The 821667-nt window shown below is 61.9% G+C and carries 808 protein-coding genes, 14 tRNA genes, 1 other RNA gene and 1 pseudogene (1 of these 824 cut by a window edge); 439 read left to right on the top strand and 385 right to left on the bottom strand.

All coding sequences use genetic code 11. The features are described 5' to 3' along the window. Both OU694_RS13300 and OU694_RS13295 read right to left on the bottom strand, forming a co-directional pair. Positions 1-815: S8 family serine peptidase (locus OU694_RS13300; protein WP_308911494.1), on the bottom strand; the 815-nt coding region annotated here is incomplete at its 3' end. Between the two features lie 130 nt (positions 816-945). Further along, positions 946-1875 carry an N-formylglutamate amidohydrolase gene (locus tag OU694_RS13295; RefSeq protein ID WP_308911493.1) on the bottom strand — a complete coding sequence of 310 codons (930 nt, stop codon included), beginning with the start codon at positions 1873-1875 and terminating at the stop codon, positions 946-948. 258 nt (positions 1876-2133) lie between these two features. Here OU694_RS13295 and OU694_RS13290 point away from each other — a divergent pair. The 3 genes from OU694_RS13290 (at position 2134) to OU694_RS13280 (ending at position 5584) form a co-directional block, all read left to right on the top strand. After that, positions 2134-2209, top strand: a tRNA-Val gene (locus tag OU694_RS13290). 201 nt (positions 2210-2410) lie between these two features. After that, a complete protein-coding gene (locus OU694_RS13285) occupies positions 2411-4657 on the top strand; it encodes a methyl-accepting chemotaxis protein (protein WP_308911492.1) in 2247 nt (748 codons plus the stop codon). Between the two features lie 105 nt (positions 4658-4762). Next, the gene (locus OU694_RS13280; RefSeq protein WP_308911491.1) at positions 4763-5584 is read left to right on the top strand and encodes a substrate-binding periplasmic protein; all 822 of its coding nucleotides are present in this window, start codon (positions 4763-4765) and stop codon (positions 5582-5584) included. 62 nt (positions 5585-5646) lie between these two features. On the opposite strand, the gene OU694_RS13275 is transcribed toward OU694_RS13280, so the two are convergent. Beyond that, positions 5647-6303 (bottom strand): PEP-CTERM sorting domain-containing protein, encoded by a 657-nt coding sequence (locus OU694_RS13275; protein ID WP_308911490.1) that lies wholly within the window; start codon positions 6301-6303, stop codon positions 5647-5649. A gap of 493 nt (positions 6304-6796) precedes the next feature. On the opposite strand from OU694_RS13275, the gene typA reads away from it, so the two are divergent. After that, positions 6797-8626: a translational GTPase TypA gene (gene typA / locus OU694_RS13270; protein ID WP_308911489.1), complete on the top strand. Its 1830-nt coding sequence runs from the start codon at positions 6797-6799 to the stop codon at positions 8624-8626. Positions 8627-8679: 53 nt separating this feature from the next. Here typA and OU694_RS13265 read toward each other — a convergent pair whose 3' ends face one another. Then, on the bottom strand, positions 8680-9582 hold the full coding sequence (locus OU694_RS13265) for a LysR family transcriptional regulator (RefSeq protein ID WP_308911488.1): 903 nt from the start codon (positions 9580-9582) through the stop codon (positions 8680-8682). Between the two features lie 118 nt (positions 9583-9700). Here OU694_RS13265 and OU694_RS13260 point away from each other — a divergent pair, with 118 nt between their 5' ends. Continuing rightward, positions 9701-10543 carry a sterol desaturase family protein gene (locus OU694_RS13260; protein ID WP_308911487.1) on the top strand — a complete coding sequence of 281 codons (843 nt, stop codon included), beginning with the start codon at positions 9701-9703 and terminating at the stop codon, positions 10541-10543. Positions 10544-10609: 66 nt separating this feature from the next. On the opposite strand, the gene OU694_RS13255 is transcribed toward OU694_RS13260, so the two are convergent. Next, the gene (locus OU694_RS13255; protein WP_308911486.1) at positions 10610-12016 is read right to left on the bottom strand and encodes a methyl-accepting chemotaxis protein; all 1407 of its coding nucleotides are present in this window, start codon (positions 12014-12016) and stop codon (positions 10610-10612) included. Positions 12017-12162: 146 nt separating this feature from the next. On the opposite strand from OU694_RS13255, the gene OU694_RS13250 reads away from it, so the two are divergent. Both OU694_RS13250 and OU694_RS13245 read left to right on the top strand, forming a co-directional pair. Beyond that, positions 12163-12354 carry a YqaE/Pmp3 family membrane protein gene (locus OU694_RS13250; protein WP_308911485.1) on the top strand — a complete coding sequence of 64 codons (192 nt, stop codon included), beginning with the start codon at positions 12163-12165 and terminating at the stop codon, positions 12352-12354. Between the two features lie 41 nt (positions 12355-12395). Beyond that, a complete protein-coding gene (locus OU694_RS13245; protein ID WP_308911484.1) occupies positions 12396-12635 on the top strand; it encodes a GlsB/YeaQ/YmgE family stress response membrane protein in 240 nt (79 codons plus the stop codon). Between the two features lie 18 nt (positions 12636-12653). Here OU694_RS13245 and OU694_RS13240 read toward each other — a convergent pair whose 3' ends face one another. Beyond that, positions 12654-13784, bottom strand: a complete 1131-nt coding sequence (locus OU694_RS13240; protein WP_308911483.1) for an NAD(P)/FAD-dependent oxidoreductase — start codon at positions 13782-13784, stop codon at positions 12654-12656. Positions 13785-13879: 95 nt separating this feature from the next. On the opposite strand from OU694_RS13240, the gene hisN reads away from it, so the two are divergent. Then, positions 13880-14671, top strand: a complete 792-nt coding sequence (gene hisN, locus OU694_RS13235; RefSeq protein WP_308911482.1) for a histidinol-phosphatase — start codon at positions 13880-13882, stop codon at positions 14669-14671. Positions 14672-14745: 74 nt separating this feature from the next. Here hisN and OU694_RS13230 read toward each other — a convergent pair whose 3' ends face one another. Then, a complete protein-coding gene (locus OU694_RS13230; RefSeq protein ID WP_308911481.1) occupies positions 14746-15294 on the bottom strand; it encodes a PepSY domain-containing protein in 549 nt (182 codons plus the stop codon). Between the two features lie 158 nt (positions 15295-15452). Next, a complete protein-coding gene (locus OU694_RS13225) occupies positions 15453-16469 on the bottom strand; it encodes an alpha/beta fold hydrolase (protein ID WP_308911480.1) in 1017 nt (338 codons plus the stop codon). A 198-nt stretch (positions 16470-16667) separates the two neighbouring features. Between OU694_RS13225 and OU694_RS13220 the strand changes: the two genes are divergently transcribed. The 17 genes from OU694_RS13220 (at position 16668) to OU694_RS13140 (ending at position 34359) form a co-directional block, all read left to right on the top strand. Beyond that, on the top strand, positions 16668-17900 hold the full coding sequence (locus OU694_RS13220) for a pilus assembly protein TadG-related protein (RefSeq protein WP_373460340.1): 1233 nt from the start codon (positions 16668-16670) through the stop codon (positions 17898-17900). Positions 17901-17905: 5 nt separating this feature from the next. Beyond that, positions 17906-18409, top strand: coding sequence for a TadE/TadG family type IV pilus assembly protein (locus OU694_RS13215; protein ID WP_308911478.1), 504 nt, complete (start codon positions 17906-17908; stop codon positions 18407-18409). Then, entirely contained in the window at positions 18406-18858 is a 453-nt protein-coding gene (locus OU694_RS13210) for a TadE/TadG family type IV pilus assembly protein (RefSeq protein WP_308911477.1), read from the top strand. The genes OU694_RS13215 and OU694_RS13210 overlap by 4 nt, the downstream gene beginning before the upstream one ends. A 140-nt stretch (positions 18859-18998) precedes the next feature. After that, positions 18999-20474 (top strand): TadE/TadG family type IV pilus assembly protein, encoded by a 1476-nt coding sequence (locus OU694_RS13205; protein WP_308911476.1) that lies wholly within the window; start codon positions 18999-19001, stop codon positions 20472-20474. Further along, positions 20471-21034, top strand: coding sequence for a TadE/TadG family type IV pilus assembly protein (locus OU694_RS13200; protein WP_308911475.1), 564 nt, complete (start codon positions 20471-20473; stop codon positions 21032-21034). Before OU694_RS13205 ends, OU694_RS13200 begins: the two co-directional genes overlap by 4 nt. Further along, positions 21021-21590: a hypothetical protein gene (locus tag OU694_RS13195; RefSeq protein WP_308911474.1), complete on the top strand. Its 570-nt coding sequence runs from the start codon at positions 21021-21023 to the stop codon at positions 21588-21590. Before OU694_RS13200 ends, OU694_RS13195 begins: the two co-directional genes overlap by 14 nt. A 367-nt stretch (positions 21591-21957) precedes the next feature. Next, on the top strand, positions 21958-22161 hold the full coding sequence (locus OU694_RS13190) for a Flp family type IVb pilin (protein WP_308911473.1): 204 nt from the start codon (positions 21958-21960) through the stop codon (positions 22159-22161). A gap of 144 nt (positions 22162-22305) precedes the next feature. Continuing rightward, entirely contained in the window at positions 22306-22806 is a 501-nt protein-coding gene (locus OU694_RS13185; protein ID WP_308911472.1) for an A24 family peptidase, read from the top strand. Positions 22807-22956: 150 nt separating this feature from the next. After that, positions 22957-24009, top strand: coding sequence for a Flp pilus assembly protein CpaB (gene cpaB, locus OU694_RS13180; RefSeq protein WP_308911471.1), 1053 nt, complete (start codon positions 22957-22959; stop codon positions 24007-24009). Then, positions 24009-25466, top strand: coding sequence for a type II and III secretion system protein family protein (locus OU694_RS13175; RefSeq protein WP_308911470.1), 1458 nt, complete (start codon positions 24009-24011; stop codon positions 25464-25466). Before cpaB ends, OU694_RS13175 begins: the two co-directional genes overlap by 1 nt. 25 nt (positions 25467-25491) lie before the next feature. Continuing rightward, the gene (locus OU694_RS13170) at positions 25492-26148 is read left to right on the top strand and encodes a CpaD family pilus assembly lipoprotein (protein ID WP_308911469.1); all 657 of its coding nucleotides are present in this window, start codon (positions 25492-25494) and stop codon (positions 26146-26148) included. A 12-nt stretch (positions 26149-26160) separates the two neighbouring features. Next, a complete protein-coding gene (locus tag OU694_RS13165) occupies positions 26161-27390 on the top strand; it encodes a CpaE/TadZ family protein (protein WP_308911468.1) in 1230 nt (409 codons plus the stop codon). A 41-nt stretch (positions 27391-27431) separates the two neighbouring features. Continuing rightward, positions 27432-29153, top strand: a complete 1722-nt coding sequence (locus tag OU694_RS13160; protein WP_308911467.1) for a TadA family conjugal transfer-associated ATPase — start codon at positions 27432-27434, stop codon at positions 29151-29153. A gap of 10 nt (positions 29154-29163) precedes the next feature. Next, positions 29164-30153 (top strand): type II secretion system F family protein, encoded by a 990-nt coding sequence (locus OU694_RS13155; protein WP_308911466.1) that lies wholly within the window; start codon positions 29164-29166, stop codon positions 30151-30153. Between the two features lie 3 nt (positions 30154-30156). Continuing rightward, positions 30157-31137, top strand: coding sequence for a type II secretion system F family protein (locus OU694_RS13150; protein ID WP_308911465.1), 981 nt, complete (start codon positions 30157-30159; stop codon positions 31135-31137). 715 nt (positions 31138-31852) lie between these two features. After that, the gene (locus OU694_RS13145) at positions 31853-32785 is read left to right on the top strand and encodes a hydrogen peroxide-inducible genes activator (protein ID WP_308911464.1); all 933 of its coding nucleotides are present in this window, start codon (positions 31853-31855) and stop codon (positions 32783-32785) included. Positions 32786-32835: 50 nt separating this feature from the next. Beyond that, on the top strand, positions 32836-34359 hold the full coding sequence (locus OU694_RS13140) for a serine hydrolase (RefSeq protein WP_308911463.1): 1524 nt from the start codon (positions 32836-32838) through the stop codon (positions 34357-34359). Positions 34360-34374: 15 nt separating this feature from the next. On the opposite strand, the gene OU694_RS13135 is transcribed toward OU694_RS13140, so the two are convergent. From OU694_RS13135 to OU694_RS13115, 5 genes are all read right to left on the bottom strand, one after another. Next, positions 34375-34887: a GNAT family N-acetyltransferase gene (locus OU694_RS13135; protein WP_308911462.1), complete on the bottom strand. Its 513-nt coding sequence runs from the start codon at positions 34885-34887 to the stop codon at positions 34375-34377. A 71-nt stretch (positions 34888-34958) separates the two neighbouring features. Beyond that, the gene (locus tag OU694_RS13130; protein WP_308911461.1) at positions 34959-36218 is read right to left on the bottom strand and encodes an amidohydrolase family protein; all 1260 of its coding nucleotides are present in this window, start codon (positions 36216-36218) and stop codon (positions 34959-34961) included. Next, the gene (locus OU694_RS13125) at positions 36215-37651 is read right to left on the bottom strand and encodes an amidohydrolase (protein ID WP_308911460.1); all 1437 of its coding nucleotides are present in this window, start codon (positions 37649-37651) and stop codon (positions 36215-36217) included. The genes OU694_RS13130 and OU694_RS13125 overlap by 4 nt, the downstream gene beginning before the upstream one ends. Positions 37652-37834: 183 nt before the next feature. Next, the gene (locus OU694_RS13120; protein WP_308911459.1) at positions 37835-39577 is read right to left on the bottom strand and encodes a peptide MFS transporter; all 1743 of its coding nucleotides are present in this window, start codon (positions 39575-39577) and stop codon (positions 37835-37837) included. 149 nt (positions 39578-39726) lie between these two features. Continuing rightward, entirely contained in the window at positions 39727-40320 is a 594-nt protein-coding gene (locus tag OU694_RS13115; RefSeq protein ID WP_308911458.1) for a GNAT family N-acetyltransferase, read from the bottom strand. Positions 40321-40406: 86 nt separating this feature from the next. On the opposite strand from OU694_RS13115, the gene OU694_RS13110 reads away from it, so the two are divergent. Further along, entirely contained in the window at positions 40407-41342 is a 936-nt protein-coding gene (locus OU694_RS13110) for a fatty acid desaturase family protein (RefSeq protein ID WP_308911457.1), read from the top strand. Positions 41343-41377: 35 nt separating this feature from the next. Here OU694_RS13110 and OU694_RS13105 read toward each other — a convergent pair whose 3' ends face one another. Beyond that, positions 41378-41641 carry a hypothetical protein gene (locus OU694_RS13105; RefSeq protein ID WP_308911456.1) on the bottom strand — a complete coding sequence of 88 codons (264 nt, stop codon included), beginning with the start codon at positions 41639-41641 and terminating at the stop codon, positions 41378-41380. A gap of 91 nt (positions 41642-41732) precedes the next feature. Then, positions 41733-43793, bottom strand: a complete 2061-nt coding sequence (locus OU694_RS13100) for a TonB-dependent receptor (protein ID WP_308911455.1) — start codon at positions 43791-43793, stop codon at positions 41733-41735. 167 nt (positions 43794-43960) lie between these two features. On the opposite strand from OU694_RS13100, the gene OU694_RS13095 reads away from it, so the two are divergent. From OU694_RS13095 to OU694_RS13080, 4 genes are all read left to right on the top strand, one after another. Continuing rightward, positions 43961-44551, top strand: a complete 591-nt coding sequence (locus tag OU694_RS13095) for a nitroreductase family protein (RefSeq protein ID WP_308911454.1) — start codon at positions 43961-43963, stop codon at positions 44549-44551. Beyond that, positions 44548-45957, top strand: coding sequence for a protein adenylyltransferase SelO family protein (locus tag OU694_RS13090; RefSeq protein WP_308911453.1), 1410 nt, complete (start codon positions 44548-44550; stop codon positions 45955-45957). The genes OU694_RS13095 and OU694_RS13090 overlap by 4 nt, the downstream gene beginning before the upstream one ends. Positions 45958-45986: 29 nt before the next feature. Next, on the top strand, positions 45987-46748 hold the full coding sequence (locus tag OU694_RS13085; protein ID WP_308911452.1) for an alpha/beta hydrolase family protein: 762 nt from the start codon (positions 45987-45989) through the stop codon (positions 46746-46748). 78 nt (positions 46749-46826) lie between these two features. Then, positions 46827-47381, top strand: coding sequence for a hypothetical protein (locus OU694_RS13080; RefSeq protein ID WP_308911451.1), 555 nt, complete (start codon positions 46827-46829; stop codon positions 47379-47381). 9 nt (positions 47382-47390) lie between these two features. On the opposite strand, the gene OU694_RS13075 is transcribed toward OU694_RS13080, so the two are convergent. Continuing rightward, positions 47391-47804, bottom strand: a complete 414-nt coding sequence (locus tag OU694_RS13075; RefSeq protein ID WP_308911450.1) for an iron-sulfur cluster assembly scaffold protein — start codon at positions 47802-47804, stop codon at positions 47391-47393. 274 nt (positions 47805-48078) lie between these two features. Between OU694_RS13075 and folE the strand changes: the two genes are divergently transcribed. From folE to OU694_RS13060, 3 genes are read left to right on the top strand one after another with little or no spacing between them, the layout of a single operon-like run. Then, on the top strand, positions 48079-48726 hold the full coding sequence (gene folE, locus OU694_RS13070) for a GTP cyclohydrolase I FolE (RefSeq protein WP_289504787.1): 648 nt from the start codon (positions 48079-48081) through the stop codon (positions 48724-48726). 8 nt (positions 48727-48734) lie between these two features. Beyond that, on the top strand, positions 48735-49154 hold the full coding sequence (hisI, locus tag OU694_RS13065) for a phosphoribosyl-AMP cyclohydrolase (protein WP_308911449.1): 420 nt from the start codon (positions 48735-48737) through the stop codon (positions 49152-49154). Positions 49155-49182: 28 nt separating this feature from the next. Next, complete coding sequence (locus tag OU694_RS13060; protein ID WP_308911448.1) at positions 49183-49965, top strand: hypothetical protein; 783 nt, start codon at positions 49183-49185, stop codon at positions 49963-49965. On the opposite strand, the gene OU694_RS13055 is transcribed toward OU694_RS13060, so the two are convergent. The 3 genes from OU694_RS13055 to OU694_RS13045 are packed head-to-tail and all read right to left on the bottom strand — an operon-like array spanning position 49955 to position 52711. Beyond that, the gene (locus OU694_RS13055; RefSeq protein WP_308911447.1) at positions 49955-51361 is read right to left on the bottom strand and encodes a hypothetical protein; all 1407 of its coding nucleotides are present in this window, start codon (positions 51359-51361) and stop codon (positions 49955-49957) included. The two genes, OU694_RS13060 and OU694_RS13055, sit on opposite strands and share 11 nt — an antisense overlap. Beyond that, positions 51351-51746, bottom strand: a complete 396-nt coding sequence (locus OU694_RS13050) for a GtrA family protein (RefSeq protein ID WP_308911446.1) — start codon at positions 51744-51746, stop codon at positions 51351-51353. Before OU694_RS13050 ends, OU694_RS13055 begins: the two co-directional genes overlap by 11 nt. Further along, the gene (locus tag OU694_RS13045; RefSeq protein WP_308911445.1) at positions 51743-52711 is read right to left on the bottom strand and encodes a glycosyltransferase family 2 protein; all 969 of its coding nucleotides are present in this window, start codon (positions 52709-52711) and stop codon (positions 51743-51745) included. Before OU694_RS13045 ends, OU694_RS13050 begins: the two co-directional genes overlap by 4 nt. A 190-nt stretch (positions 52712-52901) precedes the next feature. Here OU694_RS13045 and gloB point away from each other — a divergent pair, with 190 nt between their 5' ends. The 13 genes from gloB to OU694_RS12980 all read left to right on the top strand — a co-directional run bounded on the left by gloB (position 52902) and on the right by OU694_RS12980 (position 66707). Then, positions 52902-53666, top strand: a complete 765-nt coding sequence (gene gloB / locus OU694_RS13040) for a hydroxyacylglutathione hydrolase (protein ID WP_308911444.1) — start codon at positions 52902-52904, stop codon at positions 53664-53666. Between the two features lie 33 nt (positions 53667-53699). Beyond that, entirely contained in the window at positions 53700-55829 is a 2130-nt protein-coding gene (locus OU694_RS13035; protein WP_308911443.1) for a prolyl oligopeptidase family serine peptidase, read from the top strand. 3 nt (positions 55830-55832) lie between these two features. After that, a complete protein-coding gene (locus OU694_RS13030) occupies positions 55833-57230 on the top strand; it encodes a M20/M25/M40 family metallo-hydrolase (protein WP_308911442.1) in 1398 nt (465 codons plus the stop codon). A gap of 9 nt (positions 57231-57239) precedes the next feature. Continuing rightward, positions 57240-58628, top strand: a complete 1389-nt coding sequence (locus OU694_RS13025; RefSeq protein ID WP_308911441.1) for a M20/M25/M40 family metallo-hydrolase — start codon at positions 57240-57242, stop codon at positions 58626-58628. A gap of 387 nt (positions 58629-59015) precedes the next feature. Then, on the top strand, positions 59016-60446 hold the full coding sequence (gene cysG, locus OU694_RS13020; RefSeq protein WP_308911440.1) for a siroheme synthase CysG: 1431 nt from the start codon (positions 59016-59018) through the stop codon (positions 60444-60446). Between the two features lie 14 nt (positions 60447-60460). Next, on the top strand, positions 60461-60781 hold the full coding sequence (locus OU694_RS13015) for a DUF2849 domain-containing protein (RefSeq protein ID WP_308911439.1): 321 nt from the start codon (positions 60461-60463) through the stop codon (positions 60779-60781). Position 60782: 1 nt separating this feature from the next. Then, on the top strand, positions 60783-62438 hold the full coding sequence (locus OU694_RS13010; RefSeq protein WP_308911438.1) for a nitrite/sulfite reductase: 1656 nt from the start codon (positions 60783-60785) through the stop codon (positions 62436-62438). Further along, positions 62425-62940 carry a DUF934 domain-containing protein gene (locus OU694_RS13005; protein WP_308911437.1) on the top strand — a complete coding sequence of 172 codons (516 nt, stop codon included), beginning with the start codon at positions 62425-62427 and terminating at the stop codon, positions 62938-62940. The genes OU694_RS13010 and OU694_RS13005 overlap by 14 nt, the downstream gene beginning before the upstream one ends. Next, positions 62937-63698 (top strand): phosphoadenylyl-sulfate reductase, encoded by a 762-nt coding sequence (locus tag OU694_RS13000; RefSeq protein ID WP_308911436.1) that lies wholly within the window; start codon positions 62937-62939, stop codon positions 63696-63698. Before OU694_RS13005 ends, OU694_RS13000 begins: the two co-directional genes overlap by 4 nt. A gap of 137 nt (positions 63699-63835) precedes the next feature. Then, on the top strand, positions 63836-64765 hold the full coding sequence (gcvA, locus tag OU694_RS12995; protein ID WP_308911435.1) for a transcriptional regulator GcvA: 930 nt from the start codon (positions 63836-63838) through the stop codon (positions 64763-64765). A gap of 24 nt (positions 64766-64789) precedes the next feature. Then, positions 64790-65515, top strand: coding sequence for a hypothetical protein (locus tag OU694_RS12990; protein WP_308911434.1), 726 nt, complete (start codon positions 64790-64792; stop codon positions 65513-65515). Positions 65516-65546: 31 nt separating this feature from the next. Continuing rightward, positions 65547-65684 carry a hypothetical protein gene (locus OU694_RS12985; protein ID WP_308911433.1) on the top strand — a complete coding sequence of 46 codons (138 nt, stop codon included), beginning with the start codon at positions 65547-65549 and terminating at the stop codon, positions 65682-65684. A gap of 144 nt (positions 65685-65828) precedes the next feature. After that, a complete protein-coding gene (locus tag OU694_RS12980) occupies positions 65829-66707 on the top strand; it encodes an alpha/beta fold hydrolase (RefSeq protein ID WP_308911432.1) in 879 nt (292 codons plus the stop codon). Between the two features lie 4 nt (positions 66708-66711). Here OU694_RS12980 and OU694_RS12975 read toward each other — a convergent pair whose 3' ends face one another. Genes OU694_RS12975 through OU694_RS12965 form a run of 3 tightly spaced genes read right to left on the bottom strand, consistent with a single transcriptional unit; the run spans position 66712 to position 68946 of the window. Further along, a complete protein-coding gene (locus OU694_RS12975; protein ID WP_308911431.1) occupies positions 66712-67116 on the bottom strand; it encodes a hypothetical protein in 405 nt (134 codons plus the stop codon). Between the two features lie 54 nt (positions 67117-67170). Then, complete coding sequence (locus OU694_RS12970; protein WP_308911430.1) at positions 67171-68442, bottom strand: mechanosensitive ion channel family protein; 1272 nt, start codon at positions 68440-68442, stop codon at positions 67171-67173. A gap of 51 nt (positions 68443-68493) precedes the next feature. Further along, on the bottom strand, positions 68494-68946 hold the full coding sequence (locus OU694_RS12965) for a nucleoside deaminase (protein ID WP_308911429.1): 453 nt from the start codon (positions 68944-68946) through the stop codon (positions 68494-68496). 82 nt (positions 68947-69028) lie between these two features. On the opposite strand from OU694_RS12965, the gene OU694_RS12960 reads away from it, so the two are divergent. The 3 genes from OU694_RS12960 to OU694_RS12950 are packed head-to-tail and all read left to right on the top strand — an operon-like array spanning position 69029 to position 71759. Further along, a complete protein-coding gene (locus OU694_RS12960) occupies positions 69029-70102 on the top strand; it encodes a pseudouridine synthase (protein WP_308911428.1) in 1074 nt (357 codons plus the stop codon). Next, positions 70099-70659, top strand: coding sequence for a 16S rRNA (guanine(966)-N(2))-methyltransferase RsmD (gene rsmD / locus OU694_RS12955; protein ID WP_308911427.1), 561 nt, complete (start codon positions 70099-70101; stop codon positions 70657-70659). The genes OU694_RS12960 and rsmD overlap by 4 nt, the downstream gene beginning before the upstream one ends. After that, positions 70656-71759: a hypothetical protein gene (locus tag OU694_RS12950; protein ID WP_308911426.1), complete on the top strand. Its 1104-nt coding sequence runs from the start codon at positions 70656-70658 to the stop codon at positions 71757-71759. Before rsmD ends, OU694_RS12950 begins: the two co-directional genes overlap by 4 nt. A 16-nt stretch (positions 71760-71775) precedes the next feature. Here the strand turns inward: OU694_RS12950 and OU694_RS12945 are convergent, their stop codons facing one another. The 5 genes from OU694_RS12945 to ileS form a co-directional block, all read right to left on the bottom strand. Then, positions 71776-72324, bottom strand: coding sequence for a hypothetical protein (locus OU694_RS12945; RefSeq protein ID WP_308911425.1), 549 nt, complete (start codon positions 72322-72324; stop codon positions 71776-71778). A gap of 152 nt (positions 72325-72476) precedes the next feature. Next, the gene (mutL, locus tag OU694_RS12940) at positions 72477-74351 is read right to left on the bottom strand and encodes a DNA mismatch repair endonuclease MutL (RefSeq protein WP_308911424.1); all 1875 of its coding nucleotides are present in this window, start codon (positions 74349-74351) and stop codon (positions 72477-72479) included. A gap of 110 nt (positions 74352-74461) precedes the next feature. Beyond that, on the bottom strand, positions 74462-74896 hold the full coding sequence (locus OU694_RS12935; RefSeq protein WP_308911423.1) for a DUF3035 domain-containing protein: 435 nt from the start codon (positions 74894-74896) through the stop codon (positions 74462-74464). A gap of 46 nt (positions 74897-74942) precedes the next feature. Further along, entirely contained in the window at positions 74943-75458 is a 516-nt protein-coding gene (gene lspA / locus OU694_RS12930) for a signal peptidase II (RefSeq protein ID WP_308911422.1), read from the bottom strand. Next, the gene (gene ileS / locus OU694_RS12925) at positions 75455-78292 is read right to left on the bottom strand and encodes an isoleucine--tRNA ligase (protein ID WP_308911421.1); all 2838 of its coding nucleotides are present in this window, start codon (positions 78290-78292) and stop codon (positions 75455-75457) included. The genes lspA and ileS overlap by 4 nt, the downstream gene beginning before the upstream one ends. A 334-nt stretch (positions 78293-78626) precedes the next feature. Here ileS and OU694_RS12920 point away from each other — a divergent pair, with 334 nt between their 5' ends. Next, entirely contained in the window at positions 78627-79280 is a 654-nt protein-coding gene (locus OU694_RS12920) for an MliC family protein (RefSeq protein ID WP_308911420.1), read from the top strand. Positions 79281-79412: 132 nt separating this feature from the next. Next, positions 79413-80522, top strand: a complete 1110-nt coding sequence (locus OU694_RS12915; RefSeq protein ID WP_308911419.1) for a sensor histidine kinase — start codon at positions 79413-79415, stop codon at positions 80520-80522. Here the strand turns inward: OU694_RS12915 and OU694_RS12910 are convergent, their stop codons facing one another. Together OU694_RS12910 and OU694_RS12905 are read right to left on the bottom strand one after the other, a co-directional pair. Continuing rightward, on the bottom strand, positions 80523-81533 hold the full coding sequence (locus OU694_RS12910; protein ID WP_308911418.1) for a bifunctional riboflavin kinase/FAD synthetase: 1011 nt from the start codon (positions 81531-81533) through the stop codon (positions 80523-80525). It abuts the gene before it with no gap. A 15-nt stretch (positions 81534-81548) separates the two neighbouring features. Then, a complete protein-coding gene (locus OU694_RS12905; RefSeq protein WP_308911417.1) occupies positions 81549-81977 on the bottom strand; it encodes a MaoC family dehydratase in 429 nt (142 codons plus the stop codon). Positions 81978-82201: 224 nt separating this feature from the next. Between OU694_RS12905 and OU694_RS12900 the strand changes: the two genes are divergently transcribed. After that, on the top strand, positions 82202-82588 hold the full coding sequence (locus OU694_RS12900) for a response regulator (protein ID WP_308911416.1): 387 nt from the start codon (positions 82202-82204) through the stop codon (positions 82586-82588). Then, positions 82588-83556: a protein phosphatase CheZ gene (locus OU694_RS12895; RefSeq protein WP_308911415.1), complete on the top strand. Its 969-nt coding sequence runs from the start codon at positions 82588-82590 to the stop codon at positions 83554-83556. Before OU694_RS12900 ends, OU694_RS12895 begins: the two co-directional genes overlap by 1 nt. A gap of 34 nt (positions 83557-83590) precedes the next feature. On the opposite strand, the gene OU694_RS12890 is transcribed toward OU694_RS12895, so the two are convergent. Both OU694_RS12890 and OU694_RS12885 read right to left on the bottom strand, forming a co-directional pair. Continuing rightward, a complete protein-coding gene (locus OU694_RS12890) occupies positions 83591-84481 on the bottom strand; it encodes a TIGR01459 family HAD-type hydrolase (protein WP_308911414.1) in 891 nt (296 codons plus the stop codon). 11 nt (positions 84482-84492) lie between these two features. Then, on the bottom strand, positions 84493-85833 hold the full coding sequence (locus tag OU694_RS12885; protein WP_308911413.1) for an EAL domain-containing protein: 1341 nt from the start codon (positions 85831-85833) through the stop codon (positions 84493-84495). Positions 85834-86014: 181 nt separating this feature from the next. Between OU694_RS12885 and OU694_RS12880 the strand changes: the two genes are divergently transcribed. The 3 genes from OU694_RS12880 to OU694_RS12870 all read left to right on the top strand — a co-directional run bounded on the left by OU694_RS12880 (position 86015) and on the right by OU694_RS12870 (position 87742). After that, complete coding sequence (locus OU694_RS12880; RefSeq protein ID WP_308911412.1) at positions 86015-86773, top strand: DUF748 domain-containing protein; 759 nt, start codon at positions 86015-86017, stop codon at positions 86771-86773. A 70-nt stretch (positions 86774-86843) separates the two neighbouring features. Beyond that, positions 86844-87143, top strand: coding sequence for an SCP2 sterol-binding domain-containing protein (locus OU694_RS12875; RefSeq protein WP_308911411.1), 300 nt, complete (start codon positions 86844-86846; stop codon positions 87141-87143). 71 nt (positions 87144-87214) lie between these two features. Next, positions 87215-87742, top strand: coding sequence for a hypothetical protein (locus tag OU694_RS12870; protein ID WP_308911410.1), 528 nt, complete (start codon positions 87215-87217; stop codon positions 87740-87742). A gap of 5 nt (positions 87743-87747) precedes the next feature. Here OU694_RS12870 and OU694_RS12865 read toward each other — a convergent pair whose 3' ends face one another. After that, positions 87748-88197, bottom strand: coding sequence for a hypothetical protein (locus OU694_RS12865; protein ID WP_308911409.1), 450 nt, complete (start codon positions 88195-88197; stop codon positions 87748-87750). Between the two features lie 231 nt (positions 88198-88428). On the opposite strand from OU694_RS12865, the gene OU694_RS12860 reads away from it, so the two are divergent. From OU694_RS12860 to OU694_RS12850, 3 genes are all read left to right on the top strand, one after another. After that, the gene (locus OU694_RS12860) at positions 88429-89088 is read left to right on the top strand and encodes a hypothetical protein (protein WP_308911408.1); all 660 of its coding nucleotides are present in this window, start codon (positions 88429-88431) and stop codon (positions 89086-89088) included. A 109-nt stretch (positions 89089-89197) separates the two neighbouring features. Continuing rightward, on the top strand, positions 89198-89551 hold the full coding sequence (locus tag OU694_RS12855) for a hypothetical protein (protein WP_308911407.1): 354 nt from the start codon (positions 89198-89200) through the stop codon (positions 89549-89551). Between the two features lie 98 nt (positions 89552-89649). Further along, entirely contained in the window at positions 89650-89829 is a 180-nt protein-coding gene (locus tag OU694_RS12850) for a hypothetical protein (protein WP_289504739.1), read from the top strand. Here the strand turns inward: OU694_RS12850 and OU694_RS12845 are convergent. Continuing rightward, positions 89808-90422 carry an SRPBCC family protein gene (locus OU694_RS12845; protein WP_308911406.1) on the bottom strand — a complete coding sequence of 205 codons (615 nt, stop codon included), beginning with the start codon at positions 90420-90422 and terminating at the stop codon, positions 89808-89810. The genes OU694_RS12850 and OU694_RS12845 overlap by 22 nt on opposite strands. 71 nt (positions 90423-90493) lie before the next feature. Between OU694_RS12845 and OU694_RS12840 the strand changes: the two genes are divergently transcribed. Continuing rightward, complete coding sequence (locus OU694_RS12840) at positions 90494-90883, top strand: MAPEG family protein (RefSeq protein WP_308911405.1); 390 nt, start codon at positions 90494-90496, stop codon at positions 90881-90883. Here the strand turns inward: OU694_RS12840 and OU694_RS12835 are convergent. Further along, the gene (locus tag OU694_RS12835; protein WP_308911404.1) at positions 90876-93185 is read right to left on the bottom strand and encodes a thiamine pyrophosphate-binding protein; all 2310 of its coding nucleotides are present in this window, start codon (positions 93183-93185) and stop codon (positions 90876-90878) included. The two genes, OU694_RS12840 and OU694_RS12835, sit on opposite strands and share 8 nt — an antisense overlap. Positions 93186-93448: 263 nt before the next feature. Here OU694_RS12835 and pabB point away from each other — a divergent pair, with 263 nt between their 5' ends. The 10 genes from pabB to OU694_RS12785 all read left to right on the top strand — a co-directional run bounded on the left by pabB (position 93449) and on the right by OU694_RS12785 (position 102617). Further along, on the top strand, positions 93449-95290 hold the full coding sequence (gene pabB / locus OU694_RS12830) for an aminodeoxychorismate synthase component I (RefSeq protein ID WP_308911403.1): 1842 nt from the start codon (positions 93449-93451) through the stop codon (positions 95288-95290). A gap of 163 nt (positions 95291-95453) precedes the next feature. Continuing rightward, positions 95454-95648 carry a hypothetical protein gene (locus OU694_RS12825; protein ID WP_308911402.1) on the top strand — a complete coding sequence of 65 codons (195 nt, stop codon included), beginning with the start codon at positions 95454-95456 and terminating at the stop codon, positions 95646-95648. Between the two features lie 601 nt (positions 95649-96249). Beyond that, positions 96250-97014 (top strand): DUF3450 domain-containing protein, encoded by a 765-nt coding sequence (locus tag OU694_RS12820; RefSeq protein ID WP_308911401.1) that lies wholly within the window; start codon positions 96250-96252, stop codon positions 97012-97014. Positions 97015-97016: 2 nt separating this feature from the next. Next, the gene (locus OU694_RS12815; protein ID WP_308911400.1) at positions 97017-98375 is read left to right on the top strand and encodes a MotA/TolQ/ExbB proton channel family protein; all 1359 of its coding nucleotides are present in this window, start codon (positions 97017-97019) and stop codon (positions 98373-98375) included. Continuing rightward, positions 98365-98889: a MotA/TolQ/ExbB proton channel family protein gene (locus tag OU694_RS12810; RefSeq protein ID WP_308911399.1), complete on the top strand. Its 525-nt coding sequence runs from the start codon at positions 98365-98367 to the stop codon at positions 98887-98889. Before OU694_RS12815 ends, OU694_RS12810 begins: the two co-directional genes overlap by 11 nt. Before the next feature lie 21 nt (positions 98890-98910). Further along, complete coding sequence (locus OU694_RS12805; protein WP_308911398.1) at positions 98911-99330, top strand: ExbD/TolR family protein; 420 nt, start codon at positions 98911-98913, stop codon at positions 99328-99330. Positions 99331-99388: 58 nt separating this feature from the next. Further along, positions 99389-99790: an ExbD/TolR family protein gene (locus tag OU694_RS12800; RefSeq protein ID WP_289504728.1), complete on the top strand. Its 402-nt coding sequence runs from the start codon at positions 99389-99391 to the stop codon at positions 99788-99790. Beyond that, on the top strand, positions 99787-100407 hold the full coding sequence (locus OU694_RS12795; RefSeq protein ID WP_308911397.1) for a TonB family protein: 621 nt from the start codon (positions 99787-99789) through the stop codon (positions 100405-100407). The genes OU694_RS12800 and OU694_RS12795 overlap by 4 nt, the downstream gene beginning before the upstream one ends. Before the next feature lie 16 nt (positions 100408-100423). Next, positions 100424-101785, top strand: coding sequence for a tetratricopeptide repeat protein (locus tag OU694_RS12790; RefSeq protein ID WP_308911396.1), 1362 nt, complete (start codon positions 100424-100426; stop codon positions 101783-101785). A 214-nt stretch (positions 101786-101999) separates the two neighbouring features. Next, entirely contained in the window at positions 102000-102617 is a 618-nt protein-coding gene (locus OU694_RS12785; RefSeq protein WP_308911395.1) for an energy transducer TonB, read from the top strand. A 103-nt stretch (positions 102618-102720) separates the two neighbouring features. On the opposite strand, the gene OU694_RS12780 is transcribed toward OU694_RS12785, so the two are convergent. The 3 genes from OU694_RS12780 to OU694_RS12770 all read right to left on the bottom strand — a co-directional run bounded on the left by OU694_RS12780 (position 102721) and on the right by OU694_RS12770 (position 105503). Then, on the bottom strand, positions 102721-103368 hold the full coding sequence (locus OU694_RS12780) for a PEPxxWA-CTERM sorting domain-containing protein (RefSeq protein ID WP_308911394.1): 648 nt from the start codon (positions 103366-103368) through the stop codon (positions 102721-102723). Positions 103369-103863: 495 nt separating this feature from the next. Beyond that, positions 103864-103948 (bottom strand) — tRNA-Leu (locus OU694_RS12775). 301 nt (positions 103949-104249) lie between these two features. Continuing rightward, positions 104250-105503, bottom strand: a complete 1254-nt coding sequence (locus tag OU694_RS12770) for a serine hydrolase domain-containing protein (protein WP_308911393.1) — start codon at positions 105501-105503, stop codon at positions 104250-104252. A 135-nt stretch (positions 105504-105638) separates the two neighbouring features. Here OU694_RS12770 and OU694_RS12765 point away from each other — a divergent pair, with 135 nt between their 5' ends. The 3 genes from OU694_RS12765 to OU694_RS12755 are packed head-to-tail and all read left to right on the top strand — an operon-like array spanning position 105639 to position 107299. Next, entirely contained in the window at positions 105639-106217 is a 579-nt protein-coding gene (locus OU694_RS12765) for a YqaA family protein (protein WP_308911392.1), read from the top strand. 8 nt (positions 106218-106225) lie between these two features. Further along, positions 106226-106702 (top strand): disulfide bond formation protein B, encoded by a 477-nt coding sequence (locus tag OU694_RS12760; protein WP_308911391.1) that lies wholly within the window; start codon positions 106226-106228, stop codon positions 106700-106702. A 3-nt stretch (positions 106703-106705) separates the two neighbouring features. Next, positions 106706-107299, top strand: coding sequence for a demethoxyubiquinone hydroxylase family protein (locus tag OU694_RS12755; RefSeq protein WP_308911390.1), 594 nt, complete (start codon positions 106706-106708; stop codon positions 107297-107299). 18 nt (positions 107300-107317) lie between these two features. On the opposite strand, the gene OU694_RS12750 is transcribed toward OU694_RS12755, so the two are convergent. Continuing rightward, a complete protein-coding gene (locus OU694_RS12750) occupies positions 107318-107890 on the bottom strand; it encodes an HNH endonuclease (protein ID WP_308911389.1) in 573 nt (190 codons plus the stop codon). 173 nt (positions 107891-108063) lie between these two features. On the opposite strand from OU694_RS12750, the gene gluQRS reads away from it, so the two are divergent. From gluQRS to OU694_RS12715, 7 genes are all read left to right on the top strand, one after another. After that, entirely contained in the window at positions 108064-108942 is an 879-nt protein-coding gene (gene gluQRS / locus OU694_RS12745; RefSeq protein ID WP_308911388.1) for a tRNA glutamyl-Q(34) synthetase GluQRS, read from the top strand. Positions 108943-108989: 47 nt separating this feature from the next. Further along, entirely contained in the window at positions 108990-109187 is a 198-nt protein-coding gene (locus tag OU694_RS12740) for an HIG1 domain-containing protein (RefSeq protein WP_308911387.1), read from the top strand. Positions 109188-109193: 6 nt separating this feature from the next. Next, entirely contained in the window at positions 109194-109775 is a 582-nt protein-coding gene (locus OU694_RS12735; RefSeq protein WP_308911386.1) for a cob(I)yrinic acid a,c-diamide adenosyltransferase, read from the top strand. Positions 109776-109943: 168 nt separating this feature from the next. Next, positions 109944-110693 carry an electron transfer flavoprotein subunit beta/FixA family protein gene (locus OU694_RS12730; RefSeq protein ID WP_308911385.1) on the top strand — a complete coding sequence of 250 codons (750 nt, stop codon included), beginning with the start codon at positions 109944-109946 and terminating at the stop codon, positions 110691-110693. Then, positions 110690-111616 (top strand): electron transfer flavoprotein subunit alpha/FixB family protein, encoded by a 927-nt coding sequence (locus OU694_RS12725; RefSeq protein WP_308911384.1) that lies wholly within the window; start codon positions 110690-110692, stop codon positions 111614-111616. The genes OU694_RS12730 and OU694_RS12725 overlap by 4 nt, the downstream gene beginning before the upstream one ends. An 84-nt stretch (positions 111617-111700) precedes the next feature. Further along, positions 111701-112576 (top strand): 3-hydroxybutyryl-CoA dehydrogenase, encoded by an 876-nt coding sequence (locus tag OU694_RS12720; RefSeq protein WP_308911383.1) that lies wholly within the window; start codon positions 111701-111703, stop codon positions 112574-112576. A gap of 67 nt (positions 112577-112643) precedes the next feature. Beyond that, the gene (locus tag OU694_RS12715) at positions 112644-113330 is read left to right on the top strand and encodes a glutathione S-transferase family protein (protein WP_308911382.1); all 687 of its coding nucleotides are present in this window, start codon (positions 112644-112646) and stop codon (positions 113328-113330) included. Here the strand turns inward: OU694_RS12715 and OU694_RS12710 are convergent. Beyond that, positions 113327-113917, bottom strand: a complete 591-nt coding sequence (locus OU694_RS12710; RefSeq protein ID WP_308911381.1) for a TlpA disulfide reductase family protein — start codon at positions 113915-113917, stop codon at positions 113327-113329. The two genes, OU694_RS12715 and OU694_RS12710, sit on opposite strands and share 4 nt — an antisense overlap. Positions 113918-114026: 109 nt before the next feature. On the opposite strand from OU694_RS12710, the gene argH reads away from it, so the two are divergent. The 3 genes from argH to lysA are packed head-to-tail and all read left to right on the top strand — an operon-like array spanning position 114027 to position 116766. Then, on the top strand, positions 114027-115394 hold the full coding sequence (gene argH / locus OU694_RS12705; protein WP_373460366.1) for an argininosuccinate lyase: 1368 nt from the start codon (positions 114027-114029) through the stop codon (positions 115392-115394). Continuing rightward, entirely contained in the window at positions 115391-115504 is a 114-nt protein-coding gene (gene lptM / locus OU694_RS12700) for an LPS translocon maturation chaperone LptM (RefSeq protein ID WP_308911379.1), read from the top strand. Before argH ends, lptM begins: the two co-directional genes overlap by 4 nt. A 2-nt stretch (positions 115505-115506) precedes the next feature. After that, positions 115507-116766, top strand: a complete 1260-nt coding sequence (gene lysA, locus OU694_RS12695; RefSeq protein ID WP_308911378.1) for a diaminopimelate decarboxylase — start codon at positions 115507-115509, stop codon at positions 116764-116766. Positions 116767-116859: 93 nt separating this feature from the next. On the opposite strand, the gene OU694_RS12690 is transcribed toward lysA, so the two are convergent. Together OU694_RS12690 and OU694_RS12685 are read right to left on the bottom strand one after the other, a co-directional pair. Then, positions 116860-117438, bottom strand: a complete 579-nt coding sequence (locus OU694_RS12690; protein ID WP_308911377.1) for a phosphoribosyltransferase — start codon at positions 117436-117438, stop codon at positions 116860-116862. Between the two features lie 21 nt (positions 117439-117459). Beyond that, positions 117460-118578, bottom strand: coding sequence for an MJ0042-type zinc finger domain-containing protein (locus tag OU694_RS12685; protein WP_308911376.1), 1119 nt, complete (start codon positions 118576-118578; stop codon positions 117460-117462). A 232-nt stretch (positions 118579-118810) separates the two neighbouring features. Here OU694_RS12685 and ftsE point away from each other — a divergent pair, with 232 nt between their 5' ends. From ftsE to OU694_RS12665, 4 genes are read left to right on the top strand one after another with little or no spacing between them, the layout of a single operon-like run. Beyond that, complete coding sequence (gene ftsE, locus OU694_RS12680; RefSeq protein ID WP_308911375.1) at positions 118811-119512, top strand: cell division ATP-binding protein FtsE; 702 nt, start codon at positions 118811-118813, stop codon at positions 119510-119512. After that, on the top strand, positions 119509-120399 hold the full coding sequence (locus OU694_RS12675; protein WP_308911374.1) for a cell division protein FtsX: 891 nt from the start codon (positions 119509-119511) through the stop codon (positions 120397-120399). Before ftsE ends, OU694_RS12675 begins: the two co-directional genes overlap by 4 nt. Positions 120400-120409: 10 nt before the next feature. Continuing rightward, complete coding sequence (locus OU694_RS12670) at positions 120410-120973, top strand: YdcF family protein (RefSeq protein ID WP_308911373.1); 564 nt, start codon at positions 120410-120412, stop codon at positions 120971-120973. A 23-nt stretch (positions 120974-120996) separates the two neighbouring features. Beyond that, on the top strand, positions 120997-121956 hold the full coding sequence (locus OU694_RS12665; protein WP_308911372.1) for a DUF2125 domain-containing protein: 960 nt from the start codon (positions 120997-120999) through the stop codon (positions 121954-121956). Between the two features lie 3 nt (positions 121957-121959). Here the strand turns inward: OU694_RS12665 and OU694_RS12660 are convergent, their stop codons facing one another. Together OU694_RS12660 and hisC are read right to left on the bottom strand one after the other, a co-directional pair. Next, positions 121960-122880: a prephenate/arogenate dehydrogenase family protein gene (locus tag OU694_RS12660; protein WP_308911371.1), complete on the bottom strand. Its 921-nt coding sequence runs from the start codon at positions 122878-122880 to the stop codon at positions 121960-121962. Beyond that, positions 122877-123977: a histidinol-phosphate transaminase gene (gene hisC, locus OU694_RS12655; protein ID WP_308911370.1), complete on the bottom strand. Its 1101-nt coding sequence runs from the start codon at positions 123975-123977 to the stop codon at positions 122877-122879. The genes OU694_RS12660 and hisC overlap by 4 nt, the downstream gene beginning before the upstream one ends. Before the next feature lie 156 nt (positions 123978-124133). Here hisC and metX point away from each other — a divergent pair, with 156 nt between their 5' ends. Beyond that, positions 124134-125282: a homoserine O-acetyltransferase MetX gene (gene metX, locus OU694_RS12650; RefSeq protein WP_308911369.1), complete on the top strand. Its 1149-nt coding sequence runs from the start codon at positions 124134-124136 to the stop codon at positions 125280-125282. Further along, a complete protein-coding gene (gene metW, locus OU694_RS12645) occupies positions 125279-125875 on the top strand; it encodes a methionine biosynthesis protein MetW (RefSeq protein WP_308911368.1) in 597 nt (198 codons plus the stop codon). Before metX ends, metW begins: the two co-directional genes overlap by 4 nt. A 9-nt stretch (positions 125876-125884) precedes the next feature. Here metW and rraA read toward each other — a convergent pair whose 3' ends face one another. The 5 genes from rraA to OU694_RS12620 all read right to left on the bottom strand — a co-directional run bounded on the left by rraA (position 125885) and on the right by OU694_RS12620 (position 128856). Continuing rightward, on the bottom strand, positions 125885-126406 hold the full coding sequence (gene rraA / locus OU694_RS12640) for a ribonuclease E activity regulator RraA (protein ID WP_308911367.1): 522 nt from the start codon (positions 126404-126406) through the stop codon (positions 125885-125887). A gap of 3 nt (positions 126407-126409) precedes the next feature. Continuing rightward, positions 126410-126625: an SMc00767 family acetate metabolism repressor gene (locus OU694_RS12635; RefSeq protein ID WP_289504690.1), complete on the bottom strand. Its 216-nt coding sequence runs from the start codon at positions 126623-126625 to the stop codon at positions 126410-126412. Between the two features lie 108 nt (positions 126626-126733). Then, positions 126734-127444, bottom strand: a complete 711-nt coding sequence (locus OU694_RS12630) for a methyltransferase domain-containing protein (RefSeq protein WP_308911366.1) — start codon at positions 127442-127444, stop codon at positions 126734-126736. A gap of 3 nt (positions 127445-127447) precedes the next feature. After that, positions 127448-128683 carry an alpha/beta fold hydrolase gene (locus OU694_RS12625; protein ID WP_308911365.1) on the bottom strand — a complete coding sequence of 412 codons (1236 nt, stop codon included), beginning with the start codon at positions 128681-128683 and terminating at the stop codon, positions 127448-127450. Beyond that, positions 128680-128856: a hypothetical protein gene (locus OU694_RS12620; protein ID WP_308911364.1), complete on the bottom strand. Its 177-nt coding sequence runs from the start codon at positions 128854-128856 to the stop codon at positions 128680-128682. Before OU694_RS12620 ends, OU694_RS12625 begins: the two co-directional genes overlap by 4 nt. A 178-nt stretch (positions 128857-129034) precedes the next feature. Between OU694_RS12620 and phaR the strand changes: the two genes are divergently transcribed. The 4 genes from phaR to OU694_RS12600 all read left to right on the top strand — a co-directional run bounded on the left by phaR (position 129035) and on the right by OU694_RS12600 (position 131663). After that, entirely contained in the window at positions 129035-129649 is a 615-nt protein-coding gene (gene phaR / locus OU694_RS12615) for a polyhydroxyalkanoate synthesis repressor PhaR (RefSeq protein ID WP_373460364.1), read from the top strand. Positions 129650-129709: 60 nt separating this feature from the next. After that, a complete protein-coding gene (locus OU694_RS12610) occupies positions 129710-130888 on the top strand; it encodes an MFS transporter (RefSeq protein ID WP_308911362.1) in 1179 nt (392 codons plus the stop codon). Between the two features lie 101 nt (positions 130889-130989). Beyond that, complete coding sequence (locus OU694_RS12605; protein ID WP_308911361.1) at positions 130990-131448, top strand: hypothetical protein; 459 nt, start codon at positions 130990-130992, stop codon at positions 131446-131448. Positions 131449-131450: 2 nt separating this feature from the next. After that, positions 131451-131663 carry a helix-turn-helix transcriptional regulator gene (locus OU694_RS12600; RefSeq protein WP_308911360.1) on the top strand — a complete coding sequence of 71 codons (213 nt, stop codon included), beginning with the start codon at positions 131451-131453 and terminating at the stop codon, positions 131661-131663. 3 nt (positions 131664-131666) lie between these two features. On the opposite strand, the gene OU694_RS12595 is transcribed toward OU694_RS12600, so the two are convergent. The 4 genes from OU694_RS12595 to OU694_RS12580 are packed head-to-tail and all read right to left on the bottom strand — an operon-like array spanning position 131667 to position 135212. Beyond that, complete coding sequence (locus tag OU694_RS12595; RefSeq protein ID WP_308911359.1) at positions 131667-132284, bottom strand: ABC-type transport auxiliary lipoprotein family protein; 618 nt, start codon at positions 132282-132284, stop codon at positions 131667-131669. After that, entirely contained in the window at positions 132281-133255 is a 975-nt protein-coding gene (locus OU694_RS12590; RefSeq protein WP_308911358.1) for an MlaD family protein, read from the bottom strand. Before OU694_RS12590 ends, OU694_RS12595 begins: the two co-directional genes overlap by 4 nt. Positions 133256-133259: 4 nt before the next feature. After that, the gene (locus OU694_RS12585) at positions 133260-134084 is read right to left on the bottom strand and encodes an ABC transporter ATP-binding protein (protein ID WP_308911357.1); all 825 of its coding nucleotides are present in this window, start codon (positions 134082-134084) and stop codon (positions 133260-133262) included. A gap of 9 nt (positions 134085-134093) precedes the next feature. Next, a complete protein-coding gene (locus OU694_RS12580) occupies positions 134094-135212 on the bottom strand; it encodes an ABC transporter permease (protein WP_507028829.1) in 1119 nt (372 codons plus the stop codon). A 208-nt stretch (positions 135213-135420) separates the two neighbouring features. Between OU694_RS12580 and OU694_RS12575 the strand changes: the two genes are divergently transcribed. Beyond that, positions 135421-136818: an MmgE/PrpD family protein gene (locus OU694_RS12575; protein WP_308911355.1), complete on the top strand. Its 1398-nt coding sequence runs from the start codon at positions 135421-135423 to the stop codon at positions 136816-136818. 27 nt (positions 136819-136845) lie between these two features. Beyond that, positions 136846-137658, top strand: a complete 813-nt coding sequence (locus OU694_RS12570; protein WP_308911354.1) for a nucleotidyltransferase family protein — start codon at positions 136846-136848, stop codon at positions 137656-137658. Positions 137659-137662: 4 nt separating this feature from the next. Here the strand turns inward: OU694_RS12570 and OU694_RS12565 are convergent, their stop codons facing one another. Next, on the bottom strand, positions 137663-138724 hold the full coding sequence (locus OU694_RS12565; RefSeq protein ID WP_308911353.1) for an ATP-grasp domain-containing protein: 1062 nt from the start codon (positions 138722-138724) through the stop codon (positions 137663-137665). 150 nt (positions 138725-138874) lie between these two features. Between OU694_RS12565 and OU694_RS12560 the strand changes: the two genes are divergently transcribed. From OU694_RS12560 to OU694_RS12535, 6 genes are all read left to right on the top strand, one after another. Further along, the gene (locus OU694_RS12560; RefSeq protein WP_308911352.1) at positions 138875-139711 is read left to right on the top strand and encodes an NTP transferase domain-containing protein; all 837 of its coding nucleotides are present in this window, start codon (positions 138875-138877) and stop codon (positions 139709-139711) included. A gap of 171 nt (positions 139712-139882) precedes the next feature. Next, entirely contained in the window at positions 139883-140857 is a 975-nt protein-coding gene (pip, locus tag OU694_RS12555; protein ID WP_308911351.1) for a prolyl aminopeptidase, read from the top strand. Between the two features lie 22 nt (positions 140858-140879). Further along, positions 140880-141353: a copper chaperone PCu(A)C gene (locus OU694_RS12550; RefSeq protein ID WP_308911350.1), complete on the top strand. Its 474-nt coding sequence runs from the start codon at positions 140880-140882 to the stop codon at positions 141351-141353. A gap of 16 nt (positions 141354-141369) precedes the next feature. Next, entirely contained in the window at positions 141370-141750 is a 381-nt protein-coding gene (locus OU694_RS12545) for a GFA family protein (protein WP_308911349.1), read from the top strand. 63 nt (positions 141751-141813) lie between these two features. Beyond that, on the top strand, positions 141814-142593 hold the full coding sequence (locus tag OU694_RS12540; protein ID WP_308911348.1) for a cupin domain-containing protein: 780 nt from the start codon (positions 141814-141816) through the stop codon (positions 142591-142593). Between the two features lie 14 nt (positions 142594-142607). After that, a complete protein-coding gene (locus OU694_RS12535) occupies positions 142608-143396 on the top strand; it encodes a hypothetical protein (RefSeq protein WP_308911347.1) in 789 nt (262 codons plus the stop codon). A 25-nt stretch (positions 143397-143421) separates the two neighbouring features. On the opposite strand, the gene dapE is transcribed toward OU694_RS12535, so the two are convergent. From dapE to OU694_RS12520, 3 genes are all read right to left on the bottom strand, one after another. Further along, on the bottom strand, positions 143422-144558 hold the full coding sequence (dapE, locus tag OU694_RS12530) for a succinyl-diaminopimelate desuccinylase (protein WP_308911346.1): 1137 nt from the start codon (positions 144556-144558) through the stop codon (positions 143422-143424). Between the two features lie 8 nt (positions 144559-144566). Next, complete coding sequence (dapD, locus tag OU694_RS12525) at positions 144567-145412, bottom strand: 2,3,4,5-tetrahydropyridine-2,6-dicarboxylate N-succinyltransferase (RefSeq protein ID WP_308911345.1); 846 nt, start codon at positions 145410-145412, stop codon at positions 144567-144569. Positions 145413-145530: 118 nt separating this feature from the next. Then, positions 145531-146250: a pyrimidine 5'-nucleotidase gene (locus tag OU694_RS12520; protein ID WP_308911344.1), complete on the bottom strand. Its 720-nt coding sequence runs from the start codon at positions 146248-146250 to the stop codon at positions 145531-145533. A gap of 95 nt (positions 146251-146345) precedes the next feature. On the opposite strand from OU694_RS12520, the gene OU694_RS12515 reads away from it, so the two are divergent. Next, positions 146346-147977, top strand: coding sequence for a sensor domain-containing diguanylate cyclase (locus tag OU694_RS12515; protein ID WP_308911343.1), 1632 nt, complete (start codon positions 146346-146348; stop codon positions 147975-147977). Positions 147978-147994: 17 nt separating this feature from the next. Next, a complete protein-coding gene (locus OU694_RS12510; RefSeq protein WP_308911342.1) occupies positions 147995-149299 on the top strand; it encodes a DUF2336 domain-containing protein in 1305 nt (434 codons plus the stop codon). Positions 149300-149308: 9 nt separating this feature from the next. Here the strand turns inward: OU694_RS12510 and argB are convergent, their stop codons facing one another. From argB to OU694_RS12490, 4 genes are all read right to left on the bottom strand, one after another. Then, on the bottom strand, positions 149309-150211 hold the full coding sequence (argB, locus tag OU694_RS12505) for an acetylglutamate kinase (RefSeq protein ID WP_308911341.1): 903 nt from the start codon (positions 150209-150211) through the stop codon (positions 149309-149311). A gap of 57 nt (positions 150212-150268) precedes the next feature. Further along, positions 150269-150979 carry a lysoplasmalogenase gene (locus OU694_RS12500; RefSeq protein ID WP_308911340.1) on the bottom strand — a complete coding sequence of 237 codons (711 nt, stop codon included), beginning with the start codon at positions 150977-150979 and terminating at the stop codon, positions 150269-150271. Positions 150980-151078: 99 nt separating this feature from the next. Further along, the gene (locus OU694_RS12495) at positions 151079-152368 is read right to left on the bottom strand and encodes an MFS transporter (protein WP_308911339.1); all 1290 of its coding nucleotides are present in this window, start codon (positions 152366-152368) and stop codon (positions 151079-151081) included. A 12-nt stretch (positions 152369-152380) separates the two neighbouring features. After that, positions 152381-153070 carry a cation efflux transmembrane domain-containing protein gene (locus tag OU694_RS12490; RefSeq protein ID WP_308911338.1) on the bottom strand — a complete coding sequence of 230 codons (690 nt, stop codon included), beginning with the start codon at positions 153068-153070 and terminating at the stop codon, positions 152381-152383. Positions 153071-153207: 137 nt separating this feature from the next. Between OU694_RS12490 and OU694_RS12485 the strand changes: the two genes are divergently transcribed. Next, the gene (locus tag OU694_RS12485; protein ID WP_308911337.1) at positions 153208-154257 is read left to right on the top strand and encodes a succinylglutamate desuccinylase/aspartoacylase family protein; all 1050 of its coding nucleotides are present in this window, start codon (positions 153208-153210) and stop codon (positions 154255-154257) included. 12 nt (positions 154258-154269) lie between these two features. On the opposite strand, the gene OU694_RS12480 is transcribed toward OU694_RS12485, so the two are convergent. Further along, the gene (locus OU694_RS12480) at positions 154270-154461 is read right to left on the bottom strand and encodes a hypothetical protein (protein ID WP_308911336.1); all 192 of its coding nucleotides are present in this window, start codon (positions 154459-154461) and stop codon (positions 154270-154272) included. 155 nt (positions 154462-154616) lie between these two features. Here OU694_RS12480 and hemH point away from each other — a divergent pair, with 155 nt between their 5' ends. Then, positions 154617-155639: a ferrochelatase gene (hemH, locus tag OU694_RS12475; RefSeq protein ID WP_308911335.1), complete on the top strand. Its 1023-nt coding sequence runs from the start codon at positions 154617-154619 to the stop codon at positions 155637-155639. 155 nt (positions 155640-155794) lie between these two features. On the opposite strand, the gene recR is transcribed toward hemH, so the two are convergent. The 5 genes from recR to ffs form a co-directional block, all read right to left on the bottom strand. Further along, positions 155795-156400 carry a recombination mediator RecR gene (gene recR, locus OU694_RS12470; RefSeq protein ID WP_308911334.1) on the bottom strand — a complete coding sequence of 202 codons (606 nt, stop codon included), beginning with the start codon at positions 156398-156400 and terminating at the stop codon, positions 155795-155797. A 7-nt stretch (positions 156401-156407) separates the two neighbouring features. Further along, positions 156408-156878 (bottom strand): ABZJ_00895 family protein, encoded by a 471-nt coding sequence (locus tag OU694_RS12465; protein WP_308911333.1) that lies wholly within the window; start codon positions 156876-156878, stop codon positions 156408-156410. 23 nt (positions 156879-156901) lie between these two features. Next, a complete protein-coding gene (locus OU694_RS12460) occupies positions 156902-157225 on the bottom strand; it encodes a YbaB/EbfC family nucleoid-associated protein (protein ID WP_308911332.1) in 324 nt (107 codons plus the stop codon). Positions 157226-157236: 11 nt separating this feature from the next. Further along, complete coding sequence (locus OU694_RS12455) at positions 157237-159000, bottom strand: DNA polymerase III subunit gamma/tau (RefSeq protein ID WP_308911331.1); 1764 nt, start codon at positions 158998-159000, stop codon at positions 157237-157239. A 118-nt stretch (positions 159001-159118) separates the two neighbouring features. After that, an RNA gene (gene ffs, locus OU694_RS12450) (signal recognition particle sRNA small type) lies at positions 159119-159216 on the bottom strand. A gap of 101 nt (positions 159217-159317) precedes the next feature. Here ffs and nudC point away from each other — a divergent pair. Further along, complete coding sequence (gene nudC, locus OU694_RS12445) at positions 159318-160232, top strand: NAD(+) diphosphatase (protein WP_308911330.1); 915 nt, start codon at positions 159318-159320, stop codon at positions 160230-160232. A gap of 15 nt (positions 160233-160247) precedes the next feature. On the opposite strand, the gene OU694_RS12440 is transcribed toward nudC, so the two are convergent. After that, a complete protein-coding gene (locus OU694_RS12440) occupies positions 160248-161255 on the bottom strand; it encodes a hypothetical protein (RefSeq protein WP_308911329.1) in 1008 nt (335 codons plus the stop codon). Between the two features lie 128 nt (positions 161256-161383). After that, on the bottom strand, positions 161384-161785 hold the full coding sequence (locus OU694_RS12435) for a MerR family transcriptional regulator (RefSeq protein ID WP_373460333.1): 402 nt from the start codon (positions 161783-161785) through the stop codon (positions 161384-161386). Positions 161786-161844: 59 nt separating this feature from the next. Here OU694_RS12435 and OU694_RS12430 point away from each other — a divergent pair, with 59 nt between their 5' ends. Beyond that, on the top strand, positions 161845-162603 hold the full coding sequence (locus OU694_RS12430; RefSeq protein ID WP_308911327.1) for a glutaredoxin family protein: 759 nt from the start codon (positions 161845-161847) through the stop codon (positions 162601-162603). Here OU694_RS12430 and OU694_RS12425 read toward each other — a convergent pair whose 3' ends face one another. The 4 genes from OU694_RS12425 to OU694_RS12410 are packed head-to-tail and all read right to left on the bottom strand — an operon-like array spanning position 162604 to position 164796. Further along, positions 162604-162900 (bottom strand): 4a-hydroxytetrahydrobiopterin dehydratase, encoded by a 297-nt coding sequence (locus OU694_RS12425; protein WP_308911326.1) that lies wholly within the window; start codon positions 162898-162900, stop codon positions 162604-162606. Continuing rightward, the gene (locus tag OU694_RS12420) at positions 162897-163619 is read right to left on the bottom strand and encodes an NAD-dependent deacylase (protein WP_373460362.1); all 723 of its coding nucleotides are present in this window, start codon (positions 163617-163619) and stop codon (positions 162897-162899) included. Before OU694_RS12420 ends, OU694_RS12425 begins: the two co-directional genes overlap by 4 nt. Then, positions 163616-164179, bottom strand: coding sequence for an RNA 2',3'-cyclic phosphodiesterase (gene thpR, locus OU694_RS12415; protein ID WP_308911324.1), 564 nt, complete (start codon positions 164177-164179; stop codon positions 163616-163618). Before thpR ends, OU694_RS12420 begins: the two co-directional genes overlap by 4 nt. Beyond that, positions 164176-164796 (bottom strand): arylesterase, encoded by a 621-nt coding sequence (locus OU694_RS12410; RefSeq protein ID WP_373460332.1) that lies wholly within the window; start codon positions 164794-164796, stop codon positions 164176-164178. Before OU694_RS12410 ends, thpR begins: the two co-directional genes overlap by 4 nt. Before the next feature lie 131 nt (positions 164797-164927). Between OU694_RS12410 and OU694_RS12405 the strand changes: the two genes are divergently transcribed. The 4 genes from OU694_RS12405 (at position 164928) to OU694_RS12390 (ending at position 170250) form a co-directional block, all read left to right on the top strand. Further along, positions 164928-165671: an ABC transporter ATP-binding protein gene (locus OU694_RS12405; protein WP_308911322.1), complete on the top strand. Its 744-nt coding sequence runs from the start codon at positions 164928-164930 to the stop codon at positions 165669-165671. After that, positions 165668-168199, top strand: coding sequence for an ABC transporter permease (locus OU694_RS12400; RefSeq protein ID WP_308911321.1), 2532 nt, complete (start codon positions 165668-165670; stop codon positions 168197-168199). Before OU694_RS12405 ends, OU694_RS12400 begins: the two co-directional genes overlap by 4 nt. A gap of 100 nt (positions 168200-168299) precedes the next feature. Further along, positions 168300-169022: a Bax inhibitor-1/YccA family protein gene (locus tag OU694_RS12395; protein WP_308911320.1), complete on the top strand. Its 723-nt coding sequence runs from the start codon at positions 168300-168302 to the stop codon at positions 169020-169022. A gap of 133 nt (positions 169023-169155) precedes the next feature. Further along, entirely contained in the window at positions 169156-170250 is a 1095-nt protein-coding gene (locus tag OU694_RS12390; RefSeq protein WP_308911319.1) for an acyltransferase family protein, read from the top strand. Here the strand turns inward: OU694_RS12390 and OU694_RS12385 are convergent. Then, complete coding sequence (locus OU694_RS12385) at positions 170247-171503, bottom strand: adenosylmethionine--8-amino-7-oxononanoate transaminase (protein WP_308911318.1); 1257 nt, start codon at positions 171501-171503, stop codon at positions 170247-170249. The two genes, OU694_RS12390 and OU694_RS12385, sit on opposite strands and share 4 nt — an antisense overlap. A 1-nt stretch (position 171504) precedes the next feature. Further along, positions 171505-172500, bottom strand: coding sequence for a biotin synthase BioB (bioB, locus tag OU694_RS12380; RefSeq protein ID WP_308911317.1), 996 nt, complete (start codon positions 172498-172500; stop codon positions 171505-171507). Between the two features lie 113 nt (positions 172501-172613). On the opposite strand from bioB, the gene OU694_RS12375 reads away from it, so the two are divergent. From OU694_RS12375 to OU694_RS12360, 4 genes are all read left to right on the top strand, one after another. Continuing rightward, positions 172614-173801 carry an aminotransferase class I/II-fold pyridoxal phosphate-dependent enzyme gene (locus OU694_RS12375; RefSeq protein WP_308911316.1) on the top strand — a complete coding sequence of 396 codons (1188 nt, stop codon included), beginning with the start codon at positions 172614-172616 and terminating at the stop codon, positions 173799-173801. Then, the gene (bioD, locus tag OU694_RS12370; protein WP_308911315.1) at positions 173798-174472 is read left to right on the top strand and encodes a dethiobiotin synthase; all 675 of its coding nucleotides are present in this window, start codon (positions 173798-173800) and stop codon (positions 174470-174472) included. Before OU694_RS12375 ends, bioD begins: the two co-directional genes overlap by 4 nt. 181 nt (positions 174473-174653) lie before the next feature. Beyond that, positions 174654-174878, top strand: a complete 225-nt coding sequence (locus OU694_RS12365) for a hypothetical protein (protein WP_308911314.1) — start codon at positions 174654-174656, stop codon at positions 174876-174878. Between the two features lie 268 nt (positions 174879-175146). Beyond that, on the top strand, positions 175147-175383 hold the full coding sequence (locus tag OU694_RS12360) for a sulfurtransferase TusA family protein (protein ID WP_308911313.1): 237 nt from the start codon (positions 175147-175149) through the stop codon (positions 175381-175383). On the opposite strand, the gene OU694_RS12355 is transcribed toward OU694_RS12360, so the two are convergent. Together OU694_RS12355 and OU694_RS12350 are read right to left on the bottom strand one after the other, a co-directional pair. Next, positions 175380-176129, bottom strand: a complete 750-nt coding sequence (locus tag OU694_RS12355; RefSeq protein ID WP_308911312.1) for a TIGR02186 family protein — start codon at positions 176127-176129, stop codon at positions 175380-175382. The genes OU694_RS12360 and OU694_RS12355 overlap by 4 nt on opposite strands. Then, positions 176126-177067 (bottom strand): sulfite exporter TauE/SafE family protein, encoded by a 942-nt coding sequence (locus OU694_RS12350; RefSeq protein ID WP_308911311.1) that lies wholly within the window; start codon positions 177065-177067, stop codon positions 176126-176128. Before OU694_RS12350 ends, OU694_RS12355 begins: the two co-directional genes overlap by 4 nt. Positions 177068-177313: 246 nt before the next feature. Between OU694_RS12350 and OU694_RS12345 the strand changes: the two genes are divergently transcribed. Next, complete coding sequence (locus OU694_RS12345) at positions 177314-177808, top strand: hypothetical protein (RefSeq protein WP_308911310.1); 495 nt, start codon at positions 177314-177316, stop codon at positions 177806-177808. 109 nt (positions 177809-177917) lie between these two features. Beyond that, positions 177918-178733 carry a transporter substrate-binding domain-containing protein gene (locus OU694_RS12340; RefSeq protein WP_308911309.1) on the top strand — a complete coding sequence of 272 codons (816 nt, stop codon included), beginning with the start codon at positions 177918-177920 and terminating at the stop codon, positions 178731-178733. A 7-nt stretch (positions 178734-178740) separates the two neighbouring features. On the opposite strand, the gene OU694_RS12335 is transcribed toward OU694_RS12340, so the two are convergent. Then, complete coding sequence (locus tag OU694_RS12335) at positions 178741-179106, bottom strand: Mpo1-like protein (protein ID WP_308911308.1); 366 nt, start codon at positions 179104-179106, stop codon at positions 178741-178743. A 184-nt stretch (positions 179107-179290) separates the two neighbouring features. Here OU694_RS12335 and OU694_RS12330 point away from each other — a divergent pair, with 184 nt between their 5' ends. The 4 genes from OU694_RS12330 (at position 179291) to OU694_RS12315 (ending at position 185060) form a co-directional block, all read left to right on the top strand. Then, entirely contained in the window at positions 179291-179731 is a 441-nt protein-coding gene (locus OU694_RS12330) for a MerR family transcriptional regulator (RefSeq protein ID WP_308911307.1), read from the top strand. A gap of 66 nt (positions 179732-179797) precedes the next feature. Then, positions 179798-181591, top strand: coding sequence for an acyl-CoA dehydrogenase C-terminal domain-containing protein (locus tag OU694_RS12325; protein WP_308911306.1), 1794 nt, complete (start codon positions 179798-179800; stop codon positions 181589-181591). Between the two features lie 31 nt (positions 181592-181622). Next, on the top strand, positions 181623-182828 hold the full coding sequence (locus OU694_RS12320) for an acetyl-CoA C-acetyltransferase (RefSeq protein WP_308911305.1): 1206 nt from the start codon (positions 181623-181625) through the stop codon (positions 182826-182828). 21 nt (positions 182829-182849) lie between these two features. After that, positions 182850-185060 (top strand): 3-hydroxyacyl-CoA dehydrogenase NAD-binding domain-containing protein, encoded by a 2211-nt coding sequence (locus OU694_RS12315; protein WP_308911304.1) that lies wholly within the window; start codon positions 182850-182852, stop codon positions 185058-185060. A 48-nt stretch (positions 185061-185108) separates the two neighbouring features. Here OU694_RS12315 and OU694_RS12310 read toward each other — a convergent pair whose 3' ends face one another. The 3 genes from OU694_RS12310 to OU694_RS12300 are packed head-to-tail and all read right to left on the bottom strand — an operon-like array spanning position 185109 to position 186490. Next, positions 185109-185315 (bottom strand): hypothetical protein, encoded by a 207-nt coding sequence (locus tag OU694_RS12310; protein WP_308911303.1) that lies wholly within the window; start codon positions 185313-185315, stop codon positions 185109-185111. A gap of 9 nt (positions 185316-185324) precedes the next feature. Then, a complete protein-coding gene (locus tag OU694_RS12305; protein ID WP_308911302.1) occupies positions 185325-186128 on the bottom strand; it encodes a hypothetical protein in 804 nt (267 codons plus the stop codon). Next, positions 186083-186490, bottom strand: coding sequence for a hypothetical protein (locus OU694_RS12300; protein WP_308911301.1), 408 nt, complete (start codon positions 186488-186490; stop codon positions 186083-186085). Before OU694_RS12300 ends, OU694_RS12305 begins: the two co-directional genes overlap by 46 nt. A gap of 185 nt (positions 186491-186675) precedes the next feature. On the opposite strand from OU694_RS12300, the gene OU694_RS12295 reads away from it, so the two are divergent. The 8 genes from OU694_RS12295 (at position 186676) to OU694_RS12260 (ending at position 193723) form a co-directional block, all read left to right on the top strand. After that, positions 186676-187329: a B3/B4 domain-containing protein gene (locus OU694_RS12295; RefSeq protein ID WP_308911300.1), complete on the top strand. Its 654-nt coding sequence runs from the start codon at positions 186676-186678 to the stop codon at positions 187327-187329. A gap of 5 nt (positions 187330-187334) precedes the next feature. Further along, complete coding sequence (locus tag OU694_RS12290) at positions 187335-188156, top strand: crotonase/enoyl-CoA hydratase family protein (RefSeq protein WP_308911299.1); 822 nt, start codon at positions 187335-187337, stop codon at positions 188154-188156. After that, the gene (locus OU694_RS12285; RefSeq protein ID WP_308911298.1) at positions 188153-188593 is read left to right on the top strand and encodes a YqaA family protein; all 441 of its coding nucleotides are present in this window, start codon (positions 188153-188155) and stop codon (positions 188591-188593) included. The genes OU694_RS12290 and OU694_RS12285 overlap by 4 nt, the downstream gene beginning before the upstream one ends. 97 nt (positions 188594-188690) lie before the next feature. Next, on the top strand, positions 188691-189338 hold the full coding sequence (locus OU694_RS12280; protein WP_308911297.1) for a phosphoribosylanthranilate isomerase: 648 nt from the start codon (positions 188691-188693) through the stop codon (positions 189336-189338). Between the two features lie 47 nt (positions 189339-189385). Continuing rightward, positions 189386-190603 (top strand): tryptophan synthase subunit beta, encoded by a 1218-nt coding sequence (trpB, locus tag OU694_RS12275; RefSeq protein WP_308911296.1) that lies wholly within the window; start codon positions 189386-189388, stop codon positions 190601-190603. Between the two features lie 9 nt (positions 190604-190612). Continuing rightward, entirely contained in the window at positions 190613-191440 is an 828-nt protein-coding gene (trpA, locus tag OU694_RS12270; RefSeq protein WP_308911295.1) for a tryptophan synthase subunit alpha, read from the top strand. 43 nt (positions 191441-191483) lie between these two features. Beyond that, on the top strand, positions 191484-192359 hold the full coding sequence (gene accD, locus OU694_RS12265) for an acetyl-CoA carboxylase, carboxyltransferase subunit beta (protein WP_308911294.1): 876 nt from the start codon (positions 191484-191486) through the stop codon (positions 192357-192359). A 44-nt stretch (positions 192360-192403) separates the two neighbouring features. Further along, the gene (locus tag OU694_RS12260) at positions 192404-193723 is read left to right on the top strand and encodes a bifunctional folylpolyglutamate synthase/dihydrofolate synthase (RefSeq protein ID WP_308911293.1); all 1320 of its coding nucleotides are present in this window, start codon (positions 192404-192406) and stop codon (positions 193721-193723) included. A gap of 140 nt (positions 193724-193863) precedes the next feature. Here the strand turns inward: OU694_RS12260 and OU694_RS12255 are convergent, their stop codons facing one another. The 9 genes from OU694_RS12255 to OU694_RS12215 all read right to left on the bottom strand — a co-directional run bounded on the left by OU694_RS12255 (position 193864) and on the right by OU694_RS12215 (position 204391). Next, a complete protein-coding gene (locus OU694_RS12255; RefSeq protein WP_308911292.1) occupies positions 193864-195054 on the bottom strand; it encodes a flagellin N-terminal helical domain-containing protein in 1191 nt (396 codons plus the stop codon). Between the two features lie 251 nt (positions 195055-195305). After that, positions 195306-197219: a molecular chaperone HtpG gene (htpG, locus tag OU694_RS12250; protein ID WP_308911291.1), complete on the bottom strand. Its 1914-nt coding sequence runs from the start codon at positions 197217-197219 to the stop codon at positions 195306-195308. A gap of 92 nt (positions 197220-197311) precedes the next feature. Continuing rightward, positions 197312-198367 (bottom strand): DUF4340 domain-containing protein, encoded by a 1056-nt coding sequence (locus OU694_RS12245; RefSeq protein ID WP_308911290.1) that lies wholly within the window; start codon positions 198365-198367, stop codon positions 197312-197314. 11 nt (positions 198368-198378) lie between these two features. Next, positions 198379-200238, bottom strand: a complete 1860-nt coding sequence (locus tag OU694_RS12240) for a Gldg family protein (RefSeq protein ID WP_308911289.1) — start codon at positions 200236-200238, stop codon at positions 198379-198381. Next, positions 200238-200975, bottom strand: coding sequence for an ABC transporter permease subunit (locus tag OU694_RS12235; protein ID WP_308911288.1), 738 nt, complete (start codon positions 200973-200975; stop codon positions 200238-200240). The genes OU694_RS12240 and OU694_RS12235 overlap by 1 nt, the downstream gene beginning before the upstream one ends. After that, positions 200972-201919, bottom strand: coding sequence for an ABC transporter ATP-binding protein (locus tag OU694_RS12230; protein WP_308911287.1), 948 nt, complete (start codon positions 201917-201919; stop codon positions 200972-200974). Before OU694_RS12230 ends, OU694_RS12235 begins: the two co-directional genes overlap by 4 nt. Before the next feature lie 98 nt (positions 201920-202017). Next, positions 202018-202704, bottom strand: a complete 687-nt coding sequence (locus tag OU694_RS12225; protein ID WP_308911286.1) for a glutathione S-transferase family protein — start codon at positions 202702-202704, stop codon at positions 202018-202020. A gap of 312 nt (positions 202705-203016) precedes the next feature. Beyond that, positions 203017-203712 carry a head GIN domain-containing protein gene (locus OU694_RS12220; RefSeq protein ID WP_308911285.1) on the bottom strand — a complete coding sequence of 232 codons (696 nt, stop codon included), beginning with the start codon at positions 203710-203712 and terminating at the stop codon, positions 203017-203019. Positions 203713-203725: 13 nt separating this feature from the next. Next, positions 203726-204391 (bottom strand): head GIN domain-containing protein, encoded by a 666-nt coding sequence (locus OU694_RS12215; RefSeq protein ID WP_308911284.1) that lies wholly within the window; start codon positions 204389-204391, stop codon positions 203726-203728. 217 nt (positions 204392-204608) lie between these two features. Between OU694_RS12215 and OU694_RS12210 the strand changes: the two genes are divergently transcribed. The 4 genes from OU694_RS12210 (at position 204609) to OU694_RS12195 (ending at position 206313) form a co-directional block, all read left to right on the top strand. After that, positions 204609-204965, top strand: coding sequence for a DUF2794 domain-containing protein (locus OU694_RS12210; RefSeq protein WP_308911283.1), 357 nt, complete (start codon positions 204609-204611; stop codon positions 204963-204965). 103 nt (positions 204966-205068) lie between these two features. Continuing rightward, positions 205069-205398: an ArsR/SmtB family transcription factor gene (locus OU694_RS12205; protein WP_308911282.1), complete on the top strand. Its 330-nt coding sequence runs from the start codon at positions 205069-205071 to the stop codon at positions 205396-205398. Further along, on the top strand, positions 205388-205891 hold the full coding sequence (locus tag OU694_RS12200; RefSeq protein ID WP_308911281.1) for an SRPBCC domain-containing protein: 504 nt from the start codon (positions 205388-205390) through the stop codon (positions 205889-205891). The genes OU694_RS12205 and OU694_RS12200 overlap by 11 nt, the downstream gene beginning before the upstream one ends. Before the next feature lie 8 nt (positions 205892-205899). After that, complete coding sequence (locus OU694_RS12195) at positions 205900-206313, top strand: SRPBCC family protein (RefSeq protein ID WP_308911280.1); 414 nt, start codon at positions 205900-205902, stop codon at positions 206311-206313. 81 nt (positions 206314-206394) lie between these two features. On the opposite strand, the gene OU694_RS12190 is transcribed toward OU694_RS12195, so the two are convergent. Together OU694_RS12190 and OU694_RS12185 are read right to left on the bottom strand one after the other, a co-directional pair. Continuing rightward, a complete protein-coding gene (locus tag OU694_RS12190; RefSeq protein WP_308911279.1) occupies positions 206395-206922 on the bottom strand; it encodes a uridine kinase family protein in 528 nt (175 codons plus the stop codon). A 138-nt stretch (positions 206923-207060) separates the two neighbouring features. Then, a tRNA-Thr gene (locus tag OU694_RS12185) sits at positions 207061-207135 on the bottom strand. 164 nt (positions 207136-207299) lie between these two features. Between OU694_RS12185 and OU694_RS12180 the strand changes: the two genes are divergently transcribed. The 16 genes from OU694_RS12180 (at position 207300) to OU694_RS12105 (ending at position 219737) form a co-directional block, all read left to right on the top strand. After that, positions 207300-207458, top strand: a complete 159-nt coding sequence (locus OU694_RS12180; RefSeq protein WP_308911278.1) for a hypothetical protein — start codon at positions 207300-207302, stop codon at positions 207456-207458. 21 nt (positions 207459-207479) lie between these two features. After that, positions 207480-208034, top strand: coding sequence for a dCTP deaminase (gene dcd / locus OU694_RS12175; RefSeq protein ID WP_308911277.1), 555 nt, complete (start codon positions 207480-207482; stop codon positions 208032-208034). A gap of 4 nt (positions 208035-208038) precedes the next feature. Then, on the top strand, positions 208039-208824 hold the full coding sequence (locus OU694_RS12170; protein ID WP_308911276.1) for an FkbM family methyltransferase: 786 nt from the start codon (positions 208039-208041) through the stop codon (positions 208822-208824). A 177-nt stretch (positions 208825-209001) separates the two neighbouring features. Further along, on the top strand, positions 209002-209745 hold the full coding sequence (locus tag OU694_RS12165) for a class I SAM-dependent methyltransferase (RefSeq protein WP_308911275.1): 744 nt from the start codon (positions 209002-209004) through the stop codon (positions 209743-209745). A gap of 94 nt (positions 209746-209839) precedes the next feature. After that, positions 209840-211123, top strand: coding sequence for a UDP-N-acetylglucosamine 1-carboxyvinyltransferase (gene murA, locus OU694_RS12160; protein WP_308911274.1), 1284 nt, complete (start codon positions 209840-209842; stop codon positions 211121-211123). Positions 211124-211174: 51 nt separating this feature from the next. Continuing rightward, a complete protein-coding gene (locus OU694_RS12155) occupies positions 211175-211618 on the top strand; it encodes a DUF2948 family protein (protein WP_308911273.1) in 444 nt (147 codons plus the stop codon). Between the two features lie 28 nt (positions 211619-211646). Continuing rightward, positions 211647-212312 (top strand): ATP phosphoribosyltransferase, encoded by a 666-nt coding sequence (hisG, locus tag OU694_RS12150; protein ID WP_308911272.1) that lies wholly within the window; start codon positions 211647-211649, stop codon positions 212310-212312. Further along, positions 212296-213600: a histidinol dehydrogenase gene (gene hisD, locus OU694_RS12145; protein ID WP_308911271.1), complete on the top strand. Its 1305-nt coding sequence runs from the start codon at positions 212296-212298 to the stop codon at positions 213598-213600. Before hisG ends, hisD begins: the two co-directional genes overlap by 17 nt. Then, complete coding sequence (locus tag OU694_RS12140; RefSeq protein WP_308911270.1) at positions 213601-214098, top strand: UPF0262 family protein; 498 nt, start codon at positions 213601-213603, stop codon at positions 214096-214098. It begins immediately after the preceding gene. Further along, positions 214095-214526 (top strand): arsenate-mycothiol transferase ArsC, encoded by a 432-nt coding sequence (locus OU694_RS12135; protein WP_308911269.1) that lies wholly within the window; start codon positions 214095-214097, stop codon positions 214524-214526. The genes OU694_RS12140 and OU694_RS12135 overlap by 4 nt, the downstream gene beginning before the upstream one ends. Before the next feature lie 237 nt (positions 214527-214763). Beyond that, positions 214764-214982, top strand: coding sequence for a translation initiation factor IF-1 (gene infA / locus OU694_RS12130; RefSeq protein WP_191250466.1), 219 nt, complete (start codon positions 214764-214766; stop codon positions 214980-214982). Positions 214983-214998: 16 nt separating this feature from the next. Further along, entirely contained in the window at positions 214999-215592 is a 594-nt protein-coding gene (locus OU694_RS12125; RefSeq protein ID WP_308911268.1) for a Maf family protein, read from the top strand. Beyond that, positions 215589-216977: a ribonuclease E/G gene (locus OU694_RS12120; protein WP_308911267.1), complete on the top strand. Its 1389-nt coding sequence runs from the start codon at positions 215589-215591 to the stop codon at positions 216975-216977. The genes OU694_RS12125 and OU694_RS12120 overlap by 4 nt, the downstream gene beginning before the upstream one ends. 4 nt (positions 216978-216981) lie before the next feature. After that, the gene (locus OU694_RS12115) at positions 216982-217170 is read left to right on the top strand and encodes a DNA gyrase inhibitor YacG (RefSeq protein WP_308911266.1); all 189 of its coding nucleotides are present in this window, start codon (positions 216982-216984) and stop codon (positions 217168-217170) included. A 121-nt stretch (positions 217171-217291) separates the two neighbouring features. Continuing rightward, a tRNA-Phe gene (locus OU694_RS12110) sits at positions 217292-217367 on the top strand. Between the two features lie 276 nt (positions 217368-217643). Then, complete coding sequence (locus OU694_RS12105) at positions 217644-219737, top strand: methyl-accepting chemotaxis protein (RefSeq protein WP_308911265.1); 2094 nt, start codon at positions 217644-217646, stop codon at positions 219735-219737. Between the two features lie 14 nt (positions 219738-219751). Here OU694_RS12105 and OU694_RS12100 read toward each other — a convergent pair whose 3' ends face one another. The 5 genes from OU694_RS12100 to selD all read right to left on the bottom strand — a co-directional run bounded on the left by OU694_RS12100 (position 219752) and on the right by selD (position 227381). Next, positions 219752-220501: a substrate-binding periplasmic protein gene (locus OU694_RS12100; RefSeq protein WP_308911264.1), complete on the bottom strand. Its 750-nt coding sequence runs from the start codon at positions 220499-220501 to the stop codon at positions 219752-219754. A 96-nt stretch (positions 220502-220597) separates the two neighbouring features. Further along, positions 220598-222142, bottom strand: a complete 1545-nt coding sequence (locus OU694_RS12095) for a class I adenylate-forming enzyme family protein (RefSeq protein WP_308911263.1) — start codon at positions 222140-222142, stop codon at positions 220598-220600. Positions 222143-222230: 88 nt separating this feature from the next. After that, the gene (locus OU694_RS12090; RefSeq protein WP_308911262.1) at positions 222231-225053 is read right to left on the bottom strand and encodes a DUF3857 domain-containing protein; all 2823 of its coding nucleotides are present in this window, start codon (positions 225051-225053) and stop codon (positions 222231-222233) included. 183 nt (positions 225054-225236) lie between these two features. Further along, positions 225237-226337, bottom strand: a complete 1101-nt coding sequence (gene mnmH / locus OU694_RS12085; RefSeq protein ID WP_308911261.1) for a tRNA 2-selenouridine(34) synthase MnmH — start codon at positions 226335-226337, stop codon at positions 225237-225239. 3 nt (positions 226338-226340) lie between these two features. Beyond that, complete coding sequence (gene selD, locus OU694_RS12080) at positions 226341-227381, bottom strand: selenide, water dikinase SelD (RefSeq protein WP_308911260.1); 1041 nt, start codon at positions 227379-227381, stop codon at positions 226341-226343. Positions 227382-227495: 114 nt separating this feature from the next. On the opposite strand from selD, the gene OU694_RS12075 reads away from it, so the two are divergent. Beyond that, positions 227496-228929: an alpha-amylase family glycosyl hydrolase gene (locus OU694_RS12075; protein ID WP_308911259.1), complete on the top strand. Its 1434-nt coding sequence runs from the start codon at positions 227496-227498 to the stop codon at positions 228927-228929. Between the two features lie 101 nt (positions 228930-229030). Continuing rightward, positions 229031-229837 (top strand): transporter substrate-binding domain-containing protein, encoded by an 807-nt coding sequence (locus OU694_RS12070; protein WP_308911258.1) that lies wholly within the window; start codon positions 229031-229033, stop codon positions 229835-229837. On the opposite strand, the gene OU694_RS12065 is transcribed toward OU694_RS12070, so the two are convergent. Together OU694_RS12065 and OU694_RS12060 are read right to left on the bottom strand one after the other, a co-directional pair. Then, a complete protein-coding gene (locus OU694_RS12065) occupies positions 229831-230046 on the bottom strand; it encodes a SlyX family protein (protein ID WP_308911257.1) in 216 nt (71 codons plus the stop codon). The two genes, OU694_RS12070 and OU694_RS12065, sit on opposite strands and share 7 nt — an antisense overlap. Before the next feature lie 73 nt (positions 230047-230119). Beyond that, positions 230120-230698: a response regulator gene (locus OU694_RS12060; RefSeq protein WP_308911256.1), complete on the bottom strand. Its 579-nt coding sequence runs from the start codon at positions 230696-230698 to the stop codon at positions 230120-230122. 170 nt (positions 230699-230868) lie between these two features. On the opposite strand from OU694_RS12060, the gene OU694_RS12055 reads away from it, so the two are divergent. Beyond that, entirely contained in the window at positions 230869-232032 is a 1164-nt protein-coding gene (locus OU694_RS12055) for a type III PLP-dependent enzyme (RefSeq protein ID WP_308911255.1), read from the top strand. Between the two features lie 13 nt (positions 232033-232045). Here OU694_RS12055 and OU694_RS12050 read toward each other — a convergent pair whose 3' ends face one another. From OU694_RS12050 to OU694_RS12030, 5 genes are all read right to left on the bottom strand, one after another. Further along, positions 232046-232372, bottom strand: coding sequence for a plastocyanin/azurin family copper-binding protein (locus OU694_RS12050; RefSeq protein WP_308911254.1), 327 nt, complete (start codon positions 232370-232372; stop codon positions 232046-232048). After that, entirely contained in the window at positions 232356-234287 is a 1932-nt protein-coding gene (locus OU694_RS12045) for an ATP-binding protein (RefSeq protein ID WP_308911253.1), read from the bottom strand. Before OU694_RS12045 ends, OU694_RS12050 begins: the two co-directional genes overlap by 17 nt. 14 nt (positions 234288-234301) lie before the next feature. Further along, positions 234302-234712 carry a group I truncated hemoglobin gene (locus tag OU694_RS12040; protein ID WP_308911252.1) on the bottom strand — a complete coding sequence of 137 codons (411 nt, stop codon included), beginning with the start codon at positions 234710-234712 and terminating at the stop codon, positions 234302-234304. A 2-nt stretch (positions 234713-234714) separates the two neighbouring features. Next, positions 234715-235617, bottom strand: a complete 903-nt coding sequence (locus OU694_RS12035) for a DUF3034 family protein (protein ID WP_308911251.1) — start codon at positions 235615-235617, stop codon at positions 234715-234717. A gap of 80 nt (positions 235618-235697) precedes the next feature. After that, a complete protein-coding gene (locus OU694_RS12030) occupies positions 235698-236378 on the bottom strand; it encodes a TonB family protein (RefSeq protein ID WP_308911250.1) in 681 nt (226 codons plus the stop codon). A gap of 158 nt (positions 236379-236536) precedes the next feature. Between OU694_RS12030 and OU694_RS12025 the strand changes: the two genes are divergently transcribed. The 4 genes from OU694_RS12025 to OU694_RS12010 all read left to right on the top strand — a co-directional run bounded on the left by OU694_RS12025 (position 236537) and on the right by OU694_RS12010 (position 240216). Further along, on the top strand, positions 236537-237145 hold the full coding sequence (locus OU694_RS12025) for a trimeric intracellular cation channel family protein (RefSeq protein WP_308911249.1): 609 nt from the start codon (positions 236537-236539) through the stop codon (positions 237143-237145). A 77-nt stretch (positions 237146-237222) separates the two neighbouring features. Next, positions 237223-237987, top strand: coding sequence for a substrate-binding periplasmic protein (locus tag OU694_RS12020; RefSeq protein ID WP_308911248.1), 765 nt, complete (start codon positions 237223-237225; stop codon positions 237985-237987). A gap of 400 nt (positions 237988-238387) precedes the next feature. Continuing rightward, positions 238388-239266 (top strand): hypothetical protein, encoded by an 879-nt coding sequence (locus OU694_RS12015; protein WP_308911247.1) that lies wholly within the window; start codon positions 238388-238390, stop codon positions 239264-239266. Between the two features lie 332 nt (positions 239267-239598). Then, a complete protein-coding gene (locus tag OU694_RS12010; protein WP_308911246.1) occupies positions 239599-240216 on the top strand; it encodes a PEPxxWA-CTERM sorting domain-containing protein in 618 nt (205 codons plus the stop codon). Positions 240217-240284: 68 nt separating this feature from the next. Here OU694_RS12010 and OU694_RS12005 read toward each other — a convergent pair whose 3' ends face one another. Genes OU694_RS12005 through OU694_RS11975 form a run of 7 tightly spaced genes read right to left on the bottom strand, consistent with a single transcriptional unit; the run spans position 240285 to position 248038 of the window. Next, entirely contained in the window at positions 240285-241400 is a 1116-nt protein-coding gene (locus OU694_RS12005) for a glycosyltransferase (RefSeq protein ID WP_308911245.1), read from the bottom strand. A gap of 6 nt (positions 241401-241406) precedes the next feature. Next, positions 241407-242732, bottom strand: a complete 1326-nt coding sequence (locus OU694_RS12000) for an APC family permease (protein WP_308911244.1) — start codon at positions 242730-242732, stop codon at positions 241407-241409. 30 nt (positions 242733-242762) lie between these two features. Then, complete coding sequence (locus OU694_RS11995; RefSeq protein ID WP_308911243.1) at positions 242763-243098, bottom strand: hypothetical protein; 336 nt, start codon at positions 243096-243098, stop codon at positions 242763-242765. 18 nt (positions 243099-243116) lie between these two features. Then, entirely contained in the window at positions 243117-244388 is a 1272-nt protein-coding gene (locus tag OU694_RS11990) for a M24 family metallopeptidase (protein WP_308911242.1), read from the bottom strand. Positions 244389-244399: 11 nt separating this feature from the next. Beyond that, the gene (locus OU694_RS11985; protein WP_308911241.1) at positions 244400-245683 is read right to left on the bottom strand and encodes a Xaa-Pro dipeptidase; all 1284 of its coding nucleotides are present in this window, start codon (positions 245681-245683) and stop codon (positions 244400-244402) included. After that, on the bottom strand, positions 245680-246237 hold the full coding sequence (locus tag OU694_RS11980) for a hypothetical protein (protein WP_308911240.1): 558 nt from the start codon (positions 246235-246237) through the stop codon (positions 245680-245682). Before OU694_RS11980 ends, OU694_RS11985 begins: the two co-directional genes overlap by 4 nt. A 13-nt stretch (positions 246238-246250) precedes the next feature. Continuing rightward, complete coding sequence (locus OU694_RS11975) at positions 246251-248038, bottom strand: OPT family oligopeptide transporter (RefSeq protein WP_308911239.1); 1788 nt, start codon at positions 248036-248038, stop codon at positions 246251-246253. Positions 248039-248209: 171 nt separating this feature from the next. On the opposite strand from OU694_RS11975, the gene OU694_RS11970 reads away from it, so the two are divergent. Both OU694_RS11970 and OU694_RS11965 read left to right on the top strand, forming a co-directional pair. Continuing rightward, positions 248210-249583, top strand: a complete 1374-nt coding sequence (locus OU694_RS11970; protein ID WP_308911238.1) for an MATE family efflux transporter — start codon at positions 248210-248212, stop codon at positions 249581-249583. Positions 249584-249692: 109 nt separating this feature from the next. Then, positions 249693-250574 carry a MipA/OmpV family protein gene (locus tag OU694_RS11965; protein WP_308911237.1) on the top strand — a complete coding sequence of 294 codons (882 nt, stop codon included), beginning with the start codon at positions 249693-249695 and terminating at the stop codon, positions 250572-250574. 3 nt (positions 250575-250577) lie between these two features. Here the strand turns inward: OU694_RS11965 and OU694_RS11960 are convergent, their stop codons facing one another. Then, a complete protein-coding gene (locus OU694_RS11960) occupies positions 250578-251249 on the bottom strand; it encodes a nitroreductase family protein (protein WP_308911236.1) in 672 nt (223 codons plus the stop codon). Between the two features lie 81 nt (positions 251250-251330). Between OU694_RS11960 and OU694_RS11955 the strand changes: the two genes are divergently transcribed. Both OU694_RS11955 and OU694_RS11950 read left to right on the top strand, forming a co-directional pair. Beyond that, entirely contained in the window at positions 251331-253007 is a 1677-nt protein-coding gene (locus OU694_RS11955; protein WP_308911235.1) for a serine hydrolase, read from the top strand. Positions 253008-253022: 15 nt separating this feature from the next. Continuing rightward, on the top strand, positions 253023-253652 hold the full coding sequence (locus OU694_RS11950; protein ID WP_308911234.1) for a DNA-3-methyladenine glycosylase family protein: 630 nt from the start codon (positions 253023-253025) through the stop codon (positions 253650-253652). A gap of 112 nt (positions 253653-253764) precedes the next feature. Here OU694_RS11950 and OU694_RS11945 read toward each other — a convergent pair whose 3' ends face one another. After that, positions 253765-254394 (bottom strand): OmpW/AlkL family protein, encoded by a 630-nt coding sequence (locus tag OU694_RS11945; protein ID WP_308911233.1) that lies wholly within the window; start codon positions 254392-254394, stop codon positions 253765-253767. Positions 254395-254564: 170 nt separating this feature from the next. Here OU694_RS11945 and OU694_RS11940 point away from each other — a divergent pair, with 170 nt between their 5' ends. Next, positions 254565-255008, top strand: coding sequence for a protein tyrosine phosphatase family protein (locus OU694_RS11940; RefSeq protein ID WP_308911232.1), 444 nt, complete (start codon positions 254565-254567; stop codon positions 255006-255008). Between the two features lie 6 nt (positions 255009-255014). Here OU694_RS11940 and OU694_RS11935 read toward each other — a convergent pair whose 3' ends face one another. From OU694_RS11935 to OU694_RS11925, 3 genes are all read right to left on the bottom strand, one after another. Beyond that, positions 255015-256172, bottom strand: a complete 1158-nt coding sequence (locus OU694_RS11935) for a hypothetical protein (protein WP_308911231.1) — start codon at positions 256170-256172, stop codon at positions 255015-255017. 20 nt (positions 256173-256192) lie between these two features. Continuing rightward, complete coding sequence (locus tag OU694_RS11930) at positions 256193-256984, bottom strand: M15 family metallopeptidase (RefSeq protein WP_308911230.1); 792 nt, start codon at positions 256982-256984, stop codon at positions 256193-256195. A gap of 83 nt (positions 256985-257067) precedes the next feature. Further along, positions 257068-259155 carry a S9 family peptidase gene (locus tag OU694_RS11925; protein WP_308911229.1) on the bottom strand — a complete coding sequence of 696 codons (2088 nt, stop codon included), beginning with the start codon at positions 259153-259155 and terminating at the stop codon, positions 257068-257070. 167 nt (positions 259156-259322) lie between these two features. On the opposite strand from OU694_RS11925, the gene OU694_RS11920 reads away from it, so the two are divergent. Continuing rightward, positions 259323-261104 carry an aminopeptidase P family protein gene (locus OU694_RS11920; RefSeq protein ID WP_308911228.1) on the top strand — a complete coding sequence of 594 codons (1782 nt, stop codon included), beginning with the start codon at positions 259323-259325 and terminating at the stop codon, positions 261102-261104. A gap of 61 nt (positions 261105-261165) precedes the next feature. Here OU694_RS11920 and OU694_RS11915 read toward each other — a convergent pair whose 3' ends face one another. Together OU694_RS11915 and OU694_RS11910 are read right to left on the bottom strand one after the other, a co-directional pair. Further along, positions 261166-262707 carry a methyl-accepting chemotaxis protein gene (locus OU694_RS11915; protein ID WP_308911227.1) on the bottom strand — a complete coding sequence of 514 codons (1542 nt, stop codon included), beginning with the start codon at positions 262705-262707 and terminating at the stop codon, positions 261166-261168. A gap of 4 nt (positions 262708-262711) precedes the next feature. Then, entirely contained in the window at positions 262712-263068 is a 357-nt protein-coding gene (locus OU694_RS11910) for a hypothetical protein (RefSeq protein ID WP_308911226.1), read from the bottom strand. 155 nt (positions 263069-263223) lie between these two features. Between OU694_RS11910 and OU694_RS11905 the strand changes: the two genes are divergently transcribed. Continuing rightward, the gene (locus tag OU694_RS11905; protein WP_308911225.1) at positions 263224-263916 is read left to right on the top strand and encodes a metallophosphoesterase; all 693 of its coding nucleotides are present in this window, start codon (positions 263224-263226) and stop codon (positions 263914-263916) included. On the opposite strand, the gene OU694_RS11900 is transcribed toward OU694_RS11905, so the two are convergent. After that, entirely contained in the window at positions 263913-264350 is a 438-nt protein-coding gene (locus OU694_RS11900; RefSeq protein WP_308911224.1) for an OsmC family protein, read from the bottom strand. The genes OU694_RS11905 and OU694_RS11900 overlap by 4 nt on opposite strands. Before the next feature lie 251 nt (positions 264351-264601). Continuing rightward, positions 264602-265582 (bottom strand): oxygen-dependent tRNA uridine(34) hydroxylase TrhO, encoded by a 981-nt coding sequence (gene trhO, locus OU694_RS11895; protein ID WP_308911223.1) that lies wholly within the window; start codon positions 265580-265582, stop codon positions 264602-264604. A 187-nt stretch (positions 265583-265769) separates the two neighbouring features. Here trhO and bfr point away from each other — a divergent pair, with 187 nt between their 5' ends. Then, on the top strand, positions 265770-266246 hold the full coding sequence (bfr, locus tag OU694_RS11890; protein ID WP_289504527.1) for a bacterioferritin: 477 nt from the start codon (positions 265770-265772) through the stop codon (positions 266244-266246). Between the two features lie 78 nt (positions 266247-266324). Here the strand turns inward: bfr and OU694_RS11885 are convergent, their stop codons facing one another. Both OU694_RS11885 and OU694_RS11880 read right to left on the bottom strand, forming a co-directional pair. Continuing rightward, positions 266325-266516: a (2Fe-2S)-binding protein gene (locus OU694_RS11885; RefSeq protein ID WP_308911222.1), complete on the bottom strand. Its 192-nt coding sequence runs from the start codon at positions 266514-266516 to the stop codon at positions 266325-266327. Positions 266517-266719: 203 nt separating this feature from the next. After that, positions 266720-266926, bottom strand: a complete 207-nt coding sequence (locus OU694_RS11880) for a cold-shock protein (RefSeq protein ID WP_289504524.1) — start codon at positions 266924-266926, stop codon at positions 266720-266722. Positions 266927-267449: 523 nt separating this feature from the next. Between OU694_RS11880 and OU694_RS11875 the strand changes: the two genes are divergently transcribed. The 4 genes from OU694_RS11875 (at position 267450) to OU694_RS11860 (ending at position 272055) form a co-directional block, all read left to right on the top strand. Further along, the gene (locus OU694_RS11875) at positions 267450-268088 is read left to right on the top strand and encodes a PEPxxWA-CTERM sorting domain-containing protein (RefSeq protein ID WP_308911221.1); all 639 of its coding nucleotides are present in this window, start codon (positions 267450-267452) and stop codon (positions 268086-268088) included. 380 nt (positions 268089-268468) lie between these two features. After that, the gene (locus OU694_RS11870; RefSeq protein WP_308911220.1) at positions 268469-269179 is read left to right on the top strand and encodes a PEPxxWA-CTERM sorting domain-containing protein; all 711 of its coding nucleotides are present in this window, start codon (positions 268469-268471) and stop codon (positions 269177-269179) included. Between the two features lie 260 nt (positions 269180-269439). Then, positions 269440-270090, top strand: a complete 651-nt coding sequence (locus OU694_RS11865) for a PEPxxWA-CTERM sorting domain-containing protein (RefSeq protein ID WP_308911219.1) — start codon at positions 269440-269442, stop codon at positions 270088-270090. Between the two features lie 123 nt (positions 270091-270213). Then, on the top strand, positions 270214-272055 hold the full coding sequence (locus OU694_RS11860) for a DUF885 domain-containing protein (protein WP_308911218.1): 1842 nt from the start codon (positions 270214-270216) through the stop codon (positions 272053-272055). A 58-nt stretch (positions 272056-272113) separates the two neighbouring features. On the opposite strand, the gene OU694_RS11855 is transcribed toward OU694_RS11860, so the two are convergent. Beyond that, complete coding sequence (locus OU694_RS11855; protein WP_308911217.1) at positions 272114-272821, bottom strand: PEPxxWA-CTERM sorting domain-containing protein; 708 nt, start codon at positions 272819-272821, stop codon at positions 272114-272116. A 283-nt stretch (positions 272822-273104) separates the two neighbouring features. Here OU694_RS11855 and OU694_RS11850 point away from each other — a divergent pair, with 283 nt between their 5' ends. Continuing rightward, a complete protein-coding gene (locus OU694_RS11850) occupies positions 273105-273329 on the top strand; it encodes a hypothetical protein (RefSeq protein WP_308911216.1) in 225 nt (74 codons plus the stop codon). An 80-nt stretch (positions 273330-273409) separates the two neighbouring features. Here OU694_RS11850 and OU694_RS11845 read toward each other — a convergent pair whose 3' ends face one another. From OU694_RS11845 to OU694_RS11820, 6 genes are all read right to left on the bottom strand, one after another. Further along, positions 273410-274750 carry an amidohydrolase family protein gene (locus tag OU694_RS11845; RefSeq protein WP_308911215.1) on the bottom strand — a complete coding sequence of 447 codons (1341 nt, stop codon included), beginning with the start codon at positions 274748-274750 and terminating at the stop codon, positions 273410-273412. A 67-nt stretch (positions 274751-274817) separates the two neighbouring features. Further along, entirely contained in the window at positions 274818-275981 is a 1164-nt protein-coding gene (locus OU694_RS11840) for an acyltransferase family protein (RefSeq protein WP_308911214.1), read from the bottom strand. 73 nt (positions 275982-276054) lie between these two features. Then, on the bottom strand, positions 276055-276996 hold the full coding sequence (locus OU694_RS11835; RefSeq protein ID WP_308911213.1) for an Hsp33 family molecular chaperone HslO: 942 nt from the start codon (positions 276994-276996) through the stop codon (positions 276055-276057). An 11-nt stretch (positions 276997-277007) separates the two neighbouring features. Then, positions 277008-277958, bottom strand: coding sequence for an ornithine carbamoyltransferase (argF, locus tag OU694_RS11830; protein WP_308911212.1), 951 nt, complete (start codon positions 277956-277958; stop codon positions 277008-277010). 33 nt (positions 277959-277991) lie between these two features. After that, positions 277992-279185, bottom strand: a complete 1194-nt coding sequence (locus OU694_RS11825) for an aspartate aminotransferase family protein (protein WP_308911211.1) — start codon at positions 279183-279185, stop codon at positions 277992-277994. Between the two features lie 144 nt (positions 279186-279329). Next, positions 279330-280154: an ABC transporter permease gene (locus OU694_RS11820; protein WP_308911210.1), complete on the bottom strand. Its 825-nt coding sequence runs from the start codon at positions 280152-280154 to the stop codon at positions 279330-279332. A gap of 161 nt (positions 280155-280315) precedes the next feature. Here OU694_RS11820 and OU694_RS11815 point away from each other — a divergent pair, with 161 nt between their 5' ends. After that, a complete protein-coding gene (locus OU694_RS11815) occupies positions 280316-280729 on the top strand; it encodes a GcrA family cell cycle regulator (RefSeq protein ID WP_308911209.1) in 414 nt (137 codons plus the stop codon). A 36-nt stretch (positions 280730-280765) separates the two neighbouring features. Further along, on the top strand, positions 280766-281218 hold the full coding sequence (locus tag OU694_RS11810) for a c-type cytochrome (protein WP_308911208.1): 453 nt from the start codon (positions 280766-280768) through the stop codon (positions 281216-281218). Here the strand turns inward: OU694_RS11810 and OU694_RS11805 are convergent. The 3 genes from OU694_RS11805 to OU694_RS11795 are packed head-to-tail and all read right to left on the bottom strand — an operon-like array spanning position 281203 to position 283771. Continuing rightward, positions 281203-281850: a cytochrome b/b6 domain-containing protein gene (locus OU694_RS11805; RefSeq protein ID WP_308911207.1), complete on the bottom strand. Its 648-nt coding sequence runs from the start codon at positions 281848-281850 to the stop codon at positions 281203-281205. The two genes, OU694_RS11810 and OU694_RS11805, sit on opposite strands and share 16 nt — an antisense overlap. Further along, positions 281847-282824, bottom strand: coding sequence for an alpha-ketoacid dehydrogenase subunit beta (locus OU694_RS11800; protein WP_308911206.1), 978 nt, complete (start codon positions 282822-282824; stop codon positions 281847-281849). The genes OU694_RS11805 and OU694_RS11800 overlap by 4 nt, the downstream gene beginning before the upstream one ends. Further along, a complete protein-coding gene (locus tag OU694_RS11795; RefSeq protein WP_308911205.1) occupies positions 282821-283771 on the bottom strand; it encodes a thiamine pyrophosphate-dependent enzyme in 951 nt (316 codons plus the stop codon). The genes OU694_RS11800 and OU694_RS11795 overlap by 4 nt, the downstream gene beginning before the upstream one ends. A 232-nt stretch (positions 283772-284003) precedes the next feature. Between OU694_RS11795 and OU694_RS11790 the strand changes: the two genes are divergently transcribed. From OU694_RS11790 to OU694_RS11755, 8 genes are all read left to right on the top strand, one after another. Then, positions 284004-284441: an SUF system Fe-S cluster assembly regulator gene (locus OU694_RS11790; protein ID WP_308911204.1), complete on the top strand. Its 438-nt coding sequence runs from the start codon at positions 284004-284006 to the stop codon at positions 284439-284441. 1 nt (position 284442) lies between these two features. Beyond that, the gene (sufB, locus tag OU694_RS11785) at positions 284443-285912 is read left to right on the top strand and encodes a Fe-S cluster assembly protein SufB (protein WP_308911203.1); all 1470 of its coding nucleotides are present in this window, start codon (positions 284443-284445) and stop codon (positions 285910-285912) included. A 13-nt stretch (positions 285913-285925) separates the two neighbouring features. After that, entirely contained in the window at positions 285926-286672 is a 747-nt protein-coding gene (gene sufC, locus OU694_RS11780; protein ID WP_308911202.1) for a Fe-S cluster assembly ATPase SufC, read from the top strand. 14 nt (positions 286673-286686) lie between these two features. Beyond that, positions 286687-287904, top strand: coding sequence for a Fe-S cluster assembly protein SufD (sufD, locus tag OU694_RS11775; RefSeq protein ID WP_308911201.1), 1218 nt, complete (start codon positions 286687-286689; stop codon positions 287902-287904). After that, entirely contained in the window at positions 287901-289148 is a 1248-nt protein-coding gene (locus OU694_RS11770; RefSeq protein ID WP_308911200.1) for a cysteine desulfurase, read from the top strand. The genes sufD and OU694_RS11770 overlap by 4 nt, the downstream gene beginning before the upstream one ends. Further along, on the top strand, positions 289145-289660 hold the full coding sequence (locus tag OU694_RS11765) for an SUF system Fe-S cluster assembly protein (RefSeq protein ID WP_308911199.1): 516 nt from the start codon (positions 289145-289147) through the stop codon (positions 289658-289660). Before OU694_RS11770 ends, OU694_RS11765 begins: the two co-directional genes overlap by 4 nt. Before the next feature lie 15 nt (positions 289661-289675). Further along, the gene (locus OU694_RS11760; RefSeq protein ID WP_308911198.1) at positions 289676-290002 is read left to right on the top strand and encodes a HesB/IscA family protein; all 327 of its coding nucleotides are present in this window, start codon (positions 289676-289678) and stop codon (positions 290000-290002) included. A gap of 130 nt (positions 290003-290132) precedes the next feature. Further along, positions 290133-291584 carry a TrkH family potassium uptake protein gene (locus tag OU694_RS11755; RefSeq protein WP_308911197.1) on the top strand — a complete coding sequence of 484 codons (1452 nt, stop codon included), beginning with the start codon at positions 290133-290135 and terminating at the stop codon, positions 291582-291584. Here the strand turns inward: OU694_RS11755 and OU694_RS11750 are convergent. From OU694_RS11750 to hemC, 6 genes are all read right to left on the bottom strand, one after another. Beyond that, positions 291541-293829, bottom strand: coding sequence for a PAS domain S-box protein (locus OU694_RS11750; protein ID WP_308911196.1), 2289 nt, complete (start codon positions 293827-293829; stop codon positions 291541-291543). The genes OU694_RS11755 and OU694_RS11750 overlap by 44 nt on opposite strands. A gap of 81 nt (positions 293830-293910) precedes the next feature. Beyond that, a tRNA-Thr gene (locus OU694_RS11745) sits at positions 293911-293986 on the bottom strand. Between the two features lie 83 nt (positions 293987-294069). Then, on the bottom strand, positions 294070-295425 hold the full coding sequence (locus OU694_RS11740) for a heme biosynthesis protein HemY (RefSeq protein WP_308911195.1): 1356 nt from the start codon (positions 295423-295425) through the stop codon (positions 294070-294072). Next, positions 295422-296549, bottom strand: coding sequence for a COG4223 family protein (locus OU694_RS11735; RefSeq protein WP_308911194.1), 1128 nt, complete (start codon positions 296547-296549; stop codon positions 295422-295424). Before OU694_RS11735 ends, OU694_RS11740 begins: the two co-directional genes overlap by 4 nt. Beyond that, entirely contained in the window at positions 296546-297268 is a 723-nt protein-coding gene (locus OU694_RS11730) for a uroporphyrinogen-III synthase (protein ID WP_308911193.1), read from the bottom strand. Before OU694_RS11730 ends, OU694_RS11735 begins: the two co-directional genes overlap by 4 nt. Further along, the gene (hemC, locus tag OU694_RS11725) at positions 297268-298221 is read right to left on the bottom strand and encodes a hydroxymethylbilane synthase (protein ID WP_308911192.1); all 954 of its coding nucleotides are present in this window, start codon (positions 298219-298221) and stop codon (positions 297268-297270) included. The genes OU694_RS11730 and hemC overlap by 1 nt, the downstream gene beginning before the upstream one ends. A 101-nt stretch (positions 298222-298322) precedes the next feature. Between hemC and tsaD the strand changes: the two genes are divergently transcribed. From tsaD to OU694_RS11700, 5 genes are all read left to right on the top strand, one after another. Beyond that, positions 298323-299450, top strand: a complete 1128-nt coding sequence (gene tsaD / locus OU694_RS11720; protein ID WP_308911191.1) for a tRNA (adenosine(37)-N6)-threonylcarbamoyltransferase complex transferase subunit TsaD — start codon at positions 298323-298325, stop codon at positions 299448-299450. An 88-nt stretch (positions 299451-299538) separates the two neighbouring features. Continuing rightward, positions 299539-300531, top strand: a complete 993-nt coding sequence (locus tag OU694_RS11715; RefSeq protein ID WP_308911498.1) for an NAD(P)H-dependent glycerol-3-phosphate dehydrogenase — start codon at positions 299539-299541, stop codon at positions 300529-300531. Between the two features lie 19 nt (positions 300532-300550). Further along, positions 300551-300850, top strand: a complete 300-nt coding sequence (locus OU694_RS11710; protein ID WP_308911190.1) for a YciI family protein — start codon at positions 300551-300553, stop codon at positions 300848-300850. A gap of 10 nt (positions 300851-300860) precedes the next feature. Further along, positions 300861-301268: an EVE domain-containing protein gene (locus OU694_RS11705; protein WP_308911189.1), complete on the top strand. Its 408-nt coding sequence runs from the start codon at positions 300861-300863 to the stop codon at positions 301266-301268. 10 nt (positions 301269-301278) lie between these two features. Then, complete coding sequence (locus tag OU694_RS11700) at positions 301279-301659, top strand: Rieske (2Fe-2S) protein (RefSeq protein WP_308911188.1); 381 nt, start codon at positions 301279-301281, stop codon at positions 301657-301659. A gap of 372 nt (positions 301660-302031) precedes the next feature. On the opposite strand, the gene OU694_RS11695 is transcribed toward OU694_RS11700, so the two are convergent. From OU694_RS11695 to OU694_RS11675, 5 genes are all read right to left on the bottom strand, one after another. Further along, a complete protein-coding gene (locus OU694_RS11695) occupies positions 302032-302697 on the bottom strand; it encodes a hypothetical protein (RefSeq protein ID WP_308911187.1) in 666 nt (221 codons plus the stop codon). A gap of 100 nt (positions 302698-302797) precedes the next feature. Then, complete coding sequence (locus OU694_RS11690) at positions 302798-303340, bottom strand: tetratricopeptide repeat protein (protein WP_308911186.1); 543 nt, start codon at positions 303338-303340, stop codon at positions 302798-302800. A 90-nt stretch (positions 303341-303430) separates the two neighbouring features. Next, the gene (locus OU694_RS11685; protein ID WP_308911185.1) at positions 303431-303967 is read right to left on the bottom strand and encodes a SixA phosphatase family protein; all 537 of its coding nucleotides are present in this window, start codon (positions 303965-303967) and stop codon (positions 303431-303433) included. A gap of 102 nt (positions 303968-304069) precedes the next feature. Further along, a complete protein-coding gene (locus OU694_RS11680; RefSeq protein ID WP_308911184.1) occupies positions 304070-304888 on the bottom strand; it encodes a class I SAM-dependent methyltransferase in 819 nt (272 codons plus the stop codon). 23 nt (positions 304889-304911) lie between these two features. Then, positions 304912-305592: a glutathione S-transferase family protein gene (locus tag OU694_RS11675; RefSeq protein WP_308911183.1), complete on the bottom strand. Its 681-nt coding sequence runs from the start codon at positions 305590-305592 to the stop codon at positions 304912-304914. A gap of 121 nt (positions 305593-305713) precedes the next feature. Between OU694_RS11675 and OU694_RS11670 the strand changes: the two genes are divergently transcribed. Next, a complete protein-coding gene (locus tag OU694_RS11670; RefSeq protein WP_308911182.1) occupies positions 305714-308035 on the top strand; it encodes an ATP-binding protein in 2322 nt (773 codons plus the stop codon). A gap of 9 nt (positions 308036-308044) precedes the next feature. Here OU694_RS11670 and acs read toward each other — a convergent pair whose 3' ends face one another. After that, entirely contained in the window at positions 308045-309991 is a 1947-nt protein-coding gene (gene acs / locus OU694_RS11665; protein ID WP_308911181.1) for an acetate--CoA ligase, read from the bottom strand. Positions 309992-310112: 121 nt separating this feature from the next. Here acs and OU694_RS11660 point away from each other — a divergent pair, with 121 nt between their 5' ends. Next, positions 310113-311000, top strand: coding sequence for a DMT family transporter (locus OU694_RS11660; protein ID WP_308911180.1), 888 nt, complete (start codon positions 310113-310115; stop codon positions 310998-311000). A 4-nt stretch (positions 311001-311004) separates the two neighbouring features. On the opposite strand, the gene OU694_RS11655 is transcribed toward OU694_RS11660, so the two are convergent. From OU694_RS11655 to OU694_RS11630, 6 genes are all read right to left on the bottom strand, one after another. Then, complete coding sequence (locus OU694_RS11655) at positions 311005-312030, bottom strand: methyltransferase domain-containing protein (protein ID WP_308911179.1); 1026 nt, start codon at positions 312028-312030, stop codon at positions 311005-311007. A 144-nt stretch (positions 312031-312174) separates the two neighbouring features. After that, positions 312175-314559, bottom strand: coding sequence for a phenylalanine--tRNA ligase subunit beta (gene pheT, locus OU694_RS11650; protein ID WP_308911178.1), 2385 nt, complete (start codon positions 314557-314559; stop codon positions 312175-312177). Then, positions 314556-315635, bottom strand: coding sequence for a phenylalanine--tRNA ligase subunit alpha (pheS, locus tag OU694_RS11645; protein ID WP_308911177.1), 1080 nt, complete (start codon positions 315633-315635; stop codon positions 314556-314558). The genes pheT and pheS overlap by 4 nt, the downstream gene beginning before the upstream one ends. 154 nt (positions 315636-315789) lie before the next feature. Further along, positions 315790-316149, bottom strand: coding sequence for a 50S ribosomal protein L20 (rplT, locus tag OU694_RS11640; protein WP_289504475.1), 360 nt, complete (start codon positions 316147-316149; stop codon positions 315790-315792). A 20-nt stretch (positions 316150-316169) separates the two neighbouring features. Beyond that, positions 316170-316373 (bottom strand): 50S ribosomal protein L35, encoded by a 204-nt coding sequence (gene rpmI / locus OU694_RS11635; protein ID WP_289504474.1) that lies wholly within the window; start codon positions 316371-316373, stop codon positions 316170-316172. A gap of 151 nt (positions 316374-316524) precedes the next feature. Then, positions 316525-317652, bottom strand: a complete 1128-nt coding sequence (locus OU694_RS11630; protein WP_308911176.1) for a DUF5700 domain-containing putative Zn-dependent protease — start codon at positions 317650-317652, stop codon at positions 316525-316527. Positions 317653-317798: 146 nt separating this feature from the next. Between OU694_RS11630 and OU694_RS11625 the strand changes: the two genes are divergently transcribed. Continuing rightward, complete coding sequence (locus OU694_RS11625; RefSeq protein ID WP_308911175.1) at positions 317799-318665, top strand: TraB/GumN family protein; 867 nt, start codon at positions 317799-317801, stop codon at positions 318663-318665. A gap of 63 nt (positions 318666-318728) precedes the next feature. Beyond that, entirely contained in the window at positions 318729-319268 is a 540-nt protein-coding gene (locus OU694_RS11620) for a hypothetical protein (protein ID WP_308911174.1), read from the top strand. Between the two features lie 9 nt (positions 319269-319277). Here OU694_RS11620 and pyrF read toward each other — a convergent pair whose 3' ends face one another. The 5 genes from pyrF to cmk all read right to left on the bottom strand — a co-directional run bounded on the left by pyrF (position 319278) and on the right by cmk (position 323577). Next, complete coding sequence (gene pyrF / locus OU694_RS11615) at positions 319278-320000, bottom strand: orotidine-5'-phosphate decarboxylase (RefSeq protein WP_308911173.1); 723 nt, start codon at positions 319998-320000, stop codon at positions 319278-319280. 78 nt (positions 320001-320078) lie between these two features. Beyond that, complete coding sequence (locus tag OU694_RS11610; protein ID WP_308911172.1) at positions 320079-320438, bottom strand: lipopolysaccharide assembly protein LapA domain-containing protein; 360 nt, start codon at positions 320436-320438, stop codon at positions 320079-320081. 19 nt (positions 320439-320457) lie between these two features. Next, positions 320458-320736 carry an integration host factor subunit beta gene (locus OU694_RS11605; protein WP_289504467.1) on the bottom strand — a complete coding sequence of 93 codons (279 nt, stop codon included), beginning with the start codon at positions 320734-320736 and terminating at the stop codon, positions 320458-320460. 277 nt (positions 320737-321013) lie between these two features. After that, the gene (rpsA, locus tag OU694_RS11600) at positions 321014-322708 is read right to left on the bottom strand and encodes a 30S ribosomal protein S1 (protein ID WP_308911171.1); all 1695 of its coding nucleotides are present in this window, start codon (positions 322706-322708) and stop codon (positions 321014-321016) included. A 197-nt stretch (positions 322709-322905) separates the two neighbouring features. Further along, positions 322906-323577 carry a (d)CMP kinase gene (gene cmk, locus OU694_RS11595; RefSeq protein ID WP_308911170.1) on the bottom strand — a complete coding sequence of 224 codons (672 nt, stop codon included), beginning with the start codon at positions 323575-323577 and terminating at the stop codon, positions 322906-322908. A 113-nt stretch (positions 323578-323690) separates the two neighbouring features. On the opposite strand from cmk, the gene OU694_RS11590 reads away from it, so the two are divergent. Continuing rightward, positions 323691-324188 carry a VOC family protein gene (locus OU694_RS11590; RefSeq protein ID WP_308911169.1) on the top strand — a complete coding sequence of 166 codons (498 nt, stop codon included), beginning with the start codon at positions 323691-323693 and terminating at the stop codon, positions 324186-324188. Here OU694_RS11590 and aroA read toward each other — a convergent pair. Next, positions 324185-325534 (bottom strand): 3-phosphoshikimate 1-carboxyvinyltransferase, encoded by a 1350-nt coding sequence (gene aroA, locus OU694_RS11585; RefSeq protein ID WP_308911168.1) that lies wholly within the window; start codon positions 325532-325534, stop codon positions 324185-324187. The genes OU694_RS11590 and aroA overlap by 4 nt on opposite strands. A gap of 124 nt (positions 325535-325658) precedes the next feature. On the opposite strand from aroA, the gene OU694_RS11580 reads away from it, so the two are divergent. The 3 genes from OU694_RS11580 to OU694_RS11570 all read left to right on the top strand — a co-directional run bounded on the left by OU694_RS11580 (position 325659) and on the right by OU694_RS11570 (position 327061). After that, the gene (locus OU694_RS11580) at positions 325659-325994 is read left to right on the top strand and encodes a TIGR02300 family protein (protein ID WP_308911167.1); all 336 of its coding nucleotides are present in this window, start codon (positions 325659-325661) and stop codon (positions 325992-325994) included. 125 nt (positions 325995-326119) lie between these two features. After that, positions 326120-326195 (top strand) — tRNA-Ala (locus tag OU694_RS11575). A 182-nt stretch (positions 326196-326377) separates the two neighbouring features. Beyond that, positions 326378-327061, top strand: coding sequence for a GntR family transcriptional regulator (locus tag OU694_RS11570; protein WP_308911166.1), 684 nt, complete (start codon positions 326378-326380; stop codon positions 327059-327061). 50 nt (positions 327062-327111) lie between these two features. Here the strand turns inward: OU694_RS11570 and OU694_RS11565 are convergent, their stop codons facing one another. Continuing rightward, a complete protein-coding gene (locus tag OU694_RS11565) occupies positions 327112-327552 on the bottom strand; it encodes a MarR family winged helix-turn-helix transcriptional regulator (protein ID WP_308911165.1) in 441 nt (146 codons plus the stop codon). Between the two features lie 72 nt (positions 327553-327624). Here OU694_RS11565 and OU694_RS11560 point away from each other — a divergent pair, with 72 nt between their 5' ends. Beyond that, positions 327625-328998 (top strand): MFS transporter, encoded by a 1374-nt coding sequence (locus tag OU694_RS11560; RefSeq protein WP_308911164.1) that lies wholly within the window; start codon positions 327625-327627, stop codon positions 328996-328998. A gap of 61 nt (positions 328999-329059) precedes the next feature. On the opposite strand, the gene OU694_RS11555 is transcribed toward OU694_RS11560, so the two are convergent. The 5 genes from OU694_RS11555 to OU694_RS11535 all read right to left on the bottom strand — a co-directional run bounded on the left by OU694_RS11555 (position 329060) and on the right by OU694_RS11535 (position 333689). Further along, on the bottom strand, positions 329060-329710 hold the full coding sequence (locus OU694_RS11555; RefSeq protein ID WP_308911163.1) for a superoxide dismutase: 651 nt from the start codon (positions 329708-329710) through the stop codon (positions 329060-329062). Between the two features lie 251 nt (positions 329711-329961). After that, complete coding sequence (locus OU694_RS11550; RefSeq protein ID WP_308911162.1) at positions 329962-330483, bottom strand: DEAD/DEAH box helicase family protein; 522 nt, start codon at positions 330481-330483, stop codon at positions 329962-329964. 5 nt (positions 330484-330488) lie between these two features. Next, complete coding sequence (locus OU694_RS11545) at positions 330489-331838, bottom strand: pyridoxal phosphate-dependent decarboxylase family protein (protein ID WP_308911161.1); 1350 nt, start codon at positions 331836-331838, stop codon at positions 330489-330491. A gap of 16 nt (positions 331839-331854) precedes the next feature. Continuing rightward, the gene (locus tag OU694_RS11540; protein WP_308911160.1) at positions 331855-332871 is read right to left on the bottom strand and encodes an NAD(P)H-dependent flavin oxidoreductase; all 1017 of its coding nucleotides are present in this window, start codon (positions 332869-332871) and stop codon (positions 331855-331857) included. Further along, positions 332862-333689, bottom strand: coding sequence for an MBL fold metallo-hydrolase (locus tag OU694_RS11535; RefSeq protein ID WP_308911159.1), 828 nt, complete (start codon positions 333687-333689; stop codon positions 332862-332864). The genes OU694_RS11540 and OU694_RS11535 overlap by 10 nt, the downstream gene beginning before the upstream one ends. Positions 333690-333795: 106 nt before the next feature. Between OU694_RS11535 and OU694_RS11530 the strand changes: the two genes are divergently transcribed. Further along, complete coding sequence (locus tag OU694_RS11530; protein ID WP_308911158.1) at positions 333796-334389, top strand: TetR/AcrR family transcriptional regulator; 594 nt, start codon at positions 333796-333798, stop codon at positions 334387-334389. Here the strand turns inward: OU694_RS11530 and OU694_RS11525 are convergent. Beyond that, positions 334386-334730 carry an antibiotic biosynthesis monooxygenase family protein gene (locus OU694_RS11525; protein WP_308911157.1) on the bottom strand — a complete coding sequence of 115 codons (345 nt, stop codon included), beginning with the start codon at positions 334728-334730 and terminating at the stop codon, positions 334386-334388. The two genes, OU694_RS11530 and OU694_RS11525, sit on opposite strands and share 4 nt — an antisense overlap. Continuing rightward, entirely contained in the window at positions 334727-335059 is a 333-nt protein-coding gene (locus tag OU694_RS11520) for an NIPSNAP family protein (protein ID WP_308911156.1), read from the bottom strand. The genes OU694_RS11525 and OU694_RS11520 overlap by 4 nt, the downstream gene beginning before the upstream one ends. A gap of 76 nt (positions 335060-335135) precedes the next feature. Here OU694_RS11520 and OU694_RS11515 point away from each other — a divergent pair, with 76 nt between their 5' ends. After that, on the top strand, positions 335136-335816 hold the full coding sequence (locus OU694_RS11515; RefSeq protein WP_308911155.1) for an ArsR/SmtB family transcription factor: 681 nt from the start codon (positions 335136-335138) through the stop codon (positions 335814-335816). Between the two features lie 58 nt (positions 335817-335874). Here the strand turns inward: OU694_RS11515 and OU694_RS11510 are convergent, their stop codons facing one another. From OU694_RS11510 to OU694_RS11490, 5 genes and pseudogenes are all read right to left on the bottom strand, one after another. Further along, positions 335875-337770: a methyl-accepting chemotaxis protein gene (locus tag OU694_RS11510; protein ID WP_308911154.1), complete on the bottom strand. Its 1896-nt coding sequence runs from the start codon at positions 337768-337770 to the stop codon at positions 335875-335877. A gap of 144 nt (positions 337771-337914) precedes the next feature. Then, positions 337915-338406 (bottom strand): RrF2 family transcriptional regulator, encoded by a 492-nt coding sequence (locus tag OU694_RS11505; RefSeq protein ID WP_308911153.1) that lies wholly within the window; start codon positions 338404-338406, stop codon positions 337915-337917. Beyond that, positions 338406-338885 (bottom strand): carboxymuconolactone decarboxylase family protein, encoded by a 480-nt coding sequence (locus tag OU694_RS11500; RefSeq protein WP_308911152.1) that lies wholly within the window; start codon positions 338883-338885, stop codon positions 338406-338408. The genes OU694_RS11505 and OU694_RS11500 overlap by 1 nt, the downstream gene beginning before the upstream one ends. A gap of 184 nt (positions 338886-339069) precedes the next feature. Next, positions 339070-340503: an aldehyde dehydrogenase family protein gene (locus OU694_RS11495; RefSeq protein ID WP_308911151.1), complete on the bottom strand. Its 1434-nt coding sequence runs from the start codon at positions 340501-340503 to the stop codon at positions 339070-339072. Positions 340504-340535: 32 nt separating this feature from the next. Then, a pseudogene (locus OU694_RS11490) lies at positions 340536-340790 on the bottom strand (fumarylacetoacetate hydrolase family protein); the annotation flags it as partial. 173 nt (positions 340791-340963) lie between these two features. On the opposite strand from OU694_RS11490, the gene OU694_RS11485 reads away from it, so the two are divergent. From OU694_RS11485 to OU694_RS11470, 4 genes are all read left to right on the top strand, one after another. Then, the gene (locus OU694_RS11485) at positions 340964-341677 is read left to right on the top strand and encodes an AAA family ATPase (RefSeq protein ID WP_373460361.1); all 714 of its coding nucleotides are present in this window, start codon (positions 340964-340966) and stop codon (positions 341675-341677) included. 25 nt (positions 341678-341702) lie between these two features. Further along, a complete protein-coding gene (locus OU694_RS11480; protein WP_308911148.1) occupies positions 341703-342080 on the top strand; it encodes a hypothetical protein in 378 nt (125 codons plus the stop codon). A 156-nt stretch (positions 342081-342236) separates the two neighbouring features. Beyond that, entirely contained in the window at positions 342237-343553 is a 1317-nt protein-coding gene (locus tag OU694_RS11475) for an SPOR domain-containing protein (protein ID WP_308911147.1), read from the top strand. Between the two features lie 91 nt (positions 343554-343644). Beyond that, on the top strand, positions 343645-344055 hold the full coding sequence (locus OU694_RS11470; RefSeq protein WP_308911146.1) for an Hsp20 family protein: 411 nt from the start codon (positions 343645-343647) through the stop codon (positions 344053-344055). 12 nt (positions 344056-344067) lie between these two features. On the opposite strand, the gene OU694_RS11465 is transcribed toward OU694_RS11470, so the two are convergent. Then, the gene (locus OU694_RS11465; RefSeq protein WP_308911145.1) at positions 344068-345075 is read right to left on the bottom strand and encodes a DUF481 domain-containing protein; all 1008 of its coding nucleotides are present in this window, start codon (positions 345073-345075) and stop codon (positions 344068-344070) included. 128 nt (positions 345076-345203) lie between these two features. On the opposite strand from OU694_RS11465, the gene OU694_RS11460 reads away from it, so the two are divergent. From OU694_RS11460 to OU694_RS11450, 3 genes are all read left to right on the top strand, one after another. Beyond that, on the top strand, positions 345204-346187 hold the full coding sequence (locus OU694_RS11460) for an NAD-dependent epimerase/dehydratase family protein (protein ID WP_308911144.1): 984 nt from the start codon (positions 345204-345206) through the stop codon (positions 346185-346187). Between the two features lie 91 nt (positions 346188-346278). Next, positions 346279-347853 (top strand): ATP-binding protein, encoded by a 1575-nt coding sequence (locus tag OU694_RS11455; protein ID WP_308911143.1) that lies wholly within the window; start codon positions 346279-346281, stop codon positions 347851-347853. A 68-nt stretch (positions 347854-347921) separates the two neighbouring features. After that, positions 347922-349619 carry a hypothetical protein gene (locus OU694_RS11450; protein WP_308911142.1) on the top strand — a complete coding sequence of 566 codons (1698 nt, stop codon included), beginning with the start codon at positions 347922-347924 and terminating at the stop codon, positions 349617-349619. A gap of 15 nt (positions 349620-349634) precedes the next feature. On the opposite strand, the gene OU694_RS11445 is transcribed toward OU694_RS11450, so the two are convergent. Then, positions 349635-349790 (bottom strand): DUF1674 domain-containing protein, encoded by a 156-nt coding sequence (locus OU694_RS11445; protein WP_308911141.1) that lies wholly within the window; start codon positions 349788-349790, stop codon positions 349635-349637. A 9-nt stretch (positions 349791-349799) separates the two neighbouring features. Further along, positions 349800-350693 carry a CPBP family intramembrane glutamic endopeptidase gene (locus OU694_RS11440; RefSeq protein ID WP_308911140.1) on the bottom strand — a complete coding sequence of 298 codons (894 nt, stop codon included), beginning with the start codon at positions 350691-350693 and terminating at the stop codon, positions 349800-349802. A 154-nt stretch (positions 350694-350847) separates the two neighbouring features. Here OU694_RS11440 and htpX point away from each other — a divergent pair, with 154 nt between their 5' ends. Next, positions 350848-351792 carry a zinc metalloprotease HtpX gene (gene htpX, locus OU694_RS11435; RefSeq protein WP_308911139.1) on the top strand — a complete coding sequence of 315 codons (945 nt, stop codon included), beginning with the start codon at positions 350848-350850 and terminating at the stop codon, positions 351790-351792. 27 nt (positions 351793-351819) lie between these two features. Here the strand turns inward: htpX and OU694_RS11430 are convergent, their stop codons facing one another. From OU694_RS11430 to OU694_RS11415, 4 genes are all read right to left on the bottom strand, one after another. Then, on the bottom strand, positions 351820-352011 hold the full coding sequence (locus OU694_RS11430; RefSeq protein WP_308911138.1) for a Trm112 family protein: 192 nt from the start codon (positions 352009-352011) through the stop codon (positions 351820-351822). Positions 352012-352031: 20 nt separating this feature from the next. Further along, on the bottom strand, positions 352032-352700 hold the full coding sequence (locus OU694_RS11425; protein WP_308911137.1) for an LON peptidase substrate-binding domain-containing protein: 669 nt from the start codon (positions 352698-352700) through the stop codon (positions 352032-352034). Positions 352701-352707: 7 nt separating this feature from the next. After that, on the bottom strand, positions 352708-353646 hold the full coding sequence (locus OU694_RS11420; RefSeq protein ID WP_308911136.1) for a tetratricopeptide repeat protein: 939 nt from the start codon (positions 353644-353646) through the stop codon (positions 352708-352710). 75 nt (positions 353647-353721) lie between these two features. Beyond that, entirely contained in the window at positions 353722-354219 is a 498-nt protein-coding gene (locus OU694_RS11415) for a prolyl-tRNA synthetase associated domain-containing protein (protein WP_308911135.1), read from the bottom strand. 203 nt (positions 354220-354422) lie between these two features. On the opposite strand from OU694_RS11415, the gene OU694_RS11410 reads away from it, so the two are divergent. The 5 genes from OU694_RS11410 (at position 354423) to OU694_RS11390 (ending at position 356939) form a co-directional block, all read left to right on the top strand. Then, positions 354423-354497, top strand: a tRNA-Gly gene (locus tag OU694_RS11410). Between the two features lie 295 nt (positions 354498-354792). Further along, a complete protein-coding gene (locus tag OU694_RS11405) occupies positions 354793-355989 on the top strand; it encodes a type II toxin-antitoxin system HipA family toxin (protein ID WP_308911134.1) in 1197 nt (398 codons plus the stop codon). Further along, positions 355982-356197 (top strand): helix-turn-helix transcriptional regulator, encoded by a 216-nt coding sequence (locus OU694_RS11400; RefSeq protein ID WP_308911133.1) that lies wholly within the window; start codon positions 355982-355984, stop codon positions 356195-356197. The genes OU694_RS11405 and OU694_RS11400 overlap by 8 nt, the downstream gene beginning before the upstream one ends. Before the next feature lie 58 nt (positions 356198-356255). Beyond that, on the top strand, positions 356256-356747 hold the full coding sequence (locus OU694_RS11395; protein WP_308911132.1) for a hypothetical protein: 492 nt from the start codon (positions 356256-356258) through the stop codon (positions 356745-356747). Between the two features lie 74 nt (positions 356748-356821). Beyond that, positions 356822-356939 (top strand) — tRNA-Gly (locus OU694_RS11390). A gap of 77 nt (positions 356940-357016) precedes the next feature. On the opposite strand, the gene OU694_RS11385 is transcribed toward OU694_RS11390, so the two are convergent. The 10 genes from OU694_RS11385 to OU694_RS11340 form a co-directional block, all read right to left on the bottom strand. Continuing rightward, positions 357017-357808, bottom strand: a complete 792-nt coding sequence (locus OU694_RS11385; RefSeq protein WP_308911131.1) for a hypothetical protein — start codon at positions 357806-357808, stop codon at positions 357017-357019. 3 nt (positions 357809-357811) lie between these two features. Continuing rightward, positions 357812-358957: a M35 family metalloendopeptidase gene (locus OU694_RS11380; RefSeq protein WP_308911130.1), complete on the bottom strand. Its 1146-nt coding sequence runs from the start codon at positions 358955-358957 to the stop codon at positions 357812-357814. Between the two features lie 265 nt (positions 358958-359222). Further along, the gene (locus tag OU694_RS11375; RefSeq protein WP_308911129.1) at positions 359223-362468 is read right to left on the bottom strand and encodes an error-prone DNA polymerase; all 3246 of its coding nucleotides are present in this window, start codon (positions 362466-362468) and stop codon (positions 359223-359225) included. An 11-nt stretch (positions 362469-362479) separates the two neighbouring features. Beyond that, complete coding sequence (locus tag OU694_RS11370) at positions 362480-364030, bottom strand: Y-family DNA polymerase (protein ID WP_308911128.1); 1551 nt, start codon at positions 364028-364030, stop codon at positions 362480-362482. Then, positions 363948-364658, bottom strand: a complete 711-nt coding sequence (locus OU694_RS11365) for an ImuA family protein (protein ID WP_308911127.1) — start codon at positions 364656-364658, stop codon at positions 363948-363950. The genes OU694_RS11370 and OU694_RS11365 overlap by 83 nt, the downstream gene beginning before the upstream one ends. Positions 364659-364734: 76 nt before the next feature. Beyond that, entirely contained in the window at positions 364735-366933 is a 2199-nt protein-coding gene (locus OU694_RS11360) for a cytochrome c3 family protein (protein ID WP_308911126.1), read from the bottom strand. Positions 366934-367004: 71 nt separating this feature from the next. Beyond that, positions 367005-368489 carry a tryptophan halogenase family protein gene (locus tag OU694_RS11355; protein ID WP_308911125.1) on the bottom strand — a complete coding sequence of 495 codons (1485 nt, stop codon included), beginning with the start codon at positions 368487-368489 and terminating at the stop codon, positions 367005-367007. After that, the gene (locus OU694_RS11350; RefSeq protein ID WP_308911124.1) at positions 368486-369538 is read right to left on the bottom strand and encodes a cupin-like domain-containing protein; all 1053 of its coding nucleotides are present in this window, start codon (positions 369536-369538) and stop codon (positions 368486-368488) included. Before OU694_RS11350 ends, OU694_RS11355 begins: the two co-directional genes overlap by 4 nt. Beyond that, the gene (locus OU694_RS11345) at positions 369538-370242 is read right to left on the bottom strand and encodes a SapC family protein (protein WP_308911123.1); all 705 of its coding nucleotides are present in this window, start codon (positions 370240-370242) and stop codon (positions 369538-369540) included. Before OU694_RS11345 ends, OU694_RS11350 begins: the two co-directional genes overlap by 1 nt. A gap of 111 nt (positions 370243-370353) precedes the next feature. Continuing rightward, a complete protein-coding gene (locus OU694_RS11340) occupies positions 370354-373455 on the bottom strand; it encodes a TonB-dependent receptor (protein ID WP_308911122.1) in 3102 nt (1033 codons plus the stop codon). A 347-nt stretch (positions 373456-373802) separates the two neighbouring features. Here OU694_RS11340 and OU694_RS11335 point away from each other — a divergent pair, with 347 nt between their 5' ends. The 3 genes from OU694_RS11335 to OU694_RS11325 all read left to right on the top strand — a co-directional run bounded on the left by OU694_RS11335 (position 373803) and on the right by OU694_RS11325 (position 376711). Then, positions 373803-374174 (top strand): methylglyoxal synthase, encoded by a 372-nt coding sequence (locus OU694_RS11335; protein ID WP_308911121.1) that lies wholly within the window; start codon positions 373803-373805, stop codon positions 374172-374174. A 101-nt stretch (positions 374175-374275) separates the two neighbouring features. Beyond that, positions 374276-375568 (top strand): Xaa-Pro dipeptidase, encoded by a 1293-nt coding sequence (locus OU694_RS11330; protein ID WP_308911120.1) that lies wholly within the window; start codon positions 374276-374278, stop codon positions 375566-375568. Between the two features lie 66 nt (positions 375569-375634). Then, the gene (locus tag OU694_RS11325; protein ID WP_308911119.1) at positions 375635-376711 is read left to right on the top strand and encodes a sulfite exporter TauE/SafE family protein; all 1077 of its coding nucleotides are present in this window, start codon (positions 375635-375637) and stop codon (positions 376709-376711) included. Here OU694_RS11325 and OU694_RS11320 read toward each other — a convergent pair. Beyond that, positions 376708-378768, bottom strand: a complete 2061-nt coding sequence (locus OU694_RS11320; RefSeq protein WP_308911118.1) for an oxidoreductase — start codon at positions 378766-378768, stop codon at positions 376708-376710. The genes OU694_RS11325 and OU694_RS11320 overlap by 4 nt on opposite strands. A 114-nt stretch (positions 378769-378882) precedes the next feature. Here OU694_RS11320 and OU694_RS11315 point away from each other — a divergent pair, with 114 nt between their 5' ends. Further along, the gene (locus OU694_RS11315; RefSeq protein ID WP_308911117.1) at positions 378883-380028 is read left to right on the top strand and encodes a DmpA family aminopeptidase; all 1146 of its coding nucleotides are present in this window, start codon (positions 378883-378885) and stop codon (positions 380026-380028) included. 4 nt (positions 380029-380032) lie between these two features. Here OU694_RS11315 and nhaC read toward each other — a convergent pair whose 3' ends face one another. The 7 genes from nhaC to OU694_RS11280 are packed head-to-tail and all read right to left on the bottom strand — an operon-like array spanning position 380033 to position 390767. Then, positions 380033-381574 (bottom strand): Na+/H+ antiporter NhaC, encoded by a 1542-nt coding sequence (nhaC, locus tag OU694_RS11310; protein ID WP_308911116.1) that lies wholly within the window; start codon positions 381572-381574, stop codon positions 380033-380035. A 46-nt stretch (positions 381575-381620) separates the two neighbouring features. Further along, positions 381621-383630, bottom strand: coding sequence for a S9 family peptidase (locus OU694_RS11305; protein ID WP_308911115.1), 2010 nt, complete (start codon positions 383628-383630; stop codon positions 381621-381623). 22 nt (positions 383631-383652) lie between these two features. After that, positions 383653-386190: a CehA/McbA family metallohydrolase gene (locus OU694_RS11300; RefSeq protein ID WP_308911114.1), complete on the bottom strand. Its 2538-nt coding sequence runs from the start codon at positions 386188-386190 to the stop codon at positions 383653-383655. Positions 386191-386220: 30 nt separating this feature from the next. Next, a complete protein-coding gene (locus OU694_RS11295) occupies positions 386221-387549 on the bottom strand; it encodes an acetyl ornithine aminotransferase family protein (RefSeq protein WP_308911113.1) in 1329 nt (442 codons plus the stop codon). Positions 387550-387560: 11 nt separating this feature from the next. Continuing rightward, positions 387561-388346: a CoA-transferase subunit beta gene (locus OU694_RS11290; RefSeq protein WP_308911112.1), complete on the bottom strand. Its 786-nt coding sequence runs from the start codon at positions 388344-388346 to the stop codon at positions 387561-387563. Beyond that, positions 388343-389191 (bottom strand): CoA transferase subunit A, encoded by an 849-nt coding sequence (locus OU694_RS11285; protein ID WP_308911111.1) that lies wholly within the window; start codon positions 389189-389191, stop codon positions 388343-388345. Before OU694_RS11285 ends, OU694_RS11290 begins: the two co-directional genes overlap by 4 nt. Before the next feature lie 7 nt (positions 389192-389198). Beyond that, positions 389199-390767: an aldehyde dehydrogenase family protein gene (locus OU694_RS11280; RefSeq protein WP_308911110.1), complete on the bottom strand. Its 1569-nt coding sequence runs from the start codon at positions 390765-390767 to the stop codon at positions 389199-389201. Between the two features lie 133 nt (positions 390768-390900). On the opposite strand from OU694_RS11280, the gene OU694_RS11275 reads away from it, so the two are divergent. Then, positions 390901-391692, top strand: a complete 792-nt coding sequence (locus OU694_RS11275; protein WP_308911109.1) for an IclR family transcriptional regulator domain-containing protein — start codon at positions 390901-390903, stop codon at positions 391690-391692. Positions 391693-391780: 88 nt separating this feature from the next. Beyond that, positions 391781-392605 carry a mechanosensitive ion channel family protein gene (locus OU694_RS11270; protein ID WP_308911108.1) on the top strand — a complete coding sequence of 275 codons (825 nt, stop codon included), beginning with the start codon at positions 391781-391783 and terminating at the stop codon, positions 392603-392605. 26 nt (positions 392606-392631) lie between these two features. Here the strand turns inward: OU694_RS11270 and OU694_RS11265 are convergent, their stop codons facing one another. Beyond that, complete coding sequence (locus tag OU694_RS11265; RefSeq protein ID WP_308911107.1) at positions 392632-394419, bottom strand: AMP-dependent synthetase/ligase; 1788 nt, start codon at positions 394417-394419, stop codon at positions 392632-392634. 209 nt (positions 394420-394628) lie between these two features. Here OU694_RS11265 and OU694_RS11260 point away from each other — a divergent pair, with 209 nt between their 5' ends. Both OU694_RS11260 and OU694_RS11255 read left to right on the top strand, forming a co-directional pair. Then, positions 394629-395849 carry a PAS domain-containing protein gene (locus OU694_RS11260; RefSeq protein WP_308911106.1) on the top strand — a complete coding sequence of 407 codons (1221 nt, stop codon included), beginning with the start codon at positions 394629-394631 and terminating at the stop codon, positions 395847-395849. A gap of 55 nt (positions 395850-395904) precedes the next feature. Next, complete coding sequence (locus tag OU694_RS11255) at positions 395905-400719, top strand: NAD-glutamate dehydrogenase (RefSeq protein WP_308911105.1); 4815 nt, start codon at positions 395905-395907, stop codon at positions 400717-400719. 74 nt (positions 400720-400793) lie between these two features. Here OU694_RS11255 and OU694_RS11250 read toward each other — a convergent pair whose 3' ends face one another. The 5 genes from OU694_RS11250 to thrS form a co-directional block, all read right to left on the bottom strand. Further along, entirely contained in the window at positions 400794-401642 is an 849-nt protein-coding gene (locus tag OU694_RS11250; protein ID WP_308911104.1) for a pirin family protein, read from the bottom strand. A 110-nt stretch (positions 401643-401752) separates the two neighbouring features. Further along, on the bottom strand, positions 401753-402661 hold the full coding sequence (locus tag OU694_RS11245) for a LysR family transcriptional regulator (RefSeq protein ID WP_308911103.1): 909 nt from the start codon (positions 402659-402661) through the stop codon (positions 401753-401755). Positions 402662-402663: 2 nt separating this feature from the next. Next, positions 402664-403155: a hypothetical protein gene (locus tag OU694_RS11240; protein WP_308911102.1), complete on the bottom strand. Its 492-nt coding sequence runs from the start codon at positions 403153-403155 to the stop codon at positions 402664-402666. 122 nt (positions 403156-403277) lie between these two features. After that, a complete protein-coding gene (gene infC / locus OU694_RS11235) occupies positions 403278-403799 on the bottom strand; it encodes a translation initiation factor IF-3 (protein WP_308911101.1) in 522 nt (173 codons plus the stop codon). Between the two features lie 133 nt (positions 403800-403932). Continuing rightward, positions 403933-405912 carry a threonine--tRNA ligase gene (thrS, locus tag OU694_RS11230; RefSeq protein WP_308911100.1) on the bottom strand — a complete coding sequence of 660 codons (1980 nt, stop codon included), beginning with the start codon at positions 405910-405912 and terminating at the stop codon, positions 403933-403935. A 198-nt stretch (positions 405913-406110) separates the two neighbouring features. Between thrS and OU694_RS11225 the strand changes: the two genes are divergently transcribed. Both OU694_RS11225 and OU694_RS11220 read left to right on the top strand, forming a co-directional pair. Continuing rightward, positions 406111-406485, top strand: a complete 375-nt coding sequence (locus tag OU694_RS11225) for a hypothetical protein (protein ID WP_308911099.1) — start codon at positions 406111-406113, stop codon at positions 406483-406485. Between the two features lie 66 nt (positions 406486-406551). Beyond that, positions 406552-407304, top strand: coding sequence for an alpha/beta fold hydrolase (locus OU694_RS11220; protein ID WP_308911098.1), 753 nt, complete (start codon positions 406552-406554; stop codon positions 407302-407304). Between the two features lie 58 nt (positions 407305-407362). Here the strand turns inward: OU694_RS11220 and OU694_RS11215 are convergent, their stop codons facing one another. Further along, the gene (locus tag OU694_RS11215; RefSeq protein ID WP_308911097.1) at positions 407363-410674 is read right to left on the bottom strand and encodes a DUF4114 domain-containing protein; all 3312 of its coding nucleotides are present in this window, start codon (positions 410672-410674) and stop codon (positions 407363-407365) included. Between the two features lie 329 nt (positions 410675-411003). Between OU694_RS11215 and OU694_RS11210 the strand changes: the two genes are divergently transcribed. From OU694_RS11210 to OU694_RS11185, 6 genes are all read left to right on the top strand, one after another. Then, the gene (locus OU694_RS11210; RefSeq protein ID WP_308911096.1) at positions 411004-412737 is read left to right on the top strand and encodes a peptidase domain-containing ABC transporter; all 1734 of its coding nucleotides are present in this window, start codon (positions 411004-411006) and stop codon (positions 412735-412737) included. Beyond that, the gene (locus OU694_RS11205; RefSeq protein WP_308911095.1) at positions 412734-414944 is read left to right on the top strand and encodes a peptidase domain-containing ABC transporter; all 2211 of its coding nucleotides are present in this window, start codon (positions 412734-412736) and stop codon (positions 414942-414944) included. The genes OU694_RS11210 and OU694_RS11205 overlap by 4 nt, the downstream gene beginning before the upstream one ends. Next, complete coding sequence (locus OU694_RS11200) at positions 414944-416374, top strand: HlyD family type I secretion periplasmic adaptor subunit (RefSeq protein ID WP_308911094.1); 1431 nt, start codon at positions 414944-414946, stop codon at positions 416372-416374. The genes OU694_RS11205 and OU694_RS11200 overlap by 1 nt, the downstream gene beginning before the upstream one ends. Positions 416375-416406: 32 nt before the next feature. Then, complete coding sequence (gene nth / locus OU694_RS11195) at positions 416407-417042, top strand: endonuclease III (RefSeq protein ID WP_308911093.1); 636 nt, start codon at positions 416407-416409, stop codon at positions 417040-417042. A gap of 1 nt (position 417043) precedes the next feature. Continuing rightward, a complete protein-coding gene (locus tag OU694_RS11190; protein ID WP_308911092.1) occupies positions 417044-417448 on the top strand; it encodes an HIT domain-containing protein in 405 nt (134 codons plus the stop codon). Positions 417449-417562: 114 nt separating this feature from the next. Beyond that, positions 417563-417913 (top strand): YtxH domain-containing protein, encoded by a 351-nt coding sequence (locus tag OU694_RS11185; RefSeq protein ID WP_308911091.1) that lies wholly within the window; start codon positions 417563-417565, stop codon positions 417911-417913. A gap of 83 nt (positions 417914-417996) precedes the next feature. On the opposite strand, the gene purH is transcribed toward OU694_RS11185, so the two are convergent. The 4 genes from purH to OU694_RS11165 form a co-directional block, all read right to left on the bottom strand. Next, entirely contained in the window at positions 417997-419580 is a 1584-nt protein-coding gene (purH, locus tag OU694_RS11180; protein WP_308911090.1) for a bifunctional phosphoribosylaminoimidazolecarboxamide formyltransferase/IMP cyclohydrolase, read from the bottom strand. Between the two features lie 64 nt (positions 419581-419644). Next, a complete protein-coding gene (locus OU694_RS11175; RefSeq protein ID WP_308911089.1) occupies positions 419645-421390 on the bottom strand; it encodes a heparinase II/III family protein in 1746 nt (581 codons plus the stop codon). 29 nt (positions 421391-421419) lie between these two features. Continuing rightward, on the bottom strand, positions 421420-422079 hold the full coding sequence (gene rpe, locus OU694_RS11170; RefSeq protein ID WP_308911088.1) for a ribulose-phosphate 3-epimerase: 660 nt from the start codon (positions 422077-422079) through the stop codon (positions 421420-421422). 63 nt (positions 422080-422142) lie between these two features. Further along, a complete protein-coding gene (locus OU694_RS11165; protein WP_308911087.1) occupies positions 422143-423477 on the bottom strand; it encodes an RsmB/NOP family class I SAM-dependent RNA methyltransferase in 1335 nt (444 codons plus the stop codon). A gap of 96 nt (positions 423478-423573) precedes the next feature. Between OU694_RS11165 and OU694_RS11160 the strand changes: the two genes are divergently transcribed. The 3 genes from OU694_RS11160 to olsB all read left to right on the top strand — a co-directional run bounded on the left by OU694_RS11160 (position 423574) and on the right by olsB (position 426581). Next, positions 423574-424320 (top strand): hypothetical protein, encoded by a 747-nt coding sequence (locus OU694_RS11160; protein ID WP_308911086.1) that lies wholly within the window; start codon positions 423574-423576, stop codon positions 424318-424320. Further along, a complete protein-coding gene (locus OU694_RS11155) occupies positions 424317-425618 on the top strand; it encodes an AmpG family muropeptide MFS transporter (protein WP_308911085.1) in 1302 nt (433 codons plus the stop codon). The genes OU694_RS11160 and OU694_RS11155 overlap by 4 nt, the downstream gene beginning before the upstream one ends. A 75-nt stretch (positions 425619-425693) precedes the next feature. Beyond that, positions 425694-426581: a l-ornithine N(alpha)-acyltransferase gene (olsB, locus tag OU694_RS11150; RefSeq protein WP_308911084.1), complete on the top strand. Its 888-nt coding sequence runs from the start codon at positions 425694-425696 to the stop codon at positions 426579-426581. Here the strand turns inward: olsB and OU694_RS11145 are convergent. The 7 genes from OU694_RS11145 to hslV are packed head-to-tail and all read right to left on the bottom strand — an operon-like array spanning position 426578 to position 430970. Next, positions 426578-427225: a DUF938 domain-containing protein gene (locus OU694_RS11145; RefSeq protein WP_308911083.1), complete on the bottom strand. Its 648-nt coding sequence runs from the start codon at positions 427223-427225 to the stop codon at positions 426578-426580. The two genes, olsB and OU694_RS11145, sit on opposite strands and share 4 nt — an antisense overlap. Positions 427226-427229: 4 nt before the next feature. After that, positions 427230-427487, bottom strand: a complete 258-nt coding sequence (locus OU694_RS11140; RefSeq protein WP_308911082.1) for a DUF6460 domain-containing protein — start codon at positions 427485-427487, stop codon at positions 427230-427232. Beyond that, positions 427484-427957: a hypothetical protein gene (locus OU694_RS11135; protein ID WP_308911081.1), complete on the bottom strand. Its 474-nt coding sequence runs from the start codon at positions 427955-427957 to the stop codon at positions 427484-427486. The genes OU694_RS11140 and OU694_RS11135 overlap by 4 nt, the downstream gene beginning before the upstream one ends. Positions 427958-427988: 31 nt before the next feature. Then, positions 427989-428687, bottom strand: a complete 699-nt coding sequence (locus OU694_RS11130) for an EI24 domain-containing protein (RefSeq protein WP_308911080.1) — start codon at positions 428685-428687, stop codon at positions 427989-427991. Then, entirely contained in the window at positions 428687-429055 is a 369-nt protein-coding gene (locus OU694_RS11125) for a histidine triad nucleotide-binding protein (RefSeq protein ID WP_308911079.1), read from the bottom strand. The genes OU694_RS11130 and OU694_RS11125 overlap by 1 nt, the downstream gene beginning before the upstream one ends. A gap of 21 nt (positions 429056-429076) precedes the next feature. Beyond that, entirely contained in the window at positions 429077-430387 is a 1311-nt protein-coding gene (hslU, locus tag OU694_RS11120; RefSeq protein WP_308911078.1) for an ATP-dependent protease ATPase subunit HslU, read from the bottom strand. A gap of 10 nt (positions 430388-430397) precedes the next feature. Continuing rightward, positions 430398-430970, bottom strand: coding sequence for an ATP-dependent protease subunit HslV (hslV, locus tag OU694_RS11115; RefSeq protein WP_308911077.1), 573 nt, complete (start codon positions 430968-430970; stop codon positions 430398-430400). Between the two features lie 192 nt (positions 430971-431162). On the opposite strand from hslV, the gene hisB reads away from it, so the two are divergent. Genes hisB through OU694_RS11085 form a run of 6 tightly spaced genes read left to right on the top strand, consistent with a single transcriptional unit; the run spans position 431163 to position 435295 of the window. Next, entirely contained in the window at positions 431163-431762 is a 600-nt protein-coding gene (gene hisB, locus OU694_RS11110) for an imidazoleglycerol-phosphate dehydratase HisB (RefSeq protein WP_308911076.1), read from the top strand. 7 nt (positions 431763-431769) lie between these two features. Continuing rightward, on the top strand, positions 431770-432426 hold the full coding sequence (gene hisH, locus OU694_RS11105; RefSeq protein ID WP_308911075.1) for an imidazole glycerol phosphate synthase subunit HisH: 657 nt from the start codon (positions 431770-431772) through the stop codon (positions 432424-432426). Further along, the gene (gene hisA / locus OU694_RS11100; RefSeq protein ID WP_373460360.1) at positions 432426-433154 is read left to right on the top strand and encodes a 1-(5-phosphoribosyl)-5-[(5-phosphoribosylamino)methylideneamino]imidazole-4-carboxamide isomerase; all 729 of its coding nucleotides are present in this window, start codon (positions 432426-432428) and stop codon (positions 433152-433154) included. The genes hisH and hisA overlap by 1 nt, the downstream gene beginning before the upstream one ends. Then, positions 433154-433915 carry an imidazole glycerol phosphate synthase subunit HisF gene (hisF, locus tag OU694_RS11095; protein WP_308911073.1) on the top strand — a complete coding sequence of 254 codons (762 nt, stop codon included), beginning with the start codon at positions 433154-433156 and terminating at the stop codon, positions 433913-433915. Before hisA ends, hisF begins: the two co-directional genes overlap by 1 nt. Position 433916: 1 nt before the next feature. Further along, positions 433917-434243: a phosphoribosyl-ATP diphosphatase gene (locus OU694_RS11090; RefSeq protein ID WP_308911072.1), complete on the top strand. Its 327-nt coding sequence runs from the start codon at positions 433917-433919 to the stop codon at positions 434241-434243. Continuing rightward, a complete protein-coding gene (locus OU694_RS11085) occupies positions 434240-435295 on the top strand; it encodes a M23 family metallopeptidase (protein ID WP_308911071.1) in 1056 nt (351 codons plus the stop codon). Before OU694_RS11090 ends, OU694_RS11085 begins: the two co-directional genes overlap by 4 nt. On the opposite strand, the gene OU694_RS11080 is transcribed toward OU694_RS11085, so the two are convergent. From OU694_RS11080 to OU694_RS11060, 5 genes are all read right to left on the bottom strand, one after another. Beyond that, positions 435261-436799, bottom strand: a complete 1539-nt coding sequence (locus tag OU694_RS11080; protein ID WP_308911070.1) for a YifB family Mg chelatase-like AAA ATPase — start codon at positions 436797-436799, stop codon at positions 435261-435263. The two genes, OU694_RS11085 and OU694_RS11080, sit on opposite strands and share 35 nt — an antisense overlap. An 84-nt stretch (positions 436800-436883) precedes the next feature. Further along, positions 436884-437240, bottom strand: a complete 357-nt coding sequence (locus OU694_RS11075) for a helix-turn-helix domain-containing protein (RefSeq protein WP_289504353.1) — start codon at positions 437238-437240, stop codon at positions 436884-436886. Further along, a complete protein-coding gene (locus OU694_RS11070) occupies positions 437237-437866 on the bottom strand; it encodes a Smr/MutS family protein (RefSeq protein WP_308911069.1) in 630 nt (209 codons plus the stop codon). Before OU694_RS11070 ends, OU694_RS11075 begins: the two co-directional genes overlap by 4 nt. After that, positions 437850-439052: a murein transglycosylase A gene (gene mltA, locus OU694_RS11065; RefSeq protein WP_308911068.1), complete on the bottom strand. Its 1203-nt coding sequence runs from the start codon at positions 439050-439052 to the stop codon at positions 437850-437852. The genes OU694_RS11070 and mltA overlap by 17 nt, the downstream gene beginning before the upstream one ends. A gap of 6 nt (positions 439053-439058) precedes the next feature. Beyond that, positions 439059-439724: a Tim44/TimA family putative adaptor protein gene (locus OU694_RS11060; protein WP_308911067.1), complete on the bottom strand. Its 666-nt coding sequence runs from the start codon at positions 439722-439724 to the stop codon at positions 439059-439061. Between the two features lie 107 nt (positions 439725-439831). Between OU694_RS11060 and OU694_RS11055 the strand changes: the two genes are divergently transcribed. Next, positions 439832-440284, top strand: a complete 453-nt coding sequence (locus tag OU694_RS11055) for an FxsA family protein (RefSeq protein WP_308911066.1) — start codon at positions 439832-439834, stop codon at positions 440282-440284. Between the two features lie 124 nt (positions 440285-440408). After that, positions 440409-440948 (top strand): protein-export chaperone SecB, encoded by a 540-nt coding sequence (secB, locus tag OU694_RS11050; RefSeq protein WP_308911065.1) that lies wholly within the window; start codon positions 440409-440411, stop codon positions 440946-440948. A 116-nt stretch (positions 440949-441064) separates the two neighbouring features. Here the strand turns inward: secB and OU694_RS11045 are convergent, their stop codons facing one another. Then, entirely contained in the window at positions 441065-441733 is a 669-nt protein-coding gene (locus OU694_RS11045; protein ID WP_308911064.1) for a DJ-1/PfpI family protein, read from the bottom strand. A gap of 113 nt (positions 441734-441846) precedes the next feature. Between OU694_RS11045 and OU694_RS11040 the strand changes: the two genes are divergently transcribed. Next, positions 441847-442803, top strand: a complete 957-nt coding sequence (locus tag OU694_RS11040; protein ID WP_308911063.1) for a GlxA family transcriptional regulator — start codon at positions 441847-441849, stop codon at positions 442801-442803. Here OU694_RS11040 and holA read toward each other — a convergent pair whose 3' ends face one another. The 4 genes from holA to OU694_RS11020 all read right to left on the bottom strand — a co-directional run bounded on the left by holA (position 442804) and on the right by OU694_RS11020 (position 447433). Further along, entirely contained in the window at positions 442804-443826 is a 1023-nt protein-coding gene (holA, locus tag OU694_RS11035) for a DNA polymerase III subunit delta (RefSeq protein WP_308911062.1), read from the bottom strand. It abuts the gene before it with no gap. Beyond that, a complete protein-coding gene (gene lptE / locus OU694_RS11030; RefSeq protein WP_308911061.1) occupies positions 443823-444329 on the bottom strand; it encodes an LPS assembly lipoprotein LptE in 507 nt (168 codons plus the stop codon). Before lptE ends, holA begins: the two co-directional genes overlap by 4 nt. Before the next feature lie 13 nt (positions 444330-444342). Continuing rightward, positions 444343-446910 (bottom strand): leucine--tRNA ligase, encoded by a 2568-nt coding sequence (leuS, locus tag OU694_RS11025; protein ID WP_308911060.1) that lies wholly within the window; start codon positions 446908-446910, stop codon positions 444343-444345. A gap of 85 nt (positions 446911-446995) precedes the next feature. Beyond that, a complete protein-coding gene (locus OU694_RS11020) occupies positions 446996-447433 on the bottom strand; it encodes a DUF3576 domain-containing protein (RefSeq protein ID WP_308911059.1) in 438 nt (145 codons plus the stop codon). Between the two features lie 307 nt (positions 447434-447740). Here OU694_RS11020 and OU694_RS11015 point away from each other — a divergent pair, with 307 nt between their 5' ends. Beyond that, complete coding sequence (locus OU694_RS11015; RefSeq protein ID WP_308911058.1) at positions 447741-448610, top strand: porin; 870 nt, start codon at positions 447741-447743, stop codon at positions 448608-448610. Between the two features lie 3 nt (positions 448611-448613). On the opposite strand, the gene OU694_RS11010 is transcribed toward OU694_RS11015, so the two are convergent. Next, the gene (locus tag OU694_RS11010) at positions 448614-449192 is read right to left on the bottom strand and encodes a thiamine phosphate synthase (RefSeq protein WP_308911057.1); all 579 of its coding nucleotides are present in this window, start codon (positions 449190-449192) and stop codon (positions 448614-448616) included. Positions 449193-449261: 69 nt separating this feature from the next. Between OU694_RS11010 and OU694_RS11005 the strand changes: the two genes are divergently transcribed. Beyond that, a complete protein-coding gene (locus OU694_RS11005; RefSeq protein WP_308911056.1) occupies positions 449262-449927 on the top strand; it encodes a YggS family pyridoxal phosphate-dependent enzyme in 666 nt (221 codons plus the stop codon). On the opposite strand, the gene OU694_RS11000 is transcribed toward OU694_RS11005, so the two are convergent. Both OU694_RS11000 and ribA read right to left on the bottom strand, forming a co-directional pair. After that, positions 449924-450454, bottom strand: coding sequence for a L,D-transpeptidase family protein (locus OU694_RS11000; RefSeq protein WP_308911055.1), 531 nt, complete (start codon positions 450452-450454; stop codon positions 449924-449926). The two genes, OU694_RS11005 and OU694_RS11000, sit on opposite strands and share 4 nt — an antisense overlap. Positions 450455-450456: 2 nt before the next feature. Continuing rightward, positions 450457-451554 (bottom strand): GTP cyclohydrolase II, encoded by a 1098-nt coding sequence (ribA, locus tag OU694_RS10995; RefSeq protein ID WP_308911054.1) that lies wholly within the window; start codon positions 451552-451554, stop codon positions 450457-450459. A 187-nt stretch (positions 451555-451741) separates the two neighbouring features. Between ribA and OU694_RS10990 the strand changes: the two genes are divergently transcribed. Next, positions 451742-452434: a response regulator transcription factor gene (locus OU694_RS10990; RefSeq protein WP_289504336.1), complete on the top strand. Its 693-nt coding sequence runs from the start codon at positions 451742-451744 to the stop codon at positions 452432-452434. Here OU694_RS10990 and OU694_RS10985 read toward each other — a convergent pair. Genes OU694_RS10985 through OU694_RS10970 form a run of 4 tightly spaced genes read right to left on the bottom strand, consistent with a single transcriptional unit; the run spans position 452431 to position 457039 of the window. Next, positions 452431-453216 carry an exodeoxyribonuclease III gene (locus OU694_RS10985; RefSeq protein ID WP_308911053.1) on the bottom strand — a complete coding sequence of 262 codons (786 nt, stop codon included), beginning with the start codon at positions 453214-453216 and terminating at the stop codon, positions 452431-452433. The genes OU694_RS10990 and OU694_RS10985 overlap by 4 nt on opposite strands. Before the next feature lie 19 nt (positions 453217-453235). Then, entirely contained in the window at positions 453236-453817 is a 582-nt protein-coding gene (locus OU694_RS10980) for a hypothetical protein (protein WP_308911052.1), read from the bottom strand. 10 nt (positions 453818-453827) lie between these two features. Beyond that, a complete protein-coding gene (locus tag OU694_RS10975; protein WP_308911051.1) occupies positions 453828-454511 on the bottom strand; it encodes a LolA family protein in 684 nt (227 codons plus the stop codon). Beyond that, complete coding sequence (locus OU694_RS10970; RefSeq protein WP_308911050.1) at positions 454511-457039, bottom strand: FtsK/SpoIIIE family DNA translocase; 2529 nt, start codon at positions 457037-457039, stop codon at positions 454511-454513. The genes OU694_RS10975 and OU694_RS10970 overlap by 1 nt, the downstream gene beginning before the upstream one ends. 157 nt (positions 457040-457196) lie before the next feature. Here OU694_RS10970 and OU694_RS10965 point away from each other — a divergent pair, with 157 nt between their 5' ends. Next, positions 457197-458414 carry a UbiH/UbiF/VisC/COQ6 family ubiquinone biosynthesis hydroxylase gene (locus OU694_RS10965; protein ID WP_308911049.1) on the top strand — a complete coding sequence of 406 codons (1218 nt, stop codon included), beginning with the start codon at positions 457197-457199 and terminating at the stop codon, positions 458412-458414. Beyond that, positions 458411-458878, top strand: a complete 468-nt coding sequence (locus OU694_RS10960) for a DUF2244 domain-containing protein (RefSeq protein WP_308911048.1) — start codon at positions 458411-458413, stop codon at positions 458876-458878. The genes OU694_RS10965 and OU694_RS10960 overlap by 4 nt, the downstream gene beginning before the upstream one ends. On the opposite strand, the gene OU694_RS10955 is transcribed toward OU694_RS10960, so the two are convergent. From OU694_RS10955 to OU694_RS10935, 5 genes are all read right to left on the bottom strand, one after another. Beyond that, complete coding sequence (locus OU694_RS10955) at positions 458875-459258, bottom strand: hypothetical protein (RefSeq protein WP_308911047.1); 384 nt, start codon at positions 459256-459258, stop codon at positions 458875-458877. The two genes, OU694_RS10960 and OU694_RS10955, sit on opposite strands and share 4 nt — an antisense overlap. After that, positions 459258-460061 (bottom strand): 4-hydroxy-tetrahydrodipicolinate reductase, encoded by an 804-nt coding sequence (gene dapB / locus OU694_RS10950; protein ID WP_308911046.1) that lies wholly within the window; start codon positions 460059-460061, stop codon positions 459258-459260. Before dapB ends, OU694_RS10955 begins: the two co-directional genes overlap by 1 nt. A 98-nt stretch (positions 460062-460159) precedes the next feature. Then, positions 460160-462892, bottom strand: a complete 2733-nt coding sequence (locus tag OU694_RS10945; protein WP_308911045.1) for a TonB-dependent receptor — start codon at positions 462890-462892, stop codon at positions 460160-460162. Between the two features lie 155 nt (positions 462893-463047). Continuing rightward, complete coding sequence (locus OU694_RS10940) at positions 463048-464103, bottom strand: SO2930 family diheme c-type cytochrome (protein WP_308911044.1); 1056 nt, start codon at positions 464101-464103, stop codon at positions 463048-463050. Between the two features lie 69 nt (positions 464104-464172). Then, on the bottom strand, positions 464173-465456 hold the full coding sequence (locus tag OU694_RS10935; protein ID WP_308911043.1) for a parallel beta-helix domain-containing protein: 1284 nt from the start codon (positions 465454-465456) through the stop codon (positions 464173-464175). A 194-nt stretch (positions 465457-465650) separates the two neighbouring features. Here OU694_RS10935 and OU694_RS10930 point away from each other — a divergent pair, with 194 nt between their 5' ends. Then, the gene (locus OU694_RS10930; protein ID WP_308911042.1) at positions 465651-466268 is read left to right on the top strand and encodes a TetR/AcrR family transcriptional regulator; all 618 of its coding nucleotides are present in this window, start codon (positions 465651-465653) and stop codon (positions 466266-466268) included. A 2-nt stretch (positions 466269-466270) separates the two neighbouring features. Here OU694_RS10930 and OU694_RS10925 read toward each other — a convergent pair whose 3' ends face one another. The 3 genes from OU694_RS10925 to dnaK form a co-directional block, all read right to left on the bottom strand. Continuing rightward, positions 466271-466540, bottom strand: a complete 270-nt coding sequence (locus OU694_RS10925; RefSeq protein WP_308911041.1) for a hypothetical protein — start codon at positions 466538-466540, stop codon at positions 466271-466273. 17 nt (positions 466541-466557) lie between these two features. After that, positions 466558-467700 (bottom strand): molecular chaperone DnaJ, encoded by a 1143-nt coding sequence (gene dnaJ / locus OU694_RS10920; RefSeq protein ID WP_308911040.1) that lies wholly within the window; start codon positions 467698-467700, stop codon positions 466558-466560. Positions 467701-467825: 125 nt separating this feature from the next. Further along, complete coding sequence (dnaK, locus tag OU694_RS10915) at positions 467826-469745, bottom strand: molecular chaperone DnaK (protein ID WP_308911039.1); 1920 nt, start codon at positions 469743-469745, stop codon at positions 467826-467828. 274 nt (positions 469746-470019) lie between these two features. Between dnaK and lepB the strand changes: the two genes are divergently transcribed. Together lepB and OU694_RS10905 are read left to right on the top strand one after the other, a co-directional pair. Continuing rightward, complete coding sequence (gene lepB, locus OU694_RS10910; protein WP_308911038.1) at positions 470020-470742, top strand: signal peptidase I; 723 nt, start codon at positions 470020-470022, stop codon at positions 470740-470742. A gap of 98 nt (positions 470743-470840) precedes the next feature. Then, positions 470841-471731: a DMT family transporter gene (locus OU694_RS10905; protein WP_308911037.1), complete on the top strand. Its 891-nt coding sequence runs from the start codon at positions 470841-470843 to the stop codon at positions 471729-471731. On the opposite strand, the gene dnaQ is transcribed toward OU694_RS10905, so the two are convergent. From dnaQ to OU694_RS10880, 5 genes are read right to left on the bottom strand one after another with little or no spacing between them, the layout of a single operon-like run. Further along, a complete protein-coding gene (dnaQ, locus tag OU694_RS10900) occupies positions 471724-472392 on the bottom strand; it encodes a DNA polymerase III subunit epsilon (protein ID WP_308911036.1) in 669 nt (222 codons plus the stop codon). The two genes, OU694_RS10905 and dnaQ, sit on opposite strands and share 8 nt — an antisense overlap. Next, positions 472389-472979 (bottom strand): dephospho-CoA kinase, encoded by a 591-nt coding sequence (gene coaE, locus OU694_RS10895; RefSeq protein ID WP_308911035.1) that lies wholly within the window; start codon positions 472977-472979, stop codon positions 472389-472391. Before coaE ends, dnaQ begins: the two co-directional genes overlap by 4 nt. Beyond that, complete coding sequence (aroE, locus tag OU694_RS10890; RefSeq protein ID WP_308911034.1) at positions 472976-473851, bottom strand: shikimate dehydrogenase; 876 nt, start codon at positions 473849-473851, stop codon at positions 472976-472978. Before aroE ends, coaE begins: the two co-directional genes overlap by 4 nt. Further along, positions 473848-474453, bottom strand: a complete 606-nt coding sequence (locus OU694_RS10885; RefSeq protein WP_308911033.1) for a Maf family protein — start codon at positions 474451-474453, stop codon at positions 473848-473850. The genes aroE and OU694_RS10885 overlap by 4 nt, the downstream gene beginning before the upstream one ends. Then, complete coding sequence (locus tag OU694_RS10880; protein WP_373460359.1) at positions 474450-475319, bottom strand: pyruvate, water dikinase regulatory protein; 870 nt, start codon at positions 475317-475319, stop codon at positions 474450-474452. Before OU694_RS10880 ends, OU694_RS10885 begins: the two co-directional genes overlap by 4 nt. Before the next feature lie 439 nt (positions 475320-475758). Between OU694_RS10880 and hemE the strand changes: the two genes are divergently transcribed. From hemE to OU694_RS10850, 6 genes are all read left to right on the top strand, one after another. Continuing rightward, positions 475759-476787: a uroporphyrinogen decarboxylase gene (hemE, locus tag OU694_RS10875; protein WP_308911031.1), complete on the top strand. Its 1029-nt coding sequence runs from the start codon at positions 475759-475761 to the stop codon at positions 476785-476787. A 15-nt stretch (positions 476788-476802) separates the two neighbouring features. Then, complete coding sequence (locus OU694_RS10870) at positions 476803-477252, top strand: CopD family protein (RefSeq protein WP_308911030.1); 450 nt, start codon at positions 476803-476805, stop codon at positions 477250-477252. Positions 477253-477497: 245 nt separating this feature from the next. Next, complete coding sequence (gene rho / locus OU694_RS10865; RefSeq protein WP_308911029.1) at positions 477498-478754, top strand: transcription termination factor Rho; 1257 nt, start codon at positions 477498-477500, stop codon at positions 478752-478754. A 74-nt stretch (positions 478755-478828) separates the two neighbouring features. After that, a complete protein-coding gene (locus OU694_RS10860; protein WP_308911028.1) occupies positions 478829-479371 on the top strand; it encodes a cysteine hydrolase family protein in 543 nt (180 codons plus the stop codon). Positions 479372-479450: 79 nt separating this feature from the next. After that, positions 479451-480770 carry an amidohydrolase gene (locus OU694_RS10855; protein ID WP_308911027.1) on the top strand — a complete coding sequence of 440 codons (1320 nt, stop codon included), beginning with the start codon at positions 479451-479453 and terminating at the stop codon, positions 480768-480770. 155 nt (positions 480771-480925) lie between these two features. Then, positions 480926-481630, top strand: coding sequence for a PEP-CTERM sorting domain-containing protein (locus OU694_RS10850; RefSeq protein ID WP_308911026.1), 705 nt, complete (start codon positions 480926-480928; stop codon positions 481628-481630). A gap of 54 nt (positions 481631-481684) precedes the next feature. Here the strand turns inward: OU694_RS10850 and OU694_RS10845 are convergent, their stop codons facing one another. Genes OU694_RS10845 through OU694_RS10830 form a run of 4 tightly spaced genes read right to left on the bottom strand, consistent with a single transcriptional unit; the run spans position 481685 to position 484521 of the window. Further along, the gene (locus OU694_RS10845; protein WP_308911025.1) at positions 481685-482665 is read right to left on the bottom strand and encodes a quinone oxidoreductase family protein; all 981 of its coding nucleotides are present in this window, start codon (positions 482663-482665) and stop codon (positions 481685-481687) included. After that, entirely contained in the window at positions 482662-483261 is a 600-nt protein-coding gene (locus OU694_RS10840; RefSeq protein ID WP_308911024.1) for a hypothetical protein, read from the bottom strand. Before OU694_RS10840 ends, OU694_RS10845 begins: the two co-directional genes overlap by 4 nt. A gap of 26 nt (positions 483262-483287) precedes the next feature. Further along, a complete protein-coding gene (locus OU694_RS10835) occupies positions 483288-483992 on the bottom strand; it encodes a dienelactone hydrolase family protein (RefSeq protein WP_308911023.1) in 705 nt (234 codons plus the stop codon). A gap of 37 nt (positions 483993-484029) precedes the next feature. Further along, a complete protein-coding gene (locus OU694_RS10830) occupies positions 484030-484521 on the bottom strand; it encodes a methylated-DNA--[protein]-cysteine S-methyltransferase (RefSeq protein WP_308911022.1) in 492 nt (163 codons plus the stop codon). 83 nt (positions 484522-484604) lie between these two features. On the opposite strand from OU694_RS10830, the gene OU694_RS10825 reads away from it, so the two are divergent. The 6 genes from OU694_RS10825 (at position 484605) to OU694_RS10800 (ending at position 490742) form a co-directional block, all read left to right on the top strand. After that, entirely contained in the window at positions 484605-484865 is a 261-nt protein-coding gene (locus tag OU694_RS10825; protein WP_308911021.1) for a DUF6489 family protein, read from the top strand. A gap of 24 nt (positions 484866-484889) precedes the next feature. Then, on the top strand, positions 484890-486248 hold the full coding sequence (gene mnmE, locus OU694_RS10820) for a tRNA uridine-5-carboxymethylaminomethyl(34) synthesis GTPase MnmE (RefSeq protein ID WP_308911020.1): 1359 nt from the start codon (positions 484890-484892) through the stop codon (positions 486246-486248). Between the two features lie 175 nt (positions 486249-486423). After that, positions 486424-488301 (top strand): tRNA uridine-5-carboxymethylaminomethyl(34) synthesis enzyme MnmG, encoded by a 1878-nt coding sequence (gene mnmG / locus OU694_RS10815; RefSeq protein WP_308911019.1) that lies wholly within the window; start codon positions 486424-486426, stop codon positions 488299-488301. Between the two features lie 2 nt (positions 488302-488303). Then, entirely contained in the window at positions 488304-488936 is a 633-nt protein-coding gene (gene rsmG / locus OU694_RS10810) for a 16S rRNA (guanine(527)-N(7))-methyltransferase RsmG (RefSeq protein WP_308911018.1), read from the top strand. 61 nt (positions 488937-488997) lie between these two features. Beyond that, entirely contained in the window at positions 488998-489795 is a 798-nt protein-coding gene (locus OU694_RS10805) for a ParA family protein (RefSeq protein ID WP_308911017.1), read from the top strand. Between the two features lie 35 nt (positions 489796-489830). After that, the gene (locus OU694_RS10800; protein ID WP_308911016.1) at positions 489831-490742 is read left to right on the top strand and encodes a ParB/RepB/Spo0J family partition protein; all 912 of its coding nucleotides are present in this window, start codon (positions 489831-489833) and stop codon (positions 490740-490742) included. Between the two features lie 3 nt (positions 490743-490745). On the opposite strand, the gene gshB is transcribed toward OU694_RS10800, so the two are convergent. The 3 genes from gshB to rsmI form a co-directional block, all read right to left on the bottom strand. Beyond that, positions 490746-491714, bottom strand: a complete 969-nt coding sequence (gshB, locus tag OU694_RS10795; RefSeq protein WP_308911015.1) for a glutathione synthase — start codon at positions 491712-491714, stop codon at positions 490746-490748. Positions 491715-491794: 80 nt separating this feature from the next. Next, positions 491795-492157, bottom strand: coding sequence for a YraN family protein (locus OU694_RS10790; RefSeq protein ID WP_308911014.1), 363 nt, complete (start codon positions 492155-492157; stop codon positions 491795-491797). After that, positions 492141-493049: a 16S rRNA (cytidine(1402)-2'-O)-methyltransferase gene (gene rsmI / locus OU694_RS10785; RefSeq protein WP_308911013.1), complete on the bottom strand. Its 909-nt coding sequence runs from the start codon at positions 493047-493049 to the stop codon at positions 492141-492143. The genes OU694_RS10790 and rsmI overlap by 17 nt, the downstream gene beginning before the upstream one ends. Before the next feature lie 155 nt (positions 493050-493204). On the opposite strand from rsmI, the gene OU694_RS10780 reads away from it, so the two are divergent. After that, positions 493205-494536 carry a penicillin-binding protein activator gene (locus OU694_RS10780; RefSeq protein WP_308911012.1) on the top strand — a complete coding sequence of 444 codons (1332 nt, stop codon included), beginning with the start codon at positions 493205-493207 and terminating at the stop codon, positions 494534-494536. On the opposite strand, the gene hemW is transcribed toward OU694_RS10780, so the two are convergent. The 3 genes from hemW to rph are packed head-to-tail and all read right to left on the bottom strand — an operon-like array spanning position 494514 to position 497016. Further along, positions 494514-495698 carry a radical SAM family heme chaperone HemW gene (gene hemW / locus OU694_RS10775; RefSeq protein ID WP_308911011.1) on the bottom strand — a complete coding sequence of 395 codons (1185 nt, stop codon included), beginning with the start codon at positions 495696-495698 and terminating at the stop codon, positions 494514-494516. The two genes, OU694_RS10780 and hemW, sit on opposite strands and share 23 nt — an antisense overlap. Continuing rightward, positions 495688-496293, bottom strand: coding sequence for an RdgB/HAM1 family non-canonical purine NTP pyrophosphatase (gene rdgB, locus OU694_RS10770; RefSeq protein WP_308911010.1), 606 nt, complete (start codon positions 496291-496293; stop codon positions 495688-495690). The genes hemW and rdgB overlap by 11 nt, the downstream gene beginning before the upstream one ends. Further along, entirely contained in the window at positions 496294-497016 is a 723-nt protein-coding gene (gene rph / locus OU694_RS10765) for a ribonuclease PH (protein WP_308911009.1), read from the bottom strand. Between the two features lie 143 nt (positions 497017-497159). Between rph and hrcA the strand changes: the two genes are divergently transcribed. Continuing rightward, a complete protein-coding gene (gene hrcA, locus OU694_RS10760; RefSeq protein WP_308911008.1) occupies positions 497160-498218 on the top strand; it encodes a heat-inducible transcriptional repressor HrcA in 1059 nt (352 codons plus the stop codon). A 39-nt stretch (positions 498219-498257) separates the two neighbouring features. Further along, a complete protein-coding gene (gene grpE, locus OU694_RS10755; protein WP_308911007.1) occupies positions 498258-498872 on the top strand; it encodes a nucleotide exchange factor GrpE in 615 nt (204 codons plus the stop codon). A 72-nt stretch (positions 498873-498944) separates the two neighbouring features. On the opposite strand, the gene OU694_RS10750 is transcribed toward grpE, so the two are convergent. Continuing rightward, entirely contained in the window at positions 498945-500528 is a 1584-nt protein-coding gene (locus OU694_RS10750) for a lysine--tRNA ligase (RefSeq protein ID WP_308911006.1), read from the bottom strand. A gap of 140 nt (positions 500529-500668) precedes the next feature. Between OU694_RS10750 and OU694_RS10745 the strand changes: the two genes are divergently transcribed. Both OU694_RS10745 and OU694_RS10740 read left to right on the top strand, forming a co-directional pair. Next, a complete protein-coding gene (locus OU694_RS10745) occupies positions 500669-503440 on the top strand; it encodes an ATP-dependent DNA helicase (RefSeq protein WP_308911005.1) in 2772 nt (923 codons plus the stop codon). A gap of 66 nt (positions 503441-503506) precedes the next feature. Continuing rightward, complete coding sequence (locus tag OU694_RS10740; protein ID WP_308911004.1) at positions 503507-503917, top strand: tellurite resistance TerB family protein; 411 nt, start codon at positions 503507-503509, stop codon at positions 503915-503917. 3 nt (positions 503918-503920) lie between these two features. On the opposite strand, the gene OU694_RS10735 is transcribed toward OU694_RS10740, so the two are convergent. Genes OU694_RS10735 through metZ form a run of 6 tightly spaced genes read right to left on the bottom strand, consistent with a single transcriptional unit; the run spans position 503921 to position 508144 of the window. After that, positions 503921-504547, bottom strand: coding sequence for a YceI family protein (locus OU694_RS10735; RefSeq protein WP_308911003.1), 627 nt, complete (start codon positions 504545-504547; stop codon positions 503921-503923). Beyond that, on the bottom strand, positions 504544-505095 hold the full coding sequence (locus OU694_RS10730; protein WP_308911002.1) for a YceI family protein: 552 nt from the start codon (positions 505093-505095) through the stop codon (positions 504544-504546). Before OU694_RS10730 ends, OU694_RS10735 begins: the two co-directional genes overlap by 4 nt. Further along, entirely contained in the window at positions 505092-505661 is a 570-nt protein-coding gene (locus OU694_RS10725; protein ID WP_308911001.1) for a cytochrome b, read from the bottom strand. The genes OU694_RS10730 and OU694_RS10725 overlap by 4 nt, the downstream gene beginning before the upstream one ends. An 18-nt stretch (positions 505662-505679) precedes the next feature. Next, positions 505680-506471 carry a tetratricopeptide repeat protein gene (locus OU694_RS10720; protein ID WP_308911000.1) on the bottom strand — a complete coding sequence of 264 codons (792 nt, stop codon included), beginning with the start codon at positions 506469-506471 and terminating at the stop codon, positions 505680-505682. A gap of 43 nt (positions 506472-506514) precedes the next feature. Beyond that, complete coding sequence (gene apaG, locus OU694_RS10715) at positions 506515-506958, bottom strand: Co2+/Mg2+ efflux facilitator ApaG/CorD (protein ID WP_308910999.1); 444 nt, start codon at positions 506956-506958, stop codon at positions 506515-506517. Positions 506959-506965: 7 nt separating this feature from the next. Next, a complete protein-coding gene (metZ, locus tag OU694_RS10710) occupies positions 506966-508144 on the bottom strand; it encodes an O-succinylhomoserine sulfhydrylase (protein WP_373460358.1) in 1179 nt (392 codons plus the stop codon). A gap of 195 nt (positions 508145-508339) precedes the next feature. On the opposite strand from metZ, the gene OU694_RS10705 reads away from it, so the two are divergent. Together OU694_RS10705 and arsC are read left to right on the top strand one after the other, a co-directional pair. Next, positions 508340-508413 (top strand) — tRNA-Gly (locus OU694_RS10705). Positions 508414-508449: 36 nt separating this feature from the next. Continuing rightward, positions 508450-508803 carry an arsenate reductase (glutaredoxin) gene (arsC, locus tag OU694_RS10700; protein ID WP_308910997.1) on the top strand — a complete coding sequence of 118 codons (354 nt, stop codon included), beginning with the start codon at positions 508450-508452 and terminating at the stop codon, positions 508801-508803. Here arsC and OU694_RS10695 read toward each other — a convergent pair. Beyond that, positions 508793-510193, bottom strand: a complete 1401-nt coding sequence (locus OU694_RS10695; protein ID WP_308910996.1) for an MATE family efflux transporter — start codon at positions 510191-510193, stop codon at positions 508793-508795. The two genes, arsC and OU694_RS10695, sit on opposite strands and share 11 nt — an antisense overlap. After that, entirely contained in the window at positions 510138-511439 is a 1302-nt protein-coding gene (locus tag OU694_RS10690) for a UDP-glucose dehydrogenase family protein (protein ID WP_308910995.1), read from the bottom strand. The genes OU694_RS10695 and OU694_RS10690 overlap by 56 nt, the downstream gene beginning before the upstream one ends. 233 nt (positions 511440-511672) lie before the next feature. On the opposite strand from OU694_RS10690, the gene OU694_RS10685 reads away from it, so the two are divergent. Genes OU694_RS10685 through OU694_RS10675 form a run of 3 tightly spaced genes read left to right on the top strand, consistent with a single transcriptional unit; the run spans position 511673 to position 513173 of the window. Beyond that, the gene (locus OU694_RS10685) at positions 511673-512254 is read left to right on the top strand and encodes a sigma-70 family RNA polymerase sigma factor (protein ID WP_308910994.1); all 582 of its coding nucleotides are present in this window, start codon (positions 511673-511675) and stop codon (positions 512252-512254) included. Next, positions 512251-512619, top strand: a complete 369-nt coding sequence (locus tag OU694_RS10680; RefSeq protein ID WP_308910993.1) for a hypothetical protein — start codon at positions 512251-512253, stop codon at positions 512617-512619. Before OU694_RS10685 ends, OU694_RS10680 begins: the two co-directional genes overlap by 4 nt. Continuing rightward, complete coding sequence (locus OU694_RS10675; RefSeq protein ID WP_308910992.1) at positions 512616-513173, top strand: periplasmic heavy metal sensor; 558 nt, start codon at positions 512616-512618, stop codon at positions 513171-513173. The genes OU694_RS10680 and OU694_RS10675 overlap by 4 nt, the downstream gene beginning before the upstream one ends. Positions 513174-513177: 4 nt before the next feature. Here OU694_RS10675 and OU694_RS10670 read toward each other — a convergent pair whose 3' ends face one another. After that, the gene (locus tag OU694_RS10670) at positions 513178-513840 is read right to left on the bottom strand and encodes a ChrR family anti-sigma-E factor (protein ID WP_308910991.1); all 663 of its coding nucleotides are present in this window, start codon (positions 513838-513840) and stop codon (positions 513178-513180) included. Further along, on the bottom strand, positions 513833-514435 hold the full coding sequence (locus tag OU694_RS10665) for a sigma-70 family RNA polymerase sigma factor (RefSeq protein WP_308910990.1): 603 nt from the start codon (positions 514433-514435) through the stop codon (positions 513833-513835). Before OU694_RS10665 ends, OU694_RS10670 begins: the two co-directional genes overlap by 8 nt. 205 nt (positions 514436-514640) lie before the next feature. Here OU694_RS10665 and OU694_RS10660 point away from each other — a divergent pair, with 205 nt between their 5' ends. Next, the gene (locus OU694_RS10660; RefSeq protein ID WP_308910989.1) at positions 514641-515537 is read left to right on the top strand and encodes a putative metalloprotease CJM1_0395 family protein; all 897 of its coding nucleotides are present in this window, start codon (positions 514641-514643) and stop codon (positions 515535-515537) included. Between the two features lie 11 nt (positions 515538-515548). On the opposite strand, the gene OU694_RS10655 is transcribed toward OU694_RS10660, so the two are convergent. From OU694_RS10655 to OU694_RS10645, 3 genes are read right to left on the bottom strand one after another with little or no spacing between them, the layout of a single operon-like run. Then, positions 515549-516613, bottom strand: coding sequence for a quinone-dependent dihydroorotate dehydrogenase (locus OU694_RS10655; RefSeq protein WP_308910988.1), 1065 nt, complete (start codon positions 516611-516613; stop codon positions 515549-515551). Next, positions 516613-516972 (bottom strand): DUF952 domain-containing protein, encoded by a 360-nt coding sequence (locus OU694_RS10650; RefSeq protein WP_308910987.1) that lies wholly within the window; start codon positions 516970-516972, stop codon positions 516613-516615. Before OU694_RS10650 ends, OU694_RS10655 begins: the two co-directional genes overlap by 1 nt. 52 nt (positions 516973-517024) lie before the next feature. Beyond that, positions 517025-517372: a hypothetical protein gene (locus tag OU694_RS10645; RefSeq protein ID WP_308910986.1), complete on the bottom strand. Its 348-nt coding sequence runs from the start codon at positions 517370-517372 to the stop codon at positions 517025-517027. Positions 517373-517501: 129 nt separating this feature from the next. Here OU694_RS10645 and OU694_RS10640 point away from each other — a divergent pair, with 129 nt between their 5' ends. The 3 genes from OU694_RS10640 to OU694_RS10630 all read left to right on the top strand — a co-directional run bounded on the left by OU694_RS10640 (position 517502) and on the right by OU694_RS10630 (position 519852). Then, positions 517502-518527, top strand: a complete 1026-nt coding sequence (locus OU694_RS10640; RefSeq protein WP_308910985.1) for a DUF2333 family protein — start codon at positions 517502-517504, stop codon at positions 518525-518527. Between the two features lie 66 nt (positions 518528-518593). After that, positions 518594-519121 (top strand): universal stress protein, encoded by a 528-nt coding sequence (locus OU694_RS10635; protein WP_308910984.1) that lies wholly within the window; start codon positions 518594-518596, stop codon positions 519119-519121. Positions 519122-519162: 41 nt separating this feature from the next. Beyond that, on the top strand, positions 519163-519852 hold the full coding sequence (locus OU694_RS10630) for a hypothetical protein (protein ID WP_308910983.1): 690 nt from the start codon (positions 519163-519165) through the stop codon (positions 519850-519852). On the opposite strand, the gene OU694_RS10625 is transcribed toward OU694_RS10630, so the two are convergent. After that, positions 519849-520730 carry an SDR family oxidoreductase gene (locus OU694_RS10625; RefSeq protein ID WP_308910982.1) on the bottom strand — a complete coding sequence of 294 codons (882 nt, stop codon included), beginning with the start codon at positions 520728-520730 and terminating at the stop codon, positions 519849-519851. The genes OU694_RS10630 and OU694_RS10625 overlap by 4 nt on opposite strands. 85 nt (positions 520731-520815) lie before the next feature. On the opposite strand from OU694_RS10625, the gene OU694_RS10620 reads away from it, so the two are divergent. Next, positions 520816-521604, top strand: coding sequence for a tetratricopeptide repeat protein (locus tag OU694_RS10620; RefSeq protein ID WP_308910981.1), 789 nt, complete (start codon positions 520816-520818; stop codon positions 521602-521604). 12 nt (positions 521605-521616) lie between these two features. Here OU694_RS10620 and OU694_RS10615 read toward each other — a convergent pair whose 3' ends face one another. From OU694_RS10615 to OU694_RS10605, 3 genes are read right to left on the bottom strand one after another with little or no spacing between them, the layout of a single operon-like run. Further along, positions 521617-523239, bottom strand: coding sequence for a Mur ligase family protein (locus tag OU694_RS10615; RefSeq protein ID WP_308910980.1), 1623 nt, complete (start codon positions 523237-523239; stop codon positions 521617-521619). Continuing rightward, positions 523236-524024, bottom strand: coding sequence for an alpha/beta fold hydrolase (locus OU694_RS10610; RefSeq protein WP_308910979.1), 789 nt, complete (start codon positions 524022-524024; stop codon positions 523236-523238). Before OU694_RS10610 ends, OU694_RS10615 begins: the two co-directional genes overlap by 4 nt. Before the next feature lie 10 nt (positions 524025-524034). Further along, entirely contained in the window at positions 524035-525258 is a 1224-nt protein-coding gene (locus tag OU694_RS10605) for a D-alanine--D-alanine ligase (RefSeq protein ID WP_308910978.1), read from the bottom strand. 139 nt (positions 525259-525397) lie between these two features. Here OU694_RS10605 and OU694_RS10600 point away from each other — a divergent pair, with 139 nt between their 5' ends. After that, positions 525398-526297: an MBL fold metallo-hydrolase gene (locus OU694_RS10600; RefSeq protein ID WP_308910977.1), complete on the top strand. Its 900-nt coding sequence runs from the start codon at positions 525398-525400 to the stop codon at positions 526295-526297. On the opposite strand, the gene OU694_RS10595 is transcribed toward OU694_RS10600, so the two are convergent. The 9 genes from OU694_RS10595 to mutS all read right to left on the bottom strand — a co-directional run bounded on the left by OU694_RS10595 (position 526294) and on the right by mutS (position 536932). Then, the gene (locus OU694_RS10595; RefSeq protein ID WP_308910976.1) at positions 526294-526461 is read right to left on the bottom strand and encodes a hypothetical protein; all 168 of its coding nucleotides are present in this window, start codon (positions 526459-526461) and stop codon (positions 526294-526296) included. The genes OU694_RS10600 and OU694_RS10595 overlap by 4 nt on opposite strands. After that, the gene (locus OU694_RS10590; protein WP_308910975.1) at positions 526427-526783 is read right to left on the bottom strand and encodes a DUF2306 domain-containing protein; all 357 of its coding nucleotides are present in this window, start codon (positions 526781-526783) and stop codon (positions 526427-526429) included. Before OU694_RS10590 ends, OU694_RS10595 begins: the two co-directional genes overlap by 35 nt. A 91-nt stretch (positions 526784-526874) precedes the next feature. After that, positions 526875-527186, bottom strand: a complete 312-nt coding sequence (locus tag OU694_RS10585) for a winged helix-turn-helix domain-containing protein (RefSeq protein ID WP_308910974.1) — start codon at positions 527184-527186, stop codon at positions 526875-526877. A gap of 15 nt (positions 527187-527201) precedes the next feature. Continuing rightward, positions 527202-527822: a hypothetical protein gene (locus OU694_RS10580; RefSeq protein ID WP_308910973.1), complete on the bottom strand. Its 621-nt coding sequence runs from the start codon at positions 527820-527822 to the stop codon at positions 527202-527204. A gap of 156 nt (positions 527823-527978) precedes the next feature. Continuing rightward, on the bottom strand, positions 527979-528602 hold the full coding sequence (locus OU694_RS10575; protein ID WP_308910972.1) for a DUF4136 domain-containing protein: 624 nt from the start codon (positions 528600-528602) through the stop codon (positions 527979-527981). 136 nt (positions 528603-528738) lie between these two features. Beyond that, positions 528739-529767 (bottom strand): tryptophan--tRNA ligase, encoded by a 1029-nt coding sequence (trpS, locus tag OU694_RS10570; protein WP_308910971.1) that lies wholly within the window; start codon positions 529765-529767, stop codon positions 528739-528741. A 79-nt stretch (positions 529768-529846) separates the two neighbouring features. Further along, positions 529847-531406, bottom strand: a complete 1560-nt coding sequence (gene murJ / locus OU694_RS10565) for a murein biosynthesis integral membrane protein MurJ (RefSeq protein ID WP_308910970.1) — start codon at positions 531404-531406, stop codon at positions 529847-529849. A gap of 22 nt (positions 531407-531428) precedes the next feature. Beyond that, on the bottom strand, positions 531429-534197 hold the full coding sequence (locus OU694_RS10560) for a [protein-PII] uridylyltransferase (RefSeq protein WP_308910969.1): 2769 nt from the start codon (positions 534195-534197) through the stop codon (positions 531429-531431). Beyond that, the gene (gene mutS / locus OU694_RS10555; protein WP_308910968.1) at positions 534194-536932 is read right to left on the bottom strand and encodes a DNA mismatch repair protein MutS; all 2739 of its coding nucleotides are present in this window, start codon (positions 536930-536932) and stop codon (positions 534194-534196) included. Before mutS ends, OU694_RS10560 begins: the two co-directional genes overlap by 4 nt. Positions 536933-537097: 165 nt before the next feature. Between mutS and OU694_RS10550 the strand changes: the two genes are divergently transcribed. Continuing rightward, positions 537098-539398: an NADP-dependent malic enzyme gene (locus OU694_RS10550; protein ID WP_308910967.1), complete on the top strand. Its 2301-nt coding sequence runs from the start codon at positions 537098-537100 to the stop codon at positions 539396-539398. Between the two features lie 13 nt (positions 539399-539411). On the opposite strand, the gene OU694_RS10545 is transcribed toward OU694_RS10550, so the two are convergent. Beyond that, the gene (locus tag OU694_RS10545; RefSeq protein WP_308910966.1) at positions 539412-540800 is read right to left on the bottom strand and encodes a sigma-54-dependent transcriptional regulator; all 1389 of its coding nucleotides are present in this window, start codon (positions 540798-540800) and stop codon (positions 539412-539414) included. 170 nt (positions 540801-540970) lie between these two features. Between OU694_RS10545 and OU694_RS10540 the strand changes: the two genes are divergently transcribed. From OU694_RS10540 to OU694_RS10510, 7 genes are all read left to right on the top strand, one after another. Continuing rightward, entirely contained in the window at positions 540971-541354 is a 384-nt protein-coding gene (locus OU694_RS10540; RefSeq protein WP_308910965.1) for a PilZ domain-containing protein, read from the top strand. Positions 541355-541442: 88 nt separating this feature from the next. After that, on the top strand, positions 541443-541781 hold the full coding sequence (locus OU694_RS10535) for a PilZ domain-containing protein (protein ID WP_308910964.1): 339 nt from the start codon (positions 541443-541445) through the stop codon (positions 541779-541781). A gap of 11 nt (positions 541782-541792) precedes the next feature. Then, complete coding sequence (locus OU694_RS10530; RefSeq protein ID WP_308910963.1) at positions 541793-542134, top strand: DUF1491 family protein; 342 nt, start codon at positions 541793-541795, stop codon at positions 542132-542134. 99 nt (positions 542135-542233) lie between these two features. Further along, positions 542234-542752, top strand: a complete 519-nt coding sequence (def, locus tag OU694_RS10525; RefSeq protein WP_308910962.1) for a peptide deformylase — start codon at positions 542234-542236, stop codon at positions 542750-542752. A 10-nt stretch (positions 542753-542762) separates the two neighbouring features. Further along, positions 542763-543686 (top strand): methionyl-tRNA formyltransferase, encoded by a 924-nt coding sequence (gene fmt, locus OU694_RS10520; protein WP_308910961.1) that lies wholly within the window; start codon positions 542763-542765, stop codon positions 543684-543686. A gap of 6 nt (positions 543687-543692) precedes the next feature. Further along, the gene (gene truA, locus OU694_RS10515) at positions 543693-544439 is read left to right on the top strand and encodes a tRNA pseudouridine(38-40) synthase TruA (protein ID WP_308910960.1); all 747 of its coding nucleotides are present in this window, start codon (positions 543693-543695) and stop codon (positions 544437-544439) included. A 78-nt stretch (positions 544440-544517) separates the two neighbouring features. After that, positions 544518-545177, top strand: a complete 660-nt coding sequence (locus OU694_RS10510) for a glycine zipper 2TM domain-containing protein (RefSeq protein ID WP_308910959.1) — start codon at positions 544518-544520, stop codon at positions 545175-545177. A 26-nt stretch (positions 545178-545203) separates the two neighbouring features. Here OU694_RS10510 and ptsN read toward each other — a convergent pair whose 3' ends face one another. The 9 genes from ptsN to OU694_RS10465 form a co-directional block, all read right to left on the bottom strand. Next, entirely contained in the window at positions 545204-545665 is a 462-nt protein-coding gene (gene ptsN, locus OU694_RS10505; protein WP_308910958.1) for a PTS IIA-like nitrogen regulatory protein PtsN, read from the bottom strand. An 88-nt stretch (positions 545666-545753) separates the two neighbouring features. Further along, positions 545754-546350: a ribosome hibernation-promoting factor, HPF/YfiA family gene (gene hpf, locus OU694_RS10500; protein ID WP_308910957.1), complete on the bottom strand. Its 597-nt coding sequence runs from the start codon at positions 546348-546350 to the stop codon at positions 545754-545756. 291 nt (positions 546351-546641) lie between these two features. Beyond that, positions 546642-548249, bottom strand: coding sequence for an RNA polymerase factor sigma-54 (gene rpoN, locus OU694_RS10495; protein ID WP_308910956.1), 1608 nt, complete (start codon positions 548247-548249; stop codon positions 546642-546644). An 11-nt stretch (positions 548250-548260) separates the two neighbouring features. After that, positions 548261-549037 carry an LPS export ABC transporter ATP-binding protein gene (gene lptB / locus OU694_RS10490; protein ID WP_373460321.1) on the bottom strand — a complete coding sequence of 259 codons (777 nt, stop codon included), beginning with the start codon at positions 549035-549037 and terminating at the stop codon, positions 548261-548263. Positions 549038-549211: 174 nt separating this feature from the next. After that, positions 549212-549736: an LptA/OstA family protein gene (locus tag OU694_RS10485; protein ID WP_308910955.1), complete on the bottom strand. Its 525-nt coding sequence runs from the start codon at positions 549734-549736 to the stop codon at positions 549212-549214. After that, positions 549733-550434 carry a hypothetical protein gene (locus OU694_RS10480; protein WP_308910954.1) on the bottom strand — a complete coding sequence of 234 codons (702 nt, stop codon included), beginning with the start codon at positions 550432-550434 and terminating at the stop codon, positions 549733-549735. The genes OU694_RS10485 and OU694_RS10480 overlap by 4 nt, the downstream gene beginning before the upstream one ends. 15 nt (positions 550435-550449) lie before the next feature. Further along, entirely contained in the window at positions 550450-551064 is a 615-nt protein-coding gene (locus tag OU694_RS10475; RefSeq protein WP_308910953.1) for a ribonuclease D, read from the bottom strand. 89 nt (positions 551065-551153) lie between these two features. Further along, a complete protein-coding gene (locus OU694_RS10470) occupies positions 551154-552494 on the bottom strand; it encodes an ATP-binding protein (RefSeq protein ID WP_308910952.1) in 1341 nt (446 codons plus the stop codon). Further along, entirely contained in the window at positions 552491-553231 is a 741-nt protein-coding gene (locus OU694_RS10465) for a response regulator (protein WP_308910951.1), read from the bottom strand. The genes OU694_RS10470 and OU694_RS10465 overlap by 4 nt, the downstream gene beginning before the upstream one ends. Positions 553232-553431: 200 nt before the next feature. On the opposite strand from OU694_RS10465, the gene OU694_RS10460 reads away from it, so the two are divergent. The 10 genes from OU694_RS10460 to OU694_RS10415 are packed head-to-tail and all read left to right on the top strand — an operon-like array spanning position 553432 to position 561258. After that, entirely contained in the window at positions 553432-553914 is a 483-nt protein-coding gene (locus OU694_RS10460; RefSeq protein WP_308910950.1) for a Rap1a/Tai family immunity protein, read from the top strand. 38 nt (positions 553915-553952) lie between these two features. Further along, complete coding sequence (locus OU694_RS10455; protein ID WP_308910949.1) at positions 553953-554423, top strand: Na+/H+ antiporter subunit E; 471 nt, start codon at positions 553953-553955, stop codon at positions 554421-554423. Position 554424: 1 nt separating this feature from the next. Next, positions 554425-554712: an MrpF/PhaF family protein gene (locus OU694_RS10450; RefSeq protein ID WP_308910948.1), complete on the top strand. Its 288-nt coding sequence runs from the start codon at positions 554425-554427 to the stop codon at positions 554710-554712. Continuing rightward, on the top strand, positions 554709-555035 hold the full coding sequence (mnhG, locus tag OU694_RS10445) for a monovalent cation/H(+) antiporter subunit G (protein WP_308910947.1): 327 nt from the start codon (positions 554709-554711) through the stop codon (positions 555033-555035). Before OU694_RS10450 ends, mnhG begins: the two co-directional genes overlap by 4 nt. 1 nt (position 555036) lies before the next feature. Then, on the top strand, positions 555037-556026 hold the full coding sequence (locus OU694_RS10440) for a DUF4040 domain-containing protein (protein ID WP_308910946.1): 990 nt from the start codon (positions 555037-555039) through the stop codon (positions 556024-556026). Continuing rightward, positions 556026-556379 carry a cation:proton antiporter subunit C gene (locus OU694_RS10435; RefSeq protein ID WP_308910945.1) on the top strand — a complete coding sequence of 118 codons (354 nt, stop codon included), beginning with the start codon at positions 556026-556028 and terminating at the stop codon, positions 556377-556379. Before OU694_RS10440 ends, OU694_RS10435 begins: the two co-directional genes overlap by 1 nt. Continuing rightward, entirely contained in the window at positions 556376-557866 is a 1491-nt protein-coding gene (locus OU694_RS10430) for a monovalent cation/H+ antiporter subunit D family protein (protein ID WP_308910944.1), read from the top strand. Before OU694_RS10435 ends, OU694_RS10430 begins: the two co-directional genes overlap by 4 nt. Further along, the gene (locus tag OU694_RS10425) at positions 557863-559323 is read left to right on the top strand and encodes a proton-conducting transporter transmembrane domain-containing protein (RefSeq protein WP_308910943.1); all 1461 of its coding nucleotides are present in this window, start codon (positions 557863-557865) and stop codon (positions 559321-559323) included. The genes OU694_RS10430 and OU694_RS10425 overlap by 4 nt, the downstream gene beginning before the upstream one ends. After that, positions 559323-559568, top strand: a complete 246-nt coding sequence (locus tag OU694_RS10420; protein WP_308910942.1) for a hypothetical protein — start codon at positions 559323-559325, stop codon at positions 559566-559568. The genes OU694_RS10425 and OU694_RS10420 overlap by 1 nt, the downstream gene beginning before the upstream one ends. Further along, on the top strand, positions 559558-561258 hold the full coding sequence (locus OU694_RS10415; protein WP_308910941.1) for a Na(+)/H(+) antiporter subunit D: 1701 nt from the start codon (positions 559558-559560) through the stop codon (positions 561256-561258). Before OU694_RS10420 ends, OU694_RS10415 begins: the two co-directional genes overlap by 11 nt. Here the strand turns inward: OU694_RS10415 and OU694_RS10410 are convergent. Both OU694_RS10410 and OU694_RS10405 read right to left on the bottom strand, forming a co-directional pair. Next, positions 561255-563126 carry a methyl-accepting chemotaxis protein gene (locus OU694_RS10410; protein ID WP_308910940.1) on the bottom strand — a complete coding sequence of 624 codons (1872 nt, stop codon included), beginning with the start codon at positions 563124-563126 and terminating at the stop codon, positions 561255-561257. The two genes, OU694_RS10415 and OU694_RS10410, sit on opposite strands and share 4 nt — an antisense overlap. 156 nt (positions 563127-563282) lie before the next feature. Then, the gene (locus OU694_RS10405) at positions 563283-563639 is read right to left on the bottom strand and encodes a YigZ family protein (protein WP_308910939.1); all 357 of its coding nucleotides are present in this window, start codon (positions 563637-563639) and stop codon (positions 563283-563285) included. Positions 563640-563797: 158 nt separating this feature from the next. Between OU694_RS10405 and OU694_RS10400 the strand changes: the two genes are divergently transcribed. Beyond that, a complete protein-coding gene (locus OU694_RS10400; protein ID WP_308910938.1) occupies positions 563798-564391 on the top strand; it encodes a hypothetical protein in 594 nt (197 codons plus the stop codon). A 131-nt stretch (positions 564392-564522) separates the two neighbouring features. On the opposite strand, the gene OU694_RS10395 is transcribed toward OU694_RS10400, so the two are convergent. Both OU694_RS10395 and OU694_RS10390 read right to left on the bottom strand, forming a co-directional pair. Then, positions 564523-565320, bottom strand: a complete 798-nt coding sequence (locus OU694_RS10395; protein WP_308910937.1) for a hypothetical protein — start codon at positions 565318-565320, stop codon at positions 564523-564525. 161 nt (positions 565321-565481) lie between these two features. Continuing rightward, a tRNA-Leu gene (locus OU694_RS10390) sits at positions 565482-565568 on the bottom strand. A gap of 137 nt (positions 565569-565705) precedes the next feature. On the opposite strand from OU694_RS10390, the gene OU694_RS10385 reads away from it, so the two are divergent. Beyond that, on the top strand, positions 565706-566656 hold the full coding sequence (locus OU694_RS10385) for a complex I NDUFA9 subunit family protein (protein WP_308910936.1): 951 nt from the start codon (positions 565706-565708) through the stop codon (positions 566654-566656). Here OU694_RS10385 and OU694_RS10380 read toward each other — a convergent pair. Next, positions 566653-567483: an undecaprenyl-diphosphate phosphatase gene (locus tag OU694_RS10380; RefSeq protein WP_308910935.1), complete on the bottom strand. Its 831-nt coding sequence runs from the start codon at positions 567481-567483 to the stop codon at positions 566653-566655. The genes OU694_RS10385 and OU694_RS10380 overlap by 4 nt on opposite strands. A gap of 311 nt (positions 567484-567794) precedes the next feature. Here OU694_RS10380 and OU694_RS10375 point away from each other — a divergent pair, with 311 nt between their 5' ends. The 5 genes from OU694_RS10375 (at position 567795) to OU694_RS10355 (ending at position 575886) form a co-directional block, all read left to right on the top strand. After that, a complete protein-coding gene (locus tag OU694_RS10375) occupies positions 567795-569234 on the top strand; it encodes an NAD(P)-dependent oxidoreductase (protein WP_308910934.1) in 1440 nt (479 codons plus the stop codon). Positions 569235-569249: 15 nt separating this feature from the next. Beyond that, a complete protein-coding gene (gene gltB, locus OU694_RS10370; protein WP_308910933.1) occupies positions 569250-573764 on the top strand; it encodes a glutamate synthase large subunit in 4515 nt (1504 codons plus the stop codon). 86 nt (positions 573765-573850) lie between these two features. After that, positions 573851-574519: a glutathione S-transferase family protein gene (locus tag OU694_RS10365; RefSeq protein ID WP_308910932.1), complete on the top strand. Its 669-nt coding sequence runs from the start codon at positions 573851-573853 to the stop codon at positions 574517-574519. Between the two features lie 18 nt (positions 574520-574537). Then, positions 574538-575581 carry a tRNA epoxyqueuosine(34) reductase QueG gene (gene queG / locus OU694_RS10360; RefSeq protein WP_373460356.1) on the top strand — a complete coding sequence of 348 codons (1044 nt, stop codon included), beginning with the start codon at positions 574538-574540 and terminating at the stop codon, positions 575579-575581. Further along, positions 575578-575886 (top strand): hypothetical protein, encoded by a 309-nt coding sequence (locus OU694_RS10355; RefSeq protein WP_308910930.1) that lies wholly within the window; start codon positions 575578-575580, stop codon positions 575884-575886. The genes queG and OU694_RS10355 overlap by 4 nt, the downstream gene beginning before the upstream one ends. A gap of 69 nt (positions 575887-575955) precedes the next feature. On the opposite strand, the gene OU694_RS10350 is transcribed toward OU694_RS10355, so the two are convergent. Both OU694_RS10350 and OU694_RS10345 read right to left on the bottom strand, forming a co-directional pair. After that, a complete protein-coding gene (locus OU694_RS10350; protein ID WP_308910929.1) occupies positions 575956-577938 on the bottom strand; it encodes a DEAD/DEAH box helicase in 1983 nt (660 codons plus the stop codon). A 251-nt stretch (positions 577939-578189) separates the two neighbouring features. Beyond that, the gene (locus OU694_RS10345; protein ID WP_308910928.1) at positions 578190-578963 is read right to left on the bottom strand and encodes a DUF1223 domain-containing protein; all 774 of its coding nucleotides are present in this window, start codon (positions 578961-578963) and stop codon (positions 578190-578192) included. A gap of 149 nt (positions 578964-579112) precedes the next feature. Here OU694_RS10345 and OU694_RS10340 point away from each other — a divergent pair, with 149 nt between their 5' ends. Beyond that, complete coding sequence (locus OU694_RS10340) at positions 579113-579616, top strand: PAS domain-containing protein (protein ID WP_308910927.1); 504 nt, start codon at positions 579113-579115, stop codon at positions 579614-579616. A 55-nt stretch (positions 579617-579671) separates the two neighbouring features. On the opposite strand, the gene acnA is transcribed toward OU694_RS10340, so the two are convergent. From acnA to OU694_RS10325, 3 genes are all read right to left on the bottom strand, one after another. Continuing rightward, positions 579672-582353 (bottom strand): aconitate hydratase AcnA, encoded by a 2682-nt coding sequence (gene acnA, locus OU694_RS10335; protein WP_308910926.1) that lies wholly within the window; start codon positions 582351-582353, stop codon positions 579672-579674. A gap of 264 nt (positions 582354-582617) precedes the next feature. Then, positions 582618-583415, bottom strand: coding sequence for a transporter substrate-binding domain-containing protein (locus tag OU694_RS10330; protein ID WP_308910925.1), 798 nt, complete (start codon positions 583413-583415; stop codon positions 582618-582620). A gap of 6 nt (positions 583416-583421) precedes the next feature. Beyond that, positions 583422-583694 (bottom strand): BolA family protein, encoded by a 273-nt coding sequence (locus OU694_RS10325; RefSeq protein ID WP_308910924.1) that lies wholly within the window; start codon positions 583692-583694, stop codon positions 583422-583424. A 196-nt stretch (positions 583695-583890) separates the two neighbouring features. Between OU694_RS10325 and cobS the strand changes: the two genes are divergently transcribed. From cobS to OU694_RS10310, 3 genes are read left to right on the top strand one after another with little or no spacing between them, the layout of a single operon-like run. After that, positions 583891-584889, top strand: a complete 999-nt coding sequence (gene cobS, locus OU694_RS10320) for a cobaltochelatase subunit CobS (protein WP_308910923.1) — start codon at positions 583891-583893, stop codon at positions 584887-584889. 20 nt (positions 584890-584909) lie between these two features. Then, positions 584910-586775 carry a cobaltochelatase subunit CobT gene (gene cobT / locus OU694_RS10315; RefSeq protein WP_308910922.1) on the top strand — a complete coding sequence of 622 codons (1866 nt, stop codon included), beginning with the start codon at positions 584910-584912 and terminating at the stop codon, positions 586773-586775. After that, a complete protein-coding gene (locus tag OU694_RS10310) occupies positions 586772-587812 on the top strand; it encodes an esterase-like activity of phytase family protein (protein ID WP_308910921.1) in 1041 nt (346 codons plus the stop codon). Before cobT ends, OU694_RS10310 begins: the two co-directional genes overlap by 4 nt. A gap of 91 nt (positions 587813-587903) precedes the next feature. Here OU694_RS10310 and rpmB read toward each other — a convergent pair whose 3' ends face one another. After that, positions 587904-588194 carry a 50S ribosomal protein L28 gene (gene rpmB / locus OU694_RS10305; RefSeq protein WP_308910920.1) on the bottom strand — a complete coding sequence of 97 codons (291 nt, stop codon included), beginning with the start codon at positions 588192-588194 and terminating at the stop codon, positions 587904-587906. Between the two features lie 227 nt (positions 588195-588421). On the opposite strand from rpmB, the gene OU694_RS10300 reads away from it, so the two are divergent. From OU694_RS10300 to OU694_RS10285, 4 genes are all read left to right on the top strand, one after another. Beyond that, positions 588422-591280 (top strand): helicase-related protein, encoded by a 2859-nt coding sequence (locus OU694_RS10300; RefSeq protein WP_308910919.1) that lies wholly within the window; start codon positions 588422-588424, stop codon positions 591278-591280. 9 nt (positions 591281-591289) lie between these two features. Then, positions 591290-591679, top strand: a complete 390-nt coding sequence (locus OU694_RS10295) for an RNA-binding S4 domain-containing protein (protein ID WP_308910918.1) — start codon at positions 591290-591292, stop codon at positions 591677-591679. A gap of 98 nt (positions 591680-591777) precedes the next feature. Then, positions 591778-592113 (top strand): ferredoxin FdxA, encoded by a 336-nt coding sequence (gene fdxA / locus OU694_RS10290; protein WP_308910917.1) that lies wholly within the window; start codon positions 591778-591780, stop codon positions 592111-592113. Between the two features lie 389 nt (positions 592114-592502). After that, positions 592503-593006, top strand: coding sequence for a CarD family transcriptional regulator (locus OU694_RS10285; RefSeq protein ID WP_289504192.1), 504 nt, complete (start codon positions 592503-592505; stop codon positions 593004-593006). A gap of 18 nt (positions 593007-593024) precedes the next feature. Here OU694_RS10285 and OU694_RS10280 read toward each other — a convergent pair whose 3' ends face one another. The 3 genes from OU694_RS10280 to OU694_RS10270 are packed head-to-tail and all read right to left on the bottom strand — an operon-like array spanning position 593025 to position 595927. Next, positions 593025-593840, bottom strand: a complete 816-nt coding sequence (locus tag OU694_RS10280; RefSeq protein ID WP_308910916.1) for a thermonuclease family protein — start codon at positions 593838-593840, stop codon at positions 593025-593027. Between the two features lies 1 nt (position 593841). After that, a complete protein-coding gene (locus OU694_RS10275) occupies positions 593842-595401 on the bottom strand; it encodes a sensor histidine kinase (protein ID WP_308910915.1) in 1560 nt (519 codons plus the stop codon). Between the two features lie 49 nt (positions 595402-595450). Beyond that, positions 595451-595927: a cupin domain-containing protein gene (locus OU694_RS10270; RefSeq protein WP_308910914.1), complete on the bottom strand. Its 477-nt coding sequence runs from the start codon at positions 595925-595927 to the stop codon at positions 595451-595453. A 121-nt stretch (positions 595928-596048) separates the two neighbouring features. Here OU694_RS10270 and OU694_RS10265 point away from each other — a divergent pair. The 3 genes from OU694_RS10265 to OU694_RS10255 all read left to right on the top strand — a co-directional run bounded on the left by OU694_RS10265 (position 596049) and on the right by OU694_RS10255 (position 598034). Beyond that, positions 596049-596125 (top strand) — tRNA-Arg (locus OU694_RS10265). 126 nt (positions 596126-596251) lie between these two features. Next, positions 596252-597442 (top strand): Na+/H+ antiporter NhaA, encoded by a 1191-nt coding sequence (nhaA, locus tag OU694_RS10260; protein WP_308910913.1) that lies wholly within the window; start codon positions 596252-596254, stop codon positions 597440-597442. Between the two features lie 58 nt (positions 597443-597500). Beyond that, the gene (locus tag OU694_RS10255; protein ID WP_308910912.1) at positions 597501-598034 is read left to right on the top strand and encodes an Mpo1 family 2-hydroxy fatty acid dioxygenase; all 534 of its coding nucleotides are present in this window, start codon (positions 597501-597503) and stop codon (positions 598032-598034) included. Between the two features lie 5 nt (positions 598035-598039). On the opposite strand, the gene OU694_RS10250 is transcribed toward OU694_RS10255, so the two are convergent. Continuing rightward, complete coding sequence (locus tag OU694_RS10250; protein WP_308910911.1) at positions 598040-599509, bottom strand: phospholipase D-like domain-containing protein; 1470 nt, start codon at positions 599507-599509, stop codon at positions 598040-598042. Positions 599510-599644: 135 nt separating this feature from the next. Here OU694_RS10250 and ccmA point away from each other — a divergent pair, with 135 nt between their 5' ends. From ccmA to OU694_RS10195, 11 genes are all read left to right on the top strand, one after another. After that, a complete protein-coding gene (ccmA, locus tag OU694_RS10245; protein ID WP_308910910.1) occupies positions 599645-600322 on the top strand; it encodes a heme ABC exporter ATP-binding protein CcmA in 678 nt (225 codons plus the stop codon). Continuing rightward, on the top strand, positions 600319-600987 hold the full coding sequence (gene ccmB / locus OU694_RS10240; RefSeq protein ID WP_308910909.1) for a heme exporter protein CcmB: 669 nt from the start codon (positions 600319-600321) through the stop codon (positions 600985-600987). The genes ccmA and ccmB overlap by 4 nt, the downstream gene beginning before the upstream one ends. Positions 600988-601042: 55 nt before the next feature. Continuing rightward, positions 601043-601762 carry a heme ABC transporter permease gene (locus OU694_RS10235; protein ID WP_308910908.1) on the top strand — a complete coding sequence of 240 codons (720 nt, stop codon included), beginning with the start codon at positions 601043-601045 and terminating at the stop codon, positions 601760-601762. 1 nt (position 601763) lies between these two features. Continuing rightward, positions 601764-601937, top strand: coding sequence for a heme exporter protein CcmD (gene ccmD / locus OU694_RS10230; protein WP_308910907.1), 174 nt, complete (start codon positions 601764-601766; stop codon positions 601935-601937). Then, complete coding sequence (ccmE, locus tag OU694_RS10225; RefSeq protein ID WP_308910906.1) at positions 601938-602423, top strand: cytochrome c maturation protein CcmE; 486 nt, start codon at positions 601938-601940, stop codon at positions 602421-602423. It begins immediately after the preceding gene. Beyond that, the gene (locus tag OU694_RS10220; protein WP_308910905.1) at positions 602420-604393 is read left to right on the top strand and encodes a heme lyase CcmF/NrfE family subunit; all 1974 of its coding nucleotides are present in this window, start codon (positions 602420-602422) and stop codon (positions 604391-604393) included. The genes ccmE and OU694_RS10220 overlap by 4 nt, the downstream gene beginning before the upstream one ends. Continuing rightward, positions 604390-604926, top strand: a complete 537-nt coding sequence (locus tag OU694_RS10215) for a DsbE family thiol:disulfide interchange protein (RefSeq protein WP_308910904.1) — start codon at positions 604390-604392, stop codon at positions 604924-604926. Before OU694_RS10220 ends, OU694_RS10215 begins: the two co-directional genes overlap by 4 nt. Next, the gene (locus OU694_RS10210; RefSeq protein WP_308910903.1) at positions 604923-605399 is read left to right on the top strand and encodes a cytochrome c-type biogenesis protein; all 477 of its coding nucleotides are present in this window, start codon (positions 604923-604925) and stop codon (positions 605397-605399) included. The genes OU694_RS10215 and OU694_RS10210 overlap by 4 nt, the downstream gene beginning before the upstream one ends. After that, entirely contained in the window at positions 605396-606505 is a 1110-nt protein-coding gene (gene ccmI / locus OU694_RS10205) for a c-type cytochrome biogenesis protein CcmI (RefSeq protein WP_308910902.1), read from the top strand. The genes OU694_RS10210 and ccmI overlap by 4 nt, the downstream gene beginning before the upstream one ends. Positions 606506-606622: 117 nt before the next feature. Further along, positions 606623-606952 carry a hypothetical protein gene (locus OU694_RS10200; protein ID WP_308910900.1) on the top strand — a complete coding sequence of 110 codons (330 nt, stop codon included), beginning with the start codon at positions 606623-606625 and terminating at the stop codon, positions 606950-606952. 8 nt (positions 606953-606960) lie between these two features. Next, positions 606961-607500, top strand: a complete 540-nt coding sequence (locus OU694_RS10195) for an NUDIX hydrolase (RefSeq protein WP_308910898.1) — start codon at positions 606961-606963, stop codon at positions 607498-607500. Between the two features lie 3 nt (positions 607501-607503). Here OU694_RS10195 and OU694_RS10190 read toward each other — a convergent pair whose 3' ends face one another. Beyond that, a complete protein-coding gene (locus OU694_RS10190; protein ID WP_308910897.1) occupies positions 607504-608079 on the bottom strand; it encodes a septation protein A in 576 nt (191 codons plus the stop codon). Between the two features lie 179 nt (positions 608080-608258). On the opposite strand from OU694_RS10190, the gene OU694_RS10185 reads away from it, so the two are divergent. Both OU694_RS10185 and OU694_RS10180 read left to right on the top strand, forming a co-directional pair. Then, positions 608259-608849, top strand: coding sequence for a TrmH family RNA methyltransferase (locus OU694_RS10185; RefSeq protein ID WP_308910896.1), 591 nt, complete (start codon positions 608259-608261; stop codon positions 608847-608849). Between the two features lie 52 nt (positions 608850-608901). After that, on the top strand, positions 608902-609426 hold the full coding sequence (locus OU694_RS10180; protein WP_308910895.1) for an invasion associated locus B family protein: 525 nt from the start codon (positions 608902-608904) through the stop codon (positions 609424-609426). Here the strand turns inward: OU694_RS10180 and OU694_RS10175 are convergent. Beyond that, a complete protein-coding gene (locus OU694_RS10175) occupies positions 609420-610247 on the bottom strand; it encodes a LytTR family DNA-binding domain-containing protein (protein ID WP_308910894.1) in 828 nt (275 codons plus the stop codon). The genes OU694_RS10180 and OU694_RS10175 overlap by 7 nt on opposite strands. 207 nt (positions 610248-610454) lie before the next feature. Here OU694_RS10175 and OU694_RS10170 point away from each other — a divergent pair, with 207 nt between their 5' ends. Together OU694_RS10170 and rlmN are read left to right on the top strand one after the other, a co-directional pair. Then, positions 610455-611651, top strand: a complete 1197-nt coding sequence (locus tag OU694_RS10170) for an acyltransferase family protein (RefSeq protein ID WP_308910893.1) — start codon at positions 610455-610457, stop codon at positions 611649-611651. Between the two features lie 106 nt (positions 611652-611757). After that, the gene (rlmN, locus tag OU694_RS10165; protein ID WP_373460354.1) at positions 611758-612984 is read left to right on the top strand and encodes a dual-specificity RNA methyltransferase RlmN; all 1227 of its coding nucleotides are present in this window, start codon (positions 611758-611760) and stop codon (positions 612982-612984) included. Positions 612985-612988: 4 nt separating this feature from the next. On the opposite strand, the gene OU694_RS10160 is transcribed toward rlmN, so the two are convergent. Continuing rightward, positions 612989-614284 carry a tetratricopeptide repeat protein gene (locus OU694_RS10160; RefSeq protein WP_308910891.1) on the bottom strand — a complete coding sequence of 432 codons (1296 nt, stop codon included), beginning with the start codon at positions 614282-614284 and terminating at the stop codon, positions 612989-612991. Positions 614285-614467: 183 nt separating this feature from the next. Between OU694_RS10160 and OU694_RS10155 the strand changes: the two genes are divergently transcribed. The 4 genes from OU694_RS10155 (at position 614468) to OU694_RS10140 (ending at position 619266) form a co-directional block, all read left to right on the top strand. After that, positions 614468-616459, top strand: a complete 1992-nt coding sequence (locus OU694_RS10155; protein WP_308910890.1) for a marine proteobacterial sortase target protein — start codon at positions 614468-614470, stop codon at positions 616457-616459. Further along, complete coding sequence (locus OU694_RS10150) at positions 616456-617007, top strand: sortase domain-containing protein (RefSeq protein WP_308910889.1); 552 nt, start codon at positions 616456-616458, stop codon at positions 617005-617007. The genes OU694_RS10155 and OU694_RS10150 overlap by 4 nt, the downstream gene beginning before the upstream one ends. A gap of 105 nt (positions 617008-617112) precedes the next feature. After that, positions 617113-618330 carry an argininosuccinate synthase gene (locus OU694_RS10145; protein ID WP_308910888.1) on the top strand — a complete coding sequence of 406 codons (1218 nt, stop codon included), beginning with the start codon at positions 617113-617115 and terminating at the stop codon, positions 618328-618330. A 9-nt stretch (positions 618331-618339) separates the two neighbouring features. Next, complete coding sequence (locus OU694_RS10140; RefSeq protein WP_308910887.1) at positions 618340-619266, top strand: AEC family transporter; 927 nt, start codon at positions 618340-618342, stop codon at positions 619264-619266. Here the strand turns inward: OU694_RS10140 and OU694_RS10135 are convergent. From OU694_RS10135 to OU694_RS10115, 5 genes are read right to left on the bottom strand one after another with little or no spacing between them, the layout of a single operon-like run. Continuing rightward, entirely contained in the window at positions 619249-620910 is a 1662-nt protein-coding gene (locus tag OU694_RS10135; RefSeq protein ID WP_308910886.1) for a M28 family metallopeptidase, read from the bottom strand. The two genes, OU694_RS10140 and OU694_RS10135, sit on opposite strands and share 18 nt — an antisense overlap. A gap of 42 nt (positions 620911-620952) precedes the next feature. Then, positions 620953-621576: a MarC family protein gene (locus tag OU694_RS10130; RefSeq protein ID WP_308910885.1), complete on the bottom strand. Its 624-nt coding sequence runs from the start codon at positions 621574-621576 to the stop codon at positions 620953-620955. A gap of 55 nt (positions 621577-621631) precedes the next feature. Continuing rightward, complete coding sequence (folD, locus tag OU694_RS10125; RefSeq protein WP_308910884.1) at positions 621632-622525, bottom strand: bifunctional methylenetetrahydrofolate dehydrogenase/methenyltetrahydrofolate cyclohydrolase FolD; 894 nt, start codon at positions 622523-622525, stop codon at positions 621632-621634. Positions 622526-622557: 32 nt separating this feature from the next. Next, a complete protein-coding gene (locus tag OU694_RS10120; protein ID WP_308910883.1) occupies positions 622558-622899 on the bottom strand; it encodes a DUF167 domain-containing protein in 342 nt (113 codons plus the stop codon). After that, a complete protein-coding gene (locus OU694_RS10115) occupies positions 622889-623191 on the bottom strand; it encodes a YggT family protein (RefSeq protein ID WP_308910882.1) in 303 nt (100 codons plus the stop codon). The genes OU694_RS10120 and OU694_RS10115 overlap by 11 nt, the downstream gene beginning before the upstream one ends. Positions 623192-623429: 238 nt before the next feature. Here OU694_RS10115 and OU694_RS10110 point away from each other — a divergent pair, with 238 nt between their 5' ends. The 4 genes from OU694_RS10110 (at position 623430) to OU694_RS10095 (ending at position 629926) form a co-directional block, all read left to right on the top strand. Further along, a complete protein-coding gene (locus OU694_RS10110) occupies positions 623430-626480 on the top strand; it encodes an SBBP repeat-containing protein (RefSeq protein ID WP_308910881.1) in 3051 nt (1016 codons plus the stop codon). A gap of 437 nt (positions 626481-626917) precedes the next feature. Beyond that, positions 626918-627364, top strand: a complete 447-nt coding sequence (locus OU694_RS10105; RefSeq protein WP_308910880.1) for a hypothetical protein — start codon at positions 626918-626920, stop codon at positions 627362-627364. 146 nt (positions 627365-627510) lie between these two features. Beyond that, entirely contained in the window at positions 627511-628986 is a 1476-nt protein-coding gene (locus tag OU694_RS10100; protein ID WP_308910879.1) for an inorganic phosphate transporter, read from the top strand. 64 nt (positions 628987-629050) lie between these two features. Further along, positions 629051-629926: a hypothetical protein gene (locus tag OU694_RS10095; protein ID WP_308910878.1), complete on the top strand. Its 876-nt coding sequence runs from the start codon at positions 629051-629053 to the stop codon at positions 629924-629926. Here the strand turns inward: OU694_RS10095 and polA are convergent, their stop codons facing one another. Both polA and OU694_RS10085 read right to left on the bottom strand, forming a co-directional pair. Beyond that, positions 629927-632701 carry a DNA polymerase I gene (polA, locus tag OU694_RS10090; RefSeq protein WP_308910877.1) on the bottom strand — a complete coding sequence of 925 codons (2775 nt, stop codon included), beginning with the start codon at positions 632699-632701 and terminating at the stop codon, positions 629927-629929. After that, positions 632701-632883 (bottom strand): zinc-finger domain-containing protein, encoded by a 183-nt coding sequence (locus OU694_RS10085; RefSeq protein WP_289504150.1) that lies wholly within the window; start codon positions 632881-632883, stop codon positions 632701-632703. The genes polA and OU694_RS10085 overlap by 1 nt, the downstream gene beginning before the upstream one ends. Before the next feature lie 179 nt (positions 632884-633062). Here OU694_RS10085 and OU694_RS10080 point away from each other — a divergent pair, with 179 nt between their 5' ends. After that, on the top strand, positions 633063-634010 hold the full coding sequence (locus OU694_RS10080; protein WP_308910876.1) for an ABC transporter ATP-binding protein: 948 nt from the start codon (positions 633063-633065) through the stop codon (positions 634008-634010). Then, entirely contained in the window at positions 634007-635635 is a 1629-nt protein-coding gene (gene nadB, locus OU694_RS10075) for an L-aspartate oxidase (RefSeq protein WP_308910875.1), read from the top strand. The genes OU694_RS10080 and nadB overlap by 4 nt, the downstream gene beginning before the upstream one ends. A gap of 85 nt (positions 635636-635720) precedes the next feature. Here nadB and OU694_RS10070 read toward each other — a convergent pair whose 3' ends face one another. After that, a complete protein-coding gene (locus tag OU694_RS10070; protein WP_308910874.1) occupies positions 635721-636089 on the bottom strand; it encodes an energy transducer TonB in 369 nt (122 codons plus the stop codon). 361 nt (positions 636090-636450) lie between these two features. On the opposite strand from OU694_RS10070, the gene OU694_RS10065 reads away from it, so the two are divergent. Next, positions 636451-636527, top strand: a tRNA-Arg gene (locus tag OU694_RS10065). Between the two features lie 139 nt (positions 636528-636666). After that, entirely contained in the window at positions 636667-639351 is a 2685-nt protein-coding gene (locus OU694_RS10060) for a cation-translocating P-type ATPase (RefSeq protein ID WP_308910873.1), read from the top strand. Between the two features lie 34 nt (positions 639352-639385). Here the strand turns inward: OU694_RS10060 and OU694_RS10055 are convergent, their stop codons facing one another. The 4 genes from OU694_RS10055 to OU694_RS10040 form a co-directional block, all read right to left on the bottom strand. Then, positions 639386-641188, bottom strand: coding sequence for a methyl-accepting chemotaxis protein (locus OU694_RS10055; RefSeq protein ID WP_308910872.1), 1803 nt, complete (start codon positions 641186-641188; stop codon positions 639386-639388). Between the two features lie 88 nt (positions 641189-641276). Next, entirely contained in the window at positions 641277-643247 is a 1971-nt protein-coding gene (locus OU694_RS10050) for a TonB-dependent receptor plug domain-containing protein (protein WP_308910871.1), read from the bottom strand. Positions 643248-643293: 46 nt separating this feature from the next. Beyond that, a complete protein-coding gene (locus tag OU694_RS10045; protein WP_308910870.1) occupies positions 643294-643839 on the bottom strand; it encodes a hypothetical protein in 546 nt (181 codons plus the stop codon). Between the two features lie 149 nt (positions 643840-643988). Next, positions 643989-645536, bottom strand: coding sequence for a tryptophan halogenase family protein (locus tag OU694_RS10040; RefSeq protein WP_308910869.1), 1548 nt, complete (start codon positions 645534-645536; stop codon positions 643989-643991). Between the two features lie 274 nt (positions 645537-645810). Between OU694_RS10040 and OU694_RS10035 the strand changes: the two genes are divergently transcribed. From OU694_RS10035 to OU694_RS10010, 6 genes are all read left to right on the top strand, one after another. Next, positions 645811-648522 carry a TonB-dependent receptor gene (locus OU694_RS10035; RefSeq protein WP_308910868.1) on the top strand — a complete coding sequence of 904 codons (2712 nt, stop codon included), beginning with the start codon at positions 645811-645813 and terminating at the stop codon, positions 648520-648522. A 97-nt stretch (positions 648523-648619) separates the two neighbouring features. After that, positions 648620-649423: a 3-keto-disaccharide hydrolase gene (locus tag OU694_RS10030; protein WP_308910867.1), complete on the top strand. Its 804-nt coding sequence runs from the start codon at positions 648620-648622 to the stop codon at positions 649421-649423. Continuing rightward, positions 649404-651794, top strand: a complete 2391-nt coding sequence (gene ygjK, locus OU694_RS10025; protein ID WP_308910866.1) for an alpha-glucosidase — start codon at positions 649404-649406, stop codon at positions 651792-651794. The genes OU694_RS10030 and ygjK overlap by 20 nt, the downstream gene beginning before the upstream one ends. Positions 651795-651927: 133 nt before the next feature. After that, positions 651928-652539, top strand: a complete 612-nt coding sequence (locus tag OU694_RS10020) for a gluconate 2-dehydrogenase subunit 3 family protein (protein ID WP_308910865.1) — start codon at positions 651928-651930, stop codon at positions 652537-652539. A gap of 1 nt (position 652540) precedes the next feature. Continuing rightward, positions 652541-654244 carry a GMC oxidoreductase gene (locus tag OU694_RS10015; protein ID WP_308910864.1) on the top strand — a complete coding sequence of 568 codons (1704 nt, stop codon included), beginning with the start codon at positions 652541-652543 and terminating at the stop codon, positions 654242-654244. A gap of 20 nt (positions 654245-654264) precedes the next feature. After that, a complete protein-coding gene (locus tag OU694_RS10010) occupies positions 654265-655104 on the top strand; it encodes a sugar phosphate isomerase/epimerase family protein (RefSeq protein ID WP_308910863.1) in 840 nt (279 codons plus the stop codon). A gap of 98 nt (positions 655105-655202) precedes the next feature. Here the strand turns inward: OU694_RS10010 and OU694_RS10005 are convergent, their stop codons facing one another. Beyond that, positions 655203-657551 carry an aminotransferase class III-fold pyridoxal phosphate-dependent enzyme gene (locus OU694_RS10005; RefSeq protein WP_308910862.1) on the bottom strand — a complete coding sequence of 783 codons (2349 nt, stop codon included), beginning with the start codon at positions 657549-657551 and terminating at the stop codon, positions 655203-655205. Between the two features lie 260 nt (positions 657552-657811). Here OU694_RS10005 and OU694_RS10000 point away from each other — a divergent pair, with 260 nt between their 5' ends. After that, on the top strand, positions 657812-658681 hold the full coding sequence (locus tag OU694_RS10000; protein WP_308910861.1) for a MurR/RpiR family transcriptional regulator: 870 nt from the start codon (positions 657812-657814) through the stop codon (positions 658679-658681). A gap of 182 nt (positions 658682-658863) precedes the next feature. Then, positions 658864-661116 (top strand): catalase/peroxidase HPI, encoded by a 2253-nt coding sequence (gene katG / locus OU694_RS09995; RefSeq protein WP_373460353.1) that lies wholly within the window; start codon positions 658864-658866, stop codon positions 661114-661116. Between the two features lie 61 nt (positions 661117-661177). Here the strand turns inward: katG (OU694_RS09995) and OU694_RS09990 are convergent, their stop codons facing one another. The 4 genes from OU694_RS09990 to ahpC form a co-directional block, all read right to left on the bottom strand. Beyond that, positions 661178-661501 (bottom strand): DUF2218 domain-containing protein, encoded by a 324-nt coding sequence (locus OU694_RS09990; RefSeq protein ID WP_308910859.1) that lies wholly within the window; start codon positions 661499-661501, stop codon positions 661178-661180. Between the two features lie 12 nt (positions 661502-661513). Then, complete coding sequence (locus tag OU694_RS09985) at positions 661514-662095, bottom strand: PadR family transcriptional regulator (RefSeq protein ID WP_308910858.1); 582 nt, start codon at positions 662093-662095, stop codon at positions 661514-661516. A gap of 145 nt (positions 662096-662240) precedes the next feature. Continuing rightward, positions 662241-663821 carry an alkyl hydroperoxide reductase subunit F gene (gene ahpF, locus OU694_RS09980; RefSeq protein ID WP_308910857.1) on the bottom strand — a complete coding sequence of 527 codons (1581 nt, stop codon included), beginning with the start codon at positions 663819-663821 and terminating at the stop codon, positions 662241-662243. A 100-nt stretch (positions 663822-663921) separates the two neighbouring features. Next, positions 663922-664485, bottom strand: a complete 564-nt coding sequence (gene ahpC / locus OU694_RS09975; protein ID WP_308910856.1) for an alkyl hydroperoxide reductase subunit C — start codon at positions 664483-664485, stop codon at positions 663922-663924. A 259-nt stretch (positions 664486-664744) separates the two neighbouring features. Here ahpC and OU694_RS09970 point away from each other — a divergent pair, with 259 nt between their 5' ends. From OU694_RS09970 to OU694_RS09950, 5 genes are all read left to right on the top strand, one after another. Continuing rightward, positions 664745-665701 carry a sensor histidine kinase gene (locus OU694_RS09970; protein WP_308910855.1) on the top strand — a complete coding sequence of 319 codons (957 nt, stop codon included), beginning with the start codon at positions 664745-664747 and terminating at the stop codon, positions 665699-665701. A 95-nt stretch (positions 665702-665796) separates the two neighbouring features. After that, entirely contained in the window at positions 665797-666117 is a 321-nt protein-coding gene (locus tag OU694_RS09965) for a 2Fe-2S iron-sulfur cluster-binding protein (RefSeq protein ID WP_308910854.1), read from the top strand. Between the two features lie 37 nt (positions 666118-666154). Further along, on the top strand, positions 666155-667561 hold the full coding sequence (locus OU694_RS09960) for a leucyl aminopeptidase family protein (RefSeq protein ID WP_308910853.1): 1407 nt from the start codon (positions 666155-666157) through the stop codon (positions 667559-667561). 118 nt (positions 667562-667679) lie between these two features. Then, entirely contained in the window at positions 667680-668069 is a 390-nt protein-coding gene (locus tag OU694_RS09955; protein WP_308910852.1) for a MarR family winged helix-turn-helix transcriptional regulator, read from the top strand. Continuing rightward, positions 668066-668926 (top strand): C40 family peptidase, encoded by an 861-nt coding sequence (locus OU694_RS09950; RefSeq protein WP_308910851.1) that lies wholly within the window; start codon positions 668066-668068, stop codon positions 668924-668926. The genes OU694_RS09955 and OU694_RS09950 overlap by 4 nt, the downstream gene beginning before the upstream one ends. 3 nt (positions 668927-668929) lie before the next feature. Here OU694_RS09950 and OU694_RS09945 read toward each other — a convergent pair whose 3' ends face one another. Next, a complete protein-coding gene (locus tag OU694_RS09945; RefSeq protein ID WP_308910850.1) occupies positions 668930-669445 on the bottom strand; it encodes a GNAT family N-acetyltransferase in 516 nt (171 codons plus the stop codon). 71 nt (positions 669446-669516) lie between these two features. Continuing rightward, entirely contained in the window at positions 669517-670131 is a 615-nt protein-coding gene (locus OU694_RS09940; protein ID WP_308910849.1) for a c-type cytochrome, read from the bottom strand. Positions 670132-670348: 217 nt separating this feature from the next. On the opposite strand from OU694_RS09940, the gene OU694_RS09935 reads away from it, so the two are divergent. Further along, a complete protein-coding gene (locus OU694_RS09935) occupies positions 670349-671209 on the top strand; it encodes a prephenate dehydratase (protein WP_308910848.1) in 861 nt (286 codons plus the stop codon). An 18-nt stretch (positions 671210-671227) separates the two neighbouring features. On the opposite strand, the gene OU694_RS09930 is transcribed toward OU694_RS09935, so the two are convergent. Genes OU694_RS09930 through ubiE form a run of 6 tightly spaced genes read right to left on the bottom strand, consistent with a single transcriptional unit; the run spans position 671228 to position 676442 of the window. Further along, positions 671228-671650, bottom strand: coding sequence for a DsrE family protein (locus tag OU694_RS09930; protein WP_308910847.1), 423 nt, complete (start codon positions 671648-671650; stop codon positions 671228-671230). Continuing rightward, positions 671647-672417 (bottom strand): HesA/MoeB/ThiF family protein, encoded by a 771-nt coding sequence (locus OU694_RS09925; protein WP_373460352.1) that lies wholly within the window; start codon positions 672415-672417, stop codon positions 671647-671649. Before OU694_RS09925 ends, OU694_RS09930 begins: the two co-directional genes overlap by 4 nt. 4 nt (positions 672418-672421) lie before the next feature. Continuing rightward, positions 672422-672877 (bottom strand): dUTP diphosphatase, encoded by a 456-nt coding sequence (gene dut / locus OU694_RS09920; protein ID WP_308910845.1) that lies wholly within the window; start codon positions 672875-672877, stop codon positions 672422-672424. Between the two features lie 6 nt (positions 672878-672883). Next, the gene (gene coaBC / locus OU694_RS09915; RefSeq protein WP_308910844.1) at positions 672884-674110 is read right to left on the bottom strand and encodes a bifunctional phosphopantothenoylcysteine decarboxylase/phosphopantothenate--cysteine ligase CoaBC; all 1227 of its coding nucleotides are present in this window, start codon (positions 674108-674110) and stop codon (positions 672884-672886) included. A 36-nt stretch (positions 674111-674146) separates the two neighbouring features. Beyond that, entirely contained in the window at positions 674147-675658 is a 1512-nt protein-coding gene (gene ubiB / locus OU694_RS09910) for a 2-polyprenylphenol 6-hydroxylase (RefSeq protein ID WP_308910843.1), read from the bottom strand. A gap of 10 nt (positions 675659-675668) precedes the next feature. Next, positions 675669-676442 (bottom strand): bifunctional demethylmenaquinone methyltransferase/2-methoxy-6-polyprenyl-1,4-benzoquinol methylase UbiE, encoded by a 774-nt coding sequence (gene ubiE / locus OU694_RS09905; protein WP_308910842.1) that lies wholly within the window; start codon positions 676440-676442, stop codon positions 675669-675671. 93 nt (positions 676443-676535) lie between these two features. Here ubiE and mutM point away from each other — a divergent pair, with 93 nt between their 5' ends. The 9 genes from mutM (at position 676536) to OU694_RS09860 (ending at position 686719) form a co-directional block, all read left to right on the top strand. Next, positions 676536-677369 (top strand): bifunctional DNA-formamidopyrimidine glycosylase/DNA-(apurinic or apyrimidinic site) lyase, encoded by an 834-nt coding sequence (gene mutM / locus OU694_RS09900; protein WP_308910841.1) that lies wholly within the window; start codon positions 676536-676538, stop codon positions 677367-677369. Between the two features lie 8 nt (positions 677370-677377). Beyond that, entirely contained in the window at positions 677378-677761 is a 384-nt protein-coding gene (locus OU694_RS09895) for a hypothetical protein (protein WP_308910840.1), read from the top strand. 89 nt (positions 677762-677850) lie between these two features. Further along, a complete protein-coding gene (locus OU694_RS09890; RefSeq protein WP_308910839.1) occupies positions 677851-678627 on the top strand; it encodes an enoyl-CoA hydratase in 777 nt (258 codons plus the stop codon). Positions 678628-678880: 253 nt separating this feature from the next. Continuing rightward, positions 678881-679144, top strand: coding sequence for a 30S ribosomal protein S20 (rpsT, locus tag OU694_RS09885; RefSeq protein WP_308910838.1), 264 nt, complete (start codon positions 678881-678883; stop codon positions 679142-679144). A gap of 565 nt (positions 679145-679709) precedes the next feature. After that, positions 679710-681113, top strand: a complete 1404-nt coding sequence (gene dnaA / locus OU694_RS09880; protein WP_308910837.1) for a chromosomal replication initiator protein DnaA — start codon at positions 679710-679712, stop codon at positions 681111-681113. Positions 681114-681434: 321 nt separating this feature from the next. Beyond that, the gene (gene dnaN / locus OU694_RS09875; protein ID WP_308910836.1) at positions 681435-682550 is read left to right on the top strand and encodes a DNA polymerase III subunit beta; all 1116 of its coding nucleotides are present in this window, start codon (positions 681435-681437) and stop codon (positions 682548-682550) included. 68 nt (positions 682551-682618) lie between these two features. Next, entirely contained in the window at positions 682619-683839 is a 1221-nt protein-coding gene (gene recF / locus OU694_RS09870) for a DNA replication/repair protein RecF (RefSeq protein ID WP_308910835.1), read from the top strand. Positions 683840-683870: 31 nt separating this feature from the next. Continuing rightward, positions 683871-686303, top strand: a complete 2433-nt coding sequence (gyrB, locus tag OU694_RS09865; protein WP_308910834.1) for a DNA topoisomerase (ATP-hydrolyzing) subunit B — start codon at positions 683871-683873, stop codon at positions 686301-686303. A 62-nt stretch (positions 686304-686365) separates the two neighbouring features. Beyond that, positions 686366-686719 carry a hypothetical protein gene (locus tag OU694_RS09860; protein ID WP_308910833.1) on the top strand — a complete coding sequence of 118 codons (354 nt, stop codon included), beginning with the start codon at positions 686366-686368 and terminating at the stop codon, positions 686717-686719. An 84-nt stretch (positions 686720-686803) separates the two neighbouring features. Here the strand turns inward: OU694_RS09860 and OU694_RS09855 are convergent, their stop codons facing one another. Next, entirely contained in the window at positions 686804-687979 is a 1176-nt protein-coding gene (locus tag OU694_RS09855; protein ID WP_308910832.1) for an alpha/beta fold hydrolase, read from the bottom strand. Between the two features lie 57 nt (positions 687980-688036). Beyond that, the gene (locus OU694_RS09850) at positions 688037-688549 is read right to left on the bottom strand and encodes a YybH family protein (RefSeq protein WP_308910831.1); all 513 of its coding nucleotides are present in this window, start codon (positions 688547-688549) and stop codon (positions 688037-688039) included. A 213-nt stretch (positions 688550-688762) separates the two neighbouring features. Between OU694_RS09850 and OU694_RS09845 the strand changes: the two genes are divergently transcribed. The 5 genes from OU694_RS09845 (at position 688763) to OU694_RS09825 (ending at position 692880) form a co-directional block, all read left to right on the top strand. Beyond that, the gene (locus tag OU694_RS09845; RefSeq protein WP_308910830.1) at positions 688763-689887 is read left to right on the top strand and encodes a PepSY-associated TM helix domain-containing protein; all 1125 of its coding nucleotides are present in this window, start codon (positions 688763-688765) and stop codon (positions 689885-689887) included. 4 nt (positions 689888-689891) lie between these two features. Then, positions 689892-690365, top strand: coding sequence for a Cys-tRNA(Pro) deacylase (gene ybaK / locus OU694_RS09840; RefSeq protein WP_308910829.1), 474 nt, complete (start codon positions 689892-689894; stop codon positions 690363-690365). Between the two features lie 218 nt (positions 690366-690583). Next, the gene (locus OU694_RS09835; protein WP_373460319.1) at positions 690584-691681 is read left to right on the top strand and encodes an NAD(P)H-dependent flavin oxidoreductase; all 1098 of its coding nucleotides are present in this window, start codon (positions 690584-690586) and stop codon (positions 691679-691681) included. 226 nt (positions 691682-691907) lie between these two features. Then, a complete protein-coding gene (locus tag OU694_RS09830) occupies positions 691908-692633 on the top strand; it encodes an SDR family NAD(P)-dependent oxidoreductase (RefSeq protein ID WP_308910827.1) in 726 nt (241 codons plus the stop codon). A gap of 22 nt (positions 692634-692655) precedes the next feature. Next, positions 692656-692880 (top strand): tautomerase family protein, encoded by a 225-nt coding sequence (locus tag OU694_RS09825; protein ID WP_308910826.1) that lies wholly within the window; start codon positions 692656-692658, stop codon positions 692878-692880. Positions 692881-692913: 33 nt separating this feature from the next. Here the strand turns inward: OU694_RS09825 and OU694_RS09820 are convergent, their stop codons facing one another. Beyond that, on the bottom strand, positions 692914-693858 hold the full coding sequence (locus OU694_RS09820; protein ID WP_308910825.1) for a LysR family transcriptional regulator: 945 nt from the start codon (positions 693856-693858) through the stop codon (positions 692914-692916). 197 nt (positions 693859-694055) lie between these two features. Between OU694_RS09820 and OU694_RS09815 the strand changes: the two genes are divergently transcribed. The 5 genes from OU694_RS09815 (at position 694056) to OU694_RS09795 (ending at position 701041) form a co-directional block, all read left to right on the top strand. Then, positions 694056-694574, top strand: a complete 519-nt coding sequence (locus OU694_RS09815) for an RNA polymerase sigma factor (RefSeq protein ID WP_308910824.1) — start codon at positions 694056-694058, stop codon at positions 694572-694574. Between the two features lie 114 nt (positions 694575-694688). Beyond that, positions 694689-695639: a FecR family protein gene (locus tag OU694_RS09810; RefSeq protein ID WP_308910823.1), complete on the top strand. Its 951-nt coding sequence runs from the start codon at positions 694689-694691 to the stop codon at positions 695637-695639. A 108-nt stretch (positions 695640-695747) separates the two neighbouring features. Continuing rightward, a complete protein-coding gene (locus OU694_RS09805; RefSeq protein WP_308910822.1) occupies positions 695748-698540 on the top strand; it encodes a TonB-dependent receptor in 2793 nt (930 codons plus the stop codon). Between the two features lie 65 nt (positions 698541-698605). Continuing rightward, on the top strand, positions 698606-700090 hold the full coding sequence (locus OU694_RS09800) for a CehA/McbA family metallohydrolase (protein ID WP_308910821.1): 1485 nt from the start codon (positions 698606-698608) through the stop codon (positions 700088-700090). 138 nt (positions 700091-700228) lie between these two features. Continuing rightward, positions 700229-701041, top strand: a complete 813-nt coding sequence (locus OU694_RS09795) for a ferredoxin--NADP reductase (RefSeq protein ID WP_308910820.1) — start codon at positions 700229-700231, stop codon at positions 701039-701041. A gap of 3 nt (positions 701042-701044) precedes the next feature. Here OU694_RS09795 and OU694_RS09790 read toward each other — a convergent pair whose 3' ends face one another. Continuing rightward, positions 701045-701968 carry an AraC family transcriptional regulator gene (locus OU694_RS09790; RefSeq protein WP_308910819.1) on the bottom strand — a complete coding sequence of 308 codons (924 nt, stop codon included), beginning with the start codon at positions 701966-701968 and terminating at the stop codon, positions 701045-701047. Between the two features lie 156 nt (positions 701969-702124). On the opposite strand from OU694_RS09790, the gene OU694_RS09785 reads away from it, so the two are divergent. Both OU694_RS09785 and OU694_RS09780 read left to right on the top strand, forming a co-directional pair. Further along, a complete protein-coding gene (locus OU694_RS09785) occupies positions 702125-702907 on the top strand; it encodes an SDR family NAD(P)-dependent oxidoreductase (protein WP_308910818.1) in 783 nt (260 codons plus the stop codon). 155 nt (positions 702908-703062) lie between these two features. Further along, the gene (locus OU694_RS09780; protein WP_308910817.1) at positions 703063-703899 is read left to right on the top strand and encodes an aldo/keto reductase; all 837 of its coding nucleotides are present in this window, start codon (positions 703063-703065) and stop codon (positions 703897-703899) included. Positions 703900-703909: 10 nt separating this feature from the next. Here the strand turns inward: OU694_RS09780 and OU694_RS09775 are convergent, their stop codons facing one another. After that, positions 703910-704761, bottom strand: a complete 852-nt coding sequence (locus OU694_RS09775) for a LysR family transcriptional regulator (RefSeq protein ID WP_308910816.1) — start codon at positions 704759-704761, stop codon at positions 703910-703912. Between the two features lie 133 nt (positions 704762-704894). Here OU694_RS09775 and OU694_RS09770 point away from each other — a divergent pair, with 133 nt between their 5' ends. Beyond that, positions 704895-705884: a zinc-dependent alcohol dehydrogenase family protein gene (locus tag OU694_RS09770; protein WP_373460351.1), complete on the top strand. Its 990-nt coding sequence runs from the start codon at positions 704895-704897 to the stop codon at positions 705882-705884. A gap of 144 nt (positions 705885-706028) precedes the next feature. On the opposite strand, the gene OU694_RS09765 is transcribed toward OU694_RS09770, so the two are convergent. Together OU694_RS09765 and OU694_RS09760 are read right to left on the bottom strand one after the other, a co-directional pair. Further along, the gene (locus OU694_RS09765) at positions 706029-706814 is read right to left on the bottom strand and encodes an SDR family NAD(P)-dependent oxidoreductase (protein WP_308910814.1); all 786 of its coding nucleotides are present in this window, start codon (positions 706812-706814) and stop codon (positions 706029-706031) included. 55 nt (positions 706815-706869) lie between these two features. Continuing rightward, positions 706870-707976, bottom strand: coding sequence for an HlyD family secretion protein (locus tag OU694_RS09760; RefSeq protein ID WP_308910813.1), 1107 nt, complete (start codon positions 707974-707976; stop codon positions 706870-706872). Positions 707977-708064: 88 nt separating this feature from the next. Here OU694_RS09760 and OU694_RS09755 point away from each other — a divergent pair, with 88 nt between their 5' ends. Together OU694_RS09755 and OU694_RS09750 are read left to right on the top strand one after the other, a co-directional pair. Next, the gene (locus OU694_RS09755; protein ID WP_308910812.1) at positions 708065-709678 is read left to right on the top strand and encodes a DHA2 family efflux MFS transporter permease subunit; all 1614 of its coding nucleotides are present in this window, start codon (positions 708065-708067) and stop codon (positions 709676-709678) included. Positions 709679-709722: 44 nt separating this feature from the next. Further along, positions 709723-710304 (top strand): TetR/AcrR family transcriptional regulator, encoded by a 582-nt coding sequence (locus OU694_RS09750; RefSeq protein ID WP_308910811.1) that lies wholly within the window; start codon positions 709723-709725, stop codon positions 710302-710304. Here the strand turns inward: OU694_RS09750 and OU694_RS09745 are convergent. The 6 genes from OU694_RS09745 to aceB all read right to left on the bottom strand — a co-directional run bounded on the left by OU694_RS09745 (position 710301) and on the right by aceB (position 716684). Then, positions 710301-710429 (bottom strand): DUF2474 family protein, encoded by a 129-nt coding sequence (locus OU694_RS09745; RefSeq protein WP_308910810.1) that lies wholly within the window; start codon positions 710427-710429, stop codon positions 710301-710303. The two genes, OU694_RS09750 and OU694_RS09745, sit on opposite strands and share 4 nt — an antisense overlap. Then, positions 710429-711430, bottom strand: a complete 1002-nt coding sequence (cydB, locus tag OU694_RS09740; protein ID WP_308910809.1) for a cytochrome d ubiquinol oxidase subunit II — start codon at positions 711428-711430, stop codon at positions 710429-710431. The genes OU694_RS09745 and cydB overlap by 1 nt, the downstream gene beginning before the upstream one ends. Continuing rightward, the gene (locus OU694_RS09735; protein WP_308910808.1) at positions 711423-712826 is read right to left on the bottom strand and encodes a cytochrome ubiquinol oxidase subunit I; all 1404 of its coding nucleotides are present in this window, start codon (positions 712824-712826) and stop codon (positions 711423-711425) included. Before OU694_RS09735 ends, cydB begins: the two co-directional genes overlap by 8 nt. A gap of 111 nt (positions 712827-712937) precedes the next feature. After that, positions 712938-713495 carry a TIGR00645 family protein gene (locus OU694_RS09730; RefSeq protein ID WP_308910807.1) on the bottom strand — a complete coding sequence of 186 codons (558 nt, stop codon included), beginning with the start codon at positions 713493-713495 and terminating at the stop codon, positions 712938-712940. 261 nt (positions 713496-713756) lie between these two features. Beyond that, on the bottom strand, positions 713757-715040 hold the full coding sequence (gene aceA / locus OU694_RS09725) for an isocitrate lyase (RefSeq protein WP_308910806.1): 1284 nt from the start codon (positions 715038-715040) through the stop codon (positions 713757-713759). A gap of 33 nt (positions 715041-715073) precedes the next feature. After that, positions 715074-716684 carry a malate synthase A gene (gene aceB / locus OU694_RS09720; protein ID WP_308910805.1) on the bottom strand — a complete coding sequence of 537 codons (1611 nt, stop codon included), beginning with the start codon at positions 716682-716684 and terminating at the stop codon, positions 715074-715076. A gap of 201 nt (positions 716685-716885) precedes the next feature. On the opposite strand from aceB, the gene OU694_RS09715 reads away from it, so the two are divergent. The 6 genes from OU694_RS09715 to OU694_RS09690 are packed head-to-tail and all read left to right on the top strand — an operon-like array spanning position 716886 to position 722533. Then, the gene (locus OU694_RS09715) at positions 716886-718322 is read left to right on the top strand and encodes a helix-turn-helix domain-containing protein (protein WP_308910804.1); all 1437 of its coding nucleotides are present in this window, start codon (positions 716886-716888) and stop codon (positions 718320-718322) included. A gap of 41 nt (positions 718323-718363) precedes the next feature. After that, entirely contained in the window at positions 718364-719758 is a 1395-nt protein-coding gene (locus OU694_RS09710) for an L-serine ammonia-lyase (RefSeq protein WP_308910803.1), read from the top strand. A 28-nt stretch (positions 719759-719786) separates the two neighbouring features. Beyond that, entirely contained in the window at positions 719787-720992 is a 1206-nt protein-coding gene (purT, locus tag OU694_RS09705; protein ID WP_308910802.1) for a formate-dependent phosphoribosylglycinamide formyltransferase, read from the top strand. Between the two features lie 4 nt (positions 720993-720996). Next, positions 720997-721710 carry an aspartate/glutamate racemase family protein gene (locus OU694_RS09700; protein WP_308910801.1) on the top strand — a complete coding sequence of 238 codons (714 nt, stop codon included), beginning with the start codon at positions 720997-720999 and terminating at the stop codon, positions 721708-721710. 1 nt (position 721711) lies between these two features. Further along, positions 721712-722092: an MGMT family protein gene (locus OU694_RS09695; protein ID WP_308910800.1), complete on the top strand. Its 381-nt coding sequence runs from the start codon at positions 721712-721714 to the stop codon at positions 722090-722092. 12 nt (positions 722093-722104) lie between these two features. Continuing rightward, a complete protein-coding gene (locus OU694_RS09690; protein WP_308910799.1) occupies positions 722105-722533 on the top strand; it encodes a RidA family protein in 429 nt (142 codons plus the stop codon). A 3-nt stretch (positions 722534-722536) separates the two neighbouring features. On the opposite strand, the gene OU694_RS09685 is transcribed toward OU694_RS09690, so the two are convergent. Beyond that, complete coding sequence (locus OU694_RS09685; RefSeq protein WP_308910798.1) at positions 722537-723217, bottom strand: glutathione S-transferase family protein; 681 nt, start codon at positions 723215-723217, stop codon at positions 722537-722539. Positions 723218-723379: 162 nt separating this feature from the next. Between OU694_RS09685 and OU694_RS09680 the strand changes: the two genes are divergently transcribed. From OU694_RS09680 to OU694_RS09650, 7 genes are all read left to right on the top strand, one after another. After that, the gene (locus OU694_RS09680) at positions 723380-723853 is read left to right on the top strand and encodes an aminoacyl-tRNA deacylase (protein WP_308910797.1); all 474 of its coding nucleotides are present in this window, start codon (positions 723380-723382) and stop codon (positions 723851-723853) included. Positions 723854-723973: 120 nt separating this feature from the next. Beyond that, positions 723974-725803 carry a M2 family metallopeptidase gene (locus tag OU694_RS09675; protein ID WP_308910796.1) on the top strand — a complete coding sequence of 610 codons (1830 nt, stop codon included), beginning with the start codon at positions 723974-723976 and terminating at the stop codon, positions 725801-725803. A 289-nt stretch (positions 725804-726092) separates the two neighbouring features. Continuing rightward, positions 726093-728258: a catalase/peroxidase HPI gene (gene katG, locus OU694_RS09670; RefSeq protein WP_373460350.1), complete on the top strand. Its 2166-nt coding sequence runs from the start codon at positions 726093-726095 to the stop codon at positions 728256-728258. Positions 728259-728323: 65 nt separating this feature from the next. After that, positions 728324-728758, top strand: coding sequence for a DUF1810 domain-containing protein (locus tag OU694_RS09665; protein WP_308910794.1), 435 nt, complete (start codon positions 728324-728326; stop codon positions 728756-728758). Positions 728759-728803: 45 nt separating this feature from the next. After that, positions 728804-729316, top strand: a complete 513-nt coding sequence (locus OU694_RS09660) for a DUF1697 domain-containing protein (RefSeq protein ID WP_308910793.1) — start codon at positions 728804-728806, stop codon at positions 729314-729316. 82 nt (positions 729317-729398) lie between these two features. After that, positions 729399-729881: an SRPBCC family protein gene (locus OU694_RS09655; protein ID WP_308910792.1), complete on the top strand. Its 483-nt coding sequence runs from the start codon at positions 729399-729401 to the stop codon at positions 729879-729881. Between the two features lie 11 nt (positions 729882-729892). Then, on the top strand, positions 729893-730219 hold the full coding sequence (locus OU694_RS09650) for an ArsR/SmtB family transcription factor (RefSeq protein WP_373460349.1): 327 nt from the start codon (positions 729893-729895) through the stop codon (positions 730217-730219). A gap of 5 nt (positions 730220-730224) precedes the next feature. On the opposite strand, the gene OU694_RS09645 is transcribed toward OU694_RS09650, so the two are convergent. Then, complete coding sequence (locus tag OU694_RS09645) at positions 730225-730680, bottom strand: GFA family protein (RefSeq protein ID WP_308910790.1); 456 nt, start codon at positions 730678-730680, stop codon at positions 730225-730227. Between the two features lie 137 nt (positions 730681-730817). On the opposite strand from OU694_RS09645, the gene OU694_RS09640 reads away from it, so the two are divergent. The 4 genes from OU694_RS09640 (at position 730818) to OU694_RS09625 (ending at position 732347) form a co-directional block, all read left to right on the top strand. Beyond that, on the top strand, positions 730818-731141 hold the full coding sequence (locus tag OU694_RS09640; RefSeq protein WP_308910789.1) for an ArsR/SmtB family transcription factor: 324 nt from the start codon (positions 730818-730820) through the stop codon (positions 731139-731141). Further along, complete coding sequence (locus OU694_RS09635) at positions 731138-731536, top strand: SRPBCC family protein (protein WP_308910788.1); 399 nt, start codon at positions 731138-731140, stop codon at positions 731534-731536. Before OU694_RS09640 ends, OU694_RS09635 begins: the two co-directional genes overlap by 4 nt. A 17-nt stretch (positions 731537-731553) precedes the next feature. After that, positions 731554-731772 carry a hypothetical protein gene (locus tag OU694_RS09630; RefSeq protein ID WP_308910787.1) on the top strand — a complete coding sequence of 73 codons (219 nt, stop codon included), beginning with the start codon at positions 731554-731556 and terminating at the stop codon, positions 731770-731772. Positions 731773-731861: 89 nt separating this feature from the next. Next, positions 731862-732347 carry a GNAT family N-acetyltransferase gene (locus tag OU694_RS09625; protein WP_373460348.1) on the top strand — a complete coding sequence of 162 codons (486 nt, stop codon included), beginning with the start codon at positions 731862-731864 and terminating at the stop codon, positions 732345-732347. A gap of 50 nt (positions 732348-732397) precedes the next feature. Here OU694_RS09625 and OU694_RS09620 read toward each other — a convergent pair. Next, a tRNA-Ser gene (locus OU694_RS09620) sits at positions 732398-732487 on the bottom strand. 195 nt (positions 732488-732682) lie between these two features. Here OU694_RS09620 and OU694_RS09615 point away from each other — a divergent pair. Next, positions 732683-733069: an energy transducer TonB gene (locus OU694_RS09615; protein ID WP_308910785.1), complete on the top strand. Its 387-nt coding sequence runs from the start codon at positions 732683-732685 to the stop codon at positions 733067-733069. Positions 733070-733225: 156 nt separating this feature from the next. Here OU694_RS09615 and OU694_RS09610 read toward each other — a convergent pair whose 3' ends face one another. Beyond that, the gene (locus OU694_RS09610) at positions 733226-735481 is read right to left on the bottom strand and encodes a methyl-accepting chemotaxis protein (protein ID WP_308910784.1); all 2256 of its coding nucleotides are present in this window, start codon (positions 735479-735481) and stop codon (positions 733226-733228) included. 236 nt (positions 735482-735717) lie between these two features. Here OU694_RS09610 and OU694_RS09605 point away from each other — a divergent pair, with 236 nt between their 5' ends. Both OU694_RS09605 and OU694_RS09600 read left to right on the top strand, forming a co-directional pair. Then, positions 735718-736926: a BaiN/RdsA family NAD(P)/FAD-dependent oxidoreductase gene (locus tag OU694_RS09605; protein ID WP_308910783.1), complete on the top strand. Its 1209-nt coding sequence runs from the start codon at positions 735718-735720 to the stop codon at positions 736924-736926. 92 nt (positions 736927-737018) lie between these two features. Continuing rightward, entirely contained in the window at positions 737019-737840 is an 822-nt protein-coding gene (locus tag OU694_RS09600) for a hypothetical protein (RefSeq protein ID WP_308910782.1), read from the top strand. 43 nt (positions 737841-737883) lie between these two features. On the opposite strand, the gene OU694_RS09595 is transcribed toward OU694_RS09600, so the two are convergent. The 5 genes from OU694_RS09595 to OU694_RS09575 are packed head-to-tail and all read right to left on the bottom strand — an operon-like array spanning position 737884 to position 744555. Then, a complete protein-coding gene (locus tag OU694_RS09595) occupies positions 737884-739818 on the bottom strand; it encodes a serine hydrolase domain-containing protein (RefSeq protein WP_308910781.1) in 1935 nt (644 codons plus the stop codon). A gap of 50 nt (positions 739819-739868) precedes the next feature. Further along, positions 739869-740873, bottom strand: coding sequence for a dipeptide epimerase (locus tag OU694_RS09590; protein WP_308910780.1), 1005 nt, complete (start codon positions 740871-740873; stop codon positions 739869-739871). Beyond that, the gene (locus tag OU694_RS09585; RefSeq protein ID WP_308910779.1) at positions 740870-741895 is read right to left on the bottom strand and encodes an N-acetyltransferase DgcN family protein; all 1026 of its coding nucleotides are present in this window, start codon (positions 741893-741895) and stop codon (positions 740870-740872) included. Before OU694_RS09585 ends, OU694_RS09590 begins: the two co-directional genes overlap by 4 nt. Positions 741896-741907: 12 nt before the next feature. Further along, on the bottom strand, positions 741908-742993 hold the full coding sequence (locus OU694_RS09580) for a YkvI family membrane protein (protein ID WP_308910778.1): 1086 nt from the start codon (positions 742991-742993) through the stop codon (positions 741908-741910). 5 nt (positions 742994-742998) lie between these two features. After that, complete coding sequence (locus OU694_RS09575; RefSeq protein WP_308910777.1) at positions 742999-744555, bottom strand: amidohydrolase family protein; 1557 nt, start codon at positions 744553-744555, stop codon at positions 742999-743001. Positions 744556-744743: 188 nt separating this feature from the next. Here OU694_RS09575 and OU694_RS09570 point away from each other — a divergent pair, with 188 nt between their 5' ends. Further along, positions 744744-745430, top strand: coding sequence for a GntR family transcriptional regulator (locus OU694_RS09570; RefSeq protein WP_308910776.1), 687 nt, complete (start codon positions 744744-744746; stop codon positions 745428-745430). Positions 745431-745433: 3 nt separating this feature from the next. Here OU694_RS09570 and OU694_RS09565 read toward each other — a convergent pair whose 3' ends face one another. Then, positions 745434-745913, bottom strand: coding sequence for a MarR family winged helix-turn-helix transcriptional regulator (locus tag OU694_RS09565; protein ID WP_308910775.1), 480 nt, complete (start codon positions 745911-745913; stop codon positions 745434-745436). Between the two features lie 115 nt (positions 745914-746028). Between OU694_RS09565 and OU694_RS09560 the strand changes: the two genes are divergently transcribed. Genes OU694_RS09560 through OU694_RS09550 form a run of 3 tightly spaced genes read left to right on the top strand, consistent with a single transcriptional unit; the run spans position 746029 to position 747472 of the window. Next, positions 746029-746439 carry a VOC family protein gene (locus tag OU694_RS09560; RefSeq protein ID WP_308910774.1) on the top strand — a complete coding sequence of 137 codons (411 nt, stop codon included), beginning with the start codon at positions 746029-746031 and terminating at the stop codon, positions 746437-746439. Positions 746440-746461: 22 nt separating this feature from the next. Next, complete coding sequence (locus OU694_RS09555; RefSeq protein WP_308910773.1) at positions 746462-746818, top strand: DUF1428 domain-containing protein; 357 nt, start codon at positions 746462-746464, stop codon at positions 746816-746818. Positions 746819-746821: 3 nt separating this feature from the next. Next, the gene (locus OU694_RS09550; RefSeq protein ID WP_308910772.1) at positions 746822-747472 is read left to right on the top strand and encodes a glutathione S-transferase family protein; all 651 of its coding nucleotides are present in this window, start codon (positions 746822-746824) and stop codon (positions 747470-747472) included. A gap of 69 nt (positions 747473-747541) precedes the next feature. Here the strand turns inward: OU694_RS09550 and OU694_RS09545 are convergent, their stop codons facing one another. Beyond that, positions 747542-747877 (bottom strand): PilZ domain-containing protein, encoded by a 336-nt coding sequence (locus OU694_RS09545; protein ID WP_308910771.1) that lies wholly within the window; start codon positions 747875-747877, stop codon positions 747542-747544. A gap of 126 nt (positions 747878-748003) precedes the next feature. Here OU694_RS09545 and OU694_RS09540 point away from each other — a divergent pair, with 126 nt between their 5' ends. From OU694_RS09540 to cysK, 3 genes are all read left to right on the top strand, one after another. Beyond that, positions 748004-748774 (top strand): lysophospholipid acyltransferase family protein, encoded by a 771-nt coding sequence (locus OU694_RS09540; RefSeq protein ID WP_308910770.1) that lies wholly within the window; start codon positions 748004-748006, stop codon positions 748772-748774. 97 nt (positions 748775-748871) lie between these two features. Further along, positions 748872-749741 carry a serine O-acetyltransferase EpsC gene (gene epsC, locus OU694_RS09535; protein WP_308910769.1) on the top strand — a complete coding sequence of 290 codons (870 nt, stop codon included), beginning with the start codon at positions 748872-748874 and terminating at the stop codon, positions 749739-749741. Between the two features lie 28 nt (positions 749742-749769). After that, positions 749770-750681, top strand: coding sequence for a cysteine synthase A (gene cysK, locus OU694_RS09530; protein ID WP_308910768.1), 912 nt, complete (start codon positions 749770-749772; stop codon positions 750679-750681). Between the two features lie 18 nt (positions 750682-750699). On the opposite strand, the gene OU694_RS09525 is transcribed toward cysK, so the two are convergent. From OU694_RS09525 to bamJ, 4 genes are all read right to left on the bottom strand, one after another. After that, positions 750700-751050, bottom strand: a complete 351-nt coding sequence (locus OU694_RS09525) for a hypothetical protein (protein ID WP_308910767.1) — start codon at positions 751048-751050, stop codon at positions 750700-750702. A 76-nt stretch (positions 751051-751126) separates the two neighbouring features. Further along, positions 751127-751888 (bottom strand): SDR family NAD(P)-dependent oxidoreductase, encoded by a 762-nt coding sequence (locus tag OU694_RS09520; RefSeq protein WP_308910766.1) that lies wholly within the window; start codon positions 751886-751888, stop codon positions 751127-751129. Then, entirely contained in the window at positions 751888-753057 is a 1170-nt protein-coding gene (locus tag OU694_RS09515) for a ZIP family metal transporter (RefSeq protein ID WP_308910765.1), read from the bottom strand. The genes OU694_RS09520 and OU694_RS09515 overlap by 1 nt, the downstream gene beginning before the upstream one ends. 159 nt (positions 753058-753216) lie before the next feature. Then, positions 753217-754203: a BamJ family beta-barrel-assembly machinery protein gene (bamJ, locus tag OU694_RS16390; RefSeq protein WP_373460315.1), complete on the bottom strand. Its 987-nt coding sequence runs from the start codon at positions 754201-754203 to the stop codon at positions 753217-753219. Positions 754204-754296: 93 nt separating this feature from the next. On the opposite strand from bamJ, the gene OU694_RS09500 reads away from it, so the two are divergent. Beyond that, entirely contained in the window at positions 754297-754629 is a 333-nt protein-coding gene (locus OU694_RS09500) for an Hpt domain-containing protein (protein WP_308910764.1), read from the top strand. Positions 754630-754637: 8 nt separating this feature from the next. On the opposite strand, the gene yihA is transcribed toward OU694_RS09500, so the two are convergent. The 5 genes from yihA to rpmH form a co-directional block, all read right to left on the bottom strand. Further along, the gene (gene yihA / locus OU694_RS09495; protein ID WP_373460347.1) at positions 754638-755264 is read right to left on the bottom strand and encodes a ribosome biogenesis GTP-binding protein YihA/YsxC; all 627 of its coding nucleotides are present in this window, start codon (positions 755262-755264) and stop codon (positions 754638-754640) included. A gap of 29 nt (positions 755265-755293) precedes the next feature. Then, positions 755294-757072, bottom strand: coding sequence for a membrane protein insertase YidC (yidC, locus tag OU694_RS09490; RefSeq protein ID WP_308910762.1), 1779 nt, complete (start codon positions 757070-757072; stop codon positions 755294-755296). 25 nt (positions 757073-757097) lie between these two features. Beyond that, on the bottom strand, positions 757098-757331 hold the full coding sequence (yidD, locus tag OU694_RS09485) for a membrane protein insertion efficiency factor YidD (protein ID WP_308910761.1): 234 nt from the start codon (positions 757329-757331) through the stop codon (positions 757098-757100). A 1-nt stretch (position 757332) separates the two neighbouring features. Then, positions 757333-757764, bottom strand: a complete 432-nt coding sequence (gene rnpA / locus OU694_RS09480; RefSeq protein WP_308910760.1) for a ribonuclease P protein component — start codon at positions 757762-757764, stop codon at positions 757333-757335. 114 nt (positions 757765-757878) lie between these two features. Then, the gene (gene rpmH / locus OU694_RS09475; protein WP_289504013.1) at positions 757879-758013 is read right to left on the bottom strand and encodes a 50S ribosomal protein L34; all 135 of its coding nucleotides are present in this window, start codon (positions 758011-758013) and stop codon (positions 757879-757881) included. Positions 758014-758322: 309 nt separating this feature from the next. Between rpmH and OU694_RS09470 the strand changes: the two genes are divergently transcribed. Next, the gene (locus OU694_RS09470; RefSeq protein WP_308910759.1) at positions 758323-759672 is read left to right on the top strand and encodes an ATP-binding protein; all 1350 of its coding nucleotides are present in this window, start codon (positions 758323-758325) and stop codon (positions 759670-759672) included. A gap of 3 nt (positions 759673-759675) precedes the next feature. Then, positions 759676-760575, top strand: coding sequence for a P1 family peptidase (locus OU694_RS09465; RefSeq protein WP_308910758.1), 900 nt, complete (start codon positions 759676-759678; stop codon positions 760573-760575). On the opposite strand, the gene OU694_RS09460 is transcribed toward OU694_RS09465, so the two are convergent. Continuing rightward, complete coding sequence (locus OU694_RS09460) at positions 760572-761063, bottom strand: hypothetical protein (RefSeq protein WP_308910757.1); 492 nt, start codon at positions 761061-761063, stop codon at positions 760572-760574. The genes OU694_RS09465 and OU694_RS09460 overlap by 4 nt on opposite strands. Positions 761064-761221: 158 nt before the next feature. Between OU694_RS09460 and OU694_RS09455 the strand changes: the two genes are divergently transcribed. The 3 genes from OU694_RS09455 (at position 761222) to OU694_RS09445 (ending at position 763922) form a co-directional block, all read left to right on the top strand. After that, a tRNA-Arg gene (locus OU694_RS09455) sits at positions 761222-761298 on the top strand. A 168-nt stretch (positions 761299-761466) separates the two neighbouring features. Further along, positions 761467-762180: a PEP-CTERM sorting domain-containing protein gene (locus tag OU694_RS09450; RefSeq protein ID WP_308910756.1), complete on the top strand. Its 714-nt coding sequence runs from the start codon at positions 761467-761469 to the stop codon at positions 762178-762180. A 158-nt stretch (positions 762181-762338) separates the two neighbouring features. Beyond that, positions 762339-763922 (top strand): ABC-F family ATP-binding cassette domain-containing protein, encoded by a 1584-nt coding sequence (locus OU694_RS09445; protein WP_308910755.1) that lies wholly within the window; start codon positions 762339-762341, stop codon positions 763920-763922. 26 nt (positions 763923-763948) lie between these two features. Here OU694_RS09445 and OU694_RS09440 read toward each other — a convergent pair whose 3' ends face one another. After that, positions 763949-766009 carry a methyl-accepting chemotaxis protein gene (locus tag OU694_RS09440; protein ID WP_308910754.1) on the bottom strand — a complete coding sequence of 687 codons (2061 nt, stop codon included), beginning with the start codon at positions 766007-766009 and terminating at the stop codon, positions 763949-763951. Between the two features lie 11 nt (positions 766010-766020). Between OU694_RS09440 and OU694_RS09435 the strand changes: the two genes are divergently transcribed. The 3 genes from OU694_RS09435 (at position 766021) to OU694_RS09425 (ending at position 768769) form a co-directional block, all read left to right on the top strand. Then, entirely contained in the window at positions 766021-766989 is a 969-nt protein-coding gene (locus OU694_RS09435; RefSeq protein WP_308910753.1) for a PEP-CTERM sorting domain-containing protein, read from the top strand. 77 nt (positions 766990-767066) lie between these two features. Beyond that, complete coding sequence (locus tag OU694_RS09430; RefSeq protein ID WP_308910752.1) at positions 767067-767501, top strand: DUF1330 domain-containing protein; 435 nt, start codon at positions 767067-767069, stop codon at positions 767499-767501. 62 nt (positions 767502-767563) lie between these two features. After that, a complete protein-coding gene (locus OU694_RS09425) occupies positions 767564-768769 on the top strand; it encodes a putative porin (RefSeq protein WP_308910751.1) in 1206 nt (401 codons plus the stop codon). On the opposite strand, the gene glpD is transcribed toward OU694_RS09425, so the two are convergent. From glpD to OU694_RS09405, 4 genes are read right to left on the bottom strand one after another with little or no spacing between them, the layout of a single operon-like run. Next, the gene (gene glpD, locus OU694_RS09420; RefSeq protein ID WP_308910750.1) at positions 768747-770255 is read right to left on the bottom strand and encodes a glycerol-3-phosphate dehydrogenase; all 1509 of its coding nucleotides are present in this window, start codon (positions 770253-770255) and stop codon (positions 768747-768749) included. The two genes, OU694_RS09425 and glpD, sit on opposite strands and share 23 nt — an antisense overlap. Continuing rightward, positions 770252-771469: an efflux RND transporter periplasmic adaptor subunit gene (locus OU694_RS09415; protein ID WP_308910749.1), complete on the bottom strand. Its 1218-nt coding sequence runs from the start codon at positions 771467-771469 to the stop codon at positions 770252-770254. The genes glpD and OU694_RS09415 overlap by 4 nt, the downstream gene beginning before the upstream one ends. 19 nt (positions 771470-771488) lie before the next feature. After that, positions 771489-773879, bottom strand: coding sequence for an ABC transporter permease (locus tag OU694_RS09410; RefSeq protein WP_308910748.1), 2391 nt, complete (start codon positions 773877-773879; stop codon positions 771489-771491). Continuing rightward, positions 773876-774598: an ABC transporter ATP-binding protein gene (locus tag OU694_RS09405; RefSeq protein WP_308910747.1), complete on the bottom strand. Its 723-nt coding sequence runs from the start codon at positions 774596-774598 to the stop codon at positions 773876-773878. Before OU694_RS09405 ends, OU694_RS09410 begins: the two co-directional genes overlap by 4 nt. A gap of 209 nt (positions 774599-774807) precedes the next feature. Here OU694_RS09405 and OU694_RS09400 point away from each other — a divergent pair, with 209 nt between their 5' ends. Beyond that, positions 774808-775851 carry a LacI family DNA-binding transcriptional regulator gene (locus OU694_RS09400; RefSeq protein ID WP_308910746.1) on the top strand — a complete coding sequence of 348 codons (1044 nt, stop codon included), beginning with the start codon at positions 774808-774810 and terminating at the stop codon, positions 775849-775851. A gap of 84 nt (positions 775852-775935) precedes the next feature. On the opposite strand, the gene OU694_RS09395 is transcribed toward OU694_RS09400, so the two are convergent. From OU694_RS09395 to OU694_RS09385, 3 genes are read right to left on the bottom strand one after another with little or no spacing between them, the layout of a single operon-like run. Further along, a complete protein-coding gene (locus OU694_RS09395; RefSeq protein ID WP_308910745.1) occupies positions 775936-777558 on the bottom strand; it encodes an alpha-glucosidase in 1623 nt (540 codons plus the stop codon). A gap of 2 nt (positions 777559-777560) precedes the next feature. Continuing rightward, a complete protein-coding gene (locus tag OU694_RS09390) occupies positions 777561-779408 on the bottom strand; it encodes an alpha-amylase family glycosyl hydrolase (RefSeq protein WP_308910744.1) in 1848 nt (615 codons plus the stop codon). Positions 779409-779420: 12 nt separating this feature from the next. Further along, a complete protein-coding gene (locus OU694_RS09385; RefSeq protein WP_308910743.1) occupies positions 779421-781013 on the bottom strand; it encodes a sodium:solute symporter in 1593 nt (530 codons plus the stop codon). A gap of 435 nt (positions 781014-781448) precedes the next feature. Here OU694_RS09385 and OU694_RS09380 point away from each other — a divergent pair, with 435 nt between their 5' ends. Then, positions 781449-784205, top strand: a complete 2757-nt coding sequence (locus tag OU694_RS09380) for a TonB-dependent receptor (RefSeq protein WP_308910742.1) — start codon at positions 781449-781451, stop codon at positions 784203-784205. Positions 784206-784300: 95 nt separating this feature from the next. Continuing rightward, entirely contained in the window at positions 784301-785812 is a 1512-nt protein-coding gene (locus tag OU694_RS09375) for a tryptophan halogenase family protein (protein WP_308910741.1), read from the top strand. Between the two features lie 314 nt (positions 785813-786126). Here the strand turns inward: OU694_RS09375 and glk are convergent, their stop codons facing one another. Further along, entirely contained in the window at positions 786127-787113 is a 987-nt protein-coding gene (gene glk, locus OU694_RS09370; RefSeq protein WP_308910740.1) for a glucokinase, read from the bottom strand. A gap of 151 nt (positions 787114-787264) precedes the next feature. Beyond that, positions 787265-788308 carry a DUF6607 family protein gene (locus OU694_RS09365; protein WP_308910739.1) on the bottom strand — a complete coding sequence of 348 codons (1044 nt, stop codon included), beginning with the start codon at positions 788306-788308 and terminating at the stop codon, positions 787265-787267. A 190-nt stretch (positions 788309-788498) separates the two neighbouring features. On the opposite strand from OU694_RS09365, the gene OU694_RS09360 reads away from it, so the two are divergent. From OU694_RS09360 to OU694_RS09345, 4 genes are all read left to right on the top strand, one after another. Then, positions 788499-790586 carry a TonB-dependent receptor domain-containing protein gene (locus tag OU694_RS09360; protein WP_308910738.1) on the top strand — a complete coding sequence of 696 codons (2088 nt, stop codon included), beginning with the start codon at positions 788499-788501 and terminating at the stop codon, positions 790584-790586. A 17-nt stretch (positions 790587-790603) separates the two neighbouring features. Further along, positions 790604-791164: a cytochrome b gene (locus tag OU694_RS09355; RefSeq protein ID WP_308910737.1), complete on the top strand. Its 561-nt coding sequence runs from the start codon at positions 790604-790606 to the stop codon at positions 791162-791164. 127 nt (positions 791165-791291) lie between these two features. Further along, positions 791292-791825 carry a hypothetical protein gene (locus tag OU694_RS09350; RefSeq protein WP_308910736.1) on the top strand — a complete coding sequence of 178 codons (534 nt, stop codon included), beginning with the start codon at positions 791292-791294 and terminating at the stop codon, positions 791823-791825. Further along, a complete protein-coding gene (locus OU694_RS09345) occupies positions 791797-792630 on the top strand; it encodes a substrate-binding periplasmic protein (RefSeq protein ID WP_308910735.1) in 834 nt (277 codons plus the stop codon). Before OU694_RS09350 ends, OU694_RS09345 begins: the two co-directional genes overlap by 29 nt. On the opposite strand, the gene OU694_RS09340 is transcribed toward OU694_RS09345, so the two are convergent. After that, positions 792627-792851: a DUF3126 family protein gene (locus tag OU694_RS09340; RefSeq protein ID WP_373460310.1), complete on the bottom strand. Its 225-nt coding sequence runs from the start codon at positions 792849-792851 to the stop codon at positions 792627-792629. The two genes, OU694_RS09345 and OU694_RS09340, sit on opposite strands and share 4 nt — an antisense overlap. A gap of 116 nt (positions 792852-792967) precedes the next feature. Here OU694_RS09340 and OU694_RS09335 point away from each other — a divergent pair, with 116 nt between their 5' ends. Further along, entirely contained in the window at positions 792968-793357 is a 390-nt protein-coding gene (locus OU694_RS09335) for an Hpt domain-containing protein (RefSeq protein ID WP_308910733.1), read from the top strand. Here the strand turns inward: OU694_RS09335 and OU694_RS09330 are convergent. Continuing rightward, positions 793354-795420 (bottom strand): HD domain-containing phosphohydrolase, encoded by a 2067-nt coding sequence (locus tag OU694_RS09330; RefSeq protein WP_308910732.1) that lies wholly within the window; start codon positions 795418-795420, stop codon positions 793354-793356. The two genes, OU694_RS09335 and OU694_RS09330, sit on opposite strands and share 4 nt — an antisense overlap. Positions 795421-795529: 109 nt before the next feature. On the opposite strand from OU694_RS09330, the gene OU694_RS09325 reads away from it, so the two are divergent. Beyond that, complete coding sequence (locus OU694_RS09325) at positions 795530-796318, top strand: transglutaminase-like cysteine peptidase (RefSeq protein WP_308910731.1); 789 nt, start codon at positions 795530-795532, stop codon at positions 796316-796318. A 40-nt stretch (positions 796319-796358) separates the two neighbouring features. Then, on the top strand, positions 796359-797591 hold the full coding sequence (locus tag OU694_RS09320) for an EAL domain-containing protein (RefSeq protein WP_308910730.1): 1233 nt from the start codon (positions 796359-796361) through the stop codon (positions 797589-797591). Positions 797592-797597: 6 nt separating this feature from the next. On the opposite strand, the gene OU694_RS09315 is transcribed toward OU694_RS09320, so the two are convergent. The 4 genes from OU694_RS09315 to OU694_RS09300 are packed head-to-tail and all read right to left on the bottom strand — an operon-like array spanning position 797598 to position 800974. Then, positions 797598-798128 (bottom strand): ActR/PrrA/RegA family redox response regulator transcription factor, encoded by a 531-nt coding sequence (locus tag OU694_RS09315; RefSeq protein WP_308910729.1) that lies wholly within the window; start codon positions 798126-798128, stop codon positions 797598-797600. Beyond that, positions 798125-799432, bottom strand: a complete 1308-nt coding sequence (locus OU694_RS09310) for an ActS/PrrB/RegB family redox-sensitive histidine kinase (protein WP_308910728.1) — start codon at positions 799430-799432, stop codon at positions 798125-798127. The genes OU694_RS09315 and OU694_RS09310 overlap by 4 nt, the downstream gene beginning before the upstream one ends. Further along, positions 799419-800369, bottom strand: a complete 951-nt coding sequence (locus OU694_RS09305; protein WP_308910727.1) for a hypothetical protein — start codon at positions 800367-800369, stop codon at positions 799419-799421. Before OU694_RS09305 ends, OU694_RS09310 begins: the two co-directional genes overlap by 14 nt. A gap of 44 nt (positions 800370-800413) precedes the next feature. After that, positions 800414-800974, bottom strand: a complete 561-nt coding sequence (locus tag OU694_RS09300) for an ankyrin repeat domain-containing protein (protein WP_308910726.1) — start codon at positions 800972-800974, stop codon at positions 800414-800416. 196 nt (positions 800975-801170) lie between these two features. Here OU694_RS09300 and OU694_RS09295 point away from each other — a divergent pair, with 196 nt between their 5' ends. The 3 genes from OU694_RS09295 to OU694_RS09285 are packed head-to-tail and all read left to right on the top strand — an operon-like array spanning position 801171 to position 802991. Continuing rightward, positions 801171-801782 carry an SCO family protein gene (locus OU694_RS09295; RefSeq protein ID WP_308910725.1) on the top strand — a complete coding sequence of 204 codons (612 nt, stop codon included), beginning with the start codon at positions 801171-801173 and terminating at the stop codon, positions 801780-801782. Next, positions 801782-802210 (top strand): YcgN family cysteine cluster protein, encoded by a 429-nt coding sequence (locus OU694_RS09290; protein WP_308910724.1) that lies wholly within the window; start codon positions 801782-801784, stop codon positions 802208-802210. Before OU694_RS09295 ends, OU694_RS09290 begins: the two co-directional genes overlap by 1 nt. A 10-nt stretch (positions 802211-802220) precedes the next feature. Beyond that, positions 802221-802991 carry a M48 family metallopeptidase gene (locus OU694_RS09285; RefSeq protein WP_308910723.1) on the top strand — a complete coding sequence of 257 codons (771 nt, stop codon included), beginning with the start codon at positions 802221-802223 and terminating at the stop codon, positions 802989-802991. On the opposite strand, the gene OU694_RS09280 is transcribed toward OU694_RS09285, so the two are convergent. Continuing rightward, complete coding sequence (locus tag OU694_RS09280; protein ID WP_308910722.1) at positions 802971-805085, bottom strand: transglycosylase domain-containing protein; 2115 nt, start codon at positions 805083-805085, stop codon at positions 802971-802973. The two genes, OU694_RS09285 and OU694_RS09280, sit on opposite strands and share 21 nt — an antisense overlap. 266 nt (positions 805086-805351) lie before the next feature. Here OU694_RS09280 and OU694_RS09275 point away from each other — a divergent pair, with 266 nt between their 5' ends. Then, positions 805352-805900 carry a TetR/AcrR family transcriptional regulator gene (locus OU694_RS09275; protein ID WP_308910721.1) on the top strand — a complete coding sequence of 183 codons (549 nt, stop codon included), beginning with the start codon at positions 805352-805354 and terminating at the stop codon, positions 805898-805900. A 61-nt stretch (positions 805901-805961) separates the two neighbouring features. Continuing rightward, complete coding sequence (locus tag OU694_RS09270; protein ID WP_308910720.1) at positions 805962-806525, top strand: NifU family protein; 564 nt, start codon at positions 805962-805964, stop codon at positions 806523-806525. On the opposite strand, the gene OU694_RS09265 is transcribed toward OU694_RS09270, so the two are convergent. Both OU694_RS09265 and OU694_RS09260 read right to left on the bottom strand, forming a co-directional pair. Beyond that, positions 806522-807484 carry a proline iminopeptidase-family hydrolase gene (locus tag OU694_RS09265; RefSeq protein ID WP_308910719.1) on the bottom strand — a complete coding sequence of 321 codons (963 nt, stop codon included), beginning with the start codon at positions 807482-807484 and terminating at the stop codon, positions 806522-806524. The genes OU694_RS09270 and OU694_RS09265 overlap by 4 nt on opposite strands. A gap of 28 nt (positions 807485-807512) precedes the next feature. Beyond that, positions 807513-808562 (bottom strand): polysaccharide deacetylase family protein, encoded by a 1050-nt coding sequence (locus OU694_RS09260; RefSeq protein WP_308910718.1) that lies wholly within the window; start codon positions 808560-808562, stop codon positions 807513-807515. Between the two features lie 127 nt (positions 808563-808689). Between OU694_RS09260 and tsaB the strand changes: the two genes are divergently transcribed. After that, positions 808690-809349: a tRNA (adenosine(37)-N6)-threonylcarbamoyltransferase complex dimerization subunit type 1 TsaB gene (gene tsaB / locus OU694_RS09255; protein WP_308910717.1), complete on the top strand. Its 660-nt coding sequence runs from the start codon at positions 808690-808692 to the stop codon at positions 809347-809349. Then, positions 809346-809861, top strand: coding sequence for a GNAT family N-acetyltransferase (locus OU694_RS09250; RefSeq protein ID WP_308910716.1), 516 nt, complete (start codon positions 809346-809348; stop codon positions 809859-809861). Before tsaB ends, OU694_RS09250 begins: the two co-directional genes overlap by 4 nt. A 28-nt stretch (positions 809862-809889) precedes the next feature. On the opposite strand, the gene OU694_RS09245 is transcribed toward OU694_RS09250, so the two are convergent. Next, a complete protein-coding gene (locus OU694_RS09245; protein ID WP_308910715.1) occupies positions 809890-810141 on the bottom strand; it encodes a hypothetical protein in 252 nt (83 codons plus the stop codon). Positions 810142-810305: 164 nt separating this feature from the next. Here OU694_RS09245 and OU694_RS09240 point away from each other — a divergent pair, with 164 nt between their 5' ends. From OU694_RS09240 to nusA, 13 genes are all read left to right on the top strand, one after another. Beyond that, positions 810306-810728 carry a Ros/MucR family transcriptional regulator gene (locus OU694_RS09240; protein WP_308910714.1) on the top strand — a complete coding sequence of 141 codons (423 nt, stop codon included), beginning with the start codon at positions 810306-810308 and terminating at the stop codon, positions 810726-810728. A gap of 171 nt (positions 810729-810899) precedes the next feature. Then, a complete protein-coding gene (locus tag OU694_RS09235) occupies positions 810900-811325 on the top strand; it encodes a Fur family transcriptional regulator (RefSeq protein ID WP_308910713.1) in 426 nt (141 codons plus the stop codon). A gap of 43 nt (positions 811326-811368) precedes the next feature. Next, complete coding sequence (locus tag OU694_RS09230) at positions 811369-812283, top strand: lysophospholipid acyltransferase family protein (protein ID WP_308910712.1); 915 nt, start codon at positions 811369-811371, stop codon at positions 812281-812283. A gap of 118 nt (positions 812284-812401) precedes the next feature. After that, positions 812402-813796 (top strand): tRNA (N6-isopentenyl adenosine(37)-C2)-methylthiotransferase MiaB, encoded by a 1395-nt coding sequence (gene miaB, locus OU694_RS09225; RefSeq protein WP_308910711.1) that lies wholly within the window; start codon positions 812402-812404, stop codon positions 813794-813796. 204 nt (positions 813797-814000) lie between these two features. After that, on the top strand, positions 814001-814975 hold the full coding sequence (locus OU694_RS09220; RefSeq protein ID WP_373460346.1) for a PhoH family protein: 975 nt from the start codon (positions 814001-814003) through the stop codon (positions 814973-814975). A 128-nt stretch (positions 814976-815103) separates the two neighbouring features. Further along, positions 815104-815571, top strand: coding sequence for an rRNA maturation RNase YbeY (gene ybeY / locus OU694_RS09215; RefSeq protein ID WP_373460345.1), 468 nt, complete (start codon positions 815104-815106; stop codon positions 815569-815571). Next, entirely contained in the window at positions 815564-816454 is an 891-nt protein-coding gene (locus OU694_RS09210) for a hemolysin family protein (protein ID WP_308910708.1), read from the top strand. Before ybeY ends, OU694_RS09210 begins: the two co-directional genes overlap by 8 nt. Continuing rightward, complete coding sequence (gene lnt, locus OU694_RS09205; RefSeq protein WP_308910707.1) at positions 816447-818042, top strand: apolipoprotein N-acyltransferase; 1596 nt, start codon at positions 816447-816449, stop codon at positions 818040-818042. The genes OU694_RS09210 and lnt overlap by 8 nt, the downstream gene beginning before the upstream one ends. A gap of 115 nt (positions 818043-818157) precedes the next feature. Continuing rightward, positions 818158-818571, top strand: coding sequence for a helix-turn-helix domain-containing protein (locus OU694_RS09200; protein ID WP_308910706.1), 414 nt, complete (start codon positions 818158-818160; stop codon positions 818569-818571). Between the two features lie 46 nt (positions 818572-818617). Then, positions 818618-819340: a tRNA (guanine(46)-N(7))-methyltransferase TrmB gene (gene trmB / locus OU694_RS09195; protein ID WP_308910705.1), complete on the top strand. Its 723-nt coding sequence runs from the start codon at positions 818618-818620 to the stop codon at positions 819338-819340. A 154-nt stretch (positions 819341-819494) separates the two neighbouring features. Next, positions 819495-820133, top strand: coding sequence for a CatB-related O-acetyltransferase (locus OU694_RS09190; RefSeq protein ID WP_308910704.1), 639 nt, complete (start codon positions 819495-819497; stop codon positions 820131-820133). Between the two features lie 193 nt (positions 820134-820326). Further along, entirely contained in the window at positions 820327-820857 is a 531-nt protein-coding gene (rimP, locus tag OU694_RS09185; RefSeq protein WP_308910703.1) for a ribosome maturation factor RimP, read from the top strand. A gap of 71 nt (positions 820858-820928) precedes the next feature. Beyond that, on the top strand, positions 820929-821667 hold the start of the coding sequence (gene nusA / locus OU694_RS09180; RefSeq protein ID WP_308910702.1) for a transcription termination factor NusA. The gene runs 857 nt beyond the window's last position; 739 of the gene's 1596 nt are visible here — the first part of the coding sequence; the start codon lies at positions 820929-820931; the stop codon falls past the right edge of the window.

The following is an 821667-nucleotide window of genomic DNA, read 5'->3' as shown; positions in this document are numbered from 1 at the left end:
ACTGAATAGATGGCTCCACCATTGCCAGGCTTATCCGCCGTCAGGACAAACTGATCCCGGAAGCTTGATACAAGAGGCGCCGTGATATGGACGTTGGCGCCAAATCCCGAGTAAACAGCATCCCCGGCGCCGTTCGTCATCCCGACCAGGATCTGCTCAAAGCTTGAAGAGGAAACAGCTGCGTCATTTGACCCATCATCGCTCCCGAAGTTGCCAGCCGAGTGGACAAAAATGCCTCCAAGTCCGTCGCGCTGAAGAGCAATTTCTTTGTTCCAGGCATGTTCCAGCAGAATTAGTGGGGAATCATTGTTCCATGCCTCCAAGTCAGCCAGATATTGGACGCCATTGAATGCCGTTCCGCTCCCGCCCGATTGATTGATAATATCGGGTAGTGCTATGTCCAGATTGAAATGACCATATTGAGAGTCCTGCATGGCAGGCGCATTTGTTCCGGCAATATCTGCACCCCAAGCGATCCCGACAATCCCTACACCATTGTTCGCTGCTGCCCCAAAAATGGAGGTGGTCAGGGTGTCATGGGAGTCGGTGCCAGGCTTATTAGTGTTAAATGCAGCATTCGGTGCGAGATCCGGATGCCCCATTTCTGGCTGCTCAATAGTTCCGATCAGAACGTCTTTACCGGAATATTCGTCCCATACAGAAACTACATTGATGTGAGCCACCGGTTCGACGCTACCGTCGGTCTGGAGCGCGTAGCCGAGCACATTCGCCTGAAACGGCAGCAGTGGATCATTGAAGGGCAGCACCGTTCCAGCGAAGGGCCCGTGGGGGATTTTGAAACTGGAACCAGCCATACAATGATCCTGAAACATGCCCTGACCACTTCGGGCATCTGTAACAATATGCATCTCAAAATTGCAGAAACGTGCAATCAGGACAAGTGGCGGCGCTTGTCACCCTTTCGAGGGAAATAGTGTCGAGCTGTTATTCGGCAGCGAGGCGCAGGTCGGTGTCGTAGGTGCGCACCAGTTCGGCGAGGCCGTTGCCCAGTCGTTCGGCCACTTCGGGCATGGCAGGCAGCGGCTCGAGGGTTGCTTCGTCCATATAAAGACTGCGGCACAGTTCGATCTGCAAGGCATGCACGCCGCTGCGCGGGGCGCCGTAATGCTGGGTGGCATAACCGCCCGAATAGGGCACATTGCGGCGTACGGTGAAACCGGCGCGCAGGAAAATGTCTTCGGCGAGCGCGGTCAGTTCGCGGTCGCAGGCCTCGCCCCAGCAATCGCCGAGTACGATATCGGGCCAGGACCGTGCCGGCCCCCATCCGAAACGACGTCCGCCGCTCACATTCTCGGCCGAGGGCATCGAATGGCAGTCAACCAGAATGGCCCGGCCATGGCGGGTGCGCAGCTGATCGAGCGTCGCCCGGACCTTGGCATGATAGGGGGCATGCACGCTTGTCACACGGTGCAGGGCCTCGCGCGCCGGAAGTGGCCCGTCATAGATCGGCGCCCCGCGCGACACGATGGCCGGAATGGTGCCGAGCCCCGCTTTCACGCGCGGCGTGCGGCGAACGGTAGCTTCGTCCAGCACCGGATGGAACATGTCGGGGTCCAACTCATCCGCCGCCCGGTTTAGATCCACATAGGCGCGCGCGTGCGTTGCCACGATCATCGTGGCACCTGTCTCAGGCAGGTCTGCAAAGATATGGTCCACATAGGCATCTTCGCTGAGGCGAAGGCCCGTGCCATCAAGCGGTGAAGCGTCGACAAGGGACGACGGATAAAAGCGGCCGCTGTGCGGCACAGCAATCAGAAAGGGGCGTTCAGCATCCTTCGGGCGGTGCAAATGGAACGGCGGCGGAACCTCGCCCCCCCGGATCGCCTCGAACATCAATGGATCGCTGTTTGCCATAGCGGCGAACGGTACGCCCGTTCCACCCTAAAGTCATGAATTAAATGAAAATTGAATATAACTGACAATTTCGGTCCTGATTCTGTTTCAATTGGAAACAGTCAGCCACTTCAAGGACATGGCAGCGGTATTTATCGGCGCGCCCGCCCACACAGATTTGGGCTTGCATCCGGATGCCCGATTGTGTAGACACCGCTTCGTCGCGCGGGCCCCAAGTGGCACGCGGTGGCAGCCCCAAGCCGGGCGCCTGAATGGCAAGGTCGGTTAGCTCAGTTGGTAGAGCGTTACGTTGACATCGTAAAGGTCGCTGGTTCGAGCCCAGTACCGACCACCATTCTCCCCCTCCCCTTTCAGAATTTCCTGACATGCAACATGCGGAAAACCCACCGCAGCCTGTAACGCATACAATTTTAACAAAAAATCAATTCCTGCAGGCTATCGTGGCGCCAACATATGAAGCGGCCGCAATGGCCGTGTTGATTGTCCAGAGATACGCATCCAGCACTCACATCGCCGCCAGGAGGGGAAGGGAACCATGCGCTATTTCGATGATATGAGAATCGCGGTCAAGCTGCCGGCCGCCGTTGTTCTTTTCCTCCTTCTTCTGGCTACCAGCATCACCGCCGCCGGCTTCATAGAAATAAGAAGCGAGCTTGATGTCATCATCCGTGACAGGCTGCAGGCTGTTGTTTCCTCCAAGCGAGCCTTCTTCGAACACTATCTGAAGACCACCGAGGAAGAAATTTCGGTAACGGCGGAAAGTCCGCTTGTCATCGATGCCCTGAAAGCCATGACCGGCGGCTACGAGGATTTCGGCAACAATGCCGAAAGCACACTCCAGAACCTTTACATCACGAACAATAGCCAAAGCGCGGGTGGGCGATCGAAGCTTGTGAAGGCCAGCGACGGCTCTGCCTACTCCGAATCCCACGGCCAGTATCACCCCTGGTTCCTCAACCTGCAGGAAACGCGCGGCTATTATGATGTGTTCCTGATCGATGCGGCAGGCGAGGTTGTCTATACCGTCTTCAAGGAAAATGATTTCGCCACCAACCTGAGTGTCGGCCGCTACAGCGACACAGGCCTCGCCCGCGTCTTCAAGGCAGCGATGGCGGGTGGCAATAATGCCGTCAGCTTTGCCGATTTCGAATCCTACGCGCCAAGCAACGGCTCCCCCGCGAGCTTCATCGCGCACCCGGTGGTCGACCCGGCCACAGGCGCCAAGATCGGCGTCCTGGCCTTCCAGATGGCGATCGATGTGATGAATGGCATCCTGCAGTCGGCCGAAGGCATGGGCCAGTCAGGTGAAACCTATGTGGTCGGCGCCGACTATCTGATGCGCACCGACAGCCGCTTCGCCAAGGAAAGCACGATCCTGAAGCAGAAAATCGACACCCCCTCCGTTCGCGCAGCCCTGCAGGGCGAAAGCGGGGTTGCCTGGATCGAGGATTACCGGGGAGTCGAGGTCGCCTCGGCCTATGAGCCCATCTCCTTCCTCGGTGCCAAATGGGCGGTCATCGGCGAGATCGATGCCGAGGAAGCCCGTGCCGCTATCGTCTCCACCGGCACGATGATGATCCTGATCGCCTTTGGCGCCATCGTGCTGATGGCCGCCGTTTCATTGTTTGTGGTGCGCGGCCTTACCCGCCCGATCAGCAACATGGTGGACGCCACCAAAGCACTCGCCGAGGGCGACACATCGGTCGCGGTTCCCCATACCGACCGGGGCGACGAGATCGGCGACATGGCCAAGGCCGTGGATGTGTTCAAGCGCGGCATGATCGAACGTACCCGCCTGCGCGACGAGGCCGACAAGGCGGAGAAAGAGCGTCTGGCGAAGGAAGCCGCCGAACGCGAGGCGGAACTGGAGCGCGAACGGGCAGCCGCCCGCGAGGAAGCCGCCCGCGCCGAAGCGCGCGCTGCCAAGGCTCAGGCGATGGCGGAGGCCATCCGCGCGTTCGAGGATCAGGTGCGCGAGCAGCTGGCCGGCGTTTCGGGGGCGGCGGACGACCTCAGCCGAACCTCGGAATTCATGTCGCAGACGGCGAAGGAAACGAACGCCCGCTCGGCCGTTGTTGCCTCTGCCGCTGAAGAGACAACCGTGAATGTGCAGACGGTTGCCGCGGCCACCGAAGAGCTCGGTGCGTCGATTGTCGAAATCGGCCGCCAGATGGCCGCTTCCACCTCCGCCAACATGCAGGCGTCGGAAAAGGCGACCTCCACCGTCACCATCATGGAAGAGCTTGCCGCCGCGTCGCAGGCCATCACCGATGTGATCGACCTGATCAACGACATTGCCGAACAGACCAACCTTCTGGCGCTCAATGCTACCATCGAAGCCGCCCGCGCGGGCGATGCCGGTAAGGGCTTTGCTGTGGTTGCGGGTGAAGTGAAATCACTCGCCAGCCAGACCGCCAAGGCAACCGAACAGATTGCCGAACAGATCAATGCGGTCCAAAGCCAGAGCAGGTCAGCGTCCGAGGCGATGAACGAGATCCGCCGGGCTGTCAGCACCACGGCCGAGCTTGCCTCTGCCGTTGCGGCAGCGGTCGAGGAGCAACAGGCCGCCACGCAGGAAATCGCCAGAAGCGTTCAGGATGCTGCCCAGGGCACTAACGAGGTAAGCGCCAACATTTCCGGCGTGGCTGCGGGGTCGGAACGCACGCAGGAATCGGCCAGCACCGTTGCGGGTGCCGCCACCGAGCTTGCCTCCAGCACGGCCCTTCTGAAGCAGGAAATCGAACAATTCCTGACACGTATTCAGGAAATTGCGAACAACTGAGCCCATAGGGCCGGAATAGATTGTATTTTAACGGAATCTCAAGGGGTCCGGGCTATAGCTGGCCGCATGGTCATGCGCGCAATCAATCAGGCAGCAGGGTTGCTGATGCTTTTCGCCGCCGCAGGAGGGAACGTCTCTTCTGCGGCGGTCTCCGATTCCGTGCCCGCCGCGCCAGCCCCGGCGCAGCATCCGGCCGAGCACCTTTATGCCACCGGGTGGGGTCTCACGCTAAAAACTGACGGCACCGGTTTTTATAACGAACTCATGAAGTTTGTGCTAACCGAGGCGGGCTTCGGGCCCGATTACCGGGTGATGCCCTATAACCGCGCCGTCAGCAGCCTGAAGGCGGATGAAGACGGATGCCTTTATCCTGCCTACACGCCCATCATGCACCCGAACGGGCTTGATGAGCAGCTTGAGATCGGCCTCGAAGCCTCCGAACCGCTCCTCAGGGTCGTGACGCATCTTTTTGCCCAGCCCGGCCAAAAACCGCTCGCCCGGCTTGAAGACCTGAAGGGCAAGCTGATCGGCCACCCGATGGGCTCGCGCATTGCCGATGTCCTAGCCCCCTACGGCGCCCGCTATATGGCCTCGCTTGATGAAACGGCGAAGGCAAAACTGCTTCTCACCGGGCGGGTCGACTATATCTCTGCATCCCTGCCCGATGCGGCCTTTGTGTTTCAGGCGCTCGGCGAGGAATTGCCGCCCTATAATCCCGACCTGTTGCTTGTTTCCGCCACCATCGGCGTGGTGTGCCGGCCCTCGGTGCAGGGCCGTGCCTTCCTTGCCGCCATCTCCACCACCCTTTCAAGGCTGCGCGAAAATGGCCGCCTCGCCGAATTTTTCGAGGGCCGCGGCATTTCGGTCGAAATGCATCTGCCCGCCGACCGGCCGCTTGAAGGCATAGCCGTCAAGTCGCAGCGCTAGAATAAACAAAGGCCGGACTTTCCAGCCCGGCCTTCCCGTCATTCTGAATTTCCTGCCGTATCTCAAGCCAGCCGTATAGCCATCCGGTTGCGGCGGCGGAAGGTGGTGCCTGCAAGGCCGAAGCCAAGCACCAGCAGAAGCCAGGTTTCGGCTTCGGGGATCGCCGAAACGATCACATTGTCGATAAAGCCGCCATATTCGTTGGCATTGCCGAAGGCTTCGAAGCTGAGGAGATAGTCACCGTCCGTACCGATGGTGAAATCCAGGAGATATTGTTCCCACGCCGTGCCGTTGCCCTTCGCCGTGTTGGCGCTGACATCGAAGCCGTTGATCGAGGCGAGGATACCGTTGTCGCCAAACACCGATGTGCGCGGACGGTACCAGAAGGAAAGCTGGTACGAACCCTGGCCGAGGCCCAGCCACTGGCCCATTGCCGTGTTGGTGGATTCGCCCGGCAGGCCGCCGTTCGAGGTGTCGCTGTCCAGTTCGACGTAGAAATTGCCGTCCTGCGCCGTCGTCACCACACCGCTGCCCTGGATCTCGATCCCGGCGCCGTCGATGGTCTCCCACGGGCCAACCGTATTGAACACATGCCAGTTGGCGCCCACGACGCCGTGGCCGTCCTCGAAGCTGCCGTTCGACACAAAATTGGTGGCGGCATGCGCGGCCTGACCGATAAGGAGCGCAGCTGCAAGGCCGATTGTCGCAATCTTGTTCATTTCAAATTCCTTTCCGCTTTCGCGGGGATTTCCATTTCACCCGGGGCGCACGCCAGTCGGGCACACACATCTCGCCTCTTGCGCCGTGCTTTCGCACACCGCAGAGCCTGATCTCACATGCCTGTCTTAAGGGAGCGCCGCTTCAGCGGGCTTATTCGTTAACAATCTGTTAACTTCAATCAGTCGCCTCTGTCAAATCGCCGGACCTTGGCCCGCCGTTCGGGGTGGCGCGATTCTTATGCTGCACCTGCGAATAAGTCAATATTTTGCTTTAATTTTAACTATTTATGCATGCTGAATGGCGGAATTCCGCCCTGTTTCATTATGAAACGCTCCCCCACTGCGTGCATACCTGTTGCGCTGCACCGTGCGAATCGGTCAGCGGCCCATCAGGGCTTGCCGGATGGGGCCAAGGCGCGTATAAGGCGCCGCAAGCATAAAGGGGAGGCTCCGGCTGTGACCGGGGCCTTTCCGCATTTGAAAGACCTTCCCCATGAGCAAGCCGATCCGCAATATCGCGATCATCGCCCACGTCGACCATGGCAAGACCACGCTCGTCGACAATCTCTTCCGCCAGTCCGGCACCGTCCGCGACAACCAGCGCGTTGCCGAGCGCGCCATGGATAGCGGCGATCTGGAGCGCGAGCGCGGCATCACCATTCTCGCCAAATGTACCTCGGTTGTTTGGAACGATACCCGCATCAATATCGTCGACACCCCCGGTCACGCCGACTTCGGCGGCGAAGTGGAGCGGATCCTTTCGATGGTGGACGGCGTGGTGCTGCTCGTCGACGCCGCAGAAGGCCCGATGCCGCAAACCAAGTTCGTGACCATGAAGGCGCTCGCCCTTGGCCTGAAGCCCATCGTGGTGGTGAACAAGGTGGACAAGCCGGACGGAGATCCGGACGCCGCCACCGACGCCTGCTTCGATCTCTTTGTGGCCCTTGGCGCGAACGACGAGCAGCTCGATTTCCCGATCCTTTATGCGTCGGGCCGCGACGGCTGGGCCGTCAACGACCTCGCCAATGACAAGCGCGAAAACCTCAATCCGCTGTTCGCCAAGATTGTCGAGCATGTCGAGCCCCCGAAGCCGACGACCGACGGCTCGGTCGACAAACCCTTCTCGATGCTCGTCACGCTTCTGGACCGCGACAACTTCGTGGGCCGCGTGCTGACCGGGCGTGTGCAAACCGGCCGCATCAATATCGGCGATCCGATCCGCGCGCTCAACGGTAACGGCGAAGTTGTGGAAACCGGCCGTATCACCAAGCTCCTCTCGTTCCGCGGGCTGGAGCGTGTGCCGGTCGAGCAAGCCGAAGCGGGCGATATCATCGCCATCGCCGGCCTGCAGATCGCAACCGTGGCCGACACCATCGCCGTGCCGGAAGTGACCGTGCCGCTGCGCGCCCACCCGGTGGACCCGCCGACCCTCGCCATGACCTTCGCCGTGAACGACAGCCCGCTCGCCGGCCGCGAAGGCAAGCACGTGACGAGCCGTGTGATCCGTGACCGCCTGATGCGCGAAGCCGAAGGCAACGTGGCGATCAAGATTACCGAAGCCGAAAACAACGATGCCTTCGAAGTGGCCGGCCGCGGCGAACTTCAGCTTGGCGTTCTGATCGAGACCATGCGCCGCGAGGGCTTCGAGCTGGCCATCTCGCGCCCGCGCGTTCTCTTCAAGATGGATGAAGACTGCAAGCGCCTTGAGCCTTACGAGACCGTCCAGATCGACGTGGACGAAGCTTATCAGGGCGTTGTGGTGGAAAAGATGAGCCTCCGCAAAGCCGAGCTGAAGGGCATGGCCCCCTCGGGCGGCGGCAAGGTTCGCCTCACGTTTGACGCCCCGGCCCGTGGCCTCATCGGCTATCACGGTGAATTCCTCACCGATACGCGTGGCACCGGCATCATGAACCGCATCTACGATCGCTACGACGCCTACAAGGGCCCGATCGCCGGCCGTCAGCGCGGCGTGCTGATCGCCAACGGTTCGGGCAAGGCCGTTGCCTATGCGCTGTGGAACCTTGAAGAGCGCGGCGTGATCATGATCGAAACCGGTGACGAGACCTACGAAGGCATGATCATCGGTGAACACAGCCGCGACAACGACCTGGATGTGAACGTGCAGCGCGCCAAGCAGCTGACCAACATCCGCGCCGCCGGCAAGGACGAGGCCGTCCGCCTGACGACCCCGCGCAAACTGCCGCTCGAGGAAGCACTCGCCTATATCAACGACGACGAACTTGTCGAGGTAACGCCCAAATCGATCCGCCTGCGCAAACGCTTCCTGAAGCCGCACGAGCGCAAGAAGGCGAAAGACGCATAAGCGTCAGACCGAAACCAGCACAGAAAGGGCGACCCTCTGGTCGCCCTTTTTCTTTACCCCGCCACGTCCTCAAAGAGCTTCATCACACGCCGGGCCAAGGGGCTTTGGGGGCGGTGGCGACGGCGGATGATCTGGGGGCGGGTGGTGGCGGACAAGAAATCGAGCGGCACAATGGCAAGCCCCGTCTCCGCCTCGCCGCCCGCCAGATGCGCCGCCACGCGTGCAGGCGTGAGCACCGCGAGGTCGCTGGTTTTTGCCGCCGCCACCAGCGCGACATAGCTGTCGCATTCCAGCGTCATGCGCCCGGCCGCGCGGGCCGGACCGGTTAGGGCGTCTGCCACCCCTTTCAGGCCCGGCGGGGCGGGCACGCTGCCCATGGGGCAGACGATCAGGTCGGCCGCCGTTTTCGGCGGACTGGCAATCAGCGGATGATGGCTGCGCACCAGCGCCACAATGGGGTCGTCCTTCAGCGGTGTGGCCACGATATCAGGGTCGTGCGGGTCCACCGTGAAATCATAGACGGCGAAATCGAGCGTGCCGGCCATCAGACGGGGCAGCAGGTTTTCGGCGTGGCCGGTCTCGATCAGCAGCGAGCCTTCGATGGCTTCGGTCGACAGGCGCCTGAGCACTTCGGGCACATAGCCCGCCTGCACCGCCGGTCCCACACCCACTGTCACCCGGCCCGCCTGCCCCTGCCGCCACAGGCTGGCGCGGCGTTCCACATCGTCGGCCTCACGCAGCAGGCGCCGTCCGTCCCCGAGGATTTCAGCACCGATCGGGGTCAACACCAGCCGCCGCCCCGCACGCTCGAACATCGGCACGCCCAAGAGTTCTTCCATCCGCCGTACGCTTTTGGTCAGCGCAGGCTGCGTGAGACCCAGCGCTTCCGCCGCCTTCTCAAGCCCGCCATGATCCACAATGGCCGCCAGATGCCTCAGGTGCCGCAGTTCCAGCATTCATATAACTCATAGTTATTTATACTGTCTTTTTTATCACTAATTTTCATCTGATGGCAGCGCTATTCTATCCCTTAAGGGAGAATGGGCCTTTCGGGCCCGGGAAGGGATAGATGTCATGGACGAAAAGATCGTCATCATGCTGATATTCATCGGCTTCGGGGTCGCTGAAATCATCGCCGGACGTTTTCTCAACAAGGATGTGGCCACAAGCCGCGACTGGATGATGGAAGTGATTTCCACCAGCATCATCATGGCGGTCACCATCCCCGCGATCCTTTTCGCGGTGGATTGGATGGGCCATCACTGGTTCGCGGATTATGCCGGTGTGCTGTCCACATTGCCGATCTGGATGATGCTCGCCCTGTTCCTCGTGGGCGACGACATGACCCAATATTGGTGGCACCGCCTGTCGCACTCGGTACCCTTCCTCTATAACCTGCACCGCGCCCACCATAGCGCGCCCTATATGAGCATCCGCATCGTTTACCGGAACAATATCTTCTACTATGCGCTGATGCCGGGCCTCTGGATTTCGGCGGCACTCGTCTTCCTCGGCCTTGAAGCCGTTTATCCCTGGTATCTGATCGTCAAGCTCAGCGTCATTTTCGGTGCGCACTCCAGCGTGCGGTGGGACGAGTGGCTCTACAAGATCCCGGCCCTCGACAAGGTCATGTGGGTTGTGGAACGCACCATCTCCACCCCCGCCACCCATTCGGCGCACCATGGCCTGCACAAGGAAGACGGCGTCACCAACTACAAGGGCAATTACGGCAACCTGCTGTTCTTCTGGGATGTGCTCTTTGGCACCGCCCACATCACCCGCCGCTACCCCAAGGAATACGGGATCGAGGGCTTGCCTGATGTCAGCTGGCAACAGGAACTGATGTGGCCGGTGGTCGGTGCCGGTAACGGCGTGAAATCGGAAGCCCCTGCGATTTCTTCCCCGCAGGAGGCCTGATGAAAGAAAAGGGCGCCCCGATACCCCGCGGAGCGCCCTTTTCAGTCTCTGATTTGCCGTAGTGGATCAGGCGACCTTGCGGTCGCTTTCTTTTTCGTCGTCAGCGCCGCGCAGGCGTACGAGGAACCGCTGCAGCGAACGCTCCAGATTGCTCGATTGCTCGATAAGCGTATCGGAAGACCGTGAAACGACCTCGGCCGCGCCGGCGCTTTCATCCGCCATATCCTGCACGCGGCCAACGCTCACCGATAGCATCTCGGTGCCGTCGCTCGCGCTTTTCGCGCTGCGGCTGATCTCGCTCGTGGAAGCTTCCTGCTCTACGACCGCCGCCGCGATCGCGGAATTGATCGAATTCACCCGCTCGATCGCCGTGCGGATGCCTTGAACGGCCTCCACAGTATCGCGCGTGGCGGTCTGCATCGCGGCAACCTGCGCTTCGATCTCCTTGGTGGCACCCGCGGTTTGCGTTGCAAGGTTCTTCACCTCGCTCGCCACCACCGCAAAGCCACGGCCTGCTTCGCCTGCGCGCGCTGCCTCGATCGTGGCATTGAGCGCCAGAAGGTTCGTCTGCTCGGCAATATCATTGATCAGCGTGATGACCTCGGCGATCCGGCCCGAAGCACCTTCAAGCGTTTCAACACGGCCGCGTGCGCCTTCAGCCGCATTCACGGCTTCGCTGGTGATGCCGTTGGCTTCCTGCACCTGACCGCGGATTTCCCCGATGGCGGACGACAGGCCTTCGGCAGCCGATGCCACCTGCCCCATATTGTCACGTGCCTGATCGCTCGCGCCCGCAGCCGTGCCAACCTCGCGCTGGGTTTCGCCGACCGCACTTGCCATCGTTTCCGATGCCGACTGCAGTTCGGTCACGGCCGTTGCCAGCGCCTCGATCACATGGCTGACTTCGCCTTCAAACGAGTCTGCAAGCTGCATCTGCAGGCGGCGGGCTTCCTCGGCGCGGGCCTTGGCTTCCGCTTCCTTGGCGAGCCGGTCACGCTCCTCGCGGGCACGTTCCATTTCCTGCTGGGCGCGTTCCTCGGCCTCGCGCTCCTCGCGCATGGCTTCGGCGTCGGCTGCCAGCCGGTCTGCTTCAAGCGCGCGCTGGCGCAGTTTTTCAACCGCTCGCGCCATGCCGCCAAGCGCATCCCGCTGGCTGGTCCCGTCCACTTCCTTGTCGATCCGCCCTTCGGCGAGTGCCAGAAGGTCTTCCTCCAGCGCTGCAAGCGGGCGCAGAAAGCTCTGGGTGATCAGATAGCCAAGCAAGGAAATCAGGCCGACCATGACGGCGGTAACGCCGTAAACAATGATCTTGTCCTGATCGAACAGATCAACGGCAACCTTGCCGGCGCCTTTAAGAAGATCCTCGATCGCCCAGTTATATAGGACGATCATTGTGAAAATACCGAGAATACCAAGGCCAGACATGGCCCAGATGCGGTAAAGCAAGCGGACACGCCGCATCAGATTGATCATTTTCCCCCCGATCAACTCAGTGCTTTTTTATGACATTCTTATGAATCTTATTGGCTCCGCGCCGAAAGGCAAGCCTCTTGCGCCCTCAAGCACTTGAGGGCATCCTGTTATCACACGACAGCAACATCATAGTCAGGAGACAATCCATGCGGCTTCTGCTCGCTATCCTCATTCCACCGCTGGTCTTTTTCACAATCGGCCGTCCGTTTCAGGGCATCTTCTGCCTGATCCTGTGGCTCACGCTGATCGGCTGGCCGGTGGCGGCAATCTGGGCGGTCTATAGCCTCAGCCAGTACCGGAACGAGGAAATGCACCGCGAACTCGGCGGTCGTCACTGATCGCAATCCATCACGGATTTTAACCAGGGGGAGGATATCCAGTGATCTATGCACTTCTTATCGGCGGGCTTGCCGGCTTTCTGGCCGGGCAGTTCATGAAGGGTGCCGGCTACGGCATCATCGTCAATATCATCCTCGGGCTTCTGGGCGGCCTTGTCGGCCGTTTCCTGTTCAGCCTGATCGGCCTTGGGGCCAGCGGCTTCATCGGTGAACTGATCACCGCCACCGTCGGTGCCGTTGTGCTGATCTGGGTATCCGGCAAGATCAAGGCGAAGGGCTGACGCCCTTCCGCGCCTTCACTATGATATGAGCCGCGCGGGGGCATAGACCTCGGGGTCCACCCCCGCCGCCACAAAATCATCAGGCAGCGCCGCACCGCGCACAAGGCAGGCGGCGGTTTCCGACCATGCCGGCGATGTCTGGATGCCGAAGCCGCCCTGGCCTGCCGACCAGAAAAAGCCCTCAGCGCGCGGGTCGAAGCCGATCACCGGCGCACGGTCAGGCGCAAAGCTCCTGAGCCCCGCCCACTTAGACCGCAACCTCGCAACATTCGCGCCGACCGCCTTTTCGAAATGATCGATGGCAAGCGCGATATCCTCCATCTCCGGCTGGGCATCGCACGGCTCGCTCGGTGTTTCATCAGCGGGCGACAGGAGGAAGCCTTCGCCCTCCGGCTTGAAATACCAGCTTTCCTGCAAGTCCATGATCACCGGGGCCTCGCGCCTGAATCCGGCAAGCCCCGGATTTTCGATGGTCACGATGGTGCGCCGGAGCGGCATGATGCCGAGAGGGGCAAGCCCCGCCATTCCCGCCACCTTGTCGGCCCACGCACCCGCCGCATTCACGACAACAGGTGCCGCAACCTCACCTATCCGCGTCGCGGCAATCCAGCGTCCACCCTCATAGCGCAGGCTTTCAACGCTCGCGTCCAGAAGGATATCCCCGCCCGCCTTCCGCATGCTGCGCAGATAGGCCTGATGCAGCGCTGCCACATCAAGGTCGCGGCATTCCGGATCATGGATCGCGCCCGCAAACCGGCTGCCATCCAGAAAGGGGGCAAGGGCTAGCGTGTCTTCATGGCCGATCATGCGCACAGCAGGCAAGGCCACCTGCATGTCGGCAAATGCTTTCAAGGCGGCTGGCCGCTCGTCTTCGCGAAACAGATGGATCTCGCCGCGCGGGGTCACCAACGGCACATCGGTGAAGCCTTCGGGCGGCGCCACGAAAAAGGGCTTCGATGCGGTCGTCAACGGCTGCAGTTTCGGCCCGCCGTATGATTCCGCATAGAAAGCCGCCGACCGGCCGGTCGTGTGATATCCTGCCTGCGCCTCGGCCTCCACAAGCGTCACCCGTGCATGCCGCGACAGGAAATAGGCGGCGCCCGTCCCTGCGATACCGCCGCCAATGATCAGGATGTCCGTTTCACGCATTTTGTAACTCATTGTTCCCGTGGCCACCCTTGTGATCTATAGAGAAGGCGAAATCAAGTCACCGCCCTGTGACGCCCCAAGCCCGGAGCCGCCCCATGACCGCATCCCCGCCCGCCCAACTCATTCAGGAGCTTGCCTCCTTCGCCGGGGAGACGGCCGACGCCGCCGCGAAAGTGACGATGGACTGGTTCCGCCGCCCGCTCGATATCGTCAACAAGGAAGACGGCAATCGTTTCGATCCCGTCACGATTGCCGATCGGGGCGCCGAGGAAGCCATCCGCGCCCTCATCGAAGCGCGCTACCCCGATCATGGCATCATCGGCGAAGAGCACGGTGTGAAGGAAGCCCGGTCCCCCTTCACCTGGGTGCTTGACCCCGTCGATGGCACCCGTGCCTTCATCTCCGGCCTGCCTACATGGGGCACACTGATCGGCCTTCTCTACGAGGGCGAACCGCTCATCGGCGTGATCGACCAGCCTTACCTCAAGGAGCGCTATCTCGGCACACCGGGCGCCTCGTTCCTCAACGGCCAGCAAATCCGCACCCGCCCCTGCGCAGATGTGAGGGAAGCCACCCTTTCGACGACCGACGCAGCCCTGTTCAGGGGCACGGACCGCGAAGCCTATGACCGGCTTCTAGCCGAATGCCGCCTCGTGCGCTACGGCCTCGATTGCTATGCCTATGCCATCTTGTCACTTGGATATATGGATATCGTCGCTGAAGCGGGCCTGAAGATTTATGACATGGCGGCCCTCATCCCTGTCATCCGGGGAGCCGGCGGCCACGCAAGCGACTGGCAAGGCGGCAACGACTGGGCCGGTGGCCGTCTTCTGGCGTTGGGCGACCCGGCGCTTCTCGCCCCGGTCAGTGGCCTTCTCGCCCGCTAGGCCTTGTTTGCCAAAGGTCCTGCGCGGTCGGGCCCTCGATCCAGAGCTAGCCCTTATGGTCACCGCTAATCCGGCTATGACTGCGCTTTGTTATGCCCGACAGCGGCCTGTCGCCGCCGTTTCTGCGCGCGCACGATGTAGGGCAGGACGAAGAGATAAATCCCGGTACCCCAGAGGACGAGCATGACAATCCCGCCCGGCAGGAAGATGAAGCGCTTGGCGCCGTCTCCGAAGAAAGAGCCGTCGTGGAGCGATTCGATAATGTCCGAGCGCCGGTAGGCAACCTGCAGGACTTCACCGGTTTCGGTATCTATCTGTGCTTCCCAATTGTTGGCAGCGACGAATTTGACGATCCCGTCCCCCGGCTTGACGTCCACCCGCTGCAGACTGCGCCAGTTTTCGAGGTCGAGTTCCTCGACCTTTTGTGCGGCAGCGAAAAGTTCCTCGAAGCTCAAGGCTGGAACAGCGCTGGCGGCGACACCTGCCTGGGTCGGTGGCTGAATCCAGATAATGTCTTTTTTCAGCATGAGGAAAAGGCCGCTGATCACCACCACCCCGAATGGCAACATGATGAGGAGCGAGCCCCAATGATGCACCTGTCGCCAGAGTTTCTGTGCCTTCATGTCACGTCTCGTAATATTTCGCCGTGATGGTCCGGCAGGTGGTCCCCAATCTGGGGTAGCCGACGTCCCCGCACGGAAGGTCTGTTTGCGGGAACATGGGTTCGCATCGGCAAGCTGACCTGCTTTGGACCGTTTTTGCCGAGCTTTGTCAACAGGACCTATGAGGGAAACTCGCCGCCAAGATCAAGGAAATCGACGATGGCGGCCCAGAGCTCGGCCCGTACCCGGTCGGTTTCCTTGTACATCTCATGCATCGCGCCCTCGATGCGCACCAGTCGGCAGTTGGGCATCCGCGCCGCAAACGCGCTCATTGCCTTGTTATCAACGATCTGGTCCTCGCCCGCCTGCAGCATCAGCACCGGGTTCATGATCGCTTCGGGGTAACCGGGGCTGTTCAGGACATCGGTTGACTTCACGGCCTCAAGGAGCCACCGCCACGTGGCACCCCCAACAGCAAGGTCGCGGTCCACCGTCTGGATGAAATGGTCTTCGTCCAAGAAACGTTCGTCATCGTGGGTGAGCTTCGCGCGCCAGCCCCAGCGCCCTTCCTTGAACGCCTCATGGCCCGGCACATAGCCGTTTTCATTGCCCATCCGGCACATCAGGCCGGCCAGGCCCCGCATCATGAAAACCGGCAGGCCGCCAGAGAAAATCCGTACCATGGGCGAAACCGTGATGGCCCGGTCGATCCGGGTCCCGTGATCATGCATATAACGCAGCGAGGCATGGCTGCCCGCCGAATGTGCCGCCAGAAGAAACGGCCCCGGCGCCCCGGCGGCAACCAGCGCATCAATCACCACGTCCATGTCGCCGATATGCTTGTCGAAGCTCGTGACATAATGTTTCTCACGGTCGGTGCATTCACGATGCGACAAGCCTTGCCCACGCAGGTCCATCCCGGCCACGGCATAACCAAGGCTATGGAACAGATGCATGTCCTCGAACGCCTTTTCGATGAATTCGGTGCGGCCGGGCACGAAAAGCACGGTGCCGCGCGCCTCCGGCCGCAGCGCCGGCGCAAGGCCATAACGAATCTGCGCGCCGTCCGCCGCTGTCGCGAACGCCAGCGCAAAGCCCTGCGGTGCCGTGCGGCGCAGGGGGCGGGCAGCGGCCAGACGCTCCGAAAGCGAGCCACTCAACCCAAGGTCACCCGAATGTATATGGCAAGTATTCATTTTTAGCGGATTCCCCAATTTTGGAAAAAATTGCTACGATCTGTTTACTTCATTGCAAGATGATGAACCTAATATCGGCCGATCAAGCGCAATGGCAGTTGAGCTTTGAGGCAGGCAATGTATCAAGTATTAAATAGACCATCCAGTTCGGTATGGCTTCATAAATTTCTTCAGGCTGATTCAGGCGGCACCCTCACGATGACGGCGATCATGATGCCGCTCATCTTGGGATTTGCCGGCCTCGGGCTTGATTTGTCCTACTGGTATATGGAACGGCGGCAAGTCCAGAACCTTGCCGACATGGCCGCCATCGATGGCGCCCATTCTCAAACCTATTTCGAGGACGCCGATCTTGATGATCAGGTCGAACACTTCCTGAACCAGAACGGCCTCGACCCCGCCCGCGACACCCTGACGCTCAGCATGCCGCCCTTGAACGGCGAATTTGAAGGCAGTAACGGCTATGTTGAAGCTGTCATGGCACGCGAAGCCCCGCTCCATTTCGTGTCAGCGCTTTATTCCTTCATTGGTGGTGAATTCACGCTGACAGTGCGCGGTCGCGCGGTCGCGGCGGCCTTGAAGATTGGCCAGAACTGCATCATCGCACTGGACCCGAGCGCCAAATATGCGCTTGATTTTGTCGGCACCTCAGACGTGACCGCCGACTGCGGTGCCATCGCCAACAGCACCGCCAACCCCGCCGTGCGGGTGACAGGCAACGCCGAGCTGATCTCGAACTCGCTGCAGGCGGTGGGCGAGATCAATATCCAGCATGAGGAAAATGTCACCATTCCGGTGATCGAGCCCTATGCCGCGGCCTCCAAGGACCCCTACGAGGACCTCGTGGCGCCTGACGTGTCGGGTTGCGACTATACCGACAAGGTTACGGCAAACGACTTTGACACCCTGTCGCCCGGCGTTTACTGCGGTGATATCGTTGTGCAAGGCACGGATGTGACTTTCGAGCCCGGTGTGTATCACCTGTATACGACCGGCAATCAGGCGGCGGACTTCATCGCTAACGCAGGGGCCGAGATGTTCGGTGAAGGTGTCACGATCATCCTTAGTTCGCAGGGCAGCTACAAGACAGGTGCTGTGACCATCAATGGTGGCGCGACCATCGACCTGACCGCCCCGACATCCGGCGACTGGAACAGCATTCTTTTCTTCCAGGACAGGTATAATAACGACCCCAACTCGCTTCTGAAATTCAACGGCGGGGCAACGATGAACCTGAACGGTGCCATCTATGCGCCAAGCGCGAAGGTCAGCTTCACGGGCGGTGCATCCACAGAAGACGCATGTCTTCTGGTCGTGTCGCAGAAGATCGAATTTGCCGGAGTATCGAACCTCGGAAACAGCGAGGAAGCCTGTGCTGCTCTCGGCCTGGGTGCCCTGCAGCGGCAGGAACGGGTCCAACTGGTGGAGTGATCGACATGCAAAAGGAAAGCTCCCGACTGATGAAGGCCATGATCCGCAGGCTACGGCGCGACGAGAAAGGCGCCATCGCAGTTGAAACCGGCATGATCCTTTCGATCCTGCTGATCGTAGGTCTCGGCGTGTTCGACTATGGCCTCCTTGCCGCCCACAATATGGGATTGGCGAACGCAGCGCGCTCCGGCATGCAATATGCCCTCGTTCGCAAGCCGCAAAGCGGCGACTTTACCGCCATCATCAATGCCGTGGAAAAGGCGGCTCCAGCCCAAACTGCCGCCGGTGACAGGCAGATTGATGTCTCCATGTATTGCCGGTGCCCCGATGACGACACGGACGTGGAATGCACCAGCGAGGAAGGCGAAGACCTGAGCTGCCCCGACGCAACGCTCCGCGCCGCCTATATCAAGGTTGCCATCAGTGAAACATACCCGATGATGTTCAACATCATGGGCATCGCCGATGACATCCACCTCAAGGAAGACGTTGTAGCGAGGCTGAATTGACCAAGCAGGCCGAAAAAAAATTACCGTCCGCGTTCCTGCATGATGAGCGCGGGGTCGCGGCAATCGAATTCGCGCTGACCTTACCGATTTATCTCGCCATGATCATTTTCATGGTGGAAGTGGCCCGCATGGCGATGACACAAAGCATCATCTCCTTCGCCGCACAGGAAGCCACCCGCTACGCGCTCGTCAATTACGATGCGACAACCGAGGACGTCTCTGCAACAGCGGCAGACGCGCTCATCGGCCTTTCACCGGAAAACCTGAATGCGATCATCGTGACCGCCCCTGTTGATCCGGCCGACAACACCCGCCTTGTCTCGGTCGAAATCCAGTATCAGTACAAGCCGATTCTGCCCGTCGACGCTTTCCTTGCTGGCGACCAGGGCGGCTTTCAACTGACAGGACAGTCCCAGGGCTTCATCACCGAAGAAATTCCTGAGACATGACAGTCGATTACCTCATCGAATCCTTCCCAACCAATCGTATTTGATTACAATTATATTCGTTCCTTTACGTCCTCCGGTTGCTGCACCAGACTGACGGAACGGGATTCTCTGGCAGGAGGCCCGAAAAGGCAGGACAAACCATGGCAGAGTTGAAACGGTATTCGTTTCGCAGGCAGCTCAAGTCGCTCAGGCGGGACGAACGCGGCAGTATGATGCCGATCATCGCAAGCGGGATCATCACCTGTATCGGCGCCGCCGGGCTCGCGATCGACGCTACCCGCATGTTCTATGTGCACGACATATTGCAGAAGTCACTCGATTCCGCCGGCCTTGCTGCCGGTCACGCCATGTATGAAGATCAGATGGAATCGGACGCCAACGATTTCTTCTATGCCAACATGGCCGCCGCCGGCAGCGTGGCGATCGATCCCGATTTCGATATCAATATTTCCGAGAACAACAAGGTCATCTCGGTGACCGGTTCGGCGAAGGTCGCCACCACCTTCATGCGGCTGTTCGGTTACGACAAGATCAACGTCAATGCGAGCACCGAGATCACCCGTGAAACCCGCGGGATGGAACTGGTGCTTGTGATGGACAACACGGGCTCGATGCGCGGCACCGCCATCACGGCAATGAAAAATGCCGCCGCCGACCTCGTGGAAACCGTTTACGGCGATAACGACACCAACCCCAACCTGTGGGTCGGCCTTGTGCCCTATTCGGCGATGGTCAATATCGGTTCCGAGCATGACGACTGGCTGACATGGCAAAGCCGGAACGATATTGCAAACGGGCAGTTCTCCCCGTCATCATGGAAGGGCTGCGTGATGGCCCGCGAGGACGACGGCGACGAAACCGACGAGACGCCGACCGACGCGCCGTTCACCGCTTTCTTCTGGGCCAACAGCTCGGACAATATGTGGAACCCCTGGTCGGGCAAATATTTCCTCAATGAAGGGAATGATGCGCAAAACAACGGGCGCGGTCCGAATCTCGGCTGCGGCCCGGCGATCACGCCCCTTGTTGCCTCGAAGGCAACCGTCCTTGCGGCGATTGACGAGATGCTGCCCTGGCACCGGGGCGGCACGACCAGCAACCTTGGCCTCGTATGGGGATGGCGTGTGATCAGCCCCGCCTGGCGCGGCCTCTGGGGTGGGGATTCCCCCGCGAACCTGCCGCTTGCCTACAACACGCCCTTCATGAACAAGGTTGTGGTGCTGCTGACGGACGGCGCCAACCAGTTTTATGACTGGAACGTCCGCTATTATATGGATGGCAGTAAGCTGAGGACCACGTCGAACAGCACGGCTGGCCCTAGCGGATCGGACTTCACTGCCTACGGCCGCCTCAACGACATGGGCGTGTACAGCCTGCAGGACGGCCAGAACATTCTGGACGCCAAACTGGCCAACACATGTGCAGACATGAAAACCGAAGGCATCATCATCTATACGATCACCTTTGGCTCGTCGCCGAACAGCCAGACCAAATCGCTGTACCGGAACTGTGCATCGAACACGAGTTTCTACTATCATGCGCCGGATGATGCAGAACTGGCCGAAGTGTTTGACACCATCGGCAAGCAGCTTTCTAACCTGAGGCTTTCGCAATGATCCGGCTTCGCCGCACCCTTTCGACCCTCAAGCGACAGGACGACGGCGTCGCCGCCATCGAGATGGCGCTGGCGCTGCCCGTGGTCCTGTCGCTGATCGTCGGCACGCTCGAAATCGCCAACTATTATTTTGTCGCATCGGCACTTGAGCATGCGGTGCTCAAGGCCTCGCGTTTCGGCATCACCGGGAACGAGACCGAAGGTGTATCGCGCGACGATGTCGTCCGCGAGATGATTGCCACCCAGACCTTCGGCCGGGTGGATATGGACGCGGTTGAAATCAGCACCCTCGTCTATGAAAATTTCGAGGACATCGGCGAGCCCGAACCCTATCTCGACGAGAATGCCAACGAGGTTTACGATGAAGGTGAACCCTTCACCGATATCAATGGCAATGGCGAATGGGACGAGGATGTCGGCACGGTCGGCCTCGGCAACGCTGGCGACATCGTGCTTTACCGGGTGGAATATAGCGTGGAGAGCCTGACCGGGATGATGCCCTGGATCGCCAAGGCCCTCCCCGCGGAAGCGGCCGTGGCGGTGCGCAATGAACCTTATTGAACGTACCCGCAATTTGCTGCGCCGCCTGCGCGCGGAGGAAGGCGCCTCGATCCTGACCGAAACGGCGCTGAGCATCCCGCTTTACCTCACGCTCGCGTCTGGAACACTCGAAGCCAGCAACTATCTTTTGCTGCACCTGAAGATGCAGCATACGGTGGTGGCGATCGCCGATCTCACCACACGGGACGAAAAGATTTACGAAAGCGTCGTCACCGACATTTTCGAGGCCGTCCCCCAGATCATGACACCCTACCCGGTAGCCGCTGAATCAAAGATGATTATCAGCGCCATCAGCGAGGTGGAGGGCGAAACGCCCAGCATCTTCTGGCAGCGGGAGGGCTCCGGCACGCTTGCCGTTGAAAGCACGCTCGGGGAAGAAGGTGATCATATCACCATGCCGCATGATCTTGTGGTCAATCCGAATGAAACGGTGATCATCACCGAGTATTTTTACAAATACGAACCGCTCATCTTCGATGTGTTCGGTGAAACGACCCTGCACCGCATCGCCTTCTTCCGCCCGCGGATCGGCTCGCTGCAGACGGTCCTGCCCTGATTCTTTCCCCTTCTTTTCGCGAATCACCGCCTGCAGCAGCAGGCAATTCTCCCGTTCTATCCGCCAGATAGGCACAAATAAGAACCGAGTCGCGCGCGAATTGCCGGCCCGTTTCCAACCGCAGCATTTTGGCCTGCCCCGGCCAGCCCTGGTCATTCGCCTTGATTTGATTCCGCCTTCACCAGCCCGGCCTCAATTCTCCTTAGTTCGTAATGGTTAACCAATTTGCCTAAAATTTTCCTTGTTATTTACACTAAATGCTGGCTAACTATTTGATATCGAAGGGGGGTTTTTAAACGCATTAACCTTTTGTTTAATTCTCCCCCGCATAGTGGGGCTATCCAATCTTGGCAGCTGGAGACCAAACATGACCAAACTTATTCGTAAACTTCGCAAGAATGAAGACGGCGCAACCGCAATCGAATACGGCCTTATCGCCGCCCTGATCGCCGTTGTGCTCGTCGGCACCCTGACCGCCCTTGGCACTGCTCTCGACGATCTCTTCGGTGACGTCGGCAGCAAGATCGAAGGCGCGGGTGAACAAGCCGCAACTCCGCCCGCCACGCCGTAATAATCGGCCGGCGCATCAGGCAATGCGTTTCGCTTAAGAACGGAAGGCCGCCGGAGATAAAGGTCTCCGGCGGCCTTTTCCTTGAGGACCGGAACAAGCCCCCTAAAGGGCAGGCCGGTCCCCGTCAGGGGAAATCAGGCAGGCATGGACGGGATTATCATATCCAAGCTTCTCCTTCTGGCAGCGGTCGGCATTCTTTTGCTGGTCGCCGCCTTCGGAGACATTCGCGAGCGGCGCATTCCGAACAGGCTGATCCTTGTTCTGGCGCTGCTTTTTCTCCCCTACGCTTTCCTGAACTGGCTATCGGGCGTGTCCGCCCTTGAAGCTTTCCTCATCCCTGTCGCCGTGGCAGCGGCTTTCTTCCTCGTCACCCTGGCGCTTTTCGCAGCCGGTGCGATGGGAGGCGGGGATGTGAAGCTGATTGCGGCGACCGCCCTTTTTGTGGGCAGCGGCCAAGCCTTCCTGTTCGCCTTCGTGATGGCGATGACAGGCGGCCTTCTGGCACTGGTGATGGTGGTCCGTTCCTGGATGCGTCGCTCCGGTGTGGCCGTGGACCCACGGGCGGCGCAAGTGCCATACGGCGTTGCCATCGCCTGTGCAGGCTTATGGGTGGAGATCGGCGATGTTCGCGCGCTTTTTAGCTAATTCCCAACGCAATGTTAACTATATGGGGCGCATGATTTCGGCAATATCCGTGCGATATGATGGCCTTGGGGGCGGTCATGGCAGCGCGGCAAAGGCTGAAGGAGCACTGGCAGGTGCTCCCCGGCATGCCGGACCGAGGAGGTTCCTATCATGAATATCCGCGCGATCTTGTTTCTGGCCGTCGCGGCACTGGGTGTGCTTCTTGTGGTAATGGCCACGCGGTCCTATCTGGCAGGACAGACCCAGCGGCCCACCCAGGAAGCGCCAAAGGTGCAGGTTCTGGTCGCCGCGCGCGACCTGCCGCCCGGCACGATCATGGGCGCTGCCGATGTGGTCTGGCGCGACTGGCCGGATAGCGGCATCGATGCCAATTACATCTCGAAGGGCAGCACAAAAGCTGCAACCGCGCAGAAAGACATCGAAAAAGCCAAGACCGAGGAAGAAAAGGCCAAACTGCGCGACCGCGACACGACAAATGGCAAGGTTGTTCGCGTCGGTTTCGCGGCAGGCGAGCCCATCACCCGCAGCTCGATCGTAGCGCCCGGCGAACGCGGCTATGTCGCCGCTGCCCTCACACCAGGCATGCGCGCCACCACTGTGCAGGTCAACAACTACACAGGCGTCGGCGGCTTCGCCCGTCCGGGTGACCGTGTCGACGTGATCCTGACCCATGATGTACAGCGCACGGCTTATGAAAATGGGCGCCAGATTCGCCGCATGCATACGGTAAGCGAAACGGTCATGGAGAATGTCCGCCTGCTGGCCCTCAACGATTCGAGCGAGGCAAAGCCCGCCGACGGCAAGAAGAAGAAAGCGCCAAGCTCGGTGACGGTTGAACTACCGCCAGCGATGGTTGAGCGTATTCTGGTGCTTGATGAAATCGGCGATCTGTCACTGTCGCTGCGCAGTCTTGCCGCCGCCGGCGTACCTGACGGCGACCAGCCCCGCGACGTGAGCGGCTCTTATGCCGTCGATTCGGATATCGGCAACTTCATGCCCAAGATGGGCGATGTTGCCAACGACGACATCATCACCGTCTATCGCGGCAGCAATGTCACCCGGATGGTCCCGCTGGATACCACCCAGAACATGCCGGTGAAACGCACAGGCTCGGGCGGCGCTTCGCTTGTCGGCACGCCGACAGAGGGCGGCCAGGAAATCAACGACGGCGATGCGCCGGCAGACGATGAAGGAGCCAACTGATGCGCACCCGGCTCTCCACCCTTAAACTGGTATGCAAGGCCGCGCTTGTTGCGCCCTTCATGGCCCTGCCTGTCCTCGCCGACGGGGACCAGACCGAGCGCCAGCATGGTGCCTCGATCGTCTCCCCGGCGGCCGGTTCAAAGATTTCGCTCGAAATCGGCCGGGGCCGCCTTATCCGGCTCGACCGTCCCGCGACCGAGATTTTCGTGGCGGATCCGACCGTTGCCGATATCCAGGTGAAATCGCCTCGCGTCGTCTATGTCTTTGGCAAGAATCGCGGCGAAACCTCGCTTTTCGCGCTCGATAGCGAAGACCGCACCATCTATTCGGCACAGATCGAGACGACCCAGAATCTGGAAACGCTCAATGTGGCCCTCAAGCGGATGCTGCCGAAATACCGGGTCGCAACCGCCATCCTCGGCAACAGCCTTATTCTTGAAGGCACGGTATCGAGCCCCGAGGAAGCAGCCCTCGCTGAAAACCTCGCCACCTCGTTCGGCAGCGGCTCGCTCACCATCCTTAACCGGATCGGTGTGGTGCAGCCCACGCAAGTCAACCTGCGTGTCCGGATCGCCGAGGTATCGCGTTCCGCGATGAAGCAGTTCGGCGTGAACTGGGAAAGCCTTTTCGGGACCGATTTCCTCTTCGGGATCGCGCAGGGTGCCGATTATGTCAGCACCATTGCCGACCCGGTGACGGGCCTGCCGGTACAGTCCTTCGCCTTCCCGCAATCGGGCACCCGCACCATATTCAATTATGACGCCCACGGGATTGACCTCAATTTCGCCATCGACGCGCTCGACCAGAACGGTTTCCTGCGCGTGCTGGCAGAACCGAATCTGACCGCCCAGTCGGGCCAACAGGCAAGCTTCCTTGCCGGTGGCGAATTCCCGATCCCGGTGCCGAGCTCCACGGGTGGCGCCTTCGGCATCCAGTTCCGCCAGTTCGGCGTGTCGCTCGCCTTCACGCCGACCGTGCTCGATAGCGGCCGTATCAATATCACCGTCGCCCCCGAGGTCAGCGAACTTTCAACCGCCGGCGCCATCGATATCAACGGCATCAGCGTGCCGGCTATCTCGAGCCGCCGGGCGCAGACGACCGTCGAACTTGGCAGCGGCCAATCCTTCGCGATTGCGGGCCTTCTGCAGAACCGCACCACGCAGGACGCCACCAAATATCCGGGCCTCGGCGATATCCCGATCCTTGGCGCCCTCTTCAAGAGCGACGATTTCCGCCGCAGCGAGACCGAGCTTCTGATCGTCGTCACGCCCTATCTCGTGGAGCCGGTATCGGACCGCCAGATCGTGCTGCCGACCGACGGCTTCGAAGCCAAGGGCGATCTCGACCGTATCACCAGCGGCCAGGCCTATATTGCCAAGCCCGGCGACAAGGCTGCCCCGATGGACCAGCAGACCGGCGTATCCCGCAAGGAACGCGCCGGCTTCCAGATCAATTGAGTGAGCGAGGGACAAGGAGATGACCATGATCCGTAAAACCGCCCGCCTCGGAATGATTTCCGGCTCGCTCTTGGCCTTGGCCGCCTGCGGTCAGGAACAGGTTCCCCACGCCATCGACGCGCCCGTCAGGGCCGAAGTGCAGATGGTCCGCCTGACCCATGTGATCAGCGCGGAAAGCGACGGCACGGCAACCCCGTCGAACGTCACCTATGTCGCCCTCGGTGCCTTCCTCGATGGCATCAAGGCAGGCTACGGCGACCGTCTTTTCCTGGACGGCGCCGCCGCCGCATCCCCCGACCGCATCGGTGCAATTGCCGATTTTGTCCGCGGCCGCGGCCTTGAAATCCAGGGTTTTGCCGCCTTCGGCGAGACGCCGGCGTCCGGCAACCTTGTTCTCTATGTGGAGCGGCATGTCGTCACGCCGCCCTCGTGCAACAACTGGGTCGATACCAAAAGCGATAACCAATTCAACAATACCTCGTCGGGCTTCGGTTGTGCGACCAACGCCAACCTCGCGCTGATGGTGGCGGACCCCGCTGATCTGGTTGGCGGCAGGAAGCCTGACGGCACCCACCCGAACCCGCAGGCAACCGGTCGGGCGAAGACCCATCAGCAGGCAGCAGCAGAAGGTGGCAACACCAGCGCCATTTCGCGCGCGCTCGGCTCGCTGTTCGGCAACTAGGGAAGGCGTGAGATGCAGAAAGCAGGCAACAAGAAAGCGGCCCTCGAGCGCGAACAGTTCGGCGCCTGGGTATGCGATGACCTGACAGGCAAGCTCCTTGCCCCCATCGCGGGCGAGCAGGGCCTTGCGGTCGACATGATTTTCGGGGGCGGCATTGCCGGTGCCGTGCGTGCGCTTGGTGCCATGCCGGTGCCCGAATTCCTGATCGTCGACCTTTCGGAATCGGTCGACCCCCGCGCCGACATGCAGGCCCTGGCCGAAGTTTGCCAGCAGGAAACCATGGTTCTGGCGCTCGGCACCCTGAATGACGTGACGCTCTACCGCGATCTTATCGGGGCCGGTGTGCATGACTATCTCGTCAAGCCGCTTGATCCCGCCCAGTTGCGGGACGCCGTGGTCTCGGCGCTCAATGCGCTTGCCGTGGCGGAAGAAGAACCGGTGCACGCCCAGAAAGCCCCCGGCGACAAACACCAGATCGTGGTGATCGGCGTGCGCGGCGGCCTTGGCGCCAGCACCATCGCCGCGAACCTCGCATGGGACCGCGCCCGGGGCGGCGAACAGACCGTCCTTCTGGACATGGACCTCTATTTCGGTGTCAGCGCACTCCTTTTCGATCTGGAGCCAGGCCGTGGCCTTGCCGATGCGCTTGAGAATCCGAGCCGGGTGGACGGCCTGTTCCTTGAGCGCGCGGTCGTGAAGCCCATCGACAATCTGTCGATCCTCGGCACCGAGGCGCCTGTCGGCTCGCTGCGCGAACCCGACGCCGGCGCCCTTGATCATCTCGTGAAGGCGCTTTCGGAAAACTACAGGACTGTGGTGGTGGATCTGCCCCGCGGCGCGCTCGCCGATCATTCGGATATCCTGCATTCCGCGACCGATATCGTCCTCGTCACCGATTTCAGCCTGCGCTCGGCCCGCGACTGTATCCGCCTGATGTCGCACATCAAGTCGGTGAAACCCGATGCGACGGTCCATGTGGTTGCGTCGATGACCGTACCGGGCCAGAATGAGGTGGAGGAAAAGGATTTCGAAACCTCGATTGAGGCACCGGTCGTAATCTCGATACCGCTTGATGCCAAAGGCCTTCTGATGGCTTCGCGCAAAGGGACGGTGATCATGGACGCTGTACCGGGCTCAAAAATGTCTCAGGCCCTCGCCGCTCTCTCCCGCCGCTTCGATGCAGGCATGGACAGTGGCAAGGGCAAAAAAGCTTCGTGGATCGGGAAATTGCTGAAACGGTGATGGACCGGCGGTTCGTCTGTGGCAGTAGACGGTAGGCAGGTATGAAAGCAACGGCATTCGGGAAAAGACAGCGGACATTCGGACGTCCCGGCGGCTTCGGCAAGGGGCAGGCCGGACAGTCCGATTCGCCCGCGTCCTTCGATGCCTCGGCGCTCCTCGACGAGCCACAGGAACCAGTGTTCGATACACCGTCTGCCGATCTGCCGCCCCCTCCGAGCCCGTCTGGCGATATCGTTGATTATCTGGCGACCCTTGCCGAAGGGCGCTTGCGCGAACTGCTGACCGCGGACGAAGTCCGCATGTCCTCGAAGGCTGAAATCACCACGCGGCTCAGCAAGTTCGTGGCCGAGCTTGCAGCCAACGCCGGGCTGGAGCCAAGCCCACAGGAAAGTGCCGACATAGTCACCTATCTCCTCAATGAGGTGGAAACGACGATCGGCTCCATCGGTGATGAAACGACAGCCGCCCCTTCCGCCGCCAAGGAGAAGGAAGGCCGCAAGAAGCAGACACTGTTCGAGGCCAAGGAAAAGATCCAGCCGCTCCTGATGGAGCATATCGACCCTGCGGCCGCCGCCGAACTGCCACGCCCCGAGCTTGCCGAACAGGTGGGCGAGGTGGTGGGCGAACTGCTGGTGCAGGAAAAGATCCACCTGAATCTCACCGAGCAGCGCGATCTCGTATCGCTGCTCCTTGACGACATGCTGGGCCTCGGGCCGCTTGAGCCCCTGCTCGCGGACGAACTTGTCACCGATATCATGGTGAATGGCCCGAAGCAGGTTTATGCCGAGCGCAAGGGCAAGCTGTCGCTGACCGACGTTACCTTCCGCGACAACCAGCACCTGCTGAATATTGCGCAGCGTATCGTGTCGGCGGTCGGCCGGCGCGTCGATGAAAGCACACCGATCTGCGACGCCCGCCTGATGGACGGCAGCCGTGTGAACGTGATCATCCCGCCGCTGGCCATCGACGGCGCCTCGATCTCGATCCGGAAATTCGCGAAGGACAAGATCACGCTCGACAAGATGCTCGATTTCAAGAGTATCTCGCCGCCCCTGGCCAAATTGCTGAAGATTGCAGGCGCCTGCCGGCTGAACATCCTTATATCGGGCGGTACGGGCTCGGGTAAAACCACCATGCTCAACGCCCTGTCGCGCATGATCGACAAGGGCGAACGCGTCGTCACCATCGAGGATGCGGCCGAGCTGCAACTGCAACAACCGCACGTGGTGCGCCTTGAAACCCGCCCCGCAAACCTTGAAGGCCAGGGCGAGATCACCATGCGCGATCTCGTGAAAAACGCCCTCCGCATGCGCCCCGACCGCATCATCCTCGGCGAGATCCGGGGCGGCGAGGCCATCGACATGCTGCAGGCCATGAACACCGGTCACGACGGCTCGATGGGCACCATCCACGCCAACCGCCCGCGCGAGGCGCTGACCCGCCTTGAAAACATGGTCAACATGGCTGGTCTTCACCTGCCCACGAAGGCGATCCGCGAACAGATTTCATCCTCGCTTGACCTGATCGTGCAGGTGCAGCGGATGCGCGACGGTGGCCGCCGCACCACCCATGTCACCGAAGTGGTGGGTATGGAAGGCGACGTGATCACCACGCAGGACCTGTTCAAGTTCGAATTCACGGGCGAGGATGAAAGCGGCCGCCTCGTTGGCGATTTCAAATCCACGGGCGTGCGTCCCCACTTCCTGCCGAAGGCAGAATATTTCGGCCTTGGCCGCGCCCTCATGGACGCGATGAACGGGTAAGGGGGCAGCAATGGAAACCATGAATTCCCAGATCATGCTGCTCGTCATCGGGCTCACCCTCCTCGTGCTGGTGGGCGGCGGCCTTCTTTTCAGTATGCTCCTTGGCAAGGCGCGCAAGGAAACGCAGGCCAAGCTCGACCGCTTCAAGGCCCGCTTCGTGACGGGCGCCCGCGGCGGTCCCCAAACCGGCCGCTCGATCCGCATCGGGCAGGAAGAAACAGGCCTCGCCGGTATTCTTGCCGACATGATGCCGAAGAAGGAAGAGCTGCAGGCCCGCCTTGTGCGCGCCGGGCTTTCCGTCTCGCTCGGGCGCTATGCCATGATCTGCGGCGGCATCGCGCTCGGCACCCTGCTGATCACGCTCATCCTTGGGGTCAATTTCGTACTGGCCCTCGGTTTTGCTGTGGTTGCCGGTGTCGGTGGCCCGCACTTCACTGTCGGCATGATGATGAAACGCCGCATCGCGCGCTTCACCGACCAGTTTCCCGAAGCCATCGACCTGATGGTGCGCGGCCTTCGTTCCGGCCTGCCAGTCAACGAATGTATCGCCAATATCGGGCGCGAACTGACGGCACCGACCGGCACCGAATTCCAGCGTATCGCGGATTCGATGCGCGTCGGCCGCACGCTCGAGGAGGCCCTCTGGGATACCGCCAACCGGCTGGATACGGCCGAGTTCAAATTCTTCGTCATCAGCCTTGTGGTGCAGCGCGAAACCGGCGGCAACCTTGGCGAAACGCTTGCGAACCTTGGCGGCATCCTGCGCCAGCGCCATGCCATGAAGCTGAAGATCAAGGCCCTGTCATCGGAAGCCAAGGCCAGTGCCTGGATTGTGGGGCTATTGCCCTTCATCATGTTCGGCCTCCTGATGTCTGTGAACGCCGGCTACGCAATGGAGCTGTTCATCAACCCGAAGGGCACGATCGCCCTTGTTGCCGGGCTCATCTGGATGGGTGTCGGGGTCTTCATCATGGCCCGCATGGTCAATTTCGAGGTGTGAAGCGTGCAGGCGATTGAAGATCTTCTCGGCATCAACATGATCGACCTTCTGTCGATCATGACCGGGCTTGTGGCCTTTGTGGTGATGTTCGCCGTCTATCAGGCAGCCCTTGTCCGCGATCCGATGAAGGGCCGTGTCAAAGCCCTGCAGGACCGCCGCGAGATGCTGAAGGCGGGGCTTGTGACCACCAAGCGCCGCACGTCGCAGGTCAAAAAGGCGGATTCGGGCGGCCTGATGCGCGCCCTCGCCGACAAACTGAAACTCCTGCAGAACGAACAGGCCAAGAAAACGCAGGCCCTTCTGGTGCAGGCCGGTTACCGCTCGAACGAGGCGCTTGTCACCTATCAGGTGGCGCGGCTGGTGCTGCCCATGCTCTTCGGCCTGCTTGCCGTCTTCTTCTTCTATGGCCTCGGCGTCCTGCCGGACAAGAAAGCCTTCTATCCGCTCTATTCCATCGGTGCGGTGTTCGCAGGCTACAAGCTCCCCGACCTTCTGGTGACGAACGCCAAGCTGAAGCGTACCGATGCCCTGCGCAAGGGTCTGCCGGATGCGCTTGACCTGATGGTCGTCTGCGCCGAAGCGGGCCTCACGCTCGACACCGCCCTGCAGCGGGTGGCGAAGGAAATGGGCCGTGCCTCGCCGGAGATTGCCGAGGAATTCGGCCTCACCTCCATCGAGCTCGGTTTCCTGCCCGAGCGCCGCACCGCGCTCCTCAATCTTGCTGAACGGGTGGACCTGCCGGCCCTGCGCGGCGTGGTCACCACCCTTATCCAGAGTGAGCGGTACGGCACACCGCTTGCCACCTCGCTTCGCGTTCTCTCGGCCGAGTTCAGGAACGAGCGAATGATGAAGGCAGAAGAGAAGGCCGCGCGCCTGCCGGCCATCATGACCGTGCCGCTCATTCTCTTCATCATGCCCGCGCTTTTTGTCGTGCTGATCGGCCCTGCCGCCTGCCGCATGTCGGATAATTTCATCAACCGGTAGCGCCAAAGTGGAAATTGCGCGCAATGCGCACAATTCCGCCACATTAAACATGGTTAATCCCCTGTTCAGCACAGAGAATCATTGACCCGGCGATACATAGATGTAAATTTAGAGGTGCGAGCGAGCGCTCCTTGCGCTTGCTCCATATTGCGGACGCGCTTCGCGTGACCGCAATATCCTCGCTGTCGTGACTCGGGCCGGGTTTTAATACCCGGCCATTTTTTTTTGCAAAAACTGTTGGAATTCTGGCGTTTTTCGGAGAAAGCATCCGGGGCGGCAGCGCCACCGGTTTCCCGGTGACGCGCCGCCCCGGCTGGGCCGGACCCCGGGCTAGCAAGGGGGCAAACGGGTCCGGCTGGGGGGCTGTTGATTCTTACGCAGGCGCCGGCAAGCGGATCACTTTGCTGCAGCGTTTGTATACTTCGCTGCACAAATTTCTGTCCTCCGCCGCCCTCGGCCGCGCCGAAAGTTCGACGCGGCCTCGGCGACAGCCGCAGCGCCATGGCCCTGCCGTGGCCAGCGAGGAAGCCTTTTCAGGACACTTCGGCACTGCGCTTCATCACCCTGCACCCTGAAGTGCAGGGAATTCCGGTCGGATCGTCGTTTCGCTGTCGTTGATCTTCGACCCTTGTCTTGTGTTCTTGTTGGCAAGTATGCCGCACATGCCTATAATCGATCCAACGAATTGAACCTCTCACTCTGATCGGTAAAGTCGATGATATTTCCGCCCACCTTCAAACAGCTCAAGTATCTGACGGCACTGCACCGCACGAACCATTTCGGCAAAGCGGCCACCCTGTGTCACGTCACACAATCGACACTTTCCGCCGGCATTCAGGAGCTTGAAAGTCTTCTCGGCGCACAGCTTGTGGAACGCACCAAGCGCAATGTGATGTTCACTGCCATCGGGCAGGAAGTGGTGCGCCGCGCCCAGAAAATCCTCAATGATGTGGAGGATCTGACCAGCATGGCCGCCGCCGCCCAGGATCCGCTGACCGGTATAGTTCGCCTTGGCATCATCCCGACCATCGCGCCCTTCATCCTGCCGCGCATCATGCCGGCGATCCGTGCCGACCTGCCGGGGATCGAGCTGCACCTGCGCGAGGACAAATCGTCCGAGCTGTGCGAACTGATCCGCACCGGCGACCTTGACCTTGTTCTTTATGCCCTGCCCTTCGCATGTGGCGAGGTCGTGGAAATGCCGCTTTTCGAGGATCCTTTCGTTGCGGCCTATCCGCCGGGCAAGGCCCCGGGCAAGACCATCCGCCGCGACCAGATATCACAGGAAAAGCTGCTACTCCTCGAAGAAGGCCACTGCCTGCGGGACCATGCACTCGCAGCCTGCGCCCTGATGGGCAAATCGGCCGAAGCCGCACTCGCCGGCACCAGTCTCCACACCATCGTGCAGATGGTGGCAGCAGGCCACGGCATCACGCTGCTGCCCGGCATGGCCGTGGAAGCAGGACTGGCCGCAGATGCGGGGGTCGATGTCGCGACCTTCTCCGACGCAACGCCCGTGCGTACCATCGGCCTCATCTGGCGCCACACCAATCCGCGCGCCACAACCTTCGAGGCCCTGGGCCGTACCATCCAGCGCGTGATGCGTCCGTCAGAGGCGAAAAGTGATCGCACGCGGGGTGCCGCATGATAGGGTCGCGCACAGCAACAGCAATAAGCCTGCACAAACCGGGAATTTCCATGACCGCCATTCTCCACCACCTTCGCCTTGCAACTGTTCTGGTACTCGGCGCTATTGCCCTGCTGCCCGGCCTTGCCCGCGCCGAAACGCCGGACCGCGAACTGGACGCTTACTTGCGCCTCGCGATCGAGCGTTATGGCGTCCCGGGCCTCAGCCTTGCCGTGCTGGTGGACGGCAAAACTTCCTATGTACAGACCTTCGGCACCGCCAGCATCGAGCATCAGGTGCCGGTGAACCGCGATACGCGGTTCCCGCTTGCCACCATGACCCGTTTCTTCAACGCGGCCGCGGTGCTTGAGCTTGTCGAGGACCGCAAGCTGAAGCTTGACGATTCGATTCGCGTGCTGCTGCCGGCGCTGCCTGCCAAATGGGAGGCGATTACTGTCCGGCACCTGCTGACTCGCCGGTCCGGCCTAGCGGATTATGCCAACCCCGCCGTCAACGGCGGTCGTGCGCCTGCGAGCGCCGATGAAGCCGTTCTGATGGTCGCCCGCGCCCCGCTCGTCTTCGAACCCGGCACCAAAACGGCCATCAGCCGCACCGATGACCTGCTCCTTGCTGCTGTCGTCGAAAAAGCCTCAGGCCGCCCGTTCGAAGGTTTCATGAAAGGCGAGATTTTCGAGCGCTACCAGCTGACGGATGCGGCCTATGGCGGCAGCCGGGTGCTGATCCCCAACCGGTCCGAAATCTATCAGGCCCTGCCGCCCGGCCCCGAGGGGCTGACGCTTGAGCGCCGCAGTGACCTTGACCTGCCGCGCTTCGAGTTTGCAACCCTCGGCCTCAATGCCTCGTCGGCAGAGATCGCCGACTGGATGCGTCTGTTGCTGTCCGGCAAGATCCTCTCGAAAAAGACACTGAAGGCCGCGATGACGCCCGAGATGGAAGGGGATCGCGCCCTGCCCTTCACCACCCTTTTCGAATATGCCGCGACCCCGCGTTTTGAAGTGTTCGGCGCCAGTGGCGCAGGGCTTGGCGACATTCGCCACTTCGTGCCGCGCGACGGCAAGGGCAAGGATGTGACCATCATCCTGCAGATCAACGGCTCGCACCTGCCCTTCCAGCTGCCGACGCTGGCGCAAGGGATCGCCACGATCTATGACCCGCAGTTCGGCAACCCGCTCGAAATGATCGGCGACCGGCTCTATGTGCTGATGCGGTCGGGCCAGACGAAAGACGCGCTGGCGCGCTATGATGCCTTCCGGGCCGACCCGAACTTCCAGACGCTATCCACCGAACTGATCATCAACAAGGTCGGCTACGAACTGCTGTTCAAGGGCATGACCGCCGAAGCGCTGACGCTGTTTGAACTGAATGCCCGCGACTATCCGAATTCGGCCAATGTCTGGGATAGCCTTGGTGAAGCCAAGCTCGCCTCCGGCGACAAGGATGCCGCCATCGCAAACTACCAGAAGTCCCTGCAGATCGACCCGACGAACGTGAATGCGGTGAGGGTGCTGGAGCGCCTCAACGCGCCGATCCCGCTGCAGGCGCCGGCTACACCGGAAAAAGACAAGAAGGATTGATGAAGGGCTGGGGCCTCAGGGCTCCAGCCGCATCCGCCAGCAATCGATATCGACGCCCCGTCCGAGCGAGGTGAAGCTGCCTTCGCCGTCAGGCTTGAAGCCGGCCTTTTCAAGCACCCGCCCGCTCGATGGATTGTCCTTGGCATAAGCCGCCACAAGCGTGCCCGTGTGTCCGAAGGACCGGGCAAGCGCGATGGCCGCATGGCAGGCATAGGTGGCAATGCCACGACCGCGCCAGTCGGCATGCACCAGATAGCCGATCTCGATCTCTCCCGCCTTGTTGCGGAAGAAGGTCGCCATGCCGACAAGCGTCTCACCCAGATACACGCCCCGGTCCACCATCTCGCCGGTCTCCGCCTCGATCCGGCGGCGGTCGGCAAGACGCTGCAGCGTCCAGGCCATATCCGGATTCTTGGGAATGCTGCCGGTGTTGCGGGCCACTTCGGGCTCGTCGAGCATGGCACGGAAAGCTTCCGCGTCCTCATCCGGCACCGGCTTCACATACAGGTCGCTGTCATTCTGTTTCATGGTTCCTCCCTCGCTCAAAAAAGGGGCCGCCGCAGCAGCCCCTCCTTCATACCGCGATCAGGCCGCAGTCTTCAGCGCTTGTATTCAGGCGCGCGGCTCACCGGGTGATAACGCTCGGCAAGCTTGGTCTGGCGGCTCACGAGCGGGATTTCCTCGCCCTTGATCAGCACGTGCTCGGGTGCCGACGAAAGCTCCAGCGGATCACCCGACCAGACCACCACATCAGCATCCTTGCCAGCTTCAAGCGTGCCGTAGCTGTCCGCCACGCCGAACATCTCGGCGGGATTCACCGTCATGGCGTCCATCGCGGCTTCCCACGGCAGGCCGTTCGCCACCGCGTTGCCCGCATATTGCGGCATAAGGCGCGCATTGTCGGTACCAAGCCCGACAAGAGCGATCTTGACGCCCGCCTTGTGAAGGCGCGCAGCATTTTCCTGCGTGGCACCCAGCGTATCGAACGAGCCCGGCAGGTTCTGGACCGGGTTGACGATCACCGGAATCTGCGCCGCCGCCAGTTCATCGGCCACACGCCATGCTTCGGCCGCCCCGTAGAGGATGACCTTGACGCCGTAGGCCTTCTTCAGTTCGATCACCTTGCGGATGTCGGAGGCACGGTCCGCTTCCACCAGAAGCGGCTGCTCGCCCTTCAGGACACGGGCCAGCACGTCCTTCTCGGGATCGGGCTTTGCGTCTTTCTTTTCCTTGTCGTCCTTGTCATCCTTGCCGCCGGTTTTCGCGCCGTCGAGCTTGGAGCGTACCGCGTACCAGAGCGCCACACGGCTGCCGCCGTTGCTGGAGGCTGCACCCTCGTCAAGCTCAAGCCCGAGGGCCGCATGACGCTTCACCACAAGGTCGGGGCCGTTGCCCAGATGGATCACCGCCCCCTGGCCAAGCCACATGTCCTTGGTGCCTTCAAGGCCAGTATAGGCGCGGGTCACGCCCTCGATCCGGGTAACCGGGATGAGAACGCTGTCGGGGTTGATGCCATCGGTGGCGTCCAGCGGGATCGAGGTATCGCCCTTGACCGAACCGTCGTCGATCCCGGCCGAGAAGCCGACCTCGGTGAGGCCAAGCGTGGTTTCGGAAACCATGAGGCCGACCGTGACGATCTTGCCTGCGGCATCGATCACCTTGTAGCCATCCGGCACCGCACCAGCGGCGGTCACCGACTGGATCTTGCCATCGGCGATCAGCACTGTTGCGTTTTCAACCTTGCCGTAGCCGCCCTTGGTGTAGGCGGTGCCGCCTGTCACGGCGATATTCTCGGCCATCGCTGCGGTCGAAAACCCTGTCAGCAGCGACAGGGCGAGCATGGAACGGATCATCTTCATTTCATGTCTCCTTCACCGGGCTGGCCGAGCTCGAAGTCCGAAACCGGACGCTTCGCCGGGTCATGGCGGTCATAGGTCACGGCGCCGTCCACAAAGGTGACGTCCGCCTTGGCGTAAACGCTGTAGGGGTTGGCCGACCACAGCACCACGTCTGCATCCTTGCCGACCTCAAGCGAACCGGTCTTCTCGGCGATGCCGAGCGACTTGGCCGGATTGAGGCTGAGCCACTGCCAGGCTTCGGCCTTCGTTATTTTCACACCAGCACGCTGGCCATCGGAAAGGGCCTTGGCGGCTTCCTGGTTGAGGCGCTGGATGCCAAGATCATCATCCGAATGGACGATAGCGCAGGCACCGGCTTCATGCATGAAGGGGATATTCTCGCGGATGCCATCAAAGGCTTCCATCTTGAAGCCCCACCAGTCAGCCCACATGGCGCCGCAAATCTTGTTCTCGGCCAGCTTGTCGGCGATCTTGTAGGCTTCCACCGCATGCTGGAATGACGCGATCTGGTAATTGAATTCCTTCATCACATCGATCATCGTCGCCATCTCGTCGGCACGGTAGCAGTGCATATGCACTAGAATTTCACCGTCCAGCACGCCTGCGAGCGTTTCAAGCTTCAGGTCGCGCTTCGGCGGCAGCACGTTCTTGCCGGCCTTGTAGTCGGCTTCATACTTCTTCCATTCGCGCGAATAATTCTGGGCATCCGCCCAGGCCTGACGGTAGCCCGCCACGTTGCCCATGCGGGTCGAGGGCCGGTGCAACACATTATTGTCGCCGCTGCCGTAAACGCGTTTCGGGTTCTCGCCACACGCCATTTTCATGCCGTAGGGCGCGCCCGGAAACTTCATGTCCTGACCGGTGCGGCCGGGAACGTTTTTCAGGGTAACCGAGCGGCCACCCACAAGGTTCGCCGACCCCGGCAGCAGTTGCAGCGCGGTGATGCCACCCGCAGCTGCGCGCCAGAAGCCCGGATCCTGCGGCCAGTTCGAATGCTCGACCCATGCGTCCGCCGTCACCGGCTCGCCGACCTCGTTGCCGTCGGAATGCGACGACACGCTCGGGCTCGGATAAACGCCGAGGTGGCTATGCACATCGATGATGCCGGGTGTGACCCAGCGGCCGGCAGCGTCGATCACCTTTGCGCCATCGGGCGCCGCGATGGACTGGCCCACCGCCTTGATCTTGCCGCCTTCCATCAGGATGGCGCCGCCTTCGATCTCGCCGCCCTTGCCATCATAGATGTTGGCATTGATGATCAGCGTCGTCTGGCTTTCAAGCGGGGTATAGGTGGACGGGAACGGGTCCTTGTCGATCCCGACGAAGGGCTGACGTTCGCCCTCCGGTGAGCAGGCTGCGAGGGTCACAGCCACGGCGGCAACGGCAATGCCGCCAGCCAGTCGGCGATGTGCCGACGCTTTCCAACGTGTCATTTTCTAGCCTCCCTGTGAGGTCCCTTTTCGGGCACTTCGGATGGCAGCGTAGCAACCACGCAAGCAGCCTGTCATCTACTTCCGTGGTAAACATTGGTTTATCGCACGCAAAGTTGACGCATTCCAAAAAGCAAAGCGGCGGACCCGAAGGCCCGCCGCCGGAATTTCGCATCATGGCGTCTCTTAATGGACGCCGTGCATACCTTTTTTCAGGAGGGGCGTCATCACGAAGATGAAGGCCCCGACCCCGATCGCGATCAGGCCGATGGTGGTGTACACATCCATCGTTGCCGCCATGTCGAGAAGGCCGGCGTCAGCGCCGTGTTCGGCAGCACCTGCAAGCGAGCTGATCCAGCCGGCCGCATAGTTGCCCATCGCGGTGAACAGGAACCAGGTACCCATCACCATGCCAACGATGCGCGGCGCGCTCAGCTTCGTCACCATCGAAAGGCCGACCGGCGACAGGCAAAGCTCGGCAAGCGTCAGCGACATATAGATGAAGACCATCCAGAGGAAGCTCTTCTCGGTGCTGTCATCGAGCCCCATGCCCCATGCGAAGACCACATAGCCAAGGCCGATCAGCAGCATCGAGATGGCAAACTTGGCCGGTGTCGAGGGCTCAAGCTTCTTGTGGTTCAGCTTCACCCAGAGCCACGCCATGACAGGCGCGAAGATCACGATGAACAGCGGGTTCAGAAGCTGTACCTGCGAGGCAAGGAAGGTGATGCCAAGGAAATCGAGATCGAACTGCTGGTCGGCAAGCAGCGTCAGGCTTGCCGCCTGCTGCTCGAACAGCGCCCAGAAGAACATCTGGAACACGATCAGGAAGGTGGCGACCCACAGGCGCTGCCGGTCTTCCTTCTCGCAGTTCATGATGCTGTAAAGGACAAGGATACCGACCATCACGAAGCCCGAAAGCCCCAGAAGCTGGCCGACGAATTCCTGATAATGCATCAGGAACCAGGCAAGGGCGACCATCAGGATACCGCTGAGGTAAATGGTCCATTCCTTGTTGATGCCGATCGGCGACTTCTCTTTCAGGATCGCCGGATTGGAAGGCTCCGCCCGACCTTCGAGAAGTTTCTGGCCGCCAAGGAAGACGAGCAGGCCAAAGAGCATGCCGATACCGGCAAGGCCAAAGCCATAGTTCCAGCCATATTTCTCGCCCACATAACCGACGAGGGCCGTCGAGAGCACCGAACCGAGGTTGATCCCCATATAGAAGATCGAGAAACCGCCGTCGCGGCGCGGATCGTTGGGGCCATAGAGCGCGCCAACGATGGTCGAGATATTGGCTTTCAGGAAGCCAACACCGGTGATGATGAGGGCGAGTGCGAGGAAGAAGATGCTCAGATATTCGCTATGCTGCTTGATGCGAATGTCGTAATCCGCAGTCGCGATCAGGCGATCTTCCTGCCCCTCGGCCACAAGGTTGATACCGGCAGAACGGCCGCTCTCGTCCTTCACCGCATCCACGCGGTACCGCGTGCCGTCCATGGTGATGAACTCGGTCTGGTTCGTCTTGTTGTCGGCCGCTTCAACGAATTCAACCTGATATTCGTTGCCATCAATGGTCAGATACCGTTCGGCATGCGGGCCGTGGGCCGCCATCAGGCTGTGTCCGGCCACCAGCAGGATCGCGCCGTAAGTCACCGCCTTTCGGCTGCCGAGATAACGGTCAGCGAGATAGCCGCCGATGATCGGCATCATGTAAACGAGCCCGGCATAGGCGCCGTAGATCATGCTCGCCTTGCCGGCATCGAACAGGTGATATTTAACGAGATAAAGGACCAGGATGGTGCGCATGCCATAGTAGGAAAAACGCTCCCACATCTCGGTCAGGAAGCAGACCGCAAGGCCGATCGGATGCCCCAGAAGTTCGCGCTCTTGCGAACCGGCACGTTCGGAAAGGTGAGTTTCAGCCATATCATCCCCGAAGTTATTCTGATTGTCGCCGTGGTCTCGCTCCGTCCGCCCCCCGCGGAATCGGTCAGCCGCCCGGCCTGAGCTTTAAAAACCACAGAAGGCGGGCGGGTAAAAGCGGAATCGGTAACGATTTGGCAATAAATCCGGATTCAGAGCCTTGCATCGCGCCACATGCGCCACATGGGCGGGCAGCCCTTGGCCGGCACCACTTCGTCGATCACCTCGAAACCGTGCGCGCGGTAGAAAGGCACATTCGAGGCCTTGGAGCTTTCAAGATAGGCAGGCAACCGGTCGGCGTCCGCCCGCTTCAGCCCCTCGCGCATCAAGGCGCCGCCGAGGCCCTGCCCCTGCCGGTCGGCGCGTACCGAAATCGCGAACAGATAATGATAGCGCGCCTTGGGCTTGCGACTTTTCATGAAGGCATCGAGCTTCAGGATATTGCCGACCGACTTCATGCCGCCATGCTTCAGGAGGTTGCCCGCCACCTGCACCGAGGGCCATAGGGGCAGGTCGAACGAGCTATCGGGCGGCAGCCACAGGGCCCCGGCCGATCCGTCCGGCGTCTTGTGGCCATACCCCCGCGGCAGATACAGATGCCGGGCCAGCAGCGTGAAGACCGGTCGCATGCCCGATGTGCCCTGATAGGCCCAGAGATTGACCGGGTCGTCGGCGAAGCCGTCGGCGATGATATCGCCGATCAGGTCATGCTCGTGCCGCCCCAGTTCCACAATCGCCGCCGACATTGCTGGACTCCTCCGTCTTTTTATTCTGGCCAGCATCGCCTCCGTTTGCGACAATGGCAACGGGAAATGGAGTGGGAAGCAAGCCTATGTCAACTCAGTGGCAGACCCTCAAGCCGTCGGACATCCTGACGAGCGAACAATCGCACCGCCTGCGCCAGCGGTCAGACCTGATGGGTTTCTGGCTCCTCGCGCATTGCTGGGGCGTGATCATCGCCGCTTGGGCGCTTTATGCCCTCATTCCCCATCCCGCTACCTGGCTTCTTGGCTGGCTTCTTGTCGGTGGTCGCCAGCTGGGCCTTGCGATCCTGATGCATGAAGGCAGCCACGGCATGCTCTTCCGCACACGGCGGTTGAACGAGACGCTTGCCGTTTGGGCAGCAGGGGCGCCCGTGCTTGTCGACATGGGCGCTTACCGCAAGCGGCACATGGCGCATCACCGCTTCACCCGCACCGACGAGGACCCTGAAAACTATCTCTACACACCCTTCCCGGTAAGCCGCACCAGCATGGGGCGGAAATTCCTGCGCGATATCACCGGCATCGCCTTCTGGCGCGGCCAGATCGGGCTTTTTCGGTTCGTGAAGGCAAAAGCCGGATGGGCCGGTGTGTGGCACTATTACAGCCGCCCGCTCGCTTTCCATGCCGTGCTATTCGCGTGCCTTGCCGGGCTCGGGCGTATCGATATCTTCCTGCTGCTCTGGCTGCTGCCGCTGATGACCAGCTATCCGCTGGCGCTGCGGGTGCGCAACATCGCCGAACATGCCACTGTGCCCGATCTTGCCGACCCCTTGCGCAACAGCCGCACGACGCTCGCGAACCCCATCGAGCGGGCCTTCTTCGCGCCTTACTGGGTGAATTATCATATCGAGCATCACCTGATGCCCTATGTGCCTTGCTACCGCCTGCCAGAGCTGCACAATATCCTGAAAGCGCAAGGCATCACCGGGCGGATGGAAATCCGCAAAGGCTATATGGATATCCTGCGCCTCAATGCCGGGCTGAAAACGGAAAAGGCGACCTGAAGCCGCCTTTCACCCTGTTCGCCTGAGGTATGCACTCAGTTCGGACTTGGCGCATTCAGCGGCTTGCAGCCGTAGGCGTCTGCCGTGCCGTCCGAATTCTTCAGCACATAAGGCTCCATATCCTTCTGGCAGCCGAAGGTTTCGGTGTCGCCGTCTTTCAGTGTTACGGTCATATAGCCGCCGGGATAACGCTCGGCCTTCCAGTCGCGGCGGTAATCGTGGCCGTCACCGGCATTGATCACACAGCCACCAAGCGCGAGGCCGATTGCGGGCAGAATAAGGGCGTGGGCAAGTTTCATTGTGTCCTCCTGTCGTCGTCACATCGTTTGAACGATTGTTATATCGAATTGATATAGGGACGATAGAGGCAAAGCCCCGGCACGGCAAGCCCTAAAAACGCAGTTCCACCCCGGCCCGCACAAGGCGGCGGGCGGCGAGCGTCTCTTCGCCGTCCGCCGACAGCGCCGAGACGACGCGCGCGTCAAAGAGATTCTCGGCATCCAGCCGCAAGGTCACTGCCGCGCTCGCCTGCCACGCCGCACCTGCATTGAACAGGAGGGTCGATTTCAGCCGCCGGGTCGCGAGGTCGTCGTCATACTGACCGGACGCGTAACGCCCCTCAACGGTCAGCCGCACATCCCCCTCGCGCCAGACAGCCCGGCCCGTCAGCGTATGCCGGGGCGTCAGCGGCTGGGGTTTGCCCACTATGTCGGGGCTCGCGGCCGCCGCCGTCACCCGCGCGCGGGCATACTGGTAAGCGCCGTAAAGGAAGAGATTTGTGTCGAGCGTCATCTCGCCCGAAATCGCCACGCCGTCCGTCACGCTGCGGTCGATATTGGTGCGCTGGCGGAGCGTCCCGCCTTCGGGAATGAAGCCCGCCACCGGGAAGGTGCCGGGGCCAACGCCGATGGTCACATTGCCGACCCCGTCATGGAGCCAGGTGCGGAACAGCGTCACCTCGCCCCGCACGGTCGCAAGCGGCCGCCACGTTAGGCCCGCCTCGATGCCATACAGCGTTTCGGGCGTCAGGGTCGCGTTGGCTTCCGTGATATCGTTCCCGACCCGGAACGGACGGTAATATTCGTTGATCGTCGGCAGGCGCCAGGTGCGATAGGCCGAAGCCTTCATCTCGATCGCGTCGGTTGCGGCGTAAGAAGCCCCAATCCGCCCGGTCCACACCCAGCCGTCCTTGTCTGGCACATCAAGGGCCAATACCGGGTCACCAGTCGCCAGATCGCGCTCCACCCGCTCGCCGTCGTGGGTACGCCAGCGGTCCAGCCGCGCCGTGGCGCTCACCGTCAGCTTGTCCGCCACATGGGTTGCCTCACCGTAGAGGCCGAGGATCGATTGTTCGCCACCCGCCGTGCGTTCCCGCGTGAAACCGCCGCCGAGGTTGCGGAAATATTCATTGACCGTACCCTCCATCAGGCGGGCATCGGCGCCGATCTCCAACCCCGGCATCCGGTAGCGCATGAGCGCGCCATAGCCGCGGGCGGGCACGTCATGCTGGTCAAGCACGGGCCGCGAAAGATCGCGCGCCTCATCAAGCACGGCCACGAACACATTCTCGAAATCCTTACGCTGGGCATAAACCATCGCCTCGATGGCACGGCCTTCCGCCAGGCCATGCACCAGCCGCAGCGATCCCGCCCAGCCTTCGGTGCGGTTGGTGGCGCCGGCAAGGCCATTCAGCCGGTCTTCGGCCTCGTAGCGCAGCGCGAAATCGAGCGTCGTCGCAGGGCCCACATCGGCACTGGCGCGCAATGACGCGTGATCAGCCGAATGCCGCGCCCGTTTGTCCGCCTCTCCGCGCCGGTCGGCATCCACGATATAAAAGCCATCGGTCGCCAGATGCCCGCCCGTAAGCGTGAGGCTTGCCCGCTCGCCCGCCAGATCAAGCCTGCCGGCGATGTCCCGTGTGTCGAAACTGCCGTAGGATGCCGCCACCCGCCCGCCGCTAGTCTCAGGCCGCCGCGATTCCATCAGCACCGCACCCGAAAGCGCCTGCGCGCCGAACACGCCGGGTGTGCCCCCGGCCATCACCGAAACGGATTGCAGGTCCGCCGTATCAATGGCCGACCAGTTGACCCAGCCACCGAAGGGGTCGGATAGCGGCACACCGTCAAGCATCACGAGCACGCGGCCCGCACCGTTCGCCCCCACGCCGCGCATGTTCAGCCCCTGCGTAGTGGGGTGCGCGGTGATGCTGCCGGCGGGACGGAAAAGCCCGACGCCCGGCACGCTGCGCAGCAGGTCATCAAGCCTCAGCGCCGGCATTTCCTCGATCTCGGCCGCAGAAAATCGCGTCGCAGCAATCCCGGTCATCTCCACCGGCAGCCTGAGGCCGACGACCGCCACGGTATCGATCTCGCTGGCAGCCGCAGGCACGGCTACAAATGCAAGGCCCAGAAGGCTCGGGAAAACAAGGCTTGAGGAAAGAAGGCGCGGCACGCGGCACTCCCTGATGCTGGCGACATTTTCGCCACCTTAAAGCGCACCTTCCGCCTGTCAATCAAGGCACGCGGATGCCACGCAATTTCAATCGCCCCTTTTCTGCGAAGGAAAGGTAGCCTAGCTATAGTAAAACCACAGCATGCCCGAGAGATGAAAGCGACCCGATGAGTTTCAACCAGCCCTGTTCCGCCACCCTCGAATTCCTGATGCGCCGCCGCTCGGTGAAGCCGCGTGACATGGCAGGCCCCGGCCCGGACCGCGCCGAGATGGAAACGATCCTGAAGGCGGCAACCCGCGTGCCGGACCATGGCAAGCTCGCCCCGTGGCGCTTCATCGTTCTGGACGGCGACGACCGCGCCCCGCTTGGCGACCTCATCGCCCGCGCGTTGGTGCTTGAACAGGAAACCAGCGAAACGGTCGCCGAAAAAATGAAGGGTTACGCAACACAGGGCCCGACGCTGGTGGTTGCCATTTCCTCGCCGCGCGACACGCACCGCATTCCGCTGATGGAACAGGATATGTCGGTGGGGGCCGCCTGCCAGAACCTGCTGGTGGCCGCCCACGCAGCGGGCTTTGTCGGCTCGTGGCTTACCGGCTGGGCCGCCTATAGCCGCACGGTTGCCGATGGCCTCGGCCTTGAACCGCAGGAAAAGATCGCCGGTTTCATCTTCCTCGGCCGTCAGCAGGACGCGCCGACCGAACGCCCCCGGCCGGAGCTTGACGAGGTCGTCACCTGGGGCTGGCCGCAGCCATGAGCAAAGTCCCCTACCGCCCCGATCCCGCTTTCCTCGCACTTGGCGACGGCTTTGCCGACCCGGTGAAGGCGGCGGATTTCCCGAAGGTGGTCCTGCGCTACAGGAACGACCGGGCGGCGGCGGAAGTGGGGCTGGATCATCTGTCGGACGAAGACTGGATCCGTCATTTCGGCCGCTTCGCCCCGCTCGAAGGCAACCTCGCGGAACCCCTCGCCCAGCGCTATCACGGCCACCAGTTCCGGGTTTACAATCCCGATATCGGCGACGGGCGCGGCTTCCTGTTTGCCCAGATGCGCGATGCACGCGGGCGGCTGATGGACCTTGGCACAAAGGGATCGGGCACCACCCCCTACAGCCGCTCGGGCGACGGGCGGCTGACGCTGAAGGGCGGCGTGCGCGAGATCATGGCGACCGAGATGCTCGCGGCGCTTGGCGCCAATACCAGCCGCACCTTCAGCCTGATTGAAACGGGCGAAAGCCTGCACCGGGGGGACGAGCCCTCGCCGACGCGATCGAGCGTGCTCGTGCGCCTCACCCACGGCCATATCCGCATCGGTACCTTCCAGCGCCACGCCTTCTTCTCGGATACCGAGCGGCTGGAAAAGCTCGTTGATTACAGCCTCAAAACCTACGCAGGCATTGAACCCGCCGGCAGCGCCACCGAGCGCGCCTTGGCGCTCCTCGCCTACGCCACCGAACGCACGGCGGAAAACGCGGCGGACCTGATGGTAGCGGGCTTCGTGCACGGCGTGCTGAACAGCGACAATATCAACATCACGGGCGAGGTTTTCGATTTCGGCCCGTGGCGCTTTCTGCCCGAAATGGACCTCGGCTTCACCGCCGCCTATTTCGATGAAAGCGGGCTTTATGCCTATGGCCGCCAGCCCGACGCCATCCACTGGGATCTGTACCAGCTTGGCGGCGCGCTTGCCGATATCGCCCCGGAGGAAGAGCTGCGCAGCGTGCTCGCCGCTTTCCCGCAAGCCTATATGGAGGCCCTGCGCACCCGCCTCACCCGCCGCCTTGGCCTGAAGCCGATGGAACACAGCGTGGCCGACGCGCTGTTCGCGGCCATGAGCGATTTCATGGTGGCGGAGAAATGCCCCTACGAACGTTTCTTCTTCGACTGGTACGGCGGCCCCTTGAGCGAAGCCCGCGCCAAGGCAAGCCCGATTGCCAAGCTTTACGAGACCGAAAAATTTGCCCCCGTCCGCGCCGCCCTCATGGCCGCCACGCCCCTGCACGCGAATGTGACGGGTCATGACTATTTCCGGGGCGAGCCCTGCACTATGCTGATCGAGGAAGTGGAAGCCATCTGGGCCGAGATCGCCAACCATGACGACTGGCAGCCGCTTCACGACAAGATCGACCGGATCAGGCAGATGGGCGAGGCGCTCGGCAACTGAAGCAAGAAGCAAACGACGGGAGACGCGCGATGCCGGCCACGAAAATCATCTTCAAGGGCAGCCAGGGCCATGATCTCGCCGCGAAGCTCGATGCGCCCGAAGGCACACCCCGCGCCTATGCGCTGTTCGCCCATTGCTTCACCTGCGGGAAAGACCTGAACGCCATCAACCGCATCGCCCGCGCCCTGAATGCCGAAGGGATCGCGCTTTTCCGGTTTGATTTCACCGGACTTGGGCTATCGAACGGCGATTTCGCCAACACCAATTTTTCGTCGAACGTCGCGGACCTGATCGCGGCCGTCGACCATATGCGGGCCGAGCTTGCCGCGCCCGCCATCATGCTCGGCCACAGCCTCGGCGGTGCCGCCACGCTCGTCGCTGCCGGCAGCGTGCCAGAGGTGAAGGCGGTCGCCACCATCGGCGCCCCGGCGGATAGCGAAAATGTGCTCAAACAGTTCGGCCAGCATCTGGAGACGATCGAAACGGAAGGCGAGGCCGAGGTGAACCTTTCCGGCCGCCCCTTCCGCATCAAAAAGCAGTTTATCGAGGATGTACGGGCGCAGTCCGTGCACGACCATATCGCGAAACTCAAAAAGCCCCTTCTGGTGATGCATTCGCCCATCGATGCCACCGTCGGCGTCGATCACGCCCGCCGTATCTTCGATGCCGCCAAACACCCCAAAAGCTTCGTCTCGCTCGACAAGGCCGACCACCTGCTGATGGACCGCGCCGAAGACGGCATCTATGTCGCCCGCATCATCTCGGCGTGGGTAAGCCAGTATATCGAGTAATTACTCGCGCATTTCGATTGCTTCTTTGTTCCAGTCGGCTAGCCTGCCGATTTAGAGCTTATGGAGCCAAGAAACTATATGAGAAGCCCTTTTCCTCAACTCGATATCGAGCTTTCATCCAAGGAAAAACTGATCTGGTCGGGACAACCTGACCAAGGATTGAAGCTGAGGGGACAAGACGCTTTCTTGATTCCTTTCTCGCTCATTTGGCTGATAGTCCCAGTCGGCATCCTGCTCTCAGGAGAAGAGAATGTGCAGAATAATACGCCCTTCCCATTCTCCATTATCCCACTGATTTTTCTGGCAGTTGGGGCCTACCTACTGTTCGGACGGTTTTTACAGGATGCTTGGAGGCGAAAGCGGACGGTCTACGGTTTGACCGATAAACGAGCAATTATCATCAGTCGGTCAGGTACAAAATCTGTCCCGATCGGCCCATCGCTGGAACTGAATTTCAAGCAACATTCAGATGACTTCGGAACGATCCAGTTCGGTGCGGCACCGTCGTTCCTAGCGAGTGCCAACAGTGGGTCCTTGAGCTTCTGGTCAGGCGCGCCGCCCGTTCCAACCTTTGAGTGCGTACCCGAAGGTGCCAACGTTTACCGCGAGATCAAACGGCTGATGGAGCTCTGACCTAACCTTCTAAACCCCGAACACCTCCGCCAGCACGTCGAATGGCAGCATCACGCTGCCCTTGCGGCCGGGGTGGTCCTTGACGGGGGCGAGGAGGGCGAGGTCGGCCCAGGCTTCGGGGAAGTCGGCAACACCGGTGGCCACCATATGGCGGAAGCGGGCGTTGATATCCTCGAACGTGGCTTTATCGAGCCCGATCACGCGCCCGCCGACGATGGCGGCGGTGGCCTGTCCGAGCGCGCAGGCCTTCACTTCCTGCCCGAATTGGGTGATCACCCCGTCCTTGAGGGTTGCATCAGCGGTGAGGCGGCTGCCGCACAGGCGGCTGGTTTTCACGACCGTGATATCGGGCGCCGCCAGACGCTCGGTCAGCGGGATGCGCGTGGTGAGGCGCAGGATTTCCTTGGTGTAAAGCTCGGCCATGGCCAATCCCTTAAAGCCGCTTTGAGCCTTGCACAAGGGCCATCCGCCCCCATATATGAACACACTTGTGTGTGCCGCCGCTTGGAGGCACACTGAAGGTCAGGTAGCGCGCTGCTGCCTCCGGCCTGTTTCGCCCGGCCGGTCATCCATCGTCGGATGGCCTGCGTAAAAGGGGAGACAGGCATTTCGGTCTCTGGTTCAACGCACCGCCAACTTCCCATTTCGGAAGGCAGGCGGTTACCACGAGGCCCTCCGTAGACGAAAGGATATCCGAATGGATGCCGTACTTGAAAGGGTCGAAGACCCTGAACTGAAGGTATTCCCGCAAGGAACCGTATCTCGCCCCAGCCGGGCCGAGGCGGAAGCCGCGGTCCGTACCCTGATCCGCTGGGCGGGTGACAATCCCACCCGTGAAGGCCTTCTCGATACGCCCAAGCGCGTGGTGAAGGCCTATGAGGAATTCTTCAAGGGCTACAAGGAAGACCCTGCCGAAATCCTCGCCCGCACCTTTGCCGAAGTTGAAGGCTATGACGACATGGTGGTGCTTCGTAACATCAAGGTCGAAAGCCACTGCGAGCATCATATGGTGCCCGTGTCCGGCACGGCCCATGTGGCCTATATGCCCGATGGCTCGGTCGTCGGCATCTCCAAGCTCGCCCGCGTGGTGGAGGCTTATGCCAACCGCCTGCAGACGCAGGAGACGATGACGGCGCAAATCGCCAATGCCATCGAAAAGCACCTGAAGCCCAAGGGCGTGGCGGTGGTTGTCGATGCCACGCACCAGTGCATGACCTGCCGGGGCGTGAAGCACGGCGACGTGTTCACCACCACCCGCCAGTTCCGCGGCGTGTTCAAGGAAGAGCGTGTCGAGCGCCAGTTCTGGGATCTCGTCCGCGCGCAACAACCGCGTGGTGGTGCCTGAGACGCCTGATGGCCATCCAAAACGCTGACAGAAGCGACCGTGCTGCGGTCGAAAATGGCCTGACGCTCGCGCTCAAATATGATGAGCGCGGGCTCATTCCCGTTGTCACCACCGATGCCGCTTCGGGCACTGTGCTCATGCAGGCATGGATGAACGAGGAAGCGGTCGAGCGTACCATCGCCACCGGTGAAGCGCATTATTGGAGCCGCTCACGGGGCGAGCTCTGGCACAAGGGTGCCACCTCCGGCCAGATCCAGCGGGTGATCGATTTCCGCACCGATTGCGATCAGGACAGCCTGTGGCTGGTCGTCGAACAAGCCGGCGGCGGCTGCTGCCACGTGGGTTATGAAAGCTGCTTCTACCGTGCGCTGCCCGTCGGCGAAGCGGTGGATGGCCCCGTGCCGCTGACCCAGAAGCTGACGAAATAGCCGCTTCCGCACCCCTCGGGCGCCGGATATGATCGCGCCCATGATCACGGATTATCTTGCCCGCCTCTTCGCCTCTGCCGTGCCCGGCGCGCGGGCCTTGGGGCTTGTCGATGAAGCCATCGGCATTCAGGCGCGGCACCGCCGGCAGGCCGAGGCATGGGCGCCGCACCTGACCCGCACGCGGGACATCATCAGGGATCACCTCGGGTTTGCCGATCCGGCTGAACCCATCGTCGTCCTTGGCGCCGGGCTCGGGCTCGATCTGCCGCTCGGCGCGCTGGATGCCCACCCCGCAGGTGCCCTCCTCATCGATGCCGTGCGCCTGCCTGCGATGCGGAAGAGGCTCAGGGCTTACGATAATCTCGGCTTTGAGCTGCATGACGTGACAGGCCTGATCCGGCCTTACGCGCAGGCGAAGGACGGGGCGGCGGTCGAGGCGCCCGCCCTGGCCCCCGTGCCGGTGGCAGGCGCGGGGATGATTGTCAGCGTCAATCTCCTGTCGCAGCTTGCCCTGCCCTTCATCGACAGCCCGCCCGAAAGCGACGAGGACAAGGCCACCCGGCGCGCCCTCGTCGCCGCGCATCTTGATGCCCTAAAGGCCGCCGATTGCCCGGTGCTGCTGATTACGGATGTGATGCGGGAAGAAACCGATGCACTAGGCCCAAGGCCCCACGAAACCGTGCCCAATGATCTGATCGCCGACTGGCCCGCGGAGGAAATCGCCCGCTGGGACTGGCACCTGGCGCCGAAGGGTGAAAACCGCGACGGCACAACCGTCACCCTGCAGGTCGGTGCCTGGTTCAGGCGCTAGGCCTCAACCCCCGCCAGCGCCACCAGAGCGCCCCATAGAGCATCGCAGCATAAGGCAGCAGCCAGATAACCCGCGCCTGATAGCGGTGGTGTGGTTCCGACAGCATGCCGCACACGGCGCCGTTCATGAGCAGCCCACAGACCAGAAGCCCCGCGAACAGCCGGAACAACCTGTCATCCTCCCCGCCGCCATCGTGCGGGCGGACTGACAGGCAGATGAGACCCGCGAACGCCGCGTAAACGATCCACAATTGCAAGCGGGAGAGGTCAGCCAGCAGCGGCTTCGACGTCACGATCCGCTGGGCGCGGATGTCGCCGGCGAGCGGACCGAAATTCTTCTCGATCCCCGGCACCATCTGCCCGTAATAGAAATCTTCCACCGTGAACATATCCAGCTGGCGCTGCCAGTTGTCGCCGGCCGACGCCAGCACCGCACCGGGCTCGGCCGCAATGATACGGCCGACGAGGGTAAACTCCTCGCGCTCCAGCTGGCGGCGCTCGGCCCGTGTCATGGCGGTATAGACCCGCCGGTCGGGATGCGCGGACCACAGGAACCAGTCGATATTGATCGGCAGGTTCTGCATGTGATCGCACATCACCCAGCCTTCCTCGGGGCAATGCGCCTTCAAGTACCGGTAGCCCGGCCCGTCGGCAATCATGCGGCCAAGGATGAAGGGGCGGCGCATCGGTTCCTCACCCTGGATGCCCTCCATCCCCACGCGGAACGCCACGTCCCCGCCGATCCCGGCAAGCACAACGATCACAAGCGGCACCAGCCGCACCGTGAAGGGCTTCAGGCTCCTGATCCTCCGGGAGAGGGCGAGGGTCGCAAACCCCAGCAGCGCGATGGCCACAAATCCGCCAACGAGGATGAGGTGCGTCTGGTGAAAGAGAACGGCAAGGATCATGACCGCGACAGCACCCGCCCGCTGCATCCCGCTCATCCGCTCGCCGTACACAAGGACCAGCGCGACACCGAGAACCGCGAGCCCGGCATAGACATCCGGCATCGCGTTGATCACGAAGAAGGGCAGCGGCGTGAGAAGTGCGACAACCGCAGTGATGGCTGCGGCTACCCAAGGCCGCCCACGACCCAGCACAAGATCCGCCGTCAGCGCCAGCATATAGGCCGTACTCAGAATCTGCACGGGGGCGAACGGCGCATGGCGTAGCTCCCATTGCATCAGGAGGCCGTAATAGATCGACCGCCCGAGGAAGGAGAGACCGCCCGTCAGGTCCACCCCGCGCAGATGCTTGAACAGTACCTCGGCGCCGCCGAAATAGCCCCAGCTGTCGAAAAAGAAGATAAGCCCGCCATTGACCCCGAGGAACAGGAGGAAAGCGATCACCGCCGTCAGGAAAGCGGCGAGGAAGGTGGAGTTTGCCTTAAAAAACATGACGGCGGCTCATGGTAAAATTCCAGCCAAGGGCAGTGAGCGTACCTGCCACCACCCCGATGATCGGAAAGCTCGCGACAACCGGCAACGTGGCGACAAGCAGCGAATAGACGCTGAAATTGATCAGCCCGCCGATCCCGGTGACGGCAATGAAGCGGCCCCACTGGTGATGGGCCGCCATGCTGCGGCGCGCCTCGAAGGTGAAGCGGCGGTTGAGCCACCAGGTCACGGTTGCCGCCATAAGGATCGATCCGACCCGCGCGAGATAGAAGCCGCAAAAGGGCAGCAGGGCATAAAGCACCCCGGCATCCACCACAAAACCGATACCGCCCACGATGGAGAAGCGGAAAAGCTCGCCAAGGACGGCGCGTCCGCCCGCTGTCATGCGTCCCGGCCTGTGGCGGTCGCCTCGCCAAAGCGCGGCACACCAAGATAAGCGAGCGATCGCATTTCCTTTCGCGCCATGGCCACCATCGCGAGGATAAGGCCGGTGAAAAGGCTGAGAAGCCCCGTCATCATCAGACCCATGCTGGCAATCGCCGTGGGCAGGCGCGGCACGAGGCCCGTTTCCAGAAATTCCAGCAGCACCGGAATGCCAACGATGACAGACGCCGCCGCAAAAATCGCTGCAAGGGTCGAGAAAAACTGCAGGGGTCGTTCAGCCCTTACCAGCCACTGGATGGTGCGAAGGATGCGGATACCATCGCGGATCGTATGCAGCTTCGATTCCGATCCTGCCGGGCGCTCCACATAGGGTGTGTCTACCTCGATCACTTTCAGGTCCAGCTCCATCGCATGGATCGTCAGTTCGGTTTCGATCTCGAAACCCTGCGACAGGGCGGGGAAGGATTTCACAAAGGGCCGCGACATGACCCGGTAGCCGGTCAGCATGTCGCGCAGGTCAGCCCCGAACACCGAGGCGACAAGGCCAGTGAGCATGCGGTTGCCGAAGCGGTGGCCGAAGCGGTAGGCCGCTTCCTCCTCGCTGACGCGCGCACCGCACACCATGTCGGCCCGTTCGCTTTCAAAAACTTCAAGGAGCTTGTGAACCGACGGGGCGTCATAAGTCGCGTCGCCGTCGATCATGATATAGATATCGGCATCCACCTCGCGGAACATGCGCCGCACCACATTGCCCTTGCCGCGCTTGTAAACCTTGTGCACCACGGCCCCGGCCTCGGCCGCCACCTCGCGGGTGCGATCGTCCGAACGATTGTCGAACACATAGATGGTGGCATCCGGCAGTTCGCGCCGGAAATCGGCAACCACCTTGCCGATGGCGGCCTCTTCATTGAGGCACGGGGCCATCACGGCAATACGGGGCTTGGAAAGGAAGGCAGGCGCTGTCATCAAAATGGCATCCGCTTGAGGGCCCGGCAACCGGCCGGAACGTTCGGTGCACGCTATCCGTTTCCCCTTTTCGGGTCAAGGTTGGCCCCTTGGGCGGGCGCGCCATCACATCGGGTTTATCCCGTTGCACCGGGGGGCTTTTTGCCCGTAGCATGCGAGCCCTGTGGGAGGCTCTGCGAAGGAGTTCGGTGTGCTTGAGATCGTCCAGATTCCCGTCCTAAGGGACAATTATGTCTATATTTTGCACGACGCAGTGAGCGGCGAGACGGCGGTGGTCGATCCGGCGGTTGCTGAACCCGTGGAGGCAGCCCTCACGGAGCGGGGCTGGGCCTTGACCCATATCTTCAACACCCATCACCACGCTGACCATACCGGCGCCAATCTTGCCCTGAAGGTGGCGCATGAGGCCCGCATCATCGGCCCCGCGGCGGAACGCGACCGTATCCCGGGGCTCGATATCGCGGTAGGGGACGGTGACATCGTGGCCCTAGGTGACCACGAAGCCCGCGTTTTTGACGTTCCGGGCCATACTTCCGGCCACATCGCCTATCATTTTGCCGATAACGATGCCCTTTTCTGCGGCGACACCCTGTTTTCGATGGGCTGTGGCCGGCTTTTTGAGGGCACAGCCGACCAGATGTGGTCTTCCCTGTCGAAGTTTATAACTTTGCCCGATGAAACCCGCGTTTTTTGCGCCCATGAATATACCGAAGCCAATGGCCGCTTCGCCCTGACCATCGAGCCGCACAATAAGGCCCTTGTCCGCCGCATGGACGAGGTGAAGGCGCTCCGGGCTGCCAACAAGCCCACCGTGCCCTCAACGATTGGTATAGAGAAAGCGACCAATCCCTTCTTGCGTGCCTCAAGCGAAGAATTGCAGGATACAGTCGGCATGATCGGCGCGCCGCTGCCCCGCATCTTCGCGGAAGTCAGGACGCGCAAGGATCACTTCTGACCGCACGACCATAAAAATATTGGGGGGACACCAATGACCATCGCACGCCTGCTGGCCGCCACCGCCGCCGCATGCCTCGTCGCCGCCTGTGAACCGGCCGCCGACACCAAGACTTCCGAAACGCCGGAGACTGCCGCCATGACCGAAGCCGCCGATCCCTATCTGTGGCTCGAGGAAGTGGAAGGCGAAAAGGCCCTTGAATGGGTCACCGAAAAGAACGCTGCCTCGGCCAAGGTGCTGGACGCCGATCCGCGCTATCAGGCCTTCGTCGATGAACTGAAGGCCGATTACGAATCGCCCGACAAAATCACCCCCGCGAGCCTTTCGCACGGCAAGGTCTATGAGCTGTGGCAGGACGACAAGAATGTCCGCGGCCTGTGGCGCGTGGCCGATTGGGCCAGCTACAAAATCGGCAGCCCGGCATGGGAAACCCTTCTCGATCTCGATGCGCTTGCGGAAGCGGAGCATGAAAACTGGGTCTGGAAGGGCAAGGACTGCTTTGGCGACCGCTGCATCCTCAACCTGTCGCGCGGCGGCAGCGACGCGACTGTGCGCCGCGAGTTCGACCTGAAGGCCAAGTCATTTGTAGATGGCGGCTTCGCCACCCCTGAAAGCAAGGGCGGCGTAACTTGGGAAGACGCAGACACATTGCTCGTTTCCGTCGATTTCGGCGAAGGCACGCTCACGACATCCGGCTATCCGCGTCAGGTGCGCCGCTGGAAGCGCGGCACCCCGCTCGATAGTGCTGAACTGGTGTTCGAAGGCAGCGTCGACGATGTATCGTCACAGGCCTATTCGTCCCATCGTTTGGACGGCGAGCATATCGGTATCGTCTCGGCCCCCGACTTCTTCACCGAAGCGCATTGGTTGCTCGTCGATGGCAAGCCGCAGGAACTGAAACTGCCCCGAACCATCGGGCTGCAGGGCTATGTGGGCGACTGGGTGATCCTCACCCTGCGTGCCGACTGGTCACCCGAAGGCGCGTCGGCCAAGGCCGGCGATCTGGTCGCGCTGAAAGTATCGGACGCCCTTGGCGGCACCGCCGGCAACAGCCTCACCACCATCTTCTCGCCTTCCGAAAAGGAATCGATCAACAGCATCGCCCTCGGCCGCGACCGCATCCTTGTCTCCGCGATCGAGGATGTAAAAGCACGGCTGAAGGTAGCGCGGCTGGAAGGCGACGGCTTCACGCTCACGAGCGTTGACCTGCCGGATAATGCCGCCATCACCAGCCTGACGAGCGACGAGGACACCGATGCGACGCTCTTCACGGTTGAAAGCTTCCTGATGCCGACCACGCTTTATGCACTCGATGCCGCTGGCGGTGATACGGTGGCAACAGTGCAAAGCCTGCCGGCTCGCTTCGATGCCGAAAATCTGGTCGCCGAGCAGCATTTCGCCACCTCGAAAGACGGCACCAAGGTACCCTATTTCCTGATCCGCCCGAAAGATGCGCCGATGGACGGCACCACGCCGACCCTGATGTTCGGTTATGGCGGGTTCGAGGTTTCGATCACCCCGCAATATCTCTCCGGCGTGTCGAAACTCTGGGTCAAGAACGGCGGCGCCTTTGCCTTCGCCAACATACGGGGCGGCGGCGAATATGGCCCGGCGTGGCACCAGGCCGCGCTGAAGGAAAACCGCCAGCGCGCCTATGATGATTTCATCGCCATTTCGGAAGACATGATCGCCTCGGGCCTCACCTCCACCCCGCACTTCGGCATTCAGGGCCGCTCCAACGGCGGGCTCCTGATGGGGGCGATGCTGACCCAGCGGCCTGACCTCTTTGGCGCCATCATCTGCGGTGTGCCGCTGATTGACATGAAGCGCTACAACAAGCTTCTGGCCGGTGCTTCGTGGATGGGCGAATATGGCAATCCCGATATCCCGGAAGAGTGGGACTATATTTCCAAATATTCCCCCTACCAACATATCGAGGCCGGCAAGCCCTACCCCGAAATGTTCGTCTATACCTCAACGAAGGACGACCGCGTCCATCCGGGCCATGCCCGCAAGATGACCGCGAAACTCGAAAGCCTCGGCTATCCGGTCCTTTATTATGAAAATATGGAAGGCGGCCATGCCGGTTCCGCGAACCTGCCGCAACTGGCGCGCCGCGAAGCCCTGCAAACCGTCTATGCCCTGCAGAAGCTGAAGGATTGATCCATGTATAAAAGCCTTATGCACACTGCCGCCGTTGCTGCCCTCCTTATCGGGGGCAGCGCACACGCGGCCAGCGATGCCGACATCGCCAAAACCAGAGAAATCCTTGGCACCGCCGTTTCCTTCGAAACCTCGAAAGGCCTTGGCAATGTGCCGAAGCTTGCCGCCTATCTGGCCGGTGAACTGAAAAAGGGCGGCTTCACAGATGAAGACATCGCCATCATCCCCATGGGCGAAACCGCCGGGATGATCGTGCGCTATAAGGGTGACGGATCTTCCGGCAAAAAAGGCATCGGCTTCGCCGCCCATATGGATGTGGTGGAAGCCGACCCGAAAGACTGGGAACGCGAGCCCTTCACGATGGTCGAGGAAGACGGCTACCTGTTTGGCCGCGGTGTGCTGGATTGCAAATTCGGCGTTTCCACCCTTGTCGCCACCTTCCTGAAACTGAAGGCCGAAGGCTTCGTGCCGACCCGCGATCTCGTGCTCGTCTTCACGGGTGACGAGGAAAGCGGGATGGAAACCACAAAGGCGCTTTCCTACGATTATCACGACAAGATCGATATCGAATATATCCTCAATTCTGACGCAGGCGGCGCCGCGCTCGCACCCGATGGCACACCGGTCGCCTATGCGATCCAGGCCGCTGAAAAGACCTATGCCTCGTTCGAGATGACGGTCACCAACCCCGGCGGCCACAGCTCGCGTCCCCGCAAGGATAATGCAATCTACGATCTCGCGACCGCTTTGAAGAAAATCGAGGCCTTTGAGTTTCCGGCCGAAGTGAACGAGATCACCACGCGTTACTTTGCCACGCTCGGCCCCATCGTCGGCGGCGAGACCGGGGCAGCCATGACGGCCTTTGCGAAAAATCCGAAGGACAAAAAGGCCCTCGGCATACTGCGTGCGAGCCCTGAATATGTGGGCACCACCGGCACCACCTGCATTGCCACGATGCTGAAGGGCGGCCACGCCGAAAACGCACTGCCGCAAGCGGCGACCGCCACCATCAACTGCCGCATCTTCCCCGGCACCAAGGCCGAGGAAACGCTTGCGACCCTCAAAGGGGTTGTCGGCAACGACGCCATCGAATGGAAGCTTCTGGGGGATGGCACTGCCTCGCCCGCCTCGCCGCTGCGTGATGATGTGGTGGATGCGGTGACGGCGTCGGTGCATGCAGCCTACCCCGGCCTCACGATCCTGCCGCAGATGGAATCGGGCGGCACCGACGGCAAGCATTACCGCGCTTCCGGCTGGCCGACCTACGGCATCAGTGGCATCTATATGAAGATGTCCGACATGTTCGCCCATGGCCTCAATGAACGGCTGCCGGTGGCCACCATCCCGCTCGCGCTCGATCACTGGCATCACCTGATGACCAATCTCGGCAGCCAGAAATAGGATAGTTTCATGATTTCACGTCTTCTGAAGGCGGCCTCGGTCGCTGCTCTTCTCTCCACCTCGGCTTTCGCGGCCGACACGGACTGGAACGAACGTTTCAAGGAAATCCTTGGAAAATCGATCACCTTCCACACCGCAGAAGGCCATGGCCAGGTGCCGGCCTATGCCGCTTACCTCGCCGATCAACTGAAGGCAGGCGGCTTTGCGGCCGAAGATATCCATATCCTGCCACACGGCGAAACGGCGGCCCTTGTGGTGCGCTATCGGGGCGATGGCTCGGCGGCCAAGAAGCCGATCCTGCTCGCCGCCCATATGGATGTGGTTGAGGCCAAGCGCGAGGATTGGGAACGCGATCCCTTCACGATGGTGGAGGAGAACGGCTATCTCTTCGGCCGTGGCATCGTGGATAACAAGTTTGGTGTCACCTTGCTTGTCACCACCTTCCTGCGCCTGAAGGCCGAGGGCTATGTGCCGAACCGCGATCTCGTTATCGCCTTCTCGGGGGACGAGGAATCCTCGATGGTCACCACCAAGGCCATCGCCAACGATCACCGCGACCTGACAGACGCCGAATTTGTGCTGAATGCCGACGCCGGCGGCGGCACCATCGGCGAGGACGGCAAGGTGCTGAGCTACAGCCTCCAGGCGGCCGAAAAAACCTACGCGACCTTCCATCTGACCGTCACCGATCCGGGCGGCCACAGCTCCCGCCCCACGGGGTCGAACGCCATCTACCGGCTCGCCAAAGCCCTGACCGCGATCGAGAATTACAGCTTCCCGGTCAACACAAACGACATCACCCTCGGCTTCTTCAAGGCCCAGGGCCCGCTCACCGGCGGTGAGCTGGGCGCGGCCATGACAGCCTTTGCGAAAGACCCGTCGGACAAGAAGGCCGTTGCCACGCTCCGCAAGCAGGCGAGCTATGTTGGTGTCACCGGCACCACCTGCGTCGCCACGATGCTGACCGGCGGCCACGCTGAAAACGCCCTGCCGCAATCGGCAACCGCGACCGTCAACTGCCGCATCTTCCCCGGTGAAGGCGTGGCGCTGACGCAGGAACGCCTGCAAAAGGCCGTGAATGACGATCGCGTCGTCTTCACCCAACGGGGTGAGAGTACCGAAAGCCCCGCCTCGCCGCTCCGCGACGATATCATGACGGCGGTCACCGATGCCGTGCATGCCAATTTCCCCGGCCTGCCGATCATCCCGGCCATGTCGCCGGGCGCCACCGATGGCATGCATTACCGCGCTGCCGGCATGCCGACATATGGCGTCGAAGCCATCTATATGAAGAACAGCGACGGCTTCTCGCACGGCCTGAACGAGCGGGTGCCGGTCGCCACCATCCCGGTCGCGATTGACCAGATGTACAGGGTGCTGACGACACTGACCAAGTAAGGCTTGTCGGATTAGCTTCTCTAAAGCCGTGGGGTAACGCCCACGGCTTTTTCGCAGAACCCGGTCCCCGCCGAACCGATATCCTGAGCGACCTCACCGCAGTGATATTTCGTTTCGTTTTTTCATTTTTTATAGATTTTAATTCTTTTAATTCGCATCACATCACGGTTTTGCGATAAATTTTTTCTAGCGAAGCCCCCAACATCTTCTCGTTTGCGACAATGCAGGGCGCGGCCTACATAGGGCAGTGTAGGGGCAAGTTATGCTTTTCTGAAGGGAAGCAAGCAGCCCCCACAAACCCGACCCGAGTGACGACAGCGCTCAAATCTGTTCAGCGAGTGACGCCGCGATGGCCCGAACGGCAAGCGGCACCGAGGAGAAGACACCATGGCCAGCATTCCGGTTTTCCTGACCGCCAGTGCCCAGCGAATCCTGATCGTCGGATCGGATGCCGCCGCCATGGCCAAGGTCGGCCTCCTGAAGGATACGGGTGCGCGCCTCACCGTGATTGCGCCGGGTGCGGTTGCTGCCATCGAAGCCGCCGGTCTTGCCGGTGACGCAGTCACTGCCCATGACCGCCTTTTCGAAACCGCCGATATCGAAGGCCAAACGCTTGTTTATATCAGCCCCGAGGACGACCTGACAGCCGAGCGCGCCCGCCGTGCCGCCAGTGATCGCGGCCTGCCGGTCAATGTGATCGATGTGCCCGCGAAATCGAGCTTCACGACCCCCGCCCGCTTCAGCCGCGGCAGCCTTGAGGTAGCCTTTTCCTCAGGCGGTGCCGCCCCCGTTTTCGTGCGTCGCCTCAGGGCCGCGCTTGAGCGCCTTCTGCCGCCGTCACTTGGCACGCTCAGCCTTGCTGCTGGCGCCGTGCGGGCCCGCGTGAAAACCATCGTCACCGACGCCACCGCCCGCCGCCTTTTCTGGGACGATATCTATGACCGCGCCGGCGAATTTGCCGACCTCGATCAGGCCACCGTCGAACGCTGCCTGATCGATGCCGCCCACCGCGCCCGCGCGACCGAGCTTTCCAAGCCAGCCGGGGCCGGACGCGTCCAGCTTGTGGGCGCAGGCCCCGGCGATCCCGATCTTCTGACCATCAAGGCGCACCGCGCGCTGCAACAGGCCGATGTGATCATCTATGACCGCCTCGTTTCGCGCGATGTGCTGGCCCTTGCCCGCCGCGACGCCGAACTGGTGTTTGTCGGCAAGCGCGAAGGCGACCATGGCATCGGGCAGGATGGTATCCATGCCGCCATGATCACCCATGCCCTGAAGGGGCGGCGCGTTGTACGCCTCAAGGGCGGCGACCCGATGGTCTTCGCCCGTGCGGGTGAGGAACTTGAAGCCCTGCGCGCCGAAGGCATCCAGGTTGAGGTGATTCCCGGCGTGACCGCGCTTTCGGGCATCGCCGCCCGCACCCAGATCCCGCTTACCGACCGCGACTATGCTTCCTCGATCACACTGGTCACCGGCCACCTGAAGGACGGCCAGTTCAAGGATTGGGCACGCCTCGCCGGCGAAGGCCGCACGCTTGCCGTTTATATGGGCCTCAAGTCCGCGGCCGAGATTTCGGCGGGCCTTATCGGTGAAGGTGTTTCCGCCGCGACCCCGGTCGCGGTCATTGAAAACGGCACCCGCGCTGACGAGCGCCGCTTCTATGGCACGCTCGCCAATCTGGCCGAGATCGTGTCCCGCCACGGCGTCGCCAGCCCGGCGCTCCTGATCATTGGCGAGGTCGTGTACCGCGCCGCCGATCTCAACATTGCCGCGCACGGGATCGGCTTTGCCGTCGATGCCGCCCGCGCCACGGCCTGAGGAGGAGAAAGACCATGGCTAAGAAGCTTTCCGGTCCGCAAATGATCGTCGCCAACCGGCTGACGGATGGCCGCGTCCTGTTCCTGACAGCCGAAGGCTGGGCGGTGGAGCCGACCCATTCCATCGTCGCCCATGACGAGGACGAGGTAACGGCCCTTCTTGCTGTCGCCAACGCCGATGTGAAAGCCAATCTGGTGCTGGCGGTCGAGGTCGTCTCCGCCGAGGTTGGCGAAGGCGGCGTGCGCCCCGGCCATATCAAAACACAGATGCAAGCCAGGGGCCCGAGTGTGCGAACCGACCTCGGCTATCAGGTTTCGCCTTTCTGGGAAAATTGAGATGTACGCTTACGACACTTTCGACCATGCAATGGTCAATGCCCGGGTCGAGGAGTTCCGCGACCAGGTGGCGCGCCGCCTTTCGGGCGAACTCACGGAAGAAGAGTTCCGCCCGCTGCGCCTGATGAACGGCCTTTACCTCCAACTGCATGCCTACATGCTGCGCGTCGCGGTACCCTATGGCACGCTGAACAGCCGTCAGATGCGGCGCCTTGCCCATATCGCGCGCAAGTATGACAAGGGCTACGGCCATTTCACCACGCGCCAGAATATCCAGTATAACTGGCCGAAACTGGTGGACGCACCCGATATCCTCGCGGAGCTCGCCGAGGTCGAGATGCATGCCATCCAGACAAGCGGCAACTGTATCCGTAACGTGACGACAGACCAGTTCGCCGGTGCGGCGCACGACGAGGTTGCCGACCCGCGCGCCACGGCCGAAATCATCCGGCAATGGTCCACCTTCCACCCTGAATTCTCGTTCCTGCCGCGCAAGTTCAAGATCGCCATCACCGGTGCGCCGAAGGACCGCGCCGCCGTGAAATGGCACGATATCGGCCTTGTGCTGAAAAAGAACGAAGCGGGTGAGCTGGGCGTTGAAGTGCTGGTCGGCGGCGGCATGGGCCGCACGCCCGTCATCGCCAAGACGATTGCCGACTTCGTGCCCGAAAGCGAGATGCTGTCGTATCTCGAGGCCATCCTGCGCGTCTATAACGAGCAGGGCCGCCGCGACAACAAATACAAGGCCCGCATCAAGATCCTCGTCGAGGATACCGGCACCGAGGAATTCAAGCGCCTTGTCGAGGAAGAATATGAAGCGATCCGGGCAAGCTTCATCGATGTGCCCGCGGAGGAAGTGGTCCGCATCCGCCAGTTCTTCGCCCCGCCGCCACTGCCGGTGCTGGCCGACGAAGACGCCGGGCTTGATGCGCTGGCCGCTGCCGACTTCCGGTTCCGCGCCTGGGTGAAGAATAATACCTTCGCCCACAAGGTGCCGGGCCATGTCTCGGTAACGATCAGCCTGAAGCCGCATGGCGGCATCCCGGGCGACGCCACCGACGCCCAGATGGATCTTGTGGCCGACATCGCCGAAGAATATTCACACGATGAAGTCCGCGTCAGCCACGAGCAGAACCTGATCCTGCCGCATGTGGCAAAACGCGATCTCGTCGCCATCTGGCAAAAGCTCGATGCGGCTGGCCTCGGGTCTGCCAACGTCGGGCTCCTGACCGATATCATCGCCTGCCCCGGCCTTGATTATTGCGCCCTCGCCAATGCCCGCTCGATCCCCATCGCGCAGGCCATCACCAACCGTTTCGACGACCTGAAGCGGCTGGAGGATATCGGCCAGCTGAAGATCAAGATTTCAGGCTGCATCAACTCGTGCGGTCACCACCATGCCGGCCACATCGGCATTCTGGGTGTGGACCGCAAGGGCGAGGAAAATTACCAGCTGCTGCTTGGCGGCTCGGGCGAGGAAGATGCGTCGAAAGCCGCAATCCTCGGCCCCGGTTTCGATGAGCACGGCATTGTCGACGCGGTTGAAAAGGTGGTTGCCGCCTATATGGGCGAGCGCAAGGAGGGCGAGACTTTCCTCGCCGCCTATCGCCGCCTCGGCCCCGATGTATTCAAGGAGGCCGTTTATGGCGCACGTTGATCTTCAAACCGGCGAGGATGTTGCCGTATGGCGCATCCTCGAAGACGGCGCGCTGCCCGACGAGGCTGGCGAGTGGCTGGTGCCGCTCGGCCGCCTGAAGGACGAGGCCGGCAGCCTGCTCGAGGAAAAAGGTGTACGTCTTGGCGTGTTGATTGAAACCGAGACGCCCCACAGCGATCTTGCTGGCATCGGCAATTATGCGAGCTTCGCCGCCATCCGCTTCCCCGGCTTCGGGGACGGTCGGGGCTTCTCGCTCGCGGTGCGCCTCCGCAAGGATTATGGATTCAATGGCGATATCCGCGCCATCGGCCATGTGATCCCCGATCAGGCTCAGTTCCTGCTGCGCGCCGGCTTCAACACCAGCGAAGTGCCCGAAGAACGCCGCGAGGCCTTTGTCCGCGCCGTCAACCGTTACAAACATGTCTATCAAAGCGACGCACAGGGCGGCATCAGCATCCTGCGCCAGCGCCACGATCAGGCCGACACCCGGAGGGTATCGTGACCGCGCTTGCCGCCATAGAAGCCGCGCCCTTCGATGCGGACGCCGAAGCCGCCTATCTGGCAGGCAAGGTGAAAACCGAAGACCCGCGCGAAGTGATCCGCGCCGCGCTCGCCCGTTACGGTGATCGCTTCGCGCTCGTTTCGTCCTTCGGGGCCGAATCGGCGGTGCTCCTGCATCTGGCCGCCGAGGTCTCGAAGGACATTCCGATCCTTTTCCTCGATACCGGCAAACTGTTCGGGGAAACCAAGCGCTACCGCGATACGCTGATTGCAAGCCTTGGCCTGACGAATGTCATCACCCTGACACCCGAGGCATCCGACCTAGCCGAACGCGACCCCAAGGGCATTCTCTGGAGCCAGAATCTCAACGGCTGCTGCTTCATCCGGAAGGTCGTGCCGCTTGAAAAGGCGCTTGAGGGCTATGATGCATGGGCATCGGGTCGCAAGCGCTTCCAGGGCGGGCTGCGCGCCGCACTCCCGCATTTCGAAGCGGGCGACAATCGCGTGAAGGTCAATCCGCTCGCCTACTGGACGAAGGAAGACATCGCCGCCTATATGAAGGCGCATGATCTGCCCGAACATCCGCTGGTGGCCGAAGGCTTCCGCTCCATCGGCTGCATGCCCTGCACCGACCGCGTGGGCGAAGGCGAGGAAGACCGGGCCGGCCGCTGGCGCGGCCAGGCCAAGACCGAATGCGGCATTCACCTGAGCTTTCAGGAAAACGCCGCCCTTGCGAGCTATGATTCAAGCGGCCTCTGATCCCGAAGGGGCCGCTACATCAAGCCTTTGAGAGCAACACATTTCCCCGCTGGACCTCGCTTCGGCAATTTCTTATGATGGCCTGCAATAAGAATATCTAATCCGAAACGCCCAGATCGCGAGAAGGCCCGCCTCATATGAAACGCTCGATGTTGCCCCTCAACGCCCTGCGTGCCTTCGATGCCGCCGCCCGCCACATGAGCTTCAAGCGCGCCGCCGACGATCTGGCCGTTACCCCCGCCGCCATCAGCCAACAGATTCGCTCGCTCGAGGATGTGCTCGGCGTTGAACTCTTTCGCCGCACCAACCGTTCGCTCGTGCTGACCGAGGCTGCGCAGCTTTCGCTGACCCCGCTCCGGGAAGCTTTTGAGAAGCTCGAGGAAGCGGTGAGCGTGCTGACGAGCTCCAAATCCTCGACCGTGATCAAGGTGGCCGTATCGCCGTCTTTCGCGTCCAAATGGCTGGTGCCGCGACTGGCGAGCTATTACGAGCGCCGACCGGATGCCATCGTAAAAATCTCGGCGTCCCTCGCGCTTACCGATTTCAAGGCGGAAGACGTGGATCTCGCCATTCGTTACGGCGCCGGAAAATATCCGGGGCTGGTGGCGGAAGAGGTGCTCCGCGAAACCGTGTTCCCGGTCTGCAGCCCCGATCTTCTGGCTTCCGGGATCAAACTGGACGAACCCGCTGACCTCACGGCCCAGACCCTGATCCATGACGACAGTTTCAGCGAGGACGACAGCGCCCCTTCATGGGCCATGTGGCTGCGCGCGGCGAATGTTGAACTGATGGACGGCATGCCTGCCCTTCACTTCAACACCCACTCGCTGGCGATCGAGGCCGCCGTTGCCGGGCGTGGCATCGCGCTTGCCCGCTCGGCCATTGCGGCCGAAGACCTGAAAGCCGGCCGCCTTGTCCGCCTGTTTGGTGAGGCCGTCCCGGTGGGCTTTGCCCATTATATTGTTTACCCCGCCGACAAGGTCAAAAGCGAACGTGTCCAGGACTTCATCGACTGGCTGAAGGAAGAGACCCAGCGCCCGGATGATGACAGCAACTATTCGGCCTGACCCTATGAAATCAGGAGGCACGCAATGAACGCCCGCCTCCTCTCTTTGGTCTTTTGCTGCTTTCTTGTCGTCTCTGGCGCCAACACAGCAGGCGCCGTCGAGGCGCCTTCCCCCTGCATGCGGATTGCCGTGCCGTCCGAGGAACATGTGGACGCCCCGACCGTCCGGCGAATCATGACCGAGCTTTATGCCGAGGCCGGGATTTGCCTGCAGCTGATCGATGCTTCCCTGACACGCAGCGAGAAGGGCCTGCTGCTTGGCACCTATGATGGGGAAGCCATGCGCTATTCGGGCTACCTGTCATCGCATCCCAATATCGTCGCCGTTTCGACCCCGATGCTCCGCGTTCAGATACACTGGCTGGCGCTTAAGACCGAGGCGGTGCCGGGCGGTGCCGATCTCGGTGAACTCGTCATCGGTCGCCCGGTGGCCATCCCCTCGAGATTCGCGTTCTTCGCGAGCCTTGCCCATCAGTTCCGCATCTCGCCGGTCCCGTATGAAAAGCCCGGTCAGCTGGTGGCGCTGCTGGACAGTCGTCGCGTGCGGTATGGCCTGATGATCGAGGGCAGGCTTGAGACCCTGCCGCGCGACGTGCTGGACCGGATGGATGTCCGCATATTCCGCACCATCCCTTTCCATCATGTGATCCGGCGCGAACAGGAATGGGCCTTGCCGAAACTGGAAGAAGCCGCAAAGCGCCTGCAGGCGGCCGGGCGCCTGCAACGCTTCCGGGACGGCGATGAGCCTTGAGCAAGATCGCGGGCTTCTAGGACTGCCCGCTTTGCGACCGGCCATTCGGGAAAAGGTGGAATGGCACCATCTGGTGCCGAAATCGAAAGGCGGGCGAGCGACGGTGCCCTTGAATCCGATTGGCTACCGCAAAATCAACACACTTTTCAGCGACACCGAACTCACCTGACGCCTTTCTTCCTTCGAGACCTTGTTGGCCGAACCGGCTATCATGGACTTTATCACATGGGTCGGCTCGAAGCCGCCCGACTTCTACCGGCGGACCGAGCCCAAGAGGCGGCGGCGCTGAAACATCAACAAGCAGGGGAATTTCATGACGCCGCCACCGATCGATCTCGACACCTGGGCTGAAGGGGGCGAGCGATTCAAATGGCGCAGCCACCGGATTTTCTACCGGGTGAGCGGCTCCGGCCCTGCCCTTCTGCTGCTGCACGGCTTCCCGACCTCTGGCCACGACTGGGCCTGGGTTGCGCCCGCGCTTGAAAAACATTTCACGCTGATCATCCCGGATATGCCGGATTGTGGTTTCAGCGAAAACCCGCGCGGCAGTGCGGCAAGCGTGCGGCAAACGGCGGAGGCGATGGACGCGCTGCTCCAATCGCTCGGCCACGCCACATATCACGCGCTTGGCCATGATGTTGGCGCCACTATCGTGCAGGAACTGATCGCCCGACAGGCGGAGCGCACCGCCGCCTGCAAACTGCTGTCTGCCTGCTTCCTGAACGGTGGGCTGATCCCGGCGCTGCATCGGCCGGTTGAAGCTCAGCTCAAGCTCGCCTCGTGGCTCGGCCCCTTCTATGCGCGCGTGATGCCGAAGGAGAAGTTCCTTGAGGCCTTCGCCAATGTCTTCGGCGCGGAGACACGCCCCACGGCTGACGAACTTGCCATGTTCTGGAAAAGCATGATGGGTCGCAACGGACGCGGCGCCATCGCGCGGCGCATCCGCTACATCGCCGAGCGGCGCGAACAGGCCACCCGCTGGGTCGGAGCCCTCAAGGGCACCACGATGCCAATGGCTGCGATCTGGGGGCTTGATGACCCTGTATCGGGTCGTCACATGATCGAGGGGCTGAGCCGCATCCTCGTCAAGCTTCGGGTCACGAAGCTTTCGGGGATAGGCCACTATCCACAGGTGGAAGCGCCGGACGCGGTGGTCCGGCACTTCCTGGCGTTTCACAAGATCGAAGCCTGATCAGTCAGGCTTCCTTCGGCTTGTGGACAAGTGCAAGCACCACACCGACGAGCGCGAAGATCACGACATCGACGATCATCTGGGTGACCATATATTCGGTCGGCCATTTGAAGGACATATACATCACGAAGCCGGTTGCGGCGACATAGACGCCGAACATGCCCCCGAAGATGGCCCCCTTCATCAGGTCCTTCGTGCCGAAGCCTTTTTCGAAGAACCAGACGAGCACGATTGTCTGCACAAGATGGCCGAGATAAGCCCACATCATCATCGGATCATCCGGCGCACGCATCAGGTCGGCAAACGCGACCATCATGCCCGGAAAGACGAAAGTCATCGCCACGGTAAAAAGCACCGCAAAGGCGATATAGGCGGCTATTACTGACAGGATAAAACGTCCGATATTCATTTCAGTCCCTCCCCCTCTTGAAAGACCGGGTTGATATAACGTCTGCCGTAACCCTTACTCGTCAGCCTCTTTTCTTAAATCCACAACCATATGCGGATAGGGGAAGCTGATCCCTTCCGCGTGGAACTTGTCCCAGATGCGCATCATCACGGCGCTTGAGATATTGGCGACCCCGTTTTGCGGGTCGTTGATCCAGAAGCGCAGTTCGAGGTCCACGCCGCTTTCGCCGAACCCGCGCAGCAGCGTGCGGGGCTCGGGCACCTTCAGCACGCGGTCCTCTTCCATCGCGGCAGCGGCCATCAAGCTCATGGCCAGCTGCAGGTCCGATTCGTAGGACACCTGCAAGGGCACCTTGCGCCGCACAAGGAGATCGCTATGCGACCAGTTGATCACCGGCTGCGTAATCATGTCCTCGTTCGGGATCAGATATTCGGTGCCATCCCGCGTGATCACGGACGTGTAACGCGCCGCCAGCTTATTGATGATGCCATAGGTGCCCGAAACCTCGATCACATCACCCGGCTTGATCGACCGGTCCATAAGGAGAATGAGCCCGGAAATGAAATTCCCGACCACCTTCTGCAAGCCGAAACCGATACCGACAGAGAGCGCACCGCCGAGAACCGCAAGGGCCGTCAGGTTGATGCCGCTGGCATTCAGCGAGGTCAGAACCGCGATCGTCAGCAGCACGATCCGGCTTGTCTTGCTCATCAGTACCCGCGCGCTTGGCGGGACGCCGTGGATCGTCTGGATGCGGCCGTCAATCAGGCGCGCCAGCACCAGCGCACCCCAGATGAGGAGCGCGAAGGTGGTGATGCCGGTGATGATGTCCAGAAGGCTGATCCCGCCGTCGCCCAGCGGAATGACCGCCGTATCAAGAACCGTGGCGATGGGGGTGAGGAGCCCGACGATATTGAGCGCCGCCACCGTCCAGGCGAGGAAGGCGACAAGCCGGGCAATCTCGCGGCTGCGGATCACACTCACCGCGATGCGGATCACCACCCACGCAGCGATCAGGCTGGCCGCCAGATCAAGCACATAGGTGTGTTTGATCAGCGGTCCGAGCAACAGCTGCGCCGTCCAGATCAGCAAAAGTGTGAATGCCATCGGCGCCACGGAACCAAGCTGCAGATGGCTCAGTTTCTGGACGAAAGCATGGTCCCCGAAGGCTTTCATGACCGCATTGCGGGCCAGCCGCCACAGGACAAAGGCAAGGAGCACAGCGGCAACCACGGCTGCCGCCTCGATGATCCGGTCCAGCTTGAAGACGCTTTCCCGGGCGAAGGCCCAAGCCTGATCGATCAGGCCGGCCAGGTCATCGCCCAAAGCGTCGATTCCCCCGGAATCTTCTGGCGTTTCCCCTTGCATGACAGGAGTTTAGCGCCGCGCCTTGAAAAAGTCTTTCAGAATTTTGGCAGCCCGTGCCTCGCCAATGCCGTCATAGACCTCGGGCCTGTGGTGCGTGGTCGGCTGGTTATAGATGCGCGCGCCGTGCGCCACGCCGCCGCCCTTGGGGTCGGACGCGCCATAATAGACCCGCCGGATGCGGGCAAAGGCGATGGCCTGCGCGCACATGGCGCAGGGCTCCAGCGTCACATATAGGTCGCAGCCCTCCAGCCGTTCGCTGCCAAGCTTGACCGCCGCCTCGCGGATCACCAGCATCTCGGCATGCGCCGTCGGGTCATGGTCGGTGACAACCCGGTTATGGGCGCGCGCGATCACCTGACCATCGGGGCCGGTAATGACGGCGCCGACAGGCACCTCGCCGGCTTCTGCTGCTGCCTCGGCCAGCGCCAAGGCTGCGTCCATATGGGGTGATGCAAAGCTCATGGCCGGAAAGGTGCTGACAACGCCCCGTGGCGTCAAGCAGATTAAGTTGCGACAATACCGGCAAAAGCATATGGTGCGCGCCATGAATGACAGGGACGACATCTCGCCGGAAGACGGCACCGAAGACGCAGGCGGCGAGCGCATTGCAAAGGCACTGGCACGCGCCGGCGTCGGCTCGCGCCGCGATATCGAACGCATGATCGGCGAAGGCCGCATCGCGCTGAATGGCCAGACGCTGAAAAGCCCCGCCCTCAATGTGGCAAGCCTTGAAGGCATCACGGTGGACGGCGAAAAGGTCGGCGAGGTGCGCGAGACCCGGCTCTGGCGCTATAACAAGCGCAAGGGCACGCTGACGACCCACAAGGACCCCGAAGGACGCCGCACGGTGTTTGACCAGCTGCCCAAACATATGGGCCGGGTCATCTCCATCGGCCGGCTGGACATGAATACCGAAGGCCTCCTCCTTCTCACCAACGACGGCGAACTGGCCCGCTGGCTGGAACTGCCTGCCAACGCCATTGTGCGGCGCTACCGGGTGCGCGCTCATGGCCGGGTGGATGAAAAGGCGCTCGCCAAACTCGCCGACGGCGTCACCATCGACGGCATCCATTACGGTGCCATCGACGCGAAGCTTGAAAAAAGCCAGGGCGCCAATTCGTGGCTGACCGTTGCGATCAGCGAAGGCAAGAACCGCGAAGTGCGCCGCGTGATGGAGCATCTGGGCCTTGCCGTGAACCGGCTGATCCGCACGCACTATGGCCCCTTCACGCTCGGCACCCTGCCGGATGGTGCTGTGGCGCAGGTGACGGACGCGCAGCTCCATGACGTGCTTTCCGACTTCTTCAAAACCGAAACCCGCAGTGTGGCAGCCCCGCGCAAGCCGCGTGATCCTTCAAAATGGGCGAAGGCCAAGCCGAAGCCGGTGAAGCCGGGTGCGAAGAAATGGGCAAAAAATCGGGCCCGTGACCGCGACGAGACCGAGCGTCCGAACCGCGGCAAGGGCAAGCCCGGCGTGCCGAAGTCGGCCGCCAAACCGGCACCGACGAGAGGCGCCCCCAAACGCGACGGACAGAAGCCGGCCCCGGCGCGTGGCGCCGGCCCCAAGGCCGGCCCCGCCAGGACAGGCCCGCGGCCTGAGCGGAAACCCAAGCCGTGACCCGCATCATCGCCGGGCGCTTTCGCGGTCGCACGCTTGAAGTGCCCGAGGGCAAGGACGTGCGCCCGACGACTGACCGGATGCGTGAACGCGTCTTTTCGATGCTGCAGCACAGCCGCTATCCCGACATGCTCGAGGCCCGCGTGCTGGATCTGTATGCCGGCACCGGGGCGCTGGGGCTCGAGGCCCTGTCGCGGGGGGCCGCCCACGCCACCTTCGTGGAAAAGGCGCCGGTCGCCCTCGGCGTCCTCGCCCGCAACATCCGCGCGGTGAAGGCTGATGACATGACGGCGGTGATCCGGGGCAGCGCCACCGCCCTGCCGCCCGCCAGCACGCCGTGCGACATCATCTTCATGGACCCGCCCTACCGCGAAGGCCTTGTCCGCCCCACGCTCGATGCCATCCTCAAAGGCGGCTGGCTGGCGGACAAGGGCGTGATCGTGATCGAGCAGGCGACCGACGACCCCATGGACCTGCCGGACACGCTGGCACTGATCGATGAGCGATCCCAGGGCCAGCAGCGCACACTCTTTGTGATGCATACACGCAGCGATTGATTCCAAGACTTTGCAGATCACCGTCTTCATGCTATCGACATGATATGAAGACGCTTTTTCATCAGCTCAGAAGCATTCTCCCGGTCGCCCTGTTCGGCCTTGTTGCCCCCGCTAGCGACGCGCTCGACAGCAAGTTTGCCAACAAGACCAACGATCAGATCTGGCAAGCGGTGGCAAACCCCGCCATGGGCGCGCAGCTCAGCTTGGCAGCGGTGGATGAAATCTGCGGCGACATCATGCCGGACAGCAAGCGAGAGGCGCTTGAAGCCAAGCTCGTAGAAGCAGACACCCCGGCCCCCGGATTTGCCTATTTCGGCAAAATGTATCTTGAAGGGAAATGCGTTTCCGAAGATCGCGTCCTCGGCGGCAAACTGATGCGGCTGGGGCTGATGTCTCTTGTCCCCGCCCTTTATCAGGAAGCGAGGCTTTCGGATACACCTGTCAAACCGATTAGTATCCTGCCGTTCACGCTGGGCACGGACAGGGAAACCCAGATCCAGGCCTTCCTTCCGACGACGGAAACGATGTGGAATGATGAGATTCATCGCTGGCTGGCTGCCAGCCCGGCTGACATAGCGGCTGCCGCTCGGAAATTCCTGTCAGGAGACTATACCTTCTTTCAGAAGGACTATACTGCACCGGCTCCGGAAGCCGCTGTTATCTGGATGCTGGCCGCCGCCGAGACCGCCGAGACGATCGACACGGTCAAGGAGACGATCCGCTGGCTCCATGACCCGGCTCTGGCGCCTTCCTGGGCGAAAGCTACATATACCCAAGGCGAATTTACCGAATCCGTGGCCACCGACCAAACGCAAGGCCTATTGTACCGGCTCGAGCTGCGCGGGTTCAAACCGGCATTCTCGCTGTTCCATTGCCTCACCTTCGACAATGAGAAGTTCCCGCGGCGCCTCAACGCGAAGGCCGAATATATCCATCTGCAGCAGATGAAGCGGCAGGGCATCGATGTCGATGACGCCCTGCTGCAACAAGTGCATGCTTGGATGATCGAACACGGCGATGAGGAACCCTACGTCCCCGCCAAGCCCGACTTTTACAGCCTGACACTTTTCCCGCCGATCCTCGGGCGCTGCGGCCTCTGATCACCGGGTACAGCCGTCAAAGGCTCCCGCGATAGGAACAGCCCGACCGGCCGAACGCCGCGCCGGCATCGACCCGCCGTTGTTGCACTACTTTGTAGTAGGCATTCAGTTCGTCCCGCTCCAGCCAGTGGGCCTGGAGCAAATCTACAGTGCGGCGAATATCCGCCGAGACCTCGCTCAGAAAACTTCCAACGTCCAGGAGCCCCCAGACCGCCGCAGCGGCGCTTCGGGTTACCACATTCCCGGCAATATCGGCGATCTTGGCCCATAGCTGCTGCTCAAAGGAGCCGTTTGCGTTGGCCCTCGCCTCTGCTGCCCGTTCGATAGCGTCGATTTCCCGGTTAACCCGGTCCAGTTCCGCTCGCACATAGTCGACGTGCGCCGATGCCTCGTCGTAGCGCCGTTGCAATTCTTCGCAGCTCGCCTGTTCCTTCAGTGAAAGCGTATGGCGTTTGAGCTGCAGAGTGCGCACCTCAACACGTCGCACAAGGGCACCGAGACTGTCAGCCACCGGGAAAGCAGCCTTGTATTCGAGGCGCAGGGGATTTTGTGACGGGGTCGTCATTCGTTTCTCCAATAAAGAAAGGCCCGGCCGAACAAGTCGGCAGGGCCCTGAAAAAGAAACGCCCGCGGCTCAGAGAGCAGCAGGCGTATCTGTCGATCATCGACACCAGAACGTAGCAAAATCGCTGTCAGGGAGCAAGAAGAAGCAGGCCTTTAGCGCCGGCCGAACAGCTTCTCAATGTCAGTCAGCTTAAGTTCCACATAGGTGGGGCGGCCATGGTTGCACTGGCCGGAATGCGGCGTGGCTTCCATCTGGCGGAGGAGCGCGTTCATCTCCTCCACGCTCAGGCGCCGGCCGGCGCGCACGCTGCCGTGGCAGGCCATGGTGCCGCACACTTCGCCAAGCTTTTCCTTCAGCGATAGCGCCTCGTCCATCTCGGTCAGTTCGTCGGCGAGATCGCGGATCAAGCCTTTGACATCCAATTTGCCGAGCATCGCGGGCACTTCGCGTACCACGATGGCGCCTTCGCCGAAGGGTTCGATCACGAGGCCCATTTCCTCAAGCTCGGCAGCCCGCGCCACAAGCCGTGCGGCGGGGCCTTCTTCAAGCTCCACGACTTCGGGCAGCAGAAGCGCTTGCCGGGCCACGCCGGTCGCCGCCATCGCCTCTTTCATGCGCTCATAAACGAGCCGTTCGTGCGCGGCATGCTGGTCGACGATCACGATGCCGTCCGCCGTTTGCGCCACAATATAGGTGCCATGTACTTGGCCCCGCGCCACACCGAGCGGATAATCGGGTGCGGGTGCCTCGGCCTGCATCGGCGCGCCTGCCGGCACCTCCGGCGCGCTTGGCCGCATCACAGGGTCGCTCGCCTTGAAACTGAACTGGGCGGCGGGTTCGTTGAGGGTGAAGCGCGGCGCATGCGCGTCGAAGGCAGCAGCGAAGCCCGATGGCAGCGAAGGCCGTTCGGCTGCCCGCCCCCACGGCAAGGCATCAACGGGCCGCAGCGACCCCAGCGCCTGCCCCGTCACGGTCGTGGACGCCCGGTGGCCGGCGTCCGCCAGCGCATGGCGAAGGGCCGAGACGATCAGCCCGCGCACCAGCCCGGCATCGCGGAAGCGCACTTCGGCTTTCGCGGGGTGGACGTTCACATCGACAAATTCGGTCGGCACATCCAGAAACAGCGCCAGCACCGGATGCCGGTCCCGCGCCAGATAATCCTGATAGGCCCCGCGCACCGCGCCCGTCAGCAGCTTGTCCCGCACCGGGCGGCCATTGACGAACAGATACTGGTGCGTCGCCTGCCCGCGCGAATAGGTGGGCAGGCCGGCATAACCGGTGAGCCGCAGGCCTTCGCGCTCGGCATCAATCTCGATGGCGTTATCCTGAAACTCGCGGCCCAATATGGCCCCCAGCCGTTCGAGCCGCACGTCGCCCGCAAGCGCGCCGATCGACGGCGCCCGGAAGGCCACCCGGTCACCGTCCGACAGGCTGAAGGCGACCTCGGGGTGCGCCATCGCCAGCCGCTTGATGATATCGACCGCCGCCTGAAACTCGCTGCGGTCGGTTTTCAGAAACTTGAGCCGGGCGGGGGTGGCGAAAAACAGGTCCCGCACCTCGATCCGGGTGCCGGCGGAAAGCGCGGCGGGCGAGACCTGTCCCTTGCGGCCGCCTTCGACCACCACTTTCCACGCCTCCGCCGCCCCTTGGGCGCGGGACGACAGCGTGAGCCGCGCCACCGCCCCGATAGAGGCCAGCGCCTCGCCCCGGAAGCCGAGGCTCATGATATGGACAAGGTCATCGTCCTTGAGCTTCGAGGTGGCGTGCCGCTCCACCGCCAGCGCCAGTTCACCGGCGTCCATGCCGATGCCATTGTCGCTGATATCGATGAGGCTGCGGCCCCCTTCATGGAGCACTACATCCACGCGCGTGGCGCCGGCGTCGATGCTGTTTTCAACCAGTTCCTTCACCGCACTCGCCGGGCGTTCGATCACCTCGCCCGCAGCGATCCGGTTGATCGTGCGTTCGGAAAGGAGGCGGATGATCCCTGCCTTCTCGGGCAGGCTGGTGCGGGATGTGTCAGGCATGGCGCGACCCTAGCAAGCCGCAACGGGCTCGGCAAAGCGAAAGAATGTGAGGCATGAAAAAGGGCCGCCCATCGGGCAGCCCTTGTTTCGGAAACATTGGCGCTTGGGGCTCAGTTGCCCTGCACGCGCTCCACGGTCACATTGTCAGGGCGGTAGGTGCGATCGTCGGCTTCCAGAAGGTCGGCGAGCAGCAGGCGCTTCTTCACCACGTCCAGATTCTTCTGCGCGACGTTCGAACGGATATCCGGGTCACCACCATCAATGCGGCGCAGGAGCGAGAGCTCACCCGAAGACTTCGGCGGCTGCGGCGTGAGCGTGGCACCGGGGAAAAGCGCTTCATAGGCCTGACGGCCCGGATCGATTTCCTGGGCGCGCGGCTCGCCAGGGCGCGGCGGGCGCAGCTCGGATTCAGGCGGGATCACGAGCGGGGCGCGATCCACAACCTCGAACTCATCCGGGGAAAGCTTGCCGTCGCCGCCAAAGATGCCGCACCCGGCGAGGGTCGCACCACAGAAGGCAATCGCGACGATGGAACCGAATTTCATGTATCTATCTCCCTCGGACGTCCCGTGATCGGGCGTCACGTTCCTTTTACTGAGGACCCGCAGGTTTCCCGTTCGCTTTTGTAGGCGCTTCGGGCGCACTCCGCAAGCCGTCGTAGATCATGAAGATCACCCCGAAGGTAATGGCGGCATCGGCAACATTGAAGACATAAAAGCTGTAGTCTTCGACATGCAGGTGCACAAAATCGACGACCGCACCATGAATGAAGCGGTCGATCAGGTTACTGATGGCCCCGCCGATGATGAGCGACAGGCCGACGACCTCGAGGATTCGTTCGGTTTTTGTCAGCCACCGCAACAGGATCGCGGTGATGACGAGCGTCAGGATGATGAGCCCGCTTTTGCCGACCCATTCATCGAGCCCGATGCCGAGCGAAATGCCCTTGTTCCAGATCATGGTGAACGACAGGAACGAATTGACCTCGACGCTGCCCCTTGAAGGCAGGTCCAGCCCCTGCAAGACCCATATCTTCACCAGCTGGTCGATGACCAGTATGGCAAGGGCGCCGAGGATGGCGCGGGTGAAATAGACTTTCGATTTCATGCGGCGCTGTTCCTTGCGTCATGCGCGGCCACGGCCTCGCCGCAGCGATGGCAAAGGTCGCCTTCTTCGGCGACTTCCGGCTTCACGCTCCAGCAGCGCCCGCACTTCTCGCCGTCCGCAAGGCCGGTGACGACGGCAATGTCGGTGACATCTTCAAGCCTGAAGGCACCAGCAGGCGCGTCGGCGAGCTTCAACTCAGCCGCTGACGTGATGGTGATCTCGGCAAGGTCAAGCCCCTTGAGCGCGTCCACATAGGCAGCATCCGCCACATAAGCGGTGGCCGACGCCTGCAGGCTCGACCCGATCCGCTTCTCGCGGCGGTCGACCTCGAGCGCACCGTTGATCACCCGGCGCAGGCGGCGCACCTTCGCCCATTTCTGAGCCAAGGCCTCGTCAGCCCAGCCCGCCGGGGTCGCCGGCCACAGCTGGCGGTGCACGCTCGGCGCAGCATTGCCGAAGCGCGACAGCCACACTTCTTCAGCCGTGAAGGAGAGGATCGGCGCGAACCAGGTGACAAGCCGCATGAAGACTTCATCGAGCACGGTGCGGGCCGCCCGGCGGCGCGTGCTCGCCGGATCGTCGCAGTAGAGGCAATCCTTGCGGATATCGAAATAGAAGGCCGACAGGTCGACGATGCAGAACTGGTAAAGCGCCGTGAAAGCCGGCGTGAATTCATACACAGCCGATTTCGAGCGGATCAGTGTATCGAGTTCCGCCACGCGGTGCAGGATGAAGCGTTCAAGCTCCGGCATCTCGGCATGTGGCAGGCGTTCCTCTTCGGTGAACCCGGCGAGGTTGCCGAGAAGATACCTGAGCGTGTTGCGGATCTTGCGGTAGGCATCCACCTGACCCTGGATGATCTGGTCGCCAATGCGAACGTCTTCCTGATAGTCAACGGACACCGCCCAAAGGCGCAGGATATCGGCGCCGTACTGGTCGATGATCGTTTGCGGCGCCACGGTGTTACCGAGCGACTTGGACATTTTCCGGCCTTCGCCGTCCATCGTGAAGCCGTGGGTCAGCACGCCCTTGTAGGGCGCCGTGCCGCGCGTACCGCAGGATTCGAGAAGGCTCGACTGGAACCAGCCGCGATGCTGGTCCGACCCTTCGAAATAAAGGTCGGCCGGCCAAGCGAGGTCGTCACGGCCTTCAAGCGTGAAGGCGTGCGTGCAGCCGCTGTCGAACCAGACATCGAGAATGTCAAAGACCTGATCGAAATCGGCGGCGTTGTAATCGTTGCCGAGGAATTCCTGCGCGGGAACTGCAACCCATGCGTCCGCCCCGCCAGCCTTCACGGCTTCGATGATGCGGGCATTGACGGCCTCGTCCTTCAGGATTTCGCCGGTTGCCTTGTTGACGAAGATGGTGATCGGCACACCCCAGGCGCGCTGGCGGCTGATCACCCAGTCCGGGCGGTCGGCAACCATGGCCTCGATGCGATTCTTGGCGATGGCCGGATACCAGCTCACATCCTCGCGGATCGCTTTCAGCGCCTTGTCGCGCAGGCCGGTCTTCTCCATCGAGATGAACCATTGCGGCGTGTTCCGGAAGATGAGTGGCGCCTTGGAGCGCCACGAGTGCGGGTAGGAGTGGGTCAGCACGCCCTTGGCCATCAGGGCGCCTGCCTCGGTCAGCAGTTCGCAAACGCGGTCCGCGACCTTGTAGACATGCTCGCCCGCCAGCATCGGCACATGGTCATAATAGCGGCCATCGGCATCCACCGTATGTGGCACCGGGATACCGAACTTGACGTGCGCGACCTGATAGTCGTCGTCGCCGTGGCCAGGGGCGGTGTGCACAAATCCTGTACCGGCCTCGGTCGTCACATGGTCGCCGGGCAGCAGCGGCACATCGAAATCATAACCCTTGCCACGCCACGGGTGGGCGAGAAGCCCACCGGCCAGCGCCTCGCCCTTGAAGCGGGCGATGACGAGATAATCATCAAGATGCGCGCGCTTGACGAATTCAACCATCAGCGCCTCGGCCACGATCAGTCGGTCGCCTTCGCGGGCAAGTGTCGCTTCACCCGCCTTCGTCACCTCGATCACCGCATAATCGATCTCCGGACCGAAGCAAACGGCCCGGTTGCCGGGCATCGTCCAGGGCGTCGTCGTCCAGATCACCACGCGCGCGCCTTCAACGTCGGCACTCGGTGCCTTCACGAAGGGGAAGGCCACATCGATCTGGGTGGAAGTATGGTCGTGATATTCGACCTCGGCTTCGGCGAGCGCGGTCTTCTCGATCGGCGACCACATCACGGGCTTGGAGCCCTGATAAAGCGCCCCCGACATCGAGAATTTCAGCAGCTCTTCAACGATCTTGGCTTCAGCACCGAAATCCATGGTCAGGTACGGATTATCCCAGTCGCCGAACACGCCAAGGCGCTTGAATTCCTCGCGCTGGACATCGATCCAGCCGGCGGCAAATTCGCGGCATTCGCGGCGGAACTCGACGGGGTCAACCGCGTCCTTGTCCATCTTCTTCTTGCGGTATTTTTCCTCGATCTTCCATTCGATCGGCAGGCCGTGGCAATCCCAGCCCGGCACATAGGGCGCATCCTTGCCCTGCATCTGCTGCGATTTGACGATCACATCCTTCAGGATCTTGTTCATCGCATGGCCGATATGGATATTGCCGTTGGCGTAGGGCGGGCCGTCATGCAGCACGAACTTGGTTTTGCCCTTGGCGTCGGCGCGGAGCTGGCCGTAGATATCCTCGGCGGTCCATTTGGCCAGGAATTCCGGCTCGCGCTGCGGCAGGCCGGCGCGCATCGGGAAATCGGTGGTCGGCAGGAAGACGGTGTCCTTGTAGTCGCGTTTGGTGTCGGCGGACATTGTCCTGATATTCCTCTGGGTCACAGGGCGCGCTTGCCATCGGCCACGCAGCCCGAAAGTCACTGGTTTCGGTGAAAAAGCATCTTACCCGGCCGCCCTCAACGGAGCGCCGGGCCAATAATTCGCGTCGCGGCACGGACGGTAGCGTCCGGGCGGCTGCACCATCTGGCAGGGCCGGTCAACATGGCGGCTTTTGTAACAGTGCGCGCGCGGGGTGTCGAGCGGAAAGGACGCCGCAAAGCGGGGCTTTCCACGGACCGGCATCCGTCACCCGGGCGCCCTCAAAATGCCATCCTCTGCAGGCATGACTGTCCTCATGAAAAGGAGGAAACCCATGCAGACCCGCCCCCTTGCCCTGATTACCGCCCTGTCCCTTTCCCTTGCCGCCTGCGAGGCCCCGGAAGGCGAGGAACTCCCTGATAAAAAAGCCACGGCCACCTGGGTGCTCAACTGCGACGGCGCCGGCCACATGGTGGTGCGCGAAGTCCCCGGCAAGGTCTGGCTCTTCCTCCAGGGTGAGACCCTCGAGCTGCCACAAGCCGAAGCGGCTTCCGGCGTGCGCTACACCGACAATCAGTGGACAGCCTGGGCCAAGGGCCGCGACATCATGATGCTGAAGGACGGCAACCGGCTTGAATGCACCAACGATGCCCGCGCCGCCGTGTGGGAACATGCCAAGCTGAACGGGGTCGACTTCCGCGCCATCGGCAACGAGCCCGGCTGGCTTCTGGAGATCAGCAACGGCGACCAGTTGCACCTTGAGGCCGACTATGGCGCGACGATTATCGATGCCTCGCTACCGCTTTTTGCCGAAGATCCCGATGGTCTTGCCACACGCTATTCTGTCGAAACCGATGACCATAGGATCGATATCGAGCTTGTCTCGGCAAACTGCGTGGACGCGATGAGCGGCGAAGCGTTCGAGACAAACGTAACCATCATGCTCGACGGCCAGAAACTCACCGGCTGCGGCAAACCGCTGCACTAGGATTTTGCTGCCCTGCGTTCAGGGTTTGGCAATCATTTACGGCTAGATTCCGCACAAACATGATGCATATCACGGTTTTGGGGAACCGCTGGTTGCGTGACCGCAATCCATTGTACCGGTATCGCAAATCCTATGATTGTACAGATCTGGCACCCAAGCATCCTTCTGTTCCTGACGCTCGCGGCTGTGCCTGTCATGCTCCTGCGCAAGCGGAAGGCTTTCGCCCGGATCGACAACGGCTTCCGCTTCATCCTGCTTGGCTCACTCATCCTCGTGCTCGCGTCGTTTGTTGATTATGCCAAGGTGATGCCATGGGGGATTGCTGCTGCCGACTGGGCCTTCGGCACACCGGACCTGGATCCCACATGGCTCATCCTTCTGTATGCTCCTGGCGCCATCATCCTGGCTGCCGGACTTCTTTCATGGCTACCGGCTGTCCATGCCGTGAGCGTGGAGGTGGAACGCCGCAAGCAGGCCGAGGATGAACTGCGCGCCATGTTTACCGAGATGCGGACGCTCGCTGTCAAGGCCGAGGAAGCCAATCAGGCGAAGGCCGATTTCCTAGCCACCATGAGCCACGAGCTCCGGACTCCGCTTAACGCCATCATCGGCTTTGCTGAAGTGATGCAATTGAAGGATATGTCGCTCGACGAGAGCCGCCGCAGCGAATATGTCGAGATCATTCGCCGCTCCGGCCACCATCTTCTGGACCTGATCAACGACATTCTCGATCTCTCCCGCGTCGATGCCGGCAAACTGTCGGTCGACATGACCGACCTGAATATGCAGGCGGTGACAGCGGAATGTATTTCCTATATCGAACCGCTCGCCAACCGGCTTGGCCTGAAGGTCGAGAACGATACGGAAGCCGGTCTCACCTGCTGCACCGACCGGCGCCTCCTTCGGCAAATCCTGATCAATCTCCTGTCGAATGCCGCCAAATTCAGCAACGAAGGCGGTACCATCCGCGTGTCCTCTGAGGTGCGCGGGCGCTGGCTGAAGATTTCGGTTGCAGACAATGGCATCGGCATGACCGCCGATGAGGCCCGCCGCGCCCGCGAACCCTTTGTGCAAATCCAGACAGGTCTTGCCCGGCCCGTCGAAGGCACCGGACTCGGCCTCGCGCTCGTGGAGCGCTTCGCCGGTATTCTGGGAGGACGGATCGAGATCGAATCCGAAAAGGATAGGGGCACGACCGTCTCGGTCTATCTGCCTTACAGGAGCGACTGCGTCACGATCTGATCAGGCAGGATGCTCGGCAAGATACCGGTCGAGCGTCGGCACACCCAGATGCGAGCGGGCATTTTCGGGCTCGGCCAGAACCGTCCGCGCGGTGCGCGCATCTTCCTGTATCTGCGCCTTCAGGGCATCAAGACCTGAAAATTTGCGCTCTTCACGCAGGAACGCCACCAGTTCAACCCGAACGTGGCGGTCATACAGGTCACCGCTGAAATCGAAGAGATGGACTTCCAGCAGTATGTCGCGCTTGTCGAACGTCGGGCGGCGGCCGATGTTGGCAACGCCCTGATGATAATCGTCCTCGCCCTCGACAATCACCCGCACAGCATAAACGCCAAGCTTCGGCTCCAGGCTGTCGCCAAGCTCCACATTCGCGGTCGGGAAGCCGATGGTGCGGCCGCGCTGGTCGCCCTTTGCCACCCGCCCGTTGATGGACCACCAGTGACCGAGCAACGCCGCCGCCTTGCGGGCCTCCCCCGCCCTCAGCGCGTTGCGGATAAGGGTGGAGCTGTAAATCTCACCGGCAAAGCCTTCGAGCCCGACAGTGACAGGCTCCATGACGGTAAGGCCAAAGCCTTCCATTTCGCCCATCCAGCCAAGCATCGCGGTATCGCCGCCGCGCTTTTTGCCGAAGCGATAATCGTAGCCAACCACGACATGCAGGGCGCCAAGCCCTCCGATCAGGATATCAAGGACGAAATCCTGCGCGCTCATGCTGGCCAAGTCCTTGTCAAACGGCAGGACAAGAAGCGAGTCGACGCCGAACTCCTCAAGCAACTGGGCGCGTTCGCGGAACGGCGTCAGGCGGAAGGGGGGTGTGTCGGGCGCAAAGAAGCGCACCGGATGCGGCTCGGTCACCATCACGGCAAGCGGCACGCCCATGGCGCGGGCGATGCGGCCGGCTTCGCCGATCACCGCCTGGTGGCCCCGGTGGAAACCATCGAAATTGCCAAGCGCCACGACGCAGCCACGGGCCGCTGCCGGAATTTCATCCACATGCCGGATCAGCCGCAAGACGCCCTCCCCGCCTCAGGCCGCGCGGCTCGCGACCATCAGGGTCGCCTCGCCGGTCACCACCTTTGTTTCGCCAACGAAACAGTCTGTCGTGAAAACCGCCCGCTTCCGCGCAAGGTCGATTTCCTTAACGGTCACGATCGTTTCGACCGTATCGCCGATCCTCACAGGTGCGCGGTATTTCGTCGTCTGGCTCACATAGATGGCGCCGATGCCGGGAAGCCGCGTGCCCAGCACCGCGGAGATGAAAGAGCTTGCCAGTGCGCCGTGGGCGATGCGCTCCCCGAACTGGGTTGTGGCAGCGTAGGCGGCATCGAGATGAACCGGGTTATTGTCGCCCGAAACTTCCGCAAAGGCGTTGATGAGCGCCTCGGTGACAGTGCGGCTGAGCTTTTCGGTTTGGCCCACCGCAAGGTCTTCTATAAAATACTGGTTGATCGGCATACCGGCTGTTCCTCGATCATCATTCCCGACACCCATGCCTGCCTGAATTGCATAAAGTTGGCCGGAATGAAAGGGAAGCGATTGCGGAAATGATTTCTTTGAGTTAACCGTTTCTTCACGGGGACGGCGCTAGGGTCCGATCACCAGACATTTCGGGACGATCCCGGACGCGCTCGGCGCGGATCGTCCAATGGGCCATTATCTGTGATCTAAAGGGAAGAATCATGGCGGTTGATTTGAATATGCCAATCCTTATCGTCGACGATTACAAGACGATGCTCCGGATCGTGCGCAACCTGCTGAAGCAGCTCGGCTTCGACAATGTGGACGAAGCAACCGACGGCGCCGAGGCACTTTCCAAGGCCCGCTCCAAGGCTTACGGCCTGATCATTTCCGACTGGAACATGGAGCCGATGACCGGCTACGAACTCCTGAAGGAAGTGCGCGCCGACAACCAGCTGAAGAACACGCCCTTCATCATGGTTACCGCCGAATCCAAAACCGATAACGTGATCGCCGCCAAGAAAGCCGGCGTGAACAACTATATCGTTAAGCCCTTCAACGCTGCGACGCTGAAGCAGAAACTGGTTGCCGTCCTTGGGGACTTCTGATGCTTGCTGATGAACTTCCGCGGCAGATCGAGCTTCTCGTCGATAACCTGCGGAAGAACCGTACCTCCTCCCTTTCGCTCACCGATGTCGCATCGGTGACCGAAGTGCTGATCGGTACGATGAATGCCTTCTTCCGGTCGATCGACACCTCGATCTACAGGGAATGCCGGGCGCTCAGCGAATATATCCAGAATGCGCGCGTGGAAATCGCCTCGCTGCAACCCGGCGACCTCGAGAACAGCCGCATCCCGCGCGCCGGGCTCGAGCTTGATGCCATCGTCCAGCACACGGAAGAGGCCACCAACACGATCATGTCGGCGGCCGAGGAAATCATGGCGCTCGACACCAGCGACATGGACACCTACCAGAATACCGTCAACGACGCGGTGATGCGCATCTTCGAGGCCTGCAGTTTCCAGGACATCACCGGCCAGCGCATTTCGAAAGTCGTTGAAACCCTCGCCCATATCGAACAGCGCGTGATGGAACTGCGCGGCCTCCTCGGGGTCACCGAGGACGATGTGAAGCGCGCCGTCGAGCCCGAAGAAGAAGGCGACAAGGGCCTGTTGCACGGCCCGGCCTTGCGCGGCGAAGGCATCGACCAGTCGGCCGTCGACGCGCTGATGTCGCCGACTGCTGCAGCTCCTGCGGCTGAGCCCGAACCGGCGCCCGCACCCGCACCGAAACCTGCCGCTGCCAAACCGGCGGCCCCCAAGCCCGAACCGCCGAAGCCTGTGCCCCCGCGCCAGCTTGACAAGATGTTCGAAGAAGATTTCGACCCCGTCGCCGATCTCGCCGCCAAGGAAGAAGCGAAAAAGGCCGAGGAAGAGAAGAAAGCCGCTGCCGCTGCCGCCACAGTTGCCGCTGCCGCCACGGCCGCCGAAGCTGCTTCCGAAGAGAAAGAAGAGATCGATCTGCCAGCTGGCGAAGAGGTCAGTCAGGACGATATCGACGCCCTGTTCAGCTAAGGGCGTCGCCACTTCCATCCCTGAAAAAAGAAACTTACCAGGCGAGTTGAAGCATCAGCACGTCGGGCATCACCTTGCCATGGCCGAAAACAGCAGCAAAATCGGCATGCGGAATGGGGGACTGGTGACGCAGGGCCTTTGAAAACGGCCCCATCTCATCGCGGTGGATGCCACCGCCGATCAGCACAGCGCCGTAGCCTGCGGCCCGTGCACCTGCGATATCGGTCACCAGACTGTCGCCCACCATCAGAATCCGCTCACCCGGCGTATCGGCAGGCATCCCGGCTTCGGTGAGGCAGGACTGCATCGCCGCCACAGTCGGCTTGCCGAACCAGTGGACCGGGCCGCCCAGGTCTTCATACAGGTCGGCAACCGCCCCGGCGCAGGGGTAAAGATCGTTCCCCACATGCACAATCCGGTCAGGGTTCGCGCACAGGAGCGGCACCCCTTTTTCAGCGGCCGGCCGGAGCCACGCGGCATGCGGGGCAACATCATTGAAATCGAGCGCGGTGGCCAGAATGACATCCGCCTCGCCCGGCTTGTCTACCAGCGTGACCGGCAGCCCTTCGATCGTATTGTGGTCGCTGCGCGGCCCAAGATGATAAAGCTTCGCGTCCACCCAGTCGCGGCGGACCTCGTCGCGCGCGAGCCCGCCCGAGGTGACGATGAAATCACCCAGCGCCTTCGGCAGTCCCATCGAAATCAGATGTTCGCGCACATGTGCGCGCGGGCGCGGCGCGTTTGACAGGAATACGGTATTGATGCCCTCGCTGCGCAGGTTGATGATCGCATCCACCGCCGAGGCATTGAGCGCGATCCCGTCATGCATCACGCCCCAGAGGTCCGATATCACCAGATCCAGCCCGTCAGTATGGCCCTCAAGCCCGTGCCAGACGTCCACCGCCTGTCCGTTCGTCTTCGTCACCCGTTCGTCCTTCAGAAATCCCGGTTGAAATCAGCGGCCGGGCGCGGCTCGCCAAAGAGATAGCCCTGCGCCAGTTCCATCTCACCATCAAGCGCCATCAGGACGGTTGCTTCGTCCTCGACCCGGCTGGCGATCAGTTTCAGACCGTCGCGCTTCAGCCGTGCCTTCACGCCCGGCAGGTCGCCCATCTCATATTGGGCCGAAAGCGCCTGCATATCGGCCTTGATATATTTGAAGCCATTGTCGGCAAGGCTCGCGAAATCCTCGTCGAAATACATGACCTGATCGAGCGAGAAGGCAAAGCCCCGGCGCGCCAGCAGTGCCAGCCGCCCGCGGACCTCGCGGTCCAGCGTCTGATAGTCCGACTGGTTGATTTCCAGAACCAGCCGCTTGGTGAACTCGCTGGAGGACGTCATGAAATCCACGAACTGTGGGAAAAATTCGGCATCCGCCATAGAGAAGCGCGACATGTTGCAGAAGAAGCGAACCTCGGGCCGGCGGGGGCCCAGTCGCCGCACCAGCTGGATGAGCCGGAACAGCAAGAGGTTATCGATGGTGCCGATTAGGCCCTTCTCTTCTGCGATGCGCAGATATTGGGCCGGCAGCACGATGCGCCCTTCCTCATCCCGCACGCGGGAGAAGCATTCATAGAAGGTATTCTGGCGGCCCGGCAGCGCCACGATGGGCTGCAGGTACAGGTCCACCCTGTTTTCAGAAAGGGATGAACGTATCACGCTGAGGAGCGTTTCCTCGCGCCGGATCAGCCGCACCTCGGGGCCACCGCGTGCGGTGCTGAGGGCAATCTCGCCCGACAGCTCGGCTTTGACCTCTTCCGCATCCTCGTCATCGAACCAGGGTTCCACCCGTCGGCTTGTGTCGTCGTCCGGCTGGGCGGCGGCGATGCGGGCTTCATTAACGGAAAGCTCGTCCAGCTCAAGGACAGGACCGGCATCCGTCTTGGCGGCCACGGCACGCATCTGGCTTTGCAGGGCTTCCTCGCGCTTCATGACCTGATCAAGCAGCGTATGCAGGATGCGCAGCTCGCTCACCAGTTCCTCGCTCTTTTCGCTGGTGCCGTCGCGCTGCATTTCGAGGCGCCGGCGGGTGCGTTCCAGATCGTGCCGCAGGATGGTGGCCGTATCCTCCAGCCGGTTGATGCGTTCCTTGTCGGCGGTTTCCAGACGGTGCGCGATGAACCATGCATGGGCCTGCCACGCACCGAAGAAAACGAAAACGCCAAGGAGGGTCGCAACCTGTTCATCCACCCCGGCAAGACGGGGCGGCAAGAGGGCCGCAGCGAGCCCGAGGACGGCGTAGGAAATATAAAGCAGAACTTGTGTTACCGGAGCCATAAGCGCCCTTCCCCCGATGGGTGCCCCCTGCAGCGGGGCGACTTGTCGCTGTCATGCTGGCATAAAAGCCCCGGCGCGTTAAGGGCTTTATCCGGCGCGATATCGCCCCGCCCTGTCATTCAGCCTTAACAGCGCCGCAAAACAATGCAACCATGCGTCTGAACAACAAGGGAGCCTGATCATGCTCAAGAAACTCCTCATCGGCCTTGTCGTGATTGTCGCCATCGGCGGCTTCATCCTGTACCAGCGGATGGGATCGATCGTGAAATCAGGGGCCGAGACTTATGGTTCGGAAGCCCTGACCGTATCGCTGTCGCTTGATGACGTCAGCCTTTCACCCTTCACCGGCAGCGCCGGGGTTTCGGGCCTTGCCATCGGCCAGCCCGAAGGCTTCCGCGCACCTGACTTCCCCGAAGGCCCGATGCTGGCCGTCGGTGACTTCAAGATGAAGGTCGATACCGACACGCTCTTCAATCCCCATGTCATTGTCGAGAGCATCAATATCGACAGCCCGGTGATCGACGTGCGCATGATCGGCAAGAAAAGCAATCTGCAGGCGCTGGCCGACAAGCTGGCAACCGGCGGTAGCTCGAGCCAGAGCAACATCACCCTGACGGTCCGGGAATTTACGCTGACCAATCCCCGCATCATCGTTTCCGCAAAGGATGGCCCCGTACCGCTCGATGAAAATATCCAGCTGGCCGACATTCGCCTCACCGACATCGGCACCGACGAGAAGGGCCTCAGCCCATCCGAGCTCGCCCGCCACCTGATGGCGGTGATCGAGCCTCAAGTGACGAAGGCGCTTGTCAAGGCAGGGGTCGAGAAGCAGCTTCAGGGCGTGCTCGACAAGAACAAGGACAAGATCAAGGACAAACTCGGCGGGCTGATTGGCGGCATCACCGGCAAGAAGGAAACAACAGAGGAAGAAGGCAACTGAGCTTTCATGTTGATTTCTGGACCATGCCGTCCAATATACGTCCGTACCATTTCCAGCGAGGGAGGAAACCATGACTCTGGAACAGATCACCGACAATATCCGCGGCAAGGTGGGCAGCCATTCGCCGCTCGCCGCCATCATCAAGTTCGATTTCGGCGATGACGGTGTCGTGCGCATCGACGGCAAGGCTTCGCCGACCGTCGTCGACAATGCCAACACTGATGCCGATTGCACCGTGAAAGTCTCGAAAGAGAATTTCATGCAGATCGCCGATGGCAGCCTCAATCCGCAGATGGCCTTCATGATGGGCAAGCTGCGTGTCGAGGGCGACATGAGCCTGGCTCTTCAACTGGGCAGCATTCTCGGCTAAAAGGCTTTGAGCCGACAGTCTCGACCCGGGGCCGGCAACGGCGCCGGGTCTTTCATTTTCAGGACGTGCCCATGATCGACCGATTTCGCCAGATAGCCATCTTTGTCAGCCTCATCGTCATCGTCGGCCTCGCCGTCCTTTACATGATGGTGCAGATGGGGGGTGGCGACACCCTGTTCGGCGACCGCGAAGGCAATCTCGAACCCGTCGATTTCGCCACACTTGCCTATATGCCCGACCAGAACGGCTTCCTGATGTGCGACGAGGCGAGCTGCCCCAATGCGGCAGCGGACGGCCCGACGTTCCGGTTCGAGGCAGATGCCGCGCGCCTGCGGCAGGTGCTGGCCGATTTCACCGATGACAATCCGACCGTGCGCACCCATCGCCTCGATCTCGCCACCAGCCAGTTCGATTTTCTGGAGCGCCTGCCTGGTGCGGATTTCCCGGCCGTTGTCACTGTGCGGGTGGTGGATATGGGGCCGGGCCTTTCGGGCCTCGTGATGTATAGCCGCCAGCCCATCGGCGACAGCAGCAAGGCCGATCATGCCGACCGCATCGCCCGCTGGGCGCGGATGCTGAACGAGCGGCTCGCGCGCTGACGCCCTCAACCGAGGCCGAAGCCGGCCCTGATCGTTGCTTCCACCTGCGCTTGCGCCGACCGGTAGGCACCGGCCGCCCGCCCGGCAGTCGCACTGTCGCCGGTTTCCTCGAAACTGCCGGAGGGCCGGGGGGCAACGCTTGCCCTGGCGCTTGCTTCCCGCGTGCGGGTTTCGGCGAGCAATATCTGCGCAGATGTCGACAGGAGCCCGCCGCCGGGGCGCTGCTCCAGATAAGGGATCTCGACGGATTCGGCCACCTGCAGCGAGGCCTTGTAGGCCAGCTCTGACGCGGCTTGCCCGAAGCTTCGGTGGAAATCGGAAGGATTGAGCCGCTCGGGCTCGGCGCGGCCAAGGTCAAAGACCGATCTGATCGCGCCGACGCTGCGATCACGCCCGCTCGATGCGCCTGACGGCACATTGAAATTCTGCTGCCCGGCCAGCACAGACCCGGTCATGGCGCATCCGTAAATTTTGACCCAGAGCGAGTGTACAGAAGCAGTCCCCGCCATTCAACGCCACAGATTCCGCCGAAGTGACCGAAATCGCGGCTGGCCTTTCCCCTTGGGCCTGTGCTATCGCTCATCGACCATCGGGCAGGCGGCCAAAGGGAAGAGCCGCCGCTTGGGATACTAAGGGGAATACCGGCGCCCCCAGACAGGTGCCGGCGACGAGCTGAAAGAAAGTCCATGGATAACAATACGCTTGCCATCTACATTCACGAGCTTCGCAACCAGATCATGCATACCGAAGCCTCGTTCAATCTTTTCAATCAGGCCATGACGAACCGCGCCGGTCCGGGCGTCCTGTTCGCCGGCCAGATGATTCTGATGCCGGGCAGCCAGATCGCCAGCCTGCTGTGGCCGGCGCGCGCCCGTGCCCGCGCCCGCGGCGAAGCGCTGCGCAAGGTGCTGGGGCTGGAAGAGAAGCATCCGCTTAATGACCGTCGCCTCAGCGAGATCTGGGAACATTCTGACGAGAAGATCGAGGAATGGATCACCGCCACCAAAGGCAAGCGCGTTGTCATCGATTTCGTGGGCAACCCGTTCCAGGAAGGGTCGGGCGTGACCGAAGACGTGATCTACCGCGCCTATAACCCCGAAAGCAAAACCTATTATTTCCGTGGTGTAGGCTACAATCTCGAAGCCGTTGCCAAGGCCATCGGCGATGTGGCGAACCGCGTGAACGCCATCTACCGCCAGATGTTCCCCGAGCGCGCCAAGGCCGAAGACGAAGCCCGCGCCCGCATGATGGAAGCCATGCAGGCCCAGGCCGCAGCAGCGCAAGCCGAAGCCGGCGAGGCCGCGGCGCCCGCCGCCGACACTAGGGAAGAAAAGGCCGACGCCTGAACGGCGGCTTGAAAAGACAATCCGGGGCGGTTTGCATCACTTGCCGCCCCGCCCGTCCGGCGATAAAATGCCGGTCTCAAATCGAAGACAGTATCCGGGATACAGCCGCATGAAGCGTTCTACCTTTGCCTTCGCCCTCCTCGCCGTCAGCCTTGGCGCCCTGCCTGCTGCCGCCGACAATTGTGGAGAGCCGCCGCTTACGGTGCCATCTATCCCCGACGATGGTGGCCAGCTGACTGCTGACGAACTGCGCGAAGCGCGCGACACCGTCATCGCCTATTCGAATTCTGTCGATGCCTATCTCGCCTGCATGGACGAGCGCATGGTGAAGCTTTCGCCCTATATGACGAAAGACCAGTATGCGCGCTGGACGGAAGATTCGAATGCGCTGCACGACGGCCGCCGCGACCTGCAGATCAAGCTGAACGAAGCCATCCGCGCCTATCGCCGCGCCCAGGGCTGATTCTCGCGCCCCGGCAAACCCACCCCGCGCCGCCAGTCTGTTTGACGGGGCGGCGTTTCTCGTGCTAAGTGGCGCGCCGCAACGAGAGGATGACAGGCATGGCTAAGATGAAAGTGACCCTGCAGGCCGAGCTGAAGCGCGGTACCTTCTATTGGGTAACCACCGTGGAAGCCGACAGCGAGGAAGAAGCGCTGGTCGCCGCCGAAAACCTGTTCTCCGCGGAAATGGAAACGGCCAGCGAGTGGGAATTCAGCGACTACGACGTTGAACCCTTCTGAGCCTCTCCGGCCGGGGCTGCGCACCCGGCGCCGCTGTCCCTGAGCCAGCGGTCGAGCGCTTCGAGAGAAACCTCGAGCCGCTCCTCATCATCCCCCGAAACAAGGAACGACATCACCCTTTCCGTATAGGACGAGGGGCGAATCTGTTCGGTCACCATGATTTCGGTCTGGCACTCGCCGCCCGGCACAAGGTCGATGCGCTGGATGCGCGTGTCGGCATCCGACTGCTGCACCGTGCGGTAAAGCCGGCCCGGCAGCACCTCGCGCGTCGCCTCGATCGCCGTCCAGTGGTGATGGCGGTCGCGCCAGAACAGCATGCGGGTGCTGTCAACCTCGCCGGGGTCGCCCATCAGCGGGCTCATGTCCACAAGCTTGGCCTGCCAGCGCGTGCGATTCTCGGCCTTGGTGATCCAGGGCCAGACGGCTTCGGGCGAGGCCGCCACAGTGCGGGTTGCCGTCACCTCGTAAGTGCCACCGTCAATCGCGATCACGGCACGGGCGACCGCGAGTGCCCCCATCCCCCACAGCGCAAAAACTGCCGACTTGTGATACAGGTTCCAGCCTTCAAGCATCTGGTGTCTCTTGCCTTTCATTGACCGTCTGCCAGTTGCGGCATAGGCTTTCCCCACACATAACGCAACCGGGACCAGAGGGGGAGTCTCTCATGCCAATCACCACCATCAGCGCCGGCTTCATCGGCATTCTTTTGCTCATTCTATCCGCCAACGTCACCAAATGGCGGGGCCGCACCAAAACATCGGTTGGCGACGGCGGCAATAGCGATCTCCTGTGCGCCATCCGCGCCCAGGGCAACCTCGTTGAATATGCACCGGTGCTGCTCATCCTGATCGGCCTCATGGAATATGGCCATGTCAGCAAATATATCGTGCTTGCAGTTGCGATCATGACCGTGGTCGGCCGTTACCTGCATGGCTGGGGCCTGACCCGTGGCCAGACCCCGAACATGTCGCGCTTCGTCGGCACGCTCCTCACCTTCATCGCCCTTCTTGTAGGCAGTGTGGCTGCCCTTCTGAAAGGCTACGGCGTCATCTGAGAACGATGGCGCTCGCCGCCGCATCGAGGATGGCATCGACGCCAAGTCGGTAGGTGGCATAAAGGTCCGGGATATCGCCCGACTGACCGAACTTTTCGAACCCGAGGGGCAGCACCCGCTGCCCCCGGACCGACCCGAGCCATGAAAGCGCCGCCGGCGCACCGTCGATCACCGTCACAAGGGCCGCATCCCGTGCAAGGCGCGACAGCAGCCGGGATACATGGCTTTCCTCGCGCCGCGCTTCGGCACCAAGGGCACGTACACTGGCCGTCCAGCCACGATGCAGCAGGTCGGGCGAAGTTACAGCCAGAAGACCCGCCCCCGGCACATCCTCGAGAAGTGCCGCGTGCGCCTCGATCGCTTCCGGGGCTAGGGCGCCTGTGTAAACAATTGCCAGCTCCGCCCCTTCCGCCGGTTCCTTCAACCAGTAGGCGCCCTTCAGCATGTCGGCAATCCAGCCGTCACCATTGCGTTCCGGCTGCTCCAGCGGCCGGGTCGACAGGCGCAGATAAATCGATTCGCCGTCGGGCTTCTGCATGTGTTCGAAACCCCAGCGCATGATGGCGGCCAGTTCATCGGTGAAGGCGGGTTCGAAATAGGCGAGGCCGGGCTGGCTCATCCCGACAAGCGGGGTATGGATCGACTGGTGCGCCCCGCCTTCGGGTGCGAGCGTGAGGCCCGAAGGTGTGGCCACCAGCATGAAGCGGGCGTCCTGATAGCAGGCATAATTCAGGGCATCGAGGCCGCGATTGATGAAGGGGTCATAAAGCGTGCCGACCGGCAAAAGGCGCTCGCCGAACAGCGAGCCCGCCAGCCCCATGGCGGCAAGCGCGATGAACAGGTTGTTCTCGGCAATCCCAAGTTCCATATGCTGGCCGCGTTCGCTGGATGACCAGATTTGCGGCGACAGGACCTTCTCGGACTTGAAGCGGTCTTCGCGCGCCGTGCGACTGTAGATGCCGCGCTGGTTCACCCAGCCGCCAAGGTTTGTCGATACCGTCACATCGGGGCTTGTCGTCAGGATACGGTCGGCGAGCGGACCTTTGCCCCGCCCCAGATCGTTCATGATCTTGCCGAAAGCGACCTGCGTGGACATTTTCGCACGCTCGACGGTCGGGAAATCGTCGCCAACCGGAATGACCGGCGCCTTCAGGTGCCGCTCGCCTGAACGATTGAAGGCAACCTGATCGATGAAGGCCTGCAACGCCTCGGCCTTGTCGTCCTTGCCGGCAAAGGGTTCCCATTCGCGGCCTTCGGGTACACCCATCTGTTCGCGGAAGGTTGCCATCTGGGTCGGGTTCATGAGCCCCGCGTGATTGTCCTTGTGGCCCTGCAGCGGCAGGCCGTGCCCCTTCACCGTATAGGCGATGAAGCAGACGGGCTGGTCGCTGTCGATCCCAAGGAAGGTTTCAAGCAAGAGTTCAAGATCGTGCCCGCCAAGATTGGTCATCAGCGCATGCAGCGCATCGTCGTCATGATCGTCAAGGATCGCCTTGATGCCACGCTTGCTGCCGATATCTGCCTTCAGACGTTCGCGCCACGCCGCGCCGCCCTTGAAGGTGAGGGCCGAATAAAGGTCATTCGGGCAGGCGTCGATCCAGTCCCGAAGCGTCTGGCCACCGGGGCGCGCGAAGGCGGCTTCCAGCTTCTTGCCATATTTCAGGGTGATGACGCGCCATCCCGTTGCCTCGAAAATGTCCTGAAAGCGGGTGAACATACGGTCGCTGGAGATCGCATCGAGGCTCTGGCGGTTATAATCGATGATCCACCAACAGTTCCGAAGGCCATGCTTGCAGCCCTCGATCAGCGCCTCATAGATATTGCCCTCGTCAAGCTCGGCGTCCCCCATCAGGGCAATCATGCGCCCTGCCTTGTCGGCGGAGAGAAGCCCCTTGTCGAGCATGTGATCCTGCACGAGCGAGGCAAAAGCCGTGACGGCCACACCGAGCCCCACCGAGCCTGTGGAAAAATCGACCCCGTCCTGGTCCTTGGTGCGGCTGGGGTAGGACTGTGCCCCGCCAAGCGCACGGAAGCGCTGCAACTGTTCAAGCGACTGACGCCCCATCAGATACTGGATCGCATGGAACACCGGGCTCGCATGCGGTTTCACGGCAACCCGGTCCTCCGGCTTCAGCACACCGAAATAAAGGGCGCTCATCACCGCCGCGAGCGAGGCGGACGACGCCTGATGACCGCCGACCTTGATCCCGTCCCGGCTTTCGCGAATCGTGTTGGCATGATGGATGGTCCAGGCCGAAAGCCACTGGACCCGATCATGAAGATCCTGGACATTGCCGAGCATATCGCGATCAATTTTCGGAGAATTCCGTTCAACGATTGCTACATTTTGCGCTTTCATAGACATTATTTTCTCGTCGCCTGTGAAGGATTGGGACTGATTGACGGCCTGTACCGAGTGTCAGATAAGGGCCCTGTTCATCAAAGTCCATCCGGAAGCGACAGCGGGCCCAGCTTCCCTGTTGCCTGTCTCCAGTCAGTATGCCCGCGAAAATCATGGGATCCAAAAAGTTGATACGGCCACTCGACCTGAGATCGGCGCCTCTGGTGCTGTTGGACGATAGCCGCCCGCTTCACCGGGCGGGACGTTCGCTTGCATTTGTGCAACCGGAAGAAGTTATCGTCGCCGAGCGTCTGGACGAGGTGCCCGCAGCCCTTGCCGCCATCGACAAGGCCTATGCCGCCGGCCTGCATGTAGCCGGCTGGATCGCCTATGAAGCCGCTGCCGCCTTCGAGCCGCGCATAGCGGCTGCCACGAAAACCATGCCCGACGAACCGCTCATCTGGATGATCGCGACAAAGCACCGGATCAGCCTCGATTCGCGCCATGTGACAGATGCCCTGACCGCCGCGCGGCAGGGCCCGGCCCGGCGCAACCTGATGCGTCCGGATACGGCGCCCCATGCAGAGGAAAAGCATCGGGCCGCAGTCGAACGCATCCAGGCCTATATCGAAGCGGGCGATGTTTATCAGGTGAACATGACCTTCCCGATGCACGGGGACCTCGCCGGTGACCCGCTGGCGCTTTACGAAAAGCTGCGCCGCCGCCAGCCCGTGCCATATGGCGCCTATATCGACACAGGCGATATCGACGACGAGGGCAGGCGCTACCGCGTCCTTTCCCTGTCGCCCGAACTGATGATCGCCCGCGATCATGACGAACTGGCCAGCCGCCCGATGAAAGGCACGGCGCCGCGCGGTCGCACCCTTGGTGAAGACGCGGCCATCGCCAACGCCCTCGCCCGCGACGAGAAAAACAGGGCGGAAAACCTGATGATAGTGGATCTCATCCGTAACGACATGAGCCGTATCGCCACCCCCGGCAGTGTCACTGTGGAGGACCTTTTCTCGGTAGAGCGCTACCGCACCCTTCACCAGATGACATCGACCGTGCGGGCCACGGCCGACGCGCACCTCACACCGTCGCGCCTCGTGCGCGCGCTGTTTCCGTGCGGATCGGTGACCGGCGCCCCGAAAATAAGGGCGCAGGAAATCATCGGCGCGCTGGAAACCGCACCGCGCGGCGTTTACTGCGGGGCGATCGGCCATTTCAGCCACCGGATGGACGGCGGGCCTGACTGGATGCTGAATGTGCCGATCCGCACCATCGTCATGGATACGGCAGGGCACGGGCGATTCCCGGTGGGCAGCGGCATCGTGGCCGACAGCGACGCGAAAGCTGAGTTTGAGGAATGCCTCCTGAAGGCCCGCTTCATGGAGACGCCTTCGCTGACCTTCGACCTGATCGAGACGATTCGCTGGGAAGCGGGCCATGGTTATGCCCTCTTGCCGCAGCATCTGGCACGCCTCGCCGCGAGCGCTGCCTATTTCGATTTCCGGTTTGACCGGGACGAGGTGATCGCCTCGCTCGACCAGCATTCGATCCTCATGACCGGCCGGGGTGGCCTGCACCGGGTGAGACTGCTGCTCCGGGCTGACGGGGCCGTCAGCGTGACAAGCGCCCCTTTCACCCCCGCCCCCGAAAGCATTGTGCCGACGGTGGCGCTGAGCCCCGAATCGGTCAGCTCCAAAGACCCGTTCCTCTTCCACAAGACGACGCACCGCTCCTTATATAATAGGGCGACGAGCGAATCCCTGGCAGCGGGACACGCCGACATGCTGTTTTTCAACGAACATGACCGCCTCACCGAAGGCGCCATCAGCAATGTTTTCATCGTGAAAGACGGCGAATGGATCACTCCGCCCGTGGAAGAAGGGCTGCTGCCGGGCATATTCCGCGCCGCTTTCCTTGATGAGCGCGCTGCCGAAGGCCGCCCCGTGACAGTGCGGCCGATCGGCCGCAACGAGCTTTTTGATGCCGATTCCCTTTATATCGGGAACGCCTTGAGGGGTCTGCGCGCCGTGCGGCTGGCCGCAGAAAAGGGCTGATTCCTGCGCTTCCTGTCATAAACGTCATAAAAGCGATTCGCATTAACCGGAAATTTAGGTGTTCGCCGCTAGGGTGAGGTCAAGCAAGCGGGGTCAAATCCCCCGAGTTCGGTAAGATTTTAGTTTAGCCGCCCATGCGGCCTGTAACTTAAAAGGCTGGTCAATGCGTTCAGTACAAAAAGTGTCGCAGAACCTTCATGCGGACTTCGATGCAAGCAATATCTCCGATCACACCCGGACGCTGGCATCCAATCTCTCCCGCCACCTGGGGTTTGATCAGGCCCTGCAGATTTGCGAAGAAAACCAATGGCATGGCGTTCTGGCCGCACTGATGGACATGGACCGCCGCAAGCACTGATTGATCTTCGGTAAAGTTTCATCCTCCTAGACTGGCGTCCCTCGTTCGGGGCGCCTTTTTGTGCTCGCGGCAACCTGGCGGGCATTCAGCGGCCTGCGGGCCGTTCACGGTAAATCCCTTCCGCGACTTAAAATTTCGCGAAACCCCCCTCCCCGGGCAGGAAAATAAAATTTTTGCTTGGAATCGCAGAAGATTCTTGGATGATAGGCCCCGAGCCGGTCCACCCGTCTCGGTCCCGGAGGCTGGAGCCCCATCTGCCACCAATTGGTTTCACCAAGGCCTGGTTGATACTCTGCCGAAGGGATGTTAACGAGCACAGTCGCTACCAATGAACCTACAAAGGTGGCGAATTGATGACGGGGTGACAACGATCACTCCACGGGTCATCGGCAGTCAAAGGGAGAGGGTACGGGAAAACCTTTAGGATGATAGAAGCGGTGTTCAGGCAGGAACCTTCCTGCCGGACTCTTTTTTATCGTCATACTCCCCGAGCATAACCGTGAGGGCGCCCCCGGAGGGCAAACAAGCGGTATCGTCTAAACCGTCGCAATTACGCGGCTCAGTGAAGAACCCAAGTGGGCAGAAAATGGATAAGGCTAAAGTGAAACGTATAGCTGTCTCGACGGCTGCAGTAGCCTCGGTCCTTCTGGCAGCATCCGTGGCCAATGCGCAGCAGGATGCTCGTCTGAAGTCGATCGTCGACGAGGTGAACCAGGCCAATCAAATCGCTCAAGCTTCGCAACAGAAGATTGATGGCATTGCAGACGCGACGGCAAAGCTCGCCGGCGAATATCGCAGCGTCCTGAAGACCAACGCCGGTCTGCGCGCATACAACGCGCAGCAGAAACGCGTGATCGACAACCAGATCAAGGAAATCGAGCGGATCAAGAATTCGATCGGCCAGATTGACGAGATCAAACGTCAGATCACTCCGCTGATGCTGGAAATGATCGAGAATCTCGACGAGTTCGTGAAAGCGGACGCGCCTTTCCAGGCTGAAGAACGTGCCGAGCGCATCACCGCGCTGCGCGACGTGATGGACGACCCGAACGTGAACGACCCGGAGCGTTTCCGCCTCGTTCTCGAAGCCTACAAGGCTGAGGTTCAGTACGGCCGCACCGTGAACGCCTACGAAGGCCTCGACGACACCGGTCGTTCGGTCAACTTCGTCCGTATCGGTCGCGTCGGTTTCTACTACCAGACCAAAGACGGTAACGAGACCTATGCGTGGGATTCGGAAGGCGGCAAGTGGGATCGTCTTGATGACGAATACAACAACGCCGTGAAACAACTCCAGAAGATGGCCCGCCGTCAGGTACCGCTTGACGTTCTCGTTCTGCCGGTCGCAGCACCGGAGGGGAAATAACAATGAAGAAGATTCTTACTGCAGCAGCCCTGATTGCCGGTTTCTCGACCGTCACCCAGGCGCAATCCGCAGACCTCAACTCGCTGCTCAACAAGGTTCGTGAAGGCCGCGTGGCCGAATCGTCCGAACACAAGCAGCGCGAGGCTGAATTCGCCCAGCGCCGTGCAGAACAGCAGCAGATGCTGGATGCCGAACGCCGCACCCAGGCTCAGCTCGAGGCCGAATCGGCCCGCCTTGAAGAGCAGCGCCGTGCCAACGAAACCGAAATCACTGCCCAGGTTCAGATCCGCCGCGACCGTCTCGGTCAGCTGCAGGAACTGTTCGGCGTTCTGCAGCAAGCTGCGGGCGACGCCAAGTCGGTGATCCAGACCTCGCACGTCTCCGTTGACCATCAGGACCGCCTCTCCGGCATCCAGACCCTCGTTGACAAGGCTTCCGACACCGCTGAACTGCCGAGCCTGGATGAAATCCGCGCCTGGCCGACCCAGATGATGCTCGAAGCCATCGAATCCGGCAAAGTCGTGACCTTCGACAAGGAAGTCCGCGGCGTTGACGGCAACACCTCGACCATCAAGCTGACCCGTATCGGTGACTTCGGTCTCGTCGGCGAAGGCAAATACTACACCCTGAAAAACGACGGCGCGGTTGAAGAACTGCAGCGTCAGCCGGCCGGCCGTTTCCTGTCGACCGTTGACGGCTTCCAGTCGGCTACCTCGGGCCTCGCTCCGATCGGTATCGACCCGTCGCGTGGTCAGATCCTGAACCTCGAAGTCGAGAAGCCGACCCTGATGGAACGCGTCGACCAGGGTGGTATCGTCGGTTACGTGACCCTCTCGCTCGGTGCCGTTGGCGTCTTCCTCGCAGTGGTGCAGTTCCTGTATCTCTTCGCTGTGAAAGCCAAGGTTTCGGCCCAGATGAAGTCATCGACCCCGAACACCAACAACCCGCTTGGTCGCGTGCTCGCTGTCTATGCCAACAACAAGAATGTTGACGTGGAAACCCTCGAACTGAAACTCGACGAAGCGATCCTGAAGGAAACGCCCGCTCTCGAGCGCTTCCTGACCATTATCAAGCTCATCTCCGCCGTGGCCCCGCTCTTTGGTCTCCTCGGTACCGTGACCGGTATGATCGCGACCTTCCAGGCGATCACCCTGTTCGGCACCGGCGACCCGACCATGATGGCCTCGGGCATCTCGCAAGCCCTCGTGACCACTGTGGAAGGTCTCGTTGTTGCCATCCCGACGCTGCTGCTGCATGCGTTCGTGGCTGGTGCTTCGAAGTCCGTGATCCACGTGCTCGAGGAACAGTCGGCCGGCATCATCGCCGTTCACGCCGAGAAAGAGCACGGGCATGCTGCTTAATCAGGCATTCGACGCGATCGCACAGTTCATGGAACGGGGCGGCGACGTCCTGTACATGATCCTCGCGGTCACGTTCATCATGTGGGTGCTGATTATCGAACGCATGTGGTACTTCACGCTGGAGTTCAAGAAACAGAAACAGCGTGTGGTTGATGCCTGGGAACAACGTCACGAACGTAAATCATGGTACGCACACAAGATTCGTACGGCCATGATTTCGGAGATCAACAACAACCTCACGTCGGGAGTCTCCATGATCAAGACCCTCGTTGCCGTGTGTCCGCTTGTCGGGCTTCTTGGCACCGTTACGGGCATGATCGAGGTGTTCGACGTGATGGCCTCCCAAGGGTCGTCGAACGCCCGCGCCATGGCGGCGGGCGTTTCGAAAGCAACGATCCCGACGATGGCCGGCATGGTTGCTGCGCTCTCTGGCGTGTTCCTCAGCACCTACATCGAACGGCGTGCATCCCGTGAATCCGAACGGCTGGAAGACAGCCTGACGATGGATCACTAGTAGAGAGCGGAGAACCAACCCATGCGTAAATTTACCAAGGGATCCGAAGAGGCCGAAGTCGACCTCACTCCGATGCTCGACATCGTGTTCATCATGCTGATCTTCTTCATCGTGACGGCTTCTTTCGTGAAAGAGTCCGGCATCGAGATCAACAAGCCCGAGGATACGCCCGCAAGTGACAATCCGCCGCCGCCCGATGATGAAAAGCGCGCAATCGCCTTCACCATCGACAACAACAACCGGATCACCCACGACTTCCGGACCGTCGATATCTCCTCGGTATCGTCGATCATCAAGAAGGAAAGCGTGGAGCGCCCGGAAGCGGCAGTCGTCATTCAACCGATGGAAGGCGCGCATACCGGAAACGTTATCCGGATTTATGACGCGGCTCTCGCGGTTGGCATCCCCGGCCAGAAGATCGTGGTGACGCCCAAGAAATAAGATGGCTCGGCGGTGCCTCCGGGTACCGCCGCCCAACTGGGCGATATGGAGAAGTTTGATGAGAGACCACGCACAGAAGAACAGCCAGGAAGCCAACATCGACCTCACGCCGATGCTCGATGTCGTCTTCATCATGCTGATCTTCTTCATTGTGACCGCGGTGTTCGTGAAAGAATCGGGGACTGACGTACTCAAGCCTGAAGCCGAAATGGGCCTCACGCAAAAGCAGGTCAGCATCCTGATCGCGGTCAAGCCAAACGATGAAATCTGGCTGAACCGCCAGAAGATCGACATTACCGCCGTTCGTACCAACGTCGAAAAACTGCATGCCGAAAACCCGAAAGGGACTGTGGCCATTCAGGCAGACGTCGCATCGAAGGCCGGTCTTGTGCTAAAAGTATATGACGCGGTGCGCGACGCCGGCGTCGAACGCATCGCGATTGCAACGGAGGCTCAATGATGTTTACACGCGTCGCTTCCTCCCTGGTGATCGCTGCTGGCGTGACCTTCGGCCTCTTCTTCCTGATGCAGGGCCTGGTCAGCTTCCGCGACGATGTTGACCTCGGTGAGGACAAACAGCTCCGCTTCATCGACGTGGTGGAAGACATTCCGGACCAGCCGCCGCAGCGGATGGAACGGAAGGTCGAGAAGCCGCCGGAAGTCGAAAAGGCACCGGAGCAAATGACCACTGAAGTCCAGACTTCGGGTCCGAACACTCTCAACGTCGGCATTGGCAAATCCAGCCTTGGTGCCGGTGTAGACCTCGGTTCGATCGATCTGGGGCCGAGCTCGGACGGCGACTATCTGCCGCTCGTCCGCGTGCAGCCGCAGTATCCGCGTCGTGCCCAGGAACGTGGTGTCGAGGGTTATGTGATCGTTGAACTGACGGTGAATGAAGACGGCACCGTGCCGGAAGATTCGATCGTCATCATCGAAGCAGAGCCCAAGGGCTATTTTGAAACGGCTGCCAAAAAAGCTGCCATAAAATTCAAATACAAGCCCAAGGTCGTGAACGGCAAGCCGCAGAAAGTGACCGGTGTAAAATACCGCTTCACCTTCGATCTTGCAGACAATTAAGGCACGGGAGACTGTCATGCGTATGATCAAGACGATCAAAACCCTGCCTTACACCGTGGCGGCGGCTGCCCTTCTTGCGGCCCTGCCGGCAGCGGTTCCGGTTATCGGTTCCTCGGCTGTGATGGCCCAGGAAGCCGCGCCGAAGCCTGCGGCCAAGTCGCGCAAGGTGCCGGCCCTGAGCCTGGATGTGCACAAGCAGATCCAGAAGGCCCAGGAAGCCATCGATGCCAAGAACTATACCGAGGCAGAAGCGATCCTTCGCGAGGTTCTCGCCCGCGAAAAGATCAACGACTATGAACGCGCGGTAGCCTGGCAGATCAATGCCATGCTGGCGTTCGAGAAGGACGATACCAAAGGAACCATTCGTGCTTACGAACAGATCCTGAAGTATGCCGAATCGATCCCCGAGGCGCTGGAACTGCAGATCATGTTCGGTCTGGCACAGCTCTATTTCTCGGAGGAAAACTACCAGAAGGCCCTGCAGTATGTGAAGCAGTGGGAGCCGCGGGCTGAGGTTGTGGGTGCCACCCAGATCCTCTTCATCGGTCAGCTTCACTATGCCCTCAGTGACTACAAGAAATGCGTGGAATATGTGAACCGCGCCATCACCGATGCCCAGAATTCGGGCGGTGGTGTTGAAGTCAAGGAGAGCTGGTACCAGCTGTTGATGAGCGCCCAGTGGGAACAAGGCAATCTCAAGGAAGTCCGCGACATCCTCGAAATCCTCGTGATCAACTGGCCGAAGCCTGTCTACTGGACCCAGCTTGCCGGTATCTTCGGTGAACTTGGCCAGGAAACAGTGTCCTTCTCGCTCACGGAAGCTGCCTACAAGCAGGGCTTCCTTGACGACAAGCCGCAGCAGATTGTCAACGTTGCGCAAATCCAGATCGCCCGCCAGGCACCCATCAAGGCCGCCTGGATTCTTGAAAAGGCGTTCAAGGACAAGCGCGTTGAAAAGACTGGCGACAATCAGAAGCTGCTGGGCCAGGCCTATATGCTGGCATCCGAATGGCGTAAGGCTGTAGCCCCGCTTGAGGCTGCTGCCAAGGCAAGCAACGACGGTGACCTGTGGCTGCAGGCTGGCCAGGTGCTTATGCAGCTGGACAAGTATGCCGAAGCCCTCGAAGCCTTTGACGGAGCCATCAAGGTCTTCTCCGGCCAGCGCGCCGGCGAACAGCGTGACCGCAAGCTGCTGACGGCCCAGATGCAGTCGGGTCAGGCCCATACCGAACTGAAGCAGTTCAAGCAGGCGGAAGCCTCGTTCAGTGCTGCGCTTAAGCTCGCCCGGGCTGACCGTGACCGCAAGACTGCCAACCAGTGGATTGCCTACATGAAGGCCGAGAAGGCCCGTGAAGACATGCTGGAAGGCAAGGGTTGATCGGGTTTCCGACAACGCTTCGTTAAATCGACGGGAACGGCGCCTTCGGGCGCCGTTTTCTTTTGGGCTTCAAGCCTCCCCCCGACAGCGCCGGCATATGGACAGGCATCCTGAAATCGAGCAGGCTGGTCAATCAATCTGCAATCGATTATCATTACTGTATGCAGTGCGTGACGCTGCCGTCAAACGCACTGCTCTTGCGAGAGGAGGCCTTATGACAGTTGCACGTCTCTCTACATCCATGATCGGCGCATCCGCGGTAACCTTCGGCCTTGCATTCCTGATGCAAGGCCTTGTTGTTTTCAGGGATGAAGTGGATCTGAGCGATGGTCCCCTGCGCCCCATGCCGCAGGTTTTCCAGCATATCGTCGAGCCGGTACCCGTCAAAAACGACTGGACGGTTGAAGTCCCACCGACGGTCATCCCGCCAGCAACGGACCCCGATCCTGAAAAGCGGGCGCCCACCATCGATACCACGTTCAGTGTCACTCCTCCGGAGGCACCCCCATTGGGCACAGAGACCGGCCCTGAACTTGGCGGGCTTGTCGATGGCAACGCCCTGCCTATTGTCCGTGTCCAGCCCGTCTATCCCCGCAGGGCCCTCACGCAGGGGGTCGAAGGCTATGCCGTCGTCAGCCTGACCATCAATCCTGACGGCACAGTGGACCCGTCCTCAATCGTCATTCTGGAAGCCGAACCTGCCGGGTATTTCGAAAGGGCGGCGCGGGATGCTGCCGCCAAATTCAAGTACAAACCCCGGGTGGTTGATGGTGTCGCGATCCCGGCCTCCGGCGTGCAGTATAGATTCACGTTCGCCCTGGGCGACAATTGAACCGGCCGCACCGCCCCCTGCCAGCAGAAAGGGCCAGCAGGACTAGAAAAGAAATCGGGCGCCCGAAGGCGCCCGTTTCATTGATCATGCTTTGTACCTGATATCAGGCAGTAGCAATAGCCGAACGACGGCGAGCAGCAAGGCCCACAAGGCCGAAGCCCATGATCATCATCAGCCAGGTAGCCGGCTCAGGAACAGCCGAGATGAACTTGGCAAGAATGATGATGTCGTCGTGGTTGTCGTCGACGCCATTGTCGCAGCAGGTGTCGTCAAAGGCGAACAGCAGCTCGTCATGAGCCCAGGTGCCGCCCTTGCTGATGATGGCGAATTCGCCGTCAACACCAACGTCAGCGGTGTTGCCACCCGAGAAGGTACCTTTCGGTGCCGAGAAATGCAGGTCGGTGATGGCACCAGCGCCGATGCCCATCGAGCCGATCCACTGAGCCGGGCCCCAAGCCGAGTAGGACTCGGTTTCTTTGTAGGTCACCGCGCCGCCATCGGCGGTGAAGGTGTCGCTCCAGCCGCTTTCAGCAGCCATGAAGTAGAAATGGAGCGTACCGGCCGAGGTCGAGAAGAGACCAGCGCCGCCGTAGAAATCGGCAAGGCCACCGGCCCATGCGTTGATTTCGTCTTCGTAGTTGTTGTTCCAGGCAACCGTGGTTACCGGTTCGTTCGGAATGATATTGATAGCTGCCGAAGCCGGCATCGCCAGCCCAGCGGAGAGTGCCATAGCGGCAATCAGTTTTTTCATCTTCAGCCTCCTTGAAGCATTATTAATTCGAAGCGCCCTTCTATCGACCGGACCATCCGGATCAGATCACGAAGCGCAGGACACCGAACACAAAGCGACACGCGACACATGCCGCTTGTCCTCATGCCTGATGATGGGGGGATGCCCGTCCCCTCGACTCGATACCGGGAGCTTTCAGTAAAATGCACCTGATTATCTGTCAGGTTGGCTGCATCCTAGCAGAAAAAATATCCCTAGACCAATCAGTGATTTATGCGTCGGTGACGTAAAAAGTTAACAATTCGTTAACTGCTTGAATAAGCTTAAAATTTTATGAACAGGCCCATCTGGCCCCGCCCTCAACTCTGTCTCATTCTGGGACGGAGGGGCGCTAGGCCTCAGCGAATCGGCTATTCAGTCCGTCCAAGAGTCGTCAACAATCGACCGTTTCAGTCAGCCCTGAAGAATTCAACCAAGGCCTGCATCCGGTGCAAAAATACAATTCGGAAAAGTTGATGGTGCCCCCGGTCCGACTCGAACGGACACGTCCAAGGACACTTGATTTTGAGTCAAGCGCGTCTACCGATTCCGCCACGGGGGCACGCCCATGAAGGTTGCGGCATCATAGCGACAGACCTATCGGCGTCAAGCGGTGTTTGGATGCGGTGCGGGCCTTCGATGAGACGGGTAAAAAGACCCTCCACGGCAAGGTGTGCCGGGTTGTCCGGGAAAGGTGACCGCGGATGAAGTCGCCTGAGATCGAGCATCTGCCTGCCTGCTCGGCCACCGCTTCCCGAACGCTGACCAGAGAAGCAGAATGTGTGCCAACAGACCCTGATCCGAACAGAAAAGGCCGGGCACATTGCCATGCCCGGCCTTGCAAAAAGCTTTGGCGGTGCCTGTCAGCGCGTGATCGCCGCCGTCACCATATCATGGAACTCGGCGCGGATCGGGTAAGCGCCGAAGGGCACATAGTTGGTCATCACGATGGCTACCACGTCATGGTCACGGTCTACCCAGAAGAAGGTGTTGGCCATGCCGCTCCAGTAAAACTCTCCGCCTTTCACCGCGAAATCGAGACCGAAGCCAACCTCCTGTCCCACATCGCTGATCGAGGGAATCGCCGGCGGCAGATGGTTCTCGGTCATCAACGCCACCGTTTCGGGCTTCAGGACGCGCACACCATCAAGCTCGCCACCATTCAGCATCATCTGGGCGAAACGCCAGTAATCGGAAATGGTGGAAACAAGGCCGCCACCGCCCGAAGGGAAAGGCGGCTCAGCCGTGAAGTCCTGCAAAAGGCCACCACGCGCCGGTACGACGCCATCCTTGCCTTCCTCGCGGGTATAGATTTCGGCAAACCGGTCAAGCTTGTCCGCCGTCACCCGGAAGCCGGTGTCTTTCATGCCAAGCGGGCCAAAAAGGCGCTTCTGCAAAAAATCCTCGAAAGGCATGCCCGATAGCAGTTCAACCAGATAGCCCTGCACGTCTACCGCTAGTGAATAAACCCATTTTTCGCCCGGCTGATAGAGGAGCGGCTGCGTAGCCAGCCGCTCGGCCCACAACGCGAAATTATCACCGTCCTTCGGGAAGGTGTCAGGGCGGAACAGGCCGGAATCCTTGTACATCTGGTCAACCGGTGTATCCCCGAACACGCCATAGGTAAGCCCCGCCGTGTGGCGCATCATATCAAGCATCGTCACCGGCCGGTTCGCAGGCTCGGTCGTCACCTTGCCCGTCTCATCCTTGCTGACAAATACCCGGGCATTCCTGAAGGCCGGGATATATTTCTCCACCGGGTCGTCCAGCCGGAACTTGCCTTCTTCATACAGCATCATCAATGCCACGCCGGTGATCGGCTTGGTCATGGAATAGATGCGATAGATCGTATCAGCGCGGATCGGGTCGCCTGCGGCTACGTCGCGGTCACCATAGGTTTCGAAATGGACGATCTTGCCATTGCGGGAAACAAGCGTGGCAAGCCCGCCAAGCTTGCCTTCGTCCACATAGGCCTCGAAATGCGGTTTGATGGCCGCCAGCGCCTCGGCAGACATGCCCGCACTTGCAGGTGCGGCATTGGGCAGCCCTTCAAGCGTGGCCGCACTCGCCGCCACGGGCGCCCACAAGAACAACAGAATGAAACGGACAAGACGCATCGATCTTCCTCCCCCGGTATGATCACCAAGTCCCGATATGGTTAAGGCACGATAGTGTCGATTGACCACGGGAACAAGCCGCCTTAGGGTCGCGCCAGAGGGCACCATTACGCCACATCAAAGACGGGACACTTCATGCTGAAACGCCTTTACGACTGGTCGATGGACCGTGTCGCCCGCCCCTCGGGGGAAAAATGGCTCGCAGGCCTGAGCTTCGCGGAAGCGAGCTTCTTCCCGATCCCGCCCGATATCCTCCTGATGCCGATGATCATCGCCGATAAGAGCCGCGCGTGGCGGCTGGCGCTCATCACCACCATCGCATCGGTGATCGGCGCCGCATTCGGCTATCTGATTGGCCATTTTCTTTATGAGGCCGTGGCACTGCCGCTGATCGAGCTTTACGGCTACGCCGAGAAGTTCGCGGCGTTCGAAGCCTATTATGCCGAATATGGTGTTCTCATTGTTTTGATTGGCGGGCTGACCCCCATTCCCTTCAAGGTGATCACGATTGCAAGCGGCGTGGCGGGGCTTGACCCCCTGTTGTTCATGCTGTCCTGCATTCCGGCCCGGGCGCCGCGCTTCTTCGCCGAAGCGTTGCTCCTGTGGAAATTCGGGCCGCCGATCCGTGCCTTTGTCGAAAAGCGACTGTCGCTTGTCTTCACCCTTTTCGTGGCACTGCTGGTTGGCGGTTTTGTTGCCCTGAAATTTGTCTGAGACCGCCGATGACCGCCTTGCCTGACCGCTATCCCGTCGCCGCCGCCACGCTGGCAGCCATCCTTGTGCTTGGCACGGCTTATGGCTTCCAGTTTGCGGGCTACCCGCCATGCGAAATGTGCTGGTGGCAGCGCTATCCCTATATGGCCGCCATCGCCCTCGGGATCATCGCGCTTGTTGCAGGCCGGGCCAGCGACCGGCGCCTGATGTGGGCCTTCGCCCTCCTTTTCCTCACCACCAGCGTGATCGGCGCTTTCCATGCGGGCGTGGAAAACAAATGGTGGGAAGGCCCGGCCCATTGCAGTGGTGCGCTGAACCTGACCGGCAGCGTCGAGGATGCCCTGGCCGCCCTGCAGGATGCGCCGCTTGTGCGCTGCGATGCGGCAGCTTGGCGCTTGTTCGGCATTTCCATGGCGGGCTATAATGCCATGGTCGGCCTTGCGCTTGCCTTCTTCAGCCTGCGCGCGGCCCGCCGGAAGGACTGAGGCATGACCGAGAAACCCGACACCAAGATGGATGACAAACCCTTCGATCCGCCGCGCCCGTTGCCGGGCGACCGGTCGATGACGACCGAGATCGACCGTATGGTGCGCGTCGATCACGCTGGCGAGTTTGGCGCCGTGCGCATCTATCAGGGTCAGCTTGCGGTTCTGGGCGACCGCCATCCGAAATCCGCCATGATCCGCCACATGCTGGCGCAGGAAGAAGTGCATCTTGATCGCTTCAACAAGCTGATCAAGGACCGCGGCGTGCGCCCCACTGCCCTGGCCCCCTTCTGGGATGTCGCAGGTTTCGCACTTGGTGCGGCCACCGCGCTGATGGGCGAAAAGGCCGCCATGGCGTGCACCGCGGCGGTGGAAGAAGTGATCGATGGCCATTATCAGGCCCAGCGCGACCGGCTGACGGCCACGAACGCCGACCCGGACTTCGAGGAAACCATCGCCCAGTTCCAGGCGGAAGAGGTGGAACACCGCGACACCGCCATCGAGCACGGCGCCGAGGAAACGCCCGGTTACGCAGCCCTTTCAGGCGCCATCAAGGTCGGCTGCCGCGCCGCCATCTGGCTCGCCAAGCGGGTCTGAATTTCGGGGAACCTGATCTCAGGTTTCGAGCTCGACATCCCAGTAAAGAAAGTCGCGCCAGCTTTCATGCAGATAGTTCGGCGGGAAATGACGGCCGTTTTCATGCAACTGGCTGTTGGTCGGGCGGACCGGCCATTCGTGCGGGATCATATGGGCTTCCTGCGGGGTACGGCCGCCCTTGGCAAGATTGCAGGGCGCACAGGCCGTGGTGATGTTCGTCCAGCTGGTGCGCCCGCCCAGCCGCCGCGGCAGCACATGATCGAAGGTCAGGTCCTCCGTTGCCCCGCAATACTGGCAGGAGAAGCGATCGCGCAAGAACACGTTGAACCGCGTGAAAGCCGGAAATTTGGGCGGGCGGACATATTTCTTGAGCGCGATGACGCTCGGGAGATTGAGGCTGGTGGAGGGGGAGTGAACGGCGAAGTCATATTCGGAAAGGATGGTCACACGGTCCAAAAAAACGGCCTTGAGAGCCGTTTGCCAGTGCCAGATACTGAGCGGATAGTAACTGAGCGGCCTGTAGTCGGCGTTCAGCACCAGCGCCGGGCAACTGTCCGGTGACATCGTGCGGGGCAGAAAGTTGACACCCATTCCCTGTTCCCCCATCAGTCGGAACAGAGCCGGCGCCGATCGCCGGCTTCGCCACCCATGCCACACTGGCCGGGCTAGCTCCGACATCTTGAGAATCAAGATACAGTGTTACACGGTCATTACAAACAACTATATTGAGTAGATGATTGTTCCGACCACCCCCGGATATTAGCATGACGATGCCCCAAGGCGACAGACCCTTCATCACCCGTTTCGCGCCGAGCCCCACGGGGCATCTGCACAAGGGCCACGCTTATTCCGCCCTCATGGCGTGGAAGCTCGCAGAGGCTGCCGGCGGCACGTTTCTGCTGCGGATCGAGGATATCGACACCACCCGCTGCCGCGAGGAATTCGTCGCCGCGATCCACGAGGACATGGCCTGGCTCGGCATCAGCTATCCCACCCCCGTGAGGCGGCAAAGCGAGCATATGGCGGACTATGCCGCCGCCCTTGAAAAGCTGAAGGCAATGGGGGCTGTCTATCCCTGCTTCTGTACCAGGAAAGAAATTGCCGAGGAAATCGCCCGCTCCCCATCGGCCCCGCACGGGCCGGACGGCGCCCTATACCCCGGCACTTGCCGGGGGCTGAGCGCAGGCGAACGTCAGGCCCGTATCGAGGCAGGCGACGCCCACGCCTGGCGGCTGGATGTTGCCGCCGCCAGAACCATGGCCGGCAGCGATCCGCTTCGCTGGCATGACGCGCATGCGGGCTGGCAGGAAGCGAAGCCCGAAATGCATGGCGATGTGGTCCTCGCCCGCAAGGATACACCCACGAGCTATCATCTGGCCGTCACGCACGACGATGCCCTGCAGGGCATTACCGATGTGGTGCGCGGGGTCGATCTTTTCGAGGCGACCCATATCCATGTGCTGCTGCAACGGCTTCTGGGGTTGCCCACACCGCGCTATCATCACCACCCGCTGCTGCTGGATGAGCACGGCCAGCGCTTCGCCAAACGCAATCTTTCGGTTACCCTGAAATCGCTCCGCGAAGCGGGCGTGGACCCTGCGACACTTTGGCCCGGCGCCGAGCTTTCGCCTTGCCAGCCCTGAGGTGCCGCCTATAGTGGCCGAAAAGCCAGTCTGGAAAGTATCACATCATGAAATTCCTGATCATCCTCGCCCTCATTTTCGCGCTCATCACGCTCGGTATCCTGATCTTCGGGGTCACGGCGATGGCCAAGGGCGGTGACTTCAACAAGAAATATGGCAACAAGCTGATGCAGGCGCGGGTCGCCTCGCAGGCCATCACCATTCTTCTCCTGTTCATCGTCGCGCTGATGGCGTCGGCAGGCTGATCCGTCATGGTGAAGCTGACCAAAATCTACACCCGCGGCGGCGACAAGGGCGAAACCTCGCTTGTCGATGGCTCGCGCCTCAAGAAGCACGACATCCGGATCGAGGCTTACGGCACGGTCGATGAGGCAAACGCCACCATCGGCCTCATCCGGCAGGCGCTCGACACCGGCGAATCCGCCGAGGCCGCCGATGCCATGCTGATGCGCATCCAGAACGACCTCTTTGACCTCGGCGCCGATCTCGCCACACCGGGTGATGATTTCGCGCCGTCCGAAATGGTCCTTCGCATCATCGAAGCGCAGGTGGAGCGGCTGGAACGCGAGATCGATGCGATGAACGAAGGCCTGAAGCCGCTGACAAGCTTCATCCTGCCCGGCGGCACGCCTGCCGCCTCCTTCGCACACCTCGCCCGCACCGTGGTGCGCCGCGCCGAACGGCTGGCAGTGGCCGCCGCCGAAGAAATGCCGATCAATCCGGCGGCGATCCGCTATCTGAACCGGCTTTCGGATCATCTTTTCGTTCTCGGCCGTGTACTGAACGGCAACGGCCACAATGATATCCTGTGGGTGCCCGGCGCCCATCGGTAAGGGCCCCTAACTATCTTTGCTGCACTGCATTGACAGAGCATGGGCCTTGGGATAACGCTGTTGGTCCCATTTCTTTTGAGGCTCTTTCGTGCGGCTTCCGGGGGGAAGCTTTGAAAGAGGTACGGGCAGAAATGCTGCCCCGCACAATAATTAGGGAGAGGCAACTCCATGAAGATCCTGGTCCCCGTGAAGCGGGTCGTTGATTACAACGTCAAGGTCCGTGTGAAATCCGATCAGTCGGGCGTCGAGCTCGCCAACGTCAAGATGTCGATGAACCCTTTCGACGAGATTGCCGTTGAAGAGGCGATCCGCCTCAAGGAAGCCGGCAAGGCTGAAGAAATCATCGTCGTTTCGGTTGGGCCCAAGGGCGCCACGGAAACGATTCGCACCGCGCTCGCCATGGGCGGGGACCGTGGCATCCTCGTCGAACATGACGGCGAGACCGAGCCGCTGGCCGTTGCGAAAATCCTGAAATCCATCGTTGAAGCCGAAGGTCCGGGTCTTGTGATCCTTGGCAAGCAGGCAATCGACGACGATTGCAACCAGACGGGCCAGATGCTCGCCCAGCTTCTGGGCTGGCCGCAGGGTACCTTTGCCTCGAAAGTCGTGGTGAACGGCAACGATGTCGATGTCACCCGCGAAGTGGATGGCGGCCTCGAGACCGTGAAGCTCACGCTTCCGGCCATCGTGACGACCGACCTCCGCCTTAACGAGCCGCGCTATGCGTCGCTCCCGAATATCATGAAGGCGAAAAAGAAGCCTATCGACGAGAAGACCCCGGCGGACTTCGGCGTGGACATGACCCCGCGCCTCACGACCCTGAAGGTCGAAGAACCCGCCAAGCGCTCGGCCGGCATCAAGGTCGCAAGCGTTGAAGAACTCGTCGCCAAGCTCAAGGAAAAGGGAGTGATCGCATGACCGCCCTCATCATCGTCGAACATGACAATGCGGCCCTGAAGGACGCGACCCTCGCCGTCGTCACCGCCGCCAAGGCTTTCGGTGAAGTCCATGCGCTTGTCGCTGGCTCCGGCTGCGCTGCTGTCGCTGACGCAGCCGCCAAGATCGGAGGCGTTTCGAAAGTTCTGCTTGCGGACGATGCGGCCTATGCCCATCCGCTCGCCGAGGAACTGGCGAACCTCGCCATCTCGCTTGCAGGCTCCTACGACGCGATCATCGCACCGGCCACCACCACCGGCAAAAACTTTGCGCCGCGTGTAGCAGCTGCCCTCGACGTGGCCCAGATTTCGGACATTCTCGAAGTGATCGACACCGATACCTTCAAGCGTCCGATCTATGCCGGCAACGCCATCGCGACCGTGAAGTCCTCGGACGCCAAAAAGGTGATTACCGTGCGCGGCACCGCCTTCGCCAAAGCTGCCGCCACTGGCGGTTCGGCTTCGGTTGAAAAGGTCGCTGCTGCCGCGAAAACCGGCAAGTCCTCCTTTGTGGGCGCCGAGCTTTCTAAGTCCGACCGTCCGGAACTGACGTCTGCCAAGATCATCGTATCGGGCGGCCGCGGCATGGGTTCGGGCGATAACTTCAAGCTCATCGACGCTGTTGCCGACAAGCTCGGTGCCGCAGTCGGCGCCAGCCGCGCTGCTGTGGACGCCGGCTTCGTGCCGAACGATTACCAGGTCGGTCAGACCGGCAAGATCGTGGCGCCGGAGCTTTATGTCGCTGTCGGCATTTCGGGTGCGATCCAGCACCTTGCCGGCATGAAGGACAGCAAGATCATCGTGGCGATCAACAAGGACGAAGAGGCACCGATTTTCCAGGTTGCCGATTTCGGCCTCGTCGCCGACCTTTTCGAGGCCCTTCCGGCACTCGAAAAGGCTCTCTGAAAAAGATTGCGGGGCTGCCCTCGGTAGGGCGGCCCCGTTTCATATGATATAAAAACACATCAGGGTCCGGAACAGAGATTAAGCATGGTTGACAAGGTAGGGATTATCGGCGCCGGCCAGATGGGCAGCGGCATCGCACATGTAGCAGCAGTGGCGGGGCTCGAAGTCGTCCTCTCCGACGTCACGATGGACCGCGCCAAGGCGGGCCTCGAGACCATCGACCAAAATCTCGGCCGTCAGGTCGCTCGGGGCAAGCTCAGCGCCGAAGACATGAAAGCAGCACTCGGCCGCATCGCGCTTGCCGACAATATCCCGGCTCTGTCGGACTGCGATCTTGTGATCGAAGCCGCCACCGAGAACGAAAACGTCAAGACCACCATCTTCAAGGAGCTTTGCAAGACCCTGAAGAAGGATGCGCTGATCGCTTCGAACACGTCCTCGATCTCGATCACCCGCCTCGCCGCCACCACCGACCGGCCGGAGCATTTCATGGGCGTTCACTTCATGAACCCCGTGCCGCTGATGCAGCTTGTGGAACTGATCCGCGGCATCGCGACAACCGACGAAACCTTCGAACGCTTCAAGAAATTCTGCGACCGCCTGAACAAGACGACCGCCGTTTCCGAAGACTTCCCGGCCTTCATCGTGAACCGCATCCTGCTGCCGATGATCAACGAGGCCATCTACACGCTGTATGAAGGCGTAGGGAATGTGGAAGCCATCGACACCGCCATGAAGCTTGGCGCCAACCACCCGATGGGCCCCTTGCAGCTTGCTGACTTCATCGGCCTCGATACCTGCCTGTCGATCATGCAGGTCCTGTATGAAGGCCTCGCCGACAGCAAATACCGCCCCTGCCCGCTTCTGGTGAAATATGTGGAAGCCGGCTGGCTGGGTCGCAAATCGGGCCGTGGCTTCTATGATTATCGCGGCGAAGGCGAACCGACGCCCACGCGGTAATCCAATCGCCTCCTTCCCTTTTTAATCAAATGCGTTAGGGTTGCCTCCCTGTATGAGGGAGGCTTCCATGGCGCTGACGATCGTTATCGGCAACAAGACCTATTCCAGCTGGTCGCTCCGCGGCTGGCTCGCGGTGCGTCACACCGGGCTTGCCTTCCGCGAGATCATGCTGCCGCTGGATACGCCGGAATTTTACGAGAGGATCAGGGATTACAGCCCCTCTGGCTTCGTGCCGGCCCTTATCCATAACGGCACCACCAAGGTGTGGGATTCGCTCGCCATCATCGATTATTGCGCGCGGCTGGCGCCCCAGAAATTCTGGTGGCCGGATAATGACGCCGCCTTCGGCTTTGCGCGCTCAATGACGGCGGAGATGCACTCGGGCTTCATGGCGCTGCGCCGCGCTGCGCCTTTCAACACCAAGGCGAAATACCGTGGCCTCGCCCTGTCGCCCGCAGTAGCGGCCGATGTGAAGCGGATCGATGCGCTGTGGTCAGAGGCCATCGAGCGCTTCGGCGATGGCGGGCCCTATCTCTTTGGCGGTTTCTCGGCGGCCGACATGATGTATGCGCCGATTGTCGGACGCTTTCTTGCCTATGGCGTCAGCCTCAGCCCCGCCGCCACGGCCTATGCCATGGCCGTGCGATCAAACGCCGGTGTCAGCGAATGGTATGACGCTGCGAAGGATGAAACGCTCGTGGTTGCAGCGGACGAAATCGACCCCGCCACCACGATGCTGGGTGATCCCGCTTAGACCGTTCCGGCCTTCAGGGCTTCAAACAGTTTCACAGCCTCAGGCGCATCCCATTTGAGCGGGCCGAGGAAATAGGCGCGCACATTGCCCTCGCGGTCGATGATGAAGCTTGTCGGCAGCGCGCCGTTGGCGAGCTCAATCGCCGATTTCATCGTGGGATCCGCATAGAAGGCGAGGCCTTCGACACCCCATTCGGCAAGCGCGTCCTTGGCCGCCGGGATGCCGCCGCGGTCCACATTCACCGCCACCACTTCAAACATGTCGTCGCCGATCTGGGCTTGCAGCGAGGCAAGTTCGTGCATTTCGGCACGGCAGGGCGCACACCAGCTGGCCCACAGGTTGATCAGCATCACCTTGCCCGTCATGTCCGAAAGCTTGATCGGGCTGCCGTCCTCGCGCATCACGATATGCTCGCTGACCTTACGAGGGGTCGCCTGCAGGGTCAGGCGGGACATCTCGCCCGTCATATAGGATGCAAGCGGATCAGAGATTGTCGCGGGCATGAACAGCCGATAGGATGCCCAGCCAAGCAGCGCCAGCACGCCCACCAGAAGGATGCCGCGCACCATTTTGCCATTCGATCCCATCGTCTACTCCTCTATCGGACCTGAAGTCATGAGCCAAGATCAAACCCATAAAGCGCCCGCGCCCACCCCGCAAGACCACTCGCAAAAAGGTGAGGGCGATGCGCAGTCGATGTGGGGTGGCCGTTTCGGGGCCGGCCCGTCCGCCATCATGCAGGAAATCAATTCTTCGATCGGCGTCGACAAGCGCCTGTATCGGGAAGATATCGCGGGATCGAAGGCGCATGCCAGCATGCTTGCGGCAAGCGGCATCCTTACCGAAGCCGACCGCGATGCGATCCATAAGGGGCTGGATCAGGTTCAGGCCGAGATCGAAGCAGGCCAGATGGTCTGGGATGACGCGCTTGAAGATATCCATATGCATGTGGAAAGCCGCCTCAGACAGCTGATCGGCGACGCCGGTGCGCGCCTCCACACCGCCCGCAGCCGCAACGATCAGGTCGCGACCGATTTCCGCCTCTGGACCCGCGCCGCGCTCGACCGCATGGACGCAGGCCTCAAGGCCCTGCTGACCGCACTTGTCACCCAGGCCGACAAATATGCAGATGCCGTGATGCCCGGCTTCACCCATCTGCAAACCGCCCAGCCCGTCACGCTTGGCCACCATCTGATGGCCTATGCCGAGATGCTGGGGCGGGACCGCGCCCGGCTGGCCGATTGCCGCGCCCGCATGAATGAAAGCCCCTTGGGGGCGGCCGCCCTTGCCGGCACCAGCTTCCCCATCGACCGGCACATGACTGCCAAAACGCTGGGGTTTGACCGCCCGATGGCCAACAGCCTTGATGCGGTCTCGGCCCGCGATTTCGCGCTTGAAATGCTCGCCGACCTCGCGATTGCCGGCGTGCACCTGTCTCGCCTCGCGGACGAAATCGTCCTCTGGGCCACCGCCCCCTTCGGCTTCCTGAAGCTGTCGGACGCCTTCTCGACCGGCTCTTCAATCATGCCGCAGAAACGCAACCCGGACGCCGCCGAGCTCGTGCGTGCCAAGGTCGGCCGCATGGCGGGCGCCTTCACCGGGCTCCTGATCGTCATGAAGGGCCTGCCGCTCGCCTATTCGAAAGACATGCAGGAAGATAAGGAACGCGTCTTCAAGGCGGTTGACGATTTCGAACTGTCGCTCGCCGCCATGACCGGCATGATCGATGACCTGAAGCCCAACCTCGCCGCCATGAAGACGGCGGCCGGTGGCGGTTTCTCGACCGCGACAGACCTCGCCGACTGGTGCGTGCGCGTTTTGAACCTGCCGTTCCGCGATGCCCACCATGTCACCGGCACCATCGTGAAAATGGCCGAAGACAAGGGCGTCACGCTCGATCAGCTGCCGCTTGCCGATATGCGGAAGGTAGAGCCGCGCATCGATGCCAGCATCTTCGATGTGCTGTCTGTTGATGCCTCGGTTTCGAGCCGCATGAGCTTTGGCGGCACCTCGCCCACCCGCGTGCGCGAGGCCGTGGCCGCCTTCCGGGAGAAACTGCAATGATCCGCACCGTCACGCTCGTGCTCGCCGCCACCCTTATGCTTGCCGCCTGTGGCAAGAAAGGCGACCTCGAGCCGCCGACCCGCAGCACGCAGATCATGCAAGGCCGCTGAGCATGGATCATTTCAACAGCCGGAACGGCGTGATGTTCGCCGAGGACGTCGACCTGCGCACCATCGCTGAAGCCGTCGGCACGCCCGTTTATGTCTATTCGTCAGCAACGCTCGAACGTCACTTCAATGTCTTCCACGAAGCCTTCGCGCCGCTTGATCCGCTTGTCTGCTTCGCCGTCAAGGCCAACAGCAACCAGGCGGTGCTGGCGACCCTTGCGAAAGCCGGGGCAGGCGCCGATGTGGTATCGGGCGGCGAACTGAAACGAGCGCTGGCCGCCGGGATCGCGCCTGAAAAAATCGTCTTTTCCGGCGTCGGCAAAACGGCAGATGAAATGCGCCTCGGCCTTGAGGCCGACATCCTGCAGTTCAATATCGAAAGCGAACCCGAGCTTGAAGCCCTGAACGCCGTGGCCGCGAGCCTTGGGGTCGTCGCCCCCGTTTCGGTGCGCGTGAACCCCGATGTGGACGCCAAAACCCACGCCAAAATCTCCACCGGCAAAGCCGAAAACAAGTTCGGCATCAGCTGGCAGAAGGTCGACATGCTGTATGAACGCATGCGGACGATGGCCAACATCAAGGCAACCGGTGTGGACGTGCATATCGGTTCGCAACTGACCGAGCTTGAACCCTTCCGCGCTGCCTTCGCGCGCGTGGTGGAGCTTGTCAAATCGCTGCGGGCTGCCGGTCACGATATCCATCATATCGACCTCGGCGGCGGGCTCGGTATTCCCTATGATCCGGAACAGGCGGCGCCGCCCGCACCGGCCGCCTACGGCGCCCTCATCCGCGAGGTACTCGCCGGGCTCGATTGCCGCATCATTCTGGAACCCGGCCGCCTGATCGCCGGTAATGCCGGCATCCTCCTCACCCGTGTGCTCTATGAGAAGATCGGCGACAACCGCACTTTCTACATCCTCGACGGCGCGATGAACGACCTGATGCGCCCCGCCATGTATGATGCCTTCCATCATATTGTGCCGGTGGAAGATCAGGCGGGCGACAGCTTCGCCGCCGATTTCGTGGGGCCGGTTTGCGAATCTTCGGACGTGTTCGGCACTGGCCGCGCCACAAAGCGCCTGAAGGCGGGTGACCTTGTCGCCATCAAATCGGCAGGTGCATACGGCGCTGTCATGTCATCGACCTACAATACAAGGCCGCTTGTCGCCGAAGTGCTGGTGAAAGGCGGCGAATATGCTGTGGTGCGCCCACGCGTCGAGGTCGAGGACCTGATCGCCATGGACAAAGTGCCGGACTGGCTTTGACAGAAATTCCGTCGCCCCGGACTTGATCCGGGGTCCATGTCGGGTGCAGATACCACTGGATGCCGGGTCAGGCCCGGCATGACGGGGATATATCTATGCCCGGCCCATTTTTCCGATAAAGGGCAGCTCGCGGTAGCGATAGGCCACATCCATCCCGTATCCGATCACGAAGATATCGGGGCATTCGAAGCCAACGAAATCGGGCTTGAACACGGTCTGGCGGCCCTGGCTTTTATCCAGAAGCACGACGCTCGTTATATTGGCGGCCCCGAGCGCCTTGAAATGCGCATGCGCAAAGGCCAGTGTGTTACCGGTCTCGTATATGTCGTCGATGATCAGCACTTCGCGGCCTTCAACCGGCAGGTTCGAGGCGGCGACCAGATCCACCGTTCCCGCCCGGCGGTTTTTGGCGACCTGAATGAAATCCATTTCCATCACGGTGCCACGGGCCGACATGGCACGGGTGAGGTCGGCGGCAAACATCATGGCGCCGTTCATGATCACTTGTGCCACCGGCTCTTCCTCGAACCAGCGGTGCAGGCTGGCGGCCAGTTCTTCGACGCGCTCGATGATCTCGTCGGAGGTGAATATGGGCTCCACGCCGTGGTGAGCCTCGCCTGCGCGGTCCCAGTCGAAGAAAAACTCGGCGCCGCTTTTCGTTTTCTTGCCCATCCCCGTTTCCCCTTCGTGGCCTCAGTTGCCGCGTTCGTAGAGATTGCTGGTATCGGCGGCCTCGGTAGACCGGGTGCCTTCCAGAACCCGCACTTCGGCGCTCGCGGCGCCAGCCGGGATCGGGCTGCGCGGCGAAGAGAAATGCACCTTGCCGCCCCGCGCGATAATCTGCCCCGGCGGGTTCACGACCCACTGGTCCACCACCTGCCCGCTGCCATCGGCGATGCGGATTTCGACCTGCGGCACCGTTGCCGCGCGCGTGCCCTGATTTTCCACATAGCCCTTCACCATCAGGACCTGTTCGCCGTTCACTTCCTCGACACTGCTGGATTCGAGGAAGGCCCCGAGCACGGTGACGGCCTCAGTGATCGGCTTCGACAGCGGCTTGCCTTCGGCTTCGAGCTTTTCCTTCAACGATTCCGCGTCATTCTGGCCTTCGATCCAGTCATAGATCACGGCGGACTTGGGCCAGATCTCCTTCACCATGTCCTTCATGCCAAAGATGGCGCCCGCGAGCCCACCCCAAAAGAGGATCAGGAGAACCCACAGGAACAGAATGAACCGGCGGCGGCGGCCGGCACGGTCAACTTCCGACTGGCGGCGCTGTTCGGCGCGGCGGCGGGCAAGGAAATCGTCGTCGTCATCGTCGCTTTCGACATATTCGTCGCGGATCTCGGGTGTGTCCCGGCGGCGCGACGCAAAGCCCTCTTTCGTCAGGCTCGGGCGCTCTTCCACCTCGCCGCCCGCTTCCTTCATGGCGGCCGCGAAGGCATCGGCAGAGAAAAGCGGCTTGTCGCTCGCCTTCACCGGGGCGCCGGGGGGTGGCAGGTCGTTCACCACTTCGGCATCCGTTGTGTCTTCGTCCTCGAAATTCATTGGCGAGGAAGCAGCCGCCATCGCGGCTTCGGCTTCGTCGGGGGCCGGGCGCGATGCGGGGGCGGCCTCGGCCGCACGCGGGGCCTCGGGCTGGCGGGTCGGCGGCGGCGGAGCGGCGGGGCGCTTCGGCGCTTCCTTCAGTTCATCCGGCGTGGCGTGCCATTCGTGCATGCAGCGCGCACAACGCACCTTGCGTCCCGCCGCCGGGATCGCCCCGGCCCCAACCTTGAAGCGGGCGTCGCACGAAGGACACTGCAGGATCATAAGGCTACTACCCCTTGGCAAATCGACCGGCAGGCAAAACGCAGAACACACCTGCCTCTTGCCTTTAGGCATACCCTATTCACGGCTATACTGTCCATGCTCCAACTGCCAGAAACTGCGTGCGAAAAGGGCGGCTGCCGGGGCTTCTCGGCACCTCTCTTTACGCCAGCGTCCCCATATGCAATTCTCCGCGTCTGAAGTCGCCGTCCTTGGGCCTTCATGGGAGCCTTGTGTGATCAGTTTCGAGAATGTGGGCATGCGTTATGGCATGGGCGGTGAAGTCTTGTCGGACATCACCTTCCGGCTTGAACGCGGCTCGTTCCATTTTCTCGTCGGGCCTTCGGGTGCGGGCAAGACCTCGCTTCTGAAGCTGCTGTATCTGGCGCGCCGCCCTTCGCGCGGGCTCATCCATTTCTTCGACAAGGACCTCGCGCGTATCGAACGCGAGGAACTGCCGCGCCTCCGCCGCCGCATCGGTGTCGTGTTCCAGGATTTCCGCCTGCTCGATCACCTGTCGGCCTTCGACAATGTGGCCCTGCCCCTGCAGATCAAGGGGGCGAAGCGCGTGCAGATCGCCGATCATGTGGAAGAGCTTCTCTCGTGGGTCGGCCTCAAGGACCGCATGCATGCGCGCCCCGCCACGCTGTCAGGCGGGGAAAAGCAGCGGGTGGCCATCGCCCGCGCCGTGATCAACAAGCCCGACCTGCTGGTGGCGGACGAACCCACCGGTAACGTCGACCCCGAAATGGCCATGCGGCTGATGCATCTTTTCGTGGAACTGAACAAGATCGGGACCACAATCGTGATCGCCAGCCACGACCAGCATCTGGTGGAGACAATCGGCGCGCCTGTCTTGTCGCTCGACAAGGGCAATATGACCTATCACGCCGGTGGCAAGCCGCGCGACCCGGACGAGACGGGGGCGCAACCATGAACCTGCCCTTCTTCGGTGAAACACCGGTATTCCTGCCCAAGGATCAGGCAGGCGACGGCCTGCTGCCGTGGGTGATCGGCGTCATGCTTTTCCTCACGGGCCTTGCCACCGCCATGGGCCTTGCGCTTGGCCAGGGGCTCGACCGCTGGTCCGAAGGGCTCGCCACCACGCTGACCGTGCAGATTGTGGACGCCGACGAAGGCGTGCGTGCCCGGCAAACCGAGGACGCGCTCAAAATGCTGCGCGCCACCCCCGGTGTCGCCAAAGCTGAAGTGATGGCCGATGCCGATGTGATGGCGCTGATCTCGCCGTGGCTTGGCGACCTGCCGATCGACGCTGGCCTGCCGGTACCAACCCTTATCCATGTTGAACTCGACAAGGCCGGGGTGGTGAACACGGCGGGGCTTGCCGAGCGCCTGCGCGCCACCGCGAAGGGAGCCCGGCTTGATGACCATCAGGCCTGGATGGCCTCGATCCTCGAGCTTGTCGCCGCCCTTCGCCTGCTGCTGCTCGGGATTGTCGCGCTGATCGTGCTGTCCACCGTCGCCATCGTGATCTTCGGCTGCCGGGCGGGCCTTGCCACCCACCGCGACAGTATCGAGATCATGCATATGATGGGGGCAGAAGACAGCATGATCGCCAGTGCTTTCGACCGTCGCTACCTGCTGCATGGGCTGGTCGGCGGGCTTGGCGGCATCGTCATGGCGATCCTCGTAATCCTCGCTCTCCTGCATCTGGCGGAACAGATGGGTCAGGGTCTTCTGACCGCTTCGCTACCGGGCTCTGGTGTGTTGTGGTGGCTTTTGCTGTTGCCCGTGATCGCCGGCGCGGTCACCATGGGCACAGCCCGTATCACCGTGCGGCGTGCCCTTCTGGAACTGGTGTGAAACCTTCGCCATGACCCGCAACAGATCCGTCTTCTCCCGCCTTGCCGGCACCGCCCTGTTCGTGGCGCTGGTCGCCTGGCTTTCGGGTTTCCTCTATTTCCTGTCGCGCGCCCTTGTTGCCGAACCTGATGACATGCCCGAAGCCCGCGCCGTGGTGGTGCTGACGGGTGGCGCGCGCCGCATCGATGTGGGACTCGCCATCCTCAAAGCCAATCCGGGTGCGCGGCTCCTGATTTCGGGGGTCAATCCCGCCGTCCTCCGGGCCGAGCTTAGCGCCATATCAGGCGAAGATGCCCCCCTTTACGAATGCTGCGTGGACCTTGACCGCACCTCCACCGATACGCTCGGCAACGCGCGTGAGACCGCGCTCTGGGCCCGCAAGAACGGATTCGACCGCGTGATGCTCGTGACCGCCGCCTACCATATGCCGCGCAGCCTGATCGTGCTCCGGCGCGCCATGCCGGAAGTGCGCGTGGAGGCCTATCCCGTGCAGGCCGCAGTTTCGACATCTTATCTGCTTAAAGAATATCACAAGTATCTCTTCACACTGGCGAGCGACGCCGCCGGCATCTGAAAGCGCCGCAAGGAGACCATTCCATGAACCGCCTGAAATATCTTGTCGGCGCCCTCTTTTTCCTGATCCTCGGCTATAGCGGCCTCTGGTGGACAAGCGCCATGGGCGCCGCCAAATCGGTGGAAGCCACTTTCAACCGCTGGGCATCTGAAGGGCACGTGGTGAAGGCGTCGGACGTGGCCGTCTCGGGCTTTCCCTATCGCATCGTCCTCGACACGAAAGACGTGGAAATCACCCGCAAGGGCAAGGCGATCCTCTTCCGGGCGGACAAGGTCACCCTCATCAGCCATCTCTGGACCCCGCGCCACTGGATGGGCGAAGCCGAGGGCGTGAAAGCGTCCGTCGGGGCCGGGCGCATCGCCTTCACCGATGGCAAGATTCGCGGCAGCTGGCGCCAGGAAGATGACGGCAGCGAGATCATCGCCATCGATTCAAGCGGCGACACCAGTGATTTCAGTCTTGTGGAAGCCCCCTATGTCGAAACCCCGACCGCGCTCGCCAACTGGCTGATCTCGGCACGCCTGCATGCCCCGCAGGCCGACGCGGCAACTGGCCTCCATGAAGAAAAAGGTACCGACTTCCGCATCACGGCCGACGGCGCGAATGGTCGCCTGCTGCTGCTTGGCACCGCATCGGGCACCCCGCCCGAAGGCTGGTCGAAGAAAGACCTTGCAGGGTGGGGCAACGCAGGTGGCCTGATCGACTTCACCGAAATCGACCTCATCATTCCGAAGGGCCGCATTCAGGGCAGCGGCAGCATCACGCTTGACGAGAATGCCATGCCGCTTGGCAGCTTCAGCCTGAAGGTGACGGACGGCCGCAACGCCGCCGCTGCCCTCGCAGACGCCGGCCTCCTGATGAAAGGGGCGGAAAATGCCTTCGCCAACCAGCCAGGCACCAAGCCTGTATCGGTGATGCTGCAAGGCGGCGGTATCAGCGCCGACGGTGTGCTCGTCGGCAAGATGACGCCAATCGCGAAATAAACCCTATTCCTCGTGCGGGCGTCCGAAATCGGGCGCCGCACTATCCTGCCCGGCGTCGATGATGCGGCGGCGGATTTCGCGGGTGCGGCTGAAAAGCTCGAAAAGCGCGTCGCCGTCGCCCCAGCGGATCGCCCGCTGCAGGGCTGTCAGGTCTTCGGTAAAACGGCCGAGCATTTCAAGGACGGCTTCCTTGTTGTTCAGGAACACGTCGCGCCACATGGTCGGGTCCGACGCCGCAATCCGGGTAAAATCCCGGAAACCACCCGCCGAATATTTGATGACCTCGGAATCCGTCACGGTTTCAAGGTCCGATGCCGTACCCACGATATTGTAGGCAATCAGGTGCGGCACGTGGCTGGTGATGGCGAGCACCAGATCATGGTGGGCGGCATCCATCATCTCGACTTCGGCGCCGATGGCCGCCCAGAAGCCTTTGAGTTTCGCAACCGCTGCGGCGTCAGCACCTTCGGGCGGGGTGAGAATGCACCAGCGGCCGTCAAAGAGGCTCGCGAAGCCGGCGCCGGGACCTGACTTCTCGGTCCCCGCGACCGGGTGGCCCGGAATGATATGGGCGTGGGCCGGCAATGTCGCGGAAAGCGCCTTCAGGACACTCGCCTTCACCGAACCGACGTCCGAGACAATCGCACCCGGCTTCAATACCGGGGCCATGGCCTTCCCGACCGTCTCCATGGCACCGACCGGCACACACAGGACCACGAGGTCCGCGTCCCGCGCCGCGTCTGCCACATCGCTTTCGTAAGCCTGCCCGAGGCCCAACCGTTCGGCTTCGGCGAGCGCCACGACGTCGCTGTCGGCGATGACGATGCGGCCTGCAAGCTTGCCGCGTGCCACGGCACGGGCAAGCGACGAGCCGATCAGGCCGATGCCGACAATGGCGACGGTATCGAAATGGCTGTCGCTCATTCAGGCGATCCGTTCAGGAACGCCCGCAAGAGTTCCACCACCGTGCGGTTCTCATGCGGCGCACCGATCGTCAGGCGCAGGTGATTAGGGAGGCCCATGCCGGGCAGCCAGCGCAGCAGATAGCCGCGCTCGGTGAGATATGTGTTCGCCTCGCCCGCCGTGAAGGGGCTTTCCTCGGGGAAGCCGAGAAGCAGGAAGTTTGTCTGGCTCGGCACCACGTCAAGGCCAAGGGCAGCGAGTTCCGCCGTCAGCTTGTCGCGCCATTCGGCGTTATAAGCCACGGCTTCGGCCAGATGTGCCTGATCCTTCACGGCTTCAACGGCGGCTACCTGCGCCGGCAGGTTCACGTTGAAGGGCATGCGGATGCGGTTCAGCGCATCGATGATCGCCGGGCCGCCATAGCCCCAGCCAACGCGCAGGCCCGCAAGCGCATACATTTTGGAGAAGGTGCGGGTCATGATCACATTCGTCGACCGCTCCACGAGCTTCGCGCCGGCGTCATAATCCGCAGCCGTCACACACTCGGCGTAGGCGCTGTCCACCACCAGCACCACATGCTCGGGTAGACCGGCATGCAGACGCTCGATTTCCGAAATCGGCAGATAGGCACCGGTCGGGTTGTTCGGGTTATCGACAAATACAAGCTTGGTCTTCGGCGTCACGGCATTCAGGATGCCGTCCACGTCTGCCGCCCATTTCAGGTTCGGTACGGCGACGCCGGTCGCACCCACCGCCTTCGTCTGGATCGGATAGACCATGAAGCCATACTGGCTGAAGATCACCTCGTCACCGGGGCCAGCGAAGGCATGGATCAGCACGGTGAGGATATCGTCCGAGCCCGCGCCGCAGATGATGCGGTCGGCATCAAGGCCGTAAACGCCGGCAATCGCCTCGCGCAGCTCGGTGGAGCCGCCATCGGGGTAGCGCAGCAGCTGGCTTGCCGCTGCCGTGTAGGCCGCCACGGCCTTCGGGCTCGGGCCGCTCGTGCATTCGTTGGCCGACAGCTTGACGGTTTCCTTCACACCCTCGACCTTCGCGCGGCCGGGCACATAGGCAGCAAGGTCCATGATCCAGCTGTGGGGCTTCGGGGCGCTCATGTCGGGTCTCCTCAAGGTGTCCGGGCGTCAAAACGCCAATAGAACTAGCCGCCATGCCCTGCCTTGGCAAAGACAAAGTGAAGCTCCGCGTTGACTTTTCGCCGCGCCCCCGCTTTATGGAGGCAAGCTTTCGATACCATCAAGGATACCGGCCCCGTGCGACCCGCAGCAGGCAAGACAGCGACACTCTTTCAGGACACGCCCCTCGCACTCGATGGTGGCGCGATGCTGTCGCCTGTCACCGTGGGCTATGAGACCTACGGCACGCTGAATGAAGCGCGCTCGAACGCCATCCTTATCTGCCACGCCCTGACCGGCGACCAGTATGTGGCAAGCGAGCATCCGATCACCGGCAAGCCCGGCTGGTGGGAACGTATCGTCGGCCCCGGCAAGCTGATCGATACCGACCGCTATTTCGTGATCTGCTCGAACGTGCTCGGCAGTTGCCTTGGCACCACTGGCCCGTGGGAAGAAAACCCGGCAACCGGCAAGCCCTGGGGCACCGATTTTCCAGTGATCACGATCCGCGACATGGTGCGCGTGCAGGCTGCCCTTCTCGATCACCTGAATGTGGACAGCCTGATGGCTGTCATCGGCGGCTCGATGGGTGGGATGCAGGTGCTGGAATGGCTGGCGACCTATCCCGAACGGCTGCATTCAGCCGTGATGCTGGCCACCGCCGCCCGCCACACAGCGCAGAATATCGCCTTCCACGAAGTGGGGCGGCAGGCCATCATGGCAGACCCCAACTGGCAGGAAGGGCGCTACTATGATACCGGCGCGCGGCCCGAAAAGGGCCTCGCGGTTGCCCGCATGACGGCGCATATCACCTATCTTTCGGAAGACGCGCTGACCGCCAAGTTCGGCCGCAACCTGCAGGGCCGTGAGGCCGTCAGCTTCGGTTTCGACGCCGACTTCCAGGTGGAAAGCTATTTGCGCCATCAGGGATCGACCTTCGTCGACCGGTTCGATGCCAACTCATACCTCTATGTCACCCGTGCGCTCGATTATCTCGATATCGCGGGGCGGCACGGCGGGCGGCTGTCCGACGCGTTCAAGGGGGCGGCCCATGTGCGCTGCTGCGTGATCAGCTTCACGAGCGACTGGCTGTATCCGACGATTGAAAACAAGCGCATCGTCCATGCGCTGAACGCCGCCGGCGTGCCCGTCAGCTTCGCCGAGATCGAAGCGCCCCACGGGCACGACAGTTTCCTCCTCGATGTGCAGGAAATGGATCATATGCTGAGAGGCTTCATCGCCGCCGCTGCCCGTACCCGTGGCCTCACCGGAGGGATCGGCGCATGAACCTGAGGAAAGACCTGCAACTGATCGCCGACCTTGTGCCCGCCAATGCGCGGGTTCTGGATGTCGGCTGCGGCGACGGCGAGCTTCTCGATTATCTCGTCAACGAGCGCGGCATCGACGGGCGCGGCATCGAGCTTAGCCAGAAGGGCGTGAATGAATGCATTTCGCGCGGCCTTTTCGTCGTGCAGGGCGACGCCGATAATGACCTTGAAGAATATCCAGACCAGAGCTTCGATCTGGTGATCCTGTCGCGCACCCTGCAGGCGGTTCACCGCCCGCGAGAGGTGCTGCTGGATCTGTTGCGCATCGGCAGGCAGGCCATTGTCACGATCCCGAACTTCGCCCAGTGGAAGGTGCGGGCCGACCTTCTGTTCCGGGGCCGGATGCCGGTCACCAAATCCATGCCGCAAACATGGTACAATACGGACAACATCCATTTCTGCACGATCCTCGACCTTTTCGACCTTGCCGAGGCGGAGGGGCTGAAGGTCCGCGCCTTCGTGCCGCACATGCGCAATGGCCGCCGGCTCGATATGGGGCCAAAGCTTGCGAACCTGATGGCCGAACAGGCCTTGTTTCTTCTGGAAAAGTAAGCGCCCCTGTCAGAGCGACGGGATCGATTTCGTGACGACGACGCCGTCCTTGTCGGCGGTGAGCCACATGCCGGGTTCGATGATCACCCCGCCGATGGTGACGGCCACGCCGGTTTCGCCCCGGCCGAGCTTTTCGGATTTCTTCGGGTAAAGCCCGAGCGCCTTGACGCCGATATCAGCGGCAATCAGTTCATGCGCGTCACGCACGCAGCCGTGAACAAGGATCCCGGCCCAACCGTTCTTGACGCCAAGGTCCGCGAGGTTACCGCCGACGAGGGCAGATCGCAGGCTGCCACCGCCATCCACCACCAGCACGCGGTCCTCGCCCGGCGTTTCCAGCATGGATTTGACAAAGCTGTTGTCGTCAAGCGTGCGAACGGTGGCCACGGGGCCGGCAAAATCAAGCCGGCCGCCGTAATCACTGAAGGGCAAGGCAACGACCTGAACGGCGTCGCCCATCGCATCGCACACGTCGGCCGTGGCGAGGCGAGGCACCGGCAAGAGCGGCCTTTGCTGCTGCTTGCCCGGCATGCCTCAGTCTTTCTTGTGGATGATGGGCACCAGCATGTCGCCCCAGGCGCCCGCCTCGTTGTGATAGCGCGACGCGCGCATCAGCTCGACAGTGACACCCTGCTGGACCGCGCCGATCACCGCATCATTGAGCCGGTGCAGCGCGTTCGCCACGCGGCGGATTGCGGCTTCCTGATCGGTGCCCATGCTGGGGCCGTCATTCAGATCGTCGCTTGTCATCGTCGTCTCCTCGTCCACTGGCACCCGACCATCCGGGCAACCCTTCCTGTCCCGACCTTATGAGCCGTATCAGGCGCTTGCAAGAGCCTTTCGGAACTTGTGATTCCACTAAATGCCCGATACGGCCTCAACCCCGGCCCTCACAGCCTTGCCCTTCGGCAGCGCGCCGTAAACCTGCTTGCGCGCGTGTACGATAAGCGCACCGCCAAGGTTCTTTCCCATCAGGCGGAACGGCTTTTCACCCAGCCGCAACAGCCGGCCGATACCGGGCAAAGCGAGCGGCGGCACCATCAGCGCCGTGGTCCAGCCGTCGGGCGGCAGCATATGATCTTCCATCAGGGTATAAAGCTGCCCCTTAGAATAGGGCCGGCCGTAACCGAAGGGTGTGCGGTCAAGCGCCGACCACATGCGGCGGCGGTTCGGCACCACAACCACAACCTGCCCGTTCGGCACCAGCACCCGCCACGCTTCCCGCAGAAGCTGGGTCGGCACCTGCGCATGCTCCAGCGCATGGATCAGGATCACCATGTCGGCGGACGAATCGGCAATCGGCCAGTTCTGGGTATCGACAAGCACGGTGCGGCTTTTCGCATGGCTCGGCCAGTGGCACACCCCCTGCCGCGCCGGCATCAGGGCAACGGTGCGGGCGCTGTCCCCGAACCGGGCAAGCACCGGCGGCGCAAACCCGAGCCCGACAATGGTGCCTCCCGCCGGCACGTCCGACAGGCGGGCGATAGTATCACCCAGCACCTGCGCCGCACTGAGGCCAAGCGGTGTGCGATAAAAGCGCGACAGGCTGAGGACATCGGGCCGCACCATGGATCAGCTCTCCTTCAGCCAGTCGGCAAGCGGCGCCCAGAGGCCGGCCTTGGCCTTTGAACCCACGATCATGCCCACATGCCCCGCGCCCGGATCGTGCGTCACCACGTTCGGCAGGCGCTTCGCTACAGCAAGCGCACTTTCCTGCGGCACCAGCCGGTCGGCCTTCGGGGCGGCCACAAACACGGGGGCGGTTACTTCTGCCGGGTCGACCGGCCGGTCCGCCACCATCCAGTTGCCGCGCCCGGGCGCATTGCCTTCGTACCATGTGCCAAGGCATTCCTCGGCGACCGGCCGGGCGAGGGCTGCCCCGCTGTTTGCCCATGTCTCCAGCGCCACAAAGAATCGCGCCGCGTCGCTATTCTGATCCATCGCAGCAAACTTGCGGAACTTGTTGTCTCCGAGCGTGGGGTCGAGGCTCGCAAAAAAAACCTGCAGATAATCGACACTCACCGGAGCACGTGGCGGCATGCCCTGCACCATGGCAGCAAGCGCGGGGGCCATGCGACGGCCAGCGTGGGCACGGCTCACCTCGAAGTCCCACGGGGCGGCCAGCAGCGCGAGCTTCGACAGCATCCCGCCTGCGCGCGCTGCCAGCCCCATGGCGAGCGTACCGCCCATGCAATAGCCGATCACCGGCACCGGCCCGCCCGCGACGGCCGCGACGGCACCAAGCGCCGGCATCAGCCGCGCCATCACATAGGTGCCGGTATCGAAGGCAACTTCTTCGTCGCCCGGCTCGTTCCAGTTCACAAGGAAAGGCCGGAAGCCACGTTCTTTCAAGTATGCCGCCATGCTGCGCCCGGGCATCAGGTCGAGTACATAATGGGGATTGATGAGGCTCGGGATCATCAGGACAGGCGTGCCGTCCCCGCCATAGTCCAACACCTGCATGGTGCCAACTTCGGCGGCAATTGTAGCCTCACTTTCGGGCCGGTTATAGGGATGGGTGAGATAGCGGTTCACCCCTTCCAGAAACTGCGCGGTGCGCGTGGACGATTCCATGGCGACCGCACCGACGAACGCCGGCCAGCCGCCGCTTTTCTCGACCATGGCACGGAGCGACGCAAAGCCGTCCTCAAGGCTTGGATGGATCATCAGGGCACCGGCTGCCAGCGCCCCGGCGGCGGGTGTGGCACCGGCCCATAACCCGAAGGCATTGGCAAGATGCAAGGGCATCGGACGGGGCCCCCGCGAAGCGCGCGCCATGAGGGCAGCGAATTCAAGGCCGGTGGTCACTTGCCGCCCTCCTTCACAGCCGGATCGCCCGCAGCATCCTTGTCCCGCTGCTGGTCAAGCGCGAAGGCCTTCAGGTTGGCCTGCCAGAGGTCGAGGAAAAGGCTTGCCAGCACCATTGCCGGTGCAGCGGCGTTGCCGGATTGTCCTTCGTCCCTGTCGCCTTTCGTCGCCATCGCATCCTCCGGCTAACACTATAAGAAGCCAAGCGTCTCTCCGCCACCGCCATATTTGTGCGGTCGCACAATTTTGTTGCGGCAGTGCGGCGAAGACCGGTACACTGGCCGGAAATCAATCGGCCGGGCGCAGCATTCGCTGCAGCATCGAGCCAACGGTGCAGGAAGAGGAATGGTTATGGCACGCAAAGGGCGGCAACCGGGCGACCCGATCATTATCAAGAAATACGCGAACCGCCGGCTGTATAACACCGCGACGTCGAGCTATGTCACGCTCGACCATCTGGCCGATCTCGTGAAAGATAACGAGGATTTCGTCGTCGTCGACGCCAAGTCGGGCGAAGATATCACCCACAGCGTACTGACCCAGATCATCTTCGAGAAGGAACAGAAGGACGAAAGCACTATGCTGCCGCTGCCGTTCCTGCGCCAGCTGATTTCCTTCTATGGCGACGGCCTGCAGGCCGTGGTACCGGGCTACCTGCAATATGCGATGGAAAACCTGACCAAGAACCAGGAACAGATGCGCAAGGCTTTCAGCCTTGAGGGCGGCTCGGCGAACTTCGTGCCCGTGATCGAGGAAATGACCCGCCAGAATATGGCGATGTTCCAGCAGGCGATGCGCATGTTCACCCCCGGCGCCTATGGCACCACCGGCCCTTCCATGACGGAAGACACTTCCGCCCCCGCCGCACCCGCCGGAGAAGAGAAGGGCGAGAAGGACAAGGAACTGAAGGATCTTCAGGCCGAACTCGCTGCTCTCAAAAGCAAGGTCGACGCGCTGACCCGTTAAGGGTTATAGAAGGCCATCCGGCCCCACGGGGCCTCGCGAACCCCGGGGGCCCGCGCGCTTATGATCGTCATCCTGCTCGCCATCTTTGTCGACCTCGTCGGCTTCGGCATGATTGTGCCGATCCTGCCGTTCCTGACGCTCGAATTCGGCGGAGACGCGCTCACCGGCACCGCGCTTCTTTCCATCTATTCGCTTTGCTCCTTCGTGATGGGTCCGGTGTGGGGACATCTCTCCGACCGGATCGGCCGCCGACCGGCGCTTGCGATCACCTTCTTCGGCAGCCTTTGCGCCTATGTGCTTCTGGCTTTTTCAACGAGCCTCGCCATGGTGTTCGTGGCACGCGCCCTGTCGGGCGCGATGGGCGGCAACGTCGGGATCGGTTCGGCCGCACTCGCCGATATCACAAGCCATGAGGACCGCGCCGCTGCCATGGGCAAGCTTGGCGCCGCTTTCGGGCTTGGCTTCGCTTTCGGGCCCGGCCTCGGCGGGCTCCTTTCCGGCCTTGGCGGCACCGGCTCGGTCTTCCTGCCGGCGCTCGCAGCCGCGGCGCTTTCGGGCGTCGCTGCCATTCTCGCCCTTCTGGTGATGCCGGAAACGCATCCATCCAAACGCAAGGACGCGCCAGCGAGGGACGCGGATGCCGCCCCCACGCCCAAGCCGTCGCTTTCAAGCCTCCTCAAAGGGCAGGGCTTCATGCTGCTGGTATCGATCTTCCTCGTGGCCTCGATGGCACAAAGCGCCAATTTCTCGATCAGCCCCTTCTGGATGGAATCCGCCCACGGCTGGACCCAGCGGCAGGTTGGCGGCTTCCTGATGTTCCTCGGTCTTTCCATCGCCATTTTCCAGTCCGGCACGCTCGGCCGCCTGTTCAAGCGCTACGGCGAACGCAAGGTGGTGCAGACTGGCGCGCTGATCGCGGTGGCAGGCACTCTTGTCGTACTGCTCTCACCGATCCATGTGATCGCCACGCTCGTTGGCCTCAGCCTCATCACCTTCGGGCTGACGGTCGCCTTCCCCGGCATCAATGGCATGATTTCGCATAGTACGCCGCCGGAAGCACAAGGCACCGCGCTCGGTTTCTCGAACGGGGTCGCCGCCCTTGGCCGCGTTGCCGGGCCGCTTGCGGCAGGCCTCCTGTTTGCGGACACGCATCCCGCCTTGCCCTATGCCTTCGTGGGGCTTGCCGCGCTGACCCTGGCCATCTGGGGGTTCAGCAGTCGCCGCAGCGCGTCACAATGACCAACATACCATACATAATGTAAAAACATATTTACATAACGTAAAACATGTCATACATCATGCTGGAGATGCCCCGAGCCACGACAGCAAAGGATGAAGACATGATTTTCGCAGACATGAACAAGCAGGAACGGATCGCCTGGGTGATGGCCGCAGGTCACCTTCTGATCGCCGTCTGGCTGATCAATAACTATATGGCGCTGCTGACGCTGCAGGATGGCATCCTGACAAACTCTCCGGGGCTTCTGCCCCTCAGCCTGAAGGCCATCGGCTTTTCGATTGCACTCGAAATCGCCTGCAACATCATCACCCACAGGAAGGTGGACGCGGTGGACGTGGACGAACGCGATCGCAGCATCGCCTTCCGGGCCAATCATGTTGCCCATCTGGCCTTCGGCGGGCTCGTGTGCATCGCTGTTTTTTCCCTGATCCCCTGGAATGTGGCCAGCATTCAGGCGGTCAGCACCGGCACGATGGGCGGCGCGCTCATCTGCCTCTTTTCCATCGCATCACTCTCCCGCCGCGCGGCGGCAGTCGTGCAATACCGGATGGGCCTCTGACCATGGCCCCCACAGCCCTCACCAACAACATCCGTGCCCTGCGCTTTCAGGCGGGCGAAATGACCCAGCAGGAGCTGGCCGACGCTGTGGGCGTGACACGGCAGACAATCCTTGCGACCGAGGCGGGTAAATATGCCCCCTCGCTCGAGGTCGCCTTCCGGATCGCCCGGGTCTTCGGCGTCACAGTGGACGAGGTTTTCAGCCTGCCGAAGTGAGGCCTATTTGCAGGCCGCCACCTTGTCCTTCAAGCCGGCGGCAAGTTCGCCCGACAGGCCTGCCATCGCACGCTGGAAGGCGGCTACCACGGCAGCAGGCTCGCTACCGGTGAACTCCGCCGTGCGGTCGAACCGGTTGCGGTAAAGCATTTCGCCAGTGTCGAGATGCACGAGCGACAGCTCGAGCCCTATCTCCACGCTGTCAGGCGTGCCGGCTGTGCCCGGTACCATCTCGAAACTCCAGACAGTGATATGGGTGCGGCAGGCTGCGTTGATATCGAGCCCGCCCTCGCCAATCATGCGGGCACCGGTCTGATCTTCCAGCGCCTGCACGAGATAATAGCGGATCATGTCGCTGCTTGATGCGGTCCAACGGCCACCCTTCAGGATATTCTGGCTGCCATCCGCGCCGCGTACCATGATATCGCGCCCGCCAAGGCCTTCCGTCATCACCGGCTCATCGACATAGATGACCGGTGCGCCCTCGGTCGCGAGCGTGCGACCGCCTGAATAACGCAGGCTGAAGGCTGTCGCCGGCTCACTGCCGCCGAGATTGATGAGCGGTGCACAGGCGCCAAGCACCAGAAGGGAGACAAGCGAAAGCGTCCTGAGGCTGGTCATTGATCGTCCCCTTCCTGTTTCGGGCGATTCTTCATGTCATATTGTTCCGGACCCGGTCCGAACAGCGCATCGCCGGGCCGTTGTTCGATCCGCCCGATCAGGCGCGAAAGATTGCGGCTGGCCCGGCGCAGGTCCATCACCATGCGCGAAACCTCAGGGAGCGTGCTGCCGACAAACTGGGTGACGGTACCTTCGTTGGCTGCCACCAGCCCATCAATCCGGGCAAGCATGCCGCGCGCGGCTTCCATCGTCGCGACAGCCTCATCCACCATCCGCTTGCCATCGGATTCAAGGAGCGCATTGCCGCTGTCTGCAAGCTTGCCGAGGTTTTCAGCTGCCACCGCAGCGGCCTGCAGCGTGGCGCGGGTATCAACCAGCAGGCCTTCGATATTCTCGCTGGCCGTCGCCACATTGCCCGACACCTTGTTGAGGTTGGCAAGAGTGTCGCGCACGCTCGCCAGATTTTCGTCAGACAGCAGCATCTGCAGCCGCACCACGGTCATGATCGCTTCATTGATCAGGTTGGGTGCGCTTTCGAAAAGCTCCTGGAAGGCGGAGGCTTCGGACGGGATCACCGGGCGCGGCGCACCGTCCACAGCCTCGATCACCGGACGGTCCGGGTCCCCGCCCTTGATTTCCACATAGGCGACACCGGTAAGGCCCTGGAATTCGAGCCGTGCGGTCGCCCCTTCGTTCACCGGCACGTCGCCATCAAGCCGCACCCAGACCCGCACCTTGCGCGGGTCATTGGGCGCCAGCGTGATATCACGCACCTCGCCCACAGGAATGCCGAGATAATAGACCGTGCCGCGCTTGTAGAGGCCCGAGACCGTGCCATCGAAATAGATGTCATAGTCGGTATATTCCCGGTCCAGATCCACCTTGGCGAGCCAGATGGCAAAGCCGATGAGTCCTGCGATAAAGAGGAGCACGAAGCCGCCGACAAGAACGTGGGATGCGCGTGTTTCCATAACGTCAGACTTCCTTCGCTTGGCCGGTGGTGATGCCGGCAGCACGGGCACGGGGACCGGAGAAATAATCCCGCACCCAGGGATGATCGAAACGGGCAACCTCGGCGAGCGTGCCGATGGTCAGCACCTTCTTCTCGGCGATCACTGCCACCCGGTCGCAGATGGTGTGCAGGGTATCAAGATCGTGGGTCACGAGAAAGACAGTGAGGCCGAGAGCCGCCTTGAGGTCGAGAATAAGCCGGTCGAAGGCCGACGCGCCGATGGGGTCAAGGCCTGCTGTCGGCTCGTCCAGAAAAAGGATCGATGGATCAAGCGCCAGCGCGCGGGCAAGTGCCGCCCGCTTGCGCATCCCGCCTGAAAGATCCGACGGATACTTGCACGCAGCATCAAGCGGCAGCCCCGCCATCGAGATTTTGGAGCGCGCGATATCGTCCATCAGGTCCTCGGGCAGCCGGAAATGCTCCCTCAGCGGCACCTGCACATTCTGGGCAACGGTCAGCGAGGTGAACAATGCCCCATCCTGAAAGAGCACGCCCCATTCCCGCCGCGCCGCCTGCGCCGCTTCACCCGTCAGCCGGTGCTGGTTCACGCCGTTGATCTCGATCTCGCCGTCCATCGGCTTGATGAGCCCGATGATGGCCTTGAGAAGCACCGATTTGCCGGTGCCCGAGCCACCGACCACGCCAAGGATTTCGCCATGCTTCACGTCAAGGTCCAGATGGTCATGCACGATCTGTGGGCCAAAGCCTGTCACCAGACCACGCACGCGGATGGCCGGCATGTCGCTATCCGCGTGCGGTTTGTCGATCAGGTCAGTTTCGGTCGTCATGTCCTGCCCTCACAAATCGATGGCGGTGAAGAAGATCGAGAATAGCGCGTCGAGCACGATCACCAGAAAGATCGATTCGACCACCGCCCGCGTGGTGTGCCGCCCGAGCGAATCGGAGCTGCCCGCGACCGTCAGCCCCTGATAGCAGCCGCTGACCACGATCACGGCCGCAAAGAAAGGCGCTTTCACAAGGCCGACGATGAAATGATCGATCGAGATCACCTCGCGGAAATAGACGAAGAAATTGGCGGGACTGATGCCAAGCTGTACCCACGCCATCAGCGAGCCGCCCGCGATCCCCACCATGTCGGCATAGAAGCCGAGCAACGGCAGCGCCAGCATCAGCGCCATCAGGCGCGGCAGCACCAGAACATCGATCGGATTCATGCCGATCGTCTTCATCGCGTCGATTTCCTCATGCAGCTGCATCGAGCCGATCTCGGCAGTGAAAGCACTGCCCGAACGGCCTGCCACGATGATGGCAGTGAGAAGGATGCCAAGTTCGCGCAGGTGCGAAATGCCCAGCATGTCGATCACGAAAATGTCGGCGCCGAACTTGGCGAGCTGCACTGCCCCCTGGTTGACCATCACGGCGCCGATGAGAAACGAGATCAGCCCCACAATACCCATGGCCCGCACCCCCACCACATCGATCTGGTGGACAAGGGCGGTGACCCGGAGCCGGGTCGGATGCAGGAAAAGGCCGACAAAACGGACAAGCACATTGCCGATGAAACTGAGAAGGCTTGCCGTTTCTTTCGCGAGTCGCACACTCGCGACACCCACATCCTCCAGAAGCCGCAGGTGCCACGGCGGCATGTCCGGCGCGATAGCAACGGCAGGCTGGCGGCAGTTGATGACCTCCAGAAGCCGCTTGTGGCGGGCTGCAATCCCTGTCACCACCGCCGGCGCCTTCTCTTCCAGCGACGCAGCGAAACGACGGATCAGGACGGCCCCTGTCGTATCAAGCGTATCGATGCCGCTGCAATCGATCATCATCGGCCGGTCCTTGGCCTGCCGCGCGGCATAGCGCAGCGCCGCCCGCACGTGCCGGTCGATCACTTCGGCATTGGCGAGCGTCCAGGCCCCGCTCAGGGCCACAACGCATGTCGGACCCGCGTCGCCCACGCACACGAATGTGTCGGGCGGCGGGCCAGCGTCGGCGGCCGACGTGGCGGCATCCTTTTCCGGTGCGGCGGCGATGATGTCTCTCCTCGGAAAGTTTGGGCCGTTTCGCCAATGCTGTGCGTGCGGCCTTTATTCCTTACCCGCAATGGACTAAAATCTGACTGCTTCATGCATCATAACGAACAATCAGAAAAATCCCATATATTCCATGACATTCGATCCAGATAACCCGCTGCATGCGATCGCCCGCTGGACGGCGGAAACGCCCGATGCTTGGTCGCCGCTCGCCCGCACCCGTGCCCGCGATGCTTTCATCGACGTGATTGCCTGCATGGTGCCCGGCGCCCGTGAAGACGTGACCCGTCGCCTGATCCCCCTCGCGCACGACTGGGGCCGGGGCGATTGCCGCACCGTTGGCTACGCGCAGGGCCTTTCGGCACCGATGGCCGCCCTTGTCGGCGGCACCGCCGCACATGCGCTCGATTTCGACGACAATTTCGACCCCGCGAAGGCCCACGCCACCGCCGTATTGGCCCCGGCCCTCCTTGCTGTGGCCGAAGCGCGCGGCATGAAAGGCTCGGCTCTTATTGACGCCTATATCGTCGGCCTGCAGATCATCGGCCGGGTCGGGCAAGGGGTGAACCCGTTCCACCGCAGCCGCGGCTGGCACGCCACCGCCACGGTCGGTGCTGTCGGATCGGCCGCCGGGGTCGCCCGCCTGATCGGGCTCGATGCCGAGCGCGCCGCACACGCCATCAGCATCGCCACGAGCCTCGCCGGCGGCTTCATGAGCCAGTTCGGCACCATGACCAAACCGGTGCACGCCGGCCTTGCCGCGCGCGGTGCTGTGGAAGCGGCGCTGATGGCGGAAGCCGGGATCACGGCGGGTGCGAATACCCTGCACGGGCCCCACGGCATGGGCACGCTGATGGTCGGCCCCGATGTTGCAGACTTGCGCGAGCGCATGAAGACTATCGATGAGTATGGCCAGAAGGTCGAATTCAGCGCGAAGGATATCGGCAATCCGCTGATGATCGAGAAATACGGCCTGAAAGTGAAGCGCTTCCCGAACTGCGGCAGTGTTCACCGCGCGCTCGACGGGCTTCTGGAGCTGCGCGCCAAATACGGCTTTGGCCCTGCGGACGTCGATCATATCCTGGTGCGCGCGCCCGCTGCTCACCTCCGCAACCTGATGTACGAGCGCCCTGTCACCCCGGCAGAGGCCAAATTCAGCCTTGAATACGGGCTTGCTGTGGGGCTGCTGACCGGCAACGCCGGCCTTGGCGACTATGAAAGCGAGGCCATCGCGCGCCCCGAAGTCACGGCCCTGCTGCCGCTCGTTCGCAAGGACTATGTCGAAAAGCTCGAATCCGAGTTTTCAACGCAAGTACATGTCACGCTCAAAGATGGCCGCACGGTATCGACCGAAGTCGATTTTCCGGTCGGCAGCACGATCCATCCGCTCACGGAAGCGCAGCTGTGGGACAAGTTCGATGCCTGTGTTGCAGGTTTTCTGGACGCCGAACGCGGGGACAAGGTGAAGGCCATGCTGAAAGAGATGGACAGCGACATGCCAGTGAGGGAACTTCACAAACAACTGGTTTGACCCATGAGGGGCAGGGAGAGAACCGACATGAGCAAGAACGGTACCGTTACCGCGCTCGTGCTGGCAGCGAGCCGGCGGGGCGCGGAGGATGCTGTGGCGAAACTGCAGGGGGTTAGCCACAAATGCCTGATCAGCCTGGACGGCAAGGTGATGCTGGAACGGGTGGTCGAAAGCCTGATCACGGCGCGGTCTGTCGGCCGTGTCTTTGTTTCCATCGAAAGCATCGATCTTCTGGAAAGCGTGCCGCAGCTGAAGGCTTGGCTCGATGAGGGCCTGATCGCCTTCGTACCAAGCGCCGACAATCTGTTCGCGTCCGTCACCACGGGTGTCGCCGTGATCAGCGACCCCTATCCGCTGATCATCACCACGGGCGACAATCCGCTGCATACACCGGACATGATCGACCATTTCTGCGCCGAGCTTGCGAAAGACCCGGCGGATGTAGCGGTCGCCATGACACCGGCCGACGATATCCTTGCCGCTTACCCGGAAGGCAAGCGCGCCTTCCACGAGCTGAAGGACGGCGGCTGGTCAAGCTGCAATCTTTATGCACTGAGCTCGGTCCGCGCGCTTGGTGCTGCCAGGGTGTTCGAGGGCGGCGGCCAGTTCGGCAAGCGGCCAGAGCGTATCCGCAAGGCATTCGGCCTGTCGTTCATGCTGCTGTATCGCTTCCGGCTCGCGACCATCCACGGGCTTGCAAAGCTCTTGTCCCGGCGCTGGCATGCGACCGTGAAGGTGGTGCGCATGCCTTATGCCGATGCGCCCATCGATGTGGACAATCCGGGTGACGTGAAGCTCGCGGAGAAAATCCTGGCGGCGCGCCGCATGGCGGCCGAGTAGGCCTTTACGTCTTGTAGCGGATTTTCCGGCCTTCGAGCGCCGCTTCGAAGATGAAGCGCTGGCGCTCGAGGCTGTTTGCGATCACCGATTCGACGATATCGCTTTGCTCGTAGCCGAGCAGCTTGGCCGACTGGCAGATTGCCCGCTTGGCGCCAAGGTTGCACGAAACGTTAAACTCGAAGCCCCAGACCTTGCCGGTCGGATCGATGCGATAGTCGAAACGGGCATAATCATAGGGCCAGACCATCGCATTGATCCGCTTCGTATAATCCACGAGCGCCGGATACTTGGCGTGATCCTTGAAAAATTCGATGGGCGGCACCGAGGCAAAGCCGCGCTTCTGTTCGTATGTCACCACGAACTCGCCTTCCGTGGCCGGGTTCATCATCGGATACAGGATCCACGGCTTGCCCGCCCCCACCACGGGCACCGAGACATCGATGCCGGGCACATATTCCTCGACGATCACATCGTGGTTTTCAGCGAGAAGCGCCAGCACCTGCGGCTTCAGTTCTTCCCAGTCTGTCCCCTGCGCCAGCCCGTAGGAGGCCGAGCTGTTGTTGGGCTTCACCACATAGCGTTCGGCCTTGAAATCAGGGGTCGGGGCCGACTGGTTGGCCGTGCGGTAGATCTGCCACTGCGGCGTCGGGATGCCCTGATCCCGGTACATGGTTTTCACCAGATGCTTGTCATCGGCAAAGCCGCGCATCGAAGGTGCGGCACCCATATAGGGCACGCCCAGATATTCGCACAGGCACGAGGCCAGAATCTCGCTGTTGCGGAAGCCGCCGCGATTGAAAAGCGTGAAGACGTAATTCTGGTCGATCTTTGAATGGAACAGCGCTTCATAGCTGTTCGACGCCACCACATCGAGCCCGAGCCCTTCAAGGCAGGACTTGATTTCATCATGATACATCGAATGCGTGCCGTCGGTTTTATCGAACTGGCCGCCGGCGAGCGCATGCTTGGCCAGGAACAGGACCTTCAGGCGCGCCTTGTCTTCAGGCTTGAGGCGGAGGGGGGCACCGCCTTCAAAGAGAAGGTGCTCGACAGCAATACCGGACAAATCGGCGTTCCTTTGTGTCATGTGTGTCAGCTAGGCCACAAATCGCGGCGGGCGTACGTCGCCACAGGCTACGGAAAGCGCAATAGAGCTTGCCCTTCACCCTGTCAAGCACTAGGAAAGGCGCAAAAAACGGACAATAGGACAGCTAGTATGACCACCCCCCGCTTTACCGCGCTGGTGCTTGCCGCCCAGCGCCCCGGCATCGTGAATGCCCTCGCCGCGCACTTTGGCGTCAGCCACAAATGCACCCTGCCGGTCAACGGCACTGCCATGCTCGACCGCGTCGTCGGCTATCTGGCCGATGTGCCGCAGGTCGATCGGATCGCCGTTTCGATCGAGGACCCCGCCATCGCCCTCGCCCTCCCCGGCGTGAAGAAGCTGCATGATGCGGGCCGAATCGTTTTCACCAAAAGCCGCCAGACCCTGTCGCAAAGCGTGGTGGGTGCGATTGACGAGCTTGGCGGCCCTGCCATCTTGCCGCTTTTCGTCACCACCGCCGACAATTGCCTGCATTCGGCCGAGATCGTGTCCTATTTCCTGCAGGATATCATCGACACGGGCGCCGAAGCCGCGTGGGGCATGACGGACGACGCGCTGATCCAGAAAACCTACCCCGGCACCGGCAAAATCACCGGTCGACATGAACTCAGGGATGCTATCTGGTCCAACTGCAATATCTATGCGGTGGTCACCGAGAAAGCGCTCGGCGCCATCGAACTGTTCCGCGCCGGCGGCCAGTTCGGCAACAAGAAGAAGCGCCGCGCGCTGCTGCCCATGGTCGGCCTGTGGTCGTTCCTCCTCTATCGCTACGGCCTCACTACGCTCGCAGGGCTTGAAAAGCGCGCCGGCAAGGCGTTCGGCATCAAGGCCCATTGCGTGCGCCTGCCGTTTGCCGATGCCCCGATCGACGCCGACGACCTTGTTTCCTACGAGTTTATCGAGGAACGCCTGAAGGAACGCGAAGGCGACCGCAGCGTCGCCGCCTGAAGCGCGGCGGTACCCCATCAAGCCCGCCCGGCGCTTGGGGGGCACGTCCCTGCATAAAAAGCCCGCCCGGCGACTGAGGGGCGCGCAACGCACCATCGGCGCAAGTGCGCTTGCGCCCCGCTTCCCCCGCTTTTATGCTGCGAGATAGACCGCAGCGACAAGGAGCAGGGCTTGGACGCCTTCACCATAGAAGAGAGACGCCCTCTCTATCCCGCCATCGAGCCGTTCGCGCGCGAACATGTCCGCACGCCCGACGGGCACGAGATTTATGTGGAACAGTCCGGCAACCCGGATGGCTATCCGATCCTTTTCGTGCATGGCGGCCCCGGCGGCGGCACGAGCCCGATGCAGCGCCGCTTCTTCGATCCTGCGCGTTACCGGATCATCCTGTTTGACCAGCGCGGCTGCGGCCGCAGCCGTCCGCATGCAAGCCTTGAAAACAACACCACCTGGCATCTGGTGGCGGATATGGAACTGATCCGCGAAAAGTTCGGCATCAAGCGCTGGGCGCTGTTCGGCGGCAGCTGGGGCTCGACCCTCGCGCTCCTTTACGCAGAAACCCACCCCGACCGGGTGACGCATCTCGTTCTCCGCGGCATCTTCCTGATGCGCCAGCGCGAGCTTGACTGGTTTTACGGCTACGGCACCCGCGCCATCTTCCCCGAAGCATGGGAACGTTTCAGCGCGCTGATCCCCGATGACGAGCAGGACGATATCATTGCCGCCTATCACCGCCGCCTGACCGACCCCGACTATTCCGGCCAGCGCCTGATGGCCGCGAAGGAATGGAGCCTCTGGGAAGCAAGCTCGGTAACACTGATCCCCGACGAGGGCCAGCAGCGCCTGTCGGTGGACCCCGAGTTCGCCCTCGCCTTCGCGCGGATCGAGGCCCACTATTTCGTGCATAAAGGCTTCCTTGAGACCGACAACCAGATCCTGCGCGATGCCGACCGGCTGGCCCATGTGCCGACCACCATCGTGCAGGGCAGGTACGATGCCATCTGCCCGCCGGTTTCCGCCTTCGAGCTGGCGCAGGCCATGCCGTGGGCGACGCTGAAGGTGGTACCCGCCGCCGGCCATTCCGCCTTCGAGCCCGGCATCCGCCATGAGCTGATCAAGGCGACCGACAACCTGATCCTTCCCTGATCCCCACCCATAGGAGCCACCCATGCGCCGTTTCCTTGCCCCCCTTCTCCTGAGCCTTTCGCTTGCCGCCCCGGCACTTGCGCACGAGGACGGCCATCATGACGGCGTGATGGTGGAGCATCCCTGGGCGCGCACCACGGGCACCATGACCCGCGCCGGTGCGGTGTACATGACCGTGAAAAACGGCAGCCATGAAATGGTGACGCTGACCGGTGTGGCGACCGAGCGCGCCAAGGTCGCTGAAATCCACCAGTCGAGCGAGGAAGGCGGCGTGATGAAGATGCGCATGGTGGAAAGCCTGCCCATCGCACCCGGCGAGACCATCGCGTTCGCCCCCGGCGGCTATCATGTGATGCTGATCGGCCTCACCGAGCCCCTGAAGGAAGGCGACGTTTTCCCGATCACGCTGACTTTTGACAAAGCCGGCAGCGTGCCGGTGATCGTCACCGTCACCGGCATGGACGGCAAGAAAGACGACCACGCCGGCCACCACTGAGCAGAAACCGTTTCAAATGACCGATAAAGTGACCCACACCGGCGGCTGCCACTGCGGCGCCGTCCGGTTCGAAATCGACGCGCCCGCAACGATGGAAGTGCATGCCTGCAATTGCAGCATCTGCAAGAAAACGGGCTTCCTGCACCTGTTTGTCGAAAAGGCCGATTTCCGCCTGCTGACCCCGTGGGAAAATATCGCGGAATACAATTTCGGCACCCGCACCGCCCGCCATTTCTTCTGCAAGACCTGCGGCATCAAAAGCTTCTATGTGCCCCGAAGCCACCCGCACGCCTACAGCGTCCATGCCGGCTGCCTTGAAGGCGATACGGTGACGGAGATGACCGTGGTGCCGTTCGACGGCGCCAACTGGGAGCAGAATGTGGATACGATCCGCTAAGGGCGCTACCCACACCCGCGCGTTTCCCTTATGCTCGCCCCACGGGCATAAGGGGGATCAGGGATGAAACATCTGTTTCTGGCCGCCGCCTTTGTGGCGGCTTTTTCGTTTCCGGCACGCAGTGACGACCGGCCCACCACGGTCGAGATCGACACAAGCACCCTCGCATGGGTGCCGGCGGGCGCCAGCGCCTTCCCGCCGGGCCTGACCCAGCGTTTCATCTTTCAGGATGCCCCCGGCACGCCGGGCGTGGCCATCGTGAAATTCCCGAAGGGCTATCTGGAGCCCCGGCATTATCACACGACAAACGGACACACGGGTTTCATCCTGAAGGGCAAATTGAACTCGGGCGGCAGGATCGTCGGCCCCGGCGCCTTCGTCTATTTCCCCGCAGGCACCCCGCACGGGCCGAATGATGCATTGGAGGAAACCGAGCTTCTGCGCTGGGCCGACGGCCCCTTGGATCTGCATCTCGGTGACCCCGCCACGCCGGGCGCCCCGGTCGTGGCGGTGGATACGAGCACCGTCGAGTGGCAGCCGGTGAAGGCCGAAGGCTTCCCCGAAGGCATGATGGCCGCGCGCCTTTACAGCTACCCGGAAACGGGGGGCGGCGTTGCCCTGCTGAAATTCCCGAAAGGCTTCCGCGAGCCCCGCCACCATCACACCAATGGCGACCACGGCACCTACCTGATCTCGGGCCGGATGCAACTCGGCGACACCATCGCCGCCCCCGGCCACTTCAGCTACGCCGTGAACCACACCCCGCACGGCCCGAACGTGGCCCTTGAAGACAGCCTGCTGCTGATCTGGGGCAAGACAAAGCTCGATCTGGTGGTGGAGTGATTTGGTGTAACATTATGAAAAATAATGACTTTAAAGATACTGAGCCATTAGCATTTGGCGCCATGTTTGGCACTGTTCTAGGTACTATATGTGGGTACCTTGCTGGGACAAAATTACCTCCAATGAGTTTCACAAATTGGGGCAGTATTTCGGACTGGGTACAAATTATTGCAACGATCGTGCTTGCAGTTGTGGCCGCTCGTTTAGCTCAAGATCGAGACGCGAAGAAAATTGCAACAGAGCTTTCGAAAGATCAAAAAGTTATGGCTTCAAGAATGAGCCAAATACTTGAATCTCTAAATGACGTCATATTCTCTCTAAACTTTATGCCACAAGAAACGCTAAATGCAGTTCACGTGGCAAGAGATAACCTCTCAAAACTCAGAGGAGATTTTCATAGGTGCGCTGACTTGAGTCATCCATTAATGCACCCACTTCTATATTCCCGAATTGAAAACCTGCTCGAATTAATCGAGAAACATGCAGAATCCGGCATTGCATACGAAAAAATACCAGATCAACCGCCAATATGGGATGAAGACCAAGAAGACGAGGAAAGCGATTTCCGAAAATTATACGTTGAGAAAACACGGGTAATTTTTGATGTAAACTCTACAACAACAACAAGCCTAAACATTTTTTCATATAACGAGTATGTATATAAAAACTTCAAAGACATTGAATGTAGTATAGAAGATTTAAAAAAATTAAAAGTACCCTATCCTTTGATCAGGGAAAACATCACCCGTAAAAATATATTTGATCTCATATCAAAATATGCTGGGCAAAATAACAACTCATAACCTGAGGAACAGGCCTCCCTTTCTCTCACCCCACCAACCGCTCAATAACGCCCTCGTAAATCTTCGCGAGGGCTTCGATGTCGGCGACGGCCACATGCTCGTCGATCTTGTGCATGGTGGCGCCCACGAGGCCAAACTCGACGACCGGGCACATATCCTTGATGAAGCGCGCGTCCGAGGTGCCGCCGGTGGTGGATAGTTCCGGGGTCTGGCCCGTCACGGCCTCCACCGCTGCCACAACGGCATCGGTCAGCGGCCCGCGCTCGGTGAGGAAACTGTCGCCCGAAACCCACCAGTCGATGGCATATTTCACGCCGGCGCGGTCCATGCGGCGGGTCAGTTCCGCCTGCAGGGCTTCGGGCGTGAAATCGGACGAGAAGCGCACATTGAAGCGGGCCGTCGCCTCGGCCGGGATCACATTGTGGCTTTCATTGCCGACATGCACATTCACGACCTCGAGGTTCGAGGGCTGGAAATGCGCATTGCCCTGATCGAGCGGCTCGGCCGTGAGTTCACTGAGGATTTTCACGAGATCGGGGATCGGATTGTGCGCCAGGTGCGGATAGGCCACATGGCCCTGCACGCCTTCAACGCGGATGATGCCATGCAGGCTGCCGCGCCGCCCGATCTTGATCATCTGGCCGAGCGCCTGCGGGTTTGTGGGCTCCCCTACCAGACAGAAATCGATGGCCTCGCCGCGGGCCCGCAGCCAATCCAGCACCTTGCGTGTGCCGTTGATCGCCGGGCCTTCCTCGTCCCCCGTGATGAGGAAGGAAAGGCTGCCTTTCAGGTCACCCTTGGCCAAGTGCCGCGAAACGGCGGCGGCGAAGGCCGCGATGGCGGATTTCATATCCGCCGCGCCGCGCCCGTAAAGCTGGCCGTCTTTCACGTCTGCCGCGAAGGGGTCGACCGACCACTGGCCGTGCGCGCCCACTGGCACCACATCGGTATGGCCCGCGAAGCATAGATGCGGGCTACCCTCGCCGATGCGGGCATACAGGTTGGCGACCGCTTCCGCGCCTTCTTCCTCGAACACCAGCCGGTGGCAGGTGAAGCCAAGGGGCTCCAGCGCGCGGATCAGCACATCAAGGCCGTCGCCCGTATCGGGCGTGACGCTCGGCTGGCGGATCAGGGCTTGCGAGAGCGCAACCGGATCAATCATTTTTCGGCCTAGTCGCGCAGGAGTTCGTTAGGCGAGGTTTTGGAACGGGTCTTTTCGTCCACCCGCTTCACGATCACCGCACAGTAAAGATTGGGGCCGGGCGTGCCATCCGGCAGCGGCTTGCCGGGCAGCGTGCCGGGCACAACGACCGAATATGCAGGCACGCGGCCCATGAAGACCTCGCCGGTGTTGCGGTCCACGATCTTGGTGGAGGCACCGAGATACACCCCCATGGAAAGGACGGAGCCTTCCTCAACCACCACACCTTCGGCAACCTCGGCGCGCGCACCGATGAAGCAGTTATCCTCGATGATCACGGGGCCGGCCTGCAGGGGCTCCAAGACGCCGCCGATGCCGGCACCACCCGAAAGGTGAACATGCTTGCCGATCTGCGCGCAGGAGCCGACGGTGGCCCAGGTATCCACCATCGTGCCCTCGCCCACATGGGCGCCGAGGTTCACGAACGACGGCATCAAGACCGCGCCCTTGCCGATGAAGGCGGAGCGGCGGACGATGGCACCGGGCACGGCACGGAAGCCGGCCTTGGTGAAATGCCGGTCGGACCAGCCTTCAAATTTTGACGGCACCTTGTCCCACCAGTAGGCGGCGTTGCCGGGCGCGCCCTTGATCAGTTCCATGTCATTCAGGCGGAACGACAGGAGAACCGCTTTCTTGAGCCACTGGTTGACCACCCATTTGCCGTCCTGTTTCTCGGCCACGCGCACTTCGCCATTATCCAGCAGCGTCAGGGCAGCCTCAACCGCTTCGCGCACGGCGCCGCGGGTGTGGGAGGTGATGGTGTCGCGCTCGTCGAACGCGGCATCGATGGTGGCTTCAAGCTCGTGAAGGGACATGGGCGTCTATCCTCGGCGCACAGGGATTTTCTCAGGGTGCGACGACAATAGCGATGCTGCCCCCCAAGTCAACGCCACCTTGGGTTTTCAGGCTGGCAAGCTGAGCTTACGCTTATGGTCAGCTATGGTGCTTTTCCACCGCGCGGCTATAGGCATCGAGCCAGCCGGTGAGACCGTCCGTTTCCGCGTGGATGAGGGCGGGGTCATGGTCAGCCCGGCTCCAGGGGGAGCCGGTGTCGATCCAGACAGTCCCCATCCCCAGCGCATGGGCGGGGATCAGGTTGCGCGCCATATCCTCAAACATCACCGCCCGCGCCGGATTCACACCGTGATCCTTCAGGAAGCGGTGATAGGTTTCGATCACCGGCTTGGGGTGCAGCTCGGCATCATGGATATCGAAAAGGCCGTTGAAGGTGTCACCAAGCCCGAGGCGCGTCAGTACTTCCTCGGCGTAAGGCCGGTCGGCATTGGTGAAGACATATTTCTTGCCCGGCAGCCGGTCGATGGCCGCCTTCAGGTGCGGGTCCGGCTGGATCGGCGAAAAATCGATATCATGGACGGCCGCCAGATAATGATGCGGATCGACGCTATAATTCACCATCAGGCCCTTCAGCGTGGTGCCATGCTCAAGGAGATAGCCCTTCTGCACCTTGCGCGCATCTTCCGCCGACAGCTTCAGAAGGTCCGCCACATAGGTGCCGATGTTGCGGTCGATCTGTGAAAAGAGATCGCACTCGGCCGGATACAGCGTGTTATCGAGATCGAAGACCCAGGTATCGCGCTGGTCGGGGTGAAGGGCGGCGTTATATTCGTTCATATAGTTCCTCGCGTCTCGCATCAGGGGCTTCTATGGCATTGATTTGCCCTCTAGTATCTGATCCTATCGCAGTGCCGATTAAGGCGCACTTAACAATGGGACGGGAAGCAGAAGGCATGACCCAGACCGCCGGAAACAGGCAATATCCGGGGCCGAAGGCATTGAAATCGGCCGATATCATCGCGCTGAGGCTCGCCGCTGACGGCCGCCTTGTCGAGCGTTCGGCTACGGCCGATATCCTCGCTTTTGCCTACGCCAGCCAATCCGAACCCGTGATGCGGGTAGTTCGCCGCGCCATGGAAACCGGCCTGCCCGCCGAGGACCGCCTGACCGGCGAGACAACCGGCAATTATTGGCTCGTCGCCATCCCCGAGGCCGAAGGCGTGCTTCTGGTGGCGCGCGAAACCACGCTTGCCGACCGCACAACAGACGCGCTCATCCACAGCCGCGCGCTCCTCAAGGGGCTTCTTGATCGCACCGTCGATCTGTCGTTCGAGGTGGATACGGACGGCCGCTTCCGCTTCGTGAGCCCGGCCATCGCCTTCGGACAGGAAACCGATGACTGGATCGGCGCCGAGGCACGACCCGTCTTCTGGCCTGATAGCGCCGGCCCCGCGCACAATCCTTTCACCAGCCGCAGCGCGCGCGTGTTCGAGGCGCTGCCTGTCGATGCCTTTGGCGACCGGCTTTATGCCGATTTCGCGGTGGAGCCGATGAACGACAGCGATGGCCGCCCGGCCGGGGTACGCGGCACCGTGCGCAATGTGAGCGCGCGGGTGGACGCCGACCGCGCCATGCGGGTCACCAACCTGCGCCTCACCATGCTGCAGCGGATTGCCGAGCTCCTCAACGAGGTCGTGGGTGCCGATGAACTGCGCGACCGTGCCGCGCGCCTCTGCGCCGATCTTTTCCGCGCCGATACCGTGTGGGTGTTCGAACAGGTCGGCCGCACCTTCCTCCTCGCTGGGGTCGCCGGCGAAACGCAGGTGGAACTTTCCGAAAACTGGGTCGCCGCCGCGATTGCCGCCAAGCCCGACACACCGGTTTTCGACCTTGATGCGCCCGGCCGCAGCCATCTTTTGCTGCACCTTTCGCAAGGCAGTAACGCGCAGGGCGCTGTCGTCCTGTCACGCGACACCGGCGTCAGCCCGTGGGCGGCGCAGGAACGCGAGTTGCTCGCCGGCATCGGCAGCATGCTCACCGCCGCACTTGCCAAGGCTGATCTGGTGGAGAAGCTTTCGCGGCTGTCGTCCTCGGACGAACTCACAGGCCTCCTCAACCGCCGCGCCTTCCGCGACATGGTGAGCCGGCGACTGACAAACCAGTCCCGCACCGGATCGGGCGGCTGCCTTGTGTTTGTCGATCTCGACCATTTCAAGGAAGTGAATGACACGCTCGGCCACGCGGCAGGCGATCAGGCGCTGGTCGCCTTCTCGAAAGCGCTGACCGCCATCATCAGGCCGACCGACCTCGCCGCCCGGTACGGCGGGGACGAGTTCGTCATCTGGCTTGAAGGTGTGGGGGCGGATGTCGGTGCCGAAAAGGGCCGGCAGCTGATCGACTGCATGAAAGGCGTGAAAGCCGGGCTCGGGCAGCCCGATCTTGCGCTCGGTGTGTCGGTCGGCGTATGCGAAAGCAAGCCGGGCGGCGGGGCCGATTTCGACCGGCTGGCGGAAAAGGCCGATCATGCATTATATGAGGTCAAGAAGGCGGGTCGCGGCGAAGTTGCCGTCGCCGTCCTCGATTGAGCCGGGGGTTGGGGTTTATGGGTCTGTTTGACCGGTTGAAATCGTTAATGGGTCAGGATGGCGGCAAGGGCAAGGCAAGGGCAGAAGCGCCCGCTGTGCTGCCGCCCGCACTGACGTCCGAAAAGGAACAGCAGATCCTGAAGGACGGCAGCCTTGGCGAGCGCAAGGCACTGGCCGCGCGCACCGATGCGCGGCCCGAAGTGCTTTATTATCTGGCCGACGACGCCTCGCCGCAGGTACGCCAGATCATCGCCTCGAACCCCTCGACCCCGATCCATGCCGATGAAAAGCTCGCGGCCGACGAGGACGACGAAGTGCGGCTTGAACTTGCCCGCAAGATCGCGCGGCTGGTGCCGGGGCTGGCGCCGGGCGAGCAGACGGCGATCCGCGAACGAGCCATTGATGTGCTGGAAGCGCTGGCTGCCGACCAGCTGCCGAAGGTCCGCGCCATCATCGCCGACGAGATCAAGACGAGCCCCAATGTCCCGAAACCGATGGTCGACAAGCTCGCCCGCGATATCGAGGACATGGTCGCCGCCCCGATCCTTGAATATTCGCCGCTCCTGAATGACGACGACCTGCGCGAAATCATTGCGGCAGGTGCATCGAGTGCGGCGCTTTCCGCCATCGCACGGCGCGCCATTGTCTCGGAAGGTGTGTCGGACGATATCGCCGCCACGCTCGACATCCCGGCGATTGCAGCCCTCCTCACCAACCAGAATGCGCAGATCCGCGAAGCCACGCTCGACCAGATCATCGATCAGGCCAAGGGCGTGGAAGCGCTGCATCAGCCGCTTGCCATGCGGCCGCAGCTTTCGATCCGCGCGATGAAACGCATTGCGGGTTTTGTGGCCTCTGCCCTTGTACATGCGATGGTGGACGGCAGCGCGCTCACCGAAGCCGACGCCGAAGCCCTTCTGGACCGTGTGCGCGAGCGCCTGGCAGGCGAACGGGTCGGCGAGGACGAGGAAGCGAAGCTCTATAAAACGGCGCTCGACCTTTATGAACGCGGCGCGATCAACGACCAGTTCGTGCACCAGCAGATCGAAAGCGGCCGGCGCGAGCTCTTGATCCAGTGTCTGGCGCTGGCGTCCGACCTGCCGGTCGCCACCATCCGCCGCATCATCCATTCGAAATCCGGCCGCGCGGTCACAGCGCTTGCCTGGCGGGCCCAGCTGGTGATGCGGACAGCGTATGAACTGCAGGTGAAATTCGCGCTGGTGCCTTCAGCCCAGCTCCTGCATCCGAAGGACGGTCGCACCTATCCGATCGATGCTGACGAGCTTGACTGGCACCTCAGCTATTTCCTCGACCAGCCCTGAGGCCACGCCTCAGGCGCGGATCATGGTGCCGGCCCCACGTTCGGTGAAGATTTCCAGAAGGATCGCGTGGGTGACGCGGCCATCAAGGATAACAGCACCCCGCACCCCGGCTTCCACCGCCATCAGGCAGGTTTCGACCTTGGGGATCATGCCGCCCGAAATGGTGCCATCGGCGATCAGTTCGTCGATATCCGTCTTGCCGAGCTCGGTCAGGAGGTTTTTCTCCTTGTCCATCACACCGGCCACATCGGTGAGCAGAAAGAAGCGACGGGCCTTCAGCGCGCCTGCGATGGCACCCGCCATCGTGTCGGCGTTTATATTGTAGGTCTTGCCGTCCTCGCCCATGGCAATCGGTGCGATCACCGGAATGATGCCGGCCGTCATGCTCGATTGCAGGAAGGTCGGGTCCACCATGCAAGGCTCGCCCACGAAACCGAGGTCGATCACCTGTTCAATATTGCTGTCGGGGTCGCGTTTGGTGCGCGAAACCTTGCGCGCCATCACCATGTCGCTGTCCTTGCCGGAAAGCCCGATGGCACGGCCGCCTGCGGCGTTGAGATCCGCCACGATCGACTTGTTGATCGAACCACAGAGCACCATTTCGGCGATCTCGACGGTCGCGGCGTCGGTCACGCGCAGGCCGTCAATGAATTCGCTCTGCACGCCCAGCCGCTTCAGCATGTTGCCGATCTGCGGGCCGCCGCCATGCACGATCACAGGGTTGATGCCCACCTGCTTCAGAAGCACCACGTCTTCGGCGAATTGCCGGGCGAGATTGGCATCTCCCATGGCGTGGCCGCCATATTTGATGACGAAGGTTTCGCCGGCATATTTCTTCATATAGGGCAGCGCCTCGATGAGGGTTGCTGCCTTGCGCTGCAGGGTTTGCTGGTCGGTGGTCACGGTAATCATGGGTCCGGTCTTGATTTTGGCGCCAATAAGTTGGCGACTATGCGACCCTGTGGCGCATTAGTCAAATCTGTAGCCGCCCCGAACCTCGGTCGGCGCCTGCGCGCGCAGCACGCCGATAGCCATCAGAAGCTGGCCGCCATAATAGGTGACCCAGATCGCATGCGGGAAGGGCGGCGCCACCTGCAGGAAGCGGTCCATCGCGATCATCGTGTCCGACGACAGGAACAGCAGCGCCCCGATCCCGGTCAGCCAGAAGGGATAGCGGCTGAGGATGGCAAGAGACGCCATCAGCGTGATCACGCCGCTGTAGGCCACGACCGGCCAGCGCATCTCGCCAAGCGACGGCATCAGGAGATAGGCGACGGCACCACTGGCCAGCCAGACAAGCGCCACGATCACCACACGGGGAAGGCCGGTCTCGCCCTTGCCGCGCAGGTTGCGGGCATAAAGAAGTACATAGATGATGTGGCTCACGAGAAAGGCGCCAAGACCGCGCAGGAAAGATCCTTCCAGAAGCACGTCACCGAAAGTAGAGGCCACCAGGGCCGCCGCCAGTATCCAGTGATCGCTCGCCCGCGCATTAAGCGCCGCATAAGCGGCAAGGAAGCCAACGCCGGTAGCTTTCATGATCAGGCGGATCATCGGGTCGTCTGCAAGGGGGTAGGTGCCAAGGCCATAAAGCGCGGCGCCGATCAGCGACAGGACAAGCACCAGCTGGATGGCAATAGAATGGAACGTGGAACGTTTCTTGGCAAAAATCCTGGTCACTCGCTGGCCCCCTTTTGCGGCGGATTGTGTCAGCCACGGCGCGCGGTTGCAAGACCTTGATTTAAGGCCATTTGTGGGCAGCCCAACCGCAGGTTGCCCTCAGGCCAGAAGCCGCCTGTCAAGCGGCCTTAGTGGCAGGATCGCGAGGAGGCTGCCTGCGGCCGTCGCGATCAGGATGCCGAGGCTGTCGAGCCCCGAAGCGGCCAGAAGGGCGGCGATGCCCGCCGAGCCTGCCATGAAGCCGCTGTTGACGATATTGTTGACGGCAATCACCCGCGACCGCCCCTCGCGCGGGGTCCGTTCCTGCAGAAGCGTGTAAAGGGGCACGATCACAAGCCCGCCTGCCAGCGACGTGAGGGTGACAAGCGCCAGCACGAGCCAGCCGTCAATCAGCCCGAGGAAGCCCCAGAAGTCGACAGGAGCCGACCCGAGCGGCGGCGCGGTCGGCACCACAACCGGCAACAGCACCGAGAAGGCGGCCAGGAGCACAAGCCCGGGGATTGCCAGCTTGGCCGATACCTGCCCCTTCAGAAGATGGTTCGAGAGGAAAGACCCGACCCCGATCCCGAGCGAGAAGACGGCAAGAAAGAGGGTGACCACGGTCTCATCCCCGCCCAGCCGGTCATGCACCAGCACCGGAAGCTGGGTGAGGTAAATCGAGCCGAGCGCCCATATCCAGCTGATGCCGATGATGGCCGGGCGCACGATATCACTCGCCCACGCCGCCTTCAGTTCGCGCCGGGTGGACGCAAAGATGTTCGGCGTGATCCTGATATGCGGGGCGGCTGCGCCCATTTTCGGGACGAGGGCACCGCTGATGGTGCCAAGAACCGCGACCACCAGCACGAGGGTTGTGACAGACTCGATCCCTTCGTCGGTGAGGATCAGAAGCCCGCCCACAAGCGTGCCAAGAAGGATCGAGATGAAGGTCCCAGCCTCGATCAGCGCATTGGCGGCAAGAAGGTCCTCGCGTTTCACAAGATCGGGCAGGATGCCGTACTTGATGGGGCCGAAGAAGGTGGACTGCAGCCCGAGACCGGCCAGCACCGCCATCAGGAAAGGCAGGTTCGCCATATGGAAAGCGACACCGCCAAAGATGGCAAGCCCCACTTCCCAAAGCTTGATGAAAAGCACCTGCCGTGCCTTTTCAAACTTGTCGGCAAGTTCGCCTGCAAAGGCGGAGAACAGGAAATAAGGCAGGATGAAAAGCCCGATTGCCAGATTGTTGAGGATCGCCGGCGCCACATCCACATCGTTCGCCAGCCGGAAGGTGATCAGCATGATCAGCGCCGAGCGGAACAGGTTGTCGTTGAAGGCGCCGAGGAACTGGGTGACGAACAGCGAGAGGAAGCCCCGTTCCTTCAGAAGATGGAATGCGCTCCCCGCCACGATGCCGCGGGCCTATTCCGCGGGGGAGCCATGGCGGTGGCCATGGCTTTCGTGATTGTGCCCGTCATGCGGGCCTTCGGCAGCCCGCCGGGCGGTTGCCATGTCTTCCCGCGCGTGGCGCACCACGGCAACCGAGCCCGACAGGAAAAGGCTCGCCATCAGGCCGGCGACGATAAGGTCCGGCCAGCCGGTGCCGGTCGCCCACACGCCGGAAGCCGCAAGGATAACGGCCAGATTGCCGATGGCATCGTTGCGGCTGCACAGCCACACCGAGCGCACATTGCTGTCGCCGTCCTTGAAGCGGATCAGAAGCAGCACGCTCGCCACATTGGCGACGAGCGCCGCCAACCCCACCGACCCCATCACCGGGGCCACCGGTTCGTGGGTCACAAAGACCGACCAGACGGTGGCGACAAGCACGCCGATCCCCATCAGGCCCATGCTGATGCCTTTGGCAAGTGCGGCGGTTGCCCGCACCTTCAGCGATTTGCCGATCACGAGAAGGGAGATCAGGTAGGTGGCCGTGTCTGCCGCGAAATCGAGCGCATCGGCCTTCAGCGCATGGCTGTTGCCGATGAAGCCCGAAGGCATCTCCACGGCGAACATCACGGCATTGATGGCGATCACGGCAATCAGCGCACGGCGATAGGCCGGGCTCATCCCGTCGAACTTCACCTCGGCCGAGCAGCAGTTGGCGCCCATGGTCCTTCCTGAAAATCCAGTGTCTATGGTTCATTAGGCACGCCGGCCGCATCCAAGGCAACCCCAAAGTGGGTCGTGCATACTTGCCATGCAGCGCTTTCGGGCTACCATAGCGGGGAAACTTGGAAAGCCTTTTCATGACGATACGATATCTGATCGCCCTTCTGGTCCTCGCCACCACCTTTGCCACCCCTGCCCGCGCCGCAGCCCTGCCCGGCAAGGATGTGCCCGTGGTGCAAATGATTGCGGCCGCCAGCCTCCCCACCGGGCGTCATGATTTCTATCTCTCCGTCGCGGCGCGCGCCTCCGGCCAGCCCTATCTTGTGCCGGTCATCGTGCTGAAAGGCGCCGAGCCCGGCCTGCGTCTCGGGCTGTTCGCGGCGATCCACGGCGACGAACTGGCCGGTATCCGGGTGATCCATGAGCTTGCCGCGGGGATCGACCCCAAGACGCTGAAAGGCACGCTCCTGATGGTGCCGGGGCTCAATCAGCCGGGGCTTGAAGCCGGTAACCGGCATTTCATCTCGGGTTCGGGATCGGGCTTCCGCACCGACCTTAACCGCACCATGCCGGGCGAGATGAAGGGGGACGCGGCCGAGCGCTATGCCGCCGACCTCTGGCACGGCGTCATGGCCGGTCAGGTTGACCGGGTGGTGGACCTGCATACCCAGACGCGCGGCACCGCCTATCCGCTCTTTGTGTTTGCCGATTTTTCAAATGCTGTGGCGCGCCAGATGGCGTTCGACCTGATGCCCGACATGATCAAGAATGATCCGGGCGAGGGCGGCACGGTGGAAACCACGTTCATGAAATCGGGCATCCCTGCCGTCACGTTCGAGATCGGCGTGCCCGAACGGTTCGACCCTTTGCTGACCACCCGCGCCCATGACGGCATCATCAACCTCATGCGCCGCGCCGACATGATCGCCGGGCGCGCCATGCCGCCTGCCCGGCAGCCGATTGTCGGCTCCGGCTACAGCAATGTTACGACGGATGCAGGGGGCCTCGCCGTCATTCATGTGGCACTTCTGGATCCGGTGAAGCAGGGCCAATTGCTCGCCACACTTTACGATCCGTTCGGGCGTGAAATCGCCACCTACCGGGCGCCCCATGAAGGGCATGTATTATCTGTCGCGACCGACCCGCGGCGCGAGCCGGGCGCGATGCTGGTGCGTATCCTGCGCTGATGCCTCAGGGCGTCAGTGGATCTGGCGCAGTTCCTCCTGGCGGATGATCTGCATGGCGCGGCGCACGCGCTGCCAGTCGGCAACACCCTGATCGTCCGAAGCCTTGTCGAGCTCCTCGATCTTCTGGGCAACATAGGCTTCGGCCCGGTGGCCCATCCGGTCAAACAGTCGGCGGGCGAAGGTGTGAGCATTCTGTTCTTGCATATTAGTCCCTCCTTTTTCTGCTGGTCCTGATGGATAAAGCCTATCATATCGGCACGCGGCACGCGAATCTGCGGCGCGAAATGTGATCCGGCGCTGGCCTTCACGCCGTAAAAGCCGTAAAGAAATCCGCACGATAATCAGCCCGGAAAAGTTTCATGACCGACCCTCTCCGCCCTGCCGATCATCCCGCGACACCAACCGGCAAGACGGGTGTGCTGCTTGTCCATCTGGGCACGCCGGACGCCCCGACCTACGGCGCCGTGCGTCGGTATCTCGCCGAGTTCCTGTCGGACCCGCGCGTGGTGGAAATGCCGAAACCCCTGTGGCTGCCGATCCTTTACGGCCCCATCCTGACCTTCCGCCCGGCGCGGTCGGCGCGGGCCTATGCCAAAGTCTGGAACCGGGAGCTGAACGAATCGCCCTTGCGCACCATCAGCCGCGCGCAGGCCGAGGGGCTGGCGTCTGCGATGGGCGACGGTGCCCACGTGGTGTGGGCGGCGCGCTACGGCAATCCTTCGATGGAAGGCGCGTTTGGGGAATTGAAAGCCAAGGGCTGCGACCGCATCCTGATTTTCGCGCTCTATCCGCAGTATAGTGCCACAACGGTGGCCTCCGTGCATGACGAGGCCTTCCGCATCCTCAAGAAGATGCGCTGGCAGCCAGCCATCCGCACCATGCCGGCCTTCCACGATCACGGGCACTATATCGGTGGCCTGAAGACAAGCGTGGAAACCGCGCTTGCGGGCCTCGATTGGCAGCCCGAAGCGATCCTCGCGTCCTACCATTCGATTCCCAAGGCCTATTGGGACAAGGGCGACCCCTACCCCTGCCAGTGTTTCAAGACAACACGGCTGTTGAAAGAAGCGCTCGGTGCCAAGGGCGAAGGGCTGATCTCCACCTTCCAGTCACGCGTCGGCCCCACCGAATGGGTCGGCCCCTATACCGACCGCAAGGTTGAGGAACTGGCCGCGAAAGGTGTGAAGCGCATTCTGGTGCTGGCACCCGCTTTCCTCGCCGATTGCCTTGAAACGTTGGAGGAAATCAATATGGAGCTTCGCCATACCTTCCTCTCGGCAGGCGGCGAGAAGTTCGATTATGTGCCCTGCCTGAACGCCGACCCCGCCGGGATATCGCTTCTGGAAACACTGACGCGGGAACAGCTCGCTGGCTGGATCTGACCCGGCGGCCAAACCAGCCCCGAAACTGCCCTCCTTTTGCCCCACACCCGGTTCAGCCTGAACAGGTGATGGCAACGGGAAGGCTATGTCATGCAGAAATTACCGAAGCTGACGGACGACCTTTGCCGTGTAGTCGCGAGCGGGGTCATGCCCCTTTATTCTACCGATCCGCGGGCGCGGAGTGCTGCAGCGAGGGTACCATCGTCCAGATAATCCAGTTCCCCGCCAACCGGCACACCATGGGCAAGGGCCGTAACCTTCACGCCCGACGCCTTCAGGCGTTCAGCCAGATAGTGACTCGTCGTCTGGCCGTCGACCGTGGCATTGAGCGCGAGGATGACCTCGCCAATCCCGCCGGCGTCCACCCGGGCGAGGAGCCCGGCAATATTCAGGTCCTCGGGCCCGACCCCGTCAAGCGCCGATAGCGTGCCGCCGAGCACGTGATAAAGCCCCCGGAAGCTTTCCGACCGATCGAGCGCCCAGAGATCGGCCACATCTTCAACCACGCAGATGGTGGCGCGGTCGCGGCGTGCGTCAGCGCACACATGGCAGGGGTCGTGGGTATCGATATTGCCGCAGGTGGTGCAGGTAACGACCCGTTCGGCCACATCGGCGAGCGCGCGGGCGAGCGGTACCATCACGCTGTCTTTCTTCTTCAGCATCTGCAGCGCCGCCCGCTTGGCCGAGCGCGGCCCGAGACCCGGCAGGCGCGAGAGAAGCTGGATGAGGCCATCGATGTCGGCGCCGTGGGAGCGGGGCATGCTGGTGTCAGGCCTTGTCGGACGCCGGCTTGGCGTTCGCCGAGCCGAGTCCGAGGAAATAATGGATCAGCAGGAAATTGATGCCGGTGATCAGCAGCATGATGAAGACCCAGACGAAGCTTTCAAACATGCCATCGAACTGGGTGAAGGGATTGGCGCCGGTACCGGAGATTTTCGGCAGCACGATGAAGCTCATCAGGAGCGAACAGACGGTCGCGGCGACAATTCCGAAAATGGCGATCCGCATTTGCAACGGCTTCTCAAGCGCTGTCTTCTCCCGCCGTACGAAAACGAGCCCGGTGCCGAAGGCTGCGATGATGACGGTGAGAAGCCCGCCAAGCACGCCGAGATCAAGCCCGAGCCCGAAGGCGAGGAAATTCACGAGGACGAGGAGCGCTATATAAAGCCCGGTGAACCAGCCGCCATAAATCAGGACAAGCGGTCGCTTGCGTTCCGTTTGCTGCGTGTAAACGCCCATATTTCCTCCCCCTTATGCTCCCCTCAGAACGGCATCTTGAAGCCCGGCGGCAGGCCGAGCCCGCCGGTCAGTTCCGCCATCTGGGCTTTCATCGCTTCCTCGGCCTTGGCCTTGGCCTGCGCGTGGGCGGCCATGATCAGGTCCTCAAGGACTTCGGCTTCCTCGCCCGAGAAAAGCGACGGATCGATATTGATCGCCTTCATGTCGCCCTTGCCCGAAAGGGTGATCTTCACCATGCCGCCGCCGGCCACGCCTTCAACGGTCAGGTCATCGAGCCCGGCCTGCATGTCGGCCATCTTGGCCTGCATTTCCTGGGCTTTTTTCATCATCTGCGACAGGTTCTTCATCTGCCTACTCCTCAGAAATCGAACTCGCCGGGTTCGTCTTCGACCCCCGGCATATCATCTGCTTCCTCGTCGAGCACATCAAGGTCCGCGAGGCGCGTTTCGCGCACGGCCAGCAGCTCGGCATCGGGGAAAAGGCCAAGGAACGACCGGATGAGGGGCTCGGCCAGCGCCTCGTCCTTCATGATCGCGGCCTTGACCTGCTCCTGTTCCTTCACCGTCTGGGCGCCGCCCTCGTTCGACGTGCTGATCATCCAGTCGGTGCCGGTCCAGCGTTTCAGGCAGATCTTCATCTGGCTGAAGAGGTTCGGCGGCACATTCGGGCCAAGATTGAGGACAAGTTTGCCCGGCGCAAATTCCACGAGCCGCACCTGATCCTTCAGCGTCACGGCGATCACCGGTTCGCGCTGCGCTTCGAAAAGCGCGATCATCTTTTCAAAACTGATCGGCATCGGATGCTGTGGATGGTCACCGTCGCTGCCCGGCTGGAAGGCGAGCACGGTGGCAGAACGACTTGCTGTTGGCCCACCTGCAGACGGCCCACCGGCTGTAGCGCTCGCCATCGCCGTCACATTACCGCCACCGACCGGGGCCTGGGCCCCGCGCACAGGAGCACCGCCGCCCGATTGCATCTGTTTCACGAGGTCGGCAGGCGACGGCAGGTTGGCGGCATAGGCGAGGCGAATAAGCACCATTTCAGCCGCCGCTATCGGCGAGGGCGCCATTTTCACTTCACCAAGGCCTTTGAGAAGCATCGACCATGCCCGCGTCAGGTGCGGCATATCGAGCCCTTCGGCGAGCCTGCCCCCGACAGATTTTTCCGCTTCCGAAACGAGCGTATCGGCGCCTGCCTCGGGCGTCACCTTCAGGCGGGTCAGCCAGTGGGTGACTTCCAACAGATCGGACATGACGACCGCCGGGTCGGCGCCGCGATCATACTGCGCGCGGAGCTGGCCGATGGCGGCTGCCACATCGCCTTTCATCACAGCTTCAAAGAGATCAAGTACCAGCGTGCGGTCGGCAAGGCCGAGCATGGACCGCACCTGATCCTCGCTCACCTCGCCCGCCCCGTGCGCGATCGCCTGATCGAGGAGCGACAGGCTATCGCGGACCGAACCTTCAGCGGCGCGGGCAATCAGCTTCAGCGCGCCAGCGTCGATCTTGCTACCCTCGGCGTCCGCGAGTTTCTGCAGATGTGCCACCAGCACATCCGATTCCACCCGCTTGAGGTCGAACCGCTGACAGCGCGACAGAACGGTGACCGGCAGTTTGCGGATTTCGGTGGTCGCGAAAATGAATTTCACATGCGCCGGCGGCTCCTCCAGCGTCTTCAGAAGCGCGTTGAAAGCGTTCTTCGACAGCATGTGGACTTCGTCGATGATGTAGATCTTGTAGCGGGCGGACACGGGCGCGTAGCGCACGCTTTCGATAATCTCGCGGATATCATCCACGCCCGTGCGGCTGGCGGCATCCATCTCGAGCACATCAACATGCCGCGATTCTGCGATAGCGACACACGATTCGCACTTGCCGCAAGGGTTGATCGAAGGGCCGTCGGTCGCCGTGCAGTTCAGCGCCTTGGCGATGATCCGGGCCGTGGTGGTTTTGCCCACCCCGCGCACGCCGGTCAGCACGAAGGCATGGGCAAGGCGGCCGCTTTCGATGGCGTTCGAAAGGGTCCGCACCATCGCCTCCTGGCCGATCAGCGCATCGAAGTCGCTAGGCCGGTATTTGCGCGCCAGAACGCGGTATTCTGCGGTGGTCGGTGCCTTGGCCATACGGTCGCGAGGTCCCCAAGCTGATGATCGGACGGACGGGTTCGGGTCATGACTAGCAGCTAATCGCGCCCCCGCAAAGGGCGGATTGCAGCACAGCGATGTGATGGGATTTCGGGGATAGGGTGGGAGGGCCAAACGACCCCGGCCTTACTCGTTACGGCTGCTACCTTTCGGTCCTGACCGGATTGGCGAGGGGCCAGTCCGCTGGCTCTCCCGAGGGCTTATATGGGGATTGATAACCCCGCTTGCAAGGAGAATCTTCAGGGCCTAGGCTCGCGCCCGACAAGATTTTCTGTTCTCCCCGCCGAGGTGCCCCCATGTCGCTTGCCGCCATCCAGACGCTCTATTCCGGCAACCCGCTCGACCGCGCGGACCAGCTGCGCGACGACCCGGCGCTGATGACCGAGGGGCCGAAGGAGATTGGCAGCCGGTTCACCGTGATGGCGGGCGACCGCTTCCTCACCCTTGATGCCGGCGGCCTTGCATGGCTTGATTATATCGGCATCGGGCTTTATCCGGCGGAAGAAACCCTGTTCCTCGGTATCGCCGAAGACGGCACCAAACGCTACGCCGTTCTGTGGCCGACCGAGGCAATGGACGCCGACCTGCCGCTTGCCGGATTGAAGTTCCGCGATGTGCGCGGCATCGGCCTGAAGGCCGGCTGGCCGGACCCGGAGCTTGGCATCCTGGCCCAAGCCAAATCCATGCTCGACTGGCATCAGCGCCACCGCGCCTGCGCCCAGTGCGGCGCCCCCACCGATATGGTGAAGGCGGGTTACGAACGCCAGTGCCGGGGGTGCGGCGCCAGCCATTTTCCGCGCACCGACCCGGTCGTCATCATGCTCGCGCTCCATGGCGGCAAGGCGCTGGTTGCCCGCAACGCCAAGATGCCGCCCGGTTTCTTCTCGGCGCTTGCAGGCTTTGTGGAGCCCGGCGAAACGATCGAGGAGGCTGTCGCCCGCGAGCTTTTCGAGGAAGCCGGCGTGAAAGCCACATCGGTGCGCTATGTGGCGAGCCAGCCCTGGCCCTTCCCTTCGAGCCTGATGATCGGCTGCATCGCCGATGTGGCGGACGATAAGGTCACGCTCGATATGACCGAACTGGTAGAATCACGCTGGGTGACGAAAGCCGAGGCCAAGGAAGGCCTCAAGGGCATGGACCCTGCCTTCATGCTGCCCCCCACCATCGCCATCGCCCGCGACCTGATCACCGCGTGGGTGAAAGAAGGCTGAGGGGCGGCCTGCCCTTCAGTCGTTGCCCGCCTTCAGTTTGCCGAACGCCACCTTGGCCTGCCGGTAGCGGTAATACATGGCAAGAAATATAGGCAGCATCACGAGGAAGAAGGACATCAGGGCGCCATTCGACCCCTTCGCGTTGCTCCCGGTCAAAGCCAGTCCTGCGCCGATTGCGAACAGAAGGAAGGCAAGCCCGGTGAGCGCGCCAACAAAGCCGGTCCATTCGGCCTGCGTCGCAAGACCTGCCTCCGTTTCCTGAAGGATATCCTCCCGTATGGCAGGATCGGCCAAGGCCTGCTTCAGTTCGAATTCCATCCTGAGCGCAGCCTTGCGCCGGTAATTGAACAGGTCGAGGAAAAGCGTAATCGTCAGATACCCGCCGATCAGGGCCCCGACGATAGCGAACATCACCCATCCTTCTATGACCCGTTCATATTCGATTGCCTCGACGATCCCTCCGACAACGAAAAAGAGGGCCACGAAGGTCAGCAGCGTGCACCAGTACAGTTCCTTGAAAGTAGCCGGTCTTTCGGTGGCCTCCAGCTGGTCTTCCTTCGGTGTCGGATCCGGCTCAACCATCGTGGTTCCCGACGGATTGATCAGAACGATCCGCACCTGCACAGGTTCAAACGGCAATTCGCCATGCTTGAAGGTTGCGTCCTCCCCGTCTTCGAGCCGCAGCACGGTGCCGCCCGGGAAATGGCGAACCGGCGTTGCCATATGATAGTCGCCTACTGTGCGGCCATTCTTGTGACGTTCCGGCAGGGTCACCCTGCCACGATCAAATAGTATCCTGAGGACATAGTAGCTGCCCGGCAGGCCGAGCCAAAGTGCCACAAAAACCTCGAAATCCCAGTATCCGCTGGTTGTGCCAATGAGGCCTACGAGGAACCCCGCCCCAAGATAGGTCGCAATTCGGATGATAATCCACGCGCCCCGCTCTCCAAAAATGGACGTAAGAAAATAATACTGCCTGAGCGTGGCCAGAAATTCGTGATTACGCTGCCAGTCGTTCGACATTCACGCCCCCAATGCACTTGTAACGAAAGTCGATTGGAAGCGAACCGACCAGATTCTGTCAATGATAATATAAAGTTGAGCCAAAGCGCCCCGGCGCGGCGTTTCGCTCCCCGATAAGTGCTGGCGGCTCAATCGTCGAACGCCACAAGGATCGGGCACGGGCCTTTGTCACTGCCCGAACACGCACTGGCCAACCGCTTCAGGCTATCGCGCGCCCGCGCCAATTCGGCGATCTGTTCGTCCAGCTTGGCCATTCGCGCCTTCGCCAGTTCCCGCGCCCGCTGTCGGTCCTCGCCGGCGTCGAGGTCGATCAGTTCCTTGATCTCTTCGAGCGTGAAGCCCGCCTTCTGCGCCTTGCGGATGAACCGCAGGCGGCGCACATCCTCAGGGCCGTAGCGGCGCATGCCGCCAAAGCCTTCCGGCGTTTCCAGAAGGCCCTTGCGCTGATAGAAGCGGATCGTTTCCACGCCCACATCTGCGGTTTTCGCGAATTTTCCGATGGTCAAATTCATGCCTTGACTCCGTACCATGGTACGGATGTTACGCTTGTCCCGTATGAAGCTCAAGCCATCATAAGAAAGCCGAGATCATGACAGCGAAAACACAGAAACCAACAGCCACCCTTTACCGCATGGTGATGGACCATCATGTTTGCCCCTACGGCCTGAAAGCCCTTCATTTGCTGAAAAGCGAAGGCTTCGAGGTCGACGACCGGTGGCTTACCAGCCGCGACGCCACCGACGCCTTCAAGGCCGAGCACGGCGTGCGGACCACGCCGCAAACCTTTATCGGTGGCCAGCGGATTGGCGGCTATGACGACATGCGCCGCCATTTCGGCAAGCATGTCTCCGACCCGGACACCAAAACCTACACACCTGTCATCGCGCTTTTCAGCATGACAGCGCTAATGGCGCTGGCGGTCAGCCATATCGTCTTCGGCAGTCCATTCACCCTGCATGCCGTGGAATGGTTCATCGCAATCAGCATGGTCGTGCTCGCCATGCTGAAGTTGCAGAATGTGGAGACCTTCTCCAGCATGTTCCTGAATTATGACCTGCTGGCCAAGCGCTGGGTGCCCTATGCCTATATCTATCCCTTCGCAGAAGGGGCGGCGGGCGTCCTCATGCTGGCCGGTGTCCTCACCTGGCTTTCGGTGCCTGTGGCGCTTTTCATCGGCACCATCGGGGCGGCCTCGGTGTTCAAAGCGGTCTATATCGACCGGCGGGACCTGAAATGTGCTTGTGTGGGCGGCTCGGGCAATGTGCCGCTCGGCTTTATCTCGCTGACCGAAAACCTGATGATGATCGCCATGGCAATCTGGATGGGCATCGGCGTCGCCGCCGGCTGATCAGCCGGCGAACGTATCCATCGCCGAGGCAAGCTCGATATCGAGGCGCGTGACGCCGTCCGCGTCATGCGTGGTCAGCTTCACCTCAACCCGGTTATAGACATTGAACCATTCGGGATGGTGATCCATTGATTCCGCTTTCAGGGCGGCGCGGTTCATGAAGCCCCAGGCTTCGCTGAAGTCCTTGAACTTGAAAGTCTTGGAGATGGCCTTGGCGGGTGCGTCATAGGTCCAGCCAGAAAGGCCTTCAAGCGCTTCCGTGCGCGCGGCATCGGGCAGCAGGGTCGGACGGGTCATGACGCTTCTCCTTTGAGCAATTGTTCGACAAGTTCGGGCACAATTTCGCCCGCCTTGCCGTGACGATGTTCGGCGAAGTAACTGACCCCCGCCGAAGGTTCAAGATTGATTTCAATCGTGTGGGCATAGCCCGCCCGGCGCACCTCGGCCACAAAACCGGCGGCGGGATAGACATTGCCGCTGGTGCCTACCGACAGGAACAGATCACAGTCCCCGAGGGCCGCATAGATACGGTCCAGATGATAGGGCATTTCACCGAACCAGACGATATCAGGCCGAAGTCCTGGTGCCACCCCACAGGCAGGGCAACGCGTTGCCTCGGTGCAATCCTCCCGCCAGCCATGCACCGTGTTGCAGGCCGTGCAGCGCACTTTCAACAGCTCGCCGTGCATATGAATGACGTCGCGCGCGCCGCCGCGTTCCAACAGGTCGTCCACATTCTGGGTCACCAGCGTGACCTGGCCTTCAAATTCCCGCTGCAGCCGGCCAAGCGCCGTGTGCGCTGCATTCGGCTGCACGCTCGAAAGCTTCGCGCGGCGCTCATTGTAAAAGCGCTGCACCAGATCGGGGTTGCGGGCATAAGCTTCGGGCGTGGCCACGTCTTCCACCCGGTGGTTATCCCAAAGCCCGCCATTGTCGCGGAAGGTGGAAAGGCCGGATTCAGCACTGAGCCCGGCTCCTGACAGCACCACGATATGGCCGTAGCGTGGCACGTTCAGTGGCCCTCGTCTTCTTCGTCGTCGAAGTCGTGGCCGAAGCGTTCCTCGACGGCATAGAAGCCGCCTTCGCTGGTCCGCCGGCTGGAGAACAGCACAAACTGCGAGACAAGTTCGCTGTCCGACCTGAGCAGTTCGTTGTTCGAAAGCCATTCCGCCACACGCGCATGACTGCCCTTTCCGAACCGGGCGATCGTCACATGTGGCTTGTAGCGCCGTTGGTCGATGGTCACGCCGATCCGTTCAAGCGCATGGGCGATCTTTTCATGCAGATGGATGATCGGTGCGGGGTCGCGCACACCAGCCCACAGGGCCTTCGGCTGGTTGGGCTTGCCAAACACGCCGACGCCTTCAAAGGCAAGCTCGAAAGGCGTAAAGCTGATACCGCCGAGCGTATCGATTATCTCGCGGTACACGTGCCCCTCGACCTCGCCAATGAAGGCAAGCGTCATATGGAACTGGTCGTCGCGTTGCCAGTGCGCGCCTTCCACCCCGCCGCGGGCAAGCTGCAGGGCGGGCCGCAGGCCCAAAGGGACTTCAAGGCCGACAAACAGGCGGATCATGGCGCCTCCGTCAGCAGCTTCACGACCTCGGGGCCGATTTTCGATACGATGATCTCCACCCCTTTTTCATTGGGATGCATGCCGTCCGACTGGTTGAGCGAGGGGTCTGCCGCCACACCATCCAGAAAGAAGGGATAAAGCGTCACACCGTCCTGTTCGGCCAGTGTCGGATAAATCGGGTTGAAGACGGCCGCGTAATCGGGCCCGAGGTTCGGCGGCGCCAGCATGCCGGCCAGCAGCACGGGGATATCTTTCGCCTTGAAGGCTTCAACCATCGCCGCCATGTTTTCCCGCGTGATCACGGGGTCCACGCCGCGCAGGCCGTCGTTGGCGCCAAGCTCGAGGATCACGAGATCGGGTTTGCCGCCGGGCACGCCAGCCAGCGCCCATTCAAGCCGCGAACGCCCGCCCGAGCTCGTGTCGCCCGACACGCCGGCATTGATCACTTTCGCTTCCGGCAAGCCGTTTTCGCGCAGCCACACCTGCAGCCGATCCGTGAAACCCTGCCCCGCCGGCAGGCCGTAACCCGCCGTCAGGCTATCGCCAAACGCCATGATTTTTGGACCGTCCGCATCTGCACGAACGGCCGAAAGCGGTGCGACACACAGAAATGTCATCACGAGAAAACAAAAAAATCGGGGAAGTCGATTGACCGGCAACGGCGTCACTCCTAGCCTTTTTATAGGGTACGAACCGATCCGGGGGCGGTTCGTTTCCGTAAAGGTGGCAGCGAGGAAAGAAAATGACAATGGCTGATAGAACCCCAATCATTCAACTCTCTGGCGTGAGCCTGACGCTCGAATCCGGCGCAGGACCCGTCAATATTCTGAAAAATATATCTTTTTCCATTTCGCGCGGCGAAACGGTAGGGATCATCGGGCCGTCCGGCTCGGGCAAATCGTCGCTCATGAGCCTGATGACAGGGCTTGAGCAAGCTTCGGAAGGCGATGTCGATGTTGACGGCCTTGCCTTCTCGGGTGCCGATGAAGACGAGCTCGCCCGGCACCGACTCGCCCGTATTGGCATCGTGATGCAGGCCTTCCACCTGATCCCGACGATGACGGCGCTTGAAAATGTGGCGGTGCCACTGGAACTTGCCGGTATCAACGACGCGTTCGACCGCGCGGCGAAAGAACTGGACGCGGTCGGCCTTGGCCACCGGATGGACCATTATCCGGCCCAGCTTTCAGGGGGCGAACAACAGCGTGTGGCACTCGCCCGCGCCCTTGTCAGCGAACCACCGATCCTGTTCGGTGACGAACCGACCGGCAACCTCGACAGCGCCACGGGCCGCACCATCATCGATCTTCTGTTCGATCTCGCCAAACGGCGTGGCACCACGCTGGTGCTCGTCACCCACGATGCCAAGCTCGCCGACCGCTGCGACCGTGTCATCTCGATGCGCGACGGCAAGATTGTCGATGACACCGGCAACACGGCAACCGTCGGCGAGGCCGACACCAGCGATCTCAAGCTCGGGAAGTCCAAATGATCTCGCGACATACCGGGCTGCCGGTTTCGCTCCGCTTCGCGCTTCGCGAACTTCGGGGCGGCGTTCGCGGATTCCGCATCTTTGCAGCATGCCTCACGCTTGGCGTGGCGGTGATTGCAGCTGTGGGTTCCCTCACCAAGGCCATCGAGGACGGCATGGCCCGCGAAGGCCAGACAATCCTTGGCGGTGATCTGGAGGTTCGCATCTTCCAACAGGAAGCGGGCCCCGAATTCATCAACTGGGCGGCTACCCAGGGCACGCTCAGCCGCTCGGCACGGCTGCGCACCATGGCCCGGTCGGAGGCGGGCGAAGCGACCCTTATCGAGCTTCGCGCCGTCGATACGCATTATCCCCTCTACGGGCGGCTGGAGACGAGCCCGCAGCTTGAAACGCCGACCATCACCGAACGCCACGGCGATGTCTGGGGCATTGCGGTCGATCCGCTTGTTGCCGACCGGCTGAATGTGAAACTCGGTGACCGGCTGAAGATCGGCAACCTGACCGCCGATATCCGCGCCATGATCACCCGCGAGCCCGACAAGGCAAACCTCGGCTTCCAGCTGGGGCCGAGTGTGATCATCTCGCATGAGGCGTTGATGTCCTCGGGCCTTGTAGTGCCGGGAAGCCTGATCGACCATTATTACAAGCTGCGGGTAGCACCCGCGACCGACCTGAAGGCGCTTCGGGACGAGATCAAGGATGATTTCGAAACGGACGGCTGGCGGATCAATGATCGCACCACGAGCGCGCCGGGGCTCCGGCGTTTTGTGGACCAGATGGGCATGTTCCTGACCCTTGTCGGCCTTTCGGCGCTTGTTGTCGGCGGGGTCGGGGTCGGCAATGCGGTCAAGGGTTATATGGACCAGAAGACCCGCACCATCGCCACTTTCAAGATCCTCGGCGCCGAGGGCGGGCTGATTTTCGCGACCTATCTGTGGCAGATCATGCTGATTGCAGCGGGCGCCATTGCCATCGGCCTTTTGGTCGGGGCCATGCTGCCCGGCGTGCTCGCGAACTTCCTGCCGGAAAGCCTGCCGGTGAAGCCTGATAGCGGCGTGTTTGCCGCCCCGCTTGCCATGGCCGGGCTTTACGGCTTCCTGATCACCGCCGCCTTCACCGCCTGGCCGCTCGGTCAGGCGCGGGACCTGCCGGCCGTGCGGCTGTTCCGAGCACTCGTGGCACCTGATCGCAAACGGCCTCGTCTCGTATATCTTCTGCTCATCGCGCTCGCCGGGGTCGGCATCGCGGCCCTCGCCATCGGCTTTGCGGGTGACCGGATGATGGCAGCCGGCTTTGCGGGAGCCTGTGTCGTCGCCTTCGCCCTGCTTCTGGGTCTTGCAGCCCTTGTCGAGAAGCTTGCCGCCAACAGCCCGCGCCCGCGCAAGGCGCTGCTGCGGCTGGCGATTGCCAACCTGCACCGGCCGGGTGCCGCCACCAGTGCGGTGATCCTGTCTATGGGGCTTGGCCTCACCTTGTTCGCCAGCCTCTCGCTCATCGAAGGTAATCTGACCAAGCAACTGGCGGATGAAGTGCCCTCGGAAGCCCCGGCCTTCTTCATGCTGGATATCCAGAGCCACGAGCGGGATGCCTTCGAACAGGCAGCCAAGGCCGTGCCGGGTGTCGAGGAAGTGATGCTGGTGCCCAACCTGCGCGGCAAGGTGATCGCGCTCAATGGCGTGCCATCCGAAGAAGCGGTCATCGACCCTGAATATAAATGGATCCTGCGCGGCGACCGCGGGCTTTCCTACGGCGACAGCCTGCCGGATACCTCGACACTTGTCGAAGGCGACTGGTGGCCGGAGGGCTATTCGGGAGAGCCGGAAGTCAGCCTCGGGCGCGAGGAAGCGATCGGGCTTGGCCTCAAGATCGGCGATACGATCACGGTCAATATCATGGGCCGCGACATCACGGCGAAGGTCCGGTCGCTACGCCAGATCGACTGGGGCACCTTCGGTTTCAACTTCGTGATCCTGTTTGACCCCTACACGCTGAAGGCCGCGCCACACACCTATATGGCAACGCTGAAGGCGGCGTCAGAGGCCGAGGAGCTGGCTCACCGCACGCTCACCCGCGCCTACCCGGGCGTCACCGCGATCCGCATGAAAGAGGTGCTCGGCACCGTCAATGCCATGCTGCAGGATATCGGGCTCGCCATACGGGTGACTGCGGTCGTCGCGATTGTGGCCGGCATCCTCGTGCTGGCCGGTGCGATCGCCGCAGGGTTCCGCCAGCGGGTCTATGAAAGCGTGATCCTGAAAATGGTGGGTGCTGTGCGCCGCCAGGTGCTGATGGCTTACTTGATGGAATATCTGCTTCTTGGGCTTCTCACTGCCTCTATCGCGCTCGGCCTTGGCAGCATCGCCGGTTGGGTGGTTGTCACCAGTGTCTGGGAAATGGAATTCCAGCTGCTGTGGGCGCCCGTCCTTGGCACGCTGGCGGCTGGCCTTGTGGTGACCATCGGGCTTGGCCTTATCTCCAGCTCGCGGGCACTTGCCGTGCCGCCAAACCGGGTACTGCGCGACGAATAGTGGGGAAATCGGTATGAATCGTGTCCGGTTTCCCTTGCAGGGGGGGCGGACCCACCCCATATTAGCGTTCAAACGGTCCTTGAATATTTGGGGAGCAAAGATGAACAACCGTTACGACACTGTCTATCAGACCGGCGCCCGCACGGGCGCAGCCGAGTTTGATGCCGGCCTTCGCGCCTACATGCTGAAGGTCTATAACTATATGGCCTCCGGCGTTCTTCTGACCGGTATTGTCTCCATGCTCGTGAGCCAGTCCGAAACGCTGATGGCAGCCATCTTCGGCGGCCCGCAGGCCTATATCGTGATGTTCGCACCGCTCGTCTTCGTGATGGTGCTGTCCTTCGGCGTGAACCGCCTGTCGGCCGGCGCCCTGCAGACCCTCTTCTGGGTTTATGCGGGTGTGATGGGTCTGTCGCTGTCGACGATCTTCCTTGCCTACACGGGCGAGAGCATCGCGCGCACCTTCTTCATCACCGCCGTCGCCTTCGGTGGCCTCAGCCTCTATGGCTACACCACCAAGAAGTCGCTGTCGGGCATGGGCACCTTCCTGATCATGGGCCTCATCGGCCTGATCGTGGCGAGCGTGGTCAATATCTTCATGCAATCCACGATGATGGACTTCATCATCTCGGTTGCCGGTGTGCTGATCTTCGCGGGCCTCACCGCCTATGACACCCAGCGCATCAAGAACAGCTATTTCGAGCTCGCCGGTCACGGCGAACTGCAGGCCAAAGGCGCTATCATGGGTGCCCTCAGCCTCTATCTCGACTTCATCAACATGTTCCTGATGCTGCTGCGCTTCGTTGGCACCAGCCGCGAATAGGAACAGCGGACACAAGATAACGACAAGCCCGGCTCCGGCCGGGCTTTTTGTTTGTGCGGGGCCGACACTGAACGCGCCCCTTTCCAACCCAACCCACATGCGATAACCTCCGCCGAAACCGGGGGAGACAACGATGTCAAAACAGCGCCTGATGAGCCTTGATGTGCTGCGTGGCCTTACCGTCATCGGCATGGTGCTTGTGAACAGCGCGGCGGTTGGCGCGGGGGTCTTTCCGGCCTTTCCGGTCCTCCTGCATGCCAACTGGGTTGGCCTCACGCTCGCGGACTTCGTTTTCCCCGCCTTCATCCTGATGGTCGGCGCCTCGATCCCCTTCGCGCTTTCCTCGGCGAAAAGCGACGGGCTGACCGGCGAGCTTGCCTTGCGGCTTTTCAAGCGCGGGGCACTGCTTTTCGTGATCGGGCTATTGCTCACCATGAGCTTCGTCGGCCTGCCGGATGACCTGCGCATCATGGGGGTGCTGCAGCGGATCGGCATCGTCTTTGTGCTCGCTGCCCTTCTGTTCATCAAGCTGAGCCCCCGCCAGATCGCGGCCACAGCCGCCGGGATTCTGCTTGCCTATTGGGGCCTCTGTCTGTTGCCGGTGCCCGATGCGGGGCCTGCGAACCTCCATGTCCCCGGCCAGGATTTCTCAAGTTATCTGGACCGGGTGATCCTTGGCACCCACGTCTATGCCAAGACCGCCCCCCTGCCCTATGATCCAGAAGGCCTGATGGGCACCCTGCCCACGCTCGCGCAGGCGCTGATTGGCGTGCTGGCCGGGCTTTATGTGAAAACGGGTGGGGCGGATGCGCGCCGTGTCACACGGCTGGCCCTCACGGGAGTGACCCTCCTCGCCCTCGGCATCGTCTGGTCCTTCGCCTTCCCCGTCGTGAAATCGATCTGGAGTTCAAGCTTCGTCGCCGTCACTTCGGGCGCCACGCTGATCGTGTTCGCGGTGCTTCTGTGGGCGCTGGACCTGAAAGGCTGGCGGCCCGCCATTATCGCCTTCCCGCATGCTTTCGGCATCAATGCGATCACCGCCTATGTGCTGCACACCTATCTGATGGGGCCAGTACTGGCGAGCGGGGCCGCCAGAGCGCTTTATGACCTTGGCACCTCCATCCTGCCGGACCGCTCAGCCTCGCTTCTCCCTTATGCACTCGTCATCATACTGACATGGGCACCCGTTGCTGTGATGCGGCGGCAAGGCTGGATATTGAAGGTCTAGGCCGACAGAACCCTGAAAATCGCGCCGGTCAGCTTCGACAGGTCATCGGCACCGATGGTGAGCGCGGGTGTGAGATAGACGATATTGCCGAAGGGCCTGATCCACACGCCTTCCGCCACGAATTTCGGCTTTAGGGCTTCAAGGTTGTGGCCTGCTTCAAGTTCCACCACACCGATGGCACCCAGCACCCGCACATCCTTGACGCCCGCCAGGGCACGGCAGGGCTCCAGTTCCACCTTCAATTGGGCCCCAATGGCCCGCGCCTGCGACAGTCGGTCATGCTGCTCAAACAGATCAAGGCTCGCGTTCGCGGCCGCACAGGCCGCCGCATGCGCCATGTAAGTGGGGCCATGCATCAGCGCATGGCCGCCTTCGTCCGAATGGAAGGCTTCATACACACGCGCCGTGGCGATGGTGGCCGATAGCGGGCAGACGCCCCCCGTCAGCGCTTTCGAAAGCGTCACGATATCGGGCACAATCCCGGCAGCTTCGCACGCGAACATTGCCCCGGTGCGCCCGAAGCCTGTGAAAATCTCGTCGAGGATCAAGAGACCCCCCGCCGCATCGCAGGCTTCCCTGAGCCAGCGCAGTGTCTCGCCCCCGTGGAACACCATCCCGCCCGCGCCCTGAACAAGGGGCTCGGTGATGACCGCCGCCACCTGATGCGCCTCCGCCTTCAGCCAGTCTGCAAACCGTTCGGCTTCGGCCTTTGTGCGCGGCAGATCGGCAATCAGATGGTTCGCCAGCATCCCGGCGAATTTGGCATGCATGCCTTCTTCGGGATCGCACACCGCCATCGTCGCAAAGGTGTCGCCGTGATAGCCCTTGCGGAAATGCACAAACTTCGGCCGGCGTTCGCCGCGGTTGAGGTGATATTGCAGCGCCATCTTCATGGCGACTTCCACACTCACCGAGCCCGATTCCGCGAAGAAGACCTTGGTCAGATCCCCCGGCAGCAGTTTGGCGAGCCGCGTGGCAAGTCGCGCGGCGGGCTCATGCACCAGCCCGCCGAACATCACATGCGGCATCACATCATACTGGGCCTTCACGGCCTCAATAATGTGGGGATGATTGTAGCCGTGCGCGGCTGTCCACCAGCTGGCGATGCCGTCCACAAGCGTGCGCCCGTCGGCGAGCGTCAGCGTCACACCGTTGGTGGCAGCCACCGCGAGCGGCGGCACCGCCGTTTTCATCTGGGTATAGGGCAGCCACAGGTGGGGGCGGCCCTCGTCATACCAGCCGGGGTCTGCCATCTCAGGCGGGCTGCAGGCCGAGCTTGTCGAAAAGCTTGCGGTCGCGGCTGTTTTCCGGGTTCGCCGTGGTCAGGAGCTGCTCGCCGTAGAAGATCGAGCTGGCGCCGGCGAGGAAGCACAGCGCCTGCGTTTCTTCGCTCATGGTCTGGCGACCGGCCGACAGGCGCACCTCCGATTTCGGCATCACAATGCGGGCAACCGCAATGGTGCGCACGAATTCGAACGGATCAAGCGCTTCAACGTGTTCGAGGGGCGTGCCGGGCACCGCGACGAGCATGTTGATCGGCACGCTTTCCGGATGCTTCGGCAGGTTCGCGAGCGTCTTCAGCATACCGGCGCGGTCGCGCACGCTTTCGCCCATGCCGACGATCCCGCCCGAACACACATTGATCCCGGCGTTGCGCACACGCTCCAGCGTATCCAGCCGGTCCTGATAGGTGCGGGTCGTGATGATCTCGCCGTAGAATTCCTCGGACGTATCCACATTGTGGTTATAGTAATCGAGGCCAGCGGTTTTAAGGGCACCGACCTGATGGTCATCCAGCATGCCGAGCGTCATGCAGGTTTCCATACCAAGGTCTTTCACACCCTCGACCATCGCAACAAGTGTGTCCATGTCGCGGTCTTTCGGGCTTGTCCAGGCCGCCCCCATGCAATAGCGCGATGCGCCATTTTCCTTGGCCTTTTTGGCGGCGGCAATCACCCGTTCGACTTCCAGAAGTTTGGACGCCGAAAGCCCGGTCGTTTTCGAATGCTTGGCCGACTGCGAACAATAGCCGCAATCCTCGGCGCAGCCGCCCGTCTTGATCGAGATAAGCTGGCTGAGCTGCACCTTGTTCGGATCGTGATACAGCCGGTGCACCGATTGCGCGCGGAACATCAGTTCCATGAAGGGCAGCGCGAACAGGGCTTCGATCTCCTCGACCTTCCAGTCATGGCGAACGGGCGCCCAATCAGCAGCATTCGTGGCGGGATCGATGGGGGTGGGTGCATTCATCTCGTGTCTCCGACAGGCCGGCAACTCGGGGCACCCTTGCCCCTCAGCCCCCGCATAGTCAAGTGAAAAGGGGGTGCTTGACGGCACGAAGACAAGCGCCTAAGCCGGTGCCCATGACCCACAAACCGACACTCAGCCTTGATGCATTCGCGGGCGCCAAGCTCAAGGGCCTTGAAGCAGCGAACCGCCGCCGCGAGCTGACGAGTGCTGCCCGCGGCCCCGCCATGGCGCTGACCGCCGGCGGGCGCGACATGATCAGCTTCACTGATAACGACTATCTAGGGCTTTCAACGCATCCGGCTGTGGTCGACGCGGCCATCGAGGCAACGAAGCGCTATGGGGCGGGTTCGGGTGCCAGCCGGCTTGTTACGGGCAACCACCCGCTTTATGCCGAACTGGAAGCCAAGATTGCTGCCTTCAAGGGCATGGAAGCCGCCATCGTTTTCGGCTCCGGCTATCTTGCCAACAGCGGCATCATCCCGGCGCTCGTGGGCAAATCCGACCTCATCCTCGCGGACGAGCTGATCCATACCTCGATCCACGCCGGCCTGAAGCTTTCGGGCGCCACAGTCCGCTTCTTCCGCCACAATGATGTAGCCCATGCCGCTGAGATCATCGCCGCCGAGCGTGGCCAGTTCGACCGCGCCCTGATGGTGGTGGACGGCGTTTATTCCATGGACGGCGATATCGCCCCCCTGAAGGCGCTCGGCGAACTTTGCGCTGACCATGACACATGGTTGATGAGCGATGACGCCCACGGCCTTGGCACCATTGGCGGTGGCCGCGGTGCCGTGGCAGCGATGGGGGCGGAAGGCCTTGTGCCGTTGCAGATGGGCACGCTTTCGAAGGCCGTCGGCGGTTATGGCGGCTATCTGGCCGCGAGCCGCCCGGTCATTGATCTCATGAAGACGCGCGCCCGGTCGCTCGTTTACACCACCGGCCTGCCGCCCGGCACGGTCGCCGCCGCCGTGAAGGCGCTGGAGCTGATCGAGACGGACGCCGAGATGGTCGCCCGGCCCGTGATGCTGGCCCGGCGTTTCACCGAAGCGCTCGGCCTGCCTGCGCCCGAAACCCCCATCGTACCCCTCGTGATCGGTGCCGAGGCGGACGCGATGGCGGCGTCGGCTGCACTCGCCGAGGCCGGCTACAAGGTCACCGCCTTCCGCCCGCCGACCGTGCCCGAAGGTACTTCGCGGCTGCGCTTCTGCTTCTCGGCAAGTCACCGGGACGAGGATGTGACGGGGCTGATCGCCGCCGTCCGCGCGCTCGGGCTATCGGCCCTTGGAAAGGCCGCCGAATGACCGCCTTTTTCATCACCTCCACCGGCACCGAGATCGGCAAGACGCTGGTCACCGCCGCGCTTTGCCACCAGCTTCGCGCTGCAGGCGAAAAGGTCCGCGCGCTGAAGCCCATCATCAGCGGCATCACGGATGATGACTGGGCGGCAAGCGATAGCGGCATCATCGCCGATGCACTGGGCCTGCCCTTCCATATCAGCACGCTCGATGCCCTGTCGCCCTTCCGCTACAAGGCGCCGCTCGCGCCATCGATGGCGGCAGCCCTTGAAGGCCGCACGCTTGACTATGGCGACCTCCTGAAAGTCTGCCGCGCGTTTCTGGCGCTTGATGGCACCCGCCTCATCGAAGGGGTCGGCGGTGCCTTTGTGCCGCTCACCGGCCGCACGCTCGTCGCCGACTGGATCGCCGACCTGCAACTGCCGAGCCTGATGGTCACCGGCAGCTATCTCGGCACCCTGTCGCACTCGATCGCCACGCTTGAGGCCATGGCAACCCGCGGACTGCCGGTGAAAGCCATTGTCATGAGCGAAAGCGCCGGCGGGGGCCACCCGGATCTTTACGAGAGTGCCGAAGCACTGTCCAAACTTGTGCGCCTGCCGGTGATGGCCCTGCCGCGTCTCAAGGGCGACAAGCCCTGGGCGCAGGCACCCGACCTGACCCACCTTCTGGCCTGAAGGCATGCCGTGCATGCCATGAGGCAAGCTTTGCCCCGCCATCCTTGCCGCCTGCCCGGCAGATTTTGACAAGGCCGTTTGTACCGCACCGCGAAGGATCCAGTGTTTCCGCCATGTGCCATGTTGGCACGCCTGTTGCTCCTCTACCGGCACGATACAACCGCCCAAGAGGAGACGCGCGATGCAACAGCCCCTGCCTTTCGACCCGAACATCTATTATGGCATCGTGGCTGAAAACCTCCTCCGCAACTTCGGCAACCATGCCTTCTTCATGGCCGATCAGGCCCTGCAGAAGATGAAGGCACTGGGCGATGACGAGGGCTTCGATATCTGGCTTTCGATCCACGAGCACCTGAGCGCCAAGGCCACCGAAGCCATCGTCGGCGAAGAGGCGGTTCTTCACTGAGTTTCGGTTTTCCAACCATCCAGTTTGGACAGGGGCGTCACTCAGCACCCGAACCCGCATGACCCTGTCCCTGAGGCCGGCACGACCCATGCCGGCCTCAACCTTATTTTGGGTATCACGGGGCCAGCGTGACCCACGCTGGCCTCAACCTTTTTGTGACGGGTGCCAGCCCTTCATCCCCGCTTCATCTGTCCCTATCTATTAATCCCCTGTTGACCTTTCGGGGTCTAAGCTGAAGGGACGAGTAGGAATGGACCAGATAACGATAATGAAAGAACTCGACACGCGAGGATTGAAATGCCCGATGCCGGTGCTTCGGTTGCGGCGGGCGCTGGACGACCTGAAGCCTGGTGAAAGACTTCACCTCACCGCTTCCGACCCTGTCACTGCCAAGGATATCCCGGCCTTCTGCACCATTGCCGGCCACAGGCTGCTGATGGCCGAGGTGAAGGACGGCATCTATCATTTCGATATCGAAAAAGGCGCAGACGAAACCGCTGGCTAGCGCCGCCCGACAAGGGCTGCGACCCATCCGGCGAGCAGTGCAATCACAACAGCGGTGAGCCCGTAAAAGAAGGGCCATTCGTGCGCGAAACTGTATACCGCGCGCTCGAAGCCTTCCTTGTCGACCGTCATGTCGATGCGGTTGCGGGCCTGCAGCCGCCCCTCCTGAAAAACGAAGGCATCCACCTGATACTGGCCGACCGGCGCATTGGCCGGCAGGCGCACATTGGTGCGGAAAAGCCCCTCGCCGATGATCTTCACCACATCCAGCTCTTCCCTGAGGAGACCGTCCTCAGCCCTGAGCCGCTTAAGGGCTTTCAGGAACTCCGGCGCCGCCTCCGCCTTGCCGGGGCCACCTGCATAGGCCAGCCGCAAGTTCGAAAAGCCGATGCCGGAAGCCGTGAAGATTTCGGGCGTGGCGATATCGGCCAGATGCCGGTTGGCGGCCACGGCATAGTATCCGGGGGCAGACGGCAGGGTGAGCGAGCCATGGTTCACCCAGATGCCGGCGACCCGCTCCTTGCGGCGCAGCTTCGTGGGCGCTTCCGGCCCGCGCACCACAACAACGATATCGATGCCGGACGTATCGGAGCCGAGCACAGTGGAGCCGACAGCACCAAACAGGATAAGATCGGCCCCGTTGAAGCTGTAACGGATTTCAATCCGGCGCTCTGAAATATCGGTGACCAGTGCCGACGCAGGCGCGGTTAAGGCTAAAAGTGCGAGAAGGCCGAGCCAGCGTTTCATGGGCGCTCCTCCGCGCCGTCCATGTCACTGATGCTGTAAAGCTCGGCAGGCTCGATCACCAGATCGACCGCCATGCGCAGGCCGACGAGCAATACGATGAGGGCAAGCAGAGCCCGCATCTGCTCCGGCTTCAGCTTCATCCCGACCTTGGCGCCAATCTGCGCTCCCGTCACCGCCCCGATCAACAGGAGGATGGCAAGGGGGATATCCACGGTTTGCGTGTTCACCGAATGGAAGATGGTGGTCAGCGCCGTCACGAAAATGATCTGGAAAAGGGAGGTGCCGATCACCACACCCGTCGGCATGCCGAGAAGATAGATCATCGCCGGCACCATGATGAAGCCGCCGCCGACCCCCATGATCGAGGACAGGATACCGACCACAAAACCAATCCCGAGCGGCAGAAGCGCCGAGATATAAAGCCGCGATTTCTTGAACCGCATCTTCCACGGCAGCTTGTGGATCCACGCCTTGTGACGCTCCTCGCGCGGCTTCATCGGGGGCGGCGTACCTGCCCGCGCCCGCAAGATCGCCCGCACGCTTTCCACAAACATCAGCCCGCCAACAGCACCAAGGAACAGCACATAGGCGAGCGAGATCATCAGGTCCACCTGGCCCGCCGCGCGCAACAGCTTGAAAAGGAACGCGCCGACAAAAGCGCCGACCGCGCCGCCCGCCGTGAGCACCAGCCCCATCTTGAGATCGACCCCGCCGCGCCGCCAGTGCGCCATCGCGCCGGAGACACTCGCCGCCGTCAGCTGGTTCGCACCCGTCGCCACCGCCACGGTTGGCGGGACGCCGGCAAACATCAACAGGGGGGTCATCAGGAAACCACCACCGACGCCGAACATGCCCGACAGAAAACCGACGGCACCCCCCATGGCAACCACGAGGAAGATATTCATCGAAAGCTCGGCGATGGGCAGATAAAGCGGCATCGGGAACCCTGCGCGAAGCGGCCGGATCGCGGCCGCCGGATAGAACGGGATCGTTCTTCTGTCCTACCCAAAAAACCGCACGGAGGCAAATGGTTGCGAGGCGGATACGGATCGGCTCGCCAACAGTCGTAGCCGGGCTGTGCCCTTGCGGTGACATTTCCCCGGGGAAGCGGGCGGCAATGGAACCGGCAGCCGATTCGGTATATGATACAGCCTTGGGCTGAACACGCACATCGGGGGGTACACATGGCGAATTTCGAGATTGCCGTGGTCGAGGGCGAAGAGCGGCAGGCAATGGCCCGCTTCGTTCAGGAAACCTGCCGTTTCCTTTATGAGTTGACCGAGCTGTCGTCGCTGTTCCAGCGCGTCCTTTTCGACATGCGGGCCCTTCAGATCTGCCGTCAGACGCTAGGCTCCTTCGGCGATCATGCAGGGCGCGCAGTGGAGGCCGTCTATCAGTTATCCGACGCACATATCGAGGCCCATGCCCTGCGCGGGGTTCACCTTGAAGGCAAGATCAGGATGGTGGTGCTTTACCACACCGACTTTCTGGACCTGCTCACGCAGGCGAAGGAACGCCCGCCCCAGGCCTTGCAGGATATCGGCCCCCTGTGGCGTCGCGCCCTCCTGAAGCTGCTTCAGTGTATCGACAACCTGACCGAAAGCATCGGCAGCGGCGCACCCTTTGTGGGCGCCGTCACCGAAATGAAGAAAATGCTGGAAACGGCCATCAGCGACTGATCGGCCATGACAGCATGATCCTGAGCAGTTTCCCAACCCACCCCCGTCTTGACTTCCGGCCTTCAAAGGCCAAACCTGTCAGGCAGCCAGGCAACAGCAAAAGCGGTTTATGAGAAAAGAATCGACTATCTTCGCGGCTTTATTGCTCTCTTTTGCAGCCGCCGCCGCGAAGGCCGAGACCGTTCGGGTCTTGGACTATCATGAGCATCCTCCCTTCAACGTGCTGCAGCCGCTGCCAGGGCTGACGGGCCTCACGGCCGACATCACGGCGCGGCTTGAAAGTGCTGAGACAGAAGGCAAAAACTTCGAGCCCGTTGTCCTTTCCCGCGTGCGGCTGAACCGTGATCTGGCAGGCTGGATCGATGGGCGTTGCCCCGCTGAAGGGGCAACCTGCGAGGATGACTGGATCGTCCTTTGGGTCACGCCCGATTGGGGCTGGGGCGAGGATGCCCAGACGCGCTTCCGCTGGGTCGATCTCTTTCCAGACGCCAATATCCTGCTGGCAAAGCCCGGCATAGCACTCGATCCAGCGCGCCCGGCCAGCTTTGCTGGCTTGACGATCGCTGCCACGCGCGGCCACCAATTGCCCCCACCGCTAGGCCGGATGGCGACCGAAGGCCTTCTGTTCCGGCAGGACGGCGAAGGCACCCATGCGCTGCTCAAGCGGGTGCTGTTCGAGCGCGCCGATTTCACCTATATCCAGCGTTCAACCATCCGCTTCGTGCGCCAGCACCGCGAAGTCATTGCCGCGGAGCTTGACCGCGTGCAGGAAGTCGCCACGCCGCTATCCACCTATATGCTGAAAGCCATGATCCCACCCACGCGGCCGGATCTTGAAGCGCGCCTGAAGGCGCTGACGGAAAGCCCGGAATGGCCGAAGCTTCTGGCGAGATACAGCGTCGAGATATCACCCGGCGAGAATTGAGCGAGCCTCAGGCCCGGTTCACCGCGCCCGTGCCCTGCCCGTACAGCTTTTCGGCGTCTTCAAGCGCGGGTTTCAGGCGGCCGGTCATCCACAGCCACAGCATCTTGTAATCCCCCATCCAGCTCCAGCGCGGATAGGTGAAGGTGGCGGGTTTGTTATGCTCGATGAAAAAGTGGCCGACCCAGGCAAAGCCATAGCCAATGAGGGGATACAGAAGCAGCATCCACCATTGCATGGTGAGGAGTGCGTAGAGCGCCACGCCGGTGCCAAGGATCGTCCCCGTATAATGGAGCGCCCTGCAGGTCGGCACCGAATGCTCGGCCAGATAATAGGGGAAAAATTCCCTGAATGACGTGAACCGGTTGCTGCTCATCGAAACCCCTCCTTGGTGTCCGAGTCGCGCGGCTTCCATGACCACGCTTCCCGGATTATCAAACTCTCCCGTCTAAAAACATAAGCCTATTCAAGCCCCAAGGCAATCGCGGGGTTCGCGTGTTGACGTTTACGTTAACGTAAAGTAGCGTCTCTGCCGGACGGGAAAGGAAGTTGAAGGCCCCATGGGCGAGCTTGCCTACAGCATCAAGGATCTGGCTGCGGAGTTCGGTATCACCGCCCGCACGCTGAGGCATTACGAGGAACAAGGCCTCGTGGCGCCGGCGCGCGTCGGCCAGAACCGTACCTATTCGGCCGCCGACCGGGTGCGGATCGCCTGGATCCTGCGCGGCCGCCGGGTCGGCTTCTCCCTTTCCGAAATTGCCGATATGCTGCGGCTCTATGAGCTCGGCGACGGGCGCGAGACGCAGCGGCAGGTGACGCTGGCCAAATGCCGCGAGCGCATCGCTGCCCTCGAGGCCCAGCGTGCCGATATCGACGAGACGATCACCGAACTGACCGGATTTTGCGACACGCTTGAAAATCTGGTGCCTGCGCCCGGCGGCCGTTGGGTCCGCAAGGACACGGGCGAGCCGCCGCAGCTTCGAAATCCATGGGACGGCTGATTGAAAGCCGCCCGCGATACCCTCTCCCGAACCGAAACAGACTGACCAGACCCTGAGGAAAGAGCCATGCCAAGCTACAAGGCCCCCGTCAAAGACATGATGTTCCTGCTGAACGATGTTCTGCAGATCGGCAACTATTCGAACCTGCCGGGCTACGCGGATGCGACGCCGGATCTCATTGCCGCCATCCTCGAGGAAGCCGCCAAGTTTGCCGAACGCGAGCTGCAGCCGCTGAACCTGTCGGGCGATCAGGAAGGCTGCACCCGCGCCGAAAACGGCGATGTGACAACGCCCAAAGGCTTCAAGGAAGCCTACGCCAAATATGTGGAAGGCGGCTGGGCCGGACTTACCGCCGACCCCGAGTTTGGCGGGCAGGGCCTGCCCCATGTCCTTGGCATCTGCCTTGAGGAAATGATGGTCGGCGCCAACCATTCGTTCGCCATGTATCCCGGCCTTTCGAACGGCGCCATGGCAGCGATCCGCATCGATGGCACGCAGGAGCAGAAAGAGACCTACCTGCCGAAGATGGTCGAAGGCCTCTGGACCGGCACCATGAACCTGACCGAGCCGCATTGCGGCACCGACCTCGGCATGCTGCGCACCAAGGCAGAGCCGCAGGCCGACGGCACCTACAAGATCACCGGCACCAAGATTTTCATCTCGGCCGGCGAACATGACATGAGCGAGAACATCATCCATCTGGTGCTCGCCCGCCTGCCTGATGCGCCGAAGGGCACCAAGGGCATCTCGCTTTTCATCGTGCCCAAATTCCTCGTGAAGGAAGACGGCAGCCTTGGCGAGCGCAACGGCGTCATCTGCGGCTCGCTGGAGCATAAGATGGGCATCCATGCCAACTCGACCTGCGTGATGAACTATGACGAAGCGACCGGCTACCTGATCGGCGAGCCGAACAAGGGCCTTCGTTCCATGTTCATCATGATGAATGCCGCCCGCCTTGGCGTGGGTGTGGAAGGCCTCGGCCATGCCGAGGTCGCCTACCAGAATGCCGTGGCCTATGCCAAAGATCGCCTGCAGGGCCGCAGCCTGAAGGGCCCGCAGTTCCCGGACAAGCCGGCCGACCCGATCATCGTGCATGCCGACGTGCGCCGCAACCTGATGAACGCCCGCTCGTTCGCCGAAGCCGCCCGCGGCATCGCGATCTGGGCAGCCCTTCTGGTTGACCAGTCGCACAATGCACCGACCGAGGAAGAACGCGACGAGGCCGAGGATCTGGTCGGTCTCCTCACCCCCATCATCAAGGGTGTGTTCACCGACCGCGGTTTCGAATCGTCCGTGGCCTGCCAGCAGGTCTTCGGCGGTCACGGCTATGTGGCCGAATGGGGCATGGAACAGTTCGTTCGCGATGCTCGCATCAGCCAGATTTACGAAGGCGCCAACGGCATCCAGGCGCTCGATCTCGTTGGCCGCAAACTGCCGGCCAAGGGCGGCAAGGCCATCCAGATGCTCTTTAAGCTGATCGGCGAAGAAATTGCGTCGAACAAGGCTGCCGGCGGCCTTGATGACATCATCGAGCCGATGGAGAAGGCGCTTGCCAGCTGGCAGCGTGCCACCCTGTGGCTGATGCAGAATGCGATGGCGAACCCGGACAATGCCGGTGCCGCCTCCACGCCCTACATGCACCTCGCCGGGCATGTCATTCTGGGCTATATGTGGCTCAAGATGGCGCGGGTCTCGAAAACCGCCCTTGAAGACGGGACCGACGACCCCACCTTCCATGAGAACAAGCTGGTCACCGCCCGCTACTATATCAAGCGCCGCATGACCGAAACCCGTGCGCTTCTGGCCGAAATCGAGTCCGGGTCGGAAGAATTGATGGCGCTCGCCGCCGAAGCGTTCTGATCCGATACAATCCTTGAGGAGGGAGACCCCAATGACCGAAGCTTTCATCTATGACGCCGTGCGCACCCCGCGCGGCAAGGGGCGGGCCGATGGCGCGCTGCATGAAATCACCCCGATCCAGCTTTCGACCCAGATGCTGGAAGCCGTGCGTGACCGCAACAATCTCGATACCTCGCTTGTTGACGATGTGATCCTCGGCTGCGTGTCGCCTGTGGGCGAACAGGGCGCCGATATCGCTCGCGTTTCGGCCATCAATGCCGGCTACGCTGAAACCACCGCCGGCTTCCAGGTGAACCGCTTCTGCGCCTCGGGCCTTGAAGCCGTGAACCTCGCGGCCGCAAAGGTCATGTCCGGCGAAGCCGATTTCGCCATCGGCGGCGGTGTGGAGAGCATGAGCCGCGTACCTATGGGGTCAGACGGCGGCGCGTGGCCGGTTGATCCGTCCGTTGCCTTCAAATCCTATTTCGTACCGCAGGGCATTTCGGCCGACCTGATCGCCACCAAGTACGGCTACAGCCGCGACGATGTGGACGCCTATGCCGTTGAAAGCCAGATCCGCGCCAAGAAATCGTGGGACGAAAAGCGCTTCACCAAATCGATCGTGCCGGTGAAGGACGTGATCGGCATGAGCGTGCTTGCCCATGACGAATTCATGCGCCCTGAAACCACCATGCAGTCGCTTGGCGCCCTGAAACCCTCCTTCGCCCAGATGGGTGAAATCGGCTTCGATAACGTGGCCCTGCAGCGCTATCCGGAAGTCGAGCGGATCAATCACGTGCACCATGCCGGCAACTCGTCGGGTATCGTGGATGGTTCGGCTGCTGTTCTCGTCGGCTCCAAGGACGCAGGCTCCAAAGCCGGCCTCAAGCCGCGTGCCCGCATCCGCGCCATGGCGTCGGTCGGTTCCGAACCCACCATCATGCTGACGGGCCCGTCGTTCGCCGCTGAAAAGGCGCTGAAAAAGGCCGGCATGAAAGCGTCGGACATCGACCTTTATGAACTGAACGAAGCCTTCGCGGCGGTTGTCCTGCGCTTCATGGAAGCTCTGAATGTCGACCATTCGATCATGAACGTGAACGGCGGCGCGATTGCCATGGGTCACCCCTTGGGTGCCACCGGCGCCATGATCCTCGGCACCGTGCTGGACGAGCTGGAGCGCACGAACAAGTCGACCGCGCTTGTCACGCTTTGCATCGGCGCCGGCATGGGCACCGCCACCATCATCGAACGTATCTGATACCTCGGGGGAGACCATACCATGAGCAAGACCATCCGTTTCGAGGTTGACGGCGACGGCATCGCCCTCCTCACCATCGACCTGCCCGGCGTCAGCATGAATGTGTTCAACGCCGACCTGATTGCCGACCTCGACGAAGCCGTCGACAAGGTGCTTGGCGACGCCGCCATCAAGGGTGCTGTGATCACCTCGGGCAAGCCCGCCTTCCTTGCAGGCGCCGACCTCAACATGCTGGCTTCATCGGGCGACAAGCCCATGACGCTGGAGGAAGAGTTCGAAAACGCCTTCCGCCTGAACAGGATTCTCCGCAAGCTTGAAACCGGCGGCAAGCCGAAGAAGCAGCTGCAGCTTGAAGGCACCAAGCCCTTCGCCGCAGCCGTGAACGGCCTCGCCCTTGGCGGCGGGCTTGAACTGGTGCTCGCCTGCCATCACCGTGTGGTTGCCGACGATCCGAAGCTGCAGCTTGGCCTGCCGGAAAGCCAGGTCGGCCTTCTGCCGGGTGGCGGTGGCACGCAGCGCCTACCGCGCCTTGTGGGCATTCAGGCGGCTGCGCAAGCGATCACCACCGGCGCGCCCTATAATCCGATGACGGCCATGGGCCTTGGCATCGTGCAGGCCGTGGTGCCCGCCGACAAGGTCGTTGAAACCGCCAAGGAATGGGTCAAGAAAACCCCGTCGGTCCTTGCCCCGTGGGACAAGAAAGGCTTCAAATATCCGGGTGGCGCCGGTGCCATGAACCCGGCCGCCGTGCAGACCTTCATCGGTGCCAACGCCATGGCGCAGAAGCAGACCCAGCACAATTACCCGGCCATCCAGGCGATCCTGTCGTGCCTCTATGAAGGTGGCGTCGTCGATTTCGATACCGCGATCCGCATCGAGAGCAAATATTTCCTGAAGCTCCTGAAAAACCCGGTCGCCGGCAACATGATCCGCACGCTCTTCATCAACAAGGGTGCGGTCGAAAAAGGCTCGCTCCGCCCGGCAGGTTTCGAGCGGAAGACGATCAAGAAGCTCGGCATGCTCGGCGCCGGCATGATGGGCGCTGGTGTCGCCTATGTGTCCGCCAAGGCCGGCATGGACGTGGTCCTGCTGGACCGCGACGAAGCTGCTGCCGAGAAGGGCAAGGACTATAGCCGCAAGCTCGTCGAAAAAGGCGTTTCGCGCGGCAAGGTCTCGAAAGAAAAGGGCGAAGCCCTCCTCGCCAAGATCAAGACAACCTCGGACTATAACGATCTTGCCGACTGCGACCTGATCATCGAGGCCGTTTTCGAAGACCCCTCGATCAAGAAAGACGTGACCGAGAAAACCGAAGCCGTGATCGGCAAGGATATCGTGTTTGCCTCGAACACCTCGACGCTGCCGATTTCGGGCCTCGCCAAAAACTTCACGCGGCCGCACCAGTTCATCGGCATTCACTTCTTCTCGCCCGTCGACAAGATGCCGCTCGTGGAAATCATCCTCGGCGAGAAAACCGATGATGCGACCCGTGCCCTCGCGCTCGATTATGTGGCGCAAATCAAGAAGACGCCGATTGTCGTCAACGACAGCCGCGGCTTCTACACCAGCCGCTGCTTCGGCACCTATGTGACCGAAGGCTACGCCATGGTGCAGGAAGGCGTGAACCCCGCGCTCATTGACAATGCCGGCAAGATGGTCGGCATGCCGGTCGGCCCGCTTGCGGTGGGTGACGAGGTTGCTATCGACCTTTCCTACAAGATCGGCAAGGCAACCCGCGAAGCCCTCGGCTCGGCCTATGTGGGCACGCCCGCCGATGCCTTCGTCGAAAAGATGGTAGTGGAACTGGAGCGGTTCGGCCGCAAGAACGGCAAGGGCGCTTACGAGTACCCGGCTGACGGTTCGCCCAAGCATCTGTGGCCCGGCCTTGCCGAGCATTTCCCGGTAGCGGCCGAGCAGCCGACTGTCGATGAAGTGAAGACCCGCCTTCTGGTGCGTCAGGCCGTGGAAGCTGCCCGTTGCTTCGAGGAAGGCGTGCTCATTGATGCGTCGTCCGGCGACATCGGCGCCATCTTCGGCTGGGGCTTCGCGCCCTGGACCGGTGGCCCCTTCAGCTATATCGACACGATGGGCGTTGCCAACTTTGTGGCCGTGGCCGAGCGTCTGGCCCAGGCCTACGGCAGCCGCTTCGCCCCGCCGAAGCTCCTGAAGGACATGGCCGCCAAAGGCGAGACCTTCTACAAGAAGGGCGATCCGCGCGGCAAACTCGCGGCCTGAGGGACGCTGACATCAGAAACCGGAAGGGCCGCGAAAGCGGCCCTTTTTCTAGTTCAGGTCTTCGACCACCAATATCCACTTGGGCGAGTTCTGGTCCGGTTTGAAAATATCGTCAAAACCGCCGCCTCCAAAGTCGGTGCAGCTTGCCCCCGGCACCTGAAAGACGGTCGCCCGCCGACCCAGATTGTGGTTGTAATGATCCCGCGCACCGATCGCATCAGACTCAACATCATAGGTTTCCAGCTTTCCCGGCATCATCTGCTCCTATTGATCAACCAACCGCGCCAAACGCGCGAGGCATTGGAAGTTCTTTTCCTTTGTTTCCGCGAGGAACTGCTTCACGGTCCGGCGGTCATTTCCTTTCAATGCATCGAATGAGCAGCCCGCGACCCCGATCTTGTCGGCAAGCGCCTTGAGAGTTTCGTCCGTCACCGGGTCCGCATCCTTGCCGAGGATCGCCTTGGCTGCCACCTGCCCCTTGTCGATCTGCCCCTCATAGTTTTTGGCGTTCTGCATTTCCTTCTCGATTGCCGCCCGACGTTTATCCGCTGTCGCTGCTGCAGCTTTGGCAATCTCACCCGAATTGCCACCTGCCTGCACAACGTTGGCGCCGCCGCTTTCAGCAAGCAGTTGTGCCGCTACCCCCGTTGCGAAATACTGCGCGACTGTAACCTCTGCCCCGTTGCTTTCCGCGCCGGCCGTAGCTCCGAAACTGGCAAGTACCGAATAGGAATCCCTGTTCTTGCGGTTTTCGCCTTCAACGCTGTTATCCGCGCGGAAATGACAATCGTTGGCATTCGGGACCGGATCGCAGGGGTCGAGCTTGTCCCGGTTGCCAACCTCAGTGTTGGCAAGCAGCGGCACCAGCGCCGCCTCCTGCCGGTTGAACCCGATCTGTATTGTTGGTGTCTGGGTCGCATCCTTGCCGACATTCACGCCAACAGTCGTATTCGTCCCGAACACCAACATGTTGGAATGTCTGCTCATCTGAGCGCAGCCAGTCAGCACAAATGCTAACGCAGCTACTGCGAAACAACTGGCAATTCTCCGTCGAATGAAACCATGCATGGATCGACCCCCTCCAGCCCTTCAAGGATAGACCGGGCGTGGCGCGCCTCGGCCGTTGAACGGATAATGACAACGAGATGGCAAGGAGCTTCCGGGCGACGGCCTGCTGCTGGCAACGGCGCAAGCGGCAGCAACACTTCCTCGCGGCTGGACCAGCCAAGCATGAGGGAAGACCCGATGGAAATCCCCGCCATATCGAGCTTGTAAGCTTCCGGAACACCGCTTGTGACGGGCTCCACAATTTTCACGAAACCGAAGTGCCAGTGCGTTTGTCCCTGTCCTTCGCCGATCCGCACACTGGTGCAACCGCCAAGCGACAAGGACATGACCATCAGACAAAAGGGAACATAGCCGTTTTTCAAGGCAAGCCCCCGCCATCCTGAAATCAACTATGAGATGCAAATACCACCGTTGCAGACTTTTATCAATTTATAAGTGAACCGGGACTTCGAGAGGATGCCCCATATCGTCGCATCAAATCCCTTGATCGCGCCGCGGCCAAAGCCCATCCTGTAGGCACCCTGGCAAAGGGTCAGAAAGGCCGCGAGTGAACAAGTTCATCTATTCGATCGATCCGGAATTTGCCGATTATGGCGTCGAAGTCTGCCTTGGCACTTTCGTGACACAGGTGGCTGTCGCGGCCTCGCCGGAGCCGCTTGTCACCGCCGTGGCCGAAGCAGCGGATGCGCGCCGCCAGTCGATGCTCGGCGAGGCGGCCTCAAGCGACCCCGTGGTCGCCGCCACGCGCCGCGCCTTCAAGGCCTGCGGCAAGGATCCGAGCCGCTATCGCCCCTCCGCCGAACGGCTGATCCGCCGCGCCATCGGTGCTCTTGAAATCCCGTCCATCAGCAATGTGGTGGATGTGTGCAATCTCGTGTCCCTGCAAACCGGCTTTTCGGCCGGCGTCTATGACATTTCATGGACGGTCGGGGAATGCCTGCTGCGCGTCGGCGACGCCGGCGAAGCTTACGAAACCGTCGGCAAAAGCACCGTGAATATCGAGGGTCTTCCCGTCTTTTTCGATGAGAAAGGCCCCTTCGGCAGCCCCTATATGGATAGCCTCAGGACCGCTGTCGACGGGAAGACCGACATCATGCTTTTTGTCCTTTATGGCCTCAACCGCCCGCAGGACGATATCCGCACGGCGACCGAGCTTGCCGCCCATCTCATCGAAACCTGGTGCCTGCCCGAAGGAGCCTGATCGCCATGACCTACGAAACGCTGACCCTGACCATCGAAGGCCCCGTCGCCACCGTAACCATGAACCGGCCGGGCAAGATGAACGCGATGAACGCCGCCTATTTCGGTGAAATGCAGGCAGTGTTTGCAGCGATTGACGACAATCCCTCGGTCCGCGCTGTGATCCTGAATGCGAACGGCAAGCATTTCACCGCCGGGCTCGACCTGATGGATACCGCCAATGTGATGGGCGACACGAGCGGCGACCCGGCCCGCGCGCGTGACCGCCTGCGCCGCCGCATCCATTGGCTGCAGGACGCCATGAGCGTGGTGGAACGCTGCCGCGTGCCGGTGATCGCCGCCATCCACGGCGCCTGTATCGGGGGTGGGATCGACCTGATCGCCGCTGCCGACATCCGCATCGCGACAACCGACAGCTGGTTCGCCATCAAGGAAGTCGATGTCGGTATTGTCGCCGACCTTGGTACCCTGCAACGCGCCCGCCATGTGCTGTCGGACGGCCTTGTGCGCGAGCTGGCCCTCACCGGGCGCCGCGTGGAGGCTGCCGAGGCCCTGTCGCGCGGGCTGGTGACGCACCTCCATGAAGGCCGCGACGCCCTGATGGCTGCGGCGCAGGAAATGGCCGCCCTCATCGCCTCCAAAAGCCCGCTTGCAGTGGTCGGCACCAAGGCGGTGATGAACCATGCCCGCAACCATACGATCGAGGACGGGCTAGATTATGTTGCCACATGGAATGCCGGCATGCTGATCGGGGAAGACCTCATGAAGGCTGCCACTGCCTCGATGACCAAACAACCTGCCGATTTCAAAGACCTGCTGGCGGGATGAACTTCAGCGAACTTTCTGCGCTTGGCAGTGTCTTTCTTACCGCCTTTCTGGCCGCCAGCATCCTGCCTGCCCAATCCGAAATCATGCTGGCTGCCCTGATATCCAGAGGTGCGGCCAGCGTCCCTGCCCTGGTCGCCGCCGCTACCGTCGGCAATGTCCTTGGCAGCCTCACCACCTGGATGCTCGGGCTCTGGATCGAGCATTTCAAGGACAAGTGGTGGTTTCCGGTAAAGCCCAAGGCGCTGGACCGCGCCCGACGCACCTATACCCGCTGGGGCCGCTGGACGCTTCTTCTCAGCTGGGCGCCCTTCATCGGGGATCCGCTGGTGCTCGCCGCCGGCGTGATGCGGGAGCGCTTCCTTGTCGTGCTCGGCTTCCTCATTGTTGCCAAACTCGGGCGCTATCTTGTTCTTGCTGCCCTTGTACCTGCGGGCTGAACGGAACTGTCACAATTCGCTTGCGCGGGTCGCCTTGCCACCACTAGGCTCTGCCCCAACCAAGAAGAAATGACAGCCTGGATACCGACAGAGACCTATGCCGCCACGTGTGAAGATTTGCGGGCTGAAACGCCCTGAAGACGCCCTGACCGCCGCCAAGGCAGGCGCCGATTACCTCGGTTTTGTGTTTTTCGAACGTTCCCCCCGGCACCTGACGATGGTCGATGCCGTGCGCCTGCGCGACCGCCTGCCGCACGGGCCGGAACGGGTCGGCGTGTTTGTCGATCCGGATTTCGCGCTCCTGAGCGCGGCCGTCGATGCGCTTGATCTGGACTGGATCCAGCTGCACGGCGACGAAACACCCAAATTCGCGAGCCTCGTGCGGGCCCGCTTCGGCCTCAATGTCATCAAGGCCGTGCCTGTTGCGACCGCCGGGGACGTGGCCGACGCCCGGCGCTGGTACGGCCATGCCGACGCCCTTCTTTTTGATGCCAAGCCCCCCGCCACGGCGGATGCCCTGCCCGGCGGCAATGCGGTCAGTTTCCCGTGGGGCCTGATGCAGGGTCAGGATATTGCCCTGCCCTGGTTCCTCGCAGGCGGCCTGACGGCGGAAAATGTGGCTGAGGCCATCAGCCTGAGCGGTGCCCCCGCGCTTGACGTTTCGTCGGGCGTCGAATCCGCGCCCGGCGAAAAGTCGACCGAGAAGATTGAGGCCTTCCTAAAAGCTGCCAAAAGCCCTATCTAGGCATGGCATAAACCCAGCGCGACCCTCTCTCCCCGAAGGACGAAACGATGGCGGACGCCCCGAACAGTTACAGGACAGGCCCCGACGAGCGCGGCCATTTCGGCCCCTACGGCGGCCGTTATGTCTCCGAAACCCTGATGCCCCTCCTGCTTGATCTCGAGAAGGAATATGCGAAGGCGAAAGAAGACCCCGCATTCCTGACGGAACTGGCCGAGCTTAACCGCGTCTATATCGGCCGGCCGAGCCCGCTTTATTATGCCGAGCGCCTGACCGAACATCTGGGCGGCGCCAAGATCTATTTCAAACGCGAAGAGCTGAACCATACAGGCGCCCACAAGATCAACCATGCCATCGGGCAGGTGCTCCTCGCCAAACGCATGGGCAAGACCCGCGTAATCGCCGAAACGGGCGCGGGGCAGCACGGCGTGGCAACCGCGACCGTCGCCGCGCGCTTCGGGCTTGAATGCACCGTCTTCATGGGGGCCGTCGATATCGAGCGGCAAAAGCCGAACGTCTTCCGCATGAAGCTTCTGGGCGCTGAAGTCCAGCCCGTCACCTCGGGCTCCGCAACGCTCAAGGACGCGATGAACGAAGCGCTCCGCAACTGGGTCACCAATGTTCACGACACTTTCTACATCATCGGCACGGTTGCGGGCCCGCACCCCTATCCGATGATGGTTCGCGATTTCCAGTCGATCATCGGCCGTGAGACGCGCGAGCAGATCATGGAAGCCGAAGGCCGTCTGCCGAACCGTCTGGTCGCCTGCGTCGGCGGCGGGTCGAACGCCATGGGGCTGTTCCATCCCTTCCTCGACGAGCCCGAGATCGTGATGGATGCGGTGGAAGCTGCCGGCCACGGGGTTGATACCGACCAGCACGCTGCCTCCATCAGCGGCGGCACCCCCGGCGTGCTGCACGGCAACCGCACCTATCTGCTGCAGACGCCCGACGGCCAGATCGCCGAGGCACACTCGATCTCGGCTGGCCTCGATTATCCCGGCATCGGGCCCGAGCATGTGTGGCTGCATGAAGCGGGCCGCGTGAATTATGTGTCGGCAACCGACGATGAGGCGCTGGCCGCCTTCCGCCTGACGGCCGAGCTTGAAGGCATCATTCCGGCCCTGGAATCGAGCCACGCTATCGCCCACATCATCCGTATCGCGCCCGACCTGCCGAAGGATCATGTGATCGTGCTCAACCTTTCCGGCCGTGGCGACAAGGATATCTTCACCGTTGCCAAGGCGCTTGGCGCCGAAATCGACTGAGGACCGCCGATGACCCGTTTGACTGATCGCTTTGCTGCCCTCAAGGCCGAAAATCGCGCCGCGCTCATCCCCTTCATTGTGGCGGGCGACCCCGACCATGCCACCACCTTCGATATCCTGAAGGGCCTGCCTGAAGCGGGTGCCGACATCATCGAACTCGGCATGCCTTTCTCGGACCCGTCGGCCGACGGCCCTGCCATTGAAAAGGCGGCAGGGCGCGCGCTGAAGGCAGGCGCCAGCATGGTGCGCACGCTCGATCTCGTTCGTGATTTCCGCAAGGGCGATACCACAACGCCAATCGTGCTGATGGGCTATTTCAACCCCATCATGGCCTATGGCATCGACGCCTTTGTGAAGGATGCCGTGAACGCAGGTGCGGACGGCCTGATCATCGTCGATCTGCCGCCCGAGGAAGACGCCGAACTGCGCGAGCCTGCAACGGCCGCCGGCCTCAGTGTCATTCGTCTGGCCACGCCGACCTCCACGGACGCGCGGCTTGCCACGATCCTCGATGGTGCCAGCGGTTTCGTCTATTATGTGTCAGTCGCGGGTGTGACCGGCCAGAAATCGGCAGCTTCCACCGATATCGCGGCGGCCGTGGCCCGCATCCGGGCGCAAAGCGACCTGCCGGTGGCCGTGGGCTTCGGCATCCGCACGCCCGAACAGGCGGCAGAGGTTGCAACCCATGCCGACGCTGCTGTTGTCGGCTCTGCCATCGTCTCCCGGATCGAGGCAGGGCTTGACGAAAACGGCAAACCGGCAGATGGTCTCGTCCGCGAAGTGCTCGGATTCGTTTCCGGGCTGAAAGCGGGCGTGGCCCGGGGCCGCAAGCCCTGAGAGCCGATAAGACACCGCGTATAAGTATTCGAGGGGTACCGTCATGAGCTGGCTTACCAACTATGTGAAACCGAAACTCCAGCGGGTGCTGAGCTCCCGCGAGACACCGGATAACCTGTGGCACAAGTGCAAAGCCTGCGGCCAGATGATCTTCCAGAAGGATTTCGAGGCGAACCAGTATGTGTGCGGCCACTGCGATCATCATGACCGCGTGCCCCCTGCCGGCCGCTTCAACGCGCTGTTCGACGAAGGCAAGTTCGAGCTGATGAGCCTGCCCCGCCCCGTGCAGGATCCGCTCAAATTCCGCGATTCCAAAAAATATACCGACCGCATGAAGGCCGCCCGCGCCGACACCGGCGACGATGACGCCATCAAGGTGGCCTCCGGCACCATCGGCGGCACCGAAGCGGTTGTCGCCGTGCAGAACTTCTATTTCATGGGCGGCTCGATGGGCATGGCCGTGGGTGATGGCATCATCGCCGGCGCCCGTCAGGCGCTGAAGCTGAATGCGCCCTTCGTTATGTTCACGGCATCGGGCGGCGCCCGCATGCAGGAAGGCATCCTGTCGCTGATGCAGATGCCCCGCACCACCGTGGCGCTGCAGATGCTGCGCGAAGCGGGCCTGCCTTACATCGTTGTCCTCACCGATCCCACGACGGGTGGTGTTTCGGCCTCCTACGCCATGCTCGGCGATATCCAGCTCGCCGAACCCGGCGCCATGATCGCCTTCTCGGGCCCCCGCGTGATCGAACAGACGATCCGCGAAAAATTGCCCGAAGGCTTCCAGCGCGCCGAGTATCTGAAGGATCACGGCATGGTCGACCGTGTGGTGCACCGCCATGCGCTGAAGGACGAACTTGCCACCATTCTCAAACTTGTCATGGGCGGCCAGTATCGTCGCCGCGCCGCTGCGGAATAAGGGTAAGCTCACCCGACCTTCCGCCCGAACGAGGGCCCGCCCAGATGGATACGACCGGCAGCGACACCGTGCTTGCGCGGCTCATGCATCTGCATCCGAAGCTGATCGACCTGTCGCTCGGCCGGCTGACCCGTCTCCTGGACCGGCTCGGCAACCCTGAAAAGAAGCTGCCGCCTGTCGTGCATATTGCCGGCACCAACGGCAAGGGATCGACAACCGCCACGCTCCGCGCCATTGCGGAGGCCGCCGGTTACCGCGTGCATGTCTACACGTCGCCGCATCTCGTGCGCTTTGCCGAACGCATCCGCGTCGCCGGCAAGCTGATCGAGGAAGACGCGCTGACCGCGCTTCTTGAGGAATGCGAGGCTGCGAACGGCAGCGACCCCATCACTTTTTTCGAGGTGACAACCGCCGCCGCTTTCCTCGCTTTCTCGCGCGTGCCGGCTGACCTGTGCATTCTGGAGGTTGGCCTTGGCGGGCGGCTCGATGCCACCAACGTGATTGAAAAGCCCATCGCCTGCGCCATCACGCCCGTCAGCTTCGATCACCAGCAGTATCTGGGTGAAACGATTGAGGCGATCGCGGGCGAAAAGGCCGGCATCATCAAGGCGGGCGTGCCGGTGCTGGTTGGCCCGCAGCTCGGTGCCGCGAACCAGGTGATCAAGGCAACTGCACAGGGGCTGAAAGCACCGGCCAAATTCTTCAAGACTGACTGGCACGCGGCGCCTGCGGAGACCGGCGACAGCTTCCATTACCGCGACGAGATGGGCAAGCTGATCCTGCCGCTGCCATCCCTGAAGGGCCTGCATCAGATCAACAACGCCGGGCTCGCCGTTGCCATTGCCCGCACGCAAAAGGCCCTGCGCCTGACCGATGCAGCCATCCGTGCCGGCATGGGCTGGGTGCGCTGGCCCGCGCGCCTGCAGGATCTCGCCGGCAGCAACCTGCACACGCTATTGCCCGAAGGCGCCACGCTGATCCTTGATGGCGGTCATAACCCGGCCGCTGCCGGCATCCTGCGCCCCGTGCTGCAGGGGGCGGACCCCGTATCCCGCCCCGTCACGCTTGTGATGGGGATGATCAACACCAAGGATGTGGCGGGCTTCCTGAAGCCGCTTGCCGGCCTTGTCTCGCGCGTGATTGCTGTGCCCATCGAGGGTGAAACGGCAGCTGTGGACCCCGCCTATATCGCCGCCACCGCCACCGACATCGGCATCAGCGGCACTGTGGCGCGCGATGTGCCTGCCGCCCTTGGCATGGTATCGGCCACCACGAAGCCCGGCGAAGCTCCGTTCGTGATGATTGCGGGATCGTTGTATCTGGCGGGTCGGGTGCTCAGGCATGCCGGGCTTTACCCCGACTGAGGCGCCCAACGCTGCGGTCTTCGAGACACGGCTTCGCCGTTCCTCAGACCGAACGGCATTCCATGCTGCACCGCTCGCCCTGAGGAGCCCGAAGGGCGTCTCGAAGGGCGCGTTTCCGTTATAACCGACAGAGAGAGCTTTTAGCTGAAGAGGCTGAGGACCGACTGCGGCGCCTGGTTGGCAATACCCAGCGCCTGCAGGCCAAGCTGCTGCTTCGTCTGGAACGCCTGCAAGAGGGCGCTTTCCTTGGCGAGGTCAGCATCCACCAGATTGCCGATCCCCACATCAATGCCATCCGAAAGCTTGGTCGTGAAGCCCTTCTGGATTTCCAGCCGCTTGGCGGTTGAGCCAAGCTTAGAGAGCGCCGTATTAACGGTATCGATGGCTGTTTCGATCTTGGTCAGGGCATTCCCGGCTGCCTCTGGGCTATCAGCCGAACCAGCACCCGCTGTCGGGTCGCCATTCACCAGATAGGAGGAAGCACCGTCCCTTACCAGATGAATGGTCGAACTTGCGGAGAAATCGATTTCAAAGGGGGAAAATCCGTCTAGCTTCGCCGAATCATACTGATTCGAAACGCCCAGTGCAGCGAAGACGGCGTCCACATAATCGGTGTCGAATGCCTGACCATCGTTGTTGCTGGTGGCGAACGTTCCCGTATTGATATTCTCGCCCCCAAGATTTCCGCCGTTGGCATTCTCCAGATTGACGAGCGCTGCCAGAAAGTCCGAATCCGAGTTGGCAAAAAGATTCTGTCCTGCAAGCGATTCAACGGTTCCGCTGACGGACGTTGCGGGAATAGTCGTCAGGTTTGTCTCGTTCAGGCTGAGGGCGCTCAGGGTGAGTTCCGCGAAGGTACCGGTGATCGTATTGGCAGACGTGCCGCTTTCATCGGTAATGGCTGCGAGACTGTCGCCTGTCAGCAGGTTCGTGCCGTTGAAGGATGCGTTACGGGCTATGCTTTCGATCTGGTCGCGCAACTGCACGAAGTCATCACTGAGCGACGTGCGGCTGTCGGCATCAAGGCCCGGGTCCTTGGCGGCAACTGCCTTTTCTTTCATTTCAATGAGAAGATCGGAAATTGCTTCAGCGCCGGCGATGGCGACATCGAGGGTCGACATGGCCCGGTCAAGCGAGTTTTGAACTGCGCTGAGGCCAGCGAGATTGCCACGCATGGTCTGGGCAATAGCAAAAACGGCCGCGTTATCCTTGGCGGATGCGACCTTCAGTCCGGTGTTCACACGACCCTGGGTGCGGTCCAGAAGGCCGCTCGTCGTGTTCAGATTTTGCAGGGATTTAAGCGCCCCTGCGTTGGTGTTCACCGAGAACATTAAGCTACTGCTCGTTTACCGCGTTCGGCGGCGGGTTGACATTCTGTCTGCGGGGCATACTGCTCCGTTAAAATTTTAAGCAATAACTATGCCGATCTCAAAAAAGTGATTCATTTTCAGATTCCCCGCAGGAATCCGCGCAAAAAGAAACGGGGCGCTGTAACACCCCGTTCCGACTCATGTTTTTCGATATAGGCAATTTCTGCAGGGCGGCAACTTGTGCCACCCACTTCGCAGGCAATTATTGCCGATCAGCCAAGCGCCTTGACCATCACCTCACCTACGCGGCGGGCGAAAGCTGTCGGATCTTCGGGCACTTCGCCTTCCAGAATGCGCGCCTGATCATACACCAGATGCACGGCATCCTTCAGGCTGTCGGCGGCGCCCTTGTCGCCGGCCTTGGCGGCGAGCGCGACGATCAGCGGGTGGCCGGGATTCACTTCCAGAATGCGGGCCGACAGGTGATCGAGCTTCTTGTGCGCCTTCAGCAAGCGTTCGAGATGCATGTCCATCGCGCTTTCGTCAGCGACAAGACAGGCTAGCGTTTCGATGAGGCGGTCGGAAGCGCGCACCTCCTTCACGGTGTCGCCGAGCACTTCCTTCATCAGCACGGTCAGCGCCGTCATCGCGCCTTCGGTAGCCTTGGGTTTGCCGGCATCTTCCGGCTTGTCCTCGCCCTTGATGTCCTTGAGGTCACAGCCGCCTCGGGTGATCGACTGGAAGGCATGGCCTTCATGTTCCGTCACCATCTGCAGCCAGAATTCGTCAACCGCATCAGCGAGCACCAGCACTTCAACGCCCTTGGCCTTGAAGCCCTCAAGCTGGGGCAGGCGGCGCGCGGCGGCCTCGTCGGGGCCGGTGACATAATAGATGGCCTTCTGGCCTTCCTTCATGCGCGAGACATAATCGGCAAGCGTGGTCCAGCCGTCGCCATTCGTCGATTTGAAGCGGGCGAGTTTCAGCAGTTGCTCGCGACGCTCGAAATCTTCGTAGATGCCTTCCTTGAGGACGGCGCCGAAGTTCGCCCAGATGGCCTCGAACTTGTCCTTGTCGCTTTCCGCAAGCTTTTCAAGTTCGCCCAGCACGCGCTTGACGATGGCTTTCGACATGCGGGTGACAAGCGGATTATTCTGCAGCATCTCGCGGCTGACATTGAGCGGCAGGTCCTGGCTATCGACCACACCTTTCAGGAAGCGCAGCCAGCCGGGGATCAGCTCGCCCGTATCATCGGTGATGAAGACCTTCTTCACATAAAGCTTCACCTTGGGCTTGCGGGCGGGATCGAAAAGATCCATCGGCGAGGCGCCCGGAACATACAGAAGCACGGTATATTCCTGCATGCCTTCGGCCTTGTAATGCAGCGTCAGGGCCGGATCGTCCCACGCATGGGCGACATGGTGGTAGAATTCCTTGTATTGCTCTTCCGTCACATCCGCCTTCGGGCGGGTCCAGAGAGCGGAGCCTTCGTTGACGGCAGCGGCTTCCGCCTCTTCCGCCTGGTCCTTCGCCTTCACCGCCAGCGTGATCGGCACGCCGATATGGTCGCTATAGGTGCGGATGATGGTCTCGAGCCGGAATTTCTTCAGGAATTCGTCGGCGTCTTCCTTGATATGCAGCACGATATCGGTGCCGCGTGTGGCTTTCCCGGCCGGTGCCACGGTGTAGGAACCCTCGCCGCTGCTTTCCCATACGTGCGCCACATCCTCGCCGGCACGCTTCGAGGTCACGGTCACCTTGTCGGCGACCATGAAGACGGAATAGAAGCCGACACCGAACTGGCCAATCAGCTGCACGTCCTTCTTGGCGTCACCGGTCAGCTTCTCAGCAAAGCCCGCGGTGCCCGAGCGCGCGATGGTGCCGAGGTTGGCGATCAGGTCATCATGGCTCATGCCGACGCCGTTATCGGAAACCGTCAGCGTGCGGGCCGCTTCATCCACAGTGATGGCGATTTTGAAGGCCGGGTCGTCAGCGGTGAGCGCGGGGTTCGTCAGCGCTTCATAGCGCAGCTTGTCGCACGCGTCCGACGCGTTCGAAATCAGCTCGCGCAGGAAAATCTCGCGGTCCGAATAAACGGAATGCACCATCATATGCAGCAGGCGCGAGACTTCTGCCTCGAAGCCACGGGTTTCTTTGGCTTCTGCTGCCTGTTTTACATCGTCAGCCATATCTGTCCTCGGGTTATCTCGTCAAAAATGGAAAGGGGCCGGAATGGCGTTCGCCACTCCATGCCCCCGATTTAGGGAACGCTTTCGCGGATTCAAGACTGGCCGAGGGAAGAGGTGACCTTCGTCTCGGTCACAAAGCCCGACCGGTCCTTCAGAAGCACCTTGGCGTCAGCCTCGGCAAGCCTGTAAAGCCAGCCGTTCACCCGTGCCTTGATGGCCTCCGCCTCGGCGGCACCATCTTCGGGTGCGTCGGGCAGGATACCGGGCTCGCCCTGATCGCGCGCCGAGGGATCGAAGAAGGCAACCGGCCGTGCCCAGGTGGCGTCATCGAGCGCATAAAGCTCCAGCATGATGGTGAGGCCGTCATAGGTTTTAAGCGACACTGTCTGCACAGGGGCGGCTTCCAGCCCCTCGAACGAGCGCACGTCCGTGGCCGTCAGCGCCGTCAGGATATGGGCAGGTTCGCGCAGTTCCCACGCCCCTGCCGGCTTTTCATCCTCACGCGCCGTCAGCACGCTGAAATCGGTGGCATCAAGGCCGCGCGACAGGGTCACGCCCGAAAGGGTGACTTCCGCCACGCGGCTTTCCTTGATGTCGAACACCTGCGGTTCGATCCAGAAGGCGGGATCGGCCGACACCTCGGCCAGGTCGGTGACGAGCCAAGAACGTTCCTCATCCGGGCGGATCACATAGGTGAGCGACTTGCCATCCGGATGCGCGCGGCGCTTGCCCTGTTTGAAGGTGGCCAGCATCTTGTCGTTCGCGCCCATCACCTCGATGGCAGGCGCGTCGGGCCCGAGGCCCACTTCCTTGAGCCCGCTTTCGCTGCCCGTCTTGGGTTCGCGCCGGGTGGAGGTGACAAGGCCGCGCAGGAAGGTGAGAACCTTGGCGTCGTCCGCCGCATAGCCGCCGCGTTCCTCGATGGTCCAACCAGCGTCACCCTTATTGAGGGTGACATGGCCTTTGCCGTCCTTCGTCCATACCTTGGCCTTCACCGCCTCGTTGATGGTGGCTTCGAGCCCCGGGAAGGTCGGCTCGCCACGGGCGCCATGCTCGCGAGTCGGGTCTTCCCCGAACAGGACCCAGATAGCCGCCAGCACGGCCACAAGGGTCAGCCAGCCAAGGATATTGGTGGTGCGTTCGGTCATCTCTCTTCCCTTCAACCGGTGATCCGGCGGCGCCGGACATAAGCCCGGCCGAGTGCTGCGAGTACCAGAAGGATCGGTATGAGCGCAATGTTGATGAAGGCAAGGCGGTGGCCAAGGCCTTCGATTTCGGTGCGCAGTTCCCGCTTCACTTCCCGCAGCGCCTTGCGGGTATCCACAAGCTCGGTGCGGAAGCGTTCGATCTCGGCTTCCTGCTCAGGCGAGAAGACGGCCTGACCTTCCGGCACTTGGCCCTCGAGCTCGGCAAGGCGCTGTTCGGCGGCCTGCAGCTTTTCTTCAAGCGCCTGCTCCTCCGACCGGTAGCGGGCATCCGCCTCGCGGCGCATTTCCTCCACCTTCACGAAAGGCCGGCGGGCGATGCCGCGGGCGCGCAGGTCAAGAAGCGCTTCGGAGCCCGCGATATGATCGGCAAGGTTCAGCACGAAGCCACCGTTGCCGGCCACCGGCACGGCCATCCGTTCGCCCATGAAATTCTGGACCTGCACCCAGAAGCGGTCGTCAAAAAGGTCGCTGTCCGCCACCAGCACCAGATTGATATTGCCTTCGGCCACGCCGCCGGCATCAACGGTTGGCGCGTCCACCTTCACGCGGTCGGGATAGGCCGATTTCGCGGGGCCCGAGAGGCGAGCGCCGATGATATGGGTTTCCCCGTCCGACACCATGTCGCGCATCAGCCCGTCCGGGTCCGGCATGCCGACGGCGCGGGCAGCATCGAACAGCATCGAAGCCGAGCTCGAGGTGATGAGCGGTGTCACGGTCGTGGTTGCCCCTTCAACCGGGTTCAGCACACCAACGCTTGCCAGATTGAGCGTGTCGATGGCACCGGTGACCACATCGTCGCCGTTCAGGTTCGATTTGCCAATATTCAGCCAGAAAACATAGTCCTTCACCGAATCGGGGCCATAGCCGCCCATCTGCACACGTTGGGCAAGCGCGGCATCACCAAGGACCTTGCCTTCGGGCATGTCCACACCCCAGGCCTTCAGGAGCGGCCCCAGGTTCGAGGGCGAAGGCGCCATGGCCCGCGGGTTCATGGCTTCCGAGTGCGGGTCAAGAAACACCAGCGCCCGACCGCCTTTCAGCACGAACTGGTCGATGGCGAAAAGCTGGTCGTCATTCAAGGCCGGTGGCTGCACGATCATCAGGACGTCGGTTTCAGTCGGGATTTCGGTGAAATCCTCGGCAATTTCCTGCACGTCATAGAATTCGCGAAGCTGTTCATAAAGCACATAAGGCTGCGCCTGACCCGACATCATGGCCTGCGGGCCGCCGGGGCCGAACTGCATGGGCAAAGCCGTCAGGAGCGTCAGCCGTTTCTTGCCGGCGTCCGAGAGCGACCCGATGAGTTTGACGAGATCGTACTCAAGGAACTGCTCGCGTTCCTGGCTGAAGAAGGGGATCGAGGCTTCACCGTCCACCGCGTTGCGCGCGGCAAGGCCCAGATAGAGCGTCGAGCCATCGGTAAGCGGCACACCCTTGAGGCCGGCTTCCACCGCGCGGTCCTCGTCTTCCGAGAAGGGCTCGGGCTCGATCACATTCAGGATGATCTTGCCGCCGGACCGACTGGCAAGTGTGGCCACCAGATCCTCGATCCGCTTGCCGAACGACAGAAGTTGCGGATAGGGCGTGGCGAGCGCGCGGGAGAAATAGAGGTCGAAGGTCACGGGCTCGCCCAATGCCTCGATCGTTTCGATCGTGCCATCCGACAGGGTATAGAGCCCGTCTTCGGTAAGATCGAGGCTGACCCCGCGCAGGAAGCGGTCGCCAAGGATCGTGACCGACAGGAACAGAAGCACCATCAGGGCAATGAGCGCGCCGGGGCGCGTCGTCAGTCTGGACATAAGGTTACCCATCAACCGGCCTCCCGCTTGCTTTCAACGATCACCCGGTTGATGCCGAGCCACAGGGCGATCACGGTGAGGAAATAGACAACGTCGGAAAGGCCGACGACACCCTTCTGCAGATTTTCAAAATGCGCGAGGAACGACAGGTTGGCGACCACGCCGACGAGCGGCCCGGGCAGGATGCCGCCTGCGGTATCCAGCACCATCGGCAGGCCCGACACCATGAAAAGGAAGCAGACGGACACGGCAAGGATGAAGGCCACGACCTGGTTCTTGGTCAGCGCCGACATGGCCGCCGCGATGGCAAGATAGGCACCAGCCATCAGGAGCGAGCCAAGATAGCCCGTCACGATCACTCCGTTATCGGGGTCGCCGAGCCAGTTGACGGTAATCCAGATCGGCAGCGTCATCGCAAGCGCCAGGCCCGTGAAGGCGAAGGCCGCGAGATACTTGCCGGCAATCACCGCGCTCGTATTTACCGGCAGGGTAAGGAGCAGTTCAAGCGTGCCCGACTTGCGTTCCTCGGCCCAGAGCCGCATGCCGATGGCCGGCACAAGGAACAGGTAAAGCCACGGATGGTAGGCGAAGAAGGAGACAAGGTCAGCCTGCTCGCGCTCGTAAAACTGGCCGACATAGAAGGTAAAAAGCCCCTGCATCACAAGGAAGATCACAAGGAACACATAAGCGAGCGGCGTGGCGAAATAGCTCGCGAACTCGCGCCGGAAGATGGTCATCATATCCTTCATGCTGCCTTCCCCGTCGTCACGCTGCGGAACACATCGTCCAGCCGGCCCCCATCAACCGAAAACTGGCTGACATGCCAGCCGTGCTTGGCGACCAGGTCACCGACCGGATCGGCGATCTGGGCTGCGGGCTTGGCGAGGATCGTCAGCCGGGTACGGTCGCCCTCACCCGCTGCTTCCACGCCTGCCACACCATCAAGCGCCTTGGCAGCATTCACAATGGCATCGGCATCGGCCGAGGGCACCAGCATGGTCACGGCACCGACATAGATCGACCGCGCCTTCAGGGCCGAGGGCGTGCCGTCCGCGACAATGCGCCCGGCGTTGATGATCACGGCGCGGCTGCACAGCGCCTCGACCTCTTCAAGGATATGGGTCGAGATGATGATGGCGCGCTCGGCCGACATGGCGCCAATCAGGCGGCGCACTTCATGCTTCTGGTTGGGGTCAAGGCCGTCGGTCGGCTCATCCAGGATCAGCACATCAGGGGAATGCAGGATGGCGGCGGCAAGCCCCACCCGGCGCTTGAAGCCTTTGGACAGCGTTTCGATCCGCTGTTCCATCACCTTTTCAAGCTGCACAGCACCGGCGGCATCGCGCACCGCTTTTTCCGCAACTGCCCCTTCGATCCCGTGGGCGGCGGCGATGAAGGCGAGGAAGCCGGCAGGCGTCATGTCGCCGTAAAGCGGCGCGCCTTCCGGCAGGTAGCCGATGCGGCGGCGCGCGGCGGCATTGCCGGCCGTGACCGTTTCACCGCAAACAATGGCCGATCCGGCGCTTGGCGCCAGAAAGCCTGTCAGCATTTTCATAGTGGTAGTTTTACCGGCACCGTTGGGGCCGAGGAAACCCAGCACTTCGCCCTTCTTCACAGAAAGCGAGATACCATCCACGGCGCGAAGCGGCCCGAAGTGTTTCTTCAGGTCTCGCGCTTCGAGAAGCACATCCATCCGTCTAATCCCCCGATTGACTGTGGGTCGGCAGGGGCCTGCCGCTCTGTTTCGCTAGATAGGCCAAGGCGGGTGGGCTTGCAAGTCCCCACCCCGGTTTAGGCCCGTGTTGCCCGGTTCATCACGCCGCCCATCTCTGCGTCCATGCGGGTACGCCAGTCGGCCACCGGGCCCGCGCCTTCCAGCACGTCAAAGCTGCTCACCACATGCGGCCACATCAGCGTGCCCATCAGGGCGAAGTCGGCGAAGCCCGGCCGGTTGCCGCCAAGATAGGGCTGGCGTTCAAGCGTGGCGCGCACCGGGGCAAGGCCCTTCAGGAACTGGGCATGGGCAGCCTCGCGCCCGGCCTGCGCCTCTTCAAGGCTGCGCCCGAGATACTTTTCGCGAGTCTGGCGGAAATAAACGGCATTTTCTTCGTCAAGAACCGAGGCGATATCGGCCACGATCATCGGGAAGATGCCAAGAACCACGGTACGGTTGAGCCATTCGTTGAAGAAACGCGCAGGTGCGCGGCCTTCTTCCCCGCCAAACACCGTGCGGTCGGGATAGGCGGCATCCAGATAACAGGCGATATCGAAACTGTCGGCAACCCAGCGGGCACCATCCTTCAGCACCGGGACGGTTTTCGATCCGGCGGGCTCGATGCTCGGCTTATCAAGGAAACGCCACGGAACGCCCTCGAAGGACAGTCCCTTGTGTTCGAGTATAAGCCGGACCCGCCACACATAAGGGCTGAAGCGAAGGGCGGGATCACGCCCGCAAAGCTCGAACAATTGACGTACCATGGCTCCCCCGTCGGTCGTTTGCCGAAGCCTAACGGAAAAGCAGTGCCGTCTGAAAGGGAAAGTCGAGAAAAGTAAAACTGGCCCAGCCGGGGGTATGCGAAGATTGAGGGGGCTAGGGGTTCAGTCCTTCGCAAGTGGCTGGGCCAGTCGAGGCCAACGATTGGATGGTCGCCCCGCATTGAGGCCCTCTGCGGGCCCAATTGTGGCAAGATTGGGGCAATTCGTTTTTCTGCCTTCCAAGGACGCAGAAAAGAATTCCGCCAGCGAAGCGGCGAAGCCTCACTGGCGGAAAAATCTTGCAGATCGAACCGGTTATTCGACCGAAACGTCGCCCGAGCCGTTCACGCTGGTTTTCACCTTGGCAGGTGCGCCGGTGATGGTGATATCGCCCGAACCGCTCATCGAGGCTTTCACTTCCTTGGTGGCATGCACGCGGATATCACCCGAGCCGCTGCCATCCGCCACCGCGATCTCGCACTTGAGACCGCTGGCGTCCACGTCGCCCGAGCCGTTCACTTCGGCTTCCACCTCGGTGCAGGTGCCGGACGCATCAACATCGCCCGAACCATTCACCGAAAGCCCGACCTTGCCGACCATGGCATTCTTGAGCGTCGCATCGCCCGAACCATTCACGGAAAGTTCGAAGCTGTCGCCCTTGGCGCCGTCCACCTCGATATCGCCAGAGCCATTCATCGCGGCTTCGGTCAGCGACGGCACGGTGATATCGACCCGAAGCTCGCGGATATTGTTATAGCTGCCGCGCTTCATCTTGATCGTCAGCTCATCGCCGTCAACCTCGGTCACCACGCGGTCGATGATGTCGGCGTCCGCCGTCACCTTGACCGACTGGGCGGGGCCGACCTTCACGAACACATCGAATGAACCGTCAACATCGATTTCAGTGAAACTTGCCAGGTCGCGCGTCTCGGTAACGGCCTTTTCAGCCGCATAAACGCCGGGCGAAGTGATGATAGCGGCCAGAAGGCCGGCCTTGAAAATGCTGGTCATGGGTGATCCTTCCTCAGTCAGCGTCGCTGATGGAGCCGATGCCGTTGATTTCTTTCTTCACCTTGGCAGGCTTGCCATAGATGGTGAGCGATCCGACGCCCGAAATCTCGGCGCGGATGCTTTCGCTCGCATAGATGCGGCCATTGCCGGCACCGGCGATATCAACATCGGCATTCTTGCATTTGAAATCACGGAGATCGAGGTCGGCCGCACCGGCCGCATCCACATCCAGATCCCCGCATTCACCGTCGATCGAAATGTTCACTGCGCCGCCCACATCGATCGAGAATTTGTCAGCCTTGATATCCTTCAGCTTGCCATCAACCGCGCCGCCCACTTCAAGGGCTTCGAGCGTCGGCACAGTGATGGTCACCGTCACGTCCTCCGTGTCGTTGCCGCCCCACCAGCTCTTGTTCCGCTCCATGTCGATGATCAGCTTGCCGTCTTTCACCTCGGTGACGACCTTTTCCATATAGTCGGCCGGGGCCTCCACGGTGACCTTCTGATCCTTGCCGCCGGTCAGATCCAGCGTCACGGCGCCACGCACCTCGATTTCGGTGAAGGCGTCAACATCCCGGGTTTCGGTCTTGGTGTCATTCGCCGCAATCGGGCTGGCAATCAGCAGGGCGCCGACGCCTACAGCGGCCATCAGGCCAACGGCAACTTTGGGCATAGTCATTTCGCAGTCTCCTCGCTTGTCTTTGTGTCTGTCGTTCATACCCGCTTGGGCGGGCTTCTTTATATCAGGTTGATATATACTACGCCCTCACGCCCCGAGGTCAAGCCGAAAGAAGGAAGCCACAACACAGGCCCCGAAGCTTGCCAAACCGGGCTGGTTGCTGCAAACTTTCCATCATCAAGGCCGGACGCCGGCTTTTCGAAACCTGCGGGAGCGTATGGAGGACAGTAACCCGATACCGCTGTTTTCCCACCCGGGCAACGGCCGTGCCGTCGCCCGGGTCTATCTGCTGCGCCCCGAGCTTTCCAAAATTCTTAATTATTATGGCCGCATGGTCGCCGCCGGCGAATGGAAAGACTATGCGATTGACCACCTGCCCGATCGCGCCATTTTCTCGATTTTCCGGCGCGCCAGCGAAATGCCGCTTTATACCATCGTCAAGGAACCCGCCCTTGCCGCCGCGCAAGGCATGTGGCGCATCACCGGCACCGCCGGCCAGATCCTGAAGCGCGGCCACGACCTCGACAAGCTCCTCGCCTATTTCGACGCGAAACTCCTGAAAGCGGTGGACTGACACCCCGACGGCTGCAGTTTGCCGACGGCTGCATTTTTCTGTTGCGCAACCAAATGATTGCATATAAACATGCAACCGATCAGTTGCCAATGAGGTTCCGACGATGAAACGTGACATCTTCCAGGCCATAGCCGACCCCACCCGCCGGGCCATCATTGTGCTGATCGCCGCCCACGCGATGACGCCGAACGCGCTTGCCGACCATTTCGAGGTGTCGCGCCAGGCCATCTCCAAACATATCCAGATCCTCAATGAATGCGGGCTTCTGGATCAGGAAAAGGCAGGGCGGGAAATCCACTATCAACTCAAGCTCGAGAAGATGCAGGAAATCGACATGTGGCTCGAACAGTTCAGAAAGCTCTGGGAAACCCGCTACAGCCAGCTCGACAGCCTTCTCGCCATATTGCAGGAAGAAAAAAGCCATGAAGCCTGATCTCCAGTTCGATTTCCTTGTCGACAGGGCAAAGAACACCGTCACCGTGAAGCGCGAATTTGCTGCCGGCCGCCAGCTGGTGTGGGACTGCCATACGAAAAGCGAGCTGCTTGACCGCTGGTTCGCCCCGAAACCCCTCACCACGAAAACCAAGTCGATGGAGTTTCGCGAAGGCGGCCACTGGCACTTTGCGATGATCGATCCTGAAGGCAACGAATACTGGAGCCTGATGGAATACAGGACGATCAACCCGATCGACGGTTACAGCGCTTATGACGGTTTTTCGGATGAAACCGGCGCCCCGAACATGGACATGCCCCGCTCCACCTGGGACGTGACCTTCACCGAGGTTGCTTCCGACCGCACCATGGTCAGCACGCTTGTGGTTTATGGTTCGCTTGCCGAGCTTGAAACCGTGCTGCAGATGGGCATGCAGGAAGGCCTTACCTCCACCCTTGAGCGGCTCGACGAGCTTCTCGCAACCTTTGGATAAAAAGAGTCATGACAGCGACAAAAATCACCATCGATGCCACCATCAACGCGACACCTGCGAAGGTTTGGGAATGCTGGACGGAACCCGCCCACATCACCAAATGGAACTTCGCGTCCGACGACTGGTGCTGCCCGCACGCCACCAACGACCTGCGCACCGGCGGCAAATATTCCGCCCGCATGGAGGCGAAAGACGGCAGCTTCGGCTTCGATTTCGAAGTGATCTATGATGAGGTCGTGCCGATGAAGCGCATCGCCTACACGATGCTCGATGGCCGCGCGGCGGTCGTCGATTTCGAGGAAACGGGCGGCGCCACCAAAGTGACGACCACCTTCGACGCCGAGGCGCAAAATCCGGCCGAGATGCAGCGCAACGGCTGGCAGGCGATCCTCAACAATTTCAAGAAATATACCGAGGCCTGAGCCTCGCCGACGGCTCCAAAACCCCGAAAAACAAAAGCCCCGCTCGAAAGGCGGGGCTTTTTTGTTCGGGTAAGGAACCGGTCAGCGTTTCGCGAACCCCTTTTCAGAGATGACAATATCGAAGGCATCATTGGGCGCAAGATTGGCGAAGTACCAGTCCTCGGCCCTGTGCCACTGCTTTTCCCAATCCCCGATAGCACCTTCACGCGCCAACAGCCTGCGCATGCGCGTCTCGTCCGAAACCTCGACCAAACAAAGCACGTCAGTAAGGTGCCTAAGTTCCGGGCGGGCGGAATAGGTTCCTTCCAGAATGATGAAGGGCTTTGCCTGCAGGACGATAGTGTCCGCTGCCGGGGAGCCATCGAACGCCTCCCAGTCGAACGGCTGATAGCGCGCCACTCCAGCTTCTTGCAGAGCCTTCAGGATATCGACCTGACGACGCCAGTCGATACAGACATCCGCCAGAACATGCGGCGGATCCGTCCGGATCGTCGTCCCGCCGGCATAAAAGTCATCGCCCGACAAAACAACCGCTTCGAGGCATTCTAGGAGCGCAGCCGCTATTGTTGATTTCCCGGCACCGCTGCGTCCGTCCAGCGCAATCACCACGGGAGTTCCGGGCTGCCGGCTCGCTTCCCTGGCAACGGCCTCAAGATGGGCCGATAGCATGTCGGCAATTTCGTCGATAGTTTGAGTCACCGACAGATCATGCAGGCTGGATGCAGGAGATACAAGATTGAAGGGGAATGGTGCCGCTGGGCAGGATTGAACTGCCGGCCTCGTCATTACCAATGACGCGCTCTACCACTGAGCTACAGCGGCCCGCCGATAAATCGCAGGGGACAAATCCCCGGCAGGCGAAACGCCGCCCTTCTAAGGTTTGAACGCTGCCCCGTCAATAGGCTTTGAAAAGAATCTTGGGCTGCGGGCCCGAAACCCCAGCCGGGGGCTTGTCAATCCGCCGGGCATTGGGCATAGCTTGAGCCATGAGCACTGCAGACAAGCCCGAAGCAAAAGCGACCCTTTCGCACGCTGCCCGCGAGGCCGCCGAGCGTGAAGCCCGGCTCGCCGAAGCGCTTCGGGCCAATCTCCGGCGCCGCAAGGAACAGGCCCGCGACCGCGATGACGTGGACGACGGCAAATGAACGTCTAGAGGGGGAATATCGATGGCCATCATGTCGGACAAATGGATCCGTCAAATGTCGCTCGAGAAAGGCATGATCGAGCCTTTCGCCGACCGTCAGGTGCGCGAGGGCAACATTTCCTATGGCCTGTCTTCCTATGGCTATGACGCCCGCGTATCGCGCGAATTCAAGATTTTCACCAATGTCGATTCGGCCGTGGTGGACCCCAAGGATTTCAATCCCAAAAGCTTTGTGGACCGCGAAACGGACGTGTGCGTCATCCCGCCGAACAGCTTTGCCCTCGCCCGCACGGTTGAATATTTCCGGGTGCCTGAAGATGTGCTGGTGATCTGTCTTGGCAAATCCACCTACGCCCGCTGCGGCATCATCGTGAATGTGACGCCGTTGGAGCCCGGCTGGGAAGGCCATGTGACGCTCGAATTTTCAAACACCACGCCGCTCCCTGCCAAGATTTACGCCAACGAGGGCGCCTGCCAGTTCCTGTTCCTGCAAGGCAACGAGCCGTGCGAAGTGAGCTACAAGATGCGCGCGGGCAAATACCAGGGTCAGACCGGCGTCACCCTGCCGAAACTCTGACATCATGGATGAAACCTCCCTCGTCAGCCTGAAGGCTGCAGCAGATGCGCGAGACCTGAACTATGGCGGGCTGCTTGAAGACGTCCTTGAACTTGCCTACACCGACATTCTGAAACCCGGCGACCGCGTGGTGGATGGCGGCGCCCATATCGGCCGCCATCTCTTCCCCCTGTCGAATATCGTCGGCAAGCGGGGCCATGTCCATGCGGTGGAGCCGCTGCCGTGGCTGCATGAACGCCTTGAGCGTGAACTCAAAAAGCGCCACATCCGCAATGTCAAACAGCATCCGGTCGCCCTCAGCCACAGCCGCGGCGAGGCATCCTTCGTGGCCTTCCGCGACTTCCCGGCCTACAGCGGGCTCGAACGGCGCCAGACGCCCTTTGACGACGCCGAAGGCGGACGCGAGACAATCACTGTCCGTAAGGTATTGCTTGACGATCTGGTGCCCCGCTTCTTCGGCAAGGTGGCTTTCATCAAGCTCGACTTGGAAGGGGGCGAGTTCGATGCCCTGCGCGGCGCAACCCGCACACTCGACCGCTCCCGCCCCTTCCTTGCATTCGAGTGCGGACGGCAGGCCTCCGGCAATCTCTATGGGTTCAACCGCGAGGATTTCTTCGGCTTCTTCGAAGCGCATGGTTATGCCCTGTATTCCATCGGGGGCGTGCCTTTCACGCGGGACGACTGGCGCCCGCAAAGCATCTGCTGGGACTATTTCGGTGTACCGCTCGAGCGGACCGACATTCCGCCCCGCCTGCCACAATATGCGGTAGCAAAACTCGCCAGCCTCTGACACGGCAGGGGTCACACCTGTCACGGGCGCTGGGCGTGAGGCTTGGCTCTGGCTCACTGAAGCTGCAAGTTTGTTGCTTTGCACAACAAATAGTTGCATAAGGTTCCCCTTGGCCAAACGCAAGTGACCGTCGCAGCTGCCTCCATCCGTCACGATTGTCAAAGCGACAGTAAAATCATGCTCCTTACCGACCAGATCAAAGCCTCCGAAGCAGCCCGCCTCGTTCATCATGCCGGCGGCCTTCGCTACCAGACCCTTGCCCGCATCGAAGCCCTTCTGCCCGAAGGCATGAAGCGCACCGCCGAAACCGGCTGCGGGCGTTCGACTATCCTTTTCTCGAACTTCTCCAAGCGTCATACGGTCTTCTGTCTCGACGACCGCGACGAAGGGGACCGGTCGAGCGTGAGATATTTCGAAACTTCGTCTTTCACCAAACCGGCGGTCATCAATCCCGTCTTCGGGCCAACCCAACTGACGCTGCCGACGCATGTGCATGAAGGCCCCTATGACTGCGTCCTGATCGATGGGCCCCACGGCTACCCCTTCCCCGAAATCGAATATTATTATTTCTATCCTCATATCCGGAAGGGCGGCCTGCTGATCATCGACGACGTGCAGATCGCCACCATCGGGCGGATGGCCGATTTCCTGCAGGAAGATGCCATGTGGGATCTGGTCGAGCTGTCGCAGACAACGGCAATCTTCCGCCGCACCGATGCCCGCACTTTCACGCCAACCGGCGACCATTGGTGGCAGCAAAACTATAACCGCCGCCGCACCGAGGCTGACAAGCCGTTCCTCCTGAAGGACGGGGGGGAGCTGCCAAGCTTTGCAGACCGGCTGGTCATGGCATCACGCAAACGCCGCAAGCCGCTCCCCGTCCGGCTGTGGCGCAAGCTGCGACGCGCCCTAAAAGGCTGACAGCGGCCCCGCTTCCGCCCTTGCGCTGCCCCCGTCCTGCCGCTATGTCGGGGCAATGTGCGCGTCGCCAATCAATCGCGCGAGGAGAAGAAACGTGGAAAAGCTGGTCATCAGGGGCGGAAAAAGGCTCGAAGGGACGATCCCTGTATCGGGCGCCAAGAATGCCGCACTTCCCCTGATGTGCGCCCCGCTCCTCACCGAGGAGCCGGTGACGCTGGAAAACTTGCCGCGGCTCGCGGATATCAACACGCTTGCCGACCTTCTCAATCACATGGGGGTGGCGATCACCATCGCTGCCGGCCAGGGCGGGCGCATCCGGGGCCGCAGCCTGACCTTTTCGGCTGCCGAGATCAACGACACGGTGGCGCCCTATGATTTCGTCCGCAAGATGCGCGCCTCGATCATCGTGCTTGGCCCCCTTGTCGCCCGCGCCGGCGAGGCCATCGTCAGCCTGCCCGGCGGCTGCGCCATTGGCAACCGGCCGATCGACCTGCACCTGAAGGCGCTCGCCGCCCTTGGCGCCGAGATCGACCTTGAAGAAGGCTATGTGCGCGCCTCCGCCCCGCGCGGGCTGACCGGCGGCCTGATCCGCTTCCCGTTTGCGTCCGTAGGCGCCACCGAAAACGCCCTGATGGCGGCTACCCTCGCCAAGGGCACCACAACCATCGAAAATGCGGCGCGCGAGCCCGAAATCGTCGATCTCGCCAAATGCCTGAATGCGATGGGCGCAAAAATCACCGGCGCGGGGCACGAGACGATCACCATCGAAGGGGTGGACCGCCTGCATGGCTGCACCCATACGGTGATGCCGGACCGGATCGAAGCGGGCTCCTACGCGGTCGCCGCCCTCATGACCGGCGGCGATGTTTTCCTTGAAGGCGCGGTTGCCCACGACATGGGCGCGATCCTCGACAAGCTGCGCGAGGCCGGCGCCATTGTGGAAGAAAAGGCTGACGGCGTGCGCGTGAAGGCGGGCGCAGGCGGCATCAAGGGTTTCAATATCGTCACCCAGCCTTTCCCCGGCTTCCCGACCGACATGCAGGCCCAGTTCATGGCGCTTGCGACCGTGGCAGACGGTGCCAGCATCATCACCGAAGCCATCTTCGAGAACCGTTTCATGCATGTGCCGGAACTGTGCCGCCTTGGCGCCGACATCACCGTGACGGGGGCAAGCGCCACCGTGCGCGGCGTGCAGAAGCTGAAGTCCGCCCCGGTGATGGCGACCGACCTTCGCGCCTCGATGGGGCTCGCTCTCGCCGGCCTCGTGGCAAGCGGTGAAACGACCGTCAACCGCCTCTATCACCTTGACCGCGGCTATGAGCGGCTCGAAGAAAAATTGCGCGGCGTTGGCGCCGATGTTGATCGCGTGCCCGGCTGACCCTACATTCACCGGCATTCGATACGCTCTGTTCAGGAATTGTAAGGCCGAATGCCCGAAACTTTGAAACTCAGGATCACCGACGGGAAAGACCTGTCCGTCGCCTCCGCGCTGATGCAGGACTGCGTGGTGGCCGCCGTTGACATGGCCTTTGACGCAAAGGCCCGCCGCTTTGCCCTCATCGGCAACCGCTACCGGCACGAAGCGGCCCCCGGCTTCTTTTCCCGCCTTGTCGGGGCAAAGGGGGAGCGCGTGCGCACCGGCTTCCATCTGAATGATGTGACGGCGGCAACAACGAAGAATATCGCCCTTGGCGACCCCGATGCCATCGGCGCCCTTCTCGCCATCGATGCGCAAGCGATTGACGAAGCCTTCGAAATCGTGCTGACCTTCGCGGGTGGCTCATCGGTGCGTCTGAAGGCCGACTGTATCGACGGGCTGATGAACGACCTCTCGGAGCCATGGCCCGCCGGTGCCCGCCCGAACCATGATTGATTGACTGAACGGATTGGAAGAGCCCCCTATGGCCGCCCCGGAAAAACTTGTCCTCGCCCTCCCCAAGGGTCGCATCCTTGATGAAGTGATGCCGCTTGTCCGCGCTGCCGGCATCGAGCCGGAAGCCGCGTTCGACGACCCGAAATCCCGCCAGCTGGAGTTCGCGACGAACGTGCCGGGGCTTTCGATCATCCGCGTGCGCGCTTTCGATGCTGCCACCTTCGTGGCCTTCGGCGCCGCACACATGGGTGTCGTCGGCAATGACGTGCTGACCGAATTCAATTATGCGGATCTTTATTCGCCGCTCGACCTCAAGATCGGCCATTGCCGCCTGTCGCTCGCCATGCCGGTCGAGGAAGCGGACGATGACCCCCGCGCCCATTCGCACATCCGGGTCGCCACCAAATATCCGAACCTGACCCGCGCCTATTTCGCCGGGCTCGGCGTGCAGGCCGAATGCATCAAGCTGAATGGCGCGATGGAACTGGCACCGTCCTTGGGCCTTTCCAAACGCATCGTTGACCTCGTCTCCACCGGCGGCACGCTCAAGGCCAACGGCCTGAAGGAAGTTTCGGTGATCGCCGACGTGTCCTCGCGGCTCGTTGTCAACCGCCCGGCTTTCAAGACCCGCCCGGCGGCCCTCAGCCACTGGATCGAACGTTTCAGGGAGGCAGTCGGTGGCGCGGCGGCTTGATATAAACGAGCGCGAGTTCGAGGCGCATTTCCGCACGCTGCTGTCGCTGAAGCGTGAAAGTGCGCCTGACGTGCGCGACACCGTGACCACGATCCTTGCTGATGTGAAGGCAAACGGTGACGCGGCACTTGCCGCCTACACCCGCCGGTTTGATCGTTTCGACGTCGAAACAAATGGTCTTGCGATTACTGCCGCTGAGCTTGATGCGGCGGTGGAAGCGGTCGACGCTGAAACGCTCGCGGCCCTGCGCCTCGCCGCCGCCCGCATTCGCGCCTATCATGAACGCCAGCGGCCAACCGGCTTTGGCTTCACCGATGACGCCGGCATCCATCTGGGTGAACGCTGGACTGCCGTCGATGCCGCCGGGCTTTATGTGCCGGGCGGCCTTGCGAGCTATCCGTCGAGCGTGCTGATGAATGCGATCCCGGCCGCTGTGGCCGGCGTCGAACGTGTCGTGATGGTGGTGCCGACGCCTGAGGGCGTGACCAACCCCCTTGTCCTTGCCGCCGCGCGCGAAGCGGGCGTGACCGAGATTTACCGGGTGGGCGGCGCGCAGGCTGTGGGGGCGCTTGCCTTCGGCACCGCAACGATTGCCCCGGTGGACAAGATCGTCGGCCCCGGCAATGCCTTTGTGGCGGAAGCCAAACGGCAGGTTTTCGGCACGGTCGGAATCGATTCGATTGCCGGGCCGTCGGAGATTCTCGTCGTGGCTGACAACCGCAACGACCCCGCCTGGATTGCGGCTGATCTCCTGAGCCAAGCCGAGCATGATACCGCCGCCCAGTCGATCCTGATCACCGATGACGTGGCCTTTGCGGACGCTGTGGCCGTAGCCGTTGATGCCCATCTCGCCACCCTGCCGCGTGCGGCCATCGCCCGCGAAAGCTGGGAGGCGAACGGCGCCATCATCACCGTTGATAGCTTCGATGCGGCCCTGCCGCTTATCGACCGGATCGCCGCCGAGCATCTGGAGCTGGCTATCGAGGGCGCAGACGCGTTTGCCGCCCGCGTGCGCCACGCCGGTGCCATCTTCATCGGCCGCCTGACGCCCGAGGCCATCGGCGACTATATCGCCGGGCCGAACCACGTGCTGCCGACCTCGCGCACTGCGCGTTTTTCGTCGGGCCTTTCGGTTTATGATTTCATGAAGCGCACTACCTTTGTCCGGATGAGCGATGAAGGCCTGCAGGCCATCGGCCCCGCGGCCGTGAAGCTCGCCGAAGCCGAGGGTTTGGGCGCCCATGCGCTGTCGGTTGCCATCCGGCTGCCGGAAAAGCAGGGAGGCTAGATGGCGGATCACCGGCTCATCGATGTCACGCTTGACGATTCGACGGTCGCCCGCTGGAGCGCCGATGTCGAGCATGAGCGCCGGATCGCCATCTTCGACCTTCTGGAGGAAAACAGCTTCGCCCTCCTGAAATCGGCAGACGAGACTTACGAAGGCCCGTACAAGCTGCACCTTTCCACCATCGAAGGACGGCTGGGGTTTGACGTGCGCGCCTCAGACGGATCGGACCTCATGAGCTTCCGGCTCGCCATGACGCCCTTTCGCCGCATCATCCGCGAATATTTCGCTATCTGCGACAGCTATTACGAGGCCATCCGTTCGGCCAGCCCGTCGCAGATCGAAGCGATCGACATGGGGCGCCGCGGCGTCCACAACGAGGGCAGCGAGCTGTTGCGCGAGCGTCTCGACGGCAAGATAGAAATCGACATGCAGACGGCCCGCCGCCTGTTCACGCTGATCTGCGTCCTGCACCTGAAGGAAGGCCGAGGCCCGCTATGACATTCCTGCACCCGAAAAGCGTCCTTTTCGTCTGCAACCAGAATTCCGTGAGAAGCCCGATGGCCGAGGCCATCACCCAGAAGCTGGCGCGGCGGCGCATGTTTGTCGAATCGGTCGGCCTGATCGCGGGTGCTGCCGACCCCTTCACCGTTTCGGTGATGGCGGAGGACGATATCGATATCGCCGACCATGCCCCGAAAACGCTATCGGAAGTCGATCCCGCCGATTTCGACCTTGTGGTGGCGCTGACGCCCGAAAGCCACATGAAGCTTGCCCGCACGCTCGGCGCCGATAATCCCAAGCTCGAATATTGGGCGACCCCCGATCCCGGCGACGCCGAAGGCCACCGCGACCGCGTGATAGACAGCTACCGGCTGGTGCGGGATCACCTTGAAGTCCGCATCGCGGATCGCTTCCACTTCAGTTAAGCCCGCGCGGCGCCAATGTGACACATCCCTTGGGCGGCGCGTCACGCACCCTATCCCCGTGTCCGCAAGGCCACACTTTCGGGCGATCCTCTATTGTTGATGCGGGCAGCCTGCGTCCGGGCGCGCCAAAAATGTTGCATTTCTGCCGCAATCGGATCATGTATGTCCCGCGTTTATGAAACTTGAACGGCGTGGGCCTGGTCCCAGCGCCGTTATTGGCACTGTCCAGGAGCAAGAATGGCTAAAGAAGAAGTTCTCGAGATGCGTGGTACGGTAACCGAGCTGTTGCCGAACGCCATGTTCCGCGTCAAGCTTGAAAACGACCACGAGATTCTCGGTCACACCGCCGGCAAGATGCGCAAGAACCGCATCCGCGTGCTGGCTGGCGACGACGTCCTCGTCGAGCTGACCCCCTACGACCTCACCAAAGGTCGCATCACCTACCGCTTCAAGTAACGGGCCGCATCCGGCCATGCCGCCGCGCTTCATCCTTGCGTCGGCCTCGCCGCGTCGTCTGGCCCTTCTTGCCCAGATCGGGGTGACGCCTGATGCCGTCGCCCCTGCCGACATCGACGAAACGCCGATGAAGGGCGAGCTGCCGTTGCCCCATGCCGAGCGACTGGCTGCCGAAAAGGCCGCCGCTGTCGCCGCAGGGGAGCCCGGCACAATCGTGCTGGCTGCCGATACGGTCGTGGCGCTGGGCCGCCGCATCCTGCCGAAGGCGGAAGACGAGGCCACGGCACGGACCTGCCTCAAGGCGCTGTCCGGCCGCCGCCACCGCGTCATCACCGGCATCTCGCTTGTAACGGCAGACGGCAAGCAGCGCACCAAATCGGTCACCACCACGGTCGCCTTCAAGGTGCTGTCGCCCCGTGAGATCGACGCCTATATCGCCGGCGGCGAGTGGCGCGGCAAGGCTGGTGGCTATGCGGTGCAGGGGCATGGCTCCACCTTCGTGCGCTTCCTGTCGGGTTCCTACACATCGGTCGTCGGTCTGCCGCTCTTCGAGGTGAACGGCTGGCTTGTCGCCCACGCGCCCCACACACTCAACGGGATATCCGAATGACTGCCTGCACCCTCATTGAAGCCGGGATCGGCGAATGGCGTAGCGCCGTGATCGACGAGGACGGCCTGCCCGTCGCGCTCGATTTCCATGCCGAAGCCGCGCTCACCCCGCTTCATGCGATCTTCGACGCGCGCGTCACCAAGCTCGATACCGCGAGCGACATCGCTTTCCTCGATCTTGACGGCAAGCGTTCGGGCATCCTTAATCTGCGCCGCGCCAAGCTCATCGTTGGCGGCAGTGCGCAATCGATCGGCGACTGTGTGGCGGAAGGTGAGCGCCTGCGGGTGCAGGTGGTGGCCGAGCCCTCGCTTCTCGACGACAAGGCGCTGCCCGTCACCCCCCGCCCGCGCCTCACCGGCCGCTATGTGGTGGCGGAAGCGGGCGCGAGCCGCCTCAATTTCTCGAAAGACCTTGGCCCCAAGGCGGTGAAGGAGCTGACCGAGCTTCTCTCTCCCATTGCCGATCAGGTGGCGCTGGTGGTGCGCAGCCGCGCCAGCAGCGTAACGCCTGAGGCGGTGGCCGACGAAGCCCGCTGGCTCGCCGAGGCATTGACCGCCCCCCAATCCGAAGGCCTCGTATTCTCCCTCGCCCCCATCGAGCAGGCCCTGCTCGCGGTGGAGGACGGCGACAGCCCGGTGCTCGTCACCGATATCGATGCGCTGCATGCAGCACAAGGCCTCGCCCGCAACCGCTGGCCCGACCTGTTCCGCCGTGTCGCCCTTTATGAAGGCGACCATCCGGCGTTTGAAGCCTTGGGCGTGGAAGAAGCCATCGACGAAGCCCTCGCCGACCGGATCGAACTGCCCTCGGGCGGCTGGATCGGCATCCACCCGACCCCGGCGATGACCGCGATTGACGTGAATATGGGGGCCGCCCTGCAGGGCCGCCGTGCCGTGGACGCCAAGCTGCAGGTCAATCTTGAAGCCGTGCAGGCCATCGCCTTCCACCTGCGTTTTCAGGATATCGGCGGGCTTGTCGTCGTCGATTTCATCGATATGGGCGCGAAGGGCCACGCCGCCGAACTGATGGCCGCGATGGACGATGCCTTCCGGGCCGACAGCGTGCCGATCCAGCATACCGGCATCTCGACATTCGGCCTTGTGGAAATCGCCCGCAAGCGCACGGGGCTCAGCCTGCGCGACCGCCTGACGGTTGCCCGCAAGCCTGCGATGCGGGCGCAGGGTGCAGCGCTGAAGTTACTGCGCGAGGCCCGCCGTGCCGGCATGGGCAACACGCCCGGCCAGATCGAGATCCGCGCCGAGGCGGCGGTGACCGGCTGGCTGGAAGCCCGCCCCGCGCTCACAGAAGCCCTCAGCGCCGCCACCGCGCGGCAGGTGAAGCTCACCACCGCCACGCCGGGCGGTGTGGCTATTGTGAAGGAGTGACCCGATGGCCCAGGGAAAATGCCCCGAATGCGGCAAGCCCGCCGTTGACACCTACAGGCCCTTCTGCAGCAAGCGCTGCGCCGACCTCGACCTCGGCAAATGGTTCAACGAGGACTATGTGCTGCCGGCCAGTCAGGATATCGACCAGGGCATGGAAGACGACAACGAGGACACGGGGCCCACACGCCATTGAAGGCACGGGCCGCGAGCCCCGCATTTTTTTGAATCCAAGGCTGGACAGGCCCGGCAAGATTGGCTACAAGCCCCTTCGCTGACTGACGGACGCACCCCGCGCCCGCTCAAAATGCCCAGACGCCCGGGTAGCTCAGTTGGTAGAGCAGCGGATTGAAAATCCGCGTGTCGCTGGTTCGATTCCGGCCCCGGGCACCACTCAAAACCCGCCCTAACCGGCGGGTTTTTGTGTTTTTGGGCTTTGGTCATGGTCGCTTGCTGCGTGTCAGGCGGCATCAACTGCCCAGCAAAGGGCAACCCCTTTACTCCCCAACCGGTTGCTGTTGATCAATCGCCCCGGTGGCCGGTATCATGTCCTCCTCTGATGGTGATGAGTCCCCACATTTCCACCTCCCCTGCAATTTAAGGCAGGGATGGTGTGACCCGGGCATCGCTCCATCGCGGTGCCCTCCCCGAACCCACAGGAGGCCATCCGTGTTATCCCGCTTCGACAAACTCAGCATTTCCCGCCGCATCGCCGCAGGCTTCGGCGCCGTGATCGCGCTTTTTGTCATCGTCACGCTGGTGGCAAGCATGGAGCTTTTCACGGGCCGCTATGCCTTTGCCGAATATCGCGCCACCGCGCGGCAGGCCGTGCAGGCGGCCCGCGTGCAGGCAAACCTTTTGTCGGCCCGGATCGCCGCCAAGGATTATCTGATCACCGCCTCCGACGATGCTGCAAGCCGGGTGCAGGACCGCACAGCCCAGACACTCCACGCGCAGCAGGAACTGATCGCGATGATGGAGGGCTCGCCCCGCGTCGGCTTCGTAACGGAAGCGGGAAACGATATCCGCGCCTATTCCGAATATTTTGAACAGATCGCGATACTGGAGCGCGAGAAACACCATCTGGTGTCAGAAAAGCTGGACCGGCTGGGGCCGGACCTGCAATCCGGGCTCCTTTCGATCGGCGAGGCTGCAAAGGGCACCAATAACATGGCCCTGATGATCGCCGTCAATGAAGCGCTGTATCCGATGATGATGATGCGCCTGCATGCCAACAAATATGTCCTGTCGGAAAACGAGCATGACTATACGCAGGCGCTGGAACATGCCTCGACGGCGGGAGACAGGCTTTCGGGCATCCATACCAGCCCTTCAGCGGCCCATCACCGGGATGCCGTCACGGCGCTTGACGGTACCCGGCAGGAATATGCTGAAGCCTTCCGGAAACTGAAGGAAACAACCGATGCGCTGAACGGCGTGGTGACGGGCAAGCTGGATGTAACCGGGCGGGCGGTGGCCGATGACCTTGAAGCCTTCAAGCTCGATATCAAGAAGGAACAGGATACCCTCGGGCCCAAAACTGATGCCGCGCTGCAGTTCGGCCTGATCTTCACCATCATCGTCTCGCTGGTTGCCATCGGCCTCGGGCTATGGGCAGCTGTCTTTATCGGGCGCGGCATCGCGCGGCCCATCGTGGCGATCACGGGGGATGTGGATGCGCTTGCCGCCGATAATCTCGATATCCATGTCTCCGGCCGCGACCGGGCGGACGAGATCGGCAAGATGGCAGCGGGGCTCGAGATTTTCCGTGAAAAACTCCTCGATAACCGCCGCATGGCAGAACAGGAGCGCGCAAGGGCCGAGGAAGAGCGACTACGCAAGATCGCCGAGGAAGAAACGCGGGCGGAGCGCGCGCGCGAAAAAGAAGCGCAGATGGAAGCCGAGCGCAAACGGCAGGCCTATATCGATGGGCTGATCCGGGATTTCGACAGTACTGCCATGGCGCTCCTCTCCACACTCGATCAGGCCGGGCGGGAGCTGCAGGACACCGCCTCGCTGATGTCCTCAACTGCTGAAGAAACCGGTACTCAGGCCTCGACCGTGGCGTCCGCTGCACAGCAGACCGCCGCCCATGTGCAGGCCGTCGCGACAAGTGCCGAAGAACTGAGTGCCTCGATCCATGAAATCAGTCGTCAGGTCAATCGCAGCAACGAACTGGCGCAGGTGGCGGCGGACGAAGGCCGAAGTGCGGATGCCGGCATCAAAGGCCTTGTCGAAACGGCCGACCGCATCAGCAACGTGGTGCAACTGATCAACGATATCGCCGAACAGACAAACCTGCTTGCGCTCAATGCCACCATCGAGGCCGCGCGGGCGGGCGATGCCGGGCGGGGCTTTGCGGTGGTTGCAAGCGAGGTGAAATCGCTGGCGCAGCACACCGCGAAGGCCACTGAGGAAATCACCACGCAGGTTTCCGAAATCCAGGCCGAAACCCAGAAGGCTGTTTCCTCGATTGATCGCATCAACCGCACGATTGCCTCGATGAATGAAATCTCGTCGATGATCGCTGCGGCGGTGGAAGAACAAGGGGCGGCGACCAACGAGATCGCAACGACCGTGCAGCAAACCGCCGCCGGCACCGATGACGTCACCTCGAACATCCAGGGGGTCAGTGAGGCTGCACAAACGACCGGCTCGGCAGCCACGCAGGTTCTTTCTTCCGCCAACCGGCTGGTCGATCAGTCCGGCAGCATGAGCAGCACGATCTCGGCCTTCCTCGATAATATCCGCAAGGCATCGTAGGAGATAAGGGGAGATCAATACCGCGCGTAGGCGGCTTCGCGAACGTCATCGAGTCCTGCGTTGATCTCGTTCAGGCGGGCAATGAGATCGGGTGACATGGCGGGGTTGCAGCCCATGCCGATTTCGGTGTGGGTCAGTTGCAGGGCAAGCTCCAGCGGCTCGTGCCCCGAGGCCGCCACAAGGCGCGGTGTATCCCGCGTGCCGTAAATCAACAGCTGCGCCCGGCCGATATAAAGAAGCTCCAGCATCTTTGCCGTCGTATCCACCTTCACGGATTCGATGCCGATACTGTCCACATAGCTTGTCACCGCCACCTGGTTGCGGGTGACGACCAGATATTGTTTCAGATCCTCGACCGAGGTGACGGTGATCGGCGTGCCCTTCAGCTTGAACACCCCCCAGCCGCCGGTGGAGATCGGCTTCACCCACGCGAAGCGATCGGCGCGCTCGGGCGTGTGGTTCATGATGAAGAAGCAGGCTTTGGGGTCCGCATCCACGGCCGCAAGCGCGCGTTCGATCGGCATCTGGATGATGTGATAGGAAACCCCGGCCCGGCGCAGCATTTCGGTGACGATATCGTGGCCGACGCCGCGGAATTTCCCCGTTGCTGCATCGCGCATCGAATGCGGCGGATTGTGCGCGGTATAAAGGGTGATGGCGGGCGTCGCGCCGGCCTCATCCGCATGGGCAATGCCGGCCCACAGGCTGGCGGCGGCAAAGGCCAGCCCTTTCACTGCATTCTGCATGATCGTCCGTCCGGTCATTCCGGCCCCCGGTTCCGATTTTCCAACGCCTCCCCTTCTGGCGGCGCGGCGGACCATGAGCCAAGATGGCCGCGGCGTCAAGACGGCAGAATCCGCCTACTGGAGTGCGGCTTTCATCACCTTGCCTGCGGGCGTCATCGGCAGCTCGGCATGGAACTCGATGATGCGCGGCACCTTGTAATCGGCCAGATGCGTGCGGCAATGGGCGATCAGCTCGTCGGCTGTCGGCGCGCTGCCGGGGCGCGGAATGATGAAATATTTCCCGATCTCGCCAAGGATGGCATCCGGCACCCCGATCCCGGCGGCGATCATCACGGCCGGATGGTCGGCAAGCACATTTTCAACCTCCACCGGATACACGTTGAAGCCGCCCTGGATATACATCTCCTTGCGCCGCCCTTTCAGGAAGATGCGGCCGTCCGCGTCGCGGTAGGCGAGGTCGCCGGTGCGGATCCAGCCACCATCGATGAAGGTCTCGGCGGTGGCACCGGGAAGCGCGTGATAGGCCGCAATGACCGCATCCCCCCGCATCTGCAATTCGCCGATTTCGCCGGGGGGCAGCAACCGGCCGTCCTCGCCCGCGATCCGCGCCTCGAAATCGCCAAGCGGGCGGCCGATGGAGGCGGCGATATGATCCGCACTTTCGCCGGGATCATTCATCACGACGATGCCGGAGGTTTCGCTCATGCCATAAACATTCATGATCTCGGCACGCGGGAAGTGTGCGCGCATGGCACCGATCAGGTCGTGCGTCGGCGCGGCGGCACCAACGAGCGCGAGGCGCAGGTGGCGCATGTCGAGCGCAGCAAAGCCCGGCTGCGCGAGAAGAAGCGTATACATGGTCGGCACCGCGCCCAGGACGGTGATTTTTGTGCGCGTCAGAAGGTCGATCAGCAACGCGGGCGAGAAGCCGGGAATGAGGTGCATCTGTGCCCCCGCCACCAGCGAGGCCATCGCCCCGCACACAAGCCCGCCCACATGATTGAGCGGCAGGACAAGCGGCAGGCTGTCGGCGCGGTTTAGCCCCGTATGCTGCACCTGGGCATAGGCCGAGGCGAGTATGCTGCGGTGGGTGAGGGTCGCCCCCTTCGGCCGCCCCGTAGTGCCGGAGGTATAGATGATCATGCAGGGCGTATCGCCCGTGACCCCGGCATCCGCTGCCGCGATTGCTGCGGCGTCCGGCGCCTTTGCTGCAAGATCGCGGAAGGCGAGCGGCGCCGCATCACCGATGACAATCACCTCCCGGAGATTTTCAAGGCGGTCCTTAAGCCCTTCGAACAGGGCGGCGTAGTCGACCTCGCCAAAGGCCTTCAGCGTCACCACGCCGCGCGCGCCGGACTGGCCGAGGATGAAGGCAATCTCGTCGGGTTTGTAGCGCACGCTGAGACCGACCGCCGTGAGGCCGAGCTTGCAGCACGCGAGAAAGGCAATCAGCCATTCAGGCTGGTTGAGCGCGAGGAGGCCGACGCGGTCCCCCGGCTTGTAGCCGAGTGTGAGAAGCGAGGTGGCGAAACTGTCAACCGCCTGTTTGATGCGGGCGTGGCTCCAGCCGTCATCGCCCAGATACCAGATGACATGATCGGGCGCCGATGCGGCACCCGCCTCGATATGGTCGTGGATGCGCTCGTGAACACTGTGCAAGGCTCGCCCTCCCCCAAGGTTCCGCTCCCCGGCGGATTATTGCCTGCCCGCCCCGGCTTGCCAAGAGGAAGCGGCAATTGCCGCCCAGTCAGCTGTCCCAGCTGAAGTCAATTTCCCGGGGCACATCCCTGACCTCTACCTGTGGTTCGGACGGAGCCGCAGGGAAGTAGTATGTGTTGGCGATACGGTCACACGCCACCTTTTCAAAATATCCTTCGGGATACGCTTCCACAATCTTGCAGTCCGTGGTGGTGCCATCCACCAGCACATCGAAGGTGAGCTTGGCATATCCTTCGATCCCGTCACGATAGATTTCAGGCGTCTTGACGTGCGGCGGCTGGAACACGATGCGAAGCTGCCGTCTGGCACTGCCCTCGGCAGCAGAGGCTGGCCATTCGGAGATTTCGGCCTTGGACAAACGAGCCCGCGTCCTTGCCGCGGCCTCGCCGTCGCCCATGCGATCATAGAGATATGCAAGCTCACGCAGGCCATTCGTCTGATCGTAATCCATTCCGAGAAGCGCTTCGAGGTCAGCTGCAACGGCCGCGAGGTCACCCTGAAGCCAATGATTGACCCGCATCCTTTCGTAAAGCTGCCGGATCTCGAACATGTCCGGATTATTATCGTCTTGCCGGTATTTCAGTATTTCCTGAAGGGCCACGCCTGCCGCAGCATAATCGCCCAGGGCCCCGTGCGATGTCGCAAGGGCTTCCAACAGCAATATATCTGTATGATCTGTACGTTCTTTCAGAAGCCCCAGAAAATGCACTGCATCCTCATGACGTCCCGCTTTCTGGGCTGATTTGGCGCAGTTCATCAGGACAAAATTCACGAGGCCCTTTTCCACCCCGGGCATGTCAAGGAAGGTGGCCACCTCCTGTCGCACCGCCGCAAAGTCGACCGTGAAAGGGGAGCCCGATTTTTCAAAATGGGCAGCAAATCGCTCCTGAACACTGCGCCATCGCTCCGCAGCAGCCTGCTGGTTATTCTCGGCTTCAGCATCCGGCATCATTTCAGGCGGGACACTGACACGGATTTCGCTCGTTCCGTCTTTTCCCGCTGTCCACAATATGACGTTGCTAGCCCGCCAAATCTTGTCAACTTGCTCGTTAAAGGTCGCCACGTCGCGCACTTCAACCTGATCCGCAAGCACATCATACTTATACGAAACCCTAAGCGTATCGCCGAGGAGGCGGCCGGCAATGCGAAAGTCGTGGTAAGCGCTTTTTGCCTCCCGCACATAATGAACATTGTTCATTCCGGGCATATTCACCGTGAGTATCGTCTCGCGCCTTGAAATGCCCGGCAAGCCGACAGGGGTTTTTCGCGCCTCGCTGTTTTCGGTCCACCGAAGCAAATCCACAATATTGCGCGGTCTGAAAGAGAAGCGGGTCACATTGTCTTCGGCGTCATACTCGCCCGGCTGGGGCAATCGATACTTCTCGATGATCACCACTTCGGGCCCATCCAGGTGGAATTGCGTGACCTCTGACTGGTCGATACCTTTGAAACTGCCATTCTGCTGCAACTTGAACAAAGCGTTCGCAAAGGCCGCCTGTCCCATGTTCTCGATGACGAGCCTTGCCTCCTTGGCGGATCTTCCGACATAGGTCGAGCGTCGGGTCCATGTACCTTCTGCCGAGAGCCCGCCCGGCAGGTCGAAGGTGTCCGCCACCCGCACATCGGGGGTTTCCTGGCGCAGGACAGGGTCGGGAATCTCTTCAAGTGCGGTGGCCTTGTCATCCACCACAAGGCCGGTTCCGAAATTACCCGTCAGAAAATCGGCGGCAGCCCCGTTCACAATGGGCATCGTCGGATCAACCCAGACTGTCCCGTCCTCAACATCCACCCGCACGATCAGATGATCAAACGCTGTCGGTGCGGGGCCTGAAAGTTCCACAAGGTGCCGCCCACCGCTGTTCACAAGGACGGGCTTGGCGTCAATGCCGATGCTGTGCAGCATCGCCACCAGCAGCATCGCCTGATCCTTGCAGTCGCCGTACCGACGATCAAGCACCACAGCCGGCGCAAACGGCCGAAATCCGTTGCGGCCGATCTCCATCCCCACATAGCGAATCTCGGCCTGCATAAAACGCAGAAGCCTCTCCAGCTTGTCCCGACGGGTCGTCGCCCCCTCAACCAGCCCGGCCGCACGCGACGCAACTTCCGAATCCACCTCGCCGCCGGCGTTGAAAAGACCTTCAGCCCATTGCCGGACCGCCGCCCAATCGGGGAAGTCACTCATCCCGAAGACAGGCACCTGCGGCACCCAGACCGGTGTGCCAGGTTCAAGGGTCTCCAGATAAAAGCCGGGCCAGTGGGTCTCGTACTCGCGCCAGTCACCCGTCACACGGGTTGTCGGCTCCGGATACCCGGCATAGGTCACCAAGCGGACATCCCTGTCCTTCGGGACGAGTACCCTGTGAAAAACATTCTTCATCTCGACGCCCGGGAAAAGTGCCCCGCTCAGGAGGACATGATCACCAAAAGCCTCGTTCTGGCCAGAGAAGGTCAGGGCATAGTCGATCGTATCGCCACGCCGCACGTCAGCCAGAAACAGATTAACCGCCGTCGCGCCTTCATGCTCGGGCTCGCCTGCTGCAGTCTGCTGCGTCTCGTAGGTGACCCTCGCCGTGGGCAGCATGTCGATACTTTGCCCGTTGCGCACCACATGGACATGGTGGATTGCCAGTTTCTGGAATGCCGGAAAATAGACGATACGCAGGTTGCCAAAGCTCTGGACGGCCTGAATTGTATTCATCCTGAAGACAAGCCGTTGATAGGACTGATTGGGTACTGCACCGGCCCGCATCTGAAGGTCGCTCAGAAAGAAATCTGTGGCCTGCGCGCTATCGACAGGCGCACTGAAGTCCACCGTGCGCTCTTTCACCCAGTCAGGCGGGGGTGACACCTCGAAATCCTCGGCGCTCGCCACACCGGCCAACATTATCAGGGCAAGGAAAAGAATCTTTGGAATTGAATGCGCACCACGCGAAAAAGACGGAAACATATCGGCGAATATTCCCCCTTAAATTGAAGTATTTTTTCTTATAGTAGCGCGCTAACTTCCTTGTCCAGACAATGCCGACAGGCTTCAGGAACCCTGAACCATATGAGCCCCATACCGGGCAACATGCTCGGCTTTGCTGCCGCGCATCAGCACGGGCCGTTCGTTCTGGCGGAGCTGATAGTCATACATGGGGTCGTAATAGTCGCGGAGAAGGCGTTCGATCCAGGCGCGGTGCAAGGCCACGTCGCCAGTGACGCGCTGGTGGGTAAGGGCGTCTGCCATCAGCGCAGCGATTTCGCCATAACGCAGGCCGCCAAGCCGCTTGGCGATGCGGGCAAGGGCATCCTGCAAAAAGCCTGCGAAACGCTCGAACCCCTCGTCGCCGTAGAAGGCCTCATGCTCGGCCAGCATGTCGGTGACATAGTCGCCAAGGATCGTCTCCACCCGCGCCGCGAAAGGTTCCTCGACGACCAGCGTCGGCGCCGACTGGATACGGGCAATGAGCGCAGGCGGCAGGGCGCGCTGGCCGATGCGATTGCCCTCGTCCTCGATCAGGATGGCGCCGCCCTTGGCTTCCGCCCGCAGAAGCGCGATGGAAAGCCGGTTCTCGAAATCGATCTGGCTTGGCTGGTCGCCGGGCCGGCGGCCAAAGCTTGACCCCCGATGCCGGGCGAGGCCTTCAAGATCGACACTGCTGGCGAGATTATTCAGCAAGTGGGTCTTGCCGGTGCCGGTACGCCCGGCAACGACCACAAACTCCGCCTCTCGGCAAATGCGCTCGCCCGTGTCGATCAGGTAGCGGCGGAGCGCCTTGTAACCCCCGGCTACGCGCGGATAATCGACGCCTGCATCACGCAGCCAGCCCTGCGTGATTTCGGACCGGAGACCGCCCCGCCAGCAGAACAGAAGGCCATCGGGGTGAGCACGGGCAAAATCCGCCCAAGCCGCCACGCGGGCTTCTTTCACAGCGCCCGAGACAAGCGCATGGCCGCGTTTGATCGCCTCCGCCTGGCCTTGCTGTTTGTAGGTGGTGCCGACGATGGCGCGTTCCTCGTTCGTCATCAGCGGCAGGTTGACCGTGTGCGGGAACGAGCCCCGCGCGAATTCGCCCGGCGAGCGCAGGTCGATCATTGGCGTGTCGCCCATGAAGATCGCGCGATAGTCCTCGCTGAGGCGGCTTTTCATCGATCAGCACACCCGGATCACCGGCCCGGACGCGGGCGCCATCAGGCGCCCGATCGGCTTGTCATGGAGTCCGCGCGCGCCAAGGCAGGCTTCCACCGCCACCGCCGCACCCGGCCGCACCGCAACCAGCAGCCCGCCACTGGTTTGCGGATCGGCAAGCAGGGCGCGCTGGTTGCTGTCGAGCGTCGCGACCTTATGGCCGTAACTGTCGAAATTGCGGAGCGTGCCTCCGGGCACACAACCCTCGGCGAGATAGTCTTTCGCGGGCGCCAACACCGGCACGGCGTCAAAGTCGATCTCTGCCGTCAGCCCGCTGCCCTCCGCCATTTCAGCCAGATGCCCGAGGAGCCCGAAGCCGGTCACATCTGTCATGGCATTCACGCCGTCGATCCGCGCCAGTTCGCTGCCGATGCTGTTGAGAATACACATGGTATCGCGGGCCAGCGTCGCATGTTCGGCGCGCAGCTTCTTCTGCTTCTGGGCGGTCGTCAGGATACCCACCCCAAGCGGCTTGGTAAGATAGAGAATATCGCCTTCGGCCGCCGTGTCGTTGCGCTTCAGGTCGTCGATGGCTACCTGCCCCGTGACGGCGAGGCCGAAGATGGGTTCAGGCGCATCGATCGAATGGCCACCGGCTAGCGGGATGCCGGCATCGGCGCAAACAGCGCGGCCGCCTTCGATCACCCGGCGAGCGACTTCGGGCGGCAACACATTCACCGGCCAGCCGAGGATCGCGATGGCCATCAGCGGCCGCCCGCCCATGGCATAGATGTCGCTGATGGCATTCGTCGCGGCGATACGGCCGAAGTCATAAGGATCATCGGCAATCGGCATGAAGAAATCGGTGGTCGACAGGATCGCCTGCCCGCCGCCGATGTCATAGGCAGCGGCGTCATCCCGGCTTGAATTGCCGACAAGGAGCGCGGCATCCGGCGGCGCGATCACGTTCGAGGCAAGGATCGTGTCCAGCACCTTTGGCGAGATTTTGCAGCCGCAGCCCGCCCCGTGGCTGAATTCGGTCAGCCGGATCGTATCGGTCGTCATCGTGTCGTCCTCCCTGTTGCCCCTTCATAGCCGCGCCCGCTGCCAAGCGCCAGCTTGACGAAGGCCCGCGCGGCAAACCATTCTGGGCTTCTGTTTGAGGGACAAGGGGACCACATGATGACCGCACGCTGCCTGCCGATCCTGTTGCCATTGATGTTGGCTGCCGCGAGCCTCGGGATGTTCCCGGCCGGTGCCGCCGACGAAGCCGCGCTCGCGCAGCACCAGCCGGAGCCCTATGTGAAATTGACCCATCCCGAATGGGCGAAGAAGGCTGTAATCTACCAGATCAACACCCGCCAGTTCACGCCCGAAGGCACCTTCACCGCCGCCGCGAAACAGTTGCCGCGCCTGAAGGCGATGGGGGTGGATATCCTGTGGCTGATGCCGGTGCAGGAAATCGGCGTGCGGAACCGCAAAGGCACGCTCGGCAGCCCCTATTCGATCAGGGATTATTACAAGGTCAATCCCGAATTCGGCACGATGGAGGAGCTGAAAGCATTTCTGGCAGCGGCCCACAAGCTTGGTCTTCATGTGATCCTTGACTGGGTCGCCAACCATACAGCGTGGGACAATGCGCTCGCCGCCGACCATCCCGACTGGTACGAGCGCGACTGGAAAGGCGATTTCCGCCCCACACCATGGTGGGATTGGGAAGACATTATCGACCTTGATTATTCGAAGCCTGAGGTCCGCGCCTATATGGCGGACGCCATGAAATTCTGGGTTCAGGAAGTGGGCTTCGATGGCTTCCGCTGCGATGTGGCAGGCTATGTGCCCCTCGATTTCTGGGAAAAGGTGCGGGCCGAGCTTGATGCCATCAAGCCCGTCTTCATGCTGGCCGAATGGCAGAGCCGTGACCTGATGGCAAAGGCCTTCGACGCCACCTACAGCTGGGAATGGTTCGATTCCATGAAGGGTGTGGCGCAAGGCAGGGCCGACGTCGGAGCGCTTTTTGGCTATTATTCCAACAATGAAAGCGGCTGGCCCGAAGATGGCTACCGCATGACCTATACCTCGAACCACGACAAGAATGCCTGGGAAGGCACGGACGCCGAGCTGTTCGGCAAGGGCTTCGAATCTGCCGCGGTGCTGGCCATTGTCGGCGAGGGTATGCCTATGATCTATAACGGGCAGGAAGCCGGGCTCGACAAGCGGCTGGCGTTTTTCGAGCGCGACCCGATTGACTGGCCGAAAAAGCTGCCGCTCGAGGCCTTCTATACCCGCCTCTTCAAGATGAAGGACGAAAACCAAGCGCTCTGGAACGGCGCCGCCGGTGCGCGCATGGTGCGCGTGGTCAACGACCGCCCGAGCGAGGTTTTCAGCTTCATGCGCCAGAAGGGCAAGGCGAAGGTCTTTGCGGTGTTCAACATGACCGACAAGCCCGTCAACGTCGGTTTCAGGGAACCGATGTTCGTGGGCAGCTATGCTGAAACGTTTGCGTCAGACCGCGGCCCCGAGGTTTCAACGCCTGCGAGACTTTCCGCCGATACGCGCTTTGATCTGGCGCCCTGGGGATACATGGTCTTCTCCGAACCGGCTGGCGAATAGCCTGCAACCCACTGGACAGGTTGCATTATTTCAGCGGCAGTATAAGCTTCTGTCAGGCTCGGCGATCAGAAGCCGGTCCAACCAAGGGGAAGTAGCGGACCATGATCCCGTCACGCACGGCAGGACGGATCGGACGGACACTGGCTGCAGTTGCGGCTTTCCTGATGTTGGCCGGCGCCGCCCCGGGGCAGCCGACGCCCCTGACCGCCACGATGGCAGACGGGCCGAATGCACAGCCGGACCTGATCGTTTTCGGCAACCTGACCTCCATGGAACATGTGAAGGACGCCGACAGGCTGCAGTCCGAATCCGACCGGCGCCGCATCAGCGCCTATCTCGACGGGACCGGCCTTAGCTATGCCTTCGTCTTCATGCCCTGGGGCCGGGCCTACCGCTCGGTCCAGCAGCGCGACAATGCCCTCATTTTCAACATGCTGCGCACGCCGGCGCGCGAAGACCTGTTCCACTGGCTGATTTCGATGGAGCGGGGCGAGGCCATCCACCTGATCGCACGACGCGGCTCACCGCAGGAAGCCATGACCCGCGAGGACATCATGAAAAGCACCTGCAAGGCCGCCTGCACAGCAAGTTCCGCCCAATGCCAGGCACTCAGGGATTTCGGCTTTTCGGAAGACCGGATCGTCGAAGTAGCAGAGGCGCATCAAGGCCTTGCCGAACAGATGCTGCTGCGCGGGCGCGTGGATTTCTTGTCGGAAATTCCCGGCGACCTGTCCGTCAGGTCCGAGGACGGCGATGCGATTGCCGATCTGCTGGTCGTGCGGATGCCGATCACCGGGCCGAATTCACCCTGGCTTGCCGCACCCAAATCCATCGACCCGGGCCTCTTGAAAACCCTTCTGGCCGGGCTCCCAAAAGCTGACATACGTGGCGACCTGCCCCCTCAATAGTGAGGCGGCTTCTGCGGCGGTGCGATTTCGATATTGTCCTCGATTTCAGCAAGCCGGCCATCGAAGCGGGAAAGCATGCGCTGCAGCCGGTCGATTGCCATCCACTGGTCTTTCACCACGCTATTGAGCGTCTCGATCGTCTCGTCCTGAAAGGCGAGCCGCGTTTCAAGTGTGACGAGCCGTTCCTCGATCTTTTCCCGGTCGTGCATAGGGCTTATCCTTTCGGCCAGTCCAAGGGTTCCGTCCGTATATGGCCGCTGCCGCCGGAGAATGGAAGGGTCATCACTGCATCTTGCGCCGCGTCTTCGGCCGGCCTTCAAGCTTCGGCGGGCTCTTGCGCCGTTCCGTGTCTCCGAAAGCGGGATTGTAGCGGCGGCGGCGATCCGGGCCGAAATATGTTTTGGTGCGCACAAACTGGCGGGGTTCCGCGATAACCAGCTTCAGCCGCTTGAGCAGTTCCTCAACCACGAGCGGCTTGGCAACGATTTCGTCGACGCCCGCCCTCAGCATTTCGTCGATGGTATTGTGATCGATATGGGCTGACACAGCGATAATGGCGATGCCCGGCGCCGGGCTGTCATTGGCGCGGCGCAAATTGTGGCACAGTTCCCGCCCTCCCACCGGCACCATCAGCCAGTCAGTGACGATCACATCGAAAGGCTTGCGCGTCAGCAGTTCCAGTGCCTCGGCACCGTCATGGACAATGGACACCTCTTTGTAACCGACGGCGTTCAGCTGGGCGGCCACAAGCCGCGCCATGAAATTGATATCTTCAACGATAAGGATGCGAGGGGACGCCTTTTCCGTCGTCACGGTTTCCCGGCGTGCGGGCGTGTCCTTCGGTTCGATGCCATCGTGCATGTCAGACCCCTGCCTGAGTTTCACCAGCGCCCCCGGCAGCCATATCACGGGGCGGTAGAGAAAGAGTCAACAGCCCTGACAAAAAGTCTGGTCTCTTGACCCCTTTGCCCCTTTCGCCCTAGCGTCTTTCCCCTCACCTGTCCCGCCTTGAAACGCAGAAGGGAAAAGCCATGAAAATCAACGCTGCCGACTTCTACACGAACGATAGTTTCTCGCGAATCAAGGCTGAGGCCGCCAAACACGAAACACCCTTTCTGGTGGTAGACACCTCAATCATCGGCAAAGGCTTTGACGAGCTGACCTCTGCCTTCCCCTTCGCCAAAATCTATTATGCGGTGAAGGCGAACCCCGCCCCGCAAATCCTGAAGCTGTTGAAGGACAAGGGCTCGAATTTCGACATCGCCTCGCGTTACGAGCTCGACAAGGTGCTCGCCGAAGGCGTGACGCCGGACCGCATCTCTTATGGTAACACGATCAAGAAGGCGCGCGATGTGCGTTATTTCTTTGAAAAGGGCGTGCGGCTCTTTGCCACCGATTCAGAAGCCGATCTCCGCAATATCGCGAAGGAAGCGCCGGGCAGCCGGGTCTATGTGCGCATCCTTACCGAAGGTACGCTGACCGCCGACTGGCCGCTTAGCCGCAAGTTCGGCTGCCAGAACGACATGGCGCTGGACCTGCTGATCCTCGCCCGCGAACTTGGCCTCGTGCCCTATGGCATCTCCTTCCATGTGGGATCGCAGCAGCGCGACATCGGCGCGTGGGACGCTGCCCTTGGCAAGGTAAAGCTGATCTATGACCGGCTGAAGAATGAGGACGGTATCACGCTGAAGATGATCAACATGGGGGGCGGCTTCCCCGGCAACTATATCGTTCGCACCAACGACACCGCGACCTATGCCGAGGAAATCACCCGTTTCCTTGAGGAAGACTTCGGCGACGAAATGCCGGAAATCATCCTCGAGCCCGGCCGTTCGCTCGTGGCAAACGCCGGTATCCTTGTCTCCGAGGTCGTGCTGATCAGTCGCAAGGGCAACACGTCGCTCAACCGCTGGGTCTTCACCGACGTCGGCAAATTCTCGGGCCTCATCGAGACGATGGACGAAGCCATCAAATATCCGATCTATACCGACCGCAATGGCGAGCTTGAGGGCTGCACCATCGCCGGGCCCACCTGCGACAGCGCCGACATCATGTACGAGGATTTCAAATATCCGCTGCCGCTCGACCTGCAGATCGGCGACCGGCTCTACTGGTTCTCGACCGGCGCCTACACCACCAGCTATTCGGCAATCGAGTTCAACGGCTTCCCGCCGCTGCAAGCGCATTATATCTGATCGTCGCGGGCGCCTATTCGACCGTCACGGTCAGCCGCATTTTGGGATGGATGTCGCAGCGCACCTCGAACACGCCCTTCACAGGAAACGGGATCGTGAGCGAGGTGCCGATCGGCTGCCCGCCGGAATCGTAATCCATCCCATCGCCCTTCACATAAACATGGTGCAGGAATTCATCGTCGTTCGAGATGGTGACGGTATCGCCTGCCTTGATCGCAATCTCGCCCGGATGGAAGCGCCGGCCCTGCTGGCTGACCTGATGGTCAGCCGCCCACGCCGCCTCGCCCACCACGAGAGCGGCAGCAAGGCCCAAAAGAACCGATCTAGATAAAGTCGTCATCGTCGAATTCCACCGCCTGCGATTCCTCGCCGTCTACCGGCAAGGCAACGGTCACCATCGTACCGACCCCGAGCTCGCTTTCAAGGATAAGACGACCGCCATTCTGCTCGACGAGCGCCTTGGCAAGCGTGAGGCCGAGCCCGGTGCCCTCATAGTGGCGGTCGCGGCTCGATTCCACCTGCCCGAAGGCGGTGAGCGCCACCGGGATATCCTTGGGATCAATGCCGATGCCGGCATCGCTGATGCGGATATGATGCTCGGTGCCGATATGCGTATCGATGGAAAGATCCACCGCCGCGCCATCGTGCGAGAATTTGATGGCGTTCGACAGGATGTTCAAAAGGCTTTGCAGGATCTGGGCGGGGTCCACTTTGCTCCAGGCTGTGCCGACCGGCTCCTGATAGCGCAGGCGGATGCCACGCGCTTCGGCTTCTGCCCCCATCATGCCCCGGCACTGTTCCAGAAGCGCCCCGAGGTCAGCACGCTGCAGGCGAACCACCACCTTGCCATGATCGTGACGGGTGAGATCGAGCACATTGTTGATGATCCGCAAAAGATGGTCGCCGCCCGACTGGATTTCCCGCGCATGGCCGGTGATTGTCGCCATCTTTTCCTGCTCATGCGTTTCGGTGACGATCACATCAGCGAAGCCGATAATGGCATTGAGGGGGGTCCTCAGTTCGTGGCTCATGTTCGACAGGAAGCGCGACTTCACCTCGTTCGCCGCTTCGGCTTCCTGCTTGGCGACAAGGAGCTGCACCTCGCGAGCCTTCACCTCGGTGATATCCGACCAGAGAGCAAAAAGGCCGCCATCGCGCGTGCGGCTGCGGCTGTGGCGCAGCCAGTTGCCGTTTTCAAGCTGCATTTCGACTGCCGCACCGGGCTCACTGCTTGTTGAAGCCACGGCGACGGCCCGGTCTTCTTCCGCGACCGGCACGCCGTTCGTGTAGAAAAGCCGGTTGAAGCGTTCGCCCACAAGCGGGCCGAGGCGGCTGAAAAGGGCCGAGGCGGTGTCGTTCACCATCACAATCAGGCCGTCCGCATCGACAATGATGATGGCTTCACGGCTGTTGGCGAGCGCGTCGGTGAGCCTGTCTTCCGCCATCTGCTTCTGGTTCTTCTCACGCGATACCAGATCGATGATCGACTTTTGCATCACCCGAAGGGCGCGCAGCAGCCGCCCGGTCTCGTCCGCTCCGCCTTCAGGGATTGGCGTGTCCAGATGCCCCTGTGCAATGCGCGACGCGGACTGTGACGCCGCGAGCAGCGGCCCGAGCAGGAGCCGCGCCAGCAGCAGCGTCACAACAATCGCCAGCACGAGCGCGAGGCCGGTTACCGCCACATTCACCCGCACGGTGGTTGCGATCTCCATCACCGCCTTCTGGCGTTCCTCGAAGCCCGCGACTGACTGCAGTTCAACCACGATATCGAAGCGTTCGATGATGTCGTCCGTGGTGGCATCAAGATTGGCGACAGCGCGTGGATCAGGCGTGATCAGGAGGCCCTTCACCGTATAGACCCAGGCGTCGATATCGAGGCGCAACTGTTCGATCATGCGGCGGGAGCGTTCGGTGAGGGCGCGCTCGTGCGCCACCGCCAGGTCGTCATGAATCAGTTCATGCAGTTCATCAAGCGATTTGCCGCTTTTCTCGCCCCGCTCACGAAGCTTCAGGTAGCGCGCCTGCATCTGCGAGAAATCGAAGCTTGCGGCCCTTGTGAAATTGATCGCCATCAGGGGACGGTTGTAGATGTCTTCCACAATCTCGCCGGCACGGCCGATGGCAAGATAGGCATAAAGGCCGACCCCGACGACCAGCAACCCCATCGCCGCGAAGCCGAGGAAAAGCTTGGCGCGCACGGAAACCAGCATCCGCCGCCACGGCGGCAATCCGGTCTCGGCTGCTTCCCTGTTCACGGCGTGCTCTTTCATCAACGGGTCACGATCTCGCGCTGCATGGGGGCGAGAAGGGCCAGCAGGCGGTTCTGGGTGGCATGGTCGACGCCGCTTTCATCCATTGCCTGCTGCAGATTCTCGACCAGCCGGTTGAAATCGGCATTGGTGAATTTGAAGGGCTTGTGCACCTGCACCATGTCGTTGCCGCTGTATTTGCAGGGGCCACCCGAAAGCTCGCAAATCTGTTCGGCAAGTTTCGCCTTCACCCGCACGAGATTCGATTCCTCCCAGTGCGGGCCGATCAGCGGGTCGGCGGCCGCAATATCGATCGTCCGCTCGGAAATCCGGGTGATCATGTCCATCCCGCCGAGCCGCTCAAACAGCGTATCGGCATGCGCCGGGGCGGCAAGAAGAAGGGATACCGCGATTTGAAAGGCCATACGCATGGTCAGAACCCCATCTGGAGCGAAAGATAAAGCCCCTGCTGGTTATCCTGCAGGGCAATCTCGCCGAGATCGGCATAGCCGACAGTCACGGATACATGCTTCGACGGGAACCACGCGACATAGGCGGCCATGGCGTCTTCTTCCCGAGCGAAGGCCAGATTGTCGGGCTTGGTGCGATAATCGACCCCCGCAACCCAATGATCGGTGACAAGCCAGGCGAGCGAGCCTTCGAACGTGGCGTCATAACCATCATCGGCGCCGCCAAAGCCCAGAAGGCCGAACTGATTGGCCTTGGTAAAGCGCACGGTCGCGTTGGCAAGCAGGCTGTGTTTCAGGAAGATCTTCGTGGCTGCAAGATAGAAATCAGTGCCTGTGTCATGGGAGGCGCCGACGGCGGCAAGGATCGCACCCTGCTTCGCGCGCTTGTGCTGCAGGCCTATGGCAATCTGCGGTAGCCAGCGGTCCTGATCGTAAACGGCATCGCCCGCAACCCTCAGTTTGGCGCCGAAAATATCCTGCCCGAAGGTGAAATCCTCGCCAAGCCCGAGGGCGGCGCCCGTGCCGCCGGTATCGAACCATTGGCGGCTGTAGCTCAGCTCCAGCCGGTCGAACACGCCAAGCGCCAGCCCGGCCGAGCGGAAGGTGAAATCGTCAAGGGGCACAAGCGTGCCATGCGCTGTGAGGCCAAGGCCGTGGTCGCTGCCATACCCTCCGATCAGTGCCCATGTGGTGAGCCCGGCCCCGCCGGCCCCTTCCACCTGCGAAACCCCGCCGGTGGCAAGAAGTTTGCCGCGATCAAACAGGGGTTTCGCATTATCGTTGCCCAGCGCGGGCGAGACACCGAAACAGACCGGAAAGGCCACTGCTGACAGCATGCAAGCGAAACGCCGCATCGTGGATTTCATGGTCTTCCCCGCGCGTTAGAGCATCCAACGCACACCAGACTGCCAAAGTTTGGTGCCGAAGCCAACAATTGCCGAACCGGTCAGCGGATTCGGTATGTCACGGGCAAGGTGAAGCGCAGCGAATCGGTGCCTTCGGGAAGCTCGGGCAGAAGGCCCACCCGGCGCAGCATGCTCATCGATTCCTCGTCAAGGACCGCATTGCCGGACGACTGGATCAGTTCCTGCGACACGATATTGCCAAGCGCATCGACCGCGACCTGGATCCGCGCCGTGCCCTCAATACCCTGATTGTAAAGCGCGACCGGATATTCCTGCACCTTGGCAAAGGCGCGCGCCGCTGCCCGGCGCCATTCCTGCAGCGACTGGGCAGGGTCGGCCACCGCCACATCCGCCGCCATCACGGCGCGGTCGAGCTTGTAGGTGAGCGGCACGACAACCGAAACACCCTGTTCCTGCACCGGCAGCGCCGGCAGCGGGCTGACCCGCGCCAGCAGGTCAAGGACCGAGGCATCAAGGACGGCATAGCCCGACGATTCAACGATCTCATACCCCATCACATCGCCCGAAGGCGCCACAGCGAGGCGGACCTTCACCGTTCCTTCGGCGCTGGCATCGAGGGCCATGCGCGGATAGCGCTGCTTGGCGACGAGCGCCCTCACGGTCGCATCCTGCCACTCGGCAATGTCCGTCATGGCATGGGCGCCGCCCATCCCGCCAAGGAATGCGGCGGCGGCCACAAGACGAAGGCTTCTCTTGATCATCCGGTTTCTCCGTGTTGTCACAGAATTCGGTTGCGCCTTTTTTTAAAGACGCGCATCTGGGGCCTTCATTAACCATCGTTTGTTTAAAAAGAAGTAAAGTCGCCGTCACAGGATCGGGGCCGACAGGCCAGCCGGGTGCGCTTTCAGGGAAGTCTTTTATGACCATCATGATGTTTCTGGACAGTTTCGGCATCTTCGTCTTCGCGCTTTCAGGGGCCATTTCGGCGATCCGGCAGAATCTCGATATTGTCGGCGTGATGGTGATTGCCCTCCTCCCGGCGGTCGGCGGCGGTACGGTCCGGGACCTTGTCCTTGATGTGCCGGTCTTCTGGGTGGAGGACACCCGCGCCATCTGGCTGACGCTCGCCGCCACCATAGTGGCATGGGCGGCCGCCCCCCATGTGGAGAGCAGGCGGGCGCTTCTCCTTTGGGCGGACGCTTTCGGGCTTGCGCTCTTTGCCGTGGTCGGTGCGCAGAAAACCATGATCGTCACCGGTGACCCGCTCATCGCCATCATGCTCGGCACCACAACGGGCGTGGTCGGCGGCCTTGTCCGCGATGTGATCGCCGGCGACAAGCCGTTCGTCTTCCGGCAGGAGATCTATGCGACTGCGGCGATTGCAGGTTCGGCCGCCTATTGCCTCTTTGCCGCCCTCGGCCTTTCCGGCCCCCTCGCGCTCTGGCTCGCCGTCAGTGTGGGCTTCACGATCCGCGCTGCGGGCATCATCTGGGGGTTGAAACTGCCGCAGAACGAGCGCCTGCGCTAAGGGCCCGCATTGACAGGCGAAGAGCGTCGGGTACGATCACGGATGAGGGGTCGGCCATACGGAGGATCGCTGCCGGGATGACCAAGCGCCAACCGACAAATATGCGGAAATGGTTCATCGCCTTTCTTGCCCTTTTCGCACAATGGCCTGCCGCTGCCGAGGAAGCCGCCACCCCCGGCCATATCACCATCGGCATCATGAATTCGGTACCGCCCTATGTGATCGAGAATCCAAGCAGCGGTATCGATATCGACATCATCCGCGCGGCCTTTGCCGACATCGGCACAACCGCCACCTTCATCCATGTCCCGCTTTCACGCCTTGACGGCCTGCTCGCCGACGGGCTGGCAGACGCGGCGGTCAATGTCACCCACCGTCCGGCCTGCAACGCCAGCAAGCCGTTTAACCACTGGCACGACGGACTGGTGGTGGCACGCGATTATGCAGACATCGTGAAAACACCGGCAGATCTGGCCGGCAAACGCTTCGCCGTTTTCCCGAAGGCAGAGGTCGTCCTTGGCCCCCACCTCGGCGAACTGGACCTGCAGAAGGAGCAGCCGATTATCGCGACGGAATATTATATGGCGCTCCGCCTGATCATCCGGGGGCGCATTGTTGCCTATCTCGGGGATTATTGGGCACTCGACCATCTGTGGGCCACGCTTTATGGCGACGACATGGAAAAGCGGCCCTATGTGATCGCCGCTGACTTTCCGCCATCGCCCCACGCGCTCTGTTTTGCCGACAAGACCCTTCGCGACCGGTTCGATACCATTCTCGCCCGGATGGAAAGCGACGGCCGGATCGCGGCCATCATCGACAGTTATCGTCCGGCCAGATAGGCAAGCCGATCCGAGTCGCCCCGGCAAACACCTTGCCGTTTGCGGGCGCCGGACGGAACCACGTCCCATTCCGGGACAAAAAGGCACCTTTTGCCTTCATCCCATGCTTGCATGATCGCGCCACCGGAAGCCCGCGTCGGGAGGTCATGACGCGTCGCGCTCGCCGTTTGTTAACACTTTATTTACCAATGACTTATTCGTAAAATTTTATCTATCTGCGGGGATGGCCGGGCTTTGCGCGGCGGCTGGCACAGGCCATGCAAGCAGGCTTCGTGCCCGAAAAACGCCATGCGATCATACGGTTATTTTTTGCAAATGACCGAGTTTGTTTATACTGCCGGGCAGAGTGGGGTGGCTCGCGGGGGCGAGCACCGCGAAGAACAAATTGGGGAGTAAACCGATGTTCAAGACAACCAAATCAACGCTGATCCGCGCGCTTGCCGGGGCTTCCGTGCTTGCCGCTGCCAGCGCCATGCCCGCCAGCGCCGGCATGGGCTGCAACGCCAGCCTCACGAAGGCACGTGAAATCGCCACCGCCGCCATCAATGGCGACGGCAAGGATGCGGGCGAAACCGTTTCCGCCATGCATGCGAAATATGAAAACGACGCCAAGGCCCGCCTGAAGGCTTATAGCGCTGCGATCGACAAGGAAGCTGCAAACTTCGAAAAGGTCGAAGCTGCTGTGCAGGAAAGCATCGACTGTTTCGGTGCCGCCGAAGCCAAGCTCGCCTCCATGCCGGCGGACAAGCGCGCCAAGAAAATGGCCGCGATCCGTCAGGGCAACGAGGAAGCCGGCACGCTCCTGAACACCGCCATGGCGGCGATTTCGAAGCGCGTTTCGACCTTCGATCAGGCGCTCCTCGTGGAGACGAACGCCGAGGGCGTCAATCTCGCCACCATCAACCGCCTGGCCTATCTCGGCCGCGTGGGCGACGAAGCCGCTGACGCCGCGCCGACCGCTGCGGAGCTTAACGACACCCAGCCCGCCGCCGGCAGCATGTTCCTGACGCTTGCAAGCCTTGCCGCCCTTTCGGAAGCCGATCCGATGGCCGTTGAAGTTGGCATCGCGACGGGTTCCGAAGCCTCCTCACAGGCCGCCGAAGCCGAAGCTGGCGAATGGACGGTGTCGACGAGCGACATGCAGGAGATGAAAGCCGCCGACATGCTCGACGAGCTGCAGGCTGCCGGTCGTTCGGGCCAGAAGCTCCTGTCGCTTTATGACCGCACCCGCGCGACCATCGCCGCCCAGCAGGCCCTTGCCGGCAAGCTTGGCGAATAATCCCGGATCCGGACTCTTTTGCACCAGACATGATCGAAGGGCTGCCCATTTCGGGCGGCCCTTTCGCTTGACGGGTTGCCCGATTGCCGATTCGCGACTTTCTGTGCAGACGAAATCATTCCACACCCGAAAAGTGTATTGCGCGCATGGCCACACGTAACGGTGAGGTCAGGTGCTTCAATTTGATACAATTTTAGACAATTTTGTTAAGAACGTATCTTACCACGGTATGTGAAGCGTGATTCCACTGACGGACGGCGCCACATATGCTAAGTAAACAAATAGTTAATCGTTCCGATTCCCCGACGACAAATCGTACCTGGAGCGTACAAATGACGTACTTGAAGAACATCCTCGCTGCTGCTGCGCTGACCGCCACGGCGACGTTTGCTGCGGAAGCAGCCGTAACCTTCTCTGCCACTGACGGCGGCGTTACCTATTCCATCTGGGAAGGCCCGAACGATAATCCCGCATCGAATGCCGACTGGGCTGATTTCCTCGCCGAGACCGGTCTTTACCAAGTCGCCAAATATGACGTGCCTGATGATGAGAATCCTGGTGGTTTCACCGGTGAAACCTTCACCATCACCGGCACGCCCGGTAAATCCGGCACCTGGTCGTCATCGTTCGGTGTGAACGGCTTCGTGATCAAGGGCTCGAACACCTTCCTGTTCGTTGATTACGGCGACCTCGGCCCGCAAACCGGCGACAACTGGTGCACCGACGGCACCTGCAAAAGCGTGTTTGCCGATGGCAATATCTTCATGCCGCAGCTGCTGAGCAACGGCGGCAAGAACCCGGGCCTCAGCCACCTGACGCTCTATGCCCTGTCGACCGTTCCGGTTGGCGGCATTCCCGAGCCGGCCACTTGGCTGATGATGATCATGGGCTTCGGCCTCGTGGGTGTTGCCACCCGCCGCCGCACGCACATGGCACGCACCATCGCCTGATTGGTGAGACATAAAGAATAGAAGAACGGCGGCCCATCGGGTCGCCGTTTTCTTTTTTCAGGTGTGTGCTATTTGCGGCCCCAAGTGAACCAGGCGGTCGCCACATAGTTCCACACGGTGCCGACGATGATGCCGGCAAGGGCCGATAGCGCCCATTCGGCGTCGCCTGCATAAAGCACTTCGGCAACCCCCACATTGGCAACCGCGCCGATCGAGCAGGCCGCCACAAAGCTCGCCCAGCCCTTCAGCATGGCGCGCCCGCGCAGCTTGCGGTCGCTATAGGTCAGCTCGTTATTCATCAGGAAGTTCGTGGTCATGGCCACAAAGGTCGCGGCCGTCTGCCCCCAGAAGAAGGGCAGACCCATCAGCTTGAACATCAGCGTCAGCACCGCGAAATGGACAACAAGCCCGACAGTGCCGACCGCACTGAAGGACAGAAACCTGACAGGAATGTACCGCCCCACCGACTTGTCGGCCAAGAGCATCAGGAAATCCCAGATCACCTTGTTATCAAGCTTGCTTTCGCCCTCGATCCTGTTGCGGAACACATAGCCCACCTCGCGCACCGTCAGCCGCCGGTTCACCGAGGTGATCATGTCCAGGAGGATCTTGAAGCCGATAGACGACAGGTTCGGCAGCGCCTCCACCATCAGGTCGCGGCGGAAGGCGAAAAAGCCGCTCATCGGGTCGCTGATGTCCGCCTTCAGCACAAACTTGGCAAGAAGCGTGGCAAACCGGCTGATGCCGACGCGCGCCGCCCCCCATTCGCCAAGCCCCCCGCCTTCAACGTGACGGCTACCGACCACAAGATCGACCGCGGGATCATCGAAATGCGCCAGCATCTTGGGGATGACGGTCTCGTCATGCTGCAGGTCAGCGTCGATCACAACCACAAGGTCACCCGAGGCCGCAAGGGCGCCTTCGACGACGGCTGACGATAGCCCCCGGCGCCCCACCCGGTGCAGGCAGCGCACGCGCGGGTCCGCCCGGCCCATTTCATGGACAAGGGCGGCGGTGCCATCGGGGCTGTCGTCATCGACAAAGATGACCTCCCAGCCAGCGGGCCCGAGCACGGCATCCAGCCGCCGGGCCAGTTCGCCCACATTGCCGCGCTCGTTATAGGTCGGAGATACGATGCTGACCCGCACCCCCGCCGCCTTCCGGTCCGTCGCTGCCCCCGTCATGCGTTTTCAGTCGCCCCCTTGTGTCTTGTCCTCGCGCGCCAGCACATAGACCGGCATGCCGATGATCAGCAGCATGAAGCCCCAGAACACGGTCTCGGCCCCCGAGCCGATGATGATGAAAAGCGTGGCGAGGAAGGCCAGCACCGCAAGCACCAGATTGCGCTTCACGCGGGCCGACCGGTCGCCCTTCTGGATATCCTGCTTGATGAACCACATTTCCGCCACTGCCGTGAACACATAAGGGATCAGCGTGGTGAGCGTGGACAGGAGGATCATGAATTCGAAGGCAGCCACAAGCCCCTTCGTATAATTCATCGCCATCAGGAGGCTCGCGAGCGTTGCCGAAATCAGGATCACGCGCGCTGGCGTACCGTGACGCGAAAGCTTGCCGAACCAGGCCGGGATCAGCCCCTCGCGCGCCGGAGCCACCAGCACCTGCCCCGAGACAAGAAGGAAGCTGTTGATCACGCCGACCGTCGCGATGATCGCACCGATGGCAACGACCGACGCGCCGACCGGCCCGATCAGCACGGTTGCGGCATCGGCGAAGGGCGCGGTCGATGCCGCCAGCACATCACCGGGGATGAGGAACATCACAGCCGCAGATGACGCGAAATAGATGACAAGCAGTGTGATGACACCAACGACAAGCGCGCGGGCGATGGTCTTTTCCGGATTCTGGATGGCTTCCGCCGGCACCGTCACCGCTTCCATACCGACAAGCGCCCACATGGTGAGCATCGCCGAGGTTGCAAGAACCGAGATGGGATTGCCGCCGCTCGGGTTCATCTCCGGCAGGGCCGCATCCCCCGCTGCGATACCGCCCGCCACAACAATGAGCGCAAGCGGCAGCACCTTCAGGATCGTGGTGACAAGCTGGAACTTGCCGACCCCGTCAAGCGAGCGAAGATTGAGGAAGGCGAGCGCCCAGATGCAGGCGAGGCCCGCGGCCAGCGCCGGCACGGGCTCCTTCAGCACCGGCAGGAAAAAGGCCATATAGCCAACCGCCGCCACCGCCACGGCCGAAATGGCCGTCCACTGGCTGATCCAGAAGCCCCAGGCGATCAGGAAACCGGCGAAATCACCGAGCCCGCCACGCGCGTAGGCATAAGGCCCGCCAAGCTTCGGGAGCCGGGCCGACATACGCGCAAAATTGAGCGCAACGAGCATGATGCCGACCCCAGAGATGAGCCAGCCGCCAAGGCCGAGGAGGCCGTAAGGCGCCAATAGCGCCGGCATCATGAAGACGCCGGAGCCGATCGCGGAGCCGACGACAAGCGCCCAGGCCTGCCAGAAACCAAAGGGCCGCGCGGCCGGGATGTCGTCACTCATCCAAAAGTTCCTTCCGGGAAATATCGTTACTCAACCCTTGTAGAGAAAACAGCTTGCGCCATCCATCATGCCGACGCTGGCATTCACCACGGTCATGAAGCGTCGCCCCGCGTGATAGCAGACGATGATGCCGTCGTGGGGCTCGCCGCGCAGGATAGGGCTGATATAGTCATGTGCCGCCTTGAAAAAATCCCTGTTGCCGAAGTCTGCCTGCTGGCTGCTTTCGAAATGCGAGGATGCCGACCAGTGGAATTCCCACCCATGCTGCCGCGCAAGTTCCGCCAGCTGGTCTTCCACCTCGAACGCCATTGCTGGCGCTGACATCATCAACAGGCCTGCAACCCATAACCCCCGAACCATACGCATCGCTACCCCCAACAAAAATCAGATCGGCCCGAGCGCCCCGAACGGTTCATCAAGGCTTTCGGGCGGCACCGTGAACCACACGGGGCCTTCCGCTGTCATGTGCAGGCAATCCTCCAGCCGCACACCGAACTTGCCGAAACTGTAGATGCCCGGCTCGTTCGAGAAACACATGCCCGGCGCCAGCGGCATCGCCTCGCCGCGAACGAAATTCGGGCTTTCATGGCCTTCCATGCCGATGCCGTGGCCGGTGCGGTGGGAAAGGCCGGGTGTCTTGTAGCCGGGGCCGTAGCCGAGGCTTTCATAATAGGCCCTGACCGCATCATCGATGCTGCCGGCGGGTGCGCCAAGCTTGGCGGCTTTGAAAGCCACATCCTGCCCCTTGCGGACGCGGGTATAGACCTCGCGCTGTTCACTCGTCGGCGTGCCAAACACGAAGGTGCGGGAAATATCGGATTGGTAACCCTCCACCGCGCAGCCGCAGTCCATCAGGACAATCTCGCCGTCCTTCACCACCTGCGGCGCTTCGGAGCCATGCGGATAGGCGCTTGCCTCGCCCACCAACACCAGCGCCCAGGTATCACTGCCGCCGAGCGCCTTCTGGGCCTGATGCATCATCGCGCCGATGTCAGCGGGCGTCATGCCTGCCTTCACCTGCGGCCATACATGACGATAGGCCGAAAGCGTCACCTCATTCGCCTTGTGGAGAAGCGCGATTTCGGCCGCAGACTTGATCATGCGGCAGCCGCGCGTGACGGCCTCGCCCGAGACAATCTCGAACCCCGAGGCCGCCTTCTTCAAGCCGTCCGCCACGAAATAGCGGACCGTGCCTTCAAGCCCGATCCGCCCGGTGGTGAGGCCACGGTCGGCAAGGATCTGCGCCACGCGTTCGAACGGGCTTTCATGTTCGTGCCACGGGCGCACGTCATCGCCGAAGGTGAGCGACTGGCGGACACTCGGCTCCTCGAAGTACGGCGTCACCACGCCAATCTCGCCCTTGGCCGGGATCACAAGGGCGGTCAGCCGCTCGCTCCGCCACCAGCGGATGCCGGAGAAATAAAGCATGGCGGCGCCGGGCTCGATCACCAGCGCATCGATCCCGGCGACTTCCATCAGTTCCTGTGCGCGTTTGATGCGGGCCTTGCGTTCCTCGACTGTGATCGGCTGCACGCCGGTTGTCAGGGGCGCAAGCGCCGGGGCATCAGCACCCGCCGCCAAACCGGCACGGGACATAAGCGGCAGGGCTGCAAGCCCCGCCCCCAGTTTGAAAAGATCGCGGCGTGTGGCCTTCATCGTCCGCACCCTCAGTTGACCTGCTTGTAAATCTGGCCATCCTTCATCACGAACTGCACATTCTGCAGCAGCGTGACATCTTTCAGGGGGTCACCCTTCACCGCGACGATATCGGCCTTCAGGCCTTCCTTCAGCGAGCCGAACTCGTTTTCCTGTTTCAGAAGCCGCGCCGAATTGATCGTGGCGGCCTGGATGGCCTGCAGCGGCGTCATGCCATATTGCACCATCACCGCAAACTGGCGGGCCGCCTGCGAGTGCGGATAGACGCCGGTGTCGGTGCCATAGACCATGTTCACGCCCGCCTTCACGGCCTTGGCGAAATTGTCGCGCTGGGCCTGCGCCACCTCGCGGTCCTTGCGCATGTTTTCTTCCGGTACGCCGCGCTCGGCCCCTGTGGCCTGCGTATAGTCCGTGTTGTAGATATCCATCGACAGGTAGGTGCCATGCTCCTTGGCGAGCGCGATACCCTCGTCATCGATCAGGCTCGAATGTTCGATACTGTCGATCCCGGCCACAATCGCCGCCTTGATACCATCGGTGCCGTGGGCATGGGCCGCGACGACCACACCGCGCATATGCGCTTCATCGGCAATCGCCTTCATTTCCTCGAACGTATAATGCTGGCCGCCGACCGACGTACCTTTCGAGAAGACACCGCCGGTGGCGCAGATCTTGATCGTGTTGGCGCCGTATTTCAGCACTTCGCGTACCTTGCGGCGGGCTTCCCACGGGCCATCCGCCACGCCGTCGGCCTTGATATGCATTTCGGGCGGAAAGACATTGTTGTCGCAGTGGCCGCCGGTCACACCAAGTGCGGGGCCGGAAGCGAAGATGCGCGGGCCGATGATGTCGCCCGCATTGATGCCGTCACGCACGCCGATAACGCCGTAAGCCTCGTCGCCCACATCGCGCACGGTGGTGAAGCCCTGCATCAGGGTCACCTTGGCATTCTTAACCGCGACCACGGTCTGGCGCGGGACCGATTGGGTCATGCCGTCAAAGAAGCCAGCCTCGGCGTCGCCCATGAGATGGACATGCATGTCCATCAGACCCGGCAGGATGGTCATGCCATCGAGCGCCACAAGTTTGGCGTCGATGGGGGCCGGCAGGCGGCCCTTGCGACCGATGGCGACGATCCGGTCGTCGCGGATCACGATGGCCGGGTTTTCAATCGTCTTGCCGCTTTCCACATCCACCATGGCGGCGGCGGTCATATAGATGTCGCCGGCCGAAGCCGCGGCCGTCAGCATCGTGGCAGCTGAAAGGGCGGTGGCAATCCATCTTGTAACAGTCATTTGTGCGTTTCCTTCCTTGCGGCCGTATCGGCACGATCGAAAGCGTCCACCGCTTCGACAAACTGCCCCAGGGCCTTTTCGATATAGACGAGAACCTCGTCGACATAACCATCGGTCGAAGCCGACCAGACACGATTGAGATAGCGTTCGCCCGCCGCGAAGCTCGACATGATCTCGGCATAAGCCGAAAGCCCGAAGATATGCTTCAGGCTGTCGCGAGCGTCAGCGAAGGCGAACAGGTCGTCGCGGAACAGCCGGTCGATCTCGAACCGCATTTCATAGGTCGGGATCTTGTCGCGGCGGCCGTTCAGTTCCTCCAGATTGAGCACGATGGCATGGAGGCTGTCGTTGAGAATGCGGCGATTGGCAATGAGCACGCTGTCGGCCCGCGCTGCTGCGCCGGTACTGACCTTGAGGACAACAAGGCCCACGAACCCGGCCGCGATCACCGGCAAGAAAGTCTTCCAGTCGATGGCAGCGGGGTCGATCACGGCAATGAAGGCGCCGCCGACGAAGGCGGCGGCAACCACGAGGCGGGAGAGTAGAATGGTCATCTATCCGCCTCCCTCAGCCTGCCGATACGATAGTGTTGACAGCAAAGGCAACGCCGACAAGTGCCTCGCCGACGATCAGGCCGGCCGCCACCGGGATGCCCTTGTGTTCCGACCAGCGCTCGCCAAGCTTGCGATCAGTGATCTCGCGCATGAGCGAGCCGAGCGAATAGGTCAGCACGATGGAGAAGGGCAGGTAGAAGCCGAGGCCGACCGTGATGCCGAGCCCGCCGAACACCGCAGACAGAAGCGCGCCAAGCATGGCGCCTGCCGCATATTTCTCAACCGGCACATTGCCGCCAAGGATGCCATCAACCATCGAGGCAAGCGCCTGACCCTGCGGGGCCGGTAGCGCCTCGGAGCCAAGCCCGTAGGCCTGATGCAGCACGTAGACCAGCCCGACGATCAGGATAGGCCCGAGCCACGCACCAAGCATCTGGCCGATCTGCTGCTGGCGCGGCGTGGCGCCAACCAGATACCCGGTCTTCAGGTCCATCATCAGGTCGGTCGCCTGGCTCATGGCCACGCAGGTGGCGGCGCCGACGGTGACAGCGGCAACGATGGCCGGGCCGCGGTCCATGCCGCCCATCGACTGGGTGATGATGATCAGGAGCGTCACGGCAATCAGCGTCATCCCCGACAGTGGTGACCAGTTGGTGCGGCCGATAGCTTCCGACAGGATGATCCCCGACATCCAGACCCAGACGGTGCCGAGAAGGGCCATCATGACGCCGCGCACCAACCCCACCTCACTGGTCGAGCTAACCGCCATGACGCCAAGGAGAATGGTGGAGGCGATAACCGCGATATAAAGGAAACGGATCGGCATTTCGTCGCTGGCGGCAAGGCTGCGTGCCTTGTCGGCCGACTGCATCGCGGCAATGGCCGACCGCAGCAACGGGAAGGCAAACGCCACCCCGATCATCGCGCCCCCGATCAGCATGCCGATGCCGACCGGCTGGAACAGAAGAACGCGCAGGCGCGACGGGTTGGTCACCATCTCGCCGGCTTCAACCGGCAACAAGCCTGCAAGGTCGACCATCGGGGCAAGGAGCCAGTAACACAGGAAACCGCCGATGATGAAAGCGAGGCCACCCCGCGCCGCGATATAGCCAACCCCCATCGTCATCAGCGAGACGAACCAGATACCGTTCAGATATTCCGGGAAGATATCGACACCTGTCAGGCCGTCGATCCAGCCGAACAGGTCGAAATATTCGGCCTGATAGTAAAGCACGAAACCGTGGACAAGCGCCGAGATCGCCATGGCGCCGAGAAGCAATTTAGCCTTCACGATGCCCGCGCCAGGGGCACGCAGGATCGAGGCCACCGCCACCCCGCCGGGATAGGTAAGCCGCTCGAAATCGATCATATGCTTGCGCAAGGGGATGATGAAGGCGATGCCGAGGATGGCACCCGCCATCGCGCCGAAGGCGATGACATAGGGGTTAAGCTCCGCGCCGTAACCAAGGATGAAAATGGCCGGCACCGAGAACATCAGGCCCGAGGAGGCCCCGTTCACCGCGCTCGCAATTGTCTGGACAATATTGTTTTCAACGATGGAGCGGCGGCGCAAAATGCCCCGGAGCACGCCAAAGCCGAGGATGGCAGCCAGTTCAGACCCTTCGATCGAGAAACCAAGCTTGAGCGCCGCATAGCCGATCGACAGCGCGATCAGCGCGCCGAGAAAGTAACCAACGACAAGCGCGTGCAGCGTCAGTTCCGGATAGGCGCCGCGTGTAAGCGGCCCGGCTGACGAGAAAGAGGCTGTTGCCGGCGACGGTTTCGGCGTCCCCAAACTCATTGAACGATTTCCCCCTTGACCCGGCCGCCTTGAAAAACGGCTCTCGAGCATTTCGCCCGGCAAACATAACCGGCTTGCCAGACGACGGAAAGGAGCATAGCACTATCCGACCCATTCGAGGCAAGCCCTGACAGACAATCAGGTGGAATTGCCCTAACGCACGACGGCATCATGTGGAAACCCGACGAAGCAAGAGAGAGGACCTGGGTCCTTGAACGGTTCAAGCGCCATTTCGGCGAACTGTTCCGCTTGTCCACGCCTGCGGTACTGATGCGGATCGGTATTCTGGGCCTTGCGATGGTCGATACCGCCATCGTCGGCCATTATGCGACGCGCGATCTGGCATGGCTCAATCTCGCCAACCAGTCGGTCATCATGTTCGCGCTTGTCGTCGGGATCGGGCTGATGTCCTCGATCCTCGTGTTCACCGCGAACGAGTTTGGCGGGGATAATTTGAAGGCCTGCGGCCGCGTCTGGCGGCGCAGCATCCCCTTCACCATCTGGTCGGGTGTGATCATCGCCGCCGCCACCTGGCCGGGAGAGCTGTGGCTGACGATGCTCGGCCAATCGGAAGAGGATGCGAGGATTTCGGGCAACCTCATCCGCATCCTCGGGCTCGGCATTCCGGGGCATCTCCTGTTTCTCAGCTGCACCATGTTCCTCGAGGGCGTGAAACGCGGCCAGATCGGCTTCTGGCTGATGCTTGCCGCCAACATCGTCAATCTCGTGCTCGATTATGGCATGGTCTTCGGCCGCTTCGGCTTCCCCGAAATGGGCGCTGCAGGGTCGGCCTGGGCTTCCACCGCCGTGCGCTGGTTCCTTGGCGCCATTGCCTTTGCCTATGTCTGGTGGAGCCCGGCGATCCGCGAGTTCGGTGTGCGCGAACCGCACGGCCAGCGCTGGCGAGACTGGGCCGACCAGCGCATGGTCGGCTATGCCGCTGCCGTCGCCATCGCGGCCGAGGTTGTGGCTTTTGGCGGGCTCGCCATCTTTGCCGGCTGGCTTGGCACCCTGCCGCTCGCCGCCCAGGGCGTAACCTGGCAGATCATCGGCCTGCCCAACATGATCTCGATCGGGATCGGCGTTGCCGCCAGTGTGCGCGTGGGCATCGCCTTTGCCCGCCGCGACCGGTTCGACACACTGCTGGCCGGTGTGTCCGGTATCATGCTCAATTTCACGGTGACCGGGATTTTCACCGGGCTCATCTTCATTTTCGTCGAACCCGCGCTTGGCGTTTTCACCGACGACACCCGCATCATCGACATGCTGGTGCCGCTGACCATCTTCTTCACCTTCGGGATGGTGTTCGATGCCGCCCAGATGGTCGTCTCGTCGCTCCTTCGCGGTTTCAAGGAAACATGGTGGCCGACGCTATTGCAGGCCATCTCCTTCATGGGGGTGATGCTGCCCGCCTGCTGGCTGCTCGCCTTCCCGGCCGGGCTCGGCCTGAAGGGTCTGATGATCGGCACGATCATCGGCTGTTTCGTCTCGTGGGTGCTGCAACTGGCCCGATTCCATTGGCTGCTGCGGCCCGGTAACCGCTGAAACCCGAGGCTGCCCGCGCCTTTGCACGGTTTTTCCACACTGTTAACACATTTCTGGCTGACTAAAGGCATGACGAGCCGTGATCGAACTCCAGTGGAGGATCCCTGTCATGCGGTTTCGAGTGGGACGTGAGATAACCTGTTTCAGCCTTTGCTTCGGCACCCTTTGTTTCGGGCAGTCGGGCAGTGCCAGTGCGGCCGACGATACTTTCTCTGTCACAGACAGGTTGCAAAGTGCCGTCGAAGCGGTCGAGCAAGGCATTGATGACCTTTGGCCGCCCGAGGAGCGCCCCGAAGACCTGACCCTCAGGCTCGGCGCTGGCCTCGGCTTCGTGCCGGATTACACCGGGTCGGATAATTACCGCCTGCATGCCCTGCCGCTCATCGAGGTACGCTACAAAGATGTGTGGCGGCTGGATGGCACCCGCTTTTCCTATGCCGCCTACCGGAGCGGCGGTTTTGAAGCCGGCCCCCTGATCCGCTACCGCTTCGGCCGCAATGAAAGTGCGAATGCCGCCCTTGAGGGGCTCGGCGATATCGACAATACGGTCGAGGTCGGCGGTTTTGCCCGCTATCACACCAAGAGCCTGCTGATTTCGGCTGAAATGAGTCAGGCGCTCTCGTCCGCCCTTGGCCGCACGGTGCGCCTCACGGTCGGGCACGGTGTCTACCGGGACGAAAAATGGCTCATAGGCGTTGCCGCTCGCGCCAAGGCGATTTCGCGGAAAGCCGCCCAGACCGAATTCGGCCTTACCCGCGCCCAAAGCGACCGGTCGGGCTTCGGCTTGCCCGCCTTCTCGGCCTCGGCCGGTTTCTCGGAAGTCAGCCTTACCGGTATCGCCGCCTACCGGGTCACCAAGCACGCACGGGTCGTGAGCATCGTCTCGCTCGGCCGGCTTGTCAGCAGCGCGGCTGAAAGCCCGCTGGTCGCGAATGGCGTGGGCTCACGCACGCAGGCTGTGGTCGGCTCCGCGCTCACTTTCGAATTCTAGGCCTCAAAGCCAGGTCGAAATTTCCCCAAGCGGTTTTTTGGTGATCACCGGCACCTCGGCGCCCGGCGCCGGGTGACCGGCCACGATAATCATCATCGCCTTCTCGTTCTTCGGCCGGCCGCAGATTTCCGACAGGAATTTCATCGGCGACGGCGTGTGGGTGAGCGTGGCAAGCCCTGCCCGGTGCAGGGCCGCGATCAGGAACCCGCACGCAATCCCCGCGCTTTCATGGACATAATAATTGGTCTCGCGCGCGCCGGTCTCCGTGTCCTCGCCGTACAGCGCCTTGAAACAGACGATGAGCCACGGCGCCGTTTCAAGAAACGGCTTGTGTTCGTCAGTGCCGAGATGCGCGAGGTCCGCCAGCCATTCGTCACCCGCCCGGCCGCCATAGAAGGCGCGCTCCTCTTCCTCCGCCGCTTCCCGGATGCGGCGCTTGATATCGGCGCTTGAAACGGCAACGAAATGCCACGGCTGCTTGTTCGCACCCGACGGAGCCCGGCCCGCTGTTGCAATTGCGGCCTCGATCACCGCGCGCGGCACAGGATCGGGTGCAAAGTCGCGGACCGTGCGGCGGCGGGCCATTTCCTCAAAAAATCCCTCGGCCCGCGCCACCATATCGGCGTCCGGAATCCGCTGATATCCTGTAAGGGGATGGTATTTCGCCTTTGTCATGATGGAAGGGCTCCTTTAAGGATGGGTTCAGCAGTTAAGGGCAGCGGGAAGACCATGTCAAAGGCTTCCAGAATAACGATAATGCGATGGTTGCGGGGGCTGGCGGCGGGCGTCGGCCTTGCCCTGATGCCGCTTGCCGTCCATGCCCAGTCGGTTGTCGTGCCCGCCGATGCGCTGGATGCCTTGATCGCAGACGCCGGCCTGGAAGGCCGTGTCGCCCATGTGAACGGCCCGCGCACGCTGCACCTAGGGGCTGAGGCTGACATGCTCCACCTCGGGCCCGCCTCGCGCCTTCTCGTCACGCTCAGCGCGCTTCGGCTGGCGGAGAGGGGCCTTCTCGACCTCGACGCGCCCGTGAAGGCGCTCTATCCCGGCCTGCATGACCGCTTCCTGTTTGAACACTGGCCGACAGCCCGCCAGCTGATGGCCGAAACCGGCGGCTTTGCCGTGCCACCCTATATCGGACAAACGGCCAAGCTCGACCCCTATCTGCAACGCAGCGACCCGCCGGGGATCTGGCCGCGCGAGGATGTGGCCGGCTGGGCGCTTCTGGTTGCCATTGTGGAAACCGCCGCCGACAAGCCGTTTGGCGATATCATGCGCGACGAAGTGCTCGTACCCCTTGGCCTCACAGTCGCTGACTGGCAAGCAGGGGACGGCCCGCAGACACAGCTTGCCGTCCTTGCTGCGAAGGGCAGCAACCGGCTGGTCGCCACCCTCGCCCGGCTGTTGACGCGCAACCGCGATGCCGCGGCGGGGCGCTATCTTTCGCCCGAGCTGTTCGATGCCCTGACTGCGGACCTCGCTTGGTCGATACCCCTGTCGCCGGACGGGCGGACAAGCGGCCTGATGCTGCGGCACTCGCAGGGTCGGCGCTATCTCATGAGCCTGCCCGGCTGCGGCGTCACGTTCACCGCCTATCCAGACGCTGACCTGACCCTGATTTTCAAGCCAGTCGAGCCATGCACGCCTGTAGTGAATATCGGCAGCCTTGCCATGATGGTCGCCGCCAGCTTCGTGCCGCCAGCGCCGGATGTAACCTTCGCGGACCCGGTGCTGCCTGCCCGGCTGCAGTCGGTGGACGGCCTTTTTCGCGCCCGGCCCGAAACGCCCAATCCATCGCTACAGGCGCGATTCCGGCAAGTATTGCAGCCGGTCCTTGGTCTGTATGCCCCGGTGGAAGGGGGAGGGTATCTCCAGATTGATGCCGACGTGCGCGTTTCAATTGCCTCCCGCAACGGCTGGCGCTGGGAAACCGGAGCCGGGCAGGTGCTGGCGCTCGACCCCGCCGCGCCTTTCGACCGGTTCGTTCTGGACGGCCGGGTTTACGAGCGCGTCGCGCCCACGGCCGAGGCACGCTATGCCCTGTGGCCGCTCGCGCTCATCCTGCCCATCCTGATCAGCGGGATCGCCTTCCGGCGCGTGCGCGTCCACCGGGGCTGGCGCTTCACCGGCACGCTGTCGGCCGTCACCCTTCTGTTGCTTGGCGCTGGTGTCGCGGGCGAATGGTTCCTCTGGGCACCCGCCCTTTATGACTGGGACATGCCATGGCTTGTCACCTGCGCGCGGATCGTGCTTTTCACCGGACTTCTGGCGGCCATGGGCCTCACGCTCATGATGCTCGCACTCCTGAAGGACCCGGCGCCGCCGAGGAACCTTCTCACGAGATTTCACCTCCTTGTGCTTGGCCTTGCCGGACTTGCCACCGTTATCCTCGCAGGCGTCTGGGGGCTTGCCTCCAGTTTCAGCGCCACCTGAGAAAGACACGACCCCATGACCGACTATGCCCTGACAGCGGCCGATATCCGCTCGATGCTTGAAACCCTGTCCGGGAAAGACCGGCACATCGCCGCCGCTGTGGAGCTTGTCGGCTTTCCGAACGAGCGCCGTATCGAGCATGGCTTCAAGACGCTTCTTTCCGTCATCGCCGGCCAGCAGCTTTCGGTGAAGGCCGCCGCGACGATCCGCGAACGGGTCTATGCCCTGATGACGGATGGTGTGTCGCCCGCCGCCCTGATGGCGCTCGAAGACGAGCCCCTGCGCGGCGCCGGCCTGTCGCGCCAGAAAATCCTTTATGCCCGCAGCCTTGCCATGGAGATCATGGAAGGCCGGCTCGATTTCGACGCCCTGCCGCACATGTCGGATGCGGACACCATGAAGGTGATCACTGCGGTGAAGGGGCTGGGACGCTGGAGTGCCGAGATGTATATGATGTTCGCGCTCGGTCGGGCGGATGTGTGGCCCGTCGATGACCTTGCGGTGCGCGTCGGCGTAGGCCGCATCATCGGGCACGAAGACCGCCCGACCCCGAAGGCGCTGGATGAGATCGGCGAACGCTGGCGCCCATACAGGAGTGCCGTCGCCCTGCTCGCCTGGCATTATTATTCGAACGCGCCGCTTTGACATTGCCCCCAAAAGATCGGGCGCCGTTCCCGGGGTAGACGGGAAACTGGCGCCCAGGGGGTAAGGGGGTGCTTGAGGAGGGCGACCCCCTTGCCAGGGATAAGGCCTTGGGTCAGAAGCGGAAGCCGAAGCCCGCGCCGAAAATCCAGGGGTCGATGTCAACATCGGCCGTGATGGCGCCGCCATTGAGCGATACATCGGTGTTGAGCCAGATCTTCTTCACATCGAAGTTGATGAACCATTTCTCGCCCATCGCGATGTCCACGCCAGCCTGGGCCGCCAGACCGAACTTGTTCTTGTAGTCGATCGCGGTGACCGTGCCGCCCGGCGCATCTTCGTTATAGAAGAAGGTATAGTTCACACCGGCGCCGATATAGGGGCTGACCTTTTCGCCCGCCAGCGGGTGATACTGGAAGGTCAGGGTCGGCGGCAGCAGCCACACGGAACCGAGGTCCACATCGCCAAGCGCAGTATCGACAGCCGCCACCGAATGCTTGGTCGTGGCGAGGATCAGTTCGGCCGCGAACTTGTCGGTGATGAAATAGGTGAAGTCGACTTCGCCCGTGAATTCACTGCCAACATCGCTTGTGCCGCCAATCGTGCTGATGGTGGCGCTGTCGTCCGGCTTCACATAGATGCCACGCAGGCGCATCATCCAGTCACCGGCGTCTGCAGCGGCAGGCACCGAGACAAGCATCGCGGCAAGGGCCGCACCCGAAAGGAATTTTGCGGAAAGGGTCATTATACGTCTCCCTGACTTCGCGCCCGCCATTGGGGAGGCAGCCGGCGCCGTTTCAATGCCCGCATAAAGCGCCTTTTTGCCCCGTTTTCCTTTGCGATAGATCAATTTCAGTTGCGTCAGCTTGTCGCAGCCGGAACAATGCGGCGGTGTTGAGTGACAAGGGGGCAACCATGACCGATTTCCATCAAGTGACCGACCTGATCAGCGTCGCACCGCAGATCAGCGAGGAAGATATCGACCGCGCCGCCGCCGACGGCGTGAAGCTTATCATCTGCAACCGGCCGGACGGCGAGGAAGCGGGCCAGCCGCCGCTGGCCGAACTGAAGGCCCATGCCGCCGCCAAGGGCATCCCGCTGGTGCTGATCCCGATTGCTTCGGGGCAGTTCACGCTGGATGCCGTGCAGCAAATGGCGGCGTCGCTGAAGGAAGCAGACGGCGCGAAGGTACTGGCCTATTGCCGCTCCGGCACGCGCTCCTGCGTGCTTTGGGCGATGGCCGAGGCTTATACGAAGGGGCTTTCGACCGACGAGCTGATCGAACGCGGGGCAGCGGCCGGCTATGACCTCGCCCCCATGGCCGCGATGTTCGAAAACCTGCGCGCGATGGAGGCCTGACAGGCCTCAGACCTGCCGCCAGTGATAGACCACCCCGCTTTTGGGGAAGGTCCATTTCGTGGTTTCGATCTCGATCGTTTCGGTGGCCGAGCCCGTGCGCGGGAAGATGCGGGTCGTGTAGCAATCGTGATCAAGCTGTGACAGGAAAGACGTCATGCTGAGGTCGCGCTGGTTTTCGGTCTTTTCGAACCGCAGCTGCGCCCCCGGCGTGGTCGGCACCGGCAGCATCATCACAAACTTGGTGGATTCCTTCAGCCACGGCATGCGGAACTCGATCTCGCAGCCCGAGCCCTCGAGATGGCCGCTTTCATTTTCCACCTGAATTTCGATGAAGGTCACATTCGTCAGCGTGCCCTTGTGCCCGACGACGGTGAAGGTCAGCGGCTTCTGGCTTTCAACACCCCATGCGCGGAAGCAGAAAACATCCCGTATCACGGCTTCGAGCGCCTTTTCGTCGCTCAATAGCTCATGCAGGGCTTCGCGCTCCTTGGGATCCAGCGACAGCACTTCGCGCATGAAAACATCGTCGCGCCGGAAGGAGCGTTCGAGATCATCGTCGCTGAAATAGAAATGGACGGAAACGAAGCCCGCTGCCGCCGTCCCGTCTGTATAACCCTTGCGGATGTAGCGGATATTCTGGACGTTCCAGTTATAGCGGTCGGTGTTCGCTGCAAGGGCTGAGACGAAGGCACTGCCAGCGCCTTCGATAGCCGGCATGCTGTCAGCCGTCATACCCTTGAACTTCACACTGTAATGGAAATTGTCGCGGTAATGCTTGTAGCCGCCGATATAGGGCTGGATGAATTCGTTGAAAAGGATGGTGCCATAATGGTCGCCTAGGCGACTGTTGATCGATTCCTTGACGATCGTGTTCTGCACTTCCTTATCAAGCGCCTTGAGTTTGCCAGTCAGCACCTGCGTGATCGAGGCGGCAATGACCCGGCGCATCAGGTTGCTGTCCTGATAGCGCAGGAGGATTTCAAGCACGGCGACAACAACAAGGCCGTCCACCACGATGCCGAGGAGATAATCGAAGATGCTGTCGGGCGCCACATAGCCCTGATCGATCAGGTAATATTTCAGCAGCGCCAGTATCAGCGTTGCCGAAAGAACCGTGACAAAGGCCCCGAGATAGGACCGGTCCGTTTGCGCGTCCGTGCTCATCTTGCCCCCAATCCGTTCGTTCAGTCCGCCCCCGGAAGCCCCCCGGGCGGTGCCGCATAAAGCAGCCGGTCATACCCCAGCGCCTGACACCAGGTCCGGCTGCCATATTCATAATGCCACCATTCGGACGCCATATTGACGAAACCGGCGTCAATCATCGCCCAGAACAGCAGCCGGCGGTGACGGCGCGCCGCCTTGTCCGCGGCTGTGTCGCACGGCCTGTCCTCGAACCATGTCGTGGTGCTGACATCGCTCGGGTCATCGAAAATACCGCCCATGTCGACAGGTGACCCATCCTCGCGCTGCACAAGCCACACATCCACCGCACCGCCGCTATAATGCAGCGGAAAGCTTGTCGGGTCATCTTCCTTGAAGATTGCGGGGTTCGAGCAATATCGCTGCGCCAGTTGGATGGTCTCGGTGTCCGTTTCGGGCTTCTCCGTGCGGCGGGCAGCTTCCGCCAGGAACCAGCGCCAGAGCTCCCGCTGGAAGGCAATCGGCCGGTAGCCATCCAGAAGCTGCAGGGCGAGGCCTTCACGGGCAAGCGCTGCATCCGCCGTCCGCAACCGGTCAACCAGCCCCTCGCGGACCCAGACGGTATCAAGCGCCGTGTCGAACGTCCCGAAATAGGGAGCATCGCATGCGGTGAAGCGGGCATAAACGGGCCATACCCGGAACCCTGCCGCGGCCGCATCCACCAGCCCTTCGGCATTCGTGGCGGGATCGACCTCGAACCGGACCCCGGACGCGTCACTCGTCGAGACTTCCTTGCCCGGATGCATGATCGGCTTTTCGGTAGGATCAGATGTCATAACAGCCTGCAGGACATGGTTTTTCAGACGCTTGCGCCGCAACTTTAGGCAAGCAATACGGGCAGTGCAACAAGGGAGGCGTCCTAGTCCGCCTTGCCGAAGGCCATCAGGACGAAGGTGAATTCCTCGGCGACTTCGTGCAGGCGCTCGAACCGACCTGACTTGCCGCCGTGCCCGGCGCCCATGTTGATCTTCATGACGAGCAGATTGTTATCCGTTTTGGTGGCGCGCAGCTTGGCCGTCCATTTAGCCGGTTCCCAATAGGTGACGCGCGGATCGTTCAGCCCACCCGTCACCATCATCGGCGGATAGGCCTTCGCCGCGATATTCGTATAGGGGCAATAGCTGCGGATCGTTTCGAACGCTGCCTTGTCCTCAATCGGATTGCCCCATTCTGGCCATTCGATGGGGGTGAGCGGCAGGTCGGCATCGAGCATGGTATTGAGCACGTCCACAAACGGCACATGCAGCACCACGGCCCTGAACAGCTCCGGCGCTTGGTTGGCCACCGCCCCCATCAGCTCGCCGCCCGCGCTGCCACCCGAAATGCTGATATGCCCGGCAGTGGTGTAGCCCGAAGCGATCAGGCCCTTCGCCACATCGACAAAATCGTTGAAGGTGTTGGTGCGGTGGTCAAGCTTGCCGGCCTCATACCAACCATAACCGAGCTCATCGCCGCCGCGGATATGGGCGATGGCATAGGCAAAACCGCGGTCCAGAAGCGACAGACGCGAGGCCGAGAAGCTGGGGCTCATGCCAAGGCCGTAGGCGCCGTAGCCATATAGATGCAAGGGGGCGGCCGTGCCGCGGATCCAGTCCTTGCGGTAAACAAGGCTGACCGGCACCAGTGTGCCGTCGCGCGCCTCAATCATCACCCGTTCGGTGTGATAGGCGTCGCGGTCGTAGCCTGAAGGGATTTCCTGCACCTTGCGCACGGTCAGCTCGCGCGCGGCGACGTCATAATCATAAACGGTCGCGGGGGTAATCATGCTTGAATAGGCCAGCCGAACGAAGGGCTGGTCATATTCGGCATTGTGGCCAACCGCGGCTTCGGCCACGTCCTCGGGGAAATCGACCGTATGCTCGCCGCCTGCGGCCAGAATGCGGATACGGTCCAGCCCTTCCTCGCGTTCCTCAAGGACAGTGAAACCCTTGAAGAGCGAAAAGCCGTGGATATAAAGCCGGTCGTCGCCCATACGCACCGGCACCCACGCGGCCTCGCCGGCCGCGGCATCATCGGTGCGATAGAGGCCGAAATTCTTGTGATCCTTGTTGGACCGCACATAGAAGCCATCCACTCCATGATCGACGAAATAGTCATGGTGTGTGCGGCGGGGCGACACGCAGACGGGCTTCGGCGTTTCAGCCGCCAGCGGCACGGACCAGACCTCTGCCGTCACATGATCGCTGATTCGAATCACCATCTGCGCCTTCGAGGACGATTCGGCGATATGGACGAAGAAGCTGGCGTCCTTTTCCTCATACAGCGGCACGGGCTTGCCGCCCTTCAGCGGCTGCCGGCAGACGAGGAAGGGCCGCCATTCCTTGGAAACACGCACGAAATAGAAGGCCGACGAATCGCTCGTCCACACCACTTCGCCCGAGCTTTCCTCAACCTCGGTATCGTGCCAGAGGCCGGTGGTGAGGTCCTTCACCCGGATCGCGAATCGCTCGGCGCCCGATGTATCGGCGCTCATGGCCAGATAGCGACCATCGGGGCTGACGGCGAGCGCGCCGAGGCGGAAAAACTCCCGCTCGCCGGCCTCTGCCGTTTCGTCCAGAAGCACCTGCCAGTCGCCCTCAGCGAACGGACTTACCGCCCGCGGGCGGTAATACCATGTACGGTACTGGGCGCCGGGCGCGAAGGCCCAGTAGAAATCATAGGCTCCTTCCGCCCAAGGCACACCGGCATCGTCTTCCTTCACTCGCCCCTTGATCTCGGCGAACAGGGTTTCGGTCAGGCCTTCATAGGGTTTCATTACGGATTCGAAATAATCATTTTCTTGCCGCAAATATCCAAGGATACTCTCGTCCTTCACCTCCGGATAGGTCGGGTCCTTGAGCCAGGCATAAGGGTCTTCAAGCGTGACGCCGTGATGGGTGACGCTGTGCGGGCGGCGCTCCGCCTTCGGGGCGGCAGGGCTTTCGGGGGCGAGAAGCTGGTGATGCATGGCGTCGGTATCCGGGCATTGAAGGGGAAATATCCCTCATCCCTACCCCCGCAGCCTACCCTCTGTAAAGCGCGACCCCCCGGATGGGCGCACGCCGCCCCCTTGCCAAAAGCCGCCGGGCTTGCGAGAAAGCGGGCAGAGAAAAAGTCCCCCAAGGAGTCCGGACATTGGCGACCAATCCTGCCCATCTCGAGGCGCTGCGCGGCGAGCTGAAAGCGCGCGGCCTTGACGGTTTCATCATCCCGCTGACCGACGAGCATATGAGCGAATATGTCGGTGCCTATGCGCAGCGGCTGGCATGGGTCACCGGCTTCAACGGCTCGGCCGGCAATGCTGTCGTGCTGCTCGACAAGGCCGCCATCTTCGTCGATGGACGCTATACGGTGCAGGTTGCCGAGGAAGTGGACGACAAATATATCGAGCGCCACCATTTCGAGAAATTCCCGCTCCTGAAGTGGGCGGTCGAGAAAGCGCCGAAGGGAGCGAAGATCGGCTACGATCAGGAACTGGCAACCGTGGCCTGGGAAGCCCTCGCCCGCGAGGCCTTCGCCATGAAGGGGATCGAGCTTGTCGCGGTGGACGGCAACCCCATCGATGCTGTCTGGACAGACCAGCCCGCCGCACCGCTTGCCCCCGCCGTTGGCCACGATCAGGGCTATACGGGCGAATCCGCTACTGAAAAGCGCACGCGCATCGCGTCTGACCTCAAGGCCGCGCATGCCGACGCTGCTGTCATCACGATGCTTGATAGCGTTGCATGGGCATTCAACATCCGGGGGACGGATGTTTCGAACACGCCGGTGACCCACGCCTTCGCGCTTCTCAATGCCGACGGTACGGGTGACCTGTTCATCAACGAAGCCAAGGTGACGGACGCCCTGCGCACCCATCTGGGGAACGGCGTACGCCTGCGCCCGCGCGACGAATTCTACCCCGCCCTGGCGGCCATGGGCAGCAAGGCGGTCCTTGTGGACCGCGCCACCAATAATGCCAAGGTCTTCGCGACCCTGAAGGCGGCAGGCGCCAAGCTGATCGAGGAAAAAGATCCCTGCGTACTGATGAAGGCACGCAAGAACCGCGTTGAGCAGCAGGGGGCGCGCGACGCCCATGTACGCGACGGCGTGGCGGTCAGCGAGTTCCTGCACTGGCTGTCGGTCGAGGCACCGAAAGGCGGGCTTGACGAGCTGAAAGCCGCCGACAAGCTTTGGTCCTTCCGCCAGAAGCAGGGCATGCTGAAAGACAAGAGCTTCGACACCATCTCCGCCGCCGGCCCGCACGCAGCCCTCCCGCACTACCGCGTGAGCGCAGAAAGCAACCGTCCGATCAAGGTGGACGAGATTTATCTCGTCGACAGCGGCGGCCAGTATCTGGATGGCACCACCGATATCACCCGCACCATCATCGTCGGCACACCGTCAGCCGAGATGAAGGACCGCTTCACTCGGGTTCTGCGCGGCCATATCGCCCTGAGCCAGACCCGTTTCCCCATCGGCACCCCGGGCCGGGCGCTTGATTCCATCGCGCGCCGCCCCTTGTGGGAAGCCGGAGTGGACTATGACCATGGCACCGGTCACGGCGTGGGCTCGTATCTTTCGGTGCATGAAGGGCCGCAGCGTATCGCCAAGTTCGGCACCGATGTGCCACTGGCCGAAGGTATGATCCTGTCGAACGAGCCCGGCTACTATAAGGTCGGCGCCTATGGCATCCGCATCGAGAATCTGGTGATGGTGCAGCCGGTGGGCGACAATACCGAATGGCCGATGCTCGGCTTCGAAAACCTCACCTGGGCGCCCATCGACAAGAACCTCATCGATATCGCCCAGATGTCGGCCGCCGAAATCGCGTGGCTCGATGGCTACCATGCCGAAGTGCGCAGCCGCATCGCGCCGCTGATCGCTGAAGAAGCCCGGACCTGGCTCGAAGCTGCCACGGCCCCCCTCGCCGCCTGACCGGTCATTCCGCAAAAAGCAAAGGCCCGCCCAAGGTTCACCCCTGCGCGGGCCTTTTCTTTCAGGTACGCATGGCGGCGAGCGCGCGGGAAAGGCTGGCAGCCAGTTCATCCGCCTTGCCGCCGAGCATATCGACCGTGCCCCGTGTTTCATCGGACGACTGACGCACCTTGCCCACAAGCGTCCCGATCCGTTGCAGGGCGTCGTCGGTGCGCCCCACTTCTTCGGACGTCAGTTGCGCCGCGCGGGCAATTTCGCTGACCGCTGCCGTCTGTTCTTCGATGGCCGCCGAAACCGACGTGATGTTGGACCTGATCTGTTCCATGAAACGGGCGACTTCATCGTTCACCGCAACGGCCCCTTCAGAGGCAGCCTTGATCGAATCGACCAGCTTGGCGATATCGCCCGCTGCCGTGGCCGACTGCCCGGCGAGATTTTTCACCTCGCTTGCCACCACGGCAAAGCCCTTGCCGGCCTCGCCGGCACGAGCGGCCTCGATGGTGGCGTTAAGGGCAAGGAGGTTGGTCTGTTCCGAAATGTCGCTGATCATCTGCAGCACATTTGCCACCTCGTTGGCATAATCCACCAGCGTCTGGATCGAGGCTCGGCCACGCTCGGCGCATTCGCTTGCCGAATTCGAAACCCCGGCGCTCGCATTGATCTGCCGCGAGATCTCGCTGATGCCTGCCGCCACTTCGTCGGTGCTGGCCGCTACCGTTCCCACATTTGCCGCCGCCATGCGGGATGCCTCGGACGATTGCTGCACGCTCGTATCCGCTGTCGAGGCTTCGCTGGCAAGTTCCCCCGACCGGCTGCCGAGTGACGCGGCAAGCGTGCGGATTTCCTCAACGAGCCCCCGGACGGAAGCCTCAAGCTCCTCGGCAACCTTCAGCCGTTCCGCACGGCGGCGGGTCTGGCTTTCCTCGAAGGTGGCCGTCGCCTCGTCCTTCAGCCGGGCGGCCTCGCGGGCATATTCCTCTGCCTCGGTACGGGCCGCATCGGCGGCAATCTGCGCCTGACGGGCGCTTTCAGCTTCAGCCTGCGCAAGTGCCGCTGCGTCGTGCGCCGCTTTCTCGGCCGCCTCGCCAAGCTCGAAGGCGGCTTCAAGTTTGCGGATCAGCAGGAAAAGGGCGACGGTTTCAAGCACCACGACAACAGCATGCAGGATCACACGGCCAAAATCAGCCCCGTCGGGAAAGACCCACGCCGGCACCAGGAAATTGAGCAGCAGGTGATGCACTGCCGTCACCCCCGCCGCCAGCAGCACCGCGCGCCAGTCACAAAGCGCAGCGGCGATTGCCAGGGCGGCGAAGAAATACATATGGATGTCGATTTGCCACGGATGCCCCCGGAAGACGAACACCAGAAGGGCTGCCATCAGCACATAACCGCTGACGAACAGATAACGGAACAGGGACCCATGACCGGCTTTCCAGTAAGCGAGGGTAGGGCCGAGGCAGAGGAAGACAGAGAATGCAATCTCTCCGGCCACGCCGCGCCCTTCGGGCGCCACAAGGAAGGCAGCAAGCGCCACAACAGGTACATGCAGCCACAGAAGCAGCATCAGCCAACGGGAAAACTGGGAGCGAATCTTGTCAAGCATGGGATCAATCCATCAATGTCGCGGGCCCGCAGCCACGAAGGGCCGAGCCGTCGAAGGTGAGAAGCGCACCGCGTGCGCGCGCCCTGGCGGGTGGGATCGGATGTGTACTTTCAACAAGAATGACGCGGGGGGCGATAACAGCGACCAGCTCTGCGTCCAGATCATCCAGAAGCAGCCACGCCGTCTGGGCCTCGACACCGTGGTCAAGCACCAGGAGAAGCCGCTTGCTGTCCGAAGGGTTGGTGAGAAGGACGAGAAGCCCGACGAAGCCCGAGAATATATAGGCCCCGACCCAGAACCATGTCTGGCAGGCGCGAGGAAAAGTAGCCGCAGCAACTGCAGAGGCTTTCAGCATCAGCACACACACTCCGGACCAGCGACCCCCATCGCCCAAGCCCTTTTATAGTAGAAAAGGCTTAACGCGAAGAAAACGGGACTGCGGCGCTATGTCTCAACTTGGTGGCCGCTTTGCGTTATGATGGTTTTACGCACAGGAAGGCTTTCGGGATCATCTCCATGTCAGCGCCAGATGCCAGCCCCCATCTTAAGACGCTGCCGCCCAACCGGGCCGGCCGCGATTTCCTGCTTGGGGACCTGCACGGCATGGTGGATGAACTGACCGCCGCCATGCAGGCCGCTGGGTTCGACAGATCGCGGGACCGGATCATATCGGTCGGCGACCTGATCGACCGCGGGCCGGACAATCTTGCCGCCCTAAGGCTGACCCGCGAGCTGTGGTTTTTCGCCGTGCGCGGCAATCATGAGATCATGATGCTGGAGTCAGGCGATGACGAGGAAGCCGCTGCCTTCTGGTATGCGAACGGTGGTCGCTGGTTCACGGGGCTTGGGCTTGCCGAGCAGGAAGAAGCGCTGACGCTTGCCAAGGCCTTGCCCACGGCGATCCGGCTGGAACGTGCGGGCGGCAAACCCATCGGCATAACCCACGCCGAACCGCCGCCCACCGGCTGGCGCTGCATGGAGGAAACGATCGGGGAAGCGGACTTCCGCTGCCTGCTGATCTGGTCTCGCGACACGATCCGCGGCGAGCGCGACGCACCGGATGACCCGGCGGTGGCGCTGTCTGTCCACGGCCACACGCCCATCAAGGCACCGAAGCGCATCGGCAACGCGCTCTTTATCGATACAGGCTGCGTTTACGGCGGCCCGTTGACGCTGATTGAGGCTGAAGAGGCAATTGCTTTTGCCTAAACCTCGGCGGCGCGGGTCTCGAAGCTTGTGGTGATGTCGGCGAGGGCACCGAGCTGCACGGAGGCCGAACAGTATTTTTCCTTCGAAAGCTGGATCGCGCGCTCCACATGCTTGTCATCAAGATTGTGGCCAACGACGACGAAATGCGCATGGATCTTGGTGAAAACACGCGGCGGCTCGGGTGCGCGTTCGCTTTCAAGCTCAACCCAGCAGTCGACGACCTTCTGGCGGGCCTTTTTCAGGATCAGGATGACATCGATGCTGGAGCAGCCGCCCATGCCAAGAAGCAGCATTTCCATCGGGCGGATCGCATGGTCACGGCCGCCGGAATCAGCGCCGCCGTCCATCACCACAGAATGGCCCGAGGGGCTTTCGCCGATGAAGGTCAGGTCGCCCGCCCATTTGACGCGGGCCTTGCGCGGGGTGTCGCTCATGCCATTTGCTCCGGAATCTTGAAATCACTCGTCCCTGATCTGCCACAGGGCGGGCGGTCTTTCCAGCCCATAGATCAGCGGGATGCAGATTCGGCTGATCGCAAGGCGCTGTCCGTTCATCGCAAGGCACATGCACGCGGGCCCGCGACCCGCTAGGGTCTCCTCAAGAACAAGGAGCCATATTTAACGAATTCTCCGACCCGGCCCGGACACGACAGCGGCCACTTCCTGAACCAAGCACCGAAGGCACCTCAGCCGCGCGGTTTATCCGCTGCGGTTTCCTTCTTTTCGGCCGCATCCGGCTTTGCCCCCAGATGGACATAACCTTCCTCGCGCGCCTTGCGCATCTGGCGCTGGCGTTCGGCGAAGCGGGCCTTCTGGTCGTCCGATAGCTCGTCATGGCAATGCGGGCAGGTGACGCCTTCCTCATAAAGCGGCGAAGCGCGGTCCTCCGCCGACAGCGGCCGGCGGCACCCGCGGCAGAGCGTATAGTCGCCGGTTTTCAGCCCGTGGCCAACCGAGACGCGCTCGTCAAACACAAAGCATTCGCCTTTCCAGCGGCTTTCCTCGGCCGGGACTTCCTCCAGATATTTCAGGATGCCGCCTTCAAGGTGATAAACCTCGTCAAAGCCCTGTTCCTTCATCCAGGCGGTTGATTTCTCGCAGCGGATGCCGCCCGTGCAGAACATGGCAACCTTCGGCTTGTTGTGAAGGCCCTGATAGTTTTTCGCCCACGCCGGAAACTCGCGGAAGGATCTGGTGTTGGGGTTCACCGCCCCCTCGAACGTGCCGATGGCCACTTCGTAGTCGTTGCGCGTATCGATCACCACCACGTCCGGGTCATCGATCAGGGCATTCCAGTCAGCAGGCTTCACATAGGTGCCGACAATCTGGCGCGGGTCGATGCCATCGACCCCCATGGTGACGATTTCCTTCTTCAGCCGCACCTTCAGCCGCCGGAAAGGCTTTGCGGCCGCATGGCTTTCCTTGAGGCTGAGGCCAGCGAGGCGCGCATCAACGAGAAGGTCATTTTCCAGAAATGCCCGAAGATCGGCCGCGCGCCCCGCGATGGTGCCGTTGATGCCCTCGCGCGCCAACAGGAGCGAGCCGACGATGCCCTTTGCCTCGCCCGCCGCCTGCAGGCGTGGCTGCATATCGCGCCAGTCATCCAGCGCGACGAACTTGTAGAGGGCAGCAACAAGATAACCGGGATCGTTTGCAGCTTTTGTCATGATAGTCAGGCCCTTCCGGGGGTGTGCATTTCCGAGGGCATTGAATAAACCTCGCAGGCCCATCCTGCAAGACAGCGGTAGCGAGTGCGACAAAATGCGCTCATGCGATTGATTTGCAAGGATCTTTCTTTTTTGTGCGCTGCGGTGGGTCTATACTGCGGACAACTCAAAAGTGCGGAGAAGAGCGATGAAGGGCAACCCCGGCGTCATCAAACATCTGAATGTCATCCTCAAGAACGAGCTGACGGCCATCAACCAGTATTTCCTGCATGCCCGCATGCTGGATAACTGGGGCATGAAGTCGCTCGGTCATCATGAATATGAGGAATCGATCGACGAGATGAAGCACGCCGACAAGCTCATCGAACGCATCCTCTTCCTCGATGGCCTGCCGAACCTGCAGGACCTGGGCAAGCTGATGATCGGCGAAGACGTCAAGGAAGTGCTCGGCTGCGACCTCAAGATGGAGATTGCAAACCATACCGATCTGAAGGACGCCATCAAATATTGCGAGGAAGTGCAGGACTATGGCAGCCGTGAGCTTCTGGAGCGTATCCTCGAATCCGAGGAAGAGCATATCGACTGGCTGGAAACGCAGCTGGACCTCATCAAGCAGATGGGCCTCGAGAATTACGTGCTGCTGCAATCGAAATCGGCAAGCTGAAGCGCGGGTTATAGGGCAGCAGCAACAAAAGAAAAGGTCCGCGATTGCGGCCCTTGTTTCTTGTATTTGGCGCTCGCGCTATTCAGCCGCGAGATAGCTGACCTTCGGAAGTTCCTCATCAAGGATCTCGTTGGCGCAGTCGCGGCAGCAGCCGCAGCAAAAGGACCCGCCAAGCGCCTTGTAGGCATCGTCAGCGCATTGCACACCGCCGGCGCTTACCGCCTGGCGGATGTCTTTATCTGTATAACCGTTACAAAGGCACACATACATGGGTCTGGACCGCTCTTGTTATGCGAATGTTTCTCAAAGTCATTAGCGGAACAAGGGAAGGTCGTCAAGCGGATCAGGATGGCGAATTGCGGCACGATATGGCCGCGTCCTGCAAGTGATTGTCAGGAAAAGAATCTCGGCAACGGGCAAAAAAAAGGGAGGCCCCGGCCTCCCCTTCCATTAATTCAATATGTGCGGCGAGATCAGAGAACTTGCAGCGAATCAGCCGACATGCGGCCGCGGCGGTCTTCCGCCATTTCATACTGGATCTTCTGGCCGTCACGCAGGCCTTTCAGACCAGCGCGTTCAACCGCAGAAATATGAACAAACACGTCGTTGCCGCCCTCGTCCGGCTGGATGAAGCCGAAACCCTTGGTGGCGTTGAACCATTTTACAGTACCGGTAGCCATTGTAGCGTCCTTTCAGGCCTTGTGCCGGACAATGGGAAGCGGCCCTGATGCCAACTTCCGATGCCGGATCGTCAAAGTGCACCCGCGTTCCTTGGGGACGATTTCCGGTTAGTGCAAAGTGCCAAGTCGCCAGCAGAGCCTAGGACATGTCTTCGCATTCGTAAAAGCCGTCTCAATCCTCGAATGCCCGAATATTGTTAACGGGACTGTGGATAAGTGCAAGTGGATTCACTTTGCCGTGTGCATGAGGCCCGCACCCGTTACTTTTTTGCATCAGGCAGGCAAAAAGCGGCCGAACCGGCCGCCCTTTCAGACAGTTAACAAAAATTAACACATAGCCATCCCGCGACATTCACCCACAGCATAAATTGTAATTAAATGTCCATTTTTTGCGCGCAGTGGAAACTTAAGAAAACATTACGTTGATCGCATAGCGAGAGAGTTGAAATTTATTAAAATACTGTTAATCTGATCACGATTTCCTGAGTACTGCAGATACCCTTAACCCCTTTGGGAGGCCAACATGCTTAGCAAGGCACTTGGCGCTCTGGCAGTTGCTTTTTCAATCGCACTGCCAGCCAGCGCAACGACTTTCAATTTCGCGGGCGGCGGCGGTAATGCTCCGTCTTACACCTTCGGCCCCACCGACGGCCTGACCGTGACAGCAACGGCCGGCTATGCTTTCGGCGGCGATATCTATGACTATGGCCAGGTCTATCAGGGCGGGTACGGCCTTGGTGTGGACCTCGGCATCGCTGACGGCCCGTATGTTGACGGCACGCTTGCCAACAACGCGCTCGTTTTCGAATTCAACCAGTCGGTCAATCTCGAATCCCTCTCGCTTTCGCTCTTCAACACCGAAGGCTCATGGTTCCTGTGGTGGTATATCCCCGAAACCAATGACGAGTTCGACATCTATAATGGCAACGGCGGCTGGTCGCTCGTCAGCAGCGAAAACACCGACAACCCATACGGGTTCGGCGGCGGCCTGACGACCAACAAGTTCGCCATCACGGCAACCGACCATAATGATGACTTCAAGGTTTACTCGCTGACCGTCAGCGGTGCGATCCCGGAGCCGGCCACCTGGCTGATGATGATCATGGGCTTCGGCCTCGTCGGCATCGCCTCGCGCCGTCGCACCGGCCTCGTCCGCGCCTGATCGCTGGACATATCAGAGCCAGTCAAGAAGCGGCCCCGCAACCGGGGCCGCTTTTTCTTGTCCTTCCGGCTTCGAGACATTGGCCAGAACTAAAAATCAAGTCGACCACATTTTGTCATATAATGAGCCATTACTGATTCGCAGCCATGGAGACCCGGCCAGACTCGCCGCTCAGAGCCACTCTCCGGGGACTCGTACCAGAATGAGACACAATGAAGCGGGCAATATTCAATTTCAGCTAATTTTATTTCAAAAGCTGAAGGTGCCTCATCTTCCCTTTGCTCGTCTTGCCCGCAAATGTTAACAGAAAGTTAATCAAGACTTTTGTTCGAGTATCCATTCGTAACTATACAAGCCCGAACCGGGCTCAGGAGGCTAACATGTTTGGTAAAACTTTAAGCGTAATCGGCCTGACTGCCCTGATGGCAGTGCCGGCCAGTGCCACCACCTTCGATTTCACCGGCGGCGGCAACACCCGCACCACCTCGCTGTATTTCAGTGAAGATGGCATCGGTCTCACCGTGACTGCCGGTTATTTCGATGGCGACAACGTTAACCAGTATTATGTCACCCCGGCCGTTGGCCATTACAGCCCGGGTCTCGGTGTTGACTGGGACACCGACACCGGCAAGTGGGACAGCGACGAAGATCCCGATCATGAAGTCGACGGCGACAATCGCAACGACCTTCTGATCTTCACCTTCGACCAGGAAGTCGAGCTTGAAGAAATCCAGTTCTCCATGTGGGATGCTGAATGGAAATGGAGCCACCAGTCCGGCTGGTATCTCAAGGAAGGCAATGACGAGTTCACGCTTTTCTCGAGCAACCCGTGGGATAACCTCGGCACCAACTACAACCCTGATTCGGTAAACGGCAACGGCGTTGCGGTTTATGCCTTCAACTCCGGCTGGGTCACCGACAAGTTCGGCGTCGGCGCCAGTGACAGCGACGATGAATTCAAGATCAAGTCGCTGACCGTTTCGGCCATCACCAGCGGTATCCCGGAGCCGGCCACCTGGCTGATGATGATCATGGGCTTCGGCCTCGTCGGCATCGCCTCGCGCCGCCGTTCGGTTGCCTCCATGGCCTGATCCGCAATCACGGTCCAAGATCAACGGCTGCCAAGCCTGATCCGTGTGAAGGGCGGTTCCTCCGGGAGCCGTCCTTTCTCTTTTTGCCCCATTTTGAAACAGATTGTGGGCGGTGAACCGTCACAACTGGCAATTTTATTTCAAATTTTATCTTTTACCCGATCCTGCCTTGGATGAATGGTTTTCACATGTTAACCAACCGTTAATTTTCAGGCTAGTTCGAGTACCTTGAGTTTTAATTTTTCCCGTTGGAGTTAACTATGATCCGCAAAACCCTTGGCGCCCTTGCCGCGCTCGCATGCCTCGCCGCACCGGCAAGTGCTGCTGTTAATACCTTCGATTTCACCGGCAGCCCTTCGATTGCCAATGAAATGTCCTTTACCGCTGACAACGGCCTGAATGTGACCGTGACCGGCTACGAGCTTTTCTATATCGGCCTCGATTTCCTGCCCGACCAGGTCAGTCAGAACGCTGCCGGCCTCGGCGTGCACGGCTATCCGCAGGACGACAACGAGCTGGATGGTGACCTTCTCACCACCGAAGCCCTCGTTTTCGAATTTGATTGGGCTGTAACCGCCCAGTCGATCGCGCTCAGCCTTTTCAACACCGAGACCGAGAGCTTCCTGTGGTGGACCTTCCCGGAAGCCGCTGACGCCTTCAATATCTACAGCTTCAATAATGGCAGCTGGTCGCTGTTCGACGGCAACGTCGGCGAAAACCCCTATGACTTCAACGGCGGCCTCGGCACCCAGAAGTTCGCGATTTCGGCTCATGACCTGAACTCCGATTTCCGCGTTGCCGGCCTTACCGTTTCGGCCATTCCGGAACCGGCTACCTGGCTGATGATGATCATGGGCTTCGGCCTCGTCGGCATCGCTTCGCGTCGCCGTTCGGTTGCTGCTGCAGCCTGATCCGCGAAACGCCTAAACGAACGTTCAAGGGCGGCCATTGGCCGCCCTTTTCGTTTGCGCACGGGGCTTTCCTTGCCTTAGGCTGCCGCCTCACAAACAACCAGAACCTATGGGGGAACCATCATGCTCAGAACATCTGTGAGCGCGCTTTCGCTGCTTCTCGCCCTCGCCGCGTGCGAGCCCGCCGCCCAGAAGAACGACAGCACCACCGCAGCACCCGCCGCCGAAAAACCGTCATCGGAAGCCGAGGTCGCGCGCCTTAACGCCTTCTTCGAAAAGGCGATGCAGGACCAGCTGGCGCTCAACCCGCTCTATCAGGAAAGCCTTGGCGACCACAGCCAGCACGACAAGTGGCCGAGTGCGACCGAAGAAGCGTTCGAGAAGGAACTGGCGCTGACCAAGGCACAGCTCGCCGAAGCTGAAGGCTTTGACGCAAGCGTCCTGCCGGAAGCGTCTGCCCTCAGCCTCACGCTCTTCAAGAAGCTGTGGAACCGCGACATCGAGAACGCCAAATACAAGAACGACACCTACGTCTTCAACCAGATGTACGGCGCTCATACCCGCCCGGTAACACACCTCCTCACCGTACACCGCTTGGAATCGAAGGAAGATGCAGAGGCCTTTGTCACTCGCCTCGCCACCTTCGACACTTATATGGGCGAAGAAGTAGACAGGGCGCTTCGTGCTGAAAAGGCCGGTGTCCTGCCGCCCAAGTTTGTCTATCCCCGCGTTCTGACCTCGATCGAACGCATCGTTTCGGGCGCGCCCTTCGATGACAGCGGCAGCGATAACGTGCTGCTCGCGCACCTGAAAACCAAGATCGCCGACATCGAGATGAGCGATGAGGACCGCGCCGCCATCATCGCGAACGCCGAAAAAGCCCTCGTCGAGCATGTGAAGCCGGCCTACGACCACGTGGTCGCCGAGCTGACCCGTCAGGAAGCGATCGCGACCGAGGATGCGGGCGTCTGGAAATTCCCGGACGGCGAAGCCTTCTATGCCCAGAAACTGAAGGATTATACGACGACCGGCCTCACGGCTTCGGAAATCCACCAGATCGGCCTCGATAACGTGGCGCGCATCCACGCCGAGATGGAAGCCATCATGAAGAAGGTGAATTTCGAAGGCAGCCTCAAGGACTTCTTCGAATTCACCCGCACCGACGACCGCTTCTTCGTGGAAGACAGCGAAGAAGGCCGCAAGCTCTATATCGATACGGCCAAGGGCTATATCGATCAGGTGATGGAGAAGGCGCCGGAATTTTTCCACCGCCTTCCGAAAGCCCCGCTTGAGGTGCGCGCCGTCGAGAAATTCCGCGAGACCTCTGCCGGCAAGGCCTTCTACCAGCGCCCCGCGCCCGATGGCTCGCGCCCCGGTGCCTTCTATGCAAACCTCAAGAATGTGCGCGACATGCCGCTCTATCAGCTTGAGGCACTGGCCTATCACGAAGGCGCACCCGGCCACCATTTCCAGATTGCCGTGACGCAGGAACTGGAAGGCGTTCCGCTCTTCCAGCGCTCGGCCGGCTTCACCGCCTATTCGGAAGGCTGGGGCCTTTACACCGAGGAGCTGGGCAAGGACATGGGCTTCTATCAGGATCCCTACAGCGACTTCGGCCGCCTGGCGATGGAACTGTGGCGAGCCTGCCGTCTGGTTGTCGATACCGGCCTTCACGACAAGCGCTGGACCCGCGAACAGGCGATCCAGTATCTGATCGACAATACCCCGAACCCCGAGGGCGATTCGATCGGCGCAATCGAGCGTTACATCGTCATGCCGGGTCAGGCCACGGCCTATATGATCGGCAAGCTGAAGATCATGGAACTGCGCACCAAGGCACAAACCGAGCTTGGCGACAAATTCACCTATGCCGATTTCCACGATGTGGTGCTGAAGCACGGCTTCCTGCCGCTTGATATCCTTGAGGAAAAGGTGAACGGCTGGATCACTGCCACCAAGGGCTGATCTGCCGACAAAAAATGCGGAAAGGGGTGACTTCGGTCGCCCCTTTTTTTATTTCGGGTCAGATGCCTGCGAGAAGGGCCCGTGTGCGGCGCCGGGCCATCACGGCTGTGAGGCCGAAGCCCATCAGCAACATCACCCATGTCGCGGGTTCGGGGATGCCGCCTGGCAGGATGGTCAATGTCAGATTCGACGCGGTAGCCATGCCCGAAAGTCCGTCGCCATAGGAATAGGCAATGTCACCATTGCGCATGTCAAAATTGTTGAATGTGTCGAGACTGTCAAAATTGGCGTCGTAAAACAGCACACTGTAGGCAAGCGCCAGCAGACTGACGTTCGTCACGGCCAGCCCGTCCGCAGAACCCTGCACCGGCATATCCGTCCCGAAGCCGAATTCGATATAGCTATATTCATAAAAGAAGGTCAGCTGCATCCGGGACCCTGCGCCGCCAGTGTCGGGATACACAAGCGACACATTGCCGATCACCAGCTGGGTCAGCGGCAAGGCATAGATCGCTTCATAGATGAAATCCCCCGTGATCGGATCAAGCGCCGTATAGATGGCGTCGTCGGTCGTCGCCGTCCCGTCTGCCTCGAAACGCGCCTTGAAAGTTCCGCCGCTTGGCGAGGACAGGCCAAAAAGCCCGGCCTGTTCCGCCGAAGCAAAGTCCAGATCGCCGGTGATCTGATAGGTATATGCCTCGGCTGTACCCGCAACACCAAAGCACAGCATTCCTGCAACGGCGGACAATCCGAATTTACCCAGCATCGTTCACGCCTCCCGATAGGCTTCATCCATGCGGGAAATATAGCCGAGCCGGGATATCCGGGTGTTGACCATGATCAAACCGGCGACCGCCCGACCCAAAAAAGCGATTCGCCCGGGGGACGTGAGATGCAACTCACGCCATGCGTCAGCGAAACGCCAAATCCTCCTTATGATTCAATAAGAAAATTCGAATTTTAACAAAATCCGTCGGGCCGTTTCCCCGAAAAGGCGCCGCATCCTATGCTTTCATCACGGTAGAAGACTGTGAGTGTAAGGTAGTTTTATGGCGCATCAGGGACTGAGCACCGACGATTTCATCAACTGGGCTGTACGCGGCAATCGCAATGCGATCATCGCTGTTGCCGGCCTTGTGCAAACCAATCCGCATCTGGTGGACCTTTCCGCCAACACGCCCTTGATGCTGCGCCTTGTGCAGTGGGTGTTTGCCAACCAGACGGCCGAACAGGCCCGCCAACGCCAGCCGCAGCGGATCCCCGCTGCCATCTGACCCCGGCCCGCACGACAGCTCCCAAAGAAAACCCCGCTCACCGGCGGGGTTTTGTGTTTTTCGGATAGTCGCACGCTGCCCTATTCCTCGTCCGGCATTTCCTCGGCCGTGATGCCCTGATAGTCGCTGCGGTCATACCGCTTGCCACGCTTCACGGTGAAGCGGATATCCCGGATATTGGCAAGTGACGCGAGCGGATCGCTGCCCGTAACGATGAAATTGGCGCGCTTGCCAGCCTCCACCGTCCCGAACGTATCTTCCTGCCCCAGAATGCGCGCGCCTTCGTATGTGGCCGCCCGGATCACGGCCCCCGCCGGCATGCCGACCTTTTCGTTCAGCAGCACCAGTTCGTCATAAAGGGCGGGGAAGGCGGCCTCGCGCGGCGGCACCACATCGGTACCAGCCACAATCTTCACGCCAAAGTCATAGGCCTGTTTCGTCAAGGTCGCCGCAAGATCCGCCGTGCAATAGGGCTGCTTCATCTTGGGGTTCGCGGCATAGCGGTCGTCCATCTCGCGGTAAACGCGGATGGTGGCATCAAGTGCGATGCCTTTCGCGGCCATGTCCCTGAAGATTTTCGCCATCACCGGATTGTCCCCGCCCTGCAGCTTTTCGGTCTCGACCGGGCGGCGGTCCTTGTAGGTGGTGGGACGCGGGTTCATCACCTGATAGGCCAGATAACAGGTATGCGAGATAACATCGACGCCTGCCGCCACCACATCTTCGGGGGCCGAGGGAAAGACCATCCCGTGCGCCCAGACAAACATCCCCTGCCGGTGGGCCTCCGCCGTGATGCGCTTCAGTTCGGCCGGGTGCAGGTTATCGTAAAGCTTCACCGCAATCGCCGAGGTGCCCTTGGCCCGCGCGATGGCAAGCGGCATGTCGGTTTCAGGCGTGATCGCCTGCATCCAGGGGGCGGTGCCGGGCTTCACACCCCTGGCGGCCGCTGCCGTGCGCGGGTCATCAAAAAAGTCGGGGCCGGCCATCAGCGCGGCATAATAAATATCGGGCGCCACGATCTCGCCCTGCGCCGAAGCCCGCGCATAATCGCCCACTGCCCGCAGGTCATCCGCCATGATGCGCGCCGCGGTGATCCCGCCATAGAGATCGCGCCGCATCTGGGCAAGCGCACGGGGATGATCCGGCGGCGTTGCCATATGCTGGTGACTGTCAACAAGACCCGGCATGACATAGGCCCCGCCAAGGTCAACAATATCGGCGCCTTCGGTATCCGCCGCCGTCAGGCTGGCCGCCGGCTTCACCGCCTGGATCGTTTCGCCCTCCACGATCACCGCCATATGCGACCGGGAAGCCCCGCCCTTGCCATCAATCACTGTGGCATCGCGGTAGACGGTCACGTCCGCCGCAATCAGGGGCGCCGCTTCCCCGGCAAGAATGGTGGCGGCCATACCGGCAACCATAAGACAAGCTCTGGTGAACATACGATCCTTTCAAATCCAGCACATCCCGCCACGCCGGAAACTGCACTCATCCGGCCTGCACCGCTCTTTCCTTGCGAACGTTCAGTTCATTGCGGGTTCGGCCGCCAACAGCGTAGCTCCAGAGGGTCGGGCTAAGCCACTCGGCAAACTTGGACAAGTAAAGGATGCTGCCCACCAGAAGTACAGGGTGAATGAAGAAAAAGACTGGATAAGCCGGGCTTGCGCTGCTGCCGAACCAGGCCTCGAAGAGATTCCAGTAGATATGGATAAGCGGTACATGGGCGGCAAACAGCGCGAAATTATAGGGATTGAGCCGCTTGAAAACCGCCGCGATTCTCGGATAGGCGAAATACCGCCCGAGCCACCAGGTTCCCGGCAGCATGAAGAAATCCGCCACATCGGTGAGGATCGTGGCAATCCGTACATTCTGCCCGTAGTACATGAACCGGATGAGCGCACTGACAAGCAGCAGACACAGTGCCGCCACCAGATATTTGCCGCCATGCTGTTCGATGTGATCCAGCCACTCCGGTTGCACGACAAGATAGGCGCCAAGTGCAAATCCCGCGCAGATCGACCAGGAATAAAGGACCGGCACCTGCACCTGTCCTATCTTGAGTGCCGCAAAAATGAGGAACAGCAGTGGCCCCGTCCGCCGCACCAGCCACCATATGAGGGGTGACAGAAGCAGCAGCACAAACATGCTGCGCGTGAAATACATCGGCACATTCACCGGGAAGGTCGTTATGCCGAGCACGCTATCCACGAGCGGCCAGATTTCAAAGTCGCCCAGCTGGTGCCCGTATTCACTGCCAAGGCCGAAAGACTGGAGAACGGCAACCAGCAGCGAGAAAGGTACTGTCCATATCAGGAAAGGCACAAACAGGCGCCGCGTCCATTTGCGCACGCTCTTGCCGTACGGAGGCGCCGGCTGCGCACCAAAGACCAGAAGCCCGGTGATCATTGTCAGCACCATCATGCCCGGAATCATCGTCTGGGAGGCAATTTTAAGGAACAGGATCCAGTCGCTGGAAAAGACTGGCAGGGTCCGGTCCGGATCGGATTGGTAAGTCACCAGCGGCGGCAGGTGAAATATCATGATCCCAAGAACAGCAAAAATTCTCAGGCGGTCTATGCGTTCGGCATATTCCCTGTTGGCGCGGATATTGAAGTAACCCGCCTCGCCCACAACCCCCGCAGCAGTTGCCATATTTTCACCCCCAAGTAGAAATGTGGCGAAAATATGGCATACCAGTACGGCGGATTTGTCAAATTTTAATTGATCAGCCCACTTCTTCGGGGCTGAAGTCGAAGGTCTTGTTACAGAACTGGCAGTTCACGGCGATCTTGCCGTCCACCACCATATGGTCCTTGTCGTCCGCGGAGAACTGGCCGAGCACGGCCAGCAGCCGCTCGCGCTCGCAGCGGCAGCCTTTTTCCACGCGGGTGGGATCGAACACGCGAACCCCGTCCTCGTTAAAGAGGCGGAAAAGCAGCTCATCAAGCGTCAGCGACGGGTTGAGGAGTTCGCTTTCCTTCACGCTGTGCATCAGCGTGGAGGCGCGGTTCCAGTGCTCCTGCGTTTCGCGGTCAAGGATACGCTCGCGGCCGGTCTCCCCGCGCGCCAGATGCTGCACCATGATGCCGCCCGCCCGCCAATGGCCCGAAACCGGATCGCGGTCAGCCGCCAGCCGCACGGCGGTCGGCGTCTGCTCGGAGCTTTCGAAATAGGCATGGATCACGTCCGAAAGACTGTCGCCTTTCAGTTCCACGATGCCCTGATAACGCTCCATATCGGCGCCCTGGTCGATGGTGATGACGAGATAGCCGTTCTTCGAGCCAATCAGCCCCTTGAAGGAGGGATTGGCGCCAAAGGTGGCAAGCTTGTCATGGTCGATCTCGGCGCAGGCACGGATATGGCCGGTACCGTCCGGTTTGCGCTCATAGTCCGCCACCATCATCGGGATCGGGCCTTGCGACTTGGTCTGCACCGTTACAATGCCATCGAACTTGAGGATGGACCCCAGAAGACCAGCCAGCGCCGCCATCTCGCCAACGATACGCTCGACAGGCTCGGGATAACCATGGGCGACAAGAATCTGGTCAGCCACGGTGCCAAGGCGCACGGCACGACCGCGCACGTCCATTCCCTCGATCTGGAACGGGCGAATTTCATTGTCCCGGCTGAAGTCCGGGTCCTTTATGACAATCGGTTTGTCGCTCATTTTACTCTCGATCAGAACTTGCCGAGGCACCAGGCGAGGATGGCCTTCTGCACATGCAGACGGTTCTCCGCCTCGTCCCAGACGACGCTGGCCGGACCATCGATCACATCCGCTGTCACCTCCTCGCCCCTGTGGGCGGGCAGGCAATGCAGGAACAGCGCATCGGGTGCGGCATTCGCCATCAGATGGGCATTCACCTGGTAAGGTGCAAGGGCCTTCATGCGCCCGCCCGTGCGGCTGTCACCCATCGACACGAATGTATCGGTCAATATGGCAGCGGCACCCTTGACCGCTTCAAGCGGATCATCAGTCACCGCCACATCACCACCTTCGGCCCTCGCCCATGCTACGGCTTCCGCGTCCGGCTTGTACCCTTCGGGGCAGCCAAGCCGCAAGCTGAAGCCGAACCGGACAGCCGCTTCAATGAGCGAGGTGGCGACGTTATTGCCATCCCCCACCCACGCAAGGCGGCGGCCACGGATGGGGCCCCTGTGTTCCTCGAACGTCATGATATCGGCCATCAGCTGGCAAGGATGCGAGCGGTCGGTCAGCGCATTGATCACTGGCACGCCGCTGCCCTGGGCAAGTTCCACAACCGAATCATGCGCATAGGCGCGGATCATGATGGCATCCACATAGCGGCCCATCACGCGGGCGGTATCGCCCACGGTTTCCCCGCGCCCGAGCTGCATATTGTCGCCCGACAGAACGAGCGACTGGCCCCCCAGCTGCTGCATCGCCACTTCAAAGCTGACCCGCGTACGGGTCGAGCTTTTCTCGAAAATCATGGCGAGCGTATGCCCAGACAGGAGGGCCGGCATGTCCGGCATTCCCTTGGGCCAGCCCCTGCGTGCTTCTTTCCAGCGTCGCGCCACATCAAGGATCAGGCGAAGGGTTTCCCCGCTGAGGTCCTTGAGATCGATGAAATGGCGCAGTTCCACAGGATTGGGCATCACAGTCATAATAGCACTCGTTAAGGTCAGGAAGCCCTGTTGTCAGGACTTCGGCACACCGTTTTGTTTCCAGTCGGTGAAGGCCTGGTCGTAAGTCTCCATCGCTTCATCAAGATGGCTGTCTTCGATGATCAGCGGCGGCAGCATGCGGATCACATTGTCGCCGGCGACAGCCGGGACGAGGCCGCGGTTGATAAGGTCCACCACTGCATCGCGGGTGGCAATATCGGGCAGGCGGATACCGGCCATCAGGCCGCGGCCGCGCACTTCCGAAATCATGTCGCTGTGGCGCTGCTGCAGGGCACCGAGGCGGGCTTGCAGCTTGTCACCCATCTCGATCACTCGGTCGAGGAAGCCGGGCGCCAGCATTTCGTCAAGCACGGCGTTGCCAACCGCCATGGCGAGCGGGTTGCCGCCATAGGTGCTGCCGTGGGTGCCGACGGTCATGCCAAGCGCCGCATGTTCGGTCGCAAGGCAGGCGCCAAGCGGGAAGCCCCCGCCGATGCCCTTGGCTGCCGTCACGATATCGGGTTTCACGCCCGACCATTCATGGGCGAAAAGCTTGCCGGTCCGGCCCATGCCGCACTGGATTTCGTCGAACACCAGGAGGAGGTCATGCTCGTCACAGATGGCACGCAGTTCGCGCATCTTGGCGTCGTCCAACAGGCGAATGCCGCCCTCGCCCTGCACGGGCTCGATCATGATACCGCCGGTTTCCGGCTTGATCGCCGCTTTCACGGCCTCGATATCGCCGAAGGGCACCACATCGAAGCCGTCAACGAGCGGTTCGAACCCTTTGGTGAGCTTTTCCTGGCCCGCCGCCGCGATCCCGGCGAGTGTGCGGCCATGGAAAGCGTTCGCCATGGTGATCATGCGGTAGCGGCCCTTGTTGCCGCGGTCATAATGATGCTTCCGGACCATCTTGATCGCGCATTCGATGGCTTCGGCCCCCGAATTGGTGAAGAAAACGGTGTCGGCGAAGCTCGCTGCCGTCAGCCGTTCGGCGAGGCGGTTGCCCAGAGGAATCTCAAAAGTGTTTGCCGTGTGCCACAGCTTCGACGCCTGCTCGGAGATCGCTTTCACGAGCGTCGGGTGGCTGTGGCCAAGGCACATCACGCCGATACCGGAGTAAAAGTCGAGATATTTCTTACCGTTAGTGTCGAAGAGATACATGCCTTCGCCGCGCTCGAAAGCGACGGGAATCCGGTTGTAGACGGGCATCAGGGGCGTAATCACGCTTGAAACTCCTGGGATGAAAAGAGTGATGGGGCGCCAAGAGGGGCGCCCGAGGCGGGGAGGATGCCGCCGGGGCCCGCCTTAGTCAAGGCGGGTCGGCGTGAAAATTGGCGGAATTTGACGCTTTTCGGGTCGGGAGCGCTATCAGGGCTTCAGGCGGTAGCCCGAGCGGAAGACCCGCCACACCCACACGGCAAGCCCGATATTGAGTGCCAGCGTGTAAATCACCCCGATCGCGATATTGCTGTCCTGATGGCCGATAAAGCCGTAGCGGAAGCCGTCGATCAGATAGTGGAACGGGTTGCCGGCCGACAGGATCTGCCATGAAGGCGACAGCCGGTCGATCGTGTAGAAGGTGCCGGAGAGGAGCGACAGCGGCGCCACGATGAAGTTGGTGATGGCGGCCGCATGGTCGAACTTGTCGGCCCAGATGCCGGTCAACACCCCGGCAAGCGACAGCATCACCGAAGCGGAGACGGCGAAATAGACCACGGCCCAGAGATGGGTGATATGCATCGAAACGCCAGGCATCAGGAGGAAGGCGAAGCCGACCGAGAAACCGACGACAATCCCGCGCGTCACGCCGCCGCCCACGAAACCGAGGGTCAGCTCACTGGCCGACAGGGGCGGCATCAGCGTATCGACGATATTGCCCTGCACCTTGGCGATCAGCAGCGACGATGAGGTGTTGGCAAACGCATTCTGTAGAATGGCCATCACGATAAGACCGGGAGCGAGGAAGGTGCCGAACGACATGCCGGCGATCTGGCGTTTTTCGCCGCCAAGGGCCAGCGAGAAGATCACCATGAAAAGGATGGTGGTGACGGCAGGGGCCGCCAGCGTCTGCGCCCACACTTTCATGAAACGGCGGGTTTCACGCAGGTACAGGGTCCAAAGCCCCAGCCAGTTCATGGTGCCGATGGTGCGGCCTTCGATGGGCGCCGCCGCAGGACGGGGGGTCGTGGCCATGGGATATTGCCTCGCTCTTTCGTGTGTTTTTCGTGTGCACCATCATTAAATGTGCCGGTGCACCCTTGGCAAGGGCCTCACGAAAACGATATAAGCGACGGATTGCCCGTGATGACGGGTGAAAAAGCTTAAACCACCAATAAGAACGAAGGACGGGCCCTATGAGCTGGACCGACGAGCGTATCGAACTCCTGAAGAATCTCTGGGACAGCGGCCAGAGCGCCAGCCAGATCGCCAAGGAACTGGGCGAGGGAGTGACCCGCAACGCCGTGATCGGCAAGGCCCACCGCCTTGGCCTGAAGTCGCGCCCGTCGCCGGTGAAGGCCGACAAGCCGGAAGCGCCCGCTGCACCGAAGCGTGTGGAGAAGAAGGAAGCCAAGAAGCTTGTCACCCTTCTCGACCTCACCGACCGCATGTGCAAATGGCCGCACGGCCATCCGGGCGACGAGGATTTCCATTTCTGCGGCAAGCCGTCCGAACCCGGCATGCCTTACTGCGCCGCACACTGCGCCGAAGCCTATCAGGCCCAGCCGCCGCGCCGCGACCGTCGGCAGCCGCCGCGTCCGATTCTCTGATTCGCTGACACATCTTTCATATCGGGGGAGATACCTATGAAATCGCTGTCAAAAGCCCTTCTGGCTGCTGTCATCATCGCGACGCCGGCTGCTGCGCACGGCGACGAGGAACTGGCACCGCCGGTCGTCTTCCGCCATCAGGGCATGCAGATTGTCGTCAATTCGGCGATGGGCGCCATGTCGGTGCTGAAAGGCGAGGCAGGCTCGGACGAGAATCTGGTACCGCTTGCCGAGGCCCTTGTGGCGGGTGCCAAGGTTTCGCAGTCCGCCTTCAAGGTCGATACCCGCACCGTGCACGGCAAGGGTGAAGCCAAGGACCAGATCTGGGCGGAGTGGGACAAATTCTCAGCCGCTATGGACGGGTTTGTAGCCGATACCGAAGCCTTCCTTGCCGCTGCCAAAACCGGCGACAAGAGCGCTTCGATGGCAGCCCTCGGCAAGACCTTCAAGAACTGCAAGTCCTGCCACGACGTTTACAAGGAAAAGTAAGCGACCCCGCCGCCGATCAGAAGTGCGGAGACAAATGCCCAGAGCCCGTGCCCCCGCGCGGGCTCTTTCGTTTCCGGCGCCACGTCACGGATGCCCGTCACCATCGGTCGCACCAGATCGACCCGTTTGACGATCCGGTAGTAAAGCACCGCCGCCACATGAAGGCTGATCAGGCCAAACAGTGTGAAACCCAGCACTTCATGGATTTCGGTGATCAGGCCCGCCATCCCGCCATCGACTTTCGAAGCAAGCGGGCCGGAAAAGAACATATCATCGGTCGCAAAAAGGCCAAGGGCGGCCTGCGCGAAGGTCACCGCGAGCATGGCGACGACCGACCAGCCGCCGATCGGGTTGTGGCCCACATGGGCACCCGCATCCGCCTGCCGCGCGTAAGCTGCAACCGCCTTTGGTCCTTTCAGGAAATGGCTGAAACGGGAGGTCTCGCTGCCGATGAAGCCCCAGACGATCCGCCACAGGATGAGCCCGAGGATGGTGAGCCCCGCATAAAGATGCACCTTGGCCCAGACGCCGAACTTGTCCTCGAACGCCGAATAGGCCGAAAGGGCAATGGCAATCACAAGGGCCCAATGGAAAAGCCGGGTCGGCAGGTCCCACACCTGAATGCGCTTCATACATCCTCCATCATCTTCAGGATCGCTGCTTCCACCCGGGCAGCATCCGGCAGCCATGCGGCCTCGAGCGCCGGGGCATAGGGCACCGGCGTGTGCGGCGGGGTGATCGCAGCGGGAGCAGCCTTCAGCGACCTGAAGGCTTCCCGCACAACGAGCGAGACAAGCGCGTCGGCGACACCCGCAAAGGCAGCGCCTTCGTCAAGCACCGCAAACCGGCCAGTTTTGGCAACACTTGCAAGGATCGCCTCACGGTCCAGCGGATTGATCGTCACGGGATCGATCACCTCAACCCCGATGCCGCGCTTGGCAAGGTGGTCGGCAGCCGCTAGCGCCACAGGCACCATCGCAGCGATGGCCACGAGCGTGACGTCCGCACCTTGGCGCAAGGTCCGCGCCTTGCCAAACGGTACAGGCGGCAACTCAGGGTCGGCCGGGGTTTCCACATCGAACAGACCCTTGTGTTCAAAAATTACCACCGGGTCCGGGCCTTCAAGGGCGGTTTTCAGCAGCCCCGCTGCATCTGCCGAGTTTGAGGGGCACGCCACCCGCAGGCCCGCCACACTGGCTGCGAGGCCATAGTTGGACTGGCTGTGCATGGCACCCGATCCGTCCCCCGCGCCCATCGTGGTGCGGATCACAAGCGGCAGGCTGACCGTGCCGCCCGACAGGAAGCGCATTTTCGCCGCCTGGTTCATCAGCTGGTCAAAGCAAACGCCCAGAAAATCGCAGAACATGATCTCGACCACAGGCTTCATGCCGCTCATCGCGGCGCCAATGCCAAGGCCGAGGAAGGAGGTTTCCGATATCGGGGTATCCACCACCCGCGCCGGGCCGAAGCGTTCCTTGAGGCCCTTCGCCGCACCGAACACGCCGCCCATAGCAAGATCCTCGCCGATCAGGAAAACCGCAGGATCCGCCGCCATCACCTGATGCAGCGCTTCCGCCACCGCCTGCGGGATCGTCATCTGTTTCATGTAAGCCCCCCGAGGTCACGCGCCCAGAGGGCAAGGGTCGAGGGGTCGTCCATGGGCTCGAGTGCGGCTTCCTCGAACGCCGCGCGAGCGCGGGCCTCGGCTTCTTCCTCGATCCGGTGCAGGTTCGCCGCTGTCACCCCCGCTTCCACGAGGGTGGCGCGCAGGCGGTCGAGCGGGTCGGTGAGCTTTCCGTCCTTGCGGTAGCCCTGGTCTTCGCCGTGATAATGCCCGCCAACGCGGGAAACGTGTGCTTCGAGGAAAGCCGGTTGGCCGTTCGTGCGGATTTGCGAAACCAGATGACGCGTGGCAGCGTCCACCGCACCGAGGTCACCACCATCAACGCTTTCAGCATGCATCCCGAAAGCCCTGGCACGGGAGGCGAGCGGCGCACCGGCGCTGGCGTCCGCCCCGGTCGATTGCGCCCAGCCATTGTTGACGCAGACGAATAGCAAGGGCAGGCCAAGGACAATTGCGAGATTCATGGTTTCCATGACGCCGCCCTGTTGGGCTGCCCCCTCGCCGAAGAAAGCAACCGCGATGCCCCCATTTCCTTTGGATCTCGCGGCGAAGGCGGCGCCAGCCGCCAGCGGCACCTGCCCACCGACGATCCCGTTCGAACCCATGAAAAGCCCACCCGCAGGCACCAGATGCTGGGTACCGCCAAGCCCACCCGACAGGCTGCCGGTGCGGCCCATGATTTCGGCGGCAACGATGGCAGGCGCGATGCCGGCGGCGAGCGCGAGGCCGTGGCTGCGGTGCGAGCCTGTCACCCGATCCCGCGCCCCGTCCAGCTGGTGGAACACACCAAGCTCCACCAGTTCCTGCCCGCCGTTCAGGTGCACCACGCCCGGCACCTCGCCTGCATCGCGGGCACGCGCCACAGCCGCCTCGAAGGCGCGGGCGAATCGGGCGCGGGCATAAAGGGCGAGCTGATCGTCGGGGGTCATGGGCTGCCTGATGTCAAACAAGTGATCACCTAGCCTAGCCTTGAAGGTGGCATTTTGTCACGCAGGCAGCATTTGTGCGTGCATTTGCCGCACATTTACGTCATAAGCGCGGCGCACACAGCGGTCGGGCGCTTGACTCTGCCCCCCATGACCCCATATTAAACCTGAACGTTTTGGTCATGATTTACCGAACCTGCCGGTTCGGCCCTGACCCCGCACCCGGATGGATGATGTGCTGAAGCTGACCAACATTGCCGATTATGCCGTTGTGCTGATGAGCCGCCTGGCTCTTGGCGGCAACCGGCTGAACGCGCAGGATCTGTCGCTTCTGACCGGCATTCCGCTGCCCACGGTCTCGAAGGTGCTGCATCTTCTGTCGCGCTCGGGCGTGCTTGTGGCCCACCGGGGTGTGGCCGGCGGCTATACGCTGGCGCGCGGCGCCGAGGCCATCTCGATCGCCGATATCATCGAAGCGGTCGATGGCCCCATTGCCGTCACCCACTGCGTGGATACCGAAACCTCGGACTGCTGCATCGATCATACATGCAATGTGCGTCCGCACTGGCAGCTCATCAATGGCGCCGTGCGCGGGGCACTGGATGACGTGAAACTCTCGGCGCTTGCAGCGCCGCCCGCTGGCGGCTGCTCCGCCGGGCACAAGGAAGCTTGATATGGCTGGCACCACAGAAACCCGGGAACAGGTCCGTGAACTGACGGGCGAATACAAGTATGGCTTCGTCTCGGATATCGAGATGGACATGGCGCCCAAGGGCCTGAACGAAGACGTGATCCGCTTCATCTCCGCGAAGAAGCAGGAGCCCGAGTGGATGCTCGAATGGCGCCTCAAAGCTTACCGCGCGTGGCTGAAGATGGAAGAGCCCGACTGGGCGAAGCTCGATTTCCCGCGGATCGACTATAACGATATCTATTATTACGCCGCGCCGAAATCGCAGGACAAACCGAAGAGCCTTGATGAGGTCGACCCCGCCCTTCTTGAGACTTACAAGAAGCTCGGCATTCCCCTTGAGGAACAGAAGGTGCTGGCCGGTGTTGAAGGCGCCCGCAAGGTGGCGGTTGATGCCGTGTTCGACAGCGTGTCGGTCGCGACCACCTTCCGCGAGGAACTGAAGAAGGCCGGTGTCATCTTCATGTCGATCTCGGAAGCCGTGCGCGAGTACCCGGACCTTGTGAAAAAGCACCTCGGCACCGTCGTGCCGGTCCGCGACAATTATTTCGCCGCGCTCAACTGCGCTGTCTTCTCGGACGGGACGTTTGTCTATGTGCCGAAGGGCGTGCGCTGCCCGATGGAGCTTTCCACCTATTTCCGGATCAATGCCGAAAATACCGGCCAGTTCGAGCGCACCCTGATCGTCGCCGACGAAGGCGCCTATGTCTCGTACCTCGAGGGCTGCACGGCCCCGATGCGCGACGAGAACCAGCTGCATGCCGCGGTCGTCGAGCTTGTGGCGCTGGATGACGCAGAGATCAAATATTCGACCGTCCAGAACTGGTACCCCGGCGACAAGGACGGGAAGGGCGGCATCTATAATTTCGTCACCAAACGCGCGCTCTGCAAAGGCAAAAACTCGAAGGTGAGCTGGACGCAGGTGGAAACCGGCTCGGCCATCACCTGGAAATATCCGAGCTGCGTGCTTCAGGGCGAAAATTCGGTCGGCGAGTTCTATTCGGTCGCCGTCACCAACAATCGCCAGCAGGCGGATACCGGCACCAAGATGATCCATATGGGTTCGGGCTCGCGCTCCACGATCATCTCGAAAGGCATCTCGGCCGGTCGCTCGCAGAATACCTACCGGGGCCTTGTGAAGGTGCTGGCAGGCGCTGAAGGTGTGCGCAACTTCACCCAGTGCGACAGCCTTCTGGTCTCGTCCGACTGCGGCGCGCACACGGTGCCCTATATCGAGGTGCATAATCCCTCGGCCCAGATCGAGCACGAGGCCACCACCTCGAAAATTTCGGAAGACCAGCTTTTCTACGCCATGAGCCGCGGGCTCGGCGAGGAAGAGGCGGTCGCCCTTATTGTGAACGGCTTCTGCAAGGAAGTGATGCAGCAGCTCCCCATGGAATTCGCGGTCGAGGCGCAAAAGCTTCTCGGCATCAGCCTTGAAGGCAGCGTCGGCTAAGGACTTGATTGATATGAGCAACCTTCTCGATATCCAGAACCTCACCGTCAAGGTCGGCGACAAGCAGATCCTGAACGGCCTGACGCTTGCCATGAAGCCCGGTGAAGTGCATGCCATCATGGGGCCGAACGGCGCGGGCAAATCGACGCTCGCCTCCACACTCGCCGGCCGCGAGGATTATGACGTGACAGGCGGCAGTGTCACCTTCAACGGCGAGGACCTCTTGGCCCTTGAAGCGCATGAGCGCGCCGCTGCCGGCGTTTTCCTCGGCTTCCAGTATCCGGTCGAGATCCCCGGCGTTTCGAACCTGAATTTCCTGCGGACGGCCCTGAACAGCCAGCGCAAGATCCGGGGCGAAAGCGAAGTATCAGCCGCCGAATTCATGAAGATCGTGAAAGAGAAGGCAGCCGGCCTGAAGATGGACATGGACATGCTGAAGCGGTTCGTGAATGTCGGCTTCTCGGGCGGCGAGAAAAAGCGGAACGAGATGGTGCAGATGGCGGTGCTGAACCCCACGCTGGCCATCCTTGATGAAACCGATTCCGGCCTCGATATCGATGCCCTGCGCACGGTTTCCGAAGGCATCAACGCCCAGCGGCGCGATGACACCGCGATCCTGCTGATCACCCACTATCAACGCCTCCTCGATTATGTGCGCCCTGATGTCATCCATGTGATGGCCAAGGGCAAGATCGTGCGCTCGGGCGGACCGTCGCTCGCCCGCGAGCTTGAGGAACGCGGTTACGCGGATGTCGCGTGAGGGACGATAGACCCATGCTGAACGCTGCATATACGCTCTATGAAGGTTTCGCCGAGGCGCAGGACGGGCTTGGCGCCTTCCGCACGGCGGCGCGCGAGCGCCTCGCGACAACCGACTGGCCGCACCTGAAAACCGAAGCCTGGCGCTATAGCGACCTCAAAGCCCTGAAAGCCGAAGCTTTCGCCCCGGCCGAAGCCGCCGACGCCAAGGTACCGACACCGCTCGTCGCCGACATGGGCCAGCTTGTGTTCGTGGGTGGGCATTTCCGCGCTGATCTTTCAGCCACCCCCGCCTTCGCCAAAACGCTGGATAGCACCGATGGCCTTGCCCTGGGTGACGACGCGCCAGCGCTTCTAGCGGCCCTTTTCGCCGGACACGGCCTTGCGCTTGATGTGCCGACTGGCACAGATGGTGGCTCCTATGAGATCGTTCATATCGCCCCCGCTGAAGGCCGTTCGGCCCATGCCCGGATCAAGGTAAGCCTCGCCGAAGGCGCCTCGCTGACGCTTGTCGAGCGCTTCACCGGCGACACCCGCGCCTGGAGCAATCCGGCGATGGACGTCACCGTGGCGAAAGGCGCGAGCCTTAGGCACCTGCGTCTGATCGAAGAGGGTGAAACCACGCTCCACACCGGCCGCGCCCATGTGCGCGTAGCGGGTGGCGGTGCCTATCAGGGCTTCGGCCTGATGGCCGGCGGTTCGCTCACCCGGTTCGAGGCGCATGTGACGATTGAAGGCGAGGAAGCCGAGGCCGGCTTTGACGGCGTGATGCTGGCAGGTGCCCACCAGTCGCACGATATCCTGACCCATGTGACCCATGCTGTGGGCGGGGCGGACAGCGATCAGGTGATCCGCGCGATTGCAGCCGGGAAAGGCCATGCCTCCTTCCAGGGCAAGGTGACGGTTGCCCATCAGGCACAGAAAACCGATGCCAATCAGTCCTTCAAAGCACTGCTGCTGGACCGCACGGCGCGCGCCAACGCGAAGCCTGAGCTTGAGATTTACGCCGACGACGTGAAATGCAGCCACGGCGCCACCGTGGGGGAACTGGACCGCAAGGCGTTCCATTATCTCACCTCCCGCGGGATCGATCCGGCAACCGCCCGCCGCATGCTGGTCGAAGCCTTCATGGGCGATGCGCTGGTGCGCCTGACCGACGAGACCCTCATGGAAACCGTCTCCACCATCATTGCCGGCTGGATGCAGGCACATGAAGAAGGGGCCGCCGCATGACCGCCCCTGTCGCCAATCTCATCCCGTTTGACGTGGAAGCCGTCCGCGCCGAGTTTCCGATTCTGAAGGAAACCGTGCACGGCAAGCCGCTCGCTTTCCTTGATACGGCCGCGAGCGCCCAGAAGCCCCGCGCCGTGATCGAGGCCGAGAAGGACCTGTACGAGCATTATTATGCGAACATCCACCGGGGTGTTTACAAGTTCAGCCAGGACGCGACCGAGGCTTATGAAAACAGCCGGGTGGCCATCGCGCGTTTCATCAATGCCGCGAAGCCGCTCGAATGCCTGTTCGTTCGCGGTGCCACGGAAGGCATCAATCTCGTGGCCCAGACATGGGGTCGGGTGAATATCAAGGCGGGCGACGAAATCCTGCTGACCGAGATGGAGCACCATTCGAACATCGTGCCGTGGCAAATCCTCGCCGAGGAAAAAGGCGCTGTGGTCAAGGCCGTGCCGATCCATGACGACGGCAGCCTCGATATGGATGCCTACCGCGCCATGCTCGGCTCCGGCCGGGTGAAGATCTTGGGGGCAGCGCATATTTCCAACTCGATCGGCACGCAGAATCCGGTGAAGGAAATGATCCGTCTGGCGCATGATGCCGGTGCGGTCGTCCTTATCGACGGTTGTCAGGCAGCCCCGCACCTCAAAATCGATGTGCAGGATTTGGACGCCGACTTCTATGCTTTCTCGGCCCACAAGATGTACGGCCCTACAGGCATCGGCGTGATCTACGGCAAAGAACGGCTCTTGGACGCCATGCCCCCGTGGCAGGGCGGCGGCGACATGATCAAGACGGTCACGTTTGCTGGCACCACCTTCAACGACCTGCCCTACAAGTTCGAAGCCGGCACCCCGCACATCGCGGGCGGTATCGCCTTCAAGCCGGCCATCGAGTTTATCGAGCGGATCGGGCATGACGCGATCCACGCGCATGAAGCCGACCTGCTCGAGTACGCAACCCGTCAGCTTGGCAGCCTTAATAGCGTACGGCTCATCGGTACGGCACCCGAAAAAGGCGCGCTTGTCAGCTTCGTGATGGATATGGCGCACCCGCATGATATCGGTACGATCCTTGACCGGCAGGGTATTGCTGTCCGCGCAGGGCACCACTGCGCTCAGCCGGTGATGGACCGTTTTGGCATCCCCGGCACGGTACGCGCCAGCTTCGGCGTCTATACGACAAGGGACGAGATCGACCGTCTGGTCGCAGGCCTGAACAAAGTGATGGATATTTTCGGATGAACGAGACGAGCAAACCGGAACGCGATGTGATGGCGGTCGGCGGCGATTATCCGTCCGAGAACCTGCCGAACCGCCCCTCGACCCGCCCGCGCGCTGCCGATATTGCGGGCACGAGCGAGGATGAAGGCGGCTATTTCCTCGACAAGTTTCTGGGCGAGCCGAAAGGCGAAGAAGCTGCAGAAGCGAAAGCCGTGAGCGAAGCCGAAGCTGCCACTATCGCCGACCGCGTGGTTGAAGCCCTGCGCGAGATTTACGACCCCGAAATCCCGGTCAATATTTACGAACTCGGCCTCGTGTACGGGGTGGATGTGGACGACAAGGGACAGGTCACTGTCACCATGACGCTGACCACGCCCCACTGCCCGGTGGCGGAATCGATGCCGGGCGAAGTGGAGCTGAAAGTGAATGCCGTCGAAGGCGTGAACGGCTCCGAGGTCAAGCTTGTCTGGGACCCGCCGTGGGACATGAGCAAGATGTCCGACGAAGCCCGGCTCGAACTTGGCATGCTGTAAGGAAGGACCCGACCCATGAGTGTGATCGACATTACCGACAAGGCAGCCGAACGCATCAAGGCGCTCCTTGAAAATCGCCCCGAGGCCATCGGGCTGAAGCTCGGCACCGATACCAAGGGCTGCTCGGGCCTTGGCTACAAGATCGACTATGTGACCGAAGCCGATCCCTCGGACGAGAAGGTGGAAGCGAACGGCGTGGCCGTATTTGTGGACCGCAAGTCGCTTCTCTATCTCCTCGGCACCCGGATGGACTGGGAAGAAAGCCGTTTCTCGACGGGCTTCACCTTCACTAATCCCAATGAAAAGGGTCGCTGCGGCTGCGGCGAAAGCTTCCACGTATAACCATCCCCCGCTGGCGGAGCGGCCCGGCGCCGATTGACAGTCGTTCGCATTGACTGCACACTCGGCGCCCAACGACCCCACGCGCCCACCCGACCGGCATGTGCCGCCCCTTGGAGCCCGAAGGCCGCCCGTGTTTTCAGCCCGCTACAATCCCGTCATTCATGTGATCGGCCTCCTCCTGATGGGGCTCGCCTTCTTCATGTTCATCCCCTTCTTCGTGAATGTGGGGGCAGAAGGAGACCTGCTGATCGGTTTCGAAGTGTCGGCCGCCGCCACGGGCTTTGCGGGCCTTCTGATGATATTGGCAACGCGCGGCGAAGGCACCCAGATCCTTGACCTGCGGCAGGGCTTTCTTTTGACCAGTCTGGCGTGGCTGCTGCTGCCGGCTTTTGCCGCGCTCCCTTTCCTGCAGTTCGGCCTCGATTATGCCGACGCCTATTTCGAAGCGGTTTCGGGGATCACGACAACCGGCTCCACCGTGATGTCCGGGCTCGACACGCTGCCGACCGGCATCCTTCTGTGGCGGGCTTTCCTGAACTGGCTGGGCGGCATCGGGATCATCGTGATGGCCATCATCCTTCTGCCGTTCCTGCGGATCGGCGGGATGCAGCTTTTCAAGACGGAAAGCTCGGACCAGTCGGAAAAGATCATCCCGAAGGCCGCTGAAATGGTGAACTGGATTACCGGCGCCTATACCGGCCTCACCATCCTTTGCGCGCTTCTCTATTATATCGGCGGCATGACCGGTTTCGATGCCATCTGCCATGCCATGTCAACGCTGGCGACCGGGGGCTTCGCCAACTATGACGCCTCCTTCGGGCATTTCACCAACCCCTTCATCCACTGGGTGGCGATCTTTTTCATGATCGCGGGGGCCCTGCCCTTCAACGCCTGGATCCGGCTGATGCGCGGGGACCGCAAGGCTTTCTTCCGCGATCCCCAGATCATGGCGCTGATGCGCTTCTTCCTGATCACGGTCAGCATCATGGCGCTGTGGCTGTCGATCAAAACGCACATGCCACTTGTCGATGCCATCCGCCTGACCGCCTTCAACATCGTCTCGGTCGTCACCACCACAGGCTTCGCGACGACCGATTATACGCTGTGGGGGGAGGCCGCCATCGGCGCTTTCTTCCTGCTCACCTTCGTCGGCGGCTGTGCGGGCTCCACCTCGGGCGGGATCAAGGTTTACCGATTCCAGATCCTGTGGGTTGCCATGACCGGCCAGATGAAGAAACTGATGAGCCCGCACCGCACGGTCGTGATGCTCTATCAGGGCCGCCGCCTGCCCGAAGCGCTGCTGATTTCGGTGCTGGCCTTTCTCGCGGCTTATTTCGCCTCCACCGCTGCGGTGACACTGGCGCTCACCTTCATGGGGCTTGATCTCGTCACCGCGCTCACCGCCGCCGCCACGGCCATCAGTAACGTCGGCCCCGGCCTTGGCCAGATCATCGGGCCAGCGGGCAATTTCGCGAGCCTGCCGGACGGTGCCAAATGGCTTCTCTCCTTCACCATGATCCTCGGGCGGCTCGAGATTTTCACGCTGTTCCTGCTGTTCGACCCTTACTTCTGGAAAGACTGATCCCGCCTGCGGGCGGGCGCTTGTCCGTTGTGCGGCAGCGGAAGGTGAACCAGTGGGTACGGCTGCCGTCAGGCCCGGTTGAAACACCGTGGGTGCCGCCAAGCACAGCAACCAGATCGCGCGTCATCAACGCGGCGGCATCCATGCCATAGTCATCGGCCTTGCGCCGGCCGCCCGGATATTCGACCGACATGCGAATGAGGAAGGCACCATCGGCGTTTGCCGGCCCCACCTGCTGGTCCACACTCAACTGCACGACAATCCCGCCCGTGCCGCTTGAAGCATAGGCGGCATCCACAAGATGCCCCATCGCCTGCTTCAGGGTTACGGGATCGGCATGGATCATCACGGGCATGGCCTCGGCCACCGAAACCTGCGCCTGACGGCCATCCAGCACTTCCTCGACAAGTTCGACAAGATCGAAATCATGGGCATTGTCGTGCGGGTCGCGCTGCATCCGGGCCGAGAAGCGGGTAACCTGATCGAGCATGATGAGGACCGACGTGACGTGCGAGCGGATACCGGCGATCGTCTCGCGCTGCTCGCCCGTCAGCGGCGAATCGGCAAGCATGCGGGTGGCCCCGATGATGTCCGTCATCGGGCCCCGGATTTCCTCGCTGATCGTCACCAGATATTCGGACTTGGCCTTGCTCTCCGAGCGCGCCGCAACGAGCGCCCGGTCGCTCGCCTGCCGTTCGGTGAAATCGTGGCTCGCATCGGTGAAGGTGACGACTGCGCCGGTGACGCGTTCACCATCATTCATCGGCACGCTGACATAGCGAACAGGCACCGGGTGGCCTTCTTTGTGCCAGAAGACCTCATTATCGACAGTGCTGGACCGGCTCTCGGCACAAGCTGCAAAAACCGGGCAGCATTGCACAGGATAGGGGCTGCCGTTCGCATAGGCATGATGCAGCATCGCATGCATATTGTGGCCGATCAGCTCCTGCGGTTCGTAACCGAGGATCCTGCAGGCCATGGGGTTGACGAATGTCATGCGGTGCGAGGCATCAACGCCAATGACCCCTTCCCCGGCGCTGTCCAGGATCATCCTCAGCTGCAGGTCGCGCCCTTCGATTTCAGCGTCCTTGGTGCGCAGGCGGCGCAAAAGCCCCGTGCCGCCGAACACCAGCACCATGCAGAAGAAGGCGATGACGGCGGCGAAGGCATAGATGCCGTTCGAGATAAGGTCGAGCTGGCGGTAGGCTTCCGCCCGGTCGATTTCCGTCGCGATACCGATATCGAGATCATTGTTCCAGACCCAGGCGCCCAGCACCATCACCCCGCGATAGTCGCGGTAACCCTTGATATCGTGCCCGGCCCGCCCGTTCGTCAGTTCGTGCGCCATCCTGGTCAGCGGCTGAGCGGGGCGGGGCATTGTGCGGTCGCGCGGGTTGCTCACCAGATTGATGCCGGGATCGCGGACTTCGACATTCAGCATGCTCGGCGCATCCGCTGCAATGAGGCCGATCTCGCGCAAATGGTCAGTGAAACGGCTTTCGCTCGCCAGCCGTCCGAATCTGTCCACCGCATAGGTTTCGCCCGTCAGGCCGAGGCGCCCGCGCTGGAACACGCTCATGAAACTGCCGGCCGTGTTGACGCGCGCCACGAACACCGCCTTCACCGAACCATCCGGGCCCCTGATCGGCCCCATGGCAAAGATGGTACTCGCGCTATGGCTCAGCTGCCCGTCCGGCATTTCAAGCGGGATGCGGGAAAAAACGGGCGGTGTGAGGACCTGTTCGCCCGCCAGCGCCCGGCCAAACAGCTCAGCTTTGCCAGGATAGGGTACGAAATGGCTGCCAATGAGCGCCGGCCGAGCCGCCGACAGCACCAGTTGCTCGGGCGAGACGACCAGATAGCCGACAAGCGCATGATCGATGACCCAAAGGCCGACCGCATCGCGCAACCGGCGCTGCGCCGGGTGAGAGGCAAGGTCATTGATCCCGCCCGATGCGACCGATGCCAGCAACTCCTCGGTGGCCGCCATCACCTCGGCATTGTGGGTGGGATAATCGAGCGACCGGCGCTGATGCTCCACCCATTCGCCGAGGGCGTCGTTGCTGGAATCCAGCACCAGCGTCATGGTTTCCAGAAGATCGCCCCGCACGGTGGAACGGATCGCCGACACGGTGGTTGCCGCACCAACGGCGGCGACAAGCAGAATGAGGATGACGGCAATGGCAGCCCAGCGTTTCACCTGCCGGTCCATCTGGGCGTGTTCGGATGTGTGTCCGTCAGTCATGCCAGCCCCCATCGTCACCCGCAAAGGATGAGAAGCAAGCGACCATGTTGCAAGCAATTTTATGATTTTTCGCAGGAAAAGTGGTGCCGCAGAAGGGACTCGAACCCCCGACCCCCTCATTACGAATGAGGTGCTCTACCAACTGAGCTACTGCGGCCAACCGTCAGGCAGGCCACCGTATAGCCGAAGGGGGCGGAGGCGACAAGTCCTTTTGAAAGCCCGTCAGGCCCTGCCTTTGCCTCAGTCGGCGACCGGGCCGGACCGGCCGCCGGACATCAGCATCAGCATGCTGCCGTCGCGCTGCTGCTCGGCGCGCGGGGTGCCGGGCTCCAGCCAGTCGAACGTATCGAACCCGCCACAGGAGGGGCAAAGCGGTTGCCACGCCACCGGGCGGTGGCCGCAGTCGCCGCATTCCCAGCCAAGGCCGGGGCCAGCCTGCGCCAGTGCAGCCTCGATCGCCGCCGTATCCTCGCCGCGCTTTTCGGCAAGCTTCAGCCTGAGCGCCCAAAGGTCGCGGCTCGGCACTTCGGCGAGCAGGCCTTCGACAAGCGTTATGGCCGCTTCCGTTTCGCCGGTACGGGCGAGCCCCTCGGCGATCAGCGTGCGCGACAACGGGTGGGCCGGGTTGCCGGCTGTAAGCGTGCGGACTCGAGCGAGCGAATCGGCTGCCGATTCCGCCGGGTCGATATCCCGCCATGCGGCGGCGAGCGCCGGGCGAGGGGCATTCCCCCACGCTGCCTTCAGGCGTTTTTCCGCCTGCCTGATCTTGCCTTCCTTGAGGTCAAGCCGGGCGAGTGCCGCGTCTGCGGGCGCGAAATCGCCACGCGCCTTGTGGGCGGTCGTGTAGAATTTGCGGGCAGCGTCCGCATCCCCTTTGAGCGCCGCTTCCGTCCCGCGCGCAAAGGCGAGCGCACCCTTGTGGCGGGTGAGCGTAACGGTATCGACAAGCTTGCCCCTGGCGACCTTCTGGAGAGCTGCTTCTGCCTCTGCCCAGTTGCCGGCCGCAACTTCAAGCGCGAACAGGGTGTTCAGCACCCACGGGCTTTTCGGCTGCTCGGCGAAGGCAAGACGCGCCAGCCGCAACGCTTCGGCCGATTTGCCGGCGCGGCGGGCTTCCTGCACAAGGCCCCGCAAGCCCAGCAGCTTGCCGGCTTCGGATGCTTCGAGCGCTTTGAATTTTTCCTGTGCCGCCTCATGATCGCCCGCGCGCATCGCCGCCTCCGCACCGATCAGATGCACCATCGGCATCGGCGGCAGAAGGCGGGTCGACTGGTCGGCCAGCCGCCGGGCGAGCTTGTGGTCACCCGCCGCCAGCGCCACCAGCGCCTGATTGACAAGGTCAAGCCCGCGCGACTGGCGCTTGATCGCCGCACTCGAACCGATCACCGGCAGGTCGCGCCGAGCCCAGGCGAACAGCGCGAGTGCAAGTGCGGTTGCCAGCATCAGGAGGGCAGCCGCCAGCAGGAGCGCCGCAACGCTCGTCTCGATCACCCAAGGGCCAACGGCAAGCGTGGCCGCCCCCGGATTGTCCGCCACAAAGGTGGCACCCCAGGCGAGAAGAAGGACAATGGCGAACGCAAGCGCCAGACGGATCATGCGCCGCCTCCTGTCCGGTCGTCGGTCACCACACGGAAGAGCTTGCCAACGGCATCGTCGACCGCCAGTCGGTCATTCGCCTGCGAAATCCACACGGACGCCGCCTTCTTTGCTTCGGGCGACAGGGTTTCAAGCGCCGCCACAGCACCGGCAAGATCGCGGGCCTTCAGCCGTTCGCTGGCGTCACGTAGAGCTGCATCATCGCCGCTTGCCGCCGCATCTGTGCGGCGCACGGTGAAGAGCGAGGCAAGGAAGCGGCCTTCGGCCTTGTCGCTGGCGATCCCGATCTCGCGCGAAAGTGGATCGAAACGGGCGATCAGGGCGTCCGTGCTCGGCACCCCGGCCGAGCGTTCGCGCAGGGCTTCAAGCGCCGCCCCGAGGGCCGACTGATCAATCGCCGGCAAGGCCGAGAAATCCGGGTTCATGGCCTCAAGCTCCGCCCCGAAGGCCTCGCCGCGCTGGACGCGATCCTCAAGGCGCGACAGGGACAACAGCAGCCGCCCGCGCGGGTTGGTGTCAAGCCGGGCGTCTTCCACCGCCTGCAGCGCGGATTCGAGGGCAGCCAGCCGGTCACGCAGGCCAGCTGTTTCGGCTTCAGACGCCTCCAGCCGGGCGGCCAGCACGCTCGGGGCGGGGCCTTTTTCTTCGTCGCTGTGGCGCGCCTTCACGGTTTCGCTGAGCGCGGCGAGTTCTTCCCGGAGCGCCGTCATTTCCGGCCGGTCGGGCGCGGGCGCAATGGCCCCCGGATTCGGCGACTCGCCTGATTCGGTATGCTCGGTCGCCATGGTACCATTGGAGGTGGCCTCGGAAAGCGCCGAGATCAGGCCTTCATGCTGAATGAGCATTTCCTCGTGCCGGTCCAGTTCTGCCTGCAGCGGCGAAAGATCGACCATGGGGGCGCTGGTTGCTGTTTGCGGCAAGGGCTCGATGAGACCCGCGGCTTCCAGCCGGGCGCGAATGTCAGGGGCCGCATAAACTCCGCCAATGAAGGCGGCAAGGACGATCACCAGCACCCAGCCGAGCTTCGCGCCGAAGGAGCTGCCCTTGGCCTTGGCAGGCTTCGGCGGGGTTTTCTCCACCACTTCGGCCTCGAGAACCGGTTCGCTGTCGCCGTTTGCCTTCACGCCTTCTCTCCTTCACTGCCTGCCGGGCCTATGAGCGCCAGAACCGCCGCTTCGGTCGGCTCGGCGGCTGCCACCACGCGGCCCCAAGGGGCAGAAAGTGCGGCAGCGATCCGTTTCGACATGGCATAGGCCGTCATGCCCTCCAGCATAGCGGCGAGGCCCGCTGCCTCCAACCCCCGTTCAAAGGCGTGGGCAGCACGGGCCGAATAAAATAGTGCGCCCCCCACAATGCCATCGCGGATGGCTGACGCCACGTCATCCGGCAGCGCCCTCGCCTGCACGGCGCGGTAGGCGGTGCACCGTTCGGCTTTCACCCCGCGCGCCGTCAGCTTCGCTGCGATATCGAACACGATGTCTTCACCCGTCAGATGACAATAGTGCGCGCCTGTTGTCGCATGATCAGCAAGCAGCAGCGGCAGAAGCCCCGCCGCATCGCCCGGCCCGGTGACAAGATCGTTGGCGCCCACCGACCGCGCAACCGCCGCACTTGCAGCCCCCACGGCAAAGACGCGGCGACGGGCAAGGTCCGGCACACGGGCAAGGCCGTGGCGCGCCCCGTTGGCGCTGGTTATCACCAGTGTGGCAGCTGCATCCGGCAGGTCGAAATCCATGGGCTCGACCCGCAACATCGGTGCGATCAGGGATGTGTGGCCAAGGGTGGCCAGCGCCTCGGCGGTGCTGCCTGCATCTTCTTCCGGTCGGGTGACAATGAGCCGCATCAGGAAACGAGCGCGGCGACCCCTGCCGCGAGCTCTTCGAAAAAGGCTTCGCCCGCTTTGGCGCGGACCGCATGGCCAAGCCGGTGGCCGAGGGCAGCCGCATCGGCCTCAGACGCCGTACCTTCTTCCGCGAATACGGTTTTGCCATCGAGCGACACGAGCATGGCTTTCAGCTGCACCTCGCCGCCTTTGAGCGTGGCGTAAGCGGCTATCGGCGTGCGGCAGGAGCCATCGAGGGCTGCGAGAAAGGCGCGTTCTGCCGTCACCGCCACCGCCGTTGCATGGTGGTGCAGGGGCGCGAGCAGCGCGCGGGTCGCGTCGTCGCCTTCGCGGATTTCCACACACACTGCGCCTTGCGCCGGGGCGGGCATGAAATCGTCAAGGCTCAGGGTCTCGGTCGCATAGGCTTCCATGCCCAGCCGGTTGAGCCCCGCGCGGGCAAGGAAGGTGGCATCGGCCTCGCCGCCTTCGAGTTTCGAAAGCCGCGTCTGCACATTGCCCCGGAAAGTGACGACATTGAGATCAGGCCGCAGGCGCAGGGCAAGCGCACGGCGGCGCAGGCTGGCGGTGCCAAGCACCGCACCTTCCGGCAATTCCATGAAGCTTTGGGCCTTGGGGCTGATGAAAACGTCACGCACGTCTTCGCGCTCAAGGAAGGTCGAAAGCACAAGGCCCGCAGGCAGGCGGGTCGGCATGTCCTTGGAGCTGTGAACGGCGAGAGCGATGCTGCCATCCAGCAGTGCGTCCTCGATTTCCTTGGTGAAAAGCCCCTTGCCGCCCGCAGTGGTCAGCGGCCGGTCGAGGATGCGGTCGCCCGTTGTCTTGATCACATGGATCTCGACCATCTCGGCAGTCAGGCCCTCATGCGCCGCAACCAGCCTGTCCCGCACCTCATGCGCCTGCGCAAGCGCAAGCGGACTGCCGCGGGTTCCAATCCTGATCGGGTGTTGCATCGGGGCCTCTCTCGGTGGTAATCGGGCGGCACGAAAAGCGCCCGTCTCAACGGCGCTTATATAGTATCATTGGCGCCCAAGTCCAAAGCGCAAAGAGGAAAATGACCGAGCCCCGCCAGAAGATCGCCTTTACCCGCCCGCTTGTCCTTGGCATCGAAACGAGCTGTGACGAGACGGCGGCGGCTATCGTGTCGGCGGATGCAGACCCCGCGAAGCGGCTGGTGGCCCACCGGGTACTGAGCCAGATCGACGATCATGCCGAGTATGGCGGCGTGGTGCCGGAGATCGCGGCCCGCCACCATATCAGCCATCTGGACCGGCTGATCGCCGGCCTGATGGAAGATGCCGGGCTCTCGTTCGATGATATCGACGCGGTCGCCGCCACCACCGGCCCCGGCCTTGTGGGCGGACTGATGGTCGGCGTGATGACCGCCAAGGCCATCGCGATGGCGGCGGGCAAGCCTTTCATTTCGGTCAATCACCTTGAAGGCCACGCGCTGACCGTGCGGCTGACCGGCGAGGTCGAATTTCCGTTCCTTCTGGTGCTGATGTCCGGCGGGCACTGCCAGATTCTGGATGTGACCGGCATCGGCCAGTATCGCCGCCTTGGCACCACCATCGACGACGCGGCAGGCGAGGCCTTCGACAAAACGGCGAAGCTTCTGGGCCTTGGCTATCCCGGTGGCCCGGCGGTGGAAGCCGCCGCCCTTGAGGGCGACGCCGACCGCTTCGACCTGCCCCGCCCGCTTCTAGGCAAGCCGGGCGCTGATTTCTCCTTCTCGGGCCTCAAGACCGCCGTCCGCCGCGCGGCGGAGGCCTGCGTTGCCGAACACGGCATCCTGAACAAACAGGACCGCGCCGATATCTGCGCCGGCTTCCAGAAAGCCATAGGCGATTGCCTCGTGGACCGGCTGCGACATGCCATCGCCGACTTCCGCACCGCGCACGGCGAAGGGGCCTTCCCGCTGGTGGTCGCGGGCGGTGTTGCCGCCAACAAGGCACTGCGGGCGCGGCTGATGGCTGTGGCAGAAGAAACCGGTATGGTCTTCCACGCGCCGCCGATGGCGCTGTGCACCGACAATGGTGCCATGATCGCCTGGGCGGGGCTGGAGCGTTTCCGTGCCGAACCCCATATCGACGACCGCGACATCAGCCCGCGCCCGCGCTGGCCGCTGGACGCCGGGGCCGAGCCCTTGGTGGGTGCCGGCCGCAAAGGGGCGAAGGCATAAGTCCTTGCCGCGACGGCCGCTTCGCGGCAATCTCGGCATTGAAGCAACCCGCACCGCAACAGTTCAGGGGGAGAATAGAGTGGGGGACATGACAATCCGCAAGATGGGCGTCCTCGGTGGCGGCGCATGGGGTACCGCACTTGCCGCCACCAGTGTGCGCGCCGGGCTCAATACGCTGATCTGGGCTTTTGAGCCCGCGGTCGTGGACGCCATCAATACGACCCACGAAAACAAGATGTTTCTGGCCGGCGTACCGCTCGACCCCGCGCTCAAGGCCACGGGCGATTTCGCCGCCCTTGCCGACCGCGATGCCGTGCTGATGGTTTGCCCCGCGCAGCATCTGCGGGCGCTTTCCGAAAAGCTGCAGCCGCACCTGAAGCCCGGCGTGCCGGTCATCATCTGCGCCAAGGGGATCGAGGTGAAAACCGGCATGTTCCTTTCGGACGTTCTCAATGAGACGATGCCGGGCCGCCCGGTTGCCGTACTCTCGGGCCCGACCTTCGCGGCGGAACTTGCCCGCGGCCTGCCTTCGGCGCTCACGCTTGCCACCAGCAATGAAGCCATCGGCAAAGCACTTGTCGCCGCGATGGGGCTGCCGATCTTCCGGCTGTATCTTTCGGACGATGTGATCGGCGCGCAGATCGGCGGGGCCGTGAAGAATGTGATGGCGATTGCCACCGGCATCGTCGCCGGGCTCAAGATGGGCGAGAACGCCCGCGCCGCGCTCCTCACCCGTGGCCTTGCAGAAATGGCGCGATTTGGAGCCCATTTCGGTGCCGAAACAGAAACCCTGATGGGCCTTTCGGGCCTCGGTGACCTTGTGCTGACATGTGTGAGCCAATCCAGCCGCAACATGAGCCTCGGCTACGAGATCGGCGAGGGCCGCACCATGGCCGAGATCATGGCGGAGCGCCGCACTGTCGCCGAAGGCGCGCATACGGTGGAAATCCTGCATGTGATCGCCAAACGCGAGGGGATCGAGATGCCGATCACCGAAGCCGTTTACAAAATCCTGAAGGAAGGGGCGCCGGTCGCCGAGGTGACCAAAGCCTTGCTTGCCCGCCCCTTCACCCGCGAATAGCCAGCCAAGGAGACATGCCATGCTGTTCATGGTTCTGTGCTACGACAAGCCAAATTCCGCCAGCCTGCGCGCCGAGACGCGCCCCGCCCATGTGCGTTACCTGAAGGATGCGGGTACGCGGGTTAAGATGGCCGGGCCGCTCCTCAGCCCCGGCGACGAACAACACCCGGTTGGCAGCCTCATCGTCATCGATGCGGCGAGCGAAGGGGCGGTGAAGCTGTTCGCCGAGAACGACCCCTATGCGTCGGCCGGCCTTTTCGAGCGCGTCGAGATTCGCCCGTGGCGGGCGGCCCTCGGTGCCTGGGTCCCGGAAGCCTGAGGACAAGGCCATGAGCTGGTGGCTGGCGAAAACCGAACCCGAGGAATGGTCCTTCGACGATCAGGCGAAGGCGGGCCCGAGCCCGTGGACGGGCGTGCGCAACTTCCAGGCCCAGAAACATATGGCGGCGATGAAGGAAGGCGACGATGTCTTCTTCTATCATACCGGCAAGGAAAAGGCCGTTGTGGGCACCGCCCGCGTCGCCAAGGGGCCGTATCCCGATCCAGAAGACGACAAAGGCCGTTTCGTGCTCGTTGATATGGAAGCCGGTACACGGTTCAAAACACCGCTGACGCTTGCCGCCATCAAGGCTGATGCCCGGTTCCAGCATCTGGCCCTCGTCAAACAGTCGCGTCTTTCGGTGATGCCCATCGATGACGCTGCTGCCGCGCTCTTCCTGAAACTTGGCGGGCTTTGAGGCTGTTCCCTTGAGCCCGCTCCCCGCGCTTTATCTGGACGATCTGCCGGGCGGCCCGCCGCCGGGCACACTGCTTGCCGTCATCGCCGACCTGCCAACCCATGGCGGCAAGGATATCAGCTTCAGGAAAGACCAGTTTCTCGTCCGCGTGTTCGTGCAGAAGGTGGGGGATGTGATCGGCGTTTTCGAGAATCGCTGTCCGCACGCCGGCACGCCGCTCAATCTTTTCGATGATCGTTTCATGGACCTTTCGGGCACGCACCTTATCTGCCGCACCCACGGTGCCCGCTTCCGCGTGACGGACGGCTTTTGCACGCTCGGCCCCTGCAAAGGCCAGTCCCTGCGCCCTGTCGCCCACGAGATACGGGACGGCGGGGTTTATACGGTTTAGCCAATCAATAGGGGTTTCGCAGCAGCGGAAAGCGATAGGCCATGATTCCGCTGGCCGATAGAATCGCAAAGACAGCTGCTATCAGCACATGCCCGCTATTCAGAATCCCGAGCCTGAAAGCTTCGAAAAACAAGAATGCCGCAACGGAAGCAATGAGCCAAAAATAGGCTGAAAAGCTTTAGAAATACCTGTCCAGATCGGCGAGCCTGCGGCGGAACATCGCATCCCGAGGGTTTTTCTGGATCGTTGCAAAATAGGCGATGTATCGAAAGCGCAGAACAGCAAAAAGCATCGCGATCACAAGCATCAGATCAACAATGTAGGGTGCGTCCGCTATACCTCACCTGTCCTGCTGGGATTAGGCGCCGTGTCTTAAATCATCACCGTGCCTGAGTTGCGCTGCTGGGCGGGGGTCGGTTGCACGCTGCCGCCGCGCTTGTCGATGGAAACGACCCGCCAGTAAGTCTGGCGGCCGTCCTCGCGCATGACTGATTTGAGCACCATCGAAAGCTCGGGCGAGAAATAGAGCGTGTTCAGCTTGGTCTTGGCGTCGCTGCCGTCCCCGTAGCGGCTGGTGACTTCCACCACAAAAACAGGATAGGAGCCCGTCGGCAGGTCGACCGTGCGTTCCGCCGTCACCACCATATGTACCCACACATCGATGGCATTACCCTTGTCGATGAGCTTGAGGTTGCCACCGAAAGAGGTTTCGTTGCCGACCTTGAGGGGAAAGAGACGCTCGAGGAGCGTGTCATCGAAATCCAGCTCGAACTGATAGCCATATTCGGTGCCGCTGACGGGATAAAGGCCCCGGTAGAGATTCCGCGATGCCATCAACTCTCCGCGCCACTGGAATTCGGTGGTGACGAGCTTGTCCTGGACGCGGGTGATGACGGACACCAGTTCCTGCCCGTGGCGGCTGATAAGGGCGCGGGTGCCCACCTCGGCATTCGGCCCGGCAACAGGGCGTGCAGGAACATCGCAAGCGGCAAGCGCCAGCGCCATCACCATTCCGGCAATCCGAGAAACCCTTTTCAACCGCACGGCTCCGCCCTGATCGATCTGCTTCTCATAACACCTTGCGCGGCAAGGGGTAAAGTCCGGGCGCGACGAGCCGTGAGGAAAGTGCTGCGAACCGTCACAAATAGCGCTGGGCAGGGGTCAGGCGTACATCAGCATTGCCACCCTTGGCATTCTCGCGCAGTTCCACAATCGACATGTTCCGAATGATGATCTCAGCCTGCGGGGCGATATCAAGCCCGCGCTCATACTCCTCCCTTGCCTTGGCGAAGTCGCCCTGTTCGAGGAAGATGTTGCCGCGATTGTTATAGAAGCGCCAGTTGTTGGGGCGCAGCCGGATGGCCCGGTTGCATTCCGCCATGGCTTCGCTCCAGCGTTCTTCCATGATGAAGGAGACGCACATGCCATTGTGAGCGAGCGAGCGCTGCCTGTCTGTCAGGTTCGAACGAAGCGCCGTGCTATAATAGTTGCGTGCACTCTCGCTGTTACCAAGCGTGATGGCCTCGTTGCCCTTGGTCAGCAGCGACGATGGCGCCAGCACCACGTCAACGACATGGGCCGATGCCGGTGCCGGGAGACCGGCCCACAGCAGGGACGCCACAAGCGCGCCCGAAAGGCGTGAAAGCCGCGCGCGACCGATTGGTGATCCGATGATGCTCATATCAACCCTCCACTTCCATCCCCCACCATTTGGCATTGTACCAGATTTTATGGCGGGGCGTTAGGGAAGACGAGGCTGGCTGATCGATGGTTATAGTGCCCCGTGACCGGTGGCCGGGCTGAGGTCGGCCGGGCGAACGAGGCGGGTGAGCAGCGAATGGCCGGGCGCAAGCCGGTGCCAGGGCACTGTCGTTTCAAAGCCCGCAAGGGTGGCTGTCGGATATTTCTCGCGCAGGCGGTACAGCAATTCATGCGGCGCGCGGCCTGCCAGGCGCCGTGCCGTTTCCTCAAGCCCCGGATTGTGACCGACAAGCATCAGGGTGCCGACACTATCCGGCACCGCATGAATGGCCGCGAGGATGGTGATGGGATCAGCAAGATAGAGCGCGTCGTCATACTGGATACGCCAGGCAGCTCCAGCCGCCGCCATCACTCGCGCAATCGTTTCCCGTGTACGAACCGCAGACGAGACAAGCACCAGATCGGGTTCGATCCCTTCGTCCTTCAGATAGCGGCCCATCATGTCAGCCGCCGCCAGCCCGCGTGCGTTGAGCGGCCTGTCGAAGTCAGAAAGGCTCGCGTCACCCCAGTCGGATTTGGCATGTCTCAGAAGAAAAAGGTTTCCCATCCCGTCCCTCGTTTTTGCGGCCCCGTCCGCCGCGTCCCGCATCATGCCCCAAAAAACAACAGGGCGGCAATCGCCGCCCTGCAAATCGGAAGGATATCTGCTTCAGCTGACCTTCACGAACTTCAGCGTCATCCGGTCGGATTCGCCGATGGCATCGCGGGCGGCCTTTTCCTCATCGGTGTCGGCGCCGTTATAGTTGGGCGGCAGTGCCCACACACCGGACGGAAACTCGTTCTTGTCGCGCGGGTTGGCGTTGATCTCGCTTGCCGCTTCAAGTTTGAAGCCATGGGATTCGATCAGCTTCACCAGCTCGCTCTGCTTCCAGCGGCCCTGCTTGGTGGTTTCCTGCCAGTCGCCGGCTGCATCTTCCGCCGCACGATGCTGGACAACCGCCAGCACACCACCGGGCTTCAGAAGGCTGTGCACATCTTTCAACGCTTCTTCCATGAAACCGCGCCGCGCCCAGTTATGCATGGCACGCACCACCATCACCACATCAACGCTGCCGGGGGCCGTCACGGCCTCACCGCGCAGCGGAATGAAGCCGGCAACCGCCTTGTCACCATACATGTCCTTGGCGGCGGCGAACTTCTCGGGATATTTGGCAAGGCCCGCCGCATAATTGCCCGCGTCCGCATAGACGGCCGGGTTATGCTCGAGCCCCACATAGCGGCCTTTTTCCTTCACAAGCGGCGCAAGAATACGGCTGTACCAGCCACCGCCCGGATTGACCTCGGCTACCGTCGAGGACGGCGTCACGCCGAAAAAGGCAAGCGTTTCGGCAGGATGGCGGGCTTCGTCACGGACCTTGTCTTCTGCCGTGCGCCACGGATTTTCATTCACCGCCCATTCGACCCCCATGTCGGCAGCCGAGGCGGCACCGGACAGCAGGAACGCCGCCGCAATCATCAGTTTCTTCATGTTTCTCCCCTTCGTGTTATCCGTCAGCGCTGCAGAATTGCCTGCGCTGATTTCGCAAACTTGTCCTGATCCTCGCGGGCGCTGAGGTCGGCGCGCGGTGGGCGCTCGAAGCCGCGCTGCACGGCCGGGCGGGCATCGATTGCCGCCATCCAGCGCTGCAGGTGATCCAGCCCGTCCACCGAAACCCCGGCCCAGTCGTGCACCTTCACCCACGGGAAGGTCGCGATATCGGCGATGGAATAATCCGCCCCCGCCAGATAGACGGCTTCCCCAAGGCGCGTGTTCAGCACTTCATACAAGCGCCGCGTTTCATTCTGGTAGCGGTCGATGGCGACCGGGATTTTCTCCGGCAGATAGCGGAAAAAGACATTCGCCTGCCCCTGCATGGGGCCAACCCCGCCCATCTGAAACATCAGCCACTGGATCGCCGCCCAGCGTGCCGGGCCATCGGGCGCGATCAGCTTGCCATATTTGTCGGCGAGATAGAGGAGGATGGCGCCGGATTCGAAGATCGTCAGATCCCCGGCTTCATGGTCCACAATGGCGGGGATTCTGCCATTCGGATTGATTTTAAGGAATTCGGGACTCTTCTGTTCCTTCGCGCTAAAATCGAGATGCCGCAACTCGTAGTCGACGCCCATCTCTTCGAGGGCGATGGACACCTTGTGGCCGTTCGGGGTGGCGGCGGTGTAAAGCGTGATCATGTGGGTTCCTTGTATCCTCGCGTTCGGCTTGACACGATAGGTCTTCGGACTGCCTTTTGTTAAACAAATTGGCATCATATCATCGTGAACAGACGGGCAATTTCACAGTATGGATGGAAGTGTGACGACAAATAACCGGCATGGCACGATCGCCTATATTCTTGTCAGCCTGCTGATGATTCTGGCTGTGCTCGTGGCCGAAACCGTGCTGCGCGCCAAGATGCACGAACGCACGCTTGCCACCATCGAAGCGACCCTCGCCCAGACGGAAGACGGGGTGGAGCGCTGGTATAGCGAGCAGGAACGCAATCTCGTCAATATCTCTACCCTCGCTGCCATCCGGCAGCCGGTGCGCAGCCTTCTCCAGATCAGGGCTGACGCGGGAGAGGGGGCCGATCTCGCCATGCAGCTGGCCGAAGCGCCGGAGCAGCGCGCGCTGCGCGTGCAGCTTTCGCCCTGGCTGTCGATCTATGGCTATAGTGGCTTTCAGGTGCTGGCCCCGGATGGTACGGGCATTGCGTCGCTCGACCGGGGGCTCTTGGGTGTCACGAGCCCGGTGATGGACCGCCTTCCCGGCCTTGTTGCCCGGGCGCTCACGGGCTCTACCACGGTGACCCACCCTCTGCATCATGACGGCGAAATGGTGGATCTGGACGGGCGCGTTAAGCAGAATGTCGATTATATCCTCGGCATCGCCCCCATCTTCGACGATGACCTGAGCGTGGTGGCGATCCTGCTGGCCCGGATCGATCCGGCACAAGATTTCCTGCCGCTTTTCACCGCCGGCGCGCAGGGGCCGGCCCTTCACAATTACGCCTTTGATGCCAGTGGAACGATCCTCAATGATCCCGCGATCAATTCACTTGGCATCCATCCGGGCACGTCCTCGGGCGGGCGGATCAGCTGGCAGCGCATGACCGTGCCCGAAAGCGGCGTCGCAGGTGAAAAGCCGAAGCTGACCCGCATGGCTGAAAGCGCGCTCGGCGGTGTCAGCGCCTACAGCCTTACGCCCTATACTGACATAAATGGCGATCAAGTGATCGGCGCCTGGACCTGGAACCACGGTCTGGGTATGGGACTGGCAACCGAGGTGGATGCGGCGAGCGCTTTCGAGGGGCTTGATTTCGCCGTCACGATGATTCGCTCACTCGCGGCCGCCAGCCTCGCCTTTCTTCTGGGCCTCATGTATTTCAACACGCGCGCCTCGAACCGCGCGGCCGAGCAGGAACATCACCTGAAGATCGCGCGCGACCGGGCGGAGGCCGCAAACCACGCGAAATCGGTGTTCCTTTCCTCCATGAGCCATGAGCTTCGCACCCCGCTCAATGCCGTGCTCGGCTTCGGCCAGCTGGTGCGCGAAGCCCGACAGATCCGGAACGACCGGGAACTGTCGGAGCAGGTCGATTACATCATCAAGAGCGGCGAGCATCTCCTGTCGCTCCTCAATGAAGTGCTTGAATATGCCAAGCTTGATGTGGGGGAACTGTCGATCTCGCCGCAGCAGGTGCCTGTTGTCACGCTTGTCGAGGACAGCCTGGCGATGGTCGGCGATTTTGCGCGGCGCGCCGATATCAATATCGTTGTCGAAACCGACATGAAGGCGCTGCCACCCGTCTGGACCGACCCGACCCGTGCCCGGCAGGTGATGACCAACATCCTGTCGAACGCCGTGAAGTACAATCGCATCGGCGGACAGATTTTCGTGCTCGCCCGCGTCGAGGACGACTGGCTCTATGTCGAGATTCGCGACACCGGCCGCGGTATCGACCCGCAGCGGCTGGACGAACTTTGGGAACCCTTCAACCGTCTCGGCGCCGAACAGACGGGGATCGAGGGCTCGGGTATCGGCCTCGCCTTCTCGAAAAAGGTGATCGAACAGATGAAGGGCCGGATCGGGGTGACGAGCGTACCGGGCGTCGGCAGCACCTTCTGGTTCACATTGCCGCTCGCGCGTGAGACTGCTGCTCCGGTACGAACCGCTGCGCCTGCCGGCGTCTGGCTCGATCCGCTCGTCCTTCGCGGCAAGACCGTCCTTTATGTGGAAGACATGATCCTCAACCAGCGGATCATGGAACGCATCTTCGCCAACTTCCCGGATTGCTCGCTGGTGTTTGCAAACACGGCAGGCGAAGGGCTTGATCTGCTGCGCGGGCGGCGGGTCGACCTTATCCTTCTCGATATCAACCTGCCGGACTTTTCAGGCTTCGAGTTCAACCGTCGACGCCATGAGGAGGGCCTTGCCCCCGGCGTGCCGGTGATCGCCATCACCGCCGATGCCTCGGCGGAGATGGAGAAGTCGGTGAAGGAAGCGGGGATGAACGGCTATATCTCGAAGCCGATCAAACTGTCGCTTCTCTCGGCCACCATCAGCAAGGCACTGACGGGTGGTGCGGCCAAATCGACGGGCAAACCGGCCCCGCCGGCTGCCCGCGAAATGATCTGATAAAGCCCTTCAGCCCTTGTTGGGCTTCACCCGGTTGGCGATCAGGTCGTCCACCACGCCGGGGTCAGCAAGCGTCGAGGTGTCGCCAAGATTCGACACGTCATTCTCGGCAATCTTCCGGAGGATGCGGCGCATGATCTTGCCCGAGCGCGTCTTGGGCAGGCCGGGCGCGAACTGGATCACGTCCGGCGTCGCCACCGGGCCGATCTCCTGCCGCACCCACTGGACAAGCGCCTTGCGCAGGTCCTCGCTCGGTTCGGTGCCGACCGGCGGGGTGACATAGGCATAGATGCCCTGCCCCTTGATATCGTGCGGGAAGCCGACAACCGCCGCCTCGCTGACACAGGTGTGCGCCACCAGTGCCGATTCGATTTCCGCCGTACCCAGACGGTGGCCTGAAACGTTCAGCACGTCATCCACCCGGCCGGTGATCCAGTAATAACCATCCGCATCACGGCGGCAGCCGTCGCCGGTGAAATAGAGGCCCTTGTAGGTGGAGAAATAAGTCTGGATGAAGCGGTCGTGATCGCCGTAAACCGTGCGGGCCTGCCCCGGCCAGCTGTCCTTGATCACAAGATTGCCCGACGTCGCCCCTTCAAGGAACTGGCCTTCGCCGTCCACAAGGGCGGGCTGCACTCCGAAGAAGGGCTTCGAGGCCGAACCGGGCTTCAGGTCGGTTGCACCCGGCAAGGGCGAGATCATCACGCCGCCGGTTTCCGTTTGCCACCATGTATCGACAATCGGGCAGCGCTCCTCACCCACCGTGCGATAATACCAGAGCCAGGCTTCGGGATTGATGGGCTCGCCCACCGAACCCAGGAGCCGCACGCTGGAGCGGTCGTATTTCTTCACGAAATCGTCGCCGAGACGTTCAAGCGCGCGGATCGCTGTCGGCGCCGTATAGAAGATATTCACCTTGTGGCGCTCGATCACATCCCAGAAGCGCCCGGCATCGGGCCACGTCGGGATGCCTTCGAACATCAGGGTAGTGGCCCCCATCGCGAGCGGCCCATAGACGATATAGCTATGGCCGGTCACCCAGCCCACATCGGCGGTGCACCAGAACAGTTCACCGGGGCGATAATCGAACACATAGTCGAAGGTCATCGATGCCCAGACCATATAGCCGCCCGTGGTGTGCAGCACGCCTTTGGGTTTGCCGGTGGAGCCGGAGGTATAAAGGATGAAAAGCGGGTCTTCGGCGCTCATCTCGGCAGGCGGGCAGGTCGCCTCCACCTTTTTTGCTTCGATGTGGTACCAGAGGTCACGGCCCTCGGACCAGCCGATCTCGCCACCCGTGTGCTTCACAACAAGCACATTCCTGACACCGGAAACCTTCGCGAGCGCCTTGTCGACATTCGACTTCAGCGGCACATGCTTGCCACCGCGCACGCCTTCATCCGCCGTGATCACGAAGGTTGACCGGCAATCCTCTATCCGCCCGGCCAGCGCATCGGGCGAAAAGCCGCCGAACACCACCGAATGGACGGCGCCGATCCGCGCACAGGCGAGCATCGCGAAGGCTGCCTCGGGGATCATCGGCATATAGATGGTGACCCGGTCGCCTTTCGTCACACCATGCTTCTTCAGCACATTGGCGAAACGGCAAACCTCGTCATGCAGATTCTGGTAGCTGATCCGGCGCGCCTCGCCCGGCGTGTCGGCCTCCCACAAGATCGCCGTGTCGTTTGCGCGTTCAGGCAGATGGCGGTCGATGCAATTGACCGACGCATTCAGCGTGCCGTCCTCGTACCAGCGGATCGAAACGTGCCCTTCGAAGCTTGTATGCTTCGCACGGCTATAGGGTTTCATCCAGTCGATACGCTTGCCTTCCTCGAACCAGAAGGCTTCCGGATCATCGACCGATGCCTTGTAGCGCGCGTCATAATCTTCGGCTGTGCAACGGGTGATGGCGCGTGCGGCTGGCTTCACCGGGATGACGATATCTTCACTCATGGGGGGTCCCTCTTCCTCTACGGGCGCCGATCATGGACGCACGCCGCCCGACTTTCAAGGCTTGCGGACGTTCATGCTGCCGTGATACCGGCGTGTTTATCTTGTCTCGGGGAACTCCTCTATGGATAGCGCGAACAATCTCGACCGCAAAGCTTTTTTGGCGCTGATTGCGGGGGCTGTGGCGATTGGTACCGCGCCCATCTGGATGCGCTATTCCACTGTCACGCCAGCCTCTGCCGCCTTCTGGCGCATGGCGCTCGCATTGCCTGTCGCGCTTCTCTGGGGGCTCGCCACAGGCGGTGTTGCAGCGGTGCGGCAGGCGGTGTTGGATGTCGTGCGCTATTTCGGGCCGCTGCTTCTGGTCGGCCTCTGGCTCGCCATCGACCTCGGCTTCTGGCACTGGTCGGTGCAGAAGACGACGGTGGCGAACGCCACGCTCCTTGCCAACCTTGCTGTGGTTTTCACCTCGCTTGGCGGCTTCCTGTTCTTCGGCGAGCGTTTCGGGCGGCGTTTCATGGGCGGGCTCGCGCTTTGCCTTGCCGGCATGGGAATGCTTGTCGGCCAGAATGCCGAGCTTAACCCCGCCTATATCACCGGCGACATGCTCGGCATCGCTGCCGCTGTCGGCTATGCTGGCTATATCCTATCGACCTCGCGGATCCGGTCACGCATCTCCACGCTTGCCGTCATGATCGGGACAAGTGTGACAACCTGCCTGTTCCTCTTGCCGCTTGCGATGATGGAGGACGGCGCCACGTGGCCCACGAGTTTTGACGCCTGGTGGCCGCTCGTGGGGCTTGCCGTCGTCACGCACGTCCTGGGGCAAGGGCTGATCGTTTATGGCCTCGCCCATGTGCGAGCAGCCGTCGGGGCAGCAACGCTGCTGATCCAGCCTGTCGTTGCGGCGTTACTTGCCTTCATCCTGTTCGGAGAAGCGCTTGGGAGCCTGCAAGGTCTCGGGGCGCTGGCCATCTTCGCCGGTATCTATCTCGCCAGAACGTCCCGGTAGCTCATCACCAGTCGGACATCATCGACGGCCCGCCAGCCTTCTTGTTGGCAACAATGCGCCACAGCCGGATATCGCCGGCTTCCAGAAGCGATTTGCGGCGGGTCCAGTATTCGGCTTCGCGCATCAGCACCTGGATAAGGCGGGCGCCGTCATCCAGCTTGGCGAGCTTGGCCGCAACCTCGTCGGCACCAGCCCAAGCCTTGTTGATCATGTCGACATACTGGGCGGTGATATCCTCGGACACCCGCACCTGCATGCGCACATTCTTCAGTTTCGCCTCCAGTTCCTTCGGCGTCACCATATAAGGCGTAGAGCGTTCGGCCACCTTCCATTCGCGGAAGCTTTCCTTGGCGACAACAGAATCCTCGGAAATCACATAATCCGTGATGAGGAACAGGCCGCCGGGTTTCAGCTTGTCTTCCACATGGGCGATGAGGGCATCTTTGTCCTCGACCGTATAAAGCGCTTCCTTGGCCATTGCCCGGTCGAACTTGCGATCGAAGCCCTCAAATTCATCATTCGGCGTATAATGCTCGACCGCCGCCTTGCGCTCCATGCCTGCCATTTTCGACAGTTCCTTGGCCTTGGCGGCCAGATGCTCGTCTTCCTCATAGCCCGTCACCCACACCCCGAACTTGTCGGCAAGAACGCGGGCAGGTCCGCCAAGGCCGGCGGCCAGGAACAGCATGGACATTTCAGGCGACAGCGCCAGAAGCTTCGATAGCGCGACGATATAGTCCGGCCCGCCGGGGCCGCAATATCCCTCGCCCCAGATATACTGGGCGATATTGATGCGGTCGGCCGCATTCTGGACGGGATCGATTTCCTCAACCGTTGACGCAAGGGCGGCAGGTTTCGGTGCTTCGGCAGCTTTTTTGGGTGCAGGCGGCGCTGGTGGCGGCGCATCCTCCGGTGGCAAGCTGGCAAGATAGCGCTTCTCAAGCTCAGCAGGGTCATAGCCCTCCCACCAAGCCTTCAATCGCCATTTCAGCGGCAGTTTCGTTTTCGAACCCTTCGCCTGCTCAGCCACGTTTTACTTCCGCACACACGGGGGCTCCCGTCGTCGGTGCCCCCGCAACCGTTCCCCATGCACCATAAGAAAACGGATCGGGGCCATAATGCAAGCCCCGATCGTTGCAGGTCGTTGGAAACGGCGGGAAATTCCCGATTTGGGTCAGGTCCTAAGCCGCGCGCCCACCGCTTTCTCGGCGGCCGCGATGATCTTGGCACTGATCGCCTCGATCGCCTTGTCCGAGAAGGTCTCGTCCTTCGGCTCGAGCGCCACATTGATCGCCACCGATTTCTCGCCTTCGGGCACGCCCTTGCCTTCGTAAAGGTCAAAGACACCCACATCGGTGATGAAGACCTTGTCGGCGCCCTTGACCGCCTTCACAAGGTCGGCCACCGGCTTGTCCGCCGCCATCAGGAAGGCGAAGTCACGCGACACCGGCTGCAGGTTCGAAATCTCGAGCGCGCCCTTGCCGGGCCCTGCCTTCTTCGGGGTCGGTACGCGGTCGAGATAGACCTCGAAGCCAACCGCCGGCCCGTCTACGTCCAGTTCCTTCAGCACGCGGGGATGCAGTTCGCCGAACGCGGCCAGCACGACCTTCGGTCCAAGACGCAGTGTGCCGGAGCGACCCGGGTGATACCAGGGGGCGCTTTCGGTGAAGACCTGCAGGTTGGCAACCGGCGCACCAACGGCTTCCAAAGCCGCAATGGCATCGGCCTTGGCATCAAACACGTCCACGGCCTTGGCTTTCACCGCCCAGTGGCGCGCGCCAGTTTGCCCGGTGCGCACGCCGCCGGCGACCAGCAGCTGGCCAGCGTCTTCAGCGTTTTCGTAAACCGGACCAACTTCAAACAGCGCCACAGCCTCGACCCCGCGGTCGCGGTTCCTTTGCGCGGCTTTCAGAAGGTTCGGCAGAACGCTAGGGCGCATGCAATCAAGTTCCGAACTGATCGGATTGTCGACGATAAGGTCATCGCCGCCACCGCCGAAATGCACCGCATGTTCGCGCTTCATGAAGCTCCAGGTGACAGCTTCATAAAGGCCTTCACCGGCCAGCCGGCGCTTGGCCGCGCGGGCGCGCTTCTGGCGGTCGGAGAGCGTGGTGCCGGCCTTGTGGTCGGTCACCGGCAGCTGGACGGACGGGATATTGTCATAGCCAGCAATGCGCAGCACTTCCTCGACGATGTCGGCCTCGCCTTCCACATCGCGCCGCCACGAGGGCACACGCACGGTGAAGGGATCGTTGCCTTCCACCTTGAAGCCGAGCTTTTCGAGGATCGCGAGGCTGTCCTTCACGGGCACATCAAGCCCGCCGAGCGAGGCCACACGGCCCGAACGGAAGGGCACGGTACGGTCGAACACGGGCAGGCTGCCGTCGACAAACGGCTTCGAAGCCTCGCCGCCACAGAAATCGAGGATCATCTGGACGGCGATCTTGGCGCCGTCTTCCATGAAGTGCGCATCGAGGCCGCGTTCGGCGCGGTAGCGCGCATCGGTGAACACATTGTGCGCGCGGCCGGTAAGCGCCGCCCGGATCGGCTCGAAATAGCCGATTTCAAGGATCACATCGGTGGTCGTCTCGCTCACACCGCTCGCCTCACCGCCGATGATGCCTGCAAAGCCGAGCACACCCTTGTCGTCCGCAATCACCGCCTCACCGCCGAGGGCCGTGTAGGTGACATCATTGAGGCCGGTGAAGGTTTCACCCTTTTCAGCGGCGCGGGTGACGATGGTGCCGGTCACCTTGGCAGCGTCATAAACGTGCAGCGGGCGGCCGAAATCGTAGGAGATATAGTTGGTGATATCGACAAGCGCCGAGATGGGGCGCAGGCCGATAGCCTTCAGGCGCTTCTGCACCCAATCGGGGCTCGCGCCGTTCTTCACGCCCTTGACATAATAGCCGATGTAATAGGGCGTACCGTCGCCCTTCACAGCCACTTTCACTGGGCTTTCGAAGCCGCCAGTGATCGCCGGCACCTTGTAGGGCTTCAGCGTGCCGAGGCCGGCAGCGGCAAGATCGCGCGCAATACCATGGATGCCAAGGCAGTCCTGACGGTTCGGCGTGATGGCAATCTCGACAACCGGATCATTGAGCCCCGCGTAATCCACATAGGCGGCACCAACCGGCGCGTCGGCCGGCAGATCGATGATGCCGTCCGAATCTTCACCCAGCTCCAGCTCGGCAGCCGAGCACATCATGCCGTTCGATTCCACGCCGCGTACCTTGCGGAGGGCAAGCGTGACATCAAGGCCGGGCACATAGTCGCCGGGGCGGCCAAGCACGGCCTTCATGCCGGGGCGGGCGTTAGGCGCGCCGCAAACAACGGTGATCGTCTCGCTGCCGGTGTTGACCGTGCAAACGCGGAGCTTGTCAGCATCCGGATGCGGCACAGCCTCGATCACTTCGGCAACCTTGAAGGCGCCAAGCTTTTCGGCCGGATTTTCAACGCCTTCGACCTCAAGGCCGATGGCATTCAGGGTTTTCAGGATCTCGTCGAGGCTCGCCGACGTTTCAAGGTGATCCTTCAACCAGGAAAGGGTGAATTTCATTGGGAGAGCCCTCCTGCAAGCGTCGGCATGGCGAGCGTGCGGAAACCATAATGTTTGAGCCAGCGCAGATCGGCATCGAAGAAGGCGCGAAGGTCATTCATGCCGTATTTCAGCATGGCCAGCCGGTCGATCCCGCAGCCGAAGGCGAAGCCCTGGTATTTGGCGGGGTCGAGGTTGCAGGCCTCGAGGACCTTCGGGTGCACCATGCCGGAGCCGAGGATTTCCAGCCAGTCGTTGCCGTCACCGATTTTCACGGTGCCGCCATCGAACGAGCATTGCACATCCACTTCCATCGAAGGTTCGGTGAAAGGGAAGTAGCTGGGGCGCAGGCGCAGGGTCACCGCGTCTACCTCGAAGAAGGCCTTCAGGAAGGCTTCAAGCGTACCTTTCAGGTGCCCGAGGTGCGTATCGGTGTCGATCACGAGGCCTTCAACCTGATGGAACATCGGCGTGTGGGTCGCATCCGAATCAGAGCGGTAGGTGCGGCCGGGCGCGATGATGCGGATCGGCGGTTCTTTCGAAAGCATCGTGCGAATCTGCACCGGACTTGTGTGCGTGCGCAGGACCTTGCGCTCGCCGTTCGCGTCCGGCTTCAGATAGAAGGTATCGTGCATCTGCCGGGCGGGGTGCGTTTCCGGGATGTTGAGCGCGGTGAAATTGTGGAAGTCGCTCTCGAGATCGGGACCTTCGGCAACATCGAAACCGAGGTTCGCGAAAATCTCGGCAATCTCGTCCATCACCTGGCTGATCGGATGGATGGTGCCTTGCGGGCGGCCCATCACGGGCAGCGACACATCCACGCGCTCGGCGGCGAGGCGGGCATCCATGGCTGCATCCTCAAGGGCATCCTTCTTGGTACCGATGAGGTCGCCAACGAGGTCCTTCAGGCCATTGAGCGCCGGGCCCATGACCTGACGTTCCTCGGGGCTCATGCCGCCCAGATTTTTCATGAGGCCAGACACGCTGCCCTTCTTGCCAAGGGCCGCGACCCGTACTTCCTCGAGCGCGCCGAGGTCCCCTGCCGCTTCGATGGCGGCGGTGAGCTCGGTTTTCAGCCGATCGATCTCGCTCTGCATCCTGTCCCCGCAAAATTGGTGGGTGAAAATCGGTGGTCGGCGATCTATAGCCGCTGACCGTGGGCGAATAAAGCCCGGACAAGCAAAAGGGGCCAGACTTGACGCCCGGCCCCCTCTGATTTCGTCTGCGTAGCGCGGCGAGCGCGCCAGCGCCTTACTTGGTGAGGGCAGCCTTGGCCTGGTTCACCAGCGCTTCAAACGCAGTCGGCTCATGGATCGCGAGGTCCGAGAGAACCTTGCGGTCGAGCTCGACACCAGCGAGCTGCAGGCCGTGCATGAACTGGCCGTAGGGGAGGCCGAGAGCGCGGGCACCGGCGTTGATACGCTGGATCCACAGAGCGCGGAAGTTACGCTTGCGAGCCTTGCGGTCGCGGTAAGCGTACTGACCGGCTTTCTCCACTGCCTGACGGGCAACCTTGATCGTATTCTTGCGACGACCACGGTAACCTTTGGCGGCTTCAAGAACTTTTTTGTGACGTGCGTGGGACGTCAAACCACGAGTAACGCGTGCCATTTATACTTCTCCTGACCTTCTTATTTCAGACCGTAGGGAATGAACTGGCGAACGATGTTCGCATCGCATTCCGCGAGGATGGTGGTGCCGCGCTGGTTACGGATCTGCTTGTTGGTGCGCTTGATCATGCCGTGCTGTTTGCCGGCTTGCGTAGCGCGGACCTTGCCAGTGGCGGTCGTGGAGAAGCGTTTTTTCACGCTCGATTTCGTTTTCATCTTGGGCATTTGCTGTCCTCACTTTTCAGTTCAGGTTTCGCTTCAGAAGCCCCACGGCAGCCCATTTATCAGCCGGAAGCCTCGCTTTGAGAAGCGGCCTTATAGACGCGGGGGAAGCCGAATGCAAGGAGATTCAGGCGTTTTCGGCCCGTCTCGCCCGTCAGGACGAGCAGGCCTCAAATCTGAGCTTCGCATCCCGGGTATCACTTAGCCGGTTTGCCGCAGCCATCATCGTGCTGCCCATGGGTTCGGTCCCCTCTCCGGGCATCTTCGCCACCGCCTGCTGATAAGCCCTAACGAACTGCTCAGGCGGCTGTTTCATAACGCAAAGAAGAGCGGGGCGGCCGTAGGCCGTTTCAATATGGCGCGCCATGCCTGCCCCCACATAGTAAAACGCCTGCCGGCCGATACCCGTCAACCCGAGGAAGAACACATCCTTTGTCCGCCGCTCGATATCATCGCCGCCCATCAGGATATCTGCGCTGTCGCTGAAAAAGCGGGTGTTGAGCGAAAGTTGCGAGTAACCCGCCGCCGAAAACTGGTTCAGCGTATCGGTCAGCTTCCCCTCGCCCGCCATATCAAGGCTGTTCGCCACATATTCCGCCGTGCCCTCGTGCAGTAGTCCTTTGAAAATGTAGGTGAAAGCCTGATCCCGCGTTTTCACCTCGCCCATTTCAAGCGGTACCGAATGGAAAAACCTGTATTGGATGTCGTGATAAACCTCGTGCGCGGAAACCACCTTGGCAGCCGCATACTCACCCTCGGTATTTTCCTTCAGGCAGTTGAGCGCGAGATAGAAATAGCCGCTTGAGGCAAACCCGCCGCACGGGTTGCCGACAACTGAAAGCACCAGATTGCCGGTGTAATCGAGACCCGCTGGAACATAGGGACTTACCTTGTCCACCACGTACGCGCCGATTTCGGCATCGCGCGCCTTGAAGAAATCAACCGCTGCCTGAAACTTGGCCTTCTCCTTCACCAGTGCCCCGAAACGGAAGAGATCTTTCTCCGGCACTTTGCAGTCAGAGACGTCCTTCAGTCCGGCGAGGAAAGCGTCCATATTGCGCAGCGGCTGGACTTCGGAATGGTGTTTGATCTGGCCCTGCAATACCGGCGAAGCCCTCAGATAAGCCGCATCCACCGGTTTGCCGGAACAGACCATGTCCAGAAGATAGTCGGCAAGCGACGAATCAACGGATACACGGATGGACTGAGCATGCGCGCCCCCGGCATTTACGCCGATACAGACCAGAAAAGCCGCGAAAGATGCAGCTAGATGCCTGAACATTGATTTTCCTCCCTGTCGAGTTTTCTTCGATACTCGATTCCCCGACCATTCCTGCCTCGGCGAAATGGCACAGCGCTTGCGATGATGCCTGCCGCGTAGAAGAATGTGAACCCGTGTGTCGCAGAATGCAGAAGAAAGTGCCTGACATGAACCTGTTCCGCCGCCTTGCCCTTGTTTTCATGGTCATCTTTGCCGCCCTGCCGGTGCGCGCGGATGGACCCGCCATGTGGAAAATGGCGGATGAGGACACGACCATCTATCTGTTCGGCACGCTGCACCTGATGAAAAAGGACACAAACTGGGTGACACCGGCGCTCACCGACGCGCTCGCCGCCTCCAAAGGCCTGATGCTGGAACTCGCCCCCGACCAGATCGCCGCCGCCGGCCCGCTGATGGCGGCCGCCGGCCGCCTGCCCGAAGGGGAAACGCTGCGCGCCACCATCGGCGACGGCCTATACAGCGATGTCATGCGCGTCTCCCGCGCGCTCGGCCTGCCGGACGGCGCCTTCGATCAGGCCCGGCCATGGTTTACGAGCATGTCACTGAGCGTCGTCACGCTGGTGCGCGTGGGCTACGACCCGAACGCCGGGGCCGACAAGGCACTGTCCGAGGAAGCCGCCCGTCGCGGCATCCCCGTCGCCGGACTTGAAACCGCCGCCTTCCAGTCGAGCCTGTTTGGCGACCTGACGCCCGAGGAGGAACGCACGCTACTTCTCGTTACCCTGCGCGACCTTAACGATGCCGAAGCCTATTTCGCGCGGCTTGAGAAAGCATGGGTGACCGGCGACACAGCAACCCTTGACGAAGTACTGAACGAGTCGATGGAAGAATCCCCCGAACTCGCCGACCGCCTGCTGCACGACCGCAACCGCACCTGGGCTGGGGCGCTAGCCACCCGCATGGAGCGGCCGGGCACCATCATGGTGGCGGTCGGTGCCGGCCACCTTGTCGGCAATGAATCTCTTGTTGAACTGTTGCAACAAAAAGGCTTCATGGTGCAGCGCGTCCAATGAAAGCAGCGATTCCCTCAAACCATCGAACAGCGTACATTTTGTAACGAGTACAGCAGGCCCATCATGGCAAAAAACCTGACCTTCCGACCGCTTGATGCGGACACCCTTTCCCCCGCACGGCGGCGCCTCTGGAGCCTGTGGCACCAGCATGGCGGCGCGCCGGCGCTTCTCGATCAGCTGAGGCTTGATGCAGCATTCGCCGCGAAATGCCTGATCTTCAAATTCGAAGACGACGCCCTGTCCGCAAGCTTCGTGGGCGCCGGCATCAAGGAGCGCGAGGCAACGGCCAGCAGCCTGCCAAGGGATTTCATCGAGGTTTACGCCGAAGGCCACCGTGACTTCATCCGCCAACTGTTCGCCGCGATGGCTGCCACGCCCTGCGGGTCGACCGGCTTTGTGGAGCGGCGCGTGGTGAGCGGACAGACGCCGGTGCGAACCCAGTATCTCTGCCTGCCAATCATTGAAGCTGACAAACCGGTCACGCGGTTCGTCAGCGTCGATAGCGGCGTCACCTACCGCAAGGCTGACGACATCCCGAACGAAAAAGCCCTGCCGACCGGCTACACCCGGCTGACCGATGTGACATTGGTGAGGCTGCTGTAAGGCAACGACTTAAAGCGAGGCTGCAATCGCTTTGGCGGCGGCAGCCGGATCGGCGGCTTCGGTGATCGGACGGCCGATCACGAGCACACTGGCGCCAGCATCCACCGCTTCTTTCGGGGTCATCACGCGCTTCTGGTCGCCCGCTGCGCTGCCAGCCGGGCGGATGCCAGGCACCACAAGCGTGAAGTCCTCGCGGGTGGCGGCGCGCACAAGGCGGATTTCCCTCGGACTGCAGACGATGCCATCAAGCCCGCAATCATCGGCAAGGGCTGCCAGCCGCACCACCTGATCGTCCACCGCATGATCGACGCCGATGGCACTCAGGTCCCGCCCGTCAAGGCTTGTCAGGATCGTGACGCCGACCACAATGGGGCGCTCCACCCCGTGGCGGGCGGCTTCCTCGGCGGCGGTCGCGGCTGCGCGGCGCATCATTTCGGGCCCGCCCTGGGTGTGGATCGTCAGGATTTTCGGTGCGAGCGGGGCGACCGCACGGATGGCGCCTGCCACCGTGTTCGGGATGTCGTGGAACTTCAGGTCCAGAAAGATCGGCATACCGGTGTCGGCCACAGCCTTGAAGCCATCCGCACCTGTCGAACAATAATATTCAAGGCCGAGCTTGATACCGCCGACCGTGTCTTTGAGGCGGGCGGCAAGTGCTGCTGCAGCAGCGGGGTCAGTGGTATCGAGGGCACAGAAGATGCGTTCGGCTGGGGTCTTCGGCTCAAAGGGCATGGCGTGTCTCCTCGGTTCGCTCGTCCGCGTCCTATAGCGAAGGCCGGGCGGCACGACAAGAGCCAGACCGAATTGACCTCAGCGCCGCACGGGGCCCGTCTGGCCCGCCACGATGGCATTTTCGGTGGCGCTGCGTTCAGCATCCTGCGCACGGGCGGTGAGGTCGGCCATTTCGCCTTCAAGCGATTTCGCCCGCCGCTCCGCCTTGCGCCGTGCGGTGAAGCCCTTGAGCCTGAGCCAGCTTGTCACCATGCCCGCGACCGCAAGGCCGACAAAGATGCCGACAAACAGCACAAGCCACAGCGGCATCGTGACGGTGAAGGGGAAGGGCTCGAACGCGATCGTCACCGGCGCGCGGTTGTTGACGGCGAAAAAGACCAGGAGAACAGCAAGGATGCCCCAGAAAAGGCGTCGCAGCAGTGCAATGAAGGCGGTCACGAAGGTTTCCGGCAGCCGGTTACTTGTTCAGCCGTTCGCGCAGGTCCTTGCCCGTCTTGAAATAGGGCACGCGCTTTTCGGCCACGTCCACCTGATCCCCCGTGCGCGGGTTGCGCCCGGTGCGGGCAGGACGCTCCTTTACCGAAAAGGCACCGAAACCGCGCAGTTCGACCCGGTCGCCGCGAGCAAGTGCCGACGTGATTTCATCGAAAATCGTGGACACGATGCGCTCGACATCGCGGTGATAAAGGTGAGGATTCGCCTCGGCGATCTTGGCAATCAACTCGGACTTAATCATTCAGAACCTCCCTTGGGCCCCGGGCGCCAGCCCGGCGGCGGACGCCTGCCCTTGCAGCAACGGCGGTCATCGGCAACGGACTCAGTCACGACCTTGGCCCAAGCGTGCCATCCAAACTGCCTATCGTCAAGATAAGCCTTTCATATGACAGGACTTTCCGATCACAGGGCCGAAAATGTGCCGAAAAGACGCTTCCGGACACCTCCCGGAAAGGCAAAAGGCCGCCCCGCGCGGTGCGGGACGGCCTTTCGTGATGGCTTGATCAGCCGGTCGGGGCTTATTCGCCCGACTTGGCTTTCTCGAGGGCAGCGCCCAGGATATCGCCGAGCGAAGCACCGCTGTCGGCCGAGCCATATTGCTCGACGGCAGCTTTCTCTTCTGCGACTTCCAGAGCCTTGATCGAGAGATTGACCTTGCGGCTCGAACGGTCGGTACCGGTGATCATGGCGTCAACCTTATCACCAACAGCGAAACGCTCGGGGCGCTGATCGCCACGGTCACGAGCGAGATCGCCGCGACGGATGAAGGCAGTCATGCCGGTGTCGCCAACTTCAACCTCGATGCCGTTCTCGTTCACAGCCTTGACAACGCAAGTGACGGTTTCGCCTTTCTTGCGGTCTTTGACGTTGGCGAACGGGTCACCCGAAAGTTGCTTGATGCCGAGGCTGATGCGCTCTTTCGAAACATCGACGTCGAGAACGACGGCTTTGACAACGTCGCCTTTCTTGAAGTCCTGGATGGCTTCTTCGCCCGAACGGTCCCAATCGAGGTCCGAAAGGTGAACCATGCCGTCCACATCGCCGTCGAGGCCGATGAACAGACCGAATTCGGTGATGTTCTTGACTTCGCCTTCGATTTCGGTGCCGGCCGGGTATTTCGCCGAGAAGGCGTCCCACGGATTCTCGCCGCACTGCTTGAGGCCGAGGCTGATGCGACGCTTCGAGGGATCTACCTCGAGGATCATCACGTCAACTTCCTGGCTGGTGGAGACGATCTTGCCCGGATGGACGTTCTTCTTCACCCAGCTCATTTCGGAAACGTGCACGAGGCCTTCAACACCGGCTTCAAGCTCAACGAACGCGCCGTAATCGGTGATGTTGGTGACAGTGCCCTTGAACTTGGCATTGACCGGGTATTTGGCATCGATGCCATCCCACGGATCGTCCGCGAGCTGCTTCATGCCGAGGCTGATGCGCTGGGTTTCCGGATTGATGCGGACAACCTGAACCTTCACGGTCTCACCGACAGTGAGAACTTCGCTCGGGTGGTTGACACGGCGCCAGCTGATGTCGGTGACGTGCAGCAGGCCGTCGATGCCGCCGAGGTCAACGAACGCACCGTAATCGGTGATGTTCTTGACCACGCCGTCAACGGTGTCGCCTTCCTTGAGCTTGCCAAGGAGTTCAGCACGCTGGCCAGCACGATCCTCTTCCATCACGGCGCGACGCGACACAACGATGTTGCCACGGCGACGGTCCATTTTCAGGATCTGGAAGGGTTGCTTGATGTTCATCAGCGGGGTGATGTCGCGGATCGGACGGATGTCGACCTGGCTGCCCGGCAGGAATGCCACGGCGCCGTTGAGGTCCACGGTGAAGCCGCCTTTGACGCGACCGAAGATGACGCCGTTGACACGGGCATCGCCTTCGAACGATTTCTCGAGGGTTTCCCAGGCTTCTTCGCGGCGAGCCTTGTCACGCGACAGGATGGCTTCGCCAAGGGCGTTCTCGACGCGCTCGACAAACACTTCGACGTCATCGCCAACGGCGATTTCGGCCTGGGCGCCGGGAGCTGCGAATTCTTTCAGGGGAACGCGACCTTCGGCCTTGAGACCGATATCGATGATTGCGAAGTCGTTCTCGATCGAGACGACCTTGCCTTTGACGACCTGGCCGTCAAAGCCGCCTTCGGCGGGAAGGGTTTCATTCAGCATGGCCTCGAAATCGGCGAGGCTCGGGTTGAAGTTGCTCATATTTGGTCCTTTGTTCGGTTACCTGCCAACCGGTTGTGTCCGGCGGTCTTCCTGATCGTCGGTTTCCCCCCAGACAGGACCATCCTGCCGGTTCAGGGTACGATTCAGGCCTCAAACACCAAATGGGCCAGCCTCCGGCATCCGCCGGAAACCACCCTCTCAGGTCATCGGAATTATTGGAGCCCGTCCGTCTCGCCTCAGGCGCCGTCTCTGGAGGACAGCTTGCCGTCGATGAAGCTCTTGGCCCGTAAAAACACGGCGTCTATAGCCAAATTGGTCGTATCAAGCAAGAGCGCATCTTCAGCCGCCCTCAGGGGCGCGTCCTTGCGGCCCATGTCACGGGCGTCGCGAGCCTTCACATCTTCAAGTATGGCGGCATAGTCGGCGGCCTCGCCGCGACCTTCGATCTCGGCCGTTCGGCGGCGCGCCCGTTCTTCGGCTGATGCCGTCACGAAAAGCTTCACGGGCGCATCGGGACAAACGACCGTGCCGATATCGCGACCGTCCAGCACCGCGCCGGGCTGGCCCGCTGGCGGGTGGCCTGCGAACCGGCGCTGGAAATCCAGAAGGGCGGCGCGCACCCCCGGCACTGCCGCCACGCGGGAGGCGGCCCCGCCCGTTTCCTCGGCCCTGAGGCGCGGATCGCCGATCAGGCCGAGATCAAGGCGGCCTGCGGTTTCCGTGGCCTTTTCGGCGTCATCAAGATCGCTGCCCTCGATCAGCATCTGCAGGCCAACCGCCCGGTAAAGCGCCCCGGTATCAAGGAAGGCAAAGTCATAGTGATCGGCCAGAAGGCGGGCGAGCGTGCCCTTGCCCGCAGCGGCGGGGCCATCAATGGCGATCACAAAGGCAGAATTCGAAGGCGGCATGGCGATCCTTTCCGTTTCGTTTTCCATAAGCGCTCGCACGCGCGAACGCCAGCCCCTTGCGGCAGGCGCCCATCCGCGTCACACTCCCTCACCTGCAATCGGGGGATATCTGCATGGACAAGCCGTTTCGGCCTTTGGTCGTTCTGCTGATTGGATTTTTAGGGCTTCTCGCCATCACCGTCGGCACCATTCGCGCCGACGAGACAGGGAAACAAGGGATGATTCGCTCCGCCACACCCGTATTGCCGGTCGACCGGGTAGAACCTTCCGCCGCCTTCTTCGCCAAGGTCGGCTTCACGGAAACCGTGAGCGTGCCCGAGGGCGACCACAAGGGCTTCGTGATCCTGCAACAGGGCCCCACGCAGCTGATGTTCCAGACGCGCGAAAGCCTGATCGGCGATTCGGACGTGTTCAAGGACGGCGCCAACATGGGCAGCCCGGTGCTGCTGTTCATCGAGGTCGACAAGATCGACGCCGTTGAAGAGGCGCTGGCTGGCGAGCCCGTGGTGATGGAAAAGCGCGAAACCTTCTACGGCGCCACCGAGATCGGCTACCGCGAGCCCGGCGGCCATATCGTCACCTTCGCCGAGTTCAAGGAAGGCGGGGCTTAAGCCTCCAGCCCTGCCCCCAGTCCCTTCATCATTTCAATGAAGACCGGAAAGCTCGTGCGGATGGCGCGGGCGTCATCGATGGTCACGGGCTTGTCGGCGCGCTGGCCGAGCACGGCGAAGCTCATGGCGATGCGGTGATCGAGATGGGTCTCGACCGTGCCGCCGCCCGGCACATTGCCGCCGCGACCCCGGATGATGATGCCATCGTCAAATTCCTCGACCTCCACACCGTTGGCCTTCAGGCCTGCAGCCATGGCGGCAAGACGATCCGATTCTTTCACGCGCAGCTCATGCAGGCCATCAAACCGGCTTTCGCCCTCGGCAACTGCAGCGGCGGTGAACAGCACCGGGAATTCATCGATCATGGTCGAAGGGTCAACCGACAGGCCCTGCACCCCTTTAAGGCGGGCCGCACGCACGCGCAGGTCACCCACCGGCTCGCCGCCAAGCACGCGTTCATTCTCGACCGTGATATCGGCGCCCATCTCACGCAGGGCGAAGATGATACCGGTGCGCAAGGGATTGAGCCCCACATTGCGGATCAGCACGTCCGAGCCCGGCACGATGGAGGCCGCGACCATCGGGAAGGCGGACGAGGAAATATCGCCCGGCACTTCCATATGGATGGGGCTGAGCTCCGGCTGGCCCACAAGCTTCACCACGCGGCCCTCCGGCCCGTCCTCCACGCGGATATCGGCGCCCATTGAGGACAGCATCCGTTCGGTATGATCCCGTGTCGCCACCTTCTCGCGCACCGTCGTCACGCCCGGTGTGTTGAGGCCGGCAAGCAGCACGGCGGATTTCACCTGCGCCGAGGCCATCGGGGTCGTGTAATCGATGGGAAGCGGTGTGTCCGTCCCCTTGATCACCAGCGGCAGGCGCCCGCCCGTACGCGCCGAAACGGTCGCCCCCATAGCGGTCAGCGGATCGATCACCCGGCCCATCGGGCGTTTGCGCAAGCTGGCGTCGCCCGTCATCGTCACCTGGATCGGGTGTGTGGCGATCAGCCCCATGATGAGGCGCGTGGAGGTGCCCGAATTGCCCATGTCGATCACGTCATCGGGCTCCAGCAGGCCGCCGACGCCCACGCCATCGATTTCCCACTCGCCTTCGCCCTTCCTTGTGACGGTGGCGCCCATGGCGCGCATGGCGGCGGCGGTTGCCATCACGTCCTCGCCTTCCAACAGGCCGCTTACCCGGCTTTTGCCGACGGCGAGCGCCCCGAGCATGATCGAGCGGTGCGAGACCGACTTGTCGCCCGGAATGCGGACAGCGCCTTCAAGGGCACGGCCGGGGGCGGAAACAAGGGGTTCGGGTTGGGCGTCGGGGGAGTGATGTGCAGACACGGGCAGACTTTCAGGCGGACTTTCGGGATGAGCACGAAAGGAATCTTTGACAGGCGCGGTGGATCATGGCAAGGGAAGCGCCGAAATCAAGCTTTAATGCGCTCAAGATAGAGTGGAGACAGCCGTGGCAAAACCCGAATGGGGCACCAAGCGCACCTGCCCGAAATGCGGCACGCGCTTCTACGACCTGCAAAAAGACGATCCGGCAACCTGCATCGATTGCGGCACCACATGGACGCCGGAACCGATTCTGAAAGCCAAGCAGCCGGTCATGATCGACAAGGCCGCCGCCAAGGTGGCGCCGAAGGAAGACGAGGACGTGGACGCCGAAGACCTGCTCGGAGACGATGACGACATCGATCTCGGCGGCGACGACGACGACGATATCGTCAGCCTCGACGACGATGACGACGATGAAGTGACCGGCATGGTCGATTCGTCGCTTTCGGACGACGAATAATCGATACCTTTCAAGGGGTTGATAGCTAGTTCAGCCCCTTGAAAAAAAGCCTTGCGCGGACCGATGTCCCTGACTATAGTCCGCGCCGTTCCCGAGGCCGCAGCCCCGGGCATCCCATAGTCGACGGGGCTATAGCTCAGCTGGGAGAGCGCTTGCATGGCATGCAAGAGGTCAGCGGTTCGATCCCGCTTAGCTCCACCATGAAAAGACCCGCCCTAAAGGCGGGTCTTTTGCTTTTCAGGCCAACTCGCGTCAGGGCGAGTTCTTGCCTGGATATCCGGCGACGCTTTCCCTTGTCGTGTTCTTATCAAGTTTGTACTCTCGGCTCTCCCTCCCGGTCATTCAGGACAACCTGTGAATTTGATTCTTGAGGATTGCTCGACATGAACGACCAAGCCCAGATCAGCGAAGCCGGTGACGCCTATCAGGCGGTCATGGATGCGATCGTCACGCAGCAGCTGGCGCCGAGCCAAAAGGTTTCGGAAAATCTGCTGAGTGACATGTTCGGCATCAGCCGCACAGTTGCCCGCACCCTGATCGAACGGCTGGTCAGCCAGCAGTTCATGGTCAACCTGTCGCCGCGCATCACGATTGTGGCGCCGCTCACGCTCCATGAAATCAAGCAGAATTTCACCCTGCGCAAGATGTTGCTGCCGTCGATCCTGTCCCTCGCCGCCGCGACTGCCGACTTCGAGCGACTGGAAGCGTTAAGCCACGAGATCGAAGCATTGCTGCGCCCGTCAACTGATGATGAAGCCCTCGCGCTGTTGAAAAAGAACAAGGAAATCAATATCGCCCTGTGCGAAAGCGTCGGCTTTCCGCTGATGCACGATTGGGTCCGCCAGCTCGAGGACGGGGCCATGCGGATTTACTGGCTTTATCTCAAAAGGCTGAAAAGCATGCCTTACACAGCCGACCAGCATGTCATGGCAATCGAGGTGATGCGCTGCGACGAGCCGAGCCGCGTCCGGGCCATTGTCCATGATATCCTCAGCCAGGCCGAAGATCGCATCATGAACACCATCTTCTCAAGCCAGCAGTTTTCGGCGCAGGACCTCAAGATCTGAATACCTGCCATATCCTTCATGTCGGCGCCCCTTTCTTGGACCCGATATGGTCACGCCGTCTCGGCCCCGGCGGGCTCAAGCCGACTGAGGAGACCGGCGATCATTGCCGCTTCTGATTCCTCGAGGCCATTGAAGAAGGTCGCCGCCATCTCGCCTTTCAGGCTGGCGATTTCACTCGCCAGGGTACTGCCCTTCGCGGTGATCTGCACGAAGTTGGCGCGCTTGTCTTTTGCGTCCTTCTGCCGCTCCACACAGGCGCGCGCCTCCAGCGCCTTGAGCGCCCGCCCCACATTGCTGCGATCGATATAAAGCTGGCTCGCGAGGGCATCCTGCGTGGCCCGGCCACCCGCCTGTGTGAGAAGCGTCAGCAGACGCGCTTCCGTGTGATTGAGCCCGAGCCGTGCGAAATAGTCTTCCGCAAAGCGGTAGCGCTGCCGCCCGAGCTGCCCGAGCCGATCAAAAAGGGCCAGATATCCATTCATTCCGTTCATCCACTTGACTCTCCGCCTCCTGTTGAATATATGCATGCGCACGCATATATTCAACAGGAATTGGTGAATTCCATGAACAGCAGTGTAACAACAGGCCTCGATAGCCCCAATAGCGCACCGGCAGCCCCCGCAGGCGACACACGGCTCGCGCTGGTTAGCCTGTCCCTTTCGATGCTCATCGCAGCGGTGGGCACCGGCATCGTCAATGTGGCGCTGCCGACCCTGACCGAGGCGTTCGGTGCGACTTTTGACACAGCCCAGTGGATTGTTCTCGCCTATCTCCTGTCGATGACCGCCTGCATGGCAGCTGTCGGCCGGCTGGGCGACATGATGGACCGGCGCCGCCTTCTGATGGGTGGCATCGTCCTCTATATGCTGGCGTCGGCCCTTTGCGCCATTGCACCGTCCATTGAATGGCTTCTCGCTGCCCGTGCGGCACAAGGGCTCGGGGCGGCAATCATGATGTCGATGACGATGGCCCTTGTCGGGGCAGCGGTGCCGAAAGCGCGCGCCGGCGCAGCCATGGGGCTGCTGGCGACCATGTCGGCAGCCGGGACCACGCTTGGCCCCACGCTTGGCGGCTTCATGGTATCGGCTTTCGGATGGCCGTCGATCTTCTTGGTCAATCTCCCCCTCGGCATCGCTGCACTGGCCCTGATCGCACGCAGCGTACCCGCCGAAGCGCCTGCAAACCGGTTCGACCCTCGCCAGTTCGATACGGTCGGCACCCTCCTCCTCGCCGCTGTCCTTGTGGCTTACGCGCTGGCCATGACCGGTGCCGGGGGTTCCGCCCTCGTGAACGCGGCCCTTGTGGGTGCGGCGATGGCGGGCGGACTGATCTTCACCCGGTTCGAGAGGAAGGCGGCACACCCGCTGATCCGCCCTGGCCTGTTCCGGAATCCGGTTCTGAGCGCCGGCCTTGTGATGAATTGCCTCGTCTCGGCCATCATGATGGCGTCGCTTGTGGTCGGCCCCTTCCATCTGGCGCACGGCCTTGGCCTAGATACGGCTTCAGTAGGCATTGTGATGTCTGCCGGGCCATTGATGGTCGCGCTTGCCGGTGTGCCGGCCGGGCGCGTGGCGGACCGGTTTGGTGTCAGCCGCAGCCAGATCGGTGGCCTGAGCCTGATGACGGCTGGTGCCCTTGCCCTTGCCATGGCGCCTGCGTCGCTTGGGGTTCCCGGCTATATCGGCCCGCTGATGGCCGTCACGCTCGGCTATGCTTTCTTCCACACTGCCAACAATACGATAGTCATGCAGGACGCCGCCGCCGACCAGCGCGGCATGACCTCGGCCCTTCTCAATCTCTCCCGCAGCCTCGGCTTCATTACAGGCGCCGCGGTCCTCGGGTCGGTGTTCGCGGCAGGCGGCCTGCAGACGACCTTCCTTGTTGCCACCTTCTTCGCCGCCCTTGCCACTGTCGTCGCGGTGCGGAAGCCCGCCTGAATAACCTGAAAAAAGACCCGCCGGATTGGCGGGTCTTTTGCGTTTTGGCCGGGATAAGGCTTTATTTCGGCGCGGGGTAGCGCCAGCCTTCGCTGCCATCAACTGCAGCGGCAAATTGCTTGGCCGCGAAATCCCAGTTGGCGAGCTTGTCGAACCAGTTGCCGAGCCACGTGGGGCGGTCCTGGCGGTAATCGATATAATAGGCATGTTCCCATACATCGCAGGCCAGAAGGGCCGTCACGCCGTCTTCCAGAATCGGCAGGCCGGCATCATGGGTGGAGACGACCTCAAGCTTGCCACCGCGCACGATGAGCCACGCCCAGCCAGAACCGAAATGGCCGACGCCTTCAGCCACGAAACGCTTTTTCAGCTCTTCCACGCTACCGAAAGCCGCGTTGATGGCTTCGAGAAGCGCACCGGCAGGGGCGGTTGCCGTGGGGCTCATGCTTTCCCAGAAGAAGGCATGGTTCCAGGCCTGGGCGGCGTTATTGAAAACCGGCTTGTCGCCCCTGGTGTGCGCGTCTTTCGTCACCTGCTCGATCGAGGTGGCGGTCAGGCCCTTGTCGGCGATGAAGCCGTTCAGCACCGTCACATAACGGGCATGGTGCTTGCCGTGGTGAACCTGCAGCGTTTCCTCCGAAAGCACGGGGGCAAGGTCTGCGTGGCCGTAGGGGAGCGGCGGCAGTTCGAAGGTCGGGGTCTGGTCGGTCATTTTCGAAATCTCCTTCACAGGATGGGGCAACAGTGAAAAAGGCATGCGCCGAACCCGTTGCGGGAACGGCAGCCTGAGGGCAAATGCGGGGAAAACGGCGGGGCGCCGTCAGTCCGCACGGCAAGGGCTGGGGAGCCCTTCATGCCGGCGCGCGCACTGTGGGGCAGGTGTGCGCCGAAGGCAACTCAATGTTATTTGAAGAGATAATCAGGAAATCTGTCACGAAAGAGGCATAGAATGGCCCGTCCGTCTCAGAGAGCTGCCTTGATCATCGCGGCCGCCTCGTCCGCCGAGACACGGGCTGTATCGATTGTCAGGTCGGGCGTCGGCATCGCGCGTTCGCAGATTGCGAACTCGTCCTGCAGGGCCTTGAGCAGCAATACATCCCGGAGCTTGCCGAATTTGGCGCGGTCGGCATTGTCGATGCGGGCGACCTGTTCTTCGCGCGACAGGGTCAGGTGCACGAAAGTGATCCGCCCGCCAGCCCCGCGCACCAGATCCGCCACACGCTGGGCAAAATCGGGAGCGACCGACCCTTCCGGCTGGAAGGTGAAGATCAGCGAGCGTTCCTCGCGGGCCGCTGCCTCGAAGGTTTTCATCCAGAAGTCCTCGCGCAGGCGCACGAAACTTTCACTGCCGAACGGGAAAACGGCGGCGACAGCATCTACCACCAGATGATTATGGAAAAGCGCATAGCCGGTTTCCGCCGCCAGCAGCTTGGCGACGGTATATTTGCCCGCCGCCGGAGGGCCGTAGACGAAAACCAGATGCATATGCCTTATCCCTTTGTCTTGAGCCCGGTCAGCAGCGCGATTGCCGCCTCGATATCCGCGTCGGTGGTGCGCCATGAAGAGACGCTGAGGCGGAAAGCCGCCCGTCCGCGCCATACCGTCGGGCCAAACCAGATGCGGCCCGAAGCAACCGCTGCCTCGCGGAAGGCGACCGTTTCAGCCTCGGTTTCAAGCTGCACCAGAACCTGGTTAAGCACAACCCGGTTGAGGACATCGAAGCCAGCCGCCTTCAGCCCTTCGGCCAGCCGCCGGGCCTGCGCACAGTGGCGGTCGACCAGTGCGGCCACACCGTCGCGCCCGAGGCTCCTGAGCGTGGCCCAGATCGGGATGCCCCGGGCCCGCCGCGAAAACTCGATCCCCAGATTCTTCTGGCTATCGGCGGACGAGGCCGCATAGACGGCATCGCTGTTCATCGCGCCCGCCAGGTCCGCCACATTGCGGCAGATGCCCATGGCGCCGTCATAGGGCGTGTTCAGCCATTTGTGGCCGTCGGTCGTCCAGCTGTCGGCAAGCTCGATCCCGTCGGTGAGCCCCCGGTGGACCGCCGACGCCCGCGCCCAGAGGCCAAAGGCACCGTCCACGTGCACCCAGGCCCCAGCCGCCTTCGCCTGCGGGATGATCTCCGCAAAGCGGTCGAACTCGCCGGTATTCACTTCCCCCGCCTGCAGGCAAAGAATGGTGGCGTCATCAAGGGACGGCAGCTTTGAAGGGTCCATCCGTCCATGCGCATCGACCGGTACCCGGACAAGATGATCAAGCCCGAAGCCCATCAGCCGCAGGGCCTTGAGGACGGTGATATGAACCGTTTCCGGCACCACGACACGGATTTCGGGGGCCCCTGCCAACCCCTTGGCATCGAAGTCCCATCCCTTGCGGGCAAGGAGCGTGCGTCGCGCGGCAGTGAGGCAGGCGAGCCCGCAAGCGGAAGCCGACGTGCCGAAGCTGACGGCACTGTCGCGCGGCAAGTCAAGCGCCTCGAGCACCCAGCCGGCCGCCACCTTTTCCAGCTTGTCCGCCACCGGCGAGTTGGTAAAGGAGGAGGCACACTGGTCCCACGCCACCGCCATCCGCTCGGCAGCAGCAGCCGCTGGCAGCATCGCACCGATGACGAAGCCATAATAGTGCGGCCCGTTCGAAACGACCGTGGCCGGCGAGCCCGCCTCGTCCATCAGACGCAGGGTATCATCGGCTGCCCTGCCGTGCGCAGGGAAGGGCTCGTCAAAACGGGCGAGGCCAGCCAGCTGGTCGGGGGCGGGGAAAACGTCCCGCTCCCGCACGCTTGCCACATAGGCGCGCCCACGCCGGTCGGCTTCTTCCAGAAGGTCAAGTTCGTTCATTCTTATGTCCTCGCTATCATGCTGCTGCCCTCACCCCGGCGCCGCCAAGGCGGCGCAGGATGCTTGCAGCTTCGTCGGTCATCCGGCGAACAATTTCCGCCGCCGGAAGAATTTCGGCGATATTGCCTGCACTTTGTCCTGCTGTCAGGCAGGTCTGTTCGATATCGCCCTCAAAATCGCGTGTGGGCAACAGGGCGCTGTAGCGCGGCACGGGCACCGTTTCGCCGCCCATGCGCATGGTGCCGATCACCTGCCCCGCCGCTTCCTTCACGGCGGCCTTCTCGCGCCCGACAGCCGCCCGCGCCCCTTCATTGAGGATCGTGCGCATCGGCTGGTCCGGCCATTCGGGGCCATAGACGCTGAGGATCGCCGTGTCGCCCACGTCGGCGGTTACCACATGCGCCTTGTAATCGGCGTGCGCCTCCGCCTCGACCGAGGCAAGGAAGCGACTGCCGCACCAGACCCCGTCGGCACCGAGCGCAAGGGCTGCCGCCATTGTCGCGCCGTCCACGATGCCACCGGCGGCAAGCATCGGAAGATCAGGATATTTGCGCCGGATGCGTGGAAAAAGCGTCATGGTGGAGGCTTCGGCGCGGTTGTGGCCGCCCGCCTCCGCCCCCTGCACGACAAGCCCGTCAGCGCCGAGCGCCACGGCTTCCATCGCTTCGGCCACGCTGCCGACCTGCACCCAGAAACGGACACCGGCCTTGATCAGCCGCGCCGCGTGGGCAAGCCGGGGCGGGGACCAGAAGAAGATGGCAAGCGCCACTTCTTCTTCAACGAGCACATCGATATGGCCGTCAGTGACGAAATCGCCGATGAGATCGACCCCGAAGGGCCGGCGCGTCAGCGCCTTCGTCTCACGGATCATGTCCCGCACCATCTCGGGCGGATTGATGTCCGACCCGATGGTGCCAAGGCCGCCGGCTTCGGAGACAGCCGCCGCAAGTGCGGGCCGCGCCACCATGGCCATGCCTGCGTTCACAATGGGGGTCGAAAGGCCGAACTCGCGGGTGACGGAGGTTACGAACATGGCACAAGCTCCGCATTGAGGGTGGCAGCCAGATGCTCGATGGCCTCGGGATCCGCCGGTAGGTTGCCGGGGGCATCGTAGGCAGCGGCCAGATGCGACGTCAGGCGGCGGATCCCGCCCCGCACCGGTGGCAGATGGCCGGAAAGGATGACGGCGGGGTCGATCGCCTCCAGCGATTTGAGCGTGCGGGCAAGCACACTATTGTCAATGTCAGCAAGCCAGGGGGCATCGACGCTCGACCAGCCGATCAAGCCGTCCCTCAGGGCCCCATCCGGCAATTCGTCGATCTCGCGCACCGGCGCCGGCAACAGGGCGCCGAAACTGTCGACCGCGAAAAGCGCACGATCATGCACGTCATAGAAGCCGAGTGTGCCGGGCGAATCATAATAGGGCGGCCGCACCGGGATCAGCCGGCGCCCGCCGGCCTCGAACGCAGTGCCGGGCTCCAGCATCTGCACGCGGCCGATATCGAAGCCCGCCATGTTCAGGCGACCGGTGTTCAGGAAATTGGTGACAACCCGCGCGTTCGGCGCGGCGGCAAGCACGCGGGCGAGGTTGCCCGCATGGTCGGCATCCATATGGCTGATCCAGATCCAGCGGAGATCACCGGGATCGATTTCGCTGGCAAGCGCGGTCAGGAAATCGTCGCCGATGAGGCCGAGGCCGGTATCCACCAGCACTGGTTCCCGCCCTTTCAGGAGGAAGCTGTTAACGGGCAGGACGCCCATGTCGGGCACCGGCAGCCAGGAGGGAAGCATCGTCCACGCGTCGGTGACCCGTTCCGCCCCATGCATGGTGGGGGCTTCAAAGGTGATCATGTCATGTCCTTTTCGTATTCAGTGAACATTTATGTTTATTGGAATTTGGCTTCTAGGCAGCACAATCCCGCTTGTCAACGCTTCGTTGAACATATATGTTCACTGAATGAAGGAAAAACGCGCTTACCGTTTGAAAGACCGGGCAAAATCACAGGAAGAAACCCGGCAAAAAATTGTCGAGGCGACCATGCACCTGCATGAAACACTGGGCCCGCGCGCGACGACGATCAGCGCCATAGCCGAAAAGGCGGGCGTGCAGCGCCTGACCGTGTACCGGCATTTTCCGGATGAAACGGCTGTCTTTCAGGCCTGTACGTCGCACTGGCTGAGCCTCAACCCGCCGCCCGACCCGGCAGCTTGGGAGGGAATCCATGACCCGTTCCAGCGCCTGCAGGCCGCCTTGGATGCCTTCTTTGGCTATTATGCCGGTACGAAAGCCATGTGGACGGCCTCGCACCGCGACGTGGCGGACGTCCCCGCCCTGCAGGGCCCGATGGCCGAGTTCGCGGGTTTCCTGGGGATGGTGGCCGACGGGCTGGCCGCCGCCTTCGACAAACAGCCGAACGCGTCGCTTGTCACCACGCTGCATCATGCCCTCGCCTTCCCGACATGGGACGACCTTGACGCTCGCGGCACCGGTGATGCCGCGAAGGTGGCTCTCGTTATCCTCTGGGTCAGGGGCGTGCTTGGACAAGCCTAGCCGTGGGCTTCCCGGCTGTCGTCCGGGGCCTCGGCCCGGTCATTCAGGCCATAGTCGCGCACCACATGGGCGATGCGTAGCCGGTAGTCATCGAACACATGATGCCGCCCAGCAGCCTGCGCCTTGCGGTGCGCAGTCGTTTGCCGCCATGTCCGGATGGCGTCCTCGTCCCGCCAGAAGGAAAGGGACAGGACCTTGCCGGGCGTTGTGACGCTCTCGAATCGCTCGATCGAGATGAAGCCGTCGATATCATCAAGAAGCGGGCGTAGCGCCCCCGCCAGATCGAAATATTCGTGCTTGTGGGCCTCGCCTGCCCTTGCTTCAAAAAGCACCGCGATCATTGCGCGTCTCCCTTCACCCCGTGCGGCGCTGAGGCAAGCTTCAGGAACAACCTGTCCTCCCGCCGGATGAAGCCTTCGGCCCTTGCGAATTCGTAATTTTCCCGCCCGACCGGGTCGGCAGCGAGCCGCGCCTTGTAGGCTTCATAGTCAGCGAGCGACGGCAGCGAATAAACGCCGTAGGCCACGGTCGTCGAGCCCTCATGCGGCGCAAAATAGCCGATGAGGTCGGCCCCGCAACGCGGGATCGCCTCGCCCCAGCCACGGGCATAGCGTTCAAACATATCCTTTCGGAACGGATCGATCTCATAGCGGATGAAACAGGTGATCATGGGCACATCTCCTTGCCGGATGGTGATGCCCTTGTAGCTGATTGCGTGGCCTGAATGGTTCTATTAGGATCGAACCATGAAAGAAGGCCCAGACATTTCAAGGATCGCTGCCCTCGTCGGCGACCCGGCCCGCGGCAACATGCTGAACGCCCTGATGGACGGCCGCGCGCTGACGGCCGGTGAACTGGCCGTCGAGGCCGGCATCACCAAGCAGACAGCAAGTTCCCACCTCGCACGGCTGATGGACGGGCGCCTCATCGAGCGTGAGATACAGGGGCGGCACCATTATTACCGACTGGCTGGCCGCGAGGTTGCAGCGCTTCTAGAAGCCCTGATGCGGGTGGCCGATGCGAGCGGCACGGGAAGGCGCACCCGCACCGGCCCGAAGGATGCGGCCATGCGCAAGGCCCGCATCTGCTACGACCATCTGGCGGGCGACATGGGGGTGGCGCTGTTCGACCGGATGATGGCGGACGGCTGGCTGATGGAGGCAGGCGGAAAGCTCGCCGTCTCGCCCCACGGATGGGGAAAGCTGGCCGTGATCGGCCTCAGCCCCGCAAGCCTGCCGAAATCGAATCGCCCTGAGTGCCGCACCTGCCTTGACTGGAGCGTACGGCGCCACCATCTGGCCGGCAGCACCGGAAAACTGATCCTCGACCAGCTGCTTGAGCTCGGCTGGGCGCAGCGTGTGCCCGCGACAAGGGTGATCGATTTTTCAGCCTCCGGTGAGCAGCGTTTCCAGAGCCTGATCAGCTGACATGAAAAAGGCGAGGCCGAAGCCCCGCCTTTTTGTCCGTCAATGCCTGCTAAGTGGCTCAGGCGGCGTCTTGCACCTGGGACTTATCTTGCAGGGACCGATAGAGATTGGTTCCCTCGGTCGCCAGTTCGTTCGATTCCGTGATCGACTCGGTAATGGCCCGGAGATTCGCGGCAAACTCCTCCACCGCACCTGCAGCCACCTGCATGTTGCGGGAAATCTCCTGCGAGGTGGCAGCCTGTTCTTCCACCGCCCCCGAAACGCTCGTCACGCTGTTTTCAACCTGATTGACGCTTGACCGGATGGCATTCAGGCAACCCACCACATCGCGGCTGATGCCTTGCATGCTGCCGATTTCTTCCGAAATCTGCGCAGTGGCACCCGCCACCTGATTGGCAAGCGACTTCACCTCGTTCGCAACCACGGCAAAGCCGCGGCCGGCATCGCCCGCACGGGCCGATTCGATGGTGGCATTGAGGGCCAGAAGATTGATCTGCCCTGCGATATCCTCGATCACGCTGATGATATTGCCCATCGCTTGGGCCGCCTTCACGAGATTGTCGGCATGCTCGTCAGCCGTCTGGGTCACTTCCATCACACGGTTCACTTGTTCGCGGGAGCGATCCATATTGATGGCGATCTCGCGGCTGGTCGCTTCAAACTCTTCCGTTGCCACCGCCACGGACTGGACGGTTGCCAGCGTCTGGTTGGATGCGGCCGAAGCCGAAACCGACTGTTCACTTGCCGCGCCGACGCTATCGAGGATCTTCGTCAGATTCTGGTCCACGAGCGCCCCGACACGACGGGTCTCCTCGCGCAGCTCCACCCGTTTGGTGATGTCGGTCGCAAACTTCACGACCTTGAAAGGACGGCCGGCGGGATCAAGAATCGGATTGTAGCTCGCCTGAATCCAGACATCCTTCCCGCCCTTGCCGATGCGCCTGAATTCGCCAGCCTGGAACCGGCCGAACCGCAACTGCTTCCAGAGGTCATGATAGGCGGGTGTCCGGGCCTCGCCCGGCTCCACAAACATGCTGTGATGCTTGCCCTTGACCTCGTCGAGGCTGTAGCCGATGGCCTGCAGGAAATTCTCGTTGGCATCAAGGATGTTGCCCTCCAGATCGAAGCTGATGGCCGCCTGTGCCTTGCCGATGGCCTCGATCTGGCCTCTGTAATCAGCGTTCCGAAGGACTTCCTCGGTCACATCCCAGGCGTATTTCACCACTTTCACGACCCGGCCTTCGGGGTCAAAAATCGGGTTATAGGTCGCCTGCAGCCATATTTCGCGGCCTTCCTTGGCAATGCGGCGGTACTGGCCGGTATCGAAAGTGCCAGCTGCCAGCTTTTCCCAGAAGGTTGCATAATCCGCCGTCCGTGCTTCTTCCGGGCACACGAACATGCGGTGGTGACGGCCGACGATTTCATCGCGCGCATAACCCGTCGCTTTCAGGAAATTCTCGTTGGCATCGAGGATCGTGCCATCCGGCGTGAAACTGATGACTGCCTGCGACCGCGAAATCGCATCCAGTTGGCCTTTCGCATCGGTGCTGGCCAGTACATCGCCTGTCACATCCATCGCCACCTTGACGATACGGATGACCCGGCCGCCCTTATCCTTCACGGGGCAATAGGATGCCCTGATCCAGACCGGTCTGCCGTCCTTACCAAGCCGTTTGAATTCGGCAACGGCAGCTTCGCCGCGCTTCAGGCTTTGCCAGAAGGCTGTATATTCCTCGGACGCTGCGTAGGCCCGATCCAGAAAGATGCGGTGATGTTTGCCCCGGATTTCGTCCCGCCCGTAGCCCATCAGCGACAGGAAGTTTTCGTTTGCGGTGATGACAGTGCCGTCAGGCTCAAACTCGATTGTGGCCATCGCCTTGCGGATGGCGTCGACAACGAAACTGTCAATCGAACGTTTGTTGGAAAAAAGAGACAGACCGGGGATCCTGGACATTTCACACTCCACTCGCCAACCATCCGCACTGATGGGGGCTCTCCGGAACAGCCGGAGACATACTAGCCTGTATTACGCAGGCAAGGGGAGTGTGGATCATCAGGAGCAGGAGCCCGGTTTCGGGGCGGGCGCGGCTGGCTGGCGTCAGCTGTGATCCGCTACCCAGCCGGCGATGCGGGTGCGGGTGTCGGCGTCGAGGTCTGTCATCAGTGTCTGCCCGAGGCTCGCGAGCGTGGTGGCCTTCAGCCGGTCGCGCCACGCCTTGTCGGCTTCCCACATCACACGTGCGATGGCGCAGGGCCGCGCGGCACTGGTGCAATCGCCCTTCGGCACGCAGGGGTTATTGAAGCGGATATTGGTGCAGACGAAGGTGGAGGCCTTGCCTTCCACCGCTTCAACGATATCGAGGAAGCTGATCGCCTCGGGCGCGCGGGCCAGCCGGTAACCGCCTGACGGCCCCAGCGTGCTTTCAACGAGCCCGGCCTGCGACAAGGCCTGCAAGGCCTTGGACAGATATTCCTTCGGCACGCCGTGGAATTCCGCCAAGGCCTTGGTCGGCAGGTAACGGCCGTCGGGCACCCCGGCAAGGATGCCGCAGCAATGAAGCGCCCATTCGACCTGGTTACGTAGCTGCATCAGGCAAGGCCGGCCTTTTCAAGGCCCAGCATCTTGTCGTTCGAGCCCGGCACCGGGCGGAAGGCGATGCTGAGGCGGTTCCAGCCGTTGATCGTCAGCACAAGGAAGGTGAGATCGGAGATTTCCTTGTCGCTCAGATGCGCGCGCACAGCGGCAAAGGCTTCGTCGGAAACACCTTCAGGCGGCAGTTTGGTCAAGAGTTCGGCCCATTCCAGAATGGCGCGCTCACGCGGGGTGAAAAGCGGGGATTCCCGCCAGATCGCCAGGTGATGCAAGCGCAGTTCACGTTCGCCGTCGATTTTGGCTTCCTTAACGTGCATGTCCAGACAAAAGGCACAGCCGTTGATCTGGGACACGCGAATATCGACAAGATGACGTGCGCTTTCCTCGATCGAGCCACCATGTTGGGCGGTGCTGAAATCGAGATAGCCTTTGGCGGTGCTGCCGGAGAGGGCGAAATAGTTGAGACGTGCTGACATGACTCGGGTCCTTTCTTGAGGAGCTCTGGTGATGAAGGTCACTTATTAAGGATATTTTTTATCCTTATGGATATTTAATATCCTTAATAAACGAACGAGTCAAGCCCCTCGTCAAATCCCTTTCCGAAATGAAAAAGACCCGCCAGATCGGCGGGTCTTTGCTGTTTCATCAGACGGGCGGCGGTTAGCCGTTCGCGCCGTACACCGATTTCAGTTCCAGATAGTCTTCAAGGCCATACTTGCCCCATTCGCGGCCATTGCCCGACATCTTGTAACCACCAAAGGGAGCCGCACTATCGAGCCCGGCGCCGTTGATATGCACCATGCCGGTGCGCAGGCGGGCGGCCACTTCGGCTGCTTCCTCGCGGCTTGCCGCCCACACGCCGCCCGAGAGGCCATATTCGCTGTCGTTCGCGATATCGACCGCCTGATCGAGCGTGTCATAGGTCATGAGGCAGGCCACCGGACCGAAAATCTCTTCCCGTGCCACCGTCATGTCCGGCGTCACATCGCCGAACACGGTGGGGGCCACGAAGAAACCGTCTTCAAGGCCTGCGGGCTTGTCAGGGCCACCAGCGAGGAGCGTGGCGCCTTCCTCGGCACCCTTGCGGATGAGCGAGACGACCTTTTCATACTGGTTGCGGTTGGCCACGGGGCCAAGGTTCACCTTGTCCTCCGGTTTGCCGACCGTCAGGCTTTTTGCGGCCTCGGCAGCAATTGCCGCGGCTTCGGCATATTTGTCCTTCGGTACCAGAATGCGGGTGCGGGCGTTGCACGACTGGCCGGAATTGACCATCACCTCGCGTACCGAGGTGGCGATAGCGGTCTTGAGGTCAGCCGACGGCATCACGATCATCGCGGACTTGCCACCAAGCTCCAGCGACACGCGCTTCACAGTTTTGGCGGCAGCTTCCGAAATGGCTATACCCGCACGGGTCGAGCCCGTGAAGGAAACCATGTCGACCTCGCGGTGGCTGACAAGCGAGGAACCCACGCCGGGGCCGTCGCCGTGCACCAGGTTGAAGACCCCCTTCGGCAGGCCGATTTCGTCGATGATTTCAGCCAGGATCACGGCATCAAGGGGAGCTAGTTCGCTCGGCTTCAGCACCATCGTGCAGCCTGCCGCAATCGCCGGGGCGACCTTGGTGGCGATCTGGTTCATCGGCCAGTTCCAGGGGGTGATGAGCGCGCAGACCCCGATCGGCTCGTGCCGGATGCGGGTGGTGCCCATGTTTTCCTCGAACTTGTAATTGTCGATCTCGGTCAGGATCTGCTCGAAATGCTGCGGGCCGGACGGCGCCTGCGCATGGATGGCAAGGCCCATGGGTGCCCCCATGGCAACCGAGATCGCCTTCGCGATCTCGTCATTGCGTTCAATCAGCTTGGCATTGATCGCGGCCAAGAGTTCGCGGCGCTCGGCGACACTCGTGCGCGCGAAAGCCGGGAAAGCGGCACGGGCCGCCATCACGGCCTTTTCGACATCCGCCTTGGTGCCAAGGGCGACCTTGCAGACTTCCCCGCCTGTTGCCGGATTGACGACAGGGGCCAGTGTCGCGCCGGGTTCGGGCTCTACCCATTTGCCGTCGATATAGAAACGGGTGGCGTCAGGCAGGGTCATGATGCTTCCTCTTGTGTCAGGCCCTCGGGGGTTCAGTCCTCGAGGGTCGATTTGTAAAATTGGGCGCCTTGTCCGCCCGCAGCGCGCGTGCCAGGAAATTTGCAGTCGCCGGGTTGCACGGGACGGCTGTTCGCCGGTGTGCCGGACAGGAGGACATCACCAGGCTCCGGCGCCATATTGCGGGCAATATCGGCCACCGGACAGTGCATGTCACGCCCCATGTTATCCGTATTGTCCTGCCACACAAGCCTGCCGTTCACATGGGGGCGGATCGTCTTGTAGCGGAAGCTGGCCTCTTTTTGCTGCCAGCACAAACACTTGGGTGCCTCACCGGTGATTTTGCCAGTATTCGCGCCAAATTTTCAGCATCTGTTAAATCCATCTTTAATCGCAATTAGTATCGTTTCCTCATGCGGGAGTCGTTGGCAGACGCTCCCCACAGGAAAATTGGAGACGAATGATGCGTGTAGTGGCAGTGACATCGCAGAAAGGCGGCTCCGGCAAGACAACCTTGTCGGGGCATCTCGCAGTCGAAGCCGTCCGGCAGGGGGCAGGCAAGGTTGCGCTCATCGATACCGACCCCCAGGGCAGCCTTGCAGCTTGGTGGAATGCGCGGGAAAGCAATGATCCCGCCTTTGCGCAAACCAGCATTTACGACCTTGAAGCGGACCTCAATGCCCTGCGCGAGGAAAATTTCCAGCTTGTGATCATCGATACCCCGCCCGCCATCACCCGGTCGATCCAGGCCGTGGTGGCGAAATCGGACCTCGTGATCATCCCCACCCGCCCGAGCCCGCATGACCTGCGCGCTGCCGGGGCCACTGTCGATCTCGTGGAACGCGCCGGCAAGCCGCTCGTATTCGTCATCAATGCCGCCACGCCGCGCGCCCGCCTGACGACCGAAGCCGCCATCGCGCTTTCGGCCCATGGTGCAGTTGCTCCGACCGTCATCCACAACCGGCAGGATTTTGCCGCCAGCATGATCGACGGACGCACCGTGATGGAAGCCGCCCCCTCCTCGAAATCGACCGAAGAGATCGAGGCGCTGTGGGCTTTCGTGGACGAACGTATCCGCCGCCTGCCCGTGAAGGCCGGCTTCAAGACCGTGCACCAGCCACGCACGACCTTTGGCCGTGCCGCATTCGGCGGGTCACCGCTGCACGCGGTGAGCTGAGACACCAAGGGAAAGGACTGAACCGATGGCTATGGCATCCCTTACTGCCTCGCTCCTCGCTCGCAAGGGTCAGGCTCGCCCGTCGGCCGGCATCCATTTCGAGCCGACACCGCAGCAGACCGCACGACCCGCAACCGGCAGCGGCCCCGTACGCCTGACGCTGGAGCGTGCGGCGCCACGCCCCGAGCCTGTCGCCGAAAAACGCCCGGCGCTTGTGAAGGCCGAGCCCGCAAAGCCCGTATCAAAGACACTGAGGGTGGACCGTGACACACACATCAAGCTGCGCCTTCTGGCCGCCGGCCGCGGCGTCACGCAGCAATCGCTGATGCACGAGGCGGTCGAAGCCCTTCTCGCCGCCGAAGAGGGCAAGGGCGGTTGCCTGTGCGGCGCTGCCAAGAAATAGTCCTCCGCAAAATCGGAATGGCCGTTCCCGAAAAGGAACCGGCCATTCTGTCTTTTCCTTCCATAGTTCTTAACCTTAATGGACCAATGTGTTAGGTCTATTCGGGAACATGGCAGACCCGCAAAGGGCAGCGCCAATGCAGGCAGGTGAGCGACCATGACAACAAATTCTTCCTTCAGGCTGATTGCGACGGGCGCTTGTCTTGTTACCCTTGCGGCCTGCGCCGGGCATTCAACCTCCGCCGGTGCCACCCCGGATGTTCAGGCGGCCTCTGCCGCGATGCAAAGCAGCGGCGCGAGCGGCAGCCTGATCGATGTCGCCGACCGGCTGGCAGCGGAAGGCAACCATGGCGCCGCCATCCCGCTTTATCGCTCGCTCCTTGGCGGCAGCGACGGAGACCGCGCCCGTGTTGGCCTCGCCACCAGCCTCAATGCCACCGGATCACCCGAAGAAGCGATGAAGGTGCTGCGCTCGCTGATCGATGACAAGAATGCCTCCGGCGAGGCCTGGCACGCCATGGGCAAGACCTTCCTGTCGCTCGGGCAGTTCGATCAGGCGCTTGCCGCCTTCACCGAAGCCTCGAACCGGATGTCCGGCGACGGCCGTCCCCGTTCCGGTCGCGGCATTGCGCTCGCCGCCCTCGGTCGGCTTGACGATGCCATCGCGAGCTTCGACAGCACGAGCGACACACTCGGCCAATCCAACAAGGCTTTGGTGCTGGCTGCCTGGGACCGGCCGGACGAATCCATCGCCATCCTCGAGCCCATCGTATCGAACGCCGAAGGCGGTCCCCGCGACCGCCAGAATCTTGCCTTCGCCTACCTGATGGCGGGCCGAGACAAGGATGCCGAGCGGATGGCCCGGCTTGATCTTGATGCCGCCACGGTCGCCGATACTTTCGGCTTCTATAACGCCATCAAGTCGCTGACGCCGGAGGAGCGCATGCGTTCGCTGGCGGTGGGCGCGATTTCGCCTGCGACCGACGGCGCCACCCCCGGCAACCTGCGCCTCACCGATACCGACGCCCGCGATGCGGCGGCAAACCGGCTGGTCACCGATCCGGCCTCCGCCGACACGGTTGCGGTGATGCCGGCCGCCCCCGCCGCACCGGCCGAACCGGTTGCCGAGAAAAAACCCTACCAGCAGGGCGATATTCCGCCGCTGCTTGAATCCGAAGGCTGGGCCCTGCAGATTGCCGCCTATCGCACCGTTCAGGAACTTATCCGTGGCTGGGATATCCTCTATGCCGCCAACAAGGATATTCTGGACGGGATCGAACCGCGCCGCTCGGAGGTGGATTTCGGCACGCGCGATACCAAGCCGTCGGGCTTCTATTACCGCCTGAATGCCGGGCCGCTCAAGACCCTCGCCGAAGCGCGCGAGCTGTGCAATGCGCTGAAGGCCAACGGCACCGACTGCTGGATCCGCCCGCCGGAGCCATCCGAAGGCAAGAAACCCGCCGACACTGAATAATCCCGCGCCTGAAAACAGCTCCTTGCGGCCTTGACGTCCCCTGGCTGACGCCCCACTTTTGGGAAAGTGCAACAGGGACAGGAGCCAGCCGATGCCGCGCAATTCATCGTTCAACAGCCCGTTTCTTCTGGGCTTCGAACGGCTGGAGCAGATGCTGGACAGTGCCTCGCGCGGCACAGGGGATGGTTTCCCACCCTATAATATCGAAGAATTGCCGGATGCACGGCTGCGCATCAGCCTCGCGGTGGCCGGCTTTACCGAAGACGATATCGATATCCAGCTCGAAGCCCGACAACTGGTGATCCGTGGCCGCCAGGAAGACGACAGCGCGGACCGCACCTTCCTGCACCGTGGCATCGCGGCGCGCCAATTCATGCGCAAATTCGTGCTCGCCGACGGGATCGAGGTCGCCGACGCCTTCATGGAAAACGGGCTTCTGAATATTGACCTGACGCGGCCGGCCGAAGAAACCCCGGCCCGCAGCATCCCGATCCGCCGCTGAACGCGGCAACCCCTAGAAGATATAGGTCAGCGACAGACGTGTGATCGTGTCGGTGCCGGACGTACCTTCCGGTGCGTTGCTTTCCTGCTTGAACTGGAAAGACGCCTTGCCGGCGAGGTGCGAATTGATCCGCGTTGTCATCTCGACCAGATTGTCGAAACTGGATGACAGTCCGCCAAGGAGCACGCTTGCCTTGTCCTTGAGCGAAATATCCTCGGTCAGCTGGATGCTGTAGCTGCCGGCCAGACGCGCGATGATTTCCGTCTCGGTCCGGTCGCCGGGTACGGGCATCGCCCCGTTCGACAGGCTCAGCTTGTTGAAGCGCACACCGGGGCCACCTTCGAAGCGAAGCTGCTGGATCGCATTGTTGAATACCTCGTAACCGAAGCCTACGTTTTGCAGGATGCGATAGTCGTAACCCGAAAATTCGTCGATCTCGAAGGACGAGAAACTGAGAAGATAGAGCTTCTCCCAGTTCTTCCAGAGAAGCTCATAGTCGCCGAGATATTTCTCGCGGGTCGTAACCTCGTTGTTACGGGCATAATCAAAATGCAGGTTGATCGCGTGTTCCCACTTGGGGCCGAAGGTCCGCTTGAAGCTGACGCCCACAGTTGCCGCCGTTTCGCTGCTGTCACCCGATGTTTTGCCTGCACCGAAATCGATCTGGCCTGCCCAGAGCTTCGGGTCGATATAATAGACCATACCGCGGGCGCGCTGCGCCGCTTCCGCCGCGACTTTCGCCTCGCGCACTTCGGCAAGTTCGGTATGCTGCGGCTGGGTCAGAAGATCGGTATTCAGCGCATCGGCATAGGCGAGGATCGCTTCGCGCTCGCCGGGCCACGTGGCAAGGGCCGTCTGCAGGACGGTTTGGAAAACCTTGGGCTCGGCCGATTTGGCTGCAGTCGAAAGCATCGACTTGGCGCCCGGCGGGATATCGGCGGCGGCTGGAAGCGAAATGGCCGCAATGGCAAGGGCGCACGAAAACAGGTAAGCAGCTTTGGTCTGACCGGCTGGGGGCATCGGATGTTGGTCCTCTCGATTTTCAGGGTGCGGCCCCACGAGAAGGCCCTATAATCCGGGATTAATGGGGATGACGGCCAAGTTCAAGGCAAAATCCCGGCTTTTTTGTGGGGGGCAGCGGCAACATCATGGCAAAGGCATTTGTCACCGGCGGCACCGGGTTCCTGGGGCGCAACCTGATCAACCTCCTTGACCAGTCCGGATGGACCGTCCGGGCGCTCGCACGCGATGCGGAAGCTGCCCGAAAAGTGATCGGCGACGGCGTCGAGATCGTGCCCGGCGACGTGACGGACGCGGCATCGGTAAAGGCCGCCATCACCCCCGATATGGATGCGGTTTTCCATGTGGCGGCCGATACCTCCAGCTGGTCGCGCGAGGCTGCCCGCCAGCGCCGGGTGAATGTGGACGGCACAGCGCATGTCATCGCCGCCGTTCAGGCCGCCGGCTGCGGGCGGCTGGTGCATGTGTCCTCGATCTCGGTGTTCGGGCCGCAGCATGCATCGTTCGATGAAACCGCCCCCTATGCCGAGGCACCCACCAATTATGCGCGAACGAAGCGCGATGGCGAACGGCTGGTTCGCGCGGCGGTGGCGGACGGGCTTGATGCCGTCATCGTCAACCCGACCCATATCGTCGGGCGCTTCGACAGCCACAACTGGGCGCGGCTTTTCACCATGCAGGCTGCAGGCAAGCTGCCGGGCGTGCCGCCGGGGGGTGGTAATTTCGCCAACGGCGGCGCGGTGGCCGAGGGGCTGATCGCGGCACACGCTGAGGGCAAGCGCGGCGAGAATTATATCCTCGGCGGTCCGAAGGCGAGTTTCCGCGAACTGCTGACAGAAGCCGCAAAACTGATGGACTTGCCGCCGCCGGGCCGGGCGACCCCGGCTTTCCTCCTGCGCGCTCTCGGCGGCGCGGGGACGATCTGGACGGCGCTCACGGGCAAGCGCCCGATGGTGACGCCCGAAGAGGCCGCATTCGCCTGCGAGACAATGGACGCCCGCGCCGACAAGGCGGTTCGCGAGCTTGGCTACCGGATCGTGCCGCTCGCTGAAAGTGTGGCGGAAAGCATCGGCTGGCTTCGCGCGGCAGGGCTACTGAGTATCCGGCGCTGATATCCGGATAATTCTAACATTATGAGGATGTTAACCTTGCTTCGGGCAGGCTCCGGAACAAGGCGAAAAGTCATCAGGCAGGGAGGCAGCGATGCCGGATTTTGCAAACCATGTGATCGGTACAGTGCGCACCGTCGGCTCCGCGTCAGTGACTGTAAGGCTGAGCGAAGACGCGCTCGCCACACCCGGGCTCGCCAGCCGCTACCGGATCGGCGGCACGCTGAAGCTGCCGGTTGAGGGCAGCCTGATTTTCGGCACAGTCCGTTCCGTTGCCGCCACCAGCGAAAAGGGTGTCGATCTGACCGTCGACTTTCTGGGCGAACGCACCGAAGGTACCTTCTCGCGCGGGGTGCGCCATTTCCCGATGCCGGGCACCGAGGTGCTGACGACTGACGATGACGACCTTGCCGCCGTCTATGCGCCAACATCCGACCGCACGGTGCGCATCGGCACGGTTTTCCCGTCCGACACGCTCGCCGCCGGTATCGACGCCGAAGCCATGCTGTCGCGCCATTTTGCGATCCTCGGCTCCACGGGCACAGGCAAATCGACGACCACGGCGCTGATCATCCACCGGCTGGTGGAGGCCAACCCCAACGCCCATATCGTTATCCTTGATCCGCATAATGAATATGAACGCGCCTTCCAGACGAACGGCGTGCATGTGACGACAGAAAACCTGTCGATCCCCTATTGGTTGATGAATTTCGAAGAGCATGTGGAACTGCTGATCGGTCGCAATACGGAAGGCCGCGAGGCGGAAATCGACATCCTGAAGCGCTGCCTTCTGGACGCGCGCAAGAAATCGTCGGCCACCGTCGGCGCCTCGCGCCTCACGGTCGATACGCCGATCCCCTACAAGCTGACCGATCTTCTGGCCCGCCTTGACGAGGAACTAGGGCGACTCGACAAGGCCGAGAATGTCCGCCCCTTCCTGCGCCTGAAGCTGAAGATCGAGGAACTCAGGACCGACCAGCGCTATGCCTTCATGTTCTCAGGCCTCCTGATGCAGGATAATCTGGCGAGCCTTGTGGCCAAGCTGATGCGCTTCCCGGTCGACGGGCGCCCGGTCAGCACGCTCGACCTTTCCGGCGTGCCTTCCGATATCGTCGACGTCGTCGTGTCACTGCTGTCGCGCCTTGTGTTCGACTTTTCGATGTGGAGCCGCAGCCAGCGGCAGGCCCGGCCGGTGCTCCTGGTGTGCGAGGAAGCCCACCGCTACGTGCCGAACGCCGAAACGGAAACCCGCATCCAGTCGGCCCGCAAATCGCTTGAACGCATCGCCAAGGAAGGCCGCAAATACGGGGTTTCGCTGGGGCTGGTGTCGCAGCGCCCGTCGGATCTTTCCGAAGCTGTCCTTTCCCAGTGCGGCACCATCCTGTCGATGCGCATGAATAATGACCGCGACCGCGCCTTCGTCACCGCCTCGATGCCCGAGGGTTCGGAGAGCTTTCTCGCCTCCCTGCCAACCCTGCAGAACCGCGAATGCATCATCGCGGGTGAGGGCGCTCCCTGCCCGATGCGGGTGCGTCTCGACTTCCTCGAGGAAGCGCTTCGCCCGGCAAGCGACGACCCCCGCTTCACCGAGAGCTGGCGACAAGATATTGACTGCCTTGACGAACTGGTGAACGATACGATCCGCAACTGGCGGCGTGGCGTGCGGTAGGGGGCCCGTCACACTATATTCCACCCGTCTGTCCGACGTATCCGTAGTATTTGTGTTCGCAGGAGGACATGTTGGGGGTTAGTGCCAACGTCCATTATGAAATCATGGGGCGGCGTAGCAGTCGCTGGGCCATTCTGGGGGTCATGAACGACCGCAACGAAGCGATGGCCCATGCTGAAAAAGCCTGGGGCACCAATCAGTTCAACGGCGTCAAGATCATCCGGGAATCGTTTGACCCCGCCACTCAGGCCTTTGCAACGGTCGAGATTTTCTCGCGCGGGGTATCGCGCAAGGCCTCGAAATACGACCAGACCGGTTCGATCGCACCCTGCCTGACACCGGACGACCTCTATAGCGCCGATGGCCGCCGCTCGCTGCACGATCTCTTGCACACCACACTCCATGAATGGAACCTGACGCCGACCGAAATCCTGCACAGCCTGGAGCATTATTACCGGCTCTATAACACCGGCACCAAGCTGCAGAATGCCGTGCAGCATACGGCCATCTCGCTTGAAGCCGACCAGGGCTCGGTGCAGGAGCGGATGCGCAAGCTGTACAAGGTGATCGACCTTGCAGTCGCCATCATGGAAAACGAAAAGGGCAATGTGCCGAAGATCGAGGCCGACCGCCTGAAGCAGGCGATCGAAGAGGTCGAGGCAGCCCCGAACCGCCGTTTCCTTCTTGCCTGTGCCATCACAGAATATCTGCGCCCCCTTGGCAGCATGAACGAGAAGCTGCGCCAGATCGTGGGCTTTCTGTCACCCGACCGCCCGGCGTGGGTGATGGATATCCTCGACCAGTTCATCAGCGAGCTTTTGCTGCATGACCGGGTGATCACGAGCTTGCTGATCGAGGGCGAGGACAGGGGCGATTTCATGGCCCAGATTGCCTGGCTGCAGGCCGGGCAGTTGCATCTCAACCCGCCCGAGGACGGCAAGCCGCAATATGACGAGCAGGTGCTGCTGCTGAGCGGCTTCCTGGCCACATCGAGCCTGCCGCAAACCGCGCGCAGCCTGTTCGAGCGGTTGAGGCTGGAAATCGAATCCTCGAAACCCCTCAATAAGAAAGGCCTGCTGGCGCAATTGGCAAGCGTCGACCGGCTGCGGCAGGCGGTCGAGGCGCTGAAGATCGATATCTCGGCCGCCGATGCGCTTGATGAAGCGCTGAAGTCGCGCTCGAGCCGCCTGATCAATACCCAGATCATCGGCGAGATGGTTTATGACATCAAAGACCCGTTCGCGCAGATTGAGTTTCTCCTCGAGATCGAGGCGCTTGTCGTCGGCATGACCAACAAGCGGATGATTGCCAATTTCATCCTGCCGATCCTGACGCGTGCCGACAATGAAACCGTCTTTCTCGGCCTCGGCGGCCAGCCGCTGAAGGTGCTGCCGAAACTGACCGCCATGCAGGCCAAGGTGAAATCGGCCGATCTTTCCGAAATGCACCGCCGCAAGATCTGCGAGAAGCTTGACGAGTTTGGTCGCACCATCCTTGAAAACACGCAGGTGCTGAAGCGCCTGCACCAGCTGGATATCCCGGCGCAGGAAAAGGCGGCGAAGCTGCTGACGATGCTGGCGGACGGATATTTCACCGACGGCGAGGCGCGGGACCGCGCCGAACTGCAGGCACGCCATTATATGAAATCACCCGGTTTCACCGAAGGGCTGATCGCAGGGCTTGGCCGGGCGGATGCCGAAAAGGCGCTCCTTAACTTCCGCACGCTTCTGTCGCGCGCCAATATCACCAAGGAAGACGATAGCTGAGGGCGAGGCGCGCCCTCAGAAATCCGAAATCAGGCCGTTCTTTTCCCAGTCGCCATAGCGTGTGGGCTCCGGCCCCGCACGGCCGCCGATTTCCTTCGGCATCGGCTTAGCTTCAGGCTTTTCGGTCTTCTCGGTTTCTACTTGCTCGACCTTTGTTTTCTCTTGGGTCATCTGTCTGTCCTAGTGGGGATGAACCGGGCCGGCGTGTCCCTGCGCCTTGGCCCGGTACCATGCGTAAAGCGCAAACGGCACGATGACAAGCGGCAGGATCAGACCGAACTCGCCCGCGAACAGCGGTGTCTGCTCGTTTGGCAGGGTGAAAGGCTGCAGCACCGAAAGCACGATGGCATTATGCGCTGCATGCAGCGTCACGGCGGGCCACAGGCTGCCGGAACGGAGCCGCAGCCATGTCATGACGAAGGACAGCGCAATCAGCATGAGCGTGAAAAGCACCATCTGCAGCGGCAGGCCGGTCGGCCCCGCGTTATAACTGGTGCAAAGGATGATCGGCACATGCCACAGTGCCCAGAGAAGGCCGGTGACCACCGACGCACCCGCAAATCCCATGCGCCGCATCAGGAGCGGCGTGAGGAACCCTCGCCAGCCGATCTCCTCGCCAAGCGCGGTCGCCATATGCCACACAAGACCGATCGTCACCTGCAGGACCATGCCGAAGATCAACACCCGGTCAGCCGGCCAGTCGGGCGTGCCGAGATAATAGCGCAGTTCCTTCACATACTCGGGATTGCCGGGCGCCCCGAAACCGAGTGACCAGACGAGCATATAGGCGAGGACGCCATACAGGATCGGAATGAGATAGGCGGCGGCGTGATAGCGCGACGGGCCCCATTTCCACCCCAGGGCCGAAAGATCGATCTTCATCAGCTTGAAGGTGAGAAGGGCGGCAAGCCCCGGCGACCACATCAGCGCCGCCATATAAAGCCGTTTCAGCCCCATCTGGATCAGGAACCAGTCCACCACCAGCGAAAGGGCGGCGGTGAACAGGATGAACAGGGTCAGCGCCTTCACCCAGCGCTCTTTCGGTATCATGGCGGTTTCGCCGATGGCAGACATGCAGCATCCCTCAAACTATCGGCCTTCCGCCACGGCGGAAGACGGCGTCCATCCCGCCCGGGGGCAGGTCTTGAACGTATGTTGGCCGATCCTACATTCTCAAAAGGTCCTTATGACTGTCAAACAGGACCCTATGAACGGAGTGTTTTGCGCGATGAATGTATTCAGAACCGGCATCCTGATGGCGGCCATGACCGCGATCTTTCTGGGCGTCGGCTACATGATTGGCGGCACCAGCGGCATGGGCATCGCCTTTGTCGTGGCCGCTGCCATGAACTTCTTCGCCTACTGGAACTCCGACAAGATGGTGCTTTCGATGCATCATGCGCGCGAGGTGGACGAACGCTCGGCCCCCGAGTTTGTCGCCATGGTGCGCAATCTGGCGGCCTCCGCCGGCCTGCCGATGCCGAAGGTCTATATCATCGACAATCCGCAGCCGAACGCCTTCGCGACCGGCCGTAACCCGGAAAACGCCGCCGTTGCCGCAACCACGGGCCTCCTCGAGCGCCTGTCGCGCGACGAGATCGAGGGCGTGATGGCACACGAATTGGCGCATGTGGAGCACCGCGACACGCTGACGATGACGCTGACCGCGACGCTCGCCGGTGCCATCTCCATGCTCGCCAACTTTGCCTTCTTCTTCGGCGGGCGCGACCGCAACAATCCCCTAGGGCTGGTCGGCACGCTCCTTGTGATGATTCTCGCACCTATCGCCGCGATGCTGGTGCAGATGGCGATCAGCCGCACCCGCGAATATGCCGCCGACAAGCGCGGCGCCGAGATCTGCGGCAGGCCTATGTCGCTCGCCAATGCCCTTAGGAAACTGCACAAGGGCGCCGAAGCGATCCCAAACCCGGACGCCGAAAATGCCCCGGCGACCGCCCATCTTTTCATCGTCAATCCGCTCCGCGCCGGCGGTGTCGACGAGCTGTTCTCGACCCACCCCCGCATGGATGAACGCATCCGGCGGCTGGAAGCGATGGCGATGGGCGCCCCTGCCGCCCGTCCGCATCACAGCCAGCGGCCATCACGCCGCGCCACCGGCACGTCCGGCATTCCGGAAGCCGACGACAAGCGCCAGAAAGGGCCGTGGGGTTAGGGACTTGAGCGGAAAACGGGCCTGAACTCAGTCAAGCTCGCGGGCTTCGTCCACCAGAAGGATCGGGATACCATCCCGGATCGGAAAGGCGAGACCCGCCTTGCGGCTGATCAGTTCCTGCGCGTCCGCATCGTATTCCAGTGTCTGCCGCGTGACAGGGCAGACGAGGATTTCCAGAAGATGCCGGTCGGCGGCGGGTTTTGCTTTGGCGTCGGTCAAGATTGGTCTCCGGTTGCCCGTCAGCTGATCTGCGTGGGCGGCGTGTCCTCATGCGAGGCGATGTCGAGAAGGGCGACCAGAAGCTTCGCCCTGGCCGGCAGATCGGGCGCTTCGAGAAGCGCCTGCTTTTCGGCCGGGCTGAAGGGCACGATCATCGACAGCGTGTTGACGAGGAGCTTGTCGGGCGTGCCGGCGATGGCGTCATAATCAGCACTCAGGCCCTTGTGGTCCAGATAATGATGCAGCGCCTTGATGATGCCTTCATGGTCGATCACCGCCGGGCGTTCCTCGCCTTCGGTGGGATCGAGCCCGAAAGGCTGCCACACCGCCTGCACCTGCCGGTAGGGCGTGGTGACGGCGAGTTCATGCTCGATCCGGAAGCGCCCCACCCCTTCAAGGCGAATCAGAAAACGCCCGTCCTCGGTTTCCTTGCAATCAACAATCCGCCCGGCCCCGCCGACATCATAGATTGGGGGAGTAGCCCCAGGCCGCGCGGTATCCATCCCGCTTTTCGGCTGCACCATGCCGATGACACGTGCGCCGGCCATGGCATCGCGCACCATGGCAAGATAGCGCGGTTCGAAAATGTTGAGCGGCAGGCTGTTCCCCGTCATCAGCACCACGCCGGCGAGCGGAAAGACCGGTATCACCGACGGGAAGGGCTGGTCGTTTGCAGGGCCTGCCGTCATCACCGCCTCAGGAGAAGAGAACCGACGACAGCCGCCGCCGATACTTGATAGTGAAAGGATCGTCGGGGCCTGCGGCCTCGAAAAGCTTCACCAGCTGCTTGCGGGCCGCTTCCTCGTTCCAGCTGCGATCACGCATCAGGCTGGCGAGCAGGGCTTCGGCTGCCCCCGCCATGTCGCCCCGCGCCTGACGCGCGAGGGCAAGGTCGAACCGTGCCTGATGATCTTGCGGATCTGCCGCGATGCGCGCTTCAAGCTCGGCCTCGTTGCCAGCCCCTTCGGCTTGGGCTGCCAGCTCAAGCCGGGCGTTCACCTTGGCGATACGGGCAACGAGTGCCGCATCGCGCTTCAGGTCCACCGGCAGGGAGGCGATCAGTTCGGACGCTGCCACCGCATCGCCAAGCGCCAAAAGCGATTCGGCAAGGCCGATGCGAGCGCGCTCGTTGGTTTCGTCATGCGCCACGACCTGCGACAGGATATCAGCCGCCGTTGCCGCCTCGCCGGCCTCGAGCAAGGCTTCGGCCTGTTCAATCGCCTGCACGAGCGGATCATCGCCGCCCGCGCCACCTACAAGTTCGGCAAGACGGGCCACAAAGGCTTTCACCTGTGACTGGGGCACAGCGCCCTGGAAACCGTCCACCGGCTGACCCTGCCAGAAGGCCATCACGGTCGGCAGGCTCTGGATACGAAGCTGGCCGCAGATCGCCTGATTCTCGTCCGCATTCACCTTCACAAGGCCGACGGCCCCGCCGGCTGCCTTCACCTCGGCCTCGAGCATCGGCATAAGCTGTTTGCAGGGGCCGCACCATTCAGCCCAGAAATCCACAATCACCGGCCGCTCGCGCGATTGCATCAGCACATCTTCGGCAAAGTTTTGCAGATTGGTGTCGCGGATGAGCGCGCCATTTGCCGGGGTGGCGGCTGCGCCGCCGGACATCATCGGGTCCATCAAGTCCTGCCTGTCTCTTCAGGGGGTGGGGATCGTCTGTTCTTCTTAAAACGTCCTGCCGTACGGTTCCAGTGTTCAGTGCGTGATATCGCCGTCCAGATTGACGATCATGGGCTCGAAACCGCAGGCCTGGATGAAGGCCACAAGGTCTTCGCGCCGGATTGTCACCGTCGCCGCATTATGGAGCGGGTGATAGTTGAGAAGCTCGTGCGCCATCATCGCCTTGTCGAGCACGACCATGAGGGGCGGCTCCTCGCCTTCCGCTACCCGCGCATTGATCAGCGCAAAGGGTGTCACCGAACCGGGCACGACGCCCAGCATATCCATCAGGCTGTCGGCACTTGAAAAGGACAGGCGGCCCATGCCGGCAGCGGCAGCGAGACCATTCAGGTCGACCCGGCGTTCTTCGCCAACCACCGCCAGAAGGCGGCGCTTCTTCTTGTCACGCACGAAAAGGCATTTGCAATGGCCGCCGGGAATTTCACCCCGGTGGGCACGCGCGTCTTCCACCGTGAAAACAGGCGCATGCCGGTGCATCGTCACCGTTATCCCGAGGGATGTCAGAAATTGCATGAGGTCGGATTCAGTTGCCGGCATCATTCCTCCCATACGGCCAATCGGTCGCCGTGAGGTCAATTTTTCGGCCATTATAAAGGGAAATCAAGGCCTTGGATCAATCTTCAAAAAAATTCAAAATAACTGTTGCAAAGGGCCTTTTGGCCGCTATATTCCCCCCTCGCAAGGCCGGACGGCCTCGCACCCGATACGCTGATTGAGCGGGCGTAGCTCAGGGGTAGAGCATAACCTTGCCAAGGTTAGGGTCGTGAGTTCGAATCTCATCGCCCGCTCCATTTAACGATGTAATATCAGTGTGTTACGAAGAAGCCACCGCAAGGTGGCTTTTTTGTTTTCGGGCCAGCTTGCGCGTTTTGCACGCAAGCCTGACCGCCAAATCCTTTAATATCAATCCATTAGAGTGCAGGAGCATAACCTTTGTTGAGGTTACGGGTGTGAATGGTATCAAAATCGATACCAATTAGCTATTTCTCTAGTAAACGGTATGTAATTTAATACCATTGTTGAATTTGATATTATTTTTGATACCATTATGCCGTACCGGCAATAATGAGTATCGGATTTGATACCATGGCAAAGCTTCGATATGGGAATGTGACCTTCAAAGGGCGTCTCGCCGGCATCCTTTCGGAAACTGCGATCGGCAGTGGCGGGACAGAGTTTGTCTATGCGGATGACGCGCCTGAGATCGCCTGCGCTTTGCCGCGCGAAACCAGGGTTCATCGCTGGGCCAGCGGCATCCATCCTGTCTTCGCCCATCTGGCACCGGAAGGGTGGCTCAGGAACCGGCAGGCGGCCGTTGCCGATGCCGATACGGAAGATGACTTCGGTCTCCTCCTGGCCTTCGGGGCCGACTGTATCGGCGCCATCGGCATTGAAGATCCGGAACACCATGGCCAGGATTTTACGCTCACCGAAGGTGCGACGGAGGAAACCCGCGCCATCGCCGCCGGCCACAGGACGATTTCGGGCGTACAGGCGAAATTGCTCTGTGAGAAGGCGGGTGATCGCTACGAACCCGCTGGTCGGGATGATGCAGCCCCCATCATCGCCAAGTTCGCACGAGACGACCTCGCCGACCTTGTCGGCAATGAAGCAGTGTCGCTGGAACTTGTGCGGATCCTCCTGCCGAAGGATGAAGTAGCCACCTTCCGGCGCGGCATGGTGGCGCGGGTCGACCGGCCGGCGCTCCTTGTCGACCGGTTCGATCGGGCGGGCACGAATCACCGGCAGAAACTCAGGTGCGAAGATTTTGCTCAAGTGCTAGCCATCCCCCCAGGCCGGGACCGAAAAGCCAAATATCAGGTGAGCTATGACCGTCTGGCCGATGCCCTGCGCTATTCAGCAGCCCCCGCGATCGATGCCTTCATCCTCTATAAGCGTCTCGTTGCCTTCTGCCTGATCGGCAATACCGATTGCCATTTGAAGAACTGGAGCCTTCTGGAAACCAGCCGCGGCCTGCGCCTGTCGCCGATCTATGATGTCCTCAATGGCTATATCTATGGCCGGGAGGGCTATTCGACCCGTTTCGGGCTCCTTGATCGGGGCAACGAAGTCCAATGGGAGGACTATGATCGCGACCGTCTGATCGAAGTCGGCCGCGCCATCGGCTTGACGCCAAAGGCCATCGAGCGCGCCTTCAAGGAAATCGCGACAACGGAAGAAGCCGTGAAGACGCGCCTTCAGGGCAGCCTTTATCTTGGCGAGGAACGAACCACCGATTACCGAACCTCCGTCCTCCAGAAATGGGAACAAATCTATGGCTGACGAAACCATATCCCAGCTTCCGTCCCTCGCTGAGCTTGGGCGCCAAGTGAACGCGCGGCGCAAGGCAGAAGGGCTGAGCCAAAAGGCCCTCGCGGACATTGTCGGGTGCAGTCATGTCTCGCTCATCGCGCTTGAGAAGGGCACCGGCAAACTCAGGCTCGAGACCGCCTGGGCAATACTTGCGGCGCTGGGCTTGTCATCGACATAGTGAAGACGACCCGATTAAATTAACCAAAGCCACAAATAATGCCTCGGAAAGGAACCAAATGCCTGGAATTGAGGCCGATATCGCGAGCTACATGTTGAAAATGGCCAAATTCGAGTTTTGGCTGATCAACACAGATCGAAGCTTGGGTAAAATCTGCGAGAAGGAAAACCTTAGGGTCGTTAGTGGGGTCAACTGGCAGCAGCTCGCTGTTAGGGTTGAGGCAGCTTTCCCATTTGCAAACTTCGATTTTGATAGCTCACAATTCAAAATCTTCAAGGAAACCGTTCCACAGCTACTTACATTGGACCAACGTGACTCCCTCAAATGGGACAGCGCAGATGTGCGAATTGAAACATGGGAAACGCTAATTCAACGAGGCTTCGCACAACTTCGAAATAACATAGCACATGGCAACAAGGCTCAAATGTCAGCGCCTTATACCTATGATCGCACAGAGCAGTTTTTATCAGCGGGGCATGCCTTGATCGAGTTCATCTCAAGGCGTGTTTTTAGAGCGGAAAATTGGGAACGGGAAATCGGGTTTCAGTAGGCTTTCCGGCAAATTGTAGGGTTAAGAATCACTTGCGTGTAACTTGCGTGCAAGGAGCTGGAAAGCGGCAGAATGCGGTCGGAAATCTCCGTGACGGGTTGCAACGCATCTCAATAAAATCAACGCATTAGGTCATGAGTTCCAACCTTGCCAAGGTTAGGGTCGTGAGTTCGAATCTCATCGCCCGCTCCATTAAAAAAGCCACCGGTGAAGACCGGTGGCTTTTTTAATGCCGTGAGGTTGCCGGAAGCCGTTGATAACCGCCAAAGTCAGTGATGAACTTTCTCGGTGAATTCGATCGCGTGCACCTCAGACGCCGCGTTCTCATCCAGATGAAACACTATTCTGTAATTATGGTTGCGTCCGTTTTTGCCAAGGATGCTCACCGTGTGCACCGCCGACAGACGATCTGGGGCAGCCTCCAGTCCGCTCCAGAAAATGGGCGGAATTCCATTTTCTTTGACGAAAGCAACAAAGTCGTCGCAGGCCTGCCTCTCGGCAAGGGCGGCACACGACCATTCATCCCGTGCCACATCTTCAAGCCATTGCCTGACAGGCGCCAGACTATGATAGATCACGCCCGGCATACGGCTGAGATTGCTGGTCACCAGGGTCCAGTCCTGCACACCATCACACCCGCCGCGATTAACCGGAAGGGCATATTCCCATTCTGTACTGAGGCTTGAATAGTGAGGAGACGGCGCTCCGCCGGTCGCAGATTTTTCTACAGTAGCCGTCAGCCAGAATGTCAGCGATTCGCAGATGCCTGCCCCTTCGCCCACGTCGGCGACAGGCAAAACCTGCGCGAAATTGGGTCGGCTTCTTAGCTGGATCTGATAGAAGGCGGAGCCATCTTCATTTCGCACCACGAAGGTGCCGGGCAAGAGCGCAGCGCCCGACGATAGAACCAACCCTGTGTAGCGCTCGAACACATCACTTGCTTCTTCAAGCGAAAGGGATGGTGCTCTGGGTATTATATCGGCCTCGGACGCCCGGGCGAAAAAAGGCTGAAGGTTGGCCAGTAGCAGCAAGACAAGGGTTTTACCTGTTTTCCCGACCATGCCCTATTCCTCCCCCGTGATTGCTACAACCAATGCTATATAGGAATCAGGATTATCCAAAGCCTGCTCGGTTGTCAGGTCTGCAAAAATCGCCTCATGCCTGTATGCCGGGTCACGCCCGTCCTTACGCTGGTGAGCGTCCGGTATGACAGTATGGACTGCTTCATGCAGGAAGGTGATCCACAGATTGGCATCCAGCTGATGCATGCCTCCCAGCCGAATGAAGATATAGCCGCCATACTGAACCGCCAGCGTGTTCTCGCTTTTGAATCGGGCGGCAACTGCCTCGCTTGCATCATCGGTTCTGCCCACCACATGACGCCAGGATAGCACCTTCGACCGTGTCAGGTTTGCCAGGAAGGCGATACTTCTTGCAAGCACATACGAGACGCGCTGAACCGCCTTCGGATCACCCGTCTTGAAATAGTCCGCGAAGATTGCCAGGGCAGACGGGCCAATCTTCACGAGGGCTGCCTGTGTGGCGTCGGCGCGGTCAACCGCTTTCCGGATGGCATCATCGAATGAAGCCCATTGCTCGCCCGAGAAATTCTCCTCCAATCGCTCAAGTGCAGAGCGGTCATCGATCAGTCCCTTGAATTTCCGACCGTTGGCGTCCTGCTGCGCCACCGGAATCGTACCGGCTATGGCTGCAATGACCATCCGGGTCCTATCAGCGTCGTTTCTCGATGCCAGCTTCCCGGCTTCGATAAAGGCGGCACACAGGTTTTTCAGGACCGGGCATTTCGGCAGGCCAGTGAGACCAAGGCGGGTGAGCCCTTCGGCGGCGGGCATCTCGGGCCGGATCAGGAAGGTGTGGGCTGCCGAACTTTTATAAACAAGGGTTTCGCGTGGGCCGGCAATCCATTCCTTCGAAAAGGCAACCGCTTCCGAAACGGCGCGGATCATGGCCCGGGTAACCGGATCGCCGGTGCCCACCGGCTTCACAAATGCCGGGTCAAGAACGAATGCGACCTCGAAGCGACCGTCATCGGCGATGCGAACGGCGGGGTCGCGGCCGGTGGCAGAGGCCAGTGGTACTAGGGCGCGCTCCGCGACCTTCAGGATAATGGCGGCAAGGCTTTCGCGCTCAGGCTTCGGGAGCGGCCAATGCACGCCAACCTCAGTGGCAAGCCGTTTGGCAGCGCTCATGACCTTTACCCTGTCCAGACTCTGGACATTCAATGATACGGTCATTGGGACTTCCTTGAATGGGGGGGTGAAATGCAAGGCGCTGCCCCGAACCGGAGGTACAGTTGATCCTCCGCCGCATGGCCGCGCCGATCGTCAGATGAATGGAAAATGGTGAGCGTCGCACTCACCGCCGGGTCCAGCATCACGCGGGAGCCATCTCGCAAAATAATACGATGTTTGTAATTTTTTGCAAGTGGCCGCTTCCTTGTTTCCAACCTGTACATCAGTGGAAATCCCGGCTCTGAGGTATCAGATCGCGCACGGCACGCGGATGGCCCGCCGGACGAAAGCGGGGCAGGCGGGGATCGTCGCCGCGTCCAGTGCGGGCTTCATCCACGGCGGGCGCCGGCAGGTCGAAAGTGCCGTCCGACAGGGTCAGGAGATCGGCCGAAGCGTCAGTCAGGTGATCCGCCACCACGTGCAGCACATCGTCCGCGAACTGGACCCTGCCTTTCACGACCATCAAGCGGCTGCCCATCAGCGCACGCCGCTCAGCCTCGAACACCTTGGCCCAAACAACGACATTGACGACGCCCGTTTCGTCCTCAAGCGTGACGAAAATCACCCCCTTCGCCGTGCCCGGCCGCTGCCGCACCAGCACGAGCCCGGCGACGGTGACCGGTGCCCCGTCGCGCAAGGCCCGTACCTCCATGGCGGTCGTCACGCCGCGCTCCTGCAGGCGCGACCGCAGGAAGGAAAGGGGATGCGCCTTCAGTGACAGGCGCAGGGTCTGATAATCGGCGACCACATGCTCGGCGACCGGCATCACCGGCAGGATGGCCGCTTCCTCTGCTCCCTCGGCCGCAGTATCTGCATGACGGAAAAGCGGCAGGTCCGGCGCGTCCGAAAGCCCCCGCACGGCCCAAAGCGCGGCGCGGCGATCCAGCCCCATGGAGCGACAAGCATCTGCCTCGGCCAGCTTTTCAATCTCGGCCACCGTCAGCCGGGCGCGGGCCTGCAGGTCGGCAAGATCGCGGAAGGCGCGATGACGTGTCGCCATGATCCGTTCTGCCGTGTCTTCCCGGAAGCCTTCGATCTGGCGCAGGCCAAGCCGGACGGCGTGACCGTGGCCGTTGCCGGGTGCTGCTTCAAGGGTCGAATCCCAGTCGCTCAGGTTCACATCCGCCGCGCGCACCTCCACGCCGTGATCCACTGCATCGCGCACGATCTGCGCGGCGGCATAGAAACCCATCGGCTGGCTGTTCAACAGGGCCGCCGCAAACACATCGGGGTGATGGCATTTCATCCAGGCGGAGGCATAGGCGAGATGCGCAAAGCTCGCCGCATGGCTTTCGGGGAAACCGTAATCGGCAAAGCCTTCGATCTGCTTGAAGCAGCGGTCGGCGAAATCGGGGGTATATCCCCGGCGGGTCATGCCGCTCGTGAAGCGTTCCCGGAAATTGCCGACCGTGCCGCTGTTCTTGAAAGTCGCCATGGCGCGGCGCAGGCCGTCGGCCTCGCCCGGCGTGAAGCCCGCCGCCACGATGGCGATCTTCATTGCCTGCTCCTGAAACAGCGGCACGCCCATGGTTTTGGAAAGCACATGGCGCAGCTCATCTGGCGGGCCATGCTCGGGCGCGGGCGACGGATAATCGATGGTTTCGCGCCCCATGCGGCGGCGCAGGTATGGGTTTACCATGCCACCCTGAATGGGGCCCGGCCGCACGATCGCCACCTGCACGACAAGGTCATAAAACTTGCGGGGGCGCAGGCGCGGCAACATCGACATCTGCGCACGGCTTTCCACCTGAAAGACCCCGATACTGTCGGCCTTGCAGAGCATATCGTAGGTGGCGGTATCGTCCTTCGGAAGGGTCGCGAGGGTTGCCGTCAGCCCTTTCGCATTTTTCAGGAAGGCAAAGCCGCGCCGCAGGCACGACAGCATGCCAAGCGCCAGCACATCCACCTTCAGGATGCCAAGCGCATCGATATCGTCCTTGTCCCATTCGATCACGGTACGATCCGCCATCGCCGCATTCTGGATGGGGACAAGCCGGTCGAGCGGGTCTTCGGTCAGCACGAAGCCGCCGACATGCTGGCTGAGATGGCGGGGAAAACCCATCAGTTCATGCGCGAGATCAAGCGTCTGCCGGAGCCGCGCGTCCGTGGGGTCGAAGCCCGCCTCCATCACCTGTTCATCGGGGATTTCGCGGCCATAAGAGCCCCAGACGGTGCCGGCAAGCCCCGCAACCGTGTCCTCCGACAGACCCATCGCCTTGCCGACCTCGCGAATGGCCGAGCGTGCCCGCCATGTGATGAGCGTGGCGGCAAGCGCCGCCCGGTGCCGACCATAGCGGGCATAGATATACTGGATCACCTCCTCGCGCCGCTCATGCTCGAAATCCACATCAATGTCAGGGGGCTCGCCCCGCTCTTCCGAGATGAAGCGTTCGAACAGCAGATCTACCTGCGTGGGGTCCACATCCGTCACCCGCAGGGCATAGCAGACGACCGAATTGGCCGCCGACCCGCGGCCCTGGCAAAGGATATGCTGTGACCGTGCGTAGGCGACGATATCGTGCACCGTCAGGAAATAGGCAGCAAAGCCGAGCCGCCCGATCAGCGCAAGCTCATGCTCGAGCGTAGTCCGCACCGCCGGCGGCACGCCGTCCGGATAACGTCCTTCGATCCCGTCGCGGGCGAGTGTTTCAAGCTGGGCCTGCGCCGTCATCCCCGGCGGCACCGGTTCGTTCGGATAATTGTAGCGCAGTTCATCAAGCGAGAAGGGGCAGGCCTCGGCAATCTCGAGCCCCGTCTGCAAGGCTTCGGGGTGACCGGCGAACAGCCGGGCCATCTCGAACCCCGGCCGCAGGAACCGCTCGGCATTCGGGGCCAGCCGGTAGCCCGCCGTGTCGATCGTCACATGCTCGCGCACGCAGGTAAGGATATCGAGAAGCGGGCGCCGCTCGGGGATATGATAGCGCACGTCGCCGGTCGCAAGGAGCCTTGCTCCCGCCTCCCGCGCCAGCGCCGCCATGCGGGCGAACCGGCGCCTGTCCCGCCCGTCATACTGCGGGCTGACGACAAGGGCCGGGGTCATATCCAGCGCCTCCCGCGCTGTGCGCAGGGCGCTGACGATATCGGTGCCGGCCTCCGGCACCATGGCAAAGTGCAGGCCCGTGGCGTGCGCCGCCACGTCATCCAGCGTAAGGTGACATTCACCCTTTTCCGCCCGCCGGTTGCCAAGGGTGAGAAGGGCGGTGAGCCGCCCCCACGCCGCCCGATCGGTCGGCCAGACAAGAAGCGACGGCGCATCCATGAGGTCAAGCCGGCAACCGGGAATGAAGGGCATCCCGCACATTTTCGCGGCCTTGTGCGCCCGGACAAGTCCGGCCACCGAATTGCGATCGACCAGCGCCAGCGCCTTCAGGCCCAGCGCTTTCGCCATCAGGACAAGCTCGTCCGGATGCGAGGCCCCTCGCATGAAGCTGAAGGCGCTGGTCACCTGAAGTTCGGCATAATCGGCCACGCATGATCCTTTCAGGCAAAGAAGCCGTGCAGATACCAGGCAGGCGTGCCGTCCTCGGCGTGGCGCACACCGGGCACGCCATATAGTCCATGACGGAACAGCCAGAAACGCGGCCCGGCGGTGACCTCCACCCGGTAATAATCCCGGCTTTTCGGGGCGTCGTGCCGCCACCATTCGCTCGACAGGCGTTCCGGCCCCTCGGCGCGCGCCACCCGCCACGCCACCCGCCGCCAGCGGAAGGTGAGGGGCGGGCCTTCGGGCACTTCGGCCATCACCTCGATGGGTTCGGGGCGCGACAGCAGACGCAAGGGACGCGGCGGCAAGTCAGCGGGCAACCGGTCCCAGCCAAGGTCATCGGTGGCGGGGGCGGCAAGCGTCTGGGCGCGTTCCGGCAAATGGCTTTCGCGGTGACGGAGCCGCGCCACACTGCCCTGCCCGAGCCGGGTGCCGAGCCGGTCCATCAGCCGGTCAAGCGCTTCGGTGGTGCGTTCCTCGTGCCCCGCGGCCATCTGGCGTTCGGCGAGGGGGATACAGTCATGCGCTTCCATCAGCAGCAGGTCGATCCCGAAACCGGGATCAATCTCCGGTATCTTTTCCCGCAGGAGCCGCATCAGGTGGGCCGCGTCGCGGCTTGCCCGGCTGGTGCCGATGGCCGCCACCTGCAGGCTGCCGTCCGCCCCGAACGCGAGCAGCCGCAACCGCCTGAGGCCCTGCCCTGCCGTTTCAAGCGCGTGGCTCAGGTCCGTCACCAGCGAAGCCGCCGCCGCCATCAGCCCCTCGGGGGTCATCAGAGGCTCCATGAAGGCGCGGCGCACCCGCCAGTCGGGCAAGGGGACAAGGGCACCCAGAGGATCGGGCTTGCGGCCCGTCACCCGGTCCAGCCGGTCCAGAAGATCACTCACCTGCCGGGCTTCGGCCCCGCGAAAGCGGCGGGCAATGCCGGTGCGCGGCAGGGCGGCAATATCACCAACCGTTTTCAGCCCCAACCGCTGCAACAGGAGGATGGTCCCGCCGTCCAGCCGGAGGGCAGCGACCGGCAGGGGGGCGAGCAGGGCCGCCAGCGTTTCGGGTGCGGCGACCGTGCCGTTCGCACCATAACGCGCCAGCGCCCAGGCCGCCCCTCGTGTCGGCGCCAGTGCGACACGAGCACTGATACCAAGCCCCGCGAGCCAGCCGGTGACGGTTTCAAGCATGCAGGTCTCGCCGCCCATCAGGTGATCGGCGCCGGTGGTATCCACAAGCAGGCCTTCATCGCCGTCGGTCGCGGTGATCGGGCTCATCCGCACGAACCAGCGGGCAAGCCGGACAAGCGCTTCAGCGTCGGCTTGCCGGTCGGCTGGCAGCACGGCAACATCCGGCACGATGGCCCGCGCGTCCGCCAGCGGCTGGCCGATGCGCAGCCCCATGGCACCCGCCGCTTCGTCAACGGCGGTCAGAAGCTGGCGGTTGCCGGCCTGTTCGTAGAAGACAAGCGGCCGGTCAGGCGCTGGCGAGATGCCACCCTGACGCCGCCAGCGTTCCACCGGCCAGTGGGGCAACCATAGCGAAAGAATGCGTCGCATCGTTCCATTCCATGAAAGAGGTGGCAGGTGGCTCGCCGCCGCGATGCTTTTCGAGCCGGGCGGCAAGATAGGGCTTCAAGTCGTCATCCGCGTCGCGCGCAGCGGCGGAAACCTGCACCCGGCTGAAAGCGGCAGGCGCTCCGGCCCCGCCCGCCGGGCCAAGAACCATGCAGGGCACCCCCGATTCGCGCGCTGCCAGCGAAAGGCGGCGGCTGGCGGTGAGATCCATGTCCGCGACCTCGCCCACGACCAGCCCGACAGCGCCCGAGCGCAAGCCTTCCTCCATTGCCCACAAGGCGTCGATGGCGCGCCGCGCCCGCACAAGGATGAAGCGGACAGGCGTTACCCCTGCCTGCTGCAAGCCGGGGCCGTAAGGTAGGCCTTCATCCATGATCCGGTGATATTCGCCCACCCACAGGATAGGTTTGCCGCCTGCAATATGGGGGGCCAGCGCCCAGAGGCTGGCGGCGGCGATATCGGCCAGCCGTTCGGGCCTCACCTCATCCAGCCGGGCAGGGGACGAATCGGCTTCCGCCTCTCCGCCCTCAAGCGCCCGGATCAGGTGCCGAAGCTCCTCCCGTTTGGCTGAACAGGCCGGGTTATCATTCTGTGCGAAATCGAGCGGCATGATCCGCCTCTTGGTCTCATCTGTCGTGACTCGGGTGTTTTTGTTCTTGTTATGTTCTATTTTAAAGAACCAAGAGTCAAGGTCTTTGCGCGCCCGCCGGATTGATCGCCTGAAGCCGGTCAGTCATTTCGCGGGCGTAAGCCGTGTCGCCCGCCTTTGTCGCCGCCGAGAGGCCGAAACGTAGAAGGTTTTCATCATACGGATGCGCGGCGATGGCGTACTTGAGTTGCCCGAATACCGCCGCACCGCTGCTGTTCAGCGCCACAAGATAGACATAGGCATAGCGCGCATTCAGAGGCGCAGCTTCCGTCGCCTGTTTCAGATGCTCGAGCGCCGCCGCAAGATCGCCCTGCCGCACGAAGGAAAGGCCGAGGGCATGATGGATTTCCGGGTCCACAGGGCTAGCCGCCTCAGCCGCCGCCATGAGAAGCGCATGGCTTTCATCCTGCCGCCCTGTCTGGCGCAGGAATTCGGCCAGATTGATGCGGGCTGGCGCGAAGCCGGGGTCGATGCGGATGGCCTGCCGGTATTCAGCTTCCATCGCGTCATAGTCGTGCCGCACAAGATAATGCCGGGCGAGATTGACCCGGCCTTCGCCCCGCCAGCTGCTGCCTTCGTCCGCCGCCATCAGCTCAACGAAAGCCCGGCCGGTGAGGTCGATCCCCGGCGCATCCAGAAGGCTGCGGGCGGCCTCGACCCGAACAGCGCGGAGCGGATCATCAAGGAGCGGGCTAATATAGGGCGCGCGATCAACGACCGGCAGCATGGCAAGCCCCCGGATCGCGCCGATGCGCATCAGGGGCTTGTCGCTCACCAGCACCCCTGCCGCCAACCGGGCAAGGGCAGGGTCCACCACGCGCGGCACCAGCGACAGCGCGGTTGCCCGCACGATTTCGGGCTGGCGGTCATCGCCTATAAGCCGGACGAGGCCTTCGCGCGCTGCCGGGTCGCCTTGCCGCGCCTGATGGATGGTGACGGCATAGCTGTCCCGCGGCTTCCGTTCGGGGAACCAGCGGGCGATCACTTCCGCGGCCCAAGCGGGTTTACGGTCCAGATGACAGCTTGTGCAGGGGTCGGGGCTGCCGGTGCGCAAGGCCATATCCGGGCGGGGCACCTTGAAGCTGTGGTCGCGGCGCGGGTCCACCACCATATAGGTGCGCGCCGGCATGTGGCAGTCCACACACTGGCTGCCCCCCGCATCAGGTGTGTGGTTATGATGGCCCTTTGTGTCGAACACCTCGCTTGCGTGGCACTGGGTACACAGGCCGTTTCCCTGCACCTTCAGCTTCATGCTGTGGCTGTCGTGACAATCAAGGCAGCTGACGCCCGCCGCATACATCCGGCTTTGCAGGAACGAGCCCCAGACATAGACCTCATCCCTGATCTGTCCGTCCGGGAAATAGAGCGGATCATCCAGAAGCGACGGCAGAAACTGGTCGAGGAACTTTTCGCCCGGATCGATCCCGTCAGTGAGCGGCGCGCGCAGGCTGTGGCAACTGGCGCAAACCTCGATCTCGGGCCGCGCGCGGGGCGCCTTGCCGGTCCAGTGCGCCGTCGCCTCGCCGTCGGCCCGCACAAAGCCACCGTCCTGGCGAAGGTAAGCCATCAGCTCGTCCTTCCAGCCGTCATCCACCCCGCCGCCCTTCAGCCAGGCTTCCGCATGGCGTGCCGCACCTGCATGGCAGGATGAGCAGGAAACATTGACGCTCGCATACTGCGTGTCGAACCGGTCAGCCGAAGGATCATACCGGCGCGTCAGGCCGGTAGAATGGCAGTCGGCGCACATACCGTTCCAGTTCTGGAGCGGCGCCTTCCAGTGCAGCCTGTCGCCCGGCACAACATTTTCTGCCGGATAGTTCGGGAACCAGCGCTGTCCGCCTTCCACCGCTGGCCGACTGTCCCATGCAAACGGCAGCACCTGATATTTACCGCGTTCCGTTTCCACCAGATACTGCTGCAGGGGGGCGTGGCCGAAGGTGTAGGCAACGGTGTAGGTTTCCCCGCCTTCACCCTCACTGATCGCCACTTCGAACGCATCGCCGCTGCGGCGGAACGTGGCGCTGGTGCCGTGATGGCTGACGGTCACACCTGAAAAGTCGCCGAGAACGCTCGCCCCGGTTGCCACCGCCATCGCGTGGGCATGATCGGACAGGGACCAGGCGGCATGCTCGGCCTGGTGGCAGGTGCTGCAGACCTCGTCACCCGCGAGAGCGCCCCCAGCGCCCGCGAGCCACAAGGCAGCACCGATAAATGCCGCAACCGTCCGTTTCCCCATCGGGATATCCCCTTCCGGCACGGATGGTAAGCGGACGGCATCACCGCCTGCAAGCGCCGCGCTTGTCGGGCTCAGGCGTCGGCGCGGCAATAGCTGTCGATAAACTGCTGGTGCGTGGGCAGGCCCGCGACCGTTGCCGCCACCCGCTCCCGCATCGTGGCGAGGGTCTGTTCAAGCCGCCCCGGTGTCATCAGAAGCGCCTGTTTGTGCCAGCTTTTCGGCTCCAGCCGCTGGCCGATCATCACCTGCAGCCAGCTGTCCACGCGGAAAAGATCGTCGGGCGCCTGCCACGCCTGCGCCGTTTCGCGGAAGAGCGCAATCCGCTCGGCAAGGCTGTCGGGGATGCTCATGTCACGGCAATAGCGCCAGAAGGGGCTGTCGTCGCGTTCGGTGAGCTTGTAATGCAGGATGATGAAATCGCGCACGCGGATCAGTTCGTTGTCCGCCATGCGGTTATAGCGTTCGCGCACTTCGGGCGTGATGCCGCCGAAGGGGAACTGCTGCAACAGGCGTGTCACGCCGATCATGAACAGATGGATGCTGGTGGATTCGAGCGGTTCGACAAAGCCCGAGGAAAGCCCCAGCGACAGACAGTTTTTCACCCACATCTGGCGGCGTTTGCCGGCCTTGTAGCGGATGAGCCGTGGCTCGATAAGCGGCTTGCCTTCAACGGTCGAGAAAAGCTTCTCGCGCGCTGCATCCACCTCCATATGGTCGGTTGAAAAGACGATGCCATTACCCACCCGGTGCTGCAGCGGGATGCGCCACTGCCAGCCCGCCTCGTGCGCGATCGACCGCGTATAGGGGATGGGATCGGCCACTGCTTCCGTTTGCACCGCAAGGGCCGCGTTCGTCGGCAGCCAGTGGCTCCAGTCCTCGTAGCCCGCCTTCAGCGTCTCCTCAATCAGGAGCCCGCGAAAGCCGGTACAATCGATGAAAAGATCGCCTTCGATGCGGGTGCCCCCATCCAGATGCAAGGCCGCGATATCGCCGGTTTCACCTTGCTGCTCCACCCGTGCGATCTTGCCCTCGATACGCTTCACGCCGTCATTCTCACCGATCTGGCGCAGGAATTTGGCATAAAGCCCGGCGTCCAGATGATAGGCATAATTGAGCGGCGTCTCGCCACCTTTGGTGAAGCGCCCGGCCTCGGCAGCCTTATATTCGGGATAATAGTCGCCAAGCGGCCCGGCGTGGCCTTCCGCACGGCCCTGTAGCCAGAAGTGCTGAAAATCCGCCATCCATGTGCTGAGAGGCACAGACCCGAACGAATGGATATAGCGGTCGCCGATCCGCGCCCAGTTTTCAAAGGCGATGCCAAGCTTGATGGTCGCCTGCGTGGCTTTCAGGAAGGATTGCTCGTCGATCTTCAGAAAATCATGGAAGGTGCGGGCGGTTGGTATCGTCGCCTCGCCCACGCCAACCGTGCCGATGGCCTCGCTTTCAACCAGCGTCACCTCCACGAGCCGCCCAAGCATGCGGGCAATGGCGGTGGCGGCAATCCAGCCGGCGGTACCGCCACCGGCGACGACGACACGGGTGGGATTATCGCTCATCTCTGCAGTTTCCTCATGATCAGGGCGCGGAGACGCCGGGCCGTCACATCATCAATGGGGGCAAGCGGCCCCTGCGCACCTTCGGGCAGATGGGCGCAGGGACGGGCGGGGTCGCCGAACACATAATAGTCGAACAGACTTTTCCAGGCGGCCTTCTCATCCGCCGGCCGGTCCCGAAGGCTCAGAAGCGCATGCAGAAGCGTGACCTGCGGGCTGTCGATATAAGCCGGCACTGCGTTCCACCAGTAATTCACAAGCACATTGAAGACATCGAGCGCCTCCACATTATGCCACCACATGGCGGGGTAAACGAGCACGTCGCCCGCCTCCATGTCCGCCACTTCTGCAGCTTTCAAGGCTTCGGCGAAGCGCGGGAAACGGGCCATATCGGGCGCCGTGAAATCCACCATGCTGACCACCTGCCCGCCGGGCGTGGGCTCGAGGGGGCCGGGATAGAGGTTTGCGGCCTGATCCGGCGGAAACAGCGTGAAGCGGCGGCGGCCAACGGCGGCGACGGCGATATTGTGGCTATAGTCATAATGGCAGGCGGCGGTGGTGCGGTTGCCGATCCAGAGGCTCGCGAGGCCCGGATAGGCCGTCAGCATCGGATGAAGGGCGCCAAGGTCGAACGGGTTTTCGGCCCGGAAGCCGGGGAAATAGGCATCGGCATCGGTGGAGCCGATATAGACAGCCCCCGCCCCTTCATCGCCGATGGTGCCCAGGATTTCATCCAATACCGGCGAAAGCGGTTCACGCGTCGCCTTGAAATTGAAGCCGTCGACGGCATCGGTATAGAAAAAGCGCCCACCGATTTCCAGCTCGCCGCGATACACGACGACCGGATCCCCCGAATGCCATGACTTCAGCTTGTCGGCGGCTTCAGCAGCCGAGCTTTTGCCCGCCTTCACCAGCGCCCAATCGCTTGCTGCGCCCTTAAAAAGGACAGGGCGTCCCTCTGCCATCAAGGCTTCCCAGGCAGCACCGGTGGGGAGCGGCCCGTCGCGCATGGCGACCTTGGCGAGAGCGCCAAGCGGGGAAGCATCAGTCATCAGGCACCTCTCCGCTGGCGGTAGGCGATCAGGCGGCTCATGTTAGTGAGCGACGCGGCCGCAAAGACCGCAACTTCCAGAAGGCCCGCCTTGTTCAGCCGTTCGAGCGTGGCGCCATCCAGCGACGCGATCTTTTCAGGCGTCACGGCGAGATAGCCTTCGAAATCGACAACTTCGGTGTCGGAAACGCTGACCTGCAACTGCACGGGCTCAGCCAGTTTCATTTCGGTGAAAAGCGTCGTCAGCGCATTGGCGGCCTCGACGCCCATATGAATGGTGCGCAGGGCATCGACTGCAGCTTCAAGCGCCGGTGCGTGCCCGCCCTGGGGCAGGAACAGGGGCTCGCCCTTGCTACCGTCCGCAACGATGCGCGGATGATCGAGATCTACATGGATCACCGGCTCGCCGTCGTCCGCAAAGCCGATCATGAAAGGCCCCCGCCGCATGAGCGCAGGGATATAGAAGGCGTTCCAACGGTCGCCATCGAGATAGAGATTTTCATCGCGCCCGAGGCCAAGGATGGCCAGCGCCTGCAGCATATTCTGTTCGTCGCGGCGGAACAGGATCGGATAGTCGCGCTGGACATCCGCAAATTCGCTGGCGAATACCGCGACCTGATTGACCGCCTCGCCGAAGGCGGCACCATGGCCGGTCAGCACCCGCAGGCTGCCATGATTCACATTATCCAGTCGCGCTGTTGTCATTGAATTTTCCCCTCTCCCGTCTGCCCTTAGCAGATTTGACCTGCCCCGAGAAGGGAGAGGCCGCGCCCGGGGGCGCGACCTCTGTTCGCTCGAGGGAAACGGAAGCCCAAATCAGAACTTGTAACGGGCCCCGAGGAGGAACCGGCGATTGCCTTCCACGATGAACCAGGGCTGGTTCTCGGTGCGGGCAAACGTCTTCACGTTCGATTTGGTGAGGTTGATGCCTTCAAAGGTGATCGACAGGTCTTCGGTGACATCATAGCTCAGGCTCAGGTCAAGCTGATCGTACGACTTCACGAACACCGGCGCGCGGGAGCTGCCGCGGCTGTTGTTGTTGAGGAACGTACCACGCCAGTTGTAAGCCAGGCGTGCCGAGAAACCGTATTTCTCGAAAATCAGCGTTGCGTTCGCGGTGTCGGAAAGACCGAGGAGCGCGAACTGGTCGGCGTTCGTGGGGGCGGTGATATCGTAGCCGATATCGCCTTCCACGATCGTATAAGCGCCAGCCACACCGAAGCCCGTATTGCCGAAGAAGTGCTGACCGGCGATTTCCCAGCCCCAAATATGCCCTTCTTGGTTGTTCACCGGCTTCTGCACGCGGAACTGATAGTAAGGATCGGACGCGTTGGCATCGATATCCACGTTCGCCGCCACCTGATCGATGAAGGCCTGACCGAGGCTGCCATTCGAATAGTTGGCAAGGAAAGTGGCCTGTGCCTGATCCATGCTCAGGGTATCGATGAGCGCGGTCATGGTGAACAGGTTGTCGTCCGAAAGGTCGGCACCGATCGAGTTCAGGAAATCGACAGCCGCACCCGAACGCGTACCGGCGGCTCCTGAACCGGGGTCACGCAGGTCAAAGAGCGTCTGCGTTTCCTGACCCTGACCGACGAAGTTTTTCACGCGCTTGTCGAAGAAGCCGACCGACACGAAGCTCGAGTCAGCATAATACCATTCGAACGAGACGTCGAAGTTGTCGGAAACAAGCGGCACCAGTTCGGGGTTGCCCGCGGTGGCGTTCGGCGTACCGCCAAGGAACGTCGGACGGTTCGGGTTGTTGTTGCCGATATCAACAGTCGAGAAGAGATCCCCGAAGCTCGGACGCGCGATGGTGCGGCCCCAGGAAACACGACCGATGATATCATCCGTCAGGTCCACCGAGATATCGAGGGCCGGCAGGATGTGGTTGTAGCTGTTCGATACTTCATAATCGATGCTGCCCCCGGCAAGCTCGCGGATGAAGTCATTGTTCGAATACCAGACGAGGCCCGCCGGCGGCGTGATCACCGATACCGAGTTGGTCTTGGTGTGTTCGTAGCGAACACCTGCGACAACATTGACCGGACGATTCAGCAGTTCGGCGTTGAGATCGACCTGTGCGTAAGCTGCCCAGATTTTCTCATTCACACGGTTATCTCCCGTGCCGCTGATGGTGCCAAAGCCCGGGTACTGGTTGCCAAGGGCGGTATAGAGCTCGGTCGCATCGCCCCGGAAAGCCACGAGGGACGCCCCGGTTGCCATCGGGTCGAAATGTGAGAATTCGCAGACGAGGCAGAAGGGCGTGACAATGTCACCGGCATACTGGGCAACGTCACCCACATTGGCCACACCCCAGTCACCAAGGGCCTGATAGGTCTCGGTGCGGGTCTGAGTCATGCGGCTGTCGCGGTACGAACCACCGAAATCGACTCGGTTGTCATTGTCCATGTCCCACGAACCATCAAGGCGGATTTCATCCGTCTTCTGGATCTGGGATGAGGTCATCGAACGTGCGACCTGGCTGCCAAGGTCAGCAAGATCACGCTGGCCGTTGGCATTGCCGTTGCCGCCGGTTGCCGGATTGTCATTCGGTGTCACGGTCTGGACCGGGAAACCATTGACGATGGCGAAGGTCTGGTCGGCAATATCCTTGGTCGCGATCGCAACAAGGGTCGAGGAATGGCCGAGCGGGTTGTTCGGCAATGCCTGCGCCTTCGAATGCTGGCCATCAAGTTTCAGGGTCAGACGGTCGGTCGGCTTGTATTCGATATTGAGGCCGGTGGAGAACAGCTTGTTCTTCAGGCCACGATATTGCTGCTCGAAGCCGCCGTCCTTGGTGCCCGAGATGATGTCATCGATGAAGATGGCGGTTGCCACATCCGGATTGCCATCGAAAGTGACCCTGTCGAACGGACGGTTCAGCCAGTTGGTCTGGTCGGTCCGGAGTTCATCAGCCTTGTTCTCATAATAGGTAGCATCCGCTGTGATACTCAGCGTATCGGACGGCTTGAACTGCATGGTGAGCTGACCGTTCGTACGCTCCCGGCTGAATTCAGAATACTGGAAGCGGGTGTCGTTCGGGAAAGCGACGAGCTGGTTCGGATCGCTCGGGGCGCCTTCGATAACCGTCGAACCGTCGCTTTTCACACGGCCGCGACCGGTGTTCGCGAAGTCGGCGAACGATTCGGTGTTCCAGTCGTTCACAGTGACCGACGCTGCCGAATTGTTGCGGCGTTGCCAGCTGCCGAAGAGGCCAATGCCAAAGGTGCCTTCGTCATTCGCCCAGTTAAGGAGACCCGAAAGCTCTGGCGTAACACGCGAGAAGTCCTCGGTGTCGCCCTCGTCGTAGACTGCCTTTGCCCCGATCGAGCCTGTGAAACCGCCGTCATTACCGTCAAGCGGCTTGCGGGTCACCACGTTGATCGCAGCACCGAGGCCACCCGAGGTGACCGACGCCCGGGAGGTCTTGTAAACCTCAAGGCGGCTCACACCTTCGGATGCAAGGTTCGAGAAATCGAAGGAGCGCGACGTGCCTGTGGCGAAGTCGCCGCTCTGGTCGGCACCGACCGTGTCAATCGACGCGGTAGGCAGCGCACGGCCGTTCAGGGTGACGAGGTTGTAGCCGGGGCCGAAGCCGCGAACCGTAACCTTCGAACCCTCCCCGTTGACGCGGTCAATCGACACGCCGGGGATACGTTGCATGGATTCGGCAAGGTTTGTATCCGGGAACTTGCCGATATCTTCGGCGGAAATTCCATCGACCACACCATTCGACTGGCGCTTCAGGTCGATCGAACGCTGGAGCGAGGCGCGAACGCCGGTGACGACGATCTCCTCAAGCGTGCTGTCATCCGTATCGGCAGCATAGGCGGCCGGTGCGGTCGTAAAAGCAGCAATACATGCGGCATAAGACGCCGAGCACTTCAGTGCCCGTGCGAGTGACGTGCGTGACATATGATTCCCTCCCAATCAGCAGTCAGCTTATGTAGAAACCCGGCCCCTCGCCGGGATTCAAAAAGCGTGCTGGTAACGTTACCAACTTGGTAACGCTAACATCAGGCTAAACCATGGTCAATCCGGGATGAAATGAATTTGCAAAATAAAATGTAACATATTATTTTAATTCATGTTTTTGTGATAAAAAAATGCAGAAAAGGCAGCAATACTGCCATTACGTGTGTCTGGTTTTTGGATGAAAATGGTGAAAATTTGCGTCGGATCACACACCCCGACAGCTTTTCTGTTGCCATCGTTTCAGGGCCCGTTAGGCTCGTCCCCGGCAGCAGTTTCCGGAGGATGGTATGACGGCGATCGGGCTTGTGGCGCATGACGAAAAGAAGGCGGCGATGGTGGCATGGGTCACCGCGCACCGGGCGGCCCTCAGCGCCTTCCGCATCTTTTCCACCGGCACTACCGGCGGGCGCATTCGCGAGGCCTGCCCCGAGCTTGATGTGACGCCCCTGAAAAGCGGCCCGCTTGGCGGTGACCAGCAGCTTGGCGCCATGATCGCAGAAGCGCGGCTTTCGGCCCTTGTCTTCTTCATCGATCCGCTGTCGCCGCACCCGCATGACGTGGATATCAAGGCACTCATTCGCATCGCCGCCCTCAATGACATTCCGCTTGCCATCAACAGGGCGAGTGCCGATCTCGTGCTCGCCGGCCTCAAGGCCTGACTGCGCGGCACAGCGTCCGCATCGCGCACCACCCGATTGGGGGGTTGCCCTTGTGGTCGCCCTGTCCCTAGACTGCCGCCAATTCAATGAATGAGGGGGCAATGATGCGTCGTTTTCTGAGTCTGTTTCTGGGCCTGATGCTGGTGGCACCCGCCGCCATGGCAGACCGGCTGATCATCCGCGCCGGCCAGATGGTTGATGTGGAAAAGGGCCGTGTCCTGAAGGACCAGATGATCGTAGTGGACGGCGACCGCATCGTATCCGTTGGTGACTGGAAGGACCCGGCCGAGCGTTCGAATGTGCTCGACTGGTCCAGCCGCACGGTCGTCCCCGGCCTCATGGACATGCACACGCATATCGCCGATGGCGGCCAGTCGAACAATCCGCTCGCCCCGCTTGAAATATCGGCCGCCGAAGCGGTCCTCATGGGTGTGAAGAATGCACGCGAAACGCTGATGGCGGGCTTCACCACCGTGCGCGACGTGGGCACATGGCGGGCTTTCAACGATGTGGCGCTCCGCGACGCCATCGACCGCGGCGACATCGTCGGCCCGCGCATGGCGGTCGTTGGCGCCTATGTCACCGTGCCCGGCGGATCGGGCGCAATCACCGATCAGGCGCTGGATGTGGGTGTGCCCGCCGACATGAAATTCGGTGAAGTGAAGAATGCCGATGAAGTGCGGCTGAAGGTGCGCTCGCTGATCCAGCGCGGCGCCACCTTCATCAAGACATTGGCAACGGGTGCAGTACTCACGAACGGCACAGCCGTCGGTGCTGTCGAGCTTTCCGAAGAAGAGTTGCGCGCCGCTGTGAACGAAGCCGCGCACTATGACGTTTATGTCACGGCGCATGCGCACGGGGCCGAGGGCATCAAGAATGCGGTCCGCGCCGGTGTACGCTCCATCGAACATGGTTCGCTCATCGACGACGAAGCCATCGCCATGATGGCGAAGCGCGGCACCTGGCTGGTGGCTGACATCTATAACGGCGACTATATCGCCACGGTCGGCCGTGAAGAGGGCTGGCCGGAAGAACAGCTCCGCAAGAATGACGAAACGACCGATGCCCAGCGCGAAGGGTTCCGCAAGGCCGTGAAGGCCGGCGTGAAAATCGCTTATGGCACCGATAGCGGCGTCTATCCGCATGGGCTGAACGGCCGCCAAATGGCCTATATGGTCAAATATGGCATGACCCCGATGCAGGCCATCCGCTCGGCCACCCTGTCCGCGGCCGAGCTTCTCGGCTGGGAAAAAGAGGTGGGCTCCATCGCCCCCGGCAAATATGCCGATCTGGTCGCCGTGGAAGGCGATCTGATGAGCGACGTGTCGAAAGTGGAGCATGTGGCCGCCGTGATGAAGGGTGGCGTGATCTACAAGGACGAAGGCGCCCGTTAGAATTTCTTGCTAGCCTTCAAGGGGCACCCGTCAGAAAGTGGCGGGCGGCCCGGGGAAGCGGGCCGGATGACTGAGGGTGAAGACGCCATGAGTTTGCTGCCGGCGCGCAAGAAATATTACTGGGTCTGGTTCCTGTGGCTTGCCGCCTTCTATTCCACCTGGGCCTGGCTCAACTTCGGGCTCGGCGGCTGGGCGGATGCGGTGGCGCACTGGCCGATTGCCGCCGCAATGGCGATGGGGAGCTATGTGGCCGGCTCGACGCCCATGGGAGGCGGTACCGTCGGCTTCCCCGTCCTTGTCCTTTTCTTTGAAATGCCAGCGACCCTCGGCCGCGATTTCAGCTTCGCCGTCCAGTCCATCGGCATGACAAGTGCGACGATCTTCATCCTTGCCCGCCGCCAGCCGCTGGCCTGGAGCCTTCTCAAGGGCGCTATGGTCGGCAGCCTGATGGGCACGCCCTTCGGCATCTTCTTTGTCGCCCCCTTCATCCCGGAGCTCTGGATCAAGGTGATTTTCGCCGTCGTCTGGGCAAGCTTCGGTATCCTGCATTTCTACCGGATCAACGAGATCGCCGGCCACAGCGGCATGACCGAATTTGACGAGCGCTGGGATTTCCGTCTCGGGGTCAAGCTCGGGCTCGGCGCCGGCGCCACCGTCGCCGCCGTCACCGGCGTCGGGATCGACATGGTGGTCTATGCGGCCCTTGTGCTCCTGACCCGTGCCGACCTGAAGATCGCGATCCCGACATCTGTCGTCATCATGGCCTTCACATCCGTTCTTGGCGTGGCCGTCAAGGCCGTCGGGCCCGGCATGCAGCCCGGCGTTTATGAAAACTGGCTGGCTGCCGCCCCCGTCGTCGCGCTCGGCGCGCCGCTTGGCGTGTTTGTGGTGGAGCTTATCGGCCGCAAGCCGACGCTCCTGTTTGTTGCCGTCCTCTGTGTCGGGCAGTTCGTCTGGACCTGCGTGGCCGAACGTGCCGCCCTCGGTGTGGGCGGTATCGCACTCGCCCTTGCCGGCGTCGTCGCCTTCCTATGGGGCTTCGAAAAGCTCAGGGCATGGGGCGCCGTGCTTGTGGGCGAACGCGAGGAGGCGGCCACCACCAAGACAGCCGCGCCCGAAAAGCTCGCGGCTGAAAAAGCCTAGGGCGTCACCGCCGTGTGCAGGTGACGGCGGAACTTGACCTCGCCGCGGTCCGGCCCGTCCAGTTCCTGCGCGTAGCGGTGCCCGGCATAAACGGCATGGGCAATCAGCCCCGGTGCTTCGGCGTCGCCGATCACCTTGACGGATGCAATGCCCGCCTCCGCCCAATCGGCCGCGCGTGCCTTAAGATCGAGATAAAGCCCATCGTTCGGCAGGCGCATGGTCACGGGGATGATGATGTCGCCCGAGACAACTTCCTCTGTACCCGACCAGCTATGCTCGAACGCGGCCTTGGTGCCGTCCCATCCGGTCAGCGACAGCGAGGGCAGCATCTTCACGCCAACCTTGTGAAGCCGCTTCATGATGTGCCGGTAATCAAGCGTATTCGAGGACCAGCTGGCAATCGTGTCATCGCTTGTCACCAGCGTGACACTGCAGCCAGCCTTCGCCGCCACCTCGGCCATCACGCTTGCCATATAGAAATAATCGTCATCATAGATGACCACATGGCCTTTAAGGGCGGCACCGTCCATGATGTCGTCGGGCGTCAGCACATTCGGAATGCCCTCCGTGATGATCGGCCCATGCGCGGAGCGACCGAAGGCATCGGCGCGCCAGCGGCTGCCGGTTGCCACCACCACATGGGAAGCGCCGAATTCGAGGATATCCTCGGCCTCAAGCGGCGATTCGCGGTAAACGGAAACATTCGTCAGCTTGTCGATCTGGCCGACGCGCCAGTCACGCACCCGGCCCCATTCGGCAAGGCCGGGGAGCTTGGCCTCACGATCAACGCGCCCGCCAAGCACGCGGGTGGCTTCAGCGAGATGCACCTCATAGCCGCGCGCGCCGAGCGCCCGGGTGGCTTCAAGCCCGGCCGGTCCCGCGCCCACCACAAGAATGCGGGCGTCGCTTTCGGCCTTGCGGATTCGGTCCGGGTGCCAGCCCTTGCGCCACTCTTCCCCCATCGACGGGTTTTGGGTGCAGCGGATCGGCGTGATCGTCATGTCGCCCGAGACGCAGATATTGCAGCCGATGCATTCACGGATGTCCTCCACCCGGCCGTCCTCGATCTTTTTCGGCAGGAAGGGGTCGGCAATCGAGGGCCGCGCTGCGCCGATCATATCGATCACGCCGCGTTTGATCTGCGAAACCATCGTATCGGGCGAGGTGAAGCGGCCAACGCCCACCACCGGCTTGGTGGTCAGGCTCTTCACCCAGTTGATGAAAGGCTCCTGTGCGCCTTCGGGGGCGAAGCGCGACGGGATCGAATCATTATACCAGGCAGCGAGGTTGACATCCCAGAGGTCCGGAATCTCGGCAACCATGGCCACCACATCCTTCGCTTCCTCGACCGTGATGCCGCCCGCACCGATCAGCTCGTCGACTGCAAAGCGAAGCGCCACACCGCAGGTGTCACCCACCGCTTCCTTCGTGTCGATGAGCACTTCCCGTAAGAGCCGGGCGCGGTTCTCGAGGCTGCCGCCATATTCATCCGTGCGGTGGTTGCGGCGCTTCTGCAGGAAATGCATGGCAAGCGACAGGTCGTGCGCGGCATACACATAAATGATATCGAAACCCGCCTTCTTGCCCCGAATGGCAGCGTCCTTGTGCCAGCGGCGATAATTGCGGATATCTTCCATGTCCATCCCGCGCGCCTGCGCGGGGTAGCCATATTTGGAAGGCTGGTGCGACGGCGCGATCAGCACTTCGCGGCTATAAAGGTTCGATGCCGTCGGACCATTGTGCGTCAGTTCCACCGCTGCGAGGCCGCCGTGGGCATGCACCTTGTCGCACATCAGTTTGAGCGCCGGGATATCATGATCGTCCCAGAGCCGCGCTTCCACATAGGGGCTGACGTCACCCGACGGGTGGATTTCGCATTCTTCCGTTGAAACCACGGCCCAGCCGCCTTCGGCCTTCACCTCGCGCATGGCGGCGTGGCTTTCCGGCATCGCGTGGCCCATGCCATTGCAGTGCGGTACCTGGAAGAAACGGTTCTTTGCCGTCACCGGGCCGATTTTCACGGGTTCGAACAGGATATCGTAACGGGGGTCGCGCATGGACATGGGGCCTTCTTTTCGTGCGGGTCGCGCACGGGAGGCCGTTTCAGTTGCCAGCCCCCCGCCGCGCAATCATCTTGGGCACCTAGGTATCGCAAAACGGAGGGTCGGTCGATGAAGACTTTGGCAGGTGCGCTTGGCGTACTCCTGATGGCTGGAACAGCGCTTGCGGCAGAACCACGTGCGCGTGACATTGGCATCCCCTTCAGCGGCACACCAGGCCCGTGGAACGCAATCACCGATGTGAAAGGCGTCACAGTCGGCGAAGTAACGCTGGTCGAGGGCGAAGGCGTGCGCACGGGCGTCACCGCCATCCTGCCACGCGGGACGGAAACGCAGGACAAGCCGGTCTTCGGCGCCGTCTTCTCGCAGAATGGCAACGGGGAACTGACCGGCAGCCACTGGATCGCTGAATCAGGCTTTGTGGAAGGCCCGATTTTCCTGACCAACACCCATTCCGTGGGCGTGGTGCGCGATGCCGCCATCGAATGGCGCGTGAAAGCAGGTGGTGCCGATGCCTCGGGCTATTGGTGGTCGCTGCCTATCGTTGCCGAAACATGGGACGGGCACCTCAATGATATCAACGGCTTCCATGTGAAGCCGAAACATGTTTTCGAGGCGATCGAGAAAGCGAAATCCGGCCCGGTAGCCGAGGGCGCCACGGGCGGCGGCACCGGCATGATCTGCCATGAATTCAAATGCGGCACCGGCACGGCCTCGCGCCTCATCAAATCGGACGGCACGACTTATATGGTCGGGGTATTGGTACAGGCAAACTACGGCATCCGCGATACGCTGACTGTGGCCGGTGTGCCCGTGGGGCGGCATCTGAGGGACGATATGGTCTATCAGGCACCGACCGGGCCGAACGCCGATACGGGATCGATCATCATTCTGGTGGCGACCGACGCCCCCTTGCTGCCGCATCAATTGTCACGCCTAGCGCGGCGGGCGACAATGGGGCTGGCGCGGGTGGGTTCCTACGCCGGGAACGGATCGGGGGATATCTTCCTCGCCTTCTCGACCGCGAACGATGCGGCCTCGCAGGCGGGCAAGCCTGCGACTGTCAGTATGCTCGCCAACGAAGAGATGGACCCGCTGTTCCTCGGCACGGTGGAGGCGACCGAAGAAGCCATCGTCAATGCGCTCGTCGCGGGCCGCGACATGACCGGCACCCATGGCCGGTACGTCAAGGGCATCCCGCAGGATGCCCTTGTTGAACTTCTCAAGAAATACGGCCGTTACAAGAAGCCGGAGTGAAGCCTCAATGCCGGATCGGGCCTTCACCCACGTGATGTTCTTCCAGATGCACGATCTCGTTCACCTCCTCGGGTGAAAGCGGCTGGATCTTGATATTGGTGAGCCCGTAGAAGATGGCCATCAAGGGGTTCAGGATATTGAGGAAGGCGTAAGGCGCGTAAGCGAAGGTCGGCACGCCGAGCGTTGCCGCCATGAAGGCACCGCAGGTGTTCCACGGGATGAGCGCCGAGGTCATGGTGCCTGCGTCTTCCAGTGTCCGCGAAAGGTTCTGCGGGGCAAGGCCGCGACGAGCAAACTCCATGCGGTACATGCGGCCCGGCAGCACGATGGCGATATACTGGTCCGCCGCGATCACATTCATGCCGATTGAGGTAAACACCGTCGTCACGATCAGGGAACCAGTGCCGCGCACGCCCTTGAGGAGTATTTCAACGATCCTGGGCAGGAGGCCCGTCTGTTCCATCGACGCGCCGAAGGTCATGGCAGTCATGATCAGCCAGATGGTGTTGAGCATGCTGGACATGCCGCCGCGCGACAGGAGGCTGTCAAGCGCTTCATCGCCCGTTGACGCCGAGAAACCGTTGGCAAGCGCCATCCAGGTTGCCTTGGCGGAAGCCGCAAAGGCCGACATGGTGCCGTCGGGGTCGCCGAACTGCGAGACCACACCGGGCTGGTAGATGATGGCAACCGTGCAGCCGGCAAGCGCGCCGATCACGATGGTCGGGAAAGCCGGGAACTTGCGGAAGGCGAGGAACAGAAGGATCACGAGCGGCAGGAAGGTCGGCCAGCCGAGATTATATTCGGTGGAAAGAATCCCGCGGATCGCATCGATCGTATCGGTAGAAGCTGCCGTATGGCTCGTCGAGAAACCGATGATGGTGAAGAGGATGAGCGCGATGATCACCGAGGGCACTGTCGTCCACAGCATATGGCGGATATGGGTGAAAAGGTCGGTGCCGACCATCGCAGGCGCGAGGTTGGTGGTATCCGAAAGGGGTGAAAGCTTGTCCCCGAAATAGGCACCGGAGATAACGGCACCCGCGGTGACTTCGAGCGAGAGGCCCATCACTTGCGCAATACCGATGAGCGCAAGGCCAATGGTGCCGGCGGTCGTCCAGCTGGAGCCGATCGTTACCGAAACCATTGCGCAGATGATAAGCGAGGCCGGATAGAACCAATCCGCATCAAGGATGCCAAGGCCATGGTAAATGAGCGCAGGCGCCGTGCCCGCCAGCATCCAGGCGCCGATCAGCGACCCGATGGCCAGAAGGATGAGGCAGGCACCGAGGGCGAGCGAGATGCCGTCCACGATCACCTTTTCCATCTGCGGCCAGGTCATCCCCCGGCGACCACCGATGATGAAGGCCACACCAGAGGCGAGGAGCAGCGATATCTGGTTCGGCCCGCCCGAGGACCCATCGCCGAAAAGGGCCACCGACCCGGCAAGAAGCGCCATCAGAAAGAGAAGCGGCAGTATCGCCAGCCCGAGTGGAATAGGTGAATCGGTTCCGGCCGGCTGCGCCTTGCCCTCGTTACTGTTGGTCATGTTTTCTCCCAAGATCCCCGGACTGCCGCTTCTTTCGGCCGCAGTCTCACTTCTTCATAAAACGGTTATACCAGCCGAGCGTCTGCTGCAAGCGATGGACCAGATAACTCGGTACCGTGATGCCGTGATTCTGGCCCGGATAGATCACAAGGCGCGTCTCGATATCAAGCGACCGGAGCGCCTGATACATCTGCTCGGCCCCGAGGCACGGCACATTGTAGTCAATCTCCGCGCACTGAAAGAGCGTCGGCGTCTTGATCCTGTCCGCATGCAGGAACGGGTAGCCGGTGCGCATATAGGCTTCGAGGTTGGTCCAGGGCGTGCCGAGTTCGAGCTCGTAAAGCGCGGTATATTGGTCGTGGCCATAGTTGGCGAGCGGGTTCGAAGCCCCCGCCCCCGATACCGCCGCCTTGAAGCGGGTGTCGGATGCGATCAGATAATTGGTGAGGATGGACCCGTAGCTCCAGCCGCCCACGCCGATCCGGTCGGGGTCGGCAACGCCCATCTCGACCGCCTTGTCGATCCCGGCGAGCACGTCCTTCACGTCCACGTTGCCCCAGTCGGCATAGATGGCCTTGGCGAAATCGAAGCCCCGGCCCGAAGAGCCACGCGGGTTAACGGCCAGCACGGCATAGCCGTTTGCGGCATAGACCTGCCAGTCCCAGTTAAACTCGTGGGAAAACTGGTAAACCGGCCCGCCATGCACCCGCACGATGGTCGGATAGCGCTTGCCGGGCTCGTAACCCGCCGGCTTCGTGAGCATCGCGTGGATTTCAACGCCGTCCGACATCAGCTTGATGTCTTCGGCTGCACGCAGCTCCACGCCTTTCAGGAATTCATTGTGGCGGCTGATCGGCCGCAGCTTCTTTTCGACTGCCGAAATCGCATTCGGCGACGTGTCGGTGCTGTCCAGAATGACCGTGCGGCCCGCCGCCATGTCGAAATCATAGGCGAAGCGCTGACCGGAGGTCAGATACGTCACCTTGTCGGACGCAAGGTCGATCCGCGCGAGCCACATGGCTTCCGGTTGCTCGACAAGGGCCATGATCGATTTGCCGTCATCCGAGAAGCGCGGCTTGTAAACAAAATGGTCACGCGGGGCGGGATAGCTTTCCTCGCCCGTCACCACATCGGCCACCACCATGTCCCACGGCTTGTAATAGATCCATTTATCCTCGCCCGAGCGCAGCCAGACGAGCTTTCGGGAATCAGGCGACCACATGGGACGGCTTTCCCAGTAAGGGTCGACATCGGTGCCCGAGAACTGCGAGATCTGACGCGGCTTTGCCCCCGCCTCGGGCGCGATCACATAGATATCGTAATTGAGCGTTCGGTCCGCCGTTTTGGCGTCTTCCGTTTTGGCGACATAGGCGATCTGCTTGCCGTCCGGCGACCACGAAGGCAGCCAGGCGTCGTTTTCACCGTCAGTGAGCTGCGTCACGGTGCCGTCCGCCAGTGAAACAGTGTAAAGATGCTGGCGCTGGTCGGTCAGATAGCCGCGATAGTCTTCCTTGAACTGGAAACGGTGGATTTCGATGGGCTTTACTGGCTTGTCGCGGCCGCGGCTGTCCTTCTCGGGCGCCGGGGCTTCACCCTCGGAGACGAAAACCAGCCGGTCGCTCGTCGGCGCCCAGCCGAAATCGCTGATCCCGGCCGACAGGCTGGTCACCTGCCGGGGCGCGGCCCCGCCGGCGGCCGGCATCAGCCAGACCTGCGCGGTTTCATCCTCGCCGCGATCCGAAAGGAAGGCGATCCAGCGGCCATCGGGCGACCAGGCGGGCGACCATTCACTGGCAAAGGGGGTGTCGGTCAGCTGTGTCCTTGCCCCGCCCTTGTAGGGAGCGACATAAAGGTCGCTGACCGTGGCATCGGCGTCGGCATTCCGCGTTTCGACCGAATAAACAACCGAGAAACCATCGGGCGACAGGCTCGGGGAAGACAGGTCTTCAAGGTTATAAAGGTCGCCAATCTCGAACGGCCTTTTCCCATCCGCCAGCACCGGCGCAATGCCCAGTGCCACCAGCGCCAGCGCGCCGCCGATCCCCCGCAAACCCATCGTATCCCCCCTTGAAAACGTCCTACATCTTGGCTTCGTATGCCGCCCGCGCCGCTTCCAGATAGTCAAGCGTGGCGCGGAATTCCTCTTCCGTGTTGAAATCGGCCTTGCGGGCGGTTGCTGCTTCGATCACCCGGTCCATCCAGCGTTTCAGGTATGCCGCATCCGCGTTGGCCTCGGGTGCGGGCACGTCCTGTACTTCCACCCACACCGGGTTGGTGGTGGCGTAAGGATAGATGTCCTGAACGATGGAATCGGCGTCCCCCACAGCGCGCAGGAGAAGCCAGCCGGAGCCCGGCAAGTCGATCTCACCGAGGAAATGCCCGGCGCGGCCTCCATCCGAAAGCTGCAGTGTCTGGATAACCTCACCGTTGAACACAAGCTCGGCGCGGTTCACCGCCACGGGCGAGCGCAGCGCCAGTTCAACCTCGACCTTGCCAGGTGCAGCCACCTTGAGCGTGTCGCCGGGGCGCACGTCGCCGGCGCGCAGGCCCACAAGCGGCCCGTTCGTGACAAAGCCGTGCCCGGCCTTCAGGGCCGCCTTCAGCGTTTCAGGCTCGGTATTTTCTGCGCGCAGGAACACACGGTTGAGGCCAACGGGCCCGCGCAGCGACGCATAGTTCGTCATCGCATCGGTGCCGGCACCTGCCGCGACCTTGTAGCCAAGGTTCAGGAACTTGTACCAGACCTCGGCTGTCGCCAGATGATCCGAGAAACCGACAACTTCGAGATAGTCGGCCCGGCCTTGCGCCACATCCGCCGGCAGCATGTGCGACAGCGCGGCGGGCGCCTCGGGATCGGGCATCCAGTCAAACGGATGCACATAACCGACAAGGGCGTTCTGCGCGTGCGCCAGATCGGCAATCGTGCCGCCATGCGGATAGGGCGAGGCCATGGCCGTATGGCGGTAGCTCGCGAAATCGGGCAGCAGCAGATGGTCATCAAGGTGCAACAGGCCCTGATGGCCCCAGAAGCTGGTGTGATATTCCTGCCCCCAGTAAACGGTCACGCCGTTCACGCGGTCGGCACCTGTGTGGAAATCTTCCACGTTCGGGATGCGCTGTTCCTTGTTCACGACGAGATTATAGATGACGTCCAGATCCTCGGCCTTCGCTTCCGCCGCCATCGTCTCGACCGTCTGCTTGTACGCACCGCCATAATTCATATGAACATGCAGATCGGCCGACACATGGGTACCGAAGGTGGAGGGCAGGCCGTTTGCCACGAGTGTGAGGCGTGCTTCCGCCGGCTTCTCGCCAACCTCGACCGTGGCGTCGGCGGGTGTGCGGGCAAAGCCATGCTGGGCATGAACCGTGACAGCACCTTCGGGCACCATCAGGCGGCACACACCGGGGCAGTGGAAATAGCGGGTTTCCTGGCTTTGCTTCGCCGCGACGAAGGCATCATCGGCATGCATGCGGGCGTCGACCGGGCCATAATAGCGCCCGTCCGCCCCCATCACGCTGACCCGCGCCGGCAAGGGCTGGCCTGCTTCATCGGCCAGATGCACGGCAAGCGGCCGCATCGTCATGCGCGGCACCCGGCTTGTCGCCGTGATCTGCCGCATCGCGCCGCCAACCATGTCAAGAACCCAAAGCGTCAGGCCGCCTGTCTCGTTGCTGATGAAGGCGACCTGCTTGCCATCCGGCGACCAGCGCGCATTCTTGCGGTCGAAATCCCCGAAGGTGAGCGGCATGGGCGACTGGCCCTGGCGGTTGGTCAGCCACAGCTGATGCCACTGGCGGCCTTCATAGCTTGCATAAAGCACCCGCTTGCCATCGGGTGAAATCTCGGGCCGCGCCGCCCATGTCGTTTCTTCCGAGACAACTTTGCGAACGTCCGCCGGATCACGGGAAGACACCGACCAGACATCCCCGCTGCCCCACGCAATCTCGCGGTTGGTGACGAAAAGCAGCCGCTCGCCGTCCGGCGACCAGCTCGGGTTGATGGCATGGTCCTCCACCGCATAATAATAGCGGTCGATGGCGCTCTGGCGCGGCAGCACCGCACTGCGCACGCCCGTGAGGCCGTTTTCATCGACATTCGCGACAAACAGGTTGAACTGGCCGGTGCCACGGGTCGACACAAAAGCGAGGCGGCGACCATCCGGGCTCACGCGCGGCTCCAGATAGGTGTCCCGTCCGTCGGAAAGCCGGGCTTCAAGCCCCTGTTCCATATCCAGCCGCATCAGCTGCAGGCTGTCCTCGCTGTGCCGCACGAAATAAACGTAGCGTCCATCGGGCGACACATCGGGCTGGTAATCATAGCCCGGCCCGTGCGTCAGTTCGACCGCCTCGTCGCTATCCAGCTCCTGCCGCCAAAGCGAACCACCCATCGAATAGACGAGCGCCTTGCCATCCGGTGTGAAAGCGACAGACGACGGCCCGGCCGTCAGCTGCGGCAGATACATTTCCCGCCAATAATAGCTGTGGGGCAGGGTGAGGCTCTTGAGGACCGGCTGGCGCTTGGCGCCGTCCTGCGCAACCGTTGCCGGGGCCATCATCATGAGCCCTGCGCCGATCATCAGGATTTTTTGAAACCGTTTTGTCCTCATTGTCATCCGGGCCTCCCTGCCCACACTGGCGTGCGATCAATTCCTCTCGGCCAGAACCTCCGCGAGGCTTGCCTCGATGATGGTCATGGCCTCGTCCACATCCGCCTTTGAAATCATCAGGGGCGGAATGAAGCGGACGGTGCTGATCCCGCACGATAGAAGCAACAGGCCGTTATGGAAAGCCCGTGTCAGGAGGGCATCGCAAAGTTTTGTCGCGGGTTTTTTGCTGACCCTGTCTTCCACCAGTTCCATGCCGATCATCAGGCCCGGCCCGCGCACATCGCCGATCACGTCAAAGCGGGTAGCGAGATCCTTCAGGCGCTCGGTGAAATAGGCACCAACGCTTGCCGCATTCGCTGCATATTCGGCCTCCACAAGCTCAAGCGTGGCAAGGGCCGCCGCACAGCAAACCGGGTTGCCGCCATAGGTGTTGCCGTGCGCGCCACGAGCCCATTTTTCCATGATCGGCTTCTTCGCAACCACCATGCCGATCGGCATGCCGGAGCCAAGCCCCTTGGCGAGCGTCATGATATCGGGCTTCACGCCGGTATGTTCGGCCGCGAACATCTTGCCCGTGCGACCAACGCCCGACTGGACCTCGTCGAAAATCAGGAAGATGCCGTGCTTGTCACAAAGCGCGCGCAGGCCTTCAAGGAAGCCCTTGGGCGGGGTGATATAGCCGCCTTCACCCTGCACGGGCTCGATCAGGATGGCGGCCACCTCATTCGCCGGCACGTTGGAGGCGAAAAGGATGTTTTCGATATAATTCAGCACCGCCTGGCCCTGGTCGTCACCGGCAAAAAGCGGGCGGTACGGATTCGGGTAGGGCACGTGGGTTACGCCCGGCATGGTCGGGAAGAAGCCCTTCTGCTGGGTATATTTGGACGCCGTGCAGGACAGGCTGCCCATGGTGCGGCCATGGAAAGCGCCAAGGAAAGCGAGCACGCGCGGACGGCCCGAAACGTAACGGGCAAGCTTCAAAGCCCCTTCCACCGCTTCAGTGCCTGACTGGCACATGAAGGAAAGGACGGGCTCGCCCATCGGGGCCAGCCGGTTCATCGTCTCGCCAAGGCGTACCTGATAGTCGTGCCAATAGTCCGACGAGATATGCAGGAATTTCTCCGACGCCTCGCGGATCGCGCCGATCACCTTGGGGTGCGCGTGACCGGTGGAGCAAACGGCGATCCCCGACATGAAATCGAGGAAACGGTTGCCGTCCACATCCCAGACTTCGGCGCCCTTGCCGTGGCTCATCACGAAAGGATAGTCGCGCGGATAGGAAGGCGAAATCACCGCCTTGTCGCGGGCAAGCATTTCCTGCGCCTTGGGGCCGGGAAGGGCGGTCTTGATATGAGGATTCTTCATGATCTGTCTCGTCAGTTCAGGCTAAGGGTTACTTTGGCCGCATGGGCCGCTTTGGTGCGCGCATTGAGGGCGCGCAGGGTTTCAAGTTCGGTGTCGCTTGGCGGGACGACGCGGGTAGGACTGTCCACCACCCGAAGGGGCCAGCCACAGGCGGCAACGGCATCCGCCGCGCTCACGCCCTCGAAAAGCTCGGTCAGCACCAGTTCGTCACTCTCCGGATCGGGGCGCAGGATGCCGAAATCGGTAACAAGCGCTTGCGGGCCGTGGCCCGGATAGGCCTTTGCCTTGCGCTCGCCGTTGCCGGCAAGGTGGCCGCTCGAGGTACGGAAGGCAAGGCTGTCTACAAAGCCCCGCTTCGTCATTCGCATCACGATGAGGATTTCCTTCGCGTGGGTCGCAATCTCGGGTGCACCGCCCGCGCCCGGCAGCCGGGTTTTGGGCGCATCATATGGCCCGATCACCGTGCTGTTGAGGTTGCCGAACCGGTCGATCTGCGCAGCGCCCAGGAACCCCACATCGATGCGCCCGCCCTGCAGATAATGGCTGAAAATTTCAGGGAGCGGCACCACGGAGGTAGCAGTGGCCGCCAGTTCGCCATCCCCGATCGACAGGGGCAGAACCTCGGGCGCTGTTTCGACCGTGCCTGATTCGTAGATCAGCACAAGGTTCGGAGCATGGGTGCGGGACGCCAGCACGCAGGCAGCGGACGGCAGGCCGATGCCCACGAAGCACACGGCGCCATCCTTCAATTGCCGGGCGGCGGCGACGGTCATCATTTCATCGAGTGTATAGCTCATGCCACGACCCCCAGCTTTTCAAGGAAGGTGCGATGGTCGGCCACACCCGTCACATGATCGGCGATCCAGCCGGTGAAGCCGTCGCGGTCGCGGGCGATATCGTCCCACGCGATATAGAAGCTGTTGTCGCGGTCATAATGGCCCATGGCATAGCTCGGATACGCCCCGCCCGGCACGCAGGCGACGGCGGAAACGAGGAAGTGCGGCAGGATCACCGCATTCTTCTCGGCACCAAGGTCATCGACCACCTGTTCGACGGTCGCAATCACCTTGCCCGCTGCGAAGGCCGCTTCCTTCACGGCGCCCACGATGCCTTCAATGAGCACATTGCCGGCACGGTCCGCCTTTTGGGCATGGAGGATGGTGACATCCGGGTTCACAGCGCGCACGGCTGTGACCGGCGCCCCGGTGAAGGGGCAATCCATTTTAGTCGTCCGGCCCGACTGATGCGCTGCGAGATCATTGTCCGAATGGCCTTTCATCACGGCAAAGGGTAGGCGTGCCGCGCCCGCCGTATAGGCCGCAGCCATCTCGCCGTGGCTATGTTCGAATGTTTCAAGCTTCACGGGCCAGCCGTTCTCGACCGCATCGCGCAGCCGGTGCAGCGAGCCGACACCGGGATTACCGCCCCAGCTGAAAGTCAGTCGGTCGGCAACACCCGCGCCGATCATCTGGTCGTAGATCAGGTCCGGTGTCATGCGGATCAGGTGCAGGCCACGGATACCCTGCCGGATGATCTCGTGCCCGGCCGCAAAAGGAATGAGATGCGTGAAGCCTTCAAGCGCCACGCTCATGCCGTCTTTCACATGGAGGCGGATCGCCTCCGGGAGCGACATCAAAGCCATTCAAACGTCACTCCACCACGGTCTGGGACTGTTCGCGCATGTAGCGCGGCAGATAATAGAAGCTGGCGATGGCGCAACCGGTATTGCCCGAGCCCTTCCAGCCGCCGAAAGGCTGGTAACCGGGCCAGGCACCGGTCGTTGCCCCCTGCGGCCGGTTCACATAGGTGACGCCGGCCTCCACATGATCGAGGAACCAGTCGACCTCCTGAGCATTGCCGAAGACGCCAGCGGTGAGGCCAAGCGGTGTGTCGTTGATGCGGGCCATGGCTTCCTCGTTAGAGGCCACCCGCGCCACCATCAGGATGGGCAGGAAAAGCTCGCGCGCGAACAACGGATGGTCGGCAGGCGCTTCCACAAGGGTCGGTGCCACGAAATAGCCTTTGGCGAAATCGCCTTCCGTCAGCAGGCTGCCGCCCGCAAGGATTTTGCCGCCGTTCGATGCCAATTCTGCAAGGAGGCGCTTGTATCGTTCGTAGGCTTCCTTCGTGGCGACCGGCCCCATATAGACCGGCTTTTCAAGCGGGTTGCCAACTACAAGGCTTTCCACCTGTTTGGTAAGGCGCGCGATAAAGTCGTCTGCAACAACATTGTCGACATAGATGCGTGAAAGCGCCGAGCATTTCTGGCCCGAAAGGCCGAAGGCGGAACGCGAGCAGCCGAGCACAGCGCGTTCAAGGTCCGCATGCTTCGTCACCATGCAGGCATTCTTGCCGCCCATTTCGGCAATCACCGGCTTCGGATATTTGCCGGAAAGCATCTGGCGCTGGATAGCCATGCCGACTTCGTGCGAACCCGTGAAGGTGACACCACCTACATCCTTGTGCCCGACAAGCGCCTTGCCGACCTCGTCGCTGCCGCCACCCAGATCGTTGAACACGCCCGCCGGCAACCCGGCATCGCGCAGGCAATCCGCCAGCATCCGGCCCGACCAGGGCGTGGAGGGCGCGCCTTTGTGGACAACCGTATTGCCGGTGACAAGCGCCGCTGCAATCGGCCCGCCGGCGAGCGCGAAGGGGAAGTTGAAAGGCACGATCACCGCCCACACGCCGTGCGGCTTCATCACCGACCGGTTGGTGGAAACCCAGCCTTCGAGCGGGTCGTTCGGCAGCTTGCGGTCGAACCCGCCATTCGCTTCAAAATCATCGGCATAATGGCGGAAGAAATCGGCAGTTTCCTGCACTTCGCCCAAGGCTTCCATACGGTTCTTGCCAACCTCGAGGGCGACCGCTGCCGCCATCTCGTAAACCCGTTCCTCGATAATATCGGCGGTGCGGCGCATGAGGGCGAGCCGGTCCGCAACAGATGTCTTGCGCCAGCCTTCAAACGCCGCTTTTGCCGCCGCCACAGCCGCATCCACGTCCGCGACCGTCGCTTCCGCAAATTCGCCAAGCACAAGGCCGGTATCGATGGGGCTGGTGACAGAGACGTAGGACGCTGCCTTCACATCCTTGCCGCCGATGAACAGGCCATGCCGGACACCGAGGCCAGCGCGCACCCGTGTGGCAGCAGCCTCGAACCGGTCATGCATTTCGGCTGGCGGGTTGAACATGGTCGAATAGGTCAGGCTGAAGGCCATGATATCGGGCTCCGGACACGCTGGGACTTGACTTGTTTTGTGCGTTATGCGAACGATAATTCGTATCTTGTAAAATTACGCGCAAGAGCGGAGACTGTCAACCACAGTTCAGCCGTGTGCGGCGGGAGGAATCATGAGCGAGGAAATGGACAAGGCCTTCACGGACGGCCCCGATTATCTGCAGTCGCTGGACCGCGCCCTGATGGTCATCCGCGCCTTCAATGAAAGCGCGCAGATGAGCCAGTCGGAACTGGCGGACGCCACCGGCCTGTCGCGCGCCGTGGTGCGCCGCGTGCTCCTGACGCTCAAATATCTGGGTTACGCCCGCCAGTCGGGCCGGCAGTTCAGCCTTTCCCCCCGCATCCTCGATCTCGGCTTCAGCTATCTCTCCGCCCTGCCGATCACCGAGATTGCCTTGCCCTTCATGGAAGACCTAGTCCGCCGCGTGCATGAAAGCTGCTCGATGTCGGTGCTTGACGGCGCCGATATCGTCTATGTGCAGCGCGTGGCAGCGCGGAAGGTGATGGCCGTGACGCTGGGTGTCGGCGCGCGGCTGCCGGCCCATTGTTCCTCGATGGGCCGCGTGCTTCTGGCCGGCCAGCCGGATGCGGCGCTTGACGAATGGCTGGCGCGTGCCGACGTCCGCCCGCGTACCGATCTCACGATCACCGACAAGACCCAGCTCCGGCAGGAAATCATGAAGGTCCGTGTGCAGGGCTATGCCTATGTGCAGGAAGAACTCGAGCGTGGCCTCTGCTCGCTCGCCGTACCCGTGAAGGATCGCAGTGGCCGGGTGCAGGCAGCGCTCAATTTCGCCATGCCCTATGCCGAAGGAACCCGCGAGCGAGCGGTCAGTACACTCGTGCCCGCCCTCCGCGAGGCTTCGGCGCTCATCGAGCGCAGCCTCGCCGCCATCAGCACCTGAGTCGGAAAAGTCGGGATTTTTCCCTTCAATCCCCGCTGCTTGTCGCGCATAATCCGGCGCGATCCATCAGTTCTAGGAGACTTCCCCCATGGATGAAGCGCAGATTCGCGACCTCGTCGACCAGCTCATGCTGCTCGCCACCACTTACGGCCTCAGCGTGCTGGGCGCCGTTGTTATTCTCATCATCGGCTTCTGGCTCGCCGGCCGTGCCCGCCGCCTGACCACGAAAGCACTTGGCCGCACCGGCCGGATCGACGAAACCGTTTCGGAATTCCTCGGCAGCCTCGTCAAATATGTGGTGATCGGTGTCACCATCATCGCCGTACTCGGCCAGTTCGGGGTCGAGACGACGAGCCTTGTCGCTGTCTTCGGTGCTGCTGGCCTCGCGATCGGCCTCGCCTTGCAAGGCACGCTCTCGAACGTGGCGGCGGGCGTGATGCTTCTCATTTTCCGCCCGTTCCGCGTCGGCCATTATATCGAGGTCGCCGGGCTTGCCGGCACCGCCAAGGGCATCACCCTTTTCACGACCGAGCTGGATACGCCCGACAATATCCGCGTCACCGTGCCGAACGGCATGATCTGGGGCGCAGCCATCCGCAACTTCGGCTACCACGAAACCCGCCGGGTCGATATGAGCTTCGGCATCGGCTACGGCATGGATATCGGTAAGGCGTTCGATGCCATCCGCAGCGTGATCGAGGCCGACACCCGTATTCTGAAAGACCCGGCGCCGCAGCTGGTGGTTGGCGCGCTGGGCGCCAGTTCCGTGGATCTTATCGTCCGTGTCTGGGCGCTTAGCACCGATTACTGGGACGTGAAATTCGATACGACCCGCGCAGTGAAGGAAGCCTTCGATGCAAACGGGATCGAAATCCCCTTCCCGCATCAGGTGTTGATCAGCAAGCAAGGCTGAGTGAACAGCAGGCGAGGCCCTTGCCGTCAGTAAAGGGCCTCCAGCCGCTCCTTGTAGGCTTTCGAAACAATATGGCGCCGCACCTTCAGGGTCGGCGTCATTTGTTCATTCTCGACCGAGAAAGCCTCGTCGGCGAAGGCGAACTTGCGCACTTTCTCGACATTCGAGAGCCGCATATTGACCCGCGCCACCGCCGCATCCACCGCCTTGCGGAAATCGGGATCGGCCTTCAGGGCCTCCATATCGCTGCCCTTGCCATGCTTGGCCGCCCATTCGCGGGCCCATTCGGCATCCGGCACGATCAGCCCCACAAGATGCGGCCGGCGGTCGCCAAAGATCATCGCCTGGGCGATTTCATCCTCAAGCGCCAGCATGCCTTCAATCTTCTGCGGGCTCACATTATCGCCCTTGTCGTTGACGATGATGTCCTTCTTGCGGTCGGTGATCTCGAGATAGCCGTCCTCATCCAGCCGCCCGATATCGCCAGTATGCAGCCAGCCATCGATGATCACGGCGTTCGTCGCCTTCTCGTCGTTCCAATAGCCCTTCATGACAAGCTCGCCGCGCACGCAGATCTCGCCGTCGTCGGCAATCTTCACCTCGACGCCGTCGAGAATCTTGCCGACAGTATGCATGCGCGGGGCAGCCGGCGGATTGACCGAAATGACAGGCGCCGCCTCGGTTTGGCCGTACCCCTGAAGAAGCGGCAGGTCAAAGGCTGCAAAGAAATAACCGACGTCAGGCGAAAGCGGCGCGCCGCCCGAAACAAGCGCCTTCAGGCGCCCGCCAAAACGTTCACGCACCTTCTTGCGAACGGTGAGATCGAGCCCCTTGTCGATGACTTTCTCGACAAGCGACAGCGGCTGGCCATCGCGTTTGCGCTTGAGGCCAAGCTCCAGCGCCTTGTCGAAAAGCTTGGCCTTGAGCCCGCCTTCCTTTTCAATCGCGCGCATCAGGCGCGCACGAAGAAGCTCAAACAGGCGCGGCACCACGACCATCACGGTAGGCTTGGCTTCCTCAAGGTTTGCGGCAAGCTTTTCAAGTCCTTCGGCGTACCAGATTTCCGCACCTGTAGCGACCGGCAGGAACTGGCCTGCGGTATGTTCGTAAGCGTGGGAAAGCGGCAGGAACGACAGGAAGGCATTGTTTTCAAGCCCGATGGTCTCGAGCACTTTCGCCGCCCCTTCGCAGTTCGAAAGGATAGCCCCGTGCGAAAGCTGCACGCCCTTCGGTGCGCCGCCCGTGCCGCTTGTGTAAATCAGGCAGGCGAGATCATCGCGCGTGATCGTGGAAGCGCGGGCCTGCAGGGCTTCAAGGTCGGGCTCGGCATTCGCCATCACCTTGTTCCACCGATGGACTTCGCAGTTGAGGCTCTGGCCGATCCCGGCTTCCTCGATCACGATGGCATGGGTGAGGATATCCGACTGGTGCGCCGCCTTCAGGAATGTGCGGGCCAGCGCCTTGGTGGACACGATCGCCGCCCTGGCACCGCTGTTTTCGATAATGTGCAGATAATCGCGTTCGGTATAGGTCGTGTAGGTCGGCACGCTGATCGCGCCTGCCGCCATGATAGCAAGGTCGGAGACGAACCATTCGGGCCGGTTTTCGCTGACGAGCACGACCCGGTCGCCAGCGCGGATGCCAAGGCCTGTCAGCACATCGGCAAGCCGCGCCACATCGCCCGCCACCTGCCGCCAGCTCATCGGCACCCAGCCGCGGCCTTCCTCTTTGGCATACAGGAACGGCGCATCCCCGCGCGCCGCCGCCTGCTCGAAAAACATAGCCGTGAGGCTTTCGAAGCGCTTGATCGCCATACCCGTCCCTCGATGATCTGTTGTTGTGGTCCCCTCTCGTTCCTATGTGGCGTAAAAGCCGGTCGCCTTCAAGCCTTGGCAGCGATGCAACACCGGACATGAAAGTTGGGCCGCATCCCCGATCGTCCTTGCACCGCGCATCCCGGAATGCCATACCAAGGGCATTGGACGCAGCCATCGGGCCGCGAAAGTCAAATGGTTTGAAGGCCATGGACGATAAAGACCAATGGGAATCATCTGAGGGCGCCACACCGGCGGGGGAAGAGGACGACTTCTTCACCTACAAGGATGCTGTGGGCGAAGAACGCCGCCTGCATCTGGCCGCTTTCGAATTCTGGCGCAGCCTGCGGGCCGGGCGCGACATGCCCCTGTTCCGCGACCTGACGGCAGAAGGCCTTTCCCCCTTCAAGGCAAACTGCCTGCTTCTGGATGTATCGACTCCCGGTCAGTATCGCGTGCGGGCGATCGGCGAACGCTTCGCCGTGCTGATCGATCATCCGGTTGCCAAGGGCCACGACCTTTCCGAAATCGGCGAAGGCTTTGCGCACGAACTGGTGCAGCTCCTGTCGGCCGAGTCGCCCGCTTTCCGGGCCGCCGAGTTCGAATTCACCGAAGACCGGGTTGAAAGCCGGGGCATCATGCTGCCGCTGTCGCTGGACGGCGACGGTGTGCAGTTCCTGATGGTGGTGGCAACCTTCCGCCGCCACAGCACCGAAGGCCTCGCCGAATTCCACACACCCGCAACACCGGCGCCGGCTGCCGAAGCGCCGGTTGCCGTCTCGATGCCGGTTGCCGATTTCCGGCTTGAAGCAGCCCTGCCGCCCGCACTTGCCGAGGCCGTCGGCGAAGGCGTGGCGGCTGCCAAAAAAGTGGTCAGGATGGATGAAGGCGGCCGCGAAAGCCTGTATGCCGCCCTTGGCCGCGCACTGGCGATTTACGAACAGGCCGACAGCGACCCTGCAAGCTTCGAAGCGCTTCTCGGCGACGCTGGCATCAAGGCGCAGGCCCGCGCGCCCTTCACGCCGGTGCTGAAACTCGTTTTCGGCAAGAATTATGACAAGACGCGGCTCACCGAATATGCCGCCGCCCTCGCCCATGCCGTGAAGAACGGCGTGCGGGCAGAGGACCTTCCCGAGTTCCTGATCAAGATGCCGGGCGGCATCAAGGGCTGTGTGCGCGAAGAACGCAGCTCCCGCCGCCGCAAACGCGGTGGACGTGCCATGCGCGACCCGCTTTCCGGCATCCGGTCGATGGTGGCGGCCATGCCCGCCCGCCGTCTTGAAGACCTCGCCGCCGAGGCCCCGCCCGGCGACGACATTTGCCTCCTTCTCGCCCGCCGCAACGACGACGGAGAGTTAGAGCCGCTTGGCATTGCCAAGACGGACCCCAGCCAGCTGACGGCAATCTTGCGCCGCCAGACCTTTACCTGAACATAAAAACATCATGGAGCCGTGCCGCCAGGACGGCACCAGGGGACCAGAAATCGTGACCAGCACCGATCCGCGCCAGCAGAAGATTGCCGACATTGGCCGGCTAGCCCATGAGCGCATGGCAGGCGAAACGCTTGCCGACTTCCTTGAATTCGTCGACGCCTTCTATGCCACCGGGCCCGACGACCTTCTGTCATGGCCGGGCGAAACGCTTTTCGCCATCGCCCACGGCATGTACGAGGCTTCCGCCAAGCGCACGCCGGGCAAGCCGACGGTGCTGATTTCCAACCCGCGCGGCGGAAAGGCCGGCTGGGAAACGCGCCATACGGTCATCCAGATCATCAATGACGACATGCCGTTCCTTGTTGATTCAATCACCGGCGGCCTCAGCCAGACGATGCGCCACCGCATCCACATGATGCACCACCCGATCATCGGCATCGTGCGCGACGACAAGGGCAAGCGCGTGAAGGTGGGGGGCGACGATGCCCGCCGCGAAAGTTACATGTTCATCGAAATCGATGCCCAGTCGGACAAGGAATCCCTGCAGGAAATCGATGCCCAGCTGACCGCGATCCTTGGCGACGTCCGCGCCTGCGTGGTGGACTGGAAGGGCATGCTCGCCAAGATCGACGAGACGGTTGCCTCACTCACCGTCAACCCGCCGCCGCTGCCGCAGGAACAGGTGGACGAAACGATCCGCTTCCTGCGCTGGCTCGGAGCCGACCATTTCACCTTCCTCGGTTTCCGCGAATATCGCTTCGAAGGCGACGCAGATACCTTCGATTTCACGCAAGTTGACGGCTCCGGCCTTGGCATCCTGCGCGATGCCAACCGGAACGTCCTTCGGGACCGCGACGGCCTGACCCAGATGTCGCCGGAAATCCGCCACTTCCTGTCGCGCCCCGAGCCGGTGATCATCACCAAGGCCAACGTGAAATCGACCGTGCACCGCACCTCGCACCTCGATTATATCGGCGTGAAGATTTTCAACGCCGAGGGCCGCGCCGTCGGCGAACGCCGCTTCATCGGGCTTTTCACCTCGCTTTCCTACAGCGAATTTGCCCGCGATGTGCCGCTCCTTCGCCAGAAGGTCGCGAATGTCAAGAAGCGCACCCAGTTCAAGGAACGCTCCTACGCCGCCAAGTCGATCGACCATATCCTCGAGACCTTCCCGCGCGACGAACTGTTCCAGATCGGCGAGGACCGGCTTCTCGATACCGCCCTCGGCATCCTGCAGCTGACCGAGCGCCCGCGCCCGCGTGCCTTCGTCCGCCCCGACCGGTTCGAGCGGTTCGTATCAGCCATCGTCTATGTACCGCGTGAAAACTACCACTCGGGCCTCAGGACCGCGGTCGAGCAGATCCTGTGCGACGCCTACAAGGGCGAGATTTCGGTTTACTACGCCAATCTCTCCGAATCGGCTCTCGCGCGCTGGCATTTCATCATCCGCACCAAGCCCGGCAGCGTGCCGAAGGCGGACCCCGACGCCATCAACCGCCAGATTGCCGAAGCCGCCCAAGGCTGGACAGACCGCCTGTCGAGCGAGCTTGTCGCCCGCCTTGGCGAGGAAGCCGGCAACCGCCTGCATCATAAGTACAAGGACCGTTTCACGGCCGCCTACCGCGAAAGCTTCGCCCCCGGCCAGGCGGCGTTCGATATCACCCAGTTGGAGGAAGTGGACGGCAAGGACGACCTGCGTGTCGATTTCTACCGCCATCTCGCCGACGGTGAAAACCGCTACCGGCTGAAGCTCTATCACGGCACCAGCCTTGTCGCGCTTTCGAACTGCATGCCGATCCTTGAAAATATGGGTTTCCGCGTGCTTGGCGAATATAGCTACGAGCTTGCCGATCATGCCGGCGGCTATATCCATGATTTCACGCTGGAACGCGCGAGCGGTATCGGCTCGCCGATGGATGTGATCCGGCCGCTCATTGAGGGCCTGTTCCTGCGCGTCTGGGCCAGTACGGCGGAAAACGACGGCTTCAACCGGCTGGTGCTTGCCGCCGGCCTCGGCTGGCGCGACATCGTGATCCTGCGCGCTTATGGCAAATATCTGCGTCAGCTCGGTCTTGGCTACACGCCTGATTATATCGCCGACTGTATCGTCGAACATTCCGACGTGGCAGCCCATATCCTGACGCTGTTCCATGCCCAGTTCGACCCCGCCATCAAGGAAAAGGACCGCAAGGCCCTGATCGAGAAGGCAACGGAAAGCGTGAAAAAGGCGCTTGAGGGGGTATCGAGCCTCGATCAGGACCGTATCCTGTCGGCTTACCTCAATGTCGTGCAGGCCACGATGCGCACCAACTTCTACCAGCCGGGTGTGATCGAAGGGGCGGACGAACGCGCGCTCGCCTTCAAGATCCGCTCGCGCGAGGTCAAGGAAGCACCGCTGCCGCGTCCCTTTGCCGAAATCTGGGTCTATAGCCCGCGCGTTGAAGGCGTTCACCTGCGCTCCGGCCCCGTTGCACGCGGTGGCCTGCGCTGGTCCGACCGCCGCGAGGATTTCCGCACCGAAGTGCTGGGCCTTGTGAAAGCCCAGCAGGTGAAGAATGCCGTGATCGTGCCGCAAGGGGCGAAGGGTGGCTTCTATCCGAAGCAGCTGCCGCCGGCTTCCGACCGCGACGCCTGGTTCGCCGAGGGCGTGAAATGCTACCGGAGCTTCATTTCAAGCCTTCTTTCGGTCACCGATAACCTTGTGCTGAACGAGGTGGTGCCGCCGAAGGATACGGTGCGCCGCGACAGCGACGACCCCTATCTGGTGGTTGCCGCCGACAAGGGTACGGCCACCTTCTCCGATATCGCGAACAGCATTTCGACCGGCCATAATTTCTGGCTGGATGATGCCTTCGCATCGGGCGGTTCGGCGGGCTATGACCACAAGAAGATGGGCATCACCGCACGCGGCGGCTGGGTAAGCGTCCAGCGCCACTTCCGCGAAATGGGGATTAACACCCAGCATGACGCTTTCAGCGTCGTCGGTATCGGCGACATGGCTGGCGACGTGTTCGGCAACGGCCTGCTTCTCTCGAAGACGCTGCACCTGAAGGCTGCCTTCAACCATATGCATATCTTCCTTGATCCCACGCCCGGCGACAGCGCCGCACAGTGGAACGAGCGCAAGCGCATGTTCGACCTGCCGCGCTCGACCTGGGAAGACTATGACAAGAAGCTGATCAGCAAAGGCGGCGGCATCTTTGCCCGCTCGGCCAAATCGATCCCGCTTTCCGCCGAAGTGCGCGACTGGCTGAAGACCGACGCCGAAAGCCTGACGCCGAACGCGCTCATCAACGCCATCCTGAAGGCGGAAGTTGATCTGCTGTGGTTCGGCGGTATCGGCACCTATGTCCGCGCGTCGGATGAAAGCGACGCCCAGGTCGGCGACCGCGCCAACGATGCGGTGCGGGTGACGGCCAAGGAACTGAAAGCCAAGGTCGTCGGCGAAGGCGGCAACCTCGGCATGACCCAGCGCGCCCGCATCGAGTGGGGTCGCCGCGGCGGTCGTGGCAACACCGACTTTGTCGATAACTCGGCCGGTGTGGATTGCTCGGACAAGGAGGTCAATATCAAGATCCTCCTCACCGAAGCCATCTCGCGCGGCACGCTGAAACGGGAAGACCGCGACGCTCTTCTCGCTGCCATGACGGACGATGTGGCCGCCATCGTGCTTTCGGACAACTATCTGCAGACGCAGGCGATTTCGCTTGCCGAAGCGCAGGCGACCAAGGCACGCGAATATCATCTGGGCCTGATCCGCACGCTCGAACGCGATGGCACGCTGAACCGCGAGATCGAAGGCCTGCCTTCGGACGAAGGTTTCGCCGAGCTTGCCGCCAACGACCGCGGCCTGACCCGGCCGGAGCTTGCGATCCTCATGTCCTACGCGAAAATGTCGCTGTCGGACGTCCTGATCAAAGGCCATCTGATCGATGATCCTGTGCTGACACCGGAACTCGAATGGGGCTTCCCGCCGGTACTGCGCGAGCGCTTCGCCGACGAGCTGAAGGCCCACCGCCTGAAGCGCGAGCTTGTCTCCACCGTTCTCGCGAACGAAGTGGTGAACTGGGCCGGCCTCACCTTTGTCTATGAGATCAAGGAAGAAACCGGGCTCGCGGTCGAAGATATCGTCGCTGCCTTTGTGGTGGTGCGCGAGGTGTTCGAACTGAAGTCGCACTGGCAGGCAATCAATGCGCTTGATTACCATGTCCCAGCGCGCCTGCAGTATGACATGCACCAGTCGGTGTCCGACAGCCTGAAGTCGCAGGTCCTGTGGATGCTGCGCAACCTGCCCCAGCCGTTCGACGTGAAAGCGCTGATCGGCCGTTACAAGGGCCAGGTCCGGGACCTGTTCGATATCTCGGCCGACATCCTTTCCGCCCCTGTGCGCGAAACCTTCGTCCATCGCCGCGACGCCTTCAAGGCCGAGGGCGTGGGCCACGACCTTGCCACCTTCGTGGCGGGCTTCGAGGTGCTGCGTGATGGCCCCGACATCATTGCGGTGGCCGAGGATTCCGGCAAAAAGATCGACTATGCGGCCGAGGTGCATTTCGCCCTTGGCGATGCGCTCGGGTTCGACTGGCTGCGCCAGCGCGCCGAACGTATCCAGACGCACGATCACTGGGATGTGCTCGCTGTCCGCTCACTTCTCGAAGACCTGTCGGACCAGCAGCGCAGCCTTGCGCTCGCGGTTTGCACCGGCGCCGACAAGAAGACGGCGGCAGTTGCCACCCGTGACTGGCTGAAAGACGAGCAGACCCGCATCATCCGGGCGACGCGCCTTGTGGACGACCTGAAAACCTCAGGCGCGCTCTCGGTCTCGAAGCTGAGCTTCGCAGCGCGTCACCTGCGCTCGATCCTGCGCTGAGGCACAGCACGGAAACGCAAAAGGGCCGGTTTTTACCGGCCCTTTTTCTTGTGCCCTGCTGTCGGAGTGATATCTCACGCGCTTTTGTGGAAATCGGCGCGCATATTTTTGACGAACATGCCGCTATGCCATTCATTCAGCGTTTCGCGGATTTCGTCTTCCGTGTTCATCACGAACGGGCCGTAACGGGCGACCGGCTCCTTGATCGGGGCAGCGGCCACCAGCAGGAATTCGGTCCCCGCCTCGCCTTCCACGGCAAAGCCTTGACCGTCGGTCAGCACCGCCAGATGCCGCGGCGGCACATAGCCGTTTACGAGCTGCGCCTTGCCCTTGATGCCATAGAGGAAGGCCGTGTGGCCCTCCGGCACATCGAGCATTGCCTTGCCGCCCGTCAGCGTGACGATGGCGTAAAGAGGCGCCACGGTGATGTCGCCGATAGGGCCGCGGGCCCCGCCAAGCAACCCGGCGATCAGTCGTGCGCTATAGCCTTCCCCCGTCACCACCGGCACATCGGCCGCGCGGGCATCGCGGTATTTCGGGCAGATCATCTTGTCGGCGGAGGGCAGGTTCACCCAAAGCTGCAGGCCGCGAATGGTGCCTTTGCCCTTGACCGGCTTTTCACTGTGCACGATGCCGCGCCCGGCGGTCATCCACTGGGTGTCGCCGGGGCCGATCACGCCGCGATGGCCAACGGCATCGCGGTGCTCGATCTCGCCCTCGAACATATAGGTCACGGTTTCAAAACCCCGGTGCGGGTGATCGGGGAAACCGGCGGCGGTATCGGCAAGCTCGAACTCATCAAGCAGCAGGAAGGGATCCAGCACACTCAGTGCGCGCGTCCCGATGGTGCGATGGACCCGGGCGTCGGCGCCTTCGGCCATCGATTGGGCGGGGAGAAGCCCCGCAATTTGGCGATATGTCATGGACTGGGTTCCTTTCCCGTCAGGTCATGACCGAAAGATATGCTTGCCGTGCGCGCGCCGCTAGCCATCCACTTCGAACAGTCGCGTTGCAATTAGTGCAACGACAAACGTTAAAGACCCTTGCGGTGATCCGGATCGGTGAACCAGTCCGCGAGGAAATCGACAAAAGCCCCGACCTTGATCGGCATCAGCCGCTTTTCGGGATACAGGGCATAAAGCGCCATGGGGCGCCGGAACCAGTCGCCAAGGATGGGCACCAGCCGCCCGTCGCAAAGGGCCTGATGCACAAAGAACCGCGGCAGGATGGCAATCCCGAGCCCGGCGATGGCGGCGCGGGCCTGCGCAACCCCCGAATTGGTGATGAGCGGTCCGTTCACCTTCACCGACATGGGGCCGTGGGCGCCATCGAAACGCCATTGCTCGCTCGCTGTCACATTGCGGTAGAAGATGCAGTCATGCGCCTTCAGGTCTTCCGGCACCTGCGGCGTGCCGCGACGCTCGAGATACTCGGGGCTTGCGACAACAAGCGATTCGAGCGGCAAGATACGGCGGGCGATCAGCGCGCTGTCATCGAGCGACGCGGCGATGCGAAGCGCAAGATCGTAACCGCCGCCGGTGACATCCACCCGCTCGTCCGAGAGATCAAGTTCGAACGTCACGCCCGGGTTGGCCTGCATGAAAGCGGCGATCGGATCCATCAGCACGGTTTCGCCGAAGGATTTGGGGGCCGTCATGCGGATATTGCCCGTCAGATGCTGCCGCGCACAGCCGGCCTCGGTTTTAAGGTCATCAAGATCAGATATGATCCGCACCCCGCGCTCGTAAACCGCCGTGCCTTCTTCCGTGGGCGTCACGCCGCGGGTGGAGCGCTTCAGGAGCCGCACGCCAAGCTCTTCTTCCAGCGCCTGGATACGACGGCTGGCCACCGATTTGGTGATATGCAGCGCCTTGGCGGCTTCGGTCAGGTTGCCGGCCTCAACAGCGCGGCAAAAGGTGGCAATGGCGGTGATATCAAGCAAGGTCAGACTCCGAAGCCGAACATTTCGCGGGTGGTGCAGGACACAATATGGGATATGCGTCCCGTTTCGTCCACGAGTGGAACGCCGATACCATTCAGCCGGATGATCGGAATACCGAGAAGCCCGATGGTGACAAGGGCCGCGATAGGTGTACGGGTGGCAACAATGTCGTTATCAAGCTCGATGATCGCATCGATATTGCGCACATTCAGTTCATCAAGGCACTTGTCGGTGAAATCGGCGCCGTAATGGCTGATCAGGTCTTCGCCCACGCGCAGCATGCGGTATCGGCGCGGGTCTTCCTCCACGCCGACAAGGCAGATATAGGGATCGGCATAGGCCACGGCTTTCATATGAAAGGCCGCGAGCGTCGGAATGCCGTCCTCAAGGGCAGCCACCCGGCACCAGTGTTCATAGACGCGGCGCGGTATCCCGTGCATGCGGCCAATTTCCGCCGGCAGGTCCAGACGTTCGCTTCCCATGCGAAGGATCATCAGCCTTCTCCTTGGGGGTCCTGCCTGCAATTTACTGAAAGAAACTGAATAAAAAAGAAACGGCCCCGCCGGTTTCGACAGGGCCATTGTTTCAGAAGTGGGGCAATGCCCGCAACTGGAAGTTATTTGGGCGCGATGACCATGATCATCTGGCGGCCTTCCATCTTCGGGCGTGCCTCGATCTTGGCGTCTTCCTCCATCTCGGTCACGACGCGCTCAAGGACGGCCATGCCGAGATCCTGGTGCGCCACTTCGCGTCCGCGGAAACGGATCGTCACCTTGACCTTGTCGCCCTCTTCGATGAATTCACGGATCTTCTTCATCTTGACGTCATAGTCATGGGTATCGATCCCCGGGCGCATCTTGATCTCCTTGACCTCCTGCGTCCGTTGATTCTTGCGGGCAGCATTGGCTTTCTTCTGCTGCTCGTATTTGAATTTGCCGTAATCGAGAACCTTGCATACCGGGGGTTCGGCATTCGGGGAAATTTCAACAAGGTCCAGACCCGAATCAGCGGCGATTTCCAGCGCCTTCTGGATCGAGACTACACCGTGATTCTCACCTTCAGCGCCGATCAGACGGACTTCGCGTTCCCGGATCTGATCGTTGATGCGTGGCCCATCCGATTTGGTGGGGCCCGCCATATTTCCCTTACGTATGTCGGCTCTCCTTCATTTCTGTTTCGACATTTGCCGCCGGAGGGTCGCTCCGGCGGCGGTCACTATAGCGTCATAAAGCGTTGAAAGCGAGGGGCTAGAATCAACCAGCCCTACCGCGTCATGCCGGGGGCATACCCTCGGCTTTCAGGGCTGCAACGGTCTCTTCAAGTCCCGCCACGGTCTGGTCATTGGACCCGAGCCGGCGGATGCTGACGGTACGGGCTTCCGCCTCGCGGCCACCGACAGCGAGGATCACCGGCACCTTGGCATGGCTGTGTTCGCGGACCTTGTAATTGATCTTCTCGTTCCTGAGGTCAGCCTTGGCGCGCAGGCCGGCGTCTTCAAGCGCCTTAGCCACTTCTTGGGCATAGGTATCGGCGTCCGAGGTGATCGGTGCCACGACGACTTGTGTCGGTGCCAGCCACACCGGCAGCCTGCCGGCATAATGCTCGATCATGATGCCGATGAAGCGCTCCAGCGTGCCAAGGATCGCACGGTGGAGCATCACCGGGCGGTGCTTGGCGCCGTCTTCGCCGATATAGGATGCGTCAAGGCGTTCCGGCAGCACGAAATCGAGCTGCAGGGTACCGCACTGCCACGTCCGCCCGATGGCATCCGACAGGTGGAACTCGAGCTTCGGCCCGTAGAAAGCACCATCGCCCGGTGCGATCTCGAACGGAATGCCCGCCGCATCAAGGGCAGCCGCAAGGCCGGCTTCGGCGCGGTCCCACACGTCATCCTCGCCGGCGCGCAGTTCGGGGCGCGTGGCCAGCTTCACCTTGAACTCGGGGAAGCCGAGATCCTGATACACCGACGACAGAAGCTCGCAGAAGGCGATGCTCTCCGAGGTGATCTGGTCCTCGCGGCAGAAGATGTGGGCATCGTCCTGCGTCATCTGACGAACCCGCATCAGGCCGTGCAGCGCGCCGTGCGCTTCGTTCCGGTGACAGCAGCCGAACTCGGCAAGGCGGATCGGCAGGTCGCGGTAAGACTTGATCCCCTGCTTGAACACCTGAACGTGCGCCGGGCAGTTCATGGGCTTCAGCGCCATCAGCTTGGCCTTGCCGGAAAGGACAGGTGCGTCCTCGTCCGTCGAGGGCACTTCATCCGGGACCACGAACATGTTTTCGCGGAACTTGGACCAGTGACCCGACTGTTCCCAGAACTTGCTGTCCAGCAGCTGCGGCGTTTTCACTTCCTGATAACCGGCACCCTTCAGGCGGCGGCGGATATAGTTTTCCAGCTGCAGCCAGACGGTATAGCCCGCCGGATGCCAGAAGACCGAGCCCTGCGCCTCTTCCTGCAGGTGGAAGAGGTCCATCTCGCGGCCAAGGCGGCGGTGATCGCGCTTCGCGGCTTCCTCAAGGCGCGTCAGGTGAGCCTGCAGCTCCTTCTTGTCGCGCCAGCAGGTGCCATAGATGCGCGTCAGCATGGCATTCCGGTGATCGCCGCGCCAATAGGCACCGGCCACCTTCATCAGCTTGAAGGCGTCACCGAGCTTGCCGGTCGACGGCAGGTGGGGCCCGCGGCAAAGGTCAAGCCATTCGCCCTGACGATATACCGTGACAACCTCGTTCTCCGGCAGGTCGGAAATGATCTCTGCCTTGTAATGCTCGCCGATCTTTTTGAAGTAGGCGATGGCCTCATTGCGGTCCCAGACTTCGCGGATGATGTCTTCGTCGCGCTTGACGATGTCATGCATCTTCGCCTCGATCACCGCGAGGTCGTCCTCGGTGAAGGGCTTGTCGCGCGCGAAATCATAGAAGAAACCGTCCTCGATCACGGGGCCGATCGTGACCTGCGTGCCGGGGAAAAGCTCCTGCACGGCTTCGGCCATGATATGGGCGGCATCGTGACGCAGAAGCTCAAGGCCTTCCTCGTCCTTGCGCGTGACAATGGCGACGTCGGCGTCTGCCTCGATCGGGCGGCGCAGGTCCCAGAGCTCGCCGTTTACCTTAATGGCAAGAGCAGCTTTGAGGAGGCCCGGCCCGATATCGCCAGCCAAGGTCTCACCAGTCACCGCGCCGGTATAGGTACGGACGTTACCGTCCGGAAGGCGCAGATTGACCGGGTTCGACATGCTTGCTTGCTGGCTCATGGCAGCTCTTTCCATCCTTTCGAATTGTGGTGTGCGAGAAACTCGCATTGGCGAGGTAGCCTCAGCCCGGGCCGAAGTCAAGAAATGCCTGCGCTTCGGGCCGCTTTCAGGCGGGTTTGAAAGGGCGTTGCATCCCCCTTGAGAAATCGGCCGGATTCACCTTAAATAGTGAATACACAACCGAGGGGGGTCGGTGAGATGAAATGGAGTGTGCGTTACTTCGATGACGATGCAGATGAAGGGCTTGACGCTGTCCTGAGCGTCGATGACCGCGGCGAGGCACTTGTGGCCATCAGTGGCCGCCCGGCGCTGCATGTGCCGGCAGCGCAAATCTACCTCCGGGATGGCAGTTACGGCGATGGCTGGATGGAGCTTGGCTGTATTCCCGGCCATCCCGGCAAGCTTCTGGTGATCGGGGCGGAGACCTGCGATTCCCTTGCCGATCATATGCCGCAACTGACCCTGCGCGCCCCGCGCGAAACCCGTGCCGCCGGCATGGCGCTTGTACTGGTATCGGCCCTTCTGGTGATCACCGCCGGTGTCACGCTGATCGGCGCCCGGCTCACCGGCTGATCCCGGCTTGAACCAATGCGATGATCGGCTAGTCTGGGGCTCCTTCCCGCGACAGGAGACAGCCCCGTGACCGAACCATCCTTTCTGACAACCCGCCACGGCACCCGCCTTGCCTATCACCGCACGCAGGGGGCCGGGCCCGGCATCGTGTTCCTTGGCGGCTTCATGAGCGACATGGAAGGCTCCAAAGCGCTGGCTCTGGAAGCCTGGGCGAAGGCGGAGGGCCGCGCCTTTCTGCGGTTCGATTATCAGGGCCACGGCCAGTCGGACGGCGCCTTTGCCGATGGCACCATCGGCCTTTGGGTCCGCGACGCGCTCGCCGCACTCGACACACTCACCGAAGGCCCGCAGGTGCTGGTCGGGTCCTCAATGGGCGGCTGGATCGCCCTGAAGCTGGCACGCGCCCGGCCCGGCCGGGTGCGCGGCTTGGTGGGCGTGGCGGCCGCCCCCGATTTCACCCCCCGCATGTGGGCAAGCCTGACGTCCGCACAGCGACAGGCGATTACCGAACAAGGCTTCGTGGATGTACCGACTGAGTATGGCGACACGCCCTACCGCCTGACCCGGGCCCTGTTTGAGGATGGCTGGCGCGAGCGAGTGATGGCTTCGCCCCTCCATCTCGATATTCCCGTGCGCCTCATCCAGGGAACGGCAGACCCCGATGTGCCGTGGGCCGGTACGCTTGAAATCGCAAAGGCGATCCGGGGCGGCGACGTGGAAATCACCCTTGTGCCCGAAGGCGACCACAGGCTTTCAACCGACCGCGACCTGAAGCGTCTGATCCGCGTCACCCGCGAGCTGGCGGACAGCCTGCGCTGATAAGAAAAAGGCGCCGGAACCCTTCAGGAGCCGGCGCCTTTCACCGATCTGAAAACGATCAGCCGTTGATGCGTTCGATACCCTCGAACTCGATCTCGCTGCCATCTGCCGTCGTCAGATGGCCCGAAGAATCCTGCGTGAGGGTGACATAGTCGGCGCCCTGCTCGACCACCGAACCGCTTGTCAGGTTCAACGTCCAGTCGGCACTGCCGCCCGCGCCCTCAACACCCGATACATCCAGCGTGTCGACCCAGCCCTCGCCCGTGCCGCCGGAGACATAGTCGCCGTCGCCCGCGAAGAGAAGATCGCTGCCATCGCCACCGTTCAGCATGTCGGCACCTTCACCGCCCACGATCACATCGTCGCCGGCATCGCCGTTCAGATGGTCGGCGCCGTCCTCGCCGTGGACGGTGTCATTACCGCCACCGCCAAGGATCATGTCGCCGCCGCCGGCACCATGGATTTCCTCGGCCTCGTTACCGCCAACCAGCATGTCCTGATTGTCGGTGCCCTGAATGACGGGAGCTTCGGAATCGCCTGCTTCCGGCTGATCTGCGTTCGGGCCACCATGGCCTTGGCCAGGGTTACTTTCGTCATGACCATCTGCATCGTTGCCGTGGCCATTGTCGTGGTCGTCATCGCCCTTGTTCTGACCCTTGCCTTGGCCGGGGTTGCTTTCGTCATGGCCGTCCGCATCGTTGCCATGGCCATTATTGCCATCGTCCGCAGCTTCGGGGTCGACAACCGGCTCTTCCGCCGGTGCTTCATCCGCGACCGGCGCAACGACGGGTTCTTCAGCCGGGGCAGCGGGCTCTTCCACTGCCACCGCGTCGGGATCGGTGATTTCCGTACCGCCGACCTCGACTGAACCGCCCTTGACCTCGACCGCCAGCGACATGTCGTTGAAGTCCTTGTCGCCGCCGCCTTTCAGGTCTTCAAAGTTGATGGTGACGGCATCGCCTTCTTCCGAGGGCGCAATCTGGGTGTGGTTGATATTGTCGGGGTTCAGGTCAGCGGCATCGTTGCCAGCATGGAACACGTCGCCCTTGATATTGTAGGTTTGGCCCGAGGGTGCGGTGTAGACGAGCTTCACGCTCGGGTCGCTCGCGCTTGCCTGTTCGCCAGAGCCGTTCACGAAGGAATAGCTGCCGCCCGCGGGCAGGTTCGAATAGCCGCCGTTCTGGTGCCAGCCGTCGGCGACGATGAAGACGCCAACCTTGTCGCCTTCCACATAATTGTTGAAGGTGGCCGAGGTTTCGCCAGCTTTCATGCCGGAGGCGCCGTTCGAGGCATCGCGGAACACGATCTGCACATCGTTGATATTGCCGTCTTCACCCACGCGGTAAACACCGACCGAGCTATGATAACCGGCATCTTCGCCCATGAAGGTGAGCTTCACGGTAACAGGCTCGGGTGCCGGGGCTTCGGGCTCCGGTTCGGGCTCAGGCGCCACTACAGCGCCGGCATCGGGCGTATCCTCAGCTACCGGTTCTTCTTCAACCGGTTCCTCGGCAACGGGCTCTTCCTCGGCAGGTTCTTCTTCCGCCACAGGCTCTTCTTCTACAGGCTGCTCGTCCACCGGCTGTTCTTCTGCCGGTTCTTCCTCGACGGGTTCTTCCGGCACGACATCCTCAACCGGGGCCTCCGGCTCAGGGTCCACCGGTACGACAGGCGAGTCTTCCGCCGCCGGCTCTTCCTCTGCAGGCTGCTGTTCCAGCGTCGTCTTGAAGTTGACGCTCGTGACCACATAGTCGGTGCTGTCGGTGCGACCTTCACCAAGGGTCAAGGTCTTGTCGTTCTTGTCGACATTATCGAAGCTGCCATCGTCGGCGAGACCGTCCTCGTCCGCGTCCTCGCTCGTCTGGGCGCCGTTCGTGAAATCGCGGGCCGAGAAGACAACCTTGTCGAATCCGCCTTCATGGCTGATCGTATAGGTGCCGTTGTCACCGCCCTGGTTGGCAACGAAATCGCCTTCACCGACCTTCACGCCATCGTTGAACAGTTCGTAGCGACCGGTTTCGTCCGTGCCCTTGTAGCCGTCGCGGTCTTCGTTGATATAAAGCCGGTCCACCGACCAGGTCATTTCCGTGGCGTCTTCATCAAGTTCGATCACCAGTTGCTCGGACTTGCCGGTCTCGGGATCGAACTCGATCTGGCCGATACGGTCGTCGGGTTCGTCAACGCCCATGCCGCCATTCACCTTGTCGACCGTCCCGACCTCGTTATCGAGATTGACGGTATAGACCTTGATGCCCGGCAGTGAATTGGCGTTGTCGGCCGTCACGGTGCCAAGGTCGCGCGGTTCTGCAGGTGCCGGCGGGGTTACCTCGTCAACCGGCTCCTCCGGCTGCGGTTCAGGCTCAGGCTCAACCTCATCGACCGGCTCTTCCGGCTGCGGCTCGGGTTCCGGCTCAACCTCGTCAACCGGTTCCTCGGGCTGCGGCTCGGGCTCAGGCTCGACCTCATCAACCGGCTCCTCGGGCTGCGGCTCAGGCTCAGGCTCGACCTCGTCAACCGGCTCCTCCGGCTGCGGCTCAGGCTCAGGCTCAACCTCATCAACCGGCTCTTCCGGCTGCGGCTCAGGCTCAGGCTCAACCTCGTCAACCGGTTCCTCAGGCTGCGGCTCGGGCTCAGGCTCGACCTCATCAACCGGTTCCTCAGGCTGCGGCTCGGGCTCAGGCTCGACCTCATCAACCGGCTCCTCGGGCTGCGGCTCAGGCTCAGGCTCGACCTCATCAACCGGCTCCTCGGGCTGCGGCTCAGGCTCAGGCTCGACCTCATCAACCGGCTCTTCCGGCTGCGGCTCAGGCTCAGGCTCGACTTCGTCAACCGGCTCCTCCGGCTGCGGTTCAGGCTCGGGCTCGACCTCATCAACCGGCGCGTCGCTCTGGCTGTTTACGGGTTCCTGAATGGTGAAGGTGTCGGCCGACCGCGCATTGATCGGGCTGCTGGCATCCGTGCTGCCGGCATTCTGCTGCAGCACTTCCACGGAATCATGGGCCGGCGCGGCAACAGCACTGCTGCCTTCTGCCTCGCCGTCTTCGTAAATCCCGTCGTGGCTTTCCGTCGCAATCGCCGTCCTATCCGATGCTGCATCCTCCCCCGAAGCCTCTGCAACGGGATCGTTTCCAGTATAGCCGGAAGCGTTATAGCCATCGCCGGCGCCATCCGTGCCCGCCTGTGTTGCCTCGCCTGCACTACCGGTGCCAGTGTGCAGGTTGGGCGAAACCGCGTCCTCCGACACTTCGAAGTCGGTCCCGCCGGTCAGCAGGGCCTCGTCGTCCGGGTTGCTGGTCACCGGCGTCGACAGCGCCAGTTCCTCGTCAGCCGACGGGGTGTTCGATTTCGTGGTTTCGCTACGATCGGTCACGGCACTTATCCTGTCTCTGGAACCGGGTTCCTGGCAAATATCTGCATGTATCCCGGTTCGACTCCTTTGCCAGTCGTGACAATATTGCTCGCTTGTTTTTAAAAAAAAGGCAAAGAATGGCTAAAATTTTAGAAGACTTTTAGTCGGGTTTCCCTGTAGGTCAGGGACGGACCGGGCCACTTTGCCATTAGTATGGCAATCTTCAGGGGAACCGGCCATAGTAAGGACATAAGCCGTCCGAAGTGTCGGTAGAAAAGCTGCTTTTGGCCCTTCGCAGGGACCGGCAGGAAACGAGCGCTTTCGGGACGAAACGGGACTGATCGGACTATATGGCTAGATCGGGGGGAGTTGCGGCGCAGGAAAACGAGCTTGTCGGCTTGTGGCGGCATTATCTTCCGCTGGCAAGGCCCGACATGCTGGTGGCATCTTTCGGCATCAACCTGATGTCGCTCGCCCTGCCGCTCGTCACGCTGCAGGTTTACGACCGCATCATTCCGAACCAGGCCACCGGCACGTTCACCTATCTCGTCCTCGGCCTTTTCCTAGTCCTGCTGCTTGAAACGATCCTGAAGGTCGCGCGCTCGTGGCTTGCCGGCTGGTCCGGCGCACGGTTCGAGCATCAGGCCGGCAAGCATGCGGCGGACCGGCTCCTTGAAGGCGACCTTGAGACGATCGAGGCGATCCCCGCCGGCAACCATCTGGACCGCATGACCGCCATCGATTCCATTCGCGATTTCTATGCGAGCCAGGCGGCCATTTCCTTCATCGATGCGCCTTTCATCCTGCTGTTTCTGGGGCTTCTTGCCTATATCGGGGGATGGCTTGTCGTGATCCCGGTCATCATCCTGATCCTCACCGGCTGGCTCGGCCTGTGGCTCGGCCGCGGGCTCAAAGCGGCGCTCAATGACCGCAACGTGTGGGATGACCGGCGCTACAATTTCATCATCGAGACGCTCGGTGGCATCCACACCATCAAATCGATGGCGATGGAAGCGCTGATGGAGCGCCGCTACGAACGCCTGATGGAAAGCGCGGCCGAGAGCGGCCACCGCGTGGCGCTTCTCTCGTCGCTCAGCCAGTCGGTCGGCAGCGTCGCCAACCAGCTGACGATGGTGCTGGTGGCCACTGTCGGCGCCTGGTTCGTGATCCATGACTATCTGACCATCGGTTCGCTGGCAGCCTGCACCCTGCTCGCCGGCCGCGCCATCCAGCCTGCGATGCGGGCCCTGTCGCTGTGGACGCGCTACCAGTCGATCCGCGTGGCCGAAGACAAGATCGCCGCGATCGATGCCCTGCCGCGCGAACGCCGCCACGAGGGCGACGCGCCGCCCGGTGCACTTGAGACCCTCGCGCTCCGCAACGTCTCCTTCCGCTACCGGCCGGACCTGCCGGCCGTGCTGCAGAATATCAACCTTTCGGTGAAGCGCGGCGAGATCGTCGGCATCCAGGGCGACAATGGCAGCGGCAAGACAACGCTTCTGCACCTCCTGATGGGCCGCCTGATCCCCACCGAAGGCGAATTTCTGGTGAATGGCGAAAAGCTTTATGGCGCCAGCCCCGATGCGATCCGCCAGCAGATCGCCTATCTGCCGCAGCGGCCACGCCTGCTGCAGGGTACCGTGCTTGAAAACCTCGCCTTCTTCCGGAAAGACCAGTCGCTTGATGCCTCGCTAGCCGCCGCCGCGCGCCTTGGCCTTGACGAGGTTTTCGCGCGCCTCCCCGATGGCTATGACACCAGGGTCGGCGAGGCATCGGCGTCGAGCCTGCCAAGCGGGGTGGCCCAGCGCATCGCCATTGCCCGTGTGCTGGCCCGCCACCCGTCCATCGTGCTTTTCGACGAAGCGAACTCGGCCCTCGACCAGACCGGTGAAACGCTCCTCAGGCAGGTGCTGCTGGATCTCGCGCATGATACGGGCATTGTGCTTGTCACCTACCGGCCGTCGCTTCTGGCGATTGCCAACAGGCTTTATACGCTGAAAGACGGCACCCTGACCGAGCGGCCGCCACTTGGCCAGCCGCCTCGCGCCCTGCCGCCGGAGCCGCCGGCCGGAGGTGCGCCGTGACCGATGAAACGAAAAACACCGGCGGGCCGGACAAGGCAAAGGCCGGGCGCAAGCGCGGACCTCGCCTTTCGACCGGCGGGATCGACCAACTTGCCGAAGCGCTGCGGCAGGGCCGCTATGGCTCGTTTGAAGCGCAGTCACCCTTTGCGGCAACGCTTTTCCCGCTTCTGAAGGCGCTTGGCTGGCGCGGCACGCTCAATGAGCTTTTCGAGGCCCTGCCCCACTTCGCGAGCACGCTCGGCATGGCAGAGCTGCAGAATGTGCTGGCCCTGCTCGGCTACCGCACGCAGGAGCGGCGCATTGCCCGGCTCGCCGAGATCGACCCCCGCCTTTTCCCGCTGATCTTCGTGACCGATGCCGGCAAACCTTATGTGCTGACCAAGGATGAGGCCGGCGGCGTTGCGGCCTTTGGCGGGGTCGAACATGACAAGGTCGTCCTTGATGACCCGATGATTTCGGGCACCGCCTATGTGATCGACCGGTCAGGCGAACCGACCGATCCGGGCCGCGCCCACGGCGGCTGGTTCAGCGCCATTGCCGGGCGGTTCCAGCCGGTGCTGACCCGGCTTCTGTTGATCACCTTCTGCCTGAATATGCTGGCGCTGGCTGTGCCGCTCCTCACCCTCGCCCTTTACGATCAGGTCATCCCGATCCGCGCCGGGGACGTGCTGGTCAGCCTCCTCGTTGGCGGCTTGCTCGCCGTGACCTTCGACACGGCCCTTCGTGTGGTGCGGGCGCGCCTCATCGCCTTTGCGGGCGCACGCATCGAACAGATTGTCGGCACCAGCACCTTCTCGAAAATCATCGGGCTGCCGCCAACCATGACGGAATCGGCGCCGCTCGGCAGCCAGGTTGCCAAGCTGCGCGATTTTGATTCGCTACGCGACCTTTTCACCAGCCTGCTGGTGACCGTGGCGCTTGAAATGCCGTTTGTGGTGATCTTCGTGATCGCGCTGTTCCTGATCGCCGGGCCGCTCGGTTTCGTGCCCGTCGGGATGATTGTCGTTTATCTGATCATCTGGTTGCTGCTGGCCCCGCGCATGCGGCGCGCCGTCCTCGTTTCCAGTCGTAAGCGGGCTGAACGGCACAGTTTCCTTGTCGAGATGATCTCCAATATGCGGACGATCAAGGAAGCAGCCGTCGAATCCGTGTGGCGGCAGCGTTTCCGCGAGATTTCGGCGGAATCGGCGCTGGCGCATCATTGGTCAACGCAGATTTCCTTCCTGTTCCAGACACTGGCGCAGGGCGTGATGATGCTTTCGGGCATCGCGACACTGGTGGTCGGGGTGGAACTCGCCATCACCGGCCAATTGTCGCTCGGCGCCCTGATCGCTGCCATGGCGCTGACCTGGCGGGTCCTGTCGCCGATCCAGAACCTGTTCCTGACCTTCACACGGGCCGAGCAGACAAAGCTCGCCATCGGCCAGATCAACAGCCTTATGGCGATGGAGGAAGAACCCTCCCGCCAGAAGCAATCGTCGGGCGTGGTCCGCGCGTGGCAGGGCGGCATCAGCTTCAACCGTGTGTCGCTGCGCTATAACCAGCACGGTGAACCCGCACTTCTCGGCGTCAGCTTCGATATCGAGCCCGGCGAGTTTCTCGCTGTCAGTGGCTCGAACGGGTCGGGCAAAAGCTCGATCCTCAGGCTGCTTCTCGCCATGCACCGGCCGCAAGCCGGGCAGATCACGCTCGACGGCGTCGATATCCGCCAGATCGTGCCCTCTGAACTGCGCAATGCCATCGCCTATGTGCCGCAACAGCCGAAGCTTTTCTACGGCACCATCGCACAGAACCTGCGCCTGTCGAACCCGATCGCAAGCGACGAGGATTTGCGGAAAGCCTGCCAGCTGGCCGGTGCCCTTGAAGCCATCGAAGCGCTGCCCGAAGGCTTCAACAGTCGCTTCGGCGACCAGTCGCTGGCCCAGATGAACTCGGGCCTCCAACAGAAAATCGCGCTCGCGCGCGCCTATGTAACCGATGCCCCGATCATCCTGATGGACGAACCCGCCCATGCGCTTGATGAACCGGGCGACGCCGCCCTTGTGGCAGCACTGCAGGACCTGAAGGGCGACAAGACAATCATCATGGTCTCCCACCGGCCGAGCCACCTGCGGCTGGCCGATCGCCTGATCCTGATGAACCGTGGTACAATCACCAAAGCCGGAACACCTGACGAGGTGCTTTCCACCGTAACGAGGGGAAGCTGATGGCCCGCAAATCCAAGGACAGCGTGATCGCAACCGAGGCCGCAGGCTCCGTCGCCGCCGCCCGTGCCAACGTGCCCGCCCGCACCGTCGCCTGGACGTCGACCGATGTGGCCGCCGCCATCACGCGTGAGGACGCGAAGCTCCTGTCACGCTCGGTCCTCCTTGAGGAAACCAACCCGCCTGCCGCCCTCACGCTCGCCGTGCGGGTGATGGCAGGCCTTGTTGCCGTTTTTCTCCTTTGGGCGAGCCTTTCGACCTTCGCGGAAAAAGCCGTGGCTCCGGGTGAGGTGCTGCCTTCGATGCTAACCCTGCCCGTGCAGACCAAAGACGGCGGCATCGTCAGCGATGTGATGGTACAGGAAGGTGAAACGGTGAAGATCGGCCAGCTTCTGATGCGCCTCACCGATACCCAGCTGCAGGCGCAGTATGACGGCCAGCGCGCGCGGGTGGCTGCCCTTGCCATGTCGCGCGAGCGGCAGCTCGCCCTCGCCGAAGGCCGTGACCCGCGTTTCGACCGCTGGAGCCAGGATTTCCCCGGTCTCGTTGCCGATGCCCGGCAAGCCTATGAAGCCGCCAAGGCCACGCAGGACGCCCGCATCGGTGCCGCCCATGCCGTCACCCTGACCCGCGAGGCCGAAGTGGCCGGCTTCACCGAAGAAGTCGCCGCCCTCGAGGTCCAGGTTCGCGCGCTCAAGGAATCGCTCGAAATGCGGCAGGCGCTCCTTAAAAAGGGCACTGGATCGCGCGGCAGCGTGCTTGATGCCGAGGCCGAGTATGGCCGCGAGGCCGGCGAACTGGCCGCCCGCAAAACCTCGCTCGGCCGCGCGGAAGCAGCGCTTATCGAGGCGCGCTCCAATGAAGCCGCCACCATCGAGGGCCTGCGCCGCGATGCGCTTGAAGCCGCAGCTTCCGCCGGCACCGAGCTTGCCATCGCCGAAGACAATCTGCGTGACCTGGCCGCCCGCATGGAACGGCTTGCCATTCGCGCTTCACTGAATGGCCGGGTGAACGGCCTGATTGCCACCCGTGCGGGCGCCGTGGTCGCGCCCGGTGCCACGCTCCTGACGCTGGTGCCAAGCCATGATGTGCTGGTGGCCGAGGTGAAGGTTTCCACCCGAGATATCGGCCATGTGAAACAGGGCATGCCGGTGCTGATCCGCGTCGACAGTTACAAATACGGCCGCTACGGCGGGATCGACGGCCGGGTGGACCGCGTGTCTCCCGATACATTCGATGCCCCCGACGGCAGTGTCTATTACAAGGCCCGCGTGGTGCTGGAGAAGACCTATGTCGGCACCGATCCGGCCTCCAACCAGATCGTGCCGGGCATGACGGTGACCGCCGATATCCAGACCGGTGAGAAGAGCCTGATGGGCTATCTGATTCGCCCGATCCGCACATCGCTTGCCACCGCCTTCGCGGAGCGCTGACCGTGGCGGCGAAGGCAAAGAAAGTGCGGTTGATGAAACCGGCCGAAATCAACGAGTTTTTCGCCCGGCTGGAAGCCAGGAACCCCGAACCCAAGGGCGAACTTGAATATGTGAACGAATTCACGCTGCTGGTCGCGGTTGTGCTTTCGGCGCAAGCGACCGACGTTGGCGTGAACAAGGCAACCCGGGCGCTTTTCAAGGTGGCGGATACGCCGGAAAAGATGCTGGCGCTTGGCCTTGACGGCCTCAAGTCGCATATCAAGACCATCGGGCTTTATAACGCCAAGGCCGAGAATGTGATGCTGCTGTCGAAGCGGCTGGTGGATGTGTACGGATCCGAAGTCCCGCGCGACCGTGAGGCGCTGGAAAGCCTCGCCGGTGTCGGCCGCAAGACGGCGAATGTGGTCCTGAACATCGCGTTCGGCGAGCCCACCTGCGCGGTGGACACCCACATCTTCCGCGTTGCCAACCGCACCGGCATGGCGCCGGGCAAAACCCCGCTTGCGGTCGAGAAGAAGCTGATGCAGGTGATCCCAGCCCCCTTCGCCCGGCACGCTCATCACTGGCTGATTCTGCACGGCCGCTACATCTGCAAGGCGCGAAAGCCCGATTGCGTGGCATGCCCGGTGATCGATCTTTGCCAGTTTCCCGAAAAGACGGTGGCCTGAGATGGCGGCGCTGCACCCCCGGCTTGCTGCCGATACGGTGCCGGTTTGTCGGCTGGGACTTTGTCATGTCCTTCTCATGAAGGACGCCAATTACCCCTGGCTGATCCTCGTGCCGGACCGCGAGAATATCACCGAGATCTTCGAGCTTGAAGCCACCGACCGCGCAACCCTTACGGAAGAAATTGCCTTTGTTTCCAGCCGGTTGAAGACAGCCTTTTCGGCTGACAAGATCAATGTTGCAGCCCTTGGCAACATGGTGCCGCAGCTGCATGTGCATGTGATTGCCCGCTTCCAGGCTGACCCCGCCTGGCCCGCGCCGGTATGGGGCAAAGTGCCCGCTGCTCCCTTCGGTGAAGGCGACCTCGACCGTTGGCTTGAAGGCCTGCGCGACATCCTGCAGCCCTGAACCGCAGGGGTGCCTTCAAATTAGCTGTTCCTTCAACTAAACCAATGTTTTATGGTTGCATGTGCGAGCGGGTAGCAACGGGAAGCCCGCATTTGGAAGCAAGGGAGAGAGACTATGGCACAGGAACTTCGTTATCTGATGATCGCCGCCCTCGTGGCTGGTGTTGCCGCGTGCGGCGAGAAGAAAGAAGAAGCAGCCACGGAAGAAGCTCCGGCTGCGGAAAGCACCATGGAAGAAGCCAAGGATTCCATGAAGGACATGGCTGACGAGGCAAAAGAAGCTGCTTCGGATGCTGCCGACGACGTGAAGGAAGCTGCTGAAGAAGCCGCTGACGATGTGAAGGACGCGGCTGAAGAAGCCGCCGACGACGCTGGCAAAGCCATGGACGACATGAAGGACAAGGCTAAAGAAATGATGGACGACGCCGAGAAAGAAGCTGAAGAGGCCACCGAGCCCGACGCCTGATTCTTCCGGCAGATCGCCAGAAAGACAAGGGGCAGGCCGCAGCGATGCTGGCCTGCCCCTTCGTTTTTTGAAAAGCCCGCGTCCTAGTGACGGAAGTGGCGCATGCCAGTGAAGACCATAGCAAGGCCCGCCTCATTCGCGGCCTTGATCACATCGTCGTCGCGGATCGAACCGCCGGGCTGGATGATCGCGGTCGCGCCTGCCTCGGCAGCGGCCAGCAGGCCATCCGCAAACGGGAAGAAAGCGTCCGATGCCACAACCGACCCTTTGGCGAGGCTGTCGGCTTCACCCGCAAGCTCAGCGGCCTCGCCCGCACGGATGGCGGCAATACGGCTGCTGTCCCGCCTGTTCATCTGGCCCGCGCCAATGCCGACGGTCATGCCGTCCCGCACATAAACAATCGCGTTCGATTTCACATGCTTGGCCACCTGGAAGGCAAACAGCATGTCTTTCAGTTCCTGCTCGCTCGGCTTGCGTTCGGTCACAACCTTCAGGTCATCGACCGTCACACGGCCAGTATCGCGGTTCTGCACAAGGAAGCCCCCAGCGACGGATTTGACCATCTGCGCGCCCTGTGCCGGGTCGGCAAGGCCACCGGTCACCAGAAGGCGAAGGTTCTTCTTGGCGGCCACGATGGCGGCAGCCTCGTCCGTCACCGCCGGCGCGATGATCACCTCGGTGAAGACCTTGACGACTTCTTCGGCCGTTTCAGCGTCGAGCGTGCCGTTGAGCGCCACGATGCCGCCGAAAGCCGACACGGGATCGCACTTCAGCGCCTTTTCGTAGGCAGCCTTCAGGCTCGTGCCCGTGGCCACGCCGCACGGGTTGGCATGTTTGATGATGGCAACCGTCGGCACCCTGGCGTCAAATTCGCTGACAAGCTCAAACGCGGCATCGGTGTCATTCAGGTTATTGTAGGAAAGTTCCTTGCCCTGCAGCTGCTTCGCCGTGGCGATACCGGGACGCTGTTCGTTGGTGCGATAGAAGGCTGCCGACTGGTGCGGGTTTTCGCCGTAGCGGCAGTCCTGCACCTTTTCACCCGCGAAGGTCAGGCGGTCGGGGTATGCGTTGCCAAGTTCGCCCGCAAACCAGCGCGAAATGGCGCTATCATAGGCGGCGGTGCGGCTGTAGGCCTTGGCAGCGAAACGCTTGCGGGCATCAAGGCGCGTGCCGCCGTCGGCTTTCAACGCCTCGATCACTTCCGCATAGTCGGCAGGGTCGGTGAGGATCGTCACGAAACCGTGGTTCTTGGCGGCGGAGCGCACCATGGCAGGGCCACCGATATCGATATTCTCAACACAGTCTTCGTAGGAGCCGCCCTTGGCGACGGTTGCCTCGAACGGATAAAGGTTGATGGCGACAAGATCGATGGCGCCAATGCCGTGTTCGTCCATCGCGGCCTTGTGGGTCGCGTTATCGCGCAGCGCCAGAAGGCCGCCGTGGATCATCGGATGCAGCGTCTTCACACGGCCGTCCATCATTTCGGGGAAGCCAGTGTGATCGGCCACTTCCTTCACGGGCAGGCCCGCATCGCGGATCGCCTTGGCAGAGCCGCCGGTCGACAGGATTTCGACACCCGCGGCCACGAGCGCCTGGGCGAGCTCGATGAGGCCGGTTTTATCGGAAACGGAAAGAAGGGCGCGTTCTATGCGGACGAGATCGGTCATGTACCAAGCCTTGCTTTAATAAAAGGGCGTGGCAGACCGGACCCGGTGCCCGGCGCCTGCGCCGTCAGATTTTGCTACTCACCCGGACGAGGGCCCACGCGCAACCCATTTCAAGGCCGTCGCTGCGGTCGAGGCGGACCACGATCTGGTGCGTGCCCTGCATATCGGTCGGGCGCGGCAGATAGAGGCTTTCCTCAAGCCGGGCTGCGCCGCCCTCCACTGTGAAGCGCCACAGGGAGCCACTGCGCGTCTCGAGGAAAATCATGCCACCTTCATCCTCGCGGGGCTTGATAGCGGGGTGCAGATGAAAGCGCAACAAGACTTCGCCGCTGCCCATCCCGCGCCGCCGTGTGGAAGAGAGGATATCGGCCCCGTCCAGCCGGTTACCATCCGGGCGCAGGTAAAGCTTGCGGATATGCCGCGCGCCGAACCGCTTCACATAACCATCGTGCGCGATCTCGAGAAGGGTGCCGTCTGGCCCCGCTTCGCGCGATGCCGTCACGCTGCGGACGCCGTCGCCGAGCCGCCCGTCATCGAGAATCCGGCACGAGTTACGGTCCCCGATGATCAGGGTTGAATGCGCCGCACTTGTCCGCGCAAGACCATGCAGGGAGGCAAGCGGCCCGCTTTCCGGACCCGAGCCCATATTGACGATGATCCGGTCGGCCCCGTGCGAAAATTCGAAACTGCCGGTGCCGGCATGCGCGTGGCGCGACAGCTCCGGCGCCGGCGGCGGGCCGGAATCGACGATCACACAGCCGCGCCCGAGCGCCATCCGCTGGTAGCCCGTGTGGGCGGCGTTCTCGATCGGCTTGCCGCGCGCATCCGATGCCGCGAGCACTGCGTCCGTCCCGTGGCCACCTTCGGCCGACACGCCGTTGAAACCGGCGAAACTGCTGTCCCCATGGCGGAGCGCGCGGATGAAAGGCCCGATCCGGTCAAGTGCCGTTTGCAGGAAGGCAGGCGGTTCGCCCTTCACCCCCACGAAGCTGTCCCGCACAAGGATCAGAAGCTGCATGGCGCGGATGGCGTCCGAAGGATCACGGCTCGCCGGGCCGCCGTCGGGCAGGACGAAAGCCGTAACCTGCCGCTCCAGCGCCTTCACGCCCTTCAGTCGCCATGCCTGCCCGCCAGGCAACAGGACACCAGCCATGGTAAGAGCTGCTGTTGTGTAAAGGCGCGGAAGGCCGGGATCGGCATCATCCAGCACCCGCATCAGGTGGCGGGCCTGCCGCGCCATGGTCAGTAGAATCGACGAGCGATAGACAAGATCACCCGACGACATGACCAGCGGCGCATGCGCCAGCCAGTGGATGAGCCGCCGGGCCAGCGTCTCTGCTGCCCAGATGGCTGGATCATAATCCTGCCCGATGGCGAGCCAGCCGCGGGTGAGACGCTCGGCCACCGCACGCGCCTCACGCTGGTCGCCCACCTGCGCCAGATCCTGCAGCCAGTGAAAGCGGTGGGCATAGGCGAAGGCGTCGGCGCCCGAAATGGTGAGGAGCTTCCAGAAATTGTCGTCAATCGGCAGGCTTGTCTCGCCCGCCATCATCTCGCCGCCGAGAAGGGCTGACCCCATAACGGCGCTGCCGGGGGCCGGGTCATCCGGCGAGAACAGAAGTTGGACCGGGTGTCGCCCCTTCAGGCGGTGACCATAAAGCTTTGTTCTGTATCCCCATTCACGGAGGCTTCGGAAAAAGTTGTCCCGGACTTCAGCAAGCGTTCCACGGCCTTTCGCACGGACGATCTCGGCGCGCTGGGCAGCGCCGGCGACATCGAGAAGCGAAAATTGCTGGCTGGCCGGTTTCACGCCCGCCGGTCCTTTCTGTGAATGAGGATTTATCCCCTGAGGGCCTTGATATTGTCGGCATATTTCGACGGGCCACCCTTGAAGGTGGCGCTGCCAGCCACGAGCACGTTGGCGCCCGCCGCAATCACCTGCTTCGCAGTTTCCACATTCACGCCGCCATCGACCTGAAGGTCGATATCAAGGCCGAGGGCATCGATACGCTTGCGGATCGCCTCGATCTTGCGGAGCTGGCTGGTGATGAAGGACTGGCCGCCGAAACCGGGGTTCACCGACATCACAAGGATGAGGTTCACGTCTTCATAGAGATATTCAAGCACGCCTTCAGGTGTCGACGGATTGAGCGAGATACCCGGCTTTTTGCCAAGGTTGCGGATCGCCTGAAGCGTCCGGTGCGTGTGCGGGCCGGCCTCGGCATGCACGGTGATGATGTCCGAGCCTGCGTTCGCGAAGGCTTCAAGATACGGATCGACCGGTGCGATCATCAGATGCACGTCGAAAACCTTGTCCGTATGTGGCCTTAGCGCCTTCACGACGTCTGGGCCGATCGTGATGTTCGGCACATAATGGCCGTCCATCACATCGATATGGATATAATCGGCGCCGGCGAGGTCGACGGCACGCACCTCTTCCCCGAGCTTCGCGAAGTCGGCGGAGAGAATCGAAGGGGCTATTTTGATATTGTTGCTCATAGGCGCCTCATAGCATTCACGCCCCTCCCCCGCAAGGCGGAGACACGGGGATTTTAGCGGCTTTCAGGCCCGAATGATGCGGGCCGCATAGAAGCCATCGACACCGCCTTCATCGGCCTGCATCGAAGGCAGGGTCAGAAGGTCGCCCTTCTCCGTGACAAAGGCCGAAATCCCGCCGACATCATCGACAGTTAACGCCTCCCGGCGGGCTTCCGGCGTGCGGACCAGAAAGGCCTCGATTTGGTCGATGCCTTCTGATGGCTCCAGCGAGCAGACACAGTAAACCATCCGGCCGCCGGCGGGCAGCAGGCTGAAGGCATGGTCAAGGATGCGGGCCTGCAGATCGGCAAGCTTTTCGACATCGGCCCGGCCCTTGGTCCACATCACATCGGGATTGCGGCGGAGCGTACCGGTCGCCGAGCAGGGAGCGTCCACAAGGATCGCGTCGGCTGCCGCCACGGCCGGCACATAGGAGGCAGCGTCTTCAGCCTCGATCTCCACCCGTTCCTCAAGGCGGACACGGGCGATATTCTCGGCCAGACGCTTCAAACGGTTCTTGTTGCGGTCAACCGCCGTGACGTGGGCACCGCGTGCCGCCAGCTGCATCGTCTTGCCGCCAGGGGCAGCGCAGAGGTCCAGCACATGCTTGCCGGACACATCCCCAAGGAGCGTGGCCGGGATGGCGGCAGCCATATCCTGCACCCACCAGTCACCCGCCTCGAAGCCGGGCAGGGCCCGCACATCGGTCAGGCCGCGGCGGAGCGTGCCTGTGGGCATCAGGGTTGCTTGCAGCTTTTCAGCCCAGACAACTTTACTGCCCTCGTCCTTCAGGCTGATGTCAAGCGGCGGCACGGAGCGGAGCGACAGGCCAATCGCGGCGACGGCCTCACGCCCATATGCTTCCGTCCAGCTTTCGCGCAGCCAGTCGGCAACATCAAGCTCGGGGGCTGCATTGAGGGCAGCGACCCACTCATCCTTTTCACGCACGGCGCGGCGCAGGACCGCGTTGACGAGTGGTGCGAAGCCCGCTTCCTTGCCGTTTAGGTTTTTGATGAGGCCAACCGTCTGATCGACCGCCGCATGCGCCGGTGTATCGAGGATCAGGAGCTGGGCAAGCGCCACCAGAAGCGCATGGCGCGTCCATGTGGCTTCAAACGGCAGGCCGCCCTTAGAGAGAAGACCGTCCATCACATGGGTGAGGCTGCCCTTGCGGCGCAGCACGGTCATCACGAGTTCGAGCGCAAAGGCGCGGTCGCGCGGCTCGAGCTTCGCGCCCGCCGACAGTTCATCAAACGCCGCCTCGAACGGCCGCCCCTTGAGGAGCACCGCCATCAGCACACGCACGGCCACGGTCCGGGCTGGTATGCCGGCCGTCATCTCTGTTTTCTTGTCGCTCATGGCCCTCCTTTGACCACAAAGGCGCGACAGAAGAAAGCGGAACTTGCGCCGGTGCCCACGGCCGCGCTAAGGCTTTTTCTCGAGGGGAGAGAAGCGATGCTCAAAACCATCCGGATCGACAGCCGTTACAAAGGCCCACCGACCAGCGGCAATGGCGGCTATGTGTGCGGGCTTCTGGGGCAGGCCATGGTGGAAGCCGGCTACAACGGCGCGGTTGAAGCGAGCCTGAAGGCTCCACCACCCCTGGAGATCCCCCTCACCCTGACGGCAAGCCCGCAGGAAGCTCGGCTCAGCCTTGACGACCGGCTTCTCGGTGTGGCCACCGCCGTGACGCTTGATCTTGACGTACCCGCCGTGCCGGCGGCCGACGATATCCTGCCCGGCCCGTTGAACGCACTTGAACGCGAAGGCGCCTTCCGGCCGTTTGGCACCTGTTTTGTCTGCGGCGCCGACCGCAAGCCCGGCGACGGCCTGTGCATCGCCTGCCATGAGGTAAAAGACCGGCCGGATGTCGTCGCCACCACATGGACGCCCGACGCCAGCCTCGCCCGCCCCGGCGCACTGACCGTCGACCCCGTGTTCCTGTGGTCGGCGCTTGATTGCCCCGGCTATTTCGCCTGTGCGTGCGGCGAGCCCGCGCTCCTCGGGCGACTGACCGCTGAAATCAGCGGCAGCCTCAAGGTGGACGAACCCGTCACCGTGATGGGTTGGAACCTTGGCGGCGAGGGCCGCAAGCGCCAGTGTGGCACCGCGCTTGTCCGCGCCGATGGCACGATTGTCGCCAAAGCGCTCGGCCTGTGGGTGAAGGTGGATGCTGCCGTCATCGCCGGGGCAGCTGCATGAACCGGCTTGCGGCGGGCCTGAAGCCCTATTTCGCCCGCGCGACACTCGCCAACTTCCTGCTCGGCATTTCAAGCGGCTTTCCGCTGACGCTGGTGGTCAGCCTTACCGGTATCTGGCTGGCGCGTTATGGCGTCGACAAGAAAACCATCGGCATCTTTGCGCTCGCCACCGTGCCCTATGCCTGGAAGTTCCTGTGGTCACCGGTGATCGACCGGCTGCATCTCGGCCCGTTTGCCCGCCTTATCGGGCATCGGCGGTCCTGGCTCTTTCTGATCCAGATCGCGCTTGTCGCGGTGATCGTGGCGCTTTCGACGCTCGACCCCTCGCTGGATGTCGCCCTTGTCGGGCTTCTGGTGATCGCCGCCGGCTTCCTGTCGGCAAGCCAGGATATCGTCATCGACGCCTACCGGATCGAAATCAGCGAAAGGCACCAGCTGGCCCACGCAGCCGCCATGGTCGCCTTCGGCTACCGCGCCGGTGGCCTGCTTGCCGGATTCGGCACGTTGCACATTGCCGATATCTACGGCTGGCACGTCGCCATCCTGTCGCTAGCCGTGCTTGTCATTCCGGGCGCACTTGCTGCCCTCTGGATCGGCGAACCCGACCACACCAAAGCCGAAGCCCTGATCGAGCAGGACCATGCCGCCCACAAAGCCTCGCGCTTCATGACCTTCTTCCGCGAGGCGGTGATCCTGCCCTTCAAGGAATTCACGAGCCGCGACGGCTGGCTTCTGATCCTCGCCTTCATCTTCCTCTATAAGGCCGGCGATGCGCTTGCCGCTATCATGACCGGGCCGCTTCTCGTGGACCTCGGTTTCACCGACGGCGAGATTGCGGATTATAACAAGGCAGTCGGCACCTTTGCCCTTTGGGCGGGGATTGCGCTTGGTGGTTTTCTGTATGGGGTCGCCGGCACCTACCGCGCCCTGTTCATCGCTGGCGTACTGATGATGGCCACCAATTTCGTCTTCGCGTGGCTCGCCATCGTCGGGCACGACAATATGGCGCTGGCGATCACCGTGGCGGCGGAGAATTTCGCCACCGGGCTAGGCAACACGGTCGTCATCGCTTATCTCTCCAGTCTCTGCAACCTTGCCTTCACAGCCACGCAATATGCGCTCCTCTCCTCGCTTGCGAGTCAAGCCCGCGCACTGTTCGGCACCTCGTCGGGCGTGATGGTCGAAAGCCTCGGCTGGGTACAGTTCTTCATCCTGTCCGGCCTCATCGCGCTTCCGGGGCTTGTCGTCCTCGTGATACTCTGGCGCCGAGCCGCAAAGGCACCGTCCGCCATCCGATGAATGTCATGCCTTTGTCATCAAGGGGGCGTATGACGTGCCGATAACGATGAAGGCCAATATCCAAGGATGGTCCAGATGAAACGTTACGCCCTCCTTCGCCCCCGCATTTATGCAGCGCAAGCCATCGCCGGCGCCCAGACCTACGGTCGTGTCGGCAGCCTTGAAGTGCGCCTCGCCCGTTCGTGGAACGAGATCAAGGCGGCGCAAAAGCTGCGCTATTCGATCTTCTACGAGGAAATGCAGGCAAGGCCCGACTGGACCTGCCGCCTGACCCGCCGCGATATCGATGCCTATGACGCCATCGCCGACCATCTTCTGGTGATCGACCATGACCTGCCGAAATCGAAGCGGATTGTGGGCACCTACCGCCTGCTGCGGCAGGAAGTGGCCGAGCGTCACAAGGGTTTTTATTCAGCGAGCGAGTTTGACCTTTCGACCCTGATGAGTGCTGAGTTCCGCCAGAATCTGGGCGGTGGCCGCCAGCTTCTGGAGCTTGGCCGGTCGTGCGTGCATCCCGATTACCGCGCCAACAGCACGATCAACATGCTGTGGAAAGGCATCGCCGAATATCTGAAGGAGCATCGCATCGCCTGGATGTTCGGTTGCGCGAGCTTCGAGGGCACCGACCCCGAAGCCTTCCGCGAGGCGTTCGCCTACCTGCATCACAATCATCTTGTGCCGGACGACTTTGCCGTCAAGGCACTGGATGACCGCTATGTGCCGATGAACATGATGGCTGCGGGCGAGATCGATGCCCGTCGGGCGCGCCGGGCGTTGCCCCCTCTCATCAAGGGATACCTTCGCCTTGGCTGCCTGATCGGCGACGGCGCGGTGATTGATCATCAGTTCGGCACGACGGACGTGTTCATCCTTCTGCCGGTTGAAAAGATCGCCGACCGCTACAGCCGCCATTATGATCTGGCAGCCGAAGCGAACGACGGTCAGGACACCGCAGCGGCCTAAAGCTTCCGGAAAATCACCGACAGATTGTTCGCCGGCATCTCGACAATGTCGGGGTCGGCGAACTGTGCGCGAAGGGCGATATCCGCCACGCTTTCAAGGTTGCGCACGCCCCAACGCGGGTTCCTGAGCTTCAGGGACTGGTCGAACAATTCGTTCGAGGCCGCGGTATGCTCGCCGTTACGCTTGAAGGGACCATAGAAATAAAGGATGCCGCCGGGCGCCAGCACACGGGCCGCTTCGCGGATCAGCGTCTGCATCGCCTCCACCGGCGCGATATGGATGAGGTTGATCGCCAGCACCGCCGTCACCTCGGACGGCAGGGTATCGAGCGGCCAGGGCACCTGCATCACATCGAGCTTGCGGGGGGTGAGAATATTTGATGCTCCCACATATTTCGCCCAGGTCAGGGCGCTGACCAGATGGTCGCGCTCAAGATCCGTCGGCAGCCAGTGGTGCGCCTTGAATTTCGGTGCCATGAAAGCGGCATGCTCACCGGTGCCGCAGGCAAGCTCGAGGATCGTGCCATGCTGGGGCAGGTGTTCCCTCAGCACTTCATAGATCGGCTGGCGATTGCGCGACGTGGCAGGCGCGTGCAGCCGGCCGTTACCATGATCGAGGGGTTCGAAGAAACGTTTGTCGGTCACGGGTTCAGCCTTTGGGCGGCCGTTTCATCCCGGCCTTGAGGCGCAGGAGGATATAGACCGGCACAACGATGGTGGCGCCAAGCAGCATATAATTGAGGCCGTTGCCGACCGTCCATTGCCACAGGCCATTGAGCTTGTCGCCGACCCAGCCGTAAACATCGCCGGGGCTGAGGTCGAGCCAGTAGAGGATAGCACCGACAATCAGGCTCCAGACCGCCAGCTTGACAATCAGCCCGACATCGATCTTCGACGCCGCACTCACCGGGAAACGGCCCTTGCGACATTGTTTTCGCGCAGGAGATAGGCAAGGCAGGCGCCAACCTCGGCTTCCGAGCCATGCGGCGTGCGGGCAGCAAGGCTGGCAGCCTTGGCATCGCGGAAGACAACATCGAGAACGCAGTCGTCGCCTTCGAAAAGCATCACCGTCACCGGGCCGTCGTTACGCACCAGGCCGGGTTCGCCGATCACGCCTTCCACATCGCGGGGAGCAAGGCCCAGAAGCCGCTCGGGCGAGAAGGGCGGCGTGAAGGATTCCTCGGTCAGGTCATCCGTCTCAACGGCGGCGATCTGGGGTGCGTCCTTCATGTCGCTGGTGGCCATGCGCGGCCCCTTGGGCGCTTCGGGCGCCGGGTCCACGGCAGCGACCGGTGCGGGCGTCTGGGTTGTCGCGTCGGTGCAGGCGGCCACAAGAAGGAGGGCGAAGGGCAGGGTGAGGGCGGAAAAACGAACCATCGTCGTCAACTACTTTCAGGTCTCTGTCTGGTCATGCCTCGGCGGATGGCATCCCGCCATCCCTTTCGGCCAGCATCTGCACGATATGGGTCATCAGTGCGGCCCCGAGAATCGGCGCCAGTATATTGAAAATCGGCACAATGAACAGGCCCGCGATGGCGACCCCGCCCAAAAAGATGCTGCCACCTGCCCGCTTGCGAAAGGCGGTGGCGGCGCGGGGGCCTGCATGCCGTTGAATGACCAGATCATAATATTCGCGCGACAGGAGAAATCCGTTGATCGTGAGATAAAGCGCGAGCGTGCCAAGCCCCCCAGTCGAGAAAAGAAGGATCATGTAGGGTACGAAGGCCAGAAGGTTCAGAAGAACCATCAGTGCCATCAGTTTCAGGCTGGCCCAGACGGTTTCGGGGATACCCACCGGTCGGGGGCCGACCCGCGCCGGATAATGCCGTTTTTCCACCGCCGTGCAGACCTGGTCGGCAAACAGGCTCATCACCGTGACGGCGATGGCGGGAAAAAGGAACCAGATGGAGAGAAGCGACACGGCGACATAACCGCCAGCATCGATCCATTCATAGCCGGATTTATAGTCGGCCGGCCAGAAAACCCAGCCCGCATAAAGCGTGCCGCCAAGAACGGCAGCAGAAACGACAAGCCCGAGGAAAAAGAGCCGGCGGAAAACCGGATCGTCAAATTGGCCGAGCGACCGGGTGATGGCGGTGACGAGCATCAGTCAAACGAATGGACGAGCATGGGGCCAAGCGGCCGCCCGCCGAAGATATGGATATGTAGGTGCGGCACTTCCTGATGCGCGTTGGTGCCGGCATTCGCGAGGATGCGGTAACCGGGCTCGACGAGCCCCAGATCTTTCGCAACCGTGCCGACGGCCCGGAAGAAACCCGCGATCAGGTCGGCGGGGGCATGTGCCGTGAAATCCGCCATCGAGACATACTCGCCCTTCGGGATCACCAGCACATGAACCGGCGCCTGCGGGTTGATATCATGGAAGGCGAGGGCGAATTCGTCCTCATAAACCTTCTTTGCCGGTATCTCGCCGCGCAGGATCTTCGCGAACACATTGTTCTTGTCGTAGGCCATCGCCTGTCCTCCCGCCTATCCTTAAAGGATGAATTTCGTCAGGTCCCCGGCTGTCGCCGCCTCGCCGATATTATCACGCACATAGGCTGCATCCACCTTCACGGTCTGCCCGCTCATGTCCGCGGCCTCGAAGGAAACGCTTTCAAGCACCTTTTCCAGAACCGTATGAAGCCGTCTCGCCCCGATATTTTCAACCGTTTCGTTGAAGTGGGCGGAAACACGGGCGATTTCGGCAATGCCGTCCTCGGTGAAATCAAGGCGGACATCTTCCGTGGCCATCAGCGCCACATACTGGCGGATGAGGCTATAATCGGGTTCGGTGAGGATACGCTTGAAATCCCCCTCGGAAAGGGCCGAAAGCTCCACGCGGATCGGCAGGCGGCCCTGCAACTCGGGCAACAGGTCCGACGGCTTGGCGATATGGAAGGCGCCGGACGCGATGAACAGGATATGGTCGGTCTTCACCGCTCCGTGCTTGGTGGCCACCGTCGTGCCCTCGATGAGCGGCAACAGGTCGCGCTGCACACCTTCGCGCGAGACATCCGCACCACGGACGTCGGCACGGGCACATATCTTGTCGATCTCGTCGAGGAAGACGATGCCATTCTGCTCGACGGTCGTGACCGCCTCGCGGGTGGTGGCTTCCTGGTCGACTAGCTTGTCGGCTTCCTCGCCCATCAGCACTTCATAGGCTTCCGAAACCTTCAGTTTCTTGCGGGTGGTACGGCCCCCGCCCATCGCCTTGCCGAGTATGTCGGAGAGGTTGATCATTCCCATTGAGGCGCCGGGCATGCCGGGGATTTCAAAGGTCGGCATTCCGCTGCCTGTATCGGCCACATCCAGCTCGATTTCCTTGTCCGCCAGTTCGCCCTCGCGGAGCATCTTGCGGAACTTCTGGCGTGTCGCCTCACCTGCACCGTCGCCAACGAGCGCATCCAGCACGCGTTCCTCGGCCGAAAGTTCGGCCTTGGCCGCCACCTCAGCACGCTTCTTGTCGCGCACCATCACGATCGCGACTTCGACGAGATCACGCACGATCTGCTCCACATCGCGGCCGACATAACCGACCTCGGTGAATTTCGTCGCTTCCACCTTGATGAAAGGCGCATCGGCAAGTTTGGCAAGACGGCGCGAAATCTCGGTCTTGCCCACACCGGTCGGCCCGATCATCAGGATGTTTTTCGGCAACACCTCTTCGCGCATCGCACCTTCCAGCTGCTGGCGCCGCCAGCGGTTACGGAGCGCCACGGCCACAGCGCGCTTGGCATCCTTCTGGCCGATGATGAAACGGTCGAGCTCGGAAACGATCTCGCGGGGGGAAAAAGCTGTCATGGGGATATCCTTATGCCTCGGCCTGAGCGTTCGGCAGCTTTTCGAGGACGATATTATGGTTCGTATAGACGCAGATGTCGGCGGCGATGGCCATGGCGCGACGAGCAATTTCCTCGGCCGTCAAGTCAAGGTCATAAAGCGCGCGGCCGGCGGCGAGCGCATAATTGCCGCCCGAGCCGATGGCAACAACACCATGTTCGGGCTCCAGCACGTCGCCGTTGCCGGTAACGACAAGGCTGACGGTCTCATCAACCACGATCATCATGGCCTGCAGCTGGCGCAGATATTTGTCGGTCCGCCAATCCTTGGCAAGCTCCACAGCCGCACGCGCAAGCTGGCCGGGGAAACGTTCGAGCTTGGCTTCAAGTCGCTCGAAAAGCGTGAAGGCATCGGCGGTGGCACCCGCAAAGCCGGCGATCACCTTGCCGCCCGCCAGCGTGCGGACCTTGCGGGCATTCGCCTTCATCACGGTATCGCCAACCGAGACCTGGCCGTCGCCCGCGATGGTGACCGTGTCGCCCTTGCGCACGGAGATGATCGTGGTGGCGTGCCAGCCCGGAAATTTGCTGCTGTCGTGGGTCATTCGGGATAGGGTCCTTCGTGTGTGTTTTCCCCGATATATGGGGCGCCCCCCTCGCTTGCAAGGGCAGGCGGCGGGCGAGGGATGCTTGTGAGCGACGAAACAATATGTTTCCCATGGGGTTACCAGATGGGCTTTCGCACCTGCAAAACCGGTGTTAAAGAGAGGCACCCTAGACCCGGAGGATAGTGCCCGATGCGTACGGCTGTGATCGATCGCAACACGAATGAAACGAAGATCAGCGTGAAGCTGAATCTCGATGGCAAAGGCCAGTATGAGGTGAAAACCGGGATCGGTTTTCTCGATCATATGCTGGAGCAGCTGTCGCGCCATTCGCTGATCGACCTGACGCTGACCTGCGAGGGTGACCTCCATATCGACGGGCACCACACGACCGAAGACTGCGGCATCGCCATCGGTATGGCCTTCAAGAAGGCGCTCGGCGACATGAAGGGCATCACCCGCTATGCCCATGCCTATATCCCGATGGATGAAACGCTTACCCGCGTGGCGCTGGATATTTCCGGGCGGCCCTTCCTTGTATGGAAGGTGAATTTCCCGCGCGAGAAAATCGGCGAGATGGATACCGAGCTTTTCGAGGAATTTTATCGCGGCTTCGCTTTCGCGGCCGGCATCACGCTGCATGTGGAAAACCTGTACGGCGTGAACAGCCACCATATCATCGAAAGCTGTTTCAAGGGTCTCGCCCGCGCGCTCAGGGCTGCGCTCGAGATCGATCCGCGCAAAGCCGATGCCATCCCTTCGACCAAGGGTACGCTGGGCGGCAGTCTCTGAGGCTCCTATGACGGAACGACTGGTACTGATCGACTACGGCTCTGGCAACCTCAGGTCCGCCGAGAAAGCCCTGGTGCGCGCTGCCACGGAAGCAGGCCTCGATATCGAGGTGAGCGTGAGCGCTGATGCCGAGGCCGTCCGCAAGGCTGACCGCGTGGTGCTGCCGGGCGTTGGTGCATTCGGCGATTGCCGCCGGGGGCTTGATGCCGTGCCAGGGCTGAAGGACGCCCTCGAGGAAACCGTGCAAGGGCGGGGCAAGCCCTTCCTCGGGATTTGTGTGGGCATGCAGCTGACCGCCCGCGAAGGCCATGAACACGGCGTGCATCCGGGCCTTGGCTGGCTTGATGCCACCGTCGGCCCGCTGACGCCGGCGGACAAAAGCCTGAAAATTCCCCACATGGGCTGGAACGAACTGGCGCTGACGGGCGCGGGGCAGGATCACCCTGTCGCCCGTGTCATCACGCCCGGCGATCATGCCTATTTCGTCCACAGCTACCATATGACGGTGGCGGATGAGCGCGCCCTTCTCGCCACCTGCGATTATGGCGGGCCGGTGACGGCAATTGTGGGCCGGGACAACTTTATCGGCACCCAGTTCCACCCTGAAAAGAGCCAGGCCGTCGGCCTGAAATTCCTGACCGCCTTTCTGGAGTGGCACCCATGATCAATATCTATCCGGCCATCGACCTGAAAGACGGCGCCTGCGTGCGGCTTTACAAGGGCGCGATGGACGCCGCGACCGTGTTCAACAAGGATCCGGCAGCCCAGGCCGCCGCCTTTGTGGCAGCCGGCTGCAACTGGCTGCATCTTGTGGACCTGAACGGCGCCTTCGCCGGCACGCCGGTCAACAAAAAAGCGGTCGACGATATCCTTTCAGCGATCAGCGTGCCCGTGCAGCTCGGGGGTGGCATCCGCGACCTTGCCACCATGGAAGCCTGGATCGATGCAGGCATCACCCGCCTGATCCTTGGCACCCTGGCCGTGAAGGACCCCGCCCTTGTGAAGAAAGCCTGCCGCGCCTTCCCCGGCCGTATAGCCGTCGGCATCGATGCGCGCGGCGGGAAGGTCGCTGTGGAAGGCTGGGCCGAGACAAGTGAGCTTGGCGTTATCGACCTCGCCAAACGGTTCGAGGATGCGGGTGTTGCGGCCATCATCCATACGGATATCGACCGCGATGGTACACTTGAGGGCGTCAATGTCGCGGCCTCGTCGGAGCTTGCCGCTGCCGTCTCGATCCCCGTGATCGCCTCGGGTGGTGTGAAGGATCTGGATGACATCCGCGCCGTTGTTGCCGCCGGCAACCTTGACGGTGTCGTCACCGGCCGTGCGCTTTATGACGGCGGGATGGACCTCAAGACTGCGCTGAAAATCGCTTGCGAGGGGGACGCCTGATGCTGAAGGCCCGCGTCATCCCCTGCCTTGACGTGAAGGACGGCCGCGTCGTCAAGGGTGTCAATTTCGTTGGCCTCAAGGACGCCGGCGACCCGGTTGAACAAGCCCGCATCTATGATGCCGCTGGTGCCGACGAGCTGACCTTCCTTGATATCACTGCATCCCACGAACGCCGCGATATCCTTCTGGATGTCGTCGCCCGCACGGCCGAAGCCTGCTTCATGCCGCTAACCGTCGGTGGCGGGGTCCGCACGGCGGAAGACGTGCGCCGTTTGCTGCTCGCCGGTGCCGACAAGGTTTCGCTGATGACCGCGGCGGTGAATAACCCGTCCGTCATCGGCGAGCTTTCCGAGAAATTCGGCGCCCAGTGCATCGTGGTCGCGGTCGACGCCAAGAAGGTCGGCCATGACAAGTGGGAGGTCTTCACCCACGGCGGCCGCACCGCCACCGGCCTCGATGCCGTTGAGTATGCCAAGGAAGCTGCCCGGCTTGGCGCTGGCGAAATCCTCCTCACCTCAATGGACCGCGACGGCACCAAGGACGGCTTCGATCTGGACCTCGTCCGCAGGGTGTCCGATAGCGTCAGCGTACCCGTCATCGCCTCGGGCGGGGTTGGCAATCTTGATCATCTTGTGGAAGGTATCCGCGACGGCCACGCTTCTGCCGTGCTTGCAGCCTCGATTTTTCATTTCGGGGACTATAGTATCGCCGAAGCCAAGGCCCATATGAGGGCCGCTGGCATCGCCGTGCGGGAGTCCTGAGATGAAAACAAGCGCCGCCACCTTCGTGGCCCTGGCAGAGACGATCGAGGCCCGCAAGGGCGGCGATCCGAAGGCGAGCTACGTCGCCAGCCTCTTTGCCAAAGGCCGGGCGAAGATCGCCCAGAAAGTGGGGGAAGAAGCCGTTGAAACCGCGATGGCGGTGGCCGCCGGCGACGACAAGGCGCTTGTCTCTGAAAGTGCGGACCTGATGTTCCACCTGATGGTGCTTCTGTCGGCGCACGGCCTGAGCCTCGACGATATCGCCGCCGAGCTCGCCCGGCGCGAAGGCCTTTCCGGCCTCGTCGAAAAGGCGAACCGGGCTCCATGAACGGGGCGGTCCTCCGCTCTTCCCTGATTGCGCTTCTTCTGGCGCTGGGTGCTGGCCCGGATGCCGGTGCCGCGCTTTTCAGCTCGCGCAAGCCGAAGCTCAATTTCCCGCTGGACTGCACGCTTGGCAAGGATTGCTGGATCACCCGCTATATGGACCGGGGGCTTGGCAGCACGGTTTCCGACCACGCCTGCCGCCGCCGCAGCGAGGACGGCCACAATGGCACCGATATCGCGGTTTCAAGCTTTGCCCGCCTGCGGGCCGGTGTGGGCGTGCTGGCGGTGGCGGAAGCAACGGTCGAGCGCGTGCGCGACGCGATGCCGGACCGTAAGGTGACGGTGGAGGAGCGCGACGATATCGCCGGGCGCGAATGCGGCAACGGCTTGGTCCTTGACCTTGGCCGTGACTGGCAGGTGCAATATTGTCATCTGCGCGAAGGCAGCCTCCGCGTGAAGCCCGGCGACAAGGTGAAGGCCGGCGATTTTCTGGGCGAGATGGGCGTTTCGGGCCTCACTGAATATCCCCACCTGCATATCACGGTGCGGCACATGGGGGTGATTGTCGACCCGTTCGGGGGCGGCGCCATGGAAAACGGCTGCGACAGGCGCGGTCCCAAGCCGCAATTGTGGCGCCAGCCGATCACCGAACCCTCGATCGTTCTTCTGCCCCCCACTTTCAGCGCCAAACCGCACACACGCGCGAGCCTCTGGGAGCCGACCGCAGCCGAGCTTGGCACCGATGCCCCGGCGCTTATCCTCAATGGCCGCGCCTTCCATGCCCGCGCGGGCGACACCTGGGATATTCGCCTGATTGACCCCAAAGGGGGCGTCGTGATGGAAAACCGCACGAAGATCGAGCAGGACCGCCAGCTGCAATGGCGCTATGCCGGGGTGCGCCGCCCGCCAAACGGCTGGATGCCCGGCCTGTGGCGCGGCGAAGTGATGGTCACGCGGGACGGCTATCCGCCCAGCCGCAGCAGCATCACCATCGTCATTCAGGATCGGCCCATGGCGAGCGTCAGCGCACCGCAGCCAGCACCGCCTGCGGATTGAGCCGACGGTAGGAAAGCGCCTCAGCCACGTCCGCTGCCGTCACGGCATCGCGCCCGGCAAGATCGGCCAGTGTGCGCGCCACCCGCAGTACCCGGTGATAGCCCCGAGCACTCAGCCGCATCTGGGTAACCGCCTCTTCCAGCAGCTTGCGTCCCTTGTCATCAGGTGCGGCCACTGTTTCCAGAAGCTGGCCGTCCGCTTCGGCATTGGTGCGCACCCTGGCCGCCGGGTCGAGCCGGGCGTAACGATCCAGCTGCGCCTGCCGCGCTGCCGCCACGCGGGCTGCCACATCGGCCGAACTTTCGGCGGGCGGGGGCAGGGTAAGATCGGCGGCGGAAACGGCCGCCACCTCGATCATCAGGTCCATCCGGTCATAAAGCGGGCCCGAAATCTTGGCCTGATAGTCCGCTCCGCATTTGGGCGCGCGGCTGCAGGCCATGCTTTCGTCACCGAGATACCCGCAGCGGCAGGGATTCATCGCGGCGATAAGCTGGAAGCGGGCGGGATAGGACACATGCGCCTGCGCGCGGGCAATAACGGCGCGGCCGGATTCCATCGGCTGGCGCAGGGCCTCGAGCGTGCCACGGGCAAATTCGGGCAGCTCGTCAAGGAACAGCACCCCGGTATGCGCGAGCGAAACCTCGCCCGGCTTGGCGCGCGTACCACCACCGATCAATGCCGGTTGGCTGGCTGTGTGGTGCGGATTACGAAATGGGCGGGTGCGCGAAAGCCGCCCGTCGGTCAACTCACCCGCAATCGAGGCAATCATGCTGACTTCGAGCGCTTCACCGGACGATAGCGGCGGCAAAAGCCCCGGCAGGCGGGCGGCAAGCATCGACTTGCCCGAGCCCGGCGGCCCGACCATCAGGAGATTGTGCCCGCCCGCGGCCGCGACCTCCAAGGCACGCTTTGCACTCTCCTGGCCTTTAATATCGCGCAGGTCCGGTACCGGCCGGTCATCCAGCAGGATTTCGGCCTTCGGTGGCTCCAAAAGCCGCGTTCCGCGCAGGTGATTGATCAGGCTCATCAAGTCGTGCGGCGCGACAATCTCGCTTGATCCCGCCCACGCCGCTTCCGGCCCGCAGGCGCCCGGGCAAACGAGGCCTTTCTCTTCCGACCCCGCATGGATTGCTGCCGGCAGCACGCCGGGCACAGCCCGCACCGAGGCATCAAGTCCCAGTTCCCCCATCGCCATGAAACCTTCAAGGCTGTCAGACGGCAGCACCTGCATGGCGAGCAAAAGCCCGAGTGCGATGGGCAGGTCGTAATGGCTGCCTTCCTTCGGAATATCGGCAGGCGACAGGTTCACGGTGATGCGTTCGGGCGGCAGCGAAAGGCCAATGGCAGTCAGCGCCGCGCGCACCCGTTCCCGCGCTTCGCTCACCGCCTTGTCGGGCAAGCCGACGACGGTGAAAGCCGGCAGGCCGCCCGATATCTGCACCTGCACGTCGACAGTCCTGCCCTCGATCCCCTCGAACACCACCGTCTGCACCGTTGCAACCATGCGCCTGCCCCCGCGTCTGCCGTGTAGACCTGCAGCTTAGGGTTAGGAACGGGCGCGTGGCAAGCGTGTTTGTTTCCTGTTTGTTCAGTCGCCCCGGTCGACGATCTTCAGGATGGCATCCAGCTCGGCGCCCGTCAGGCGGGGCAAACGCTTGGCAAGAAGGTTGGCGAGCCGCGTGGCGCGTTCATCCATGCCGCTTGTATCGATGGTCACGCGGGGTTTGGAGACCTGCGCCAGTTTGGTCAGCGCCTCGGCGTCATCCCAGATGAGGCCGAAATGATGGATCACCTTCTGCAGGAAGGGCCAGGAGGGCGCGCCGCGCTTGCCATGTTCGAGTGCGGAAAGATAAGCCGGCGTCACCTGCAGGGCGGCTGCCATCTCGGCCTGGCTTTCGCCGCGCGCGGCTCTCAGTTCCCGCAGTCTTTCCCCGAACGGCGTCATGCCTCATCCCCCGTTTTTCGCCGGCTGCCCGGCAGGCGTTTGCGCAAGCGTATATAGAAGGCGCCGTCGCCGCCATGCTCGTCTGCCGCCGGGCCGTAGCTTTCAACGAAGGGGCGAAGTTCGCTGGCTTCAAGCCACAGGGGCAACATGCGGCGGAGCACGCCGCCATGTTGTTCGAAATCCTCGCGGCGGCGGAACATGGCGGGCAGGGCCCCAATCTGGTTGAAACGCGCCCCGCCCTTGCCGGTGACCACAAGAAGCGTCTTGTCGCCCCGGCGGATGGCGCCTTCGATAGCGCCCTTCAGGGCATTATAGGCGCCGTCCTGCGTCATGCCATGCAGGTCCAGCGCGCGGTCCACATCCGTGTGGCCCTTGGCGATGCGGCGGCGGGTCTTGCGGTCGATGCCGGGCGTCGGCGCCGGGCCACCTTCGCGGAACCATTCGTCCGGCAGGCGGTCTGCGCCACGGTCGGGCACATCAGGTCGGCGGGGGCTGAGAGGGGGTGGTTTCGGCCGGCCCTTCAGGGGGCGCACGCTGGCGGCCAGTGCCTCCCAGAGGGTCGCGTCCTCGCCCGTCAGCTCAGGCGGGGCGGCAGGTTTCCGTGGCCGTTTACGACCGCCCGGCATCGGGGCCGATCCCGTTCGGGAGAAGGAGCCAGAAGCGACCCTTGGCCGCCATATGGCCAGCAATCGTCGTCGCGTCCTCGCCAAAGCCCCAGTAAACGTCGCCGCGGATCTCGCCGCGGATCGCCCCGCCCGTATCCTGCGCCACCATCAGGCGGTTGAGGGGCAGGCTCTCACTCGGCGCTTTGGGATTGGGCTGGCTGGCGGACAGGAAAACAGGGGCGTGCAGGGGCAGGTGGCTGCGATCAACGGCCAGCGACCGGCCACCGGTGAGCGGCACGCCGGCCGCACCCAGGGGCTCCTGATCGACCGGCAGATCGCGGAAGAAAACGAAGGAAGGGTTGGCTTCCATCACTCCGGCGGCTTCGTCCGGGTGGGTGCGCAGCCAATCCTTGATCGCCGGCATCGACATCTTTTCACGCGGGATTTCACCGCGTTCGATCAGGATACGACCAATTGCGACATAAGGGTGACCGTTTTGGGCTGCATAGCCGACCTTGCGGATGCTGCCATCCGGCATCTGAACGCGCCCGGAGCCCTGGATATGCAGGTTGAAAGCCTCGACGGCATCATCAACCCATAGAAGCTCGAGCCCGCGACCGTTGAGTGCGCCCTTGTTGATATCCGCGTGGGAAGCATAGGGCACCAGCTGCCCGTCCTTCACCTCGCCCGCGATGCGTTCGCCCTTCAGACTGTCGCGGAAAAGGCCAAGATTGACCATCACGAGCTCGGGCGGGCGCACATAAAGGGGCACGTTATAGGTTTCGGAAGGCGTTTCGCTGCCCTTCAGGAAGGCTTCATGATAGCCGGTGAAAAGCCCGGTCGGATTGCCGGCAAGGGTAACCGCATAAGGCGTGAAATTGGCTTCGATGAAAACACGCAGCGTTTCGGTGTTGGCTCCTTCCAGCGTGAGAAGCGCGCCGCAAACGGGCTTCCAATCCGCCGCCGTACCGCCAATGGCAGCACCGGGGATAGCGCGGCTGTCTGGCAGAGTCAGGATACGCTTGCAGCTTTCGGAGAGCGCCGGCCAAGCGTCGGCGGTGGGATCGGTGTCCCAACCCGGCAGATCGCTGTAGGAAACGGGGGCGAAGCGCAGGCCGCGCTCGGGTGGGCGCAGGAAAAAGGCAAGCGCTAGCGGCAGGGCCACCAGCGCCAGAAAAGCCAGAAGCTTCAGGAAGCGCCCCGCCACGGCAGGTCAGCCGGCGCGGGTTGCGACAAGGCTCCAGGACGGATCGCGCGATTTCAGGTCGCGGGCGAAGGTCCAGTTGTCGTTCACGACGACGCTGTCCGACAGGTTGCCTTCGATGGCCTTGCCGTCCTTGTCGCGCGTGACCGCGATGATCTCCGCCGAGAAATGGACGGTGATTTCAGCGGTCTTGCCTTCAAGGCGCGCGTCGACGATATCGGCAGCCGTCACCTCAAGGAGGCGGTTATCGAGCTTGTGGCCGGCTTCCTCGCGCGCTTTCAGGGCCGCGTCGAACTGGTCGAACACCGCAGGCGACAGATAGTTTTTGAGCGTGCCGCGGTCGCCAGCCCAGAAAGCCTCCAGAATCATCGGATAAGCTTGAGCGGCCCCGTTCACAAATTGCGCGGGACTGAAATGGCTATCCAGCCGGCGCATGGCATTGAAGGCCGTGGCAAAGCGGGGATCGGCGGCTTCAGCTTCGGCAGGGGCTGCATAGTCGGCATCCTCAACCGGGCGACCCTGCAGATCGACCACGCGGTCAGACCCCGCGGCGCGCGGGTGCGGGTTCGACGGCGGCAAGGGCTCATTGCCGGTCTTGTTGCCAAGTTCGCCCCTCAGCCGCAGGAAAATGAATCCTGCCACCATGGCGAGGATGATGATGTCGAAAATTTCCATGTATCGTGTTCCAGGTCGACCCAGCAGAGTTTTTAAGGCGCAAAGCCATTGAAGGCAGCGCCCATGATCCCCTAATAGATAGGTGTGTTGAAGGAAAAGAACAAGCGATGGGTTGGATTCTCCTCATTCTTCTGATCGGCCTGCCGGTGGCGGAGCTGACTGTATTGATCGACGTGGGCGACGAAATCGGCGCCTTGTCGACCGTTGGCCTTTGTATCCTGACGGCTGTTGTGGGCCTCGGTCTTGTGCGCCATCAGGGCATCGGGCTGATGCTGGACATGCAGCGCGCGGCCGCTGACGGGCGGCCCGTGGGCGCCGCGCTCGTGCATGGTGCCTTCCTTCTGGTTGCCGGTTTCTGCCTGATGATCCCGGGTTTCCTGACAGACGGCCTCGGTTTCCTCCTGCTGATCCCGCCGGTGCGCAGCGCCCTTATCAAGGCGGGTGCGGCCGGGCTGATGGTTCGCCCGCGGGGGGGATCCAGCCGGGTCATCATCATCGAGGGGGAAGTGGTTTCCGAAAGCGACGACCCCACCCCGCCACGCCCTATCGACAAAATGTGAAATTGCCGGAAACCCCGGAATTCCGGGTTGTTCCCCCCTCCAAACCGTGCTAGCCGTGTCCCCCGAAAACGATCCCGGGTGGCCCTCGAAACCGGCGGCGCCCCAAAAAGGAAACGCACTTACCATGGCCGACAATGTTTTCGAGAACGACCAGAACCCGCTGAGCGGTCCCGCCCCTGACGGCGCCGACATGCCGCAGGTTGGCGTGATCACCCAATATGTGAAGGACCTGTCCTTCGAGAACCCGAATGCCCCGGCAAGCCTGCAGAACATGACCGCCGCCAAACCGGCGATCGACGTGAATGTGAATGTGGGCGTGCACCGGCTGGGTGACGACGTTTACGAGGTGGAACTGAAGATTTCCGCCACCGCCAACAACACGCTCGAAGACGGCAAGAACCAGGTCGCGTTCGCTGTCGAGCTTGTCTATGGCAGCCTTTTCGGCCTCCGGAACGTGCCCGAGGAAGCGGTTCGCGCCTTCCTGCTGGTGCAGGCTCCGATGCTGATGTTCCCGTTTGCCCGTCGCATCATTGCAGATGCGTCGCGCGATGGCGGCTTCCCGCCGCTGCTGCTTGAGCCGATCAATTTCGAAGCCCTTTACCGGGCCCAGATGGCGCAGGACCAGCAGGGTGCTGAAGAACCGACCCCGGAAACCCTGAATTAAGAGCAACAACCTCTCCAGAGTCCGGGAGCGGAAAGCTCCGAAGTGCGGGCCGGCTGCAATCCATGAGGTTGCAGCCGGTTCGTCTTTTTATTGGCTGTCGTGAGCCGGATTTATGGTCAGGCGAATGCCGCCGCGCGTTTGATGCGCGTGTCGAGCCGGTCCTGCATCGCCGTTATCACAGCGTTGATTACGTCCTTTTCCGCAACATCGGGATGACCGCAGTTGAATGGCGGCTCGGGGTTATATTCAAGGCCGAGCTGGATCATCTTGGCAGCCTGTTCACCCGCAAGGGCAGCTGCGACCGTGAGGCCGAAGTCAATCCCTGCCGTCACGCCGCCCCCGGTGATACGGTTGCGGTCGGTGACCACTCGGCCCCTGGTCGGGGTCGCGCCGAAATGGCCCAAAAGCCCCACCGAGGACCAATGGCTGGTCGCTTTGTAGCCCTCGAGGAGCCCGGCCGCCCCGAGGATCAGCGATCCCGTGCAAACCGAGGTCACATAGTCCGCCTCAGCAGCCTGCTGGCGCAGGAAATCGAGCGCTGCTTCATTTTCATAGAGGCTTTCCACATGCGGCCCGCCGGGCACGCACAGGACATTGAGTTGAGGGCACTCCTCATACGTAGTCGTCGGCAGCAAGCGCAGGCCCGTGTCGGCCGTGATAGCGTCAAGACTATCCGCCACCAGATGCACGCGGGCGCCCGGCACGCGCGAGAGCACCTCGAAAGGCCCCGCAAAATCCAGTTGGGTCAGGCCGTTGAACAGCAGAAATCCGATTTCGATGGTCATGGTTTTTCTCCTCGTGTCGTGTCTCGGTTTCTATGCCCTCATCCTATGCTTGATTGCTATTGGCGGATATGACACATAATATGTGATTTCTGCCAATCCAGAGGTGGGTCCTCATGCGCACCATCGTGATCGTCGGCTTCGACCGCGCCCAGATCCTTGATATCACCGGCCCCGCGCAAGTGTTTGCGTCAGCAAGTGAACTGTCGCCGCAGCCGCAATACCGCGTCGTGCTCGCGAGCCTTGAGGGTCGCCACATCGCCACTACCGCCGGACTTACCCTTCAGGCCACACCGCTGGATGAAGTGAAGCTTGAGGACGCCGACACTGTGCTGATTTCCGGTGGTCACGGCGCTGAGCAGGCGGCCAACGACGCCCGCCTGCAGGCCTTTGTACAAAAGGCGGCGGGCAGCGCACGGCGGCTGGGGTCTGTCTGCACCGGCGCCTTCATCCTGGCCGCTGCCGGGGTGGCAGAGGGAAAGCGCCTCGCCACCCACTGGCGCTGGGCCAGACGGATGCAGGAGATATATCCGGCAGTCACTGTCGATGCCGACGCACTTTATGTGCAGGACGGCCACCTCTGGTCCTCGGCCGGTGTAACTGCAGGCATCGACATGTGTCTGGCGCTTGTGGAAGCCGACCTAGGGCGTGACATCGCCATGAAGGTCGCCCGCGGCCTTGTGGTTTACGCCCGCCGGCCGGGTAGCCAGAGCCAGTTCAGCACACTTCTGAAGGGTCAGGTGAAATCCGCCGGCAGTTGTGGTGCCATCATCAACTGGATGGCCGACCATCTGGCCGAACCGATCACGGTGAATGATGCAGCCGCGCGCGCGGGCATGAGCGAGCGCAGCTTCCACCGCCATTTCGTGAAGGAAACCGGCGACACCCCGGCACGCTATCTGGAGCGCCTGCGGCTCGATGCCGCCCGCAGCCTCCTCGAAGGCCCCGGCCTGCCCCTGAAGGCCGTCGCCGCCCATTCAGGCTTCGGCACCGCCGGACGGCTCATTCAGGCGTTCGAGCGTCGTTTCGGCATGAGCCCGACAGCATACCGGCAACTTCACGGGCAGGGGTGATCAGCGCGCCGCCTTGGCAAGACGCAGGCAGGCGCGGGCGCAGATGATCTCGGCAGGGTTGCCGGTGGTTTTGCACTCGAGATCGGCTTCGATAAGGATATCGAGCGCCTGTTCGATCTTCCGCGCGGTCCAGCGGGCGAGATCGGCGGTGAAAACCGGCTTTTCGAAGAAAATGACCGGCGGGCGCAGGCGTTCGACCGCTTCGGCGGGGCCCAGATTCTGTTCCGTCATCAGGGCACGCGCGTAATGCAGGCGCATCAGCCGGCGGGAAAGCAAGAGAAGGATCGCGATGGGGCTTTCACCGGCGATCCAGGCGCGCTCAAGGCCCGTTTCCAGCTTCTTCATGTCGCCCGCCGTGACGGCCGAGGCAATCTCATGCAGCGCGAAGGCCGCCGTGTCGCCCACGCAGGCGCGGGCGTCATCGAGCGTGATCTCGCTTTTGTCGCTGCCCTTGTAAAGGACAAGCTTGTCGAGCTCGCCGCGCGAAACAGCGCGGTCGCCGCCCAGATTTTCCATCAGATAGGCCATCGCATCGCGGCTGGCACGCAGTCCGGCGGCAGACAGCACTTCCTGCACAAGGCCTGAAAGATCGCGGGCGTTATCCTCGTAACAGGCGATGGCGAGGGCATCCTTGCCGCCTTCGACCGCCTTGCGGAGCGACGAGCCGCCGTCCAGATCCCCCGCCGTGATGAGGAGAAGCCCGTCACCGCGCGGGTCGGCCAGCACCAGCTTCACCGCGTCCGTCATATCGTTGCCGGCACCTTCAAGGCGCACAAGGCGGCGCCCGCCGAGCATCGAGATGGCCGACATTTCATCAACGAGAAGCGAGGGTGTGGCCTTCACGGCCGCATTGTCGGGCCGGGCAACCTGAAATGGATCGGAAAGATCGGGCGCGATCTGCTTGCCGATGCGGGTGGCACGTTCGCGCGCCAGCCCCTCGTCCCGGCCATACACCAGCACGACCCGAACCCCGGCCGGCAGCGACCGGCAAACGGCTTCGATGTCGCGGGGTGAAACCTTCATCGGCCAGTCTTTTCCTTGTCCTTCTGGTTGAAATAGAGGGCAAGGCGGCGATGGATCCGCTCGGCAAGTTCAAAGGCAAGGCGGCGGGCAGCGTCTTCGCGCTCGGCAACCGTCGCATAATCCGACAGCACAAGATCGTAAGACGTGCGGGCGCGCAATGTGTCCTCGATCACCGGCATGTCTTTGCCGATGGGGGTGAGGCGGATCACGGCCGTCAGGATCATCTGTTCCTGCGTGGCGGCGGCGTCCGAGCGGATACCGAAGCCTTCGGTTTCGGTATTCAGCACCACATCCAGCCGGTAATCGCTGTGCGCGCCAGACCCCATCCGCTCGATCAGGCGGTTGCGCATCTCCTGCCCCAGTCGGTCGGCAATCGGGCCGACCTCGACCCCCGCGATCCCCGCACGCACTGCCCCGTCCACCCCACCGTCATAAAGCGGTTGAAACCCGCAGGCGGCGGTCAGGAGTGCGGCGGCAAGGGCGAAGGCGGGGGCAAGGCGCATGGACCGGCGGCTCCTAGTTCGCGACGATATTGACGATACGGCCGGGCACGACGATGACCTTGCGCACCGTGACGCCGTCAAGGAATTTGAGAACCTTGTCGTTCGCCAGCGCCACCTTCTCGACCTCGTCCTTCGGCATATCCTTCGCCACATCGATCGTGTCGCGGGTCTTGCCGTTCACCTGCACCGCAAGCGTGACGGTATCGTCCACCACCAGCGCCTTGTCGGCAACCGGCCACGGCGTATCGGCCACAAGGGTCGTGTGGCCAAGCTTCGACCAAAGCTCCTCGGCGATGTGCGGCATCATGGGGCCGACGAGCTGCACAAGGATTTCGCATGCTTCGCGCACAGCTTCTGCGGCACCGTCGCCCTTGGTATCAGCGCCAAGCGCATTGGCGAACTCGTAAAGCCGCGCCACCGCCTTGTTGAAATGCAGGGCCTCGATATCGCCGGTCACGCCGTCGATCGTTTTATGGGCTGCCTTGCGAAGGGCCAGCGCGCTTTCCGACAGACTGGCCGGCATCGCGGCGCCTTTCGGCGCCATGGTCTCGAGCGCCCCCGTCACCAGCCGGTGCACGCGCTGCGTGAAGCGCCACGCACCTTCAATCCCGGCTTCAGTCCAAAGGAGGTCACGCTCCGGCGGGCTGTCCGACAACATGAACCAGCGGGCGGTATCGGCGCCGTACTGGTCGATAATGTCGTCGGGATCGACCACGTTCTTCTTCGATTTCGACATCTTCTCGACGCGGCCTTCAACGACATCAAGGCCGTTGTCAGTGCGGTAGAAGGTGCCGTCTTCGCGGGGCTGAACAAGCTCGGGGAAGACCCACTGCCCGGTCGTGTCCTTGTAAGTCGCGTGGTTCACCATCCCTTGCGTGAAGAGGCCTTCGAAAGGTTCGGTGATACCGACCCGGCCGACCTTGTGAAGCGCACGGGTGAAGAAGCGGGCATAGAGAAGGTGCAGGATCGCATGCTCGATCCCGCCGATATATTGCCGCACCGGCATCCAGCTGTCCGCGATATCCTTGTCGAACGGCACGTCATGGCGTTCGGGTGTACAGAAGCGCAGGAAATACCAGCTGCTGTCCACGAACGTGTCCATCGTGTCGGTTTCCCGGCGCGCCGGCTTGCCGCACGAGGGGCAGTTCACATGTTTCCAGGTCGGGTGATGCTCCAGCGGGTTGCCCGGCCGGTCGAAGCTCACGTCTTCCGGCAGTTTCACTGGCAGGTCGCTTGCCGGCACCGGCACCACGCCGCAGGCGTCGCAGTGGATGACCGGGATCGGCGTGCCCCAATAGCGCTGGCGCGAGACACCCCAGTCCCGCAGGCGGAAATTCACCCGGCGGGTGCCCCAGCCATCGGCTTCGGCCTTGTCGATGATCATCGCCTTGGCGGCGGAGGCTTCCATCCCGTCCATGAAGCGGCTGTTGATCATCACGCCGGGGCCCGTATAGGCCTCGTCGCCGATTTCGAAGGTGGCGGCGTCGCCGTCTGCTGGCATCACCACTGGCACGACCGACAGGCCGTATTTGCGCGCGAAATCGAGGTCGCGCTGGTCGCCCGACGGGCAGCCGAAGATGGCGCCGGTGCCATATTCCATCAGCACGAAGTTGGCCACATAGACCGGCAATTTCCAGCTGCTATCCAGCGGATGGATAACATGCAGGCCGGTGTTGTAGCCTCGCTTTTCCGCCTTTTCGAGCGCTTCCTCGCTGGTGCCCGTCTGGCGGCACTCGGTGATGAAAGCGGCGAGTTCGGCATTGGTTTCAGCAAGTTTCGCGGCAATCGGATGATCGGCTGAAATCGCGCAGAAGCTGGCACCGAACAGCGTATCGGGGCGGGTGGTGTAAACCGGCAGGTCTTCGCCCGTCTCATCCACCTTGAAGGTGAACTCGAGCCCTTCCGAACGGCCGATCCAGTTTTCCTGCATCAGTCGGACCTTGTCGGGCCAGCGGTCGAGCGTCTTGAGGCCATCCAGGAGTTCGTCAGCGAAATCGGTGATCTTGAGGAACCACTGGCTGAGCTTGCGGCGCTCGACAAGCGCGCCCGAACGCCAGCCGCGGCCATCAATCACCTGCTCGTTCGCGAGCACGGTATTGTCGACCGGATCCCAGTTCACCCAGCTTTCGCGGCGATAAACGAGACCGGCTTCCAGAAAATCGAGGAAGATGCGCTGCTCCTGCCCGTAATATTCGGGGTCGCAGGTTGCGATCTCGCGGTCCCAGTCGATGGCGAGGCCCACCTGTTTGAGCTGGGCGCGCATGTTGGCGATATTATCGTAGGTCCAGTCGGCAGGGTGGACCTTGCGCTCCATCGCGGCGTTCTCAGCCGGCATGCCGAAGGCGTCCCAACCCATCGGGTGCAGCACCTCGAACCCGCGCGCGCGGCGGAAGCGGGCAACCACATCACCGAGTGTATAGTTCCGCACATGGCCCATATGGATGCGGCCAGAGGGGTAGGGGAACATCTCAAGCACGTAATATTTGGGCTTGCTGCTCGTGGAATCGGTCTTGAAGCTGGCACGGTCTGTCCAGACCTTCTGCCATTTCGCTTCGGTTGCCTTGGCATTGTAGCGCGACATGATATTCACTCGGATAGTTGAAGGGTCCGGCCATGCCTTACGTGCGGCATGCCCCGGACCCGGTCATTCTTGGAATTGTGCGTCCTTAGCGGACGGCACCGACCTTCAGGGTCCGGGCCTTCGCGAGGATCGATTCCTCGATCGTCAGCGCGGTCGACGCCTGCACCGGCACCGACACCCAGTTGCCGCCCTGTTCGGCTTCGCGCACGACGCTGACCTTGATCCCGTCGGAGCGCAGGTCCTCGCTGAGGAAACGCACCATCACCTTCACCCGCTCGGTCGGGGTGGCGGGATCGGTCTGCCAGCCGGTGAGGATCACGGCTGCGGCCGGGTCTGCCTTTTCAATCGGCATGAAGGACAGGGTTTCAAGGGTTGCCTGCCACAGATAGCCATTCACGCCAAGCGCCGTGGTCCGCGCCTCGATCTTTTGCGCCTCAACCTCGTCGCCGCCGCCGAAAATGCCGCAGGCCGCGAGCATCATAGAAGCCACTGCCACCAAGCCAAACCGCATCAATCGAATCATACCCGGGTTCCCGTTCTTCGCTATCGTTCCAGCGGCAAAGACATGCCCATAATGGGACTTGCCGCCATGCTCCTTGGCCTTATAGCGGCCTCGCCGCCCCCTGACCAGCCAGAAAAGCGGGCAAACCGTGGCCTCCGGGTCACAGCCAGCTTTTATTCGCCTCCACCTCTTGCCCTCACACAAAAATCGTCCTTACCTTAAAGGGACATGGGCGGTTAAAGCGTATCAGCGTAAATGATAATGCGGACCCCCATGGGTTCCAGGGCCGTGTGGGCCGAGGTGCCCCTTCGTGTTTCGAGGAACGAAAATGAAACGACCGACCAGGACGGGTATGGCACTTCTTGTTGCCGCGCTTGTCTCTGCTCCTTCCGGGGCAGAGGACAGTACCCGTTTTGAATCGAACGGTTTCCTTGAAAGCCTCGATCTCTTCATGGCCGAGCATATGGCCTGGCTGAAGCCCGTGCCGCGTGACGGCAGCGCCGAAGGCCTGAAGGAACTGGAACTGAGCCTGCGCCAGAGCGATAACGGGCAGCAAAAAGGCTTCTTCTATCTGCAGGATAATGCAGCACCGGCGGGCGACCAGAATGCGCCGGGCGATATTCCCGATTTTTCCTCGCTCCTCGCGCCTTCGGGCACGCAGGGTGTGAACCGTCTGCCGCTGGCAGGCGCTGACAGCAACCTCACCCTTTCCTTCGGCGAGGACAAGGCGCGCCCCGCCTTCCGCCTCGGCTTCTCCGGCAGCTACCGGATCGAGGGCGACCGCCGCGTGGCCATGACCGACGCCTTCGGTATCGGCATCAGCCCCGGCGAGGAACGCATCGAATCCGGCCTCAGCCTCGGTTTCGGGGGCTTTGCCGTCGATGCGGCCATGCTGCAGGTTACCGATCATGCCGCGGGCCGTTCGACCGGTTATGACGTCGGCCTTTCGTGGCGCCACGGCGCCTTCTCGACCCGGCTTTCGCTGAGCGAATACAAGGCGGGCGCCGACCTGATGGGGATCGACAATGCGGCCCGCGATGTGCTGGCCGTGGAGCTTGGCGCCTCCTACCGGCTGACCGAGCGCATCGGCGTGCTGGGCGGCGTGCGTTATCTCGACTATTCGAGCCGCATCGTCGCAACGCCCTTCTCGGCCGAAAGCGAACAGATGGTCTTCCTCGGCGGCCAGTTCCGCTTCTAGGGACTATTTCCACCCGTCCATCATGGCAACCGCGGCGAGAGGCAAGCTCTTCAGCCGCCCGGAATTCCTTTTTTTGACGCCGCCCAGAGCGCCAATCCTGACGCCCACTCCCTGAACGAGCCGGGCAAATCGGTGCGGGCCGAGTGTGCGGGCACCCGGATGGCTGAGCGTTTCAAAGACGGGCGAGACAAGCGCGAGATCAACCCCGCGTGCCCGCGCTACGTGAAGCGCCCGGCGGCTGTGCGCTGCCGCTGTCACCATGCCGCTCCAGTTGGGCGGGCAGCGAAACAACTGATATTCGGGCAGATGGAGGCCGTCAGCCCTTACAGCGCGGGCAAGGCGCGCGTCGCCCGCAACCAGAAGCCGCAGATGCCGCTTCCGGCAAACACGGGCAAGCCGGTGCGCAAAGGCTGCACGGTCGGCAGCGTCATAATCGCGGTAGAGGACAAAGGTACCGCGCGGGAGACGGCGAGCGACGGACAACGGATCGGCGTCGCGCTCACGGCCTGCAATATAAACCGCGCCCCGCACCCCGGCGCGGCGGCAAATCTGATGACGGACTGGCGGCAAGGGCTTGACCATGACGGCCTCATACCACATAGCTCCCTGAAGCCTCCAGCCCCCGAATGACGCCCTAGACAAGGACAGGACATGAGCACGTCTGTTGCCGACAACCTCGCCCAGGTTTCCAAAGAAATCGACCGCATGTGCCGCCACACCGGGGCACCCGTAGCGCAGCCGCGCCTGATCGCCGTCTCGAAGATGCAACCCGAGGACCGGGTCATTGAAGCACTGGAAGCCGGCCACCGGGTTTTTGGCGAGAACCGTGTGCAGGAAGCGCAAGGCCGCTGGCTGCCGCTGAAGGAGCGGTTCCCGGATATCGAGCTGCACCTGATCGGCAGCCTGCAATCGAACAAGGCGGGCGATGCCGTTGCCCTGTTCGATGTGATCCACAGCCTGGACCGCATCAAGCTTGCCGATGCCCTGAAGAAGGAAATGGACGCGCAGGGCCGCAATCTGCCCGTTTACATTCAAGTGAATACCGGCCGGGAGGAACAGAAGGGCGGGGCCTCGCTTGAAGACCTGCCGGGGCTTGTCGACCACGCCCGCAAGATCGGCCTGAATGTTGTCGGCCTCATGGTCATCCCGCCGGTGGACGATGACCCGACCCTGCATTTCGCGCTTCTGAAAAAGCTCGCCGCCCGCCACGGCCTCAAGGGCTTGTCCATGGGAATGAGCGGCGATTTTGCGCTGGCAGCCGCAATGGGTGCCACAGACGTGCGGGTCGGCACGGCCATTTTCGGAAATCGCAGCTAGAGCCGCGCAACCCAGAAAAGGTCGTCTGGCGCAACTAATCGCAGGAACGAGCGCAGCGCGCTAGCCTCGAAGGCCACGCAGCCCTGCGTCGGGACAAAGCCCGGCTCCACGACATGGACAAAGATGGCGCTGCCTTTGCCGGGCACCGGCGGAGCATCATTATGGCCAAGCACAAGGATGAGGTCATAGCGGGCATCATCCCGCCACAGCTTTTCGTGCGAGGCACCCGTGGGCAGGCGCACGAGCCGGTTATAGTCGGGACTTTCAGGATCGTCACACCAGCCGAGGGTCGGGTTGATCGCCATCACCGGCAGACGTGTGACCGGCGCGGCCTCCTTGTCAGGCCGGTAAAAGACCCGGCGCAGCGCATATGTGCCGGCGGGCGTCGCCCCGTCGCCCTCTTTCTTGTCAGCTTCAGGCACCACGCCCGCGCGGCCCAGCGCGCACGGTGCCTGCAGGAGCGGACCGGTGAGCTGCCCTTTGGTGGCATCATCGGCCGAGGGCGTGACGGTCCAGACCTGCGGCATGATCAGAGCATATGGCCGGTGCGCGACTTTTTGGTCGCGAGATAGCCGATATTGTGAGGATTCGGCGGAAAGGCATGCTGGACCCGCTCGGTGACCTCGATCCCGAAGCGGCCGAGGGCGGCCACCTTTTCGGGATTGTTGGTCATCAGCCGCACGGCCGAGAAACCGAGGCTCTTCAGCATTTCAGCCGCCGGCGCGAACACACGCTCGTCCACATCGAACCCGAGCCGCGTGTTGGCATCGACCGTGTCATAGCCCTGGTCCTGCAGCGAATAGGCCTTCAGCTTCGAGATAAGCCCGATGCCCCGGCCTTCCTGCGCGAGATAAAGGACGACCCCGCCACCCGCCTCGCCAATCGCCTTGATGGCGCCGCGCAGCTGCTCGCCGCAGTCGCATTTGAGGCTGCCGAGAAGATCACCCGTGAAACATTCACTATGAAGCCGCGTGAGCACCGGTGCATGACGGGAGGGGTCGCCCACGACAATCGCAATATGTTCGATGCCGCCCGAAAGCGGCCGGAAGGAGACAAGCTCGGTCTTTTCAGCGCCGGCGAGGGGCACACGGGCGCGGGCCACGATCTTGAGCGCGCTCGCCTGCGACAGGTCAACCGCAAGCACCGCTTCCGAATTCGCCACCAGCCAGCCTTCCCGGGCGGCAAGAGCCGGCGCGTCATCGATTTCAGCGGCGAGGGCCGCCGGCAGGAGCCGCGCCCATTTCAGAAGCTTCAGGGCCGCGCGGTCAGTATCCGTGTCGGGATGATCGATCCGGGTGAAGGGGCCCTTGAGCGGCGAGGCAAGATCGAGCGTCGGGTCGGCAAGGGCCGCGAGATCGGCGCTTTCCATCCAGCCGGGGCGCTTGAGGCGCACCACTGGCCATCCCTTGTGGCCAACCTTCAACACTTCGGCGCGCTGGCCCGTCACCATAAGGAAGCCGCTACCCGCCACCGCCTCGAACGCGTCAAGCGCCGGGCCGTTTGCAAGCTCCAGCGGCAGAAGTGCCAGACCCTTGCCATCCGCGCCTGCCACCACGACCGGCAGGCCGCGCCGCAAATCGTCGGCGGCCCGGTTCACAGGCGTCAGATTGTCACGAAAATCAAGCATGGGGCCGAGGCTTCACTCATGGACATTGCACGGGAACCTGTTGTGTCATACGGCGCGATGCCAATCAAACATTTGTGAGCAAGTTTGACTGTCGCCAATCTGCCGCCACTTTATAGAGGACCGAAGCTCGGGCATACTGGAAGTCCGGGACAAAAGACACGACAGCATATGCCAAGGAGCAAAAAGCATGGCGACCCGCAAAATCCTGCTTGTGGACGATGACGAAGATCTGCGTGAGACACTGGCCGACCAGCTGGCGCTTTGCGATGAATTCACCACCCATCAGGAAGGCACGGCCGGCGCCGCGCTCGACTGGCTTTCCAAAAATCAGGCCGACCTTCTGGTGCTTGATGTCGGCCTGCCCGACATGGACGGCCGCGAACTGTGCCGCCGCATCCGCAAGAACGGGATCAAGACCCCGGTCATCATGCTGACAGGCGTGACCTCGGACGCCGATACCGTCCTCGGCCTTGATGCCGGCGCCAACGACTATGTGACGAAGCCTTTCAGCTTCAACGTACTGCTAGCCCGTGTGCGCGCCCACCTGCGCCAGCACGAGCAAACCGAAGATGCCACCTTCCATATCGGGCCCTATCAGTTCCGCCCGGCAGGCAAACTGCTTGAGGATCAGGGCGCGCGCAAGAAGGTGCGCCTGACCGAGAAGGAAACCGCGATCCTGAAGTATCTCTACCGCGCCGGCGGCAAGCCCGTGGGCCGGGAAGAGCTGCTGACGGAAGTCTGGGGCTATAATTCGGGCGTCACCACCCACACGCTGGAAACCCACGTGTACCGTCTGCGCCAGAAGATCGAGCCCGAACCCGGCGCAGCCCAGCTTCTGATCACCGAGCCCGGCGGCTACAGCCTGCAGGCGCTCGGTTAGAACTCGAAATCCACCATGACGGGTGCATGGTCCGAGGGCTTTTCGCCCCAGCCGCGCCCGTCACGCAGCACCTGGGCCCCGCGGATTGCGCCTTTGAGCGACGGGCTCGTCCATACATGGTCGAGCCTGCGGCCCTTGTCTGCGTTCGACCAGTCGGGCGAACGGTAAGACCACCAGCTATAGAGCTTTTCAGGCAGCGGCACGATCTCGCGGCACACATCCACCCACTGATGCGCATCCAGAAGCGCGAACAGGCGGTCGGTTTCGACCGGGGTGTGCGAAACGACTTTCAGAAGCTGTTTGTGGTTCCACACATCGTCGGGGTGCGGCGCCACGTTGATATCGCCCACGAGGATCGACGGGTCCTTCAGCGTCTTCGACCATTCGATCATCTCGTCGAGGAACTGGAGCTTGTGGGCGAACTTGTCGTTGATGGCAGGATCAGGCTCGTCCCCGCCCGCCGGCACATAGAAATTGTGAACGACCTGACCCCCCGCCAGCTTGATCGCGATATGCCGGGCATCACCCTTGCCGCACCAATCCAGCGAATAGCTTTCCGCGAAGGGTGCCTTCGCGGCGATCGCCACGCCGTGGTGGCTTTTCTGTCCCTTGATCGCCAGATGCGGCATCCCGAGATCTTCAAAGAAGCGACGCGGGAAATCCTGATCCATCACCTTGGTTTCCTGCAGGCACAGCACATCGGGCTGATGCGTGCGGATGAGATGCTCGACAATATCAAGCCGGGCCCTGACCGAGTTGATGTTCCAGGTAACAATGCGCAAGGGTCTGTCCTTTCGTCGGTCAGTAGATGAGGAAACTGGCGCCGGTGACGCCGATGGGCCAGCGGCCGCGTTCAAAAAGCCGGAAACGGAGCGCGAAGGGATGATCGTCATCTGCGCCCGTCAGCATCACAAGGGCGGCCTGATGCACCGCCTGCACGGCGGCGCCCGTGGCGGCACGCACGAACTCGCCGTCGTCGATCCTCAGATAATCGGCGGCATCTTCGGCGGCGGCTTCAATCGCCGGGATCGTGCTTTCATTGATGTGGGTCAGCACCATTTCGAACGTGTCTTCATCAAGGACAGCCAGAAGATCATCCGTGAGCGCGGCGCGAAGCTGTTCCTCCGCTTCCCACGAAGGGCTGTTGATATCGTTCGATTCCGCGGCGGCGGCCGCATCTTCCCAGTCAAAAAGGAAAGCGGGTTCGGCCTCGGGGAAGCCAAGCGCAGGGCCGTAAGCTTCGGCAAGGCGCCGGTCGTTATCGGACGGCGTTTCGCCCAGCGTGCGGAACCAGTGCATATTGTTGACGACCGCAATGAAGGCGGCGACGCCCGAAAGCGTCGGCAATTCTTCCAGAAGATCGTCGATATCGATATCGGTCATGATGATCCTCTCAGCGCGTGCGGCGGCGTTTGGAAAGGCCCCGCGGGTCTTCAAAGGTCCAGAGCTTCTTTTCAAGTTCGGGATTGAGGACGGCATCCACGAGCTCGACATAGGTTTCCTGTGCCTGTGCGTCCTTCACGAGCCAGCCCTTGAGCGTCAGCGTATCGGGCGCGTCGGCGCGGCGCTCGAAAAAGATCGTGATGGTGCCAAGTTCGGGCCGGTTCTCGTCGCGCGCATGCACGGCCACAATCCGCTCGTCACCGCCGGGGGCGGCCTGGACCTGCGCACCGAGACGGGCGAGATCGACATCACGGCCAAGGAGTAGCCGCAAAGGCGTGTCATCGATCGGCCAGCGCGTCACCTGCCCGACTTCATAGTCAATGAGGTTGAGGGCTTCGCCGTCCGCCACCACAAGGAAAGGCACATCGCCCGCATAGTCGAACCGGATGCGACCGGGCCGGGCCATATAGACCATGCCCGAGGTGATCTCGCCCGAGGGGGCATGCTGCACGAAGCCGGCCTTCAGGCTTTCAGTTTCGCGGAAATAACGTTCCACATCCTTGAAAGCGGCGAAGGTGGGGTCTTCCTCCATCGTTGCTTCCTCAAGAGGCGGAAGCTCGGCTTCCTGAGCCGTCACCGCCGGTGAGAGAAAAGCGAAAACAGAGAGAAGGAGCGGCGCAAAGGTGCGCTTCATCAATATTCTTCCTCGCGTGCCGGGACCAGCACTTCGCGCTGGCCTTTGGCATTGGGCGCGCTGATCACGCCCTGTTGTTCCATTTCCTCGATCAACGAGGCGGCCTTGTTATAGCCGATCTTCAGCCGCCGCTGGATATAGCTGGTGGTGGGCCGCCTGTCACGCAGCACAATATCCACCGCCTGATCATAGAGGCTGGCGTCATCACCACTATTGCCGCCGCCGGATGGACCGGGGATGAACGGGCTGTCGAAGCCTTCTTCAGGTTCTTCCGTCACTTCCGCCTTATAGTCCGGCTGGCCCTGCAGTTTCAGGTGATCAACGATGGACTGGACTTCCTCGTCCGATACAAACGCGCCGTGCACGCGGGTGATGCGCCCGCCCCCCGCCATGTAAAGCATGTCGCCCATGCCAAGAAGCTGTTCGGCACCCTGCTCGCCCAGAATGGTGCGGCTGTCGATCTTCGAGGTGACCTGGAAACTGATCCGGGTCGGGAAGTTTGCCTTGATCGTGCCGGTGATCACGTCCACGGAAGGCCGCTGGGTCGCCATGATCAGGTGGATGCCCGCTGCCCGCGCCATCTGCGCCAGCCGCTGGACGGTGGCTTCCACATCCTTGCCGGCGACCAGCATCAGGTCGGCCATCTCGTCGATGATGATGACGATATAGGGCAGCGGCTGGAAGTCGAAGCGCTGTTCTTCATACATCGGCTGGCCGGTTTCCTTGTCGAAACCGACCTGCACCTCGCGCACCAGTTCCTCGCCGTTCGCGCGGGCTTCCTCGATCCGCTTGTTGAAGGCGGCAAGATTGCGCACGCCAAGGCGCGACATGTTCCGGTAGCGAGTTTCCATCTCGCGCACCGCCCATTTGAGCGCCACGACTGCCTTCTTCGCTTCGGTTACCACGGGTGTCAGAAGATGCGGGATATCGTCATAGATCGACAGTTCCAGCATCTTGGGATCCACCATGATCAGCCGGAGCGTTTCGGGCGTATGCCGGTAAAGGAGCGACTCGATCATCGTGTTGATGCCGACCGATTTGCCCGAACCGGTGGTACCGGCGACCAGAAGGTGCGGCATGGTGGCAAGGTCCGCGATCACCGGCGCGCCGCCGATATCCTTGCCAAGCGCTACCGGCAGGCGGGCCTTGGTCATTTCATATTCGCGGCTCGCTAGAAGTTCGCGCAGGTAAACCGTCTCGCGCTTCTGGTTCGGCAGTTCGATCCCGATGGCGTTGCGGCCGGGCACGACGGCCACACGGGCGGAAATCGCACTCATTGAGCGGGCGATATCGTCGGCAAGGCCGATCACGCGGGCGGATTTGGTGCCGCGGGCTGGCTCCAGCTCATAAAGCGTGACAACGGGTCCGGGGCGCACATCATTGATGTCGCCCTTGACGCCGAAGTCATCCAGCACGCTTTCCAGCATGCGGGCATTGCCATCCAGTGCTTCGGTCGACAGGCTGTCGATCTTCTCGCCGGGCTTGGGCGGGGCCAGAAGCTCAAGCGGCGGCAGGCGGAAGCCGTCGCTGTCGCCAAGGTCGAAGGCGCGCTGGGCCTCGATTTCCTCGCGACGGCCCTTCACCGGATCCTGCCGGGCCTTCACGCGGCTGCGGCTGGCGGGGGTTTCGTCCATCTCGAAGGGCGGCAGTTCCTCATCGTCGGGATCACTGTCCACAAAGACCGGGGCGTGGTCAGCAGCTTCACCGATCACCGGTTCACGGCGTTCAGCACGCGCCGCGCGGCGCGATGCTGCCTGCTCGGCCACCCGGCCCTTGGCGAAACCGGCAGCCTTGACGACCGCAAGCACGCTGTGGGCAAGGCCCCATTTGAGCCAACGCCAGCTCATCGCCACAGCAATATAGATGCCGCGCGCGATGGTGCGCCATTCCTCGCCCGAAAGTGCGAGCGACACGGCATAAGCCGGCAGGCCCAGCGCCGCGAAAACGACAGCAAAGACCCATTTCGGCAACACCAGCGCCCCGAAAAGCGTGATGACATAACTGTAAAACATCTGGCCAAGCGCGCCACCATAGCCGGCTTGAACCGGGAAATCGCCGCTTGGTGCCACCACACTCATGGCGGTGGCGAGAAGGATCAGGCCAACCGGCAGGAACGCGAGATTGATCCAGAAAAGCCTGAGCCATTTGAGCCGCGCGATCTTGAAGCCCCAGACAAGCAGTGGCAGGGCCAGAAGATAGGCGGCAAGCGCCAGCGTCTGCATCAGAATATCAGCCACCGCCGCGCCGGGAGCACCCATCATGTTGGTGACGGGACCATCGGCGATGCGATTGAGTGTCGGGTCCATGGGATTATAGGTAGCGAGCGACAGGACCATCATGACGCCAAGCGCCATCAGGAGAAGGCCGAAGCTGCGCCAGGCCGTGGACTTCAGGCCCGTCACTACAGCGGGCGGCAGGATCGGTGCAGAGCCGCCCTTGCGGGCAGCAGGTTTCGAGGAAACGCGGCGCGGGTTGCGGGTCGCCGCAGCCTGTGCCTTGCCGGGGTTCTTGCCCGCTGTCCGTTTCACTCCCTTTACGCCTGTCACTGTCTGCTTGTCCCTGATTTGTTCTGCATGAGCCCGGCCACTTTACCCAGACCGCCGGGGCCCTGACAAGTAGGCGTTGCCCATGCTGGACAGCAAGCCCCCAAGGGCGTAGAGCAGAAAGGAGAGAGGAGCCCGCGCCATGCCACACGATCAGACGACCGATATCGCCATTCTTGGTGGGGGCCTTGCCGGCCTCGCGGCGGGCATCGGGCTCGCGGCCCACGGCCTTGACGTGACCGTGATCGACCGTGGCGAGCCGGGCGACCAGACGCTTGAAAGCTTTGACGGACGGTCGAGTGCGATTGCCTATGCAAGCTGCAATCTCCTGAAGGCGATCGGCGTGTGGGAGCACCTTGAAGGCCGCCACCAGCCGATCAGGGAAATCCGCGTTTCGGACGGCCCCTCGCTGATGCACCTGCATTTCGATCACCGCGACCTTGGCGCTGGCCCACTTGGCGAGATGGTTGAAAACCGGCATATGCGGCTCGCGCTCCATGCCCGCGCCAAGGAATTGCCGAACCTGCGCCATCTGGCGCCCGCCAGCGTCACCGAGATTGAGCGCGATGCCGTAGCCGCGCGCCTCACGCTTGCTGACGGCAACACGATCACCGCCTGGCTCCTTCTCGGGATCGACGGGCGCGCCAGTCAGGCGCGACGCGACGCCGGAATCACGGTGACCGAATGGGGCTATGATCAGGTTGGTATCGTCTGCTCGATCGAGCACGAACTACCGCACGGCGGGGTGGCGCACGAGCGTTTCCTGCCATCCGGCCCCTTCGCCATCCTGCCGCTGACCGGCAATCGGTCGTCGCTCGTCTGGACTGAAAAGCAGCATCTGGCCGACACGGTCATGGGCCTTTCGCCCCGCGCGTTCGAGGCCGAAGTACAACGCCGCTGCGGCGATTTTCTGGGCAAGGTGAAAGTGATCGGCGGGCGCTGGTGCTATCCGCTGACCCTGCAGTTCGCGGACCGCTATACCGACACGCGGCTCGCCCTTGTGGGGGACGCCGCCCACGGCATCCATCCGATTGCGGGTCAGGGCCTCAATATGGGCCTGCGCGATGTGGCGGCACTCATCGAGGTGATCGTCGAGGCCGCCCGCGCCGGGCTCGATATCGGCTCGGGCGCAGTGCTTGATCGTTACGCCCGTTGGCGCGAGTTCGACAATGTGACCCTGATGGGTGTAACCGATGTGCTGAACCGGCTGTTTTCAAACGATATTGCACCCGTTCGCATCGCCCGCGACCTTGGCCTTGCGGTGGTTGACCGCATCCCGCCCTTGAAAAATTTCTTCATGGCGCACGCGCGCGGCACGGTCGGCACGCTGCCGAAGCTCCTCTCCGGCGACCGGTTGTGACGGGCCGGGCCCATCTTGACCTGATCGTCTATCCCCACCGGTCGCTCAGCCGGCGGCATTTCAAGCGCCTGATGTGGGTGATCGGCGGCATCACCGGACTGGCCGCGCTGCGCTTCCTGTTTGTGGGAGCATGGCCTGTCGTGCTGTTTGTGGCCGCCGACATTTTCGCCATCTGGCTGGCCTTCACCATCAGCTACCGCCGCGCCCGGCTGACCGAAACGGTCCGCCTGACGGATACCGATCTTCTGGTCGAGCGGCGCTACCCGAACGGGCGGCGTGAAAGCTGGCGGCTCGAGCCCTACTGGGCCAAAGTGAAGCTTCTGGAAGACGAACGCGGCGGCACCGAGCTGACCATCACGACCCACCAGCAGACGGTGAGCCTGGGCGCTTATCTCAACCCCGCCGAACGGCGCGACCTTGCCGCTGAAATCCGCGAGGCCCTGGATGCCTGGCAACGGCGTTAGGCCTTATTCTCCTGAAGCGCATCCGGAAACTCTGTTGCCAGTTCATCAATGCGGACTTCCATCGCGGCGTGCCATTCGGGATCAAGTGCCGCCTGTTTGAAGATAAGCCCCGCGCCGTCAAAACCGTTCCGGACCGAGAGACAATCCCACGCGGCAGCTTCCACCTCGCGGTCCCAGTCTTCGGCTTCTTCGCCAAGCGCTTCATCCGGCATGTCTTCCGAGCCCAGACAAAGCGCGGTGACATGCTGGGCCGGCGCATAACCTTCGCGGGCGAGCGCCAGATACTCGGCAAAGGCGTCGGCCATGTCGCCGCTCGCCAGCTTTTTGCCAGCGGCATTGAGGCGCATCTGACGGCCAAGATCAGAAAGCTTGTCGCCCATCACCGGCTCCCGAGCTGCAACTTCAGCACATCCTGCATCGTGTAGCGCCCGGCCGGAACGGTCGCGGCAAACCGCGCCGCCACTACCGCGCCCTTGGCAAAAAGGCTGCGGTTTTCAGCCTTGTGCGACAGGATCAGCCGTTCGCTATCCGACGCGAAAATCACCTCATGCTCGCCGATCACAGCGCCGCCCCGAAGGGTTGCGAAGCCGATTTCCCCGACCGGCCGCTCGCCGATCACCCCGTCGCGCGCCTTGCAGGCAACCGTCCCAAGGTCGACGCCGCGCCCCTTGGCGGCAGCTTCCCCAAGCATCAGCGCGGTGCCGGAGGGTGCATCGACCTTGTGGCGGTGATGCATTTCAAGAATATCGATATCCCAATCGTCGCCCAGAACACGGGCGGCTTCTTCCGTGAGCGCCATCAGGAGATTGACGCCGAGCGAGAAATTACCCGCCTGAACGATGGCCGTGGACTTGCCAGCCGCATCAAGCGCGGCATGATCGCTGGCGGTCAGGCCCGTGGTGCCAACAACAAGCGCCGTACCCACTGCCGCTGCCGCCTCGGCATGGTCGGCGGTGGAGCCGGGTGCCGAGAAATCGATCACCACATCCGATATCTCAAGGAGGCCAGCGAGATCCATCATCACCGGAGCATCCGTGCCGGGGATTTTCATACCGGGATTGCCGGCCCGGTCCGTACCGCCTGCAAGCACCAGCCCGTCAGCGGCCACTACCACGGCGGCAACTGCCTGTCCCATCCGGCCCATGCATCCAATGATGCCGACCCTCAGCGCCTGTTCCGCCATCGCTTTTCCTTTCATCCGGTGCAGAAGCCCTAGCAAAGTGACGGGCAAAAGAAAAGGCCGGGCGAACCCGGCCTTTCCGCAAAGCTGATGATTAGGCCTTAGAAACGCGCGGTCAGATCGATGCCCCAGATGCCGGGCATTTCGATTTCGGTGCGCGGAGCGCCCATCGTGTCGACCACAAGACCGCCAGCGCCGCCGAGATAACGGTTGCTGAAGATATTGTTGGCAAAGACCGAGAGGCTGAAGTTTTCGTCTTCGGTCGACCAGGTGATCCGGGCATTGGTGTAGTTTTCGGCCACACCGGTTTCCCAGCTCACATCGCCCACAGTGACGATCCCGCAGGTACCATCGTTGCGGCAGATCTGGTTGTCACGGCGAGCCGAGCTGTAGCTGTGATCGACGTGGAAGTCGAGGAAGCCGCGCGTGCCAAGGTCGAACCGGTACATGCCGCCGAACGAGATGCGGGTCGAGGGCTCACCGGTCGGATCCCCGATGAACGGATCGTCATCGCCGTCGGTATCGTCGTCGTCGCCGCAGTTCGCCTTGCAAGTGATGTCCTGGAAGCCGGCGTTGGCAAAGAGGCGCATACCTTCAACCGGCACCCACAGCAGTTCGAGATCGATACCCTTGCCCGAGGTGTCGGTCGTCTGGGTGATATATTGCGGTACGTTCGAACCATCGACCGTGGTCAGGCGGATCGACTGCTTGTCGTCATAGCGATAATGCCACACCGACGCGTTGAAGCGCAGCGTGCGGTCGAACCATTCCGACTTGAAACCACCCTCGATGTTCCAGACTTTTTCATTGTCGAAATAGCTGTTCACCTCGACCGAGTTGAAGCCGCCCGCCTTGTAGCCGTTGGCGTAAGACGCGAAGACCATGAAGTCATCGGTCAGCTTGTAGTCCACCACAACGCGCGGGCTGAGGTTGTTCCAGCTGTCCTTGCGCTCAAACTTCTGGCCTTCGAGGCTCTGGTTGAACACAAGGTCACCGTTGCCGCCAAGGATATTGGCGAGGAGCATCTGGTGAACATCGGCGAGATTCATGCCAATGGCCGGGATGGTCAGCTCGTCATAGCCAGAGATGGTGCGTGCGCCGTTGAACCATTCCCACGATTTCTTGTCGTGGGTAAAGCGGATGCCCGCCGTGAGGTTCAACCGGTCAGTCAGGGCATAGGTGGCATCGGCGTATGCTGCATAAGCCGTGTTACGACCAACCCCATACATGGTTTCTTCCCATGTGCGGCCGAACATGGTGGTACCGAAGGTCTGGGCAAGCTGCTCGAGCGACGCGCCGGGGAGCGACGGATCAAAGCAGGAAAGCGGTACATCGTTCAACAGGCTGACAAACCCGCCGAAACTGTCGAGCATCAGGCTGTCACAAGCGTTGAAGCCATCAGTCGGATCGAACGCGAAGGCGAGTGCCCCCGGCGTGGCGCCGACGTTATAGAGCGTATTGTCGATCGAATCCGTCGTGCCATGGGTGGCCGAAGCCTGTTCGGCGCGTTCCTTGAAGAAGGAGAAGCCGGCCGTCCAGGTGAGCGGGCCACTGACGCCATTGAGGCGCAGTTCCTGATAGAAATGCTTGTTGTCCTCGATATTGTCCGTATCGAAATAGAAGGCGGGGTCGGCGGTGCCGTCCTCATCCTGCAGGTTATTGGTGCTGAACTTCTTGAAAGCCGAGATCGAGGTGAGCGTCGCCCACTCGAAATCATGGGTGATAGTCAGGTTCACGCCGTAAAGATTGCGGTTTTCAGCGCCGTTGTGGATGTCGCTGGCAAGCGGTCCCAGGGGATCGGCCCCGCCCACCGAGGTCGCAGGCTTGAAGAAGTTCCATGAGGCGCCCGGGTTGCTTGGCACATAGCCGAACGGCGCGAAGCCGGCATAGATGGCGCCAAGCGGCACGGAATCAAGCGCCGAAAGCGGTGTATCCCGCGTGAAGGGCAGCCCGAGGAGCGGCGCGATACCGACAAGCACGTCGCCCTGCCCCGGAATGTCGCCGAGCGTGTCGGCGCTCGGGTTATAGCGGTAACCACCGTTTGAGACGCCGATGATCGGCGGATTCTCGTCCTGCCGGGTACGGTCAAACTCGTAGGCGAGGTTCACCGAGGTCTGGGCTGACGGCTCCCAGCGCAACTGCACGCGACCGGTATCGTTGTTTTCGCGACCATAATCTTCACCGGTGATCGCATCCTTCACAAACCCGTCCTGATTGTTGATCAGGAGGTTGGCGCGAAGGGCCAGCGTTTCAGTGATCGGCAGGTTGACCATCGCGTCAAGCTGCTGCTTGTCGAAACGGCCATAGCGCAGTTTTACCTTGCCTTCGGTTTCGTTCATCACCGGTTTCTTGGTGATGATCGAAATGGCACCAGCCGCGGTGTTGCGGCCAAAAAGCGTGCCCTGCGGGCCTTTCAGCACTTCAACCCGTTCGATATCCGAGAAGAAGACGATGGCCGCGCCCGAGCGTGCCGCATAAACGCCGTCCACATAAAGGCCGACAGCCGGATCGGTGCCCACACCGAAGTCCGATGTCTGCACACCGCGAATCTGGAAGGTCGGCTGGGTGACGCTGGTGCCGATCTCAAGCCCCGGCGTGTAGGCGACAAGGTCGCGCATATCCTCGGCGGCGACGGTATCAAGGAAATCGCCCGAGAAGGCATTCAGCGAAATCGGCACATCCTGTGCCGACTGTTCGCGTTTCTGGGCCGTGATGACGATCTCTTCAAGGCCGAAGATATCCTGCTCCTCCTGCGCTACCGCAACATGGGAGCCGATCATGGTGGCTACACTCGCACCCGCCAAAAGCCGGGCAATGACATCCGTGGAAAGCATGCGTTTCCCCTCCGCTTCCTTTTTACGGGGCTGCTTGTTCAATTGCGGCCCCTTTTCCCTAGCCAAACCGTTCTCAGAACGGCCACAAGGGCTTGCAGCCATATGCCTGCAAGCCCTTATCACTTACTCCCCCCGGATCTATGAAGCGGATAGGCCTATTCCTTCATACTGTTGATCCAGTCGGAGATCAGTTTAACCCCTTCCGCATGGGCAACGGTTCGTCCGAGTTCGGGCATCATCACACCCGGATCGACCGATTCCATACGGAACGGAATGATGGACCGGTCTGCATGACCGGGATCAATGTCATAGGCGAGGTCGCCAGAGCCGCGACCAGCGGCCACAGGGCGCTTCTTCACCCCCACCTGGTTCATGCGCGTTTCGCCGTACGTGAGAAACAGTCCGGACGTCGAGGCAGGCCCTTCCTCACGGTGGCAGTGCGCACAATTGACATCAAGATAGGCCCGCGCCCGCGCATCAAGGCTCGCTGCCTCGTCATCCGGCGCCGGCACGCGCGGCGCCTGGTCGGGCGACGGTGCACCGGTCAGGAAGCCGATGGCGGAAAGATGGGCCAGCTGGTTCTGCGATGAACCGCTATAGACATTGTCGCGGTTCAGGTTCCGCGCCTTGGGGCCGATTGGCGACACTGCCTTGTCGAGCACATGGCAGCCTTTGCACTGGTTCTTGTTCGGCACCACATACTGGATGCTTCGCGTCGCGCCGCTTTCATCGGTCCAGCTGACCGGGATGGTGGCGCCTGCCACCTTCAGGACGGCGTCCGACTGATCCTCGTTCCAGACATAGGCCCAGGTGACCCAGCCTTCGGCCTGATGGATCAGGAGACGCGTTTCAAGCAGGCGTATGTTTTCTTCCGGTTTGCGGAAATCGGCGGGATAGGCAAAGGTTTTGACAAGCGCGCTGCCGACCGGGAAATCCAGGACTTCCGTATCGTCATAGGCGGCCGTCTTGCCTTCCGGCACATAGATGAAGCGGAACTTGTGGGCATAATCGGTGAAAAGCGGGCTGATCAGCTCGTATGCCACCACCCGTTCGCCCGGCACCTGTGCGGCCCCATCGGCAAAAAGGCCATAGTCCGACAGCAGTTTGGCCGGACGCTTGGCCATCAACACGGCGTCATTGACGGCAGCCGCCGCACCCGAAAGTGCAAACAGGGCTGAAAATACCGTCAAAAATCCGAACAGACGCCTCATTCCGCGTTCCTCTTCACATCTCTACCTGTAAAAGCCGGGGCCTGCCGGAAAGGGCAAACCCCGCCTTCATCACTTGTCCTGCGGCAGCTTGATCGCATCGCGCGGCGGCAGGGTCCCTTGATATTCTTCAAGCTCGAAGGTCGGCGAAACGTCCCACGGCAGGATCATGTCGCGCACCACATTGAGGTTCGCGACCTTCACCGTCGGGGCTTCCTTCACATAAACGCCCTTGCCTTCGTCAGCGCCGAAGAAGGCCGCCCAGATACCATCCACAGCACCGTCCCACACAATATCGGGGATCGGCATGCCGGTGAGGGGTGCTACCAGATCCTTCACCGCCTTGTCCGGGTCCCAGCCCGAGCGGCCATAGGTGTTGTCGTGGATATAGATGTTGCGCGGCAGCGGATCGAATTCGGGATCGTTATAGTCGCGCTGGTAAGCGTTCACCGACACGTTCACCGAGGCATTGTCGTAAAACTCGTTGCCGAAGACCTCGACATCATGGTTCGCCATCACGATGAGGCCGGTGCCACGCGGCACACTGCCAACCACATTGCCCGGAGGCGCGAAATTGGCGGTGTCGTTGGCGAACGATTTGTTGTTGAAGACGCGGATCGAATGGCCGCCCTTCTGGGGCAGGTTCGGCATGTCGAAAATCAGGATGCCGCCGGTGTTGCGCGTCGCGACGTTATCGTAAACGTCCGCGAAATAGCAGTTCTCGATCTCGATACCGGCCACGTTGAACTCGGCGCGGCTGTTACGCACGATGATCTGCTGGCTCTGGCCGACATAGATGCCGGCGTCCGAAGCACCGCGCACCACGGCGCCGTCGATCAGCACATTTTTCGATTCCACGGGATAAAGGCCATAAGCGCCATTCTCGGCGTTGGGCCCACGTGTCCATTCGACGCGCACATCCTTGAAGGTGATCTGGTCGACACCCTTGGCCTTGATGCCGTCGCCGGGCGTGTCCTCGATTGCCAGATTCTCGATCCAGGCGCCGCCTGCGGTTACCAGAAGGCCTTCCGAGCCGGTGGTCTGCCCCTTGAACGACAGGATTGTCTGGTCCATGCCCGCACCGCGAAGCGTGATGTTCGGCACGTCAAGCGACAGGGCGCCCGTCAGGTTATAGATGCCGGCGCCAAGCTCGATCACGCTGCCCGGTTCTGCAAGGATCAGGGCTTCCTGAATATCTTCCTGTGCATTATCGCCCGGATTGACACGGATCACATTGTCCGCCACTGCCGCTTCTTCGGTCGCGGCCGACACCGTTTCTGTTTCCGCCTGCGCCCAGGCGAGCGCACTGGTGCCAAGGCACAAGGCTACCGCCGCTGATTTGAAAATGATGTTCATGGGTCCCCTCGTCGCACAAATAAACACGCCCCCCGGCATGACCCGCCGGAGCCCGATGTCCGATACGTCAAGGCTGCCTATTCTGGACCCGTCCGTCAAGAAAAAGATGAAACGATTTCATTTTTTGCCGATTTGGCTAGACTGGTGTCATGACGCACCCCATACAGTGGGCAGCGCAACAAGAAGGAAAACAGGTGACAACGCGCCCCGCCATCCGCAAGGAACCCCGGCAGGCCCGCGCCAAGGCCCGGGTCAAATCCCTGATCGAAGCAACCGAACGGCTGCTGGTGGCAACACCGGAAGCGGAAACCGCCGCCCTTTCCACCACCGCCATCGCGCGCGAGGCGGGCGTGCCTGTGGGCTCGGTTTACCAGTATTTCGAAAGCCTTGATTCGATCCTTGAGGTGCTGCGCGAGCGCGCCCACGACGAAGTGATGCAGGTGGTGGCGGACGAACTGCAGCGCATCGGTGAACATTCGGACTGGAGCGTCACCAACCGCCACCTGATCAAGAGCTTTTGGGCCACGGCCCGCGCGCACCCCACATTCTGCCGGCTGACGCGCTATGAAAACAGCACCCAGCCGCTCTGGAACACAATCCCCGGACCGGGCAGCTGGCTGGACCGTCTCATCCGCGAAGCGCTGGCGAAAACTGACCGTACCCCTCCGGCCGACCGGCTGGAAGCGCAGGTACGCACCCTGACGGCTGCAATCTCGGTGCTGACCGATCAGGCCATCGAAGAGCAGGACGAAGCCCGCGCCGAAGTGCTGGTTGATGAAATGATCCGGCTCGTTGCCGGTTATCTCGCCTGAGGTCAGCCCTTGCGGCGCGATGCTTTTCCGCCACCGCCCGCCATCGACAGAAAACCGATGATGAAGCCGGCGTCATACCAGCCGCCGCTATTGGGCACGCTGTAAACCGCGATACCGTCTGAAAACAGGCTGCCGATGAAGGCGAAGGGGGCGATGAAGCCATGAAGAAGCCCCCAGAAGAATCCGGGGGCTGTTTCACTCACGGAAACGGAAGGGTCGGCCACGGCGCACGCCGACAGCATCAAAAGAAGCAGGACCGGCGCGGCTTTCATGGCAATTCTCCCGTTGTCTATTCGGTCAGGTCGTCCCAGAGGTCCTTGACCTTGGCGAAAAAACCTTGCGAGCGGGGCGAGACATCGTCACCCGAAATCTCGGCAAATTCCTCAAGGATCTCGCGCTGGCGCTTCGACAGGTTGACCGGGGTTTCAACCATTGTTTCGATGATCATGTCGCCGGTATAGCCGCCGTTGAGCTCAGGCATGCCCTTGCCGCGCAGGCGGAACTGCTTGCCCGACTGGGTGCCTTCCGGGATCTTGATGCGCGCGCGGCTGCCGTCCACGACCGGCACCTCGATGGTGCCGCCAAGGGCCGCAGTCGTCAACGGGATTGGAACCTGACAATAAAGCATGTCGCGGTCGCGCCGGAACAGCGGATGCGGCTTCACGCTGAGGAAAATGTAAAGGTCACCGGGTGGTGCGCCGCGCGTGCCTGCCTCGCCCTTGCCGGAGAGGCGGATACGGGTGCCGTCTTCCACGCCTTGCGGGATTTTAACCTCGAGGGTGCTTTCCTTCGCCACCCTTCCGGCGCCGTGGCAAGCCTTGCACGGCTTGGTGATCACACGACCCGCGCCCTGACATTTGGGGCAGGTGCGTTCCACCATGAAAAAGCCCTGCGTGGTGCGAATCTTGCCAGCACCGTTACAGGTGTCGCACACCTCGGGCGCCGTACCGGGAGCAGCGCCCGATCCTTCACACGCGCCGCAGCTTTCGCTGCCGGGCACGGTGATCGTCGTCGTCTTGCCGTGATAGGCATCCTCAAGGCTGATTTCCATGTTGAAGCGCATGTCTGCGCCCCGGCCGCTACCGCCGCCGCCCCGGCGCGAGCCACGTCCACCGCCGCCCATGAAGTCGCCAAAGAATTCCTCGAAAATATCGTTCACATTGAAGCCGGCGCCGCCGTGGCCACCCGGACCACCGCCCATGCCGCCCTCGAACGCTGCGTGGCCATACCGGTCGTAGGCCGCACGTTTCTCGGGATCCTTCAGGACATCGTAGGCTTCGTTGATTTCCTTGAACTTCTGTTCGGCGGTCGCATCGCCCGGATTGCGATCCGGGTGATATTGCATCGCGGCTTTGCGGAAGGCTTTTTTCAGCGCATCCGCATCGGCATCGCGGCCGACCCCCAGAAGGTCATAATAGTCTTGCTTCGCCACGTCGGTCTTCTCCGTCTTGGCCGAAGGGTCGTATCTTAAAAAGCAAAGGGGCGCTGCCAGGTCTTGCCTATTGCAATCGTCCGGCAAGCGCCCCTTGTCTCTCACCCTTCCATGGTAAGGGCGCGTTATTTTTTGTTGTTTTCGTCGACTTCTTCAAAGTCCACGTCGACAACATCGTCGCCGCTTTCGGCTTCGTCTGCGCCGGCCGCTTTCGCACCGCCGGCCGCAGCGCCGCCCTCAGCGTCCGCCTTGTAGATCTGCTCGCCAAGCTTCATGGCGACCTGGGCAAGCGCCTCGGTCTTCTGGCGGATCGCGTCGGTGTCTTCACCGCCGAGCACGCCGCGCAGGGCCGCAATCGCATCTTCCACCGGCTTCTTGTCGGCGTCGGCAATCTTGTCCTTGTTCTCGGCAAGCGTCTTCTCGGTGGAGTGGATGAGTGCTTCCGCCTGGTTCTTCACTTCAACGAGTTCACGACGCTTCTTGTCAGCTTCGGCATTGGCTTCAGCGTCTTTCACCATCTTGTCGATGTCGGCGTCCGAAAGGCCGCCCGACGCCTGGATCTTGATCTGCTGTTCCTTGCCGGTGCCCTTGTCCTTGGCCGACACATTCACAATACCGTTGGCATCGATATCGAAGGTCACCTCGATCTGCGGCACGCCGCGCGGAGCCGCCGGAATACCCAGAAGGTCGAACTGGCCAAGGAGCTTGTTGTCCGCCGCCATTTCGCGCTCGCCCTGGAAGACCCGGATCGTCACCGCATTCTGGTTATCCTCGGCGGTCGAGAAAATCTGGCTTTTCTTGGTCGGGATCGTGGTGTTGCGCTCGATCAGGCGGGTGAACACGCCGCCGAGCGTTTCGATACCGAGCGACAGCGGGGTCACATCGAGAAGCAGAACGTCTTTCACGTCACCCTGCAGGACGCCCGCCTGAATGGCAGCACCCATGGCCACCACTTCATCGGGGTTCACACCCTTGTGGGGCTCGCGGCCGAAGAATTCCTTCACGACTTCCTGGATCTTGGGCATGCGGGTCATGCCGCCGACAAGAACGACGTCCTGGATATCGCCGGCCTTGAGGCCTGCGTCCTTGAGCGCCTTCTTGCAGGGCTCCAGCGTGCGCTTGATCAGGTCTTCAACGAGGCTTTCGAGCTTGGCGCGGGTCAGCTTCAGCTGAAGGTGCTTCGGGCCCGAGGCATCTGCCGTGATGAAGGGCAGGTTGATTTCGGTCTGCTGCGCGGTCGACAGTTCGATCTTGGCTTTCTCGGCCGCTTCTTTGAGGCGCTGAAGCGCCATGCGGTCGGTGCGCAGATCAATGCCATTCTCTTTCTTGAACTCGTCAGCCAAGTAATCAACGAGGCGCATGTCGAAGTCTTCGCCGCCGAGGAACGTATCGCCGTTCGTCGACTTCACTTCAAACACGCCGTCACCGATCTCGAGGACCGATACGTCGAAGGTACCGCCGCCAAGGTCAAAGACCGCGATCGTGTGGCCGTCTTCTTTTTCAAGGCCGTAGGCAAGTGCGGCTGCCGTGGGCTCGTTGATGATACGCAGCACTTCAAGGCCCGCGATCTTGCCGGCGTCTTTGGTAGCCTGGCGCTGGGCGTCGTTGAAGTAAGCGGGAACGGTGATCACCGCCTGCGTGACATCTTCGCCGAGATAGCTTTCAGCCGTTTCCTTCATCTTCTGAAGGATCATGGCCGAGATCTGGCTCGGGCTGTATTTTTCGCTGTTGACCTCGACCCACGCGTCGCCGTTCGGCGACTTGACGATATGGTAGGGCACCATGCCCTTGTCTTTCTGGGTGGTCGGGTCGTCATAGGTGCGGCCGATGAGGCGCTTGATCGCGAACAGGGTGTTCACCGGGTTCGTCACCGCTTGGCGCTTGGCAGCCTGGCCGACGAGACGTTCGCCATCGTTCGAGAATGCGACCATCGAAGGCGTGGTGCGTGCGCCTTCAGAGTTTTCAATAACCTTCGGCTTGGCGCCGTCCATGATGGCGACGCAGCTGTTGGTGGTGCCGAGGTCGATACCGATTACTTTTGCCATTTTTTCCTCTTCCCTTTCAGCCGGCCGGACGCGGCCCTATCAGGCGCCGATTGTCCGGTCTCTCCGGGCTTTGCAGATACTGGAAAGCAGCCTGCGCTTTCCGTTCAGGGCCTATATAGGGGCCGCCTTCCAGCGCCGCAAGGCGGGCGAAAGAGAAATTTTAGAACCATTCCGTGCTTGAAACCCCTGATAAGGGCGGCTTATCTATCTGGCAGAACACATCCGGGTGGCGCTTCTGCCCCGCCCCACCGATTGACAAGAAGCGGATATTTGCATGGCGCACGAGGCAAAGGCCTTCATCAAGGACATCCTTGGAATCATCTTCTTCTATGTGATTTTCACAACGGTGGGCTGGGCCAGCTTCCACATTCCATCAGGATCGATGGAGCCGACACTTGAAGTGGGCGACCGCATTTTCGTGGCGAAATTCGCCTACGGCTACAATCAGTATTCGCTGCCTTTCGACCCGCCGGTCGGCGAAGACCGCCTGTTTGAAAGCGCGCCGGAGCGCGGCGATGTGGTCGTCTTCACGCTGCCATACCGCGACACCGACTATATCAAACGGGTCATCGGCCTGCCGGGCGACCGTATCCAGATGAAGGAAGGCCGCCTGTATATCAATGGTGTGCAAGTGCCCCGCAGCCCCGTGGGCGAGGTTGACTATACGAGCTACAACGGTTTTGAGACCCGCGTGAAGGAATATGACGAAACGCTGCCCGGTGGCACTGTGCACCGCATTTACGAACGCACCGACCGCGGCCGGCTCGATAACACGCCGCTTTATGTGGTGCCTGCCGACCATTATTTCATGATGGGCGACAACCGCGATGCCTCCGCCGACAGCCGCGAGATGGACGAGATGGGTTTCGTGCACAAGAAATATCTGGTGGGCCGCGCCGATATCACCACCTTCAGTCTGTATGACTGCGACCAGGGCAAGGATGTCTTCTGCCCCGTCGGCATCCCGCTCGGACGCTTCTTCAACAGCATCAATTGAGGATAGCTGAACTAACGGCATCCCCGGGCATATCTGGTTGGACGGCGCAGCTGGCCAGCGTTACGACTGGTCAACCGATCAGTTTTTGAGGTCACGCCATGCGCTATGCGCCGGTCATCGCCTTCTGGGCGCTCGGAATCCTCTGGGGCAGCAATTTCTTCTATATGAAGCTCGCCTCTGCCGTCCTTTCGCCGCTGCAGATCGTGATCTTCCGGGTCTTTTTCGGCTTTCTGGCAGTGGCTGTTTATGCCGCCGCCAAAGGCTATCTGAAGCGCGCGCACCTGAAATACACACTGCATTTCACGGTCATGGCAATCCTTGCGACCGTTTTCTATTTCGGCTGGTTCGCGGCGGGGGTCGCCCTACTGCCGTCCGGCATCGCAGGGGCGCTTTCCGGCGCCAGCCCGCTGTTCGCTTTCCTGATCGCCGCCGTCTTCCTGCCGGACGAAAAGATTACCATGCGCAAGGCCCTCGGCATCCTCGCAGGCTTTGCAGGTGTGATCCTGATCGCCGATCCCTTCGCCGCCGATATCAGCGAAGGCAATATCATCGGCGCGCTTTACATCATGATTGGCAGCGTCAGCCTTGGCGCCTCGTTCGTCTATGCCCGCAAATATGTGGCCGGCATCCAGATTCCGTCGGCGGCGCTGACGACCTACCAGCTGGCGGCGAGTCTTGTGATCCTCACGCTCATCACCGATTTTTCAGGGATGGGGGCGATTTTCGATGACAAGCCGGTGGCTGCCCTCCTTGTCGTCGGGCTCGGGCTCATGGGTACGGGCGTCGCCTATATCACCTATTATTATCTTGTATCGACGTCAGGCGCGGTGACGGCAGCGTCGGCCACCTATGTGCCGCCGGTCGTCGCGCTTTTCATCGGTACCGTGATTGCGGGCGAAGATATCGGGCTCATGGATTTTCTGGCGACCGGCCTGATTTTCACCGGCGTCCTGCTGCTGCGCGACAAGCCGAAGCCCAAGGCTATTTAAGCCAGATCGCGTCCTTGAGCTTGCCGACGAACGCACTGTGGGCGGCAAGCTCCTCTTCGCTTGGCGCGAAACTGCGTGCCTCGCGGAAGACTCGCTCGCGCTTCACCATCGTTGTGGTGCGGGTGACGGACAGATCAAGCCCCGCCTGACGGCCGCCCAGAAGCTCGATATAGACATCCGCCAGGATTTCGGCATCAAGAAGCGCGCCGTGCAGGGTGCGGTGGCCGTTTTCGATCCCGAACCGTTTGCAAAGCGCATCAAGGCTGTTGCCCGCCCCCGGAAACTTAACCCGCGCAATCGCCAGCGTATCCTTGAAACGCTTGGGTGAGATGATCCGCCGGGAAGCGTTCTCGATTTCCCAGTTGATGAATTTCATATCGAACTCGGCATTGTGGGCGACAAGGATGCTGTCGTCCCCCACATAGGCCAGAAATTCATCGACAACATCTTCAAAGAAGGGTTTGTCGGCCAGCATCGCGGTGGTGATGCCGTGCACGCGCACTGCGGATTCCGGCACTTCGCGGCGCGGATTCAGATAGATATGATAATTATTGCCGGTAAGGCTTTTGTTGATCATCTCCACGCAGCCGATCTCGATCACCCGGTCCCCGGTGAGGGGATCGAAGCCTGTGGTTTCGGTATCGAAGATGATCTCTCTCATTCGGCAGTCAACCTTTCGACAATCCTGCGCACTTCAGCCTCGGCATGCGACATCCCACGGCCGGTGTCGATCAGAAAATCGGCCCGGCGGCGTTTTTCCGCGTCCGGCATCTGGTGCGCCAGCACTTTTTCAAAACGTTCCTCGGTCATGCCGGGGCGAGCAAGCACGCGGGCCCGCTGCACTTCGGCCGGAGCTGTCACCACGACGACCTTGTCGCAGGCCTTTTCGCCACCCGTTTCAAAGAGAAGCGGTACATCAAGAACCACAAGCTTGTGGCCATCAGCGGTTGCCTGCTCGATGAAATCGCGCCGGTCTTCCATGATGAGCGGGAACATGATGCCCTGAAGCCTTTGCAAAGCTTTCTCGTTGCCGAAGACAGCAGCACCGAGCGCCTGCCGGTCCAGCATCCCGCCCTTTACAGTACCAGGAAATGCCTCGGCAATTGCCGGGATCGCCTTGCCATCTTTTGCCTGCAGCTGGTGTACAACCGCGTCGGAATCATGCACGGGCACGCCGAGCTCGCGGAACATGCCGGCAGCAGTGGACTTGCCCATGCCGATCGATCCGGTGAGGCCGAGAATGATCATCTGAAGCGCGCCTCCAGCTCAGCGACCTGACCGGCCGGTACATCCGGCAGCTGGCCGAACCAGATGCGGAAAGCCGCGCGCGCCTGCTCGACCAGCATGCCGAGCCCCGTGACTGTGCGCAGGCCACGCGCTTCGGCGCGGGTCAAAAGGTCGGTCATCAGCGGCTGATAGACGATATCGTAAACCACGCAGTCAGCGGCAGCCGCGGCGAGATCAAGTTCAAGCGACGGCTGGCCTTTCATGCCAAGCGACGTGGTGTTGGCGATAAGCCCGGCACCGCCAACTGCTGCGTGCCTGTCCGCCCAGTCAACGACCGTGACCCGGCCCCGGCCGATTTCGCTGGCGATCGCTTCGGCCTTGTCGCGACTGCGGTTCGTGATCATCACAAATGGCAGCGGCTCACCAAGAAGCCCGACGACAGCGGCACGCGCCGCACCGCCGGCACCGATCACGAGCGCAGGCCGGTCCACCGGCCAGTCAGGGACGCTGGCCTTCAGGTGCGCCATGAAGCCGGTGCCATCGGTATTATAGCCGGTGGCTTTGCCGGTTGCATCAAACGCCACCACATTCACCGCGCCCATCTGGCGGGCAACGGGCGCAAGCGCATCAAGATAGGGAATGATCGCCGTCTTGTGCGGCACGGTTATGTTGAAGCCCCGAAGGCCCAGATCCCGAAACGCCGGTATCACACTGGCAAGGGCCTCGGGCGGCACATCGACCGCGCGGTACCGCCCCCCGATACCCGCGCCGGCAAGCCACGGATTATGCAGGTTCGGCGACAGCGAATGGCCAACCGGATGGCCGATCACGCCCGCAATCGTCCCGGTGACTGCACTGGAGGTAAGATCGACGAAGGATACATGGTCGCTCATAAGGGAACCTGTCCGTAACGGCGGAGAAGATCGAGAAGCGGCAACAGCGGCAGCCCAAGGACGGTGAAATAGTCGCCTTCAACCCGCGTGAAAAGCTGGGCACCAAGCCCTTCGAGCTGATAGGCGCCGGCACTTTCAAAAGCAACGTCGCCCATCTGGTCGAGATAATCTTCAATGAAAACATCGCTCAGCGGCCGCATGTCGAGCCGGGCCTTGTCCACATGGCGCCAGATCGGCTGGCCGTCGAGCGCCACGACCACCGCTGAAAGCAGTTCATGCCGGTTGCCCGACAGCGCCTTCAGCTTGGCGACAGCATCTCTGCGGTCCAGAGCTTTTGAAATGATCCGGTCACCGAGCACCAGGACTTGGTCGCCGCCGATCACAAGCGCACCCGGATAGCGCGCTGATACGGCAACCGCCTTCAGTTCGGCAAGCGCATCAGCGATATCGCGCGGTGATGCGCCCTCGGCAATGAGGGAATCCTTCAGGGCTTCTTCATCAACCGGCGGACGGACGGCCTCCACCGCCAGACCGGCGGCCGCAAACATGGCCCGGCGAGTCTTGCTGCCGGTCGCCAGGATAACCCCCCTCACATCACTCATGCGCTGCCCTCGCGGCGGGCCTCCAGCCAGGCGTGATACTTGTGGATGATGGCCGCGGCTGATTCCTCGATCGAGCGGCGGGTGACATCAAGGACCGGCCAGCCCCGCTCGCTGCAATAGCGGCGGCAGGCGGCGATTTCGGTCTTGATATGCTCCTCGTCCGTATAGCAGCCGTCGTCATCCTTATGCAGCGACCGCAGCCGGTTGGTGCGGATCGCCACCAGCCGGTCCGGGCTCGTGGTAAGGCCGATCACGAATGTATCCTTCAGATGGTCCAGTTCCTCCGGCATCGGCACGTTCGGCACAAACGGCACGTTCGCCGTCTTGTAGCCCTTGTTGGCAAGATAGATGCTGGTTGGTGTTTTCGAGGACCGAGACACACCGACAAGCACGATATCGGCTTCGAACAATTCTTCCGTCATCTGGCCGTCGTCGTGCGCCATTGTGTAATGGAGTGCATCGATCCGGCGGAAATAATTGGCGTCCATCATATGCTGCTTGCCGACACTATGAGACGCCTGCACGCCGAAATAAGTGCCGAGAAGATTGATGACAGGATCAAGGATCGACAGGACCGGCAGGTTTGCGGCCTGACAGCCTTCTTCCAGCGCCTGCCGGATTTTCGGGTTCACGAGCGTGTACATGACAAGGCCCGGATCCTCGCGGATGTCTTCCATCAGCCGTTCCATCTGCATGGCCGAGCGGATGAGCGGCCAGTTATGCTTCTGGACCCTCACACCTTCGAACTGGACGAGAGCGGCGCCGACCGTTGCTTCAAGCGTCTCGCCGGTCGAATCCGACACCAGATGCACGTGGAAAATCCGTTCCCCCGGGTTTTCCCCTTCCCGGAAAGGGGCGGTCGGCATGTCGGTCAGATCGTTCATGTATAACTCACTGGGATAAGCTGTGGATAACCTGTTGGCCAGACTATGAAGAAACAGACTAGGGCGGATTCCCACATTTTGCGACAGCTTTATACCAGTGCTTGTGCCTTCCATCCACTGGCCGGCAAAACCGGGATGACCGGGGAATGAAACTGGCTGGAAATAGCCTTTTCCCCACAATCCCATTCTAACGATCGCCCGAATTCCTGTCTAAACGCCGGTTTATCCGCAGATCTTTCCACAGATTTTCCATGGCCGCCGCCACTTGTGGAAAACTGTGTATAAAGATGTGGAAAAACATTTATCCACAGGATTCACAGGCATCCACTACCGCAACAATATTTTTGATTCATATAAGAAGATTGAATAGGGTACGCCCGGTTTCCGAGTTTCGACACGCATTGAAAGGCGTCCCTTCACCATGACCAGGCTTCTGCTTGAAACGCTCAAGAACAATCCGGGCGACCGTGTACCCTTCTGGTTCATGCGTCAGGCAGGGCGCTATCTCCCTGAATATCTGGAAACCCGGGCGAAATCGAAATCCTTCATGGATTTCTGCTATAGCCCCGACCTTGCAACCGAAGTGACCCTGCAGCCGATCCGCCGCTATGGCATGGACGGCGCGATCCTCTTTGCCGACATTCTTGTCGTACCCGACGGATTGGGTCAGCAGGTATGGTTCGAGACAGGCCACGGACCTCGCCTCACGCCGGTCAATGACGAAGCCACCTTCTCCAAGATCGGCATGACGGGCTTTCATGAAAAGGTCGGTGCTGTTTACGAAACCGTCAGGCGCCTGCGGAAAGAGTTGCCGGACGAGGTGACGCTACTCGGGTTTGCCGGGGCGCCGTGGACAGTCGCGACCTATATGGTTGAAGGATCGGGCAGCAAGGATCACGGGGCCGCGCGGCTTCTCGGGTACTCGAAACCCGGCCTTTTCGGGCGGCTTCTTGATATGCTTGTTGAGGCCACGAGCGAATATCTGATCGCGCAGATCGATGCCGGCGCCGATGCCGTGCAGATTTTTGACAGCTGGTCGGCGGCGCTCCCTGAGCCCGCCTTCGACAATTGGGTGATCGAGCCGACCCGCGCCATCGTTTCGCGCATCCGGGCCAAGCACAAGGAAGTGCCGATCATCGGTTTCCCCCGCCTTGCCGGCAGCCTTTACAAAAAATATGTCCGTGAAACCGGTGTGAATGCCGTGTCGCTGGACACCGGCGTATCGCTGAAAATCGGCCGCGATATCCAGAATATGGTGCCGGTGCAGGGCAACCTCGATCCCTGGCATGTGGTGGCAGGTGGCGGTGGTATGGTGGCCGAAACGCTGCGCATCCTGGAAGGGCTTGCAGGGGGTGCGCATGTCTTCAACCTCGGCCATGGTTTCGTGCCGCAAACCAATCCCGAGCATGTGGCTGAGCTCGCCAAGACCATCAAGACTTTCCGGCGGTAAGGGAGGCGCAGAGCCATGGGAATCGAAGGCTTTCTGGGTGATTTTTACCTCTGGGTGAAGGCGCTGCATGTGATCAGCGTTATCTTCTGGATGGCCGGACTTTTCCTGATGCCGCGGTATCTTGCTCATCATATGGATTACCCCGCTGGCGGCAGCGAGGATGCGCGCTGGATCGAGCGGGAAGCCAAGCTCGCCAAAATCATCCTTGGCCCCGCTATGCACGCGGCCTGGACCTTCGGCATCCTCCTGATCCTCAATATCGGCTTCGATGCCGGCATCTGGCTTTATGTGAAACTAGGGGCGGTAATCGCGCTCACGATTTTTCAGGTGTTTGTGGCCCGCTGGCGCAAGCAGGCGGCGGTCGGGATACGCCATCACGACAGCCGTTTCTTCCGCATGGTCAACGAGATACCGGCCTTCGTCATCATCATCGCGGTGATCATGGTGATCGTTCGCCCCTTCTGACGACAGGCCCGGTTTCCAAATTGCTTGACAGCTAGGTGGGTCATGCTAGCTTTATCTCACATCGGAAATGTCTTCATCCGGTGCCACCTCTGACTATCCGCCCCGTTTCCCGGCCAATCCATCTCTGTCCATCGTAATCTGACCGAGCGGCCGCACAACGGAATGTTCTGAATATTCGAGCCATCGAGCCCCAGGACAAACGCCCGGATCCAGACCTGCCAATCCCAGCGATATCGGACGATCCCATGCATCTTCAGGATCTTAAGAAGAAATCACCCGCAGACCTTCTCTCGCTTGCCGAAGAGGTCGGCGTTGAAAACGCATCATCGATGCGCAAGCAGGACATGATGTTCGCCATCCTCAAGCAACTGGCTGAGGACGAGGTCGAAATCATGGGCGGCGGCGTGATCGAGATCCTCTCGGATGGCTTCGGCTTCCTTCGGAGTCCCGAGGCAAACTATCTGCCCGGTCCCGACGACATCTATGTGAGCCCATCGCAGGTGCGGCGTTTCGGCCTCCGGACCGGTGACACGGTCGAAGGCCAGATCCGCGCGCCGAAGGACGGCGAACGCTATTTCGCGCTTCTGAAAGTTTCGGCGATCAATTTTGAGGAGCCGGAAAAAGCCCGTCACAAGGTTCACTTCGACAACCTGACGCCGCTTTACCCGGACGAGCGCCTGAAGCTTGACCCCAACGATCCGACCGTGAAGGACAAGAGCCCGCGGGTCATCGATCTTGTAGCCCCCATCGGCAAGGGCCAGCGCGCGCTCATCGTGGCGCCGCCGCGCACCGGTAAAACCGTTCTCCTGCAGAATATCGCCCAGTCGATCACCCGCAATCATCCGGAATGCTTCCTGATCGTTCTTCTGATCGACGAACGCCCCGAGGAAGTGACGGACATGCAGCGCAGCGTGAATGGCGAGGTCGTTTCCTCGACCTTCGACGAGCCCGCTGCCCGCCACGTCCAGGTTGCCGAAATGGTGATCGAAAAAGCCAAGCGGCTGGTGGAACATGGCAAGGATGTGATCATCCTTCTGGATTCGATCACCCGCCTTGCCCGCGCCTACAACACCGTGGTGCCGTCATCCGGCAAGGTGCTGACGGGTGGTGTGGACGCGAACGCCCTGCAGCGCCCCAAGCGCTTCTTCGGTGCGGCAAGGAATATCGAGGAAGGCGGCTCGCTTTCGATCATCGCAACCGCACTCATCGATACCGGCAGCCGTATGGACGAAGTGATCTTCGAGGAATTCAAGGGCACCGGTAACAGCGAAATTGTGCTCGACCGCAAAGTGGCCGACAAGCGCGTCTTCCCGGCGATTGATATCCTCAAATCCGGCACCCGGAAAGAAGAGCTGCTCGTCGATCAGGGTGTGCTCGCCAAAATGTGGGTCCTTCGCCGTATCCTCACGCCCATGGGCACCGTGGACGCGATGGAATTCCTGCTTGCCAAGCTCAAGGATGCCAAGAACAACGACGAATTCTTCCAGCAGATGAACAACTAGGTTCAATTCTGGAAATTGACAGTCAGCTAAGGGGTCCGATGATCGGGCCCCTTATCGTTTAAAGGGTTATGTTGATGAATGCGCTGATCCTGATCGATGTGCAGAAGGCGATCGACCATCCGAAATGGGGGCGGCGCGGTAACCCGCATGCTGAAGCGAACATTGCCCGGCTGCTGGCTGCTTGGCGCGCCAAAGGCTGGCCGGTGATTCATATCCGGCACGACAGTATTGATCCCGTGTCGCCTTACCGGCCCGGTCAGGCGCTCCATGCCTTCAAGGATGAGGTGATGCCGCTCGGCAGTGAAACCGTGTTTGGAAAAAACACCAACAATGCTTTTGTGGGCACCGGGCTTGAAGCGCTGTTGAAAGCAAACGGCGTTGCGGCGCTCGTCATTGCCGGCGTCCTGACGCAGCATTCGGTGGACACGAGTGCCCGGATGGCAGCAAGCCTTGGTTTCAACGTGACTGTCGTTTCCGATGCAACGGCCGCCACCGATGTGACAGACCTTGGCGGCAGGGTCTGGCCCGCCGAGGACGTACAGGCCCTCACCCTTGCCCACTTGGCAGCGGACTATGCGGCGGTTGCGACTACCCAAACGCTGCTCGCTTCTTTCTAAAGTTATAGACCCTTTGGGTTGGCAGCGCCGATTTCTGTGCTAGGCTCGCCCGGCAACATATTTCAGTGGGGGACTATCCATGAAACGCACCATCGCACTGGCGCTCGGCCTGATGATGGCCGCACCGGCAATCCATGCCGACGACGCGCTGACTGAGGCTGTGAAAGCCGACTATGACAAGCATCTCGATGCCCTGTTCAAGGATTTCCACGCCAATCCCGAGCTTTCCTTCGTGGAACATGAAACCGCAAAGAAACTGGCAGCCGAACTGAAGGCAGCGGGCTTCAAGGTCACGACCGGAATCGGCGGCACGGGCGTGGTTGCCATCATGAAAAACGGCGACGGCCCCATGGTGATGATGCGTGCGGATATGGACGGCCTGCCGGTTGAGGAAAAATCGGGCCTCGCCTATGCCTCCAAAGCCACGCAGGAAGACCGTAACGGCAACCTGATGCCGGTGATGCATGCCTGCGGGCACGATGTGCATGTCACGTCGCTCATTGGCACCGCGCGCCGCATGGCAGCCATGAAGGACAAATGGTCGGGCACCCTGATGCTGATCGGCCAGCCCGCTGAGGAGGTAGTTGGCGGCGCCCGCGCGATGATGGATGCGGGCATCTATAAAACCTTCGGTAAGCCGGATATGGCGCTCGCCTTCCATGTGGCTTCGGGTTACGAGGCCGGCTATATCGACGTGTCCGACGCCTCGCCCTATTCGGGCTCCGATACGGTTGAAATCACCGTCCATGGCATCGGTGCACACGGTGCGGCCCCGCACCACGGGAAGGATCCGGTGGTGATCGCTTCCGAGATCGTGATGGCACTGCAGACCCTCGTCTCCCGCACGCTCGGGCCCTACGAGCCGGGCGTGGTGACCGTTGGCCTGTTCCAGGCGGGCACCAAGGCCAATATCATTTCCGATCATGCCGAGCTTGGCCTCAGCGTGCGGTCGGATAATCCCGAAACCCGCAAGAAGCTGTTTGATGGTATCGTGAATATCGCGGAAGGCATCGGCCGTGCCAATGGCCTGCCCGAGGACCTGTTGCCGACCGTGCGGCTTGCGGTGGAATCGACCCCGCCCACCATGAACAACCCGGAACTCGCCCAGCGCCTGCGCAAGCTCTGGACCTCGGAGTTCGGCCCCGAGATGGTAGGCAACAAGCCGAAAGACAATATGGGGGCGGAAGACTTCCCCTTCTTCACCACTGATCCGGCCATCCCGAGCGTCTATTTCCAGATCGGCGGCACGCCCAAGGAAGATTTCGAGCGCGCAGCAGCAGGTGGGGAGCCTGTGCCGAGCCACCATTCGCCGCTCTTCAAGGTATCGCCCGAACCGGCGGTGCGTCGCGGTGTGGAAGCGACAGTCACGGCCCTTCTGGACCTGATGCCGAAGAAATAGCCGGCGCGTCAAATCGCAACAATATCGTAAAGGGGCAGGGTTTCTGCCCCTTTTTCAATTTGCCTAAAATTGAAGCCAATCCTTAGCAATGATTTTATCGGCATTTGAGAGACTTGTCTCGAATCAGGACACCAATGTCCTCAGGGAGAGACAAGATGTTGAAGGCGTTTTCGTATGCAGTTGTTGGGGCTCTCGCCCTTGCCAGTGTTCCGGCAAGCGCTGCGGTTACGTTCGATTTCTCAGGCGGGTCGGGCAGTGCCTACAGCTATGATTATTCGTCGGGTGATGTGAACCTCACCGTCACCGCCGGCCAGTATAAGAATGGTTCTGTCACCCCGTGGGAATGGGTGCAGAAAAACCATCACAGCGGTTACTGGGATTATGCCGAGGTGACCCGTTCCGGTGACGGCCTTGGCGTGTCGCTTGGCAAGAACGACAATGGCTGGATTGATGGCAATGGCACCGATGATGTGCTTGTCTTCAATTTCAGCGAAGCCGTGCGGATCGTCAGCGTTGTGTTCGGCAATGCCGATAATTCTGATGATTTTCGCCTGTTCGGCGATGACAACAGCCTGGTCGGCGAATTCGGCCTCAGCGGTTCGCACCATAACCGGTCGACCTTCACCTTCGATGGCGGCTGGGTGACCGATCAGCTGGCCTTTGGTGCGATCAGCCAGAACGACACGTTCCGCATCCTTTCGATGAATGTGGAATATATCGATCCGGTCGCGAACATCCCGGGTGGCAGTCTTGTCGCTGGTATCCCGGAGCCCTCGACCTGGCTCATGGTGATCCTCGGCTTCGGTGCCAGCATCGGCTTCGCCCGCCGCCGTGGTGCCAGCCGAAACACAATGGCCTGACAGCAGCCTAGGAATTCAGAAAGAAGCGGCCCCGATTGCGGGGCCGTTTTCGTTTCAGGGGATGAGGATTGTCTGGCCCGTGGTGGCGCGGCTTTCAAGCGCGCGGTGGGCCTCTGCCGCATCCTCAAGCGCGAAGCGCTGGCGCACGCTTGCAGTTATGTGCCCGGCCTTGATGGCGTCGAACACGGTACTTGTAGAAAGCTCCAGATCCTCGCGGGTTGCCACATAATCCATCATCGTCGGACGTGTGAGGAAAAGGCTGCCCTTTTGCGCAAGGACCGCTGGCGAGAAGGGGGCTACCGGCCCTGTGGCGTTCCCGAAGCTGACCATCATGCCGCGCCTTGAAAGGCAATCGAGCGATCCCATGAAAGTGTCCCTGCCGACGCCATCGTAAACAACCGGCACACCCTTGCCATCTGTGATCTCGCGCACGCGGGCGACGAAATCCTCCGTATTGTAATTGATGGTGTGCGTGCAGCCATGGGCGCGGGCGATTTCCGCCTTTTCTTCGGACCCGACGGTACCGATGACATTGGCCCCGAGCGCCTTCAGCCACTGGCAGGCAATGAGGCCGACGCCACCTGCCGCCGCATGGAAAAGAATGGTCTGCCCCGCTTCCACACGGAAAGCGCGGCGGACGAGGCATTCGACGGTGGCACCCTTCAGCATCAAGGCGGCAGCGGCTTCGAAATCGACCCCGTCCGGCAGTTTCACGAGACGCGCGGCCGGGAACAGGCGGTGGCTTGCGTAGGACCCCATCGGGCCGGCGGGATAGGCTACCCGGTCGCCTTCGCGGAAATCGGTGACGCCGGCGCCGACGGCTTCAATAACGCCAGCGGCTTCAAGCCCCGGTACAGCGGGCAGCGGCACGGGATAAAGCCCGGTGCGGTGGTAGGTATCGATGAAATCGAGCCCGATGGCTTCTTGCCGGATCAGGACCTCTCCAGCGCCGGGGTTGGCGATTTCAACCGTGGCACTTGCCAATACTTCCGGGCCACCGGTCTTTTCGAAGCGGATCACGCGGGCTGTTGTCATGCTGCTTGTCTCCTGTTGCGCTGTCTTTGCCAGACATAGGCCCTGAGGCCGACACCGGCAAGGATCAGTGCGGCCAGCACCACATGGGTCAGGCGATTGTGATCGGGGTTGAAAATCCCCTGCAGGGAAGAATTCAGGAAGACGAGCGCAATGAGCCACTGGCCGCTGCGATGCAAATATTGCCAGCTGCGGCCGGGCATGGCCTTCGCCGTGCGGTTAAAGCTCGTGGCGAACATCATCAGGATCACGAGATAGACGATACCGCCAGGGACAAAACGGGCGGGCGGGAAATCGGCGGGCACCAGCGCAGCGATCTGCACGATGAACCACGCATGCACGATATGGGCACTTGCAAATGCGATCCCGAACTGGCGGCGCCAGGCAACGAGCGCCTTGCTGAAATCGCTGCGGCTCACCGCATTGAGCGGTCGGGCAATGAAGGTGAGAAGCCAGAAGGCGAATGAAACCCGTGCCGTGGCATCCAGCGCCCAGCCTGTACCCACGGCACCGTCTCCGAACATACGGAGCATCAGGAGGCCCGCTGCAGCCGAAAGGGCAGCACCCAGTATGACGAAGGCAAGTGGATGACGGGTCATGAGGCCCCTCCGGGCGGGGGTGAAGATCAGGCCTTCAGATGCTTTGCAAAGAAGTCTTTCGTGCGGCCATTGGCGAGCGTGGCGGCATCCGCGTCATAATGGATGCCGTTCGGCCGAGCGAAGGCATGGTCCTTGCCGTCATAGACATGGACCTCGACAAGCGGATTGTTCTTGAGGCCGGCCTTGATGGTGGCTTGCGCCTCTTTCGACACGAACTTGTCCTCGCCCGCGATATGCAGCACGAGGGGCGTTTCCATCATGGTGGCTTCAATCAGGAACTTGTCGATATTCACCCCGTAATAGCTGACGGTGGCGTCGATCCCGGTGCGGCAGGCGGTGAGATAAGCGAGAAGCCCGCCAAGGCAGTAGCCGGTAGCGCCCACCTTGCCCGACGCCCCTTCCAGCCGACGGGCGGCAGCGATGGTGGTGGCGATATCCTCTATCGCCTTGTCGATATCCATGCCCTGCATCAGGGCGAAGGCGCGCTGCCATTCGGCATCCGTCTTGTCGGTCAGTTCCACGTCGGCTTCCTGCCGCCAGAAAAGATCGGGCGACAGGGCGATATAGCCTTCTGCTGCCAGTTCATCGCAGATCTGGCGCATGCCGGCATTGATGCCGAAGATTTCCTGGATGGCGATCACGACCGGACCCTTGCCGCCAGCGGGCAGGGCCCGGTAGCATTTGAAGCTGCCACTGCCGTCGCCGGCTTCGATATTGATCCAGTCGCCCATCGTGTATCCCCCAAATGCGGTTGCAATGGTCGCAAGGTTAATCAAGGAACCCCAAGGCTTCAAGCATCAGTCCTTGTTCGACGCTCATGGCGCCTTCAAGCACCAGAAGCGCCTTCTTGGTCATCAGGCCGCCATCGCCGGAGTAACCACCCATATTGCCACCCGCTGCCAGCACCCGGTGGCAGGGGATGAGGATCGGTAACGGGTTGCGCCCGCACGCCGTCCCGACCGCACGGGCAGATGAGGTAAGGGCTGTTGCCAGTTCGCCGTAAGACCGGGTCTCTCCGTAAGGGATATCCGATAGTGCCCGCCACAGGCGCTTTTGGAAAGGAGTGCCTTCGGGTGCGAAGGGCAGGTCAAACCTTGTCAGGTCGCCATCGAAATAGGCGTCGAGCTGACGCTTGGCTTCGCGGAGCAGCGGCGTCGGTTCGTCCTCGCCGCCCCAACCCCAGTCGAGCGCCACAAGCGCGCCGTCCCATTCGTGGATCGTCAGGTCGGAAATCGGCGTATGCATCGAGAGTTGCGGCAAGGATCGGCTCCGGCTAGAAGAGAAGTCTGACACGACGCTATCAAGCCCGCCTGCCTGGCGGCAAGCCGGAAGGTCGATGCCCCATGAAGATTACCATCGATATCGATTGTACACCCGAGGAAGCCCGCACCTTTTTTGGCCTGCCGGATGTGCGGCCACTGAATGATGCGATGATGGACGAGATGAAACGCCGGATCGAAAAAGGCTTCGATGCCGAGGATATCGACAAGGCCATCAAATTGTGGATGGGCGGCGCCAACACAGGCCTTGGCGAGTTCCAGAAAAGCATGTGGAGCATGATGTCGGGCCTTGCGGGCACGCAAGACACATCAAAAGACAAATAAAATCATATAGTTACTGGTGAATTCTTGACCACGGATACAATCTTTGCCCTGTCTTCGGGCGCTGGTGTCGCCGGCGTGGCCGTTGTGCGGCTTTCCGGCCCGCGGGCAGGGACGGCACTCGAGGCGCTGACCCCCGGCAAGACCCGCCCGGAGCCGCGCAAGGCGGCACTGCGACGGCTGACCGATCCTGCAACCGGTGCGCGGCTCGATGAAGCGCTTGTCCTTTATTTCAAAGGGCCGGCAAGCTTCACGGGGGAGGATGTGGTCGAGCTGCATCTTCACGGTGGGCGCGCCGTGGTGGCGGGCGTCATCGAGGCACTTGGTGCCATAGAAGGCTTGCGCCCCGCCGAGCCCGGTGAATTTTCCCGCCGCGCATTCGAGCACGGCAAGCTCGACCTCACCGAAGCCGAAGGCCTGAACGACCTGATCCATGCGCAGACCGCCGCCCAGCGGGAAGTGGCACTCCGCCAGATGGATGGTGCTCTGCGTACGCTTTATGAAGGCTGGCGCACCGCGCTTGTATCTCACCTCGCGCATCTCGAAGCCGACATTGATTTCCCCGACGAGGATTTGCCCGAAGGGGTAGCGGGCGCGGTGCGGCCCGAAATCGCCCGCCTGCGCCAGTCGATCGAAGCGCACCTTGCGGATGGCCGCCGGGGCAGGGCGCTAAGGGACGGCTACCGGATCGTGATCCTCGGTGAGCCGAACGCGGGCAAATCGACCCTCATGAATGCGCTCGCGAAATCCGATGTCGCAATCGTTTCGGATGAGGCCGGCACAACGCGTGACGTGCTCGAAGTGCAGCTTGATCTTGGCGGCTATCCGGTACGCTTGATCGATACAGCAGGCCTCCGCGACGAAGGGGCTGGTGCGGTTGAAGCCGAAGGCATCCGCCGGGCGCGGGCGCGGGCACAGGAAGCCGACTTGCGCCTCGTGCTGGTGCGCGCCGACGACTGGCCACAAATCCCGAAAGGGGTCACCGAGTGGCTCGGGGAGGGCGCCTTCCTTGTGGTCACGCAGGCCGATCGCACAGCGATGTTTCACGTGGAACAAAAGGATGTGCCAGCGGACCTTGTCGGTTTTGCCGCCGTTTCAGCAAAAACCGAGCATGGGCTTGATGACCTGTTCGCGCGGCTAGGCGACCATGTGATGGACGCGATGGCACCGCGCGAGGCACCAAGCCTGACCCGTCTGCGCCATGCCCAGGCGCTTTCCGAAACGGTGGAGCATCTGATGCGTTTCGAGGCAAACGCAGGCGCGGATGCCGTGCTCGCTGCTGAAGATGTTCGCATGGCGGCCCGTGCGCTTGGCCGCATCACCGGACGCGTCGGTGTTGAGGATCTTCTGGATGTGATCTTTTCTGATTTCTGTATCGGGAAGTAGCAGTCAGAAGCGGTCCCGTGTTTCACGTGAAACACACATGGGTGAGCGGCCCGCTTAACTTTGACTTAAACGCCTTTCTCTAGTATAGACCCCGCCATGTTTCAGGGCAGGTTGGGCAAGTCGCGCCGCGTGGGATGCGGGGTGGCCTGTCTTTTGTCATGCGTGAGGTTTGTGGATGAGCGCGAGCGTGTTTGATGTGATCGTGATTGGCGGCGGCCACGCCGGGGCCGAGGCGGCAGCGGCGTCTGCCCGCGTCGGCGCCAAAACGCTGCTTGTCACCCACAAGCCGGAAACGGTTGGCGAGATGTCTTGCAACCCGGCCATCGGGGGACTGGGCAAGGGCCATCTGGTGCGCGAAATTGATGCGCTGGACGGCGTCATGGGCAAGGTGGCGGATGCAGCCGGCATTCAGTTCCGCCTGCTCAATCGTCGCAAGGGTCCGGCCGTACAGGGTCCACGCGCGCAATCCGATCGCAAGCTCTACCGTGAGGCCATGCACGCGATCCTTGGCGACTATGCCAACCTTTCGATCCTTGGCGGGGCCGTCGAAGACCTGATCATCGACCGGTCTGGTGACAAGCCGCGGGTGGGCGGCGTGGTGCTGGCTGACGGCACCGAGATCCGGGCGGGGGCGGTGATCCTGACAACTGGGACTTTCCTGCGCGGCCTGATCCATATCGGTGAGAAAAAGATCCCGGCGGGTCGCGTTGGCGAAGCACCGGCGCTCGGCCTTTCCGACACGCTTATGGGCCTCGGGTTCGAGCTCGGCCGCCTGAAGACCGGCACGCCGGCGCGCCTTGATGGCCGCACCATCGACTGGTCGGCATGCGAGGAACAGCCGGGTGACAATCCGCCGGTGCCTTTCTCCTTCCTTACACGTGAAATCACCACGCCGCAGATCAGCTGCTTCATCACACGGACGACCGAGCGGACGCATCAGGTGATCAAGGATAACCTGCACCGTGCGCCGATGTATTCCGGCCAGATCGAGGGCAGGGGCCCGCGCTACTGCCCGTCCATCGAGGACAAGGTGGTGCGTTTTGCCGACAAGGAAAGCCACCAGATTTTCCTTGAGCCCGAAGGCCTGGATGACCCGACCGTTTATCCGAATGGGATATCGACAAGCCTGCCTGAAGAAGTGCAGGACGCGCTCATCCGGTCGATCCCCGGCCTTGAGAAGGTGACGATCATTCGCCCCGGCTATGCGATCGAATATGATTTCATCGACCCGCGCGAACTGAAAGCGACTCTCGAGACCCGTCGGGTGAACGGGCTTTATCTGGCTGGCCAGATCAACGGTACAACAGGGTACGAGGAAGCCGCCGCCCAAGGGCTGATGGCGGGGGCGAACGCCGCGCTTGCGACGGGTGGCAGTGAAACGCCCTTCATCCTCGACCGGGCTGACGCCTATATCGGTGTGATGCTCGATGACCTGATTACGCAGGGTACGCGCGAGCCCTATCGCATGTTCACGAGCCGGGCTGAATACCGTCTGACGCTTCGGGCCGATAATGCGGATCAGCGCCTGACCGATATCGGTGACCGCGTGGGTCTGATCGGCTGCGAGCGCCGCGAGGCGTTTGCGGAGAAGAAGGCGGCGCTGGCAGCTGGCCGCGCCACCCTGCAGGGTCTATCGCTGACGCCGAACGAAGCCGGCAAGCATGGCCTTGCGCTCAATCAGGATGGCCAGCGCCGGTCTGCTGAAACGCTTCTTGGTTTTTCGACCATCGAGTTTGCCCAGCTGAAATCCATCTGGCCCGAGGAGCTTGGCGCCATCGATCCGGCGATCGCGGAGCAGCTCGGCATTGACGCCATGTATGCCGGCTATCTGGATCGGCAGCAGGCAGATGTGGATGCCTTCCGCCGCGACGAGGCCCTGACGATCCCCGAAGAGCTGGATTTTGATGCGATCCCCGGCTTGTCGAACGAGATGCGTGAGAAATTCCGGACGGCTCGACCCGCCACGCTTGGCGCCGCGGCCCGGATCGCAGGGGTGACGCCGGCGGCGCTCACGCTCATCCTCGGGCACATCAAGCGCAAGCGGGCGGCCTGACCATGGCGAGCTATGGCCCCGCCGATCTGGCGGCCGATCTTTCAGTTCCACGTGAAACACTTGCGAAGCTGGAGGCCTATGCCGCGCTCCTCGTGAAGTGGCAGAAGGCCAAGAATCTGGTATCCGATACCACGATCCCCGATCTGTGGCGCCGCCATTTCCTCGATTCTGCACAGCTTTACCCGCTTATCCGCAAGGCGAAAGGGGAGGGTGATTTCACCTTCCTTGATATCGGCTCGGGCGCCGGTTTCCCGGGGCTCGTGCTTTCCATCATGGGGCTCGGTCACGCGCATATGGTGGAAAGCAACGGCAAGAAGTGCAGCTTCATGGGGCAGGTTTCACGTGAAACATCGGCCCGTGCCACGATCCATAACGCGCGAATCGAAGCGCTTGAACCTTTCTCCATCGATTTCATCACATCACGCGCCTGTGCCAAGGTGGGGCAACTGCTTGACTGGGGGCGACCGTTTATCGGCCCCGATACCGAATTCTGGCTCCTCAAGGGCGAAGGTGCGGAAGACGAATTGACCGAGGCCATGAAGGCGTGGAAGATGGGTGTCGACCGGTTCCAAAGCCTGAGCGACGACAAGGGCGTGATCTTGCGGCTCACTGCAGTTCAGCCCCTCCTCTCCTGAGGCGGAATCCAATAAAACCAGACAATTAGTCCATCTGGCATCAGCCTGAAGGGGGGCGGACATGGCACAATCCGGCAAAGGCCGCATCATCGCAGTGGCGAATCAGAAGGGTGGCGTCGGCAAGACGACAACAGCGATCAATCTGGCAACCGCGATGGCAGCAGTGGACAAGCATGTGCTTATCGTGGATCTCGACCCCCAGGGCAACGCTTCAACGGGCCTTGGCATCGACCGGGCCTCCCGTGAAATCACATCCTACGACGTGGTGATGGGTGCAGCAGCCCTGCAGGACGCGGTGATCGAAACCGAAGTCCCGCTTGTCGAACTGATCCCCTCGACGGTGGATCTTTCGGGCGCGGACCTTGAGCTTGCAGAGCTACCCCAGCGCAATTTTCGCCTGCGTCAGGCCTTCGACCTGGCCGAAGTTTCGTCGGCCTATGATTATGTCCTGATTGATTGCCCGCCTTCGCTGTCGCTCCTCACGATCAATGCCTTTGTGGCGGCCGATCAGGTACTGGTACCGTTGCAGTGTGAGTTTTTCGCACTTGAAGGCCTCAGCCTTCTCCTCAAAACGATCAATCAGGTGCAGGCGAGCCTCAACCCCACCCTCACGATCAACGGGATCGTGCTGACGATGTTCGACCGCCGCAACCGGCTGTCGGAACAGGTGGCGAGCGACGTGCGCCAGTATCTCGGTTCGCAGGTTTACGAGACGATGATTCCGCGTAACGTGCGGATATCGGAAGCGCCGAGCCACGGTATGCCGGCGCTCATTTACGATCACCGCTGCCCGGGCAGTCAGGCCTATATCAGCCTGGCGCGAGAGCTTCTCACCCGTGACGGCGCGCTTGCGGCCTGAAATACTAAAATAAAAACAATACGTTAGGACTATCAATGCAACTTGGTGCCAAGCCCAAAAAAGGCCTAGGGAAAGGCCTTTCCGCTCTTCTCGCTGACGACCGCCCGCAGGTGGTGGCCGCTCAGGCCGCCATCGGCGATGCCTCGCGTCGCGTGCTGCCGATCGCCTTTCTGGAGCGCAACAATGCCCAGCCGCGCAATCGGTTTGATGACGCGGCGATTGCCGAACTGACGGCCTCGATCAAGGAGAAGGGCGTTTTGCAGCCGATCCTCGTGCGGCCGATGGGTGGCGACCGGTTCCAGATCGTGGCCGGCGAGCGGCGCTGGCGGGCGGCCCAGAAAGCCGGCATCCACGAAGTGCCGGTGGTGGTGCGCGAGCTTTCGGACTCCGAAGTGCTCGAGATCGCCATCGTTGAGAACGTCCAGCGGCAGGACCTGAGCGCCATCGAGGAAGCTACAGCCTACAAGCGGCTCATTGACGAGTTCGGCCATACGCAGGAAACGGCGGCGGAAATTGTCGGTAAAAGCCGCAGCCATGTGGCCAACCTGATGCGCCTGCTGCTGCTGCCCACAAATGTGCAGGATATGGTCAATGCCGGCGCCATCTCGATGGGGCATGCCCGCGCGCTGATTGGCGCGGCGGACGCAGAAGAGATCGCCAAACGCATCGTCAAGGAAGGCCTTTCGGTCCGCCAGACCGAAGTATTGGCGAACGAAGCCAAGGGTCGCCCGGCGGCGCCCAAGGCGCGTGGCCTTTCCGGCACCGGCAAAGCGAAGGATGCCGATACGGTGGCGCTGGAGAAAGATCTTTCGGCGGCAACCGGCATGAAGGTGACGATCGAGCATGGCGGTGGCGCGGACGGCGAGGGCGGTGTCGTCACCATCCGCTATGAGACGCTCGATCAGCTGGACGACCTGTGCGGCCGGCTGGGTGTTTGCGGGATTTAAGGCTTAAAGCCGCCCGAGGCCCCGCAGCCGGGCCTCGATGGCATCCCAGATATCTACCCAAAGGGCAGGACCGCCAAGCTTTTGGATCGCCTGCAGGCCGGTCGGTGAGGTCACATTGATCTCCGTCAGCCAGTCGCCGATCACATCGATCCCCACAAATACCAGCCCGCGCTCATAAAGCGCGGGGCCGATGCGTTCGCATATTTCCTGTTCACGGGCGGTCAGTTCGGTTTTCTCGGCGCGGCCGCCAGCCACAAGGTTGGAGCGGATCTCGCCCGTTGCCGGCACCCGGTTCAGCGCCCCGGCGGCCTTGCCGTCCACCAGAATGATGCGTTTGTCGCCGTGCCGGACTTCCGGCATGAAGCGCTGAACCATCACGGGTTCGCGGTTGCGTTCGACGAACATTTCATAAAGGGCGGTGAGGTTGCTATCGTCCTGCCGCAGGTGGAAAACGCCCGAACCACCCATGCCATAAAGCGGCTTGATGACGATTTCGCCGTGTTTCTTGCGGAACTCGCGGATGTCATCGAGCTGCCGTGTGATCATGGTTTCGGGCATCAGGTCGGCAAACAGGGTGACGAACAGTTTCTCGGGCGCGTTCCGCACTTCATCGGGATTGTTGACGACAAGCGTGCGATCGGCAATCAGCCCCAGAAGGTGGGTGGCGGTGATATAGGCCATGTCGAAGGGCGGGTCCTGACGCATCAGGATCACGTCAATATCTTCGGCAAGATCAAGCTTCACCGGATCGCCAAGCGTATAATGATTGCCGGCCTCGCGGCGCAGGTCCAGGCGGCGCGCGGTGGCGGTCACCTTGCCGGTTTCGTAGGTCAGCGCCTCGGGCAGATAGTGATAAAGCTCGTAGCCGCGTTTCAGGGCTTCAAGGCCGAGAACAAAGCTGCTGTCGCCATTGATATTGATGGTTTCAATCGGGTCCATCTGGATGGCGACCCGGAGGGGGGCAGCGTTCATCGCTTAACTCCTGTTGCTGTCGTCTGATTCCTATAGCCCCAAGGGGCCGCAGGTGCCAGTCACGCTGTTGTCAGAATTTCTCATGTCAGCCGCCAGGCATCCTTGATATGGACCGGCAGGCGGCGCGGCAGGATGAGAATGGCGTCGAAGCGCACGGGGCCTGTATGGCCGGTGCGGGCGCACCAGTCCTCGATACCGCCGGCAATACGCTGGCGCTGGCGGACGGTTATGGCCTCGCGTCCCTCTGCCTCGCCCCGCCGCTGCTTCACCTCCGCCGCAACCAATGTTCTACCCTTGAAGGCGATCAGATCGACCTCGCCCCGGCGGGAGCGGAAGCGGCGTGCAAGGATGCGGTATCCCTTGAGGCGTAACAGGAGAGCCGCGAGCATTTCGGCCCGCCGCCCGGCTTTCTCGATATCGTGGCGATCAGTCCTCGCTGCCATGCTTGCCGCCGATTTCAAGGGCGCGGTCATAAAGATCCTTGCGCTTGAGACCCAGAAGGTCCGCCACAAAGCGCGCTGCGGATTTGGTGCTCATATGCTCCAGCGCCAGTTTCAGCGCCTTGTCGGCATCAATGGCAGTTCCCGTGGATGCCTTTTCTTCGGAAGCTCCAATGACCACAACGATCTCGCCCTTCGGGGCGCCGGCTGCCTCATAGTGATCGGCGAGGCTTATCAAGTCGTCCCGCCTTACTTCTTCGAACTTCTTGGTCAGTTCGCGCGCAACCGCAGCGGGGCGCGGTCCCAGCACATCGGCGGCGTCACGCAGCGATTCCGGGAGGCGGCGGGCGCTTTCATAGAAAACAAGGCTCGCCCGGGTTGTCTTCTCGGCCTCGAACCAGTCACGCCGCGCGGCGGACTTGGCAGGCGGAAAGCCCATGAACAGGAAACGGTCTGTCGGCAGGCCGGCCACCGAAAGGGCAGTGATGGCGGCCGATGGGCCGGGGATCGGTGTCACCCTGTGGCCGGCCTCACACACGGCATCCACCAGTTTGAAACCGGGATCGGATATGAGCGGCGTGCCTGCGTCCGACACAAGCGCGATCCGCGCGCCGCCCGCCAGCTTTTCCAGAAGCTTTGGCCGCATGGCCGGGCCGTTATGCTCGTGATAGGGCAGCATGGGCTTCCGGATCATCAGGTAAGACAGCAGCTTCTGCGTCACTCGCGTGTCCTCGCAGGCGATCAGGTCCACTTGCGCCAGCACGGCTTTCGCGCGGTCCGTCATATCGCCCAGGTTGCCGATGGGGGTGGCGACGACATAAAGCCCGGGTGCGAGCGGCCCGCCCTTGCCCGGCGCGTCGGCAAACGGGTCTTCTGCGGCCATAGGCTCGTCCATGTCATCTTCCGGGCACATTCGCTTGCTTTCCTGAGTGGCGGTCGGGCGATGTGCCCGCTATCTTTACCAGCGCCCACGCCGGATGCTATGTGTCAGGCCGGGCCATGGGGCAGGATGTTTATCTGTGCGCCTAACAAACACCAGGGGACAGGCGGGTGGCAAGAAGCTTTCAATCGGGTATGAGGTTCGCGGCGCTGGCGGCGGTCTTCCTGCTGGCGGCATGCGGCGGCGGTGAACGCAAAGAACCGGCACCAGCGGTGAGCGAACCGCGCGCGCCGGTAACACGCACCGAACCGAAGAAGATCGAGCCCACGCCTGCGCCCGCCGGGCAGGCGCAGGTTTCGGTGACGGTCGCGCTTCTCTTGCCGCTGACGGGGGCTGAAGCCGATGTCGGCAATGCGCTCCTCGATGCTGCCACCATGGCTTTCTATGATGCTTACGACCCCCGCATCACCCTTGTGCCGCTGGATACCAAAGGCACGGAGGAAGGCGCGCGGGCGGCGGCGACCCTCGCGCTTGATACCCACAGGGCCTCGATCATTCTCGGGCCGCTGCTGTCCCGCAATGTGGCGGCAGCGGGCGAGCTGGCGGCGCAGCGCCGCGTGCCGGTGATCGGCTTTTCGAACGACCGTACAGTGGCGGCCCCCGGTCGCTATATCCTCGGCTTCCTGCCCGAAACCGAGGTGGACCGGGTGATCGGCTACGCCGCGGCACAGGGCCGCGAGCGTTTCGCCGCGATGATCCCCTATGGCCGCTACGGCGAGCGGGTGCGCACGGCCTTCGGTGACGCAGTTTTCGATGCCGGTGCCAGGGTCACCCGGCTTGAATCCTACGAATCCGATGCGGCGGCCCTTGCCGATCCTGTGAAGCGGCTGACCGATTATGATGCCCGCCGGAAAGCACGGCAGGATGAAGTTTCGTTCCTGCGCAGCCTCCGCGATGAAATGACCGATGAAATCGCCCGCCAGATCGACGACCGTGAAGTGCTGGGTGACCCCGACTTTGATGCCGTCCTACTGCCCGAGGGCGGGGCGCTCCTCAAGACGCTGGCGCCGCTCTTTGCCTATTATGAAACAGATCTCAACCGGGTGAAGCTTCTGGGTACCGGGCTCTGGTTTGATCCGGATCTCCTGAAAGAGCCGCCCCTGAAGCATGGCTGGTTCGCGGCACCCGATCCGACGAAGGCTGACGCCTTTTTCCGCCGCTACCGTGCCCTTCATGGCCACGAGGCGCCCCGGCTCGCGAGCCTTGCCTATGACGCCATGGCGCTGGTGGCGAGCCTGATGCGGGACGATGCGGATGGCCGCAACTTCTTCACCGCGATGGCGCTGACCGAACCTACGGGTTTTGCGGGCGTTGACGGCATCTTCCGCCTGCTGCCCACGGGGCTGAACGAGCGCGGCCTTGCCGTGCTTGAAATTGGCGACCGCGGGTTCGAGGTGATTGATCCGTCGCCGGCGGCCTTTACAGCGCCAGTTTCCCGATAAGGTGATTGAGGACAGGCTGACCGGCACGGGTGACCTTCACCCGGTCGCCTTCAGCTGCCAGAAATCCGTCTGATACGAGCGAGGCGAGGGCGGCCTCATCGAGCCATTCGTTGCGCGGCACGCCGAAACGGGCTTCGATTGCGGCGATATCAAGCCCTTCCATCAGGCGCAGGCCCATCATCAGCGCTTCGGTCGCGCGCTCAAGGGGATCCACCGCGAAAGTCTCGGCAAGGCCGAAGCCGGTTTCGGACACTTCCTTCAGCCAGTCTTCGGGGCGCTTGATATTTGCCGTGGCAAGCGCGCCGCTCCCGTTCGGCAGCCGCCCGTGGGCGCCGGGGCCGATCCCCACATAGGGAAGGCCGCGCCAATAAATCAGATTATGCTGCGATTCCTGGCCCACAGCTGCGTGGTTCGACGTCTCGTAGGCGGGCAGGCCTGCCGCAGCCGTCATGTCCTGCGTCAGGTCATAGAGGGCTGCAGCCGTTTCCTCGTCAGGCAGGGCAAAGGTGCCCCGGCGATACTGGTGCCAGAAGGCCGTGCCTTCCTCGATGGTCAGTTGATAGAGCGACAGGTGCGACGGCGCCATCGCGAGCGCTTCGGAAAGCTCGGTGCGCCAATCGGCAAGCTCCATGCCGGGGCGGGCATAGATGAGATCGAAACTGACTCGATCAAAAGTGTGCCGCGCAACTTCGAGCGCTTTCAGGGCTTCATCTGCGTTGTGAAGCCGCCCAAGGAACTGCAGGGCATCATCGCGTAAGGACTGGATGCCCATCGATAGCCGGTTGACACCAGCCTCCCGGTAGGCGCGGAAACGACCGGCCTCCACGCTGGACGGGTTGGCCTCAAGCGTGATTTCGATATCGCCCTTACCCCAATGCTGACGCACGCGGTCGATCACGGCGTCGACCGTTTCCGGTGCCATCAGCGAAGGCGTGCCGCCCCCGAAAAAGATCGAGGCGGCCTTGAGGTTCGGGTAAAGCGCGGCGGTGGCGTCAATCTCGGCAAGCAGCGCGCGCGACCAGTCATCATGATCCACGCTTTCGCGGACATGGCTGTTGAAATCGCAGTAAGGGCATTTCTTCAGGCAGAAAGGCCAGTGCACATAGATGCCGGCTGAGTGCAGCGCGCTGTCGCCCGGCACCGAAGGCTGGTCAGCCGACATTCTGGAAGCATGCAGCGATCAGCTGGCGGAAAGCGTCCGCCCGGTGGCTCATCGCATGTTTCTCGGCCGGGTCCATCTCGGCAAACGTCCGGCTTTCGCCCTTCGCCACGAAGATCGGATCATAGCCGAAGCCCTTGTCGCCGCGCATCGGCCAGACAAGCTCGCCAAACACCTTGCCCTCAAAGCTCTCCACATGGCCGTCCGGCCAGGCAAGCGATAGCGCGCAGGTGAAATTGGCGCCCCGGTCCGGGTCGTCGTCCATTTCCTCGATGACGCGGGTCATCGCGGCGTTGAAGTCTTTCTTCGGGCCGGCCCAGCGGGCGCTGAAAATGCCCGGGTCACCGGCGAGCGCATTGACCTCAAGCCCGCTATCGTCGGCAAGTGCGGGGATCTGCGAAACAAGGGCGGCCGCCACCGCCTTGATTTCGGCATTCGCGATGAAGCTGTCGCCATTTTCCTCGGGCTCGGGCAGCCCGAGCGTTTTGGCGGAGATGGCTTCCACGCCGAAGGGCGCGAGCAGGTCGTTGATCTCGCGCACCTTGCCTTCGTTATGGCTGGCGATGACGATCTTGTTGCCAGTGAATTTGCGAGCCATTCATTTTGCCTTTTCAATAGCGGCCTTCTGGGCGCGGCCGATGGCGTCGCAGCCCATGCGGGCGAGGCGCAACAGACGCAGGAATTCTTCTTCCGAGAAGGGGCTTTCCTCTGCCGTGCCCTGGATTTCCACGATACCACCCTTGCCGGTCAGCACGAAATTGGCGTCGGTGTGTGCGCTACTGTCTTCCACATAATCCAGATCAAGCACGGCACGGCCATCCACAATACCGCAGGAAACGGCGGCGATGCTGTCGGTAAAGGGCAGGGCCGAAAGATGGCCTTCGCGGACCATCCAGTCAAAACACTGGTGAAGCGCCACGTAGGCGCCGGAAATCGAGGCCGTGCGGGTGCCGCCGTCAGCCTGGATCACGTCGCAGTCGATGCGGATCTGCTTCTCGTTCAGCTGGGTGAGATCGACAATGGCACGCAGGGCACGGCCGATGAGGCGCTGGATTTCCTGCGTGCGGCCGGTCTGCTTGCCCTTGGCGGCTTCACGGGCGACGCGGCCATGGGTGGCGCGGGGCAGCATGCCATATTCGGCGGTGATCCAGCCCTTGCCACTGTCCCGGAGCCACGAGGGGCCACGTTCCTCGAAGGTGGCGGTCACGAGCACATGGGTGTCGCCGAATTTGACAAGGCAGCTCCCTTCCGCGTGCTTGGCAAAGCCCGGGATCATTTCAATGGGGCGCATCTCGTCGGTGGCGCGGCCGCTTGCTCGCATGTTTCTTCCTTTTCTTTGTCCGGCCTCGGGCCGGTTTTTCTGGACCGTTCAAAAATGGCCCCTCTTCTACCTCAGCGCACCGCCAAGGTCAAAGGCGCAGCGATTGACGCGCGGGTGCCGCCTACCTACATTCCGAAGGGAAGATGAAAGGCAGATGGAACGCGATGTCGCTTGTCGAACTGAACGAACGCTCGAAGGCCATTTTCCGCCAGATCGTCGAGACCTATCTCGAGACTGGCGACCCCGTCGGCTCGCGCACCATCAGCCGGGCGGATGGGATTGCCGTGTCGCCCGCCACCATCCGCAATGTGATGGCAGACCTTGAAGACCTGGGCCTGATCGCCGCGCCCCACACGTCTGCCGGGCGGGTGCCCACCGATTTCGGCCTGCGCCTTTTTGTGGACGGCCTGATGGAGGTCGGCAACCTGACGCGGGAAGAGCGTGCCTCTATCGAAGGGCGCTGCGTGGCCTCGGGCCGCACCATCGAGGAGGCGCTCGGGGAAGCCACCAAGGCGCTTTCCGGCCTGTCGCGCTGCGCCGCCCTTGTGATGGTGCCGAAGCGGGAGCTTTCGGTTCGCCATATCGAATTTGTGCCTGTCGGCCCCGGCCGCGCGCTTGTCGTGATGGTGTCGGAAGACGGTAGTGTCGAGAACCGTATCATCAGCCTGCCCGCCGGCCTGCCGGCCTCGACGCTCGTTTCTGCCGGCAATTACCTGAACGCGCGCCTTGGTGGTCGCACACTTGAAGGTGCCATGACTTCGATCCGGGCCGAGCTCGAAGCGCGCCGGGCTGAGCTTGACGACCTGACCGCGCGTGTGGTGGAAGCCGGCCTTGCCGTCTGGTCCGGCGGCAATGACCTGCCGGCCTCGCTGATCATCTCGGGCACGTCGAACCTTCTCGATAATGTGCAGGAAGCGACGGACCTCGAGCGGATACGACTTCTGTTTGACGAACTGGAGCGCAAACAGGACCTGATCCGCCTTCTGGAACTCGCCCGCGACGGGCGCGGTGTGAAGATGTTCATCGGGGCCGAGAACAATTTATTTTCGCTTTCGGGTTCATCTGTCGTCGTTTCCCCCTATATGAACGGTGCGAACCAGATTGTCGGGGTGCTTGGGGTCATCGGCCCCACGCGACTGAATTACGCGCGGATCATCCCGATGGTCGATTACACTGCCCAGGTGGTGAGCCGGCTTCTTTGAACGTCCGGCGGCCCCGAAGACAACCAATTGAGTGAAGACATGAGCGCAGAAGACAAAGCAAGCGACCTTCCCGAGAACGACATCGGCCCCGACGCCGAAGCCCACGCCGCCGAGTCCGAGAGCGATACGATCGATCTCTCCGGCGCCGAAGACGGCCCGAGCGAAGACGAGCTGATCAACCAGCTGCAAGCCGACCTCAATGAAGTGAAGGACCGGCTCCTTCGCACCATGGCCGAAAGCGAGAATATCCGCCGCCGTGCCGAGAAGGACAAGGCCGACGCCTCGGCCTATGCCGTCACGAGCTTCGCCCGCGATCTCCTGAACGTTTCTGATAACCTGCGCCGTGCCCTTTCGGGCCTGCCGGAAAGCCTTGATGAAGCCGTGAAGCCGGTGATCGAAGGCGTGCAGATGACAGAACGCGAGCTGATCAATATTTTTGAACGCCACGGTATCCGCGAAGTGACGCCGGCGGTGGGCGACCGGTTCGACCCGCAGCAACATCAGGCGATGTTCGAGGTGCCGACCGCCGAACACGCGCCGGGTTCGGTCGTGCAGTTGATCGCTGGCGGCTATATGATCAAGGACCGGCTGCTGCGCCCCGCTATGGTTGGCGTATCGCGCGCCATGGATGTGCATGTGGACACGAAGGCCTGACAAGGCCAGACAGAATAAACAAAAAGGGCGGCATCAAACGGGCCGCCCTTTTTCATTGGATCAGTGAACGCCTCAGGCGACAAGCTCGCCCTTCAGGGCGCGGTCTATAAGGGCAAGTGTATCCTCGATGCCGTAAAGCGCGATGAAGCCGCCCATGCGCGGGCCTTGTTCCTGGCCCAAGAGCACTTCGTAACAGGCCTTGAACCAGTCACGCAGATTCTCGTAGCCCGCATCTTTGCCGGCGGAATAGACCTCGGTCATGATCACTTCGGCGTCCGTCTCGGTTGCCGGCAGGACCTTCAGGCGCGCGATGAGGCCTTCGAAAGCGGCTTTCTCGGCGTCGGTCGGCAGGCGGAACGTCTTCGTCGGCTTCACGAAGTCATCGTAATAGCGGATCGCATAGCCCATCAGGCGGTCAAGCTCGGGATAGGCTTCTGCCGTTGCACCCGGCACATAGCGCGACACGAAGCCCCAAAGCGTGGTCTTGTCTTCGGCATTTGCCGCCGAGACAAGATTGAGGAGGAGGGCGAAGCTCACCGGCAGGCTTTTCTGCTCCACAGTACCGCCATGGATATGCCAGGCCGGGTTCTTGAAGCGCTCAGCCAGATCCTGACGGCCATAGGCCTCGACGAAGCTGTAATATTCGTCGACCGCTTTGGGGATCACATCGAAATACAGCCGCTTGGCCTTGCGCGGGTTCTGGTACATGTAAAGGGCGAGGCTTTCGGGGCTGGCGTAGGTCAGCCATTCCTCGATCGAGATGCCGTTGCCCTTGGATTTCGAGATTTTCTCGCCCTTGTCGTCAAGAAACAGCTCGTAAACATAATGTTCGGGCGCGCGGCCCCCCAGAATCTGGCAGATGCGGTCATAGACAACAGCGTTCGTCTGGTGGTCCTTGCCGAACATCTCGAAATCGACATCAAGCGCGGCCCATCGCATGCCGAAGTCCGGCTTCCACTGCAGTTTGCAGTTGCCGCCGGTGACAGAGACGGTCAGTTCTTCGCCGTCTTCATCATCGAACGTGATAGTGCCGGCCTTGGCGTCCACATTCTTCATGGGCACATAAAGCACGCGGCCGGATTTCGGCGAAATTGGCAGGAAGGGTGAATAGGTCGCCTGCCGCTCGGCACCGAGGGTCGGCAGCATCACTTTCATGATATCGTCATAGCGTTCGGCGGCGAGCTTCAGCACCCCATCGAACTTGCCGGACTTGTAATAGTCGGTCGCGGAAGCGAACTCGTAATCGAACCCGAAGGAGTCGAGGAAGGCGCAAAGGCGTGCGTTATTGTGTTCGCCGAAGCTGCCGTGCGTGCCGAAGGGGTCGGGCACGGCGGTCAGCGGCTTCTGCAGATGTTCCCTCAGCATGTCCTGGTTCGGCACGTTTTCGGGAATCTTCCGCATGCCGTCCATGTCATCCGAGAAACAGATGAGGCGGGTCGGGATGTCCGAAAGCTCCCGGAAGGCACGCATCACCATGGTGGTGCGTGCAACCTCGCCGAAGGTGCCGATGTGCGGCAGGCCCGAGGGGCCATAGCCGGTCTCAAAGAGCACATATCCCTTTTCGGGCGCCTGTTTCGAGTACCGCTTCACCAGCTTCTCGGCTTCCTGGAAAGGCCAGGCGTTGGAGGCAAGCGCAAGCGCGGCATTATCGGTCATGTTGGCACCTTTTGGGGATGGGGTTCAAAAGTGGGCGGAAGCTAAGCATTTCTGCGCCTTTCGTCAAGGATGCGGATGGGGACGCCGCTTTTCTGTGGTGCGGCCTCCGGGCTGGCGCTAATGTCCGGCGCATGACGGTCATGGCAGGATATGATGCGGAAAGCGGCGGCGCCGGCCGGGGGCTTGATGGCCTGCCGGTGATGGCGCTTTCGGTGCGCGAAAGCTGCCGGCTCGACGCGGACGGCGTGATCGAAACCCTGAGGCCACATGAAGCCGCCGGATATCTGGCCCGCGAACCGCACCTGATTGTTTCACGGCCCGCCGCCGCGCGTCGGCTGAATCTTTCCGAGTTTCAGGCGTTTGACCTCCTTGAACTATACGCCTTCGTGCGCCCGGCGCGTTACTGCCTGCCGACGCTTGGCGGGCTGATGAAGGCGCTGTCGCTTGATCTTCCTGTCGCCACCCTTGAAGACCAGTGCATGGCCATGCGGGCGGTTGCCGAACGCTTGCTCGCCGAGGCGGGATCCGAAATCTGGCGGTACCGCGCCGGGGCCGAAAGGGTTGCCAGCATGATGGCGCGCGCCGGCTGGGCATGGGGGCCGATGGTGATGGGGGCGGTGCGCCGCTTCCCTGATCATAGCCGTGACGATGGCCTCCGTGTCTGGACGGCACTTCCCGAATGGGAAGACATGGGGCCGCCGCCCCCGCCCGGCGATGATCCGGTGGACCCGGCATCATCAGAAAGTCGGCTGGCCGAACTTTTAGGCGATGCTTCTGAGACCCGTGAAGGCCAGCGCCGCTTTGCCGCTGCCGCCACCCATAGCTTCCGCCCGCGTGAGATGGAAGGCGGGCCGAACATGCAGATACTGGAGGCGGGCACCGGCACGGGCAAAACGCTTGGCTATATTGCCCCGGCCAGCCTCTGGGCCGAGACGAACGGTGCCCCCGTCTGGCTTTCCACCTTCACCAAGAACCTGCAACGCCAGCTCGATCAGGAGCTTTCAAGGCTTTATCCCGATCCGGTGAGGAAAGCCCGCAAGGCGGTGATCCGCAAGGGCCGGGAAAATTACGCCTGTCTCCTGAATATCGAGGAAACGCTGACCGCCGTGATGCAGCGGGGCGCCTTGCCGCTTGGTGGCGGCGCGGACCGCGACAGCGTGCTGATGGGGCTTGTGGTGCGCTGGGCACGCTTCACCCGCGACGGCGACATGATCGGCGGCGATTTCCCAAGCTGGCTTGGCGCCCACTTCGGCGCGGCCCGCATTGCCGGCCTTACCGACCGGCGCGGCGAATGCCTTTATGCGGCCTGCCAGCATTACCGGCGCTGCTATATCGAACGCGCTGCCCGCAAGGCGCGGCACGCCGATCTGGTGGTCGCGAACCACGCACTCACCATCGCGCAGGCCGCCAACCGCTACGGCGACCCTGATCTCCCCAAACGGCTGGTGTTCGATGAAGGTCATCACCTGTTCGATGCTGCCGACAGCGCCTTTGCAGTTGCGCTCACCGGGCTTGAAGGCGCCGAACTCCGCCGCTGGATCAGGGGCAAGGAATCGGGGGGCGCCACGCGGGCCCGCGGGCTTCGAAACCGGATCGAGGAACTGATCGCGGATGACGCCGATGCCAAGGCCCTTCTGGATGGTGTCCTGGAAGCGGCCCGTGTGCTGCCATCCGATGGCTGGGCAAGCCGAGTGGCAGGGGCGGCCGCCATGACACGGTTTGAAACCTTCCTGATGGAAGTGCGGGCCGTGGTGCTGGCGCGGGCCAACAATGTGGAGTTCGGCCTTGCGGTTGAAGCCGGTGTCGCCACCCCGCCGCCGGCACTCCTGTCCGCTGCCGGGCAACTGGCTGAGGCGCTCTCCGGCCTCGCGCGGCCGATGGTGGCCCTTGCCGCCTCGCTCCTCGCGCGGCTCGATGAAGACGCTGACATTCTGGAAACCGGGGATCGCGGCCGGCTTGAGGTCGCGGCCCGCAGCCTCAAGCTCCGCGCTGAAATGGTCAAAAGCTGGACGGAAATGCTCCTCTCGCTCGGCGGTACGGTGCCTGACATTTTCGTCGACTGGTTCGAGCTTGACCGGGTGGATGGCCGCGAGCGCGACGTTGGCATGCGCCGGCACTTCATCGACCCGACCAAGCCGCTTGCCGACATGGTTTTCACCCCCGCGCACGGCGTGCTTGTCACTTCGGCCACGCTCCGTGACCGGGCGGCGGACAAGGACGGCGACGGCTGGGCAGGCGTGGACCTGCGCTCGGGCGCCAAGCATCTGCCGGTCGTCTCGCGCCGGCTGGCGGTGCCGTCGCCCTTCGATTATGCCGCCCAGACCCGCGTGATCGTGGTGAATGACGTCAACCGTATGGATGCCGCGCAGGTGGCGTCGGCTTACCGCGAGCTTTTCCTCGCCTCAGGCGGTGGCGGCCTTGGCCTTTTCACCGCAATCAAGCGCCTGAAAGCCACGTGGGACAAGATCGCCGGGCCGATGGAAGAGGCCGGACTGCCGCTTTACGCCCAGCATGTGGATCCGATCGACACCGCCACCCTTGTCGATATCTTCCGCGATGATCCGCACGCCTGCCTTCTCGGCACCGATGCCGTGCGCGACGGGGTTGACGTGCCGGGGGAAAGCCTGCGCCTTCTGGTGCTGGACCGCGTGCCGTGGCCGCGCCCGACGCTCCTTCATAAAGCGCGTCGCGATGCCTTCGGCGGCACGGCCTACGACGATATGCAGACCCGGATGAAGCTGGCGCAGGGCTTTGGCCGACTTATCCGCCGCGCTGGCGACCGGGGTGTGTTTGTCATCCTTGATGCCCGCACACCCACCCGTCTTCTGGAAGGCTTGCCTGAAGGCGTGGTGGCGGAAAGACTGGGGCTTGCAGCGGCAATTGCCTCGGTGCGCGAATTTTTCGGCCGCTGAGACTTGCAGCGCCCGCCGATTTGCCCCACGTTCGGAACAGTCTATTTTTCAAGGAACAAGAATCCCATGTCCACGATCAGCCCGGAAACCGCCCTCATCTACACGATGGTCCTTGTCTCTGCGTCCGATGACGCAATGACGGACCGCGAGCTCGAGCGGATGACCGGGCTTGTCGGTTATCTTCCCGCGCTTCGGGGATACCGGGTCGAGCATCTGGCGAGCGATACCGACGCCTGCATTGACATGTTGCAAAGCGAGGAAGGGCTTGATGCCATCCTTGGCCTCGTTGCCGAGGCGGTTCCTGAAAAGGATTATGACCTCGTTTATTCGGTAGCCTGCGAAGTAGCGGCATCGGACGGCGAATTGCCGCAGGAAGAACTGCGCCTCCTGGAAATCATCCGCCATACGCTCGGCATCGACCGGCTGACAGCCGCCGCCATCGAGCGCGCAACAGCGACCCGCCAGAAAACTTTCTGAAGCCTATTTCTGCCGTGTGAATTCGGCCCCGATTGTCAGGTCCAGTTCGTCAGCGACGAACGGGGTCCAGACAGCCGAGAGGCCGAAATCGCTGAGCCTGATAGTCCCTGTCGCATCGAAACCCATGCGGTCATCGCCGCTCAGGGGATCGGTACGCCGGCCGGCGAAGGTAACGGCAAGCGTCACTGGCTTTGTCACCTTGGCGATGGTCAGGTTGCCGGTCACATCGGCGGTCGCTTCGCCGGTGCGCACTACCGACACGCTCTCAAACTTGATCTCCGGATATTCGTCGGCTGAAACAAGGTCCCGCAGCTTTTCGTCAAGCACCGGATTGGCGGTGTCGAGCCTGGCAGCATCCATCGTGACCTGCAGCTTCGCCGTTTCAGGGCTATCGGGGTCGATGGCGAGCGATCCTGCCGTCACCGGAATACGGCCGTAAAAGCGGGCCAGTTCCATATGCCGGATATTGAAGATGACGCCCGCATGGGAGGGATCGATCTTGTAGCTGCCGGCATGGACAGATGAAGGCGCCACATTCACGGGATAGACGGTATCCACAATTCCCTGGCAGCCGCCAAGGCCAAGGGTGGCAGCAATGAGGGCGGCGGTGGCAGTGTGGCGCAGGGTCACGGGGCAATCCTTTCGGCCTTGATGTCAAAATTCACCCGGACGCTGAATCCGATGAAGCGTTCGGAGGCATATTGGCCATCGCCCAGGTCCCAGTCGAGGCGGGCGAGTGTGGTGTTGCCAACGGCGTGGGCGGTATCGCCATCGATATCGAGGGTGAAATCAAGCGTTGCGGGCTTATCGATGCCCTTGATGGCGAGGATACCGTCGGCGCGGTAGCGGTTCCCGCCTAGGGGGGTGGTGCCAGATGCCGTGAAAACAGCTTCGCTGTGGGCACTGCTGTCGAACCAAATCGGGTCAGCCGCGATCTTGTTGCGGTCCTTGGCGCCGAGATCGATCGAGGCGAGGTCGACAACCACCCTGATTTTCGCAGCGGTCGGGTCGGCAGGGTCGAAACTGATTTCGGCATCGAAGGCATTGAACTGTCCCTCAGCGGGCGCACTGGTCTGCTGGTAGGCAAAGCCCAGATGGCTGGCCTCTCGGTCAAGCTGCCAGTCGCTCGCGGTAACGGGCGTAGCGACAAGCATGAGGGCGGCGATGAAAGCTTTCATGGGCGCGGGTCTCCGATAGGGAACATGCGGGCAAGGAGCCCGTCTTTGAGGGCGAACTGGTGATAGAGGGCGGCGAGGATATGTCCGGCGGCAAGGATCGTCAGCCCCCATGCCAGCGTGGCATGCACCGTTTTGGCTATGGCCTCTGCCGCTTCACCGCTAACCGGCAGGTGCGGCCACGGGACTGTGCCATAAAGATAGGTCGGGACACCCAGCGGCGACGTCGACACCATCACCCAGCCGGCGAGCGGAATGGCAAGGGTGAGCGCATAGAGAAGCGCATGCATTGTGCGGGCAAGCAGGATATCACGCCGTGTCATGGCCACGGGCAGCGGCGGCGGGGCCTTCATGATGCGCCAGCCGATCCGTACAAGGGTCAAGAGGAGAACACTGATGCCAAGCGATTTGTGCCACTGGTAAAGGTCGAACTTCAGCATCAGGTCGTCGTCACCCATACCTGTCATGACAGGGCCGAGAATCAGAAGCGCGATCACCATGGTTGCGATCAGCCAGTGCAGGATGATGGCAACCAGGCTGTATCGATTGGCTCCGGCATTCCCCGGCATACGTTCTCCCTTCGGCATTCACTCGGCGAGCGGGTAAGGCTCAACCTCGTCCTTCGCATCGTCGATATTCGCGAAGGCGCTGGCAGCTTCACGCGCATCCCGGATGGCGCGTTTGTCGTTCACCTTCAGGGCGTCCGTCAGGGCGCGCGCTTTTCCAAGCAACATCCGGTCGAACGCGTCCGATGGTGTCATGGCTTCAAAGGCCACGAGGCCTTCAAGGGCTTCCTTGCGTTCGTCACTGTTACCTGTCGCCAGGAATTTGAGAAATTCAAAGCGGATCGGCATATTTTCAGGCGCAAGGGCAAGGGCCTGTTCAAAATTGTCCCGCGCAACTTTTGAACTGCCACCGAGAACGGCGCGCGCCAGAAAGCCGGATCGCGAAACAGCCGCATGCCAGCCCCCGAGCGCCCCGAGCACCAGCGGGTCGTCAGGGTGACGCGCCAAGGCGCCTTCCAGCATTTCGCGCGAGGCTTTTGCAAGATTGGCCTTCTTCACGCGTTTTCCCTCGAACCCGATGGCAAGCGCGCGGCTGACGAGGGCAAAAGGATGGTCCGGGTCAAGCGCGAGTGCGGCGTCGCAGTCTTCAAGCGCACCGTGCAGGTCATGGGCGGATTGCCGGGGGTCGTCGCTGTAACCGCCGATCACAAGGCCGGCACGGCACGCCCAGGCGAGGCTGTCGGCGTCCCCGAGGGACCGGCCGAGATCGCGGGCGACCAGAAAACGGCCCTGTCGATAGGCGTCTGCGGCCTCGTTCGCGCGGGCGGTGCTGGCGCAGCAGGCAAGTAGCAATAGGGTGAAAAGCGTCCTCATGGTCCCATCATAGGACCATGAAGCTGAACGCCAGATAAAGCGCTTAATTGAGTTTCAGCGAATAGTGCGGGCTATCGAGCGAGAAGGCCGGGATTTCCACATCGAAATAGCTGCCGTCCGGCCGCTGCATCTCGTAGGTGCCGCGCATGAAGCCGGTGGGCGTGGAAAGCGGCGTGCCGCTTGTGTAGACGAAGCGTTCGCCGGGTGCGAGCACCGGCTGCTCGCCCACAACGCCCGAACCCTGTACTTCCTGCACACCGCCATGGCCGTCGGTGATGATCCAGTGCCGGTTGATAAGCTGCACCGTTGCCGTACCCTCGTTGCTGATGCGGATACGGTAGGCCCAGACATAGGAGCCTTCCTCGGGGTCCGATTGCCCGGAGAGGAAATAGGACTGGACGGCGACCCGCACGCCTTCGGTGACAGCCTCGAAGGTCATCACACCGTCGATCAGGTCGTCGTCCATGTCGTCGTCATCGTCGCTCATATGCGGCTCACACACCCGCTGCCCTGAGGGCAGCGGTCAGGTCACGCGCCAGATCGTCCTTGTCCTCAAGGCCGACCGACAGGCGGATAAGGCCCGGCGTGATGCCAAGTTCCAGCCTTGATGCTTCCGCCAGCGCCTTGTGGGTGGTGCTCCACGGATGCGTGGCGATCGAGCGGCTGTCCCCCAGATTGTTGGAGATATCGATGATCTCCAGCGCATTCAGAAACTTGAAGGCCTGGTCGCGGCCACCGGCCAGTTCGAAGGCGATCATGGTGCCGCCACGGGTCATCTGGCGCGCGGCCAGTTCCTTCTGCGGGAAGGAAGGCAGCGACGGATGCCGGGTGGAGGGCAGGAGCTTCGCGAGTGCCGCCGCCACATACTCGGTGTTATCCACCATCGCATTGACACGCAGCTCCATCGTCTCCAGTCCCTTCAGCATCACCCAGGCATTGAAGGGCGCCATGGCGCAGCCAGTGTGACGGTAATAGGGATAGAGAAATTCCTCGTCGAACGCCTTGTCGCACAGCACGATGCCGCCAAGGCATCGGCCTTGTCCGTCGATATGCTTGGTCGTCGAATAGCAGACAATATCGGCGCCAAGGTCCACCGGGCGCTGCAGCACCGGGGTCGCGAACACATTGTCGACCACAAGCCGTGCACCGGCCTTTTTGGCGACAGCAGCAACAGCGGCGATATCGACCATTTCAAGCGTCGGGTTCGCCGGGGTTTCAAGGAAAAGCACCTTGGTCTCCGGGCGCACGGCGGCAGACCAGGCGCTGATGTCCGTGCCGTCCACCACCGTGGTGGCAATGCCATAGCGCGGCAGCAGGGTATCAAGAAGCCAGCGGCAGGAGCCAAACGCCGCCCGCGCGCCGATCACGTGGTCGCCTGCCTTCAGCTGGCAGAGGAGGGCTGCCGTCATCGCGGCCATGCCGGTGCCGGTCGCCCGGCCAACTTCGGTGCCCTCGAGAAGCGCCATCCGCTCCTCGAACATGGCGACGGTCGGGTTCGTTTGCCGGCTGTAGGTGAAGCCTTCTTCGCGGCCGTCGAAGCGCGCCTCGGCGCTTTCGGCGGTCTCATAGGTGAAGCCGGAGGTCAGGAACAGGGATTCCGCCATTTCGCCAAAATCAGAACGCATGGTGCCGGCACGGACCATCTGGGTCTGGCGAGCCCATTTGGAGGTCACGTTGCGGTCGGTGCCTTTCTGATAGCGCATGGTTCAAACTCCTGAATATCATTGCCCGCGGCGGCCCCTTGCCACCCGGCGTCGACAAAGTGGCGGGGCATCCCGCCGCCGTCAAGCGCGAAGCGGGCCGAAAGCACAGATCATTCTTGATTTCAGGCGGGCAGGCGGCTAGTTTCCGCACCGACCATGGCCATCGCGGGTATGGTGAAAAGGTATCACACGAGCTTCCCAAGCTCTTGTTACGGGTTCGATTCCCGTTACCCGCTCCAGCCGCTTCCTTTCCTGACCTTCAAGGAGACCGCCCCATGGCCGAAAGTTCCGTCACCATCTGGCACAATCCGCGCTGCTCCAAATCGCGGGAAACGCTCGCCCTTCTCGAAAGCATGGGCCTGACGCCGACCGTGCGGCTCTATCTTGAAGATGCGCCGTCGGAAGCCGAGCTTGAAGCTGTGCTGGCGATGCTCGGGATTGAGCCGCGCGCGCTGATGCGCACCAAGGAAGACGAATACAAGGCGCAGGGTCTGGCTGAGGTCACCGGCGGCAAAGCGCTTGTGAAGGCGATGGCGGCAACGCCGAAGCTGATCGAACGCCCGATCGTGTTTCACGACGGCAAGGCCGCCATCGGCCGCCCACCCGAAGCGGTGAAATCTATCCTCTAGAGCCAACCCTTGCGGCAAGGCGCGGATAGAGAAGCGCCTGCCCTAGCCCCCGCACCACCAGAAACAGCCCGAAAGCACCCCACAGGCCGACAAGGCCGTACCGGTCGCTGAGTGGCCCGACGCTCAGTGCGAACACGATCCCGCCCGCGATGATGGTGGCGAGCATTCCGCCAGCCGCCGTCAGCCCCACATAGATGCCGTCAAACTGGTAGGCTGCAAAGCCGAGGATCGGCATGAGTGCGAGCAGGGGAATGAGTGGCTCCATCGCCGCCCGCACGCTCGGCAAGTCGGTCAGAAGGGCCACAATTGTGTCGCCGAAAGCCAGATAGAAGCCCGCATAAAGAAGGGCCGCAATCGCCGACCACAGGAAACCCGTCCTGACCCAGAAGGAAAAAAGCTTCCTGTCCCGCGCGCCTGCCGCCGCACCCGCAAGCGCTTCGGACGCGAAGGCAAAGCCATCAAGCCCCAGGCTCATCAGCATCATGAAAGTGTTCATGATCTGCGTTGCGGCAAGGGCCGCTTCGCCAAGTGCTGCCGCCTGACGGGTGATGATCAGAAGGCTGGTCAGCAGGATCAGCGTGCGCAGCAGCAACAGCCCGCTTAGGGAGAAAAGCTTGCCGATGGCCTGCGGAGCCCAGGTGGCGGAGTCCAGAAGTGCCGCTTTCAGTGCGCCGGTATCAAAGTCGTGCCGCACAAAATAGACACCGCACCCGAATGCCAGCAGTGTGGCGATGAGCGTGCCGAGCGCCACCCCGGCCACACCCATATCGAGGCCGACGACAAGGATCAGGTTCAGGGCTGCGTTGCTGATATTGAGCACCAGCTGCACGACAAGCGAGCGCCTGGCCTGCCCGCGGCCCAGCAGATAGCCGGTCACGGCATACAGCATCAGGGTGAAGGGGGCGCCAAAAAGCCGGATATCGAAATATCGCGTGAGCGGTGCTTCCACCGTTTCAGGCGGCGCATAGGCGAGAAGACCCAGATGGAAGATGACGGGGCCTGTGGCCACGATGACGAGGCCGATGGCCAGTCCCAGCGTGACGGCACGGGTAAAGATGGCGGCGGCCTCGCCCATGTCCCGCCGCCCGGTCGCCTGTGCAATCAGGCCGGTCGTTCCCATGCGCAGGAAACCGAAAGCCCAGAACATGTAGGAAAAAAGCCCGGCCCCCACCGCGATGGCGGCCAGATACACAGGCGAGGGCAGGTGCCCCACTGCCCACGCGTCCACCAGCGCCACCATCGGCTCGGACGATCCGGCAATGATGGAAGGTCCGGCGATTGCCCAGACCTGAAGGTGCGGCCGCGCCGGTCTGTCGCGGCCGCTATCCGTCACTTCAGCGGCCGACGCCCGTATAATGGAAGCCGTGGCTCGCCAGATCAGCGCGGCCATAGATGTTGCGCAGGTCAATCATCACTGGCGACTTCATCAGGTCCTTCACGCGGCCTAGGTCGAGCGCGCGGAACTGGTTCCATTCGGTTACGATCACAAGCGCGTCTGCCCCGGTCATGGCCTCGTAAGGATCATTTGCGAAATGCACGCCCGGCAGCAGATGCTTGGCTTCTTCCATGCCCTTTGGGTCAAACGCATGGATTTCAGCGCCGGCTTTTTGAAGGGCGGGCAGGATATCAAGCGACGGGCTTTCGCGCATGTCGTCGGTGTTTGGCTTGAAGGTGAGGCCAAGGACCGCAATCTTCTTGCCGGCAACCGATCCGCCGCAGCCGGCGATCACCTTTGCGGCCATGGCGCGCTTGCGTTCCTCGTTCACCTCAACCACCGCCCGCACGATCTTCAGGTCAACGCCCGCATCATCGGCCGAGCGCACAAGGGCGCGGGTGTCTTTCGGGAAGCAGCTGCCGCCGTAGCCGGGGCCTGCATGCAGGAATTTCGAACCGATCCGCTTGTCGAGGCCGATGCCCTTGGCCACTTCCTGCACGTCGGCACCGACGCGCTCGCAAAGGTCGGCCATTTCGTTGATGAAGCTGATCTTGGTGGCGAGGAAAGCGTTGGCCGCGTATTTCACCACTTCGGCCGTTTCGCGGCTGGTGAAAATGACCGGCGTTTCATTGAGGAAAAGCGGACGATAAAGTTCTTTCAGCACGCCCTGGGCGCGTTCGTTCTCGACGCCGCAAACAACACGGTCAGGCCGCATGAAATCCTCGATCGCCGCGCCTTCACGCAGGAACTCGGGATTGCTTGCCACATCGAACATGTCGGTGGAAAGTTTGGCCGACAGGCGTGCCTTGATCTCGCGGCCGGTGCCTACAGGCACGGTCGATTTGGTCACCACAACCGTATAGCTTTTGATCAGCGCGGCGATTTCATCGACCGCGGCCATCACATAGGAAAGGTCGGCATGGCCGTCGCCGCGGCGGCTTGGCGTACCCACGGCAATGAAAACGGCGGCCGCACCATCCATGGCTTCGGCGAGATCGGTGGTGAAACCGAGCCGGCCCGCTTCGGCGTTCCGGATCACCATGGTATCGAGGCCGGGCTCGAAAATCGGGATGATGCCTTTCTTGAGGTTCTCGATCTTCTTTACGTCCTTGTCGACGCAGACGACCTCATGGCCGAATTCGGAAAAACAGGTACCAGAAACAAGGCCGACATAACCCGTACCGATCACCGCAATTTTCATGGCGTTTCCTTATGGTCTGGCGGACCCGATTGCCGGGGCGCGCAATTTTTCGCACCATAGCCATACTCTTGGCCCGGTTTCAAGCGATGCGCCGGGTGATAGCGTCTGCAGATGACGGAAAAATGGCACAAATTGCGAAGGGTATGTGAAATCATGCCCGTAACAGGTGTGACGTCGGGGTGGTATCGTCTCCGGAGCGGTACCGCCGGTGAGTGGATGGAAGGATTGCGCGCATGGGGCAAAGGCCCGCGTTTGCGGACGCAAGCGATGATCGCCTGATCGCCGAAGTGGCGGCGGGCTCGCCGGCTGCCTATGCGGTTCTTGTGGACCGCTGGGCGGTGAAATGCCGGGCGCTTGCCTTCCGCATGACGCGCGACATGGCGCTTGCCGAGGACATGGTGCAGGACGTGTTCGTGAAGGTCTGGACAAGGGCCGGGCAGTTCGACGCCGGCAAAGCGAAGTTCGGCACCTGGCTATACCGGATGGTGGTCAACCGCTGCCTTGACGAGGCGCGGCGCCGCAAACCGGATGCCCTGCCCGAAGATTACGACGCGCCGGACGACGCGATGAACGCCGAAGATCTGATGGCGGATGCGAGCGAGCGGCAAAGAATAAGGGACGCGGTCGCAACGCTTCCCGAACGGCAGCAGACGGCGGTTGTCCTCACCTATTTCGAGGAGCTGACCAATCAGGAAGCGGCCGACGTGATGGAGATCCATGTCAAGGCTTTCGAGTCGCTCCTTGTGCGGGCGCGCAAGTCACTGAAGGCCCTGATGGAGGAATGGTCGCAAGGCGGCCAAGAAAGGACGGCATGATGAAGGATATGGAGGACGCGAAATTGGCTGAACTCCTGAAAGCTGCAGGCGGCGTTCCGGTGCGGGATGACGACACGGCCCTCGCCGCCTTCATGGCAAGGCTGCACCGCATTCCGAGCGAACATCCGCAGGGTCATGCTCCGGCGGCAGCGGCCAGCCGGTCTTTCCTTGGCGGACTTTTCGCTGCCTTCCCCCGGCCCTGGATTCTGGCCGAGGGCGGGGCGCTTGCCGTGGCCCTTTGCCTTGGTCTTCTCGTTGGCTATGACGCGGGGCTTTCGGGGCCTGAGCAGGTCACCGACCTTGATCTTTCCACGAGCCTGATCGCAGGCACCGATATCGACCTTTTTGAGGACGGCACCTTATGACTCGTAACATGAAGATCCTGTTTGTGGTTCTTGGCCTGTCGCTGGCGCTCAATGTGTTCGCGCTCGGCCATACCATCGGTCGCGGTCTGCCGCGGAAGCATCATGACGACCGCCCGCCGATGGGGCCGGTCGAGTTCAACCTTCGGGCCATTCACAAACTGCTGCCCGAAGAGGCCCGTGATGAACTGAAAGGCGCGCTGCGCGAGAACCGAACGATGATGCGGGAAAACTTCAAGGCGTTTCGCGAGGACCAGCGTGCACTGAAGGCGCTGCTCAGTGCCGATACGTTCGATGTTGCTGCATTCGAGGCGGCGCTGACCCGGCATGACGAAGCCATGCGGGCGCTGCACGGCCCGATGCGGGAAGCCCTTCTGAAAGTGCTGCCGACGCTTGACCAGCCCACACGTGCAGCGCTAGCCGACGCCCTTTTCAGCCGTCAGCACATGTCGCGGAAAATGAAATTCAGGGACGGCCCGGACCGTGACGACATGCCGCCCCCGCCGCCCGGCGAAGAACCGGGGCCGGACCCCGAGGACGGCCCGCCGGAAGACTGAGCCCCTATACCTTCAGGAAGGGATTGATCAGCCAGCCGAACGGTCCCTTGAATTTGAGGGGCGCGTCAAGAACGGCGAGGCAGAGGCATCCGGTTGTCGCATCGGCGACCGGATTGTGCGTGTCCGCCTCGGTCGTGCAGATGAAATCACCGGTGTTCATGTCGCCGTAGGTATCGGTGTAGGAGCCCCGCAGCACCAGCGTATATTCGCGGCCCCGGTGGGTATGCACCGGGATCGTCTGACCTGGCGGAATATCAAGAAGACTGATCTTGTAACCAGGCACGCCGGCGGCCAGCGGATATTCGCGCACACCACCGCCGATACGTTTCCATTTGAGGCTCGCGACAGGGCCGGGGAGGCTCGCCCGCAAAGCGGCGGGCAGGTCACGGTCGCTGTCACTGCCGGTATCTTCCGGCTGCGCGGCTGCTTCCTCATCTGACGGCATGTCGTCCAGCTTGTCCAGCAGCCGGTCAAGCATGTCCGGCGCCAGATGGGCGGGGACAATATCGTCGATCAGTGTGCCGCCCGCCGCCATCAGGCTTCGGTGCGTGCGCCGGGCATCACCGTTGATTTCAATCAGGCTGTCGGCAAACAGCATCAGGGGCGGCGGCAGGGCGCCCGCCATATGATCTGTCATGAGTGTGGCCAGCATGTCCCGGTCAGGCATCGCTTACCTCGATTTCCTTCTCGATCCGGCCCCGCAGGTGCGCAAGCGCCAGACGTATCCTCGATTTCACGGTCCCAAGCGGCAGGCCAAGCTCTGCGGCGACATCGCTGTGGGACTTGTCTTCAAAAAAGGCCTTGTGGATGACTTCCGCCTGTTCGGGCGAAAGGCTTTTCATCCGGTCCTTCACCAGGGCAGCGAGCTGCTCGCCCGAAGTTGCTTCCTCCGGATCGTCGCCATCCGCCGCGATCCTTTCTGCCATCTCCATATCTTGCGTCGGCAGGCCTGCCCGCCGCAGCAGATCGATCCGCCGGTTCCGCAGGATCGTGAAGATCCAGGTGGAAGCTGCCGCCTTGGCCGGGTCGAAGAGGCCCGCCTTGCGCCAGACGGTCAGCATCACATCCTGCACCAGATCGTCGGCCGCACTGTCCTCAAGCCCGCCTTTCAGTGCAAATGCCTTCAGGCGCGGGCCATACCAGGCAAAAAGCTCGGCAAAAGCCGTGCGGTCGCCGGCAGTGGCAATGCGGGCAATCAGCGCTGCATGCGCGATTGCATTCGCCTTTGTATCTTTTTCCGCCTGCGTGCGGCCGGTACCCATCCGCCATCCCCTTGTGCCCCGTAGAGAATCGCGAGGCTCCCTCCGGCATAGCACGGAAGGAGCGGTTCGGACAGTCTCGGCAAGCGCAAGGGCTGACATGGCAACAGGCTCCGGTTTCCTCCTCTTACGCACCCTCGCGAGAACCGGATCAGTGGCCCCGCGTATCAGCGTTTCAGAAAGGCCGGAACAATGGTAAACTCGGCCCATGACGACGAGCGCGATCCTGCCGACAACGGGCGCGCCGCCGCCGGGCTTCAGACGCCCAGACGTGGCCGCGCCTGCTTCCCGATCCTCGGCTGCGCCGGAAACCCCGGCTTCAGGCGACGGGTCTGCACGCGCGCAGGAAGGCCGCAGCGGCGCCCCGATCAGCCAGAGCCGGGCAAGCGGGGTTGCCGTGCAGGTGATCGAATCCGGCGTGTCGGACAGCCGCCCGGCAGGCACCAGCACGCGGTTTCCCAACCAGCTTTCGGACGAAGAAAAGGCGAAAGTCGCCCGGCTTGCAGCACGCGACCGCGAGGTCCGCGCCCATGAAGCGGCGCACCAGGCAGCGGGTGCCGGTTATGCGGGTGCCGCGACTTTTGATTATGTGCGCGGGCCGGATGGTCGCCAGTATGCGGTTGGCGGGCAAGTGCAGATCGACACAAGCACGGTGCCGGGCGATCCGCGGGCGACGATCGCCAAGATGGAAGTTGTGCGGTCGGCGGCCTTGGCCCCGGCGCGTCCCTCGGGGCAGGACCGGTCGGTCGCTGCCGCTGCCGCTGCAACAATCCGCGAAGCCGAAGGCCAGCAGCGCGAAGAGGAAAAAGTTGCAGCAGAAGCAGCAGCCCGGGAACAGGCCGAGAAGAAGGAAGAGGCAAAGGCGGTTGCCGAAAGCGCCAAACCGCAAACGCGCGGGGAAGCTGTGGACGGGGAGGCTGACGATGCGGGCACGTTGCCGGAAGCAGGGCTTTCACCGGGTGCAGCGGTGCCAACAGGCGATGCCTCGTCGGCTCCCGTCAGTGGTCCCGGCCCGGCAGGCCCCGCTGCATTGACGCCAACGATTGGCGGCGGAGGCGGCTTCCTGGCCCCGCAGGCTGCTAACCTGATCAATCTTTTTGCCTGAAAAGGCATGCCTCAGCGGTGGTCGGCGCCGACGGCTGAAGCCACATCCCTGAAACCACCAGCCTTGAGGAGTGCGGCGAGGTCCGCCTTGATCTTCGCGACCAGCCCCGTGCCTTCATAGGCGAGCGCCGAATAAAGCTGCACGAGCGAGGCGCCGGCCCGGATCTTGGCATAGGCATCGGCCCCGGATGCGATCCCGCCGACCCCGACAAGCGGCACCTTGCTATCGGTCGCCTTGTAAACCTTCGCCAGCATGCGGGTGGACGGCGCCATCAGGGGTACGCCGGAAAGCCCGCCAACCTCTGCTCTGTGGGCGGACTTCAGGCTTTCGGGCCTCACGATTGTGGTGTTTGAAACGATCAGGCCGTCAATCTCGCTCGCCAGGGCGACAGCTGCGATATCGGCGACATCTTCTTCCGTCAGGTCCGGCGCGATCTTCACAAGGATCGGGGCGCGGGCCGCACCGGTGGCCACCTTTGCCGCACGGGCGGCAAGCACCCGGCCGATCAGGTCTTCAAGGCTCGCGCGCGATTGCAGGGCGCGTAGGCCCGGTGTGTTGGGGCTCGAAATATTCACCGTGAAATAATCAGCGAGGCCGTAAAGGGCCTCGACGCCTGTCACATAATCTGCTGTGCGATCAGCGGCATCCTTGTTGGCGCCAACGTTGGCTCCGACCACGCCTCTGCGCCCACGACGGGCTTCAAGCCGGGCACGGAAGGCATCGATTCCCTTGTTGTTGAAGCCGAAGCGATTGATCACCGCGCGGTCTTCCGTGAGGCGGAAAAGCCGCGGCCTGGCGTTGCCTGCCTGCGGCTTCGGCGTCACCGAACCCGCCTCGACAAACCCGAAGCCCTGCCCGAGCATCGGCTCGATCACTTCGGCATTCTTGTCAAACCCGGCGGCAAGGCCCACAGGGTTCGGAAAATCAATGCCGAACACGCGGGTTTTCAGGATCGGATCATCCTCACCGGCAACTTCCGGCAGAAGGCCGGTGCGCAGGCCAAGGATCGTCAGGTTATGGGCGCGCTCGGGATCCATTGCATGAAGGATCGGACGGGCAATCGAAAAAAGGTCCATCACTCACTCTCCGCTTCAAGCATCCAGAAATCATGGCCCCCATCTGCACCCATGGACAGGGGCCATGCGCTTTCGATCATGTCGGTTGTGAGCGGCGCATATAGGTGCGGGAACAGGTCACCACCACGCGACGGCTCGCAGCGGAGCGCGCCTTCGGGCGCTGTCTCCGGGTCGATGGCAACAAGCATCAGGCCAGCCTCACCCGCAAAGTGCCGGGCGGCGGTCTCGCGCACCTGTGCGGCTGTTGAAAGATGCACATAGCCGTCCGCCAGATCGACGGGCGCCCCATTGAAGGTGCCATCCGCCATCAGCGCCTGCCATTCGTCGGCGCGCAGTATCTTGTAAATCGCTGGTTCCATGCGGACTCCATAAGGGCCGCAGGGCTTTCGCGCAAGAGGCGGCGTGAAAGGCTCAGCGGCTGCCGGGCGCAGGCTCCTTCGGGTGGGTCAGGTAGAAAGAGGCGATCCGGCAGGTCACGCCCGCCCGGCTCATGATATCGTCGCGCCCGGCGCACAGGCGTCCGTTGAGCGGTGTATAGCTCATATAGCCGTGAAACTTCAGCTGCGGACAGGCGTCCTTCAGCATCATATATATGTCGTCGCCCTCGCTGATCGAGAGGCGCACACGGGTGTCGCTTTCGATCTTGTAATCGCTGATCCGCTCAGCCACCACACACGCGGGGCCGGGGGCCAGATTTTCTTCGGCGGCAGCGGCAGCGGCCGGACCGGCGGCGAGGAACAAGGCGAGTATCGCTTTCATGCGCGTCTTTCTGCATCAAATTGGCACTATCCTTGGCCTGCATGGCTGAACGCGGCCTGAACGGTCGCTAAGTCCTTGCAATTCTGCCCTGCAGTTCCAACAATGTAACCATATCAGGGAGAAAGGTCGATGGCAGGCGAACTTTGGCGGTGGGTCCTTGAAAAACTGAAGGCCTTCGTGGCACTTCTGTGGCGAGGTATTCGCACGCTCTGGACCTGGGCGCTCACCTGGGGTGCCACCATCAGTGCGCGCACCTGGCGCATGGTGGCTGTTGCCGTGCCCGGCGTTTTTCTCCTCTATATCCTTATCGGCATGATGATCGTGAACCGGATCGACGACAAGTTCCGGCCGCTGCCTGACGTGCCCGAGAATGCCTCGGTGACCGTCGAACTGGTTGCGGGCCTCGTGGAGCGTGAAACGATCGATCATAACTGGACGCCGAACGACCCCTTCTTCCTGCCGGGGGGATGGCTCGATAACACGCCGTCTTTCCAGAAGGGCATCATGGGGGCGCTGTCACGCTTCACGTTCGAGCTGCGCGACCAGATCGGCCGCACACGGGGCTCGAGCGCTGTGGATGTGGATCTTGAAAAAGCCGCCGGCAACCTTTCGAAGGAGCCCGAACGCTGGATCATCGATTTCTCGACGTCGCTGTTGCCCACCACGCCGTCTGACTCCTATTTCCGCGAGGCCGCCCGCCAGTTGCGCACCTATAACGACCGGCTTGCCGACGGGGGTGCCGTGTTCGAACGCCGGGCGGACAATCTGCTCGCGACCCTCGACCGAATCACCCTAGACCTTGGCGCTTCGTCGGCAGCGATTGACGATTATATCACCGCCGAAAGCGGCGGCATCCTGCCGGATACGGGTGCGGATGACCTTTTCTATCAGGTGAAGGGGCAGGTTTACGCCTACACGCTGATCCTTTCGGCACTTGAGAAAGACTTCGCGTCGGTGATCGTCGGCCGCGACGTGCAGCCGCTTTATACATCGCTTCTGGCGTCCTTGCGTGCCGCGGCTTCGCTGGATCCGCTGATTGTCCTCAACGGTGATGTGGACGGCATCCTGCTGCCGAACCATCTGGCGGTGCAGGGTTTCTATCTCCTGCGGGCCCGTACGCAGCTCCGCGAGATCGGGAATATCCTTCTGAAATAGGCGCTCAGGCTTGTCATTCAAATGGGGCTTGCCAGCCTTGCCCGGCGCTGTCACTCTCGAACGATCATGATGACCGACACGATCGATAGTGGCGGGCCGCAGATTTCCGGCCCCATCAGGCCGATCAAGAAGCGCTACAGGAAGCTTCTTGTGGTGGTTGACGGTTCACCCGAATCCAAGGTGGCGATCCGCTTTGCCGCCGCGCGCGCTGCGCATATCACGGGGGGCGGACTGATCCTTTTCCACTGCATCCGCCCCGGCGAATTCCAGCACTGGATGGCGGTGGCCGACCGCATGCGCGAGGAGGCCTACGAGGAAGCCCGCGTGCTGTTGGACGAAGTGGCCGAACGGCTGCATTCCTATTGCGGCATCACGCCCGAAGTCCGGATTGTGGAAGGGGAGCCCAAGGAACAGCTCCTGAAATTCATCGACGAAACGCCCGATATTTTCGGCCTCGTGCTGGGCGCGGGGCCCGCCGGCAACCCCGGCCCGCTTGTCGATTATTTTGCGCATGAACTAGCCGGCAGCCTGAAATGTCCCGTCATGCTGGTGCCGGGCAACATGACATACGAACAGGTCGACGAGATGGCCTGACATATATCCAGTTCGTTCGAAACGGCAGTATGGGGGGATCCATGGGCGCTGCACGGTTTGGTTCGACTTTCTATGCCCGCATGGGCATCGCGATGCTTTTCTTCGCTCTCGCGGGCTTCGGCCCCTATGTGATGCACCGGTTTGAAAACGGTGTACCGACGAGTCCCGTTCTCGTTTTGCATGGTGCGGTCTTTTTCATCTGGATCTGTGCGTTCATCCTGCAGGCCCACCTTGTGGGAGCGGGCAACCGCGCGCTTCATATGCGGCTCGGCGCCCTCAGTCCGGTTCTGGCGGGGGTGATGCTTGCCACCAGTATCCTCGTCACGGTGGAAACCTTCCACACCTACAACAACAATATTCCGATGCTCAGCCGGGAGCATTTCATCATTCTGCCGCTGATGGACGGGATATTGTTCGCGGCCTATTACACGCTCGCCTTCCTCAATCGTCGCAAGGCGGAAGCCCACAAGCATTTCATGCTTCTGGCGGCCGTCATGATCATGGACCCGGCATTCGGGCGGCTCGGGGGAACGCTTGGCAACCCACTGATCGGGATTGCCTTGCACTTTGGCCTGCTTGCGGCCCTGATTGTTCATGATCGCGGCAAGCTTGGCCGCATACATACGATCACGAAGGTTGCGGTGCTCGTGCTGGCTCTCCGGTACGCCGCCTTTTTCCTTGTGGGGCCAACCGAATCATGGGCGGGCTTTGCCATATGGCTCTTCGGCTAGCGCTGCTCTGACCGGATCAGGTCCGGGAGGGCATCCCGGATCGAGGGATAGCGGAATGTGAAACCGAGCACCTCTTTCACCCTGTCGTTCCGAACGCGCTTTGATTCCTGATAGAAGCTCCGCGCCATTTCGCTCATATCCGCTGTCTCAAAAGCCTCAAGGGGCGGCGGGGTGACACCCAGCGCTTCTGCCGCCAGGCTGATCACATCAGCGGGAGGCATCGGGTCATCGTCTGCAAGGTTGAAGACCATGCCGGGCCGGTTGTCCATCTGCATGGCAAGCAGCACGGCGGCGGCGATGTCGGCCACATGGATGCGGCTGAAAACCTGGCCTTCCTTCACGATCCGCCGGGCTTTGCCGTCGATCAGCGACCGCACGGCATTGCGACCGGGACCATAGATACCGGCAAGGCGGAAAATGTCGACGCGCGCACCGGTGGCAGCCCCTGCCGCCTGCCATGCCGCTTCCGCCACCACCCGGCGCTTGCCGCGTTCGAGACTCGGTGTCGCGGGCGTATCCTCGCTCACCCAGTCGCCGCCATGATCGCCGTAAACATTGGTGCTTGAAAGATAGCCGATCCAGGAAAGCCCCTTCGCAGCCGCAAGGGCCGCCTGCAGGCGCGACAGCACCGGATCGCCCGAAGGCCCCGGCGGCACGCTGACGAGAAGGTGAGTGACCCCTTCAAGCGTATCAGGGGCAAGCGGGGCATCGCCTGAAAGGTCAAGCGTTTCAATGTCGGCCTTTTCAAGGTCGTCCCGCACAACAGGATTGCGCCAGCTGGCCATCACCTGATGCCCGGCGGCGCGCGCGGCCTTCAGTATGGCGCCACCGGTGAAGCCGGGGCCGATAACCAGAAGCCGGGTAGAAAGACGTGTCATGGGGAAACCTTTTGCCTTGAAATTGTCACAGCATCGCGCCACTCATTGGGGCATGAAAAGACTGCGCACCATAACATGGCTTCTGATGACCGCCAGCCCGCTCGTCGCGCTGCAGGTGGGCCGTGCGGCCGACGATATGACGGCGGCGGAAGAACGCTACGGCAATTGCCTGATGACCGCCTCCCGCTCGCCCGACAAGGGGATTAACGAGGCGCTTGTCTGGCGGGGCGAGGGCGGCGGCGCACCCGCGCGCCACTGCGAGGCCGTCGGGCTTTTCAATATCGGTGAGTATGCCGAAAGTGCTGCCCGGCTTGAGCTTATCGCTGAAGACATGCGGTATGGCCGCGACATGCCGCTGAAGGATGGCAAGCGCGTGGTGGGAACGTCCCTGATGCTGGCCTCTATCTGGACGCAGGCGGCAAATGCCTGGCTGATGGCGGACGAGATCACCCGCGCTGAAGCGGCAATCGATCAGGCCCTGAGCCTGGCCCCGCGCGGCACCAAGGTGGAGCGTCAGGCGCTCACTGACCGCGCGCGGATTGCGGCGGCGGACGGCGATTTTGATCTGGCTTACACCGACCTCAAGCGTGTGACGGTAACGGATCCCGGCGATACATCGGCGCTCTTGCTGCTGGCGTCAGCGGCGCGCCAAACCGAACGGCTGGCGGAGGCGGAACAGTTGCTTGAAAAGATCGCGGCTGACCGGGAGGCCGATCCGGCCTACTGGCTCGAACTTGGCAACCTGAAGGATGCCGAGGGTGATACCGCAGCCGCCCGCAGCGCATGGCTCAAGGTCGCGCAGATGGCGCCGGATTCAGGTGCGGCGCTTGCCGCACAGCGCAACCTTGAACGGATCGACCTCAAGAAGAAGTAAGGGGCGCGGCCCTCAGAACCGGACTTTCGCTTCGTAAAGGTCCGGCAGGTTGTTTTCAAAAAGCACCACGTCGCCCGCCTTCACGATGCCGCGCACATAGGCCTCGGCTTCGTCCTGTTTGGCGAATTCGCGGATCTCGACAGCCGTGCCGGCGGCCTTCAGCCCTTGCACGAAGGTCGGGATGCGGTCGGGCGTGACCACGGCAACGATATCGGCGTGCGTCGCCGCCGCCTTGCCAAGCTCAAAATGATCCTCGTCATGCCGCGCGCCCAGCTCCACCATGCCCGGTGTCACCAGAATGCGCTTGCCGCCCTCGGCCTTCAGCACATCGAGTGTTTCGAGCGCTGCCTTGAAGCCCACAGGATTGCTGTTGTAGGCGTCGTTCACAATGGTCGGCTGGCCCGGTGCCTTGGTCACCTCCAGCCGGTGGCGGATCTGGCCCATGGTGGCAAGCGCCCCGCGAATCGCGCTCCAGGGCAGGCCAAGTGCGCGGGCGGTGAGGGCGGCAAGTGCCACATTGCCTGCCTGATGATGGCCCCAGAGCGGCACTGTCAGCGTCTCGGTCGCCTCGCCTTCACGCAAGCTGAGGACAAGCCCGTCGGCGGTCATCTCGCTTTTCTCAAGCACCAGCGCACCGCCTTCGCCAAGCAGGCGATAGTCGCCCTGCACGGCCTGCATCCGTTCAGCCAGCAGTTCGGGCGCGATGCCACCAGCATTCACGATGACAGGCCCGCCGCGCCTGAAGGTAGCCTCGGCCAGTTCGAACTTTGCCTTGGCGACAGTCTCGAGCGATTTGAAGCGTTCATAGTGCGCAGCACCAACCGCGGTGATGAGGCCCACGTCTGGTGGTGTCAGCTTGCACAGGCGGGCGATGGAGCCGGGGCCGTAAGCGCCCATCTCGACGATGAAAAAGCCATGCTCGGGCGTCAGGCTTTCGCGGATCACGCGGGTGATGCCCATGTCAGTATTCACGCTGCCCGGTGTCGAAAGCGTGGGCGCGGCAGCCGACAGGATATGATGCAAGATATGCTTCGTGGAGGTTTTCCCGAACGAGCCGGTGATGGCGATCACCTTCGGGGCCAGCCGGTTGAATTTCTCGACAGCTTCGGCGCGGAAACGGGCCTTCACCCTTGCTTCGAAAGGCGAAAGCAGAAAGTTGGCCAGCACAATAAGAAGAGGCAGCAATTGCACGAAGGGGATCAGGAGAAGCCCTTCATAGCTTGCGTTGAGAAAGGCCTCGTCCTCGCTTTTCGAAAGGTCATGGCCGATGTAGGCGGCAAGCAGTCCCGCGAGGCAAAGATACACGAGATGGATGCGCTTCACCCGCTCGGTCATCACCAGCGCCTTCTTGGCGTCCCGGCTTGCGCGACGCGAAAGAAGGATACCGTGCCCGAAGCCGATCAGCGTGAGTACCACACCGGGCGCGCGGTAGCCGGCAATGGCAATGACCACGGCTGCCAGCCACCAGAGGCTGGCGGCGCAGTCGAAGGCGCGGGCGTGGCGAAACCAGCCGAGGAAGCGACGACCGTCATATTCCTCCTGCTGGAAGAATTTCATGAGCGCGAGCCCGCGCAGGTGTGCGAAGGAAAGCGTCAGTGCGAAAAGGATCAGGCTTGCGATAAAACCGGTTGTCACAGGCTGTCTCCTTTCCTGAGGTCGTTAAGGAAAGCACGCATCGCGGCTTCCACCTGCCAGGCGCCGCGTGACAGGATATCGAGGTGCCCGAAACCCGCAAGCTCCACATAGCGAGCTATCGGCAGGGCGGCTTCGTAGCGGCGGCCGATTTGAGGCGGTGTCTCGGTGTCGTCGCTGCCATAAACGAGAAGTGCGGGGCAGCGGGCGGCGCGCGCTTCGGCGATCAGGTTTTCGTTCACGACGCTGACTAGCGTCGGGCGCAACACACCGGCCTTCTTATAGTCTGGACTGCCGAACCGGTCCCGGTGGCGCTCGCGTAAGGCGGTGCCCAGAATATCATCCGAAAGTCGGGCGATATTGCCTACAAGGCGGATGACGAAGGACCGCGCCTTCGCCTTGAAGGTTTTGCGCCGCCGGAGCCCCGCACCCGCCACCAGCACAATCGCCGAAACAAGCGCGGGGTGCCGCGCCGCCATCTGCACTGAAACCCGAGCCCCGAAACTGTGGCCGACGAAGATGCAGGGGCCGACGCCAAGGCGGGCCAGTTCAGCGGCCAGCATGTCGGCATAATCAGCCGAACCCGCGCCGGTGGGCGGCGGCGGTGTCTGGCCGAAGCCCGGCTGGTCAAACAGAATATGGCGTCCATCTGCCTTGAAAAGCTGGGCGATGCGTTCAAGTGAGGCGAGAGTCTGGCCCCAGCCATGCAGCCAGACAAAGGTGGGGCCGCTTCCGCCCTCGCCGATTTCCATCCGGTGCCAGGGTTGGGGCTGTGCTGTGCCGCTCATGCCTTGTTGCTCATCCGCGCGCGAAGATACCGGCGCCAACGGATGCCCCGTCCGTGCTGCCGAGCCGCGCGGCGGAAAGGCGGAAGCCTTCCTCGATCATAGCGGCAGTGAGCGCGAGGAAGCTGATGGGCTTCGCCGCCGCTTCCCACAGGAAATAGCCGAACGAGCCGGGGATAGTGTTCACTTCATTCAGCCAAATATCACCGCTTTCCCGGTTGCACAGGAAATCGATCCGTACCGACCCCGCAAGCGACAGGATATCAAAGATGGCACTGGCCGTTTCGCGGATGAAGGCGTCCTCAGTGGCCGACAGGCTCGGCGGGTTGAGCGTGCGGTTGAGGCTCGCCATCCCTTCACTCGGGCCCGTGTCGAGCTTGGCGCCGCCTGGTGTGCCGCCGGCCAGATACTTGTTCTTGAAGTCCAGCAGGTCGGCGTCGCGCATCGGTTCTTCGATCGCCGAGGTAAGGATGGTGCCATCGGCGTCACGGCGGACGGCAACGTTATATTCGGTGAGGTTGGCGACAAACGGCTCGACGATCACTTCGCTATCCAGCCGGAAGGCACTCATGAGCGCGGCCACAAGTCCGTCCGCGTCCTTGGCCTTCGAAACACCGACCGATGAGCCGAGGTTATTGGGTTTTACGATATAGGGGAAGGCGATGGGGCCGGTGGCGGCCTCGAGATCCTTCATCAGCTGGTTCGTATCGAGGAAGGTGCCGGCCTTCGGGCGTCTGACCACGAGTTCCGGCAGGACCTTGAGGCCCGCCGCCCGCGCCGTGCGCTTGGCAAAGGCCTTGTCCATGGTGGCGGCAGCACCCAGCGTGCGGCAGCCGGCATAGGGCACCCCGGCGAAATCCAGAAGGCCGGAAAGGGTACCATCCTCGCCGTTCGATCCATGGATCGCCGGTACCATCAGGTCGAAGGCCAGCGTGATCCGCTTTTCACCCAGAAGGCCCTTCTGCGTGCCGACGAGCTGCGGGCGACCATTTGCCGGGGTGGCGAGATCAAGCTGGACGGGCGTCAGATCCTTCGGGGCCTTTTCGGTGAGCGGATAACGGCTGCGCTTCAGGAGGGCCGCACCCGTCCACCACTGGCCGAGGGCATCCACATAGACAGGCAAACCCTCATAGCGGCCGGGATCAAGCGCTTCGAGGAACTGGAGGCCGGAGAGCACGCTCACATCATGCTCCACACTGCGGCCCCCGAAGATCACCGCGATCACCTGCTTGTCCACGTAACTATCCCCTTGGTATCGTAACAGTCGGAATTCGGCTCAGGTTTAGCCCTATTTGCCGCTCCCGGCAAAGTGAAAACATATGTGGGCAAAAGCATGGCAGGATGCCGACCAAACAAGCAATAGAGGGAGGACAGGAATGAAACGACCAACAAATTTGCTCGCAGCCGGGGCACTGGCCGCGCTGACGATAGCACTGCCCGCTGTGGCGCAGGATTTCGACAAGGTTGAAGTGACGGCCGAAAAAGCCGCCGGCAATATCCATGTGCTGTTCGGGGCGGGCGGCAATATCGGGGTATCATCGGGCGCTGACGGCGTCTTCATCATCGATGACCAGTATGCTCCGCTGACGCCCAAGATTCGCGCGGCGGTGAAGGGGATCAGCGACCAGCCGATCCGCTATGTCATCAACACGCACTATCACGGCGACCACACGGGCGGGAACGAGAATTTCGGCACCGGCGGCAGCGTGATCGTGGCGCATGATAATGTGCGGGTGCGGCTGGCAGCCGGGTCGTTCGTCAAGGCCTTCAACATGAAGAATCCGCCTGCGCCTTCGGGTGCCTTGCCGGTAATTACCTTCGACAGTGAGCTGAGCCTGCATTTCAACGGTGAGGAAGCCCGCGCCATCCATGTGAAAAACGCCCATACGGACGGCGACAGCATCATCTGGTTCCGGGGCTCCAATGCGCTTCACATGGGCGACACCTTCTTCAACAACCGCTTCCCCTTCATCGATGTTGATGGCGGCGGTTCGATCAATGGCATCATCGCGGCAGCGGAGAAAGCCCTGCGGATTGCCGACGACAAGACGGTGATCATCCCGGGCCATGGCCCGCTCACCGACAAGGCCGGCCTGACGGAATATCGCGACATGCTGATCGAGGCGCGCAGCCGGGTTGAAGCACTGAAGAAAAAAGGCGAAAGCCTTGAGGCGATCGTGGCGGCCAAGCCCCTTGCCGATATGCCCGCCAAGTGGCAGACGGACAACGAGGCCTGGCCGGGCATGTTCATCGGGTTCGTTTACAACAGCCTTTAAGCGAGCCTGATACCAAAGCGCGGTGCGATCCGGGCGCGGAACCAGCCCCGGATCAGCGCCCGCGCGGCGAAGCCGATCAGCGTGAAGGTGATGCCCATCGCGATGAGATAGGCGTCGAAGCTGCCGAAATCATAAAGCCGTAGCGTCTGGCCGGCGGCTGCCATATTCAGCCCCATGAAGCTGTAGGCCATGTGGAAATAGTGGCCGGCCAGATACTTCTTGTCCCGCGTTTTTTGAGAATTTCCAGATCGACCTGAGCCCCAGCGTGATGCCGGTGATGGTGACGATGGAAAAGATGTGAAACATCGACGGGCCGCCGAAATTATACATGCCGAAGCCCGAGAGGGCCGTTGTCAGCATGCCACCGGCATAGGCGCGGCCCCAAAGCTTGTGACTGCGGCTGCCAATAGGGGCGAAGGCAATGCCGATGGCGGACGCGTAAGAAACGAACACGGCACTCACATGCAGGATGGCAAAAGGGGACATCGGGTTTCTCCTCGCTGGTCGTGACCCGGGCCGTTTTTCGGCTCTGGTGGGTCGGTTGCTGTCGTCTGTCGTATAGTCTTTTTTTATCGTCTCACTCGCCGGCCCGGCCGGTGCCGAGCATGGCGGCGATTTCTTCGAGATACCGCCGGAAAGCGGCATCCCCGGCTTCGGTCAGGCGTACCGTCGTTTGCGGTTTGCGCCCGGCGAACCCTTTTTGCTGGAGGACAAAGCCCGCGTCCTCCAGCTTCTTGAGGTGGGTGGAAAGGTTTCCGTCCGACACCTCAAGGGCAGATTTGAGCTCGGTGAAGTCGGCGCTTCTGGCCGTCATCAGGTAGGACATCACCGCAAGCCGCACCCGGCCGTGGATGACTTCATCAAGCTTCTTGTGGTCGAACCCGCTCATATTCGTCTGGCCCGACTATGCCTTGCCAGCCATGCGCCGAAGCACGAGGCCGGGAAGCAGCACGAGAAGGAAGCAGGCGCCGGCCATCTGCAGCAGGATTTCGGAATCGATATTCGGCAGCATCGTCACCTGGAAGAAAAAGAGCCACCAGCCGGCCGCACAGGCATACATCCAGGAAAGCCGGGTGACCTTCGCGACCACAAAGTAGGCGGTGCCGAACAGGCTGCAGGCAAGCAGTGTGGCGGTCCCTCCATCGAATTGGCCGCTCGAAACACCACCGATCAGATACAGTGTCATTACCACGCCGATGGCGAGCCAGACGGTGCCATAGGCGGCAAGTGCGATATTGTTGCGCTCGGCTTCGCACGATGTGCGTCGGCCGATCCAGAAGGACAGGGGAAAGCCGATCAGGAAGGCAGGCATCCAGATCTCGATGAATAGTTCCGGCAGGCGTCCGACAGCCGACGCATATTGAACGAGAAAGGCAATCCCGAGAATGGCGCCCCAGATGATCATATGGGCGCCGTCGATTCCGGCGCGGCGGCGACCGGCATCCATCATCGCGCGAATGAGCGCGAGATCGCCAGCCGGGTTTGCGACCCGGTTCCCATCGTCGACATCAAACTCGTCAGTCATATTGAATCTCCATGCAAAGAACTTTGAAATACAAAGTACACTGAATCGACAAGCTGTCAACAAAATTGGTAAGCCGCCCGATACCAGCTTTCCGACAAGAAAAAGCCCCGCCGGAAAGGGCAGGGCTTCTCAAAGGCTTGTATGGTGTTAGGCTGGTCAGTCGAGATCGTTGCGGTCCGTCAGGTCCAGCTTCACATGGCGCGTCTGTCCGTTCGGGCCGGGGAATTCCTGAAACAGGGCCTCGGCCAGAAGCGGTACGATCTTCGGCAGGTTGTTCGAGCGCGTCTCGGTTTCGGCGCGGCCTTCATAGAGCATCGTGCCGTCTTTCTTGCGCAGCTCCACGCGAAGCTCCACCCGGTAAACGGTCGTGGCGCGCAGTTCGTCGTGGAAACGGGCGTCGAAGAAGGGGTCATACGGCCCCCAGAAGCCCCAATAGTGCCGGCTGTACCAGAAGGAAGAGCGCCCGGCCGAGGGGTAGGTCTCGATCTTTTCGCGACCGTCGTTGATCGTGATGTCAAAACCGGCAATCAGGTCGGGCTCGGCTTCGCCCGCCTGCCGGAAGCCATAACGCCCGAGCTGCAGGCCGATCGCATTGGCATACTGGCGAAACTCAAGGCTGTCGCGGCGGTCCGGGTTCATCGGCGTCAGCGCGATGGTCTGGCCGGACGGCGCAAAATTCGAGTGGAAGGTCGATACGTCACTACGGAACATTGGCGTACAGGCGGCTGCGAAACCGGCAGCAGCCACGATCACCAGCGTTTTCAGTTGCTTCAACATCATGTCATCCTCGTTGAGGGGCATCAGGCCCGAGCGTATAGGGCCATTGCGCCCGAGTCTAGCGTGCCTGTTCGGGGCATTCTTTGATCTGAATCTATGCCAGGTACGCTGAACGCGCGCTGAACAAGGAAAACAGCGGTCAGCCGATGAAGCCGACCGCCTTTTTCACATCTTTGAGAATGGGCGCAGCGATGGCGGCCGCGCGCTCGGCCCCTTGCCGTAGCACCGCATCGATATGGTCGGGCGCAGCGATCAGGCGGCGCATTTCCCCGGTGATGGGCGACAGTTTGCTGACCGCCACGTCTGTCAGCGCCTTCTTGAACTCGGCAAAGCCCTGACCCTCGAACTCGGTGCAGACACTGTCGCGGGTGCGGTCGGTGAGGGCTGCATAGATGCCGACAAGGTTCAGCGCTTCCGGGCGGCCTTCCAGATCCTTGGCAAGGGCCGGCAGGGGCTCGGGGTCTGTCTTCGCCTTGCGGATCTTCAGGGCGATGGCGTCTGCGTCGTCATTCAGGTTGATGCGGCTATATTCCGAAGGATCGGATTTCGACATCTTGGCCGAACCGTCGCGCAGGCTCATGATCCGCGCGCCTTCTTCCTGAATGATCGGCTCGGTCAGCGGGAACATCTCGACCCCGAAGTCATTGTTGAACTTCTGGGCAATGTCGCGGGTCAGTTCCAGATGCTGCTTCTGGTCTTCGCCCACCGGCACGTGGGTTGCCTGATACAGGAGGATGTCCGCCGCCATCAGGTTCGGATAGACATAAAGCCCGGTGGAGGCATTCTCGCGGTTCTTGCCGGCCTTGTCCTTGAACTGGGTCATACGGTTGAGCCAGCCAAGGCGCGACACGCAGTTGAAAATCCACGCAAGCTCGGCATGGCCCGAAACCTGGCTCTGGTTGAAAAGGATGGATTTTTCAGGGTTCACGCCGGCCGCGATATAGGCGGCAGCGGCTTCGCGCGTCTGCGCCACCAGATCGGCGGGGTCCTGCCACACCGTGATCGCATGCATATCCACCACGCAGTAGATGCATTCGAAGCTGTCCTGCAGCTTCACCCAGTTGCGGAAAGCACCGAGATAATTGCCAAGATGCATGTTGCCGCTTGGCTGCGCGCCGGAAAAGACGCGGTTCGGGAAGGTGCGGGTTGCGGGCTGAGTGTCGGTCACGATTGGTTTCTCCCTGTGGACGGGCTCAGATCAGGAGCGGATTGCTCGAAATGGCTTATGGCAAGCGCGTGAGGGCCGGTCAAGCGCCGCGCTTGATGATGCGGCGGAAGTCCACCATGCGGATGGCGCCGGTGAGGACCGCAAGGCTGAAATAGACGACAAGCCCGGCGATCACGAGAAGGGCCAGTGCGCCGATCCGCTCCAGCCCGTCCGCCCGGAAGGTGTCGGCCATCAGGTGGCTGAGGCCCGCGAGCACTGTGCCCATCAGGATGGCGGCGGCGAGCGCTTTTGCCGTGCGCACCAGCGTCACCCGTTCGATCATCAGATGGCCGCGGGTGTGGAGGCCCCAATAGAGCATGGCGACATTGAGCCATGAGGAAAGCGTCGAGGCGGCGGCGAGCCCCACATGGGCGATATGCGGGATGAGAAGAAGGCTCAAGGCTGTGTTGGCAACAACGGCGACGATGGCGAAACGCACCGGTGTGCGGGTATCCTTGCGCGCGAAATAGCCGGGGGTCAGCGTTTTTCCCAGCACGAAGGCAGGCAGGCCTGCCGCGAAAACGGCAAGGGCGGTGGCTGTCATCGCTGTGTCGTTCGTCGTGAAGGCTTCCCGCTCGAAAAGTGTGGCGATGATTTCGGGCGCCACCATGATGAGCGCCACGGCGGCGGGCAGAGTGAGCGTCAGCGCGAATTCGATGGCGCGGTTCGTTTGTGCGTTGGCACCCGCCACGTCACCCGAACCCAGAAGTCGGGAAATCGATGGCAGCAACACGGTGCCGACAGCCACACCGATCACGCCAAGCGGCAGCTGGTTCAGCCGGTCGGCATAGAAAAGCCAGGATACCGAACCTTCGGGCAGGAAACGGGCGGCAAGGGCGAGGTCGATCAGGAGATTGAGCTGCATGACACCTGCGCCGATGGCAGCGGGGCCAACCACTTTCAGAAGCTCCCGTACATCGGGGCTGAGTTTCGGCATCGAAAGCTTCAGATGGATGCCGGCGCGCTTTGCGGCCACGAAAAGCCAGATGAACTGCGCGAGACCGGAAAGCGATACGGCCACCGCCAGCCACCGCGCCATTGCCTCGCCCTCGGGGGCGGTGAGGAGCGCGCCGATCATGAAGAAATTGAGGAGTGTGGGCACGAAGGCCGCCGCCGCGTAGCGGTCGAACGCATTGAGCATGCCCGCGAGCATCGAGACGAGCGAAACGAGCATCAGGTAGGGGAAGGCCAGCCGGCCAAGCTCCACCGTCAGCGCGAATTTCTCCGCGTCGCCTTCGAACCCGCCCGTCAGCCCCAGCATCACCGGCACCATCGCGGCTTCCATGATGAGAAGAAAGACGAAGAGGACGGGCAAGAGGACGGACAGCACCCGGCCCGCAAAGGCTTCGGCGGCGGCATGGCTTTCAGGCGTCACGTCCTTGCCGAGAAGGCGGGAGAAGAGCGGTACGAAGCCGGCTGAAAAGGCGCCTTCGGCAAAAAGTCGTCTGAAAAAGTTGGGCAGCTTGAAGGCGATGAAGAAGGCGTCGGCCGCCATCCCTGCACCCAGATAGCGCGCCATCAGCATGTCACGGATGAAGCCGAACAGACGGGAGACGAGGGTCAGGCCCCCGACCTTGGAAATGCGGCTGGCGATGCTCATGGACGGTTTCTCATCGGGAAACTCAGATGTCGATCTCGAGGACGGCGCTGGCGCTGTCGTCCTTCTCGAAGATGGGCAGACCGTCGGCGGCGCGTTGCAGCTTGGCTTCGATGTTCCTCAGCCGCACCTTGTTGGTGATCTTCTGGCCGACAAGATCGCGCACATAGAAAACGTCCACCGCGCGTTCGCCGTAGGTCGCCACATGCGCCGAGAAGATCGAAAGCTTCAGCCGGTAAAGCGCATAGGCGAGGTCATAGAGAAGGCCGGGCCGGTCCTTGGCATTCACCTCGATCACGGTTGACCAGTTGGAGGCGCGGTTGTCGATCAGGATTACGGATTCGATTTCGAAACTGTCGGTATGACGGCCAAGGATGCGGCGCTTCTGCAGCTGTTCCTTCGGCATCACATTGCCGCCGAGCGTATCAAGGATGATGCCTTCAAGCTTGTCGAGCTGGCGGCGGCCGTCAAAGGCACTGCCGTCAAGGCTTTGAACAATGAAGTTGTCGATGGCCATGCCGTCGCGGCTGGTGTGAATCTTGGCCCCCATGATCGAGGCCCCGGCGATGCCCAGCGCCCCGGCGATCCGGGCGAACAGGCCGGGATGGTCTTCGGTATAGACCGATACCTGCGTCATATCCTGCGTGGGCTCGACGCGGGCAACAACACCCAGAAGCTGCTTCTTGTCGTCGGTCTTGCGGATCAGTTCGGCATTCTGGACGATCGTGTCGTCGTCTTCGGCGATCCAGTAGGCATCAAGCATGCGGTCGGCATGCGCCTTGAAGCGACGGTCGCTCCAGTCCTTCAGGCGCTCGCGGACGGCTTCCTTGCGGGCGGCGACACGGGCATTGCGGCCGGTGGTGGCGTGACCGGCCAGAAGCACTTCCTCGGCCGCATAATAAAGATCACGCAGCAGCTGGCCTTTCCAGCCGTTCCACACGCCGGGGCCCACCGCGCGGATATCGACAACGGTCAGCACCAACAGCAGGCGCAGCCTTTCGGGGCTTTTCACCACGGCGCAGAAATCGAGGATCGTCTTGTGGTCCGAAAGGTCACGCTTGAAAGCGGTGTGGCTCATCAGAAGGTGCCAGCGCACCAGCCAGGCGACGGTTTCGGTTTCGGCGGGCTTCAGCCCGAGGCGCGGGCAAAGCTTTTCAGCAACCTCGGCGCCGACGATCGAATGATCGCCGCCCCGGCCCTTCGCCACATCATGCAAAAGCACCGCGACATACAGGACGCGGCGGCTGATTACCTTCTGGATCACGTCCGATGACAACGGGTGATCGGACTTGAGCTCACCTTTTTCAATGCGCGACAGAAGCCCGATAGCGCGGATCGTGTGCTCGTCGACCGTATAATGGTGATACATGTCGAATTGCATCTGGGCGACCACGCGGCCGAAATCCGGGATGAACTGGCCAAACACGCCAGCCTCGTTCATGCGGCGCAGGTTCGCCTCGCCGTCTTTCATGCTGGTGAGGACGGAGAGGAAATCTTCGTTTGCCTGCGGGTCGTTGCGCACCTTTTCGGTGATGCGCGACAGGTGCCGCTGGATGGCACGCAGGGCATCGGGGTGAATATCCAGCCCTTCGTGGTCCGCCACGGCAAAAATACGGATCATGGCGGCCGGGTCATTCTTGAAGTCGTCCGGGCCTACAATGCTGAGGCGCCCCGCATCGATGGCAAAACCCTGGATCGTTTTCTTGCGGCGCAGGCGCGACAGCAGCGACTTTTTCTGGTGTCGGTCTTCCAGCACCGCGCAGAAGATGCGGGTCAGGTCCCCCACCTGTTTGGCGGTCAGGAAATAATGCTTCATGAAGCGCTCGACGCCGGATGCCCCCGGGTGCGCCTTATATTGCAGCATGTCGGCAAGTGCGCGCTGCAGGTCGAATGTCAGGCGTTCCTCGGCGCGGCCCGCCAGATAGTGAAGCGCCACCCGCACGGTCCAGAGGAAGCTTTCGGCCTTGGCAAACTGCTTGAACTCGCGGTCGGTCAACACGCCGCCCGCATCAATCTTCAGCTTTTCGATACCGCCATAAAGATAGCGGGCGATCCACCACAGGGTATGCAGGTCGCGGAGGCCGCCCTTGCCTTCCTTGATGTTGGGCTCCACCACATAGCGGCTGTCACCGAGCTTCTGGTGGCGGCTGTCGCGTTCGGCAAGCTTGGCTTCCACGAAGGCGGGGCCGGTACCGGTGACGACACGCCGGATGAAGCCCGTGGCGGCGGCGTTGAACAGGGGTTCGTCCCCCCACAGGAAGCGCGATTCCAGAAGCGAGGTCTTGATCGTCAGGTCTTCCTTGGCGAGCCGCCAGCAATCCTCGGGACTCCGTGTTGCGTGGCCGACCTTCAGGCCGAGGTCCCAGAGGACGTAGAGCATATATTCCGCCACCTGCTCGGCCCAGGCGGTGGCCTTGTAGGGAATGAGGAACAGAAGATCGATGTCCGAGAAAGGCGCCAGCTCGCCGCGCCCGTATCCGCCAACAGCCACAAGTGCCAGACGTTCGGATGCGGTCGGGTTCGAGAGGGGATAGACGTGTGTCGTCACGAAATCGGCAAGGGTGACCAATATCTGGTCCATCAGATAGGCAAGCGCTTCGGCGCTGTCGCGGCCCTTGTCACCCTCTTCGACGAAGCGGCGTTTCACCTCGGCCCAGCCCGCCTTGTGCGCCCCCTTCAGGTGACGCACCAGCTCGGCTTGCCAGTCCGCCTGCGGGACGGTCTCGACCATCGCCTCAAGCGCGGCGACAAGGTCTTTCCGGTTGATGATGCCGCGGCGGTTCCTGACCGTCATGGTGTTTCCTTCGACAGATCCTTGAGCGCATAAAGAAGCTCGAGCGCTTCGCGCGGCGTCAGGAGATCGGGATTGATCTCCTTCAGCTTCTCTTCCACTTCGCTCGGCGCTCCGTGCGGGCCGGCGCCGGTGCCGCGCTCCGGTATCGACTGGAAAAGCGGCAAATCGGTGACAAGCCCGCGTGCCTTGTCCCCCTTGTCGGTGGTCTCAAGGTGTGACAGCACCTGCCGGGCGCGGGCGATGACGCGCGGCGGCAAGCCGGCGAGCTTGGCGACCTGAATACCGTAGGACCGGTCGGCCGCTCCCTTCGCCACTTCATGCAGGAACACGACGTCGCCCTTCCATTCGCGCACTTTCATGGACCAAAGAGACAGGCTCTCGAGCGTTTCCTTCAGCGCCGTCAGTTCATGATAGTGGGTGGCAAAGAGCGCGCGGGACTGGTTGATATTGTGGAGGTTTTCTACCGCCGCCCAGGCAATCGAAAGGCCGTCATAGGTGGCGGTGCCCCGGCCGATTTCGTCAAGAATGACAAGCGACTTGGGCCCTGCCTGATTGAGGATGGCGGCGGTTTCCACCATTTCGACCATGAAGGTCGAGCGGCCGTGGGCGAGATCATCTGAGGCGCCGACGCGGCTGAACAGACGGTCCACAATGCCTACATGGGCGCGGGCGGCGGGCACATAGGAGCCCATCTGGGCCAGAATGGCGATGAGCGCATTTTGCCTGAGGAAGGTCGATTTACCCGCCATGTTGGGGCCGGTGATCAGCCACAACCGGTCATCGGGGTTGAGATCGCAGTCGTTCGCGACAAAAGTCGTCTCGCGCGATTTTTTCAGCGCGCGCTCCACCACCGGGTGGCGACCGGCCTCGATATGGAAGGCGAGGCTGTCGTCAACCACGGGGCGGCACCAGTTTTCAGCCTCGGCAAGCTCGGCAAGGGCGGCGGCCACGTCAAGGCGGGCGAGCGCATCGGCGGCGAGGGCGATCGGGTCACTGAGCGACAGGACGGCTTTCGTGAGGTTCTCGAAAATCCCGGTCTCCAGCGCCAGCGCGCGGTCGGCTGCTTCCGAGATGCGCCCGGCAAGCTTGGCAAGCTCGGTCGTCGAGAAGCGCACGGCGTTCGCCAGGGTCTGCCGGTGAATGAAGGTATCCGACAAGGGAGCGGCCATCAGCTTGTCAGCATGCTTGGCCGTCACGTCCACATGGAAACCAAGGACGTTATTATGGCGGATCTTCAGCCCCGAGATGCCGGTCAGCGTCTGATAGTCCCCTTCAAGCCCGGCGATCAGGCGGCGGCTTTCGTCGCGGAGCGTGCGAAACTCATCAAGCCTGGCGTCATACCCGGCAGCGATGAAGCCACCGTCACGGGCCAGAAGCGGCGGTTCGGCCACGATGGCACGGGCCAGCTCTGCCGTCAGTTCATGATGGCTGCCGAGGTCGCGCATGGCTTCGGTCATCTCATCCGGCAGGCGCTCGATCGCCTCGCTGACGGTCAGAAGCTCCTGTTTGATGGCATGGGCGGCCTCGAGCCCTTCGCGGATGCCCAGAAGGTCCCGCGGGCCACCGCGACCGAGCGACAGACGGGCCAATGCCCGTTCCATGTCCGGCGCGGCCCTGAGGGCTGCCCGCATGGAACTGCGCAGGCTCGGCCGTTCGATCAGGTGTTCGACCGCATCAAGACGGGCCGCCACCGCGTCGGGATCGGTCAGTGGCGCCGACAGCCGCTTCATCAGGAGCCGCGCCCCCGCGCCCGTCACCGTGCGGTCGATAACCGACAGGAGACTGCCGTCGGCGTCACCCGTCTGGGTGCGGGTAAGCTCCAGACTCCGTCGTGTGGCGGCGTCGATCATCATTGTCTCGCCCGCATTCAGGCGGCGCGGCGGGAACAGATGGGGTAGTTGGCCCTTCTGGGTATCCTCGAGATAATAGAGAAGCGCTCCGGCGGCGGCGAGGTCGGCGCGGTCGAAGTTTGCGAAACCGTCGAGGGTCGCGACGTCAAACAGCGCTTTCAGCCGCGCCGTACCATCGGTGCTGTCAAAATGGCGGGCGTCAAGCGGCGAGGTGATGCTGCGCCAGTCGAAAAGCGCCGTGGCGATCGTCTCGTCCTTCATCAGGTCGGGCGCGATCAGCAATTCACCCGGCGATAGGCGGGCAAGATCGGCGTCCAGCCGCCCGGCTTTGGTGGGCGCGAGGAAAAACTCACCCGTCGACATGTCGGCCACCGCCAGCGACAGGGCGTTCTGGGCACGGCCAAGCGCCACGATATAGTTGGCGCGGCGCGCGTCCAGAAGGCCGTCCTCGGTAATCGTGCCGGGGGTGACAAGCCGCACCACATCGCGCTTCACCACAGATTTGGAGCCGCGCTTCTTGGCTTCCGCGGGGTCTTCGACCTGCTCGCACACCGCCACCTTGAAGGATTTGCGAATAAGGCGGGCGAGGTACATTTCGGCCGAATGCACGGGCACCCCGCACATGGGGATATCTTCGCCCAGATGCTTGCCGCGCTTGGTGAGGGTGATATCAAGCGCTTCGGCAGCCTGTTCGGCATCGCGGAAGAAAAGCTCGTAAAAGTCGCCCATGCGGTAAAACAGCAGGCAATCGGGGTAGGCGGCCTTGATTTCCAGATACTGGACCATCATCGGCGTGGCGCCGGTCAGGTCAAGCGGCTCGGCGGCGCCGCTGTTAGCGGTACCATCATCTTCATCCATCGCGCTTGCCTTTGATTGTCCGTCCATCAGTCCATAGTCCCAGATCGTACCTGTGGGATGCAACCTGTGCGTCCCGATTTCAGTTGTTTCAGCGGGGCTGGCATAGTATGCCCCAGAGAAGACCCCAGCATCCTGTTTCGCTTTCTAGAGCATTCCGGCCGCACCCGCCATAAACAAGTACAGGCTGTCGCGATGACAAACAAACCCACCAAGTTCACCGAAGCTGAAGCCCTGCGTTTCCATGCCGCCGGTCGTCCCGGCAAGCTGGAGATCACGCCGACGAAACCTGTCGCTACCCAGCGCGACCTTTCGCTGGCCTACAGCCCCGGCGTCGCCGTGCCTGTCCTGAAGATCGCGGAAGACCCGGATACGGCCTATGATTACACCACCAAGGGCAACCTTGTGGCCGTCATCTCGAACGGTACGGCCATCCTCGGGCTCGGCAACCTCGGTGCCCAGGCGTCGAAGCCGGTGATGGAAGGCAAGGCGGTCCTCTTCAAGCGGTTCGCTGACGTGGACAGTATCGACCTTGAAGTCGATACTGAGGATATCGACGAGTTCGTCAACTGCGTGAAGCTCCTTGGCCCCTCGTTCGGCGGCATCAACCTTGAAGATATCGGTGCACCGGCCTGCTTCATCATCGAGCAGCGCCTGCGCGAGCTGATGGATATCCCGGTTTTCCACGACGACCAGCATGGCACGGCGATCATCTCGGCCGCCGGCCTCATGAATGCCCTGCACCTGACTGGCCGGTCGCTCAAGGATACCAAGATGGTGGCCATCGGTGCCGGCGCCGCCTGTATCGCCTGCGTGGAGCTCATCAAGGCGATGGGCATGCCGCATGAGAATGTCATCATGGTGGACCGCACCGGGGTGATCTATACCGGCCGCGAAGAAGGCATGAACCAGTGGAAGTCGGCCCATGCCGTGAACACCGACGCCCGCACGCTCGAGGAAGCCATGGTTGGCGCCGATGTTGTGCTCGGGCTCGCCGCCAAGGGTGCGGTGACGAAGGAAATGGTTGCCTCGATGAATGCGCGGCCCATCGTCTTCGCCATGTCGAACCCCGACCCCGAAATCACGCCTGAAGAGGTACGCGAGGTCCGTTCCGACGCCATCATCGCCACCGGCCGTTCGGACTATCCGAACCAGGTGAACAACGTGCTCGGTTTCCCCTACATTTTCCGGGGGGCGCTTGATGTCCGCGCGCGCACCATCAACGAAGAAATGAAGATCGCGGCGGCCAAGGCGATTGCCGAGCTTGCCCGCGAGGAGGTGCCGGATGAAGTGGCGGCGGCCTACGGCGGCACCCGTCCGCATTTCGGTCCCGAATATATCATTCCCGCGCCCTTCGATCCGCGCCTCATCAAGGCCGTGCCGATGGCTGTGGCGAAAGCCGCGATGGACACCGGGGTGGCCCGGAAGCCGATCGAGGATCTCGAAGCCTACGGGCAGGAGCTTTCCGCCCGGCTCGACCCGACGGCTTCGACCCTGTCGCTGATCCTTGAGGACCTGCAGCGCCGCCCGAAAAAGCGCGTGGTGTTTGCCGAAGCCGAGGAAGACAAGGTCCTGCGCGCGGCGATCAGCTTCAAGAACAACGGCTACGGCATCCCGGTGCTGGTGGGCTACGAGGCGCCGATCCGCGAAAAGCTGCGTGAGATGGGCGTCGAGGACGAAGGCATCGAGATCGTCAATGCGGCCAACAGCCCCAACAAGGACGCCTATGTCGACCTTCTCTACAAGCGGCTCAACCGCCGCGGCTTCCTCTTGCGCGATATCCAGCGCTATGTGAACCGCGACCGGAACGTCTTCTCCGCCTGCATGGTGGCAACGGGCGACGCCGACGCGATGGTGACGGGCCTGACACGCCAATATTGGCGTGCCCTCAAGAATATCAAGCGCGTGATCGATCCGCTGCCGGGCAAGCTTGCCTTCGGCCTGTCGGTGATGGTCACCAAGTCGCGCACCGTTTTCATCGCTGACAGCACGGTCAATGACCGCCCGACCGGCGAGCAGCTGGCGACGATTGCCGAAATGAGCGCCGATTTCGTGCGCCGCATGGGGCATGAGCCGCGCGTGGCGTTCCTCTCCTTCTCGAACTTCGGCAATCCGCCGTCGGACAAGACGGAAAGCGTGCGCGAAGCGGTGCATATCCTTGATGAGCGCGACGTGAATTTCGAATATGACGGCGAAATGCAGGCTGATGTGGCGCTCAACAAGGACTTGATGTCGCTTTATCCCTTCATGCGGCTGACGGCACCCGCCAACATCCTGATCATGCCGGCCCTGCATTCAGCCAACATCAGCTACAAGCTTCTGGCCGAAATCGGCGGCGGCAAGGTGGTGGGGCCGATGCTTCTGGGTCTGTCGAAATCGGTTCAGATCGCGCGCATGACCTCGACGACATCCGATCTCGTGAACATGGCGGCCCTTGCCGCAAGCGCCGCCCATATGCTCGAGGCCGACGAGGCAGCCGAAGACAACGGCGAATGAAGGGCGGGGCGCTTCAGCCCCACTCTTTCATCTTGCGGTAAAGCGTCGAGGGGTTGACGCCAAGTGCCTTGGCTGCCGGCGTCACCTTTCCCTTGAATGCGGCGAGCGCGACCTCGATGGCGCGGCGTTCGGTTTCGGCAAGCGGTACGATATCCTCGGCCCTAGACACCGGCTGCGGAACCGTAGCGACAGGCGCAGCCATGACACTTGCAGGCTTCGCCGGCGACCGGCTGCGGCCTATCAGGCCATCAAGCATTGCGGCCGTCAGTTCGCGCCCGTCATTCAGCACCACAGCCGATTGGATCACGTTGCCGAGCTCGCGCACGTTGCCGGGCCATGTATGCGCCGTCAGCAGCGCCTCCGCGTCTGCTGAAAAGCCGGTAAAGGCCTTGCTTTCCTCGGCGGCGAAACGTTTGAGCATGGCTTCGGCGATGGCGATCACATCGGACGCACGATCCTTCAGGGGCGGCATATGGATCGGGATCACATGCAGGCGGTAAAAAAGATCCTCGCGGAACCGCCCGGCTTCCACTTCTTCCCAGGGGTTGCGGTTGGTGGCGCACACGAAGCGCACATTCACCGAGCGTGTTTCGGCAGACCCGAGCGGCCTCACTTCCCCCGACTGCAGGAAGCGCAGGAGCTTCGCCTGGATATCGAGGGGGATTTCACAAAGCTCGTCAAGGAACAGCGTGCCGCCATCGGCGCGCACGGCGGCCCCCACATGGTCGGCCATCGCGCCCGTGAAGGCGCCGCGCTTGTGGCCGAAAATCTCGCTTTCCATCAGGGTCGAGGGGATCGCTGCGCAGTTGATGGCCACAAAGGGCTTATCAGCGCGCGGTGAGAGGGCGTGAATTGCCTCCGCCGCCAGTTCCTTGCCGGTGCCCGATTCCCCCATGACAAAGACGCTTGCGCGGCTTGGGGCGGCGTCACGGATCATGCCGTAAACTGCCTTCATCGCGGGGCTCGTGCCGATGAATTTCTCGAACCCGCCAGCAGGCCGGACGCGCATGCTGTCCACAAGGCCGGCCAGCCGGTGGATTTCAAGCGCATTTCGCGTAGTGGTCAGCAGGCGTTCGGCAGTGAAAGGCTTCAGGAGAAAGTCGGTGGCGCCGGCGCGCATCGCGTCCACGGCGGTAGTGACCGAGCCGTGCGCGGTGATGACGATCACCTTCGGCGGCACCGGCTTTGCCGACAGGGCCTTCAGGATTTCCTGTCCGTCCATGTCCGGCAACTTGAGGTCCAGAAGCACGACAGCAGGCAGCGATTTTTCGATGGCTTTCAGGGCCTCCGCACCGGTCGAGGCCCCGGCCATGTCGGCATCCAGTTCCTTCAGGTAGGCCTGATAGGTCAGGTTGAGCGTCGGGCTGTCCTCGACAATCAGGATGCGTGGCCGGCTTGGCATGACGGGAACGGTCCTCCTCTCCACCGTGTCGGGCGGTGGCCTCTTCCCGAAAAGTCGTAGCCTTTCCCGGAAATCTGCACAAGCTGCATGAAGCCCGTCGCCAAACGTTAAAAATTCGTTATACTTGCCCTACACGGGGGAATCGGCCGGGAAACCGGCCAAATGCGGGCATGAAAACTATGGGTCAAGGGGTTGATCCGGGCGCTGGTGAGGGCCCGGCAGATTTCGATAACCGGCGCCAGTGGACACGCCGGACAATCTTGTGGCCAGCGAGCATCCGGCTGGGTGGGCAGGTGAGATACTGCCATCTGCGCAACCTCTCGCTCGGTGGCGTGCGCGCCCGGGCGGGTGCCGATATCGCGCTTGCAGAAGGCACCGAGATCACCGTTGATATCCCCTCGCGTGGTACATTCAGCGCGACAGTGGCCTGGCAGGGCGGGCCGGACCTCGGCCTTTCCTTCCGCGATGCGCCGACGCGGGTGTTCGAACAGCTCGCCGATATCGCGGAAGCCTTGGGGCTTGGACGCGGGGAACCGGCTGGCAGCACCGCCTGAACGGCGATCCGTACAAGTTTTAACATTCAGATTCGCTTAACCTTTGGGGCATACTCTTGGGCGAGTGCGACAATTGGGGAGTTATGCCGTGCCGGCGGAAACCGTGAAGCCTGAAAGCCAGACAAAGCGCCGCAATTTCAGCCGCCGCCATGTCTTGTGGCCGGCCAAGCTCGAGGTCGGCAAGCATGTCTTTTCATGTCAGATCTGGAACGTGTCGCTTGGCGGGGCGCGCCTGCGCATCGATGTTCCCCTGAAGGAAGGCAGCGAGGTGGTCCTTGATATACCGTCGCGCGGGCGCATCCCTTCGGTCGTCTCCTGGTCCAACGAACAGGGGCTGGGCCTTTCCTTCCAGGTCGGGCCGGATCGTATCCGCGAGATGTTCCATTCGGGTGTTGCCGTCCTCGGCCTCGACAACCCGCCCGAATAGGCCTTTTTCCTGTGCAATCCTATCGCCTGCCCAGCGCGCTGCATGCTTCGGCCATCGTGCGCACGGCCTTTGCCTGCGACCGTCCGGCTTATGTCGTCCACAAGGGCGACGCCGAACGTGGCGGCCTTCTCCTCAAGGTGAACCGCTTTGCGAAGGGCGTGTGGCTTCTGGAGCGGGCGGTTGATTTCGACGGGAATGCCGTCTGGCGGCCGCTCGGTGCCGACGACCAGAGCGAGGCGGCAGCGGACGAGCGCGTCGCCAAACGGCGCCAGATGGACAGTGATCTCTGGATCGTCGAGGTCGAGGACAGGGACGCGAGTTTTGAGCCTGATGCGCCCGTTGAACGGCTCTGAACCGCGCCGCCACCTTGACCTTTGGCTTCCCGGCGCCTAGGTAAGGCCCAATGACTGGCGCCGCACCGGACGCCGCACCCGAACGAACAGGCGATCCTTATGGCCAAGCTGAATATCATCCATGTGCCGGACCCGATGCTCCGCACGATTTCCGATCCCGTTGAGGAAGTGAACGACGCCGTTCGCCGCACCCTCGATGATATGGTTGAAACCATGTACGCCGCCCCCGGCATTGGCCTTGCCGCCATCCAGGTGGGTATCCCGCGCCGGATGCTGGTGATCGACACCGAAGGCGACGAGACGAGCCCCAAGCCGAAATTCCTGATCAATCCGGAAGTCGTCTGGGAGTCGGACGATTACAGCGTCTATAATGAAGGCTGCCTGAGCGTGCCCGAGCATTATGCCGAGGTGGAACGCCCGGCGACGGTTCGCATCCGCTATGTCGATTATAACGGCAAGCAGGTTGAAGAAGAGATGGACGGGCTGATGGCCACCTGCGCCCAGCACGAGATCGACCATCTGAACGGCGTCGTCTTCATCGATCACCTTTCGAAGCTGAAGCGCAACATGATCGTGAAGAAACTGATGAAGGCGTCGAAGGACGTCGAAATTCTCTGAAGGAAGCCCGATGCGCCTTGCATTCATGGGGACACCCGCCTTCGCGGTGCCGACACTCAAGGCGCTGATCGCGGCTGGGCACGAGATTGCGGCCGTGTATAGCCAGCCGCCGGCGCCGGCCGGGCGCGGCCAGTCCGTGCGCCCGAGCCCCGTGCATCAGGCCGCCCTTGATGCCGGCCTTGCCGTTTTCACCCCCAAAAGCTTCAAGGATACGGACGTGCAGGCGGAGTTTGCGGCCATCAACCTTGATGCCTGCGTGGTGGTTGCCTACGGTCAGATCCTGCCGCAAGCGGTGCTTGATGCGCCGCGTCTTGGCTGCCTCAATGTGCATGCATCTCTGTTGCCGCGCTGGCGGGGGGCGGCCCCCATCCACCGTGCCGTGATGGCGGGCGATGCCGAAACCGGCGTCTGCATCATGCAGATGGAAGCCGGGCTCGACACCGGTCCCGTGCTGATGCGTGAAGCCACGCCGATCGGGGCGGAAGACACCACCGCCACCTTGCATGACCGCCTCGCGATGCTTGGCGCGGCGCTGATCAACCCCGCGCTCGAAGGTTTGTCGTCTGGCACGATTACGGCTGAAACACAGCCCGAAGAGGGTGTTACGTACGCCCGCAAGATCGACAAGGCGGAAGCGAGGATTGACTGGACGAAGCCGTCTGTCGAGGTGGACAGGCTGGTGCGCGGGCTCAATCCCTTTCCCGGTGCCTGGACGGATATCGGCGGCGAGCGCTTGAAGGTGCTTGGCGGGCATCCGGAAAATGGGGCGGGCGCACCCGGTACTTTCCTTGATGACACCCTGCTTGTTGCCTGTGGCGACGGCGCATATCGGATCGACCGCGCCCAGCGCGCCGGCAAGGCGCCGATGGACCGCGAGACCTTGCTGCGCGGTTTCAGCGTGCCGGCTGGCACCAAAGTCAGCCCGGACAAGTAGCTGCTCATGGCACGCTTCAAGCTCACCATCGAATATGACGGCCGTCCCTATGTGGGCTGGCAACGGCAGGACAATGGCCCGACCGTGCAGGCTGTACTCGAGGACGCCTTTGCCGAATTCGCCCACGGGGAAGAAATCACCGTCTTTGGTTCTGGCCGCACCGATGCCGGCGTTCATGCGAAGGGTCAGGTCGCGCATGTGGACCTTGCCCGCCCGATGACATCGGATGCCCTGCAGGCGGCGCTCAACCATTTCCTGAAAGTCAGGGAAACCGCGATCAGCATCCTGAAGATTGAAGAGGTTGGCGAGGATTTCAACGCCCGCTTCTCGGCCAAGGGGCGGCATTATCTGTACCGGATTGTCAACCGGCGCGGGCCATTGACATTCGACCGGGGGCTGGCGTGGCATGTGATCCGCCCGCTTGATGCCGAAGCAATGAACGAAGCCGGCCAGCGCCTGATCGGCACCCATGATTTCACCACCTTCCGCCATGTGGAATGCCAGGCGAAAAGCCCGGTCAAGACACTGGATTACCTGCGGATCGAACGGCACGGCGAGGAAATCCATATGCTGGCGGGCGCGCGGTCCTTCCTGCATCACCAGATCCGGTCGATGATCGGGACGCTTGAGCTTGTCGGGTGCGGCAAATGGACGGCGGATGACGTGACGGCGGCCCTGGAGGCCCGTGACCGCTCGGCGCTTGGCCTCAACGCCCCGCCTGACGGGCTCTATTTCCTGCGTGTGGACTATTGAGCGGCCGGTTTTTGCCGCGGTCCCGCCCCAATTGGCATGATATTCTGTTTTCCGAAGACATTTGAGGAGGCAGGAAACATGACGCTTCAATCCAACTTTGCCCGCTCGCTTGCCCTGTCGGCGGCTTTCGTGTTGGCCACCCCGACCGCCCCCGCCGTTTTTGCCGATCCGCCCGCCCATGCAGCATCGCATGGTAAGAAAGACAAGGGGCACAAGGATAAGGGCCATAAGGCCGAGCACAAAAACTTCCGGGGTGGACCGCCGCCCTGGGCGCCCGCCCATGGATACAGGCGCGGTGAATATAAGGACTGGGGCTATGCCGCCCCGATCTTCGAGCCGCGCGATGGCCGCTGTGACTATAAAGCCATGGGCCAGATTCTGGGCGGGGCAGTGGGCGCCACCATCGGTGCCAAGGTATCCGACAAGGACAGCCGCCTTGCTGCCATCCTTGCCGGCACGGTCATCGGTGTGATTGTGGGTGGTGAGATTGGCAAATCGGTCGACAAGGCCGGGCGTGGTTGTATCGACCATTCACTTGAATATGCCGGGGACGGGGTCACTGTCCGCTGGTCGGACGGGCGGCATGATTTCGCCATGCGCCCCGTGGAGACCCTGTGGCGCGGGGATCAATATTGCCGCCGTTTCACGTTCGACGGACCGTCCGGCTATTCGCTTGTAGGCAATAACCTCGCTTGCCGCCGGAATGATGGCAGTTGGGTGATCGAAGGCCGGATCTGATTTTTGGGGAAGGAGCGCCGCCTGATTCAGGCGGCGTTCGATGCCGGCTGGCTGAGCATGGCGAACAAGGCAGGCGCCTTGTGCGTGGCCCGCAGCTTTTCGCACATGCGGTCATCCCGCAACAGGCGCGACACCTTGGCGAGCGCCTTCAGGTGATCGGCGCCGGCTTCTTCCGGCACCAGCAGCATGAAAATGAGGTCGACCGGCTGGTCATCCACCGAATCGAACGGGATGGGTTCAGCAAGCTGGGCGAAAAGGCCGACGATGCGGTCAAGACCCTTCAGGCGCGCGTGCGGAATGGCCACGCCATGCCCCACACCGGTGGAACCGAGGCGCTCGCGTTCCATCAGCCCGTCAAAGGCATCGCGGCAGTCCACGCCCACCTTTTCCGCCAGATGGCGGGATAGGGCCTGAAGCGCCTGTTTCTTGCTCGATGCCCGGAAGCCCGCAAGGACATTATCCGGGTTCAGAAGATCTTCGATCTCCATAAGGCTACCTCTCGGCCGGACCCCGATCCGGGGTCCGGGGATCAATAGGTTCATTATCGATCAGTCAGGGGTGCCTGTGCAAGACCCTTTAGTCTCGCGCACCCGGACTGATCCAGCCGATATTGCCATCGCCGCGGCGATAAACAACGTCGAGCGTATCGCTCTTCGTGTTCCTGAACATGAAGGCGTTCGAATCCGACAAGTCCATCAGCATCACGGCATCGCTTACTGTAACCCGCGGAATTTCCACGTTGGCTTCTGCGATGATCACGGGCTGATGATCAGCCCCGTTCACCGTCGCACCGTCAGCATCGCCCTCTTCATCTGCATGCGGGGCTAGCACGGTGTTCCTGACAGGCTCGAACATCATTTCTTCGCGGCCTGTCATGGCGTGGTGGTTCTTAAGGCGACGTTTGTAGCGACGCAACTGTTTTTCGATCTTGTCGGCTGCGAGCTCGAAAGCGGCGTAGGGATCGTCCGTCTCGGCGCGGGCCTGCATATTGATACCCTGATTGGCATGCAACGAAATGTCGGCGCGGGTGAGGTGTCCTTCTTTATGGAATGTCGCCGATGCATCGATCGACCGGGTGAAATACTTCTCAGTAATGGCCTGAAGCCTGTCGGTGACGTGGGTTGTCAGAGCTTCGCCCACATTCATTTTCCGTCCGGTTACATTGATATCCATAGGAGCCAATCATCCTTTCTACACGGCCGGTGAGGCCGCTTGTCGTCGGTCACGGGACCGGGAAGACCGGCAGAGGCGGTCTTCCGCCCGCTATCTCCTTCATCTGGGGCCATATAGGCCCGACAAGACAGCCGTTGCAGCTGTCCCTTCAAGCCTAGCAAGAAGTTTGGCTGCATGTCGCCTGTCTCTTTAAACGTGTGGCAAGTTGCTGAAAAATCAAGGGTCCGGAGAGGCCCTGATGAAGGAATTGTGACAGGCGCGGTTGCGACTCAGCGAAATCGGCGGATTTTGTCAGATCGACTTCAGGCGGCGGCGCTGGACGGAGGACGGAATCTTCATTGCCTCGCGGTATTTGGCGACCGTACGGCGGGCGATATCGACGCCCTCGCGCTTCATGATGTCGACGATCGTGTCGTCGGAAAGGATCTTCTTCGGGTCTTCGGCGTCGATCAGTTCCTTGATCCGGAATTTCACCGATTCCGCCGAGTGGCTGTCGCCGCCCGCGGTGGCGGATATCGACGAGGTGAAGAAATATTTCAGCTCGAAAAGGCCGCGCGGGCAGGCAAGGAACTTGTTGCTGGTCACGCGCGAGACCGTGCTTTCGTGCATGTCGATCTCGTCAGCGATGTCCTTCAAGGTCAGCGGCTTCAGGTAGCGCACGCCATATTCGAAAAACATATCCTGCTTTTTCACAAGCGCGGTCGCCACCTTCAGGATGGTGCGGGCGCGCTGGTCGAGCGCCTTGACGAGCCAGTTGGCGTTCGACACGCATTCGGAGATGAAGGCTTTGGCCTCCCTCTCGCCCGATGCGGTTTCGGTGAGTTCGGCCACGTAGCTGGAATTGACCAGCACGCGGGGCAGGGTGTCGCTGTTCAGCTCCACCACCCATTCACCCGTTTTCGCCTTGTTCACAAAAATGTCCGGCACCACGGCCTGCACATTTTCGTGCCCGAAGGCGAAACCGGGCTTGGGGTTGAGTGCCCGGATTTCCTGGATCATGTCCGAGAGGTCTTCCTGATCGACCCCGCAGATGCGCTTGAGGGCAGCGAGATCCCCCCGCGCCAGCAGATCAAGATGGTCGACGAGCGCCTGCATGCAGGGGTCGAAGCGATCAAGATCCTTCAGCTGCAGCGCCAGGCATTCGCCAAGTGTGCGGGCGAACACGCCGACGGGCTCGAAAGTCTGCAGGATGCCGAGCACACGGTCCACGTCTTCCGGGCAGCAGTCCAGCCGTTCGGCCGCGTCTGTCACCTCGGCAGCATCGATATAGCCAGCTTCATTGACGAGATCGATCAGGTGGGCTGCCAGCATCCGGTCGGCCGGCGCATGTACTGCCACCAGCATCTGGTGGGTCAGATAGTCATGCAGGGACTGTCCGGCCTCAAGCGTCTGGTCAAGGCCGCGGTCGTCGCCGACCCCGCCCGCGCCGCGCACCGCACCGGCGCCGTCATAGGAAAGGCCTGAGGGCGCCTCGCTCGCGGCGGATACCCGGTCGCTTACCGCGTCGCCGTTGAAGACATTGTCGCTGTAATCGGCATCAAGCGCGGAATCGGCGCCTGCGGTATTGTCGATCCCGGTCTCCAGCCCGCGGTCGGTGGCAATGAGGCCGCCTTCATTGGCGTCGCCATAATCGCCGCCTCCGTCGCGGAAGGTGTCGTCACTATAGTCGCGCAAGTCCTCGTCGCTTGCCGTGCCGCCGCCTTCGCCGGTTTCCATCTCGCCCGGTACGTCGCCGCTCGGCTCACCGATCTCGAGGATCGGATTGCGCTCCACCTCCTGCTCGACAAATTCGCCAAGCTCGAGGTTCGACAGCTGCAACAGCTTGATCGCCTGCTGCAGCTGGGGTGTCATCACCAGCTGCTGGCTTTGCCTGAGATCGAGCCGTGGGGTGAGGGCCATTGCGTCCGCTCCTAGAGGCTGAAGCCTTCGCCGAGATAGACGCGGCGGACATCGGGGTCCTTCAGCACGGCCTCGGCGTCACCTTCGAAGAGCACATGGCCATCGTAAATGATATAGGCGCGGTCGATGATATCGAGCGTTTCGCGGACATTGTGGTCGGTGATCAGCACGCCGATGCCACGATCCTTCAGATGCACGGTCAGGTGCCGGATGTCTGCAATGGCGATGGGATCGATGCCGGCGAAGGGTTCATCGAGCAGCACGAAGCTCGGGCGCGCTGCCAGTGCCCGTGCGATTTCGCAGCGGCGGCGTTCCCCGCCCGACAAGGCAAGAGCAGGCGTCTCACGAAGGTGGCCGATTGAAAATTCGGAAAGAAGCTCATCAAGCATCGCTTCGCGGACTGCCTTGTCGCTTTCCGAAACCTCGAGCACGGCGCGGATATTGTCGGCCACCGTCATGCCCCGGAAAATGGACGTTTCCTGCGGCAGATAACCGATCCCGAGCCGGGCGCGGCGATACATTGGCAAACGCGTGATATCGACCCCGTCCAGAAGGATGGCACCGTGGTCGGGCGCAATGAGGCCGGTGATCGAATAGAAACAGGTGGTCTTGCCAGCGCCGTTCGGCCCCAGAAGCCCGACAACCTCGCCGCGCCTCAGGCTCAGCGACACGTCCTTCAGGATCGTCCGGTTGCCATAGGCCTTGCCGATCGCGCGTACTTCAAGCCCGGCCTGGCCGCCTGCCATGCCGTTTGCGCCTTTTTCTGCGGGCTTGGTCTCGGTCGTCATCGTCTTCGTATCCCTCGCGGCTCGCGACTTATGGGCGGTCGTCGCCCTTATGGTGGGACCTTCCGGTTAAGGAATGGCTAATTGGCTCAATTTGTGCATGTAGCCTGCCCCGAAGGCCATGTTAAGCACGTTCGGGATGGGAGTTCCAGAGGAAAGCGGGAAAGTGCGGCAGCCTTAGCTTTCGGGCTGTTTCTCGGGCAAGGTGAACCTGCCACGCACCCGGCCATCGTCGGCGGCTGCGCCGTCAAGGCGGGTCAGGCCGCTGACAAGGTCAAGCTCCAGCCGTTCGCCAGCAAGGCGGCTCGACCCGCGGGTCAGCACCACATTGCCGCCCATGGTGACCAGCCGTTTTTCCACGTCATAGATCGCCCAGTCGCCGGTCACGGCTTCGCTTTCGGACGAAAGCGAGACCTTGCCGGACGAGTCCAGCCGGCTGATCGAGGGCGAACCGCCGGCAATGTCGCCGGCATAGTAAACGACAAGGCTGTCAGCGGTGAGCGTCATGCCGCCTTGCACCACCCGCACCGCACCCTTGAACTCGGCGCGGCCGTCGCGCTGGCGCACTTCCAGCCGCTCGGCAGTGATGTCGATGGGCTGTTCTGTGTCGTGGCCTTTGAGGGCGGGTTCGGCTGCAGCTGCGCTCAGGGCACTGGCAAGCGGCAGCAGGGCAGCAATCAGGGCGTGGCGGATTCGCATCATTTCTTGGCGCTCTCGTTCGTTCGGGCGGTGCGTTTCGGCACGATATGGAAGCTGACGCCACCATCGAAAATCGCCGTCTGCTCGTCAACCAGCAATTCAACACGTTCAGCATCAAGCGTGCCGAGTGGTGACTTGCCCTGGATATCCCCTTGGCCGGTGGCGCGGCGTTCGCGCAGGTCCACCTCGGCCCCGGCCATCCTCAGGTCATAGTCGGCGCCGACACGCACCGTCACACCACCGATCAGGGAAAGCGTGCCGTCCTTCAGCCGGTAGATGCCGGTGCGGGCGGTGACGACTGCCGGGGTGAAGGGCTCGATATCCATTTCGGCGCGGATGTCGGAAAGCCGCACGCGCGGGGCGGTCGGGTCTTCCTGCACGCCCGATGCGGCATGGATATTGAAAAGCCGGTTCACCTTGTCGGTGCCGGTGTAGTTCAGGTTTGTCATGCGGACGGTGCCGTCGCCTTCGCTCACTTCTTCCTTGGACAGGGTGAAGCTCACTTCCTGGCTGTTGATGAAGGGCCAGAACAGCGTCAGTCCACCGAGGACGAGCGCGATGGCGGGCAGGGCGATGCGCATGAAGCCGATGAAGCGGTCCCATCCGGCGCCGTCCACCTTGCGGCCGCGTTTCGGCAGCAGCGCCGCCCGGCCCACGGCGTGGGCGGTCTCTGGCGTGCTGAAATGGTCGCTGCCGGTCATCGGAAAGCTCGGTCCTCAGGCGTGGGAGAAAATGTCCATCGGCTCGAACCCCATCAGGTCGAGCCGGGCCCGTACGGGCAGGAAATCGAACGCGGCCTGCGCTTCAGCCATGCGGCCCTCGCGCACAAGCATCATATCAAGCTTTTCCTTCATCCGGTGCAGATACAGCACATCGGACGCCGCATAGGCGGCCTGCGCGTCGGTCAGGGTGTCCGCTCCCCAGTCGCTCGATTGCTGGGCCTTGTCCATATCCACCCCCAGAAGCTCGCGGGCAAGCTCCTTCAGGCCGTGGCGGTCGGTATAGGTGCGGACCAGTTTCGAGGCGATCTTGGTGCAATAGACGGGCGCGGTTTCCACGCCCAGATACTGGCTCATCACGGCAATATCAAAGCGCCCGAAATGGAAGATCTTGAGGACCGCGGGGTCCGCCAGAAGCTTCTTCAGGTTCGGCGCGCTATAGTCCTTGCCATCGAATTTCACGAGATGCGCGTTGCCGTCGCCTGCGGAAAGCTGCACCACGCACAGCCTGTCCCGCGCCGGAATAAGGCCCATCGTCTCGCTGTCGATCGCGACAGACGATCCGAAGTCGACGCCATCGGGCAGGTCATTCTGGTGGATATGGATGGTCATGGAAGCACCCCGTAACGGCAGAAGTCTGAATATAGAAGCTTTCTGGCATAAAGGGGGCAGCCATGCGAGTGGAAACTGGCGAAAACGGCTTACCGTGGCAGGCGGATATCGACCCGGAGGCCGCCTTCGGATCGATTGGCGATATGAAGGTCGCCGCCGTGGGCATGCGCGATATTCAAGGCGATGGGCAGGCCGAGCCCGATACCCCCGGTATTGCGGTTGCGCGACTGCTCGACCCTGTAATAGGGCTGCACGATCTTTTCGATCTCACCCTCCGGCACACCGGGGCCGGTGTCTTCCACGCGGATGACCAGCCAGTCGGGGTCGGCGATCAGCGAGACATGGGCGTTGCCCCCGTATTTAACCGCGTTGGCGATGACATTGCTGATCGCGCGCCGGAGGGCACTTGGCCGGCATTTGCCGTTGATATCTGCACCAAGGAGCGAGTGGGTCACCGGCTGGCCTTCGTCTGCGAGGTCATCACACAGGCTTTCGACAAGGGCGGTGATATCGGTCTTGCGCATCGGCTCCGACGGGCTCGAGCCCCGCGCATAATCAAGGGCAGCCTGCACCATCGCGCTCATATCGTCGATCACCCGCATCAGGCCGCGGCGGTTGTCGTCCTGGCCGACAAGTTCGGCCCGAAGCCGCAGCCGGGTGATGGCTGACCGCAGGTCGTGCGAGATGGCGGCGATCATTTCGGTCTGGCCATGCACCAGCCGCCGGATGCGGGTCTGCATCCGGTTGAAGGCGCGGGCAGCCTGCACCACTTCGCGCGTACCGGTTTCCGGGATTGCGGGGGCATCGATATTGAGGCCCATTTCATCAGCGGCGCGGGTGAATTTGTCGAGCGGTGTGACAATCCGGATGATCAGATACCAGGCGATCACCAGAAAGATGATGCCGAGCAGGACAATGTAGCCGATCACCCGGTCATTGAACAGGGCCGGCGCTTCGGGCAGCGCGGCATGGAAAACCGACTGGCTGCCATCCTGAAAGCGGATGGTGACAAGCACGTCGAAACCTTCGCCGTTTGGCCCCGGCAGCAGGCGCAGTTCTTCCATGCTGCGGACGCAGACATCGGCGTCAAGGCCCGGCACGGTCGAGAAATAGCTGGAAAGTTCCTCGTGCATCCGTTCGGCAAAGGCATTTTCGCGGCAGGCATCGTTGGCAGGCTCTATATCGGTCAGCGACAGGAATTGTGTCTGCGCGGCGGCCAGGATCCGGGCGCGGTCCGCATCCGGCAAACTTTGTGTCAGGTCGACAATACCGGCAATCCGCGCCGCCAGATCGGCCGCTTCGGTCAGGATCACCGTTTCCGTACGGTCGCTTTCATAAAGAAGCAGGCTGACGACATGCGAGACAAGGAAGGCGGCAGTCACAATCACCAGCGCCTGTGCCTTCAGCGTTGTCGGGACCCACGATTTCATCCGAGTTCAAGCGATTTGGTGAAAACATAGCCTGCGCCCCAGGCCGTCTTGATGATTTCAGGATGCCGGGCGCTGTCGCGCAGTTTGCGGCGCAAGCGGCTGACATGCGTATCGATGCTGCGATCGAAGGGTGTGCTGTGGCGGCCCTTTGTCAGGTCCAGAAGCCGCTCGCGCGACAGCGGGATTTGCGGGTGCTGGACGAACACCAGAAGAAGGTCGGTCTCGCTTTGCGACAGCGGAATCACCGTGTCGTCGGGATCCACGAGCTCCATGCGGGTCGGGTGGAATTGCCAGCCCGCAAATCGGATCACGCCGGGCGAGCGGGGCGATAGAAACTGCACCTGCTTGGCGCGGCGCATCACCGCCTTGATACGGGCGAGCAACTCGCGCTTGGCGAAAGGCTTGACGATATAGTCGTCGGCACCGAGCTCGAGGCCCACCACGCGGTCGATCTCGTCGTCCTTGGCGGTCACCATGATGATCGGGGGCATGGCGGGATCGGCGCGCAACTGGCGGCAAAGCTCGAACCCGTCACGACCGGAGAGCATGACGTCCAGAAGGATCAGGTCGACACGGATGGATGCAAGCTGGGCGAACATCTCCTCGCCTCCCTCGGCGGCGACCGGATTGTATCCTTCGCCGGACAGAAGCTGGATCAAGAGTTCGCGGATTTCCCGGTCGTCATCCACAACCAATATGGTCAAACCCGGGGACGTATCGACCTTCAAGTTCGGCATGGCTCCTGTTTCGTGTCAGATCGGCGGGGGCGCGGCGCACGCATCGGTGACGCATTCTTGCCACCCTTGTGTCTGTGGCACAAAGCAAAATCCCGACCCGTACATTCCTGACACACTTTTTTACAAATCCGGCAAACATTTACATATCACAGTTGCCAGATTGTAAGGGAGATAACGACACACGGAAAAGGTGGCTTTCGATGAAAAAAGTCCGGGACGGGCTGCGAAAATCAACTTGGATACTGGGTGCGGTTTCCCTGGCCCTGTTTGTTGCGGTGCCCACCCGCGCAACAGGTGTGGACAATGGCGATGATCTGGCAGGAACCTGCCGCGACTATCGTCAGGGTCCGTCCACCCCGGAGGCCTTGACCTGTGCTGCTTATATCCAGGGATTCCTTGGCGGGGCTCTGGCGACAGACAGCGTGGTCGAGGCTTCCGTACGGGCCCTTTACGAGAATCGCTCCGATTTCATGAAGCGTGCGGTCAGCAGCCGGGCGCCCGGCCCGTCGGGCAAGCTGCATTCGAATATCCATGCGCACTATTGCCTGCCGGTGGAAGAGACACTCGGGGCGGTGATCGATGGCTTCAATACCTATGCAGCGACCGGCAACACGCCGGGCAGTGTTGCCGCGCACGACTATCTCTATAGCGCGCTCCAGCAGCTTTACCCCTGCAAGGGGTGAGCGGCCCCACAGCTTTTCGGTAATCAGACGGGATTCAGATGAAGCACCTTCTTGTCTTGCTGGTGGCGCTTGGCGCCATCTGGCTTTTGTGGTCGGGCATATATACGCCGCTGTTGCTGGCGTTCGGGCTCGTCTCGTGCCTGATTGTGGCGCTTCTGGCATGGCGGATGGGTCTGGTGGACCGCGAAGCGGTGCCCTTCCATCTCCATCTGAAGGTAATCCCCTATTGGGGGTGGCTGGTGAAGGAAATGCTGGTGTCGAGCCTTGCCGTCACGCGTCTCATCCTCACGCCCGGCGTGAAGCTCATGCCCGAAGTGGTGCGGCTGAAGACCGCGAAGATGGAAGATGTGACCCGTGTCACGCTCGCCAACAGCATCACACTGACCCCCGGTACCGTCACCCTTGATGTGAATGATGACGAAATTCTCGTCCACTGCCTGACGGCTGACGGGGCGAAGGACCTGCTGGCCGGCGGCATGGCGGCCCGTGTCGTCGCGCTGGAGAATTGACATGCTGCACGTTGCTGCCATCGCGATTTTTGTGACCATGGCGTTGGCGCTTGCCCGCGCGCTTCTTGGTCCCTCGATCTTCGACCGGATTCTGGCCGCCAACATGTTCGGCACCAAGGTGGTGCTGCTGCTGGCGGTACTCGCCTTCTTTCAGGACAGGCCCGATTTCCTCGATCTTGCGCTTGCCTATGCGCTTATCAATTTCATCGGCGTTCTGGCGGTTCTCGAATTTTTCCAGAGCCGCCTGCGCCGTCAGGCACGGCCATCGGCCGGGGAGGGTGGGCAATGACTGAACTCCTGTCGGTCGTCAGCACCCTCCTTGTTGTCTCGGGCGGTCTTTTCGTCCTTGTCGGCGGGATCGGGCTTCTGCGCTTTCCTGACCTTTTCACGCGCATGCATGCGGCAAGCGTGACCGATGCTATGGGTCCCCTCCTCATCCTCGGCGGCCTGATGCTGGAAGCAGGCTGGAGCCTTGCGACAGCCAAGCTCCTGATCATCCTTGTCTTCTTCCTGTTCACGACGCCGACGGCTACCTATGCGCTCGCCAATGCCGCGACACTCGCGGGTGCGGCGAAGAAGTCGTCCGGCACATCAGACAAAAAGGACGCCTGACATGTCCCTCCTGTTCAGCGTCATTCTTGTCAGCTTCTTGCTCGTCGTGGCAGTTGCCGTGGTGCGCACGACAAACCTTTTTGCCGCCATCATGCTGTTTGCGATCTTCAGCCTTCTGGCGGCCTCCTATTTCTTCACGCTCGATGCGGCGGATGTGGCGCTCACTGAAGCGGCGGTTGGGGCGGGGATCGCGACCGTGCTTTTCCTCAGCGCTCTCGCGTTAACAGATGACGAGGAAAAGCCGGATCCGGATCGCCGTCCGCTCCTGACCTTCCTCGTACTCGCGCTGATGGCGGCGCCACTTCTCTACCTCGGTTTCTGGCAACCGGATTTCGGCGGGGCGACGACGCCTGTGCAACAGCATGTGACGCCCTGGTATCTGGAGACCACACCCGAAGCCATCGATATCCCGAACCTTGTGACGGCCGTTCTGGCAAGCTTCCGCGGTTATGACACGCTCGGTGAGGTTTTCGTGATTTTCACAGCAGGGATCGGGGTCTATTCGGTTCTCGGCATGCCGAAGCGCGGGGGTGCACATTCTGCGAGCAGTGCAGCAGCCTGGCTCTATGGTATCGGCCATCATGCCGTGCCGCGGGTTGTGGCCAAGATCCTGATCCCCTTCATCGTGCTCTTCGGCCTTTATGTGCAGTTCCACGGCGACTTCGGGCCGGGCGGCGGCTTCCAGGCGGGTGCCATCGTGGCCTCAGGCATCATCCTCTATGCGCTCATCGAGGGCGGCAATGCAGCCCGCGCCGTGCTGCCGGTACAGGCCCTTCTGCGCATGGCGGTGATCGGCTGCCTGACCTATGCCGGGGTGGGTGTCGCCACGCTCCTCATGGGCGGTGACTTCCTCGACTATTCGGTTCTCTCCGCTGATCCGGTTGCCGGGCAGCACCTAGGCATCCTTTTGATCGAGCTTGGTGTCGGGCTCACCGTCACCGGCATCCTCCTCCTCATCTTTCACGCTTTCGCGCAACGGGAAACCCATTGATGGCCTGGCTTGGCATTCTCAATTACTGGATTTTCGTCCTCCTGTTGATGACCGGCATGTATGCCATCGTCGCCAAGGGTAATCTGATCAAGAAACTGATCGGGCTCGGCATCTGCCAGTCCGCCGTCTTTCTGCTGTTCATTAGTATGGGCAAGGTTGTGGGCGGCACTGCCCCGATCCTTGACGGCTCCGACCGCGCCTATTCAAGCCCGCTGCCGCAGGTGCTGATCCTGACGGCCATCGTGGTTGGTATCTCGACCATGGCGCTCGCGCTCGCCGTTGTGGTGCGCATCAGGGAATCCTTCGGCAGCATTGAAGAAGCCGACGTTTACGGGAAAGAAGCAGAGGCATGATCGCAGCCCATCATTTGCCGGTGCTGCAGGTCGTTCTTCCGCTTGTCGCAGCCCCCCTCGCCGTCCTTTGCCCCGGTACCCGTGCGCCTTGGGTCGCCGCTGTGCTCGTCAGCCTCGCAGCCTTCGCCATTGCTGTCACGCTGGCCTTCAAGGTCGCGACCACGGGCGCCATTGCCTATGAATTGGGCGGTTGGCCCGTGCCTTATGGCATCGGTCTCCATATCGACAATTTCAGCAGTCTCATGCTCCTTCTCATCACCGGTGCATCGCTTGCCGCCCTGCTGCACGGCAAGCCTGTGATCGACAAGGAAGTGCAAAGCCGGCCTGTCTCGCTTTTCTATGGCGCGTGGCTTCTGGCCGTGGCCGGGCTTGCCGGCATGGTCGTCACTGGCGATGCCTTCAATGTCTTTGTCTTCATGGAGATTTCGTCGCTCGCCACCTATGTGCTGATCGCCGCAGGGCCGACGCGCACCGCGTTCAGTGCCGTCTTCAAATATATCATCATGGGCAGCATTGGGGCGATGTTCTATCTGATCGGCGTCGGGCTGGTTTACATGATGACCGGCACGCTCAACATGGCCGATATGGCGGCACGACTTCATGGTGTTGATGATGTTGTCCCTGTGCTGGCGGCTGCCGGTTTCATCACGGTCGGGCTGCTTCTGAAGGCCGCGATCTTCCCGCTGCATGCCTGGATGCCGAACGCTTATGCCGCAGCCCCCTCCACCGTTGCGGTGTTCCTGGCTGCCTGTTCCACGAAAGTGGCGCTTTATGTGCTGATCCGCTTCGATCTCGGCATCTTCCAGCCGAGCCTTGAAGGCCATGACATCCAGTTCAGCGCTTTCCTGATGCCATTTGCGCTCGTCGCCATGATCACCGGTTCGCTGATTGCGATTTTCGAGAAAGACCTGAAGCGGCTTCTTGCTTTCTCGTCGGTTGCGCAGCTTGGCTATATCGTCCTCGGTGCGAGCCTCCTGACTGCGGCCGGCATGTCGGCGGGTATCCTGCACCTGTTCAACCATGCCCTGATGAAGGCGGCTCTTTTCCTCGCGGTAGGCAGCCTCGTTTACCGCTATGGCAGCGCCAAGCTCGCGGACCTTGCCGGTGCCGGGCGCGCCATGCCCTGGACGATGGCAGCTTTCACAGTAGCCGCCCTCAGCCTTGTCGGTGTGCCGCTCACCGCCGGCTTCATCTCGAAATGGTATCTCGTGCTCGCCGCCATGGAGGAAGGCACGTTTGGCTGGTTCCTCATTGCTGTGATCCTCGCAAGTTCGCTCCTCGCCGTCATCTATGTCTGGCGGGTGATCGAGGTCGCATACTTCCGGCCAGCACCCGAAGGCGCACCGGCTGTGAAGGAGGCACCATGGTATCTCCTTGCGCCGACATGGGCGCTTGCGGGCCTCAATATCTATTTCGGGCTGGCGGCGAACGCACCTAACGGTCTTGCCGCACGTGCGGCGGCTGATCTTCTCGGAGGTGGCGCATGACCGGGCAGGAAACCATCCTTCTGGCGCTTGCCTTGCCGCTCCTTGGCACGCTGGGCATCGCGCGCGCGGGTCGTTACCCCGATCTACGGGAAGGGGTGACGCTTGCCACGGCCATCGGCCTTGTTATCACGGTCTGGAGCCTGATCCCCGCCGTGATGGCAGGTGCCGGGCCTGCCGCGACGCTTTTCGATATCACGCCAACACTTGCGGTTGCTTTCAGTGTCGAGCCGCTCGGCATGCTGTTTGCGGCCTTCGCCTCGCTCCTTTGGGTCGTCAATTCCGTCTATGCCATCGGCTATATGCGCGGCAACAAGGAGAAGCACCAGACGCGCTTCTACGCCTGTTTCGCCGTGGCGCTCTCGGCTGCCATGGGCATCGCCTTTGCCGGTAACCTGTTCACGCTGTTCCTTTTCTATGAAGTGCTGACGCTGTCGACTTACCCGCTTGTCGCCCACAAGGGGGACGCGGCAACGGTACGCTCGGCGCGGGTCTATATCGGTATCCTGATCGGAACATCCATCGGACTTCTCTTGCCCGCCATCATCTGGACCGGGGGCATTGCCGGGACGCTTGATTTCACGCCCGGCGGCATTCTGGCCGGCAAGATTGCAGGCCCGGCGCTCGCTGTCCTGCTCGCCCTCTATATTTTCGGGATCGGCAAGGCCGCCGTGATGCCGGTGCATCGCTGGCTGCCGGCTGCCATGGTGGCACCGACGCCCGTCAGCGCGCTTCTCCATGCGGTTGCGGTGGTGAAGGCGGGTGTCTTCACCGTCGCCAAGGTCGCCGTCTATATCTTCGGGATCGATTTCCTCAAAGAGCAGGGCATGGGCACATGGCTCATGATCGCGGCCGCCACGACCATCCTGCTCGCCAGTCTCGTGGCCCTGCGCCAGACCAACCTGAAGCGTCTTCTGGCCTATTCAACCATCAGTCAGCTTTCCTATGTGGTTCTGGCCGTTTCGGTGCTGGCGCCCCTGTCGCTCCTGGGTGCTGCCTTCCATCTGGTCGGGCATGCCTTTGCCAAGATCACACTCTTTTTCGCGGCGGGGTCGATCTATACGGCGTCCAAGAAAACCGAGCTTGGCCAGCTGGATGGCATCGGCCGCCTGATGCCCTGGACAATGGCGGCCTTCACTATCGGGGCGCTCAGCATGATCGGCATCCCGCCGACGGTCGGTTTTGTGTCCAAATGGTTCATCATGGGCGGTGCCATGGAAACCGGCCAGTATCTGGTGGTGGCGACGCTGGCGCTCAGCACGCTCCTCAATGCCGGCTATTTCCTGCCGATCGTCTATCGCGCCTTCGCCAAGGCACCGCCGGTGGACGCGAAGCCGCACGGCGAGGCACCGTTGCCGATTGTGGTCGCGCTCTCCTTCACCGCGCTCATGGTGATCGTGCTTTTCTTCCTTAACCAGCCGGTCCTTGACCTTATCGGCCCTGTGACAGGAGGCCTCTGATGACTGACCAGGTCCATTTCCTGCGCCGCCCGGCGACGATCCGCAAACTCTGGATCCTCCTCTGGGCCGTTCTCGCCCTCACGGTGGCCGCGCAGGTCTTCATTCCTGTCGAAGGCTATTTCGGGGTCGACGGCTGGTTCGCCTTCGCCGCTGTCTTCGGCTTCCTCAGCTGCGCCGCCATGGTGTTTGCCGCCAAGGCGCTGGGCGCGCTCCTGAAGCGCAAGGATGACTATTATGACCGCTGATCTTCTGGCTTATCCGCCGCTCCTGTTGCTGATCGGTGCCGCGATCATCGCCACCGCGCCGCGGCCGGTGGGCGTGGCTGCGATGTTCATCGGCCCCCTCGCTGCCCTCTGGGCCGTATGGACCGCGCCCGAAGGCGTAACGCTCGCCGCCCCCTATCTTGGCCTCACGCTGGAGATCATGGAAGTGTCGCCCGTGCGGCGCCTGTTCGCGCTTGTCTTCACGCTGATGACGCTCGTGGGCGGGCTATTCGCGTTCCGGCAGGCCGCGCGGACAGAACTTGCGGCCGCCTTTGCCTATGCTGGCAGCGCGCTCGGCATCTGTTTCTCGGGTGACCTTCTGACCCTTTTCCTGTTCTGGGAAATGCTGGCCATCTTCTCGACCATCGTCATCTGGTCGGGCGGCACGGAAAAGGCGCGGGCAGCCGGGCAGCGCTATGCCGTTCTGCACCTTCTTGGCGGGCTTGTCCTCATGGCCGGTATCCTCGGCCTTTGGTCAAACACCGGGTCGCTTGATATCCGGATACTCACGGGTCAGCTTGGCACGCTTTCGGGCTGGCTGGTGCTTGGCGGTGTGCTGATCAATGTGGCGGCCCCACCGCTTTCGGCGTGGCTCGCCGATGCCTACCCCGAAGCCAGCGCCACGGGTACGGTTTTCCTGTCGGCCTATACCACCAAGGCTGCAGTGCTTGTCCTCATTCTCCTGTTCCCCGGCGCCACCATCCTTGTCGGTATCGGCCTTTACATGGTGTTCTACGGCATCATCTATGCGCTTCTCGAGAACGACGCGCGGCGGATCCTCGCCTATTCGATCGTCAACCAGGTGGGCTTCATGGTCACCGCCGTCGGCATCGGCACCGAGGTGGCCCTGAACGGCGCCGCCGCCCATGCCTTCGCCCACATCATCTACAAGGCGCTCCTCCTGATGAGTGCAGGCGCGGTGCTTTATCGCACCGGGCGCAGCAAATGCACCGACCTTGGCGGCCTGTTCCAGACGATGCCGGTAACCGCCATTTGTGGCATCATCGGCGCGCTGGCGATTTCCAGCTTCCCCTTTACATCCGGCTTCACGACGAAGACGATGATTTCGGAAGCAGCGCATATGGAAGGGCTCGTGGCCGTCTATTTCCTCTTGGCGGCAGCTTCCGCCGGCGTATTCCTGCATGCCGGGATCAAGTTCCCGTGGTTTGTCTTTTTCCAGAAGGATTCGGGGCTGCGGCCTAAGGATGCGCCCTGGAACATGGCGGCCGCGATGATCATTTTCGCCGGGCTTTGCATCTTCTTCGGCCTTTACCCGGACCCCCTCTATGCGCTGCTGCCTTATCCGGTCGAGTTCGAGGCCTACAAGGCCGCCAAGCTTGTCTTCTATTTCCAGCTGCTGCTGTTCTCCGGCCTTGCCTTCTTCCTGCTGCTGCCCTGGATGAAGCGCACGGAGACCGTCAGCCTTGATACTGACTGGCTTTACCGTGTGGCGCTCAATCGCCTTGCCCGGAAGGCAATTGCGGGGTTTGCGGGTGTGGCGTCGGCGACAGCAGCCTTCGCCACGGGCAGGGTCAGGCAGTTGATCGCGGCGGCTGAGCGGGTGGCAAGCGGCAGCGGGGTGCTCGCCCGCAGCTGGAGCGTGGCGGGCTCGGCGCTCATCGTTTCGGCAATGCTGTCGCTTTATATCCTCGCCTATTACCTGACGGCCTAGCGGGTGCTGATCTCTTCGATTTCCTTGTAGAGATTACGACCGACGCTTGAAATGTCGTTGATGTTGCCGGCGAGCTCTTCAAGGCTTTCGTTGATGCGGGCGACAGCATCGGAGGCTGTCACCATGTTAGAGGCGATTTCACGCGCAACAGTGCTTTGCTCTTCCACGGCGCCGTTCACGGTCATCATGTCTTCCTGAAGCGTGCTGATCTCGCTGTTGATGCTGCCAAGCCGGACGGAAACTTCCTTCGACACGCTCTGCATCCGGTCGATTTCGCCAGCGATCTGGCCGGTGGCGGAGGCCACCTGTGTGGCAAGGTTCTTGACCTCGCCGGCAACCACGGCAAAGCCGCGCCCGGCGTCCCCCGCGCGGGCCGCCTCAATGGTGGCATTGAGGGCCAGAAGATTGATCTGGTCGGCGATATCGTTGATCAGCTCGACGATACTGTTCATCGCGCCCGCTGCTTCGCGGAGTGTCTGGGTGGAATCCGTTGCATCCTGCATCTGGCTGAAGGTCTGGTCGACCGCCCGGGTTGCCCGACTGATGCTGCTGGCGATTTCCTGGATCGAGGCATCAAGCTCCTCAACCGCGGCGGCGACTGCCCGTACCGTGTCTTCCGTCTCGTCCGAGGCGCCGGAAGCAACCCCCGCCTTGGTGTCCGCTTCACCAACGGCTCCGATGATCCGGTCAAGATTAGCCTCAATGAGGGCGCTGACGCGCTCCTGCGTCTGGCGGTCCATCACGCGCTGGGTGATGTCGGCCGCGAACTTGACGACCTTGATAACCTGCCCTGATGGACTGACGATCGGCGTGTAGGTGGCTTGCAGCCAGATCTCGCGACCGTCCTTTGCAACGCGGCGGAAGCGGCCGGTCTGGTGCTTGCCCGCAGCGAGCTCCTCCCAGAAGGTACGGTAGCTGGCTCCGCTGTTTTCGGATAGGTCCACAAACATGCGGTGATGCTGACCCGTGATTTCATCGAGGCTGTAGCCGACGGTTTTCAGGAAATTCCCGTTGGCAGTGAGGATGGTGCCATCTGGCGTGAATTCAATCACCGCCTGCGTTTTGCCGATGGCATCCAGCTTGCCGGCGATTTCGGCATTCTGAAGTTTTCGGGCTGTGATGTCGCTTGCGAATTTCACCACCCGCACCGGTGTTCCATCAGCCCCGAGGATGGGGTTGTAGGTTGCCTGTAGCCAGATTTCGCGCCCATCCTTGCCGGTCCGCCGGAACTCGCCGGAGACAAATTCCCCGCCTCGCAGACGCTGCCAGAAGGTGTTGTAAGCTTCGCTTTCCGCTTCTGCCGGTTCCACGAACATGCGGTGGTGGCGCGCGGCAATCTCATCCAGTTCATACCCGACGGTGTCGAGGAAATTGCTGTTGGCGGTGATGATGGTGCCGTCCAGCTCGAACTCGATGATGGCTTGCGCGCGGTCAAGTGCAGCGAGCTTGCCGGCGATATCGAGATTGCGGTTCTGGGCCGCCGTCTCGTCGGTTGCGAACTTGATGATCTTGTAAATCTGCCCCTTTGCATCGCGCACCGGCAGGTAAATGGCCTGCAGCCAGAGTTGCCGGCCCCCCTTTGCGAAGCGGCGGAATGTTGCCGTATTATGTTTGCCGTCTGCGAGATCGGCCCAGAAGCGGCGATATTCATCACTTTCGGCATAATCTGCTGCCACAAACATGCGGTGATGCTGGCCAACAATTTCATCAAGTCTGTAGCCCATTGTTTCAAGGAACAGGGGGTTTGCGCCGATAATGATGCCATCGGGTGTGAAGGAGATCATGGCCTTGGAACGGGAGAGCGACTCGAGGATTTCATCGGCGCCGTGGCGAGAGTGCGGGAGAAATCCCTTAATATCCAGTCGCATGGGATCAGTCCTTCCAAGGGTAATGCCGGGCGGGGTGGTGCCGTCCGTTGCCTGCCATCGAGGAACTATAGATTGTAAATCGCTAACCGACGGTAAACGCTATCGCATAGCGAGCATTTTTCGCCATCTGTCTGTAAAACCCGGGAAATCCGGCTTTCAGCCAGCGAAGGCATGATCCAGATAGTGGCGCACGGCATCCTGCACATGGCGGAAGCGATCCCCACCCAGATGCTTGCCGCCATACCAGCGGGTGACGACGATGATATGGCCTGTCAGGCCCTCGCGCTCCAGCATGCGCACGATCACCATGCCGGCACCGCTTTCGCCGTCGTCATTCTTCACCGGCCCGTCGTCGCCGAGGAAAGCCCATGTGTTATGGGTGGCCTTGGCGAATTTCTTCTGGCGGGTCAGCTCCTTTATGAAGGCGCGCGCTTCCTCGGCCGAGCTGCAAGGGCCGCCCGACACCGCATATTTCGACCCGCGGTCGGTGATGATGCCATCAAATATCTGCATGCCCGCCTTATCGGGCGACTGGTCGGCCTTGTCAAATGTCCGGGCACGGGAATTCTCATGCACGTTCTGCGCGAGAAGCACACCTTGCACCACAAATTGGCCGCATTGCTGTGCTTCTATCTCAACCCTCTCGGGGGATCACACAAAAGGAGCCAGTCATGATGACATACAGCAAGTCTTTGGCCATCGCTGTTCTGTTCACGTCGGCCTCGTTTGTCCAGAGTGGTGCCATCGCCGGTGATAGAGACGACAAAGCCGGTTTCCAGCCCAAATACTATGGCGACTGCCATAGTAACGTCGAAGGCGTGGGGGCAGAGCATGCGCCCGCTGCCGGAACCCCGGACGCCCAGTTGAGAGAGGAAACGCGGACAATGCAGGAAACCCTTCGGGGTGTGGAAGCCGCGCAGGACTGCTATTCGAAAGCCTTGAGCGATGCCCGGGCCGCCAGTACATCCGAGGCGCAGGATCGTCAGATGGCTGATGCTCGGCTGACCGAAATCCGGTCGGGTACTCGTGAGGTCGGCAAGATCCTCGACAAGGCGACGAAGCGTTATAGCGAAAGGGCCGATGCGCTCGCGCCGCAAGTGACGGCCGGTGTTGCACCGGCAGCCGGCGGGGATGCCAGGACCAGGGACGCCATGAGCCCGTCTTCCATGGATATCCTGAAGGAACGCGATGCGGTCCTCGACAAGGCTGCGGCCGTGAAAAAACGTCAGAAGGAACTAGAGAGTAAGGCTGACAAGGCCCTGTAACATTTTAACATTTTCCGCCTGCCGGGAGCTGCAGGCGAACAGGCAACAAGAAAGGCCCGGGTTCAGGTGTGATCCCGGGCTTTCGTTCTGGCCCGGCTGCCGATAAAAGATGTCTGGCACAACATCAGGGGTCAGGCGGCCTCCGCCTCCTGCATGCTGCTGATCAGAAAGGCGCGCATTTCGGCGATATTGGCCAGCTGTTGCTTGTGCCAGGACTGACGCTCGGCAAGTGAGGCGCGGAGCTCGTTGATCATGCTTTCATAGTTCGCGTCGACGTCATGATCCGGGTACCATTCGGCCGCAAACTCGCGGCGGGTGGGCATGGTTGCGTCTGTATAGCTTGTTGTTGCAAGCTCGGGATACTGACGGGAAAGGATTGCCGCCCCCTGTTTTGTCAGATAGGCAATTCTCGCTTCCCCGGTCAGTTTCAGGGCATCTGCGCCGGCGACCAGCGATTGCAGCGCATCGCCGCCATCGTGAGTGACAAGGCTGCCATCCTTGTTGATATAACCAAGAATGCGATCCCCATCTGAAAAGACAGTGCGAACGCCGGACGGAAGGTCGGGATCGAGATCCTTTTCCACGCGGGCGGCGGCCGCCTCGGCGTGCGCGAGCATGTCACCGCTTTGCTCCAGCATGTCGAAGGCCGAGAAATTCTGCTGCATCTCCAGCCACTTGTCGAAGCTCGGGATCATCCGTTCATATTGATCGGCGCTAAGCTCTGTCCCGGTGCTGCCATCGGGCAAGGCGATGGTTCTTGGCGCTTCGCCGTTCGCTTCGGCTTCTTTCATGGCGGCAACGCGCTCGCACATCGTTGCATAGCCGGCTTCATAATAGTCTTCGAGATAGGGGCGCATCTCGGGATCGGAGAAGATGCTGCGATCGAAAGGCATGTTGTAGGCGGAAGACGCGCCGGCGATGGAAGTCATGAAAAAGACCTTTCCCTGTGTTGCGCCCCGAACCCGCAACCATCGCTTTCAAGAAGCGTGCCTTTTTCGCGAGAAACGCCCATCACCTGAGCCCCGGGCGCGTGGTCCTGAAAAGCAAAAGGCCCGGTTCCATCTGAATGAAGGAACCGGGCCTTTTGAATTGGTGCCCAGGAAGGGACTCGAACCCCCACGACCGTACGGTCACTAGCACCTGAAGCTAGCGCGTCTACCAATTCCGCCACCTGGGCACAGGTGATTTGGTGGCGGGGATGTAGCGTGCCTCCGGGGGCTCTGTCAAGCGTCTGTGGTAAAATCTTTGCGCTGGTGCGCTCCGATATGGCCGCACTTGCGTATATACTGTGCGGATGCATCGAAGGAGAGGCTTATGAACCGGCAGAAATGTGTGACGGTGTTTGGCGGCTCGGGCTTTATCGGACGCTATCTGGTCGAGCGGCTGGCCGAGGCCGGCTGGCGGGTGCGGGTGGCAGTGCGGCACCCGAACGCGGCGCTTTACCTGAAAACCCTTGGCGATGTCGGCCAGATCGATCTGGTGGCGGCGAATGTCGGCCATCCCGCATCCGTTGCTCGCGCGCTGAAGGGGGCCGATGCGGCCGTCAATCTTGTCGGCATTCTCTATGAGAGTGGCCACCAGCGGTTCGAAGGTATCCAGGCGGACGGCCCCGGCATCATCGCCCGCGCGGCGGCGTCTGCCGGTGTGCATGCCTTCGTCCAGGTGTCGGCGCTTGGGGCAAGCGATCATTCGCCGTCCCGCTATGCCCGCACCAAATGGCGAGGGGAGCAGGAGGTGCTCGCCGCCTTCCCGCGCGCCACGATCCTGCGGCCGAGCCTTGTGATCGGGCCGGAGGATGGTTTCTTCAACCGGTTCGCCCGCATGGCGCGGATACTGCCCTTCCTGCCGCTGCCGGGTCTTGGCACCCGGTTCCAGCCGGTGGTGGTGACCGACGTGGCTGCCGCTATCGCCACGGCGCTGGAGCGCGGCCTCAAGGACGACAGCGCCGTTGCGGGCAAGACCTTCGAGCTTGGCGGGCCCGAGGTGATGACGATGCGCACCATGCTGACCCATATGATGGAAGAGACCGGCCTTTACCGGCCGCTCATTCCTATGCCTATGGGCCTTGCCCGCCTGCAGGCCCTGTTCCTGGAATGGCTGCCGACCCCGCCGCTCACGCGCGACCAGCTGAAGCTACTTGGCGCCGACAATGTCGTCTCGAAAGGGGCCGCCGGGTTTGCAGCCCTTGGCATTGAGCCGCAGCCCATCGCCAGCATCCTGCCGCGCTATATGGCGCAGTATCGAGCGATGGGCCAGTTCGGTTAGAACCAGCCGGCGCCGATCATGGCGAACAGCGCGAGGCCGAGGCCGACACGATAGATCACGAAGATCGTCATGGTGGCGTGGGTCAGCCAGCGCATCAGGAAATGGATGGCAACAAGGGCGGCAAGGCACGATAGCCCTGCGCCGATGGCAGCATCGGTAAGCGCCAGCGGATTGCCGTCGGACACGAGCTTCAGGGCACCGAGCGTGCCGGCAGCAAGGATCGTCGGAATCGACAGGAGCATCGAAAAGCGCGCGGCATCCACCCGGTTGAAACCGAGGTGACGGGCGGCGGTCATGGTGATGCCGGCGCGGCTGGTGCCGGGAATGAGCGCCAGCACCTGCGCGAAGCCGATAATGAGCGCCGGTTTCAACTTCATCGCCGCCATATCAAGGTGCGTGCTACCGCGCTTGTCGGCCCAGTAAAGCAGAATGCCGAAAAGGATCGAGGTGGCGGCGATAACACTTGCCGAACGCAGCGCTTCCTCAATGCCGCTGACCGCGAAGATGCCGCCGACGATCACGGTTGGGATGGTGGCAAGCACGAGCGCCCAGAAAAGCTTCGCATATGGCGTACCTTCGATGGCGCGGCGGGCAGGGGCAACGCCGATGGCACCAAGGGCTGCGAGCGTCAGGCCTTTTGTATCTTCCCGGAAATAGAGAAGCACGGCGGCGAGCGTGCCTACATGCACGCTGACATCCATCAACAGGCCCTGGTCTTCCATGCCGGTCACGATCGGCAACAGGATCAGGTGGCCGGACGAGGAAATGGGCAGGAATTCGGTGATGCCCTGAACGAGCGACAGGAGAATCAGATGCAGGATGGTCACGCCAACAAGGCTCCCGGCTGCGGGCGGCACCCCCTGCGCCAGCCCCCAAGGCCTTATAGCAAGCCGTTTGCGGGAGGGCATCTTTCAATATAGTCTCAATTCGGTACTAAAAAACACTTGTATTTGGGCCGGTTGGCATTCCGTGCTGAGTGTGATACAATAACAAGGTCAATATATTTGACCTATCGCTGATTTTTTGCGTGAATTTTGAAAATTTTGAACATATAGTGCGGGCGCACCGATTCAGAGGCACATAAAATTACCCGCCGCGAATCCTGTTAACGAAGGTTGCTACCAGAGGAACGGACCCGATGGCCGAAGACATGCTGAAATTTGTCACGATCGACCAGCAGATGCCTGAAAAGCGCTCGGCGGACGACCGCAAGCGTGATTTCCGGGAAATCTACGAAAGGTTCGTACCCGCCGGCGCCAAGGATCAGGCCAGCCGCTGCTCGCAGTGCGGCGTGCCCTATTGCCATATTCATTGCCCCCTCGGGAACAATATCCCCGACTGGCTGCGCCTGACGGCCGAAGACCGGCTGCAGGAAGCCTATGAAGTGGCGTCTGCCACCAACAACATGCCCGAAATCTGCGGCCGTATCTGCCCGCAGGATCGTCTCTGCGAAGGCAATTGCGTGATCGAGGCTGATTTCGAATCTGTCACCATCGGCTCGGTGGAACGCTATATCACCGATAACGCCTGGGAACAGGGCTGGATCAAGCCGATCGAGCCGCCGGTGGAGCGTGACCAGTCGGTCGGTATCATCGGGGCGGGCCCGGCTGGCCTCGCAGCGGCCGAGGAACTGCGCAAAGCGGGCTATCAGGTTCATATCTATGACCGGCACGACCGCGCCGGCGGCCTGCTTATCTATGGTATCCCCGGTTTCAAGCTTGAAAAGGATGTGGTGGCGCGTCGCACTGGCCGGCTGGAGCAATCCGGCATCACCTTCCATCTGGATTTCGAGGTCGGCCGTGACGCCACGCTTTCAGAGCTTCGCGCCCGTCATGATGCGCTGCTGGTGGCGACCGGCGTGTATCGTGCCCGCGCGCTGAAGGTGCCGGGCGTGGGTCTTTCTAACATTGTGCCGGCGCTTGATTATCTGATCGCCTCCAACAAAGTTGGCCTGGGCGACAAGGTTGCGGCCTATGACGATGGCTCGCTGAATGCTGAAGGCAAGAATGTTGTTGTGATCGGTGGCGGCGACACCGCGATGGACTGCGTGCGCACCGCCGTGCGCCAGGGTGCCAAGTCGGTCAAATGCCTTTATCGCCGCGACCGCGACAATATGCCGGGTTCGGCCCGCGAAGTGGCGAATGCCGAGGAAGAAGGCGTCGACTTCGTCTGGCTGACCGGCCCCGAGGCCTTCACGGGCTCGGACAAGGTGGAAGCCGTGCGCGCCTACAAGATGCGCCTTGGTGCCCCCGATGCCACCGGCCGCTCGGCGCCCGAGCGTGTGCCGAACGAAAGCTTCAATGTGGACTGCGATCTCGCGATCCTGGCGCTTGGCTTCGAGCCCGAGGACCTGCCGAGCCTCTTTGGCGCGCCTGAACTGCGCGTCACCCGCTGGGGCACGGTCACGGTTGACCAGCGCAGCATGATGACAAGCCTGCCGGGTGTGTTTGCCGCGGGCGATATCGTGCGGGGCGCTTCGCTCGTTGTCTGGGCGATCCGGGACGGGCGTGATGCCGCCAGTGCCATCAAGACCTATCTGCGCGAGCAGGCGAAAAACGCCGCCGTCGCTGCCGAGTGATGAGGACAGAAGACAATGCAAATCTATAACGAACATGTCCCCGGCCCCGTTGGCCTTTATGATCCCGTTGACGAACATTCGAGCTGCGGTGTCGGCCTTATCGCGGCCATCGATGGCCGCCCGCGCCGTGACGTTGTCCTAAAGGGCATCGAAGCCCTGAAGGCCATCTGGCACCGGGGTGCGGTGGACGCCGATGGCAAGACCGGCGACGGCGCCGGCATCCATGTCGAAATCCCGCAGGAATTTTTCCGCCAGCATGTGCGCGCCACGGGGCATGATGCCATCGTCGGCAAGATTGCTGTCGGCATGGTCTTCCTGCCGCGTATCGACCAGTCGGCGCAGGAAGTGTGCCGCACCATCGTTGAAACCGAGATCCTGAATTTCGGCTACACGATCTATGGCTGGCGTCAGGTGCCGGTGGATACCGGTGTGATCGGCCCGAAGGCCGAAGCCACGCGCCCGGAAATCGAACAGATCATGATCGCCAATTCGAAGGGCCTGAATGATGACGACTTCGAGCGCGAGCTTTATGTCATCCGCCGCCGCATCGAAAAGGCGGCCATCGCCGCGCAGGTGCCGGACTTCTATATCTGTTCGCTGTCGTGCCGCTCGATCATCTACAAGGGCCTGTTCCTTGCCGAGCAGCTTTCGACCTTCTATCCCGATCTGAATGACGATCTGTTTGTGTCGTCCTTCGCGATCTATCACCAGCGCTATTCGACGAACACTTTCCCGCAGTGGTGGCTCGCCCAGCCGTTCCGCATGCTGGCGCACAACGGCGAGATCAACACGATCCGCGGCAACACCAACTGGATGAAAAGCCACCAGATCCGCATGGCCGGCATCGCGTTCGGCGACCATTCGGAAGACATCAAGCCGGTGATCCCGCATGGTGCATCGGATTCGGCCGCCCTCGACGCCGTGTTCGAGGTGATGGTGCGCGCTGGCCGCATCGCGCCGATGGTGAAAACCATGCTGGTGCCGGAAGCCTGGTCGAAGAAGGGCGTGATGCCCGAAGCGCACCGCGCCATGTATGCCTACACGAACTCGGTGATGGAGCCGTGGGACGGTCCGGCCGCCCTCGCCTGCACCGACGGGCGCTGGGTGATCGCAGGGCTTGACCGTGCGGGCCTCCGCCCCATGCGCTTCACGCTGACGTCCGATGACCTTCTGATCGTCGGTTCGGAAGCCGGTATGGTTGTTGTCCCGGAAGAAAGTGTGCGCGAGAAAGGCCGCTTGGGGCCGGGCCAGATGATTGCCCTCGATCTGGAGGAAGGCCGTTTCTACCACGACCGCGAGATCAAGGACAAATTGGCCGCCAGCCAGCCGTTTGAGGAATGGGTGAAGGATATCAAGTCCATCGAGGACCTGCCGGGCTACCGCGGCCCCGAGGCGCCCCTGTCGCTTTACAAGGGGCAGGACCTGAAGCGCCGTCAGGTGGCGGCTGGTATCACGCACGAGGATATCGAACTCATTCTCCATCCGCAGGTGGCGGACAAGAAGGAAGCCATCGGTTCGATGGGTGACGATACGCCGCTTGCCGTGCTGTCGTCCAAATACCGGAACCTCGCGCATTTCTTCCGCCAGAATTTCAGCCAGGTGACCAACCCGCCGATCGACAGTTTGCGCGAATACCGGGTGATGAGCCTGAAAACACGCTTCGGCAACTTCAATAACGTGCTCGATGCCGGCCACACGCAGGCGGGTGCGCTGGTGCTCGATAGTCCGGTGATGACCAACCGCGAATGGAAGGCAGTGATCGAGCATTTCGGTGACACGGCGCAGGTGATCGATTGCACCTTCGGCGTGGATGAAGGCGCGGGTGCCCTCAAGGCCGCGATCGATCGTATCCGCCGCGAGGCTGAGGAAGCGGTGCGCGAAGGCCGCGCCCATATCTTCCTCACGGACGAATATATCAGCGAAACGCGCGCCCCGGTGCCGATGATCCTCGCCACCGCCGGTGTGCATACGCACCTTGTGAAAAACGGCCTGCGTACCTTCACCAGCCTCAATGTGCGCTCGGCCGAGTGCATGGATACCCATTATTTCGCCGTGTTGATCGGCTCGGGCGCCACCACGATCAATGCCTATCTCACGCAGGATGCGATTGCCGAACGCCACGCCAAGGGCATCTTCGGCGACATGGGGCTTGATGAATGTATCGTCCGTGCCCGCGAAGCCATCGATCAGGGCCTTCTCAAGATCCTGTCGAAAATGGGCATCTCGATCATTTCGAGCTATCGGGGCGGCTATAATTTCGAGGCCCTCGGGCTTTCGCGCTCGCTGGTGGCCGAGTTCTTCCCCGGCATGCCGTCCAAGATCTCCGGCATCGGCCTTGCGGGCGTCCAGCAGAAAGTGCTGGAGCAGCATGCCAAGGCTTTCCAGGAAGATGTGGCTGCACTGCCGGTTGGCGGGCTTTACCGCTTCCGCCGCGACGGCGAACTGCATGCCTTCGATGGCCAGCTCATCCACCTGCTGCAAACGGCTGTGACCGATGACAATTACGCCAAATACCTGACCTATTCGAAGGGCCTTGGCAGCCTGCCGCCCCTGAACCTCAGGGATCTTCTCGATTTCCGCCGGCCGGACACGGGCATCGCGCTCGAAGCGGTGGAAAGCATCACCCAGATCCGCAAGCGGTTTCTGACCCCCGGCATGTCGGTTGGCGCTCTGTCGCCCGAGGCGCATGAAACGCTCGCCATCGCCATGAACCGCATCGGTGCCAAGTCGGTATCCGGTGAGGGCGGCGAGGACCAGAAGCGCTACAAGCCTTATGATAACGGCGACAATGCCAACAGCCCGATCAAGCAGGTGGCTTCCGGCCGCTTCGGCGTGACGGCTGAATATCTGAATGCCTGCGAGGAGCTGGAAATCAAGATCGCCCAGGGCGCCAAGCCGGGCGAGGGCGGCCAGCTGCCGGGCTTCAAGGTGACCGAGATGATCGCGCGGCTCCGCCACGCCACGCCGGGGGTGACGCTCATTTCGCCGCCGCCGCACCATGATATCTATTCGATCGAGGATCTGGCCCAGCTCATCTATGACCTGAAGCAGATCAACCCGGTCGCCAAGGTATGCGTGAAGCTCGTCTCCTCCGCCGGTATTGGCACGATTGCGGCGGGCGTCGCCAAGGCGCACGCGGACGTGATCCTTGTGGCCGGTCATTCGGGCGGCACGGGTGCGAGCCCCCAGACCAGCATCAAATATGCCGGCACACCGTGGGAAATCGGCCTCGCCGAGGTCAATCAGGTACTCACGCTCAATGGCCTGCGTCACCGCGTGAAGCTCAGAACCGATGGTGGCATCCGCACCGGCCGCGACGTGGTGATTGCCGCCATGCTCGGCGCCGAGGAATATGGCGTGGGCACGGCGTCGCTCGTCGCCATGGGCTGTATCATGGTCCGCCAGTGCCATTCGAACACATGCCCGGTCGGCGTGTGCACGCAGGATGAGGCTCTCCGCCAGAAGTTCACCGGCACCGCCGACAAGGTCGTGAACCTTTTCAGCTTCATCGCCGAGGAAGTGCGTGAAATCCTCGCGACCCTCGGAGTCGAGAAGCTCGAGGACATCATCGGCCGCACCGACATGCTGCATCAGGTGAGCCGCGGTGCCGCGCACCTTGATGACCTTGATCTCAACCCGCTGCTTGTCCAGGTCGGCGGCCGTCACGAGCGCACCATCTGCACCATGGAAGGTCGCAACCCGGTGCCGGACAGCCTCGATGCCCGTATGCTCGAGGATGCCGCCGCCGTGTTCAGCCGCGGCGAGAAGATGCAGCTGACCTATTCGGTGCAGAACACGCACCGCGCGGTCGGTACGCGTTTCTCCAGCGAGATCACCCGCAAGTTCGGCATGTTCGGCCTGAAGCCCGACCATGTGACCGTGCGACTGCGCGGCTCGGCCGGCCAGTCGCTTGGTGCCTTTGCGGTGCAGGGGCTGAAGATTGTTGTCTCGGGCGATGCCAACGATTATGTCGGCAAGGGTCTTTCGGGCGGCACCATCGTGGTGCGCCCGTCGAACCGGTCCGGAATCACGGCGCGCGACAACACCATCATCGGCAACACCGTCCTTTACGGCGCCACCGCCGGCAAGCTTTACGCGGCGGGGCAGGCGGGCGAGCGCTTCGCCGTCCGCAACTCGGGGGCCGAGGTGGTCGTCGAGGGCTGCGGCGCCAACGGCTGCGAATATATGACCGGCGGTACGGCTGTCATCCTCGGGCCGGTGGGCGAGAACTTCGGCGCCGGCATGACCGGCGGCCTCGCCTTCGTCTATGACGAGATGAACATGCTCGATGAATTCATCAATCCGGACACCGTCCTTCTGCACCGGGTCGAACATCCTGACTATGAGGCGCGCCTCAAGGGGATGATCGAAGACCATGTTCGCGAGGCAGGTTCCCGCTGGGGCGCCACTATCCTCTCGAACTGGGAAGCAAAACTCGGCCGATTCTGGATGGTTGTGCCGAAAGAGATGGTCTCAAGGCTTGAGGTCCCGCTCGTGCCCGAGGCCGATACGGCGGAGGCCGTGGCCTGATGATCGGGCCAATCCTTTTCTAGTCCCCCACTTGAGGCCGCCGATTCCGATTGGCGGCCTTTTTTTCATGCGATATGAAGGGCGTTATGCCTGTCCTGTATCACCATTGGCTGAGCCCAGCCGCCCGCTTCATCCGCCTGATGCTTGCCGAGAAGCGGATCGATTTTGAACTCCGCCTCGAGAAGGATTGGGAGCGCCGTCCCGCTTTCCTGCAGCTCAACCCTGCGGGCGAGGTGCCGGTGCTTGTGCTCGACAGTGGCGTGGCGCTTTCGGGCACCATGGCGATTGCCGAATATCTGGAAGAATCGGTCCCGTCGCCAACCCTTCTTGATGGCACCGCCGAAGAACGCGCCGAGATGCGCCGCCTGACCGGCTGGTTCCATACCAAGCTCGGCACCGAGGTCACCCGGCTCACGGTCCTTGAAAAACTGAACAAGCGTTTCCTCGGCATGGGCGAGCCCGATAGCGAGGCGATCCGCTGCGCCTCGCACAATCTGAAAATCCATATGCGCTATATCGGCTATCTCGCCGAGCGCCGCCACTATCTGGCCGGCAACCGCTATTCGATGGCGGACGCGGCAGCAGTGGCGCATATCAGCGTCATCGACTATTTCGGCGACATCGTCTGGGAAGACTGGCCCGAAGCCAAGGACTGGTACATGCGTGTGAAAGGCCGCCGCGCCGTGCGCACGCTGCTGTCCGACCGGGTCGGCGGCATCATGCCCCCCAAGCATTACGACCAGCTGGACTTCTAAGTGACTAAGGCGGTTGACATATCGCCAGAAGTCGTTCGGTCCGAAATCATCGCGCAGGGGAAGTCACTCGGCTTCGATGCCGTGGGTTTCACCCGTGCCGAAACGACGGCTGCGGTCCGCGAGGGGCTTCTGGCCTTTGTGGCCGATGGCCGGCAGGGCAGCATGGACTGGCTGAGGGACCGGATCGAGGAGCGCCTGACGCCGGCGAACCTCTGGGACGGGGCCAGGGGGGCCGTGATGCTCGCCATGAATTATGCCCCGAAGACCGATCCGCGAACGTTGCTGGACCATCCCTCCCACGGCAATATCTCGGTCTATGCGCGCGGGCGGGATTACCACGATATCGTCAAAAGCCGCCTGAAGGCGCTCGGTCGCTGGATGGGAGAACGCTATGGCTGCGGCCTGAAGGTGTTTGTGGATACCGCTCCGGTCGCTGAAAAGCCGCTCGCCGCGCAAGCCGGGCTCGGCTGGCAGGGCAAGCATACAAACCTTGTCTCGCGCGAGTTCGGCAGCTGGCTTTTCCTCGGCGCGATCCTCACCGACATGGTGCTTGGCGAAGACATACCCCACAAAGATCACTGCGGTGCCTGCACCGCCTGCCTTGAGGCCTGCCCGACGGCGGCATTCACGGGGCCGGGCAAGATCGATGCGCGGCGCTGCATCAGTTACCTGACGATCGAACACAAGGGGCCGATCCCGGAAGAATTCAGGAAGGCGATGGGCAACCGCATCTATGGCTGCGATGATTGCCTTGCTGCCTGCCCCTGGAACAAGTTTGCAAGCGTGGCGCGCGAGGCGGGATATCACGCGCGGGTCGAACTGGCAGCCCCGCGCCTCGCTGACCTCATCGAGCTTGATGACACCGGTTTCCGGCAGGTGTTTGCCGGCAGCCCGATCAAGCGGATCGGGCGGGACAGGTTCATCCGGAATGTGCTGATCGCCGTCGGCAATTCCGGGGACCCGAGCTTGCTGCCGAAGGCGAAGGAATTGGCAAATGATCCGGCGGATGTGGTGGCCGATGCTGCCCGCTGGGCGGTGAAGGAACTGGAGGGGGAGACATGAAGAAACTGCAGATTGCGATGCTGGTGCTCGCGGCCCTTGCCGCGGTTGTTTACTGGGGCAGCCGTGTGCCGGCTGAGCCCACGATGGTGATCCATGGCGTAGTTGTCTCGACAGAGGATATGGACGCCCGCGGTCTGCGCGCCATCAAGGTGCGATTCGATAACGGCGAGGAACGGGTGATCGAGACGCTGGTGCCCTTCTTTGTAAAGCCGGGATATGACGTCCGCGTCGGTATTTTTCGGTCGCCGCTTTTTGGCGCGAAGTTCGATCTGCTCCCCGGAACGGCGGCCAATGCTGAAAATTAAAAGGCGCCCGCGGTCGGACGACCGGGGCGCCTTTGTCGCGCGCTCGATAGCCGAGGTCTGTTAGGGCACTCAGCCGGCGCGGCGTTTCAGGGGCGCGTAACCGCCCTTCTTGGAGAAATCGGCTTTTGCCGGAGCCTTGCGACGGGTCGGGGCACCTTTAGCCTTGGCTGCATCACGCTCGGCACGGCGCTCGGCACCGTTGCCACGCGGCTTGGCGCGGAATTCGGCATCCGACACCACACGGGCCGGACGCTCGGTGCGCTCACCGCGCTCGCGCTTCTCGAAACCGCCTTCGCGTTTTTCAAAGCCGCCTTCACGCTTGCCGAAACCGCGCTTCTCACCGTCGCGCTTGTCGAACGAACGCTCGCCGCGGGGTTTGAAATCGCGCTTTTCGCCGCTGAAGCGATCCTCGCGGGGCTTCCACTCACGCTTCTCACCGCCGTCGCGATCTTCCCGCTTGCGGTATTCGCGTTTTTCACCGCCATTGCGGTCGTCACGGGCGCGGAATTCGTGTTTCTCACCACCAAAACGGTCTTCGCGGTCCTTGAACGGGCGTTTGCCACCTTCAAAACCGTCTTCACGACGTTTGAAAGGCTTCTTCTCGCCGTCAAAGCGGTCCTCGCGGGGTTTGAATTCGCGCTTGCCGCCTTCGAAGCGATCCTCACGCGGTTTCCACTCACGCTTTTCACCGCCGAAACGGTCTTCGCGCGGCTTGTACTCGCGTTTCTGGCCTTCTTCACGATCTTCGCGAGGCTTCCATTCGCGCTTTTCGCTACCGAAGCGGTCTTCACGGGGCTTGTACTCGCGCTTTTCGCCGCCAAAACGGTCGCCGCGCGGTTTGAAGTCCCGGCGCGGGCCATCCTTGCGGAAACCGTCTTTCTTGAAGCTCTTCTTGGGGCCTTTCGACTTGTCGATGACAAGCTCGAACGGATGGTCGCTATCGGTTTCAAGGGCTGCACCGATGAGGCGTTCGATCGCGCGCAGGAGGCCGAACTCGCCACGGTCAACCATGGTGAAAGCCTTGCCCGAGGCGCCGCCACGGCCGGTACGGCCAACGCGGTGAATATAGGCTTCGGGGTCGATCGGGGTGTCCATGTTGATCACATGGGTCACGTCCTTCACGTCCAGCCCGCGGGCCGCAACGTCGGTCGCGACAAGGTAGGAAATGCGGTCGGTCTTGAACGAACGGATGGTGCGCTCGCGCTCCCGCTGTTTCTTGTCACCGTGCAGCGAATCGGCCGGGAATTCGTTGTCATTGAGGAAGTCGGAGACCTCGTCGGCCTGCGCCTTGGTGCGCACGAACACGATCACGCGGCTCGCTTCTTCACGCTCGATGAGGTGCAGCAGCAGCTTCGGCTTGTCGCCCTTGGTGGTGAAAAGCGCGCGGTGCTCCACGGCATCAGCCACCAGCGACGTGCGCTCGATCGATACTTCATGCGGATTTTCAAGAAGGCTTTCGGTCAGCGCGCGGATCTCGTCCGACATGGTGGCCGAGAACATGACGGCCTGGTGTTCCTGCGGCATCTTGCCGGCAACGGCGCGCACGTCATCAAGGAAGCCCATGTCCAGCATGCGGTCGGCTTCATCAAGGATGAAGGTGTGGCAGTCATCGAGCCACACGGTGCCGCGCTTCATATGGTCGATCAGGCGGCCGGGGGTCGCGACAAGGATGTCCACGCCGCGCTCGAGGAAGGCGATCTGCGTGCGGTAGCTGTCGCCGCCATAGATGGCGCAGGTGCGGATCTTGACGAATTTGGCAAGGTCGCGGATCGCATCGTTGATCTGCTTGGCAAGTTCGCGGGTGGGGGCGAGGATCAGCGCACGCGGCATCATCCGCATGGCACGCTTGTCTTCGGCAACCAGTTTCTCAAGAAGCGGCAGCACGAAAGCCGCCGTCTTGCCGCCGCCGGTTTCGGCGATACCGATCAGGTCGCGACCTTCCAGCAGCGCGGGGATGGTCTCGGTCTGAATGGCAGTCGGATTGGTGTAACCCTGGGCTTCAATGGCGCGCAGCAAAGGCGCAGCCAGGCCCAGCGAGGTAAAATCGCTCATGGCTTGTCCTGTCTTTTTCTTCTCTATGGCGTGGAAACTTATGTCCAGCGCCGGTCCAAATTGGCGGGAACTCTATTTCGCCGGGACCGGAAAGACGCCCACTCGATGGGGGCACTGACAGGACCTGTGCGCTCGTCGCACGGAAACATCGTTCAAAATGAAAACCGGATTACGGCCCGGTTCTTTAGCCAGCCCCTCATTGGACCGGTCATTGTCGCCGCGGCGGCTTATGACGGAATCAGGCGCCCATGTCAAGGATTGGCTGCAGGCGCGGTGATATTGGTGCTGGCAGAGCCCACAATCGGGCCGTGCCCGTACCCCTTTTGCAGGAGGATGGCGGCATGGTCGGCACCTAGCGTGCGGCCGGCGGCGATATCGAGTTTCAGCTGCCGGGCATCACCCGTCCAGTCGGCGATGATATCGCTGCCGCGTACGACATTCGTATAGTGAAGCGTGCGGCCGGCATTCTCGCCGTCGCCGATCTCGACCGTCGCGTCCGAGAGATACCACACCAGCCGGACGGCGATTTCCTCGCCAATGTCGGTGGCGGGCAGGTCGACGGTCAGATTGTCACCATCAGCTTTCAGGGTGACAGGGATGTGTGTTTGCTGACCGGCCTTCAGCTTTTCAAGAAGGTCGCGGATATGGGTGCGGTCCGATCCCACACATTCGTCCACGCCGTCGAAAACCATCTGCGGGGTGTAGACACCACCGCGACCAAGCCGCTTGTTATAGGCGGTCTGGCGCACGGCATTGTTGGGTTCGGCGAAGGTATCCTGCCAGCCCAGCCTGTCCCAGTAATCCACAGCCCAGGTGAGCGTCAGGATATCGGGGTGATCGCGCAGCGAGGCGAGGGCTGCGTCCGCCGGCGGGCAGGACGAGCAGCCTTGGCTCGTGAACAGTTCAACAACAGTGGGCGATGGCCCCTCGGCGGCGGCAGGCAGGGTGGTGGCTGTCGCGGTGACAGCAAGACCCGCACAGGCGGCGGCACGAAGGATACGATGGATACGATACATGACTTTCATGGACCCAACCTATGCAAAGGCCGCGTCACTTGCGAATCACCAGTGTGTGAGGGTTCGGTTCCAAGGGTGATTGTGACGCCTTCGTGATTCAGGTAGATTGGGCTCAGGGGTCGTGGTGCAATTTCCAGCCGGAGGACGAGGGCCACATTATGGAACCGGCATCCTTTCGTGCACAGGCACGGCCGCTCACCGAGCTTGATGATTTCGAAGCCAATCCTTTTCTGGCGCCTTATCACGCGCCGATCCGCAGATGGCTCCGGGCCGACGGCCGGGTGCCGAAGCGCCGCGACCTTGGCTTTCGCGATTTTGGTGGCTGGCATGATTCGATGATCGTGTCGGAAATCCTTGAGGACGGTGACCTCAAATTCAGGCTGGTGGGCCAGCGCGCCGCCGATATCTTCGACGGCCTGATCCGCGCGGGGGGCCGCTTCTCGGCCGTGCCGGGGATCGTCTTTTCCGATTTCCACGGGCATTTCGGCGCCATCCGGGCCGGCGGCGTCTATGGCCGGGTCGAAGGCATCGTGCCCTTCGAGGGGCGGGAACATGCCGCTCTGCATGTGCTTGACCTGCCGGTGAAGGACAGCGAAGGCTGTATCACTTTCCTTTATTCGTTTTTCCGCCAGCGCCCGACCGTCCGGGCATTCAGCGAATAGCATGAAAAAGGCCGCCCGGAGGCGGCCTTCCTGAAGATTGCAACCGAGCGCCCGATCAGGCGGCCGCAAGGTTCCGGAGCACGAAGTGCAGGATGCCGCCGTGGCGGTAATATTCCACTTCGTTCGCGGTATCGATGCGGCACAGAACCTTGATGGCCTTTGTGGTGCCATCGGCGAAGGTGATGGTCACATCCACGTCCTGACGCGGGGTGATATTGCCTTCGATGCCGGTGATATCGAACGTTTCGGTGCCCTTGAGGCCGAGCGTTTCACGGGTCATGCCGTCCTTGAACTGCAGCGGCAGGACGCCCATGCCAACGAGGTTCGAGCGGTGGATACGCTCGAAGCTTTCCACGATCACGGCCTTGACGCCCAGAAGGTTGGTGCCCTTGGCAGCCCAGTCGCGCGACGAGCCGGTGCCATATTCCTTGCCGCCGACGACGACGAGCGGAATACCTGCATCCTGATACTGCATCGAGGCATCATAGATGGACATCACTTCGCCCGAGGGATAGTGCGTGGTCCAGCCGCCTTCGGTGCCCGGCGCCATTTCGTTACGCAAGCGGATGTTGGCGAAGGTGCCGCGCATCATCACTTCGTGGTTGCCGCGGCGTGAGCCATAGCTGTTGAAGTCCGCCACAGCCACACCGTGCTCCTGCAGATACTTGCCGGCTGGGCTTGCCGCCTTGATCGAGCCTGCGGGGCTGATGTGGTCGGTGGTGATGCTGTCGCCGAGGATGGCGAGCGGACGGGCGCCCTTGATGTCGTGGATTTCGCCCGGCGTCTTGCTCATGCCCTGGAAGTAGGGCGGATGCTGGACATAGGTCGACTTGCTGTTCCAGTCGTAGGTTTCGCCCTCAGCCACCGGAATGGCTTGCCATTCCGGGGTGCCCTCGAACACGTTCGAATAGCGCTCGATGAACATTTCGCGGGTCAGCGACTTGGCGATGGCATCATGGACTTCCTGGTTGGTCGGCCAGATATCCTTCAGGTAAACCGGCTTGCCGTCTTTCGAGGTGCCGACCGGCTCCTTGGTGATGTCGGTCAGGATCGAACCGGCGATGGCGTAAGCCACAACGAGCGGCGGGGAGGCCAGATAGTTGGCCTTCAGGTCCGGGCTCACACGGCCTTCGAAGTTACGGTTGCCCGACAGGACCGACGCGCAAACGAGGTCGTTGCCGTTGATCGACTTCGAGATCGGTTCATCGAGGGGACCCGAGTTGCCGATACAGGTGGTGCAGCCGTAACCGACGAGGTTGAAGCCGAGCGCATCGAGATGCTCGGTGAGGCCAGCCTTGGCGAGATAGTCGGTCACAACCTGCGAGCCCGGGGCGAGCGAGGTTTTCACCCACGGCTTGCGCTTCAGGCCAAGCGCGTGTGCCTTTTTGGCGACGAGGCCGGCAGCGATCAGCACACCCGGGTTCGAGGTGTTGGTGCAGCTGGTGATCGCGGCGATGCAGACATGGCCGTGTTTCAGGGTGAAGTCTTCGCCTTCGACCGCATATTCCTTGGTGTCGGAAAGTTTGCCGGCCGCTTCGAGGACTTTGGAGAAGCCCTGCACAACGCCGGTCAGTTCCACACGGTCCTGCGGGCGCTTGGGGCCGGCGAGCGAGGGAACAACAGTCGAGATGTCCAGTTCAAGCGTGTCGGTGAACACCGGCTCGGGGGTCGTGCTGTCGCGCCACATGCCCTGTTCCTTGGCATAGGCTTCGACGAGGGCGACGGTTTCGTCCGAACGGCCGGTGAAGCGCAGGTAGTTCAGCGTCTGGGCCGAGATCGGGAAGAAGCCGCAGGTGGCGCCGTATTCCGGGGCCATGTTGGCGATGGTCGACTGGTCGGCGATGGTCAGTTCGTCAAGGCCGTTGCCGTAGAATTCCACGAACTTGCCGACCACGCCCTTCGCGCGCAGCATCTGGGTGACGGTGAGCACGAGGTCGGTCGCGGTGATGCCTTCCTTCAGCTTGCCGGTCAGCTTGAAGCCGACAACTTCGGGGATCAGCATCGAAACCGGCTGGCCGAGCATGGCAGCCTCGGCCTCGATCCCGCCCACACCCCAGCCGAGAACGGCAAGGCCGTTCACCATGGTGGTGTGGCTGTCGGTGCCTACACAGGTGTCAGGATAGGCGAAGGTCACGCCGTCTTCTTCGGTGGTCCAGACCGTTTTCGCCAGATATTCGACGTTGATTTGGTGGCAGATGCCGGTGCCGGGCGGTACGGCCGAGAAGTTATCAAGGCTGTTCTGGCCCCAGCGCAGGAACTCGTAGCGCTCGTTGTTGCGCTCCATCTCGAGGTCCACGTTCTGTTTGAACGCCATCGGGGTGCCGAACTTGTCCACCATTACCGAGTGGTCGATCACGAGGTCGCACTGGGCAAGCGGGTTGATCTTCCGGGGGTTGCCGCCGAGCGATTTCATCGCATCGCGCATGGCCGCGAGGTCCACAACGGCCGGAACGCCGGTGAAATCCTGCATCAGCACGCGGGCCGGGCGATATTCGATCTCGTGGGTGCTTTTCCGGGTCTTCTGCCAGTCGACGAGCGCCTGGATGTCCTCGGTTTTGACCGTGGTGCCGTCTTCGTAGCGCAGCAGGTTTTCAAGAAGAACCTTGAGCGTGTAGGGGAGGCGGCTCACATCGCCGACTTTCTCGGCAGCGGCCTTGAGGCTGAAAATGTCGTAAGACTTGTCGCCGACCTTAAGCTTGCGGCGCGTACCGAGGGTATCAAGACGCGGATGGGACATGGAAAAGGACCTCCATCAAAGGGGACAGGAAGGCGGGGGCCGTTTTTGCGGGATTCGGGGCGAATCCACCCGGCCAGCCCTGAAATCAGTGCCTTATCGCCCAACCTATGGCCAATTGCAACAAAGACTCCCGATTTCCGGCACAATCTTGCCAAAAATTGTGCGTCCAATGGCTTTCAGGAAACAGGAGACGACCCATGGACATGTTCACCGCTGCCGATCTTTTGATCGCCTTCGCCCTCGGCGCCCTCAGCACCGCTGCCCTTATGGGCTGGCGTCCGCACCGGGGCGAGCGCGATCCTTCAATGTGAGCCGGGCCAGTTCGCCACTTGCATCGAGGGCTTTCAGGCGCGCGTCGATATAGCTGATGAAGGTTTCAGCCCCTTCGCCCGGCCAGCACATCATGCTTTCCTCAAGAACCAGAAGCTTGAGGTTCCGGTCGGCACCGATCCCAATTCCGGGGTGGCGGCGCCTGTATAACTCCACGTCATTGTCAAAAGCATAGGCGAAATTCACCCTGCCGGCTTGCAGAAGATCAAGCGCCTCCCAAGGATTTTTCACCTTCACCATCCGGCTGCCGGCGATATCGGCCCGCGCATGCAGGCCGAGGTCCAGCGACAGGACCTCGTCGACTGCCACCACGGCGTCTTCCAGCATTTTCCGATCCGTGACGACGGGGCTGTCAGCCCTGTTCCATGCATGGACGGTGAGGATGTTGAACGGTCGTGAAATCACGAGGGTTGCCCAGTCATCCGGGGTGATGGATGTGTCGTTCGGTGGAATCTTGTGCCCGGGCGAGCTGACGCCTCCGAAGATGCATTGATACTGCCGATCGGTCCAGTTGCGGGGCCCCCTGTAGCCGGGTTCCACCTTCACCGAAACAGGGACCGGGCTTGCCTCGATCAGCTTGCCGAGAAGCTCGTTATAGGGCAGGCCGCCATAAGGCCGACCGGCAACCGGCGACAAAAGCCCCGGCATTTCCTGTGCGACGATCGAAAGGGGTTCGGCCGCCGCCGGACCTGAAAAGGCGAGCGCGGCAGCGACAGCAATATACCGCCTCACCGGATTCTAGCCGGCTTCAGCGGGTGTTTTCGCATCGATGGAAAGAGCATGCAGGGGGCCTGCGAGCTCGGCCTTCAGGGCATCCATCACAAGCCGCTGGCGCGCCAGCCGGCTTTTGCCTTCGAAGGCATCCGAGACAATCTTCACGGCGAAATGGCTTTCACCGTTTGAATAGCCCGCATGGCCCTTGTGCATTTCCGATTGATTGATCACATCGATGACCTTCGGCGACAATGCCGCCGACAGTTTTTCCATGATCGCGTCCGAAACCTCGCCCATTGCTTCACTCCTTGCCCTGCGCCCTCTTGCCGCGCCTCTCACGAAAGACTTGTTTCTTGCTGTCCTCCGGGCGACATTGGCGCCCGAGAGATACGGCCGGTGAGATTGTCACCCGAGATATAGGCCTCCCCGGCGCGCCGTTAAAGGCCTGTGTTATAATGGCCGAAGAATTGATAGTGAGATGAAGGAAGATCCCATGACCGCCAATGCGGCCGATTTGCTCCCGCCCCTCCGGATGCCCGATACAGAAGTCAAAGTCCGCGATGCGTTCGGGATCGACAGCGATCTTGTTGTGCCCGCTTTTTCGGAAAGAAGCGAGCATGTGCCGGATATCGACGAAAGCTATGTGTTCGACCGGGAAACCACGCTCGCCATCCTCGCGGGCTTCGCACACAACCGCCGGGTGATGATCCAGGGCTATCACGGCACGGGCAAGTCGACGCATATCGAACAGGTCGCCGCGCGCCTCAACTGGCCGACAATCCGTGTCAACCTCGACAGCCATATCAGCCGGATCGATCTTGTCGGCAAGGACGCCATCGTCTTGAAGGACGGCAAGCAGGTCACCGAGTTTCAGGAAGGCATCCTGCCGTGGGCGCTGCAGAATCCCTGCGCCATCGTGTTCGATGAATATGACGCCGGCCGCCCGGATGTGATGTTCGTGATCCAGCGCGTGCTCGAAGTTGAAGGCAAGCTGACGCTTCTCGACCAGAACCGGGTGATTCGCCCGCATCCGGCCTTCCGCATTTTCGCGACCTCGAACACCATCGGGCTTGGCGACACGACGGGGCTTTATCACGGCACGCAGCAGATCAACCAGGGCCAGATGGACCGCTGGAACATCGTCGCGACCCTGAATTACCTGCCGCACGACACGGAAACCGAAATCATCCTGAAGAAGGAACCGGGCTTCCAGACGGAAGAAGGCCAGCGCATGATCTCGAACATGGTGCATGTGGCCGACATGAGCCGGGCAGGCTTCATCGCCGGGGATATTTCCACGGTCATGAGCCCGCGTACCGTGCTTTCGTGGGCGCAGAATACCCGCATCTTCAATGATGTGGGCTTTGCGTTCCGGGTCAGTTTCCTTAACAAGTGCGATGAGGCCGAGCGCACCATCGTGGCTGAATATTACCAGCGTGCCTTCGGGCAGGACCTGCCGGAATCGGCCGCCCACGCCGTGCGCCGGATGTAAGTCAGGGGCACCCAGCCACCATGCCCGACGACAGCCGCAAGAAGATCGAAGCCTTTGAAAGCGCCGTCGCGGCGACCGCCCGTGCGGTTGCCGAAGACAAGGGGCTATCTGTGCGCTTTGTAGCCGATCATCCCGGCCTTTCGGGCGGCGAGATGCGCTTGCCGCACCTGCCTGCCCAGGCGGCAGCGCGCGATATCGCCGAAATCCGCGGCGTGGCTGACGCGCTTTCGCTGCGGCACCGGTTCCACAATCCCGTGATGCATGCGCGGCTGGCGCCGACCGGTAGCCTTGCCCGCGCCATTTTTGATAGTGTTGAAACCGCCCGTTATGAGGCCATCGGCAGCCGCCGGATGGATGGCATGGGGGTCAATCTCACCGCCCTCGCTGAAAAGCGCGCGCTGGCCGCAGGTCTTGGCCGCCCGGCCGAGGACGCCAAGGCGCATATGGCGGCGGTTGTCGGCCTTCTGGTGCGCGAACGCCTGACGGGTGAGGAAGCGCCGCTCTCGGTCGAGGGTTCGGTCGCCACGCTCCGCCCGCTCATTGAGGCGGCGGTCGGCCACCATCTCGACAAACTGGTCGAGCGGATCGGCGACCAGCAGAAAGCCTCGGTGATCGCCCGCACGCTGATTTCGGAACTGCTGGGTGACACACCCGGCGAGAATGATTTCGAGGACCGCGACGAGGACGGCGGCGACGATGCCTCCGCCTCGGCTGCTGAACAGCCGGGCGGCGACACGGAAGAGGCTGAAGGCGACGAAGCGGCAGGGTCCGAACGCGGTGAATCCGATGGCGAAGACAGCGCCGAGGGCGAAGATGATGGTGACGCTGCGGTCGAGGATACCGAGGGTGAAGCAAGCGAATCGGGCGAAGGCCGGCGTGAATCCTCCATCCCGTGGCGGCCCAACCGCCCGCTTGAGGAACTGTCCGAAACCGCCTTCTATGAAGTCTATAGCGCTGCCTATGACGAAGTGATCCGCGCCGAGGACCTGTGCGACACTGAGGAGTTGGACCGGTTGCGGCGCTATCTAGACCAGCAGATGGCGCACCTATCGCGGGCTGTGTCCCGCCTTGCCAACCGTTTGCAGCGCCGCCTGCTGGCGCAGCAGCGCCGCCACTGGCAGTTCGATCTTGAGGAAGGCATCCTCGATGCCGGGCGCCTGTCGCGCGTGGTGACAAACCCGCTGCAGCCTTTGTCCTACAAGCTCGAATCGGATACCGATTTCAAGGATACGGTTGTCACGCTCCTTATCGACAACTCCGGTTCGATGCGCGGACGGCCCATTTCTATCGCGGCCATTTCGGCCGATATCCTGGCCCGCACGCTGGAACGCTGCGGCGTGGCGGTCGAAATCCTCGGCTTCACCACCAAGGCCTGGAAGGGCGGCCAGTCGCGCGAGGAATGGTTGACGGCAGGCCGACCCCAGAATCCGGGCCGCCTGAATGACCTTCGCCACATCATCTATAAAACGGCCGATACACCGCTTCGCCGGGCGCGTCGCAACCTTGGCCTGATGATGCGCGAAGGTCTCCTGAAGGAGAATATCGACGGTGAAGCGCTCCTCTGGGCGCATAACCGACTGATCGCCCGGCCCGAGGACCGCCGTATCCTGATGGTGATCTCGGATGGCGCCCCGGTGGATGACAGCACGCTGTCGGCCAACAGCGGCACCTATCTTGAAAAGCACCTGCGGCAGGTGATCCGCTGGATCGAGGAACGCTCGCCCGTGGAACTGATTGCGATTGGCATCGGCCACGATGTGACACGATATTATCAAAGAGCTGTGACTATTCTGGACGCCGAACAGCTTGGAGGAGCCATGACAGAGCAGCTTGCCGCGCTTTTTGAAGAGGTCGTCCCCACCCCGCGCGGAGCGACGCGGCGGTGAGGGCGCGTCATCTTGCCATCGTCGGTCTGGCGCTTGTCGCCGCTGTTGGAGCCATCGCTGGCAAGGTGATGAAGGGCGACGAGGTGGCGGCGCGCGAAGAACGCCCCGCCATCACGAAGAGCTTCGGCCAGAAGATCGATCTTGTCACCACGCCGATCCCGCTCAATTCGAAGGACCCGTCGGTCAAATCGGTCGGCAAGCTCGATTATCTCGCCGGCTGGACATTGAAGGCCGAGCACTGGCAGTTCGGCGGCTATTCGACATTGCTGATCGACCCCTCGCCGCGCGGCGCCTTCCGCTTCCGCTCGCTCAGTGACAAGGGGCTGTGGCTTGAGGCCTTTTTCGACCCTTCAAACGAAGCCGCGCCTTTCACCGATCCCGCGATCATCTGGCAGCGGCCGCGCCCTGATGTGATGGCGCTTTCCGACAAGACGGCCGATTCCGAAAGCGTGGTGCGCGCTCCGCTTGGATATCTCGTCGGGTATGAAGGGCTGCACCGGATCGAATATATCAGCGAACCCGGCGGTACCAGCTGGTGGCCGGATCGCATGAAGAAGCTCGATTTTTCGGGCGTATCCGATAATGGCGGGCTTGAAGCCGTCGCCTGGATGCAGGATCGCACCCGGCTTCTGGCTTTCATCGAGAACGGGCTTGATACCGAAGGGCGCCTGCGCGCCTTCCTGATTGGCCCGACTGAGACCGAAAGGCTCTATTTCCGCCCGCCGCTCAATTATTCGCCGACCGACGCGGCCACGATGCCGAACGGCGATATCCTTGTGCTGATGCGCCGCTTCAACCAGATGGACGGGATCGGCGCCAAGCTTGTGCGCATCCGGGCGGCAACGATCCGGCCAGGGGCAACAATGGAAGGCGAGGAACTGGCGACTTTCGTGCCGCCGCTCGCGGTCGACAATATGGAAGGCCTCGATATCGGCACCGACGAGGCGGGAAACACCATCGTCTATATGATTTCAGACGACAATCTGAACTTCCTGCAGCGCACGATCCTACTCGTCTTCCGTCTTCGCGAAGACTGACAGGTCCGGCTCCGCCTCACCCCCAAATGAAAACGCCGCGAAGGGTTCCCCTCGCGGCGCTTCATTATGGAAGCCTTGCTTCGCTGACCCCTCAGGCGGCAGCAGCGGCTTTCTTCTTGATCTCTGCCTTCAGCTTCTGGGCTTTGGGCGAGAGATTGGCATCGCGCTGCTTCAGGAGGAAGTTGTCGAGGCCATGATTGTGTTCGACCGAACGCAGCGCGTGGGTCGAGATGCGCAGGGTCACCGAGCGACCGAGGGCATCCGAAATCAGGGTAGCTTGCACGAGGTTCGGCAGGAAGCGGCGACGGGTTTTGTTGTGAGCGTGGCTCACGTTGTTGCCGGTCATTACTTTCTTGCCGGTAAGTTCGCATACGCGCGACATGATCGTTATCCTTTTTTTTCTGCCGGGGAGGGCGAGGCCCAAAACCCGGGAATCGTTATGACCTGCCCGCCATTGATAGCAAGCAGTGCGCGGGGGATACGGGAAAAGCGGCCAAGAGTCAAGCGTTGCCCTGTCGTTTGCGGGGCCGAAAAGCGCCACTGCGGGCTTGGCGTGCCGGGCAATCGACCCTATATCAGCCACTATAACGGCAGTGAGGGGCCTGAAGCGTGAGTATCATCAAGGCCGTCCTTGGCCCCACCAACACCGGCAAAACGCACTATGCCGTGGAACGCATGCTGGCGCACGCCTCGGGCGCCATGGGCTTTCCGCTCAGGCTTCTGGCGCGCGAGGTTTACGACCGGGTCGTTGCCATCAAGGGTAAATCGCGCGTGGCGCTCGTGACCGGCGAAGAACGGATCGTGCCGAAGGGCGCGCGGTATTTCCTCTGCACCGCCGAGGCCATGCCGCGCGAGGCGGGTGTCGAGTTTGTGGCGATCGACGAGATCCAGATGGCGGCGGACCCCGAGCGCGGCCATGTTTTCACCGAGCACCTTCTGTATACCCGCGGGCTATCGGAAACGCTGCTTCTCGGCTCCGATACCATGCGGCCGCTTATCCAGAAGCTTGTGCCGGACGCCGAAATTGTCAGCAGGCCGCGGCTTTCCACGCTTTCCTACGCCAAGCCACAGCGCCTGCAAAGACTGCCGCGCCGTTCGGCCATCGTGGGCTTTTCGGCGGCCGATGTGTACGGCCTTGCCGAACTTGCCCGGCGCCAGAAGGGCGGGGTCGCCATCGTCATGGGCGCGCTTTCCCCCCGCACCCGCAACGCGCAGGTCGGGATGTACCAGTCGGGCGAGGTCGATTATCTGGTGGCGACCGACGCCATCGGCATGGGTCTCAATATGGATATCGGCCATGTGGCCTTCGCCGGGCTCTCCAAATTCGATGGGCGAACCTTCCGCCACCTGATGCCCGCCGAGGCCGCGCAGATTGCTGGCCGTGCTGGCCGGTTCGAGAAAGACGGCACTTTTTCGACCCTTTCGGGCACCGACACGATGGACCCCGGCACCATCTCGCGGATTGAGGACCACACCTTCGAACCGGTCCGCCGGATTGTCTGGCGCAACCACCGACTCGATTTTTCCTCAATCGAATCCCTGACATGGTCGCTCGAGGCTCCGCCGCGCCTTGATGGCCTGATGCGGGCGCACGATGCGGTTGATGTGCGCACGCTGAAGGCGCTGGCGGCCGATCCGGCGATCAGCGCGCTTGCAAGTGGCGAAGCGGCGGTCCGGGCGCTCTGGGATGCCTGTCAGGTCCCGGATTTCCGTAAACTTCACATGGATGACCACCTCTATCTGGTGCGCCGGCTGTATGAAGCGCTGATGGGGGAAACCGGTACCATTCCCCACGACTGGATCGCGCGGGAGGTGAAGCGCCTTGACAATGTCGCGGGCGATATAGATACCTTGGCCGGTCGCATCGCCAGCATCCGTGTGTGGACCTATATTTCCCACAAGAAAAGCTGGCTCGCGGACGCGGCCCATTGGGCCCATGTGACGCGCGGGGTGGAAGACAAACTTTCCGACGCCCTGCATGAACAATTAACCCAGCGCTTTGTGGACAGGCGCACGGCCGTCCTGATGCGCTCGCTCAGGCAAAGGGGCGAACTCAGCGTGAGCATCGATAACGAGACGAACCAGGTGTCTGTCGAAGGACATGACATCGGCGAACTTCATGGCTTCTCCTTCAAGGCGGAACCGGGTACGGCAGGGAGCGACCAGCGCACCCTCGAGGCAGCAGCGCAAGCAGCCCTCGGTGCCGAAATGACCCGCCGGGCCAAACTCTTTGCCAATGTGGGCTACAAGACGCTTTCCCTCGATTTCTCCGAAGGCCTCGCATTCCCGCGCCTCCTTTGGGAAGGGGCGGTGGTTGCGACGGTCCATGATTCGGGTGCGCTGTTCGCGCCGCGGGCGAAACTGGCGCGCGATGTCCTGCTTGAAGGCGACAATGCCGACCTCGTGCTGTCGAAGGCACAGGAATGGCTCGACGAGCGCGTGACCGACAAGCTCGGCCCGCTCGTGACACTGGCGCGCGAGCTGAACGGTGAAGTGGAAGCCCCTGAAGGTGCGGAAGCCCTGTCTGGCGCGGTGCGCGGTATTGCTTACCGGCTCGTCGAAGGTTTCGGTGTGCTCAGTCGCGCCGAAGTGGCGTCGGAGCTCAAGTCGCTCGATCAGGATGCCCGCAAGGGCCTGCGCCGTTTCGGTATCCGTATCGGCGCCTTCAGCCTTTACATGCCGCTTCTCCTGAAGCCGCACGCCACCGAGCTGCGCCTGATGATGTGGGCGATGAAAACGGGCCAGGCTGCCCTGCCGCCGATCCCGACGCCGGGCATGGTGTGGGTCGAGGCCGAGGCCACGGCACCCGTTGACTTCTACAATCTTGGTGGTTTCCGTCTTGCCGGCAAAAAAGCCGTCCGCATGGACATGATGGAGCGTCTGGCCGATGCCGTGCGTCCGCTTGGCTCTGGCGGCGACTGGTTCGAGGTCACCCCCGAAATCATGGGCCTTGTCGGCCTGTCGGGTGAGGATTTCGCGGCCGTCATGCAAGCCATCGGCTACGGCCACGAGATTCGCTCCCTGCCTGTGGTGCCGAAGACTGCAGCCCCTGCGGCCGCTGATGCTGAAGCGGCACCTGCCGCCGAGGGCGAGGAAGCGGCACCGGCTGTGACCGAAGACGCCGCTCCGGCCGAAGCACCTGCAGAGGTGCCCGCCGAAGCCGCGGCCGAGGGCGCCGAGCCCGAAATGGTCGAACGTTATGTCTTCCACTGGGCGCCGGCGCGCCGTCCCCGGCCCGAAGGCGGCGACCGCAAGCGTGGCGGCGGCAAGCCGAACCAGGGTGGCAAACGTCATGGCGGCGGCGAGCATCGTGGCGCCCCGAGGGGCGACCGGAACGAGCGTGGTGGCAAGCCGCGTGGCGACCAGCGCGGCCCCAAACGCGAAGCGCGCCCGGAAAAGCCGATCGATCCCGATTCGCCTTTTGCCGCTCTTGCCGGGCTCAAGGATCAGCTCTCCCGCAAGAAATAGGCTCGCGTGATGGCTGATGGCACCAGCCTCCGGCTCGACAAATGGCTCTGGTTTGCGCGATTCTTCAAGTCGCGCAGCCTTGCTGCCGAGGCGTGCCGTGGCCACAAGGTGCGCCTCAATGGCGGCCATGTCACGAAGGCGGCAGCGACCGTGAAGGTCGGCGATATCCTGACTTTTGCGCGCGGCGAGCACCTGTTCACGGTGAAGGTGCTGGCACTCGGGTCCCGCCGCGGCCCTGCGCCCGAAGCGCAAGCCCTTTACGAAGACCTCAGCCCGCCGCGGCCGAAGCGCGATGACCCGGACATTCCGGCACCTGTGGCCGCCCGCGAGGCAGGCAGCGGCCGCCCTACAAAGGCGGAGCGTCGGGCGACCGACCGCCTGCGGGGTGGTGACGACTGAGTGTTCCGGTGAAAAGGCCGTTGCGGGCCCATGCTTTTTTGCGCTAAACCGCATTGAACTGGTTGAGCCCGCAGCCGATTGAGGAATAGGAGACACCGATGGCCTATGTCGTTACCGAGGCCTGCATCAATTGCAAATTCATGGATTGCGTCGAGGTTTGCCCTGTCGACTGCTTCTATGAAGGCGAGAACATGCTCGTCATCAACCCCAATGAATGCATCGACTGCGGTGTGTGCGAGCCCGAGTGCCCGGCTGAGGCGATCCTGCCCGACACCGAGGACGGGCTTGAAGAATGGCTCGAGCTCAACGCCAAATATTCCGAAGAATGGCCGAATATCACGGTGAAGGGCGACGCACCTGCCGATGCGGATGACTGGAAGGGCAAGCCGGGCAAGAAGGATCTTCTGTCCCCCAAACCTGGCCAGGGCAGCTGATTCCTGTAGCCGCTTGACTCGCAAGGACTATTCGCTGCCGTCTCTGTTGCACTGCACAGAATCCGCCGGGAGCCCCGGAATTCTGCGAAATTTTTGAAGAATAGCCCCTGCGGGGGCTACTTTTTTTGTTGAACTTGTGTTACAATCCCCCGCGATAGCGCCCTAAAGCCAATTCGTGGCCGGGGTACGATGGTCCGTGCCATCAATCAAACATAAAGTCGTCGCTCGAATGCCTGGCTTTGGTTCCAGAGTCCGGTCAAGGGTGGCGATGCCTCTGCGGGTGGAGCATCGCGGGACATCCGCCCGGCGGCCGAAGGTGCCGTACTGCAGGAAACTGCCCCGGCACCAAGAGCGCCGCACAGTATAATGGAAAAGGACTGATTACCGTTATGGCAAGCAAACCGAGTAAGCATCCCTTTGCTGTGGGTGATTATATCGTCTATCCGAAACATGGCGTTGGCCGCATCGTCGAGCTGGAAAGCCAGGAAATCGCAGGCATGAAGCTGGAGCTTTATGTGATCCGTTTCGAAAAGGAACGGATGACCCTGCGTGTGCCGACCAACAAGGCCGATGGCAGCGGCATGCGCCGCCTGTCGTCTGAAGCGACCCTGAAGGAAGCCTTCACGACGCTGAAGGGCAAGGCCAAGGTGAAGCGCACCATGTGGAGCCGCCGCGCCCAGGAATATGAAGCCAAGATCAATTCGGGTGACCTGGTGTCGATCGCCGAAGTGGTGCGCGACCTGCACCGCGGCGCCGACCAGCCCGAACAGTCCTACAGTGAGCGTCAGATCTATGAAGCGGCGCTCGGCCGTCTGGCGCGTGAACTCGCCGCTGTCGAGGATATCGACGAGGCAGCCGCCATCGTGCGCCTCGAAAAGGAATTGGCTGCCTGATATAAGGCAGACATAGCTTTACTCCTGAGCAAGGCTCGGCTTCCCTTCACCGGGGCCGGGCCTTGTTTCATTTCCGGGGAGGATCGCAAGCTGGCCGGGGTGGGTGAGCGCGATATGTGGCCCGCCTTTCCAGTCGACGAAGCCGGTGACCCGCACCGCGCGGCTGGCGAGCGTGAGCGGATCGGTGCCCTCCGTCCTCATCCGTTCTGCCAGCCGCATGGGGATTTCGATGGTGAAGTCGCGCCGGTAATCCTCGCCGAAATTCAGATAAAGTGTGCTCCCCGCCCGGGCAGCCTTCCGGACTGTGCCCTCGATCAGCGCAAAACGCCCCGTCACGCTGCCGGCGTCGTCCGCATGTCTTGGGGCATAGGCCCGGAGCGCCCAAAGGCCAGTCATTGCCTTGCGGGCAGTGTCGGCAAGGGCAAGAAGCGCCGGTGCTGTGCCCTTCTCGCCGGGGCCTGCGAAGGCGAAAGCGTCGCCGCCTGCCACCAGCCGGGCCTGTAGCCATTCGCCGCCGCGCACAATATGGGCGACAAGAGCGCCGTGCCGGTCGGGCCGGAGGCTTTCGCAGTGGAGGGAGACGGGTTGGCCCAGTGCCAGCCGTTCGAGTGCTGCCTTCGCCTCTCTGCCATGCGGCCAGTCTTCATACGGACTGCCCGGCGCAGCCACACGGGGGGCAAGGATCTGGGCGAGTCGTACCTTGGTGCCGTCTTCAAGAGTCAGGCTATCGCCGCCTGCCACCTCCGCTACTCGTCCGCCGCCGCAAGGCTTCAGGCCGTCCGGCAGGCCAGACAGGCCGACGACGGCGATAAAGGCGGCAAGGATACCGGTCACTTCAGCCTTCCGTGCCGGCAATCTTCCGGCGTTTGCCCTTGCGCGGCAGCCCGGCCAGCGGGAAATTCAGGCGCACGATCGTGCCCTCGCCAAGGCGCGACTGGATATCGAGCGAGCCCCCCATCAGTTGCATGAAGCGTTGCACGAGCGGCAGCCCGAGCCCGGTGCCCTGCTGGCGGCGCACCCGGATATCGTCGGCTTGCCCGAAAATTTCCATGGCGCGGGAAAGGTCTTCGTCCGACATGCCATAGCCCGTGTCGGTGACCGTGATGGCATAGCGGGTGCTGGTCAGTTCCCCCGTGATGCTGATGGTGCCGCCGGTGGGTGTGAATTTCAGCGCGTTCGACACCACATTGATCAGCACCTGCCGCATCACGCGGGCATCGGATTCGATCTGGGCGAACTCGCACTTTTCCTCGAAGGTGATTTCCTTCATACCGGCGGCCGCTTCAAACATGCCGAGCACAGCTTCCACGATTTCGGACGGATCGACCTGGTCAGGGCTCAGTTCAAATCGTCCGGCCTCCAGCTTCGACAAGTCAAGGATATCGTTGATGATGGCCAGAAGGTGCTGGCCGCTTTCGGCGACAAGCCCCAGATACTCGCGGTTCTTCTCGCTGCCGAGGGGCCCGAACGTTTCAGACTTCAGAAGGTCGGTGAAGCCTAGGATCGCGGTCATCGGTGTGCGGATTTCGTGGCTCATGGAGGCGAGGAAATCCGATTTGCTGCGGCTTGCCGTCTCAAGCTGGTGGACGAGGGCCGAGGCGCGCCGCACGAAAAGGGCCAGCACAAGGCCGAGGAGGACAAGAAGGATCACCGTCGGCGTCGCGGCATTCAGGAGCATGCGACGGCCGGGCTCCCTTGGTGTCCAGGTCAGGCTGGCAATGGGGGCCTCATCGATGCCGTAAAGCACGTGCTCCATCCGGCTGAAGCTGCCGTCGGCCAAGCGGAGACTGTCGATATTGGCGCTCTCGCCAACCCGGATCCAGTCTTCCGACTTCATGGCGCGGATGGTTACGAGGGTGGCATGGCGGTCGGGTGGCAGGTCCTGCCATGCAGGCATCTCGGAAGTGGGCAGGGCCGGGGACACGACGACGAGGTAAAGCTCGCCCCCGATCTGCACGAAGCCACTGCGGGTAGGGAGTGCGGGGTTGCGCGCGGTGGCGAGGATGACCCGCCCGGCGGTCGATTGCATCCAGGCTTGTCGGCTTGGCATGCCGGTCGGGATATAGGTGCCAAGATCGGCGCCGGCATAACCGACGATCAGCACCGTATCCACGCGCAGGGTGCCATCCACGATGGCCCCGACATTGCGGTCGACCCATGCTTTATCATAGTGGATCAACGTGTTGGCGACAAAGTCGTCCCACCAGGCATAGTCTTCGGCAAGGGCTTCAAAGTCAGACCGCAGGTTGGCAACGGCGAGCTTCAGCGAGCGTCCCTCATTCTGCAGGGCGATCTCGTCTTCTTCGCTTGCCAGATAGATCACCGTCACCATCAGTGCGGCGACCGAAAGACCGATCGCCAGAAAGACGGGAATGACCAGTCTGCGGAACTCCATTGAAGACCCTGCCTCGCCGACCGTGGGACACTGCTGAGCGGAAGCTTACTCACTCATTCTGGTAAATCACATAGATTTTTCGATATCCGCTTGTTTCCCAAACGCCTTTCCAGCCCTTTTCGATGAAAACGGCGTCGCCAGCCTTCACCTCGGTGACCGTGCCATCGGCCCCGGTAAGCGTGACGCCTCCTTCAAGGAAATACATGAATTCATCAACGCTATAGTCATCGATATCCCAGCGCGAGGCGGTAGCGTCATAGAAGCCGAGGTCGACCTGACGGCCTTTCGAGATGAAAACCATCAGGTCTTCTGTCGTCTGGCCATTTTCAACACTCTTCACCGCGTTGGGGCGCGCGAAAAGGGCCCCGAGCTGTTCGGCGTTCGGATAATAATGCAGCTTGCCGCCGCCAGCGGTTGCTTCCGCCACAAGATCGACGGAATCGTCCATGCAGGTGGCGCCGGGCGCGGCAAGGAACAATGCGCCCGCGGCGGCGATGGCCAGTCGGCCGGCTTTTCTGTGGATCATGGAACTTCTCTCCCTTTGGTTCCTGCTGTAAGCCCGGACCGACGCTGGCGCCTCACCGGGCGGGCGCGGTTGACGCCCGAACCCGATCAGGGTAAACGGACCCTCGGCATCATGGCAATGGGGCCCCGTAGCTCAGCTGGATAGAGCACCAGATTCCTAATCTGGGGGCCACTGGTTCGAATCCAGTCGGGGTCACCACCTGCCGCTACCGGTCGATGCCGGATTCCGGTATGCTTTTCTGAAAATCGATAGTCTAGGGTCTTGTTCCGCGGCCGTGTAATCCTACATGCCTGCATCAGACAATTGACCGGGAGGAAAGATCGGATGAAATCGGCGGCGGCATTCCTGCAGGCATTCCTGAAACAGGAACAGACGGCGGGCCTTTTGCTCATGGGGGCAGCGGTGCTCGCCATGATCGCTGCGAATTCGCCGCTTGCACCCGCTTACGGGCTCCTTCTCGATACCCCCGTTGCCGTGCAGGTGGGGGCTCTCGCGATCCACAAGCCGCTTCTCCTTTGGGTGAATGACGGGCTGATGGCCGTTTTCTTCCTGCTTGTGGGGTTGGAGCTGAAGCGCGAGTTCATCGAAGGCGAGCTGGCCGACCGCCGGGCCATCATCCTGCCGCTTCTGGGTGCCGTCGGTGGCATGGTGGTGCCCGCCGGCATCTATGCCTTCTTCAACTGGCATGACCCGGTTGCCCTTCAGGGCTGGGCCATCCCGGCTGCCACCGACATCGCCTTCGCGCTTGGTATCCTTGCCCTTTTCGGCAGCCGGGTGCCGCTAGCGCTCAAGGTGTTCCTCACCTCGCTTGCCATTTTCGATGACCTTGGCGCCATCCTCATCATCGCCTTCTTCTATACCAGCCAGATTTCGTTCGCTGCCCTTGTGGTCGCGGCCCTCATGGTTGCCCTGCTTTTCTGCCTCAACCGGTTCGGCGTGATGTCGCGCAGCCTCTATTTCGTGGCTGGTGGTGTGATGTGGATCGGGCTCCTGAAATCCGGGGTTCATGCCACGCTCGCGGGTGTGGTGCTCGCTTTCTTCATCCCGATCAACAATCCGGCCGACCCCGAACATTCCCCCTTGCGTGACCTCGAGGAAGACCTGCATGCGGCGGTTGCCTATGTGATCCTGCCGGTTTTTGCCTTCTGCAACAGCGGCATCACCTTCGCGGGGCTCGGGCTTGATGCCTTGCTGCATCCCATCCCTGTGGGTATCGCGGCGGGACTTTTTGTCGGCAAGCAGCTGGGGATCCTCGCTTTCTGCGGGCTTGGCATCAGGCTCGGGTTGGCGAAATTGCCGGACGGATCGAACTGGGGATCCTTCTACGGGGTGTCGGTGCTGGCCGGTGTCGGCTTCACCATGAGCCTTTTCATCGGTTCGCTGGCGTTCGAGCAGGCAGCCCTCAGTGCGATCGTTGACGAGCGGCTCGGCATCGTTGTCGGCTCGCTTGCCTCCGGCATCCTCGGTTACCTGATCCTGGCGCTGAGCTTGCCGAAGGTCGCCGAGAAAGCTTGATTCGCGGCTGTCCGGCGCCTAGCCTTGGTCCCGTATCCATATCCGGGGAGGGATGACGATGCGTGAATGGTTCTTGGATCAGCTGGCCATGTATGCGGCCTATCACCGCGACAAGCGTAACGAGGCAACCCATCATCTGGGCGTACCGATGATCGTTTTTTCGCTGATGGTGCTGATGGCACCCGTCAGGCTCGTTGAGTTCGAGGTTGGCGCCCTGACGCTCGCCGGGCTGATGATCGGCCTTCTGCTGCTTTATTATGTGCTGATGGCACCGCTTGTCGGCATCGTCGCCGTGCTTCTTTATGGTGCGCTTCTTTACGGTGCCGAGCATCTGGCGGGCTATGGCACCGGCTTCGCGGTCAAAAGCTTTGCCGGGCTTTTCGTGGTCGGCTGGATCATCCAGTTTGTCGGCCATTATTTCGAAGGCCGCCGCCCCGCGCTTTTCACCAACCTCACCCAGATTTTCATGGCGCCCGCCTTCCTGATTGCCGAAATCCTGTTCCGGCTGGGGCTTGAAAAGGGGTTGCTCGCCGAGATCGAAGCCCGCAAGGGGCGTTTCCTGCCGGCAGGTGAACAGCAGGCGGCGGAATAAACCTTTTAAAGATAAGGGCTCATCAGCCACAGGACCCGCCCCAGCGCCCGTGCCGCCACCGGGCGGGCCTTGAGGTCGGCAAGTGTCATCTCTTTCGCACCTTCGATGCGGTCTTCGATCCGCTTTTCAAGGATGGCGGCCAGTTCGGCACCGTAGGTTTCCACATTGAATTCGAAATTCAGCCTGAGCGAGCGCGCGTCCCAGTTGGACGAGCCGACGAGCGCCCATGTGCCATCGATCACGGTCAGCTTCGAATGGTCAAACGGGCCCGGCACCAGATGCAGGCGGCAGCCGGTTGCCAGAATGGGTGCCATGCTGGAAAACATCGCCATGTTGAAAAGCGGCAGGTTATTGCGCCAGGGCACCAGTATATCGACCTCGATCCCGCGCAGGGCGGCAAGGCGCAGGGCTTCGGTCAGCCCCGGAGGCGGCATGAAATAGGGGGTGACGACCAGCACACGGCGGCGCGCCGAGGCGATGGCGCTTTCGAGGATCGTGGCCGTGCGCGGTATACGTGCGTCCGGCCCGTCGGCGATGGCACGGGCGACTTCATGGCCGCCCTCGACCGGTTCGGCGAGCGGATACCAGTAGTCATCCAGCACTTCGCCGGTCGAGAAGGTCCAGTCGTCGGCAAAGGCGTCGGTCAGCTGGGTGACAATCGGCCCGTCCAGCCTGAAATGGGTGTCCATCACCTTGGGCTGGCCGTCCCGCCCTTCCAGATGATGCCGCCGGATATTCATGCCGCCTGCAAAACCCGTGGTGCCGTCAACGATCAGGAGTTTGCGGTGGGTGCGAAGGTTGAAGAAGGCGAGCCGCCACGAAAAGCGCGCCGGATTGAAGGCGGCCACGGGCACGCCCCGGCGCTTCAGGAGGCCGGTCACCGGCTTGAAACCGTAGAGATTGCCGACAGCATCGACCAGTACCCTTACCTCCACGCCCCGTGCCTTCGCCCGCGACAGGGCGGCGACGAAGCGGCGGCCGGCGGCATCGGCCTGAAAGATATAGGTGGTCAGCGCCACGGTGCGTTCGGCGCGGTCGATGGCTGCAATCATTTCCGCATAGGCGGCGCGCCCGCCAATGAGCGGCACGATGCGGTTGCCGGCGGTGAGCGGCTGGCGGCTGACGCGCGCGGCGAGCCGGTCATGGGTTTGCCAGCGCTGGCGCGCACCGGGCATGAGGTCGGCAAGCGACAGGCCTTCGGGGGCTGCGGGGCCGGTGGTGCGAGGGGCCAGGCCGCGTTTGCGCCGTTCGATAACGGCACGACGCTGGATGCGATTGATCCCGAACAGGAGATAGAGGAGAAGCCCCACCACGGGCACCAGCCACACGATGCCGAGCCATGCAGCGGCCGAGCGGACATCGTCCCGCGTCCGCAGGATATGCACGCTTGCCATCACAAGCGCGCCAAGGCCGCCCAGCGTGACAAGGATCCCGCCGGCGACCGGATCGCCCGATAAAGCTGTGCCTGTTTCCATGACCTTGTTCCCGGAAAGGCTTTGTCCCGAAGCTAGAAAGCACCGGGCGTGCCTGCAAGGGCAAACTTGCGACCACTGGCCGCAGGTCTTCGCCAAATCCTTGCCAGCCCCTGCACTTGCGGCTAGCGTGCCGCCATGAACGCACCCCTTGCCACCACGCCTGCAACCCTTGCTGCCGAAAACCTTTCGGCGGTGCGCGGCGGTCGCCGCGTTTTCGAGGGCGTCTCCTTCACACTCGCGCCCGGCGGCTTTCTCTTGCTCGCGGGGCGGAACGGCAGCGGCAAGTCAACCCTCATCCGAGCCATTGCCGGGCTGTTGCCACCAACAGGCGGCCATCTTTCATGGGGGGAGGCTCGGCTCGCCCCCGGTGATCTCGCGGCACAAGGCCTGCTTGTCTATCAGGGACATCAGTTCGGCCTGAAGCCGGTGGAAACGCTGGCGGCGGCCTGTCGTCACTGGGCAGCGATCATGGGACACGATGTGCCAGACGACTTGCTGGTGGCAGCCGCGAAGCGCTTTGGCATGGTCAATCTGTTGGACGAGCCCATCCGCTGTTTCTCGAGCGGGCAGCGACACAGGGCGGCGCTCATGCGTTTCTGCCTAGCCCCGCGCCCCGTGTGGCTGATGGACGAGCCGACCGTGGGGCTTGATACCGACAACCGCGCCGCACTTGAAGCGCTGATTGCCGACCACCGTGCCCGCGGCGGCATGGTGGTCGCTGCAAGCCACGATCCGATAGCGGCGGAAGGCGACCGGCTCGATATGGATGCGCACGCCCCTCGCCGGGTGACCTACGCGGAGGGCTGGGCATGAGCGGCAGTTTCCTCGCCGTCGTGCGCCGCGATATGGCGCTTGCCTGGTCGCAGGGCGGGTCGGCAGCGCTCGGGCTCGCCTTCTTCCTGATGGCGGTGACGCTGACAGCCTTCGCGGTTGGACCGGCACCCCAGACGCTCGCCCGCATCGCGCCCGGCATGCTGTGGCTCTTTGCCCTTCTTGCTTCGCTCCTGTCGCTCGACCGGCTTTTTCAGGCCGATTACGAGGATGGCAGCCTTGATGACCTCGCCCTGTCGCCCCTGCCGCTTGGTTTCGTGGTGATGGCCAAGGTGTTGGCGCACTGGCTGGCGACCCTTGTGCCCTTGGTGCTTGTCACCCCGTTCCTTGGTATCCTGATGAACCTGCCGGACAAGGCTTATGGCATGCTTGTCATCACGCTTTTTGTGGGCACACCGGCGCTCAGCCTGATCGGTGCGATTGGCGCGGCCCTTACTGTCGCGGTGCGGCGAGGCGGGGCGCTGATGGCGCTTCTGGTGCTGCCCCTTTATGTGCCGGTGCTGATTTTCGCGACCGGCGCCGTGGAAGCGGCCGCCGGTTTCGCCGACCCGCTGCCGCACCTTGCCATGCTCGGTGCCGTCACGCTCGTCTCGCTTGCCGTTGCCCCGCTTGCGGCGGCAGCAGCGATCCGGCTTTCGCTTGAATGAGGCGAGACATGATGTCGCACTTGCCGCAGCCACCCGGGGAATGTAGGTAAAGCGCATGCACAAGTATGCCAATCCCGCGCGCTTTGGCGCTCTTGCCGACCGGATCCTGCCCTGGGCCCGGTGGGTGATGATTCTGGCGCTTATTCCCGGCCTCTGGCTCGCGCTCGTCGCCAGCCCGCCCGATTACCAGCAGGGCGAAAGCGTGCGGATCATGTATCTGCATGTGCCCGCCGCCTGGATGTCGATGTTCACCTATATGGTCATGGCAGGCGCGGCCTTCACCGCACTCGTGTGGCGTCATCCGCTCGCCCAGCTGGCGGGCCGGGCAGCCGCCCCCATCGGCGCCACCTTCACAGCCCTTGCGCTGGTCACCGGCAGCCTCTGGGGCAAGCCCATGTGGGGCACCTTCTGGGTGTGGGACGGGCGGCTCACCTCCGTGCTCGTGCTTTTCTTCCTCTATCTCGGTTACATGGCGCTCGACCGCGCGATCGAGGACGAGGAAAAGGCAGGCCGTGCGGCATCGATCCTCGCGCTTGTCGGCGTCGTGAATATCCCGATCATCAAGTTTTCGGTCGACTGGTGGAACACGCTCCATCAGCCCGCCAGCGTGATGCGGATGGGCGGCTCCACCATCGATGGCAGCATGCTCACACCGCTTTTCATCATGGCGCTCGCCTTTCAGGCCTATTTTGTCTGGATCTTCCTCATCCGCATGAAGCTGGAAATCGACCGCCGCAAGGCCGCCGTGATGCGCCAGTCGCTGAGGGGGATCTGACATGGCCGATTTCCTTGATATGGGTGGTTATGCCGTCTTCGTCTGGGCGTCCTATGCTATAGTGGCATTGGCGCTTGTCGGCCTTTGGCTGCGCACGCGCGGTGCAGCCCGGCAGGCCGCCGCCGATGTTGTGCGCCTGCGCGAACGGATCATGGCCGAAGGTGAGGGAAACTGAATGGCGAAGGGCCTGACAACGCGAAAAAGCCAGCGCCTCGTGGTGCTCACCGCAGGGCTCGTCACGCTTGGGCTCGCCACGGGTCTCGTGCTCTATGCGCTCGGCTCCGACAGCCTCAGCCTTTTTGTGCAGCCAAGCGATATTGCCGAGCATGACGTGAAGCCGGGGGACCGGCTGAAGCTCGGCGGCCTTGTGGCAACCGGCAGCTTCCACCGGGGCGACGACGGTGTGACCAATATTTTCACCGTCACCGACTGTGTGGCCGATGTGAAGGTCAGCTTCCGGGGCATCCTGCCGGACCTCTTCCGTGAGGGGCAGGGCGTGGTCACGGAAGGCACGTTCGATACAGCCGGGCTGTTTGTGGCTGACACCGTGCTCGCCAAACATGACGAAAACTATGCCCCGCCCGGTACCATGCCGAAGAATGCCGCTGCCTGCACGCACCCCGAAGGTGTTGCCACAGCGGCAGAGATGGCCGGCCGATGATCGCTGAAGCCGGCCATTTCGCGCTCGTCATCGCCACCATTCTGGCCCTGATGGCAGGCATCGTGCCGCCCGTCGGCCTGAAACGCCGAGACATGGGGCTCATCGCCCTCGCCGACAGCTTCGCTGTCGCGCAGTTCCTGATGGTGGCAATCGCCTTCGCAGCGCTGATGCACGGTTTTATCGTATCGGACTTTTCGCTGAAAGTTGTTGCAGCCAACAGTCACACCGCAAAGCCGATGCTTTATAAGGTTGCCGGCACATGGGGCAACCATGAAGGCAGCCTTCTCTTGTGGGTCCTGATCCTCACCTTGTTCGCGAGCCTTGTTTCGCTCTTTGGCCGCAACCTGCCGCTTACCTTCCGGGCGCGGGTGCTATCGGTACAGGCGCTGCTGTCGCTTGGCTTCCTGCTGTTCATTCTGGTGACATCCAACCCGTTCGAGCGTCTCTCTCCGGCTCCTCTTGAAGGTAACGGGCTCAACCCGCTGCTTCAGGACCCTGGCCTCGCCTTCCATCCGCCGATGCTCTATCTCGGTTATGTCGGCCTTTCTGTCGCCTTTTCCTTTGCGGTCGCAGCGCTTATCGAGCGCGAAGTGACACCGATGTGGGCGCGCTGGGTGCGGCCATGGACGCTGGCGGCCTGGATATTCCTCACCGGCGGTATCGCGCTCGGCTCGTGGTGGGCTTATTACGAGCTCGGCTGGGGCGGCTGGTGGTTCTGGGATCCGGTTGAAAACGCCAGCTTCATGCCGTGGCTCGCGGCTTCGGCGCTCCTTCATTCCGCCATCGTGGTTGAAAAGCGCGATGCGCTGAAAAGCTGGACGATCCTTCTGGCCATCGTTGCCTTTTCCTTCTCGCTTCTGGGCACCTTCCTCGTGCGGTCTGGCGTTATCACCAGCGTGCACGCCTTTGCGGTGGATCCGACACGTGGCATTTTCATCCTCGGATTCCTCGCACTTGTTGTTGGTGCCTCGCTCACGCTTTTCGCCATGCGGGCCCCGTCGCTTGCGCCCGGCGGGCTGTTCGGGCTCGTCAGCCGCGAAAGCGCACTTGTCCTCAACAACATTCTCCTCGCCACCTTTGCAGCGGTCGTGCTGATCGGCACGCTGTACCCGCTGTTCGTGGAAGCCGCAGGCGGGGCGCAGATATCCGTGGGGGCTCCTTTCTTCAATTATGCAGCACTCGTGCTGATGAGCCCGCTGATTGTGGCCCTCGGGCTTGGGCCTCTCCTTGCGTGGAAGCGCGGGCGCCTCTCGCGCGCCGCCCGTATCCTGTTGCCGGCGCTGATCGTCGCCGCCGTGGTGTTTGTCGGCACCGTCTGGGCCACCGCTGGCGGCTATGTGATGAGCGCCTTCGGCCTCGCGCTCGGCCTTTGGCTCATTGTGTCGGCCAAGCTTGAAATCCTGCAGCGTATCCGCTTCTTCGAAGGGCCGATGGCGGGCCTCAAGCGCCTTGTGCGCCTGCCGCGTGCCGCGCTTGGCATGGCGCTCGCCCATATGGGGCTTGGCGTCCTCGTGCTGGCGATCACCATCAGCGAGACATGGACCAGTGAAACGCTGACCGTGCTGTCGCCCGGTGAAACTGCGATGGCGGGCGGCTATGAATTCACGCTCGACAAGGTGGAGCCTGTGGCCGGTCCCAACTATGCGGCGGTGCGCGGCACGCTGAGTGTGCGCAGGGACGGCGAGCTTGTCACCGTGCTGACGCCTGAGGATCGCACCTTCGGCGATCCGGTGATGGAAACGACCGAGGCTGCCATCCGCCCGCTGGTGACGGGGGATCTGTATGCCGTGATCGGCGAGGCCATCGGGCCTGTGGCCGCAGACGGCCGCTGGTCGCTGCGGCTTTATTTCAAGCCGGCAATTTCGGGCCTCTGGCTTGGCACCCTGATGATGATGGCGGGCGGGCTTCTGTCGCTCACCGACCGGCGGGCACGCGTTGGCGCTGCCGCCGCACGGGAGAAGGCGGCATGAGGGGTCCCTGGGTTTTCCTGCCGCTCGCGGCCTTTGTTGCGCTCGTCGCGTTGATGGGAGCAATGTTGTTGGGGGACCGTAACCCGGCGGAAGTCGATAGTGCACTTGTCGGCCGTGCGGCGCCGACGCTGACGCTTTATGCGCTGGAGCCGGGCGGTGAGCCGCTTGTTCCCGCGGATCTCCGGCGCGGGGTACCGGTGATTGTCAATTTCTTCGCCAGCTGGTGCGTGCCCTGCCGTGCCGAACATGAAAGCCTGATGGCGCTCGCGGGCGAGCACAAGGTGCAGATCATCGGCATTGCCTACAAGGACAAGCCCGCTGCCGCCCGCGCGTTTCTCGAGGAGCTCGGAAACCCATACGATAAAGTCGTGCTGGACGAAAGCGGCCGCGCGGGTATCGAATGGGGTGTCTCCGGCGTGCCGGAAACCTTCGTGATCGATGGCGATGGCATGGTGCGCTACCGCCACTGGGGCCCGGTCGTGGGTGACGCGCTTGAAACCCGTCTCCTGCCCGCCGTGGAGGCTGCCCGGTGAAACATCTGCTTGCCCGCCTGATGCTCGTTGCTGCCTTCGCCTTGCCAGCGCATGCCGTGGATGTGGATGAAGTGCCGCTTGATGATCCTGCGAAGGAAGCTGAGGCGCGCGACCTGATGAAGGAGGTCCGCTGTCTTGTCTGCCAGAACCAGTCGATCGAGGATTCGGACGCTGATCTCGCGCGGGACTTGCGTGTCATCATCCGTGAACGCATGGCAGCGGGGGACGATACCGATCAGGTGAAAGCCTATCTTGTAGAACGTTATGGCGACTGGGTGCTGTTGAAGCCGCCGGTCGCCGGCCGCACCCTCATCCTCTGGGGGTCGCCGGTCCTTATCCTGCTCCTTGTCGCTGCCGGTCTCCTGCTGCGCCGCCGCGCCGCGCCGCCGCCGCCCTTGAGTGCCGAGGAAGAAGCGAAGCTGAAAGCGCTCCTTGAAGCCGCTGAAGCGGACGAGAAGGAGCCGCGCGGATGATCTGGTTCCTGTTCGCCGGGCTTGCGCTACTGGCGGCCCTTTTCCTCCTGTGGCCTGTCCGCGCGCGGGTGGCCGACGCCATGCCGGATCCGCTGGCGCACTATAAGGCGCAGATCGCCGGGCTGAAGGCGGATCTGGCGAGCGGCCTCATTGATGCCGAAGCCGCGAAGGTGGCCGAGACCGAGATCGAACGGCGCCTGTTGAAGATGGCAGACCGCCGGTCGGCCAGCACGATTTTGCCGGAAAAGACCGCTGACTGGCGGTTCCGGCTCGCGCTCGGCATCGTGATGGTGGCAGGGGCAGTGGCACTTTACATGCGTGTCGGCGCCCCGATGCTGCCCGCCGCCATCCCCGAGCGTGAGCGGCTTGTGGATCAGCCCCTGATGCCGGGCGAACCGACCTATGCCGAGGCTATTGCGCGGATCAGGGAACGGCTGAAAACCAGTCCGGACGATCCGAAAGCGCTTGAATTCCTGGGGCAGGTATCGGCAACTGTGGGTGACTTCGGCACCGCCGCCAATGCCTTCGCCCGCCGCGCCGATATGGAACCCACCGGCCCCAATGTATGGCGCCTGCATGAGCTGGAAGCCCTGACGGCCCTTGTGCAGGGGCAGGTATCGCCGGCGGCCGAGCTGGTGCTGAATGAAATCGAAAAGGATGTCCCCGGCCATCCGGCGGTTTTCTATTATCGCGGGCTCGCGGCCCTGCAGGGCGGCGACCAGGCAACGGCCATTTCGCGCTTCGAGGCGATTGTCGATGGCGTGGACCGCCCCGGCCCTTACCGCGACGCGGCCCTCGCGCGCCTCCGTGAGCTTGGCGCACGTCCGCCGGCTGTGACCGACGATGCCGTCGCCGCCTTCGCGCAGATGAGCGAGGAGGAGCGGCAGGCCTTCATCGAAAGCATGGTGGCGCGGCTTGAAGCACGGCTCGAGTCGGCCCCGAATGACCCGGCAGGATGGATGATGCTTGCCCGTGCGCGACTCACTTTGGGCGACCGCGAGGCTGCAATTGCTGTTCTGGAGAAGGGAATAGCGGCAGTTTCGGGCGAAGATGCGGCTTCCTTGCGCGCGCTTCTTGACAAATTGCGGGAATCCGGTGAGCCTTGAGCCACGGCAGGGCTATTAGCCCCGGCCCGGGAATCACGGCAGCAAAAGCGACCGCACAAGATGGGCCCGAACGGCCCTCATCCCCCGACAAGAGGGTTGAACCGAGGTCTTCTTCCGATGAAAGTCGATCAGACCCCGCTGCAGTTGCAAGCACAGCTCCAACGCCAGCTGCAAGGGCAGATCCAGACAGAGCAGAATGCGCAGGACCGCACGGCGGCCCGAAGCGGCGTTCGCACGCCTTATGACGGGGCGAAGCAGGATGGCACCGGGCGCAGCCTTGTGGCGCGTGAAAAGCTGTCGAGCGAGGAAGAGATTCAGGCGGCGCAGCAGAAGGTGCAGTCGTTGGCTGGAACCACAACGCGCGAGGCACCGCTCGGTCGCGTTTCGGCCCGACAGGAAGAAGAGCGCCGCCAGCCGCTTGGCCAGATCATCGATATTCGGGTTTGACCGGCAGCATGGCCGCACCCCCCGGAACGCCCGCCAATTTCTTGCGCAAGGTGCCGGACGGCGACGAGATGGAACGTCTGGTCTGCAGCGATTGCGGCTTTATCGCTTACGAAAACCCCAAGATCATTGCTGGGGCCGTTGTCACGCACGGCGACAGCATTCTCCTTTGCCGCCGCGCGATCCATCCGCAGAAGGGCCACTGGACCCTGCCAGCCGGCTTTCTGGAACTGCACGAAACCCCGGCCGAAGGCGCCATGCGCGAAGCCTGGGAAGAAGCCCGCGCCAAGATCGAGATTGTTGATCTTCTGGGCGTTTACACGGTGAAGCGCATCAGCCAGGTGCAGATGTTTTACCGGGCGAGGCTGACAGACGTGGCCATCGAGCCCGGTCCGGAAAGCCTTGAGGTCGGCCTCTTCCAGATGGCGGATATCCCGTGGGATGATCTCGCCTTTCCGAGCGTGCACTGGGCGCTCGGTCATTTTCAGGAAACAGCAGGCCGGGACGACTTCGCCCCCTTCACCAATCCGCCGGGTTGGGAGAATGTTTGAGACTTACGCCTCGTCAGTGTCTTCCCGGATCTGATATTTGTTCAGGATCGGCGCCTGGCTGATCGCGAACAGGAAGGTCAGCGGCAGGAAGCCGAAGGTCTTGAAATCCACCCACGTATCAGTGGACTGCGTGCGCCAGACGGCTTCATTGATTGCTGCCATCGCCACGAAGAAGAAGGCCCAGTTGCGGGTCATCAGGGTCCAGCCGCGCTCGGCGAGCGGAGGAAAGCCCGATGCAAGCACGGTCTTGAGAAGCGGCCGGCCGGTCATGAGTCCGAAGAAAAGGATGACGGCAAAGATGCCGTTCACAATGGTAGGCTTCATCTTCACGAAGGTTTCGTCATTCAGGTAAAGCGTCAGCGACCCCATGACGATGACGATGGCGAAGGTGACCCACAGCATCGGCGGGATTTTGCCGTCCAGAAGCTTCGAGGCGATGATCGCCACCACCATCGAGGCCATGAAGACACCGGTCGCCACCATGATGCCGCCGAACTTGAAGGCCACGAAGAAAAGGATAAGCGGCCCGAAGTCGGTCAGAATCTTGCGCCAAAGGTTGGTGGATTTCGCGTCGCTCATACGGACTGTCTCTCTCGTCTTCTGTCATCTCAACCTGCGCCCGGTCCGGCAGCCTTGCCCCGATGCGCCCTTTGCGGCTAGAAAAAGGAAACCACCGCCCGAGGGATGCCCTTTATGCGCCAGAGCCAGACCAGACGCAACGCCAACCGTACCCGTTTGGCCCGGGGGGCATGCGGCTGATGCGCGGCTATTTCGGTATCGGCATCGAGGGGGCGTCGAAGGAAGGCAATATCGGCAACCTGATCCGCACGGCCCATGCCTTTGGCGCGGCCTTCGCCTTTGCGGTGAACCCCAAGGTGCGTGCCGACACGGGCGAGGCCGTCACTGTGCCTTTCACCGATACATCGAAATCGTGGCAGCAGATCCCCTTCTACAGCTTCGATAGTCTGGATGATGTGCCCATGCCGCAGGGCTGCCGGCTTGTCGGCATTGAAATGACCGATGAAAGCGTGGCCTTGCCCGAATTCCGCCACCCCACACAGGCTATCTATATCCTTGGCGGTGAACGCACGAGCCTGAGCCCCGATACGGTGGCTCGTTGCAACGCGCTGATCCGTATCCCGACGGCCTTCAGCCTGAATGTGGCAACGGCCGGGGCGATTGTGATGTATGACCGCGCCCGCGTGCTTGGCGGTTTTGCCGAACGGCCGGTGATGGCGGGGCAGGCTGTCGAGGAACGCAGCCCCCATTTGCATGGTGGCAGGGTGGTGCGCGAGGATGGTGTGAAGGTTAGTGTCGGGCGAACCCTTGTCCCCCGCGCAAAGACGTAATAAGGGTGGGGCAGGGAGCCCTCCGGGATAGTTCAAAGAAAGGCGAATGACGATGCGTATGATGTCCGCGCTGGCGATGCTGGCAACCCTTGTGACCACGGCAGCGATGCCGGCCACGGCCCAGGGAAAGCGCGACATCCTTGGCAGTTATCGCGACTGGGACGCGCTGACGCATGTTAGCGGCAAATCCAAGACCTGCTACATGATCTCGGTGCCGAAAAAGAGCGCTGTTTCCAAATCCGGCGCGCGGCGCGGCGATATCTACATCACCATTTCCCACATGCCCGGCCAGAAACGGAAGGGCGAGGTGAATGCCGTGGTCGGTTATCCGCTGAAACCGGGGCAGGATGTGAAATTCACGGTCGACGGCAAAACGAGCTTCAAGCTTTTTGTCGATGGCAACGGCGCCTGGGCCTATGACGCCGCCGATGACGCCCGGATCGTGGCGGCCATGCAGCGAGGCTCCAGCCTCACGGTTGAGGGCATGTCGTCGCGCGGCACCAAAACCACCGATACCTATTCGCTGTCGGGCTTTACCGCCGCTTTCAAGGCAATCAGCAAGGCCTGCGGCTACTGAGAAGCTTCAAGCTCGGCCCTGTAGCGCCGGCTGGCGCGAAGGGTGCGGCCGTCTTTCAGTGTCAGCTTCATGTCGCCCCCGGCGATGGGGTCGATAGTGCGGATTGCCGCGCGGTTGACGATATAGGACCGGTGGATACGCACTGCGGGCACGCCCTCGGCGGCCAGTTTTTCCTGCAGCTCGGATAGCGTGATGCGCGCAAGGCTTTCGCCCGATCCGCTGGTGATTTCGGCATAGTTGGCGGCACCCTTGGCGAACAGGAAATCGGCGGGGTCAAGAAGGATGCGGGTCGCACCGCTTTTCAGCTCGATCGGCAGGCCGCCGCTGCGCTTCGCGGCTGCCTTCAGGGCATCGCCAAACAGGATGAAACCGCCGAACAGCAGTACGAAGGTGCGGGCATCCTTCCAGAATTCATAAGGGACTGCCCCAAGTCCCCGGTAGAAGAAATCATAGTCGCCATCGAACAACAGCGGAAACGCCGCCATCCGCATCAGCACCATTAGGGTGATATGCCCGGCGGAAAAGACGATGGTGCTGGCAAGATAGACGGGCAGGTGGCGCCACCATGTGCCCCCACGCGGCGGCCAGCGCTCTCCCGTCGCGATGATGCCGGGCAGCATGATCAGGATGGCAAGCGCACTGGTGAATTCGTAAAGCACCGGTTTGCGCCAGTCGATGGATTGGCCGACGCTTTCATAGTCGCTCACCATCGTGTTCGCATTCACCACCAGAAAAACGCCGGTAATAGCGATCACGGCGAGCACAAAGCCCTTGTGCCGACGGAAGTGATCCAGATAGCCCTTTGCCAGATGTTTCATCATGGAAAGCAGTCTAGCGCCGCCCCGTACGCCCCGCAAAGCCTTATGGGGCGGGTGTCCTACCGCTTGTCCCGAAGGCGATACCGTTTGTCCCTAGGGTAATCATCGGCATTACCGCTTGTCCCGGCGGCTGTGACGTTCACCCCCGGACAGTGGCGGCGATGAGGCATCGAAGGCAGGCTCGGCACAACAAACAAGGAGCTCCGAGCCATGACAGCCATCACCAACCCCGCGCGCCGCTATGATCTTGACTGGCTGCGCGTCATCGCCTTCGGCTTGCTGATCTTCTATCATATCGGCATGTATTATGTGACGTGGGACTGGCACGTCAAAAGCCCGCATGCCGGCCACTGGGCTGAACCTGCCATGATGCTTTTGAACCCGTGGCGCCTTTCGCTGCTCTTCTTCATCTCGGGTGTCGCCTTCCGCTTTGCTGCCGACAAGGCACCGGCGGGCGCGTTTGCCCGCAAACGCTTCCTGCGCCTGTTCGTGCCTGTCGCCTTCGGGATGGCGGTGATCGTAACGCCGCAATCCTATTTCGAGCTGCTGACGAAGGGCGAGATCACGCCCGGCTATCTCGATTTCTGGGTACGTTATCTGGCAGCGGACAGCAGCTTCAGCATCATCGTGCCGACATGGAACCATCTCTGGTATGTGGTCTATCTGCTCGTCTATTCGCTGGTCGCGATTGCCCTGATGCCAGTGCTTCGCCAGATTGCCGCAAAGCTGGAAGGCGGGAGTTTCGAAGCGCTGATGGGCCGGGGCGGGATACTCCTGGTCCCCTTGCTGCCCTTCATCCTCTATCGTTTCACGCTCGATGAATGGTTCCCGACAACCCACGCGCTTGTCGATGACTGGAATGCCCACGCCAACTATTTCACCATCTTCGCCTTTGGCATTCTGGTTGCCAAAAGCGATGCCTTCTGGCGGGTACTGGCGCGGTCGTGGCGCGCGTGTCTTTGTGTGGCCGTCGCACTTGGGGCCATACTCACGCCCGTTTGGGTGAACTGGGACGCGTTGATGCCGGGGCATGATGTGGCGATCGCCGTTGCGCACGCCGTCCGGGTCCTTTACGCGTGGGCCGCCATCCTCAGCCTTCTGGGCTTCGCGCAGGCGCATCTCAACCGCCCGCACCCGATGCTCGGCTACTTCACCCGCGCGGTCTTCCCCTATTATATCCTGCACCAGACAATCATCGTGATTGCCGCCGTGTGGCTGTCGGGCTTCGGCCTCTCGGCACCTGCCGAGTTCATTGCGCTTGTGACCCTCACCACGCTCGGCTGCGGGCTCGGTTATCACTATCTGATCCGCCCGTTCCCGCTCATCCGGCCGCTCTTCGGGGTGTTTGGGGAAGCGCCTCGGCCGAAGCCTGCACCGACGCTCGCACTGGACAGCAGCGTGAACTGAGCGTATAAGCCGCCCGCACCTTGAAACCCGCACGGGGGTGGAACGCCCCTGTGCCCGAAGCGTCCTGGAAGACCTCCCGTGTCTGAAAGGCAGGAGAGAGAAGATGATGCAGATCCCGTCCGGGGTCGAGCCCATTGTGGCCGACCGTACCGATCCCGCCCTCAAGGAAGGCAAGCGCAATATCCTCGGTTTCGACCGCGAGGACCTGAAGGCGGCGCTTGCTGAAATCGGCGTGCCCGAAAAGCAGATCAAGATGCGCACCACCCAGGTGTGGCACTGGCTGTATCATCGCGGGGTCACCTCGTTCGAGGCCATGACCAACGTGTCGAAAGACGTGCGCGCCCTGATGGCGGACCATTTCGTGATCGACCGGCCGCAAGTGGTGGAAGCCCAATATTCGAACGACGGCACCCGCAAATATCTGATCCGCTTCGCTGACGGCAACGAGGCCGAGACGGTTTATATCCCCGAGGAAGACCGCGGCACGCTGTGCGTTTCCAGCCAGGTCGGCTGCACGCTCAATTGCAAATTCTGCCACACCGGCACGATGAAGCTGGTGCGCAATCTGACGGCGGCTGAAATTGTCGCCCAGCTGATGGTCGCTCGCGATGACCTTGGCGAGTGGGAAAACCCCACCGAAGGCCGTCGGGTCACCAACATCGTGATGATGGGCATGGGCGAGCCGCTTTATAACTTTGATAACGTGAAGAAGGCCTTGGAGATCGTGATGGACGAGGAAGGCATCCAGCTTTCCCGCCGCCGGATCACGCTTTCAACGTCCGGTGTCGTACCGCACATGGAACGCGCGGGGCAGGAAATCGGTGTGAACCTTGCGGTCAGCCTCCATGCCGTGCGTGATGATGTGCGCTCGGAAATCATGCCGATCAACAAGAAATATAATCTGGAGCAGGTGCTCACGGCCTGCGCCAATTATCCGGGCGCGCACAATGCCCGTCGCATCACGTTCGAATATACGATGCTGAAAGGCATCAACGACAGTGACGCGGACGCGAAAGAACTCGTGCGCCTCATCCGCAAATACAAGCTGCCGGCCAAGGTGAACCTCATCCCGTTCAATCCGTGGCCGGGCAGCAATTATGAATGCAGCGAGTGGGCGCAGATCCAGCGTTTCTCGGATATCGTTTATGAAGGCGGTATCTCGGCGCCGATCCGCACCCCGCGCGGGCGCGACATCATGGCGGCATGCGGCCAGCTGAAATCAGCGTCCGAGAAAAAGTCACGCGCTGAACGCGACCGTGAGGCGGCAGCCGCTGCTGCCGGCGTGCCCCATATGGAAGCTTCCGACAGCGCGCTTGGCTGGGTCACCGGCTGATCGGTCAGCCGGCGTCTTCGTCTTCGTTGGCTTCAAGCCGGGCGAGCAAGACCCGCATCGGCTCGAAATCGGGGCGCAGTTCGATCTGGCGCCTGGCCTGCGTGATCGCTTCGTCAAGCCGGCCCTGCGCCCGCAGCAGACGGCACAGCAGCATCGCGGCTTGCGGGAATTCAGGTTTCAGCACCAGGGCGCGCTGAACGCCGAACAATGCCTTCTGCCGGTTGCCGTTCCGCATGGCTTCCCGTGCGTTCAGGAAGAAAACCTTGGCCCGGGCGTGCTGGCTCTCAAGCGCCAGCTTGTTGATATGCTCGGCGAGCCCTTCGATGGTTTCGGGTCCCCATGCAGGCTTCGGGTCCTTGATGCTTTTCGGCGGCAGTTTGCGGTAGGTAACCCCGAACACCTTTTTCAGATAGCGCACATCGGGCGCCGCCTGCTGGGTCAGGCGCTTGTAGGCCGCCTTGCTGAACGAAAAGGGTGTGCCGGGGATATGGTTGAAGCCGTGCGAGCGCGCGCGGTTCGGGTTCCAGTCCCCATCCTGCCTGTAAGCTTCCTTCTGCATCAGCGCATCAGCGATGAGCGCGGCCTCAAGGCTCATGGCCGGGTTCGCCTCCGCCGGTGCGTCATTGGTCAGGATAGCGGCCTCTTCGCCGACGACCCCTAGGAAATCGGTAACCACATCGCCGTCCTTCAGGGCCTCCCGCTCGAACGGGCGGACAAGCATGTGTGGCCGCCCGAAGGCGTCGATGAAGCGGGGCAGGGAATTCGAGGGGCTGTAGAAATAAAGCTCCTGTTCGGTCTGCTCCAGTGTCCGCAGGCCGGCGCGGATCACCTGCTGCGCCGACGAGATGGCATGGAATACCGGATGGCGGATATAGCAGACGATGGTCACCTCTTCCGCCACCGCCTTCAGCCATGCGGCCATGGCCATGCAGCCCTCGGGCGGGGTGTCGCTCAGAAACTCGCTCGAAATGACAAACGTGTCACCGGTGAAGGCGTCTATTTCCGCCGTCAGTTTTTCAAACTCGCGCTCGATATGGCGGGCCAGCAGGGTCGGCTGCCCCAGCCCCTCGCGCAGATTGTTCGAAATCTCGGTCGGGTCCAGCCGGAAAGCCGACGCGAAGAAAACATGGTTCGCTTCGTTGGCCGGATAAAGGATGCCGGCGCCCCGGAGATTGTCGCGGTTGCGGAAAAGCCGCTGCTGGATGCTGCTCGTCCCCGTCTTCGTCGTGCCGATATGCAGGAAGGCGCGCTTCAGTTTCGGGCGCGTCAGGCGGGGTGGGGCAGGGAAGGTATGGGTCATCAGGTCACTCCGTTCGGTCTCTCTTAACGCCGGCTTTGGCGGTCGTCAAAGCTTCAGGCCCGGTGTGCCGTGCCCTTGGCCTGCCGCAATTGATCACGCGCTTGCCATCAGCCCGCCCTGCGCCCGGCACAAGTGCCCTTGATGATGCCTGCCTCACCCACCCCTCAGCCATAGGAGGCGGCCATGCAAACCGGCCCAGTCGTGCGTTTCCTTTGTATCTTCTTTCTCTCCATCGCGGCCGGCCTCTCGCCCGGTCAGGCCTCCACCGGCACGGTCCCGAACGCCGGGATGGAAATCCGCGCGATGGAGCCCGAAGGCAAGCCGGAGGTCACCCGCCCCGCATTGATGGTTTCAAGCGATATCGGCGCCGAGATCTCCGGACCTATTGTACGACTGACCGTGAAGCAAACCTTCCGTAACGACAGCGATTTCTGGAGCGAGGGGCTTTTTCGCTTTCCGCTACCCGATAATGCAGCGGTCGATACGATGGTGCTGACGGTCGGTGACCGGCGCATCGTCGGGACCATCAAGGAGAAGGAAGAAGCCCAGCGCACCTATAACGAGGCCGTTCGCGCCGGCAAGAAAGCCGCGCTCCTGCGCGAATACCGGCCGAACATTTTTGCAACGCTCGTCGGCAACATCCCGCCACATGGTGACGTGACGGTTGAAATCGGCCTGCAGTCGATGGCGGGCATGGAAGGCGATACCTTCCGCTGGCGACTGCCGCAAGCCATCACCCCGCGTTACCATTCGGAAGTGAAAGCCACCCCGCGCGTAGCAGACCGTTTTTTTGAAGGCGAGGTTTTCTATTCGGCAGACGGCAAGGCGAACCCCACAAGCTTCCACGCGAGCTTCGGAGCTTCCCATGCCATCGACGCGATCGAGAGCCCGTCGCACAAGCTCGATATCACCGGCGAGGGCAAAACATTGAAGGCCGAGCTGGCGGCGGGAACCGAACCCGCGAACCGCGACCTGATCCTCAACTGGCGGTACCGGGCGGGCGAAATGCCGGCGGCCATGCTGTTCCGCGAAACGAAGGAAGAGGAAAGCTATCTTCTGGGCCTTGTGCTGCCGCCGCGCGGCGATGCCCCGCGTGCCGTACCGCCGCGCGATGTGACCTTCGTGATCGATATCTCGGGCTCGATGAGCGGGCGTTCGATCATGGAAGCAAAGGTAGCGCTCCTGTCGGGGCTCGACCTGATGGCGCCGGAGGACCGGTTCGATATCATCGCGTTTGAAAGCGCGCTTCATCCACTGTTCGGTTCCCTGCGCACGGCCACCCCCGAAACGCTCCACAAGGCGAAGGAATGGGTCATGGGGCTCGCTGCCGATGGCGGTACCGAGATGGCACCAGCGCTCGCCGCGGCCCTGAACCAGACCGGCGAGGGCGAGACCCTGCGCCAGATCCTTTTCCTCACCGATGGGGCGGTTGGCGATGAAGCCGCCCTGTTTGCGCAGGTGAAGGCGGGGGCCGGAAAGGCCCGCCTCTTCACGGTCGGTGTTGGCCCCGCCCCCAACGGTTGGTTCATGCGCAAGGCCGCTGAAATGGGCCGGGGCATCCATATCCAGATCGATGACCTGACGAAGGCGGCAGAAGCCATGAAGGCGCTCTATGCCGATATGGCGCGGCCGTCACTCACCGGCCTCGCGCTTGATGCTCAGGGTGTCGACATGGCGCCGACGGCACTGCCCGATCTTTATGGCACGCGGCCTGTTGTTTTCGCCCTGAAAGCCGGCGGCAGCGGGCCGCTTGTCCTGAAGGGCACGGACGGCACCGGGCGGCCGTGGCAGACAAGCCTTGATCCGGCAAGTGCGGAGAAGGGCAAGGGTATTGCGAGCCTCTGGGCGCGGCGCAAGGTCGAAGGGCTGATGGACGATGCCGCCATCCGGCGCGACATTGATGCCAACCGGCAGGCGATTGTCGATATCGCGCTCGAACACCGGCTTCTCACCCCCTACACGAGCTTCGTGGCGGTCGAAGAAAAGATCAGCCGGCCGGAAAATGAGGGGCTGGACCGTCAGGTCGCTGAAGGCAACTTGCCCGAAGGCACCAGTGCGAAACAATTCTTCGGGCCGCAAACGGCGGCGGGTCTTGGCCTTCATGCCTATGCTGCGTTCCTTGCCCTTCTGGCCGCGTGCTTCTTCTATGCCCTCGCCCGGCGGCGGACGGCATGAAGCGCTGGCTTTATGGTGCGGCGGCGGGGGCCTTGGCCCTCGTCGCGCTTGTCGAAGGGGGCAGGGCCGGGCTCATTGCCGCCAAGGCCTTCGCCGCCCCCGTGCTGATCGAAGCGGCCTTCGAACGCTCGGCCGAAACCGGCAAGCCGGAAAAGCCGTGGCCGTGGGCCGATGCGCCGCCGCGCTGGCAATTGACAGCCCCCGCCGTGGGACTGGATCGTTTCGTGCTTGAAGGCGCCACGATGCGCGCGCTTGCCTTTGGTCCCGTGCACCAGCGCATGGGGGCGGCACATCTGGTGTTTGGCCACCGGGACACGCATTTCGCCGCACTTGGCCGCCTTATCGAAGGCGATCTGATCGTGACGGCGGAACCGGGTGGGCACACGCGCGAATGGCGGGTAGAGCGCCACTGGGTGGCAAACGAGGACGCGCTTTATGTGCCGGGCGGCGGCGACGAAGCCGGGCTACTTCTTGTCACCTGTTTTCCGTTCGATGCGATCACCGCGGGTGGCAAGGGGCGATATCTGGTGTGGGCGGTGCCGAAATAGGGCCGAAATGGTAGGAAAATAGCCGTTTAAAGCGATTGACCGACCCCGAAGCGCCGCTATACTCGCGCACCGCTTACATACTTTCATTCCGGGAGTTCCCCACCAATGTCGGACAAGATCAAGAAAGTTGTCCTCGCCTATTCGGGCGGCCTCGACACCTCGATCATTCTCAAATGGCTGCAGACCACCTATGGCTGCGAGGTCGTGACCTTCACGGCTGACCTCGGCCAGGGCGAAGAGCTGGAGCCCGCGCGCAAGAAAGCCGAACTTCTCGGCATCAAGGAAATCTTCATCGAAGACCTGCGCGAGGAATTTGTCCGCGATTTCGTGTTCCCGATGTTCCGTGCCAACGCGCTTTACGAAGGCCTTTATCTCCTTGGCACCTCGATTGCCCGGCCGCTGATTGCCAAGCGCCAGATCGAAATCGCCGAGATGGTGGGTGCCGATGCCGTGTGCCACGGCGCCACCGGCAAAGGGAATGACCAGGTCCGGTTCGAGCTTGGCTATTATGCCCTCAACCCACGCATCAAGGTGATCGCTCCCTGGCGCGAGTGGGACCTGACGAGCCGCACCAAGCTCATCGAGTTTGCCGAAAAGAACCAGATTCCGATCGCCAAGGACAAGCGCGGCGAAGCGCCCTTCTCGGTCGACGCCAACCTCCTGCATACTTCAAGCGAGGGCAAGGCACTGGAGAATCCGTGGGAAGAGGCGGAAGAGTTCGTCTACAGCCGCACGGTTTCGCCGGAAGCTGCCCCCGATACGCCCGAATATGTGGAAATCGAGTTCGAAAAGGGTGATCCCGTCGCCATCGACGGCGTGAAGATGAGCCCGGCCACGCTCCTTACCAAGCTCAACGAGCTTGGCGGCAAGCATGGCATCGGACGTCTTGATCTCCTGGAGAACCGTTTCGTCGGCATGAAGTCGCGCGGCATTTACGAGACCCCCGGTGGTACCATCCTCCTGATGGCTCACCGCGGTATCGAACAGGTCACGCTCGACAAGGGTTCGGCGCACCTGAAGGACGAGATCATGCCGCGCTATGCCGAGCTTATCTATAACGGCTTCTGGTTCAGCCCGGAGCGCGAGATGCTGCAGGCCCTCATTGACAAGAGCCAGGAGTTTGTCACCGGCACCGTGCGCGTGAAGCTCTACAAGGGCTCGGCCACGATTGTTGGCCGCAAGAGCCCCTTCAGCCTCTATTCGCTCGCCCACGTCACCTTCGAGGAAGACGCGGTTTATGACCAGCGCGACGCCGCCGGCTTCATCAAGCTGAACGCGCTCCGCCTCAAGCTCCTGAAGCAGCGCGGCACGCTGAAGGGGTAACAACACAGCATGGCCGAGATCCTGACCATCATCGCGCCGGTTTTCCTCGCGATGATGCTCGGCTACGGGCTTGGCCGGCGCGGGTTGTTTGACGAAAGCGTCACGCCCGCGCTGATGCGCTATGTGATGCTTATCGCCGTGCCGTGCCTCTTGTTCCATTCGATTGCGGTCAGGCCTCTGCCGGGCGGGCACGAGATGCTGATGGTCGGCGGCTATTATGGCGCGCTGGCGCTTGTCTATATCGCTTCGATGTTCATCACCCGCTTCATCTTCGGCAGCAGCCTTGCCGAGCAGGGGGTGTTTGCGCTGTCCGTCTGCTTCGCGAACGGCATGTTCATCGGCTACCCCATCATCGAAGGCAAGTTCGGGCCGGAAGGCGTGCGGCTTTACCTGATGATCCTCGCCTTCCACTCGCTCACACTTGTCACCGCCACCACTTTCGTGATGGAACGCGCCAAGGCTGGCGCCATATCGCATGCGATGATCAGGGCGACCGCCATCAGCGTGGTTTCAAACCCGATCCTGATGGCGCTCGGCACCGCCCTTGTCTGGACGGGGCTTGAAATCCCGGTGCCAGCGTGGCTCGACCGGCTGACCGGCCTTTTCGGCGCATCTGCTGCCCCTGTCGGTCTTTTTGCGGGCGGCATGTCGCTTGCGGGGGTCAGTATCGCGGGTGACTTGCGCCCGGCGCTCACCGCCACGGCACTGAAGCTCCTCGGCGTACCGGTCGCGGTTTATGCCCTTCTGCATTTTGTGCTGGATCTGCCGCCTCTATGGGTCGGCGTGGCGACGGTGATGGCGGCGCTACCCACGGGGATCATCCCCTACACCATCGCTGCCCGCTACCAGACGGCGCCGCGGCGTACCGCCAGCACCGTCCTGATTTCCACCGGCCTTTCGGCCGTCACGCTTGTGGCCTTACTGAGCCTTGTCTGAGCCCTTGAGGCTTGCCTCGCGGGCGGCCTTGAACTCGGTGCCTTCGTTCCAGGCGGGCCAGATGCCGGTATCGGTGATCGAGCGGCCAAAGTGGTAATAAAGCGTCAGGTCTTCGATTGCGCCGTCAAACACCCAGTCGTCCGTCAGTTCGTCGGACGCGGCGTGATAATGATCGCGCAGGAAGGCTTCCTCGACAGCCGCCACATAGGCCTTGCCGCGCTCCACATGGTCGGTGCCGCTGCCGGGGTAGATCATCGGCACGCCGCGTTTCGACAGCGAGAAATGGTCCGACCGGTAGAAGCCGCCATGTTCGGGATGTGCGTCGGGCACGATCACGCGGCCCTGCTTTTCGGCCGCTTTCGCGAGAAGGCCGTCAAGCTCCGAATTACCATAACCGGTGACGGTGACATCCTTCGTGCGGCCGAAATTGTTGATGCCGTCCATATTGAGCCCGGCAACGGTTTTGGCGAGCGGGACGAGCGGATGGGCGGCATAGTAAGCCGAGCCCAGAAGGCCCTGTTCTTCCGCCGTCACGGCCACAAACAGCACCGAACGCTTCGGCTTCTCGCGCGCGCCGGCGAAGGCACGGGCAAGCTCGATAAGGCCGGCCGTGCCGGTGGCATTATCAAGCGCGCCATTATAGATGCCGTCGCCCTCGATCGAGGGATCGGTGCCGAGATGGTCCCAGTGCGCCATATAGACGAAATATTCGTCCGGCTTCTCGCTGCCCTCGACGATGCCGGCGACGTTGCGCGAGGTCACATGGTCCACCTTGTTCGAAAACTCGGTTGAGGCAGCGAGGTTCATCGGCACGGCCTTGAAGCCGGGCTTCAGGGCAGCGGCTTCAAGGGCGCGGCGATCAAGGCTTGCGGCCGCGAACAGCTTGTCGGCGGACTCGGTGGTGATCCAGCTTTCGAAGGCGGAAAGCGAGGCGCCCTTATCTTCGCGCACGAGACCGAACTTGGCGCCGGTCCAGCTGCTGTCGACCGTCACCCAGCCATAGGCTGCGGGAGCGGTTTCATGGATCAGGATGGCGCCGATGGCACCCTGACGCGCAGCTTCATCGAATTTATAGTCCCAGCGGCCATAATAGGTCATGGCCTTGCCGTTGAAGAGCTTCGCGTCGCCGGTGGCAAAACCCGGATCGTTGACGAGGATGACGGCAATCTTGCCGGTCATGTCGACGCCTTCATAATCGTTCCAGTTCCGCTCCGGTGCGTTGATGCCATAGCCTACGAACACAAGCTCGGCGTCCGCGACAGCGATTGTTTCCTGCTCGCGGCGGGTCCAGATCACCTGATCGGCGCGGTAGGCGAGGGCGAGCGGCTCGCTGCCACCGGTCACGGAAAGCATTGGCGCCCCCAGTGCCTCGATGGAAACGAGCGGCACCTGCTGCTCGTAGCTGCCATTGTTCGCTGGCTTCAGGCCGGCGTCCGCAAAGGCTTTCGCGATGAATTCGACCGTCTTGTCCTCGCCGGGCGTCGCCGGGCCGCGACCGCCGAACTCGTCGGACGATAGCGTGGCGACGCTTTCCTTGTAGGCCGCTTCATTGATCAGATACGGGGCCGACGCAGGGGCCTCGCTTTCGGTATCGCACGCGGCAAGCAAGAAAAGCGCTGTGGCAAGAAGGGGTAGCTGTTTCAACGTGAACTCCAGTTTCTTCTCGGGGGGAGGGTTCAGCCGGCGTCAGCCGCCGACGAAGGTATTTCTCAGGCCGTCAAGGACGAACTGGCCGGCCAAGGCAGCCAGAATGATGCCGAGCACGCGGGTGATCACCCCGTTGACCGAGGGTCCAAGCACGCGCATCACCTTGCCGGCGGCGAACAGGAAACCGAGCGTGATGAGCATGGTCAGGCCAAGGGCCAGATAAACCATGAGCTGCCCGGGTAGATCGTTTTCCACATTGGTCATCAACAGCATGACAGTGGCAATGGAGCCGGGGCCGGCAAGGAGCGGCAGGGCAAGCGGGAAGACCGAGATATCCTCGAAATAGTCTTCCATCTTGTGGGCGCTTTCTTCCTTACGCTCGAAGCGCTTTTCCATCACCATTTCAAGCGCGATGATGAAAAGCATGATCCCGCCGGCGACCCTGAGGCCGTCCATCGAAATGCCCATGGCGCCAAGGAAGGGTTTGCCCACGAGCGCGAAGAAGAAAAGGATGCCGGTCGCGACGACCACACCCTTGATCGCCATCTTGCGCTGGTGATCCTTCGGCGCGTCCTGCGTGAGGCTTGCGAACACGGGCGCGATGGCCACCGGGTCTACGATGACGAAAAGCGTGATGAAAGCGGTTGCAAACGCGTCGAGCATGGCGAAAACCCGTTATCCCTGATGAAGTTGGGCGGAACTGCGCCACAGGGTGGCGTCAGATGGCCTTCGGGTCAAGCCCGTGCTGGCGGCAAGTGGCCGTCACGGTGTTCCGGAGAAGGCAGGCGATGGTCATCGGCCCCACACCACCCGGCACCGGCGTGATGCGCCCGGCGACGGCTGCCGCTTCGTCAAAGGCCACGTCGCCCACAAGCCGGGTCTTGCCTTCGCCCTTTTCCGGGGCCGCGATACGGTTGATGCCAACGTCGATCACGGTGGCCCCAGGCTTGATCCAGTCGCCCCTGATCATTTCGGGCCGGCCGACAGCGGCGACCACGATATCGGCGGCTTTCACTTCGCCGGGCAGATCCTTCGTGCGGCTGTGCGCGATGGTGACGGTGCAGTTGGCGTCCAGCAGGAGCTGCGCCATCGGCTTGCCGACGATGTTGGAGCGACCGACGACAACAGCCTTGAGGCCTGAAAGATCGCCAAGCGCGTCCTGCAGCATCAGCAGGCAGCCAAGCGGCGTGCAGGGCACAAGGCCACGGCCGCCCGTTGCCAGCAGGCCGGAGTTCACCACATGGAAGCCGTCCACATCCTTGGCAGGGTCGATGGCGGCGATCACCTTGGCTTCGTCGATCTGCTTGGGAAGCGGCAACTGCACGAGGATGCCGTTCACTGCCGGATCCGCATTCAGCGCCTCGACGCGGGCCAGAAGATCGGCTTCGCTCGTGTCGGCGGGCAGTTCGAAATGGAAGCTGTTCATGCCGGTGTCGGCTGTCTGCCTCACCTTGTTTTTCACATAGACCTGGCTTGCCGGATCCTCGCCGACGATCACGACGGCAAGGCCTGGCGTGATGCCATGCCTGGCCTTGAGGGCGGCAACGTCCGCCGTCACACCGGCGCGGACTTTTTCGGCAAAGGCTTTGCCATCGATGATGCTGGCGGTCATGGGCGGGCTCCCGTTCTGGTCCGGTCAGGGGCTCAAGGGGCAAGCTCGGCCAGCCGGGCAGTGATCTCTTCCTGGAACGCGGCGAGGCCGTCCGCATCGGCGGGGCCTTCAAGAAACAGCAGTTTCTGCCGCGATATGTCGCCCCCTATAAGCCTTACGGCTGTTTTCGGCAACTTGAGTTTTTTGGCGAGAAACTTGATGAGCGCGGCGTTCGCCTTGCCGTTTTCAGGCACGACGGTGACGGCCACCTTCAGGCGCAAGTTGCCGGCGTCATCGCTGATCCAGCCGTCGATCCGCCCGGCGGCAGCCTTCGGCGTCAGGCGCACGGCGAGGGTCAGCCCGCCGTCCACAGCCTTGAGGGCGTCAGTATCCATAGACCCCGAGGGCGGGCGCGATGCTGGTCGCGATGAAGATGCGCAGGAAATGGATCAGCAACAGCAAGATGATCGGCGAAATATCGAAGCCGCCAACATGCGGGATGATGCGCCGGATCGGGTTCAGGATCGGTGCGGTGATGGCGTCGAAGAAGGCCATGACGGTGCGCACGAAGGGCTGGTAGCTGTTGATCACGCCGAAGGAAACGAGCCAGCTCATGATCACCCAGATGATGATCGCTGTGCTGTATAGTCCGAGGACCGTATCGATAAGCCAGAAAATTGCCGTCATCGGCCTCGCCTCCCTGCGCCTTTTCCGTTATGCTGCCACTGGCAGCCAAAGGATTCTGTCATGCATCTTGCAAAGATGTAGGGTGAAAACCGCCGGAATGCAATCTGGCGGCAGAATTTGCCGGATTTTTCCGAGTCGTTTGGGCGATTTGCGAATATTCGGTGGGCAAGAATGTCCATATCGGCAAGAATTGCCGGGTGAGTGACCCTGAAGGGCGGAAAGCAGAAGGCGCGAAAAAGTGGCGTTTTTTGGAAATATCAGCGGTACGGGCGGCCTTTTCGGGGGAAATACTCAATCCTTCCGGCCGACCATTGTTGGCATTTCGACCTCGCTTCTCTCTGCCATCAATGATGCCAAGCTCACCCAGTCCGCGCTGAACAGCCTGTCGGCAGAAGACCGCGCCAAGCTCAACCAGCGCACCCCCACCAACACGCTGACCACCCCGCCATGGGAGAATGCCGAGACGCCGCGCTCGCTGGAGCAGCAGGTGCGCGAGGTGCGTGGGCTCAATTCCTTCATCAATCTGAAGGATTCGGATATCAAGGGCGTGGCAAGCGACCCCGACCAGCAGGCGACCTTCGTGCTTTACAAGGCGCTGAACAACCTGCGGGTGCTGGCGGAATATGCCTCGCAGAAGTCGACGACGGCTTCGACGATCGCGCAGCTCGACACGCTTTTCAAATCCGGCCTCACCGAGGTGCGCGACTATCTCGCCTCCACGTCGCTCAACAATCTCGACCTGTTTTTGGGCGACAAGCAATACAAGACCGAGACGACGACGCGCCTTGGCAAGAACGCTTCGGAATATAATGGCAAGCCTGTCGCCGAGACTGCGACCGATGCGGTAGCAGGGCTGACCGGCACCGAGGTTTTCACCGTCACCCTGTCGAAGAACAGTGTGGCAGGTGATCAGCTGGACAGCGACACTTTCACGGTCGACCTTTCCGAGATCGGCGGCACGCTGTCGCTGAAGGCGGTGACGGACCTTATCAATTCGAAGATCGAGGCACTGCAAGCTGAAGACGAGCTGGGCAACCCGATGGTGGACGGCGAGGGCAACCCGGTTTCCAAATATTCCACCCGGTTTGTGGCAGCCCAGGACAGCCGCACCGGTGATTATGCGATCCGCGTGAAAGGCACGATCCTGGAGGATGCGAAGTTCGAGGCCGCAGCCAGCGAGCCCACACTTTATGTGTCTTCTGCCGTGTTGCAGCTTGACGATGCCTTCGCCATCACCAGCCGGGTGACCGAACTGAACAACCTCTCCGGCACGATTACGGTGGATGACACTTTCTCCTTCTCGGGCGTCGATCTTGGCGGTACCGAGTTCAAGGGCCTGGTTTCGGACGAGGAAGACGACGACATCGATCCCCGGATCAAGGAAATGCGCGACAAGATGCTGGCCGAAAGCCGCGCCGATGTGATCGGCGAGGACGCGGCCGCCGAAGAAGCGGAAGCCGAGGACGAAGACGCCACCTCGATCACCAATATCGATGCCAAGAACCGCGTGAATGCCGATACGTCCGCGTCCAAGATCGCGACGGACAGCGAAGGCAATGTCTATGTGATCGGCACGACGACTGGCAGCTTCGGCCACCAGATCAATGCCGCCGATACGCAGGATGTGTTCCTCACCAAGTTCGACAGCACCGGCAATGTGGTCTTCTCCCGTCTTCTGGGTGCTGCTGATAGTGCCTCGGGCTATGCGATCACCATTGACGGTGAAGACAATGTGATCGTCGCAGGCCAGACGAACAGTGCGCTTTCCACGAAAGACGTGATTGATGGCACCGATGCCTTCGTCACCAAGCTTTCGAAGCGCGGTGACGAGATCTTCCGGTACCAGCTCGATACCGCAGGCGAGACGAGCGGCCTGTCCCTAGCCGTTGATGCGGCGGGCGACATCATCCTTGGCGGTTACACCAAGGCCGGCATCAGCTCCACCTCGGGCTTTTCCGGCGCCAAGGACGGGCTTCTCCTGAAGCTTGACGGCGATACGGGCAGCAAGCTCGCGTCCGCTGTTTACGGCACCAGCTCGAACGAGAGCATCAAAGGTGTGGCGGTATCGGCCGACGGCAATATCCTGGTGGCGGCGGAGGAAGGCGGCAATGCCGTCGTCCGCAAGCTCGATGCCACCGATTTCTCGGTGATTGATACGGTCGATTTCGGCTATCTTGGTACCGGTGGCTCGGTCGAAGGGCTTAGGGTCGATGGCAACGACGTCTATCTCGTGGGCACGACGACCTCGGCACTTACCGCCGGTGGTGCTGCCGCCCAGAACGGCAGCCTCGCTGGCGGCTACGACGGGTTCGTTGCCAAGGTGACCGATGGCGGCGGCTCGCTGTCGGCGGACTATACGACCTATATCGGTACAAGCGGCACAGACCGGCTTGCCGATGTCGTTGTCTCCGGCGGCAAGGTCTATGTGGCGGGCTCGACTGCAGGCACCATCGCTGGCGAAGCCAAGACCGGCTCCTACGACGGTTTCGTGACGCGGATCGACGGGGCGTCCGGCGCCGTTGAGGATACCCAGCAGTTCGGCGAGCAGCTGGCGCGGGCGACTGTCGGCGGTGTGGCCTTCACCACCAAAGGCAACAGTGTGCTTGAGACGCTCGGCCTGCCGCAGGGCACGGTTCTGGAAGACCAGCAGCGCGACCTGCAGACGCAGACCTCGGCACGCGCGGGCGACTATTTCTATATATCGGTTGATGGCGGATCGAAAAAGAAGATCGCGCTGTCCGAAGGCGATGATTTCAACGATATCGCGCGCAAGATCCGGATTGCTGCTTTCAGCAAGCTGACGGTGACGGTGTCAACCTCCAGCGAAGGTGCGAAGCTGAAGCTTGAAGCCAAGGACTCGACGATTGACCTGATCGCCGGCAATGGCGACCAGGACCTTCTGGAGCGCATCGGCCTCACGCCTGGCAAGCTCCTGCCCAAGAGTGAAGCGCTTGGCATCGATGAAGAAGACGCCGAGCCCGATCCGGCCAATCCGCTCAATCTCGGTGGCGCCTTCTCGCTGAAGCTGGATGGGGCGCTCAATATTGGCGACAAGAAAGCCGCCAAATATGTATTGGGCCTCCTTGATACCGCCATCTCGACCATACAGCGCGCGTTCCGCTCGCTGGAATATGATCCGATCAAGGCGCAGCTTCTGGAAGATTCGAAGAAGAATGCCAATATCGGGCCGCCGCCCGCTTATCTGACGGCCAAGATCGCCAACTACCAGGATGCGCTGAACCGGCTGCAGGCCTCGACGATCGCGAGCCCGACCAGTTTCCTGTTCTGACAACATTTCGGGGCTGCGGCCTGATGGACGCAAGAATAGAGAAAGCCGCTTCGAGGGTGTCTCGCGAAGCGGCTTTTCTTTTCAGAAGGCTGACTGCGTGCCTCCCGGCCGGCGCAGAAACAGGAGTACGATTGGGGGTCGAGTTTTTCCTGTTCCAATCCCCGGCTCGGGAGGCACTTATACCATTACAAGCGCCGTGCCAGTCCGGTGTTTCCGGAATTTAGCCATACATACCAGCGTGTTAAGGCACACGCCTTCAAATCGCATCGCTACCTCAGGGTTGAAATTCGCATTATGCAATGAAAAATCGATGCAAAATGCAGTTAACATTGCAATATGCATCAATATCGTGAAGGTGCGGGCCTGCCAACAGGGTCTGGTCGTGGACCTTCTTTCTGGTCTAGGATGGACCCCGGTTTCGAACGAGGCGCAGACGCATGGATGATGAAAACAAGGCAAACAGATGGTGGCGCCGCGTGCCTCGCGCATGGGCACTGGCATTGTGCCTGCCTGTGTTTGGCCCGGCATCAATGCCGGCGATGGCCGAAGAGAAGGCTGAGGAAGCGCCGAAGCCCTATATTGATCTCGCGCCCATCTATCTTTCGGTGCTGAACAAGGGTCGGGTGATCGGCGTTGTGACACTTGAACTGGTGCTGGAGGTCAAGGACCCCGCCCATGACAGCGCAATGGTGACCGAACGCCTGCGGCAGATCGAAGGCGATTTCGCCGCCGCGGGAATGGAGATGGCCCGGCAGGTCTTCCGGGTGGACCGGCCCATCGACCCCGACCTTGTCTCGGCCTATCTCACCCCTTATGTCGAACGCCGGCTGGGGCCGGGCAAGGTGAATGTGCTCGTGAAGCAGGCGCTCATCCGCCCGATGTGAGGCTGGTCGTTTCCTTCCCTTTCAACGGGTTGCAAACAGGTCGGCTCGCAGCCCAAAAGAATCCTTACATTTTGATGTCACTTTTGTTACAGACCGCCCGAGTGGTGTAACCGCCCGGCACGTTGCCAGGGGTGAGGAGCGGACATATGGAACTGGACAAGGTCGACCGCGAGGTCGCACGGGTCGCGAAGGTGCAACAGGCTGTCGCGGCCGAGCAGGGCGGTCTCATGAAGCTCGGGCTCGCGCTTTTCTTCGTCGTTCTTGTCTTCCTTTATGCCACGCAGGTCCATGCCGGCACCAATGTCAGCTATTTCATCATCGCAGCGGCCGTGATCGGCGCCTATATGGCGATGAATATCGGCGCCAACGATGTGGCGAACAATGTGGGGCCGGCGGTGGGCTCCAAGGCGCTTACCATGGCGGGGGCGCTTGTCATCGCTGCGGTGTTCGAGGCAGCGGGTGCGCTCCTTGCGGGTGGGGACGTGGTGTCCACGATTTCCAAGGATATCATTTCGCCCACCGCCTTTTCCGACGGTATCACCTTCATTTGGGCCATGATGGCCGCGCTGCTCGCGGCGGCTCTCTGGCTCAATCTTGCCACCTGGCTCGGGGCGCCTGTTTCCACCACCCATTCGATTGTCGGCGGTGTGATGGGGGCAGGGATCGCAGCGGCCGGTTTCGGCATGGTCAACTGGCCGGTGATGGGGGGCATTGCGGCCAGCTGGGTTATTTCTCCGATTCTCGGCGGGGTCATCGCTGCCGCCTTCCTGCGTTTCGTCAAGCTGGTGATCGTCGAACAAGAGGACATGATCGCAGCTTCGAAAAAATGGGTGCCGATCCTTGTGGCCATCATGGCCGGCACCTTCACGGTCTATCTTGTCTCGAAGGGCCTGAAGCATCTCTGGAAGCCGGAAGCGCCTGTCGTCTGGGCTGTCGGCCTTGCAGTTGCAGTGATTTCGTGGGCGGCGATGCGGCCCTATGTGGCGCACCGTGCGCTCGGGCTCGAGAATCGCAAGAAATCCGTGTCGCTTCTCTTCCGTGTCCCGCTCATCTGTTCGGCGGCGCTTCTTTCCTTCGCTCATGGCGCCAACGATGTGGCGAACGCCGTGGGGCCGCTTGCCGCCATCGTGAGTGCAGCCGAATCGGGGGCGTCTGCCGCTGGCAAGGTATCGCTGCCCTTGTGGGTGATGGTGATCGGCGCCATCGGCATCTCGATCGGTCTCCTGCTCTTTGGCCCGAAGCTCATCCGCACGGTCGGCGGTGAAATCACCAAGCTGAACCAGATGCGCGCCTTCTGCGTGGCGCTGTCGGCAGCGATCACCGTGATTGCGGCCTCGGCGCTCGGCATGCCTGTTTCCTCGACCCACATCGCCGTTGGCGGTGTGTTCGGTGTCGGGTTCCTGCGCGAATATCTCGCCAACAAGGCCAATGGCAACGCCCGGGAACTGTCGAAGATCACGACGCCCGAAAAGGTCGCCGCCAAGGCGGAGAAGAAGGAAAAGCGCCGTCTGGTACGGCGCAGGCAGGCGATGAACATCGCCACGGCCTGGATCATCACCGTGCCGCTTTCGGCCACGCTCGCGGCCGCGCTTTATCTCGGCGCTCGTACCTTCTTCGGCTGAAGCCTGCCCGCTCGGATTGTCTGCCCCCCTCATCTGCGGTAAAAACAGATTGAAAGGGCAGACGATGCGACACTTGCTTATCCTGTTGGTGGTTTTGACACCTGCGATCGCCTGTCGCGCGGCGACGGCGGACGACCGGCCTGTCGCGCAGTGGTTCTATGTCGATGTGCCGCCCGCGATGATCCTGAAGGGTGAGGACAAGGGCACCGGCTATGTCGACAGGATCATCGGGCTGTTCAAAAGATCCATGCCCGGATACCGCCATGAAGACGTCCAGAGTTCGGTGACGCGCATGTTCGCCACCATGCAGGAACGCGACGGCATCTGCACGGGCGGCCTGCTGCGCACGCCGGAGCGCGAAAAGGTGCTCTTCTACAGCAATTCCTTCTATCCGGTGCTCGTCAACCGGCTGGTCACCAACCGCGCCAAGCGCCCCCTGCTGGCGCCCTATGTGAGCCCCGAAGGCCATGTGGATCTAGGGGCCCTTGCCGACGACGACAGGCTGGTGGCGGGTTATGTGGGCCAGCGCTTCTACAGCCCCCTGATCCAGCAATTCATCGAAACGCGCACGGCAAACGACCCCGAAGGCCGGTTGCGGGTGCTGATCCCCAACGACCGTTTTTCGCTGCTGTTGCGGCACGACAGGATCGACTTCGCCTTCGGCCTTGCGGCGGAAATCTACTATCAGTCGCTCAGGGAAGAAGCCGCCGCAGAGGGCGCCGAACTGGTTTCCTATGCGGTCAGGGGCGAGCCGGTCGCGAAGCCCGGTGGTTTCGCCTGCTCGGGCGGCCCGCTCGGACGGCAGATCGCCGGCGAGATCAACCGGCTTGTTGCCGATCCGGCCATCCGGGCAGAGATCCGCAGCTATTATACCGACTGGCTTGACGAAGATGCCCGGCGCGATTTCGCCCGGGCCGTGGAGGAAGAAGAGGCGCGCTGATCAGTGCGCCTCTTCCCAATTGTCACCGAAGCCCACATCCACATCAAGCGGCACGCTCAGTTCAATCGCCGGTGCGGCTGCGCCTTCCATGACCTTGCGGATCACCGGAATGGCCGCCTCAACCCGGCCTTCGGGGGCTTCGAACACCAGTTCGTCATGCACCTGCAGCAGCATCTTCACGTCGTCAAGGCCGGCGTCCACCAGCGCTTGCGGCATACGGATCATGGCGCGGCGGATCACATCGGCGGCAGTACCCTGGATGGGCGCGTTGATTGCAGCGCGCTCCCCGAAGGCACGATGCATCGGGTTCTTGTCCCTGAGCGCCGCGATATGGCATTTGCGGCCGAAAAGGGTGGTCACATAGCCCGATTCCTTGGCGGCGGCGATGGTATTGTCCATATAGGCGCGGATGCCGGGAAAGCGTTCGAAATAGGCCTCGATATATTTCTGCGCGTCCGAGCGCTCGATGCCGAGCTGGCGGGCGAGCCCGAAGGCCGAAATGCCATAGATGATACCGAAGTTGATGGCCTTGGCCTGCCGGCGCACCATCGGGTCCATGCCATCGATCGGCACGCCGAACACTTCGGACGCTGTCATCGCGTGAATGTCGATCCCGTCGGCGAAGGCTTTCTTCAGGGCCGGGATATCGGCGATGTGGGCCAGAATGCGAAGCTCGATCTGGCTATAGTCGGCGGAGAGCAGCTTGCAGCCTTTCTCGGCGATGAAGGCGCGGCGGATCTTGCGGCCTTCTTCCGAGCGGATCGGGATATTCTGAAGGTTCGGGTCGTTTGACGACAGCCGCCCTGTGGTGGTGGAGGCCAGATGATAGCTCGTATGGATGCGGCCGGTTTCCGGGTTCACATCATTGACGAGCGAATCGGTATAGGTGCTTTTCAGCTTCGCGAATTGACGGTGCTCCAGCACCTTGGCGGGCAGGTCATGGCCCTCGGCGGCGAGCGCTTCAAGCACATCGGCGCCCGTGCCCCAGGCGCCGGTCTTCGATGATTTCTTGCCGCCCTTGAGACCCATGTCCTCGAAAAGGATTTCGCCCAGCTGCTTCGGGCTCTGCACATTGAAGGGCCGCCCGGCGAGCTTCTGGATTTCCTCGTCAAGCTTCTGGATCGATGCCGCAAATTCGTTCGACAGGCTTTTCAGTGCCGGTACATCAACCCTTATGCCTTCGCGTTCCATGGCGGAAAGCACGGGCACAAGCGGACGCTCCAACCGCTCGTAAACGCTCATCACCTGCTCGGCGGCGAGGCGCGGCTTCAGGATGCGCCACAGGCGGCCGGTAATATCGGCGTCCTCGGCGGCATAGTCGGTCGCTTTTTCAAGCGTCACCTTGTCGAAGGTCACCTGCGATTTGCCGCTGCCCGCTACATCCTTGAAGGAGATGGGCGTGTGATCGAGATGGAGACCCGAAAGCTCGTCCATGCCGTGGCCGTGCAAGCCCGATTCGAGCGCATAGGACATCAGCATCGTGTCGTCGATGGGCGCCACATTGATGCCCTGCCGCGCGAAGATGGAAATATCGTATTTCAGATTCTGGCCGATCTTCAGGATCGACGGATCTTCAAGAACCGGTTTCAGGCGCTTCAGCACCTCCGCCTTGTCGAGCTGATGGGGGCGTTCGGCAAACATGCCGTCGCCGTCTCCCGTGTGGCCCACGGGGATATAGCAGGCCTCGCCGGGCACGATGGACAGCGAGATGCCGACAAGGTCGGCGCGCATCACATCAAGCGACGTGGTTTCCGTGTCGACCGTCACCTGACCCGCCGCCATGATGCGGACGATCCAGGTCTCCAGGTCTGCCATCTCGGTGATGCAGCTGTAGGTGGCCTTCTCGACCGTGACGGCTTCGCTTACCGGGTCGACGGTCGGATTGTCATCGAGGAAGCCCGCATAATGATGCTGCACCTTCACCTTCAGCGAGCGGAAGGATTGCTCGTCGATGAAGGCGAGAAGCGGGCCGGGCTCGGGCTCGCGGACCATCAGGTCATCAAGGCCGAAGGGTACGGGCGCGTCACTCACCAGCCGCACCAGATCGCGGCTCATGCGCGCCTTGTCGGCATTTTCAAGAAGCGTTTCGCGGCGCTTCGGCTGCTTGATCTCGCCCGCACGCTCGAGAAGCGTGTCGAGATCGCCATATTCGGTGATCAGCTGGGCGGCGGTCTTGATGCCGATCCCCGGCACGCCGGGCACGTTATCGACGCTGTCACCGCAGAGCGACTGCACATCAACCACGCGGTCCGGTCCCACGCCGAATTTCTCGACGACGCCGGTGTAATCGATCCGCTTGTTCTTCATGCTGTCGAACATGGTGACCTGCTCGTTCACGAGCTGCATCAGGTCCTTGTCCGAAGAAACGATGGTGACCTTGAAGCCTTTGTCGGCTGCCTGCTTGGCGTAGGTCGCGATGATATCGTCGGCTTCATAGCCTTCCATCTCGATCGCGGGTACGCCAAAGGCTTTCACCGCATCCCGGATGATCGAAAACTGCGGCACCAGATCCTCGGGCGCGGGCGGGCGGTGGGCCTTGTATTCGGGGTAGATGTCAGACCGGAAGGTCTTGCGCGCGGCATCGAAGATCACAGCCAGATGGCTCGGCTTCTCGCCGTCGGCCAGATCCTGGATAAGCTTGAACAGCATGTTCGAAAAGCCGAACACGGCGCCGACCGGCGTGCCATCCGGCCGCGTCATCGGCGGCAGGGCGTGATAGGCGCGGAAGATATAGCCCGATCCGTCGATCAGATAGAGATGCGGCGTTTCAGCCATCAGTGGTGATCGTCGACAGGTTCGCCGTCAAGGATGAAGAGGCGGTCGCAGTAAGGGCATTCAACCTGGCCGTCTTCGTTCATCGTCAGATAGACGCGCGGATGGCCGAGCGGGCCTTCGTCGCCGTCGCAGGCTACGGTTTTCGTGTTCACATGCTTGATTTCAGGAGCGTCTACAGACATGGCGTCACCTTACATTGCGCTGGCTTTGCCCCTATATAAACAAGGCTTCCCGCCTTCACAAGCACGCGAAGGCCGTCCGGTACGCGTCCGGCGCAATTGACCGCTACCTGCGCCATCTGGTACCGCTTCAGGGCAAGGGGAATCTTAAACATCCAAGAATTGACCCAGAGGACAGCGACGTGATCGAGAATGCCATCGAACTTAGAGGCCTGACAAAGGCGTACCGGGGCCGCAAGGGCAGCCAGCCCAAGGTCGCCCTGAAGGGTATCGACCTCAATATTCCCCGCGGTTCCGTGTTCGGGCTTCTGGGGCCAAACGGTGCGGGGAAATCGACCACGATCAATATCCTCGCAGGCCTCGTGAACAAGACGTCCGGCAGTGCCAAGATCTGGGGCTATGATATCGAGGAAGACCCGCGCAATGCCCGCGTCAATATCGGCGTGGTGCCGCAGGAGCTGACCTTCGATGCCTTCTTCACCCCGCGCGAGATGCTCGAGGTGCAGGCCGGCATGTACGGTGTGCCGCAGGCCGACCGCCGCACCGAGGAACTCCTGAAGGCCGTTCATCTCTGGGAACAGCGGGACGCTTATTCCCGCACCCTTTCGGGCGGCATGAAGCGGCGCCTGCTTGTTGCCAAGGCGATGGTGCACACCCCGCCGATCCTGATCCTCGATGAGCCGACGGCGGGCGTGGATATCGAGCTCCGCCAGCAGCTTTGGGATTATGTGCGCGAACTGCATGCGCGCGGCACCACCATCGTGCTGACCACCCATTATCTCGAAGAAGCCGAAGAGCTTTGCGACACCATCGCCATCATCAACCACGGCGAAGTGGTGGCCTGCGAGCCGACAAAGCAACTTCTGAAGCGTATCGACGAGAAGCAGGTGACCATCCAGGTCGCCGAAACGCTTTCTGAAGTGCCGGGAAGCCTCGCGGCCTTTGACGCAAGCCTCGACGGCGAACACGGCGTCACCGTGCAGCTCAACCAGTCGGTCGCCAATGTCGGCGCGGTGCTTGCCGCCGTGCAGAAGGCGGGCCTGACCATCGTCGATATCTCGACGCGCGAAACAGACCTAGAAGACATCTTCCTGCAGCTGACGCGCCGCCAAAGCGGGGAAGCAGCATGAGACGCACCTATGATGTGGTGATTGTCGGCACAGGGGCTGCGGGCCTCACCGCCGCGCTGCATCTGGCGCGGCATATGCGCATCGCAGTGATCTCGAAAAACGAACTTGATGCCGGCTCCACCAACTGGGCGCAGGGCGGCATCGCGGCGGTGCTGGAAAAAACCGACACGATCCAGTCCCACATTGACGACACGCTGGTGGCCGGCGCCGGGCTCTGCGACGAGGCCGCCGTGCGCTTTGTGGTGGAACGCGGCCGCGAGGCCATCGAGGAACTGATCGAGTTTGGCGTAGCGTTTGACAAGGCCGATGGCAGCGTTGAAGACGGTTACGATTATCACCTGACGCGCGAAGGCGGCCACAGCCACCGCCGCATCATCCATGCGGCCGACGCCACGGGGGCGGCGGTGCAGGGCACGCTGATCGAGCGGGTGATGGCCGAGCCCAATATCGACCTTTTCACCGATCATATGGCGATCGATGTCATCACCAACCGCCACCTGAAATCGAAGGCGCCTTATAACGATCAGGCCCACGGCGTTTATGTGCTCAACCGCGGCAAAAACCGGGTGGAGACCTTCACGGCGCGCGCCACGATCCTTGCAACGGGCGGCTCAAGCCGGGTCTATCTCTATTCGTCGAACCCCGATGGCTCCACGGGGGACGGCATCGCCATGGCGTGGCGGGCCGGCTGCCGGGTCGCCAATATGGAGTTCAACCAGTTCCACCCGACGTGTCTTTATCACCCCGAGGCCAAGACCTTCCTGATCACCGAAGCAATGCGCGGTGAAGGCGCGGTTCTCAGGAACGCCGATGGCAGCCGTTTCATGCCCCATTATGACCCGCGCGAGGAACTGGCGCCGCGCGATATCGTCGCCCGCGCGATTGATAGCGAGATGAAACGCCGCGGTCAGCCCTGTGTGTGGCTGGATATCACCCACCGCGAGCCTGATTTCATCCTGTCGCACTTCCCGACGATTTACCGGCATTGCCGCACCTTCGGGATCGACATCACCAAAGACCGCATCCCGGTGGTGCCGGCCGCGCACTATACCTGCGGCGGCGTGATGGTTGATTTCACGGCGAGGACCGATCTCGACCAGCTTTATGCCGTGGGCGAATGCGCCCACACCGGCCTGCACGGCGCCAACCGTATGGCCTCGAACAGCCTTCTTGAATGTCTCGTTTATGGCCGCGCGGCAGCGGACGACATCCTCGCCCGCTTCGATGACCTGCCCCCGCCGGGTCAGGCCCGCGACTGGGACGAAAGCAAGGTGACGGATTCGGACGAGGAAGTGGTGGTGACCCACAACTGGGCCGAACTTCGCCGTTTCATGTGGGACTATGTGGGTATCGTGCGCACCGACAAGCGCCTGTCGCGCGCCAAGCGGCGGGTCGATCTCTTGCAGACCGAAATCCAGGACTATTACGGCAACTTCCGGGTGACGGCGGACCTTCTGGAACTTCGTAACCTTGTGACGGTCGCCGACCTTATCGTGCGCTCGGCGATGATCCGGAAAGAATCACGCGGCCTGCATTTCACGGCGGATTACCCGGAAACCATGTCGCATGCGGTCGATTCGGTGCTCGTACCCTTTGGCCGCGCGGTTTCCGAACGCGTCGCTTGACGCCTGCTTTGACACCATACAGCGCATAAAAAAACGGCCCCCGAAACATCGGGGGCCGTCAAATTTTACTCGGAACGACTGATGATTAGTCGAGCGACCAGGTCAGCGGCAGAACGAAGGTCAGCGCAGCCTGGCCTTCCGGCAGCGACGGCAGCGGGTTCAGACGGCTGATCAGTTGCGGGATCTCGTCGTCAAGAACTTGCTGGCCGGTCGGCTCAATGATTTCGCTAGCGGTGATCGCACCATCGGGAGCCACGGTCAGGCGGACCTTTGCCTTGCCTTCGATTTCAGCCGACAGGGCCGAACGGGGGTAGGTCTGCTTTTTCGAGATTTCGGAAACCACTTCACGGCGCCAGTCATTCATGTCCTTGGCGGCAGCGGCGAACGAAACGGTCGAGCCGAGAAGAGCGGCAGCAACAGCAACAGTGGCGATGTTTTTGAATTTTGCGATCATCAGTCAGTCCTTCATGGAAACGAATTGGGTTACGTCAGTTCGATGTTCTTATTGAGCCGGTCCGGGGCACTAATCGACACCACTCGGATCCCGTCCGGCGTTGGCGAGCTTTTACCGTTAACCTTCTTAAGGGCCGGTAACTGAATGATTCAAATTTTATGGATTCCGTGAAAAATATAGCAAGCCATTGAAATATATGTATTTAAAAAGTTACACGCGGCCTGCACCACGATGAAATATGCTGCGCCGCAGCGTAAATCCGCAGCCGAATCGAGCCCCCGGACCCATCCGAGTCCCGCCTTGGCGCTTGCGCAAGGCATACGAACCGTATAGTGTCCGCGCCGACAAGCGAATCGGCCATGCACCCGTAGCTCAGCTGGATAGAGCGCTGCCCTCCGAAGGCAGAGGCCAGGGGTTCGAATCCCTTCGGGTGCGCCATTTCCGTCCCTCCGCAATAGCCACGCTTCTCCTGCTACATCTTTGGGTGCGGCGGTCCCTTGGGTCATGTGGCCACACGGTCGCCGCCTTTTGATCCTGAACAAAAACGTGTCACGTTTCTCCCCCTAGGATGGGCCGGATGGCAACTTGGGGGTGGGTACGCATGGCGGGTGATATGGCAGGCATGAAGGAGGCGGGCGCGGCGGTAGGTGCCGGCGGCTGGCTTCCGGCTGATCCGGCTGTGGGCCTGAGTGAGGCCGAAGCCGCGCGCCGGTTGCTGGTGGCGGGCCCGAACGAGCTTGGGGCCGCGCGGGCGAGATCGCCGCTGGCGATCCTTGCCGGCCAGTTCCAGAGCCTTCTCGTGGCGATGCTGGCCGGGGCGGCCGGCCTTTCGTGGGCGTTCGGCGATATGACGGAAGCCCTCGCGATCCTGACCGTTGTTGTGATCAATGCTTTCATCGGGTTCCTTGCCGAAAGCAAGGCGACGCGGGCGATGCAGGCGCTGCGCGCGCTTGGCAGCACCATGACGCGGGTTCGGCGCGAGGGACGCGTCCGCCTTGTGCCGGCGGGGATGCTGGTGCCGGGCGATATCGTGCTTCTGGAAGCGGGCGATGTGGTTACCGCCGACCTCAGGCTTCTGGAATGCAGCCATATGCAATGCGACGAATCCCTGCTGACCGGCGAATCGGTGGCAGTTGACAAGAAAGTCATGCCTGCGGATGCCGAGGCAGGTGACCGCGCGGGGCAGGCCTTCAAGGGCACAGCCGTGACGCGCGGCTCCTGCGTTGCAGTCGTCACCGCCACGGGCCGGGCGACCGAGCTTGGCCATATCGCCAACCTCACCGAATCTGCCGAAGGAACGGTTTCCCCGCTGGAGCACCGCCTGCAGCAACTGACCCGGCAGTTGCTTGTCGTCGTGCTGGTGCTGATGGCCGTTCTGATGCTGGTTGGCGTGATGGCGGGCCACGATGCCGTCGCGATGGTCAAAACCGGTGTCGCCCTCGCGGTTGCGGCCATTCCGGAAGGCCTGCCCATTGTCGCCACCCTCGCGCTTGCCCGCGGCATGTGGAAGCTCGCTGCCCGCAACGCGCTGATCGAAAAGCTGTCGGCGGTCGAAACGCTGGGTTCGGTCACACTGATCATTACCGACAAGACGGGCACCCTGACGGAGAACCGCATGACGGTGACGGTGCTGGAGCCGGCCTCCGAGCCCGGCCGTAACGGCCTGGAAGCAGGTGGCGCCGACGCTGTGGCGCGCCGGGCCTTCCGGGCCTGTGCCCTTTGCTACAGCGGCACCAGTTCCGCCCACGTCAGCGACCCGATGGAGCGCGCGCTTATAGGTGCCGCCGCCAATGCCGGGGTCGTGGCTGACGAAACGGAAGCCCGTTTCCCGCGCGTGGAAGAACATGCCTTCGATCCTGCAACGCGGATGATGGCAACAGTGCACAGCGCGGCGGATACCTTTCTGTTTGCCGTCAAGGGCGCGCCGGAAGCGGTGCTCGCCGCCGCCATCTCGGTCGCGGCGAAGGACGGCGCCCGACCAATAACCAAGCAAGATCGGGCGGTTTGGGCCGCGCGTATCGGCGCGCTCGCGGGCGATGGCATGCGGGTTCTGGCGCTTGCCGAAAAAACAGTGGCCGGGGCGGATGCCCCGCCTTTCGCCGATCTTGTCTTTCTCGGCCTCGTCGGGCTTACCGATCCGCCGCGGGCCGACGCGGCTGCGGCAGTGCAGGCCGCGAAGGATGCCGGGATCCGGGTGGTGATGGCGACGGGTGACTATGCCGCGACCGGCATGGTCATCGCGCGGGCTGTCGGCATTGTGGAGGAGGGTGACTACACCGCAGCGGTGGAAGGGGACAAGCTTGGCTCTCTTGCGGCAATAGGTGAGGACGCTCGCACCGGCCTTCTGGCTGCCCGTGTTTTCGGGCGGATGAGCCCGGCGCAGAAGCTTGAACTCATCGACCTCCACCAGCGGGCGGGGGCGATTGTCGCGATGACCGGCGACGGGGTCAATGATGCCCCGGCACTCAAGAAGGCTGACGTCGGGGTTGCGATGGGCGAGCGCGGCACCGAGGTCGCCAAGGAAGCGGCGGCAATGGTCCTGCAGGACGATTCCTTCGCCTCGATCGTCGTTGCGATCCAGCAGGGCCGGGTGATTTTCTCCAATATCCGCAAATTCGTGGTCTATCTGTTGTCGTGCAATGTCAGCGAGGTGCTGGTGGTGACGGTGGCCATTGTCGCCGGTCTGCCGCTGCCGCTGCTGCCGCTGCAAATCCTTTTCCTGAACCTGATCACGGATGTTTTTCCCGCCCTCGCGCTCGGCTTCGGCAGCGGGGATAGCGAGATCCTGCACCGGCCGCCCCGGCCGCGCAGCGAAGGCTTGCTGCAGCCGCGCCACTGGCTCGCCATCGGCGGCTATGCCGCCCTGATGACAATTACCGTGATGACCGCCTTCATATGGGCCCTGTCGCGCGAGATGGGGCCGGGGACGGGCGCGAACGGCGGTGCAGCAGGGACGGTGGCTTTCTTCACGCTGGCTCTTGCGCAGCTCTGGCACGTTTTCAACATGCGCAGCCGCAAGGCGCTGCTCTTCCGGAACCAGGTGGTGGCCAACCCGCTTGTGTGGGGTGCCATCGCCCTGTGCGTAGCGCTTCTCGGGATATCCATCGGCTGGGCGCCTGTGCGGGAAATCCTGGGCTTCGAGAGGCTGGACGCGACAGCCTGGGGTATTGTTCTGATCTGCAGCCTTGTGCCGCTTGTGCTGGGGCAGGCGGGGAAATTCGTGGCCCGGATACGTGTCCGGCCATGGCGGGAGGCGCCATGACCGGAACGATTTTCTGAACGATGCAGATGCCCCGTCAGGACTGAGCCCGAATCTGCCCGACGAACGAGCCGACGCTCGATTGCATCTTCTCGACATTTTCGTGCAGCACCGACATGGCGACCGTCATTTCACGGGCGGCGGTACCGTTCGCGGCGGCAATCGCGGTCATGCGCGTGGAGCCGGTTGCGGCCTCTGCCATCTCGCCGGCGGCAATGCTCACGCTGCGCGAGATTTCCTGGGTGGCGGCACCCTGTTCTTCCACGGCCGAGGAAATGGCGGTCGATACTTCGTCGATCTGGCGGATGACCGAAGCGACATTTTCGATCATCTTCACCACATCGCCGGTGGCTTCCTGCATCGTGGCGATCTGGGTGGCGATCTCGTCGGTCGCCTTGCTGGTCTGGTTCGCGAGGCTCTTCACCTCGCTTGCCACTACGGCGAAGCCCTTGCCGGCTTCACCGGCGCGGGCAGCCTCGATCGTGGCATTGAGGGCCAGAAGGTTCGTCTGCTCGGCGATGTCGTTGATGATGGTCACCACCGCACCCACCTTGCCGGCAAGTTCATTGAGCGAGGCGATCCCGTCGGACGACTGGCCCGCGACATCGACTGCACTGCTGCTGAGCTGCGCCGCACTCACCACCTGCCGCGAAATTTCCTGGATCGATGCGGCCATCTGTTCGGAGGCGGCCATCACGCTGTTCATACTGGCGGTGACGCTTTCGACGACCTTGTGGAGGCTGTCGCTCGTCATGTTGTTTTCTTCAGCGCGGTTGCCGACCTCGTCAACGAGCTGCATCACCGATGCCACGGTGGTCTGCAGTTCCTCGACCGTCAGGTTCACCGATTTGTCGAAATCCTCGGCGAGACCGGCGAGGAAGCGGCGGCGTTCGGTGGCGGCTTCTTCTTCGGCCTGCAGGCGGCGCTGCTGCTCGTCGCGTTCGCGCTGGCGCTCCTCTTCAAGGCGCTGCAGACGCTCGCGTTCAGCTTGTTCGCGGGCGTTTTTCTGCTCTTCCTCCAACTGGCGGGCCTGCAGGAGTTCGGAGCGGAACAGCTTCAGCGATTCGACGATCTGGCCGAGCTCATCACCGCGCTCAAGCGCGTCGAGGTCGATACCATAGTCGCCGGACGCCAGGGCACCGGTCGCATTGGAGAGCTTGGAGGCAGAGCGAACAAAGCCGATGATTGTGAACGCGGAGAAGGCAATCACAAGGACGATGGCACCGCCCGCGATCAGGATGAAGCTTGTTTCGGTGCTGGCGGCTTCTTCCTCGCTATGCTGCAGGCTTTCCTGCGACAGGGCCTGGACGCGCGCGATGGCGGAGCGGGTTTTGTTGATGAGGTTGTCGTAGTTTTCCCGGAAAGGCTCGATCACCGAAATCGCACTCTGGAAATCGATCTCGGCAAGTTCCAGCACCACATCGATCGTGCCCTTGTAGGTTTCAAGCTCGGCCGGCAACTGCCCGATTTCCTGACCGGCACCGGCGTCCAGCGTTGTGACCTTGCCTGCAAGCTTCACGAGCTTTTCGTTCAGGCGGTCTACACGCTGTTTGACGGCGCCGAAGCCGGCTGCGGCGTCATAAGTGCCACCGGCAGCGGCAATCGAGGTCGTGACATTGTAGAACTGGCCGTCGATGGCCAAGAGTTCAGCCTCGACTTCTTTCAGTTCGGTGACGACACCGACGTTTTCATTGAGAACGCGGCTGAAGTTGCCAACCTGCAGGCCAAGGGCATTCAGGCTGAGAACAGCAATGAAGGCGAGGGCGGCGAGGGACAGGAAAGGGGGCAGGCCAACCTTGACGGCGAGAGGCCAGTTGTCGCTGGAGAACCGCTGCATCATTGTCACGTCATCCTTGTGTTTCGAGCATTTTCAGATCGGGGCCGACCCGGCGCCCATGCTGCCGGGTCGGTATCTGTTACCGTCGGGATCAGAAGTTGAAACCGATCCCCATCAGGACACGGGTGTCTGCCTTGAAGACGGAGAGGCCGGCGGCGTTATTGGCCGTCAGGTTTTCCCCAGTCACCCAAAGCGAAATCCCGTTGTCCATCGCATAGGCAACCTTGGCGTCAACCGTAACATTGCCGCCGAGGTCGCGGTAGCCCGGGCCGGTGACGAGGCGCTGTTCGGTCGACGAGCGATAGCGGCCGACGACATAGGCGCTGAGTGGGCCGTCCACATAGTCGAGCTTGACGTTCAGCTTGTGGGCTGCCGTGCCTTCATCGAGCGAGATGATGGCTTCGGTCGCCGGCGACAGGAAGTCCTCTTTCACGTCGGTCCAGGTATAGTTCACGGCCCATCCGAGCTTGTCGTTCATGGTGCGGCCGCGCAGGGTTGTCTCGATGGCATAGGCCTTGAAGTCGCCGATCACGTCTTCGGTCAGCCGCACATAGGGATATTCGGCGGTGGGCAGGTTGACCGTGACATTCTGGCCGGCGGCCAGGAAGTCCGAAACCTTGGTCAGCGAACCCGTGATGTTGAAGGCGCCGTTGATGGCGGCAACGTTGCGGTCGAGGGCGATCTCGTAAGCCTCGTTGATCGAGGCATTGAGGTTCGGGCTGCCGGCATAATAGTTGCCGCTCGGCAACTGGGTTGCCGCGCCGAAGCCCACAAGGGCCGGGGCCTGAACGCCGCGGGAGGTGCCGATGCGAACGCGCGTCTCGTCGTCGATCGTGTAGGAAAGCGACGAGTTGTAGCTATATTCGGTCATCGAGCGGTCATAGTCGGCCTGCGTATAGGGGAAGCGCGGGTCGTTGATCGGGCCGTGGCCAAGGTTGAGCTTGTCGAGGCGCAGGGCGTTCGTCAGCACCAGCTTGTCGGTGACCTGCCATTCCCACATGCCACTGCCTGAATAGACCGAATAATAGGTCTGGCCGGCGGGCTCATTGATGAATTCAAGCTCATCACGCCGATATTCGACGCCGAGACGCACGCTGTTGCGGGCGCCGATCTTGAACAGGTCCTCAAGCTTGGCGATGACGACATTGCTGACGCTGCTGCCGATGCCGGGTGTCTGCTGTTCGACCGAGTTCTTGTAGACCTGCGCCTTGATGAGGCCGAGGCTGGTGTCCGCGGCGACCGAGCCATTGAGGCTTTCGAGCGTGGTCGTGAAATTATAGAGCTGATACTGGTACGCCTGCATCATCTGGCGGCTTTTGCTGTAGGTATAGCTGGCGTCGGCGCGGACGTTGCTGGCGAGCTGGGCCACAAGCTCGGCGGAGAAGTTTTCGCGGGCCGGGTCATGGTCGGCGGTGATGCCTTTCCAGTCGTTCGCTTCGGTGACGCCGCCCGAGAATTTCATGCCGATCTTGTCGGTGATCTTCATGTTGCCGACAGCCGAAAGCTCGTAGGTGCCGTCCGTACCGCCCTGGGCGCTGCCGTGGAAGCTGTTGCCGGTGGAGAGCGGATCGACGGTGATGATATTCACCACGCCGGCCACGGCATTGAAACCGAAGAGGGCGCTGTTCGGGCCTTTCACGACTTCGATCTGCTGGATCTCGCTCATTTCGATGCCGAGGAGGCTCCAATCCGTATAGCCATAATGGTCGAGATAGGTCTGGCGACCGTTGACCATCACAAGGAGACGCGGGTTGAGCGGCATGTTGGCGCCGCGGATACCCACTTCACGCTGGCCGGTGGCATAGCGGTTCACATCGATGCCTGCATAGTTTTGCAGGATATCGGGAATGGTGCGCACGCCCGAGCGGCGGACTTCCTCGCCGGTGATGATGACCATCGAGGCCGGGGCTTCGGACTGGCGCTGCGGCTTGCCGGTCGCACTCGTTGTTACGGGCTCGCCGAACAGCTCCTGCAGGTCGCCGTAATTCACGGCCTGCGCATAAGCGGCGTTGCTGACAGTTGCCGGGATCAGGGCAGACGCCATCACAATCAGTTTTTTCATTTGGAAAACTCCTGGGGGAATAGGACTTGAAGGGTCAGGCCCGCGCTCAGCGTTCCTTGACCATCATGAGAAAGGCGGCGCCGAACTGCAGTTTGGACGCGCTCGTGGCACTTTTGCTGACGACAATCAGAACCTTCGGCTTTGACTGGACACCGACGACACAGCGGTCGGTTTCAACGCAACTCATGTCGTTCGAAATGGTCAGGACCGAATTGGCCGCGGCAGCGGCGCTCACCGGGCCCATGCCGTCGCCCACGCCGTGTGCGAGGAACGCCACCTGCACATTCGCGAGGCTCGCGGCGTCGCCAACCGGAACGAGCTGCGGCCGCAGCGTACCGCTCTTGATCTTCAGGCCATCGCCCATGGCCGCCATGATGGCGTCGGCATCGGCTTTCGAAGCAGGATTGGCCGGATCAAATACGATGGCGGTGGGAACGTCGCCAGTGAGGGCCGGTTCGACGAAGGCGGCGGCTTTGGCACCAACCTGGATATCGAGGGAGGTCGACTGGGCATGTGCAACACCACCGAAGCCGGTGGCCAGCATCGCAAGCCCCGCCGCCCGTGCAGCAAAGCCCGTTACCTTGTTTTTCATTGGAAGCACCTATCTCTTAGTAATCAAAATGCGTTACTTGGATAGGCCCTGTTTATCGGTACATATATAAAATACAGTTAATTTTTCTACTAATGGCCAATTAATTAGTATTAATAAACCGTGAATACGGCAACCCGGATTCGTATATTTCAACCTTTGATGTGCATTCGTTGACGCACTGCTTCGATAAGTGTGCGGTGGCCGGGAAGGAGGCCGGGGATGCGTGCGTTACGCTCACGCGCCTTTTGCAGGTGCATGTCGGCAAGCGCGACCCGCTCCGGCACCTGTTCCAGATGGCAGGGCAATGTCTCGAACCCCATGCCATAGAGGACAAACTGGTAGCTTGAGGCAGGGAAGGGATCATAGGGGCTGAGGAAGCCGTTGTTGACGGGTGGCTGGTGGCGCCAGAGGGTGAGGAGGTCCGTGAGGCTTTCGGGGATGCTTTCCGCGCGCCGGTTGTCGCGCCAGAAGGCGCTGTCGTCTCGCTGGCTCAGCACATAATGCAGTTTCAGGAAGTCGACGATCCGGTCCCATCGGAAGCGGCAGATGCTGTTGAAATTGCGGGCGACCGTGTCCATGCCCTCGCGCGCGGCGGGCAGGTGCCGGGCGATCATGGCGGCGGCCAGCTCCACCATCACAAGGGCCGAAGCCTCGAGCGGTTCAAGGAAGCCCGCCGCCATCCCCACCGCCACACAGTTTTGGACCCAGAAGGTCTCGCGGTGGCCGGGTTCGAACGCCAGTTCGCGAAACTGCAGGCTGGCCGGGTCAGTCCCGAGGCGGGCGATGTGGGCCGCAAGTGCCGCCTTCGCCGCATCGGGCGTCGTGTGGGCTGAGGAATAGACATGCCCCACCCCGCGCCGGGTGGGCAGGCCGATATCCCAGATCCATCCGGCTTCGGTGGCGGTTGAAAGCGTGGCGGATTCGATTTCCGTGTCCGGCTGCGGATAGAGCACCTGCGCGGCGATGGCACGGTCGATGAACAGGGTGTCCTTCCGGCTGATGAAGGGTACCTTATAGTGCTTGCCAATGAGGAGCGCGGCTGTGCCGCTGCAGTCGATGAACAGGTCGCCCGGAATCTCGCGGCCGTCGGCGCAGGCGAGCGAGGCGATATCGCCGTTTTCATGCGCCTTCACGCCTACGATGTCGGCGAGCTGGTGGCGCACACCAAGGCGGCGGATGCAATGGTCCGCAAGGAAGGCGGCAAACTTGCCCGCATCCAGATGATAGCCATGGTTCTCGACGCTGGCATAATCGGCAGCATCCATTGGCTTCGGCGCCCGCTTCGCGTCGCAGAGCGCAGCCTGGATACCAACCGCCTTGGCAAAGGGGATATCGCGGTGCTTTTCCTGCCAGCGGGCGGCGAGGCTCACCTCATCAAATCCCTGCGGTAGCGAGAAGGGATGATAGTAGGCGTCGTCCGGCGCACCCGTTACCCAACCGATGAATTTTGAGCCTTGCTTGAAAGTGGCGTCGCACGCGCGGATGAAATCGCCCTCCGCGATCCCCATCTGCCGGAGCGTCTGGCCCATGGTCGGCCAAGTGCCTTCGCCCACGCCGATGATGCCGACAGTTGGCGATTCGACCAGCGTGACGCTGATGGGTGCGCCCGGTTCCCCGCAGCGGTAACGCGCTGCAATAAGGCCGGCTGTGATCCATCCTGCGGCACCGCCGCCCACCACCACAATCGATCTGATCACCGATTCTCTCCCGTTCTGGCCCCGTCTTCAACGCGCTGCCGGCGCCCGGAATGTGTGCGTGAAACCGGTTACATTTTGTGATTGACACATTCCATTATATAATCACAATACAAAAATGTTATAAACATTCTAAATTGGAATGACGTAACAATCACCGGTCAACGGGTGTCGTCGCCGCAGGGTCTGGCGGCGCATCAAGGCAGGGGAAAAGCGTCATCCGGTCGGGCCCAAGGGGGTGGGTACTTGACTGCGTCAAGAACTACAGGAGGAAACAATGCCCAGAAACATGACACTGAAAACCAGACTTCTCTCATCCGCCCTGATCCTCAATCTGGGCGGCCTTTATCAGGCAGCGTCTGCACAGGATGCAGGTAGCGATGAGCCGGCGTTCGAGGAAATCGTCGTCACCGGCCTGCGCGCCAGCCTCATTAACTCGGTTGGCGTGAAGCGCGATGCCGATGTGGTGGTGGATGCGATCACCGCCGAGGATATCGGCAAGTTCCCGGATCAGAACGTGGCGGAATCGCTGCAGCGCATCACCGGCGTGACGATCGACCGCAGCGGCGGTGAAGGCCAGCTCCTCACCGTGCGCGGCATGGGGCCGGAGTTTAACGCCGTGCTCCTGAATGGCCGCACGCTGGCGACCACGAGCGGCGGTCGTGCCTTCAACTTCGATATCCTTGCATCCGAGCTCATTAACGGCGCCGAGGTCTTCAAGACCCAGTCGGCCGAGCTGCAGGAAGGTGCGATTGGCGCCACCGTCAATATCACCACACTGAAACCGCTGAGCTTCCCGGGCTTTCAGGCAGTGGGCAGCACCAAGGCGCTGTATGACGGCATGACCGAAAAGGTCCGTCCGCAATTCTCGGGGCTCATCAGCAACACCTTCGCCGACGATACGTTCGGCGTGTTGGCGTCCTTCTCCTACTATAACCGCAAAAGCCGGTACGATCAGGCGAACACAGCCAGCTATTTCAAGACGACCGATGATCTGGACGGCGTGAATTACGGGGAAGTCTATTTCCCGCGCAACTATGACCAGATCGCGCAAACCGAAGCGCGTGAGCGCATCAGCGGTACCCTCGTGCTGCAATACCGTCCGACCGATACCCTTGAGGTTACCGTCGACGGCATCTATTCGCGGCTCGATCTCGATTACCGGCAGGATGTGCTGCCGCACTGGTTCGAAACGGGCACGATCCGCAACCCCGTTCTTGATGAAAACAACACGGTCGTGAAAGCCGATTTCGAAGGCACTTTCGTCGAAACGCTGGTGCGCCAGTCAAGCTCGCGGGATGACCTTCTGGGTGGCGGCCTCAATGTCGACTGGCAGGTGAACGACCGCTGGAACATGGTTGTGGATGTTTCAAAGTCGCGCGCTGAATCCGATCCCAAGCAGGGCTATTCGGATACGGTTGCCGGCCGTCCGGGTGATTTCTCCTACGACCGTTCCTCGGGTGATCTGGTGCCCACGATCACCTATGCGGCGTTCGATGAAAACGCACCCCTGACCGCCGGCTGGGCCTCGCTGCAAGGCACCCAGATCAAGGATGAAGTGCTCGAAGCCAAGGTCGACAACAGCTACGAATTCTCAGATGGGCTCCTTTCCGAAATCCGGTTCGGCGGCCATTATTCGGATCGTACACTCGGCTCCACCTGGGGTGAGACCGAATATCCGCTGCCGTGGATCTTTGGCGACAACAGCACCCGCGTCGTGCTGCCGATGAGCCTGTTCCGCACCTACGATTCCGACGGCTTCCTCTCCGGCGCTTCGGGTTCGCCCACCCAGTCGTGGCTGACCTTCAATTCGGATGAGCTTTTCGCCTTCCTGACCTCGGAAGAAGCCCTGTCGCAGCTCGATGACCCGGATCCGATCCGCGAGCTGATCGCCCGCACCGGCGGGTTCGACATGGTGGCCGATCCCGCCGCCTACAAGGTGAATGAAGAGCTGATGTCGCTTTATGCCGACGCGCATCTTGAGGGCGAGCTCGGCAGCATGCCTTGGTCCGCCGTGCTTGGCCTTCGCTATGTGCGCACCGCGAGCACCTCGATCGGCCGTCAGGTGGCACTCGTTGACCTGATCAATGTCGATCCGTCGAAGCCCAATCAGGTGGTGGCGATCGAATCCGATGACTATGTGCCGGTGCGGGTGAAGAATACCTACAGTGACTTCCTGCCCAGCATCAACGCCAAGCTCGATATCCGCGACAATCTCATCGGCCGCCTTGCCTGGTCGAAGAGCCTGACCCGGCCGGAGCTTGATCAGATGTCACCGCTGACGAGCTATTCGGGTGGCGAGATCGGCCAGCTGACGGCCTCTGGCAGCAACCCGCTTCTGATGCCCTACAAGTCGAACAACTTCGACGCCTCGCTCGAATGGTATTATTCGGAAGGCAGCTATGTGGCACTTGCCGGCTTCTACAAGGATGTCGACGGCTATCTCGGCACCGGCGAGGTGAAGGAGAGCGTGACGGTCCCGAGCGGGACTTACGAGTACGAAGTCTCGCGTCCGATCAACCTCGACAGCACCAAGATCAAGGGGCTGGAAATTGCCGTGCAGCACATGTTCACGAGCCTGCCTTCGCCATTCGATGGCATCGGCATCACCGCGAACATGACCTTCGTGGACAGCTCCAGCAGCACCGATGTGCCGGGCGAGAAGCTGCCGCTCATTGGCCTCAGCAACTCGCAGAACCTGATCCTGTTCTACGAAAAGGGTCCGCTGTCGTTCCGGATTGCCTACAACAACCGCGACCGCTTCCTGCAAAGCAAGCCGCGCTCCAACCGCGATGGCCATTATGTGGACGATTATTATCAGGTCGATGTCAGCGCCAGCTACGCGATCAACGATAATTTCTCGATCTTCCTCGAGGGCATCAACGTCACGAACGAGCTCTATATCAAGAACGCCGAATTCAAGAACCAGACGCTCGAGGTCACCGAAACCGGCCCGCGCTACACGGTTGGCATCCGGGGCAAGTTCTGATCGCTTCAGGCAGGTGATCAGTTGCTGAAAGAAGAAAGAGGAATGGTTACATTCCTCTTTCATTCATGCCGGGCCTGCCGGCAAACCGGAGGGGGAAATGATGACCAAGCTTTCTTGTCGGCCATTCGCGCTTGCAGCCACTGTTGTAGGGCTTCTCGGCCTCACATCTGCGCATGCAGGGGACGAGGGCTGGAAAAGCCTCTTTGACGGTGAAAGCCTTGAAGGCTGGATTCCCAAGTTTGCCGGTTTGCCACTCGGCGAGAATTACAAGAACACCTTTCAGGCCAAGAATGGCATCCTGAGCGTTGTTTATGACGATTACGAGCAGTTCGACCGCCGCTTCGGGCATCTTTTCTATCATGTGCCCTACAGCCATTACCGGCTGCGGTTCGAATATCGTTTCCACGGCAAGCAGACGGCAGGCGCACCCGGCTGGGCCTTCCGCAACAGCGGCGTGATGGTGCATTCGCAGGCGCCTGAAACGATGGCCGTCGATCAGGATTTCCCGGTCTCGGTCGAGGTCCAGCTTCTGGGGCAGGAAGGGGCGGACAAGCGCGCCACCGGCAACCTGTGCACGCCCGGCACGCAGGTGGTGCTTGGCGGCCAGCATGTCATGTCCGATCAATGTGTTGATTCGTCGTCGCCGACCTTTGCGGGCGACGGATGGGTGAAGGCCGAGGTCGTGGTGAAGGGCGGCGAGCTTGTGGAACACTGGATCGAGGGCCAGAAGGTCCTTGAATATGGCGCGCTCAAATACGATCCGGCAGCCGCCGATACGGCCAATCTCGGGGTCGGCGCCGTGCCGCTTGCCAGTGGCTATATTTCCTTCCAGGCGGAAAGCCATCCGGTCGACTTCCGCAATATCGAACTGCAGGTCATCGATGCCGACCAGAAAGACTAGGCTGCTGCTCGCGGCAGCAGCGTTCATTTGCGCGTCACAAACTGTTCTTGCCGACACTGCGTCAAGCGCGCTTGACCGGCGCGGCGCGCCAGCCGCGATGCTCGATCTCGATGACTATGGAAACCAGCGCTTCAATCCGTTGATGGATGCGGGCGCGTGGCATGGCTATCTGCTGCCCGAAGCCGGCAAGGCCGGTTATTTTGCCGGGCCTTATGTGATCGCCGAGGAAATGCCGCTCTATTTCGGCCGCATCGTTGATGCGCTGTCGCTGAAGTTCGCAGACGGTCGCATCCTGACGCCGGCGGAGGCAAGCAAGGCGGTGGTGACCAGTGCCCCCGGATTGCTCCGCCAGTCCTACCGGCTGGGTGATTTTGCAGTCACGCTGACGCTTCGCTTCGTTGGCCCCCGTACCGCGCTGATCGAGACGAATGTCAGAAACACCGGCACGAAGGCGATGCGCGCCAGTCTGATCTGGCGAAACGAGCTGATGACGGCATGGGGCAAGGGCGAGGATGCAGCACTCCCTGCTGGCTTCGGCTACAGCGTGGCTTTCACCGAAACCGGCAGCCAGGTTTCCTATGCTGAAATTCGTGATCCGGCGCATGTGCTGCTGCGCGAGGGGGCGGGCTATCTGGTCACCCGCTCGGTGCCCGTGATGCAGGTACAGGACGGTGCGGCCTATAGCGCCGAAACGGCACCCCTTGAAATTGCACCGGGCGAGGGGAAGGTCTTCTTCGCAGCCCATAGTTACGGGCACGATGCGGCAGAAATTATGGCCCTTGCCGATGCGCAGCGGGAAATTCTTGCGGCTCCCGCAGCGGCGCTGGCAGCAAGCGAGGCGCGCTGGCAGACGTGGCTTGCGCGATTACCGAAGGAAGGTGCGCAGGCGTCGGTCGGCGTCAAGGCGCTCGAGACGCTCGTCGGTAACTGGCGCGCACCGGCCGGTGCCATCGCGCATGGCGGGGTGACGCCCTCGAACACCTATCTTTATTTCAGCGGGCTTTGGCCGTGGGACAGCTGGAAGCATGCCTTCGCGCTCGCGCCGCTCGCGCCCGATCTCGCCGTGGCCAACATGCGGGCCATGTTCGCGCACCAGATCGCGGCGGATGATCCGCTGCGCCCGCAGGATGCCGGCATGCTGCCCGACACGGTTTTCTATAACCAGAGCCCGGAGCGGGGTGGGGACGGCCCCAACTGGAACGAGCGCAACACCAAGCCCTCGCTTGCCGCATGGGCTGTGTGGGAAATTTTCGAGCGAACCGGCGACAAGGCCTTCCTTGCCGAAATGTACCCGAAGCTTCGGGCCTACCGTGCCTGGTGGTTCCGTAACCGCGACCATGATGGCAACGGCATCGTGGAATATGGCGCGACGGTCGATCCCGCCCACAATGACGCCGAAGGCCGGATGACCTTCCGCCTGAAGCCAGGCAGCGACGGTATGGTGCCGGCCGAGTGCGTAGCAGGCGAGCGCGGCTTTTATGATTGCAAGGGGGTCGGCGCCTACGCACGGCTTCTGGCCGAGGGTGGCTTTGAAACGCTCCGTAGCGGGGCGCAGGTTGCGGCTGGCTGGGAATCGGGCATGGATAACGCTGCTCGCTTCGGCTTCATCAGCGACGAACAGCTGGCGCACTATGCCGAGCGCGAATATGCCGGCGATATCGCCCGCGCCGCCAAGGACTGGACGGTCGGCATCCTTGAGAACCGGGATGCGGCTGGTGTCCTTGTCGGCTATTCGCTCGATCAGGAAAGTGTGGACCAGAACAGCTACCTGTTCCTTGAAGCCCAGATCCTTTCCCGCATGGCGACGCTTCTGGGGCATGCGGGTGATATTCCGGCTTATCGGGCCGAGGCAGAACGGGCGCGGGACTATATCAACCGCTGCATGTTCGATCCTGAAACCGGCTTTTACTATGACGTCCATATCGCGCCCGCACCACTTGATAACGGATGCGCCGGCCCGCGCGTGACTGCACGCGGGCGGGGCAGCGAAGGCTGGACCCCGCTTTTCGCCGGTGCCGCCACCCGCGAGCACGCGGCAGCCGTGGTGAAGGTGATGCTGGACGAGGCGGAGTTCGGCACGCTCGTGCCCCTGCCGACCGCCAGCCGCACCAATCCGGCCTACGACCCGGAGATTTATTGGCGTGGGCGCGTATGGCTCGATCAGGTCTATTTCGGGGTCGAAGGGCTTCGGAAATATGGCTACACGCGCGAGGCGGATGCACTTGTCGCAAGACTATTCGATAATGCCGAAGGCCTTTCGGACGGCGCGCCGATCCGCGAAAATTATAATCCCGAAACCGGCCATATGCAGGGCGCCACCAATTTCAGCTGGTCGGCTGCCATGCTTCTGATCCTGCTGTCCGACCAGTGAACCCGGCTTTGGTACAGTGAATATCTGTGGCTTGCATGCGAAAATGTAACCGGTTACACTTCCCCGCGACACAGGTCAGATTTGTCCCTGGGGAGGGACGATGCGCGGTGCGTGCGCCGCAGGGAGGGAAAACGTGACCGAACAAGAAACCGGCGCCGAAGATGCGCGCCGCGTGGCCAACCTGTCCCGGCGGCAGGTGCTGGCCCGCATCACCATGCTGACGGGCGGCGTGCTGGCGGCCCCCCTTATGTCAGCGATCCTTTCGGGCGCATCAAGCGCGGACGCCAAGGGGCTCGATCTCCTCAGCCCTGACGAGATGGCCTTCGTTTCCGACCTTGTGGAAACCATCATCCCTACAACCGATACGCCGGGCGCGATTGCCGCCGGCGTGCCGGATTACATCCATCTGATGCTGGCGCGCTGGTACAAATCCGACGAGCGCAAGGTAATCCTTGATGGCTTCAAGGCGATCGGTGCGCGGGCGCGCGAACGCCACGGGCGCGATTTCACCAAGCTTACCCCCGCCGAACGGCTGACCCTCCTGCAGGGTTTCGACGCCGAGGCTTACGGCAGCAGCGAGGGCGAGCATTTCTTCCGCCAGATCAAATCGCTGACAGTGGCGGGCTATTACACATCAGAGATCGGGGCGACGCAGGAGCTGCTGTACGACCCGGTTCCGGGCCCCTTCGAGGGCTGCGTACCTTTTTCAGAAATCGGACGCCCCTGGGCGATCAGGGGGATCTGATATGGCAGGACAACCAGAATTTGACGTGATCGTTGTCGGCTCCGGCATTTCGGGCGGCTGGGCCGCCAAGGAACTGACGGAGCGCGGCTTCAAGACGCTGGTGATCGAGCGCGGCATGAATGTCGAGCACGGCGCTGATTACACGGGTGAAGGCAAGGCCCCGTGGGAAACCGAGTTCCGTGACCGGGTGGACCGCAATCTTGCTGAAAGCGACTATCCGATCCAGTCGAAATGCTACGCCTTCAAGGAAACGACGAAGCATTTCTTCGTCAATGACCGCGAAAATCCCTACACCCAACAGGAAGGCCATCCCTTCACCTGGATCAGGGGTTATCACAAGGGCGGCAAATCGGTGCTGTGGCACCGGCAGAGCTACCGTTTCGGCCCGCAGGATTTCGAATCGAATGCACGCGACGGATACGGCAGCGACTGGCCGATCCGGTATGAAGACCTGGCCCCCTGGTATGACCATGTGGAGCGTTTCGCCGGCATTTCAGGCGCGCGCGACGGGGTGCCGCAACTGCCGGACGGGCAGTTCCAGCCACCGATCGAGATGAACTGCGCCGAGGTCGAAATCCAGCGCCGCATTGCCGAGACCTATGACGACCGCCAGCTGATCGTCGGCCGCTGTGCCCACCTGACCGAACCGACTGAGGAGCAGCTGGAGCTCGGCCGTGGTCGTTGCCAGTCCCGCAACCAGTGCCAGCGAGGCTGTTCGTTCGGGGCCTATTTCTCCAGCCTCAGCGCCACGCTGCCGGCGGCGGAACGTACCGGCAACCTGACTATGCTGACCGACGCCATCGTCCATAGCGTGATCCATGATCCGAAAAGCGGCCGGGCGACCGGCGTGCGGGTCATCAACCGGCTGACGAAGGAGAGAAGCGAGCATCATGCCCGCGTGATCTTCATCTGCGCCTCCACCATCGGCACCACGCAGGTGCTCCTCAACAGCACATCCGAAGCCTTCCCGAACGGTTTCGCGAATTCGAGCGGGGCGCTTGGCCATTATCTGATGGATCACCTGTCGATGCACGGCGCCTATGGCATCCTCGAAGGGTTCGAGGAGCATTATTACAAGGGCCGCTCGCCGACCGGCGTCTATATCCCGCGCTTCAAGAATATCAAGGCGGACGACGCCGATTTCCTGCGCGGCTACGGCTTCCAGGGCGGCGCTTCACGCGCTGCCTGGACCTCGGTTGCCGACCAGCCCGGCGTGGGCGCGGACCTCAAGGCGGCGGTGCGCAAGCCCGGCCCGTGGGTCTTCCATATCGAAGGCTACGGCGAGATGCTGCCGCGCTATGAAAACTCGATCAGTCTCAACCATAACAAGCTCGACCAATGGGGCATGCCTGTCCTTCATATCGATTGTTCGCTTGGCGACAATGACCGCAAGATGCTGAAGGATATCGTGGAGACCTCCACGTCGATGCTGAAGGCCATCGGGCTGAAGGACGTTGGCTCCTACAGCGACGATTCGATTGCCGGGATGGCGATCCATGAAATGGGCACGGCGCGCATGGGCAAGGATCCGAAGGATTCGGTCCTTAACCGCTATAACCAGTGCCATGATGTGCCGAACGTGTTTGTCACCGACGGGGCGGCGATGGCCTCGTGTGCGTGCCAGAACCCGTCCCTCACCTATATGGCCATCACGGCCCGCGCGGCGAATTACGCGGCGGACCAGATGCAGGCCGGGCTTCTTTGATCCCAAGAAAGGAAACAGCAATGCAGATGAACAGGCGCAATTTCCTGATGGCAGCCGCCGCCGGGTTCGGGGCTGCCGCCCTTGGCGGGTTGCCGGCGCTGGCTGGTGGCGGACGCGGGCTCGACCGGATCGGCCTGCAGCTTTACACGCTCCGTTCCCTCATGGAGAAGGACGTCGCCAAAACCCTCGCCTTCGTGGCGGAACTTGGGTACCGCGAAGTGGAGTTTGCCGGTTATTTCGACCACACACCCGTCGAGATCAAGGCGATGCTGGCAAGTGAGGGCCTCACCGCCCCTTCCACGCACGTCAGCATGACGCACCTTAACGAGCATATCGATGCAGTGATCGAAACCGCGCTGACGGTCGGGCACCGCTATGTGGTGATGCCGTGGCTGGAGCCCGAGGAACGCGGCGGCGCGGACGTTTACCGGATCTACGCCGAACAGCTGAACCGTGCCGGTGAAGCTTGCCGCAAGGCCGGGCTGACGCTTGCCTACCATAACCATGCGTTCGAGTTTGAAGCGGTGGATGGTATCGAGCCCTATGACATCCTGATGGGCGAAACCGACCCCGGGCTTCTGAAAATCCAGCTCGATCTATACTGGACGACGAAGGCTGGCCGCGACCCGCTTGATTATTTCGCGCGCTATCCGGGCCGGTTTGTCAGCTGCCATGTGAAGGACATGCGGGCGGACGGCGAGATGACAGAAGTGGGTGGCGGCACCATCGATTTCGCTCGCATTTTTGCAGCGAGCGAGAAAGCCGGCATCCGCCATTATTTTGTCGAACATGACGAGCCGGCAGACGCGGCGGCCAGCGTGCGCGCCAGCATCGAATATCTCAGGAAACTGCGCTTTTGATACCCGTCTTCCCCTCCCTGAAGCGCAAAGCCCGGCAGACCCTTCACAAGGTCTGCCGGGCTTTTCACTGCCAGCCGGGAGAGAGGGTGCGCGGCCGGTCAGGATTCTGCTTGCAATGCCGCATCGAGCGTGGCGACCAGAAGGTCGGCCTCCGCCGTGCCGAAGGCCATTGGCGGCTTGATCTTGATGATATTCTCGTATGGTCCGTCGGTGGACAGGAGGACCCCTGCCTCCCTCGCAAACTGCACCACACGGTCGGCCGCTGCTGTGGCGGGGGCGAGGGTCTCGTGGTCTTCCACAAGCTCGACCCCCACAAACAGCCCTGTGCCGCGTACATCGCCGACAAGCGGATGCTTGCGCAGGCCTTCAAGTCCGGCGAGCAGATGACGACCTGTTTCAAGCGCATGGGCCTGCAGCCCTTCACGTTCGATCACGTCCATCACGGCCATGCCGACGGCGCAGGACACCGGGTTGCCGCCGAAGCTGTTGAAATATTCCATGCCGTTCGCGAAGGCATCGGCAATCGCGCGGGTGGTGACAACCGCCGCCATCGGGTGGCCGTTGCCGATCGGCTTGCCGAGCGTGACGATATCAGGCACCACGCCCTGCTGCTCGAACGCCCACATATGGGTGCCGACCCGGCCGAAACCGGTTTGAACCTCGTCGGCGATGCAAAGCCCGCCCGCAGCGCGTGTGGCCGCGTAGGCGCCCTTCAGATAGCTTTCGGGATACACAACCTGGCCCGCCACACCGGCAATCGATTCGGCGATGAATGCAGCCGGGCCTTCGCCGCTCGTGGCCTTGAGGTCGGCGATGCAGGCCTCGACCCCGGCGGCATATAGCCTTCCGGTTTCAGGACCATACCCTTTGTAGGGGCCGCGGTAGGGATCGGGCAGGGCCGCGATCCGCACATGATCCGGCCGTCCCTTGCCGCCCTTGCGGTTGAACTTGTAGGGGCTGATTTCAATCAGGCTCGAGGTGTTGCCGTGATAGGCCCAGTCCACGACCACCATGCCGCGCCGGCCGGTGGCGGTGCGGGCAAGGCGCAGCGCCAGCTCGTTCGCTTCCGAGCCCGAGCAGACGAAATAGACGACCGACAGGGGATCAGGAAAGGTGGCCAGCAGCCGTTCGGCATAGCGCTGGATATTGTCGTTCAGGTAGCGCGTGTTGGTATTCAGTATGGCGGCTTGCTTCGACAGCGCCTGCACCACATGTGGATGGCAGTGGCCGACATGGCTGATATTGTTCACGCAGTCGAGGAAGGCGCGGCCCGTGTGATCATAAAGCCAGGCGCCCCGGCCTTTCACGATCTTCAGCTTGTTCCGGTAGGAAAGGCTGAGGGATGGCCCAAGGAGGCGCCCGCGCTCGGCAATCATGTCCGCGATGTTTTGGGGGGATGCGGGTGCAGTGACGATATCGCCGTAGGGGCTGAACCCGGCGGCGCGACGGGCGAGGGCTACAAGGGCATCCCTGTCCATCGCCTCAAGCTTCGCGAGCAGCTCCATCGCCGGCGCCTGCGAGATCAGCAGATATTTGTTGTCGGGGAAGTCCTTCGCGCGGTGCGAGGAGATGCAAAGGCTCATCACCAGCCGCATGGTGACAAGGTCAAACAGCAGCTCGGCCTCGGCAGTCTCCAGCGGGAAAACCTCGGCATAGGCCGCGATGATTGCGCTGGCGGTCGCGGGCACGTCGGCCACATCGAACAGCGCATAGGCAAGGGCCGTGGCGAGTTCATTGATCTGTCGGGCGAAGACCATGTCGCCATAATCGATGGCGCCGGCGATCGTTTCGCCGTCTGCCGCGACGACGATGTTATTGTCATTGAGGTCATTATGGATCACCGCGGTGCGCAGTTCGCCAAGGCGCGGCAGCACATGCTGGCGGTAGTGCGCGAAGGCGGCTGCGGCGCGCGCGCGGGTCGCCGGGTCGACGATATCGGCGACATAGGGCTCAAGCACCGCGACATCGTCGAGGTTCCACAGAAAATCGCTGCGATGCGCCTCGGCGTGGCCGAAGCTTTTCAGCGCTTTTGAAAGGCCGCCCATATAGCGGCCAAGCCCGGCGAAGAGGGCCGGTGTTTTCGGCACCTCGCTGAAAAGCTTGCCTTCCAGATAGGTCAGCAACCGCACGGCATGGGGTTCGCCCAATGCCACATGGGTGGCGATGGCGTTGCCACTGCGATCCGCGATAAGGCGGGGCACGCCAAGGCCGGGGGCTGCCGCTGCCACATGGGTCAGCGCCGCATTCTGAAAGGCGAGGAATTCGGGCCGCTCCGCCCGGTTGGCGATCTTGAGCACATAGCGGGCGTCGCCCGTGTCGATAAGGGCATTCTGGTCGCGCTCGCTGACAAGCGGCGACTGGCGACCCTGAAGCCCGTAAAGGCGCTCGGCCAGTGCCAGAATCTCGTCACCCGTCAGGGCGGGCGGGGAAGTCCTGAATGTGCTCATACCTGCTGACAACTCCAAGCGGGACATGGGGGCAGTTGGGCCGGAATGCCGGCTCGGCTTCTGCCGCTTTCGATTGTTGTTAACACACCAAAATTACCGCACAAAGAAAATATGTGATATTTGTTCCAAAATAGTGCTAGCGTTCACATCTGGCACAGATAGCCCGTTTGCTGGATGCCAGCGCATTATTGGCATGTTCTGCACAATATGCGACAACGAGTTGAATTGCCTGCCTGCTTGGCGATCAGGGGAGATGAAATTTGGAAGCCGGTCAATCCTTGTTCGACTGTATCCGCAACGAGACGGAAAGCTTCACCAAATCGGAACGCAAGGTGGCGCGCGTGCTGCTTGCCGACTATCCCGCTGCGGGCCTGCAAACGGTAGCCGAGCTCGCCAGCCGCAGTGCGGTGAGCGGCCAGACGGTGATCCGCTTTGTTGCCCGGCTCGGGTTCGAAAGCTATCCGGCATTCCAGCAGCATCTGATCGGCGAGGTGAAGGCTAGGAGCCAGACGCCGCTCTCGCGTTTTGAAGGGCAGGAATTGCCCCCCGGCGACCATCCGGCGGCGGCAGCCTTTTCGGTACTTGAAGACGGGCTCAAGGAAACGCTCTCCCGCCTGCCGCTTGCCGAGTTCGACCGCGCGGTCGAGCTGCTGAGCGACCAGAAGCATCCTTTGGTGGCTGTTGGCGGGCGCACCTCGCAGCTCGTTGCCCATTATCTGGTGCTGCAGTTGCAGCAGCTGCGCCCCCGCACCGCCTTTGTGCCCGAAGACGCGCTGGCGCGGACCCGCGTCCTGATGGATATGGGCCGCAACACGCTGGCGGTTGTCTATGACTTCCGGCGCTACAGCGAAAGCACCCGTCGTTTTGCCAGTGCGGCGGCAAAAGCTGGGGCCACCGTGCTGTTGATCACCGATCCCTATCTGTCACCGGTGGCCGAGGTGGCCGATATCGTTTTGCCCGTGCGGATCGAGTTTCCGACCCCGTTCGATAGCCAGACGGCGGCGGTGGCGCTATCGGAAGCGCTCGTTGCGGCGGTGACCGACCGGATGGACGGCAGCTTCGCCGATCATATGGCCCGCTATGAGAAATTCCGCAGCCAGCTGAGTGGCGACACAGGCGCTACAGGCTGAATTGCAGTATCCGCGACTCGGCTTCATCGAAAAAGCCGGTGAAGCACTACCCTGACTAATCGAATTCTCCTTAAACGGTTATCAGGTTTTTCAATTATCCGCAGAAGTCCCCGTCCCATATCCTGTTGGCCTCGTGGAAATATCCACGTCCAGAGGGGAATGGAAGGAGACCAATCATGTCGATATTCAGAAAATCGATGCCTTTACTTGCAGTGCTGGCGATGGGCATTTCGTCCACTGCACTCGTAAACCCTGCCATTGCGGAGGAGACCGCCGCCAAGACTGCCCATATGGCAATGAAGGATGGCGGCCCGACCAACGATTACTGGTGGCCGAACCGGCTGGACCTTGGCCCGCTTCGGATGAATTCGGCGAAGTCCGACCCGATGGGGCCGAATTTCGATTATGCGAAGGCGTTTGCGACCCTCGATCTTGAGGCCGTAAAAAAGGATATCGAGGCGGCGATGACCACCTCGCAGGACTGGTGGCCGGCCGACTATGGCCATTATGGCCCCTTCTTCATCCGCATGGCCTGGCACAGCGCTGGCACCTACCGCGTGATGGACGGTCGTGGCGGTTCGGACGGCGGCATGCAGCGCTTCGCGCCCTTGAACAGCTGGCCCGATAACGCCAACCTCGACAAGGCCCGGCTCCTCCTGTGGCCGATCAAACAGAAATATGGCGACAAGATTTCCTGGGGCGACCTGATGGTGCTCACCGGTACCGTTGCCATGGAATCGATGGGCTTCAAGACCTTTGGCTTCGCCGGTGGCCGCGTTGATGGCTGGGAACCCGAGGAAGTTTACTGGGGCCCCGAGGGCGAATGGCTCGGCGACGAGCGCTATACGGGCGAACGCGATCTCGAAAACCCGCTCGCTGCCGTGCAGATGGGCCTCATCTATGTGAACCCGGAAGGGCCGAATGGTGTTCCCGATCCGCTCCTTGCCGCCAAGGATATCCGCGACACCTTCGGCCGCATGGCGATGAATGACGAGGAAACCGTGGCGCTGATCGCTGGCGGTCACACGTTCGGCAAGGCGCACGGCGCGGCTGATCCGTCCAAATATGTAGGCCCGGATCCGGAGTCCGAAGGCGTAGAAGCCCAAGGTCAGGGCTGGAGAAGCAAGTACAAATCCGGCAAGGGCGCCGACACGATCACCTCGGGCCTTGAAGGTGCATGGACGGTGAGCCCGACGCAGTGGAGTATGAACTATCTTGAAAACCTCTATGCCTTCAACTGGGTGAAGACGAAGAGCCCGGCTGGTGCCACGCAGTGGATCCCCGATGATCCGAACGCTGCCCAGATGGTGCCGGACGCCCACGACCCGGATAAGTTCCATGCACCGATCATGTTCACGACCGACCTCGCTTTGAAGGAAGATCCTGAATATGCCAAGATCACCAAACGCTTCCTTGAAAACCCGGAAGAGTTTGAGCTGGCCTTCGCGAAGGCATGGTTCAAGCTGACCCACCGTGACCTTGGGCCGCGCTCGCGTTATCTCGGTTCCATGGTGCCGAAGGAAGAGCTGGCGTGGCAGGACCCGATCCCGGCGGTTGATTATAAGCTGATCGACGCCGCCGACGTGAAGGACCTGAAGGCGAAAATCCTGTCGTCCGGCCTGAAAACGGATGAGCTTGTCCGCGCGGCATGGTCGTCGGCTTCAAGCTTCCGGGGCACCGACATGCGCGGGGGTGCCGATGGCGGTCGCGTCCGCCTTGCCCCGCAGAAGGACTGGGCCGCCAATGACCCGGCCGAACTGCAGAAGGTGCTGAAGAAGCTTGAAGGCATCCAAAAGGATTTCAACAAGGCCCAGAAAGACGGCACGAAAGTGTCGATGGCAGACCTGATTGTCCTTGGTGGTGCGGCAGCGATCGAAGATGCGGCGAAGAAAGCCGGTCATCCGGTTGAGGTCCCCTTCACGCCGGGTCGCAACGACGCCACGCAGGAAATGACGGACGTCCAGTCCTTCAGTTTCCTGAAGCCAACTGCTGACGGTTTCCGCAACTATTTCGAAGCGGGCAACAAACGCTCGCCCGCCGAAATGCTGGTGGAAAAAGCAGCTCTTCTCAATCTGTCGGTACCGGAAATGACGGCGCTCGTCGGTGGCATGAGGTCACTTGGCGCCAATGCGGGCAAGGCGAAGCACGGCGTCTTCACCGACCAGCCAGGTACATTGAACAACGACTTCTTCGTCAATCTCCTCGATCTTTCGACCGAGTGGAAGAAGGCGGAAAAGGCGGAAGGTGTCTATGAAGGCCATGACCGAGCAACCGGCAAGCTGAAATGGACGGCAACGCCGGTTGATCTCGCCTTCGGCTCCAACAGTGAGCTTCGGGCGATTGCCGAGGTCTATGCCTATGCGGGCGGTGAAGACAAGTTCGTGAAAGACTTCGTGGCCGCCTGGACCAAGGTGATGAACCTCGGGCGCTACTGACCCGGTCACATAACTAAAAAAGGAAACGGCGGTGCCAGTGGCGCCGCCGTTTTCGTTTTATCTATTCGCTGTGCTGCCAACTGAAGGCCAGCTCACCCTCGCGGAAGGCAAAGCGGTTGATATGTCGCTCCACCGTGCCCTGCAGGGCTTCGAGCTGCTCGTCCGCACTTGCCGCCAGATGGCAGGTCAGCGTGTCAGCGCTCGCCGCGAGCGTCAGCCGCGCGTCCCCCGGCCAGTCGGCTCCGCGGGCGTCCCTGGGGAAAGTGACCGTGCCAGCTGTTGGCGTGAACTCCACCGCCAGATTGTGGCTCCAGTGCTTGCACAGTTGCTGCAGGTAGCGGCTGGCGTGCGGTGTGGCGACGTCCGCCTTCGATACGTAAGTCATGGCCTCTCCCCCTCAGTCCAGCCGCTCGATCTGCTGGGCGGCACTATCGAGGATCGCGGCGATATCGTGGGCCAGATCCTTGCGGGTGTTACCGCGGTGGAGTGCGGTGCGCAGCGCGAAACGCAGGTTGTTCATGGCCCGTTTCACGGGGGCGGCGTCAGGCATTTCTTCGGCCGGGGTCAGGGATGAAAGCTTCTGGAAGATGGTCTCCACCATATCCGCCTTGTCGGCGAGTTCCGCCTCGCCCGCGGCCGTGATGGCGAAGGCTTTCTTCGCGCCTTCCGACTGGACAGGATCGATCATGCCGGTGTCTTCAAGCACCGACAGGGCGGGATAGACCACACCGGGGCTCGGCGCATAGGCGCTGGAGGTCAGCCCGCCCACCGCCTGGATCAGGTCGTAACCGTGGCGGGGCTCCTCGGCGATCAGCTTGAGGAGAACGAGCCGAAGCTCGGCCGAATCAAGGATACGACGCCGGCCGTGGCCCGGTCCGTGGCGATGCCGGTGTTCATGGCTTTCGTGAAAAAGATCGTCGTCCCTCGCTTCGTCGTGACGGCTCGGGCCGTGGGCGAATCTGTGCTGTCTGTGTCTCATTATTTTTCTCTTTGAGTGTTTCAGATGCAATTAAGATATATCTTAAAGTATTTTTGTCAAGGACTGCCGAATTGCGGTCCGGACAAAAGAAAAGCCCCCGGCCACGGGGGCTCGGGGGGCTTCTGATTGTTCTCAATGGCGCCGATCAGGCGGCGAGGCTCTCGGCTTCGTTCAGCATCAGATATTCGAAGGCGGCAAGCGAGGCCTTGGCGCCTTCGCCCATGGCAACCACGATCTGCTTGTAGGGCACGGTCGTCACGTCGCCGCAGGCATAGATGCCGGGCTCAGAAGTTTCACCTTTCTCGTTGATCTTGATCTCGCCGTAGCGGGTCATATCCACCACGCCTTCCATGAACTTGCTGTTCGGGACAAGGCCGATCTGCACGAAGATGCCGGCGCCATCCCAACGCTTCTGCTCGCCCGTCGCGCGGTCTTCGTAGACAAGGCCGTTCACCTTGGCGTCGGCGGCCGTGATTTCCTTCGTCGCGGCATTCTTCACGATGGTGATGTTGCTGCGCTTCAGGGCCTGGTCGACCAGCACCTTGTCGGCCTTCAGCTCAGGCAGGAACTCGAACACGGTGACGGATTTGACGATCCCGGCGAGGTCAAGGGCTGCCTCGATACCCGAGTTGCCGCCGCCGATCACTGCCACGTCGCGCCCCTTGAAGAAGGGGCCATCGCAGTGCGGGCAGTAAGCCACACCCTGGCCGATATTTTCGCGCTCGCCCGGCACGCCGAGCTGGCGCCACTGGGCACCGGTCGCGACGATCAGGCTGCGGGTGGCAATCACTTCGCCGGAGGTCAGCGTCAGGCGTTTGATCGGGCCTTTTTCGACCGCCTCGACGCGGACATGTTCCTTCAGGGTCACTTCATAATCCTTGAGGTGCGCCATCAGGTTGTTCGAAAGCTCGGGGCCGGTGGTTTTGGGCACGGAGATGAGGTTCTCGATCCCCATCGTATCCTTCACCTGACCGCCGAAGCGTTCGGCAATCATCGTGACCTTCAGGCCCTTGCGGGCGGCATAGATGGCCGCACTGACGCCGGCCGGGCCGCCGCCTATCACCGTCACATCCTGCAGGGGCAGGGGTTCGGCTTTCTTCGCAGCACCGTCTTTCAGGTGCGGATAGGCTTCCAGAAGCTTCGAGATGATCACCGACGTGTCGATCTTGCCGGTGGCGAACGGCTTGCCGTTCAGCAGCACCGTGGGCACGCCCTGGATATTGTGCTGCTCCACAAGCTCGGGGAAGACACCGCCATCGATCATCTCGCTGCGGATCGCGGGATTGAGGGCGGCAAACTGGTTTAGGCTTTGAACCACGTCCGGGCAATTGTGACACGACAGGCTGACGAAAACCTGGAAATCCAGTGTCTCGGCCACGCCTTCGATCAGGCCGCGGATCGTGTCATCCAGCTTGATCGGCGTGCCGGAGAGATGCAGCACAGCGAGAATCAGCGAATTGAACTCGTGGCCCGCCGGGATGCCGGAGAAGCGCACGCCGCTGTCCACGCCGTCGCGTTCCAGAAGGAAGCTGACGGGGCTTGCAAGGGCGCCTGCGGTGTCGCGCTCGGTGAGGGTCACACGCGGCGAGGTGGAGGCTACGGCCTCCAGGAATTCTTTCAGTTCGGCACGCTTGGCGTGCTCACCCGTTTGCAGCACGAAGGTGATGTCATGCTGCATGGAGGCCAGATAGCCTTTGAGGGCGTCGAGGGTTTCCTTGTTGAACATGATGGGGCTCCGTGTTTGGGCGTTGGGCAAAGAAAAGGCGGCACACCCCGAGGGGATTGAAAGGTGTGCCGCCAGTGCTCAGGGAGGAAACGCGAGTTACTTAGATCTTGCCGACGAGGTCGAGGCTCGGGGTCAGGGTCTTCTGGCCTTCTTCCCAGGCAGCCGGGCAGACCTCACCATCGTGGGTCGCGACATACTGGGCAGCCTTGACCTTACGGAGCATGTCCTTTGCCGAGCGGCCAATGCCGAGGTCGTGGATTTCAGCAACCTTGATGATGCCTTCGGGGTTGGCGAGGAAGGTGCCGCGCAGGGCGAGGCCGTCTTCTTCGATCATCACGTCGAAACCGCGGGTGATGGTACCGGTCGGGTCGCCGAGCATCGGGAACTTGATCTTGCCGATAGCATCGGAGCTATCGTGCCATGCCTTGTGGCTGAAGTGGGTGTCGGTCGAGACCGAGTAAACTTCAACGCCGAGCTTCTGCAGCTCTTCATAATGATGGGCCATGTCTTCAAGCTCGGTCGGGCAGACGAAGGTGAAGTCGGCCGGGTAGAAGATGAAGATCGACCATTTGCCCTTCACGTCGGCGTCGGTGATGGTGCGGAATTCGCCATTGTGGAAGGCTTCGGCTTTGAAGGTCGGGATCGATTTGTTGATCAAGCTCACGGGAATGTCTCCTGTTTGAAAAATGGGTCGCCGTTTCCGGCTGCAACATCTTCATACCCGTGGCGCTGAAATTGATCCAATCGATAGATTTCTATTTAGTAATCGACAAAATAGATCAGTTATGCGACCTGCTCTGCGGCCTATGCAGTTGATGGTTGCTTTCGGGCCCAAACTTGGGGAGGCTGGCGGCATATTCATGGGGATCGCGGGTGTTGGGGGTAGAATCATGCGAGACCATCGGCTCTCAGTGGTGGATTGAATGGGCAGATTTTTTCGCTCCTTCGCCCTGCGGCTCACGCTGATCTATGCGATGGCGTCCACAGCCTGGATTCTGGGTTCGGACCGTATCGTTGAAATGTTGTTTCCGGACAATGCCCTGCAGGTGCAAAGCATCAAGGGCGTCTTCTTCGTTCTTGCCACCTCGGTCCTGATCTATGTGCTGATCAGCCGTTTCGAACAGGCGGAAAAGTGCGCCCTTGCCCGGGCCAGAAAGGCACAGCGCACAGCAGAGGCGGCCTCGCGGGCCAAATCCGTTTTCCTGTCGCACATGAGCCACGAACTGCGCACCCCGCTCAATGCGATTGTCGGCTTTTCGGAAATCATGCAGGCCGAGATGTTCGGCCCGGTGGGCAGCGAGCGTTACAAGGGCTATGTCGACGCCATCAAGAAAAGCAGCAGCCATCTGGCTGAACTTCTCGGCGATATCATCGACCTGTCGCAGATCGAGGCGGGAGAGGTGGAACTGGGGCGAGAGGACATCTTGCTCGCCAGCGAAATGCAGGCGGTGGCGGATATGTTCCGGCAGGCCGCCGTGCGCAAGGGCATCGCGCTTATTACCGACTTTGAGGAAGGCATCCACCTGCATTCGAGCGGGGTGCGCTTGCGGCAGGTGATTGCCAACCTGGTCAGTAATGCCGTGCGCCACACAGACCAAGGCCATGTGCGCATCACCACGCGGCGCGAAGGCGCGAGGGTGGTGATCGAGGTGTCGGACACCGGCCCCGGCATGCAGGAGCACCAGTTGGAAACCCTGCGCACCTTCATCGAGCTTGGCAATCCGAGCTATGATCGCAACCGGTTCGAAATTGGCAACACGGGGCTCGGTCTTGTGATCTGCAGCCGGCTGGTGCGATTGCTCGGCGGCGAACTTGAAATTGGCGGCGCCTTCGGGGCAGGCACAAAGGCATTTGTCCACCTGCCGGCAACGGGGCACTGACTGGCTCCCGTCTCTGTTGCTGAAAGCCCCCTTGATTTTGAGGCGGTCATGGGCTCCACTGGCGCCCGATTTCAGTTACGGTACAGGAGCCAGCAATGGTCAAGATTTCGGTCACCAATCTCGCAGGTCAGACGCGCACCATCGATGCCGATGAAGGCATGAGCCTGATGGAAAATATCCGCGCCAACGATTTCGACGATCTGCAAGCCATCTGCGGCGGCTGCTGTTCGTGCTGCACCTGCCATGTCTATGTGGAAGGTGACTGGTACGACAAGCTCCCCGCGCAGGCCGACGACGAGGCCATGCTGATCGAGGACAGCGAATGCTTCCAGCCGGGCAAGAGCCGCCTTTCGTGCCAGATCGAGGTCTCGGGCGACATGGAAGGCCTCGCCGTCACCATCGCGCCCGAAGTATAAGGCCCCTCGCCGGTCTTCCAGCGGAAAGGATACCCCCATGCCCGCCCCCATCGAATGCCTCGCCCCGTTTGACAAGACGCTGGACGCCACACCGATCCATCTGGTGTCGCCTGCGGACCTCGCGAATGGCAAACGCCTGCCTGCAGGCGCGCGCGAATGGGCAGCGACGGTTGGTTTCAAAGCAGGGGAAGATAGCGTCTGCCTTGTACCCGGCCCGAAGGGTAGCGTGAAGGCGGTGCTTGTGGGGCTCGGCGCCCGCGATGCGAAGGCGCTTGATCCCTTCGTGATTGCGGCTGTCCCGGCTGCTGTTCCTGCGGGTACCTACAAGCTGGCAACTGCTGGTCGGACTTTTGCAGAAACGGCGGCACTTGGCTGGTGTCTCGCGCAATATGGCTTCGATCGGTACAAGGCATCGAACGGCAAGACACCGGTCGTGCTGATGCTGCCGGACGGCGCCGACCCGGTGCCGGTGTGGCAGGAAGCCGAGGCCGTGACGCTCGTGCGCGATCTTGTCAACACACCCGCCGAGGACATGGGCCCGGACGCGCTGCAGGATGCGGCCGAGGAACTGGCCGAGGAATTCGGGGCTTCCATTTCCACCCTCGTCGGCGAGGAACTTCTGGACGAGAATTACCCGATGATCCATGCGGTCGGTCGCGCAGCCGAAGAGGGCCGCGCCCCCCGCCTGATCGACATGACATGGGGCGACGAGGCCGCGCCGAAGGTAACGCTTGTCGGCAAGGGCGTGTGTTTCGATACCGGCGGGCTCGATCTCAAGAATGCTTCGGGCATGCGCCTGATGAAGAAGGATATGGGCGGGGCCGCCCATGCGCTCGGGCTTGCCCGCCTGATCATGAGCCGCAATCTGCCGGTGCGCCTTCGCGTGCTTGTCCCGGCGGTTGAAAACTCCGTGTCCGGTTCGTCCTTCCGCCCCGGCGATGTGTTCCCGACCCGCAAGGGGCTCTCGGTCGAGATCGGCAACACCGACGCCGAAGGCCGGCTGGTCCTGTCGGACGCGCTGACCGCTGCAAGTGAGGAAACGCCCGATATCCTGATCGACTTCGCGACCCTCACGGGGGCCGCGCGCGTTGCACTCGGGCCCGAGCTGCCGCCCGCTTATGCCAACGATGAAGGCGTGTGGAAGGCGCTCGAGAAAGCGTCCGGCGACGTGCGCGACCCCATGTGGCGCATGCCGCTCCATGCCGGCTACCGTGACGATCTCGACAGCCCGATTGCTGACCTCTGCAATGCGTCCGACAGCGGCTTTGCGGGCTCGATCACCGCAGCCCTGTTCCTGCAGCGTTTCGTGGGCGAGGGATTGCCCTGGCTGCATTTCGATATCTATGCCTGGAACGCCAAGCCACGCCCCGGCCGACCCAAGGGCGGCGAGGCGCAGGTCATCCGCGCCATGCTCCGTTACCTTGAGGGTCGCTTCGGCGCCTGAAATCCAAGCAAAAGTGATGGCGCACGCCTTGACCCGGCGCTCCGAATAGGCGACCCTCCGCCCATGATTGTTTCGGGGGCGTGCTGATCATCCGGCCTCCGGTCATGGGGGTTGGGCGATGAGTGAAAAGACAAACCCGAAGATGCTGCGGTTATGGCGCGAGGCGATGCTGGCCGATGTGCGCGACCGCAAGCCGGACCTGACAATGCGCCAGATGTCCGTCCTTCTCAGCGTCTATATGACCGAGCCACCCCACACAGTGCGCGGCCTTGCTGCCGAACATAATGTCACGAAGCCGGTGATCACTCGTGCGCTTGATACGCTGTCGCGCCTCGGCCTTGCAAAACGCAAGCGCGACGACGCCGACAAGCGCAGCGTGCTGGTGCAGCGCACGGTGAAGGGCGCGGTGTTCCTGAGCGAGCTTTCGGACCGGCTGGTGCAGGCAGAACGGGACCTGGACGAGCAAGACGCAGCGGAAGCGGCGGCGGAGGGCGCATCCAGCCAATGAACCGTGCGGACCTCTGGACAATCGACCGTTTCCCGCCGCTCCTTGATCCCAAGGGGCGGGTGAAGACCGACAGCCGGCTTGACCCGGCCGTCAAGGTCGATGCCCATTGCCGCCTGCCATGGGCGGGCCTGAAGGCAACGCCTGACGACGGGGCGCGGGCGGTCAGCGAAATCCTTTACGGCGAGCCTGTCGCGATCCTCGAACAGGCCGGCGCCTGGGTGAAGGTCGTCAACCTGATGGATGCCTATGTCGGCTGGGCACAGGCCAGCGGTTTCGAGCGGATCGGCGGGCTCGTGGCCTCTCACCGCGTCACCGCCGGCATCACCCATCTCTATAGCGATCCGGACTTGAAGGCCGAGCCCGTGATGCCGCTGCCGATGGGGGCGCTTGTGTCGCTCGCGGACGATGTGCCGCGCCAGCGTTTCCTGCCGCTCAGCCATGGGGGCTGGATTTTCTCGGGGCATGTGGCACCGCTCTGTGCGGCCCCGGCCCTCGATATCGCAACCGTCGCCGAACGCTTTATCGGCACGCCGTACCTGTGGGGTGGCCGCACTTTCATGGGGCTTGATTGCAGCGGGCTTGTGCAGCTTGCCATGGCGGCAGTGGGAAGGCGCGTTCACCGCGACAGCGACCTGCAGCGCGAAAGCATCGGCACACCGCTCGGCGACGGTGAGGCACCCTCGCGCGGTGATCTCGCCTTCTTCCCCGGCCATGTCGGGGTGATGGTGGATGAAACCCGCATGATCCATGCGAATGCCACCCATATGGCGGTTACGATCAACCGGGTGTCGGAAGTGGCCGACTGGCTGACGGCAGAGGGCAAAAACCCCGCCTTTCTCGGCTATCGCCGCCCCTGAAACTTAGCCAAGCTTCCGATAGAAGACCGTGGTGGAAACCAGCCCGCCTTCCGGCAGCAGGGCATAATCCGGGATCATGCCGACTTCCTGCCAGCCGTGCCGCCGGTATAGCCGGTCGGCCGGACTGCCGGTGACGGTATCGAGCACCAGAAGTGTGCGCCCGTGTGCCTGGGCCAAGGTCTCGACCGCCTGCAGGAGGGCGGCCCCCACACCTTTGCCGCGGGCGGAGCGATGGACCAGCATCTTGGCGACATCGGCCCGGTGCGGCTGGTTGGGCGGTGTGTTAACCACCAGCTGCACAGTGCCGACGATACGTTCGCCCTCCTCGGCGATCAGCAAGTGACGCTCGCCGCGAACCATGCTGTCCGCCACGCCGTGCCAGAAGGCGAGGGCGTCATCAAGCGAATAAGGCGCCATGAAGCTGACGGAGGCACCGCCTGCAACACAGTCCCTCAGAACCTCGGCAAGTTCACCAGCGCGTTTCCGCGTTGCCGCTGCATCCAGTTCTATGACCGTCATGGCTTCCTCCCGAACGAAAAACGGCGGACCAATGGGCCCGCCGTTTCTTTTGAACTATGCGCTCAGCACGATCAGGAGCCGGTGACTTCCGTCGCAGCTTCCTCGGCCGGGGCTTCCTCGGCTGGTGCTTCTTCAGCGGGCGCTTCCTCGACGGCCGGCAGGGCGACAGGGCTGTCGGCATGCTGGCGCAGGAAGGCGATCAGGTCTGCACGCTGGTCGGCCTTGCCGATACCGGCGAAGGACATCGAGTTGCCCGGAATGGTGTTTTTCGGGCTGGCGAGCCAGTGATCCAGAAGCTCGTAGGTCCATTCACCGCCGTGGCTTGCGACAGCCGATGAATATTTGAAGCCTTCATGGCCGCCAATGGCGCGACCGACGATGCCATAAAGGTTCGGGCCGGTGCCATTCTTGCCGCCTTGGTCGACGGTGTGGCAGGCCTTGCACTTGGCAAACTGGCGCTCGCCTTTGGCCGGATCAGCGGTTTGCAGCAGCACGGCCAGTGACGGGCCTTCTTCAGCCGCAGCCTCATCCGCACCGGCATCAGCTTCGGCTACTTCAATCGTGAAGGCCGGCTTTTCAGCATGTTCTTTATGGAAGATCGACTCGGAAACCGTGCTGATCACCATGATGACAAGCGCACCGGCAATAACCGACGCGAAAACTTTATTCCACTCGAAGGAATCCACAGGCTCTTCTCCTTTGGAGGGGCAAGCGCCACAAAGCGACAAAAATTCGCGGCGACAATAGCGGCACCCCTGCCCTGACTCAAGCCGTGATTTACACGATTTTCTCCCTTTCGCCAAAAACTTTGCGCGCGTGGCCAGTATGCGCTCACGCCGGTTGACAAGCCGAGGGGGCGCTTGGCACAAAGTCAGCCCTGATTATTCAACCGAAAGCCCGGAAATGAGCCCGACTGCCACCGATCCATCGAACACAATCGCCTTCCAGGGCGAGCTTGGCGCCTATTCGCACATGGCGGCGATGGCCAAGTTTCCGGACATGGCCGTTCTGCCGTGCCCGAGCTTCGATGATGCCCTTGATGCGGTGAAGAAGGGAACGGCGCAGCTTGCCATGATCCCGATCGAAAATTCGACCGCAGGCCGGGTTGCCGACATCCACATGCTGCTTCCGGGTTCGGGTCTTTATATTATCGATGAGCATTTCGAGCCGATCCGCCACTGCCTGCTGGCCTTGAAGGAGTCGACCGACGCCGACCTCAAGGCGGTGATCAGCCACGTGCAGGCGCTCGGCCAGTGCCGCAATGCAATCCGTGACCGCGGCCTCACCGCGATGCCCTTCTATGATACGGCGGGTGCCGCCAAGGAAATCTCCGAGCGCGGTGACAAATCGGTTGCGGCGGTTGCCAGCCGGCTGGCGGCGGATGTTTATGGCCTGCGCGTTGTGAAGACGGACCTGCAGGATCAGGGGCACAACACCACGCGCTTCGTGGTCCTGTCCCGCACACCGCTTGCAACCACTGAATTCACTGTTCCGATGATGACAAGCTTCACCTTCGAGGTCCGGAACATTCCGGCCGCGCTCTATAAGGCGCTGGGCGGTTTCGCGACCAACAATGTGAACATGACCAAGCTTGAAAGCTATTACGAATCAGACAGCTTCACCGCGAGCGAGTTCTACGCCGATATCGAGGGCCACGAAGGCATGGCGAACGTGTCGCGCGCCATGGAAGAACTGCGCTTCCACACCAAGCGCGTGCGGCTTCTGGGCACCTATCCTCAGGCACGGTTCCGCACCGTCGGCTGATTTGCTGAAACTGGCTGATCAGAAAGTCAGCCAGTCGCCGCCATGGCCTTTTTCGATGATGTCGGCGAGGCCGGAAAGCTCGATGGCCGGGCGGGTGATCAGGTCGTCGGCCGTCAGCCCTTCTTCCGTCATGGCGTTTTCGCAGGCCACGAAGCGGGCCTCGAGCGCGGCGAGGGCGTCGATAAGGACCGAGAAATCCGCCAGCCCCTTTTCATCCTGCGCATTATCCATGTCCGGCACCTTGCGGCCGTCACTGGTGGTCAGTGTTTCCCAGCCGCCCTTCCTCAGCGCGTGAATGGCCCCTTTTGAAAAGAAGAAGGTGACCGGCAGGCCGATCGCGGCGGCGGTGGCGCCGGTCATCAGCGCCATATGGATGCGCTCGGCAAAGGGGCTGATGACCATCAGTGTCATCGGACGCCGACTGCGGCGCGGTGCGCTCATTGTTCGGTCACCTTGCGGCAGACGGGGCAATCCGGATCCTTCGGCAGGCTGATGAGGCGTGTGCGCATCGAAAGTCCGTCGAAGATCATCAGTTTGCCGGCGAGGCTGTCGCCGATCCCGGTGATTTCCTTGATGACCTCCAAGGCCTGCAGGCTGCCGACGACGCCGGCGACGGCGCCAAGGATGCCGGTATCGGCGCAGGTGCGGTCGGCATCCTCGCCCGGCAGGTCCGGCACGAAGCAGCGGTAGCAGGGCAGCCCCTTGCCCGCATGCGGCTTGAAGGTTGCGATCTGGCCGTCGTAGCTTGCAATGGCGGCGGAGACGAGCGTCTTGCCAAGCGCCACGCAGGCATCATTGACGGCGAGCCGTGTGGCGAAATTGTCGGACCCGTCAGCGACGAGGTCATAATCCTTCACCATATCCCGCGCGTTGGTTTCATCGAGCCGGAGGATGTGGCGTTCGATCTTCACATCGGGATTGAGCGCCTGCAGCCGGTCGCGCGCGGCATCCACCTTGCGCTGGGCGAGGTCGTCGGTGCCATAGACGATCTGGCGCTGCAGGTTCGACAGCGCCACCCGGTCATCGTCCACGATGCCGATGGTGCCGACGCCGGCGGCGGCGAGATACAGGAGAAGCGGCGAGCCAAGCCCGCCCGCGCCGATCACCAGCACGCGCGCCTTGAGGAGCGCTTTCTGCCCCTCGCCGCCAACCTCCTTGAGGACGATGTGGCGGGCATAACGCTCCAGCTGCTCGTCGGTGAAATCCATGGCGTCAGCGCGTGCCGGTGGAGCCGAAGCCGCCCGCGCCGCGCGCGGTTTCATCCAGCGTTTCTACCTCGACCCAGTGGCCCTGCGTCACTGGCGCGATCACCATCTGGGCGACCCGCATGCCAGGCTCGATGGTGAAGGGCGTGTCGGAGAGGTTCACAAGGATCACCTTCACTTCGCCGCGATAGTCGGCGTCGATGGTGCCGGGCGAATTGAGGACCGAAACACCGTTCTTGGCCGCAAGGCCCGAACGCGGACGGACCTGCGCTTCGTAGCCCTTGGGCAGCGCCATGGCGAGGCCGGTGGGCACAAGCGTGCGGGCCAGCGGCTTCAGCTCGATCGGCGCATCGATCGCGGCCATCAGGTCCATCCCCGCGCTTTGTGCAGTTTCATACTTCGGCAGCGGCAGGTTCTGGCCGTGGGGCAGGCGGGTGACATGGATCGAAAGCGTGTCGGTCATAAAGTTTCAAACTCCGAAATGGCTGGCAATGCGGTCGGCGAGCCGGTCCGCGACCTGTTCCTTGGGGAGGCGCGGCCAGTTTTCCTCGCCTTCCCGTGTGATGAGATGGATCTGGTTGTCGGCCCCGCCCATGGCGCCACCCGCGGCGGACACGTCATTGGCCACGATCCAGTCGCAGCCCTTGCGGTCGCGCTTGGCGCGGGCGAAATCGATCACCTGTTCGGTTTCGGCGGCGAAGCCGACGATCAGTGCCGGGCGGCCTTCCTTCATTGAGGAAAGACCGGCGAGGATATCCGGGTTTTCAACCAGATTGAGTGCGGGGATGCCGGCTTTGGTTTTCTTGATCTTCTGCGCGCCTTCGCCTTCGACCCGCCAGTCAGCAACGGCGGCCACACAAACGGCGATATCGGCGGGCAGCGCCTTGCGGACGGCCGCCTGCATCTGCCACGCCGTTTCCACGTCCACGCGGGCCACACCTTCCGGGGTGGCGAGATGGGTGGGGCCGGCGACCAGCGTGACGTCGGCGCCAAGCTTGGCAAGCGCGCCAGCGACCGCGAAGCCCTGACGGCCCGACGAGCGGTTGGCGATATAGCGCACGGGATCAATGGGTTCATGCGTCGGCCCGGCGGTGACGATGGCGCGGCGGCCTTTGAGCGGACGCGCCGGGCTTTTGCCGAAATGGGCCTCAACAGCGGATACCATATCCATCACCTCGGCCAGCCTGCCGGGGCCGACCTCACCGCAAGCAAGAATGCCGTCGCCGGGTTCGACGAAGGTGACGCCGTCGCCCTTGAGGGTGGCAATATTCCGCCGGGTCGCCGGATGCGCCCACATCTGGGCATTCATCGCGGGCGCCACCATCACCGGCTTGTCGGTCGCGAGAAGAATGGTCGAGGCGAGATCGTTCGCGAGGCCGTTGGCCATCTTCGCCATAAGGTCGGCGGTGGCGGGTGCGATCAGCACAAGGTCCGCCTCGCGGGAAAGGCGGATATGGCCCATCTCGGCCTCGTCCTTCAGGCTGAATAAATCGGTATAGCAGGGCTCGCCCGTCAGGCTTGCGACGCTGAGCGGCGTGATGAACTGCTGGCCGCCGTCTGTAAGCACGCCGCGCACGCGGGCGCCGCGCTCCATCAGGCGGCGGGAAAGGTCCAGCGCCTTGTAGGCGGCAACACCGCCCCCGATGATAAGAAGGATGCTTTTCCCCTGAAGGGTCATGGCCTGCTTTTCCGTCATTTCCTGCTCCCCGTCATATAAGCGGTTTCGGGACCATTATAGAAGGAGAAGTTTCAACAGGATGGCACCGGCCAGAAGGCCAAGTGCAAAGGCACCGAGGCGGCTTTCATGTTTCACGATCACGGTCGGCGCGGGTGCCGGCTTCTCGGCAAGCAGCCGGTCGACCCGGTCGGGCAGGCGCTCCATGAGGCGCGGCAGGCTTTTCAGGAAATCGGCAATCCGGGCCTCAGGCGACAGGTTGTCGCGCATCCAGCCTTCAAGCACCGGCTTCGAGACCTGCCACATGTTGACCTGCGGATCGAGATGCATGGCGATCCCCTCCGCCATCACCATCGAGCGCTGCAGCAGCAGCAGTTGCGGCTGGGTCTGCATCGAGAAACGCTCGGTGGTCGCGAAAAGCTGGGCGAGCAGCTTGCCGGCCGAGATCTTTTCGACCGGCAGGTCCATGATCGGGTCGGCAATGGCGCGCAGGGCCTGCGTAAACTCCTCGACCGACTGGTCGGCCGGCACATAGCCCGCGTCGAAATGCACTTCGGCCACCCGGCGATAATCCCGCGCGATGAAGCCATAAAGGATTTCGGCAAGGAAACGTCGGTCGTGCTTCGAAAGCCGCCCCATGATGCCGAAATCGACAGCAACGATGCCACCGTCGGGCTCGACGATCAGGTTGCCCTGATGGAGGTCAGCGTGGAAATAGCCGTCATGCATGGCCTGCAGCAGGAAGGCCTGCACGATGCGGGCGGAAAGCGCGGTGAGGTCGTGGCCGGCAGCCACCAGCGCTTCGCGGTCGCCAAGGCGGATACCATTGGCCCATTCCTGCGTCATCACGCTTTTCGAGGTGCGGTCCCAGTCGATCTCTGGCACGCGGTAGCCCACTTCACCTGCCATATTATCGGCAAGCTCGGCAGCGGCTGATGCCTCAAGCCGCAGGTCCATCTCGCGGAGCACGGTTTCCTTCAGTTTTGCAACCACAGCCACGGGGCGCAGGCGCGCCGCTTGCGGTACGCGCGCCTGCGCGATGCCGGCGAGCCAGGCGAAAAGGGTAAGGTCTTTCGAGAAGCGCGCCTCGATGCCGGGGCGCAACACTTTCACAGCAACGGTGCGGCCATCGGTTGTGACCGCCTTGTGGACCTGCGCAATGGAAGCGGCAGCCACGGGGATTTCCTCGAAAGCCGAGAAATGATCCTCGAGCTTGCCACCAAGTTCGGCTTCGATGGTGGCGCGGGCGGCCTTGAAGGGGAATGGCGGCAGGCTGTCCTGCAGGGTGGCGAGCCCTTCGGCAAGCGGGCGGCCGACAAGATCGGGCCGGGTCGCGAGCGTCTGGCCGATCTTGATATAGGTCGGCCCCATGGCGGCCAGCGCCAGCGCCAGCCGTTCGCCGGGGGCATCCGGCAGGTCGCGGCGGCGCGGGATGAAGAAGGTGACAGCACGCAGGAAGCCGGGGGCGGCGGGCGGCACCGTTTCTATAGAAGAAAGGGCGCGCAGCGCGCCATAACGGCGCAGGCCAACGGCCAGACCATAAAGCCGGAAAAGATGGCGCAGGCCCATGATCATCGCGTCAGAGCCGCCAGCCGCTGTGAAGGGCCACGACACCCGCCGACATGGTGCGGTATTTCACCCGGCCGAATCCCGCCTTGGCCATCATGCCTGCGAAGGTTTCAGGCTCGGGGAAGCGGCGGATGCTTTCCACCAGATACTGGTAGCTGTCGCGGTCACCCGCGATCTTTTCACCCATCCATGGAATGAGGTGGAAACTGTAGGCATCATATGCACCCTTCAGCATCGGCACCACCGCCGGGCTGAATTCAAGGCAGAAGAAGCGCCCGCCGGGTTTCAGCACGCGGTAGGCTTCATCAAGTGCATCCTGAATGCGGGTCACATTGCGGATTCCGAAGGCAATTGTGTAGGCGTCCATCGAACGGTCCGGGATCGGCAGCTTCTGCGCGTCCCCGCATACAAACGCCGAACGATCCGCAAAGCCACGCTCCTCGGCACGCTTACGGCCCACGCGCAGCATCTCGGCATTGATATCGCAGACGGTGACCTCGGTGTTCGGAGCGCCTTCGAGGAAACGGAAGGCGATATCACCGGTGCCGCCTGCCACATCCAGCAGCTTCATGCCGGGGCGCGGGCGCAGGCTGTCCATCAGGCTGTCTTTCCACAAACGGTGGACCCCGAAGCTCATGGCATCGTTCATGCGGTCATAATCGTCAGCAACCGAATCGAACACGGCGCGAACGAGCCCTGCCTTGTCGCCCTCGGCCACGGTGCGGAACCCGAAGTGGGTGGTCCCTGCGGCGCCGCCTTGTGCTGTCTGATCCGTCCTTGACATATGCCTTCTTCCGCTCGATTGCTGGTGCGCGGCGGACCATAGCCCGGAGAGGCGGTCCCGCCAAGCGCAAACGGGGACAGGAATAGTAGCCTTATGCCGGAACTTCCCGAAGTCGAAACCGTCACGCGGGGCCTCAGCCCCGTCCTTGTCGGCCGCACGCTGGCGCGTGTCGAGGCGCATGCGCCCACCCTGCGCCTGCCTGTGCCTGCGGATTTTGCGACACGGCTGACCGGGCGGCAGGTGAGGGGGCTTTCCCGGCGCAGCAAATATATGCTGATGGAGATGGATGACGGCCTTGTGATGATCTGGCACCTCGGCATGTCGGGCCGCGTGCAGATCATGGCAGACGCGGGCGCTCCGCCCCGCGCCAAGCATGACCATATCATTTTCGTCACCGACGCCGGCCACCGGGTTGTCTTCAATGACGCGCGCCGATTCGGCCTAGTGGCCTTCACCGATGTGAATGCGGCCGCTGCTCACCCGCTTCTCGCCCGGATCGGGCCGGAACCGCTGGGTAACGGCTTCGATGCCGATATCCTGTCAGCGGGCCTCAAAGGGCGCTCGGGCCCGATCAAGACAGCCCTTCTGGATCAGACGCTCGTCGCGGGGCTTGGCAATATCTATGTCTGCGAATCGCTCTGGCGCGCCGGGATCAGCCCGCGCCGGACGGCCTCGACCGTCGCCGGCAAGCGGGCCGAGCGACTGGTGCCCCATATAAGGGACGTGCTGAACGAGGCGATTATCGCCGGTGGATCAACGCTCCGTGACCATGCACAGGTTGACGGGGAGCTCGGCTACTTCCAACATAGGTTCGAAGCCTATGGCCGCGAGGGCGAGGCATGCCGGACAGCGGGCTGCGGGGGCACCATCCACCGCATCACGCAGGCTGGCCGGTCAACCTTCTTCTGCCCTTCGTGCCAGCGCTGAGACGACAGATGACCCGGGAATATCCTTTGCGACTCACCTTCACTGCCTTTGCCCTCAGCCTCTTCGTCACGGCCATTGCCGCGGCAGACGATGCTTTTATCGAAGGCTTTCCCGATGTGCCGCTCATTGCGGGCGTGCGGGAAGTGGACGGGGAAAAGATGCTCTTCGACACACCCGCGGGTACCCTTGGCGAGGTGCATCTTGTGGGTGGAAAAAGCTCGGCTGAATTGATCGACGCCTATGCCCTGGCCTTGCCGCCGCTTGGCTGGAGCTGCCTTGAGCATGGCGGGGCACTGGCCTGCGAACGCGGCAAGGACAAGCTCGCCCTCAGCCCGCGCAAAACCACCGGCAGGGCAGGCTATATCGTCATCAAGCTCGAACCCGCCGAGTGATAGCGGTAGCGCAAAGATACAATTTTCTTTGATTCATCCCGGTGTCGCGGGTAGGAGTCGGGGCCAACGAAGCAACCATAGGGAAACCCATGTCCTTCAAGACCATTCTGCTCGACCACCAGGAAGGTGTCGGGCTTATCACCCTCAACCGTCCGGAAGCGCTCAATGCGCTGAACACGGAACTCCTTTCCGAACTCGGGAAGGCGCTTCTCTCGCTGGATGCCAATGAGGAAATCGGCGCCATCGTCATCACCGGCAGCGAGAAGGCTTTCGCCGCCGGCGCCGATATCAAGGAAATGGCCGAGCTCGAATTTGCCGACGTGCTGGCTGATGACAAGTTCGCCGAAATCAACGCCGTGTTCGCGAAGGTCCGCAAGCCGGTCATCGCAGCGGTCGCGGGCTATGCCCTCGGCGGCGGCTGCGAGATCGCCATGGCCTGCGACTTCATCGTGGCGGGCGAGAACGCGAAATTCGGCCAGCCGGAAATCAAGCTGGGTGTCATCCCCGGCATCGGCGGCACGCAACGCCTGACGCGCGTGATCGGCAAGTCGAAGGCGATGGACATGATGCTGACCGGCCGCATGATGGATGCAACGGAAGCCGAACGAGCGGGCCTCGTCAGCCGTATCTTCCCGGCCGAGGACCTGATTGAAAAGGCGCTTGAGATCGCGGCGGGAATCGCTGCCCTGTCGCGCCCCTCGGTGGCGCTTGCCAAAGAAGCCACCAACCGTGCACTTGAGGTGAGCCTCGCTGAAGGTCTCCTGTTCGAACGCCGGGTGTTCCATTCGCTTTTCGCGACGGAAGACCAGAAGGAAGGCATGAATGCCTTTGCCGAGAAGCGCCAGCCGCAGTTCAAGAACCGCTGACAGGCGCGCCGGGGTGGCTCCAGCCCCGAAAAAGGGTGGCATAGCCAGCCTTTCGTGTTGACTGGGGTCGGGATCGGAGCTATAGACCCGACCTCGAATTGCCGGATTTCCGGGGCCGCAAGGCTTCGGGGCAGAGGCATCAAACGGAATATTCGGATCGCATGTGCGCTGGACGGGTAAAAGCGGCGCGGCTTGCGGACCACAGAACAAGCGCCCCGACAGGGGACATGAAAAGAAGATAGGTTAGAGAAACATGGCCAATTCGCTGCAAGCCAAGAAACGCATTCGCACCAACGCCCGCCGCGCCGAGATCAACAAGGCCCGCGTGAGCCGCATCCGCACCTTCGTCCGCAAGGTCGAAGAAGCTATCGCCAACGGTAACAAGGACGCTGCGAGCGTTGCTCTGAAAGCCGCCGAGCCGGAAATCATGCGCGGTGTGACCAAGGGCGTTGCGCACCAGAAGACGGCGTCGCGCAAGGTTTCGCGTCTGTCGGCTCGCGTCAAGGCAATGGCCTGATCCATCTCCGGGTTGGCTGCAAGGGCAGCCCGATTCGCCCTCCGGGCACGCAGAAATGCGGTAAAGCCATCCGAGTTTCGGGTGGCTTTTTCATTTTCGCACAGTTTGAAATTTTCGGTCGCGTGCGAGCGATCTGCTAAGTGAGGGTCGATCACAACATCTAGTAGGTCGAACCGCACCCATGCCCCTAGGCGACTTGGACCCCGCAGATTCTTTTGGCTTCAGCCATCGAATCAGTTGCCGCGTCAGGAGGGGGTCTGTATTTTCCATCTCTGGCTCGGCAGGCCGGTCGGATACCCCCCCTTCCCCATATGGGAGCATCCGCAAGTGGCTCAGGCGTAGACGTAACAGCGACAGGCTGGATACGGCTGGGGTCACGCTGCCGGGATATGAAAATGAAACGTTGGAACGGATGGCGAAGGTTCGCTTCGTCCATTCATGATGCCGACATTGCGTGCGCGGGCACGTGTGGACCGGGCGGATGTTTCGCCCTTGGAGTTTGGGCAGGGCGGTCTTCACGCATTGGCCGACGAAACAATAAGAAGCGGCAAGGGCTACAAGACCGATGAACGACGAAAAGGAGTCTAAGTCGATGGGGGCATCCGGGGGGATCGATCGTGGCGTGGCCGCCTGGTCACGCGTGTGCGAAAAGTTCAAGGCCGAGTTCGGGGTTCATGTCTATTCGTCGTGGCTGGAGCAGATGGGTTACCGCGGGCTGGATGGCTCGACGGTTGAACTGACGGCGCCGACGAAATTTCACCGGGATTATATCCAGCAGCATTATGCGCCGCGCCTGAAGGATTTCTTCGTGGCCGAAGACCCGCGCGTGAAGGCCCTGAGCATCCGGCTCGGCACCGCGACGGCGCGCCCGGCGAATGACGAGGATGTGCTGAAGGTTACCCGCATCCAGGCCCCGACGATCATCGAGCCGAAAGCGCAGGACACGGGCTCCGCGCTCGACCCGCGCTACAGCTTCGATAGTTTCGTGGTCGGCAAGTCGAACGAGCTAGCCTATGCCGCCGCCAAGCGCATCGCGGAATCGGATGACGTGCCCTTCAACCCGCTGTTCCTGCATGGCGGCGTGGGCCTTGGCAAGACGCACCTGATGCATGCCATCGCGCATGAGGTGAAGCGCCTGAAGCCGCGCAAGAAGGTCGTCTATATTTCGGCCGAAAAGTTCATGTTCGAGTTCATTGCGGCGCTCCGTTACAAGGACACGCACGAATTCAAGCAGAAATACCGCAATGTCGATCTCCTGATGATCGACGACGTGCAGTTCATCGCCAACAAGGACAGCACGCAGGAAGAATTTTTCCACACCTTCAACGCGCTTGTGGACAGCCGCCGGCAGGTGATCATCACCGCCGACCGTTCGCCGACCGACCTGCAGGGCATCGAGGACCGCATCATCAGCCGCTTGGGCTGGGGGCTGGTCGCCGACATCCATCCGACCGATTATGAACTGCGCCTTGGTATCCTGCAGTCGAAGGCGGAGCAGACGACCGGCGTGGATGTGCCGGCTGACGTGCTTGAATTCCTCGCCCGCCGCATCACCTCGAACGTGCGGGAGCTCGAAGGCGCGCTCAACCGGGTTGTGGCCTATGCAACACTGGTGGGCCGTCCGATCACGATGGATATGACCCGCGACGTGCTGCAGGACCTGATCCGCGCCAACGACCGCAAGCTGACCATCGACGAGATCCAGCGCGCGGTGGCGGACTATTACAACATCCGTCTTGCCGATCTCCTTTCCGAGCGCCGCTCGCGCAATATCGCCCGGCCGCGTCAGATCGCCATGTTCCTGGCGAAACAGCTGACGAGCCGGTCCTTGCCGGAAATCGGCCGCCGTTTCGGCGGACGCGACCACACGACGGTGATGCACGCGGTGAGGAAGATCGAAGACCTGCGGCGTGATGACAGCCATCTTGAGGACGATATCACCCGGCTTCTCCGGCTTCTCGAAGGCTGATCCGGGGCCGATATTGGGCATGAATTGAGGGGGCATTTCGCCCCCTTTTTTTCAGCCAGCAGAAACCCGCTCCGACTCGGCAGAAATCCGCCATTTTGAAGGGCCAAAAAAATCCGCCTTTCAGGAGTATTTTTGTTTGGTTTGGCGGGCAAATTCGCTATTGTCGAGGCGATACGATCAAGGCCGGGACCGGGGGACTTTCCTGATGCTTGGAGCTAACCCAGAACGGGGCCGCATCAGCGGTGCCGGGCGGGAGCATCACCCCCGAAAAATCCCATGCCTTGCCATCCGATAGTCCGAGGCAGATAAGAAGATCCACCTATGAAAGTCTCCATCGAACGCAATGCCCTCCTGAAGACGCTTGGCCACGTGCAGTCGGTCGTCGAGCGGCGCAACACCATGCCGATCCTCTCGAACGTGATGATCGAAGCCGACGGCGGCAAGGTCTCGCTCACCGCGACCGATCTCGATATCGCGATTGTCGAGGAAACCGAGGCGAAGGTGGGGCGTCCGGGGGCGACCACCGTGCCCGCGCACACGCTTTTCGATATCGCCCGCAAGCTGCCGGACGGTTCGGAAGTGGACCTGAGCCTCGAGGACGGTGACCGTCTGGTGGTGACCGCTGGCCGCTCGCGCTTCACGCTGGCGTGCCTTGACCGCGACGAATTCCCGGTGATGAACGAAGGCAACCTGCCGCATCGTTTCGCGCTGGTGGCGGGCGAGCTGAAGCGCCTTATCGACAAGGCCCGCTTCGCCGTTTCGACCGAAGAAACCCGTTACTATCTGAACGGTATCTACCTGCATGTCGCCGAAAGCAGCGAAGGCCAGCGCTTGCGCGCCGTGGCGACCGATGGCCACCGTCTGGCCCAGGTCGAACAGGACGTGCCCGATGGAGCCGCCGGCATGCCCGGCGTGATCGTGCCGCGCAAGACCGTCGCCGAGATTCGCAAGCTTGTGGAAGAATATGAAGGCGAGGTGAAGATCGCGCTTTCGGATACCAAGATCCGTTTCAGCTTCGGTCATGTGATCGTCACCTCGAAACTGATCGATGGTACCTTCCCGGATTACAGCCGCGTGATCCCGCAGGGCAATGACAAGCGTCTTGAAATGGATTGCCGCCTTTTTGCCGAAGCAACCGACCGCGTGTCGACCATCAGCTCGGACAAGACCCGTTCGGTGAAACTGTCGATGAACGGCGATACGCTCACCCTTTCGGTGAACAGCCCGGACAGCGGCACCGCGACCGAGGAACTGCAGGCTGCCTATACGGGGGATCCGATGGATATCGGCTTCAACAGCCGCTACCTCCTCGACATTCTGGCGCAGGTGGAAGGCGATACGGTGCAGGTCTTCCTGGCCGATCCGCAGGCGCCCACCATCTTGCGTGACCTGATGGACGAAGGCGCCCTTTACGTTCTGATGCCGATGCGGGTCTGAGGCCCGTCCGGCCTTGAGGGCGGGATAACGGCGTGGTGATGGCAGCAAGACGCGAGGATGAGCAGGGAATGGCGGGCAGCGCAATGGCCGGTCCGCTTGATCTTGCGGTGACGTCCCTGACATTGACGCGCTACCGCAGTTACGAGCGGGCCCGGCTGATGATCGAGGGGGCGGCCCCCCTTGTGGTGCTGACCGGCCCGAACGGGGCCGGCAAGACGAATGTTCTTGAGGCGCTGAGCTATCTGGCGCCGGGTCGGGGCCTCCGGCGCGCCGCGCTTGGCGAGGTGACCCGCTTCGGGTCTGATGGCCCGTGGGCGGTGGCGGCGGACCTGATGCTTGGTGACGAACCGGTCAAGGTCGGCACCGGGATCGAGGCAGGTAGTGCGCCGGGTGCAAACGATGACGATGCGGACGAGGATGAAAGCGGCCCTTCGGGGCGGCGGCTCGTGCGGATCGATGGCGAAACAGCAGGCTCCACCAACGCGCTGGGTGACCGCTGGAGCGTTTCGTGGCTGACACCGCAGATGGACAGGCTGTTCATCGAGGCCCCCTCGGGGCGGCGGCGTTTCCTCGACCGGCTGGTGATCGGGCTTTATCCCGACCATAGCCGTCAGGTCGCGGCTTACGAGCGGGTGATGCGGGAACGCAACCGCCTGCTCGCGGACCGTGGCTCCCATGCCGATCCGGCGTGGGTCGGCGCGCTTGAGGCCCGGATGGCGGAGCATGGTGCGGCGGTGGCGGCCGCGCGGCTTGAATTCGCCGGGCAGCTCGCCGGGTTTCTGGCCGAGCCCAAGGGTGCGGAGGCGGCAGCCTTTCCCGAGGCACGGCTGGCGATCGATGGCTGGCTTGAAGGATTGATGGCGGACGGCATGGCGCCCGTGGAAGCGGAAGCCGCCTACCGCGACAAACTGGCCGAGGCGCGGCGCATCGACGCGGCGACCGGCCGGGCGGGCATTGGCCCGCACAAGACGGATCTGCTTGTTGTGCATGCCCCGAAGGACATGCCGGCGGGCCTGTGTTCAACCGGCGAGCAGAAGGCGCTCCTTATCGCGCTCACGCTCGCCGACGCGCGGCTGGTGGCGGCGCACCGGGGTCGTGCCCCCTTGCTCCTTTTGGACGAGGTGGCGGCACATCTGGATGCGGATCGCCGCGCCGCGCTTTTTGCGGTTCTTTCCGAACTCCGTGGCCAGTGCTGGCTCACCGGTACCGACCGGGCGGTGTTCGAGGCGGCGGAAACGTCCGCTCTGTTCTTCAATGTGGAAGGCGGCCAGGTGGCCCCTGCCAAATGACACGATTTCCGGGACTGAAAAGGTCAGTATCATGAGTGAAACCACCCTTCCTCAAAACACCGAATACGGCGCGGACAGCATCAAGGTCCTCAAGGGCCTCGATGCCGTGCGCAAGCGTCCGGGCATGTATATCGGCGATACCGAGGATGGCTCCGGCCTCCATCACATGGTGTTCGAGGTAACCGACAACGCAATCGACGAGGCCCTTGCCGGCCACTGCGATCTTGTCACCATGACGCTGAATGCCGATGGCTCCTGCTCGGTCACCGATAACGGCCGTGGCATCCCTGTGGATATCCACGAGGGCGAAGGCGTTTCGGCAGCACAGGTGATCATGACCCAGCTGCACGCCGGCGGTAAGTTCGACCAGAACAGTTACAAGGTCTCGGGCGGCCTGCACGGCGTGGGCGTGTCGGTCGTGAACGCGCTTTCCGATTGGCTCGAACTCAGGATCTGGCGTAACGGCAAAGAGCATTCCATGCGTTTTGAGCGCGGCGAGGCGGTCGAGGATCTGAAGGTGATGGGTGACGCGAAGCCCGGCCAGAAGGGTACCGAAGTGACCTTCCTGCCGTCGGTGGAAACCTTCAAGAATATCGAGTTCGATTTCGAACGGCTCGTGCACCGCTTCCGCGAGCTTGCCTTCCTGAACTCCGGCGTGCGTATTCGCCTTGCCGACAAGCGTCATGCCGAGCCGAAGGAAGTGGAGCTTTACTACGAAGGCGGCATCACCGCCTTTGTGAAATATCTGGACCGCAACAAGACGTCGGCCATTGGCGAGCCCATCACCATCATGGGTGAGCGGGACGGCATCACGACGGAACTGAGCCTGCAGTGGAACGACAGCTATCACGAGAATGTCTTCTGCTTCACGAACAACATCCCGCAGCGCGACGGTGGTACCCACCTTGCGGCCTTCCGCGCCGCGCTCACCCGCTGCATCAACAATTATGTCACCGAAACCGGGATGGCGAAGAAGCTGAAGGTGCAGCTTTCAGGGGATGATGCCCGCGAAGGCCTGACCGCAGTTCTTTCGGTGAAAGTTCCGGATCCGAAATTTTCGAGCCAAACCAAGGACAAACTCGTGTCGTCCGAGGTGCGCCCGGCAGTGGAAGGCCTCGTTTCCGAGAAGATGACCGAATGGTTCGGCGAGCATCCGAACGAGGCACGCAACATCATCGGCAAGATCGTCGATGCCGCCGCCGCCCGTGAGGCCGCCCGCAAGGCGCGGGAACTCACCCGCCGCAAGGGCGCGCTCGACATCGCGTCGCTCCCCGGCAAGCTTGCCGATTGTCAGGAACGCGACCCTGCCAAGTCTGAAATTTTCATCGTGGAGGGCGATTCGGCAGGTGGTTCGGCGAAGCAGGGCCGTCACCGCGCCACGCAGGCCATCCTGCCGCTGCGCGGCAAGATCCTGAACGTGGAACGCGCACGGTTCGACCGGATGCTGGCCTCGAACGAGATCGGCACGCTGATCACGGCGCTTGGCACCGGGATCGGGCGCGAGGACTTCAATATCGAGAAGCTGCGCTATCACAAGATCATCATCATGACTGACGCCGACGTCGACGGCGCCCACATCCGCACGCTGCTGCTTACCTTCTTCTACCGGCAGATGCCCGAGCTTTTCGAGCGCGGCTATGTCTATATCGCGCAGCCGCCGCTTTATAAGGTCGCGCGTGGCAAGTCCGAGGTTTACCTGAAGGACGACAAGGCGCTCGACGACTATCTCCTCGATGCCGGCACCTCGGAAGTCGTGATCGTGGACGCGAACGGCGCGCAGCATGCGGGCGAGGAAATCAAGCATCTGGCCGCAGAGGCGCGGGCCATCCGCAACCTCATGAACAATGTGCCGGCGCGTTATAATGCAGGCCTTGTGGAAACAATGGCCCTGATCGGCGGCTTTGATCCTGCCCTGCAGGGCGATATCGACGGACGCAATGCCATCGCCGCCCGTGTGGCGGACCGGCTCAACGGCCTTGCTGCCAACCCGGATGAGACCGGCTGGTCCGGCAAGGCAGCGGAAGAGGGCGGCTACGTGTTCCATCATGAAGTGCGCGGCGTGACCGACGTGCACAAGCTTGATGCCCATCTGATGGACAGCCAGGAAGCCCGCGGCATGCACAACCGCATGACCGCCGTGCGCGATCTCTTTGCCCAGCCGATCACGCTCACCCGCCGCGAGGACAGCCAGTCGGTCGGCACGCCGCTCGAGATGCTGGCCATCCTCATCGCCTTCGGCCGCAAGGGCCTGTCGATCCAGCGCTACAAGGGCCTTGGCGAGATGAACCCCGAACAGCTGTGGGAAACCACGCTCGATCCGTCAGCCCGCTCGCTCCTTCAGGTGAAGGTGGCACAGGCCGACACGGCGGACGAGATCTTCTCGAAGCTGATGGGCGACGTGGTGGAAGAACGCCGCATCTTCATCCAGGACAATGCCCTCAATGTGGCTAACCTGGACGTGTGATTGTTGGTTATGATCCATCGATATGACGCGATCGTGGTGTGCAACAACATAGGGTGAGAAGGATGGCGCGCATTGTCGGTGCTCAGCTTGTGACGGGCGACGAGCCCTTGCAGGCCCTGCGCATCACGCCGGGTTGGACGGTTGAATACAACAAATTCTGGGAAGTCGATGCCGATCATCCCGATGTCTGGACGCTGCTGGCAGAATCGCTTCTTCAGCTCAGGCACCAGCGCTACAACCGCTTGCTGGATCTCGGCTGGTATCCGGAAGGTGAACCGGATGGCCGCTTCCTCATGCGGCTCTATGAAGGCGATTTCACCGGCCGGCTTCTCCGCAAAGAAGAAAGCCAAAGCCGCGCGGAAATCGTCAGCGTCATCGAGCGTCTTCTTCATAGCGTAACGCGCGGCGACCTGTAGCCGCGGAAAAATGGCTATCTGCCGGGACGCGGGGCAGAGATCTTCCCGGCGCACACGGCCTGCCGCGCCTTCCCGGCCCGGAGGTCAGTCTTCCGAGCGCGCCATCAGTGCCTTCAGGTCTTCGATCCAGAATTTCGCCCAGGTATGGGTGCCGTGGCCCTGGGTTTCGGTGCTTTCCGGGATCATGCGAAACTGGATGACCGGGTTCCGCTTCACCGTCCATTCCGGGTAGGGGAAGTTTCGCGGATTGATGAAATCGTCAGCCGAGTTGATCCACATGGTCGGGGCCTTGATCTTCTCTATCCCCGGCCACGGGTTATAGTTGCGTGAGCTGTCGAACTGATAGAGGAAGTCATTGGCGTCGCGGCGCGCCATGTCGCGCTCGACCGCCGCCCGTACCGCAGCGACCGCCTGGTCGCGCGTCGGGTTCAGCGCCTGATTGTTGAGCGGCTTTGAGCCCGCCACGAAGAGGAGCGATGCGGCGGTGCGGATGCCTTGAACCGGCTGGGTCTTGTAGTCGCCGCCCATCCACGCCGGATCACTGGTAACCGCGTCCATCGCCAGTTGCCGCCACTGGCGGTTCAGGCCGGCGATCTGTGTGGGCATGCAGGCCATTGGCATCAGTGCCTTCGGGAAGTCGGGGTATGTCTCGCCCCAGATGAAGCCATGCATGCAGCCCATCGAGGTGCCGATGATCAGCCGGATATGCTTGAGGCCAAGCCCCTCGGTCAGCAGCCTGTGCTGCAGTTCCACCATGTCGTCATAATCATATTTGGGGAAGCGCATGCGCATCCCGTCCGAAGGTTTGCTTGATCCGCCATGGCCGATATTGTCGGGCAGGATGATCCAGTATTTGCTGATATCGAAGGGCTGGCCGGGGCCATACAGGAGATTGGCGAACTGCGGCACGAGAAACTGCTTGCCGCTGCCGCCAGTGCCATGCAGCACCATGATCGCATTATCGATCTCGCCCTTGGCGTTGCGATGTGGTTGGCCGAGTGTCGTGTAGTGCATACGCACTTCAGCAGCACTTTCGCCGCTCCTGAACTTGAAATTACGGACGATATAGTCGCCTTCGCTGGTCGGCCAGTCGATGGGCTCCGGCGCGGCTGCTGGCGTGGGCCGCAGCGGCGGCGGGAAATCGCTTGCGGTGGTGGGGCGGGGCGCGGTCAAGGTGCCGGTTTCGCTTATCTGGTTGATGACCGATGCGGTGGCGGGGCTTGCGGCCTGCAGGGCAGCGGCGAGGATGATCGAGAACATGATGGCTTTCCTTGATTACGGCATCGGGTAAGGATTGAGGTCAGCATCCCCGCACTGTCAGCGGTCGGGCACGCCTTCTGTGCCGGGTTCGCCGGCATGGGCTTTGAACGAGGAGACATGGTTCATATTGATGACCCAGCGTCCGTCAATCTTGCGAAACAGGCGCGTGTTGACGCCTTCCTGCGGGTTATTTTTCCGCTCCAGATGATAACGGCTGATCAGCAATGCGGCGTCCGGTGAATAGACCTCGACCGTGATGTCATAGAAATGGAGCTGGCCCCGTCCGTCCGGCGATCCGCCATAATTTTTCACATAGTTGTCGAGCGCGTCCTGCCAGCCGCCTTTGATGCGGCCGCCCGAGACGAACCGTACACCCGGATTTTCAAAGCCAGCCATATAGCCTTTGAAATCGCCGCTGTTCCAGGCCTTCTCCATCGCTGTAACAACGGCGATGATTTCGGCCTTCGCCTTGGCTGCGTCCTCGGGCGAAACCTGCGCAGCGGCGGGGGCGGCCATCGACACCATGATCGCGATCATGATCGCGGGTAAGGCCAACAGGCGTTTCATCATGGTTGCAACTCCCCCAATTCCGATCCACGGCTAGCATCGTATATCATATGATCGGGCATGCAAGGCAGACGGCCAGCATCGGGGGCAGCCAAGGCTGTGGGCGGGAACCATGAGCCTATGCCGCGGCTTTTTGCTTGCCGGGTGGCTGAGGGAGCGCTACATCCGTCTCTTGTTAAGAATTGATTGCAATCTTCTTCGAGCGGACCTCTCCCCATGCCCTTTCGCAAGCTTCTCTATTGGCCGCACCTGATCTGCGGGGTTCTCGCGGGTGTCGTCATTCTCACCATGTCGGTCACCGGGGTGCTGCTGACCTACGAGAAGCAGATGGTGGCTTGGTCCGAACGGCAGTTTGATGTGGTGCCTGTGGCGGGTGCCGTTGCCCTGTCGCCTGAGGAACTGCACGCATCTGCAATCGCCGCTGACCCGTCGCGCCCTGTCGCGCGGCTTATCTACCGGAACGATCCGGCGGCGGCCGTGGTGGCGGTGCGGGGGCGCAGCGACAAGCTCTATCTCGACCCCTATACCGGCCGGTTGATCGCCGAGGGGCCGACCGCCATGCAGGCTTTCATGCAATGGACCACGCAGTTCCATCGCTGGTTCGCGCTTGAGGGCACCTCGCGCGATACAGCCCGGATGGTGACGGGGGCTGCGAACCTGATGTTCCTGTTCCTTGCCGTTTCCGGCATCTATCTGTGGTTCCCGCCGGTGCTGCGCTGGGTGAATATCCGCAAGGTGCTGTTCTTCAAGAAGAATGCGAATGCGCATGCGCGCGACTTCAACTGGCACCATGTGATGGGCATCTGGTCGGTGGTGCCGCTTGTGGTGATCACGGCAACTGCTGCCGTCTTCTATTATGACTGGGCGAATGATCTGGTTTACCGGCTGGCGGGCGATGAGGCCCCCGCGCGCGGCGAGCGTTCACCCGTCCCGGCTCCTGCCGCGGAGACGTCAGCGCGACTGGGGCTTTCGATGCTTTTCACGACCGCCGCCACCTACCGGCAGGACTGGAACAGCCTGACGCTCGCCTGGCCGAAGCCCGGGGACCGCCAGGTGACCTTCACATTCGATTGGGGGATGGGCGGCGAACCCGCGAAGAAGGGTGATCTGGTGATCGACCGGACGAGCGGCGCGGTCATCGAATGGGTCGCCTTCGAGGACAAAACGCCCGGCAGCCAGGCCCGCACCATGGTGCGTTTCCTGCACACGGGCGAAGCGCTCGGCGTGATCGGGCAGACCATCGCCGGGATCGTCTCGCTCTTCTCCGCCATCATGGTCTGGACCGGTATCGCGCTCGCGTGGCGGAAATATGTGGCACCGCTTCGCCGCAAACGGGCCTGAGAAGATGGCGACGGAGACCCCGGCAACGAAAGCCTTGAAAGCGGCGTCCGTCACTTTCGAGACACGCACCTATGATTATGACCCGAAAGGCGAACGGGTCGGCTTGCAGGCTGCCGAAGCCATGGGGGAGGCGCCCTCGCGTGTGCTGAAAACCCTGATCGCGGCCGTGGACGGCAAGCCCGTCTGTATCATCCTCGCGTCCGACCGGGAGGCCAGCATGAAGAAGGTGGCCGCGGCCTTCGGGGGCAAGAGTGCGGCCATGATGCCGGTCCCGGAAGCCGAGCGCATCACCGGCTACAAGGTTGGCGGCGTGAGCCCCATGGGGCAGCGCCGGCGCCTGCCGACCTGCCTTGATGCTGCGGCGCTGGATGAGCCCTATGTGTTCGTCAATGGCGGCAAGCGCGGGCTGCAGGTGCGCCTGTCGCCCGCCGATCTCGCCGCCGCCACTGGCGCCAGCGTCGCGGCAATCACAGCCTGAGGCCCTTCAGCGTCCCAATCAGGTGGACGCCGCTGGCTGCCGCCGTGTCGGACACAATCTGGCCTCTGTCATGAAAGTGTTTTTGCCGCGGAAGGCGGCTTGTGTGGCCGAAACGCAATTGCGGGCAGCGCAAGAGTCAATTGCGCGTTACCCCCGTTCATGACAGCGGGGGCTTCGGCTATCCTCGTCGCGACATGCCTGAATTTATGGAGCTCGTCATGCCTGTTGCAGGAAACCCAGACCTATCATCAGTGCGCAGCCGGATCGCTGCCTTTTCGGCGCGCTACGGCTTGCAAGTGCCGGTCCTGGAAGCGCCAATGGCAGGCATCTGCCCGGTGGGGCGCGCCATAGCCATTGCCAGGGCCGGTGGCATGGGCGCGATGGGAGCGGTGTTGACCCCGGCTGCCGGTATTACCGACTGGGTCTCTGAATTCCGTGCCGAGGCAGGGGACGCGCCGTTGCAGCTCAATCTCTGGATTCCGGGCCCAGCACCCCAGCGCAGCCCAGAAGAGGAGGCCGCCATGTGTACCTTCCTTGCCGGTTGGGGGCCGGCGGTCGATGCGGCGGCAGGCGATTTCAGGCCACCCGACTTTGACGCGCAGAAAGAGGCGCTCATCGCGGCGCGCCCCACCGCTGTTTCCTCGATCATGGGCCTCTTTGATGCGGACTATGTCCAGCGGCTGAAGACGGCCGGCATTGCCTGGTTTGCCACAGCGACCTCGCTTGGTGAGGCCCTTGAAGCAGAAGCTGCAGGAGCCGATGCCGTCATCGCGCAGGGGATAGAGGCGGGCGGCCACCGCGGCACGTTTGATGCCGCGAAAGCAGAAAGTACGGGAGTCGGCCTGATGGCGCTGGTGCCCCAGCTGGCCGACCGGCTTTCGGTGCCGATAATCGCGGCTGGCGGCATTGCTGACGGGCGCGGTATAGCCGCTGCCCTGACCCTTGGTGCCAGTGCCGTGCAGGTTGGCACCGCCTTTCTCCATACACCGGAATCACAGACCCCGCCTGCGTGGCGCGATGCCCTCGGGCAGTTGTCCCCGGAGGATACGATTGTGACTCGTGCCTTCAGTGGCCGCGCCGGGCGCGGCATTCGTAATCGCTATGTCGAGGCGCTGTCGGCACCGGGCGCGCCCGCCGTGCCGCCCTATCCGGTCCAGCGCGGGCTGACAGCTGCCATGCGGTCTGCGGCCGTGAAGGCGGACGACCTTGATGCCATGCAGGCTTGGGCCGGGCAGGCGGCAGCCTTTGGTACAACGGCCGGTGCGGCCGACCTCGTCACCTCCCTCTGGAAAGGGGCGGATGCACTGCTGCCCTGACCCTGTCTTCGCGATATCCAGGGGAATGCCGTCCTTCGGGGCGGCCTCTGTCGTTTCAAGGCTATAGTATTGCACAATACGCAAGAGTGACTTGTCATCGTCGCCAATTCTGCCGTTTGACGAAAGTGATTATCTTCCTTCTAGCGGACAACAAGCCGCGTTCGTCAGTCCGTCTTCGGGGCGGTACGACGTTCGGAACACATGTTCATAACGAAAGGAACGGATCATGACAGCTACCAGTAAAGTCGCCATCGTCACCGGCGCATCGCAAGGGATCGGGGCCGCCCTCGTCAAGGCCTATCGTGCCAAGGGCTACCGGGTGGTCGCCAACTCGCGCTCCATCACTGCAGACACCTTTGCAGGCGACGCCGGTGTTGTCACGGTCGACGGCAGCATTGGCGAACGCGGCACTGCCGAGCGAATTGTGGCCACTGCGGTCGAGGCATTCGGGCGGGTGGATACGCTGGTGAACAATGCGGGCATATTTATTGCCAAGCCATTCACCGACTATACGGCTGAGGATTTTGCGGCCAAAGTCGCCACGAACACGGCCGGCTTCTTCTTCACAAGTCAGCTCGCCATCGCCCAGATGCTGAAGCAAGGCACCCCCGGCCATGTGGTGAATATCACCACGACGCTTGTCGACCAGCCGATCAACGGGGTGCCGTCGGTGCTTGCATCGCTGACCAAAGGCGGGATCGATGCGGCTACCCGCAGTATCGCCATCGAATATGCCGCCCTCGGTATCCGGGCAAACAATGTGGCACCGGGGATCATCAAGACGCCGATGCACACGCCTGAGACCCACAGCACGTTTGCCAGCCTGCACCCGGTCGGTCGCATGGGTGAAATCAGCGAAATTGTCGATGCGGTTCTCTATCTCGAAGACGCGACATTCGTCACCGGTGAAACCCTCCATGTGGATGGCGGCCAGCACGCCGGCCACTGGTAAGCCCCCTCGAAGGAGACATCCAATGCCCTATATCAATGTGAAATTCACCAAAGGAAGCGCCACGCAAGAGCAGAAGGCGAAGATCATTGAAGGCGTATCGAACGTGCTGCGCGACGTGATCGACAAGGACCCTGCCGCCACCTTCGTGGTGATAGACGAAGTCCTGCATGAAGACTGGGGTGTCGGCGGCCTGCCCGTGCTCGACTATTGGCGGAAGACTGGCAAGTCGGCCTCCGTGAAGAAATAGGGGTCTAGAAAACCTGTTGTCCGGCGCGGCTCCTTATGGGGCTGCGCCGGATGCTTTTGTGTTGCTGCACGCCACCCCACGGCGGGCGAATTCTTCCTTCAGAAGCGGTACCGCGAAATCGACAAAGGCCCGCACTTTCGGCATCGACAGGCGCCCAGCGGGCATCACCAGATGCACGGGCCGGGGTGTGGCTTCATGGTCGTCCAGAATGGTCTTCAGCCGTCCATCACGCAACGCATCAGCCACCTGATAGGACATGACCATGGCAATGCCGTGCCCTTCGGTGGCGGAGGCAATGGCCGCGTCCATCGTGTTCACCATCAGACGCGGGTGGATTGGCACCTTGTGGGAGCCTGAACCGTTCGCAGTCGGGAAGGTCCAGCCGTCATGGCCGAAGGCCGACATCGGAATGCAGCGGTGGCTGGTAAGGTCGGCAGGCGTCAGGACCGGCGGGTTCGCCGCGAGATAATCTGGCGACGCGACAAGGATGCGGCGCACCTCGCCCACCTTCACTGCAATCAGGCTCGAGTCCGGCAGGTGCGCGATCCGGAGCGCGATATCGACGCCTTCTTCCACCACATTGACGATGCGGTCGAGCTGGATGAACTGTACCCGCACATCCGGGTAGATATCGAGATACGTGTCGATGATCGGCCGCAGGATCTGGTTCCCGCTCAGGATCGTGGAGGTGATGGTGAGAAGGCCACGGGGTGCGGCCTTCTCGCCGGCAGCTTCAATATCGGCTTCCTCAAGATCATTCAGCACCCGGCGGCAGGCTGCCGCGTAGCGCTCGCCCGCTTCGGTCAGCCGGATCGAACGGGTGGTCCGGTGCAACAGTTGAATGCCGACGTGATTTTCAAGGAAGGTAATTGCGCGGGTTATCGCTGCAGGAGACCGGTTCAGGCGGCGGCCGGCCCCGGCGAGGCTACCCTCATCGAGGGCGGTGACGAAGATGCGCATGGCATCGATACGGTCCATGAGGCAGCTCCTGGCAGGCGATGGTCCGATCAATTTGGTAGCAAGGGCCGAAGGCACAGGCCAGCCCAAATCGGGCGTTGGCCTGCCCGGATGACACACTTGCGTAACATAGGCTCCCTAAGACGGCCTTGGAGACTAAAAAAGCGCGCTGGCCAAAGCCGCGCGCCACAGGGTGGGACGGGACAGCGAAGAATGCGGTGTCCGGGTCACGGAGCGACATGGCGGACAACAGCTATTCGAGGCTGGTTCAGGACCTCAGCGGCGAGGAAAGCCGCCTGCGCGCTTTCATCGCGCGGGGGGTAAAGGATCCTCATGCCGCCGCCGATATCTATCAGGAAATCTGGGTTCGGCTCCTGGGTCGCGCCCACGAGGACAAGGTGGAAACCCCGGTGGCCTATGCCTACCGCGTGGCGAAGAATCTGATGAATGATTTCTACCGCATGGCCAAGGCCGCCCACGGCGAGGTGACGGAAGCGATTCCGGCGGAGGCCCCCTTGCAGGATCGGGTCTTCTTGTCGAAGCAGCGCCTGCAGCAGCTGCATGACACGCTCGAATCCATGCCGCCGCTCAGGCGCGAGGTCTTTGTGCGCCGCCGCCTGATGGGGCATAGCCACCAGACGATCGCGAGCGACCTGGGGCTAACCATCACCGCGACCGAAAAGCATGTGGGCCGCGCCCTTTCGACGCTTTATCAAGCGCTGGAGGACGGTGAATAATGACCTTCCGGGTGAAGCAATATCTGGTAGAATCACGGCAATCCGGATCGGAAGCCTCTAAGCGCGGCGGCCATTCCGGCGCAAATAGCCCGAGAAACCGGACCTGACTTTCTGATGACGCACCAGCCCCAAAAATTGTCGTCCGAGCTTCTGGACGAAGCCGCCATGTGGGTCGCCCGCACGGAGGCCGGCACGCATGGTGCGGCAGTTGAAGCCGCCCTTCAGGACTGGCTCGCCAAAGATCCGGCGCACGCCGAGGCCTTCCGGCGCATGAAAGGCTTCTGGAAGTCGGACACGCTGGATGCCCTGACGCCTGCCCATGCACGCGCCCGGCGCCCGGTGTGGCGGAACCCGCTCGCGTGGGCGGCCCCCATCGCGGCCGCCATCGCGCTTTTCCTGCTGTTGCCTTCGGGCGAAATGGCACCCCTGTATGAGGCGAGCTTCGCGACCGAAATCGCCCAGACGAACGAAGCGACGCTACCCGATGGTACAGTGGTTTCGATGAATGCAGCGACCAGCATGCGTGTGACCATCGATGACGAAGGCCGCCACGCTGACCTCGCGTCCGGCGAGGCCTTTTTCGATGTGGCGCACGATGAAGACCATCCCTTCACGGTGACAAGCGGCACGGCGCAAATCAGGGTACTTGGCACCAGTTTCAACGTCAATCGCTTCTCGGGCCACAGCGAGCTTGCGGTTTTCACCGGCAGAGTAGAGGTCACAGCACTCGATAACCCGGCGGCCCATGTGGTGATCCGGCCGGGGCAGGCGGTTGCGATCTGGCCGGGGCAGATCAAGCGCCTGCCGGACTTTGACACGGCAGGAGACCTGACGTGGCGTCAGGACTGGCTCGATGCCCGCGAAATACGGCTTTCCGACATGCTGGAGCATATCAACCGCTATGCCCGCGTGCCGGTGCAGCTCGCGGACGACGACCTTGCCTCGCTTACGGTTGCCGGGCGCTTCCGCCTCAGCCAGCCCGAAGAGACGCTCGCCATGCTTTCGGCCATCTATGACCTGCGGATCGAAGGGCGCGATGGCTACCGGCTTCTGACCGGTTCCTGAAACGTCACAAAAACTTAACTGTCCGGTTCACCCGCTGTCTTCCGTCTTCTTTACGTGTTCGCCCTGAAACGGGTGGCGCCCAGCACGTAAAACCCCACGGAGACGAAAATGCGAAAAATTACCCTCAACCTCCTGCTCACAAGCGCGCTCGCGCTGAGCTTCAGCCCGGCCTACGCCCTTCAGGCGGCCGAGGAAACCGCAGTTTTTGAACGCACCATCACGGTTGATATCAATGCCCAGCCGCTTGATCAGGCGATCCGTGCCTTTTCGCGGCAGGCCGATGTGCAGGTGCTGGTGAACCCCGCCCTCGTGAAAGCCAAAACGGCCCCCGCCGTGAAAGGTGAGTTCACGACGGTCGAGGCATTCGAAGCCCTACTCGCCGGCAGCGGCCTGACGTTTGAGAAAGTCGGCGGCGGCTTCGTGCTCCGCGCCGGTAAAGCCCGCCCGCGCACAGCGGCCGACAGCCGCGTTGACGGCATGCCGGCTGCCATATCCGGTGGAGGCCTCGCGTTTGAGGAAATTGTCGTCACCGGCCGCGCCGGCGTCGGCGGCCTCCGCAAGGTGGAAACGAGCTATGCGATGACGACGCTTGGCGGCGAGCAGCTTCGCGAGACCGGCCCCCTCAGCACCGCTGACATGCTGAAGTCGGTGCCTGGTTTCTGGGTCGAGGCATCGGGCGGCGAGGCCAGCAACAACATCCGTGTGCGCGGTATCCCGCGCGACGGCTATTCGTCCGTTTCTCTGCAGGAAGACGGTGTCGCCCTGCAGCACGATGGCGGCCTAGGCTATCTGAACGCCGACCAGTCGTTCCGTTTCGATGAAACCATCGAACGGGTGGAAGTGGTGCGTGGCGGCCCGGCGCCGATTTTTTCCTCGAACGCCCCGGGCGGTATCGTCAACTTCATTACCCGCCGCCCTGTCGACGAAGCCGAAGGCGTCGTCAAGGTCGAGGTCGGCGACTATAACCACCAGCGCGTCGATCTTTACTATGGCGCCCCGATCGGCAACGGCTGGTACATGTCGGCTGGTGGTTTCTTCCGCGTCAGCGATGGTGTGCGCGATCCCGGCTTTCGCGCCAACGAAGGCGGCCAGTTTCGCTTCGCCGTCGGCCGCGACTTTGAAAAGGGTCGCTTCGACCTGAATATCAAGCATCTGGATGACACAGTCGCCTTCTACCTGCCGGTGCCGCTGACCTACGACGCAGACGGCAATGTGGCGGGTATTCCGGGGTTTGACCCGAATTATGGCACGCTCGCCGGGCCCGACAACGCAAACGTCATGCTGCGCAATGTCTATGAGCCCTATTTCTTCGATCTCACCAAGGGCAGCCACACCAAGCTGACGCAGATTACCGCCAACCTTGAACTTGAGGTGATGGACGACTGGCAGCTGAAGAACGGCTTCCGCTACCGCGATTCCAAAACGCTCCGGAACGGTCTTTTCCCCACGGGTAATGTGACGAAGGCCAGCGACCAGCTGAATGCAGTGCGCGGTGCGGCCCTTGCCTCCTTCGCTGGTGCGACTGATGTGGAATATCGCTATGCCAGTGACCCGAACGCGTCTTTCGATGTGGCAAACCAAAATGGCAATGGCCTTGTGGTGGGCGGCAACCTCCTGTCGGTCAGCGTGCCTTTGGAAGAAGTGATCGACGACATCCGCCTGTCGCGCGCGTTCGAGATGGGTACGCAAACCCACAATATCTCGCTCGGTGCCTATCTTGCCGACGTGAACTTCCGCTTCGACCGCTATATGAGCACGTCGCTTCTCGAAGTGCGCGATCAGGCCCGCCGGCTTGATATCGTGGCGGTGAATGATACGGGCGATGTGGTTGGCAGCGTCACCGAGAACGGCTTCCTGCGCCATGGTTCGCTGTACGACAATAACCGCATGCACCAGCAGACCTACGCCTTCTACGCGTCGGACGAATGGCAGGTGAATGACAAGCTCAGGATCGATCTTGGCGCCCGCTACGAGAAGATCCAGATCGACGGTTCCGTGGAAAACGAAACGACGGTCAATCTGGGCGACGCCACCACGCTTGCGGATGATGCCATCTTCACCGGCACCGGCGTTTACACCGATGTCGACAAGGCCTTCGACGGCTGGGCCTGGACGGCGGGCGTCAACTATCAGTTCAGCGACGCGGTGGGCGCCTTTGCCCGCTATACAGACAGCTTCCGCCTGCCGAACGGTTCCACCTATACCGGCAACCCGAACCGCGAAGGCGTGGTTGTGGAAGGCACCAAGATGGCCGAGGTTGGCCTTAAATGGACCGACGAGAAGTTCGACCTGTATCTGACCGGCTTCTATTCGGTGTTCGACGGCCTGCAGTTCACGACGAACGTGTTTGACAGCGTTAAAAACGAATTCATTCAGCAGTTCGGCTTTGCCGACACCGAAACCTACGGCATCGAGGCAGAAGGCATCATCATGCCGGTTGAATGGTTCGATCTCGGCTTCAGCGCCACCTTCCAGAAGCCCGAATATTCAAAATTCGATTTCGAGGAAGTGGTGAACGGCGAACTGGTGCCCCGCTCCTTCAGCGGCCAGCAGCTCATCCGCGTGCCGGAAATGATGGTGCGTCTGTCGCCAGGTATCAACCTGATGGATGGCCGCGTGCGGGCGCAGATGGATATCAGCCACTTCTCGAAACGCTATGCCGATGTGGCGAACACGGTGGAACTGGCGGCCTACACCACTATTGACGCCAACCTGCGCTTTGATGTGGCCGATGGCTTCAGCGTCTATGCACAGGCGACGAACCTCACGAACTCGCTGGGCCTCACCGAGGGCAACCCGCGCGCGGGTGAGTTCATCGGCGGCAATCCGGGCGCTGAATTCTATCTCGGCCGGCCACTCCTTGGCCGCACCTTCCGGGTTTCGGTCGCCTACAAGTTCTAGGTTCCCTGCACTCATGGGTGTGCTGCTGCGGGCGGCACACCTCCTTTTCGACATGAGGAAACCCGATGATGATCCATATCCTATGCCGCACCCTCTTCATGATCCTTGCCTGCAGCCTGCCAGTGCGGGCGGTGGATGGATTGCTGCAGTCGCTTGATCTCAAGGGCAGCATCACGGGGGAAGATCATCAATCCTATGTCGAGCTGCCGTTCGAGGTGCCAGCGGGTGCCGAACGGCTCACCGTCAGTTTCAGCTATTCTGGCCGCGAGGATCGCACCACCATCGACCTTGGCCTTGTCGGCCCCGATGGCCTTGTGGGGTGGAGCGGCGGCAACAAGGCGAGCTTCACGGTTGCGGCGACGGACGCGACGCCCTCCTATTTCGCTGCCCCCGTCAAAGCCGGGCGCTGGGCGCTGCTTCTGGGTGTGCCGAACATCCGCGGCGGGGTGTCCTCGGCTTATGAAGCGCGGGTCGATATTTACGGTGCTGCGGATGCGGGCCTCGCCTTCTCGGTACGTGACGATAGCGGCGCTGCCGGCTGGTACAGGGGCGACCTGCACAGCCATTCGGGCCACAGCGACGGATCGTGCGCCAGCAAGGCGGGCAAGCGTGTGCCGTGCCCGGTCTTCCGCACCTTCGAGGCGGCAACCGCAGCGGGCCTCGATTTCTTCGCCCTCAGCGAACACAATACCGCGTCGCATGCGCGTGCGCTGCGCGACCTTGGCGGCTACTACGACACACTGACCCTGTTGCCAGCGCGCGAGATCACCACTTTTTACGGCCATATGAATGTGTTCGGCACATTCGCACCGCTTGATTTCAAGCTTACGAACGGGGGCGAGCGCATCAAAGCGCTGATCGATGCCGCACACAAGGCGGGTGGTCTTGTGTCGCTCAACCATCCGGGGCTGCCAAGCGGTGAGGATTGCATGGGTTGCGGCTGGGTCGCGAAAGATACCGACTTTTCGAAGGTCGATGCCATCGAGGTGATCAATGGCGGCACGCTCCGCCACACCGGGGGCATGGTCGAACATCCCCGCTCGGGTATCCTCTTCTGGGAGGCGCGGCTCAATGAGGGCCACCGGATGACCGCGATCGGCGGCAGCGATAATCACGACCCCGATATCGCACCCGGCAGCCCCGGCGCCATCGCCATGCCGACAACGGTAGTGCATGCAAAGGGCAGGGATGCTGCCGCGATTCTCGGTGGCATCCGCAAGGGGCGGGTGTTTGTGGACGCTTCCGGCATGGCGGATTCCATTCTCGATCTCGCCCTGCAGGTGGGCGGGCACACGTTTGTGATGGGTGAGGTGGCCCCTTTCACACCGTCGGTGACGCTTTCCGTGACGGTGAAATCAGCAAGCGGTGGCCGCATCCAGATTATTGAAAACGGGACCGAAACGAAATCCGCATCTATTGATAAAAATGACCTTCACACGCTGAGCATGGACCATGTTTTGGGGCCTGATACCACATGGGTCAGGGCCAATGTGCGGGATGCTGAAGGACGCCTTGTTCTGGTTGGTAATCCAATCTATCTGGCCCATTAAGTATAAACATCCCGCCAAGGGCTTGCCATGTCCCCCCTATATCCGTTACCTCCACCATCAGCCTGATCTTTATTGTTGAGAGTTATTATCAATTGCAATAAACACGGGCAGTCAGTTCACGTTGTTCGGAGACGCCCGATGAATTTGAATGTCGACCTTAAAGCACGCTCGAGCTCGGCCCCGACCGAGGAGACGGTTCTGTCCGTGACCCACTGGACGGATTTCCTTTTCTCCTTCCGGATCACCCGGCCGCAGGGCTTCCGCTTCCGGTCCGGCGAATTCGTCATGCTCGGGCTCGCTGGCGAGGGCGAGAATGCCAAGCCGCTGATGCGCGCCTATTCGATCGCCAGCCCCAACTGGGACGAGGAGATGGAATTCTTCTCGATCAAGGTGCCTGATGGCCCGCTGACCTCGCGCCTGCAGAAGATCCAGCCGGGCGATACCGTGCTTCTGGGGCGCAAGCCCGTGGGCACGCTCGTCATGGATGCGCTGAAACCCGGCCGTAACCTCTATCTCTTCTCCACCGGTACCGGTTTCGCCCCGTTCGCGAGCGTCATTCGCGACCCCGAAACCTATGAGAAGTTCGAGAAGGTGATCGTGACCCATACCTGCCGCGAAGTGGCCGAGCTTGACTATGGCAAGACCCTTGTCCGCGAACTGCAGGAGCACGAATATCTCGGCGAGATGGTCGAAGGCCGGCTTTTCTATTTCGACAGCGTGACCCGCGAGACCTATCCGCGCATGGGCCGCATTACGAGCTTCATCCAGTCGGGTGACCTTTATAAGGAACTCGGCCTGCCGCAGCTTGACCCGGCGATTGACCGCGCGATGATCTGCGGCTCGATGGACATGCTGAAAGACACCAAGGCGCTGATGGAAGCCGCCGGCCTTGAAGAAGGCTCGAACGCTTCGCCCGGCGAATTTGTCGTCGAACGCGCCTTCGTCGGCTAGGCCTCAGGCGGCCCGCCCGCCCGCGTGCGCAGCTGCATCTGACGGCTGCGCCAACCCTTCCCGCACTGCCATCGCATCCTGTTTCGGCGAAATGCCGAAATGGCGGGTATATTCCCGGCTGAACTGCGACGTGCTCTCGTAGCCGACCTTGAAGGCGGCATGCGTGACGTTGGCGGCTTCGCACGTCATCAGGCGGCGGGCTTCGAGAAGCCTTAACTGCTTCTGGAACTGCAGCGGCGTCATCGAGGTCAGCGCCTTGAAATGCTGATGGAAGGATGATGCGCTCATGCAGGCGGTATCCGCCAGATCCTGGATGCGGATCGGCTGGTCATAATTGCTTTTCAGGGCATGGATCGCCTTGGCGATACGCTGGGTGTGGCCGGTCGTCAGCACCAGTCGGCGGATTTCATCGGCACCGGGGCCGGTCAGCAGCCAGTAATAAAGCTCGCGGGCAAGCGACGGATAGAGGACCGGCACGGCTTCGGGCCGCTCGAACAGCCGAATGAGCCGGGCAAGGCAATCCGCCACCGGGTCGCCCAGCTGATTGACAAGGATGCCAAGGCCGCCTTCGGTGAGGGGTGCCTCTTTCATCTCGATCTGGGTCATCACTTCGCGCATGATGCCGGCGTCCAGCTCCAGCGCCATGCCAAGATAGGGCGCCTTGGTGATGCCGCTGCGCGCCGGCAGGTCGATCCCCACAACCAGCATCTTGCCTTCCGAATATTCAAGGCTGCGGTCCGACAGGGTCACTTCCTTGGCGCCGCTCAGGATCACGCAAAGGGCGGGCTTGTACAGCACGTGGCGCGGCAGTGTTTGCACCCCGCATTTCATGAACACAAGGTCAGCGAGCGGCGTGGCGATCAACCCGTCTTCCGGCTGGTGGGGGGCGGTGAAGGCTTCGGCGGCTTCTCTGAGGGCTGCGAACATGACGGTTTCCTTTCAAGCATAAATTTACGGCCAATTAGCCTGCCTAACAATATGGTTTGCAGGATCAGGCAAGAAATTTCCGGTATCGGGCATGCGACGCCTTTCAGGGCGGGGCATAGTCACCCTCGACAACAGCCCCCAACAGGAGACAGCGACATGAACAAGAAAGAATTCCCCGTCCGCGCCCAGCGTATCGCCCTCATCACCGGCGGCAGCCGCGGGCTTGGCCGCAACACAGCGGTGAACCTGGCCGCCAAAGGCACCGACGTCATCTTCACCTATCATTCGAACAAAGCCGAAGCCGACAGTGCCGTGCGCGCTATCGAGGCCCTCGGTCGCAAGGCGGTCGCGCTGCAGCTGGATGTGGGCGATACGTCGAGCTTCAAGGGTTTCGCAGCCAGCGTGAAGGAGGCCCTCAAGGCCAACTGGGATACCGGCCAGTTCGACTATCTCGTCAATAATGCCGGTGCCGGTCATCATGCGTCTTTTGCAGAAACGACCGAGGAGGCGTTCGACCAGCTCGCGAACACCCATTTCAAGGGCACCTTCTTCCTGACGCAGACCCTGCTGCCGCTGATCGTCGACGGCGGCCGGATCATCAATATCTCGTCGGGCCTCGCGCGGTTCAGCATGCCGGGCTATGCGGCCTATGCCGCCATGAAGGGCGCCATCGAGGTGCTGACCCGTTATCTCGCAAAGGAACTGGGACCGCGCGGCATCGCCGTCAACACGGTGGCCCCCGGTGCTATCGAGACCGACTTTGGCGGTGGCGCGGTGCGCGACAATGCCGATCTCAACCAGCAGATCGCCTCGATCACGGCACTTGGCCGGGTCGGCCTGCCGGGCGATATCGGCCCGATGGTCGCTTCGCTCCTGTCCGACGACAATAACTGGATCACCGGCCAGCGCATCGAAGCCTCGGGCGGCATGTTCCTCTGACATTCACTTGTCAGCCAGCAGAAACGTCGGGTGGTGGTTGCACTGCCCGACGTTTTCTTGTGGTTCCCCAAGGGACGGGATAGTGGTCGACAAACATGGCCGGGAAGGGGTAAGCGGGAAGCATGCCTGAAGACACGTGATGGGAGATCGGTACGATGAAAATTGTTAACGCTAACGGCGCGGCGATCCCGGCGCTCGGGTTTGGCACCTACCGGATTCCGGGCCCCGATGTGCTGCGCATCGTGCCGCATGTGTTGTCGCTCGGGTACCGGCATATCGATACGGCGCAGATATACCGCAACGAGACCGAAACCGGCGAGGCGATCGCCTCGTCCGGCGTGCCGCGCGGCGACATCTTCCTCACGACCAAGGTATGGGTCACCAATTTCCGGCACGACGATTTTCTCCGCTCGGTGGATGAAAGCCTGGCCAAGCTGAAGACGGATTATGTCGACCTCCTGCTACTGCACTGGCCGAAGATCGATGAAGTGCCGATGGCCGACCAGATCGGCTCTCTCAACGAAGTCGCGAAGGCCGGCAAGGTGCGCCATATCGGCGTCAGCAATTATAACGCGGCGCTACTGAGGGAAGCCCATGCGATGTCGAACGCACCCCTTGTGACCAACCAGGTGGAATATCATCCCTATCTGGACCAGACTCGGGTGATTGCGGCGGCACGCGGCATCGGTTCGTCCGTGACCTCCTATTATGGCATGGCCGATGGCACGGTGGTGAAGGATCCGCTCCTCAAGGAGATCGGCGCGCGCCACGGCAAGTCGGCAGCCCAGGTGGCGCTGCGCTGGCTGGTGCAACAGGATGACGTGATCACGCTGTCGAAAACCGTGAGCGAAAGCCGCGCCGCTGAAAACCTTGCTATCTATGATTTCGAACTGACGGCAGAAGAGATGAAGGCCATCCACAGCCTTGCCCGCGCCAATGGCCGCATGAATGACCCGCACGACCTGCGCCCTGAATGGGACCCGATGGTCTGAGGGCGGCTGGCTAGGCCAACTGGCTGACGATCAGGTCGACCATGGCCCGCAATCTCGGCAGGCGCTTCAGGTCCCGGTGATAGCCGATCCAGGTATCACGGGAGGGCGGCGCTTCGCCGAGATCGAGCAACTCAATGCCCGGTGTCACGTCGCCAAGCGGGCGTGGCAACACGGCAATGCCGGTGCCAAGCGCGCAGAGGCGGGCCTGCACCTCCCTGTTGTTGCTGCGGGCGGCGATTGTTGCGTTCGGCAGCATACGTTCGATCCAGGCAACATCCGGCATTCCCCCAAAGGCTGTGTCCATCACCACAAGCGGGCAGCCAGTGCCATCGCCTGCGGTTACCACCTGCCAGCGGCCGGGAGTTGCATAAACGCCATAGCTTATGCTCATCAGGCGGCGGGAGATCACTTCGGGCTCGTCGAAGGGGGTGATCCGCATCACAAGGTCAGCCTCACGCCGGGACAGGCTGTAGAGCCGCGGATCGGTCAGCAGTTCCACAACGACGTTCGGGTGCTGTCGCTTGTAATCGGCAATCACCGGGGAAAGAAGGCTGACGCCGAACCAGTCCGAACAGGATAGCCGTAGCATTCCGTCCAGCCCGCCATCACTGGCTGAGAGTTCGCGGCGAAGGGCGTAGGCCTCTTCCTCCATCCTGACCGCGTGGGCATAAAGCGTTTCGCCCTCGTCGGTGAGCACGAAGCCGTCTTTTGTGCGCTGAAAGAGTGTCGCGCCGGTGGCTTCCTCCAGCGCGCGGAGGCGCCGACCCATCGTCGGCTGGGTTTGTCCCACCTTGCGGGCCGCCGCGCCGAGTGTGCCTTCGCGCGCGATGGCCAGAAAAATGGGAAGATCGCTCCAGTCCATGATGTGCTCCACGGCATGTCATGCATTTATGCATGATTTTCATGCAGTCTATATAATTTTCATGCATCAATATAGAGCGCACCCTTCATGCATTCGAAACACTGCTGAAGGAGTGAATGCCATGACTGCCAGAATACAAACCATGAAAGCCGCCCTTGTCGAGACGCAGGACGGGCCTTTCCGCCTTTTGGATATCCCGCGCCCTGTTGCCGGCCCCGGTCAAGTGCTGGTGCGCATCAAGGCAAGCGGAATCAATCCGCTGGACGCCAAGATCCGTGCCGCTGCTGCGGCCCATGCTCGTCAACCGCTGCCGGCGATCCTTGGCCTTGATATGGCGGGCGTTGTTGAAGCCGTTGGCGCAGGTGTAACCGCCTTCCGGCCCGGAGACGAGGTTTACGGCATGGTGGGCGGCGTTGGCGGCCATCAGGGAACGCTCGCCGAGTATGTAGCCGCGGATGCCCGGCTTCTGGCCCTGAAGCCGGCCAACCTGACCATGCGTGAAGCTGCCGTGATGCCGCTTGTTGCCATCACGGCCTGGGAAGGGCTGGTGGACCGCATGAAAGTGCAGGCCGGACAGACGCTCCTTGTACAAGGCGGCGCCGGCGGGGTCGGTCATATGGCCGTCCAGATTGGCCGCGCTTTCAGTGCCGATGTCTATGCCACCGCCGGTGCCAACAAGACCCATTATCTGCGTAGCATCGGCGCCACGCCGATCGATTATGCCGCTGAAACAGTTGACGAATATGTCGCCCGGCTGACCGGCGGGGCAGGGTTTGACCTTGTTTATGACACGGGCGGTGGCGCTATCCTTGACGACGCCTTCAAGGCCGTCAAAAAGTTCGGCCATGTCGCAAGCAGCCTCGGTTGGGGAAGCCATGCGCTGGCACCCCTTTCGTTCAAGGCGGCCACCTATTCCGGCGTGTTCACGTTGGCTCCTCTGCTGACTGGCGAAGGCGGGTCGGCGCACGGCGAAATCCTTAGGCGGGTCGCGGCCCTTGTCGAGACCGGCAAGCTGCTTCCCCGTCTCGATCCGCATCTCTACACGCTTGATACGGTGGCATTGGCCCATGAAGCGATGCTGAATGGCGCGGCTGTTGGCAAGATTGCTGTGGCAATCGAGTGATAGAAACGCAAACGGGGCAGCACGGATATGTGCTGCCCCGTTCACCTGGCCACAGGCCCACCCAGGGAAGACTGCGGCCAATGCAGAAGGGGAGGCGGCCGCAGATACTCGGAACCGGGTACTTGGAACGTCGGGTGGGTCAGGTCAAAGTCCGTAGCGCGGTGCGGGTTTCATATGTGAAAGATTGGGCTGCAGGGCGCGGCGGGCGGTCTCGTAAGCTTCGAAATCAGCGGGGTCCGGCAGCGACGGGATGGTGACGATCTCGCCCGCGTCAAGTCCGGCAAGCGACGCATCGACCATGTCGCCAACTTCCATCACCATATGGGCCGGGATGTCAGCCAGATCGTGGCCGGCACGTTCCCAGATTTCGGTACGGGTCACACCCGGCAGAACGGCCTGGACGGTCACGCCCTTGTCTTTCAGCTCCACCTGCAGCGCCTGCGTAAAGGACAGGACATAGGATTTGGTAGCGAGATAAGTGGGCTCGAATACTTCCTGCATGAAAGCGGTGACCGACCCGATATTGATGATCCGGCCATGGCCACGGGCGGCGAAGGCGCGGGCGGCTGCAGCCGAAAGGCGGGTCAGCGCCTTGATGTTCAGGTCGACAAGGGTGTCGAGCTGGTCGGGGTTGGCCGCATGGACGGGGCCGCCGCCGGCGATACCGGCATTGTTCACAAGCGTGGTGATGCTGGCGTCGGCAAGCAACAGGTCCGCCACCTTTTTCACATCGTCGGTGCGGGTGAGGTCGGCCACGACCACCGATACCGAAACACCGGTCTCGGCGGTCAGTTCAGCGGCGAGTGCCTCGAGGCGTTCCTTGTTACGGGCCACCAGGATCAGGTCTTCGCCGCGGCGGGCAAGGCGTTCTGCGTAGGTCTTGCCGATGCCGGACGAGGCACCGGTGATGAGGGATGTTTGACGGGTCATTTCGCTGTCTCCATTTTCTGGTTTGGGGAGGTTGGTCCGGTTCGGGGTTCAGGGTTTACTTGGCAACATGAACTTCAACATTGGCCGAAAGGCCGGGGCGGATATTGCGGCTGTCTATTGTCTCGGCGGATGCAAAGCGGATACGCACCGGGATGCGCTGGACAATCTTGGTGAAATTGCCCGAGCCCGGCTCGAACGGCAGCAGCGCGAACTGCGAGCCTGAGCCCGGCGCGAGGCTGTCGACATAGCCTTCGATGGGGGTGCCGCTCAGGGCGTCGATTTCGATTTCCACCTTCTGTCCGGGCTTCATCCGCTCGATCTGGGTTTCCTTGAAATAGGCGGTGACATAGCTTTCCCTGACCGGCACGACGGTGAGGAGCCGGGAGCCCGGTTGCACATAATCGCCGATATTGCCGTGACGGTTGGCGGCAACGCCGTCAGCGGGGGCATAGATCACGGTGTGATCCAGATCCTGCCGGGCGAGATCGACGGCGGCTTCGGCCTTCTTCACTTGCGCCTGCGCCTTGGCCAGCGCTGCTTCAAGGCTCGCACGCTTCGTTTGCACCACGCGGACCTTTTCGCGCGCAACACCCAGAAGTGCCTTGGCCTTCGCGACATTCTGTTCGGCGGTCACGGCTTCGGCGGTGGCGCTGTCCATGCGGCTGTGAGAGGCCCAGCCGGCGGCGACCAGTTTGGCATAGCGGCCATGCTCGGCATTGGCCCGGTCAAACTCGGCTTCGGTGGCCCTGACGGCGGTGCGGGTGGCAATTACTTCGGCGCCAGCGAGCTGCTCTTCGGCGTCAAGGCTCGCAAGTGCCGCCTGCGCTGCGGCTTCGACCGCGATGGCATCGCCAACATTGGCGCGGGCGTCAGCAAGGCGGGCTTCGAACTCTTCGGGGTCGATTTCAAACAGGGGGTCGCCAGCCTTTACGGGCCGGTTTTCCTCGACCAGTACTTTCGAGATGAAGCCGCGCACCCGCGGCGCGATCAGGCTGGCATCCACCTCCACATAAGCGTCGTCAGTAGCCTCATAGGCGCCGGGCAGGGCGATCCAGGCGGCACCGGCGAGCGCAGTGCCTGCCATGGCAAGGGCGGCGAGCAGGCCGCGCCGGGATTTCTTCGGGGCGGGCGCGTCTGCCGGAATTTCTGTCGTCTCGCTCATGATGCTTCGTCCTTTTGCTGTCGGGCTTGCATTTGTTATATGATGCATATAATATTATTATCGTAATTTAACAAGAGGGAAAATTCAGATGCCCTTCGAAACCGCCTCCCGGGTCACGACAGCGGCCCAGCTTGACGATCCGGCCACGATGGCCAAGTCACGGAAATTCCTGATTTTCGGGGTGATGGCCTTTGGCCAGTTCATGGCGCTTCTGGATATCCAGATTGTCGCAGCGTCCGTTAACGACATTCAGGCAGGGCTGCTTGCCGGCCCTGACGAGATCAGCTGGGTGCAGACCTCCTATCTGATGGCGGAGCTCGTGATGATTCCCTTCTCCGCCTTTCTGGCGCAGGCCTTGTCCACCCGCTGGCTGTTCGGGGTGTCGGCAGCGCTCTTCACCCTCTCAAGCATCCTTTGCGGGTTTGCCTGGAATATCGAATCGATGATCGCCTTTCGCGCCCTGCAGGGCTTCACGGGCGGCGCCATGATTCCGACCGTGTTCGCAACCGGCTTCACGCTATTCACGGGGACCGAGCGGGCAATGATCCCGGCCATCCTTGGCATCGTATCCGTGCTTGCGCCGGCGCTTGGCCCTACGGTGGGCGGGCTGATCACCGAACTGGCCGACTGGCGCTGGATATTCTTTGTGAATGTCCTGCCGGGCCTTGCCGTCACCATCGCGGTGGTGATGCTCCTGCGGATCGACCGACCGGATATCGGCATGCTGAAACGCATCGATTATATGCATCTCGTCGCCATGATCCTGTTTCTGGCGGGGCTCGAATATGTGCTGGAGGAAGGTCCGAAGAACGACTGGTTCAACGATACGACCATCGCCATCGGCGCGTGGCTCGCGATTGTGGGATTCTCCTTCTTCATCGAACGGGCCTTTTTCTCGAAAAGCCCGCTTGTGCAGCTGTCGCCCTTCAGAAGCTACAGTTTCGCCTTCGCCTGCGTGTTCAATCTGGTGATCGGCTTTGGACTTTATGCTTCGATCTATCTGGTGCCCCTGTATCTTGGCCGTATCCGCGGGTTTGACAGCCTTGAAATCGGCACCACGGTTTTCGTGGTCGGCATTTCGCAGGTGATCAGCACCATTCTGGCGGCCCGGCTGATCAATCATATCGACCGGCGCATTATCATCACGGTTGGCCTCGTCCTTTTTGCCTTCAGCATGGAACTGACAAGCAGCATGACCAGCGAATGGGGCTTTGCCGAACTTCTGGTGCCGCAGCTGATGCGCGGGCTTTCGATCATGCTCTGTATCGTGCCGAGCGTGAATATGGCGCTCGACGGTTTTGCAGGCGCCGAGCTTCGCCATGCCTCGGGGCTTTTCAACCTGATGCGTAACCTGGGCGGCGCCATCGGCATCGCGGTGACGACGACATGGCTGAATGATTTCACGAAGATCGAGGCCATGAAGATCGGCGAGGCGCTGGGGCTGAACGGCCAGAATGCGGCAGCGGCGGGTGAAGCTGCTGCCGCGCTCACCGCGCATGCGGCCGCCATTGTGAATGACCCGGCGATTGCCGGGCAGATGGCCACCGGCGTGCTCGGGCAACTGGTCCAGCGCGAGGCCGCGACCCTTGCTTTCAACGAGATTTTCGCGGTGATGGGGGTAATGTTCTTCCTTGCCCTTCTGATGGTGCCCTTCTCGGGGTCGCACCGGCCGGCGGCGAAGGCCCCGGTTGCCGAGCATTGATGACGGGCGCAGGACCGACTAGATAGTCAGGAAAGGAGCAAACGATGCGCTACGACAAGGATCACAAGGAACGCACCCGGCAGGCCATCCTCAAGGAAGCCGCGCAGCAGATCCGCGAGCATGGCCCCGAAAATGTGGGGATCAAAAGCATCATGGCGAGCGCCGGGCTGACGGTCGGTGGCTTCTATGCCCATTTCGCCTCGAAAGACGATCTGGTGGCGGCTGCGATCAGCACCATGTTCGACCTGCGCTCCCACCTTCTGGAACGCAGCCTTGAAGGCCACGAACCCGAGGAGGGGCTGACGCTTTTCGTTGACCGCTACCTGAGCGAGGTCCATGTGGCGAACCATGAACAGGGCTGCCCGCTGCCCGCCCTTTCGGCCGATGTGGCACGGCTGGATGTGGCTGCGAAGGAAAGTTTCGCGGCGGGTTATACCCGCCTTTCAGCGAAGATTGCGGTGGCCCTCGAAAAAATGGGCCGCAAGGATGCTGCCCTCGCGGCCCGGTCGATCCTGTCGGAGCTCGTGGGCGCGCTTTCCATGGCCCGGTCGATCAGCGACGGGGCGGAGCGGGAAGCCGTACTTGCAGCTTCCCGCGCGTCCATCAAGGCGCGGCTCAAGGGCTAAAGCAGCACCGCCCTGATCCCGTAGGCGACGACGGCGAGGGCGGTGACGCTGGCGAGCCAGAGCCCAGCAAACCACAGGAGCCGTTTGCCGAGCGGGCCTTGCTCGTTGCCGTTTTCGCCGGCCATCAGTGATATCCTTCCCCGGGCTTCATCTTGCCCCGGAACACCCAGTAGGCATAGCCCGTATAGCCAAGGATAAGGGGCAGGAGGAAGGCGGTGCCGACCATCAGGAAGCCGAGGCTTTTGTCGGGCGCGGCGGCATCCCAGATGGTGATATTCAGCGGCACGACATACGGGAAGAGGCTGATGCCGAGCCCGACGAAGGACAGGACGAAAAGCCCGATGGTGGCCAGAAACGGCCGGTGATCCATCGCCCGGCCGAGCGACCGCCAGAGATAGAAGGCGAGCAAGGCCACCGCAAAGGGCACCGGCGCCACATAAAGGATGGCGGGCCATGCCGTCCATATTTCCATGAAACGAGGATCGAGCGACAGGGTCGCGAGGCTGATGAGCGCGATGAACATCACCGTGCCGATCATCGTGACACGGGCATAGCGCACGGCTTTGAGCCCCAGCCGGCCTTCGGTTTTCATGACAAGCCAGGTGGCGCCGAGAAGCGCATAGCCGATGACGAGGGCAAGGCCGGTCAAGAGGCTGAAGGGGGTCAGCCAGTCCCACCAGCCGCCGGCATAGGCGCGGCCGTCGACCTCGATCCCCTGCACAAAGGCGCCAAGCGCGATGCCCTGGCAGAAGGCGGCAACCATCGAGCCGATGGTGAAGGAATGGTCCCACGCCTTGCGGTGGCCGCGGCTTTTCCAGCGGAACTCGAACGCCACGCCCCGGAAAATGAGGCCGAGGAGCATCAGGAGAACCGGCACATAAAGGGCCGGCATCAGCACCGAATAGGCAAGCGGGAAGGTGGCGAAAAGCCCGCCGCCCCCAAGCACCAGCCATGTCTCGTTGCCGTCCCACACGGGGGCCACGCTGTTCATGGCGGTGTCGCGGTCCTCGTCCGTTTCCAAAAAGGGGAAAAGGATGCCGATGCCAAGATCGAAGCCATCAAGGATCACATAGATGAGGATCGAGGCGGCGATGAGGAGCGCCCAGAGAAGCGGCAGGTCAATCATGGCGGCCTCCTTCGGCGAGCTTCACATAGTCGGTAGTGTAGGCGGCGGCCCGCGTTGGGCCTTCCGGAGCGTGCTCGGGCGCGCCGGGCCGTTCCGCCATCTGGCGCAGGATGTAGACAACACCCGTGCCGAACACGATGAAATAAACAACCGCAAAGATGGCGAGCGACGTGGCGACGGCGGGGGCTTCCACGGGTGAAAGCGAATCAGCGGTGCGCAACAGGCCGTACACCGTGTAGGGCTGGCGGCCGACTTCGGTGACGACCCAGCCGGCCAGCACGGCGATGAAGCCCGACGGCGCCATCAGGACAGCGGCCTTGTTCAGGAGCGGGCTTTCATAAAGCCGGCCGCGGGCCCGCGCGATCAGGCTCCAGAGGCCGATCCCGACCATCAGGAAGCCGATGGCTACCATGATGCGGAACGACCAGAAGACGATGAAGACGGGCGGGCGGTCTTCCTTCGGCCAGTCTTTCAGGCCCCGAATCACGCCGTCTGGATCATGCTTCAGGATGATGCTGGCGAGTGCCGGCACGCCGATCTCGAAATGGTTGGTCTCGGCCTCATTGTCCGGCACCGCGAACAGCAGAAGCGGCACCCGGCTGCCGGTTTCCCAGTGGCCTTCCATCGCGGCCACCTTGGCTGGCTGGTGCTCGAGTGTGTTCAGCCCGTGCATGTCACCCGCGATCACCTGGATGGGCGCCACAATGAGCGCCATCCACATGGCCATCGAGAACATGATGCGCGCCGGGCGGTTGCTGCGGTCCTTGAGGAGGTGCCACGCCCCCACCCCGCCAACCACGAAGGCGGTGGTGAGGTAGGCGGCGAGCGTCATATGGACGAGCCGGTAGGGGAAGGAGGGATTGAAGACGACTTCCCACCAGTCCTCGACGATGAACTGGCCGGCCTCGTTGATGCCGTAGCCCGCCGGGGTCTGCATCCAGCTGTTCACGCTGAGAATCCAGAAGGCCGAGAAAAGCGTGCCGACGGCAACCATCAGGGTGGCCATGAAATGCAGCTTCTTGCCGACGCGTTCGAGCCCGAAGAGCATGATGCCAAGGAACCCGGCCTCGAGGAAGAAGGCCGAGAGGACCTCGTAGCCCAGAAGCGGCCCGAGCACCGGCCCCGTCTTGTCGGCGTAAACCGACCAGTTCGTGCCGAACTGGTAGCTCATCACAATGCCCGACACGACCCCCATCCCGAAGGCGACGGCAAAGATTTTCAGCCAGTAGCGAAAGGTGGTGAGATAGGCCTCGTCCCCTGTCTTCAGCCACAGCGCCTCAAGCACCGCGAGATAGGAAGCAAGGCCGATCGAGAAGGCGGGGAAGACGATATGAAACGAAACGGTAAAGGCAAACTGCGCGCGCGCAAGTATCTCGGCGCTGAGGAAATCCGGCATGGACTACCCTCCCTGGCTGAAGGTTTGTTCCCTGGATACCGGATCAGTGTCCCACGCGAGGGTAGATCGTGCAATGCGGCAGGATGGCGCGCGGCAGGTTGCCGCAGGGTATCAGCGTGGCTTCACCTGGGTCATGCGGTCCACATAGGCGATTCCGACGGCGGACAGGATGAAAACGCTGTGAATGATCGTCTGCCACATCACAGCCTCGCCGGTGATGCGGGCATTGTCGAGCCCGATCGACGAGGCTTCGATGAAGGTGCGCAGAAGATGGATCGAGGAAATGCCGATGATGGCCATCGCGAGCTTCACCTTCAGCACGCCCGCATTCACATGGCTCAGCCATTCCGGCTGGTCGGGGTGCCCCTGCAGGCCGAGGCGCGAGACAAAGGTTTCATAGCCGCCGACGATGACCATGACGAGAAGGTTCGAAATCATCACCACGTCAATGAGGCCCAGCACCACAAGCATGATCTGCTGCTCGGAAAAGGTGGTGGCGTGGCTGACGAGATGGACCAGTTCCTTGAGGAAAAGGAAGACATACACACACTGCGCCGCGATGAGGCCGATATAAAGCGGGAGCTGGAGCCAGCGGGAGCTGAAAATCAGCATCGGCAGGGGGCGCAGCGGCTTCATGGAGGCGGTTGGGGCGGCAGGCTTGTCGGTCATGATTGTCCCTGTTTTCCTTTCTGGGGCTTGGCGGGCCTCTAGCAGATAGGGACAGGGTCCGGCAAGCGCAAGCGGGGCAAAGAAAAAGAGGGCCGGTCTCTAAGGAACCGGCCCCCGTGAGTACATCCTTTCAAGGGGGCCTTGTCAGGATGTGAGGGACAAGTGGGCGCCGACCCCGCCTCCCCTCCCAAGGGACAAGGCCGGCTATTCATTTGCCGCCTGTTCCGCCATGGATAAGAGCGAAACAGGCGGGGGTGGCTGTTACTCGGCAGCCACGAACTGTGCGGTCTCGGTCGATTCGCCCATGGCGGTGGTCGACGCCTGACCCTTGGTGATGGCTTGTGCCACTTCGTCGAAGTAGCCGGTGCCGACCTCGCGCTGGTGGCGCGTGGCGGTGTAGCCGTCTTTTTCCGAAGCAAACTCGGCCTGCTGCAGTTCCGAATAGGCAGCCATGCCGCGGTCGCGGTAGCCCGAAGCCAGTTCGAACATGCCGTAGTTGAGGCTGTGGAAACCGGCGAGCGTCACGAACTGGTACTTGTAGCCCATGGCGCCGAGCTCACGCTGGAACTTGGCAATCGTGTCCTTGTCCAGCTTGGCTTCCCAGTTGAACGACGGCGAGCAGTTGTAAGCCATCATCTTGCCCGGATAGGCCTTCTGGATCGCTTCGGCGAATTTCTTCGCGTCGTCGAGGTTCGGGGTCGAGGTTTCCCACCACAAGAGGTCAGCATGCTTGGCGAACGCCAGGCCGCGGGCGATGCAATGATCGACGCCGGCATCAAGGTGGAAGAAGCCTTCCGAGGTGCGGCCCTTGTCCTTCAGGATGAAGGCATGGTCGCGCTCGTCGACGTCCGAGGTGATGAGCTTGGCCGATTCAGCGTCCGTACGGGCGATGATGATCGAGGGCACACCGCAGATGTCGGCAGCGAGACGCGCGGCCTGCAGGTTCTGCTCGTGCGCTTGTGTCGGGATCAGCACCTTGCCGCCGAGGTGGCCGCATTTCTTTTCGGCTGCCAGTTGGTCTTCGAAGTGAACGCCCGAGGCGCCGGCTTCGATGAAGGCTTTCATGATCTCGAACGCGTTCAGCTTGCCGCCGAAACCGGCTTCGGCGTCGGCCACGATGGGGGCGAACCAGTCGCGCTTCGTGCCGCCCTCGGCATGCTCGATCTGGTCGGCACGCTGCAGGGTGCGGTTGATGCGACGGCAAAGCTCAGGAGCAGCATTCGCCGGATAGAGCGACTGGTCCGGATACATGGCGCTGGCGGTGTTGCTGTCGGCAGCAACTTGCCAGCCCGACAGATAGATGGCCTTCAGGCCGGCGCGAACCATCTGCATGGCCTGGTTCCCGGTCATGGCGCCGAGGCTGTGGACATAGTCTTCGGTGTTGAGGAGATCCCACAGCTTGCGCGCACCACGGTCAGCGAGCGTGTGCTGGACCTGCACCGAGCCGCTGAGACGCTTCACGTCTTCAAGCGTGTAGTTGCGCTCGATATATTTGTAGCGGTCTTTTTCAACGCCCAGGTAGGATTCGAAGGTTTCCTTGGTCATTTTACTTACTCCGTTCGGGGAACTGGTTGTCGGTTATTGGATGAGGCCGTAGGCCGGGGTTGTCAGGAATTCGGCGAGCTCGTCCGCGAAGACGAGATCGAGGAACAGTTTGCCCGCTTCAGCGAAGCGGCCTTTTTCAAGGGTCTCGGCGCCAAGCGCTTCCCGGAGGCCCGCCATCTCGCTGTCATAAAGCGACTGGACGAGGGCGCGGTCGACGGTGCGGCCGTCATCGAGCTTGGCGCCGTGATAAAGCTGCTGCCAGATCTGGGTACGGCTGATCTCGGCCGTGGCGGCGTCTTCCATCAGGTTATAAAGCGGCACTGCGCCCTTACCCTGCAGCCAGGCTTCGATGTACTGGACGCCGACGCGGATATTCTCGCGCAGGCCCTTCTCGGTCGCCTTGCCCTGATGCGGCTCCAGAAGATCCGCAGCGGTGATCGTTACATCCTCGCGCTTGCGGATGATCTGGTTGGCTTGCGGCATCAGCTTGTTGAAGACCTCAAGCGCCACGGGCACGAGCGCCGGGTGCGCCACCCATGTGCCGTCATGGCCGTTGGCGGCTTCGCGTTCCTTGTCGGCGCGGACCTTGTTGAAGGCAGCCTCGTTGGCGGCCTCATCATTCTTCACCGGGATCTGGGCTGCCATGCCGCCCATCGCATGGGCGCCGCGCTTGTGGCAGGTCTTGATCAGGAGAAGTGAATAGGCACGCAGGAAGGCCTGGCCCATCGTCACCTCGGCGCGGTCCGGCAGCAGATAGGCCGGGTTTTTGCCGATGCGTTTGATGTAGCTGAAGATATAGTCCCAGCGGCCGCAGTTGAGGCCGACGATATGATCCTTCATGGCATGGAGGATCTCGTCCATCTCGAAGGCAGCCGGCAGGGTCTCGATCAGGATCGTCGCCTTAAGGCTGCCGTGCGGAATGCCAAGGGCGGCTTCGGTATAGGCGAAGACCTCGTCCCAGAGCGCGGCCTCCTTGTGGCTCTCGAGCTTCGGCAGGTAGAAATAGGCGCCCGTGCCGCGGGCCAGCAGCTTGGCCGCCGAATGGAAGGCATAAAGGCCGAAATCGAAGAAGCTGGCCGAGATCGGCTGGCCGTCGAGTTCGGCATGGGCTTCCAGCATATGCAGGCCGCGCGGACGAACCTTCAGAACGGCAGTCTTTTCGCCGAGGGCATAGGATTTGCCGTTCGACGGATCATCGAACGTCAGCTTGCCGTCGGCATAATCCATGAGGTTGATCTGGCCGTCGATCATATTGTCCCAGGTCGGGGCCGAGGCATCCTCGAAATCCGCCATGAAGACATTGGCACCAGAATTGAAGGCGTTGATCATCATCTTGCGGTCAACCGGCCCGGTGATTTCGACGCGGCGGTCCTTCAGGTCAGCCGGCGTGCCGAGGATGGTCCAGGGCTTGTTGCGGATGTCGGCGGTCTCGGGCAGGAAATCCGGCAGCTCGCCGGCGTCGAAACGCTTCTGGCGCTCGGTGCGGGCTTCAATGAGCCGGGCGCGGCGCGCGCCGAAACGGGCCTCAAGGTCTGCAATGAAGGCGACTGCGTCCGCCGTCAGCACACGCGCCGTGCGCTCATCGGCTTTGCCGGTGATCGTAAGGCTGAGCGGAGCGCTTTTCTGGAGCGTCGAAGCCGTCATGTTCCTGTCCCTTTCTTCAATCGTAACGAATGTGTCGGCAACAATGTTGCTGTGACAGGACCAGTATCCCACCTGATATTTCTTGTGCAATTGCGAAATGTTACAAAAAGTGTCTGTTTGTATGTGTTTGTTTATGTAAAAAAGTTGATATGTAAATTTTGTATGTGTAACATTCCGGGTGTGATTTGAAGGAGCAGGGGCATGGCCGAAGCTGCCCAGAAAAAGATTTTCGCAGGGCCCCGCATCCGGCGGCTCCGGCGCGAGCTTGGCCTCAGCCAGGCGCAGATGTCAGCAGCCCTTGGTTTTTCAACGAGTTACCTTAACCTTGTGGAGCGCAACCAGCGGCCGGTTTCGGCGCAGTTCCTCTTGCGGCTCGCTGAAGTTTACGATGTGGAACTGGCCACGTTCGCCGGCACCGACGAGGCGCGAGCCTTTGCCGACCTCACTGAAATAATGGCCGATCCGATGTTCAAGCCGCTTGGCCTGACGCGCGGGGACATGCAGGACATGGCCGACGCCGCCCCGAAAGGGATCGAGGCCTTCAATCTACTTTACAGTGCGCTGCGGCAAGCACGGCAGGCGGCAAGCGATCTTTCGAATCAGGTGGTGGATCGCACGGGGACGGCGACTGAAACCGTGGTGCCGGTGGATGAAGTGCGCGACTGGCTGCACGACCGGCGCAACTATTTCCCCGAGCTCGATGAAGCTGCCGAATCGCTCCATACCGAGCTCGGGCTCGACCGCGACGATCCGTTCCTTCTGCTCTCCGCCCGACTGGATGAAGAGCACGGCGTGCGCGTGCGGATCATGCCGCACGAGGTGATGCCCGAAACGCTCCGGCATTTCGATTTCCACCGGCGGCAGCTGCAGCTTTCGGAACTGCTGGACCGGCCGGCCCGCCAGTTCCAGATCGCGTTCCAGCTGGCGCTTCTCGAACAACGTCCCCTGATCCAGCGCCTGTCGGAAGTGCCGACCTTCCAGACGGATGAAGCCCACCGGGTCTTGCGCATCAGCCTTGCCAACTATTTCGCCGCTGCCCTCATCATGCCTTATGGCCGGTTCCTGAAGGACGCGCGGGCACTGAAATATGATGTGGAGCATCTGGGCCGCCGCTATGGCTGCAGTTTCGAGCAGGTCTGTCACCGGCTGACCACGCTGCAAAAGCCGGGGGAGCGAGGCATCCCCTTCTTCCTCGTGCGGGTGGACAAGGCCGGGAACGTGTCGAAGCGCTATTCGGCCGGGCGCTTCCATTTCACCCGCTTCGGCGGCACGTGCCCCTTGTGGAGCGTGCATGACACCTTCACCACGCCCGGCCGGATCGTTACCCAGATTATCGAGATGCCGGACAGGACGACCTATTTCACCGTGTCGCGCACCGTGCGGCGGGTCGGGGCCATTTTCGGGGCGCCGGACCAGCAGGTGGCGATCGGCCTTGGCTGCGATATCGGCCATGCGCGGGAGCTGATCTATGCCAAGGGGCATGATCTCGAAAATATCGACGCCACACCCGTCGGCCCCGACTGCCGCCTGTGCGAGCGGCCAAACTGCCCACAGCGCGCCCATCCGCCGCTTACGCGTGCGCTGATCCTTGATGAACGGTCGCGCGGAATTTCGTCCTATCGCTTCTCCTCGGAATAGGTGTGCTATATAAGGGGCCCAAACTTCGGGGTGGGCATCTTATGACAACGAGCGTACTTGACCTTTTTTCTATCGGCATCGGGCCTTCCAGCTCGCATACCGTGGGGCCGATGCGGGCTGCCCGCGCCTTCCTGAACGGCCTTGAAGAATCGGCGAAGCTTGGCTCGGTGTCGCGCGTGCGGGTGAAGCTTTATGGCTCGCTCGGGGCCACCGGTCGCGGCCACGGGTCGGACGGCGCGGTGATCCTTGGCCTGATGGGCGAGGAGCCGGCGAGCGTGGACGTGGACAAGGCGGCCGATATGATCGCCGAGGTGCGCGGGGGCGCCAGCATCCGCCTGAACGGCAGCCGTCCGGTCCCCTTCGAGGAAGGCACCGATCTGGTGCTGCTGCCGCGCGAGCGGCTGCCCTTCCATCCGAACGGTATGCGCTTCACGGCAGAGGCCGCAGACGGCAGCGAGCTTGCGAATGTCATCTATTATTCCATCGGTGGGGGCTTCATCGTGTCTGAAGCCGAAGCGGCGAAAGATGCCTTCAAGGCGCCGCCCGTGAAAGTGCCCTATCCCTTCTCGTCGGGGGCTGAGCTTCTCGCCCACTGCGAAAAGACCGAGAAATCGATCAGCGACATCATGTTCGCGAACGAAAAGGTGATGCGCTCGGCCGACCAGATCAGGGCGGAGCTTCTGAATATCTGGGCGGTGATGCAGGAATGCGTGAAGCGCGGCTGCAACTCGGATGGCATCATGCCGGGGTTGAAGATCAAACGCCGGGCGGCGAGCCTTTACCGGCAGCTCGCCAACCGCGCGGAAGCCGCCCTCACCGATCCTCTGACGATCCTTGACTGGGTCAATCTTTATGCGCTCGCCGTGAACGAGGAAAACGCCGCAGGGGGTCGTGTGGTCACCGCGCCCACGAACGGCGCGGCAGGCATCGTGCCTGCGGTCCTCCATTATTACACCCGCTTCGTGCCCGGCGCGAATGACGCGGGCGTGGTGAAATTCCTGCTGACTGCCGGGGCGGTTGGCATGCTCTTCAAGGAAAATGCGTCGATTTCCGGAGCCGAGGTCGGCTGTCAGGGCGAGGTCGGCTCGGCCTGCTCGATGGCGGCGGCGGGCCTCGCCGAAGTGATGGGCGGCACGCCGGCGCAGGTCGAAAACGCGGCCGAGATCGCGATGGAACATAATCTCGGCCTCACGTGTGATCCCATCGGCGGTCTTGTGCAGGTGCCGTGCATCGAGCGCAATGCCATGGCCTCGATCAAGGCGATCAATGCGGCGCGCCTCGCGCTCAAAGGCGACGGCACCCATTTTGTCAGCCTCGACAAGGTGATCCGCACCATGCGCCTCACCGGGCGCGACATGAAATCCAAATATAAGGAAACGGCGCGGGGCGGGCTTGCCGTCACCGTGCCGATCGAGGCGACGGTCGTCGATTGCTGACGGCGCGCCAACAGGGAAGGAAACGGCCATGAAGATCGGCACTCCCAACTCACCCACCGCTACCCGCGTGATGCTTTTGGGCGCCGGTGAGCTTGGCAAGGAAGTCATCATCGCCCTGCAGCGTTACGGGGTCGAGGTGATCGCCGTGGACCGCTACGAAGGGGCGCCGGGCCATCAGGTCGCGCACCGCGCGCACGCCATTGACATGACCGACGCCGACGCGCTGAAGGGGCTGATCGAGCAAGAAAAGCCGCACTATATAGTGCCGGAGATCGAGGCGATTGCCACCGCTGCGCTCGCCGAGATTGAGGCGGCAGGTACGGCGACCGTGATCCCGACCGCGCGCGCCGTGCAACTGACGATGAACCGTGAAGGCATCCGCCGGTTGGCCGCCGAAGAGCTTGGCCTGCCGACCAGCGCCTATGCCTTTGCCTCCTCGGCGGACGAAATCCGCCAAGCCATCGAAGGCAAGAAGGGCACCGGCTACCCCTGCTTCGTGAAGCCCGTGATGTCTTCCTCCGGCAAGGGCCAAAGCCTTCTCAAGGGCCCGGACGATGTGGACAAGGCGTGGGACTATGCCGAAGCAGCGGGCCGCGTGAAAGGCGCGCGGGTGATTGTGGAAGGGTTCATCGATTTCGAGTTTGAAATCACTCTTCTCACCGTGCGCTCGAAGGGGGCAAGCGGGCTCATTGAAACCAGTTTCTGTGATCCCATCGGCCATCACCAGCAATCTGGCGACTATGTGGAAAGCTGGCAGCCGCAGGCGATGAGCCCGACAGCCCTTGCCCGCGCTCGTGAAATTGCCAAGGCGGTGACCGATTCCCTTGGCGGGCTTGGCATCTTCGGGGTCGAACTGTTCGTGAGGGGCGATCAGGTCTGGTTCTCGGAAGTCAGTCCGCGCCCGCACGATACGGGGCTTGTGACACTGGTGACGCAGCACCAGTCCGAGTTCGAATTACACGCCCGCGCCCTCTTGGGCCTGCCGACGGATACTGCGATGGCATCGCCGGGCGCGAGTGCGGTCATCTATGGCGGCATGGAAGAGCAGGGCATCGCGTTTGAGGGGCTGGATGAAGCCCTCCGCGTGCCGGAAACCGAAGTACGGCTTTTCGGCAAGCCCGAAAGCTTCGCCCGCCGCCGGATGGGCGTGGCGGTGGCGCGCGGGGAAACGGTTACGGAAGCCCGCGTCCGCGCCAAGGAAGCGGCTTCCCTCGTTCGTCCGGTGAAGGAGTAGGCGCGTGCGACCCTTGAAGCAAAAGAAGATCGGCCTTCTTGGTGGTATGAGCGCCGAGGCGACAAGCGAATATTACCGCGCCATCAATGCGGCGGTGAATGCCCGGCTCGGCGGTCGGGAAATCGCCGAAACCGTCATCATCGGCGTCAATTTCGGCAATGTGGAATACTGGATCAGGAACGAAGGCTGGGAAGCCCTTGGCGACTATCTCGCCGAAAAGGCGATGGCCGCCGAACGCGCCGGGGCCGATTTCCTGATCTGTGCGTCCAACACCGTCCACCGGGTGTATGAGCGCTTCACGCGGGACATCAGCATCCCCTTCCTGCATATTGCGGACCCGACGGGCGCGGCGATCCGGGCGGCGGGACTGAAACGGATCTTGCTTCTTGGCACTTACCCTGTGATGTCGGCCTCCTATATGCGGGACTATTATGCCCGCAATTTCGGGCTCGAGATCATGGTGCCGGACGAGGCCGAACGCCGCGATGTGGACCGCATCATTTTCGATGAGCTGTGCAAGGGCGAGATCAGCCCGGCCTCGAAGGCGCGCTATCTGGAAATCGCCGACAAGTACCGGGCGGCAGGGGCCGAGGGCCTGATCATGGGCTGCACCGAGATATGCCTCCTGATCGCGCAGGCCGACCGGCCCGATTTCCCGATGTTCGATACCGCCGGGCTTCATGTGGAAGCGGCGGTGAAACGGGCGCTGGAGGTCTGACATGCCGGTGGGCGAGGGGCTGTTCGCAGCGATCCATGATCTGGTGCGGATGATCCCGCCGGGGCGGGTCGCGAGCTACGGGATGATCTCCACGCTTGTGCCCGGCTCCACCCCGCGGATTGTCGGCTTTGCCATGAACGGGCTGCCGACGGATACAGATGTGCCGTGGCAGCGCATCATCAATGCCTCGGGCGGGATCAGCCCGCGGCCGGGGTCCGAACGCCAGCGCATCGCGCTCGAAGCCGAGGGGGTCGAGTTCTCAAGGTCCGGCAAGGTGGACTGGAAGAAGGTTGCCTGGGAAGGGCCCGGCTCGGACTGGTGCGAGGCCACCGGTTTCGATATGGTCGATTATATGAGCGTCATCCGGCACTGGCCGGGCTAAGGGGAGGATTTCATGAAAGCTGCAGCAATCCTGATCGCGAGCGTCGGTTTCACCTTTGCGGCCTCGGCCGACGATATCGTCTTCCATAGTATGGAAGGGGCGAGCGCCAATCTGCCTTTCTCGGCAGCGGTGGAAGCCGGTGGCTTCGTCTTTGCCTCGGGCCAGATCGGCGACAAGGACGGCAAGCTTGTCGAAGGCGGCATGGCAGCCGAAGCGAAACAGGCGATGGAAAACACCAAGGCAGCGTTTGCCCGCGCCGGGGTGGGCATGGACCGGGTGGTGAAATGCACCGTTTTCCTCGCTGACATCAGCGAATGGGCCGATTTCAACAAGGTCTATGTCACCTATTTCCCCGGCAACAAGCCGGCCCGCAGCGCTTTTGGGGCCAATGGCCTCGCCATGGGTGCGAAGGTTGAGCTTGAGTGTATCGCGAAGAAATAGGCGTCAGTCGGCCAGGAACCGGGCTTCGACGGCATCGACGCGCGGATACATATGGAACCAGGGTCTGGTTTCCATAAGGACGCGCGCAAAGGATGGCCGTTCGCACAGCCGCTCGAAATAAGCGGCGAGAAGGTCGTTATCTTCCCCGAAGGGTTCGAGCGTGCGGGCATAGAACAGGGCCGGGGCGGCCGCGCAGTCGGCAAGGCTGAAACTTTCGCCTGCCGCCCATGTGCGGCCGTAGAAATGCCGGTCGAGCATCCCGTAGGCCGCCTTGAGTGTGGCGTGCGCCTCAGCCACGCCGATGGTGTCGCGCCCGTCTTCAGGCCGGAAGCCGTCGCCGATGATCTTCTGTAAGGGTGTCATTACATACAGGTCGAAAACCCGGTCCATCTTGCGGGCCATCAGGCAGGTGTCGGCGTCGGTCGGCAGCAGCGGCCGCGCGCCCGGATAATGCTGGTCCAGATATTCGATGATGATCGACGATTCGGTGACCGTTTCGCCGCGCGTTGTGTCCTCCAGTGCCGGCATCTTGCCCATGGGCGAGATTTTCAGGAACCGCTCGCGCTCCGCCGGGTCCATCAGGTTGAGGATGGCGGGGGTGAAGGGGGCGTCCAGCTCGTAAAGGGCGATCAGCGCTTTGTGGCAATAAGACGATAGCGGATGATAATGCAGTGTCAGCGCCATTAGTGGCTCCCCCTTCCGGTCAATGGGCAGAGCCTACAGTGTGATTGCGCGTCCGTCTCCCTCAACCTGCAGGTGGGATTGTCGGGGCTTCTATGATATGCTTCCCCGACATCTGTATTGCGTCCGACTGGTCCTGAACCCCCGACCCAGAGGAGGCCGAGAATGTCCGTTTCCCCCACCATCCAGACCTATCTGGAGAAGAAAGGTGTCGCCTTCGACCTGATGCCGCATGACCGTGCGGTCACGGCGCAGCGCATTGCCCGCGTCGCCCACATTCCGGGTGCCGAGCTTGCCAAGGGCGTGCTGTTGAAATCCGATCGCGGCTATCTGGTGGCCGTGGTCCCCGCCTCGCACCAGATCGACCTTGCCGAACTTAGCCACCGGCTGGATGAACGGCTGGGCCTCGCGAGCGAGGACGAAGCCAGCCGTATGTTCCCGGACTGCGACCCCGGTGCCGTGCCCGCGCTTGGCACTGCCTACGACATGCGCACGATTGTCGACAAACGGCTTGATGGCATCGAGGACATCTATTTCGAAGCGGGCGACCACACGACACTTGTGCATGTGAAGCGCGATGCCTTCGCCCGGCTGATGGATGGCAAAACCGAACACGCCGCCATCGCCCGCCGGCATTAGCGGGCTGCGGCCGCGCAGGCCATAAGTTTTTGGCGTCGGTTCGCCGCACGGGGCATTGACAAGGTCGGTGCCTTTACCGTGAAGTGTGTTTCAACCGAAACAAATTTCCAGGGGGATATCATGATACGACCAGCCAGCGTTTCGCGGCTTGCGATTGCCGTTGCACTTGCCGCCGCCCTTGCTGCGTGCGGTGACAAGAAGGAAGAGGCAAAGGCACCCGCCGCGCCGACCGCCGCCGAAGCCATGGCCTTTGTGGCCGACGCCGAAGCCCGGCTCGAAACCGACCGCGAATATGCCGCCCGCGCCGCCTGGGTGCAGGCCAATTTCGTGACCGTGGATACGAGCTTCCTTGCCGCCCGCGCCGACGAGGCCTCCACCGCGCTGTCGATGGAACTGGCGAAGGATGCCGCCCGCTTCAACGAAGTGGAAGTGGACGCCGAAACCCGCCGCAAGCTTGAAATCATGAAGCAGGGCCTGACCATCCCGGCCCCGTCCGACCCGGCGCTCGCGTCCGAGCTTGCCACCATCAAGGCCGATCTTGATTCCATGTATGCCACCGGCAAATATTGCAAGGAAGACGGCACCTGCCTGAATGACCGCGACATCATCCGCATCATGGCAAATAGCCGCGACCCGGAAGAACTGAAGGACGTGTGGGCAGGCTGGCGTCAGGTCTCGGCCCCCATGAAGGACAAATATGCCCGCATGGTGGAACTGGCGAACGCCGGCTCGCGCGACCTCGGCTTTGCCGACACCGGCGCGCTGTGGCGGTCGGGCTATGACATGCCGGCCGACGATTTCACGGCGGAGACCGAGCGCCTGTGGGGGCAAGTGAAGCCGCTTTATCAGTCGCTGCAGTGCCATGTGCGCGCCAAGCTCTCCGACTATTATGGCAGCCGCACCATGCCCCAAGATGGCACGATCCCGGCGCATCTTCTGGGTAACGTCTGGGCGCAGCAATGGGGCGAGATTTTCGACCTGGTGGCCACGGGCGACGCCGACCCGGGCTATGACCTCACGGCGCTTCTGAACGAGAAGGGCTATGACGCGATGAAGATCGCGGAGACCGGCGAGCAGTTCTTCACCTCGCTCGGCATCCCTGAACTGCCGGAAACCTTCTGGGAACGGTCGCTGATCACCAAGCCGCGCGACCGCGATGTGCAGTGCCATGCGTCGGCTTGGGATATCACCACCTCCGACGTTCGGATCAAGATGTGCACCGAGGTGACGGGTGAAGACTTCCGCACCATGCATCATGAGCTTGGCCACATCTTCTATTACACAAACTATGCACCGCAGAGCATCCTGTTCCGCGGCGGCGCGCATGATGGCTTCCACGAAGCGATCGGCGATGCGGTGGCGCTGTCCACCACGCCGGCCTATCTCGTGGAGCTTGGCCTTCTGGACAAGGAGCCGGATGCCTCGGCCGATACCGGGCTCCTGCTGAAACAGGCGCTCGACAAGGTGGCCTTCCTGCCGTTCGGCCTGATGGTTGACCGCTGGCGCTGGGGTGTCTTCAACGGCGAAATCGCGCCGGACCAGTATAATACCGCCTGGTGGAAACTGCGCCGCCAGTATCAGGGCCTGTCGGCACCGGTGGAGCGCACTGAGGCGGACTTCGATCCGGGTGCCAAGTACCACATTCCGGGCAACACGCCTTACACCCGTTACTTCCTTGCCCATATCCTGCAGTTCCAGCTTTACAAGGCTGCGTGCGAGCAGGCCGGGTTCGAAGGCCCGCTGCATCGCTGCAGCTTCTATGGCAACAAGGAAGTGGGCGAGAAACTGAAGGCCATGCTGGCGATGGGTGCCTCGAAGCCGTGGCCTGACGCGCTTGAAGCCTTCACCGGCACCCGCCAGATGGATGCGTCCGCTGTGCTTGCTTACTTCGCGCCGCTCAAGGAATGGCTCGACGAGCAGAACAAGGACCGCACCTGCGGCTGGGAGTGATCCCCTTCCTGCAATCGACAAGGCAAAGGCCTCCGCATCTCGCGGGGGCCTTTTTTCATCGGGAAACTTGATCACAGTCACAATGCCACTCAATTGGACGCTATAGTGTCTGTCTGCGAGCATTGACCCGACCGGAGCCCATGGCCGAATGCCGGACGGCGGTGTGCTGTTCGCCCGTATCTGTCTCGAGCATGCCGGTTAACAGGAATTCGCACCGATTCACTCGGTGCCCGGATTTTAACCCCCGCATCATCTGGTGCAGCAGCGATGCCTGAAGGAGGATATCATGATGGATGGAAGTGACGGTCGCACGGCGGGCAAATGCCCGGTCATGCATGGCGGCAACACCTCGAAGGGCAGCGATGTCATGGACTGGTGGCCGAAGGCGCTTAACCTGGACATCCTCCACCAGCACGACACCAAGACCGACCCGATGGGCCCGGATTTCGATTATGCGGAAGAGGTGAAGAAGCTGGATGTGGCAGCCCTCAAGGCTGATCTGAAGGCCCTGATGACCGACAGCCAGCCCTGGTGGCCGGCCGACTGGGGCCATTATGGCGGCCTTTTCATCCGCATGGCGTGGCACGCGGCGGGTTCCTACCGCACGGCGGACGGACGCGGCGGTGGCGGCACCGGCAACCAGCGCTTCGCGCCGCTCAATTCTTGGCCCGATAACGCCAACCTCGACAAGGCCCGGCGCCTTCTGTGGCCGATCAAGAAGAAATACGGTAACCGCCTCAGCTGGGCCGATCTCATCATCCTTGCCGGCACCATGGCTTACGAATCGATGGGCCTGAAAAGCTTCGGTTTCGGTTTCGGCCGCAAGGATATCTGGCACCCTGAAAAGGATACCTATTGGGGCGCCGAGAAAGACTGGCTGGGCTCCAGCCGCTATGACGGCGAGGACCGCGAAACCCTCGAAAATCCGCTCGCTGCCGTGCAGATGGGACTCATCTATGTGAATCCCGAAGGTGTGAACGGCGTGCCCGACCCCATGAAGTCGGCCAAGGACGTGCGTGTCACCTTCGCCCGCATGGCGATGAATGACGAGGAAACCGTGGCGCTCACCGCCGGTGGCCACACCGTCGGCAAGACGCACGGCAACGGCGACGCCGCCCTCCTTGGTCCCGACCCTGAAGGCGCCCCGGTTGAAGACCAGGGCCTTGGCTGGCTGAACAAGACGTCGCGCGGCATCGGCCGCAATACGGTGACGAGCGGCCTTGAAGGGGCCTGGACCACGCACCCGACCAAGTGGGACAACGGCTATTTCAAGATGCTGTTGAACCATGAATGGGAATCGAAAAAGAGCCCGGCCGGCGCATGGCAGTGGGAGCCCGTCTCGATCAAGCCCGAAGACATGCCGGTCGATGTGGAAGATCCGCAGATCCGCTGCATGCCGATCATGACGGACGCTGACATGGCGATGAAGGTCGACCCGGCGTACCGGAAAATCTCGGAGCGTTTCGCCAAGGATCAGGACTATTTCTCCGAAACCTTCGCCCGCGCCTGGTTCAAGCTGACGCACCGCGACATGGGGCCGAAAGCCCGGTACATCGGCCCCGATGTGCCGACGGAGGACCTGCTGTGGCAGGACCCGGTGCCCGCCGGCAACCGCCAGTATGACATCGGCAATGTGAAATCGCGGATCGCCGCAGCCGGCCTTTCGGTCAGCGAGTTGGTGGCGACGGCATGGGATAGCGCCCGCACCTTTCGGGGATCGGACATGCGCGGCGGCGCCAATGGTGCCCGCATCCGGCTCGCGCCCATGAAAGACTGGGAAGGCAATGAACCAAAGCGCCTCGCGAAGGTCCTTAAGATTTATGAGGGCATCGCGAAGGAAACGGGTGCGAGCGTTGCGGATGTGATCGTGCTTGGCGGTAACCTCGGGGTCGAACAGGCGGCAAAAGCGGCTGGCTTCGATATCAGTGTGCCTTTTGCGCCAGGCCGCGGCGACGCGACGGATGAGCAGACCGACGCGGATTCGTTCGACGTGCTGGAGCCGATCCACGATGGCTACAGGAACTGGCTGAAGAAGGATTATGCCGTCAGCCCGGAAGAACTGATGCTGGACCGCACTCAGCTGATGGGCCTCACCGCCAAGGAAATGACCGTCCTTGTGGGTGGCATGCGGGTGATGGGCACCAACCATGGCGGCACGAAACATGGCGTCTTCACCGCGCGCGAAGGGGCGCTGACGACCGACTTTTTCGTCAACCTCACGGACATGGCGAACACATGGGTGCCCGCCGCGAACAATCTTTACGAGATCCGCGACCGCAAGACCGGCAAGGTGAAATGGACCGCCACCCGGATCGATCTGGTGTTCGGTTCCAACTCGATCCTGCGCGCCATCGCCGAGCTTTACGCACAGGATGATGCCCGTGAAAAATTCGTGCGGGACTTTGCGGCCGCCTGGGTGAAGGTGATGAACGCCGACCGGTTCGACCTCGCCTGAGCACGGCTACAGGAAAAATCCGGAGAGCCCCCGCACAAAGCGGGGGCTTTCTGCTATGATGAGACATGGATTCCTTCGATCTCAACCGTTTCGTCAAGGCGCAGGCACCGGTGATCGACCGTGTGGAGGCGGAGCTCACGGCCGGGCGCAAGGCGACGCACTGGATATGGTATATCTTCCCGCAGGTCGCGGGGCTTGGCGCCAGCACCATGGCGGCCGACTATGCCATCGGCTCGCTGGATGAAGCGAAAGCCTATCTCGGCCACCCTGTGCTGGGTTCCCGCCTGCGCCACATGACCCGCCTGATGCTGGGGCATACGGACAAATCGGCCAAGACGATCCTTGGCGAGGTGGATGCCATGAAATTCCGGTCCTCCATGACGCTCTTCCGCGAGGCTGCCAGCGAGCCCGAGGATACCTATCTTTTCCTGGCGGCCCTTGAGGCCTTCTATGGCGGCGAGCCGGACGAGAAGACACTCGCCTTGCTTCAAGGGGCCTGAGCCCGCCATACTCGTCCCCAGCGAGGAAAAGACGGGGCAAGAAAAATGCAAACCTATATCGCGCTCCTGCGCGCCGTGAATGTGGGCGGCACCGGCAAGCTGCCGATGGCGGAGCTGAAGGCCATGTGCGAGGAAATCGGGTTCCGGGATGTGAAGACCTACATCGCCAGCGGCAATGTGCTGTTCAAAAGCCCGCTCGCGGAGCCCGAGGTGCGGCAGGCGCTGGAAGCGAGGCTTCTGGCCTATGCAGGCAAACCCGTTGGCGTGATCACCCGGAAGCCCGATGAAATGGCAGCCGCCCTTGCGGCCAATCCGTTCCCGGATGCAGCCCCCAACCGCACGCTCGTCACCTTCCTCAATGAGGCACCGCCCGCCGATACGCTCACGCGCGTCCGCCATCAGCTGGACGAGCAGATCGTGCTGGGCGAGCGCGAGATTTACATCTTCTACGGCGACGGCATGGCGGCATCGAAGCTGCAGGTGCCGGCGGCGAACAATGGCACCTCCCGCAATATCAATACGGTCACCAAGCTCATCTCGTTGGCGGCGGCCCTGTAATGATACTTAAGTTATCACTTGACTGATTCCTGATGTTTGTATAGTTAAGTATCAACTTAACAATATTCAGCGAGGAAAAATCATGTCCGATCCGACCGTCACCCATGGCAATTTCACGATTGTGCGCCACTATAAGGCGAGCCCCGCCAAGGCCTTCGATGCCTTCCGCGATCCCGCGAAAAAGCGCCGCTGGTTTGCGGAAAGCACGGGCTTCCACGTCGATTCCTTCGACATGGATTTCCGCGTGGGCGGCACCGAGCGCGCCTGTTTCCGCTTTGTGGCGGACAAGCCGATCGAGGAGGGCACGCCCTGCATCAACGATACCGTCTATATGGACATCGTTGAAGACGCCCGCATCGTGAATGCCTACACGATGACGGTCGGGGAGGCGCGGATATCATCCTCGCTCGCAACGGTCGAATTCCTGCCCGATGGCACCGGCTCGAAGCTCATCTTCACCGAACAGGCGGCCTTCTTTGCGGGCGGCGACGGGATCGAGATGCGCCGTCAGGGCTGGGAAGACCTGATCGAGCGGCTGGCCCGTTTCCTTGAAGGCACATTGTGACCGGCGCCGGGATGGAACCGGCGAAGGTGGACCGCATCTTCCAGGCGCTTGGCGACCCCACCCGCCGGGCAATCCTTGATGCGCTCAGCCGCCAACCTTCGTCGGTGTCCGATCTCGCCCGGCCGCTCGATATGTCGCTTGCGGCCGTCGTGCAACACATTCAGGCGCTTGAGGAAAGCGGCCTTGTCCGCACCGAGAAGCAGGGGCGGGTGCGCACCTGCCACCTGATGCCCGAAACCTTTGCGACTGCCGAACGCTGGCTCAGCGAACGCCGCACCCTGTGGGAACGCCGCCTCGACCGGCTCGGCGCTCTTCTCGATGAAGAAGAGAACGGCTGAGGCGCCTAGCGCGCGTCTGCAAACTCTGCCATCAGCTTCGGATAATCCTCCACCGGCGGGAAGCCTGTATAGCTGTGCCGTGCGGGGGTTGTTGCCCAGTCGAGCTTTTCCGCTGTCATGGTTTCAATGAAGGGGCGGCTCCACACCGGGTTATCGAACATCGTGGGCCGCACATTGACGAAGGCATCCATGCCCTTGATCCGCGTGAACATCCACGAATGGCAATCCGGGCAGCAATAATGGTCGAGCTCCGGCCCCTTGATGCCGCCCTTTACGGGCTCGCCTTTGGTCACGCGGAAGGCCGGCGAAGGCACCATGGCGGTCAGTGAAAAGGCGCTCGCTGCCATCTGCTGGCAGCCCCGGCAGTGGCAGGCCGCCGTCATGATCGGGTCGGCTGATATTTCAATGGCGACAGCACCGCAGCGGCAAGTGCCAGCAAGTGGATAATCCGGACGTTCCATGGATGCTCTCCCGACAGGTTAACGGATCTCGCACGGGAAGATGCGGCCCTGGACAGCCCGGGTCAAGGTCCCCTGTTGACAATCGCATAACCATCTGGTTATACGTCAAACCCATAACCAATGAGTTATGGGTAAACATGACAAGCCTTCAGGATAATCTTTTCAAGACGCTTTCCGACCCCACACGTCGGGCGATCTTCGAACGTCTCTGCCGCGAGGGCGAGCAGACGGTCGGGGCGCTCACCCTGCATGCGGGGGTGTCGCAACCGGCTGTATCGAAGCATCTGGCCTTGTTGCGGCAAGCGGGGCTTGTGCGGGACCGCCACGAAGGCCGCCAGACTCACTATCGGGCCGATCTCACGGCACTTGGCCCCCTTGTGGACTGGGCGCGTGAAATGGCCGGCTTCTGGGAAGCGCGCTTCGATGATCTTGAAGACCTTTTGAAAAGGATGGACCAATGACCGAAACCCGCACCGTGGTGGTGGAGCGCGAAATCGCATATCCGCCCGAGAAAATCTGGCGTGCGCTCACCCAGCCCCACCTGATTGCCGATTGGCTGATGAAGAACGACTTCGTGCCGAGCACGGGTCATCGCTTCAAGCTGCACGGCGACTGGGGTTCGGTGGATTGCAAGGTGCTGGAGATCGAACCCGAAACTTCGCTTTGCTACACGTGGGATGCCATGGGGCTTGAAAGCATCGTGACCTGGACCCTGACGCCGACCGCGAAGGGCACGCATCTGAAGATGGAACAGACGGGCTTCCGCCCGGATCAGGAACAGGCTTATCGCGGCGCGCAATATGGCTGGGCGAATTTCTTCACGCAGCTTGAAGCACTGCTTGGCCGCATTGATTGATGAAGGGGAGAGGGCCCATGAATTTCAACAATTGGATTCGCCAGTTTCACCGCTGGATGTCGATCGCTTTCACCCTGATGGTGATCGCCAATTTCGTCGCCCTGGGCTTCGTGGGGGAACAGGTCGCCTGGCTCGGCTTCCTGACCCTGTTGCCACTTTTCATGCTTCTGTTCAGCGGGCTTTACCTGTTCGCGCTGCCCTATCTCGCCAAAGGGCGCGGGGCTGCGGAGGGCTGACGACACAGGCTGTTGATCGGCGGTGATTTGCCCGCCGGGTCATCTCCTGCCAGTCACAGTCTCGTCTCGTTGAGGGAGGATGTGACGTGATGAAGAATAGTGGTGGGGAAATCACCTTCGCGCGCCTGCCGGAAATTCCGGCGGGCGAGCTGATGGCGCATATGTCTGACCCCCGGCTTGCCCGCCACATGCCGCTACTCACCTACGCGTGGGATGAGGCGCGGATCGCCGACTTTGTGGCCGCGAAGGAAGCCTCATGGTGGCGCGACGGGCTCGGCCATTGGGCTTTCCTGAAGGACGGCACTTATGTCGGCTGGGGCGGATTCCAGAAGGAAGGGGATGAATGGGATTTCGGACTGGTGCTGAGGCCCGATTGCTTCGGACTGGGCCCCGCCATCATGCGACAGGCGCTTGCCTTCGCGCGGGCTGACAGTCGCATTCCCTATGTCTCTTTCCTGCTGCCGCCCTCGCGCACCCGGCTCGGGGCTCTCGCCCGTCTCGGCGCCACGTTTGTGGGCGAGGTTGACTATGAGGGAAGCCGGTTCCTGAAATATTGTTTGCAGACAGAGCGCTAGTCCACACCATCAGCCATAAAAAAAGCCCCGCGAGGGGGCTCGTTTCATAGTGGCGGAGCGAGAGGGATTCGAACCCTCGAGGGAGTTGCCCCCCAACACGCTTTCCAGGCGTGCGCCTTAAACCGCTCGGCCATCGCTCCGCAACAATCATGATCCACATTGCCCCGAGCGGCGGGGCGGTGGTGCGGTCGGCACTATAGTCAAGTTGCTGCCCTGCGCAAGAAGGAAATGTATGGAAATAGCTGCGAAGCCCTTGCATTGTCCCGCTGTTTATTATCTGTTTACGATGTTCTCATAGGCTTGGGGCAAACGGCCTTGAAATGTGGAGGAGTGGCATGAGCTTTTTTAAAGTCTCCGGACTGAAACACCTGTCCGCCCTGGCGGTCGCCGGTGTTCTGGCGGCGACGACAGTCGGCGTTCCCGACGCGATGGCGGATGTGGGCGCCTGGCGCAAGGCGATGGTGAAACACATCATCGACAAACACATCTATCCGCGTTCTGCAATCCAGCAGGAAGTGGAAGGCACGGCGAAGGTTCGCCTGACGATCGACCGTTCGGGCGCCATCGTGAATTACGAGATCGTGGAGCCGACCGGGCAGGCGATCCTTGATGAAACCATCCCGCAGATGATGGACCGGATGAACCCGGTGCCGCCGCCGCCGGATGATGTGCCGGACGGAAACCTCACCTTCGTGCTGCCGCTTTCGTGGCGCCTGCAATAAGCGAAGGCTGATCGGCAGCATTCACGGACGGGGCCTTTCGGGGCCCCTTTCCTTTTTGCGCTGTCCCGGCGGTGCTCAGGTTTGATAACCCGCAAAATGAAACCGGGCGGCTCCGTGATGGAACCGCCCGGGTTTTGTTTGTCTTGTCCCGGGCCGTCAGGCGCGGATGGTGGCGAGGAAGTTTTCCACCTGCTCGCGCAGCTCGATCGACTGCTGCGAGAGGAGCTGGGCGGCAGACAGCACCTGCGTTGCAGCTGCCCCCGTTTGCGTGGCACCTTCGCTCACTTCATGGATGTTCGAGGTCACTTCCTCGGTGCCGGTCGACACTTCGCCCACGTTCCGCGCGATCTCCTGCGTGGAGGCATCCTGCTCTTCGACGGCAGAGGCGATGGAAACAGCCGTGCTGTCGATCTCGCCGATGATCGACTTGATCGCATTCATGGCGTCTACGGCAAGCTTGGTGGCCTGCTGCATGCCGGCCACCTGATCGCCGATTTCCTTCGTGGCGTTCGCGGTCTGGTTCGCGAGGCTCTTCACCTCGCTTGCCACCACGGCGAAGCCCTTGCCGGCGTCACCGGCGCGGGCGGCTTCGATCGTGGCGTTGAGGGCCAGAAGGTTCGTCTGCTCGGCGATATCGTTGATGAGGTTCACCACGTCGCCGATCTTCTGGGCAGCGTCCACCATCTGGGCGATGTCGGTCGAGGCCTTGTCGGTGCGGTTCACCGCATCGCGGGCCGAAGCCGATGACTGGTTGGTCTGGGTCGTGATTTCACGGACCGATGCCGACAGTTCCTCGGCGGCCGAGGCCACCATCTGGGCGTTGGCGCTAGCCTGCTGGGCGGCGCGGGCCACCACATCCGATTTGCCCGAGGTGTCCTCGGCGGTCTCGGCCATGCGACGGGCGGCACTTTCCATCTCGGCAGACGAACGCGAAACGCCTTCCACCACGGCCATGACCGAGGCTTCGAACTGGTCGGCAAGCTCGAGCATGGCGCGGCGGCGTTCCTCGCGGGCGGCACGGGCCTGTTCTTCCTCACGCTCGCGGCGGGCTTCCTCGGCCTCGCGGGCACGGCGTTCCTCTTCCTCGCGGCGTGCACGCTCTTCTTCCTCGCGCTGGCGCTGGTGTTCTTCAAGGCGCAGACGCTCCACGGCGTTTTCCTTGAAGATCTGCACCGAACGGGCCATGTCGCCCATCTCGTCATTGCTGTCGGCGTTCGGCACTTCCACGTCAAGGTTGCCGTCGGCCAGCACCATCATCGTGCTCGAGAGCTCGTTGATCGGCTTCACCACGCGGCGCAGCACAACCCAGAAGGACCCGGCGCCGAGCACCGCGATCAGGATCAGGATGAAAAGCGAGGTGACAAAAGCGGCGTTTGCATCGCTTTGAAGTTCCTCATTAAGCGCCAGCGCGAACTTGTCGGCTTCTGCACTCATGGCCAGAACCGGGGCTGAAGCCTTGTTGGCGGCAGCGACCCATTCCTCGGCAGACATCGGATAATTGATGATGGTGATGGTCTTTTCGGTGAAATCGTCCATCACTTCGGTGCGCGTCGTGGCGGTATCGGATGCCGCATAGATGCTGTCGCGCACGCGGGTGAAGTCCTCGAAAAGACCTTTCTCGATGGCGCCGACCTTGTCGCGGATGCCTTCCGGCAGCTTGCCGGATCCGGCAAGGCTCTTCACCTGTTGCCAGGCAGCGTCAACCGAGCCGCCATATTTGGAAACGAGCAGGAGCTGGATATCGCCGATCTTTTCAACAGCGGCGATGCTTTCGCCGATCGAGGCGCTTTCGCGAGCCGAATATTCGATCATGAACCACAGCTGCTGCTTCAGGCGGGACATCGCCACGATGCGGCTGTTGTCGATATTGTAGGCGGTCTCGATCGCGCCGCGCAGTTCGGCAGCGGCATCGATGAGGTCGCCAAGCGTGTTGAACACGGTGCGGGTGCGCATCTGGCGCGCGTCCTTCGCCTTGCCGAGTTCATCTGCGAGCGGTGCTTCAAGGTCACTGTAGGCCTTGTAAGCTTTCTGGAACTTTGCGACGGCGGCTTCGCGGCGGTCAAACGGCGGCAACATATCCATGTCGGTGAGCGCCTTTTCATAGGCACCCTTCACGGCACGGCGCTGGGCCTGCACATTCTTGAGGAAGCTTTCAGGGGGAATACCTTCGAAGCCGAGGCCGGTCAGTGCGGCGGTGCGTTCGCCGGCCACAGCCATCTTGAGCTGGGCCAGGTCGTCAACCACACGGTTCACTTCCATGGAAAGTTCCGCCTTCGCGCGGTTGTCCATGGCGTCGAACATCATGTTCACCGTCAGTCCACCCACGGCGAGCATGAGGAGCGCGGTGCTGACGATCAGCAGGTTGCGAATACTGAAAATACGGGCTTCGGATTTGGCGTTTTGCGTGCTCATGAGCGCAGCAACCCCCTCTGCTGTAGGCTGGAAACGATACACGGCCCGAGAGGGCCCTTTGCCCCTGTACACCATCCAGCTTAATAAAATACAAACAAACGCCGCTCCGAAACTGCGGAGCTCGCGGTTATGGCCAATCGGATACTAGCGCCTGCATAATCTTGTTCAACCCAATCCTTTCATTCCTGTGGCTTTACCGCTAGAAAACCGCATCCCGGCCCTTGAAGGAGCGTTCCATGCCCGCTGCGCCCAAAAATTATGACGCCGTCATCGTTGGTGCCGGGGCTGCCGGGCTGATGTGTGCGCAAGCGGCAGCCGCGCGCGGCCTGCGGGTTGTGGTGATCGAGCGCAGCGCCAAACCGGGGGCCAAGATCCTGATCTCCGGCGGCGGGCGTTGCAATTTCACGAACGAGGAAGCGGGGCCGGCGGCCTATATTTCATCGAACCCGCATTTCGCCAAATCTGCCCTTGCGCGTTATACGCCCCATGACTTCATGGACCTTCTCGCCAAACACGGCGTCACGTGGCACGAAAAAAAGCTCGGCCAGCTTTTCTCGGACGCGGGTGCGGGCCGCATCCTTGAAATCCTGCTTGCCGAGTGTGCCACAAACGGCGCCGAGATCAGAACCGGCGTAGCGGTCAACAAGGTGACGCGGTCGGACGATGGCTTTCTTCTGGAAACCGGCTCGGGAGCGGTCGCCACCAAGAAGCTGGTGGTGGCGACAGGCGGGCTTTCGATCCCGAAGCTTGGCGCCACCGGCTGGGCCTACGACATCGCCCGTCAGTTCGGCCTCTCCATCGTGACGCCGGGACCCGCCCTTGTGCCCTTCACCTTTGCCGCCGGTGACCTCGCGCTCATGAAGCCGCTTGCCGGTGTTGCGGTCGATTGCCGGGTCTCGATCGGCAAGGCTGCCTTCCGGGAAAACCTGCTCTTCACGCACCGGGGGCTGTCCGGCCCCGCGATCCTGCAGATTTCAAGCTACTGGTCGCCCGGCACAGCGGTGCAGATCGACCTTTTGCCCGACATGCCGGATGTGGAAGGTGCGCTGAAGGCCGAGCGGCAGGCGCATCCCAAACAGATGCTGAAAACATGGGCCGCCCGCCAGTGGCCCGAACGGTTCGCCACCGCCTTCGTCGATACGCTGGCAGGCGATACCCGCGCGGGCCACGAGCCGCTTGGCGGCCTTTCGTTTGCCGAAATCACCCGCATCGCCTCGCTCGCCAAAAGCTGGAAGATCACGCCGACCGGCACCGAAGGCTTCGCCAAGGCGGAAGTCACAAGGGGCGGGGTGGCAACGGACGGCCTTTCCTCCAAAACAATGGAGGCCAAAGCGGTGCCCGGCCTCCATTTCATTGGTGAATGCGTCGATGTGACCGGCTGGCTGGGCGGCTATAACTTCCAGTGGGCCTGGGCCAGCGGCTGGGCCGCGGCAGAAGCGCTGTAACATTGCCGCCAGCTATGGACTTTTTCTTGGGTATGTTGAGCGCTCCATAGCAGGATCAACGGCAGAGATGTGTCCAGATTGGGAATTATTGGATGGCAGACCCAGTTCTATCGTATTTTGAAACGCCTCGTCGTTCATTGCGCTGGGCGCGGGAAGACATTGACCGCGCGATTGAACAATCCCAAGACTTTCTCCAACGCGGCGCACTTCAGCCAGTAATGGAGTTAAATCCTGTGACAGGCGACTATGTGTGGATCGTCAAGCGTATAGGCCCAGCGCCTGACTTCGTTCTAAAGGGTGTTACACACGCGATACTGGACATCCGTCACAGCTTAGATCAATCCATGAACGCCCTACAGGCAGCGTTGGGAGCACGATTTGATGAAAGGAAGTATCGAGAGTGGCCAGCCTATCCCTTTGCTAAGGATATTGAGGATCTCAACAACACTCTGCAAAAGCTCAATATGCCTGAGCAATGCAAAGGGATTATCCGCAATGTAGGTCTATACGGCGGTGGGCACGTTGAGGACCATACGGGCCGCTTCCCAGCAGGCGTGGAGGGAGCAATCCTTCGAGAAGTGACTGATATTGCTGCCAGCAGCAAGCATGCGACACATTTGACATTATTTGGCGGGGTTCTACGCTTTCGCGCGCCTGACTTGCGAGGAACAGCGGAGGCGAGACGGCCGCCGGAGTTTCGAGAACAATCTCTTCCAAACGGTGATACGGTTTTGGGCTATATCCCAAGGGGCTGGGTACAAACACGGGACTCAATGATTCAGGCCGATCTTGTGTTCGGGAACCCTGGAATCCTAGAACGCAAAAGTGCTAGGCAAACTCTGGAAGCCTTTCACAGCGCGGCTACAACTGTATGCGACCAATTTGAGCAATTCGTAGTCAAGACGAGGGAATAGAGCGTGGCGGCAGAAGCGCTTTAGGCCCCCGCCGCCCCCTTCATCAGTTGGTCGCGTACTGGAAGCCCAGAATGTTCCAGTAATAATAGAAGACGACCATATAGACAGAGGCGAGCGCCACGAGTGTGTAATGCACGCGACGGCCAATTCGCCAGTAGCCCTGCTTCCATGCCTGCACCGCGTGATAAACTACACCGATGGTCAGGAGCGTAGCGAGGATCGGCAGCACCAGATTGGCCTTGAAGGCGAACGGGATGCCTTCAAACAGCGTTTCCTTGTAGATGCTGATGACGATCACGAGGCCAAGGACAAAGAGCCAGTTGGCACCCGCCACAGCGAGCGAGAAGCGGATGGCCGCGCGCTCGCCCGGCTGCATCGTCTTGTATTCCTTGCGGCGGTAAAGCCAGCCGGTGAAGACGGTGAGGAACAGGATGAGCGCGAAGCCCGGCACAAGCTGCTTGAAGAGTTTGGATTCAAAGGCCGGTGCCTTGCTCAGCGACATGAAGGGCAGGCCGTCGATATAAAGATCCTGCACATTGCCGTCAGCGTCTTCAATGAAAGCGATGCGGCGCTGGCCGTCAACCTGACGGAACAGGTTCTTGTCGATCTCCACATATTGCTGCGGACCCCAGAGCCCGGCGAGGAAGAGCGTGCCTTCACCGGTCGGTGCCACTTCCACGTCATTCATGAGGATGGAAATGCCTTTCTCGATCGTGCTCGCATTGTGGCGCCAGAATTTGTAGGAGCCGGCATAGCGTGCCGCGCGCTCGTCGAAATCGGCGGGCGGGGTGATTTTCGCCAGTTCCACCGGATAGTAACGGTCATAGAAGGTCTCGACGAAGGTGTTGCGGCCCTTGGTGTCCGACCCTGTGGCGTAGGATACGAAGATGCCGAGCTGCTCGTCCTTGTCGATCAGCAAGTTCGTGTGGAACTGGTTGGTGTCGCCGCCATGGCCGATCAGCCGGTGGCCGTTCACATATTCCTCATAGAAACCATGGGCCATGCCGCCGAGGCGCTTGTCGCCCTGGAAGATCACCGAATGCATCTGACGTGCGGTTTCGGGCTTCAGGATACGGGCGCCGTCCAGCTCGCCGTCCTGCAGGTGCGCCATCATGAAGCGGGCCATGTCGGTTGCGGTCGAGGAGACCGAACCTGCGGGGGCGAAGCCGGCGATCAGCTCGAACCGTTCCGGCTTCAGCGCACCCATTTCACGGCTGTAGCCGACGGTGCGACCATCCTTCAGGCGCTCGGGCAGGGGTTCCTCGAAGGTGGTGTTCTGCATGCCAAGCGGATCAAGGATGTGGGTCTGCACATACTCGTTGAAGGGCATGCCCGAAACATTCTGTACGATGAGCCCGGCAAGGGCGGTCGCATAGTTCGAATAGGACGTATAGGCGCCCGGCTTGTTGACGCGCATCGGGATATGCTTCGCCATCGCGTCCTGCAGCGACAGCATCTTGTCGGTGTCATATCCGATGAGGAAGCCAAGCGCGCCGTCCTCGAAACCTGCCGTGTGCGTCAGGATATGGCGCAGGGTGATGGGTTCGGGGAAGGTTGCCGGGATCTGGAAACCGGTGAGATAGGTGTTCACATCGGCATCAAGGTCCAGTTTGCCGGCTTCCACCTGCTGCATCACTGAAGTCCAGGTAAACAGCTTGGAAGTGGAGCCGATGCGGAACAGCGAGCGTTCGGCGGTGGCCGGCACGTCCGCCTCGATATCCTGCATGCCATAGGCGCGGGCAAAGATCAGTTCGCCGTCCTTGACGACCGAAATGGTCGCCGCCGAGATTTCCATGGTATCAAGCTGGGTTGCCAGCATGCCGTCCACGAAGGTGGCAAGCCCCGGATAGGGTTCTGCCTTGGCGGGCGCTTCGGCCACAGGTGCGGCCTCTGTTGCCGCCTCCTGGGCCATGACGGCGCCGGGCAGGGCTGCCGCCATGCCGAGAGCCGCGAATAGGGTGCGTATCCTCTGTTTCATCGGTTTCCTCACTTCTTCCCCGGGGTCGTCGCCCCGTCCCTGTTTATAATTCACCCCCAAAGTGCAGCCGGGGGCACCTCCACTGTGCCGTCAGGGCCGTAGGCCAGGGCGGCGTCAACGTCCGCTGCCAACAGGAGCGGTCCGTCGATATCCACAAAGTCGCAAAACTGGGCGATCACATAGGAAGGCGCCATCGACAGGGACGAACCTGTCATGTTGCCGACCATCAATTGCTTGCCATCGCGGCGCGCGAGGCCGGCGAGGGTGAGCCCCGCCGAAAGCCCACCGCATTTATCGAGCTTGATGTTGATGACATCGTAGCGCTGGGCGGCGGTGGCATATTCACCGGCATCAAGGCAGCTTTCATCTGCGCCGAGCGGCACGGGCGAGCGGTAGCCCTCAAGCGCTTCGTCACCGCCGCGCGGCAGGGGCTGTTCGATCATCGCAATGCCAAGATGGGCGCAGGCCGGTGCGTATTCCTTCAGTTCGTCGAAGCTCCAGCCCTGGTTCACATCGATGATGAGGCGGGCATCAGGCCGCGCGCGGCGGATAGCAGCGAGCTTGCCGACGGGGTCATCGGCATCAAGCTTGATCTTGATATTGGGGTAGCGTCCGGCGGCGTCGGCGTTCTTTGCCATTTCGTCCGCGCTGCCGATGCCGATGGTGAAGAAGGTCTGGCGGGTTTTGAACGGAATGTTCAGCCGGTCCCAGACGCGCACACCCGTTTGCTTGGCTGTCAGATCCCAGTAGGCGCAATCAAGCGCGTTACGCGCGCCGCCGGCCGGCAGGATATCAAGGAGGCTTTCATGGCTGAGGCCGCGTTCGACAAGCGGCGCGACCTCCTCAAGCTGCTTCATCATCCCCTCGACCGTGTCGCCCAGATAATAGACGCCGTTGCCTTCCCCGCGCCCCGAGACGCCGCCTGACATGAGCGTCACATGCACGGCGTCGGTTTCGGTGAAGGTATGGCCGGTGATCGTGAAAGGCTTCTTCAGCGGGAAGGAAACCTTCTCGATCCCGACCTTAAGGGGGCCTGTCGCAGTATTCTGCATCATGCGCCCACCTTCAGCTTTTCAAGGCGGGCGACGATGGCGTCGGTCCCGGTTTTGAGGGCATCGACGCATGGCAGGCCAAGCCGCTCAGAAAGATCGGCGAGATATTTGCCGCGCTCATCTGCCGACAGCGACGACGTGTTCACGCTGACGCCCGCGCAGGTGATGTTCGGGTTCGTCAGCTGGCCGATCAGGATGGTGCGTTCGATCACCGCTTCGATGGTGGGCAGGGGGAAATCTTCCCAGCCCTCGATATGGGTGCGGCCAGCCTCGTGGCAAACCACAAAGGCATCGGGCTGCGAGCCGACCAGGAGCCCCATCGTGACCGCCGAATAGCCGGGGTGGAAGATGCCGCCCTGGCCTTCGATCACGTCCCAGTGGTCGGCATCATTATCGGGCGAAAGAAGCTCGGCCGCGCCCGACACGAAATCGGAAATCACGGCATCGATCGGCAGGCCCTGACCCGCGATCATGATGCCGGTTTGCCCGGACGCGCGGAAATCGGCCTTCAGGCCGGCGCGCCGCATGTCTTTTTCTAGCTGCAGGGCGGTGTATTTCTTGCCGACGGCGCAATCGGTGCCGACGGTGAGGAGGCGCTTGCCACTACGCTTTTTCCCGGTGCCGACAGGGAGGACGGGGGGCGGTACGCGCACATCGATGAGGGATGCGCCTGACTTGGCCGCCGCTTTCGCCAGCCGTTCAATATCAGCGAGCCGTGAATGGACGCCGGCGACGATATCGAGGCCCAGAAGGACAGCTTCCTCGAGGATATCGAGCCAGTCATCGGGGATCCGACCGCCGACGAGCGCGGTGCCAATGACCAGCGAGCGAATGCCCGCCGCCTTGGCCTCTGCCACGGTCATGTCCGGCAGGCCGAGGTCCAGTGTGCCGCCGGGCAGGCGCAGGTGGCCAAGGCACAGCTCACGCCGCCATTCGACAAGGCCGGCGCCGGTTTTGGCGTAGGTCGGGCGCGATTCGCTACCGGTGAAGATGAGATAGGGGGCTTTGAGTTCAACGGTTTTCATTCTTCTTTTCCTTCAGGGATTCGGTGTCTGGAAAGCCCGCCACACCCCTTTGGTGAGGAGCGGCAGGACAAGGACGCCGATGAAAACAAGGGTGAGGAAGCCATAGCCGCGCGCGATCAGGTCGATGATGCCGAAAGAGGTTCCGGCCAGGATGGCAGCGGCAATGACGGCGATGGCGACAAGCGGCCGGGCCCGCCGGGGCAGGGTCTTTCCGGCTTCGGTGAAATTGCTGTCCAGTCGTTCGTTGACGGCATGGAGAAGAGCGGTTCCGGTTTCGACAAAGGTGCCGAAAACGACGATCTGGAAAAGGATGCCGAAGCCCGGCACATCAAGCGCCGCCATCAGCGCAGCGGCGGGCACGGGCTCGTTTCCGATTGCCGGGTAAAGCGCCATCATGGCGATGAAGAAAAGAACCGCCGGGATCACTGCAATGGCGCCGGCAAGCAGGCCGGACGTGACGGTCTCCTTCCGGCTTGTCTGTCCTTTCACGGCGAACAGCACAGCAGGCAGGACGGCGAGGTTGTAGCCGGCATAAAGGATGCCGCCCTTCAGCCAGCCTTTGCCCGCGTCGGCGTTTTCATAAACCCCGGCGATGGTGTCGCCGAAATGGGTGAAGGCGAAAATGAAAAGGAGGATGTAAACGGCGTACAGCACGAAGGACCAGAAGGCGAGGACGCGCTTGATCGTCTCGGTGCCATAGAAGGTGAGAAGGGCGATGAGCGCCATCAGCACCATTGTCCCGGCAAGTGGCGGCAGGCCAAAGCTGAGGGAGACCAGTTCCCCGGCGGCAGAAGCGATCACCGACATGATCAAGAGCAGAAGCGCCATGAAGGCGATCTCGAACACTATCCAGCCGCGCCCCAGAAGCGCGCGGCAGAAATGCCGGTAATCATAGGCACCTGTCACCCGCGCGAACTCGAAGCCGGCGGCCAGCACGATGCCGAAACAAAGCCCGGCGACAAGAAGGCCAAGAAGCCCGCCCACCGGACCACTGGCGAAGAAAAACTCCACAAGCTCGCGCCCCGTGGCATAGCCGCCGCCGATGACGACCGACTGGAACATCAGCCCCGGCAGCAGGTAGGTGCGAAAGGCGCTCATAAGGCTCACTTCGCCTTCACTGCATTGCGCACCGGCTTGCCGGGCAGAACGCTCGTATCCAGCTCGCCGTCATTCACGAGTAGCGTGCCGTTCACGATCACATGGCTGAAGCCGGTGGAGGTGCGGCCCGGATGGTCAAAGTCCGACTGTTCGCCAACGGTTTCGGGATCGAAGATCACGATATCGGCGTCGGCGCCCTTCTGGATGCGGCCTTTCAGCTTCATCTGCGGAACGGCGTCTTCAAGGATATGGGCGGGGCCATAGCTCACGCGGCGGATCGCCTCGATCAGGCTGACGGCCTTTTGCTCGCGCAGATACATGCGCAGGAAACGGGCATAGGTGCCGGCGCTGCGTGGGTGGCTCCAGGCGTTTTCGGGAAGCGGCCATGTTTCCTGCGGGATCGGCTTGCCGTCCACCAGCCAGTCGCCGCCGTCCGAGGCGATCACACCGCCGGGGAACAGCACTGATTTTGACAGGATGGCCATGTCCTTGGGGTCGGAAAGCTCGATGAAATGGATGACGGTGCCGGTGGCCGGGGCTTCGGCCTGCAGGCGGGCGAACTCTTCCTCCGTCAGCCGCTTGCCGTTCACATCGAAGTTGGAGGCATCAACCCCGCCAAGGCGTTCGCGCCAGCGGTCTTCGCGGAACATGGCGGCCCCGATGCCGGTTGCGCCAGCGCCGTAGGGGTAGGCTTCTGTGGTTACCTTCAGGCCCTGTTTCTGGGCGTTCGAGATCAGGTCAGCGATGATATCGGTGTCGCGCAGGCTGATCGAATTCATATGAACAATATGGGTGTGCGCGCCCGTGCCGGCGGCAGCGGCCACGATTTCCTGCATGCCTTCGAACGAGCTTTTGGGCTCCAGCATCGAAAGATAACGGGCGTGGGTGAAGGTGGGCATTCCGCGTTCGGCCGCCAGTTTGTTGATGGCGAAGAATTCCTTGTGGCCGGTGCCGGGGGCATAGCCGATGAGGATACCGACGCCGAGCCCGCCTTCATCAAGGCCCTCTTTCACCATCGCGGTGATCTTTTCCAACTGCTCGGGGGTGGCGACTTCCTGCTGCCAATCCGGGCGGGCGAAGGCTTCCTCGAACCAGGCGAGATCGTCCTTGGGCTCCAGATTGGCGAAGGTGGCGATGCGGGCGTTCGCCCAGTTGACCGAGGCGCCGTAATTGATGGGGCGTCCCTCGGCGGCGAGGCGCTTGTAATAGTCGCCAACCGGCAGCATCCCGGCTTCAAGCTCAAGTGCGGTGGTGACGCCGTCCAGCGCCTGCACCCGGCCGGCAAGGATGCTCTGGCCGTGGGCGTGCATGTCGATGAAACCGGGGCTGACCACGCGGCCCTTCGCATCGATGGTGCGAGTGCCTTTCAGAGCCTTTTCGCTGACGGCGGCGATCCGGTCGCCCTTGATGCCCACGTTGCGGACACCATCGAGCCCTGTTTCGGGGTCCACCACCCGGCCGCCTGAAATAACGATATCGTAGGTTTCCGCGGCCTTTGCGGGTGCAAGGCCGACAAGCGCGGCAAGGGTGCCGGCCATGATCAGGCGGTTCAGATTTTTCATTGTTTCCTCCGGGCCCATTCCACTTCGCAAGCGAGTTTAGCTGCATTAATATCCATTACAAGCACATTATGGCTGTGTTATATATGTATATAGCAGCTTAAAATGGCACACGGGCGACTTTCCCTGTTGTAAGCAGGTGCCGAGGGGCTATAGAGGACGAACCGGCAATGCGGTAGGAAAGGAAAGACGTGCAGACGGACGATTTGCAGAACGAGGATGCCCGCGTGGCCTATGAGGCCATCATGGATGCCATCGTCACGCAGAAGTTGGCGCCGAGCCAGAAGGTCTCGGAAAATATCCTGAGCGACATGTTTGGCATCAGCCGCACCGTGGCCCGCAACCTGATCGAACGCCTGATCGCCAAGCATTTCCTTGTATCCGTGTCGCCGCGTGTCACCATTGTGGCACCCTTGACCCTTCTCGATATCAAGCAGAATTTCACGCTCAGGAAGATGCTGCTGCCCTCGATCTTCTCGCTCACTGGCCCGCGTGCCGATTTCGACAAGCTGCACCGGCTGAACCGCGAGATCGAGGCGATGAAGGTGATGAAGGACGATGAAACCGCACTCGCCTTCCTCAAGAAGAACAAGGAAATGAACCTCGCCCTTTGCGAAAACGTCGGCTATCCGCTGATGCTTGATTGGGTGCGGCAGCTGGAGGATATCGCCATGCGGATCTACTGGCTGTATCTGAAGACCGAGCAGGGTCTGCCCTATTCAAGCGAGCAGCAGGGCATGACCATCGAAGTGATGAAATGCGACGAGCCCGGCCGGATCAGGACCGTGATCCACGACATGCTGACGCAAACCGAGGAACGCATCCTCGCCACTATTTTCCGGAACGAGCAATTCTATACGCAGGACCTGCGGCTCTGATCCTTACGCATTGCCGAAGGCGATGGCCATCAGCCCGGCGCGCATGGCGTCGGCCGGACTATCGGGCGGAAGCTCGCTTTCAAGCGCTGCATGCTCGCTGCGCCAGATCGGCGCGGCCCTCGCGAGCAGGGCCCGGCCTTCATCGGTCAGGCTGAGGAGCCGGCTGCGGCGGTCGCTCGGGTCTGGGGTGATGGTGAGGAGGCCCTTCTTCTCAAGCGGCTTCAACGCGGCCGTCAGTGTGGTGCGATCCATCGCCAGAAGCTGGGCGACCGGACCCATGGGGGCGGGATGCGGGCGATTGAGCGACATCAGCAGCGAAAACTGGCCGTTGGTGATGCCAAGGGGCCGGAAAGCCGTGTCAAACCGGCGGGCCAGTGCCCGCGCCGCGCGCTGCACATAAAGGCAGAGACAAGCATCCCGCACCTCAAGCGTGGTGCTGAAGGGAACCGGGTTATCCAAAGTGATGGCTTCAATGGTTGACATGATCTTATTATGTTGATATCAACGTATTTGTCAAGCGCAAAAGTGGGGCGTTTGGCCAGTTTATCCGTTGAAAAACCAGTAAAAACCCGGTCACGACAGCCAAGGAGAAAACCTGATGGCCCGCATGAATGCCGTTGTGCATTTTGAACTTCCCTATGACGACAGAAGCCGCATGGCGGCCTTCTACACCAAAGCCTTCGGCTGGCAGACGACGATGCTTGGCGAAGAGATGGGCAATTATGTGCTCGCGGCGACTGCGCCCTCGGGCGAGATGGGCCCCATCGATCCCGGCGCCATCAATGGCGGCTTCCACCCGAAGATGCCAAATGCCGATGCGCCCTCTGTGGTGATTGAGGTGGACGAGGTTGAAGCAGCGATGGAGGCAGTGGCTGCAGCAGGTGGTATAATCCTCGGCGAGCCGATGGATATCCCCGGCGTCGGCCGCTACGTGCCTTTTACTGACACCGAGGGTAACCGCCTCAGCATGCTGCAGCCGCTTGGCGGGCCGCGCGAATGCGGCAATTGAACAGGGACAAGGGAGACAAAGAATGACCTATGTTGATGGATATGTACTGGCAGTACCGAAAGCCAAGAAGCAGGCCTATGTCGATCTCGCCCAAAAGGCGTCGGTCGTGTTTAAGGATCATGGCGCCCTTTCGGTGGTTGAATGCTGGGCCGATGACGTGCCCGAAGGCAAGCTGACCTCCTTCCCGATGGCGGTGAAATGCGAGGATGGTGAGGAGGTTGTCTTTTCGTGGATCACCTGGCCGTCACGCGCCGCCCGCGACACCGGCAACAAGGCGGCGATGGAAGATGATCGTTTCAAGGATATGCCGATGAGCGACATGCCCTTCGATGGCAAACGCATGATCTTCGGCGGCTTCAACACGATTGTGGAGGCCTGAGCCATGACCAGACGTACCGTCACCACCTTCAAATGGGTGCCGCCCTTCGCAAAAGGACTGGTGCGCGACCTGCGCGTTCGCTGGGCGCTTGAAGAGGCCGGCCTTCCCTATGACGTGCGGCGGATCAGCCAGGAAGAGAAGGAATCGCCCGAATATCGCGCCCTGCAGCCATTCGCGCAGGTGCCTGTCTATATCGAGGATGGTTTCGATCTTTTCGAATCCGGTGCCATTGTCCTGAATATTGCCGAACAGTCGGAAAGCCTGTTGCCGAAGGATCCGAAGGCACGGATCAAGGCGATCAGCTGGATGTTTGCTGCCCTCAATTCTGTTGAGGGTGTGGTGCAGCAGTTGGCGACCATCGATCTCTTCTATCCGAACGAGGCATGGGCCAAGGAACGCCGCCCCGAAGTGGTGTCGATGATCGAACGCCGCCTTGCGGCTCTCGCCGGGCGCTTGGGCGACAAGGACTATCTGGAAGGCAGTTTCACAGCGGGTGACCTCATGATGGCGACTGTCCTGCGCATCCTGCGGCATACCGATCTGGTGGCGGGTCAGCCGAAGCTTGCAGCTTATCTCGCCCGCTGCGAAGCCCGGCCCGCCTTCCAAAAGGCACTGGCCGACCATTTGGCCGATCTTGAGGAAGAAGCCGCGTAAAGAGCGGACATCACTTGGGCGCCCTCCAGCCCCGCACATGCGCTCCGGCCTTTGGGTCGGGGCGCTTCTCTAATTCTCGTCGGGCAGTTCGGGCTTCTGCGAAAGGTCGGCGCCCGCCGTTTCGGCATAGCGCTTCAGCTTGATGTCGGGGCCGATGACGAGCCCCATCCCGAAGGCGCCGGTGCCGACCCAGCGGACCTCGCCGGCGAATTCGCCAAGGCCGTCGATCATCAGGATGGCTTCGTCGCCGACCTTCACGGGGGCGATGCAATGGACAAGCGTGCCGGCCAGTGCCACATCCTGTACTTGGCAATCATACTGATCACCGGATTCCAGCGTCAGTGTGCCCCGCCAAGCAACATCGAGCCGCTCGTCCCGGCGCTTGTCATCAGCGCGGTCAATCATCAACCTGTCCCCCTTCGGTCTTGATTTTCGACACGCTAACCTTTTTTCTGCTTGTGTCAACGCACCGGCGAATGCCAATAGGTCGCGCAAGTGGCTGGAAACCCGGCCCTGAAGGGAGAGAGCATCGTGATACACCGCCTGACAGACGCCCTGCGGTCCGTCCTGTTCAACCTGACCTTCTATCCCTTCACGATCCTGTACACAGGAATCCTGTCGATCTTCTGCTACCTGCCGGTCAGCCAGGCCTTTGTGCGCAAGGGCATCCATGGCTACTGCCTTGGCTCCGCCTGGATCGCGCGTATCGTGATGGGGATCAAGTGGGAATACCGCGGCCTTGAAAACCTGCCGAAGACCGGCCCGGTCATCATCGCGGCGGCGCACCAGTCGAACCTTGATCCGATCCTGACCTACAATGTGCGGCAGGATGTCACGGCACTGGCGAAGAAAGAACTGTTCGGCCTGCCCTTCATCGGCCCGATCCTCTCAAAGGTAGGCATCATCCGGGTGGATCGTCAGTCCGGCACCGCCCACAAGGAAATGGATGCTGTCTCGAAGATCGTTCACGACGGCGGCCAGCCGATCATCGTTTACCCGCAGGCGACCCGCACCAAGCCCGGCCAATATAGGCCGCTCAAGTCCGGTGCCTATTTCATCCAGAAGGCGGGGGGACTGCCCGTCGTGCCGGTTGCCACCAACACCGGCCTTTTCTGGCGCAAGGGCTTTTTCCATCGCTCCGGCATCGCCGTTTTCGAGATCGGCGCACCGATCCCGTCGGGCCTGACGAAAGACGAATTCATGAAGGCGATCGAGCGCGACGTGGTGAAGCGCAGCGACGAACTTTTCGTGGAAGCGGGCTACGGACACCTGCTGCCAGCATCGGTGGACAAGGATAAGTAGGCCAAGTCTCGAATTTGTGAAGAAATTCTCGCGCAAGGTCCCCTTGTAGCGCCGCCCGATAGGTCTAAACTATGGAGGCGCAGCGAGGAGAGGCGCCATGAACAGTTCAAAAAAGATATCCGCCACCGAGGCACCGGCCCCAGCCGGTGATCTGAAAACCCGGCTGACCGCGCAGCGCGCGCGTTACGGCCGCATCCCGCCCCTGTCGGTCAGCTCGGGCGGTCAGCTTTATTGCCGCATCCTGTCCCTCATGTTTCCGCACTTCCTGCCGGAGGGTGAGCGGGACACGCCGGTTGACGGCATGCTGGCGACGGCGCGGGACGAGCTTGCCCGCCTGATCGCCGCCTTGCTCCCTGAACGCGCTCATGAGGCCGATGCCATCACCTGTGCGTTTCTGGACCAATTGCCGACGATTGCCGATGCCTGCCATGCGGACGCCGAGGCCTTGCGTGAAGGCGATCCGGCGGCGACGTCGCTGGATGAGGTCATCCTCAGCTATCCCGGCTTCTATGCGATCACGGCCTACCGGGTGGCGCATGCGCTGCTGAAGCTCGGCGTACCACTGTTGCCGCGCATGATCACCGAATTTGCCCATCACCGCACCGGGATCGATATCCACCCCGGCGCGACGATCGGCAAGTCGCTTCATATCGACCACGGCACGTCGGTGGTGATCGGGGAGACCGCCATCATCGGCAACAATGTGAAAATCTATCAGGGGGTCACCATCGGTGCGCTCCGGGTGGATGAAAGCATGCGCGCGAAGAAACGCCATCCGACCATCGAGGACAATGTGGTGATCTATGCGAACGCCACGATCCTTGGTGGCGACACGGTTGTTGGTGCGAATTCGGTGATCGGTGGTAACGTATGGCTCACCCGGTCGGTCCCGGCATGGTCGCGCGTGATGTTCCGTCCGTGCGACACCGAGGAAATCATCCCGATCGACACCCGCCGCAAGGCGTGACCCGACAATCCTTTCTGGGGGAAATCAGATGAAAGCCCAATCCGTTCTCGACACAATTGGCGGGACCCCGCATGTGCGCCTGTCGCGCCTGTTTCCGGACCATGATGTCTGGCTGAAGCTCGAACGCGCCAACCCCGGCGGCTCGATCAAGGACAGGATCGCCCTTGCCATGATCGAGGACGCGGAGAAGAGCGGCGCCCTGAAGTCCGGTGGCACGATCATCGAGCCGACCTCCGGCAACACCGGGATCGGGCTTGCCATGGTTGCCGCTGTGAAAGGTTACCGGCTCATTCTGGTGATGCCGGAATCGATGTCGATCGAACGCCGCCGGTTGATGCTCGCGTACGGCGCCGAGTTCGTGCTGACACCCAAGGAGCTTGGCATGAAGGGGGCGGTGGCCCGCGCCGAGGAATTGCTGGCCGACACGCCCGGCGGCTGGATCCCGCAGCAGTTCAAGAACCCCGCAAACGTCGCCGTACATGAACGCACGACCGCCGAGGAAATCGCCGCCGATTTTGCCGACGGCCTCGATTATCTCATCACCGGCGTCGGCACCGGCGGCCATATCACCGGCTGTGCCAAGGCGCTGAAGAAGCGTTTTTCAGGCCTCAAGGTCTATGCGGTGGAGCCGACCCTGTCGCCGGTTCTCTCGGGCGGCCAGCCCGGCCCGCACCCCATTCAGGGGATCGGTGCCGGCTTCATCCCCGATGTGATGGACCTGAAGCAGACGGACGGTGTGGTGCAGGTCGCGCCCGATGCCGCGAAGGACATGGCTCGCAAGCTGGCGACGAAGGAAGGCATCCTTGTGGGGATTTCCTCAGGTGCCACCCTCGCGGCGATTGCCGCAAAGCTCGATGAGATCGGCAAGGGCCGCGTGCTCGGCTTCTGCTACGACACGGGCGAGCGTTACCTGTCGGTACCGGATTTCCTGCCGGAATAAGGGATAAGGGTCGGGCGATCAGAAGCCCATCGCGCCGGCTGCTTCGGTGTCACCCGTTTGCAGCCGCACGATCAGGGCAATATGATCGCCCCTCAGTGCCAGTTCCTTGTAGGACCCGCGCGGCAGGGGAATGCCCTTGTCGATGCAATGATTGAGCACCGCGACGCCGACCTCGCGGCTGTTCATCGGGGCAACCTCGTCATAGCCCTCGGCCATGACCTTCACCTGAACCTCGCCTTCTTCGTCAAGGCTGGCTTTTAGCGCGTCGCCTGCGATTTCCTCGAAAATGCCTTTTTGCTCCAGCAGCGGACGAAGCGCGATGGTAAGCTCGTCGTGCGAAAAGATGATGCTGCGGGATTCGAGGATCATGTCGGCTCTCGGTTTGGGGAATAGTTCAAGTTTTTTGGATATTGCAACCTTTTCAGGCGCTTGTAAATCCTCGGCGTCAGATGGTGTCGCTCGTCGCACCGTCCACGACGACATTGGCGCCGGTCATGTAGGCGGCCTCGTCGCTGGCGAGATACAGGACAGTACGGGCAACAACGGCAGGGTCCGCAGGCCCGCCTTTCGGAAAGCCGCCTGCAAATTTGCTCATATCCCCGCCGATATCGGCGAGTGCGCGGTCCAGCATCGGGGTGCGCATGGGGCCGGGTGAGATGGCATTGATACGGATGCCATCCGCCGCATAATCCATCGCCGCCGATTTGGTGATACCGACGACCGCATGTTTGCTCATGCCGTAAGCCGTCATCCACTCCGCTCCTGATTTCGACAGGATCGAGGCGGTATTGACGATGGCGCCGCCCCGGCCCGCCTGCAGCATGTGGTGGATTTCGCGCCGCATGGCATGCCACACACCCATCACGTTGGTGCGCCACACATCCTCGACGATGGCAAGGTCCTGATCGGCGAAGCGGGCGGCCTTGTGGCTGATGCCGGCATTATTGACCGCAATATCGATCCCGCCGGCCTGACCCGCCGCTGCGTCGATGAAGGCATGTACGGATGGTTCGTCGCGCACATCGGCATGCCGGTAGAAGGCCTTGCCCGGTGCATCCCGCAGCGAGGCGACAACACGCTCGCCCTCGGCATCGATCAGGCCGCAGAACCAGACATTGGCGCCCTCGGCCGCAAAGGCCCGCACAATGCTTTCGCCGAAGCCGGACGTGCCGCCGGTGACGACAATCGATTTATCCTCGAAACGCATCAGGATTGTCTCTCGTGACTATGATGGGAATGGTCCTTGCCATGGCCATGCCCATGATGATGGTGATGCCCGACCGTATGATGGGCATGCAGCCGCGCGAAAGGCGTGCGCGGCATCAGCGTGCCGACAAAGCGCCGGGCGCCCATCCGCAGGAAGGAGGCAAGCGTCAGGATGCTCCACAGTATCAGCATGAAATCGATCCGCACGGTGCCGGCTGGCGGTTCGGGGAACCAGCCGGGGCGCAGCAGGGCAATCACGGTAACGGCAAGCCAAAGGAGAAGCGACCAGGGCGCGGCAAGGTCCAGCCCGTCGCGGCAACCTTCCAGCCGCTTGTGGCGGTGGCGCACATAACCGAAGGCGATACCCGAAAGGACAAGGCCGAGAAGCAGCGGCGCCAGCGTATGGCCTGTCGTCGCCATCAGGTCGATGGCGTTGGCGTGGCTTTCCACACCCGCCACATGATCGTGGCCGCTGTGCATCATGTGGCTGAGTGCGAAGGCCATCAGGAGGAGCACACCGGCAAGTGTGCCGGCCTGCTGGCCCCTGCGGGTCTCGCGTTCGGTCGCCGGGTCTTCTTCCAGAGGATGCAGCACGATATGCAGCAGCGATCCGGCGGCAAACGCCTGCCAGTAGCCGACGATGGGAATGCCGTGCCAATCAAGCGCGATGGTGGCGGCACCATAGCCAAGCCCGGAAACAGCTGCGAGGGTTGCAAGCATCAGATAGCCGGACCTCTGGCTCAGGAACGGGCGGAACAGCCACCATAGTGCCACGGCAACACCGATCCGGTGCACCACGATGCCGGTTGCCACAAATGCAGCACCCTCATGCCCGGCCGCAAGGGCGAGGATCGCCCCGTCGCTGGCCTCATGCAGCAGGATGGCGATGAAGGCGATAGCGAGGAAGGCGCGGTGTGCCTTGGCCTCGGCATGATGCAGCATCAGTTCGGCCAGCCACGGCAGCGCGAAACCGAGGGCCGCGACAAGGAAAGCGGCGAGACCGCCGTGCGCCAGCGCCTCGGGCAGCAGGGTCAGGAAGATAAGGCCGAAGACAACCACGATCACAAAACCGTCGAGCCCGGCGCGGTAGGCCGGACGGCCATCGGTGAGCCGTGCCAGAAGCGGCGCGGCCAGCACGGCCATCATCGACAGGATCAGGGCAAGTAGCATCGGCAGGAACGGGTCCCAACAAGGCCGGCTGGACCATCCACCCGGCGGGAGACTGTTACAATATTACATTTGGCTTGGCCAGCGCGGATAAATTTCAAGGCGAGGCCAGCAAAAAGGGGCCACGAAGGCCCCTTCCGCTTATCTCGATATAAGCCCGGCTCAGCGGACTTCAAGAAGCTCCACATCGAACACGAGGGTCGAATAGGGCGGAATGTCCTGGCCGGCACCGCGGGCGCCGTAGCCGAGATCTGACGGGATGGTCAGTTCCCACTTGTCGCCTTCCTTCATCAGGAGCAGGGCTTCAGTCCAGCCGGGAATCACGCCATTGACCGGGAAGTCGATGGGCTCGCCGCGCTTGTAACTGCTGTCGAACTCGGTGCCGTCAATCAGGCGGCCGGCATAATGGACGACAACGGTCGAGGTGTCGGTCGGGCTTTTGCCGTCACCGGATTCCACGACCTTGTACTGCAGGCCGGAAGCGGTGGTGGTGACACCGGCTTTCTTGGCATTCTCGGCGAGATAGGCTTCCTGCGGCGCTTTCATATCGGCGATCAGCTCTTCCTCGCTTGTCACCTTGATCAGTTCGAGATCGAAGATAAGGGTCGAGTTCGCGGGGATCGGGCCACGGTCCATGTTGCCATAGGCAATCTCGGCGGGGATGGTGATCTGCCACTTGGCGCCTTCCTTCATCATCAGAAGCGCTTCGGTGAAGCCCTTGATCAGGCGGCCGGCGGGGAAGGTGGCGGGTTCGCCGCGCTTGTAGCTACTGTCAAACTCGGTGCCATCGATGAGGCGGCCGGCATAGTGAACAACCACATAGCTTTCAGCGGTGGGCGAGGCGCCTTCGCCGTCTTTTTCCACAACATATTGCAGGCCGGATTCGGCAACCGTCACGCCTTCCTTGGTGGCATTCTCAGCGAGATACGCTTCGTTTTTTTCCTTATAGGCGGCTAGTGCGGTCATATCGATGGGGCTTTCTTCTTCGGTATTGGTCTCGGTGCCTGCCTCGGTGCCGGCCGGCGCTTCGGTCGCGGCTTCGTCCTTCGGGGCTTCTGCTTCCTTCGGCTTGCTGCTGTCGCATGCGACGAGGGCGAGGCTGAGAAGGGCGGTGGCAAGAATATTCTGCAGGGGGGTATGCTGACGCATGATGGTTTCCTCGGATTCAGAATTGGCGCGACACTAGCGAAGCCATGGGGTAGGGGAAAGGAAATAATGCAGGTTACCGTAAGGAAACGCTGAATGATGACCGACGTTCCGACCTTCGATCCAGACCCGTTCGAACGCATAAAAGCCGATGTGGGCGAGGAAACCGCCCGTGTGCTGATGGCAAGCTTCCGGGCAGAGGTCGAAGACGCACTCGAGGCCCTTTTCGCCCATCATGATGGCGGGAATTGGGCACTCCTGGATGTCGAATCCCATGCGCTAAAAAGCACGGCCCGTACCTTCGGCGCGCTGGCGCTTGGCGAGGCCGCGGAGCAGGTGGAAAAGGAAGCGGAATCGGGCGCGGTGAGCGAAGAGGCGATGGCTGCCCTCCGCGAGGCGATCATCGCGACGCTTGAGGCAACGGGCTGACGGCGGCCTCAGCCGTTCGCGGCTATCTGGGCGATTTCGGCCCGAAGTTCTTCAAGGCCCCAGCCCTTCTCGCTGGAGGTGGCGAGCACGATGGGGTGGCAAGCGATGAAGGTTTTGGCGTCAGCCGCGGTTTTTTCAATGATCTTGGCGCGTTCGGGCGTTGTCAGTTTGTCGAGCTTCGTCAGCACGATCTGGTAATTGACGGCTGCGTCATCAAGCATCTTCATGATCTCGCGGTCGTTTTCCTTGAGGCCATGCCGGCTATCGATGAGTAGGAGCACCCGGCGCAGGGTCGGGCGGCCGCGCAGGAAGGATTTCACCAGATGGGTCCAGCGCTCCACGCGCTTGCGTTCGATCTTGGCATAGCCGTATCCCGGCAGATCGACGAGATACATCGGCAGGTTCATCTCTTCACCCGCACGGAAATAGTTCAGCTCCTGCGTGCGGCCCGGCGTGTTCGAGGTACGCGCCAGCGTCTTGCGGCCGGTCAGGGCATTCACAAGGCTCGATTTGCCGACGTTCGAGCGGCCGGCGAAGGCCACTTCCGGGCGGTCAGCACCCAGAAGCTGGTCCAGCTTCACGGCCCCCATGACGAACTCGACGGGACCGGCCAGCATCAGCCGGCCGGTTTCCATCTGTTCAGGTGTGAAGCGGGCTTCTTCGGTCACGCTTTGGAGCTCCGGGCCACGCGGGCTTCTTCACGGCGCATGATCACCCATTGCTGGGCGACCGACAGAAGCGAGTTCCAGGTCCAGTAGATCACGAGGCCTGCGGCGAACTGCGCCAGCATGAAGGTGAAGATGATCGGCAGGAACATCATGACCTTTGCCTGCGTCGGGTCCATGCCCGTTTGCGGGTTCATCTTCTGTTGCAGCCACATGGTGAGGCCCATCAGGATCGGCCAGACGCCGATGGCGATCATGGCCGGCGGGTCCCACGGGATCAGGCCAAAGAGGTTGACCGGGGTGAAATGGTCAGGTGCCGACAGATCCTGCACCCAGCCGAAGAAGGGCTGGTGGCGCATCTCGATCGTCACATAGAGCACCTTATAGAGCGAGAAGAAGATCGGGATCTGCACCAGCACCGGCAGGCAGCCGGCGAGCGGGTTGATCTTTTCCTTCTTGTAAAGCTCCATCATTTCCTGCTGCAGGCGGGCCTTGTCATCCTTGTGGCGTTCCTGCAGCGCCTTGATCTTCGGCTGCACCATCTTCATGTGGCTCATCGACACATAGGATTTGTTGGCAAGCGGGAAGAGGGCGAGCTTGATGAGGACCGTCATCACAAGGATGGCGATGCCGAAGTTGCCGGTCAGTTCAAAGAGATAATGCAGCCCTTTGAAGATCGGACGGGTCAGCCAGTAGAACCAGCCCCAGTCGATGGCGCGGTCGAAAAGCGGAATATCGAGCCTGGTTTCATAGTCGTCGATCGCCGAAACGATCTTGGCGCCCGCATAGAAATGGGTCACGTCTTCGCGGCTGCTGCCGGCGGCCACAGCCTGCCAGCTTTCAACATAGTCGACACGGTGGCGCAGCATGCCGCCGGTTGCCTGCCGCACGAAGCGGGCGCGCGACAGTTCGGCATTCTGGTCCGGGATCAGCACCGTCATCCAGTATTTGTCGGTGATGCCAAGCCAGCCGCCCTTGGACGAGGTCTCGAAATTGCCGTCGTCTTCAAGGTCCGAATAACTTTTTTCCTCAAGCGTGCCGTTGAACACACCAAGCGGACCTTCGTGAAGGATGTAAAGACCTTCGGTCTTCACTTGGCCGTCACGGTTGATAAGGCCGTAAGGGGCAAGGTCCAGCGCTTCGCCGGAGCTGTTGGTGACCGACTGGGTCACCTTGAACATGAATTCCTTGTCGACCTCGATCTTCTGGGTGAAGCGCACACCGGCTTCGTTCGTCCAGGAGAGAGTGACAGGGGTGTCGGGGGTCAGCGTCGCATTGTCAGCGGTCCAGACCGTCTGGTCGCCGGGTACATAGCCAGCATCCTTGCCGCGCGCGGCCCAGCCGAAGCGCACGAAATAGGAGCGCTCGTCAGCAAGCGGGGTCAGGAGGCGGACCGGGCGGTCGTCCTCGAGTGACACGCTATGCTTCACGAGCACCAGATCATCGAAACGCGCACCGCGCAGCGACAGCGAACCTTTCAGTTCCGGCGTCTCGATCTTCACCGAGCCGGCGTCGGGCAGGGCTGCCACGGCCTTGGTGGCGGGTGCGGCAGCCGCAGTGCCGAGATCGTCGTGCGGGGCGATGGCAAGGTCGTCGGCCGGGGCCGGGCTTGCGGTCGACAGCGCATCGCCGGTCGCGTCCGCCTTTTTCAGGGCGTCCTGCGCCTCCAGCTCGCGCTGGGCGGCTTCCATTTTCGGCTGCAGGTAAAGCTTGTCGTAGCCGATCATGACGAGGAGCGCGAGACCGAGCGCAATGAACAGATTCTTGTTATCACCCATAGTGACGTTTCATCCCGATTAGACTTCATGTATCCGCGGGCGGGACCGGGTCGTAGCCCGAGCCGCCCCACGGATGGCATTTCATGACGCGCTTTATTGCCAGCCAACCACCCTTAAGTCCACCATGAAGACGGATCGCTTCAAGCGCATAGGCGCTGCAGGTGGGCTGGTAACGGCAATTCTGGCCAAGAAGCGGTGAAATGAAATAGCGGTAAAAGCGCACGAGCCCGCTCAGACAGATGGCAAGCGGGGAGCGCATTTCAAGACTTTCCTTTGGATTTCGGGGCATTTTCGCGCCGCTCGGGCTTCGCCTTGCCGCCGACGAGATCGGCCCCGGCGTCAAGCTTGGCGAGCCCCCAGGAAAGATCGGCTTTCAGCTTCTCAAAAGGATAGTCGACGGCGGCCTGCCGGCCCACCAGCACATAATCCCAGCCCTTCACACCCTTTTCGGGCAGAATCGCCCGGGCGGCTTCCTTCAGGCGGCGGCGGGCCCGGTTGCGGATCACCGAATTTCCGACCTTTTTGGAAACCGTGAAGCCGGTGCGCGGTGGCGTGTCCTTCTCGCCCGGCCGGGCCTGCAGGATGAAAGCGGGGGTGATCCATTTGCGGCCGGTGGCGGCAATGGCAAGATAGTCGGGCCGTTCGGTGACCCGATGGAGCGCCTTGGCGGCCTTGGCCTCTTGCCCGCTCATGCCTTTTTCAGCCCCTCAAAAGACGAAAGCCGACCGGATAACTCTCGGTCGGCATTCGAAATGCAGCTTTCCGCCGGGGCACCATGGCGCCCCGCGTTCGCTCCGTGTCAGGCCTTAGGCCGACAGGCGCTTGCGGCCACGCGCGCGGCGGGCAGCAAGGACGGCGCGACCGCCAACGGTTGCCTTGCGAGCGCGGAAACCATGACGGCGCTTGCGGACGAGCACACTCGGTTGATAGGTACGTTTCACGTGTCCAACTCCAGCTTTATCGCGCGGTTCCAGCGTTATAGGCGCTGCCTGCGCATCAAATTCGAGCGCGCTGTATAGCCCCGCCCTTGGCACGAGTCAACCGTGGAATGGTCGATTTTCAGGCGAAACGGACAGGCACCGCGATTTTCCGCCTGCCATCATAGAGGTACGAACAAGGCTTGCCAAGCGCTTGAAAGGCCGCATAGTTTCATCAGACCCATGCGGCAGTGGCCGCCAACAGATATAAAGATGCCAGACAGATACAGACCCATCACCTCCTCCTTGCGCTCCCGTTTGCTAGCGCTCACCGTGTTTTTCATCACGGTGGTGGAGCTGCTTGTCTTCATGCCCTGGATCGCCGCCTACCGGCAGGGCTTTTTGGAAGAACGGCTGATCGCTGCGCAAGTGGCCGCCCTTTCGCTCGAGGAAGCGCCGGGCCATATGGTGAGCCCGCGGCTTGAGCAGCAGCTTCTGGAAACTGCCGGTGTGATCGCCGTGATCGTGCGCCGGGAAGACAAGAGCCTGATGCTCGGGTTCGACCTGATGCCGGCTGAAGCCGACGCGGTCATCGACCTCCGGCAGGCGTCGCTCGGCATGCTGATCGCCGATGCCTTCGATACCTTCCAGGCCAAGGGCGGCCGCATCATCCGGGTGGTGGGGGAGCCTTCGCTGCCCGGCACTCGCTGGGTCGAGATCACCATGAGCGAAATGGGCCTCTATGAAGCCATGGTGGCCTATAGCTCGAACGTCCTTATCCTGTCCGTCATCGTGTCGGTGATGGTGGGGCTGGGTGTTTATCTTGCCCTTCACTGGCTGATGGTGCGCCCCATGCGGCGGCTTAAGAACACCATCGTCAGTTTCCGCCTGCATCCCGAAGCCAAGGGACCGCACCGCCGGCTGGTGCGCCGCCGCGACGAGATCGGCGTGGTGAGCCGCGAACTTGTCCGCATGCAGGACGAACTGCAGGCGAACCTGAAGGAAAAAACGCGCCTCGCTGAGCTTGGCGAGGCGGTTTCCAAGATCAATCATGACCTCCGCAATATCCTGACGACCGCGCAACTGGCGACCGACCGTCTTTCGAAGGTCGATGATCCGCGCATCGTGCCGGTGGCGCGCCGCCTGATGACATCCGTCAGCCGCGCGGTGGCGCTTTGCGAACGCACGCTCCGCCATGGTCGCGCCGATGAGCCCGCCCCCGTGAAGGGCGAAACGCCGCTGTTGCCGCTTCTTGAAGACGTGGCCGCCACGCTCGGGCTTGATGACGACGGCGACTTCAAGGTCTATTTCAATTTCCCGAAGGACTTCTGGATCTGGGGTGACGGCAACCAGCTGCACCGGGTGTTCCTCAATCTCGCCCGCAACGCGCACGAAGCGCAGGGGCAAGCGGGCTCCATCACCTTCACGGCGGAACGTGATGATACCGGCACCTTCCATATCGATATCACCGACACCGGCCCCGGTATTCCGGCGCATCTGGTGCCGAACCTGTTCAAGCCGTTCCTGGCGGTCGCCAAGGCGGGTGGCTCCGGCCTCGGCCTTGCCATCGCACGCGACATCGTGCTTGCCCACGGCGGCCAGATTGGGCTGAAGGAAACGGGCGAGGGCGGCACCACCTTCCGGGTCTGCCTGCCGGGCCCCGACCCCGACGGCGAGGATTGAGCCATGCAGGTCTCCGCCCGCCCTGGCCCCGGTGATTCGCTCCTAGATATAAAGGGGCTGAAGGTCGGGCAGGCGGAAGACACCCGCGTCCGCACCGGCACAACGGTCATCCTGCCCGATGCACCTGTTGCCATGGGCGTGGATGTGCGCGGCGGCGCGCCCGGTACGCGGGATACCGATGCGCTCGACCCCACCTGCCTTATCGACACATTCCACGGCCTTGTGCTGTCGGGCGGCTCCGTCTTCGGGCTCGCGGCGGCAGACGGGGTGACGGCAATGCTGTCCTCACGTGGCATCGGCCTGCCGCTTGGCCCCCGCGCTGTGCCTGTGGTGCCTTCGGCCATTCTTTTCGATCTCGCCAATGGCGGCGACAAGGACTGGGGCGATACGCCGCCTTACCGTGATCTCGGTATCAGGGCGCTGATAGCGGTGGGCGAGCCGATTCGGCAGGGCCGCGCCGGAGCGGGTTACGGCGCGCTTGCCGGCAGCAAGCCGGGCGGGATCGGCACGGCAAGCCTTGTGCTCGAGGACGGCACGGCGGTCGCGGCCCTCATTGCCGTCAATTGCTTCGGGGAAGTGGCGCCGGGCGCGATGCAGCACGGCGAGGTGATCCTGCCGAAGCTCGGCCTTGTGGGCGGCAACACGACAATCGGCTGCGTGGCAACGAATGCGACGCTTGATAAAGCCGCCTGTCGGCGCCTCGCCATCATGGCGCAGGATGGCCTCGCGCGGACGATTCGTCCGATCCATACCCCGTTTGATGGCGACACGATTTTCGCCATGGCAACCGGCGAAAAATCCGCCTCCGGCCCGCTCGCCGCCACGCTGGCCGTCCTCGGCACGCTCGCGGCGGACTGTGTGGCGCGGGCGGTGGAAAAGGCCGTGGCGGCCGCTACCGGTTAAGGCTTCAACGCTTTCAGCTTCTGCCGCTCGGACGCGACCAATGTGTCCGACGCTGCATAAAGGGCGGCTGCCGCCTCCGAAAGATCCATCAACGGAATCAGTCGTTCGCGTACGAAGCTCGCACGGGTCAGCAGCAACTGCGCCTCGCGCCAGCGGTCCCCCGCCACATCCTTGTCGGGGGCTGCGGCGATCGAATCGCGAGCCCCGATATAGGCCTTGAGGGCAGCATCATAGGCCGCTTCAACCTCGACAAAGCGGGCGGCGGCTTCCTCGGCCGATTCGGGCACGGTGTCCGCTGCCTCGTCACCCCCGGCCGGCGGGGCGATCTCGCGCGGGCGGGCGTTCGGGTCCTTGTAGGGCGTGGTGCGTGCCGCCGGATCCGGCAACGGATCGGTCAGCGACGGCCAATCGCCCTGCCCGGCGCATCCGGCGACGAGAAAGGCGGCAGCAAGGGCGGGTATCAGGGGCGCGGGCGGGCGCAGGATCATTACTTTTGTCCCGTTCTTCGGTCGGTTCGGAGGCTACGCTAATGGCCTTTTCCTGCCCCGCCAAGAAAAAGTCATTTCCCTCTTGCATTGGCAGGGCAATCTGATTAGGTTGCGCCCCACATCAGCCGGGGCCGGTTTTGACGGCCCCTGAGGAATGCGCGCCCGTAGCTCAGCTGGATAGAGCATCAGACTACGAATCTGAGGGTCAGGAGTTCGAATCTCTTCGGGCGCGCCACTTCTCCCCTGATCGACGAAAAAGCCCTGCCTTCCGGCGGGGCTTTTTGTTTTTCAGGTTGGAATCCAATATTTTCGACCAAAGATTGACCAAAAAACAGTTTTTACTAGAATTCACCTAGATGTGCTGAGTCGCCCGTGCATTGCACAACTTTCATGGAGACTCAGCATGAGAATCAAATCCAAACTTCTTCCTGTCATATTGCTGCTTCTTGGCGGTTTTGTTCAGCCCGGTGAAGCTGCTTGGGCAGGATATGTCTTCAACGGGACAATGCAGTTTGCCAATACAGAGCAAGCTACGGCTTTCGGCGTCACTTCCGGCCTTCAAACTTCTTTCGATGTTGCGTTTAGTCTTGGAAGCAACCGTTTGATCGAAGAATACGCTGACGAGTATAACCCGGACTACATAACGTACGCTCGCTACAAGGCTTCAACCGGCTATGTGAAAGTGGGTGATAAGTCTTTTGTGCTTTACCACACTAAAAACTCGGGCTTGGTCGTTGAGTCATTCTACGAATATTCGCAGTTAAGCATCATATATGAGGGCGATGCCAACGTGAACATCGCTGGCAATGACATATTGATTGATAGGCTTTATCTTAGTGGCCTTCAGGCTAGTTTGGTGTTCCATACGCCGGACCTCTACAACCTAAACTATTTTAACGACCTAGAGGATAGATTTGGGTTGCTTCGTTTCGAATATGGCGGCGGGAAATCAGGTCAAGCCTATATTTACAACCTGTCCATGGGCTTGGTGTCCGACAGTGCAATCCCTGCCGTGCCTGAACCTTCATCATGGACGTTCCTGCTGATCGGCTTCTGTCTGTCTGGCATAGCGGTGCGCAGGCGTCGCCACATGGCGGGCTATTCTTCGATATGGTAACCTGAGGTTCGGGTGCGCCATCTCCCTCCCTATTGACCTAAAATCCCTGCCTTTTGGCGGGGCTTTTTATTTGCGTTAAAGCGACAGCAATATTTTTGTGCGATGCAGCGTGGAACTCTGTATAAGCGCTGCTCATTGCATTCACGGGACTGTCTCACATGATCACCTTCACCGACGTGGCGCTGCGGCGCGGGGCCAAGCTGCTGTTCAAGGACGGCTCCTTCAATCTGAACGCCGGCGAGAAGATGGGCCTTGTGGGTGGCAACGGAGCGGGCAAATCCTCGCTGTTTGCCCTTTTGCGCGGTGAGCTGATCGCCGAGGCCGGCACGGTTGATTTTCCGGCCAAGTGGCGCATCGCCCATGTGGCGCAGGAAACCGAAGGCAGCCCGCAATCGGCCCTGCAGTTCGCGATTGACGGCGATATTGAGCTCCGCGCGCTGGAAGCTGAACTCGCGAAGGCCGAAGAAGCCGAAGACGGGTTCGAGATTGCCCGTATCCATGAAGAATTCATGCGGATCGACGCCTATTCGGTGGAGCGCCGCGCGGCGGAGCTGCTGGTAGGTCTCGGGTTTGATGAAGCCGTGCATGAAAATGCGGTGTCGTCCTTCTCGGGCGGCTGGCGGATGCGGCTCAATCTCGCCCGCGCGCTGATGTGCCGGTCGGACCTGCTGCTGCTCGATGAGCCGACCAACCACCTTGACCTTGAAGCCATCGTCTGGCTGCAGGACTGGCTGAAGGCGTTTGACGGCACCGTGCTGATGATCTCGCACGACCGCAACTTCCTCGATGCCACCGTGGACCGTATCCTCGAGCTCGCCGGTGGCACGCTCACGCTCTATACCGGCGGCTATTCGGACTATGAGAATATGCGCGCCGAGAAGCTGATGCAGCAGCAGTCGCTGTATGAGAAGCAGCAGCGCCAGATCGCCCATATGTCGTCCTTCATCAACCGCTTCAAGGCGCAGGCCTCGAAAGCGCGGCAGGCGCAAAGCCGCATCAAGGCGCTGGCGAAGCTGGAGCGCGTGGCGGCCGCCCATGTGGATACCCCCTTCACCTTCAAATTCCGCGAGCCCGATGCGATGGCAACAACGCTTTGGGAAGCCACGGGCGCGGATGCCGGCTATCCCGGCAAATCGATCCTTGGCGACATCACCCTGAATATCGGGGCGGGCACGCGCGTCGGTCTTCTCGGCCGCAATGGGGCCGGCAAATCGACCCTTATCAAAATGATCGCCGGCGAGATCGAAAGCGCGGGCGGTGAAGTGATCCGCGACCGCAAGCTCAATATCGGCTATTTCGCCCAGCACCAGCTCGAGACGCTGGACCCGGAGCAGTCGCCGCTCTGGCACATGAAGAAGAAGGCCCCGCAGGCGCGCGAGCAGGAGCTCAGGACCTATCTCGGCACTTTCGATTTTTCGGACAAGACCGTGTTCCAGGAAACCGGCACCATGTCGGGCGGCGAGAAATCGCGGCTTGTGCTTGCCATGATTATCTGGGACAGGCCCAACCTGTTGCTGCTTGACGAGCCCACAAATCACCTTGATCTGGAAGTGCGGGCCGCGCTCACTCTCGCGCTGCAGGAGTTTGAAGGCGCCGTTGTGCTCGTCTCGCACGATACATCGCTTATCGAAACGGTGGTCGATAGCTACTGGCTTATCGACAAGGGCACGGTCAGCGAGTTTGACGGCAATCTTCTCGACTATAAACGCTACCGCACACAGGCCGACCGCAAGGCGGCCTGAGGCCCCGGCCTCGGCTAATACTGGCCTCAGGCGTCGCTGCGGATTTCCTGAAGGAATGTTTTCAGCGCTTCGTTCAGTTTCTCCGCCTGCATCGCGAGCTCGGAAGAAGCTTCGCGGACCTCGGTCGTCGCAGCGTCATTCTCGTCCGTCAGCCGTGATACGCTCGAGATACTTTGCGTGACCGTCATCGTGCCCTGAGCGGCATATTGCGTGCTCTTGCTGATCTCTTGCGTGGCGGCCGCCTGCTGTTCTGCAGCGCTGGCGATGGTGACCGAGATCGAATTGACCTGTTCGATCGTCTTGGTGATCTGGCCAACCACGGATACGGTCTCAACTGTCGCCTTTTGCATATTGCCAATCTGGGCGGAGATTTCCTGCGTGGCTCTTGCCGTCTGGGTCGCAAGCGTTTTGACCTCGCTGGCGACAACGGCAAAGCCCTTGCCCGCATCTCCCGCCCGCGCGGCCTCGATGGTGGCATTGAGCGCCAAGAGGTTCGTCTGCTCGGCAATGTCGTTGATCAGGTCGATCACGTTGCTGATCTTGTCGCCTGCGAGCTTGAGCGATTCCACATTCTCGGCGGCCGTATTGGCCTGCACCACGGCACCACGGGTTACCTCGGCGGCATTGGCGAGCTGGGCGCTGATTTCCTGCACCGAGGCATAAAGCTCTTCGGATGCGCTGGCGACCGAGTGCACATTCTCCTCGGCGGTTTTGGTGGCACTGAGCGCGGCGGTAGTCTCGGCCGTCGTCTTGCCGGCGATCGTCGTCAGGATCTCGGCCGTTGAGGCCATTTCGCTTGAGGCACTGCTCACGCCATTCACGATGTCGCCTATGCGCCGTTCAAAATTGTCGGCCATCTGCAGACGGTCGCGCTTGCGCTGATTAGCAGCGGCTATTTCCTGCGCTTCTTTTTCGGCGCGTGCCTGGCGTTCGGCTTCGAGTTCGGCAAGGCGCCGTTCTTCGCGCTGTCGCTCGGCTTCCACACGTTCGGCTTCAGCGGCTTGCTCCAGCCTGATCTTTTCGATGCTGGCTTGTTTGAAAACCTCGACGGCACTGGCCATCGAACCGATTTCATCGCGCCGCTCGCGGCCCGGCACGATTGTATCGAGCGCACCCGAAGCCAAACGCTGCATCACATTGGTCAGATTGAGCACAGGGCCGGAAATTGACCGGTTGATGAAATAGGCAAGGACAGCAGCAGTAGCAATTGCAAGCGCAAAGACCAGCATGGTCGAACGGGTGGCAGATTCCTGCTGGGCAGAGAAATAGCTGCGGTCAACGCCCAGGACCAGAATACCGATCGTCTTGCCGCTATAGTCGGCAATGGGGGCGGCGATGCGGGCATATTCTCTGGTGTCGAAGCTGACGTGCTGCAGAATGGCTTGCTGGTTCCGGGCAGAAAGCAATGTGGCGTCGGCAAGGTCCAGAATGCTTTCCGGGAAGGTCGACGCGAAAGGCTTGAGGCCTTGCCCGTCCAGCAGAAGCAAAGCGACCTCGGCACCTGTGCGTGCTTTGAAGTTTTCAAAGAATGGCTGCCCGAAAGACATGCCAAATTCGACCGAGCCGACATGCTGGCCCCGGAAGCGGATCGGGGTGATGCCCCGGACGCCCAGCCCGGCAACGCCAAACTCAAGCCCTTTGACGCTTTTGACGGCCTTGTTGGTCTCAACGAGAGACGGCCGCATTTCCGAAAGGTCGTCGCCGAATTTTTCGGGTCTGTGGACTCTCAAGAAAGATACAGCTGGTGCCAGATGGAACTGGAATTGCTCGACATTATAGTCCCGTTTCATGGTGGCGAAGCCCGGCACGAACAGGTCCGCAAGGGCCTGACGGTCCTGATTGGCCATCGCTTCCTGTACTAGCGGCATCGATGCTACTTGCTCGGCAAGCGCTGCGGCGCTGCCGGCTTCCTGTTCGAGCATGCCCAGCAGCTGTCGGTTATAGGCCTGAAGCTCGCGCTCCTCGGCCTGTGCAATCACCGATGACTGGATGCTGGCATTGACAAGGGCAATCAAAAGCCCTGTCACAATTGCCACCAGAATAAGGGAAAAAACGATACGGACACTGATCTTGAGGGAGGAAAACATCGGCGGCCACCATGTCAGAGTATGTGTGTTTCGAAAGTGGCCTGATCATAGGCATGAATTGCCTCAAAATTCAGTTAACTCAGAGCGACTTTCAGGCATTGCAGGCGGTGACCGGTTGGTTGGCGCAACATCAGCAGCGTTCGTCGACCAGAGCGCCAGCCCACGTCTGGCGGCTATTCGTCTGCAACGCGCATTGCATTTTCAAGTTGTTTCATGCAATTTTTAAACGATCAGTGTTGCGCGGAGTGGTTTGCCATCAGACTTGGATTGGGGGTCAGGAAATGATTCAGATGCGGCTTGCTTCTGCGTTGAAGGCTGCGGTCTTCGCAATTTTTGCAACGAGTGCAGTGAGTGGCTACGAGACCATTCACTGGACCTATGAAATGAATGACGACATCTGGGGTGACAAATATCTGTTTCAACTCGGTCCCGGCGGGGTTCAGGATTTTGGCTCTGCGCATACCAAAGGATTCGTCATAACCGTCACGGAAACGCCGCCGACCAGCCACCTCGACTTTTATGATGATGGGGTTCATTTACATTCGTCGGGAGAGGCGATTGATCCACTTCTGTTTAACACGCAGCCTGCCCCAATGTATTATGGACGGATTTACCGCGAGGACGGGCACCAGTTCTCCCTTCTGGATATCGACGCAGACCTTGGCTTTCTTGGCTTCTATTATCTTCGGAATGACAGAGGAAACAGGGTCGATCTCGTGCGCGGTGAAGAGATTGATCTGGGCAACCAATTCCTTTTCTCCAAGGAGATTCGTATTTACCTCCAGTATGAGAAATACGGAGTGCTCGACGGCCGAGACTGGTACGGCAACCAAAACTCTTACGGCTTTGATATCGCAAGCTTCACGATCGCGGACATCCCCGAGCCTTCATCCTGGCTGTTCATGTTGATGGGTTTTGCAGGGATCGCCGCTGCCCGTCACCGCCGGGGGAAGGCCCTTGGCGCTGCTTCAGCGGCCTGACGGTTGATCCTCCGGTGGCGCACGGGCGTACCACCTGTTAGGCTCCCTTACCGATATCCGTAAGGGGGAGAGCAATCATGGCGGAAGACCGGTATATCGATCCGGATCGTGCGGCGTTCGAGGCCTTCAAGGCATTGCCGCGCGATACACCCATCCACATGCTGAACCTGATCCGCTACCGGGCCGAGGCCGCCTACCCGGCAGGCCATGCGCTAGCTGGCAAGGGGCTGACCGGGGCCGAGGCTTACGCCGAATATGGCAAGGCATCCGGCCCCATTTTCACGCGGCTTGGCGGCAGCATCCTGTGGCGTGGGCGGTTCGAAGGCATGGTGATCGGTCCGGACGACAAACAATGGGACAATGTCTTCATCGCCCAGTATCCGAATGCGGGTGCCTTCCTCGCGATGGTCACCGACCCCGACTACAGGCTCGCGGTGGTCCACCGGCAGGCTGCCGTTTTGACCAGCCGCCTGATGCGTTTCGCGCCGGACCTGAGCGGCGATATGTTCTGAGGAGCGACGGGGGCGTGATGGGGCGTTTTCTCAAGTGTGCCGTGTTTCTGGGGGCAGGGCTCATGGCTTTAGCACCTGCCGCGACGGCGGCGGAGGCGGGCATTGACCTTGTCACGGTTGCCGATGTGCGCCTCACCCTTTCGGACGCTGACGGCAGCGGCGCGCACGCGGGCGGACAATCGCTTGTGCGCTTTGGTGACGGGGCAAACGCGGCGCGCCTTGCCTTTGCTTCGCTGGAGCTGCGCCCCTATGTTGGCCGCACGTTCGATGGCTTGTTTCAGGTCCGTTATGATGTGCAGGGCGGGCTGGACCTGATCGAGGCCTATGGCCGCTACCAGACACCGGACCGCGCCCTTTCCCTGCGCTTTGGCCTGATGTTCCCGCCCGTCTCGCGAGAGAATGTGGCCGATGGCTGGCAGAGCCCCTATACGATCACGCCGTCCGCCATCAACAGCTGGGTTGGCGAGGAACTGAAGGTGCTGGGCAGCGAGGCGAGCTGGCACTGGCGCGCCGGCGGGCACGATGTGACGCTGTCGGGTGCCCTTTTCGGCTTCAACGATACGGCAGGAACGCTCCTCGCCTGGCGCGGCTGGGCGATGACGGACCGGATGGTCGGTGCGTTCGAAGGCGTCACCCTGCGCCAGGTACCTTCGCTGCCGGAGGCCTTCCCCGAGCAGGCATGGGACACCAAGCCGGTTTACGAGGTCGACAACCGGCTCGGTTATTATCTCCGCGCCCGCTGGCAGCCGCCGAAAGGGCCGGTTGTCGACGCGCTTTATTATAGCAACCGGGCCGACCCGCAGCAGGTTGAAAACGGCCAGTATGGCTGGGATACGCGCTTCCTGAGCCTCAGCCTTGAAGGCGATATGGGCCGCGACTGGCATTATATCCTGCAGGGCATGGAAGGGGCGACACAGATGGGATGGCCCCTGAAGCGCGAACCCGACCGCCGCGCGGTGGACGCGCATTTCCGCTCGGCCTATGCGCTTCTCAGCGTCCGCCTGCCGGGTGAGCGGGGGGAGGGCTGGCGGGTGTCCGGTCGTGTCGATCTTTTCGAAGTGATCGACCGAAGCTGGATCAATATCGACAACAACAACCAGTCAGGCCACGCCGTCACGCTGGCCGCCGCCCGGCGCATCAATGATTGGGCCGAGCTTTGGGTTGAAGGCCTCCACAGCCGCCAGTCCCGCCCCGCGCGGGAAGCATACGGCCTCGCGCGGGTGGAATATGCCAACCAGCTGCAGGTCAGCCTCCGGGCCGTTTTCTGAAGGCGTCGATCCAGCCTTTGAGCGTCGCCACCTCGGTATCCGAAAGCGACAGGCCAAGCTTGGTGCGCCGCCACAGGATGTCGTCTGTGCTTTTCGCCCATTCAGATTTGATCAGGTGGCAGACTTCCGCTTCATACAGGTCTGCCCCGAAATGGGTGCCGAGCCCCGTGGGGCCCTCGGCGCCATTCAGGACAGCATCGGCCCGGCTGCCGTAGGCATGCACCAGCCGCTCCACTGTGGCGTCGGCAACCCAGGGATATTTGGCGGCAATCGCGGCAACACCTGCTTCAAACGAGCCGATATCCCCGCCGGGGAGGGGCGTCGTGGCGGTGCGGCCGCGCCGCCGGTCGTTGACGGCTTCGGAAAGCTTGTCGACCGCTTCTTCGGCGAGAACCCGGTATGTCGTGATCTTGCCGCCCAATATGGTCAGGAGCGGGGGTTCGCCCTTCTCGCCTTCCAGCCGCAGGCTATAGTCGCGCGAGAGGGCAGCCGCCGGCGTGCCCTCGTCGCCGATCAGCGGCCGCACGCCGGCGTAGGTTGCGACCACATCGGCGCGGGTCGGTGCCTCGCGGAAATAATGGGCGATGATATCCAGAAGATAGCTGATTTCGGCTTCGCTGGCGCTCACCGCCGCCGGGTCGCCCGAATAGGCGCGGTCCGTGGTGCCGACAAGAGTGAACCGGTCGAGATAGGGAATGGCGAAGACGATGCGGCCGTCGGCATGCTGCAGGATATAGGCATGCTCGCTGCTGGCGAAACGTGGCACGATGATATGGCTGCCGGCCACGAGACGCACGGCCGTGGGGGCGCTGCCCTCGATACGGTCGGCCACCTGCCCGAGCCAGGGGCCGGATGCATTGACAAGTGCGCGACCGCAGAGTGTGCCCTCAGCGCCTGTTTCAAGGTCACGGACCGCCAGATGCCAATGCTTGCCTTGCCGGCGGGCGCCTGTTGCCATTGTGCGGGTCATGATCGAGGCGCCGGCCTCGCGCGCCGCGATGGCATTAAGGACCACAAGCCGCGCGTCATCAACCCACGCATCGGAATAATCGAAGCCACGTTTGAATTCGGGTTTCAGGAAGCTTTCCTCTGCTGCCAGATCCACGCCCGTGGAGCCCGGCAGGCTGCCGCGCATGGCGAGATGATCGTAAAGGAACAGCCCCAGCCGGATCAGGGGCGCGGCGCGCAGGTGCGGTTCGTGCGGCAGGCGGAAGCGCAAGGGCTTGATCAGGTGTGGCGCCAGCGACAGGAGCCGTGCGCGTTCCTTCAGTGCCTTCCGGACAAGACGAAACTCGCCATATTCAAGATAGCGCAGGCCTCCGTGGATGAGCTTGGAGGACGCAGACGATGTGCCGCTTGCAAGATCGGCCTGTTCGACAAGGGCGACTGAAAAGCCGCGCAGCGCAGCGTCAGCCGCGATCCCCGCGCCGTTGATGCCACCGCCGATGACGAGAATGTCGAACGGGTCGTCCATGCTGTCGGTCATTGCTCGATCTCGCCGTTTCGCGGTTGCACCTTGCTGCCGTCCTCAAGCCCTTCGGGCGGATAAAGGACGACCGTATCGCCGTCCGCCAGCCCGTCGATCACGGCGGCATGGGCATTGTTCATGGCGCCGACTTTCACCGGCACCTGCCGGGCGCGGCCACCATCCACCCGGAACACCGCCCAGCCATCGCCGCCGGTGCGCACCAGCGCCGAAATGGGCACAGTCAGCGCGTTCGTATCGGCCGACACGATCAGCCGCACGTCCACACGGTAGCCATGTTGCAGCCCGCCCGCCACTGCCGGAACATCTTTCGTGTCGAAATCGATCACGGCGTCCACCCGCTGTTCCTCCACACCAAGCGCCGAATATTTGGTGTAGCCCTTGGGTTCAATAAGCCGCAGGTGGGCCGGAAAGGCGGGGCCGCCCCAGTTGCGCACTTCCGCCCTGGTGCCGGGCGGCAGATTAACCACCCGCTGGCTCAGGTAGTCGACAACGATTTCAAGATCGTCCGGGTCGCCCACTTCCATCAGCGGTGTGCCGGCCGTCACAACCCCTGCGCTTTCATGGAGAAGGGTCAGGACCTTGCCCGAAACAGGGGCGCGCAGCTCTATGATACCACCGGCTTTGCCGCTGTTGCCGGGGCCGATGAGCGAGGCGCGGGCGGCCCGAAGGTCGGCCTCGCGGGCGCGCACGGCGGAGCGGGCGGCAGCCAAGGCCGCGCGGGCACTGTCGCGGGCTTGCCGGGCAGCATCGAGCCGGGCAGGGGCATAGGTGCCGCTCGCCGCCAGCGGCTCGACCCGCGCATAGTCGGCGTCGGCAAGCGTCAGGGCGGCTTCGGCGCGGGTGGCATCGTCCTTGGCGGCCGCAACAGCGGCCTCGGCGGCCGCGATGGTGGCGGCTGCCTCACTTTCGCGGCGCTCGTCCAGAAAGGCCGGGTCGGCGGGCAACAGGGTCGCGACGATGGTCTCGCCGCCCACCACCGTATCGCCGCGTTCCAGCGGCAGGCGCAGCACCCGGCCCGCGACCGGTGCATGGACCGTGTAAAGCTCCTTCACACGGGTGAAGCCATCGTCCTCGACCCATGTTTCAAGTGTGCGCCGGGCCACCTTGCCCATCGCCACATCCACGGGCTTCGGCATTGCGCCCCAGATGATGACACCGACGGCAGCGGCCCCCATGGCGGCGAACAGGATATGTTTCGGGCTCAGTTTCACGGTCGCATGTCCTTGTCTGTCAGTCAGAATATTTGAGGGCGGAAACGAGATCCAGCGTGCGCACCTGCTTCATCACCATCCAGCCCGAAATGGCGGCAGCGATGACGATGATCAGGGTGGCATAGCCATAGGTCCAGGGCGCTGTCACTTCGGGCACGCGGAAAAGCTCGCTGCTCATTTTGGCGGCCAGCATGCCGGCAAGCTGCCGCCCCATGAAACCGCCAAGCGGCAGCGCCAGAAAGATGAGGATACCAAGCTCGCCGAGCAGCACCAGATTGACATCCGCCCGGCTGAAGCCGAGGACGCGCAAGGTGGCGATCTCACGAACCCGTTCGGCAAAGGAAATCCGCGCGCTTGAAAACACCACGCCGAAGGCGATGAGGCTCGCGAAAGCGGTGTTAAAGAGGTTCATCGTGTTCAGGTTTTCGTCCATCATGGCGCGCATCACGGCATAGGCATTGGCGTTGGAAGTGACTGCCGCCACCTTCGGTGCCTTCTTGAGCGCGGCGTAAAGATCATCCATTCGGGCGGGGTCGACTTCCAGATGTACGCCCGAAACACGCGGGCCGAGCCCGGTGAGAGCGGCAAGCTCATTGTGGTCGATAAGCGCCGAGAGGCCGATGTAGGTGGTGAAAATGTGGACAACCGGCAGGTCCACCCGTTTGCGCGCACCCGTGCGAAACTCCACATGGATCGTATCGCCCACGCCCACCTGCAGTCGTTCGGACAGGCTTGCTGATATAGCAAGGCCGTGGGGTGGCACCGGCACGGCTTCGCCCGCTTCGTTTTCCATCAGGCTGAGTTTCGTATCCGGCCATCGCCCGGTCAGCGACAGGGCCCGTTCATAGGTGCCGGCCTTGAGGATCGCGGGGGCGGCATAGAAGGGCTCCACCCGTTGCACGCCGGGCAGGGCTGCCATTTCATGCACGATGCCCTCGCCCTGGTCCTCGATGAAGCCGACGGTCACATCCTGCCGGTTCAGCGACTGGAACTGCAGCTGCATCATGAAATTGACGCCGTCGAACATCGAATGCGCAGCGACCATGATGGTCATGCCAAGCGCAATACCGAGGCAGGTAAGCGCCGACCGCACCGGCCAGCGCACCAGATGCCGCAGGATGAGCCGCAGCCCCTGATCGAGCCTGGCGAACAAGGGGCTATCGAGCCGGAGGTGGCTATAGTCCGTCGGGGCGGGCGGCGACATGGCGACCGCGGGGCGGAGCGCGATCACCCGGCGCATGGCGATGAAAACACCGACGGTGGCGGCCAGAAAGGCGAGCCCCAGCCCCTGCAGGTAAACGGGCAGGCCGGCGGTGAATTCAAGCGACGGGAACTGGTAATAGGCCCGGTAAATCTCGGCGAGCCCCCCGCCCATTCGGGTGCCGACGATGAAGCCGGCCGCCACCCCCAGCGCGACCATGGCGTAAGCAAAGATCAGATAGTGGCGGGCGATGGCGGCATCGGTGTAGCCGAAAGCCTTCATGAGCCCGATCTGGCCGCGTTCCTGATCGGTGATGCGTGAGACGACGATATTGAGGAGATAGGCAGCCACCCCCATGAAGATGGGCGGGATGATGCCACCCGTGACATTCAGTTGCTGGAACTCGCTTTCGATAAACTGGTTCGAAAGCTGGGTATCGCGGCCGTAGGTGTTGCCACCGCCATAGGGTAACAGCAGCCGGTCTGCCGCCGCTTTCACATCGGCCTCCATCGCACCGGGCATAAGGCGGAAGAGAATTTCGTTATAGGCGCCTTCCATCTTGAAGGCGCGCGAGACCGCCCGTTCGGGCATCCAGAAAACCGCGAAGCGGCGCGGGTCGGGGATCAGCTCACCCGGCGGGATCGCATAGATAAACTCGGCCGAAAGGGCGGTGCCGGTGATACGGAAGCGCTTCTTGGCGCCGTAAAGCACCGCCTCGATCGTGTCGCCGGGTTTCAGCCCGTGGGCTTCGGCGAACTCGTCGGCGATCACCAGATCGTCGGTGTGGGCGTCCGGCAAGTGGCCGCCGGTGAGATGCAGGCGGTTGATGAAGGGCTGGCGGCCTTCGGGCAGGGAAATCACCCGCGCCTTCACCGGCGCCGTTTCGCCCGGCATATCAAGGATCGCGGCGGCGGCGATGCGCGGCTCGGCGCGGGCGACACCCGGGTGGCGTGCCAGCGTTTCGACGATGCCGCCGGGGATGCGCACAGCGGGCGCCCAGAGATGCGCCATCATCGCCTCGGCATAATAGGTGTCGCGCGTGATGAAGAGCGAATTGACCACCCCGTTCATCATCACATGCACCGCGGTGCCGGCAGTGACGACAAGTGAAACGGCCAGTACCTGCAGGCGCATGGAGCCGAGCATGCGGATCAGCTTCAGGGTCAGCGGTCGGGGCTTCAGGCCAAGGCGGGCAAGGAGCGCGATCATAGGGTTATCTCCGCCGTTGTCAGCGGATTATCGTTCCTCACGTCCTCTTCCACCTGTCCGTCGCGGAAGCGGATCACCCGGTCGGCGATCGGAGCAATGCCCTGATGGTGGGTGACCATGATGACGGTTGCCTGCTCGCGCCGGGCGACATCGACCAGCACTTCCAGCACCCGGCGGCTGGTGGCACTGTCGAGCGCACCCGTCGGCTCGTCGCACAGCAGCACCTTCGGCCGCTTGGCGATGGCGCGGGCGATGGCGACGCGTTGCTGCTCGCCCCCTGAAAGCTCCGACGGGAAATGCTTGCCGCGTTTGGCAAGCCCCACAGCCTCAAGGGCCTCGCTGACCGGCATGGGGTCGGCCGCGATCTCGGTGACGAGCCGGACATTCTCGTCCGCCGTCAGCCCCGGCATCAGGTTATAGCTCTGGAAGATGAAACCCACGCTGTCGCGCCGCCAGCGGGTCAGGTCCCTGTCGTCGAATTTCGTGATATCGGCGCCGTGGAAGCGCACATGGCCCGCGCTTGGCGCATCGAGCCCGCCAAGGATATTGAGAAAGGTGGATTTGCCGCTGCCCGAGGGGCCAAGAAGCACAACAAGTTCGCCGTCACCGATGGTGAGGTCGATCCCCCGGAGGGCGGCAACGGCAGCTTCGCCTTCGCCGTAAATCTTGGTCAGTCCCCCGATTTCGAAACAGGGGGCCCGTTCCCGGCGTGTCATCATTGCGTCCCCGGCGACCTTCGATTGCAAATCTATCTTATGGGCAGCACGGCATTATTGCCAAGCGCGGCGGATTGACGCGGCCTTCGGACGCTTTGGGTGTATCCTGTTGTTTTGCAAAAAGTCATTCCATCGCCCGTTTTGCCCTGCTAAGCTCTTGGGGAAGCCCTGAAAAATTTTGCAAACAATGACGGGCCCGTTGCGAGGACAGAATGACGACGAAGGTGAAGCCGGAAGACGGTGAGGATGGTGCGCTGAACAAGCTCGAGGATCTGGCGGAACTCGCCGGGGTCTCGATCTCCACCGTTTCACGCGCGCTTGCCGGCAGTTCGCTCGTTAGCGAACGGACACGGAGCCGTATTCTCGCCATTGCCGAAGCCAACAATTATGTCGGCCGCACCCGCCAGCGGATCGAAGTCGCTGAACCCGCCAAGACAATCTCGATCGTGGTGCCGCCGCCGCAGGGGCGCGACAGCCGCCTGTCGGAACCGTTCCTGCTGGACTTGATCGGCGGGATCGGCGACGCGCTCCGGGAACGTGACTGCGATCTCCTGATTTCGCACCTGATGCCAACCGACGTGGAGGCAGTGACCGCGCTTGTTTCGGGCGGACGGACGGACGGTCTGATTTTCCTCGGCCAAAGCACGCTGCACCGGCAGCTCAACGCGCTCGCTGCCACCGACACGCCCTTCGTGGTGTGGGGGGCGCATATGCAGGATCAGGCCTATTGTTCAGTCGGGTCCGATAACCGGCAGGGCGGCTACCGTGCCACCAATCACCTGATCCGCCTTGGCCGATCGCGGATCGCCTTTCTGGGTGATACCGATGCCCCTGAATCCGCGCTTCGCTTCGAAGGCTACAAGGCGGCGCTTGCCGACGTCGGCATCAAACTGCGGCCCGAACTGGTGCGGCCTGCCCACTTCTTCCCCGAATCGGCGATGGAAGCGGTGGAGGTGCTACTCGAGGAAAATACCGCGCTTGATGGCATCGTGGCGGCGTCCGACATGATCGCCATGGGCGCCATTCGCGGCCTTGTCCGCAACGGCATCCAGGTGCCGAAGGATGTGTCCGTCGTCGGCTATGACGATATCCATGTGGCTGCTTATTCAAGCCCGGCGCTGACCACGATCAAACAGGACGTGGCGAAGGCCGGGCGGCTGCTCGTCTCCAAAATCCTGCGCCGTGTGGCAGGGGACCGTGTCCGCTCCGCCCTCCTGCCCACCGAACTGATCGTCCGCGAATCCTGCGGGGCTTGATTCTCCATCCGTCATGCCGGGCTTGACCCGGCATCCAGTTTCGGCTGTTGCAGGCGTGGACCCCGGATCAAGTCCGGGGTGATATCACAGTTTTGAAATCCAGCCGCTGAACGGCCCCATGGCGCCGGTTGCCGGGTCGCAGTTGCCGCTGGTTTGCAGCACGTTCCCGGTCTCGCCTTCAAAGCGCACATCCCCGTTCGACAGGTTGAAAACGCAGAGGAGCGTTTCGCCGTCCGCTTCCCGTGTGAAGGCAAGGATCGGCTCAGGCGTGTCAAGGAAGTGGTGGCCGCCGACGCGCAGGGCAGGATGGCTCCGACGCAGGGAGAGGAGGGCCTTGGTGAAGGCGAGCGTCGAAGTGGGGTCCTTCGTCTGCACATCGGCGGCAAGGGCAATATGGCGCGGGTCGAGCGGCAGCCACGGATCGCAGCTCCAGCCGCCGAACGGTGTGTCGGCCTTCCACGGCATCGGCGTGCGGGTGCCGTCGCGGCCAAGCGTTTTCGGCCAGTTGGCGAGCGCTTCCGGGTCCTGCAGCCGGTTGAAGGGCACGTCGGCCTGCGGCAAGCCGAGCTCCTCCCCCTGATAAAGGAAGATGGTGCCGCGAAGGCTGAGGAGCAGCATGTTCATGGTGCGGGCGAAGGTGCCGGGATCAGCTTCCTTGCCCCAGCGCCCGAGCGTGCGGGGCCGGTCATGGTTCGAGAAGGTCCACGAGGGCCAGGCGTCGGTCGCAGCGTCCCAGTCAGAAAGCGCCTTGCGGATGACACCGGCTGAAAGCTCGGGCGATTCGAGGAAGATGAAGCTATAGGCGGTCGAAAGGCGGTTGTTGCCTTTCGTATAGTCGCTCATTTCCTCGATGGCGCGGCGGCCGCCGATTTCGGCCACTGTGAACCGGTCGCCACCGTAGCTGTCCAGAAGCGCCCGGTAGCGCTCAATGAACGGCAGGATGTCGGGGTGCGACTGGTTATAGCATTGTTCCTGGAAGTTGAAGGTGTAGGTCTCGCGCGTGGCCGCACCGGAGTAGGGCGGGTTATCGCGCAGTTCCGGATCATGCATATAGAAGTTGGTGGCATCCAGTCGGAAGCCATCCACGCCGCGATCGAGCCAGAAGCGCGCGGTGGCAAGCACGGCTTCCTGCACTTCGGGGTTATGCAGGTTCAGGTCCGGCTGCGAAGACAGGAAATTGTGGAGATAATATTGCCGCCGCCCGGCGTCCCACGTCCAGGCGGGGCCGGCGAATACCGACAGCCAGTTGGTGGGCGGGGTGCCATCGGCCTTGGCGTCTGCCCACACATACCAGTCGGCCTTCGGGTTATCGCGCGAAGACCGGCTTTCCTTGAACCATTCGCATTCGGCGGACGTGTGGGAATAGACCTGATCGATGATCACCTTCAGCCCCAGCGTGTGGGCGCGGGCCAGCAGTTCATCAAAATCGGCAAGCGTGCCGAAGATCGGGTCGACATCGCAGTAATCGGCGACATCGTAGCCGAAATCCTTCATCGGCGACTTGAAGAAAGGCGAGATCCAGACGCCGTCCACGCCAAGTGCTGCCACATGATCGAGATGGGCGGTGATGCCCTTCAGGTCCCCGATGCCGTCGCCGTTGCTGTCGGCGAAGCTGCGCGGATAGATCTGGTAGATCACCGCACCTTTCCACCAGACAATGTCGGGTGCGGCGTCAGCAGCGGGATGGGTGCGGGCGGGTGCGGTCATGATCAGTTCGTCCGGCGGTAAAGAATGTAGGAAAGGGGCGCGAGGCGAAGCGTGCCGTCGGGGCTGAGTTCAGCCATGCCACTTGAAAGAACCGGGGTAAGCCCGTCGGGGTTGGCAACCGCCAGAACGGCACTTGCTTCCTCGGTGCTTGTATTGATCGCCGCGACCAGCTCGCTGCCTGATGCCAGATCTGTGCGGTCGAAGGCGAAGATACCGGGTGTGTCCCCGGCGGCGACCGTCCGCTGGTTGCCCCGCATCAGGGCAGGCTCGGCCTTGCGGACGGCAGCGAGCGCCGCAATCTGGCGGTAGAGCGGATGGTCGGGGTTGAAATTATCCTCGGCGGTGGTCGCATCCGAGCCGATCAGCACATTGTCGTTGTAGCTGTCGACCTGGCTCGGGAACATATTCTCGCGGGCAGCCTGATCGCCACCATCGCCGGTGAAGCCCTGCTCGTCGCCATAATAGATGACGGGCACGCCGCGGGCGAAGAAGAGAAGTGCGTTCGCAAGCTCCGCCCGCTTCAGCAGTTGGGCTGGGTCAGCATCAGGGTGTGCCTGCCGCAGGAAGAAGCCGAAGCGGCCCATGTCATGGTTCCCGAGGAAGGTGGGCAGGAAGGTCGCTGACTTGCCGGCGGCGCCTGTGTATTCGATGTCGCCATCGAAAAGGTCGGCAAGCGCCTGAGTGGGGGCGAAACCGGCCTTCGGAGTGGCTTCCGACTGGAAGCCCGTGGAGAAAATGGCCTGCTGGTTCCCGGCATCGGGGATGCCGACGATGGTTTTCTGGATCGTCCACTGCAGCGCGAAATCAAGCACGGCGGGCAGCTTCGCCACATTGGTGAAATGGCTGAGCTGCTTTGGCGTGAATTCATAGACTTCGCCGAACATATAGAAGTTCGGCAGGCCTTCGGCCTTGGCGTGCTCGATGATTGCGGGCGCGAAGCTCTGCCAGAATTCATCATTCACATGGCGCGCGGTATCGATGCGGAAGCCATCGATGCGGAACTCGCTGATCCACCATTTGTAGATATCAGCCATTTTCGCGGCGACTTCGGGATTGTCGGTATCCAGATCATCAAGCCCGGCGAAATCGCCATAGAGGCTGCTTTCGCCCTTGAAGGTCGAATTGCCCTGATTGTGATAATAGCGCGTGTCATTCAGCCATTCGGGCTTTTTGATCCCGGCTTCGGCTGCCGGCACGTAAGCTGTATATTTGGGCTCGCCGAGCGGGCGGTACGGGCAGTCGGCCTGTTCGGGCATCACTTTGCCGGTATCAGGCCCTGCGCATTCCAGATACTTGATCACGTCCGCCGTGTGGTTGGTGATGATGTCGAAAATCACCTTGATGCCGCGCGCGTGCGCCGCCGCCACCAGCGCCTTCAGGTCGTCATTGGTGCCGAAATGCGGATCGATCTGGGTGAAATCGGTGATCCAGTAGCCGTGATATCCCGCCGACTGGTCACCCGGGTTGCCCTGCACCGGCTTGTTCTTGAAGATCGGTGTCATCCAGATCGCGGTCGCACCAAGCCCTTCGATATAATCAAGCTTCTCGGTGATCCCCTTGATGTCGCCGCCGTGGAAATAGCCCTTGTGGGTGGGGTCGAAGCCATGGTCGGCAATGTCGCCAGCGATCCCGCCGCGATCATTCGCCGGGTCGCCGTTCGCGAAGCGGTCAGGCAGCACGAAATAGATCACTTCATCCGTTGCCGGACGGTCCGCCGGGCTTGAAACCTTGGCGGCCTCAGTTGCCTCGGGAGGTGCCTGCCCGGTCGATTGTTCCGGGCTGCAGGCCGCGAGAAGGGCAGCGAGCGATACGCCCGCAAAGGCACCCTTGAGAAACTTCTGACTATTCATTCGGCAACCCCCTTACCGGAACGAGATGACAATGACGGTGGCAATAGCGGTGAGCGCGAGTGCGTGCAGGCGGTAATTCTGCCACCAGGGCAGCGCCTTCAGCGCTTCGGTCTCGGCGCGGTAGCCGGCAACCGTCCATACATAATTTTCGACGTCGGAGACTTCCGAGCCGCGCTTCAGGCTGCTGGCCGTCACGAGCACAAGGCACGAGAAGGCGAAGAGGATCGGCGCCATATAGAGGAAGTGCAGGTGGAAGGTGCCGGTGACCTCAATGAGCACGAAGCAGATGGCACCGGCCAATGTGCCGAGGCTGAGCGTGGCAATCGCACCCGTCGCATTCGCGCCGCGCCAGAAGCTGCCGATGATGAAGAGCGCCACGGTCGGCGTCACAGCATAGGTCAGGATCTTCTGCAGATATTTGAAAAGCGAATCGAACTTGCCGATCTGCGGCGCCCAGAGGATGGCGGCGAGCAGGATGCAAAGCGTGACAAGGCGGCCGACGGCGACCATGCGGTCAGCCTTCAGTTCCGGCCAGCGCGGTTTGATGAAATCCATGGTCACGAGCGTCGCGGCAGAGTTCACGGTCGAGGTCACCTGGCTCATGATCGCGGCAAGGAAGCCTGCAAGCACGAGGCCCAGAAGGCCGGTGGGCAAGAGGTGCGTCAGGAGTGTCGGGAACACGAGGTCGGCGCGTTCGAGTTCCGGGAACAGGATGATCGCGGCCGTACCCGGCAGTACCATCAGGAACAGCACCGGCAGCTTCAGGAGGCCACCGAACAGCGCCCCCCAGCGGCCATGTTCAATCGATTTGGCCGATAGCACGCGCTGCACCATGAACTGGTTGTTGCACCAGACATAGAAGCCAAGGAGCGGCGCCCCGAGTAGGAGGCCGAGCCACGGCATGCCCGGATCATCAAGCGGGCGGATGAGGCTGAGTTTCGTTTCCGGCACAGCAGCGGTGATCGCATCCCATCCGCCGACCGTATTATAGGCGATGACAGAAATGACGGTGCAGCCGATCAGCAGGATGATCGCCTGCACCGAATCGGTATACATCACGGCGGCGAGACCCCCGGCGATGGTGTAGGCGCCGGCAAAGGTGGCGAGGCCGGTGATCGTCACCCACATCGGCGTGTCGGGGAAGAAAAGCTTCAGCATCAGCCCGCCGGCATAGAGCGTGGCGGCCGTGTCGATCACAATGGTGAGGAACAGGGTGAGTACCGAGAAATAGACCCGCGCCCGCTTGTCGTAGCGACGTTCCAGATATTCGGGCATCGTGAAGACGCGGGAGCGCAGCACGAAGGGCAGTACGAAGATCGCGAAGAAGGCGAGAATGACAGCGGCAAGCCACTCGTAGTTATAGACCGAGATGCCGGTGGCGTAGGCGTCGCCCGCCAGCCCGACGAGCGTGGTGCCTGAAATGTTGGATGCAAAAAGTGACAGGCCGATGATCGGCCATGTCGATTTGCGGCCAGCAAGGAAATAGTCCTCGGCCGAATGGGACCGCTTGGCGAACCAGATGCCGAGAAGGAAAATGGCGCTGAAATAGATGCCGATGATCGAATAATCGAGACTGCCGAGCATGGCACTGGCGGATGACACCATCGATTCACTCCCCTGGCCGCGCTGTGGCGGTCCAGCCCCTTGTTGCAAGCATCGCCCGGAGCGGCTTGCTGTTTCTATGGTTTTGCAAAATTACCAATCGTTTTTGCAAAACGTTTCAACCAATGCCTGGTCGATCTTGTGGCGCATTATGGATCAGGACTCATATGGTAAATCAACAAAAAACTTAGAATTCAGCCATTTTTTGTGCATTGCGGCAAAATTGGTCTAATCTTTTGTGCAATGCAAACTTTTGCAAAGACTGTAACAAATTTCAAAAATCAGCTTGTATTTTGCAATATGTTGGATAATTTTTGCAAACGGCCGAACGTTGGCAGAGCAGACCGGAAGGGGGTGTGCGCTGTCTTTCGCTGCCCCTCAAATCGGGTGGAACGGTTCGGCACGGGAGGGAAAAAAGTGCATTCTTCGGAGAGGGTCATGGAAACGACTAGGAAGGATTTCCGCATTCGGCTGCTGGCCGGTGTGGCGACCGGTGCCGCGCTTGCTTTTGCGGTGACGGGTGGTGTTTCGGCGCAGGATCAGGGCGCCGATGAAAATGAACTGGACGAGATCGTCGTCACGGGTATCCGTGCCTCGATCCTGTCGTCGGTTGAAAAGAAGCGCGCGTCGAGCTCGCTTGTTGAAGCCATTTCGGCGGAAGATATCGGCAAGCTGCCCGATGCCTCGATCGCCGAATCGATCGCGCGCCTGCCGGGCCTTGCCGCCCAGCGCCTTGACGGCCGCGCCAACGTGATCTCGATCCGTGGCCTCGCCCCCGATTTCACCACCACGACGCTGAATGGTCGCGAACAGGTTTCGGCCAATAACAACCGCGCCGTGGAATATGACCAGTATCCGTCGGAACTGATCAACGGCGTTGTCATCTACAAGACCCCCGACGCGAGCCTCACCAGTCAGGCAGTCGGCGGTACCGTCGACCTGCAGACCATCAAGCCGCTCGCTTATGGCAAGCAGGCACTTGTGGTGAACGCCCGCGCTGAATATGCCGATCTCGGCGCCCTCAACTCGGGCACCTCGGCCTGGGGTTATCGCGGCAGCGTTTCCTATGTCGACCAGTTCGCGGACGACACCATCGGTCTCGCACTCGGCTATGCCCGCATGCTGTCGCCGACGCAGGAAGAACGCTGGAACGCCTGGGGCTTCCCGAGTGACAACCCGAATGCCGACGGCAATCTCGTCATCGGTGGCGCCAAGCCCTATGTGAAATCGAACGAACTGACCCGCGACGGCTTCCTCGGCGTGCTCGAATATGCACCGCATGACAGCGCCTTCAGCACCACGATCGACGCTTACTATTCGAAATTCGATGACGAGCAGACCCTGCGCGGCATCGAAATTCCGCTGTCCTGGTCGGGCGCGCAACTGCAGGACGGCTGGACGGCAGACAACGGCCTCATCACCGAAGGCCAGTTCAATGGTGCCGAGGTTGTGGTTCGTAACGACTTCGTGGACCGCAAGGCCAAGACCCTGGCCCTCGGCTGGAACACGCAGTATGAGCTGAGCGAAACCTGGCACCTTGAAGCCGACCTCAGCTATTCGAGCGTTGATCGCAGCGAGCGCAACACCGAGATTTACGCCGGTACCGGTCGTGGGTCGGGCAATGGTGCTGTCGACAATATCGGCTTCACCATCACGCCGGATGGCAGCGCCATCTTCACCCATGACCTTGATTATTCCGACCCGAACCTCATCCGGCTCGGCGGTCCGCTTTCGTGGGGTCAGGGCCTCGTGGATGCTGGTGCCTATCCTTCGGCTGACGCACAGGATGGTTTCATCAACGCGCCTGAAACTGATGACGAGCTGTGGGCGGTGCGCCTGAGCGCTGAACAGACGATCGACAACGGCTTCCTGTCGTCGATCGAATATGGCGCGCGTTACTCGAAGCGCACCAAGAGCCTCGACGACAATGGATATTACCTGACGCTGAAGCAATATCCGGCGGATGTTGCGATCCCGTCCGAGCTGCTGCTGGACCCGACTTCGCTTGAGTTCATCGGCATGGGCAACATGATCGCGTTCGATGCCCGGGCACTTTACGAGTCGGGTGCCTATAACGAGACGGATGCGTCCGAGAGCGAACTTTCGCGTTCCACCAACAGCTGGCTTGTCGAAGAGAAAGTCTCGAACTTCTATGTTCAGGCCAATATCGACACGATGCTCGGCGAGCTGCCGGTCACCGGTAACGTCGGCGTGCAGGCTGTGCATACAGACCAGATGTCGACCGGTTCGGCAGTTCGTGTCGTCGCTGAAAACGGTGTGAATGTTGTCCAGCTCATCGATGTCACCGACGGCATCAAATACTGGGACTTCCTGCCCAGCATGAACCTTGCTTTCAACCTCAATGACGACAACAAGATCCGCGTTGGCGTCGCGCAGGTTCTGGCCCGTGCCCGCATGGACCAGATGAATGCCGGTTTCGAACTTGGCTACGACCAGACGACCCGTATCGTGCGTGGTAAGGGCGGCAACCCGCGCCTTGAGCCGTTCAAGACCTGGCAGTTTGATCTGGCCTATGAAACCTACTTCGGTGAAGGCGGCTATGCCTCGGTGGCGGGCTTCTACAAGAAGGTTCAGAGCTTCCCGTTCACGACCTTTGAAGAGTATGACTTCACCGACATTCTCGCGAATGCCGGGATCGACGACGCAGCCTCGAACACCGGCCTCATCGAGCGTCCGGGCAATATCGACGGCGGCAAGATCTACGGTGTCGAGCTTTCGATGAGCGTGCCTTTCTCGATGTTCTCGGAAGCGCTTGACGGCTTCGGGGTGCTCGGCTCGGCGAGCTTCACCAAGAGTTCGATCCGCGAGACGCCGGACAGCGACCCGATCAAGATGCCGGGCCTTTCGAAGACCGTGCTCAATGGCACCATCTATTACGAAAAGCATGGCTTCCAGGCCCGCGCCAGCCTGCGTCACCGTTCGAGCTTCCTTGGCGAGGTTTCGACCCTCAGCCTCGCGCGCGCCCTTGTGGACGTGAAGCCTGAAACCATCGTTGACGCCCAGCTTGGCTATGATCTGTCGGAAGTAGGTATCGAGGGCCTGTCGCTGCTGTTCCAGGTGAACAACCTGACGAATGAGCCCTTCATTTCCTACTATAACAACGACCCCCGGCAGGTTCGCGACTTCCAGAACTATGGCCGCACCTTCCTCTTCGGTCTGACCTACAAGATGTAAGGCCTGGGAAGCGTGCTTCTCTAAAAATCGCCCCCGCTGGTATTGCCGGTGGGGGCTTTTCTTTCTAGCCTCAGCGAACAGAGGGACGGGAACCGATGCAGGATATGCGGATCAGGCGGGTGGTGATTGTGGGCGGCGGCACGGCCGGCTGGATGAGCGCGGCGCTGCTGACGAAGGTGCTGGGCGCCGGGCTTTCCATCACGCTCATCGAATCCGACGAGATCGGCACCGTGGGTGTGGGTGAGGCCACAATCCCGCCCATCCAGGTTTTCAATCAGGCCATCGGCATGAATGAAGCCGACTTCGTGAAGGCCACCGGCGGCACCTTCAAGCTCGGGATTGAGTTTGAAAACTGGGGCGGACTTGGCGACCGTTACATGCATGCCTTCGGCACCATCGGCCGCCCGCTTGGCCTCACGCCCTTCCATAATTTCTGGCTGCGCGCCCGGCAGGCTGGGAAGGCGGATGCCGGCAGCCTGTGGGATTACAGCTTCAATTATCAGGCGGCATCGCGCGACCGCTACGCCCGGCTTGACCGCATCCCCAATTCGCCCCTTGAAGGCATTGTCGAGGCCTATCATTTCGATGCCGGCCTCTATGCCCGCTTTCTGCGGCAAGGCAGCGAAGCGGGCGGGGTGAAGCGCATCGAAGGCATGATCACGGGCGTCAACCGCGACGGCGAAAACGGCTTCATCCGGTCAGTGACGCTGAAGTCCGGCGAGACTATCGAGGGCGACCTTTTCATCGATTGTTCGGGTTTCCGCGCACTTCTGATCGGTGAAGCACTCGGGGTTGGGTATGAGGACTGGACCCATTGGCTGCCGTGCGACCGCGCCGTCGCGGTGCCGGCCGAGAACGGGCCGCGCCTTCGGCCTTATACCCAGTCCATCGCCCACAAGGCGGGCTGGCAGTGGCGCATTCCGCTGCAGCACCGTGCCGGCAACGGCCATGTGTTTTCAAGCAGTCACATCAGCGAGGATGAAGCGACGGCGACCCTGATGGGTAATTTGGAGGGCAAGCCGCTCGCGGACCCTCGCACCATCCGCTTCCGCACCGGGCGGCGGGCCAAATTCTGGGAAAAGAATTGCGTGTCTGTAGGGCTGTCTTCGGGCTTTCTGGAGCCCCTCGAATCGACCAGCATCCACCTGATCCAGACCAGCATCGTGCGGCTGGTGCAGATGTTCCCGGATCTGAATTTCGCCGCCGCCAATATCGCCGAGTATAACGCGCAGGTGGGGTTCGAATATGAACGCGTGCGCGATTTCATCATCCTGCACTATCATCTCAACCGTCGCACCGACACCGCCTTCTGGACAGCGTGTCGCGAGATGGCAGTGCCCGAAAGCCTGACCCATCGGCTGGATCTGTTCCGGCAGACCGGGCGCATTTTCCGCGAGAACAACGAGCTGTTTTCCGAAGTCGCCTGGCTGCAGGTGATGGTGGGACAGGGATTGATGCCGGAAAGCTTCACGCCGCTCGCCGACAAGCTCTCAGACGAGCAACTGGGGCAATATCTCGCGGACCTGCGACAGATTATCGATGCCAATGTGGCGCGCCTGCCCGGCCACCGCGAGGCTGTTGCCCGTCTTGTCGCTTCCGCCGCCTGATTTTTTGCAAAAATATGACAAGCTAGATCGCTGGTCCGGTTCTGGACCGGCGCCATAACTATTTATAAATAAACATTTACCGCAATCTCTAGGTCAGCGCCGATTCAAACTAATTATGCAAAAACATGAAAATTGGCTTGATTTTTGCATAAAATCAGCTACCGTTTGCACAGGTTTCGCGGCGAATCGTGCGCGAAGCCTTAAGTTTCGAACCGGCCCCGCCTCGGCGGACGTCAGTTCCAGCTTACATTGGGGACCCTCAAAACCACGGGCAGTCATTGTCCCGTGGTTTTTTTTGGTCTCCGCCCGGGCCCTCAGGCCGGGGACGCCAGTGCGGCCCCGATCAGCGCTGCCGCATCGGTGGTGATGAGGCGGACCGGGATCGGGGTCAGATAATCGGTGACCGGGCCCTTTTCGCTGAAAAGCTTGGCGAAACGGTCGCGGTCGATGAAATGGGCAAGCTTCGGCAGGATGCCGCCGCCAATCATCACGCCGCCGCGCGCGCCGTGGGCCAGCGCCATGTCGCCTGCCGTGCGCGCCAGGATATCAAGGAACATGCGGACGGTTTCCACCGCCAGCGGGTCGGTGCCGGCTTCGGCGGCCGCGCTGATGTCTGCCGCCGAGAGCTCGACAACCGATCCCGTTGCCTCGCGGCTGAGGAAGCGGTAGATGCGGGTGAGGCCGCGGCCGGACATCAGCAGTTCGACCGACACATGCACCGCATCGGGCTGCAGGAAGCGGACAAGCGCCTGCTCGCGGTCATCGCTGGGGCTGAAGCCGATATGGCCGCCTTCGGTGGGCACCACAGTCCAGTTGCCGTTCGTCGGCATCAGGATCGCCACGCCGAAACCGGTGCCGGGGCCAACCACGCTGATCGGCGCACCCTTTTCACTGCGGCCTTCGCGGATGACCATGCTTTCACTGTCGCCAAGCCACGGCACGGCGTGGGCGAGGGCGGCGAAATCATTCAGGAAGGAGACAGTGCCGAGGCCGGTGTCGCGTTCCACGCTTTCGGCGTCAATCGTCCAATCGAGGTTGGTGATGCGGCCGCCGGTGGCGCGCACGGGGCCGGCAAGTGCGAGATGCGCTTCCGAGGGCCGGTCGTCCTGCCCAAGTGTTTCAAGATAGGCGCCCAGCATCACGGCAAGGCTCGGGAATTCGCGGCAGGCATAGCGCTGGATGCCATCAAGCCGGATACCGCCCGTCCGGGTGTCTGTGGACGCCAATGCGAAGCGGCCGTTGGTGCCACCGATATCGGCGACGACAAGCGGACGATTTAGGGGCGCGGGTTTCATTCCCATCTGGCGGCCTTCAATTCTGGACAAACGTGCTGAAACTTTTCTGCAATGGTTTTACGGGCCATTGACAGCGCTGTCAATTAAGACACGCAAACGGCCGGGGAAGTCGGACCTCCCCGGCCGTTCCGGAAACCCCTAGGGGCGGGTCTCCGGGTTAGTCCTGTGTGGCCTCGGCACTGTCGGCAGCGAGGCGTTCGCGCACCGTGCCGGGGCTCAGGGTGACATAGGATTTCAGCACATCGATGGCTTCCTTGGCGGCCTCTTTGGGGGCGCGCTTGCCATCCGCCACGTCACCGGCGATGCCGAGGATCGGCATGTACATTTCCATCGGCTCGCCCTGGATCGTCAGACCGAATTTCGGATGGTCGCGCTCCAGCTTCGTCCATTCGGCGCGAATGAGCGCCCAGAAGGGCTCGGTCTTTTCAAGATAGTCGGTGGCAATCGTCACGTCGATGCCGTCGAAATGCTTGTAGGTGTTGATGCCCACTTCATGGGCCAGCACCTGCGGCTTGCTGCCGGTGAGGATCAGCTTCTGGTTATCCTGTTCATGCACCCAGCCGGTCGGCGTGATGGCATGGCGGTTGACGGCGGCAATGGCGTGATAGTCGCTGCGCGTGGTGGCGTCGCGGCGGGGCAGGGGTCGCCAGCTGCGGTTCGATGCCCACGAATGCTCGCCGTGTTCATGGCTCCATGCGGCAAGACCCGCGTAGCGCGGGGCATCATCCACCTGATAAACGACTTGCGACCATTTGCCTTTGGCCTCAGCCGGGCTCAGGTCACGACGCACCCAGGTGTTGGCACCGATATAGTCGGGGATTTCCCTGGGCTCATAGGTCCAGTCCTGCCGCCAGTGCTTCACCGGCATGAAAGGCATTTCCTTGCCGTCGCCCACTACAAGGATGTGCTGCAGGCTGATGAAATCGGGCCGTTCCTCGATCACGCGGACGACCTCATAGGCGCCGGATTTCTTCGGCTCTTTCAGGTCGTAGCCCTCCACGAAAGCGGCGGATTCGATGAAATGAAAGGTGACCTTGTAGTCGCCCGCCATCGCCTTGATGGCGGCGCGGTCGGCGGCAATGTCAGCGACCGGCGCAGCAGCCACGGTCGGTGCCGTGGCTGACTGGCTGCCCGTGCCCGCGCAGGCGCCCAGCATCAGGGCGGCGGCCAGCGTCAGGCAGGTGAAGGGTGTGCGTTTCATGGTTCTGGTCCTCGCATTCTCGTTCGGTCGGGATTCTCGAAAGCTTTTAATCATAATGATTCTTACTTGCAATATTATTTGAGCAGGATTAGACGAGGTATCACGCAAATGCGAATCGTTTGCAAATTATAGCCGGCAATCAGCGAGGTGCAATACCCGACGGCCGGTCCAGGGAAGAAAGGTTTAGAGAATGACGAACCGGATGAGGACCACCCGGCTGGCACTGCTGGCAGGCGTGGCTGCATGTGCGACCCCCGTGATGGCTGCCGAAGGCGGCGGCGCGGCGGACATGACGGAAATCAGCATTGTCGCCACCCGCAACCCGATGCCTGCCTTCACGGTGCCGGGCTCGGTGAGTGTGGTGAACAAGGCCGAGATCGACGACATGGTGGCTTCCAGCATTTCCGACATTTTCGCGACCGTTCCCGGCCTGATGTTCGACGGCGGCCCGCGCCGCAACGGCGAGACCCCGGCGATCCGCGGTCAGGCGGGCGAGGGTGTGGTTGTCCTTTTCGATGGCGTGCGCCAGAATTTCCTTTCCGGCCACGACGGTCGCTTCTTCATCGAACCTGACCTGCTGAAATCGGCCGAAGTGGTGCGAGGCGGTGGCTCGGCCCTTTATGGCTCGGGCGCTGTCGGTGGCGTGCTCGCCTTCCGCACGGTTGATGCGGCCGATCTTTTAAAGGACGGCGAAACGGCAGGCTACCGGCTCGCCGCCGGCTATCAGGACGGCAATGACGAATGGATGGGCAGCGCCACACTTTTCGGCCGCTCGTCGGACGGCAAGTTTGATGGTGTGGCCAGCCTCACCAAGCGTGGCTCGGGTGACATCAAGCTCGGCGACGGTAATACGCTGCCATCAGACGATGATATCGGCTCCGGGCTCCTGAAGGGCACGGTGAAGGTGTCGGAAGCCCTGACGGCCAGCTTCGGCTGGGTCGGCTACCGCAACGATGCCATCGAGCCCAACAACGGCCTTGGCAACAATACGGGCGACCTTGTGGACAAGAAGGTGCGGTCCGATACCTACCGCGCCAACCTGCATCTGGCGCCGGTTGATAACCGTTTTGTCGATGCCTCGCTCGTCGCTTATGTGAACAAGGCGCGGGTGGATGAAGCCGAACTGGATAGCGCCCGCGAAATCGGCCGCAGCGTGACGACCCACAGCGTGGCACTCGATAACCGCAGCCGCTTCAAGCTCGGCGAATCCGCGTCTGTCACCTTCACCTATGGCGGCGAATATTACGAAGACAAGCAGACGGGTACAGACAACACAACGGCCGACGGCACCCGCGGCGGCGTGCCGGACGCCAAGGCCAAAACCTTGGGTCTGTTTGCGCAGGCTGAAATCGCCACCTCGACGGCTATCGGCGATTTCCTGATCATCCCGGCGGTGCGTTACGACCATTTCAAGAATGAAGCCATCGGCACAGCCGAGCGCCCGTCCGACAAGGCGACCTCGCCGAAGATCGGTGTGACCTGGGAACCGGTTGAGGGCTTCATGATCTATGGCCAGTATGGCGAGGCCTTCCGCGCCCCCTCCTTCAACGAGATTTTCGCTGACGACCTGCACTTTGAAATTCCGCTGATGCCGGGGGTGGTGGCACCCAACTATTTCATCCCGAACCCTGATCTGGCGCCTGAACGTTCGAAGGGCTGGGAATTTGGCGCTGGTGTCGATCAGGCGAACCTGTTCACGACTGACGACCGGCTGACGCTGAAAGGTGGCTGGTTCCGCTCGGATGTGAAAGACCTGATCGACCTTGAGGTCAATTTCGCCTTTTCGCCCGGCTGCTTCATCCCCGGCATGCCCGGCGGCTGCAACGCCGGCACCAGCCGCAATGTCAACACAAGCGAAGCCCGGCTGGACGGGATCGAGCTTGAAGGTTCCTACGATCATCCCCGCTTCCGGATCGTCGCTGCCTACAGCACGATCGACGGCAAGGATCTGAAGACCGGCGACTATGTCGGCATCCTTGCCCCGAATCGCCTGTTGATGACGGGCGAGCTGAAACTGCCTGAAATCGACGCCCGCATCGGCACGCGCCTCGATATCGCCGGCAAGTTCGACAAGGTGGCAGATCCCGCAGATGCGCGGGCCGCTTACGAATCTGTCGATATTTTCTTCAACTGGGCGCCAAAGGGCGCGCTGGAAGGACTGCGTATTGATCTTCGCGTCGACAACCTGTTTGATACAGAGGTCGAGCGCGTCTTCGCCGGCGTGGTTGATCCTGGCCGCAATGCCAAGGTCCGCGTCGGCTGGAGCGGGAGCTTCTGAAAATCCGGGGGGATTGAATGACCGAAGAACAGCAGGGTACGCAGGTTACATCCTATAACGCCACGGCCAAGGGCCTGCACTGGATTGCAGTGCTCCTGATCCTCGGCCTCAGCATCGTTGGCCTCTATTTTTCCGATCTGCCGCGCGGGGACGAAAAAACGGCGCTGCGCAACATGCACGCGTCCACCGGGCTCCTGCTGCTCTTCCTCATGGTCGTTCGCCTTGGCTGGCGGGTGCGGTCCGGCCGCCCCGCCGATCTCGAAACCACGACACCCCTGCAGGCCAAAATCGCCCACGGCATGCATCATCTTCTGTACCTGAATGTGTTCGTGCTGATCGGGGCAGGAATGATGTCCATCCTCACGACCGCCACGCCGGTGCCCTTCTTCGGGCTGTTCGAAATCCCGTCGCCCTTCGAGCGCGATATGGACCTGCATCATCTTTATGAGGAAATCCACGAAGGGGCATGGATTGCACTCATGGTCCTTGTGGGCTTGCATATAGTTGCGGCCCTTTATCACGCATTTGTGCAGAAGGATGCCACACTCCGGCGCATGTGGTTTTCTAAAAAGTCCTGATCTGCCATAATGTTGGCGTCCATTGCAGGGCGTGCAGTATATGGTTAATATGATATTAACCATATGAATTTTGTGCTATTCTCATTTCTGGTCTCGACTGCCCGTGTTTCCAGAGATGAGGAAGGCCATGTCCGCCCCGTCGTCAGCACGTCAGTTTTCCCCCTTTGAGCCGGTCGAACTTGTTTCGGAAGGCGCTCCCCTGCGACCGGCCCTTGATCTGCATCCGCAGGCACGGTTCGTGCTTGATCGGGTCCTTGACCGTGTCACCCGGTTTGTTGATGGCGTGGTGCCGCGCAGTGCCATCCATCCGCAGGATTTTGCGGTGGCCTTGCCGAACATCGCCATGATAGACGTTCGGTTTGAAGATGACGGAGATTTCACGGCCAATGCCACAATTGTGGGTGAGGAGTTGTCGAGCCGATACGGGCTCAAGCGTGGCGAGGTCAGCCTGCAGGCGGTCAATGCCGATGCCGACCGGCGCTTCCGCGAGGTCATCCGGTTCATCCGGCGGGTTCGTCGCCCTGTGGCGGTTCGTGTGCCGCGCATCCTCCCTGGTCGCCCGTATTATGAGGCTTGCGGCCTTTATGTTCCCTACAGCCGCGAGGAAGATATCATCTGCGGTATCCTTCTGCATGCGGTTGTCATCACGTCTCATCATTAGCCTCGGCCTCCTTGCCGGCCCGGCGACAGCAACGGCGTCCGAGCCGGACCACCAGTCCTTGCCGCGCGAAGTGACGGTCTATGCGCGGCACAACCCGCCGTTCGTCAGCGTTTCCGAAAAGGGAGAACTGCAGGGAGTGGTTGGCGAGACGGCGGCGCATGTCATCCGCGAGCTTGGCTGGGACCTGCAGGTTGTCGGCAATGTGCCGGAAGGGCGGCTCTACCGGATCCAGGACCCGGAGATGGAGCCGCGGAATGCCATCATCCTCGATACATTCCCGACGCCCGAACGGGCGCTCAACGGCTGGCTCACGCGCACCATCATCACCGAATATGCGGCGCTCATCGTGCGGACGGGTGAAGAGGGACAATATCGGATCGAAAGCCCCGAAGCCCTCGCCGGTCATCCTGTGGCGGGCCGCATCGGGTTCAGCTATCCGGCGATTGATGCTGTCCCGGGTATCCTGATGATGCGCATGAACAGCAATCTCGCCAGCCTGAACATGCTGCTCTCCAACCGGGTGGATATTGCGGTGGTGAATGCCATCAGCGCGAGCTGGCAGTTCAATCAGGCAGGTCTGAAGGGGCGCTACAGTTTCCTGCCGCGCGCGCTAAACCGGGTGCCGCTGGTGCTTTCGTTGTCGCGCCGGGATTTCACGGCGGACGATCTTTCAGCCGTCAACGATGCCATCGAACGGTTTCAGGCCAGCGATGAATGGCCGAAGCTGCTTGAACGCTTCGGCGGGCAGGCGCTTTATCGCACCTTTCCAGTGATGATCGAGGACCCGTTCGCAGTCGCCGATTAGGCGTCTGGCAGGTCTTCCTCAATGATGGCCATCTGGAACTGGTAGGAAACCTCGCCTTCATCCTCGTCGCGGTACACAACCCCGATGAATTCATCGTCCAGCATCACCTCGACCGAATCGGAAACGTTCGGACGGCGTTTGAGGACGATTCCCTCCGACTGAAACAGGTCGCGCAGATAGGCTTGCAGGCGGGTGGTCTCTTTCGCGTTCACGGGCGGCATCCTTTTTGGCTGGCAGTGTGTCCATGTATCGAAGCCCGGTGCGCGGATGCAAGAAAAAGCGTGGCAAGCTTGTGAAAATCTTTCATTATGGCGGGCGGGGTCGATGCGAGGCAAACATGGAATATGGACGAGTAGGGGACCAGCCGCCCCTCGACCCTCAGATCATCGCCGAATTCATGGCATTCGTTTCGGAAAGCGCACGCACATTGGCGCGCTGCAGTGATGAACTGGATACGCGCGGCCGGGAGGCTGCCGCCCGCATCTTTGAACACAGCCACAATCTGAAGGGCATCGGCTCCACTTTCGGCTTCTCGCTGCTGACCGATGTGGCAGACAATCTTTGCCGCTATATCAAATATGTCGGCCCCACACCGGATTTCCGCACCGATGTGGTGAAGGCGCATGTGGATGCGATCATCCGGATTATCGACACGCCGATGCCCGGCGACGGCGGCCCCGAGGGCGAACGCCTGCTGGCGCGGCTGCAGGTACTGGCAGGATACTAGGCGTCGCTACCGGGCACTTCCCCGAAGCCGGCCCAGTCCTCGCGGCCGCCCTTGTTTTCAAGGACATTCTGAAGCGCTGCCACGGCCTTGCGATCATAGCGCTTGCCCGCTTCTTCCATCAGCAGGGTCATCGCCTTGTCGAACCCGAGGCCGCCCCGGTGGGCGCGCGCCGAAACCATGGCGATGAAGGCGTTGGCGACGGCCAGCACGCGAGCCGCCGGCTCGATGGCATCGCCAGAAAGGCCGGCGGGTTCGCCGCTGCCGTCCATATGGGCCTGCAGTTCGGCAAGGCTGCGATAGACAGGCCCCTCGAAATCGAGGTCCTTCAGGAGGGCTGCGCCTTTGCGGATGCTGTCACGCACCAGCGCCAGTTCTGCGGCATCAAGCGGGCTTTCCTTCGTCAGCACCGAAATCGGCACAAAAATCTTGCCGATATTGACGAGCCTGCCGGCGATGGAGACGGCCTTCAGGCGTACGTCATCCCAGCCAAGCTCGGCGCCGATGGCTTCGGCGACTTTGGCGACCCGCGCCGAATGATGACGGCTGAAGGGATCGCGGGAATCGATGATGTTGGTCAGCACGCCGATCAACTGGCCAAGCAAGGCTTCGCTGCGTTCGTGGGCGCGGATCAGGTCGGTGATATCCTGCATGACGACAAGGGTTGACGTGCCCTGCGAACTGTCGTCTACGGCCACGAAGTCGACCTGAAAGTGGCGTGGTTCGCCGCCCAGCGTGTGGGTGACAAGCGCCTGCGAACTGTCGCCGGCGAGCGCATGGGTGATGCCGTCACCCAGAATGCGCGCGGTGTCGCGGTTGAACACGGGCAGAAACTGGCGGTCGATCATGTCGTCGCGGTCGAGCCCCACAAGCGTCGTCATGCCCCGGTTCACGAAACGCACGGTGCCGTCGTCGGCAAGGGCTGCGATGGCGGTCGGCTGCGCGTCGCTCACATGTTGCAGGAACTGGCTCAGAAGCTCGTTTTCGGTGCTCAGCGCTGCTTGCGTGCGATAGGCCGCCATCAGGCGCTGCGAAACGCCGTAACGCCACACGAGTACAAGGACGACAAGAAGCGCGATGCCGGTGATGCCAAGGGTGATTTCAAGGCTCGTCCGGCGGGCCTCGATATCGGCCATGGCTTCCGACGCGCTGATCGTGTGCACCAGTATCCAGGGCACGGGGGCGGTCAGCTCGCGCCCGGTGACCAGAACCTTCTCGCCTGTGTAGCCCGCGAGGGTGGCAAAGCCGCCGGGGGTGGCGATGGCGAAGCTCGCGGCCGCGTCACGGCGCACCTCGCCAACGCGGCCACCGCCGGCAAGCGGGGTCAGTGAGATCACCGTATCGGGCCCGTTCGCGCCCGCTGGCATGGCGAGATAGGTTTCCGCCGTGCGAGTGGCATCCCCGGGTTGCTTGAGGGTCGCGAGAAAATCTTCGTCAAGCGGCCGGGCGCCGATGACCCATGCGGCGGTTAACCTGGCGGCCGCCCCTTCGGGCGCTTTCACGGGGGCCGCGAACAGCACAAGCGGTGTCTTGTCTTCAAGCTGGGGGCCGAGCGCGATGAAGCTGCCGGTGCGGCCCTCGCGCCAGTCGTGGCCGGCAAGCGACGGCATACCCCGGGTTGCCACCAGCGGTGCGCCGCCATTGACGGACAGAAGACCGAGGCCGGCCCGCTGCGGGCGTTTCACATTGGCGTTGACCGGGTCCAGCGCGCGTTGCTCGTGGAAGCCGCTACGGTCGGCCTCCGCCGACAGATAGTTCAGCACATAATTGCGCTGCGCCTCGACAACGGCCGGGTCGTCTATCCCCATCAGGCCCGCTGCATAAAGCTCGACCGTCGGGTCGGCAGCGATTTCTTCGACCTGTGCGAGATAGCGGTTGAGCCAGGCGGATGCATCGGCGGCGCGGCTGTCGGCGACGATTTCCATCCGGTCGCGCCAGCGGCCCATATCTTCCGCCTCGCGGGCATCGGCAAAGCTGTTGATCAGCAGAAACCCGACAACCAGCGCCAGCGCCACAAGCCCGCCGCCAATCCACCAGCCGGTTTTTCCCTGATCCATCGTCTGCATTCCTGCCCCCTCGTCACTCACCGGTTCCGACAGCAATGCTAGCTGCCGGTTGAAACGGCGACTATGTTGAATCAGAATGGGAATCGGTACAATTGTTTTGAGGGGCCAGATGGCGTCGCTTATCCAGTCGATCGTTTTCTGCATATGGCTGGCGCCGCCCCCGGACGCGGGTATGGCCTTGTCTGTGCCCGCGACTGCGCCGCCCGTTTCCCGCCCGGTGACAGCGCAGCCAGCACCGATGAAGACGGCAGCGCCCGCCGCTGTCGAGCCGGCCAAGGCCGTGCCGGGCCTTTTCGGCAGCACAGAGATTGCCTCGAAGGATCTGAGCGCCTTCACCAAATGGAGCGACATGTGGCGCCGGAGTGCTGCTGACCGGAATGAAATCGGCCGGGCGGATGCTGCAATGAAACATGGCGTGCAGGATTCCGAGGCCTGCGGCCGCGACAAGCGGCTCACCTGCGGGCGGGAATCCTGGGAAAATCTGGTGGCCGAGGCGCAGCAAAGATCGCCGATGGAAAAGCTGAAGGCGGTCAATGATTACATGAACCGCACCCCCTATATCATCGATCCCGAAAACTGGGGTGTGCCGGATTATTGGGCGACCCCTCGCGAATTTTTCCTGAAAGACGGCGACTGCGAGGATTATGCGATCAGCAAATATGTGACGCTCAAGCGGCTGGGCTTCGATCCGGCATCGATGCGGCTCGTGATCGTGCAGGACGAAAATCTGCGAATTGCACACGCAGTTCTCGCGGTCACACTCGGATCGGATGTATTCATTCTCGACAATCAGGTGGATGCCGTGTTGCCGCAGCAAAAGATATTGCATTACCGGCCGGTTTATTCGATCAATGAAACCGGCTGGTGGCTTCACCAGCGACGCCGCGCCCGGTCCTGAGTCTGGTTCTTTCGTTTCCAGAATTTTGAGAAAAACTATAATGGCGGTTGATCCCAAAGCCCTGAAACAGTTTACCGATTTTGTCGCCAATGCCGTTGCTCACCCCGACGGACGGCGCGCTGTGCATATTCGCCTTTCGGGGCTCGAGCGGCACTTCAGGGACAGCTATTTCCGTCGCGCGCTTGCTGCAACATTGAAGCCCCTCCTGTCGCGTCCCGGTGTGCTGCACCAGACGATGGCAGGGCTCGGCGACATCGTATTCACCGCCCGCGGGATCGACGATGTCGAGATCGAGGCCTATCTCGTCAAGGCGCGGAAGGATCTGAAGGATTCCGACATCATTCAGGGGCTGAACCCCGCCCCCGGCAAAAGCGACATGTTCGTCGGCTGGTACAACCTCGATACCGACGGGGCCACCTTCAAGGCGCAGATGGACGAACTGGTGCGCGAAGAACTCGCACTTGCCAATCCCAAACCGGCGGGGATCGCTGCCAAGAAGATATCCCTTGTGCCGGTCGATCGCCCGGACAAGCAGGTCGTGGTCAAATCACTGGACCCGGAATTGTTCGTGGTTCTTACCAAGGCCTTGCACGGCGCCGACGTCAGCGGCCTTGTCCGCAAGCAGGGCATCGTGGCTGTGATGCCCGGTGCGCCGCAAACGCCGGTGATGGTTCACCGCTCGATCCCCTTCTCGGTAATCACCGAAACCCTTCTTGCTGGCGTGCAGTTGCGCGGGGATCGCTGGCTTGCCGGCTATATCGAGGATTTTGTGACCGAACGCCTGCTGGCAAGCGGTCCGAACATGGCGAATGAACATTCGCTCGCCTCGATGGTGCGGGTGACAAGCCATGCGGTGAACAGCAAGGGCTTTGAAATGTTCGAACGGTCGCTTGGCGGCCTGTCGCGCGCCAAGGTCGTGCTCGAATTTTCGGTGAAGGATGCGGTCGAACGGCCGGTCGAATTCAACAAGGCTTGCGATTTTGCCCGCGAACGCGGCTTCCGCCTCGCGCTTTCCGATGTCGGCGCCGAAGGCCTCGCCTGGTTCCAGCCCGGCAATGTGCCGGTCGAGTTCTTCAAGGTGCGCTGCCCGGCCGGTGATGTGCCCGGCTGGTGGGAAACCCCGGTCAAGAAGGCGGTTGCCTATCTTATCGATTCTGTCGGCAAGGCACGGGTGATCATGGACGGGGTCGATGACGTCGGGGACCTCGACGTTGCAACCAAGCAGGGCGTGACGCTCTTCCAGGGCAAGGCCGTGGCACCGGCCACGATCTGATCCATCTTACTGGGGTGATTTCTTGGCGAGAATCCGCTGCAGCGTGCGGCGGTGCATGCCAAGCCGCCGGGCGGTTTCCGAGACATTGCGGTTGCACAGCTCATACACGCGCTGGATATGCTCCCACTTCACTCGGTCGGCGGACATCGGATTGTCGGGCGGCGGCGGTGCTTCGCGAATGGCCATGAGGGCCGCTTCGATTTCTTCCGCGCTTGCGGGCTTTGCAAGATAATCCACAGCGCCCGCCTTCACAGCGGCCACGGCGCTGGCGATATTGCCGTAACCGGTGAGGATGACGATCCGCATGGCGGGATTGAGCTCGCGCAGCAGGGGCACCAGATCGACGCCGTTGCCATCGGTCAGCCGCATGTCGAGGACGGCAAAGGCGGGTGGGTTTTCGCTGGCCAGACGCTGGCCTTCCTCAAGGCTTTCAGCTGCCGCCACGGCGAAGCCGCGCCGCTCCATGCTCAGTTGCAGGCGGGTGCGGAAGGCGCGGTCGTCCTCCACGATCAGCAGGCTGCGGTCGTTTGTGGTCATCTGGTGTCTCCTTCCCCTGGCGTCTTCGGCGGTGCGGTCCAGATGATGCCGATCTCGGCACCGCCTTCGGGACTCGTGCCGAAGCTCACCCGTGCGCCCGTGCGTTCCAGGAGCGTGCGGGCGATGAACAGCCCAAGCCCCATGCCGCCGTCGCGTCCGGCTTCGATCTCGCGTGTCGTTACATACGGCTCCCCGAGGTCGCGCACAATGGCTGGATCGAAACCCGGCCCGTCATCGCCGATCGTCACCAGCGTCTGGCCACCGTCCGACCCGAAACGGATGGTGACCTCGCTGGTGGCATATCCCGTGGCATTTTCGATGATATTGCGGAAGGCATGGATGGCCTCCGCACTCCGCGCCATCTGCGGCACCTCGCCCACGGGTTCAAACCTTATATGAATGCCGCGATGCTCATGGGGGGCTGCAGCTTCGCGCAGGATCGCCTCCAGGCTTTGCTGCGCGAAATGGTCAACCGTCCCCTGACGGCTGGCGCCAAGCTCGGCGAGGATTTCGCGGCAGCGTGCGGTTTCGGAAATGATCAGCTCGATATCGGCAAGCGCCGGATTGTCTTCGGGGCAGGTGTCTTTCAGGTCGTGCGCGGTGAGGTAAATGGTGCCAAGCGGCGTGCCCAGCTCATGGGCGGCGGCAGCGGCCAGGGTCCCAAGGGCAGAAAGGCGCTGCTCGCGTTCAAGCGCAATATGGCTCGCCGCCAGCGCATCGGCGCGCGACCGGCTCTCGCGTGCCAGATGGCCCGTATAGGCCGCGAGAAAGATCATGGCGAAGGACAGGGCAACCCAGGCGCCCGCCAGATGCAGGGGATCAAGCGTATAGCCATTCACACCGAACGGCAGCGGGTAGGGCGTAAAGGCGAGCCCGGTGACGGCGGCAAGTGCGAGGGCGAGCAGCGCGACCGTGCTGCGGGCCCGAAGGACCGATGCCGAAACGCTCGTCGGGGCCAGAAGCAGCACCGAGAACGGGTTGGCAAGCCCGCCGGTCAGGAACAGCAGCAGGGCGAGGACGACAAGATCAAACCCCAGTTGCAGGGCGGCTTCGCCGTCGCTGATGCGGGTATTGGCATCGCGCCCGACGCCGACGGCCACATTGACGAAGGCGGAAAGGCCGATCAGCAAAAGCGTCGCCAGCAGTGGCAGATCGAACCCCAGCCAGAAATTGACGACCAGAATGCTTGCGAACTGCCCGACAACAGCCATCCAGCGAATCTGGACAAGGCTGCCAAGGCGCACCGAGCCACCGGTGCTGAGGGGCGCGATCAGGCCGTCGCTTGAATTGTCAGCTGCTGGCATGCAGGGCTCCGGCAAGAAGGGCGATCAGCAGAAGGAAGGCGATCAGCGTTGCTGCAATCGCGACAAGCTGACAGCGGCGAATGTCGGCAGGCCCGAGCCGCGCCCGGCCGTCCGCCGGGCCGAACCAAAGTGCCGCGTCATCGCGCAGGTCTGTATCGCTTTTGAAATTGAGGCCAAGGCCGTAGGCAAGCACCCCCATCGGCAGCGCACGGGACATGAGATACGGTCCTTTGCCCGGCGCGAAACCACGGAAGGTGCGAGCTGAGCCGTGCGGCGCGAAAAATTGGGCGGTGGCGACCACCAGCCCGGCGATCAGCGTGCCGGGTAGGGCTGCAATCTCATGCAGGATCACTGCCCCGCGCTGAAAGGCACCCTTGGGGCGCAAGAGGCCCGATGGCGCGCCGGTCGAGACGGTCACGGCGATCAGCCGGAAAGGCAACAGCAGCGTGAAGCCGCCGATCATCAGGATGACGGCATTGACCACAAGGCCATCGGCGAACCGCAGCACGAGCCGCTCGAGCGCCCAGCGCGCCGCACCATAACGGTTTTCGTCTGCTCGATGCGTGCCATCGCCGAGCGCCTTGCCGATGGCACGGGTCAGGTCCCACACTGCGCGTTGGCCGATGGTGAGGACGAGAAGCACGAGCGCCAGCAGGCTGCCGATACGGCCGTCAAAAGCCACGCGGTCGACAAGATGCCCGAGGCCCGCGAGGGCCGGCGCGAGAACCGCGATCATCAGAAGGCCCCGCGCCATATTGGTCCCGTCGCCTCGCCCCGGCCTGTCGAGCCGGGCGGCAATGGCGGAGACAAGGCCATAGAGAAGATGATCCGGCCCGGGCAGGCGGCCAAGCAGGCGCCGGCCCCCAAGCGCCAGATCGACGAGCAGGGCGGCGATCAGGAGAAAGCTCCAGTTGGCGATGCTTTCGGCGACGGTCATCCGGGGCTTGCTCCGAAGCGGCTTGTGGGGCTGGTTGGCCGGGGTCAGCGTGCCCCGGCGTCTTCCAGAAGGCGGATCATCCGGCTGTTGCGCCGTTCCTTGGCATAGTCGAGCGCCGACTTGCCGGTAACGTCCTGCACATTGGGGTTGGCATTGTTCGCGATCAGGATCTGGGCAGCGCGGAACTGACGGTTGCGCACCGCTTTGGTCAGCGCGGTCTCGAGGCTCGCATCCGTGCGGTTGATATCCGCGCCGGCATCCAGCAGCATCTTGATCCCCTCGGCGTCGCCGGTGGTTGCGCGCACCATCAGCGCCGTCTCGCTGCCGCCACGGTCGGTCATGTCCGGATTGGCCTGATGGTCCAGAAGCATCTTCATGATCACCATATTGCCCTTGCGGGCGGCGATCAGGATGGCCGGCTGACCGCTGGTGCGCTGGCGCGTGTTGGGCGAAACACCCTTGTTGAGGAGCTCGGTCAGCTTGGCGATATCGTTGCTTTCAACAGCTTTCAAAAGTTCGAACTGGTCGCTCATGGCATGGGCGGCTTGGTTCGCCGCGAAAAGCGACATAAACAGGACAAGCCCCAGTCGGGCGAGAATCTTCATGTTAACTCCATCGTCAGTTTTCCGGCGCGCGCGGGGGGCGTGCCGCCGTTTTTTCGGGGATAGCAGGCCGTTTGTGATGGCGCCCCCGTGACATTGCGGCCCCATCTTTCTATATAAGGACTGGATTCTCAAGTCCCGACCAGCCGACAGTCCGCGCTGTTCACGGGATTGTTGCCGGATTGTTACGGAGCTTGCCATGAAAATCATTCGTCTTGTTGCCTGGGCCCTCGTTGCCGTGCTGGTCGTTCTGATCGGCGTGCGGCTCCTTACCGGCGCCCCGGAGCCGGCAAAAACCGATCTTGGCGCTGCCACACCGGGTGGTGCCTTCACGCTGACGACCCATACGGGCACAACTGTTTCGGACACGGATTTCCGGGGCCGCTACATGCTTGTCTATTTTGGCTACAGCGCCTGCCCCGATGTTTGCCCGCTCGAACTGCAGAAGCTGACATCGGCCCTTCTGAATTTGGAAGAAGAGGGCTACGACACCACACCGATCCAGCCCATTTTCATCAGCGTGGACCCCGAACGCGACAGCCCGGAAGAACTGGCGGGCTATGTGCCGCAGTTCCACCCACGCCTCATTGGCCTGACTGGCACGCCGGAAGCCATTGCCGAACTCGCCAAGGGATACCGGGTCTATTACCGCAAGGTCGATACCGGCAGCGCCATGGGCTATCTGATGGATCACCTGTCGGTCATCTTCCTGATGGGCAAGGACGGCCAGTATGAGCGTCTCTTCACCTCGCGCGATACGCCGGAAAGCATTGAGGAAGGCCTGAAGCCGCTCCTTGAGAAAGCGTCCTGATGGCATTCTGGCGCGACAAGCCGCTAGCCGCTCTTTCGCAGGCCGAATGGGAAAGTCTGTGTGACGGCTGCGGCAAATGCTGCCTGCACAAGCTCGAAGACGAGGACACGGGCGAGATCCACTATACGGATGTCGCCTGCCGGATGCTTGACCTGACGACGGCGCGCTGCAAGCGCTATCCCGAACGCAAGCGTTATGTCGCCAATTGCACGGTGCTGACGGCGCAGAATATAGAAAGCTTCGCCTGGATGCCGTCCACCTGCGCCTACCGGCTGCTCGCCGAAGGCAAGGACCTGCCGGACTGGCATCCGCTGGTGACGGGTGATCCGACAAGCACGCTGAAGGCAGGCCAGACGGTCGCCGGTCGCGCGGTTGACGAGCGCGTGGCGGGTGACTTCGAAGACCATATCGTCAGCTGGCCGGCGTGAGGAGACAGGGATGTTCGGTCGCCTGCTTGAAACCCCGCTGCCAGATGAACTGAGCGTCGCTTTGCCGGATGGCGGCACGATGCGGGTTGCGGTGCGGACGCACGCGACGGCGCGGCGCATGGTGCTGCGCTATGATGCCCGCACCGACAGTGCAAGGGTGACGGTGCCGAAGGGCGCGAAGGGCGCGACGGTCGAGCGTTTTGCCGCGAAGCATGCCGGCTGGCTGCTGAACGAACGGCAAAACCATGCCGGTGTCCCGAGCCTTGCACACGGTGGCCTCCTGCCCTTTCGCGGGAAAGATCACGCACTGCACTTCACCGGGATCAGCCCCCGGCAGGTGAAGGTGGCGGACGGTGCAATCCATGTTGGCGGCCCGGCGGACCAGGCACCTGCACGCCTGTCGCGCTGGCTGAAGGCGGAAGCCAAGGCCGATCTAGAGGTTTGCGTCAGGCAGCATGCGGCCAATCTTGGTGTCGAGTATGGCCGGGTTTCGGTCGGCGACATGTCAAGCCGCTGGGGTAGCTGTTCCTCGACCGGCACGCTGCGCTTCAGCTGGCGGCTTGTCCTCGCGCCTCGCCATATTCTTGATTATGTCGCTGCGCATGAAGTGGCACACCTTCTGGAAATGAACCATTCCCCGGCATTCTGGGCGCATGTGGCACGGCTGGTGCCGAACTGGGGTGAATCCCGTCGCTGGCTGCGGCAGGAAGGGGCTGCCCTCATGGCGGTGCGGCTGGACGGCGCTCCCGAGGACGAACCTTCAGTCGCGGCTGCCGAATAGCCGCTCCCACAGGCTTTTCTTGGTTTTCTGCCAGCCATCCTCTTTCTCGGCTGGTTTGTTCGTATCGTCGGCTGCCATGGACTGGGCCGAGGCGATATAAAGCCCGGCATCGGCCAGCAGCGGCCGCACTGGCGTGCCTTCGCTGGCTTTCTTCATGAAGGTGCCCCAGATGCGCGCGGGCAGGCGGCCCCCGGTTACATCCTTCATCGGCGCGAAACTGTCGTTCCCGACCCACACGGCGGTCGCGAGATCGCTCGTGAAGCCGACGAACAGTGCGTCACGGCTGTCCTGCGTGGTGCCTGTCTTGCCGGCGGCGGGGCGGTCAAGCTTCGCGGCGCGGCCTGAGCCATATTCGATCACCCCTTGCAGGCCTTCGGTCATGGTGGCGGCAACTTCATAGGAAATTGCCTGCCGCATCGACATGGGCGGCTGGCGGTACAGCACCCTGCCGCCGAGTTCGGTGATTTCGACAATGCCATAAGGCGAAGCCGCCATGCCGCCGCTCGCCACCGTGCGGTAAGCATTGGCGAGGTCGATCAGTTTCACTTCCTCGGTGCCGAGCGCAAGGCTCGGGTGCGGCGCGATCTGTGTGGTGATGCCCATGCGGTTGGCGAGGGCCGCGACATAGGGTGTCCCCGCCTCCTGCGACAGGCGCACCGCTACCGTGTTGGTCGATTTCGCAAGCGCATCGCGCAGGCGGATATCGCCGTCGAAACGGTTAGTATAGTTGCGCGGGCTCCATTTGCCGATGGTGATGGGCCGGTCGGAGACGATCTCGTTCAGGCTGTGTCCACGTTCGAACGCCGCGAGATAAGTGAAAAGCTTGAAGGCCGATCCCGGCTGGCGGGCGGCCTGCACGGCGCGGTTATACTGGCTTTTCCGGTAATCGCGGCCGCCAACCATGGCTCGCACGGCACCATCAAGGCCAAGTGCTATGAGCGCCCCCTGACCCGCGTTCACGGTGGACCCTTCACCGGCGAGGCCTTCCTCGATGGCGGCAGAGGCAGCGCGCTGCAGCTTCAGGTCAATCGTTGTGTGGATCGTGATGCTGATGTTGCCGACATTGGGCAAGAGGCGCCGGGCTTCGGCTTCCACCCAATCGGTGAAATAACGCACGTCGGGGCCGACCGAATCCTTCACGACCTTCGGCGGGCGGCTCATCAGTTTGCGGGCTGTCTCGGCTGGCAGGTGGCCTGATTCCGCCATGGTGCTGAGGACGACCTTGCCGCGATCCCACGCTCCTTCGGGGTTGATGTGGGGGGCGAGGCGCGAGGGCGCCTGCACGAGGCCGGCGAGCATCGCAGCTTCAGAGATCGTCAGGTTGCGGGCCCCGTGGTCGAAAAAGCGATGGGCCGCCGCATCGATTCCGTAGGCGCCGCCGCCGAAATAGCTGCGGTTGAGATACAGCGTCAGGATCTGTTCCTTGGTGAAGCGCTGCTCCAGCCAGAAGGCGAGCAATGCTTCCTGCGCCTTCCGCTTGAAGGAGCGCTGGTTGGTGAGGAACATATTCTTGGCAAGCTGCTGGGTGATGGTGCTGCCACCCGCGCGTACACCGCCCGAACGGATGTTGGTGGCGGCGGCGCGCGCAAGGCCGCGCCCGTCAATCCCGCCGTGATCGAAGAAATAGCGGTCCTCGATCGACAGGATCGCCCAGACCATGGCGTCGGGGATTTCATCGAACATCAGCCAGTCGCCATGCAACGGGCCGGAACGGACGAGCGTTTCGCCGCCCGCGGCCTTCACGACGACCGCCGGATCGTTGGCGCCAGGGTCCGGCAGGTTGTCAAGATCGGGCAGGTCGTGCGCGAAATAGGCGAAGATGATCATGCCTGCGATAAGCGCCCACACGCCGAGGACGGCGCCGGCATAGACGATATGGCCGAGAACGGAGCGTTTTTTGACCGGCCCCCGCGGGCGGGCGGGCGGCTTTTTGGATGCAGCGGGCTTTTTCGCCGGGGCGCTTGCCTTGGGTTTCGGCGCCTCGGTGGCTTTGGATGCGGGTGCATCGCCGCGTCGTCCGTTCGCGCGGGATGCTCCCGCCGACCGCTTCGCGCCGCTTGCCCGTTTTGCCTTGCCGTCCTGATCGCCTGCCATGCTTCTGCCGATTGGATTGCGGACGATGCCGATAGCCACCGCCCCACTCTATACCTTGTTTGTTCCTACCCCCAACCGGCCCGGATTGCAAAGGCCGGGTCGGCAGGCGAGGGCACCTTGCCCCGCGATTGCGGCATCTTGTGGGCGGGGCGCCACATTCCGCTACAATGCTGACTGAAATGCGATGTTGGTGTGACCGAACGTTCGGTCTGTTTCACGTGAATCACTCGTGCTAGGATGCGCCAAACCGAGCAGGGAGGCAGATAATGAAGGCGCAATTATCGAAGGCGGGGCTCGCGGACCGGCTGACCCCGGTGTTCGAGGCTTACGGGTACGAAGGCGCCAGCCTTTCATTGCTCGCGAAGGCAGCCGGTCTCTCGAAGGCGAGCCTTTATCATCATTTTCCGAATGGCAAGCGCGACATGGCCGCCGCCGTGCTGGCGCGGGCCGGGGCGCGGCTGCAAACGCTGGTGATCGCGCCCTTACACTCAACCGCAAGCCCGGTCGAGCGGCTGGGCCAGAGTCTTGACGGCGTGGCGCGACTCTATGAGGGCGATATTCCGGGCTCGTTGATGAACAGCCTTCTGGTTGGCGAAGGTCGCGGCCTTTTCGGCGCTATTGTCGCCGGGGGCGTGGCGGCGTGGGAACAGGCGCTGGCTGGCGTCTATGAAGCGGCAGGCAAACCGGCCGCCGCTGCCCGCGATACAGCCCGCCAGACGCTGGAGCGGATCGAGGGGGCCCTTGTCCTGTGCCGGGTGGAAGGCAGCCGCGCACCGCTTGAAGGGGCGCTCACATCCCTGCGAGGCGGACTTTAACCCTTGACCTTTGCCGCGCGCGGGGCCACATGAGGGGCGAACAATCCTGAAGGAATTCGTCATGTTTATCGAAACCGAAGCCACGCCCAATCCGGACACGCTGAAATTCCTGCCCGGTCGCATGCTGATGGATGAAGGCACCGCCAATTTCACGGATGTGGATGCGGCCAAGGGCTCGCCGCTCGCGACTGCCCTCTTTGGCCTTGCCGATGTGCGCGGGGTTTTTGTCGGCTATGATTTCGTGACTGTGACGAAAGCGACCGAAAGCGACTGGTCGGTTGTGAAGCCTGCCGTGCTTGGCACGCTCATGACCTTCTTCGCGTCTGGCGCGCCGGTCATCGATCCCGCCTATCTCGCGTCAATGGGCGGGCAGGGCGACGCTGAGGAAGACGCCGAGATCATCGCGCAGATCCGCCAGCTCCTGGACGAAAAGATCCGCCCCGCCGTGGCGCAGGATGGCGGCGACATCGTTTATCACGGCTTCAAGGAAGGTGTGGTTTACCTGCAGATGCAGGGTGCCTGCTCGGGCTGCCCCAGCAGCACGATCACGCTAAAAAACGGGATCGAGAATCTGCTGAAATATTACGTGCCGGAAGTTATCGACGTCCGCGCCGTCGATCTCTAATCGCTGACACTTGCCAGAAACGCACGGACCGTTTCCAGATACAGCGCTTCGTTCTCCCTCATGGTCGAGTGGCCGGCATCGGGGATCGTGTGATAGGCGCCACCTTTGATCATGCCGGTATATTTTCGGCATGATTTGGGTGCCGCTTCGTCAAACTCGCCGCAGATCACCAGTGCGGGTACCCGAATATCGGGGAGGCGTGCTGTCACGTCATAATCCCTGAGCGTGCCGGGTGCGAAAAACTCGGTCGGCCCCCACATATATTCATAAACATCATTGTTTTTCGCCGGCCCGCCGGCACGGTCGTCGGCGTTCGGGCATGGCGATTGGCGGCACATGTGACGCGCATAAAAGGCTTCCTCGGCGGCCCGGTAGTCCGGGTGATCCGTCGTGCCGGCTTCTTCATGGGTGATGATCGCGGTGCGTTCCTTTTCCGGCATGGCCTCGATCCATTCGCGGTTATCGGCGATCCATTGCCGGGTATTCAAAAGCGGGCTCGACAGAATGGCGGCCTTCAGGCCATCAGGGTTCCGGACCGCATATTCGGCCGCGAGCGTACCGCCCCAGCTGTGCCCGGCGATGATCACTTCCTTGAGGTCAAGCGCGCGGCGGATCGCATCGATCTCGCTCACGAAATGCTCGACTGTCCATCTGGCTCGGTCCCCCGGCCGGTCGGAATTGCCGGTATCGAGCTGGTCATAAAGAATGACGGGATAGGTATCCGAAAGTTTCACATAGGGCATGTTACCCCGATGGGTGCCGCCCGGGCCGCCGTGCATCACGATGATCGCCGGCTTCTTGCCAAGATGACGCGCCCCGTTCAGGCGGTACCAGATGCGCCCGCCATCGACCGGGATATAGCCTGCGATCTCGGGGTCCGTATGCGCCGAAACGGGGGGCGTGCCAAAGGAAAGCGCCAGCGCGAGCGCCCAGATGAATATCTTGATGAACCTGCTCACGATTGTCTCTCCTTCCGGGTGCCCGGCCTCAGTCGAGCGTGCCGCCCATCACCATGAAGAACTGGCCGAGCCAGTACCAGCGCCTGTCCGGCCCCGGCATGGTGCAATTGATGCGGCTGCGCCCCGGCGGGAAGGGCTTGTCGAACCGCACTTCCACGCGCTGCTCGCCGATCACCGTGACCTTGGCCGGTTCGCTCATATGGCTTGGATAGCAGCTCAGCGCCTTCAGGCCCGGCACCGGGCGCTCGAGCGTGAAGCCGAACAGCGGCGGGTTGCGGTCGGCGGCGAGTACCGGCTCCGCGGGGACCATTTCGCTTACCGGCAGGGCCTGCGCATTGACGATCAGCTTGAAGCGGTCAAGCCCCGAATAATTCTGGTTGAACGGAAAGCGCGGCAGCGCGAAGGGGTCGGACCCCATGCCTGCCACGCCTGAAAACTGCGCGAGCGCGGCCTTGAAGCCCGCCTGCTGCACAACCTTCCTGAGTGCCAGATCATATTCGCCGTAAGGATAGGCGAAGAAGGGGGGCACGCTGCCCAGTTCCTGCTGGAAGCGGCTGCTTGCCCGCGCGATATCCGCCTTGGCCTCGTTGACGCCGGCATGCACGGAATGAAGATGCGCGGCGCCGTGGTGGCCAATCGCCACGCCTTCGGCGCGAAGGGCGCGCACGGCATCCCAGCCGAGATAGCCCTGGCCCGGGCTGTCGGTCATGTCGGTCGAGACGAACAGGGTGACGGGGAAGCCCGCTTCCTTGAGGACGGGCCAGCCGAGGGTCTGGAAGGATGTATAGGCATCGTCCACCGTGATCGCCACACTACGCGCCGGCAGCTCCTGTCGGGCACGGAGCCTGGTGACGACCTCATCAAGCGGCAGGACATTGTAGCCGCCGGCCTTCAATTCACTGACGTGGGAGCGGAACTGATCTTCCGTCACGTTGGTGGCGGGCACGTTGTCCTCGCCGAAACGGTGATAGATCAGGATCACGGCTGACTGGTCTGCCGCTACGGGAAAAATTCCAAGGCTCGTCACCAGTACACCGAGGGGTGCCAGAAGCCGCAGAAACCGTTGCCGAAGGGCCATGTGCCGTCCTTTCCTGTCCGTCCCCGTATAACGTGGCGCCATCATATAGCCTGATACAGGGCTGGCAAGACGGCAGCAGGCGGCCTATATGTTTGCGCAATCCCCAACTGCGGAGCCTCCGGCACCCATGCCCGTTCTTGCCATCGATACATCCGAAGCCTGGTGCAGCGCCGCCCTTGTGGCCAAAGGCGCGAGCCTTGGCGTGAAGCGCGAGAAGCTGGGACGCGGGCACGCCGAACGCCTGATGCCGATGATCGAAGAACTGATGGCTGAAGCCGGCTGCAGGCTGGGCGATGTGGCGCGCCTTGCCGTTGTCACCGGCCCCGGCACTTTTACCGGCCTCAGGATCGGCCTCAGTGTGGCGCGCGGGCTGGGCCTCGCGCTCTCGAAGCCGGTTATTGGCCTCACCGGCCTGTCGTTGGTGGCAGGCCCCGTTCTTGAAAGCGCTGGCGGCATCGTGCATGCAGTGACCGACGGGCGCGGCGGTCAGGCCTTTCATCAGATGTTCGAAGGCCTTGATTCTTATGGATTGCCGGTCCCGGCAAGCGACGCAGGGTGCTTCGACATGGATATCATCCGCGAAAAAATTTCGACGCGCCCCGGTCTTGTCGCGGGCAGTGGCTCCACGCCTGCAGGTAGTGACACAGCTGTGTTTGGCGGCATCGATCCGGTCTGGCTCGCGCGCGTCGCCGAACGGCTGGATCCGGCCGTCTTTCCGCCCGAGCCTGCCTATTTCCGCCCACCCGACGCCAAGAAGGCAACACCCCTGTTTCCAGTAGCTGTATGACCCGCACACCGAAATCTTCGAAGGCCGTCTGGCCCTTGCCCGTTCTTGAGCCCGTCATGGCGGGCGTTGATGCCGCTGCCGAGCTTTTGTCCGCCCTGCACGTGGCCGCCTATGCCCCGCAGCGCGAGGCCGGCTGGGACAGTGCGGCAATGACCGCCCTTCTCGCCTCGCCGGGGATGGAAGCACACACGATCATCCTTGAAGGCAAGCCGGCCGGCTTCACCATGATCCGGCGCATCCTTGACGAGGCCGAAATCGTCACCATCGGCGTGATTCCGGCACTTAGTGGGCAGGGTATCGGTCGCCGCGCGCTTGAAATGCGGCTGAAGTCGCTCGCCATGTGCGGTGTTCGTACAGTTTTCCTTGAGGTCCGCAAAGACAACGAGCGGGCGATTCGCCTTTATCGCGGACTTGGATTTGCGGATATCGGTGCCCGTAAGGACTATTATACCACCTTAGATAATCATAAGGTGGATGCGCTTTGTATGCGCCGGGACCTTGTTCCCTGTTAACTGGTAAAATTTGAAGAATATAAAATTATCAATTGCTATTTACTTGAACGAGAATCATCGTTAACTGTGTTTCGCGAGTCTTTTCAAGGGTGTCCTTGAGGCTCGGGTCGCGTTCGATTGATTCCGCCATTGCTGAAGCAGGCAACGGGGCGACGCTATGTCCAAGGGCCTTCAGGGACCGGACAAGAGGTGCGTTTGCTGCCGTTTCCTCATAGATGATGTGGGCAATCGCACGATCAGGCAGGCCATCCAGGAAAAGGCGGGCGCGTACGAAGGCCATGGGGCAACCGACGCCTGCAAGGTTAAGGAACGGAACATTTTCATTGTTAACCATAGGAGCAACCGGAAACGGGCAATTCTGGTTTCCTGAATATCGACCAAGTCGAGTGATTGGCAAGAAAATAGAAAAATATAGTTTCTCCGGTATAGCGTGGGAGTTTCGGAATGAATGAACAGGACAACAGCAAAGGTGCTGCAACTGAAGAGTTGCTGGCGCTGACGGCAGATATTGTGGCGTCGCACGTGTCCAACAATACGGTTGCCGTGGCGGACCTGCCGCGTCTGATCGAAAATGTATTCAAGGCCCTTTCCGAGGTCGGTGCCCAACCCAAGGTAGAAGAAGTCTCCCTGCAGCCAGCCGTTCCGATCCGTCGATCGGTCCAGCCTGACTTTATCGTCTGTCTCGAAGACGGCAAAAAGCTGAAGATGCTGAAGCGCCACCTGAAGACCTGTTACAATCTGACGCCTGAAGAATATCGGGCAAAATGGAGCCTGCCGGCTGACTATCCGATGGTCGCGCCCAACTATGCGGCCCAGCGCCGCAAGCTGGCGAAGCAGATCGGCCTTGGTCGCGGTCGTCGCAAATAGGCTTGCTGAAATAATTCTGCAAAGGGCGGCCTGCTATGCGGTGCCGCCCTTTGCTTTTATGCTGTTTTGGCCTCCGGTAGAGGCTGCTTCGGCTTGCGAGGGCGCACCTGCTGTGCCATCTTCTGGCATCCGCAACGCCGGATGCGACTGAATTCCAGGGGAAGAAGAAACATGAAACACGCCACCGTGGACATCGAGGCGCTTTGCGTCGAAAAAGGCATGCGGATGACGGACCAGCGCCGCGTCATTGCGCGCATCCTCAGTTCCGCCACCGACCATCCCGATGTGGAAGAGGTCTACCGCCGCGCGACCGAGATCGATTCCGGCATCAGTATCGCGACCGTCTACCGCACCGTGCGGCTTTTCGAGGAAGCAGGCATCCTGGAGCGGCACGATTTCCGCGATGGCCGCTCCCGCTACGAGCCTGCCACGGACGAGCATCACGATCACCTGATCAACCTTGAAACAGGTGAAGTGATCGAGTTTCACAATGATGAAATAGAACGTCTGCAACAATTGATCGCGGAGAAGCACGGCTTCAGGCTCGTCGACCATCGGATGGAGCTTTACGGCGTGCCCCTGAGCCGCAATAAATAAACGATACCGGCGCGTTGCCGGTGCGCGGAGGAGTGCCCCGGACGTGGCCGTTGAATATGCGGGATTGAAGGCGAATGTGGCCGGCAAGGGCTGGTCGGCCCTCGGGCTGTGGCGAGCTTCTGTCGTCGCGGTCATGACCCTTGTCACCGTGCCGGTCCAGAGCATCGTACTTGTTGCCTTGCCGCGCTACTGGTGGGTGATGCCCACCCTGTGGCATCGCACGGCCTGTCGCCTGATCGGCATCAGGGTCGAGCGGCTGGCGCCACGCCGCCACGGCAAGCCCGTGCTTTATGTGGCAAACCATATCAGTTGGCTCGATATCCTCGTGCTTGGCGGCGTGCTACCCAAGGCGAGCTTCGTTGCCAAGGCCGAAGTGCAGACATGGGGCGTGTTCGGTTGGCTCGCCGGTCTCCACCGCACGCTTTATGTGGACCGCGCCCGCCGCACCGCAAGTGCCGCCCAGCGCGATTCGCTCGCTGAACGCGTGCAGGAAGGGTCGAGCCTGATCCTGTTCCCCGAGGGCACATCCACGGATGGCATGAAGGTCTTGAAATTCAAGTCCTCGCTTTTCTCGGTCGCGGAGCGCGCCGACGAGGCCGCACATCATGACCTGATCATCCAGCCCATCACGATCGCCTACACGGAAGTGAACGGCATGCCGCTGACCCGCGCGCTGAAGCCGATTGTCGCGTGGCTCGGCGACGCCGAACTTGTCGGGCACCTCAAATCGCTGATCGGGGTCGGGCGGGTTGCTGCAACGGTCGAGTTCCACGAGCCCGTGACCTACACGGAAATGGGCTGCCGCAAGGTGCTTGCCGCCCACTGCGAAACCGCGATCCGGGCGGGGCTCGAGCGCGCCCACCGGCACGAGGCCCGCTTCGGCCCGCAGCGTGTGCCCGAACTGGTCGCCCCGGAAGCAGTGGACGCAAGCTTCGAGGACGGCGGCTTGCCGGCCTGATTTCTTGACTCTCCGGCCTTCGATGCTAGTCTCCGGCGCCTTTCGCGGGATGCGGGGCTTTGTGCGCGCCCCTGTCCCCGGTTAGAATACGCCCCCCCGAAGGCCGAGGAGACGACCCTTGAAGAAGAAGCTATTCATCAAGACCTACGGGTGCCAGATGAACGTTTACGATTCGAACCGCATGGCCGATGTGATGAAACCGCACGGCTATGAAACGGTTGAATCGCCGGACGAAGCTGACCTTGTTGTCCTCAATACCTGCCATATCCGGGAAAAAGCGGCTGAGAAGGTTTATTCCGACGTTGGCCGTATCCGCATGATCAAGGAAGAGCGGGCGGCGGCGGGCGGGTCTGAAATGACCATCGCGGTTGCAGGCTGCGTGGCGCAGGCCGAAGGCGCGGAAATGATGAAGCGTGCCCCGGTGATCGATCTGGTGCTTGGTCCCCAGACCTATCACCGCCTGCCGGAACTTGTCCGCACCGCCGAGGCCGGTCGCAAGAATGGCAAGCCCGCCCATGTGCTGGACACCGAATTCCCGGCCGAGAGCAAGTTCGATTTCCTGCCGGAAGAAAGCGACCTGCAGGGCCCGGCGGCGTTTCTGGCCGTGCAGGAAGGCTGCGACAAGTTTTGCACCTTCTGTGTGGTGCCCTATACCCGCGGTGCTGAATACAGCCGCCCGATGATGGACCTGATGACCGAAGCGAAGCGGCTTGTCTCGAAAGGCGTGCGCGACATCACCCTCCTTGGCCAGAATGTAAATGCCTACCACGGCGACGATGGCAAGGGCGGTACGGCGTCGCTCGGCGGCCTGATCCGCGCGCTTGCCGACATCGACGGGCTTGCCCGCATTCGCTACACCACGAGCCATCCGCGCGACATGGATGACGAGCTGATCAGCGCCCACCGTGACGTGGTGGCCTGCATGCCGTATCTGCATCTGCCGGTACAATCGGGCTCGGACCGGATCCTCGCTGCCATGAACCGCAAGCATACGGCAGAAAGCTATCTCGATATCATCCGCCGCCTGCGCGACGCGCGGCCCGATCTGGCGCTTTCATCCGATTTCATCGTTGGTTTCCCCGGCGAGAAGGATGAGGATTTCGAGGCGACAATGGCGCTGGTGCGCGAGGTCGGCTACGCCCAGTCCTTCAGTTTCAAATATAGCGCGCGCCCCGGCACGCCGGCTTCCGTCATGCCCTTCCAGGTGCCGGAGGATGTGAAGTCCGAACGGCTCGCCGCCCTGCAGGCGCTTCTGGCCGAGCAGCAGCTTGCCTTCAACAAGGCTTGCCTCGGCAAGACGCTTGAAGTGCTGGTCGAACGGCCGGGCAAGAAGGACGGCGAAGTGGTCGGCCGCAGCCCTTATCTACAGGCCGTTCATATCGATGTCACAGGCAGCGATTACACGCTGGACGAGGGCTCCGTTCCCACTTACAGTGATCTCATGGGCCAGATGGTCCGGGTCGAGATAAGGGACGCGGGACCCGGAAACCTGAGAGGCGTGATTGCAGCCTGACGGACCTCATAGAAAGGGGTCAGGCCGCGATGCAACACTCAGGCCCTCGACCGGTGAGACACCGGCATGGTGCGGGTGTGATCCGGCTGATCCGGCAAGACCGGAAGGAGCTGAAGCCGTTTGAGCATCATCGCGAAAGCCTCTGCCGCCCCGTCCGCCAATCACCGCGGCAAGCCATACTCCGCCTCCTCACCCCGTAAACAGATGATCGAGTTCGACGACAATCGCCTCGCCGCCAGCGTTTTCGGCCAGCATGACCGGAATCTTGCGCGGATCGAACAGCGTTTGGGCGTTGTGCTGATCAATCGGGGCAACCGTATCGTGATCGAGGGGGAGCCCGTGCGCGCACGCCTCGCCCATACGATTCTCGAGGAGCTTTACATGATGGCCAGCCGCGGCCAACCGATCGAGATCGGAGACGTGGACGGCATCATCCGCATGCATGACGGGGTCGCCCGCGTTGATACCGCGCCGCGTCCGCGCTCCAACGACGCCGGCAACGTACCCGGCAGCCAGATGAAGATTTCCACCCGCAACCGGGTGATCATGCCGCGCAGTCAGGGTCAGGCCGACTATATCGAGAAGCTGGCGAGCCACGAGATGGTGTTTGGCATCGGTCCCGCCGGTACAGGCAAGACCTATCTCGCCGTCGCCATGGCCGTGGCCCGGATGCTGGCGGGTGAGATCGACCGCATCATCCTGTCGCGTCCTGCGGTGGAGGCGGGCGAAAATCTCGGCTTCTTGCCGGGTGATCTCAAGGACAAGGTCGATCCCTACCTGCGCCCGCTTTATGACGCGCTTTACGACATGATGCCTGCCGAACAGGTTGAAAAACGGCTGGCAAGCACCCAGATCGAGATCGCGCCGCTCGCCTACATGCGCGGGCGCACGCTTTCGAACGCCTATGTGATCCTTGATGAAGCCCAGAATACCACCGCAATGCAGATGAAAATGTTCCTCACCCGCTTTGGCGAGAACAGCCGTATGGTCATCTGCGGCGACCCGAGTCAGGTTGACCTGCCGCGCAACACCAAATCCGGCCTCGTGCATGCGATGGAGGTGCTGAAGGACGTGGAAGGCATCGGCTTCACCTGGTTCACCAACAAGGATGTCGTGCGCCATCCGCTCGTCGGCCGCATCGTGGATGCCTACGACGCCGAAGCCGGGGGCGCTCAATGACCGGCGACGGTTCCTCTAGTAGGCGCGGCGAACCGCGGCCCGATGGGTCGTCCGGTTCGCCGTCGCTCCTGACGATCGATATCGAGATACGCGACCCCGCATGGCAGGCAATCGGTGGCCTTGAGGCCATGGCCATGCGGGCGGTGACGGCGGCCCTGAAGGCCGAGGCTGACGATGGCGGCGTGGATATCCTTGCGATACCCGCCGAGCTTTCGATGGTCTTTACCGATGATGAAGACCAGCGCAGCCTCAACCGTGATTATCGCGACAAGGACAAATCCACGAACGTCCTTTCCTTCCCCGGCGTGGAACCCGACGAGATCGAGGACGCGGCCGAGTTTTCGGCCGCCGGCGGCCCACCCCTGATGCTGGGCGACATGACGCTCGCGTGGGGTGTTGTCTCCCGCGAGGCCGAAGAACAGGGCAAGTCCCTTGCCGACCATCTCACCCACCTTCTGGTCCATGGTACGCTGCATCTGGCGGGCCACGACCATATCGACGACGAGGAAGCCGAAGTGATGGAATCGCTCGAGCGCGATATCCTCGCCCACCTCGGCATTGCCGACCCCTATGAAGTTGAACTGATCCATGACTGAGAAACCTGAACGACAGGAAAGTGGCCTTGCGGCCTTCTGGCGCGGCCTGTTCGGGCGCGGCAATGAAGTGACGCTGCGCGAGAGCCTTGAGGAAGCACTGGAAGAGCATGAGGAGGATTCCGATGCCCCCGCCCTTGGCGAGGCCGAGCGGACGATGCTTTTCAATGTGCTCGATTACAGCGCCCTGATGGTTGAGGACATCATGGTGCCGCGCGCTGATATCGTCGGTGTTTCGGCGTCTGTGGGCTTTGATGACCTGATCAAGCTTTTTTCCTCTGCCGGCCACAGCCGCCTGCCGATTTACCGCGATGCGCTCGATGAAATCCTTGGCATGGTGCATGTGAAGGACGCGCTGAAGCTGGTAGCTGACGAAGCGGACACGAGCGATTTCCGGGTCAGTTCCATTTCCCGGCCGGTGCTGTTCGTGGCGCCCTCGATGAAGGTGATGGACCTTCTGGCCCGCATGCGCAAAAGCCGCACCCATATGTCGATCGTCGTCGACGAATATGGCGGCACCGACGGGCTTGTCACCATCGAAGACCTTGTCGAGCAGATCGTTGGCGAGATCGAGGACGAGCATGACGAAACCGACGAACCGGCGCTGACCGAGATCGGGAATGGCGGCTATGACGCCGACGCCCGGCTGGAGCTTGAAGCGCTTGAAGACAGGCTCGGTTTCGACCTGTTGCCCGAAGAAGACGCCGACGACGTCGATACGCTTGGCGGCCTTGTCTTCTCGCTGGCGGGCCGTGTGCCCGATATCGGCGAAGTGATCCCGCACGAAAGCGGTTACAGCTTCGAAGTGCTGGATGCCGACCCGCGCCGCATCCGCAAGGTGCGTATCCATGCGCCGAAGCCGGGAGCCCCGATCACCGATGAATGAGGCGACGCTTTCAGGGCGCTTCGCCCGCTGGCTGGATACCCGGCCCGGCCCGGTCTGGCCGGCTGCCGCCTTCATCGCGGGGCTGCTGCTGTCGCGCGTCTTCAGTCCGCTCAACTGGGTGCCAGCGCTGCTTGTTGTCGTGCCTTTCATGATAATCGCCATCGACAGCGCGAAATCTCCGAAACAGGCGTTCGGGCGCGGCTGGTGGGTCGGCTTCGGCCTTTATGCTGCCGGGATCAACTGGATCGGCGTCAGCTTCACGCAGCAGGATGCCGTGCCCGCGTGGACGGCGCCCATTGCCGTGACCGCGCTCGCGGCGGGCCTCGCCTTCTATAACGGGATCGTCTTCTGGTTTGTGAAACGTTTCGGCACCACGGGGGCAGCGCGCATCCTGCTGTTCGCAGCTGTCTGGACGATTGTCGAAATGGTCCGCGCAGTGGCGCTGACCGGCTTTCCCTGGCATTCCATCGGATCGCTTTGGTCCGATTGGGGTTTCATGGCGCAAGGGGCATGGTGGATTACGCTTTACGGCCTTTCCTTCATCACGCTGATCGCGGCCGCTGCGCCGGTCCTGTGGCTGGATGGCAGCAGCGAAGGCGCGCGCATCGGCTGGACCGTGGCCGGGTTTTCGGCCCTTGCCGCGGTTGGCATCGCCGGTGCTGTGCGCCTCTCGGCTAACTCGACGGCCTATGACAATGCCATGACGCTCCGGATCGTGCAGGCCAATATTCCCCAGCGGGAGAAATGGGTTTCGTGGCTCATTGACGATCATTTCGACCAGCATCTGCAGCTTTCCCGCGCCAAGGACACCGATGGCGTGGCGCGTGACGTGCGCTTGCTGATCTGGCCCGAAGCCGCTGTGCAGCGCGAGACCTTCGACCGGCAAGGATCTATCCTGCGCTGGCGCCTGGCGCAGGTGCTGGAACCCGGTGCGCTCGCTATCACCGGCGGTATCCGCTACGAAATCGATGGCGACCGGGTGCGCTATTATAACAGCCTCTTTGCGGTAGCACCCGACACCTCGCTCTATGCCCGGTACGACAAGGCCCATCTGGTGCCCTTCGGCGAATATCTGCCTTTCAACGACTTTCTGGAAAGCATCGGGCTCGCGAGCCTCACGGGGGCTGTCAGTCAGGATCATGGCCCCGGCCCGGTGACACTGCATCTGCCGGGCGTGCCGCCCGTATCGCCGCTGATCTGCTATGAAGCCGTATTTCCCGGCGATGCCATTGATGCGGGTGACAGGCCCGAATGGCTTTTGAATGTCACGAACGACGGCTGGTTCGGCCTCACCGATGGCCCCTACCAGCATCTGGCGCTTGCCCGTTTCCGTGCGATCGAGGAAGGCCTGCCGCTGGTGCGTGCGGCCTCCACCGGCATCAGTGCGGTGATCGACCCGCTTGGCCGCACCGTGGCCAAGCTCGGGCTCGACAAGAAGGGCGTACTCGACAGCAGCCTGCCGAAGCCACTGGCTGCTCCCGCGATCCCCACCCGGCAGCGCCTGCTGCTGGTGGCGGCTTTGATGGCGCTCATCACAGGTGCCGCAATTTATTGGGGAAAAACAAATATTAAAAACAATGTGAAGTAACGACTGTCGAATTTTTGAAATAATTAACCATATCGCAGCGTATTTCCTGTTGTGACCGGTGTAATCGGGACGGTATATCTAAAAAATATAGTTTAATTATTTTCGGGGAGAGGCAATGCCCGATCCTATTGATGTGCATGTTGGTTCTCGTGTACGGATGCGGCGCACACTGCTTGGTTTAAGTCAGGATAAATTAGGTCAGGCTCTCGGTCTTACATTTCAGCAAGTCCAGAAATACGAGCGCGGCACGAACCGTATGGGGGCGAGCCGGCTTTTGGAGATTGCCCGGGTGCTTGATGTGTCGCCGTCCTGGTTTTTCGAGGACATGCCCGAAGAAATCGCCGGTTTTGGCCGCAAAGGTATGGCCGATGGCGCGGGCGACAGCTTCGAGGCCGAGCAGGGGTACAACCGCCGTGAAACGCTGGAACTTGTCCGGGTCTTTTACAAGATCGAAGCGGCAGATGTGCGCCAGCGGCTGAAGGATCTTCTGGACGCAGTCGCTGACGCCGAACAGGCGGACGCCGACTGATCACAAGGGCTTCCAAGCTGTCTTCAAACGCGCTATAGGGGCGCGCATGACGAACCCTGACGACATCCAGAAGCCCGGCTTCCAGCTTCCCGAGCAGCGCTACTTCGGCCGCCGCAAGGGCAAGCCGCTGACAGCTCGCAAACAGAATCTGATGGAAACGCTGCTCCCGGAGATCGGCGTGCCGCTGCCTGCGGGCGAGGACGAGAAGCTTGATCCTTTCACGCTCTTCGGGTCTGAGGTCACGGACATCTGGTTCGAGGTGGGCTTCGGCAAGGGCGAGCATCTGCACTGGCAGGCGGCGCATCATCCCCATGTCGGGATCATCGGCTGCGAGCCCTACCTCAATGGTGTGGCAGGGCTCCTCGCGCAGATCGAGGACGAGAAGCTTGCCAATATCCGCATATACGGGGACGACGCCCGCCATGTGATCTGGAAGCTTCCGGACGCCAGCGTTTCGCGCTTCTTCCTGTTGCATCCCGATCCGTGGCCGAAGACGCGCCATGCGCGGCGGCGTTTCGTCAACCAGATGAATCTTGATGACATCGCCCGCGTGCTGAAAGACGGTGCCGAGTTCCGTATCGGCACCGATCATCCGATCTACCGCGAATGGGTGAACCTGCAGATGAGCCAGCGCAGCGATTTCGAATGGCTGGCGGAGGGGCCCGAAGACTGGCTGAACCGCCCCGACGACTGGCCGGAGACCCGTTACGAGGCCAAGGCGCTGGAAGGCCGGGCCACCTATTTCCGCTTCCGCCGCCTGCCGCGTTGACCCATCGGCAACTGGCTGGCATAGTCGCTGTCTCGCGAAAGAGGAGTGCGCGGAAAATGGACAAGCATCCGAACTGACAATCGAACCCTGCTGACAGCCGCCCTTATGGCTGCCTGTCGCGCCGTTTGACCTTTCATTTTGAGAGACTGTTCCGATGCCTGCTATTTCCAACTCGCCGGACCCGGCGACGCGCTATCCATTGTCCGGCAATGACGAGGTCATCTTCCTCAGGCCCTTCATCACCGCCCCCTATATCGAGGTTGGCGACTATAGCTATTATCATGCCGCCGAAAATCCCGAGGCATTCGAGCGTACCAACGTGCGCTATGGCCATGAAGGGATGAAGGAGAAACTCATCATCGGCCGCTTCTGTGCGGTTGCCGAGGGGGCAACCTTCATCATGGGGCCGGCCAATCACCGGATGGACGGGCCGTCCACCTTTCCTTTCCCGATTCTGGGGGAGGGATGGGCCGATCATATGGGGCTGATCATGGATCTGCCATCGCGCGGTGATACCAGCGTCGGGCACGATGTGTGGCTCGGCTATCAATCGCTCGTCATGCCAGGTGTGAAAATCGGGCACGGGGCTATCGTCGCCACCCGTGCGGTGGTGACGCGCGATGTGCCGCCCTATGCGATTGTTGCCGGGAACCCTGCGCGTGTGGTGCGGTTCCGATTCGATGAATCCACGATCGCGCGTTTGCTCGAAATCGCATGGTGGGACCGGCCGATTGGCTGGATCAGTGCCCATATCCCGGCGCTGATGGCGGGCGAGGTTGCCGATCTCGCCTGATTCCGGGGCATTCAGCCGCAGGGGGCAATTAAACCATTGCTCCGTGCGGTGCTCCGCGTTATATAGGGCCCGCTTCTCCCTGAATATGGACCTTCATTCAGGAAGTGGGCTGAGGCCCACTTTTGCCATTTGGCATATCTGCCGCTTGGCGGTCCGCTTCGGGAAAAGTGCGTAAGTAGAAGGACAGTTTTCGGTGAACGAACCCGCAGAAAAGATTACCGCTCTCATTGCTCCGACGGTGGAAGCCCTCGGCTTTGAATTGGTGCGTGTGACCTATGGCGGCGGCCGCAAGCCGACCCTTCAAATCATGGCCGAGCGGCCCGACGGCTCGATGGGTGTTGACGACTGCGCGATCATCTCGCGCGAGGTTTCGGCCCTCCTCGATGTCGAGGACCCGCTGCCCGGTGAATATCTCCTCGAGGTCAGCTCGCCGGGGATCGACCGTCCGCTCACGCGGCGCAAGGATTTCGAACGCTGGATGGGCTTCGATGCGAAGGTCGAACTCATGGAACAGATCGACGGGCGTCGCCGTTTCCGCGGCAAGCTCGTATCGCTTGCAGGCGATACACTGACGCTCGACACCGAGGATGAAGGCAAGGTCGAGCTGGACTATGGCCAGATCGGCAAGGCCAAGCTGGTGCTTACGGACGAACTTTTGAAAGCGGTTCAGAAGAAGGCGGCTGATGCCGCCGCTGCTGCGGAAGCGGCGGAAGGCGACGACTGAACCAGTTGGCAAGGGCTTGAAGGGACCGCGACATTAGGGATGCGGTACCCTTTAGCGATGGAGTGAAACGGATGGCAGCTGCTGTCAGCGCAAACAGGCTTGAACTCTTGCAAATCGCCGATCTGGTGGCGCGCGAGAAATCGATCGAGAAGGATATCGTTCTCGAGGCGATGGAAGAAGCGATCCAGAAGGCGGCGCGCTCGCGCTATGGCGCCGAGAACGAGATCAGGGCCCAGATCGACAAGCACAATGGCGACATCCGCCTGTTCCGTGTGATCGAGGTTGTGGAAGAGGTCGAAAATCCGGCCACCCAGATCAGCCTTGCGGATGCGCAGAAGGAAAAGCCGGACGCCCAGATTGGCGACTTCCTGGCGTCGTCCCTGCCACCCCTCGATTTCGGCCGTATCGCTGCCCAGACCGCCAAGCAGGTGATCGTGCAGAAGGTGCGCGATGCCGAGCGCCAGCGCCAGTATGACGAATTCAAGGATCGTGTCGGCGAGATCATCACCGGTGTGGTGAAGCGCGTGGAATATGGCAACGTGATCGTTGACATGGGCCGCGCCGAAGCCATCATGCGCCGCGACCAGGTGATCCCGCGCGAGCATATCCGCCAGAACGAACGTATCCGCGGCCTCATCTATGACGTGCGCCGTGAAAACCGCGGCCCGCAGATTTTCATGAGCCGCACCAAGCCGGAATTCATGGCTGCCCTGTTCGCGCAGGAAGTGCCGGAAATCTACGACGGCATCATCGAGATCCGTTCGGTCGCCCGTGATCCGGGCAGCCGCGCCAAGATCGCCGTCTTCTCGA

The organism is Pseudokordiimonas caeni, from assembly GCF_026719705.1.
GTDB classification, from domain to species: domain Bacteria; phylum Pseudomonadota; class Alphaproteobacteria; order Sphingomonadales; family Kordiimonadaceae; genus Gimibacter; species Gimibacter caeni.
The sequence above is the reverse complement of the archived record's forward strand: the minus strand, read 5'-3'. Positions and strand labels throughout refer to the sequence as shown.

Coding starts and splice junctions, on each gene's coding strand:
- OU694_RS13295 (WP_308911493.1), bottom strand. CDS start 1,875: ATGGCAAACAGCGATCCATTGATGTTCGAGGCGATCCGGGGGGGCGAG.
- OU694_RS13285 (WP_308911492.1), top strand. CDS start 2,411: ATGCGCTATTTCGATGATATGAGAATCGCGGTCAAGCTGCCGGCCGCC.
- OU694_RS13280 (WP_308911491.1), top strand. CDS start 4,763: ATGCTTTTCGCCGCCGCAGGAGGGAACGTCTCTTCTGCGGCGGTCTCC.
- OU694_RS13275 (WP_308911490.1), bottom strand. CDS start 6,303: ATGAACAAGATTGCGACAATCGGCCTTGCAGCTGCGCTCCTTATCGGT.
- typA (WP_308911489.1), top strand. CDS start 6,797: ATGAGCAAGCCGATCCGCAATATCGCGATCATCGCCCACGTCGACCAT.
- OU694_RS13265 (WP_308911488.1), bottom strand. CDS start 9,582: ATGCTGGAACTGCGGCACCTGAGGCATCTGGCGGCCATTGTGGATCAT.
- OU694_RS13260 (WP_308911487.1), top strand. CDS start 9,701: ATGGACGAAAAGATCGTCATCATGCTGATATTCATCGGCTTCGGGGTC.
- OU694_RS13255 (WP_308911486.1), bottom strand. CDS start 12,016: ATGATCAATCTGATGCGGCGTGTCCGCTTGCTTTACCGCATCTGGGCC.
- OU694_RS13250 (WP_308911485.1), top strand. CDS start 12,163: ATGCGGCTTCTGCTCGCTATCCTCATTCCACCGCTGGTCTTTTTCACA.
- OU694_RS13240 (WP_308911483.1), bottom strand. CDS start 13,784: ATGCGTGAAACGGACATCCTGATCATTGGCGGCGGTATCGCAGGGACG.
- hisN (WP_308911482.1), top strand. CDS start 13,880: ATGACCGCATCCCCGCCCGCCCAACTCATTCAGGAGCTTGCCTCCTTC.
- OU694_RS13230 (WP_308911481.1), bottom strand. CDS start 15,294: ATGAAGGCACAGAAACTCTGGCGACAGGTGCATCATTGGGGCTCGCTC.
- OU694_RS13225 (WP_308911480.1), bottom strand. CDS start 16,469: ATGAATACTTGCCATATACATTCGGGTGACCTTGGGTTGAGTGGCTCG.
- OU694_RS13220 (WP_373460340.1), top strand. CDS start 16,668: ATGACGGCGATCATGATGCCGCTCATCTTGGGATTTGCCGGCCTCGGG.
- OU694_RS13215 (WP_308911478.1), top strand. CDS start 17,906: ATGCAAAAGGAAAGCTCCCGACTGATGAAGGCCATGATCCGCAGGCTA.
- OU694_RS13205 (WP_308911476.1), top strand. CDS start 18,999: ATGGCAGAGTTGAAACGGTATTCGTTTCGCAGGCAGCTCAAGTCGCTC.
- OU694_RS13200 (WP_308911475.1), top strand. CDS start 20,471: ATGATCCGGCTTCGCCGCACCCTTTCGACCCTCAAGCGACAGGACGAC.
- OU694_RS13195 (WP_308911474.1), top strand. CDS start 21,021: ATGAACCTTATTGAACGTACCCGCAATTTGCTGCGCCGCCTGCGCGCG.
- OU694_RS13190 (WP_308911473.1), top strand. CDS start 21,958: ATGACCAAACTTATTCGTAAACTTCGCAAGAATGAAGACGGCGCAACC.
- OU694_RS13185 (WP_308911472.1), top strand. CDS start 22,306: ATGGACGGGATTATCATATCCAAGCTTCTCCTTCTGGCAGCGGTCGGC.
- cpaB (WP_308911471.1), top strand. CDS start 22,957: ATGAATATCCGCGCGATCTTGTTTCTGGCCGTCGCGGCACTGGGTGTG.
- OU694_RS13175 (WP_308911470.1), top strand. CDS start 24,009: ATGCGCACCCGGCTCTCCACCCTTAAACTGGTATGCAAGGCCGCGCTT.
- OU694_RS13170 (WP_308911469.1), top strand. CDS start 25,492: ATGATCCGTAAAACCGCCCGCCTCGGAATGATTTCCGGCTCGCTCTTG.
- OU694_RS13165 (WP_308911468.1), top strand. CDS start 26,161: ATGCAGAAAGCAGGCAACAAGAAAGCGGCCCTCGAGCGCGAACAGTTC.
- OU694_RS13160 (WP_308911467.1), top strand. CDS start 27,432: ATGAAAGCAACGGCATTCGGGAAAAGACAGCGGACATTCGGACGTCCC.
- OU694_RS13155 (WP_308911466.1), top strand. CDS start 29,164: ATGGAAACCATGAATTCCCAGATCATGCTGCTCGTCATCGGGCTCACC.
- OU694_RS13145 (WP_308911464.1), top strand. CDS start 31,853: ATGATATTTCCGCCCACCTTCAAACAGCTCAAGTATCTGACGGCACTG.
- OU694_RS13140 (WP_308911463.1), top strand. CDS start 32,836: ATGACCGCCATTCTCCACCACCTTCGCCTTGCAACTGTTCTGGTACTC.
- OU694_RS13135 (WP_308911462.1), bottom strand. CDS start 34,887: ATGAAACAGAATGACAGCGACCTGTATGTGAAGCCGGTGCCGGATGAG.
- OU694_RS13130 (WP_308911461.1), bottom strand. CDS start 36,218: ATGAAGATGATCCGTTCCATGCTCGCCCTGTCGCTGCTGACAGGGTTT.
- OU694_RS13125 (WP_308911460.1), bottom strand. CDS start 37,651: ATGACACGTTGGAAAGCGTCGGCACATCGCCGACTGGCTGGCGGCATT.
- OU694_RS13120 (WP_308911459.1), bottom strand. CDS start 39,577: ATGGCTGAAACTCACCTTTCCGAACGTGCCGGTTCGCAAGAGCGCGAA.
- OU694_RS13115 (WP_308911458.1), bottom strand. CDS start 40,320: ATGTCGGCGGCGATTGTGGAACTGGGGCGGCACGAGCATGACCTGATC.
- OU694_RS13110 (WP_308911457.1), top strand. CDS start 40,407: ATGTCAACTCAGTGGCAGACCCTCAAGCCGTCGGACATCCTGACGAGC.
- OU694_RS13105 (WP_308911456.1), bottom strand. CDS start 41,641: ATGAAACTTGCCCACGCCCTTATTCTGCCCGCAATCGGCCTCGCGCTT.
- OU694_RS13095 (WP_308911454.1), top strand. CDS start 43,961: ATGAGTTTCAACCAGCCCTGTTCCGCCACCCTCGAATTCCTGATGCGC.
- OU694_RS13090 (WP_308911453.1), top strand. CDS start 44,548: ATGAGCAAAGTCCCCTACCGCCCCGATCCCGCTTTCCTCGCACTTGGC.
- OU694_RS13085 (WP_308911452.1), top strand. CDS start 45,987: ATGCCGGCCACGAAAATCATCTTCAAGGGCAGCCAGGGCCATGATCTC.
- OU694_RS13080 (WP_308911451.1), top strand. CDS start 46,827: ATGAGAAGCCCTTTTCCTCAACTCGATATCGAGCTTTCATCCAAGGAA.
- OU694_RS13075 (WP_308911450.1), bottom strand. CDS start 47,804: ATGGCCGAGCTTTACACCAAGGAAATCCTGCGCCTCACCACGCGCATC.
- folE (WP_289504787.1), top strand. CDS start 48,079: ATGGATGCCGTACTTGAAAGGGTCGAAGACCCTGAACTGAAGGTATTC.
- hisI (WP_308911449.1), top strand. CDS start 48,735: ATGGCCATCCAAAACGCTGACAGAAGCGACCGTGCTGCGGTCGAAAAT.
- OU694_RS13060 (WP_308911448.1), top strand. CDS start 49,183: ATGATCGCGCCCATGATCACGGATTATCTTGCCCGCCTCTTCGCCTCT.
- OU694_RS13055 (WP_308911447.1), bottom strand. CDS start 51,361: ATGTTTTTTAAGGCAAACTCCACCTTCCTCGCCGCTTTCCTGACGGCG.
- OU694_RS13050 (WP_308911446.1), bottom strand. CDS start 51,746: ATGACAGCGGGCGGACGCGCCGTCCTTGGCGAGCTTTTCCGCTTCTCC.
- OU694_RS13045 (WP_308911445.1), bottom strand. CDS start 52,711: ATGACAGCGCCTGCCTTCCTTTCCAAGCCCCGTATTGCCGTGATGGCC.
- OU694_RS13035 (WP_308911443.1), top strand. CDS start 53,700: ATGACCATCGCACGCCTGCTGGCCGCCACCGCCGCCGCATGCCTCGTC.
- OU694_RS13030 (WP_308911442.1), top strand. CDS start 55,833: ATGTATAAAAGCCTTATGCACACTGCCGCCGTTGCTGCCCTCCTTATC.
- OU694_RS13025 (WP_308911441.1), top strand. CDS start 57,240: ATGATTTCACGTCTTCTGAAGGCGGCCTCGGTCGCTGCTCTTCTCTCC.
- cysG (WP_308911440.1), top strand. CDS start 59,016: ATGGCCAGCATTCCGGTTTTCCTGACCGCCAGTGCCCAGCGAATCCTG.
- OU694_RS13015 (WP_308911439.1), top strand. CDS start 60,461: ATGGCTAAGAAGCTTTCCGGTCCGCAAATGATCGTCGCCAACCGGCTG.
- OU694_RS13010 (WP_308911438.1), top strand. CDS start 60,783: ATGTACGCTTACGACACTTTCGACCATGCAATGGTCAATGCCCGGGTC.
- OU694_RS13005 (WP_308911437.1), top strand. CDS start 62,425: ATGGCGCACGTTGATCTTCAAACCGGCGAGGATGTTGCCGTATGGCGC.
- gcvA (WP_308911435.1), top strand. CDS start 63,836: ATGAAACGCTCGATGTTGCCCCTCAACGCCCTGCGTGCCTTCGATGCC.
- OU694_RS12990 (WP_308911434.1), top strand. CDS start 64,790: ATGAACGCCCGCCTCCTCTCTTTGGTCTTTTGCTGCTTTCTTGTCGTC.
- OU694_RS12980 (WP_308911432.1), top strand. CDS start 65,829: ATGACGCCGCCACCGATCGATCTCGACACCTGGGCTGAAGGGGGCGAG.
- OU694_RS12975 (WP_308911431.1), bottom strand. CDS start 67,116: ATGAATATCGGACGTTTTATCCTGTCAGTAATAGCCGCCTATATCGCC.
- OU694_RS12965 (WP_308911429.1), bottom strand. CDS start 68,946: ATGAGCTTTGCATCACCCCATATGGACGCAGCCTTGGCGCTGGCCGAG.
- OU694_RS12960 (WP_308911428.1), top strand. CDS start 69,029: ATGAATGACAGGGACGACATCTCGCCGGAAGACGGCACCGAAGACGCA.
- OU694_RS12945 (WP_308911425.1), bottom strand. CDS start 72,324: ATGACGACCCCGTCACAAAATCCCCTGCGCCTCGAATACAAGGCTGCT.
- mutL (WP_308911424.1), bottom strand. CDS start 74,351: ATGCCTGACACATCCCGCACCAGCCTGCCCGAGAAGGCAGGGATCATC.
- OU694_RS12935 (WP_308911423.1), bottom strand. CDS start 74,896: ATGAAATTCGGTTCCATCGTCGCGATTGCCTTCTGTGGTGCGACCCTC.
- lspA (WP_308911422.1), bottom strand. CDS start 75,458: ATGAAATCGAAAGTCTATTTCACCCGCGCCATCCTCGGCGCCCTTGCC.
- ileS (WP_308911421.1), bottom strand. CDS start 78,292: ATGTCCGCCGACACCAAACGCGACTACAAGGACACCGTCTTCCTGCCG.
- OU694_RS12920 (WP_308911420.1), top strand. CDS start 78,627: ATGCAGACCCGCCCCCTTGCCCTGATTACCGCCCTGTCCCTTTCCCTT.
- OU694_RS12915 (WP_308911419.1), top strand. CDS start 79,413: ATGATTGTACAGATCTGGCACCCAAGCATCCTTCTGTTCCTGACGCTC.
- OU694_RS12905 (WP_308911417.1), bottom strand. CDS start 81,977: ATGCCGATCAACCAGTATTTTATAGAAGACCTTGCGGTGGGCCAAACC.
- OU694_RS12900 (WP_308911416.1), top strand. CDS start 82,202: ATGGCGGTTGATTTGAATATGCCAATCCTTATCGTCGACGATTACAAG.
- OU694_RS12895 (WP_308911415.1), top strand. CDS start 82,588: ATGCTTGCTGATGAACTTCCGCGGCAGATCGAGCTTCTCGTCGATAAC.
- OU694_RS12885 (WP_308911413.1), bottom strand. CDS start 85,833: ATGGCTCCGGTAACACAAGTTCTGCTTTATATTTCCTACGCCGTCCTC.
- OU694_RS12880 (WP_308911412.1), top strand. CDS start 86,015: ATGCTCAAGAAACTCCTCATCGGCCTTGTCGTGATTGTCGCCATCGGC.
- OU694_RS12875 (WP_308911411.1), top strand. CDS start 86,844: ATGACTCTGGAACAGATCACCGACAATATCCGCGGCAAGGTGGGCAGC.
- OU694_RS12870 (WP_308911410.1), top strand. CDS start 87,215: ATGATCGACCGATTTCGCCAGATAGCCATCTTTGTCAGCCTCATCGTC.
- OU694_RS12865 (WP_308911409.1), bottom strand. CDS start 88,197: ATGACCGGGTCTGTGCTGGCCGGGCAGCAGAATTTCAATGTGCCGTCA.
- OU694_RS12860 (WP_308911408.1), top strand. CDS start 88,429: ATGGATAACAATACGCTTGCCATCTACATTCACGAGCTTCGCAACCAG.
- OU694_RS12855 (WP_308911407.1), top strand. CDS start 89,198: ATGAAGCGTTCTACCTTTGCCTTCGCCCTCCTCGCCGTCAGCCTTGGC.
- OU694_RS12850 (WP_289504739.1), top strand. CDS start 89,650: ATGGCTAAGATGAAAGTGACCCTGCAGGCCGAGCTGAAGCGCGGTACC.
- OU694_RS12845 (WP_308911406.1), bottom strand. CDS start 90,422: ATGAAAGGCAAGAGACACCAGATGCTTGAAGGCTGGAACCTGTATCAC.
- OU694_RS12840 (WP_308911405.1), top strand. CDS start 90,494: ATGCCAATCACCACCATCAGCGCCGGCTTCATCGGCATTCTTTTGCTC.
- OU694_RS12835 (WP_308911404.1), bottom strand. CDS start 93,185: ATGCTCGGCAATGTCCAGGATCTTCATGATCGGGTCCAGTGGCTTTCG.
- OU694_RS12825 (WP_308911402.1), top strand. CDS start 95,454: ATGCGTTCAGTACAAAAAGTGTCGCAGAACCTTCATGCGGACTTCGAT.
- OU694_RS12815 (WP_308911400.1), top strand. CDS start 97,017: ATGAAGAAGATTCTTACTGCAGCAGCCCTGATTGCCGGTTTCTCGACC.
- OU694_RS12810 (WP_308911399.1), top strand. CDS start 98,365: ATGCTGCTTAATCAGGCATTCGACGCGATCGCACAGTTCATGGAACGG.
- OU694_RS12805 (WP_308911398.1), top strand. CDS start 98,911: ATGCGTAAATTTACCAAGGGATCCGAAGAGGCCGAAGTCGACCTCACT.
- OU694_RS12800 (WP_289504728.1), top strand. CDS start 99,389: ATGAGAGACCACGCACAGAAGAACAGCCAGGAAGCCAACATCGACCTC.
- OU694_RS12795 (WP_308911397.1), top strand. CDS start 99,787: ATGATGTTTACACGCGTCGCTTCCTCCCTGGTGATCGCTGCTGGCGTG.
- OU694_RS12790 (WP_308911396.1), top strand. CDS start 100,424: ATGCGTATGATCAAGACGATCAAAACCCTGCCTTACACCGTGGCGGCG.
- OU694_RS12785 (WP_308911395.1), top strand. CDS start 102,000: ATGACAGTTGCACGTCTCTCTACATCCATGATCGGCGCATCCGCGGTA.
- OU694_RS12780 (WP_308911394.1), bottom strand. CDS start 103,368: ATGAAAAAACTGATTGCCGCTATGGCACTCTCCGCTGGGCTGGCGATG.
- OU694_RS12770 (WP_308911393.1), bottom strand. CDS start 105,503: ATGCGTCTTGTCCGTTTCATTCTGTTGTTCTTGTGGGCGCCCGTGGCG.
- OU694_RS12765 (WP_308911392.1), top strand. CDS start 105,639: ATGCTGAAACGCCTTTACGACTGGTCGATGGACCGTGTCGCCCGCCCC.
- OU694_RS12760 (WP_308911391.1), top strand. CDS start 106,226: ATGACCGCCTTGCCTGACCGCTATCCCGTCGCCGCCGCCACGCTGGCA.
- OU694_RS12755 (WP_308911390.1), top strand. CDS start 106,706: ATGACCGAGAAACCCGACACCAAGATGGATGACAAACCCTTCGATCCG.
- OU694_RS12750 (WP_308911389.1), bottom strand. CDS start 107,890: ATGGGTGTCAACTTTCTGCCCCGCACGATGTCACCGGACAGTTGCCCG.
- gluQRS (WP_308911388.1), top strand. CDS start 108,064: ATGACGATGCCCCAAGGCGACAGACCCTTCATCACCCGTTTCGCGCCG.
- OU694_RS12740 (WP_308911387.1), top strand. CDS start 108,990: ATGAAATTCCTGATCATCCTCGCCCTCATTTTCGCGCTCATCACGCTC.
- OU694_RS12735 (WP_308911386.1), top strand. CDS start 109,194: ATGGTGAAGCTGACCAAAATCTACACCCGCGGCGGCGACAAGGGCGAA.
- OU694_RS12730 (WP_308911385.1), top strand. CDS start 109,944: ATGAAGATCCTGGTCCCCGTGAAGCGGGTCGTTGATTACAACGTCAAG.
- OU694_RS12725 (WP_308911384.1), top strand. CDS start 110,690: ATGACCGCCCTCATCATCGTCGAACATGACAATGCGGCCCTGAAGGAC.
- OU694_RS12720 (WP_308911383.1), top strand. CDS start 111,701: ATGGTTGACAAGGTAGGGATTATCGGCGCCGGCCAGATGGGCAGCGGC.
- OU694_RS12715 (WP_308911382.1), top strand. CDS start 112,644: ATGGCGCTGACGATCGTTATCGGCAACAAGACCTATTCCAGCTGGTCG.
- OU694_RS12710 (WP_308911381.1), bottom strand. CDS start 113,917: ATGGGATCGAATGGCAAAATGGTGCGCGGCATCCTTCTGGTGGGCGTG.
- argH (WP_373460366.1), top strand. CDS start 114,027: ATGTGGGGTGGCCGTTTCGGGGCCGGCCCGTCCGCCATCATGCAGGAA.
- lptM (WP_308911379.1), top strand. CDS start 115,391: ATGATCCGCACCGTCACGCTCGTGCTCGCCGCCACCCTTATGCTTGCC.
- lysA (WP_308911378.1), top strand. CDS start 115,507: ATGGATCATTTCAACAGCCGGAACGGCGTGATGTTCGCCGAGGACGTC.
- OU694_RS12690 (WP_308911377.1), bottom strand. CDS start 117,438: ATGGGCAAGAAAACGAAAAGCGGCGCCGAGTTTTTCTTCGACTGGGAC.
- OU694_RS12685 (WP_308911376.1), bottom strand. CDS start 118,578: ATGATCCTGCAGTGTCCTTCGTGCGACGCCCGCTTCAAGGTTGGGGCC.
- OU694_RS12675 (WP_308911374.1), top strand. CDS start 119,509: ATGAACCTGCCCTTCTTCGGTGAAACACCGGTATTCCTGCCCAAGGAT.
- OU694_RS12670 (WP_308911373.1), top strand. CDS start 120,410: ATGACCCGCAACAGATCCGTCTTCTCCCGCCTTGCCGGCACCGCCCTG.
- OU694_RS12665 (WP_308911372.1), top strand. CDS start 120,997: ATGAACCGCCTGAAATATCTTGTCGGCGCCCTCTTTTTCCTGATCCTC.
- OU694_RS12660 (WP_308911371.1), bottom strand. CDS start 122,880: ATGAGCGACAGCCATTTCGATACCGTCGCCATTGTCGGCATCGGCCTG.
- hisC (WP_308911370.1), bottom strand. CDS start 123,977: ATGAGCGCCCCGAAGCCCCACAGCTGGATCATGGACCTTGCTGCCTAT.
- metW (WP_308911368.1), top strand. CDS start 125,279: ATGAACCTGAGGAAAGACCTGCAACTGATCGCCGACCTTGTGCCCGCC.
- rraA (WP_308911367.1), bottom strand. CDS start 126,406: ATGCCGGGCAAGCAGCAGCAAAGGCCGCTCTTGCCGGTGCCTCGCCTC.
- OU694_RS12635 (WP_289504690.1), bottom strand. CDS start 126,625: ATGACAAGCGACGATCTGAATGACGGCCCCAGCATGGGCACCGATCAG.
- OU694_RS12630 (WP_308911366.1), bottom strand. CDS start 127,444: ATGGTGCGGCCCGATGTCCTCAGCCTGTCGCGCTTTTATCGCACACCG.
- OU694_RS12620 (WP_308911364.1), bottom strand. CDS start 128,856: ATGGCGACGAAAGGCGACAGGGACGAAGGACAATCCGGCAACGCCGCT.
- phaR (WP_373460364.1), top strand. CDS start 129,035: ATGGCACGCAAAGGGCGGCAACCGGGCGACCCGATCATTATCAAGAAA.
- OU694_RS12610 (WP_308911362.1), top strand. CDS start 129,710: ATGATCGTCATCCTGCTCGCCATCTTTGTCGACCTCGTCGGCTTCGGC.
- OU694_RS12605 (WP_308911361.1), top strand. CDS start 130,990: ATGATTTTCGCAGACATGAACAAGCAGGAACGGATCGCCTGGGTGATG.
- OU694_RS12600 (WP_308911360.1), top strand. CDS start 131,451: ATGGCCCCCACAGCCCTCACCAACAACATCCGTGCCCTGCGCTTTCAG.
- OU694_RS12595 (WP_308911359.1), bottom strand. CDS start 132,284: ATGACCAGCCTCAGGACGCTTTCGCTTGTCTCCCTTCTGGTGCTTGGC.
- OU694_RS12590 (WP_308911358.1), bottom strand. CDS start 133,255: ATGGAAACACGCGCATCCCACGTTCTTGTCGGCGGCTTCGTGCTCCTC.
- OU694_RS12585 (WP_308911357.1), bottom strand. CDS start 134,084: ATGACGACCGAAACTGACCTGATCGACAAACCGCACGCGGATAGCGAC.
- OU694_RS12575 (WP_308911355.1), top strand. CDS start 135,421: ATGACATTCGATCCAGATAACCCGCTGCATGCGATCGCCCGCTGGACG.
- OU694_RS12570 (WP_308911354.1), top strand. CDS start 136,846: ATGAGCAAGAACGGTACCGTTACCGCGCTCGTGCTGGCAGCGAGCCGG.
- OU694_RS12560 (WP_308911352.1), top strand. CDS start 138,875: ATGACCACCCCCCGCTTTACCGCGCTGGTGCTTGCCGCCCAGCGCCCC.
- OU694_RS12550 (WP_308911350.1), top strand. CDS start 140,880: ATGCGCCGTTTCCTTGCCCCCCTTCTCCTGAGCCTTTCGCTTGCCGCC.
- OU694_RS12545 (WP_308911349.1), top strand. CDS start 141,370: ATGACCGATAAAGTGACCCACACCGGCGGCTGCCACTGCGGCGCCGTC.
- OU694_RS12540 (WP_308911348.1), top strand. CDS start 141,814: ATGAAACATCTGTTTCTGGCCGCCGCCTTTGTGGCGGCTTTTTCGTTT.
- OU694_RS12535 (WP_308911347.1), top strand. CDS start 142,608: ATGAAAAATAATGACTTTAAAGATACTGAGCCATTAGCATTTGGCGCC.
- dapE (WP_308911346.1), bottom strand. CDS start 144,558: ATGATTGATCCGGTTGCGCTCTCGCAAGCCCTGATCCGCCAGCCGAGC.
- dapD (WP_308911345.1), bottom strand. CDS start 145,412: ATGTCCCTTCACGAGCTTGAAGCCACCATCGATGCCGCGTTCGACGAG.
- OU694_RS12520 (WP_308911344.1), bottom strand. CDS start 146,250: ATGCGAGACGCGAGGAACTATATGAACGAATATAACGCCGCCCTTCAC.
- OU694_RS12515 (WP_308911343.1), top strand. CDS start 146,346: ATGACCCAGACCGCCGGAAACAGGCAATATCCGGGGCCGAAGGCATTG.
- OU694_RS12510 (WP_308911342.1), top strand. CDS start 147,995: ATGGGTCTGTTTGACCGGTTGAAATCGTTAATGGGTCAGGATGGCGGC.
- argB (WP_308911341.1), bottom strand. CDS start 150,211: ATGATTACCGTGACCACCGACCAGCAAACCCTGCAGCGCAAGGCAGCA.
- OU694_RS12490 (WP_308911338.1), bottom strand. CDS start 153,070: ATGGGCGCCAACTGCTGCTCGGCCGAGGTGAAGTTCGACGGGATGAGC.
- OU694_RS12485 (WP_308911337.1), top strand. CDS start 153,208: ATGACGATACGATATCTGATCGCCCTTCTGGTCCTCGCCACCACCTTT.
- OU694_RS12480 (WP_308911336.1), bottom strand. CDS start 154,461: ATGCAAGAACAGAATGCTCACACCTTCGCCCGCCGACTGTTTGACCGG.
- hemH (WP_308911335.1), top strand. CDS start 154,617: ATGACCGACCCTCTCCGCCCTGCCGATCATCCCGCGACACCAACCGGC.
- recR (WP_308911334.1), bottom strand. CDS start 156,400: ATGCCCCGCTCCCACGGCGCCGACATCGATGGCCTCATCCAGCTTCTC.
- OU694_RS12465 (WP_308911333.1), bottom strand. CDS start 156,878: ATGGGCGTTTACACGCAGCAAACGGAACGCAAGCGACCGCTTGTCCTG.
- OU694_RS12460 (WP_308911332.1), bottom strand. CDS start 157,225: ATGAAGAACCTGTCGCAGATGATGAAAAAAGCCCAGGAAATGCAGGCC.
- OU694_RS12455 (WP_308911331.1), bottom strand. CDS start 159,000: ATGGCCAAGGCACCGACCACCGCAGAATACCGCGTTCTGGCGCGCAAA.
- nudC (WP_308911330.1), top strand. CDS start 159,318: ATGTCGCTTGCCGCCATCCAGACGCTCTATTCCGGCAACCCGCTCGAC.
- OU694_RS12440 (WP_308911329.1), bottom strand. CDS start 161,255: ATGTCGAACGACTGGCAGCGTAATCACGAATTTCTGGCCACGCTCAGG.
- OU694_RS12435 (WP_373460333.1), bottom strand. CDS start 161,785: ATGGTACGGAGTCAAGGCATGAATTTGACCATCGGAAAATTCGCGAAA.
- OU694_RS12430 (WP_308911327.1), top strand. CDS start 161,845: ATGACAGCGAAAACACAGAAACCAACAGCCACCCTTTACCGCATGGTG.
- OU694_RS12425 (WP_308911326.1), bottom strand. CDS start 162,900: ATGACCCGTCCGACCCTGCTGCCCGATGCCGCGCGCACGGAAGCGCTT.
- thpR (WP_308911324.1), bottom strand. CDS start 164,179: ATGATCCGCCTGTTTGTCGGCCTTGAAGTCCCTTTGGGCCTGCGGCCC.
- OU694_RS12410 (WP_373460332.1), bottom strand. CDS start 164,796: ATGACATTTCTGTGTGTCGCACCGCTTTCGGCCGTTCGTGCAGATGCG.
- OU694_RS12405 (WP_308911322.1), top strand. CDS start 164,928: ATGGCTGATAGAACCCCAATCATTCAACTCTCTGGCGTGAGCCTGACG.
- OU694_RS12400 (WP_308911321.1), top strand. CDS start 165,668: ATGATCTCGCGACATACCGGGCTGCCGGTTTCGCTCCGCTTCGCGCTT.
- OU694_RS12395 (WP_308911320.1), top strand. CDS start 168,300: ATGAACAACCGTTACGACACTGTCTATCAGACCGGCGCCCGCACGGGC.
- OU694_RS12390 (WP_308911319.1), top strand. CDS start 169,156: ATGTCAAAACAGCGCCTGATGAGCCTTGATGTGCTGCGTGGCCTTACC.
- OU694_RS12385 (WP_308911318.1), bottom strand. CDS start 171,503: ATGGCAGACCCCGGCTGGTATGACGAGGGCCGCCCCCACCTGTGGCTG.
- bioB (WP_308911317.1), bottom strand. CDS start 172,500: ATGAATGCACCCACCCCCATCGATCCCGCCACGAATGCTGCTGATTGG.
- OU694_RS12375 (WP_308911316.1), top strand. CDS start 172,614: ATGACCCACAAACCGACACTCAGCCTTGATGCATTCGCGGGCGCCAAG.
- bioD (WP_308911315.1), top strand. CDS start 173,798: ATGACCGCCTTTTTCATCACCTCCACCGGCACCGAGATCGGCAAGACG.
- OU694_RS12365 (WP_308911314.1), top strand. CDS start 174,654: ATGCAACAGCCCCTGCCTTTCGACCCGAACATCTATTATGGCATCGTG.
- OU694_RS12360 (WP_308911313.1), top strand. CDS start 175,147: ATGAAAGAACTCGACACGCGAGGATTGAAATGCCCGATGCCGGTGCTT.
- OU694_RS12355 (WP_308911312.1), bottom strand. CDS start 176,129: ATGAAACGCTGGCTCGGCCTTCTCGCACTTTTAGCCTTAACCGCGCCT.
- OU694_RS12350 (WP_308911311.1), bottom strand. CDS start 177,067: ATGCCGCTTTATCTGCCCATCGCCGAGCTTTCGATGAATATCTTCCTC.
- OU694_RS12345 (WP_308911310.1), top strand. CDS start 177,314: ATGGCGAATTTCGAGATTGCCGTGGTCGAGGGCGAAGAGCGGCAGGCA.
- OU694_RS12340 (WP_308911309.1), top strand. CDS start 177,918: ATGAGAAAAGAATCGACTATCTTCGCGGCTTTATTGCTCTCTTTTGCA.
- OU694_RS12335 (WP_308911308.1), bottom strand. CDS start 179,106: ATGAGCAGCAACCGGTTCACGTCATTCAGGGAATTTTTCCCCTATTAT.
- OU694_RS12330 (WP_308911307.1), top strand. CDS start 179,291: ATGGGCGAGCTTGCCTACAGCATCAAGGATCTGGCTGCGGAGTTCGGT.
- OU694_RS12325 (WP_308911306.1), top strand. CDS start 179,798: ATGCCAAGCTACAAGGCCCCCGTCAAAGACATGATGTTCCTGCTGAAC.
- OU694_RS12320 (WP_308911305.1), top strand. CDS start 181,623: ATGACCGAAGCTTTCATCTATGACGCCGTGCGCACCCCGCGCGGCAAG.
- OU694_RS12315 (WP_308911304.1), top strand. CDS start 182,850: ATGAGCAAGACCATCCGTTTCGAGGTTGACGGCGACGGCATCGCCCTC.
- OU694_RS12310 (WP_308911303.1), bottom strand. CDS start 185,315: ATGCCGGGAAAGCTGGAAACCTATGATGTTGAGTCTGATGCGATCGGT.
- OU694_RS12305 (WP_308911302.1), bottom strand. CDS start 186,128: ATGCATGGTTTCATTCGACGGAGAATTGCCAGTTGTTTCGCAGTAGCT.
- OU694_RS12290 (WP_308911299.1), top strand. CDS start 187,335: ATGACCTACGAAACGCTGACCCTGACCATCGAAGGCCCCGTCGCCACC.
- OU694_RS12285 (WP_308911298.1), top strand. CDS start 188,153: ATGAACTTCAGCGAACTTTCTGCGCTTGGCAGTGTCTTTCTTACCGCC.
- OU694_RS12280 (WP_308911297.1), top strand. CDS start 188,691: ATGCCGCCACGTGTGAAGATTTGCGGGCTGAAACGCCCTGAAGACGCC.
- trpB (WP_308911296.1), top strand. CDS start 189,386: ATGGCGGACGCCCCGAACAGTTACAGGACAGGCCCCGACGAGCGCGGC.
- trpA (WP_308911295.1), top strand. CDS start 190,613: ATGACCCGTTTGACTGATCGCTTTGCTGCCCTCAAGGCCGAAAATCGC.
- accD (WP_308911294.1), top strand. CDS start 191,484: ATGAGCTGGCTTACCAACTATGTGAAACCGAAACTCCAGCGGGTGCTG.
- OU694_RS12260 (WP_308911293.1), top strand. CDS start 192,404: ATGGATACGACCGGCAGCGACACCGTGCTTGCGCGGCTCATGCATCTG.
- OU694_RS12255 (WP_308911292.1), bottom strand. CDS start 195,054: ATGTTCTCGGTGAACACCAACGCAGGGGCGCTTAAATCCCTGCAAAAT.
- htpG (WP_308911291.1), bottom strand. CDS start 197,219: ATGGCTGACGATGTAAAACAGGCAGCAGAAGCCAAAGAAACCCGTGGC.
- OU694_RS12245 (WP_308911290.1), bottom strand. CDS start 198,367: ATGACCGAACGCACCACCAATATCCTTGGCTGGCTGACCCTTGTGGCC.
- OU694_RS12240 (WP_308911289.1), bottom strand. CDS start 200,238: ATGGGTAACCTTATGTCCAGACTGACGACGCGCCCCGGCGCGCTCATT.
- OU694_RS12235 (WP_308911288.1), bottom strand. CDS start 200,975: ATGAAGGATATGATGACCATCTTCCGGCGCGAGTTCGCGAGCTATTTC.
- OU694_RS12230 (WP_308911287.1), bottom strand. CDS start 201,919: ATGGATGTGCTTCTCGAAGCGCGAGACCTGAAGAAACACTTCGGGCCG.
- OU694_RS12225 (WP_308911286.1), bottom strand. CDS start 202,704: ATGGTACGTCAATTGTTCGAGCTTTGCGGGCGTGATCCCGCCCTTCGC.
- OU694_RS12220 (WP_308911285.1), bottom strand. CDS start 203,712: ATGACCAGCATTTTCAAGGCCGGCCTTCTGGCCGCTATCATCACTTCG.
- OU694_RS12215 (WP_308911284.1), bottom strand. CDS start 204,391: ATGACTATGCCCAAAGTTGCCGTTGGCCTGATGGCCGCTGTAGGCGTC.
- OU694_RS12210 (WP_308911283.1), top strand. CDS start 204,609: ATGGAGGACAGTAACCCGATACCGCTGTTTTCCCACCCGGGCAACGGC.
- OU694_RS12205 (WP_308911282.1), top strand. CDS start 205,069: ATGAAACGTGACATCTTCCAGGCCATAGCCGACCCCACCCGCCGGGCC.
- OU694_RS12200 (WP_308911281.1), top strand. CDS start 205,388: ATGAAGCCTGATCTCCAGTTCGATTTCCTTGTCGACAGGGCAAAGAAC.
- OU694_RS12195 (WP_308911280.1), top strand. CDS start 205,900: ATGACAGCGACAAAAATCACCATCGATGCCACCATCAACGCGACACCT.
- OU694_RS12180 (WP_308911278.1), top strand. CDS start 207,300: ATGAGCACTGCAGACAAGCCCGAAGCAAAAGCGACCCTTTCGCACGCT.
- dcd (WP_308911277.1), top strand. CDS start 207,480: ATGGCCATCATGTCGGACAAATGGATCCGTCAAATGTCGCTCGAGAAA.
- OU694_RS12170 (WP_308911276.1), top strand. CDS start 208,039: ATGGATGAAACCTCCCTCGTCAGCCTGAAGGCTGCAGCAGATGCGCGA.
- OU694_RS12165 (WP_308911275.1), top strand. CDS start 209,002: ATGCTCCTTACCGACCAGATCAAAGCCTCCGAAGCAGCCCGCCTCGTT.
- OU694_RS12155 (WP_308911273.1), top strand. CDS start 211,175: ATGCCCGAAACTTTGAAACTCAGGATCACCGACGGGAAAGACCTGTCC.
- hisG (WP_308911272.1), top strand. CDS start 211,647: ATGGCCGCCCCGGAAAAACTTGTCCTCGCCCTCCCCAAGGGTCGCATC.
- OU694_RS12140 (WP_308911270.1), top strand. CDS start 213,601: ATGGCGGATCACCGGCTCATCGATGTCACGCTTGACGATTCGACGGTC.
- OU694_RS12135 (WP_308911269.1), top strand. CDS start 214,095: ATGACATTCCTGCACCCGAAAAGCGTCCTTTTCGTCTGCAACCAGAAT.
- infA (WP_191250466.1), top strand. CDS start 214,764: ATGGCTAAAGAAGAAGTTCTCGAGATGCGTGGTACGGTAACCGAGCTG.
- OU694_RS12125 (WP_308911268.1), top strand. CDS start 214,999: ATGCCGCCGCGCTTCATCCTTGCGTCGGCCTCGCCGCGTCGTCTGGCC.
- OU694_RS12120 (WP_308911267.1), top strand. CDS start 215,589: ATGACTGCCTGCACCCTCATTGAAGCCGGGATCGGCGAATGGCGTAGC.
- OU694_RS12115 (WP_308911266.1), top strand. CDS start 216,982: ATGGCCCAGGGAAAATGCCCCGAATGCGGCAAGCCCGCCGTTGACACC.
- OU694_RS12100 (WP_308911264.1), bottom strand. CDS start 220,501: ATGACCGGACGGACGATCATGCAGAATGCAGTGAAAGGGCTGGCCTTT.
- mnmH (WP_308911261.1), bottom strand. CDS start 226,337: ATGAAAAGCCGCCTCAGCGAGGACTATCGCGCGATCTTCATGGGCGAC.
- selD (WP_308911260.1), bottom strand. CDS start 227,381: ATGACGACCGATACGATCCGGCTGACCGAATTCAGCCACGGGGCGGGC.
- OU694_RS12075 (WP_308911259.1), top strand. CDS start 227,496: ATGATGACCGCACGCTGCCTGCCGATCCTGTTGCCATTGATGTTGGCT.
- OU694_RS12070 (WP_308911258.1), top strand. CDS start 229,031: ATGATCCCGTCACGCACGGCAGGACGGATCGGACGGACACTGGCTGCA.
- OU694_RS12065 (WP_308911257.1), bottom strand. CDS start 230,046: ATGCACGACCGGGAAAAGATCGAGGAACGGCTCGTCACACTTGAAACG.
- OU694_RS12060 (WP_308911256.1), bottom strand. CDS start 230,698: ATGCACGATGGCATCGAACCGAAGGACACGCCCGCACGCCGGGAAACC.
- OU694_RS12055 (WP_308911255.1), top strand. CDS start 230,869: ATGAAAATCAACGCTGCCGACTTCTACACGAACGATAGTTTCTCGCGA.
- OU694_RS12050 (WP_308911254.1), bottom strand. CDS start 232,372: ATGACGACTTTATCTAGATCGGTTCTTTTGGGCCTTGCTGCCGCTCTC.
- OU694_RS12040 (WP_308911252.1), bottom strand. CDS start 234,712: ATGCGTATGGCCTTTCAAATCGCGGTATCCCTTCTTCTTGCCGCCCCG.
- OU694_RS12035 (WP_308911251.1), bottom strand. CDS start 235,617: ATGAAATCCACGATGCGGCGTTTCGCTTGCATGCTGTCAGCAGTGGCC.
- OU694_RS12030 (WP_308911250.1), bottom strand. CDS start 236,378: ATGATCAAGAGAAGCCTTCGTCTTGTGGCCGCCGCCGCATTCCTTGGC.
- OU694_RS12025 (WP_308911249.1), top strand. CDS start 236,537: ATGACCATCATGATGTTTCTGGACAGTTTCGGCATCTTCGTCTTCGCG.
- OU694_RS12020 (WP_308911248.1), top strand. CDS start 237,223: ATGACCAAGCGCCAACCGACAAATATGCGGAAATGGTTCATCGCCTTT.
- OU694_RS12015 (WP_308911247.1), top strand. CDS start 238,388: ATGTTCAAGACAACCAAATCAACGCTGATCCGCGCGCTTGCCGGGGCT.
- OU694_RS12010 (WP_308911246.1), top strand. CDS start 239,599: ATGACGTACTTGAAGAACATCCTCGCTGCTGCTGCGCTGACCGCCACG.
- OU694_RS12005 (WP_308911245.1), bottom strand. CDS start 241,400: ATGACGGGGGCAGCGACGGACCGGAAGGCGGCGGGGGTGCGGGTCAGC.
- OU694_RS12000 (WP_308911244.1), bottom strand. CDS start 242,732: ATGAGTGACGACATCCCGGCCGCGCGGCCCTTTGGTTTCTGGCAGGCC.
- OU694_RS11995 (WP_308911243.1), bottom strand. CDS start 243,098: ATGCGTATGGTTCGGGGGTTATGGGTTGCAGGCCTGTTGATGATGTCA.
- OU694_RS11990 (WP_308911242.1), bottom strand. CDS start 244,388: ATGAAGGCCACACGCCGCGATCTTTTCAAACTGGGGGCGGGGCTTGCA.
- OU694_RS11985 (WP_308911241.1), bottom strand. CDS start 245,683: ATGACTGTTACAAGATGGATTGCCACCGCCCTTTCAGCTGCCACGATG.
- OU694_RS11980 (WP_308911240.1), bottom strand. CDS start 246,237: ATGACCATTCTACTCTCCCGCCTCGTGGTTGCCGCCGCCTTCGTCGGC.
- OU694_RS11975 (WP_308911239.1), bottom strand. CDS start 248,038: ATGAGTTTGGGGACGCCGAAACCGTCGCCGGCAACAGCCTCTTTCTCG.
- OU694_RS11970 (WP_308911238.1), top strand. CDS start 248,210: ATGTGGAAACCCGACGAAGCAAGAGAGAGGACCTGGGTCCTTGAACGG.
- OU694_RS11965 (WP_308911237.1), top strand. CDS start 249,693: ATGCGGTTTCGAGTGGGACGTGAGATAACCTGTTTCAGCCTTTGCTTC.
- OU694_RS11960 (WP_308911236.1), bottom strand. CDS start 251,249: ATGACAAAGGCGAAATACCATCCCCTTACAGGATATCAGCGGATTCCG.
- OU694_RS11955 (WP_308911235.1), top strand. CDS start 251,331: ATGCGATGGTTGCGGGGGCTGGCGGCGGGCGTCGGCCTTGCCCTGATG.
- OU694_RS11950 (WP_308911234.1), top strand. CDS start 253,023: ATGACCGACTATGCCCTGACAGCGGCCGATATCCGCTCGATGCTTGAA.
- OU694_RS11945 (WP_308911233.1), bottom strand. CDS start 254,394: ATGACCCTTTCCGCAAAATTCCTTTCGGGTGCGGCCCTTGCCGCGATG.
- OU694_RS11940 (WP_308911232.1), top strand. CDS start 254,565: ATGACCGATTTCCATCAAGTGACCGACCTGATCAGCGTCGCACCGCAG.
- OU694_RS11935 (WP_308911231.1), bottom strand. CDS start 256,172: ATGAGCACGGACGCGCAAACGGACCGGTCCTATCTCGGGGCCTTTGTC.
- OU694_RS11930 (WP_308911230.1), bottom strand. CDS start 256,984: ATGACATCTGATCCTACCGAAAAGCCGATCATGCATCCGGGCAAGGAA.
- OU694_RS11925 (WP_308911229.1), bottom strand. CDS start 259,155: ATGCATCACCAGCTTCTCGCCCCCGAAAGCCCTGCCGCCCCGAAGGCG.
- OU694_RS11915 (WP_308911227.1), bottom strand. CDS start 262,707: ATGCTTGACAAGATTCGCTCCCAGTTTTCCCGTTGGCTGATGCTGCTT.
- OU694_RS11905 (WP_308911225.1), top strand. CDS start 263,224: ATGTCAGCGCCAGATGCCAGCCCCCATCTTAAGACGCTGCCGCCCAAC.
- OU694_RS11900 (WP_308911224.1), bottom strand. CDS start 264,350: ATGAGCGACACCCCGCGCAAGGCCCGCGTCAAATGGGCGGGCGACCTG.
- trhO (WP_308911223.1), bottom strand. CDS start 265,582: ATGACAAAAGCTGCAAACGATCCCGGTTATCTTGTTGCTGCCCTCTAC.
- bfr (WP_289504527.1), top strand. CDS start 265,770: ATGAAGGGCAACCCCGGCGTCATCAAACATCTGAATGTCATCCTCAAG.
- OU694_RS11885 (WP_308911222.1), bottom strand. CDS start 266,516: ATGTATGTGTGCCTTTGTAACGGTTATACAGATAAAGACATCCGCCAG.
- OU694_RS11880 (WP_289504524.1), bottom strand. CDS start 266,926: ATGGCTACCGGTACTGTAAAATGGTTCAACGCCACCAAGGGTTTCGGC.
- OU694_RS11875 (WP_308911221.1), top strand. CDS start 267,450: ATGCTTAGCAAGGCACTTGGCGCTCTGGCAGTTGCTTTTTCAATCGCA.
- OU694_RS11870 (WP_308911220.1), top strand. CDS start 268,469: ATGTTTGGTAAAACTTTAAGCGTAATCGGCCTGACTGCCCTGATGGCA.
- OU694_RS11865 (WP_308911219.1), top strand. CDS start 269,440: ATGATCCGCAAAACCCTTGGCGCCCTTGCCGCGCTCGCATGCCTCGCC.
- OU694_RS11860 (WP_308911218.1), top strand. CDS start 270,214: ATGCTCAGAACATCTGTGAGCGCGCTTTCGCTGCTTCTCGCCCTCGCC.
- OU694_RS11855 (WP_308911217.1), bottom strand. CDS start 272,821: ATGCTGGGTAAATTCGGATTGTCCGCCGTTGCAGGAATGCTGTGCTTT.
- OU694_RS11850 (WP_308911216.1), top strand. CDS start 273,105: ATGGCGCATCAGGGACTGAGCACCGACGATTTCATCAACTGGGCTGTA.
- OU694_RS11845 (WP_308911215.1), bottom strand. CDS start 274,750: ATGGTTGCCGGTATGGCCGCCACCATTCTTGCCGGGGAAGCGGCGCCC.
- OU694_RS11840 (WP_308911214.1), bottom strand. CDS start 275,981: ATGGCAACTGCTGCGGGGGTTGTGGGCGAGGCGGGTTACTTCAATATC.
- OU694_RS11835 (WP_308911213.1), bottom strand. CDS start 276,996: ATGAGCGACAAACCGATTGTCATAAAGGACCCGGACTTCAGCCGGGAC.
- argF (WP_308911212.1), bottom strand. CDS start 277,958: ATGACTGTGATGCCCAATCCTGTGGAACTGCGCCATTTCATCGATCTC.
- OU694_RS11820 (WP_308911210.1), bottom strand. CDS start 280,154: ATGGCCACGACCCCCCGTCCTGCGGCGGCGCCCATCGAAGGCCGCACC.
- OU694_RS11815 (WP_308911209.1), top strand. CDS start 280,316: ATGAGCTGGACCGACGAGCGTATCGAACTCCTGAAGAATCTCTGGGAC.
- OU694_RS11810 (WP_308911208.1), top strand. CDS start 280,766: ATGAAATCGCTGTCAAAAGCCCTTCTGGCTGCTGTCATCATCGCGACG.
- OU694_RS11805 (WP_308911207.1), bottom strand. CDS start 281,850: ATGAAGCGCATTCAGGTGTGGGACCTGCCGACCCGGCTTTTCCATTGG.
- OU694_RS11800 (WP_308911206.1), bottom strand. CDS start 282,824: ATGAAACAGATGACGATCCCGCAGGCGGTGGCGGAAGCGCTGCATCAG.
- OU694_RS11795 (WP_308911205.1), bottom strand. CDS start 283,771: ATGACCCCCGACGATCAGCTCGCCCTTTATGCCCGCGCCCGATTCGCC.
- sufB (WP_308911203.1), top strand. CDS start 284,443: ATGGCTGGCACCACAGAAACCCGGGAACAGGTCCGTGAACTGACGGGC.
- sufC (WP_308911202.1), top strand. CDS start 285,926: ATGAGCAACCTTCTCGATATCCAGAACCTCACCGTCAAGGTCGGCGAC.
- sufD (WP_308911201.1), top strand. CDS start 286,687: ATGCTGAACGCTGCATATACGCTCTATGAAGGTTTCGCCGAGGCGCAG.
- OU694_RS11770 (WP_308911200.1), top strand. CDS start 287,901: ATGACCGCCCCTGTCGCCAATCTCATCCCGTTTGACGTGGAAGCCGTC.
- OU694_RS11765 (WP_308911199.1), top strand. CDS start 289,145: ATGAACGAGACGAGCAAACCGGAACGCGATGTGATGGCGGTCGGCGGC.
- OU694_RS11760 (WP_308911198.1), top strand. CDS start 289,676: ATGAGTGTGATCGACATTACCGACAAGGCAGCCGAACGCATCAAGGCG.
- OU694_RS11750 (WP_308911196.1), bottom strand. CDS start 293,829: ATGACTGACGGACACACATCCGAACACGCCCAGATGGACCGGCAGGTG.
- OU694_RS11740 (WP_308911195.1), bottom strand. CDS start 295,425: ATGATCCGTCTGGCGCTTGCGTTCGCCATTGTCCTTCTTCTCGCCTGG.
- OU694_RS11730 (WP_308911193.1), bottom strand. CDS start 297,268: ATGCGGCTCATTGTCACCCGACCGGAAGAAGATGCAGGCAGCACCGCC.
- hemC (WP_308911192.1), bottom strand. CDS start 298,221: ATGCAACACCCGATCAGGATTGGAACCCGCGGCAGTCCGCTTGCGCTT.
- tsaD (WP_308911191.1), top strand. CDS start 298,323: ATGACCGAGCCCCGCCAGAAGATCGCCTTTACCCGCCCGCTTGTCCTT.
- OU694_RS11715 (WP_308911498.1), top strand. CDS start 299,539: ATGACAATCCGCAAGATGGGCGTCCTCGGTGGCGGCGCATGGGGTACC.
- OU694_RS11710 (WP_308911190.1), top strand. CDS start 300,551: ATGCTGTTCATGGTTCTGTGCTACGACAAGCCAAATTCCGCCAGCCTG.
- OU694_RS11705 (WP_308911189.1), top strand. CDS start 300,861: ATGAGCTGGTGGCTGGCGAAAACCGAACCCGAGGAATGGTCCTTCGAC.
- OU694_RS11690 (WP_308911186.1), bottom strand. CDS start 303,340: ATGAGCATCATCGGATCACCAATCGGTCGCGCGCGGCTTTCACGCCTT.
- OU694_RS11685 (WP_308911185.1), bottom strand. CDS start 303,967: ATGGGAAACCTTTTTCTTCTGAGACATGCCAAATCCGACTGGGGTGAC.
- OU694_RS11680 (WP_308911184.1), bottom strand. CDS start 304,888: ATGAAGAAACTGATGATTGCGGCGGCGTTCCTGCTGTCCGGTGCCGCC.
- OU694_RS11675 (WP_308911183.1), bottom strand. CDS start 305,592: ATGATCACGCTTTACACCGCCGCCACCCCGAACGGCCACAAGGTGTCC.
- acs (WP_308911181.1), bottom strand. CDS start 309,991: ATGAGTGAAGATATCGTCATCCCGGTGAAGCCAGCCGCACGCGCCATC.
- OU694_RS11660 (WP_308911180.1), top strand. CDS start 310,113: ATGGATAGCGCGAACAATCTCGACCGCAAAGCTTTTTTGGCGCTGATT.
- pheT (WP_308911178.1), bottom strand. CDS start 314,559: ATGAAATTCACCCTTTCCTGGTTGAAGGATCACCTTGAAACGTCGGCG.
- pheS (WP_308911177.1), bottom strand. CDS start 315,635: ATGCAGAGCGAGATCGATCGGCTGAAAACCGAGCTCACCGCCGCCATC.
- rplT (WP_289504475.1), bottom strand. CDS start 316,149: ATGGCACGCGTTACTCGTGGTTTGACGTCCCACGCACGTCACAAAAAA.
- rpmI (WP_289504474.1), bottom strand. CDS start 316,373: ATGCCCAAGATGAAAACGAAATCGAGCGTGAAAAAACGCTTCTCCACG.
- OU694_RS11630 (WP_308911176.1), bottom strand. CDS start 317,652: ATGTTCAGGCATCTAGCTGCATCTTTCGCGGCTTTTCTGGTCTGTATC.
- OU694_RS11625 (WP_308911175.1), top strand. CDS start 317,799: ATGAACCTGTTCCGCCGCCTTGCCCTTGTTTTCATGGTCATCTTTGCC.
- OU694_RS11620 (WP_308911174.1), top strand. CDS start 318,729: ATGGCAAAAAACCTGACCTTCCGACCGCTTGATGCGGACACCCTTTCC.
- pyrF (WP_308911173.1), bottom strand. CDS start 320,000: ATGCCCTTTGAGCCGAAGACCCCAGCCGAACGCATCTTCTGTGCCCTC.
- OU694_RS11605 (WP_289504467.1), bottom strand. CDS start 320,736: ATGATTAAGTCCGAGTTGATTGCCAAGATCGCCGAGGCGAATCCTCAC.
- rpsA (WP_308911171.1), bottom strand. CDS start 322,708: ATGAGCAACTTCAACCCGAGCCTCGCCGATTTCGAGGCCATGCTGAAT.
- cmk (WP_308911170.1), bottom strand. CDS start 323,577: ATGCCGCCTTCGAATTCTGCCTTTGTGATCGCCATTGATGGCCCCGCC.
- OU694_RS11590 (WP_308911169.1), top strand. CDS start 323,691: ATGGACAAGCCGTTTCGGCCTTTGGTCGTTCTGCTGATTGGATTTTTA.
- OU694_RS11570 (WP_308911166.1), top strand. CDS start 326,378: ATGAACGACCAAGCCCAGATCAGCGAAGCCGGTGACGCCTATCAGGCG.
- OU694_RS11565 (WP_308911165.1), bottom strand. CDS start 327,552: ATGAACGGAATGAATGGATATCTGGCCCTTTTTGATCGGCTCGGGCAG.
- OU694_RS11560 (WP_308911164.1), top strand. CDS start 327,625: ATGAACAGCAGTGTAACAACAGGCCTCGATAGCCCCAATAGCGCACCG.
- OU694_RS11555 (WP_308911163.1), bottom strand. CDS start 329,710: ATGACCGACCAGACCCCGACCTTCGAACTGCCGCCGCTCCCCTACGGC.
- OU694_RS11550 (WP_308911162.1), bottom strand. CDS start 330,483: ATGCATCTGGTTTTCGTCTACGGCCCTCCGGCGGCGGGCAAATATACC.
- OU694_RS11545 (WP_308911161.1), bottom strand. CDS start 331,838: ATGAACGAACTTGACCTTCTGGAAGAAGCCGACCGGCGTGGGCGCGCC.
- OU694_RS11540 (WP_308911160.1), bottom strand. CDS start 332,871: ATGTTCGTAACCTCCGTCACCCGCGAGTTCGGCCTTTCGACCCCCATT.
- OU694_RS11535 (WP_308911159.1), bottom strand. CDS start 333,689: ATGATCACCTTTGAAGCCCCCACCATGCATGGGGCGGAACGGGTCACC.
- OU694_RS11530 (WP_308911158.1), top strand. CDS start 333,796: ATGAAGGAAAAACGCGCTTACCGTTTGAAAGACCGGGCAAAATCACAG.
- OU694_RS11525 (WP_308911157.1), bottom strand. CDS start 334,730: ATGATCGCGGTGCTTTTTGAAGCAAGGGCAGGCGAGGCCCACAAGCAC.
- OU694_RS11520 (WP_308911156.1), bottom strand. CDS start 335,059: ATGATCACCTGTTTCATCCGCTATGAGATCGATCCGTTCCGAAAGGAT.
- OU694_RS11515 (WP_308911155.1), top strand. CDS start 335,136: ATGAAAGAAGGCCCAGACATTTCAAGGATCGCTGCCCTCGTCGGCGAC.
- OU694_RS11510 (WP_308911154.1), bottom strand. CDS start 337,770: ATGTCCAGGATCCCCGGTCTGTCTCTTTTTTCCAACAAACGTTCGATT.
- OU694_RS11505 (WP_308911153.1), bottom strand. CDS start 338,406: ATGCAGCTACGTAACCAGGTCGAATGGGCGCTTCATTGCTGCGGCATC.
- OU694_RS11500 (WP_308911152.1), bottom strand. CDS start 338,885: ATGTCAGCACGTCTCAACTATTTCGCCCTCTCCGGCAGCACCGCCAAA.
- OU694_RS11495 (WP_308911151.1), bottom strand. CDS start 340,503: ATGACCCTGCCTGACGCCACCCGTTTCTATATCGACGGCAAATGGGTA.
- OU694_RS11485 (WP_373460361.1), top strand. CDS start 340,964: ATGCGTGTAGTGGCAGTGACATCGCAGAAAGGCGGCTCCGGCAAGACA.
- OU694_RS11480 (WP_308911148.1), top strand. CDS start 341,703: ATGGCTATGGCATCCCTTACTGCCTCGCTCCTCGCTCGCAAGGGTCAG.
- OU694_RS11475 (WP_308911147.1), top strand. CDS start 342,237: ATGACAACAAATTCTTCCTTCAGGCTGATTGCGACGGGCGCTTGTCTT.
- OU694_RS11470 (WP_308911146.1), top strand. CDS start 343,645: ATGCCGCGCAATTCATCGTTCAACAGCCCGTTTCTTCTGGGCTTCGAA.
- OU694_RS11465 (WP_308911145.1), bottom strand. CDS start 345,075: ATGCCCCCAGCCGGTCAGACCAAAGCTGCTTACCTGTTTTCGTGCGCC.
- OU694_RS11460 (WP_308911144.1), top strand. CDS start 345,204: ATGGCAAAGGCATTTGTCACCGGCGGCACCGGGTTCCTGGGGCGCAAC.
- OU694_RS11455 (WP_308911143.1), top strand. CDS start 346,279: ATGCCGGATTTTGCAAACCATGTGATCGGTACAGTGCGCACCGTCGGC.
- OU694_RS11450 (WP_308911142.1), top strand. CDS start 347,922: ATGTTGGGGGTTAGTGCCAACGTCCATTATGAAATCATGGGGCGGCGT.
- OU694_RS11445 (WP_308911141.1), bottom strand. CDS start 349,790: ATGACCCAAGAGAAAACAAAGGTCGAGCAAGTAGAAACCGAGAAGACC.
- OU694_RS11440 (WP_308911140.1), bottom strand. CDS start 350,693: ATGTCTGCCATCGGCGAAACCGCCATGATACCGAAAGAGCGCTGGGTG.
- htpX (WP_308911139.1), top strand. CDS start 350,848: ATGAATGTATTCAGAACCGGCATCCTGATGGCGGCCATGACCGCGATC.
- OU694_RS11425 (WP_308911137.1), bottom strand. CDS start 352,700: ATGACGGCAGGCCCTGCAAACGACCAGCCCTTCCCGTCGGTGATACCG.
- OU694_RS11420 (WP_308911136.1), bottom strand. CDS start 353,646: ATGGACCCGATGATGTCCGGCGGCGCAGCCGCCACCCCGGCAAATGGC.
- OU694_RS11415 (WP_308911135.1), bottom strand. CDS start 354,219: ATGCAATTTCTGACATCCCTCGGGATAACGGTGACGATGCACCGGCAT.
- OU694_RS11405 (WP_308911134.1), top strand. CDS start 354,793: ATGGCAAAGCTTCGATATGGGAATGTGACCTTCAAAGGGCGTCTCGCC.
- OU694_RS11400 (WP_308911133.1), top strand. CDS start 355,982: ATGGCTGACGAAACCATATCCCAGCTTCCGTCCCTCGCTGAGCTTGGG.
- OU694_RS11395 (WP_308911132.1), top strand. CDS start 356,256: ATGCCTGGAATTGAGGCCGATATCGCGAGCTACATGTTGAAAATGGCC.
- OU694_RS11385 (WP_308911131.1), bottom strand. CDS start 357,808: ATGGTCGGGAAAACAGGTAAAACCCTTGTCTTGCTGCTACTGGCCAAC.
- OU694_RS11380 (WP_308911130.1), bottom strand. CDS start 358,957: ATGAGCGCTGCCAAACGGCTTGCCACTGAGGTTGGCGTGCATTGGCCG.
- OU694_RS11370 (WP_308911128.1), bottom strand. CDS start 364,030: ATGCGACGCATTCTTTCGCTATGGTTGCCCCACTGGCCGGTGGAACGC.
- OU694_RS11365 (WP_308911127.1), bottom strand. CDS start 364,658: ATGCCGCTCGATTTCGCACAGAATGATAACCCGGCCTGTTCAGCCAAA.
- OU694_RS11360 (WP_308911126.1), bottom strand. CDS start 366,933: ATGGGGAAACGGACGGTTGCGGCATTTATCGGTGCTGCCTTGTGGCTC.
- OU694_RS11355 (WP_308911125.1), bottom strand. CDS start 368,489: ATGAGCGATAATCCCACCCGTGTCGTCGTCGCCGGTGGCGGTACCGCC.
- OU694_RS11350 (WP_308911124.1), bottom strand. CDS start 369,538: ATGACTGATGCTTCCCCGCTTGGCGCTCTCGCCAAGGTCGCCATGCGC.
- OU694_RS11345 (WP_308911123.1), bottom strand. CDS start 370,242: ATGACAACAGCGCGACTGGATAATGTGAATCATGGCAGCCTGCGGGTG.
- OU694_RS11340 (WP_308911122.1), bottom strand. CDS start 373,455: ATGTCACGCACGTCACTCGCACGGGCACTGAAGTGCTCGGCGTCTTAT.
- OU694_RS11335 (WP_308911121.1), top strand. CDS start 373,803: ATGACGGCGATCGGGCTTGTGGCGCATGACGAAAAGAAGGCGGCGATG.
- OU694_RS11330 (WP_308911120.1), top strand. CDS start 374,276: ATGATGCGTCGTTTTCTGAGTCTGTTTCTGGGCCTGATGCTGGTGGCA.
- OU694_RS11325 (WP_308911119.1), top strand. CDS start 375,635: ATGACTGAGGGTGAAGACGCCATGAGTTTGCTGCCGGCGCGCAAGAAA.
- OU694_RS11320 (WP_308911118.1), bottom strand. CDS start 378,768: ATGCGCGACCCCCGTTACGATATCCTGTTCGAACCCGTGAAAATCGGC.
- OU694_RS11315 (WP_308911117.1), top strand. CDS start 378,883: ATGAAGACTTTGGCAGGTGCGCTTGGCGTACTCCTGATGGCTGGAACA.
- nhaC (WP_308911116.1), bottom strand. CDS start 381,574: ATGACCAACAGTAACGAGGGCAAGGCGCAGCCGGCCGGAACCGATTCA.
- OU694_RS11305 (WP_308911115.1), bottom strand. CDS start 383,630: ATGGGTTTGCGGGGGATCGGCGGCGCGCTGGCGCTGGTGGCACTGGGC.
- OU694_RS11300 (WP_308911114.1), bottom strand. CDS start 386,190: ATGACAATGAGGACAAAACGGTTTCAAAAAATCCTGATGATCGGCGCA.
- OU694_RS11295 (WP_308911113.1), bottom strand. CDS start 387,549: ATGAAGAATCCTCATATCAAGACCGCCCTTCCCGGCCCCAAGGCGCAG.
- OU694_RS11290 (WP_308911112.1), bottom strand. CDS start 388,346: ATGAGCTATACACTCGATGAAATGATGACCGTCGCCGCCGCCCGGCAA.
- OU694_RS11285 (WP_308911111.1), bottom strand. CDS start 389,191: ATGGCTTTGATGTCGCTCCCGGAGGCGATCCGCCTCCATGTGAAAGAC.
- OU694_RS11280 (WP_308911110.1), bottom strand. CDS start 390,767: ATGGCCTTCAGCCTGACCTATTCGACCATGTTCAACCCGCCAGCCGAA.
- OU694_RS11275 (WP_308911109.1), top strand. CDS start 390,901: ATGAGCGAGGAAATGGACAAGGCCTTCACGGACGGCCCCGATTATCTG.
- OU694_RS11270 (WP_308911108.1), top strand. CDS start 391,781: ATGGATGAAGCGCAGATTCGCGACCTCGTCGACCAGCTCATGCTGCTC.
- OU694_RS11265 (WP_308911107.1), bottom strand. CDS start 394,419: ATGGCGATCAAGCGCTTCGAAAGCCTCACGGCTATGTTTTTCGAGCAG.
- OU694_RS11260 (WP_308911106.1), top strand. CDS start 394,629: ATGGACGATAAAGACCAATGGGAATCATCTGAGGGCGCCACACCGGCG.
- OU694_RS11250 (WP_308911104.1), bottom strand. CDS start 401,642: ATGACATATCGCCAAATTGCGGGGCTTCTCCCCGCCCAATCGATGGCC.
- OU694_RS11240 (WP_308911102.1), bottom strand. CDS start 403,155: ATGATCCTTCGCATGGGAAGCGAACGTCTGGACCTGCCGGCGGAAATT.
- infC (WP_308911101.1), bottom strand. CDS start 403,799: ATGGCGGGCCCCACCAAATCGGATGGGCCACGCATCAACGATCAGATC.
- thrS (WP_308911100.1), bottom strand. CDS start 405,912: ATGAGCCAGCAAGCAAGCATGTCGAACCCGGTCAATCTGCGCCTTCCG.
- OU694_RS11225 (WP_308911099.1), top strand. CDS start 406,111: ATGAAATGGAGTGTGCGTTACTTCGATGACGATGCAGATGAAGGGCTT.
- OU694_RS11210 (WP_308911096.1), top strand. CDS start 411,004: ATGGCTAGATCGGGGGGAGTTGCGGCGCAGGAAAACGAGCTTGTCGGC.
- OU694_RS11200 (WP_308911094.1), top strand. CDS start 414,944: ATGGCCCGCAAATCCAAGGACAGCGTGATCGCAACCGAGGCCGCAGGC.
- nth (WP_308911093.1), top strand. CDS start 416,407: ATGAAACCGGCCGAAATCAACGAGTTTTTCGCCCGGCTGGAAGCCAGG.
- OU694_RS11190 (WP_308911092.1), top strand. CDS start 417,044: ATGGCGGCGCTGCACCCCCGGCTTGCTGCCGATACGGTGCCGGTTTGT.
- OU694_RS11185 (WP_308911091.1), top strand. CDS start 417,563: ATGGCACAGGAACTTCGTTATCTGATGATCGCCGCCCTCGTGGCTGGT.
- purH (WP_308911090.1), bottom strand. CDS start 419,580: ATGACCGATCTCGTCCGCATAGAACGCGCCCTTCTTTCCGTTTCCGAT.
- rpe (WP_308911088.1), bottom strand. CDS start 422,079: ATGAGCAACAATATCAAAATAGCCCCTTCGATTCTCTCCGCCGACTTC.
- OU694_RS11165 (WP_308911087.1), bottom strand. CDS start 423,477: ATGAGCGACAAGAAAACAGAGATGACGGCCGGCATACCAGCCCGGACC.
- OU694_RS11160 (WP_308911086.1), top strand. CDS start 423,574: ATGCTCAAAACCATCCGGATCGACAGCCGTTACAAAGGCCCACCGACC.
- OU694_RS11155 (WP_308911085.1), top strand. CDS start 424,317: ATGAACCGGCTTGCGGCGGGCCTGAAGCCCTATTTCGCCCGCGCGACA.
- olsB (WP_308911084.1), top strand. CDS start 425,694: ATGAAACGTTACGCCCTCCTTCGCCCCCGCATTTATGCAGCGCAAGCC.
- OU694_RS11135 (WP_308911081.1), bottom strand. CDS start 427,957: ATGGTTCGTTTTTCCGCCCTCACCCTGCCCTTCGCCCTCCTTCTTGTG.
- OU694_RS11130 (WP_308911080.1), bottom strand. CDS start 428,687: ATGCTCGTCACCGCCATCACCCGGTCGCTCGGCCAATTTGACGATCCG.
- OU694_RS11125 (WP_308911079.1), bottom strand. CDS start 429,055: ATGGCCTACGACAAGAACAATGTGTTCGCGAAGATCCTGCGCGGCGAG.
- hslU (WP_308911078.1), bottom strand. CDS start 430,387: ATGACAGCTTTTTCCCCCCGCGAGATCGTTTCCGAGCTCGACCGTTTC.
- hslV (WP_308911077.1), bottom strand. CDS start 430,970: ATGACCCACGACAGCAGCAAATTTCCGGGCTGGCACGCCACCACGATC.
- hisB (WP_308911076.1), top strand. CDS start 431,163: ATGCGTACGGCTGTGATCGATCGCAACACGAATGAAACGAAGATCAGC.
- hisH (WP_308911075.1), top strand. CDS start 431,770: ATGACGGAACGACTGGTACTGATCGACTACGGCTCTGGCAACCTCAGG.
- hisF (WP_308911073.1), top strand. CDS start 433,154: ATGCTGAAGGCCCGCGTCATCCCCTGCCTTGACGTGAAGGACGGCCGC.
- OU694_RS11090 (WP_308911072.1), top strand. CDS start 433,917: ATGAAAACAAGCGCCGCCACCTTCGTGGCCCTGGCAGAGACGATCGAG.
- OU694_RS11085 (WP_308911071.1), top strand. CDS start 434,240: ATGAACGGGGCGGTCCTCCGCTCTTCCCTGATTGCGCTTCTTCTGGCG.
- OU694_RS11080 (WP_308911070.1), bottom strand. CDS start 436,799: ATGGTTGCAACGGTGCAGACGGTGGTGTTCGAGGGGATCGAGGGCAGG.
- OU694_RS11075 (WP_289504353.1), bottom strand. CDS start 437,240: ATGACGCCGTTCGGGGAAAGACTGCGGGAACTGAGAGCCGCGCGCGGC.
- OU694_RS11070 (WP_308911069.1), bottom strand. CDS start 437,866: ATGCCGGGCGGTCGTAAACGGCCACGGAAACCTGCCGCCCCGCCTGAG.
- OU694_RS11060 (WP_308911067.1), bottom strand. CDS start 439,724: ATGGAAATTTTCGACATCATCATCCTCGCCATGGTGGCAGGATTCATT.
- OU694_RS11055 (WP_308911066.1), top strand. CDS start 439,832: ATGGGTTGGATTCTCCTCATTCTTCTGATCGGCCTGCCGGTGGCGGAG.
- secB (WP_308911065.1), top strand. CDS start 440,409: ATGGCCGACAATGTTTTCGAGAACGACCAGAACCCGCTGAGCGGTCCC.
- OU694_RS11045 (WP_308911064.1), bottom strand. CDS start 441,733: ATGACCATCGAAATCGGATTTCTGCTGTTCAACGGCCTGACCCAACTG.
- OU694_RS11040 (WP_308911063.1), top strand. CDS start 441,847: ATGCGCACCATCGTGATCGTCGGCTTCGACCGCGCCCAGATCCTTGAT.
- holA (WP_308911062.1), bottom strand. CDS start 443,826: ATGAAGGTTTCACCCCGCGACATCGAAGCCGTTTGCCGGTCGCTGCCG.
- lptE (WP_308911061.1), bottom strand. CDS start 444,329: ATGCGCCTTGCCCCCGCCTTCGCCCTTGCCGCCGCACTCCTGACCGCC.
- leuS (WP_308911060.1), bottom strand. CDS start 446,910: ATGTCGCGCTACAATGCCAAGGCAACCGAAGCGAAATGGCAGAAGGTC.
- OU694_RS11020 (WP_308911059.1), bottom strand. CDS start 447,433: ATGATTCGATTGATGCGGTTTGGCTTGGTGGCAGTGGCTTCTATGATG.
- OU694_RS11015 (WP_308911058.1), top strand. CDS start 447,741: ATGAAACGACCGACCAGGACGGGTATGGCACTTCTTGTTGCCGCGCTT.
- OU694_RS11010 (WP_308911057.1), bottom strand. CDS start 449,192: ATGGTCAAGCCCTTGCCGCCAGTCCGTCATCAGATTTGCCGCCGCGCC.
- OU694_RS11005 (WP_308911056.1), top strand. CDS start 449,262: ATGAGCACGTCTGTTGCCGACAACCTCGCCCAGGTTTCCAAAGAAATC.
- OU694_RS11000 (WP_308911055.1), bottom strand. CDS start 450,454: ATGCCGCAGGTCTGGACCGTCACGCCCTCGGCCGATGATGCCACCAAA.
- ribA (WP_308911054.1), bottom strand. CDS start 451,554: ATGCTTGATTTTCGTGACAATCTGACGCCTGTGAACCGGGCCGCCGAC.
- OU694_RS10990 (WP_289504336.1), top strand. CDS start 451,742: ATGGCGACCCGCAAAATCCTGCTTGTGGACGATGACGAAGATCTGCGT.
- OU694_RS10980 (WP_308911052.1), bottom strand. CDS start 453,817: ATGACCGATATCGATATCGACGATCTTCTGGAAGAATTGCCGACGCTT.
- OU694_RS10975 (WP_308911051.1), bottom strand. CDS start 454,511: ATGAAGCGCACCTTTGCGCCGCTCCTTCTCTCTGTTTTCGCTTTTCTC.
- OU694_RS10965 (WP_308911049.1), top strand. CDS start 457,197: ATGCCACACGATCAGACGACCGATATCGCCATTCTTGGTGGGGGCCTT.
- OU694_RS10955 (WP_308911047.1), bottom strand. CDS start 459,258: ATGGGCGACAAGCTTTCTGATCTTGGCCGTCAGATGCGCCTCAATGCC.
- dapB (WP_308911046.1), bottom strand. CDS start 460,061: ATGGCGGAACAGGCGCTGAGGGTCGGCATCATTGGATGCATGGGCCGG.
- OU694_RS10945 (WP_308911045.1), bottom strand. CDS start 462,892: ATGCTTTCCACGGATGTCATTGCCCGGCTTTTGGCGGGTGCGAGTGTA.
- OU694_RS10940 (WP_308911044.1), bottom strand. CDS start 464,103: ATGAGGCGTCTGTTCGGATTTTTGACGGTATTTTCAGCCCTGTTTGCA.
- OU694_RS10935 (WP_308911043.1), bottom strand. CDS start 465,456: ATGAACATCATTTTCAAATCAGCGGCGGTAGCCTTGTGCCTTGGCACC.
- OU694_RS10925 (WP_308911041.1), bottom strand. CDS start 466,540: ATGAAAGCCGCGCCGGTCCTGCTTCTTTTGATGCTGTCGGCGTGCGCC.
- dnaK (WP_308911039.1), bottom strand. CDS start 469,745: ATGGCAAAAGTAATCGGTATCGACCTCGGCACCACCAACAGCTGCGTC.
- lepB (WP_308911038.1), top strand. CDS start 470,020: ATGGCGCACGAGGCAAAGGCCTTCATCAAGGACATCCTTGGAATCATC.
- OU694_RS10905 (WP_308911037.1), top strand. CDS start 470,841: ATGCGCTATGCGCCGGTCATCGCCTTCTGGGCGCTCGGAATCCTCTGG.
- dnaQ (WP_308911036.1), bottom strand. CDS start 472,392: ATGAGAGAGATCATCTTCGATACCGAAACCACAGGCTTCGATCCCCTC.
- coaE (WP_308911035.1), bottom strand. CDS start 472,979: ATGATCATTCTCGGCCTCACCGGATCGATCGGCATGGGCAAGTCCACT.
- aroE (WP_308911034.1), bottom strand. CDS start 473,851: ATGAGCGACCATGTATCCTTCGTCGATCTTACCTCCAGTGCAGTCACC.
- OU694_RS10885 (WP_308911033.1), bottom strand. CDS start 474,453: ATGAGTGATGTGAGGGGGGTTATCCTGGCGACCGGCAGCAAGACTCGC.
- OU694_RS10880 (WP_373460359.1), bottom strand. CDS start 475,319: ATGCCGACCGCCCCTTTCCGGGAAGGGGAAAACCCGGGGGAACGGATT.
- hemE (WP_308911031.1), top strand. CDS start 475,759: ATGACCAGGCTTCTGCTTGAAACGCTCAAGAACAATCCGGGCGACCGT.
- OU694_RS10870 (WP_308911030.1), top strand. CDS start 476,803: ATGGGAATCGAAGGCTTTCTGGGTGATTTTTACCTCTGGGTGAAGGCG.
- rho (WP_308911029.1), top strand. CDS start 477,498: ATGCATCTTCAGGATCTTAAGAAGAAATCACCCGCAGACCTTCTCTCG.
- OU694_RS10860 (WP_308911028.1), top strand. CDS start 478,829: ATGAATGCGCTGATCCTGATCGATGTGCAGAAGGCGATCGACCATCCG.
- OU694_RS10855 (WP_308911027.1), top strand. CDS start 479,451: ATGAAACGCACCATCGCACTGGCGCTCGGCCTGATGATGGCCGCACCG.
- OU694_RS10850 (WP_308911026.1), top strand. CDS start 480,926: ATGTTGAAGGCGTTTTCGTATGCAGTTGTTGGGGCTCTCGCCCTTGCC.
- OU694_RS10845 (WP_308911025.1), bottom strand. CDS start 482,665: ATGACAACAGCCCGCGTGATCCGCTTCGAAAAGACCGGTGGCCCGGAA.
- OU694_RS10840 (WP_308911024.1), bottom strand. CDS start 483,261: ATGACCCGTCATCCACTTGCCTTCGTCATACTGGGTGCTGCCCTTTCG.
- OU694_RS10835 (WP_308911023.1), bottom strand. CDS start 483,992: ATGGGCGACTGGATCAATATCGAAGCCGGCGACGGCAGTGGCAGCTTC.
- OU694_RS10825 (WP_308911021.1), top strand. CDS start 484,605: ATGAAGATTACCATCGATATCGATTGTACACCCGAGGAAGCCCGCACC.
- mnmG (WP_308911019.1), top strand. CDS start 486,424: ATGAGCGCGAGCGTGTTTGATGTGATCGTGATTGGCGGCGGCCACGCC.
- rsmG (WP_308911018.1), top strand. CDS start 488,304: ATGGCGAGCTATGGCCCCGCCGATCTGGCGGCCGATCTTTCAGTTCCA.
- OU694_RS10805 (WP_308911017.1), top strand. CDS start 488,998: ATGGCACAATCCGGCAAAGGCCGCATCATCGCAGTGGCGAATCAGAAG.
- OU694_RS10800 (WP_308911016.1), top strand. CDS start 489,831: ATGCAACTTGGTGCCAAGCCCAAAAAAGGCCTAGGGAAAGGCCTTTCC.
- gshB (WP_308911015.1), bottom strand. CDS start 491,714: ATGAACGCTGCCCCCCTCCGGGTCGCCATCCAGATGGACCCGATTGAA.
- OU694_RS10790 (WP_308911014.1), bottom strand. CDS start 492,157: ATGGCAGCGAGGACTGATCGCCACGATATCGAGAAAGCCGGGCGGCGG.
- rsmI (WP_308911013.1), bottom strand. CDS start 493,049: ATGGACGAGCCTATGGCCGCAGAAGACCCGTTTGCCGACGCGCCGGGC.
- hemW (WP_308911011.1), bottom strand. CDS start 495,698: ATGTCGGCTGACCAGCCTTCGGTGCCGGGCGACAGCGCGCTGCACTCA.
- rdgB (WP_308911010.1), bottom strand. CDS start 496,293: ATGGCTCGCAAATTCACTGGCAACAAGATCGTCATCGCCAGCCATAAC.
- rph (WP_308911009.1), bottom strand. CDS start 497,016: ATGCGAGCAAGCGGCCGCGCCACCGACGAGATGCGCCCCATTGAAATG.
- hrcA (WP_308911008.1), top strand. CDS start 497,160: ATGAAAGGCAGATGGAACGCGATGTCGCTTGTCGAACTGAACGAACGC.
- grpE (WP_308911007.1), top strand. CDS start 498,258: ATGAGCGCAGAAGACAAAGCAAGCGACCTTCCCGAGAACGACATCGGC.
- OU694_RS10750 (WP_308911006.1), bottom strand. CDS start 500,528: ATGACCGATAATGCCGCGCTTGCGCTTGCCTCCAACGCCTGGCCTTTC.
- OU694_RS10745 (WP_308911005.1), top strand. CDS start 500,669: ATGGCAGGATATGATGCGGAAAGCGGCGGCGCCGGCCGGGGGCTTGAT.
- OU694_RS10740 (WP_308911004.1), top strand. CDS start 503,507: ATGTCCACGATCAGCCCGGAAACCGCCCTCATCTACACGATGGTCCTT.
- OU694_RS10730 (WP_308911002.1), bottom strand. CDS start 505,095: ATGAAAGCTTTCATCGCCGCCCTCATGCTTGTCGCTACGCCCGTTACC.
- OU694_RS10725 (WP_308911001.1), bottom strand. CDS start 505,661: ATGCCGGGGAATGCCGGAGCCAATCGATACAGCCTGGTTGCCATCATC.
- OU694_RS10720 (WP_308911000.1), bottom strand. CDS start 506,471: ATGAGGACGCTTTTCACCCTATTGCTACTTGCCTGCTGCGCCAGCACC.
- apaG (WP_308910999.1), bottom strand. CDS start 506,958: ATGAGCGACGATGACGACGACATGGACGACGACCTGATCGACGGTGTG.
- arsC (WP_308910997.1), top strand. CDS start 508,450: ATGGCCGAAAGTTCCGTCACCATCTGGCACAATCCGCGCTGCTCCAAA.
- OU694_RS10695 (WP_308910996.1), bottom strand. CDS start 510,193: ATGGCCGCGCTGATCTGGCGAGCCACGGCTTCCATTATACGGGCGTCG.
- OU694_RS10690 (WP_308910995.1), bottom strand. CDS start 511,439: ATGAAAATTGCGGTGATCGGTACGGGTTATGTCGGCCTTGTTTCTGGT.
- OU694_RS10685 (WP_308910994.1), top strand. CDS start 511,673: ATGGGGCAAAGGCCCGCGTTTGCGGACGCAAGCGATGATCGCCTGATC.
- OU694_RS10680 (WP_308910993.1), top strand. CDS start 512,251: ATGATGAAGGATATGGAGGACGCGAAATTGGCTGAACTCCTGAAAGCT.
- OU694_RS10675 (WP_308910992.1), top strand. CDS start 512,616: ATGACTCGTAACATGAAGATCCTGTTTGTGGTTCTTGGCCTGTCGCTG.
- OU694_RS10670 (WP_308910991.1), bottom strand. CDS start 513,840: ATGCCTGACCGGGACATGCTGGCCACACTCATGACAGATCATATGGCG.
- OU694_RS10665 (WP_308910990.1), bottom strand. CDS start 514,435: ATGGGTACCGGCCGCACGCAGGCGGAAAAAGATACAAAGGCGAATGCA.
- OU694_RS10660 (WP_308910989.1), top strand. CDS start 514,641: ATGACGACGAGCGCGATCCTGCCGACAACGGGCGCGCCGCCGCCGGGC.
- OU694_RS10655 (WP_308910988.1), bottom strand. CDS start 516,613: ATGGACCTTTTTTCGATTGCCCGTCCGATCCTTCATGCAATGGATCCC.
- OU694_RS10650 (WP_308910987.1), bottom strand. CDS start 516,972: ATGGAACCAGCGATTTACAAGATACTGCGCGCCGACGAATGGCAGGCG.
- OU694_RS10645 (WP_308910986.1), bottom strand. CDS start 517,372: ATGAAAGCGATACTCGCCTTGTTCCTCGCCGCCGGTCCGGCCGCTGCC.
- OU694_RS10640 (WP_308910985.1), top strand. CDS start 517,502: ATGGCAGGCGAACTTTGGCGGTGGGTCCTTGAAAAACTGAAGGCCTTC.
- OU694_RS10635 (WP_308910984.1), top strand. CDS start 518,594: ATGATGACCGACACGATCGATAGTGGCGGGCCGCAGATTTCCGGCCCC.
- OU694_RS10630 (WP_308910983.1), top strand. CDS start 519,163: ATGGGCGCTGCACGGTTTGGTTCGACTTTCTATGCCCGCATGGGCATC.
- OU694_RS10625 (WP_308910982.1), bottom strand. CDS start 520,730: ATGACACGTCTTTCTACCCGGCTTCTGGTTATCGGCCCCGGCTTCACC.
- OU694_RS10620 (WP_308910981.1), top strand. CDS start 520,816: ATGACCGCCAGCCCGCTCGTCGCGCTGCAGGTGGGCCGTGCGGCCGAC.
- OU694_RS10610 (WP_308910979.1), bottom strand. CDS start 524,024: ATGAGCGGCACAGCACAGCCCCAACCCTGGCACCGGATGGAAATCGGC.
- OU694_RS10600 (WP_308910977.1), top strand. CDS start 525,398: ATGAAACGACCAACAAATTTGCTCGCAGCCGGGGCACTGGCCGCGCTG.
- OU694_RS10595 (WP_308910976.1), bottom strand. CDS start 526,461: ATGGCAGCCGCCGGCCAGACGCTACGGCTTTATGATTTCGGCAGCTTC.
- OU694_RS10590 (WP_308910975.1), bottom strand. CDS start 526,783: ATGTCCCCTTTTGCCATCCTGCATGTGAGTGCCGTGTTCGTTTCTTAC.
- OU694_RS10585 (WP_308910974.1), bottom strand. CDS start 527,186: ATGAGCGGGTTCGACCACAAGAAGCTTGATGAAGTCATCCACGGCCGG.
- OU694_RS10580 (WP_308910973.1), bottom strand. CDS start 527,822: ATGACTGACGAGTTTGATGTCGACGATGGGAACCGGGTCGCAAACCCG.
- OU694_RS10575 (WP_308910972.1), bottom strand. CDS start 528,602: ATGATGTTGAAGCAACTGAAAACGCTGGTGATCGTGGCTGCTGCCGGT.
- murJ (WP_308910970.1), bottom strand. CDS start 531,406: ATGAGCATCGCCAGCCGCATTTCCAAGGTCGGGGGCCTGACCCTCGTC.
- OU694_RS10560 (WP_308910969.1), bottom strand. CDS start 534,197: ATGACGGTCAGGAACCGCCGCGGCATCATCAACCGGAAAGACCTTGTC.
- mutS (WP_308910968.1), bottom strand. CDS start 536,932: ATGGACGGACAATCAAAGGCAAGCGCGATGGATGAAGATGATGGTACC.
- OU694_RS10550 (WP_308910967.1), top strand. CDS start 537,098: ATGACAAACAAACCCACCAAGTTCACCGAAGCTGAAGCCCTGCGTTTC.
- OU694_RS10545 (WP_308910966.1), bottom strand. CDS start 540,800: ATGCCAAGCCGGCCACGCATCCTGATTGTCGAGGACAGCCCGACGCTC.
- OU694_RS10540 (WP_308910965.1), top strand. CDS start 540,971: ATGAAAACTATGGGTCAAGGGGTTGATCCGGGCGCTGGTGAGGGCCCG.
- def (WP_308910962.1), top strand. CDS start 542,234: ATGGCCAAGCTGAATATCATCCATGTGCCGGACCCGATGCTCCGCACG.
- fmt (WP_308910961.1), top strand. CDS start 542,763: ATGCGCCTTGCATTCATGGGGACACCCGCCTTCGCGGTGCCGACACTC.
- truA (WP_308910960.1), top strand. CDS start 543,693: ATGGCACGCTTCAAGCTCACCATCGAATATGACGGCCGTCCCTATGTG.
- OU694_RS10510 (WP_308910959.1), top strand. CDS start 544,518: ATGACGCTTCAATCCAACTTTGCCCGCTCGCTTGCCCTGTCGGCGGCT.
- ptsN (WP_308910958.1), bottom strand. CDS start 545,665: ATGGAGATCGAAGATCTTCTGAACCCGGATAATGTCCTTGCGGGCTTC.
- hpf (WP_308910957.1), bottom strand. CDS start 546,350: ATGGATATCAATGTAACCGGACGGAAAATGAATGTGGGCGAAGCTCTG.
- rpoN (WP_308910956.1), bottom strand. CDS start 548,249: ATGGCCCTCACCCCACGGCTCGATCTCAGGCAAAGCCAGCAGCTGGTG.
- lptB (WP_373460321.1), bottom strand. CDS start 549,037: ATGACGACCGAGACCAAGCCCGCAGAAAAAGGCGCAAACGGCATGGCA.
- OU694_RS10485 (WP_308910955.1), bottom strand. CDS start 549,736: ATGATGCGAATCCGCCACGCCCTGATTGCTGCCCTGCTGCCGCTTGCC.
- OU694_RS10480 (WP_308910954.1), bottom strand. CDS start 550,434: ATGACCGGCAGCGACCATTTCAGCACGCCAGAGACCGCCCACGCCGTG.
- OU694_RS10475 (WP_308910953.1), bottom strand. CDS start 551,064: ATGACCATCCATATCCACCAGAATGACCTGCCCGATGGCGTCGACTTC.
- OU694_RS10470 (WP_308910952.1), bottom strand. CDS start 552,494: ATGAAATCGTGGGTCCCGACAACGCTGAAGGCACAGGCGCTGGTGATT.
- OU694_RS10465 (WP_308910951.1), bottom strand. CDS start 553,231: ATGCCGAACTTGAAGGTCGATACGTCCCCGGGTTTGACCATATTGGTT.
- OU694_RS10460 (WP_308910950.1), top strand. CDS start 553,432: ATGAAAAAAGTCCGGGACGGGCTGCGAAAATCAACTTGGATACTGGGT.
- OU694_RS10455 (WP_308910949.1), top strand. CDS start 553,953: ATGAAGCACCTTCTTGTCTTGCTGGTGGCGCTTGGCGCCATCTGGCTT.
- OU694_RS10450 (WP_308910948.1), top strand. CDS start 554,425: ATGCTGCACGTTGCTGCCATCGCGATTTTTGTGACCATGGCGTTGGCG.
- mnhG (WP_308910947.1), top strand. CDS start 554,709: ATGACTGAACTCCTGTCGGTCGTCAGCACCCTCCTTGTTGTCTCGGGC.
- OU694_RS10440 (WP_308910946.1), top strand. CDS start 555,037: ATGTCCCTCCTGTTCAGCGTCATTCTTGTCAGCTTCTTGCTCGTCGTG.
- OU694_RS10435 (WP_308910945.1), top strand. CDS start 556,026: ATGGCCTGGCTTGGCATTCTCAATTACTGGATTTTCGTCCTCCTGTTG.
- OU694_RS10430 (WP_308910944.1), top strand. CDS start 556,376: ATGATCGCAGCCCATCATTTGCCGGTGCTGCAGGTCGTTCTTCCGCTT.
- OU694_RS10425 (WP_308910943.1), top strand. CDS start 557,863: ATGACCGGGCAGGAAACCATCCTTCTGGCGCTTGCCTTGCCGCTCCTT.
- OU694_RS10420 (WP_308910942.1), top strand. CDS start 559,323: ATGACTGACCAGGTCCATTTCCTGCGCCGCCCGGCGACGATCCGCAAA.
- OU694_RS10415 (WP_308910941.1), top strand. CDS start 559,558: ATGACCGCTGATCTTCTGGCTTATCCGCCGCTCCTGTTGCTGATCGGT.
- OU694_RS10410 (WP_308910940.1), bottom strand. CDS start 563,126: ATGCGACTGGATATTAAGGGATTTCTCCCGCACTCTCGCCACGGCGCC.
- OU694_RS10405 (WP_308910939.1), bottom strand. CDS start 563,639: ATGCAGATATTTGATGGCATCATCACCGACCGCGGGTCGAAATATGCG.
- OU694_RS10400 (WP_308910938.1), top strand. CDS start 563,798: ATGATGACATACAGCAAGTCTTTGGCCATCGCTGTTCTGTTCACGTCG.
- OU694_RS10395 (WP_308910937.1), bottom strand. CDS start 565,320: ATGACTTCCATCGCCGGCGCGTCTTCCGCCTACAACATGCCTTTCGAT.
- OU694_RS10385 (WP_308910936.1), top strand. CDS start 565,706: ATGAACCGGCAGAAATGTGTGACGGTGTTTGGCGGCTCGGGCTTTATC.
- OU694_RS10375 (WP_308910934.1), top strand. CDS start 567,795: ATGGCCGAAGACATGCTGAAATTTGTCACGATCGACCAGCAGATGCCT.
- gltB (WP_308910933.1), top strand. CDS start 569,250: ATGCAAATCTATAACGAACATGTCCCCGGCCCCGTTGGCCTTTATGAT.
- OU694_RS10365 (WP_308910932.1), top strand. CDS start 573,851: ATGCCTGTCCTGTATCACCATTGGCTGAGCCCAGCCGCCCGCTTCATC.
- OU694_RS10355 (WP_308910930.1), top strand. CDS start 575,578: ATGAAGAAACTGCAGATTGCGATGCTGGTGCTCGCGGCCCTTGCCGCG.
- OU694_RS10350 (WP_308910929.1), bottom strand. CDS start 577,938: ATGAGCGATTTTACCTCGCTGGGCCTGGCTGCGCCTTTGCTGCGCGCC.
- OU694_RS10345 (WP_308910928.1), bottom strand. CDS start 578,963: ATGAAAGTCATGTATCGTATCCATCGTATCCTTCGTGCCGCCGCCTGT.
- OU694_RS10340 (WP_308910927.1), top strand. CDS start 579,113: ATGGAACCGGCATCCTTTCGTGCACAGGCACGGCCGCTCACCGAGCTT.
- acnA (WP_308910926.1), bottom strand. CDS start 582,353: ATGTCCCATCCGCGTCTTGATACCCTCGGTACGCGCCGCAAGCTTAAG.
- OU694_RS10325 (WP_308910924.1), bottom strand. CDS start 583,694: ATGGGCGAGGTTTCGGACGCGATCATGGAAAAACTGTCGGCGGCATTG.
- cobS (WP_308910923.1), top strand. CDS start 583,891: ATGACCGCCAATGCGGCCGATTTGCTCCCGCCCCTCCGGATGCCCGAT.
- cobT (WP_308910922.1), top strand. CDS start 584,910: ATGCCCGACGACAGCCGCAAGAAGATCGAAGCCTTTGAAAGCGCCGTC.
- rpmB (WP_308910920.1), bottom strand. CDS start 588,194: ATGTCGCGCGTATGCGAACTTACCGGCAAGAAAGTAATGACCGGCAAC.
- OU694_RS10295 (WP_308910918.1), top strand. CDS start 591,290: ATGGCTGATGGCACCAGCCTCCGGCTCGACAAATGGCTCTGGTTTGCG.
- fdxA (WP_308910917.1), top strand. CDS start 591,778: ATGGCCTATGTCGTTACCGAGGCCTGCATCAATTGCAAATTCATGGAT.
- OU694_RS10285 (WP_289504192.1), top strand. CDS start 592,503: ATGGCAAGCAAACCGAGTAAGCATCCCTTTGCTGTGGGTGATTATATC.
- OU694_RS10275 (WP_308910915.1), bottom strand. CDS start 595,401: ATGGAGTTCCGCAGACTGGTCATTCCCGTCTTTCTGGCGATCGGTCTT.
- OU694_RS10270 (WP_308910914.1), bottom strand. CDS start 595,927: ATGATCCACAGAAAAGCCGGCCGACTGGCCATCGCCGCCGCGGGCGCA.
- nhaA (WP_308910913.1), top strand. CDS start 596,252: ATGAAATCGGCGGCGGCATTCCTGCAGGCATTCCTGAAACAGGAACAG.
- OU694_RS10255 (WP_308910912.1), top strand. CDS start 597,501: ATGCGTGAATGGTTCTTGGATCAGCTGGCCATGTATGCGGCCTATCAC.
- OU694_RS10250 (WP_308910911.1), bottom strand. CDS start 599,509: ATGGAAACAGGCACAGCTTTATCGGGCGATCCGGTCGCCGGCGGGATC.
- ccmA (WP_308910910.1), top strand. CDS start 599,645: ATGAACGCACCCCTTGCCACCACGCCTGCAACCCTTGCTGCCGAAAAC.
- ccmB (WP_308910909.1), top strand. CDS start 600,319: ATGAGCGGCAGTTTCCTCGCCGTCGTGCGCCGCGATATGGCGCTTGCC.
- OU694_RS10235 (WP_308910908.1), top strand. CDS start 601,043: ATGCACAAGTATGCCAATCCCGCGCGCTTTGGCGCTCTTGCCGACCGG.
- ccmD (WP_308910907.1), top strand. CDS start 601,764: ATGGCCGATTTCCTTGATATGGGTGGTTATGCCGTCTTCGTCTGGGCG.
- ccmE (WP_308910906.1), top strand. CDS start 601,938: ATGGCGAAGGGCCTGACAACGCGAAAAAGCCAGCGCCTCGTGGTGCTC.
- OU694_RS10220 (WP_308910905.1), top strand. CDS start 602,420: ATGATCGCTGAAGCCGGCCATTTCGCGCTCGTCATCGCCACCATTCTG.
- OU694_RS10215 (WP_308910904.1), top strand. CDS start 604,390: ATGAGGGGTCCCTGGGTTTTCCTGCCGCTCGCGGCCTTTGTTGCGCTC.
- ccmI (WP_308910902.1), top strand. CDS start 605,396: ATGATCTGGTTCCTGTTCGCCGGGCTTGCGCTACTGGCGGCCCTTTTC.
- OU694_RS10200 (WP_308910900.1), top strand. CDS start 606,623: ATGAAAGTCGATCAGACCCCGCTGCAGTTGCAAGCACAGCTCCAACGC.
- OU694_RS10195 (WP_308910898.1), top strand. CDS start 606,961: ATGGCCGCACCCCCCGGAACGCCCGCCAATTTCTTGCGCAAGGTGCCG.
- OU694_RS10190 (WP_308910897.1), bottom strand. CDS start 608,079: ATGAGCGACGCGAAATCCACCAACCTTTGGCGCAAGATTCTGACCGAC.
- OU694_RS10185 (WP_308910896.1), top strand. CDS start 608,259: ATGCGCGGCTATTTCGGTATCGGCATCGAGGGGGCGTCGAAGGAAGGC.
- OU694_RS10180 (WP_308910895.1), top strand. CDS start 608,902: ATGCGTATGATGTCCGCGCTGGCGATGCTGGCAACCCTTGTGACCACG.
- OU694_RS10175 (WP_308910894.1), bottom strand. CDS start 610,247: ATGATGAAACATCTGGCAAAGGGCTATCTGGATCACTTCCGTCGGCAC.
- OU694_RS10170 (WP_308910893.1), top strand. CDS start 610,455: ATGACAGCCATCACCAACCCCGCGCGCCGCTATGATCTTGACTGGCTG.
- rlmN (WP_373460354.1), top strand. CDS start 611,758: ATGCAGATCCCGTCCGGGGTCGAGCCCATTGTGGCCGACCGTACCGAT.
- OU694_RS10160 (WP_308910891.1), bottom strand. CDS start 614,284: ATGACCCATACCTTCCCTGCCCCACCCCGCCTGACGCGCCCGAAACTG.
- OU694_RS10155 (WP_308910890.1), top strand. CDS start 614,468: ATGCAAACCGGCCCAGTCGTGCGTTTCCTTTGTATCTTCTTTCTCTCC.
- OU694_RS10150 (WP_308910889.1), top strand. CDS start 616,456: ATGAAGCGCTGGCTTTATGGTGCGGCGGCGGGGGCCTTGGCCCTCGTC.
- OU694_RS10145 (WP_308910888.1), top strand. CDS start 617,113: ATGTCGGACAAGATCAAGAAAGTTGTCCTCGCCTATTCGGGCGGCCTC.
- OU694_RS10140 (WP_308910887.1), top strand. CDS start 618,340: ATGGCCGAGATCCTGACCATCATCGCGCCGGTTTTCCTCGCGATGATG.
- OU694_RS10130 (WP_308910885.1), bottom strand. CDS start 621,576: ATGCTCGACGCGTTTGCAACCGCTTTCATCACGCTTTTCGTCATCGTA.
- folD (WP_308910884.1), bottom strand. CDS start 622,525: ATGACCGCCAGCATCATCGATGGCAAAGCCTTTGCCGAAAAAGTCCGC.
- OU694_RS10120 (WP_308910883.1), bottom strand. CDS start 622,899: ATGGATACTGACGCCCTCAAGGCTGTGGACGGCGGGCTGACCCTCGCC.
- OU694_RS10115 (WP_308910882.1), bottom strand. CDS start 623,191: ATGACGGCAATTTTCTGGCTTATCGATACGGTCCTCGGACTATACAGC.
- OU694_RS10105 (WP_308910880.1), top strand. CDS start 626,918: ATGGATGATGAAAACAAGGCAAACAGATGGTGGCGCCGCGTGCCTCGC.
- OU694_RS10100 (WP_308910879.1), top strand. CDS start 627,511: ATGGAACTGGACAAGGTCGACCGCGAGGTCGCACGGGTCGCGAAGGTG.
- OU694_RS10095 (WP_308910878.1), top strand. CDS start 629,051: ATGCGACACTTGCTTATCCTGTTGGTGGTTTTGACACCTGCGATCGCC.
- polA (WP_308910877.1), bottom strand. CDS start 632,701: ATGGCTGAAACGCCGCATCTCTATCTGATCGACGGATCGGGCTATATC.
- OU694_RS10085 (WP_289504150.1), bottom strand. CDS start 632,883: ATGTCTGTAGACGCTCCTGAAATCAAGCATGTGAACACGAAAACCGTA.
- nadB (WP_308910875.1), top strand. CDS start 634,007: ATGAGACGCACCTATGATGTGGTGATTGTCGGCACAGGGGCTGCGGGC.
- OU694_RS10070 (WP_308910874.1), bottom strand. CDS start 636,089: ATGATCGCAAAATTCAAAAACATCGCCACTGTTGCTGTTGCTGCCGCT.
- OU694_RS10060 (WP_308910873.1), top strand. CDS start 636,667: ATGGCAACTTGGGGGTGGGTACGCATGGCGGGTGATATGGCAGGCATG.
- OU694_RS10055 (WP_308910872.1), bottom strand. CDS start 641,188: ATGATGCAGCGGTTCTCCAGCGACAACTGGCCTCTCGCCGTCAAGGTT.
- OU694_RS10050 (WP_308910871.1), bottom strand. CDS start 643,247: ATGAAAAAACTGATTGTGATGGCGTCTGCCCTGATCCCGGCAACTGTC.
- OU694_RS10045 (WP_308910870.1), bottom strand. CDS start 643,839: ATGAAAAACAAGGTAACGGGCTTTGCTGCACGGGCGGCGGGGCTTGCG.
- OU694_RS10035 (WP_308910868.1), top strand. CDS start 645,811: ATGCCCAGAAACATGACACTGAAAACCAGACTTCTCTCATCCGCCCTG.
- OU694_RS10030 (WP_308910867.1), top strand. CDS start 648,620: ATGATGACCAAGCTTTCTTGTCGGCCATTCGCGCTTGCAGCCACTGTT.
- ygjK (WP_308910866.1), top strand. CDS start 649,404: ATGCCGACCAGAAAGACTAGGCTGCTGCTCGCGGCAGCAGCGTTCATT.
- OU694_RS10015 (WP_308910864.1), top strand. CDS start 652,541: ATGGCAGGACAACCAGAATTTGACGTGATCGTTGTCGGCTCCGGCATT.
- OU694_RS10010 (WP_308910863.1), top strand. CDS start 654,265: ATGCAGATGAACAGGCGCAATTTCCTGATGGCAGCCGCCGCCGGGTTC.
- OU694_RS10005 (WP_308910862.1), bottom strand. CDS start 657,551: ATGAGCACATTCAGGACTTCCCCGCCCGCCCTGACGGGTGACGAGATT.
- OU694_RS09990 (WP_308910859.1), bottom strand. CDS start 661,501: ATGACTTACGTATCGAAGGCGGACGTCGCCACACCGCACGCCAGCCGC.
- OU694_RS09985 (WP_308910858.1), bottom strand. CDS start 662,095: ATGAGACACAGACAGCACAGATTCGCCCACGGCCCGAGCCGTCACGAC.
- ahpF (WP_308910857.1), bottom strand. CDS start 663,821: ATGTTCAACAAGGAAACCCTCGACGCCCTCAAAGGCTATCTGGCCTCC.
- OU694_RS09970 (WP_308910855.1), top strand. CDS start 664,745: ATGGGCAGATTTTTTCGCTCCTTCGCCCTGCGGCTCACGCTGATCTAT.
- OU694_RS09965 (WP_308910854.1), top strand. CDS start 665,797: ATGGTCAAGATTTCGGTCACCAATCTCGCAGGTCAGACGCGCACCATC.
- OU694_RS09960 (WP_308910853.1), top strand. CDS start 666,155: ATGCCCGCCCCCATCGAATGCCTCGCCCCGTTTGACAAGACGCTGGAC.
- OU694_RS09955 (WP_308910852.1), top strand. CDS start 667,680: ATGAGTGAAAAGACAAACCCGAAGATGCTGCGGTTATGGCGCGAGGCG.
- OU694_RS09950 (WP_308910851.1), top strand. CDS start 668,066: ATGAACCGTGCGGACCTCTGGACAATCGACCGTTTCCCGCCGCTCCTT.
- OU694_RS09945 (WP_308910850.1), bottom strand. CDS start 669,445: ATGACGGTCATAGAACTGGATGCAGCGGCAACGCGGAAACGCGCTGGT.
- OU694_RS09935 (WP_308910848.1), top strand. CDS start 670,349: ATGAGCCCGACTGCCACCGATCCATCGAACACAATCGCCTTCCAGGGC.
- OU694_RS09930 (WP_308910847.1), bottom strand. CDS start 671,650: ATGAGCGCACCGCGCCGCAGTCGGCGTCCGATGACACTGATGGTCATC.
- OU694_RS09925 (WP_373460352.1), bottom strand. CDS start 672,417: ATGGATTTCACCGACGAGCAGCTGGAGCGTTATGCCCGCCACATCGTC.
- dut (WP_308910845.1), bottom strand. CDS start 672,877: ATGACCGACACGCTTTCGATCCATGTCACCCGCCTGCCCCACGGCCAG.
- coaBC (WP_308910844.1), bottom strand. CDS start 674,110: ATGACGGAAAAGCAGGCCATGACCCTTCAGGGGAAAAGCATCCTTCTT.
- ubiB (WP_308910843.1), bottom strand. CDS start 675,658: ATGGGCCTGCGCCATCTTTTCCGGCTTTATGGTCTGGCCGTTGGCCTG.
- ubiE (WP_308910842.1), bottom strand. CDS start 676,442: ATGTCAAGGACGGATCAGACAGCACAAGGCGGCGCCGCAGGGACCACC.
- mutM (WP_308910841.1), top strand. CDS start 676,536: ATGCCGGAACTTCCCGAAGTCGAAACCGTCACGCGGGGCCTCAGCCCC.
- OU694_RS09895 (WP_308910840.1), top strand. CDS start 677,378: ATGACCCGGGAATATCCTTTGCGACTCACCTTCACTGCCTTTGCCCTC.
- OU694_RS09890 (WP_308910839.1), top strand. CDS start 677,851: ATGTCCTTCAAGACCATTCTGCTCGACCACCAGGAAGGTGTCGGGCTT.
- rpsT (WP_308910838.1), top strand. CDS start 678,881: ATGGCCAATTCGCTGCAAGCCAAGAAACGCATTCGCACCAACGCCCGC.
- dnaA (WP_308910837.1), top strand. CDS start 679,710: ATGAACGACGAAAAGGAGTCTAAGTCGATGGGGGCATCCGGGGGGATC.
- dnaN (WP_308910836.1), top strand. CDS start 681,435: ATGAAAGTCTCCATCGAACGCAATGCCCTCCTGAAGACGCTTGGCCAC.
- recF (WP_308910835.1), top strand. CDS start 682,619: ATGGCGGGCAGCGCAATGGCCGGTCCGCTTGATCTTGCGGTGACGTCC.
- gyrB (WP_308910834.1), top strand. CDS start 683,871: ATGAGTGAAACCACCCTTCCTCAAAACACCGAATACGGCGCGGACAGC.
- OU694_RS09860 (WP_308910833.1), top strand. CDS start 686,366: ATGGCGCGCATTGTCGGTGCTCAGCTTGTGACGGGCGACGAGCCCTTG.
- OU694_RS09855 (WP_308910832.1), bottom strand. CDS start 687,979: ATGTTCTCGATCATCCTCGCCGCTGCCCTGCAGGCCGCAAGCCCCGCC.
- OU694_RS09850 (WP_308910831.1), bottom strand. CDS start 688,549: ATGATGAAACGCCTGTTGGCCTTACCCGCGATCATGATCGCGATCATG.
- OU694_RS09845 (WP_308910830.1), top strand. CDS start 688,763: ATGCCCTTTCGCAAGCTTCTCTATTGGCCGCACCTGATCTGCGGGGTT.
- ybaK (WP_308910829.1), top strand. CDS start 689,892: ATGGCGACGGAGACCCCGGCAACGAAAGCCTTGAAAGCGGCGTCCGTC.
- OU694_RS09835 (WP_373460319.1), top strand. CDS start 690,584: ATGCCTGTTGCAGGAAACCCAGACCTATCATCAGTGCGCAGCCGGATC.
- OU694_RS09830 (WP_308910827.1), top strand. CDS start 691,908: ATGACAGCTACCAGTAAAGTCGCCATCGTCACCGGCGCATCGCAAGGG.
- OU694_RS09825 (WP_308910826.1), top strand. CDS start 692,656: ATGCCCTATATCAATGTGAAATTCACCAAAGGAAGCGCCACGCAAGAG.
- OU694_RS09820 (WP_308910825.1), bottom strand. CDS start 693,858: ATGGACCGTATCGATGCCATGCGCATCTTCGTCACCGCCCTCGATGAG.
- OU694_RS09810 (WP_308910823.1), top strand. CDS start 694,689: ATGACGCACCAGCCCCAAAAATTGTCGTCCGAGCTTCTGGACGAAGCC.
- OU694_RS09805 (WP_308910822.1), top strand. CDS start 695,748: ATGCGAAAAATTACCCTCAACCTCCTGCTCACAAGCGCGCTCGCGCTG.
- OU694_RS09800 (WP_308910821.1), top strand. CDS start 698,606: ATGATGATCCATATCCTATGCCGCACCCTCTTCATGATCCTTGCCTGC.
- OU694_RS09795 (WP_308910820.1), top strand. CDS start 700,229: ATGAATTTGAATGTCGACCTTAAAGCACGCTCGAGCTCGGCCCCGACC.
- OU694_RS09790 (WP_308910819.1), bottom strand. CDS start 701,968: ATGTTCGCAGCCCTCAGAGAAGCCGCCGAAGCCTTCACCGCCCCCCAC.
- OU694_RS09785 (WP_308910818.1), top strand. CDS start 702,125: ATGAACAAGAAAGAATTCCCCGTCCGCGCCCAGCGTATCGCCCTCATC.
- OU694_RS09780 (WP_308910817.1), top strand. CDS start 703,063: ATGAAAATTGTTAACGCTAACGGCGCGGCGATCCCGGCGCTCGGGTTT.
- OU694_RS09775 (WP_308910816.1), bottom strand. CDS start 704,761: ATGGACTGGAGCGATCTTCCCATTTTTCTGGCCATCGCGCGCGAAGGC.
- OU694_RS09765 (WP_308910814.1), bottom strand. CDS start 706,814: ATGACCCGTCAAACATCCCTCATCACCGGTGCCTCGTCCGGCATCGGC.
- OU694_RS09760 (WP_308910813.1), bottom strand. CDS start 707,976: ATGAGCGAGACGACAGAAATTCCGGCAGACGCGCCCGCCCCGAAGAAA.
- OU694_RS09755 (WP_308910812.1), top strand. CDS start 708,065: ATGCCCTTCGAAACCGCCTCCCGGGTCACGACAGCGGCCCAGCTTGAC.
- OU694_RS09750 (WP_308910811.1), top strand. CDS start 709,723: ATGCGCTACGACAAGGATCACAAGGAACGCACCCGGCAGGCCATCCTC.
- OU694_RS09745 (WP_308910810.1), bottom strand. CDS start 710,429: ATGGCCGGCGAAAACGGCAACGAGCAAGGCCCGCTCGGCAAACGGCTC.
- cydB (WP_308910809.1), bottom strand. CDS start 711,430: ATGATTGACCTGCCGCTTCTCTGGGCGCTCCTCATCGCCGCCTCGATC.
- OU694_RS09735 (WP_308910808.1), bottom strand. CDS start 712,826: ATGCCGGATTTCCTCAGCGCCGAGATACTTGCGCGCGCGCAGTTTGCC.
- OU694_RS09730 (WP_308910807.1), bottom strand. CDS start 713,495: ATGACCGACAAGCCTGCCGCCCCAACCGCCTCCATGAAGCCGCTGCGC.
- aceA (WP_308910806.1), bottom strand. CDS start 715,040: ATGACCAAGGAAACCTTCGAATCCTACCTGGGCGTTGAAAAAGACCGC.
- aceB (WP_308910805.1), bottom strand. CDS start 716,684: ATGACGGCTTCGACGCTCCAGAAAAGCGCTCCGCTCAGCCTTACGATC.
- OU694_RS09715 (WP_308910804.1), top strand. CDS start 716,886: ATGGCCGAAGCTGCCCAGAAAAAGATTTTCGCAGGGCCCCGCATCCGG.
- OU694_RS09710 (WP_308910803.1), top strand. CDS start 718,364: ATGACAACGAGCGTACTTGACCTTTTTTCTATCGGCATCGGGCCTTCC.
- purT (WP_308910802.1), top strand. CDS start 719,787: ATGAAGATCGGCACTCCCAACTCACCCACCGCTACCCGCGTGATGCTT.
- OU694_RS09695 (WP_308910800.1), top strand. CDS start 721,712: ATGCCGGTGGGCGAGGGGCTGTTCGCAGCGATCCATGATCTGGTGCGG.
- OU694_RS09690 (WP_308910799.1), top strand. CDS start 722,105: ATGAAAGCTGCAGCAATCCTGATCGCGAGCGTCGGTTTCACCTTTGCG.
- OU694_RS09685 (WP_308910798.1), bottom strand. CDS start 723,217: ATGGCGCTGACACTGCATTATCATCCGCTATCGTCTTATTGCCACAAA.
- OU694_RS09680 (WP_308910797.1), top strand. CDS start 723,380: ATGTCCGTTTCCCCCACCATCCAGACCTATCTGGAGAAGAAAGGTGTC.
- OU694_RS09675 (WP_308910796.1), top strand. CDS start 723,974: ATGATACGACCAGCCAGCGTTTCGCGGCTTGCGATTGCCGTTGCACTT.
- katG (WP_373460350.1), top strand. CDS start 726,093: ATGGATGGAAGTGACGGTCGCACGGCGGGCAAATGCCCGGTCATGCAT.
- OU694_RS09665 (WP_308910794.1), top strand. CDS start 728,324: ATGGATTCCTTCGATCTCAACCGTTTCGTCAAGGCGCAGGCACCGGTG.
- OU694_RS09660 (WP_308910793.1), top strand. CDS start 728,804: ATGCAAACCTATATCGCGCTCCTGCGCGCCGTGAATGTGGGCGGCACC.
- OU694_RS09655 (WP_308910792.1), top strand. CDS start 729,399: ATGTCCGATCCGACCGTCACCCATGGCAATTTCACGATTGTGCGCCAC.
- OU694_RS09650 (WP_373460349.1), top strand. CDS start 729,893: ATGGAACCGGCGAAGGTGGACCGCATCTTCCAGGCGCTTGGCGACCCC.
- OU694_RS09645 (WP_308910790.1), bottom strand. CDS start 730,680: ATGGAACGTCCGGATTATCCACTTGCTGGCACTTGCCGCTGCGGTGCT.
- OU694_RS09640 (WP_308910789.1), top strand. CDS start 730,818: ATGACAAGCCTTCAGGATAATCTTTTCAAGACGCTTTCCGACCCCACA.
- OU694_RS09635 (WP_308910788.1), top strand. CDS start 731,138: ATGACCGAAACCCGCACCGTGGTGGTGGAGCGCGAAATCGCATATCCG.
- OU694_RS09630 (WP_308910787.1), top strand. CDS start 731,554: ATGAATTTCAACAATTGGATTCGCCAGTTTCACCGCTGGATGTCGATC.
- OU694_RS09625 (WP_373460348.1), top strand. CDS start 731,862: ATGAAGAATAGTGGTGGGGAAATCACCTTCGCGCGCCTGCCGGAAATT.
- OU694_RS09615 (WP_308910785.1), top strand. CDS start 732,683: ATGAGCTTTTTTAAAGTCTCCGGACTGAAACACCTGTCCGCCCTGGCG.
- OU694_RS09610 (WP_308910784.1), bottom strand. CDS start 735,481: ATGAGCACGCAAAACGCCAAATCCGAAGCCCGTATTTTCAGTATTCGC.
- OU694_RS09605 (WP_308910783.1), top strand. CDS start 735,718: ATGCCCGCTGCGCCCAAAAATTATGACGCCGTCATCGTTGGTGCCGGG.
- OU694_RS09600 (WP_308910782.1), top strand. CDS start 737,019: ATGGCAGACCCAGTTCTATCGTATTTTGAAACGCCTCGTCGTTCATTG.
- OU694_RS09595 (WP_308910781.1), bottom strand. CDS start 739,818: ATGAAACAGAGGATACGCACCCTATTCGCGGCTCTCGGCATGGCGGCA.
- OU694_RS09590 (WP_308910780.1), bottom strand. CDS start 740,873: ATGATGCAGAATACTGCGACAGGCCCCCTTAAGGTCGGGATCGAGAAG.
- OU694_RS09585 (WP_308910779.1), bottom strand. CDS start 741,895: ATGAAAACCGTTGAACTCAAAGCCCCCTATCTCATCTTCACCGGTAGC.
- OU694_RS09580 (WP_308910778.1), bottom strand. CDS start 742,993: ATGAGCGCCTTTCGCACCTACCTGCTGCCGGGGCTGATGTTCCAGTCG.
- OU694_RS09575 (WP_308910777.1), bottom strand. CDS start 744,555: ATGAAAAATCTGAACCGCCTGATCATGGCCGGCACCCTTGCCGCGCTT.
- OU694_RS09565 (WP_308910775.1), bottom strand. CDS start 745,913: ATGTCAACCATTGAAGCCATCACTTTGGATAACCCGGTTCCCTTCAGC.
- OU694_RS09560 (WP_308910774.1), top strand. CDS start 746,029: ATGGCCCGCATGAATGCCGTTGTGCATTTTGAACTTCCCTATGACGAC.
- OU694_RS09555 (WP_308910773.1), top strand. CDS start 746,462: ATGACCTATGTTGATGGATATGTACTGGCAGTACCGAAAGCCAAGAAG.
- OU694_RS09550 (WP_308910772.1), top strand. CDS start 746,822: ATGACCAGACGTACCGTCACCACCTTCAAATGGGTGCCGCCCTTCGCA.
- OU694_RS09545 (WP_308910771.1), bottom strand. CDS start 747,877: ATGATTGACCGCGCTGATGACAAGCGCCGGGACGAGCGGCTCGATGTT.
- epsC (WP_308910769.1), top strand. CDS start 748,872: ATGAACAGTTCAAAAAAGATATCCGCCACCGAGGCACCGGCCCCAGCC.
- cysK (WP_308910768.1), top strand. CDS start 749,770: ATGAAAGCCCAATCCGTTCTCGACACAATTGGCGGGACCCCGCATGTG.
- OU694_RS09525 (WP_308910767.1), bottom strand. CDS start 751,050: ATGATCCTCGAATCCCGCAGCATCATCTTTTCGCACGACGAGCTTACC.
- OU694_RS09520 (WP_308910766.1), bottom strand. CDS start 751,888: ATGCGTTTCGAGGATAAATCGATTGTCGTCACCGGCGGCACGTCCGGC.
- OU694_RS09515 (WP_308910765.1), bottom strand. CDS start 753,057: ATGCTACTTGCCCTGATCCTGTCGATGATGGCCGTGCTGGCCGCGCCG.
- bamJ (WP_373460315.1), bottom strand. CDS start 754,203: ATGCGTCAGCATACCCCCCTGCAGAATATTCTTGCCACCGCCCTTCTC.
- OU694_RS09500 (WP_308910764.1), top strand. CDS start 754,297: ATGATGACCGACGTTCCGACCTTCGATCCAGACCCGTTCGAACGCATA.
- yihA (WP_373460347.1), bottom strand. CDS start 755,264: ATGGAAACCGGCCGGCTGATGCTGGCCGGTCCCGTCGAGTTCGTCATG.
- yidC (WP_308910762.1), bottom strand. CDS start 757,072: ATGGGTGATAACAAGAATCTGTTCATTGCGCTCGGTCTCGCGCTCCTC.
- yidD (WP_308910761.1), bottom strand. CDS start 757,331: ATGCGCTCCCCGCTTGCCATCTGTCTGAGCGGGCTCGTGCGCTTTTAC.
- rnpA (WP_308910760.1), bottom strand. CDS start 757,764: ATGAGCGGGCAAGAGGCCAAGGCCGCCAAGGCGCTCCATCGGGTCACC.
- OU694_RS09465 (WP_308910758.1), top strand. CDS start 759,676: ATGCAGGTCTCCGCCCGCCCTGGCCCCGGTGATTCGCTCCTAGATATA.
- OU694_RS09460 (WP_308910757.1), bottom strand. CDS start 761,063: ATGATCCTGCGCCCGCCCGCGCCCCTGATACCCGCCCTTGCTGCCGCC.
- OU694_RS09450 (WP_308910756.1), top strand. CDS start 761,467: ATGAGAATCAAATCCAAACTTCTTCCTGTCATATTGCTGCTTCTTGGC.
- OU694_RS09445 (WP_308910755.1), top strand. CDS start 762,339: ATGATCACCTTCACCGACGTGGCGCTGCGGCGCGGGGCCAAGCTGCTG.
- OU694_RS09440 (WP_308910754.1), bottom strand. CDS start 766,009: ATGTTTTCCTCCCTCAAGATCAGTGTCCGTATCGTTTTTTCCCTTATT.
- OU694_RS09435 (WP_308910753.1), top strand. CDS start 766,021: ATGTCAGAGTATGTGTGTTTCGAAAGTGGCCTGATCATAGGCATGAAT.
- OU694_RS09430 (WP_308910752.1), top strand. CDS start 767,067: ATGGCGGAAGACCGGTATATCGATCCGGATCGTGCGGCGTTCGAGGCC.
- OU694_RS09425 (WP_308910751.1), top strand. CDS start 767,564: ATGGCTTTAGCACCTGCCGCGACGGCGGCGGAGGCGGGCATTGACCTT.
- glpD (WP_308910750.1), bottom strand. CDS start 770,255: ATGACCGACAGCATGGACGACCCGTTCGACATTCTCGTCATCGGCGGT.
- OU694_RS09410 (WP_308910748.1), bottom strand. CDS start 773,879: ATGATCGCGCTCCTTGCCCGCCTTGGCCTGAAGCCCCGACCGCTGACC.
- OU694_RS09405 (WP_308910747.1), bottom strand. CDS start 774,598: ATGATGACACGCCGGGAACGGGCCCCCTGTTTCGAAATCGGGGGACTG.
- OU694_RS09400 (WP_308910746.1), top strand. CDS start 774,808: ATGACGACGAAGGTGAAGCCGGAAGACGGTGAGGATGGTGCGCTGAAC.
- OU694_RS09395 (WP_308910745.1), bottom strand. CDS start 777,558: ATGACCGCACCCGCCCGCACCCATCCCGCTGCTGACGCCGCACCCGAC.
- OU694_RS09390 (WP_308910744.1), bottom strand. CDS start 779,408: ATGAATAGTCAGAAGTTTCTCAAGGGTGCCTTTGCGGGCGTATCGCTC.
- OU694_RS09385 (WP_308910743.1), bottom strand. CDS start 781,013: ATGGTGTCATCCGCCAGTGCCATGCTCGGCAGTCTCGATTATTCGATC.
- OU694_RS09380 (WP_308910742.1), top strand. CDS start 781,449: ATGGAAACGACTAGGAAGGATTTCCGCATTCGGCTGCTGGCCGGTGTG.
- OU694_RS09375 (WP_308910741.1), top strand. CDS start 784,301: ATGCAGGATATGCGGATCAGGCGGGTGGTGATTGTGGGCGGCGGCACG.
- glk (WP_308910740.1), bottom strand. CDS start 787,113: ATGGGAATGAAACCCGCGCCCCTAAATCGTCCGCTTGTCGTCGCCGAT.
- OU694_RS09365 (WP_308910739.1), bottom strand. CDS start 788,308: ATGAAACGCACACCCTTCACCTGCCTGACGCTGGCCGCCGCCCTGATG.
- OU694_RS09360 (WP_308910738.1), top strand. CDS start 788,499: ATGACGAACCGGATGAGGACCACCCGGCTGGCACTGCTGGCAGGCGTG.
- OU694_RS09355 (WP_308910737.1), top strand. CDS start 790,604: ATGACCGAAGAACAGCAGGGTACGCAGGTTACATCCTATAACGCCACG.
- OU694_RS09350 (WP_308910736.1), top strand. CDS start 791,292: ATGTCCGCCCCGTCGTCAGCACGTCAGTTTTCCCCCTTTGAGCCGGTC.
- OU694_RS09345 (WP_308910735.1), top strand. CDS start 791,797: ATGCGGTTGTCATCACGTCTCATCATTAGCCTCGGCCTCCTTGCCGGC.
- OU694_RS09340 (WP_373460310.1), bottom strand. CDS start 792,851: ATGCCGCCCGTGAACGCGAAAGAGACCACCCGCCTGCAAGCCTATCTG.
- OU694_RS09335 (WP_308910733.1), top strand. CDS start 792,968: ATGGAATATGGACGAGTAGGGGACCAGCCGCCCCTCGACCCTCAGATC.
- OU694_RS09330 (WP_308910732.1), bottom strand. CDS start 795,420: ATGCAGACGATGGATCAGGGAAAAACCGGCTGGTGGATTGGCGGCGGG.
- OU694_RS09325 (WP_308910731.1), top strand. CDS start 795,530: ATGGCGTCGCTTATCCAGTCGATCGTTTTCTGCATATGGCTGGCGCCG.
- OU694_RS09320 (WP_308910730.1), top strand. CDS start 796,359: ATGGCGGTTGATCCCAAAGCCCTGAAACAGTTTACCGATTTTGTCGCC.
- OU694_RS09315 (WP_308910729.1), bottom strand. CDS start 798,128: ATGACCACAAACGACCGCAGCCTGCTGATCGTGGAGGACGACCGCGCC.
- OU694_RS09310 (WP_308910728.1), bottom strand. CDS start 799,432: ATGCCAGCAGCTGACAATTCAAGCGACGGCCTGATCGCGCCCCTCAGC.
- OU694_RS09305 (WP_308910727.1), bottom strand. CDS start 800,369: ATGACCGTCGCCGAAAGCATCGCCAACTGGAGCTTTCTCCTGATCGCC.
- OU694_RS09300 (WP_308910726.1), bottom strand. CDS start 800,974: ATGAAGATTCTCGCCCGACTGGGGCTTGTCCTGTTTATGTCGCTTTTC.
- OU694_RS09295 (WP_308910725.1), top strand. CDS start 801,171: ATGAAAATCATTCGTCTTGTTGCCTGGGCCCTCGTTGCCGTGCTGGTC.
- OU694_RS09290 (WP_308910724.1), top strand. CDS start 801,782: ATGGCATTCTGGCGCGACAAGCCGCTAGCCGCTCTTTCGCAGGCCGAA.
- OU694_RS09285 (WP_308910723.1), top strand. CDS start 802,221: ATGTTCGGTCGCCTGCTTGAAACCCCGCTGCCAGATGAACTGAGCGTC.
- OU694_RS09280 (WP_308910722.1), bottom strand. CDS start 805,085: ATGGCAGGCGATCAGGACGGCAAGGCAAAACGGGCAAGCGGCGCGAAG.
- OU694_RS09275 (WP_308910721.1), top strand. CDS start 805,352: ATGAAGGCGCAATTATCGAAGGCGGGGCTCGCGGACCGGCTGACCCCG.
- OU694_RS09270 (WP_308910720.1), top strand. CDS start 805,962: ATGTTTATCGAAACCGAAGCCACGCCCAATCCGGACACGCTGAAATTC.
- OU694_RS09260 (WP_308910718.1), bottom strand. CDS start 808,562: ATGGCCCTTCGGCAACGGTTTCTGCGGCTTCTGGCACCCCTCGGTGTA.
- tsaB (WP_308910717.1), top strand. CDS start 808,690: ATGCCCGTTCTTGCCATCGATACATCCGAAGCCTGGTGCAGCGCCGCC.
- OU694_RS09250 (WP_308910716.1), top strand. CDS start 809,346: ATGACCCGCACACCGAAATCTTCGAAGGCCGTCTGGCCCTTGCCCGTT.
- OU694_RS09245 (WP_308910715.1), bottom strand. CDS start 810,141: ATGGCCTTCGTACGCGCCCGCCTTTTCCTGGATGGCCTGCCTGATCGT.
- OU694_RS09240 (WP_308910714.1), top strand. CDS start 810,306: ATGAATGAACAGGACAACAGCAAAGGTGCTGCAACTGAAGAGTTGCTG.
- OU694_RS09235 (WP_308910713.1), top strand. CDS start 810,900: ATGAAACACGCCACCGTGGACATCGAGGCGCTTTGCGTCGAAAAAGGC.
- OU694_RS09220 (WP_373460346.1), top strand. CDS start 814,001: ATGATCGAGTTCGACGACAATCGCCTCGCCGCCAGCGTTTTCGGCCAG.
- ybeY (WP_373460345.1), top strand. CDS start 815,104: ATGGCCATGCGGGCGGTGACGGCGGCCCTGAAGGCCGAGGCTGACGAT.
- OU694_RS09210 (WP_308910708.1), top strand. CDS start 815,564: ATGACTGAGAAACCTGAACGACAGGAAAGTGGCCTTGCGGCCTTCTGG.
- lnt (WP_308910707.1), top strand. CDS start 816,447: ATGAATGAGGCGACGCTTTCAGGGCGCTTCGCCCGCTGGCTGGATACC.
- OU694_RS09200 (WP_308910706.1), top strand. CDS start 818,158: ATGCCCGATCCTATTGATGTGCATGTTGGTTCTCGTGTACGGATGCGG.
- trmB (WP_308910705.1), top strand. CDS start 818,618: ATGACGAACCCTGACGACATCCAGAAGCCCGGCTTCCAGCTTCCCGAG.
- OU694_RS09190 (WP_308910704.1), top strand. CDS start 819,495: ATGCCTGCTATTTCCAACTCGCCGGACCCGGCGACGCGCTATCCATTG.